Genomic DNA, 922,746 nt, shown 5'->3' on the forward strand with positions numbered 1-922,746 from the left:
GGATGTCGTCATAGTGCGGGCGAGTGGGGGCTGGTCGCGCAGTTCCCCGCGCCCCTGACGGGGCGCTGCCGAACCCTGCGGCTTCAAGGCCGCCCTTGCCTTTGCCGCGCCCGCCGCCGCGTCCCCGGGAGGGCCCGACGGCTCAGGCGCCGCCGCCCTCGCCGCCCTCGCGTCCAGTTCCGCCGTCGACGCCGAGGGAGACCACTGTTCTCCCCGCCGCCCCGCGTCCATCGCCTCGTTGGCCAGGCGGTCCGCGTGTTTGTTCTGCTCGCGGGGGATCCACTCGTAGGTGACCTGGGTGGGCGGGAGGATGCGGGACGCCTCCGCGGCCAGGGGCTTCATGTCCGGGTGCTTGATCTTCCAGCGGCCGGACATCTGCTCGACGACGAGCTTGGAGTCCATGCGGACCCTGACGCGTGCGGTCGGGTCGAGGTCACGGGCCGCCGTCAGGCCCGCGACCAGCCCCCGGTACTCCGCGACGTTGTTGGTGGCGATGCCGATGTACTCGGCGCGCTCCACCAGCGTCTCCCCCGTGGTCGCGTCGATGACCACGGAGCCGTAGCCCGCGGGTCCCGGGTTGCCCCGGGAACCGCCGTCGGCCTCGACGATGAACTCCCGCACGCGCCGAGCCCCTTACAGACCGGACTCGGAGGTGCGCACCAGGATGCGGCGGCAGTTCTCGCAGCGCAGCACGGTGTCGGGGGAGGCCTTCTTCACGTCGTTGACCTCGGTGATGTTGAGCTCCAGGCGGCAGCCCTCGCAGCGGCGCTGGTAGAGCCGGGCCGCGCCGACGCCGCCCTGCTGCTCGCGCAGCTTGTCGTAGAGCTTCAGCAGGTCGGCGGGGATGACGCCCGCGATGACCGCACGCTCCTTGGTCACGGTGGCGGCCTCGTCGTCGAGCCGCTCGAAGGCGGTGTCGCGGCGCGCGGTCGCGTCGTCGATCTTCGACTGGACGGAGGAGACGCGCTCGGTGTACTCGGCGACCCGCTCCTGGGCGGACTCGCGGCGCTCCATGACCTCGAGGACGACGTCCTCCAGGTCGCCCTGGCGCTTGGCGAGGGAGGTGATCTCGCGCTGGAGGTTCTCCAGGTCCTTGGGGGACGACACGGCACCCGAGTCGAGGCGCTTCTGGTCGCGGGCGGCGCGCTGGCGCACCTGGTCCACGTCCTGCTCCGCCTTGGTCTGCTCGCGGGCGCAGTCGCTCTCCTCGGTCGTCGCGGCGACGAGCAGGTCGCGCAGCTGCGTGAGGTCCTTGTTCAGCGACTCGATCTCGGCGTGCTCGGGCAGCGACCTCCGCTTGTGCGCCACCTGCTGGAGGCGTACATCGAGGGCCTGGACGTCGAGGAGTCGGATCTGGTCGGCGGGCGCGGCGTTCAGTTGGGGGCTCCTGATGTGTCAGTGGTCGAGGCCGCGTGGGCGGTCCAGGGGTCGGTGACCGTCTTGGAGACGTGGACCCTGAGGTCCCATCCCTTCCGGTCGGAGATCTCGTCGAGCTGGGCGGCGGCCAGCTCGCACCAGGGCCACTCGGTGGCCCAGTGCGCCGCGTCGAGCAGTGCGAGAGGACTGTGGGCGCGGGCCTCCGACGCCGGGTGGTGGCGCAGGTCCGCGGTGAGGAAGGCGTCCACGCCGGCGGCGCGTACGTCGTCGAAGAGGCTGTCGCCGGAGCCGCCGCTGACCGCGACGGTCCGCACGACCGCCTCGGGGTCGCCCGCGACGCGGATGCCCTGCGCGGTGGCGGGCAGCCGCTCGGCGGCGCGGGCGGCGAGTTCGCGGACGGTCAGCGGGTGGTCCAGCTCACAGACGCGGCCCTGGCCCCGGCGGCCTTCGGGGTCGGTGGTGTCCGGCACGAGCGGCCGTACGACGCGCAGGTCGAGCGCCCCGGCGAGGGCGTCGCTGACCCCCGGGTCGGCGCGGTCGGCGTTGGTGTGGGCGACGTGCAGCGCGATGTCGTTCTTGATGAGGGTGTGCACGACCCGGCCCTTGAAGGTGTCGGCCGCGACGGTCGTCGTCCCGCGCAGATAGAGCGGATGGTGGGTGACCAGCAGGTTCGCACCCAGCTTCACCGCCTCGTCGACGATGTCCCGGACCGGGTCGACGGCGAACAGGACGCGCGTGACCTCCTGGTCGGGGTCACCGCAGACGGTGCCGACCGCATCCCATCCCTCGGCCCTCTCGGGGGGCCAGAGGGCGTCGAGCGCGGCGATGACTTCAGACAGACGGGGCACGGGGAAAGGCTACCTGGCTTACGTCCGTGCCCGACCGGTCGCGGGCCACTGGACCAGGGCCACAGCTCCGCTGCCCCGCGCCCCGGGCGACGTACGGCTGACGTCCCGAGCGCCGGACGGCTCGCGCCCCGGGCGATGGACGGCTTGCGCCCCGGCGACGGACGGCCCGCGGCCCTCCCCCCCCACCCGTGCTCCCCACCCCTGCCTCCCCACCACTGTTCAGCACATCCGCCCCCGTTTCCACAGGCGAATCCCGACATGGCCATCCTTATGTGTGAAGCGGCAGCCCGTCGGTCCCCCGTCTGTGCGTGCGAAAACTAGCTTCGTCGCCGGAGGTGACCGAACGATGACGGCCTGTGCGACGGAGCCCGCAGTGGAGGACGAGAACGAGAACGAGTGGACCGCCGGCCCCGCCTGCGTGATCACCGCTGACGGCACGTACGCGGCACGCCTCGCCCTCGACGGCGAGTGCTGGTTCCCGGAGCGCTGGACGCTGGACGGCCCCGAGCCCTACGCCGTACCGCTGCCCGCCCATCAGCCGGAGGAACCCGGCACGGAGGTTCTGCCGCTGACCGACGGAAGGGTGCTGATCCACCGCGTGGCGGACGGACGGCACGTCTTCTCCCTGCTGTACCCGACCGGGCCCGGCACCGGCGAGCTGCCGCTCGGCGCGGTGGAGTGCCCCGACGAGGGCACCCGGCTGCGACTGCTGCCGCCCTCGCCGGACGGGGAGCGTGCGTACGCCATCGCCGTGGGCCGTGGCTCCACGGCGGTGTGGCGGGTGGCGGGCGGCGCGTTCGGTCCCGAACACCTGGCCGAGGTGCCGGGCCACTGCTCGGGCGGGGTGTGGCTGGACGGCACGGGCCGGCTGCTGGCCCTGGACCGCGCCCAGGGCGGCCGCACGAAGTCCGTGGTGGTGGACCTGGAGCGCGGCGGCGAGATGTCACCGCTCCTCCAGATCGCCGAGCACAGCAACGACCGCCTGCTCCTCGCGGACGCCGACAGCGGACTCCTCCTCATCCGCTCCGACGCCCCGTCGCCCGGCCACGACCGCCTCGGCTGGGGCGTCATCGGCTCCACCTTGCCGATCCGCTTCCCGGAGTGCCTGCACGCGACGGACTGTGCGGTGACCCCGTTCGCGATCCAGCCGGGCCAGGTCCTCACGCCCGAGAGCTGCGCGGTCGCCCTGCGCATCGACGGCCCGGCGGGCACCTGGCTGGGCCTCTGGCGCCCCGCCGAACGCCAGGTGCACCATCTCCCGGCCCCCGAGGGCTGGCTGGCGGGCACCGGCCTGTGGACCAGAGAGGGGGTGCTCCAACTGCCGTACGCGACGGGGGCGGTGCCGTGCGGGGTGGCACGGGTGGGAGCACCGAGGAGGACGCGGGAGCCGGACCGCACCACAGATCCGGCTCCCCCGGAGCGCCCACCGGCACGACCGGTACCCCTCCAACAGGCCCCGCTCCAGGGACGGGTGATCCAGACCCCGGGTCCGCACCACTCAGCCCGTCCGGCGCTTGAGGACGAGGCCGTTCAGGCCGACAGCGGGGGCGAAACACATAACGGCTCCGCCACGGACCCGTCACCCACCGACACCCCCGCCATGACCGCCGGTTAGAATCCCCCGGCTGTAAGAAGGATCTTGCATACGGGGTGAACACGTCACATGAGCGACATCAGCACAATGGAAGCGCCGGGAACCGACACCTACCGGGTTCAGGCCGAAGGCCACGGCAGACACCGCGGCCAGGTCTCCGGCCGGGAGGTCTCCGGACCTGACGCCGAGGCGGCGCCCCACGGCCGCCACCGCAAGCCGTCCGACCAGGACATGTCGGCCTGACGGCACGCAGAACCGATACGGCCCCGCTCGCGCCATGGCGAGCGGGGCCGTTCTGTCAGGGTGCTCAGCGGGGAGAGTCAGCCTGGTCCCGCTTGAGCCCGAGCACCTCCACCGCCGCGAACGTCTCCCCCTTCGGCCGGTCCGCGTAGTGCGGGGTGAGCAGTGCGTCCAGTTCGTCGTACGTGAAGACGTCCTGCTTGGTGTCGAACTTCGCCTGGACTCGGGGGCGTTCGACGATCGCGACCATGCCGCCGTGCACGACGAGGAGCTGCCCGTTGACGTGCGCGGCGGCGGGCGAGGCCAAGTAGCCGACGAGTGGGGCGACATGCTCGGGCGCGAGCGGGTCGAGGCCTTCCTCCGGCTGCCCGAAGCCGGCGAAGACGTCCTCGGTCATACGGGTCCGGGCGCGCGGGCAGATGACGTTCGCCGTCACGCCGTACTTCGCGAGGGCCAGCGCGGTCGAGGTCGTCAGCCCAACGATTCCGCCTTTGGCCGCCGCGTAGTTGGGCTGGCCGGCCGATCCCGCGAGGAACGCCTCCGACGAGGTGTTCACGATCCGCCCGTACACGGGCCCGTCGACCGCCTTGGAGCGGGCCCGCCAGTGCACGGACGCGAAGTGGGTCGTGTTGAAGTGGCCTTTCAGATGCACCCGGACGACCGAGTCCCACTCGTCCTCGGACATCGAGAAGACCATCCGGTCACGCAGGATGCCCGCGTTGTTGACCAGGATGTCGAGCTTCCCGAACTCGGCGACCGCCAACTCGACCAGTGCGCGGGCTTGTTCGTGGTCGGCGACGTCCCCGGTGTGGGCGACGGCCCGGCCGCCCGCCGCGCGGATCTCGGCGGCGACCTCCTCGGCGGGCGTGGCCGACGCCGCGCCGGAACCGTCCCGCCCGGGCTGCCCGAAGTCATTGACGACGACGGCCGCGCCCAGCCGGCCGAGTTCCAGCGCCTCGGCCCGTCCGAGCCCGCGCCCCGCGCCGGTGACGATCGCGGTCAGCCCTTCAAGTGGCAGTGACATCAAGGTCCTTAGCGGTTGTGAGGCGGTGGGGGTGGGGGGTGATGGGGGCGGCGGGGGGTCAGATCTCGATGCAGGTTCGCAGGGCGGTGCCCGTACGCATCTGGTCGAGGGCCTCGTTGATCTCGGCGAGCGGCACCCGGTGGGTGATCAGGCCCTCCAGGTCGATGCGGCCCGCGCGCCACAGGGCAACGGTCCGCTCGTACGACCGCAGGACGTCTCCGCCGCCGTACATCGAGGGCAGGATCCGCTTCTCGTCGAAGAACAGCTCGAACATGTTGAGCTGGAGGAAGTCGTCCATGGCGCCCGCGCCGACGACGACGAGCGTGCCGCCGCGCCGGGTGTTGTCGTACGCCGTCCGGGCGGTGGCGGACTTGCCGACGACCTCGAAGACGTAGTCGAAGCCCTCGCCGCCGGTCACCGACTGCTTGGTGTCGGCGAGTTGGTCCGGTGAGACCGCCTTCGTGGCGCCGAACCTGAGCGCGGCCTCGCGGCGTGAGGCGACCGGGTCGACGGCGACGATCTCGGCGGCGCCCTTGAGCCGGGCGCCCTGGATCGCGGAGATGCCGACGCCTCCGCAGCCGATGACGGCGACCGACGAACCGGCTTCCACGTCGGCGGTGTTGAGGGCGGCGCCCAGTCCGGTCGTCACCCCGCAGCCGATGAGGGCCGCGATGTCGAAGGGCACATCGTCGGGGATGGGGACCGCGCAGCCGGCGTCGACCACGACTTCCTCGGCGAAGGTGCCGGTGCCCGCGAAGCCGAAGACGTCTCCGCCGGGGCGCTTGAAGTTGGGTGTGCCCGCGTTCATGAAGCCGGCCAGGCACAGTTCGGTCTGGCCGCGCTTGCAGGCGGGACAGATACCGCAGGCCGGCAGCCAGCAGACGACGACCCGGTCGCCGGGCTTCAAGTGGCTGATTCCGTCGCCGACTTCGAGGATCTCGCCGGCGCCCTCGTGGCCGGGCACGAACGGCGCGGGCTGCGGCAGTACGCCGCTCATCGCGGACAGGTCCGAGTGGCACAGCCCGGTGGCCCGCACCCGGACCCGCACCCTGCCGGGCCCGAAGCCCACCGCCTCGACGTCGTCGTGGACTTCGAGCTTGTCCTGGCCTATCTCGTGCTGTACGGCTGCGCGCATGGTGCGGCTCCCCTCAGAAGGTGCGTACGAACGTCAGGCGTGCTCAACGATGGTGTCGGCGAGGACCGGCGCGTCGTCCCGTTCGACCGCGCTCACCGCCACCTGGACCCGGCCGTCCCGCCGCCACATCCGGATGCGCAGGGTCTCGCCGGGGAAGACGACACCGGCGAAGCGCGTGGTGTAGGAGCGGACGCGGGTCACATCGCCGCCGAGCACCGTGTCGACGACGGCCTTGAGCGTCATGCCGTAGGTGCACAGCCCGTGCAGGATCGGCCGGTCGAACCCGGCGAGCTTGGCGAACTCGGGGTCGGCGTGCAGCGGGTTCCAGTCGCCGGAGAGCCGGTAGAGCAGGGCCTGGTCCTCGCGGATCGGGCGTTCAACGGTCCTGTCCGGCAGGCCTGTTGGTGCTTCGAGGCGGGTGGAGGGGCCCCGGTCGCCACCCCAGCCGCCTTCTCCCCGTACGAAGATCTGGGCGTCGTTCGTCCACAACGGGCCGTCGGCGTCGGCGACTTCGGTGCGCATCACGAGGATCGCGGCCTTGCCCTTGTCGTACACGGCGGCGATGCGTCCGGTGGCGGTCGCCTTGCCCTCGACGGGGATCGGGCGGTGCAGCTCGATGGTCTGGCCGCCGTGCAGGACGTGCGCGAGGTCGACGTCGACGCCGGGCATGGACAGGCCGCTGATCACGCCCGGTGAACCCGCGCCCGCGACGGTGGCGAAGCTCGGCAGGACGTGCAGCCTGGATTCGAGGGTGTAGCGCAGCTCGTCGGGGTCGGTCGCGGGGCTCTGCTTGTCGGGATTCGCACCCGCGCCGAGGCCCAGGTGGTAGAGCTGGACGTCCTTGTGACTCCAGGCGATCTCCCCGGTCCGGGGCTCGGCGGCGACGGCCTTGGCGGCGTCAATGGGCATGGGGCTCCTGAGTGCTAGGGCCTGAGACCTCGGTGCGGCCGTCCGCACCGTCGGTCGCACCGAGGTCGACACTGGGCCGGGGAACCCGCCCGTTCTAGAACGCGTTCCAGTCCGGCGAACCCTTGTATAGCCCAGCGCTCAGCACTTGTGAAGACTACTGACGCCATGTCAGATCCGAACCCCCGACGCCCAGCGGATCCGCCCCGATCCGCGCCCAGCGTCGGCAGGCCGTGACATTTGTCCCGCCCGACTCCGTACAAGTGCGTCTGCCGGACACCCACCCCCGCTTCGTAGCGTCGTACCCATGACGAAGACGACTGGGACACCGCCCGCCGTGTCCTTCACGGGGGCGGTCAAGACCTTCGGCGCGGTGCGCGCCGTGGACGGCATCGGCCTGGAGGTGGCGGCCGGCGAGACGGTGGCGCTGCTCGGCCGCAACGGAGCGGGCAAGTCGACGGCGATCTCCCTCCTCCTCGGCCTGAACGAGCCCGACGAGGGCTCGGTCGCGCTCTTCGGCGGACCTCCGGAGGAGTCGGTGCGCGCCGGGCGGGTCGGCGCGATGCTCCAGGAGACGCGGCCGGTGCCCCGCGTCACCGTGCGGGAACTGGTCTCCTTCGTGGCCGGGCGCTACCCCGCGCCGCTGCCGGTGGCCGACGCCCTGGAGCGCGCGGGCATCACGGAGCTGGCGGGGCGGCGCGTCGACCGGCTCTCCGGCGGGCAGGCGCAGCGGGTGCGGTTCGCCCTCGCGCTGGCCGGGAACCCCGCGCTGATCGTGCTCGACGAGCCGACCGCATCGCTGGACGTGGAGGCGCGGCACTCCTTCTGGAAGTCGATGCGGGCATACGCGCGCCGCGGCCACACCGTGCTCTTCTCCACGCACTACCTGGAGGAGGCCGACGCGCACGCCGACCGGATCGTCGTCATCGACCGCGGCCGGATCGTCGCCGACGGCACCGGCGAGCATCTCAAGCGGTCGGTGGGCGGCAACCTGGTCTCCTTCGACCTGGCGGGCCGTGGCACGGAGGGCCTCGCGCTGCTGCCCGGCGTGGTGTCGGTGGAGGTGCGCGGGGAGCGGGCCCAGCTGCGTACGGACGACTCGGACGCGACGGTGATCGCGCTGGCCGAGCGGGGAGCGATACGCGGCCTGGAGGTCGTACCCGCCTCCCTGGACGACGCGTTCATGGCGCTGACCTCGTCTGTTCTGGAGGCGGTGTGATGCTGGACTATCTACGGCTCGAAGTACGCCGGACGCTGCGGGACACCGGCTTTGTGATCGGCGGCATCGCGATGCCGGTGATGATGTACCTCCTGTTCACCAACCTCGGTGGCGGCGACGACGGCGACTGGAGGACCGCCTCGATGGTCGGGATGGCGGCGTACGGAGCGGTCGGCTCGGCGCTCAACACCGGGGGCGGGGTCGCCGAGGACAAGGGGATCGGCTGGCTGCGGCAGCTGCGGGTGACGCCGATGACGCCGCGCGAGGTGGTGCTGGGGCGGGCGCTGACCGGCTCGGTGACCGTGCTGCCTGCGATCGTCGCGGTGCTGGCGGCGGGCGGTCTGGTCAACGGCGTACGCCTGGACGTCTGGCAGTGGGCGGCGATCGCGGTGCTGCTGTGGCTCGGCTCCCTCCCCTTCACGCTGCTGGGCCTCGGCAACGGCTACCGGCTGACCCCACAGACGACAGGGGTCGCGAACATGGTGTGCAACCTGGGGCTCTCGGTGGTCGGCGGCCTGTGGTTCCCGCTCGCCCTGTTCCCCGGCTGGCTGCGCTCCCTGTCGGCGTACACGCCCACGAACCGCTTCGCGCAGCTGGGTGTGTCGGTCGCGGACGGCCACGCTCCGGCGCTCGGCGCGGTGGTGGTGCTGACGGCCTGGCTGCTGGCGTTCGGTTTCTACGCCGTGGTCTCGTACCGTCGGTCCGCACGGACCGTCTGAAGGGGGAGCCGGGACATGTCCTGGATACGAGAGGTCACCTGCCAGGTACGGCAGTGGCAGACGGCGCGGGCCCGCTGGAGGGCCGACATGGAGCGCTTCAAGGCCGAGCAGCGGGCCGCCCGTGAAAGCGGCGGGAAGATGCCCGAGAATCCGGGCCCTCCGCCCACCGGCTTCGCGCTGCTGCCGTGGCTGCTGATGGGGATGGGCGCCTTCTCCAACCTCCTCCAGGGCGAGACCCCGAACCCCTGGATCGGCGGCCTGGGTCTGCTCACCTTCAACTCCCTCTACATCTATGTGACGTTCCGGGCCTTCGTGAAGGTGACGCGCGAGGCCCGCTCCACGCGGGTGGCGCTCGTCCTGATGGGCCTGGTCACCTGCGGGCTGGCCGTCGGGTACGGCGGCAGCTGGCTGTACTTCTTCCCGCTGCTCGGGCTGGCCACCGGGGCCGTCCTGCGGGGCCCGCGGCTCGGTCAGATCGGCCTCGGCGTGACCGCGCTCGCGGCGGTGGTCTCCTTCTACCGGGCGGGCTGGGACGCGGTGAACGTCGCCTACGGCACCTTCCTGTCGACGATGGTGACGGCCGCGATCCTCTCCCTCTCCGAGGCCGTACGCGAACTGCGCGCCGCCCGCGAGGAGTTGGCGCGCCGCGCCGTAGAGAAGGAACGGCTGCGCTTCTCCCGCGATCTGCACGACCTGCTGGGCCACACGCTCTCCGTCATCGTGGTGAAGTCGGAGGCGGCCCGCCGACTGGCCCACCGCGACCTGGACGCGGCCCTCGTCCAGGTCACGGACATCGAGTCGGTCGGCCGCCAGGCCCTGACGGAGATCCGCGAGGCGGTCACCGGCTACCGTGAGGGCAGCCTCGCCACGGAACTGGACGGCGCCCGCTCGGCGTTGTCGGCGGTGGGCGTCGAGCCGGTCGTACGGCAGTCGGGGCCGCCCCTCGTCCCGCAGACCGAGGCGCTGCTGGGCTGGGTGGTCCGCGAGGCGGTCACCAATGTCGTACGGCACAGTGGCGCGACCCGCTGCGAGATCACGCTGGACGGCACCCCTGACCGCGTCCGCCTGACGATCGCGGACGACGGAGCGGGGAACGGAGACGGAGACAGGGACGGGAACGGGGGCGGGGACGGCGCACCCTCCGCGTCGTTCGCGTCGTCCGCGCTGGGCATCGGCGGGACGGGTCTGAAGGGCCTGACCGAACGCCTCACGGCGGCGGGCGGGTCCCTGCGGGCCGGCCCGTCGCCGCGCGGCGGCTTCACGGTCACCGCCGAACTCCCGGTGGAGGGTCAACTCCCCACGGAACCGGCGGAATTGTCGGTCTCCTAAGGCGCCCAGGGCGCGCTGACCACCCAGCTCACGTCGTCCGTCCACGAGGTGGCGCTGTCCCAGGTGTTCGAACCGCCGTTGCTCGCTATGTAGACGTTGTAGTTGTAGTGGCGGATGAACCTCGTCGGATAGTTGTACGACGCGAACGAGTAGCCTGTGCCGCTCTGGCCCGTCTGTGGACAGAAGGTGGCGTCGGATCTGAACTGCGCCGTGCCGACCATGGGTTGTCGGTAGAGCTGGTAGTTGTAGTGCCGCAGGAAGTCGCCCGGGTAGTTCCGCGACTCGAAGGAGACGCAGGAGCTGCCGGCCCCGGCGGCGAGGCCCCGGCGCACGATCCAGGTGGCGTCGCTCTTGTCGAGCGTCGAGCTGCTGGACGTGATCGCCGAGACGACCGCCGCGTTGTTCTGGTGGCGGATGTAGTCGGTCGTGCAGCACGAGGTCGTCGCGCGCAGCGAGATCTCCGAACCGGGCGTCAGCGAGCCGGTGCTGCCGGTGGAACCGCCGTAGCCGACGGAGACGATGTTGGCCTGCACTGAGTTGTCGGCGGCGTCCGTCGGGATGCCCGAGGTCATGACGCCCTCGAAAAAGGAGCCGATGGAGCCGTTGCTGTTGTCGCCGCCGGTGCCCAGGACGATCGCGCCCTCCTGGTGCATGGGCGAGTAACCACTGGTGGTGGGTTCACCCCCGGAATAGGTGGTCGTCAGACTGCCCGATTGGGCATTGCCGTATTTCAGCGCGAAATGGTCCTGGCCGTTGTTCTTCAGCAGCGCGGTCACGAACGGCATCGCACCGGTGCCGGTGTTCGACGAGTTCTTGCTGTAACCGGAGTCCGACTGGAACAGCCCGTTCTCCAGGTCGGCCTGCACCCAGGGGCCCCCGCCGTAGCAGGGCGAGAACCAGCACTCGGTACCGAAGTTGATCGCGTCCATGTGGCCGTTGCCGGTGTCCTGGTTGTTGGTCTCGGCGTTGCCGTAGTCGAAGCAGCAGCTGCCGTTCACATGGGTGCCGGAGGTCACCATGTACATCCCCTCGGCCTGCCCGTTGACCGCGACGCCCGATGTCGAGTTGTCCCGGTAGCCCATGCCGGCCGAGATCTCCAGCCCGTAGACCTGGTGCCCGCCGGCCGTGACCGGCAGGGCGTCCGCGGGCGCGCCGACATCGGCGGCACCGGCGCCGCCGGCGCCCTCGACGGTGAGGTCGTTGTGGCGCGACGACTGGTCGTAGATCTTGGTGATGATGCAGGTGGTACCGGTACAGAAGGAGTCCTGCGCCGCGGCGTTCGCGTAACCTCCGGCGGCCAGGAGACCTATGTTGAGGGTGGCGCTGTCGGAGGCGCGCTGCACTTGGTACAGCGAGCCGTTGTACGACGAGTAGAGCGCCCTGACGAGGCTGTGCGCGGCGACACAGGGCGTGCCCGCGGTGGCGTAGAGGTCGCAGGGGAGCGAGCCGGCGGCCGCGGCCTGGGGCGCGCCGAGGCCGATCGAGAGGCCGACGGCGAGCACGAGGGTCGCGAACCCCGACAGCACGGACAGGGCAGTTCTTCTGAGGCGTTGTGATCGCGAGCGCCATAACTTCAAGAACACGGTGCACCTCTTCCGTTCCTGGTAGGCAGTGCGGGTAGACAGTGCGAGCGGGCGGTGCGGGTACGCAGTGCGGGTAGACAGTGCGAGCAGGCGGTGCGGGTACGCGGTGCAGGTAGGCGGTGCGGGCGCTTTGCCGAAATACCGAACGCCGTTCGGTCGAAATGCCGAACCAAATCTCGGTCGAAATGTCGAACATTTACGGAACTTGGGCCGGCACAGGAATGGCAAAGGTGTCCGCTGAATGCCGACCCGATTGTTTTCCGGGAGTCAGAGGCCGTCAAGACTCGCGGAGCCGAATAATGACGACTCTTTAATTGCCCGCCACAGCAAGCACTCCAAGCGGTCGCGGCTGCCCCCGCGCCTTACGCTTGGCCCGTGAACGAGATGCCCCGGGATCACCGGCCCGCCAAGTCCATTCGTGTCCTGCTCGCCGAGGACCAGGGCATGATGCGGGGCGCGCTCGCTCTGCTGCTCGGGATGGAGGCGGACATCGAGGTGGTCGCGCAGGTGTCCGCGGGGGACGCGATCGTGGACGCGGCGCTGACGCATCGGCCCGATGTGGCCCTCCTGGACATCGAGTTGCCCGGTATGAGCGGGCTGGACGCGGCGGCCGAACTGCGGAACGAGGCGCCCGACTGCCGGGTGCTGATCCTCACCACGTTCGGGCGGCCCGGGTATCTGCGGCGGGCCATGGAGGCGGGCGCCGCGGGGTTCCTGGTCAAGGACGGGCCCGTGGAGGAGCTGGCCGAGGCGATCCGGCGGGTGCTGACCGGGGAGACGGTCATCGATCCGGCGCTCGCCGCGGCTGCGCTGAGCGCTGGGCCCAATCCGCTCACTGCTCGCGAGTGCGATGTGCTCAAGGCTTCCGTGGACGGTGCCACCGTCGCCGACATCGCGACGAAGCTTCATCTCTCCGAGTCGACTGTGCGCAACTACCTCTCTTCGGCGATCGGCAAGACGGGGACCCGCAACCGTATGGAGGCGATGCGGGAGGCACGTCAGCAGGGGTGGTTGTAGCTGCCGGGGCTCGGGCCTGGTTTTTTCCCCCGCCGCCCCTACCCGTCCCATCCCGTTCCTGGGGCTCCGCCCCAGACCCCGTGGGTTGTGTTTTGGCTGCGGGTGGGTGGGGGTTGCTCGCGCAGTTCCCCGCGCCCCTTAAGGGGCGCGGGGAACTGCGCAATCTTTTCAACCCCCGTCACCCCGAAGCCGCCGCCGACTTGAACACCTTGCCCTCCGGGGCGAGGCACACGAACCAGTTGGTCGGGGAGCCCTTGGCCTGGCGGATCATGGGCTTGAAGTCCCAGCTGAAGCCGGCGCCCTTGGGGGCCATGGGGACGATGGTCGTCGAGCCGTCGTTCCAGGTGCAGGTGACCTGTCGGGTGGTCGGGGAGGCATCGCCGATCACGAGCCGGTTGCGTGAGCCGCCCGTGCCCTGCTTGCCCGTGTGCAGCGGCATCGCGCCGGAGACGAGGTACTCGCCCGGGTTGGCATCGCTCCGGTCGAACTGGCCCTCCATCACCGCCGTCGTCTCGACATCGCCCACGATCAGGTGCACGAAGTACCGGTCGATGCCGATCAGGTCCTTGGCCTTGGTCACTCCCACCGGATGCACCCGGTACTCATCCATCGCGGCGTGCTGGCGCTCCGCCTCCGCCTCGTTCTTCGGCGCCCCCCACACATCGAGGGTGACGCTCCAGTCCTTGCCGTTCTCCCGTGCGCTCGCCAGCGTGGTCCGCTGCGGCGCGTACACATGCCGCTGCTCGGCCGTCGGCGGGCGGGTGGCGGCCGGGGCGACCTGCTTGCCGTCGCCTCCCGAAACTCCCGCCAGCGCCAGCGTTCCCGTCGAGCCGGCGATCACCAGGGCCGCGGCGGCCGCGACCGCCCAGCGGCGGGCCTTGCGGCGCCGGCCGCCGCGGACCACCGCCTGGTAGGGGGCTATGCCGATCTCGACCTCGTCCGCGGCCTCGGCCAGCAGGAGGGCGATGTCCCTGTGTGTCGCCATGTCGTGGTTCGTCTCCCGGTCCGCGCTCATCACTTCCGCCCTCCGTGCGTCACCATCTCGGCCAGGCCAGGTATGGCGCGGAGCTTCGCGATTCCCTTGGCCGCGTTGCTCTTCACCGCGCCCACCGAGCAGCCCATCGCCTCCGCCACCTGGCTCTCGCTCAGGTCCTCCCAGTAGCGAAGGACCACCGCTTCGCGCTGCCGCGCGGGCAGTTGGGCGAGCGCCTTCAGCAGCGCGCTGCGGTCGTCGGCCTGGGCGATCCGGTCACCGGTGTCGGGCAGCTCGTGGCTGAGGCCCGAGTCGTCCTTCGGTGCGAGGAACTCCTTGAGTTTTCTGCGGTGCTTGCGGGCATGCCCGTTGATCATCACCCGCCGTACATACGCCTCCGGGTCGTCGGCGGCACCGACCCTGCGCCAGGCCACGTACACCTGCTCCAGCGTCGACTGGACCAGGTCCTCCGCGGCGTGCTGCTCCCCCGCGAGGAGAAATGCCGTACGCATCAACCGCGGCCAGCGGCCGATGACAAAGCTCTGGAACTCCTCGTCCCGAGCCTGCTTCCGATCCCCCATGGGCACCTCCTAGATGTCTAAAGGAGTCCGCGAGGGTCTGATTTCGTTGCCTCAGCCGCGGGAAATCCCAGAAATCTTTCGCGGCAGCCACACCAGCATCAACACCGTCCCGCCGAGCAGGACGAAGCCTCCCGTGCGGAAGGCCAGCGCGTACCCCGCGGTCAGCGCCTCCGCCGACGAGCTGCCCGCCGTACGGGCCGCCGCGATCGTGGACATGATGGCGAGCCCGAGCGAACCGCCCATCACCCGCGAGGTGTTGACCAGGCCCGACACCAGCCCGGCGTCCTCCGGAGTCGCGCCCGAGGTGGCGAGCGCGGCCAGCGTTGTCGCGGACAGGCCCGCGCCCGCCATCATCAGGATCCCCGGGAGCATGATCGCGGTGACGTACGAGCCGTCCGCGGTCATCGTGGACTGCCAGCCGAAGCCGACCGCGGCCACCAGCGTGCCGAGCACCGCCACGTTACGTACCCCGATCACCGGCATGAAGCGGGGCGCCGCCTTCGAGCCGAGGACCACCGCCAGCGAACTCGGCACCACGGCGAGCCCGGCTTCCAACGGCGAGTAGCCGAGCACGTTCTGCGCGTACAGCGACATGAAGAGCCACATGCAGAACATCGCGGAGCCGCACACGAAATTGGCCGCGTTCGCCGACGACACCGACCGCAGCCGCAGCAGCTTCAAGGGCATCAGGGGGGCCTTCGTCCGCGACTCGACGACGAGGAACAAGGCGATGAGCGCGAGCCCGGCACACAGCGGCACCAGCGTCTCCGCCGCCGCCCACCCCTCGGCCTCCGTCTGCACGATCCCGTACGCCAGTGTCGCGAGCCCCGCCGTCACCAGCAGCGCGCCCGGCAGGTCGAGCCGGCGCCCGTCCCCGGCCCTGCTCTCCACGAGCCACAGCGCGGCACCCGTCAGCACCACCGCGCCGACCGGCACGTTGATGAGCAGCACCCACCGCCACGACAGGCCGTCGACCAGCAGCCCGCCGACCAGTCCGCCCGCCGCGCCGCCCCCGGCGCCGACGGCGGTCCACGTCGCGATGGCCCGCGCGCGTGCGGCGCCCTCCGGGACTGCCGAGGTGAGGATCGTCAGCGTCGAGGGCGCGAGCACGGCGGCCCCCAGCCCCTGCACGGCCCGCGCGACCAGCAGCTGCCAGCCCTCCTGGGCGATCCCGCCGCCGAGCGAGGCCAGCGTGAACAGCGCGAGCCCCACCAGGAACATCCGCTTGCGCCCGTACAGGTCACCGGCCCGCCCGCCGAGCAGCATGAACCCGGCGAAGGCGATCGAGTACGCGTTCACCACCCATTGCAGCCCCGCCGCGCTCAGCCCCAGGTCGGTCCGCATGGACGGCAGCGCCACATTGACGACGGACACGTCCAGCACGACGAGGAACTGTCCGGCGCACGCGAGCGCGACCACCGCCCAGAGGGGCGGAGCGTTACGTCCGGATATGGATCTTCGGGTGTCTTCAGCGGCTCGGAGCATGCGTGTCATGCTCTCAACCGCCTTACGCCCCTTGCATCGGGATTTCGCCGCACGCGCCCGTAGGACAGGAGACCTAGGCCCCGAGAGTCACGGACAGCGGCGGCGTCGCCGTCAGGTCCCCGCCCGGGCCAGCAGCGTCACCACCGCCGCCCCGCCCAGCCCGATGTTGTGCGCGAGCCCGACCCGCGCGTCCGCCACCTGACGCGACCCCGCCTCTCCCCTCAACTGCCACACCAGCTCGGCCACTTGGGCGATGCCGGTCGCCCCGAGCGGATGCCCCTTGGAGATCAGCCCGCCCGACGGGTTCACCACCCACCGTCCGCCGTACGTCGTGGCGCCCGACTCGACGAGCTTGCCGGACTCCCCCTCCCCGCACATGCCGAGCGCCTCGTACGTCAGCAGCTCGTTGACGGAGAAGCAGTCGTGCAGTTCTACGACGTCCACGTCCTCGATGCCGAGTCCGGACCGCTCGTACACCTGGCGCGCGGCCTCCCGCGACATCGGCTGTCCGACGACGTCGATGCACGAGCCGGACGCGAAGGACTCCTCGGTGTCGGTGGTCATCGCCTGCGCGACGATCTCGACCGCCCGCTCCCCCAACTCATGCCGCTCCACGAACCGTTCGGACACCACGACAGCGGCCGCCGCCCCGTCCGAGGTCGGCGAGCACTGGAGCTTGGTCAGCGGCCGGTGGACCGTCCGGGCGGCGAGGATCTCGTCGACGGAGTACACGTCCTGGAACTGGGCGTACGGGTTGTTCGCCGAGTGCCGGTGGTTCTTGGCACCGACGGCGGCCAGCTGGGCCTCCGTGGTCCCGTACTTCTCCATGTGCTCACGCGCCGCGTCACCGAAGATCTGCGCGGTGGGCGGGGACATCTCGAAGCCGTGCCGGGCGGCCATGATCCCGTAGTGCCTGGCGACGGGTGAGGTCGCGAAGTCTCCCCCGTCGGCGCCTCCCCCGAGCGCGCCCCGCTTCATCTTCTCGAACCCCAGCGCCAGTACGCAGTCCGAGATCCCGCCCTCGACGAACTGCCGGGCCAGCATCAACGCGCTCGCCCCGGTCGCGCAGTTGTTGTTGACGTTGTAGACGGGCACGCCGGTCAGGCCCAGTTCGTAGGCGGCGCGCTGGCCCGCGGTGGAGGCCTGGAAGCAGTAGCCGACGGGGACCTGCTCGACGAGGTCGTACGAAATCCCGCTGTCGGCAAGGGCGTTGGTCCCCGCTTCCTTCACCATGTCCCAGTACTGCCACTCCCGGGTCTCGGGCTTCTCGAACCTGGTCATCCCGACCCCGACGACGTACGCCTTCATGGCACTCACTCCTAGTCTCGCGGCAGGCCGAGGATGCGCTCGGCGACGACATTGAGCTGGACCTGGGTGGTGCCGCCCGCGATGGTCAGGCAGCGGGAGAGCAGGAAGCCATGCACGGCACGCTCGCCCGCGCCCTCCCTCAACGCGCCTGCGGGGCCCAGCAGTTCGAGGCCGAGCTCGGCGACCTTCTGCTGGTGCGCGGTCTGCACCAGCTTCCGCACGGAGGCGCCCGCGCCCGGTTCGGCGCCGGACACCTGCCGCAGGGTCGTGCGCAGCCCGATGCAGGCCAGCGCGTGCGCCTCGGCGAGGAGCGCCCCCAGACGCGCTCCCTCGATCTCGTCGGCCCGCGCGATCAGCGCCTCCAGACCGGTGTCGAAGGTCAACTGGTCGGCCATGTGCACGCGTTCGTTGCCGAGCGTGTTGCGGGCGACGCGCCAGCCGTCGTCGATCTCGCCGACGACCGCGTCGGCGGGCAGCAGCACGTCGTCGAAGTAGACCTCGTTGAAGAGGGAGTCGCCGGTGATCTCCTTCAGGGGACGGATGTCGATGCCGTCCGTGTTCTTCATGTCGACGACGAAATAGGTGAGCCCCTTGTGCTTGGGCGCCGCCGGATTCGTGCGCGCGAGGAGGATCCCGTAGTCGGCCCACTGTGCCGCGCTCGTCCACACCTTCTGCCCGTTGACCCGCCAGCGCCCGTCGTCGGTCCGCTCGGCCCGGGTGCGCAGGGAGGCGAGGTCGGACCCGGCGCCCGGCTCCGAGAAGAGCTGGCACCACAGGAGGTCCCCGCGCAGGGTGGGCAGCAGATGGCGCTCCCGCTGCCGGTCGGTGCCGTAGGCGACGAGGGACGGGACGACCCAGGTGGCGATCCCCAGCTCGCTGATCCGTACGTCCGCCGCCGCCAACTCCTGCTGTACGGCGAGCTGTTGGACGGGCCCGGCGCCGAGTCCGTAGGGCGGGGGCAGATGCGGGGCGGCGTACCCCGTGGGCGCCAGCAGCCGCCGTGCGGCCGCCGGATCGAGCCCGCGCGCGCCCTCGATGACCTCGCGGGCCTCCGCCCGGTACGCGGACGCCTCCTCCGGCAGCTCCAGGCGCAGCTCCCGCCGTACGCCGCCCTGCGCGAGCCGGGCGGCCCGCCGCAGGTGCGTGTCCCCCGCCCCGAACAGCTGCCGTGCCACGACCGCCCGGCGCAGATACAGATGGGCGTCGTGCTCCCAGGTGAACCCGATGCCGCCGAGGATCTGGACGCAGTCCTTGGCGCAGGAGTACGCGGCGTCGAGAGCGGTACCGGCGGCGAGGGACGCCACCAACTCACGTACGGCCTCCAACTCCTTTGCACCGGAGGCGCCGGAAGCCTCTTGAGCCGCCCGCGCCGCGTCCCACGTCAGCGCCCGCGCCTGTTCGAGCCGTACGAGCATGTCGGCGCACAGGTGCTTCACGCCCTGGAAGTGGCCGATGGGCCGGCCGAACTGTTCGCGGACCTTGGCGTATTCGGCGGCGGTGTGCAGCGCCCACGCGGCGGTGCCGCAGGCGTCCGCGGCGAGGAGGACGGCGGCGAGGTCGCGGACCAGGGCCGGGTCGACGGCGAGGACGCGGTCGGCGGGGACCCGCACGCCTTCCGCCCGGACCTCGGCGGTCGCCCGCGTCGGATCGGCGCTCTCGTGGGGGCGTACGACGAGATCGGCGGCGTCGACGGCCAGCCATACGGTGTCGCCGCCGGACGAGGCGGCGAGCACGAGCACGTCCGCGTCGGCGCCCGACAGCACGGGCGGCGCCGTCCCGTCGAGCACGTATCCGCCGTCCGTCGCGACGGCGGCCAGGGAGCCCGGACCGAACGCCACGGCACCGATGCGCTCCCCGCACCCCAGGGCCCGTACGAGATCGTCCGCCCCGGCCAGGACCACCGACGCCAGCACGCTCGCCAGATACGGCCCCGGCAGCGCGGCCCGCGCGGCCTCCTCCACGACGACGGTGAGGTCGACGAGGTCGCCGCCGCCACCGCCGTACGCCTCCGGAAGGTGCACGGCGAGCAGGCCCTGCGCGGCAAGTGCGTCCCAGTGGGCGGGTCTGCCGCCGCCCGGTGCGTCGAGCAGTTTGCGGACCTCCTCGGGTGGCACGGCGCGGGTGGTCCAGCCGCGTACGGCCTCGGCCAGTTCCCGCTGCTCCGGTGTGGTCCCGATGCCCATGCGCGCCTCCCCAAGGCCCAAGGTGCGCGTCAGACTAGAACACGTTTCATTCTGACGGTAGGTCAGATACCCATCAGAGGGTCAAGAATTCGTTAGTACGCCGAAGCATCGGAATAGTTGCCCGGGCACACCTGGTTCAGCTTGCACGTATCCCGCACGGATCACCCGACCGACCGTCCCCGCATCCGCACGGATCACCCACCACTCACACCCTGAGTGCTTATCCTCTTCCGGCCTGGAGGCCACACGTAATGACGCACACGACGACCGACCAGCCCGCCCGGAGGCAGAGCGGCGCGATCGTGCCGGTGCTCGCCTTCGCGGGCATCGTTGTCGCGGTGATGCAGACCCTGCTCGTCCCGGTCATCAAGGACCTGCCGACGCTGCTGAGCACCGCTCCCAGCAACGCCACCTGGGTATTGACCTCGACTCTGCTCTCGGGCGCCGTGGCCACGCCGATCATGGGGCGCCTCGGCGACCTCTTCGGCAAGCGGCGCATGCTGCTCACCAGCCTGGCCGTGATGGTCGTCGGCGCGCTGATCAGCGCGTTGACCAGCACCCTGATGCCGATGATCGTGGGCCGCACGCTCCAGGGCTTCGCCATGGGCGCCATCCCGCTCGGCATCGGCCTGATGCGCGACATGCTGCCCCGCGAGAAGCTCGGCTCGGCGATGGCCCTGATGAGCTCCTCGATCGGCGTCGGCGGCGGACTCGCGCTGCCCGCCGCGGCCCTGGTCGCACAGCACGCGAACTGGCACGCCCTCTTCTACGGCGCCGCCGGCCTCGGCGTCCTCTCGATCGCCCTCACCCTCCTCTTCGTGCCGGAGTCCCCGATGCGCGCCGAGGGCACCTTCGACGTGCTGGGCGCGATAGGTCTCGCCGTAGGCCTCGTCCTCTTCCTGCTGCCGATCACCAAGGGCAGCGACTGGGGCTGGACCTCGGGCACCACGCTCGGCCTGTTCGCCGCGTCGGTCGTCGTACTCGTCCTGTGGGGCGTTATGGAGCTGCGTGTGAAGGCTCCGCTGGTGGACCTGCGCACCACGGCCCGTCCCGCGGTGCTGTTCACCAACCTCGCCTCGATCATGGTCGGCGTCTCCTTCTACGTCGTCTCCCTCGTCCTGCCGCAGCTGCTCCAGTTGCCGAAGGCCACCGGGTACGGCCTCGGCCAGTCGATGGTCACCGCGGGCCTGCTCGTGGCTCCGCTCGGCCTGACGATGATGTTCACGGCGCCCGTCTACGCCAAGCTGTCCGCGAAGTACGGCCCCAAGGTCACCCTGATCCTCGGCATGCTGATCATCGCGATCGGCTACGGCGCCGGACTCGGCCTGATGAGCGCCGCCTGGCAGAGCCTCGTCATCGCGGTGGTCCTGGGCGCCGGCATCGGCCTCGCGTACTCCTCGCTGCCCGCGCTGATCATCGGCGCGGTCCCGGCGTCGGAGACGGGTGCGGCGAACGGCCTCAACACCCTGATGCGCTCCATCGGTACGTCCGTGTCGAGCGCCGTCATCGGCATGGTCCTCGCCAACACGGCGAACCACGTGGGCGGCGTCGCGATCCCGACCATGCACGGCTTCCGCGTCTCGTTCCTGATCGCGACCGGCGCGGTGGCGGTCGGCCTGCTGATGGCCCTCTTCCTGCCCCGCAACCGCCCGGCGACCAAGCCCCAGCTGCGCGCCAGCAGCGAGGAGGAGGCCGCCCTGGAGCGGGCGGCCGAGGTGCTCGGCGGTTTCCGCGGCATGGTCCTGAACGCCGACGGCGACCCCGTCGCCCGCGCCAAGGTCACCCTGATCGACCACCGCGGCCGCCAGGCCGGCGCCACGCTCTCCGCCGAGGACGGCAGCTACGCGCTCGCCGTGCCCACCGAGGGTGCGTACGTCCTGGCCGCCAAGGCCGCCGGTCACGGCCCGCTGGCCTCGTCGGCGACGCACTCCGGCGACGACCGTCCGGTCGAGGTGCACCTGGCGCTGCCGGGCGAGACCGTTCCGGCGTAACCGGCTGGCCGGTCGCTCCTTCTTGAACGCCCCCCTTGAACACCCCCGTCGCTCATGCGGCGGGGGTGTTCGCGTCTCCGTCTCACGGCAGGAAGCGGGCCGAAGTGACCTCCCGCACATGGAGGATCGCGTCGAACCACTCTCCGAGCGATCCACCGGCCATGAAGTTGTCGGCGCTGGTCTCGGCATGGAAGTGCGGTCCGATCAGCCGCGTCCTCGCCGGCGCGCCCAGCCAGTTCCGCACCCCCTCCGGGGCGTCGCCGCGCAGGTCCAGGAGGTACGCGGGCAGCCCGACGTCACCCAGGACCGTTTCGGCGAACTCCGGCGGCGGGGCCGGGACCGGGTACGGGACCCTGCCGTACTGGAACATCAGCCCGATGGACACGAACCCCGCTCCGAAGCGCTCGCGCAGATGGCCGCCCGCGTTCCGGTGAGCCGTCGGCGTGGCCGAGGGGGAGATGGTCCGCGGGTCGCCCTTGGCGGTGTGCACCATGCCACCCCAGTAGACGATCTTGTCCCCGGTCCGTTCGTGCCACTCGATCAGGTCCTCGGCCATGCTCAGCTCGATGCCGGCGAGCGCGTCGAGCCCGGAGGGCTTCCGCAGCGGCCGCGGGGCGGTACCCGCGAAGCGGACCTGGTCGTCCGGATGGCTGCGGTTGAACTCGCGCATCCACCGCACGGTGTCGAGGATCTCCTCGGTCCGCAGGAACGGCCGCGCCTTGGACAGCAGGGCGCGCGGGTCACCCGCTCCGGTGCGGAGGTACTCGTCGAGTCCGAGGCCCGACGTGTCGGCCGCCTCCAGCACGACGGAGCGGAAGCCCAGCTCCTCGACGAGCTGCCGGATGACACCGGACGCGGCCGTGGCCAGCTCGTGGGCCTGGCGGCTCGACGCGCCGAGAGCCACGATCCGGGCGTCTCCGACGAGGTCGGCCAACGGGAGGAGGTCGCCGTACGGCGTTTCGGGGTCCAGTACGGCGAGGGGGTGGGCGCGGTCGCTGATCCACTGAACCGTCTCGACATGAGCTGCGGCGTCGCGAACCGTGTCCTCGCGAACCGTGTCGTCATGAACCGTCTCGGCATGAACTGTGTCATCGGCCATGGACAGAAGCCTCGGACATCAACCTTGGTTGAGGTCAAGCCGCCAGGACAGGCGGATGTAGCGCCGTGCCACCATGTGTCCTGCAGGCCCGCACGAAGACCCGAACACCGAAGACCCGCGCGAAAACCCGTACACGCACAAAGACCCGTACACGCAGGAGGAACCCCATGCCCGCGGCACCCAAGCCCGACATCCTCGCCGCCTTCGAGGCCGCGAAGGGGTTCATGCCGCTCCAAGAGGGGCTCGCGCTGTACGAGGCGGCCGTCGAGGCCGGGCGGCTCGGGCTGCCGCTTCTGGAGGTCGGCACGTACTGCGGGCGCTCCACGATCCTGCTCGCGGACGCGGCACGCGAGGCGGGCGTGACCGCGATCACGGTCGACCACCACCGGGGCAGCGAGGAGCAGCAGCCGGGGTGGGAGTACCACGACCCGGAGACGGTCGACCCCGAGATCGGCCGGATGGACACGCTCCCCACCTTCCGCCGCACCCTCCACAAGGCGGGCCTGGAGGACCACGTGGTCGCCGTGGTCGGCCGCTCCCCGCAGATCGCCGCCTTCTGGCAGACACCCCTCGGCTTCGTCTTCATCGACGGCGGCCACACGGACGAGCACGCGAACGGCGACTACGAGGGCTGGGCGCCGCACGTCGCCGAGGGCGGCCTCCTCGTGATCCACGACGTGTTCCCGGACCCCGCCGACGAGTTCACCGGCCAGGCCCCGTACCGCGTCTACCTCAGGGCCCTGGAGTCCGGCGCGTTCACCGAGGTCTCGGTGGCCGACTCATTGCGCGTCCTGCGGCGAACGGGAGCAGGGATCTGAGGGCGCGGTTAGAGTCGCTGACGTGTCGTACGTAGGCCCTGACTTCGATCCGCCCCAGCCGCGCCGCTCCCGGCGCGGGCCGCTCACCGTCGCGGTCGCCGCCCTCGTACCAGGGGCGCTGGCCGGGTGGCTGGTGTGGCAGGCGGTGGGCAACGACTCGGGCGACGGGGGCGGGTCCGGCAAGGCGGGTCCGCAGTCGTCGTCCTCCGCGCCCGTCTCACCGTCCGCGTCCGCCTCGGACAACAGCAAGCCGCGTACGTCGGCCACTCCGAGCCCGACGCCCTCCACCTCACGTCCCGCCGCCTCCGGCCCCCTCAAGGGCAAGGTCGTCGTCATCGACCCCGGGCACAACCCCGGCAACTTCCAGCACACGTCCGAGATCAGCCGCCAGGTCGACATCGGCACGAACCGGAAGGAGTGCGACACCACAGGCACCTCGACCAACGCGGGTTACACGGAAGCCCAGTTCACGCTCGACGTCGCACACCGGCTGCGGACGATCCTCGAACAGCAGGGCGCCACAGTGAAGTTCACCCAGGACGGCGACCGCGCGTGGGGCCCGTGCGTCGACGAGCGTGCGCGGATCGGCAACGAGGCGCACGCCGACGCCGTCGTCTCCATCCACGCGGACGGCTCGGCGGCCGGCAACCGCGGATTCCATGTGATCCTGCCGGGGTCGGTGCACGAAGGCGCCGCGGACACCCGGCCGATCGTCACCTCCTCCCGCGATCTGGGCGAGCGCATCGCGGGCCTGTTCGTCCGCGAGACGGGCAGCGCGCCCTCCAACTACGTCGGTGACGGCACCGGACTCGTGGTCCGAAAGGATCTCGGCGGTCTCAATCTGTCAACGGTTCCGAAGGTGTTCATCGAGTGCGGCAACATGCGCGATAGCAAGGACGCGGCGCTGCTGACCAGCGGCGCGTGGCGGCAGAAGGCGGCGCGTGGGATCTCTGAGGGAATCGTGAGTTTCCTGCGCGGGTAGCGATCAGCGGATCGAACCGGGCGGACACCCTGATCGAACGGGCGATAGTGTCATGCCTACGATGAGGGGCCACCCCCGCGCTTCACACCGCGTCCTGACGACGACACCATGACGGCGAGACGACGGTGACACGGTGACAGCGACGCCTCCACCGATGACGAGACGACTGACGAAGGACCTGAAGTGAATATCCGCTCCCTCACTCGAGGCGACGGCGTGGTGATCGGAGCAGCGGTGTTGCTGTTCATCGCGTCGTTCCTCGACACGTTCGACAGCTCCGGCAGCGGCACCCTTAACGCCTGGGACAGCCTGGGCCTCGTAATGAGCATGTACATCGGTGGCATCGCCGGTGCGGCTCTGATCGTGGTCGCCCGCTCGCTCCCGCAGCCGCGCAAGGTCATCGGACTCGACCTCGGTCAGCTCGGCGTGGCCCTGACCCTCTTCGCGGCGTGGACCTCGTTCTGGACGATCCTCGATCCGCTGGGCGCGTTCAGCGACGCCTACGACAGCGCGAACGTGGGCGCGGGCTCGGGGCTGATCCTCGGCCTGATCGCCGCCCTGCTGCTGGCCGGCGCCGCGATCGCCACCCCGCTCGTCCCGGCGCTGAGCGCCGCCCTCGTCGGCGCCCCCAAGCCCGTCGCCCCGCAGCCGCCCTACGGCGGTCAGCCGCAGGGTGGTTACGGCTACCCGGGTGCTCCGCAGCAGGGTCAGCCCTACGGCGCGCCGCAGCCTCCGCAGCAGGGCCAGCCGTTCGGCGGGCAGCCGAGTCAGCCGCAGGCGCCGCAGCCCGCCTCGGACTTCTCGCCGTTCTGGTTCGCCGTGCCGGTGGCGCGTCCGCTGTTCGCGGAGGACGGTTCGCCGACGCCGATCGCCGAACTGGCGCCGGGCACCTGGTACCTGGCCGTCGAGCAGCGCGGTGCCACCCTGGTGGCGCAGACGCAGGACGGCCGTCGTGGTGTGCTGCAGGACATGTCGGGGATCCAGCGCGGCTAGACGCCGCCCGCTGCACCCGCGGCCCCTCGCCCTTCCGGGCGGGGGGCCGTTGTCGTACAGTCGCACCCCGTTCCCGTTGGCACGTTGACGCGCCAGCTGGCTGATGGCCCGTCAGGCGACTGGCTCTGGAGGCGACATGCGGCTCGGTCTCGCACTCGGCTACTGGGGCCGCGGCCCCTCGGCGGACCATGTGCCGCTCGCCCTGGAGGCGGAGCGGCTCGGTTACCACTCCGTGTGGACGGCCGAGTCCTGGGGCTCCGACGCCTTCACCCCGCTCACCTGGATCGCCGCGCAGACGTCCCGCATCCAACTCGGCACGGCCGTCGCGCAGATGGCCGCCCGCTCCCCCACCACCACCGCGATGCACGCGCTCACGCTCGACCACCTCTCCGGTGGGCGCATGATGCTCGGGCTCGGACTGTCGGGGCCGCAGGTCGTCGAGGGCTGGTACGGGCGCCCGTTCCCGAAGTCGCCGCTGACCGCGACACGGGAGTACGTCGATGTCGTACGCCAAGTCCTCAGGCGTGAGGCCCCCGTTGAACTGGACGGGCGTTTCCACTCCCATCCCTACCGGGGCGCCGACGGCACAGGCCTCGGCAAGGCGCTGAAGCCGATCACCCACCCCCTGCGCGCCGAACTGCCCGTCCTGCTGGGCGCCGAGGGTCCGAAGAACATCGCGCAGACCACCCGGATCGCGGACGGCTGGCTGCCGCTGTACTGGTCGCCGACGCGCCCCCAGGCGTACGAGGCGTCGCTGAAGGACGTCCCCCAGGGCTTCCTCGTGGCCCCCATGGCCCGCGCCCACGTCTGCGACGACGTCGCCGAAGGGCTGCTGCCCGTCAAGGCGATGCTCGGCTTCTACATCGGCGGGATGGGGCACGCCGCGCGCAACTTCCACGCCGATCTGATGGCGCGCATGGGCTTCGAGGAGGAGGCGCGCAGGATTCAGCGGCTGTTCATGGAGGGGCGCCGCGAGGAGGCCGTCCTCGCCGTCCCGGACGCCTTCGCGGACGAGATCTCGCTCGTCGGCCCGCGCGAACGCATCGCCGAGCGGCTGGAGTTGTGGCGCAAGGGTCCGGTGACCGACCTGCTGGTCCTGTCACCGGACCCGCACACGCTACGGGTGCTGGCGGACCTCAACGCATAGCTGAGGCTGGCTCAGCCGCCCGAGAGCTGGGAGGTCGACGGCACCTGGTCCTTGACCTCGGCGCCCGCGCTCTTCCCGGCTTCCTTCACCTGGTTGATGATGTCCTCGAAGGAACCGGCGGCCGAGCCGTCACCCTTGCGCAGCTTGGACGGCAGGTCCTTGAGGGCGTCGATGCCCGCCGTGAGCGGGGCGATGGCCTTGGAGAGCAGGGGGTCGCCCTGGGCGTTCTTCACGGCCGCCTTGAGCCGGTTGTACGCGAAGGCGCCCGCGAGCCCCGCCTTGATCAATGCGAAGGTACGGCCCTTGGCGCCCTTCTTGAACTTGCCGGCCTTCCAGGGCTTCACGATCCACTGGTAGGTGGCGCCGGCCGCGAGCCCCGCGTTCGCCACGAAGCGGGTCTTGGCGAACTTCTGTTTCTCCGCGGAAGTGGTCGGGGTCGGGGTCTGGCTCGCGGCCGCCGGCGCCACGGCCACGGTGTCCTGGGAGGTGCCGCCACCGCCGCATGCGGTGGCGGCGGCGAGCAGGGCGCAGCTGAGGGTGAGCGCCACGATCAGGCGCCGTATCGGTACGGGCACGGGGTCCTCCGGAAAGGGAACGGTTCTCCCGGCAGCCTCACCCGGCCCCCGCGCCTGCGCCACCTGAGCGAACCCGTTCGGGTTCCGGCGAGGTTTTCGCCCCCGCCGCCCCTACCCGTCCCATCCGCTCCTGGGGGCTGCGCCCCCAGACCCCCTAAAAGATTGCGCAGTTCCCCGCGCCCCTTTTAGGGGCGCGGGGAACTGCGCAATCTTTTAGACCAGCCCCCACCCGCCCGCAGCGAACGAACCGCATATCCAGCGGAGCTACCCGCAGCAGTCCGGGTCCAAGCCCCGCGGCAACCGCTCGCCCCCGAACACCGCACAGGTGGCCTCGTCGCCACCCAGCGCGGCCACCGCCAGGAGGAGGGACCCCGCGGTCCAGGTGGTGAGTTCCTCGGGCCAGATCGCCCGGTCCTCGAAGACGAAACCCGTCCAGTACAGGCCGGTCTCCGGGTCGCGCAGATGCTGGATGGACTGGAGGATCTCCAGGGCGCGGTCGGACTCGCCCACCGCCCAGAGGGCGAGGGCCAGTTCGGCCGATTCGCCGCCGGTCACCCACGGGTTGGGGACCACGCAGCGGACGCCGACCCCGGGAACCACGAAACGGTCCCAGCCCTCCTCGATACGGAACTTGGCCTCGGCGCTCGTCAACGCGCCGCCGAGCACCGGGTAGTACCAGTCCATCGAGTAGCGGTCCTTGTCGAGGAACCGCTCGGGGTGCCTGCGGATCGCGTGCCGCAGCGCGCCCACCGCCAACTCCCAGTCGGGCTGCGCCTCTTCCCGCTGCTCGGCGATGGCCAGCGCACAGCGCAGCGCGTGATGGATCGACGAACTCCCGGTCAGCAGCGCGTCGTTGACCGCCGTGCCGTCGTCCTCGCGCTTCCAGCCGATCTGCCCACCCGGCTGCTGGAGCCGCAGCACGAACTCCACGGCCGCGTAGACGGCCGGCCACATCCGGTCCAGGAACGTGTCGTCGCCCGTGGCCAGGTAGTGGTGCCAGACGCCCACCGCCAGGTACGCGCAGAAGTTGGTCTCTCGGCCGCGGTCGGTGACGTCGTCGTGGGCCCCGTCCTGGTACGCCGCGTACCAGGAACCGTCCTCGTTCTGGTGCCGCGCGAGCCACTCGTACGCCCGCTCGGCGGCCTCGTGCTCCCCGGCCGCGTCCAGCGCCATGGCCGCCTCGGTGTGGTCCCACGGGTCGAGGTGGTGACCCCGGAACCACGGTATGGCGCCGTCCGGCCGCTGCACCCCGAGGAGTCCGCGCACCGTGGTGGCAGCCTCCTCGGCGGTGAGGACCCCGGGCAGGACGAGGTGTTCTGTCCGGGGCGTAGTCACGAAGCGTCCACCGCGGCGGTGTCGAGGGGCAGGTGCGGCTTGGTCGCGTACGCCACGAAGCTCTTGCCCATCAGCGGGTTCAGCGCCTGCTCGGCGACCCGTGTGGCCAGCGGTTTCTTCATGATGTCCCAGACCAGGAGCTTGTGGTACGCCCGCACGGGCAGCGCCTTGTCGTTGTCGACGCCGAACGCGCACTTCAGCCACCAGTACGGGGAGTGGAGGGCGTGCGCGTGGTGGGTGCCGTACGGCTTGAGCCCGGCTTCCCTGATCTTGCCCAGCAGTTCGTCCGCCTTGTAGATGCGGATGTGGCCGCCCTCGACCTCGTGGTACGCGTCGGACAGCGTCCAGCAGACCTTCTCCGGGCCGTAGCGCGGGACGGTGATCGCGATGCGCCCGCCCGGCTTCAGCACGCGGACCATCTCCGCGAGGACACCCTTGTCGTCCGGGATGTGCTCCATAACCTCGGAGATGATCACGACGTCGAAGGACTCGTCGGGGAAGGGCAGCGCGAGGGCGTCGCCCTCCATGGCCGTCGCCGTGGCCCCGGCGGGTGCCTCGCCCGCCTCCTTCATCGCCGCGAACCACTTGGCGACCTCGCGGATCTCCTCGGCGTTCTGGTCAAGGGCGACGACCTGCGCTCCCCGCCGATAGCACTCGAACGCGTGCCTGCCGGCACCGCAGCCGAGGTCCAGGACGCGGTCGCCCGGGGCGAGCGGGAACCGGGAGAAGTCGACGGTCAGCACGTGGCCCTGCTTTCGCGGTTGGCTACAACTACTTCTTCAGCAACGTCTTTGAGGGGTTCACCGGGGGCGACATCGCTGTGGGCGGCCGCGGAGCGGTCGGGAGTCGGGGGCGCGGAGCGGCTGGGGCCCGGCGCGGAGCGGTGGGGTGGCTTGCGCTCGGAGAGGGCCATCGCCTCGCGGTAGTGGGCCACCGTGCCCTGGGCGGCTCGGGCCCAGGTGAAGCGGTCCAGTACGCGGGCGCGGCCGGCGACGCCGAGTCGGGCCGTCAGCTGCGGGTCGCCCAGGAGTCGGCTCAGGGCGGCGGCCAGGGCGCCGGAGTCTCCGGGGGGTACCGCGAGGCAGGTCTCGCCGTCGGGTCCGGCGACCTCCGGGATCGCTCCGCCGGTGGTGGCCACCAGGGGCGTACCGGTGGCCATGGCCTCGGCTGCGGGGAGGGAGAACCCCTCGTACAGGGAGGGCACGCAGGCGACTTCGGCGGAGCGGACGAGGTCGACGAGTTCGGCGTCGGAGATGCCCTTGACGAACTCGACGGCGCCTTCGAGGCCGTACCGCTCGATGGCCTGCGCGACGGGCCCGTCCTCGGCGCGCTTGCCGACGACGACGAGGTGGGCGCCGGGGTGCTCGGTGCGCACCTTCGCGAGTGCCTCGACGAGGAAGACGAGCCCCTTGAGCGGGACGTCCGCGCTGGATGTCGTCACGATGCGGCCCGGCACCTGACGTACCGCCGGATCCGGCGAGAAAAGGTCGGTGTCCGCGCCGATGTGGACGACGTGGATACGGTTTTGGGCCACGCCCAGGTGGTCGACGATCTCCTGGCGTGAGGTGCCGGAGACGGTGAGCACGGACGGCAGGCGGCGCGCGACGCGCTTCTGCATGCGGGTGAAGGCGTACCAGCGGCGTACGGACGCGCGGCGCTTCCAGCCCTCGGCGGCGTCCAGCTCCAGCTGCCGGTCGACGGTGATGGGGTGGTGGATGGTGGTGACGAGCGGCGCGCCCACGTCGCCCAGCAGGCCGTAGCCGAGGGTCTGGTTGTCGTGGACGACGTCGAAGTCGCCGCGCCGGGCGCGCAGATGGCGGCGGGCGCGCAGCGAGAAGGTCAGCGGCTCGGGGAAGCCGCCGGTCCACATCGTGCCGACCTCCAGGGCGTCGATCCAGTCGCGGTACTCGTCCCTGTGAGGGGTGCGAAAAGGATCGGGCTGGCGGTACAGGTCGAGGCTGGGCAGTTCGGTGAGGGAGAGACCTTCGAGGTCCTCGCCCTCGTCGAGCACGGGGTAGGGCTGGGAGCCGATGACCTCGACACCGTGGCCGAGGCGGGCGAGCTCGCGCGAGAGGTGCCGTACGTACACGCCCTGACCGCCGCAGAACGGGTTTCCCTTGTACGTCAGGAGCGCGATGCGCAGGGGCCGGTCGCCGTCGGCGGCCACACCCTTCCCGGGGCCCGCCTCCATGGCCTCAGCGGTCACTTACGGCCCCCTTCTCCCTGCACTTTCCCGCGAGATTACGCCGGGACGCTAATCTAGAACAAGTTTCAGACTTGATCGTTCAAGGAGCACTGAATCTACCGGCAGGTAGCGCTGCTGTGAGCGGTGGATCAGGTGATTCACGCCACGACGGAATGCCAACCGGAGTGACTGGGTCCGATGATTCGCGCGACGGCGCGAAGCCCTGCCATGCTGACTCCTCGCTCCCTCTGCTGATGTCACGGAACGGACCCATGCCTGCGGAAGCCAAGGCGGACTCGAAGAACGCGCGACCGGCGTCGCAACCGACCCCGCGACCGGCGTCGCACACCCCCGCGCCCTCCCCCACGCACCCCGCCCCTCACCCCGCCTCTCCCCCGCTCACCGAGCGGCAGGAAGCGCGCCGCCGCCGGATCCTGCACGCGAGCGCGCAGCTGGCCAGCCGGGGCGGCTTCGACGCGGTGCAGATGCGCGAGGTCGCGGAGTCCTCGCAGGTCGCCCTGGGCACGCTCTACCGCTACTTCCCCTCGAAGGTCCATCTGCTGGTCGCCACGATGCAGGACCAGTTGGAGCACATGCACGGAACCCTGCGCAAGAAGCCGCCGGCCGGGGACACGGCCGCCGAGCGGGTGGCGGAGACCCTGATGCGGGCGTTCCGCGCCCTCCAGCGCGAGCCGCACCTCGCCGACGCCATGGTCCGCGCGCTCACCTTCGCGGACCGCAGCGTCAGCCCCGAGGTCGACCAGGTCTCCCGGCAGACCACGGTGATCATCCTGGACGCGATGGGTCTCGACGACCCCACCCCCGCCCAGCTCTCGGCCGTCCGCGTCATCGAGCACACCTGGCACTCGGCCCTGATCACCTGGCTCTCCGGCCGCGCCTCCATCGCCCAGGTCAAGATCGACATCGAGACGGTCTGCCGTCTGATCGATCTGACGACCCCGGACGACCAGCACTGAGCACGAGAAGGCAGGGCCTGGGCACGGGAAGGCAGGGCCTGGGCACGCGAAAACCTACGAGACGGGTTCCCTTCGCCGGCATTGTCCGGATCAGGTGCTGGGGGTCGCCTTCCGGCCCTGCTACAGCCTTCCAGCCTCTCAGCTCGACCGTCGACGTCGGCCCCAGCGGATGCTGATACTGCTGGTACTGCTGCGTCTCGCCAAAGTCGGCTACTCCGGTCGAACTCCCTCACTCGCCCCGTAGGCCTTACCAGAATAGAACGCCCAGAGCAATATGAACCCCCCAAAGGGGGATTTTTTTGAAATCGCCCGGCCTCAGCCCTCCGGCGGGAACACCGGCTCCCCGCTCCCCAGCAGCGTGATCATGATGGCCTCCACCGGGCACCCCTCCGCCGCCCCCAGGATCTTCTCGTTGGCGTCGGTCTCCGGGTCGACCGGATGGGACTGCATGCCGGGGTCGAGGCGGAAGGCGTCGGGCGCCTGGTGGACGCACTGGGCGGAGCCGATGCAGACGGAGCGGTCGACCTCGACCTGCCAGCGGTCACCCATCCTCACGCCTCCCAGCCGGCCGGCAGATGGATCATCTTGTGCTCCAGGAACTCGCCGTAGCCCTCGGGGCCGAACTCCCGCCCCAGGCCCGAGTTCTTGTAGCCGCCGAAGGGGCCGAGCATGTCGAGGCTGAAGGTGTTGACGGAGTAGGTGCCGGTACGGACCTGGCGGGCGATGTCGATGCCATGGGCGACGTCCGCCGTCCAGACGCTGCCGCTCAGCCCGTAGTCCGAGTCGTTCGCGATCTTCACGGCCTCGCTCTCGTCGCCGTACGGGAGCAGACAGATCACCGGGCCGAAGATCTCCTCGCGCGCGATCCGCATGGAGTTGTCGACGTCCCCGAATAGGGTCGGCTCGACGTACCAGCCGCGGTCGAACCCGTGCGGACGGCCGCCGCCGGTGAGGATCTTGGCGCCTTCCTCCTGGCCGATGCGGATGTAGTCGAGGTTGCGCTGCTGCTGGCGCTTCGCGACCAGCGGGCCCACCTGGGTCGCCGGGTCGAGCGGGTCGCCGACCACCAGCGCGCTCGCCGCCGCGGCGAAGGCGTCCGCGAACTCGTCGTAGCGCGAGCGCGGCAGCAGGATGCGGGTCTGCGCGACACACGCCTGGCCGTTGTTCATCCAGGCCGCCGAGACGATCCCCGGGACGGACGTGGCGATGTCCGCGTCCGGCAGGACGACCGCCGCCGACTTGCCGCCCAGCTCCAGCGTCACCCGGGTGAGGTTGCGGGAGGCGACCTCCATCACGCGCCTGCCCGCCGCGACCGACCCGGTGAAGGAGACCTTGTCGATGTCCGGGTGTCCGACCAGGTACTCGCTGACCTCGCGGTCCGCCGGGAGGATCGACAGCACACCTTCGGGAAGCCCGGCCTCCTTCGCGATCTCCCCGAGCAGATACGCGTCCAGGGGCGACTCGGGCGACGGCTTCAGTACGGCCGTGCAGCCGGTCAGCAGCGCGGGCGCGAGCTTGGCCGCCGCCACGAACTGCGGAACGTTCCACGGCACCACGGCCGCCACCACACCCACCGGCTCGCGGCGGACGAGGATCCTGCCGAGGACTCCGTCGCGTGTCTCCTCGTACGTGTAGCCGCGGGCGACCGTGATCGCCGCGTCCCACACCATCATCGCGCCGAGGGCCTGTGCGAGGACGCTCCAGGAGTACGGGGAGCCGTTCTCGGAGGAGATGACGCGGGCGATCTCCTCATGCCGGACGGCGATCCCGTCCTTGATCCTGGTGACGACCTCGATCCGCTCGTCGAGGCTCATGCGCGGCCAGGGACCCTCGTCGAACGCCTTGCGCGCGGCGGCGACCGCCCGGTCGACGTCCGCCGTGGAGGCGTGCGGCACCCGCCCGATGACCTCTTCCGTGTGCGGCGAGACCACCTCTATGACGTCCTTGCCCAGGGGGTCCGTCAACTCCCCGCCTATGAACAGCTGTCCGTGTTCCACGAGCTCGGTCATGGCCGACTGCCTCCCGGGGACGCTCCGCGCCGCGATCTCTGACGCTTCTGACTCTTCTGACGCTTCATCAGATACGAGAACTGATACCAGTTCTAGTCAGCGGAGTCCACGGGTCGAACCTCCCCACCAAACAGTCGACTTGGGCACCCATTGGAATCTGTTCTAGTTATAGTGGCTGGACATTGCCCGGACAGTGCCCGGACAGTGACCGGAACACGGCGATTGGTGGGAGCCCATGACGCAGGTGACCGATCACGGCGGGGGCGTACGGTCGATCAGGGTCCCCATCCCGGACAACCCCCTCGGCAACACGCTGGTGTACGTCGTCGACACCGACCGCGGCCCCGTACTGATCGACACGGGCTGGGACGACCCCACCTCCTGGGACACCCTCGTCGAGGGCCTCACCGACTGCGGCACCTCCGTCGCGGAGATCCACGGCGTGGTCATCACCCACCACCACCCCGACCACCACGGCCTGTCGGGCCAGGTCCGCGACGCGTCCGGGGCCTGGATCGCGATGCACGCGGCGGACACCGCGATCGTCCGGCGGACGCGCGAGAACCGCCCCGAGCGCTGGTTCGCCTACATGGCGGCCAAACTGGCGGCCTCGGGCGCACCCGAGGAACACGTGGCCCCGCTGCGCGAGGCCCGCACATCCGTACGCCGCCCCAGCACCCTCCCCGGCTTCTCCCCCGCGCTCCCCGACCGCGAGATCGTCCCCGGCGAACTCCTCGCCCTGCCCGGCCGCCGCCTGCGCGCGATCTGGACCCCCGGCCACACACCCGGCCATGTCTGCCTCCACCTGGAGGAGGACCATCCCGCCCAACTCCCGGGCCACGGCCGCCTGTTCTCCGGCGACCACCTCCTGCCGAGGATCACCCCGCACATCGGCCTGTACGAGGATCCGGACGACGCCACCATCGCCGATCCCCTCGGCGACTACCTCGACTCCCTGGAGCGCGTCGGCCGCCTCGACCCCGCCGAGGTACTGCCGGCCCACCAGCACGCGTTCGCCGACGCCCCGTCCCGCGTACGGGAGTTGCTCGCCCACCACGAGGAACGCCTCACCGGCCTCCTCGCCCTCATCTCCACCCCGCTCACCCCCTGGCAACTCGCCGAGCGCATGGAGTGGAACCGCCCCTGGGACCAAATCCCGTACGGCTCAAGGAACATCGCGGTCTCGGAGGCGGAGGCCCATGTGCGCCGGCTGGTGAAGCTGGGGCGGGCGGAGGCGGTGACGGGGAGCGATCCGGTGACGTACGTGGCGGTGTAGTGCGTGGCGGTGTGGGGCGTGACTGCGTCATGCGTGGCTGTGTAAACCGTTGGCCTCGCCGGGTGCGCGGCTGATAGCAACAACGTCATGGATGACCTCGAACAGCTCCTCGCCGAGCGCGCCTGTGAACGGCTCGTCCTCGACTTCGTCCGCCGGCTCGACCTCGGTGAACCCGGCACGGTCGCCGAGCTGTTCGCCGAGGACGGCACCTGGGAGTGGCCGGAGGGCGAGCGGGTCGTGAAGGGGCGCGAGGCACTGCGGGACTACTTCGACGGGCGCCCCGCGGACCGGCTCTCGCGCCGCGTGATGACCAACATCCTCGTCACCGTGGACTCCCCGACGACGGCCACCGCCACCTCGTACTTCACGACCTACCGCGTCGACGGTCACACCGGCGGCATGGTCCCGGCCGGGCCTCCAGTCCAGGTCGGGCACTACGAGGACACCTTCCGCAAGACCGGCGACCGCTGGCTGCTCGCCTCCCGGACACTGTTCCTGCCGTTCGGCGGGCCGACGCCCCGCCAGTGACCACCCGGGAGCTTGTTTCGCCCCCGAATGGTCACCCCCGACCGACACTTTGAGCCGCTTCTCACCGTCAGTCGGTGCCGGCCGTGACCGGCTCCCAGCGGGCGTACTCGTCCATCAGCTCGGCGAAGCGGCCCCGCACCATCTCCAGGCCGGCGGTGGCCACCGCGAGGTGAAGCGGGGGCTCGTCGATGCCCGTGATGTCGGCGACGGCCGCCATGGACTTGACGAGGTCGCCCCGAACCGCCTCCTTGTCGAATTCGACCATGGCGGCGTAGGAGGGCGCGTAGGCGGGGATGGACGTGGCGGGGAGCTTCGCACTGGTCCCGAAGCTGGTGTTGTAGCCCGCGGGCTCGACCAGGGTGACGTGGATGCCCAGCGGGCCGACCTCCTTGGCCAGCCCCTCGGTCAAGTTCTGTACGGCGCTCTTCGAGGCGCAGTACACGGCCATCGTGGGCAGGCTGACGTGGCCACCCATGGAGCCGATGTTGATGATGTGGCCGGAGCCACGTTCCCGCATGTGCGGGAGCACGGCCTGGATCACCTGGACGAGGCCCACCACGTTGGTCTCGAACTGGTCGCGCAGCTGGCCGGGGCTGATTTCCTCGACCGCGCCGAGCTGTCCGTAGCCGGCGGCGTTGACGAGGGCGTCGATGGCGCCGAAGCGGTCGATCGCCTCCTTGACGGCCTGCTCGATGCCGGCGACGTCGGTGACGTCGAGGCGTGTGACCAGGACGTCGGCGAGGTCGGCGAAGGCCGGGTTGGCCTTGGCCGTGTCACGCATGGTGGCCACGACGTTCCAGCCGCGCCGGGCGTACTCGAAGGTGATCGCCTCGCCCATGCCGGTCGAGGCGCCTGTGATCAGAACGGTCTTGCGCATGATGCCCTCTCTCGTGGCGTGGTTCTTCACCCAGCCACTAAACAGAATCTACAAAACATGTATAGCACGCTCACTCGGTATGGTGTGTATATGGCAGCGACCCGTGGGGACACCCAACGCCGTGAGCAGGTACTTGCGGCGGCACTGACCGTTTTCGCTACGTTCGGTTACCGCAAGACGTCGATGGACGCGGTGGCTCAGGCGGCGGACATCTCCCGTCCCGGCCTGTACTTCCTCTTCTCCGGCAAGGCGGAGCTGTTCCGCGAGACCATGCGGCAGGCGTTGGACGAGGCCCTGGGCGACGTCCGCACGGCGCTGGCCGCGCCCGATGCGGACCTGGGCGCGCGTCTGGTGGCCGCGCTCGACGCCAATCTGGGCCGGTACGTGGGCACGCACATCAACGAAGGTGTCGACGACCTGCTGGAGCACGGCACAGCACAGCTCCAGAGCATGTACGACGACTACCGGGCCGCCTTCCTCAGCGCGCTCACGGAGGCCGTCGCCACCTCCGGCCGGCCCACCGGAAGCGTCACACCACGGCAGATCGCCGAGGTCCTGAACGCCGCCGCCGAGGGTTGGAAGCACCGCGTCGCCGACCGTCCGGCATTCGTCGACAGGCTCACCATGGCCGTCGACGTCGCACTGCGCCCCTAGGTTCTGTCGTCAAGCGTCACGCCCCGTGGCCTCGGACGGCAGACGGGCTGGAGATGGCCGGTCAACGGCCGTGGGCCGCGTAGTCCAGCCCCTCCCCGTACGGCATGGTGCGACCCTCCCCGTACGCCTTCTCGTACGCCGCGTCACCGATCTCCTCGCGGACGCGGACTTCGTGGTGGCGGCGCGCGGCAATGAGGTCGGGTGAGTCCATCTGGGCGCGTCCGGTGAGTGCCCAGACGCTCTCGCCGATGCCGAGGAGACGGGCCGCGCGGTGGCCGTCCCCGGCCGCGACGACCCCGGCGGCGAGGATGTCGAGGGCCATGGCCGCGCCGACGGTGTTGTGCAGCAGGCCGTGCCCGGCCAGGGCGGTACGGGCGTTGCCGACCGCCGCGCCGATGTCGCCACGGGCCAGGTCCGCCTGGGCCACGATCCCGTCGGCGAAGGCGCCCGCCCACGACTCGCCGCACGCCACACTAGCCTCGCGCACCTCCTCGGCCACGACACGCGCCCGCTCGTGGTCGCCCCGCAGCATGTGGGTGAAGGCGAGCGCCACGCGGACCTGGAGCTGGGCGGCCCCGAGCCCGTCCGGCCGGATGGGCAGCCGGGGGGTGGCGGACAGCACGTCGATCGCCTCGGACAGCTTGCCGCTCAGGGCCAGTTGACCGCCGGTGACGTACACGGCGGCCACCACCGCCACCGGATCGCCCTGCTCCCGCGCCGCGTCGGCGCAGCGCACCGCCCAGTCCGCGGCGACCTCCAGATCGCCCTGGAGCAGTGCCACCGCGCCGCGCGTCCACAATGCGCGGGTGCGGTCGGGGCCCGGCACCGGATCGGTGGCGAGCGCCTGGTCGAGGCAGTGCTGGGCGTCGCGCAGATAGCCGCAGTGCCGCCAGAGGAAGCCGACGTCGGCCGCCATTTCCAGGGCGACGCGTCCGTCGGGTTCGGTGAGCGCGCAGTCCATGGCGGCGCGGAGGTTGGCGTGTTCGGTGAGGGTGCGCTCGCACCACGCGACCTGCCGTCCGGTGTTCCACTCGGCGCAGCCCTCGCGGGCCAGCCGCCGGTAGTGGTCGCGGTGGCGCAGCCGTACGGCGTGTTCCTCGCCGAGTGCACGCAGCCAGTCGGCGCCGAACTCCCGTACGGTGTCGAGGAGTCGGTAGCGCACCGGATCGCTTCGGTGGCGCCGCACGATCGACTGCTCGACAAGCCGGGCGAGCAGTCCGGCGATCCGCCCGGCGGGCAGCGGGCCACCCGCGCAGACCTCCTCGGCCGCGCTCACACAGAAGCCGCCCGCGAACACCGAGAGGCGGGCCCACAGCAGCCGTTCCAGCGGTGCGCACAGTTCGTGGCTCCAGCCGATGGCCGTGCGCAGTGTCTGGTGGCGCGGCGGTCCTTCGCCTTCGCGCGCGGCGAGCAGGTCGAGCCGGGACGGCAGGCGTTCGCCGAGGCGGCCGTGCAGCTGGGCCAGCGAGAGCTCGGCGAGCCGGACGGCGGCGAGTTCGATGGCGAGCGGGATGCCGTCGAGGCGGCGGCACACGGCTTCCACCGTGCCGCGGTTGGTGTCGTCGAGCGTGAATCCGGTGTCGGCGGCCCGGTCGGCGAACAGGGCCACCGCGTCGTCGGCGACCGGCAGCGGGTCCAGGCACAGCACGCGCTCGCCCGGCAGGCCGAGCTGCTCCCGGCTGGTGACGAGGATGCGCAGCCCCGGCAGGACCGGCAGCAGCGCCTCGGCCAAGGCCACACAGTCCGCGAGGACGTGCTCGCAGGAGTCGAGGACCAGCAACAGCCGCTTGCCCTTGGCCCATTCGGCGACCACCTCGGTGACCGGACCCGTCGACTGGTCCGCGAGCCGCAGCGCCTCGACGACGGCCAGGCCGACCAGGCCGGCGGTGTGCAGCGGGGAGAGCTCCACCAGCCACACGCCATCGGGGTACGCGTCCCGGACCCGGCCCGCGGCCCGCAGGGCGAGCCGGGTCTTGCCGACCCCACCGACCCCGACGAGACTCACCAGCCGGTCGATCCCGACCCCGGGATCCAACTCCTCGTCCAACCAGCCGAGTTCATTCCGCCGCCCGACGAAACTTCGTGTCTCCGGGGGCAGATTGCCGGGCCGTCCAGCGGTCGTCTTGTCGGACACACCGACCAGTCTGACCGGATCACGCTTCCGCGTTGCCCGCTCCGGCAACTCGGACAGAAAGGCCGCAGCACCCCGTCACTTCCGGGCACCTTTCGACGAGATGCGATCAACTCCCTGTTGGTGACGGTGGGGAGGGCGAAATTCGGAGATTGTCGGGTGATGGGCGAGAGGGAGCAGGGGGAACGGATGGCCGCCAGGGGCGGAGGCGGTGACGGTGGGAGCGACCCGACGGCGGGCAGCCGTGGGAATGACCTGATCGCGAGCAGCCGCGGGGACGATCCGACCGCGAGCAGCCGCGAGGGCGACCTGACCGCGAGCAGCCGCGGAGACAACCTGACCGCGGGTGCCGGGAGGCAGGTGCGGTGGCCGGTGCCGGCGCTGCCTGTGCTGGTGCTGGTGCCGCTGGTGGCCTGTCTGGCGATCGCTGTGCCGGATCTGCTCTTCGACCGGGTGCCGCCGCTCATCATGCTGCTGCTCATCGGCCCGCTGCTGGCCTGCGTCAGGCTGGGCGTCCGGCACACCGTCCTGGTCTGCTGCTGGTCCGCGGTACTGGGCCTCGCGATGGGGCTCGGTGACGGCACCGTGCGGACCTTCGCGTTCGGCGTCCACTGGAGCGGGCTACTGCTGGGCTGCGCGCTCACCGTGTACGCGGCCCGGCAGCGCGAGCGGCTCGTCGCGGCACTCGCCCAGGCCCGCGAGGTCGCCCGGATCACCCAGGAGGCGATCCTGCGGCCCATCTCCCGCACCCTGGGCGGCACTCAGGTGTCCACCCGCTACCACTGCGCCGCCCGCGAGTCGACGGTCGGCGGCGACCTGTACGACGTGGCGGTGACACCGTACGGGCTGCGCGTGCTCGTCGGCGACGTACGCGGTCACGGCCTCGACGCCCTCCGGCTGACCGCCGACACCATCGCCGGCTTCCGCGAACTCGCCTACACGGCACCCGACTTGACGACCCTCGTCGGCAGTCTCGACGCTCGCCTCACCCCGGAGCTGGGCCCCGAGGACTTCGTCACCGCCGTGCTCGCCGAGTTCGCGCCCGGCGAGGTCCGGCTGGTCAACTGCGGCCACCCGGCACCACTGCGCTCCGGCCACCGCATCGAACTCCTCGAACCCCTGGTTCCCACGCCCCCGTTGGGACTGCGCCCCGTCCCGCGCCAGTACCGCGTACGACTCCAGCCCGGCGACCGGCTCCTCCTCTACACCGACGGCCTGACCGAGGCCCGCGACCCGGAGGGCGCCCCCTTCCCCCTCCTCGGCGAGGCCGCGCTCGCCCTGCGCGAACCCCTCCCCGACGAGGCCCTGCACGCCCTGTACACCCGCCTGATCAACCACACCGGCACAGCACTCGCCGACGACCTCGCCCTGGTCCTGTGCCAGCCGGTGGAGACGACCGTGCCGGTACGCGTGCCGTGAAGCACAGCTCTGCTCTGCTCTGCTCTGATCTGCTCTGCTCCTGCTCCTGCTCCTGCTCCTGCTCCTGCTCCTGCTCCGTGAAGCCGAAGCAGCCTAGGAGTGCAGCAGCGTACGGATCAGTTCCTCGGCGTCGCCCAGGAGTTGGACCTCGCGCACGCTCATGGTCGGATTGACGGCGCGCCGGGCCCTCGCCTCCGCCAGCCCGTCCTCCGTCATGTACGCCGCGTTGCCGTCGAGCATCGCGGCGAGCGTCTCGTGCGCCACCTCCGCGTGTGGCTCGTCCCCGACGGCCACCTGGGCGAGGATCACGGCGGACGTACCCCAGTCCAGGCCGGGCGGGCCCTCCTCGGCGTTGGCCCAGTCGATGACCTTCGGGCCGTCCGGGGTGAGCATCACGTTGTCGGGGTGCAGGTCCAGGTGCAGGACGCGGACGGCGGGGTCGGCGGAGACCCGGGCGGGCACGGCGTGCAGGGTGCGCAGCAGCCGGGCGAGGGTGAGGCCGGCCTCCTCGGCGGAGAACAGTCCCGCGCCGAACGCCTCCAGCATGGTCGGCCCGGACAGCCGCTCCATCACCAGGTCGGTCCGGGTCGCCGCCCGCACGCCCGGCACCGGATAGCCGTGCCCTCGTACGTGTTCCATGACCGCGGCCTCGGCGGTGGCGTCGCCCCATCCTTCGCGGTCCCGGCGCAGGACCCACGCCTCGTCGATCTCGTAGACGTCCGCGGAACGCCCCGAGCCGAGCAGTTTCCCCATACGTCCCGCTCCCCGCCCTGTTCCCCGCCCTGTTCGCATGCGCCGAACCTAGCCGTACGCACACCCGGCCTCACAGGCGGCTCTCAGGGGCTTCCCTACGGGCCGGTAGAGTGAGCGCGTCGTCATCACACCCGTACGGGGGGAAGCCGGTGCAAATCCGGCGCTGACCCGCAACCGTGAATCACCTGCCAGGTGGTGAGCCGGATCGCCTCGCCCGGGACGTGACCGGCTCGTGCCGTCGGCAGCCCGCCGACGGCCGGCACCGTCGAGGTATACGGAGCCGGAGCCGCTCGGGCCAAGTCTGCGCCCGGTGCTGCCCGGCTCCCCAGGGGAGAGTCATGATTGTTCGCCGCAGCGCCGCGGTACTGGCCGCCACCGCCGTGATCGGCACGGCCTTCGCACCGGCCGCCCTCGCGGCGGACTCGTCCCCGTCCCCCTCCGCGTCCCAGGCGATCCCGTCGGGCCTGTACGGCTCCACCGACCCCACCTACGACGGTGTCTGGCGGCAGTCACTCGCGCTGCTCGCCCAGGACACCGTGGGCGTCAAGCCCGCGGCGAAGGCCGTCGACTGGCTGACCGGGCAGCAGTGTGCGAGCGGGGCGTTCGCGCCGTACCGCGCCGACGCGACCGCGAAGTGCGACGCCAAGACGATGGTCGACACGAACAACACGGCCGCCGCCGTGCAGGCCCTGGCCGCACTCGGCGGGCACGACACCGAGACGGGCAAGGCCGTGGCATGGCTGAAGTCCGTGCAGAACAAGGACGGCGGCTGGGGGTACGTCGCGGGCGGGGCCAGCGACGCCAACTCGACGTCCGTGGTGATCGGCGCGCTCGCGGCGGCCGGGGAGAAGCCCGCGAACGTCTCCCAGGGCGGCAAGTCGCCGTACGACGCACTCGTGACGCTGTCCATCGCGTGCGAGGGCGAGGGCAGCGGCGGCGGGTTCGCGTTCCAGCCCGACAAGAAGGGCAAGCTGGCGGCGAACGCGGACGCCACGGCGGCCGCGGTCCTCGGCTCCCTCGGCAAGGGGTTCGTGACGACGCACGGGAAGACCTCGACGTCCGGTTATGTGTGCGGCGCCACGGAGAAGCTCACGCCGGCGGAGGCTGCCCGCAACGGCGCCTCCTACCTCTCCAACGCCCTCAACGGCACCCCGTACCTGAAGTCGGCGATGCCCGGCGCCAAGGACCAGCCCGACTACGGAAACACCGCCGACGCGGTCGTCGCGCTCGCCTCCGACGGCTGGACCGAGGACACCCAGAAGCCCCTCGCCTGGCTGGAGAAGAACTACGGCGCCTGGGCGGCGAAGGCCGGACCGGCCGCGTACGCCCAGCTGATCTTCGCCGCCCACGCCACCGGCACCGACCCGCGCGACTTCGGCGGCGCGGACCTCGTCAAGCAGCTCGGCGCGACCGGTCCGGCGACGGACGCGTCCGACCACTCGGCCGCCGCGAGCGACGAGAAGAAGGACGAGAAGAAGAAGGACGACGACAAGGGACTCGGCGTCTGGTGGATCGTCGGCGTCGGTCTCGTCGCGGGCATCGGCATCGGCTTCCTGATCAGCGGCCGCAACAAGAAGCAGCAGCTGTGATACGCCGCCGTCGGACGCCCGCGCCGGCCCTGGCTCCGAGTCGTGCCGTGACCCTGAGTCTTGCCTTGGCCCTGCTGCTCCTCGTACTCGGCGGGGCGGGGCAGGCCCAGGCGGTCGGCTACCGCTACTGGTCCTTCTGGGACCTGACCGGCGGGAAGTGGACGTACGCCACCCAGGGCCCGTCCACCGCGCGGCCGTCCGACGGCGACGTCGAGGGCTTCCGCTTCGCGATCAGCGAGGACTCCCAGCACGCCGTACAGCCGCGCGGAAACCGGGACTTCGCCTCGATCTGCGCCAAGACGCCCGCCCAGCAGGGCAAGAAGCGCGTGGCCCTGGTCATCGACTTCGGTACGCCCACGGACGCACCGTCCGGCGAAACCCCGCCCACCCCGCGCACGGCCTGCGCGAGCGTCCCCTCGGACGCCCGCGCACGGCCTGCGCGAGCGTCCCCTCGGACGCGACCACGGCCGAAGCCCTGGCCTCGGTCGCGAAGCCCCTCCGCTACGACACCAACGCCCTCCTGTGCGCCATTGCCGGCTACCCCCAGACAGGCTGCGGCGACCAGGTGACCAAGCCGACGAATGCCACCGCCCACCCCCACCAGACCAAGCCGGCCCACCACGGCCCATCAGTAGGCCTGCTGGCAGGTGCGGCGGCGGTAGCCCTCCTGGGCGCCGCAGCAATCTGGCAGGCCCGCCGCAACCGGCGCTGAGGCAGGGGTGACCCCAATGACACCGGCCGACCCCGACCGCCCAGCCTTGACGCCGACGCCGACGCCGCCTCCCGCTGCTGCTGTGGGCAATCGTCCCGCAGGGCGGGACGGGTGGGCACAGCCACCAACGCCGGGTGCCGTCCCAGCCCAACGCCCACCGCACCGCCGCACCCGCACCCGCACCCGCACCCGCACGCCGGAGGCAACCCGCACCAACTCCCTCCACCCCGGCGCCTGGTGGATCTGGGCCCTGGGCCTGGGAACAGCCGCCTCCCGCACCACGAACCCCCTCCTCCTAGCCCTCCTCATCGGCGTAGCCGGCTACGTGGTGGCCGCCCGCCGGACCACCGCCCCCTGGGCCCACTCCTACACCGCCTTCGTGAAACTCGGCGTCACCGTCCTGGCCATCCGCCTGGCCTTCGCCGTCTTCCTCGGCTCCCCAATCCCCGGCACCCACGTCATCGTCACGCTCCCGGAAGCCCCTCTCCCCCACTGGGCCCAAGGCATCCGCATCGGCAGCCGCGTCACCGCCGAAGGCCTCGTCTTCGCTCTGTACGACGGCCTGAAACTGGCCACGCTCCTGATCTGCGTAGGCGCGGCGAACGCCCTCGCCAACCCGGCCCGTCTGCTGAAGTCACTCCCCGGCGCGCTGTACGAGGCAGGCGTGGCGGTGGTCGTCGCGCTGACCTTCGCCCCGAACCTGATCGCGGACGTCCAGCGCCTGCGTGCCGCACGGCGCCTGCGCGGCCGCCCGGACAAGGGCCTGCGCGGCCTGCTGCACGTCGGACTCCCGGTCCTGGAGGGCGCGTTGGAGCGCTCGGTCGCCCTCGCGGCGGCGATGGACGCGCGCGGCTACGGCCGCACGGCCGAGGTCCTGCCCACCGTCCGCCGCACCACCGCCGTACTGACGCTGGGCGGCCTGCTCGGCGTCTGCGCGGGCACGTACGGACTGCTGACCGAGGAGGGCGGCAGCTACGGCCTGCCCGTGCTGCTGGCCGGGCTGGCCGCGGCGCTCGGCGGCCTGTGGCTCGGCGGCCGGCGCTCACTGCGGACGCGGTACCGCCCGGACGCGTGGGGCGCACGGGCCTGGCTGGTGGCGGGCTCGGGCGTGGCCGTGGCGTCGCTGATGGTGGCCGCCGCCTCGTACGACCCCGTCGCGCTGCGCCCCGGCGTCGTCCCGCTCGTGGCCCCCACCCTCCCGCTCTGGCCCGCGGCGGCGATCCTCCTCGGCCTCCTCCCCGCCTTCGTAGCCCCGGCGCCGCAGCGACCCCGGACCCCCGCGCACCCCTCACCCCTTAAGGAGCCCTCATGATCCGCTTCGAGGATGTCTCCGTGACGTACGACGGAGCGGCCGAACCCACCGTCCAGGGCGTGGACTTCGAGGTCCCGGAGGGTGAACTGGTCCTCCTGGTCGGCCCGTCGGGCGTCGGCAAGTCGACCGTCCTCGGCGCGGTGAGCGGACTCGTCCCGCACTTCACCGGCGGCACACTCCGCGGCCGGGTCACGGTCGCCGGACGCGACACCCGCACCCACAAGCCGCGCGAACTCGCCGACGTGGTGGGCACGGTGGGCCAGGACCCGCTGTCCCACTTCGTGACGGACACGGTGGAGGACGAACTCGCGTACGGCATGGAGTCGTTGGGCCTCGCGCCGGACGTGATGCGCCGCCGTGTGGAGGAAACCCTGGACCTGCTGGGCCTGGCGGATCTCCGCGACCGCCCGATCGCGACCCTGTCCGGCGGCCAGCAGCAGCGCGTGGCCATCGGCTCGGTCCTGACCCCGCACCCCAAGGTCCTGGTCCTCGACGAGCCCACGTCGGCCCTGGACCCGGCCGCCGCGGAGGAGGTCCTCGCCATCCTCCAACGCCTCGTCCACGACCTCGGCACCACCGTCCTCATGGCCGAGCACCGCCTGGAACGCGTCATCCAGTACGCCGACCAGGTCGCCCTCCTGCCTTCCCCGGGAGCCGCGCCGACCCTCGGCACCCCGTCCGAGATCATGTCCGTCTCCCCGGTGTACCCCCCGGTGGTCGGCCTGGGCCGCCTGGCCGGCTGGTCCCCACTCCCGCTCACGGTGCGCGACGCACGGCGAAGGGCGGGCACGCTGCGGGACCGTTTGGCCGAGGCAGCACGGGAAGCCCCCGCCTCTCCGACCCCTCCTTCTCTCCCCGAACCCCCGTCACCCCCAGTACCCCCCTCACCCCCCGTACTCTCACGCCCCGCCTCCCCCCTCGCCCGCCTCCTCCGCAAGCGCACCCCCGACACCACCTCCCAGGCACCCGCACCTCACACGGCCGAGGTCACCTCCCTCGCCGTGCGGCGCGGCCCGGTCGAGGCGCTCCGCCGGATCGACCTCACCGTCGCCCCCGGCGAGACGATCGCGCTGATGGGCCGGAACGGAGCCGGAAAATCCACCCTGCTCGGCGCCCTGGTCGGGCTGGTCGAGCCCGCCGCCGGATCGGTACGGGTCGGCGGCGCCGTACCGCACCGGACGGCGCCCCCGGAACTCGTACGACGCGTGGGCCTCGTACCGCAGGAACCACGGGATCTGCTGTACGCGGACACGGTGGCCGCCGAGTGCGCGGCGGCCGACCGGGATGCCGGGGCGGCGGCCGGGACCTGCCGGGAGCTGGTGTCCGAGCTGCTGCCCGGGATCGGTGACGGGACACACCCCCGGGACCTGTCGGAGGGGCAGCGGCTGGCGCTCGCGCTGGCCGTCGTCCTGACGGCCCGCCCCCCGCTGCTGCTCCTCGACGAACCGACCCGCGGCCTCGACTACGCGGCGAAGGCCCGGCTGGTCACGGTCCTGCGCGACCTGGCCGCCGGGGGTCACGCCATCGTCCTGGCCACCCACGACGTGGAACTCGCCGCCGAGCTCGCCCACCGTGTCGTGATCCTCGCGGACGGTGAAGTCGTCGCCGACGGCCCGACCGCCGAGGTGGTCGTCGCGTCCCCGTCCTTCGCCCCGCAGGTCACGAAGGTGCTGGCCCCGCAGCCATGGCTGACCGTCACGCAGGTCGGGGAGGCGCTCTCATGAGGCCCCCCGAAGTCCCCACCCGCACAGAAGCCCCCGTAGAAGACCCCACCCGTATATACGCCCAGCCCCAGGCGCGAGCCATCCGGGCCATCCGCCTCGGCCCCCGCTCCATCGCCGCCCTCGTCCTCGTCAGCGCCACCGGTGTCGCCGGGTTCGCCTGGCCGCTCATCGCGGGACCGGGCTCCCAGGTCAGCGCCCACGCACAGGACGCCCCCTGGCTCTTCGCGGGGCTCCTGGTCCTGCTGGTCGGGGTCGTCGCCGCGACGATCTCCGAGTCGGGGCTCGGGCCGAAGGCGGTCGCCATGCTGGGCGTACTGGCCGCGACCGGGGCGGCCCTCCGCCCGATCGGGGCCGGGACCGCGGGCATCGAGCCGATGTTCTTCCTGATGGTGCTGAGCGGGCGGGTGCTGGGGCCGGGGTTCGGGTTCGTGCTCGGCTCGATCACCATGTTCGCGTCGGCGCTGCTCACGGGCGGGGTCGGGCCGTGGCTGCCGTTCCAGATGCTGTCGATGGGCTGGTTCACGATGGGCGCCGGGCTGCTGCCGGGCCCGGACCGGCTGCGGGGGCGCGCGGAGCTGGCGATGCTCGCGGCGTACGGCTTTCTCGCCGCCTTCGCCTACGGCACCGTCATGAACCTGGCCGGCTGGCCCTTCATGGACGCGCTGGCCTCGAACATCGCCTTCGACCCGCATGCCGCCCTCCCCGCCAACCTGGCCCGTTTCCTCGCGTACTGCCTGGCCACCTCGCTCGGCTGGGACCTGGGCCGGGCGGTCGTGACCGTCGTCCTGACCCTCACGCTCGGCGGAACCCTCCTCAAAGCACTGCGCCGGGCCACGCGCCGGGCGGCTTTCGAGGCCCCGGTCACCTTCGACCCCAGGTGATGTGCGGCCCGGGTCACACTCCTCGGTGACGCCGTGTGGGACGGTCGCGCACCGTGCGTCAGTCGCGGGGTGAAGCACCCCACAGGACCTAGGTCACATACGAGGCGGGCTAGTAGGACATAACGGACGCCATGTACGCATCAATCGGGGCCCTGACCTGCGGTTTGAGAGCCAGATCACACACGGGACTTTCTTCACGGATGCGACCACCACTAGTAAAAGGGGTGATTGCGGACAGACCCCCAGCGGTGTTTCTCTGGAGCAGTCGCCAGGCGCCACGAGCCCACCCGGGCCGCGGCGCCAACGTATGCCCCACACAAGCACCACGTGGATCCGGCACACATACGACTCCTTGTCCCCGAAGAAACAGGTTCTCCGTGTCCGTCTCTTTCATCAGCCGCGCCATCGCCTCCCCGAAGAAGGCCCTCGCTACCGCCGCCGTGGCCGCCGCCACCACCGGCATGGTGCTGACCGCGGCCCCCGCCCAGGCCGCCACCACCAGCACGGCCTCCTCCGCCCAGTCGATCGCGCACCAGATGATCCCGGACGCCGCGCAGTACAACGCCTTCAGCAACATCGTCGAGCACGAGAGCGGCTGGAACATCAGCGCCACCAACGCCTCCTCCGGCGCCTACGGCCTGGTCCAGGCCCTGCCCGGCTCGAAGATGGCCTCCGCCGGCGCCGACTGGAAGACCAACCCCAAGACCCAGATCAAGTGGGGCCTGGACTACATGAACTCCCGCTACGGCAGCCCGACCGGCGCCTGGAACTTCTGGCAGGCCAACGGCTGGTACTGACCGGCCCACAGCACGCACGAACGCGTGCTCCACAGCTTCCGCGAAGGCGGCGGCCCCTGATCCCCGGGGCCGCCGCCTTCGCCGTGCCCGCCGCCCCTATCGGCTGACGGCGTCGAACCACCGCACCACCTGCGGCGCCGACACCTGGAACGACCCAAAGTGGTCCACGTCCCCCTGATTGACCACGGTCACCGGCGCCCCCTCCCCATCCAGCTGCCGCGCACAGCTGCGCGCGTTCCCGATCGGTACGTCGGTGTCGGCGGCCCCCGCGTACAGCCGCACCGGCGCATCGGGCTTCCAGTCGCAGGTGTGATCGGCCGCACGCATGGCGTCCAGCAGACCGCCGCCGGGATGGCGCAGCCGCTCGTAGAAGGAGGGGGTGAGCAGCTCCTTCAGGGTCGACGGCAGCGCCGCGAGGATGTCCTCCTCTACGTGCGTCCCGTCGTACAGCCCCTCGACCCGGCTCGCGTACGGGGCACGGAAGGCCTCGGCCGGATCCTTATAGATGGGGTGCAGCCTGCTCTGCGCGACCAGCCAGTAAGAGATGTAGAGGACACCGCTCGCGTCGTTGACGCGGCCGTCGAAGAGCGCCGGGACCTCCTGACGCTCCAGGTCGTACGGCCCACTGACCGGCGCCACCGCCTTCAGCCGGAAGTGCCGGTCCGCCCCGCCTTCCAGCGCCCGCCCGAGCGCCATCGCGACCTGCCCGCCCTGCGAGAACCCGGTCGCGTACACATCACCGGTGAGCGGCCTGCCCAACCGCCCGGCGGCCGTCCGCGCCGCGCGCAGCATGTCGACCGAGGCGGTCACGGAGGAGTGGGTGTCCATGTACGGGTGGGTGCCGGGGCCCTTGCCGAGGCCCAGGTAGTCGGGCGCGGCCACGGCACGACCGGCGGAGGCGTTCATGTACGACGGAATCCGACCGAAGTCTTCCTCGGCCGAGGGCGCGTAATCGCGGTTGACCATGGTGCCGTGCGTGTCGGAGACGAGGTCGAGCCGGTGCTTGCCCCCGGTGGGGAGGGTGAGCAGACCACTGGCGGTGGTCGGCTTCCCGTACGGGTCGACGGTCCGGTAGGTCAGCCGGTACGACCGCACGCCGTACCGTACGACGTCCGTGGCCATGTCCCGCTCAGCGAGGAACGCCTTGACCTGCCCGGCGTCGTGGTCGGCCACGGGGGTGACGGAGACCAGCTCACCACGGAGGGTCTGTGTCCGCGCCCGCTCCCCGGCGGAGGCGACCGGCGCCACCGCGAGTCCCGCCAGTCCGGCGAGCAGCAGCGCCGCCGCTCCGGCGAGTCCCCGCCGCGCACGCCAACTGGTCCGTGTTTCATGTGCTTTGCGCGTCTCATCTCTCATGTCTGCGACGCTACGGATGCCCACCTCACCCGGACATCCGAGAGTCCCCCGGGCCCATGGTGGACTTGGGTCCACCCCGCCCATCCCGCTGACCGGAGGCCCCATGACCACCGAGACGGAGAAGCCGCCGTACGACCCCGAAGCGCGCGGACTGCGCCTGGTGGCCGTGCTGTTGGGGCTGACCGTGGTCAGCGGCCTGATCGACGCGGTGAGTTATCTGGGCCTCGGCCATGTCTTCACCGCGAACATGACCGGCAACGTGGTCGTCCTGGGCTTCGCCGCCGCCGGCGCACCAGGCTTCTCGGTCCCCCACACCCTGACCTCCCTGTGCTGCTTCCTGCTGGGCGCGGTGGCCGGGGGCCGCGTGGCGCTGCACCTGGGCGCCGGCTCCCGCCGGACCTGGGCACGCGTCACCCTCGCGACGGAGGCGCTCCTCGTGGGCATCTCGGCGGCCGTCGCCTTCACGGCGCCGGGCGCCACCGCAACGACGTACACACTCATCGCGTTGACGGCCTTCGCGATGGGCCTCCGCAACGCCACCGTCCGCAAGCTCGGCGTCACCGACCTGACGACCACGGTCCTGACGATGACCTTGACCGGCCTCGCCGCCGACTCACGCCTCGCTGGCAGCGGCTCCCACCCCCGTTCTCCCCGCCGCACGGCCTCCGTGTTCGCGATGCTCGCGGGCGCCCTGCTCGGGGCGTGGCTGGTGATCCACCATGGGCTGGGCATTCCGCTGCTGATCGCGGCGGTGATGGCGGGGGTGCTGGCGGTGGTGACGTCGGGGCGGGAGTGACCAAGAGACCGGACGACAACTACTCAGCGCACGCCGTGAGCGATGGGCGTCACACACCCCGATAGCTCCGCGTGGACGGTCGCGCACCGTGCGTCAGTCGCGGGGTGAAGCACCCCACAGGACCTAGGTCACATACGAGGCAGGCTAGTAGGACATAACGGACGCCATGTACGCATCAATCGGGCCCCTGACCTGCGGTTTGAGAGCCAGATCACACACGGGACTTTCTTCACGGATGCGACCACCACTAGTAAAAGGGGTGATTGCGGACAGACCCCCAGCGGTGTTTCTCTGGAGCAGTCGCCAGGCGCCACGAGCCCACCCGGGCCGCGGCGCCAACGTATGCCCCACCCAAGCACCACGTGGATCCGGCTTACCGCGACCGCCTTGTCCCCGAAGAAAAAGGTTCTCCGTGTCCGTCTCTTTCATCCGCCGCGCCGTCGCCTCCCCGAAGAAGGCCCTCGCTACCGCCGCCGTGGCCGCTGCCGCCACCGGCATGGTGCTGACCGCGGCTCCCGCCCAGGCCGCCACCACCAGCACGGCCTCCTCCGCCCAGTCGATCGCGCACCAGATGATCCCGGACGCCGCGCAGTTCAACGCCTTCAGCAACATCGTCGAGCACGAGAGCGGCTGGAACATCAGCGCCACCAACGCCTCCTCCGGCGCCTACGGCCTGGTCCAGGCCCTGCCCGGCTCGAAGATGGCCTCCGCCGGCGCCGACTGGAAGACCAACCCCAAGACCCAGATCAAGTGGGGCCTGGACTACATGAACTCCCGCTACGGCAGCCCGACCGGCGCCTGGAACTTCTGGCAGGCCAACGGCTGGTACTGACCAGCCTGAGCACCACCCCGCTCACCGAGCACCACCCCGCTCACGCCAAGGCGGCGGCCCCCCAACCCCGGGGCCGCCGCCTTCGCCGTGCCCGGCACCCGTGTCCCCACAGGTGCGCTTTCGTTCTTAGGGATGCACTTCTTAGATGCACGCCACTAAAAACGAGGTCGCCCCATGGCGCGACCGTCCCACCGCCACATCCCCAAGCCACCCCAGATCTTCGACCGGGACTGGGAGTGGAACGAGCTGACCGCCTTCGTCTCCGACGAGGAGCCAGGTCCACGCCTCGGAGTCGTGTCCGGACGCCGCCGCCGAGGGAAGAGCTTCCTGCTCGAAGCGCTGACCAAGGCGACAGGCGGCTTCTACTTCACTGCCGTCGAGGCAACCGCCGCCGAGTCCCTGAGGCTGATCGGCGAGGCGATCGGACGCTTCACCGACGCGCCCGTGCCGCCGCGCCCCCGGGACTGGAGTGAAGCCATGGAGCTCCTCTTCGACCTGGCCGCGCAGCGCCCCGTCACGATCGTCATCGACGAGTTTCCGTATCTGGTCCGGGGCGACGCATCGCTTCCCTCCCGGCTCCAGGCCACCTTGGGCGTCCGCGGCGGCCGTCATCTGCGTCGCCATCCGCGCCTTCTGCTGTGCGGCAGCGCGATGTCGTTCATGGGGGGACTGCTGTCCGGTACCTCGCCGCTGTACGGCCGCGCCGGACTCGACCTCGTCGTTCACTCCCTGGGATACCGGGAGGCGGCCTCGTTCTGGAACATCGACGACCCACGGCTCGCCGTCCTCACGCACGCCGTGGTCGGCGGCACCCCGGCCTACCGGCGGGAGTTCGTGGGCGACGACGTACCGGCGGGACTCGACGACTTCGACGACTGGGTGTGCCGCACGGTCCTCAATCCCGCCCGCCCTCTACAAGGCGAGGCCGAGTTCCTCCTCGCCGCCGAACCAGACGTACGCGACCGCGCGCTCTACCACTCCCTCCTGGCGGCAGTCGCAGCCGGCAACCACACCAGCGGCGGCATCGCAAGCGCCGTCGGCCGCAAGGCCACCGACACCTCCCAGCCACTGACCGTGCTCAAGCGGTGCGGTCTGCTGACCGTGGAGCCGGACGCCTTCCGCGGCAACCGCAGCGCGTACCGCATCGCCGAACCCCTGATCACGTTCCACCACGCGGTCGTACGCCCGAACCAGTCCCTGCTGACACAGCGGCGCAACCCGGCGGCAGCCTGGGCCACATCCCGGGACACGTTCCTCAGCAAAGTGGTCGGCCCCCACTTCGAGCACCTGTGCCGCGAGTGGGTCTCCCGGCATGCGGAACCCGACACCTTCGGCGGCCTGCCCATCGAGGTCGCCTCGGGAGCCGTCGTCGATACCGCCGCGCGCACCTCCCATGAAGTCGAAGTCGTCGTGCGCGGAGCGGTCGGCCAGGACCACGGCATCCTGCTGTCGATCGGCGAAGCCAAGTGGAACAAGATCATGGACGTACGCCACCTCGACCGCCTCCGCCACATCCTGGGGCTCCTCGCCGCCCGAGGCATCGACACAAGCCATGCCCGCCCCGCCTGCTACAGCGGCGTCGGCTTCAGCCCGGAACTGCACGCGGCCGCCGAGCGCGGTGAGGTGGTTCTCGTCGATCTGCGACGCCTGTACGGCGGGGGGTGAACTTCCGCCCCCCCGCCCGCCCGGTTCCCACGGTCCACAGCCCCAGTGGCGCTCAGCGACAACGGTCTGTCGCTCCGAGAGAACGACTCGACCGCGGCACGAGTGCGAGTGTTCCCCCACGTCCCCGCCGAGGGCTTGTCACCCCAGGTCAGGCCATGATCAACAGGCCGGGACGGCATACTCGCACGTCCAAGGGAGCAATCATGGGTTCACGTATGAAGCAGGTCAGGCTCGGCGCCTGCACCGTCGGCGCACTGGCCGTGGCCACCCTGGTGCTGAGCACCACGCCGGCCGCCGCGAGCGGCACCTACAGCGGTCGGGCCTACGTCTACGGCGCGTCGACCTACACCGACGACTGGAACGACGAGGGCATCGTGTCGACCGGCTCGAACACGACGTCCAACGCCACCTGCCTGTGGCAGAAGATCCTCTGGGCCGACGGCAAGCTCGCCTCATCCGGCATCGATGGCATCTTCGGTTCGGGCACTGCTGCCGCGACCAAGAATTGGCAGTCCGACTGGGGCCTGACGGCGGACGGTTCGGCCGGCCAGAACACCTGGACGGAAGCCGGCAACTGGCTGGACGACCTCGACAGCGACGGTGTGGTCGACTCGTACGTCGGCACAAGCCACGTCATCTCCGTGTCGCGCGACAGCGACGGCCGCTACGCCTTCTACGACGCCGGTGGCAGCAAGCGCCTCGCCGGCTACGACTACGAGACCTGCACCAGCTGACCGCTTGACGTCCGATCCACCACCGGCGCCCGTCCGGTAAGCCGGACGGGCCTCATGGTGTCTGCGGCGGTCACGTCGCGGGCGGTTCTGAGAAGACCATGAGATCCCTTGTGCTGCTCTACGCCACGGAGCAAAATCGGGCTCCGCGACGGCCGGAACAGGCCGGTCTCATGGGGGACTTGGGGCGTCCGCGCGATCGTTGGAGAAGTCACGGCGCCCACACGGGGGGCAGCCTTGATCACGGTGTACGACAGCACGGACATACCGACGGCCGCGCGGGTCGATGCGTGGAGCGACGTCATGAACCTCTCACTGGTGACCACGAGATTCGACCTACCGGATGCACCGTTCGGCGCCCGGCTGCGCACACTCCCGCTGGGCGCCGCGCAGTTGTCCGAGGTCTCGTACACAACCCTGCGAGGCCGGCGGACGCCGCGGCTGATACGGCAGTCCGACCCTGAGATGTACCAGCTGATCCTGGTACGCGGCGGACGCCAAAGGCTCGACCAGGCGAGGAACGAAGCATCGATCACCCCGGGCGACCTGGTGCTGTACGACAGCTCCCGCCCCTCCGACGCCACGGCGGCCGGACACCCCGGCAGGTCACGCTCTGTGATCCTGCGGTTCCCCAGGACGCTGCTCCCCCAGCCCGTCGACCGGGTCGCCTCGGTCCTGGCCACGCCGATCTCCGGCCGGAGCGGGGTAGGCCGACTGGTCGCCGTCCTCATGACGGAACTGGCGAAGAATCACCACGACTGCACGGCACAGGACCTGGCCCGGCTGGGCACCACCGCCCTCGACATCGTGACCACCCTGGTCGGACAGTGCCTCGGCCGGGAGACGGAGGCACCCGCGGAGGCCCGCGAAACCACGATGTTCCTGCGCGTCGTGTCCTTCATCCACACCCACCTCCCGTCACCGGAACTGAGCCCGGGTCTCATAGCCGCCGCCCACCAGCTCTCCCCGCGCTCCCTGCAACGGCTCTTCCAGCAGCAGGGGACCACAGTGACCGCCTTCATCCGGGAACAGCGCCTGGACCGCTGCCGCCGCGACCTCGCCGACCCCACACTCGGCGCTCTGGCCATCCACCGGATCGGCGCCCGCTGGGGCTATCCCCGCGCCGCCGACTTCACCCGCGCGTTCCGTGGCGCGACCGGGATGACACCGAGCGAGTACCGCGCCGCCGCACGCCTTCACGCCGTCCCGCACTCGAACCACACCACCTTGCCACTCCTGCCCCTGGACTCCACTCCCCATTTGTCAGCCATCGCCTCCAGCAGGACGAGCCCCCGGCCGTTCTCGGCGTCTTCCGTCAACCCACCTCGCACGAACGGCTGTTGAGCACATCCGTCAGACACCTCCACCCGCACCCCCGCCTCCAGCCGCAGCACCAGCAACTCACAACGCCGGTCCGGCACATGCCGTACGACATTGGCGACCAGCTCGGTGACGCCGAGCTCCACGGCGTCGGTCAGCGGCGCCAACTCCCACTCGTCCAGCAGCGACCGGACGATACGGCGAATGTGCCGCGCCGAGTGCTCACCGACGGTGAGGCGCATGGCGTACTGGGCGAGGCGGGGGCCCAGGAGGGTGGGGGGAAAGTATTCGTTCACGGTACGAGGCTGACCTCGCGCGACTACTCTGGGCTACGGTTCAGATACAACAGGTCCCGCAGTGGGCCGAGTTGCGCGAGAAGGGGCCGTACGTGACCCACATCAACGTCCTCGACCCGGGAGCCTCACCGCTCGACTACTACGGGTTCGAACTGCGCCGGTACCGGGAAGCCGCCGGGCTGACGCAGAAACAGCTCGGCGACATCGTCAACTACACGGGTTCGCTGGTCGGGCAGATCGAGACGGCCAGGAAGCTGCCTACGCCGGAGTTCAGCGAGCGGGTGGATGTCGCGCTGGGGACCGGTGGGTTGTTGTCGCGACTCGTCGACCTGGTGATGCGTAGTCAACTTCCGGCCTGGTTCCAACAGGTCGCGGAGTTGGAGGCGCGGGCCACCGAGATCTGCACCTTCCAGCTGCACATGGTCCACGGTCTCCTCCAGACCGAGGCGTATGTGCGTGCCGTGCTCGGCGCGCTGGACCAGACGAACCTCGACGACCGCACCGCCGTGCGGCTGGCCCGTCAGCGCATCTTCGAGAAGGAGGTGCCGCCGGTCCTGTGGGCGGTCATCAGCGAGGCCGCCCTGTACCAGGAGATCGGCGGCCCGGAGACCATGCGGGGGCAACTGGCCCACCTGTTGTCGTTCGAGAGCAATCCCCGGATCAACATCCAGGTGCTGCCGTTCTCGGCCGGAGCTCACGCGGGGCTCCAAGGCTCATTCAACCTCTATCGCTTCGCGAGCGACCCGGACATCGTCTACACCGAGGGCTACGGCAGCGGGCATCCGACCGCCAACCCGGACACCGTCAAGGACTGTTCGCTCCGTTACGATCATCTTCAGGCCGCCGCGCTCTCCCTCAAGGACTCGGCGGAGCTGATCCGGCGCGTAATGGAGGAACGCTATGGCGAACACCGCGATTCCGACGGGGATCCAGTGGCGTAAGTCCAGCTACAGCGGCGACCAGGGCGGCGACTGCGTCGAGTGCGCACCGCTCGGCACCGACCTGGCCTGGCGCAAGTCGACGTACAGCAGCGACCAGGGCGGCGAATGCGTCGAGATCGCCGAAGCCCCCTGCACCACCACCATCGCCATCCGAGACTCCAAAAACCCGGCGGGGCCCACCCTCACCCTGGACCCCGCCGCGTTCACCACCTTCGTCAACTGGACGACTACAGGCGACTACAACCGCTGAATGATCGTGCCGGTGGCCAACCCGCCCCCCGCACACATCGTGATCAGCGCGAACTCCTTGTCCCGGCGCTCCAGTTCATGCAGGGCGGTCGTGATCAGCCGCGCCCCCGTCGCCCCCACCGGGTGCCCGAGCGCGATCGCACCGCCATTCACGTTCACCTTCTCCAGGTCCTGCTCGAAGACCTGCGCCCAGCTCAACACCACTGAAGCGAACGCCTCGTTGATCTCCACGAGGTCGATGTCCTTCAGGGACATCCCGGCCTTGCCCAGAACAGCCCGCGTCGCGTCGATCGGCCCGTCCAGGTGGAAGTGCGGGTCGGCGCCGACCAGTGCCTGGGCGACGATCCGGGCGCGCGGCCGGAGCTTCAGGGCGCGTGCCATCCGCTTGGACGCCCACAGGATGGCCGACGCACCGTCAGAGATCTGTGACGAGTTGCCCGCTGTGTGGATGGCGGTCGGCATCACCGGCTTCAGCCTCGCCAGACCCTCCATGGTCGTGTCGCGGAGCCCCTCATCGCGGTCGACGAGCCGCCACATGCCCTGCCCCGCCCGTTGCTCGTCCTCCGTCGTGGGCACCTGGACGGCGAAGGTCTCCCTCTTGAACCGCTCCTCGGACCAGGCGATGGCGGCGCGCTCCTGCGAGATGAGCCCCAGCGAGTCGACGTTCTCGCGCGTCAGGCCGCGGTGGCGGGCGATCCGCTCCGCCGCCTCGAACTGATTCGGCAGGTCAACGTTCCACTCATCCGGGAACGGCTTCCCGGGCCCGTGCTTGGACCCCGAGCCCAGCGGCACCCGGGACATCGCCTCGATGCCGCAGCTGATGCCGACGTCGATGACGCCCGCCGCGACCATGTTGGCGACCATGTGTGAGGCCTGCTGCGAGGAGCCGCACTGGCAGTCGACGGTCGTGGCCGCGGTCTCGTAGGGCAGGCCCATCGTCAGCCAGGCCGTGCGCGCGGGGTTCATGGACTGTTCGCCGGCGTGGGTCACCGTGCCGCCGACGATCTGCTCGACGCAGTCGGCGTGGATGCCGGTGCGGCCGAGGAGTTCACGGTAGGTCTCGCCCAGGAGGTAGGCGGGGTGGAGGTTGGCGAGCGCGCCGCCGCGCTTGCCGATGGGGGTGCGTACGGCTTCGACGATCACGGGTTCCGCGGCCATGGGGGCTAGTCCTCTCCTCAGGCCTGTCCTGCGGCCAGGCCCTGCTGACCCGCGCAGCGCGGGGCGTCCCGGCCCACCCACCGCGCAGAACTAGTACGCGTTCTAGTTCTCAGTGCAGTCTGCTGACAGCGTGTCCACAACCGCAAGGGTCTTGCAGGCTCCGAAGTTGCGATCTGCACGAATCCCGCACGCAATTCGAGACGCCGCGCCCCTTGCTACTTGTAGAACCCGTTACTACCTTCACGACACAAATTCCTGATGGACCGTCAGACGGCGGGAGTTGCCGATGCCCTGTCCAGCGCTGCCCGACGGGTTCGATTTCACCGACCCCGATGTGCTGCACCACCGCGTGCCCCTCCCGGAGTTCGCCGAGCTGCGCCGGGTCGAACCCGTCCACTGGATCCCGCAGCAGCCCGGCATCGCCGGCTTCGAGGACGACGGCTACTGGGCCGTCACCCGGCACGCGGACGTCAAGTACGTCTCCACGCACCCCGAACTCTTCTCCTCGTTCCTCAACACCGCCGTCATCCGCTTCAACGAGCACATCCAGCGCGAACAGATAGAAGTGCAGCGGCTGATCATGCTCAACATGGACCCGCCCGAGCACACCCGGGTCCGCCAGATCGTGCAGCGCGGCTTCACCCCGCGCGCGATCCGTTCCCTGGAGGCCGCCCTGCGCGCCCGCGCCGGTTCGATCGTCGAGAGCGCGCTCGCGGGCGCGGGCCCGGACGGCGGCTTCGACTTCGTCACCCAGGTCGCCTGCGAACTGCCCCTCCAGGCCATCGCCGAGCTCATCGGCGTCCCGCAGGACGACCGCGCCAAGATCTTCGACTGGTCCAACAAGATGGTGGCGTACGACGATCCGGAGTACGCGATCACCGAGGAGATCGGCGCCGAGTCGGCCACCGAGCTCATCTCGTACGCGATGAACATGGCCGCGGACCGCAAGCAGTGCCCCGCCAAGGACATCGTCAGCACGCTGGTGGCGGCCGAGGACGAAGGGAACCTGGCCTCCGACGAGTTCGGCTTCTTCGTGCTGCTGCTGGCCGTCGCGGGCAACGAGACGACCCGCAACGCCATCACGCACGGCATGCACGCCTTCCTCACCCACCCCGAGGCGTGGGACCTCTACAAGAGGGAGCGCCCGAAGACCACCGCCGAGGAGATCGTCCGCTGGGCGACCCCCGTCGTCTCCTTCCAGCGCACCGCGACCCAGGACACCGAACTGGGCGGGCAGCAGATCAAGAAGGGCGACCGCGTCGGCATCTTCTACTCCTCCGCCAACAACGACCCCGAGGTGTTCGAGCGCCCCGAGGTCTTCGACATCACCCGCGACCCCAACCCGCACCTCGGCTTCGGCGGCGGAGGCCCGCACTTCTGCCTCGGCAAGTCCCTGGCCACCCTGGAGATCGACCTCATCTTCAACGCGATAGCCGACGCGATGCCGAACCTCCGCCTCGCCGGCGACCCGCGCCGCCTGCGCTCCGCCTGGCTGAACGGCGTCAAGGAGCTTCAGGTCAACGCCGGTTGAGCTGCCAGCCAGTTGAGGTACTCGGGCCGACGGCCTCCCGGTATCCGTCGGCCCGTCTCGCGGGAGGCAGGGGCATCCCCCCTACGCCCTGCTCCTGCCTCCCCCGTGACGAACCTCCTCACCGCCGATGAACGTTTCCAGTCCGTTTCCCGTCTTCACTCGTGGCACAGCAAACCCACACCTTCGAAGACTTCGAACGGAAACGCGCGCCGTGGTCCACGCCGAACTGGCCGATCTGCACCCCGTCCGGCAGGACCCCGCGGCCGAACCCCGGAACGGCCGCTTCCGCCGCTTCCGCCGTCTCCACCCCGTCCGCACGTTCTGGCACCGCCACCGCCTCCCGCTGCTCGCCACCCTGCCCACGCTTCCGCTGTACGCAGTGTGGTGGGCGTACCTCGCCACCGGCGGCGGCGATCTCGCGGCCCAGGAGGCCTGGGCCGGGTTCGCTTCGCGGAACGGCGGATCGGCGTACAACCTGTTCTGGTACGGCGGGATGCACACCGCCAACTACAGCCTGATCTCGCCGTATCTGATGGCCGCGCTCGGGGTGCGCGCGGTAACGGTGGTCTCCGGGCTCGCCGCCACCTGGCTGGCCGCCGTGCTGATCGGGCGCACGGGCATACGACGGCCGGTGAGCCCGGCACTGCTCGCCGCGCTCGCGCTGTGGTGCGACGTCGCGTCGGGGCGGACGACCTTCGCGCTCGGCGTCGCCCTGGGACTCGCCGCCTGTGTACCGCTGGTGCGCGAGCGGCGCGTGCTGCTGGCGGTGGCGTACGCGACGCTCGCCACGATGGCGAGCCCGGTGGCCGGCCTGTTCCTGGCGGTGGTGGGCGCCGCGTATCTCGCCGTACGGGACCGGGTGCGGGCCTGCGCCCTGATGGTGCCGCCGGGTGTCGTGGTCGGGGCGACGACGCTGCTGTTCCCGTTCAACGGTGAACAGTTGATGCCGTGCGCCCGGATCTGGCCGCCCGTGCTGCTCGGGCTGACCGTGGCCGTGCTGGCCCCGCGGGGCTGGCGGGTGGCCCGGTGGAGCGGTGCCGTCTACGCGGCCGGGACCGTCCTGACGTATCTGATCCCCTCGCCGGTCGGCACGAACGTCGAGCGGTTCGCGGAGCTGTTCGCGCCGGCCGTGTTGCTCGCGGTGCTGCTGGGCGCGCCCCGGCTCCGGAGGGTGCGGCGCAGCGCGCTGATCGTGGCGCTGGTGTTCTCGCTCGCCTGGGTCGGCAACAAGACCGTCGACGACCTTGAGGTATCGACGGTCGTACCGGCCTGGGCCGCCGACACACACGGAGTGGTCGGAGCCCTTGAGGCGCTCCACGCCGACCGCGGCCGGGTCGAGGTGGTCCCGGCCCGCAACCACCGCGAGGCCACCCTGCTCGCCCCGCATGTGAACCTGGCGCGAGGCTGGAACCGCCAGATGGACATGGAGCGCGGCCGGATCTTCTACGACGGCACCTTCTCGGAGGCGGCCTACCGGGCCTGGCTGGACCGCTGGGCGGTCGGCTATGTCGTCCTGCCGTCGGGCAGGCCGGACGGCTACGCGGAGGCCGAGGCGCGTCTGGTGAGGACCCGGCCTGCGTGGCTGGAGCCGGTGTGGAACGACGCGCACTGGCGGGTGTTCCGGGTGCACGCGGCGGTGCCGCTGGTGTCGGCGCCCGCCTCCGTCGTGCGGACCACGAGCGCCGAGATCGATGTGCGGATGCCGAGGCCCGGCTCGGTGACCGTGCGGGTCGCGTACTCGCCGTGGCTGCGCGCCGAGGGCGGCTGCCTGGAGAAGGCCGGTGAGTTCACGCGACTGACGGTGGCCGAGCCGGGGGCGTACCGGATCAGCTCGGAGTACGACCCGCCGCCGGGACGGGCTCTTTCGTGCTGACCGCGCCGTCCTGCACGGGTTTCGCCGACGTCCGGGGCCGGGGGCCCTGGAGCAGATGGGTCAGGCCGAAGCCCGCGCTCACGACCACGGCGCCGCCCACCGCGTCCAGCACCCAGTGGTTGCCGGTGGCCACGATCGCGGAGACCGTGAAGAGCGGGTGCAGCAGGCCGAGTGCCTTCATCCACCACTTGGGCGCCAGGATCGCGATGACGAGCCCGCACCACAGGGACCAGCCGAAGTGCAGCGAGGGCATCGCCGCGTACTGGTTCGTCAGCGCGGTCAGCGTGCCGTAGTCCGGCTTGGAGAAGTCCTGCACGCCGTGCACGGTGTCGATGACGCCGAGGCCCGGCAGCAGCCGCGGCGGGGCGAGCGGGAAGAGCCAGAAGCCGACGAGCGCGAACAGGGTGGCGAAGCCGAGCGCCGAGCGCGCCCAGCGGTAGTCGCCGGGGCGGCGGACGTACAGCACAGCGAGGACGGTGAGCGGGACGACGAAGTGGAACGACTCGTAGTAGAAGTCGAAGAAGTCCCGCAGGAAGCCGACCTTCACCACCGCGTGGTTGGCCCAGTGCTCGATGTCGATGTGCAGGAACCGCTCGATGGCGAGTATCTGCTCGCCGTGGTGCTCGGCGGTGGCCCGGCCGCCCGCGTTGGTGCCGCCCGTCGCCGCGAGCCTGACCTGCTGGTAGGCGGAGTAGCCGACGCGGATCAGGAGCAGTTCGAGCAGCAGGTTCGGGCGGCTGAGGACACGGCCGAGGAACGGGAGCAGCGGCACCCGCTTGAAGCGGGTCGGCACCGGCTTGGCGAAGTCGGTGGGGATGGGCGTCTGGTAGTACTCGGAGGTGCGGGACAGGAACGGCACGATCGTGGCGGCGGCGAGCGCGGCCAGCAGCACCACGTTGTCGCGCAGCGGATAGAGCGACGCCATGTTCGGCAGCATCATCTTCGCGGGCAGCGTCATGACGAGGATGACGGCGACGGGCCACATGGAGCGGTCAGAGGTCTTCTTGCCGACCCGGCCGACCATCGCGAGCAGCACCCACAGCAGTTGGTGCTGCCAGGTCGTGGGCGAGACGGCGACGGCGACACAGCCGGTGACCGCCACGGCGAGCAGCAGCTGCCCGTCCCGCGCGTAGCGCACGGCGCGGCGCAGGCCGACGTACGCGACGGCCGCGCCGAGGGCCAGGAACAGGCCGATCTCCAGCGGGCCGGTGAGGCCGAACCGCAGCAGCGCGCCGTGCAGGGACTGGTTGGCGAGGTCGTCGGCGTCCTTGCCGAGGCCGACGCCCGCCAGGTGGTGCACCCAGTAGGTGCTGGAGTCGTGCGGCATCGCGGCCCAGGCGAGCGCGGTGAGGGCGGCGAAGCTGACCCCGGTGGACTCGGCCGCGCGGCGCCGCCCGGTGAACCAGAGCAGCGGTGCGAAGAGCAGCACGGTCGGCTGCAGCGCCGCCGCGAGGCCGATCAGGGCACCGCTGGCGCGCTCCCCGCGCACGGCGAAGCAGCCGAGCAGGACGAGCAGCACGGGGATGATGCTGGTCTGGCCGAGGTACAGGGCGTTGCGCACCGGCAGCGACAGCATCAGCAGGCTTATGGCGACCGGTGCCGCGAGCAGCGACGTACGCCGGCTCACGGGCTGCGGCAGGGCGCGCGCGGCGACCATGCCGAGCGCGACGACCAGCAGCAGCGTGCCGAAGGTCCAGCCCCAGCCGAGGACCTGTTCGGCCGCCCGGGTGAGCGGCTTGAGGACGAGTCCGCCGAAGGGAGTACCGGTGAACTGCGTCGAGTCGTACAGCGAGCCCTTCACATGCAGGACGCCGTCCGTTCCGACCCAGGTCTCCAGGTCCGTCAGCCGATCCCCCTCGGGGGTGCTGAGGACGACGGCGACCTGCCGCACCGCCAGGATGGCGGCGATCACCCACAGCCCGATACGGACGGCTCGCAGCCGTTCTCTCGCCGTGTCGACAGCCCCCGCCCCGAAAGGATTTCCCGTTCGTCCGCCGTGCTCCACATTCGCCACGCCCCGTCGGCCTCCCGCCGCGTTCGTCCCGAAGTTCCCGTACGTTTCCCGTGCGCCCGATCGCTGTCCCGACCCTATGAGGCTCGCACTGCCCCCGGAGACAGACGCAGGCAACCCCCTCTTTACCTCACGTCCTCCCACCTTTTGTCCGGATGACGATAGTGCGCGAACGGTTCGGTTCCCCCCTTACTTCGCACCACAGGCCTCAGATGGATCACCGACAGACCCGCGAAAGCGGACTCCCGGGCCGGGAACCGTAGCCTCCGCCGTGCCGTCTGAGACCCTGTCCGACGGCACGGCGGAAGGCTGCGAGGAATGGTGCGGGGGATGGTTCGGGGGATGTCCGGCAGGATGCGGACGGGCTGGTCACACGCGGTACGAGGGCGGCTGCTGGTCGTCGTACTGGCGCTGCTGGGGCTCCAGTTGGGCTCCCTGGTGGCACCGGCCTACGCCTGCGGGTGCGGCGCGATGGTGCCGGACGGCAATCGGCATGTCACGGTGAGCCGCGAGATGTCCGCCGTCCGCTGGGACGGCCGCCAGGAGCAGATCGTGATGAGCCTGACGGTCTCCGGGGACGCCCACAAGGCGGCGTGGATCATGCCGGTCCCGCACCGGGCGACGGTGAAGCTGGGCGACAGCGCGCTCTTCGAGCAGCTCGGCGAGGCGACCGCGCCCGAGTACCGCACCCGCCACTACTTCTGGCCGGACAATGGCGACTGGCCCTTCGCCGACGACGACACGAGCGGGGACGCCGCCCCACGGGCCGCCGGGACGGCACCCTCCGTGGGCGTCGTCGGCCGCGAGCGCCTCGGCCCCTTCGACGTCGCCCGCCTCACCGCCACCGACTCCGACGCCCTCGGCAAGTGGCTCGCCGACAACGGATTCACCCTCCCCGACCGCCTGAACGAGGCCCTGCGCCCGTACGTCGACGACGGCTGGGAGTACGTGGCGGTCCGGCTGGCCCCGGAAGACACGGACACCCCGCTCGGCGGCACCCTCGACCCGCTCCACCTCACCTTCGCCAGCGACAAGCTGGTCTATCCGATGCGGCTCTCGCGCCTGGCGAGCACCCCGCAGTCCCTCGGCCTGTACATCCTCGCCGCGCACCGCATGGAGCCGGCGTCGGCGATCGGCGGGAACAGCCCGGTGGTCTCGTACGCGGGCCGCGTCACCACGGCCTCGGGCCCGCTGTCCGAGCTCGCGGCCGGTGGCACGGGCTTCCTCACCGCCCTCGACCAGGAGTTCCCGCAGCCGTCGACCATCTCGGGCGACCACGTACTGCGGCGCACGGCGACGGACACGACGTACCGTCAAGTCATCTACGAGGACCAGCTGCTGAAGGTCGGCGGGATCCCGGCGTGGCTGCTGACGGTGACCGCCGTGGTGCTGGCGGCGGCCGTGACCCTGACGATGGGCGTACGGGCCCGCAGGCGCCGCCCGGTGCTGCCGCCCCCGCCGGTGCAGGCGCCGCCGCCGATCGGCTGACGCCGAGGGTGAACACCCGGAAACCCGCTGACAATCACCAGCGCCCGGGACTAGATTCACGGGGGACTAGTTAGCGCATCTAACTAGGCATACGAAAGGCATGGTGCATGAGCGAGTCGCAGCTGTGGAACGACGTCGACGACTACTTCACCTCCCTCCTCGCCCCCGCCGACGACACCCTGGCCGCCGCGCTGCGCGACAGCGACGCGGCCGGGCTGCCGCACATCAACGTCGCCCCGAACCAGGGCAAGCTGCTCCAGCTCCTCGCCGAGATCCAGGGCGCCCGCCGCATCCTGGAGATCGGCACGCTCGGCGGCTACAGCACGATCTGGCTGGGCCGCGCCCTCCCGGCCGACGGCCGCCTGATCACCTTCGAGTACGACCCCGCACACGCCGAGGTCGCCCGCGGCAACCTCGCCCGGGCCGGCCTCGACAAGATCGCCGAGGTGCGGGTGGGCCCCGCACTGGAGTCGCTGCCGAAGCTGGCCGAGGAGAACCCGGAACCGTTCGACTTCGTCTTCATCGACGCGGACAAGGTGAACAACCCGCACTACATCGAGTGGGCCCTCAAGCTCACCCGGCCCGGCAGCCTGATCGTCCTCGACAACGTCGCACGGGAAGGCCGGGTCACCGACGCGGACAGCACCGCCGGGGACGTCCAGGGCACCCGGGCCGCGCTCGAACTGATCGCCGCCCACCCGAAGTTGAGCGGTACGGCGATCCAGACGGTGGGCAGCAAGGGCTACGACGGCTTCGCGCTGGCACGCGTGCTGGCATAACACGTCGGGGCCAGGGGCTGGGGCTTAGGGGCTTAGGGGGCTTCGTGATAGAAGCCCACGTTGACGGTGCGCGGGCCGGTGCGGTCCTGTATGACGAGTTCTCCGGAACTGCCCGCGGGAAGCTTGGCCGTCCCGCCGTACGGAAAGGTCTGGGGCGGCTGGCCGGCCAGCGTCAGCCGCACCTCGGCGGAGGGCTCGGGATGCGAGCCGCGCAGCCACGTGACCTGCCAGGAGCCGTCCGGGCCGCACAGGAACTCCAGGTGCACCCGGGACACGAACAGCCAGTCGTCGGGGGTCGCGAGACGGCACACGGCCCGGTCCCGGCCCACCCGGAGCATGGCACCGGGGTCGCTCGGCGCGTCGGCCATCAGCATCCCGGCCGTCGCACCCGCGTCCGCCCCGGACACCGAGGCCATGGTGAGTTCGAGCACGCGTGCTCCTTCTAGGTCGTCCTGGTCCAATTGTCCTTGAGCGGGGCGTGGTTGGCGCACCGCCGCCGCATGATAATTCGACCGATAGCTCCTCCGTGCGACCTCCGGCACAATGGACTCATGACCGAGCGAAAGCCACCCGGTGTCAGCTTCGAGTCCTGGATCGACCGACAGATCCGCGAGGCGCAGGCGCGCGGCGAGTTCGCGGAACTCCCCGGCGCGGGCAAGCCGCTGCCGCACATCACCGACACGTCGTACGACGAACTGTGGTGGATCAAGCAGAAGATGGCCCGCGAGGGCCTGTCCGTCCTGCCGCCCACCCTCGCCCTGCGCAAGGAAGCGGAGGACGCCCTCGCGGCGGCCGCCACGGCCCCCTCGGAGCCGGCCGTGCGCCGCATCGTCGAGGACATCAACGCCAAGATCCGCGAAATGATGTTCAAGCCCCCGCCCGGGCCTCCGCTGGGCCTCAAGCCCTACGACGTGGAGAAGATCGTGCGGGAGTGGCGGGAGCGGCGGGAGGGGTAAGCACCCCCCAGGGCCACTGGAGGGCCCTAATTCGCTTGCGGGGCGGATACGACACCTCCCGACAATGACCGTCATGACCCGCACCCCCACGACGGCTTCCTGGACCGTCGCCCCCGAACCCTTCGACTCCCCCGTGGCCGCCGCGCTGTGGCGGGCGTACTACACGGAGGTCAGCGACCGCTGGTATCTGCTGCACGAGGGGCGCAGGACGGACCCCGACGAGCTGGAGCGCGAGGTCGCCGCGCAGACGGGGGCCGACTTCACGGCGCCCGCCGGGGTGCTGCTGGTCGCGCGGTACGACGGCGAGCCCGGGGGCACGGCGGGCGTGCGGATGCTGGACGCCACGACGGGCGAGCTGTGCCGTGTCTTCGTCCGCGAGGAGCTGCGCGGCAAGGGCGGCGGCCCCGTGCTGCTCGCGGCGGCCGAGGAGGCGGCGCGCGGCATGGGCGCGGAGCGACTGATCCTGGACACCCGCAGCGACCTCGTGGAGGCCCGCGCGCTGTACGCCCGGCACGGGTACGCCGAGACCGAGGCGCACAACGACGGCATGTACGCCGAGCACTGGTTCAGGAAAGCCCTGACCGGCTGATCCTCACACCTGACACCTCACGCGGGATTCGTCTGCGGCCGGGGCACCGTCCCGTCGTGCGGGCGTTCCGCGTCGGAGCCGCACATCTCGTTGTTCAGCTCCTCGACCAGCTGGGTCAGGTCGGTCGGGCGGTCCGGACCCCACCAGTCGCCGAGCAGCTCGGCCAGGGACTCCTCACGGGCCATGGCGAGTCTGCCGGCGGCCTCGCGGCCCTCGTCGGTCAGGACCAGGTCGAGTCCCTCGCGGAGGGCGAGCCGGCGCTCCTCGAGCTGCCGGGCGGCGGCGAGGATGACGTGCAGCGGTACGGCACTGCGCTCGGCGAGCTCCGCGGGCTCGGCCCACCCGTACTTCTTGATCCGCAGCAGCAGCCAGCTCGCGGCGGGCAGCAGGTCGTAGCCGGCCCGCGCGGTGATCGTCTCGTAGATCTCGCGCTTCCCCTCCCGGGTGCCGAGCAGGGACAGTGCCCGGCACACCTCGTCGTACGACGACCGCTCCACGGGATTGCTGGCGAGCGTCTCCGTGACGTCCGGCGCCGTGACCGACCCGCGCAGCTTGTCCTCGCGCAGGAACCACGCCAGGACGAAACCGACGACGGCGACCGGGGCGGCGTACAGGAACACATCCGTGATGGCCGACGCGTACGCGTGCAGGACGGGCTCCCGCAGCGAGGACGGCAGCTCGGCGATGCCCTTCGGATCGGCCTTCAAGCTGTCCGGGCTGATGCCCGCGGGAAGCTGCTGCCCGCTGAGCGCGACCGTCAGCTTGTCGCCGAGGCGGCTCGCGAAGACCGTGCCGAAGATGGCGACGCCGAACGAGGCGCCGATGGAGCGGAAGAAGGTCGCACCCGAGGTGGCGACGCCCAGATCCTCGTACGACACCGCGTTCTGCACGATCAGGACCAGCACCTGCATGACCAGGCCGAGGCCCAGACCGAAGACGAAGAAGTACGAGCTCATCTCGCCGGTACTGCTGTTCTCGTCGAGCTGGTGGAGCAGCAGCAGTCCGATGGCCGTGACCGCCGTGCCCGCGATGGGGAAAACCTTCCAGCGGCCGGTTCGGCTGACGATCTGTCCGGAGACCGTGGAGGAGATCAGCAGACCGAACACCATCGGCAGCATGTGCACGCCGGACATGGTGGGCGACACACCCTGGACGACCTGGAGGAAGGTCGGCAGATACGTCATCGCGCCGAACATCGCGAAGCCGACGATGAAGCTGATGACGGCGGAGAGCGTGAAGGTGCGGATGCGGAAAAGTTTGAGCGGGAGGACGGGTTCGGCGGCCCGCTGCTCCACGGCGACGAACGCCACGGCCAGTACCACGCCGAGGACCGCGAGCCCGATGATCTGGGCCGATCCCCAGTCCCAGGTGGTGCCGCCGAGCGAGGCGACCAGGACCAGGCAGGTCGCGACGGCGGCGATGAGGAAGGTGCCGAGGTAGTCGATGACGTGGTGGGCCGACTTCTTGGGGATGTGCAGGACCGCCGCGATCACGACGAGCGCGACCACGCCGACGGGCAGGTTGATGTAGAACACCCAGCGCCAGCTCAGATGCTCGGTGAAGAGCCCGCCGAGCAACGGCCCGAGCACGCTGGTCGCCCCGAACACGGCGCCGAACAGCCCTTGGTACTTCCCGCGCTCTCTCGGCGGAACGATGTCACCGACGATCGCCATCGACAGCACCATGAGCCCGCCGCCGCCGAGCCCTTGCAGCGCCCGGAAGCCGATCAGCTCGCCCATGTTCTGCGACATGCCGCACAGCGCGGACCCGATCAGGAAGATCACGATGGCGGTCTGGAACAGCTTCTTCCGGCCGTACTGGTCGCCGAGTTTGCCCCACAGCGGGGTCGCCGCGGTCGACGCGAGCAGATACGCGGTGACCACCCAGGACAGGTGCTCCAGCCCGCCGAGGTCGCTGACGATGGTCGGCAGCGCGGTCGACACGATCGTCTGGTCTAGGGCGGCGAGCAGCATGCCGAGCAGCAGTGCGCCGATCGAGACGAAGACGCTGCCGTGCGTGGTGTCCCGGGCGTCGACGGCGGCCGCGGCGCGACGCCGCTCGGCCGACTTGTTCACCCCGGCCGGCCCGTCCGCGCGGTCCGCGTCCAGGCCGTGCGCGTCCCCGGTCATACGGCCTCCTTGAGCCCCCGAGGTCTCGGTCACCCTCCATCCTGGCGGCTGTGGCCGGTTATGGCCTGTTGAGCCGTACGGAGCCCTCCGAAGCCCTGCGGAGGGCGATATTCCGGGACTCCGGGGAGATTGCGTGAGGGACTTGCGGATAACCTCGGGAGTTCTCCAGGGGGGAGGGACCCACGCGTGACTGAACCGAACGGGCATGTCTGCCCCGAGTGCGCGGCACCTCGCGCACCGGACGGCACCCCGTCCTGCGCCTGCACACAACGGGCGTCCGACGCCTTGCGCGACGCCCGCACGGCGGAGGCCGCCGCGGCGGAGGACTTCGACCCACTGCGGATCCGGCCTTACGTGGAGCTGGGGGCGGAGGTGCCCACGGCGCCGGAGGGGGCGAGACCCGCCGACGACGCGTCCGCGGCCACCATGCGCCTGACCGCGCTGCCGTCAGCACTGCCGTCCGCGCCACAGGCCGCCGACGTACACCTGTTCCCTGAACAGCCCCCAGAGCCCCGCTCGACGGCCCTCCCGGCCGAACGGCCTCGGCGCCGGGGGCGCACCGCCGTCCTGGCCGTCGCCGGAGCCGTCGTGACCGTCGTGGCCGCGGCGGGCCTCGCGAGCGGGCTGTTCTCGTACGACACGCCGGCACGCGACGGTGCACTGCCGGAGGACGTACGGGCAAGCGTGCCGGACGCGTCGTCCAAGGCACCCTCGGTGTCGCCGACGTCGCCCAGCACGAAGACCACGGCACCGGTGCCGGTGGCCCCGGCCCCCTCGCACAGCGCGAGCGCATCGCCGTCGGCATCCGAGTCGAGCACGTCCGCGTCACCGTCCCGGTCGGCCACCCCGACGCCTACGACGACAAGCGCGAGCCCGACCAGCTCCGCGACAGCCACCCGCGACGGTTCCGACGAACGCCGCGTACAGACCCTGCGACGCGGCGACAAGGGCCCCGAGGTCACCGAACTCCAGCAGCGCCTGACCCAGTTGGCGCTCTACACCGGCGACGACAACGGCAGGTTCGACAACCAGGTCGAGGACGCCGTCAGCCGCTACCAGTGGGCGCGGGGCATCACGGGCGACGAGCAGGGGGTGTACGGCACGGCTACGCGCGCGAGCCTGGAGGCGGAGACGACGGAGCCGTGACTGGTGGGGTGCGGTTCGGTTCGGCGGCGTTGTGGGTCGGGGCCGCGCCGGTACGTCCAGCCCGTCGCCGGTGGGCATTACTGCTTGCTGCCACAGCATGAACTTGCCCATAACCACGTATGCGACGGGCTTTGGACGTACCGGCACGGCCCCTTCCGTACGCTGCCGGGTGCGGGTCCGTGGGGCCCAAAAAGATTGCGCAGTTCCCCGCGCCCCTGAAGAGAGTTCGGCTGCGGGCCGGTGGGGGCTGGTCGCGCAGTTCCCCGCGCCCCTAAAGAGCGGGGCTTCGCCCCGCTATCCCCCTCCCGCCCCGGGGGCGATGGGGCGCAGCCCCGAGCCGTCAGGGGCGCGGGGAACTGCGCGCCCAGCCCCCACCCACCCGCACCCGACACACAACCGAACGGGGTCGAAGGGGCAGAGCCCCTGGAGGATGGGACGGGTAGGGGCGGCGGGGGCGAAAACCGCACTCAGCCGTCGATGCGCAGCCGAATCGTGCCGTCCCCGCCGAACTCGACCCGCACCTGCGTAAGGTCCCGCACAAGAACATCCGGCCGATGGAACCCCGCCCGAGGCCCAACCCCGACAACCTTCATCCCCGCAGCCTTCCCCGCCGCGATCCCCGCCCCGGAGTCCTCGAAGACCACACACTCCTCAGGCGCAACACCCAACTCGGCGGCCCCCTTGAGAAACCCCTCAGGATCCGGCTTGCTCGCACCCACGGACTCAGCGGTCACCCGCACGTCAGGCAGCTCAAGCCCGGCGGCAGCCATCCGCGCACTGGACAGAGCCACATCCGCCGAGGTCACCAACGCGTGCGGCACCCCGACGAGGGACGCCAGAAACTCCGAGGCACCCGGAATCGCGACCACGCCATCCATGTCGGCGGTCTCCTCGGCAAGCATCCGCGCATTGTCCGCGTGGTTCTGCTCCATGGGCCGGTGCGGCAGCAGCACCGCCATCGAGGCGTATCCCTGCCTGCCGTGCACGACCTTCATGACCTCGCCCCCGTCCAGCCCGTTCCGGTCGGCCCAGCGCCGCCAGCAGCGCTCGACGACGGCGTCCGAGTTGACGAGGGTGCCGTCCATGTCGAGCAGGAGGGCGCGGGCGGTCAGAACGGTGGTGGCCGTCATCGGCATGCTCCAAGACGCGGGAAAGGGGGCCAAGGCGTGGCCCCCGGGACAAGGCGGCCCCGCCCGCCGGTCAGGGAGTGCGGGCGGGAGCCACTTTGTTCCCCCACGATACAAAACGAACCCCCCACAGCGCCACCACGTCTGACCTGGCCTTCAACGACCCCGACCACACAGAGCCACCGCCACAACACCCCAGGTCCACCACCCCGACACCACACGGACACCAAAACGAACTCACAGCCGGCAACACACGGGGGCCCCACCCACCCCCAGCCGGCACGGCGACGCACCCGCACCCGGCCCCGACCCCCAACGGACGAACCGCCCGCCCAGCCAGGGACCGCACCACCCAACCTCAGCCCGCCACAGCCTCGTACAGACTCCAAACCCCCAGCCCCAGCATCAGCACCGCCGCCACCTTCGTGATCAACTCCAACGGCACCCTCTTCATCAGAGCCCGACCCCCCACAATGCCCAGCCCAGCCACCGCCCAGAGCGCAAGCACCGCCCCGAGGCCGACGGAGAGCGGATCGTCGTAGCGCGCCGCGAGGTTGGCCGTCATGATCTGGGTGAGGTCGCCGAACTCGGCGACCAGGATGAGCATGAAGCCCGCCCCCGAGACCTTCCAGAAGCTCTGGTTCTGGGGCTTGCGGATCTCCTCCTCGTCCTCCCCCTTCTTCATCAGCAGCACCGCGGCGCCACCGAGGAACAGGACACCGGTCAGCGCATGCACGATCTGCTGCGGCAGCAGGGTCAGGACACTGCCCGCCGCGACGGCGAGCGCGACATGGAGGGCGAAGGCGGCGGCGACACCGGCGAAGACGTACGAGGCGCGGTAGCGCGTGCCGAGGACGAGGCCGGCGAGCGCGGTCTTGTCCGGCAGCTCGGCAAGGAAGACGACGCCGAAGACGAGCGCCATCACGCTGAAGCTGATCAAAATTCCTCAATCGGTCGGGCTGCCCCACCGAGAGTGCGGTAACTGCGCTGCGACACCTCGGCACGGCAGCGCACAGCGGCGCCCGTACCTGGAGGTACGGGCAGGAGCACCCACGCCGAATGACGGCACGGGCGGTGCACTGCTTGCCGAAGGTCTCGCTGGCCGGCCCCTCGAACGAGGCTTGCCTCCGGGCGCCGGCTCAGACGAGCTGAGCAGTATGTCGACGGTCCGGCGAAGAGCTACTCCCCTTCTGCGCCGTCCATACTACGTGACCGCTCAACCAACCCCACAGGGCCGAAAGTCCCGTCATCAACCTTGTCATGTCATGAACGCGTCACTAACTTCTTACCGAACGCACACCTTCCGGCAACACGACGCCGCAAGCATTCCCTCGCTCGCACTCCAACGCCCCCACACCCCAAGGGAGTTCGCATGCCAAAGGTCTACGCGCGTCGACGGCTGAGCATACTCGCCGCCTTCACGGGCCTGATAGCCATGGCCGGAGTTTTCAACGGCCCGACCGCCTCCGCCGCACTGCCCACCCCGGTCAGCGCCGCCACCGCCCGCACCTACCTCGCGTCCCTCGACGTCGCGACGGAGAGCCGCACCGGCTACGACCGCGATCTCTTCCCGACCTGGATCACCATCAGCGGCACCTGCAACACCCGCGAGTACGTCCTCAAGCGCGACGGTACGAACGTCGTCACCAACTCCGCCTGCACGGCCACCAGCGGCAGCTGGTACTCGGTCTACGACGGCGCCACCTGGACCGCCGCGTCCGACCTGGACATCGACCACCTCGTGCCGCTGGCCGAGGCCTGGGACTCCGGCGCGAGCGCCTGGACCACCGCCCAGCGCCAGGCGTTCGCCAACGACGTGACCCGCCCGCAGCTCATCGCCGTCACGGACAACGTGAACCAGTCCAAGAGCGACCAGGACCCGGCCGAGTGGATGCCCCCGCTCACCTCGTACGCCTGCACGTACGTCCGCGCCTGGGTCCAGGTGAAGTACTACTACGACCTCTCGGTCGACTCCGCGGAGAAGAGCAAGCTGAGCTCGGTCCTCAGCGGCTGCTGACCCGCAGGTCACTGCCCCGCGGCTGTCACCGACCGGCGGCAGCCCATCCGCTCCGGTCCCCACCCCCCACAGAAACCGGCGCAGTTCCCGGAACCTCCCCGCTCATCTCCGTCGTTCCGTACCGTACGGGGCGACGGAGGAGGGTGATCACATGGCGGAGCTGCGCCTGGGACCGCTGCTGAGGTACGTCGACGGCTCGTCCGCGACCTTCTGGGTCGAGGCGAGCCGTCCGTGCGTCGTCGAGGTGCGGTGCGCCGACGGGGCCCGCGGCGAGATGCGCACCTTCCAAATCGCGGGCCACCACTACGCGTTGGTGCCGGTGAGCGGACTGACGCCGGGCACGGCGTCCTCGTACGAGATCCTGCTGGACGGCGCCACCGTCTGGCCGCTGCCCGACTCCCCCTTCCCGCCCTCGGTCGTCCACACCCCCGACGGGGACGCCGCCGTCCGCGTCACCTTCGGCTCCTGCCGCTGGGCCGCGCCTCCGGCGGACGAGAAGGATCCGGTGGGGCCCGACGCCCTGGACACCCTCGCGGCGCGCATCGCCACGGCGCCCGACGGTGAACGCCCGGACGTACTGCTGCTGTTGGGCGACCAGGTGTACGCGGACGAGGTGTCGAACGCGACCCGTGCGTGGATCGCCGCGCGCCGGGGGCTGGCGGACCCCCCGGGCAACCAGGTGGCGGACTACGAGGAGTACACCCGCCTCTACTACGAATCCTGGCTCGACCCCGAGATCCGCTGGCTCCTGTCCACCGTGCCCAGTTGCATGATCTTCGACGACCACGACGTCATCGACGACTGGAACACCAGCGCCTCCTGGCTCGCCGACATCCGCGCCACCCCGTGGTGGCGTGAGCGGGTGCTGAGCGGCCTGATGTCGTACTGGGTCCATCAGCACCTCGGCAACCTCTCCCCGCGCGAGCTGTCCGAGGATCTGCTGTACGCGGCGGTGCGCGAGACGCGTGACGGCACGGACGTCCTGCGCGCCTTCGCCGCCCACGCCGACACCGACCCCTCCTCCGTCCGCTGGAGCTACCGCCGCGACTTCGGCCGCACCCGCGTCCTCATGGTCGACACCCGCGCCGCCCGCGTCCTGGAGGAGCACCGCCGCGCGATGCTCGACCCGGGGGAGGCGCGGTGGCTCCGGGAGCAGGCGCTGGACGCGCCCGGTTCGTACGACCATCTCCTCATAGGCACCTCCCTGCCCTGGCTGCTGCCCCCGCTCGTGCACGACGCCGAGGCGTGGAACGCGGCGCTGTGCCGGGGGGAGCGGGGTGCGCGGTGGGCGCGGTTCGGGGAGGATCTGCGGCGGCGGGCCGATCTGGAGCACTGGGCGGCGTTTCCGGAGTCGTTCGAGGCGTTGACGGAGTTGATAGCGGAGGCGGGGTCGGGGGCCGAGGCGCCGGCGACGGTGTGTGTGCTGTCGGGGGACGTCCACCACGCGTACATCGCCGAGCCGTCCTGGCCCGATCCCGGCCGACGGCCCGACGCCCGGGTCGTCCAGCTGACCTGCTCCCCCGTCCACAACTCCATCCCGCTCTCCATACGCCTCGGTTTCCGCTTCGGCTGGAGCGCGCTGGGGCGGGCGATAGGCCACCGGTTCGCCCGGCACGGCCGCTGCGCGCACCCGGCCGTCGACTGGCGCAAGACCGGCGGGCCCTGGTTCGGCAACCAGTTGATGACGCTGACCCTGCGCGGGCGTTCCGCGTCGCTGCGGCTCGAACAGGCGCGGATCGTGCGCGGCGGAGGGGGAGGCGGGGGAGGCAAGAGTGCCCGCAGCGCGCGGCTGGAGACCGTGGAAGAGTCCGAACTCACCCCGCAATAGGCCGATTCTGTACGGTTGTTGCGTGCGTTGCCCACGTTGCCCCTGATGCTCGTGACGCATCCCACACCCGGCGCCGATCATCCGCTCCGGGGCTCGGCTCCCGCACCGTACGACGGCATGATGATGCGGACCGTCCGCTTCCAGTGGGCGGTTTGCTGCCATGCGCCCCACACGCCCGGGAGTCATACCTTTGTCCGCAGCGCCTTCCCCCTCGCCCGGGACCACCCACGTCTCCGTCGCCCTCGTCGGCGCGGGCCCGCGCGGCACCAGCGTGCTGGAACGCCTCTGCGCGTCCGCACCGGAGCTTCTCGCGCCGGGCGCACGGCTGACGGTGCACGTCGTCGATCCGGCGCCGCCCGGGCCCGGCCGCGTCTGGCGCACCGCACAGTCCCCGCATCTGCTGATGAACACCGTGGCCTCACAGGTGACCCTCTTCACCGACGAGAGCGTGGACTGCTCGGGGCCGATATGCCCGGGGCCGAGCCTGCACGCCTGGGCGGACGGCGAGTTGGGCCCCGACGACTATCCGACCCGGGCCCAGTACGGCCGCTATCTGGAGTGGGTCTTCCGCGAGGCGGTGCGCGCGGCGCCGGACGCGGTGCGGGTCGAGGTGCACACCGCCCGTGCGATACGGCTCGACGACGCGTCCGACGGCCACCAGACCCTCACCCTCTCCACCGGCCGCACCCTGTCGGGGCTCGCCGCCGTGGTCCTCGCGCAGGGCCATCTGCCGGTGCTCGCGGACCCCGCGGAACAGCGCCTGGCCGCGTACGCCGAGCGGCACGGCCTGCGTCACATCCCGCCCGCCAACCCGGCCGACGTCGATCTCTCCCCGCTCGCCCCCGGCGAACCGGTGCTGCTGCGCGGTCTGGGCCTCAACTTCTTCGACCACATGGCCCTGCTGACCACGGGCCGCGGCGGCTGTTTCGTCCGGTCCGACGAGGGCCTGCGCTATCTGCCCTCGGGCGAGGAGCCCCGGCTGTACGCCGGTTCGCGCCGCGGCATCCCGTACCAGGCGCGCGGCGACAACGCGAAGGGCCCGTACGGCCGTCATACCCCGCTCGTCCTCACCGACGACGCGATCTCCGGCTTCCGCAAGCGCGCGGACTCCGGTGACGCGCCCGACTTCCTGCGCGAGATATGGCCGTTGGTCGCCAAGGAGGTGGAAACGGTCTACTACGAGGGGCTGTTGAGGCGTTCCGCGCGGCGATCCCAGCAGCCGGAACTCCCGGACCTCTCGAACCACCCGGACCTCCCGGACCTCCCTGAAGTCCCGGACTCCCCGGATCTCAGGGATTTCAGGGACCGCTTCCTCGCCGTCCCCCACCACGACCCCCAAGAGGCCGCCCTCCTCGACGAGTTCGGCATCGCGCCCGCCGACCGCTGGTCCTGGGACCGCTTGTCACGCCCGTACGCCGGACACTCCTTCTCCGGCCCCGGCGCCTGGCGGACGTGGCTGCTCGGCCGGCTGCGCGAGGACGCCGGGCAGGCCGCGCTCGGAAATGTCGAGGGACCGCTGAAGGCCGCCCTCGACGTGCTGCGCGATCTGCGCAACGAGCTGCGGAAGATCGTGGACCACGGCGGACTGTCGGGCGATTCGCGCCGGGCCCACCTGGACCGTTGGTATACGCCGCTGAACGCCTTCCTCTCCATCGGCCCGCCCCGGCGGCGCGTCGAGGAGATGGCCGCGCTGATCGAGGCGGGCGTCCTGGACGTCCTCGGTCCACGTCTTGAGGTGCGGGCGGAGGACGGGGCCTGGGTCGCGCACTCCCCCGACGTGCCGGGTTCGGTCGTACGAACGACGACGCTCGTGGAAGCGCGGCTACCGGAACCGGATGTGCGAAGGTCCGCCGACGAACTCCTCGGCCGGCTGCTGAAGACGGGCCAGTGCCGCCCGCACACCGTCGACGGTTACGAAACCGGAGGACTGGACGTAACACCGCGCCCTTACCGTCTGATCGACCGTCAAGGCCGTTCGCACACACGGCGGTTCGCGTTCGGGGTGCCCACGGAGGGCGTGCACTGGGTGACCGCCGCCGGGGCCAGACCAGGAGTGGATTCGGTCACGCTTTCGGACGCCGACGCGGTGGCGCGGGCCGCGCTACGTGCGGCGATGGCGCAAACGGAACCGCAAGCGGAATCAGACCCCTGGCCGAATGTTGAACTTGCAAGTATTGATTAGGTTCGCCTAACGTTGACGACTCACTCGGTTCCGTCCCCACGATCCGGTCCCCCACGGACCGGACCCGACCGAAGGAGTCACCCCCCATGACCGGACGCCTCAACAGCGCCCAGCCCTACGCCATCGGCCTGTTCCGCATCGTCGTCGGCCTGCTCTTCGCCGTGCACGGCGCCGCTTCCCTCTTCGGCGTGCTCGGCGGCGCCGCGGGCACCAACGGCGGCACCATCGCCGCCGGCACCTGGCCCGGCTGGTACGCGGCCGTGATCCAGCTCGTCGCCGGCACCCTCGTGCTGCTCGGCCTCGGCACCCGCGCCGCGGCGTTCATCGCGTCGGGCTCGATGGCGTACGCCTACTTCGACGTGCACCAGTCGATGGCCCTGTGGCCGATCCAGAACGGCGGCGAGCTCTCCGTGCTGTTCTGCTGGACCATGCTCCTGCTCGTCTTCACCGGCTCCGGCGCGCTCGGCCTCGACCAGCTGTTCGCCGGCCGCACGGCCCCGGCCACCGAGGACAAGCGGGCCTCCGAGCCCGTCGCGGCCTGATCCACTCGCCCCGACAGCGCCCCGCCTCCTCGCGCAGGAGGCGGGGCGCTGTCGTGCTGCCACACACGGTGCCGTGCCCAAGCGGGGCTGAATGAACGTGATGTGAAAGACACATGAGCCCCCCGTGGATCTCCTGTCACACCCGCCGCGTACGCTGTATGGCTGTTACAGGCCGTCCCTGCCGCTCCCCGCGACATCGCGGCGTGGTCGTGCCTACGGGGGATTTCAGGGGAGTGTTTCGGTGCTGGAGAGTGTGGGGTCGCTGACGGGCAGCCCATGGATCTACGCGGCGGTGGCCGTGTCCGTTCTTCTTGATGTGTTCCTGCCGGTCCTGCCGAGCGGCGTCCTGGTCATCACGGCGGCCACGGCCGCGGCCGGCTCCGCCACCGGCGCCGTCGAGCACGCCGTGCCCGACATCCTGATGCTCACCCTCTGCGCCGCCACCGCCTCCGTCCTCGGCGACCTGGTGGCGTACCGCCTGGCCTGGCGCGGCGGCGAGCGTCTGGACCGCGCCATCGCCCGCTCCCGCCGCCTGACCAGCGCGCAGGAACGTCTCGGCGTGGCCCTCTCGCGCGGCGGCGGCGCCCTGGTCGTCCTCGCCCGCTTCGCCCCGGCCGGCCGCTCGGTCGTCTCGCTCGGCGCCGGCGCGGCCCACCGCCGCGTCCGCGAGTTCCTGCCCTGGTCCATCCTCGCGGGCCTGGTCTGGGCCGTGTACAGCGTCGCCCTCGGCTACTTCGGCGGCCAGTGGCTGGGCGCGACCTGGCTGGCCACGGGGGTGTCGTTCGGCGCACTGCTGGCGGCGGGCACGGGAGCGGCGTTCCTGATGCGCCGACCGGCGGTCCAGGAGTCGGCCAACCAGGCCTAGGCCCGCTGCGCCGCCCCGCGTACCTCCAGGCCGCCCAGCAGTTCGGCCGTGGCCGCCGCGATCGCCTCCACCGCCTGGTCGAAGACCTCACGGTTGTGGGCGGCAGGGGCCCGGAAGCCGGACACCTTGCGGACGTACTGGAGAGCGGCGGCGCGGATCTCCTCCTCGGTGGCCTCTTCGGGGAGCACGGGCGGTCGGAGCGTCTTGATACTGCGGCACATACGTCCAGTCTCGCGCGTCCGCCCCCGTCCTGGCCCGGGAATCGGACCGGGAATCAGTCCGGGAATTGGACCGACTCCCGGACCGGAATCGGACCGGGAATAGGGCCGCGCACCTGCCGATTGTGCAGAGCATGACCACTGTGAAGATCACTTACGTCGGCGGCCCGACGGCCGTCATCGAGCTCGGCGGGGTACGCCTGCTCACCGACCCGACCTTCGACGCTCCCGGCGACTACCCCATAGGCGCCCGCAAGCTGGTGAAGACGGCCGGACCCGCGCTCCCGGCCGCGGAGATCGGCGTGGTCGACGCCGTCCTGCTTTCGCACGACCAGCACCCGGACAACCTCGACACCTCGGGGCGTACGTATCTCGCGGGCGCCCCCGTGACCCTGTCGACGGCATCGGCGTACGACCGTATCGGCGCGCCGGTGCGGGCCCTGCCCTCCTGGGAGCACGTCGAGCTGCCGCGCCCCGACGGCGGCGTGCTGCGGGTGACCGCCGTGCCCGCGCAGCACGGCCCCGACGGCTCGGAGCCGATCGTGGGTGAGGTGACCGGCTTCGTGCTGTCCGGGGACGGGCTGCCCAAGGTGTACGTGAGCGGCGACAACGCCTCCCTGGAGGTCGTACGTGATATCGCCGGCCGGGAGGGTCCGTTCGACGTGGCTGTGCTGTTCGCGGGCGCTGCCCGCACGCCGCTGGTGCCGGACGCCCCGCTGACCCTGACGAGCGAGGACGCAGCGCGCGCGGCCGGGATTCTCGGCGCCGGCCATGTCGTGCCGCTGCACTTCGAGCACTGGGGCCACTTCACCCAGGACGGCTCCACGCTGACGAAGGCCTTCGCGGAGGCCGGGCTCACGGACCGGCTGCACCTGCTGGAGCCGGGGGCTTCCGTACAGCTGCCGTAACTCCCTCTCATCGCCTCAACTCCGTCATCACCCTCATCGCCCCAGTATTTCCTTGGGGTTGGGCAAGCTCTTCCGAGGATTGACTCGGATGTCCGCCCCTTGTGATCATCGCCGGGGCCCTCGTTCGGGGGCTCCGGCGGCGAGAAGCGAGGAATCATGGCGAATGACCGGCTCACGGTGGCGGTACTGGGCCCGGGCGGTGTCGGCGGTCTGCTCGCCGCGCTCATGGCGCGCGCCGGACACCGGGTGATCTGCCTGGCCGGGGACGAGACAGCGCGGGCGCTGGCCGCGGACGGCATCCGGGTGCGCAGCGAGCACTTCGGCGATTTCACGGCCCGGGTGGAGGCGGACACCGAGCTGCGCGAACCCGTCGACGCGTGCCTGATCGCGGTCAAGGCGACGGTCCTCGACGCGGCCCTGGACCGCGTCCCCGCGAAGGCGCTGGGCGACGGCGGCCTGGTCGTACCGTTCCTGAACGGCGTCGAACACCCGGCCGTCCTCCGCGAGCGCTACCGCCCCGAGCAGGTGGCCCCCGCGGTGATCCGGGTCGAGTCGGCTCGCGTGGCGCCGGGGCTGATCGAGCACGGCAGCCCGTTCGCGGAGGTCGACCTGACCGGCGACACCGTGCCCCGTGAACGGCTCGACGCGCTCGCCGGAGCCCTGGAGTGGGCCGGTGTACGCGTCCAGGTCAAGGACGACGAGGCGGCGACGCTGTGGGCGAAGATGTCCTTCCTCGCGCCGCTCGCCCTGCTGACGACGCGGTACGGGGTGCCGCTGGGCGACGTACGCACGCTGCACCGCGAGGAGTTGGTGGCGCTGGTCGAGGAAACGGCGGCCGTCAGCCGTGCGAGCGGAGCCCCCGTCGACCCGGCGGCCGCCCTCGCCCGCTACGACGCCTTCCCGCCCGGCACCAAGTCCTCCATGCAGCGCGACGCGGAGACGGGCCGCACGCTCGAACTGGACGCGATCGGCGGGGCGTTGCTCCGCGCGGCCGAACGGTTCGGGGTGCCGGTGCCGGTCGCGAGCGGGCTGGTACGGGAGTTGGCGGGGACCGCCGACAACTGACCTGCGCCTTCAGTCTCGTACTCGTACGAACTCGGCGTCGGCGTCGGCGTGCGTGCCGGTGCCGGACTGCGTACGGCAGTGGTGGGTGACCGTGTCGGCGAAGGCGCGGGCCGGGGGCGACAGGGCGTCCCACTGGCGTACCGCCCAGCCGACGGTGAGGGGTGGCAGGGCGGGGATCGGGAGGAAGCGGAGGCCGGGGTGGCCGGGGCCGCGCAGGGTCGGCAGCGCGGGGACGACGGCGTGGCCGAGGCCGAGTTCGGCGAGCAGGATCGCGGTGTCCCAGTCGGCGACGCTGGTGTCGGAGGCGGCGGCAGGGACGCCCAACTCCCGGTAGGCGGTGTCGAGATGGGCCCGCGAGGTGGAGTTCTCGGGCAGCCCGATGAGCCGCAGCCCGGCCAGCTCCTCCCCCTCGACGCGCTCGCGGGCCGCGAGTTCGTCGTCGGCGCGCACGGCGAGCACCCAGGGCAGTTCGACGGCGGCCCGCTGCTCGATACCGCGTACGGGCGGCCCGAAGGTGACCCACGCGAGATCGAGCCCGTGGTCGCCGAGCGCGTCGAAACAGCTCCGGCTGGAGCTCTCGGTCTGGAACTCCAGGGTCACCTGCGGATACCGCCGCCGGAAGTCGACCACCGCGTCGGCCATGAAGTGCCGCACGGTGGCACCACCGGTGGCGACGCGCACGACGCCACCGCCCCCGCGCACCATCTCGTCGAGCCGCCGCAGCGCGAGGTCGAGCCCGGATATGCCCTCGGCGGCGGCCCGCTCCAGCACCCGCCCGGCCCGCGTCGGCACGACGCCCCGCGCCTGCCGCTCGACGAGTCCGACCCCGACCTCCCGCTCCAGCCGCCGTACGTGCTGGCTCACCGCCGACTGGGTGCAGCCCAGCTCCCGGGCCACGGCACTGAGGCTCCCGGCCCGGCAGACGGCGACGAAGACACGCAGATCATCAAGGGTCACGGGGCCCAAAGTTACTGGGACCGGGGTGGGGGCTCAGCCGTGGGTCTTGGCCAGCAGCTCGACGATCTCCGCGGTCGTGCCGGTCTCGCCGAGGCGGGGGAAGATCCGCTCGACGCTGTTGCGGTGGGTCTCGATGTCGATGTCGGACATGGCGTCGGTGGCCAGGGTGACGTGGTAGCCGTGTTCGTGGGCGGCACGGGCGCTGGACTCCACGCCGATGCTGGTGGCGATGCCGGCGAGCACGATCTGGGTGATCCCGCGGCGGCGCAGGTGCAGGTCGAGGTCGGTGCCGTGGAAAGCGCCCCAGTTCCGCTTGGTCACGGTGATGTCCTCGGGGTGCCCGGCCAGTTCGTCGACGAGGACGTCCCAGCCCTCCGGCCAGGTGCGGGAGCGGCTGCCGCCGTCGATGCGGCCGGCCGTGGCGTCCGCGCCGTCGGCGGCGGCGGTGACCCGGACGAGGACCACGGGGAGGCCCTGGCCGCGGAAGGCGTCGGCGAGCAGGCTCGCCCGCGTGACGACCTCGGCGGCGGGGTACGGGGCGAGGCCCGGGTTCCCGACGATGCCGTTCTGCAGGTCGATGAGGACGAGGGCGGTACGGGGGTCGAGCGTGGTGACAGCCATGGGCAGGCCTTTCCGGAGGTGCGGGGGGCGTGGGGGGGGTGGGGGCGTGGGTCAGATGACGCGGTGCGCTGCTGGAGCCGGCCGGCCTCGGAAGGCGGCGGATGTCACGGCCTGGTGAGCCGTTCCAGTACGGCCATCGCCTCGATGACGGTCTGCCGTTCGGCTTCGGTGCACTGGTCCTGGAAGGCCCGGGCCAGCCACTCCTCACGGGCCTGCCGCGTGCCCTCGACGCGCTCGCGCCCGGCGTCGGTCAGGGTGATCAGCTGGCGCCGGCCGTCGCGGGGATCCGGGTTGCGCTCGATCAGCCCGTGCTGGTCGAGCGCGGCAAGGACGGCGGCCATCGACTGCGGGCGGACCCCCTCGGTGGCGGCGAGCCCGCTGGCCGTGGCGGCCCCGCTCTTGCTGACCAGCGTCAGCGCGGACAGCTGGGACGGCGTGAGTTCCTCCGTCTCGGAGACCTCCCGGATCCGCCGGTGCAGCAGGCTGAACGCGACCCGCAGATCACGCGCGGCACGACCGGCCGACTCGGAGACACCCTCGGTCCTCTGATCCATACCTCCACGCTAAAACCTTCAGCCCAGACTGTCCAGTCCAGACTGAACAGTTTGACCTGCACAGTTTGAACTGCGTGGCTGCCCGGCGCGCCGGGCAGGCAGGGCAGGACCGGGGCGGTGTGCGGGGTTACCGTCGGCGGCATGGACGGTGATCGCCGAGGGTGGCGCCAGTGTTTGCTCGGCGGGGCGGTGTTCGCCGTGTGCATGGCCGGCACCACGCTGCCGACCCCGCTCTACGGCCTCTACCAGGAGAAGTTCGGGTTCTCCGAGCAGACGGTCACCGTCGTGTACGCCGTGTACGCCTTCGGGGTCATCGGCGTGCTGCTGCTCGCGGGCAACGCCTCGGACTCCGTGGGCCGGCGTCCGGTGCTGCTGTGGGGCCTGGGATGCGCGGCGGCGAGCGCCGTCTGCTTCCTGTGCGCCACCGGGCTGGGCTGGCTGTACGCGGGGCGGCTGCTGTCGGGACTGTCCGCCGGCCTGTTCACCGGGGCCGCCACGGCGTACGTGATGGAGCTGGCCCCGTCCGGCGGCGCCTCCCGGGCCACGTTCGTGGCGACGGCCGCCAACATGGGCGGGCTGGGCTGCGGTCCGCTGCTCGCCGGAGTGCTCGCGCAGTACGCTCCCTGGCCGCTGTACCTGCCGTTCGTCGTGCACCTCGCCCTGGTGGCCTGCTCGGCGGCCGTCCTGCTGCGGCTTCCGGAGACCGTACGGGAGCGGCGGCCGCTGAGCACCGTACGGCCGCAACGGCCCGGCCTGCCCCCGCAGGTGCGGACGGTGTTCGGGCCGGCGGCGATCGCCTCGTTCGTGGGGTTCGCGTTGTTCGGGGTGTTCACCTCGGTCAGCCCGGCGTTCCTCGCCGAGTCCCTGAACGTGCACAACCACGCCGTGAGCGGGCTGGTCGTCGCACTGGCCTTCTTCGCCTCGACCGCCGGGCAACTGGCCGTCGGCCGGGTCGGGGTGGGGCGATCGCTGCCACTGGGCTGCGCCGGACTCCTCGCCGGGCTGGCGCTGCTCGCGGGCGCGCTGCGGTGGGATCTGTTCCTGCTGGTGGTGCTGAGCGCGATCGTCGGCGGGGGCGGGCAGGGGCTGGCGTTTCGCGGGGCGCTGTCCGCAGTGGCGGCGGCGTCTCCCGCGGACCGGCGCGCGGCGGTGATCTCGACGCTGTTCGTGGTGGCTTACGCGGGCATCTCGGTGCCGGTGATCGGCGTAGGGGTACTGGCGGTTCATATCGGTCTGGAGGATGCCGGGCTGGTGTTCATCGCGTGCATGGCCGTCCTGGTCTCGACCGCGGGCATCTACCTGCTCCGGCGGCCGGTACCGGCGAGGACGTGAGCGCGCGGGGACGGCCCGGATCGACGCGGCCGGATCGGCCGCATCGCCGTCGAGCTGCGGAGGGACGGGCGGACGGGTGGGACGGAGGGCATCCGCCCCACCCGTTGCGGCTTACTTCGACGTGATGAAGTCCAGGGCAAGGCCGGAGGCCGTCGTCCAGTAGGTGACGAGTTGACCGTCGTCCGCGTACACCGTGTCGACGGGCATGGGGACGTCGATCGGGTTGCCCGCCTTGCTGCCGAGCCGGCTGCTGTGGAGGGTGAGGGTGATGCTGTTCGCCTCGTACTCGTCCATGCCGCCGCCGGCGACGAGCAGAGCGGCGTGCGCCTCGTCACCGGGAGCGAGGGTCACGGGCTTCCCCGGGTCCGGGTCGCTGTCCTTGATCACGGGGGTTGTGCCCTTGGCGTCGCCGATCTTCACGTAGGGATAGTGGTAGACGTTGCACGTCTTGTCGCCGGCGTTCTGGACGGTGAGGAGGAGGTGCCTGGCTTCCTTGTCGTCCGCGGGCTCCGTCGTGGAGGAGACCGCGAGGTCATCTCCGGTGCAGGCGGCGATGGTGTCACTGTCGCCGCCGCTTCCGCCGGTGTCGCCCGAAGCCGTCTCACCCGGCGTCACCGAAGCCGCCTCACTCGGCGCCGCCGAACTCGTCGCGCTCGGCTGGTCCGAGGGCTTGGCGTCATCCGAGCCCGTGATCGAGCCCGGCTCGCACGCCGTGGTCGCGAGCAGCGCGGCGACCGTCGCGGCCCCGAGGGCGTAGGACTTCCAGCTCATGGGTCTCTTGCGGGCAGCAGCATTCATGGTGTTCCCCCGTTGTCGGCCGTACGCGGCCACTGATGGCTCTCGATAGCAAGCGCAGTCTGCAACATGACTCGCCCTCACCTCGCCTGCCTCGTACGCCTGTTACCGATCAATTACAGGGAAGCCACGCTTCCGCCGGAAGGCCACGACCTGCCGCCCAAGGGATCACCAGGGTTGCCCTGTGCCGTCGGCTGTTGAGCGCTTGCCATCGAGGCTTGAGTGACATGGATCACTAAGGATCTACGTGCCGCACGCAACTGCGACCCCTGCCATCACTGTCTGACAAGGAGGCGGGCCCGTCAGGGGCGGGGAGCGAGAGAGCGGGGCAGGTCGTGGGACGGCGCAAGGGCGGCATAGGGGTCACACTCGTCACGGTCGCGATGCTGGTGGGCACGAGTGCCTGCGGCGGGAACGGCAGTGCCAAGGCCAGCGGGGACGACGCGAAGGCATCAGGCAAGGCGAGCGCGAGCGCCTCGCCGTCACCGACGAAGCCCGCGGGCCCGCCAATGCTCCTGGACACGATCACCCCGCAGACGGGAACCACGGTAGGCGTGGCCATGCCGGTCTCGGTGATCTTCACGAACCCGGTGGCGGCGAAGGCGCGGGCCACGGTCGAGAAGCACATGAAGGTGAGCGCCTCGCAGCCGGTGGCCGGCGCCTGGCACTGGATGGGTGACAAGCGCGCCGACTGGCGGCCGAAGGCGTACTGGCCCTCCAACACGACGGTGAAGATCGACGCCGACCTGACGGGCGTCAGCAACGGCAACGGACGCTACGGCGTGCACGCGTACACGCACACCTTCAAGATCGGCGACGACGTGCGCGCGGATGTCTCGGTGACCGGCCACACCATGAAGGTGACCCGGAACGGCGAGGCGGTACGCACCCTGTCGATCAACGCGGGCAGCGCCGAGTATCCGACGTGGAACGGCACGATGGCCGTCATCGACAAGCAGGAGAAGGTCCACATGACCTCCTGCAGCGTCGGCATCAGCTGCGACAAGGGCAGCGCCAACTACTACGACCTGACGCTGCCTTGGGACGTCCACCTGACCCAGTCCGGCACGTACGTGCACTATTCGACCGGCGACCCCACGCCGGGCAGCGGCAGCGCCCGCGGTTCGCACGGCTGCGTCCATCTGTCACTGTCGGACGCCAAGTGGTTCTACGACCAGGTCAAGCAGGGCGACCCGGTCACCATCACCGGCTCCTCCCGCGCCAAGGCCCCGGCCGACAACGGCTACGCCGACTTCAACCTGGGATGGGACCAGTGGCTCGCGGGCAGCGCGTCCGGGGAGCAGACGACCGCGACACTGTGACGCGCCGCGGCGCCCACACCGGTCTGGGGCACCGGCTCGAAACGGGCACCCCAACAGGCCTCCAGAGATCGCCGAACCTGTACGCCATCCTCTAAAAACCCCAGGTCAAACACCCCGAGCCCCGATGGCACCGGACAGGGGTCCCACTCGTTCGCGTGAAGTCCCGGAAGGAACTCGCATCCCAAAATCGAACAGGCGTAGCATTGCCGCGTGGCTGCGACCTATGACTTTCCGAGTGACCTCCTGGCTGGTCAGGAGGAGCTGCATCAGGTCCGGGCCGAGCTGCTGGCCCTGCTGAAACGACTCCCCTGGTCAGTGGAGCCGCTCGACGGATTCAGTGACGCGGGCGGCTGGCGCAAGGTGGAGCGCCCCGCCTCCCCCGGCTGGACCGCCGACGAACAGGCCGAGGTGGAGAAGCTCCGCCAGCGGGAGCGCGAGCTCGCCGTGTTCGTGACCTGCCATCGCTTCTGGTCGGAGGTCATGCCCCCGGAGCAGGTCGACGCCCGTATGAAGCTGAAGCACGCGCACGAGGACCCGTCATGACGGTCCGACGTCGGTGGACGGAGCTCCCGGCTCCGGACTGAGGCAAGTCCGCGAAGGCGCGCGGTGCGGCGCACTGGATGCCGCTGTAAAACCCGTCGCCCGCCCCGGTGCTGAGCCGGGGCGGGCGACGGGTTTCCGGATGTCAGAGCGACGTCATGACGTGCTTGATCCGGGTGTAGTCCTCGAAGCCGTACGCGGAGAGGTCCTTGCCGTAGCCGGACTTCTTGAACCCGCCGTGCGGCATCTCGGCGACGAGTGCCATGTGGGTGTTGATCCACACACAGCCGAAGTCGAGGTTCTTCGACATCCGCATCGCGCGCGCGTGGTCCTTGGTCCACACCGAGGAGGCCAGCGCGTACTCGACACCGTTGGCGTACCGCACGGCCTGGGCCTCGTCCGTGAACGACTGGACGGTCATGACCGGGCCGAAGACCTCGTTCTGGATGATCTCGTCGTCCTGCCGGAGGCCGGAGACCACGGTCGGGGCGTAGAAGTAGCCCTTGTCGCCGACCCGGTGGCCGCCCGCCTCGATCGTGGCGTGCTCGGGGAGGCGCTCGATGAAGCCGCTGACCTGGGCGAGCTGGTTGGCGTTGTTGAGCGGGCCGTACAGCACGTCCTCGTCGTCCGGCTGCCCGGTCTTCGTCTCCGCCGCCGCCTTCGCCAGCGCCGCCACGAACTCGTCGTGGACCGACTCGTGGACCAGCACGCGGGTCGCGGCCGTGCAGTCCTGACCGGCGTTGAAGAAGCCGCCGACCACCAGGTCCTCGACCGCCTTCGCCAGGTCGGCGTCCTCGAAGATCACCGCCGGGGCCTTGCCGCCCAGCTCCAGGTGGACCCGCTTGACGTCCTTGGCCGCGCTCTGCGCGACCTGGATGCCGGCGCGTACCGAACCGGTGATGGAGGCCATCGCCGGGGTCGGGTGCTCCACCATCAGGCGGCCGGTCTCACGGTCGCCGCAGACCACGTTGAAGATGCCCTGGGGCAGGCCCAGCTCCTCCAGGACGCCGCCGATGATCTCGGCGATCAGCACGGTGGACGCCGGGGTGGTGTCCGAGGGCTTGAGGACCACCGCGTTGCCCGCCGCGAGGGCCGGGGCGAACTTCCACACGGCCATCAGCAGGGGGTAGTTCCAGGGCGCGACCTGTGCGCACACACCGACCGGCTCGCGGCGGATGATGGAGGTCATCCCCTCCATGTACTCGCCGGCCGAGCGGCCCTCCAGCATGCGCGCCGCGCCCGCGAAGAAGCGGACCTGGTCGATGGCGGGGGCGAGTTCCTCGCTGCGGGTGAGGTGGAGCGGCTTGCCGGTGTCCCGGCTCTCCGTGGCGACCAGTTCGTCGGCCCGTGCCTCCATCGCGTCGGCGATCTTCAGCAGCGCACGCTGCCGCACGGACGGTGTGGTGTCGCGCCAGACGGGGAACGCCGCGGCAGCGGCCGCCATCGCCGCGTCGACGTCCGCCGCCGCCGAGAGCGGGGAGGTGGCGTAGACGTCACCGGTGGTGGGGTCCACCACATCGAGCGTGCGGCCGTCCGAGGCGTCCGCGAACGCACCGTCGATGTAGTTGCGGAAGGTGGTGCTCATGGAACGTCTCTCCTGGTCAGGCGGCGGTGCGGGCGGACAGGTGCTCGTGGACGGCCGTCCAGCCGCCGTCGGTCCGGGCGAAGACGATGGTCTCCCGCTCGTGGACCGTCTCCTCGCCGGCGTTGGTGGCGACCCGGGTCTCCACATCGTGGCTGAAGACGGCCGTGTCGCCAAAGGGCTGGATCAGCTGTGCGGACGAGGTGCAGCCGAGGATCCGGAAGCCGTCCTGCTCCACCCACTGCTGCCACAGCGCGCGGTACTCGGCCGTCGAGCCGAGCCGCTGCGGGGTGCTGTGGAAGATGAAGGTCGCGTCCGGGGCGAAGGCGCCGAAGTAGTCGTCGAGGCGGCCCTCGGCGAAGGCGGCGACGAGTGCGTCCGCGGCGGCCCGGACTTCCTGGACGGTCGTGTTGCTCATGCTCAGCTCCTGGTCACGGATGTCCGGCGGGCGGGGGCCGGAGTGCCTGGTGTTCGGTTACGGGGATGACGGCGAGGCTGCCTCAGCGGGCCATGGCGGGCTCGGTGACGGTCTCCTCGGTGCCGCCGGTGATCGGCGGCACGGGGGCGTCCGAGGCCCGGACGAAACGGGGTCCGGCCGGTCCGTACACAGCGCGCGGCTCGGGGAACAGAGTGAGCAGGGCGAGGTAGAGCACGACCGCGAGGCCGAGGCCGACCGGCAGCGAGATGTCCGTACCGCCCGCGAGGTTGCCGAGCGGGCCGACGAACTGGCCGGGCAGGTTGGTGAAGAGGAGCGCCACGACGGCGGAGACGAGCCAGGTGGACATGCCGCGCCAGTTCCAGCCGTGGGTGAACCAGTAGCGGCCGCCGCGCTGGCGGCGGTTGAAGACCTGCAGCGCGTCCGCGTCGTACCAGCCGCGCCGGGTGACATAGCCCAGCGTCATGACGATCATCCACGGTGCGGTGCAGGTGATGATCAGCGTGGCGAAGGTGGAGATGGACTGCGCGAGGTTGAGCGCGAAGCGGCCGACGAAGATGAAGGCGATGGACAGGGCGCCGATGAAGAAGGTGGCCTGGACGCGGTTGAAGCGCGGGAAGACGCTGGAGAAGTCGAGCCCCGTGCCGTACAGGGACGTCGTGCCGGTGGAGAGGCCGCCGATCAGGGCGATCAGGCAGAGCGGCAGGAAGTACCAGCCGGGCGAGATCGCGAGCAGTCCGCCGACGTAGTTGGGGGCGGCCGGGTCGACGTACTTCGAGGCCTTCGACGCGATGATCGACGCGGTGGTCAGGCCGAAGAGGAACGGCAGCAGGGTGGCGATCTGGGCGAAGAACGCGGCCCCCATCACCCGGCGGCGCGAGCTCCCGGCCGGGATGTAGCGGGACCAGTCGCCGAGGAACGCGCCGAAGGAGACCGGGTTGGAGAGCACGATCAGTGCGGCGCCGATGAACGACGGCCAGAACAGCGGGTCGGCGGTGGAGGCGAAGGATCCCGCGTAACCGGGGTCGAAGTCACCCGCGAAGGCGAAGGCGCCGAGCACGAAGAGGGCCGACGCCGCCAGTACCGCGATCTTGTTGACCAGCAGCATGAACTTGAAACCGTAGATGCAGACGACCAGCACGAGCCCGGCGAAGATCGCGTACGCGATGCCGTAGCTGACGTCCGACTCGGGGACGTGGACGAGCCGGTGCGCGCCGCCGACGAGCGCGTCTCCCGAGGACCACACCGAGATCGAGAAGAACGCGACGGCGGTGAGCAGGGAGAGGAACGAGCCGACGACCCGGCCGTGCACACCCAGGTGCGCGGAGGACGAGACGGCGTTGTTCGTGCCGTTGGCGGGGCCGAACAGTGCCATCGGGGCCAGCAGCAGCGCACCCGCGACGAGGCCGAGGACGGTTGCCGCGACACCCTGCCAGAAGGAGAGGCCGAAGAGGATCGGGAAGGCGCCCAGCACACAGGTCGCGAAGGTGTTGGCGCCGCCGAAAGCGAGCCGGAACAGATCGATCGGGCGGGCTGTGCGGTCCTCGTCCGGGATCCGCTCGACACCATAGGTCTCGATTTCGGTGATCGAGGTTGTCACGGGCGCTCCACCTTCCGTTCATGCGTAGGGACGCGTTCTCGACAGTGTGTGCCCACTGCACGAATATCGACAATTGTGTCCGTCACAGAGCCGTACACTTTCTTTTGTGGCCAGCGACAAACTCACCGTCAAGGATCTGCTCTCCTTCCCGGCACTCCAGCTCTCCGTGAAGGCCGGCCGTGGCGGTCTGGACCGGTCCGTGTCCTGGGCGCACGCCAGCGAGCTCGACGATCCGACGCCCTGGCTTCTGGGCGCCGAGGTGATCATGACGACGGGTCTGGCGGTCCCGCGTGACGCGGCCGGGCAGGTCGCCTATCTGGAGCGGCTGGACGACGCCGGGGTGTCGGCTCTCGCGCTCTCCGCGCAGTTGCACATGCCCCCGCTGCACGACGAGTTCTTCCGGGCGGCGGAGGAGCGGGGTTTCCCGGTCCTCGAGGTGCCGCTCGCCGTCCCGTTCATCGCTGTCGCCCAGGAGGTCGCGGCCTCGGTCCAGGAGGACGCCCGGCACCGGCTGGGCGCGCAGCTCCAGGTCTTCGGCGCCCTGCGCTGGCTGGTCGCCGAGAACCTCGACACACCGGCGCTGCTGCGCCGCCTCGAAGGCCTGTCGGGTTACGACGTCTACCTCTGCACGCCCCAGGGCCGCCCGCTGCTGCCCGGCGTTCCCGCGCCGGATCCGGGTGTCCTGCCCGCCTCCGTCGACGCTCCGCCGACGATCCCCGGCGGATTCGTCCTCCCGGTGCCCGCGCCCGGCGGACCGGCGGGCTTTCTCGTCGCGTACGAGCGTCAGGGCGCCCAGCCCGCGGGACTCGCCGTCGCCCAGCACATCGCCACCGTGGCGGCGCTGCGGCTGGCGATGGTGCGCAACGAGCGCGAGACGCTGCGCCGCGAGGGCGCGGAGACGCTGGCCGAGCTGCTGCAAGAGGTGCTCGACCCGGAGGTGGCGCGCCGCCGGCTCGCCCGGCACGCGATCGAGGGCGACACCGTGCTCCTCGTGGTGCGCCACACCACCGACGAGGCACTGCTGTGCTGCCTGGAGGACCGTCCCCATCTGCTGCTCACCCGAGGCGAGGACCGCTACGTCCTGGGGGCGCCGGAGCTGGCGGCGGCCGTCGGTGAGCTGCCGGACGTGGCAGCCGGGATGAGCCGCCCCTTCCTTCCTGGCGCCGCACTGAAGGTCGCCCAGCGCGAGGCGCTCTGGGCAGTCTCCAAGGCCGTGGAGTCGGGCCGCCCCGTCGTCCGGTACGGCGACGACTCGACGGGCCGGTGGCTGCCCGACGACCCCGCCGTCCTGACCGCACTGGTCGAGCACGTGCTAGGCGAGGTCCTGCGCTACGACGAGGCCCACGACTCGCAGCTGCTGGTCTCCGCCCGCACCTGGATGGAGCGCGACCGCCGCACCGAGACGGCCGCGGCGGCGCTCCACATCCACCCGAACACCCTCGCCTACCGGCTGCGCCGCTTCAGTGCTCTCACCGACCGTGACCTGACGTCGACGGGGGCCCTGGCCGAGGTCTGGCTGGCGATCCAGGCAGCGGGGGCACTGGGCCTCACCGGCTGAGCGGCTCGTGGCAGGCAAGTGCCACGGCAACCCCGAGCCGCAGAAAAAGATCAAGGCCCAGGCCCCCGGATTCCTACCGGTCGACCTGGGCCTCAGTCATGCCCTGGAGCTGGTGGGCGCGGACGGTTTCGAACCGCCGACATCCGCCTTGTAAGGGCGGCGCTCTACCGCTGAGCTACGCGCCCAGGACGAGTCGACAGCCTACATTGCCGGAGGGGATGCCCTGCAAACCCGTATCCGGTGAGTGGGACGGGCCCGGGCGGGGCGGGGGTTTTCCCCACCTCCAATTCGGGAGCCCTCCGGATGCCCCTGCGCGCCGCGTGTTCATACGGTCGAAGGGCATGGGCAGCCAGCCTCAGGGGGAGATCATCATGGCCCGTACCGTTCCCGTCCGCGCGGCCTCCGTCGTCGGGGTGGTCGGCGTCGTCGTCGCCCTCGTCGCGGGCGCCACCGCCTGTGGCGCGTCCGCCGGGGACGACAAGGAGCCCGAGCAGCGGTCCTTCGCCCTGCACGGGCGGGCGCTCACCGTCGACTCGGACGACTCGGCGATCGATCTTGTCGTCGCGGATTCCGACTCGGTCCACACCGTCCAGGTCACCCGGTGGTTCGAAGGGCATGTCGTCGTCGGTGGGGACCCCAAGGTCACCTGGGCCATGGAGGACGGTGACCGGCTGGTGCTGCGGATGAAGTGCTCGGGTGTCGTCGCCGACTGCTCGGCCCGGCACCGGATCGTGGTGCCGCGCGGTGTCGCCGTCAGCGTGGCGGACGGGGACGGGCGCGTGACGGCGCGTGGCTTCGAGGAGGCGCTCAGCGTGCGTACGGCGGACGGTTCCGTCCGTGTGACGGACTCCTCGGGGCCGCTGGACCTGCGCAGCGCCGACGGGTCGATCAGCGCGCTCGGGGTGGACTCGCGGCGTGTGCGGGCCCGTACCCAGGACGGTTCCGTACGGCTCGAACTCGGCGTCGTGCCCGACCTGGTGGAGTCCCGCAGCCAGGACGGCTCCGTCACCATCGCGCTGCCCCACGACATCTATCGGGTGACGGCCGACAGCGGCGACGGGTCCGTGGATGTGTCCGTGCCCCGTGACCCGGCCAGTTCCCATGTGGTGTCCGCCCACACGAACGACGGGAAGATCACGGTACGAACCGCGAACTAACAGGCCCGTGTGTTCGTCCTTAACCGGTGGGAGAATGACAGCCGGGCAAGGCGGATGACAGCACGGGAGAGGGATGTGACGGCGACACCTTCGCAGCCGTATTCGCCGTTTGTGCCATGTGCACAGCCAGCGCGACCAGCGCAACCAGTGCGAGCAGCACAGCCGACGCGGCCGGCGCGGCCGGCACCGGGTGTCTCGCGTGCCGCCCGTGACGTACTGACCCTCCTGGCCCTGCCCCTGCTCGCCGCCCTCGCGCTGCCCGCCGCCTTCGCCGGTGGCGGTACCCGGCGGTGGTTCGGCGGGCGCTCCGAGAGTCAGCGGGCCGAGGCGCAGGCGGCGAAGGACGCCGCCGCGGCCGCCTTCTACGAACTCGACACCGCGCAGCGCGATCTGCGGATCTCGATCGAGACCATCACGGCCGTCGACGACTCCCCCGCCGCCCGTCGCGTCGTCTCCGACTTCGAGGCGCTGGGGCGGCGCATCGACGAGGCCAGCCAGAAGTACATCACCGCCGTCGACGCCCACGATCTCGACCGGGTCGAGCTGGAGGCGTCGGTCGCCGCGCGGGCCCGCACCGAGCTGACCGCCGCCAAGGACGAGCTGGGGCGGGTCAAGCAGGACCTGGACCGGTTCGAGCGCGGGCTCGCGCCGCTGCTCGGCAAGGCCGAGACGCAGCTGGCCCGGCTCGCCCCGGCCGTCGAGCGCGCCCGCCAGGCCCTGCTCGCCGCCTCGAACGCGCTGGATGCCGTACGGCAGTCGGGGCTCAAGGCCGACGATCTCGCCGCCCGGCTCGCCGCCCTCGGGCCCGAGCTGACCAGGCTGAACCAGGGGGCCGGGCAGCACGGCGTACCGGAGACCCTGGAGCGCGCCGAGCGGGTCTCGCGGGAGGCCGGGGCGGTGCGCGCGGAGGCGGAGCGGCTGCCCGAGCGGGCCGCCGAGACCGACCACCGGCTGGTCTCGCTGCGTACCCGCGCGCAGGCGCTGACCACCCGGTCCGGGCAGGTGGAGCCGGTGCTGAGCGAGCTGCGGCGGCGGTTCTCGGCCGCGTGCTGGCAGGACCTTCAGCAGGTACCGGAGCAGACCGCGGAGAACGTACGGCAGGCCGAGCTGAAGCTGAAGGAGGCGCAGGCCGCGCGCGACGCGCAGCGCTGGCCGGACGCGACCTCGCTGCTGTCGACGGTGCGGGCGCTGCTGAACCACACGGACGAGGCCGTTTCGGCCGCCGGGGACCGGCTGCGGCGGCTGAACGCCGTGCAGAAGGACCCGCAGCAGGAGATCGACCGCACCCGTTTCGCCATCCGTGACGCCCAGCGCCTCGCGATGTCGGGCCGCAACACGCCTGACCCGCGGCACGCCCGCCCGCTCGACGACTCCGTCGGCCGTCTCGACCGTGCCATTGCCACGCTGGAGGGGCGCCACCCCGACTACTGGCACTTCCTGACGGAGACCGAGGCCGTACGGCAGACGGTCGCCCGGGTGGTCTCCCAGATCCGCGAGGAGCGCGGCGGCCCGGCCTGAACCCGCCCGCACCCCTGCCCCTTGCCCCTTACCCCTGCGGCTCTGGTGTTGGCGGTCCGGGTGGCCCGGGCGGATCCTGAAAGTACGTGCGTACGGCCTCCCTGGCCGTACGCGGGCCTCCGCCGGCTGTGTGAGGAGGCGGACATGGCCGCACACGCGCTGCGCCAGCGGTCCGGGCCGGATTCCGGGCGCGGTTCCAAACGGCGCATCTTCTTCGACGAGCATCTGCCCGTCGATCATCGTCTGAGCATCTTCTACCGGATCGGCGCGGGCCTCATGGGCCTGGTGCTGCTCGCCTTCGGCATCCTGGGCCTCATCGACAGGGTCGGCTTCTTCGAGACCGGCGGGGACACGGTCGCGGGGCTGAACACCAACGGCTCGCTCAGTGTGCTGTCGATCTGCGTCGGGTTGCTGCTGTTCACGGGGATGGTGATCGGCGGGAACTTCGCCTCCACGCTCAACATGGTTCTCGGCGTCGCGTTCATCCTGAGCGGCTTCGTGAACCTGGCGCTGCTCGACACCGGCTTCAACTTCCTCGCCTTCCACATCCAGAACGTGCTGTTCAGCTTTGTCGTGGGCGTGATGCTGATGTTCTTCGGCATGTACGGGAGGGTCGGCTCGGCCCTGCCCCACGACAACCCGTACTGGAAGGCCCGCCATCCCGAGCAGCTGGAGCGCGAGCGGCGGCTGAGCGCCTCGGCAACGGCCCTGCACCGTGCGCGCAGGGCCGTGCCGAAGGGGTGAGTCAGGTGCCGGTCAGTAGCTGATCAGGTGCGGTACGCGTAGTACGCCGAGGTCGGGTACGACGCGAGGATGCTCGACACCGACCTGCGGTAGGTGTCGGTGTCGTGGTACGTCAGATACGGAACGCCGCTCGGACTCCGGTACGACGTGATCATGGAGTGGTCCTTGGACCCGTCCTTGTCGAAGTCCATCTGCATCACGTCACCGACGTCCATCTGGTAGACGTTCGCCAGGGCCGTGGTCCGCTTGGCCGTCTGGGTGAACCACGACCACTCGTTCACGCCGACCCAGGTGTCGGTCTGGGTCCAGGTGCCGTAGGACCAGGTGCCGTACTCCTCCGACGAGCTGGTGACCTGCTTCCAGCCGCCCGCGTTCAAGGACTGGCTCAGGTAGTTGGTGCAGTCGCCGCCGACCGAATTGAACTTCCGGTAGGCGGTGTTGTAGTTCTTCCAGTACTTCTCGGCGTACGTCGCCATCGCCGCGTAGTCGTACGTGGAGCCGGTGAGCGTCTTGGGGTTGGCGGGCGCGGGATACGTGGTCGCTGCCCGGGGGGCGTCGACAGCGGCCATCGTGGTCTTGCGCGGCGTCGTGCCGGTGACGGGCTCGTTGACCTGCCGGGGGCCCTTGTCCGTCGAGCGCTCGCCCGACAGCTTCCAGGTGCCGTCCGGCTGGGCGGTGAAGGTCAGTACGTGGTGTGCGCGGAAGCCCGTCGTGTCGGGCTCGTCACCGCGGATCTTCTTGTACGTGAGGGTGGTGGTCTCGGTGACCCAGGCGGTGGCCCGCTTTCCCTTCACCCGGGTCCTGTTCACGGCGACCTGGGTGTCGGCGGCGGTGTAGGCCTCGCCCAGCGTCGCGAGGCGGGAGCGGGTGCCGCGCAGCGAGGAGACCGCGGTGTTCTCCGTACGGGTCAGCGCGGCGGACAGCGGTATGCCTCCCGTCGACTTCAGCGCCGTACGGGGCGCCTGGCTCCCGTCCAGGAGGGCGGCCGTGCGATCGGTGAACACGGCGTCCGCCGCGCGGCCGAAGGCGTCGGTCGTCGCCCGGTTCACCGTGGTGGGGGAGGTGTCCGCGGCGTGGGCGGCGGACAGGGGCAGCAGGACGGCGGAGAGGGCGACCGCCGTCACGGTCGAGCATCTGCGGCTCAACTTCTTTGATCTCACTGATGATTCTCCTTGATCCCCGGCCGGACGCCGGGGAGGGAATCTTTACATGTCCCACTCAAGTGTGGTGAGTCTGGGTGGATCCAGGGCGACCACGGCCAACTCCCCTGCCCGGAAGATAAGTTGTCCGCGCCCGACAGCTGGATCTACTTCTGTATCTACTTCACCACCGTCGACCAGTCCGGCGACTGCGCGGGGTCCAGGCTCCGCAGCCGTTCCAGGACTTCCGGCTTCTGCACGTCGAGCCAGTCGGCCAGCTCACGGAAGGACACACAGCGAACGCCCTTCTTGGTGCACACGTTCTTGACGACCTGGTCGATGGCCTTCATATAGATGCCGCCGTTCCAGTCCTCGAAGTGGTTACCGATGAAGAGCGGTGCCCGGCTGCCGTAGTACACCCGGTCGAAGCCGTTCATGTAGGACTTGACCGTCTCCTGTTCCCACTCGGGGTACTTGGCCGGGTCTCCCTCGGTCTCGCCGTCCGACTGGTTGTAGAGGAAGTTGAAGTCCATGGAGAGGCCTTGGTACTTGCCGCTCTCGTAGGGGAGCAACTGGAGCGGGAAGTCCCAGACACCCTCCTTCTTGGTGGGCCATATCTGGAAGTCGCCCGTGGAGCTGGCGTCGTAGCGCCAGTTGTACTCCTTGGCGGTCTCCTTCATGGCCTTGAGCAGGTTCTTCTGACCCTCCAGGCAGGGGGCGCGCCCGCCGGTGATCTCTTTGGTGGCGTCGAAGGGCAGGGCCGGCAGGTCGGTGTAGCCGGTGTTGGTCTTCCACTTCTCGACGAACGAGAAGAACTGCTCGATCTCGCTCTTCCACTGCGCCACGCTCCAGTCCTCGCCGCCCTTGTCACCGCAGAAGTGGCCGTTGAAGTGGGTGCCGATCTCGTTGCCCTCCTTCCACGCCTCGCCGAGCTCCTCCAGTGTGGTGCGGATGTGCTCGTCGGTGGGATAGCTGATCGCGGCGGAGCCCACCGGGTGCAGCGGCGGTTCGTAGAGCGTCTTCTTGGCCTTGGGCAGCAGATAGATGCCGGTCAGGAAGAACGTCATATGGGCGTTGTATTCCTTGGCCAGCTCCCGGTAGTGCGAGAAGAGCTTGTCGTCTCCCTGAAGGGCGCCGTCCCAGGAGAAGACGACGAACTGGGGCGGCTTCTCACCGGCCTTGAGCGGTACGGCCTTCAACTCGCCCTTCTGCGGCCCCGTGTAGGACGTGGAGCCGTCGCCGAGCACCTTGGTCTTGCCGTCCCAGGCGGGCTCCTTCGTCGCCTTGGCGCCGTCGGAGCTGTGCGTGCTGGCGGACGCGGCCGGTGCGGTGTCCGAGCGGTTCAGGGCCAGATAGGTGGCGGCCGTGGACGTGACGACGAGGAAGGCCGCCATGGCCGCGAAGCCCTGGCGGGCGGAGACGGAGGCAGAACCGGGAGCGGGGTCACGGCGTCGGCGCCGGCTGTGCTTCGAGTTCATACGGGGCACATTCTGCGAGGGGGGTGGAAGTGTGAGGAGCGTGGCGGGGCGGGCGCTCGGCCGCCGGGCTCAGCGCAGCGGACTCATCGCGCCCGACCAGATGCCGTACGGGACGTCGGCACCGGATACGGCGTCGATGCCGTTGAGCGGCAGTGGTTCGAGGCTCTTGGTCAGGTCGATGCGGTAGAGGACGACCGAGGTCGTCACGGAACGGTTCGTGCCCACGTACCAGGCGGCCATGTCGTCCGACGTGGTGCCGGCCTTCCCGGCCACCTGTGCCGATGCGGGCGCCGCACCGGCGTGGCCGGCGGTGAAGGAGTCCGTGAGCGCTTCGGTGACCTCGCCGGCCACTTCGGCGCTGACCGCGCGATGGGGACCGGGCGTGTCCAGGTCGACCCGGGAGCCGTTGCGGGTGATGCGCCGCACGGAGTAGGGCTCGATGTGCGTCCCGCCCGCGGCGAAGGTGGCGTAGGAGCTCGACATCCGGATCGCGCTGGGCGTGGAGCTGCCCAGGGACAGCGCGGGCACCTGCGGTCCCAGGCTGGAGGAGAGCATGCCTGCCGCCTCGGCGGTCTTGCGCACCTGGGCCAGGCCGGTGTCCATGCCGAGCTGCATGAACGGCACGTTCACAGACGCGGCGAGCGCCTTGCGCAGGGTGATCTGCCCGTACGACTTCTTCCCGTCGTTGTGCGCGGCGACCTTCTTGCCGCTGCGGTCCCAGTAGGGGCCCTCGGGCGTGGTGACCGGGACGCCGTCGTCGCCGTTGTAGACGGAGTCGGGCGTGACCGGTGTGGCCGTGCTGCCACGCGTCTTGTGGACGCCGTGTTCCAGGCCGGCGGCGTAGACGAACGGCAGGAACGCCGAACCGGCCGGGACGGTGGTGGCGTTGGACTCGTTGTAGCCCTGCTTACGGTGGTCGGGGCCGCCGTAGACGGCGAGGATCCTGCCGTCGGCGGCCACCGAGGCGGCCCCGTAGTGCGCGGTCTTCGCCGTCTTGGGGTCGTCCTTCAGCGCCTTCTTGCGGGCCTTGGTCACGGCGTCGGTGAGTGCCGTCTCCCGCTTCCGGTCGAAGGTCGTGTAGATCTGGTAGCCGCCCAGGTCGAACTGCTTGTCCGAGATGTTCCCGGCCTTCTTGGCGTACTGGGTCGCCAGCTCCACCAGGTAGTCGCTCTGCTTGCCGGTGTCGAACGTCTGGGACTGCTTGAGCGGCGCGGGGAACTTCTTGTAGGTGGCCCGCTCGGCCGGCGACAGCTTGCCGATCTTGACCATGCGGTCGAGGATCCAGGACCACCGCTCCACGGCCCGCGCGTGGTTCGCCTTGCTCAGGGTGGGGTCGTACAGGCCCGCGCCCTTGAGCAGGGAGGCGAGGAAGGCGCCTTCGCTGGCGTTGAGCTGGCTGACGTCCTTGCCGTAGTAGGCCTGGGAGGCACGCTGGAGGCCGTAGGTGCCGCGGCCGAACCAGCTGGTGTTGAGGTAGCCCTCCAGGATCTTGTCCTTGCTCATCTTGTTGTCGAGCTTGAGGGCGATCATCGCCTCGGTGAACTTGCGGCTCACCGTCTGGTTCTGGGTCAGGTAGACGTTCTTGACGTACTGCTGGGTGATGGTGGAGCCGCCCTGGGTGTCACCCTCGCCGACCGTGCGCACCAGAGCACGGCCGATGCCTTTGAGGGAGATGCCCGGGTCGGAGTAGAAGCTCTCGTTCTCCGCCGCGAGGACCGCCCAGCGCACGTCCTGGGGGATGTCCTTCAGCGGCATGGCCTGGCGCCGCACCCAGCCGGTACGGGCCATGGGTGTCCCGTCCGACCAGAAGTAGACGTTGTCCTGCTGGGTGGCGTAGGTGTTCAGGTTGTCGGGTATGTCGGTGGCGGCGTAGGCGATGGCCAGCAGCGAGCCGGTCAGCCCGATGGCCAGGCCCCAGGCTCCCAGCCACTGCCGCCAGGAGGGTATCCAGCGCCGCAAGCCGGAGCGGCCGGGGCGCGGGTACTGCGGTTTGAGACGGCGGGCGAGGGGTGCGAACCGCGCGGCGAGGCCGGACGGCGGTGCGGGTTTACGGCGGCTGCCGCGATGGCCTGAACTCGCCCCCCGGTCAACTCGTTGCGCGGATTCCTCCGCCTCCTGGTGCGCCTCAGCGGAGACGTTCCTGCGAGACGGGATGCGAAGCTGGGTGGTCCTCTCGGCGGGAGTCTCGGCACTGGGCGGGATACGGAGCTGGGTGGTTTCCTCAGCGGGAACCTCGTTCTCCGTACGACGGCGCGCGGGCTGGTGCGGTTCGGCGCGCTTCGGGCGGTCGTCGCCCTCCTGCGGTCTAGCCACGGCAGGCTCCGGCGCATGGACGGCCCAGGGGATGCGGGACACCCGTTCGATGCCATGCCTCGGTCACGACTGCGTCTCCCTCCGCACTTCGGAATTGCGCGCGCGGGTAGATGCAGCGGCCGCACATGCGGCTGCAGGCCCCCCTCCCCGACCTTGCGGCTCGTCGCGGCCCTCCTAAATTATCAGCGTCCAATACGATCGCTTCGGTCAGTGATCAGACAAAAAAGCTCAGAGGTCAACTCAACCCACCAGCACACCCGGACCGTCCGCCCTCGGCCCCCCGGTTTCGGGTCCCGTCCCCCGGACACCGGCACCGCTCGCGGCGGCCGCACCGGTGGAAGGCCGCGGAGCCCTACGGCCGCCGGCCGGCTCCGGCTAACCTGTGAGCATGCCTCGCTACGAGTACCGCTGCCGGACCTGCGGCGACACCTTCGAACTGAGCCGCCCGATGGCGGAGTCCGCCGCCCCCGCGGCCTGCCCCGCCGGGCACGACGACACGGTGAAGCTCCTGTCGACGGTCTCCGTCGCCACGGGCGGCTCGGCGTCCGCCCCGGCCCCGGCGCCGCGCTCCGGCGGGGGCGGAGGCGGCTGCTGCGGCGGGGGCTGTTGCGGCTGATCCCTGGAGATTTCTCAGGAACTCTTCAGTCTTTTTCCCGGACCCCTCGGAGGCCGGTCCCGGGCGCCGACTTCTCAGGCTTGAGCGGCCGGTCCCGGGCGCTCAGGCTTGAGCAGGCCGGTCCCGGGCCGCCACTCCTCGCGCTCAGGCAGCCGCTCCCGGGCGGCCGGCATGCAGGAACTCCCGCAGGATCCGCTCCCCCGCCGTGACCCCCCGCTCCGGAAGCGCGGTGATCGCGGGCGCCGTCCAGTCGGACTCCGCGAGTTCACCGTGGCCCGGGCGCCAGCCCCGGTCGGCCGCCAGCAGCAGGTCGGCGTCGAGGAGGGAGTCGCCGGCCGCGAGGGTCAGCGGCGCGCCGGTACGGCGGGCGACCTCGCGCACGGCCGCGCTCTTGGTGAGCGGCTTCGGCACGGCGTAGATCTTGCGGCCCTGCAACGACACCGTCCAGCCGCGGCTCTCCGCCCACACCGCCAGTTCCTTCACCCACTCCTCGGGCAGCAGCTCACGCTCCACCACCAGATACGCGAACAGGTCCTCGGCGACCCGGTGCTTGCGGACCCAGGCCGGGTCGGCGGTGGCCTCCAGGTACTCCCGCACCTCGGCCAGCGGCGCGCACTCCGTGGCGAGCCGCGCCGTCACGCTCGCGTGCCAGTCGGGGTCGGACACCCCGTCGACGAGCAGGTGCCCGCCATTGGCGCAGATCGCGTACGTCGGGGCGGGGCCCGGCAGGTTGATGCGCTGGTACTGCTTGCGGGTACGGGTCGTGGTGGGGACGAAGACCGCCAGGTCGCCGAGTTCGGTGAGGAGGGCGGCGGCCGTCTCCGTCATGAACGACAGCGGCTTGCTCTCGTGCACCTCGACACAGAGCAGCCGGGGCGCGCGGGCGTCCGGCATGGTCAGCGCGAGGGCGGCCGAGGAGTAGATCAGCGTACGGTCGAGGTCGCTGGCGACGAGCACCTTGGGCGCGGACATCAGACCGTCACCGCCTTGCCGTCGGCGCCGGTCGCGCCGCGCGTGTACTTCGGGTGGATCAACCCCACGCAGGTGTACGGGAGTTCGGCGACCTCCTCGACGGGCACCCCGCGCTGCTCGGCGAGCAGGCGTACATGGTCGAGGTCGGCGCCCGCTCCGGCGCGCGCGAGGATCTTCCAGGGGACGCGGCGCAGCAGCACCCGGGTGGTCTCACCGACGCCCGGCTTGACGAGGTTCACGTCGTGGATCTCGTACTCCTCGCTGATCCGCTCGACGGCCGCCCAGCCCTCCCAGGTGGGGGTGCGGTCGGCGGCGAGGAGCTCCTTGGCCTGCGCGCAGGCCGCGTCGGCGACGTCGGTGAAGTGGGCGGCGACGGCGTCCAGGAAGTCGACGGAGACATCGGAGCCGGCGAGTTCGCGGTAGAACTTCGCGCCGTGGAAGTCGTGTTCACCGACCAGGTCGGAGCGCAGCACCGTACGTGAAATCAGCCCGGAGACCGTCGAGTTGAGGCAGGCGGAGGGGATGAGGAAGTCCTCGCGGGTGCCGTACGTCTTCACGCACGAGCCCGGGTCGGCGAGCACCGCGATCTCCGGGTCGAAGCCGGTGATGCCGTCGGAGTCCTCGAACTCCTTGATGGCGTCGGCGAGTTCGCGGGTGATGGCGCCCTTGCCGGTCCAGCCGTCGACGAAGACGACGTCGGCCGGGTCGTGGTGGGCGGCCAGCCAGCGCAGCGCGTTGGCGTCGATGCCCCGGCCGCGGACGATGGAGACGGCGTAGTGCGGCAGGTCGAGGCCGTGGCGGTGCGCCGCCCAGCGGCGCATCAGGACGCCGACGGGCGTGCCCGCGCGGGCCAGGGACACCAGCACGGGGCGCGGCGACCGCTCGGCGAGCACCAGCTCGGTGACGGCGCCGACGGCCTGGGCGATCCGGGCGGCCGAGGTGCCCAGCGCCGTGTGGAACAGCTCCTGGTACTGCGGGCTCGGCTGGTATTCGACCGGCAGCGACTCCGCGTAGTGGGCGCCGCCGCTCTGGATGGCCTCCTCCCGCTCCTCGGTCGGCGCCTCCAGGCCCACGTCCGAGAGGTCCTGGAGCAGCCAGCCGACCTCTTCGGGCGCGTACGAGGAGAAGGCGGGGCCGCGGAGGGGCTCAGGCAGCATGGAGGGCCTTTCGGTGGACGGCCGTGCGGGGACGTAACTGGGGACGACGGCGAGCAGCACGCTCGGGGTGTGCGCGGCGAGCTGCGCCAACAGGCCGTCGGGGGCACGCAGTTCGGGGGTGTCGGCCACGGAGTCGACGACGGCGACCACGGCGTCGAAGCCGGCGCCGGCGACGTTGTAGGCGTAGCGCTCGCCGGGGCCGTCGTCGGGGTTGTCGTGGGCCGGGAAAACGATTCGGCTGCGGATCGCGTAACCGGGGTCGTCGAGGGCGAGGACGGGCGAGCGGGTGGTCGTGGAGAACCGCACGTCGGCGGCCACCACCTGCTCCAGCTCCCGCGCCAGCCGCAGCGGCGCGTACATCAGCTCCTCGAAGCCGAGCACGAGCACCCGTCGGGCGCCGTCGGGCAGCGCGTCGGCGATCCGGGCGGCCATGGCGGGCAGCGCCCCGTCCAGCCGTATTCGATGCCCGGGCGTGAACCCGTGCCGCCCGCCGTCGGGGACGCCTCGGGGCCAGCCCAGCTCCACGCGAGTGGCCTTGTCGGCGCGCCCCTGAGCGGGGGCTTCGGGCTCCGCCGTCTCGTGCGCGGCGACCAGGGCCTGCCCCTTCTCCAGGACGCCCTCCGGGAACTTCACCGTGCCCGAGGCCGCGGACACCAGGTCCACCCGGGCGCCGATCTCGGCGGCGAAGTCCTCCAGGCGCCCCAGGTCCGCGGGCGAGCGCATGTCGACCAGGGCCACGACCACGTACCGCTCCCGCGGATACCGCTCGTGCAGGGCGCGGATCGTGTTGAGGACCGTGTTGCCGGTGGAGAACTCGTCGTCCACGAGGACCAGCGGGCCGGAGCCCGCCAGCAGACCGGCGTCCTCGGGGAGCAGCAGATGCGAGGTGGCGTGCGAGTGGGACTCCTCGAAGCCGCCCGCCCGGGCGACGCCCTCGACCGGGCGGCGGGTGGAGTGCAGGTAGGGCGCGAGGCCCACGCCGTCCGCGACCGAGTGGCCGAGCCCGGTGGCCGTCTCCGCGTACCCGAGGACCACGGCCGCGCGGGCGTCCTCGGTGCCCAGCAGGTCGCGCACCCGCCGGCCGAGCGCGAACCCGTACCCGTAGACCACGGACGGCGACTGCGGTACGTGCTTGCCCAGGACGTTGGACACGAGCAGATGCGCACGCTTGGGGTTGCGGCGCAGCGCGAGTCCCAGCAGGTCGCTCAGCTTCTCGTCGCCGACGAGTTCGACGCCGAGCCGCTCGGCGACCCAAGTCCCGGTCCACACCACGTCGTTCACGTCGACCGGGCCGTGCGCGTCGTGCGCGCCGTCCGCGTTGTTCGTGTCGTTTGTTGCGCTGTTCATCAATTCCTTGCTGATCGGGTTCCGCGTCGCTCGGTCCGGCCGGCTCACTCCGGGAGTCCGGCGGCGAGCAGGTCCACGAAGCCGATGTCCTCGTGCGCCACGCCGAAGACCTCGGCGCGCAGGAGGGTGCGCTCGGCCCAGGCGCGATGCGGCTTCACCTCGTTCATCTTGTTCGTGTACGCCGACCGCAGCACACCCCCGCCGCCGCGCTCGGGCCTCAGGATGTCCTGCGCGTCGCTGAACTCCTCGTGGCTGACGACGGACAGCGCGTGCACGGGCAGCACGTGCGAGGGGTGGATGCAGGTCTTGCCCATCAGACCGTTGGCCTGGTCGAGAGTGATCTCGCGCAGCAGCCCGTCCATGGCGTGCTCGATCAGCGCCTCGCGCAGCTCCTCCGCCTGCCCCTCCAGGAAGGGGCTGCGGCGCAGCTGCGGTTTGAACATGCGTTCCTGTACTCGAAAGTACTCCCACACCGGTCCGGTCACCGTGAAGCCGGTGCCGTCGGCCCGCCCCAGCATGTTCACCACGTCGGCGATCACGGAGGCGACGACCTGGACGTCGTACGCCGTCATGTCGGGGGCCCTGCGCAGCGCGTACGAGGAACAGAAGTCCGTCACCCCGAGGCGCAGTGCGAGCACCCGGTCGCGGTACTTGTCGACGGCGCGGGAGATGCCCTCCAGGGTCTCCACGCGCGACTCCCGGTACAGCAGCTCGGGCGATTCGAGGACCGGCATGGCGAACAGGCGCCGCCCGCTCGCCGTCTCGGCGGAGGCGAGGGCCTCCAGGAAGGGCATGCCGCGTTCCTCGGTGAACTTCGGCATCACGAATCCGGACAGCAGCCGCACGGCGGGACCGAGGCGCTGGACGAGGTCGGGGATCTGCCCGGGGAAGCGGACCCGGATGAACAGCAGCGGAAGCTCGCCCACGTTCTCGCGTCCCGCGAGGTCGGTGAACTGCGTGACCAGGTTCTCCTCGGCGCCCTCGACCTCGTCGTCGTGGATCGAGTCCTCCAGGCACAGCACCATGGACACCACACCACGCCCGGCCTGCTTGACGATGTCGTCGGCCAGCTGCGGCCGGTTCGCCGGGCTGTACAGCGTCGCCCCGAGGGCCGCCGAGAGCACCCGGGCCGGCGAGTCGGCGGTGAAGACGCCCGGCTCCCGGAAGAACAGACGCTGCCGCTCTTCAGGGGCAATGTGACCGAAATGACGCATGAAACTCCCCCGTGGCGGCTAGGCGGCCCGATGTGATGTGGCCGGTGACGCGGCCCTACGTGATGTGGCCGGTAATAGTACGTATAGATCCATGTCAGGGGTTCCCACCGGGCATGAAGTTCAGGTAACTCGGCCATGTCGAACACCCACCGGTTCTGGGGAGACCCCACGTTGTCGTGACCAGGACCGAGAGGGCAGGATGACCGCATGACGCACGCGATGCTGAAGGGGTCGAACGTCCCGCTGGACGCCACAGCGGTGCGCGCGATGCTGCGCTGGACACCCGGGCAGGGTGTCCCTGATGTCGATGCCTCGGCGCTGCTCCTCGGCCCCGACGGTCGTGTGCGATCCGACGAGGACTTCGTCTTCTACAACCAGCCCCGCCATCCCTCCGGCAAGGTCTGGCGGCTCGGCAAGAAACGCGTCACCGAGGGCCTCACCGACACGATCCAGACGGATCTGGCGGGTGTCGAGACCGGTGTCGGACAGATTCTTCTGGTCGCATCGGCGGACGACGTCACCTTCGACCACGTACGGGATCTGCGCATCCTGCTGTACGACGCCGCCGTCACGGACGGCGAACCGCTGGCGTACTTCGACATCAAGCCGGAGACCGGCGCCGAGACCGCGCTGATCTGCGGCGAGCTGTACCGGCGCGGCGGGGGCTGGAAGTTCCGGGCGCTGGGCGAGGGCTACTCGAACGGTCTGGAGGGGCTTGCCTCCGACTTCGGGATCACGGTCGACGAGACGGAGGCCGCCTCGGCCGCCGCCGCGCCCGTGACCGGATCCGTACCCGACGCCGCAGCCTGGTCCGCCCCCGCAGCCGTCCCCGAGACCTCGATGCCACTTCCCCCCGAGCAGCCCGCCCCAGTGCCCCAGCAGCCCGCGTACGGCTATCCCCAGCCCGTCGGCCAGCCCTCCTACGGCTACCCCCAGCCCCAGACCGCCCCGGCCGCACAGCCGGCCTACGGCTTCCCCCAGCCGGTGGGCACAGCCCCGGACCCGGACTTCAAACTGCCGCCACAGGGCCCACAGTTCATCGGACGCTAGAGGGCACTCTTTCAGCGGGCGCCCCGTAAACAGGCGCCCCGTAAGGGGCGCGGGGAACTGCGCGACCAGCCACACACAGCCCGCAGCCGCGACCGTACCCTCACAACCCGAGCTCTTGGGCGAACCGAAGCGAAGCGAACGGTCAGTCAACGCCCAACCTTCGACTTGTACCCCCGCCCCCACTGCAACCCCCACCCGTACAACCGGTCGAGCTCCGCCTGGAACCCGTACACGAACTTCACTTCCCGCCGCACAGTCACCTCCCCCTTGTTGCTCTCGATCATCACCACCGCACAGGACCGCGCCTGCGGATGCCGTTCATCGAGCCCGATCTCGATGCGCGGCCCATTGCTCGGGTAGAGCGTGATGATCGCGTGCGTACGGTCGAAGGCCGGGGTCTGGTCGTAGATGTAGACGAAGACCAGCAGCCGTTTGATGTCGTCACGGTGGTCGAGGTTGACGAACGCCGTCTCGCCGGACCCCGAGCCGAAGCGGTCGTCGCCGCTGAGCTTCACATACGGCGCGGCGTTGAGCTCACCGAAGAAGCTGCCGAGTGGCTGGACGACGCCCTTGGTGCCGTCCGTCAGCTCGTACATGACGCCCAGGTCGAGGTCCACGTTGACCATGCTCTGGGTGTGCGCCTGGACCACTTCCGGTTTAAAGGTGCGGAAGGGATGGCGCAGCAGGCTGCCGCGCTGCGGCCCGCCTATGTCGGAGGTGCGCATCCGCCAGGACAGGTTGATGCGCAGATTTCCGGTGGCCGCGCCCTGCTTGGTGAGCGAGACCGTGTGGTTCCGCTTGGTCAGCTCGATGGAGTTGGTGGACGCGCTGCCGGAGTCGAAGTCCGCCGAGCGTCCGCGCCACAGGTCCTGCCAGATGCCCATTCCGCCCCCCACGTTCCTCGATATACGGCGGGGCGGCCGTGAGGACTCGTCCTCGACGGCCGCCCCGCTCAGAGCGTTCCTCAACCGGAGGGGTGTCACACCCCGGAAGCCGGTGGGGTGTCACACGCCGGACACCGTGGGCTGTTACACCCCGGACGAGACCTCGGCCTTCTCGTCCGAGGACTCACCTTTTCCCTCTGCCGCCGCGAGCGCCTTGTTGCGGCGCACGGACGACCAGAAGGACCAGGCGATGAGGACGACGCCGACGAGACCGGTGATGACCTCGTGGATCTCGTACTGGATGGTGACCATGAGGATCACGGCCAGCGCGCCGATCGCGTAGTGCGCGCCGTGCTCCAGGTAGACGTAGTCGTCGAGGGTGCCCTGGCGGACCAGGTAGACCGTGAGCGACCGGACGTACATGGCGCCGATGCCGAGGCCGAGCGCCATGAGAACGATGTCGTTGGTGATGGCGAAGGCGCCGATGACGCCGTCGAAGGAGAAGGACGCGTCCAGTACTTCCAGGTAGAGGAACATGAAGAACGCGGCCTGGCCGGCGAGGACGATGGCCGGCTTCTTCTTGCCGGACCGCTCGGCCTCCTCCTCTTCCTCGTGTTCGCGCTCTTCCTCTTCTTCGAGCTTGTCCTCGAAGTAGCCGGAGAGTCCGCCGACGACCATGTACGTGATCAGGCCCGCGATGCCGGAGATCAGCACCGTCTGGGCCTTGTCGACGTGCCCGCCGCCGTGCTGGTGGGCGTGGACCGCGAAGGTGAACGAGGTGATCAGCAGGACGACCAGGGCGATGCAGACCGACAGCATGTCGACCTTGCCGAGCTTGGCCAGCGGCCGCTCGATCCAGCGCAGCCACTGGATGTCCCGCTCCTCGAAGATGAAGTCGAGGAAGATCATCAGCAGGAACATGCCACCGAAGGCGGCGATCGACGGGTGGGCGTCGGTCACCAGTTCCTGGTAACGGTCCTTGTTGTTCAGCGCGAGGTCGACGGCCTCGATGGGGCCCATCTTGGCGCTGATGGCGACGATCACGACGGGGAACACCAGTCGCATACCGAAGACGGCGATCAGCACACCGACCGTGAGGAAGATCTTCTGCCAGAAGGCATTCATCTTCTTCAGGATTCCGGCGTTGACCACCGCGTTGTCGAAGGACAGCGAGATCTCCAGGACGGCCAGGATCGCCACGATACCGAAGGCGGTCCACCCCCCGTAGAACGCCGCTGCGACCAGACCGAGCGCGGTAATCGCGAACGACCAGCCGAAGGTTTTCAGAAGCACTGGCTACCCAATCGTGTATGTACGGGTCTCCCCCGCGCCGTACTCGGCTTTACTCACTGTTGACCACGAAGTCTAGAGGGCTGCCCCTTCGGCTGACCTAGGCGGGCTAGGAAACGTTGACCCCGAAGTCGAGGGCGATGCCCCGCAGGCCCGACGCGTACCCCTGGCCGACCGCCCGGAACTTCCACTCCTGGTTGTAGCGGTAGACCTCGCCGAAGATCATCGCTGTCTCCGTGGAGGCGTCCTCGGAGAGGTCGTAGCGGGCGAGCTCCTGGCCGTCGGCCTGGTTGACGACGCGGATGAAGGCGTTGCTGACCTGGCCGAACGTCTGGCCGCGGTTGTCGGCGTCATGGATGGAGACCGGGAAGACGATCTTGTCCACGTTGGCCGGCACCTTGGAGAGGTGGATCAGGATCGACTCGTCGTCGCCCTCGCCCTCACCCGTGAGGTTGTCACCGGTGTGCTCCACCGAGCCGTCCGGGCTCTTGAGCTGGTTGTAGAAGATGAACCACTCGTCCCCGAGCACCCGGCCGCCGTTGCACAGCAGGGCGCTGGCGTCGAGGTCGAAGTCGGCTCCGGTGGTGGAGCGCGCGTCCCAGCCGAGCCCGATCATCACCTGCGTGAGGTTCGGTGCGGCCTTCGAGAGGGAGACATTGCCTCCCTTGGCGAGCGTGACGCCCATGATGCTGGTCCTCCCCGAGGTCAATCCTTCAGTTGTGTTGCGGGCCCGGCACCGCACGTGAGGTGCGGTGCCGGGCCTGAGAGCCGAAGGCCGTCCGACTCAAGCGTTCCCGCCCGGGCCCAGATCGACTCGGACGTTCACGCCGAAGCCCAGTACGACTCAGACGTTCACGCCAAGGCCCAGAACGACTCAGACGTTCACGCCGAAGTCCTGCGCGATGCCGCGCAGGCCCGAGGCGTAGCCCTGGCCGATGGCGCGGAACTTCCACTCCGCGCCGTTGCGGTAGAGCTCGCCGAAGACCATCGCGGTCTCCGTCGAGGCGTCCTCGGAGAGGTCGTAGCGCGCGATCTCCGCCTCGCCCGCCTGGTTCACCACGCGGATGAAGGCGTTGCGGACCTGGCCGAACGACTGCTGGCGGTTCTCGGCGTCGTAGATCGAGACCGGGAACACGATCTTCTGGACGTCGGCCGGGACGCCGGCGAGGTTGACCTTGATCTGCTCGTCGTCGCCCTCACCCTCACCGGTGATGTTGTCGCCGGTGTGTTCGACCGAGCCGTCCGGGCTCTTGAGGTTGTTGAAGAACACGAAGTTGGCGTCACTGCTGACCTTGCCGTCCGCGTTCGTGAGGATGGCGCTGGCGTCGAGGTCGAAGTCGACGCCTGTCGTCGTACGGGCGTCCCATCCCAGACCGACGATGACCGCGGTCAGTCCCGGGGCCTCCTTGGTCAGCGATACGTTGCCGCCCTTGCTGAGGCTGACTCCCACGAGTCCTCCCAATGGTGTCCGGGGGCGGGAAGCCCCGTAGTGCGTTGGTATCGGATCAACGTGTCGATCCTAGTGACGGGTTCCCGGACCCCGCAGGGCTTGGAACCGAAGAATCACAGGGTGTCGAGCGCCTTGACGTACTCGTTCAGGTCACGCGCGTCCGGCAGACCGTTGACGATGGTCCAGCGGACCACGCCCTCCTTGTCGATGATGAACGTGCCGCGCACCGCGCAGCCCTTGTCCTCATCGAAGACGCCGTACGCGCGCGAAGTGTTGCCATGCGGCCAGAAGTCGGAGAGCAGCGGGTACTCCAGGCCCTCCTGCTCGGCGAAGACGCGCAGGGTGTGGATGGAGTCGTTGGACACGGCCAGCAGCTGGGTGTCGCGGTCGGTGAACTGCGGCAGGTTGTCGCGCAGGGAGCACAGCTCACCCGTGCACACGCCGGTGAAGGCGAAGGGGTAGAAGAGCAGCACCACGTTCTTCTCACCGCGGAAGTCGGACAGCTTCACGGTGGCGCCGTGGTTGTCCTTGAGCTCGAAGTCCGGGGCCTTGGTGCCGACCTCGATCGCCATAGTCACACGCTTCCCTTCCAAGGGTCTGTTCGGGTGACGACCAGCGTACGCAGTGATCGGCGCACGCCCCCGGCGCGACCCCCGCGAACGGGATCCGGGCATGCGTGAGACCCCCGCCGACGGTGGTGTCGGCGGGGGTCTCACGATGCTCTGCGGCAGACGGAGCGGCAGCTCAGCGCTTGGGCGAGGCCATGCGTGTGCCCGACCACTCCTTGGCCACGGAGATGCTCTTCGTCTGGGAGAGGCCGGCGGTCTGTGCGGCATCGCTGATGTCGCTGGGCTCGACGTAGCCGTCCCGGCCGGTCTTCGGGGTCAGCAGCCAGATCATGCCGCCGTCCTCAAGGAGACCGATGGCGTCCACCAGAGCGTCCGTGAGGTCGCCGTCCTCGTCGCGGAACCACAGAAGCACGACGTCAGCGACGTCGTCGTAGTCCTCATCGACCAATTCCTGGCCGATCAACGATTCGATGCTTTCACGGAGCTCGTGGTCAACGTCGTCGTCGAAGCCGATCTCCTGGACCACCTGTCCGGGCTCGAACCCCAGCCTGGCGGCCGGGTTGGTCCGCTCCTCCGCGTGGTCCGCGGTCGCGCTCACGGCTTGCCTCCTGATTGTGTTTCGGTAGATGAACAGCAGCGCGCGTGCGCGCAGCGTTGGCCGTAGTCCACACGGGCGGGACGGATCGCGCAAGTACCCGGCCGTCGAGACCGCCGAAACGGTGACGTTCCCGGCGGTGTCGCCGCAACTCCAGGTAGCGAATCGCGGTGACGGGTGACGCACACCACACCTTTCTGCCCGGTTTGTGGATTTAGGAACCCCTGAAGCGTACGAGGCCCGAACGGCTTTGCGGAACGCGTCACGTACTGAGCGTATCGTTGCGTTTTGGTCGGGCCCGTCCGAACGGTCTGCACGAACGTCTCGGTTACCCCCTAGTAGAGATGACGTTTGCGTTCCCGAGGTACACGATGGGGAACGGTGCAGACAGACAGAAAAAGCACCGTAGACAGCCCTCTGACAGCGAAGGAACAGCGTGGCTTCCGGATCCGATCGCAACCCGATCATCATTGGCGGCCTTCCCAGCCAGGTCCCGGACTTCGACCCTGAGGAGACTCAGGAGTGGCTCGACTCCCTCGACGCCGCCGTCGATCAGCGTGGCCGTGAGCGGGCCCGCTATCTGATGCTGCGACTGATCGAGAGGGCCCGCGAAAAGCGCGTGGCCGTGCCCGAGATGCGCAGCACGGACTACGTCAACACGATCGCCACCAAGGACGAGCCGTTCTTCCCGGGCAACGAGGAGATCGAGCGCAAGGTCCTCAACGCGACCCGCTGGAACGCGGCCGTGATGGTGTCCAGGGCCCAGCGCCCCGGCATCGGCGTCGGCGGCCACATCGCGACCTTCGCCTCCTCCGCCTCGCTGTACGACGTGGGCTTCAACCACTTCTTCCGCGGCAAGGACGAGGGCGACGGCGGCGACCAGATCTTCTTCCAGGGGCACGCGTCCCCCGGTATCTACGCCCGCGCGTTCCTTCTCGACCGGCTCTCCGAGCAGCAGCTCGACGCGTTCCGCCAGGAGAAGTCGAAGGCGCCGTACGGACTGTCCTCGTACCCGCACCCGCGGCTGATGCCGGACTTCTGGGAGTTCCCGACCGTCTCGATGGGTCTCGGCCCGCTCGGCGCGATCTTCCAGGCGCGGATGAACCGCTACATGGAGGCGCGCGGCATCGCGGACACCTCCAAGTCCCACGTATGGGCGTTCCTCGGCGACGGCGAGATGGACGAGCCGGAGTCGCTCGGCCAGCTGTCGATCGCGGCGCGCGAGGGCCTGGACAACCTGACCTTCGTCGTCAACTGCAACCTCCAGCGCCTCGACGGCCCGGTGCGCGGCAACGGCAAGATCATCCAGGAGCTGGAGTCGCAGTTCCGCGGCGCCGGATGGAACGTCATCAAGCTGGTGTGGGACCGCACTTGGGACCCGCTGCTCGCCCAGGACCGCGACGGCGTGCTCGTCAACAAGCTCAACACGACGCCCGACGGACAGTTCCAGACGTACGCCACCGAGACCGGCTCGTACATCCGCGACCACTTCTTCGGCGGCGACCACCGGCTGCGCGCGATGGTCGAGAACATGACCGACGACCAGATCCTGCACCTGGGCCGCGGCGGTCACGACCACCGGAAGGTCTACGCGGCCTTCGCGGCGGCCAAGGAGCACAAGGGCCAGCCGACCGTGGTCCTCGCCCAGACCGTGAAGGGCTGGACGCTCGGCCCCAACTTCGAGGGCCGCAACGCCACGCACCAGATGAAGAAGCTGACGGTCGCCGACCTCAAGGGTTTCCGCGACCGGCTGCACATCCCGATCACGGACCAGCAGCTGGAGAACGGCGCGCCGCCGTACTACCACCCGGGCCGGAACTCGGAAGAGATCCAGTACATGCACGACCGCCGCAAGGGGCTCGGCGGGTACGTCCCGACGCGCGTCGTCCGGTCGAAGCCGCTGGCCCTGCCGGACGAGAAGACGTACGCGGGTGTGAAGAAGGGTTCGGGTCAGCAGTCGATCGCCACGACGATGGCGTTCGTACGTCTGCTGAAGGACCTCATGCGGGACAAGGAGATCGGCAAGCGGTTCGTACTGATCGCGCCCGACGAGTACCGCACCTTCGGCATGGACTCGTTCTTCCCGAGCGCGAAGATCTACAACCCGCTCGGTCAGCAGTACGAGGCCGTGGACCGCGATCTGCTCCTCGCGTACAAGGAGTCGCCGACCGGCCAGATGCTGCACGACGGCATCTCGGAGGCGGGCTGCACGGCCTCGCTGATCGCCGCGGGTTCGGCGTACGCGACCCATGGCGAGCCGCTCATCCCGGTGTACGTCTTCTACTCGATGTTCGGTTTCCAGCGCACCGGCGACCAGTTCTGGCAGATGGCCGACCAGTTGGCGCGCGGTTTTGTGCTCGGTGCGACCGCCGGCCGTACGACGCTGACCGGTGAGGGTCTCCAGCACGCGGACGGCCACTCGCAGCTGCTCGCCTCGACGAACCCGGGCTGTGTCGCGTACGACCCGGCGTTCGGCTTCGAGATCGCGCACATCGTGCAGGACGGTCTGCGCCGGATGTACGGCCCGGACTCGGAAGACGTCTTCTACTACCTCACCGTCTACAACGAGCCGCTCCAGCACCCGGCCGAGCCGGAGAACGTGGACGCCGAGGGCATTCTGAAGGGCCTCTACCGCTTCAGCGAGGGCACTTCGGGCGCCGTTCCGGCACAGATCCTCGCGTCCGGTGTCGCCGTGCCGTGGGCGGTCGAGGCACAGCGGATCCTCGCCGAGGAGTGGAACGTCAAGGCGGACGTCTGGTCGGCGACCTCCTGGAACGAGCTGCGCCGCGAGGCCGTCGAGGTGGAGCGGCACAATCTGCTGCACCCCGAGGAGGAGCAGCGCGTCCCGTATGTGACGCAGAAACTGTCGGCCGTCCAGGGTCCGTACGTGGCCGTCTCCGACTGGATGCGATCGGTTCCGGACCAGATCTCGCGGTGGGTGCCGGGTACGTACCAGTCCCTCGGCGCGGACGGCTTCGGCTTCGCGGACACACGCGGCGCGGCCCGGCGCTTCTTCCACATCGACGCGCAGTCGATCGTGGTCGCGGTGCTGACCGAACTGGCCCGCGAGGGCAAGGTCGACCGGTCGGTGCTGAAGCAGGCGATCGACCGCTATCAGCTGCTCGACGTGACGGCGGCCGACCCGGGCGCCGCCGGAGGCGACGCGTAAAGCACGGGTACGTCCATCGAGGGGCGGCGGGGCCATCGGCTCCGCCGCCCCTTCGTCGCTCCTACGATGCGGGCATGAAGCAACAATCGGCACAGGCCCGTTGGGAGCTGCACACCCAGCGGCCCCTGCTCGCGCTCGCGGTGGCCTTCGCCCTCGCGTACGCCGTGCCGATCGTGGACAGCGACGCCGGCCGTCCGCTGACACTCACGTGCACGGTGGTGGAGTGGGTGGTGTGGGGGTCGTTCGCCGCCGACTATCTCGTACGGCTCGTACTGGCCCGGCAGCGGCGGGACTTCGTACGCACCCACTGGCTGGACCTGTGCGCGGTGATCCTGCCGATCCTTCAACCGCTGCGGCTGCTGCGGCTCGTGGCCACGCTGACGCTGGTGGGGCGGCGGGCGCGGATGGCCTCGCAGATCCAGCTGACGACGTACGTCGGGGGCGCGGTGATCGGGCTGCTGATGTTCGGCTCGCTCGCGGTGCTGTCCGTCGAGCGGGATTCGCCGAACGGGAACATCAAGACGCTGGGCGACGCGGTGTGGTGGTCGTTCACGACGATGACGACGGTGGGGTACGGGGATCATGCCCCGACCACCGGCATGGGCCGGATGCTCGCGGTGGGGTTGATGCTGTCGGGCATCGCGCTGCTCGGTGTCGTGACCGCCAATATCGCCGCGTGGTTCATTTCGCGGTTCGAGAAGGATGACGTGGAGGAGCGGCGGCAGACGGCGGCGATTGAGGCTTTGACGGAGGAGGTGCGGGCGTTGCGGGCCGAGGTGGCTGCGCTGGGGGGTGGGGTTCGGCACCCGGTGCCGGAGGGTGCCGAAGAGCATTCGCGCTGACGCGCGGGGGTGCGATTTCGGCTGCCGGCCGGTGGGGGCCGTTCGCGCAGTTCCCCGCGCCCCTAAAGGGCGCGGTACTCGCCCCCCAGTCACAGCGGACCCTTGCCCGGGGCTGCTGCGCGCTGCCCCCCTCCGGCAGCGCGCCGCAGCTCCGCCTCGTCCTCCCGGTCGTGCGGAGGACTTGACCCACTGTGACGTGCGGCGCGTGCCGGGTGGGAGGGGTCTTTAGCTCAGTCACCCTGATAGGCGAAAACTGGACGAGAACGGCCCGTCAGATGTGGCCGGCTCCCGCGCCCGCGGCCTCCGCGTTGTCGCCCCGCTTGGTGAGCAGCGCGACGAAGACCGCCACGACGGCGACCCCGGCGGCGACCAGGCAGGCCAGGCTCATGCCGGAGATGAAGGTGTCGTGGGCGACGTCGGTGATCTGCGCGGCGATCGCGGCCGGGGTGTCCTTGGTGACCGGCGCGGCACCGACCTGGACCGCCTCGGAGGCCTGGTCGAGCTGGGCCGGAGTGAGCGGCGGGAGCTTGGCGTCGGCCCAGTTGCCCGCGAGGTCGCCGTCGACCTTGGAGGCCATCACGGCGCCGAGGACGGCCGTACCGAGGCTGCCGCCGATCTGCATGGCGGCCTGCTGGAGGCCGCCGGCGACGCCGGAGAGCTCCATCGGCGCGTTGCCCACGATGACCTCGGTGGCGCCGACCATGACGGGGGCGAGACCGAGGCCGAGGCCGGCGAACCAGATCGACATGACGGCGCCGCTGGTGCCCGTGTCCAGCGTGGACATGCCGTACATGGAGATCGCGGTGAGCGCCATGCCTCCCGCCAGCGGGATGCGCGGGCCCGTCTTGGTGATCAGGGCGCCGGCCAGCGGTGAGCCCACGATCATCATTCCGGTGAGCGGCAGCAGGTGCAGGCCGGCGTCGACCGGGCTCATGCCGTGCACGTTCTGCAGATAAAAGGTGACGAAGAACAGGCCGCCCAGGAAGGCGATGGCCATCAGCACCATGAGAACGACGCCCGCCGACAGCGGCACCGAGCGGAACAGCGCCAGCGGGATCAGCGGCTCCTTCACCCTCTTCTCCCAGAGGGCGAAGAGCGCGAAACCGAGCACCGAGGCACCCAGGAAGGCCCACGTCAGGCCGTCGCCCCAGCCCCAGGCCGGGGCCTTGATGAGCGCCCAGACCAGGCAGAACATGGCGCCGGAGAGCAGCGCGATGCCGAGGAGGTCGAAGGAGCGCGGGGCGTTCTCCGCGCGGTGGTCGAGCAGGATCAGCAGGCCGAGGACGAGCGCGATGGCGCCGACCGGCACATTGATGAAGAACACCGACTGCCAGCTGACGTGCTGGACCAGCAGGCCGCCGAGGATCGGGCCGCCCGCGGTGGACGCGCCGATGACCATGCCCCAGATGCCGATCGCCATGTTCAGCTTCTCGGCCGGGAAGGTGGCCCGCAGCAGGCCGAGCGCGGCCGGCATCAGCAGCGCGCCGAACAGTCCCTGGAAGACGCGGAAGGTGACGACGAGGGCGATGCTGTCGGACAGACCGATGGCCCCCGAGGCGGCGCCGAAGCCGACCACGCCGATGAGGAAGGTCTGCCGGTGCCCGAACCGGTCGCCGAGCTTGCCCGCGGTGATCAGTGTGACCGCGAGGGCGAGGAAGTAGCCGTTGGTGATCCACTGGACGTCGGCGAAGCTCGCGTCGAGGTCCTTCTGGATGGCCGGGTTGGCGATGGCCACGATGGTGCCGTCCAGGGCCACCATCATGACCCCGACGGCAACGGTGATGAGGGTGAACCACGGATGGCCGCGCAGCCCCTTGGCGGGGGCCCGATCAGACAGGGCGACCGGTGTCTTGTCCCCCGAGCCCGTCGTGTCGATGGTGGTCTGACTAGTCATGCTTCGAGGCTAGTGACAGTCACTGACAGTTGACAATCCAATTCACATGTCGGTAACTGTCACGTCACTCACGCATAGGCTGAACTGGGCGGACAGTTCGGAGGAGAGGTCCCATGGACATCGCGGACACTGCGGTGACGGCGGAGACGGCGCCACTCCCGGGGCTGCGCGAGCGCAAGAAGCAGCGCACCCGGGACGCGCTGCTGCGGGCCGCCCTCGAACTGTTCACCACCAAGGGATACGAACAGACGACCGTCGACGAGATCGCCGAGGCCGTCGACGTCTCCCAGCGCACCTTCTTCCGCTACTTCGCCGGCAAGGAGGACGTCGCCCTCTTCAGCCAGCGGATCGCGGAGTCGCACTTCCTCGCCGTCGTGCGTGAACGCCCGTCGCACGAAGCCCCGTTGGAGGCGCTGCGCCGGGCCGTCCTGGAGGGCTGGGACACCATCGGCGAGGCCATCGAGGCCGTCGTGCCGATCGAACTGCACATGCGCACCTTCCAGTTGATCGAATCGACCCCCTCGCTGGTCGCGGTCCATCTGCGCCGCTCCGCCGAGCTGGAGGAGGAGATCGCCCGGGTGATCGCCGAACGCGAGGGCCTCGACGTGGACGCGGATCCACGACCGCGCGTCGCGGTCGCCGTGTTCGGCGGGGTGATGCGCGTCACGGGACGGCTGTGGGGCGCGGGTGAGGACACCAGCGTCGAGGCGATCCGGGAACTGACCGCCACTTATCTCGACCATGTGGGGCCCGCGTTGGCGGAGAAGTGGCGTACCGAGTGATCACTGACGCGCACAGAGCGTCACTATTTATCTCAAACTGAACCCGCTTTGCCCCAATTACCCCACCAGAAACGTGATCCCGATCACTCGTTTAACGGGAGGCACCTCACTTCTCCTAGTGTGTCCTCTCAGTGACTTCCTTCGATACCTCCCCCCAACTCAGCGTTTGGCGCGCACTGCTCGCGCTGGCCGTGGTGTTCGTGATGCTGGCCACCGGTGGCTGGACCGCGCTCAACAGCCACCGGACAGCGACGCCGCTCCAAGCGTCGCTCTCCGCGTGGGAGCACGGCCGCATCGCCGGTCACAAGCTCCCGGACCCCGACTCCGCGCCGAGCCGCCTGGCCCACTTCTTCGCCACGCTCGACGCCCAGCAGCGCGCGGGGCTCGCCCACCGCTATCCGCTCGCGGTCGGCAACATGAACGGGGCGCCCGCCACCCTGCGCTACCAGGCGAACCGCATCGCCCTGAAACAGCAGCGCAAGGTCGAGCTCAAGCGCATGCACGACGACCGGCTCTCAGAGATCGGCCAGCACGACGCGGGCCGCCGTATGCACCGCTACGAGGCGCTGCTGCACAAGGGCCGCAAGATCCTCGCCTTCGACCCCCAGGGCTCGGGCCGCGTCGCCGAGGTCTACGGCAACCTCGACAAGGCCGACCGGATCTCGGTCGTGGTGCCCGGCGTCGACACCGACCTGCTCACCTTCCAGCGCACCTTCAAGAAGTACTCGGCGCCGGTCGGCATGGCGCGTTCCCTGTACGCGGCGGAGCGCGCGGCGGATCCGGGCACGCGTACGGCCGTGATCGCGTGGGCCGACTACACGGCGCCCAGCGGCCTCGGCATGGACGCGGCCACCGCGATGCGCGCCGAGGAGGGCGCGATCCGGCTGAACGCGCTGGTGCGGGGGCTCCCGGGAAGCTCACCGGTGGCGCTGTACTGCCACAGCTACGGCTCCGTACTGTGCGGGGTCGCCGCCCATGAGCTGCCCTCCCGGGTCTCCGACATAGCCGTCGCGGGCAGCCCCGGCATGCGGGCCGAGAAGGCGGCGAACCTGCACACCACGGCCCAGGTCTGGTCGATGCGGGACGCCGACGACTGGATCCAGAACGTGCCGTACCTGGAGGTCGGAAGCCTCGGGCACGGCGCCGACCCGGTGTCGAAGGGGTTCGGGGCGCGAGTCCTGTCCGCCGAGGACGCGAAGGGTCACACCGGCTATTTCGAGCCGGGCACGGACAGTCTCCGCAACTTCGCGGAGATCGGCGTTGGTGCGTACCGCGCTGTGAGCTGCGCGCGCGACGATGACGCGTGCCGGACGGGTTTGTCCGGCGGCGTGTCGGCCTGACGCGCGTAGAGAGCGAAAAACTGCGGTCCGCACGAAGAGGCGACGGAGGCTTGCGTGCCGCATACGATGGCCCGCATGGGTGACGTACTGGCCGGATTTCATGCCGCCTGGGAGTTCGAGTCCGACTCCGTGCTCATCCGCTTCGAACGGGGGATCCGTTCGCCGAAGCTGTTCCAGGCGCTCGGCGAACGCCGCATCCCTCTGGAGGCGATCGCGGCGGTGACGCTGACGCCCGGGAAGCGTGGCACGGTCGTCCTGCGTGCCGTGCCGAGGCCCGGCGCCGATCCGCTGGTCGAGGCGGCCGCGGGACAGCTCAAGGAGGGGTGCGACCCCTATCGCCTGGTGCTGCCCGCCGAGCGCGAGACCCTCGCCGAGTACTACGCGGACGAGCTGCGCGGGCAGCTCACCGTGGACGACGAACCCGCCGAGCGCTATCTGGTGAGCCCTCCCGAGGGGCCGCTGCAGTTCAAGGCGTACGACGGGAAGGCGTCCTTCGACGGCAAGTCGGTGTCCTTCCGGTGGTTCTGGACGGGCGCTTCCTCCGCCAAGTGGAAGGCCGGCGACCAGAGTTTCCCGGTCGCCGACCTGAGCGGGGTCGAGTGGCGCTCCCCCGAGGTGTTCGAGGGCCATCTGCGGCTGCTGCGCCGTGCGTCCGCGCCCGCGCAGCCTGCCCAGGCCGACCAGGATCCGGCGGCGGTCGTCTTTGGGCTCGGGTATGGGCCGGTGCATGAGTCGCTGCCGTTCGCTGCGGCTGTGCTGGCGGCGGTGCGCTCCGCGGGGTCTGCGGTGCCTGCTGTGTCCGCCGGGGGTCGGCGGGACCCGGCGGATATTGCTGAGCGGATTCGGCATCTGGGGGAGTTGCACAAGGCCGGGCTTGTCACGGACGAGGAGTTCTCTGTGAAGAAGGCCGAGTTGTTGGCGGAGTTGTGAGTCGTTTTTTGGCTGCGGGTGAGTGGGGGCTGGTCGCGCAGTTCCCCGCGCCCCTGAAGGGGCGCCTCCTGTTGCGGCAAGGCTCCTGGTCCCGCCGACCCAGCCAAGCCCCTCTTACTCCCTGCCTGCCGACGCGAACTTCATGTCCGGGTAGCGGTCGCCTGCGACCTTTGCTGCGATCGGCTCCAGTTGAGCCAGCTCGTCCTCTGTAAGGACGATCCTCGTGGCCGCGGTGTTCTCCTCGACTCGGCTGCGCTTTGTCGTGCCGGGGATCGGGACGACCGTGAAGCCGTGGACGGTGGCCTGTTGTTGGACCCAGGCCAGGGCGATCTGGGCGGGTGTGGCGTCGTGGGACTTGGCCACGGTGCGGATCGGGTCCAGGAGGGTCGCGTTCGCGGCCGCGTTGTCGCCCGTGAAGCGGGGGTGGGCGCGGCGGGCGTCGTCCTGTGTGAGGTCCTTTTCGGCGTTGGCGAAGGAGCCGGTGAGGAAGCCTCGGCCGAGCGGCGCGTAGGGGACCAGGGTCACGCCGAGTTCGCGGGCCGCGGGGACCACGTTCGTCTCGATGTCGCGGCTGAACAGGGACCACTCCGACTGCACGGCCGCGATGGGGTGTACGGCCTGGGCGGCGCGCAGCTCCCCGGCGGTGACCTCGCTGAGCCCCAGGTGTTTGACCTTGCCCTCGCGCACCAGCTCGGCCATGGCGCCGACGCTCTCCTCGACCGGCACGTTCACATCGCGCCGGTGCATGTAGTAGAGGTCGATCACGTCGACGCCGAGGCGCCTGAGGCTGCCCTCGACGGCCTGGCGGATGTACGGCGGGTCGTTGCGGATGATCCGCTTGCTCCGGTCGTCCGGCGAGAAGGTGAGGCCGTACTTGGTCGCGATCACGACCTCGTCGCGGTGCGCGGTGAAGAACGGCGACAGGAACTTCTCGTTCTCGCCGTCGCCGTAACCCTCCGCCGTGTCGAAGAGCGTGACGCCGAGTTCCAGTGCCCGTTCCAGGGTCGCCCGGGCCTCGTCCGCGTCCGCGGGGCCGTACGCCCAGCTCATGCCCATGCAGCCGAGGCCCTGTACGCCGACCTCCGGGCCCCCGGTACCGAGCTGTGCCTTCGCGATCCTGCCGTCCGTCATCGGGACCTCTCCGACGCCAGGGCCCGCCCGGCGTCCGCGTAGAAAGTGATCTTGTGGTCGAGGACCGCGAGCGTGTCCTGGAGCTCCGCGATCCGGGCCTTGACGTCCCGGCGGGTCGCCTCCAGGAGCTCGTAGCGCTCGATGTACGTGTGGTCGCCCTCGCGCACCATTTCCGCGTACCGCACCATGTCGGCGACCGGCATTCCGGTGAGCCGGAGCTTGCCGACCAGGCTCAGCCAGTCCAGGTCGCGGTTGCAGTAGCGGCGCTGGCCGGTGTGCGAGCGGTCGATGTGCGGCATCAGCCCGATCCGCTCGTACCAGCGCAGGGTGTGCGCGGTGAGGCCGGTGAAGGCGACGACCTCGCTGATCGTGTAGTTGTCCTGCCCGTCGGGACGCCGGTGCCGGTCGGGCGGCGCCGCGCAGATGTCGGTCCTGCTGCCGGCGCCGGTCTCGGCGGGCTCGGCCGTGGTCTCCATCACCGTCATGAACCCCACGCTAAAACCTTGGAGTGCACTCCAAGCAAGCGGAATCCGACGAAATTCCGAGGACCTGGCGAGGCCCCGGTGGCTACGGTGCGGCTCATGAGTCTCGTACGCCGTGCCCTGCCCGAGGACGCCGAGGAAGTGCTGCGCCTGCGTCAGGTGATGATCGACGCGGTCTTCGCCACGGACGGCTCCGCAAGTTCCAGCGAGTGGCACGCGGAGTCACTGCCGACCATACGCGGCAAGCTCGCCGATCCCGACGGAGACTTCGTGGCCTTCGTCGTCGACCACCCCGGCCGGCCGGACGCGCTCGGGGCGCTCGTCGTCGGAACGATCGAGTACCGGATCGGGCGCGCGGGCAATCCGCACGGCGCGGTGGGTCATGTCTTCAGCGTCGCCACCGACCCGGACGCGCGGCGCCGCGGTTATGCCCGCGCGTGCATGGAGACGCTCCTGGAGTGGTTCCGCGAGCGAGGCGTGGCGCAGGTCGACCTCAACGCGTCCACCGACGCAGAGCCGCTGTACGCCTCCCTCGGGTTCGTCCGCAAGCGGGACCCCTCGATGCGGCTCGACCTCTGAGCCGCTTAGGCTCGTCACCATGTCCTTGCAGAGCCTGGCGTTGATCGAGAACTGGCCCGTTCCCACGGCCGCGGCGGCCGTCGTCCGCGCGGACGGCACGGTGCTCGGGGCCCATGGGCCGGTGGCGCACCGCTTCCCGCTCGCCTCCGTCACCAAGCCGCTCGCCGCGTACGCCGCGCTCGTCGCGTACGAGGAGGGGGCGATCGAGCTCGACGAGCCGGCGGGTCCGGCCGGTTCGACGGTCCGTCATCTCCTCGCGCACACCTCCGGGCTCGCCTTCGACGAGCACCGGGTGACGTCGGCGCCCGGGGAGCGGCGGCTGTACTCGAACGCCGGGTTCGAGGTGCTCGGGGACCACATCGCCAAGGCGACGGACATTCCCTTCCCGGAGTATCTGCGGCAGGCGGTGCTGGAGCCGCTGGGCATGACGTCGACCACGCTGGACGGGTCGCCCGCCAAGGACGGCGTCTCGACGGTGGACGACCTGGTGCGGTTCGCCGCCGAGGTGCAGGCACCGCGGCTCCTCGACCCGCGTACGGTCGCGGAGGCGATGACCGTCCAGTACCGCGGCACGAAGGGTGTGCTGCCGGGGTACGGGCACCAGAACCCCAACGACTGGGGGCTCGGCTTCGAGATCCGCGACTCCAAGTCGCCGCACTGGACGGGGAGTTCGTCCTCGCCGCGGACCTTCGGGCACTTCGGGCAGTCCGGTACGTTCCTGTGGATCGACCCGGTCGCGGGCGCCGCCTGCGTCGCGCTGACCGACCGCGCCTTCGGGCCGTGGGCCGTCGAGGCCTGGTCGCCGTTCACCGACGCGGTGCTGGCGGAGCTCGCCGCCGCCTGACGCGGCCCGCCCCGGACTCACCCGCCGCGAAGGCCGTTCCGGTCCGCCCAGGCCGACAGCGCCGAGGCGATCAGTGCCGGCTGGTCCTCCGGTGTGTGGTGCCCGGCGATCGCCTCGGAGTGTTCGACCTCCAGGGCGGCGATGTTCTCGGCGCACCACGCGACGATGCCCTCGTGCATCATCACCCCCGGCCCGGGCGCGAACGTGAGCAGGAGCTTGGGCACGTCCGAACTCGCCTTCAGCCACCGGCCGTACGCCTCGGCCCTGGCCACGACGTCGGCGGGTTCGCCGCCCAGCGGCATCGAGCGCGCCCACCTCAGGAGTGGCCGCCTGCTCTCCGGGGTGGGGTAGGGCTTGCGGTAGACGTCGAGGTCGCCCTGCGCGAGCGGTGTGGCGGAGGCGGCAGGCAGGGCCTGCTCGATGAAGGCGTTCTCGTCGAGGATCATGGCCTCGCCGATGCCGTCCGTCTTGATCGCCCGGAACAGCTCTCGGCCCCCTTCGGGGAACTCCTCCCAGGTCATCGGCTTGACGATGGTCTCGGTGAACGCGATGCCGCGCACCCGGTCCTGGTGACGCGCGGCCCAGTCGAAGGCCAGGGCGCCGCCCCAGTCGTGCCCGACGAGGATCACGTCCTGGAGGTCGAGCGCGTCGAACCAGGCGTCCAGGTAGCCGGCATGGTCGGCGAAGGTGTAGTCGATGGCGGGCTTGCCCGACTCGCCCATGCCGATGAGGTCGGGGGCCAGCAGCCGTCCGGCCCCCACGGCCGGCATGACGTGCCGCCACAGGTACGACGAGGTCGGGTTGCCGTGCAGGAAGACGATCGGCGTCCCGGTGCCGGACTCCCGGTGGTGCATGGTCGAGCCGAGGATGTGCTGAACGGGCATGGTCGGTCTCCTGGCGGAGGTTGAGGTGGGTGGGTGAGTGAGTGATCAGGGCGGCTCTCGCACGGTCACCGGAACGCCGTGGCGTTGCGTTCGGCCCAGGCCGCGAAGCTGCCCGGGGCGCGGCCCAGGACGCGTTCGACATCGGGGCTGACCTGCTGCTCGTCCTCGGTCGGTGTGCCCAGGATGGCCAGGGTGCCTTCGACCACGGGCGGCGGCATGAACCGCGACATCAGTTCCCGGGCCTCCGCGCGGGTCTGTTCGGTGAAGCGCACCGGTTCGCCCAGCGCGGTCGCGATCGCGGCAGCCCGCTCGCGCGGGGTGGTCGCGGCGGGGCCGGTCAGGGTGTAGGTGGCCCCGAGGTGAGCGCCGGGCCGCAGGGCGGCGGCGGCGACCGCGGCCACGTCGGCGGGGTCGACGAAGGGCAGCCCGACATCACCGAACGGCGCCGCGGCCTCCCGCCCGGCGCGGATCGACTCGGCCCACGCGAAGGCGTTGGTGGCCATCCCGCCCGACCTCAGGACCGTCCAGTCGAGCCCTGACTGCTGTACGGCCGCCTCGAACTGGGCGGGGTGCCGGTATGCCTCCGGGCGGGTCCCCACGCCCTGGGTGGACAGCAGCACCACCTTGCGGATCCCGGCGGTCTTCGCCGCGTCCAGAATGCCGTGCGGGTCCTCGCCGGCCACGAGCAGGAACAGTGCCTTGCCGCCCTCGAACGCGGTCCCGAGGCCGGCCGGTTCGGCCAGGTCGGCGGCCACCGCGCGGACCTCCGGCGGCACATCGGCCTGGGTGATGTGCCGGGCCACCGCCGTCACCGGCAGCCGGGCCTCGGCGAGCATCCGTACCAGCGCCTGCCCGACGTTTCCGGTCGCACCTGTCACTACGAACATGTCGATCTCCCCGGTCGCGAAATTGAGTTAGTTAGTTGACTGACTGACTCGATGGACAGGACGCTAGCACAGGCCGACCCTCGGCTGTCTATAGTTAGTCGGGTGACTGACTCAATGGATTCCCAGCGCCCTCCCGAAAAGGCGAAGGCGAAGGCCAGGGCGGCCGGCAAGCGCCAGCAGCTGACGGCGGCCGCGGCCCGGGTCCTGCACGAGCAGGGCGTGGAGCGCACGACCATCGCCGACATCGCCCGCGCCGCCGAAGTCCCGGCGGGCAACGTGTACTACTACTTCAAGACCAAGGACGAGCTGGTCGAGGCAGCCCTCTCCGAGCACGTCACCCACCTGGAGACCCTCACCGGCCGGCTGGACCAGCTCCCCGACCCGCGCGAACGCCTCAAGGGGCTCATCGACGCATGGGTCGAGCAGCGCGACACCGCGGCGCGCTACGGCTGCCCCACGGGCACCCTCGCCGCGGAGCTCGACAAGCGGAGCGAGGGCGGCCTCGACCTCTCGGCGGGCCGCGTCATCCGGCGGCTGCTGGACTGGGTGGAACAGCAGTACCGCCACATCGGGGTGGCCGACCCCGAGGGTCACGCGCTGGCGCTCGTCGGCGCCTACCAGGGCATGTCCCTGCTCTCCAACGCCCTGCGCGACCCGGAGATCATGGCCCGCGAGGGCGCCCGGCTCACCCGCGGGATCGACGCCCTGGGGTGACGCCCAGGCGTCAGCCCGCCGCCATCTCCCACAGCAGCAGCTCCGCCGGAGAACCCGCCAGCACTTCCCAGTCCTTGGCGTCCGTGATGCGGGCCGCGTCGCCCGGTCCCAACTCCTCGCCGTCCAGCTTGATCTCACCGCGGACGACATGGACGTACACGAAGGGCGCGTCGGGAAGTGCCGTCCGCTCCCCCGCCGTCAGGCGGCGTACGTGGAGCATGGCGCCCGCCTCGGGGACGGCGTACGGCGTGGAGTCCGCGATGCCGTGGACGATCTCGTAGGACGGGTCGCCGCCCGGCGTGAGCGGGGCCAGCCACATCTGGACGAAGGTGAGCGGCTCCGGGCCGTCGTTGCGTTCCACGTGGCGGACGCCGCCCGCCGAGCTGAGGCGCTGGACGTCGCCGGGGCGGACCACCGACTCGTGCCCGGCCGAGTCCCGGTGGGTGAGCTCGCCCTCGACCACCCACGTGATGATCTCGGTGTGGCTGTGCGGGTGCTCGTCGAAGCCGGCGCCGGGGGCGAGCCACTCTTCGTTGCAGGCGATCACCGCGCCGAAGCGGAGGTTGTCCGGGTCGTAGTGCGGGCCGAAGGAAAAGGCGTGCAGCGAGGAGATCCCGGCCGCCGGGTCCCCTCCGCGGTAGCGCTCTTCGGCGCGGCGGACGTCCATCACATCCACCACCGTAGCCCCGGCCCGGCGCCGTACCCCGCGCTTACTTGCGACCCGCCGCCGCACACCTCCGTCCTGATAAGGCAGTCTTGTCCCGTGCCCGAACCCGAATCCAGCAACACCGAGCGCCGAGTGCGCGACATCCACGCGCACACCGCGACCCTCAAGCGGCTGGAGAAGTCGTCCGGCAGTCTCGCCGCCCAGGCGATCGCGCGGATGGACGAGACGCTGCCGTGGTACCGGGCCATGCCCCCGGAGAACCGCTCCTGGATCGGTCTCGTCGCCCAGGCCGGTATCGCGGCCTTCACCGAGTGGTTCCGGCATCCCGACGCCCCCCAGGCCATCTCCACCGATGTGTTCGGGACCGCGCCACGCGAGCTGACCAGGGCGATCACCCTGCGCCAGACCGTCGAGATGGTGCGCACCACCATCGAGGTCATGGAGAGCGCCATCGACGAGGTGGCCGCCCCCGGTGACGAGAACGTGCTGCGCGAGGCCTTGCTCGTGTACGCCCGTGAGATCGCCTTCGCCACCGCCCAGGTGTACGCGCAGGCGGCGGAGGCACGGGGTGCCTGGGACGCCCGGCTGGAATCCCTCGTCGTGAACGCGGTGCTCTCCGGCGAGGCCGACGAGGGCGCCGTCTCCCGCGCCGCCGCCCTCGGCTGGAACTCTCCCGAACATGTCTGCGTGGTGCTGGGTACGGCGCCCGACGGTGACAGCGAGCTGACCGTCGAGGCCATCCGGCGGGCCGCCCGGCACGCCAAGCTGCAAGTACTGACCGGTGTGCTCGGGGACCGGCTCGTCGTCATCGCCGGCGGCAGCGACAACCCGATCGCCGTCGCCAAGTCGCTGATCGGGCCGTACGCGGCGGGACCCGTCGTCGCCGGGCCGATCGTGCCCGATCTGCTCGCCGCGACCCGCTCCGCGCAGGCCGCCGCCGCCGGGCTCAAGGCGTGTTTCGCCTGGCAGGACGCCCCGCGGCCGGTTCTCGCGGACGATCTGCTGCCGGAGCGCGCGATCGCCGGAGACCCGTCCGCCCGCGAGCAGCTGGTGGAGGAGATCTACAGACCGCTGGAGGAGGCCGGCTCCGCGCTCCTGGAGACGCTCGCCGTCTATCTGGAACAGGCGAGCAGCCTCGAAGGCGCCGCCCGGATGCTCTTCGTTCACCCCAACACCGTGCGCTACCGGCTCCGACGTGTGACTGACGTCACCGGATGGTCGCCTTCGGATGTACGCTCCGCCTTCACACTGCGAATCGCGCTGATCCTGGGGCGTCTGGCCGATGGAGATCCCCAGACCTAGGCTTTTGTCGGGGACCTACAATTCCCCTTCGTGTTCTTCGTCCCTGTCCCCACGGGCGGTCGTGGCCGTCCACAAGAGAGAGTGTGAGAGTGCTCGTACTCGTCGCTCCCGGCCAGGGCGCTCAGACGCCCGGCTTCCTGACTCCTTGGCTCGACCTCCCCGGCGCCGCCGACCGCCTCGCCGCGTGGTCGGACGCCATCGGGCTCGACCTTGCCCACTACGGCACGCAGGCCGACGCGGACCAGATCCGGGACACGGCTGTCGCGCAGCCGCTCCTCGTCGCCGCCGGACTCCTGTCGGCCGCGGCACTCGGTGACATTGCTCCCGGTGCCGTCGCGGGCCACAGCGTCGGCGAGATCACCGCCGCCGCCTTCGCGGGAGTGCTCGACGACACCGCCGCCCTGCGGCTCGTCCGCAAGCGGGGCCTGGCGATGGCCGAGGCCGCCGCGATCACGCAGACCGGTATGTCGGCGCTGCTCGGCGGAGACCCGGAGACGACGGTTCCGCACCTGGAGAAGCTGGGCCTGACCCCGGCGAACGTGAACGGCGCGGGCCAGATCGTGGCCGCCGGCACGATGGAGCAGCTGGCCGCCCTGGAGGCCGACAAGCCCGAGGGCGTACGCCGGGTCGTGGCCCTGAAGGTCGCCGGCGCGTTCCACACGCACCACATGACCCCGGCGGTCGACGTGCTGGCCGAGGCCGCCGCGGAGCTGTCGCCCGGCGACCCGAAGATCACGTACGTCTCGAACAAGGACGGCCGGACGGTCGACACCGGTTCCGAGGTCCTCGCGCGCCTGGTCGGCCAGGTCGCCAACCCGGTCCGCTGGGACCTGTGCATGGAGACCTTCAAGGAGCTCGGCGTGACCGCGCTGGTCGAGGTGTGCCCCGGCGGCACCCTCACCGGTCTCGCCAAGCGCGCCCTGCCCGGTGTCAAGACGCTGGCGCTGAAGACCCCCGACGACCTCGACGCGGCTCGCGAGCTCATCGCCGAGCACAGCGCGGCGTAAGGAGCCCCGGAGAATGTCGAAGATCAAGGCACCCAAGGGCGCTCCTTTCGCACGCATCCTCGGCGTCGGCGGTTACCGCCCCGTCCGGGTCGTGCCCAACGAGGTGATCCTGGAGACGATCGACTCGTCCGACGAGTGGATCCGTTCGCGCTCGGGCATCGAGACCCGGCACTGGGCGAACGACGAGGAGACCGTCGCCGCGATGTCGATCGAGGCGTCCGGCAAGGCCATCGCCGACGCCGGGATCAACGCCGACCAGATCGGCGCCGTGGTCGTCTCCACCGTGTCGCACTTCAGCCAGACCCCGGCCGTCGCCACCGAGATCGCCGACAAGCTCGGCACCAACAAGGCCGCCGCCTTCGACATCTCGGCCGGCTGCGCGGGCTTCGGCTACGGCTTGACGCTCGCCAAGGGCATGGTCGTCGAGGGTTCGGCGGAATACGTCCTCGTCATCGGCGTGGAGCGGCTGTCCGACCTCACCGACCTGGAGGACCGTGCGACGGCCTTCCTGTTCGGCGACGGCGCGGGCGCGGTCGTCGTGGGCCCCTCGGACGAGCCGCACATCGGCCCGACCGTGTGGGGCAGCGAGGGCGACAAGGCCGGCACGATCAAGCAGACCGTCCCCTGGGACCAGTTCCGGAACGGTGACATCTCCGCCCTTCCGCTCGACTCCAAGGGCGAGATCAAGTTCCCTGCGATCACGCAGGAGGGCCAGGCGGTGTTCCGCTGGGCCGTGTTCGAGATGGCGAAGGTCGCCCAGCAGGCGCTGGACGCGGCCGGAATCACCTCGGACGACCTGGATGTCTTCATTCCCCACCAGGCCAACGAGCGGATCATCGACTCGATGGTGAAGACACTGAAACTGCCGGCGCATGTCACGGTCGCCCGCGACGTACGCACCACCGGCAACACGTCGGCCGCCTCGATCCCGCTCGCGATGGAGCGGCTCCTGGCTACCGGCGAGGCGAAGAGCGGCGACACCGCGCTCGTCATCGGCTTCGGGGCGGGTCTCGTGTACGCCGCCACGGTCGTTACCCTCCCCTAGGCACACCGTCCGGATCTTTCCGGCCGGAGTACCGCCACACCCTCTGGATACATACCGAAGGAGCGCCTGACATGGCCGCCACGCAGGAAGAGATCGTCGAAGGTCTCGCCGACATCGTCAACGAGATCGCCGGCATCCCGGTCGAGGACGTCCAGCTGGACAAGTCCTTCACCGACGACCTGGACGTCGACTCGCTGTCCATGGTCGAGGTCGTCGTCGCCGCCGAAGAGCGCTTCGACGTCAAGATCCCGGACGACGACGTCAAGAACCTCAAGACGGTCGGCGACGCGACCTCCTACATCCTCAAGCACCAGGCCTGATCTTCCGATCACCTGGGCTGAGCGCCCTGGTTCGCCTGGGCCGTGTGCCCCGGTTCACCTGGGCTGATGCCCCGCCACCCGGCGGTGGCGCCGCTGAATCCTCGTATCCGTTGGAGAAAGAATTCCCGTGAGCCCGACCAATCGCACCGTGGTCGTCACCGGTATCGGCGCAACCACACCGCTGGGTGGCGATGCAGCCTCTACCTGGGAGGGCCTGGTCGCCGGCAAGTCCGGTGTCCGTCCTCTCGAGCAGGAGTGGGCCGCCGACCAGGCGGTCCGTATCGCGGCCCAGATCGCCGTGGAGCCGGGCGAGGTCATTCCCCGCCCGCAGGCCCGCCGCCTCGACCGCTCGGCGCAGTTCGCGCTGATCGCGGCCAAGGAGGCCTGGGCGGACGCCGGTTTCACCGACAAGGCGGGCGAGGACGCGAGCGTCGACCCCGACCGGCTCGGTACGGTCATCGCCTCCGGCATCGGCGGCGTGACGACCCTGCTCGACCAGTACGACGTGCTGAAGGAGAAGGGCGTACGCCGCGTCTCCCCGCACACCGTGCCGATGCTGATGCCCAACGGCCCGTCCGCCAACGTGGGTCTGCTCGTCGGCGCCCGCGCCGGTGTGCACACGCCGGTCTCCGCCTGTGCCTCGGGCGCCGAGGCCATCGGCTACGCCATCGAGATGATCCGCACCGGCCGTGCCGACGTCGTCGTCGCCGGTGGCACCGAGGCGGCCATCCACCCGCTGCCCATCGCCGCGTTCGGCAACATGATGGCGATGTCCAAGAACAACGACGACCCGCAGGGTGCCTCGCGCCCCTACGACGTCGCCCGCGACGGCTTCGTCCTCGGTGAGGGCGCCGGCGTCCTCGTCCTGGAGTCGGCCGAGCACGCCGCGGCGCGCGGTGCCCGGGTGTACGTGGAAGCAGTCGGCCAGGGCATCTCCTCCGACGGCCACGACATCGTGCAGCCGGAGCCCGAGGGACGTGGCATCGCGCAGGCGTTGCAGAACCTGCTCGACAGCACCGACCTGGACCCGGCCGAGATCATGCACGTCAACGCGCACGCGACCTCGACGCCGGCCGGTGATGTCGCCGAGCTGAAGGCGCTGCGCAAGGTCTTCGGTGACGACACCGACCACTTCGCGGTCTCCGGTACCAAGTCGATGACCGGTCACCTTCTCGGTGGTGCGGGCGGCATCGAGTCCGTCGCGTCCGTCCTCGCGCTGTACAACCGGATCGCGCCGCCGACCATCAACGTCGACAACCTCGACCCTGAGGCCGAGGCCAACGCCGACATCGTGCGTGGTGAGGCGCGCAAGTTGCCGGTTGAGGGCCGCATTGCTGCCCTGAACGATTCGTTTGGGTTCGGTGGGCACAACGTGGTGCTTGCGTTCCGGACGGTCTGATTTTGGCTTGGCTGTACTGAACGGTTGTGGCCCGGACTCCTTGGTGGAGTTCGGGCCACTTCTGTTTGTGGGTTGGGTGCGGGTGCGTGGGGGCTGGGCGCGCAGTTCCCCGCGCCCCTAAAAAGGGGCGCTCCTGCGCAGGGCGGTTTAAAGGACCCGTCCGAACGACCGCCCGAAAGACCCTCCGACAAGCCGTCAAACCACCTGGTGGAGCCAGCGGACCGGGGCGCCCTCTCCCGCGTAGCGGAAAGGCTCCAACTCGTCGTCCCACGGCTTGCCCAGGAGTTTGGCGAGGTCGGCTTCCAGGTCTGTTTCGCCTCGTTGGGAGCGGAGGAGGGCGGCTCGGAGGCGGTCTTCGGGGATGAGGATGTCGCCGTGGATGCCGGTGACCGCGTGGAAGATGCCCAGTTCGGGGGTGCAGCTGTAGCGCTCGCCCTCGGCGGTGGGGCACGGTTCGGCGGTGACCTCGAAGCGCATCAGGTGCCAGCCGCGCAGCGCGGAGGCGAGCTTGGAGGCGGTGCCGACCTCGCCCTTCCAGGAGAACTCGGATCTCCAGGTGCCCGGCGCGGCGGGCTGCCGGATCCAGTCGAGGTTCACGCGCGTGCCGAGCACCCCCGCGACCGCCCACTCGACGTGCGGGCACAGCGCACGGGGCGCGGAGTGCACGTAGAGAACTCCACGTGTCGTCACTGGGGCCTCCGGACAGAGCGAGACATCTTGTAACTTAGCGGAACGGCAGTGGCAGGGCGGCCACGGGGCGAGGCTACCGTGCGGCGGCGCAAGGAGTGTGACGTACCGTCGGTCCCAGCGCCCAGAAACACTGAGGTTTCACCCATGGGGACGCGGTGCTGACCGACCGTGTCCGACGCGATGCCGACCAGTCGTGTCCAACGGGTGCTGATCAACCCTGCACAACGAACGAGGGGACCAGGGGATGCGGAACCGCAGTCACCGTTCACGGGCCGTCCTCGCCATCGCGGTGGCGGCTCTTCTGGGTGTCGCCGGGTGCGACGCCACCGGTGGCAACTCCCCCGCGCCAAGAGGCACCACCGCGAAGGGGCTGCCCTCCCCCAAACCCACGCCCACCTGGGACCGGAGCCCGGAATCCGTCGCCGCGGTCGGTGACTCCGTCACCCGCGGCTTCGACGCGTGCACCGTGCTGTCCGACTGCCCCGAGGTGTCCTGGGCGACCGGCAGCGACGCGCAGGTCAACAGTCTCGCCGTCCGGCTGCTCGGGAAGGCCGGGGCCGCCACGCACAGTTGGAACTACGCGGTGACCGGCGCGCGGATGGCGGACCTGCCCGGGCAGATGGCGCAGGCGGCGACGAGGAAGCCGGAGCTGGTCACGGTGATGGCGGGCGCCAACGACGCCTGCCGCTCGTCCGCGTCGGCGATGACCTCCGTGGCGGACTTCCGCGCCGAGTTCGAGGACGCGATGGACACACTGCGCAGTGCCCTGCCCAAGACCCAGGTGTACGTGTCGAGCGTGCCGGACCTGAAGCGGCTGTGGTCCCAGGGCCGCACCAACCCGCTCGGCAAGCAGGTCTGGAAGCTGGGCATCTGCCCCTCGATGCTGGGCGACCCGGACGCCCTCGACACGGCGGCGACGCTGCGGCGCGGCAAGGTGCAGACCCGGGTGGAGGCGTACAACAAGGTCCTTGAGGACGTGTGCGACCAGGACCGGCGCTGCCGCTTCGACGGGGGCGCGGTCTTCGACTTCCGCTTCGGTACGGATCAGTTGAGCCACTGGGACTGGTTCCACCCGAGCAAGGACGGACAGGCGCGGCTCGCCGAGATCGCCTACCGCACCGTCACCGCACGCAGGCCCGTGACCTAGGGTTTCCCTCATGAGCGAACTTTTCGGCACACTTTCCGACGGCACCCCCGTCCACCGCTGGACGCTGGAGCGGGCCGGGGTCCGGGTGCGTGTGCTCACGTACGGCGGGATCGTGCAGTCGGTGGAGGTCCCGGACCGGGACGGGCGGGCCTTGGACGTGGTGCTGGGGTTCCCGGACCTGGCGGGTTACGTCGCCCATCCGGAGCCGTATTTCGGGGCGCTGGTCGGCCGGTACGCGAACCGGATCGGGGGCGCCCGCTTCCCGCTCGACGGGGTGACGTATCACCTGGAGCCGAACAACGGGCCGAACTCCCTGCACGGCGGCAGCGGCGGCTTCGACAAGCGTGTGTGGGACGCGGAGCCGGTCGAACACGGGGTGCGGCTCACCCGGGTCAGTCCGCACGGCGAGGAGGGCTTCCCGGGCCACCTGGAGGTCTCCGCGACGTACACGCTCGACGAGAGCGGCGCGCTGCGGATCGCGTACGAGGCGGTCACCGACGCGCCGACCGTGGTGAACCTGACGCACCACACGTACTGGAACCTGAGCGGCTCGGGTAGCGCGGGCGGGCATGAACTGCGCCTCGACGCTTCCCGGTTGACGCCGGTGGACGCGGATCTGATCCCGACCGGGGAGTTCGCCTCCGTCGAGGGCACCCGGTTCGACTTCCGACAGGCGCGGAAGGTCGGCGCCGGGTACGACAACAACTTCGTGCTCGACAAGGGGATCGGCGAAACCCCCCTGGAGATCGCCGAGTTGTACGACCCCGCCTCCGGGCGCGTGCTCACCGTGGCGACCACCGAACCCGGGATCCAGCTCTACACCGCCGACCACCTCGACGACTCACTGCCGTACGCGCCCGGCGACGGCATCGCCCTGGAGACCCAGCACTTCCCCGACTCCCCGAACCGGCCGGAGTTCCCGAGTACGGAACTGCGGCCGGGCGGGGTGTACAGGTCGGCGTCCGTGTTCGGATTTGCCGTGCGTGACTAGGGGGCTTCTGGAAGCTACGCGGTTTCGCCGCGCATCCGCTTGGTCGCCTTGCCGAGAATCGACATGGCGCCCAGGCAGATCGCGGTGACGGTGCCGCCGATGGCGATGGGGAGCGGGTCGAAGCCCTTGATCCCGTTGAAGAGGATCAGCGCCCCCAGCCCCATGATGACCGAGTACAGGCTCTGGCCGACCCTGGCACCGGCCGGGACGACCTGGAGCAGCTGGGGGATGGTCGTCGCGGCGGCGATCCCCATGCCGAGCGGGATGAACGCGGCGAGCATCAGGCCGCCGAAGCCGAGCGAGTTCCCGTACGCGCCCCAGTCGGCGCCCTTGACGAGCAGATAGCCGACGGCGCCTAGGGACAGCAGGACGAGGACGCCATTGACGTACGCGGCCTGCGTGGCCGCCTTGCGGGCGCTGGGCAGATGCGCGGCCGGGGAGCGCCAGGCGTCCGGGGTGAGCCGGCGCAGCTGCTCCTTGAGGCCCCGCGCCTTCAGCAGCGAGAGGACGCCGACGACCAGGCCGACAAGGCCGAGCGCGGTGCCCGCGAAGCCGATCGGCTTCTCGGTGATGCCGTAGTGGGCGCCGCCGAAGGTCAGCGGGATGCCCAGGACGAAGCCGTACGCGTACACCTTGGTGGTCTTCTGGATCTGCACCACCAGCTCGCGCTGGCCCGCGCTCAGATTCGGGTCCAGCCTCATCTGGCCCTCGCCCAGGTTCTGTTGGGGGGCCATCGGCTGCTGGGGGTACCCCTGCTGCTGCGGCGGGTAGGGCTGGTACGGCTGTTGCGGCTGTTGAGGCGGGTACGGCTGCTGGGGGTAGCCCTGCTGGGGCGGGTACGGAGCCTGCTGCTGGGGCGGGTAGTAGGGCTGCTGGCCCTGAGGCGGGCCCTGCTGGCCCTGATACGGGCCCTGCTGGCCGCCGTACGGACCCGGCTGCTGCGGCGGGTAGGGACCTTGTTGCTGGCCTGGATACATGCGCTTCTCCCCCGAACAGGCGTGTGTCGGCCCGCGAGTCTGCCACACCTGGCTGAAACAGCGAGCCCCGGTCCGGAGGTCAGGTTCCGGACCGGGGCTGGTCTTGAGGGCGTTGTGCGCCGTTACGCCTCGATGATCGTGCTCAGTCGGCGGTCGATAAGGGAACGACCTACCTGAACCTCGTACGAACCCTTCACATATGCCCACGAGCGGGCGTTCTCATCCCAGATCTCGAAGGCGCGGCGCGGAAGCTCCACGACGGCCTCGACGCTGTCGCCCGGTCCGGCCTCCACACCCGCGAAGCCCGCGAGCCGGCGGGCGGGCCGCTCGGCGTCGGCTTCCACCGGGGCCAGGTAGACCTGGACGACCTCGCGCCCGGCGCGCTCGCCGGAGTTGCGGAGGCGGATCGTGGCGGTCGTCCCGTCGACCTCGATCGACTCGTACGTCCAGTCGGTGTAGCCGAGGCCGTGCCCGAAGGCGTACGAGGGGGTCTTGCCCGCCTGCTCCCAGGCGCTGTAGCCGATGAACACGCCCTCGCTGTACGGGAGTTCGCCGTCGGCCGGGATCACCTGGGTGACCGGGGCGTCCGCGAAGGAGCCCCAGGTGCTGGGCAGCCGGCCGCCCGGCTCGTGGGCGCCGGTGAGGACGTCGGCGAGCGCCGCGCCGCCCTCCTGGCCGGGGAACCAGCTGAGCAGTACAGCGGCGACCTCGTCGCGCCACGGGAGTTCCACCGGGGAGCCGGAGTTGACGACCACGACGGTGTTCGGGTTGGCGGCGGCGACCGCGTGGACCAACTCGTCCTGGCGGCCGGGGAGTCGGAGGTCCTTGCGGTCGAAGCCCTCGGACTCGACGCGGTCGGTGGTGGCGACCACGACGACGGCGGTGTCGGCGGCGCGGGCGGCCTCGACGGCCTCGGCGATCAGTTCGTCCGCGTCGCGCTGCGGCTCCTGGTGGGCCAGCGAGAAGCCGACGACCTTCATCGGGATGCCCTCGGGGAGCGTGACCACATGGGTGAGGGAGACCTCGACCGGCTCGCCCGCGGTCAGTTCGGCCTGGGCGCGGGGCACGGGGGCGCCGAAGAACGCCTCGAAGGGGTCGTCCTTGTCGGTGCGCTGGGCGTCGTCGAAGTACGTCGTGCCGTCGACGGTGAGGGTGAACGCGCCGAGGCCCTTGATGCCGAAGGTGTGCGGGCCGGAGTCGCGCGGGGTGAAGGTGCCGGTCAGCTCGACGGTGTGGAGGGTGTCGTGGGTGACTCCCTCGGGCAGGTCGTCGCCCATCCACTGGATCTGGCCGTTGGGCGCGGAGCCGCTGCCGATGATCTCGCCGTTCGCGTCACGGCAGACCGCGCGGAGCTCGAACCCCTTGTCGGCGACGGCGAGTTCCTCGGTCGGGTCGGCGCCGACGCTGTACGTCAGGCTGCCCTCGGGGAGGGCGGCGGTGAGGCCGTCGAGGGGCGAGACGATCCGGGAGGGGAAGACGGTCGCGGAGCCGCCGCCGAGGACGCGGGCGTCACGGGCGGCGGCGCCGCTCAGCGCCACCGTGCCCGGCTTCAGAGGCAGCGCCTTGTTCCCGTCGCGCGCCTCGTTCCGTACGAGGACGAAGGAGCGGCGGGCGATCTCGCGGGCCAGCGCCTCGCCGTCGACGGGAGCGGGCAGTTCGGTGACGACCGGCTCGGCACCCTCCAGGATGCCGACGCGGGCGGCGAGGCGCAGGACATTGCGGACGGCCTCGTCGACCGTGGCCTCCTCGACCTCGCCGGCGCGCACGGCGGCGGCGAGCGGTGCGCCGTACACGGTCTGCGGGCCGGGCATGGCGACGTCGAGGCCGCCCTCGATCGCGCCCTTGGTGGAGCGGGCGGCCATCCAGTCGGAGACGTTGAAGCCGTCGAAGCCCCATTCGCCGCGCAGGATCTCGTTCACGAGGTAGCGGTGCTCGGACATCGTGGTGCCGTTGACCGAGTTGTAGGCGGTCATGATGCCCCAGGGGTGGGCGTTCTCGACGATGGTCTCGAAGGGGGCCAGGTACAGCTCGCGCAGGGCGCGTTCGGAGACGACGTTGTTCACCGTGAAGCGGTCGGTCTCGGCGTCGTTGGCGACGAAGTGCTTGACGGTGGTGCCGACGCCGCCGGACTGCACGCCCTGGACGTATCCGCTGCCGATCGCGCCGGTGAGGTACGGGTCCTCGCTGTACGCCTCGAAGTGGCGGCCGCCGAGCGGGGAGCGGTGCAGGTTGACGGTGGGCGCGAGGAGGACGTGGACCTTCTTGCGGCGGGCTTCCTGGGCGAGGAGGGTGCCGGCGCGGCGGGCGAGGTCCGGGTCCCAGGTGGCGGCGAGCGCGGTGGGGGACGGGAGCGCGATGGACGGGTCGTCGGCGGTCCAGCGGACACCGCGGACGCCGATCGGGCCGTCGGACATGACCAGGGACTTCAGCCCGATCTCGGGGAGCGCGGGCAGCGACCACATGTCCTGGCCGGACAGCAGCCGGGCCTTCGCGTCCAGGTCGAGCCTGCCGAGGGCCGCCTCTACGGCCGCCTCGCGCGCCTCGTCGGCCGGGGTGGGCCGGGTTCCCGGGGTTCCCGCCATCGGGGTGCCTCCTCGTTGAGTCCGTTCGGTGGCTCCATCCTGCACCCGTTACCTGTAGAGCGGTAGGTTTCGTTACTTTGCCGTTATATTGAGGGTGATCGGATGCCGTACGGTGACGCCATGAACGCGAGGACCAGGAGTGAGGAGCGCCGCGCGGAGATCGTGCGGGCGGCCCTTGAGGTGATCGCCGAGCGCGGCTACCGGGGCGCGAGCCTCGCCTCGGTCGCCGAGCGCGTGGGCCTCACCCAGCAGGGGCTGCTGCACTACTTCCCGACGAAGGACGCGCTGCTCGTCGCCGTGCTCCAGGAGCGGGACCAGTGGGACGCGGTGCCGGACACCCAGTGGCGGGTCGATCTGCTCGCCTCGCTCGTCGAGTACAACGCCATGCGGCCCGGGATCATCCAGACCTTCTCGGCACTCCTCGGCGAGAGCGTCACCGAGGGGCATCCGGCGCGCGGCTACTTCACCGAGCGGTACGCGCGGGTGCGCGCGAGCATGGCGGCGGTCCTGCGCACGGAGTACGGCGACCGCCTGCCGAACGGCCTCACCCCGGAGCGCACCGCCCCGCTCCTCGTCGCGGTCATGGACGGCCTGCAGTACCAGTGGCTCCTGGACCCGGAGTCGGTCGACATGCCGGGCGCGTTCCGGGACTTCCTGACCCTGCTGGGCGAGAGCTGAACCCGCCCGCTACTGACCCCAGTTACTGACCCCAGCTGACAGCCAGCGTCTTGCTGACCACGCAGACGGCGGCGAAGGCGATCGCCCAGCCGTAGGCCCCGGCCAGGACCAGGGCGGCCACCCCGGCCCCGAACCAGAGCAGCTCGAAGCCGACGCGAACCGCCCCGCGCGTCTTGTACGTCGCCTTCTGTGAGCCGAACAGCGCCCACAGCGCGATCAGTACGGCCGGCGCGCCGAGCCCGAGGAGCCAGGCGAGCGGCATGGCCACATCGCGGGTGAAGCCCCAGTACCCGGCGGCCGCGAGGGCGCCGAGTTCGATGAGGAAGAGGACGCCCAGGTTCGCTGCCTTCATGCGCGGCAGTATCACCCGGAAGGGATCACTCCGACCCCGGAAGGGATCACTCAGGCCTTGGAAGGGATCACTCCCCCGCGGCGGCCACCGCGGCCACGACCTCGACCTCGATCAGGGCGTCCGGCTTGAAGAGGCGCGCGGCCTCGAAGGTCATGCTGGTGGGGGCGGTGCCGGTGAGGAACTCCCGGCGTACGGCGCCGTATTCGTGGAGCTTGTCGATGTCGGTCAGATACGTACGGATGTTGATGATGTCGGCAAGCGTCGCACCGTGGGCCCCCAGTAGGGCGTCGATGGCCTCGAAGACGCCACGGCTCTGCGCGGCGAGGTCCGCACCGTCGGCGACCTGGCCGGAGAGGTACAACAGGGCGCCGCCGCCTGGGAGTTCGACGCGGGCGACCTGGGAGTAGTAGGCGTTGGCGGGCTGCGGTGCGGAGGCCGGGTTGTCCAGCGTGATCTGCATGGCGTTCCCTCAGTGGGCTCAGTGCGAGTGTCAGTGGGCTCAGTGGGAGTGACGGATGTGGGCGACGGCCTTCGCGATGTCGGCGTGGGTGACGTCCGGGTCCGCGGCGGCGCGCCTGAAGTGCTCCAACACCGCCTCCATGAGCGGGAGTCGGGCCGCCTTGGTCGCCAGGTCGGCGTCCTTCACCGCGAGCGAGGTGTCGAAGTGCACGTCTTCGGCGAAGGCGCGGCCGACGACACCGCCGAGCGGGCCGTTCGCGAGGGTGGTGCGCGCGGTGTCCTCGTCGATGCCGAGCGCGTCCGCGAGGACCATGGCCTCCGCGACGAGGGCGACTCCGCCGATGACGGCGGTGTTGACGACCAGCTTGAGCGCGGCGCCGGAACCGAGCGGCCCGGTGCGGGTGACGGTGCCGAAGTGCGCGAGCACCCGCTCGACACCGGCCACGTCACCGCCCGCGAGGATGCCGAGCCGGCCCTCGGCGGCCTTGTCGGTACTGCCCATGACGGGCGCGTCGACGAGCGTCACGCCCTCCCCCAGCCGGGCGGCCAGCTCCTTGACCACGTCCGGGCCGACCGTCGACATCTCCACCCAGTACGCGCCCGGCCGCAGCTCCGGCACGACGGCGTCCGCCACCGCGTCGAGCGCGGCCGGGTCGGCGAGCATCGTGATCACCACGTCCGCGTCCCGCACCGCCTCGGCCGGGGAGGCGGCGAGGGTCGCGCCCTCGGCGACGAACGGCTCCGCCTTCGCGGGAGTCCGGTTCCAGACCGTCAACGGGTGCCCCGTACCGAGGAGTTGGCGGGCCATGCCCGCACCCATGTGACCGAGTCCGAGAAATGCGATCTTTTCCATGTACGGGACGCTAGGCGCGCAGCCGCGATGCGACAAGCGAATGTCTAGCATGAGTGCCATGCAGAACCCGCATGCCGTAACGCCGTACGTCGCTCCCGTCACCGCTCCGGACGCCGCTCATGACACCCCCGACCTCTCCACCACCTGGCTGCGGGTCTTCCTCGACGTCGCCCGGCTCGGTTCGTTCACCGTGGCCGCGCGGACGCTCGGGTGGACGCAGTCCGCGGTGTCGCGGCAGATCTCCTCGCTGGAGGCGGCGCTCGGCGGGGCGCCGCTCTTCGACCGGCTGCCCCGGGGCGTACGGCTGACGGAGGCCGGGCGGGTCCTCGTGCCGCACGCCGAGTCGGTGATCGAGCGGCTGCACGGCGCCGGGCGGGAGCTGGCCGCGCTGCGGGAGGCGGCGGGCGGGCGGCTGCGGGTCGGTGCCTTCGCCACGGCGGACGCGGCCCTCGTACCGCGGGCCATCGCGGCGTTCCGCGCCCGCCATCCCGGGGTCCGGCTCACCCGCGAGGAGGGCTTCACCCCCGCACTCCTGGACCGGCTGACCGCCGACCACCTCGACCTGGCGGTCGTCTCGACGACGGGCCGCGCCCCGCTGGACGCCTACACCCTGCACCACCTCCTCGACGAGTCCCTGTACGTCGCCGTCCCCGCCGGTCATCCGCTGGCCGCCGAGCCCTCCGTACGCCTTCCCCAACTCGCCGACGCCGACTGGATCTCCGGCGGCTCCCGCCCCGAGGGCACTCTCCTCGACGCGGCCCTGCGGCACGGGTTCCGGCCGCGCGTCGCGCATGTCGTGGCGGAGTGGACCGCCAAGCAGGGGTATGTCGCCGCCGGGCTCGGCGTGACCCTGATCCCGGCGCTCGCCGCGGAGTCCGTACGGCCGGACATCGCGCTGCTCCCCGTACTCGACGAGGACGCGCCGGCCCGGGCGGTGTACGCGGCGACGGTACGCGGGCGGTCCCTGGCACCGGCGGCGGAGGCGTTCCTGGCGGCGCTGCGGGAGTCGGCGGCGAGGATCCCCGCCTGATCCTCAGGATCACGTGGCCCCCGGGGTCACGTGACCCCCAGCGGCACATGACCCTCAGAGGCACATGATCCCCAGGGGTCACACGCCATGGCGCACGCCCCTTCCGTCACGGGATACTGCGGCCGTCCGACAGCTCCCCACGGCGACGGAAGGCTTGAACTCCCTTGACTCACATACGTGCACGGATCGGCGTCCTCGGACTGGCCCTGGTGGCGGGGCTCGCGACAGCACCCGACGCGTCGGCCGCCGTCTCCTCCCCCACGGTCGAGGAACAGCGGCTCGACAAGGCCGCGCCCCAAGAGATCCTGCGCCGCTCCGGATTCGACACCGTGACACCGGAGTTCGCGCGGGCGCTGGGCCAAGCCGACTCGTACGCGCAGGCCCGGCACGTCGTCGTACAGCAGGGCGCGCGGCTGTGGCGGCGGGCCGTCGACCGGGCGCAGGGGCGGGGTCCGGCGGGCGGGGATCTCAGCCGGGACGACGACCGGCCGCTGTACTGGGCGCGGCTCGGCATGACACGTGAAGTACGCGCGTGGGAGCCGGAGTTCGGCCTCACGGACACCCAGCGCGCCCAGCTCCTCGACGCCCTGGAGCAGAACTCGCGCGGCCAGAACGCCATCCGCTACCCGCACACCAAGGGCGTCAAGCGGATCCTGGTCACCGGCTTCGACCCGTTCACGCTGGACCGCGACATCCGGATCTCCAATCCGTCCGGGGCCACCGCGCTCGCCCTCGACGGTACGACGATCCAGACCGCGGACGGTCCGGCGCGCGTCGAGACCGCCGTGTTCCCCGTCCGCTGGCAGGACTTCACCGACGGCATGGTGGAGCGGACGCTGCGGTCGTATCTGCCGCACGTGGACCTGTTCACGACGGTCAGCCAGGGCCGCGTCGGCCGCTTCGACGTGGAGCGGACCAACGGGGCCTGGCGGGGCGGCTACCCGGACAACCTGAACCTTCCGGTGACCGAGACCGTCCCGGTCACCGACCCGGCCTCGCAGCCCCAGTGGACGTCAACGACCCTCCCGTACAAGGAGATTGTCGCCGCGAACACCGGCCGCTTCCCCGTGTACGACAACACGTCGGTGACCGAGATCCCGGCGGGCGCAACCGATCCGGTCGTACGGCCCGACGGCCCGACCGAGGGCTCCACGGCCCGTGCCGGGGGCGGCGGCAACTACCTCTCCAACGAGATCGCCTACCGAGCGACGCTGCTCCGCGACCGGCTCGGGCTGCACGACAGCCTGCCGGGCGGGCATGTCCACACGCCTGTGCTGCAGTTCGGCACGGGAAACACGGACCCGGCGACGGGGACGGTCACCGACGCCGAGTTCGTCCAGAACAGGCTCGACATCATCGCGCAGGTGCGGGCGATCCTGACGGTGGCCGTGGACGCGAGCGCGAACGCCGTCAGTGGGACGGCGCAAACGCGAGGCTGATGCCGAGGCCGGCCAGGACGGATCCGATGACCTTGTTCAGGACCTTCTGGCCGCGCAGCATCAGCGTGCGCATCCGGTCGTGCGAGAAGAACACGGCGACGACGCCGAACCACAGCAGGTGGGCGAAGGACATGAACAGCCCGTAGCCCACCTGCTGGTAGACCGGGGTGCCGGGGCTGACGACCTGGGCGAACGTCGACACGACGAACAGGGTCGTCTTGGGGTTGAGGACGTTGGTGAGGAAACCCGTCCGCAGGGCGGCGAGCGGCGTCAGGGCCGTCTTGTTCTCCAGGTCGACCTCGACCTCGCCGCGCGTACGGAAGGTGCGTACGCCGATGAAGACGAGGTACGCCGCGCCGATCAGCTTGATCACGGTGAACAGGGCGGTCGAGGAGGCGATCAGGAGCCCCACGCCGAGCATCGTGTACGTCACGTGCACGAGGACGCCGGCCGCGACGCCCGTGGCGGCGAACAGTCCTGTCCGGCGGCCGTAGAGATAGCTGTTGCGGACGACCATGGCGAAGTCGGCGCCGGGGGCGATGACGGCCAGGACGGTGATGACGGCGACGGCGAGTATCTCGGTCACGGGGTGGCGCCTTCCTGCGTGGAAGCGTCTGCTGCGGCCTCATCTTCGGAGTCGTCCTCGCCGGTTTCCTCGCCGAGGAGGTCGCGGGCCATGAGGGTGGCTCCCGCCACGGCGCCCGGCATCAGGAACACTGCGACGAACGGGACCAGGAAGGCCAGGCCCAGAGGGGTGCCGAAGCCCCACACCAGCATCTTGCGGGAGCGCAGCAGGGTGAGGCGTTCGCGGAGGTCGACGCGGCGGCGTTGCAGGGCCACGGCGGTGAGTTCCTCGGTGAGGAAGAAGCCGGTGACGAAGAAGCCGATCACCGGGACGACGGTCTGGCCGATGAACGGGACGAAGCCGAGGGCGAAGAGGAGTGTGGCCCAGAGGACGGCGCGTACGACGATACGGAGGCTGTCCCGTGCCGAGATCCACAGTTCGCGCCAGAGGGGGAGGCCTGACTCGGGTGCGGTGCCGTCCGGGGAGACGTCGCGGTCCACCTTCTCGGAGAGGTTCTCGTAGAACGGCTGGCCTATGAGGAGGGTGATCGCGGTGAAGGTGAGGACGGCGAGGAGGAGGGCGAGGGCGAACAGTACGGCGGTGAGGAAGCCGCGGAACAGTCCTGCCCAGGGGCTGGACCAATCATCGGCGAACGGGGTGGCCCAGGTGACGAAGTCCTCGCCGTACAGGGCGAGCCCCACCAGTGCCCCCGCATACAACACCAGCGTAATAAGCCCCGGCACCAGCCCGAACCCATACTGCTTCCCGTGCCGGGCCACCCACCGCTGCCCCTGCACCAGGTAGCTGAACCCCACCCCAAGATCGCGCATGGGGGAACTGTAGCTTTCTCGCCCCCGCCGCCCCTACCCGTCCCATCCCTGGGGGCTGCGCCCCCAGACCCCCAAAAGATTGCGCAGTTCCCCGCGCCCCTTTTAGGGGCGCGGGGAACTGCGCAATCTTTTGGACCAGCCCCCACCCACCCGCAGCCGACGAACTATCCCGGGGTGACGGCGACCACCACGCCCCGCTCAGCCGCAGGCGACACCGCCGCAGAGACACGCACCGCCGCGGCGCGGGCCACCCGGCCCGCTCGATACGCCGCGGCCAGCATCAGGGGCTGGAGTTGTTCGAGGGTGGAGACGAGGAGCTCCTCACCGGCGATGAGGAGGGGCCGGGCCGTCTTGATGGCGGTGGCGGCTGCTTCCGTGAGGTCGGCGAGGGGAGGAAGGCCCGCGCGGATGACACCGGCACCGGCGGCGGACGCGCGCTCCGCCAGGGCCACCTGGAGCGGGAGAAGCGGCGCCAGGGCCGATGTCAGCGCGTCGGCGATGCGGCGGAGTTCGGGTGACGAGTCGCGCAGGACGTCCGCCGCGGCCCGTACCACCGGGGTCAGCGCGAGGAGCGTCCCCGCCGCGACCCCCGCCGCCGCGGGCAACAACGGCGACGACGCCTCCACCAGCTCCCCCAACGCGTCGGCCGCCTCCTCCACCGCGGGCGCCACCGCGTCGAGGATCGGCAGCAGACTGTCCCCCATCGCGGCGAGCAAGGCCTGAGCCGGTTCGCTCACGGGGTGCACCGCGAGCGGCGCCCCGCTGGTGCCCAGCCGGGTGAGCGTGTCGACGATCCGGTAGAAGGCTTCCTGCGCCTGCGGCGACGCGCTCGCCTCGGCCAGCTCGGCCGTCGTCTCGCGCAGGACGCGCAGCGCCTCCGCCCCGGAGCCGTCCCGGGGATCGAACGTGTTGATGGCGATTCTGGTGATGTTCCCCGCCGTGTCGAGGAGTTGGCCGGTGATGTCGGTCGTGCTGCGCGCCATCCGCACCACGTCCTCCCTGCTGGGGAGCGACGGGATCGAAAGGATCGACGGAATCGGGGACATGGGCCGGGCCCTCCTCGCCACGCCGGGTCTCGCCCTCAGCATGCCCGCTCCCGGCCCCACGTGATGCGCCATCCGGGGCATCCATGACAACAGCCGTGACGGGAACGCCCTCTTGTTGCGGAAGAGTCGAACAGGTACACCTCGCCGTACCGATCTCAGGAAACTCTCAGGACCACCGACCCCAGGGAATTCCCTCAGGAGGTACGACGCGTGCGCTTACCACCCGTCCTGATCGCCGCCGTCCTCGCGGCCACCACCGGCTCGCTCCTGCTCGCCCCCAGCAGCGCCACCGCCGACCGCAAGCCGCCCGTCCGTGAGGGCTCCGCCCCGGCCGACGGTGCCGCCAGGGCCCCGGCGAGCGCGGCCCGGAACGCCCTCGCCGCTCCCGTCACCGACCTCTCCGCCGGCACCGGCGGCTACCCCCGCGAACAGGTCCTCGCCCCGGACCCGGAGAACCCCGCCGACAAGTCCATCAAGCTCGGCCTCACCCCGTACCACGCCATCGCCCCCAAGCTGAACGAACTGCAGGGCCTCGGCGACCGGGTGAGCGTCGAGGTCGCGGGCCGCTCGGCCGGCGGGCACCGGCTCTTCCTCGTCACCGTCACCGCCCCGGAGACCGCCCGTCAGACCCGCGCCCAGGAGCGTATGCGCGAGCTCATCGAGAACGCGCCCCAGGCGGCGGCCAAGGACACGGCGATCAAGGCCTCGTACAAGACGCCCGTCTTCTTCAACAACAACATCCACGGCAACGAGTGGGAGGGCACGGACGCCGCCCTCAAGCTGATCCAGCAGCTCGCGACCGCGCACGACGCGAAGACCGCCGGCCTCCTCGCCCACAACCGGCTCTACTTCAACATCACCGCGAACCCCGACGGCCGTATCGCCGGCACCCGCACCAACGCCAACGGCTTCGATCTGAACCGTGACTTCATCACCGCCTCGCAGCCCGAGGTGCGCGCGATGCGGCAGATCGCGATCGACAAGCAGCCGGCCGTAATGCTCGATCTGCACGGCTATGTCAACGGCACCCTCATCGAGCCGACGACCCCGCCGCACGGCGAGAACTACGAGTACGACCTCTTCCTCAAGAACACGTACGCCAACGCCCTCGGCATGGAGGCCGCCGTCAACGGCCTCGGCTACACGCCCGCGAAGGACGGTGTCGAGCCCGTCCAGATCCCGTTCCGCGACCAGCAGGAGGGCTGGGACGACTGGCCGCCGATCTTCACGCCCCAGTACGCGGCGTTCCACGGCACGGTCGCCGCGCACACCGTCGAGATCCCGATGACGGTGAACAACTCGGCGTACGACACGCTGCCGGTGGCCGAGCTGCGGCGCCGCTCGGCCATCAACGTCGATGTCGCGGGCGCCGCCATGCGCGCGACCCTCGACTTCGCCCAGTCCCACCGGACTTCGCTCATCGCCGACCAGATCGAGGTCTTCCGGCGCGGTGCGACGGGCGCCGCCCAGGTGCCGGTCTCCGCCGAGACGGTCCCCGGCGTCCCGGGCATCGGCCCCGAGGACGTCTACACGACCGACTTCCCGCGCGCGTACGTGATTCCGGCGGGTGCCGGGCAGCGCTCGGCGACCGCCGCCGGCCGGCTCGTGGACCATCTCCTCGCCAATGACGTACGCGTCACCCGCGCGACCGGCGGCTTCCGGCTCGCGGGACGGTCGTACGCGAAGGGTTCGTACGTCGTCGATCTGCGTCAGCCCAAACGCGGGCTGGCCAATGTCATGTTGGCGGACGGGCGGGACATCAGCGGCAAGGTGTCGACGATGTACGACATCTCGGGCTGGAGTCTGGGGCGCCTGTGGGGCGCGACGGTCGAGCGGGTGGAGAGCGGGAGTCTTTCCGCCGTTCCGCTGCGCGCGGTCGACGCCGCCGCCCACGTCGGATACGTCGCCCCGCGCGGCGACCTCCGCCTCCAGCTCGACACTCCGCAGGAGATCGCGGCACTGAACTCCCTTCTCCAGCAAGGAGTTTCCGTACGTCAGGACAGCGACGGCAGCGCGCTCGTGCCGTCCTCGGCCCGTGCGAAGGCGGTCGCGCTCGCCCGTGCGTACGACGTCGCCTTCGACGCGACGAAGGCCTCGCAGGGGACCGCCCTGCATCGCGTGCGCGTCGCCGCCGCCGTCACCGCCGGTGAGCTCTTCGCTCTGCGCGAGATGAACTTCGACGTGGTTCCGGTGTCGACGGCGATCCTCGACGCGGGCTTCGACTGGTCCACGGTGGATGTGCTGTTCGTGTCGTCGGGGCTGGACCACTCGGCCCTCACCCCGGCCGCGCGGACAGCCCTCGACGCCTTCCTGGCAACCCACGGTCTGGTCGGGCGAGGAGCCACGGGCGCCGCGCTGGGCGTCGCCGCCGGGCTGCTCGCGGTGAAGCCGGTGGAGGGCAACGGGGACGCCAACGGCGTGGTGCGGGTGGTGAATTCGGGGACTGTCACCGTTGGCGCCCCGGACCACAGCTTCGTGTACGCGCCGGTCTGGTTCACCGATCTCGGCCCCGGGGTCCGCGTCGAGCAGTCGTACGCGACCGGGAATCCGCTCGTCTCCGGGCACTGGCGGCCGCTGGACGACGGCACGGGAGGCCCCACGGCGGCAGCCGGTCAGGCGGCGGTCGTCAGCGGCCCGCACGCGGTGCTGTTCGGCACGGAACCGCTCTTCCGTGACCATCCAAAGGGGGAGTTCCCGCAGGTGGGGCGGGCCTTGCTGACGGTGTCCCGATCCTGATCAAGGCTCCGTACGCGGAACTCCGTACGACGGAGGCCGCACCCCACGTCCTAGGGTGCGGCCTCTGTCGTATGCAACGAATGCGGTCAGGCAAGCGTCACGGTGATGTTGCCGCGGGTCGCCTTCGAGTACGGGCACACCTGGTGGGCCTTCTCGACGAGCGCGCGGGCGGTGGCGGCGTCGACGTTCGGGATGTCGGCGGTGATCTCGACGATGATCCCGAAGCCGTCGTCGTTCTTGCCTATGCCGACCTTCGCGGTGACGGTCGAACCGGAGATGTCGGCGTTCTCCTGGCGGGCCACGACGCCGAGGGCACCCTGGAAGCAGGCGCTGTACCCGGCGGCGAACAGCTGCTCCGGGTTGGTGCCGGCGCCGCTGCCGCCCATCTCCTTCGGCGGGTTGACGACGACGTCGAGCTTGCCGTCGTCGGTGGCGACCCGGCCGTCGCGACCGTTCTCGGCGGTGGCGACGGCGGTGTACAGGACGTCGGTCTGCTGGATGGACATACGGTGCGTTCCTCCTTGGTCCGCCGCGACTCGCGCCCACGATCGCGACGACTTTGGAAAGAAGTTACCGTATGCCGGAAGTCCAGCGACAGGCCCCGCCCGGAGATCACCCGGGATCGCCTGGAGATCGCCTGGAGATCGCCTGGAGATCGCCTGGAGATCGCCTGGAGATCGTCGGGGGCTCAGAGCTTGACGATCATCTTTCCGACGTTGTCGCCGCGCAGGACGCCGAAGAACGCCTCCAGGTTGTTCTCGATGCCCTCGACGACCGTCTCGGCGTACTTGAGCTCGCCGGAGCGGACCCAGCCGCCGACCTCCTGGACGAACTGCTGCTGCATGTCGTAGTGGTCGCCGACGAGGAAGCCCTGGATGCGGCCGCGGGTCTGGATGAGGCGCGCGAGGTTCTTCGGGCCGGGGACGGGCTCGGTGCTGTTGTAGACGGAGATCATGCCGCAGACGGCGATGCGGCCGTCCCGGTTGAGCTGGCCGATGGCGGCCTCCAGGTGGTCGCCGCCGACGTTGTCGAAGTAGACGTCGACGCCGTCGGGGGCGGCCTCGCGCAGCTGCTGGCTCACCGGGCCGCTCTTGTAGTTGAAGGCGGCGTCGAAGCCGTACTCCTCGACGAGCAGCTTGACCTTCTCATCGGAGCCCGCCGAGCCGATGACGCGCGAGGCGCCCTTGAGCTTGGCGATCTGCCCGACCTGGCTGCCCACGGCACCGGCGGCACCGGACACGAAGACGGAGTCGCCCTCCTTGAAGGAGGCGGTGCGCAGGAGCCCGGCGTAGGCGGTGAGACCGGTCATGCCGAGGACACCGAGGTACGTCGACAGCGGCGCGGCCTCCGGGTCCACCTTGACGGCCTGCTTGGCGTCCACGACGGCGTACTCGCGCCAGCCGAAGAAGTGCAGGATGTGGTCGCCGGCCTCGATGCCCTCGGCGTTCGAGGCGATGACCTCGCCGACCGCGCCGCCCTGCATGACCTTGTCGAGCTCGAAGGGCGCGACGTACGACTTGGCGGCGCTCATCCGGCCGCGCATGTACGGGTCGACCGACACGTACTTGTTCCGTACGAGCACCTCACCCTCGCCCGGCTGCCGGACCTCGGCCTCGACCAGGGCGAAGTCCTCCGCCTTGGGCCAGCCGACCGGGCGGCTGACGATGTGCCATTCGCGGCTGACGGCGGGGAGCTGGGGGGTCTCGCTCATGAGGGTGCGCCTTTCCTGCGTGCATGCACGCTGCGTGCGTACTACGGCTCTAACTGCTTCGGCTCTAATGCTTCGGCCCTAATACTTCAGTACCTGAAACAACCATGCGCCTGAATATTTCATGATGTCAAGTAAGGCGGTACGCTGGAGTCCATGGCCACGCAAAAGACACCCCGAATCGACCCTCTGACCATGGAGGTCGTCGAACTGATCGGCACGGTCGTGGCCCGCTACCACGAGGAGTACGAGGACGCTGCCGCCGAGCACGCGCTGACCGGTGCGCAGGCGCGGCTGCTGAGCCTGCTGTCGCTGGAGCCGCTGCCCATGCGGCGGCTCGCGCAGAAGCTGAAGTGCGAGCCGTCGAACGTCACCGGGATCGTAGACCGGCTGGAGGCCCGGGGCCTGGTGGAGCGCCGCCCCGACCCGGCCGACCGCCGCGTGAAGCTGGCCGCCGCGACCCCCGAGGGCCGACAGGTGGCCCGGGGGCTGCGCGACTCCCTGAACTTCGCCCGGGAGCCGCTCGCGGGCCTGTCGGAGGAGGAACGGCTCATACTGCGGGATCTGCTGCGGCGGATGCTGGGGGCGGACGTGTACACCGGCTGAGCCGGGGGCTCTACAGCGCCAAAGGGGTGGCGGGCGGCTGGTCCGGCCACGTGAACGCGTACGCCGGGTCCTCTCCCCTGCTCACCCGGACGAAGCGGAGCAGCTCGCGCGCGATGCCCGCGTTGCCCATCGCCCAGCCGGTGAGGGGTTCGAGCGCGCTCGGGTTGGCCCGGTGCTCGATGTTCGACCAGCGCGCGCCGTCGGCGTCGGCCGTCGCCCGGGCCGCGAGGTCGGCGACGAGGACATGGGCGAAGCCCTCGTCCTGGGCGGGCAGCTCGACCAGCCGGTCGCAGGCCAGCGCCAGCACGCCCGCCGTCCCGCAGCAGCGGCCGTTGTTGTCCCAGAAGCCCGGCCGCAGACGCCTCGGCAGGCCCGAGTGCGTCACGGTGTGCCAGCACCGGTCGGCGAGGGCCGCCCACTCGGGGCCGCCGAGGGAGTCCCGGAGCAGGCGGAACACCTGGGCGTCGCCCGCCGGGCCGTGGCACCAGCCGTAGCTGTACCGCTCGATGAGCTCGGGCCGGTCCTGCGGGTCGGAGTGCGGGACCAGGAAGCCCTCGGGACCGGCTTCGTCGCGGGCCACCACGTCCGCCGCGCCGGCCCGCGCCAGTTCGACCAGGTCCGCGCGGCCGGTCGCCCGGCCGACGGCGGTCAGGGCGTAGACGATGCCCAGGGTGCCGTGGGAGATGTGGTGGAGCCGCGTTTCCCTTCCGTTGCGTATTTCCCAGTGCACACCGGCGCGGGTCTCTTCGGCCGTACGCAGGTAGGGGGCCGCCGCGAGAAGGGCCAGTTCGGTGTCGCCCGCGGCCAGCGCGCCGAGGGCGATGCCGGCGTTGCCGCCCATCAGCTCGAACAGATCGCTCCAGCGTGTGCCGTCGAACCGGGAGCGTACGACGTCCAGGGCACGGTCCGCGGCGGCACCGGCGGCCGGGTCGCCCAGGGTGTCGTCGACGGCCCGGAGCGCGACCGCCATTCCGGTCAGGCCGAAGTGGAGGGAGCTGTTGTCCCAGTGCGGTACGGCCGCGGCGAGGCTTCGGGCGGCGCGCAGGGCGGCGTCGCCGTACCGGTCGTCGTGGAAGTGCCGCCGCGCTTCGAGGAGTAGCGGAATGACGCCGGCCGTACCGCTGTAGAGCGTGGGGTTGTGCTCGTCGTCGGACGGCCTGGTGGTCCAGGCGAGGCCGCCGTCCTCGGCGTCCCGCGCGACCCCGAGGAGCCAGCGCAGGGCGTCGGCCGCCAGCGCCTCCACCTGGTCCGGATCAACTGCATCCGGTCCCACGGCTTCCCGTCCCGCCTCGTCCGGTGCCGCCCCGCCCGTGCCCGTACCCGTGCCCGCCACTGTCACGGCGCCAAGCCTGGCATGCGGCACCGTCGGCCCGCGAGGGTCTCGGGGCCTACGGTGCGGCCCGTGCGCAGCAGCAAATCGGGCGTTGCCCGCGAGGGCCTACGTGCACCACCACAGGAACCGGTTGCACGTATCCGACGGCGAGGGGTCCGGGGTCGGGGCCGAGGTGGTCGGAGACGTGGTGGCGGGTGCCGAGGTCTCGGGGGCCGAGGTCGACGCGGGGGCCGAGGTGGAGGTGCCCGGGGCCGTGCCCGCGGTGGACGACTGCTCGTCCTTGGTCTTCTTCTTGTCCTTGGCCGAGGCGGACGCGGACGGCGACCCGGAGTCGGACGCCGACGCGGAGGCGTCGGGCGATTCGCCGGCCGAGCTGCCGTCGGAGCCCGCCGTGTCGCTGAGCGGCTGCGCCGTCTCACCCTTGTCCGAGGACGTCGAACCGTCGGCCGACTTGGCGCCGGCCTCCGCGGCCGGCGTCGGGAGCAGCCCGGGTCCGTCGATGCCGAGCTCGGCGAGGCTCAGTCCGCCCGCCGCCAGGACGAAGCCCGCGACGATGAGCAGTGTCCGGCGCCGTCGGCGGCGGTGTGCCGCGGCCTTGCGGTCGCGTCGGCTCGCGCCACCCGGAGCGTCCGGGTTCTCCGGGCCGGCCAGGTCCTCGGCGCCCCTTCCGCGGGGCCGGCCCCGGCCCTGGCTCCGCCGCCGGGCGGCCCGCCCGGGACGGTCCTCCCCGTCGTCGTCCTCGTCGTACAAGGCGTCGGCCGCGTCCGTTTCGGAGCGTGCGTCGGTGTCCTCCGCATGCGTGCGGAGCTCTTCGGCTGGTGCGCCGCACCCCGGGCAGGCAAGGGCGCCATTGAGGTGCCGTCGGCACGGGTCGCAGTAGTCCATGACGCGGGAAGACTAAGTTCCTCACAGGTAACGTTCATAGGCACAGCTGTGAATGTTGTGTAGTGAACTGGCCGTTCCGGCGTGCCGAGTTGAGACACCCCCGAACATTCCCCGCCATCCTGCGCCCATCGCGTCGAAACCGTTATGTGTTCGACCCATTGACACTCCAGGGGCCACGTCCTTACTGTCACGCCAGCATTTCGAACGTGTGACGAAATTTCGAACAGAGCCGAAGAGCACAGGGGGCAACTGCCGTGCGCATCACGGGAATCAGCACACACGTGGTCGGGACGCCTTGGCGGAACCTGACGTACGTCCAGGTGCACACCGACGAGGGCATCACCGGAGTCGGCGAGACCCGCATGCTGGGCCACACCGACGCACTGATCGGCTATCTGCGGGAGGCGGAGGCCAATCACATTCTCGGGTCCGACCCATTCGCTGTCGAGGACCTCTTCCGACGGATGAAGTACGGCGACTACGGGCGCGCCGGTGAGATCGTGATGTCCGGCATCGCGGTCATCGAGATGGCCTGCTGGGACATCAAGGGCAAGGCCCTCGGAGTGCCGGTGTGGCAGCTGCTCGGCGGCAAGGTCACCGACAAGGTCAAGGCCTACGCCAACGGGTGGTACACCACCGAGCGGACCCCGGAGGCCTATCACAAGGCCGCCCAGGAGGTCGTCGCCCGCGGCTACAAGGCCCTCAAGATCGACCCCTTCGGGACCGGGCACTTCGAGCTCGACCACGAGGCGACCCTCTACTCCGTCTCGCTCATCGAGGCCGTGCGCGACGCGATCGGTCCCGAGGCCGAGCTGATGCTGGAGATGCACGGCCGCTTCTCCCCCTCCACCGCCGTCCGGCTCGCCCGCGAGCTGGCGCCCTTCAAGCCCGCCTGGCTGGAGGAGCCGGTGCCGCCGGAGAACCTGAAGGCGCTGGAGAAGGTCGCCGCCAAGGTCGACATCCCGGTCGCCACCGGTGAGCGCATCCACGACCGCGTCGAGTTCCGCGAGCTCTTCGAGAGCCAGGCGGTCGACATCATCCAGCCCGACGTCGGTCACATCGGCGGCATCTGGGAGACCAGGAAGCTGGCCGCCACCGCCGAGGCGCACTACGTGCTCGTCGCCCCGCACAACGTGGGCGGGCCGGTCCTCACCGCGGCCTCCCTCCAGGTCGGCTTCAGCTCGCCGAACTTCAAGATCCTGGAGCACTTCAACGACTTCGCGGACGCGGACATCAAGAAGGTCGTGAAGGGCGCGCCGCAGGTCGTCGACGGCTACTTCCAGCTGTCCCACGAGCCCGGGCTCGGCGTGGAGCTGGACGTCGACGCGGCGGCCGAGTTCCCGCAGCAGCAGGCCCGCTTCGACCTGTGGGCGGACGGCTGGGAGCAGCGCAAGCCGAAGGGGTCGCAGTGAGCACCGCGGTCGTCATCGAGGCGCCGGGCGAGCACCGGCTGACCCCGCACGAGCCCCGGCGGCCGGAGGCGGGCGAGGCGCTCGTACGCGTCCACGCCGTCGGTATCTGCGGCAGCGACCGCGAGGTGTACCAAGGCAACCGGCCGGACGGGTACGTCCGTTACCCGCTCACCCCCGGGCACGAGTGGTCCGGGACGGTCGAGGAGGTGGGCGCCGGGGTCCCGTCGACCCTGGTCGGCCGCAAGGTCGTCGGCGAGGGCTTCCGCAACTGCCAGGTCTGCGACCGCTGCCACGCGGGCGAGACAACGTTGTGCACGGCGGGGTACGAGGAGACCGGGTTCACCCAGCCGGGTGCGATGGCGACCACGCTGACGCTGCCGGCCCGGCTGCTCCATGTCCTGCCGGACGACGCCGATCTGACGGCCGCCGCCCTGCTGGAGCCGGCCGCCTGCATCGCGGCCGCCGCGCTCAAGGCGAACGCCCGGCCGGGCGAGCGGGTGGCGGTGGTCGGTACCGGCACGCTCGGGATGTTCGCCGTGCAGTTCCTGAAGGCGGGCTCCCCGGCCGAGCTGCTCGTGGTGGGCACCCGGCCGGACCGCGAGAAGCTCTCCAGGGACTTCGGCGCCACCGACTTCCGTACGCGCGACCAGGAGCTCCCCGACGACTTCGACGTCGTCATCGAGACCGCCGGGTCCGCGTCCGCCGCGCGCACCTCCGCCTCCCTGCTCCGGCGCGGCGGACGCCTCGTCCTGACGGGGATCCCGGCGGCGGGTGCCGAGGGGCTCGACCCCACCGATCTCGTCGTACGGCAGCTGGAGGTGCACACCGTGTTCGGGGCGCCGCCGGAGGCCTGGGCGCACACGGTGCGGGTGTTCGGCGCGGGGTTGCTGAACCCGTTGCCGCTGGTCACGCACGAGCTGCCGCTCGCCGGGTTCCCCGAGGCCATCGAGCTGGTGGGGTCCGGCGATCCCAAGGTCGGAAAGGTCCTTCTGCGCCCATGAGCCGGGTACGTCCGCGCCCCTGAGCCGTACGCCGGTACGGAAGTCCTGACACTCCGTACCGGCGTACACCCACCGATACGAACCATGTCCGAAATATCGAACGCGAAGGACCAGCTAGTGACCGACGCCTCCCCTACGGCAGCCCGTCGACCCGGTGAGCAGGCGCTCGCCGCGCTCGGCCTGGGCGCGCCCGACCTCTCCCCCGCCGACGCCTCGCCGCACACCTTCCCGGGAGGCGGCCGCTGGCGCATCGAGGTTCCCTCCGTCGAGGGGCCCGAGGCGCTGGGCGTGGTCCTCAAGGAGTCCTCGCGGCTCGATGTGCCGATCCACCGGATAAGCCAGGGCAGCGGCGTCTGGATGCTGACCGACGCCGAGATCACCGAGATGGTCGAGGCCACCGGTGAACGCGACATCGAACTCTGCCTGTTCACCGGGCCGCGCGGCACCTGGGACATCGGCGCCTCCGTGCGCACCGACTCGCGCGGCGCCGGACTGCGCGCCCGCGGGCACGACGCGGTCGCCGGGTGCGTCGAAGACGCCGTCCGCGCGACGGAGCTGGGCGTCAAGTGCCTGCTCGTCGCCGACGAGGGCGTGCTGTGGACGCTGCACCGGGCCCGTGTCGCCGGGATCATCCCGGCCGACACGACCCTCAAGGTCTCGGCGCTGATCGGCCCGGTCAACCCGGCCGCCTACGCCGTGTACGAGAACCTCGGCGCCGACTCGGTCAACGTACCGAGTGATCTGACGCTCGATCACCTCACCGAGATCCGGCGGGTTTCCGCCGCCCCCATGGACATGTACATCGAGGCCCCCGACGACCTCGGCGGGTACGTGCGGATGTACGAGGTCGCCGAGCTGATCCGGCGCGGCGCACCGCTCTATCTGAAGTTCGGCCTGTCCAAGGCCCCTGGGATCTACCCGTACGGCCACCACATGCGGGACCTGACCCTCAACACGGCCCGGGAGAGGGTGCGGCGCGGCCGGCTCGCCCTGGACCTGCTGGCGCGGCACGGAGCGGACGGCGACATGGCGCCGCTCGGCACCCGGCTGCCCGGCGATCTCAAGCGATTCGACACTCCCTCATAACGTTCGAACAAACCCCCTTCACACAAGACCGCACAGCCGCGCACAATCCCACACACCTCTTGTCGGTCTCTCCCTCGTACCGCTCCCGGAGCATCCCGTATCGCGAGACCGAACCGGTCCAAGACATCAAGGATGATGATCATGCGTAACCGCAGAGCCGCCCTCGCCGCCATAGCCGGTGCAGCCTCCCTCGCCCTCACCCTGTCCGCCTGCGGCCAGAGCAGCGACGGCGGCAGCAAGGACACCAGCAAGGACACCAAGGGCGCCACGATCGGCATCTCGATGCCGACCAAGTCCTCCGAGCGCTGGATCGGCGACGGCAACAACGTGGTCAAGAACCTTGAGGCGAAGGGCTACAAGACCAAGCTGGCCTTCGGCGAGGACGACCCGGACCAGCAGGTCTCGCAGATCGAGAACATGATCACCCAGGGTGTGAAGGCCCTGATCATCGCGGCCATCGACAACAAGTCGATGAACAACGTGCTCCAGCAGGCCGCCGACGCCAACATCCCGGTGATCTCCTACGACCGCCTGATCCTCGGCAGCAAGAACGTCGACTACTACGCGTCGTTCGACAACTCGAAGGTCGGCGAGCTCCAGGGCAACTACATCCTGCAGAAGCTCGGTCTCGCGGACGGCTCCAAGAAGGGCCCGTTCAACATCGAGCTCTTCGCCGGCTCGAACGATGACAACAACACGAAGTACTTCTTCGGCGGCGCGATGAAGGTCCTCCAGCCGTACATCGACAAGAAGCAGCTCGTCGTCAAGTCCGGCCAGACCGCGCTGAACCAGGTCACCACCCTGCGCTGGGACGGCGGCACCGCCCAGAAGCGCATGGACGACATCCTGACCTCGGCGTACAAGAGCGCCCGGGTCGACGCGGTGCTCTCGCCCTACGACGGCATCTCCATCGGCATCCTCTCCTCGCTGAAGTCGGACGACTACGGCTCCTCCAGCAAGCCGCTGCCCATCGTCACCGGTCAGGACGCCGAGCTCGCCTCGGTGAAGTCGATCATCGCCGACGAGCAGACGATGACCGTCTACAAGGACACCCGCCAGCTGGCGAAGGTGGCCTCGAACATGGTCGACGCGGCCCTCAAGGGCAAGAAGCCCGAGATCAACGACGACAAGACGTACGACAACGGCACCAAGGTCGTCCCCGCCTACCTGCTGCAGCCGGTGAGCGTCGACAAGACGAACTACGAGAAGGAGCTCGTCGCCACGGGCTACTACAAGGACAGCGACCTCAAGTAACCGCCGCCCCCTACTGATTGGAAGGCACGACCATGGCGGGACCCGTCCTGGAAATGCGCTCGATCGTCAAGACCTTTCCCGGCGTCAAGGCGCTGTCGGACGTCACTCTGACCGTCCAACAGGGCGAGGTCCACGCCATCTGCGGTGAGAACGGCGCCGGTAAGTCGACCCTCATGAAGGTCCTCTCCGGCGTCCACCCGCACGGAAGTTACGAAGGAGACATCCTCTTCGAGTCGGAGGTCTGCTCGTTCAAGGACATCAGGGCCAGTGAGCACCACGGCATCGTGATCATCCACCAGGAGCTGGCCCTGGTGCCCTACCTCTCCATCGCGGAGAACATCTTCCTCGGCAACGAGCACGCCACGCGCGGGCTCATCAGCTGGACCGACACGCTGCGGCACGCCTCCGAGCTGCTGCGGCGGGTCGGGCTCGACGAGAACCCGAACACCCGGGTCGCCGACATCGGCGTGGGCAAGCAGCAGCTCGTCGAGATCGCCAAGGCGCTGTCGAAGAAGGTGAAGCTGCTCATCCTGGATGAGCCGACGGCCGCCCTGAACGACGAGGACAGCGGCAAACTCCTCGATCTCATCCTGGAGTTGAAGACCCAGGGCATCACCTCGATCATCATCTCGCACAAGCTGAACGAGATCGAGCGGGTCGCGGACTCGGTGACCATCCTGCGCGACGGGCGGACCATCGAGACGCTCGACGTGAAGGCCCCGGAGACCACCGAGGACCGGATCATCAGCGGCATGGTCGGCCGCGACCTGGAACACCGCTTCCCGGACCGGACACCGCACGAGCCGGAGGCGGGCTCCGCGCCCGCCCTGGAGATCCGCGACTGGACCGTGTTCCACCCGATCGACCAGCAGCGCAAGGTCGTTGACGATGTGTCAATTTCCGTGCGGCGCGGGGAGATCGTCGGGATCGCGGGACTCATGGGCGCCGGCCGCACCGAACTGGCGATGAGCGTCTTCGGGCGCACCTACGGCCGGTACGCGGGCGGCACGGTGCTCAGGGACGGCAAGGAGATCCGTACGAAGTCCGTGCCCGAGGCGGTCGGACACGGGATCGCGTACGTCACCGAGGACCGCAAGCACTACGGCCTCAACCTCATCGACACCATCAACCGCAACATCTCGCTCAGTGCCCTGGGCAAGGTCGCCAGGCGCGGGGTCGTCGACGAGCACGAGGAGCGGAAGGTCTCCGAGGGCTTCCGCAAGTCCATGAACATCAAGGCGCCGACCGTCTTCGAGCCGGTGGGCAAGCTGTCGGGCGGCAACCAGCAGAAGGTCGTCCTCAGCAAGTGGATCTTCGCGGGCCCCGAGGTGCTGATCCTCGACGAGCCGACCCGCGGGATCGACGTGGGCGCCAAGTTCGAGATCTACACGGTCATCGACAAGCTGGCGGCCGAGGGCAAGGCGGTCGTCTTCATCTCCTCCGAGCTGCCGGAGCTGCTCGGTATGTGCGACCGCATCTACACGATGGCCGCGGGACGGCTGACGGGTGAGTTCTCGCGGGCGGAGGCCTCGCAGGAAACGCTGATGCGTCAGATGACGAAGGACAAAGAGGTAACGCGATGAGCACGGATGTGACCGCCAAGACGCCGGCCCCGGCACCGCCCGGCAAGAGCGGAACGGCCTCGGGCGAGGGCCTGCTCCAGCTGATGCTGGACGGCATGCGCCGCAACATGCGGCAGTACGGCATGCTGTTCGCCCTCGGCCTGATCGTGGTGCTGTTCGCCGTGTGGACCAACGGCGACCTGCTGCTGCCGCGCAACGTCTCCAACCTGGTGCTGCAGAACAGCTACATCCTGATCCTCGCGATCGGCATGATGCTCGTCATCATCGCGGGCCACATCGACCTGTCGGTCGGCTCGCTGACGGCGTTCGTGGGCGCGATGGGCGCCGTACTGATGGTCAACCACGACATCTCCTGGCCGATCGCGCTGGTGATGTGTCTGGCCATCGGCGGGGCCGCGGGCGCCGCGCAGGGCTTCCTCATCGCGTATCTCGGCATACCGTCGTTCATCGTGACCCTGGCGGGCATGCTGACCTTCCGCGGTCTGACCGAGATCTTCCTCAAGGGCCAGACGATCGGCCCGTTCCCGGACGGTCTGCAGAAGGTCGCCAACGGCTTCCTGCCCGAGGTCGGTCCGAACACGAACTACCACAACCTCACACTGCTGCTCGGCATCGGTCTGATCGCGTTCGTGGTGTTCCAGGAGGTCCGCGACCGCAAGCGGCAGCAGGAGTTCTCGCTCGACATCCTGCCCAGGAACCTCTTCCTCCTGAAGCTCGTCGCGCTGATCGCCGCCGTGCTCACCGTCACCATGCTGCTCGCCAGCTACAAGGGTGCTCCGGTGGTCCTGCTGATCCTTGGCGTCCTGGTCGCCGGCTTCGGCTATCTGATGCGCAACGCGGTCATCGGACGGCACATCTACGCGATCGGTGGCAACCTCCCGGCGGCCAAGCTGTCGGGTGTGAAGGACAAGAAGGTCACCTTCCTGGTCTTCCTGAACATGGGCATGCTCGCGGCCCTGGCGGGTCTGGTCTTCGCCGCCCGCTTCAACGCGGCCTCGCCCAAGGCCGGTCTGAACTTCGAACTGGAAGCGATCGCGGCCTCGTTCATCGGCGGCGCGTCGATGAGCGGCGGCGTGGGCACGGTCCTCGGCGCGATCATCGGTGGTCTCGTCCTGGGCGTGCTGAACAACGGCATGAACCTCGTCGGCATCGGCACCGACTGGCAGCAGGTCATCAAGGGCCTGGTGCTCCTGGCGGCGGTCGGCTTCGACGTGTGGAACAAGCGCAAGGTCGGTTCGTAAGTCAGCTCGGGCCCCGCCGGCAAGCCGGCGGGGCCCATCCTTTATGGGAGCCGCTAGATGGAACTGAACAGACGCACGGTCATCGCAGGCGCCGCGGCGGCAGGGATAGCCGCCACCACGCTCGGCGGTACGGCACACGCCTCGGGAGGCAGGAAGCCGGTGAAGGAGCTCTTCGGGAAGCTCGCGGACGGCACGAAGATCTACCGCTGGTCGCTGGAGAACGGCGGCACGAAGCTCAAGGTCCTGTCCTACGGCGGCATCGTCCAGTCCCTGGAGATCCCCGACCGGCACGGCAAGTACAAGAACGTCTCCCTGGGCTTCGACAACATCGAGGACTACGTCGCCAAGACCCCGTACTTCGGCGCACTGATCGGCCGGTACGGAAACCGCATCGGCAAGGGCCAGTTCACCCTCGACGGCACGAGCTACCAGCTCTCCGTCAACGACGGTGTGAACAGCCTGCACGGCGGGGTCAAGGGCTTCGACAAGCACGTGTGGGACATCGAGGGCTTCACCAAGGGCTCCGACGTGGGCCTGTACCTGTACTACACGAGCATCGACGGCGAGATGGGCTACCCCGGAACGCTCAAGGTGAAGGTCACCTACACCCTCACCAAGCACGGCGACTGGCGCCTCGACTACGAGGCCACCACCGACAAGGCCACCGTCGTCAACCTCACCAGCCACGTCTACTGGAACCTGGCGGGCGAGGGCAGCGGCTCGATCTACGACCACGAGCTGAAGATCGCCGCGGCCCGCTACACCCCCGTCGACTCCGGCCTGATCCCCACCGGTGAGCTGGCCAAGGTCGCGGGCACCCCCTTCGACTTCCGCCACACCAAGACGGTCGGTGAGGACATCCGGATCGCCAACCAGCAGCTGCTGTACGGCAAGGGCATCGACCACAACTGGGTCCTCGACAAGGGCATCACGGGCAAGCCCGAGCACGTCGCGACCCTCCGGGACCCCCGCTCCGGCCGCACCCTGAAGATCGCGACGACCGAGCCGGGCCTGCAGTTCTACTCGGGCAACTTCCTGGACGGCACGCTCGTCGGAACCGGCGGTCACATCTACCGCCAGGGCGACGCGCTGTGCCTGGAGACCCAGCACTTCCCGGACTCGCCGAACAAGCCGTCGTTCCCGTCGACCGTGCTCCGGCCGGGGCAGACGTACCGGACGACGACGGTGCACTCGTTCGGCGCGTGAACCGGCGTACGTGAACCGGCGTGCGTGAACGAGCCGTGAACCCGGGCTCGCGTGAACCGACTTCACAGCGGGTTCACAATTTCCGCACGAATTCACAGGCGTTGAACAGCGCCACCTCCGTATCCGTATAGAAGGGCGGCCCGTGCTCCCCCGCACGGGCCACCCAAAGACGGAGGGCCCGTCCTCCCCAGCGGGCCCGCCCTATACGGAGGTTCCATGGCCGGCAATGTCACCTCGCTCTTTCGCGGCACTGCGGCGCACAGCCCCTCGATGGCCGCGCTGACGCGGGAGGGTGACGGGGCCGGTCCCGTGGACTTCTGCATCCCCTGCAATCCGTACTTCCCCACGCCCGCGATGTTCGACGAACTGGCGGGCCGGCTGCGCGAGATCATCACGTACTACCCGAGCAGCGCCGACACCATCACGGCCGAGCTGTGCTCGCTGCTCCAACTCCCGCCGCAGTGCGTCGCGATGGGCAACGGTTCCACCGAACTCATCACCTGGATCGACCACTTGCTGGTCCGGGAGTCCCTCGCGATACCCGTCCCCACGTTCGGCCGCTGGACCGACCAGCCGCTGGAGACCGGCAAGCGGGTCGACATGTTCCCGCTCCAGGAGTCCACCGGCTTCGCCCTCGACCTCGCCCAGTACGCCCAGTTCATCCGCTCCCGCGGCACCCGTGTCGCCGTCATCTGCAACCCGAACAACCCCGACGGCGGCTTCATCCCGCGCCAGTCGCTCATCCAGTTCATGGACGCGATGGCGGACCTGGACCTGATCGTCATCGACGAGTCGTTCCTGGAGTTCGCCGACGCGGAGAGCGAACCGAGTGTCGTCGAGGACGCCGTGATGCGGCCCAACGTCATCGTGCTGCGCAGCCTCGGCAAGAACTTCGGACTGCACGGCATCCGCTTCGGCTATCTCGTCGCCAACCCGGCCCTGGCCGGCAAGGTCCGCTCGATGCTGCCCAAGTGGAACCTCAACTCCTTTGCGGAGACCGTGGTGTTCATGCTCAAGGAGCACGGCGCCGAGTACATGGAGAGCCTGCACATGGTCCGCCGCGACCGGCTCGACATGGCCCGCCAGCTCTCCGCGCTGCCCGGCCTGACGGTCTACCCGTCCCAGGGCAACTTCCTCTTCGTGCGCCTCCCCGTGGGCGCCGAAGGCACCGTGGTCCGGGACCGACTGCTCACCGAGCACCGGATCCTGGTCCGCGAGTGCGGCAACAAGATCGGTTCGTCCAGCCGCTTCCTGAGACTCGTGGTGCGCCCCCAGGTGGATGTGCGTCGCCTGGTGTCCGGCCTGGAACAGGTGCTCTACGGGACCAGGAGGGGAGCCGCCGTACCCGAGCTGGGCACAGGGACCAGCTACAGCTCGGGTACGGCGGCGGTGGACCGCCTGGTCAGTGCCACGAACGGAGCGGGCATGCAGGGGCTCGCCGCGCAGGCGGCCGCGTGGCCGGGCCCGGCCGCGGTACAGCCCGCGCAGATGCCCGCACAGATGCCCTCGCAGTTGCCCTCACAGATGCCCTCACAGATGCCGAGCCTGCCGGCCCCGCAGCCGGCGGCGGTGTCGAACTTCCCCACGCCCCAGCCCGCGGCGATGTCGAACTTCCCGCTCGCGCAGCCCGCGGGGGTGTCGAACTTCCCCACCCCGCAGCCCACCGCCTGGCCTGCCGCGGCACAGGCACCCGGAGCCATGCCCGCACCGGCACCGACACAGGCACGGCCACCGGCACAGGCACCGCCCGGGGCCATGCCCGGTATGGCGCAGGCGCCTGCCGCCGGGCTGGGCGCCGCCGGAGGCCTGACGGCGGCCCAGGTCCGAGGCCGTACCCAGCCGGAACCGCAGCCGCAGCCCCAGCAGCCGACCGGCTGGCCGGCCGTGGGCGCCATGCTGTACGGCCAGGCGGGCTAGGCAGGCTCGGTACGCTCGGCAATCTCAATAGGCAACGGGCCACCCACTGCTCCAGTTCAGCAGGTTGATCCCGAGCTTGGGTGTCCCGCTGTCGTTGCCGTCGTAGTAGTGATAGACGATCAGGTCCCCGTCCGAATCGGCCATGATGGACTGCCCGCCGGGCCCGATGACGCTGCCGTGCGACTCCAGCACGGCCGTGCCGCCATTGCTCATCATGGCGACGCCGCTCTGGTCGTAGTACGGCCCGGTGACACTCGTGGCCCGCCCCACCTTGACCTTGTACGTCGAACTGGTCCCCTGACAGCAGACGTCGTACGAGGCGAACAGGTAGTAGTAGCCGTTCCGTTTGACGATGTACGGCGCCTCGACGGCCTTGGTCCCGGTGGGCCGCGAGGCGAGGGAGTACCGCGTCGTGTTGCTGGAGAGCTGCTTCCCTGTCGACGGGTCGATCTGGATCATCTTGATGCCGGTCCACCAACTGCCGAAGGACAGCCACCACTTGCCGTCGTCGTCCACGAAGAGGTTCGGGTCGATGGCGTTGTAGTCGCTGGAGCTGGTGGACGTGTAGACGATCCCGTAGTCGCTCCAGGAGCCGGGCAGCCCGGTCGTCGAACCGGCCAGGCCGATGGCCGACGTGTTCGACCCGAAGGTCGAAACGGCGTAGTACATCAGGTACTTGCCGCCGTGGTACGAGATGTCGGGCGCCCAGGCCTCGGTCGCGTACGTCGACCACCAGCTCGGCTTGGTGGTGAACGCGTCGCTGCCCGCGGTGAACGCGGTCCGGTCCGTGGAGGTCTTGTAGCTCAGGCCGCCACCGGTGGCGTACAGCAGATACCGCCCGGACGAGGTGCGGATCATCGTCGGGTCGTGCACGACGACGGAACCGGTGACGGTGCCGGGGTTGGGGTAGGCGCTCGCGGTGCCCGGGATCAGGGCGAGCAGGATCGCCGCGGGGACGGCGAGGAGAGCGGTTCTGCGGGAGGTGCGGCTCACGCGGACTTCCTCCTGAGTCTGGTCGAGGTTTGTTCGAGATTCTGAATGCTGGTCATGACTTCGAACGGGACCGTAGAATCGAAGCGCTTCCGCGTCAACGCTTCTGACACACCCAACTCCCGTCACGCGCCCGCAATTTCGGGCCAATCGCGTCACATCACCGGAACCAAAACGCAACCGCCACGGCCCTGTGCGCCGTCTCCCGCCCGGCCTACGATCGACGCGCTTCGTCTACGCGCGTCATGGGTGGCTGAAACAGAGGTGATGGCCGTGCCCCGCAGAGCCCGGATCATGGTGACGATGGCGGCCGCGCTGGGCCTCACGGTGGGCGTGAGCGGCTGCGGCGCGGACACGGCGGCGGACGCGGGGAGCATCACGCTGACCGTCGTCGCGACGAACTACGGCGACAGCGTCCACAAGAACTCGCTGGGCTACTGGGACCGGGTCGGACTCGCCTTCCAGTCCACCCACCCGGGCATTCGCGTGGTGACGAAGGTCTACCCCGCCGACACCGTCGACGCGAAGGTCGCCGAGCTGGTGAAGCGGGGCAAGGCGCCCGACATCGTGCAGACCGGCAGCTACGCCGAGTACGCGTCCAAGGGCCTGCTCTACTCGGCGGACGAACTGCTCTCCATTCCCGTCCAGGCCGGTTTCGTGCCGAGCCTCGCCCAGGCCGGGGAGGCGCAGAACGCCCAGTACGGGCTGCCGTTCACCGCGAGCACCCGGCTGCTCTACTACAACAAGGACCTGTTCCAGCAGGCAGGCCTCAAGCCGCCCACCACCTGGCAGGAACTCCTCGTCGCCGCACGGGTGTTGAAGGCGCAGGGCGTGAAGTACCCGATCGCCGTACCCCTCGGGCCCGAGGAGGCGGAGGCCGAGACGCTGATGTGGCTGCTGGCCGGGGAGGGCGGCTACACCGACGACGCCGGCAGCTACGACTTCACCGCCGACGCCAATGTGTCGACCCTGAACTGGCTGAAGTCGAACCTCGTCGCGGAAGGGCTCACGGGCCCGGTCGCACCGGGCAAGCTGAACGGCAGCCAGGCGCTGAAGGCCTTCGTCGACGGCGACGCGGCGATGGTGAACGCCCCGCTCTCCCTGATGCGGCAGATCGAGGACTCGACGCTGAACGTGCCCTACGGCACCGTCCCGCTGCCGAGCCGCACCGGCAAGACCGTACCGACCATGGGCACCGCCGACTGGACCATCGCCTTCAAGCAGCGCGGGCATCGCGAACAGATCGGCCAGTTCCTCGACTTCCTGTACGGCGACAAGTACGTCACCGAACAGGCCGCCGAGTACCAGCTGCTGCCCGTCACCGTGACGGCCAGCAACGCCATGCGCGCCGACAAGCGCTACCGCAGCCTCTGGAACGGCCTGGACACGCTGACGAACATGGACCTCTACCCGCTCTCCGACACCAACTGGGCGCGAGTGGCGACGGCGATCAGATCGAAGATCGGCGCGTCCGTGAAACCGGGCGGCGACCCCGAGGCCGTACTGGCGTCGATCGCGAAGGCGGCGCGCTGAGCAGCGCTGAGCAACATCGGTGCTCGTGTCAGTGGTCGTTCTCCAGATGCAGCTTGAGGAGATCGATGCCGTAGTCACCGCCGTTGGGCGTGCGGATGATGGTGTGGATGTGCTCCTGGGACGGCGTTCCGCCACCCATGCCCATGCCGCCGCCCGGGCCTCCGGCGTTGGAGCTCGCGCTCGCGCTGGCGCTCGGGCTCGCGGAGGAGTCACCCTTGTAGAAGAGCGGGGCCTGCGCGTCGTACTCGATGAGCACGACCGGACTGTGGATCCGGTAGTAGAAGGCGGAGTCGTCCTCCGTCTCGCCCATCCAGAAGAAGTACGTGTCGTCGAGGTGCTTCTCCACCTCGGTCATCTTGACATCGGCGTGGCCCTCGTTCATGTAGCCGATGTATACCCGGGCCAGGTTGAGCAACTTCTCCTGCTGCGCGGAGGTGAGTTCGGAGCCCTTCAGACCCTCGTAGGCGAGCTTGAGGTTGTCCTGGCCCGCACCGGCCTTCATGTCCTCGTTGCCGTTCGACTGCGAGGAGACCGCCTTCTTGAGCTGCGCCGCGGTGAGGGAGCGGATCATGGTCAGACCGACCGTGGTCTCCGGCTTGAAGAGGGTGATCTTCTCGCCCTTGTACGTGCCCGTCGTGGGCTCCGAGCCCATGAAGGTCGGCGTCATCACGACCTGGTCGCCCAGGACGAAGTAGTTGATGGCGACGTGGTGACCCTCGTACTGGAAGCCCCACGGCTTCGTGGTCGACGGGGTGCCCATGAAGGTGAAGAAGTAGTGGCCCTCGGTCAGGGTCTTCTGGTTGCCGCCGTTGGAGTCGCCCAGGAACGCGTTGAGCTTCATGATGCCGCGGGTCTGGGTGAGACCGTCGGCAGACAGTGCCTCGCCGAGCAGCGCGTAGCCGAGGTTGCGCTGCTTCTCCGTCAGGTCGCCCATGCGGACGCCCTTGCGGTCGTAGCCGTCGACGTTGCTCCACGCCGTCCACTCGTCGGCGTCGATGTCGAAGGTGCAGGACTTGCGCTCCTTCGTGGAGAGCCCGTCCAGGAACGTCTGCGCCGCCTTGACCAGCGCGTCCGTGGAGACGTCCGTGGAGTGGATCGTGTACAGGTCGTCGACGACGGTGCCGTCGGCGGTGACGCCCTTGACGTCCGCGTACTTGATCTGCGAGGCCCCGGGGCCCATGCCGCCCCCTCCACCGCCGCCGGGTCCGCCGGAGGGCATGCCGCCGGGTCCGCCAGAGGGCATGCCGCTGGGGGCGCCGGAGGACGAGGCGGAGCTCGCCGTGTCGGAGGCGTCCGAGGAGCAGCCGGTCATGGTCGCCACGGCGGCCACGCCACCGGCGAGCAGCGCCTTGTTCATGAACCAGCGGCGGCTGCGCTCGGCTTCGGGGGTTCGGGGTCGGTGTCCGTGCATACCTGCCAACGTCCCGCACCAACCTGAAGCGAACCTGAAGTGATCCCCGGCCGCCTGACCAGGGACAGCCACCCCGGCAGATCGATCTCGGCCCGCACGGTCTTGCCCGGTGGCTCCCGGTCCAGCACCTCCCACCGATCGGCGAGCGCCTCGACAAGCACAAGCCCGCGCCCGGCCTCGGCGAGAGCTTCCGGCTGCCGTACGTCACCGGGCCCCGGCGGCCGGCACCCACTGCGCGTGTCACTGACCTCGACACGGAGGCTGCCGGTGACCAGAGAGAGCCGTAACTCAAAATCCCGGCCAGGCACGCGCCCATGCGTCACGGCATTGGCGGCCAGCTCGGCGACGATCACGGCGGCGGTGTCGGAGGCGTCGGAGCCGTGCGGGATGCCCCAGGCGTGCAGCTGGTTCAGGGCGAGGTGCCGGGCGAGGCGGGCGCCGCGTGGGGTGGCACTGAGACGCTGACTGAACATACGTACGGTAACCGGGTGTTGGGGGGTGGGCGGTGCGGTCATGCCCCCAATGTGACGGCGAGCAAGGGCACTTCACCAGGTCGGCGCCGCGTACGCTGCGGCAGCGTACGCGGTCACGGGCTGGACAGTACTCGTCACTAGCCGTAACCATGTGCGCGGGAGGTGACCGCCGTGGTCGATGGCTTGGTGGGGACGGGTGGGGAGCCGGAGTCGTCCGACAGCTTGCGGACGTTCGGCGCGGTGGTCCAGGCGCTGCGGGAGCACGCGGTGCTGAGCCGGGAGGAGTTCGGGGCGCTGGTCCGGTTCTCGAAGCACACGGTGGCTTCGGTGGAGCAGGGGCGGAGGATGCCGGATCCGGAGTTTGTGGAGCGGGCGGAGGAGGTGTTGGGGAACACCGGGGCCCTACGGAAGGCGGCGCGGCATCTGGGGCGGCAGCCGGGGCTGGCGGCGTGGTTCAGGCGGTGGGCGGCGATGGAGGCGCTGGCGATCACGCTGTACACGTATGAGTGCCGGTTGATTCCGGGGTTGTTGCAGACGGAGGCGTATGCGCGACAGTTGTTCATCGACGAGTTGCCGCCGCTGAGCGACGAGCAGATCGAGGCCCAGTGGACTGCACGGGCTGCGCGGCAGCGTTTGTTGCGGGAACGCCCGAACACCGCGTTCGGCTTCATCCTGGAGGAGCACTTGTTCCTTCGGCGCACGGGCGGGGTACAGGTCACGCGGGAACTCATCGACCACGTTCTGGAAATCGCACAGTTGCGGAACGTCGAGATCCAAGTCATGCCGCTGGTGCGCAGCTCGCACGCCGGGCTGCACGGCTCCATGCAGCTGCTGGAAACTCCCGAGAACAAGTGGTTCGCCTACACCGAGGCCCCGGAGAGCGGCCAGCTCATCTCCGACCCCAAGGTGATCAGTGTGCTCCAGAGGCGATATGCCAGGATGCGTGCGCAGGCTCTTACTCTCGATGACTCCGTGAGCCTGTTAGAGCGGATGCGAGGAGCGCTATGAGCACGTCCGAACTGGCCTGGTTCAAAAGCAGCTACAGCAGCAGCGGTTCCGGCGACTGCGTCGAAGTCGCCCTCTCCTGGCGCAAGTCCAGCTACAGCAGTAGCGGCGACGGTGACTGCGTCGAAATAGCTACCACCCCCTCCACCATCCACATCCGCGACTCCAAGAACACCCAGGGCCCCCAGCTCGCCCTCTCCCCCACCGCCTGGGGCGACTTCCTCACGTACGCCACCAAGTGACCGTAGGGGCCACTCGCTTCTTTGGCAGTGTCGTGCTTCCACGGCCCGCATCAAGGGCGCTTCGCGTCGCCTTCGGCGATGGCCCTGCGGGCCACCCTTGACCCGGGCCGCTCCAGCACGGGTTAGAAGCGAGCGAGCGGCCCGAAAGAGCGGGGGTCCCGGCGGGGTTCGCGGTGGGGGTCGGCTACGTCCGCGACCGGGGTTGGCGGGCGCGGCCGCGCCTCGGGGGCACGCCGGGTCGGCTCAGCGGCTGACCGCAGCAGGCACGATTGGCAGATCTGTTCCACTCCCAGGCATGACAGTCGAGGCAGGGCAGGGTGATGGCTGCCCGGGACTGGCACTGATAGACCAATCACCGCCCAAGCCGCCCGAATTGCCCAAGCTGACCGAGCTGACCGAGATACCGCCCCCGCCTGCCCACGGTTGCTGAACCCGCCCACCCACTCACCGCAAGCCGCTAAGCCCACCCGGCGTGCCCCCGAGGCGCGGTGGCGCCCGCCACCCCCGGTTGAGGACGTAGCCGACCCCGATCGCAAACGTGCCCTGGCCACCCGTTCTTCCGGGCCGCTCGCTCGCTTCTCCCCCGTGCTGGAGTGAGCCGAGTCAAGGGTGGCCCGAAGGGTCATCGCCGAAGGCGACGCGTAGCGCAGCGGAGCGCCCTTTACTCGGCTCGCGGAAGCACGACACTGCCAAAGAAGCGAGTGGCCCAACGGTTACTACGCAACCCAGGTCAGACCCGACCGGTGTCGCGCCGTGCGCTACGGCTGCACCTTGTTCCACAGCTCGGCGACCGCCCGTGCCACCGTCCGGCCCTGGGCGAAACCGGCGTGGCCCGCAGGCGTCCTGCTGGCGGGGGACAGCGGGTCGGTGCCGAAGGCGGCGAGGGTGGTCTCGTCGGGGGTGATGACCTCGATGAGGCCGCCGCGCTCGGCGATCGAGGCCGCGTCGGCTTCGAGCACCGGGTCGGGCATCGGGGCGATGACGAGGGTGCGGGTGCGGCCTGCCGCGAGATCGAGGTTGGTGAAGGAACGGATGCCGCCGTCGATGTAGCGGGCGTCGCCGATCGTCACGGCGAGCCAGACACCGGGGATGGCGCAACTCGCGGTCACGGCGTCCACCAGGCCGACGCCGGAGGTGCGGTCGAAGAGCCGGGTCTCACCGGTGGCGGCGTTCACGGCGACCACGGACAGATCGCGCTCCGGCCAACTGTGGGACGGCAGCCGGGCCTCGATGACGGCCCGCCGCTCGGCCTCGGTCACGGTCTCGGCGGCCAGGGCCATCGTGCCCATCCGAAGCCGGCGTTCCACCGGGTCGGTGACCTCGGCGTCGACCTTCTCGGCGAACTCGAAGACCTCGGCGAGCGCGCCTTCGCGTGCCTTCAGTTCCTCCCTCTGGAGCGCGGGGTCCACCTGGGCCCGGAACAGCGCCGACAGCTCTACGCCGCTGGTGATCTGGGCGGACACCGCCGACCCCGCCGAGGTGCCGAGCAGGAAGTCCGCGTCGGTGACATCGACTCCGGCGTCGGCGAGACCGGCCAGCACGCCCGTCGCCCAGGCGATACCGGCCACTCCGCCACCGCCGATGACCAGCGCGCGTTCGTCCCTCATCCCTGCCCCCACAACTGGAATCCGGTGCGACGTCAGATCAGACCAGGCCCATGAGGGTGGTGTACGCCGACTCGGCCTGGCGTCCGGGCGCTGCCTCCGTTGCCGCGTGGGTGAGGAAGCCGGCCGTCGGACCGTCGTAGGTGACGCGCCCGGCGAGCAGGCAGGTGACCGTGTCGGCCTCCTCGGCCAGATCGGCCACGTCATGGGTGGACATCAACACCGGGGTCTCGGCCGCCACCTCACGTACCAGGGCACGGAACACCGAGCGCTGATGGGGATCAAGGCCGGCGGTCGGCTCGTCGAGCAGGATCAGCTTGGCGTTGTGGGCCAGGGCGCAGGCGATGCCGACCCGGCGCAGCTGCCCCCCGGAGAGGTGCGCGGTCCGCTTCCCGGCTTCCGCCGCCAGGTTCACCCGCCCCAGCACGCGGGCGGCGTTCTCCCATGCGGTGGACCGGTCCACACCCTTGAGCCACGCGATGTAGGCGACGTACTCGCGGGCGGTGAGCGTCTTGCTGGCCGGCACATGCTGCGGCAGCCAGGCGACCTCGCTGCGGTAGGCGCGCACTGTCGACTCCACGCCGCCCAGGGCGATCCGACCGGAGTTCGGGCGGCTGATCCCGGCGAGGAGCGAGAGCAGGGTGGACTTCCCGGCGCCGTTGGGGCCCAGCAGGATCGTCAGTCCGTCGGTGGTGCGGTGGGTGAAGCGGTCCAGCACGGGCGGCCTGCGCCGCCGGTAGCGGAAGGTCACGTCGTCGATGAGCAGGCTCAAGGCCGGATCCTTGTCATGAGTCGGGGCAGGAGGGCGAGAGCGAGGAGGCCTGTCAGGAAGGCAAGTCCGGCACCCAGCGCGGCGTAGGACACGTAGGGTCCCTCGGCGACGATCACCCAGGGGTAGGGGTCGTTGGAGGAACGATGGCCGTTCAGGAGGGACACCAGCATCCAGACCACCGGGAGGAGACTGGCCCGGGCGCCCAGGAGTGGCCAGGCGGCCAGCGCGATCCCGCAGAAGAACAGGACGTTGCGGGCCGCGGTGAGAGCGGTCGCGCTGTCGAACCCGCGCAGGAACAGCAGAGCGCCGGCACTCGCGGCCAGGCTCAGCCCGGCCGCGAGGACGACGTCCATCCGCTCGACCCGGCGCAGGGCCGCGGCCTCCGCCGCCACCAGCCTCCGCTCCAGTACGGCGACGACCGCCGTACTGACCGCGAGACAGGCGAAGTCGCTCAGCCGCGTGGTCACCAGGTCGGCCAACAGGCTGGGCATGGCGACCGTTTTGCCGGAAGTGACCGCGAGTACCACCCAGAAGCCCACCAGGACTCCGGGGACGAGTGAGAAGACGCCGCGTTGGCGCATCCACCAGCGCATCTCAACCAGCCGCCGTCGGCCGGAACTTCATGGTCGATCCCGCACAGGCCTGCATGATCTTGTCCTGGTACCAGGACTTCTGCTGAGCGGCGGGCAGTTTCAGGACCCGCCCGACCTCCGCGGTGAGCTGGGGCTCCTGGGCGGTCTTGAACTCGGGCTCCGACCGCAGCCACTTCAGGTAGCGGTCATCCACGCCGCTCTTCTTCATCGCCCAGTAGGTGGAGTAGTGCATGGTCTCCCAACTGGGATTGGCGCAGAACCAGTTCACGGACTGCATGGTGAGCGCGAATGCGAGGTCCTTCTCGTTCCCGTTGGCCGCACCGATCAGGTTGACGCGCCAGACGGCCGCGGAGGACGAGCGTTCACCCTTTGCCGCACCCTTGATCTCGAAGACGGACGTGGGTACTTGGGGTATCGCCCCCGCGTTGGCCAGTGTGGTCAGGACCCCGCTCACCCGGGTCTGCAGGGCGGCCGCGTCGACCCCCGCCACCGTTGGCAGACACACCTTGGGAGCCGTTCCCGCGCAGGTGGTATCGGCCAGCCCGGCCACGGTCGGCGCACTGAAACTCCAGTTGGCCGTGATCCGGTAGGGGACCAGGAAGCCGACGGCCGCGATCGACAGGGCCGCGGCCACTGCGACTGTGCGACGGGCAGTGGGCAGGCAGATCAGGGCAACGGCCAGGCCCACGGCTACCGTCGCCGCGGTTGTGGTGAGGAACACGACTGGTTCGAAGGTCTCCCCGAACCCCACCGGTTCCACAATGCCCGAGATGTGCCGCGGCCAGTACGGGAGGTACGACACGGACGTGCCCACCAGGAGCTGGACGGACACGGCGAGCGCCGGGGCGGCGTAGAGCGCGTTGATCCGACGACCCACGCTGTACCCGAGCAGCGCATAGCCGGCGATGTTGACCAGGGGGAGGGCGAGCGCGGCGAGGGCGTACCCGTCGATCCCGCTGCCGGTGGTGATGAGGGTGACGACCGGAACAGCGCTGACGGCGACGGCGAACACGCCGAGGATCGCGAGCAGACTCCGGGCAGCGATGGCCGGTTCCGACCGTGCGGGACCGATGCCCCAGGTCCTCAGCTTCCGCAGCCGGTGTCCTTCAAAGCAGGCGACGGCCGCGGTGAGCGCATAGACCGGCGGCAGTGTGCTGCTCAGGGCGAAGGTTACTGCGCGGGTCGGCCAGTCAAGTCCCAGGAACTTCAGCGAGGGTTGGATGCCGACGAAGAAGAAGTACGCGCACCCTGCGGCCAGGAACGGGGCCGTTCTGACCGCGGCAGAGGTGCGGAGGAGAGTCGTGGTTCTCAAGCGGATGTCCGAATCAAAGGGGGCCGATGCCCCCGGTGGACCGCACCGGAGGCAACGGCGAGCGGTCGTCTGTCAGTCGGCCTGCGTGGTGTCGACGCCGACCCAGTCAGCGAACAGCAGGCAGCAGGACCCGCCCTGAGCAACCTTGTCGGCTTCGAAGTAGTAGGAAGCCGAGTCCAGACCGGTCTGTGTGTCCGTGCTGTAATAGCCGCTGCCGTTGAAGCAGTTGGAGAACGTGAAGGTATCCACGGTGACGTCCGAGGCCAAGGAGACGTCTATCCTCCGCTTGACGACCGTCTGCTGTGTTGTGCCGTACTGGGCGTAGCAGCCCTCCCAGCTGATCTCGTTGTAGGCCTCGTCATCCCAACGGTGCGAGGTGTCCCCGTCCGTCCAGGAACTGATGTAGCTGGTCCACGTCCAGTCCGCGAAGGCGGAGGGGGTGAGGACGAGGAGCAGTGCGCTGACCGCGCCGACGATCACACCAGTGCGCTGAAGTCTCAGATTACGAGCAGACATGGCTCTCTCTCCTTCTCCCGCACGAGAACGCCACGTCGGCATAGGAAGATCGCGCAAGATTCGCGCGAACGTAGCATGAACAGCCGGGAGTTGACGGGTATTGATCACACCCCGATTCCTGTGTGCGGGGGCAAACCGCTCGCGAGATTCTGAATCGGTCAGGCAGCCCTCGCCGTGACCGCGGATCTGGCAGGCCACGACCCTGGAGACGCACCCCGGTGCGAGGTGCCGCGGTGCCTGGTCTGGTTGGGGGGTGGCGCGCCGCGTCGGAGTCGCTTCCCGGTGGAGCCGGTCCATGCAGCGGGATGGGAGGAATCCTCCGTCCCACCATCCGGACGCCCCCTTGATCCGTACCCCACCCCGTAACTTCGACGCCCTCGCGTTGCGCCTGATCGAAGCGGGCGGCCAAAGTGGCGGCCGTGGTCACGGCCGGGACCGGCGCGGGCAGCAGTCCCTCGCCGACCACGTCCGCCCGCAGCCGGTCGAAACCGACCAGATGGTCCTCCCCGACCAGCTGCACGACCGCGGTGGCCAGCGCGAACTCACCGCCCGAAAGGCCCCGGTCACGTTCCTTGACCGGGCCGATCCCCGCGTCCAACGCGGCAGTGACGCCAAGGACCCGGTCCAACTCGGCCACCAGCACCAGCCCGCCGTTCTCGGTCAGCGACCCGTCCGGGACCCCTGTCCGGGCATTCAGCCGGGTCCAGCGCTTGCCAGGCAGCGGGAGGCGGTACGACGACGCGATATCTTCTTCACCAGACAGGTGTACTTTCACGTTCGAGACGATTAGGTGTAGGAACCTCGATCTTCTCAAACCGGAAGCGCACCTGTCGCCGCATCAGCTACCGATCACCGCCGCTACCTGCGGATTCGGGTCAGAGCTCGACAGCACAGCTCGACGTCACGCTTCAACATCACTGCCAAGCCCGGGTGGGCAGAGGATATTCCCCCTCACTCCGACGGCACCCGCCCCACGGACGCCCCAACAAGCTGTCTTACATGCAACTTGACGTTCCGTCACTTTGCCGAACTGACAGCTGACCGACAGCACCCGCTTTTACGGTGCCGTGTTCATGACAGAGACCTCAGAAGCTCCGATCGGGCGCCGCACCGTTCTGATCGCCACGGGCGCCACGGCAGCAGCACTGGCCGTGGGCGCCGCAGCGCCTGAAGCCCCCACAACCGACACGGCGGACGCGACCCCCGTCGCCGCGGCGGCTGTCTGCACCCTCACCAAGGAGATGACCGAAGGCCCCTACTACCTCGACGGACAGCTCGTCCGCGCCGACATCACCGAAAGCAAGGCGGGCGTCCCCCTCAAGCTCACGCTCACCGTCGTGGACGACGACACCTGCGTCCCGCTCAGCAACGCCCTCGTCGAGATCTGGCACTGCGACGCGCTCGGCGAGTACTCCGGGTTCGTCGGCGGCAACGGCCACTCGGAGCCGGACGACGGAACGTTCCTGCGCGGCGGCGTACTGACGAACTCCAGCGGCGTCGCCGCGATCACGACGATCTACCCCGGCTGGTACCGGGGCCGCTGCATCCACATCCACCTCAAGGTGCACACCGGAGTCACCCTCACCTCGGACGGCTCCTTCACCGGCGGCAAGGAACTCCACACCGGCCAGCTCTTCTTCAACGAGACGATCACCACGGCCGTCGCGAAGGTCTCCCCGTACTCCACCAACACGGTCACCCGCACCACCCTCGCCCAGGACTCCATCTACGACGACGGAGGCGCCGCCTCCGGCCTCCTCACCCTCACGGCCCTGGGCAGCTCGGCCTCATCCGGCTACGCCGGCACCCTGACGGTCGGCGTCGAAACAAGCTGACCGGTACACCTTCCCCCCACGGAACCGGGGCGGCCCGCACCGAAGCGGGCCGCCCCTCTGCCGTGCCCGATGAACAAAAGACCAAGTGAAGACACCCGCTGGCTAATGTCCCGCCCGTCGGTACGACGTGATCAACGGGCGAGGAGAGATATCCGATGGTGAATGTCTGGCGTTTCGGGGGCGCGCTCGTCGCGGCCGGTCTGTCGGTCGTCGGGGTGGCCACCAGTGCGCAGGCGTACTCCGGGTTCACAGCCGAGAAGTACCAGCAGATCCAGTTCGGCATGACGAAGGCCCAGGTCTGGGAGTTGGGCGGAGGCGCGCAGGCGTGTGAGACCGGCGGGCTCGTCGGCGACGGGATCCTGTGTTTCACCGAGTCGAGCGACTACGCGCCGTACGGCGGCTTCAGCTTCACCGCGGACGGAAAGCTGAAAAGCAAGCGGCACGAGTTCCTGTTCAAGGCGAGGACCCCGTCCGTCAATCTCACCCAGTACAACAAGACGCAGCTGGGCATGAGCGAGGCGCAGGTCTGGTCGATCGTGTCGAAGGACTCGTGCGTCGTGCAGCAGGAGGCCTACCCCAACTGGCCGGCCACGAACAGCCACACGCTGGAGTACTACTGCGCCTCCGCGACCGGCCTTTTCCCGCCGAACGCGAGGTTCGTCTTCACCGACGGCACGCTGACCGAGCGATACCAGCGCGCCCTCACCTGACCGTGGACTGTGCCCCAACTCCCGTGGAAACACGGCCAGTTGTCGCTTAGATCCCCAGTGCATTCACAGCCGCACATTAAGGAGTTCCTCAGGTACGCCCCTACGTTCCATGCCCATGACTGAGAACCCAGCTCAACACGAGCAAGACGAGCAGAACGACAACGCGTCGCGGCCCGGGGCTCACCGCCGGGACAAGGGTGTCCAGCGGCGGCGTGTCCTCATCGGTGGCGGCAGCGTCGCCGTGGTCGGCGGGCTTGCCGCGGCCGGGCTCGCCTCCGCCGACCCGGTGTCGGGGAAGGCGCACAAAACGAAGGCGTCCAGGTCGACCACCGTGTCGACGTCGGCCTCCGCCTCCAGCAGCGTCTGCACTCTGAACGCCGAGGTCACCGAGGGTCCGTACTCCCTGGACGGGGCCCTCGTACGGGAGGACATCCGCGAGGACAAGGAGGGGGTGGAGGTTCAGTACACCTTCACCGTCGTCGACTCCGCCAACGACTGTGCTCCCCTCGCCGACGCCCTCGTCGAGATCTGGCACTGCGACTCGCTCGGCGAGTACTCCGGGTTCGTGGGCGGCAACGGCCACACGGAGGACGACAACGGCACGTTCCTGCGCGGCGGTCAGCTGACCGACTCCGACGGCCAGGTCAGCCTCGTCTCGATCTGGCCCGGGCACTACGTCTCCCGTGCCGTTCACGTCCATATGCGAGTGCACACGGACGTGACGCTCACCGACACGTCGTACACCGGCGGCGAGGTCATCCACACCGGTCAGCTGTTCTTCGACGAGGACATCAATGCCGAGGTCCAGGCCCTGGACCCGTACTCGGACAACACCACCGCCGAGACCCAGCTCTCCGACGACAGCATCTACGACGACGGCGGCGCCTCCTCCGGCCTGCTGACCCTCACGGCACTGGGGTCCAGCGTGTCCGACGGATACACCGCCACCCTCACCGTCGGCGTCGACAGCTCCAGCTGATTCCCTAGCTGATTCCCTACGCCGCCACGGGCTGCCGTTCCTCGACCGTCTCCTCCGCCGCCTTTTCCTGACGGTAGGCGCGGATCGAGTAGGTCAGGGCGGCAGCCCACAGCGCGTACAGCAGGACGTATACCGGGGTGCTGAGCGCGGTGGTCGCGCCGACCCAGTCGCTGTTCAGCAGGGTGCGGGCGTTGAGTACGACGATGAGGCCACCGACCACGGAGCCGAGGATGCGCGGCGCCACGAAGCGCACCAGCCAGGCGGCGACCGGGGCGATGATCATGCCGCCGACGAGGAAGGCGAGCACCCAGGACCAGTTCACGCCGTCGGAGCCGAGCGCGAGGAGGAAACCCACGCTCGCGGACACGGCGACCAGGAACTTGCTGGTGTCGACGGAACCGACCACTTTGCGCGGCTCCATCCGGCCGCTGGCCAGCAGCGCGGGGGTGCCGATCAGGCCCCAGCCACCCCCGCCCGTCGCTCCCAGAAACCCTGCGACCAGGCCCAGCGGCACGAGGAACCGCTTGCGCAGCGGCTTGCCCAGGTTGTCCCGGGGTACGCCGCGCAGCGTGAAGCGGTAGCTGACGTAGAGGCCCAGCGCGAGCAGGATCACCGCCATCACCGGCTCGGCGACGGCGGTCGACATCCGGGACAGCACGGTCGCGCCGAGGAACGAGCCCACAGCGCCCGGTATGCCGATCCGGGCGACCACCTTCCAGTCGACGTTGCCGAAGCGCGCGTGCGAGGCGCCCGACACCAGCCCCGTGCCGATCTGGGCGAAGTGGACGATGGCCGAGGCGGCGGCGGGGCTCGTGCCCAGGGCCAGCAGCAGCACGGTCGAGATCACCCCGTGGGCCATGCCCAGACTGCCGTCCACGAGCTGGGCGCCCAGGCCCGCCAGCGCCAGCAGTACCAGCGTGCGCATTGCGTCCGTCCCGTCTTTCCTAGCTTTCCTACCGGTTGGGTAGGGATGAACGGGACGCGACGCTAAGGGCTCAAACTGAGGACAGCCTGAGGACGCCATGAGGATGATTCACAGGAATCCTCAGGGGTTCAGGGGTTCAGGGGTTCTCCCAGGCCGCCGGCTCCGCGGCCAGCTCCCGCACCGGCCCGGGCAGCGTGCCCTCCGCGATGTCGGCGAGCGTGACGCCTTCGAGGATCTTCCGTACGTTGGCCCGCACCGCGACCCACAGCGGCAGCAGCGGTTCGGCGGGCCCGGTGTAGGCCAGCTGGGTGGGCCGTTCGCCGCGTACGGAGACGATCGGGCCGTCGACCGTTCGGATGACGTCCGCGACGGTAATCGTGTCGGCGGCGCGCGCGAGCGTGTAGCCGCCGTTGCCGCCGCGTCGGCTGGTGACGAGGCCGCCACGCCGGAGATCACCCAGGATCCCCTCAAGGAACTTGTGCGGAATGTCCTGCGCGATGGCGATGACCTCGGCCTTGACCGGGCCGCCGTCCTGCCGTACGACGAGCTCCAGTGCCGCCCGTACCGCGTAATCCGCCCGCGCCGAGATCCTCATATGACCATTAAAAGGCCTGGTGCTGTGGACAATGACCGAACCCGCGCCGCTGTCTCTGGGGAGGCTCCCGCATGGTCCTGAGCAGACGTACGTTCAGCGCATTCGCCGGCACCGCCGCTCTCGGCCTCTCGCTGAGTGGCTGCGGCGGCTGTGGCGCGTACGCCGCCATCAAGGCGTCCACGGTTCCCACCGGGCCCGCGCCCGGTCCGCCCGCCGCCGACCGCATCGCGCACTCCGTCGGCTTCGACCGCTACTCGATGCTGATCGACGGCAAGCGTCTCGTGCTCTGGTCCGGCGAGGTCCACCCCTTCCGGCTGCCGAGCCCGTCCCTGTGGCGGGACGTCCTGCAGAAGCTGCGCGCCCACGGCTACAACGCGATCAGCATCTACGTCTCGTGGAACTACCACTCGCCCGCACCCGGGAAGTACGACTTCACCGGGGTCCGCGACCTCGACCTGTTCCTGAGCACGGCCGCCGAGACCGGCCTGTACGTCATCCTGCGCCCGGGCCCGTACATCAACGCCGAGGTCGACGCCGGCGGCTTCCCCGGCTGGCTGACCGCCACCAAGGGCACCGCCCGGACTTCCGACCCGACCTACCTGAAGTACGTCGACGAGTGGCTGACCGCCGTCGACCGGATCGCCGCCCAGCACCTCTACACCAAGGGCGGCGGCACGATCGTCCTCTACCAGCTGGAGAACGAGTACGCGAACAACGTCACCAGCTCCCTCGGCCGCGACTACATGGCCCACCTCTACGCCAAGGTGCGAGCCGACGGCATCGACGTGCCGCTGTTCCACAACGACAAGGGCAGGAACGGCTATTGGATCCCCGGGACCTTCGACACGGATGGTGAGAAGGGCCGTTACCTGTACGCCTTCGACGGCTACCCGTCGCCCGTCGGGCAGCCGCCGGACTGGGGCTACTTCGGCATCGGCGGTACGACGGGCGGCTCGACCGCGAGTCCCGACACCCCGGGGTTCATCGCCGAGTTCGGGGGCGGCTGGTTCGATCCATGGGGCGGGGTGGAGTTCGGCGGCAAGGGGTACGCGGAGTCGCGCCGGACCCGGGACGCGGCGTACGAGCGGCGCTTCTACCTCACCAACCTCGCCAACGGCATCAAGATCCACAACGTCTACATGACCTTCGGCGGCACGTCCTGGGGCTGGCTGCCCGCGCCGATCGTCTACACGTCGTACGACTACGGTGCCGCCCTCGACGAGGCCAGGCAGCCCACCTCGAAGCTGATCCCGATGCACCAGATCGGGCAGCTCCTGCACTCCGTGCCCGACCTGGCCAAGCTGGACCGCGGCAACGATGTCACGGTCGGCGCGGCCGGCTCGGGGATCAAGGCGTACCACCTCGTCAACCCGGACACGAAGGCGCACTTCTACGTGCTGCGCAATGACACCTCCACCGAGGTCGACGCCTCCGTCCCGCTCGCCGGGACGACCGTCCCCGTGCCGGTCCCGGGTCTCGACGCCCGGCTGCTCGCCACCGGAATCGCCCTCGGGCGGCGGAAGTTGAGCTACTCCACCGCCCAGCCCATGCTGTGGCTGACCGCCGGGCGCCAGGACATCGCCGTGTTCACGGGCCGCTCGGGCGAGGTGACGCGGACCGGGCTGGAGTGCGCGAGCGCACCCACGGTCACCGTGCTGGAAGGGAGCGCCGGGCACTCGTACGCGAACGGCGTCCTACGGATCGACGCCCAACTGGCCGGGCTGACACGGGTTCTGGTGGAGGGCGGCGGCATCTCGGCGCCCCTTCTGCTGCTGCTCGCCGATGACGAGACCTCCGGACGGCTGTGGCGCTACGACACCCCGTCGGGCCCGGTGCTGGTGCACGGCCCCGCGCTGCTGCGCACCGCCGCGGTGAGCGGCGCGACCGTCCAGCTCACCGGGGACACAGTCAAGGCCGCGAATCTGGAGGTCTGGGGGCCGCGCGGGATCACGGAAGTCGTCTGGAACAAGGGCATGTTGAAGACGTTCGCCACCACGTCCGGGAGCCTGCGGGCCGAGCAGCAGCTGCCCGGCGTGGCCGGTGTCCCGCTGCCCGCGCTGACCAACTGGCGCCGGTACGCGGAGAACCCGGAGTCCGCCCCCGACTACGGCGACTCCGGCTGGAAGGTCGCGAACAAGACGTCCACGAACAGCATCACGCCCGTACCCGCGGGGCAGCCCGTCCTGTTCGCCGACGACTACGGCTACCACTACGGCGATGTCTGGTACCGGGGGCACTTCACGGACACCGACGGCGCGGAATCCGTGTCCCTGACCTACCTCTCGGGCGCGCAGGGGCTGCTGATGGCGTGGCTGGACGGAAAGGCGCTGGGCACGCACCGGATGCCGGTGCCGGACAAGAAGACCATCAGACAAGGGAGTTGGGCCGCCACGGCGACCTTCGCCGTCGCCGACGAAACGGGGCCGCGGGTGCTGTCCGTGCTGGTGCGCCGTATGCAGCACGACGAGGACGGGGCGGCGAAGGACACGCACAAGGTGGCCCGCGGGCTGGCGGCCGTGACCTTCGACGGCGCTTCTCCGGCGGTCACTTGGCGGATCCGTGGCGAGGTGGCCGCCGACCCGGTGCGCGGGCCGGTCAACAACGGGGGTCTGTACGGGGAGCGGCACGGCTGGCATCTGCCGGGGTTCGCGGACAGCGGCTGGAAGGTCGTCGACTTCCCGCGCGCCGAGCGGCGGCAGGGCGTCGTCTGGTACCGCACCGACTTCCGGCTCGCCGTCGACACCGCCGTGGACGCCTCGATCGGGCTCACCCTCACCGACGAACCGGCCCGCGCCTACCGCGTCCAGATCTTCCTGAACGGCTGGAACATGGGCCAGTACATCAACGATGTGGGCCCCCAGCACACCTTCGTCCTGCCGAACGGGCTGCTGCGCACACGGGGGCTCAACACACTGGCCCTCGCGGTGCTGTCCGACGGGAACACCCCCGCAGGCCCGGGAGAGGTGAAGCTGACGCTGCTGGGCAGCGCGGCCGGAGGAGTACCCGTGACCACGGTGGACTCCCCCGGTCCGACGACCGCCTAGGCCGGGGCCGGCCCCTATAAGCCGACCCCTACAGGCCGCCCCTATGGGTCGTTGCCTTCAGCGGAGCCTGATCACATTCCACGACAGCGGCTCCAGGACGGCGTTCAGCGTGCCGTCCTGGAGGACGGTCCCCTCGACGGGGTGCGGAGTGACCCGCTCCGGGTTGTCGAGGGTGTTGCGGGCGTCCGGGTCGGCGTCGGCGAGCGCGCTGTGCTCGACGACCTCCGTCAGCCCCAGCCGGTTCAGGCCGACTTCGAGCGGCAGCGACTCGGTCTGGCTCCGGTTGACGGCGAAGACGGTGACCGAGCCGTCCTCGGCGCGCACGGCGGTGGCGTGCAGCAGGTCCGCCTCGCCGTACTTCTTCGTCTCGTACGTCGGCGAGTCGACCCGTACGTCGAGGACCTCCCCGCGCCCGTACCGCGACGCCTGCGCGAACGGGAAGAACGTCGTCTGCCGCCAGGCCGGGCCGCCCGGCTCCGTCATGATCGGCGCGATGACGTTGACGAGCTGGGCGAGGCAGGCGACGGTGACCCGGTCCGCGTGCCGCAGCAGGGCGATCAGGAGCGAGCCGAAGACCACCCCGTCGGTGACGTTGTAGTTGTCCTCCAGCAGGCGCGGGGCCTCCGGCCAGTCGGACGCCGGGTCGGTGTTCCTCGCGTGCTCCTCCCACTTCGACAGGTACCAGACGTTCCACTCGTCGAAGGAGAGGTTGATCTTCTTCTTCGACTTGAGCCTGGCGCCCACGTGGTCGCAGGTCGCGACCACGTTCTCGATGAAGGACTCCATGTCGACGGCGGAGGCGAGGAAGGAGTCGACGTCGCCGTCGTGGGGCTCGTAGTAGGCGTGAAGGGAGATGTAGTCGACCAGGTCGTACGTCTCCTGGAGGACCGTCGACTCCCATTCGGCGAAGGTCGGCATGGACTGTCCGGAGGAGCCGCAGGCGACCAGTTCGACGCCGGGGTCGATCTGGCGCATGGCGCGGGCCGTCTCGGCGGCGATCCTGCCGTACTCCTCGGCGGTCTTGTGGCCGGTCTGCCAGGGGCCGTCCATCTCGTTGCCGAGGCACCAGAGGTTGATGCCGAAGGGGTCCTTGTCTCCGTGCGCGATGCGCTGCTCGGAGAGTGCGGTGCCGGAGGGGTGGTTGGCGTATTCCTGGAGTTCGAGGGCCTCGGCCACTCCTCGTGTGCCGAGGTTGACCGCCATCATGGGCTCCGCCTGGGGGCCGACCTTCTTGAGGAAGGCGATGTACTCGGAGAGGCCGAAGCGGTTGGTCTCTGTGGAGCGCCAGGCCAGGTCGAGGCGGCGGGGGCGGTCCTCGGCGGGGCCTACCGAGTCCTCCCACTTGTAGCCGGAGACGAAATTGCCCCCGGGGTAACGGATGGCGGTGACGCCGAGTTCGCGGACCAGGTCCAGGACGTCCGTGCGGAGGCCTTCGGCGTCGGCTGTGGGGTGGTCGGGTTCGAAGATGCCTGTGTAGACGCAGCGGCCGAGGTGTTCTACGAAGGAGCCGAAGAGACGGGGGTTGACCTCGCCGACCTTGAAGGCGGGGTCGAGGGTGAAGCGGGCGGTGTGCATGTGCGCCTTCCGAGGAGGGGGTTGTTGTTTCGTTGGCGGCTGCGGGTTCGTTGTGGCTGGTCGCGCCCACGCGGCGGAGCCGCAAATAGGTACATCCCCGCGCCCCTAACGCACGCTGGGCCAGCCGTCTCTGTTCCAGCTCAGGGGGTTGAGCCCCAGCTTGGGCGTTCCCGCGTCCTCTGCGTCGTAGTAGTGGTACGCCAGGACATCTCGGCCCTTGTCCTTGAAGACGGACTCGCCTCCTGTGCCGATGAAGCGGCCGTGGCCCGCCAGCAGCAGGTCGCCGCCTCCCTCAAGGAGGGGCTTGCCCGTGCTGTCGACGTACGGGCCCGTCACGCTCGTCGACCTGCCGACCCGGATCTTGTAGGTGGAGTTCACGCCCGCGCAGCACGCGTCGTAGGAGGCGAAGAGGTAGTAGTAGTGGCCGTGTTTGACGATGTACGGGCCCTCTACCGCGTACGGGGCGTCCGGGCGGGTCGCCAGGTGGTGGACGGTGGTGCCCTCGATGGCCTTGCCGGTCTTCGGGTCGAGTTCGACCATGCGGATGCCGGTCCAGTACGAGCCGAACGTCATCCACAGCTTGCCGTCGGCTTTGATCACGGCCGGGTCGATGGCGTTCCAGGTGTCGGTCGTCTCGGAGGTGAAGGCCTTGCCGTGGTCGGTCCAGGTGCCGGGGAGGCCGGTCGGGGAGGTGGCGACGCCGATCGCGGAGTGGTTGGTGCCCCAGGAGGAGACGGCGTAGTAGAGCCAGTACTGGCCGTGCCGGTAGGAGATGTCGGGGGCCCAGGGGTCGCCGGTGGAGTTGTACTCGTACCACCAACTCGGGGGCGCGGCGAAGGCGTTGCCCGAGTCGTCCCACTGGACGCGGTCCTTGGAGAGGCGGGCGCCGATGATGCCGCCGGTGGAGTAGGCCACGTATCCGCCGGACTTGAGGTGGATGACCGTGGGGTCGTGGATGATCTGCTGGCCGGTGATCGGCTGTGGGTCGGGGTAACTCTCCGCCGCCTGGGCCGTGTTGGGCAGCAGGGCCAGAACGGTCGCCACAGCCGCCGCGGCAAGGCTTCTTCGTATGGTCACTGTCCCGCCAATCCCGTGTGGGCGACGCCCGCCACGATCTGCCGCTGGAAGAAGACGAACACGATGATCAGCGGCAGGCCCGCCATGAGGCCGCCGGCCATGAGCTGGGCCCACTGGATGCCGTAGGAGTTCATGACGGTCGCGATGCCGTTCGGCATGGTCATCAGGTCGGGGTTGTTGGTCACCATGTACGGCCACAGGAAGTTGTTCCAGGAAGCGATGAAGGTGAAGATGCCTACCGCTGCGAGGGAGGGGCGGGAGAGCGGGACGACGATGGTGAAGAAGATCCGCCAGCGGCCCGCGCCGTCGATGAAGGCGGCCTCCTCCAGTTCGCGGGGGATGCCCTGGAAGAACTTGTAGAGGATGTAGACCATCGCGGCGGGCGCGCACTGCGGCAGGATCATGCCCCAGTAGGTGTCGACCATCCCCATCTGCTGGACGGTGGTGAAGAGGGGGACGCCGAGGACCGCCGGGGAGATCATCAGGCCCGCCATCACCACGCCCATCAGGACGGTCTTGCCCTTGAACTCGGTTCGGGCGAAGCCGTATCCGGCGAGTGCGGCGACGGTGACCACGATGGCCGTCACCAGGACCGACACCACGAGGGAGTTGACGAACCAGTTCGAGATGTTGCCGGTCTCCCAGAGGGACTTCCAGGCCTGGAGCGTCCAGACCTTCGGCAGCCAGTGCGGCGGGATCTCGGCCGCCTCGGCCTCGGACTTGAGCGAGGTGAACAGGGCGGCGGCGATCGGCGCCATGAAGACGGCGGAGACGCCGACGCCGATCAGCGTGAGGACGATCTGGCTGGGTGTCCAGGGCTTGCGGGACTTGGCCCGTATCTGGGTGGCGCTCATCGGCCGCCCTCCTCACGGTTGCGCAGCAGCGCCATCCGCGCGAGGGCGACGGCCGCGATGATCACGAAGAAGATGATGGACATCGCGGAGGCGTAGCCCACGCGGTAGCTGGTGAAGCCCTGTTCGAGGGTGTACTGGACGAAGGAGCGGGTGCTGAGCTCGGGGCCCGGCCCGAAGTCCATCATCACCACGGCCTGGTCGAAGAGCTGGAGCGAGGCGAGGACCTGGAGCGCGATCACCAGGCCGGTGATGTGGCGCAGCATCGGCAGGGTGATGTGGACCATCCGGTGCCAGGCGTTCGCGCCGTCCAGTTTGGCGGCCTCGTAGAGGTGGTCGGGGATGCCCTGGAGCGCGGCGAGGTAGAGCAGGAAGCTGAAGCCGACCGTCCACCACAGGGTGGTGATGACGATGGCGAGCATCGCGTACGACTTGTCGGTCAGCCAGGGTGTGGTGAGCCCGAAGGTCTCGTTGAACAGGCCGATGCCCTGGGTGAACAGCCACTGCCACATGTTGGCGGCGACCGTCGACGGCAGCAGGAACGGCGCGAAGAAGCACAGCCGCCACAGCCACTTGCCGCGCTCGATGTGGTGCGCGAGCATCGCGAGCAGGAAGGCGAGGAGTGTGATGCACGGTACGACGAGCAGGGTGAAGTACGCGCTGTGGCCGAGCGCGTCCCACATCGCCTGGTCGTTCAGGGCCTCGCGGTAGTTGTCGAGGCCGACGAAGCTCGCGCTGTCGCCGGAGATGTTGGCGTCCGTGAAGCTGAGGTACACGCCGCGCAGCAGCGGCCAGATCACGAAGAGCGCGAAGAGCGCCAGGAACGGGGCGACGAACCAACCCCCGTGCTGGAAGCCCTGCTTGCGGCGGACGGTCGCGGTGGCGGCGGCGGTGCTCGCCCGCGCCGGTGCGATGACTGTCTCAGCACTGGTCGTCATGCGACCGCACCTCCCTGCGCGGCGGTTTTGCCGTCCATCGGGTTCTTCGAGGCGAGAAGCTTGGTGAGATGGGACTTCATCGTCTGCGCGACCGCGGCCGGCTTGGCCGAGCCCATGGTCGAGGAGACGACCACGGGGCCGAGATCCTGGGCGAGGACGCCGGTGGAGCCCGCGAACCACACCTTCGGCTCGGTGGCCTGGTGGTCCATGGCGCTGACGTACTCGTTCTGCGGCGTGAGCTTCTTGTACGCGGCCGTGGACAGCGTCGGCGTGTACGCGGGGATGTGGCCGCCGGCCGCCCACTGCTGGGCGTGCGTGGCGACGTACGCGGCCAGCTCGTGCGCGGCCTCGTTGGTGGCGCCGCCGCGGCCGGACTGGTGCGGCAGGACGAACGCGTGCGATTCGGCGTGGGTTGCCTGCTTGCCGAAGACGGGCGGCAGCGGGGTGGCGCCGTAGTCCAGCTTCGCGCCGGAGAAGACCGGCACCGACCAGTTGCCCTCCCAGGTGAAGGGGGCGCCGTTGATGAACTGTTCGCCGGTCGGCGCGCCCGGGATGACGTACCCGTCGGTGACGTGCTTGCGGAAGAACTCCAGGACCTGCGTGGCCTTGTCGACGTCGAAGAGGACCTCGGTGTTGTCGTCGTTGAACCACTGGCCGCCGAGCTGGGTGTAGAAGGCGACGAAGAACCACCACTGGAAGTTCTGGTCGTTGGTCCACAGGCCGATGGTCTGCAGGCCCTTCTTCTGGACCTGCTTGGCCTTCTTCAGGACGTCGAACCACTCGTCGGTGGAGGTGACCGGGATCATCCGGCCGTCGTCGCCGAGCAGGTCCGCCTTCTTCAGCACGTCCTTGCGGTAGAAGCAGAGCTGTACGTGGATGTCGAGCGGCAGGGCGTAGAGCTTGCCGTCGATGACACCGCGGTTCCACAGCGCCGGGTTGTAATCCGCCTTGCGCACCCCGTACTTGGCGAGGAGGCTCTCGTCCCACGGATCCAGGAGCCGCCCCGGCGAGAAGCCCGCGACCCGGCCCATGTGCATGACGCCGAGCTCGGGTGCGCGGTTGCCCGCGGCGGCCATCGCGAGCTTGGTGTAGAAGGGGTTGCCCCACTGGAGGGTGGAGTCCTTCACGTCGATGCCGGGGTGTTCCTTGCGGAAGGCGTCCAGCATCGCGATCATGTTGGCGCCGTCGCCGCCGCTGAAGAGGTTCCAGTAGCGCACCCGGGTGTCCGCGCCGGAGGCGAGCGCGTCGGCGCCCGTCCCCAGGGTTGCGAAGCCCAGGCTTCCTGCGACTGTCAACCCACCCAGTCCGGCCAGGATTTGCCTTCGGTTCAGGCCAGGTTGTCCCACGCCCGCCCCCTACTGTTCGAGATTTCGATAGATGATCGCAACTTCGAACGGGACCGTAGATAGGAAGCGCTTACTCGTCAATGGTTTGCGCAAAACTTTCGAACGGCTTACGGGATACCGAACATTGGTGGGCGAGATATACAGACCGGAGGCTCCCGTCGATGGAGCCTCCGTTCCGGACTCACAGGCTGTGGGGTCAGACCGGGATGCCCGGCCCTCGCCCGCGCAACTCCTCGATCTTCGGGCCGTACTCGTCCACCGCGTAGCCCACCTGGTGGTTCTCCGGGCAGCACTTCTTCCCGAGTGCGATGCCCTCCGCGATCCGGTCCAGCACCTCCACGTACTCCTGCGGTGTCAGCGTCCCGCCGCACTTCTCCAGCCACCGGCTGCCCTCGCGGGCGAGCACCACGAAGGCGTGCGGGGCCTTGCCCCGGTACTTGGTGGCGACTTTGAACAGATCATGCACGGCGGGGACCGCGGCCCGGACCAGTTGCGGGTTGGCCGGGTCCTGCATCGAATAGCCGAGCCGGACCTTGGCCTCGGCCGTCACGACGAGCCGGTCCTCGGAGCCGTCGGGGCAGCCCTTCGCGGCAGCAAGGTGATTGGTGGCGAGATCGAGCCTGCCCTGCTCGGCCTCGTACTCGGCACGCTGGAGCCAGTAGTGGTGGTCGTCCTGGAGGAACTGGTGCGCGGCGTCGTAGATCCGCCGTACCGCGTCGGCGTCCAGGTTCAGGGAGCGCATGGTCTCGTGGTTGAGGAGTTTGATCATGGCGCTGCGGTCACGGTGCTGGTTGTCCGTGATGTGCCAGGCCTGTCCCGCGTAGAACAGCAGCAGTTTGGCGATGACCCACTCAAGGTCTTCCTTGCGGTGTCGCAGCACGTTCCGGACAACGGTGTCGGCGATGGTCCGCTGCCGGCAGCGCAGCCGGCCGTCGCCGGTGCGGACCAGCAGGTTCATCCCCACGAGCGCGTTCACCGCGATCCGATGGCTGTGGTCCGGGGCGCTCGGGTGGGACACGATCTCCAGCAGGTCGGCCACGTCGATACCACGCTGCTGGAAGACCAGCGAGCTTGCCGATGAGCGCGTTCAGGAGCGGGGCCGCGCGCCGCGTGAACATGTCGACGTCGTCCACGAAGATCGCGTCGAAATGCTGCTGGCGCGACTGCCCCTCGATGTCCCGGGGCGGCCGGGACGCCCCGCGGTCCACCCAGCCGGCGTTCATGCCCTTCTTGTGGAGCCGGTAGGCGACCTGCATCAGAGCGGTCGTCTTGCCGGAACCGGCGGTGCCCTTCACCAGGACGATCGGCTGCCGTTCCCCTTCGGCGGGCCGGGCCCGTTCCTCGATGGCGTCGACCAGGGAGAGCTGCGGCGCGATCTTCCTGTCCTTGATGTCGCCCCAGGTCGGGTCCCGCCCGATGAGGAACTCGCGGGTGCCGGTGGGGGTGTCCTCCACCAGTCCGGCCACCCGGACGGTCCCCACGCCGTCCCGGGTTCCCTCGTACTCCTCGGTGAGCACCCGCCGCCCGTCTACGAGCGCCTGGATTCCGGCGCCGAGGCGGCTTCGTACGAAGTCGGCGGGCGTCGCGCGGATGGTGCCGCAGGCCCGCCTCGTGCAGCCGGGCCCGGTCGGCGGCCGTGCCTTCGGGGGTGATGAGGAAACCGGGGAACTCGTGCTCGCCGGAGGCCCGGCCGGCGATCCGCAGGGTCTCCCACAGGGCGGAGCTGCTAGGGGACAGGGACAGGAAGACCACGGGCCGGGTCAGCAGCTCCGCCCGGAACCGCCGGAACCACAGGCTGCGCGCGTCGTTCCCGGGCACCGACCACGCGTCGCCGAAGTTCTGCGGGACCCCGCCGTCGTGCGGCCAGCCGTGCATGGTGACGACCTCGAGAGCGCCGCGCTTGCCGGTCGGGAAGTCCTCGCACGCGTCGACGAGGGAAACGGTGTCCGCCGCCCGCGCGTTGCGGATGAGGGGCAGCACGTCGCTGCCGGTGAAGTCGTAGACGCGCGACCACGGGGCACGCAGCAGTGCGTACGCCGTGTGCCCGTCGTGTCCCTCCGGGACGGACAGGGCTTTGAGGTGCTGGTCCATCTGCTGCGGCGAGAGCTGCCGGCGGGCGGCGGCCCAGGTCTCGTGCAGGGCGGGCACGGGCTGCGGCACGGCGCCGAACACGGCCTCGGCGAGCCGGTGGCCCAGCTCGTCGGTGTCGATGGCGCCACCCCCGTCCGGTCCCGAGACGAGGGCCAGCACCATCTGGCCGGTCGACATGTGCTGGCCAGAGCGCGACGGACGCGATGCCCATCCACCGGGTGGCGGCGGGGCGGTCGGCGAGGGCCGTGACGCTCAGGGCCGCCATCAGTCCGCCGGCGAACAGGGTGACCGTGGACTGGGCGGCCTGCGCACGGCCCCGGGCGACGCTGACGGCCTGGACGAGCTGGGAGTAGTAGGTCCGACACCGAGGTGACCACGGAGTCCAGTACCTGTTCGTACTCCTTGCGGTCCTGTGCCGCGTCCGGACCACCGGCTGCTTCCTGTGCCGAATCCCCGGCCGCCCCCTGGTTCGGGGGACCGGCCACCCCCTGGTCCACCGCCACCGAGTTCCTCCACCACTCAACAGACCGCGAAAGTGCAGATTTCACAGCCTGTCACCGAAGGATCATCAGATCGCGAAGGCCGCCTGCGGCACCCCTTTCCCCGCGCCGGGCACGACGAGCACCGAGCCGGACATCGGGTGCGGTGCGGCAAGGCCCGTACGGGCCGTGGTGATGTACAGGTCGGTCAGGTCGGCGCCGCCGAACGCGCATGCGGTGGGGCGGCGTACGGGGAGTTCGATGACGCGGTCGAGGTCGCCGTCCGGGGTGTAGCGGCGGACCGCTCCGCCGTCCCAGAGGGCCACCCACACGCAGCCGTCGGCGTCGACGGTGAGGCCGTCGGGGAAGCCTTCACCGTCCGGGATGACCGCCAACTGCCGCCGATTGAGCGGAAGTTGGTCCTCGCCGACGTCGAATACGTCGATCCGGCGGGTGGGCGAGTCGATGTAGTACATCAGCCGGCCGTCGGGGCTCCAGCCCGTGCCGTTGCTGACGGCCACGTCGTCGAGGATCGTGCGGACCGTGCCGTCGGGGGTGATCCGGGACAGTGTGCCGCCGCGCGGCGCCTCGTCGTAGCGCATGGTGCCGCACCACAGCGAGCCGTCGGGGGCGACCGCCGCATCGTTCGCCCGGCGGCCCGGGACGGGCTCCCGGTGCAGCCAGCGGAAGGCCTCGCCCGATCCCGGCGGCCCGTAGAGCCCGACGCCGTCACGGAGGTTGACGACCAGGCCGCCGCCCGCGCGGGGCTTGGCGGCGCCGACGTGCTGTTCGGTGACCATGACCGTGCGGTGCCCGGTGCCGGGGTCGTACGTATGGACCCGGGAGCCGAGGATGTCGACCCAGATGAGCCGCTGTTCGCGCGGGTCCCAGGTGGGGCCCTCGCCCAGGGCGGCGTACTCCCGTACCGCGACCTCGACGGCCGTCATCCGACGCTCCGGTGACCGAGCCGCTCGGACAGCTCGGCGGCGCCCTTCGCGGCGAGCTGCTCCAGTTCGGCGCGGCGCTCGTCGCTCCAGCGGATCATCGGTACGGAGATGGAGAGCGCGGCGACGACCTGTCCCGTACGGTCGCGCACCGGGGCGGCGACACAGCTGACGTCCGGGTTGGACTCGCGGCTCTCCACAGCGATGCCGCGGCGGCGGATCTCGGCGAGGGCCTCGCGCAGGGCGGCCGGTTCGGTGATGCTGTTCGGGGTCATCGCGACCAGGTCCGCGTCTTCGGGGATGCGGGAGGTCAGCTCGACGTCGGGGAGCGAGGCGAGCAGCATCTTGCCGACGGAGGTGCAGTGGGCGGGGAGCCTGCGGCCCGCCGCCGACACCATGCGCACGGCGTGCGTGGAGTCGACCTTCGCGATGTAGATGACGTCGGTGCCTTCGAGGATGGCCACGTGCACTGTCTCGTCGCAGGTCTCGGCGACGGAGCGGGCGACCTGCTGGCCCTCGGCGGCGAGGTCCAGCTGCTCGGCGTACCGGCTGCCGAGCTGGTACGGGCGTACGCCGAGCCGGTAGCGTCCCGGCTGACCGGGCACCTGGACGATGTACGACCGGGCGGCGAGCGTGGTGACCAGCTCGTGCACCGTGGTGCGGGGCAGCTGTAGCTTGCGCACGATGTCGGGGGCGGAGAGAGTCCCGTCCCCGTCGAGGAAGAGCTCCAGTATGTCCAGAGCTCGGGTCACGGCAGGTACGAGGCGTCCCACAACCGGCCCCCTCCCTATGTTCGAAATTTCAACAGCCGATCGGCATGACGAACACAGGCTAGTCATATGGGCTTGGGCGGGCAATGGGTGAGGCGGGGGTGGCTGGGTGGGGGGCTTTGGACGGAGCCCGCCTTTCGAGGGAATCCGGCTGGCCGACCGAGCCGACCGAGTCGGGTGGGTAGGTGGGAAAAAGGGGGTCAGCGGGGGCGGGGGGCTCCCAGTTGCCCCCGGAGGCGTTGTGCCCGTAGCACCAGTTCCAGTTCGAAGCGGCGGTCGGGGTCGTCTATCTCGTCGCCCCACAGTTCGCGGATCTGGCGGAGGCGGTAACGGACCGTCTGGGGGTGGACACCGAGCCGTGCCGCTACCTCGGGGGCGCCACCGCGTGTTTCCAGCCAGGCCAGCAGCGTCTCGGCAAGGCGCCGCCCATGCGTGGGCCCGCAGTGCGCCAACGGCGCCAGACAGCGGAGTGCCAGGTCGTCTATGAGCTCCTCGGGCTGGAGCAGCACCAGGGCCTCGGTGTGCTCCGTGCAGTGCAGCACCTCCCCGCCCGGCAGCAGCCCCCGCTCCATGAGCCGCACCGCCGCCTCGGCCCAGCGCAGCGACTTCGCCGCGTCGGCCAGCGCCACCGGCGGCCCGATCGCACCGGACCACCCGGTCAGCGCCCGGTACAGCAGCTCGGGGCGGCCCGCGGCGTCCGGCTCGGGCACGACCATGCGGGGCTGCTCGTACTCCATGTCGAGCAGCACGCTCTGCCCGACGGCGGGCGCGACGGCCTCCCGGGCCGGGCGCAGCAGCACTCCGACGGCGATCCTGTCGGGCAGCGGCCAGCCGATCCGGGCGGCGCGTTCGACGAGCGCCTCGGCGGTGTCGCCCCGGTGCTGGTGCTCGGAGAGCAGTAACTCCATCAGGCGTCGCTGGAGGCGCAGCCGCTCCCCCGCCTGCCGGGCCGCGGCTTCCGCGTAACCCCGTACGGACTGATCCACCAGACCGTCCAGATACTCGTATCCGGCGTCGACAAGCTCGTACATCGCCGGTGGCGGGATATCGACGCGCTGCCCGATCTCGGCGAACCGGCGCCAGGCGAGTCTGACCCCCAGCCGGTAGATCGCCTGGAGCGAGTCGAGGCTGCGGCCGTGCAGCCCCTCGCCCCGGCCGAACTCCTGAAAGACCTCGGGGTGGACTCGCGGGCGCCCCTCCGCCGTCTCCAGGTGCTGCACGAAGACCTCGATGGCGCGGCGGATGCCGACCAGGGCCATCGGCTCGCCGGAGTCGTCGAGGACGAGGGGCAGATGCGGGTACTCGCGGCGGATCTCGCGCAGGATCTCCTCGGCGAGGGCGGGCGCCTCGGCCATGGCGATCGCCGCGAACTGCCGCACCTGGAGACGGGGAACGTCATGCCAGGCCGAGCGCACGGTGACGGTTCCCGGTCGGGCGCTCACGGTCAGCGCTCCTGGTCGGCATTCTCGTAGGTGATCAGTGGTGTGTTCGGCTGGTCGGGGGTCGCGTCGAGCAGCGCGACGATGCCGAGCGCGGCACCCACGGCAAGCACGGTGGCGGCCGCGACGGTCACTGCGGCGGCGAGCAGTCTGGACATCGCAGGGTCAGCCTCTCTGTCGGAGGTCGTCCCCACCCCGGGCCACTCCGCCCGCCTCCGGTCACCCATGGTCGTGGGTCACTCGTGGTCGTGCGGTGTGCGGCCCCTGCCCTTACCCCGTCACCGGTCCCGCCCGGTGGCGTCCACCGGTCCCGTCCGGCAAGTCCACAGTCTCGACAATGCATTGACACCCCGTCAAGGGTGCGCCTACGGTTCCCCGCCCATACCGCACGTGCACTTTCCCTCCTGGTGTCGACGCACCCGTATCACCTCGTATCGCTGGATAACACCCGTGCGTCGAGCCTCCTCACGCCCCTGGAGTGCCCGGATGCGCCGGAAAGCCACACCCCTCTCACTGATCCTTCTAGGCCTCGGCACCTTCCTGCTCGTGCTGGCCCCGATGCTCGCCTGGTACGTGGAACCACGTGCCGCCGTGAACCCGATCGACATCGACACGACCGCCGTCTACACCGGCACGGGCAGCGTCTTCGACGTCAGCCAGGTCGAGACCGTGCCCGGTCAGAAGATCACCGTCACCCAGCAGGTGCGCGGCGATGTCGCCGACAGCGAGCGCAGTGGAAACGCCGTCTGGGACGTGACGACCACGGTCGACACGGACCAGTCGCTGCCGGCCGCCGACCCGCACGACGCCCTGGAGTTCATGCCGGGCCGCTGGGTGACCGACCGGAAGACCAACACACCGGTGCACTGCTGCCAGGAGAAGCCCTACTTCCAGGGCGAGGCCTACCTCAAGTTCCCCTTCGACGTGCAGAAACGCGCGTACCGCTGGTGGGACAACTCCCTGGGCGCGACGGTCACTTTGCACTACAAGGGCACCAAGAAGATCCGCGGGTACGAGGGTTACCGGTTCACCGGAACCGTCCCCGCGACCAGGACCGGGACCCGGCTGGTGCCGGGCGCGATCGTCGGGGAGCCGCAGCGCAGCCAGGTGCTCGCCGAGGAGTGGTACGCCAACCACCTGATCGAGCTCGTCGTCGACCAGCGCACCGGCCGGGTGATCTACGCGCAGGTGGGCCCGCGCAAGACGCTGCGCGCCCCGGGCGGCAAGACGGACGCGGCGGTGCTCCTGGACAGCCAGAAGCTGGCCTTCACCGCCGCGACCCAGCAGGACCAGGTGGACCAGGCGAAGACCGAGAGCGGCCAACTGCGCATGGTGGGGCTGACGTTGCCGATTGATGCCGGTGTGCTCGGTTTCGTACTGGCCGCACTGGGGGCCGTTTTGGTGGTACGCGGGCGACAGGATCCGGATACGTCCGAGTCGTCCCAGCTTCCGCTCACGATGTGATGTGGCGTCAGCTCCACAAAGGCCGGAAATTGTCATCTCGGTGAGTAGCCGCATCGAACCGCCGGGCGAAAACTGTCCAACCCCACCCGAGCACAGCCCGCCCACATTCCCGCTACAGCCAACGCCCAAATCCCCCACAGTGGGCAGATTCTCGGCCCTACCCCGACGAAAGACCAGAGCGACCAGAGCATCGCCGCCCGGCGGCAGCTTCAGAGATCCGCACACCGAGAGTTTCAGAGATCCGCACCTCGCCCTACCCCCCACGCTGAGTTCCGCACCCTGAGACGAGTTGGAGCACCCATGCCCCAGCACGTGCCTTCCCCGCTGCGCGCCGCGTTCCCCCGCCCCGCGCAGTACGTCCCGGCGCTTCCCCCACAGCCGCGCCGTATCGTTTTTCTCGCTCGCCGTGATCTTGGCAATCCCGCGGCGGGCGGCTCCGAACTCCTGGTCGACCGCCTGGCCGAAGGGCTCACCGAGCTCGGCCACCAGGTGACCCTGCTGTGCGGCGGCCCCGCGGCCTACCGCGACTACCGGGTCGTCTCGGCGGGCGGCGACCTGGGGCACTATCTGCGCGCCCGCCCCGCCTTCCACCGTCAGGTCGGCGACTGCGACCTCCTGGTCGAGGTGTGCAACGGGATGCCGTATCTGGCACCCCTGTGGCACCACGGCCCCACCCTCTGCCTCGTCAACCATGTCCATACGGACCTGTGGAAGATGCGGTTCGGCGGACCGCTGGCGCCCGCCGCCCGGCTCGGCCGAAGACTCGAACACTGGGCGCTGGCCGGCGCGCAGCGCCACAATCTGCTGGTCGCCGTCTCTCCGTCGACGGCACACGCCCTGCGCGCGATCGGGGTCGAGCGGGACCGCATCCGGGTCGTGCACAACGGGGTGGAGGAGCCGGGGCCGCGGGCCGAGCGCTCGCCGGAGCCGTTGTTCGTGGCGATGGGACGGCTCGTCGAGTACAAGCGGATCGATCTGCTGCTGCGGCTGTGGGAACGGGTCCGCCCGGTCACCGGCGGCCGGCTCGTGATCGTGGGCGACGGCCCCGAGCGGAGCCGTCTGGAGCAACTCGCGGGCCCCGGAGTGGAGTTCACCGGCCATGTCTCCGAAGCCGAGAAGCACCGGCTGCTCTGTGCCGCCTGGCTGCTGCTGCACCCCTCCGCCGTCGAGGGCTGGGGCCTGGTCGTCACCGAGGCGGCCGCACGCGAGACCCCGGCCATCGCCTTCGACGTGCCCGGGCTGCGTGATTCCGTGGTGGACGGCGAGACGGGTCTGCTGGCCCGCGGCGAGTCCTCGTTCGCGGCGGCCTGGTGCACCCTCGCCCTGTCCACCCACCGCCGCACCCACATGGGCAAGGCCGCCCGCGACCGCGCGGCCCGGTACCGCTGGAACCACACGGTCCGCCAGTTCGGAGCGGTGGCCGCGGAGGCGGTGAGGGGCTGGGCCCCATGAAGGACCCCTCGATACGCAGATCCCTCGCCCTCTTCCGTGCCTTCCTGCACGAGCAGGACGACCCCGGGTCCTGCTACGCGCTGCTCGCCCGGGACGCCGCCGACCAGGTCGAGGCGTACGGCGCCGTCGAGGGCCGTACCGTCGTGGACGTCGGCGGCGGCAGCGGCTACTTCACCGAGGAGTTCCGGCGGCGCGGGGCGAATGCCTATCTCTTCGAGCCGGACGTCAGGGAGTTGGGGCCGAAGCCGCCCGACTCGGCGGTCGTCGCGGACGGATATCTGCTGCCGCTCGCGGACGGCGTCGCCGACGTCTGCTTCTCCTCCAACGTCCTGGAGCACGTGGCCGATCCGCAGACGTTCCTGAGTGAAATGGTGCGCGTGACCCGCCCGGACGGGCTGATCTACGTGTCGTTCACCAACTGGCTGTCCCCGTGGGGCGGTCACGAGTGGGCGCCCTGGCACTACTTCGGCGCCGAGCGGGCGCGGGCCCGCTACCGCCGCCGTACCGGCAAGGCCGCCAAGCACACCCTCGGCGAGAACCTCTTCGCCGTGCACATCGGCACCACCCTGCGGCAGGTGCGCGCCCGTGACGACGTCACGGTCGTCTCGGCGCGCTCCCGCTACTGGCCGTTCCTCGCGGGCGCCGTCGCGAAGGCGCCGGGGCTGCGCGAGTTCGCCACTTGGAACCTCCTCCTCATCCTCCGGCGGTGTCCACCATGACGAGCACGGTCCAGGCTCCTCCCCCAGCAGCCGTCCGCCCCACCGCAACCGCTTCCGGCCCCCCGGAGGGGCCGCGCTCGCGGCGGTGGCTGCTGGGGTTCTGGGCCGTGGTGTTCGTGCTGTTCCTGGCCGTGCACCCCGGGCGGATGACCTTCGACACCAAGCTCGGTGTCGCGCTCGACCCCTGGCAGTTCCTCTCCGATCTGGGCCAGTTGTGGCACGACCGGGGCGGCTTCGGCGGCATCCAGGACCAGTACGTCGGTTACGTCTGGCCGATGCTGCCGTTCTACGGCCTGTGCAAGCTGATCCATCTTCCGGTGTGGCTGGCGGAGCGGCTGTGGCTGTCGCTTGTCGTGTCCGTCGCCTTCTGGGGTGCGCTGCGGCTGGCCGAGCGGCTGCGGATCGGGAGCGGAGCGAGCCGGCTGCTCGCCGCCGTCGCGTACGCGCTGTGGCCGGTGTTCACGATCGTCGTCGGCTCGACCTCCGCGGCCGCGCTGCCCGGCGCGTTCCTGCCCTGGGTGCTGCTGCCGCTCACCAACGAGCGCTACAGCGCCCGTATCGCGGCCCTGCGCTCGGCGCTGATCGTCCCCTTCATGGGCGGTGTGAACGCGGCCGCAACCCTGGCGTCGCTGCTCCCGGTCGGGCTGTATCTGCTCTCCCGCCCGCGCGGGCCCCGGCAGCGCAAGCTGATCGCCTGGTGGGTGCCGGGCGTGATCCTGGCGACGGCCTGGTGGTGGATCGCGCTGCTGCTGCTCGGCGTCTACGGCGAGAACTTCCTTCCCTACGTGGAGACTTCGGGCACCACGACGGCCACCATGTCGGCCACGGAGGGTCTGCGCGGCGCCGGCAACTGGGTGGGGTATCTGCACTTCGGTGAGGCCTGGCTGCCGGCCGGCTGGACCGTCGCGTCCTCGGTGATCGTGATCGTCTGCTCGACGCTCGCGGCGGGACTGGGCCTGGCCGGGCTCGCGAGACGTGATCTGCCCGAGCGCCGCTGGCTGGTGCTGACCGTGCTGTCGGTCGCGCTCATCACCCTTGCCGGGTACGGGGGTTCGTTCGGCGCGCCCTTCCACGGCACTGTCCAGGACTGGCTGAACGGCTGGCTCGTCCCCTTCCGCAACATCTACAAGTTCCAGACGGGACTGGCGCTCGCCCTCGTCCTCGGCGTAGCGCATCTGGTCGGTGTCGCTTCGCAGACGCGTGGCGCCCGCCCCGTGCGCGGCCGCCGCTTCGCCCCGCTCGTCGCGGCCGTGCTGATCCTGCCGGGACTCGCCTGGCCGTATCTCAACGGGTCGATCCTGCAACCGGGTTCGTTCCAGCAGCTCCCCAAGTACTGGCAGACCACGGCCGACTGGCTGAAGACGTACTCGCCCGACTCCCGCGCCCTCGTCGTGCCCGCCACCGCGCACGGCATCTACACCTGGGGCTCCCCCATCGACCAGCCCCTCGACGTGCTCGCCGACTCCCGCTGGGCCCAACGTGATTACGTCCCGTTCGGCACCGCGGGCAACCGGCGCGCCATGGACGCGGTCGAGCAGGCACTGATGACGGGCGGCCAAGTCCCGGGCCTGGCCGACTACTTGAGCCGTGCCGGCCTCTACTACGTCGTCGTACGCAATGACCTGGACCCCGATCAGATCGGCTATGTCCCGACCACGACCGTGAAGCGGACCCTGGAACAGTCCGGCTACCAGCGCGTGACCGGATTCGGGCCGGTCATGACCGGTGGGCGGATCGCGAACGACACCCCGTTGCAGGTCGAGGGCCTGTATCCGCGCCAGCGCGCCGTCGAGATCTACGAGCCTGCCGACAAGGCCGTGCCGAGGCCCGGACAGGCCGCGCTGAAGGCGATCGCGGACACCGCCGTCGTGTCGGGCGGCCCCGAGGCACTCCTCCCGCTGGCCGCCGACCCGTCGATGCGGGGCCGCGCCACCGTGCTGACCGGCGACAACCATCCCGGCCTCGGCACCCCGGACGTGCAGGTGGTGGGCGACGGGCTGCGGCGCGCCGACACCCGCTTCGGCCTGGTCGACGCCAACACCTCGTACACGTACACCCGCGACCAGCGCAATGACAGCGACAGCGTGCAGGACGCGGGCAAGAAGCCGCACCAGATCCTGCCGACGAAGGGCATCCAGCACCAGACGGTGGCGCAGCTGCGCGGCGCCCGCTCGGTGACGGCCTCGTCGACCGGCAACTGGCTGTTCTATCTGCCGCAGTACGACCCCGTGAACGCCTTCGACGGCAACCCCGACACGGCGTGGGCCGAGGGCGCGGCGGGCTCCGCGAACGGGCAGTGGCTGCGGATCCGCTTCGAGGGGTCCGTGGACGTGCCGTCGTCGTTCAAGGTGACTCCGCTGCCGCAGGACGGGGTGCGATCGGCCGCGACCAAGGTCCGGGTGGAGACGGAGAAGGGCTCCGCCACCAGCTACCTCCAGCCCAACGGCATGGCCCAGTCGATCAAGGCCCGCCCCGGCTCGACCAGTTGGATGAAGATCACCATCGTCGGCTCCACGAAGCAGCACGCCGGTCTCACCGGTGCGGGCTTCTCCGAGATCGACCTGCCGGACGTCCAGGTGACGCGCCTGCTGAAGCTCCCCACGGACGCCGCCGGCTCCGACGCCTCCTCCGAGATCGTCTCCCTGCACCGCACCACCGACCCCACCGGGCTCTCCCCGACCGGCACCGAGGCGGGCCTGCACCGCAGCTTCTCGACGTCGACGGCGGGGACGTACGAGATGAAGGCGAGCGCGGTCCCGGTCGCGGGCGAGGAGCTGGAGAAGCTGCTGTACGAGGTCGCGCCCGAGCAGCAGAGCCAGATCACGGCGACGGCTGACTCGACGGCGAAGCTCGGCGCCGGGCTGTCGGCGCGCAACCTCACGGACGGCGACCTGACCACGGCGTGGATCGCGGGCGACAACCCGACGATCCATCTGAGCTGGCCGGACAAGCAGCCGATCTCGTCGATCGTGCTCGCACCCGCGGGCGGCCTGTCGACCCGCCCGACGAAGGTGAACATCAGCTCCCCGGACGGCGCGGCGATCGTCGGCGTCGACGAGAACGGCTGGGCCCGCTTCGACCCCATCACCACCGACCACCTCGACATCACCGTCACCGAGACCGCACCGCTGACCGTCCACAACCCGGTCGCCGACGCCGACCTCCAGCTCCCGGTCGGACTCACGGAGGCCTACATCCCGGGACTCGACCAGTACCGCACCCCGCAGCCGTCCGGCACCCGGAAGTTCTCGCTCGCCTGCGGGAAGGGGCCGGTCGTCGCGGTCGACGGCAAGCTGTACGAGACGAGCGTGCAGGGGACGGTGGACGATCTGGTCGAGCGCCGCCGCCTCGATGTGACACCTTGCCAGGAAGGGCGTACAGACGCCGCCTTGGAGCTCTCCGACGGTTCGCACACCGTCGAGGCGGGCGACGCCGGACCGCTGGCCCTCACCGACGTGACACTGACGAGCGGCACGGTCGCCGAGGCGGCCACCGCCGGGCGCGAGCTGAAGATACGTGACTGGCTGGGCGACCGCCGCGAGGTGACGGTCGGCTCGGGCGCTGCCTCGTACCTGACGACGTACGAGAACTACAACGACGGCTGGAAGGCCACGCTGAACGGCAAGGAACTCACGCCGGTACGGCTCGACGGCTGGCAGCAGGGCTGGCAGATCCCGTCCGGCGCGGGCGGCACCGTCAAGCTGTCGTACGAGCCCTCGACGACGTACGAGGCCGGGCTGATCGGCGGCGGAGTCGCCGTGGCGGGCCTCGCGGGCCTCGTCCTGTGGCGCCGCCGCTCGCCCAACCCCGACGCACCGCAGCCGGTGCCGCCGCTGCCAGGACTGTGGCCGGGCCTGGTCGCGCTGACCCTGGTCGGGATCGTCATCGCGGGCTTCTTCGCCCTGCTGGTCCCGGCGCTGGCCCTGCTCGCCCGGAGGCGGCACGCACTGCTCGTACCGATCGCGTTCCTCGCGCTCGCGGGGGCGGGGATCGCTGCCGCGACGGGGGCGGGGTCGCCGATGTCGGCGGACGAGGGGGCGTTCGGTCCCGCAGCCCAACTGCTGGCGCTGATCGGGCTGTTCGCGGCCCTGGTGAGCGTACGGGAGCCGGGCCCGGCCGGGACCGCCGCCTCGCGGTGGGAGGTGCCACCGGGTACGTCGGAGGCGCCGACCGCACCGCTGCCGCAACGGGTGCGGGGCGAGAGCGGGGGGCCGGGGGCCTTGCCCGCGGGGTTCGAGGAGAAGTCCGGGGCTGGGGGCACGGCGGCCGGGGAGAAGCCGGGGGCGGAGTCACTCGCGTCGGGATCCGAGCCTGGGGCATCGGCACCGGTGGCTGGCGTGTCGGCTTCGGCTCCCGAGCCCGGCGTATCGCAACCCGGGGCAAGCGCGTCGGAACACGTGGCCGTGGCGTCGGAACCCGTGACCGGGGCGTCGGAACCCGTGACCGGGGTCGCCTCCGGCCCGACCCTCTCCGCGCGCGGCCCGGGGTCGGCGCAGCCCGAGCCCGAGCCTCCGACCGCCCGCGTCGCGTTCCGCAAGCCGAGGTTCAGGACGACACCGCCCGAGGACGACACGGGGAGGGGCGAGGCCATATGACAGCGGTGGAGCACCCGGCACGGGACGGCACCGACGGTCCGGTCCGGCCCCCCGTACGCGTCCCGTTCCCGGTGGTGGACGAGGTCGCCCGGCACTGCCTCCAGGAGGAGGAACCGGAGACCGTCCACATCGAGGTCCATCTGCCAGGCAGCCTCGACCCGGACCGGCTGAAGAGGGCGTTCACGGAGGCGCTCCGCCGCCACCCCCGCATCCTGATGCGCGAGGCGCGGGGGCCCTGGTACCGCCGCCGCTACGAGTGGGAACTGACACCGGGGCCGGACGTGGAGGTCGTCTCCTTCCCACCCCCGAGCCGTGACGCCCTCAGGGACGCGAGGACACGGGCACTCCTGACAGCCCCACCGCTGTCGGCGTCCCCACCGATACGCCTGGAGGTGGTGGCCGGCGCGGGCCCGGCGGTGGGCAGCGAGGCGACGGACGCGGTGGGCGAACCCGCCCCCACTACGGGCCATCGTGCCGCCGGCCCCACGTCCGGGCACCCGGCCCCCAAAGGCACAGTCCTCTTCCTCACCATCAACCACACCGCCCTGGACGGACCGGCCTGCCTCCGCATCCTGGCCACCGCGGCGGAGCTGTACGGAGGCAAGGACGACACCCCGGCCGCACCCCCCGTACGCCCCCCGGACGCGACGGGACCGGCCGACGTGGACACCCCCTCCACCTGGACCCCACCCGCCAGAGTCGCCCACGGCACCCCCGAACCCTCCCCCGGCAACGGCCTCCTCGTCACCGAGCTCAGCGTCCCGCGCCGCCCCAAGGGCTCCCCCTACACCGTGAACGACCAGCTCATGGCCGCCACGGCCCTGATGATCGCCCACTGGAACAGGGAACACGGCGCGCGCCCCCGCCCCCTGCGCATCACGATGCCGGTCGACGACCGTCCCCGGGGTGCGGACATGCCGATCGGCAACGGGACACGGCTCGTCGAAGTCACCTTCGCGCCCCAGGAGTTGGACGCGGACCGGATGGGCGAGCTGCTGCGCCGTACGGCGAACCGCACCCGCGCGCTGAAGTCTGTGGACCGCCCCCAACTCGGCCATGGAGCCGCCCTGTTGACGGCCCCCGTCGTCCCGGTCGCCTGGCGTGCCGCAGTCACCCGGGGCCTGCGCAGAGCGGCCGGCCCCTGGACGTCGACCACACTGCTCAGCAACATCGGCCGCATCCCGTACGCCCTGGACTTCGGCCAAACAGCCGGCCGCGCGCACGCGGTGTGGTTCTCCGCCCCCGCCCGCATGCCCCGCGGCCTGACCGTCACCACCGCGTCCAGCGCGGGCCGCCTGCACCTCGCTCTGCGCTGGTCGCGCACCCTGCTCAGCCATGGCGACGGCGCCCACCTCCGCGACCTCTTCGAGCACTATCTGCACGCGACGGAGGTGGACGACGTATGACTCCCACGACCACAACATCCCCTGTCCGCAGAGGGCTTCGCGACTTCTACGAGGACCCCACCGTCCCCGTCGCCTCCGGCACCCCGCGCAGTCTGCGCCAGGCCCGCATGCTGGCCGCCGCGCTCGGACCGGCCACGGCGGGCGCGAAGACCGTGCTGGACATCGGCTGCGGCGACGGCACCGCGGCCGCGACCGCCGCGCCCCTTCTCGCCGGACACCGTCTGGTCGGCGTCGACTGGTCGCAGGACGCCCTCAGACGCGCCCACGCCCACATGCCGTACGCCATCCGCGGTGAACTCACGGACGGCGGGCTGCCGTTCGCGACCTCGTCGGCCGACGCGGTGCTCTTCAGCGAGGTCGTGGAACACCTGGTCGACCCGGACGACGCACTGGACGAGATCCGCCGAATCCTGCGCCCCGGCGGCCACTTGATGCTCTCCACCCCGAACCTCGCCGCCTGGTACAACCGCGCCCTGCTGCTCGCCGGCGTCCAGCCCGTCTTCTCGGAGGTGAGCCTGCGCGCGATCCACGGCCGGCCGGGCAAGGAGGTCGTGGGTCATCTGCGGCTCTACACCGCCCGTGCGCTACGGGAGTTCGTCACCGCGTCCGGCTTCGAGGTCGTACGTCTGGCGGGCGCGCCCTTCCACGGCGTACCGCGTCCACTGCGCCCCCTGGACCGGCTGGCCTGCGCGGTTCCATCGGCCGCCTCCATCCTGCTCCTGCACGCGCGAAGGACGTAGCCCATGTGGTGGGGAGTGGCCGCGGCCCTGCTGGCGAACGTCCTGTACAGCACCGGATTCGTCCTGGAGAAACGCGCGCTCGCCGCTCTGCCCGAGGTGGACATCCACCGCCCCGCGCGGCTGCTGCGCCTGGTCCTCGGCAGCCCCCTGTGGATCGGCGGCTCGCTGGCCCTCGCGGCGGGCTTCGGCGCCCAGCTCGCCGTCTACCGCACCCTGCCGATCGCCGCGGCCCAGGGCATCTTCGTCTCCGGCCTGGTCCTTCTTGTGCTGCTCTCCTCCCGGCTGCTCGGCGAGGAGACGACGGGCCGCGAACGGTACGCGCTCGGCGCGATCCTCGTCGCCCTGCTGATGGTCGTACTGTCCCTGCGCGAGGGCACGGACACGGTGAGCCGCAGCGCACCGGCGCCGCTCGTCCTCACGGTCTGTCTGCCGTCGCTGTCGCTGGGCGTGTGGCTGTACGGGGCTGCCGAGCGCCGTTCCAGGCACCGGCACCGTAAGTCGACCACGGGCGTCGAATACGGCGTGGCGGTGGGCCTGTTGTACGGCGTGAGCTCGCTCGCCATCAAGGGCGTGTCGAGCTACCTGACGACAAGTGACCTGGGTGGAGCGGTCGTTGGCCTGCTCCGCTCCCCGTACCCCTATCTCCTTCTCTTCACAGGCGCGTTCGGCCTGGTCATGTCGCAGGCGGCGCTGCAACGCTGCCGGGCCTCGCTGATCGTGCCGGTCTGCACGACGGTGACCTGTCTGTTCACCGCGGTGCTCGGCACACTCGCGTTCGGCGAGGCGCTGCCGCACGAACCGGTGCGGCTCGCACTGCGCCTGGCGGGCACCGTCCTCGCGGTGTCGGTCCTGCTCGCCATGCCCAAGCACGACGACGCCGCACCTCAACCCCCCATCGGTGCCAAGGAGCTGACGCCCCCATGAACCCCGACGACCCGCTGCTGAAGATCCTGGCCTGCCCGCTCGACAAGGGCCCCCTGCATCTGCTCGTCCCGGACGAGGCCCTGACGTCCGAGGACCTGACCTCCGAGGAGGCCCTCTACAACCCGCGCCTGCATCGCCGTTACCCGATCGTCGACGGCATCCCGCAGCTGCTGCCGTCCTCGGGGGAGCAAGTCACGGAGGACGAACACGAGGAGCTCCTCAAACGGATGGCTCCGTGACGGTGGCGGAGTGACTGGGACTGGTGCCGTGCCGAAGGGACCGGGAGGGACCGGAATCGGTGCCGAGTCGCAAGCGCCGGGATGGGTGCCGTGCCGAGGGCGCCTGATGCGCGACCATGGATCCCATGCCGGCCAAACGCCCCGCCACCACCCCCACCCCCTTCACCGCTCTTCACTTCCAGCTGGTCCTGCTGCGCCGCATGGCCGACCACAACCCCGACCTCGTCGAGGATGCCCGACACGAGCTGGGCGTCTCCATCGCCGACATGCGCGAGGCCAACCGCCGCTGGCAGGCCATGCTGCACGCCCCGCGCTCCCGCGCCGCGGCCTCCCGCTACCGCTCGATCCTGGGCACCCCGGAGTCCGTGGCGGAACGCCAGATCGGCGACCTCACCTGCGAGGCCCTGCTCTGGCCCGTCCCCCTCTGGCCCGACCTCCGCTTCGAGGTCCTCGTCGCCCCGAACGGCGTCGCCTGGAACGAGTGGCTGGTACGAGCCCCCGGCGCCCCCGGCCCGGTCCTCAAGACCCTCGACGACCTGACCCCCTGGTCCTGCACGGTCGACGAGGCCGCCCGCGCCTTCGCCCCCGCCCGCCCCCTGGAGGGCACGGCCCCGACGCGCTGGGGTCTGGCTTTCACGGCCCCGGACGCGTCGGGCGTACGACAGGAGTGCGCGGCGGAGTTCACGTGGGGGCTGCTGCAACGGGTCGGCGTCAAAGGGCAGCGGCCTTGACGATCGCCTCCACGACGACGGGCAGCGAGTCCGGGTGCAGCCAGAGGAAAAGATTCGGCTCGACCAGCTCCAGCTCCATCACCCGGGGCTCACCGTCGTCGCCGTCCACTAGGTCGACACGGGCATAGAGCACGGCGTCGGCGCCCCCGGGCACGGCGGCCAACGCACGCTCGGCGACGGCCAGTTCGGCGGCCGTCGGCTCCCAGACCTCCAGCCGGGGATGCGGAACCTTGTCCCCGTCGTACGGCGTCCCCGGCTCCAGCACGGCACCCTTCCGGCTGGCGTGCAGCAGCCGCCCGCCGAAGAACTGCAGCGCCCGCTCACCAGCGGCGTCGATGTTCTTCACATACGGCTGCACCATCGCGGTCAGCCCCTCCGCGTGCATCGCCGCGAGCTGCCGTACGGCCGTCTCCCGCTCCTCGGGCGTATACCGGGCGGCATACCGCGCGCCCGCCCCGGCGGTGGGCTTCACCACGAACTCTTGGTCGTCGGGCAGCTCGGCCGGATCCCCCGGCGCGAGATACCGGGTCGGCACGACCGGCACCCCTGCCGCCGCCAGATCACCGATGTACCGCTTGTCTGTGTTCCACCGCACGACCCCCGCCGGATTCGCGAGCCGCGTGAGCCCCCCGCACCGCTCGGCCCACGCCACGAACTCCACGACCCGCCAGCTGTAGTCCCAGGTCGACCGGATCAGGGCGAGGTCGAAGCCGGCCCAGTCCACCTCCGCATCGTCCCAGCACACGACGACCACCTCGGCCCCGACGCCCTCCAAGGCCGCCGCCAGCACCGGCAGATCCCGGTCCGCGCTGGGCTCCTCGCCCGGGTCGTAGGTGACGAGCGCGATACGTGTGCGGGCGGCGGTGCGGGCCACGGCGGACTCCATCCTCGTACAGCTTCGGCGTACGGCTCCTCGTACGACATCTCGAGGCGATCCCGACGCAGGCTAACAACCACATACGCAACCGGAGCAAGCCATTTCCAGGGCAGCGCGGTTCTGATCGCATCAATCGAACCCCCCATTGCCGCTTGAGCACCGAGCGTATTTCTACTCCAGCAGCTTTCACCCGGTGCACTAGCTTGCCAACGCCGCCTGGAATCACCAGCTGCCGCGCAGCAGAACGACCGGAGGGTCACTCATGCCCCGAGAGGCGCCGTACCTTGCAGTGGCCGACGCGTTGCGCGCGCGGATTCTCGCGGGAGAGTGGGAGATCGGGGGGCGCCTGCCGTCCCGGGCGCAGCTCGCCGAGGAGTACGGGGTCGGGCGAAACGTCACGCAGAGGGCCGTGGACCGCCTGATCGTCAAGGGCCTCCTCGAAGGACGCGCGGGCTCGGGCACCTACGTCCGTACGCCGCGTGAGCGTCTGCGGATGGTTCGCTCGCGGCATCGCGAACGTCGAGGAGGCTCCCCTTCCATCGCCGGCATGAAGGAGAGGGGAAGGGCCGGCGCCTGGGATTCACACAGCCAGGCGCGCGTCCCCGCTCCTGAGGCAATCGCCGAGCGGCTCGACATCAGCCCCGGAGACCTCTGCGTCAACACGCGCTACGAGTTCCTTGCCGACGGGCAACCCGTCCAGCTCTCCGATTCCTGGGAGCCGATGGCTATCACGGACGGAACGCCGATCGTGCTGCCCGAGATGGGCCCCCTCGCGGGAAAGGGGGTGGTCGAGCGCATGCGCTCCATCGGCGTGGTCGTCGAGACCGTGGTCGAGCTGCCGCGCCCGGCTCGTGCCACCCAGACGCAGGCGAATCTACTGGGAATCAGCGTCGGGGATCTGGTGCTCCAGATCGAGCGGACGATCTACGACACCGACAGACGTCCGGTGGAAACCGCCGACATCGTCATTCCGGACGTACGCAGGGAAGTGGCCTACGAGTTCGTGGTCGACCAGCCGTAGCCCGTCTAAGCCAGTTGAAGCTAACTGAAGCCAGTTGAGCGACATTTCAAAGCCGACAGTAGGTAATTCGAATGTCAACACCCTCCCGGCTCGGACTCCTACGCGATCCGGACTTCGGGCGCCTGTTCGCCGCCACCGCGCTCGGCCAGCTGGGCGATCGCATCATCTTTCTGGCGTTGCCGCTGGTTGCCATCATGGCGTTGAATGCTGACGAGCTGCAGGTGGGATTACTGACCGCGATGACCACGGCAGGCTCACTCCTGGTCGGACTACCGGCTGGCGCGTGGGTGGACCGCATGCGGAAGCGATCAGTGATGGTCAGCACCGATCTCGCGAGGGCGGCCGTCCTCTTGACCATACCGGTGGCGTGGTGGTCGGACCTTCTGACCATCGGGTGGCTCTACGGGGTCGCGTTGGCTCATGGAGTCCTGACCGTCTTCTTCGACGTCGCGTACGTCAGCTATCTGCCGCATCTGGTAGGACGCGGCAATCTCGTTGAAGGAAACGCAAAGCTCTCGGCGATACGCTCGGTGACCAGTATCAGTGGACCAGGGCTGGCAGGGCCGCTGGTCGGCTGGCTCGGAGCCCCCGCAACACTTTTGGTGAGTTCGGCCGGGATGGCGATGTCAGGGCTGCTAGCGACCCGTATCCGTAAACGCGAGCACAAGCGGGAGCCGAGTGAGCACCCTCAGCTGCTTCGAGATATCAAAGAGGGGTTGAAGTTTGTTCTCAAGTATCCCGTCCTGCGTGCCATCATCCTGGGGGATGCGATATTCAACCTCTTCCTGGTCATGTATCAAACCATGCTGCTGGTCTTCTTGGAACGGGAGATAAAACTCGATTCCTTCGGTATCGGCCTCATTCTGTCGGGAATGGGCTGTGGCGCCCTGCTGGGAGCGCTGTCGGCAACCAAGGTCTCGCGGCGGGTGGGGCAGGGTGCGGTCATCTGGCTGGCACCACTTGCCACCTGTCCGCTGACCGTCCTGATGCCGTTGGCACATCCGGGTTGGAGCATGTACGGGGCCGCGCTCGGACTCGCGTCCCTTTCCCTGGGCGGCGTCATCCGCTTTGTGGCTCAGTCAAGCGTCCAGCAGACGCTCACACCAGATCGGCTCCTGGGCCGGATGAGCGCGACCGCCCGGTTCGTTTCCTGGGGCGGCATTCCGCTCGGCGGGCTTTTGGGGGGAGTCTCGGGCTCCGCGTTCGGAGCGAAGGCCACCTTGTGGATCGGTGCCGCCGGTATGACGTCGAGCGTCCTCCCGTACTTCCTGTCACCGCTTCGAAGCATGCGTGAATTGCGCGAATTACCCGAATTGCCCTTGGAAGAAGATCCCGAACTCGTGCGCTGAGGCTTACAACGGCCGGCGCTTACAACGGCCGGCGCGCGGACTGCAACTGGTTCAGTTCCTCGCCGATCGCCTCCCGCAGCACATCGTGCCGCGGACCGAGCGCGAACCGCTCGTCGCTCCACTTCTCGCGCGGATACAGCCACACCGGCCTGCCCACGAGTTCCGCCGGCTCCCACTCGAACCGCGGCCACACGTGTGCGTGCAGAAATCCATCGGTATTTCCGAGAATCTCCAGGTTCACCCGACGGAAGGCCGGATCCAGCCTCCTGCACGCGCGCTCGACCGCTTCCCCCAGCTGATCCATGTCGGACAAGAAGGCCAACCGCCTCGCCCTCGGCAGGTCCGACAGCCGCTGCACCGTCACGTCATCCGCCAAGAGCACTGAATAGCCGGGCAGGAACTGGACGTCCCCGATCACCGCGAAACCCGCTTCGAGGCGCCTGAGCACGGCGGGATTCTCCCCTTTCAGCGCGCTTCCGATCCGGTCCGTCCGCCAGCCATCGCTCATACCGGGGACCCTACCCACCCGTGATCAGGCCCCGCCGCCAGGAAAGTGCGTTGCGGGCAGCGCCCCCTCCCCCAGACAGTGGACCCATGACATCGCCCGCCACCGCCCCGCCGCCCGGCCTCACCGTCCGTCCGGCCACGCTCGACGACGCGGCGGCGATATGCGCGCTGCTCAACGAGGTCGATCTGCTGGAGATCGGTCGTGCCGACACCGAACTCGCCGAGGTCCAAGCGGATTTGAAGCATCCCGAGGTGGAGCTGGAGCGGGACTCCTGGCTTCTCTTCGACGGTGACCGGCTCATCGGATACGGCTTGGCGTGGGACGACTCCGGCGGTGAGCGGATCGACATCGACCACTACACGCTGCCCGACCAACAGCAGGGCGCCCTCTACGTGTTCGGCCTGATGGAGGCCCGGGCCGCGGAGCGGGCGGCGGCCAACGGGGCGGCGCGGGCGGTGGTGCACCTGCACCTCAACATCGCCCCCACCATCGATCTGGACGCACTGCGCGAACGCGGCTGGCGCGCGGTCCGCCGCTACAACGTGATGGCCCGTCCTCTGGACGGCACCACCGACCGGTTGCCGACGCCACCGCCCGGTGTGACGCTGCGCCCCTGCCTGGACGAGCCGGACCGCCGGCGCGCCCACGCACTGCTCCAGGAATGCTTCACCGAGCACTTCGACTTCCAGCCGCGTACGTACGAACAGTGGCTGGACGACATCGACGCCGAGCGCGTCGACTGGTCACTGATCTGGGTCGCGCACGTCGACGGTCTGGGCGACGCGGCCGTAGTGCGCAGCCACAACGACCGCGCCTCGATGGCCTGGATCGGCAACCTCGGCGTTCTGCGCCAGGCTCGCGGCAAGGGCCTCGGCAGCCACCTGCTGCGCCACGCCTTCGGCCACTACGCGGCGCTCGGCCGCGACCGGATCGGCCTCGGCGTCGACACCGACAACAGCAGCGGCGCGCTCGCCCTGTACGAACGGCACGGCATGAGCCTCGACTACGGGGTGGACACCTGGGAGCTGATCCGGCCCGTGGGATGACCTGACCACCGGCTGCCGGCAACGATCGTTCTTGAAGTGGGAACGATCGTTCGGAAAAGCGTGACGCGCGCCGACTCGGCCACGTAGTGTCGGCCAACGTGACAATTTGACGAGTCAACTGCCGGGAGCCCCTTGGTGAATGAGTCCCCGCCGCCTCTTCCCGAGACCCTCGCACGCCTCGACGCGCAGATCGCCGAGAAGAGCCTGGACCGGGGCGAGGTCCTCGACACGCGTGCCCTGTCCGGCCGTACGGCGCTGCCCGAGGGGGACGTCCGGGCCCTGCTCGACGGCGAGGCTCCGCGCGACGACAAGGTGGACGACCGGATCCGGGGGCGCGTGCGCGCGCTGTACGAGGCGTATCTCGCGGAGAGCGGGCGCAGGCCCGCCGATGTGTGCCGGGAGGTCGCCGCCCGTCTCGGGATCAGCGACAAGTGGGCCCGTTCCCTGCTCAACGGCGACAAGATGCCGAACGTGCCCGACCTCACCCGGCTCGCGGAGTTCTTCCACATCGACCAGGGCACGAAGTTCTTCACCGATCCGGCCGCCGTCGCCCTGAACGGGGCGCTTCAGCGCACTCTTCGGGACCTCGAAGGCACCGCGGAGGACGGCCCGCTGCTCAAGTTCACGACCAGGCACGGAGTCATCACGCTCGCCCTGCGCGGCAGGCGGCTGACGCCCCGCAAGCAGGAGGCGCTGGCGCTCATGCTCGAATCCCTGCTGAGCGGCGAGGAGGCGGAGCGATGAGGTTCGCCGGCCGGGTACGGGCCCTCGCGGCGGCGCTGCGTCCGCACAGAGCCGACTCCGAGATGCGCGCCCTCGCGGTGGAACTCAGCCGCGTGCTGCGGAAGAGGATCGACACCCCGGTCGACGTACGGGAGTTGGCGGGCGCCCTGTGCGAGGAGATGAGCAGGCGCCGTGACGGCCGTCCCGTTCAGCTCCGCTTCGAGCGCTTCCCCGACGAGATCGAGGTCACCGGCCTGTGGATGGAGTTCCACGACTTCGACCTCGTCATCATCGAGGAGCGCGCGGAGACGGTGCAGCAACTCGTCATCCTCGGCCATGAGTTGTGGCACATGCGGGAAGGGCACCGCGACCATCACGTCGACGGTGCGGCGGCCGCCGCGCGGGCCCTCTCGGACAACCCCGAGTGGCGCACTCCCGGCTGGCGCAGTCCCGGCGGGCGCAGTCCCGACTGGCAGGAGATCGCCCTCACCGTCGCCGCCCGCAACGGCTCCCACGAGGCCGACGAGGCCGAGGCCGAGGACTTCGGCCTGCACCTGGCGAGCGTCTTCCGCTCATGGGTGACCGGGCCGCGTACGCGAGGGCCCGTCGACCCGGTGGGCCGGGCCATCCAGGCGTCCCTGGGCTATCGCGGACCCGAGGACTGACCGGCGATGAATCCTTCCCGCTTCTTCGACGGTCTGTACATCTCCTTCTGGATACCGGCGGCGGTCCTGACGGCCGCCCTGGCGATCAAAGTGCCCAGCATCATCAAGCTCTGGAAGGACCCGCTGCTCAGAGCGGTCGGCGGCCTGCTCGTCCTCGCCTGCGGCGTCTTCGTCTTCGCGGCGCCGGCGACCATCGCCTGGACGAACCGCGTCACCGGCGTACCGAACTTCTCGGCACCCCTGGTCTACAGCCTGATCACCGCGTTCTGCGGTTCCTGTCTGCTGCTGATCACCGCCTGGCGCAACGGCATCTCCGACCGCTCGGACACGACGCGCCGCGCCACGCGGTGGGTGGTGAGCGTCTACTCGGGCGTGATCGTCGCGCTGTGGGTGCTGTTCGCGCTCGCCGACGCCCCCGTCGAACGGGTGCATGACCTCGACACGTACTACGCCACCACCGCCTTCATGCGCGAGGAGATCCTGCTCTACCTGCTCGCGCACACGGTGGCCTGCCTCATCACCTACCGGCTGATCTGGAACTGGATCCGCACTGACGGACTCGACGTATGGCTGCGCAGCGGCCTGAAGTGCCTGGGCATCGGCTACGCGATGAACCTGATCTACGACGGCTCGAAGCTCACGGCCGTCGTCGCCCGGTGGACCGGCCACGACCTGGACTGGCTGAGCACCGCCCTGTCGCCGCCCGTCGCCGCCGTCTCCGCCATCCTGATCGCGGTCGGGTTCATCCTTCCGCACGCCGGCCAGTACCTGCACCGCCGTGCGCACACACGGCTCAGCCACTGGCGGCTGCGGCCCCTGTACCTGCTGACCCGCACCGTCACCGGCGGCCGCGTGCCCTTCAAGCTCCGGGCCACCCCCGAACTGCGCCTGACGCGCCGCGAGACGTTCATCCGGGACGCGCTGCTCCACCTCTCCCGGTACATCGACGAGGACCTGGACCAACGGGCGTACGACGCCGCGGTGGGCCTCGGTCGCGAGGCGGGCCGGGCGCGCCCGCTCGCCCATGCCGTGACGATCCAGGAGGCCATCGACACCAAACGACGAACCCGGGAGGACGACGCCACCGCCCCCTTGCGCAGCCCGGACATCGAAGACCTGCTGGAGGGGATCGAGGCCGTGTCCCGTGCCCTCCGCCACACCGACGACATCAGGGCGGTACGCGAGCGCGCGGCCGCCGCAGCAGAGAGCGTGCCCGCCCCATGACTGCCAGCCCCCACAGCGATCACCCCACCGCTGATCGCCCTTCCGGCGCCCGGCCCCTGAGATCCGCCGTCGTCCTCGGCGGCAGCCTCGCCGGCCTGCTCGCGGCCCGCGCCCTGGTCGAGTTCGCGGACGTCGTCACCGTCGTCGAGCGCGATGTCCTGCCCGACGGGCCGGAGCGGCGCAAGAACCTGCCCCAGGCCCAGCACGTCCATACGCTGTGGTCGGGTGGTGCGAAGGCGATGGAGGAACTCGTCCCGGGTGTCACCGGGCTGCTGGCGGAAGCCGGGGCGCACCGGGTGCCGTTGACGAAGGACATGGTCGCGCTGTCGTCCCAGGGCTGGTTCCGCCGCTGGGACGAGTCCCACCACATGATCCTGTGCAGCCGTGACCTCCTCGACGCGACGGTCCGCGCGCAGATCCTCGGCGACGACCGGATCAAGCTCGTCGAGCGGGCCGAGGCGCTCGGCCTCGAAGGCACCGCCGACGCCGTCACAGGGGTCCGCGTCCGCGGCCACGCCGACACCGACGCCGACGCCGACACCGACACCGACACCGAGTACACGCTTCCCGCCGATCTGGTCGTCGACGCCACCGGACGTGCCTCCCGCGCATCGGAGTGGCTCACCGCCCTCGGCCTGCCCGAACCGGAGGTCCGGCACGTCAACTCCGGCCTCGCGTACGCCAGTCGGGTCTTCCGCGCCCCCGAGAACGCGCGGCACGGCTTCCCCATCCTCAACGTGCAGGCGGCCCCGCGCGACGGCCGCCCCGGCCGGTCGGGCGTCATGGTGCCCATCGAGGACGGCCGCTGGATGGTCACCCTGTCGGGCACCCGGGGCGGTGAACCCACCTCCGACGAGGACGACTTCGAGCGGTTCGCCACCGAGGGGCTGCGCCACCCCGTCATCGGCGAGTTCATCGCGGGCGCCGAGCCGCTGACCGGCGTGGCGTTCACCCGTACCACCGCGAACCGCCGCTACTACTACGAACGTTCACGTCAGTGGCCCGACGGTTTCCTCGTCATCGGCGACGCGCTGGCCGCGTACAACCCGATCTACGGTCACGGCATGTCGGTCGCGGCCCAGAGCGCCGTCGCCCTGCGCGACGTGATCCGCCGCCAGGGCTGGGGCACTCCCCGGCTGGCCCGTGCCCTCCAGAAGGCGGTGGCCCGGCCGGTCAACGCGGCCTGGGACCTCGCCACGGGCCAGGACGTCTTCTTCCCGGGCGCGACCGAGACCGGCCCCACGCTCCGGGACCGGATCCTGGCCGCGTACGTCGACCGGCTCCTGTACACCGCCACCGGCAACGGCCGTATCGCGCGCCGCTTCACCGACGTGTCCTCTCTGGAGCGCGGCGCGCACGTACTCCTCGCCCCCAGCGTCCTCCTCGCCGCCGTGATCGGCCCACTCAAGCCCCAGCTCACCGGGCCGCCGCTCACGGACGACGAGTGGAAGGCGGCGGGCGACCGCTCCAGCTGAACCGTCAGCCGGTGGCGGCGTCGGTCTCCACGACGTCCGCCACCACACAACTCACGTTGTCCGGACCGCCGGAGTCGTTCGCCGCGCCGACCAGAGCCCGAACTGCCTCGTCGGGCACGGGAGTCGACCCGAGTATCCGTGCGATCTCCTCGTCCGGTACGACGATGGGGAGACCGTCCGAGCAGAGCAGATAACGGTCGCCGGGCCGGACGTCGTGCAACCGCATGTCGGGCACGTCGGCGGCTGCGTCACGCGCCCCCAACGCCTTGAGAAGCAGGGAGCGTTGGGGATGCGTGGTGGCCTCCTCCGGCGTGAGCCGGCCCTCGTCGATCATCGACTGGACGACGGTGTGGTCGTGCGTGATCCGGAACAGCTCCCCGTCGCGGAGCAGATACGCGCGCGAGTCCCCGATGTGGACGAGCGCGAGCTGGGAGCCGGTCCACACCATCGCGGTGAGGGTGGTGCCGGCCTCGGACGGGACGCCCTGGACGGCCTGAACGGCCCGGGTGGCGCCCTGGATGGCGTCCTCCAGCACATTGAGCACACTCCCGCCGGGCAGCGGCTCGTCGTCCAGGAACTTGAGGGCCTCGACCGCCGCCGTGCTGGCGGGCGCCCCGCCCGGCCCGAAGCCGTCGGCCACGGCGAGGACGCGGGTGCCCGCGTAGGCCGTGTCCTGATTGGCGCCGCGGACCAGACCGGTGTCGGAGAGAGCGGAGTAACGGAGCTCCAGCATGCTGGTGTCCTTCCCTTGGGACGGTGAGAGATGGTCCACGAGGAACGCCGCCAGATCCCGGCGCGCGGCCGTCTCGGCCTCGACCTGGGCCCAGTACGCACGGATCTCCCGCGCGGCCGCCCGCGGCTCCATGGCGCACACCCGCCGAATACGGGCGAGCGGCATCCCGAGCCGCCGCAGCCACGCCACCAGCCGCGCCCGCTCCAACTGCCCGACGGCGTAGTACCGGTACCCGGTCTCCGGGTCGACCCGGGCAGGCCGCAGCAACTCCAGCTCGTCGTACAGCCGCAGCGCCTTCGGCGACAGCCGACACGCCTTCGCGAAGGCCCCGATCGTCAGCATGTCCATGCGCCCACCCCGTGGTCCGTGTCTCTTGGTCCGGTCGTTCCTCGTTCCGCCACCGATGCTGGGGCTTGCCCAATGGTGAAGGTCAAGGCGATGGTTCACCCGGAAGGCGAACCCTCCAGGAACCCCTACTGGAATCCCTCCATAACCGCGCACAGAGCGTCCACGGCCGCCGGGTAAGCCCGTTCCGAAGAAGCCGCGAACCCGATCAGCAGGCCCTCGGGTCGGTCGGCGGGATCGTGGTGGAGTTCGCTGAGCCCGCGCAGCACCAGCCCCCGGTCGGCGCAGGCGGTCAGCAGGCCGGCCTCGGTGGGCCCGTTCGGCGGCAGGGTGACCAGGGTGTGCAGGCCCGCCGGGACGCCGTGGGCCGTGAGGGCGGGGAAGGCGGACAGCCGGGAGATCAGGAGCTCACGGCGTCTGCGGTAGCGCAGGCGGGCGGCGCGGATGTGGCGGTCGTAGGCGTGCGTGGCGATGAAGTCGGCCAGGACCAGCTGGCCCAGCGTCTCGGTGTACAGGTCGTCCTCCTCCTTGGCCCGGACGACCGGGGCCACCAGGTCCGGCGGCAGCACGGTCCAGGCCAGCCGGAGGGCCGGGCCGAGCGTCTTGGACGCCGTACCGCAGTAGGCGACGTGGTCGGGGGCCAGGCTCTGGAGCGCGCCGACCGGGCGGCGGTCGTAGCGGAACTCGCCGTCGTAGTCGTCCTCGACGATCAGCCCGCCGGTGGCACGCGCCCAGGCGCAGACGGCCCGGCGGCGGGCGGGATGCAGCGGCACGCCGGTCGGGTAGTGGTGCGAGGGGGTGAGGAAGACCGCGTCGGTGCGTGCGGCGAGGGCGCCGGTGTCCGCGCCGTGCGCGTCGACGGGCAGCGCGTACGGGGTGAGGCCCGCGCGGCGCACGGTACCCCGGTAGAAGTCGTGGCCGGGGTCCTCTACGGCGGCGGCCGCGCGGCCCTCGGCCGTCAGGACCCGGCAGAGCAGCTGGACCGTCTGGTAGTAGCCGGAGGTGATCACGATCCGGTCGGGGGTGGTGCGGACACCGCGGGTGCGGCCCAGGTATTCGGCGAGCGCGGTGCGCAGTTCGATACGGCCCTGGGGGTCGCCGGGGCCGTACACCTCGGGTCGCGCCCGGTCCAGGACGCGGCGAGTGGCGGCGAGCCAGCCGCGGGCGGGGAACGCGCTGCCGTCGGGGCGGCCGGGGCGCAGGTCGTGGAGCGGGGGTGGCGGTGCGGAAGCGGCCGCCGGCGGGATTGAGGGCCGTGGCCCGTTCTCGATGTCGGCGACCCTGGTCGCGGCCCCGGGCCGGGTGGTCACGTATCCCTGCTCGGCGAGCTGGTCATAGGCGGCGCTGACGGTTCCGCGCGACAGACCCAGTTCCTGCGCGAGCCCCCGCGTCGAGGGCAACGGCGTTCCCGCCTTGAGCCGTCCGACGCGGATCGCCTCGCGCAGCGCCGCCTCCAAGCGGGCACGGCGACCGCCCTCCGCCGCGAGGTCGAGGTGCAGGTCGAGCCGCGAACTGGACCAGTTTTCGGGCATGGAACTGGATCTTAATCGTGGTCCGGAAGGCCTCTACGGTCGGTCGTGACAGAGCAGCGAACAGCTGACAGCCGACAACTGACAACCGCCAACCAGATCCTGAAAGGACCCCACCGTGATCGTCATCGCCCACGTCAGCGACCTCCACATCGACAACAGCCCCCGCAGCATCGACCGCACCCGCGCCGTCATGGCGTACCTGGAAGACCTCCCCTACGACCTGGACGCGCTCCTGGTCACGGGGGACATCGCCGACCACGGTCTGCCGTCCGAGTACGCGGAGACGCGCGCCCTCCTCGCCTCCCGGCACCCGGTGGTGGTCTGCCCCGGCAACCACGACGAACGCGCCGCGTTTCGCGAGCACTTGCTCGGCGACGCGGCCGCCACCCCGGGGCCGGTCAACCAGGTCCATCACGCCCCCGGCTTCACCCTCGCCGTGTGCGACTCGTCGGTGCCGGGGAAGGATCACGGGCACCTGGACGACGAGACGCTGACCTGGCTGGAGGGCGTCCTGGCGGAGGCCACGAACCCGGTCCTGGTCGCCTTCCACCATCCGCCCGCCACCCTCAACACCCCCTACGTGGACGGCATCCGGCTGTTCGACGAGCAGCCCCTCGCCGCTCTGGCCGCCCGCCACCCCCACCTCACTGCCTTCCTCACCGGGCACGCCCACACCCCGGCGGCCACCACCTTCGCCGGCCGTCCTCTCCTCGTGGCCCCCGGTGTCGTCTCCACCCTCCGCCTCCCGTGGGAGCGGCGCGCCCACCCGGACGACCACGTCCACCTGGACCTGCCGCCGGCGCTGGCGTTCCACGTCCTGGACGCGGAAGGGCGGCTGACCACCCACTTCAGGAGCGTCATCGTGTAGGAACGGTTCTGGCTGTCACACGCAGAACGTCCCTACTGGCAAGGAGTACACGTGCCCTCCCTCTTTCCGGCCCTGGTGGGCGGCTCGGTCGCCGAGCGGTCCGCGCTGTGCTTCGGTGATCGGTCCCTGACGTACGCGGAGCTCGCCGCCTCGGCGGGTGAACTGGCCGGACGGCTCGGCGGTGCCGGGAGGGTCGCCGTGTGGGCGACGCCGACCCTGGAGACGGCCGTCGGTGTCGTGGCCGCGCTGCTCGCCGGAGTGCCGGCCGTGCCGCTCAACCCGAAGTCGGGGGAGAGCGAGCTGGGGCACATCCTCGGCGACAGTGCGCCGTCGGTGGTGCTCGCCGGTCCGGGAGACCAACTGCCGGACGCCGTACGGGAGCTGGAGCGGATCGATGTCCAGGTGTACGGCACCGGAGCGGCGGCGGCCGTACCGCTCGCGGAGGCGGAACCCGCCGCCCCCGCCCTCATCGTCTACACCTCCGGCACCACCGGCCCGCCCAAGGGCGCCGTCATCCCGCGCCGTTCGATCGCCTCGACCCTGGACGCGCTGGCGGACGCCTGGCAGTGGACGGGTGACGACGTGCTCGTGCACGGGCTGCCGCTGTTCCATGTGCACGGGCTGATCCTGGGCATTCTGGGGCCGCTGCGGCGCGGCGGGTCCGTACGGCATCTGGGGCGGTTCAGCGCGGAGGGCGTGGCGCGGGAGCTGAACGCCGGTGCGACGATGCTGTTCGGGGTGCCGACGATGTACCACCGGCTCGCGGAGGCGCTCGCCGAGGACGGGGAGCTGGCCAAGGCGCTGGGCCGGGCGCGGCTCCTCGTGTCGGGTTCGGCCGCGCTGCCCGTGCACGACCACGAGCGGATCACGGCCGCCACCGGGCGCAGGGTCGTCGAGCGGTACGGCATGACCGAGACGCTGATGAACACCAGTGTCCGCGCGGACGGCGAGCCGCGCCCCGGCACCGTCGGCGTCCCGCTGCCCGGCGTGGACCTGCGGCTCGTCGAGGAGGACGGGACGACGATCGCCGCGTACGACACGGATGGCGTCCCCACCGGTGCGTACGACGGGGAGAGTGTCGGCGAGATCCAGGTCCGGGGGCCGAATCTCTTCACCGAGTATCTGAACCGGCCGGACGCCACCGCCGCCGCGTTCACCGAGGACGGCTGGTTCCGCACCGGCGACATGGCGGTCCTCGACCCCGACGGCTCGGTACGTATTGTCGGCCGCAAAGCCACCGACCTGATCAAGAGCGGCGGCTACAAGATCGGCGCCGGGGAGATCGAGAACGCCCTCCTCGAATACCCGGGGGTGCGCGAGGCCGCCGTCACCGGGGAGCCCGACGACGATCTGGGCGAGTGCGTCGTCGCCTGGATCGTGCCCACCGATCCTCAATCGCCGCCCTCCCCAGACGAGTTGGCCGACCATGTGGCCCGCCGCCTGGCCCCGCACAAACGGCCGCGCACCGTGCGCTTCCTGGAGTCCCTGCCCCGCAACGACATGGGCAAGATCCTGAAGCGGGCGCTGAAGAATGACTGACCGGCTTTCGGCCCGCGACGTCATCGCGCTCGTCTCGGCCGAGTTCACCGAGATCGCCTACCCACGCTCGGAGTTCAAGCCCGACGGGCCGCTCTCCTGGCAGGGTTACGACGAATCCCGTGTCCGCGCCGCCGCCCGCACCGGCGAGGAGGAGTCCGTCGTCTGCGGCACCGCGGCCATCGGTGACACCTCCGCCGTACTGATCGCCTTCGAGTTCGGCTTCCTCGGCGGTTCGCTCGGCGAGCGCACCGGCGACCGTCTGGAGGCGGCGTACACGCACGCCCGCGAACACCGTCTTCCGGTCGTCTCGCTCGTCGCGACGGGCGGCAGTCGCATGCAGGAGGGCATGCTCGCGCTCACCCAACTCCAGCGTGTGGCCCGGCAGTCGGCGCTCACGCGCGAGGCGGGGCTGGCGCAGATCGCCGTGCTGCGGGATCCGACGACGGGCGGCGGCTGGGCCACGCTGGGCGCGGGCGCCGACGTGACCCTGGCGCTGCCCGGCGCCCAGGTGGGCTTCGCGGGCTCCCGGGTCCGCCCGCCCGACGCGGATCCGGCCGCGTACACGGCCGAGGCCCAGCTGGCGGCGGGGGCGGTCGACGCCGTCGTACGGCCGGAGGAGCTGCGGGAGGCGCTCGCGCTGTGGCTGGGCCTGCTCACCCGGCCCTCGGCCGAGGCCGCGCCTCCGCCGCCCGCCCTGGGGACGCTCGACCTCCCCACCACGGGCTGGGACGCCGTCCAGCGCGCCCGTTCCGCTCAACGGCCCCATGCCGCCGCCTATTTGGACGCGTACTTCACCCGGCGCGTCACGATCAGCGGCGACCGCTGCGGGGGCACCGACGACGGCATGCTGTGCGGTTTCGGCCTCGCGGAGGACGGGCGGCCCCTCGCGTACGCCGCTCAGTGCGGGACCGCGACCCGTCCCGCGGGATACCGCACCGCCGCCCGGCTGATCCGCCTCGCGGGCCGGCTCGGCATCCCCGTACTGACGTTGGTGGACACGCCGGGCGCCGCGAACGACGCGGACGCGGAGCGGCAGGGTGCGGGTGCGGCGATCGCGGATCTTTTCGGCGCGGTGGCCACCGCCCGCACGCCGGTCACCACCCTGGTGATCGGCGAGGGCGGTTCGGGAGGCGCGCTCGCGCTGGCCGCGCCCGGCAACACCTGGGCCGCGCCGGACAGTTACTTCTCCGTCATCGCGCCGGAGCTCGCGGCCGCGATCCTCAAGCGGCCGGCGGACCAGGTGCGCCCCACCGCCGATCAACTCCACGTCCGTCCACAGGACTTGCTGGGGCTGGGGCTGATCCGGGGCATCACGGAGGACCCCAAGGGATGAGCCGGTCGGGCGGCGCCGTCTCCCCCCTCCCAAGGGGAGACGGCGCCGCCTGCACAGAGGGGCCGGTTACTTCACACCCACCGCCCGGATGATCTCCTGGCTCACGGAACCGCCTCGGTCGTCCGTCGCGGACGCCCGCAGCGAGATGACCTCCGCGCCGCGCGGCACGCTCAGCGTTCCCTTCCAGGACGCCTTGGCGCCCGAGAGCGGGACCGCCTTCCAGGACTTCCCGTCGTCGTACGACACCTCCAGCTTGCCGCCGCCGATGGTCCCGGTGTCCGGCGCGCCCTTCACGTACTCGGCGTAGACGCCGACCGGGATGCGGCTGCCGCCGCGCACATCGCCCGCGAGGTCGGTGTCGATGTCGTAGCCGAGGTTGAGGAGCGGCAGGAAGGTGAAGTGGTCCTCGGGGGTGGCCGCCGACTTGAAGGTCCACTCGGAGTGGCCCTTCGTGGACAGTTTCCAGCTCTCGGGGTCGAGCGTGGTGTCCGTGACGACCTTGTAGGTGTGCTCGTCGGCGGGCGCGGCCCAGACGTACGCGCCGGAGCTCATCCGCCGGTCGACCAGGGAGCCGTCCTGGTAGACCTCGGTGAACTGGGTCATCCCGTTCTCCTCGCTCCACACGTCACCGAAGCCGGTGTGGTCGGGTCCGGAGTCGCCCCAGCCGGGGGTGTTGAACTGCATCTGGTTGCCCGCGCGTTGCTGCCCCCAGCCCAGTCCGGTGCCGAGCCAGGGATGCCAGACCGGCTTGAACCAGTTGCGTGTGGTGTGCCTGCCGCCCTGGTAGGTGATCAGTCCGCTGCGCTCCTCCAGCGCGCTCGCCCCCAGGTCCACGGACTCGTGCCACAACTGCCCGGCACTCGTGGAGACATGGTCGGTCCGCTCGGCCGGGTAGTCGATCCGCTCCTTGAAGCCGATGCCGATGGGGAAGGCGTCGGTGATCGAGTACCGGAACTCGCCGCCCGAAGCGGGCTTCACCGCGTGGAACTTCGTGTCCACCACGGCGAGTTCACGGCCGCTGGGCTCGTAGGTGAGACTCCCCGTCGGGATGGCGCCCTGGTGGCCCTCCGAAAGGTCGTACACGTACGGCGTGTTGCGCGTCCCGGTCATGTCGACGGAGTGAGCCGCCCGCAGCCGTGCCGCGTCCGCCGCGTTGAGCGTGGCGACCTGGAGCGGCCGGTCCTCGTACGCGTCGGTGCCGAACCAGGCGTTGAGCCGCCCGGCCGTGTCGTCGGTGACGAACAGGGCCTTGGCGCCCGCGTCCTGGGCGGCCTGGGCGAGGGCGGTGGGCTCGACGCCGTCGGTGAGGCGCGCGAGGACCGCCTTGCCCTTGACCCCGGTCATGGCACCGCCGGTGAAGGTTCCGGCATCGACCAGCGGCAGCTTGCTGTGCCCCTCGGTCAGTGTGCTGCCGGGCTGCACGACGGCCTCGCCGACGCCCTTGACCTCCAGCAGCGGTTTGCCGAGCCGCCACACGGTCCGGTACTCGAAGCTGCCCTTCGTGACCTTCGCCGTCGGTGCGGCGAAGACGCTGTCGTACTTGATGGGTACCTGCACGGCGCCGAACTGGTCCGAGCCGCCCCCGTTCCGGTCGAACTCCATGAGCAGCTGCCGGGTCTCGGTGCGCCGGTCGACCTTCGCCTTGATCTCCCTCAACTTGCTGCCGTCCAGGGTGACTTCCTGGTCGTGGTCGAGGGTGATCTCGGGGGCCGCGAGGAAGCCGAGGCCGAGCGAGTCCGCGCCGTGGCTGCCGTGCACGTCGAGGAAGGACGTCAGGCTGTACGTTCCCGGCTTCAGCCGGAGCTTCAGGGTGCCGGAGTCGTCGACGTAGGCCGAGGCCGGGTCGGTGTCAGCCACGAGCTGCTGCACCGCGAGGTAGGCCGCGGTCGGATCGCCCGCACGGTCCTTGACGTGGACGGTGAGCGTGTACCGCTCCTCCTCCTTGACCAGCCCGAACACGGTGTGCGCGACGGGCGTGCCGTCCACGGAGGCGACGATCTGGCCGGAGGTGTCGCCCACGGGTGCCTTGGAGCCGTCGCCCGTCACCGTGGTGGACGCCGTCCCGTGCGCGGGCACGGTGAGCGTGGAGTCGGCGAGGGTGGCGACACCGTCGGCGGCGCCTTGCACGGCGAGGCTCAACTCGACGTCGGAGTCGGATGAGTTGGTGTAGGTCAGCGTCTTCGTGACGGGCTTGTTGTCCTCGTACGGCCAGCCGTAGAAGCCGAGGTCGGCGCTGCCGGTGGCGGTGACCGGCGTACCGATGGCGTCCGGGACGCTCACGCGGCCCGAGCCCAGCACGTAGGCGGAGGCGTCGAGTTGCTTCGACGTCGACATCAGCGCGTCCTTGAGCTGGGCGCCGGTCCAGTCGGGGTGCTTCTCCGCGAGCAGCGCGGCCACGCCCGCGACGTGCGGTGTCGCCATCGACGTACCGCTCATGGAGGTGTAGTAGCCGCTGCCGTCCACGAGTTGGGAGCGGGCGGCGAGGATGTCGACGCCGGGGGCGGAGACGTCGGGCTTGAGGGCGTTGTCGCCGTAGCGCGGTCCGGCGCTGGTGAAGTAGGCGGCCTCGTCGGCGGAGTCCACCGCGCCGACGGTCAGCGCGGAGTCGGCGGCGCCGGGCGAGCCGATGGAGGAGGGGGCGCCGGTGTTCCCGGCGGCGATGACGAAGAGGGCGCCGGTCTCCTTGGAGAGGGCATTGACCGCCTCGGCCATCGGGTCGGTGCCGTCGCTGGGCTCGGTCGAGCCGAGGCTCATGGAGATCACCTTGGCGTGCACATCGCGCGCGGCCCACTCCATACCGGCGATGATCTGCGAGTCGCTGCCCGAGCCCTGGTCGCTGAGCACCTTGCCGACGGCGAGGGTGGCGCCGGGCGCGACCCCCTTCTCCGTACCGTCGGAGGCGGCACCGCTCCCGCCGACCGTCGAAGTGACGTGCGTGCCATGGCCGTTGCGGTCGGCGACCTCCTGCCCGTCGATGAAGCTCTTGGTGACCGAGACCCGGTCGGCCAGGTCGGGGTGGCTGGTGTCGACGCCCGTGTCGAGGACGGCGACGGTCACGCCCTTGCCGGTGAGCCCGGCCTCCCAGGCCTTCGGCGTGCCGATCTGCGCGTTGCTCTCGGCCATGTCGGCCTTGACGCGCCCGTCGAGCCAGACCTTGCCGATGCCCTCCTGGCGAGTCATGGACCGCCAGAACGTCCGCCCCTTGTCCGCGTCGACGGCGGCGCCCCGGATACTCGGCAGCGCGCGCGTCTTCTCGGCACCGCGCGGAGTGGCCGTGCCCGCCTTCTTCTCGTACGTCACGATCAGCGGCAGCTCATCCGTCTTCTGGTCGGTGAGCCCCTGCCGTATCAGCTCGCTCACGTCGAACAACCGCCGGTCGAGGGTGCCCGCCCGCAGATATGGCAGCGCCTCGTCCGGTACGACGGTGACGGTGCCGTCGGTCACCTGCGTGCGCACCGCGCCGGTGGCTCCCTTCGGGCGCTCGACGGTGACCGTCTTCTTGCCGCCTCCCAGGTCTGTGACGGTCACCTTGTCGCCGGTGACGAGGGTGACGGTGCGGGCGGCGGAGGCGGCTCGCGTCGGCGCCGGGGTCGATGTACTGGTCTGCGCCGCGTGCGCCTGCCCCGTCGGCAGCACGGCGAGCACGAGTCCGGCCGACAACAGCGCCGCTCCGCGTCTCGCTGGTCCTCTGGTCATTCGTGCCCTCTCTTGGTCGGCGGTGCGCCGGGCGGGGGTGGTGCCCGGGTGCTGCGACGAGTGTCAGGGGGCTTGTGTTGCACGGGTGTTGACGGGACCTGGCGGGAAGGCGCCCTGGCGGCTTCCCGCCAGGACAGGCGGGTACGAGCCGCAGAAACCGGGACAGTCCCAAGCACCGTCCGTAACAATGAGGTTGGCCCAGGGCCACGGACGACGGGGGATGCGCGAGCCATGGATGGACTGCTGGAGTTCAAGACCGACGACGGGGCGGTGGTCGTCGTCGAGGCCGCCGAGGACGAGGGCGGCCCCGGCTCCCGACTGGTCGCCCGGCACGACGGCACGGTCGAGGCGACCCGTACCTTCGAGGGCTCTCTGGAGGGCGTACGGGCCGCCGCGGAGTCCGCGCTCAGGGTGTTCCGCGACGGAAGCCTGCGTCCCGACTCCGTGGAGATCGAGTTCGGGGTCAAACTCACCGCGGAGGCGGGCGCGTTGATCGCCAAGAGCTCGGTCGAGGGCCATCTGGTGGTCAAGCTCTCCTGGTCGCCCGAACGGTCATGACCAGCGCCTCGTGGCACGCCAGGATCAGCTGCGGACGGGAGACCGGCGCGGGGTTCCTCGTCACCGAGCGGCATGTGCTGACCTGCGCGCATGTGGTCGCCCGCAGCGGCATGGACGAGGTGGGCGTCTCCTTCGCGCAGGAGCGCGGGGCGATTCCCGCGAAGGTCGTCGCGCACGGCGGCTGGGACGGGCACGACACCGACCCCGGCGACGTCGCCGTACTCGAACTCGACCGTTCCGTGCCGTCCATCAAGCCCGCGTCGTTCGCGGCACCCTCGGACGCGTACGGGGACCCGCCGCGCAGGCTTCTGGCGTACGGGTTCCCCAAGCGGTTCGAGGAGGGAACCCTCGCCGAATACCGTGCCACCGCCGACCAGTTGATCGCGGACGAGTGGGTCCAGCTGGAGGCGTGGGCGGCGCACGGGCAGCCGCTGGTGCCCGGCTTCAGCGGCGCCGCCGTGACCCTCGCGGACACCGGCCGGGTGGTGGGCATGGTCTCGGCCGCCGCCCGGGACCCCGGGATCCGCAACGGCCGGATGCTGCCCGCGCACGTCATGGCCCGCTACTGGCCACGCCTCGGCGAGCTGATACCGACACCGGAGTACGGGCGCACGGACAAGGAACGGTTGCGGGAGCTGGTGGAGGGGCGCGGCCCGGAGTTCGCGGACCGCCCGGAGTGCAGCCCCGAGCGGCTCTACCGCGATGCCGTGGGCCCGTTCGGGCCGCCGCTGCCTTCGCGGCGGTTCGGGTCGCTGTGGGACGCGGCCTGGTATCTGCTCTCCGAGGTGCCGGACACGGGCGCGGTCGCCCGGTTCGCCGCGCGGCTCGCCGACTTCACCGAGGACGCGCCGACCCGGGGCGCACTGCGGGCCTGGCCGCCCCGGCCGCACGACCGCCGCCCCCAGGAGCCGGTGCACCGGCCCGCGACAGGGGCAAGGACAGGAACGGGGACGGGCATTGGCGCGGGGACGGGGCAGTCCTGGTCGCCGATCCTCGTCGAGATCGCGCCCAGTGGGTCGGGCGACCACCAGTTCCTCGTGGAGGTGTCCGCGTACAACGGCCGGCACCGCCGGGTGGTCGGCTCGCGCGCCCTGCCCGCCGACCGCGTCCGCGGTTACGCCCTGGAGCGCATCGACGAGGCGTACCACGAACTGGAGCCGGGAGCCCGGGAGTTGATCGCCTTCGTACTGCCGCGCCGCTGGCTCAACACCGACGTCGCGCACTGGCAGCGCAGCGCCGACGACCAGAGCCCGCTCGGCTCCTTCGCACCGCTCGTCGTGATGGACCTGGAGCGGCGGCGCAGCGGCGGCCTTCAGCACAAGCTGCTGCAGAAGTGGCAGCGCCTCGACGCGCAGCCCACGGCGCGTCTGCACCGCATCGGCTGCGGGGCCGTCGGACAGGACCCGGTGCGGCTGACCATCGGGCTGCGGCGCGGCGCCGACATGGTGGGCTTCGCCTCCCCGCCGCGCGCGGCCGGCACCCGGCGGCTGTTCCAGGCGAGCCTGAACGCCGCGATGCCGGTGATGCTCTGGCCGCGCACCGGCTGCCGTGGCGACCATCACGACGGCGCGCACGGGGACTGCGCGGGTGCCGCGTTCCTGGACCACCTGGCCGAACATCTGGCGGGCCTGCCGCCGGGCGAACTCCCGTCCCACATCCATGAGTTGCGCGAGACGGCCTACGCCTCGGAGGCCCCGGAACCGCACTGGGCATACGACCTCGCGCTGCTCTGGGAAGACCCCAGATGTCTGCCCGACCCCGTCGGCTATCTGCACTCGCCGGTCGGCTGAGCACCACCGACCGTCACACGACCGGCGGAAGCCCCTTGGCCTTGGGGGCCGGTCGACCGTCCGGCACGCAACGAGGAGAGACCATGTCCCTGTGGCCCGTCTACACGGGTGGGAGCGAGCCCCACGACGGCATCGCGAAGCTTCCCGCGCCGCCGCCGTGGCGCGACTTCGACGGCGGCCCCGAGCTGGACACTCCCGCCGAGGACGACGACGCCTCGGCCGCGTCCCCGGACCGCAGGCACCGCGCCCGCACTTATCGCGCCACGGACCGCGCGGTCCAACTCGTCAACGCGGCCCTGTACTTGCGCCGCCCGCTCCTGGTGACAGGCCCTCCTGGCAGCGGCAAGTCCTCGCTCGCGTACGCGGTGGCAAGGGAGTTGAAGCTCGGCCCGGTCCTGCGCTGGAACATCACCAGCCGCACCACGCTCCACGACGGCCTCTACCAGTACGACCCGCTGTCCCGTCTGTACGACGCCGGTCGCGCCGCCGCGCGTGAACTCCCCGCGGACAGCGAGCTCCAGGACCATCTGCGTCTCGGCCCGCTGGGCACCTCCCTCCTCCCCTACCGCCGCCCCCGCGCCCTCCTCATCGACGAGATCGACAAAGGTGACCTCGACCTGCCGAACGATCTGCTGAACATCCTGGAGGAGGGCGAGTACGAGATCCCCGAGCTGGTCCGCGCCGCCCGGCACACACCCGGCGCCGAGGTGATGATCGCCGGCACGGACGACCGCGTGACCGTCTCCCGGGGCCGGGTCCGCTGCCGCGCCTTCCCCTTCGTCGTCCTCACCAGCAACGGCGAGCGCGAGTTCCCGCCCGCCTTCCTGCGCCGCTGCGTCCGCCTCGAACTCCATCAGCCGCGCGACGCCCACCTCGAAAGCATCGTCCGCGCCCACCTGGGCGAGCCCGACGCCTACGCCCGCGACCTCATCACCCGCTTCCTCTCCCGCGGCACCGGCGGCGAACTCGCCACGGACCAGCTCCTCAACGCCATCTACCTGACGGGGGTGGCGGGCATCGACACGGCGTCGCGGGACGACCTGGCGGAGCAGCTGATGCCGTATCTGAGCCGGACCCAGGACGACGATGAGTTCTGAGGGGGAGGGCGGCTCGCACCATGGCCGGGGCGGGGGTGGTGGTGCGCTTCCGCCCTGGGCGCCCGTGGCCGGCGGGCCCGCCGCGCTCGCCGAGCTGCTGGGGCAGGTGACCGGCGGAGAGGCACCGACCTCCGTCGAGCTGGCGGAGTTGTTGTGGCTCGCGGGACACATCGCGGCGCCGCGGGAGGAGACCGGCGCGGACCCCCGGGCCGGCGAGAACGCCGCCTCGGCCCGGCGGCCACCGGCAGAGGCATCCCCGCAGCCGGACACACCGGCTCAGGCGCCGCAGGACGGACCCGCCGAGGCCCCGCACCGCCCCGACGAGCGCGTGCCCCTGCGGCTGCCCGACTCCGGCACCGGCACCGGCGATGAGGATGGAAATGGGCATGGGGATAGGGATGGGGATGACACTTCCGGCGATCGGAGGAGTGGCCACTACACGACCCTCCTCGCGCCCGCTCCCCCGATGCTGCCCCACCCCCTCGCGCTCCAGCGCACCCTGCGTCCCCTCAAGCGGCGGGTGCCCGCGCCCGTCGGGCAGGAGCTCGACGAGGAGGCGACCGCGCACCGGATCGCGCGGCTGGGCGCGGCACCGCGCTGGTGGGTGCCCGTGCTGCGCCCCGCCACCGAACGCTGGCTGACCCTGCACCTGGTGTACGACGCCGGGCCGACCATGCCCGTCTGGCGCCCGCTCGTCCGTGAACTGCACACCGCGCTCGCCCAGTCGGGCGTCTTCCGCACGGTGGAGCTGCACCGGCTGACCGTCGACGGGACGGTACGGCGCCCCGGCTCGCAGGAGTCGTACGCGGACGGCCGTACGGTCACCCTCCTGGTCAGCGACTGCATGGGCCCGCAGTGGCGGAGCGGCCCGGCGGGCACCCGCTGGTACCGCACGCTGCGGCGCTGGGCGGCCCGGATGCCGGTGGCCGTGCTCCAGCCGCTGCCCGAGCGGCTGTGGCGCACCACGGCCCTGCCGGCGACGACCGCGCGGATCGCCGCGCCGTGGCCCGCGGCGCCCAACTCCACGTACACCGTGGACTCCTACGCCACCGATGCCCTTCCGACCCCGGGCAGGCTCCCGCTGCCCGTCCTGGAACCGTCCGCGCCCTGGCTGGCGAACTGGTCGTCCCTGGTCGCGGGGTCCTCCCCGCTCCCCGGCTCGGTCGCCCTGCTGGACTTCGCCCCGGCACCCGCCCCGGTGGACGACCTGGGCCGCGGCGACGTCGAGCAGCTCTCCCCCGAGGAGCTCGTCCTCCGCTTCCGCTCCCTCGCCTCCCCGGAGGCCTTTCTCCTCGCCGGTCATCTCGCCGTAGGGCGCCCGGAGTTGCCGGTGATGCGACTGGTCCAGGCCGCCATCGAGAGGAACCCGCAGCCCCAGCATCTCGCGGAGGTGATCCTCAGCGGAGTGCTCAGCAGCACCCCGGGCGCCCCCGGCTCGTACGCCTTCCGCCCCGGCGTACGCGAACTCCTCCTGCACACACTGCCGCGCACCGCCCACAGCCGTACGGCCGAACTCCTCGGCAGGGTGGGCGCGTTGATCGACGCGCGGGCGGGGGTGGCGGCCGGGGAGTTCGCGGTGCTGGCGCCGGGGGGCGCGGATGCCACGGCCGGGGGCGAGCCGTTCGCGGCGGTGCGGGAGGAGAGTGTGCGGCGGCTGGGCGGGGGGTCGTCGCCGAAGCATGCCGGGCTCGTACTCGGCAGGTACCGACTCGTACAGCGGCTGGGCCGGAGCAGGCAGGTGACGCGGGCGGAGGACACGCGGAGCGATCGGACCGTGGCGGTGCACGCGTACGCCTCGGTCGGTCCGGAGCATCATCAGGCGTTCCTGGACGACGCCCGGGCGCTTGCCGCCGTCGAGCACCCGAACGTTCTCACCGTGCACGACTTCGGCATCGACGGGGGCGTCCCGTATCTCGTCACGGAGTTCGTGGACGGGTTCACCGTGCGGGAACTCACGGCCGAGGGCGGCTTCCGGATGCCTTTCCCCCTGCTCGCCCCCCTGGCGCAACAGGTTGCGGGGGGCCTCAAGGCCGTACACGAGCGCGGCATCGCACACGGCCGGCTCACGCCCGGCAGCTGGTTGATAGCCGGTCCGGACGCCACCGTGAAGGTCGCCGGCTTCGCGCTGGGGACGGAGCGTGATCGCGGCGAGTCGAAGGATCTCCGCGACTTCGGGTACCTGCTGAGGGAGCTGTCCGGGGAACGGAGACCGGTTCTCAGCGAGGTTCCCAGCGCGTTCCGGAGCCTGTTCGACGACGCCATCACCCCCCTCACCTCATCGGACCCGGCGGCCCAGCGCCGCGGCAGGGACCTCTTCCTGACTCCCTCCTTCGACCAGGTCCTGGACTCCATCACGGCGGACCGGTACCTCTACCGCCTGCTCGGCCCGGTGCAGATCCGCGCAGGTGACCGCGCGCTGCCCGCCGGCTCCCCCGAGGAACAGGCCCTGCTCTGCATGCTGCTCCTGCGGCCGGGCAGGACGGTGACGTACGACGAACTGGCCCAGGGGATATGGGGACAGCACCCTCCGGAGCGCACCGAGCAGCTCCTGTCGTCGTACGCCTCCGGCCTGCGCAAGACCCTGGGTCCCGGAGTCCTGGCCACCATCGCGGACGGCTACGCCCTGCACGCCGCCCAGGCCGACGTCGACCTGTATCACCACACAGAGCGTGTCGAGAGGTCACAGTCCCTCCGGGACGCGGGGGACCCCGTGGCAGCCCGCGACGCCATCCAGGACGCCCTCAATCTCTGGCGCGGTGAACCCCTCGCGGGCGTCCCCGGCCCCTCCGCCCGCGGAACCCGCGCCCGTCTGCTCCCCCTCCACCAGAAGGTCCGCGCCCTGCGCGCCGAACTCGACCTGGGGCTGGGCGACTTCAACCGGGCCGCCACCACCCTCGACGACCTGCTCCAGGAGGCTCCCGAGCGGGAGGAGTTCCGTCGCCTCCACGCGCTCGCGCTCCAGGGGCGGCAACCCGACCGCCCCACCATTGTCGTCGAGTACGCCGAACCCGACGTGGACCCCCACACCCACAACGTCGTCGGCCGCACCCTGTCCTGGCTGCTCGCCCTGAGCGACATGGCCCCCAGCGAGTACGAGCTGCTCTCGCGCGACAACGGCTACCTCGTGATCACCGAACCCGATACCTCCGTACTGACCACGCTGAACGCGGTGCTGCGCGAACTCCCGGGCGCGCTCCTCGAATTGGAGGACCCGCCGAGGCTCCAGGTGACGTTCTGGCACACCCCTCAATTCCCCGGCGCGGACCGCACGACCACCCCACGCGACCTGCTGCCCGCGTTCGTCGGCTCCGACGCGGACATCGTGGTGCTCCTCTCCCCGGAACTGCTCATGGAATGGACGCGCGCCAAAGGGGTCGAGCGGGACCGCTTCCTGCCCCTTCACGTCGGAAGCCAGGGCCAGACCTTCGCCTGGTACTGCACTCTGGACCTCCCGGAACGCACCCCCGAGCCCGAGCCGGTCCAACATGACCTGGTGCGCGGCCCGTTCACGATCCGCGACACCTCCCGGATCATCCGTATCCCCGAGCAGGGCCGCACCGCCGTCGTACACACGGAGCCCGACAACTCGCTGGCCCTCCTCAACCCCAACCGTCCCCTCGCCAAACGCCCTCCCCGCTCCCTCATCACGTACTACGAGGTCGACCTCACCACACATCAGGCCAGTCACGTGCTGCTCCTGCCCAGCTCCGGCCGCAACGCCTTCGCCGCATCGGCCGAACTGTCCTGGCACGTCGACGACGCCGTGGCCTTCGTCCGCAGCGAAACCCACGACGTGTCCGGGCAGCTCTTCCACCACCTCGTCAGGGAGGCCGGCCGCATCACCCGCCGCTACCCGCCGGGCCGCGGCGGCGCCGCCCAGCGCGCGGTGCACGAGGGGCTGCGCAGATGGCCCGTGCCGGGGCTGTCCGTGGCGTGCGCGGTACGGCTGCGCGCTGGCTCCCCTGCGCCCCAGGCTCCGCCCCCGGACCCGGCCAGGAACCCGGTCAAGCGCAGGGCAGAGGCGAGGCAGAGCTCCCTGGCCGCCGTCCTCGGCGGCGCCGAGTGTGTGCTGCTCGGCTTCGACGGCACGGTGGGCCACCTGTGGTCCGGGCAGGCTCAGCACAGGGTCACCCGCGAGCTCACCGCGCTCTTCGGGGAACTGAGCGGAACGCCACTGCTGCCCGCGGACGCCTCCGGATCGCCCCTGGAGGGGTACTCCGACCCGCTGGACCTGTTGCGCGCCCTCGCGCACCACCCGCTCGGAAGCGAGCTACGCCGGGGACTCGATCGCTTCGAGGCAAGTGCCGTCCCTTCAGCCTGGCCTGTCCCTCACGCGGACGCCCTGATCCACGTGCTCGCAGCCACCGGCCGGGGGCCCTCCGTCGTCACGGACGCCTCGCCACGCGTGGTGACGTCCTATCTGGAGGCCCGTGGGCTGACGAACGCGGTGACCGGCGGAGTCCACGCACGTACCGACGACCTCACCCTGCTGATGCCGAACCCGGACTGCCTCCACCGCGCCCTGGACGAACTCGGCGTCTCCCCCTCGGAGGCCGTACTCATCGGCTCCTCGACCGCCGAGCTGCTCGCCGCCGACTCCATCGGCCTCCCCTTCATCGGCCACGCGGGCAACGAGCAGACCGAGCAACGCCTGACCCGAGCCGGTTGCGAACACACCGTCAGCTCCCTGGAACCGGTGCTCGAAGCAATCCGCACCGCCTAGGAGCGCCCCAAGTCCACCCATCCAGCCGCACCCCACCCGGCCCCCCACAAAAGGCGCCCCCGCACAGCCGACCGCACGATGCGAGAGAGGACCGCCGCCCGGCGGAGCCCCACGGTCTGCGCTCTCGGGAGGAACTGCCATGTCCGCCAGTCTGGAGCAGCTGCGCCGCTGTCATTTCGCCGTCGATCTGGGCGCGGCGAGGACCCGTGTGTATGTGAAGGGCGCGGGCCTGGTCGTCGATCAGCCGAGCGTCGCCGCGATCAACACGAAGACGGGCGCGCTGATCGCGGTCGGCGAGTTCGCGGAGAAGATGACGGGCCGTACGCCCGACTACATCCGTGTCATGCGGCCGGTGACCGGCGGCTCGGTCGTCGACATCGAGATGGCCCAGCGGATGCTGCGCCAGCTGCTGGGCGACAAGGTCCGCCGCACCCTGCGCCGCAAGCCGCGGCTGCGGGCGGCCGCCTGCACCCCGCACGACGCCGACCCGCTGGCGCAGCGCGCCGCGATCGAGACGCTCGTCGGGCTCGGCGCACGGCGGGTCGAACTCGTCGACACGCTCATCGCCGCCGCGGTCGGCTGCGGTCTGCCCGTCGAGCGGCCCGAAGCCACCATGATCATGGTGTGCGGGGCCGCCGCGACCCAGCTCGCCGTGCTGTCGCTGGGCTCGATCGTCACCGCCGAGCGCATCCCGGTGGGCGGCGAGGCCGTCGACCACGCGATCGTGCAGCACCTGCGCCACCAGCACGAACTGATGCTGCCGAGTCAGGCCGTACGCCCCCTGCAGCTCGCCCTCTCCGGGAACGGGCTCACCCCGCACGGCCCGGCGTCGACGGAGATCCACGGGCGGGACGTGGCGACCGGCCTCGCCCGTTCGGTGCAGGTCGACACCGCCGCCGTACGCGATGCCATCCAGACCCCGCTGACCGCCGTACTGGACGGCATCGGCAAGGTGCTGCGCTCCTGCCCGCCCGACCTGGTGGCCGACCTCGCGGACCGCGGGATCATGATGGTCGGCGGGAGCGCGCTGCTCCCGGGGCTCGACCAGATGCTGCGGCAGGCGACGGGGATGCCGGTGCACATCGCCGAGCGGCCCGACGTGTGTGCCGTGCAGGGCCTCGGCTACATGCTGGAGGGCAAGATCGAGCCGCTGGCCCTGGACCCGCTGGCGGACTGAACCGCGCTCGCACCCCAGGGCCGACTTCAAGGGGCCTCGTATGACCGACCCCGTGCCCCGTCTCCCGACGCTTCTGGAAGCCGTCCTCAGTGTCGGTACCGACCTCGAACTGCGGGCCACGCTCCAGCACATCGTGGACGGCGCCGCCGAGCTGACGGAGGCCCGGTACGCGGCGCTGGGCGTGGTCGATCCGGGGCACGACGGGCTGGTGGAGATCCGTACGGTGGGCCGGCCCGAGACCGAGGCGGGCACCGAGGTCGACGCCGGCGCCGGCAGCAGCCGGGGCGTGGTCGGGCGGTCGGACGAATTCGTCGGCGTCCCGGTCCGCGTCAACGACGAGATGTTCGGGACCCTGTATGTCGCCGACAAGCGCGGCGGCGCGTTCACCGACGAGGACGAGCAGCTGCTGCGCGTACTGGCCACCCAGGCCGGCATCGCGATCGGCAACGCCCGGCTGTACGAGACCGCCCGGCAGCGCGAGCGCTGGATCGAGGGTGCTGCCGCCGTCACCACCGCGCTGCTGACCGGCGAGAGCGCCGCCGACGCGCTGATGACCGTCGCCGAACGGGCCCGGATCCTCGCCGGCGCCTCGGCGGGCGTCATCCTCCAGCCCACGGCGGAGGGCGGCATGGAGATCGTGACCGCGTCCACGCTCGACGACCCCGGGGACATCGTGGGCACCACCATCGCGCCCGGCAGTCCCGTCCTCGAACAACTCCTGGGCGGTGAACCGGTGTTCGTGGAGGACTCCGCGACCGACCCTCGGATGACGACCCACGTGCGCACGCGCTTCGGGCCGAGCATGATGCTTCCGCTCCAGGCGGACGGCCGCCTCATCGGCACGCTCGCCCTGCCCCGTCGGCGCGGCGACCGGCCGTACACCTCCGTGGAACGGCTGCTGGCCACGCAGTTCGCCTCGCAGGCCGCGCTGGCTCTGGTCCTCGCCGACGCCCAGCACGGCCGCGAGCGCCTCGCGGTCTACGAGGACCGCGACCGCATCGCCCGTGACCTGCACGACCTGGTCGTCCAACGGCTTTTCGCCACCGGCATGATGCTCGAATCCACGCAGCGCAGAAGCATGGGCGACGGGGCGGCCCAGGATGTGCACGCCGTCCTCGGCCGGGCCGTGGACGAGTTGCAGTCCACCATCCAGGAAGTCCGCACGGCCATCTTCGCGTTGCAGCAGCCGCCCGCGGACGCCCCCACCAGCTTCCGTGGCAAGGTGCTGCGCGAGACGGCGGGCGCGGCGGCGGTCCTCGGCTTCCAGCCGTCCACTCGGTTCACCGGCGCTGTGGAGAGCCGCATCTCGGAGCCCGTGGCCGGTCAGCTGCTGGCGAGCCTGCGCCGTGCGCTGGCCGCCGCGTCGCGCCGCGCCGGGGTGTCCGTCATCGAGGTCACGGTCGACTCGACGGCGTCCCTGCCCGACGGCCGCGCCGGCGTCCGCCTGACGGTCTACGACGACGGCGGCAGGGACAACGGCGGCACGGGCACGACGGTCGCCTGGGCGTCACCGCTGTGAGGCGCGAGCACCCGCCGAACTGACGTCCCGGATTCACCCGGACAGCGTAACGACCCACGTTCCGTCGTCTCCCGCATTGCTGTCAACCAAACCTCACAGCATTCAGGTGGAATCGGCCGATCCCGCAGGCCATTGCTGTTGATCTCATGTAGGGTCCGCCTAAGACGAAGAGATATCCCCAACCAGACTCGAAAGTCCTCACATGAACCTTTCGGTGACGCCGACGACGCACCACCCAGCCGCCCTCCGGCCCGTGCGCAAGCCGCACACGCCCCTGTCGGCCATCGCCCCGTCTGCCGGACGAGCGGCGGACATCCCCGGAAGGCGTCCAGTCAAGCCGATCACCTTCGACTCGGCGCTCTAGACGACACACTTCACCTTGGGCACACCGGCGGTAGCACGACTGCCGGTGTGCCCAAGGTTGTGCGCCGGAGCCCCCCAACTGCCGTGAGTGATCAAGAAGTTCGTGCTACACACCCCCTCCGGTGCCACTAGCCTTCGGCGGGTGAAACTGCAGCAGCTCGTCCTGAAGCTCCACAGCCGGTGCGACCTCGCCTGTGATCACTGTTACGTGTACGAGCATGCCGACCAGAGCTGGAAAGGGCGCCCGACCGTAATTTCCGAAGAAACGCTCGGAATGGTCGCCCGCAGATTCGCGGCATATGCGGAAGCGCATGAACTGCCGTCCGTTTCCGTGATCCTTCACGGTGGTGAACCCCTCCTCGTAGGGCCCACCCGGATGAGAAACATTTGCGCGGAACTCACTCGCACCATCACTCCGGTCACCACACTCGATCTCCGTATTCATACCAATGGCGTCCAGCTGAACTCCAGGCACCTGAATGTTTTCAAGGAATTCGGCGTCAAAGTCAGCATCTCGCTCGACGGCGACCGTGTGGCCAACGACCGTCACCGGCTCGATCGCAGACGGCGCAGCAGCTACGACCGGGTGCTGCGCGCGATCAGCCTGCTGCGTTCTCCCGAGTACCGGCACCTGTACAGCGGCCTGCTGTGCACCGTGGACATCGCCAACGACCCCCTCGCGGTGCACGACGCCCTCGTATCGCTTAAACCACCTAAAATCGACTATCTGCTTCCGCACTCGACCTGGGACAGCCCACCGCACAGACCGGCGGCCTCACCGACCGCGTACGCCGACTGGCTCCTCAGGATCTTCGACCACTGGGACCGGCAGGGGCGCACGGTGTCGGTGCGGACCTTCGACTCGGTCCTCAGCACCCTGCGGGGCGGTCCGAGCCTGACGGAGGCCATGGGGCTCGCTCCCAGCGATCTGGCCGTGGTGGAGACCGACGGCAGCTTCGAGCAGGCGGACTCGCTGAAGACCGCCTACGACGGCGCCGCCGCGACCGGCTACGACGTCTTCCGGCACACCTTCGAGGAGCTCGCACGGCACCCCGGCGTACGCGCCCGCCAGCTGGGCCTGGAGGGTGTCAGCGAAACCTGCCGCCGCTGCCCAGTGGTGGAGTCGTGCGGCGGAGGGCTCTACGCGCACCGGTACAGCAGTGAGCGGGCCTTCGACAATCCGTCCGTCTTCTGTGCCGACCTGAGCGTCTTCGTCGAGGGTGTCGCCGAGCGGATCACCAAGCGCGCGCCCTCCTCTGCCGTGCACAGTCAGGCCGAACTCTGGTGGGCCCAGGGCGAGTTGAACCGGCAGCTGCTCGCTGACGGCGCGGCCCGGCACACCGCGGAGCCGGACTGGGACAACCTGTGGCGGGCCTTCCTGGACCTGGACGGCACCGCGGACGTCATCCCCCATGTCGACGACGTCCTCGCTCACCCTTATGTGCACACGGCGCTGAGACACTCCCTCCATCACCCGGCCACCGTCGCACCGCTCGCCGCGGCGGCCGTCGCGGTCGCCGTGCGCGCCCGCGCCGACCTCAAGCTCACCTGGGACCAGGACGCTCCCGAGCTGCACCTTCCCACGCTGGGGACCCTCACTCTCCCCGAGCCCGGCCGGATCGAGGTCGCGGTGACCGCGGGCCGACTCCGGGTGCGTACCGCCACCGGCGACGAGTGCTCCCCCGAGGGCAACCCCACCGCATGGCACCCCCTGCGCACCGTCGGCCTCCCGGACGACACCCGCTTAGTCCTCGATGACGCCGACCCCCTCCGCGACTGCTACCCCGCGCCTGTCGCCCCTTCCCTCGCCCCCGGCGACCTCACCTCGTTCAGCGAACGACTGTGTACGGCCTATGAGTTGATGGACGAGCGAACGCCCGGCTGGCGTGACGGCGTCAACTCGCCGCTCGTCACCACGGTCACCCCGCTCGTGGCGGGCTCGGGAGTGCGGCTCGGTGCGCACGGGCTCGGCGCGCTAGGTGTGGCCGTCGACTTCGCACCGGAGGAGCTCGTACGGGAACTGCCGCGCACCGGACGGCTGGCACGGCTGACCGCGCTGCGGGCGACGGCGGATCTGAACGTGCCGGGCAGCGGGGCCGGGCGGCTGCTGGACGAGGCGAGCCGGGAGCTCGGCAACGCCACGTACTTCGCCGACGGCACCGGCGAACGCGCCGCCGCGCTGGAGCGGGCGGGCCACGCCCTGGAGCGGCTGGCCGCCCGCCCCGAGCGTGAACTCACCGAGACCGGTGTGGTGTTGGCCGAGGAGCTGCGAGCCGAGTGGGCGATCCACTGTGGCTGATGACCGCACCCAACTGGCGGACTTGTTCGACCGCGCCCGGCTGGCCGACTTCTTCCGGCGCGCCCAGCCCGCCAACCCGTTCCGACGGACCCCGCCCGCCAACCCCTTCCGCCGCACGCCGCCGGCCGACCCTTTCGACCCCACCCGGCCGGCCAGACCTTTCGGCCACACCCAGCAGGCCGGCTCCTTCGACCGCGCTCCCTTGGCCAGCCCTGCCAATCGCCGCCAACTCGCCCGCCTGTTCCGCAAGTTGGGAGTCGTGCGTGGCGGCATCCTGATGGTGCACGCCTCCCTCGGCGGGGCGGGGCTGCGCGACACCGACGTGCGGGACACGCTGCTCGATGTGCTCGGCCCCGACGGCACGCTCGTCGTGCCCACCTTCACGCCCGAGAACTCGTTCACCTCGCGGGCGTACAAGGCGCTCACCGACGGGATGTCCGAGGAGCAGGAGAAGGAGTTCCGGGCGTCGGTGCCTCCGTTCGATCCCGGGATGACCGCCTGCCCGACGATGGGCGTGCTCGCCGAGTGCGTCTGGACCACGCGGGGCGCCGTGCGCAGCGGGCATCCGCACACCTCGCTGGCCGGGCTCGGCCCCCGGGCCGAGGAGCTGCTGGCCGAGCACGATCCGCGCTGCCATCTCGGCGAGCGCTCCCCGCTGGCCAAGCTGTACGAGGCGGGCGCCCAGGTCCTGCTGTTCCGTGTGGGGTTCGAGGCGTGCAGCGCGTTCCATCTCGCCGAGTACCGGATGCAGCCCACGCCCCCGCAACGGGCGTACCACTGCGTGGTGGACGAGAAGGGCAACTGGACCTCGTACCAGGACATCGAGCTGTACGACGGGGACTTCGAGGCGATCGGGGCCCTGCTGCCGCGTGATCTCGTGACGGAACGGGAAATGGCGGGGAAAGCGGTGCTGCTCTTCGGGATGCGGGAAGCGGTCGACCGGGCGGGAGTCCAGATGTCTGGATATCGCCATGGATTGACGTGAAAGAGGCGACCCGTGCGGGCGCCCGGTGGGGAAGATTGTGGGTTCCGGCCAGGTGAACATCCCGTAAGGGCACATCCACAGGCAGGGGGGCACGTGGACATACCTGAACGGGCATCGGACAACCGGCCGTACTTCTTCCTGAGCTACGCCCACACGCCGGCCTGGGGGCCCGGCAACGGCGATCCGGATCACTGGGTGCACGTCCTCTTCACGGATCTGTGCGACCACATCATGGCGCTCACGGATCTCCCTGCGGGCGCGCCCGCCGGTTTCATGGACCGGGAGATGCGCTCGGGTGACGGATGGCCGGAAAAGCTCAGTGAGAATCTCGCTTCATGCCGGGTGTTCGTGCCGCTGTTCTCGCCGCGATACTTCACCAGTGAGAGTTGCGGCCGGGAATGGTTCGCGTTCAACGAACGTATTCTGCGCGCCCGGGCCACCGGTTCCGGTGCCGTGCCCGCCATCGTCCCCGCGCTGTGGACGCATATCGACTACGCCCAACTCCCGGACTCCGTAAGGCATATCCATGTGGATCACGCGCCGTTCGGCGACCGGTACGCGGCCAACGGGATCTACGGTCTGATCAAGCTCAACCGGCTGCACGACGAGTACGAGGAGACCGTCCTCGGGCTCGCCCAGCGGATCGTGCGGGTCGCCCAGGAGTCGCCGCTGCCGTCCAGCAGGCCCCGCCCGTACGAGAGCACGCCGAGCGCGTTCAAGCCGCGGGGCGAGGGTCCCCGGCGTATCCATCTGACCGTCGCGGCGCCCACCCGGCACAGCATTCCCGAGCACCGTGACACCCGCCCCTACGGTGAGGACGCCCAGGACTGGAATCCGTACCACTCGGAGTCGACGCGGCCGTTGCCCTCGCTCGCCGAGGAGCTGATCCGGTCCCTCGACTACCGGATCACGGTGTCGTCGTTCGACGACGAGGACACCGGCGAGACCCTGGTGGCGGACGACTCCGACAAGGCGGCGCCGAGCCACCCCGGGATTCTGCTCATCGACCGGTGGGCGCTGACCGACGAGGAACGGCAGCGCAGACTCAGGGCGTTCGACGCGAACGCCCGCCCCTGGGTCAGTGCGATCGTCCCCTGGAACCGGGCCGACATCCAGTGCCACGGCGAGGAGGGCCGCAAGCTGGCGGCCGACCTGGAGCGGACACTGCCGTCGATCCTGGACCGGGGCCGGCGTACCGACTGCCGGGTCGCCGTCAACGGCGTCCCCACTCTGAAGGCCTTCACCGACGTCCTTCCGGCCGTCGTCGCGCACGCGACCCGGCAGTACCTCAAGCACGCCGAGGCGCATCCGCCCGTGGGCCCGCCGATCCGCCGGCCCCGTCTGATGGGCCCCACCCACCCGCCGCTCCCCGAAGGCGGATCCGACCACGGAGGAGAAGAAGCATGACGGCCGTGCAGGACGGACGGATCATCACCTTCTACTCGTACAAAGGGGGCACAGGGCGCACCATGGCCCTGGCCAACACAGCGTGGATCCTCGCCGCCAACGGCAAGCGGGTCCTGGCCGTCGACTGGGACCTGGAGGCTCCGGGGCTCTTCCGTTTCTTCCACCCCTTCCTCGATCCGAACGCGCTGGCCGCCACCACCGGTGTCATCGACATCATCAACGAGTACGCCTGGGCCGCGACCACCGGAACCCAGCGCTCCGGCGCCTGGCATCTGGACTTCGCGCGCGTCGAGCGGCATGCCATCTCCCTGACGCCGGAGCGGCTCGGGCTGCGTTTCCTGGACGGCGGTTCGCTCGACTTCCTCTCCGCCGGACGCCAGGACCGCTCGTACTCCGCGACCGTGTCGTCCTTCGAGTGGGACAACTTCTACGAGCGGCTCGGCGGCGGACTGTTCCTCGACGCGCTGCGCGACGACATGAAGGCGTCGTACGACTATGTGCTGATCGACAGCCGGACCGGGCTGTCCGACAACGCCGACATCTGCACCATGCAGATGCCCGACGTGCTCGTGGACTGCTTCACGCTCAGCGACCAGTCCCTCGACGGCGCGGCGGCAGTGGCCCGCAGCGTCGAGGACGGCTACCGCAAGCGCAAGATCCGGGTGCTGCCCGTGCCGATGCGGATCGACGAGGGCGAGAAGGAGAAGGTCGACGCGGGACGGGCGCTGGCCCGGCTGAAGTTCGACGGGCTGCCCAAGGGGCTCGGGGGCGAGGAGCTCGGCGGCGAGGAGCTGACCACGTACTGGGGCGCCGTCGAGATCCCGTACCGCCCGTACTACGCGTACGAGGAGACGCTCGCCACCGTCGGCGACGAGAGCGGCATCGCCAACTCGCTGCTGTCCGCCTTCGAGCGGCTCACCGCGGTCATCTCGGACGGCGAGGTCACCACGCTGCCGCCGGTGCCGGAGCCGGTGCGGCTGCGCTGCCGCGACGCGTTCCTGCGGCGGCGGCCGATGACGACGGCCGCCGACGTCGTCATCGTGTACGCGGCGGAGAACCGGATGTGGGCCGACTGGGCCGAGGCGCTGCTCAAGCGGGTCGGCTGCAACGTCGTCCCGCACGACATCTCCACCGGACCCGTCGAGCACCAGGATCCGGCGACGCGCACCCTCGTGCTGCTGTCGAACGCCTTCCGCAAGTCCCGGTACGCCGACGCCGTGTGGCGTGCCCTCATCGAATCCGACATGGACGCGATGGGAGCCGCCGGCGGCACGCTGGTCCCGCTGCGGGTCGACGAGGTCCGGCTGCCCGAGTCGTATCTCGACCACAACCCGGTCGTGCTGCACCGGCTCGACGAGTCCCAGTGCATCACCGCGCTGCTCGACGTCCTGGAGCTGCCGGGCCGGCCCGTCGACGGCGGCCCCTCGGGTCCCCGCTTCCCCGGCAGCACCCCGGGCATCTGGAACGCACCTCAGCGCAACAACACCTTCACCGGCCGCAACGTCATCCTGGACCGGGTCCGCGACCAGCTCGGCGGCGGCATGTCCGTCGTACTGCCTCAGCCGCAGGCGCTGTTCGGGCTCGGCGGCGTCGGCAAGACGCAGGTGGCGCTGGAGTACGTGCACCGGTTCATGGCGGACTACGACCTCGTGTGGTGGATCTCCGCCGAGGACCCCGGCAACGTCGTCTCCTCGCTCGCCGAACTCGCCGCCCGCATCGGGGCGCCCGGCGGCGAGGACATCAACGTGGCCAGCCAGGAAGCCGTGCAGATGCTGGGCCGCGGGGCGCCGACCAAGCGCTGGATCCTGGTCTTCGACAATGCCGACGACCCCAGCCGGCTCACCCGCTACTTCCCGACCGGAGGCGGCGGGCACATCCTCGTCACCTCACGCAACCAGGCCTGGGCGCAGCAGGGCGCCTCCCTGCCCATCGACGTGTTCCTGCGCGAGGAGAGCGTCGAGCACCTCACCCGGCGCGCCTCGGGACTCACCGCCGAGGAGGCCGACCAGGTGGCGACCGCGGTGGGCGATCTGCCGCTGGCCGTCGAACAGGCGGCTGCCTGGCTCGCCGAGACGGCCACCCCCATCGAGGAGTATCTGCGGCAGCTGGCCGAACAGACCACCGAAGTGCTGGACCTCAACCAGCCCCCCGACTACCCCAAGACGGTGGCCGCGACCTGGAACATCTCCATAGCGCGGCTCAAGGAACGCTCCCCCGCCTCGGTACGTCTGCTGCAACTGTGCGCGTTCCTGGCCGCCGAACCGATCTCCTCGCATCTGCTCTACAGCAAGGAGATGATCGACGCCCTCAAGCCGTACGACCCCGCCCTCCAGGAGAGTCTGCTGCTCGGCCGGGTCATCCGCGAGATCGGCCGGTTCGCGCTCGCCAAGGTCGACCAGGTCAGCAACAGCATCCAGGTGCACCGGCTGGTGCAGGCGGTGATCCGCTCGCAGCTGACCGAGGAGGAGCAGCGGCACGCCCGGCATGTCGTGCACACCGTGCTCGCGGGCTGCCGGCCCGACGGTGACGAACCGATCGACGACCCCGAGACCTGGCCGCGGTTCGCGGTCATCTGGCCGCACCTGAGCGCCTCCGACGCCCGCAACTGCACCGAGGCGGACACCCGTCGGCTGCTCATCGACCGCGTCCGCTATCTGTGGAAGCGCGGTGAGTTCGCCGGCGCCCAGGCGCTCGCGGAGGATCTCCTCAACCACTGGAAGCCGATCCTCGGTGAGGACGACGTCCAGTACCTCTACCTGCGCTGCCAGCTAGGCAACATCTTGCGTTCCCAGGGGCGTTACGTGGAAGCCCGGGAGATCAACACCGAACTCCTCGAACGCCAGCGCCGGGTGCTCGGCCCCTCGCATCCGCACACCTACGTCACCATGTCCGGCCTCGCCAGCGACCTCGCGGCGCTGGGCGTGTACGGGTCGGCGGTGGATCTCGCGAAGGAGGCGCACGAAGGGTTCAGCCAGATCTTCCACGAGTCGCACCGACGCACCCTCAGCGCGGCCAACAACCGCGCGCTCGCCCTGCGCATGGTCGGCCGCTACGGCGAGGCACGCGTTCTCGACCAGGACACCTACGACCGGCGCATCGAGGTCCTGGGCCCGGACCACCCGTACACCCTCGCCTCGGCGGCCCGCGTGGGCCGTGACCTGCGGGAGGTAGGCCGCTACGCGGAGTCGGTGACCGTGCTCTCCCGCGCGTACGACGCGCACAAACGCATCCTCGGCAAGGAGTTCCCCGGCACCCTGAGCTGCGCCAAGTCGCTCGCCGTGTCGCTGCGCAGGGCGGGCCAGCTCGAGGACGCCCGCCGGCTGACGACGGCGACGCGCGCCCAGTACCGGGCCCAGTACGCGAAATCGACCCCCGACTCGCTCGCCTGCGATCTGAACATGGCCGCCGACCTGTTCGCCGCCGACGAGCGGGAGGCCGCGCGCGAGGTCGCCAAGGAGGCGCTCGCCGAGTACATGAAGGTCCCGGGCGAGGCCCACCCCTACACCCAGGCCGCGCTCAACAACCTCGGGATCTTCCACTGGGGCTGCGGCGACGCCGAGGAGGCGGAGAGGGTGTTCCGCCAAGTCCTGCGCCGCATGGGCGAGGTACTCGGCGAACAGCACCCGCACACCCTCTTCACCGGCATCAACTACGCCAACGTCCTCGCCGATCAGGGCCGCCTCACCGAGGCCCGGCAACTGGAGGAGAACGCCGTGGTCACCCTCCGAACGGTCCTGGGAGCGCACCATCCCGAGACGCTGGCCATCGTCATCAACTCGGCGTTGACGCTGGCCGCGTTGGGGCGCAAGGACGAGGCTCGGCGTCTTCGTGACGAGGCGCTGTCCGAGTTGCGGGCGCTGCTGGGGGACGACAACGGGATGACGCGGGTGGCGGCGGACGAACGGCGCATCTACCGCGACCTGGAGCCGCTGGCAGTGTGAGGGGGGTTCAAAAGATTGCGCAGTTCCCCGCGCCCCTTAAGGGGCGCGGGGAACTGCGCAATCTTTTAGGGGCGCGGGGCTGTGTCGATATGCGGCTCCGCCGCGTGGGCGCGACCAGCCCCCACCGGCCCGCAGCCGACGTTTAAGCGGGGGTCTGGGGGCGCAGCCCCCAGGTGCGGATGGGACGGGTAGGGGCGGCGGGGGCGAGACTCTCGGTGGTGGGGTCGGCGAGGAGCCAGGTCAGGACCTTCGGGAGGGCCCGTAGCGCGGCGAAGTGGGCGGCGGTGGGTTCGAGGACCGCCGTCGCCCGGGGGATACGCGCCGCGAGCCAGGACGAGTGGGAGGCGGGGGAGAACACGTCCTTCACCCCGTGCCACAGCAACACCGGCACCTGAATCTCCGCCGGCTCGAACCCCCAGCACCCGGTCAACGCCAGCGCGTCGTCCACCCACCCGTACGGCGAAGTCCGCAACGCCTCCCGGTAGTTGCGCAACAGCATCGACCGGATCGTGTTGTCCGACACGATCTGCCGGTCGTCATCGGTGAGTTCGTGCCGCAGCTCCTCCAGCAACCGCACAGGATCCCGCCGAATCGCGGCGGACCGCGGAATCAGCCGAGCGACAAACCGCTCGGGATCGGTGAACGCGGTCCGGAACTCATTGACGTTCGACGGCGCCATCCCCGCGAACCAGTCCAGCCCCTCGGCATTGCGCGGCGCCAGCCCGACCAGCGCCGCCGCCCGAGTCACCCGCTCCGGCATCAACGCGGCACACGCCAGCGCGTGCGGAGCGCCTCCGGACCGCCCGGCCACCGCGAACCGCTCGATGCCCAGGGCGTCGGCGACCTCCGCCACGTCCTGCACCACGTCGACGACCCGGCGTCCCTGCATACGGTCGGAACCCCCGTACCCCGGACGGTCGTAGCTGATGAGCCGGGTGCCGCGCTGGTACAGGAACATGGACCGCGGCCGGGGTCCGACCCGGCTGCCGGGCATCCCGTGCAGCAGGAACACCGGGCGACCGCGCGGATCCCCCGAGACCTCGACGCGCAGCAGCCGCCCGTCCCTCGTCCGCACATGGTCACGCACAGCGCTCCCCCTCCCCCGGTTTCCCCCGGCCCGGTGGACCGGGACAAACGCTGCACGATCCCTGCCCACCAGCCCGTACGGCGAAACGAATTCGCAGGTCAACCAGGCTTCATATCAAGCCACTTGACGCCGTACCGCAGCCTCCGTAGCGTCGCATCCCGTACGTAGATGTGATCGGCATTCACATCCGGGGACGATGATGAAGACGGGCGGGGTGGGCATGAGCGGGCGGCGTGTGGTGGTGTCCGGCGGCGGAACCGGAATCGGCCTGGCGACGGCGGAGGCGTTCGCGGCGGACGGCGACCGGGTGGTGCTCCTGGGCCGTCGCGAGGACGTCCTGCGCAAGGCGGCCGAGGGGCTGGACGAGCGCCACGGGGACGGGACCGCGTCCTGGTACGCGGCGGACCTGGCCGACCCCGAACAGGTCGGTGCCGCAAGGGAGTTCATCACCGCGGACGACACCCCCGTCGACGTACTGGTCGCCAACGCGGGCGGAAACGTGGCTCCTTCGCACGACGGCTCGCTCGCCTCCGTCGCCGACAGCTACCGCAGCAACTTCGACGCCAACGTCCTGACCGCGGTCCTGCTCACCGAGGCTCTGCTTCCGCACCTCCGGCGCCCCGGCGGCCGTATCGTGCAGCTCTCCTCGATCGCCTCGCTGCGCGGCCCCGGCTCGTACGGCGGCTCCAAGGGCTGGATCAACACGTACACGTACGACCTCGCCCAGCGCCTCGGCTCCGAGGGCATCACCGTGAACGCGGTCGCCCCCGGCTTCGTCGGCGACACGGAGTTCTTCGGCGACCGCGCGACCCCCGAGTTCGTCGCGTCCCGGGTGGCCCAGTCCCTCACGGGGCAGCCGGGCCATCCGTCGGAGATCGCCGCCGCCATCCGGTACGTGGCCTCACCCGAGGCGGCGTACCTGACGGGCCAGCTCCTCCACATCAACGGCGGTGCCGCACTGGGGCGTTAGGCGCCCTGTGCCCTCCATCCTCCCCGAGGTCGCTTAGCCTGTCGCGCATGAACGCACCGGGGGACACGGTCGACGACGGCCGCTTCGAACTGATCGAGCGGCTCGGCAGCGGGGGGATGGGCACGGTGTGGCGGGCCCGCGACACCGTGCTGCACCGGGAGGTCGCCCTCAAGGCCGTACGCCCGGACGCGGCGGCCTCCGACGCGATACGGGAGCGGGTGCTGCGCGAGGCACGGGCGCTCGCCCGGCTCAGCCATCCCCATGTGGTGACCGTCCATCACATCGTGGACGCCGATCCCCACCCCTGGATCGTGATGGAGCTGGTGCCCGGCAGCTCGCTCCAGGAACGCCTCGCCGACGGCCCGCTGCCCCCGACGGAGGCGGCGCGGCTCGGCCGGCAGATCCTCTCCGCCCTCCGGGCCGCGCACGCCGCCGGCATCCAGCACCGCGACGTCAAACCCGCCAACGTCCTCCTCCGCCCCGACGGAACCGCCGTCCTCACCGACTTCGGCATCGCGGCCCTGGAGGGGTCGACCTCGCTGACGGTCACCGGTGAACTCGTCGGCTCGCCCGAGTACATGGCCCCCGAGCGCATCCGCGGCCACGGCGACGACCCGGCGTCCGACCTCTGGTCCCTGGGCCTCGTCCTCTACGTCTGTGTGGAGGGCGTCAACCCGTTGCGCCGCGCGACGACCCTCGCCACCCTGGCCGCCGTCCTCGACGACCCGCTGCCCCCGCCGGTGCGCTCCGGTCCCCTCGCACCCGTACTCCAGGCCCTGCTCGTACGGGACCCCGCCGCCCGCCCCGACGCGGAGCGGCTGGACGCGATGCTGGCGCGCGTGGAATCGGAGACGACACCGGACTGGGAGCGGCCGACGAGAACCGCGGCGGTGCCGCCACCCACCGCCCCTGTGCCACCGCCCGCACCCACCCGGCGCCGGCCGGCGCCCCCGGTCCCCTCCTCGCCGTACGCCCCGGACCGGCCCCGGCCCCGTCGCCGTACGACGATCGCCGTCGCCGTCGCCGTGTCCGCGGTGCTCGCGATCGCCGCGGCGACCACGCTGTTCCTCACCCTGCGCGATCCGGGAGACAAGAAGGCGGGCGGCGGCAGCCCGGGCTCATCGGCGCATACGACGGCGCCCTCGCAGCCCCGGACGACCACACCCCCGAGCCCCACACCCAGCCCCACGCCGTCCGCGACGGATTCCTCCCTCGCGACCGGGACGACCCCGCCCGCGTCGACCGGCCGCTGGATCGCCCAGCTCTACTCCGAGCCCGTCGGCACGGGCACCGCGGCGCGGGACCTCAGGCTCGCGAAGATCCGGAGGTCCGTCCCCGAGGCGAAGATCCTGCGCAGCGACAAGTACGCCTCCCTGCGCCCCGGTTACTGGGTGGTCTACGCGCCCGGCCCCTTCGCCGACGGTCAGGCCGCACTCGCCTTCTGCGCGGAGCGCGGCAGGACCACGGCGAACACGTGCCTCGGCCGCTATCTGAGCGAGAGCGCGGCGGACTCGGTCCTGCAGTGCCACCCACCGGCGACGCAACCGACCGGCCGCTGCACGCGCCCGTAGGCCGCGGAGGAGACCCTCAGGCGACAGGCGGTCGAGGCATCACGGTCACCTCGGGGATGGTGCCGCCGCAGCGCAGCACGGTGTCGAAGACGCGGAGGAACTCCTCCAACTCCAGCAGGGCGCCGTTGAGATAGCCGCGCTGCCTCCAGACCGGCATGACCTGGGCCGCGTACGCCATGTCCCAGCCCGTGTTGAACTCGGTCCGGGCATCCCCCTCTCCCCCACCGCAGTCGCTGACGACGAACCGGGTGAACCCCACGGCCGGGTGCTCGACCCGGAACGCCTCGACGAGCTTCTCCAGGGCCGCCTTGCTCACGTGATAGCCGGCGAATCCCGGCCAGGCGGGCGTGAGCGTGGCGCCGAGTGTGGACAGGTAGGCGGCGACACCGCGCGAGGCCGAGAGATACGGAAGCGCGGCGTTGGTGACGACTGCCGCACCGATCACGTTGGTCTCCAGGACCCGGCGCCAGGTGGCGGAGTCGTGCTTCTCGATCGGGGCGAGGGGCCCGATCCCGGTCGCGTAGACGAGCGCGTCGATGCCGCCCAGCCCGGCGGCGGCCTCCTCGATCGCCGCCTGGCACGACGGTTCGTCGGTCACGTCGCAGGCGATGGCGAGCGTGCCCGGACTCGCCTCCTTCGCCGCGTCGACCAGCCGGTCGTACCGGCGTGCCAGCAGGGCGACTTGGTCCCCGCGACGCCCGAGATCGACCCCGATGCACCGGCCCAGCCCACTCGACGCCCCGACCACCACAGCCCTCATGGAAGAACCCCATTCTCGTGAACCGGCAATCCCCTTCCGCCGCTTCTATCACGAGTCCGGCCCGAAAGGCAGACCTCCGGCGCCCTGGTCCGGCGAACACCGCGGTACAACCCTTCGGCGGCGAGAGCAGTCAGATGCCCGAGGACCGGCGGTTTCCCCGTCGTTCCCCCATCCATCTCCGAGGCTTAACCCGGCCAACGCAGAGGGACCTTGATGCGCCGCACCGCTTCCGACCGTCACATGCTCCGCAAGACCGCCGGCGCGATCGGCGCCGTCGCTCTCGTCGCACTGGGCAGCGCGCCCGCGGCCGCCGCGGACGACCCGCAGCCCGGTCTTGCCCTGAGCCCGGTCTCCGTCACCGACGGCATAAAGCCGGGCAGCAGCTTCGACGTTCCGGTCACCTTCACCAACAAGGGCTCCGCGGCGCTCGACAAGGTCTGGCTCTCGTACAACGTCACCCGCGGCCTCGCCCACACGGAGCTGCCCTCCAACTGCCTCCGCTACGAGATCCATTCCTACGACGAGGCCCCGAGCTACTCCGACGCGGTCTGCGAGTTCGACCAGACGGTCGAGCCCGGCGTCGTCTACGCACCCGAGAAGACGCTGACCCTGAAGGCCCAGGACTGGGTGCTGTACGACAAGCTCCGGATCGCGGTCACCAGCTACAACTCCGGGGGCGACGACGGCGCCGAAGAGCCCGTACGCGGCACCGGCCCCGCGGTGAAGCTGGTCGAGCAGCCCGGCGCCACGCCCGGCGCCGGCGACGCGGACCACCCCGAATGGGACGCGGCCAATGTGGAGATCACCGCGGACAACACGGCCGACTTCCAGGTGACCGGAGGAAAGCTGACGGGCCGCGTCGGCGACACGGTCAGCCTGAACGCGAAGTTCACCAACGCCGGGCCTGGCTGGGTCCTGAAGCCCCTCGGCCACTCGGTGTCGAAGGTTCTGATCGACATGCCCGCCGGTACGACGGTCACCAAGACATCCCCCCACTGCACGAAGGTCGGCTCCGGAAGCTACGAGTGCGGCACCAGCCAGTCGTGGCTCAACGAGGGCGAGGTCACGGCCTACGACTTCACGCTGAAGATCAACAAGGTGGTGTCGGGGGCCAAGGGCTCGGTGATGCTCGACACGGAGTCCCGCCCGTTCGACGAGAACAAGGCGAACGACACGGCCGACATCACCCTCGACGTCACCGGTGACGGCTCGACCGGCGGTACCGGTTCGACGGGCGGTGGCGGCTCGACCTCGTCCACCGGAGGCTCCGGCACCTCGTCCACCGGCGGTTCCGGCTCCACGGGCGCCTCCACCACGGGCGGTTCCTCGACGACCGGCACCTCGGGCACCTCGGGCAGCTCCACCTCTTCCACCGGCGGCGGCGACCTGGCCAGCACCGGCTCCGGTTCGACCCTGCCCCTCGCGGGCGCGGCAGCCGCGGCCCTCGTCGCCGGCACGGGCGCGGTCGTGCTGGTACGCCGCCGCGCGGCGCGTCGGTAACGACTGAGCCGCCGTACAGAGCGGCGCGGCACGTCGAGCTGAAACGCTGAAACCCCGGCGTTCAGACTCGGCGTGCCGCGCCGCTCCCGGTCGGCAGGTCGTATGGCAGCAGGCCAGTACGACAGCGGGTCAGTACGGCAGCAACTCAGTACGACAGCAGGTCAGTACGGCAGCAGTCGTCCCGAGGGCGTCCGCCGGTCGATCGTCAGATCGCGGGGAGCTGCGGGCCGACGGCTGGTACGGATGCGGATCTGACGGTTCATGACGCCCTCCTCATGCCTGATGAGCCCAGCGTCCTCGCCGACGCGCCCAGACACATCGTGCCCACGGAGGCGTCCCTCCTACCCCCGGAGCAGGATCCGACCGGGACACATGTACTCCCCCGGCAGGACACCGGCTCCCGCACCGGCCCGCGAACGGCATGGGTCCGGTTGCGAATGCGGTGAATCCCTGCCGAACATGCCTGATCCGGCGCCATCTTCGTACCCTGATTGGCCGTCACCTCGGCCCCAACGTCCAGGTGGCGCACGCCCGTTGGGACGAGCACCGCCGGCGGTTCATCGCCGCGGCTACCCGGCCCACACGGCTCGGCCTGGAAAATCTGCCCGGCATTGGACCAGTACACCCCCGCGGTTCTGCACATCGCGGCACACAGTGCGTTCGGCGGCGTCCACCTCACCCAGGAAGGCAGCGATCTGTCCATCGCGTACAGAGACCTGTGCAGACAGATCGCCCGCGTTCGCTCCCCACCCCGCCTCGCCATCCTGAACGTCTGCGACTCGGTCGCACTCGCCGATCAGATGGCCCGGACGATCGCGGCAGCGATCAGTTGGCCCTACGCGATCAGCGACGACCAGGCGCAGATCTTCACACGGCAGCTCTACTGCTCCCTGACCACACGCTCTGCGAGAAGGGCGGCCTGGATTCTGTCAGCTGCCGAAGGGCGAAGCCTGCTGGACTGTGAGGTCGTCGCGCAAGCACAGGAAGCGGACGGGGTGACGGTACTGGCCCTGGACGACCGCTCGTCGGCAGGGAACTCCGCAACCAGGTCGGGCCGTACGGGGCGCCAGGTCTCCCGCCTGGAACAGGCGAACACCGAGCTGTTGGCGCGGCTGGAGAGAGGGACGCGGTGCTGGAGGTTGCCCGGGCGGCCAACCGCGAGTCAACCCGGGCCCGAACCAGAAGGAAGCCGCGCACCGCTAGGGTCCGGCCGGCCCGGTCGTCCAGCTTCCAGTCGAGGTAGCCCTTGACCACGGAAGGCGCGCTCCTGCGGGGCGCCTCCCGCTTCGACCGCCACCCCGAGGAGACCGACGCGACCGCGACCGATCTCGCGCAGCCAGAGCCACAGCAAATACTTGGCTAGCCACATGTTTGCTGTTACGTTGATTATGTGTCCAGCCACCTAAATGGGTGGTGACACGAGAGGAGTCGTCATGAAAGCCATCCTGTTCGACCGTTTCGGAGGCACGGAAGTGCTGCACGAGGCGGACATCGAGGTCCCGCAGCCCGGCCCCGGGCAGATCCGCGTCCGCGTCAAGGCGGCCGGGCTGAACGCGTTGGACGGCAAGATCCGCTCCGGGGCGCTGGAGGCCGTCCGCCCGACGACCTTCCCCGCCGTCCCCGGTGGCGAGCTCGCCGGCGTGGTGGACGCCCTGGGTGAGGGCGTGCAGGACGTGAAGGTGGGCGATGAGGTGCTGGGCTGGTCGGACACCGGCTCGTACGCCCAGTACGCGCTGGCCACCACCGTGGCCCCCAAGCCCGCCGGCCTCGACTGGCAGCACGCGGTCGCGCTGCCAGTGGCCAGTGAGACGGCCGAGCGGGTCCTGAACCTGCTGGGGGTCGCCGCCGGGGAGACCGTACTGATGCACGGCGCGTCCGGAGCGGTCGGCACCCTGGCGGTCCAGCTCGCCACGGCCCGCGGAGCGCGTGTCATCGGCACCGCCGGCCCCGCCAATCAGGACTACCTCACCTCGCTCGGCGCCACCGCGACCCTCTACGGCGAGGGCCTGGTCGAGCGGGTCCGGGCACTCGCCCCCGACGGCGTGGACGCGGTGTTCGACCTGGCCGGAAAGGGCGCCCTGGAGGACTCCATCACCCTGCGCGGCGGCACCGAGCGCATCGTCACCATCGCCGACCTCAGCGCGTACCAGCTCGGCATCACCTTCTCCAGCGGTGGCCAGGAACGCTCGGCCGCCCGCCTGGCCGCCCTGGCCCAGGACGCCGCGACCGGCAAGGTCGTCACCACCGTCACCACCTACCCGCTCGCCGAGGCCGCCACGGCCCAGCAGGTCAGCGACGCCGGGCATGTCCGGGGCAAGCTCGTCCTCACCCTCGACTGATCACGCTCGCCACTCCTTCCGCCACGCCCCCGCTTTCCCGATCACCACTCGTTCATCACCGCACCGAAGGACCATTCATGCTGAACTCCCTGTGGACACCGACCACCGTCGGTGGCATCTCCCTCCCGCACCGCCTGGTCATGGCCCCCATGACCCGTGACCGCTCCACACCTGAAGGCGTACCGACCGAACTGAACGCCGAGTACTACGCCCAGCGGGCCTCGCACGCGCTCATCATCACCGAGGGAACCCAGCCCTCCACCGACGGCCAGGGCTACCTCCTCACCCCCGGCATCCACAATGACGAGCAGATCGCCGGGTGGCGCAAGGTCACCGACGCCGTGCACGCGGCCGACGGCCGGATCGTCATCCAGCTGATGCACACCGGACGCATCTCCCACCCCGACAACACCCCCCACGGACGCCGACCGATCGCCCCTTCGGAGATCCGGCCGCAGGGCGTGATGTTCACGGCGTCCGGGCCCCAGGAGATGCCGACCCCCCGTGCGCTGTCGACGCAGGAGGTCGCGGCGACCGTCGACGACTTCCGCCGCGCCGCAGCGGCTGCCGTCGCGGCAGGCGCCGACGGCGTGGAGATCCACGGCGCCAACGGCTACCTGGTGCACCAGTTCCTGTCCGACAACACCAACCAGCGCACCGACCGCTACGGCGGTTCCCTCGACAACCGCATCCGCTTCGCCGTCGAGGTGGCCGCTGCCGTGGCCGACGAGATCGGCGCCGACCGCACCGGCCTGCGCATCTCCCCCGGCAACCCCTACAACGACATCGCCGAGTCCGACACCGCCGAGCTGTATCCGGCGCTCCTGCGCGCCCTCAGCCCGCTCGGCCTCGCCTACCTCCACGTGATGCACGCGGGCGACGAGGAGCTGCTGGGCACCCTGCGCTCGCTGTGGCCGACCACGCTGATCCTCAACCGGGCCGGTACCGACCTGCCCACCCGCGCCAAGGACGTCGACAACGGCACGGCCGACCTCGTCTCCGTCGGGGCCCTCGCGCTCGCCAACCCGGACCTGGTCGAGCGGCTACGCTCTGACGCGCCGCTGAACACCCCCGATCCGGCGACCTTCTACGGCGGCGGAGTGGCCGGCTACACCGACTACCCCACCCACACCGTCTGAGGAACCGCATCATGCCCGCCCCCACACCCCGCATCCCCACGACGGCCAGCGAGGGGCCGATGAGCTACGCGATCTTCCAGCTCGCCCGCGCTCACCGCGCCCGCGCCACCGCCATGCTCCGCGAGATGGACCTGCATCCCGGACAGGAACTGCTGCTGATGCACCTCCTTGACCGGGACGGCCAGACCCAGTCCGAGCTGCTCGAAAGCGTCGGCCTGGACCATTCCACCGTCTCCAAGTCCCTACGCCGCATGCAGGACGCCGGCCTGCTCATCCGCGAGCCGGCCGAACACGACCGGCGCGTCATGGTCGTCCACCTCACCGACAAGGGCCGTGCCATGCGCGAGCCTCTGGCGGCCATGTGGCGGGCCCTGGAGGAGACCTCCGCGCTGAACCTGTCGGCGCAGCAGGCAGAGTCCTTCGTCCGTATCGCCTACGCCATCGCCGACGCGATCAACAGCCGTGCCGTTGCAGGGGAAGAGTCCGAGTAACTCCCCTCGGCTTGCACCCCAGTTCCGGCCTGGAGTGCGGATCGTTTCCGGCGTTCCTGCGAAGCGGACAGTGCTGCAGCTCACGAAGGCCCGTGCTGAACGGAGCCAGGCGCCCCGACTGCCGGAAGAAGCCCGGTGAGCCGAGCCGGCGGATGTGGCGGAACCCGCCCGCTCACCCCCCGTACGTCAGGGAGAACGGGGTGAGCGGGGCCCCAGCGTCCGGGGCAAGCGCGAGCTGTCCCGGTGCAAGCAGGACGGAACTCATTCGGGGGCAGGGCAACACCCCGCGGGGCCGGCGAGCCCTTCCCCGTCGCCGACCGGCCGGCCGCACATCGAGGACGGACGCACCACCCGCGTCCAGGTCACCTTCGACCTCCGCAAACTCCTGCAGGCCGACGGTGACCCGCGCCGCGGATCCGCCCACCACAGGCCAGCCCCCTGAGCGACCCGGGCCGACGGCGCCCGCCTCCCGCGACCACCACTGCCCCGCCCACCCAATTCCCCCCACCACCACTGACCTGATGGAAAGTGAGACTTCCATGACCACCACCCTCCCCGTCCTCGTCGTCGGCGCGACCGGCTCCCTCGGCGGCAAGGTCGTCGACGAACTGCTCAAGCGCGGTAAGAACGTCCGCGCCCTGGTCCGGCCGACCACCGACGCGAGCAGGCTCGAAAGCCGGGGTGTCGAGATCGCCCGCGGCGACATGCTCGACCTCGACTCGCTCGTCGCCGCCATGAACGGCGCCGATGCCGTGATCACCACCGCTGCCGGCTACACCCGCGGCGGCAAGAACGCGCACGACATCGACACCGTCGGCAACGCCAACCTCGCCGAGGCCGCCCACCGCGCCGGCATCCGGCGGTTCGTCCTGACCAGCATCCTCACCAGCGACCAGACGCCCCATGTCCCGCACTTCTGGCACAAGAAGGTCGCCGAGGACAAGCTCGAACAGCTCGGCGTCCCGTTCGTCGCACTGCGCCCGGGGGCGTTCCTCGACCAGATCGCGACCATGGCGGGCGACCCGATCGACAAGGGCCGCCTGATGTGGATCGGCAAGACCACCGTCCCGCTGACCTTCGTCCACGCCTCCGATCTCGCGGCGTACCTGGCGGCCGCCGTCGACGCCGAGGCCGACAACGGTGAGCGCATCGACATCGGCTGGGACCGTCCGGTCAGCATGCGCGAGATGGCCGACCTGATGGGCAACCGGGCCGGAAAGAAGATCAAGGTACGGGCCGTCCCCTCCGTCGTAGCCCGCGCCGCAGGAACCGTCGCCGGACGCTTCATGCCCCTGGTCAAGGACATGGCCGCGATGTTCGGCTGGTTCGACAGCGGCCGCTACGTCGCCGACCCCCGCCGCCAGGAGCAGCTGTTCGGCCCCGCCCCCACGGCCGAGGACGCCCTCGCCCGGTACCCCGACGAGCTGGGCACGGCGCACCACCGGTGACGGGCCCGCATCCCGGTCCCACCGCCCGCGGGGGCCAACCGATGAGTGGAGGAACCGCTGTGACAGATCGCCACACGTTCCTACCGCACCAGGAATGGGACCTGCCCGGGCCGGCTGCAGCCGGGCTTCACCTGAACTGGCGAGACCACGACACCTGTTGCACCTGTTAGCGGCAACGGAACCGGCGCTGAGCTGCATGAAACCCCCTCGGCTAGCCTCGCGCCACAGTCGCTCCCCTAGAGAACTCCTGGCCGTCAGGAACCGCTACCACCGCAGCAGGTCCATCCCGTACGACCGGATCATCAGCGCGGGCTGCGCCTGCGCCTGAGCGGCCCGCAAAGCAGCCGCTGCCCGGCTTGCCCCGGTCACCGCGGGGGTCCATACGAGAGAGGGTCGAGTAACCCATCGGGGCCGTTTCCTCTTCGGGCCGTTTCCTTGGCCCTCGGCCATCGCCGGGACACTTCCTCAGCAGCGACAGGCTCTCCACAGCACAGACGGCAGCCGACGTCGCCCTACCCGCGTCCGCGCACCCGTCCTCCGTTATGTCGGAGGCGTAACACCGCACGCGCTCCGGCCCGTCCGCCGCGTTGCCGAACCTGTGCGCGAGCCAGTCACACGACAGGGACGGCGAGTTGAACTCCACGCATGCGAGCGCGAAAGACTGCGGCAACAGGTCTCCTGGTGATCGGTTTGGTTCGCACCCCCGAACTACCAAGAGGCCCTAATCCCTTGTTAAGGACGTTCCGAAGGAGCAGTAGTTCCTGGGTGCGTTCGAGCGCCGGGTACGCGACACCTCGTGGCTGCCGGGTGGGCAACACCTCGCTTTAGACAGCGTGCGTGGTCCTGGTGCTCATGGTGGTGGCGGTCTCGTGAACGCTGCACGGATGCCCTAAGAGGCCCGGGCGTGTGATGCCTCAAGGCAGAGCGGCAACGTGCGGTGCAGCGGGGCAGCCACCACCGTCGACGGGTGTTGGTGCTCGTCGGCCTGCGCCTCGATGCCTTGCGACGTTCAGGGCTGTCGAGCGTCAACACTCGCCGCTTGATCACTCGTTGGTGTTGGTGGTGCGAGCCGGCCGCACGGTGACCTCTTGATACGCCCGAGCCGTTTGAGCTCCTGCGCAGACCGAGGCCCGTGGGGTGCGCTGGTGCCACGAACGGCTAGTGAGGTGGAGGCACGTCCGCAGAACGGTTGATGCCTGGGATTAGGTCGCTCGCGTGGCCCGCATGCGCTCGTGACCAGCACAAACATCGGCATGTCGGGAGGGAACTACCTTGATCTACTGTGGAATCGACTGGGCGGAACGCACCCACGACGTCGCCCTGGTGGACGACACGGGCGCGCTGGTGGCCAAGCGGCACATCCCCGACGACACGGCCGGCTACAAGATCCTGCTGGAGCTGCTCGCCGAGTACGGCGACACCGAGGAGACCCCGATCCCGGTGGCGATCGAGACCTCCCGTGGCCTGCTGGTTGCCGTGCTGCGGACCGGGAAGCGGAACGTGTTCGCGATCAACCCGATGGCGGCCGCCCGCTACCGCGACCGCCACTCGGTCTCTCGCAAGAAGTCCGACCCAGGCGACGCCCTGGTCCTGGCGAACATCCTGCGCACCGACATGCACGCCCACCGGCCGCTGCCCCAGGACAGCGAACTCGGACGCGCGATCGGCGTCCTCGCCCGCGCCCAGCAGGACGCCCTTTGGAACCGGCAGCAGATCGCCAACCAGCTCCGCTCCCTGCTACGCGAGTACTACCCCGCCGCCCTCGACGCCTTCGCCACCTGGACCAACGGCCTGTGCCGCCCGGAGGCCCGCGAACTCCTCAAGGCTGCACCGACCCCTTCTCGGGCCGCGCGGCTGACCCGCACCCAGCTCCAGGCCGCGCTCAAACGAGCCGGCCGCAAGCGTGGCATCGAGGCGGAGGCCGACCGGCTCCGTGAGGTCTTCCGCGCCGAGTGGGCCCACCAGCCGCCGCTGGTCGAGGACGCGCTTGGCAAGCAGATGCTCGCCCTCCTCATCCAGCTGGAAGCCGCCTGCACCGCCGCCGACCAGCTCGCCGAGGCGGTGGAAGAGGCATTCCCCCAGCACCCGGACGCCGAGATCCTGCTGAGCTTCCCGGGGCTCGGCATCCAGCTCGCCGCCCGGATCCTGGCTGAGATCGGGGACGACCACACCCGCTTCGCCGACGCCCGCGGACTGAAGGCATACGCCGGCTCCTCGCCCATCACCAGGGCCTCCGGCAAGAAGTCATCCATCACCCGGCGGTGGGTGAAGAATGACCGGCTCAATCATGCGGGCTACCTCTGGGCCTTCGCCTCACTCCGAGGGTCCGTCGGAGCCAACGCCCACTACCGGCGACGACGCGAGCACGGCGACTGGCACGCAGCCGCCCAGCGCAACCTCTTCAACCGCATGATCGGCCAGCTCTACCACTGCCTGCAGCGCACCGCGAGCCGTTCGACGAGGACACCGCGTTCCCCACCGAACTCGCCGCCGCAGCTTGACTCGTTGGCATCGTGAGGTGTCTGCTGTCATGCGCCGGCTCTCGCGCGATCACCCGATCAGGAACCCTGTTCGATCAGACCAGCCCCGTGATCGATACGCAGATGGCGTCTCAGTTGTGCTGCTCGGCATCCAGCAGTGCGAGGGCGTTGCGGATGCCCTGTTCGAGGAGTTCGTCGGCGAGCTGCCGGTCGGTCAGGGCACGGGAGAGCTGCAGCGTCCCGGCCAACATGCCGAGGAGGCTGAGTGACTTCAGACGCGCCGACGGCGGATCGTGGGGTGCCAGGCGGGCGGCGAAGCCGTCGATGAGGACCAGCGCGCCGTCGGTGTACGCCTGCCTGGTGGGATCCGTGGAGCGTCCGATCTCGTCGAGCAGGGCGGCGTTGGGGCAGCCGTCCTCAATGCTGTCGCGCTGCCCGGTGGAGAAGTACCAGCGCACGATCTGCTCGAGTCCGGCACGGCCGGGCGCCGCCTGCGCGACGATGTTCGCGTGCTGTGCGCGCATCTGGTCGGCGACCGCAGTGGCGACGAGTTCGTCCTTGGACGCGAAGTAGGCGTAGAAGGTGCCGTTGGTCAGCCCCGCGTCCTTCATGAGCGTGGAAATCCCCGAGCCGTCGATGCCGTCGCGCTTGAACCGACGGCCGGCCGTCTCGACGATCCGCTGCCTCGTCTCCTGCTTGTGCTCTTTCGCGTACCGCGCCATGCGTTCCTCCATCGTAGCCGGGGCTTGCGCCCCGGCTACCGCCCTGGTCAAGTCAGTGTGCCGCGTTGGCAAGGAGAGCAGCGAAGTTGATCCTCCCGGTCTGCAGTTTCGCGTCGTGGGGCTCGGAGACCCCGCCGTCGGTGATGTACAACCGGTTGCCGCGAACCGCGGTCGCGGAGGGCGAGGCGAGACCGTCCGCGCTGGTCAGAACGGCCTTGTAGGTGCCGTCCGGGTAGATCGCCACGATCCTGTCCGGACCGTTCTGCGAGGAGGAGCCGTTCTGCGCCGCGAACACCACATCGGACCAGGGGGTCAGGAAACTGAGATCGTCGATGTTGGGCAGGCCGCCCGCGACAAGGCGGATGGGACCGGCCGCGCCCGTGCCGGTGACCGGTACCCGCAGCAGTGTTCCCTTGTTGAAGTTGCTGACCCACAGAGCGCCGTTGTGGAACCTGAGCCCGTTGGCACCGATCGGCAGGGCTTCGGTCGGCACCGGCGCGAGAGCGGCATCGGTCAGCCACGGGGTCACCGATCCGCCCGAGACCGGAACGGACCAGATGACGCCCTTCAGGCTGTCCGCGATGTAGAGGGTGCGTCCGGCCGAGTCGATGGCCAGCCCGTTGGGGCCCGCGTCGGCGGGCAGAGCGGCGATGCGCTGAGGGGTACCGTCCGGACGCAGCGCGTACACGCCGTTCCTGGCCGCGTTGCCCGGGGCCCACACGCTGTAGTAGACGGTGCCGTCATCGCCACGGGTGTTGCCGCTGATCGCCTCACCCACCTGCCCGGTGACGAGCACCGTGCGGCGTCCAGACGCGGAGATTCGCATCAGCTCCGGCCCATGGGTGCGCTGGCACACCGCGCAGCTGCCGAGCATGGACACGGTCACTGAGCCGTCGGGGTTGACGGTGATGTTCTCGGGGATCTCGCCGGCGGCGTAGTCGAACGTCGCCGCGGTCCGTACGTCGGTGACAACGGATCCGCTATACGACTGTCCCGTCCCTGCGGACGCGGACGGCGCCGACACCAGGACGGCCGCCGTCGCGGTGACCGCCAGCACGATTCCGACGTTCTTCTTCAGAAAACGCCTTGCGCTCGATGCACTGCGCCGGGCCGTTTGCTGGCGTTGCTGCTGCATGACTCTCCTCGGCAAATCAACGAGTGACTGATCAATGGACTTTCGGAGACACCAGAGATATCGGGCACAGCGGAGACATTCGGGCGAAGTCGGCGCCCTTGAAGCCGGACCGGGATGTCAGGTGGGCATGCGGTTGTTCTTGCGGATCTGCTTGTCGAACGCTCCGGCGGGGACGAGGCGGCGCGCGGTGGTGACGCGTGAGGCCAGCGGGCCGGCGGTGTAGCGCAGCTTCGGCTTCCTGTCGGTGGCCGCAGTGACAATCACTTTGGCGACGACGGCGGGGTCGTCACCGTCCTTCATCGCATCCGCAATCACCTCGTCGAAGACGCGCCGTCTCTCCGCGTACAGAGACAGCGGGGTGTCGGGCTGCGCGGCGTTGGTGTCGAAGCTGGTCTTGGTATAGGCGGGCTGGACGAGGAGGACCCGGACGCCGTGCTCGCGGACCTCGTGGTCCAGCGACTCGGAGTAGCCCTCGATGGCGTGCTTCGACGCGACGTAGAGGGCCATGAAGGGCTGGGGGGCGACCCCGAGGACGGACGAGATGTTGATGACGCGTCCGCCACCCTGGGCGCGCATGTGCGGCAGGACGGCCTTCGTCATACGGACGACACCGAGGACGTTGATGTTCAGGACGCTCTGGGCCTGGGTGACGGAGTTCTCCTCGACGGCGCCCGCCGAACCGATGCCTGCGTTGTTGACCAGGACGTCGATGCGTCCGAACCGGTCGATCACCTCTCCGACCGCGGCGGTGGCCGAGTCGTCACTGGCCACGTCGAGATCGAGGTACGTCACACCGGCGGGCGGGGTGAGTCCGGAGGTCTTGCGGCCGGTTCCGATCACCTCGAAACCCGCCGCGACGAAGGCGCGGGCCGTCTCCTTGCCGATCCCCGATGAGGCACCTGTCACGAGCGCCACGGGCCGAGTTGTCGTCATCACGGACTCCCTTGATTTTACATTACGTTCGTATGCCTTACGTTCGTACGACCATACGGTGGTCGTCGGTCGATGGCAAGTGGTCACGTCGGGCGATCCGAGAAGGATCCGGGAACATGGGGTGCGGTACGGGAAAGACCACGAGCGGACGACGAGCAGGTGACCGAGACCGCCGGGCCTCGCATCACCCGAGACGGCAAGCGAACGGTTCGGGATCACAACGGGTGGCGCAGGGGGCGCCACCGGGTACGGCTGGTGGCGCAGCTCCCGGCTGTCGCTATGGACGACGGATCGGTGGTTTGAGGCGCTGCCGCTGCGTGGGCGCCTTCCCCCGTTCGACCCCTCCCGTCCCGTCTCTCCCGGCACGCATCGCCAAATCCCCTGGCGCTCAGCGCGAAGGGCAATCGGCTTCCCCGCCGCCAGGGGGGTTGTCCCAAGTCCCGAGCGGTAGGCCCTGACCCTCTTCTCCCGGACTTTCAGCAGACCGAGCACCGACGGCGCGAGCCACCTCCACGAGCCAGACGACCGGACGAACCACGCCCACCTCTCCCGCCGCCGACCGGAGTTCATGCCCACCCACCCGAACTAAACGCTCACGTTCGGAAATCGGAAAGCGGATGGCGTCTCAGCTGAGCCCCGCCCACCTGACCTGGATCGACCTCGCCCCCCTCGCGATCATCGAGCGAGGAGTAGGCCCGTTGGCGCCCAGACCAGCCTGTCCAACCCCAGGCAGCACACGAGAGGTCGAGTGCCCCTCACAGGGGCCGTTTTGTGTTGGGGCCGTTTCCATGGCTCCCAGGAGCCTCGCCAGACGTACCACCCGCAGGCCACAGCCCACGGCCGCCACACGAATCGCCCTGAGCCACACGCAGACGACTCGTCGGACAACGCCTCCGGCGCACTCCCCCGGTACCTCCGGCCTCAGGACGGCCTCAATACATGCCCGTGTCACAGCAGGACCGAGTCGAACACGTCTCACTGGCTGCACGTCCGAACGCGTCCATACAGGCCAGAAGGGCATCAGCCGACGCAGACCAACACGGCACCAAACTCACGAGCAGCGGATTCAGTCCGTTCAGGCAGAGTTGACGCTCCGACACCCAAAAAAGAACGTTTCCGCAGGTCACAGCCCTGCACAGGTGGGGCGGGTGGGACTCGAACCCACGGCCGACGGATTATGAGTCCTTTGAGGATCTTGCCGATCGTTGCCGATTGACGCCGTTCTTGCAGGTCAGACGTGTCGATCCGTGTCAGCCCTGTGCAGTGCTTGTCGGTCTGTTCCTGTCCTTGTGGCCCCTCAATGGCCCCTGGGAGTCGATGAGTTGGACGCTTACCACAGCAGCAGCCGCGTCCGCCCAGTTCAGCCGAGGGGGTAGAACCCTCGCACAGCGGATTCCCCTTCCATCGCACAGCAGCTCCCACCCAACCTCGGGACGGACCTCCAGCGGCCGTGGCTGCAGGTGGCCCTGCCGTACGCAGGGGCCCAAACCTTGCGATGCGGGGAGCAGGGCCGAGGTGCTCCCACATTGCGTCCGCGTGGCCGTCAAGGCCGAGCAGTGCCACCAGGCATGAGTGGCGCTGACATGTTTGGCGACGGCAGCCGATCGGTGGCTCCGGCGCCTGCCGAGCAGTTGCGGCTCAGCCGCGTGGTCCTGCGCCGTGCAGGAGGGTGTCGATGACGAGCGTGGCCAGTGCGTCCGGGTCCTGCGCGGCAGGGTCCTGCTCCACGCCGGGCCTGTTGATGGCTTCGCTGAGGAGGGCGTAGTACACCTGCCGCGTCCACTCCAGGTCTGCGTCCGGGGCGAGTAGCCCCTCGCGCTGCGCCCGGTTCATGAGATCGACGGTGTGGGTGTTGATCTCGCCCCAGAGGGCGGCTGCGGCGGGTGTGTGAGCGGTGGCGTGACTGAGGGTGAAGCGCCAGGTGTTCTTGACCCGTAGGACGTTCGCCGTCACTCGGTGCAGCGCCACGAGTGCGGGAGCGGCGCCCGGCCGGGCTTCCTCAATGGCGTCGATGAGCTGCTGCTTGGCGGAGACGGCGAGCGCCTCCAGGAGGGCCTGCCGGTTCGCGAAGCGGCGGTGAACGGTGATCCTGGTCAGTCCCGCCGCCTCGGCGACCTGTTCCATGGAGGCGCCGGCGTCCTGGGCGAAGACCTGCTCGGCCGCCTCCAGAATCGCGCGCACACTGCGCTCGGCATCTGCCCGCAGTGCTCGGCCCATGTCTGTCTCCTGTCTGGTTCGCTACCCGGTCCCCTGTAGAGGATACGGGAACGCTACGGGTATCTCATTAATTGATTCTCTGATGTTGCAACTCTGGCGATAGGTGATACCTTAGTGACACCGTTAAGGGATCGCGCCGCACCGACGGAGCGGGCATCTGCACGACCGTCGCTCACGACCGGTATCCCGTCTCCCCTGCCGGAGGAGACATCCGAGCCCGACTCAAGGAATTGGCATGCCCACAACGAAGCTACGCACCCGTGTCTCCCGACGCACCGCAGTGGCGCTGGCCACCATGTCGGTCGTCGCCGCCGTCGCCGGCGCCGCGCCGAGTGTGGCGAGCGCAGTGAGCGACAGCTCCAGCGTCACCCGTCACGCGGTCGTACAGACGCAGAGCCCCCAGAGCGCCGCCACCGCCCCCAACCTGCGCGTCAAGGCCGCCAACGGCGTCACCTACCAGTATCGGCGCTTCGGCAACCCCAGCGCCGGCAGCGTGCCCCTGATCTTCCTCCAGCACTACCGCGGCACCCTCGACAACTGGGACCCCAAGCTCATCGACACCATCGCCGCCAAGCGCGAGGTCATCCTCGTGGACAACGTCGGCGTCGGCGGCTCAACCGGCACCACACCCAGCACCATCCAGCAGATGAGCCTGGACGCCATCGACTTCATCGACGCCCTCAAGCTGCCCCGCTACGACGTGTTCGGCTTCTCCCTCGGCGGCCAGGTGGCTCAGGAGGTCGCCCTGCGGCGCCCCTGGCAGGTCCGTCGCGTCGTCCTGGCCGGCACCGGCCCGCAGGGCGGGGTCGACCAGAGGGCGTCCGACCCCAAGGTGCTGGGGAGCGTGTTGGCGGACAACCCCGGCCCTGCCGACTTCCTCTTCCTGTTCTTCAAGAACACCGCATCCAGCCAGGCCGCCGGAACTGAGTTCCTGCAGCGCCTCGGCCAGCGCACCACTGACCACGACGCGCCCGCGAGCCTCCAGACCCGCGACGCGCAGCTCACCGCGATGTCGGAGTGGGGCATCCCGGACAAGTCCAAGCTGGTGCGGCTCAACGCCCTCTTCCAGCCCACGCTGGTCGCAGACGGGGACAGCGACATCCTGATGCCCCCCAAGAACTCCCACCTGTTGGCCAAGTACCTCCCCAACGCCCAGCTCAGCATCTACCCGAACGCCGGCCACGGGTTCCTCTTCCAGTACGCCGCCAAGTTCGGCGCCGAGGTGAACACCTTCCTCGACCACTGACAATCCATCACCGCGAGACGGTCACCGACACCGCACACGGTGACGGCCGATCAACACACCTGCCCCGCCGGAGCCCCGTCCGGCGGGGCAGAGCCACGCAGAGAGTCCCCCCGGCGCCCTCGCAGCCCTCCGCGTCACGACTGCGCACCCCAGACCATTCGCTCACATCTGCGCCACCATCGAAGCCATGGGCCCAATGGGCGACTGAGGCGCCCCCGCGGCCGGCGGCGCGCTGGCCGCGAAAGGGTCGGTGCGTCGTCCCGGCCGTCACGGCGACGGCCTGCGTGTCCGCCCGGCCCAACACGTCGTTGCAGCTCAGCCCGCCGTCCGCGGGTCTGCTTCATGGAGCCGGCGGCACCTTGGAACGACCCCTGCCCGGCAGCGTCAGCCCATCCGTTGACCCTCCGTAGGGGATACGTTGACGCTACGGTAACCGATTAATTGATGCTCTGCTGTTGCTGCTACAGACAAACCTGATACATTGGTGAAACCGATTGGGGGGACGCCGGAAGCGATCCCCCACACGGCAAGACACACGCGATCCCCTGAGTCAGGAGTCCGAAATGGCAACGACGACACGACCGGTAGCCCTCATCACGGGTGCGTCCTCCGGCATCGGAAAGGCAGCCGCGCTCGCGCTGGCCGCGGCGGGCTACGACGTGGTCGGCACCAGCCGCAACACCGTGCACGTCACCCCTGTGAAGGGCGTGACCTTCCTCGACCTGGACGTGACCAGCGACGATTCGGTGACCGCTGCGGTCGGCGAGGTGATCGACCGGTTCGGGCGGATCGACGTCCTGGTCAACAACGCGGGTATCGGCTCGGCGGGCGCCGCCGAGGAAAGCTCCGCCGCGCAGGCGCAGGGCCTCTTCGACATCAACGTCTTCGGCGTCATCCGCATGACCAACGCCGTCCTGCCGCACATGCGCGCCCAGCGCAGCGGACGGATCATCAACATCTCGTCCATCGTCGGGTTCATCCCGCAGCCCTACATGGCGGTCTACGCCGCCTCCAAGCACGCCGTCGAGGGCTACTCGGAGTCCGTCGACCACGAGGTACGCGAGTACGGCGTACGGTCCTTGCTCGTCGAACCCGCCTGGACGAACACCGCGATCGAGGCGGCCACCGTGCGGCCCGACCAGCCCCTGGACGTCTACGCCAAGCGGCGGCTCGCCTTCGAGGAGTACATGGCCGGTGCGGTCAAGGGCGGCGACGACCCCGCCGTCGTCGCCAAGGAGATCGTCGCGGCGGCCACCGACGCCAAGCCCAAGCTGCGCTACACCGCCGGCGCCATGACCGGACGCGTCCGCACCATGCGCCGCATGGTCCCCTCCCGCATCTTCGACCAGCAGCTGCGCAAGCTCAACCACCTGCCCGCCTGACGACTCCCAGAAGACCTCCACGACACATCGACAGGAAAGCGAACCCCGCCATGAGCACATACATTGCAGACGCGGCCGAGGACCTCACCGTGGAAGGACCCTCCGCGACGTTCACCTACCGGCGCATCGGCCCGCGGGGCGGTGTCCCGCTGGTCCTGCTGAACCGGGTCCGCGGGACCCTCGACTGGTGGGACCCCGAGTTCCTGGACCACCTCGCCGCCAGCCATGACGTGATCGTGTTCGACAACGTCGGCACCGGCTACACCACCGGCACCCCGCGCGACTCGGTCGAGGGGATGACCGACGGCACCATCGAGTTCATCGAGGCTCTCCGTCTGCCCCAGGTGGACCTGCTCGGCTGGACTCTGGGCGGCACCGTCGCCCAGCACATCGCCCGCACCCGGCCCGACCTGGTGCGCAAGCTGGTCGTGGCGGCCGCCAACCCGGGCGGGCAGGTGCCCGGCGCTCCCGACCCGGACCCGAAGGTCGGGGCCACCATGACCAAACCCGAGACCACCGGGGACGACCTGGTGTTCCTGTTCTTCCCCGAGACGGACACCGGCCGCGCCGCCGGGTACGAACACCTCGCCAGGGTGGCCACACGGCTGGCCACCGGACGCCCCGACGTGTCCGAGGCGGCGGCCATGGGCCAGATCGCCGCGATCCAGAAGGACGCGTCGATCCCCTTCGAGCAGGTGCGCGCGGACCTGGCAACCATCCGGCAGCCCGTTCTGTACGCCACCGGCATCAAGGACGCGATGATCCCCGCCCTGGCGTCCTACACCGCTGTCCAGTACGTCCCCGACGCCACCCTCGTCGCCTACAGCGACGCCGGGCACGCCTTCCTCTTCCAACACGCCGAGGACTTCGCCGGCCAGGTGAGCGCCTTCCTCGCCGACTGACCGTTCACACGGACACCGGCCCCCCAGGAGGCACGACAAAGTCGGGACGCCTCCCGCACCGAGGAGAGTCATCGTGCAAGTGACCAGCGACCCGGCGCGCCGGGAGGTCACGCCGCTGGAGTTGTTCTTCGACCTGGTAGGTCAACCAGGAGCACTTCATCCGCGTCCTGGTCTGGTTCACGGCGGCCGCGACCGCGTGGTGTCGTCATCCGTGCGTGGGTGGAGCAGAAGCTGAGGAAAGGGAACTGCGCATCAGTCAGAACACCGTGAAGTCCCACATGACCGACATCCTCGACAAGCTGAGTGTCGGCGCACTCGGAGAGGCAGCCGACCTTGCCCACGCGTGAGGCGTCGACGCCGACTGAGGTTCGGCGCAGAGCGCCCGCGTGGTGCGCGGCTTCTCCGGAGAGAAGGCGTCGGAGGCCACCTGGCCGGCATCACCCCCGTCGGCGCCAGAGCACTTGCCTCCCGCGTCAGCGCCGCGCGCATCGGCTTCGGCGCACCCCTGAACACCCTCACCGGGCCAGTTAGCGGTGGATGGCTCTCGACCGCCCCTCCCACGAAGAGGCGCCGAGCCTGGCACCTGCGATCACGATGGACCTCAGGATCCGTCCGGCGAATCCACCTTCCGACCGTGCAGACCCCCGGTCCGTCAGCGGGGAGATCGAACAGGCCTTGAGGCCTGAAACCCGTGTCCGGCGTACCAACCGGACCGTTTTCTGTTCGGGCCGTTACGCGGCCGGGCCGACGCACCCCAGGACCGGTCGGCCATGACGGGATCCAACTCGCAGACACAGCCGACCAGGTACCGCCGGCTTCGATCCGGGCAGACCTGCAGCCGTCGTAACAAACGGCTCGACACCAAGACCTTCGGAGCACCCGTGAAGGGATCAATTCGGACCTGGGCAGGCCTAGAAATAAATCGATAGGTACCGGACATTTGCTGGCGCCCGGCTTGGCCCCTGGCTTGGCCCCTCGGATGTCACAGCGGCCCAGGATTGGCTACGCGACCACCGATCTCCAGTACGGAATGCCGCAAAACCGCAGGTCAGAAGGCTTCTCCCCGTGTAGCGCGGAGTGGGGCGGGTGGGACTCGAACCCACGGCCGACGGATTATGAGTCCGCTGCTCTAACCGGCTGAGCTACCGCCCCTTACGGCGCGTCGCGCACAAATGTGCGCGCCGTCTGCCGCAGCATAGCCGCTCATACGATCTCCTGCTTCGGATGGTCGGCATCGCGTGACCATGAAGACTTTGGCGCGCCCCGCGCGGTTCCCGCGGACATGAAAAAGGACCCCAGAGGGGTCCTCTTCCGTTGCTCTCCCGACTGGACTCGAACCAGTAACCTGCCGGTTAACAGCCGGCTGCTCTGCCAATTGAGCTACAGGAGACCGAGCTCCCCCGACTGGACTCGAACCAGTAACCTGCCGGTTAACAGCCGGCTGCTCTGCCAATTGAGCTACGGAGGATTGATCTCGTTGCATCGAACGTACCTACCTGGGTATTCGCCAGGGGGCGTGCGCTCGCTGCGACACATACATTAGCGCAAGCAGGGGGGTGCTCCGCCAATCGGTTCCCTCCGCACCGATGCCGACGCAAGGGAAGGGTGGCCGTCATGCGCTACCGGCTCACATTCGTCGCCGGACTGGCCCTGGGGTACGTGCTCGGCACGCGCGCCGGGCGCGAGCGCTACGAGCAGCTGAAGAAGTCCGCGCGGCAGGTCGCGCAGAACCCCGCGGTGCGCAACACCGCGGAGAGCGCGGCCCAGCAGAGCCGCGAGTTCGCGGGCAAGGCGTACCACGCGGTGAGCGAGAAGGTGGGCGACCACGTCCCCGACTCGGTGGCCGACCGGGTGCGGTCGCTGCGCGAGCGGAACACCAACGGCAGCGGCGGGGACGACTGGGGCACCAGCAACACCTAGCCACCCAGCCGGCTCACCGGCCGCACCGGGCGAATATCCATCGGCTATCCATCGGCGCCACCGGGCTGGCACCGGGGCCGCGTCCTGCCGTCTGCGGCCGCCCGGCGCGGTCATGCCCCGGCGTACGGCAGAATTTCCGCCATGGGGATAGTCGCCGGGTTGGACAGTTCGCCCGATTTCACTCGTATCGTCGTCTGTGACTCGGACACGGGTGCCGTGCTGAGGCAGGGGTATGCCCCGCATCCGGTGGAGGGTGCCGAAGGCGGCGGGCGTCCTTCCGACGTGGATCCGCAGGCCTGGCTGCTGTCCCTGGGCGAAGCGGCCGGCGGCGGGCTGCTCGAAGGTGTGCAGGCCATCGGCGTCTCCGCGCAGCAGAACGGGCTGGTCCCGCTGGATGTGCAGGGCAACACGGTGCGCCCTGCGCTCGTCGGCGGGGACAAGCGGGCGCAGGTCGCCGCAGCCGATCTCGTGGACGCGCTCGGCGGCCGCGAGGCATGGGCGCAGGCCGTGGGCTGTGTGCCGCAGGCCGCGCAGCCGGTGACCAAGCTGCGCTGGCTGAACAAGACCGAACCCGAGGCCGCGCTGCGCACCACCATGCTGATGCAGGCGCACGACTGGCTGGTGTGGCAGCTGCTCGGGCGGCCCGTGAGACGCACCACCGACCGGGGCGGCGCCTCCGGGACCGGGTACTGGTCGGCTGCCACCGGCGCCTACCGCCAGGATCTCGTCGAGCTGGCGCTCGGGCACCAGGCCGCGCTGCCGGACGTGCTCGGCCCGTCCGAGGCGGCGGGGACCACTCCCGAGGGGCTGCTGATCTCCGCCGGGACCGGCGAGACCATGGCCGCGGCCTTCGGGCTCGGGATCGGGCTCGGCGACGCGGTGGTGTCGCTGGGGGCCTCCGGGTCCGTGATGGCCGTACACCCCGAGGCGCTGGTGGACTCCTCCGGGATGATCACCTCCCTCGCGGACGCGACCGGGATGCATCTGCCGGTCGTCACCACGCTCAATGCCGTACGGGCCCTGCGCGGCGCCGCCGAGCTGCTGGGAGTGCCGGACCTGGAGGGCCTGTCCGACCTGGCGATGAAGTCGACGCCGGGCGCCCACGGGCTCGTAATGCTGCCGTATCTGGAGGGCGAGCGGACCCCGAATCTGCCGCACACGGCGGGGACGCTGGCGGGGCTGCGGCGGGAGTCGATGCGGCCCGAGCATCTGGCGCGGGCCGCCTTCGAGGGCATGCTGTGCGGGCTCGCGGACGCGCTGGACGTGCTGCGCGGGCGGGGTGTCGACGTACGGCGGATCTTCCTGCTGGGACCGACCGCCGAGCTGCCCGCCGTGCAGGCCGTGGCGCCCGCGCTGTTCGGCGCGCAGGTCGTCGTACCGCAGCCCGCGGACTACGCGGCGCTCGGCGCGGCCCGGCAGGCGGCCTGGGCCCTCGGGGCCTCGCAGGGCACGCTCGACCCGCGGCTGCCTCCCGTCTGGCAGGGTGCGGTCGCGCAGGTGCTGGAGCCCGGTGAGGAACTCGCCGTGGGGCAGGCCGTACGACAGCAGTACGTGTCCGTACGGGAACAGGCGCATCCGGGGGCGTTTCGGGCGTGACGCTCCCCCACCGGCGTACGCCTCCGGTCTGAGGCCGGGTCCACCTTTGGCCCGCACTTGGGTTAATCAGTTGAGGTAACACGGGTGGAGTGTTCGACGATAGGGGGTGGTGCACCACCGACCACCCACCGACCGCCCGCCGATCATCGATTGATCACCGCCTGATCACCGATCGATCGGCGATTGATCGCCCTGACGTCGACGATTCCGAGAGACCCCGCGTGCTCATACGACTGCTTCGGACCTACCTCAGTCCGTACAAGAAGCCCATCGCCCTGCTGGTGCTGCTGCAGTTCCTGCAGACCTGCGCCACGCTCTACCTGCCCACACTCAACGCGCACATCATCGACAACGGTGTCGTGAAGGGGGACACGGGATACATCCTGAGCTTCGGCGCCGTGATGATCGGCATCTCGATGGCGCAGGTCGTCTGCAACATCGGGGCCGTGTACTTCGGCGCCCGTACGGCGGCGGCCGTCGGCCGGGACATCCGGGCCGCCGTCTTCGACCGCGTCCAGTCCTTCTCGGCGCGCGAGGTCGGCCAGTTCGGGGCGCCCTCGCTGATCACCCGCACCACCAATGACGTCCAGCAGGTGCAGATGCTCGCCCTGATGACGTTCACGCTGCTGGTGTCGGCGCCGATCATGTGCGTGGGCGGCATCATCCTGGCCCTCGGCCTGGATGTGCCGCTGTCCGCGGTGCTGATCGCCGTGGTGCCGGTCCTCGGTATCGGCGTGACCCTCATCGTGCGCAGGCTGCGCCCGCTCTTCCGGACCATGCAGGTCCGTCTGGACACCGTGAACCGGGTGCTGCGCGAGCAGATCACCGGCAACCGTGTGATCCGTGCCTTCGTGCGCGACGGCTACGAGAAGGAGCGCTTCCGGGGCGCGAACACCGAGCTGACCGAGGTGTCGCTGGGCACCGGGCGGATGCTGGCGCTGATGTTCCCGATGGTCATGACGGTGGTGAACCTGTCGTCCATCGCGGTCGTCTGGTTCGGCGCCCACCGCATCGACAGCGGCGGCATGCAGATCGGCGACCTGACCGCGTTCCTCGCCTACCTCATGCAGATCGTGATGTCCGTGATGATGGCCACCTTCATGTTCATGATGGTGCCGCGCGCGGAGGTCTGTGCCGAGCGCATCGAGGAGGTTCTCGGCACGAGCAGCAGCGTGGTCCCGCCGACCGCGCCCGTCGTCGAGCTGCGCCGCCACGGCCACCTGGAGATCCGCGAGGCCGGGTTCCGCTACCCGGGCGCCGAGGAGCCGGTCCTGAGGACCATCGACCTGGTGGCCCTGCCCGGTGAGGTGACCGCCGTGATCGGTTCCACCGGCAGCGGCAAGTCCACCCTGCTCGGCCTGGTCCCCCGCCTCTTCGACGCCACCGACGGCGAGGTCCTCGTCGACGGCGTGGACGTCGCGACCATCGAGCCGAAGCTGCTGGCCAGGACGGTCGGCCTGGTCCCGCAGAAGCCGTACCTGTTCGCGGGCACCGTGGCCACGAACCTCCGGTACGGCAATCCGGACGCGACCGACGAGGAGCTGTGGCACGCGCTGGAGGTGGCGCAGGCCAAGGGCTTCGTGGAGCAGCTGGAGAACGGCCTGGACTCCCCGATCGCGCAGGGCGGCACGAATGTGTCGGGAGGGCAGCGGCAGCGGCTCGCGATCGCGCGGACGCTGGTGCAGCGGCCCGAGATCTATCTCTTCGACGACTCCTTCTCGGCGCTCGACTATGCGACCGACGCGGCACTGCGGGCGGCGCTCGCCGAGGAGACCGCCGAGGCGACCGTCGTGATCGTCGCCCAGCGGGTGTCGACCATCCGGGACGCCGACCGGATCGTGGTCCTCGACGAGGGACGGGTCGTCGGCGCCGGGCGGCACCACGAACTGATGGCGGACAACGAGACCTACCGGGAGATCGTGCTCTCCCAGCTGACGGAAGCGGAGGCCGCCTGATGGCCGGGCCCATGGGACGCATGATGGCCGGGGGCGGCCCCGATCAGCACTCGATGGATTTCAAGGGGTCCGGCAAACGGCTCCTCTCCCAGTTCAAGCCCGAGCGCCTCACCATGTACGGCATGCTGTGCGCCGTCGTCCTGAGCGTGGCGCTCTCGGTGATCGGGCCGAAGATCCTCGGCAAGGCCACCGACCTGGTCTTCTCCGGAATCATCGGGCGGCAGATGCCGTCCGGCAGCACCAAGGCCGAGGTCCTCGCGTCCATGCGCGAGCGCGGCGAGGGCGGCATGGCCGACATGCTCTCGGGGACGGACTTCACCCCGGGCCAGGGCATCGACTTCGCCGCCGTCGGGAACGTACTGCTGCTCGCGCTCTGTACGTTCCTGCTGGCCGGCCTGCTGATGGCGGTGGCGACGCGGCTGGTGAACCGGGCCGTCAACAAGACCGTGTACCGCATGCGCGAGGACCTCCAGGCGAAGCTGTCGCGCCTTCCGCTGTCGTACTTCGACAAGCGGCAGCGCGGTGAGGTGCTCAGCCGCGCGACGAACGACATCGACAACATCCAGCAGACGCTGCAGCAGTCGATGGGCCAGCTGGTCAACTCGCTGCTCACCATCGTGGGTGTGCTGGTGATGATGTTCTGGGTCTCGCCGCTGCTCGCCCTGGTCGCGCTGGTCACGGTCCCGCTCTCCTTCTTCGTCGCCACGCGCGTCGGCAAGCGCTCGCAGCCGCACTTCGTGCAGCAGTGGCGCACCACCGGCAAGCTCAACGCGCACATCGAGGAGATGTACACCGGGCACACCCTGGTGAAGGTGTTCGGGCGCCAGGACGAGTCGGCGGCGCAGTTCGCCGAGCAGAACGAGAAGTTGTACGAGGCCGGGTTCAAGGCACAGTTCAACAGCGGGGTCATGCAGCCGCTGATGATGTTCGTGTCGAACCTGAACTATGTGCTGGTGGCGGTGGTCGGCGGACTGCGCGTCGCGTCCGGCTCGCTGTCCATCGGTGACGTCCAGGCCTTCATCCAGTACTCCCGGCAGTTCTCGATGCCGCTGACGCAGGTGGCGTCGATGGCGAATCTGGTGCAGTCGGGTGTCGCGTCGGCGGAGCGGATCTTCGAGCTCCTCGACGCGGAGGAGCAGGAGGCCGACCCGATGCCGGCGGCCCGTCCCGACGAGCTGCGCGGGCGGGTGGCCCTGCAGAACGTGTCGTTCCGGTACGACCCCGAGAAGCCGCTGATCGAGGATCTGTCGCTGAAGGTGGAGCCCGGGCACACGGTGGCGATCGTCGGCCCGACAGGTGCCGGCAAGACAACACTGGTGAACCTGCTGATGCGGTTCTACGAAGTCACCGGGGGGCGCATCACCCTCGACGGTGTCGACATCGCGTCCATGTCCCGGGACGAACTCCGGGCCGGTATCGGCATGGTGCTCCAGGACACCTGGCTGTTCGGGGGCACTATCGCCGAGAACATCGCATACGGCGCCTCGCGGGACGTCACGCGGGGGGAGATCGAGGAGGCGGCGCGGGCCGCGCACGCGGATCGGTTCATCCGGACGCTGCCGGAGGGCTACGACACCGTGATCGACGACGAGGGGTCGGGGGTCAGTGCGGGTGAGAAGCAGCTGATCACGATTGCCCGGGCGTTCCTGTCCGATCCGGTGATTCTGGTGCTGGACGAGGCGACGAGTTCCGTGGACACCCGTACGGAGGTGCTGATCCAGAAGGCGATGGCGAAGCTCGCGCATGGGCGGACCTCGTTCGTGATCGCGCATCGGCTGTCGACGATTCGGGATGCCGACACGATTCTGGTGATGGAGAACGGGTCGATCGTGGAGCAGGGCGCACACACGGAACTGCTGGCCGCGGGCGGGGCGTACGCGCGCCTGTACCAGGCCCAGTTCGCCCAGGCGGTGGCTGAGGTGGACTAGGGTTTCGCCCCCGCCGCCCCCCCGTCCCATCCCTGGGGGCTGCGCCCCCAGACCCCTAAAAGATTGCGCAGTTCCCCGCGCCCCTAAAAGGGGCGCGGGGAACTGCGCAATCTTTTAGGCCAGCCCCCACCCACCCGCACCCGACGAACCGGCCCACGGGGTCTGGGGCGGAGCCCCAGAAGGATGGGACGGGTAGGGGCGGCGGGGGCGAGGAAAGGCCGGCTCAGTCCAGGTAGCCGCGGAGTTGGTCGGCGAAGGCGTGGTCCCTGAGTTTGTTCAGGGTTTTGGACTCGATCTGGCGGATGCGTTCGCGGGTGACGCCGAAGATGCGGCCTATCTCCTCCAGGGTGCGGGGGCGCCCGTCCGCAAGCCCGTAGCGGAGCTGGACGACCTTCCGCTCGCGCTCACCGAGCGTGGAGAGGACCGCCTCCAGGTGTTCACGCAGCAACAGGAACGCCGCGGATTCGACGGGCGACGTCGCATCGCCGTCCTCGATCAGATCGCCCAGCGCCACGTCGTCCTCCTCGCCCACCGGGGCATGAAGGGACACCGGCTCCTGAGCCAGCCGCAGGACCTCGCTGACGCGCTCACTGGGGAGGTCGAGCTGCGCGGCAACCTCCTCCGGCGTCGGCTCGTAGCCACGCTCCTGAAGCATCCGCCGCTGCACCCGCACCACCCGGTTGATCAACTCGACGACGTGGACGGGGACTCGGATGGTCCGGGCCTGGTCGGCGAGGGCGCGGGACATGGCCTGGCGGATCCACCAGGTGGCGTACGTCGAGAACTTGTAGCCGCGGGCGTAGTCGAACTTCTCCACGGCCCTGATCAGGCCGAGGTTTCCCTCCTGGACCAGGTCGAGCATGGTCAGGCCGCGGCCCACATAGCGCTTCGCGACGGAGACGACGAGCCGCAGGTTCGCCTCTATGAGCCGGCGCTTGGCCATGCGGCCCATGACGACCAGCTTGTCCAGGTCGAGGGCGAGCTGGCTGTCCAGGTCGGTGGCGAGGCGGAGCTTCTCCTCGGCGAAGAGACCGGCCTCGACACGGCGGGCGAGCTCGACCTCCTCGGCCGCGGTGAGCAGGGGGATGCGGCCGATCTCCCGCAGGTACTGGCGGAACAGGTCCGAGGAGGGGCCACCGGTGTCGTTGGTGCGACCTCGGGGCAGTTCGACGGGCTCGGGGGCCTCGTCCTCGGTTTCCACTTCGACTTCGGCAGCTTCGGCAACTTCGGCCTCGGCGGCCTCGACGGCGCCGGTGGACGGTTCACCCAGCTCGGGCGAGCCCTCCGGCTCCGTCTCGGGGTGGTGCGCGGCACGGCTCTGCGGGGGTACCGCCGTGACGACGTCGGTATCCGCGTCCGTATCCGTGGTGTTGTCGGTCTGGGCGAGGGTCTGGGTCTGCACGGGGGCGACCTCCAGGAATGTCGCTGCTGAGGCGTGCGGCAGCGGTACGTCGGGGATGGGGTCGACGGCCTCGCCGCTGTCCATCCCGTAGTCGTTTAGCGGAACCGCGGGGATCGGGAACCCGTCGCGTGCGGGTCGGCCGCGCTCCGAGGACTCAGGCACCGGAACCCAGTGTGGAGTACGACACATCGCCGCCACGAGGGGCGTGCGGTGACTTTTTGCGTCCGGTCCGTGACCGCGCGGTTACCGTGCCGTACGAGTGCCCAGCTCACACGGCGCAAAACAGGTTGAAGGGCGTACGGGATTGGCATGTGCGCCTGGGGCACTACCGCCGGTTCGCTCCCTCAGAGCGCTTCCGCGCCCCGCTCCCGCAGCGCCTGCTCGTACTGCTGGAGCACCCACAGCTCGTTCTGCACGGCTGCCAGCTGTGCCGCGTCGCCATGGGCGCTCTGCCGGGCGAGGGAGCCCTGGACGTCCCGGATACGGCGGTCGACGGCGCGGCGGCGGACCATGACGAGCTGGTCGCCCGCGTAGTTCTCGTCGACGGTCTTGCGCAGGATCGCCTCGACGGCCAGCTCCGTGACCATCGCGCGGACCACGTCGTCGGGGGCGGCCTCACGGACCCGCACCAGATACTCCTGGGGGTCCTGGACGCCGTACTCTGCGCCGCCCGCGTCCATGATCGCCTGGCGTACGGCGGTGTACGGCGGGGCGGTGAACTCGTCCATCCCGTACGCGTCGAACGCCGGGGAGACCAATTCCGGCCGCTGGAGGGCGAGTTTGAGGAGCTCGCGCTCGGTGGCGAACACGGGGTTGCGCAGGGTGAGCGCCGGGCCGCCGGTGGGTGCCTGGACGGCGGAGTACGTCTGCTGGGGGCGCTGCCCGGCCGGTGCCGGGCCCTTGCCGCCGCGGTCGCGGGCCCAACGGGCCAGCTGGGCCACCCGCTTGACCACGAACTGGGTGTCGAGGATGCCGAGCATGCCCGCGAGCTGCACGGCGACCTCGTGCTGCGCGCCGCTGTTCTTGATGCGGGCCACGATGGGCGCGGACTCGTCGAGCGCGGCGGCGCGCCCGGCCGGGGTCTCCAGGTCGTAGCGCAGCACGATCTGGCGCAGCGCGAACTCGAAGAGCGGGGTGCGGGGTTCGACCAGGTCGGCGACCGCCTCGTCGCCCTTGGCGAGGCGCAGCTCGCAGGGGTCCATGCCGTCGGGGGCGATGGCGATGTACGTCTCGGCGGCGAACTTCTGGTCGTCCTCGAAGGCGCGCAGGGCGGCCTTCTGGCCGGCCGCGTCGCCGTCGAAGGTGAAGATCACGCGGGCCGAGCCGTTGTCCATCAGCAGCCGGCGGAGGATCTTGATGTGGTCGCCGCCGAACGCCGTACCGCAGGTCGCGATCGCGGTGGTGATTCCGGCGAGGTGGCAGGCCATGACGTCGGTGTAGCCCTCGACCACGACCGCGCGGCTGGCCTTGGCGATGTCCTTCTTGGCGAGGTCGATGCCGTACAGGACCTGGGACTTCTTGTAGATCGCCGTGTCGGGCGTGTTCAGGTACTTGGGCCCGTTGTCCGACTCGTACAGCTTTCTCGCGCCGAAGCCGACGACCTCGCCGCCGATGTCGCGGATCGGCCACATCAGGCGGCCGCGGAAGCGGTCGATGGGGCCGCGGCGGCCCTCCTGGGAGAGGCCGGAGAGGACCAGCTCCTTGTCGGTGAAGCCCTTGCCGCGCAGATAGCGGGTGAGGTGGTCCCAGCCCTGGGGGCTGTAGCCGACGCCGAAGTGGGCGGCGGCCGACTGGTCGAAGCCGCGCTCCGCCAGGAACTTACGGCCCGTGTCGGCCTCGGGGCTGGTGTCGAGCTGCTCGGTGTAGAACTGCGCGGCCGCCTTGTGCGCCTCGACCAGGCGGATGCGCTCGCCTCGCTGGTGGGACGGGTTGTACCCGCCCTCCTCGTAGCGCAGCGTGATGCCTGCCTGGGCGGCGAGGCGCTCGACCGACTCGGAGAAGGTGAGGTGGTCGACCTTCATCACGAACGTGATGGTGTCGCCGCCCTCCTGGCAGCCGAAGCAGTGGAAGAGTCCCTTGCTCGGGCTGACCTGGAAGGACGGTGACTTCTCGTCGTGGAACGGGCAGAGGCCCTTGAGGTTGCCGCCGCCCGCGTTGCGCAGCTGGAGGTACTCGGACACCACGGCGTCGATCGGGACCGCGTCCCGAACCGCCTTCACGTCCTCGTCGTTGATCCTTCCAGCCACGCGTGAATTCTACGGGGACGGTGTGACAGTCGAGCGCCGCCGTCCGTCACGGGATCAGGCTGTCCAGCGGGACATGCGGGTCGGCGAGCGCCTCGGTGTCCACCTGGGCCCGGGATCGGATCAGCTGCTGGATCGGCTCCGTGACGTCCCACACATTCACGTTCATCCCGGCCAGCACCCTCCCCTCCTTGAGCCAGAAGGCGATGAACTCCCGCTTGCCGACGTCTCCACGGGCCACCACCTGGTCGTACGTCCCCGCGGGCGCCCAGCCCGAGTACTCCAGCCCGATGTCGTACTGGTCGGAGAAGAAATAGGGCACGCGGTCGTACGTCAGCTCGCGGCCCAGCATCGAGCGGGCGGCCGCCGGTCCGCCGTTGAGCGCGTTGGCCCAGTGCTCCACGCGCAGCCGGGTGCCGAAGAGCGTGTGGTGGAAGGCGGCGACGTCCCCGGCCGCGTAGATGTCGGGGTCGGAGGTGCGCAGCCGTTCGTCGACCGCGATGCCGCCGCCGTGCGCGCGCTCGGCGAGGGTGAGGCCCGCGGCCTCGGCGAGCCCGGTGCGCGGGGCGGCGCCGATGGCCGCGAGGACGTCGTGGGCGGGGTGCTCCTCGCCGTCGTCCGTACGTGCGGCGAGGACCATGCCGTCCTGGCCGACGATCTCGGTGAGCCGGCGGCCGAAGTGGAAGCGGACGCCGTGCTCGCGGTGCAGCTCGGCGAAGAGCTGGCCGAGCTCCGGGCCGAGGACCGCGTGCAGCGGGGTCGGCCCGTGCTCGATGACGGTGACCTCGGCGCCGTACTCACGTGCGGCGGCCGCGACCTCCAGGCCGATCCAGCCCGCGCCCGCGATCACGATGTGTCCGTTGTCACGGCCGAGGGCGGCGAGGACGCCCTTGAGCCGCTCGGCGTGGGCGAGGCGGCGCAGGTGGTGGACGCCCGCGAGATCCGTACCCGGGATGTCCAGGCGGCGCGGCTCCGCACCCGTCGCGATCAGCAGCTTGTCGTAGTGGACGAGGGTGCCGTCGTCGCCGAAGCGGACGGTCTTCGCGGTGCGGTCGATGGCGTCGACGGTCTGGCCGAGGTGGAGCTCGACGTCGTTGCGCGCATACCACGCGGGTTCGTGGACGAAGACGCTGTCGCGCTCCTCCTTGCCGAGGAGATAGCCCTTGGACAGGGGCGGGCGTTCGTACGGGTGGTCGCGTTCGTCGCAGATCAGTATCACGCGGCCGGTGAAGCCCTCCGCTCGGAGTGTCTCGGCCGCCTTCGCGCCGGCCAGACCTCCTCCGACGATGACGAATGTCTGATCCGCGTCGACCACTTGATGCCTCCTCGTAAGGATGTCGCCACATGCGAGCGTCCCGCACGGAGCGTGATGCGGGAAGAGGGTGTGGCCCGATCAGGCCACGCAGGGTCACACTCTTCCGCCCCCATGGGAACGCGTGGTGAGCCTGAGGTGCAGGGAACGCGCCGAGGCATCGGTGAGCGAAGCGATCTGGTCGACGATCACGCGCTTGCGGGCCCGGTCGTCGATCGCGGCGTCGAACAGCGCCCGGAACTGCGGATCCAGTCCGTCGGGCGCGCGGACCGTGAGCGCCTCGGCCAGCTCGGCGACGACGATCCGCTGGTCGGCGCGGAGCCGCTCCTGCTCGGCGCGCTGCATGACATAGCGGTCGGCGACGGCCTTGAGAACGGCGCACTCATGGCGCGCGCTTTTCGATACGACGAGTTCGGCGTTGTACCGCGTGAGCCGCCCGCTGCCGTACGTCGCGCGCGTGGCACCCTCCGCGGCCAGGCAGAAGCGGCCGATGAGCTGGCTGGTGGCGTCCTTCAACCGGGCCTGCGCGACGGCCGATCCGTCGTACCCGTGCGGCCACCACTCCTGGTCCAGGAGCCGGTCCAGGGCCTCGGACAGCTCGGCGGGGTCGGTGTCCGCGGGCACGTACCGCCCGATGGCCACCGCGAAGATCTCCTGCCGCTCGGGTTCCGCGTGCAGGCAGTTGGGGTCGATGTGGCCCGCGTGCAGGCCGTCCTCGACGTCGTGCACCGAGTACGCCACGTCGTCCGACCAGTCCATGACCTGGGCCTCGAAGCAGGTGCGGGTGCCCGGGGCGCCCTTGCGGACCCAGTCGAAGACCGGCCGGTCGTCTTCGTAGACCCCGAATTTCGGCGACTTCGGGTCGGTGGGATGGGCGCCTCTCGGCCAGGGGTACTTGGTCGCGGCGTCGAGTGCGGCGCGGGTGAGGTTGAGGCCGACGCTGACGAGGTCGCCGCCCGCCGTGGCAGCGTCAGCGGTCATGGTCTCGGAGCGGACGAAGCGCTTGGGCTCGATCCTGGTGAGCAGCCGCAGCGACTGGGCGTTGCCCTCGAAACCCCCGCAGTCCTCCGCGAACTCGTTCAGCGCCTGCTCGCCGTTGTGCCCGAAGGGCGGATGTCCCAGGTCGTGCGAGAGGCAGGCCGCCTCGACCAGGTCGGGGTCGCAGCCGAGGGCGGCGCCGAGTTCGCGGCCTACCTGGGCGCACTCCAGGGAGTGGGTCAGTCGCGTACGGGGGCTGGCGTCCCAGACCTGGCTCCTGGTGCCGGGGGTGACGACCTGGGTCTTGCCCGCGAGGCGGCGCAGGGCGGAGGAGTGCAGGATGCGGGCGCGGTCGCGTTGGAAGGCGGTGCGGCCTGGGCGTTTGTCGGGCTCTGCGGCCCAGCGGTCGACTGACGTCGGGTCGTACTCGTCGGAGGGGGGTGCGGTGCCGTCCATGCTTCGACAGTAAGCGGCGCCAGTGACAATCGGGGGTTGCGGGGCGCCTGTGCGGCCGCCGGGTTCTGTTCGCCCGCTTGGGGCGCTCCCGTTGCCGGGTGGTTCAGACCGAGGCCAGCTCCGGTTCTGTGGTGGCCGGAGTCGCGAGCGCCTGGTCGTAGCGGTGCAGGACCAGGCGGGCCATCGCCGGGTGATCGCCGAGCGGATCGGCGGCGATCCACGGGGCGGCCTCGGCGCACTCGGTGGCGAAGCGGCCGGGGGCGGTGAAGTACGAGGCGACGGCGATGCGGTGACGGCCTCGGGCGGCGAGGGCGCGCAGGGCGGCGGGTACGGTGGGCGCGGCGGCGGAGGCGTACGCCGGGACGACGGGGACGCCGAGGCGTTCGGCGAGCAGCTGGGCGGTGCGGCGGGTGTCGACGGCCGCGTCGGGGTCGCGGGAACCGGCGGCGGCGAGCACGACTCCGCTCGCGCGGCGGGCGGAGTCGCTCATACGGGTCCGCCATCCGGCCTCGACGAGCCGCGCGTACAGCGTCTCCACGAGCAGCGGGTGCGGGCCGAGCGGGGCGGCGACGCGGGTGCGTACACGGGGTGCGGCGGCCGCCATCTCGGGGATGTCGCACTTGACGTGGTAGCCGCGGCTGAGCAGCAGCGGTACGAGAACGGCGTCCGCCTTGCCGTCGAGGGAGGCGAGCGTGTCGGGCAGCAGCGGTTCGTTCAGCTCGATGTGGCCCAGGTGCACGGACAGGTGGGGGCGCAGCTCGCGGACCCGCTCGATCAGGGTGCGTACGGTGCTCAGCGTGCGCGGGTCGCGGCTGCCGTGCGCCACGAGGACGAGCGCGGGCGGCTCGGGGCGGCGCGTGCCGTTGAGCGAGACGAGGCTGAGCTGGCTGCCGAGCTGGCTGGTGATCCGGTTCATGAGTTGCGCCGTACTGTCGAGGTGACCGTCTGGATGGGCGCCACGGAGCGGCTGGCCGCCGGGGCGGGGCTGGGACTCGTCGGGGGGAGGATTCGACGCCGTCATGGACCGATCCTGGCGGCAGCAGGTTGCCGGGCCGTTGCGCGGGCATGACGGGTGTTTTCCAGGGGTTCACGATGGGATGCACGGGCTGTGTGAGCCTTCGTGACCTGCGATGACAGTTTGATGAGTGAAGCTGGTCACTCCATGGGGGCGAACCGGATCACCGTTCGAAGCGTCCTCCTTGGTCGAGGCCACCTGGGGAGGGGACCGTCCGATGCGCCATCTCGTTGAGCCGCCCAAGCCGCGCAGACCACGCCTGCCACGACTGCCACGCACCCGTACCGGGCAGCGGCGGGCCGTGCAGGCGTTCATGCTGCTGTGCGTGCTGGCGCTGCTTCCGGCGACCTGGATGTACGTGGTGACGGGCGACCGGCTGCGGACCACCGCGGACGCGCCGCGCACCGAGGTAGCGGTGGTCTTCGGGGCCGGGCTGTGGGACGGCGAGCCCTCCCCGTATCTCGCACACCGCCTCGACGCGGCCGCCAAGCTGTACCGGGCCGGACGGATCGAGGTCGTCCTGGTCACCGGCGACAACAGCCGCAAGGACTACGACGAACCGGACGCGATGCGCGCGTATCTGACGAAGCGTGGGGTGCCGGACGAGCGGATCGTCAGCGACTACGCCGGGTTCGACACCTGGGACTCCTGCGTGCGCGCGAAGAAGATCTTCGGCGTCGACCGGGCCGTGCTGATCAGCCAGGGCTTCCACATCCGCCGCGCGGTCGCCCTGTGCGAGGCGGCGGGCGTCGACTCGTACGGCATCGCAGTCGACGCGAAGCACGACGCCACCTGGTACTACGGCGGCACCCGGGAGGTCTTCGCCGCCGGAAAGGCCGCCCTGGACGCGCTGTTCAAGCCGGATCCGCATTTCCTGGGGCCGAAGGAACCGGGGGTCGCCCGGGCCCTGGCGTCGGCGGCCGGAAGGTGACGGCACCCGCCGATCTGACCCCCGCGGAACGCCGCGTCTGGCAGGCCTTCCCGCGCGGTGAGGGAGTCGACTTCCGCGAGAGCCCCGACGAGGACCCCGCGGCCGGCACGGCCTGGGGTCCGGAGCGGACCGTACGCGCCGAGGTGCTGCGGGCGCTGCTGGTCGGCGGGCCGACCAGCGAGGGTGACATCGCGGGACTGAAGCTGACGGGCGCGCGCATCAGCGGGCAGCTCAACCTCATGTACGGGACGGTCGACCACCCGGTGCGGATGCGGTCCTGCCATTTCGAGCAGGCCCCGAATCTGTACGGGGCGCGACTGCCCGCCCTGGTACTGAGCGACTCGGTGCTGCCCGGGATCAGCGCGGGAAACCTGCGCGTCGACGGGGTGCTGCGGCTCAGCTGCTGCCGCGTCACCGGCCCGCTGCGGCTCCAGGGGGCGAAGACCTCCGGCGCCGTGTTCCTCAACGGGGCGCGGCTCGGCCCCCCGGACGCGCCGGGCACTCCGGACACGCCGGGCGGCCCGAATCCCGAAGCGTCCGAGGAACCGGTTCTCCAGCTCAACCACGCGGAGATCGGCACCGATGTGTGGGCCGTCGGCCTCGTCGCCCACGGCCAGGTCCGGCTGAACGGGGCCACGGTCGGCGGGCAGGTGAACCTCAACGACGCCGAGCTGCATGCCACCCTGCCCGGCGACACCGCCCTGCACGCCGAGACCCTCTCGGTCGGCACCGACCTGCACGGCATGCGGCTGCGCGCCCACGGCCGGGTCAACCTGAGCGGGGCCAGGATTCCCCGCCAGCTCAATCTCGCCTACGCCGTGCTGTCCAACCCCGCGGGGCAGGCCCTGCGCGCCAGCAGCTGTGTCATCGGCGAACTGTGGCTGCGCGATGCCGCCCCGATCAAGGGCGCGGTGAATCTGCGCCGCTCCCAGCTGGACCTCCTGCACATCCCTCCGGAGGTGTGGCCCGAGCGCGTCCGGATCGACGGCCTCAGCTACCGCACCCTCGCCCCGCATCTGCCGGCCGAGCGGCGGCTGCCGCTGCTGGAGCGCGAGGAGGACGGCTATCTTCCGTACGCCTACGAGCAGTTGACCGCCGCGTACCGCACCGCGGGCGACGAGTCCGCCGCGCGCACCGTCCAGCTGGCCAAGGTCCGCCGGCACCGCCGTACGCTGCCGTGGTACGCCCGGTTCTGGGGCCTGCTCCAGGACGCGACCGTCGGCTACGGCTTCCGCCCGATGCGCGCCGCCGGCTGGCTGCTGTTACTGCTGTGCACCGGCGCCGTCGCCTTCGCGCTGCACCATCCGCACGCCCTGAAGCCCGCCGAGGCGCCCGACTTCAACCCCGTCGTCTACACCCTCGATCTGCTGCTGCCCATCATCGACTTCGGGCAGGAGGGGGCGTTCGCTCCGCGCGGCGGGTACCAGTGGCTCTCCTATCTGCTGATCGTCACCGGGTGGATCCTCGCGACGACGATCGCGGCGGGCGCGAGCCGCTCGCTGAGCCGCCAGTAACGGGCAGCCGGGGACGGGGGCCGCCCCCATCCCCGGCCACCGGATCTCAGCGTCCCTTGAAGACGGGCGTCCGCTTCTCCAGGAACGCGCTCATCCCCTCCTTCTGGTCCTCCGTCGCGAACAGCCCGTGGAACACCCGGCGTTCGAAGAGAACGCCGTCGCCAAGCCCCGTCTCCAGGGCTCGGTCCACGCACTCACGGGCGGCGGTGACCGCCGGACGGCCGTACGAGGCGATGACCGTGGCCGCCTCCAGCGCCTCGGGGAGGACACGGCCGTCGGGGACCACGCGGGACACCAGGCCCGCGCGTTCCGCCTCCTGCGCGTCCATCGTGCGGCCCGTGAGGATCAGGTCCATCGCCTTGGCCCGGCCCACCAGTCGCGTCAGCCGCTGGGTGCCGCCGATGCCGGGGATCACGCCGAGCCTGATCTCCGGCTGGCCGAAGGCGGCCGACTCGCCCGCGATGATCAGGTCGCACATCATCGCCAGCTCGCAACCGCCGCCCAGCGCGAGGCCGTTGACGGCAGCGATCTTCGGGGTGCGGAAAGCGGCGAACTCCTCCCACCCGGAGAAGTAGTCCTCCGCCGCCATCTCGGACGCCGTCCTCCCCGCCATCTCCTTGATGTCGGCGCCCGCCGCGAAGGCCCGCTCGGATCCCGTGATCACGAAGCAGCCGACCTGGGGGTCCTCGTCCAACGGGCGCAGGATGTCCAGGAGTTCAGTGAGCAACTCCGCGCTCAGTGCGTTGAGGACGTGCGGGCGGTGCAGGCGTACGGTCACCACCCCGCCGTCCTGTTCGATCTTGAGGTTGTTCATCAACTCTCCTTTCCCATAGGCGGGTTACGAGTCCCAGATCGCGCCGTATGCCGGAATCCCGCGCCGTTCCAGGCCCTGCACCACCTGCCAGGTGAGTTTCTTGTTGGAGATGCAGATGACGGCCTCGGCGTCGAAGTCGCGGTACGCGGCGTACGCGAGGCGCACCATGTCGGGCTTGCCGTGCCGGGAGGTGTCCCAGACGAGGGCGTGCGGCTGGACGGCGAGGATCTCGTCGACGAGGGCGTCGCCGTATGTCGTACGGGGGTCGCGGGTCGCCCAGACCAGGCGTGCGGGGACCTCGGCGGCCAGCAGGTGCGGCAGGCAGGGGCCGATGCCGCTACCGGTGGCGACGTAGACCACTCTCTTGAACAGGGTCTCGATGTTCGCGACCCCGGCCGTCGTGATGCCCTTCACCCATACCCGCGACGGCATGTCGTCGATGAACGAACCCGTCCAGTCCCCCGCACGGGAGATGGTGAGCCGGAAGCCGGGGCGGCCGGGCGCCGGTACGTTCGCGAAGGAGTGCCACTCCTTGAGCGGGCTGCGGCTGATCGCCGTCGACGAGCCCGCGAACGGGGTCACCCCGTGATCGAAGCGGGCCAGCACCACATGCGGGGAGGGGCGTTCGATCCGTACGTCCACCTTGCGCAGCCGCAGCCACGGCCGCGCCACGCTGAAGGTGACGACGGCCAGGACCGAGAAGGACACCGGGTCCGGGGCGGACAGCACGGCATGGGCCCAGAACAGGGCCAGCGCCGTCCAGCCGCCGAACCGGTGGATCTTCTCGAAGTGGTCGTGGAAGCGGGAGCGGAAGGGTGGCAGCGCGGTGGCGATGATCACGGCAAGCAGGGCCAGGAGGGCCCAACTGGTCGCCAGGGGTGCGGTGTTGTCCGTGCGGTTCATCGTCGCCAGCACCGTCCCGGCCACGAACCACGCCGAACCCGCCAGCGCGCCCCCGACGTGCAGACCGCCGAAGTGGTACACCTTCCCCAGTGTCCAGCGCACCTTCAGCGGCCACGATGTCGGCGCCCAAGTGGCCAGCTGGAAAGCCAGGTTGATGACGTACTGCTGGCGGACGACCACGGCGAGCGCGAGGTTCGCGAGGGCAGCGTGGCCGATGGTCCGGGGCGAGTGGGGCCAACTCGCGTACAGGTAGGCGAGGTTCGCCGCGACGACCAGTGCGGCCAGGCGGTTGTAGTGCATCAGGCGGGGGTGTTTGAGGAGGCGGCGCGGGGCGGACGTCAGCGGGGGCAGTGCGGCGGTCTCGTCGCCGCCCGGGAGCCGGACATCCGCGGAAGGCTGTGTCCTCGGCGGGGACGACGTCATCGCGCGACCACCTCGAACCGCTCCTCCGCCAGCCGCAGCAGCGCCGACTTGTCGATCTTGCCGCGGTCGGTCTCGGGGAGCGTGGCAAGGGGCAGGACGTCGGAGGGGACGCAGTAGTACGGGAGGGCGTTCGCCACCGCGCGGCGGGCGGTTTCCGGGTCGACGTCCGCCGGGCAGACGAACGAGACGAGCGTGCGGGCGTCGCGTTTCAGGGTCACCGCGCGGGCGCAGCCCGCCACCGATTCCAGCACCGAGGAGACGGCGTCGAGTTCGACGCGGAAGCCGCGGACCTTGACCTGATCGTCGGTGCGGCCGAGGTGTTCGAGTTCGCCGTCGAGGGTCCAGCGGCCGAGGTCGCGGGTGCGGAACATCCGCCGGCCCCCGCCGAGGAAGGGGTCCGGCGCGTACCGCTCGGCGGTCAGGTCCGGGTTGCCCAGATAGCCCGCCGAGACGCAGTCGCCGCCCGCCCACATCTCGCCCACCTCGCCGATGGGCACCGGCCGGCGGCGCCCGTCGAGGACGTACACCGTGTTGTTGGGGGTGGGGCGGCCGATGGTGAGCAGCGGATCCGCCGGGTCGTGGCGGCGCATCGTGTTCACGATCGTCGTCTCGGTCGGGCCGCAGGAGTTGTGGAAGGCGGTGCGCCGCGCCCACAGGTCGGCGAGCGGGCGCGGGCAGGGCTCTCCCGCGACGGCGACGGCCCGTACGTGCGGGCAGTGCGCCGGGTCGATGCCGGACAGGACGGTCGGCGTGGCGATGAGGACGTCCGCCGTGCGGGCCGTCGCCGCGATGTCCTTGTCGCGGATGACCAGCGTGCCGCCGTGCGTGAGGCAGCCGAGGATCTCCCAGGCCGCCATGTCGAAGGCGATGTTGAGGAGTTGGGCCACGCGTTCGCCGGGGCGGACGCCGAGCGCGCCCGGCTCGGTGAGCAGGATGTTCGCGACGTTTCGGTGGGTGACCTTGACGCCGTTGGGCCGGCCGGTGGTGCCGGAGGTGAACAGGACGTAGCAGCCGTCGTCCGGGCGGACGGCCGCCACGGAGAACGGGCGGCCCGGCTCCGGCTCGTACGGCGTCGGCTCGTCGAGCGCGATCAGCAGGCCGCCCGGCGGTAAGGGAACGCGGTGCGCGTGCTCCGCCAGGGTGAGCACGACGCGCGTCGCCGCGCCGCGCACGACATGTCTCAGCTGGGCCGCCGGGGTCAGCCCGATGTCCTGCGGGACGTAGGCGGCGCCCGCCTTCAGTGTGCCGAGGAGTCCGACGAGCATCGGGATCGAACGGCGTACGAAGAGGCCGACGTGGTCGCCGGGGCGTACGCCCTCACGGACGAGGCGGGCGGCAAGCGCGTCCGCGTAGCGGTTCAGCTCGCCGTACGTGATCGTGGCGCCCCGGTGTTCGGCGGCGACGGCGTGGGGGGTGGCCGCGGCCTGTCGTTCGACGGCGCGGTGGATGAGCGGGTCCGGGACGGCGACGGCGGGTCCTCGGCCGAATCGCCAGAAAAGGGCCTGGTCGTGGGGGGTGAGATGGCGCAGAGGCATGGTTCGGGAGACCTCCTGGCTGTTTCGAATGACGGATGCCTACTCCGGGGTCAGCGGCGGCACGCCCGGTATGTCGAACGCCGTGCGGGGTCTTGCGGGGCCCGACTGTAGTCCCGGAGCTCAAACTCTCAACAAGGCGTAGTCGGCCAACTACGGTACGGAACAAGCCACACGAGGCGTCTTCTGTAACACGGGCAACTTCCGTATCGGTCGGCGGCGACTGTAGGTGGGGGTCTGTGCGCCGACGAGCGGGCGTCACCACAGGCATCACCGTGTGCCTCACCGCGGGCCGGGCCCGGCCGGGAGGTCCCCGTCCCGGCCGCGTAACGCTCCCTGTTCCGGCGCGTAACACGCCCGACGCACGCTGAACGGTATGGACACCTCCGCGACGCCCACCCACTGCCCGTACTGCGCCTTGCAGTGCGGGATGAATCTGACGCCCGCGGCCGACGGTGGCGTCGAGGTGACCGAGCGCGCCGACTTCCCGGTCAACCGGGGCGCGCTGTGCGGCAAGGGGCGTACGGCGCCCGCGGTGCTGTCGTCCCGGGTGCGGCTGACCTCGCCGCTGATCCGCAAGGATGGCGTCCTGGAGCCCGCCGGCTGGGACGAGGCGCTCGACCGGATCACCGAAGGGCTGTCCCGCACGCGCACGGAGCATGGTCCGGACGCGTGCGGGGTGTTCGGCGGGGGCGGACTGACGAACGAGAAGGCGTACGCCCTCGGGAAGTTCGCCCGCGTCGTCCTCCGCACCTCGCAGATCGACTACAACGGCCGCTTCTGTATGTCGTCCGCGGCGGCCGCCGGCATCAAGGCATTCGGCCTGGACCGGGGGCTGCCCTTCCCCCTGGAGGACATCCCGAGGACCGGCTGCGTGATCCTCGTCGGCTCCAACCTCGCCGAGACGATGCCGCCCGCGCTGCGCTATCTCACCGAGCTGAAGGAGAACGGCGGCACGCTGATCGTCATCGACCCGCGCCGCACCCGCACGGCCGAGCAGGCGGACCTGCATCTCGCGCCCCGCCCCGGCACGGACCTGGCACTCGCCCTCGGCCTGCTCCATCTCATCGTCTCCGAGGGCCGTACGGACGAGGAGTACATCCAGTCCCGTACGAGCGGCTGGGAGGAGACACGGGCGGCGGCCATGGCGCACTGGCCGGAGTACGTGGAGCGGATCACGGGGGTATCCGTTCCCCAACTCCGCGAGGCCGTACGGCTGTTCTGCGAGCCGGAAGCCGCGATGGTGCTCACCGCGCGCGGGCCCGAGCAGCAGTCCAAGGGCACGGACACGGTGGGCGCGTGGATCAACCTGTGCCTGGCGACAGGCCGTTCGGGACGCCCGCTGTCCGGGTACGGCTGCCTCACAGGGCAGGGCAACGGGCAGGGCGGGCGCGAACACGGCCAGAAGGCCGACCAGTTGCCCGGCTACCGCAAACTGACGGACCCGGCGGCGCGGCGCCATGTGGCCGAGGTGTGGGGCGTGGACCCCGACTCGCTGCCGGGGCCGGGCCGCAGCGCGTACGAACTCCTCGACGCGATGGGTACGGACATCCACTCCCTGCTGCTGATGGGCTCGAACCCGGTGGTGTCCGCACCCCGCGCCGCGCACATCGAGGAGCGGCTGAAGTCCCTGGACTTCCTGGCGGTCGCGGACGTCGTCCTCTCCGAGACGGCCGCCCTCGCGGACGTCGTCCTGCCGGTGACGCAATGGGCCGAGGAGACGGGCACGACGACGAACCTGGAGGGCCGTGTGCTGCTGCGCCGCCGGGCGATCACCCCTCCCGAGGGCATACGCAGCGACCTCGACGTCCTCCATGAACTGGCCGCCCGCCTCGGCGTGGAGAAGGGCTTCCCGACGGACCCGGAGGAGGTCTTCGACGAGCTGCGCCGGGCGAGCGCGGGCGGGCCTGCGGACTACTCGGGGATCACCTATCGGCGGCTGGCGGAGGAGAACGGGGTGTTCTGGCCGTGCCCGGCGCCGGACAGCACGGACGGCACGGACGACACGGGCAGTACTGAAAGCATCGGCGACTGCGAGGACGCCTCGCTGGACGTGTTCCCGGACGACCCGGCCGAGGACGGCGCCCCGGACGACCTCCCTGGCGACAGGCTGGACGGCGGCGTCCACCCGGGCACTCCCCGCCTCTTCCTCGACCGTTTCGCCACCGAGGACGGCCGCGCGCGGTTCGTCCCTGTGTCGCACCGGGCCGCCGCCGAGGAACCGGACGACGAGTACCCGGTGCTGCTGACCACCGGGCGCGTCGTCGCGCAGTACCAGTCGGGCGCCCAGACACGGCGCGTCGACGAGCTGAACGCCGCGGCGCCCGGGCCGTTCGTGGAGATGCATCCGCGGCTGGCCGAGCGGCTCGGGGCGGCGGACGGCGACGCGGTGGCAGTGGTGTCACGGCGCGGGCGGGCCGTCGCGCCGGCCCGGATCACGACCACCATCCGCCCCGACACCGTGTTCATGCCCTTCCACTGGCCGGGCGAGGGCCGGGCCAACACCCTGACCAACCCGGCCCTCGACCCCACCTCGCGGATGCCCGAGTTCAAGACGTGCGCGGTGCGGGTGGAGACGGCGAAGTAGGGGTATCGGCCGGGGTGTTGGCATCCCCGCCGCAGGGGGCCTGAGGGGCTGAGGGCTACGAGGTCGCGGACGCGCTCGCGGCGTCGGGCGGCATCGTCGCGCCCGGGGTGCCACTGGGCATCCCGCTGGGCATCCCGCTCGGCGGCGGTCCGCTGGGCGACTGGCTGCCCCCGCCGCCCGTGCCCGCCCCGGAGTTCTCCCTGTCCGGGTCGATCCCCACGGTCAGCGTGCCGGTGAAGCCGGAATCCACGGACCCGGTGAGGGTCATGAGCCCGTCCTTGGCGCCGCCCCCGGCGTAGACCATGTCGTCGTCGAGCCGGGTCCAGCTCCCGGTGTGCCGGCTGTACGGGGACTTCTTGTAGACCTCTTCCCCGTACCTGTCGTCGAAGAAGAGCTGCCCCGTCCAGTTGACCTTGCCGCCCTCATAGGTGTTGTCGGCCTTCCTGCCGCCGGTGTGCACCTTGACGTGGATGTGCGTGGCGCGCGGTGTGTACCAGCCGGGGTAGATCGTCGTGAACTCCACCACCCCGTCGTCGCCGGTCGTCTGGAAGCCGCGCAGATACGTCTTGTCGTCGGCACCGCTGGTGTCCTCGCTCTCGGCGGGCGCGGAGCCGCCGGGGTTGGCGGTGGTGTAGCCGGAGTAGTAGCCCCAGGCGTCGCAGTGCCAGATCTCGACGGCCGCGCCGGACACCGGGGCGCAGGACCCGGTCTGGTCCCGCACGGTCAGCCGCACCGTCAGCGGGACGCCCTGCTTGCCGTCGGTGATGTCCTTCCGGAACAGCGCGCCGTCCAGGTAGTACGGCCCTTGCGTGACCGTGGGGTTGAGCACGCAGGTGTCGGAGGCGGCCTGGGCGGTGGCTCCGGCGGAACCCGACGCGCCCGCGGACGCACCCGAGGACGTCTTCGAGTCGGAGTCCGAGGAGCACGAGGAGGTGAGCCCGATGCCCAGGGCGGCGCCGGTGGCCGCGCCGCCCAGCGCGAGGGCACGGCGCCGGGTGATGTCGCTGTCGGTCATGGCCGGACCCTAGGGGCGGAACCGTACGGGGTGGCGGGGGCGCACGGGGTGGCCACTCGCACGAGTGCACTTCGGCCAGGGTCAGCCGCCGTGCCAGTCCCCGCTCTCGACGAGCTTGCCGCGGGCCCGCAGCCAGGCGGCGACGGTGGGGGCGGCTACGTACACCCAGGCCCGTACGACCGTCGTCCCGTCCGCGCTCGTGACCTCGCGCACGACCCGCTCGTACAGGTTGCGCGGATCGCCCGGCGCGTACTCCTCCAACTCGTCGAGCGCCGCCAGGAGTTCCTCGTACGCCTCGGGCAGCGCGGTCACGAGTTCGCCGCTCACCACTCCCCCGGGTTCCTCGACGGCGTACGGATAGCCGGGCCCGTCGTACAGGACGATCCCGCGCATGCGTCCCGGCTCCTCGGACTCCGTACGGCCGCGCAGGAAGAGGTCGTGGTTGTGCTCGCCGGGGCGCAGGGTGCCGTAGACGAAGAAGGGCAGTCGCACGTGCGGCGGCCGTCCGACCGTGGCCATGATCGTGTCCCTTCGACGCTGCACGGAAGCCGTCGCTCCGGCCTTTGCAGAAACGATTCTCACCCCTCACACACCCTCACACACCCACACACATCCGCCAGCACGCGCTCTGGACATGGCATGTCATGGACCTTTAAATCTGAGTCAACTCCAGCGCCACCACCCCCACGCGCCCTCCCCACGGCGCCTTCCCTAGGAGACCGATGAGTCGGATACGGCACATCCGAGGTTCCCGTTTCGTCACCGCCGGCATAGCCGCGACCACCGCCACATTGCTGGCGGCCGCGCTCTCCCCCACCGCGGACGCGGCCGCCCGGCCGAGCCGGACCACCGCGATCAAGAACGCGACGTCGGCGCTGCTGGACCAGGCCGCGAGCCTGGGTCTGACCTCCACCCAGGGCACCAAGGTTCGTGACGTCGTCGTCGACGCGGACGGCAGCCAGCATGTGCGCTACGACCGTACGTACCGTGAACTCCCGGTCCTGGGCGGCGACTTCGTCGTCCACCTGGCTCCGAACGGCAGCTACCGCAGCGCGAACCGCGCGACGAAGCGCGCCATCTCCCTGACGAGCGTGACCCCCGAGCTGTCGGCCCCGAAGGCCGCCGACCTCGCGGTCAACGCGCTGCGCGCCGCCAACCTGGGTGAGGCCCTGAAGAAGGTGACGGCCAAGCCGCAGCTGGTCGTCGACGCCCTGCACGGCACTCCGAAGCTCGCCTGGCGCACCAACGCGGTGGCCCAGGACTCGCTGGGCAACCCGGTCGCCCGCACCGTCCTCACCGACGCCCGCACGGGCGCGCAGATCGACGCCTGGGACACCATCGAGACGGCGGCCGGCGACGGCCAGTCGCTCTACAGCGGCACGGTCCCGCTGGAGACCACGCTGTCGGGATCGACGTACCAGCTGAAGGACCCGACGCGCGGCAACACATACACGGGCGACGCGGCGAACAAGACAGACCTCTGCATCCTCGGGATCTGCATCAGCCGCGCCCCCTCGACGGTGTTCACGGACACGGACAACCACTGGGGAACGGGCGCGGCTTCGGACCGCTCGTCCGCCGCGGTGGACGCGCAGTACGGCACGAACGAGACCTGGGACTACTACAAGAACGTCCATGGCCGCAGCGGTATCGCGGGCGACGGCAAGGGCTCGTACAACCGCGTGCACTACGGCAGCAGCTACAACAACGCCTTCTGGGACGACACTTGTTTCTGCATGACGTACGGCGACGGTGACGGGACGACGTTCGGCCCGCTGGTCGCCCTGGACGTGGCGGGCCACGAGATGTCCCACGGCGTCACCTCGAAGACGGCGGCGCTGACGTACTCGGGCGAGTCCGGCGGCCTCAACGAGGCGACGTCCGACATATTCGGCACCCTCGTGGAGTGGTACGCCAACAACTCGTCCGACGTGGGCGACTACTTGATCGGCGAGAAGATCGTCCGCTCCGGCTTCGGCAAGGCGGCACTCAGGTTCATGGACAAGCCGTCGAAGGACGGCAACTCGGCGGACTGCTGGAGCAGTTCGGTGGGGAACCTGGACGTGCACTATTCGTCGGGCGTCGCGAACCACTTCGCGTACTTGCTGGCGGAGGGCAGCGGCGCGAAGACGATCAATGGGGTCAGCTACAACTCCCCTACGTGTAACGGCTCGACGGTGACGGGCATCGGCCGGGACAAGCTCGGCAAGATCTGGTACCGGGCGCTGACGGTCTACATGACGTCCTCCACGAACTACGCGGCCGCCCGTACGGCCACGCTGAACGCGGCGAAGGATCTGTACGGCGCGGGGAGTACGGAGTACAACGCGGTGGCGGCGGCTTGGTCGGCGGTGTCGGTGAGCTGATCCGCCGGCCGGCCTGACGGTGTGCGTCGGCCCATGGGCGGGTGGGTGCGGATAAGATCGCCTGCCCATGGGCTCGAACGATGGAAACGCCGGAGCCGCTGGGGACGCCGGATTCGCTGGGAACGCTGGGGACGAGACGACCGCGATCCCCTCGGGGCGGCCGGCAATGGTCGCCGTCCCGCCGGGGCAGGTGACGCTGTCAGACCGTCGTACTCAACGGAGTTGGGCGGTCGAGGTCGCGCCCTACGAGCTGGCGGCGTTCCCGGTCACGCAGGCGCTGTACGCGCAGGTCACGGGCCGGCGGCCGAGCGTCGCCCACGGGGACCGGCTGCCCGTGGAGAGCGTGTCGTGGTGGGACGCGGTCCGGTTCTGCAACGCCCTCTCCGAGCGGGAAGGATTCACGCCCGCGTACCGCCTCCACGTCGAGGGCGGTGACGAAGGCGCCGAGCGGGTTGAGTCGGTCGAGGCGGCCGAGGCGATCGAGTGGGACGCGTCCGCCGACGGATACCGGCTGCCGACCGAGGCCGAGTGGGAGCACGCCTGCCGCGCCGGCACCGCCGGACCGCACTACGGACCCCTCGACGAGATCGCCTGGTTCCGCGGCAACTCCGACGAACGGATCCACGACGTGGGCGGCAAGCGGCCCAACCCGTGGGGCCTTTACGACATGCTCGGCAACGTCTGGGACTGGTGCTGGGACGTCTACGACCCCGAGGTCTACGGCAGCTACCGGGTACTGCGCGGCGGCGGCTGGTTCGACGAACACTGGAGCTGCCGGGCGTCCGCGCGGCGCCGCAGCCACCCGACGTTCCGGGTGGACGACGTGGGGTTCCGGGTCGCTCGGTCGCTCACGGTCGTGGGTGACGTACGGCCGTAGGCGATTCACGTCCCGAGCCGTTCAAAGGGACGGGCGACGGGATGAGCCTGACGACCGTCACGGTCAGCACTGAGCCCGAGACACAAGAGAGCACGATGGCGCCGAGAGCCGTCCCTCACACCGGTCTCGTTCACCCCGTACGGCCGTCGACCGATGCCCGTACGGAGCGGTTCGGGTATGCGAATCACTGGGTGGGGCGCGCATCCTGAGCCTTCTCCAGGAGTTCCGCGAAGGGCATCTGTGCCACTGAGCCACGCACCTCTGCGAGACCGTACCGTTCAATAGTATCTTCCCTCGCAGCGAGACTATTGATGTCAAAGGCTTTCCTTTCACCCGGCGGCGCCACATCTACATAGATGTATGGCTTGCCAGGATGATTCACCCACCACAGTGTTACACGTTGCCGACCTCGAGTCACATTGAGAATCTCACTACTGTTCGAGATCTCAGATTGATATCTGAAGTAAGGGTCGGAGGGACCCGGAGGATCTTGATCTTTGCCTTTCGCCCTGAGGGTCCCGACATTCTTCCCGGAACGCCCATAATCAGCAGTCATTGTCATTCTGTCTTTCCTGACCACGTACACCTCGGCCTGGGCGCTGACCGATTCATAGTCGAACTTGCCAGGCTTCTCGATCTTGACGACCACATCTTGCGCAAATTCTTCTCCCGGATTCAACACTCGCCCCGACGGCGTGATGAACTCACGAGAGTCGATCAACTTGTATTTCAAAGTGCTCGCGGACCTGGCACGGATCCAGTAGATGCTGCCGAGAAGGTAGACCGGAACCTGGCCAGAGTTCCTTACGTACAGATGAACCGGCAGGTACATCTTCGTCCCTTCCCCGTTCAAACTTGGTCCCCTGAATTCAGCCGCACTCTCCACCAGCGGAGACCTCACATAGGGAACATAGACCTGCGAATATGCCAAGTTGGTGAGTCCGAGGAGGACGGAGACAATCGCCCCGATCGCGATTCGCCTAGGATGGAGAAGACCCTTGTACGCCCGGTCGCGGACGAGTATCCACAGAGCCCATGAAGACCAGAGCACGAGAGCTATCCAAAGCAGCAACCAAGGACTGTAAACCCGGCCGCTGATCTGCAGCATAAGTAGCAACAAGCTGACGCCAAGGGCGGCCGAGACTCCGAACAGAATTACCGCCCCGGAGTAATTTATTCGCCGCTTGCGCCAATAGTCGAGGGTGGCTGTTGCGGCAATCACTTCCACCAGAGCCAAGAGAAGGAAAGTAGCTCCTTCGATTCGTCCGGCGTAGGTAAGGGCATCAAGAGTGTCCGCTTTGCCGATCTTGATGAGCACGCTTGCAGTCGCGAGGAGGCCGACTGCCATCAGGGTGCCAATTGTTCGTCGCCGCCACGGGCGATCGGGCCAGACAGTGCAGTCTCCGCCGAGCCAATGGATGTCGTGGCCGAACGCCACACCGGCACGACGCAGGAGTCTTTGCAGTTCCCCGGGGGACCGCACCTTGCCTACAGCATTTCCGTTGATCACGACTTTCCGCAAGCCGAGGTCATCTGGTGCCCCTACGGATACCGCGGGCGTGTTCTCCATGACACCAGCCTGCTGCTTGCACCTGGGTGAACGCACCTGGAGCGCACACCCCGGGAGCGCCTCCCGTACAACGGCACGGGGCACACACGTCACCCGTTTGGAGTAACAGGGTGCACGCCTTGACGCGGTGCGGGGTGAGGCTGGTCATGACGTATCGCTCGCCCCTACAGGAGCTCCTCATGCGTACACGACTTCTCGGATTCACCGCCGCTGTGATACTGACCGCTCTTGGCGCCATGGGTTCTGTTGCACAGGCTGCCGTACCCAGTGTCGACGGGAAAACGTGCATGGCCGGTGGCGGGACTGTGGAGTATGACCCTGGCGCCGGCTTGTGGCTCTGCAATGGCGGCGATCACAACAATGAGCCCATCGAATGACACGGTTGGCCCTGCGAACGCCTCGAACGTGCGGCGCAGCGCCCCGCATTGGGCTGACATGATCTTGGTGCGGCTGGTGCGATAACGGCTTCGGAGCCCTCCTGGACAGCCCCGTTCACCGGGCTGAGCCCACGGCAGTGGGGCATGTACACACCCTCCAGCGTCTGCATCGCGCTGGACGTGCACCCGCCGTTCGTCCGGCTGCGCCAAGGGCGCGGGGAACTGCGCAATCTTTTAGCGGGGGCCTGGGGGCGCAGCCCCCAGGGATGGGACGGGTAGGGGTGGCGGGGGCGAGGAAACCCACCCTCTAACCGGCGTACGGCCACCTCCCCTTCGCCTCGCTCAACGCCCGTGCCCACCACCCAAGTTGATCCAGCATCGCCTTCGCCGCCACCCCCGGCCCGGCGGGGTCGCGAGGCTCCCCCTCCTCGTCGAACGCGGCACCGACCCCGTGAAAGGACACCGCGTCCCGCACGGTCACGGCGTGCAGCTCCGCGAAGACCTGGCGAAGGTGTTCGACGGCGCGGAGGCCTCCGGAGAGGCCGCCGTAGGAGACGAGGGCGACGGGTTTGGCGCGCCACTCGGCGTAGTGCCAGTCGATGAGGTTCTTCAGGCCGGCGGGGTAGGAGTGGTTGTACTCGGGGGTGAGGACGACGAAAGCGTCGGCGGCGGCGAGGGCGGGCGAGACCCTCGCCAGCTCGGCCGCCACCTCGGGGGACGGCGACGGCGAGAGGGCCGTGGGGAGCTGGACGGCGGCGACGTCGACCACCTCGGCGGTGAAGTCGTCGCGTTCGCGGATCCTGGCCAGCAGCCAGTCGGCGACGACGGGCCCGAAGCGGCCCTCGCGGTTGCTGCCGATGACGACGGCGACCCGAACGGGGGTGTCGGACGCCTCGGCGGGAGCGGGGGCAGGGACGGGGACGGTGGAATCAGCTGTGGCTGTCTTCATGACGCACAGCCTCATACCTCAACCTTTGTCGAGGTCAAGCCACACACGCGCCACCGCCAACGCAGGGCCCGACCACCCCCTTCACGCCGCCCACCCCCGGCCACCAGTCACCCGTTCACACCCCCGCCCCGCCCCCTTCGCATCCTTTTCCGCAGCGCCCCACCCACACCCCGATGACCTGCCGAAATGCCCCCGCGCCACCCCTCTCCACCACCCCACCTGACACCCATTCACATCATTTCTGACGGTTCCTCAGGAAGCGGCCGCGCCCATGTGCCACTTACCTCAGTAGGGCAGGGGCACGACCGACGCAGCGGCACTTGGGGGTGTCGCGGGCCGCGCCCTCTCGGAGGAGCAAGCACGATGCGACGTACCGCCCGTCTGATGACCGGTACCGCGCTCGCCGTCGCCGCCGCGGGCCTCGCCACCGCGCCCGCGTACGGCGGGGCCGCGGGGAGCCTGGAGGTGTTGCCCTCCACCGTCGTCCCGGGCTCCGAAGTCACCGTCAACACGGCGGCGTGCGGTAACGAGACGGCGATGGGCGACGCCAGTGCGGTGGGTGCGGGCATCTTCACCCTCGCCCCCAGCGCGCACAAGCACGACTCGATCGGACAGTTCCGGGTGCCGCCGAGCGCGCAGCCGGGGACGTACGAGATCGTCGCGACGTGTTCCGGGGGCAAGCACGTCACCGGCGACCTGATGGTCACCCTGACGTCCATGCGCGCGCAGATCCAGCAGCCGCGCGGACATGTGAATACGGGGGTCGGCGGCGCACTGGGCTCCGATCCCACACAGACCGCGGCGGGAGTGGCGGCCCTGGCCGTCGCCGCCGCGGGCGGTACCTGGCTCCTGCATCGCCGGGCGAGAGGCGACGGGATCTGACGGACACCCTCCGCTGTCCGTCCACCGGTACCGCCGTCCCCTCCCCCTCCGTGGCCCGACGCCCCTCGCGGCCCGGAGGGGGAACGGGACCCAGAGAGGAGTAGAGGAGCAGCAGAAAGAAGGCTCACGTGCGCCGTTTCAACAAGGCCGGCGGTTCCGGCCGTGTCGGCAACATCGCCATAGCATCCGTCACCGCCGTCGCGCTCTGCACCGGTGCCTGGCTGCTGTGCAGTGGCGCCGAGACCCACGCGCCGCCCCAGCCGTCCGCCGCCCAGGCGGCCTTCCCCGACACCGGTGACCAGGGGCCGGCAGCGCCCGCGCTGCGCCACTCCCCGCCCGAGCGCATCCGCATCCCCTCGATCCGCGTGAACGCCCCGCTGATGGGCCTCGGCCTCACCCCACAGGGCAGCCTGGACGTGCCGCCGCCCGCGCAGAAGAACCTCGCCGGCTGGTACGAGGCCGGCACCACCCCCGGCGAGACAGGCACCGCCATCGTCGCCGGACATGTCGACAACGCCGACGGCCCCGCCGTCTTCTACGACCTCGGCGCCGTCAAGAAGGGCGGCACCATCGAGGTGGACCGGCGCGACGGCAGCACCGCCGTCTTCGCCGTCGACGCCGTCGAGGTGTACGAGGCCCGCGACTTCCCCGACGAGAAGGTGTACGGCGCCGCGCACCGCCCCGAGCTGCGCGTGATCACCTGCGGCGGCGGCTACTCGAAGACGACGGGGTACCAGGGCAACGTGGTCGTCTTCGCCCATCTGACAGGGAGCCGCACGGGATGACCGACGGACCGACGGACCGGCCGACCAGTGGTGCTTGCTCGCCGCGACAGGCGTTTGCGGGAGCATTAACCTGAAAAGGGCAGCTCTTTCAGGTCGACCTTTCAGATCGACCTCCCGATCGACCTTTCAGATCTTTTCCCCGGCTTGTGTGTTGGGGCCTCCGGCCGGGAGCTAGGAGGCCCATATGCGGCCGACAGCGAGAATGGTCGTCACCGCCGCGTCAGCCATCGCTCTGGCCGGCGGCGTCACGACGACTCCGGCGAGTGCCGACGACTCGCCGGACAAGATCTTCGAAAAGGTGGCGCCCGCGACCGTACAAGTGCTGGCCGCCAATCAGGCCGACGGTACGGGAATCATCTTCGACGCCGACCAAGGCCTCATCCTCACCAACGACCATGTGGTCGCCGGTCAGACCTCTCTCCAGGTCCGTATCGAGGACCGTACGCCCGTTCCTGTCCGCGTGATGGCCAGTGACCCTTGCGAGGATCTGGCGGTGGTGAAACTCGCGACGCCGCAGAAGGACCTGGAACAGGTGAAGTTCGGCGACAGCGGTGACCTCAAACAGGGCGACCAGGTGACGGCCATCGGCTACCCGGTGGCGGCCGGCGACACCAGCAATGAGAAGGCCGTCCTCACCACCGGCGTGGTCCAGTCGCCCGACGTAGGGCTGACGGACCAGGTCAGTTCGCCCGACCTGCCGTCCGCGGTGCAGCATTCGGCGACGCTCAACCCGGGTAATTCCGGAGGCCCCCTGCTCAACAGCAAGGCGGAGCTCGTCGGAATCAACACCTACAGCCTCTCCAGCACCGAGGGCCAGTACTACTCCATCAGCAGCGACCACGCCGAACCCCTTGTCCAGGGGCTCGCCGACGGAAAGAGCAGGAACAATCCCGGATGGCAGAGCCTGCTCGCGCTCAGCGACCCCAATTTCCCGTACTACTTCGCCGACAGCGACCAAGCCGACATGGAAAAGCTTCAGAAGCGCCTCTCCGCCAACAACATCGACGGTCTCTACGTGTCGAGCGTGGACAGCAACTCTCCGGCCAGTGAGGGAAATCTGGAGGCCGGCGACGTCATCACCGATATCAAGAACACGCCGGTCGGCACCGTCCCGCAGATGTGCGACATCCTTCAGTCGTCCACACCGGGTGAGAAGCTCAGCATCGACGGCGCGTACACGTACAGCGGGACGGGCTCCGACGGGACGCCCTTCTCGTTCGGCGACCCGTGGAACACCGACGTCACGCTGAAGCAGTAAGTACTACGCCACCCACTGCTGATACGCCATGTTCGCCACCAGCGCGAACACCACCGTCAGCAGCACGACCCGTACGAACCCGCTGCCCTTCTTGAGCGCGGTGCGCGCCCCGATCATCCCGCCGGCGAGGTTGAAGACGGCCATCAGCGCGGCCAACTGCCAGTGCACCGTGCCCTTCCAGGCGAAGGTCGCGAGGGCGCCCGCGTTGGTGCAGCAGTTGACGATCTTGGCGGTGGCGGAGGCGGTCACCAGGTCGAAGTGCAGGAGCGCGGTGAGGGCGAGCACCAGGAACGTACCCGTGCCGGGGCCGATCAGCCCGTCGTAGAAGCCGATGCCGAGGCCCGCGAGCCCGATCGCGGCGAGGACGCGGCGTGGCGAGACCGGGGCGGTCGAAGGCGCCGTACCGAAGGCGGGCCGCAGGATCACGAAGGTTCCGACGCCGAGCAGGACGACCATGACGACCGGCTTCAGCACCTCGGTGCTCATCCCGGCCGCGACGAAGGCCCCCGCCGTCGAACCGGCGAGCGCCGCGAGCCCGATCCGTACGGCCAGCCGCACATCGACGGGCGCCTTGCGCGCGTACGTCACCGCCGCGCCCGCCGTCCCGACGATCGCCACCGCCTTGTTCGTGCCGAGCGCGTACGCCGCCGGGGTCCCGCTCGGCAGCCCGAGCAGCAGCGCGGGAAGCAGGAGCAGTCCACCGCCTCCGACGACCGCGTCGATCCAGCCGGCCACCAGGGAGGCGAGGCAGAGCGCAGCAGTGACGGTCAGCGATATGTCGGGCATGATCGCGACCCTATGGACGGGGTAGATGTGTTGTCCATCAACCTCGTGAGGCTTGAGGGACATCTGAGGTTCGGCCGCCCAGCAGTTCAGCCCAGGGGTTCAACTCACCGCGTCCAAGTAGCGCAGGACCGCCAGCACCCGCCGATGCCCCGTCTCCGACGGCGGCAGGTCGAGTTTGCTGAAGATGTTCGCGATGTGCTTCTCGACGGCCCGTTCGGAGACGGTGAAGGCGGTGGCGATGGCGTGGTTCGTGCGGCCCTCGGCCATCAGCGCGAGGACCTCGCGCTCGCGGGGCGTGAGCCGGTCGAGGGCAGTGGCGCGGCGACTCGCGCCGAAGAGCTGGGCGACGACCTCGGGGTCGAGGGCCGTACCGCCCCCGGCGACCCGTTCCATGGCGTCCACGAACTCGCCGATGTCGACGACGCGTTCCTTGAGGAGATAGCCGAACCCGGCGGGCTGGCCCAGCAGTTGGGTCGCGTATGTCGTCTCCACGTACTGCGAGAAGATCAGCACCCCGGTGCCGGGGTGCTCCTTCCGCAGTCGTACGGCCGCCCGGATCCCCTCGTCGGTCTGGGTCGGCGGCAGCCGGATGTCGACGACGGCGACGTCCGGGCGGTGCTCGGCCACGGCGGCCAGCAGCACGTCCGCGTCACCCACGGCGGCCGCGACCTCGATACCCCGCAGTTGGAGCAGCTGGGCCAGCCCGTCACGCAGCAGGGCGGAGTCCTCGGCGATGACGACGCGCATGTGATCCCCGTGATCAGTAGGGAAGTTCGACCGTGACCACCGTAGGCCCTCCCGGCGGACTGTCGCAGGTGAGCGTGCCGTCGACGGTCCGTGCCCGGGTGCGGAGTCCGGTCAGGCCCGAGCCTGCGCCGATCACCGCTCCCCCGCGTCCGTCGTCGCGGACGCTCAGCCGCAGCAGCCCGTCCCGGGCGGTCACCGTCACCGTGGCGGCAGTCGCCGCACTGTGCTTGGTCGCGTTGGCGAGGAGTTCGGCGGCACAGAAGTACGCGATCGACTCGACCGCCGGGCTGGGGCGGGCGGTGATGCCGGTGGTGACCTCGACGGGCAGGGCGCTGTCGGCGGCCAGCGTGGCCAGGGCGGTGTCCAGGCCCTGGTCCAGTACGGGCGGATGGATGCCCTTGACGAGGTGACGCAGGTCGGCGATGGCCTGCGTGGCGTTGCCCCGCGCGGTGTCGACGACGGCGAGCAGTTGATCCGGGGAGGCCCCCGTGCCGATCAGCTCCCTGATCATCGTGAGGTGCATCGCGAGGCCGACGAGCCGGGCCTGGGTGCCGTCGTGCAGATCGCGTTCGATCCGGCGCAGGGTCGCCGCCGCGTCGTCCACGGCCTGGGCGCGGGTCTCCTCCAGAGTGCGGATGCGGCGGTCGGAGGCGTCCGGGCCGAGCAGGGCGGTGAGCAGGCCCCGGTGCGGGGTGAGTGCCTGCCGCAGCAGCCAGGACGCGGTGGCGAGGAGCAGCAGTCCGACGGCCACGGGGATCAGCCAGCGCGGCCAGGAGTCGACCTGGAACCCGAAGAACTCCAGCGACACCCGGTGCTCCGTGCCGTCGCTCGCGCGTTCCGTGGTGTAGTTCCACCGCGCGAGGAGCGGGTGCAGGGTGAGCAGGACGCCGTACGCGTATCCGATGACGACGGCGACGAGCCCGAAGAGGGCGGTGTACGGCGTCACCAGCGCGCAGGCGACGGCGCGCCAGCCGCTCCGGTCGCTCAGCAGGGCCCGCCGCCAGCCGAGTATCCCGTCGCCCGCGCGGCGCGCCGGCTCCTCTATCTCCAGCCCCAACAGATGGCGTGTCAGGCCGCGTTGGAGTCTGCCGAGCATGAGCGCCCCCCGTACGGTGACGGCGATCAGCCACAGCCCCAGCGTGGTCACGGACAGCGCGCCGCCGATCAGTAGCCCCACGAGGGTGAGGACGAACCCGACCAGGGCGAGCGGGAAGGCGATCACTCCGTAGAGGACCGCCGCGAGGGCCTTGCGCCCGAAGGGGAAGGCCACGAGTGCGCGGAGGCGGTGCATGGCATCAACCTAGGAGAGGAGCGCCGCGGCGAGGCGGAGTTGGACGTCGGCCATGGCCCGGCCGAGCCATGGCATGAGCAGCAGGAAACCGATCCCGCCGACGATCGCGTGGAAGGCCCACGCCCCGGCGAAGGTGGGTCCGCCCCAGGAGTCCGCGTAGTCGGATCCGGAGACCCGCAGGGGCCAGCCCAGGTTCATCGGCACCACGGACCAGCCGTACGCGGTGACGGCCAGCACCAGAAGATTGACGGGCGTCGCGAGCACGGCGTGGGCCAGCCCCCGGGCGGACCCGGGCAGCTCCGCACCCAGGAAGCGGCGAACGAGCGCGCGCTGCCACCGCCCGGCGGTGCCGCCTGGGCCCAGCAGGGCGAGGGGAACGCAGAGCAGCCCGAGGGGCAGGGCCAGCAGCGCGTAGGCGACCCGGCGCCAGGTGTCCGCCGTGAACGGCTCACGGACGAGGCGCCAGGCCCGTACGGCCGTGTCGTCCCGGAGGCCGGGAGACGGCGGTTTCCGAAGCTCGGGAGTCGGCGGTTTCCGGAGCCCGGGAGTCGGTGGTTTCCGGACGGTGCTCATGATCTGTCCCCCTGTGCGTGAGCTGGTGTGACCCGACAGCTCCAGACTTCCGCCCCGGGGCGCCGCGATCGATCGTGCCTGCACGGATTCCAGGGGTCGTGCCTGCACGGACTCCAGGAGTCGTGCCTGCACGGATGCCGGGGTTCGGGTAGCCCCACCTCACAGCCCGCTCCGGCGCAGCTGCCCGAACCCTCACATCCGGACCGCGCCTCCGCTGAGGGCAGCGTTCCCCCCGGGAAACAGATGTGATGCGGCCGGGTAACACCGGCACCGCACGGTGTGGTCATGACCTCGAATACGCGTGTGGTGGTGATCGGCGCCGGGCTCGCGGGCGCACGGCTCGCCCGGCGGCTCGAAGAGCTCGGTGCGGCCGGCGGCACGTCCGGTGCGCCCGCCGTGTCCGTTGAGCTCGTCGGCGAGGAGGAGCACCGCCCCTACAACCGCGTCCTGCTCGCCGAGGTCCTGGCCGGCCGGTACGCCCCCGAGGTGATCGCCCTCCCGGCGCCGAGCCGGCTGACCCGCGCCCGGGTCACCGGCATCGACCGCGCCACCCGCACCGTGCACCGCGCGGACGGTTCGGTGATCGCATACGACACGCTGGTCCTCGCGACGGGCTCGAACCCCGTACTCCCGCCCCTGCGTGGCCTGTTCGGCCAGGGTGGGCATGAACTTCCCGAAGGCGTCCACGCGTTCCGCACCATGGACGACTGCCTGGGCCTGTCGAAGGCCGTACGGCCCGGCGCCCGTGCCGTCGTCATCGGCGGCGGTCTCCTTGGCGTCTCGGCCGCCCGCGCGCTCGCCGTGCGCGGCGCCCAGGTGGTGCTGGCCCAGCAGTCCGAGCGGCTCATGGAGCGCCAGCTCGACCCGTCCGCCTCCCGTCTGGTCCACCGGCACCTCACGGACCTGGGCGTCGAGGTGCACACCGAGTGCCGGGTGCGCGACGTGCGCTGCGTCGGCGGCGCGGTGCGCTCGGTCGAGATGTCCGACGGGTACGCCCTCGACGCCGACCTCGTCGTCCTCGCCTGCGGCGTCCACCCCCGTGTGGGCCTCGCGCAGGACGCGGGGCTCGCCGTCCACAAGGGCATCCTCGTCGACGACGAACTGCGTACGTCGGACCCACACATCCGGGCGATCGGCGACTGCGCCCAGCACGAGGGCACGATCTACGGCCTGGCCACACCGGCGCTCGAACAGGCCGATGTCCTCGCCGAGTTGCTCGCCAGTGAGGCGGGCGCCGCCGGGAACGCCAACTCCCGTTACACCGGCACCCGTTCGCTCACCCGGCTGACCCTCACCGGGCAGTCCCACTCGCCCTTCGATCTGGCCGCCTTCGGCGAGACCGAACCCCGCCCCGGCGACGACGTCATCCAGCTCGCCGACGCCACCCGCGGCACCTACCGCAAGGTCGTCGTCCGCGACGACCGGCTGGTCGGTGGCGTGCTCGTCGGCGAACTCGGCACCGTCGGTGCCCTCGCCCGCGCCTGGGAGGGAGCGGAGCCGCTCCCCGCGGACGGCGCACCGCTGCTCCACCTGCTCACCAACGACGGAGGCTCCTAAATGTCCACGGACACGACGAAGGCGGCGAACGCCGCCGACGGCACCGCGCACACGATCGTGCTCGTCGGCCATGGCATGGTCGGCCAGCGCTTCCTCGAAGCGCTCGCCGAGCGCGGCCTGACCGCGACACACCGCGTGGTCGTGCTGTGCGAGGAGCCCCGTCCGGCGTACGACCGGGTCCAGCTCACCTCGTACTTCTCGGGCAAGACGCCCGAGGACCTTTCGATGACCGACATGGCGTTCATCGAGGAGCACGGCATCGAGCTGTACGTCGGAGACCCGGCCGAGACGGTCGACCGCGAGGCGAAGCAGGTCACGGCCAGGTCCGGCCAGGTCTTCGAGTACGACACCCTCGTCCTCGCCACCGGCTCCTATCCCTTCGTCCCGCCGGTCCCCAACAAGGACGCCGAGGGCTGCTTCGTCTATCGCACGATCGAGGACCTCCTCGCCATCGAGGAGTACGCGAAGACCCGCACGACCGGTGCCGTGGTCGGCGGCGGCCTGCTCGGCCTGGAGGCCGCGGGCGCGCTGAAGGGCCTCGGACTCACCAGCCACATCGTCGAGTTCGCGCCGCGCCTGATGCCGGTGCAGGTCGACGAGGGCGGCGGCGCCGCGCTGCTGCGCACCATCGAGGACATGGGCCTGTCCGTCCACACGGGTGTGGGCACGCAGGAGATCGTGGTCGACGAGTCCGGCGCCGTCACCGGTATGAAGCTGTCCGACGGCTCCGAACTCGCCACCGACCTGGTGGTGTTCAGCGCCGGCGTCCGCCCCCGCGACCAGCTGGCCCGCGACTGCGGCCTGACCGTCGGCGAGCGCGGCGGCATCACCGTCGACGAGCAGTGCCGTACGGTCGCCGACCCGCACGTCTTCGCGATCGGCGAGTGCGCGCTGGCCGCCGACGGCCGGGTGTACGGCCTGGTGGCCCCCGGTTACGAGCAGGCCGCGACCGTGGCCGCCACGATCGCCGCGGACGAGGCGTCCTTCACCGGCGCCGACCTGTCCACCAAGCTGAAGCTGCTCGGCGTGGACGTGGCCTCCTTCGGCGACGCGCACGGCGCCACCGCGGACTGCCTCGACGTCGTCTACTCCGACTCCCGCTCGGGCACGTACAAGAAGCTGGTCATCGGCCGCGACGGCCAGCTGCTCGGCGGCATCCTGGTCGGCGACGCGGACGCGTACGGCACGCTGCGCGCCCTCACCGGCTCGGTCCCGCCGATCTCGCCCGAGCAGCTGGTGCTGCCGGCCGGTTCCGGGGGCGGCGCCCAGCTCGGCCCCTCCGCGCTGCCGGACGAGGCGGTCATCTGCTCCTGCCACAACGTCACCAAGGGCACGATCCGCGGCGCGGTCACCGAGCACTCCTGCACGACGGTGCCGGAAGTCAAGAAGTGCACCAAGGCCGGTACGGGCTGCGGGAGTTGCGTCAAGGTACTCGGTCAGCTGGTCACCGCCGAGCTGGAGGCGAGCGGCGTCGAGGTCGACAAGGGCCTGTGCGGCTGCTTCTCGCAGACCCGCGAGGAGCTGTACGAGATCGTCCTGGCGCTGCGGATCACCTCGTTCCAGGCGCTGCTGGACCGCTACGGCCGCGAGGGCGCCCGGGGTGGCGACGGCTGCGAGACGTGCAAGCCCGCCGTCGGCTCGATCATCGCCTCGCTCGCCCCGACCATCGGTACCAGCGGCTATGTCCTGGACGGCGAGCAGGCCACGCTCCAGGACACCAACGACCACTTGCTCGCCAACCTCCAGAAGAACGGCTCCTATTCGATCGTGCCGCGCATCCCCGGCGGCGAGATCACTCCCGAGAAGCTGATCGTGATCGGCGAGGTGGCCAGGGACTTCGGCCTCTACACGAAGATCACGGGCGGCCAGCGCATCGACCTGTTCGGCGCGCGGGTCGAGCAACTCCCGCTGATCTGGGCCAGGTTGGTGGACGCGGGCTTCGAGTCCGGGCACGCGTACGGAAAGGCGCTGCGCACGGTCAAGTCCTGTGTGGGCCAGACCTGGTGCCGCTACGGCGTCCAGGACTCGGTCCGCATGGCGATCGACCTGGAGCTGCGCTACCGGGGACTGCGCTCCCCGCACAAGCTCAAGTCGGCGGTCTCCGGGTGTGCCCGCGAATGCGCCGAGGCCCAGTCCAAGGACTTCGGCGTGATCGCCACCGCCAACGGCTGGAACCTGTACGTCGGCGGCAACGGCGGCGCGACCCCGCGCCACGCGGACTTGCTGGCCCAGGACCTGAGCGACGCCGAACTCATCCGCCTGATCGACCGGTTCCTGATGTTCTACATCCGCACGGCGGACCGTCTGGAGCGCACGTCGACCTGGCTGGAGCGGATTCCCGGCGGCCTCGACCACATCCGCGACGTGGTCGTGGAGGACTCGCTCGGCATCTGCGAGGAGCTGGAGTCGCTGATGACCGCGCATGTCGCCGCCTACCGCGACGAGTGGGCCGAGACCATCAACGACCCCGAGAAGCTGGCCCGGTTCGTGTCCTTCGTGAACGCCCCGGACACCCCCGACCCGGTGGTCGGCTTCGTCCCCGAGCGGGACCAGATCAAGCCCGATCTTCCGCTGCTGAGCATCGGCATGCGCCCCATGGAAGCCCTGGAAGGAAGTGCCCAGCGATGACCCTGGCACCCGAGACGACGGCCCTGAAGCTCCAACTCCTCCTGGAAGAGGGCTGGTTCACGGTCTGCGACCTGTCTCTTCTGACTCCGGGCCGCGGAGTCGCCGCGCTCCTGCCCGACGGCCGCCAGGTCGCGCTGTTCGCCGACCGCGCCGGGCGGACGTACGCCATCGACAACCGCGACCCGTTCAGCGGCGCGGCGGTCCTCTCCCGCGGGCTGACCGGCACCCATCAGGGCCGCCCGTTCGTCGCCTCCCCGCTCCTCAAGCAGCGCTTCGACCTGGAGTCGGGCCGGTGTCTGGACGACGAGACGGTGAGCGTGGCGGTGTACGAGGTGCGGACCTCCTGACGGCCGGGGTGACCGGGACCTCCTCGCGCCCGCCGGTCACCCCGCGCTTACTTGACCGATCGTTCTCCTTGGATCTACGGTCATGTTCGTGGCCAGGACCAAGGAGTTCGATCCGGACGCCGCGCTGCAGTCAGCCCTGGAGCTGTTCTGGCGGCGCGGCTACGAGGCGACGTCCATGGCGGACCTCGTCGAGCACCTGGGTGTCGGGCGCGCCAGTATCTACGCGACGTTCGGCAACAAGCACGAGCTGTACCTGAAGGCGCTGGACCGCTACCGCGAGACCCGCGACCCGCAGCTGCTGCGCGAACTGTCCCAGCCGGGTCCCGCACTGCCCGCCGTACGCACGGTGGTACGCCGCTTCGCGACCGAGGCCGCCACCGAAGAACGCCGTCTGACCGGCTGTTTCGTCACCAACACGGCCGCCGAGCTGGCACCGCACGACACGGCCGCCGCCCGCCGGGTCGAGCACAGCTGGGACCACATCGAAACCCTGCTGCACTCGGCGCTCGTCCGCGCACAGGCGCAAGGCGAGCTCCCCGAGGACCGCGACCCGCGGACACTGGCCCGGATGCTGCTGGTTCTGATGCAGGGGCTACGGGTCGTGGGCAAGGCCTCGACGGATCCGTCCCGCGTCCGGGACGCGGCGGAGCAGGCGCTGACGCTGCTCGACTGAGCCACGCGCGTCGAACCACACACACCTCTGAGGGGCGCTCTGCGCATCCTCATTCTGAACCGATCGGTCAACAAAGGGGAGCCATGACCACGCGCACCACGACCTCCGGCCCAACCCGCTTCTCCGGCCGGACCGCCCTCGTGACCGGCGCCGGCTCCGGCATAGGCCGCGCCACCGCGCTCGCGCTCGCCGCCGAGGGCGCGCACGTCGTCGTCGCCGGGCGCACCGCGGCCCCGCTCGACGAGACGGTCGCGCTGATCGAGGAGCGGGGCGGCAAGGCCCTGTCCGTGACGGCCGATGTGTCGCGCGCCGCCGACTGGCAGGCCCTGGTCGCGGTGGCCGTGGACCGCTTCGGCTCCCTCGACGTGGCGGTCAACAACGCGGGAGTGTTCCGCGGCGGGAAGCCCCTGGCCGACCTCCCGGAAACGGACTGGCACACGCAGCTCGACACCAACCTGACCGGCGTCTTCCTCGCCCTCCAGGCGGAGATCCGGCAGATGCGCACCCAGCCCACCGGCGGCGCGATCGTGAACATCGCCTCCACCATCGGCCTGCACACCCGCCGCCCGGGCATCGCCGCCTACGCCGCCTCCAAGGCCGCCGTCACCGCGCTGACCCGCGCCGCCGCCCTGGACCACATCGCCGACGGCGTCCGCATCAACGTCGTCAGCCCCGGCGCCTCCGCCACCCCGATGTCGCTGCGCCCGGGCGAGACGGAGGCCGAGCGAGTGGAACGGGTGAGGCACGAGCTGCCGCTCGGCCGGATCTCGGCCACCGGGGAGATCGCCGCGGCCGTCCTCTACCTGGCGTCCGACGACGCGGCGTCGGTCGTCGGCACGGACCTGGTGGTCGACAGCGGCGGATCGCTCTGAGGGGCCGGCCGGAGAACTACTGACGGCTCAGCGGAGTCGTCAAGGTTTGAACGCGTCGTAAGTGACCCCGGTCAACTGCTCCGAGGCCGCCCAGAGCCGCTCCCCCGCCGTGTCGTCGAGGGTCCACCGGGCCCGCCAGGACTTCGCGGGCGCGCCGCGCCACATCGCGAACGACGGCCCGGTGAAGGAGTCGGGCCGCACCCCGGGCGCGGTGGCGGCGTACAGCGTGGGCAGCGCCCCGGCCTCGGCGCTCTGCCCGAAGATCCGGTTGCCGATCTCCATGAACCGCTCGGCACTCTTCCGCCCCTCCAGCCTGGGCCCGGCGGCCTGAAGGTTGGTGGAGGCGTACCCGGGATGAGCGGCGGCCACGACGACATCGGACCCGACGGCGTCCAGCCGCCGCGCCAGCTCATGGGTGAAGAGCAGATTGGCGGTCTTGGACCGCGCATAGGCGATCCACTTCCGGTACGGCCGGTGCTCACTGTTGAGGTCGTCGATGTCGATGTTCGACAGCGCGTGGACCATGCTCGCCACGTTCACGACGCGCGCGCCGGGAGTGGCGAGCAGCGCGGGCATCAACAGCCCGGTGAGCGCGAAGTGCCCCAGATGATTGACCCCGAACTGCGTCTCGAACCCGTCGGCGGTCCGGCCGAGCGGCAGCGCCATCACCCCGGCGTTGTTGACGAGCAGATCGAGCCGCCCGTACGCATACCGGTCCGCGAACTCAAGCACGGATCCGAGCTCCCCGAGATCGAGCCTCACGAACTCGACATCCGCCCCCGGCACTTCGGTGGCGATCCGATCCCCGGCCTCGACACCCCGCACTTCACTCCGACAGGCGAGCACGACCCGGGCCCCCTTACGGGCGAGCTCACGCGCGGTCACGTATCCGATCCCGCTGTTGGCCCCGGTGACGACGGCGGTACGACCACTCTGGTCAGGGATGTCACCCGCGCTCCAACCAGCCATGACCGACCTTCCTGTGCGAACGGATGGGACATCAGCGTACGAGCGGTGGACCATGCAGAGAGGAGCGGCACCCCCGCACAGGATGCCGCTCCTCTTGGTGCACCGGAACCGTTGCCATGTCGGTGAGGGTCAGGATGACCGGCAACCGTCCCGGGGGTCATGCGGGCCCGAAGGGCCTTGCGAGTCCCTGGCGAGGGCCCCGCAAGGGCCCCGCAAGGGCCCAGCGAGGGCCCAGCGAGGGCCTAGCGGTGGTCGCTGCCCTTCGCCGTGGAAGCCGCGCGTCCCGCCTCCAGGCGGGCCACCGGGATCCGGAAGGGGGAGCAGGAGACGTAGTCGAGACCCACCTCGTGGAAGAAGTGGACCGACTCGGGGTCGCCGCCGTGCTCGCCACAGACGCCGAGCTTCAGGTCGGGGCGTGTCGCGCGGCCCGCCTTCACCGCGGACTTCACGAGGGAGCCGACGCCGTCCTTGTCGATGGTCTCGAAGGGGGAGACGCCGAAGATGCCCTTCTCCAGGTATGCCGTGAAGAAGGAGGCCTCCACGTCGTCCCGGCTGAAGCCCCACACCGTCTGCGTGAGGTCGTTCGTGCCGAAGGAGAAGAACTCCGCCGCCTCGGCGATCTGACCGGCCGTGAGGGCCGCTCGCGGGAGTTCGATCATCGTGCCGATCGCCAGCTTCAGCTCCGTACCGGTCGCCGCCTGTACCTCGGCGATGACCTGGTCGGCCTCCTCGCGGACGATCTCCAGCTCCTGGACCGTGCCGACGAGGGGGATCATGATCTCCGCTCGCGGGTCGCCCTTCGCGTTCTTGCGTTCGGCGGCGGCTTCCGCGATCGCCCGCACCTGCATGGTGAACAGGCCGGGGATGACCAGGCCGAGGCGTACGCCGCGCAGGCCCAGCATCGGGTTCTGCTCGTGCAGGCGGTGCACCGCCTGGAGCAGGCGCAGGTCGTTCTCGTTGGCGTCGCCGCGCGACTCCGCCAGCGCCACCCGCACCGACAGCTCGGTCACGTCCGGCAGGAACTCGTGCAGCGGCGGGTCCAGGAGACGGACCGTCACCGGGAGGCCGTCCATCGCCTCGAAGAGCTCGATGAAGTCCCGCTTCTGGAGCGGGAGGAGCTCCTTGAGGGAGTCCTCGCGCTCCGCCTCCGTGTCGGCCAGGATCAGGCGCTCGACCAGCTCGCGCCGGTCACCGAGGAACATGTGCTCGGTACGGCACAGGCCAATGCCCTGCGCACCGAAGCGGCGGGCGCGGAGCGCGTCCTCGGCGTTGTCGGCGTTGGCACGCACCCGCAGCCGGCGGACCCGGTCCGCGTACGCCATGATCCGGTGCACGGCCGCGACCAGCTCGTCCGCGTCGTCGGCACCCGCGTGCATCCGGCCCTCGAAGTACTCGACGACCGGGGACGGCACGACCGGGACCTCGCCCAGGTAGACCTTGCCCGTCGAACCGTCGATCGAGACGACGTCGCCCTCCTCGATCACCACACCGCCCGGGGCCGTCATCCGGCGCCGCTTGGTGTCGACCTCGAGCTCCTCGGCGCCGCACACACACGTCTTGCCCATGCCGCGCGCCACGACGGCGGCGTGGGAGGTCTTGCCGCCGCGCGAGGTCAGGATGCCCTCGGCCGCGATCATGCCGTCCAGGTCGTCGGGGTTCGTCTCGCGGCGGATCAGGATGACCTTCTCGCCCGAACGCGACCACTTGATGGCGGTGTACGAGTCGAAGACCGCCTTGCCGACCGCCGCACCCGGCGACGCCGCGATGCCCCGGCCGATCTGCTCGACCTTCGCCTGGTCGTCGAAGCGCGGGAACATCAGCTGCGCGAGCTGGGCGCCCGTCACGCGCTGCAGCGCCTCGGCCTCGTCGATCAGGCCCTGGTCCACCAGCTGCGTGGCGATGCGGAAGGCCGCGCCCGCCGTGCGCTTGCCGACGCGGGTCTGGAGCATCCACAGCTGGCCGCGCTCGATGGTGAACTCGATGTCGCAGAGATCCTTGTAGTGGGTCTCCAGGGTCTCCATGATCTGCATCAGCTGGTCGTACGACTTCTTGTCGATCGACTCCAGCTCGGCGAGCGGGACCGTGTTGCGGATACCCGCGACGACGTCCTCGCCCTGGGCGTTCTGGAGGTAGTCGCCGTACACGCCCTGGTGGCCGGAGGCCGGGTCGCGGGTGAAGGCGACGCCCGTGCCGGAGTCCGGGCCCAGGTTGCCGAAGACCATCGAACAGATGTTGACCGCCGTGCCGAGGTCGTGCGGGATGCGCTCCTGGCGGCGGTACAGCTTCGCGCGGTCGGTGTTCCAGGAGTCGAAGACCGCCTTGATGGCGAGGTCCATCTGCTCGCGCGGGTCCTGCGGGAAGTCGCGGCCGGCCTCGGTCTTGACGATCTTCTTGAACTTGGTGACGAGCTTCTTCAGGTCGGCCGCTTCGAGGTCCGTGTCGACGGTGACCTTCTTGGCCTCCTTCGCCGCCTCCAGCGCCTCCTCGAAGAGCTCGCCGTCCACGCCGAGGACCGTCTTGCCGAACATCTGGATGAGACGGCGGTACGAGTCCCACGCGAAGCGGTCGTCGCCGGACTGCTTGGAGAGGCCCAGCACCGACTTGTCGGAGAGGCCGATGTTCAGAACGGTGTCCATCATGCCGGGCATGGAGAACTTCGCCCCGGAACGGACGGATACGAGCAGAGGGTTATCGGCCTGGCCGAGCTTCTTGCCCATCTTCGCTTCGAGAGCTTCGAGGTGCGCACTCACCTCGTCACGCAGTGCCGCCGGCTCGTCGCCACTGTCGAGGTAGGTCTTGCACGCCTCGGTGGTGATGGTGAAGCCGGGAGGGACGGGAAGGCCCAGGTTGGTCATCTCGGCGAGGTTCGCGCCCTTGCCGCCGAGGAGGTCCTTGAGGTCCCTGTTGCCCTCGGTGAAGTCATAAACGAACTTCACTCCCTCAACGTCGCTGTCGCTGTTCTCAGCTACGAGGGGATCTTTGTTTTCCGACACGAGTCTCGACTCCTCGACGTCGCGGTGGCTGCCCTGACGACGGGGAACATACCCAGATCGAAGGCGTCTGGGTACGTCCACTTGCGCGTCATGCGCCTGTAACCACTCGTCCGCCACCAGATCGAAAGTCAAAGCTTGGCAAGTCATCGGGGGCTGATGTTTTCACTTCTTGAACGCATCAACGCCCGTAGACCGTCATACGCGCTCTGATGAGCGGGCTTCGGCACGCCTGAGTTCGATCGATGAACGATCAAGGGGTGGCACTGAGTGCCACCCCTTAGGGAAGTGCAGCCGCCCAAGATCCGCTCATCTGAGCGATGCCCCTATCAGGCGTGGCGCGAATCACGTCGCCAGGGCGGCCAAATTTCACCATGCGGACCACCATCTGGATGGTTCACACGCATGTCACACACGCGTGCGGTCACGGGTGCGGTGACGGGTCCGGTCAGACGCCGAGCGCGGCCAGCCGCTCCTCGGCCCGCTCCGGCGCGTACAGGTATTCCACGACCAGAGCCCCGGCCCCCACCAGCCCCGCCCGCTCCCCCAGCCGCGAGGTCACCACGTCCAGATGAGCGGTGGAGCGGGGCAGCGCCCGCTGGTACAGCAGCTCACGCACGCCCGTGAGGAAGGGAGTTCCGGCCAAATCTCCGGCGATCATCAGTACGCCGGGGTTGAGCAGCGTCACCACGGTCGCCAGTACGTCCCCGACCTGCCGCCCCGCCTCCCGCGCCAGCGCCATCGCCTCCGGGTGCCCGGACGTCAGCAGGTCGCGCACATCTGAGCCGGAGGCGGCCGGGACCCCGGCCTCGGAGAGCCGGCGCGCCACCGCGCCACCACTGGCGACGGCGGCCAGACAGCCGTACGAGCCGCACCGGCACAGCGCCTCGGCGCCCACCCTGATGTGCCCGATGTCGCCCGCGCCGCCGTCGACGCCCCGGTAGATGCTGCCGCCGACGACCATGCCCGCACCGATACCGGTGGAGACCTTGACCAGCGCGAACGCCGAGCAGTCCGGATATCCGGTGCGCTGCTCGCCGTACGCCATGAGGTTGGCGTCGTTGTCGACGAGTACGGGTACGGCCGCCCTGGCACCCCCGGCCTGTGCCGCGCCGCCCCCGCCCGCACCCGGCGCCGTACGCAGCCCCGTGTGTTCGGCGAAGGCGCGGCCCAGGCGGCCCCTTATGTCGTAGCCGTCCCAGCCCGGCATGATCGGTGGCTGCACGACGCGGCCGGTGTCGGTGTCGACGGGGCCCGGCACAGCGAGCCCTATCCCGCAGACCTCCTCCGCCCGGTGCCCGGCCTTCTCCAGCAGTTCGGCGAACCAGCGGCCGAGTTCACCGAGAACCGTCTCCGGGCCCTCGTCGATCACCAGGACGCCCGTGTGTTCGGCCAGGATCTCGCCGGTCAGGGTGAGGACGGCGGCCCGGCCGTGCCGGGTGTCGAGGTCGGCGGCGAGGACGACCGCGTGGGCGTCGTCGAATTCGAGGGTGATGGACGGGCGTCCGCCGAGCGGGGAGTCGACGGGGCCGCCCGCGCCCTCGCGCAACCATCCCGCGCGGAAGAGCCGGTCGAGCCGCTGGCCGACCGTGGCCCGCGACAGACCGGTGGCCTGCTGCAGCGCGCCGCGTGTCGTGGCCCGGCCGCTGCGCACCAGTTCGAGCAGATCTCCGGCGCTTGCCTGATTCCCGGCCTTCACGGTCCTCCCTGCCCTTCCCGTCATGCGCACCCCCTTGCGTTCCTCAACTCTGCATTACATATTGAGTTTTGCGTGTTAAATAGACGTAACCCTACGGTAGCTAGTGCCGAACTGGTCGGCCGGACGTCTTCGGGGAGACCTGAGTGGACAGCACAACCCAACTCACCGCCTTGCGCACGGGTATCACCACCCCCGTGCGCACCTCCGGCACTCCTGTGCACGCCTCCGGCCCGCCCTCTTCGCCCGCTCCGGGTGAGATCACCCGTTCCGGATCACTTGTATACGATCCCGCCGCGTCGACGGGGTCACTGCATGTCGGGGCCGCCCAGGTGCTGAACGGCAACTGGACGGGAACGTCCACCGTGCCCTCGCGCGGTCTGTATCCGCACCAGTGGTCGTGGGACTCCGCGTTCATCGCGATAGGGCTACGCCATCTGTCCCCCTTGAGGGCGCAGACCGAGCTGGAGACCCTGCTCGGTGCGCAGTGGGCAGACGGGCGGATCCCGCACATCGTGTTCAACCCCTCCGTGCCGCTGGACGCGTACTTCCCGAGCCCCGACTTCTGGCGCTCCTCGACCGCGGGACGCGCCGCGGGCGCCCCGCGCACCGTACAGACGTCGGGCATCGTGCAGCCACCGGTGCACGCGCTCGCCGCATGGCTGGTGCACCAGGCCGACCCGGGGCTGTCCCGGGCCCGCTCCTTCCTCCCCCGGATGTACCCCCGCCTGGCGGCCTGGCACCGCTATCTCCTGCACCGCCGAGACCTGGGCGGCGGCGGTCTCGCCTCCGTGGTCCACCCCTGGGAACAGGGCATGGACAACAGCCCCTGCTGGGACGCCCCGCTGAGCCGCGTCACCCCGGCACCGGCCCGCTCCTTCCGCCGCGCCGACCTCGACCACGGGGCCCCCGAGGACCGCCCGACGGATCTCGACTACGGGCGGTACGTGCGGCTCGCCACGGACTACCGGGACGGGGAGTACGCGGACGGTGTCGGCGAGTTCGCGGTCGAGGACCCGGCGTTCAACGCGCTGCTGATCGCCTCCGAACACGCGCTGGCCCGTATCGCACAGGAACTGGGCGCGGCGGGGACGGCCCGGCACGCCCGCGCCGAGCGTCTGACGGCGGCGCTGGTGGAGCGGCTGTGGGATCCGGCGGAGGGGATGTTCTTCTGCCGGGATGTGTATGGCGAGAGCGAAAGCGCGGGCGAGACCAAGGGCCAGGGTGGAGGCAGGGTCGAGAGCGGAGGCCGGGGCGAGAGCAGTGCTCTCGGGTCGGAGCAGCGCTCTCGGAGCAGTGCTCACACTCCGGAGCAGCGCTCCCAGAGCAGTGCTCTCGCAATGGAGCGGCGCTCTCCCCGCGGAGCCCTGATCCCCGAGCGCAGTGTCGCCGGTCTGCTCCCCCTCATCCTCCCCGCGCTGCCGCGCGACATCGCCGCCACCCTCGTGGGTACCGCGAGCGGCCCGCACTTCGGACTCGGCGGGGCCACGCGCCTCGTACCGAGCTACGACCTCACCGGCGACGCCTTCGATCCGCACCGGTACTGGCGGGGGCCGGCCTGGTTCAACACCAACTGGCTGCTGGAGCGCGGGCTGCGGCTGCACGGCGAGCACGCGCGCGCGGACGGGCTGCGGGCGGCGCTGCTGGACACGGCCGGGGAGTCCGGGTTCGCGGAGTACGTGGACCCGTACACCGGCGAGGCCTGCGGAGCGCTCGGCTTCAGCTGGACCGCGGCACTGACGCTGGATCTGCTGCACGAGCCTTCCGGGGCGGACCAGACAGACCAAGTCGTGTCCCACCCGGGGCGCTACGCGTTCGACAGGACACACAGCACAACCAGCGGTACGGCAGGGCACAGCACAACAGGACTCAGCGCATTCGATACGGGCGCCAAGGGAGGGAACCGGGGATGACGGACCGGCATCATCTGCTCGTGCACGGTGGGACGTTCGCCGCCGTGGGCGACGGCGGGGACATCAGCGGCGTGCGGGGCGGCAGTTCCCCGGACGGGTTATTCGTACGGGACGCCCGGCACCTCAGCCGCTGGCAGCTGACCGTCGACGGCGCGGTGCCCGAGGCGCTCACGCCGGTCGCGGACGGCGACACGGCACGTTGTGTGCTGGTGCCGCGCGGCGGCCGCACCGAGCCGCCCGCGTACACGCTCTTCCGTGAACAGGCCGTCGCCGACAGCGCGTTCGTGGAGGCGCTGCGCGTCACCAGCAACCGTCCGACGCCCACCACGGTCCGGATCGCGGTCACCGCGGACGCCGACTTCACCGACCAGTTCGAGCTGCGTTCCGACTACCGTACGTACGCCAAGACGGGCGTCGTCCGCCAACGCCAAGTCCTGGACGACGGCGTGGAGTTCAGCTACCGGCGCGGCGAGTGGCGGTCCTGTACGACGGTCACCTCCGAGCCCGCCCCGGACGGCGTCGAGGAGACGGGCACGGGCGCGCGTCGTCTCGTATGGACCCTGGATCTCGAACCGCACGGCTCGGCCGAGCTGTCGCTGCGGGTCGCGGCACGTCCGCACGGCGCCACGCGGGAGCCCCGCGTCCCGCTCTCCCCCGCCGCCGCCAATGAGCGACTCCTGGAGCTGGAGGACGAGTTCGCGGAAGGCGTGCCCTTCCCGACCGGCTGGCCCGAGCTGGCCGCGGCCTGCGCGCGGGGCCTGTCCGACCTGGCGGTGCTCCAGGTACCGGCGACGGGCCCGGACGGCGAGGAACTGCGCGTCCCGGCGGCCGGAGTCCCCTGGTTCCTCACCCTCCTGGGCCGCGACGCGCTGCTGACCTCGCTCTTCGCGCTCCCCTACCGCCCGCAGCTCGCCGCCGCCACACTGCCCGCGCTCGCCGCGACCCAGGCGACGGAGACGGGGGCCGAGGCGGTGTCCCAGCCCGGCAAGATCGTGCACGAGGTGCGGCACGGCGAGCTGGCGCACTTCGGGCAGGTACCGTACGGGCGCTACTACGGTTCGGTGGACGCGACGCCTCTGTTCCTGGTGCTGCTCGGCGCGTACACGGAGCAGACCGGTGATGTCACGCTGGCCCGGCGTCTGGAGGCCAACGCCCGCGCGGCGATCGGCTGGATGCTGGACCACGGCGGTCTGACCTCGCGGGGCTATCTCGTGTACCGCGCGGACGGCGGCGGCCTCGCCAACCAGAACTGGAAGGATTCCCCCGGCGCCATCTGCTCGGCCGACGGCAGCCGCCCCACCGGCCCGGTGATGGCGGCGGGCGCGCAGGGATACGCGTACGACGCGCTGCGCCGCACCGCGCACCTGGCCCGCACGGTCTGGGGCGACGAGGTCTACGCGGCTCTCCTCGAACAGGCCGCCGGCGATCTCCGCGACCGTTTCCAGCGGGACTTCTGGATGCCTGAACACGCCTTCCCCGCGCTGGCGTTGGACGGTGACGGCCGCCATGTCGACGCCCTCGCGTCGGATGCGGGCCATCTGCTCTGGTCGGGGCTGCTCGACAAGGAGTACGGCGAGCTGGTCGGCCGCCGTCTGCTGGAGCCGGACTTCTTCTCCGGCTGGGGCGTCCGCACGCTCGCCTCCGGCCAGCCGGCGTACCACCCGCTGTCGTACCACCGCGGCTCGGTCTGGCCGCACGACAACGCGCTGATCACGCTGGGGTTGGCCCGGTACGGCCTGCACGACGAGGCTCGTACGGTGGCCCATGCGCTGGTCGACGCGGCCACCGCGGCGGGGCACCGGCTGCCGGAGGTCCTTGCGGGGTACGGGCGTGACAGTCATGGGGAGCCTGTGCCGTATCCGCATGCGTGTGTGCGGGAGTCTCGTTCGGCTGCGGCTCCGTTGGCGTTGCTTACGGCGGTGGGGGGTGCCTGAGGTTCGGTGAGCGATGTGCGGGTTCGGTGGGGGCTGGTCGCGCCCACGCGGCGGAGCCGCACAGTGTCACAGCCCCGCGCCCCTTACGGGGCGCTGGTCACGGCAGTCGGAGGTTGCCTTAGGAAGCCCCCGAAAAAGAAGGATCAGCCGCCCGACGTGTCCAGCTCCGCGTCCTCGCTGATCCCCGCGCAGTCGTACGGGTCCTTCAGCCAACCCTCCGGCAGGACAACCCTGTTGTTGCCGGAGGTGCGGCCGCGGGGCCCGTCCGCGCCGGTCGGCCACGGCTGGTCGAGGTCCAACTCGGCCAGTCCCTCGGAGAGTTCCGCGAGTGACGAGGTGATCGCGAGGCGCTTGCGCATTTCGGAGCCGACCGCGAAGCCCTTGAGGTACCAGGCCACGTGCTTGCGGAAGTCGATGACGCCGCGCGCCTCGTCGCCGATCCACTCGCCGAGGAGGGTGGCGTGGCGGACCATGATCGCGGCGACCTCGCGGAGGGTCGGGCGCATGATGTCCTGCGGACGCCCCTCGAAGGCCGCGACCAGGTCCGCGAAAAGCCACGGCCGGCCCAGGCAGCCGCGGCCGACCACGACGCCGTCGCAGCCGGTCTCGCGCACCATCCGCAGCGCGTCCTCCGCCGACCAGATGTCGCCGTTGCCGAGGACGGGGATCTCCGGCACATGCTCCTTGAGGCGCGCGATGGCGTCCCAGTCCGCCGTGCCGCCGTAGTGCTGCGCGGCGGTGCGGCCGTGCAGCGCGATCGCCGTGACGCCCTCGTCGACCGCGATCCGTCCGGCGTCGAGGAACGTGATGTGGTCGTCGTCGATACCCTTGCGCATCTTCATAGTGACGGGCAGGTCCCCGGCGCCGCTGACGGCCTCGCGGAGGATCGCGCGCAGCAGGTTGCGCTTGTAGGGGAGGGCGGAGCCGCCGCCCTTGCGCGTCACCTTCGGGACCGGGCAGCCGAAGTTCAGGTCGATGTGGTCGGCCAGGCCCTCTTCCGCGATCATGCGGACGGCCTTGCCGACGGTCGCCGGGTCCACGCCGTACAGCTGGATCGAGCGCGGCTTCTCGGTCGCGTCGAAGTGGATCAGCTGCATGGTCTTCTCGTTGCGCTCGACCAGCGCCCGAGTGGTGATCATCTCGCTGACGAACAGGCCCTTGCCGCCGCTGAACTCACGGCACAGCGTGCGGAACGGCGCGTTCGTGATCCCGGCCATGGGGGCCAGGACGACGGGCGGCTGCACGGTGTGCGGGCCGATTCGCAGCGGGGACGCGGGAGCGAGGACGGTCGTGGACATTCCCCCATTGTCGCGTACGGCGACGAGTGCTCGTACGAGAGATCATGTAGCGGTCATTAGTTAGACACACTATTGAAGTCGGCGTACGCTGGCGGGATGCCGGAACTCAGCCACCGCCACCGCATGCTGGTGCTCGCGATCTGCTGCCTGAGCCTGCTGATCGTGAGCCTCGACGTCACTGTTCTGAACGTCGCCCTGCCCTCGATGCAGCAGGAACTGCACGCGAGCGTCGCGGGCATGCAGTGGACGATCGACGCGTACACACTGGTCCTCGCCTCGCTGCTGATGCTCGCGGGCTCGACCGCCGACCGCATCGGCCGCCGCAAGGTCTTCATGGCGGGCCTGGTCGTCTTCACGATCGGCTCGGTGCTGTGCTCCCTCGCCCCGAACCTCGACTTGCTCATCGTCTTCCGCATGGTGCAGGCGGTCGGCGGTTCGATGCTGAACCCGGTGGCGATGTCGATCATCACCAACACCTTCACCGACCCCCGCGAGCGCGCCCGTGCGATCGGGGTCTGGGGCGGTGTGGTCGGCATATCCATGGCCGCCGGACCCCTGGTCGGCGGCCTGCTCGTGGACTCGGTCGGCTGGCGCTCGATCTTCTGGCTCAACCTCCCGGTGGGCCTCGCCGCACTCCTGCTGACCTGGCACTATGTCCCCGAGTCCCGCGCCCCCAAGGCCCGCCGCCCCGACCCGGTCGGCCAGCTCCTGGTCATCGCGCTGCTCGGCTCACTGACGTACGCAATCATCGAGGCGCCCAGCTCCAGCGCCCTCAAGACCCTCACCTTCGGCGCGATCGCCGTCGCCGCGCTGCTCGGTCTGCTGCGGTACGAGCCCCGGCGCGCCGAACCCCTCATCGACCTGCGTTTCTTCCGCTCGGCGCCGTTCAGCGGAGCCACGGTCATCGCCGTCAGCGCGTTCGCCGCGCTCAGCGGCTTCCTCTTCCTCTCGACGCTCTATCTGCAGAACGTACGCGGCCTGAACGCACTGCACGCGGGCCTGTGGATGCTGCCGATGGCAGCCATGTGCTTCGTGTGCGCGCCGGTGTCGGGACGGCTGGTCGGCAGCCGGGGGCCGCGTGTGCCGTTGCTGGTCGCCGGGGTCGCGATGACCGCGAGCGGGGTGCTGTTCGCCGCGTTCGAGGGCGAGACGTCGGACGTCACGCTCGTCATCGGCTACGTCCTCTTCGGCCTCGGCTTCGGCTTCGTGAACGCCCCCATCACCAATACCGCCGTCTCCGGGATGCCTCGCTCCCAGGCGGGCGTCGCCGCCGCGGTCGCCTCGACCAGCCGGCAGATCGGCGGCACGTTGGGCGTTGCCGTGATCGGGGCGGCGCTGGCGTCCGGCATTCAGGCGTCGGCGTACGAGGACACGTTCGTGTCGGCCGCCCGGCCCGGGTGGTGGATCATCGCGGGGTGCGGGCTTGCGGTGCTTGTGCTGGGGGCGCTGACCAGTGGGCGCTGGGCGCGTGGCACGGCTGAGCGGACTGCTCGGCAGCTTGAGCCCTCCGGGGAACGGGATGTTGTGGGCGTACGGCCAGAGGCGGGGGCCGGGGCCGGGGCGACGTAGAGCTCGGCGAGGAAGGCAGGTTGTCGGCTGCCTGCCGTACGTGGCTGAGCGCGCAGTTCCCCGCGCCCCTTACGGGGCTTCTGCCGCCAGGGCGATCTCGTGCAGCTTCTCCAACCGTTCGCGGCTCTCCTCGTCCGTGGGGGCGTACGTCACCATGCGGGCGCCCATGTCGGGGGCGAGCCACAGGTCGGTGTGGTCGACGGTGATGAGGCCCACGTAGGGGTTCACGAACTGCTTGGTCTTGCTGCGGGCGCCGACCACCTCGTACCGGTCCCAGATCTCGCGGAATTCCGCCGACTCCGTCTTCAGCCGCTTGACCAGCATCTTCCAGGCGGGCTCACCGAGGTGACCGGCCATCGCGGCGCGCAGTCTGGCGGCCATGAGACGCATGGTCTCGTCGAGGAACACGATCGACTTGCGCCACTCCGCGTTGGTGTAGGCGAGGATCAAGAGGTTGCGGTCCTCGGGCGGTACGGAGTTGAGGTCGCTCATCATCAGCCGGGCGTACGTGCGGTTGTACGCCAGGATGTCGTAGCGGCTGTTCTGGATGCAGGCCGGGACCGGCTCCAGCTGGGTCAGCATCTGGCGCAGGGCCGGGGTGAGGGTCGGGCACTTCGCGGCGGGTGTGGGGTCGACGGCGCCGGCCAGCCGGAAGAGATGGTCGCGCTCACTGGAGTCGAGCAGCAGGGTGCGGGCCAGGGCGTCGAGGACCTGTTCGGAGACCTGGATGTCGCGGGCCTGTTCGAGCCAGGTGTACCAGGTGACGCCGACGGCGGAGAGCTGCGCGACCTCCTCGCGGCGCAGGCCCGGGGTGCGCCGGCGGCGGCCGCGGGGCAGTCCGACCTGCTCGGGCGGGATGCGCTCGCGCCGGTTGCGCAGGAAGGCGGCGAGCTCGTGACGCCGGATCTCGCTGCCGCGCGGGGCGGCGGTGCCGTGCGGTTGCGGCTCCACCAGCTGAGGAAGGGTGGTCTCCTGCGCCATCGTCGTCATGCCTCCAGCCTGCCGTTCGCCGGAACCTGTTTCCAGGTACTGCTTCTACCAGGATAAGGAGACTCTGGTACCAGTCTGAGGGCCGGAGAATCCTGGTGGTCGTGACCGAAACCGGAACCCTCACAACCTCAGTCCGCTCCCCCGTCGCACCACCCTCGCTCGGCGGCCTCGGGCTCTTCACCGTGCTGCTCGGTGCGGCACTGCCCCTCATCGACTTCTTCATCGTCAACGTAGCCCTGCCGACCATCGGCCGTGACCTGAACGCGAGCGAGGCCGTCCTCGAACTCGTCGTCGCCGGCTACGGAGTCGCGTACGCCGTCCTGCTCGTCCTGGGCGGACGCCTCGGCGACCTCTTCGGCCGGCGCCAGTTCTTCCTCGGCGGCATGGCGGCCTTCGGCCTCACCTCGCTGGCGTGCGGGCTCGCGCCCACCGCATGGACGCTGGTGGCGGCGCGCGTCGCGCAGGGCGCGGCGTCCGCGGCGATGCTGCCGCAGGTCCTCGCCACCATCCAGTCGGCGACCTCGGGCCCGCGCCGCGCGAAGGCCATGGGCCTGTACGGGGCCACGGCCGGCCTGTCCATGGTGGCCGGGCAGATCCTCGGCGGCGTCCTGGTCGCCGCCGACATCGCGGGCACCGGCTGGCGCTCGGTGTTCCTTGTGAACGTGCCCGTCGTGATCCTCGGCCTGATCCTCGCCGCACGCGCCGTCCCCGAGACGCGCTCGCAGCACCCCGAGCCGATCGACGCCCCCGGCACGGTACTGCTCGCCGTAACCCTGCTGGCACTCCTGGTCCCGCTCACGGAGGGCAGGGCGGCGGGCTGGCCGCTGTGGACCTGGCTGTCGCTCGCCGTGTTCCCCCTCGCGGCGGCGGCGTTCTACTTCGTCGAGCGCCGGGAGGACCGCCGCGGCCGTACGCCCCTGGTCCCGCCGAGCCTGTTCGCGCTCACGTCCCTGCGCCGGGGACTGGTGATGATCGTGCCGTTCTCGATCGGCTTCAGCGGGTTCATGTTCGTGATCGCGGTGGCGTTGCAGCGCGGTGCGGGCCTCGGCCCAGTAGCCGCGGGCCTGGCCCTGGCCCCCATGGCGGTCGTGTTCTTCGTCGTCTCCCTCTGCGGCCCCCGGCTGGTCGCCCGCTACGGCACCCGTGTCGTCACCGTGGGAGGCCTGATCCAGGCGGTCGGCGTGGCCCTCCTGGTGCTGGCGGCCTTGCGCTCCTGGCCGGACCTGGGTGTGTGGGAGCTGCTGCCCGGCGCGGCGGTCGCGGGCGCCGGTCAGGCCCTCCAGCTCCCCGTCATCTTCCGGATCATCCTCTCCGAGATCCCGCCCGCCCGGGCCGGCGTCGGCGGCGGCGTGATGGTCACCACCCAGCAGTCGGCCCTCGCCCTCGGCGTAGCCACCCTGGGCTCCCTCTTCCTCGCCCTCGTCCCGGGCCACGGCATGCAGGACGCCCTCGTGACCACGCTGTTGGTGCAGCTGGCGGGCGTGGCGCTGACCACGGCGCTGAGCTTGCGGCTGCCTCGGACGATCAGCTGACGGTCAGTTGACGATCGTTTGAGGCGAACTCGGCCGCCATGCCCCCTCGTAGGACCGGCCCGTCACGCGAGTGGGGCGAGCGGGGCGGCCAGCGTCTCCGACTGGCCCGCGCGCCGGAGGGCGTCCGTGACGAAGCCGTTCGCCTTCAACTCCTCGACGAGGTCCCGGAGGAAGCGGACGGTCTCGGGACGGCGGGTGGTGGTCGTGCCGACCGCCTGGCGGATCTGCATGAACCGGTCCTCGATCAGCCGGAGTTCGGGGTGGAGCGCGACGAACTCGGTCATCGGCTGCCTGATGCCGGCCCCGGCCTCCAGGCCCTCCGCTCGGAACACGTCGACCCCTTCGCCGCCACGTACGACGCTCGCGTGCCGCAGCGTGCGGGACAGGAAGAGGTCGTAGGCGGACCCGTGCTTCACACCGATCCGTACGCCGGGGCGGTCCACGTCCGCGACGGTGATGAGGTCCGAGTCGCGGGGGACGGCGTACACGCCCTCGATCACGACGTACGGCGCCGTGAAGGCGACCTCGGCCTCGCGGGCGGGCTCGACGGCCAGGAAGCAGATGTCGGCCCGGCCCTCCGCCATCGCCTCGTACGACTTGCGCGCGGCGTCGAAGCAGACGAGTTCGACCGGCAGCTCCAGCCGCGCACCGATCTCGCGTGCGAGGTCGACGGTGATGCCGGCCGGGGCCGCCGGAGTGCCCTGCGCGAGCACCGGATTGCCCAGGTTGATCGAGGCCCGCAGGGTGCCGTGCGGTGCGAGGTCCTTGGCCGTGGCGGCGGTTCCGGTTGTCATGGGGCGGAGTTTAGGCACACCTTGCCCCCTCATGACCGCGACCGGGCCCACACCTAACTCATCGCCGAAGAGCCCCCGTTGATCTTCGCCATGCTGCACACTCCTTGCTGCGCAAGCGAAGCGGTAACACCTGGAGGTGTCATGCTGCAGATCAACACGAGCAAGGTAAGCCGCTGGGACCAGCACGGCCGCGAGCACGTCGTGCATGTACAACGAGCGGGCGTCCAGCGCACGATCAGATGCGACACCTGCGGCTGGCGCAAGGGCGCGCAGTTCCTGCCGTGGCTGAAGGCGGAGGAACACCTGGCGGAGGTGCATCAGGCGACGGTGGATCCGACGGAGGCCTAGAGGGGCGGGTCTGGAGGGACCTACGGGGTGTTGTGGACCGGCGGGCGGGTCCCGCGCGTCAGGCCCGCAGGCCGCGCACCAGCAGGTCCACGACCGCGTCGAACTCCGCCTCGATGCCCGGCTGTTCCCACTCCCGGGCGTAGCACGGGTCGTGGAAGCGGCCAGTGGCGTCGAAGAGTGCGCGGGCCGTGACGGCGGGGGCCGCCGAGGCGAACACCCCGCGCTCGACGCCGTTCTCGATGATCGTGGTGAGCTGGCCGGTCAGGTCGGTGATGTGCCGGTCCACGACCGCGCTGATCTCACCGATCAGCACCATGTACGTGGCGAAGAGCTGCGGATCTTCGCCCGCCTTGTGCCGCTTGGCCGCGAACAGCGCCGCGCACCACGCGCGCAGCCGGGACTCGGGGTCCCGCTCCTCGTCGGCGACGATGCCGGACAAGGCCTCGGACGTGCGGTCCAGCCACCGCTCGGTGACCGCCTCCCGCAGCGCCGCCTTCGTACGGAAGTGGCGGTAGACGCTGCCGTGGCTGACGCCGAGCGCGCGGGCCACGTCCACCACGGTGGCCTTGGCGGGGCCGTGGCGGCGCAGCACGTCCTCGGTGGCGGCGAGGATGCGCTCGGCGGTCAGTGCTTCGGTGGTCTGTGCCATGCCAAAGACCGTACCTTCCGGTACCGTCAGCGCTCGCTGTCGAGGTGTGCCATCTGGGCCGTCGGGTAACGGTCGCCCGCGGCGGCGTCCGCCGGCACCGCCGCCTCGATGGCGGCCAGGTCGCCGAGGTCCAGCGTCACGTCCAGCGCCCCCAGCGCCTCCGTCAGCCGGACGCGGCTGCGCGCACCGACGAGCGGCACGATGTCCTCGCCCCGTGACAGCACCCAGGCGATCGCGATCTGGGCGACGCTGACGCCCTTCTGCTCGGCGATCTTCCGCAGCGCCTCGACGAGCGTGAGGTTGTGCTGGAGGTTCTCGCCCTGGAAGCGGGGGCTCATGGCCCGGAAGTCGTTCGCGGCGAGCTGCCGGTCGGCCGTGAAGTGGCCCGAGATCAGCCCGCGGGACAGCACGCCGTACGCCGTGATGCCGATGCCCAGCTCCCGCGTCGCCGGCAGGATCGCCTCCTCGATGCCGCGCGAGATGAGCGAGTACTCGATCTGGAGGTCCGCGATGGGCGCGGTCGCGGCGGCCCGGCGGATCGTGTCCGCACCGACCTCGCTCAGGCCGATGTGCCGTACGTGCCCGGCCTCCACCAGCTCGGCGATCGCACCGACCGTCTCCTCGATCGGTACGCCGGGGTCGACCCGCGCGATCCGGTACACGTCGATGTGGTCCACGCCGAGCCGCTGGAGCGAGTACGCGGCGAAGTTCTTCACCGCGGCCGGGCGGCCGTCGTACCCCGACCAGCCCCCGTCCGGGTCGCGCAGTGCACCGAACTTGACGCTGGTCAGCGCCTGCTCGCGACGCGCCGCCGGGGCCGCCCGCAGGGCCTCGCCGATCAGCATCTCGTTGTGACCCATGGCGTAGAAGTCGCCGGTGTCGAGGAGCGTGACGCCCGCTTCCAGGGCAGCGTGGATGGTGGCAATGGACTCGGCGCGGTCGGCGTCGCCGTACAGCGCGGACATGCCCATACAGCCGAGGCCGAGGGCGGAGACCTGGGGGCCGGTGGTTCCGAGGGTTCGCGTGTGTGTCGTCATGCGACCACTATGACATGACAGATGACAGATTTCAATATCTGTCATCTGTCATGTGTCATTTGTCAGCCGCCGCCCGCCGTCTCACCCTGCGGGGCCTTTTGGTCCAGACCTATTGACGAAAGGTCTGGACCGCGAGCACTGTCATGCCTACGACACCTACGACACCTCACCGCACCCCCACCGGGAGGCCTCGCATGATCCGTCGCAACCTGCGCCTGCTCGCCCTCGCGCTGACGGCAACCGTCCTCGCCCCACTGTCGATCGCCACCGCCTCCACCGCGTCCGCGGCAGACACCTGCGCGGTGAAGTCCCGCCCGTCGGGCAAGGTGCTCCAGGGCTACTGGGAGAACTGGGACGGCTCGTCCAACGGCGTTCACCCGCCCTTCGGGTGGACCCCGATCACCGACTCGCGTATCGCCGCGCACGGCTACAACGTGGTCAACGCGGCGTTCCCGGTCATCCGCTCCGACGGCACCGCGCTGTGGGAGGACGGGATGGACACGGGCGTGAAGGTCGCGACGCCGGCGGAGATGTGCGCGGCCAAGGCGTCGGGGCAGACGATCCTGTTGTCCATCGGCGGGGCGGCGGCCGGGATCGATCTCAGCTCGTCCACGGTCGCCGACCGTTTCGTCGCGACGATCGTGCCCATCCTGAAGAAGTACAACTTCGACGGGATCGACATCGACATCGAGACGGGCCTCGTCGGCAGCGGCAGCATCGGCCAGCTCTCCACCTCGCAGGCCAACTTGGTCCGCATCATCGATGGCGTGCTGTCCCAGATGCCGTCGAACTTCGGGCTGACCATGGCGCCGGAGACCGCGTACGTCACGGGCGGCAGCGTCGCGTACGGCTCGATCTGGGGCGCGTATCTGCCGATCGTCAAGAAGTACGCGGACAACGGGCGCCTGTGGTGGCTGAACATGCAGTACTACAACGGCAGCATGTACGGCTGCTCCGGCGACTCGTACTCCGCGGGCACCGTCCAGGGCTTCACCGCGCAGACCGACTGCCTGAACAAGGGGCTGGTCGTCCAGGGCACCACCATCAAGGTGCCGTACGACAAGCAGGTCCCCGGCCTCCCCGCCCAGTCGGGCGCCGGCGGCGGCTATATGTCACCGAGCCTCGTCTCCCAGGCGTGGAAGCACTACGGCACCAGCCTCAAGGGCCTGATGACCTGGTCGATCAACTGGGACGGCTCGAAGAGCTGGACGTTCGGCGACAACGTCAAGGCGCTTCAGGGGCGTTGAGCGGTACCAGCACCGGCGGAACACCGGAACACCGCGCCACCGGAACACCTGAACACCTGAACGCGGGAAGCCCCCGGCACCCAAGAGAGGATGCCGGGGGCTTCCCGAAAAGCCTGACGAGCGAGGTGCGAGGTCAGCAGCCGATCAGACGCGAGGCGAGGTAGCCCTCGATCTGGTCGAGCGAGACGCGCTCCTGCTTCATCGTGTCGCGCTCGCGCACGGTGACCGCGTTGTCGTCGAGCGTGTCGAAGTCGACGGTGACGCAGAACGGGGTGCCGATCTCGTCCTGGCGACGGTAGCGGCGGCCGATGGCGCCGGCGTCGTCGAACTCGATGTTCCAGTGCTGGCGGAGCGCCGTGGCGAGGCCCTTGGCCTTCGGGGAGAGCTCGGGGTTCCTCGACAGGGGAAGAACGGCGACCTTGACCGGCGCCAGGCGCGGGTCGAGGCGCAGCACCGTGCGCTTCTCCATCTTGCCCTTGGCGTTCGGGGCCTCGTCCTCGACGTAGGCGTCCAGCAGGAACGCCAGCATCGCGCGGCCGACACCGGCGGCGGGCTCGATGACGTACGGAGTCCAGCGCTCGCCGGCCTCCTGGTCGAAGTAGGAGAGGTCCTGGCCGGAGGCCTTGGAGTGCGCGCCGAGGTCGTAGTCCGTGCGGTTGGCGACGCCCTCCAGCTCACCCCACTCGTTGCCGCCGAACTGGAAGCGGTACTCGATGTCGGCGGTGCGCTTGGAGTAGTGGGAGAGCTTCTCCTGCGGGTGCTCGAACCAGCGCATGTTCTCTTCGCGCAGACCGAGGCCGGTGTACCAGTTCCAGCGCTCCTGCATCCAGTACTCCTGCCACTTCTCGTCCTCGCCCGGCTTGACGAAGAACTCCATCTCCATCTGCTCGAACTCGCGGGTGCGGAAGATGAAGTTGCCGGGCGTGATCTCGTTGCGGAAGGACTTGCCCATCTGGGCGATACCGAACGGCGGCTTGCGGCGCGAAGTGGTCTGCACCTGGGCGAAGTTGGTGAAGATGCCCTGCGCGGTCTCGGGGCGCAGGTAGGCGACGGAGCCGCTGTCCTGCGTGGGGCCGAGGTGGGTGGAGAGCAGGCCCGAGAACTGCTTGGGCTCGGTGAAGGTGCCCTTGTTGCCACAGTTGGGGCAGTTGAGGTCCGTGAGGCCGGTCTCCGGGGGGCGGCCGTGCTTGGCCTCGTACGCCTCCTCCAGGTGGTCGGCGCGGTAGCGCTTGTGACAGGAGGTGCACTCGGTGAGCGGGTCGGTGAAGGTCGCGACGTGGCCGGAGGCGACCCAGACCTCGGTGGCCAGGATCACGGAGGAGTCGATACCGACGACGTCCTCACGGGAGGTGACCATGTAGCGCCACCACTGGCGCTTGAGGTTCTCCTTGAGCTCGACGCCGAGCGGCCCGTAGTCCCAGGCGGCGCGCTGTCCGCCGTAGATCTCACTACAGGGGAAAACGAAGCCACGGCGCTTGCTCAGGTTGACGATGGTGTCGATCTTGTCGGCGGCCACGATGCTCTCTTCAGTACGAACGGACGGCGCGAATGCTTCAGGTTACCGGCGCCGCCCACCCCTGTATCAAATCGGTTCACTGAGCGGGCCCGGACCGGGTCGCTTGCTCCCGCTTGCTGCCGCTTACCGAGGCCTTACCCAAGGGCTTGTTGACAATCGTTTCCAGATTTGTTGAAAATGACTGTCATGAACGTACAGCGACGCCTCATATCCGCGACCGCCGTGGCCGCAGCCACCCTGCTCGGTCTCGGCACCCTTTCCGCCTGCTCGGGCTCCGCCGCGGCCGACGGCAAGAGCAGCGGGAAGCTCGACGTGGTGGCGTCGTTCTACCCCATGGAGTACCTCGCCGAGCAGATCGGCGGGACGCATGTGAGCGTCACGAACCTGACCCAGCCCGGTCAGGAGCCGCACGACCTGGAGATCAGCGCCAAGCAGACCGCGCAGCTCCAGGAGGCGGACGCCGTTCTCTACCTCAAGAACCTCCAGCCGGCCGTCGACGACGCCGTGGCGCAGTCCGAGGTCAAGGAAAAGATCGACGCCGCGTCGCTGACCACACTGGAGAAGCACGGCAACGAGGTCGGCGGGCACGCCGCCGAGCACGACGACACCGCGGGCGAGGAGACCGGCGCCACCGACCCGCACATCTGGCTCGACCCGGTGAAGTACGCCGAGGTCGCCAAGGGCGTCGGTGCCGCCTTCGAGAAGGCCGACCCGGACAACGCGGCCACGTACAAGAAGAACACCGAAGCGCTGGTCAAGAAGCTGGACGCGCTCAACACCCAGTACAAGGACGGGCTGGCGGACACCAAGACCAAGGTCTTCATCACCACCCACGCCGCCTTCGGCTACCTGGCCGAGCGCTACGGCCTGACCGAGGAGGCCATCAACGGCCTGGACCCGGAGTCGGAGCCCAGCGCGAACCGCGTCCAGGCGCTTGAGAAGATGGCCAAGGCCGACGGCGTCACGACGGTGTTCTACGAGACGCTCGTGAGCGACAAGACGGCCAAGACCATCGCCGGTGACGCGAACCTGAAGACGGACGTCCTCGACCCGATCGAGGGCATCACCGAGAAGTCCAAGGGCAACGACTACCTGCAGGTCATGGAGTCGAACCTGAAGGCGCTGCAGACGGCTCTCGGCGCCAAGTGAGCCAAGTGAGCCAAGTGATCAGCTGGTCAGCATGGAGGACCTCGTGAGCGAGCCCGTGATATCCCTGCGCGGCGTGACCGCCGAGCTGGGCTCGCGCCCGGTCCTGCGCGGCATCGACCTCACCGTGCACCGCGGTGAGGTCGTCGCGCTGCTCGGCGCCAACGGCTCCGGCAAGTCGACGGCCATTCGCAGCGTCATCGGCCAAGTCCCGGTCAGCGGCGGCGAGATCGAGATCTTCGGCACCCCGCGCCGCCGTTTCCGGGACTGGAAGCGTGTGGGGTACGTCCCGCAGCGCACCACCGCCGCGGGCGGCGTGCCCGCGACGGTGACCGAGATCGTGGCCTCCGGCCGGCTCTCCCGCGCCCGCTTCGGCGTGCTGCGCAAGGCCGACCACGAGGCGGTCAGGAAGGCCCTCGAACTCGTCGGCATGGCGGACCGCGCGAAGGACTCCGTCAACGCCCTCTCCGGCGGCCAGCACCAGCGCGTCCTCATCGCCCGCGCCCTCGCCTCCGAACCCGAGCTGCTGATCATGGACGAGCCGATGGCCGGCGTCGACCTGGCCAGCCAGGAAGTCCTGGCGGCGACGCTGCGCGAGCAGGTCGCCCAGGGCACCTCCGTCCTCCTCGTCCTGCACGAGCTGGGCCCCCTGGAGCCGCTGATCGACCGCGCGGTCGTCCTGCGCGACGGCTGCGTCCTGCACGACGGCCCGCCCCCGCGGGCGGTCGGCCAGCACGCGCTGCCCGGCCACGACCACGTACACCCGCACGCGGCTCACGACGCCGAACCGATCCGGACGGGACTGCTGAGCTGATGGGACCGCAGAGCTGATGGACTTCCTCGACTACGCCTTCATGCAGCGGGCCCTGCTCGCCGCCGTCCTGGTGGGCATCACCGCGCCCGCCGTCGGCATCTATCTCGTCCAGCGCCGCCAGGCCCTGATGGGCGACGGCATCGGCCACGTGGCGATGACCGGCGTCGGCCTCGGCTTCCTGCTGTCCACCAACCCCGTGTGGATGGCGACGGCCGTCTCCGTCCTCGGCGCCGTGATCATGGAGCTGATCCGCTGGTACGGCAAGACGCGCGGCGACATCGCCCTCGCCATGCTCTTCTACGGCGGTATGGCGGGCGGCGTGATGTTCATCAACCTCGCGCCGACAGGCTCGAACGCCAACCTGACCTCGTACCTCTTCGGCTCGCTGTCCACGGTCTCCGAGTCCGACGTGACGGCGATCTGCGTGCTCGCGGCCTTCGTGGTCCTGGTCACCATGGGGCTGCGCCGCCAGCTGTTCGCGGTCAGCCAGGACGAGGAGTTCGCGCGGGTGACGGGCCTGCCGGTGCGCGCCCTGAACCTGCTCACGGCGGTCACGGCGGCGGTCACGGTGACGGTGGCGATGCGGGTCGTGGGTCTGCTTCTGGTCAGCGCGCTGATGGTGGTCCCCGTGGCCGCGGCGCAGCAGCTCAGCCGAAGCTTCGCGGCGACCTTCGCGATCGCGGTGGCCATCGGCGTGAGCGTGACGATCGGCGGCACCGTGACGTCGTACTACCAGGACGTGCCGCCCGGCGCGACGATCGTGCTGCTGACCATCGGCGCGTTCATCGCCCTGACGGTGCTGGCGACGCCGCTGGCCCGCCGCCGGGCCCGGGCGCTGGCCGCCGCGCAGGCCGCCGGGGACCCGGCAGAGTGCGCGATTCCGGCCAGCCGGGGCCAGGAGAGGAAAGTCGGCGTCTGACCACCCACAGCCCGGGCTGGCACAATGGCCGGGCAAGGGCAGACGCACGCGAGGAGGCAACGGTGACAACCGCTGGATCGCCCGTTCGGGGCCGTTCCACCCGGCAGCGCACCGCCGTGGCGGCGGCGCTCGACGAGGTCGACGAGTTCCGCAGTGCGCAGGAGCTCCACGACATGCTCAAGCACAAGGGCGACTCCGTCGGGCTCACCACGGTGTACCGCACGCTGCAGTCCCTCGCCGACGCCGGCGAGGTCGACGTGCTGCGCACCTCCGACGGCGAGTCCGTCTACCGCCGCTGCTCCACCGGCGAGCACCACCACCACCTCGTCTGCCGCGTCTGCGGCAAGGCCGTCGAGGTCGAGGGCCCGGCCGTCGAGAAGTGGGCGGAGGCCATCGCCTCCGAGCACGGCTATGTGAACGTGGCACACACGGTGGAGATCTTCGGCACGTGCGCGGAGTGCGCGGCGGCGAAGGGCTGACGGATCACACGCGGGTCAGGTTGCGGTCCAGGAGCGTCCGCAACCGATCCACGTCCGCGGGGGCGGCCAGGGCACGCTTGGGCAGCATGGTGAAGGCGACGGCGTTCTTGTCGGGGCTGAGCATGACGAAGACGTCCGCCGTCTCCCGGTAGCGGGGCTGCGCGGACCAGTTGACCGACGCCGTGGTGTTGTCGCTGATCACCGTCACCCCGGTGTCCGTCACGGTCACGCGGAAGGTGCCCAGGCGCTCCGCGAAGCGGTGGAACTGGCGTGCCTGGAGCCACGGCGTGAGCAGGATCAGGATGCCGTAGACGAATATCCCGATGTACAGCGGGAACGGCGCCGCCTTACCTCCGGACATCTGGACCGCGATCTGCAGGGCGAGCAGGACGGCGAAGCAGCCAAGAATCCAGAACTGCCTTCGGCTCGCCCGGCTGACGCCTCGGCGCGCTCGCAGCGCCGACGCGAAGTCCCCGACGGTCGGCCGGTACTCCAGCCCGACCGCGTCCGCCCCCCGCAACTCCTGCTGCCCCGCACCCTGGTCCTCGACCACGGCCCCTCCCCAGTTCTGTGGTGATGAGCCGTGATCGTAGCGGCAGGGTCCGACAGCGCCGCTCGGGGCTCGGGACTACGAACCGTCGCCCTGCATGGCCCGCTCCATCGCGAGCAGTTGCTCGTTGGGGACGGCACCGCCGAAGCGCCGGTCGCGCTGCGCGTACTCGACGCAGGCGCGCCACAGGTCGCGGCGGTCGAAGTCCGGCCACAGCACGTTCTGGAAGACCATCTCGGCGTACGCGCTCTGCCAGAGCAGGTAGTTGGAGGTGCGCTGCTCACCGCTCGGCCGCAGGAACAGGTCCACGTCCGGCATGTCCGGGTAGTAGAGGTACTTCGCGAAGGTCTTCTCGTTGACCTTCGACGGGGCGAGCCGACCCGCCTTCACGTCCTCCGCCAGGGCCAGCGCCGCGTCGGCGATCTCGGCGCGGCCGCCGTAGTTCATGCAGAAGTACAGCGTGAGCCGGTCGTTGCCCTTGGTCTGTTCCTGGGCGATCTGGAGTTCCTTGGCCACCGACTTCCACAGCTTGGGCATCCGGCCCACCCAGCGGACCCGGATGCCGAGTTCGTCAAGTTGGTCGCGGGTCTTGCGGATGAAGTCGCGGTTGAAGTTCATCAGGAAGCGCACCTCGTCGGGCGAGCGCTTCCAGTTCTCGGTGGAGAAGGCGTACAGCGAGATGGCGCCGACCCCCATCTCGATCGCGCCCTGCAGCACGTCGAGGACGCGCTCGGCACCGACTTTGTGTCCCTCGGTGCGCGGCAGCCCGCGGTCCTTGGCCCAGCGCCCGTTCCCGTCCATGACGATCGCCACGTGGTTCGGGATCAGCTCGCCGGGGAGCTTCGGCGCGCGGGCACCGGACGGGTGCGGTTCCGGCGTCTTGTACTCGCGGCGCTGGCGTCCCAGGATCCCGCGTACGACCATGTGCTTCTCGTCTCCTCGGTTCTCTTACGTCTCGGTTCTCTGACGTCTCGGTTCTCTGACGTCTATTTCTCTACGTACCGCTATTTCTCTACGTACCGCAGGGAGCGCAGCCCGCGCTCCAGATGCCAGTGCAGGTAGGCCGACACCAGCCCGCTGCCCTCCCTGACGTGCCGCGGCTCGCACGCGTCCGCGGTCTCCCAGTCTCCCGTCAGCAGCGCGCCGAGCAGTTCGAGGGCCTGCGCCGAGGGTACGACGCTGCCGGGCACCCGGCAGTCGACGCAGACGGAACCTCCCGCCGCGACCGAGAAGAACCGATTCGGTCCGGGCATCCCGCACTTCGCGCAGGCGCTGAAACTGGGTGCGTAGCCGTTCACGGCGAGGGAGCGCAGCAGGAAGGCGTCGAGGATGAGATGCGGCTCGTGCTCACCCTGGGCGAGGGTGCGGAGCCCGCCGACCAGCAGCAGATACTGCTGCACGGCGGGCTCCCCCTCGTGATCGGTGAACCGCTCGGCGGTCTCCAGCATGGCGGTACCGGCCGTGTACTTGGCGTAATCGGTCACGATCCCGCCACCGTACGGAGCGATCGTCTCGCTCTGCGTGCACAGCGGCAGCCCGCGCCCGATCAGCTCACTCCCCCGCGCGAAGAACTGCACGTCCACGTGCGAGAAGGGCTCCAGCCGCGCCCCGAACTTGGACTTGGTCCGCCGGACACCGCGGGCTACGGCCCGTACGCGTCCGTGACCGCGCGTGAGCAGCGTGATGATCCGGTCCGCCTCACCCAGCTTCTGGGTGCGCAGCACGATGCCGTCGTCGCGGAACAGACTCATGCCGTCCATTCTCGCCTACGGCGGTGGCGCCCCGGCCCGGATGGGCGGCTTTGGGCCGGGCCCCCTTCAAGGCACCTCGCCACGACTGCGTGCGTTGGCGTACGCGGTCGCCGCGCTGAGCCGTTCCGCCGCCGTGGCCCGCCGGACGGCGCCCGGCTCGCAGTCCCACTCCTTGCCACCGCCGAGCGGTCTCAGCTGTACGTACGGTCCCTCGTGTCCCATGACCATGCCCACCTTCCCTGTACGAGTGTCGACGGCGTACGAGCCGATCGGCAGCTTCACCGCAGGACCGCCACGAGCCGGGCGGCGACCTCGACGGAACAGCCGCCCAATTCGACGAGCGGACAGGGGGCCTCGCGCGCCAAACTCGCCGGGTCGATCCGCAGTGACGGCAACGTAATTCCGGCGTGGGCGAGCGCCGCCCGCAATTCCTTCACGATTTCCTCCGCCTCCTCGACGCAGTGCGCCGAGTGTCGTCCCCCGAGTGGTACCTGTACTTCCTTCACCGTGCTCCCCTTTCCCTTTGGGTTTCACGCTTTGCATCTCCAGCGTGACGCTCTGCACCTACACTCGGCAGGAGTCTGTCCTCTACAAGTGCGGCGCAGCGTAAGGGGGTTGGCCTGTGGCCAACGGTTCGCGGCAGGCGGCATGGGAGTTCTTCGGCACCGAGCTGAAACGGAGACGGGAGGACGCCGGTTTCACTCAGGTCGAGTTAGGGGCGCGGGTTTTCGTCTCCGGGGGCTACATCGGACAGTTCGAACAGGCCATTCGGAAACCCCAGTTGGATGTGGCACAACGGATCGATCAGCTCCTACAAAGCGGAGGCTTTTTCGAGCGGATGTGGCGCAAGCTGATCGATGACAAGCGGTACGCGGATTATTTCGCGGAGGTGGTGGAGCTTGAGCGGCTCGCCACGCAGATCTGCGAGTTCGCGCCCACGCTGGTACCGGGCCTGTTGCAGACAGCCCCCTACGCACGTGCGGTGACGCTCGCGGCCAACCCGTTCGTCACGGACGAGTACGTGGAGGAAAAGGTGACCGCCCGACTGGAGCGGGCCCGCATCCTCGGCGACGCTACAAGGCCCGTGTATTGGGTGGTGCTGCACGAGAACGCGCTGCGGATTCCGGTGGGCGGGGCGGCGGCAATGGCTGAGCAGTTGGACCACATCGCGGGGTTGGTGCGGAAGCGCGTGGCGGTGGTGCAGGTGGTTCCGTATGCGGCGGGGGCTCACGCTTCCATGGGCGGGATGCTCACGCTTATGGAGTTCGACGACGCGCCGCCAACTGCCTATACAGAGACGTCGTTTTCGGGAACCCTCGTCGACGACCCGGCAGTGGTGAAGCGTGCACAGCACGCATACGATCTGCTCAGGGCCGCCGCACTGTCGCCGGAGGCGTCCCTGGCCCTGATCGAATCGGCGGCTGAGGACTTCAGACGATGCGTGAGTACGACCTGAGCAACGCCCACTGGCGCAAGAGCAGTTACAGCAACGGCGAGGGCGGCAGCTGCGTCGAGGTCGCGTACGACTTCGTGGGCGCCGCCCGCTGGCGCAAGAGCAGTTACAGCAACCAAGAGGGCGGCGACTGCGTCGAAGTAGCCGACGGAGTCCCCGGCATCGTCCCTGTCCGTGACAGCAAGGTCCAGGCCGGCCCCGTACTCCTAATCAGCCCTGCCGCCTGGGCGGAGTTCATCGGCGCCGTAGGGGAGTAACCCCTCCCCCTGTTCTCAAGTGACCGTCGGGACCGCCCGCTTCTTGGCCCGAGCACCCCGCCTGTACGTCGCGCGGATCAGGACTCTGACCAGCACCGCGAGGTCGGCGGCACCGGCGGGGTCGTCCGCGTAGCGCGTGGTCTGCAAGGGGCCGACCTGGTCCAGCCGTACTCCCTCCAGGTCGAGGACGTACGCGAGGGTCAGCAGCGCCAGGCGGGCGTTGCCGTCGGGGAACGGGTGGAAGAAGGCGACGTCGAGGTAGGCCCTGGCCGCGCGGGCGGCGACGGGGACCTCGGGGTCGGCGCTCTGGCGCAGGCAGGCGGCGAAGTCCTGCCGGGTGTGCGGGGTGAGCGCATAGCGTTCGCGGCCGCCTTTGGCGAAGGCGTCGCCCTGGCGGAACCGCACATCGGGCACGCCCAGGGCCAGCCGCTGCCAGCTCGCCATCAGGTCGATGGTGAGAGGTCGCTTCCGGGCGGCATCGGCACGGGACCGTGCCACCGCCGCGAGAAGCCTGTCGGCGCGAGCGGCGTCCCGGGCGCGCACCGTCTCGTCGAACCAGGTGGCGAGCCCGTCCACCGTCGCCCGTACAGGGGACGGAGTCTCCCCCCGCACGGCAAACGAAGCAGCCCAGTCGACCTGCTCCCTGACCTCGCACCAGACGGCCAGCGAGTCGACAGCCTCAGCAGTCCCAGCAGCCTCAGTGATCACGGTACGGCCGCCGTCCCGTCAATCCCACCGCGAGATCCTCGCCCACCGTATCGACCAGGACCAGGGACGGTTTCGTCCAGCTCTTGAACCGGCCGCCGATCGCGGCGTCGACCGCGCGTTCCGCGTCCTCCGGCTCCATGCCCGTGGAAGCGAGGAACCACTTCAGCACCGTACGACAGAGCCCGTACCAGCCGCATTCGGCGCCCGTGCGGTCCACGACGAGGGTCACCAGGCGGGTCGCCGCGCGTTCCAGGTGCCAGCTGCGGTCCTCGGGGTCCGCGTCGGCGGGCGGTGCCAGGAGCGCGAACTTCTCGGCCAACTCCTCCAGCCAGTCGCGCCATTCGAGCAGCGAGGCGACGACCTTGGAGGCCGTCGCCTCCGGTTCGCCCACCGAGTGGGACACACAGCACCAGCTGGCGACGACCCCGCCGCCACCGCCCTCGCCGATCGCCCAGCGCCACCCGAAGACCCACCGGCCATAGCGGTCCATCAGGAGCCGGGTCGCGGCATCGGTGAAGCGATACCCCGCCTCCCATCCGACCTCGGAACGGGGACCCGGCACCATCGCGGCGATCAGCGCGACGAGCTCCGCTTCCTCCTCCCCGTCGTCGTTCCACACGAAGGGATTCCGTACGGGGTCCATCTCGGACCAGGGCGACTGCCGGGCCCTGCCTATCTCTTCATCGATGGCCGTGGTGTTCCTCCAGAACCGGTCGCTGCGGGACAACTGGCCGATCGTGCCGCACGGGTGAGGCGTTGTCATGCGAAATACCGTGCCGCTCCCGGACCTTGACACGGCATCAGACCAGAGTTCTAAAGTACTAGGTAACTAGATATATGGAGGAACTGGTGATCGAGTTTCACCTGGAGGACCGGTCGGGGGTGTCGCCGTACATGCAGCTGGTTCGCCAGGTGCGGCAGGCGTTGCGGCTGGGGCTGATGCGGGAGGGGGATCAGTTGCCGACGGTCAAGGAAGTGGTGGCACGGCTGGCGATCAACCCGAACACCGTGCTGAAGGCGTACCGGGAGCTGGAGCACGAAGGGCTGGTGGCGGCGCGGCCGGGGGTGGGGACCTTCGTGACGGCGACGCTCGCCGACAGCTCGCTCGCCGCGCACGGGCCGCTGCGTCAGGACCTGCGGCGCTGGCTGGCCAAGGCCCGCAGGGCCGGTCTCGACGACGAGAGCATCGAGGCGCTGTTCATGACCACCTTTCGGACCGCCGCTCAGGAGGACATAGCGTGACGACCATCCTGAAGGCCCAGGGACTGGGCAAGAGGTACGGGCGGCGGTGGGCACTCACGGACTGCACGCTCGACATACCGGCCGGGCACGTCGTCGGGCTGGTCGGCCCCAACGGGGCGGGAAAGACAACGCTGTTGAAGCTGGCCTGTGGTCAGCTCGCACCGACGGCGGGCAGCATCGAGGTGCTCGGCGGTGTTCCCGGGTCCAGCACGGCGCAGCTCGCCAGGGTCGGGTTCGTCGCCCAGAACACCCCCACCTACGCCGGGCTGACCATCGCCGACCATCTGAAACTGGGCGCCAAGCTGAACCCCGGGTGGGACGACACCCTGGCGCGGGAGCGGATCGCCCGGCTGCGCCTCGATCCCGCTCAGCGGGCGGGCAAGCTCTCGGGCGGTCAGCGCGCCCAGCTCGCCCTCACTCTCGGCGTCGCCAAGCGGCCCGAGCTGCTGATCCTCGACGAGCCGGTCGCCGCGCTCGACCCGCTCGCCCGGCGTGAGTTCCTGCAAGGGCTGATGGAGGCCGCCGCCGAGCAGGAACTGAGCGTGGTGCTCTCCTCCCATCTGGTCTCCGACCTGGAACGGGCCTGCGACTACCTGATCGTGCTCGTCGACTCACGGGTCCGGGTGGCCGGAGAGGTCGACGAGCTGCTGGCCACCCACCACCGGCTCACCGGCCCGCGCCGCGACCCCGCCCGGCTCCCCGCCGACCAGCAGGTCATCACCGCCAGCCACACCGACCGGCAGACCACCCTTCTCGTCCGCACCGATGCCCCGATCCACGACCCGTCCTGGACGGTCAGCAAGATCGGCCTCGAAGACCTCGTCCTGGCCTATATGCACGAGCCCGCCGACACCGGCCACCGCCCCGTACTGGAGGTCCAGCGATGACCTGGCTGACCTGGCGTCAGTTCCGTGCCGCCGCCGCGATGATGGGCGCCGCGCTCGTCGTGCTCGCCGCCGCCCTGGCCGTCACCGGCCCGGGTGTCGCCGACGACTACTCGACCGGGATCGCCGCCTGCACCGCCCAGACCGGCGGCTGCGCAACCTTCCTCGACCGGTTCTTCCAGCAGCATCAGACCGGCTTCCTCGCGGTCACCGCCGTCACACTGCTTCTGCCCGCCGTCATCGGGCTCTTCTGGGGCGCGCCGCTGATCACCCGCGAACTGGAGTCCGACACCCACCAGTTGGTGTGGAACCAGAGCATCACCCGCACCCGCTGGCTGACCGCGAAGCTCACCCTCACCGGCCTGGCCGCCATGATCGCCGCCGGGCTGGGCACTCTGGCGGTGACCTGGTGGTCCGGCCCCATCGACAAGGCCGCCACGGTCGGCGACTTCCCGCGGCTGGGGCCGGTGGTGTTCGACGCCCGCGGCATCGTCCCCATCGGATACGCGGCCTTCGCCTTCACCCTCGGCGTGGTCGTCGGCATGCTCGTCCGCCGCACCCTGCCCGCCATGGCCATCACCCTGGCCGTCTTCCTCGCCCTCCAGATCGCGATGCCGCTGCTGGTCCGGCCGCACCTGTTCACCCCCAGCCATGCGACCGTCAAGATCAGTTCCGCGAACGTGGACGGCCTGTCGATCCGTCGTAAGGGCGGGCCGATCACGCTGACCATGTTGTCGAAGGCGCCCGACAAGGGTGCCTGGGTCCTGTCCAGCCGGCTCATCGACGCGAAGGGCCGCACGGTGCACGGCAGCCTCCCCCTGTCCTCGGCCAGCGGCCCGTGCGCACCGAGCGGGTCCCCCACCGACGGGGCCAAGGCGTGCTTCGCCGAGATCAACCGCCTCGGCTACCGGCAAGAGGTGACCTACCACTCCTCCAAGCGCTTCTGGGACTTCCAGTGGGCCGAGACCGGCATCTACCTCGGACTGACGGCGGGCCTGGCCGGGGGCTGCTTCTGGTGGATCCGCCGCCGCCAGATCTGACCGTCACCCATTCCTGGGGGCGCTCCCGGGGGCACGCCCGGTGGCACTCCTGGGGGCACGGTGGGGGGACACCAGCCCCGCCTCGTACGCGATGATCACCAGCTGCACCCGGTCCCGCGCGTCCAGCTTCGACAGCAGCCGGGTGAGATACGTCTTCGCCGTGGCCACACTGATGAAGAGCTCTTCGGCTATCTCGGTGTTGGACAGCCCCGTGCCGACGAGCGTCAGCACCTCGCGTTCGCGGTCCGTGATCGCGGTCAACTCCCGTCTGCCACACGGCTTTTCGAGGCGGGCAGCGGTGAAGTCCTGGATCAGGCGGCGGGTGACGCCGGGGGCGATCAGCGCGTCGCCCGCCGCCACGACGCGTATCGCCCCCAGAATGTCGTCCAGCGCCATGTCCTTGACCAGGAAACCGGACGCGCCCGCGCGCAGCGCCCCGTACACGTAATCGTCGTCGTCGAAGGTGGTGAGGACGACGATCCTCGTGTCGCCGCCGCTCTCGGTGATCCGGCGGGTCGCCTCGATGCCGTCCATGCCCGGCATGCGGATGTCCATCACCACCACATCGGGGGCGAGTTGCCCGGCGAGGGCCACGGCCTCCTCGCCGTTCGCGGCCTCGCCGACCACCTCCACGTCCTCGATGTCGGCGATGACCATCCGCAGGGCCGTACGGATGAGCTGCTGGTCGTCGGCCAGGACCACGCGGATCGTCATCACGCGGCCGCCGCGGCCGTCGCCGGGACGGGGAGGCGGGCCGTCACCCGGAAGCCGCCCTCGGGGCGCGGCCCGGCCGTGAACTCGCCGTGCAGCAAGGTCACTCGCTCGCGCATGCCGATGAGGCCGAAGCCGGTGTCCGTGGACGTTCCCCGGCCGCGGCCGGAGTCGGTGATGTCGACGGCGATGTCCTCGTCCCCGTAATCGACGGTCACCCGGCAGGTGGCGGTGCCCGCGTGCCGTACGACGTTGGTGATCGACTCCTGGACGATGCGGAACGCGGACAGGTCGATGTCCGACGGGAGTTGGCGCCGCTCGCCCCGCCAGCGGACGTCCACGCGCACCCCCGCGGCGGTCGTCGCGGCGGCCAGCCGGTCGAGGTCGGCGAGCCCCTCGGCGGGACGCAACTGGGCGGCCTCCGGGACATGGGCCGCCCGGCCCTGGTCCGCCTGCCGCAGCGCCACCAGCATGCGCCGCAGCCCCGCGAGGGTCTCCCGGCCCGCCGTCTCCACCGCCGTCATCGCCTCGCGCGCGGCGTCCGGCTGGGTGTGCACGACGCGGGCCGCCGCGCCCGCCTGGAGGGCGATGATGCCGATGCTGTGGGCGACCATGTCGTGCATCTCCCGGGCGATACGCAGGCGTTCGTCGATGACGGCCTGACCGGCGGCCTGGACGCGCAGCTTCTCGGCGTACGCGCGGGTACGGTGGGAGGCGTCGCCCAGCAGCCAGGCGACGACGGCCGTCAGCGCGACGGCGAGCTCGTCCGACACGCCTATGCCCCAGCCTCGCAGCAGCCGTACGGTCAGCCAGGCCGCCAGGACGCCGAGCGCCATGGAGAGCGCGGTGACGCCCGTACGGCGCGAGTGGGTGGCGGCGATGAAATACAGGGCGACGTCGACCGCGAGGAACTGCGGCAGCTGGATCGCCCCCACCGCCAGGTTCGTGGTCGCGAATCCGGCGGCCGTGAGCAGCAGGGCGAGGGCGGTCAGCGGCCGGCGCGAGAGCAGCCGGCTGCCCGCCAGCGCCAGCGCGGTGGCCAGCGCGAGGATCACGAGGCCGTCCCACCGGTAGAACTGGACGGCGACCTGATACTGGGCCGCCTCCTCGCCGGGCAGCCTGATGCGCGCGAGGAACGTGAACACGGCGGTCGCACACCAGGTCAGGGCCACCCAGGCACCGGGCGGCACGCGCTTGAGCAGGGGAATCGGCGGCGTGACATGCATGCGCCGATCGTAGGCTCGCGCCCCTGGCACGGCATCGGCCCGCGGATGTACACCCCGGGTCGACACCCGCTCCCGGGGATTGTCCGCGCCGGGCCGATGTCCCGGGCCGGGCGTCGGCGAGACGGTGTTGGGCGTGATCGAAGTCAACGAACTCACCAAGCGCTATGGACCCACCACGGCGGTCCGGAACCTCTCCTTCGACGTGCGCCCGGGGCATGTCACCGGGTTCCTCGGCCCGAACGGCGCGGGCAAGACAACGACCCTGCGCATACTCCTCGGCCTGATCGCCCCAACCTCCGGGACCGCCACCATCGACGGCCGCCCCTTCCGGGACCTGCCGCGCGGGCTGCGCCATGTCGGCGCGCTGCTCGACGCCGGTGATGTGCACGGCGGCCGCAGCGCGCGAGCCCATCTGTCGGCCCTCGCCCGCAGCAACCGGATCCCGTACGGCCGGGTGGAGGAGGTGCTGGAGGAGGTGGGGCTGTCCGGCCCGGCGGCCCGGCGTCGTGTCGACGGCTTCTCCCTCGGTATGAAGCAACGCCTCGGGATCGCGACGGCGTTGCTCGGCGATCCACCGGTGCTGATGTTCGACGAACCGCTCAACGGCCTGGACCCGGAAGGCGTGTTGTGGGTACGCGGCCTGTTCCGGCGACTGGCCGCCGAGGGCCGTACGGTCTTCGTCTCCAGCCACCTGATGTCCGAAATGGAGAACACCGCAGACCAGTTGATCGTCATCGGACGGGGTGAGCTGATCGCCGCGGAGAGCGTGGCGGAGTTCGCGGCGCGCGGCACGAAGCTCACCGTGACCGTACGCACGCCGGACTCCGACCGGCTCACGGCCGTGCTGTCCGCCGAGGGCGCCGCCGTGGCGCCGTACGACGACCGCACCCTGAAGGTGACGGCGCTGAGCGCGGCGCGCATCGGCGAACTCGCCTTCCAGCACCGCATCCTGCTCGAAGAACTGACCCCGCAGGCGGCCTCGCTGGAGGCGGCCTTCATGGAACTGACCGCCGACAGCGCCGAATTCCTCGCCGGAGACGCCCGATGACGACCAGCACTCTTCCCGTCCCCCGCTTCACCGACCTCCTGGCCGCCGAGTGGATCAAGTTGCGATCCCTGCGCTCGACGTACTGGGCGCTCGGCGCCGGCGCGCTGGCGGTCATCGCGTTCAACGCGAACGCGGCACGCGTGGACGCGGCCGACTTCTCGCGCTTCAACGGCCAAATGCGCAACCAGACGGTCAAGTTCGCCCTGCGCGACGCCTTCACCGACGGTTCGGCGATGATCCTGATCCTCGCGGTCGCGAGCATCGGCGCGATCACGATCGTCGGCGAGTACGCGACGGGCCTGGTCCGCACGACGTTCGCGGCGGTTCCGGACCGCCGCGCCCTGATGGCGGCGAAGGTGACCCTGGTGACCGCGGTCATGACGGTCTACGGCGCCCTCGTCGCGGGCGCCTCCTTCGCCGCAACCCAGGCCATCCTCGACACCCGGGACGCCGGCGTCTCCCTCTCCCACCCCGGCGCCCTCCGCGTCGTCGCGGCCTCCGCGCTCCTCGCCCCGGTCTGCGCCCTCGCGGGCATGGCCCTGGGCGCCGTGATCCGCCACAGCGCCACGACGATGGTCGCCGCCACCGCCGTGCTCCTCCTGATCCCCAGCTTCATCACCGACCGCTACCGGTGGACGGCCGCGGTGAGGCACGCCCAGCCCGTCAACGCCTGGAACCGACTGGCCGACATCGCCTACGGCAAGGACCCCTTCACCCTGATACCGCGCCACCAGGCCACAGTCACCGGCGCCTGGCTCACCTTCGCCGCGTGGGCGGCGGTCGCGGCGGTCGTCGCCGTCGTGACGGTGGACCGCCGGGACGTCTGACCCGTACCCCGTGCGCCGTCAACAGCTTGTGGACGCAGGTGCGTTGTGCCAGCGTGCTGCCGCATGAGCGATGTTCAGGACCGGGATACGGCACTGGCCCGGGCGGTCGGCCTACGCGAGCACGACGCGGCAGCCGAGGCCCGTCCACTGTTGCTGGCCCTGGCCGACCGGCACCCGGCGGACGCCGAGATCGCGTACCAGACGGCCTGGGTCCACGACGTCCTCGGCCTGGAGGCGGAGGCGGTCCCGTTCTACGAACGAGCCCTGGCCGTCGAGGGATTGACGTCCGAGGACCGCCACGGCGCGTTCCTGGGCCTGGGCAGCACTTACCGCGTCCTGGGCCGCTACGAGGAGGCGGTGACGTGTCTGCGCCGGGGGCTGGAGGAGTTCCCCGGGGACCCTGCCCTGCGCGCCTTCCTGGCTATGGCTCTGTACAACGTCGGCGAGGCCCGGGAGGCCGTACGGACCCTGCTGGAGGTCGTGGCAGCCACCAGCGCCGACAGCCGCGTACAGGGGTATCGGCGGGCGATCGAGCATTATGCGGGGGATCTGGACGCGGTGGAGGGTGGCTAGGCGGCTTCGCGTCCACCACCGTCAGGCCGGCCGATGCTGAGTCAGCATTTCGCTGTACGCGGCCATGAGGTTGGGGCCGATCTGTTGAATTGCCGCTGAGCGGAGCGCCTCGTTCGCGAAAACGAACGTTGGGGTCGACGCCTCATCCCGGTGCACGGCGAAGAGACGTCCGAGACTGCCGCTGAACAAGGTCTCCAGCTGATATGGCGCCTGATCCGTCAGCAGAGCAAGATCGGACAAGGTAAGCCGCTTTCTGCTGGCCGCGACGAGGCCGATCACGTCCCGGTTCTCGGCGGCCCCTTCCAGGACGGCGCGCAGCTCGTAGAGAGCGGCCTGAGAGGTGTCCCGGAAGGCTGAGGATGGGGCGAGCGTCCGCACCCGGCAGCTGCGCAGCGGATGGCCGTGGGGCACGTCGGCGGGCAGAAGCATGGGACGACTGGTGACGAGGACCCGCAGACTCTCGTCCGGATTCCGCGGCAGCAGTGAGGCGATGCTGGGCAGGCCCGTCTGCGGCCCACGGTCCTCATCGAGCCCATCCACCATGAGGAGAAGCCGCCTGCCCTCACTCCGTGCCCGCTGGGCGGCGTCGGCCAGCAGGCGACGGCGCAGCAGGTCCCGCGCACCGGACGCCAGCGTGCGGGTCGAGGAAGACGGTTCATCGAGCAGCAGGGCCAGTTGCTCGATGAGTGCGTCGGTGAAGGCCATGCTGTCGGACTGGCCGGCGAGGCGGCCGGTGATGAAGAACGACAAGACGTCGACCTCGGGAGGAGGTCGCAGCGCAAACGACGACAGCAATGCGGTCTTGCCTGCCCACGGGCCGCCCTGCCACAGAACATAGGGCTCAACCCCGTGGCAGAACGCCGCCAGCTCCGCCAGCTCCGGCTGCCGGTCTTGCAGGGTTACGGGGGCCAGGTCGCGGATCTCGGCGAAGTAGGGCGACTGCCGCTCTGGTTCCGGGCGGGGGATCTCCGCCAGCTTGCCCGATTGCCCGAGGTTCAGCAGGGTGGCCAGGCTTTCCCGGTCCTCGGAGGACCCGGCCAGGGCGCGCTCGATCCGGACGGCTGTCAGGCTGCCCAGGCCCTCTAGAGAGTTGTGTTGGGTGACGATGCCGACGATGCAGCCTTCGGCCCACACCGGCGCACCCGAGAACCCTGCCCATGGGGACGAGTGGTCGGGGGAGTCTGCGGGTGCATCCACGTGAATCTCCAATGTGCCGCTGCGCAGGTTGGCCAGGCTGGAGGCGGTGCCGAAGAGGTGAGCCACGTCGTTGATGGGGGCGTCGTCGAACCCATAGTTCCGCTTGTAGGAGGGATAACCTGCCGTTTCCACGGCCACTACGGCCGGCCGGGTCGTCATGCGGCCGTAGCGGACCGGGGCGACCACGGTGGCGTGGCTGGGCGGTTCGAAACGCAGGATGGCAACGTCAGCGGATTCGTCGACCCATGCGACCGTTGCCGGGCCGATCCATTCCTCGTCACTGAAATAGAGCTGCACTGCGAGCGCGGTGCTGCCGCGCGCCACATGGGCGGCGGTCAGCACACAGTCGTTCGTCACCCGGTAACCCGAACCGCCAAAGAGGAGGGTGCCATTCGGGTATCGCACCCCAACCTGCGCGATCCGCTCTCCGTCCAGATGCTGCGAGTACTCGACACGGGCCTCCGTCCGAGGCGGCGGGACATCATCTCGGTTGTCCTCCGTCATCGGGAAGATGGTGACCGTGATCAGGCCTTGCCGGATGACGACCACAGGCTCCGGCGAGCCCACGGCCCGGCAGTCCGCGACGGACCGCGGAAGCCCGGCCCCCACGGATTCGACCAGTTTCACCCAGGTGAGCAGTCGGGCTAGGCGGAAGTTGCGGGGCTGGGACTGGCCTTCCAGGGTGCCGAGCCGCAGCTGTCCGTCGGGCACCGCCGACGCGCCTCCCCAGGTGCCGGGGCTGATCACCTCGATCCGGTCGTCGAAGACATGGATCTGCACGCAGGCGGCCTGTTCGCCGTAGTCGCGGTGGACGACAGCGTTCGCGATGATCTCTCGTACGGCGATCATCGGGTAGCGGTAAGTGGTCTCGCTGTACGCACTCGCAGCGGTGGGCGCCTCTCCGAGCTGGGACGACCTCGCCACGAAATCCCGTGCCTGGACGATGAGTTCGGGAACCGTACCGTGCAGGTCGACGCTCTCCACCGGATCGGTCTTACGGGTGCCGCGGAATCGGACGCAGCGCACCATCGCCGCGGGGATAAGCGTGGTGGGGTTCTGTCCGAACAGCAGCACACCGGCGCGGGTGGGGTGGCCGTCCTTGAGAAGTCCCGCACGCTGGAGGAATTCGTTGGACGTCAGTTGCTGGGGCAGATCGGCCGCCATGTCGTCGCGCAGGTCCTGGCGGAATGCCTCGATGTGCTTCTCGCTGAGCGCCTCGCCCCTGGCGATGTCGTCGAGGGAAGCGGAATGAGGTCTGGGCCGGGCGTCGTTGTCCGTATGCTCCGGCCGACCGCGAGGCGGGGGCACGGGGACCGGCAAGGAGTCGGCAGGCTCCGCGACCGGCGGCGTCGGGCGGCGGGCGATGGGGACGGCTCCCGCACCGTCGAACTTGCGGTGCGGTTCATGGCCGTCGAACTTGACCTGCTTGAGATACGCGAAGAGGTCGTCGAGGTCCACTACTTGGTCGCTGTCCCGGTCGCCGGCGTCCGCGAGCAACCCGTCGGTCAACGCCTTGGTGAAGGGGCTCGGTTCACCACGTACCTCGGCGTCGGCCGCCCGGTCCGTCGCCGAGGTGGCCGCGATGACGAAGCGTCCGTGGCCAGACAGCTTTTCGACGATCTCATCATCGCCCTTGAACACCCCGCTGTGGCAGCAGTCGAGAATCACGATCTTCACCTGGGCGAAGCTGGCGCCGATCATTTCCGACAACACCGATCCGATGAAGGAGGTCGAACGCAACCTGTCGACTTTGGTATTGCTCGCGCACAGAAACAACTGCCGGTTAAGACTGCGGCCATGCCCGCTGTAGTAGAACAACAGCGTGTCGTCCGGCTCCGCGCCACTGAAGAAATCTTCGGCCACGGTGACGATCTCGGACGCATCCTCCTCAGAGAGAAGACGCACCTCGGTGCGTTGGAACAGTCCTGCCGACGGGTCTGTGAGCGCGTCGCGCAGGAGCATTCCATCCATCTTCGGGCCCTGCAGTTCGCGCAGTACGCCCGGGTCTGCCGGAAACCGTGAGTTGCACACGATCAGGGCCCGGTACATGCAATCCTTCGAGAAGCGACTACGTACACGACTATGTACATGACTACGTACATGCTGACTTGTAGCCAGCTTAGGCGGGGGAAAGCCAATCGTGGTGCAGATGGCGGGAATCAGCGTCGAAGGCCGTTTGACCGGAGTCGCCATTGATCATCCGGCGGCACTCGACGCTCACGACGAGCTCGTCGAAGACATCAAGTCGGTACCGGGGCTCACGGCCACCGAGCGCGACGCCGCGGGGGACGGCGGCGGCAAGGGCGCACTCACCGAGCTGGTCGTGGGCTTCAGCAGCGCCGGATCCCTCGCCGCGTTCGTCCGGCTCGCACAGCTCTGGCTGGGTCGGGACCGGCGCCGCTCACTGACCGTTTCCATCACGGATTCCGTCACGGAGAACGGCACCGCCAAGGTGATCCGGATCGAGGGCGAGCACATCTCGACCGAATCGCTGACCGAGGCGCTGCGCGCGGCGAGCGGCAACTCCGACGAAGGGCCCGCGGAAGCCACCGGAGAGAACGCCTAGGGGCGTGCCGCGAACGCGTCCATCAGCGTGTCGATTCTGAGGCGCAGGTCCGCGGAAGTGGCGCCGGTGAGGGCGACGGAGATCTCGTTGCCGCCGGGCGAGTTGGCGAGGCGGACGTTCAGGGAGTGCAGGGAGCTGTCCAAGGGGTAGCTGTACCAGGCGTCCGGGGTCTCGTCGTCGGTCGTTTCGAGGCCGAGAGAGACGGTCTCCCAGTCCGTTTCGTCGAACCACATGCTGTTGTAGCGGGCGAGGAGTTCGAGGAAGGAGCGGAGGTGAGGGCGCCAGATCCAGCCCCTCATCTCGTCCGACTCGGTTTCCGGGTCGGACACTTCGGCCTCCGGGCCGTCCTCGGCCGCCGGGGCGGTCATGCGCAGGCCGGCGCTCACCGCGTGACGGTCCCTGATGGTGGTCCTCAAATGCGCCCAGAGGTCGAGCCGGCGGCAGGCGGTGTCGGGATCGTAGGCGGCCGTCGGCAGTTGCGGGATGCGTTTGCGGCCGGTTTCGTCGAGGCGGTAGGGAACCTCGAACGCCCCTGTCCAGCGGGCGAGTTCGGGGCCGAAGCGTTCCTCGGCCTCGCCCGCGCCGACTCCGAGATACCCGGCGATCTCCTCCCAGGAACTGCCGCGCTCCCGCTCGTAGACGACGGCACGCACCAGTGTCCACTCGGCGGACGCGACGAGCTCTGCCGCCTCGCTGACTCGGCCGCCCGGACCGCAGAACCCGTCGTGTCGCGTGATGACCAGTTCACCGGCGGATCCGGCGAGGCCGTACGCGGCCTGGCTGAGCACGAGGCGGGCCAGTGCCTCTCGGGAGTAGGCGCGGCGGTCGTCGTCGTACGGAGTCGTCTCGGGGTGGGGCATGCAGCTCAGGGTTCCACGCGTCCGCGCACACGGCGTACCGAGTTTTCGGCGGTGGGGTTCCCGGGGTGGGCCTGAACGTGGGCCGGAAAGTGCTGCCGGGGTGTCAGCCCCGCGATGCGGTGGAAGGCGGCGACGAAGAGGCGGGCCAACGTGCGGGCGCTCGCGCCGACTTCGGCTCCCCAGGCGGGCCAGACGCAGCCTGCCGGTCGGCGTCAGTGGGGCTGGGCTCACTCGTCGACGGTGAAGCGGCGGACGTATCTCCGCTGCCACGGCGTCTCCACCGCGTGCCGGTCGTAGTGGCGGCGTACGAAGGCCACCGCCTCCCCCGGCGGTACTCCGTCGAGGACGGCGAGGCAGGCCAGGGCTGTGCCGGTGCGTCCCCGGCCGCCGCCGCAGGCGATCTCGACGCGATCGGCTTGCGCCCGCTTCCATGCCTCGGCGAGGACCCCGCGGGCCTCGGCCCGGTCGGCGGGCAGCCTGAAGTCCGGCCAGCGCAGCCAGTGGGCTTCCCAGGGGACTTCCGGTGGCTGCTTGCCGAGCAGGTACACGGCGTACGTCGGTGGCGGGCCGTCTTGCGGGAGCGGCCTTCGCAGGGCGCGGCCCCGCACCAGCCGCCCAGAGGGCAGACACAGCACGCCGACACCGTTCGGATCCCAGCTCTCGATCATGGGTTTCGCCCCCTCCGCCCCTACCCGTCCCATCCCTGGGGGCTGCGCCCCCAGACCCCCAAAAGATTGCGCAGTTCCCCGCGCCCCTTAAGGGGCGCGGGGAACTGCGCAATCTTTTGGACCAGCCCCCCCTACCCGCAGCCAAAGAACCGAACCCCCCGCTCAGCTCACCCCGCGGGACTCCTGCGCCGCCCTCGCCTCGATCCCCCGGAAGTGGTCCGCCATCGCCCGCTGTGCGCCCTCGACATCGCGGGCGCGCAGCGCCGTGACGATGTCGCGGTGGCGGCGGACGGTCACCTCGGGTGCCGGGTCGTCGGTCCAGCCGCGTACGCCGGCGACGCGGCTGAAGACGGTCCAGAAGGCGCCGAGGAGCTGCGGGACGAGGGCGTTGCCGAGGGACGCGTACAGCAGCTCGTGGAATTCGCGGTCGAGTTCGGGGAAGGGGCGGCCTTCGCGGCCGGCCGTCTCCATCCGCTCCACGACGGATTCGAGGCCGTCGAGTTCCGCCTCGGAGAGCGTCGCGGCGACCCGGCGGATCAGGCCCTCCTCCAGGACCTCGCGGACCTGCAGTATCTCCGCCAGCGCACCCGTCTCGTCGTCCGGTTGGGCGAGCGTGCGGAAGGTGAGACCGTCGACGAGCGGGGTCAGGGAGGCCTGGCCGACATAGGTGCCGTAGCCGTGTCTGATCTCCACTATGTCGAGTGCTTGAAGGGCCTTGAGGGCCTCGCGGACGGAGTTGCGGCTCACGCCGAGGTCGGTCATCAGCTCGGTCTCGGTGGGCAGCGGCGCACCGGCCTGGAGCTTGCGGTCGAAGATCAGCTGCATGACCTCGCGCTGGATCTGGCCGCCCACCCGGCGCTCGGGCCGACGCCGGTTCCCGGTCTCCTCAGACATGCGCCGCATCGTACGCTCGCTGGACATCCGACGTCCCACCTCCGGACTGATTAAACGTCAGGCGATTAAATCGCCGGGTGATTACCGGGCGATTAGATGCCCGGTGATTAAACGCCAACTGGCGTCAACTACCCCTATTCACACCGTCATTGGTCGCACCTCTGGAAGATACGCCATTCGTGTGCGATCCCTTGACCGCCCTCACAGCCCCTCTTATGGTCACGCTGCCCCCTATGACGTAGGACGTCGTATCTCCCCACACCACTCCTTGCTGGAGGAACCGTGCGCGACGTGACCGACACTCCGGCGCTGCACCGCCGGTCGTTCCTGAAGTACACCGGCGCCCTCGGTGCGGCCGCCGCCCTCTCCTCGTCGCTGGCCGCCTGCTCGTCGGGGCCGGAGTCCACGAACGACACCGGCGGCTCGGGCGGCGGCAAGAACGCCACGCTGACGGCCGTCATCGGCTACGGAAACGACGGCAGCTGGGATCCGACACAGACCGCGTCCGCCTTCTCCATGGCCGCCAACAACCACATCTACGAAGGTCTGCTCGACACGGACCCGATCTCCCGCGAGCCGTACGCAGCGCTGGCCACCGCCGTGCCGGCCGATCTCAGCGGCACGTCGTGGAAGTTCACCCTGCGGGCGGGCGCCACGTTCCACGACGGCAAGCCCGTCACCGCCGACGACGTGGTGTTCGTCTACGAGCGGATCCTCGACCCGAAGACGCAGACCCTCGCCAAGGGCTTCTTCGCCAGCTGGCTGAAGAAGGTCAGGAAGATCGACGCGCAGAACGTCGAGCTGGTCCTCAAGTTCCCCTTCCCCGAGGGGATTTCGCGGCTCACCCTGGCGAAGATCATGCCGAAGCACGTCTTCTCCCAGCCGGGCGCCTGGGACGACGCGATCAAGGGCAAGGCGGTCGGCTCGGGGCCGTACCGGCAGACCGCGCACCACCCGAAGTCGAACACGACCTTCGAGGCGTTCGCCGCGTACAACGGCCCGCGCAAGGCGGCCTTCAAGAAGATGAACTGGCTGACCATAGTGGATGCCGCGCCCCGCGTCGCGAAGATCTCCGGTGCCAGCGCCGGCGCGCAGATCGCCGACAACATCCCGTACGCCAATATTCAGCAGCTCAGGAAGGGCGGCATGTCCGTCCAGGGCGGCGCGGGCATGAACAACCTCTTCCTGATGTTCAACACCCAGCACAAGCCGTTCGACGACGTACGGGTGCGGCAGGCGCTGCACTACGCCATCGACACCGGCAAGATGGTCGAGGTCGCCCTCAAGGGGCACGGGAAGCCGTCGTCGTCGTTCCTCAACGAGGGCAACCCGAGCTACCGGCCCGCGAAGACCGTCTACACGTACGACCCCGAGAAGGCGAAGAAGCTCCTGAAGGAGGCCGGGGTCAAGGGGCTGAAGGTCGAGATCCTGTCGGTCAACGTCAGCTGGATCGTGGACTGTCTGCCGACCATCAAGGCGTCCTGGGACGCGATCGGCGTGGAGACCACGCTCTCCCCGCAGGAGACCACAGCCGTCTTCACCAAGATGGACCAGAAGCAGGACTACCAGGTCGTCGCGGCCGCCTCGAATCCCAATCAGTTCGGGCTGGATGCCGACCTGATCATGCACTACAACTACGGGCCCCAGAACCTGTGGATGGGTTACGCCCGCTGGGCCGGCAACTCCGTGGCGAAGAAGCTCTTCAAGGACATGGACCTGGCGACGCAGGAGCCGGACGCCGACAAGAAGAAGACGATGATCCAGGACTACATCGACGTCGTCGCCGAACAGGCCGTGCTCTACCCGGTCGTGCACAACGAGCTGATGACGGCGTGGGACCCGACGAGGCTCACGGGGATAAGGGCACAGCCGTACCCCGGCATCAATCTGCTGCAAGCCAAGTGGGTCTAGGCCCGGGCGACAGGGAGTTCGTACGTGGTCGCCATCGCCAGGATCCTGCTGCGCCGCGTCGCGCTGCTCGTGCCGCTGATGCTCGGGATCGTCCTGTTCGTGTTCCTCGTGATGCGGTTCTCCGACGTCGACCCGGCGTCGGCGTTCTTCCAGGGCGCCAATCCGACCCCGGGGCAACTGCACGACTTCCGGGAACGGAACGGGCTGCTCGACCCGCTGCCGGTGCGCTACTTCCACTTCGTGGGGGATCTGCTCCACGGTGACATGGGCACCAGCGCGCTCACCCGGGGTTCGGTCCTCGACCAGGTCACCACCGCGCTGCCGCTCACGCTCCAGCTCACCTTCCTGGGGCTCGGCATCGCGGTGGTGCTGTCGCTGCTCGGCGGGGTCACCGCGGCGATCTACCGCGACCGGCTGCCCGACCAGATCATCCGCGTCGTCTCGCTCACGGGGGTGGCGGCGCCCGGTTTCTGGCTGGCGCTGCTGATGATCCAGTATCTGGCCGTCGACCAGGGCTGGTTCCCGACCGGCGGCTACATCAACCCGGCCGACTCGCTGAGCGGCTGGCTGAAGACGATGGCCCTGCCCGCGCTCGCCCTCTCCCTGCCGGTCGCCGCGCAGCTCACCCGGATCGTGCGGACCTCCGTGGTGGAGGAGCTGGACAAGGACTATGTGCGGACGGCGATCGGGAGCGGGCTGCCGCCCCGCGTGGTCGTCGGCCGCAACGTCCTGCGCAACGCCCTGATGAACCCGCTCACCGTGCTGGGGCTGCGCGTCGGGTATCTGCTCGGCGGGGCGGTCGTCATCGAGACGATCTTCTCGCTCCCCGGGATGGGGAAGCTGATGATCGACGCCGTGAAGAACGGCGACCCGGCGGTCGTGCAGGGCGTCGTGCTGACCACGGCCACCGGATTCGTGGTCGTGAACCTCGTCATCGACATCCTGTATCTGCTGGTCAACCCGCGACTGAGGGATGCGACCTGATGTTCACGCGCAAAAGTCTCGCGGACACCCTCTCCCGGCCCGGTGTCCGGCTGCGCGGCTGGCGGCGGCTGCCCCCGCTGTCGAAGATCGCGGTCTGCTTCCTCGCCGTGGTGCTGCTGGTCGCCCTCCTCGCACCGCTGCTGGCCCCGCACGACCCGCTCGACCAGCAGACGCCGGTGGACGGCACCGGGCACCCGTCCGCCGGTCACTGGATGGGGCAGGACAGCCTCGGCCGGGACATCCTCAGCCGACTGATGTACGGCGCCCGCTGGTCCCTCGCCATCGGACTGGGCGCCACCGCGCTCGCCCTCGTCGTGGGTGCGCTTCTCGGCGCGGTCGCGGCGACCTCCCGCAAGGCGGTCGACGAGACGCTGATGCGCTGCCTGGACGTGGTGATGGCGTTCCCCGGCATCGCGCTCGCCGCGGTCCTGGTGGCCGTCTTCGGCGGCGGCATCACGGTGCTGATCTGCGCGATCGCGTTCCTGTTCACCCCGCCGGTCGCCAGGGTCGTACGGGCGAACGTCCTCGACCAGTACGGCGAGGACTATGTGACCGCCGAGCACGTCATCGGCGCCCGCACCCCGCACATCGTCATCAGGCACGTGGCCGTCAACTGCGCCGCGCCCGTCCTGGTGTTCTGCACCGTGCAGGTCGCGGAGGCCATCGTCTTCGAGGCGTCGCTGTCCTTCATCGGCGCGGGCGTACGGCCCCCTGACCCGTCCTGGGGCAGCGTCATCGCGGACGGCAAGAACATGGTGCTGACGGGCGGCTGGTGGGCGACCGTCTTCCCGGGCCTGCTGATGCTGATCACCGTGCTGTCGCTGAACATCCTCTCCGAGGGCGTCTCGGACGCGTGGGCGGCGCCGGCGGCCAGGGACGTGTCCGCGCCCGCGGCGGAGGACCGGCTGGAGGCCCCCGAGCCCGGCAGCGGCAAGGTCCTTGAACTACCGGGCCTCACGGAGGCGGCGGCGCGCCTGCGCGCACGGGCCAGGCCACTCCCCTCAGGCCAGCAGCCCGTCCTCGCCGTCGAGAACCTGGCCATCGGCTTCGACGCCCGCCACGCCGGGGTGGACATCGTCGACGGCATCAGCTTCGAGGTGCAGCCGGGTGAGGTCCTCGGCCTGGTCGGCGAGTCCGGCTGCGGCAAGTCGCTGACGGCGCTGGCGGTGATGGGCCTGGAGCCGAAAGGGGCTCGGGTCCGCGGCCATGTCCGGTTCAACCAGCGGCAGTTGGTCGGCGAGCCGATGCGCGTACGACGCCGGCTGCTGGGCCATGAGATGGCGATGATCTACCAGGACGCGCTGTCCTCCCTGAACCCGGCGATGACCATCAGGGCCCAGCTCAACCAGGTGATACGGCGAGGCGGCAGGCGGACAGCCACCGAACTGCTGGACATGGTCGGCCTGGACCCCGAACGCACTCTGCGCAGCTACCCGCACGAGCTCTCCGGCGGCCAGCGCCAGCGCGTCCTGATCGCGATGGCCCTGTCCCGCAGCCCCAAGCTGATCATCGCCGACGAACCGACGACCGCCCTCGACGTGACGGTCCAGGCGCAGGTCATAGAGCTGCTGCTGCGGCTGCGCGAGGAGCTGGACTTCGCGCTGATCCTCGTCTCGCACGACCTGGCACTGGTCTCGGCCGTCACCGACCGGGTGGTCGTCATGTACGGCGGCCAGATCGTCGAGACGGGCGTGACGGCGGATCTGGTGGAGGCGCCGGCCCACCACTACACGCGCGGGCTGCTGGGCAGCGTCCTCTCCCTGGAGTCGGCGGCCGAGCGCATGACCCAGATCAAGGGGGTCGTACCCTCCCCGGCCGACTTCCCGGCGGGCTGCCGCTTCGCCGACCGCTGCCCACTGGCGAGCGAGGTGTGCCGTACGACGCGGCCGGACCTGGTGGGGACACCTACGCACACGGCGGCCTGCCACCACCCGGCGACCGGCCTGGCGACGGCCGGGGAGAGCGGAGGCGCGGTCGCGCCGGCCGATCCGAACGGAAGCGAAGAAGGGGCCGTCACATGAACGCGCTGGTGCGGCTGTCCGACACACACGTCGTCCACAAGGCCCGCAGCGGTGGCGTGTTCACCCGGGACAAGGTGTACGCCCTCACCGGCGCCGACCTCGCCATCGCGCCCGGCGAGACGGTCGGCGTCGTCGGCGAGTCCGGATGCGGCAAGTCGACGCTCGCGAAGGTGCTGGTGGGGGTGCAGCGACCGACGTCCGGCACGGTCACCTTCGGCGGCCGCGACCTGTGGTCCCTGAAACCCGCCGAGCGGCGCACGGCCGTCGGCGGCAGCACGGGCATGATCTTCCAGGACCCGTCGACGGCCCTGAACCGCCGCCTGCCCGTACGCCAGATCCTGCGCGATCCGCTGGATGTGCACCGGCGCGGCACTCCAGCCGAACGCGCCGACCGCGTACGGGAGTTGATGTCGCTGGTCGGTCTCCCCCGCGCCCTCGCGGACGCCCTGCCCGGCCAGCTCTCCGGCGGCCAGCGCCAACGCGTCGCCATCGCACGCGCGTTGGCCCTGGAACCGGACCTGGTCGTGGCCGACGAACCGACGAGCGCGCTGGACGTGTCGGTGCGCGCCCAGATCCTGAACCTGCTCCTCGACCTGAAGGAACGCCTGGGCCTGGCCCTGGTCTTCGTGTCTCACGACATCCAGACGGTACGGCGGATGAGCGACCGAGTGATCACGATGTACCTCGGCCGGATCGTCGAGGAGTCACCGGCCGACGAGGTCACGGACGGCTCCCGGCACCCGTACACACGGGCGCTTTTCTCGGCGACGCCGGGCCTGCTGGACCCCATCGACCCGATTCCACTGGTGGGCCCGGTCCCGTCGGCGACTCGCCCGCCCTCCGGCTGCCCGTTCCGTACGCGGTGCTGGAAGGCGGACGAGGCGTGCGCCGACGCCATGCCGGAGTTCGCGGGCGCGTCGACCGCCGGACACCGCTACCGGTGCCACCATCCTGTGGAGGAGGGCCAGTCGACGCGCGCGCTGGTCGCGCAGGCCGTGTCCGCCACCGCCCCGGCCACCGCCATGGCCGACGTCCCGTTACAGCCGAACATCAGGGAGCCTTCATGACCATCCCCGCCCCGTTGACCGGTGTCGTACCCCCCGTCTGCACCCCCCTGACACCGGACCGCGAGGTGGACGTCCCGTCACTCATCAGGCTGGTCGACCACCTGGTGAACGGCGGGGTGCACGGCTTGTTCGTCCTCGGCTCGACCTCTGAGGTGGCGTATCTGACGGACGCGCAGCGCCGACTGGTGGTGGAGACGGTGACCGCGCATGTCGCCGGCCAACTCCCCGTCCTCGCGGGCGCGATCGACATGACGACGCCGCGTGTCCTGTCCCACGCCGCGGCCGTCACGGCGGCGGGCGCCGACGCGATCGTGGCGACGGCGCCGTTCTACATTCGCACCCACCCGGCGGAGATCGCCCGCCACTTCCGCCTGATCGCCGCACGCTCGTCGGTGCCGGTCTTCGCGTACGACATCCCTGTCTCCGTCCACACCAAGCTGAGCGCGGAGCTGGTCCTGGAGCTGGCAGCTGACGGCGCACTGGTGGGCCTCAAGGACTCCAGCGGCGACCTGGGTGCCTTCCGCTCCGTCGTCACCGGCGCCCGCGCCCACCCCGACATCACCGGTTTCACCCTCCTCACCGGATCCGAGACCGTCATGGACTCCGCGCTGGCGCTGGGGGCGGACGGGGCGGTGCCCGGGCTGGGGAACGTGGACCCTGACGGGTATGCACGGCTGTTCCGGCTGTGCCGGGAGGGCGACTGGTCGCGGGCGCGGGCCGAACAGGAGCGGCTGTGCGCCCTGTTCGGGATGGTGGGCGTGGGTGATCCCGCGCGGATGGGCGGCAGTTCGTCGGCGCTCGGCGCCTTCAAGGCGGCGCTGTACTTGCGGGGGATCATCGACTGCCCCGCAACGGCGGAGCCGCAGGTTCCGTTGTCGGAGGGGGAGGTCGAGCGGGTGGGGAAGTATCTGGCGGGGGCGGGGTTGCTGTAGGGGGCTGCCGTAAGGGGTTTAAGGGGTTTCCATCCCTCAGCGGACAGGCTGTGGAGCAGGCCAGAGGCTGCCGGTCAGGCGCTGCCGGTTCGCATCGCGGTGACCGCCACCGTCGCGTACCGCATCGTGAAGCTGCCGCCCACGGCATCGATGGCGGCCCCGACGCCCTCCAGCACCTCCGCCAGCCGGTCCGCCGGGAGCTGGGTGAGGATGCCGTGGGTGGGCATCTGGTCCAGCCAGGCGTCCCGGGTGTAGGACCACTCCCAGTCGAATCGCCACTGCTCCGGTTCGCTGAATCCGTCCACCTCGCGGATCCCGTCGGCGGCCTTGGTGAACAGCTCCTGGTACACGTCCATGGCCGCTCGCTCCGCCATCGCCCGGAGGTTGAACGGCGAGTCGGGCATCACCCGTCGGCAGACCGTGACGAGGGCTTCCGTGATCTCGGGCGGCAGGTCGAACACATGCCAGAACGCCGCCAGTCGGCCGCCGGGCCGCAGCACCTGTGCGGCCTTGGCGGCTCCAGCGACCGGGTCGATCCAGTGCCAGGCCTGACCGGCGACGACCGCGTCGAACGTCCGGCCGGCCGGATCCCAGGCCTCGAACGCAGCCACGTCAACCTCGACCCCGGCCCCGAGCCGCCGTGCCGTGTCGGCCATCCGCGCGTCCGGATCGACCCCCAGCACCTGGCAGCCGGCCGCCTGGAACTGCCGGGCGGCGATACCGGTGCCACAGCCGACATCGAGGACGTCGGGCCCGGGGGCGGTGGCGACGATCCGGTCCACCAGGGCGTCGGGATAGCGGGGCCGGGCCCGGTCGTAGCGTTCGGCGTCCACGCCGAAGGACTCCGCCACCTGTCGGGCGCGATGAGACTCGCCGACTCGATGAGACCCGTTTCCGGAAGGACGACGTGCCGGCTCCGGCCGTATAGTGGGCATGCGCCCACTATGAATGGGCAAGCGCCCACTCGTCAACGGGCGGGTCGGTACAGCGAAAGAAAGAGGTACGCACGGTGCCGACAGGGGTAGCCATCCGCGACGCGCGCGAGCAGCTGTTCGACGCCGCCGAGCGCGTCCTGCTCCGGGACGGGCCGAGCGCCCTGACCAGCCGGGCGGTCACCACGGAGGCGGGCTGCGCCAAAGGCGTCCTGCACCGGCACTTCGCCGACTTCGACGCCTTCCTCGCCGAGCTCGTCCTGGACCGTGTCCGCCAGATCGACCACCAGGCCGCCGCCCTGCGCGACTCCGCCGGAACAGGCACCGTCGCCGACAACCTCACCGGCGCGCTGACGAACCTGTTCGGTTCGGTCGCCGTGGCGATCGTCGGCCTTGTCACGTCCCGCGACGACCTGCGCGCGCGGCTCCGCCGAACCACGCCGACCGGCATCCCCCTCCTCACGGAAGCCGCCGTCATGATCGCCTCCTACCTCACCGCGGAGCGCGACCTGGGCCGCATCTCGCCGGACGCCGACATCGACGCCCTCGCCCCCACCCTGATCGGCACCGCCCACCTGCTCTACGCCGACCGCAAAGGCACCCCGCCACATCCCGAAGCCGTCCACAGGGCCGTGGCGTCGGTCATCGCCGGGGTCGCGCGATAGCCGCTTTCTTCGCCCCCGCCGCCCCTACCCGTCCCATCCCTGGGGGCTGCGCCCCCAGACCCCCAAAAGACTGCGCAGTTCCCCGCGCCCCTGAATGCGGCTGCGGGTGAGTGGGGGTTGCTCGCGCAGTTCCCCGCGCCCCTAAAGAACCCGGGGCGGGCGGGGGATCGCGGGGCGAAGCCCCGCGCTGTTAGGGGCGCGGGGAACTGCGCGCCCAGCCCCCACCCACCCGCACCCAACACACAACCAAACGGGGTCGAAGGGGCGGAGCCCCTGGGGATGGGACGGGTAGGGGCGGCGGGGGCGAAACCCGCCTACCCCAGCACGTCGCTCACGGGCACCCGCCGAAACTCGATCGTGTCGTACGCCCCCTTCACCCCGGTCTCATACAGCACCCCAACCCGCCCCGCACCAAGCTGCACAAGGTCCGAGTACGCCGCCCGCAACGAAGACAGCGTCATCACCTTCGCGAAGCTCGCACCCCCGTCCACGCTCCGCCAGATGGCCATCGACTGACGGACGGTGGGAACGGAGGGCCCCGAGAAGAGGAGAGGCGCACCGGCCCCACTCAGTTGCAGCACACTCGCCTGAACCACGGGCACATCGTTCAGCGTGGGCTGGATCCTGTAGGGGCGGTCCAGGCTCTCCGCCCCGTCACTGGAGTAGGCGTCGAGCCGGTTGCCGGCACTCGTGCCGTTCTGGTCCCGGGCGGTGAAGTACACCCGCCCATCGGGAAGTTCGGCGGCACCACTCTCGTTCGCGTTGGCGACCCCGTCGTACGAGGCGTCCACGAACCCCAGCCTCCACGTAAGCCCGCCGTCGTCACTGTAGATGGCGTGCGCGCCGCAGTACTTGGACTCCTGCCCGCTGTCGGCGGAGCCCACGGGCGGCGCCGCGGAGTGGTTCGCGGGCACCACAAGGCGCCCGGCGTGCGGACCGTGAGCGAGGACGATCGCGTGGCCCGGCCCCGTGGCGTACCACCGCCACCCCCGCGGCTTCACCTGCGCCGTGATGTCCCGCGGAGCCGAGAAGTGCTGCCCGTCGTCGCTGCTCGTCTGGACGAAGACGCGACGGCTCTGCCCCGCGGTGACCTCGCCCCGCATGATCTGCGCCTCGGTCACCGCACCGCTGTTGTAGGAGGTGAGGAGGACGATCCGGCCGGTGCGGGGGTCAACGACCGGCGCCGGGTTGCCCCGGGTGTTCCCGCCCCCGGACGCGACCACCCGCAGCGGACCCCACGAACAGCCGCCGTCCAGGGAACGTCTGAGGACGACATCGATGCGCCCGGTGTCGCCGGCGCCGTCGTGTCTCCCCTCCGCGAAGGCGAGCAACGTACCGGCGCGCGTCGTGACCGCGGCGGGGATGCGGTACGTGTCGTAGCCGTCCTGGCCCGCGGTGTACGGCACGGACGAGGTACAGACCCGGGTGGCGGGCGGCGCGCCCGACGCGGTGCCGGTCCCCGCGAGGGCCGCAAGACCGGCGAGGAATCCGACGACTGCCGTCGGCGCGACCATACGGCTCGTGATGCTCATGGCACTCCCTGGACCTCAGAGGACATAGGACGTGGGATGTCCAGGAGGAGCTATTGCCCAAAAAGGGCACAGCGACACACATGCCACTACAGCGTGCTGACGTGACGTCAGTTCAGCGGGCGCTTCACCATGCGCCCGGAGTGACGAGCCCCGACTCGTACGCCACGATCACCAGCTGGGCCCGGTCCCGCGCGCCCAGCTTGCCCATGATGCGGCTGACATGGGTCTTCGCGGTCAGCGGGCTCAGGCCCAACGCCCCCGCTATCTCGGTGTTGTTGAGGCCGCGCGCGACCAGCGCCAGCACCTCGCGCTCCCGCTCGGAGAGGCCGTCGGGGCCACCCGCCACGGGCACGGGAGCCGCCGGGCTGCGCAGGAAGCGGGCGATCAGGCGGGCGGTCGGGCCCGGTGACAGCAGGGCGTCCCCGGCGGCCACCGTGCGGATGGCGTCGAGGAGTTCGGCGGGCCTCGTGTCCTTCACCAGGAAGCCGGAGGCGCCCGCGCGCAGGGCCTCCGCGATGTACTCGTCGGTGTCGTACGTGGTGAGGACCAGGACCCTGACCCCGGCCAGGTTCTCGTCGGCCGCGATGAGCCGGGTCGCCTCGATGCCGTCCAGGTCGGGCATGCGGATGTCCATGACGACCAGATCGGCCCGCGCGCTGCGCGCCAGCTCCACCGCCTCCCGCCCGGTGGCCGCCTGTCCCACGACCTCCATGTCCCGCGCCGACTCGACGAGCATGGCGAACGCGGCCCGCACGAGCGTCTGATCGTCGGCGAGAAGTACGCGAATGGTCATCGGGGCTCGCCTCGTTCGAGTTCGGGTGCGCGTACGGCTTCGTCATCACGTACGGCTTCGTCATCACGTACGGCTTCGAGATCCCGTACATCCGTCTGCGCGGGAACCACGCCCGCGCCCGCACCCACCAGTGGCAGCACCGCCGACACCCCGAACCCACCACCCTCCCGCACCCCGGCCTCCAGCGTCCCGCCCACACTACGAGCCCGCTCCCGCATCCCCACGAGTCCGAACCCGGGTGTGCCGCCCGCGTCGCCGACGCCGTCGTCCGTGACCGTCACCCGCAGCGCCCAGTCGTCCGCCCGCAGGGCCACGCGTACCGGCACCTCGGGGCCCGCGTGCCGTACCGCATTGGTGAGCGCCTCCTGGACGATCCGGTAGGCAGCGGCGCCCACGGCGGAGGGGACTCCGGCCGTCGGTACCGCGATCTCCGTCTCCACCTTCGCGCCCGCGGTGCGCGCCGCGGTCACCAGGTCGGACAGTCCGTCGAGGCCGGGCAGCGGGCCGCGCCCGTCGCCGCCGCACTCCGGCGCGCGCAGCACCTCCAGCGTGCTGCGCACTTCGCCGCGCGCGGTGCGGCAGGTCTCGGAGATGTCGTCGAGGGCCCGGGCGACCGCCTCGCGGTCCAGGCGCTCGGGGTCGGCGGCCAGGACGTGTGCGGCGACGGATGTCTGGACGCCGATGAGCGTGATGGTGTGGGCGAGCAGATCGTGCAGGTCGCGGGCGATGCGCAGGCGTTCCTCGGCGACCCGGCGGCGCGCCTCCTCCTCGCGGGTGCGTTCGGCGCGTTCGGCGCGTTCGACGACCGAGGCGACGTACTGCCCGTGCACGCGTACGTACACGCCGAGGAAGATGAACGCGACGATCCAGCCGGCCGCGCGCAGCGCCTGGGCCCCCTCGGCGACGCCCTGCCCGAACTTGACCGAGAGCATCAGGCCGATGACGCCGCTGCCGACCAGGAGGGTGCGCAGCGGGCGTCCCGTGACGGCCACGGTGAACAGGGCGAGCATCGAGACGGTCAGCGGCGCCGAGTGGTTGAAGTCGAGTGCGTGGTAAGGGGCGACGCAGGCGACGTGCGCGAGGAACGCCGCGAGCGGGGCGCGGCGGCGCCACACCACCGGAATGTGTGCGGCGATCAGCAGGGTCCAGCCGAGGGCGTCCGGACGGCGGCCGTCAGCGCCGACCGTGAGCGCCACGGTCACGTCGACGACCAGCAGCGCGGCGGCGAGCAGCGCGTCCTGGCGCAGCGCCCGTGCGGGGTCGACGGTCCCCCGGTGTCCGAAGCCGGTGAGGTGCAGCATGCGTGTGGCGTCCACCGCTTCATCCTCCGTGAGAGGGCGCCCCTCCGGGAGGGAGGGGCGCCCGATGTGGTTCAGATGTGGTTCATATATCGGTTCACATGTGTGCAGATGTGGCTCAGCCGACGGCGACAGGGGTCCGCCGCTCGGACTCCCGCTCCGGCTCGCGCGACAGTCGGCCCGGCCACCACACCCTCCGTCCCAGCGCCACACTCGCGCTGGTCACCAGATACGTCCGGACGAGGAAGGTGTCGAGCAGCACCCCGACCGCGATCACGAACCCGAGCTCGACGAGCGGCACGAGCCCCATGTTCGTCAGCACCGCGAAGGTCGCCGCGAGGACCAGCCCGGCCGAGGCGATCACACCGCCCGTCGTGCGCAGCGCGGTCAGCGCGGCGGCGGCCGGTTCGGCGCCCGACAGCGACTCCTCCCGCATGCGGTGCATCAGGAAGATCCCGTAGTCGACGCCCAACGCCACCAGGAAGACGAAGGACAGCAGGCCGAGCCCCGGATCGGTCCCCTCGAAGCCGAGGAGCGGCCCGAAGACCAGCCCGCCGATGCCGAGTGCCGCGCCCCACACCGCGATCACGGCGGCGACCAGCAGCAGCGGGGCGACCAGGCTGCGCAGCAGCACGATCAGGATCAGCAGCACGGAGACGAGCACGATGGGTACGACGACGAGCCGGTCGCGGGCGTTGGTGTCCTGGAGGTCGATCTGCTGGGCGCTGGCGCCTCCGACGTACGCGCCCGAGCCCTTGAGATCCGCCCGGAGCGACTTGATCGTGGCGGTCTCGGCCGCCGACTGGGGTGCGCCCCGCGCGATGACGGAGATCTCCGTCCAGCCCTGTCCGCTGCGGCCCCGCTCGGCGCTCGCGACGCCCTGGTGGTCCCGCACAGTGGCCAGCGCGGTGTCCGCCCGTCCGGTGGGGGTGATCACGGTGAGCGGCTGGGTGCCCTGCCCCGGGTAGGCCTTGGCGAGGGTCTCGATCGCGGCGACCGAGTCCGGCTTGTGGGCGAAGGAGTCCTGCTGTTTGAGCCCGCCGGGCAGATTCAGCGTGCCGAGGGCGAGCGCCCCGAGCAGTACGGCCCCGCCCGCGAGGACGGCGTACGGCCGCCGCCCGGCCGAACTCCCCATGGCGGAGAAGAGGTTGCGCCGCTGCTTGGGCCGGCTGCCGAAGGCGGGGACGAGCGGCCAGAACACCCGCCGCCCGAGCAGGACGAGGAGGGCGGGCAGCAGCGTCAGCATGGCGACGAGCGCGCACAGCACACCCACCATGCCCGTCGGGCCCATGCCCCGGCTGCTGTTGAGATCGGCGGCGAGCAGGCACAGCAGTCCGGCGGCGACGGTGCCGGAGGAGGCGAGCACGGCGGGCCCGCAGCCGCGCAGGGCCTGCCGCATCGCGTCGTACGGCCGCTCCACGCGTCGCAGTTCCTCCCGGTAGCGGGAGATCAGCAGCAGCGCGTAGTCGGTTCCGGCGCCGAACACGAGGATCGTCATCACGCCCGAGCTCTGGCCGGAGACGCTGGTGCCGAACGCCTCGTGGAGCCCGTAGGCGACGCCCATCGACAGATAGTCGGCGACGCCCGCGACGGCGAGCGGCACGAGCCACAGCAGCGGGCTGCGGTAGATGAGGATCAGCAGGACGGCGACCACGGCGACGGTGGTGTAGAGCAGCGGCCCGCCGAGGGAGTTGTAGACCTCGGCGGCGTCGGTGGCGAGCGCGCCCTGCCCGCCGACGTCGACGCTCAGCCCGTCCGCTCCCCGCGCGACATCGCGTACGTCGTTGACGAACGCGTCCCGCTTCTTCTCGTCGGTGCCGGGTGCGGAGCTGGCGACCGGGTACATCAGGGTGGTCCCGTCCCGGGACGGCACGCCCTTCGGGGTTCCGGTGAGCGGGTTCTCCTTGGTGATCTCGGCGATCTGGCGCGCGGCCGTCGCGCGGTCGGCGGCGCTCAGCCCGCCGTCGCGGTGGTAGACGAGGACCAGCTCGGTGGTCTCGCCACCGGGCAACTGGTCCTCGATCTTCGCCACTTGGGTGGAGTCCGCGCTCGCCGGGAGATAGTCCACGGCGCGGTCGTGCTGCACGTCCGCGAGCTTCGCCGCGAACGGCCCGACGAAGGCCAGCACGGCCACCCAGAGCCCGAGCAGCACCCAGGGCACGGCCCTTCGTCGCGTACGCGTGGTTGTCTTTCCGGGCCCCATGGCGGGGTCCTCCCCTCCTGGCCGGGTGTCTGGACAGTCACCAGACTCCCGGCGCACGACGCCTGATTCGTCGCGCCGGAGGGCGAGTTCGGGGGTACTCCGAGGGGTGGCGGAACGGCGGGATTACTCCCTGGGGAGTATTACGAGGGTGTACGCGCCGCCACCAGCAACCGCGTCACGTCGTCCGAGCAGATCGTCAGTGCCGCGCCCACGGTGGCCAGGACATCCCGCTCGGCGGGTGTGTACGGCCCGTCGGCCAGCGCGATCCGCGCGCCCTGGAGGAGGATCGCCTCCCGGCCGGTGGGGGCGAGGTGCGGGGCCAGCGGATCCAGGGCCTCGTGGAGCTCTATGGCCAGACTCGCCCCGCACGGCTCCCCGAAGACCCGCCCCGTGTCCGAGGCGAGTGCCTCGACGAGCGCGCTGAGCTGGTCCTCCGTGCAGTCGTCGAAGCCGGCCGAGCGGACCGCACCGGCGGCGGTCTCCAGGGACGTACGGGCGCAGGTGCCGCCCGCGGCGAGGACGGCGAGGGCGACGGTGTGGACGGCGTCGCGGAGCATCGCGGAGAAGCGGGTGGTGGTGGGGTGGTCGAGGACGTCGGCGCCGTAGTGGTGGCCGCAGGCGGCGCATTCGACGACGGGCCCGGTCTCGCCGCGCGGGAGAACGGGAACGCCGAGGAGGGTGAAGCGGCGGCGGCCGGTGAGCCGCTGGTAGTTGCGGTCGCCTCCGCAGCCGGGGCAGAAGAACTCGCCGTCGCCCACCGTCGTCCACGCGGTACGGGTGCCCAGGATGCGGGGAACCTCAACTGCACGACCGTTTCGTCCCCATCCTGGCAGCACGCTCGCACACCTCCGTAACGCCGCGGCAACATCGCCGCGCTGGCGTGATGTTAGCCACATTGTTGATGCGGAGTCAGTACCCCGGACGAGACCTGCTCGTGACCTCCACGTGGAATGGCTGGTATACGACGGGGCCCCGCCCGCCGGTAAAGGCGGACGAGGCCCCGAAAAGCGCCGGTCAGGGTCGTCAGCGAGCCGCGCGGTTGACGGCGGAGACGACGGCCTTCAGCGAAGCACGTGTCGTATTCGCGTCGATGCCGATTCCCCACAGAACCTTGTCGCCGATCGCGCATTCGATGTACGAGGCGGCCTGCGCGGAGGCACCCTCGCTCATCGTGTGCTCCTGGTAGTCCAGCAGGCGTACGTCGATGCCGATGGACTCCAGGGCGTCGAAGAACGCGGAGATCGGACCGTTGCCGGTACCGGTCAGGACGGTGTCCGTGCCGTCGACCGAGGCCTCGACCGTGAGCGTGTCCACGCCGTCCTTGTCCGTGGTGGACTGGCCGGTCTTGACCTGGATACGACCCCACGGGTTCTCGGGGTTCGGCAGGTACTCGTCCTGGAAGGTCGCCCAGATGTCCTTCGGCGTGACCTCGCCGCCCTCGGCGTCCGTCTTGGTCTGGATGATCTTCGAGAACTCGATCTGCATCCGGCGCGGCAGGTCCAGCTTGTGGTCGTTCTTCAGGACGTACGCGATACCGCCCTTGCCGGACTGCGAGTTGACGCGGATGACGGCCTCGTACGAGCGGCCGACGTCCTTCGGGTCGATCGGCAGGTACGGGACGGCCCACTCGATGTCGTCGACCGTGACGCCCTTGGCGGCCGCGTCGGCCTCCATCGCGTCGAAGCCCTTCTTGATGGCGTCCTGGTGGGAGCCGGAGAAGGACGTGTAGACCAGATCGCCCACGTACGGGTGGCGCGGGTGGATCTCCATCTGGTTGCAGTACTCCCACGTACGACGGATCTCGTCGATGTCGGAGAAGTCGATCTGCGGGTCGACGCCCTGCGAGAACAGGTTCATGCCCAGGGTGACCAGGTCGACGTTGCCGGTGCGCTCGCCCTGGCCGAACAGACAGCCCTCGACGCGGTCGGCGCCGGCCATCAGCGCCAGCTCGGCGGCGGCGACGGCCGTACCGCGGTCGTTGTGCGGGTGGATCGACAGGACGACGTACTCGCGGCGGGTCAGGTTGCGGCCCATCCACTCGAAGCGGTCCGCGTGCGTGGACGGGGTCGAACGCTCCACGGTGGCGGGCAGGTTGAGGATGATCTCGCGGCCCGGGCCGGGCTGCCAGACGTCCATGACGGCCTCGCAGACCTCCAGGGCGAAGTCCAGCTCGGTGTCGGTGAAGATCTCGGGGCTGTACTGGTAGCCGAACTCGGTCTCGGGGCCCAGCAGCTTCTCGGCGTACTCCATGACCAGGCGCGTGCCGTCGACGGCGATCTGCTTGATCTGGTCCTTGGAGCCGCGGAAGACTACCCGGCGGAAGACCGGGGCGGTGGCGTTGTACAGGTGCACGGTGGCGCGCTTGGCGCCCTTCAGCGACTCGACGGTCCGCTCGATCAGGTCCTCGCGGGCCTGGGTCAGTACGGAGATCGTCACGTCGTCCGGGATCGCGCCCTCTTCCTCGATGATCGAGCGCACGAAGTCGAAGTCCGTCTGTCCCGACGCGGGGAAGCCGACCTCGATCTCCTTGTAGCCCATCTTGACCAGCAGGTCGAACATCTCACGCTTGCGCGCGGGCGACATCGGGTCGATCAGGGCCTGGTTGCCGTCACGCAGGTCGGTGGAGAGCCAGCGGGGGGCGGTGGTGATCCGCTGCTCCGGCCAGCTGCGGTCGGCGATGTCGACCTGGTCGTACTGGCCGTACTTGTGCACCGGCATGGAGGTGGGCTGCTGACGATTGCGGCGGGTCTGGCTGTTCGCCATGATGCGTGGGCTCCTCGGTGGGTGTCCTAAAGGACGGCCGACGGCGCAACGCCAGACTCCGCGGGGAGGGGGTCGGCCTCGACTACAGGCCCTCGCCGCGGCAGCTAAGGAGAAGCAGCCCGAAACGCATGATGCTCGGCAGCCTAGCCGAGCCGCGCTCCGTACGGGGGGCTGTATCAGTATGCGGGACCGCAAGCCCAAAAGGAACTAAACGGACAAAAAGTGCTCCATACCACTTTCACCCGGCCCCCGAGGCTCCTTATTGCCCCATTTCACCAATCATGGTTGCGGGTAGTGACAGCGGCATAACTCAGTGCAAGGGTGCCGGGCATGACGACCCACGGGGGCTTCGAGCCCGTCTTCTGCACCATCGTCCCGCCCCACGTCCTCGACAAGCTCGCCCAGCACGAGGACCCCGCACTCTCCGGGCCCGCACGCCAGACCCTGGAGCGCGACGCCTACGAGCGCACCCACCGCCGGCTGACCACCGTCCTCGGCGCCCCGGCCGTCGCCCCGCCCAAGGAAGCGGAGGAGGCGAAGCCGCACCGCACGATCTACGACGCCCGCCACCACCAGGACCTGCCCGGCAAGAAGATCCGCGGCGAGGGCGACAAGCCGGGCAAGGACGCCACCGTCAACCGCGCGTACGCCGGTCTCGGCGCGACCTTCGAGCTGTACCTGAAGGCGTACCAGCGCAACTCGATCAACGGCGAGGGCCTGCCGCTCAACGCCACCGTGCACTTCGACGTGAACTACAACAACGCCTTCTGGAACGGCGAGCAGATGGTGTTCGGCGACGGTGACGGCGAGATCTTCCTCGACTTCACCATCCCGGTCGACGTCATCGGCCACGAGCTGACCCACGGCGTCACCCAGTACACGGCGAACCTCACCTACTTCGGCCAGCCGGGCGCCCTGAACGAGTCCATGTCGGACGTCTTCGGCTCACTGATCAAGCAGTACACGCTCGGCCAGACCGCCACCGAGGCCGACTGGCTGATCGGCGCGGGCCTGCTCGCCCCGCGCGTCACCGGCACCGCCCTGCGCTCCATGAAGGAACCGGGCAGCGCGTACGACGACGACGTGCTCGGCAAGGACCCGCAGCCCGCGACGATGGACCACTACGTCCGCACCGGCCGCGACAACGGCGGCGTCCACATCAACTCCGGCATCCCCAACCACGCCTTCTACCTCGCCGCCGAGGCGCTCGGCGGCCACGCCTGGGAACGGGCGGGCCAGATCTGGTACGACGTCCTCACCGGCGGCGAGCTGCCCCAGCAGGCCCTGTTCTCCGACTTCGCACGACTCACGCTCGCCGCGGCGCGCTCCCGGTACAACGAGGGCGAGGAACTCCAGGCCGTGACGAAGGCCTGGGAACAGGTCGGCGTACCGACCTCGTAGCCCTTCGGGGCTCCACGTACTAGACAGGACCCATGCGTATTCAGGTGAGGCGTACGGGCGGTTTCGCGGGCATCGAACGCCATGCGGAGGTCGACACCACGGGCCGCCCAGACGCCCACGAGTGGCACGCCCTGGCCGAACAGGCAATGGCCTCCGGCCGGGGCGCACCCTCGATCGGCGTCCCGGACGGCTTCAGCTACGAGATCACGGTGGACGGGAAGACGGTGTACGCGGCGGATCCGAGACTGACGGAGGAGCAGCGAAGCCTGATTTCGAGGGTCCTGAAGGAGGGCGCCTAGAAAGCGGCCTTGAGGGAGGCGCCCCTTTAGGGGCGCGGGGAACTGCGCGACCAGCCACAGACTGCCCGCAGTCGCGCAATCACAGCACCACCCCACCCCCAAGGCGCCCCTCAAAAAAGCCGTAACCCCTAGTTCACGCCACACCGTTGACTTCCATTACCGCCGGTAAGGATGATCGCGCGCATGGCGACGAACCCCCTACCGCAGTTCCCGCCCGGCTTCCTCTGGGGCGTATCCACCTCGGCCCACCAGATCGAGGGAGCCGCAGACGAACGCGCCCCCTCGGTATGGGACGCCTTCACAGCCGACCCCGGCCACATCAAGGACGCCTCCACGGCCGCGGTGGCCTGCGACCACTACCACCGCTACGAAGAGGACGTCGCCCTCATAGCGGGCCTCGGAGTGGACGCGTACCGCTTCTCCATCTCCTGGCCCCGCGTGAACTCCCCCGGCGGCCTCGACTTCTACGACCGCCTGGTGGACGAACTGTCCGCGGCCGGCATCCGCCCCGTACCGACCCTCTTCCACTGGGACCTCCCGCTGGACCTGGAAGAGAGCGGCGGCTGGCTGAACCGGGACACCGCCGAACGCTTCGCCGAGTACACCGCCGTCGTCGCCGCCCGCCTCGGCGACCGCGTGAAGAAGTGGATCACCCTCAACGAGCCCGCCGAACACACCCTGTTGGGCTACGCGCTCGGCGCACACGCCCCTGGCAAGCAGCTCCTGTTCGACGCGCTGCCGGTGGCCCACCACCAGCTCCTCGCCCACGGCCTCGCCGTACGGGCCCTGCGCGCGGCCGGAGCCACCGACATCGGCATCGCCAACTCGCACGGCCCGACCTGGGCGGCATCCCGCCGCACCGAGGACGTGGAGGCCGCCGACTTCTACGACATCCTCCTGAACCGCCTGTTCGCGGACCCGCTGCTGCTGGGCCAATACCCGGAGGGCATCGGCGAGTTGATGCCGGGCGATGTCGAGGCGGACCTGAAGATCATCGCCGAGCCGATCGACTGGTACGGGATCAACTACTACCAGCCGACCAAGGTGGGCGCCCCCGAGGGCGAGGAGATCGAGTTCAGCGGACTGACCCTGCCCGCCGAACTCCCCTTCTCCGTCCGCGAACTGGAGGGCTACCCGGTCACCGACTTCGGCTGGCCGGTCGTCCCGGAGGCGCTCACGGAGCTGCTGGTCGGCTTCCACGAGCGGTACGGCGACCGGCTCCCGCCCGTGGTCATCACCGAGAACGGCTGCTCGTACGACGGCATCGACGACCAGGAGCGGATCACGTTCCTGGACGGTCATGTCCGGGCGCTGCACCGGGCGTTGGAGCAGGGCGTCGACGTACGCGGCTACTTCGTGTGGTCGCTGATGGACAACTTCGAGTGGGCGGAGGGCTACGCGCGCCGCTTCGGCCTCGTCCACGTCGACTACGAGACGCTGGAGCGCACCCCCAAGGCGTCGTACACCTGGCTGCGGGACGCCCTGCGGGCGCAGCCGCGGGCGCGGGAACAGAGATGACGGCGGCCGACCCGGTCATATCCGTCGGGGCGCTGGCCGAGCCCGTGGAGCGGGTCGGCCGGGGCTGGACCACGGCGCTCTCGCTCGCCAACGGGGCGATCTGGGTGGGCTGGTACGGCCCCCTCCAGATCCTCCTCGCCTCCCAGGCGGAGGACTTCGCGCCCGGCACCGGCATGTCGAAGGAGACGATGCTGGCGTGGGTCACAGGCGCCGGCGCGGTCGTCTCGCTGGTCGCCAACCCGCTGTTCGGCGCCCTGTCCGACCGCACGACCGCGCGCTGGGGCCGCCGTACGCCGTGGATCGTGGCGGGTGCGGCGGGCGGCGCGCTGTCGCTACTGCTCCTGGCGGGCGCGGGCGGCGTAGGGATGATGGCGCTCGGCTGGTGTCTGGTCCAGCTCACCCTGAACGCCGCCTTCGCCGCGGTCACGGCGGCCGTCCCCGACCGGGTGCCACGGCTCCAACGGGGTTCCGTGGGCGGCTGGCTGGGCGCGGCGCAGATCCTGGGTGTGGTCGGCGGCACGGGTCTGGCGACGGTGGCGGGAGGCACGGGCGGCGGGTACGCGGCGTGCGCGGTGTTCACGCTGGTGGGCGTCCTGCCGTACGTACTCCGCTACCAGGACCTGCGCCTTCCCGAGTCGGCCCGCCCGGCGTGGTCCTGGCGCACCTTCCTGACCTCGTTCTGGCTGAGCCCGCGCCGCCACCCCGACCTCGGCTGGGCCTGGCTGACCCGCTTCCTGATCAACCTGAGCAACGCCCTCGTACTCCTCTACCTGCTCTACTACTTGAGAGACCGCCTGCACTACGACGACCCGGAACAGGGCGTGCTGATCCTCACGGCGGTGAACGGTGTCACGCTGCTCGCCACCGTCGTGGTGGGCGGGGTGTGGTCGGACCGGCTCGGCCGCCGCAAACCGTTCGTGATCTGGTCCGGCGTCCTGATGGCGGTGGCCACGGCGGCGCTGGCCGGCTGGCAGACCTGGCCCGGCGCGATCGTCGCGGCGGCGGTCCTGGGCATCGGCTTCGGCGTCTTCACCTCCGTCGACTTCGCCCTGATGACCGACGTCCTGCCCAAGGCCCTGGACCGCGGCAAGGACCTCGGCGTCATCAACATCGCCAACGCCCTCCCCCAGGTCGCCGCGCCCGCCCTGGCCGCCCCGATCGTGACGTACCTCGGCGGCTACCGGGTGCTGTACCTGGTGGCGGCGGTGATCGGCCTCGCGGGGGCGGTGCTGGTGGGCCGGATCAAGGGCGTGGACTGAGCGGGCCGAACGGACTGAACGGGCTGAACGGACTCTGAGCGGACTCAGCGGTCACAGGGCGCCGGCGTCCTGGGCGGTCCACACCGACGGATACAGCGGGCGGAAGCCCAGGTCGCGGCGGATGCGGGCCGTGGAGACGATGCCGAGCCAGGGGTCGGGGTCCGTGCGCTCGTACAGGGCGGGCGGGATCTCGGCGCCGTTGAGCTGGTGGAGGTCGACGGCGGTGACGGGCGCGTCGTCGGCGATGTTGTAGATCCCGCCGCCCCCGCCCGGGGCGTACAGGAGGCGGCGGAGGCCCTGGGCGACATCCGCGTGGTGGACCAGCTGGAGGCGCTGGGTGGCGGCCCAGTGCGCGGCCCACCGCATCGATGCGGCCAGATGCGGGTCGCCCTCGCCATAGACGAAGGAGAGCCGCCCGATCCGTACGTCCATACCGCCCTCCAGGGCGAGGAGACCTCGCTCCGCCTCCGCCTTCGACTCCGGGTACGCCCCCCACATCAGGCCGCCGGGCACGGTCGGGTCCTCCTCGGTGTGCGGACGCCCGCGGCCGGTCCCGTACACAAGGTTCGTGCTGACCTGCACGAACCGCCGCACGCCCGAGGTGACGGAGGCCCGCCCCAGCTCCAGCGCGGCGTCGCGGTTGACCGCCCGGGCCTCCTCGTCCGGTACGCCACGGAAGGCGGCCGCGATGTTCACCACCGCGTCGACGCCCGCGAGTGCCTTGCCGAGCGCCTCGGAGTCCCGCAGGTCACCGACCGCGACCTGGGCGCCGAGGTCGGCGAGGGCAGCCGCCTTCGACTCGTCGCGGACCAGGACCCGTACGTGATCACCCTGGGGCGCCTGGCTGAGCAGTCGGGGGACGAAGCGGCGCCCGACCTCACCGGTGGTTCCCGTCACGAGAGTCAGCATGATGATGCACTCCTGTCAGCAGATGGTTGGTCGATGCCTCGATGGCTCGTTCCTGGGGGTGCCTCGGGGCCTCGGTATCGAGCTTCGGCCCGGGCCGGGCGCGGCGGGAGAGACCTCCTTATCCGGGGACTGGCAGTGCCTGGATAAGACGGGCGGCTTCGGCCAGGCTGGAGAGGTGAACCGAGCCGAACTCGCCGACTTCCTGCGCCGCAGCCGCGCCCGACTGGAGCCCTCCGACGTGGGCCTCGCGGCCGGTGCCCGACGCCGTACGCCGGGTCTGCGACGCGAGGAGGTGGCGGCGCTCGCGGGCATGTCCGTCGACTACTACACGCGGCTCGAACAGGCCCGTGGCCCTCGCCCCTCCCGCCAGATGCTCGGCGCGCTGGCGCGGGCGCTCCGCCTCACCGGCGACGAACGGGACCACCTGTTCCACCTGGCGGGCGAGGAACCCCCGCGCGCCGAGAGCGCCTCGGCGCACATCCGCCCCGGTCTGCTGCTGATCCTGGACCGGCTGCACGACGCGCCCGCGCAGGTCATGACCGACTACGGCGACGTGCTCGCCCAGAACGCGATGGCGGCGGCGCTCGTCGGCGAGGCGGGTACCGGACGCAATGTCGTACGCCGCTTCTTCACCGACCCTCGTGCCCGCGCCCTCTTTCCGCCCGAGGATCACGCCGGGCACGCCCGCTCCCACGTCGCCAATCTGCGCGCGGTCACGGCGGCTCGCCCGAACGACCCGGCGCCGGCGGCCCTGGTGGCCGAACTCCGCGCCGCGAGCGAGGAGTTCGCAGCTCTCTGGGACTCACACGAGGTAGCGGTACGCCGGGCCTCCACAAAGCGTTTCCAGCACCCCACCGTCGGCCTGCTCGACCTGGACTGCGAAATCCTCCTCTCTTCCGGCGACAACCAACTCCTGATAGTCCACACAGCCCGCCCCGGCACCGCCGCCCACGAACGCCTCGAACTCCTCCGCGTACTGGGCCTCCAAACCATGACCCCGGCCCACCCGTGACCGCGGGGGTTTCCTCGCCCCCGCCGCCCCTACCCGTCCCATCCCGCTCCTGGGGCTCCGCCCCAGACCCCGTGGGTTGTTCGTCGGCTGCGGGCCGGTGGGAGCTGGTCGCGCAGTTCCCCGCGCCCCTGACGGCTCGGGGCTGCGCCCCATCGCCCCCGGCCCGCCCCAGGTGCTTTTGTCTTTAAGGGGCGCGGGGAACTGCGCGACCAGCCCCCACCGCCCCGCAGACGACTTTCAGGGGCGCGGGGAACGGCGCAATCTTTGAGGGGGGTCTGGGGGCGCAGCCCCCAGGAACGGGATGGGACGGGTAGGGGCGGCGGGGGCGAGGAAACCGGCCCATGGCTCAACTTCGGCCAGTTTTGATGAGCGTTGAAGGAATCCGTCGGGCATCCCTTGCAACCCCAAGCCACCCGCGCATCAATGGAACCGCACATTCCGACGGACCGTCAGATACACGCGGACGGCTCCGCCCGACCATCCCCACATGGCAATTCCCGCACAAGGGAAGGGAACCCAATGAGAGGCAAGCGACTCGGAATCACCGCGGCGTTAGCCGCCGGCACCCTCGCCGCGACCGGCCTGGCCTTCGCCCCCACCGCCGCGGCCGTCACCCCCCAGACAGCCACCATCAACGCAACCTGCAGCATCGGCGGCAGCGGCGAAGCCACCCTCACCGCCACCCAGAACGGCACGGCCGCCACCATCACCCTCAGCTCCACCGAGATCACGGCCCCGATCAGCATCGCCCAGGACTCGATCACCTCCACCCTCACCATGGTGAACGCGAGCGGCGGCACCACCGCCTTCACCGGCACGAAGAACCCCGCCATCGCAGCGGGCGGCGGAGTCTCGGTGGGCCCCCTGGACGGCACCGTCGCCTCCGGCGACAGCCTGGAGGCATACGGCGGCTCCCTGCAGATGGTGGTCTTCGGCATCACCATCACGTGCACGGCGGACGCGGCACAGTCCCCGAGCCCGTTCGTGTTCGAGTAAACCCCGCAGGTGCGAAGACCGGTGCCGCCCGCGCGCAGCGGCACCGGTTCCCCACCTTCAACCACCGTGCGGTCAACCGGAGTTGATGACCTACCCCAGTGACCATGACAGAACCTGATGGGTCATCAGTTATGGTACCGACCCTCCATTGACTTCTCACACAACCCGCACATCAATGGCCCCCGTCGGCGCAGAAGAGCCGCTGCGCCCGCAACCCTCAGGAGGGGGCAACAACCATGTCAACCACGGGTTCGACAACCCGAAGACGCCGCTGGGCGGCGCTGCTCGGGGTGACCGCTCTCGCGGTCGCCGCGGGGGGCGCGCTGGCCGCCCCGGCGGGGGCCGCCACCAACGTGGACTTCGCCACGCACTGCATCCCGCCGGCGGTCGCGGGGATCCCGCCGATCGACGGCACCACCACCGCGATCGTCACGGTGGACAACGCCACCCCCAAGGTCGGTGACACCGTCAAGGTGACCTACGAGGTGGTGACGCCCGCCGCGAGCAACCCGACGTCCATCAGCCTGCCGGCCGACATCATGACGCCGAGCGGCAAGGTCGCCCTGGGCGGCGCCCAGACCGGGGACGTCACGGTCGTCGGAGAGAAGAAGAACGATCCGGTGGCGGGCAACGCGCCCTTCCCCGGGTTCAAGATGTACGGCACCTTCACGGTCACCGCGCCCGGTGCCATCACCCTCTCGCCCGGCGACTACAACATCCACACCAGCTACGTCCTGGAGCTGGACACGCCCTGCACGGTCACCAACCCGCCCGCGCCCGTCTCCGAGACGATCACCGCGGCGGACGCACCCCAGCCCAACACCCGTGCCATCCAGCTGGGTTCGGCCTCCGGGAACCCCGGTGACAGCGTGACCGTCACCGGCAGCAACTTCACGCCGGGCGCGACCGTCACGCTCGCCGGACGGTCGGGTGCCAGTCAGACCGCGGACACCGCGACGGTGACCGCGAACGCTTCGGGTGCCATCAGCGGTCCCCTGGTCGTCAACGACAAGACGACGACAGGCGTCGTGGCGTACGAAGGAGCCGCGTGGAGCAGTGACCTGGGCGCGGGGCCTGCCGCGTACACCGTCATCGACAACACGCCCATCCCCGACAACGCCCAGAAGCTCACCACCACGGTGAACCCGGGCAAGCTGTCGATGTCCCAGGCCGGGGACTCCGTCACGCTGAAGGCGGTCGACTTCGGCAAGGGCGGGCCCTCGACCGGCGATCTGCAGACGGTGACCGTCCAGGACTTCCGCGGCGGACCCGCGGGCTGGTCCCTGACCGGCAAGGTCACCGATTTCACCGCTCCCGGCGCCAAGATCGATGCCGGGCAGCTCAGTTGGACCCCGGCGTGTGTCACCAAGGCCGGGAGCCCGAGCACCTGCCAGGCCGGTTCGCCCGGCACCGTGGGGAGTTCGGGAGCGACGCTGGCGTCCGCCCCGGCAGCCACGCTCACCGGTGGTGAGTTCACTGTCAACGCCCAACTGTCACTGAACGTACCGCAGTTCACGGCGCCGGGGTCGTACTCCGGAGTGCTCACGCTGACGCTCAGCTGATCCGTCCGTCCGCACCTTCCGTGGCCGGGCGCGCACCCGCCCGTCCACCTCGTCCGTGGGGGTCCGCACCCATGCGCAAGATGTACGTCCTCCTCCTGACCGCACTCCTGACCGCGCTGCTGGGCTGCTTCGCGGCGCCGTCGTACGCCGCCGACAACGGCAGCTGGTCCGTCTATCCCCTCGCCTCACGCGTCGCCGCGCGGCCCTACTTCTATCTCTCCGCCGACCCCGGACAGACCATCAAGGACAAGGTCGTCGTCGCCAACAAGACGGGCAAGCCGCTGAGTTTCCGGCTGTACGCGGCCGACGCCTACAACACCGCGCGCGACGGCGGGTTCGCCGTGCGCACCGTGAAGGAGAAGCAGCGAGGTGTCGGCGCGTGGGCGCGGCCCGCGCGCTCCCGGGTGACGGTTCCCGCGCACGGCACGGTCACCGTGCCGTTCACGCTCAAGGTGCCCGAGAAGGCCGAACCCGGCGACCACCCGGGCGCACTGGTCGCCCTCGACGAACGCGTCGACACGGGCGACGGGACCTTCCAGGTCGGAGTGCAGCGGGCGGTCGGCGCCCGGATCTACCTCCGCGTCGGCGGCCCGACGGTCCCCGCCATCGCCGTCGAGAAGGTCCACATCGCCCACCACCAGCCCCTGGTCCCCGGTATCGGCGACAGCACGGCCACCATCTCGTACACCCTCCACAACACGGGCAACGTGACCCTGAATCCGAAGGTGCGGCTCAGGGCCCAGGGCCTGTTCGGCCGCACGCTGCTGTCGCGGGGGCTGACCAGAATCCCGTCGGAGCTGCTGCCCGGGCAGCGGGTCCGGCTGACCGAGCCGTGGTACGGGGCCCCTCAACTCGAATGGGGCGACGTGAAGTTGACCGCCAGTGCCCCGGGCACCCGCGAGTCGGCGAGCGCGTCGTTCTTCGCGCTGCCCTGGCTGGTCGCGGTGGTCGTGGGGGTGGGGATCGCGGCCGCGGTGGTGGTGATCAGAGTGCGTCGGGGCCGCGCTCGCCCGTCCGTACCCGTACGACGGTCTCCACCGGCACCGCCCACACCTTCCCGTCCCCGATCTTCCCGGTCTGCGCCGCCTTCACGATCGCGTCGATGACGGCCTCCGAGTCGGCGTCCTCGACGACGACCTCGATACGGGCCTTGGGGACGAGGTCCACCTGGTACTCGGCGCCGCGGTACACCTCGGTGTGCCCGCGCTGACGCCCGTATCCGCTGGCCTCGGTCACGGTCAGCCCGTGCACGCCGATTTCCTGGAGGGCGGTCTTGACCTCGTCGAGGCGGTACGGCTTGACGATCGCGGTGATGAGCTTCATGCCTGGGTCTTGACCTTCTGCGCGGTGGAGACGGATGACGAGACCGGGGCGCCATGGCCCAGGACCCCGTGATCGTAGGCGCTCTCGGCGTGCACCGTAAGGTCCAGGCCGGTGTACTCCTCGTCCTCGCTCGCACGGAAGCCCATGACCTTGTCGAGCAGCTTGCCGATCCCGTACGTGACGGCGAAGGCGTACGCCCCGACGGCCACGACCGCGACCAGCTGCTTGCCGAGCTGGCCGAGCCCGCCGCCGTAGAGGAGACCCTCGGCGCCACCCGTCATCGTCTCCGTCGCGAAGACCCCGATGAGCAGCGTGCCGATGATCCCGCCGACCAGGTGCACGCCGACGACGTCCAGCGAGTCGTCGTAGTTCAGCTTGAACTTCCAGCTCACGGCGTACGAGCAGACGACACCGGCGGCGAGTCCGACGACCAGCGCGCCCACCAACGACACGGACCCGCAGGACGGGGTGATGGCGACCAGGCCCGCGACCGCGCCGGACGCGGCGCCGAGCGTGGTGGGGTGGCCGTCGCGCTTCTGCTCCACGAAGAGCCAGCCGAGCAGGCCGGTGCAGCCGGCGGCGAGGGTGTTGAGGAAGGCGGCGGCGGCCAGACCGTTGGCGCCCAGCGCGGATCCCGCGTTGAAGCCGAACCAGCCGAACCACAGCAGACCGGCGCCCAGCATCACCATCGGCAGGTTGTGCGGCCGCATCGCGTCCTTCTTGAAACCGAGGCGCGGGCCGAGGACCAGGCAGAGGGCGAGTCCGGAGGCGCCCGAGGTGATTTCGACCGGAAGACCGCCCGCGAAGTCCAGTGCGCCCAGCTTGTCCAGGATCCAGCCGCCGGGGCCCCACACCCAGTGGGTGACGGGAACGTATACGAGCAGCGCCCAGACCGGCACGAAGACCAGCCACGCGCCGAACTTCGCGCGGTCCGCGATCGCACCGCTGATCAGCGCGGCGGTGATGATCGCGAAGGTCAGCTGGAAGGTGGCGAAGAGGAGGGTGGGGACGGTTCCCTGGACGCTGTCCGGCCCGAGACCGGCCATTCCGGCGTGATCCAGCCCCCCGATGAGCCCGCCGAAGGCGTCGTCACCGAACGCGAGCGAGTATCCGGCGGCCAGCCACACCACCGTGACCAGGGCGATCGACACGAAGCTCATCATCAGCATGTTGAGGACGCTCTTCGTGCGGACCATGCCGCCGTAGAACAGGGCGAGGCCCGGCGTCATCAGGAGGACGAGCGCGGTGGCGGCGAGCAGCCAGGCGGTGTCGCCGGTGTCGATCTGGGCGGCGGCCAGGGTCACGGTCTCTCCAACGGGGTGGGGGCGTCGTCAGAGCGTCACGGGCTCGCGTTTCCTGTTGTGCACATACGCGTTTCCGGCATGTTTCGTGTTGCGCGGGGGTTTCCGGAAGCTCACCGGACCCCACGGGAGCATTCAAGGGCACGCTGCGTGCGGCAGGGGCTTGTGGATCAGGGACAATGGGCGCCATGAGCGTTCGTACCCCGTCATCCGAGCCGTCCGAGGCCCCCCACCGCGCCGGCTTCGCCTGCTTCGTGGGCCGCCCCAACGCGGGCAAGTCCACCCTTACGAATGCTCTGGTCGGCCAGAAGGTGGCGATCACCGCGGACCAGCCGCAGACGACGCGGCACACGGTACGCGGCATCGTGCACCGGCCCGACGCCCAGCTGATCCTGGTGGACACCCCCGGCCTGCACAAGCCGCGCACGCTGCTCGGCCAGCGCCTGAACGACGTGGTCCGCACGACATGGGCCGAGGTCGACGTCATCGGCTTCTGCCTGCCCGCGAACGAGAAGCTCGGCCCCGGCGACCGGTTCATCGCGAAGGAACTGGCGTCCATCAAGAAGACGCCGAAGGTCGCGATCGTCACCAAGACCGACCTCGTCGACAGCAAGACGCTCGCCGAGCAGCTCATCGCGATCGACCAGCTCGGCAAAGAGCTGGGCTTCGAGTGGGCCGAGATCGTCCCCGTCTCGGCGGTCGGCGACAAGCAGGTGGACCTGCTGGCCGACCTGCTCGTCCCCCTCCTCCCGGAGGGCCCGGCCCTCTACCCCGAGGGCGACCTCACGGACGAGCCCGAGCAGATCATGATCGCGGAGCTGATCCGCGAGGCGGCCCTGGAGGGCGTACGGGACGAGCTCCCGCACTCCATCGCCGTCGTCGTCGAGGAAATGCTGCCCCGCGAGGACCGCCCCGCCGACAAGCCCCTCCTCGACATCCACGCCTTCGTCTACATCGAGCGCCCCAGCCAGAAGGGCATCATCATCGGCCCCAAAGGCAAGCGCCTGAAGGACGTCGGCATCAAGTCCCGCAAGCAGATCGAGGCGCTGCTGGGCACGCCGGTCTTCCTCGACCTGCACGTGAAGGTCGCCAAGGACTGGCAGCGGGACCCCCGACAGCTGCGCAAGCTGGGCTTCTAGGCCGTAGCTGTCTCCGTCTCCTCCGCGTTGTCAGTGGGCCCGCCTACACTCCCGCCCCATGACCTACGCGGACGTGGACGAGCACGTGCATCCGGAGCCCCCCATCGCGGGTGATGAGACGGCGACCCTGCTGGGCTCCCTGGAACGGCAGCGCGCGACCCTCGCCTGGAAGTGCGGGGGTCTGGACGCGGCCGGCCTGAGCGCGACGGTGGGCGTCTCCTCGATCACCCTGGGCGGACTGCTCAAGCACCTGGCCCATGTCGAGGACGACTACTTCTCCGGCCGCCTCTTCGGACACCGGCCCAGTCCCCCCTTCGACACGGCGGACTGGGACACCGACCCCGACTGGACCTGGCACTCGGCCGCCGAGGACACCCCCGACCAGCTCTACACCCTGTGGCAGAACACGGTGGCCCGCTCCCGCACCCTGGTCGCCCAGGCCCTGTCCGACGGCGGCCTCGACCGCCTGGCCGACCGCCAGTGGCCCGACGGCCGCGCCCCCAGCCTCCGCCGCATCCTCATCGACCTCATCGAGGAGTACGCGCGACACGTGGGCCACGCGGACCTCATCAGAGAGTCGGTGGACGGCCTCGTGGGCGAGGACCCACCCCGCTGACCGCTCCGCGGGTGGGTGGGTGGGTGGGGGTGCGTGGGGTTTGTTCTTTGACTGCGGGCCGGTGGGGGCTGGCCGCGCAGTTCCCCGCGCCCCTAAAAGATTGCGCAGTTCCCCGCCGCCCCTTAGGTGCGGGTGGGGTGCGGTTGTTCGTTTGGCTGCGGGTCGGGGGGCGATGGGGCGCAGCCCCGAGCCTTCAGGGGCGCGGGGAACTGCGCGACAAGCCCCCACCGGCCCGCAGCCGACGAACAAGCCACGGGGTCGAAGGGGCGGAGCCCCTGAGGGATGGGACGGGTAGGGGCGGCGGGGGCGGAAACCCACTCAGCCCGCGGTGACGACGACCCGTACGGCCCCGTCAGGCCCAGCCACCAGCACCGGCGTCCCGGCCCCGCCAAGGTCCCGCACAGCCGCCCGATCCTCCTCCGACGCCCCCTCCGCCTCGGACACAACAGCCGCCGCCTCCAACGACTTCGCCCCGGACGCCACCGCCATAGCCACCGCAGTCTGCAGCGCACTCAACCGCAGCGAAGGCAAAGCCACGGTGCCGGCGACATACGTACGTCCCGTCTCGTCCCGCACGGCCGCCCCCTCGGGCACACCATTACGGGCCCGCACGGAACGGGCCAAAGTCACGATCTTGCGGTCCTCGGGGTCAAGCGCGCTGCTGTCGGTCATGCCCTGAGCATACGAAGTATCGACGCACACCCCCGCCGAAGGGGGCCTTGCCGAAGAGCGGTCACCCGGCGACGGGATACATCGACCCCCGCCGCCCCTCGGGCGAAGCCAGCCACTCCAGCTTCGCCGCCGTGTTCGCCTCCGGCAGCGGCGTATGCAACACGATGGTGAGATCGGGCCGCGCCGGCACCTTCATGGCAGTGGACTCGACGGAGAGCAGCCCGACCAGCGGATGGTCGAGCTCCTTGCGGATCTGGCCCGCGTCCTGGATGTCCCGCCGCTCCCACAGTTCGGTGAACTCCTCGCTGACCTCCCGGAGTTGGGCCAGCACCTCCTGGTACCCCTCGTCGTCGGGCGCGGCGGCGCAGGACGCACGGAACTGGGCGACGACCGTGTGCGCGTTCACCTCCCAGGTCCGGGAACGGCCCCGGTAGAGCGGGTCGGTGAAGAAGTCGATGATGCAGTTCTGCGTGTTGCCGGGCCGCATGCCGAGAACCATCCCGGCCGCGTCGTTGTACATCACGCAGTTGTAGTACGGGTCCATGATGTGCGCCGGATACGGCATCCAGGTGTCGATCAGCCGCCGCAGCCCGTCGCACATGTCCCGGACCTCGGGCGCGACCTCCGGCGCGGGCGGGTTCAGCCCGGCGAGCAGATACAGATGGCGTCGCTCGGCGTTGCTGAGCCGCAGCACCCGGGCGACCGCGTCGAGCACCTGCGGCGAGACGGAGATGTCCCGCCCCTGCTCCAGCCACTGGTACCAGGAGGCGCCGACACCCGCGAGCACCGCAACCTCCTCGCGGCGCAGACCGGGGGTACGGCGGCGGGCCCCACCGTCGGGCAGCCCGGCCTCCGTCGGTGACACCCTGGCCCGGCGGCTCATCAGGAAGTCCCGCAGCTCCCGCCGCCGGCTGGTCCTGAGCGCGTCCTCCGTCACGTGCGAATCCCCCTGTTGGTGACTGGTGGTGCGACCACCAGCATAAGTTCCCGCTCCCCACGGATATTCCGATCGCAGGAAGCTCTTGCCCATGGCGATCGAGACGACCGAAACCCCCACCGGAACCACCGCCGAAGCCCCCACCGGAACCACCACCGCTTCCGCGCACACACCCCCCGTACAGAACTCCCCGAACCCCCAACCCCCGCTCGGCACCCGGCTGTCGAACCGCGACAAGCTCGTCCTCTTCGTCCTCTGCGCGGCACAGTTCATGGTCGCGCTCGACTTCTCCGTCCTGAACGTGGCGCTGCCCGTACTCGGCAAGGACCTGGGCATGAGCCCGTCCGCGCTCCAGTGGGCGGTCACGGCCTTCGCACTGCCGTCCGGCGGCTTCCTGCTGCTCTTCGGCCGCATCGGCGACCTGTACGGCCGCCGCAAGCTGTTCCTGGCGGGCCTCGCCCTCTTCGGTACGGCCTCGCTGCTGGCGACCTTCGCCTGGGACCCGGCGTCGTTCCTGGCCGGGCGGGCGTTGCAGGGCCTGGCCGCAGCGACGATCGTGCCGACGGCCATGTCGCTGCTCACGACGACCTTCCCGGAGGGCCCTGCGCGCGACCGCGCCCTGGGCATCGCCGGCACGCTGCTGTCGCTCGGCTTCACGATCGGCATGGTCGCGGGCGGTGTCCTCACCGACGTACTGGGCTGGCGCTCGACGATGGGCCTGCTGACGGTCTTCGCGCTGATCGTGCTGCCGCTGGCGCCGGGCCTGCTTCCCGAGTCCCGCACCCCGGAGCGCCCCCGCCTGGACATCCCCGGCGCGGTCACCGTCACCGGCGGTCTGCTCGCCCTGATCTACGCCCTGTCGACGGCGGCGGACCGCGGCTTCGGCGGCGCCGACGTCATCGCGACCCTCGTCACGGGCGTGCTCCTGCTGGCCGCGTTCGGGTACGTCGAGTCCCGCGCCCACTCCCCGCTCGTCAGCCTCCCCATGCTGCGCCGCCGCACGGTGGCGTGGGGCAACCTGGGCGGTCTGGTCACCTTCTCGATGATGTCGACGGTGGTCTTCGTCATGACCCTGTACCTCCAGGAGACGCTCGGCCTCTCCGCCTTCGAGACGGGCCTGATCTTCGGCTTCCAGGGTGCCCTGTCGGCGCTCGCCGGGATGTACGCCCCGAAGGTCATCGGCCGCTTCGGTGCCCGCCGTACGCTGGTCGGCTCGCTGGCCGGTCAGGGCCTGTTCGTGGCGACGCTGGTGCTGCTGAACACGCACACCTGGTCCGTCTGGCTCGCCACCGCCGCGGTCGGCCTGGCCAGCATGTGCCACCTCGGCGCGATCATCTCGTACGGCCTGACCGTCACCTCGGGCGTGCCGAACGAGGAACAGGGCCTGGCCACCGGCCTGGTGACCTCCACCCAGCAGATCGGCCTCACGATCGGCATCCCGCTGCTCGGTGTCCTCGCGACGACGTCGGACGACCTGATGACCGGTGTCCGCACAGTTCTCGCCCTGGACGCGGCGATCGTCCTGGCGGCGGCGGTGCTGATCGCGGTCGGACTCGGCCGCCGCCGCTCGGGAACGGTCGAGGCCTGAGGCCTCAGGGGCGGTCGAGGCGGAGGCGCTCGGCCTTCGGCAGACCGGCGACGACGAGATCGTACGAATCCTCGATGAGCTCCCGGACCATACGGTCCGGGAGTTCGCCGTCGACGGTCACCGTGTTCCAGTGCCGCTTGTTCATGTGATAGCCGGGGATGATCAGCCCCGGGTGCTCGCCGCGCAGCCGGACCGCGTCCTCCGGGTCGCACTTCAGATTGACCGTGAGCGGGCGCGCGCCCAGATTGCTCAGCGCGAAGAGCTTGCCCAGCACCTTGAAGACCGAGGTCTCCGGGTTGAAGGGGAAGTCCTCGACGGTCGCGTTGAAGGACAGACAGAACGCGCGCAGCTGCTGCGGGGTCACTCCGGGGTCTCCTCCTCGGAAGGGTTCACGGGTTCACTCCGGTTCTTCGTCCTCAGACGTCACTCCGGTTCTGCGTCCTCAGAAGGTCACTCCGGTTTTTCGTCCTCCGACGGCTCCGGATCCACCGGGCCGACCGGCTCGACGAGCACCGTGACAATCTTGTTCCGCCGCCCCGCCGCGGACTCCGCGGTCAGCCGCAGCTCGCGCCCGTCGGGCAGTTCGACCCCCGACGAGGCCCCGGCGATCGGAACCCTGCCGAGTGCCTTGGCGAGCAGCCCGCCGACGGTCTCCACGTCCTCGTCGTCGTACGCCTCGAAGCCGTACAGCTCGCCGAGGTCGCCGATGTCGAGGCGGGCGGTCACCCGGTAGCGGTCGTCGCCCAGATCCTGGACGGGCGGCAGCTCGCGGTCGTACTCGTCGGTGATCTCGCCGACGATCTCTTCCAGGATGTCCTCGATGGTGACGATGCCGGCCGTGCCGCCGTACTCATCGATGACGACGGCGACGTGGTTGCGCTCCTGCTGCATCTCGCGCAGCAGATCGCCCGCGTTCTTGGTGTCGGGCACGAAGGTGGCGGGCCGCATGGCCGTCGACACCAGCTCGGACTCGGCATCGCGGCTGATGTGCGTCTTGCGGGCCAGGTCCTTCAGGTACACGATCCCGACGATGTCGTCCTCGTTCTCCCCGGTGACGGGGATGCGCGAGAAGCCGGAGCGCAGGGCGAGGGTGAGGGCCTGGCGGATGGTCTTGTACCGCTCGATGACGACGAGGTCGGTCCTCGGCACCATCACTTCCCGTACGAGGGTGTCGCCCAGCTCGAAGACCGAGTGCACCATGCGGCGCTCCTCGTCCTCGATGAGGGACTCCTTCTCGGCGAGGTCGACCAGCGCGCGCAGCTCGGCCTCGGAGGCGAAGGGGCCGCGCCGGAAGCCCTTGCCGGGCGTGAGCGCGTTGCCGATGAGGATGAGGAGGGGCGGGATCGGCCCCATCACCCGCGCCAGTGGCAGCAGGACGTACGCGGCCGCCGTCGCCGTGTTCAGCGGGTGCTGGCGGCCGATGGTGCGCGGGGAGACGCCGACCGCGACGTACGAGACGAGGACCATGACCGCGATCGCGACGGCCAGCGCCTGCCAGGTCTGGTCGAACTCCTTCAAGCAGGCGTACGTGACGAGCGCGGCGGCGGCCATCTCGCAGGCCACCCGCACGAGCAGCGCCACGTTCAGATAGCGGGTCGGGTCGGCGGCGACCTGGGCGAGCTTGGCGCTGCCGCGCCGGCCGCTGCGTACGGCTTCCTCGGCGCGGAAGCTGGAGACGCGCGCGATGCCCGCCTCCGCGCAGGCGGCGAGCCAGGCGACGACGACCAGCAGGACGGCGCCGAGGACGAGTTGCGGACTCATGAAACGGTCGGGGCCGGCGAGGGGCCCGTCATACCCTTCTCCGCGCGCCAGCCGTCCACGATGGCGGCCTGCAGACCGAACATCTCGGCCTTCTCGTCCGCTTCCTCATGGTCGTAGCCGAGCAGGTGCAGCACTCCATGGACGGTGAGGAGCTGGAGCTCCTCGTCCATGGAGTGCTGCGTCGCAGCTTCCTTGCCCTGCCGCTCGGCGACCTCCGGGCAGAGCACGATGTCACCGAGCAGCCCCTGCGGCGGCTCGTCGTCGTCCTTGGACGGCGGGCGCAGCTCGTCCATCGGGAAGGACATGACATCCGTCGGGCCGGGCAGGTCCATCCACTGGATGTGCAGCTGCTCCATGGCGTCGGCGTCCACGACGATCACCGAGAGCTCGGAGAGCGGGTGGATGCGCATCCGCGCGAGCGCGTAGCGGGCGATGTCGAGGATCGCCTGCTCGTCGACCTCGGTTCCGGACTCGTTGTTGACGTCGATCGACATGGGCGTGCTGTTCTACTTCCCCTTGTGGCCGGCTCTGCCGCGGCCCTTGTGGGAGCCGTTCTCGGTGCCGTTCTCGCTGTCGTACTTCTCGTACGCGTCGACGATACGGCCGACCAGCTTGTGCCGTACGACATCGTGGGACGTGAGCCGCGAGAAGTGGACGTCGTCGACGCCCTCCAGGATGTCCTGGACCTGGCGCAGACCCGACTTCGTGCCGGTCGGCAGGTCGACCTGTGTCACGTCACCCGTGACCACGATCTTCGAGTCGAAGCCGAGGCGGGTGAGGAACATCTTCATCTGCTCGGCGCTGGTGTTCTGCGCCTCGTCCAGGATGATGAAGGCGTCGTTCAGCGTGCGGCCGCGCATGTAGGCGAGCGGCGCGACCTCGATGGTCCCCGCCGCCATCAGCCGCGGGATCGAGTCCGGGTCGAGCATGTCGTGCAGCGCGTCGTAGAGCGGGCGCAGGTAGGGGTCGATCTTCTCGTACAGCGTGCCCGGCAGGAATCCGAGCCGCTCGCCGGCCTCGACCGCGGGGCGGGTGAGGATGATCCGGTTGACCTGCTTGGACTGGAGCGCCTGCACGGCCTTCGCCATGGCGAGATACGTCTTGCCCGTACCGGCGGGGCCGATGCCGAAGACGATGGTGTGCTTGTCGATGGCGTCGACGTACCGCTTCTGGTTGAGCGTCTTGGGGCGGATGGTGCGGCCTCGCGAGGACAGGATGTTCTGCGTGAGCACCTCGGCCGGAGTCTCCTGGCCGTCGCCCTCCCCGTTCCCGCTCGCCCTGAGCATGGCGATCGAGCGTTCCACTGCGTCCTCCGTCATCGGCTGGCCCGTGCGGAGCACCAGCATCATCTCGTCGAACAGGCGCTGGATGAGGGCGACTTCACCGGCATCGCCGACCGCGCTGATCTCATTGCCCCGGACGTGTATGTCGGCCGCCGGGAAGGCCTTCTCGATCACGCGCAGGAGGGAGTCGCCGGACCCCAGCACGGTCACCATGGGGTGCTGGGCAGGGACTGTGAAGTGCGCTCGCGCCTGCCCCTGCGCGGGGGTGTGAGCTGTGGGTGTCTGAGTCATGGGCCGGCTCTGTAGGCCTGCGTATCCTCCTCGGTCGGCACGCTTGCCACATGGGCAGCCTTGCGGTTCCCAGCGTACGTCGCCGCACTGACAGAGCCGTAGGGCTTTTCCTCAGCTCACGCCGAGCGTCCGAACCCGATCGTCGGTACCGCCCGCCGCAGTGGCCACGGGCGGGTCACCTCCGGCAGCAGGCCCTCCAGGAAGGCGTACCGGCTCAGGGCCGTCGGGTCCTGGGCGTCGACCGACTGGACGCGGCGCCACCACGCGGCGATCTCGGACCAGCCGGGCGCCGACAGCGACCCCCCGAACTCCTGGACGGAGAGGGCGGCGGTGAGGCCGGCGAAGGCGAGGCGGTCGGCGAGGGGCCAGTCGGCGAGGGTGCCCATGACGAAGCCGGCGACGAACACGTCACCGGCGCCGGTCGGGTCCATGGCCTCGACCGCGATGGCCGGGACCTCGGCGGTCTCGCCGGTACGGCCGTCCACGGCGTACGCGCCCTCCGAACCGAGGGTGACGACCGCCAGCGGTACGTACGCGGTGAGCGCGTGTGCCGCCGCGCGCGGGCAGTCGGCGCGGGTGTACCGCATCGCCTCCTCCGCGTTCGGCAGGAACGCCTCGCAGTGTTCGAGATCGGCCAGGCCCGCCAGGTCCCAGCGGCCGGTGTCGTCCCAGCCGACGTCGGCGAAGAGCCGGGTGCCCCCGCGGGCGGCCTCGGCGATCCAGGGCGCGCGCGTGCCCGGGGTCAGCGAGGCCACGGCGGCACGCGCGCGTGGGGCATGTTCCGGTGCGGGTTCCTCCGGGGGTGGCTCGTGGCCGTGGCTGACCATCGTGCGTTCGCCCTCGTACGCCATGGACACGGTGACCGGGGAGTGCCAGCCGGGTACGGTGCGCGACGGGGAGAGGTCGATGCCCTCGCCCTGCTCCAGGGCGTCCCAGCAGTACTCCCCGTAGTGGTCGTCCCCGAAGGCCGCGGCGAGGGAGGTCTTCAGCCCGAGCCGGGCCAGGGCGGTCGCCATGTTGGCGACTCCGCCGGGGCTGGAACCCATCCCCCGCGCCCAGGACTCCGTCCCCCGCACGGGGGCGGAATCGAGCCCGGTGAAGATGATGTCCAAGAAGACCGTGCCCGTGAGATAGACGTCCCAGGGCGGGTCCTGGGGAGTGCGCAGCCCGGCGAGCGGGTCGACATGGGCCTGGCTGAACGGTCGCTCTCCGTTGGACGCGATCACGATGCGCTCCCTGACATGGTGCGGACCTGGCCAGTGTGCACCACCCCACCCACAAGACACCGCCGCCTGCGCCCCGGCAGCCCCTTCTTTCGCCCCCGCCGCCCCTACCCGTCCCATCCCTTCTGGGGCTCCGCCCCAGACCCCGTGGGTGGTTCTTTGGCTGCGCGTGAGTGGGGGTTGCTCGCGCAGTTCCCCGCGCCCCTGAAGGCGCGGGGCTTCGCCCCGCGATCCCCCCGGCCCGCCCCGGGTGCTTTTGTCTTTTAGGGGCGCGGGGAACTGCGCAATCTTTTAGCCCAGCCCCCACCCACCCGCACCCAACACACAACCCAACGGGGTCTGGGGCGGAGCCCCAGAAGGATGGGACGGGTAGGGGCGGCGGGGGCGAAAGAAAGCCCACCTACCCGTGCGCCCCCGCTCCAAACGCAACGTGCCGCACATCACGCCACCCCACCTTCTTCGCACCCCCACCCCCTTGATACAAATTGCCCGCGCGTTCCTGTCCATCGACAGCCGCCCACCCCCCTCATTGAGCCGCTCCTTTCGCATGCCCTGGGAACGCCCGTGTCCGCCCGCACCACCACCCCCTGGCCCCTCGTCGCCCTTTTCACGGCCGGGTACCTGTCCGCGTACCTGCTGCCGACCACAGTCGGCAGACTGGACGCAGGCCTCCCGCTCACGGCCACCCAGGCCGGCGCCATCGGCAGCGCACTGCTGCTGAGTTCGGCGACAGCCGGATTCCTGCTCGCCTCCCGCGTCGACCGCTTCGGCCCCCGCACCCTGGCCCGCACGGGCCTGCTCCTCGCGGCCGTCGGCTACGGCACCGCCGCGCTCACCACGACCGTCCCCCTGGTCATCGCCGGCGCCCTCGCCGGAGGCTTCGGCTCGGGTACGGCCACCACGGTCGCCGCGACCGGCGTGGCCGCCCAGCGCGACCCCCACCGCACCACCACCCTGGGCCTGCTCGGTGTCTCCGGCCTCGCGGGCGCGCTGTACCTGACGATCCCCCACCTGGGCCCGGCCCACGGCCTCCCGCTCGCCGCGGTCGCCTGCACGGCGCTGCTGGTGCTGCCCGTGACCCGGCGCCTCCCCACCCGTACTCCCGCACCCGCGTCCCAGGCGCTCCGCGCCACCGACCCCCTCCCTCACTTCCGTTCGGGTCTGGTCCTCGCCGCCGCCCTGTTCTTCTGGTCCCTCGCGCAGAACTCCCTCTGGGGCGTGAGCGGCCGCATCGGTCTGACGCAGGCGGGGCTCAGCGAAGTGACGGTCGGCGCGGTGTTCGCGGTGGCGCTCGGCGCGGGGCTGCTGGGTGTGATCGGTGCGGGCGCGCTGGGCCCGCGGCTCGGCAGCGCGTTGCCCATCGGCGCCGGTACGGCCCTGATCGCCGGCTGTATCGCGCTCAGTGCGGCGGCCGGTGACCTGACGTCCTTCGCGACGGGCGAGATCGCCTGGAACACGCTGTACCCGGTCGTGCTCTCGTATGTGATCGGCCTCGCGGCCTCACTGGATCCGCGCGGGCGGTGGGCGGTCCTGGTCGGCTCGGCCTCCTCGCTCGGCACGGCGTGCGGCCCGCTCACCGGCAGTCTGCTCTCCGCGCGGGCGGGTTACCCGGGGATGGGCGTGATCCTGGCGCTCGGCCTGCTCCTCGTCACCGTCCCCCTGACGGCCGTGGCGCTCCGTCCGAGGCGCGGCACCCCGCAGGAACACCCGGTCGTCGAGATCCCGTTGGAGTCCGTGCCCGCCCGGCGGACGGCGTACGACATGGCGGGACCCCGGCAGGCGGCAGCCGCACCGGGGCCCGGAACCACGTACAAGCAGGCCGTCTAGTCGCGCAGGTCGAACTCGTACGCGTCGACCTCGGCGATGTACCGGGCCCGCCGCGCCTCGTCGTGCTCCAGGAAGGACGCCTCGAACGAGTTGCGTGCCAGCTCCCGCTGCCGCTCCTGGTCCAGGCCCAGTGCTTCGTGCACGGCGTGGAAGGTGTCGCCGACGTAGCCGCCGAAGTACGCGGGGTCGTCGGAGTTGACCGTGCACAGCAGCCCGGCGTCCATCATGGCGGGCAGCGGGTGGTCCTCCAGGACGTCCACCGCGCGCAGCCGTACGTTCGACAGCGGGCAGAGCGTGAGCGGGATCCGGTCCCGTACGAGCCGCTCGACGAGCTCGGGGTCCTCCATGCAGCGCAGCCCGTGGTCGATGCGCTCGACGCCGAGGATGTCGAGGGCCTCGGTGATGTACGCGGGCGGGCCCTCCTCGCCGGCGTGCGCGACGCGTCGCAGACCGAGCGCGGCGGCGGCCTCGTACACCTCGCGGAACTTGACCGGCGGGTGTCCGACCTCGGCGGAGTCGAGGCCGATGCCGACGATCCGGTCGAGGTAGGGCTTCGCGGCCTCCAGCGTCTCCAGGGCCGACTCGGCGGACTCGTCCCGCAGGAAGCACATGATCAGCTGCGTGGAGATGCCGTGCGTCTCCTCGCTGCGGGCGAGCGCGCGGTGCAGGCCCTCGACGACCGTCCCCATCGCCACCCCGCGGGCGATGTGCGCCTGCGGGTCGAAGAAGATCTCCGCGTGCCGCACACCCTGCGCCGCGGCCCGCGCCAGGTAGGCGTCGGCCAGGTCGGCGAAGTCCTGTTCCGTCCGCAGTACGGCCATGAGCTCGTAGTACAGGTTCAGGAACGACTGGAGATCGTCGAAGAGATACGCCTTGCGCAGCTCCTCGGTGTCCGCGTACGGCAGGGTGACGCCGTTGCGCGCGGCGAGCGCGAAGGCCAGCTCGGGTTCGAGGGTGCCTTCGATGTGGAGGTGCAGTTCTGCTTTGGGGAGGGACATCAAAGCATCGTAAAGGCGATTCACCGGCGCTTCGGAACCGGCACTCTCAGCAGATCGTGTGCCACCGTCAGCTCCCCCTCGAACCCGGCGGCGCGCGCCTGCCGCTCGAACTCGTCGGGGTCGGAGTAGCGCTGGCTGAAGTGGGTGAGCACGAGATGCCGTACGCCGACGTCCTTGGCCACCCGCCCCGCCTGACCGGCAGTCAAGTGGCCGTGGTCGGTGGCGAGTTGCTCGTCCTCGTCGAGGAAGGTCGACTCGATGACGAGCAGGTCGCATCCCTCGGCCAGCGCGTACACGCCGTCGCACAGCCGGGTGTCCATGACGAACGCGAACCGCTGGCCGCGCCGCACCTCGCTGACGTCCTCGAGCGAGACGTCGCCCAGCGCGCCCTCCCGCTGGATCCGCCCGACGTCCGGCCCCTTGATCCCGTGCTCCGCGAGCCGGTCCGGCAGTATCCGCCGCCCGTCCGCCTCGACCAGCCGGTATCCGAAGGACTCGACGGGGTGGGAGAGCTTCCGAGCCTCCAGGGTGTACGAGGGCGTGGTCGCGAGCACTCCGTCCGCCGCGACCGGCGCCTGTGTCAGGGCGACGGTCTCGCGGTAGGCGGTGGCGTAGCGCAGCCGGTCGAAGAACCGCTGGCCGGAGTGCGGATAGTGCGCGGTCACCTCGTGCGGTACGCGGTCGAGGTTGATGCGCTGGATCACGCCGGCGAGCCCGAGCGAGTGGTCCCCGTGGAAGTGGGTGACGCAGATCCGGTGCAGGTCGTGCGCGGCGACCCCGGCACGCAGCATCTGGCGCTGCGTGCCCTCGCCGGGATCGAAGAGCAGTCCCTCGCCGTCCCAGCGCAGCAGATAGCCGTTGTGGTTGCGGTGCCGGGTCGGGACCTGGCTGGCGGTGCCGAGGACCACCAATTCACGTACGGACAAGGTCGGTTACCCCGGCGGCCACTGCATGCCGCGGCCGCCCAGGACGTGCGCGTGCGTGTGGAAGACGGTCTGCCCTGCGCCGCTGCCGGTGTTGAACACGACGCGGTAGCTCTCCAGCTTGTCGTCGGAGGCGACCTCGGCGGCCTCACGCAGTATGTCCGCGACGATGGTGGGCTCGGCGGCGGCCAGCGACGCCGCGTCCCGGTAGTGCACCTTGGGGATCACCAGGACGTGGGTGGGCGCCTGGGGGTTGATGTCCCGGAACGCCACGGTCGTGTCGGTCTCCCGGACCACGGTCGCCGGAATGTGCCCCGCGACGATCTTGCAGAACAGGCAGTCGTCCTGCGGCTCTCCCGCCATGCGTGTGCCTCCTCACGCCAGTCGATCATTACGCCCGCATGCTATCGGCCGGGGTCACAGCGGCGGCAAGGCGGGCGCGGCCTTCGCCGGGTTCTCCGTCAGTGCCGCCAGGGCCATCCGGATCGCCTCGTCGAGCTGGGCGTCACGCCCGGCGGCGTGGTCCTGCGGGGTCTGGACGACCTCGACGTCGGGGTCGACACCGTGGTTCTCCACGCGCCACTCGTAACCCTCCATCCAGAAGGCGTACTTGGGCTGGGTGACGAGCGTGCCGTCGACGAGCCGGTAGCGGCTGTCGATGCCGATCACGCCGCCCCAGGTGCGGGTGCCGACGACGGGCCCGATGCCCAGCGCCTTGATCGCCGCGTTGACGATGTCGCCGTCCGAGCCGGAGAACTCGTTGGCGACGGCGACGACCGGACCCCGGGGCGCGTCTTCCGGGTAGCTGTACGGCCGCAGTCCGCGCGGCACGTCCCAGCCCACGATCCGCCGCGCGAGCTTCTCGACGATGAGCTGGGAGGTGTGGCCGCCGCGGTTCTCGCGGACGTCCACGACGAGCCCCTCGCGGGCCACCTCGACGCGCAGGTCGCGGTGGAGCTGGGCCCATCCGGAGCCGACCATGTCCGGCACGTGCAGGTATCCGAGGCGACCCCCGGACCGCTCATGGACGTACGCCCGCCGGTCCGCCACCCACGCGTGGTACCGCAGCGGTTCCTCGTCCGCGAGCGGGACCACGACCGCGTGGCGTGGATCGCCGCCGCCGGACGGCGAGATGGTCAGCTCCACCGGCTTGCCCGCCGTGCCGACGAGCAGCGGACCGGGCCCGGCCACCGGGTCCACCGGCAGCCCCGCGACCGCGACGATCGCGTCACCGGCGCGCACCGCGACCCCGGGCGCGGCGAGCGGCGCCCGTGCGTCCGGGTCGGAGGTCTCGGACGGGAGGATCCGGTCGATGCGCCAACTGCCGTCCTCGTGACGGGAGATGTCGGCGCCGAGCAGCCCCTGCGCACGGTCGCCGCGACCCCATCCGCCGCGCGGAGTGACGTACGCGTGCGAGGTGCCGAGCTCGCCCTGCACCTCCCACAACAGGTCCACCAGGTCGTCGTGCGTGGCGACCCGCTCCAGGACCGGCCGGTAGCGGTCGAGTACGCCGTCCCAGTCGACCCCGCCCAGGTCGGGCCGCCAGAAGTTGTCCCGCATGAGGCGGCCGGTCTCGTCGTACATCTGCCGCCACTCGGCGGCCGGGTCGACGCTCTGGCGTACCCGCGAGAGGTCGACGGTGATGTTCGAGTCGCTCTCGTCGTCGTTCGAGGCGCGTCGGTCGCTGGGTACGACCTTGAGCTTGCCGTCGGTCCACAGCAGGACCCGCTTGCCGTCGCCGCTGACGGCGAAGTGCTCGGCGTCGGCGGCGAGATGCTCGATGCGCTGCTGGGCGAGGTCGTACCGCTCCAGCTCGGTCTTCGGGTCCGGGTCGTCCGGGGTGGCCCGGGAGGCGCCGAGCACACCGCGGACCGGATGCCGCAGCCACAACACCCCGTCCTTTGCGGCCCGCAGCGTCGAGTAGCGGGCGGCCTCCACGGGGAACGGCACGATCCGGTCGGCGAGTCCGTCGAGGTCGATCCGGGTGGCGGGCGCGCCCTCGCTGTCGGGCGTCTCGTCCTTGTCGGGCGCCTCGAAGGGGCGGCCGTGCCGCTGCGGCCCGAAGGGGGACGGCGTGGTCGCGGCCAGCGTGATCAGGTACGGCCGTGAGCCGCCGACGAACGCCAGGTCGAAGACGTGCTCGTCGTAGACCGGGTCGAAGGAGCGCGTCGAGAGGAAGGCGAGGTGCTTGCCGTCGAGCGTGAACGCCGGTGCGTAGTCCCTGAATCGCAGCGGGGTCGCCTCGGTCACCGACAGATCGGTGGTGTTGGCGAGCTTGAGCTGACGCAGCGGGCGCGGCCCGGGGTGGGACCAGGCGAGCCATGCCGAGTCGGGCGAGAAGACCAGCCCGCTCGCCTCCCCGTCCTCGCCGCGGTCGACCTCGCGCACCTCGCCGCTCTCTCGCTCGACGAGCAGCACCCGTCCGTCGTGCGAGGCGACGGCGGCGCGGCTGCCGTCGGGCGCCATCGCGAGCCCGAGGACCCGCCCGAGCTGCCCGGCGGCGAGCCGCCGCGGGGTCGCTCCGGGCGCGACACCGGTCGCCGGGGCGAACTCCAGGGCGTCGTCGCCCTCCGCGTCCGTCACCCACACCACGTGCTCCTCGCCTTCGGCGCGGAAGGCACGGGGCAGCCGGGCGCGTACGCCCTGCTCGGCGGCGAGGGCGCGGGCCGGGCCCGAGCGATGGGTGACCCAGTGGACGGCACCGCGCACGGACACCGCGCTGCCCCGTCCGGTGTGGTCGGGCGCGGCGGCGGAGAACCAGCGCGACGCGCTCACCGGGTGCGGCTGCTGGTCGACGCGCTGACCGCCGAGCCGAATAACGAGCCGGCGCGGCTCGGCGCCCTCCAGGTCGTCGAGGAGCCACAGTTCACCGGCGGACGCGTACACGACGCGGCTGCCGTCGGTCGCCGCGTGCCGGGCGTAGAACCCGTCGAGGGGAGTGTGCCGCCGCAGGTCGGACGCGTCGGCGAGGGAGGAGTAGAGCGCCCCGACACCCTCGTGGTCGGACAGGAAGGCGATGCGGTCCCCCACCCAGCAGGGGTACTCGATGTTCCCGTCCAACTCCTCATGCAGCCGTACGAATTCACTCTCCCCCTCTCCCTCCCCCTCCCGGTCGATCCACAGCTTGCCCGCCGTACCGCCGCGGTACCGCTTCCACCAGGCGGCCTCGCGCCCCATGGGAGCGGACAGCAGCACGACACCAGGGCCGCCGTGGGCGACGTCGCCGACAGGACCGTACGGCAGGGTCGTCGCGGGACCGCCGTCGAGCGGGACGGCCCTGGCCCAGCTGCGCCGCAGGCTGGCCTGGCCCTGGGTGCTGAGGGCGAGCACCTGCCCGTCGGGGGTCCAGCCGCGCACCTGGGTCTTCGAACTCCCCCAGTACGTCAGCCGTTTGGACGGTCCGCCCTCCAGAGAGGCGGCGTGCACCTCGGGCGCCCCGTCGCGCGTCGACGTCCACGCGACGGTCGAGCCGTCCGGGGAAATACGCGGATGGTTCACCGGAACGTTGTCGGCGCTGACCCGCCAGGCCCGGCCGCCGTCGAGCGGGGCGGCCCAGACGTCGTCCTCGGCCGTGAAGACGACCAACTCGCCGTGCAGATGCGGAAACCGGAGATACGCGGGGGGTGCGGACGCGGAGGGTGCGGTCTCTGTCACCCGATCACCCTATGCAGCGAAAGCGTCCATGGGCAGGGGTTTCGATCGACTTGATCCGCATCCGGCGGGCACGTCACTTGCCCTGGGAGGGCCAGCACGTGGGGTCTCCCTTGCACCACATGGTCTTCGTCACGGTGACGGTGACGGTGGGGTTGGGCTGTCCGTACGAGGGGTGGTACGAGATGGGCGGGTTGGGGGTGTTGGTGGCATTGCAGTTGCCCAGCCCCTTCACATGGAACCACTCCTTGCCGCCGACCTTCGCGACGAGGTCCCCGCGCACGCACGCGCCGTCGACGGCCCGGGTGACCTTGCCCTTGACCGTGATCTCCCGTCCGTCGTCCGTCTGCCCCCGGCAGTCGACGGTGGCGACGGTGTTCTCGGTCGGCGAGGGCGTCTTCCCCGGCGTGTAGGCCTTGTTGCCGCCGCCGTACGAGGCCGTGCAGCTGAGCCAGCGCACGTTCACATGCTGCCGTTCGAGTTCCTTGGTCGCGGTCTTGTCGGTCGTGTACGCGACCGCGGCGGAACTCAGCCCGTCTCCCGGCTCGCACGCGGCCACCCCGAACACACCGACCGCTCCCAGCCCGGCGGCCACCCACATCTGCCTGCGCCCCATCCGACGCCTAATACGCCTCAAAGCCCCCATGCACGGCAGCGTGCCACTCTCCCGCCGACCGCGGTAGACCGCATGCGGCCACGATCCCCGGGACCACCCGAACGAGGGTCTCTTCGCCCCAGACCCCCAAAAGATTGTGCAGTTCCCCGCGCCCCTTTTAGGGGCGCGGGGAACTGCGCAATCTTTCAGACCAGCCCCCACCCACCCGCAGCCAAAGAACCGGCCCACGGGGTCTGGGGCGGAGCCCCAGAAGGATGGGACGGGTAGGGGCGGCGGGGGCGAGGAGAGTCCGGCGGTCAGCCGTGGAGCAGCAGCCACTGCTGGAGTTCCACGAGGTTGCCCTCGGGGTCCTTGAGGTGGGCGACGCGCAGGCGATCGGTCATGGGTGCCGGACCGTTCAGGAGGACGGCGCCACGCGAGGTGATCTGCTCGCAGTAGGCGTCGAGGTCGTCGACCCGCAGAACGACCAGCGAGCGATGCCCGTTCACAGGATCGCCCAGCTCACCCAGAATGCCGGCCATCATCGCGCGATCCTGCAGAGCAATCCCCGCCGAGCCGACGGAAGGACTGAACTTCTCGTACGGCCCCTCGACCGCCCCCGACTGGGGCTTGAGACCGAGGACATCGGCGTAGAAGTGGTAGCAGGCAGCGAAGTCCGAGACGAGCAGCCGTACTTGGGCGAGTTCCAAGGCGTCCCCAGTGGATGCGCGGTGGCCAGGTCAGGTCAGGTGAGGTCAGGTCAGGACCAGCGACCCGTGCGGGCCAGCAGCAGCGCCGTGCCCACGGTCCCGGCGGTCGACGTACGCAGCACGGTACGCCCCAAGTGGAACGTCCTCGCCCCCGCCGCGGTGAAGACCTCGACCTCCTCGGGAGAAATCCCGCCCTCGGGCCCGACCACCAGCACGATCTCCCCGGAGGAGGGAAGTTCCGCCGTCGCGAACGGCTCGGTCCCGAGCTCCGTGTCCTCGTGCAGCACCGCCGCGAGATCGGCTTTGGCGAGAAGTGCGGCAACCTGCTTGGTCGTCATCGCGTCCGCGATCTCGGGGAAGCGGACGCGGCGCGACTGCTTGCCGGCTTCCCGGGCCGTCGCCCGCCACTTGGCGAGCGCCTTCAGACCCCGCTCGCCCTTCCACTGCGTGATGCAACGGGAGGCCGCCCAGGGGACGATCGCGTCCACGCCGGTCTCGGTCATGGTCTCGACGGCGAGCTCGCCCCGGTCGCCTTTGGGGAGGGCCTGGACGACGGTGATACGAGGGGACTCCGGAGGTTCCTCGGAGAAGGAGTCCATGTGGACGATCAGCCGGTCCTTGCCCTCGGTGTCGACGACGACGCACTCCGCCCACCGCCCGGCCCCGTCGGTGAGGATGACGTCCTCGCCGGCCCGCAGCCGCTTCACGGAGACGGCGTGCCGCCCCTCGGGTCCGTCGAGGACATAGCGTCCGCCGCCGCCCGCGTTGAAGTGCTCGACCACGAACACCGGTGCCGTCATCGGTCCGCACCGCCTTCCGAGGACTCCGGGAACTCCGGGAGCTCCGGGAACTCCTCCGGAGCCGACAACGCTGTCTTCGCGGCGGCGAGTTCGGCGCTCAGCACCTCCACGAGCTGTCCCGCGGGCAGTTCGCGCGCCATACGGTGGCCCTGCCCGGCCCACAGCGCCATGCCCTGCGCGTCGCCCGCCTTGGCGGCCGCCTTGCGCAGCGGGGAGGTGAGGTGGTGGATCTCGGGGTACGCGGCGGGCGCGTACGGGCCGTGCTCCCGCAGGAAGCGGTTGACCAGTCCGCGCGCCGGGCGGCCGGAGAACGCGCGCGTCAACTCCGTCCGTACGAAGAGGGGGTTGGTCAGCGCCTGCTTGTGCACGGCGTTCGCGCCGGACTCGGGGGTGGCGAGGAACGCGGTGCCGAGCTGGGCCGCGCTCGCGCCCGCGGCGAGGACGGCGGCGATCTGGCTGCCGCGCATGATGCCGCCGGCGGCGACGATCGGGATCTGTACGGTCTCGCGCACCTGCGCGATCAGCGACAACAGTCCGATCCCCGTGCCGTCCGTCTCCGGGTTGTCGCGGTGGGTGCCCTGGTGGCCACCGGCCTCCACGCCCTGCACGAGCACCGCGGCGGCACCCGCCCGCTGCACGGCCAGCGCCTCCTCGGCGGTGGTCGCGGTGACCATCGTCAGTGTGCCGGCGCGGGCGAGGGAGTCCAGGACGTCACGGCTCGGGACGCCGAAGTGGAAGGAGACCACCGGCACCGGGTTGTCGAGGAGAACGGCGAGCTTGGCGTCGTAGCCGTCGTCACGGCCGCTGTCGGGGTCGCCGAGTTCGGTCTCGTACCAGGCGGCCTCACCGGCGAGCTGGTTGGCGTACACCTCGACGGCGGCCGCGTCCGCGTACTCGGGCTGCGGCATGAACAGATTGACTCCGAACGGGCGCCCCGTGAGCCCGCGCAGCTGCTTGATCTCCTGGTACATGCCGTCGGCGGTCTTGTACCCGGCGGCGAGAAAACCCAGCCCGCCGGCCTCGGACACGGCAGCCGCGAGCTGTGGCACGGAGACGCCGCCCGCCATGGGGGCCTGCACGATCGGGTGAGGGAAGAGATCGGTCAGTGCGGTGGACATGACGGCATGTTGTCACGTCCCCCGAACAAGTCCGAATCCGGCCGCCCACCTGGCATAGGCCACCGGGATGAGCACCCGCGAGGGGCTGGATTGCGCAGTTCCCCGCGCCCCTTTCAGGGGCGCGGGGAACTGCGCAATCCGTTGGACCAGCCCCCCACCCACCCGCAGCCAACACACAACCGAACCGGGTCAGCGACCGTTGAACGCATCCTTCAGACGCGAGAACAACCCCTGCTGCCCGGGCTGGAACTGCCCGGTGGGCCGCTCCTCCCCCCGCAGCTTCGCCAGCTCCCGCAGCAACCGCTCCTGCTCAGGATCCATCTTCGTCGGCGTCATCACCTCGACGTGGACGATGAGGTCACCGCGCCCACCGCCCCGCAGATGCGTGACACCCCGCCCGTGCAACGGAATCGACTGCCCGGACTGCGTGCCCGGACGGATGTCGACCTCCTCCAGCCCGTCGAGCGTCTCCAGCGGCACCTTCGTACCGAGCGACGCCGCGGTCATCGGAATGGTGACCGTGCAGTGCAGATCGTCACCGCGCCGTTGGAAGGTCGAGTGCGGGAGTTCGTGGATCTCGACATAGAGGTCACCGGCAGGCCCGCCACCGGGCCCGACCTCGCCCTCGCCCGCGAGCTGGATCCGCGTGCCGTTGTCGACACCGGCGGGGATCTTGACGGTCAGCGTCCGACGGGACCGCACCCGCCCGTCCCCCGCACACTCGGGACACGGCGTCGGAACCACGGTCCCGAAGCCCTGGCACTGCGGACACGGCCGGGACGTCATGACCTGGCCCAGGAACGACCGCGTGACCTGGGACACCTCACCCCGCCCGCGACACATGTCACAGGTCTGGGCCGAGGTACCCGGCGCCGCGCCCTCACCGTTACAGGTGGCGCAGACGACGGCCGTGTCGACCTGGATGTCCTTCGTCGTGCCGAAGGCAGCCTCGTCCAGCTCGATCTCGAGCCGGATCATGGCGTCCTGGCCACGCCGCGTACGCGACCGGGGGCCGCGCTGCGACGCCGTACCGAAGAAGGCGTCCATGATGTCCGAGAAGTTCCCGAAGCCGCCCGCGCCGAAGCCGCCCGCGCCACCGCCGCCGGAGGCGGACAGCGGGTCGCCGCCGAGGTCGTAGACCTGCTTCTTCTGCGGGTCCGACAACACCTCGTACGCGGCGTTGATCTCCTTGAACCGCTCCTGCGTCTTCGGATCGGGATTGACGTCCGGGTGCAGCTCGCGTGCGAGCCTCCGGAACGCCTTCTTGATCTGGTCCTGGGACGCGTCGCGGCTCACGCCGAGTACGGCGTAGTAGTCCGTGGCCACTTACGACTCCGCCAGGATCTGTCCGACGTACCGTGCCACCGCTCGTACCGCTCCCATCGTTCCCGGGTAATCCATGCGGGTCGGTCCGACCACGCCAAGTTTCGCTACTGCCTCGTCGCCCGAACCGTAGCCGACCGAGACCACGGACGTGGAGTTGAGTCCCTCATACGCGTTCTCATGCCCGATTCGCACGGTCATGCTCGAATCCCCGGCCTCACCAAGCAACTTGAGGAGCACGACCTGCTCCTCCAGTGCTTCGAGCACCGGCCGGATAGTGAGAGGGAAGTCATGTCCGAAGCGGGTCAGATTGGCGGTGCCGCCGATCATCAGCCGCTCCTCGGTCTCTTCGACCAGCGTCTCCAGGAGGGTGGAGAGCACCGTCGCGACCGTACCCCGGTCCTCCGCCTCGAACGCGTCCGGGAGGTCCTGCACGAGCTGCGGGACGTCCGCGAAACGGCGGCCCGCGACCCGGCTGTTGAGCCGCGCGCGCAGATCCGCCAGCGAGGTCTCACCGAACGGCGCCGGACAGTCGATCATGCGCTGCTCGACCCGGCCGGTGTCCGTGATCAGCACCAGCATCACGCGCGCGGGGGCGAGGGACAGCAGCTCCACGTGCCGCACCGTCGAGCGCGTCAGCGAGGGGTACTGCACAACGGCGACCTGCCGCGTGAGCTGCGCGAGCAGCCGTACGGTCCGCCCCACGACGTCGTCGAGGTCGACAGCCCCGTCAAGGAAATTCTGAATGGCCCGCCGCTCGGGCGCGGTCATCGGCTTGACGCCTGCGAGCTTGTCGACGAAGAGCCGGTACCCCTTGTCGGTGGGGATGCGTCCGGCACTGGTGTGCGGCTGGGCGATGTAGCCCTCGTCCTCCAGCGCGGCCATGTCATTGCGCACGGTCGCCGGCGAGACACCGAGGCGGTGCCGCTCAGTGAGCGCCTTGGAACCGACCGGCTCCTCGGTGCCCACGTAGTCCTGGACGATGGCGCGCAGCACTTCGAGCCTGCGTTCACTGAGCATCGCGCACACCTCCAGAGTCAGCGTCGTGGTCTTCATGACCTTCATGGGCCTACATGACCTTCATGGCCTTCGTCCTGGCACTCATCGCACGCGAGTGCCAGCGTTCCCCGGCCCAGTGTACGGCGGTGAGGTACGGCCCCGGCAAGGGCGGGCCTGCGATGTCGTGTGCTGCACGCTCTCACGGCTAGCGTCTCCTTATGAGCGTGACTTGGGAAGAGTTGGGGTGGGAAAGGGTGGCGCCCCGGGTGGGACGGCGGCGGCTGCCGGTCTGGGACTGCACGGTCGGGCTCGTGGTGGGCGAGGGCGCGGCGCTGATGATCGACGCGGGGTCGAGCCTCGGGGAGGGGGCACGGCTGCGCACGGAGGCACAGCGGCTCCTCGGCCCGGACCGCCGAGTGACGCACCTCGCACTCACCCACCCCCACTTCGACCATGTCTTCGGCGCGGCGGCGTTCGCGGGCGTGGAGGTGTTCGGGCCGGTCGGCCTCGACTCGGTCTTCGCCCACGACCGCGAGGAGCTGCGCACGGACGCCGTACGCAACGGCCTCGACCCGCGCGAGGCGGCCGAGGCCGCGGACCTCCTGGTCCACCCCCGCCACTCGGTGTCCGGCGAGTGGACCCTCGACCTGGGCGGCGGCGTACAGGTCCTGCTGGCGAACGTGGGCCCCGGCCACACGGGCCACGACTTGGCGGTACTGATCCAAGGCACACCAGGCACACTTAGTTCATCACCGGAGATCGTCTTCTGCGGCGATCTGGTGGAGGAGTCGGGCGAACCCCAGGCGGGCCCGGACGCCGTCCCCTCCCACTGGCCGGCGGCCCTGGACCGGCTGCTCGACCTGGGCGGGGAGGACGCGGTGTACGTACCGGGACACGGGGCGGCGGTGAATGCGGCGTTTGTCCGGGCCCAGCGGAACGCGCTGGCGGCCCGCTTCGGCGTGTCGTAGGAGCCCGTACGACACGACGGCGGGGCTTCTCCTATCGTCATCCGAATGCGCCAGTACTCTCCGGACCTGACCCCGCCGTGGAAGAAGCCCAAGCCCGTGCCCGAGGTCCCCGCGGACCCCGGTCTGGTGGTCGAGGAGCCCGGCACCGGCTTCTGCGGCGCGGTGATCCGCTGCGAGGCGGGCACGGTGACCCTGGAGGACCGCTTCGGCAAGCACCGCGTGTTCCCGCTGGAGCCGAGGGGCTTCCTCCTGGAGGGCAGGGTGGTGACGCTGGTCCGCCCGTCGGCCGCGCCCGCGTCGCGTCCCGCCCGCACGGCCTCGGGTTCGGTGGCGGTACCGGGCGCGCGTGCCAGGGTGGCCCGCGCGGGCCGCATCTACGTCGAGGGCCGCCACGACGCCGAACTGGTCGAGAAGGTCTGGGGCGACGACCTCCGCATCGAGGGCGTCGTCGTCGAGTACCTGGAGGGCATCGACGACCTCCCCTCGATCGTCGCGGACTTCGACCCCGGCCCGGACGCCCGCCTCGGCATCCTGGTCGACCACCTAGTCCCCGGCACCAAGGAGTCCCGCATCGCCGACTCGGTCACCAGCGACCACGCCCTGGTCCTCGGCCACCCCTACATCGACATCTGGGAGGCCGTGAAACCGTCCTCCGTAGGCATCCCCTCCTGGCCCCGCATCCCCCACGGCCAGGACTGGAAAACAGGCATCTGCCGATCCCTGGGCTGGCCGGAAAACACCGGCGCGGCCTGGCAGCACATCCTGTCCCACGTCCGCTCCTACAAGGACCTGGAGCCGGAACTCCTGGGCCGAGTGGAGGAGTTGATCGACTTCGTCACGGCCCCGGAGTAGAGGACCACACGACGGTTTTCCGCCCCCGCCGCCCCTACCCGTCCCATCCCTGGGGGCTGCGCCCCCAGACCCCCCTAAAAGATTGCGCAGTTCCCCGCGCCCCTTGAAGACGGGGTGGTTCGTCGTCTGCGGGCCGGTGGGGGCTGGTCGCGCAGTTCCCCGCGCCCCTAAAGGACATAAGACAACAGCACCCGGGGCGGGCCTGGGGCGAAGGGGCGCAGCCCCGAGCCGTCAGGGGCGCGGGGAACTGCGCGACCAGCCCCCACCCACCCGCACCCGAAACACAACCGAACGGGGTCGAAGGGGCAGAGCCCCTGGGGATGGGACGGGTAGGGGCGGCGGGGGCGAAAAAGGGCCCTCAGTCCACCAGGTCCCGGACGACCGCGTCCGCGAGCAACCGCCCGCGCAGCGTCAGAACGGCACGACCTTCGTCGTACGGCCCGGCTTCGAGCAACCCCTCACCCAGCGCACGCGCCGCCGCCGCAAGCCCATCCACCCGAAGCAAAGACAGCGGACACCCCTCACGAAGCCGCAGCTCCAGCAGGACGCGCTCAACCCGGCGATCCTCCTCGGAGAGAAGCTCACGCCCGGCCCCCGGCGACCGCCCGGAGGCCAGCGCCGAGGCATACGCCCCAGGATGCTTCACATTCCACCACCGCACCCCACCGACGTGACTGTGCGCCCCGGGCCCGGCCCCCCACCAGTCGGCCCCCCGCCAGTACAGCTCGTTGTGAAGGCAACGCCCACCTTCGGAAGCGGCCCAGTTCGACACCTCGTACCACTCGAAGCCCGCCCCCGACATCACCTCGTCCGCGATGAGATACCGGTCCGCGTGCACGTCGTCGTCCGTCATCGGAACCTCGCCACGGCGGATACGACGGGCGAGCTGGGTACCCTCCTCCACGATCAGCGCATACGCGGAGATGTGGTCGGGCCCGGCACCGAGCGCCGCGTCGAGCGAGGCACGCCAGTCGTCGTCGGACTCCCCGGGCGTGCCGTAGATCAGGTCCAGGTTCACATGCTCGAAGCCCGCCGCACGGGCCTCGGCGACACAGGCCTCGGGACGGCCGGGCGTGTGCGTGCGGTCGAGCACCTTCAGTACGTGCTGCTTGGCGCTCTGCATCCCGAAGGAGATCCGGTTGAAGCCACCGGCGCGCAAGGTCGCGAGGTATGCCGGATCGACCGACTCGGGGTTCGCCTCCGTAGTGATCTCCGCGTCGTCCGCGAGCCCGAATTCGTCACGGATCGCCCCCAGCATCCGTACGAGATCGTCGGCGGCCAGCAGGGTCGGCGTACCGCCGCCGACGAAGACCGTGCGGACGGGGCGCGGGTCGTCGCCGAGGACCTTGCGGGCGAGCCGGACCTCGTCGGTCAGCGTGTCCGCGTAGTTGTCCCGGGAGGCGAGCACGCCACCGGTGCCCCGCAGCTCGGTCGCCGTGTAGGTGTTGAAGTCGCAGTAGCCGCAGCGGGTCGCGCAGTACGGCACGTGGAGATAGAACCCGAGGGGACGCTCGGCCGCCCCGGCCAGGGCGTGCGCGGGCAGCGCCCCGTCGTCGGGGACGGGCTCACCGTCGGGGAGTGCGGAAGGCATACGTTCCATTGTCCCGTACGCGCGCCGATACTCCGTACGCCCTGCTCTTCGGCCCCTGTCGGTCGTCGGTCCCCCTAGGCCAATAGGCGTCGGCCCCTATTCGGCCTGCAGCACCAGCAAGGCCATGTCGTCCTCCGGAGGCCGCGTACCGAACTCGTGCACCAGCCGGCGGATCCGCTCCGCGACCAGCTCGGCGCTCAGCCCCGCGCAGCCCTCCAGGGCCTTCGCGAGGCCGTCGTCGTCGTCGAACTGGCGAGGCCCGCAGCGCCGCTCCGTCACACCGTCCGTGACGCACAGCACAGTGTCGCCGGGGTGCAGCTCGAAGGTCTCGGAGGTGTAGCAGGCGTCCTCGAAGACGCCGAGGAGGGTCTGCGGCCGGGCCACTTCCCGTACGTCGCCGTCGGGGCCGAGGAGCAGCGGCAGCGGATGCCCGGCGGAGGCCAGGGTGCAGCGCACACCGCCGTCGAAGGGGACCAGCTCGCCGTACAGCATGGACAGGAAGCGCGTCTGCGGGCCCGGGTCGGCGCCGAGGCCCGGCCCGCCCGCCGCCACGAGCGCACGGGCCGCCGCGTCCGCCGCCTCGGTCGCGTCGTCGAGCAGGAGCTGGTTGAGGCGGTCCAGGACGTCGGCGACCTGGTAGCCCTCGCGGGCCAGCAGCCGCAGCCAGGGCCGGGCCAGGCCGATCACGACGGCGGCCTCGGGTCCCTTGCCCTGGACGTCGCCCACCGCGAAGCACCAGCGCCCGTCGCCCGCCGGGAACAGGTCGTAGAAGTCGCCGCTGGGCCCGCCCTTGTCGAGCGGCTCGTACACGAGGGCGCTGCGCACCCCGGGGATCTCGGCGACCGCGCCGGGCAGCAGACCGCGCTGGAGGACCCGGCTGATGGTGGCCTGGCGCGCGTACTGGCGGGCCGCGCCGATGGCGAGGGCGATACGGCGGCTGAGGTCCTCGACGAGCCCGGTGATCTCGTCGGGGAAGTCGATCAGCCCGGCCCGACCGATGACGAGCGTGCCCAGCGGCCGCCCGCCAGCGATCAGCCGGTACGCGAGCGCGGCCCCGCTCACCCCGCGCGCGCCCAGCGCCTCGCCGGGCCAGGGCACGGGGACGGCCCGGGAGCGCACCGCGTCGGGCAGCCGCGGCGGGTCCTTCTCCAGGGCGCGGCGCAGTTCCTCGATGCGGTTCTCGCTGCCGTGCCAGACGCGGGCGAGGCGGGGTCCCAGGGCGAGGCCGAGACCGCCGGCCCGGTCGGTGGCCTCGTCCTCCAGCCACACCGCGCACCAGTCGGCGAGCCGTGGCACGAGCAGCTGCCCGGCGAGCGCGGCCACGAGGTCCTCGTCGAGCTGCCCGGCGAGCAGGTCGGATGCCTCGGCGAGGAAGGAGAGGGCGCCGCGGTTGAGCCAGTCCTGGTCCTGGTGGGCGTTGCGCTTCGGTTCGGGCGGGAGTATCTCGGGGTCGAGCGGCTCGCCGACCCGCAGCCCACGCTCCAGGGCCTGGCCAGTGGCGTACGCCGCTATCTGCTCCTTCTTCGCCATGTGCTCCGCGGTGTCCGCGAACCCGCCGGCTTCCAACACGCTGCCCGTGCCCGCTTCCGCCATGCCGTCGGCGCCCGCGCGCCCGTCGACCGGCAGCCGCGCCCAGACCGTCTTGATGCCTGGCCGGTAAGTGATCCCCCATGCTTCGGAGAGCGAGGCGACGAGCCGCAGCCCGCGCCCGTACTCCGGGGTGCCGTACGGCCGTTCGACGGCGTCGTCGCGTAACGCGCGCGAGGGGTGGTGGTCGGAGATTTCGACGACCAGTGGGCCCGGCGCTTCGTCACTCACGCCTTCGAGGCGGCACAGCAGGTCGACGTCGGTGCCCGCATGCACGACGGCGTTGGTGACGAGTTCGCTGACCACCACGACGGCGTCGTCGATGAGCCGGTCGTCGATGATCTCGGCGCCCGGCAGGGCCAGTTCGGCCCAGTCGGCGAGCGCGCCGCGTACGAACCGGCGGGCGGCTCCGGGCGCGAGCGGAGTGCCCGGCAGCGAGGTGCGAGCGATGGCTTCCTGGCCGGCGCGGTGGTGCGCAGGCGCATCAGGGGCACGCGCCATGGACTCCCGTTGCGTCGGAATGGCCCCCACTGTGCAGCTCCCTGAGCAGATCGGACGAATACGCCTCAGGCGATGCGGACAGAGTGACAGACTGGCCATGCCCATAAGCGCCGAGTTACCGAAGTGGGCCGCCATGAGTGAGAACAGTGGTATGCATGTGCTCGAAGACGGACAGATTCGGGCATCGGATCTGCGTCCGCTGCTCGCGGCGATGGCCGCCGCACGCGACGGTGACTTCACCAAGGTGCCGGAGACCGGGCACGGCCTGGTGGCCGAGCTGAGCATGACGTTCAACCAGATCATCGACCGCAACGCCCATTTCAACACGGAAGTGCAGCGGGTTCGGCGGGAATTGGTACGACACGGGCGGCTCGACGAGCGTCTTTCGGCCAGCCCGGGCCAGGGCAACTGGACTTCGCGCGTCAACGACGTGAACCAGCTGCTCGACGCCCTGGTGGCCCCGGCGGCGAACGCGACACGTGTCCTCGACGCGGTGGCCGGCGGCGATCTGACCCAGCGGGTCGATCTGCACGACGGTAACCGGCAACTGCGGGGCGACTTACGCAGACTGGGCCGTGCGGTCAACAAGATGGTGGACCAGCTCTCCCTCTTCACCGGCGAGGTCACACGTGTCGCCCGCGAGGTCGGCACGGAGGGGCGGCTCGGCGGCCGGGCCAAGGTGACCGGTCTGTCCGGGAGCTGGCGGGATGTGACCGAGGCGGTCAACACGATGGCGTCCCGGCTGACGGCCCAGGTGCGGGACATCGCCCTGGTGACCACGGCGGTGGCGCGCGGCGACCTGACGCGGACGGTGACGGTCGAGGCGACCGGCGAGCTGCTCGAACTGAAGCTCACCGTGAACACGATGGTCGACCAGCTCTCCGCCTTCGCGGACGAGGTGACCAGGGTGGCCCGCGAGGTCGGCACCGAGGGCCAGCTGGGCGGCCGGGCCCAGGTGCGCGGTGTGTCGGGGGTCTGGAAGGACCTCACCGACAACGTCAACTTCATGGCCTCGAACCTGACCTCCCAGGTCCGCAATATCGCCCAGGTGACCACGGCCGTCGCCAACGGCGACCTGAGTCAGAAGATCACGGTCGACGCGCAGGGCGAGATCCTCGAACTCAAGTCGACCATCAACACCATGGTCGACCAGCTCTCCGCGTTCGCCGACGAGGTGACGAGGGTGGCCCGCGAAGTCGGCACCGAGGGAAACCTCGGCGGCCGGGCACAGGTACGCGGTGTGAGTGGCGTCTGGAAGGACCTCACCGACAACGTCAACTTCATGGCGGACAACCTGACTTCGCAGGTCCGCAATATCGCCCTCGTCTCCACGGCGGTGGCCCAGGGCGACCTCGGCAAGAAGATCACCGTCGAGGCGAAGGGCGAGATCCTCGAACTGAAGTCGACCATCAACACCATGGTCGACCAGCTCTCCGCCTTCGCCGACGAGGTCACCCGCGTGGCCCGCGAGGTGGGTACGGAAGGAAACCTGGGCGGGCAGGCCCAGGTCCGCGGCGTGTCCGGCGTCTGGAAAGACCTCACCGACAACGTCAACTTCATGGCCCTGAACCTGACTTCACAGGTCCGGAACATCGCCCAGGTGACGACCGCCGTCGCCAACGGCGACCTGTCGAAGAAGATCACCGTCGACGCCCGCGGCGAGATCCTCGAACTGAAGGACACCGTCAACACGATGGTGGAACAGCTGCGCGCCTTCGCCGACGAGGTCACCCGCGTGGCCCGCGAGGTCGGCACCGACGGCCGGCTCGGCGGCCGGGCCCAGGTGCTCGGCGTCTCCGGTGTCTGGGCCGACCTGACCGACAACGTCAACTACATGGCGGACAACCTGACTTCGCAGGTCAGGAACATCGCCCAGGTCGCCACCGCCGTGGCCCAGGGCGACCTGTCCAAGAAGATCGACGTGGACGCACGCGGCGAGATCCTGGAGCTGAAGACCACCATCAACACGATGGTCGACACGCTCTCCTCCTTCTCCTCCGAGGTCACCCGCGTGGCCCGCGAGGTCGGCTCCGAGGGCCAACTCGGCGGCCAGGCAAGGGTGGAGGGCGTCTACGGGACCTGGAAGCGCCTGACGACGAACGTGAACGAACTCGCGCTCAACCTGACCACCCAGGTCCGCGCGATCGCCGAGGTGGCGTCCGCGGTGGCCCAGGGCGACATGTCCCGCTCCATCACGGTGGAGACCCAGGGCGAGGTCACCGAGCTCAAGGACAACATCAACCTGATGGTGGCCAACCTCCGCGAGACCACCCGCGCGAAGGACTGGCTGGAGTCGAACCTGGCCCGCCTCGCCGCGCTGATGCAGGGCCACCGCGACCTGATGGAGGTCGCCGACCTGATCCTGCGCGAGCTGACCCCGCTGGTGAACGCGCAGTACGGCGCCTTCTTCCTGGCCGACCCGGAGGAAGACACCCTGCGGACCGCCATCCCCGCCAAGGGACTCGCCTTCATCGCCGGGTACGGCTCGGCGCAGGGCGCGACGGTCGACACGGGCGGCATGCCGGTCCACGGACTGGTCCGGCAGGCGGCCCGCGAGAAGAAGCGGATCCTCGTCGATGAGGCCCCGCCGGACTACATCAAGATCAACAGCGGTCTGGGCGAGGCGGCCCCGGCGAGCGTCGTGATCATCCCGATCCTCTTCGAGGACAAGCTGCTGGGCGTGATCGAACTCGCTTCCTTCTCGCGCTTCTCCGACGTCCACCTGGCGTTCTTCGACCAGTTCGTGAACACCATCGGCGTCGCCATCAACACGATCATCGCCAACTCCCGTACGGAGTCCCTGCTCGGCGAGTCCCAGCGCCTGGCCATCCAGCTCCAGGACCGCTCGGACGAACTCCAGTCACAGCAGGCAGAATTGCAGCGTTCGAACGCCGAACTGGAAGAAAAAGCAGCCTTGTTGGCGACCAGCTCCCAGTACAAGTCGGAGTTCCTGGCGAACATGTCGCACGAGCTGCGCACGCCGCTGAACTCGCTGCTGATCCTGGCCCGGCTGCTGTCGGACAACCCGGACGGCCATCTCTCCGACCAGGAAGTGCAGTTCGCGACGACGATCCACCGCTCGGGCTCGGACCTCCTCCAGCTGATCAACGACATCCTCGACCTGTCGAAGATCGAGGCCGGCCGGATGGACGTACGCCCGAAGAGGCTGCCGCTGATCAAGCTGCTCGACTACGTCCACGCCACCTTCCGCCCGCTCACCCTGGACCGGGGGCTCGCCTTCGAGGTGGCCGTCGGCGAGGACGTACCGCGGGAGATGTACTCCGACGAGCAGCGGCTCCAGCAGATCCTGCGCAACCTGCTCTCCAACGCGATCAAGTTCACCGCGACCGGCCGGGTCGAGCTGCGCGTCAACCGCCTCAAGGACCCGGAGCACCTCTTCACCCGCGAGAACAGCGACGACGTGATCGCCTTCGCGGTCTCCGACACCGGCATCGGGATCGCCGCGGAGAAACTCCCGGTGATCTTCGAGGCGTTCCAGCAGGCCGACGGCACCACGAACCGCAAGTACGGCGGCACCGGCCTCGGCCTGTCCATCAGCCGGGAGATCTCCGGACTGCTCGGCGGCCGGATCATCGCGGAGAGCAAGCCCGGCAAGGGCTCCACCTTCACGCTGTACGTCCCTGTCGTGAGCCCCGGGCACTCGGCGACCGGACCAGCCTCCGAGGACCGCCAGGCGCCCGTGCCCGTGCAGCTGTCCAGCGAGCCGTACACCGCCCACGACACCGACGACGCCTGGCCGACACCCACCAAGCTGGAGGCGTGGAAGTCCGGCCGGGCGGGCCAGGTCCTGCCCGGGCGCCGGGTACTGATCGTCGACGACGACATCCGCAACGTCTTCGCGCTCACCCATGTCCTGGGCCGCGTCGGCATGCCCGTCCTGTACGCGGAGAACGGCCGCGAGGGCATCGAGACCCTGGAGCGCAATCCCGATGTCGAGCTCGTCCTGATGGACATCATGATGCCGGAGATGGACGGCTATGAGACGATCTCCGCCATCCGCCGCACCCCCCGCTGGACGGGTCTGCCCATCGTCGCGCTGACCGCGAAGGCGATGCCCGGCGACCGCGAGAAGTCCATCGCACGGGGTGCCAACGACTACGTACCGAAGCCCGTGGACGTCGACCAGCTCCTCACCGTCGTCTGCGCCCTCCTCGATCCGGAGAGCGGAGACGACATGGAGCAGGACGCCGCCGACGGTGCGGTTGTACCGGGACCGAGCACATCAGGGGAGCCCGCAATCCCGCCGACGGCTGAGTGAGGCACAGTCACCATGAGCGCTGAGGCAACGACCGACGAGCGCGCGAGCATCCTCCTTGTCGATGACATGGAGGACAACCTGATCGCACTGGAGGCCGTCCTGGGGTCCCTCAACGAACCGCTGGTGCGCGCGCGTTCGGGCGAGGAGGCGATGAAGGCCCTGCTCCGGCAGCGGTTCGCCGTCGTCCTGCTCGACATCCGGATGCCGGGCATGGACGGCTTCGAGACCGCCGCGAACATCAAACGGCTCGACCAGACGAAGGACGTCCCCATCATCTTCCTGACCGGCACGGACGCCGACGCGGGCTACGCCTTCCGCGGCTACGCGACCGGCGCCGCCGACTACTTGACCAAGCCCTTCGACCCATGGGTGCTACGGGCGAAGGTCACGGTCTTCCTGGACCTGCACCGCAAGAACCAGCAACTGGAGCGGCTGCTCGCGCGCGAACAGGAGCACTTCGACGAGCTCGCCAACCGCCTGAAGAAGATCGAGGTACACATGGCGGCCAGCAGCCTTCAGGACGTCTTCGAACTGCGCCATCAGGTACGGCAGATGGAGGAGCTGCTCAGAGATATGCGTCGGGGGCGGGGCATTTGACGCCCCGCCCCCAGGTGCGGCTTGAGGTCACGCCTCGCGCGAACCCGCGTACATCTCGTCGATCAGGTGCTTGTACTCCCGCTCGACAACCGGCCGCTTCAGCTTCAGACTCGGCGTGATCTCCCCGTGCTCGACATCGAGGTCCCGCGGCAGCAGACGGAACTTCTTGATGGTCTGCCAGCGCTGGAGACCCTCGTTGAGTTCCTTGACGTAGCCCTCGATAAGGGCGACGGTGGCCGGCGCCGCGACGACGTCGGCGTACGACTTGCCCTCCAGCCCGTTGTCCTTGGCCCAGTCGAGGATGGACGGCTCGTCGAGGGCGATGAGCGCGGTGCAGAAGTTCCGGTCGGCGCCGTGCACGAGGATGTTGGAGACGTACGGGCAGACGGCCTTGAACTGGCCCTCGACCTCGGCGGGCGCGATGTACTTGCCGCCGGACGTCTTGATGAGGTCCTTCTTGCGGTCGGTGATGCGCAGGTAGCCGTCGGGCGACAGCTCGCCGATGTCGCCGGTGTGGAACCAGCCGTCCGACTCCAGGACCTCGGCGGTCTTCTCGGGCAGCCCGTGGTAGCCCTCCATGATGCCGGGGCCGCGCAGCAGGATCTCGCCGTCGTCCGCGATACGCACCTCGGTGCCGGGCAGCGGCTTGCCGACCGTGCCGGTGCGGTACGCCTCGCCGGGGTTCACGAAGGAGGCGGCGGAGGACTCCGTGAGGCCGTACCCCTCCAGGATGTGGATGCCGGCGCCGGCGAAGAAGTAGCCGATCTCGGGTGCGAGCGCCGCACTGCCCGAGACGCAGGCGCGCAGGTTGCCGCCGAAGGCCTCGCGGATCTTGGCGAAGACGAGCGCGTCGGCGACCTTGTGCTTGGCGCCGAGCGCGAAGGGCACGGAGGCGGTGCCGGTGCGGCGGAAGTTGTCCTGGCTGGCCTTCGCGTACTCGCGGGAGACCTCGGCGGCCCACTGGAAGATCTTGTACTTGGCGCCGCCGCCGGCCCGCGCCTTGGCCGCGACCCCGTTGTAGACCTTCTCGAAGATGCGCGGGACGGCCGCCATGTACGTCGGCTGCACGACCGGCAGATTCTCGATGATCTTGTCCACCCGGCCGTCGACGGCGGTGACGTGCCCGACCTCGATCTGGCCGGAGGTGAGCACCTTGCCGAAGACGTGCGCGAGCGGCAGCCACAGGTACTGCACGTCGTCGGGGCCGAGCAGTCCGGTCGAGGCGATGGCCTTGGCCATGTACGACCAGTTGTCGTGCGGGAGACGGACGCCCTTGGGGCGGCCCGTGGTGCCCGAGGTATAGATCAGGGTCGCGAGCTGATCGGCGGTGATCGCGCCGACCTTCTCCTTGATCAGGTCGGCGTTCTTCTCCAGGTAGGCGGCACCGCGGGCCTCCAGCTCGGCGAGCGTGAGGACCGAGTCACCGGTCTCGACGCCGGCCGGGTCGATGACCACGACGTGCGTGAGCTCGGAAAGCTCGCCGCGCTTCTCCTGGGCCTTGGCGAGCTGGGCCGCGTCCTCCGCGATGAGGACCTTGCTCTCGGAGTCGGAGAGGATGAACGCCGACTCCTCGGCGTTGGTCTGCGGATACACGGTCGTGGTGGCCGCGCCCGCGCACAGGATGCCGAGGTCGGCCAGGATCCACTCGACCCGCGTGGAGGAGGCGAGCGCGACGCGCTGCTCCGGCTGCACGCCCAGTTCGATCAGTCCGGCCGCGATGGCGAAGACCCGCTCGGCGGCCTGCGCCCAGCTCAGCGACTTCCACTCGTCCGGCCCGTCGCCCGACGCGGCTGGCACCGGGTAGCGGTAGGCCTCGCCGTCCGGCGTGGCCGCCACGCGCTCCAAGAAGAGGCCCGCCACGGACGGCGGGCGGTTCTCGATCAGGGTCTGTGTGTCGCTCACGACATCCTCCGGGGCCCGCGACAGTGCGTGCGTCTGGCTCGACCGACTGCTGTGCGGCTGGCTGGTTGCGGCTGTTGTTTAACTCGCGAGTAACTATCGAGCAGGGATCAGAGTAAAGCGCGACCGCCCAGCGCGTAAGGGGCGGCGGCCTGTCGCTTCCTACAGAGAGCGAACCTACGCACGCGTACGGGCTCGCCGCGCCGAAGCGCGACGAGCCCGCATTGTGCCCGAGTTTCCGGGGGTAACAGCGACTTGCCCGGTGGCTACTTCTTGCCCTTGGCCGCGCCACCGCTGTCGTCGCTGGACAGCACGGCGATGAAGGCCTCTTGCGGAACCTCCACAGAGCCCACCATCTTCATCCGCTTCTTGCCTTCCTTCTGCTTCTCCAGCAGCTTCCGCTTACGGGAAATGTCACCGCCGTAACACTTGGCGAGGACGTCCTTGCGGATGGCGCGGATGGTCTCGCGGGCGATGACCCGGGAGCCGATGGCCGCCTGGATCGGCACCTCGAAGGCCTGCCGCGGGATGAGCTCGCGCAGCTTGGCGACGAGCCGCACACCGTACGCGTACGCGGCGTCCTTGTGCGTGATCGCCGAGAAGGCGTCGACCTTGTCGCCGTGCAGCAGGATGTCGACCTTGACCAGGCTGGAGGCCACCTCGCCGGTGGGCTCGTAGTCGAGCGAGGCGTAGCCGCGGGTCTTGGACTTCAGCTGGTCGAAGAAGTCGAAGACGATCTCGGCGAGCGGCAGCGTGTAGCGGATCTCGACCCGGTCCTCGGAGAGGTAGTCCATGCCGAGCAGGGTGCCGCGCCGGGTCTGACACAGCTCCATGATCGAGCCGATGAACTCGGAGGGCGCGAGGATCGTCGCCCGGACGACCGGCTCGTAGACCTTGTCGATCTTCCCCTCGGGGAACTCGCTCGGGTTGGTGACGACGTGCTCGCTGCCGTCCTCCATCTCGACGCGGTACACGACGTTCGGCGCGGTGGCGATGAGGTCGAGCCCGAACTCGCGCTCCAGCCGCTCCCGGATGACGTCGAGGTGCAACAGCCCGAGGAAACCGACGCGGAAGCCGAACCCGAGCGCGGCGGACGTCTCCGGCTCGTAGACGAGCGCGGCGTCGTTGAGCTGGAGTTTGTCGAGCGCGTCGCGCAGCTCGGGGTAGTCGGACCCGTCCAGCGGATAGAGCCCGGAGAAGACCATGGGCCTGGGGTCCTTGTACCCGCCGAGCGCCTCGGTCGCCCCCTTGTGCAGGGTGGTGATGGTGTCACCGACCTTGGACTGCCGGACGTCCTTCACCCCGGTGATGAGATAACCGACCTCGCCGACACCGAGCCCGTCGGCCGCCTTCATCTCGGGGGCCGAGACACCGATCTCCAGCAGCTCGTGGGTCGCGCCGGTGGACATCATCCGGATGCGCTCACGCTTGTTGAGCTGGCCGTCGATGACACGTACGTACGTCACGACACCGCGGTACGAGTCGTAGACCGAGTCGAAGATCATCGCGCGGGCGGGGGCGTCCTGGACGCCGACCGGGGCGGGAATCTCGGCGACGACCTTGTCGAGCAGGGCCTCGACGCCCAGACCCGTCTTGGCGGAGACCTTGAGAACGTCCTCGGGGTCGCAGCCGATGAGGTTGGCCAGCTCCTCGGAGAACTTCTCCGGCTGGGCGGCCGGCAGGTCGATCTTGTTCAGTACGGGGATGATCTTGAGGTCGTTCTCCATCGCCAGGTAGAGGTTGGCGAGAGTCTGCGCCTCGATGCCCTGCGCCGCGTCGACGAGCAGGACCGTGCCTTCACAGGCCGCGAGGGACCGGGACACCTCGTACGTGAAGTCGACGTGCCCGGGGGTGTCGATCATGTTGAGGATGTGGGTGGTGCCCGGGTCCTCGGTCGGGGCCCAGGGCAGCCGGACCGCCTGGGACTTGATCGTGATGCCGCGCTCGCGCTCGATGTCCATGCGGTCGAGGTACTGAGCGCGCATCTGCCGCTGATCAACCACCCCGGTCAGCTGGAGCATGCGGTCGGCGAGCGTGGACTTGCCGTGGTCGATGTGCGCGATGATGCAGAAATTGCGAATCAGAGCCGGGGCGGTACGGCTCGGCTCGGGCACATTGTTAGGGGTCGCGGGCACGCAGGGTCCTGTCTCTTGAGGCGCCTGTCGCCTCGGGTCGGATCGATACGTAGGCTCCATGGTCCCACGGGCGGGGACCTGCGACCGGTTTGGGCCGGTCGTGCGGCTACTGGTAGCCTGAGTGGCTGTGTCTCATGCCCTCTCTGCAGGAGGCACACCCCAAGGAAATCAAACGGCGAGTGAGACGTGCTGTCTCGCGCGCCTGAACCTGTAAAGGCTCATTCGTGGCGAACATCAAGTCCCAGATCAAGCGGATCAAGACCAACGAGAAGGCCCGGCTGCGCAACAAGGCCGTCAAGTCTTCCCTGAAGACCGCGATCCGCAAGGCCCGCGAGGCCGCTGCCGCGGGTGACGCCGAGAAGGCCACCGAGTACACGCGCGCCGCGTCGCGCGCTCTCGACAAGGCTGTCTCGAAGGGCGTCATCCACAAGAACCAGGCCGCCAACAAGAAGTCGGCGCTTGCTTCGAAGGTCGCTTCCCTCCAGGGCTGAGTCGGCTGAGCCCTCCGGGGCTCAACCCCTGACTTGACCGCCGGAAAGGACCCAGCGGGCCCTCTCTTCCGCTCCTGCCCGGCACCCCCGGATCCGTGCGCGGCCTGCGTTCGCCACGCGGGCACGGCTCCAAGATCTCGAACCGAGACCCCGTTCCCCTCCTTCCCCAGGAGGACGAGCGGGGTCTTCGGCGTGAAGCGCCCCTTCAGGGGCGCGGGGAACGGCGCGAGCAACCTCCACCGGCCGGCAGCCGAACTCTCTTAAGGGGCGCGGGGAACTGCGCAATCTTTTAGCGGGGGTCTGGGGGCGCAGCCCCCAGGTACGGATGGGACGGGTAGGGGCGGCGGGGGCGAAGAAACCCAGCTCAGCCCACCCCGGAGCCGCTAGCCCCGGCGCGACCGCGCAGCCCGGGCAATCGCAACGACCGCCTTCTCCAGGGCGTACTCAGGATCATCCCCCCCACCCTTGACCCCGGCATCGGCTTCGGCAACCGCCCGCAGAGCAACAGCGACCCCATCCGGCGTCCACCCCCGCATCTGCTGCCGCACCCGATCAATCTTCCACGGCGGCATCCCCAGCTCCCGCGCAAGATCAGCCGGCCGCCCCCCACGCGCGGAGGACAGCTTCCCAATCGCCCGCACCCCCTGAGCCAACGCACTGGTGATCAGGACCGGCGCGACCCCAGTCGACAGAGACCACCGCAACGCCTCCAACGCCTCCGCCGCCCGCCCCTCCACGGCCCGGTCGGCCACGGTAAAACTCGACGCCTCGGCCCGCCCCGTGTAGTACCGCCCGACCACCGCCTCGTCGATCGTCCCCTCGACATCCGCGGTCAGCTGAGACACCGCGGACGCCAGCTCCCGCAGATCACTCCCGATCGAGTCGACAAGCGCCTGGCAGGCCTCCGGCGTGGCCGACCTCCCCAGCGCCCGGAACTCACTCCGCACGAACGCCAGCCGATCCGCGGGCTTGGTCATCTTGGGGCACGCCACCTCCCGCGCCCCCACCTTGCGCGCGGCATCGAGCAGCCCCTTGCCCTTGGCCGCACCCGCGTGCAGCAGCACGAGGGTGATCTCCTCGGCCGGCGCCTCCAGGTACGCCTTCACGTCCTTGATGGTGTCGGCCGAAAGATCCTGCGCATTGCGTACGACCACGACCTTGCGCTCGGAGAAGAGCGACGGACTCGTCAGCTCGGCAAGCGTGCCGGGCTGCAACTGGTCCGGGGTGAGGTCCCGTACATCCGTGTCGGCGTCGGCGGCCCTGGCGGCGGCCACCACCTCCTGAACGGCACGGTCGAGCAGGAGGTCCTCCTGGCCCACGGCAAGCGTGACGGGGGCGAGAGGGTCGTCATTAGCAGTCTTCCTGGCCATCACCGAAAGCATCCCACGCGCCACTGACAACGCGATCCCACCCCGCAAGAAGCGCGGGGTCGTGGCATATGCGGCTCAGCCGCGTGGGCGCGACCAGCGCAGCCGACCCGCAGTCGCCCCCTCGCCCCCCGCATCTCCGGGCTCGACTCCTCCCAGCGGAGCCCTACGGCTCTTCCCGCCAGCCGTCCCACTCCCCCGCGAACTCGTCCAGTTCCTTCGGGTCCAGCCGCTCCGCGGGGTCCGTCAGAACCACCAGCCACTGCGCGTCCTCGGCATCGTCCTCACCGGCCAGCGCGTCCCGTACGAGCTGCGGCTCCTCATCGAGTCCGAACCGGTCACCGACCGCCTCCGCCGCCTCTTCCGCAGCATCGCGGTCGGGCAGCACCAGCACATGTCTCACATCGCTCACATGGACATTTTCCGATACGCCCGGTGGGCCCGACGACGGGGTCGGCCATCACGGCGACCGAGGACCGAACGCTGGGCCGGCCCTGGAGCACGATCCCCACATTCCAGGTCGGTCCCACCCGTGTGCCGCCACTACACACGCTCCCCCTCCCCCCTCCCCCTGCCTCACTCCCGCGCCTTCCTCACCTCCGGCACCTGGTCCAGCTCGATCCCGAAGCGCTCCCGATACGTGGCCAGCACCTCCTCGTCCGTGACCAGTGCCGACACTGTCTTCGTCCGCTCAGGAGTCGTCACCGTGAAGTTCCGGCCGCTGAGCGTGATCCTCCCTCCGTCCTCCGTGACCCGCGAACAGACCAGCGACCGCGCGAAATGCGACTCCGGCGAGGTGCTGTGCCACCAGGCCCCGGTGACAAAGTCCCCGAGCACCCGCGGCCGTACCTCCAAGCGGTACTGCGCCTTACCGTCCCGGACGACGTCGAGATCCATGCTCTCCCGCGAACCGCCGGCACCCCGTACCCCCGCCGAGTCCGGCCCCGACTCGACGACCTGGAACGTGCCGCCGGGATCCTCCTGCTCCCCCCGCTCCCCGAAGGCCAGCGGATAGAGGCTGTGCGCCCCGAACCCGACGTCGGTCAGCCAGTCGCCCCCGTCCACCGTCCGCACCCGCAGCGCGAGATGGTCGTACGGAATCCCGAGCCGCCCCTCTTCGCCGTACACCCGCGCCGCGAGCAGCGTCACGTCGAAGCCCAGCGCCCCCAGCAACGCTCCGAACGCCCCGTTCAGTTCGTAGCAGAAGCCACCCCTGCGAGCGCCCACCACCTTGTCCAGCAGCCTCTTCTCCTCCAGCACGATCTCCTCACCGAGGTGAATCGACAGGTTCTCGAAGGGCACCGTCTTCAGATGGCGCAGCTGAAGCTCGCGGAGCACATCGGACGTGGGCCATGCGGGGTACTGGGTCCCGATCCTGCGGAGGTAGGCGTCGGCCTGTGCGGAATTCATGGGTTCAGTCTCTCGCCACGCTCAGTCCTCCGCCCACACCGACGACGGCCAGCGCCCCGTCGTGGTCCGTACGCAGCACCACCGCACCTGCGGCCCGCAACGCCGCGACCGTACTCGGCGCGGGATGCCCGTACGGGTTGTCCTTGCCACACGAGATCAAGGCGAGCCGCGGGGCCACCCTGCGTATGAGGTCCGGGTCCTGGTAGGCCGAGCCATGATGGGCGACCTTGAGAACGTCCACGGCTCCCAGCTCCTCCGCCGCCGGCGATCTCAACAGGGCCCGCTGGGCCGGTGGTTCGAGATCCCCGAGCAACAGCAGCCGCAGCCCCGCCGACCGTACGAGCAGGGCGACACTGGCGTCGTTCGGGCCGTCCGGCGTGGGGGCCGGACTCGGTGGCGGCCACAGCACCCGCCAGTCGAGGCTTCCCGTGCGCCGCCGCTCCCCCGCCACGGCCCGGGTCACGGGGATGTGCCGTGCGGCCGCCTCCCTTCGTACGAACTCGGCCTGGTCCGGCGGCTCTTCGAAGCCGGTCGTCTCGATCGCGCCCACCGAACGCCCGCTCAGCACGCCCGGCAGCCCCGCCACATGGTCGGCGTGGAAGTGCGTCAGTACGACGAGCAGAATCCTGGTGACGCCGAGCGCGCTCAGGCAGCGGTCGACCAACACCGGGTCGGGCCCGGCGTCCACCACCACCGCGGTGCCGTCGCCCGCCGCGAGCACCGTCGCATCCCCCTGCCCCACGTCGCACATCGCGAACCGCCAGCCGGGCGGCGGCCACCCCGTGATCACCCTGGTGAGAGGCGGCGGCTGCACCACGACCAACAGGAACAGCAGCACGCAGGCGCCACTCAGCCACGGGTGTCCCAGCAGCCGTCGGCCGACGAGCACGACCACCGCCGTGACCAGAGCGAGCAGCAGCGCCCCCGTCCAAGTGCCCGGCCAGTCCACTCCCCCGCCGGGCAGAGCCGCGCCGGTACGCGCGATGTCGGCGATCCATCGGGCGGGCCAACTCGCGCACCACGCCAGGGCCTTGGCGACGGGAAGCGCCACGGAGGCCGTCGCCAGTGTCGCGAAACCCAGCAACGTGGCCGGCGCGACCGCGAACTCCGCGAGCAGATTGCACGGCACCGCCACCAGGCTCACCCGAGCCGACAGGACGGCGACAACCGGTGCGCACAGGGCCTGTGCCGCAGCGGCCGCTGCGAGCGCCTCGGCCAGACGCGGCGGCACTCGGCGCCTCTGGAGCGCCGCACTCCACCGCGGGGCGAGCGTGAGCAGGGCGCCGGTCGCCAGGACGGAGAGCAGGAAGCCGTAGCTGCGGGCCAGCCACGGGTCGTACAGCACCAGCAGCAGGACGGCCGTGGCCAGCGCGGGGATCAGCGATCTGCGGCGTCCGGTCGCGATGGCGAGCAGTGCGATCGATCCGCAGGCCGCGGCCCGCAGCACGCTCGGGTCCGGTCGGCAGACGATCACGAACGCGAGCGTGAGCCCTCCGCCGAGCAGTGCGGTCGCCCGCAGCGGAACACCGAGCCGCGGTGCGAGACCGCGCCGCTCGGCGCGCTGGGCGAGGCCCGGCGGCCCGATGAACAGGGCGAGCAAGATCGTGAAGTTGCCCCCACTGACAGCCAGAAGGTGAGTGAGGTCGGTCGCCTTGAACGTGTCGTCCAACTCCGGTGTGACGCGTGAGGTGTCCCCCACGACCAGCCCCGGCAGCAGCGCCCGCGCGTCGGCCTCCAGCCCGTCGGTCGCCTCCCGCAGGCCCTCACGCAGCCGGCCGGCGAACCGCTGCGGCCCGGATGGCTCTCCCACCACCTCGGGCGGCGCGCCGCCCCGCACGCGTAGGACAGCCGCGATGTCGTCCCCGCCCGACAGGGCTGGCACCAGCCGCGCCGACACTCGCAACCTCGTGGACGGCAGCAGCGACAGCCAGGGCGAACCCTCGCCGGCAAGCCCAGGCGACCCCCTTGGCGAGCGCGCGTCGACAATCACCAGCACCGGTGCACGCGTCGCGACGACCGTCCCGTCCGCCCGCGTCACCCGCCGGACCTCCGCGTCCATCAGCACGGCCGTCGGAGCCATGTGATCCCCCTTGATCCGGGGCCTGGTGAGCCGTGGATCGGAGGTGATCTCCACCTCTGCGGTCACGTTGGCGAACTGCCGCGCCAGGGTGGGCACAGGCCCACGTCGCAGATCCGCCCCGTGCAAGCCCGCGGAGGCCGCAGCCGCGGCGACACAGAGCAGGACGGCGGCAACGGAGACCCTCGGCCACGAAAGCGACCGCCCTCCCCCGCGTCCCTCCGCGCCACGCGCCCCTCTCCGCCCCGCCAGCAACAGCGCACCACCCGCGACGAGGGATACCAGCACCGCACCCATGACCCACCCCGGCGGGGCGTCCACCGTCAGAGCCGCCGTCACCCAGGCCGCCAGAGCGGGCGGCACGAGCCGGAGATCCGCCGGTCCTTCCTCCTGTGGATGCGAGGCCCCCAGCCGCTTGCCCGAAGCGGCATGCACGGTCCGTCGGCTCGCGGCACCCGAGACACGCGCACGATCCGGCGCGGCAGCCCCCGGCCGCTCCGGCACCCCCGACGCGCCCGGCTGCTCCGGTACCTCCGACGCGCCCGGCTGCTCCGGTACCTCCGACACCTCGGGCCGCTCCGGCTCATCCATCCGCTCGGGCCGACCCAGCCGCTCCAGCCGCTCCGACCCACTCATGGCCGCACCAGATTCCGCAGATCGGCGAACCGGCGATCCCCGATTCCGTTCACCTCGCGGAGCTCGTCGACCGAGCGGAAGCCGCCGTGTTGGGTGCGGTAGTCGATGATGTGCTGGGCCAGGACGGGGCCGACGCCTGGGAGGCCGTCGAGCTGGTCCACGGTGGCCGTGTTGAGGGCGACCGGAGCCGAGGGTGCCGCACCGGCGGTGGATCCACCGGCGCCGACTGGGCCCGCACCGCCCGCGCCTGGTCCCACGGCGGACGCGGGAGCGCCGACGACGATCTGTTCGCCGTCCACGAGGAGCCGCGCGCGGTTGAGACCCTCGGTGTTCGTGCCGGGGCGCACCCCGCCCGCCGCGCGCAGCGCGTCCTCGACACGGGAACCGGTCGGCAATCGCTGGAGCCCGGGGCTGCGCACCTTGCCACTGACGTCCACGACCATCGCTGTTCCGGCGGGACTCGGCGCTCCGGCCGAGGCATCCGGTCCCGCGTCCGACTGCTCCCCCTGTCCGGTCTTCGCCCCGTACGGAGCCGCCGCCCGCACCACCTCGGGGGCTCGGACCGACTGAGTCCTGCCGGCCCAGAAGTGCTGCGTGGCGAAGACCGCGGCGACGACAAGCAGTACGGTCAGCGCGGCCACGTTCTTGCGCTCAAGACCGCACCTCGACTGCAGCCACAACGGCATCCGCTCCCGCACTGCGAGCCCGGCCCGGTCCCGCCACGCCCCCGACTCCGCCGTACTCGAAGCGACGTCGACGTGCACTGCGTGAGTTTCGTCGTGCGCGCCGACACGCACTCCACCGCGCGATCCAGCGTCAGCAGCAGCACCCGCATTCGGCGCACCAGAACCCGCACCCGCACCCGTGCTCGGCGCACCACGGTCCACAGTCCCGCTTGCCCAGGAGTCATCAGAGCTCAGCGACCCGAGCGCCTGGGCCCCTTCGAGGTCCAACGTCCCGCGTACCCGGGAACCGCCACGGCCCAAGGCCTCGCGAACACGGTTGTCCAGTCCCCGCACATCGGCAACACCCGACCCCACCGCGGTGGTCGCCTTGGGACCGTCCCCCACATCCCGATCCGACCCCGGCGGCCCGTTCCCCAACTCCCGCCGCTCTCCGGCCCTTTCGGCGAAGAGCGCCTCCGCGCGCATTCGAAGGGCCTCGGCCGATGCCTCACGGCGTCGGGTCCGGCTCCGCGGGTGGTGGTGACGGCGATGACGGCTGCGGCCGTCGGAGACAGGGCCACGACCCGGGCCGCTGGTCGGTGTGGCGGTGCGTGAGCGTGATCGAAGTGCCATGCGCCGAGGGTCCGACACCCCGGCGCTTTCGCGATGATCTTGCTCAATTCCGGTGGATTACTGCCCAGTTGTGGATAACTCTCTCACCCACACGTGTGGTGCGCGCTCTCACCGAGGTGAGACAACCGCCCCCAGCAGCCCAGGCCCCGTGTGCGCTCCGATCACCGCTCCGACCTCACTGACATGCAGATCGGCCAGCCCGGGCACCCGCGCCCGCAACCGGTCCGCGAGTGCCGCGGCCCGCTCGGGGGCGGCCAGATGATGGACGGCGATGTCGACCTGGGTGTCGCCCGCGCGCACGGCAACGATCTCCTCCAGCCGGGCGATCGCCTTGGACGCCGTCCGCACCTTCTCCAGGAGTTCGATGCGGCCGTCGTCCAGCTGCAGGAGTGGCTTCACCGCGAGCGCGGAGCCCAGCAGAGCCTGCGCGGCCCCGATCCGGCCGCCCCGGCGGAGATAGTCGAGGGTGTCGACGTAGAAGTACGCGAAGGTGCCCGCGGCCCGCTTCTCCGCGGCTGTGACCGCGTCGTCGATCGTGCCCCCCGCCTCCGCGGACTCGGCCGCGGCCAGCGCGCAGAACCCGAGGGCCATCGCGACCATCCCGGTGTCCACCACCCGCACCGGCACCGGAGCGTCCCGCGCCGCGAGCACCGCGGCGTCGTACGTGCCTGAGAACTCGGACGACAGGTGGAGGGAGACAATGCCGGTGGCGCCGGACTCGGCGACCTTGCGGTAGGTCGCGGCGAAGAGCTCGGGGCTGGGCCGGGACGTCGTGACGGGGCGCCGCTTCTGCAGCGCCTGGGCCAGGGAGCGGGCCGAGATCTCGGTGCCCTCTTCGAGTGCCTGGTCACCGAGGACCACGGTCAGGGGCACCGCTGTGATGCCGTGGCGCTCCATCGTCAGCGGCGGCAGGTAGGCCGTTGAATCGGTGACGATAGCGACATGGCGGGACATGAGCTGGAGATTACCTGTCGGGGCGGGTGAGCGGCAGCCCGGCCCCTCCCACCTGCGGCTGGAGCGGCTGGGGCGGCCGGATCAAGTCGTGCTCTCGGGGCGGGGCTTCTTCTGCCAGGGGTAGGCGGGGCGTCGGCCGGGCGGGGTGATGGCGGAGCGCGTCGGCTCCTCGGCCGTACGGGACTGCGGGGTCTCCGGCCAGGTCTGTCCGCCGGAGGTGGTCGCATCCGGTGCGGGTGCCTCGGGCCAAGGAGCTGTGGGCGAAGCGGGCTTCGGCTCCGTCGTCCAGTGCCGCAGCGCGCCGGCCTCCACGTCTATCTGGGCGCTCAGCGAGTCCAGGTCGTCGTCCGCGAAGCGGCGGGCCCGGTCGCGCGCGGCCCAGCGCAGCGAGTCCGCCGACTGCGTGATCCGCTCGGTGCGCTCGCGCAGTCCGGGCAGCCGCGAGGCGAGCGTGCCGCGGTCGGGCTCGGTCTCCAGGCGCTTGAGCTCGCCGTCCAGTTCGTGCCCGTGCGCGCTGAGCCGCTCGAAGAGGCTCAGGGACTCCTTCAGCGACTCGTCCTCCGCCACGCCCGCGTGCAGCGCGTCCTGCGTGGCCCGCATCGACGTGCGCAGCTTGAGCCGGAGCTGGGCCAGCTCGCCCATCGGGCCCGGCTGGGCGAACGTCTTGGCACGCAGTGTCGTGTCCTCGACCGTGCGGCGCGCCTGCGAGATCGTGCGGTCCACGCCTCGCTTGGCGGCGCCGACCACCTTCACCGTGGCGTACGCGCCCAGCACCACGAACAGCAGAAAGAGCAGGGCGATCACTGTGATCACGGTTCCCACCACGCTCCTCCTCAGACCTGTCGCGACGGCTGCCGTCGCGCTCTTCAACGGTAAACGCTACGGGCAGGTTCGGAGTTCCAGAAGAACCCCGAACCTGCCCGTAGGGGACTACCCCGAGTCACTCGAACCCACCGGCTCCGACTCGGCGGAGACCGCTACGCCGTAACGATGTTCACCAGCTTCGGCGCCCGCACGATCACCTTGCGGATCCCCGCGCCGCCCAGCGCCGCGACGACCTTCTCGTCGGCCAGCGCGACCTTCTCCAGCTCCTCGTCGGAGATCGACGGGGAGACCTCCAGGCGCGCCTTGACCTTGCCCTTGATCTGCACGACGCAGGTCACGGCCTCGTCCACGACGTACGCCGGGTCGGCGACCGGGAAGTCCTGGTGGACGACCGAGTCGGTGTGGCCCAGCTTGCGCCACAGCTCCTCGGCGATGTGCGGGGCCAGCGGCGCCACCAGCAGCACCAGGGCCTCGGCGACGCTTCGCGACACCGGGCCGCCCACCTTGGTCAGGTGGTTGTTCAGCTCGGTGACCTTGGCAATGGCGGTGTTGAACCGCATGCCCTCCAGGTCCTGACGTACGCCGTCGATGGCCTTGTGCAGGGCACGCAGGGTGTCCTCGTCCGGCTCGGTGTCGACGACGGTGGCCTCACCGGTCGCCTCGTCGACGACGTTGCGCCACAGCCGCTGCAGCAGCCGGAACTGGCCCACCACCGCGCGCGTGTCCCACGGCCGGGACACGTCCAGGGGACCCATCGCCATCTCGTACAGGCGCAGCGTGTCCGCCCCGTACTCGGCGCAGATCTCGTCCGGAGTGACGGCGTTCTTCAGGGACTTGCCCATCTTGCCCAGCAGCCGGGAGACCTTCTCGCCCTGGTAGTAGTACGCGCCGTCGCGCTCCTCCACCTCGGCGGCGGGCACCGCGATGCCACGGCTGTCGCGGTACACGAAGGCCTGGATCATGCCCTGGTTGAACAGCTTGTGGAACGGCTCGACCGAGGAGACATGCCCCAGGTCGAACAGCACCTTGGACCAGAAGCGCGCGTACAGCAGGTGCAGCACGGCGTGCTCGGCGCCGCCGACGTACAGGTCGACGCCGCCGTGCGGCTGGCCCTCGCGCGGGCCCATCCAGTACTGCTCGATGGCCGGGTCGACCAGCTTCTGGTCGTTGTGCGGGTCCAGGTAGCGCAGCTCGTACCAGCAGGAACCGGCCCAGTTGGGCATGGTGTTGGTCTCGCGGCGGTACTTCTGCGGGCCGCGGCCGTCGCCCAGGTCCAGGGTGACGTTGACCCAGTCCTCGTTGCGGGACAGCGGGGTCTCCGGGGACGTGTTCGCGTCGTCCGGGTCGAAGGTGCGCGGCGAGTAGTCCTCGACCTCCGGCAGCTCCAGGGGCAGCATCGACTCGGGCAGCGAGTGGGCGACGCCGTCCTCGTCGTAGACGATCGGGAAGGGCTCGCCCCAGTAGCGCTGGCGGCTGAACAGCCAGTCACGCAGCCGGAAGTTGACGGTGCCCTCGCCGATGCCCTTGCGCGCCAGCCACTCGGTGATGCGGGCCTTGGCGTCGGCGACGCCCAGGCCGTCCAGCGAGATGTCGTCGTTGGCGGAGTTGATGATCTTCGCGTCGTACGACCCGAAGGCGTTCTCCCACGTCGACGTGTCGGTGCCGCGGCCGTCGGTCGGCTCGACGATGCAGTGGATCGGCAGCTCGAAGGCGCGCGCGAACTCGAAGTCGCGCTGGTCGCCCGCCGGGACGGCCATGATCGCGCCGGTGCCGTAGCCCATCAGTACGTAGTCGGCGATGAAGACCGGGACCTGCTCGCCGTTGACCGGGTTGGTCGCGTACGCGCCGGTGAAGACGCCGGTCTTGTCCTTGGCCTCGGCCTGCCGCTCGACATCGGACTTCGAGGCGGCCTGCGCACGGTAGGCGGCGACGGCCTCGGCCGGGGTCGCGTTTCCGCCCGTCCACACCTCGTGGGTGTCCTGGGGCCAGGCGGCCGGGGTGAACTTCTCGACCAGCGGGTGCTCGGGCGCCAGCACCATGTAGGTGGCGCCGAACAGGGTGTCCGGGCGGGTGGTGAAGACCGTGATCGCTTCGCCGTCGATCGGGAAGTCGACGCGGGCGCCCTCGGAGCGGCCGATCCAGTTGCGCTGCTGCAGCTTGATGGCCTCGGGCCAGTCCAGCGCGTCCAGGTCGTTCAGCAGCCGGTCGGCGTAGGCGGTGATGCGCATGTTCCACTGGCGCAGCTTGGCCTTGAAGACGGGGAAGTTGCCGCGCTCGGAACGGCCGTCGGCGGTGACCTCCTCATTGGCCAGTACGGTGCCCAGTCCGGGACACCAGTTGACGGGCGCGTCGGAGGCGTACGCCAGGCGGTACCCGCTCAGGACGTCGGCGCGCTCGGCGGCGCTCAGCTCGTTCCACGCGCGCGTGGTGCCGCCGACGGCCGGAACGGCACGCTCACCGCTCTCGAACTGGGCGACCAGCTCGGTGATCGGGCGGGCCTTGTCGGCCTCGTCGTCGTACCAGGAGTTGAAGATCTGCAGGAAGATCCACTGGGTCCACTTGTAGTACTCCGGGTCGATCGTGGCGAACGACCGGCGCTTGTCGTGGCCCAGGCCCAGCGCGCGCAGCTGGGACTTCATGTTGTTGATGGCCGCCTCGGTGGTGATCCGAGGGTGCTCGCCCGTCGACACGGCGTGCTGCTCGGCGGGCAGGCCGAAGGCGTCGAAGCCCAGGGTGTGCAGGACGTTGTGGCCCGTCATGCGCTGATACCGGGCGGATACATCGGTGGCGATGTAGCCCAGGGGGTGGCCGACGTGCAGGCCCGCACCGGAGGGGTACGGGAACATGTCCATGATGAACTTCTTGGGCTTGGCGACCAGCTCGGGGTCTCCGGCCAGGTCGCCGCTCGGGTTCGGCGCCTCGTACGTGCCTTCGGCGTCCCAGAAGTCCTGCCAGCGTGCCTCGATCTCAGCGGCCAGGACGGCCGTGTAGCGGTGCGGCGCGGCCACCTCGGAGGTGGCAGCGGTAGTCGTCTCGCTCATGATCCTCAAAGCTCCATCGATCGTCTCTGCCAGCGGCTTGGAAATGAAAAATCCCCTCGCACAGGAGGGGACGCCGCGCCGATTCCGACCACGAATCGTCAGTGGTCGGGACTGATCAGCGCGGCTCACTAAGCAGAAGGCGTACGGCACGCATGGCGTCAGGGTACCGCAGCCCCCGCGCGCGTCGCGACGAGCTTCCGGGACCGCTCGGCACCCCGTGCCATCCCGCACGATCACCGCAAAACACTGAACAATATTCAAATATTACTTCGCGTAACGGACTCTAAGGGACAACACAAAGACCTCATTGCCCTTTGATAACAACGCAATAACTCAAACGTCGTACCCATCGGTATGGCTCGACTTAGAGTGCGGCTTCGGGACCGCTTCCCCGAACCGTTGGGAGTAACCCCCCATGAACCCTCGTCGCAACAACAGCTCGATACCCCGACCGGGCCGCTCGGCCTACGGGGCGCTGACGGCTGCCGCCTTGTTGCTCATACCCATGGTCGTGCTGGTCGGAGGCGACGGCCTGCGCGACTTCCTCAACTTCGGCGCCGGCGTGTTGTCGCTGGTCGCTCTCACCTGCTCCGTGGTGTGGGGCCTCGTCGCCACCGACCGGCTGTTCCTCGACACGCGTCAGCGACTGGTCGCCCAGGCCGTGCACAGGACGACCGCGATCTCCTCGGTCGCCTTCCTCCTGCTGCACATCACGGTCAAGCTGGCCCTCGACCACACCACGCTGGTCGCCGCGCTGATCCCCTTCGGGCTCGGCATCACGGGCACCAACGGACTCATCGGCTTCGGCTCCCTGGCCGGCCTTCTGATGATCTTCACGGCCATCACCGGCGCGCTGCGCAGCGCCTTCGCGTCCCCCGCGCCGGTCGCGGCGCGCTGGCGGGCCGTGCACATGCTGGCGTATCCGGCCTGGTGCTCGGCCCTGGTGCACGGCCTGTACGCGGGGCGCCCCGCGAAGACATACGTCACCGTGCTCTACAGCCTGTGCCTGGTCGCCGTGATGGCCGCCCTGGCACTGCGCTCGGCCTCCGGCCCCTTCAAGCGCAAGGTCGCCGACCGGATCCTGGCGATCATCGGGGACAACAACAGCCCCGGCGCCCGCGCAGCCCGCGAGGACCTGGAGGCATCCCGTGCCGCCGCCGCGGAATCCCCGCTGCCGGGCTTCACCGCGCGCTCCGCGCAGCCCCAGTCCCGGGGGGACTCGTTCGTGCCCCCGCAGCGCGCGGGGGGTTCCGCTTCGCCGCTGTACGAGACCGCGTCCGACCCCGCCTCCACGGGCAGCATGCCCGGCTTCGCGGCCGCCTACCGGGCCACCTCGGGCGGGGCGCCCGGCGGGGGCAGCTTCGGGGCCACCCCGACCGAGCGCTTCCAGATGCCGATGGACATGCAGCCCACGGAGTCTTTCCAGCGCGTCGACGGCAGCAGCCCCTCGGGCAGTTGGCCCATCCCCTCCCCGCCCCCCGTCGGCGAGGCGCCCCAATCGGCGTACGACCCCCTCAACGACACGGGATTCAACATCCCTGTCTATGACAATTCGGCCGCCAACGCCTACGGCACGAGTGACGTGTACGACACCGGTGAGACGAACCCCGCCTACGGCACGTACAACACGAACGACACGTACGACAGCGGTCCCACGACTGACGTACTGCCGGGCGCCTTCGACGCTCCTGGCTCCGGTGAACCATGGAACGCCCCTTCCGGAGGCTTTTAAGTGAACGAGGCCCTGCCCGACGTCCCGGAGGTCCGCGTCGTCGGACTTCCGCAGCTCACGTCGGGTTTCGACCTGGTTGAACGACTGGATCTCCCCATGCACCTCAAGGTGCACGGGCCGCTCGAACCGATGGGCGGCGAGCAGCTGGCAGGCCTCGCCGAGGCGATCTCCCTGAAGGGCCGCGGCGGCGCGGGCTTCCCGTTCGCCAAGAAGCTGCGTTCGGTCGCGGAGTCGGCCATCAAGAAGGGCATCCGCCCCGTGGTGGTCGTCAACGGAAGTGAGGACGAACCTGCCTGCCGCAAGGACACGGTCCTCATCAACCGTGCCCCGCACCTCATCCTGGACGGCGCCCTGCTGGCCGCGGAGGCCATGGGCGCGCGCACCCTTGTGATCGGTGTGACCCGCGAGTCCACCCAGCGGTCCATGGAAGCCGCGCTGGCAGAACGCGGACTGAGCAACCGGCGCGGATCGGCCCTCCGCGCGCGCGTGCAGCGCAACCCGGTGCGCATGGTGACCGGAGCGGCGGCTTCGCTGATCCGCTCCATCGACGGCGGCCCGGCGATCCCGCCCGGCCGCAAGATCAGCGCGTCACAGACCGGCGTCGGCGGCGCGCCCACCCTGCTGTCCAACGCCGAGACGTTCGCCCAGCTGGCCATCGCAGCGCGCATCGGGCCCGACCGCTATCGCAACACCGGCCTGTACGACGAGCCGGGCACCGTCATGCTCACCGTCTCCGGCGCGGTCGCCCGCCCCATGGTGATCGAGGTCCCGACCGGTGTGCCGCTGCGGTACGTGCTCCAGCTGGCCGGCGCTCCGCCCATGCCGCAGGGTGTGCTGACCGGCGGCTACCACGGCAAGTGGCTGGACGCGGCGACGGTCAACGAGGCGATCGTCTCGCGCAACTCCCTGGACGCGGTGGGCGGCGCGCTCGGCGCGGGCGCGATCCTCCCGATCACCCAGCAGACGTGCCCGCTGGGTGAATCACTGCGGGTGGCGCAATGGCTGGCCGAGGAGAGCGCGGGACAGTGCGGTCCCTGCTATCTGGGTCTGCCCGCCGCGGCGCGCGGCCTGGAGGACATCCTCAACGGCGGCGGCCCGGCCGCCCTGGAGGCCGTGAAGCAGGTCGCCAAGGCCGTGAAGCGGCGCGGCGCCTGCTCGCACCCGGACGGCTCGGCGATGTTCATCGAGTCGACCCTCAAGGCGTTCACGGACGACCTGGCCGCGCATGTCCTCGGCAACGGCTGTGGAAGGCCCGTGGAAGGCGTTCTGCCGCTCTTCGAGGGCGGCCAGGCCCCGACGGGCATCCCGGGCGGCCAGGGGCAGGAGGAGGCCGGTCCCAGCCGTCAGAAGATCTACGTCGACTGGACGCTGTGCCGTGGCCATGGACTGTGCGCGGACATCCTCCCGGAGGTCTTCGAACTGGGCGCCGACGGCTTCCCGACCGTCGCGCAGGCGCAGGTGCCCCGGTACGCGGAGGCGAAGGCCCTGCGCGCCGTGCGCCGCTGCCCGGCGCTCGCACTGCGCATCGAGGAGGACACCCGGTCCTCCGCGCCGGCGCGCAACAACCTGCCGGTCCTGTCCCAGGGGCGCGGCCGCCGCGCGCTCGGCAGCGGCCGCTGAACACGAAGAAGCGGGCCACCCTGATCGGGTGGCCCGCTTTCAACGTCTGTGGAGCTAAGGAGAATTGAACTCCTGACCTCCTGCATGCCATGCAGGCGCTCTACCAACTGAGCTATAGCCCCTTGTGGCCATGCGGCGAAGCCGCATATGGACCGTGTCGCCCGGTTTCCCCGGCGGCGACGCCAACATTACACGGTCCCCCGGGTGCACCACCAAATCGTTTCCCTTCTGTACGGATTCGGGGGCTAGTGTCGGCCTTCGTGACCGTGATCGCGCTCCCCCGTGTCCGCCGTGCGCCCGTCGCCCTGGGGGTGTGCCTGCTGTCGTTCGCGGCCTTCTGGTGCGCGCAGCGGGCCGCACACGTGTCGATGATCGACCTGATGGTGTACCGCGCGGAGGGTGAGACGGTCCGGGCGGGCGGTGACCTCTACGCGCTGCGCACGACCGGGGCCCATCTGCCCACCACGTACCCGCCGTTCGCGGCGCTGCTGTTCACACCGCTGACGCTGCTGGACACGGCGGGCATGCGCACACTGGCGACGGCCGGAAACCTGGCCCTTCTTGTGGTGTTCGTGGCCCTCTCGCTGCGACTCGTGGGCCACGCGCGCGTGGAGTGCGTCTGGTGGATCGCGGCGGCCGCCGTGTGGTGCGAACCGGTCTGGACGACACTGCGGTACGGCCAGGTCAATCTGCTGCTGGCCGTCCTGGTGCTGTGGGACCTGTCACGGCGGCCCGGACATCGGTGCGCCGGTGTGGGCATCGGGATCGCGGCGGCGATCAAGCTGACGCCCGCGCTCTTCGCGGTGTTCCTCCTGGTCGCCGGTGTCGTGGAGCACACAAGGCGGGGCTCCGGAGGGCGGTGGCTGCGGCACGCGCGCGGGGCCGCCGTCGCGTTCGCCGGGGCGACGCTGCTGGCGGCCGCCGTCCTGCCGCACGACTCCTGGCGCTTCTGGACCCGCATGGTCTTCGAGGCGGGCCGGGTCGGGCTCGTCGAGGACACCGCGAACCAGTCGCTGCGCGGCGTCCTGGCCCGGCTGTTGCACACCACGGAGCCCGGCACCCGGTGGATCGCGGCGGCGGCCCTTGCGGGCGCCGCGGGCCTGGCGGTCGCCGTGGCCGCCGAGCTGCGCGGGCGGCGGGACTGGGCGACGGTCGCCTGCGCGGTGACAGCGCTGCTGGTGAGTCCCGTGTCGTGGTCGCACCACTGGGTGTGGTGCGTGCCCATGGTCCTGGTCCTCGCGGCGACGAACCGGACGGCCGCCTTCTGCACCGCCCTGGCCTTCTGCACGTACGCGATGTGGTGGGTGCCACATGGGCCGGGCAGGCTCGAACTGCACCAGACGGGCGGCGAGTTGACGTTGTCGGCCCTCTACGTGGCAGCCGGTTTGGCGTTCCTGACCCTGATCGGGGTCAGGCTGTGGCGAACGAGTAGAACCGTTTGAGCGTGCAGTGCTCGTCGAGGAGCCGCCCGTAGATCGGCTCGCCCTCCAGCTCGCGGTACGTCTCGATGGGGTCGCCTTTTATGATCAGCGCCCGCGCGCACTCCTCGCACCAGTACTGGTAGTCGTGGTTGACCGGTTCCATGTCGCGGACGATTGGCGTACCACTGCCGCACCAATCGCACTTCCGCCTGTGTGCACCCATCGATCAGCTCCAGCTGTGGCCGCAGGCCGTGCACACGTAGGAGATCCCACCGTTGTCACCGAGGACCTGGGCGACGTGGACCGATCCGCAGGAAGGGCAGTTGAGAAGAGTGGCTTTCTTCCGTTTCGGTGCCACTTCGAGGCGATCATGGACCTCCTCGAGGATGCTCGCAGGCATCGCTTCTCCCTCCCGTCGGGCCGCGCCCCCTTCCGGCCGTTTGATTCTGCCACGGCCGGAGCAATACGGTCAGCGACGCCTTCGTACCAGTCCGGACACGGCACCCAGCGTGGCCGTCGCGGCCAGCGCATACGTGCACGCGAGGAGCGCGTCCGCAGAGGTATACGCCCCGGGGGCCCCAAGTGACTCAAGCCGGTTCAAGAAGAGTGTGCCGAAGGCCGCGACACCGATCAGCTGACCGAGCTGGGTGACCGTGACGAGCAGCCCACTGGCATCCGCCGCGTCCTCGGGCCGCACCGTGGCCAGGGCCTTGGCGAGCGTGGGACTGAAACCGAGCGCGAGGCCCGCGCCGACACCCGCGAACGCGACGTAGAGCCACAGGCCGCCGTCCCCTCCGTCCTTCAGTACGCGTCCGACGCCGGCCACCGAGACGGCGGCGATCATGAACCCGGCCGGGATCAAGGCCCGTTGCCAGGCGGCGGGCCAGTTGCGCCAGGTCAGACCGACCAGGCCGAAGACCACCGCGGTCGGCGCGAAGGTGAGTCCCGCGCGCAGGGCGCTGTAGCCGAGGCCGCCTTGGACATGCAGAGTGAGCGCGAACAGGAATCCCGCGTTGACCGCCATCACGGCCAGCAGCCGGAAGACCGCGAGGCCGACGCCGGGGTGGCACAGCACCCTCGGCGCGATCAGCGGCGCCCCGCCCCGCCGGGCCAGCCGGGACTCGTACAGACAGAACGCGATGAAGAACACCGCGGCCGCACCCAGCGACAGCCAGGACCACAGCGGCCAGTCCTCCTCCTGCCCGAGCACGAGCGGCACGGTGAAGAGGGAGACGGCGGCGGCGAGCAGAACGAGCCCGGGCAGGTCGAGACCGCGCGAGCGCTCAAGGGCGTGTACGTCGTCCCGCGGCAGTACGCGGCTGCCGACGGCCAGGAGTACGAGGCCCACCGGCACGTTCACCAGGAACACCGGCCGCCAGCCGGTGCCGAACAGGTCGGCGCTGACCAGGACGCCGCCCAGCACCTGTCCGGCCGCGGCGCCGGTGGCGAGGACGGCCGAGTAGGCGCCGAGGGCGCGGGCCCGTGCCTCGCCGGTGAAGTTGCGCTGGATCAGGCTGAGCACCTGCGGGATCATCACGGCCGATCCGGCGCCCTGGACCAGCCGGAAGGCGATCAACTCCCCTGTTCCCCGGGCGAGTCCACAGGCCAGCGAGGCCGCGGTGAACAGCGCGAGGCCGGCCAGATAGACCCGCCGGTGGCCGAGCCGGTCACCCAGCCGCGCTCCGGTGATCAGCAGCACGGCGTACGAGATGGAGTATCCGGCGACCACCAGCTGCAGTCCGGCGCCGGACGCGTGGAGTTCGGAACCGATCGTGGGCACCGCGACGTTCACGATGAAGACGTCGAGCAATGCCATGAACTGGCCCGCGAGCACGACCGCGAGCAGCCGTCCGGGCCGATTGTCAGTGCCGGGGTCTTTACTGGTCTCAGGACTTGGACCGCGTGCGGGACCTGTTCCCGCGGGGGTTGTCGTCGTCATGCGATCGAGCGTGATGCCGGCCGGATACGGGTGACGAGAGCCCGCCGATGCTGGTACTGACAGCACCTGGCAGCGGACGGGTTCGGCACGCACGATGAGTGACGGGGGATGTGAAGCCGATGAACACGAAGCCGGTGAACAGGACGCAGCGCCGCCGGCCGGAGCTGACCGCTTTCCTGCGCAGCAGGCGGGCGCGGGTGACACCCGCCGACGTGGGGATGCCACCGGGCTTACGACGCCGCACGCCGGGACTGCGCCGCGAGGAGGTCGCACAGCTCTCCGGCGTAGGCGTCACCTGGTACACCTGGCTCGAGCAGGGGCGCCCGATCAACGCCTCGCCTCAGGTCCTTGACGCGGTGGCGCGCACGCTGCGGCTCGACCAGACCGAGCGCGAGCACCTGTACCACCTGGCCGAGGTGCCCTACGAGCCCGATTCCCAGCTCCCCGCGCAGACGGTGGACGAGGAGATCCAGGGCATCATCGACACCCTCGACCCGCGTCCGGCCGCGGTCTACAACTCGCGGTACGACATCCTTGCCACCAACCCCCCTTTCCGCGACCTGTTCTTCGTGCCGCAGACCCTCGACATCGGCATTCCCAACGTGCTGTGGACGCTGTTCACCGTGCCCGAGCCCAGCTGCCCCGTGGTGTTCCGGGACTCCGAACTGCCCTTGATGGTGGCGACGCTGCGGTCCTCGTACGGCAGACATGTCGGCGAGCCGGCCTGGGAGGAGTTCATACGCAGGCTGTCGGCCGCCAGCCCGCACTTCGCCGAGCTGTGGGCGGGCGGGAACGTCCTGCCGCCGGGACCGCGTGTGAAGACGTTCCGGCACGAGGCGGCCGGCGAGATGCGGATGACCTCGGTGTCGCTGTCCGTCGACGGGATGGCGGAGTGCCGGATCGTGGTGTACACACCGGCCGATGAGGAGGCGGGACGGGCGCTGGCTCTTCTTCGGGACCGGCGGGAGCGGTTGTGGCCACCGACACATGCTCAGGCAGTCGCAGGGACACGAAAAATCCCGCTCCCCTGAGGGGAACGGGATCTTCACCACTGATCTTTGACAACTCAAGAGAGTCGATCTGTGGAGCTAAGGAGAATTGAACTCCTGACCTCCTGCATGCCATGCAGGCGCTCTACCAACTGAGCTATAGCCCCTTGCGTTCTTCCCGCCCTGCGGGGCGAACAAGAAGAACTTTAGCCTGCGACCAGCCGGAAAGTGAAATCCGGTCCTGACGGGCCCGCGGGACCGGACAGGGGGCCGACCGGCGCCGCTCGGCACCGGCTCGGCACCGCTCAGTCGTCGTCGCCGAGCACCGGCTCCGGCAGAGTGCCGGCGTTGTGCTCCAGGAGTCGCCAGCCTCGGGCGCCCTCTCCGAGGACGGACCAGCAGCAGTTGGAGAGGCCGCCGAGGCTCTCCCAGTGCTGGGACTCCAGGCCGAGGAGACGGCCGATGGTGGTGCGGATCGTGCCGCCGTGGCTGACGACCACGAGGGTGCCGTCCTCGGGGAGCTTGTCCGCGTGCCGCAGCACCACGGGGGCGGCGCGGTCGGCGACCTCGGTCTCCAGTTCGCCCCCGCCTCGGCGCACCGGCTCGCCGCGCTTCCAGGCGGAGTACTCGTCGCCGTGCCGGGCGATGATCTCCTCGTGCGTCAGCCCCTGCCAGACGCCCGCGTAGGTCTCGCGCAGGCCCTCGTCGTGGGTGACGTCGAGGTCGGTGAGGGCAGACAGCTCGGCGGCCGTGTTGGCGGCCCGCTTGAGGTCCGAGGCGACGATCGCGTTGGGCTTCAGCGAGGCGAGCAGCCGGGCGGCGCGGCGGGCCTGGCCCACGCCCGTCTCGGTGAGCTTGACGTCCGTGGAGCCCTGGAAGCGGCGCTCCACGTTCCAGGAGGTCTGGCCGTGCCGCCAGAGGATGACGCGGCGGCCCCGGCCCGGCTTCTTCCCGGCCTCGGCGGTCACCGCAGCTCCCCCAGTTCGGCGGAGTCCTCCTCGGCCTGGAGCTTGGCGTGCTCGGCGGCCTTGCCGCGGGTCGCCTTGGCGTCGGCGGGCAGCTCCAGCTCCGGGCAGTCCTTCCAGAGCCGCTCCAGGGCGTAGAAGACACGCTCCTCGCTGTGCTGCACGTGCACCACGATGTCGACGTAGTCGAGCAGCACCCAGCGGGCCTCGCGGTCGCCCTCGCGGCGCACCGGCTTGACGCCGAGCTCCTTGTTCAGCCGCTCCTCGATCTCGTCGACGATCGACTTGACCTGGCGGTCGTTGGGCGCGGACGCCAGCAGGAAGGCGTCTGTGATGGAGAGCACGTCGCTGACGTCGTAGGCGATGATGTCGTGCGCGAGCTTGTCGGCGGCCGCCTGTGCGGCGGCGGTGATGAGCTCGATGGAGCGGTCCGTGGCGGTCACTACGCGGCTTTCCGTCGGCGGTCAGTAATGACTCAAGGGTCTCACGGACCGCCGACGACACCCCACGCGTTTCCTCGGCCCCGTCCCGGGCGCCCCCAGGACGGGTCGCCGATCACCGCGGCGGGCCGCCAGTCACCCGGGGCGAGCCGTCGATCCGCCCCGGGACGTGGCGTCCGTCACCCTGTCGAGCCGCTGGTCACCTTGTAGTCCTGACCGAGGACCACGGACACGTCCGCGTTCGAGGTGAGCTTGCCCTTCTTCACCGAGCTGGTGGGCAGGCCCAGGGTCTTGGCGGCCTCGACGGCGTCGCTCTTCTTGGCGGCGTCGGCGTAGGTGATCTGGGACACGCTCTGGGCGGTGCCGGCCGTACCGGAGTCGAGGAAGGTGTAGCCGCCGTTGACCAGGACGACGCGGGCCTGCTCGGTGGCGGCCTTGTTACCGGTGGCGTTCTTGATCCCGACGCGGACGGCAGCGCCGGCGTCGGGGCTCTTCGCAGTACCGCCGAGCACGTCCTTGATCACGCTGTTGCTGGCGCTCTCGCTCAGGGTGCCGTCCTGCTGCACGGGCAGCAGCGCGGTCTTGTAGTCGCCGCCCTTGGCGAGGTCGGCGAGCTTGGCGAGGAAGGCGCCGAGGTCCTGGTCGGTCAGCGACGGGTCGAGGATCTGCGCCAGGGTCTGCACGGTGGTGGTCGCGGCCTGCTTGTCGGAGGACAGCTTGCGCAGCACGCCCTGCATGACCTGACCGAACCGCTCCAGCTGCGCGTTCTGGGCCTCGCCGGAGGCCCGGTAGGTGGCGTAGGCGACGGCCATCTTGCCGCTGAGGGTCTGGTCCTCGCCCTTCTTCACGAGGGGCGAATCGCCCTTCTTCTTGGAATCGGGGTCCGGCACATTGGCGTTGGTGGTGACGTCGATGTTGCCGACGAGTTCGACGAGGTTGTTCAGGTAGGGGGTGTCGAGGCGCCAGGTGCCCTGGATGTTGGTCCCGAGCACCGTGTCGATCGAGTCCTGGGTCCCGGAGGAGCCGTCGTCGTCGACGGACTTGGCGAGCGTGGTCGTCGAGCCGCTGTCGTCCGCCAGGGCAAGGGAGTTGGGCAGCAGCACGGTGGTGCCCTGCTTGGTGGTGGTGTTGTCGACGAGCAGCGCCGTGGAGGTGCCGCCCCCCTTTGTGTTGTGCAGGTGGACGACGATCACGTCGCGGTTCTGGGCGCCCACGGCGGTCTTCGTACCGGACTTGCTCGCCGAGGACGTGCCGGGCAGCCTGCCCGCGTACCAGAGGTAGCCGACGCCGCCGACCGCGACCAGAGCGAGCACCACGACCAGGGCGACGATCCGGCTGCGGGCACGGCGCCTGGCCTCCTCGCGGCGCTCGGTGCGGTTCTCGGTGAACTTCAGCCAGTCGATGACGTCTTCGGAGTCCGCCTCCTGCTCCTCGACGAAGGCGAACTGCTCAGTGCGGTAGTCCCGGTCGGCCCGGGGCTGACCGGAGCGGGGTTCACCGTCCTCGGCGGGCCCGGCCTGCTGCGGGATGTAGGCGGTCTGCTCGGCGACCCGGGGCTGCTGACCGGTACTCGCGGCACCGGCCGTGCCCGCGGTCTGCCCGTAGGGGTCGTACCCGGTCGAGGTGGTCCCGGCGGCTCCGGGCGCGCCCGCGCCGTACGGGTCGTAGGAGTCGTAGGAGGGGACCGGGGGCTGCTGACCGGTGTCATAGGGCGACACGGTTCGCTGCTGACCGGTGTCATACGGCGACACAGGAGGCTGCTGGCCCGTGTCGTACGGCTGGACGGGCTGCTGCTGACCGGTGGCGTACGGGTCGTAGCCGTAGCCCTGCTGCTGGCCGCCGTAGGGGTCGTACCCCTGGGCAGGCTGCTGCGGCACCTGTCGGTACACAGGCTGCCCGAACTCGTCGTAGCCGACGAGCTCGTACTGGTCGCCGCCCGCGTATCCGTCGTATCGGTCGTTCACCGGTGCCCCTCTCGGCTCACTCGCCGCGGTACAGCTCGCGCTTATCGATGTAGCGCACCACACCGTCCGGCACCAGATACCAGACGGGATCGCCCTTGGCGACTCTCGCACGGCAGTCTGTGGACGAGATGGCGAGCGCGGGGACCTCGACGAGCGAGACACCGCCCTCGGGAAGCCCCGGGTCGGTCAGTGTGTGGCCGGGCCGGGTGACCCCGATGAAGTGCGCGAGGGAGAACAGTTCTTCCGTGTACCGCCAGGTGAGGATCTGGCCGAGCGCGTCGGCGCCCGTGATGAAGAAGAGGTCGGCGTCGGGGTTGAGCGCCTTCAGGTCGCGCAGGGTGTCCGTGGTGTAGGTCGGGCCGCCGCGGTCGATGTCGATGCGGCTCACCGAGAACTGGGGGTTCTCGGCGGTCGCGATGACCGTCATCAGATAGCGGTCCTCGGCCGGGGTGACCTTGCGGTCGGTCTTCTGCCACGGCTGCCCGGTCGGCACGAACACCACCTCGTCGAGGTGGAACTGCGCGGCGACCTCGCTGGCCGCCACGAGGTGCCCGTGGTGGATCGGGTCGAACGTTCCGCCCATGACACCGAGGCGGCGCTTGCCCGGATTCGAGGGGCCGTTGCCGGGGCCTGTCGTCAGCCGCCGCACCGCGCCACCGTCGGCCGCGCCACTCGCACCAGCGTTGGCCACGCCGCTCGCGACACCCGTGGCGGCGCCGGCGGCGCCGCTCTCCGTGTCACTCGCCGGACCGGTAGGCATGTCGTGCTCTCCCATGCGTGCAGACCCTACCGGCCCGGTCTACGGGCTCTGGCCGACAGGGGCCCTGAGCGGGCCCGGTGGGGCTCAGCGGTCGCGGTTGAAGCGCGTGGTGATCCACAGCAGCAGAAGCAGGATGAAGAGGGCGCCGCCGCCGGTCAGGAACGGGCTGAGGCTCTCGTGGTTGCCACCGTTCTCGCCCTCGGCGGCGACGGTGACCAACTGTGCAGCGGTGCTGTGGAAGCTCATCTCGGCAGGACCTATCCGGTGTGGGCGGGATAAAGACGTCGGCCCATCGTATGCGGGTGCCTCGGCCGCGATCACGCCGACTCCGCCGTTGGGGACGCCGGTTGCCGTGCCCCCCTTCGCCGGCGGACGCTCAGTCGTCGTCGCGCTTGTACCCACGCAGCAGGAACCAGGCGGTCAGGACCACCCCGACGAACATCACGATCAGCACGACGCGGAGCAGATTGCCCGGGCCCTGCTTGTCTGCCGCGCTCGCGGCCTCGGTGAGCCAGGCGGCTGCGGGGATGTGCTCCATGGCGGACGACTCCTTCTCTGTACTGCCCGTCCACGGTATCTCCGCCTAGGCTGGGCTCTGCCTTGGGGGCACATAAGGCACTCAGACGCACATGGGGGACCACATGTCCGACGACGGCCACGACCAGAACGGCCACGAGAACGTGCCGAGCAGGCAGCGCAGGCGCTTCGAGGGGATCTCCTCACGGGCGTACGAGCACCCGGCGGACCGCTCGGCCCTGGTGGCCCTGCGCAAGCTCAGCGGCTTCGACACGGTCTTCAAGGCGCTCAGCGCCCTGCTGCCCGAACGCAGCCTGCGGCTGCTGTTCCTGTCCGATTCGGTACGCGTCTCGGACGCCCAGTTCACGCACCTGAACGACATGCTGCGGGATGCGTGTTACATCCTGGACCTGGAGAAGGTCCCGCCGATGTACGTCACCCAGGACCCGCAGCCGAACGCGATGTGCATCGGCCTGGACGAGCCGATCATCGTCGTGACGACGGGGCTCGTCGAGCTGCTGGACGAGGAGGAGATGCGGGCGGTCGTCGGGCACGAGGTCGGCCACGCGCTGTCCGGCCACGCGGTCTACCGCACGATACTGCTGTTCCTCACCAACCTCGCGCTCCGGGTCGCCTGGATCCCGCTGGGCAACATCGCGATCATGGCGATCGTGACGGCGCTGCGCGAGTGGTTCCGCAAGTCGGAGCTGTCGGCCGACCGGGCGGGGCTCCTTGTCGGGCAGGATCTGAGGGCTTCGATGCGCGGCCTGATGAAGCTCGCGGGAGGCAATCACCTGCACGAGATGAACGTGGACGCGTTCCTCGCGCAGGCCGAGGAGTACGAGGCCGGGGGCGACCTGCGGGACTCCGTGCTCAAGATCCTCAACACCCTCCCCCGCACACACCCCTTCACCACCGTTCGCGCGGGCGAGCTGAAGAAGTGGGCCGAGTCCCGCGACTACCAGCGGCTCATGGACGGCCACTACCCGCGCCGCAGCGAGGACAAGGACACCTCGGTCTCGGACTCCTTCCGGCAGTCGGCGGCCAGCTACGCCAGCGACGTGAAGAACTCCAAGGACCCGCTGATGAAGCTGGTCAGCGACATCGCCGGCGGTGCGGGAGACCTCGGCGGCCGGGTACGACGCGGTTTCGGCGGCTTCGCGACCGGCGGCTCGCCGAAGGACACGCCGCCGCAGGGCACCACCGGGACCGACACGGCCACCGAAACCGACGCCACCGACGCTCCCGACGACGAGAGCCCCAACGGCAACGGCTGACCGGGGGCACGCCAACGGGGGCACGCCGCCCCGAGCGCGACGGCCTGCTGACGTCAGAGCTTCGGCTGCGCGCTCGTCGCCAGCGATCCGCACAGTGCCGTCGCACTCCCGGTGGCGTACGGGTCGGTGCCGGCCGGGCCGCCCGCCTTCGCCGTCTGTCCCGCGAGCAGCGGGCGCAGCCGGCTCACCGAGTCGTCGGAGCAGGTGAGCGGCCCGGCCTGGACGTAGGAGACGAGCAGCTCGGCCTGGTGCATGCGCAGGTCGTCGCGGTCGAAGCGGAAGTGCAGCTCGCGCCGGACGGTGAACAGCGAGACCTTGGCCTTCGCGTCCGAGGCCGTCGGCTTCAGCGCGTACACGAAGGTGTGGTCGGCGATGACCTCAAGGGTGTTCGAGTCGAACTCGGCGGCCTGGAGGGAGCCCTGCACGCGGATCTTGCTGTCGGCGAGCTGGGTGCGGCTCGCGTCGAAGCGGACCAGCCAGCCGGTGGGCGCGTGCCGCCCGTCGGCGGTCGGCCGGTCGAAGCTCTGGTCGAACTGGTCGAGCTGCTGCGGGTCGAGCAATATCCGTACGGGCCGGGTGGTGCCGCCGGTGAGCACGTCCGGGTCGAGAGAGGACTCGACGAGGTAGTCCTTCGCCGTGGTCAGGGCTGTGACGACCTGGCTGTCGGAGAAGTGCGCGGTGCGCCGGGAGGCGGGCAGCGTGATGCCCTCGGCGCCGATGCGGAACTGGGCGGCCGGGCTGTGCGCGTACAGCTCGTCGGCACTCGTGGAGCCGGGCACGGCGGTCTGCGGGGCCAGCGGTATGACCGTCATGCGCAGCGGCTCGGGGGGCTGGGCGGTGGGGGTCTGGTACGGGTGGCGTACGCCCATGTAGATCGCGGTGCCGAAGGCTATGGCGATCAGCAGGACGAGGATCAGCGCCTGCCGGGACAGTCCGCGCTGGAGAGCGGGGCGGCGGCGCACTGCCGGGGCGTGGTCGGCCATGCGCTCCTGGGCGGAGAACTCCTGGAGGCGGGCAGCGCGGACGAACGACTCGTCGAAGACGACGGATCGGTACTCGTCCTCTCCACCAGCGGGAGCGCCCTCGGGTGTCCCCTCAGGTGGGTCTCCAGGCCCGCCCATACATTCAGAGTAGGTCTCCGGGAGCCCAGGTAAACGCGGTGGTACACGACAAGTTCTGACAGGTTCTCACCAGGGTCGTCACACCGTTCGACGGACCGTCGTTCCGCCGTTCGAGGGACTGCTGTTCACTCGTTCGAGGGATCGTCGTCAGGGCGTTCGAGGGACCGCCGACACCGCCGGCTGGGAGTAGTCGGCCGAAGCGGAGGGGCCGGTGCTGGCGGTGACCTTGCCCTGGCCCTGCTCCAGGCCCGTGGAGGCCGGGAGCGGAACCTGGTCCTGGCGGCCCGAGGACGCCCCCCGGTACACCGCGGTGAAGGCCAGGGCGACCATGCCGACGCCCATCACGAGAGCGAGGATCCAGGCGACGGGGCGGCGCCAGCGGGTCTGCTTCCCATAGACCCTGCCGTACGTACCCGGCACGCCATAGCGGCCACCCAGGACCTCGGTGTCGTCCAGATCGTCCAGATCGGGATCGTGGCCGAAATCGCCATGGTCATCGGGCCCGAAGCCGTCCTCGTAGCGCTCGTCGTCGCCGCGTGCGCCCCGGGCGTGCGCCCGGCGTGCTTCGGCCTCGGAGGCCTCCGCGCGGGCCTGGGCGGCTGCCAGGAGTCTCTCCACGGCGGTCGGCTCGTGAATCACCGCCGCCCGTACGAAGTCCTCGTCGAAGACCACGGAGGCGAACTCTTCGTCCGCACCCCCGCGGTCGCGGTCGTCGTCGGGCTCCCAGCCGTCAGGGAACGGCGTGCCCCCCACGTCCTCCGGCACGGATCCAGAGTAGACCTGGGGGGTCAATTTGGGCAGACGGTATGGAAATTCATCCGCCTGACGAGACGCGCCTCACGCGGGCCGCGCGCCGCGCAGGACCGGCCCCGCGCCACGGGGCGCACGCCGCTGACCACGCTCCACGCCCCTGCGCCGGACTCGCTCCACGCCTCGGCGCCGGCCCCTTCCTGCCCCGGCGCCGCACGCTTCCCGCGTCAGCGCCGGATGTGCCCGTCCCCCGTGACGATGTACTTGGTGCTCGTGAGCTCCGGCAGCCCCATCGGCCCCCGCGCGTGCAGCTTCTGCGTGGAGATGCCGATCTCGGCGCCGAAGCCGAACTCGCCGCCGTCGGTGAAGCGCGTCGAGGCGTTCACGGCGACCGTCGTGGAATCGACCAGCTGGGTGAAGCGGCGGGCCGCCTGCTGCGAGGTGGTGACGATGGCCTCGGTGTGGCCGGAGGTCCACAGCCGGATGTGATCGACGGCCTTGTCGAGCGAGTCGACGACGGCGGCGGCGATGTCGTACGAGAGGTACTCGGTCTCCCAGTCCTCCAGGGTCGCCTCGACGACGGTGGCCTTGGAGTCCTTGGCGTAGGCCAGGACGCGCTCGTCGGCGTGCACGGTGACCCCGGCGTCCGCGAGGGCGTCCAGGGCGCGCGGCAGGAACTCCGGGGCGATGTCCTGGTGCACCAGGAGCGTCTCGGCGGAGTTGCAGACGCTGGGCCGCTGGGCCTTGGAGTTGATCAGGATGTCGATCGCCATGTCGAGGTCGGCGTTCGCGTCGACGTACACATGGCAGTTTCCGGTGCCGGTCTCGATGACCGGGACGGTGGACTCCTGGACGACCGTGCGGATCAGCGAGGCGCCGCCGCGCGGGATGAGGACGTCGACGAGGCCGCGGGCGCGCATCAGCTCGCGCACGGACTCGCGGCTCTCGCCGGGCACGAGCTGAACGGCGTCGGCGGGCAGCCCGGCGCCGCCCACGGCATCGCGCAGGACCCGTACGAGGGCCGTGTTCGACTCGTACGCCGACGACGAGCCGCGCAGCAGGACCGCGTTCCCGGACTTCAGGCACAGGGCGGCGGCGTCGACCGTCACGTTCGGGCGGGCCTCGTAGATGATGCCGACGACGCCGAGCGGGACGCGGACCTGGCGCAGGTCGATGCCGTTGGGGAGGGTCGAGCCGCGGACGACCTCGCCGACCGGGTCGGGCAGCGCCACGACATCGCGCACGTCGGAGGCGATGGCGCGCACGCGCTCGGGCGTGAGCGTGAGCCGGTCGATGACGGTCTCGCTGGTGCCGGCCTCGCGGGCGCGCTCGATGTCCTTGGCGTTGGCGGCGACGATCTCGCTCGTACGGACCTCCAGCGCGTCCGCGATGGCGAGCAGCGCGTCGTCCTTCTCGGCCCGCGGGAGGGGCGCCAGGTCGGCGGCGGCGGCCTTCGCGCGGTAGGCGGCCTGGGTGACCGGAGACATCGAGTCGTACGGCGAGAGCGTGGTCATGAGGGAAGGGTAGTGCTCCGAACGGGTCCGTTCAGCCGCTGTCCCACACCCCGAGACACCATCAAAAGGGGTGAACTCCGACGGGGGTGGCCGGAAGTGGCCCATACCCCTCCGCGATCCGCTGGTGGTAGGTCTCGCGGTCGATGACCTCCAGGCCGACGATCTCCCAGGGCGGGAGCTTGGCGGTCTGGCGGTGCTCGCCCCACAGCCGCAGCGCGACGGCGGCCGCGTCGTGCAGGTCGCGGGCCTCTTCCCAGTAGCGGATCTCCGCGTGGTCGTTGGCGTACCGGCTGGTCAGCAGAAAGGGGTGGTCGTGGGCCAGCTGTTCGAGACCGCGCCTGACCTCCTTCAGCGGAGCCTCACCGCCCGAGACACTCAGCGTGACGTGCCACAGTCGGGGCTGGTCCGCCGGCTCCTCGCCCTCGTACCTGTCACCGGCCGCGACGCTCGTCAGGGCCCGCTCCTCACCCGCCGCCCGGGAGGCGACACCACCCGTACGGGAGGCGGCACCACCGCGGGACGCCGCCGCCCCAGGGCGCACTCGTCTCACGACGGCCTCCTTTACGCAATGGTCGTAATGGTCGTACCGAATACCGGGGTCTCCCTGCCACAAAGTTGAGCAGGTGGGGAGCCGTCGCGTGGCGGTTTTACGGAACGTCCCCCAGCGGAGGCGGGGGAATCGGCCGTTTACGGGTGTAGTGGACAGCTGTTTTACGGATGGCGCCGGGTACCGCAGAACGGTTGTCTGACGGATGAGGGACCGGACGTCCTACGGCCGCGGCAGCATGCGCTACGGCTCTCTACGGCTCCAGGAGCACAAGGTCGTCCCTGTGCACGACCTCACGCTCGTACGCGGGGCCCAGCTCACGTGCCAGTTCCCTGGTCGAACGGCCGATGAGCTGCGGAATCTCCTTGGCGTCGAAGTTCACCAGCCCGCGTGCCACCGCCCGGCCCGTGCTGTCGCGCAGCTCGACGGGGTCGCCCGCGGTGAAGTCGCCCTCGACGGCCGCGATGCCAGCCGGCAGCAGTGAGGTGCGCCGTTCGACGACCGCGCGCACGGCCCCGTCGTCCAGGGTGAGCGCGCCCTGCGGGGTGGAGGCGTGCTGAAGCCACAGCAGCCGGTCGGCGGACCGCTTGCCCGTGGGGTGGAAGTACGTGCCGGTGTCCCCGCCCGCGAAGGCGTCGGCGGCGTGGATCGCGCTGGTCAGCACCACCGGGATACCCGCGGCCGCGGCGATCCGGGCCGCCTCGACCTTGGTGGCCATGCCGCCGGTGCCGACGCCCGCCTTGCCGGCGCTGCCGATCTCGACGTGCGCGAGGTCCTCGGGGCCGCGTACTTCCGCTATCCGCGACGTACCGGGCTTGCTGGGGTCGCCGTCGTACACGCCGTCCACGTCGGAGAGCAGGACGAGCAGATCGGCCCGTACGAGATGGGCGACGAGCGCGGCGAGGCGGTCGTTGTCGCCGAAGCGGATCTCGTCCGTGGCGACGGTGTCGTTCTCGTTGACGACGGGCAGGGCGCCCATCGCGAGGAGCTTGTCGAGGGTGCGGGAGGCGTTGCGGTGGTGGGCGCGGCGGCTGGTGTCGTCGGAGGTGAGGAGCACCTGTCCGACGCGGATGCCGTAGCGGGCGCAGGAGGCGGTGTAGCGGGCGACCAGGAGGCCCTGACCGACGCTGGCGGCGGCCTGCTGCCGGGCGAGGTCCTTGGGGCGGCGGCGCAGTCCCAGCGGTGCGAGGCCGGCGGCGATGGCGCCGGACGAGACGAGGACGATCTCCCTCTCGCCGCCGCTGCGGGCCTTGGCGAGGACGTCAACCAGGGCGTCGACCCGGTCCGCGTCGAGGCCGCCGGACGCGGTGGTCAGCGAGGAGGAGCCGACCTTGACCACGATCCTGCGGGCCTCGCCCACGCCCTCTCGCACCGCCTGCCTTGCCGCTGACACGCAATTCCCCAATGTTTCGACCAGCCCGGTGTGTGCAATCTACGCGAGCGCGGGCACCGGACGCCTTCGCGTTTCGAGGAACGGACGGCCGCGGTTCCCGTGAGGGGACGATGTGGGACCCCTCACGGGGGCCTCGGCCTTCCTTTTGCGGCGCCCCTTCGCGGGCGCGCCCAGGGGCGGGCCGCACCTCCCACGCTCCCCATCCGCCGCATGCCTTCGCAGAAGCCCAGCCCGTGCCTTCCGTAGGCCTCGCCCCCGCCCCATCGTTCAGCTCACCGCGCTGCTCGTGATGTTCGCGCTCTTCACGGCCCAGATCGTCTCCGCGCTGCTGCCGACCGTTCCGGTGTTCGTCGCCGCCAGTGCGGCCAGCCTCACCCTGGACGTGTATCTGCAGTACCGGGGTCCCGGTCTGCAGTGCCTGCTCGCGCCTCTCGGCAAGGTCCGCTTCGACGCCATCGTGCGGCAGCTGCTGCGCGACATGCTGATCCTGCTGGGACTGCGGCGGATCGACGGCATCGACCCGCTGCACGAGCGGGCGCCGCTGCTGGTCGCGCTCTGCCTCTCCTACACAGCGCACTTCGCCTTGAACCGTTCCGGGTTGGCCGGAGACTCTAGATCTTGTTTGTGACCTGGGGTTTTGTTGCTGTCAGGTAGTAGGTGGCTTCGCATTCGGCTGGCGGGACGTGGCCTATCTCACCGTGCAGGCGGCGGAAGTTGTACCAGTCCACCCACTCGGCGGTCGCCAACTCGACCTGGGCCAGAGTCTTCCAGGGCCGTTGCGGCTTGATCAGCTCGGTCTTGTAGAGGCCGATCGTGGACTCCATCAGTGCATTGTCATACGCGTCGCCGACCGATCCGATGGATGCCGCGATGCCGTCCCGGTCCAGGTGTTCGGCGAGCGTGAACGATGTGTATTGCGAACCCGCATCCGAGTGATGGACCAGTTCCCCGCGCCGCGGCGGAGTGCCCGTCCGGTCGCGCTGCCACAGCGCCATCTCCAGGGCGGCCAGGACGAGTTCGGTGTGCTTGGTGGTTGCCGCGGACCAGCCGACGATGCGGCGGGAGAAGGTGTCCACGACGAAGGCGACGTAGACGGTGCCGGCCCACGCCGCGACGTGGGTGAAGTCCGCGACCCAGGTGCGGTTGGGTGCGTCGGCGACGAAGTCGCGGTCGAGGAGGTCCGGGGCCCGTGTCGCGGCCGGATCGGCCAGCGTGGTGATGACCTTCTTGCCACGGACCGCGCCGGTGATGCCGAGCTCGCGCATGAGGCGTTCGACGGTGCAGCGGGCCACCGCATGGCCCTGCCGGTTCAGGTGCCGCCAGATCTTCCTGGCTCCGTATACGCGGTAGTTGGTGTCGAAGATCTCCGTGATCAGGACCTTCAGTTCCCCGTCCCGCACGCTGCGGGCGGAGGGGAATTCCTGGCGTTGTTTGTGGGCGTAGTAGGTGGAGGGGGCGATGCTGCAGTCGTGCTCTGTGAGTGTTCTGCAGATCGGCTCGACACCGCCGAAGCGGGCCCGGTGCTCGTCGATGAACGCTACGAGCGCAGATGTGGCCGGCCGAGCTCGGCCGCGAAGAAACTCGCCGCGGCCTTGAGGATCTCGTTCGCCCGCTTCAGTTCGGCGTTCTCCTTCTTCAACGCCTTGACCTGCGCGGACTCCTCCGTGGTCGTCCCGGGCCGACTCCCGCTGTCGACCTGGTCCTGGCGGACCCACGTGCGCAGCGTCTCGGTCGCGCCGATGCCGAGCTTGGACGCGACGGCCTTCATCGCGGCCCACTCGGTGTCGTAGTCGGGCCGCACCTCGGCGACCATGCGGACGCACGCTTGCGCAGCTCAGCGGGGTAAGGGGAGGGACGTGCCATGACTCAGTCCTCTCAGAGAATCGAGCCTCCATTCGACCCGGAACGGTTCACCTGCCGCCAGACTGACTTCTCCGGTCTCCATGTTGAGTGCGACGAAATCCGCCTCGTCCCGCTTGCACTCCTTCACGTGGACCCGCACGCGGGGCGCCTGGTCGTCGTTGACCTCCATGACCAACGTGGACACGTTCGCGAGCTCGATCCAGCTCTCACCGTTGATCCAACGGCCGCCCTGTGGACTCCACTTGGGCTCCTGGAGGTCGGACAGCCGCAGATGCATCGACAGCATGTCGTCCCTTTCCGTTGTCGTGTGGCGGGGCGGGGCCCGCAAACGACCCTGCTCAGCTGATGTCCCATCTCAGCGATCACGAGCTACGAAAATCTTGGGAGAACCAAATCTAGGACAGTCCCCCCGGTGGGGCCTGAATGCCTGAAGCTCGGAAATCTTAGGCGTGCCAAAGGAATTCTGACCGCCAATATTCACCGTGACAGGTTAGTGGCGGCGCGCAGCTGATGCCGGACGCCTATTACCAGGAACCGGACGGGGTCGGCTGAGCGTGCGCCTCGTTCGCGCGCGCCATGAAGTGAAGCGGCTCGCCAAGGAAGAACCTTGGCGAGCCGCTTCGGCCGCACCGTTATGTCACTTGCCGCTCGTGGTGGCCGACTGCAGCACCGTGCAGTCGGAGTTCCACGACGGCAGCTCATGCCGAACCTGATCGAGATCGCGCCCCGGGTAGCTCGGTGGCGCTTCAGGGATCCCGTGGACTTCCAACAGGTAGAAGTCCGCACGATCTCCACTGACAGAATGATCGCCGTCAGGGAAGAATTCCAGCTCCAGTCGCAATCCGCCATCGGCGACCCCAGAAGGCCGACTGGACATCACCGAGAACGCCATCAGTTTCTGCTGCTGCGGCGCTCCGCTCCAGTGAAACGATTGTAGTCCACGGACCACAAGGAGGGCGGAATTTCCCGTTGGATAATGCGACGCAGTGCGCATGTCGAAGAGCAGCGCCGCACGATTCGCGGTCGGACACACTCTGCAATCCAGGAGTTGCGCGTCATGCAGGGCGTCTTGTTCCTTCAGCGGGTCCCAGTCGATTGGCTCCGGAGCCTGACGGTAATCCTGGGACGTGAAGACGTTTTCCACGAGGGTCATTGGATCGGAATGTGCCAGTAGGGGTCGGACTTGGGCACGGGCTTACCGGTCATCGGATTGATGATCTGGCCTCCATCATTGAAATAGCTTATATAGCCGTTGGGGTATGGATGCGGCCCGCTGGTCACTGGATCCATGACGCGCACGTATCTGACGCTCTTGTGGAACCCGTTAGCCGCAGCTTCGGATGCCTTGATGTCAAAGAACCACCCCTTCCCGTTATTGGCCGTCGCAACGGCCTTGCGGCCCGTGGGAAGCCAGAGCTTTTCGCCCTGGGGCCCGACGACGTTGCCGATCAGACACCGGCTGTTGTGGACCAGCACCGGGGTTCTACCCGCCAGCACATAGTACGTGTGCAGTCCCTCGACGGTGAGGTTGTAAGTGCGCGCCCGCATGGTGAATGACCGGTTGCCGGCGACGATGACCGAGTCGCCCTTGTCCGTACGCAGGGTCATGCCCGGCTTGAGGTTGCCGGCCTGCACCCAGTCGTGCTGCGACGGTGACCAGAAGGGGTGTTCGTGTGTCGCGGTGAGCTTCTCGATGCCGTTCTCGGTGGCGATGGAAAGCTCGTTGAAGTGCTTGTCGTCGTCGGTGACGATGAGGCGGGTCACCTGCCGGGAGGACGTCTTACCGGTTTCCGGGTCGGTGGCGAGGACCTTGTCTCCGACCTTGACGTCTTCGATGTCCTTGGTCTTGCCGTCGGCCATCAGGACGTCGGTGCCGGCGAGGAAGCACTTACATCCCTTGGTTAGCTTTGAGACCCATTCCTCAACGGCTTTAGCCCCCTTTTTGAGAAGTGAGTCGGGAACCAACTTGAAGACCTTGCCCAGGGGAAGGTCCGTTCCAGCGATGAGGCAGCTCGATACTCCTGAGCCGGACAGGCAGTCCTTCCAGGACGTGGGGTCGGGCAGGAAGGTCGAGGCAAGGGTCTTGAAGACCGCTTTCTGAACCGTGAGGTCGTAGGGCTTGTACACGATCTTCTTGCCGAGCGCCGGCAGGTCGCTACCCGTCTTTACAACGCTGTGGAGACTCCCATCCCCGCTATAGACATAGTGGGAGTTCTCGTAGTGGTAGCCCCAGGTGCCGTCAGCGTTCGGGGACATCCAGTCCCGATAGCTGTCGCCGCCGCTGCCGCAGCCGTACTCGCAGGCAGTGACAGGCCTGAGCCCGTCGGGGTCGCTGTAGGCGATGGGGTTGTTGACGGAATACGAGTAGGCGTTGAGGTTCTGCGGGTCATACGGCGTGAGCAGCGGATCCGGGCTGAGGAATCGGCCCAGTTTGGCGTCGTACATGCGGGCGCCCAGGATCGACAGGCCTGTCGCATCGTCCTCGGTCTTGCCCAGGAAGCCTCGGTCCGTGCCGGCGGGCAGGGAGGTCGTGCCGTTCTGTGCTCCGAAGGGCAGGTAGTGACGGCGCTGTGCGGTGCCCGTGGCGGCGTCGATGGTCACCTGGGTCGACGCCTGGTCGTCGGACATGATCCAGCTCAGCTTGCTGCTGGTTGCGGTGACCGCAGTGCGCATGGCCACGGTCGAGGTGCCGTCGCTGTAGTAGCGGGTGGCCTTCGGGTTGGCGCCGGGGGCCTTGTGGACCTCCTGGCCCGAGAGGTACAGGACGGTCTCGTCCGTGGACTTCCGCTCCAGGAGGTCGCCGGAGGCGTCGTAGACGTAGCCGGTGGTGGCGGCGCCGCTGGTGGCGGTCACCTGGTGCAGTTCGTTCCAGACGAAGTCGGTCTTGGCACCGCTGACGGTGCGGCTCTTCATCTGGCCGTCGTCGTCGTCGTATTCGTAGCTGTCGGTGCCTGTGGGGGTCTTCACCGTGGTGACGCCGTGCGGGTGAGCGGCGCCTGCGGTGTAGATCTGCTGGTCGGCGGAGTAGCCGGGGTAGACGTAGTCGTTGACCTGAGCGCCGCCGGCGGTGGTGTTGGTGACCTTCTGGAGGTTGCCGATGCCGTCGTAGGTGTAGTCGAGCTGGTAGGCATCCTGGCCGGTGGCGAGGTCGGGTGCGAAGGGACCGGAGCAGCCAGTGGTGGCCGCCGTGGTCCAGGCGCGGGAGATGCGGACGAGCTCGTCATAGGTGTAGCACTGGTGCTGTCCGGTGACGCGGTCTGTCAGGTCGGTGGTCTGACCGGCGTTGTCGCGGAGGTAGTCGTCGTTCTGGACGGGGCCCTTCGTGCTGGTGGTGGCGGTGATGTTCTTCAGCCAGCCGGTGCCGTTGGTGTCGTCGTAGGTGTACGTGCGGCTGGCTGTGGTGCCGGTCGTGGCCGTGGTGCCGTAGGTGCGGTCGGTCAGCCGGCCGAGGCTGTCGAATCCGGTGGAGTCGACGTAGACCGTGTTGTTGAGGCTGCTGGTGAGCTTTTCCGGGTTGCCGACATCGTCGTACTGCGCGGTGACGGTCTCTTCAGGCAGGTCCCCGACGGCGGGGTAGGTGATGCTGGTCGGCTGGCCGGAGGCGTTGTAGGTGGTCTTCGTCTTGTAGGTGCCCTCGAAGCCCGTGCCGTCTGCCGGGACAGTCGTCTGCGCCTCCGTGACGTTACCGTCGGCGTCGTAGGAATTGACCTTGTCGGTGTAGGCGTAGCTGCCCACGTACGAGGTTGAGGTGGCCAGCTGGCCGATGCCGCCCGGGGCCGTGTCGTAGGTGTTGCGGGTCAACACCTTCGAGCCGTTCTGCACTGTCAGCGGCCGGTCGAGGTTGTCGTAGGTGTACGTCAGGACGGTGCCGTTGGCGTCCTTGGTGGACTGGATGTTGCCGTTGGCGTCGTAGGCGGTGAGGCCAGTGCCTGTCGGGTCGGCGTCGGGGTCCTTGCCGCTGATGCGCTCGCCGAGCCAGTTGTAGCTGGAGGTGGTGACGTTCCCCTTCGAGTCGGTGATCTGCTTGAGCCGACCGCTGCCGTCGTAGTCGTAGGAGGTCGTGTATGTCGACGGTCCGAACTCGACGACCTTGGTGACCTGTCCGAAGACGTCGGTGTAGGTGTTGGTGCGCTCACCGACCGCGGGGATGGTGGTGGTGTAGTCGCCGTGGTAGTTGGCGATCGTCTGGCCCTGGGCCTGCGGCTTGCCCGTCGCCATGATCCGGGACTCGGTGGTACGGCCGGCGAAGTCGATGACCAGGTCGGTGTACGAGGGCAGGCTGTCCACGGTGGGCAGCACCATGCCGCCGGTGCTGGGGTCCCCGGAGTTGTAGAACGCGGAGCTGCTGCCGGTGACGTTGCCCGAGGTGTCGTATCGCGTCGAGACGACGGTCCGTCCGGTGCCGGTCGGCGCCTCCGTCTGTGTCTCGCGGGTGCGGCCGAGACCGTCGACGTAGGTGTAACTGGTGAGGAGCTTGCCGCTGGTCTGCAGTGTCGTTGCGGTGGTCTTCGGCGGTGTGGTGGTGACCAGGTTGGGGACGCCGTCGCTGTTGGTGGGCTCCGTGATGATCTCGTACTTGTATTCGATCGAGGGAACGCCGGCGGGGTAGGCGCCGATCTGCGAGGGCTTGAACACCTTCCAGATGCGACCCACGGCGTCCAGGACGATGCGGGTCGTCTGACCGTTGATGTCCTGGCTCCGGTACGGGGTTCCCCACAGACGGGAGTACCAGGTGGTGGTGGACTGCGGCGTGGCCGGGCCGTTGCCGGCCAGCCCGTTGTCGTCCGGGTCGGGTGTGGTGACCGTGACGCCGTCGACGGGCCAGGAGGTGGCCGGCTGGTACGTCGTCGTCGCGGTGTTGTGCTTGCCGTCGGTCACCTGGATCTGCCGGCCGGCCTGGTCGAACTTGGCGGTCGTCTCGCGGGAGTGGCTGACGTCCGCGTCCGTGTAGGCGCGGACCGTGGTGGGGTGGCCGTCGGTGGGCTTGTTGGTGTCGACCGAGGTGGCGTCGTCGTACAGGGTGACCGAGTACGAGTCCTGGTTGTCGGCGGTTCGGGCCGCGCAGTCGGCGGCGTAGTGCTTGGTTTCGTCGGGCAGCACCATCCAGCGCTGGACCTGCGAGTCGGGGAAGTAGTCCGTGGTGTTGTAGGCGCGACCGTAGGTGGTGCAGCGGTTGTCGTCGGTGGCGGACAGGCCCCAGTCGTTGGTGCGCATCGGCAGGCCGTACTTGGTGCTGGCCGGCTCGGCCTCGTCGTACTCGTCCTTGACGGTGTGCTCGCGCCAGCTGCCGCCGGAGACCAGCTCCTGCGTGGTGGTCTTGGAGTCGCGCACGAAGCGGGCATCGGGCAGGCCGTCGTAGTGGGCGGTGTCGTGGACCCAGTACTCGTGCCAGGTCCGCTTGTGGGACTGGCCGGTGCCGTCGCGGTCGCTGCTCTCCAGGATCTTGCCGTTGAGCCAGGCGGAGTCGGTCTTGGCCGCGCTGCCGCTGTCACCGTCGTCGACCGTAACGCTGCGGGTCTTCGACGGGTCGTTCTTGTCGGTGCGGTCGCCGTCCATGCCGCGGTACAGCCAGTAGTACGTGGAGGCCGCGTTCGACTTGGTGCCGGTGTGGACCTCGACCTGCTGGTAGCCGCGCCACTCGGTCCAGGACTCGTCCTCGTCCTTGGTCAGCGGGTCGTTGGGGTACGCCCAGGCCGGCTTGCCGACGTAGTCGTACGTCGTCGTCATGACCGGGTCGCCGTCGTTGCCCGTGCCCGCTCCGGGGCCGGGGTCGACGCTGACCTTGGAGACGACGTACTTCTTGAACCAGCCCGTCTTCGACTCCGTCGAACCCTCGGGCAGCCACTTCTGCTTGAAGCAGGCCTGGGTGTTGTTGGACTCGGTGGGCGGGTTGTTGATGTCGCAGGTGTCCTGGTCGTCGTAGTTGCGGTAGGTGACGTTGACGAACGAGCCGAGGTCGCCGTGGATCTGGGTGACCCGGCGGAAGTTGAGGGTGCCGCCGCCGAGCTGGTTGTCCCGCCACTCACCGTTGATATTGATGGTCGGCAGGGTGATGTCGTTGCCGTCGCCGTAGCCCCGGCGCTGGACGTAGTCCAGCCAGAGGGTGTTGTCGATCGTGCCTGCGGGGTTGGGCAGCCCGTACTTCATCTGGTACTGCATCGCCGGGTCCCACGCCGAGGCGTCGTTGTCCCGCACGAACGTCTTGACGTCCCACAGCATCTGCGTGGCGAAGAACGTCGGCGAGTACGTCTCACCCGTGATCGACTTGCAGCCGTCATCGGCGGCCGTGCCGTCACACATCAAATCTATGGGCACATCCGGATACGAGTCCGGGTAGTCCGAGATCGACGGGCAGGGACGGGGCTCCGTGGCCAGTGGGTCCGTCTCCGCCATCCGCTCCACACAGCGGCCGACGTAGCGCAGGTCGACCTTGGCCGGCAGCTGCGCGCCGGGAATCTGCGAGGCCCAGCCGTATTCGATGCGCACCGGGTAGGCGGCCGAGTCGTACACACGCGCCTGGTCGCCGAGGAGCACCGAGCGGTAGTGGTTCTGCTCCTTCTCGTAGAAGTACGCGGTCTCCACCTCGTTGGCGTCCACAACACGGTCCAGGCCCCAGCGGTAGGCCTGCGTGCTGACGCCGACGCCGTTGTCGTAGCCGGGCTCACCCGGGTTGTTGCCGAACACCGGAACGGTCAGCACCGAGTGCGTGTACTTGTCCCAGTTCGCATCCGGGTCCGTGCGCTCCGAGCGGCCCCAGCCGAAGTAGTAGCGGTTGCCGTCCTGGGTGGAGATCACCCAGTACTCGTCGTCCGCGCCGTGACCGCCCGTCAGGTGCTGTACCCGCCAGCCCGGGTCGTCCTGCACGTGGTACGACCCGGTGCCGTTGCCGTCCTGGACCAGGGTGGAGCTGACGCCGTTGAAGTTGATGACATAGACGGCGCCGTCGTGTTCGTTGTCGTAGTTGGGCGAGTCCCAGCACAGGTCACCGACCCAGCCCGTGCCCGATCCGTCGTCCTGACAGCCCCGGTAGCGGCGCTCGATGAAGCCGATACCGCCCAGGTCCCAGCCGAGACCGGCCCAGTTGGCCTGGGTGTTCTGGGCGGAGGTGAGGGCGTCGACGGACTGCGAGTTGTACGACAGCGACAGGGATGGAGCGCTGCCCGCCGGAGGCTTGGGCGCCTGAAGAGGCAGGTTGTAGTTGAAGGCACCCGAGCCCGCGGAGACGTTCCACGATCCGGACGGCTTCAGCGACGAGGCCCGGAAGTCACCCGCATCGGAGGAAGAGCCGGACGCCACTGCGTACACGGTCGCGGAACTCGCGGCGGCCATGGTGGTGGCGGACTGGAAGGTGGACTGCCCCGATTGGTTGGGCTGGATGACCGAGATCTTGGCCTTGGGGTCGCCGTCCGCCTGCACGGTCGCCGTGATGGTGCTCTTGGCGACGTTGTTGGTGACCGGGATGGAGCGGGGGTTGGCCGTCGAGCAGCCCTTCGCCTTCGGTGTGGTCAGCGCGCAGGCGGGCAGGGCGACCAGGCGCAGGCGGGAGGCGAAGTTGCCGCCATAGGCCTGCTTGAAACCGGAGTAGTCGAAGGTGACCTTCACCGGGCCGGGGGTGCCGCGGCCGTCGTGCCGGGTGACCTGCACGCCCACCCCGGTGCCGCCCGCCCCCTTCAACTGCGTGTGGTCCAGGACCTTGACGTCGACATCGGTGGGAGCCGAGGCCACGATGGCGGACCGCTGCTTGGCCAGGGCCGTGACGGGAGCCGGCCCCACGTGAACGGCAGCCGCGCCCGTCCCGCCGGACGGCGTCACCGGCAGCGACTTGCCCGGCTTCAGACCGGACAGCGCAAGCCGTGCGTGGGCCGCCTTCGGCCACACCGGACGCACAGGCTTGGTCTGCGTCGGCTCCGCACCGTCACGCGGCACGCCCCCCGCCGCCTGCACCGGCACGTTCACCGGCTGCTTGCGCCCCGCCGACGCGACCGAAGCTTTGCCCGCGGCCTCGGCCGCGGGCGCTGCCAGCAGTGACGCCGCCAGCGCCAAGGCCAACGCCCACGAAGCGTTCTTCCCATGTCTGCGCGCGAGTCGCAAGGACCATCCCCACCCAAAGCAGGCCGGGACCCGGTCCCAGCGCATGTGCAAAGCAAACAGACCGTGTCCTCGAGCTATTGGCACAGTGATAGCTGCGTAAAGACAGGCCGAAAGTGCACGTTAAGCGAGCTGCTTCAGCGGCGGACAGCCCCCACATTTCGGACTGATCCACAAGAACCGTTCCTTCACAGCCTCTTTACAGGTGTGACGTGCATCACGTTTGCAGGATGTTCATGTATACGGCCGTGAGCTGGGGAAACTACGCTGGCGCAACGGTCGTTGAGGTGATTCAATCCTGCGTCGCACACGTGCTGTACACATCAACGCCCACGGTCGGCCGATGAAAGGTCCTGTGAAGAGACATGAAGCGTGAGACGCCTGGCCACCTGAGCCGACGACAGGTTCTGCGGCGCGCCGGCGGGCTGACAGCGGCAGCCCTCGTGGGCTCCGTGGCCCTCACCCAGGCCGGCACCGCATCCGCGGCTGTGGCGTCGTCCAAGCGTTTCGACCTCACCGACGGTTCCGACGAGTGGTTCCGCGAGATCCTGCTCAACGAGGCGACCATCCTGCAGTCGTTCGCCTTCGACAACACCAACAAGCACCTCTACACGGCGCAGTTGGTGCAGGCCGGGCGTGTCCTGCCCGGTGAGACGCGGGCCTACACCGGCACCGAGCGCTCCACGAACGGCGACCTGTGCATCACCCGCCTGGACTGGCAGGGCTACATCATCGGCCGGATGTACCTCAGGGGCTTCGGACACGGCGTGTCCATCGGCGTCGAACCCTCGGGCAACAGTGCCTACCTGTGGACCGAGACCAACGCACTTGCCGACAGCAACAACGACGGCTACGGAACGAAGATCGCCCGCTTCAAGTTCGCCAACGGAACCGTCGTACAGCCCGACTCGCAACAGGTCACCCGGTTCGACCCCGTGCCCGGCTCGGACCACAACACCGTCGCCATCGACCCCGTCAACAACCGCATCGCGCACCGCCACCGCATCAACGGCACCACCTGGAAGTACAGCCTGTACGACCTGGCCACCTTCAAGGCCGGCACCTTCACCCCGCTGGCCACCATCACCCAGCCGTCCGTGCTCACCGGCCCCACCTTCCAGGGCTACACCACCATGGGCCAGTACCTCTACACCCTCGACGGCACCGCCTACACCTACACCTACGACAGCGCCGGCAACGTGACCGGCACCAGCGCCAGCAACACCAACGTCACGTCGATCGACTGGAACACCGGCATCGTCAACGAACGCCGTCCGAGCAACGCCGGCCAGAGCCTCTTCTACCGCGAACCCGAAGGCATGGCCATCCAGATCCCCGACATGGCCAACCCCGCGGCCGCCCGCCTCTTCCTCGGCTTCGGCTCCGAGGAATCCCGCACCCAGACCGACAAGAAGGCCAGCTTCTACTACAAGGACCTCCTCGTCTGACGAAGAAGGGCACAGCTCCACGTCCCAAAGGGGCGCAGAGTCGTATCCATATGCGGGTCCGCCGCCTTCAACTCTTCAGCTCCGGAGGCGAAATCTCCGACTTGGCGATCGCCGAACCCGTCGTCCCCCACTTCTTCAGGATCGGCTCGTACGTCCCGTCGGCGGTGAAGGTGCCGAGGTGGATGGGTTGGAGTTCGCGGCGAATGCCCGGCCAAGTGCCGCCGGTGGTGGTCTCGGCGATGCGGTCAGCAGGAGGGCGAGCCAGCAGAGGACGACGTGGGCGCGGATGCGTTCTTCGAGCCGGTGGTAGACCGGCCGCAGGTCGATGATCTGCTTGAGCAGGGTGGCGACCTCGTCGAAGACCTGCTTGTCCAGGTCGCCGGCCGCGCTCAGGCAGCCATTCGGGGTCGGCCAGCGCCCGGTCGAACACCGCCTCGCCGAGCCTGGATGCGCAAGCGCCTTACCACTGGTGTAGCGCCGCAGCCGACTGCGTAGCCCCTCTCCCCTGCGTTCACCTGCCCTGCCGACATAGATGTGGGCCGGCTGGGGCCCCGCCTGGCGAGGCAGACGCCCGGCATCCCGCGGCACCTCCGCTTTAGCTAGAGCCACCCATTGCGACGACGGAGCCAGGGCCAGGACTTCCCGATCGAGCCCGTCGGAGTCATCGCAGAGGTCGAAGATTTCAGGCTCGCGCTCTGAAGATCACCAACAGCATCAATTTCGATTGTTCGATTGCCAGAGCCATCTTGCGCTGTCCGCGCTCAATCGGCACGTGGGGACAGCGCGTACTCGTCTGGGGCGGTCTGCGACCATGGAGCCCATGCGAAAAGACGGTGCGATACGGGCGACTGCAGTGGTGGCCTGCGGTGCGTTGGCGATGTCCCTGGCGGCGTGCGGCAGTTCGGACCACAGGCCTGCCGCCGCGACCAGCGACCAGGCGGACCACGCGCAGCCACGGAATACGGCCCTGAAGCGCATACCCGGCGTCAGCGACCGGCTGTGGCGACGCGTACCGGCCGATTCCCGCCAGGTGGTCACCGTCTACGGCGCGGGCAAGAACTCCCCCAACTCGACCGTCGTGCTCTTCAGCAAGCACGGCTCCACCTGGAAGCGGACACGTTCCTGGGCGGCGCACAACGGGAGGAAGGGGTGGACGACAGACCATCGCGAGGGCGACCGGCGCAGCCCGGTGGGAGTGTTCACGCTGAGCGACGCGGGCGGCGTGCTCGACGCCCCGGCAGCCAAGCTGCCGTACACCAAGTCCGCATTGTTCCAGGCCCCCCACTACTGGAAGAAGGCGTACTGGCACGACTTCGACTACGTCATCGCCATCGACTACAACCGGGTCAAGGGCACTCCGCCCAATGACCCGACCCGGCCACAGGGACAGTCGAAGGGCGGCAGTATCTGGCTGCACATGGACCACGGCAGCGGCACGTCGGCGTGCGTGAGCCTGTCCAAGTCGGCGATGCAGTACCTGCTGCGCACCCTCGACCCCAAGCAAAACCCGGTCGTGGTGATGGGAGACAAAGCGGAGTTGAAGGCCTGACAGCAGGACCGACAGCGCATCCGACCATGAGAAGGCGGGCACCGGCCGCGTTTCGAGGGGCGGACGACCACGGTTCCCGTGAGGGGACGACGTCGGTTTCCGGGCTGCGGACGGCCTTGGTTCTGGGACAGGCGCCCCCGCTGTCAGGGCTCACTCACAGAGTTCCGAGCAATATGTTCGTTATCCAGTGATTGTCCCCACGAAAGATTGCTAGCCGGGGCCAGAAGTCATACGGTCGGTGGTCGGCCTTCTTCTTTCGGCGCCCCTTCGCGGGCGTGCCCAGGGGCGGGCCGCACCTCCCATGCCTCCCCCATCCGCCGTATCCCTTCGCAGGAGCCCAGCCCGTGCCTTCCGCAGGCCTCTCCCTCCGCCGCATCGTGCAGCTCTCCGCACTGCTCGCGATGTTCGCGCTCTTCACGGCCCAGATCGTCTCCGCGCTGCTGCCGAACGTCCCGGTGTTCATCGCCGCGAGCGCGGCGGGTCTGGCTCTGGACGTGTATCTGCAGTACCGCGACCCCGGCCTGCTCGCGCCTCTCGGCAAGGTCCGCTTCGACGTCACCGTCCGCCAGCTGCTGCGCGACATGCTGATCCTGGTAGGACTGCTGCGGATCGACGGCATCGACCCGACGCGCGAGCAGGCGCCGCTACTGATCGGGCTGTGCGTCTTCTACGCGCTGCACTTCGCCTGCCAGGCCGTCTCGGTCCTGGTGCGCCGCACCCGCACGCTCCCGATCGTCACCCGGAACATCGACGCGACCGCGCTGCGTCTGACCACCGCGCCGCCGCGCATCCTGGCCCGCCGCCAGGGCAACCGGCTGCTGACGTTCTCCCTGCCGACGACGGCCGGCCTGCTGGTCACCGCAGCCACCACGAACGCATACTGGGGCGGCATAGGCGTCGGCATCGCGCTCGCGCTGATCATCGGCGGCATCGCGTACCTCGGCACCTGGCTGCTCCCCAAGAAGCGCGCCAAGAGCGAGCAGACGGTCATGGAATGGCTGGATCAGTGGCTGGCGGACTACCAGCCGACGGTCGCCATGTACTTCTCGGGCGGCACGACGTCCGCTTACCAGGCGAACATGTGGCTCTCGACGCTCTCACAGATCGACGCCAAGCCGCTGATCGTGCTGCGTGAGCGTTTCATGGTGCAGAAGATCGACGCGACCGACGTACCGATCATCTGCTTCCCGAAGGTCGCGACGATGTTCTCGCTGGAGAACTCGACGCTGAAGCTGATGCTGCACCCGGCCAACGCCGCGAAAACCTCACAGGTACTGCGCATCCCCACGATCAAGCACGCCTTCACCAACCACGGCGAGAGCGACAAGCTGTCCTCCTGCAACCCGTACGCCAAGGCGTACGACGAGGTGTGGGTGGCCGGTCCCGCGGCCCGCGAGCGGTACCTGATGGCCGAGGTCGGCGTCGAGGACAAGGACATCGTGGAGGTCGGTCGCCCGCAGCTGACGCCGATCCGCCCCTACTCGGGCCAGCCGACAGGCACGTACACGAACGTCCTGTACGCCCCCACCTGGGAGGGCTGGGACGGCAACCCCGGCAACACCTCGGTGGTCCTGGCCGGCGAGAACATCGTGCGCCAGCTTCTCGCCGACGACGGCGTGCGCCTGCTCTACAAGCCGCACCCGATGACCGGCTCCGTCGACCCGCGCGCGGGCGCCGCGAACGAGCGGATCAAGACGATGATCCGCGAAGCCAACACCAATCGGTCCGGTGCCCGCCCCGGCCCGGAGGCGGCGGCCGAGCTGGCCCGCCGTACGGTCGAGCTGGACACACTGACCTCGACCGCCTTCCGGACGAGCGCGGACGAGATGGAGCGGATGCTGCTCCAGGGTGCGCCGCGCGGCGACCGCGAGGCGGAGATCACCCGGGCGACGACGGCCTGGGAGTCCGCCTACTGGGCGTCATTCCCGGAGTGGGAGCACCAGATCATCACGGACGCGCGTCCGGCGATCTTCACCTGCTTCAACCAGGCCGACCTGTTGATCAGTGACGTCTCGTCGGTCGTCTCCGACTGGCTCTCCAGCGAGAAGCCGTACGCCGTCGCCAACACCTCGGGCATGACCGAGGCGGCCTTCCGCACCGGCTTCCCCACGGTCTCCGCGGGCGCCATCCTCACCCCCGCCGCCGACGGCGTCCCGGCCCTCCTGGACGCGGTCCGCCACCCGGAGCGCGACGAGTTCACCGCAGCCCGCGCCGAACTGAAGGAACACCTCCTGGGCCCCTCGGACCCACCCTCACTGACCCGCTTCAACGCCGCGATCGACGCCCTGCGCACCAAGGCCGACGAACGGCGCGTGCGCATGGAGTCCCGCCTGGCGGCGGAGATCCCGGGGCCGCGCGAGTCCGCCGAGGAACTGGAGTCGGAGGGGGAGCCGAGCGGGGCGGAGGACTCGGTCAACGCGTAGCGCGTCGACCAGGGCGGCACGCAGCGCCATCGATGACGAGAGCCGGGCCCTGGGCCCGGCTCTCGTCATCGGGGACGGCTCACACGGACAGCGCTTCAGTACGAGTCGTCGGCTTTCTCCCGGAAGTCCTTCAGGGACATGCTCTTCCCGTCGGCCCAGACATCTCCCGGAGCGGGCTTCTCGATGTCCGAGGTGCGGAAGTCGCCGATTCCGTGGCACTTGACGATGTCGTCGTGTCCCGAAGTGAAGCTGAACGAGTAGAGGGTTCCGGCGGTCAGCCCTTCGGTTCCCCGCCGGGTTGCCCGCCAGTCCGTGGGAAGGGACGTCAGGCTGATGTCTTTCTCTCCCTTCAACGGCTCCGGGGGCGCCCCCGCCCACATCTCCAACCCTCGCGTCGCCGCACTGCCGGACTCCTTCCCGTCCACGCGCCGGAGCTTCACCCCGGCGATGGCAGAGTCCGGGCACGCCCGCAGCCGCGCACGGAGACGCCACCCCGGAGTCCGTGACCGCCACCCAGCGGTTCGACCTCACCGCCCCCTCCACCATGCTGCTGCGCGAAGTCTGGCTGTCCGGAACACGCGTCCTGCAGTCCTTCGCGTTCGACAACACCCGCGGACACATCTTCGCGGTGCAACTGGTCGACGGCAGCCTCCAACTACCCGGCGAAACCCAGACATACTCCGGCAACGACCGCACCGCCAATGAAGACCTCTGCCTGATCCGCCTGGACACCTCGGGGCGAATTCTCGGCACCATGTATCTCCGCGGATTCGGACACGGCGTACAGATCAGCGTCGAATCCACCAATTCCGGCAGTTAACTGTGGACCGAGACACATTCCGTCCGCACAGTACTGACCGCAGACTCCCCGGCCCTCACCCAGTACACCCTCGAAAGCGGAGTCGACCGCACCACCACCGCCATCGACCCAGTGGGCTTCGCCCCGCTGATCGGCTACACCACGACAAGGGACACGACCGGTCGCGCCGGCAGCCTGCAGCTGCCCGGGCAGTCGCAGACGTACGCCAGCGCCGAACATGAGGCCAACGGGGATCTGTGCCTGATGCGCCTCGACACATCCGGGCGAATTCTGGGCGGGTTCGCGGTCTTCGGTAGCTACTGGCCATGCCGTCCGGCTCCCGATAGGCGAGGGAGCAGGCGGCCTTGGTCAGCTGCTGGTCGCCCACGCTCCCGCTGTTCCAGTCGACGCATCCAGGTCCCCGATCCGAGTAACCCGACCGCCGTGCGCCTGTGCAGCGGCTTCGCCTCCACCACCTCCGGCACGACTCACGGAGGAAGGCCGGCATCTCCTGCAGGAGCGTCCTGATCTGACACAAGAAGGCCCAGGCCAAGGACAAGAACGTCCCGGTCCGAAGCCGGACCAGGACGTTCTCGACGAGCGCAGCCTAGAACGGCTCGAAGTCGTCGAACTCCTGCTCCGCCTCGTCCCGCTCGGCCTGCTTGTCGCGGCGGCGCTGCGTAGCAGGCCGCGGCGCGTCGAAGCGGTGGTCCTCGCCGCGCCGGCCGAGCATCTCCGCACCGGCCATGGCGGTCGGCTCCCAGTCGAAGACGACCGCGTTCTCCTCGGGGCCGATGGCGACGCCGTCGCCCGAGCGGGCGCCCGCCTTCATCAGCTGCGCCTCGACGCCGAGGCGGTTGAGGCGGTCGGCGAGATAGCCGACGGCCTCGTCGTTGTTGAAGTCGGTCTGGCGGACCCAGCGCTCGGGCTTCTCGCCGCGCACGCGGAAGAGGCCGTCCTCCTCCTGGACCACGGTGAAGCCGGCGTCGTCGACCGCCTTCGGGCGGATGACGATGCGCGTCGCCTCCTCCTTGGGCTTGGCGGCGCGCGCCTGCCCGACCATCTCGGCGAGCGCGAAGGACAGCTCCTTGAGGCCCATGTGCGCGACCGCGGACACCTCGAAGACGCGGTAGCCACGCGCCTCCAGGTCCGGGCGGACCATCTCGGCCAGGTCCTTGCCGTCCGGCACGTCGATCTTGTTGAGGACGACGAGGCGCGGGCGGTTGCCGAGGCCGCCGTACTGCTTCAGCTCTTCCTCGATGATGTCGAGGTCGGTGACCGGGTCGCGCTCGGACTCCAGAGTCGCCGTGTCCAGGACATGCACGAGCACGCTGCACCGCTCGACGTGACGGAGGAATTCAAGGCCGAGGCCCTTGCCCTGGCTCGCGCCGGGGATCAGACCGGGCACGTCCGCGATCGTGTAGACCGTCTCACCGGCGGTCACCACACCCAGGTTCGGCACCAGCGTCGTGAACGGATAGTCCGCGATCTTCGGCCTGGCGGCCGACAGGACGGAGATGAGCGACGACTTGCCGGCGCTCGGGTAGCCCACCAGGGCGATGTCCGCGACCGTCTTCAGTTCCAGGACGATGTCCTGGAAGTCGCCTGGGACACCGAGCAGCGCGAAACCGGGGGCCTTGCGGCGGGCCGAGGCCAGCGCCGCGTTGCCGAGGCCGCCGCGGCCGCCCTGCGCGGCGACGTAGGACGTGCCGTGCCCGACGAGGTCCGCGAGCACGTTGCCGGCCTTGTCGAGCACGACCGTGCCGTCCGGGACCGGCAGGATCAGGTCCTGGCCGTCCTTGCCGGAGCGGTTGCCGCCCTCGCCGGGCTTGCCGTTGGTGGCGCTGCGGTGCGGCTTGTGGTGGTAGTCGAGCAGCGTGGTGATGGACTGGTCGACGACCAGCATCACGTCACCGCCACGGCCGCCGTTGCCGCCGTCCGGGCCGCCGAGCGGCTTGAACTTCTCCCGGTGTACGGAGGCACAGCCGTGGCCTCCGCTACCCGCGGCGACATGCAGCTCGACGCGGTCCACGAAGGTGGTCATTGGATGTGCCTCCAGTTACTTACGGAATGTCTTTTGCGCGCTGTGTCTATTAACAACACGCGAAAGGCGGACCCGCCTTCCCTGTCGGGAAGTGAGGTCCGCCTCGCGAAGAACTCTGTTCTACGGAGCCTGAGCCCTAAAGGGACTGGATCAGGCGACCGGAACGATGTTCACGACCTTGCGGCCACGGTGGGTACCGAACTCCACCGCACCGGCATCAAGGGCGAACAGCGTGTCGTCCTTGCCACGGCCGACGCCGTTGCCCGGGTGGAAGTGGGTGCCGCGCTGGCGGACCAGGATCTCACCGGCGTTGACGACCTGACCGCCGAAGCGCTTCACGCCGAGCCGCTGAGCATTGGAGTCGCGACCGTTCCGAGTGGACGATGCGCCCTTCTTGTGTGCCATCTCTCCTCAGTCCCTTACTTCGCAGCCGCGGGGATCTCAGTGACCTTGATCGCCGTGTACTGCTGGCGGTGGCCCTGACGACGGCGGTAGCCGGTCTTGTTCTTGTAGCGAAGGATGTCGATCTTGACGCCCTTGTGGTGGTCCACGACCTCGGCCTGGACCTTGATGCCGGCAAGGACCCACGGGTCGCTGGTCACGGCGTCGCCGTCGACAACGAGCAGGGTCGAGAGCTCGACCGTGTCGCCAACCTTGGCAGTGGAAATCTTGTCAACCTCAACGATGTCGCCGACAGCAACCTTGTGCTGGCGACCACCGCTGCGCACGATGGCGTACACGCGGATCTCTCTCTCGCTCGGAACGGAACCCCGCAGTCCAGCCGCCGACGCGCGAGCGGCCTCTACCGGAGCGCACGACGCGTGAAACGCGCCTGTTTCCGGGAGGAAGAGGTTTACGGGGATGCGGCGCATCAGTGGACACGCCGACGGCCAAGGTTACGAGACCCTCCCCACCGGGGTCAAACCGGGCCACCGTCTCACCGGGCGACCGCCGCGACGTAGTCGGCGTACGCCTCCTTGATCCGGGTCGGTGACAGGTCCAGGTGTTCCAGGACCGTGAAGCGGCCGGGCCGGGTTTCCGGGGCAAACTCCACGGCCCGGACGAACTCGTCGTCGCTGAACCCGATCTCCTCCGCCAGCACCGGCAGCCCGTGCCGATGGAGTGCGTCGGCCATCAGCCTGGACCCGTCATGATCGCCCCGCAGGTGCATGGCGAAGGCTGCGCCGAGCCCCACCTGCTCGCCGTGGCTCGCCGTGCGCTTGGGATACAGCAGATCGAGCGCGTGGCTGATCTCGTGGCAGGCCCCGGACGAAGGCCGGGTGTGCCCAGCGATCGACATGGCGATACCGGACAGCACCAGCCCCTCCGACAGCACGGTCAGGAACCCGTCGTCGCCACAGCCACCCGGGTGCCGCAGCACGGCCTCGCCCGCCTGCCGTGACATCGCAGCGGCGAGACCGTCGACCTTCTCACCGTTGACACGGTTGGCCAGCTCCCAGTCCGCGACCGCGGAGATGTTGGACACCACGTCGCCGATGCCGGAACGCACGAAGCGGACCGGGGCCTCGCGTATCACCGTGAGGTCGATGAGGAGCGCGATGGGTGTCGGCACGCCGTAAGAGCCACGGCCCGCGTCGTTGTCCAGGATGGACACGGGCGAGCAGATGCCGTCGTGAGAGAGGTTGGTGGCGACGGCGACCATAGGCAGGCCGATACGCGCCGCGGAATACTTCGCGCAGTCGATGACTTTGCCGCCGCCGAGCCCGACGACCGCGTCGTAACGGCCTGACTTCATCTCGTCGGCCAGCCGCACGGCGTCGTCTATGGTGCCGCCGCCGACCTCGTACCAGGTGGCGCCCGGCAGGGCCGGGGCAAGGCGCTCGCGCAGCTTGGCGCCGGAACCGGCGCTCACCGCGATGGCGATCTTCCCGGAGTGCGAGATCCGCTCGTCGAAGAGCACGGCCGCCAGGTCGTCCAGGGCACCCGGACGGATGTCGACGACGACCGGCGAGGGGATGAGCCTCGTCAGTACTGGCACGCGATCTCCCGTCCCTTGGCGAGGTCGTCGTGGTTGTCGATCTCGACCCACTTGACGTCACCGATCGGCGCTACGTCGATCTTGAAGCCGCGGTTGACCAGCTCCTGGTAGCCGTGCTCGTAGAACTGCTGCGGGTCGGCCTCCCACACCGTCTTCAGAGCGTCGGCCAGCTCCGCGGCGGCGTCGCCCTCGATGAGCGTGACACCGATGTACTCACCGGTGGCCTCGGACGGCTCCATCAGCTTGGTGATCTTCTGGACGCCCTTGTCGGGGTCCACGACGACCTTCATCTCCTCGTCGGCGAGCTTCTTCACCGTGTCGAGGGCGAGGATGATCTTCTTGCCGTCGCCGCGGGCGGCGAGCAGCGTGTGCTCGACGGAGACCGGGTGCACGGTGTCGCCGTTGGCGAGGATCACGCCGTCCTTGAGGGCGTCACGGCCGCACCACAGGGAGTAGGCGTTGTTCCACTCCTCGGCCTTGTCGTTGTCGATGAGGGTGATCTTGAGGCCGTACTTCTCCTCAAGGGCCGCCTTGCGGTCGTACACGGCTTCCTTGCGGTAGCCGACGATGATGCCGACCTCGGTCAGACCGATCTCCGCGAAGTTCCCCAGAGTCAGGTCGAGCACGGTCAGGCTGTCCGATCCGTCCTCCGTTCCCACGGGCACCAGCGCCTTGGGCAGGGTATCGGTGTAGGGGCGCAGACGCCGCCCGGCGCCGGCTGCCAACACGAGGCCTATCATCGCGATTCTCTCCTTGCTTCCGGACATTCCACCGAGGCTGCGCGGTGTCGTGCGCCCAACCTCACAGCTGTCCAAACGTGTCTGAACGAGCGCGGTCCATCGCACAGTGGCTCGGTCCCGCGGGAAACAGTGTGGTCCTGCCCGGAGGGGCAGGACCACCACCGCGTCAGCGACTGCTCCAGCCCTCGTCGGTCGAAGCCGTCACGGAGGAGAGCGTCTGCTCCGCCGCCGCGGTCTTCTTCGCCGTCGTCTTGGCGGCCGTCTTCTTCGCGGTCGCCTTCTTGGCCGTGGTCTTCTTGGCGACCGTCTTCTTGGCCGTGGCCGCGGTCTTCTTGGTGGCGGCCTTCTTCGCCGTCGCCTTCTTGGCCGTCTTGCGAGCGGCCGTCTTCTTGGCCGCGGCCGGAGCCTCGGTACCGGCCTCGGCCGCCACCTCGGTCTCCTCGGTCACCTCGGACGTCACAGCCGCCTCGGCGACCGGCTCCGCCGAGACCGACGGGACGACCACGACGGCCGCCTCCTCGGACGCGGTGGGCGCGGTGGCCTTGCGGACGGCGCGGCGACGCGGACGGGCCGGTGCGGCGCTCTCGGCGGGCGCCTCGACGACCTGCTCGGCAGCGGGCTCAGCCACAGGCTCGGGCGTCGGCTCGACGACCACGGGCGCCGCGACCGGCTCGGTGACCGTCACCACGGCCTCTTCCGCCGCCTTCGGGGAACCGGCCGGCGCCGACACCTTCCGGGTCGCACGACGGCGCGTACGGCCCTTGGGAGCGGCCTCGTCCTCCTGTACGGGGGCCGGGGCGGCCTCGGGCGCCTCGACGACCGGCGCCTCGGCCACCGGGGCCTCGGTCACCGGCGTCTCGACGACCGGGTCCGCGACCGCGACCGGCTCGGACTCGACGGCCTCGCCGGACGTGAGAGCCCGCTCGGTCCGCTCGGCCCGCTCCTCGCGGCGGCCCCGGGGAGCCCGCTCCTCGGCCTTCGGCGCACCCGCCGGAGCCGACGCACGCCGGGTCGCCCGGCGCCGCGAACGACCACGGGTGGCCGCGGCCTCCGCCTCGGCGGCGCTGCTGTAAAACTCCTCGTCCGGCTGGAACTCGGCCTCGACGAGCGCGACCGGCGCGGCGACCTCGGCGGCCACCTCGGCCTCGGTCTCGACCGTCTCCGGCTCCTCCGCGACCTCGTGCGTGAGCTCGTGCTCGTGCTCGTGGACCTGCTCGGCACCGCCACGGCCGCGCTTCTTGCGCTTGCCGCCGCCACCGACGGAGGTCGGCTGCTCCATGTGCACGATCACGCCACGGCCGTTGCAGTGGACGCAGGTCTCGGAGAAGGACTCCAGGAGGCCCTGTCCGACACGCTTGCGGGTCATCTGCACGAGGCCCAGCGAGGTCACCTCGGCCACCTGGTGCTTCGTACGGTCGCGTCCCAGGCACTCCAGGAGGCGCCGCAGCACCAGGTCCCGGTTGGACTCCAGGACCATGTCGATGAAGTCGATGACGACGATGCCGCCCAGGTCGCGCAGCCGCAGCTGGCGCACGATCTCCTCGGCCGCCTCCAGGTTGTTCCTGGTCACGGTCTCTTCGAGGTTGCCGCCCTGCCCGGTGAACTTGCCGGTGTTGACGTCGACCACGATCATGGCCTCGGTCTTGTCGATCACCAGCGAACCGCCGCTGGGCAGCCAGACCTTGCGGTCCAGCGCCTTCATCAGCTGCTCGTCGATCCGGTACGTCGCGAAGACGTCGACCTCGGAGGTCCACTTCGACAGGCGGTCGGTCAGGTCGGGCGCGACGTGGGCCACGTACCCGTGGATGGTCTCCCACGCCTCGTCGCCGCTGACGATGACCTTGGAGAAGTCCTCGTTGAAGATGTCGCGGACGACACGGACGGTCATGTCCGGCTCGCCGTAGAGCAGCGACGGCGCGTTCGAGCTGCCGCCGCTCTTCGCCTTCTTCTGGATGTCCTCCCACTGCGCCTGGAGTCGCTCGACGTCACGGCTCAGCTCGTCCTCGCTCGCACCCTCGGCGGCGGTGCGCACGATGACGCCCGCGTCCTCGGGGACGATCTTCTTGAGGATGGTCTTCAGACGCGCGCGCTCGGTGTCGGGCAGCTTGCGGCTGATGCCGGTCATCGAGCCCTCGGGCACGTAGACCAGGTAGCGGCCGGGGAGGGAGACCTGGCTGGTGAGGCGGGCGCCCTTGTGGCCGATCGGGTCCTTGGTGACCTGCACCAGGACCGACTGGCCGGACTTGAGGGCACTCTCGATGCGGCGCGGGCCGTTGGCCATGCCCAGCGCCTCGAAGTTGACCTCACCGGCGTAGAGCACCGCGTTGCGGCCCTTGCCGATGTCGATGAAGGCGGCCTCCATCGACGGCAGCACGTTCTGGACCTTGCCCAGGTAGACGTTGCCGACGTACGAGGTCGACTGCTCCTTGTTGACGTAGTGCTCGACGAGCACGTTGTCCTCAAGGACGCCGATCTGGGTGCGCTCGCCGCTCTGGCGGACGACCATCACCCGCTCGACGGCCTCACGGCGGGCCAGGAACTCGGCCTCGGTGATGATCGGAACGCGACGGCGGCCCTGCTCGCGCCCTTCACGGCGGCGCTGCTTCTTGGCCTCCAGGCGGGTCGAGCCCTTGATGGACTGCACCTCGTCGGACGGGTGCTCGTCCTTCTTGCCGCGGGGCTCGCGGACCTTGACGACCGTGCGCTCGGGGTCGTTCTCGCCGGGCTCGGTGTCGGTGCCGGTGTCACCGGCGCGACGGCGACGGCGACGGCGGCGACGGCTGCTGCTGGAGCCGCCCGACTCCTCGCGCTCGTCCTCCTCGGCGTCTTCCTCGGCCTGCTCGGCGGTGTCCTCGGCGTCCTGCGCGGCCTGCTCGGCGGCGTACTCGTCCTCGCCCGCCTCGCTGTCCGACTCGGCGGACTCACCACGGCGACGGCGACGGCCACCGCGACGGCGGCGACGACGGGAGCCCGCGGACTCCTCCTCCTCGTCACCCTCGGCGGCTTCGTCGGCGGCCTCGTCGGCCTCCTCCACCTCGTCGGTGGTCTCGGCGACGGTCACGGCCGCGGGCTCCTCCTCGACGGCCCGGCGACGACGGCGACGGCGTCCGCCCGTCTCCTCCTCGACGGCCACGGGAGCCGCGGGGGCCTCGACGACCTCCTCGGCCTCAGGAGCCTCGGCGGCTTCCTCGGCGGCCTCGGCGGCAGCCGCGGCGGCGGCCCGCTCGGGCGTCTGGAACATCGGCTCGGTGAACACGGGCGCCTGGAACACGGCGACGGCCGGGCGTGCGGGCCGCCGGGCGGACTCGGCTTCCTTCGGCGCGGGCGCGGAGAAGCCGACGGCGGCCTTGCGGGTGGCGCGACGACGGGTGGTACGGCGAGGAGCGGCGTCCTCGGCCGGCTCCTCGATCTCGGCGGCCTTGCTCTCGCTGGTCACGGGCGCCTCCACACGCTCGTCGACGGTGTCGCCCTCGGGCGCACCGGCGGGTGCGGAGACGCGCCGGGTGGCGCGACGACGGGTGGTACGGCGGGGAGTGGCGTCCTCGGATTCGGCGACGGCCGGCTCCGCCTCGGCGGGGGCGGTCACCTGCTTCTCGACGACCTCAGCGACCTCAGCGGTCTCGGCAGCCTCGGCCGTCTTGGGCGCACCGGTGGGCGCGGAGGCGCGCCGGGTCGCGCGACGGCGCGTACGGCCGGCGGGCGCGGCTTCCTCGGTGGCGGCAGCGGGGGTCACCTCGACCTCGGCCGCAACAGCGGGCACCACGGTCTCGGCAGCCTCGGCAGCCTCGGCCGCCTCGACGGTCTCCGGCGCACCGGCGGGCGCGGACACCCGACGCGTGGCACGACGGCGCGTACGACGCGGAGCGGCATCCTCGGGTTCGGCGGCGGGTGCCTCGGCGACGGCGGCCTCGGCCACCGCCTCTTCGGTCTCAGCGGCCTCTTCGGATTCGGTCTCGACGACCTCTTCCGCCGGTTCCTCCGGGAGGTCGGCGGACGCCACGGCCGGTATGGCCGGCGCGGTGGTCTCGGCCGCGGCTTCGGCCGCGCCTGTGGGCGGGCCGGCGGGTCGCGACGCCGCACGGCGGCGGCGCCGCGGCGGCAGGGTGTCGCTCGGGGTGTTGTTGGTTTCGGAACCCTCAGTGGGTTCGGTCGGCTCGAGCATGCGGGTGGATCTCCCGTCAGGCTCCCGGGCGCCGCGCCTGGTCCGGCAGTGCCGGTGACGTCCGCGGCTCGCGCGATGCGCGGTGCCGCCGTCCGGGGCGCGGGCGCCGCACGGGAGCTCTCTGTGTCCTGTCTCGCCGGTTCCGTACGCCATGTGTGCGTACGGCCTGGCGAAAGTCTTCTGGTCGGTGCGCTGCCCGACCCAGGTGGCTCCCGGATACGAGGGCGGCGCTACGACATCTGTCCTTACGCGGAACCTTCCGGCACCGGCGCCTTCGCGGCGGCAGATGCGGCGACCGCCTCTTCGTGAGAGGGCGGGACGGCCGTGACTGCCTCGCGGTCGGGCGCGAGCGGGTCGGTCACCGTGCCGGTCTCTTCATCGAACAGCCCCTGCGCCAGCCTGGTCACCGCTGCGGCGACCGGCGGCGCCAGGTCGGCCACGGCGCGAAGACCGGACAGGACGTCGTCGGGTCGTACGGCAGGCGTCACGTGCCGAACAACCAGCCGCAGTATCGCACAGGGCTGGTCGGTCGGCCTATCAGCCTGTGGACTGTCTGTCTCAAGGACTGTCCCCAGGACTGTCTCAAGGCTTACTACGGCGCTGCGGGCGTCGAACGTCCGCATGCCGTTCTTTGTCCTGCGCTGCACCTCGACGGTGTCGGCCGCCTTGAAGGCCTCGACCGCACGCTCCGCCTCCGCCGGGTCCACGCCGTCGAGGCGCAGCTCCCACACGGAAGCGGTGAGCCGGTCGGCGAGCCCGGAGGTCCGGGCCTCGACCGCCTCGATGATGTCGAGCCCGACAGGCATCGACTCGTCGAGGAGCTCACGCAGTTTGTCCGGGTCACGCGTCTCGGTGAGCGCGATCTCCAGGTATTCCGCCTCACTGCCCGTGCCGGTGGGTGCGGCATTGGCGTACGACACCTTCGGATGCGGCGTGAACCCCGCCGAGTACGCCATCGGCACCTCGGCACGGCGCAGCGCACGCTCGAAGGCGCGCTGGAAGTCACGGTGGCTGGTGAACCGGAGGCGGCCGCGCTTGGTGTAGCGCAGTCGGATGCGCTGCACCGCGGGTGCGGGCGGCGGGCCTTCGGGCTGTCGCTTGCCCAGTGTCGTTCAGTCCTTCGTGAGAGCGGTCGTACTGCTACCTAGAGTACGTGTCTCACCGGCTCCTGGTTCCCGCCGGGCCTTGCCCAAGGAGACCGGATCGGGCTCGCGCGGGGCGCCGAAGAGCATCCGCCGGAAGTCGGCGCGGGCCTGCCGGGCGGACTCGCGGGCGGCGGCCAGGGCCTGTCGTGTCGCCCGTCCCACGCTGCGCGCGGCCTGGGCGGCGGGCCGCAGGATCGTGTCGCGGACGAGGTGGCCGACGGGCGTCAGCACGGTCCGGTACACCCAGCGCACCGGCTCCACGAAGATCCACCGGAAGAGTCGCCCGAGGAACCGCCCGACGGCGAGCGAAATGTGTCCGGCGACCCGCCAGGCATGCCGCAGGGCCTCGCCGATCTCCCTGCCGATGACGGCGAGCACCCGTCCGACCGGTACGAGCACCCATCGCCACACGGCGAGCGCGGGCAGCACCAGCAGGACGCGCGCCGTCCAGTAGAGCGCGGCACCGATCCCGGTGAAGATCATCCGTATGAGCCACCCGACACCCCGCGCCAGCCAGGCGATGCCCCTGCCGACGGGCGCGAGGATCCACTCGTACAACCACAGGGCGGGGACGACGAGGAGGTACCGCACCAGCCAGGCAGCGGCGGTGTACATCCCGATCCCGACGGCCGCGAGCACCAGCCCGATCCCCTTGAACAGCCAGGCGATCGCATGCCCGACGGGCGTGAGCAGCCGCGCGTACACCCAGGCGAGCCCGGCCGCGATACCGCCGAACACCCAGGAGAGTCCGGCCCCGATCCCGCGCGCCACCCAGGTAAGGCCGGTCCAGATCCCGCGCGCCACCCAGGTGAGGCCCGTCCAGATCCCCTGGGCGACCCACGCGATGGCGTGACCGAGGGGGGTCAGGAACGTGTAGTACAGCCACACCGCGGGGATGACGAGCAGTACGTTCCCGAGCCACGCCAGCGCCCTGCCGACCGGCACGACGACGTACCGCCACAAGGCCACCCACGGCCAGACGAACACGGCCCACGCCACCCACGCGAGCGCCCGCCCCAGCGGCCGCAGCAGGGTGTCCCTCAGGAACCGTCCGCCGACGACCAGCGCGTCCCACACCATCCGCACCGGCACGACCAGCACGAGCACCACGATCCGCACGGGGATGCGGATCGCGACGGCCAGGCACCCCTCGGCCTGCGCCACGGGCCGCTCAGCAGGCGCCTTTTCCAGATCCATACCTACGTAGACGCGTCAGCCGCCGCCATGGATGCGGCCGGTGGGCACCCAGTACCGCAACTTCCCGCCCCGCTCGTCCTCGAACTCCCCACCGGCCGCCTCGATCACCTTGCGGGAGCCGATGTTGGTGGTGTCGCAGGTGACGAGCGCACGGCCAAGCCCAAGGGCACGGGCGTACGGCAGCACGTCCCGGAGCATCGCCGTGGCGTACCCCTTCCGCCGGGCGCTCGGCCGTACCCCGTATCCGATGTGCCCGCCGAGTTCGAGCAGCGAGGGCGTCAGCCGGTGCCGGATCTGGATGCGGCCCAGGTACGCGTCCCCGTCGACGTACCAGTACCAGGTGGCGGGCACGAAGCCCTCCGGGCGGCGCCCTTCCTCCAGCTCCTCCTCACGGACGGCGGCGACATACCGCGCGAAGCCCTCCGGCTCGTGCCAGGTGTCCCCGTACACGTCCAGTTCCCTTTCGAGGGCATCGCCGACGAACACACCCTCGGCGACGCTCTCCCGCACGGCGTCCAAAAAGGAGGCGCGGTGGCGGACATGAGGTGGCGTCAGCTGTGGCATCGGTCCAGTGTGCCGGGGCGCGAGAAGCCCCGGCCACGGAATTCCGCCGCGCCGCCCCCGGCCTACTTCTTGGCCGCCTTGGCCGCCCTGGCCGCCTTCGCGACAGGGGAGATCTTGGCGGCTTTGCCTGCCCGGGACGCCTTCGGTCTGCGCTGCCCGGTGGACGGCGAGGGGACGGTGGCGACTCGCTGGACCGAGAACCCACGGTTGATCTCGGTCTGGGCGCGGATGGGTTCGGGCAGGTCGGGCATGGCCAGCAGCCGGTCGCAGGACCGGATCGAGGAGGCGTAGTCGCCCACCCAGTACGCGGTGATCGAGAACTCGAAGAGCAGCCCCCAGCGGTACACCCAGCCCTTGGTGAAGAGCAGGTCCTCCGGCTCGGGCCTGTCCACGGCGGCGCCGAGAATCGCGTGGGCGGTGTGATAGCGGCCCTGGAGGCGCAGCCGTGAGGCCAGTTCGTAGCTGGCTTCGAGCCGCTGCGGACGGGACTCCCAGGCGCGGGAGAAGGCGTCCATCGCCCCGGGCCAGTCGCCGGTCCGCTCGGCCTTGAGGAGACCGGCCTCCAGCAGCGAGCAGTAGACCTCCTCGACCCAACCGCCCATCTCGGCACGGCGCTCGTACAGGGCGATGGCCTCTTCCGCGTGCCCGAGGTCGCGTTCGGTGTTGGCCAGATAGAAGACCGTGCGCGTGTTGGCGGGGTCGCGGGCGAGCTCGCCCCGCAGCAGGCGCGCGTCGCGCTCGAACTTGTCGCTGCGGCAGCCGCCGTCGGCGTGGTCCTCGATGACCAGCGCGTCCAGGTTCTCCTGGACGTCGGGCTCGTCGGTGCACGGGTACTCGTGGGTGACGCCTTCGTAGCGCCAGGCCCAGTCGCCCCGCATCAGGTGCTTGAAACGGTGCTGGGTGCCCGGGGTGTCGTAGCGGATCATGTACGACGTCGCCGTCAGCGGTGGCAACGGCGTGTCCTGGCGCATCACATGGTCGGCGTCGATGGTGAGCAGGAAGTCGGCCTTGCCGCGGGCGTGCCGGATGTTCTGGGTCCGGTTGTGCCCGAAGTCGACCCAGGGTTCCTCGTGGAGTTCGCCCGGGATGCCGTCGAGCGTCTTGCGGATCAGATCCTGTGTGCCGTCCGTCGAGCCGGTGTCGGAGATGACCCAGGTGTCGATCAGATGGCGAACGGAGCCGAGGCACCGTTCGATCACACGCGACTCGTTCTTGACGATCATGCAGAGGCAGATGGTCTGCTGCTTCACGGCCTCACCGGTTCCGGGGTGGTGGCTGCCTGTGGAGGGGTTGCCGCCAACGTGACATAAGCCGGATTCGGGGATTTTCGTCCACGCGGGGGGCGGGCCGTAAAAGCGCCCAATTAGCCGCACTCAAGTTCAAGAGTGAACCAAAGGACCGGAATACCACCATATGGAGATCTTTGTTGTACCGATTTGATGATATGCATGCACGTTCCGCCCGGGTATGCCGGTTGGTCCGGTGCACTCGGGTCAAGCTCGCGATCGGCTTCGGGGACCTCCCCCAACCCGTTCGAAGCAAGGAGCAGGTACATGAGTCCTGAGTACAGGACAGCCTCGCGGCTGGGGCCGCTGGCGCGAGAGAGATTCAAGAAGGCGGGCATGTTCGCCTCGATGACGCTGATCCTGGCGACCGGCGTGGTCAGCCCCGCCGCGGCGGCAGCGCGGAGCGTGACCGACCACGAGACGCTGACGATCGCCGCCGGCGGCGACAAGTGCAAGGAGCCCCACCACAAGCGCGAGCTGAGCGGACCCGCCGGCGGCCCCGACAAGAGCGACTGCAAGCGGGGTCCGACAGGCCCGACGGGCCCTCGGGGCCACAAGGGCGCGACGGGAGCCACTGGTCACAAGGGCGCGACGGGAGCCACCGGAGCCACGGGCCACAAGGGCGCGACGGGAGCCACAGGGGCCACCGGTCACACGGGCGCAACGGGAGCCACCGGGGCGACAGGGGCCACGGGCACCGGGGCCACCGGCGCGACAGGAGCCACGGGAGCCACCGGTCACACGGGCGCAACGGGAGCCACCGGAGCGACAGGGGCCACGGGCACCGGGGCCACCGGCGCGACAGGAGCCACGGGAGCCACCGGTCACACGGGCGCAACGGGAGCCACCGGCGCAACCGGGGCCACCGGCGCGACAGGAGCCACGGGCGCGACCGGAGCCACCGGTCCGTGCGCCGACATCGACGCCCAGCAGGACTCGAACAACTTCGAACTGCGGGTCGCGCTGACCGGCGGAAAGACCTACGCGGGCATCCGTGACCTCACGGGCAGCAATCCCCACCCCTTCCTGTGGACCGACCTCAGCACCCACCCCAGTTACCCGGCGGACAACGTCGTTGGTTTCGTCTGTGGAACTTCCATCAACGGACACAGCTCCAACAACGGGGAGCCCATCAAGTTCGACGTCATGACCACCACGGGCCAGGTCTGGGAGACCACCTGCGTAGCGCTCAACAACACCCAACCCGACGCCACCCTGAACTGCAACGACTCGATGGGCAATCCCAACCCCTGGCGCAAGGTGACTCTGCAACCATCCCCGGGCGTCATCAACGGCGGCACGTGACGGACACACCGCATCCGGCTCTCACCGCGCATGACAGCCGACTGCGGTAACACGCACTAAGGGGTGTCCGAGGGTTGGCGAAGACCCCCGGACACCCCTTGCGGCTCAACTCGGAGCGCGGCAGCGGACATGAGGTGGCGTCAGCCGTGGCATCACATCACTGTGCGACCGCCTCCGAATACGTAGAACTCGTGATATTCCGTACATACTTTCTATAGGCAGGGTTCAACCCTTCTGGCATATTTGAGGCTTCGACGTGACATGACCCGGGGGGAGGCATGTTGCCCACGTGGACACGGAACGGTTGATCGGCGCGGACGCCCGATGGCTCATAGACGGGGACGAGCAGGACCTCGCGAGGATCACCTCGCTGGCGACGCTGCCGGCCACGGAACGGAACGCGCTGCTCGCGGAGTTCGCGGCGGCGGCGGAGAGCGGCGGTACACGGGAAGCGCACCTCTTGGCTCTGGCCCTCGGGGCGCTGGGCCACCACGAGTCGGCCATCTCCCTCCTCCGCACCCTGCTGGACGAACATCCGGAAGTCTTGTCGGCCCGGCTCAACCTGGCGGTGCTGTTCCAGCGGATCGATCTGCCCGCGGTGGCTCTGGAGGAGCTGGAACGGGCCGCGGCGGATGCGGAGGGCAGTCCCCTGAAGACGCTCGTCGGCGACCGGCTCAGGCACCTCCGGGACTGGCAGGACGCCGAGTCGGCGCGGCTCAGGTTCCAGCACGTACGTCTGGCCGCGCTCCGCGAGAGGGATGAGTACGAGGAGAGCAGTGCGGCGGATCTCCATGAACTGGGCAGCCTGCTCCTGACCCTGGCCGGAGAACAGTCGAGCCCGGTCAGCCTGCCCGAGGCGGTCACCGTGCTGGAGCGGGCCCACGCGGCGGCCCCCGAGAACCCCCAGGTGCTCGAAAGGCTGACGGTCGCCTACACGCTCGCGGGCCGCAACGACGAGGCATCCGCCCTCCTGCGCACCCTGGAGGAGATCGCCCCCCACTCGCCGGAACTGGACCGGGCGCGACTGAGCGGGCGGTCCGCCGCGGGCGGGCGGGCGCTTTCACTCCGCAAGCTTCTGCTGCTCGACGAGGTGGCGCGCAGCGGGGGCCCGTCTCCGGCAACCGTCGAGGCGATCCGGGAACTCGTCACGAGGCTGCCCGACAGCCCTGACTACAAAGCCATGTTGATGTTCTCGGTCTGGGTGTCGGGAGATCTGGAAGAGGCACTTCGCCTCGCCGACGAACTGTCGCGCATCGAAGACATCCCCCACAACATCCACTTCAACGTGGCACAGGTGTACTGGGCCGCCGACCGACGCGAAGAGGCGGAACGGCATCTGTCGGCGGCCGAGGAAACGGCCCTGGACGACTCGGACCGGGCCGATGTCACCGCTCTTCGCGAACTCCTGGAGGGGGGCGACCGTGCTGGATGACGTGGAACGACGCCTGTTCGTGAGGGCGCTGTCCGTCACCCCCGAGACGTTCGGCGAGTCCACGGAGCACGATCCGGAAGAGCTGTTCCGCATGTTCCTGGCCACAGGAGAGCGTCTCTTCGAGATGCAGTCGGGTCTGACTTCGGAGGAACTGATCGACAGAGTCCTCTCGGCAGAGTCACCGTCACAGGTGATGACAGTGATCGAGAGCGCCGGCCTTCCCTACGTCGCCTGGCTGCTCCACCGATTGCACCGGCGCTCCCTGGAACTGGAGAGTCAAGGCCGCCCGGCACAGGCCGAACTGGCAAGGCTGACGCTGGAGACGGCATGGAGCGCGCAGGGTACGGCGGAAGATCGGTCCATTCCGGAAAGGACGCTCCCTCCGGACGGTGAGCGATCCACGGTGAACTTTCCGGATCTGCTGTCGGCGCTGGACGAGTTGTCGGGCGTGCTGGCCAAATACCGTTACCTGCGTTCGGTGACAGCGCCCGGCGACCGGTCCCTCCTCGCGAACACGGCGGAGTTCTTCGAGATCACGAGAAGGCACTCCGGGATGTTCGAACGCGAAAAAGTCGCAAGTTATGTCGCGTTGGGATTCGCGAGCGGCGATCCGATGAGCCGTGTCTTCGCCCGTCTGGAGTGGATGGCCTACTGGAACACACAGGGCAAGCACGCATGGGTGGAACGCCACTTGAAGCGCCTTCAGGTGGATATCGAGAACGCCGCTGGGACGCGCCCGACGCACGAGCTCATGGAAATGATCGGGCAGCGCTCTCTTGAGGTCGACTTATTGCCCCTCGCCGTTTCCGCGTTCCGGACGGCCAGCGAAGTGGCCGGACCACCCGAACCGACCGCCGACAGCGTGATCTGGCACGCCCGAACCCGGTTCAAGAGGGCAAAAGGTCTCCGTCGGCTCTCCCAGTCCGCGGCGGCTTTGAGCGTTCTGCAGACAGCTCTCGAGTACCCGTGGCACGAGACGCTGGCCCCTGAGCGCGTAGTCGAGGCTCGCGCGCTCAAGGCCGAAATCTTGACGCTGCTCGGCCTGCTCCACGAGGACTTGGGTCACTACACGGAAGGCAGGGAGTGCTACCTGGCGGCGGCCTCGGAAGGGAGGGCCGCCGGGAAAACGCAAGAGGTCTTCACGGCGTACACCTATGCCATGGCCTCGCTGGCCAAGGCGGGGCTTCATCGAAGCGCCGCCCAGGAGGGCTACCGCCTTCTGGACTGGACCCGGACCGCACTCCTGCCGGGCTTCCTGCCCGCGGCACTCAACAATGTGGGCCACATCCTCAGTTCCGCCGGTCGTGACGACGAGGCGGTGGCCCTGTACCGCGAAGCACTCGCGCTGCAACAACAGTTGGGAACCCGCAGCCCTCAGGAGATGCACGGCCTTTTCGCTCTCGGCGACGACGCACGGCGCCGCGGTGAAGTCGCCGAGGCCAGTGATCTCTATGCCAGTGCGTTCGAGGCGGGCAACAGAGTGGGAGTCTCCTACCAGGCAACCACGATTTTCTATCGCAAGATGGCCGGCATTCCCCAGAGGATCACCATCTCGCTACTGGCAGCCGCCTTCAGAGACGCACAACAAGCCGAGGTCACGGGCGAGCTCGGTCTGCTGGAGGCCGCGCTCGGCGTCCTGCTGGCGAATGCCATCGAGGAAGATGACCACGCTGTCGCGATGGACATCACACGCTTCTTCCACGAGGCCGCCACCAGGGCGGAGTCGGAGAACGAAACGGCACTGAGAGCGACACTCCAGTACGCCGAGACACTCTGCGCCCATGGCGGCGACCAGGAAAAGGTCACGGCCTTCGAGCTGCTCTGGACGACACGCACCCGCGTCGTGGACGAGATCCGCCGTGCGGGAAGGACATCGAGCACGGTCGACACCGAATACCTCAGGATTCTGTGCGAGCAGCTCATCACTCTGCTCTTCGACCACGGCGACCTCGTTCCCCTCCCGGACACGCGCGACGCGACGGAGCTCGCGTTCGATCTCCACGAGGAAGCCAAGTCGCTGTACATCCTGGCCAGATACGCCCGCGCCAAGCTGACCGTGCCGGCCGGCATCCCCCCGGAGCTCGCCGATCGCGAAGAGTTGCTGCTGGGCGAGATACGTGACCTCCTGGACACACCGGATGACGTCTTGGTGCGGGTGACGAACCGGGCCGACCGGGTGCGGAACATCCAGGATGAGCTGACCGCACTGCATGAGCGCATGCGTACCGTGGCACCGGCCTATGTCCGGCTCAGGGAATCCACACCGGCGACTCTGGCGGAAACCAGGGCGATGCTCGCGCGGCGCGGCGACGGCGCGTCACTGGTGTCCTACCTCTGCGGCACGACGACGACCTGGATCTTCGAGGTCGCCCCTGACGGCACCCTCACCTCGGCACAGACCCCCGTCACGCGAGAAGAAATCTCCGACTGCGCGGCACGACTCCAGCGCACCTTCGACGGTGACGAGAGCGTCTTCCCGGAAATCCCGCCGCTCAACAGGAATCGGCCGTGGCGTCGCGATCTGTCCTTCCTCGACGCGCTCTCCCCGCTGGTCGGCTTCTCCCGACGAGCCACCGGAAATGACGGCCTGGTCTGCGTCGCACCCGACGGCCCACTGCACGGAATTCCCCTGCACGCGCTGAAGTGTCCGAAAGACCAGAGGTACATCGTCGAACACACGGCAGTGAGCTACATCCCGAACATCAGCTCCCTGCTCTACATCGCCGCCCGCGCGTCCGAGGCGCGGAGTGACGGAGACCAGGGCGCCTTCGTGGCCTCCGTTCCCACCCACGCCAAAAATGGCAACGGCGATCACCCGGCCGAACTCGATGACACGCGCCTGCTCGCGGACGCCGGGTGGCAGGTGCACACCGTCCCCGCCATCGAACTCACGCCGTCGGAAGTCCTGAGCAGGCTCGGACATGAGCGCGTGATGCACCTGACGTGCCACGGCTATTTCGACCCCTCGAATCCACTCGACTCAGGGCTGATTCTTTCCGACGGGCAGGATCTCCCGCCCGCGGATTTCCGGCGCCAGTCCCTGCGCAAGAGGCTCGATCACCTCCTCTCCGTCCGGCAGATCCTGGCCAACTCCGCCAGGCTGGACCTCCTGACCCTCCGGGCGTGTTCCACGGCCAGGGTCACGGAAAGCGCGGACAAGGACGAGCGCGACGGATTTGCCGGGGCACTGATGATCTCCGGAGCCAACGCGGTGGTCGCCACCCTGTGGAACGTGGACAGAACGAGCAGCCGGGCGTTGCTGGCCGAGTTCTACCGACGCCTTGCCCAAGATCCGTCCGTACCGACCTGGAGAGCGTTCCGGGACGCTCAACGCCGGCTGATGCGACATCCCGAACAGGCGCCCTGGAGCCATCCCTACCACTGGGCCGGGCTGACGTTGTCCGGCGACTGGAGATGACATGCGAAGCACACCGGAAGGCCTCAGCGAACAGAGCCTCGTGCGAAGTCTCCAGGAATTCACCGAAGATCAGGGAGACGTCGGGGCGGCGGGAATCGACGAGCGGGAGCTCGCCGTGGCAGCCATCGACGCGGTCCTGTCGCATGCCACGGCCCTCGGCATCGACTCGTTGCTGGCGTCCGAGGAACAAGCGATCACCGTGGGACGGAACCTTCTCGACGGTCTGGCCTCGGATCCCGACACAGCCGACACCGTGGGGTCCATCCTGGACGACCCGCCCGTCGACAACCGCATGGTGACGGACTCCCTGATCGTCTCCGCCGCCGTGCTGGCCGCGATCGTCGCCTGGCTGCAGACGAAGATCGACCTCAAGGTGCATCGCAAGAACGGCAAGACCGAAGTGAGCCTGGAGATAGAGAAGAAGCCCGCGAGCGACAGCCTGATCAAGCAACTCGCCCACACTCTGTGGTCCATGCTGAACGGCGGTGGAGGCCCCGGCGGTGGAGGCCCGGATCAGCCCTAGTGCCCATCAGGCGCAGGGTGACGTTGTCAGCCGGTCAGCCGGTCAGCCGGTCAGGTCGGTCACCAAGCCGCGGATGCGCCGCTCGATCTCGTCCCGGATCGGCCGGACCGCGTCGACGCCCTGCCCGGCGGGGTCGTCGAGCTGCCAGTCGAGGTATCGCTTGCCGGGGAAGACCGGGCAGCTGTCCCCGCACCCCATGGTGATCACCACGTCGGACGCCCGCACCGCTTCGACGGTCAGCACCTTCGGGGTCTCGGCGGAGATGTCGACGCCGGCTTCCCTCATCGCCTCGACCACCGCCGGGTTGACCGTGTCGGCGGGTGCGGAGCCCGCCGAGCGGACATCGATCCTGTCGCCGGCGAGGTGGGTGAGGAACGCGGCGGCCATCTGCGACCGCCCGGCGTTGTGGACGCAGACGAACAGCACGGACGGACGTGGGGTGGCAGTGCTCATGGCGGGTGTCTTTCAGGGGAGTTGGACTCAGGGGTGTTGGGCTCAGGGGGTGGAAGGGGCGAGTTCGGTCTCACCGTGAGGAACGACGGCCTCCCCTTCAACGGGTGCCCGTCGGCCGAACACCGCCGCCAGCAGACCCAGGCCGACAGCGGCACCGGCCAGTTGGGCGGCGATGAAGGGGGTGACGGAGGCCGGGGCGATCCCCGCGAAGGTGTCGGTGAAGGCCCGGCCGATGGTGACCGCCGGGTTCGCGAACGACGTCGAGGACGTGAACCAGTACGCGGCTCCGATGTAGGACGCGACCGCGGCCGGTGCGAGATGGGCGCGATCGGTCCGGGTCAGGCCGAAGACCAGCAGGATCAGCCCGGCGGTCGCCACGATCTCACCCAGCCACAGGTGGCCGGCGGAACGGTCGTGCGTGGACCACTTCACCAACGGTTCGGCGAACATCGCGTCGGCCGGCACGGCGCCGCCGATCGCGCCCGCGATCTGGGCAGGGACGTACACGGCTACGACCCGTGCGGTCATCCCGTCGCCGCTCCCCCGCCCCGTGAACCAGGCGGCCAGAGTGACCACCGGGTTGAAGTGGGCCCCGGAGACCGGCCCGAGCAGCGTGATCAGCACGGCCAGGCCGAAGACGGTGGCGAGCGAGTTCGCGAGCAACTGCACGCCGATGTCCCGGGACAGCTCGGTCGCCTGGATGCCCGAGCCGACCACCACCGCGACCAGCGCGGCCGTCCCCACCGCCTCGGCGACGGCACGCCGCCCCAGCGAGGCGCTCACGCGGTCACCGCGGCGGTCCGGGCGGTGGTCAAGAACGCGCCCAGCCGGTCCAGGACGCCGGGCAGCACCCAGTAGTAGACCCAGGTCCCACGACGCTCACAGTCGATGAGTCCGGCCTGCCGCAGCAACTTGAGGTGGTGGGAGATCGTCGGCTGGGACAACTCGAAGGCGGGGGTCAGCTCGCACACGCACACCTCGCCGCCGTCCCGCGAGGCGATCATCGAGAGCAACCGCAGCCGTACGGGGTCGCCCAGGGCCTTGAACACCTTCGCCAGCCCGGCGGCCCGGTCCTCCTCCAGGGGAGCGGAGGCCAGCCCCGTACAACACGTGTCGTCCGTGTCCTGGCCGAGCACCACGAGCTCTTGTTTAGACATGCCTCTATATTGACGCCTTTCAATTCAGGGCGCAAGCTTGCATCAACGAACTTCAATACAAGGAAGTGGAGTCAGTCATGAGCGAACAGCTCACCGACCTGCGCGAGACCGTCCGCGAGCACTACGCGGCCGCGGCCCTGAAGGTCACCGAAGGCGGCACCGCCTGTTGCGGGCCACAGCCGGTCGAGACCGACGAGAACTTCGGCTCGGCCCTGTACGCCGCCGACGAGCGCGACGCCCTGCCCGTCGAGGCCGTCGCCGCCTCACTGGGCTGCGGGAACCCCACCGCGGTGGCAGACCTCCACGAAGGCGAACGCGTCCTCGACCTCGGCTCCGGCGGCGGCATCGACGTACTGCTCTCCGCCCGTCGCGTCGGCCCCACCGGCAAGGCGTACGGCCTGGACATGACGGAGGAGATGCTGGCCCTCGCCCTCACGAACGCGCGGAAGGCGGGCGCGACGAACGTGGAGTTCCTCAAGGGCACGATCGAAGAGATCCCGCTGCCCGCGAACACCCTCGACGTGGTGATCTCCAACTGCGTCATCAACCTGTCGACCGACAAGCCGTCAGTGTTCGCCGAGATCTTCCGCGTTCTGAGGCCCGGCGGCCGGGTCGGCGTCTCGGACGTGGTCGCCGACGACAGCCTCACCCCCCAACAGCGGGCCGAGCGCGGCGACTACGTCGGCTGCGTCGCAGGCGCCCTCTCCTTCACGGAGTACCGCGAAGGCCTGGAGGCGGCAGGGTTCGCCGACATCGAGGTCACCCCCACCCACCCGGTCGCCGACGGGATGCACTCCGCCGTCGTCCGCGCCACCAAGCCCTGAACCCAAGGGACTCGACGAGCATGACATAGCCGGACATGGGTGGATGGTTTCGAAGGTTTATGCCAGGCCGACGCTTCGATTCCCAGAACTTCCAGGCACACTTTGCGTGTTGTATTCCGGCCACCAAGAGGATGACCCACGCATGATTACGCTCTCCAAGGAAGACGGCCCGGCAGATCTGGACGGAGTCACGCATCTGTCCATCGGGGTGTCCTGGGACCCGACCGCCGGCAGCAGTGGCGGAGTGGTAGGCATGCTCCGCCGCAAGACCGGCACCGATCTCGACCTGATCGCCATCGCCATGCAGGGCGCGGACCCGGTGCGTCTGGCGGGCCTCGACTCCCTCGACCCCATGGGCAATGGCTCCTTGGTTCACAGCGGCGACAACCAGACCGGGCGCGGTGAGGGTGACGACGAGACGGTGACGGTCGAGTTCTCGCGGCTGCCGCCCAACGTCACGTCGATAGTGTTCATCGCCGCCGCGTACAAGAAGGGCGCTTCCTTCCAGAAGGCGCGCAACATCAGCTTCAAGGTGTACGACGCGAGCGGGGGCAGCACTCAGCAGGTCGCCGACATCTGGCCGAGCCTGCTCACCCATGACAACGGCTGCGCCGTGGCCAAGGCCGTGCGCGACGGCGGCAGTTGGAAGCTTGAGGTGATCAATGTGACGGGGAAGATCAAGCAGGGTGACGAGCACGCCCTGATGCGCTTCGCCATCAGCAAGTAGTTCGCCATCACCAAGTACCGCGGCCCGGCAGCCGAGTGACGCCGGGTCGCGGGCCGCGGGACACGGCCAGAACGACGGACTGCCCTACAGCCGACGCAGGTTCCGGTCGAGGACGCCCCGCACCCGGTCCACGTCGGCGGGGTCCTGGGCTCCGCGCTTGGGCAGGACGAAGAAGATCCGGGTCCGCCGGGTCGTGAGGACGAAGAGCTCGCCGGTCTCGACGTACCAGGGGAACGCCTGCCAGTCGATGGTGCTGGTCTGGGACCCGCCCGTGGTCGTCATCCCCTCGTCACCGACCACCGTCCGGCAGGTCCCGTAGTCCTCCATGTCCGCGTGTTGCTCCCGCGCGACGCGAGCCAGGGTCTTATGGGTGGTCACGACTCCTGCGACCACTCCGGCGACGACCACGACGGCCGTCATCGCGGGTGTGAAACCCCTGAGCTCGCAGAAGAAGAACACCAGCACCAGGATCAGGGCCGGCCAGACGATCAGGCCCCCTCGCCCGGGCCAGGTCCCATACGTGTAACGGCGCATCGCGGCCTCGTAGTCGGCCGGTGTCGGCTCGTAGACGAACGCGATGTCCGCGTCCGCCGAGTCCCGCCCGGTCGACTGTATGTGATCCCCACCACTCTGCATGGCAGCAGATCCTAGCCCCCACAGATCACACACAGCCGGTCCGGGGGTACCCATGCGCCGAGGCCCCCGCCGATGGGCAGGGGCCTCGGGAAATCACCAGGTCAGTGGCTGTGTCCGCTGGTCACCGGCTTGTTCACCGTCAGCGGCAGCAGCTTCTTGCCCGTCGGGCCGATCTGGATGTGGGTGTCCATCTGCGGGCAGACACCGCAGTCGAAGCACGGAGTCCAGCGGCAGTCCTCGACCTCGGTCTCGTCGAGGGCGTCCTGCCAGTCCTCCCAGAGCCAGTCCTTGTCCAGCCCCGAATCCAGGTGGTCCCAGGGCAGGACCTCCTCGTACGTCTTCTCACGCGTCGTGTACCAGTCGACGTCCACGCCGAACGCGGGGAGCGTCTTGTCCGCGCACCGCATCCAGCGCTCGTACGAGAAGTGCTCGCGCCAGCCGTCGAAGCGGCCGCCGTCCTCGTAGACGGCGCGGATGACGGAGCCGATACGGCGGTCACCGCGGGAGAGCAGGCCCTCGACGATGCCCGGCTTGCCGTCGTGGTAGCGGAAGCCGATCGAGCGGCCGTACTTCTTGTCACCGCGGATCTTGTCGCGGAGCTTCTCCAGGCGGGCGTCCGTCTCCTCGGCGGAGAGCTGCGGCGCCCACTGGAAGGGGGTGTGGGGCTTGGGGACGAAGCCGCCGATCGAGACCGTGCAGCGGATGTCGTTCTGGCCGGAGACCTTGCGGCCCTCGGCGATCACGTTCATCGCCATGTCGGCGATCTGCAGGACGTCGTCGTCCGTCTCCGTGGGAAGGCCGCACATGAAGTACAGCTTCACCTGGCGCCAGCCGTTGCCGTACGCGGTCGAGACGGTCCGGATGAGGTCCTCTTCCGAGACCATCTTGTTGATGACCTTGCGCATGCGCTCGCTGCCGCCCTCGGGGGCGAAGGTCAGGCCCGAGCGGCGGCCGTTGCGCGTCAGCTCGTTCGCCAGGTCGACGTTGAAGGCGTCCACGCGGGTGGAGGGCAGGGAGAGGCCGATCTTGTCTTCCTCGTACCGGTCTGCCAGGCCCTTGGCGATCTCGCCGATCTCCGAGTGGTCCGCGGAGGACAGGGACAGCAGGCCGACCTCCTCGAAGCCGGTCGCCTTCAAGCCCTTCTCGACCATGTCGCCGATGCCGGTGATCGAGCGCTCACGCACCGGGCGGGTGATCATGCCCGCCTGGCAGAAGCGGCAGCCGCGGGTGCAGCCGCGGAAGATCTCGACCGACATGCGCTCGTGGACCGTCTCGGCGAGCGGGACCAGGGGCTGCTTCGGGTACGGCCACTCGTCGAGGTCCATGACCGTGTGCTTGGACACACGCCACGGAACGCCCGACTTGTTGGGCACGACGCGGGCGATACGGCCGTCGGGGAGGTACTCGACGTCGTAGAACGCCGGGATGTAGACGTTGCCCGTCTTCGCCAGCCGGAAGAGGACCTCTTCGCGGCCTCCCGGCCGGCCCTCCGCCTTCCAGGCGCGGATGATCTCGGTCATGTCGAGGACGGCCTGCTCGCCGTCGCCGATGATCGCCGCGTCGATGAAGTCGGCGATCGGCTCCGGGTTGAAGGCCGCGTGGCCGCCGGCCAGGACGATCGGGTCGTCGAGCGTGCGGTCCTTGGACTCCAGCGGGATCCCGGCCAGGTCCAGGGCGGTCAGCATGTTCGTGTAGCCCAGCTCCGTGGAGAAGGACAGGCCGAACACGTCGAAGGCCTTCACCGGGCGGTGGCTGTCCACCGTGAACTGGGGGACCTGGTGCTCGCGCATCAGCGCCTCCAGGTCCGGCCAGACGCTGTACGTGCGCTCGGCGAGGACGCCCTCGCGCTCGTTCAGTACCTCGTAGAGGATCATGACGCCCTGGTTGGGCAGCCCGACCTCGTACGCGTCGGGGTACATCAGCGCCCAGCGGACGTCACAGGCGTCCCAGGGCTTGACCGTGGAGTTGAGCTCTCCGCCGACGTACTGGATCGGCTTCTGCACATGCGGGAGCAGAGCTTCGAGCTGCGGGAAGACCGATACAGCGGATTCGGCAGGCATCTCGCGAACCTTCGTGAGCTGACAGGGGTGACCATCTAGCCTAACGCGGCCGGAGGGACACCCCGCACCGTCAGACCGCCCCCTGCCCCTCGATCGCCTCCCAGGCCCCCGGCAGCGCCGCCTCGGCCGCCGCCGCCCGCTGCTCCTCGCGCCCGTACAGCACCCCGTACGTGAACGCGCTCTCCCCCGCCGCATGCGCCTGACCTGCGAGGTCGCGCAGGGCCTCGCGGGTCATCACGCTGTCCTGGTGGTCGCCGAGCAGGGTCTGCAGGGACTTCATCGACTTGACCAGATCGGCGGCGGGTCTGCCGAGGGCAGGGGTGGCCGTCTCGGCCGAGTACCGGGTGCGCTTGGCCTTCTTGCGGGCCTCGTGCATCGCCAGGTCGCGGTCCGCGCCCGGCGGCCGGTCGAGAGCCTCGCCGACCAGGTCGGAGACCTTCTTGAAGTCCTTGCGGACCGCCTTCGCGATCACCTTCGCCGGGTCCCCGGAGGCCGCCTTGAGCAGCGGCGGGTCGGAGACGGTCGCGTCGAGCGCGGTCAGCAGGGCGAGGTACCGCTTCCCGTCCAGTACGGCGATCAGATGGCGTCGCGATCCGGAGCCGCGGGCGTGGGACCAGGTGCGCAGCCGGGTGCGGACGGGGCCGGAGAGCAGCGTGCGCGGCAGGTTGTCGAGCGCCGCCGTCAGCCGTTCGGTGAGCACTTCCTGGTCGCGGTCGAGGCCGAGCTCGCCGGCCAGCCACTTCAGCTCGTCGCCGATCGGGTCGGTGACGGTGCGGTCCAGGACGCGCCCGTACGAGCGGAAGGCGCTGCGCATGCGGCGGGTGGCGACGCGCATGCTGTGCACGGAGTCGTAGACGTCGCGGCGGACGGCGGGGTCCAGCTCGACGATCGCGTCGCGCTGGGCGCGGAGGTAGGCGAGGACGTGGTCGCCCGCGGTGACCGGGGCGTGCGCGGCGGGGGCCGTGGTGGGTGCGGCGTCTGCGGCGGCGGCTGCGGACTTCTTATGCTTCCCCGGCTCCCCCGTCTGACCCTTCTGAGCCTTCTGATCCGTCTCCCCCAGCGCCCTCGCCAGCTTGGAGGGCGAGGAGGAGCGGCTCAGGCCCGCCTTGCGGAGCTTCTTCTCCACCTTGTCGAGGAAGGCGGGGTCGCCGTCGTCCGCGAGCTCGACCTCGATCTCGGTCCACTCCGCGGTGCCTTCGCCGCCGCTGAGCCGTTCGGCGCGGACGCGGTCGAGGCTGACCTCGGCGAGGAGGGCGCCGGAGGCGTCGACGAGGTGGCGGATGTCCCGGGCCGACAGGAGGCGTACGACGGGGACGAGTTCGGCGTCGCGTACGCGGGAGCGGACGAGGCCGGTCAGGGAGCGGGGCACGGTGTCGGAGAGCGGGGCGCGGATCTCGTCGCGGACGCCCTCGGAGACGGGGAGTTTGAGGTGCCAGCCCGCGTCCGCGCCTCCGGTACGGCGACGGAGGGTGAGCGAGGCGGCGGCGAGCCGCTGGTCGGGCGTGTCGTAGTAGGTGGCGTCCAGCTCGGCCACGCCCTTGTCGAGGACGCCCGAGACTCCGGAAACGCCGCTCAGGTCCGGCAGTCTCACGTCTTCGCCGGCCGGGGGACCCTCGTACTTCCGCTCGATTTCGCGCTTGGTGTCCGCCATGACATGAATCTAGTGGCACCAGCGCTCAGATGGCAGTGCCCAACCCCCACGGACCTCCCACAACGCCCGGTTTCCGCCCCCGCCGCCCCTACCCGTCCCATCCGTTCCTGGGGGCTCCGCCCCCAGACCCCCTGGGTTGTTTGTCGGGTGCAGGACGGTGGGGGTTGCTCGCGCAGTTCCCCGCACCCCTAAAAGGGGCGCGGGGAACTGCGCAATCTTTAAGAGGCACCCCACCCACCCGCAGCTGAAGCACAACCGAACGGGGTCGAAGGGGCGCAGCCCCGAGCCTTCAGGGGCGCGGGGAACTGCGCGACCAGCCCCCACCGGGCCCGCACCCGACAAACAACCCCCCACCCCAACCGCCGGAGGCCTACGCCGACATGGGCCGCTGTACCCGAATCGACTGCAACAACCCCACCGCCACCCACACCGCGAACATCGACGAGCCGCCGTACGAGACAAACGGCAGGGGAAGGCCCGCGACCGGCATGATGCCCAGGGTCATGCCGATGTTCTCGAAGGCCTGGAAGGCGAACCAGGCGATGATGCCGGCGGCGACGATCGTGCCGTAGAGCTCGGTCGTCTCGCGGGCGATGCGGCAGGCTCGCCAGAGGACCACGCCGAGCAGGACCAGGATCAGGCCCGCGCCCACGAAGCCCAGCTCCTCGCCCGCGACCGTGAAGACGAAGTCCGTTTGCTGTTCGGGGACGAACTGGCCCGTGGTCTGCGAGCCGTGGCCCAGGCCCGTGCCGAAGAGGCCGCCGGAGCCGATGGCGATGCGGGCCTGGTTGGTGTTGTAGCCGACGCCCGCCGGGTCGAGATCGGGGTTGGCGAAGGCCGCGAAGCGGTTGATCTGGTACTCGTCGAGGATCTTGAGCTGCCAGATCGCGATCGCGCCCAGCGCGCCCGCGCCGAGCAGGCCGAACACCCAGCGGTTGGAGGCCCCGGAGGCGAGCAGCACGCCGAGGATGATGATCACCATGACCATGACCGAGCCGAGGTCGGGCATCAGCATGACGATCATGATCGGGACGGCGGCGAGGCCGAGGGCCTGCAGCACCGTGCGGTGGTCGGGGTAGGCCTTGTCGCCCGCGTCGACCCGGGCCGCCAGCAGCATCGCCATGCCCAGGATGATCGTGATCTTCACGAACTCGGAGGGCTGGAGAGAGAAGCCGCCGCCGATCACGATCCAGGCGTGTGCGCCGTTGACCGTCGCGCCGAGCGGGGTCAGCACCGCGAGGATCAGGAAGACCGAGAGGCCGTACAGGATCGGCACGACCGTGCGCAGGATGCGGTGGCCGAGCCAGATCGTGCCGATCATCAGGCCGATGCCGATGCCGGTGTTCATGAGGTGGCGGATGAGGAAGTAGTACTGGTCGCCCTGGTTGATCTCGGTGCGGTTGCGGGTCGCCGAGTAGACGAGCGCCGAACCGATCAGTGAGAGCGTGATGGCCGACAGCAGTATCGGCCAGTCGAGGCGGCGGGCCAGCGAGTCGCGGGCGAACAGGCGTGTCCAGCCCGCGCGCTCGGGCCCGTACCCGGAGACGGAGAAGTTGTTCGCTCCTGTCATGTCAGGATCCTCGTCCCCCGCCGTTTCCTCGGGCGGGCCGTACGCCTACGGGTATTGCGGTTGCTCTCGGTCGGCGACGCCGTCGTGCCGGCGGGCAGCTGCTGGTCGGTGGCCCCGGGCGAGGGGGACTCGCTGGCCTGCACGTCCTTGGCCGGGTCCTTGGAGATCTCCGGGGCGTCGATCGAACCGTCGCTCTGGATCTTCGGCAGGCCCTTCTCCGGGGTGGGCAGCAGCGCCTTCGACTTGTCGATCGTGCCGTCCGCAGAGACGCCGTACATCGCGCTGTAGATGTTGCGCACGGCCTCACCGGAGGCTCCGGAACCCGTACCGGCCTGCGCGATCGTCATGATGATCGTGTAGTCCTTGGTGTACGTGGCCAGCCACGAGGTGGTCTGCTTGCCGTAGACCTCGGCGGTACCGGTCTTGGCGTGCAGCGCGATCTCGTCCTGCGGCCAGCCGCCGAACTTCCAGGCGGCGGTACCGCGGGTGACGACGCCCGCGAAGGCCTCGTCCATGCCCTTGAGCGTGGACTTGCCGACCGGCAGCTTGCCGTTGGCCTGGGGCTTGATCTCCTTGACGGTCTTGCCGTCGGCGCTGACGATCGCCTTGCCGATGGTCGGCGCGTGCAGGGTGCCGCCGTTGGCGATCGCCCCGTAGATCATGGCCTCCTGGACCGGGGTGACGAGGGTGTCGCCCTGGCCGATGGAGTAGTTGATCTCGTCGCCCTCGCGCATCTTGTTGCCCTCGAGGCAGTTCTCGTACGCGATCTTCTCGACGTAAGTGCCGTTCTTCTTACCGGTCTTGCACCAGGTGTCCTTGTTGGCCTTCCAGTAGCTCTGCTTCCACTGGCGGTCCGGGACACGGCCGGTGACCTCGTTGGGCAGGTCGACGCCGGTCTCCTTGCCGAGGCCGAACTGGTGGGCGGTCTTGAAGAAGTAGTCCTTCGACTCCCCCTTCTTGGGGTTGATGCCGCCGTCCTTCTTCCACTCGTTGTCGGCAAGGCCGTAGAAGACGGTGTCGCAGGAGACTTCCAGGGCGCGGCCGAGCGAGATGGGGCCGAAGCTCTCCCCCTCGAAGTTCTTGAAGACCTGGCCGCCGACGGAGTAGGAGCTGGTGCAGGGGTAGCCGCCGTCCCACTCGTAGCCGGCCTGGACGGCGGCGGCCGTGGAGACCACCTTGAAGGTCGAACCGGGCGCGGACTGACCCTGTATGGCCCTGTTGAGGAGCGGGTAGTCGGAGTTCTTCCCGGTGAGGGCCTTGTAGTCCTTGGCGGAGATGCCGCCGACCCAGACGTTCGGGTCGTACGTCGGCGCGGACGCCATGGCGACGATCCGGCCGGTCTTGGCCTCCATCACGACGACGGCGCCCGAGTCGGCCTTGTAGTTCTCTCCGGTGATCTTGTCGTACTGCTCGCGTGCCTTCTTCATCGCCTGGTTCAGCTCGTACTCGGCGACGCGCTGCACCCGGGAGTCGATGCTGGTGACGAGGTTGGCGCCGGGCTCGGCCGCGTCGCTCTTGGCCTTGCCGATGACACGGCCGAGATTGTCGACCTCGTAGCGGGTGACACCCGCCTTGCCGCGCAGTTCCTTGTCGTACTCGCGCTCAAGACCGTTGCGGCCGACCTGGTCGGAGCGCAGGTAGGGCGAGTCGGAGTCCTTGGCCTGGGTGATCTCGTCGTCGGTGACGGGCGAGAGGTAGCCGAGGACCTGCGCGGTGTTGGACTTGCCGGGGGCGGCGTAGCGGCGCACGGCCTCGGGCTCGGCGGTGATGCCGGGGAAATCCTCGGAGCGCTCGCGGATCTGCAGGGCCTGCTTGGCGGTGGCCTCGTCGGTGATCGGGATCGGCTGGTACGGCGAGCCGTTCCAGCAGGGCTGCGGCGTCTCGGAGTCGCAGAGCCGGACCTTCTGGATGACCTCCTCGGGCTTCATGCCCAGCACCCCGGCCAGCTTGGTCAGGACCGCCTTGCCGTCGTCCTTCATCTTCAGCAGGTCGGTGCGCGAGGCGGACACCACGAGCCGGGTCTCGTTGTCGGCGAGCGGCACACCGCGCGCGTCGAGGATCGAGCCGCGTACGGCGGGCTGCACGACCTGCTGGACGTGGTTGCCGGAGGCTTCCTTGGCGTACTCGTCGCCGTTGCGGATCTGGAGGTACCAGAGACGTCCGCCAAGGGTGCCGAGGAGGGAGAGTACGAGAATCTGGATGACGACGAGTCGGATCTGGACCCGTGGGGTCCGACCGGTCTCGGGGATGTTGGTCACTGCTGCTGCCTCCCCCTCTCAGTGTGTGTACGAGACATACGAGTACACGGTGAACCTGTGCGCGGCGACGCCGCTGTCGGCCAACTTCCGTGACACGAGCGACGCTTGAGGTGCTCTCACCCCGATGCTCCCCAGGGCCCTCACAGTCGCTTGACCCCCTTGATGCGTCCCGCCCGGGCGACCCGCGCCTTGGCGGCCTTCACCCTGAGCCCGCCGCGCTGGCTGCCGATGCGCAGCCCGGTGCCGGACGACAGCCAGCCCGAGGAGACGTCCGCCGTCTTGGCGGACGGACTGGTCTCGCCGAGAGGGTTGTTCTCGGAACGCCGGGCCAGGGCCATCAGCCCCGGGACCACGAAGGGCGCGAGCAGCAGGTCGTACAGGGCGGCCGTGAACAGCAGGCTGCCGAGGCCGACATGGCGGGCGGCGGTGTCGCCGACGAGGGCGCCGACACCGGCGTACAGCAGGGTGGAGCCGACCGCGGCGGCGACGACCACGGCCATCGGGCCGGTCGCCGACTTGAGCTGGCCGTTCTCCGGCTTCGCCAGGCCCGCGAGGTAGCCGATGACGCACAGCACGAGGGCGTAGCGCCCGGCGGCGTGGTCGGCGGGCGGGGCAAGGTCGGCGAGCAGGCCCGCGCCGAAGCCGATGAAGGCGCCGCTGACATGGCCGTAGACCATGGCGAGGGCGAGCACGGTCAGGAGCACCAGGTCCGGGACGGCGCCCGGGAGGTGGAGCCGGGCGAGGACGCTCACCTGGAGCACCAGGGCGACGACCACGAGGGTGGCGGAGAGCAGCATCCGGTTGAAACGCATGGGATTCGGCTCCTCCTACTGCTGCTGGTCGTCGATGGGCGCGGACTCCGAGGGGGTGACCGTGACGGTCACCGTCGGTGTGGGAGTCGGCTTGGGTTTCGGTGGCAGCACGGTGTCGCGCGGGTCGCTGCTGGGGGCCTCGACGACGACGCCGACGATGTCGAGTCTGGTGAACGAGACGAACGGCTTGACGTAGATCGTGCGGGTCAGGCCGCCGCCGGACGGGTCGACACGGGAAACGACACCGACGGGGACGCCGGGCACGAACGGCTTGTCGGCCTGCGAGCCGAAGGTGACCAGACGGTCACCCTTCTTGATCTTCGCCTTGCCGTTGAGCAGCTCCACCCGCAGCGGGCGGTCGCCCTGCCCGGAGGCGAAGCCGAGTTCGTCGGACGACTCCATCCGCGTGCCGACGGTGAAGTCCGGGTCGTTGGCGAGCAGTACGGTCGCGGTGTTCGGTCCGACGGTGGTGACCCGCCCGACCAGCCCGTCCCCGTTCAGCACCGTCATGTCGCGCTTGACGCCGTCGTTGGCGCCGACGTCGAGGGTGACGGTCCAGGAGAAGCCCTGGGCCGCTCCTATCGCGATGACCTCGGCACCCTTGATGCCGTACTGGCCCTCGCCCGCCACCTTGATCATCTTGTCGAGCTGCTTGAGACGGCTGCGGTTGCGGTCGTCGCTGCCGAGCTTCGCCTTCAACGCGACGTTGTCGTGCTCGAGTTGGGCGATGCGGTCGTGCCGATCGCCCGAGTCACGGACCGCCGCGACCGCGTTGCCGACGGGGTCGACCGCGGACGACACCCCGTTCTCGATCGGGCCGAAGACCGTCGCGGCGGCCTGACGGGCACCGTCGACCGGTGAGTCCTGCCCACCGCGGATGTCCACCGTGATCAGTGCGAACGCGATGGCGATCAGCAGCACCAGGAGCAGCCGGCTCTCTCGTGTGTCCCTCACGTGCGGCGGCCGTGCCTTCCTTATCGGAATTCATGTATGGCTCACCCAGGTACGCCCCGGAGTGCGCGAAAACCCACGGGTGTTATGGGGGAGCTTATGCCTCGATATCAACGATCCGCCGCACGAGAAGGGATCATCTCGTACGGCGGAATCGAAGTGTTACGTCATCTGCGCGGCTGGGCGTCCAGAACCTGCTGGAGCGCCTCGAACTCCTCGACGCACTTGCCGGAGCCGAGCGCCACGCTGTCCAGCGGGTCCTCGGCGATGTGGATCGGCATTCCGGTCTCGCGGCGCAGCCGCTCGTCGAGACCGCGCAGCAGGGCTCCGCCGCCGGTCAGAACGATTCCGCGGTCCATCACGTCACCGGAGAGCTCCGGCGGACACTTGTCGAGGGTCGTCTTCACGGCGTCGATGATCGCGTTGACCGGCTCTTCGATGGCCTTGCGTACTTCGGCCGCGGAGATGACGACGGTCTTGGGCAGACCGGAGACCAGGTCCCGGCCGCGGATTTCGGTGTGTTCGTCATTGTCGAGGTCGTACGCCGAACCGATCGTGATCTTGATCTGTTCGGCCGTCCGCTCACCGAGAAGAAGGCTGTACTCCTTCTTGATGTGCTGGATGATCGCGTTGTCCAGCTCGTCGCCCGCGACGCGGATGGACTGGGCGGTGACGATGCCGCCGAGCGAGATGACCGCGACCTCCGTGGTGCCGCCGCCGATGTCCACCACCATGTTGCCCGTGGCCTCGTGGACCGGCAGGCCCGATCCGATGGCCGCGGCCATGGGCTCCTCGATGATGTGCACCTGGCGGGCGCCGGCCTGGGACGACGCCTCGATGACGGCACGGCGCTCGACACCCGTGATGCCCGAGGGCACACAGACGACGACACGGGGACGGGCGAGGTAGCGCCGCTTGTGGATCTTCAGAATGAAGTAGCGGAGCATACGCTCGGTGATCTCGAAGTCGGCGATCACACCGTCCCGCAGCGGACGCACGGCAACGATGTTGCCGGGCGTGCGCCCGATCATCTTCTTCGCTTCCGCGCCGACCGCGAGGATCCCACCGGTGTTGGTGTTGATCGCGACGACGGACGGCTCGTTGAGTACGATCCCGCGACCCCTGACGTACACCAGCGTGTTGGCGGTCCCGAGGTCGACAGCCATGTCACGGCCGATGAACGACATTGAGTTCCCCATCAGGATTCGTCTGGCCTTCCCAAGTGGAGCTTTGACGGCTTTTTAGGACGGCGAGGTGGGTGCAGTGACGTGAAGGCTTCCATCGTAGACGCGCCTGCACGAACACTGCGCGAGGGTCTTCGCCATTGTCAGCAGATGATGAGCCGCCCCGCTTCTGGAGACGGTCCATCAGGGGCACGCGTTCCCCCGATCGGCACGCATATGCCACGGGACGGCCGAAAACTTACGGCCGTCCCAGGTCAGGCATCCGAGTGACGTGACGGTCCCTCAGAAAATTCTTGGAAAATTGATCTCCGGAGCTCAGCCGCGACCGGGGAAGAAGATCTTCACCTCACGCTCGGCGGACTCCTCGGAGTCCGAGGCGTGGATCAGGTTCTCGCGGACGATCACACCGAAGTCACCGCGGATCGAGCCGGGAGCGGCGGCGATCGGGTCGGTGGGCCCGGCCAGCGCCCGTACGCCCTCGATGACGCGCTCGCCCTCGACGATGAGCGCCACGACCGGGCCGGAGGCCATGAACTGGACCAGCGGCTCGTAGAACGGCTTGCCCTTGTGCTCGCCGTAGTGCTGCTCCAGCGTGTCCTGGTCCAGCGTCCGCAGCTCCAGCGCGGTGATCTGCCAACCGGCCTTGCGCTCGATACGGCTGATGATCTCGCCGGTCAGGCCGCGACGGACGGCGTCGGGCTTGAGAAGGACGAGGGTGCGCTGGCTCACGGGGTGGCTCCTTCAGGTCACAAGTGTGCGGATCACCGAGGCTACAGGGCGTGTCTGGGTGGTTGTTACACAGAGTCAGGTGGTACGGGCTCGGGCCCATGGGGCCTAGGTGGGGTTGCCGCCCGTTTCGGCCGGCGCCTGCGCCTGCGCGGCGAATCTCGCCTTCGCCTCGTCGATCTTCCGCCCGTAGTGGACCGACGCCCACCACAGGGCGGCGAAGATCGCGCCCAGGAAGAACATCGACGGTACGACGAAGCCGCTGGCGATCAGCGCGATCTGCAGCGCCCAGCCGAGCTGGACACCGCCGGGCCGGGTGATCATGCCGCAGAGCAGGACGCTCACGGCCATGAAGATCCCGCAGACGGTCCACACCGTGGACGTCGAGAGATCGGGTTCCTTCATGGCGACGAGCCCGGCGAAGCCGATGACGAAGAACTCGCCGATCAGAGTAGAAGCACAGAGCGTACGCACAGCAGTCAGCCCCTCCCCAGCAGCAGTCGGGCCTCGCCGACGGTGATGACAGAACCGGTGACGAGGACGCCACCGCCCGCGTACTCGCCCTCTTCCTCGGCGAGGGTGATCGCCGCCTCCAGCGCGTCGTCGAGCCGCGGCTCGACCTGCACCCGGTCCTCGCCGAAGATCTCGACGGCGATCCCGGCCAGCTCGTCCGTGTCCATCGCGCGATGACTGGAGTTCTGCGTGACGACGACCTCGGCGAAGATCGGCTCGAAGGCTTCGAGCAGCCCCCGTACGTTTTTGTCGCCGCTCGCGCCGACGACCCCGATCAGCCGGCTGAAGTCGAAGACCTCGCTCACGGCCTCGGCGGTGGCGCGGGCGCCCGCCGGGTTGTGCGCGGCGTCCAGGACGACGGTCGGCGAGCGGCGCACGACCTCCAGGCGGCCAGGCGTGGTGACGGAGGCGAAAGCCTTGCGCACGTTGTCGATGTCGAGGCCCTCGGTGTGCGCGGAGCCGACGCCGAAGAACGCCTCGACCGCGGCCAGCGCCACGGCGGCGTTGTGCGCCTGGTAGGCGCCGTGCAGCGGCAGGAAGACTTCCTCGTACTCACCGCCGAGCCCGCGCAGGGTGAGCAACTGCCCGCCGACGGCGACCTGCCGGGCGACGACGCCGAACTCCAGGCCCTCCCGGGCCACGGTCGCGTCCACCTCGACGGCCTTCTTCAGCAGCACCTGGGCCGCGTCGACCGGCTGCTGCGCCAGGATGACGGTGGCGTCCTGCTTGACGATGCCGGCCTTCTCCTGCGCGATCTCGCCCGGGGTCTCGCCGAGCCGGTCGGTGTGGTCGAGATCGATGGGCGTGACGACGGCGACGTCCGCGTCGATGACGTTGGTGGCGTCCCAGCTGCCGCCCATGCCGACCTCGACGACGGCGACGTCGACGGGCGCGTCGGCGAAGGCGGCGTACGCCATGCCCGTGAGCACCTCGAAGAAGGACAGCCGGTACTCCTGCTGGCCGTCGACCATCTCCACGTACGGCTTGATGTCGTTGTACGTCTCGATGAACCGCTCGGCGGAGATCGGCGCCCCGTCGAGGCTGATCCGCTCGGTGATCGACTGCACGTGGGGGCTGGTGTACCGGCCCGTGCGCAGGTCGAAGGCGCCGAGCAGGGCCTCGATCATGCGGGCGGTGGAGGTCTTGCCGTTCGTGCCCGTGATGTGGATCGAGGGGTACGCGCGCTGCGGCTCCCCGAGGACGTCCACCAGCGCGGCGATCCGGCTGACGGACGGCTCCAGCTTGGTCTCGCCCCAGCGGCTCGCGAGCTCCGCCTCGACCTCGCGCAGTGCCTTGTCGACCTCGGGGTCGGTGGGGCGGGCGGGGACGTCGGCCTGCTGCGGGCCCTGGTCTCCCTGGGTGCGCAGGGTGCGGCTGCCGGCTGCGATCACCGCGAGGTCGGGGTCGCGGTCGGTCTCTTCCGCGACGATCTCGTCGAAGAGACCGAGCGGGTCGCTGGGGGCCGGCTCGTCTGACTCACTGCCGTGGTTCGAGGGGAGGTCGCTCACTCCCCCAGTCTACGGAGGGGTTTCGCCCCCGCCGCCCCTACCCGTCCCATCCCTGGGGGCTGCGCCCCCAGACCCCCGCTAAAAGATTGCGCAGTTCCCCGCGCCCCTTTTAGGGGCGCGGGGAACTGCGCAATCTTTTGCACCAGCCCCCACCCACCCGCACCCGACACACAACCGAACGGGGTCGAAGGGGCAGAGCCCCTGGGGATGGGACGGGTAGGGGCGGCGGGGGCGAAGAAAGGCCCCCGGAACCACCGATGGCGGCTACGCCTCCGGCAGGCGCTTCAGCTGTTCCTGGATGCGGGCGATGTCCTCGTCCGCCTTGGCGAGCCGCGTGCGGATCTTCTCCACGACCTGGTCCGGGGCCTTGGCGAGGAACGCCTCGTTGCCGAGCTTGGCGTTCGCCTGGGCCTTCTCCTTCTCGGCGGCGGCGAGATCCTTGGCGAGGCGCTTGCGCTCCGCGGCGACGTCGATCGTGCCGGAGAGGTCGAGCGCCACCGTGGCACCCCCGACCGGCAGGGTCGCCGTGGCCGAAAAGCTGTCGCCCTCCGGCTGGAGGCGCAGCAGCTGACGGATGGCCGCCTCGTGCGGGGCCAGCGCGGTCCCGTCGAGGGTCAGCCGGGCCGGGACGCGCTGGCCGGGCTGGAGGCCCTGGTCGGCACGGAAGCGGCGGACCTCCGTGATGACCTGCTGGAGCGTCTCGATCTCACGCTCGGCGGCGTCGTCGCGGTAACCACTGTCCTTCGGCCAGTCCGCGACGACGACCGACTCGCCACCGGTGAGGGTGGTCCAGAGGGTCTCCGTGACGAACGGGACGATCGGGTGGAGGAGACGGAGGGTGACGTCGAGGACCTCGCCCAGGACCCGGCCGGAGACCTTCGCGGGCTCGCCGCCGGCCATGAACGTCGTCTTGGACAGCTCCAGATACCAGTCGAAGACCTCGTCCCACGCGAAGTGGTAGAGCGCGTCGGAGAGCTTCGCGAACTGGAAGTCCTCGTAGAACGCGTCGACTTCGGCGATGGTCTTGTTGAGCCGGGAGAGGATCCAGCGGTCGGTCGCCGACAGCTTCTCCGGCTCGGGCAGCGGACCCTCGACCGTCGCGTCGCTCATCAGGGCGAAGCGGGTGGCGTTCCAGATCTTGTTGGCGAAGTTCCGGGACGCCTGGACCCAGTCCTCGCCGATCGGCACATCGGTGCCGGGGTTGGCGCCGCGGGCGAGGGTGAAGCGGACGGCGTCGGAGCCGTACTTGTCCATCCAGTCGAGCGGGTCGACGACGTTGCCGAAGGACTTCGACATCTTCTTGCCGCGCTCGTCGCGGACCAGGCCGGTGAGGGCGATGGTCTTGAAGGGGACCTCGCCGTCCATCGCGTACAGGCCGAACATCATCATCCGGGCGACCCAGAAGAAGATGATGTCGTGGCCGGTGAGCAGGACGTCGGTCGAATAGAACTTCTGCAGGTCGGGGGTGTTCTCCGGCCAGCCCAGCGTGGAGAACGGCCACAGGCCCGAGGAGAACCAGGTGTCGAGGACGTCGGTGTCCTGCGTCCAGCCCTCACCGCTCGGCGGCTGCTCGTCGGGGCCGACGCACACGATCTGCCCCTCCGGCCCGTACCAGACCGGGATGCGGTGGCCCCACCACAGCTGGCGCGAGATACACCAGTCGTGCATGTTGTCGACCCAGTCGAAGTAGCGCTTCGACATGTCGGCGGGGTGGATGGCGACCCGGCCGTCGCGGACCGCGTCACCGGCGGCCTGTGCCAGCGGGGCGACCTTGACCCACCACTGCATCGACAGGCGCGGCTCGACGGTCGTCTTGCAGCGCGAGCAGTGGCCCACGGAGTGGACGTACGGGCGCTTCTCGGCGACGATCCGGCCCTGCGAGCGCAGTGCGCCGACGATGGCGGAACGGGCCTCGAAGCGGTCGAGTCCCTGGAAGGGGCCGTGCACCGTGATGACGGCACGCTCGTCCATGACCGTGATCGACTCCAGGCCGTGGCGCTGGCCGATCGCGAAGTCGTTCGGGTCGTGGGCGGGGGTGACCTTGACGGCACCGGTGCCGAACTCGGGGTCGACGTGGGTGTCGGCGACGACGGGGATGGAGCGGTCGGTCAGCGGCAGCTTGATCCGCTTGCCGATGAGGTGCTTGTAGCGCTCGTCGTCCGGGTGAACGGCGACGGCGGTGTCACCGAGCATGGTCTCGGCACGGGTGGTGGCCACGACGAGGGTCTCGTCGCCCTCCCCGTACTTGATGGAGACGAGCTCGCCGTCGTCCTCCTGGTACTCGACCTCGATGTCCGAGATGGCGGTGAGGCATCGCGGACACCAGTTGATGATCCGCTCGGCGCGGTAGATCAGCTCGTCGTCGTACAGCTTCTTGAAGATGGTCTGGACGGCCTTGGACAGCCCCTCGTCCATGGTGAACCGCTCACGGTCCCAGTCCACACCGTCCCCGAGCCGGCGCATCTGCCCGAGGATCTTCCCGCCGTACTCCTCCTTCCACTGCCACACCCGCTCGACGAACTCCTCGCGCCCGAGGTCGTGCCGCGACTTGCCCTCCTCGGCAAGCTGCTGCTCGACCTTGTTCTGCGTGGCGATACCGGCGTGGTCCATGCCGGGGAGCCAGAGCGCCTCGTACCCCTGCATGCGCTTACGGCGCGTCAGCGCGTCCATCAGCGTGTGCTGGAAGGCGTGCCCGAGGTGCAGGCTTCCGGTGACGTTCGGCGGCGGAATGACAATGGTGTACGGCGGCTTCTCGCTCTTCGCGTCGGCGGCGAAGTACCCCTTGTCCACCCAGCGCTCGTACAGCTTCCCCTCTACCTCGGCCGGCGCGTACTGGGTCGGCAGTTCGGGAGTGGATGCTGGCGGCTGCTGCTGAGCGTTGTCGGTCACGGGGTCAGTTTAGGGGCGTCACACGCGTGTCCCGAAACGCGATTAATTCGTAACGGTGCGGCCCCCGGGGGCTTGGCCGCGTGACCTGTGCGCCAGGATGTCAGGAACACATAAGTTTCTGGAGGGGAACCCAGTAATGAGCTACAACCAGCCGGGCCCGTACGGCGGGCAGCCCCAGCAGCCCGGACCGTACGGTCAGCCGGGCCCGTACGGCCAGCAGCCGCCGCAGGCCCCCCAGCCCGGCTACGGCTACCCGCAGCAGGCTCCCCCCGCGCAGCCCGGCTACGGCTACCCCCAGCAGGCTCCCCAGGGCGTCCCGCCCCAGACCCCCCCGTACGGCCAGCCCCCCTACGGCCAGCAGCCGCCGTACGGCCAGCAGCCCTACGGCGTCCCGCAGCCGCCGGCTCCGGGCGGCGGCAAGAAGAAGACGGGGCTGATCATCGGCGCGGTGGCGGTCGTCGCCGCGATCGCCGTCGGGGCGTACTTCGTGCTCGGTACGGGCAGCGGTTCGGACGTCGCCGACGACGGTCCGCACAAGCTGACGACGCCGGCGACGGTGCTCACCGACTACAAGAAGTCCAGCGACGCCGACAGCGGCGGCTTCGACGAGAGCGACGTCAAGGACGCCGAGAAGCACGGCGTGAAGAACGCCAAGGACGTGCACGCCGGCTACCAGTCCGGGGACGAGCAAACCAATCCGCTGACCGTGAAGGCGATCAACTTCATGGGCGTGTACGGCGAGATCGCCGATCCCGAGGCGGTCGTCGACGGCATGTTCGCCGACATGAAGAAGGACACCAAGAGCGACGAGGGTGAAGTCGTCGGCAGCCCCAAGGCGTTCACCCCCGCCGGCCTGGACGGCGCGGTCATGAAGTGCCAGGAGGTCAAGTACAAGGGCGGCGACTCGTCCTCCTCCAGCACCTCGTCCGGGCCCAAGGAAATCAGCATGCCGGTGTGCATCTGGGGTGACCACAGCACCCTGGGCGTCATCATCCAGGCCGATGTGGCCAACGCCATGACGGGCAAGAGCGCCGACCTGAGTGCCGGGGCCGAGCTCACGGCCAAGTTCCGCAAGCAGGTCCGCGTCAAGATCTGACGCAGAGATGCACCAACGGGGCGCCCAGCGGTTTCCGTGGGCGCCCCGTCCCGTTTTAGCGACTCAACTCAGGCAAGTCTGCAAGCGTGTAGTGCCGTGGTGCTGTCCACTCCGATGATGGCCAACCCGTTCAGACACAGAGGGTTAGCCCCGACCGGGAGATGCTCGTGACCGCAGGCCACCTTCACCTTCGGGCCGGCAAAGTATCCATGGCTGGCCACGTAGTTGCTGCAGGCGCTCTGCGTGGCGCTCGCCGGTGAGGCCAGGAGGATCGGCAGGGCCCCTGCCGCCACCGCCACACCGGCCGCAGCCGCCATGCGCTTCGCCCTCTGGAAAGTCATTCGGAGTCCTCCCGTTTTTGCACAGCCAGACGTTCGAATGCACGTCCGACTCGGTCGGGACGATCTGATCATAGAGACAGGGTGGACTCCAGTTCCCGCCGGAAGGATGGCTCGATCCAATCGTCCCTGGTCTGACACGCCGACGGGCAGGCACCCAACGCAAGGTGCCTGCCCGTCGGCGCTGAGATGCTCAGGCCGTCTTCTGCTCGCCCGGACCGCGGCCGTTGCGCGCATCCCGCGGAATCAGCGTCGGGTTCACGTTCGAGTGGACCACGTCCGCCGTGATGACGACGCGGGCGACGTCCTTGCGGGACGGGACCTCGTACATCACGGACATGAGGACTTCCTCCATGATGGCGCGCAGGCCTCGCGCTCCGGTCTGGCGGAGGATGGCCTGGTCGGCGATGGCCTCCAGCGCTTCGCGCTCGAAGTCGAGTTCCACGCCGTCGAGTTCGAAGAGGCGCTGGTACTGCTTCACCAGGGCGTTGCGCGGCTCGATCAGGATCTGGAGCAGGGCCTCGCGGTCCAGGTTGTGGACCGACGTGATGACCGGGAGACGGCCGATGAACTCGGGGATCATGCCGAACTTGACCAGGTCCTCGGGCATGACGTCCTCGAACTGGTCCTTGGACTGCAGCTCCCGCTTCGAGCGGATCGTCGCACCGAAGCCGATGCCCTTCGCGCCGGCGCGGGACTCGATGAGCTTCTCCAGGCCCGAGAAGGCGCCGCCCACGATGAACAGGACGTTCGTCGTGTCGATCTGGATGAACTCCTGGTGCGGGTGCTTGCGGCCGCCCTGGGGCGGGACCGAGGCCGTCGTGCCTTCCAGGATCTTCAGCAGGGCCTGCTGGACGCCCTCGCCGGACACATCGCGCGTGATCGACGGGTTCTCGCTCTTGCGGGCGACCTTGTCGATCTCGTCGATGTAGATGATCCCGGTCTCGGCCTTCTTGACGTCGTAGTCCGCCGCCTGGATGAGCTTGAGCAGGATGTTCTCGACGTCCTCGCCGACATAGCCCGCCTCCGTCAGCGCCGTCGCGTCGGCGATGGCGAACGGGACGTTGAGCATGCGGGCCAGCGTCTGGGCCAGGAGCGTCTTGCCCGAGCCCGTGGGGCCGAGCAGCAGAATGTTGGACTTCGCCAACTCGATGGCGTCGTCGCGGTTTTGACCCGTGCTGTTCTCACCGGCCTGGACCCGCTTGTAGTGGTTGTACACCGCGACCGAGAGCGCCTTCTTGGCCGGCTCCTGGCCGACCACGTACCCCTCGAGGAACTCGTAGATCTCGCGGGGCTTGGGAAGTTCCTCCCAGCGCACCTCGCTCGTCTCCGCGAGTTCTTCCTCGATGATCTCGTTGCAGAGATCGATGCACTCGTCGCAGATGTACACACCGGGGCCTGCGATGAGCTTCTTGACCTGCTTCTGGCTCTTGCCACAGAACGAGCACTTGAGCAGATCGCCGCCGTCACCGATGCGTGCCACGGTGTGCTTCCCCTTCGCCTGGGAGACGCCTAGGTCCAGCGACTCCTGGTGCTGCCTTATGTCCGACGGTACCTTGCCGAGCCCCCCGTTCGGGCCCCCCTTGGCGCGGTTCACTTTGTCGTGAACCACGCCAAGGAGCGGCAGATGCTACAGCGGTACGTCAGACGACGGACGAGTTGTTCATCTTGCGGGTAGAGATGATCTGGTCGATCAGGCCGTACGCCAGCGCGTCCTCAGCCGTGAGGATCTTGTCGCGCTCGATGTCCTCGCGGATCTTCTCGATCGGCGTGGTCGAGTGCTTGGCCAGCATGTCTTCCAGCTGCGCACGCATCCGGAGGATCTCGTTCGCGGCGATTTCGAGGTCCGAGACCTGGCCGCGGCCGGTCTCGCTGTAGGGCTGGTGGATCAGCACGCGGGCGTTCGGAAGCGCCATGCGCTTGCCCGGCGTACCGGCGGCCAGCAGGATCGCGGCGGCCGAGGCGGCCTGGCCCATGCAGACCGTCTGAATGTCCGGCTTCACGAACTGCATCGTGTCGTAAATCGCAGTGAGTGCCGTGAAGGAGCCACCGGGGCTGTTGATGTAGACCGAGATGTCACGGTCGGGGTCCATCGACTCCAGGCACAGCAGCTGCGCCATGACGTCGTTGGCGGAAGCGTCGTCGATCTGCACGCCGAGGAAGATCACGCGCTCCTCGAAGAGCTTCGCGTACGGGTCGTACTCACGCACGCCCTGCGAGGTGCGCTCGACGAAGCGCGGGATGACGTAGCGGGACTCCGCGCGAGGACCGGTGTACTCGGCCTGCGTGCGGGCGTAGAGGCCGCTGCCGGGGAAGTCGTTCACTGTGTCTCCTGAAGAGCCTGAAAAAGGGCTGAGCGGTCGGCTGGGGGCGCTGGAGGGACCCGGTGGCCCGGAGGGGCCCGGCGCCGCCCTGGGGGCGCTGAGGGGCTTACGCCGCCCCGGTGCCGCCGCCGCCCGGCATACCGGCAGCGGTGGGCATGATGTCGTCGATGAGGCCGTACTCCTTGGCCTCGATCGGGTCGAACCAGCGGTCGCGGTCGGAGTCCTTGGTGATCTGCTCCACGGTCTGGCCCGTGTGGAAGGAGGTCAGCTCCGCCATGCGCTTCTTGGTGTGCAGCAGCCGCTCGGCGTGGATCTTGATGTCCGACGCGGAGCCCGCGAGGCCGGCGGAGGGCTGGTGGATCAGGATCTCGGCGTTCGGCAGCGCGAAGCGCTTGCCGGGGGTGCCGGCGCTGAGCAGGAACTGGCCCATCGAGGCCGCCATGCCCATGGCGATGGTCACCACGTCGTTCTTGATGTACTGCATGGTGTCGTAGATCGCCATGCCGGCCGTGATCGAGCCGCCGGGGCTGTTGATGTAGAGGTAGATGTCCTTGTCCGGGTCGGAGGCAAGGAGCAGCAGCTGCGCGGTGATCTTGTTGGCGATGTCGTCGTCGACCGCCTGGCCGAGGAAGATGATTCGCTCGCCGAGCAGCCGGTTGTAGACCTGGTCACCGAGACCACCACCGATAGGCTCGCCGGCAGCTGTGGGCATCAGATTCGTCACGTATCCACCTGCTCGTCTTACGACGGCGCCGGGCCGTCTCACGTCTTCTGCAGGGGCCTGGGACCCCGGGTTCCGTGCCGCCTCCCGGCGGCGTTCGGGGACTCCCCTGCCCTCGTATTCATGGACCCTAACGCGCGGGCCCCTCCGGGGAATCCCGGAGAAGGAACTGTTCGCTGTGAGCGCATGCGCTCCGCTGGGCTGTGCAGGGGGTTTGGCGGCGCCCCGCGCCGTTGGGGGCGCGGGGAACTGCGCGAGCAACCCACTACAAGCCGCACCCGCCGACGCACCGGGCGTGGCAGACGCGTGTGCGGCATGTGGGGGGCTGAGCGCGCAGTTCCCCGCGCCCCTAACGACGCGACGGGCCCCCGGGACACATGTCCCGGGGGCCCGTCGTACAGCTGCTGAAGCGCCGCAGGCTTACGCCTCAGTGGACTCCTCGTCGGAGACCTCGGCGGCCTCACCGTCGGTGACGTCGGCGGCGACCTCGGTGGCGGCCTCCGTCTCGTCCTCGTCGTCCAGGTCGACGATCTCGCCGTTGGTGTCCTTGACCGTGGCGGCCTCGACGACGACCGCGAGGGCCTTGCCGCGGGCGACCTCGCCGACGAGCATCGGGACCTGGCCGCCCTCGACGACGGCCTGGGCGAACTGGTCGGGGGACATGCCGGAGGAGGCCGCGCGCCGCATGAGGTGCTCGGTGAGCTCCTCCTGGTTGACGTTCAGCTTCTCCTTGTTGACGAGCTCGTCCAGGACGAACTGCGTCTTGATGCCCTTGACCGCGGCTTCCTTGGTCTCGGCGTCGAACTCTTCCTCGGTCTTGCCCTGGATCTCCAGGTACTTCGCGAGGTCGAGGCCCATCTGGCCGAGCTGGTGGTGCTCAAGGTTGTGCTTGCGGGTGTTGATCTCGTCCTCGAGCAGCTTCTCGGGGACGGGCACCTCGACGAGCTCCAGCAGCTTCTCCAGGACGCGCTCCTGAGCCTGCGTGGCCTGGTCGTACTGCTTCATGTTCTCGAGGCGCTTGCGGCTGTCCGCCTTGAGCTCGTCGAGGGTGTCGAACTCGGAGGCGAGCTGCGCGAAGTCGTCGTCCAGCTCGGGGAGTTCGCGCGCGGCGACCTGGGTGACCTTGACGGCGACCTCGGCCTCCTTGCCGGCCGCGGAGCCGCCCTTGAGCTCGGAGGCGAAGGTGGCCTCGCCACCGGCCTCCAGGCCCTTGACGGCCTCGTCGATGCCGTCGAGCAGCTCGCCGGAGCCGATGGTGTAGGAGACGCCGGACGCGATGCCGTCCTCCAGCACCTCGCCGTCGACCTTGGCCTCCAGGTCGAGGGTGACGACGTCGCCGTCCTGGGCGGCGCGCTCGACCGGGGAGGTCGAAGCGAAGCGCTCGCGCAGCTCGGTGACGGCCTTCTCGACGTCCTCTTCGCTGACCTCGATGGCGTCGACCTCGACCTCGATGCCGGAGTAGTCCGGGATCTCGATGGTCGGGCGGACGTCGACCTCAGCGGTGAAGTTCAGCGTCTCGCCGTCCTTCAGTTCGGTGATGTCGACCTCGGGCTGGCCGAGGACGTTCAGCTCGGCCTCGTTGACCGCTTCGGTGTAGAACTTCGGGAGCGCGTCGTTGACGGCCTCTTCGAGCACGGCACCGCGACCGAACCGCTGGTCGATGACGCGCGCCGGGATCTTGCCCTTCCGGAAGCCCTTCACCGTGACCTGCTGGTTGATCTTCTTGTACGCCGCGTCGAGGCTGTCCTTGAGCTCCTCGAAGGGCACCTCAATGCTGAGCCGAACCCGGGTCGGGTTCAGGGTCTCCACGGCGCTCTTCACGGTTCGGTCTCCTTGGGGGCTGACTTCTTGGGGTTCTGCCAAGGTGCTCTGTCCGGTCGGACAGTCCTTCGGCAAGATTCGCGGCCCTTGAGAGACGTCGTAACAGTGCAGACACACGGGCGCGCAGCTTGCATAGTAACCGCAGCCGGTACGCGCCCCAAAAGGCGATCTTCACTGATGGTCGGACTGATGGTCGGGGTGGCGGGATTTGAACCCACGGCCTTCCGCTCCCAAAGCGGACGCGCTACCAAGCTGCGCCACACCCCGTCGGTGCGACACGTAGGGTACATGCCCGCAGGCAGTGCGACTGCCGCATTTCCCGAGCGTCCGTGCGGCGGGGAAACGGGGTGTGCGATGAGGGGGCACAACCCGCTACGATGCCTTCTGTGCCGCGGTCACTGACCTGCGGCGCGACCTGTTGCGGGCGTAGCTCAATGGTAGAGCCCTAGTCTTCCAAACTAGCTACGCGGGTTCGATTCCCGTCGCCCGCTCTGTAAGGCCGAGGGCCGGGCCGGAGGATGTTTCCTTCGCCTGGCCCTCCGTCATGTCCGGCCGTAATGTCCGAGCCCGTGACCACGCCGGTGTGTCCCCACGCGGGACCTCAGTGCTGAACCGCGACCTTGAGGACCACGATGATCAGCCCGAGGAGAAGGTTGATCACAGCGGCGAGCAGCATCAGGCCGCGGGAGGCGCCGGCGCGGCTGGCGGCCAGGGTCCCCCAGCCGACCTGTCCGACCAGAGCGACCACGAGTGCCAGCCATGCCGTCCCTTGAGCGTCCAGTCCGAAGAGTGGGCTGATGGCCACGGCACAGGCCGGTGGGACGGCCGCCCCGACGATCGGGCGCTCCTCCGCGCACGCGCGGCCGATCTCGCTCCAGCTCAGGTGGTGCACCATTCGGGCCCCGAAAAGGCGGGAGAAGACGTGCGCGGCCCAGAACACCACAGCTGTGCACAGCAGCAGCAGAATGAGTTCCAGCTTCGGAAACGAGCCGAGCGTTCCGGCGCCGACCACCACGGAGGCGGCAAGCAGCGACCCGTAGACAGCGCCGGTGTAATCGACACGGGCCGTCGGGGTCTCCGAGGCAGGCTCGGCGCTTGCGCTGTTCATGCCTCCAGGGTCGCCGAGCGGACCACGCTCCGCACGGGCGGCAGGCCTCGGGTCGTGCACCGGCTGTCCGAGGTGTACCTACGCCGACAGGCGCTGACGGACATCGACAGCCTTTACAGGTGGCGTACGTCCACGGTGTAGACGGAGCGGATTCCGTACGGGACGTACAGGGCGTCGCCGGTCAGGAGCAGGGGGGCGCCGGAGTCCGCCATGTTGGTGGGGCCGGCGTCGTTGCGGCCGGGGCGGGTGGCGTCGACTGTGCCCGTGCGGACGTCCAGGGCGGCGAGGCGGCCGCTGGGGGACGCGATGTAGACGTGGGTGGCGGAGGCGAGGGGCGGGCCCGGGAACTCCACCGTCGAGTTGCTCTCCCAGGACTGGTGGCCGGTGCGGGGCGAGACGGCGCGGACGCTGCCGTTGCCGAGGGTGAAGTAGAGGGTGCCGTGTGCGAGGTGGACGTCCGCGTCGGCAGGCTGGGTGCGCGCGAGCGGTACGCGCAGAAGCCGGTGGGTGGTGGTGTCCACGGTTGTGATCGCGCGGTAGGACGTCTCGGGGGTCGGCTCGGCGAGGATCAGACGGCCGTGGTCCTGGCCCAGGAGGTCGAGCGCGCCCTGGGCGGTGGCGGTCCAGCGGGGCTTTCCGGTGGCCGGGTCGAGGGCGGACACGCTGGTGGTGTTCATCTCGTCGGGCTGGCAGACGAGGTAGGCGCGGTGCGCGGCGGACCCCACGGCGCAGGTCTGCCCCTTGGGCATCGGCCGCTTCCAGCGGACCTTGCCGTCGTCCGCGTCCAGCAGGGCGTACGACAGCGCGTCGTCGCCCACACGGGCGACGACCCCCTCGGGGATGGCCCGGGCTCCGCCGTCCTCCAGGTCGGGGGCGAGGGCGTTCTCGCCGTCGGCGACGCGGGTCTTCCAGATCACCTGCCCGGTGGTGGCGTTCACCGACTGGACCGAGTAGTGGGCCACGGTCGTGAAGGTGTTGTCGCTGGTCTTCTCCGTCTCGTCGTTGGCGTAGACGAACACGCGGCCGGCTCGGGCGCCGAGGACCGAGCCCTCGTCGCTGCCGCTGTCGTCCGGCGTGGAGTCGACGGGCCGGGACCAGGCGTGCTTGCCGGTGGCGAGGGAGAAGCGGGCCGCCTTGACGTCGTCCCCGGCGCACACCAGTGACGTACCGGTGGCGCCGCAGCTGGTGAAGGCTCCGCCTGCGCCGTCGGACGCCTTCGCCGCCGCGTGCCACTCGCGCCAGCCCGGCGGCAGGTCGCTGCGGACCGAGCCGCCGCCTGTCATCCGTACGACCGCGGCCGAGGCGGTGACGGCGAGCAGCAGGGCTCCCACGGAGGAGGCGATGACGAGCCGGCGGCGGCGCTTGAAGCGGGGACGGTAGAGCCTGGTCGGCGGGCCCGGGGTGTCGTCCGGGGCGGGGCGCGGGCCAGGGCGGGTGCCGTCGCGCAGGAGGGTGAGGAGTTCGTCCGGGGTGGGGCGGGACTTGGGGTGCTTCTCCAGGCAGAGTTCGGCGAAGGGGAGCAACTCGCTGGGTATGCCGTCGAGTTCGGGGGTTCCCTCGACGACGCGGGTGGCCGTCTCCCAGGGGCTGGGGCTGTCGAAGGGGCCGCGTCCGGTGGCGGCGTACGCGACGACCGCGCCGAGGGAGAAGATGTCGGCGGCCGGGCCCACCTCGTGCGGGGAGGAGAACTGCTCGGGGGACATGAAGGGCGGGGTGCCCATCACGCGCCCGGTCTGGGTGAGCGCGTCGGCGACGCCGAACTCGGCGGCGCGTGAGATGCCGAAGTCGATGACGCGGGGGCCGTCGTCGGCGAGCATCACGTTGGCCGGTTTCAGATCCCGGTGGACCACTCCGGCACGGTGGATGTCACGGAGGGCCTCCGCGAGGCCCGCGGCGAGCTCGCGCAGCCGGTCGGGGGGCAGCGGGCCGTGGTCGCGTACGTGCGTGCCGAGGTTCTTGCCCGGTATGTAGAGCGTGGCCATCCAGGGGCGCGGCGCGTCGGCGTCCGCGTCCACGACGGGGGCGGTGAAGGCGCCGCTCACCTGCCGGGCGGCGGCCACCTCACGGCTGAAGCGGGTACGGAACTCGTCGTCGTCGGCGTACTGCCCGTGCACGACCTTGATCGCGAGGCGGCGTCCGGAGGCGGAGCGGGCGAGATAGACGACGCCCATGCCGCCGGAGCCGAGGCGGTCCTCGATGCGGTAACCGCCCACCTCCGACGGGTCCGATTCGCGCAGCGCCATCCCCGTACGCTCCCCCGTTTCCGAATCCCCCGACGCCCGTCGAAGTGACGCCCGTCAAAGTACCGGGGACGGGCGCGTCCTCCCCCGACCCCTACCCCGGCCCCGAGTTCTCGACTTCGTCCGAGCAGGGCCCCCTCGCTCAGAAGCTGATCGAGTTGATCGTCTCCGCTATCGAGTCGAGGAACCGTTGGATGGACGGAGCCATGCCTGTCGACGCGAGGAAGAAACCGAAGAGCACCGCGACAACGGCGGGCCCCGCCTTGATCGATCCCCCTCGGATCAACACCACAAGGATGATCGCCAACAGCAGCACCACTGACAGCGAAATGGCCACAACTGATCACACCCTACGGTCGGTCCGCTCTCCCGGCCCGGAGGTGCAGCCCCTCACACCCCCGCCAGAACCATCGTGCCACCAACCAGGCTTTCGTATGCGGCGGGTGACGCATCGTCGGCCACGGACACGCCCCACCGACCCACCCGCACCCCCTCGGGGCGGGCCAACCACGGGGCTCCGCACGGCAATTCGAGAGTGCACCCGCACGAGCCCCGCAACGGAAATTCAGAGGGACCGTTGCCATGTCCACACATCCTGTTCGTAGGCAATTCGAATTGTTGCCACAGGCACATCGCAGACTCCGCAAACGGGTAACTAAAGGCCAATGAACCGGACATATCGCCAGAGTCGCCCGCGAGCCTTATGCACCATTTAGTCAGGATGAATGGGTACAGAACAGCCCCATGCGGTAAGCAAATCGGTATGCGGAACCACTTGCGAACCGGCGCGCAGACATCTCCAAATCCTGGGTAGTCGCAGGCGATAAGCAGAAATGGCATCGAGGGTTTTACGAAGATGCACAGACAACGCTAGGGTGCCTCAGATGTTCCACGCCGCCACGTCCCCCGCATGCGCAGCGAGGTCCTGGATCGTCTCCCCGAGTTCTTGGCGGGAGGGCCTGTGACGAACTCGCTACAACCGCACGGCCACCACAGAGCGCCGCTCCCCCCGGTACAGCAGCCGGCGGCGGGAGTGCCGAGTCCGCGCTCGCCCCAATCCCCCAGAGCGGCCACCCCTGCCGCCGCGCCGGGCGCCAAGCCCGCCGCCAAGCAACGCGACGCCTTCTTCGACAACGCCAAGTACCTGGCGATCGTGCTCGTGGCCATGGGGCACGCGTGGACGCTACTGAAGGGCGAAAGCCGCCTCCTCGAAGCGGTGTACACCGTCGTGTACACCTTCCACATGCCGGCCTTCATCATCATCTCCGGCTACTTCTCGCGCAGTTTCGACATGCACCCCGACCGGCTGAAGCGGCTGGTGACGGGCGTGGTCGTGCCGTACGTCCTCTTCGAGACGGCGTACTCCCTGTTCAAGCGGTGGGCCGCCCCCGACCCCACCCACCCGATCAGCCTGCTCGACCCCTGGTACCTCACCTGGTTCCTGGTCGCGCTCTTCATCTGGCGGCTGACCACCCCGCTGTGGAAACTGGTCCGCCATCCGCTCCCGCTCGCGCTCACCATCGCCGTGCTCGCCTCCGTCTCGCCCGACATCGGCGCCGAACTGGACCTGCAGCGCGTCCTGCAGTTCCTGCCGTTCTTCGTCCTGGGCCTGGTCATGAAGCCCGAGCACTTCCAGCTGGTGCGCCGCCGCGAGGTGCGGATCCTGTCGGTTCCGGTCTTCGCCGTCGCGCTCGTCGTGGGCTACTGGGCGGTGCCCCGGATGAACACGACGTGGTTCTACCACCGCGAGGCCGCGCAGAGCCTCGGCGCTCCGTGGTGGGCCGGTGTCGTGATGACGCTCGCACTCCTCGGCTGCTCGCTGCTGCTCACGGCGTGCTTCTTCGCCTGGGTGCCGCGGCGCACGTTCTGGTTCACGAAGCTCGGCGCGGGCACGCTCTACGGCTATCTGCTGCACGGCTTCGTGGTCAAGGCCTCCGAGTTCGGGGGCTGGTTCGACCACGGGTGGCTGCACAAGCCGCTCGGCGTGGTCTTCGTGACGCTCGTCGCGGCCGCCCTCGTCACCGTGCTGTGCACCCGGCCCGTCCAGCGGATCTTCCGTTTCGCGATGGAGCCCAAGATGGAGTGGGCCTTCAAGCGGGACGCGACGGAGCTGGCCCGGGAACGGGAGAGGGAACGGGAGAGGGTCAGGGCGTAACCACCTGATTCCACGCCGAAGTGCGGGTCCGGGAGATTCCGGGCCCGCACTTCGCTGCTCAGGCAGTACACGCAGTACAGGCAGCACAGGCAGTACAGGAAGAGTTACCGCTGAGGCGGCTCAGTAGGGCGGCAGATCCAGCAGCGCGCGCATCGTCGCGTACTTCTTCGTCAGCCGCGCCCGCGTGTGCTCGTCAAGAACGGCCAGCCGGGCCGGATCGCCGTTGTGCGCCAGGTCGGACACCTTCACCAGGAGGGCGCCCGAGGTCGTACGGATACGTCGCGCGTACGACTCCGCAGGCTCCCCCTCCCGCTTGGTGAGCGCCAGCACGATCTCCTTCGTACGCGGGGTCAGCGCGGCCTCGCGCAGCCAGTCCTCGGAGAGCGCGTCGTCCTCGACCGCGTCGTGCAGCCAGGCGGCCGCTATCTGTTCGTCGTCACCCCCGCGCTCGCGGACGCCCTCCGCCACGGCCTGAAGGTGTTCGGCGTACGGCCGCCCCGCCTTGTCGGTCTGGGCGGCGTGCGCCTTGCGGGCGAGGGCTTCGACTTCGGCCAGGGTCAGAAGAGTCTGCGTCACTCCGACAGTGTCTCCCCGCGCAGCGCCGCGCGGGCCGGGACCGTCGCAGCCGTCATACCGAGCACGACGATCGCCCCGGCGAACGAGCCGTACAACAGCGGCGGTATGTACGGCCCCTGCCCGGTCAGCCCCTTCATCATCGGCACGAGCGTGGCGAGCGCGATGGCCGTGCCGATCGCGATGCCGGCGAGGACGACCAGCAGGGCCTCCCAGCGGATCATGCGCAGCACCTGGCGGCGGGTGGAGCCGATCAGCCGGAGCGTGCCGAGTTCCTGGCGGCGGTCGAGGACCGTCATCACCAGGGTGTTGACGGCGGCCACGGCCGCGAATCCGCCGAGCACCGCCGCCATCACGGTGTTCGCCCAGGCGTTGAGCTTCCGGTCGAGGGACTGGGCGGTGGTGTAGTCGCCGCGGTCCAGGACCGTGCCCAGTGTTCCGAGTGCGTGCGCCGTGCCGCCCTTCGTCCAGATCTCCGTGTCGAAGGAGTCGGTGACGTGGGCCGCCAGGTCGGCAAGGTTCAGCGTGACTTGGGACAGGCCCAGACCGCGGCCGTACGTCGCCACCACCGTCGGGGACACCTTGGTGCCGTCGGGCAGCCTCAGCTCGACGCGGTCGCCGACCTCGGCGTGGGCGCTGTCGGCGAGGAAGGTGTCGATCGCCACTTCGCCGGGCTTCAGCGTCAGGGTGCCGTGCCGGACGTCCAGGTCCTGGACGCGTGCCAGGTCCTTCGGCGTTCCCGTCACGCCCTGCGCGGAAGCCGACTCCAGCGAGCCGCCCACCGGGACGAGTACGGCCGTCCTCAACAGGCCGACGGCGGAGGTGACTCCGGGCGTGCGGGCGGCCCGGCTCACCGAGTCCGGGGCGAGACCGGCGTCCGAGGTGACGATGTGGTCGGCCACGATGCCGTCCCGCTGCTGCTCCCGCGTGACCCGCTCCTCGCTGGTGTGCATGAAGACGAGTACGGACGAGAAGGCCATGGCGAGCACGATCGGGGTGATCGCGGAGGCCAGACGGCGGGCGTTCGTACGGGAGTTGGCGGCCGCCAGCGCGGCGGAGGCACTGGCCCCGCGCAACGGCAGCCCGAACAGGGCGGCGCAGGCGCGCGCGACCAGCGGGCCCAGCAGAGCCACCGCGAGCATGAAGAGCGTGACCACGCCGAGCGCGGCGTTCGCCGCGTCCTCGCCGGTCAGCGAGGCGGAGAGGCCCGCGCAGACGAAGCCGCCGGCCGCCGCCGCGACACCCAGCGGCGTACGGACCCAGCCGGGCCGCAGCCGCTCCACCGAGGCCTCGCCGATCGCCAGGCCCGGCTTGATGCGTGAGGTGCGGTGGGCCGCCATGTAACCGGCGAACAGCGCGGTGAGCAGGACGGTGCCGACGGCGGAGAGCAGGGGGATGTACGAGACGGACAGGTTCACCGCCCGTGGGACGGCGCCCTTGTCCTGGAGCTGCCCGAACCACCAGCGGGCCAGGGCGATTCCGGGCAGACAGCCGACGAGTCCCGCGAGCGGGGCGACGAGCAGGCCCTCGGTGGCAATCGTGCGGCGGATCTGCCGCGGGGTCGTCCCGATGGCCCGCAGCAGCGCGAACTCACGCGACCGCTGGCCCACCGAGAGCGCGACGGTGCCGGCCGCGGTGAAGACGGCCACCATGGTGGCCACACCCCCGAAGGAGCCGCCGAGCCCGGTGAGCAGGTCCTTGGCCTCGGCGAGCGAGGCGTCCTCGACGGCGCCCCGGTCGTCGCCGGTGTGCACCTCGGCGCGCTCTCCCAGGGCGTGCGCGACCTGGGACTTGAGCGTCTCGGGGCGTACGCCGTCCGCGGGGAGTACGGCGATGGCGTCGATCCGGCCGGGGTGCGGGGACAGACGTACGGCATCGGAGTCGGCGAACCAGACGGTGGGGGTGGACTGTCGCTCCGTGCGGCCGGAGACGACGAAGGCGCGGGGACCGTCTGCGGTGGTGAGAGTGAGGTGCTCGCCGACGGACGCGCCCTGGGAGACGACGACTTCACCGGCGCCAGGGGCGCGCCCGGCGGTGAGCTTTTCGCCGGTGAAGACCGTGGAGCCCCATCCGTGCGCGGTGAGGGCGCCGTGCGCGCCGGTGCGCACCGGGAAGGTCACATCGGCGACCGCGGTACGCGCGCCGGGCACCGAAGCGGCCTTCGCCACCAGGGAGTTGTCGAGGCGGGCCCGGTCCGGGACCTGCACGGCCTCGTCCTCGCGGTCCTCGCCGTGGCCGCTGACGAGATGGGCACGCTGGTCGGCGGCGGCCACCACGGGCGCGTGGGTGTACCGCTGGGGCGGCACGGAGGCCCGTACGCCCGTCTCCAGGAGGATGGCGCAGGCCGACACGATCAGCGCGGCCATCGCGAGCGCGACGAACGTGCCGACGAAACCGGCGGGCTTGAACCGGACGGCGGCGCGGGCGAGACCGTTGGGCATCAGCATCAGGCTGCCGCTCCGGCGTACGAGGGTGTCGTGAGGGAGGTCATACGGGCCGCGATCTGCTGGGCCGAGGCCCGCTCCAGGCGGTCGGCGATCGAGCCGTCGGCGAGGAACAGGACGCGGTCGGCCCAGGCGGCCGCCGCCGGGTCGTGGGTGACCATGACGACGGTGGAGCCGAGGCCGTCGACGGCCTGGCGGAGCAGGCCGAGGATCTCGGCGGCGGTGGTCGTGTCCAGGGCGCCGGTCGGCTCGTCCGCGAACACGACGTCCGGGCGGGTGACCAGCGCGCGGGCGATCGCGACGCGCTGCTGCTGGCCGCCGGAGAGCTGGCCCGGGCGGCGGCGGGCCTTGTCGGCGAGGCCGACCTGGGTGAGGACCTCGGTGGCGCGGCGGCGGTCGGGGCGGTGGCCTGCCAGCCGCATCGGGAGGACGACGTTCTGCTCGACCGTCAGGGACGGGAGCAGGTTGAACGCCTGGAAGACGAAGCCGAGGCGGGTGCGGCGCAGGGCGGTCAGCTTGTTCTCGCTCATGCCGGTGATCTCTGTGCCGCCGAGGCGTACGGTGCCGGCGGTCGGGCGGTCGAGTCCTGCCGCGCACTGCAGGAACGTGGACTTCCCGGAGCCCGAGGGGCCCATGATCGCGGTGAAGCTGGCGCGGGCGAGAGCGAGGTCTATGCCGCGCAGGGCGTGCACGGCTGATCCGCGGCGGCCGTACTGCCGTCGTACGCCGTGCAGTTCGACCGCCCAGTCCCCGCCCTGGCCCGCGGGCGCGTCCTCGTGGCGCTTCTTTCGCAGGCCCATGGTGGGTGCGTCCTTCCGTCCGTGACGTCCGATTTCGGTGATGTCTCGAACGTACGGATACGGAGGGGCTCCGAACCATGAGGGCTACCGGCGACTTGGGGGTGGGGAGAACCCCAGGTTTTCGCCCCCGCCGCCCCTACCCGTCCCATCCTTCTGGGGCTCCGCCCCAGACCCCGTTCGGTTGTGTGTCGGGTGCGGGTGGGTGGGGGCTGGTGCAAAAGATTGCGCAGTTCCCCGCGCCCCTTTTAGGGGCGCGGGGAACTGCGCAATCTTTTAGCGGGGGTCTGGGGGCGCAGCCCCCAGGGATGGGACGGGTAGGGGCGGCGGGGGCGAAGGACGTCGGGTTCGTCAGCGGGTGGGGGTGGGGCTTTCGCGGCAGATGAGGAGGAGGGCTCGGTCGTCGTTGACGTCCTTGGCCACGGCCTCGATGAGGTGCCAGGCCGCACCGTGGAAGCCGCCGGCCACATAGCGGTCGGCCTCGCCGGTGAGGCGGTCGATGCCCTCGACGATGTCGCGGTCGGAGGTCTCCACCAGACCGTCTGTGAACAGCATCAACACGTCTCCGGGACGGAGCGAGCCCTTCACGGAGTCGAACTGGGCACCGTCGTACACACCGAGCAACGGGCCTTCCGCAACCTTCTCCTCCCAGCGGCCGCTGCCCGCGCTGAGCTGCAACCCCGGAGGATGACCGGCCGAGAAGAGCTCGTAATCGCCCGAGTCCAGGTCCAGGACCAGGTGGATCGAGGTCGCGAAGCCCTCGTCCCAGTCCTGGCGGAGGAGGTACCCGTTCGCGGCGGGGAGGAAGGCGTGCGGCGCGAGGGAGCCGAGGAGACCTCCGAAGGCTCCGGACAGCAGCAGCGCACGCGACCCCGCGTCCATGCCCTTGCCGGAGACATCCGTGAGGACGACTTCGAGAGTTCGGCCGCCGTTCGTCCGGGCGGCCACGACAAAGTCCCCCGAGAACGACTGGCCACCCGCCGGCCGCAGCGCCATCTCCCGGTGCCAGCCCAGCGGCAGCTTCGGCAGCTTGCTCTGCACCCGGATCCGTTCGCGCAGGTCGAAGAGCATGGTGCCGCCGCGCCGCCAGGGCACACCCACCCGGCTGCGGAACTGCGCGATGAGGAGTCCGAAGAAGCCGCAGGCCGCGACTACGAGGACCACGCCCGGCGTCACCCGGGACGGACCCTCCGTGTACGGGCCCAGCTTCACGGACTCCACTATCAGCGCGGTGGCGGCGGCCGCGTACAGACCGAGCAGGCTGGCGGGGCGGAGCAGCAGCCCGCCGGCCACGATCGGGAGGACCAGGGCGGCCGGTGAGCACCACACCGAGTTCACCAGCGTCGTGGACGCGATCAGCGGAATCGTCAGCAGCAGACCGGCCAGCGCGATCCAGTCCGAACCGTCCCCGCGGAAGTAGTCGACGGCGGATCTGCGCAGCCCTGTGCGGGCCCGGTGCCACTGCTTCTTACACCGGGCCGTGAACGTATCGGCTTCCGCGCGCCGCTCTCGTCCTGCTGCCATTAGTTCGGGACCCTATCCATCGGACCAGGTGCTTGGCACGGGAGGTCCCACTTGTCCCCCGTCCGAGCGCTCAACTTCACAGAGAACTTCACAGTCTGCGGCCTCGACGGCGGGGGAAATTCCCTCGCTCGTACCGCATTGCCCTGGTAGGCATGGGCTATGACGACTGACGTGCGGGTACTGCAGCAGATCGACTGGGATGTCTGGTACGACAATCTGGTGCGCGCGTTCGGCGGGGTACCGGAGTCGTCCGAGGAGCGCGGGCTGTACAACGCGCTCACAGAGTACGACCGTTCGCTGGGCGTGTGGGACGACGAGCAGATCGTGGGTACGGCGAGCGCGTTCTCCTTCCGTGTCACCGTGCCCGGCGGCGCCTCCGTACCGGCCGCGGGCATCACCATGGTGAGCGTCGCGGCCACGCACCGGCGGCGCGGGGTGCTGACCTCGATGATGCGGCGGCAGCTGGACGACATCCGCGCCGGGGGCGAGTCGCTGGCCGTCCTGACCGCGTCGGAACCGGCGATCTACGGCCGGTTCGGCTACGGCATCGGGACGCAGCAGGTCAACGCGGAGATCGACACCAGCCGCGTACGACTGTCCGTACCGCCCGGCACGGACGACGTACGACTGCGGTACGCCGTGCCGCGCGATGTGCTCGACGCGTGCGAGGCGGTGTACGCGCGGCTCCTTGCGGGCCGGCCGGGGATGCTGGCACGGCTGCCCGGCTGGGAGCGGCTGGGGCTGCTCGATCCGGAGAGCGACCGGGACGGCGCCTCGCCGTTGCAGTGCGTGGTCGCGGAGCGGGACGGCGAGGTCGTCGGCTATACCCGGTTCCGGGTCAAGCCGGAGTGGGGCCCGGCCGGCCACAACGGCGTGGTGATCCTGAACGACCTGGAGGGGCTCGACCCGGCGGCGCGGGCCGCGCTGTGGCGGTTCCTCTTCGGCCTCGACCTGACATCCACCATCCGCACCCGTGCCCGGCCCGTCGATGAGGACGTGCTGCATCTGGTGTCCGACATCCGGCGCTGCAATCTGCGGTTGAAGGACTCGCTGCACGTACGGCTCGTCGACGTCGGTGCCGCGCTGGAGGCGCGGACGTATCAGGCGCCGGTGGACGTGGTGTTCGAGGTCGAGGACGCGTTCTGCCCCTGGAACGAGGGGCGTTGGCGGCTCACCGGGGACGCGAAGGGCGCGTCGTGCGTGCGTACCGAGGACGCTGCCGATCTCGCGCTGTCCGTACGGGAGTTGGGAGCGGCGTATCTCAGTGGGGTGTCCCTGGCCTCGCTGGCGACGGCGGGGCGGGTGCGGGAGCTGCGGCAGGGCGCGCTGGCGGAGGCGTCCGTGGCCTTCTCGTCAGCGATCGCACCCTGGCTGCCGCACGGGTTCTAGCGGGTTCCAGCGGGTTCCAGTTCCAGCGGGTTCCAGGGCGGGCTGTTCGTCTGTTCAGGCCTGCTGGCAGACCGGGCACCAGAACAGATTGCGGGCGGCGAGATCGGCGGTGCGGATCTCGCCGCCACAGATGTGGCAGGGCAGGTTGGCCCTGCGGTACACGTAGACCTCGCCGCCGTGGTCGTCGACGCGCGGCGGGCGGCCCATCGCCTCGGGGGTGTGTTCCGGGCGGACCGTGTCGATGCGGTTGTTGCGGACGCCCTCGCGCATCAGGTCCACGAGGTCGGTCCAGAGCGCGTCCCATTGCCTGGGAGTGAGGTCCCTGCCCGTGCGGTACGGGTCGATGCCGTGCCGGAAGAGGACCTCCGCGCGGTAGACGTTGCCGACGCCCGCGATGATCTTCTGGTCCATGAGGAGGGCGGCGATCGTCGTACGGCTGCGGGAAACGCGGCGGTATGCCGCTGAGGGGTCCGCGTCGGGGCGGAGGGGGTCCGGGCCGAGGCGGTCGTGTATCGCCTGCTTCTCGGTGTCCGTGATCAGGGCGCAGGTGGTGGGGCCGCGGAGGTCGACGTACGTCGTCTCGTTCGCGAGGCGCAGGCGGACGGTGTCCGTGGGGGGCGGGGCGGGGGCGTCGCCGAAGTTGACCTTGCCGAAGAGGCCCAGGTGGATGTGGATCCACTCCGCTGCGCGGAAGCCGAGGAAGAGGTGTTTGCCGTGGGCTTCGGCGGTGGTGAGTTCCGAGCCGTCGAGGAGGGCGGCGGCGTCGGTGAACTTGCCCTGGGGGCTTGTCACGCGTGCGGCGCGACCGCCGAACGCAGCGCCGTAGTCCTGAGCCAGCCGATGAATCGTGTGCCCTTCGGGCACGGGGTCCTCCCCTCCGTTCCTGGGGGCTGCGCCCCCAGGCCCCCCTAAAAGATTGCGCCGTTCCCCGCGCCCCTAAAAACCCGGGGCGGGCGGGGGATCGCGGGGCGAAGCCCCGCGCCTTTAGGGGCGCGGGGAACTGCGCGACCAGCCCCCACCGGCCCGCGGTCAAGGAACAAGCGAACGGGGGTCTGGGGCGGAGCCCCAGAGCGTTACGGCTGCTGCGGGTGGTGGGCCGGGATCGGCGGCAGGTCGCCCGTTGTCTCGTAGGCCGACAGCATGTCGATGCGGCGGATGTGGCGCTCGTCGCCGGAGAAGGGGGTCGACAGGAAGACCTCGACGAACTTGGTCGCCTCTTCCTCGGAGTGCATGCGGGCGCCGACGGCGACGACGTTGGCGTTGTTGTGCTGGCGGCCCAGCGACGCCGTCTCCTCGCTCCAGGCGAGCGCGGCACGAACCCCGGCCACCTTGTTCGCGGCGATCTGCTCACCGTTGCCCGACCCGCCGATCACGATGCCGAGGGCCTCAGGATCGGCCGCCGTACGCTCCGCGGCGCGGAGGCAGAACGGCGGATAGTCGTCCTGGGCGTCGTAGATGAGGGGCCCACAGTCGACGGGCTCGTGGCCGGCGGCCTTGAGCCACTCGACGAGGTGGTTCTTGAGTTCGAGACCGGCATGATCGGAGCCGAGATACACGCGCATGGTCCGAGTGTGACACGGCTGTTTCGGATCGGCCTCGCCGGGTGCCATCAGCGAAAACTGTGAGCAACACTATAGAACCTCAAGGAAACCTCAAGTAACGATCTGGAATCAGAGGTTCACGAATCACTTTGCCTCCGATTCACTGGACCGGCCCGTACACCGCTCGTACGGAACGCACAGGAATCTGCTCACCCGGCGCAAAGGAATTCCCCTCAATGACCTCGCAGCCGAACCCCACAAAGGCCGCAAGCGGCCCCGGAGGCCCCGGAGAACCCGGTGGCGGCCTCCAGGCCGGACTCAAGAACCGTCATCTGTCCATGATCGCCATCGGTGGCGTCATCGGAGCCGGGCTGTTCGTCGGCTCCAGCTCCGGTATCGCCACCGCCGGACCGGGCATCCTCCTCTCGTACGCCCTCGTCGGCACGCTCGTGGTGCTGGTGATGCGGATGCTCGGTGAGATGTCCGCCGCCAACCCCACCTCGGGCTCCTTCTCCGCGCACGCCGACCGCGCGCTCGGCCGCTGGGCCGGGTTCTCCATCGGCTGGCTGTACTGGTTCTTCTGGGTCGTGGTGCTGGCCGTGGAGGCCACCGCCGGCGCCAAGATCCTCGAAGGGTGGATCCCGGCCGTGCCCCAGTGGGGCTGGGCGCTCATCGTGATGGTCGTCCTCACCGCCACGAACCTGGTGTCCGTGGGGTCGTACGGCGAGTTCGAGTTCTGGTTCGCCGGGATCAAGGTCGTGGCGATCGGCGCGTTCATCGTCGTCGGCGCGCTGGCCATCCTCGGTGTACTGCCGGGCGTCGACGCCGAGAAGGCGGGCATCGGGAATCTGACCGACCACGGCGGCTTCCTGCCGAACGGCCCCGGCGCCATCCTCACCGGCGTACTGCTGGTCGTCTTCTCCTTCATGGGCAGCGAGATCGCCACGCTGGCCGCCGGCGAGTCCGAGGACCCGCAGCGCGCGGTCACCAAGTCGACCAACAGCATCATCTGGCGCATCGGCGTCTTCTACCTGGGCTCGATCCTCGTGGTCGTCTGCCTGCTGCCGTGGAACGACCCGTCGATCAAGGAGCAGGGCTCGTACGTCGCCGCCCTCGACTCCCTCGGCATCGCGCACGCCGGCCAGATCATGAACTTCATCGTGCTCACGTCGGTGCTGTCCTGCCTCAACTCCGGCCTCTACACGGCCTCCCGGATGGCCTTCTCGCTCGGCCAGCGCAAGGACGCGCCGAAGGTGTTCGCGAAGACCACCTCGCGCGGTGTACCGATGGCCGCGATCCTGGCGTCGGTCGTCTTCGGCTTCGTGGCCGTCTTCTTCAACTACGCGTACCCGAAGACGATCTTCCTCTTCCTCGTCAACTCCTCCGGTGCGGTCGCCCTGTTCGTCTGGCTGGCCATCTGTTTCTCGCAGCTGCGCCTGCGGAAGATCATCCAGCGTGAGGCACCGGAGAAGCTCGTCGTGAAGATGTGGCTGTACCCGTATCTGACCTGGGCGACTATCGCACTGATCGTGTTCGTGCTCGGCTACATGCTCACCGATACCGAGGGCGAGAGCAGCGGCCGTACGACCGTGCTGCTGTCGCTGATGGTCGCGGCGGTGGTCCTGGCCATCGCCGTCATCCGGCAGAAGTTCGGGGCGGGCGCGTCCTCCGTGAAGTACGCCGTGGCCGACGAGCCTCGGGACGAGGATCCGGTGAAGGTCGGCTGAGCCGATGGTGACGTCGGGTCCGATGTCGTGATGTGACGTGACGCGACCTGACGTGCATGTGCGGGAGGGGCTCGTCGGCGATTGACTTCGCCGACGAGCCCCTCCTTCCGTTCAGAGCACGGTGAAGCTCTTCTTGACCTGCTGGTAGACCTTGAGAGCCTCGCTCTCGATGTCCGGCTGGTACCAGGTGTTGATCTGGTACGACTTGCCGTCGGCGTCGAAACCGAGCAGCAGGGCGTGCCAGTGCACGCCCTTGAGCGTGAACGTGTACTCCCACACGACCGCGGGCCGGCCCTTGAACGTCGCGTTGTCCAGGCGGATCTTCTGGTAGTCCTGCCCCCGGCGGGCGTCCTTTTCCGAGGTCTGCCAGGTCTGCATCAAGTCCCCCTTGGCGAGGGAGGACTTGGCCACGAGCTCCTGCCTGCCGTCGGGCGAGGTGTAGTGCACCTCGGAGCCGGTCTTCAGGTCGCGGCGCCAGCCCTTGGGCGTCACCCACGCGTACCCGCCGGCCTCCCGGCGCGCTCCCGGGGGCAGGCTGGGCGGGCGCGAGGTGCCCTCGACGGTGGGCGAGGGGGAAGCGGAGGACGAGGAGCCACCGGTGGTGCCGGACGTGCTGCCGGACGTGGTGCCGGACGAGGAGGAGGAAGCCCCGTTCTTGTCGTCGGGGGATCCGCCCGTCGCCGCGAGGATGAGCCCGACGACCGCTCCCGCGACGACCACACCTCCGGCGGCGGCCAGCCCCATACGGCGCCGGCCCTGTCGCGGGCCGGACGGCACGGCGGGCCCGGGGAATTCACCTCGGGGCATGACGACGGGGCCGGGCACGGTCGGCCGCTGTGCCGCTGCCGCCGTTTCCGTCGCCGGCCGGGCGGGCGTCTGTGTAGACGCCTGGGCCTGCGGAAACGCCTCGGGGGCGTCGCCCAGAACAGCGCCGACAGCGCCGTATCCGGGGCCTGTTGTGCGGGGCGAGCCGGCGGAGGGGATCTGCGAGCCGACCTCCGCGCGCAGTTCGGAGGGGTTTTCCGTGGAGGCGTTGGGTGCGGTGAGGGGGCGCCGCTCCGGTGAGTGCTTCTCGAAGTCGGGCGGGCCTTTGCGTGTCCGGGTGGGCGGTCGCACGGGGATGGCGTCGTGTACGGGCTCGGGCTCCCGGCCGGGCTGAGGTTCCGGCTCCGCTTCGGGCACGGGCCTGGGCTGCGGCCGCCGGAGATCGCTTGTGCGGGTGCGCTGTTCGTCCGGGAACGGCGGTGGAGTGGCCTCGGGAAGATCCGACGGGGGCTGTCGTACCGCGCGTATCAGCTCGGCGTCGAGGAGTGCGGGCGTGGGCGACTCCTTGTGAGCCTCGTGAGCCTTATGGATCTCACGGGCCTCACGGGCCTCACGGGCCTGGTGAGGCGGCTCGGGCGGCGGTACGGGTCCCCCCACGTCCGGACCCGCCCCCGGTTCCGGCCCGAACTCGAACTCGGGCTCGGGATCAGGTGCTCCCTCTGCTTCTGGCTCGGGCTCGGGCTCGGACTCCGGTCCCAAGTCCGGCAGTTGAGCCGCCCTCGCCCCCGGAAACGCGATCTCCCCCAGCTCCGCCTCCAGTTCCTCCAGGCCGGGCCGAGTGGACGGCTCCTTCTCCAGGAGGGCGGCGAGGATGTCACGCAACTCCCCTGCCCCAGCGGGAAGATCGGGCTCCTCGTACAGGACCGCGTGCAGGGTCGCCAGGGTGGTGGAGCGGGAGAACGGGGAGCGGCCGCCGAGGGCCGCGCAGAGGGTCGCACCCAGGGACCAGACGTCGGAGGGCGGGCCCTGCGGGCGGCCGGAGATGCGCTCGGGCGCCATGTAGTCGGGGGAGCCGACCAGCATCCCGACCATGGTGAGCGCCTCCGCGTCCTGCAACGCGGCGATGCCGAAGTCGGTGAGGACGACGCGGCGGCCGCGCCGCTCGACCAGGACGTTGCCCGGCTTGATGTCGCGGTGCAGCACTCCCCCGGCGTGCACCTGGCGCAGCGCCGCGACCAGTTCGAGCCCGATCCGGGCAGCCTCACGCGGGCCGAGGGGTCCGTCCTCCACCACGATCTGTTCGAGGGAACGCCCGGCGACGAGTTCCATGACGATCCACAGCCGCTCGCCCTCGTCCACGACGTCATAGATGCGTACGACGTTGGGGTGGTCGATCCGGGCCGTGGCCCTGGCTTCGCGCAGCGTGCGTTCGCGGCGTGTTCGCGTGTCTTCGGGGTCGAGTCCGTCGATGCGCATTTCCTTGACCGCGACCTGCCGGTCGAGCATTTCGTCGGCGGCTCGCCACACCCGCCCCATTCCCCCCTGCCCAATGCTCTCGACCAGCCGATAACGCCCTGTCACCAATAATCCCGGAACACCGCCCTGTACATTCCCCGACAATCCCTGCACCCCCTCAACACCCGCCACAATCGCCCGTCACAACAGAAACACAATGGTCACACTTCAGGCCGTACCAGCATAGTGCGGAGAAATCTTGTGGTACCTCTTCAAGTACTGCGAATTCAGGCGCAGCCAAGGGGGACGAACATGAGTTCTCGTCACACGACGACCATCGCGGGATCGCTGCTCACGGCATCTTTCTCGGCCGTGATGATCCTTTCTTTCACCGCCGTCGCGGACGACCAGGGACCGGGGAGCAGCAAGGGGGGAAAGGTAATTGACGAGGCACCGGCGGGTGTAAAGCTGACCACGCTGCTGCCCGAGAAGATCTCCGTGGACAACAGTTCGCAGAAGACGGCGATTACCGCCACGGTGAAGAACGAAGGAACCAAGGACAGCGGCGACATCAGGCTTTTGGTGGTCGGTTTCGACGGCCTGACGGTCAAGGGCGTCAAGGGCTGCTCCGCCATGGCCGACAAGGATCTGCCCAAGGGTTCGAACAGCGGTTTCGTTTGTTCCGTCGGCAATCTCGCGGCCGGCAAGTCGAAGTCGTACGCCGTCGACGCGACGTTCGATCTGAGCAAGACCGGCAACATCTGCCTGCCGGTGCAGACGAGCGACGGCAAGAAGACGTACTGGCAGCAGGGCCCGGTGCCGTTCGGTACGACGAACCCGTCGCCGAACGCCCCGGCCACCCCGCTGCTGCTCGGCACCGACAACAAGCCGGTGGCACCCGGCGGCGACCAGCTGCCCAAGACCGGCGTGGGAAGCGACGTCCTGCCGCTCGGCGCGGCGGGCGCGGCGCTGATCTCCGCGGGAGCGGCGGGCCTGTGGTGGGTCCACCGGCGCCCGCGGCGGTCGGAACAGCACTGAGGAACTGAGACAGGAACAGCACGGAGGCAGGAGGGAGCGGGCCGGGGTGCCGAGCGCGGCGCCCCGGCCCGCTCCGTTCAGAAAACTTGACGGTGCCTGTCAGGTAATGCGGCGACCATGAGCCGTATGGACCCTATGAACACCGTCGACAACACCGCGGACGAGACCACGGGCAAGACCAGGGACAAGACCACGGACGAAGCCACGGACGAGACCACCGACCGACTCGTCCTCCGCCCCGGCGACCCCGGGTACGACGAGGAACTCGCCGGATTCCAGACCGGTTTCACGCAGCGGCCCGCCGTGGTCTTCGCCGCGTCCTCGGCCGACGACGTGGCCGCCGCCGTGCGGTACGCGGCCTCCGCGGGCCTGCCGGTGGGCGTGCAGGCCACCGGGCACGGGCTGCCGGGCGCGGCGGAGGGTGGCGTCCTGATCGCGACGCGGCGCATGGACGGGGTGAGCGTCGATGCGGGGGCCCGCACCGTCCGCGTCCAGGCGGGCGTCCGCTGGGGTCAGGTCGTCGCGGCGGCCGTGCCGTACGGGCTGGCCCCGTTGAACGGATCGGCGCCGGGGGTGGGCGCCGTGTCCTACACCCTGAGCGGCGGACTTGGCATCCTGGCAAGGGAGTTCGGATACGCGGCCGACCATGTACGCACGCTCGACGTGGTCACCGCGGACGGGCGGCAACGCCAGGTGACGCGGGAGTCGGACCCCGACCTGTACTGGGCGCTCCTCGGCGGCGGCCACAACTTCGGCGTCGTCACCGAGCTGGAGATCGACCTCGTACCGGTCGCGCGGCTGTACGGCGGCTCCCTCGCCTTCGACGGGCGCGAGGTCGATCCGGCGGCGGCGCTGCGGGCCTACGAGCGCTGGACGCGGACCGTGCCGGACGGGCTGACCTCGTCGTTCGCGGCGGTGCCGTACCCGGACGTGCCGGGGATGCCGCCGCACCTGCGCGGGCGGTATGTGATCTCCGTACGCGTGGCGTATACGGGTACGGCCGCCGAGGGTGAGCAACTCGTCGCCCCGCTGCGGGAGATCGGGCCGGTCCTCGCCGACTCGCTGCGCGAGATGCCGTACGCCGAGAGCCACAGCATCCACAGTGACCCGGACTTCCCGCACACGTACTACGGCGACAGCGCGGTGCTGAGTGAGCTGGACGTGGCCGCCGCGGCTGGGCTCCTCGCCCGCACCGGCCCGGACGCGCCGGCGATGTGCGTCGTGCAGATCAACCATCTCGGCGGGGCACTGGCGCAGGACGCACCGAACTCCGTACCGCATCGCGAAGGGCGTTTCCTCGTACGGCTGTTGGCGATGGCGGACCGGGAGACGGCGCGGGAGTTGTTGGATCCGGCGTTCGAGAGGCTCGCGCCTTGGACGATCGGGCGGGCGCTCAACTTCGCGTTCGGGGCGGGTGATCGTACGGAGGGGCTGTACGACGCCGGAACGCGGAAGAGGCTCGCCGGGCTGAAGTCGGAGTACGACCCGGCGAACCTCTTCCGCAGGAACTACAACATCACCGGCTGAGGCTGGCTTGGACCAACGGTGAGTCAGCGCTTGATGAGCTTCCAGGCGGTGGGCAGGGCGCCCATCGCCAGGGCCGCCTTGAGGGCGTCACCGAACAGGAACGGGGTGAGGCCCGCCGCGATGGCCGCGCTCGCCGACATGCCGGTGGCCAGGGCCAGGTACGGGACGCCGATCGCGTAGATGATCGCCTCACCGAGCAGCATCGTGCCCGCCATGCGCAGCACGGAGCGGTCGGCGCCGCGGCGGGCGAGGGCGCCCACGACGGTGGAGGCCAGCAGCATGCCGAGGATGTAGCCGAAGGACGGGGCGGCGGTGCCGGAGCCGCCGCCGGCGAACCACGGGACGCCGGCCATGCCGACGAGCGCGTACACCGCGAGCGACAGGAAGCCGCGGCCCGCGCCGAGGGCCGTGCCGACGAGGAGTGCCGCGAAGGTCTGGCCGGTCACCGGGACCGGGGAGCCCGGTACCGGCAGCGAGATCTGGGCGGCGAGGCCGGTGAGTGCGGCGCCGCCGAGCACCAGGGCCGCGTCCCTGACTCGGGAGGCGGGGAGGAGGTCGGCGAGGACCTCGCCGGGGCGGGTGGGGGTGGCGGCTGCGGTGCTCATGGGGACTCCGGCGGGTGGGTCTGGGCAGGTTGGGACACGGTGACGCTATCCCAGGGGTACACGGCCGATCACCGTCTGCCATCGACAAAGCGGGGATCATGGGCTTGGTGGGCTCTCTACAAACGATGCCGTGTACACGTGTGGCGGGGTGACCCTGGTCACTGAGGTGAGCCAGTTTGCCGTACGAATCCGGCTCGGACGCCGACTGTAGGGTCCCGCCAAAGGTTCTCGCCCCCGCCGCCCCTACCCGTCCCATCCCCAGGGGCTCCGCCCCTTCGACCCCGGGATGGGTTGTGGGTCGGGTGCGGGTGGGTGGGGGCTGGTCCAAAAGATTGCGCAGTTCCCCGCGCCCCTAAAAGACAAAAGCACCCGGGGCGGGCGGGGGAATCGTGGGGCGAAGCCCCGCGCCTTTGCTTTTAGGGGCGCGGGGAACTGCGCGAGCAACCCCCACCCACCCGCAGGCGACGAACTACCTAGGGGGGTCTGGGGGCGGAGCCCCCAGGAACGGGATGGGACGGGTAGGGGCGGCGGGGGCGAAAAAACCCGGGGTGGCCGGATCCGGGTGGTGAGGCCTACTCTTCGGGGCATGGTTGCTCAGGCCAGGGACTTCGCGTCGCGTCGATATGTCGACCTGCGGCGCCAGGGGACGGCCACCTGTCGCCGTAGGTGAGGCGAGCGGAGTGGATCCGGCTCGCCGAGATGTGACGGCGCACTGTCGGACCAGTCCCGAGGAAGTTCCCCATGTCCCGTTCCGTGGCACCCTTTCCGCAAGCTCCACCCTCTCCACCCACGGCAACCCTCCGTCGCCGAACCAGCACCACCGCCAGCGCCATCCTCCGCTCCGTACTGGACCACGGCCCGGTCGCCCGCAGCACCATCGCCCGGCTGACCGGACTCTCCCCGGCGTCGGTGACCGACTACTGCGCCCGGTTCGCCGAACTCGGCCTGATCCGGGAAGCCCCCGCACCCCGGCAGTCGAACGGGGTCGGACGCCCGCACGTACCGCTCGACCTCGACGGCTCCCGTTTCGTGGTCGGCGGGGTACACATCGCCGTGCCGTACACGACCGTCGCCCTGCTCGACCTGCGTGGCCGAGTCGTGGCGGAGACCCGCCTCAAGCACCTGAACCATGAAGACACCGAGCCCGGCCGCGTGCTGGCCAACGCCGCCGACGAGCTCGGCGCACTGCTGGCCGGCGCCCCGGGCCGTACGCCCCTGGGCGTGGGTGTCGCCACCGGCGGCTGGGTGGACCGCGACTCCGGCACGATCGTGGAGCACGCGCTGCTGGGCTGGCGTGACGTGGCCGTACGGGAGGCGATCGGCGCCCGCACCGGACTGCCGGTTCATGTGGACGGGCACGCGCGGGCGTTGGTGAACGGCGAGCGGCTGTTCGGGCGGGCGCGGGGCAGCCTCAGCGTGCTGCACCTCTTCGTCGGCAATGTGGTGGACGCCGCCTTCGCCACCCACGACGAGGTGCACCACGGTCCCCGCTCGCAGGCCGGCGCGATCGCCCATCTGCCGCTGGCCGGCGGCACGGAGCGGTGCGACTGCGGCCGGACCGGGTGCCTCCAGGCCGAGCTGAGCGAGCGGACGCTGTGCCGCCGGGCGCGGGAGGCGGGTGTCATCCGCGGCGTGAACCCGATGCATGTGCTCGCCGCCGCGGCCGACGGCGACCCCGTGGCCGTACGACTGCTGGTGGAGCGGGCCCGGATGACCGGACGGGCGGCAAGGCTGCTGCTCGACGTGCTCAATCCGGACACCGTCGTCGTCACCGAGCTCGGTGCCGTGTACCGGGAGGACTGCCTCGCCGCGCTGCGCGAGGAGGTGGGGCCCGAGCGGGCGGCGGCGGTCGTGCCGACCAGTTTTCCGGATTCCGTGCTGGCCGTGGCGGGCGGATCGGTGGCTCTCGACGTGCTGTACCGGGATCCGCTGGGCGCCCGACCGGGGCCGAATTAATTCAGAAACTCCGAATGTTGACAGGGGTTGTACGAGGCCAGGAGCATCGTCCTATGAGCAGCTCGCGGGTGCAGGTTCCGCTCACCAAGTGCCGTGTCGTCGACCTTATGCGGGTCGCGCGCACGCTGTGTTGCTGACGCCGGTCATCGCCGCGTCGACCCTCCCTTGCTGACGATCGCTCGGCCGTCGACGCACTGACGATCACCCGGATTTCTTCGCCACGCCTCAGGCGTGTGCCTTCCCCTGCGCGCCCTTTCCTTCCTGGCTCCGCCCTGCCCGGAATTCCGCGCGTATTCCCGCCACTTGGAACCCCCGGAGTTTTCCCATGCCACCACTGTCCCCCTCCGCGTCCCGCGTCGACCGGCGGCTGTTCCTGTCCTCCCTGCTCGGTGCCGCCGCCGCTGCGGGGCTGAGCGGCTGCGCCGGTGCCAGCAGCGCCGCCGACACCCAGTCCAAGGGAGCCGCGTCCGCCCCGCTGTCCGCCAAGGTCCCGTCGGGCACCAAGCTCAAGATCGCCTCGTACCTGGGCCAGCAGCAGCTCCAGCTCAAACTGGCGGGTCTGAGCGAGCTGCCGTTCACGGTCTCCAGCTGGGTGAACATCGGCGCCGGTCCCGATGTCATCAACGCCTTCCGCGCCAAGTCCCTGGACGTCGCCAACAACGCGGGCATCCCGCCGATCCAGGCGCACTATCAGGGGTTCGACGCGAAGATCGTCGCGATCAACATCACCCGCAAGCCCAACTACCTCTTCGCCACCAAGCCCGGCAGCGACATCCAGGACATCCAGGGCTTCAAGGGCAAGAAACTGGCCTTCTCGCAGGGGCAGGCGCAGGGGGTCGTACTGCTGCGTGCCCTGAAGAAGGCCGGGATCAAGTACGACGACGTCGACCTGGTGCCGCTGACCAGCAACCAGTTCCTCACCGCGCTCCAGGCCGGGCAGGTGGACATCGCCCCGCTCGCCAACAACCAGTCGCCGGCCTACCTCAAGCAGTACGGGTCCAAGGGCGCCCACACCATCACCACCGACGTCGTGGACCTCCTCAACCTGCTGTGGGCGCCCACCTCCGTGCTAGCCGACTCCGCGAAGGCGGCGGCCGTCGCCGCGTACATCCCGCGCTGGGCGAAGGGCCAGGTGTGGGCGTACGAGCACCCCGACGCCTGGAACGAGGAGTTCTACGTCAAGACGCAGAACCTCACCCTCGCGCAGGCCCAGTCGATCACCGAGCTCGCCAACAAGCCTCTGTTCCCGCCGAGTTGGGCGGAGGCCGTGAAGTGGGAGCAGGAGACCGCCGACCTGCTCGCGGAGGGCGGCTTCGTGAAGGAGTTCAAGGTCGACTCGCTCTTCGACCGGCGCTTCGAGGGCATCGCGGCCAAGGCCGTGCCGGCGGAGTACCGGAGGTGACCGCCGTGAGCACGACCGCTGCCGTCGCTTCCGTCGCCGCTCCGGAGGAGCTCCCCCAGGTCCGCAGGCGCCGCCGGCTCTCCCCCGGCAAACGGCTGCCCGCCTCCCGGCTCGTCGGCCCGGTCCTCTTCCTCGCCCTGTGGGCCGCCGCCTCCGCCGCCGGACAGCTCGACCCGGCGGCGATCCCGGCGCCCTGGACGGTGGTGAAGACCGCCGGTCACCTGTGGACCGACGGGACGCTGCCGACCGATGTCCTGACCTCGCTCCAGCGGGCCGCAACCGGGTTCGCGATCGGGCTGACCGCGGGAGTCGTCCTCGCGCTCGCCTCCGGGCTCAGCCGGGTCGGCGAGGCGCTGATCGACGGGACGGTGCAGCTCAACCGGTCCATCCCGCCGCTCGGTCTGATCCCGCTGTTCATCCTCTGGCTGGGCATCGGCGAGACCTTCAAGATCGCGATCATCGCCATCGTCGTCTACATCCCGATCTACCTCAACACACACGCCGCGCTGTCCGGCATCGACCACCGCTACGTCGAACTCGCCGAGGTCCAGGGCCTGTCGAGGTTCGCCTTCGTCCGGCAGATCGTCATCCCCGGCGCACTGCCCGGCTTCTTCGTCGGCCTGCGCCTCGGGGTGACCGGCTCCTGGCTGGGCCTGATCGTCCTGGAGCAGATCAACGCCACCAGCGGACTCGGCTACATGATGTTCCAGGCCCAGAACTACGGCCAGAGCGACGTCATCCTCGTCGGCCTGGTCGTCTACGGCATCTTCGGTCTGACCTCCGACAGCGCGGTCCGTCTCATCGAACGGAGGGTGCTGTCGTGGCGACGCACACTGAGCAACTGACCCCCCTGCGCACAGAGCCCACCGTCCAACTCCGGGGCCTGACCCGCTCGTTCGACGGCCGTACGGTCCTCGACGGCATCGACCTCGACCTCCCCGCAGGCCAGTTCACGGCCCTGCTCGGGCACAGCGGCTCCGGCAAGAGCACCCTGCTGCGCGCCATCGCCGGACTCGATCACAGCGTCACCGGAAGCGGACAGCTCTCCGCGCCGGAACGGGTGTCCGTGGTCTTCCAGGACTCCCGGCTGCTGCCCTGGCGACGCGTCCTCGACAACGTCCTGCTCGGCACGGACGGCAAGGAAGCGGAACGCAAGGGCCGCTCCGCCCTCGCCGAGGTGGGTCTCGCCGGCCGCGAACGGGCCTGGCCGAACGAACTGTCCGGCGGCGAGGCCCAGCGTGCCGCGCTGGCCCGTTCGCTCGTACGGGAGCCCGAACTGCTCCTCGCCGACGAGCCGTTCGGCGCGCTGGACGCGCTCACCCGGATCCGGATGCATGTCCTGCTGCGCGAGCTGTGGGAGCGGCACCGGCCCTCCGTCCTGCTCGTCACGCACGACGTGGACGAGGCGATCGTGCTGGCCGACCGGGTGCTCGTGCTCGACCAGGGGCGTATCGGCCTCGACCTGACCATCGAACCCCCGCATCCGCGCTCGTATCGCGACCCCCTGCTCGGCGAGTACCGCGAACGGCTGCTCGCCGCCCTGGGCGTCACGGAGGACCACAAGTGACCACTGCACGCCAACTCCACCTCAACGCCTTCCTGATGAACACCGGGCACCACGAGGCCTCCTGGCGCCTGCCCGAGAGCGACCCGCACGCGCATGTCGAGCTGGCGCACTACGTCCACCTCGCCCGTATCGCCGAACGCGGCACCTTCGACTCGCTCTTCCTCGCCGACGGCCCGCAGCTGTGGGGCAACCTCGCCCAGCGCCCCGCCGGCGCCCTGGAACCGCTCACCCTGCTCACTGCCCTGGCGACGGCCACCGAGCACATCGGCCTGATCGCCACGGCCTCCACCTCCTACAACTCCCCCTACAACCTGGCCCGCAAGTTCGCCTCGCTCGACATCATCAGCGGCGGCCGGGCGGGCTGGAACATCGTCACCACCGCGGGAGCCGAGGCCGCGCGCAACTTCGGCCTCGCCGAAGAACCCGCGCACGCCGACCGCTACGCCCGCGCCGCCGAGTTCCTGGACGTCTCGCTCAAGCTCTGGGACAGCTGGGAGGACGACGCGATCGTCGCCGACAAGGCGGCCGGCGTGTGGGGCGACGACACCAAGATCCACCCACCGCGACACCAGGGGACGTACTTCAGTGTCGAGGGAGCGCTCAACGTGCCGCGCTCGCCCCAGGGTTACCCGCTGCTCGTGCAGGCGGGGTCGAGCGAGGACGGCAAGGCGTTCGCGGCCCGGTACGCGGAGGCGGTGTTCACCGCGCAGCAGACCCTCGCAGACGCGCAGGCCTTCTACACGGACCTCAAGTCCCGTACAGCGGCGGCCGGTCGGGACCCCGAGCACATCAAGGTGCTGCCCGGCATCGTCCCGGTGATCGGCTCGACGGAGGCCGAGGCGCGGGCGAACGAGCAGGTGCTGGAGGACCACATCGTCCACGAGCACGGACTCGCGAATCTCCAACGCCTGCTGCAACTTGAGCCCGGGACCCTGGAGTTGGACGCCCAGCTCCCCGCCGACCTGCCGCCCGAGGACGCCATCGAGGGCGCCAAGAGCCGCTACACGCTCATCGTCGCACTCGCCCGGCGCGAGCGGCTCACCGCAAGACAGCTGATCGGCCGCCTCGGCGGCGGACGCGGCCACCTGACGTTCGCCGGCACACCCGAGCAGGTCGCCGACGCGATCGAGGAGTGGTTCCGGCTAGGTGCCGCCGACGGCTTCAACATCATGCCCGCCGTACTGCCCTCCGGCCTCGATCTCTTCGTCGACCACGTCGTGCCGATCCTGCGCGCCCGCGGCCTGCTGCGTCAGGAGTACGGGCCCCGGCAGACCCTGCGGGAGCGGTACGGCCTCCCGCGCCCCGCCAACCAGCACGCGTCCGCCCTCGTCTGATTCTCCGCCCCGAAAGGACCCGTCCCACATGGCTGACATCGAGATCCACAAGGTCACCGGCACCATCGGCGCCCGGATATCCGGGGTCGACATCGCCAAGCCCCTCGACGACGACACCGTCGCCGCCCTGCGCGCCGCCCTCAACGAGCACAAGGCCCTGGTCTTCGACGACGTCGACCTGGACGACGAGGGCCAGCAGGCCTTCGCCCGCCACTTCGGCGACCTCACCACCGCCCATCCCACCGTGCCCGCCGTGGCCGACGCCCCGAACGTGCTGCCCGTCGACAGCGAGCGCGGCCGCGCCAACCACTGGCACACCGACGTCACCTTCGTCCTCAATCCGCCGCAGGCCAGCACCCTGCGCAGCATCACCGTCCCGCCGTACGGCGGCGAGACCCTGATCGCCAACTCGGCGGCCGCCTACCGCGACCTGCCCGAACCCCTCCGGGCGCTCGCCGACACCCTGTGGGCCGAGCACACCAACGACTACGACTACGCCGTGCCGGACGAGGAGGTCGACGAGGAACAGGCAGCGCAGCGCGCCCAGTTCACCTCCATCAAGTACCGCACCGCCCACCCGGTCGTCCGGGTCCACCCGCTGACCGGTGAGCGCGGGCTGTTCATCGGCGGGTTCGCGCAGCGGATCGTCGGCCTGTCGGTCGGCGAGTCCCGCAAGATCCTCGACCTGCTCCAGGCGTACGTCACCCGGCCGGAGAACATCCTGCGCTGGCGCTGGTCCCCCAACCAGCTGGTGCTGTTCGACAACCGGATCACCCAGCACTACGCCATCGACAACTACGACGGTCTGCCGCGCCGCCTGCACCGTGTGACCGTCGCCGGTGACGTGCCGGTCGGGGTCGAGGGCAAGGAGAGCCACTCGATCGCGGGAGACGCCTCGCACTACACGTCGGTCGCGTAGCACCCGCGCCCGCCTTCCGGTAAACGGCCCCTTACGTTCCGTAGGAAACATGTCCGCATACTGGGCAGCCTCTCCCTCTCAGCGGACAGGCTGCCCAGACTGTGGGCGTTTTTGCCCGCTCGCACGTAAGGGACCCACCCGCTCTCATGTCCCGCACCACCCTCGACGCCCCGCCCGGTACCCCCGACGCGGACGCCTCCCTCTCCCCCGGCCTGAAGCACGGCCTGAAGCAGCGCCACCTCTCGATGATCGCCCTCGGTGGCGTGATCGGCGCGGGCCTGTTCGTCGGATCCGGGGCCGGTATCGCCGCCGCCGGGCCCTCCATCGTCATCGCGTACGCCGTCTCCGGTCTGCTCGTCATGCTGGTGATGCGGATGCTCGGCGAGATGTCGGCCGCGTATCCGTCGTCCGGTTCCTTCTCCGCACACGCGGAGCGGGCGATCGGACCCTGGGCCGGCTTCACCTCGGGCTGGTCCTTCTGGGTGCTGCTGTGCACGGCCGTCGGGCTCGAGGGCATCGGCGCCGCGAAGATCGTCACCGGCTGGCTGCCGGGCACGCCCGAGTGGGCGTGGGTGGCGCTGTTCATGGTCGTCTTCTGCGTCGCCAATCTGGCCGCCGTGAAGAACTTCGGCGAGTTCGAGTTCTGGTTCGCGGCCCTGAAGGTCGGCGCGATCAGTCTGTTCCTGGTGCTGGGCGTACTGGCCGTCGCGGGCGTGCTGCCGGGCACGGACTCCCCCGGCGCCGCCAACCTCACCGGCGAGGGAGGTTTCCTGCCGAACGGCAGCGAGGGCCTCGTCATCGGCCTGCTCGCGTCGGTGTTCGCGTACGGCGGTCTGGAGACGGTGACGATCGCGGCGGCCGAGTCGGAGAACCCGGTCAAGGGCGTCGCGAGCGCCGTACGCACCGCGATGTGGCGTATCGCGCTCTTCTACATCGGCTCCATGACGGTGATCGTCACCCTGGTCCCGTGGGACTCCAAGGCGGTCGTCGAGAAGGGCCCGTACGTCGCCGCCCTCGACCAGCTGGGCATCCCGGGCGCCGGCCAGCTGATGAACGTGGTCGTCCTGGTCGCGCTGCTGTCGGCGATGAACGCCAACATCTACGGCTCCTCGCGCATCGCGTACTCCCTCGTCGAGCGCGGCCAGGGTCCGAAGGCCCTCGGCAGGGTCACGTCCGGCGTCCCCCGCGTCGCTGTTCTGGCCTCCTGCGTCTTCGGCTTCGTGTGCGTCGTGCTCAGCTACTGGCGTCCCGACGACGTCTTCCCCTGGCTGCTCAACATGATCGGCGCGGTGATCCTGGTCGTCTGGATGTTCATCGCGGTCTCGCAGCTGCGGATGCGCCGCTGGGTGGAGCGGGAGGCGCCGGAGAAGCTGGTCGTACGGATGTGGCTGTTCCCGGTGCTGACGTGGGTCGCCCTCGCGGCCATGGTGGCGATCTTCGTCCTGATGGCCCGGGAGCCGGACACCCGGGTGCAGCTGTACTCGACGGGCGGCATGACGCTGTTCCTGGCCGCGGTCGGCTACACCTGGCAGAAGGCGCGCGCCCGCGCCTGACCCGCATCGCTGAAGGGCCCTCGCGCGGAGGACGGTTTCGTGCGAGGGCCCTTTCGCGTGCCCAAGCACGCACCCTCATCCTCTTGCTGCTAGCGTGCACTTGCAAGCCTTTTGCAATAAGAGGTCGGAGGGGACCTGACATGGCCGTCTACACACTTCCTGAACTGCCGTACGACTACTCCGCGCTCGCGCCCGTGATCAGCCCCGAGATCATCGAGCTGCACCACGACAAGCACCACGCCGCCTATGTGAAGGGCGCCAACGACACGTTGGAACAGCTCGCGGAGGCGCGGGACAAAGAGTCGTGGGGCGCGGTCAACGGCCTGGAGAAGAACCTGGCCTTCCACCTTTCGGGCCACATCCTGCACTCCATCTACTGGCACAACATGACCGGTGAGGGCGGCGGCGAGCCGCTGGCCGCGGACGGCGTGGGCGACCTCGCGGACGCCATCACCGAGTCCTTCGGCTCCTTCGCCGGATTCAAGGCCCAGCTGACCAAGGCCTCCGCGACCACGCAGGGTTCCGGGTGGGGCGTCCTGGCGTACGAGCCGCTGAGCGGCCGCCTCATCGTCGAGCAGATCTACGACCACCAGGGCAACGTCGGCCAGGGCTCGGTCCCGATCCTCGTCTTCGACGCCTGGGAACACGCCTTCTACCTCCAGTACAGGAACCAGAAGGTCGACTTCATCGACGCGATGTGGCAGGTCGTCAACTGGCAGGACGTCGCCCGGCGTTACGAAGCGGCCAAGTCCCGCGCGGACGTGTTGCTGCCGGCCCCCTGAGGCATGTATGAAACGTCCTGCTCGTGATCGTCTTCTCACCCTTCACGTGGCAGGCGGATGAGAGGAAGGCCTCTGCGAGGATGTGACTCGTGGGGGCCTTCCTTGTGGAGACCTGCTACCTCACCAGCCTTGCGAGGAGTGTGGTGAGGTCGGCCACGAACTGGAGCCAGGGGCGGGCCCGCTCGGCCCGCCGTCCGATCCTGCGTGCCAGCCCGGCCCGCCTGTTCTCCCGCTGCCGGAGCACTTTGTCCCGCACCCGCTGTAAGGCCTTGATCCGCCTTGGTCCCGTACGCCTACGTCGCCTCATGGCGAGACGCTAGCCGGGTGGGGCGCGGGGTCGCAGGCACCGGGATCGACAAAGCGGTACGGCGGTTATTGGGGGTAACACTGAACTCCTCACCCGGAGTTGTCGTCCACCGATCGGTGGACGGCAAGTTCAACCGAGTACCCGTGTCCCTCAACTTCCCTGCTCAGCCAGGCTTTTGGGCATGAACTCATTCACTGTGCGTGCGGCGCGCTGGAGCGCTCGGCACCCTTGGCGGGCCATCCTCGGCTGGCTGGTGTTCGTGGTGCTGTGCCTGGGAATCGGCAGCGTCGTCGGCGTCAACAGCGCCAAGACGGCGGACTACCGGGTCGGCGAGGCCGGCCGAGCGGAGGCCATGGCCGCCGAGGGGCATCTGGAGCGCCTGTCCACCGAGCAGGTGCTGATCTCCGCCCGGTCCGGCACCCTCGACCGGCCTGCCGCCGAGGCCGCCGCGAAGGATCTCACCGCCCGGATGAGGCGGTTGCCGGACGTCGCGGGCGTCGCCGAACCACTGCTGTCCGAGAACCACGACATCCTCATGGTCGAGGTGTCCATCAAGGGCGAGGAGCGGGATGCCGATGCCAAGGTCGACGCGCTCGTCGCGCAGACCAGGGCTGTCCAGAAGGCCCACCCGCGGCTGCTGCTCCAGGAGACCGGAAGTCCCTCCACCAGCAAGGGAGTCGACGATCAGCGCGACAGCGATCTCGCGCTCTCCGAGAAGATCACCCTGCCGGTCACGCTGTTGACCCTGCTGCTCGTCTTCGGCTCGCTCACCATGGCCGCCGTGCCGCTGCTGCTCGCGCTGTCGTCGATCGCGGCGGCGGTCGGGCTGTCGATGGTGACCTCGCACCTCTCCCCCGACACCGGGGTCGGCACGAACGTCATCCTGATGATCGGCCTCGCGGTCGGCGTCGACTACACGCTCTTCTACCTCAAGCGGGAGCGCGAGGAGCGGGCCCGCTCCGGCGGCCGGCTCGGCTCCGAGGCGCTGGTGGAGCTGGCCGCGGCGACCTCGGGCCGCGCGGTCGTGGTGTCCGGGCTCGCGGTCGTGGCCTCCACGGCGACGCTGTATCTGGCCTCGGACGTCATCTTCTCCTCGCTCGCCACCGGCACCATCGTGGTCGTCCTGGTCGCCGTGGCCAGTTCGCTGACCGCGCTGCCCGCGCTGCTCGTCCTCCTCGGGAAGCGCGCCGAACGCAGGGCCGCGCGCCGGGCCGAACGTGGAAAGCCCGTACGTCGCCGGGACGGTGACGGCGGCGGCCGAATATGGGGCGCGCTACTGCGACCCGCGAGCCGCCATCCCCTCGCCACCCTCTGCGTCTCGGTCCTCGCGCTGCTCGCCCTCGTCACCCCGCTGGCCGGGCTGAAGATCACGGAGATGAGCCGGGACACGCACTCCCGAGAGATCCCCGCCATGCGGGTGTACGACCGGCTCAACGAGGCATTCCCCGAGCAGCGGGTGACGCACCAGGTCGTCGTCCGCGCGGATGCCGCACGCTCCGGAGAAGTCACCGCGGCGCTGCGCAAACTGACCGAACTCACCGACGCCGACCAGCTGTTCGCCGGAGCGTCGCGCATCCGGACCTCCGCCGACCACCGCACCAGCACACTGGAGCTCAAGGTCCCCCATCTCGGCAACTCGGACGAGGCGTACGACTCCCTCGACCACCTCCGCGACGACTACCTGCCCGCCACGCTCGGCCGGATCGACGGCGCAGAGTACGGCGTCAGCGGTGACGTCGCCCGGTACACCGACTATCCCGCCCACCAGAACAGCAAACTCCCGCTGGTTCTCGGAGCGTTGCTCCTGGTGACGTTCGCGATGACCGTGTACGCGTTCCGCTCGGTGGTGCTCGGTCTGATCGGTGTCGTACTGAACCTGTTGTCCGCCGCGGCGGCGCTCGGGCTGCTCGTCCTTGTCTTCCAGGGGACCTGGGCCGAGGGGCTGTTGGACTTCCACTCCACCGGGTCGATCGGCTCGCGCGTTCCGCTCTTCCTCTTCGTCATCCTCTTCGGGCTGTCGATGGACTACCAGGTGTTCGTGGTGAGCCGCATCAGGGAAGCCGTGCTCGCGGGCGTACCGACACGGCAGGCGGTACTCGACGGGATCCGCAGGTCGGCGAGTGTGGTGACCAGCGCGGCCGTAGTGATGACGACGGTCTTCACGAGCTTCGTCTTCCTCCACATCATCGAGATGAAGCAGATCGGTTTCGTGCTCGCGGCGGCCGTACTGCTCGACGCCTTCGTCGTCCGGATCATGATCCTGCCGTCGGCGATGCTGCTGCTCGGCGAGGCGAGCTGGTGGCCCTCGCTCGGAGTACGGCGGGCGGCACGGACTCCGGATCACGCAGCCCCCAAGTTGCCGGTGGTCGACGTACGTTGATCGGTATGACTGCTCTTGCCGGGCCGATGGCCGACGCCTTCTGGGCCACGTCGCTGCGACGCTGGAACACGGTGTGCTGGGTGCTGTTCGCCGCCATGGCGGTCGGGCTGGTCGCGATCGACCGGCCCGGCGGGAGCAAGTACGCGGCGCTCGCCCTGCTCGGCAGCGTGGTGCTCTGCTACGCGGCCCTGGACCGCTTCCCCGACAACCCCGTCGTACGGCCACACGTCTACCTCTCGGTGCTGGTCCTCGCGCTCGGTGGACTCGCCTATCTGCGCGGCAACTACGCGGCCCTGTTCATGGTGACGCTGCCGCACTACTGGATGTTCGGGCGGACCCCGCGTGTCTCCATGGGGTTCCTGGGGCTCGCCACCGCTGGGACACTGACCGGGAGCGTGCTGCGCCAGGGCAGCTGGACGGTGCAGTTCTTCAGCGAGACTCTCGTCTCCACAGTGATCGTCGTCGCCGTGGGCGTGCTGATCGGCCTGTGGGCGCACTCGGTCGTCGCGCAGAGCACCGAACGGGCCGAACTGATCGTCGAGTTGGAGCGGACGCAGGCCGAGCTGTCCGAGGCGCACCAGCGGCAGGGTGCGGCGGACGAGCGGGAGCGGATGGCGCGGGAGATCCACGACACGCTCGCCCAGGGCTTCGCCTCGATCATCGTGCTCGCGGAGGCGGCCCGCGCCGGCATCGAGGGCGACCCGGCGCGCAGTGCCCAGCAGCTGCGGTCGATCGAGTCCACCGCACGCGAAAACCTTGCGGAGGCACGGGAGTTGGTCGGCTCAGGCGCCCAAGGAGGCCAGGCAGCGGCCGGTTCGGTGGCCGGGACGCTGCGCCGTACGCTCGACCGCTTCGCGGAGGACACCGGGCTCGCCGTCGACGCCGACCTCGCGGACCTCGACTGCGACCAGCAGAGCAGGATCGCCCTGCTGCGCTGCACCCAGGAGTCCCTGGCCAACGTACGCAAGCACGCCCGCGCCTCGACGGTCGGCGTGGTGCTGGCCCGGCAGCAGTACGGCGTGGAGCTGGAGATCACCGACGACGGGACCGGATTCGTGGTGGATGAGTCGACGGGCTTCGGGCTCGACGGGATGCGCAAACGGCTGGCGGAGCTGGGCGGGAGGCTCACAGTGACGAGTTCGGTGGGCGACGGGACACGCGTCCTCGCGGTGATCCCCGTCGCGGACACGGAAGGCACGGAGAGCACCGAGGGCACGGAGGCCGCGGAGAGCGCCGCGGGCACGGAGAGCGGGGCGACGGCATGAGCGGCACGGCACTGCGCATCGTCGTCGTGGACGACCACACCGTGATGCGGGCCGGGGTCGTCGCCCTGCTCGCCGCCGAGGACAGCATCGAGATCGTCGGCGAGGCGGGCGACGGACGCGCCGCGCTCGAACTCGTCGAGCGGTACGACCCCGATCTCGCGCTCGTGGATCTGCGGATGCCCGTGCTCGACGGGGTCGCGACGACCGCCGAGATCGTCGCCCGGTATCCGCGCACCCGGGTGCTGATCCTGACCACGTACGACACCGACGCGGAGATCGAGCACGGGGTGGAGGCCGGCGCCATCGGTTATCTCCTCAAGGACACCACCCGCGAACAGCTGGTCGACGCCATCCACGCGGCGGCGCGCGGCGAGACGGTGCTGGCGCCCCGGGTCGCCGCGAAGCTGGTCGCCCGGATGCGGCAGCCCGCCCCGGTGCCGCTCACCGCCCGCGAGGTGGACGTCCTGAACGCCGTCGCCGACGGTCTGACGAACGCCGAGATCGGGCGCCGCCTGGTCATCGCGGAGGCCACGGTGAAGACACATCTGCTGCGCCTGTTCGCCAAGCTCGATGTGAACGACCGGACGCGGGCGGTGGTGGTCGCGATGGAGCAGGGGCTGTTGCGAAGGCCCTGAACTCCCCTACTCGCACGGCACGTTCAGCGACAGCAGAGCGACCTCCCGGTCCATGACGCGTAGTTCGCTGACCGCCGCGTTGCGCAGTCGTGGGAAGACACGGCGGTACTCGCCGAGCGGGATGGAGAGGAAGGAGCACAGCACCAGGCGGAGGAGGGTGTTGTGGGCGACGACCAGGACGCGTTCGCCGGGGTGGGCGGCGGCGATGCGGTGCAGGGCGTGCGCGCCGCGGGCGGCGGCGGTGCGGGGGTCCTCCGCCTCTGGGAAGGGGTACGACACCGGGTCGGCCCGGAACGCCTTCGCGCGCTCCGGGTTCTCCGCCTCGAACTCGGCGAGGGTACGGCCCTCGACGACCCCGAAGTCGCATTCGCGCAGGGCCGGTTCGCGGTGCGGGGTGAGACCGAGGGCGCGGCAGGCGGGGTCGGCGGTGGCGATGGCGCGGGAGACGGTCGACGTCCAGATCGCGTCCACCGGGTGCGCGGCGGCCCAGCGGCCGAGGGCCTCCGCCTGGGCGCGGCCCTCGTCGGTGAGCGGGACGTCACTGATGCCGGCGTAGCGGTTCTCGGCGTGCCAGACGGTCTGCCCGTGCCGGGCCAGGAGCAGGGTCGCACTGCGGCTCGTAGTACTCATGAGCCCGCAGTATCCAGGTCCAGTCGGGCCCGCGCGTGCCCCGCAACGGAAGCCGGCAGCCAGCCGCGCGCCTCCAGCTCGTCGAGCAGCCGGGCGTACGGGTCGGCGAAGGCCGCCGTGCGGGCGGGGCGCGGTTCGAGGACCGTACGGACGTGGACCATGCGGTCGGCGGCGTCCGCGAGGGTGGCGGCGGCCCCCATGCCGTACGCCGTCAACGCGGCCATGCCCAGGGCGGGTTCGGTCTGTTCGGGGACGCGGGCGGGGCGGGCGAGGATGTCGGCGCGGAGCTGGTTCCAGTACGGGCTGCGGGCGGCGCCGCCGGTGAAGGTGAGCGGGCCGTCGAGGGGGGCGCCGAGATGGTGCAGGTAGTCGAGGCAGAGGCGTTCGGTGAGGGCGACGCCCTGGAGGAGCGCGGCCCACAGGTCGGCGTCGGAGGCGGGCTCGCCGAGGACGAAGGCGGTGGCGTCCGGGGCGAGGAAGGGAAAGCGTTCGCCGGGTGAGGTGAGGGGGTAGGCGAGGACGGACGCGGGCTCGAAGGCCTGGGCGGCCTGGTCCATCGCGGCGGGCGAGGCGTCCGGGAAGTACGCCGCCAGCGCGCCCGCGCCGACGCTCGACGCACCGCCCGGCAGCCAACTCCCGTCAGGTGCCCTGTGGTTGTAGACCACGCCGGACGGGTCCCGCACCGGCTGCGACGCGGCGCCCTTGAGGACGAGCGTCGTCCCCAGCACCGAGTTCCAGGAGCCCTCGCGCAGGGCGCCCGAGGCGATCTGGGCCGCGCAGCCGTCCGTCATTCCGGCGACGACCGGGGTGCCGACGGGGACGTCCACCACGACGAGGTGGACGAGCTGCTCGCCGCAGCCCCGCCCGGCGCGAACGGCGTCCGCGTGCTCCCCTACTTCGCCCCCTCCGGCGAACGCGCCCCCTTCGTCGAGCCCCGCCTGCGCTCCGAACTCACCGGCGTCTCCCTGGAGTCCACCCGCGGCGACCTGATCCGCGCCACCTGCGAGGGCATCGGCTACGCCGCCCGCCACTGCCTGGAGGCCGCGGGCCTGACGGGGTCCCTGGCCGTCTGCGGCGGCGGCACGCGCAGCCCCGCGTGGATGCGACTCCTCGCCGACGTGCTCGGGCGGCCGTTACGGGTCGTGGAGGGCGCGGGGGGCGGTGCTCGCGGCGGCGGCGCGGTACGGGGTCGCGCTGGACACGTCGGCCTGGACGGAGCCGACGGGGGTCGTCGAGCCGGACGCGGGGCGGGCCGGGTACTACGCGAAGGGGTACGAGGAACATCTGGCGCGGTTGACGGAGGCACGGGGCAGGACGCGACAGTGATTCTTTCGCCCCCGCCGCCCCTTTTAGGGGCGCGGGGAACTGCGCAATCTTTTAGACCAGCCCCCACCCACCCGCAGGCGACAAACGGGGGCGGGCGGGGGATCGCGGGGCGAAGCCCCGCGCCTTCAGGGGCGCGGGGAACTGCGCGAACGGCCCCCACCGTCCCGCAGCCGACACACAACCGAACGGGGTCGAAGGGGCGGAGCCCCAGAGACGACAGGAGGTACTGATGCGGACGCGCAGTCTGGACTGCCCGACCTGCGGCACCATGCAGGATTTCCGGCTTCTCACCGACAAGGAGAAGGCGGCGATCCGTTCGAAGAAGGGGGACCGCCATCAGGTGGACAACCTCTGGCGCTGCACCGCCAAGGGCTGCCTCTCGTACTACCGCCACCTCAACAAGGGCGACCGCGGCGTCCTCCCCGAGGAATTCCGCGAGGAGAAGGCCGCCGAGGAGTGAGACCTACAGGTTGCTGAAGTCCGGCCCCGCCGTGCGCGTGCGCTTGATCTCGTAGAAGCCCGGTACGGAGGCGACGAGCAGGGTGCCGTCCCAGAGCTTGGCGGCGTCCTCGCCCTTGGGGGCGGGGGTGACGACCGGGCCGAAGAAGGCGATCTGCTCGCCGTCGGCGCCGGGGACGGCTATGACGGGGGTGCCGACGTCCTGGCCGACCTTCTCGATGCCCTCCTTGTGGGAGGCGCGCAGCTCGGCGTCGAACTCGAAGTCCTCCTGGTCGGCGTAGTCGAGCAGGGAGGCGGGGAGACCGACCTCGTCGAGCGCGGCGGCTATCGCTTCCTTGGTCGGGCCCTCGCCCCCGTTGTGGAAGCGGGTGCCGAGCGCGGTGTAGAGGGGTCCGAGGACGTCGTCGCCGTGCTTCTGCCAGGCGGCGGTGACCACGCGTATCGGCTGCCACGCCGTGGTGGCCAGCATCTCGCGGTACTGCTCGGGCAGCTCGTCCAGCTTGGGCTCGTTCAGCACGGCGAGGCTCATGATGTGCCAGCGGACCTCTATGTCCCGGAGCTTCTCCACTTCCAGGACCCAGCGCGAGGTCATCCAGGCCCAGGGGCACAGCGGGTCGAACCAGAAATCGACAGGGGTCTTGCCTGAACCGGTCTGACTGATCTGCGCGGTCTGAGCGGTCTGCTCGGGCATGGCTCTCCTCGGAAAGTGGTCTTTCCCGAGCCAACACCGACGCTCGCCCGCACCATTCCCGTACGCCCGCCGGCAATCTCACGTGCCCGGCGGCAAACCGTCGGCAATCTCACGCGCCCGTCGCCATTCCCGGTGCCCGCTGTCAGGGGCGCATGGCAGGATCGGTCCTGTTCACACGCATGTGTTCATGCCTGTCCACGACGCCACGAGGGAGTGCAGCCCGTGCCCGGTGAGAATCTGTCCCGCGACGAAGCCCAGGAGCGGGCGGCGCTGCTGTCCGTCGACAGTTACGAGGTCTCCCTCGACCTGCGCTCGGCCGTCGGGGACACGGATCCCGATGCGGCCGCCGCCGCGCCGCGCACGTTCCGCTCGGTCACCACCCTCCGCTTCCGCTGTGCCGAGCCCGGCGCCGCGAGCTTCGCCGATCTGATCGCGCCGAGTGTGACCTCCGTCTCACTCAACGGCAAGGACCTCGACCCCAGCGAGGTCTTCGACGGCTCCCGGATCCGGCTGGAGGACCTCGCCGCCGACAACGAACTCGTGGTCGACGCCCAGTGCGCCTACTCCCGCACCGGCGAGGGCATGCACCGCTTCGTCGACCCGGAGGACGGCGAGGTGTATCTGTACACGCAGTACGAGCCCGCCGACTCGCGCCGCGTCTTCACCAACTTCGAGCAGCCGGACCTCAAGGCCCCCTTCCGCTTCGAGGTACGGGCCCCGGAGGGCTGGACGGCCTGGAGCAACGGCGTCGGTGAACTCACGGACGGCGTCTGGCAGTTCGCCGAGACCAAGCCGATCTCGACGTACATCACGGCGGTCGCGGCGGGCCCGTACCACTACGTGACCGACTCCTACTCCCGCACCTTCGACGACGGTACGACGCTGGAGATCCCCCTCGGCGCGATGTGCCGCAAGGGCCTGGCACCCCACTTCGACTCCGACGACGTGTTCCTGGTGACCAAGCAGGGGCTGGACTTCTTCCACGACCACTTCGACTACCCGTACCCGTTCGGGAAGTACGACCAGGCGTTCGTCCCCGAGTACAACCTCGGCGCGATGGAGAACCCGGGTCTCGTCACGTTCCGCGAGGAGTTCATCTTCCGCGGCAAGGTGACGCAGGCGTCGTACGAGAGCCGGGCGAACGTCATCCTGCACGAGATGGCGCACATGTGGTTCGGCGACCTCGTCACCATGGAGTGGTGGGACGACCTGTGGCTCAAGGAGTCCTTCGCCGACTTCATGGGCGCGTTCTCGCTGGTCGGCGCGACCCGCTTCAAGGACGGCTGGATCACCTTCGCCAACCGCCGTAAGGCGTGGGCGTACCGCGCGGACCAGCTGCCGTCCACCCACCCGGTCACGGCCGACATCCGCGACCTCCAGGACGCCAAGCTCAACTTCGACGGCATCACGTACGCCAAGGGCGCTTCGGTACTGAAGCAGCTGGTGGCGTACGTCGGCCAGGACGCGTTCCTGGAAGGCGCCCGCCGCTACTTCAAGCGCAACGCGTACGGCAACACGCGCCTCGGCGACCTGCTGTCGGTGCTGGAGGAGACGAGCGGGCGGGACATGGCCGCCTGGTCGAGGTCCTGGCTGCAGACGGCCGGCGTCAACTCCCTTACCCCGCAGGTGATTCTGAGCGCGGAAGCCCGGATCACGGAGCTGGCCGTGTTGCAGGAGGCCGCCGAGTCGCACCCCGAACTGCGCCCGCACCGCGTGGCGGTGGGCCTGTACCGGCGTACGCCGGACGGTGCCCTTGAGCGGTACGCGCGCGCCGAGGTGGACGTGCACGGCCCGCGCACGGTCGTCGGGGAACTGATCGGCGCCGAGGCCCCGGACCTCGTCCTGGTCAATGACGACGACCTGACGTACTGCAAGATCCGTTTCGACGAGAACTCGCTGGCCACGCTGCGGGAGCGACTCGGCGAGATCACCGACCCGCTCGCCCGCGCCCTGTGCTGGTCGGCGCTGTGGAACCTCACCCGCGACGCGCTCATGCCCGCCCGCGACTTCATCGACCTGGTGCTGCGATTCGCGGGACGCGAGTCCGACATCGGTGTGCTCCAGATGCTGCACGCCTGGGCGAACTCGGCGCTCACGCACTACGTGGCCCCCGACTGGCGCACGGAGGGCGGACGCCTGCTCGCCGAGGGCGCGTTGAAGGAACTGCGGCTCGCCGAGCCGGGCAGCCAGCACCAGCTCACCTGGGCCCGCTTCTTCGCCGCGGTGGCCTCCGGCGAGGCCGATCTCCAGCTGCTCCAGGGCCTGTTGGAGGGCACCGCGAAGATCGACGGACTTGAGGTCGACCAGGAGCTGCGCTGGGCGTTCCAGGAACCGCTGGCGGCACACGGCGTGGCCGACGAGCAGGCCCTGGCCGCCGAACTGGCCCGCGACGACACGGCATCCGGCAAGCGCCACCAGGTCCGCTGCCTCGCCGCCCGCCCCTCGGCCGCCGTCAAGGCCCAGGCCTGGGCCGCCGTGGTCGAGTCCGACTCCCTCTCCAACGCCCTCGTCGAGGCGACCATCGCCGGCTTCACGCAGCCGTCCCAGCGGGAGCTGACGGCGCCGTACACCGCGAAGTACTTCGCCGCGATCGAGCGCATCTGGGCCGACCGCTCCATCCAGATCGGCATGGACGTGGTGAAGGGGCTGTTCCCGTCCCTCCAGGACTCCCAGGAGACCCTGGACGCGGCGGACACCTGGCTGACCGCCCACGAGAACGCGGCCCCGGCACTGCGGAGGCTGGTGCTGGAGGCGCGGGACGATCTGGCTCGGGCGCTGCGGGGGCAGGCGTGTGACGGGGTGGCTGCGGCCGGCTAACACGTGCCTGTGGGGGGCGCCGGTTCCGCCGGCGCCCCCACGCGTATCCGCCGGCGCCCCACGGGTCCGATGATCCCCTCGCGGATCCGATGATCCCCTCAGGATCCGGCGGTTACGAAATACAGGTATTCAGAGCCGTAACCCCTATTACGCCCCATCCGGACCAGCGCCTTTCGGCAGTCGAACGCCCGTACTTTAGTGCTGGCTTGTCCGGATTTGTCGACGGGCGTGTAACAGTGGTTAGAGGGCGGACCGGGCGCGGAAAACCCCCGGTCATGAACCACAACACCCCGCTCTCCCACACCCCCCGCACCCTCCGCCACCTGTCCGACGTACAGCGCCGGGTCCTGACCACCGCCCAGCTGCGCGCCCACGGCGTGACCACCGCCGACACCAACGAGCAGTGCCGGCCGGGCGGTCCCTGGCAGCAGCTGCTCCCCGGCGTCTTCCTCCTCCACCCCGGCCCGCCCACCTCCGAGGAGCGCCTGCACGCGGTCCTGCTGTACGCCGCCCGCTCCCCCGTTCCCGTCCCGGCGGCGGCCATCCCCGCCCAGCCGGGCGCCGAGGAGCCGCACGCACCACAGCCGTACGCGGACGCCCTGATCACCGGCCTCGCGGCCCTCACCCTGCACGGCTTCTCCTCGGCCCCGCCTCTCCTCTCCCTCGACAAGATCGACGTCCTGGTCCCCCGCCTGCGCCGCCTCCGCTCACACGGCTGCGCCCGCATCGTCCGTACGCCCTCCCTCCCCGCCCCCGCGTTCGTGACCGGCGTCCCGGTCGCCCCCGTCCCCCGCGCCCTCGCCGACGCCGTCGCGGAACTGGCCGACGCGGGCGCCGTACGCCGACTGCTGACCGAGGCGGTACGTAACGGCCACTGCGAACCGGCCGCGGTCGTACGGGAATTGACGGCGGCCCGGCTGCTCAGCCGCACCCACGTGGTGGACGCGGTCGACTCACTGCTGGCGGAGGGCAGGGCGATCGCGGAGGACCGCCTGCACCGGATGGTCCGCGAGTACGGCCTCCCGGACCCGGTGTGGAATGTCGATCTGAGGTTGCCGGGCGGCCCCCACCTGGGCGGCCTGGACGCCTACTGGCCGGAACAGGCGGTCGCGGTCGAGCTCGACACCCGCGTCCCCCGCCAGGACGAGGACGCGCTCTGGTCGGAGTACGCCCGCAAGCGCGAGGTCCTGGAGCGCCTCGGCATCACGGTCGTCTACATCACCCCCAAGAAGCTCCGCGACACGATGGAACAGCAGGCCACGGTCGTACGCACCGCCCTGATGGCGTCGAACGACCGCGATCCGGCGGCGTACGTGGTGGTGCTGCCCCGGTAGTGACGGACCGGGTCGGTATCAGGAGGGGAGGGAAGGGGCTCGCGGGTGATCTCGCGGGCCCTTCTCACATGTCGCACGTCGGCGGCGTTGTCAGTGGCCCGCTCTACTGTGGGCGGAACAGGAGCCACGACGATCAACCCGACGAGCCACCGACGAGCAAGACGTGAGACAGGAGAGCCCCATGACGACTCTGCCCAACCGGCCGAACACCGCGCTGCTCGTGGTCGACGTACAGAAGGGCGCGGTGGACGGCTCCCACAACCGCGACAGCATGATCGCGAACATCAACACCCTGGTCGACAAGGCCCGCGCGGAGGATGTGCCGGTGATCTGGGTCCAGCACTCCGACGATCATCTGAAGCGGGACAGCGAGGCCTGGCAGTACGTCCCGGAGCTGACCCGCCACGACACGGAACCCCTCGTCCACAAGCAGTACGGCGACTCGTTCGAGGCTACGGAGCTGGAGGAACTGCTCTCCGAGCGCGGCGTAGGACGACTCGTCGTCACCGGCGCCCAGACCGACGCCTGCATCCGCGACACCCTCCACGGCGCCTTCGTCCGCGGCTACGACGTCACCCTGGTCGGCGACGCCCACACCACGGAGGACCTCACCGAGTACGGCGCCCCGACCCCGGAGCTGGTGGTCGCCCACACCAACCTGTACTGGGACTGGCAGAGCGCGCCCGGGCGGCGTGGGGAGACGGTCGACACGGCGAAGGTAACGTTCACGGCGGACGTCGCCAGCTAACAGCCTGTACGTGGTGGCGGGGGTGCGGCGAGCCGGGCCCGTACGGTCTTGCCGACGTCGGCGCGATGGAACCAGCCGAGCTCCCGGGTGAGCTGACGCACGACGAGAAGCCCCCGTCCGCTCTCGCCTTCGGGTTCGGGTTCGGCGGTGATCTCGGGAAACGCCCGCACGGGGTCCGAGACCTCGACGACCAGCCCTCGGTCCTCCAACTCGGCCAGCCGAAGCCATAGTTCATGCCCGACGACCCTGCCGTGCCGTACGGCGTTGGCGACCAGCTCGGAGACGACGAGCACGGCGTCGTCGATGTCTCCGGCCCACTGCCACATGGTCAGCCGACGGCGGGCTTGGAGCCGGGCGAGGCGGACGCTTCGGAGAGTCATGGGGTAGCCCATGGACCAGTCGTGGGTGAGGAGGGTGGGGGGTTGAGGGTTGGGCATGGGGGTCCCTTTCGCTCCGAGGTCTCCCAACCACCGTGACGGCAGCACGCGTTCTACTTCAATCGAAACTCGCCTGATTAATCAGGCGAGAGGTAATTGGACTATGCCCAGTTCTGCACAACCGGCCGCACGCAGCGCACACGAGATGTAACACTCTGCTCACGACGCGAAGGGACACGCACTACCGCACAAGGACGGTGCACATGGCGGCCAAACGTGGGCGGACCGCTCAGCGACTGGAACTCGGACTTCAACTCCGCCAGTTGAGAGAGAGCTGCGGACTCGGCGACCGAGGCGGAGGCTTCACACGCAAGCAAGCGGTGGTTGGGCTACGGATCTCCGAGGCCTCGTTGCAGCGGATCGAGTCCGGGAACCTCAACTTCCGCAACGTCGGCGATCTGCGGAAGCTGCTGGAAAAGTACGCGGTCACCGACGGGGAGGTCGTCGAGTCGCTGATCAACCTCAACCGGGAGTCCAACTACCAGGACTGGCTTACGCAGTACCGGGGGCTCATGCCTGCGGGGATGCCGGGCTTCGTCGGACTTGAGCCGGAGGCACGCGGCATGAAGGCGTATCACCCCACGGTGGTGTACGGCCTGTTGCAGACCGAGGGGTACGCGCTGGCGACACATGAGGCGCACAAGCCGATCGAGGAGTACACGACGGCGTTCATCCGCAGTAGCGTCGAGCTGCGAATGAAGCGCCAAGAGGTACTCACCCGGGAGAACCCCGTCAAGCTGCACGTCATCCTCGGCGAAGCCGCACTGCGATACCCGGTGGGCGGCGCGGACGTGATGCGCGGACAGTACGCGAGGATCGATGAGTTGTCGGGTTGGGACCACATCACCATCCAGGTCCTGCCCTTCCGCCGGAGCTATCGCTCGACCAACGACTTCGCGATCCTCGACTTCGGCAACGCACTGCCGCCGCGCGTACAGACCGACAGCGCCTGGGGCTCCGTATCCACCTCGGACAAGCCTCGTGAAGTCGACCGGTTCCACCGCCGGTTCGACGCCATGGCAGCATCAGCACTGCCGCCCGAGGACACCCCCGAGTTCCTGCACCGACTAGAACGAGAGCTGTAGGCCGATGCCCACTCACCCCTCCGCCCTTGAACTCGCCCCCGAGCAGGCCTGGTTCAAGTCATCCTTCAGCGACCCGGGCCAGAACTGCCTCGAAGTCGCCGACCTGCCCCTCAAGGGGATAGGTGTACGCGACTCCAAGAACCCGTCGGGCCCGGCCCTCCTCGTGCCCCCCACCGCCTGGACGACCTTCGTCACCCACATCCGAGATCAGATGTGAGCCCACACCTGACGGACGGGGTGGCCCAGGGCGCCGGCCAGGGCGCCGGCCAGGGCAGCCAACTCCTCGTCGGCAAACCGCCCGCGCCCGGGATTCCAAATGGCGATCTCGAAGCGGGCGAACCCGCAGGGCCAGTCGTAGTCCAGCGCGTCCAGTGAGGTCCCCGCACCACAACACGGGACGTCCACCACAAGGGTCGCGAAGCCGTCGTCGTGGGCCTCGACAAGATCCCGCCACCACTCGGTGTCAAGCGATGGGCCGCACTCCGGGCACCCGATCCTTTCGAGGTTCTGCCCGCAGTCGACGACGGCGACCCGCTCATGCCAGGTGACTTCGAGATCGTCCTCAATCCCGTTGAGGGTCTCGGTCACGAGGCCCTCAACGACTGCGACGGCACGCTCGGCCGCAGCCTGGTCGGGCTGCCAGCGCGGGTCGGTGGGAATGACGGAGAGGATGTCATCACTCACGGTTTCACAACTGCCATCCAGTCTCGGGAAACTGCTCAAACAACGAGGTCAGGGACGACGCCTGATGAACGGCGGAGGACCAGTCCTCGGCACCGACGTCAAGCAGAACCAGCGAGGGTGGGTCCTGACGGAAGTCGTAAGTGAGGAACTCGCGGCTTCCGTCCCCGCCGATGACGACAGCACCGGGGAAGCGCGTCTGGAAGTAGCCCGCGTCATTGATGTCGATGACTTCGTCGATGGAATCAATCACCAGGTAATCGCCCACAGGCTCGACGAACCGGCTCATGCTCCCCTCCGTGCTCATGAAGCGCCTGTAGTCCAGGGGGAACTGCACTCCGAAGTGACGCTCGGCGTGGGCGAGTTGATCGTCATTCGCGTTCTCAGCCGGAACTACCACGTCATAGTCCACGGGAATGCAGGTTTCATGGTCCCTCGATGCTGGAGATCTGCTGTTGGGTCATCTCTCAACTCGCGGTCACCTTCCAGGGTTTCGTCAAAGTGCAGCCTCGGTCGGCTTGTCCGGTTCTATGGTGACGCTGCAGATGCTGCCCTGGATCGAGAACGCCGTGCGACGCCACCACGTCCTGTGCACTCGGCTCAGACGTGCTGCATCCAGATATTGGGCTCCGTATAAGTGCCCTGGTCAGCGGACTGGTCGACCCGTAGCAGGCTCAGCCCTCCCGGGATGACGTAGTCACCCGTCTCTGGGAACACCATGCCGGTCCACTGCTCCCACTCGGCGATCGTGCCGGTCATGGTCTGCGACTGGGGAGCCGCCGCGAGAATTCGGGCGCCCAGACGCTGGTGGGTGCGGATCCATGGATCGAGGGCCATGCCGTCCTCGCGGGTCCACCCCATGAACGCCTCGACCGACGCCAGCGGGTAGCGCGCCTTCAACGTCGGGCGCACCGGCGCGATAACCCGTGGCCATCCGGCGCCCTCGGCGAGCCGACGCAGTGCGTTGAGCATCTCCCCGGCCAGGCCGCGCCCCTTGAGTGACGGCGTAACGATCGCCCCACAGATCACCAGAGTGTCGGGTTCGACGCCCTGCTCTCGGCCCTCGACGGCACGGATGATGGCCTGGGTGTAGCCGGTGGGGAGCGTTTCGGTCCGCCCGTCCCACCGGATCGGTATACCCCAGCCGGATGCGACCGGCAGGCCGCGCTCATCCACCAGCGTGAGATCGAGGTCGGCGAACCACTCCCTGATCCTGCCGATGTACTGCTTAGCCAGCTGATCGGCGGTGATGAACTCCGGGAAACCCTCACTGAAGAGCTCGCGCAACTGCTCATCAGGCCACGTACGTACATCTGTTCGCTCAACAATCAATGTCACGGGCCCGTTTATAGCGCACCCTCCACAGGCCGAGCGAGGAAGTTCAGCCCCCATGGCTTCGGCAGAGTCGCCTGACGATTCGTGATCATGCGAGTCCGAGGAGCGCGAGGGGACGGCGAGGTTGCGCCAGGTCGCCATCGCACGGGGTGCGTTGCCTGTTCGCAGCTGGGAGGCGTCCTCGGCAAGGGTGGTGTACCGGATGTGGTGCAGGGCTTCCACCTGCCAGTGGTTACGCACGAGTGAGGCCAGTTGCGCGGGGTGGCCTGCTCGATGGTGAGGCTGGTGACGGCGTAGATGGTCTTCACGGCACGTGACCTCGTTCGTCTTCTCGTGCACGTCCAGCTGGGCCAGGACCAGGCCCGTTGTGTGGTCCAGGGCGGCGAGCAGGTGGATCTTACGGCCTTTGGCCCTGGCCGCCCCTCGCAGGATCTTGCCGTCGACCGCGAGGGCGCGCAAACGGCCTGCGGTGCCGGAGCGGTGGTCTGCGAGCCAGCGGCCCACGGCCTGGTCCAGGACATCGCCGTCGATCCGGGCCAGCAGGCGGCGGGCCTGTTATCGAACCAGTGTTCCGGACTGTACGTACCTCAGCCCTGTACGCCGACGGAGCCAAAGCCCTCGGCAGTGGGGCCGAGGCCATCAGCTCCGCCAGCGGATGGAAGGCCAAACTCGCCTTCGGGTAACTCGCGTACCCCGCTACTCCCCTACTTGCCGCAGAACTCCCCCTCAATCACCGCATCACTGTCCCCCGACCAGTCCCCGTTGAAGTTGAAGGAGAGCGAGTGGCGGCCGTCCGCGGTCGTCACCGACGACGACGTCGAGCCGTGGATGCCACCGTCATGGCCCCAGACGTGGACCCCGCAGCTCAGCTCGCGGTCGATGAGGCCCAGGCCGTAGCCGGCGTTCGGGATCTCGTCGACCTTGACCGTGGTCTTCATCTCCTTGAGCTGCTCGGGCGGGAGGAGCTTGCCCCGGAGCAGGGCCGCGTAGAAGCGGTTCAGGTCGGAGGAGTTGGAGATCATCTCTCCGGCCGAGGACGCCAGGGACGGGTTCAGTTCCGTGGCGTCGTACGTCGGGCCCGTTGTCGACTCGGCGAGCTTCGAGTACGCGCGGCTGCTGGGGTGCGGGACCGTCACCCTCGTGCCGGGGACCGATGTCGCGTGCAGGTTCAGGGGGTCGATGATGCGGTGGCGGATCTCCGAGGCGTACGAGTGGCCCGTGACCTTCTTGATCACCATGCCGGCCAGGACGTAGTTCGTGTTCGAGTAGCTCCACGACGTGCCCGGCGCGAAGACCGGCTTGTGGGTCATGGCGATCGCGACCAGTTGCTCCGGGGTCTTCGTGTCGAAGCGGTGCTTGAAGAAGCCGTCCTTCAAGAAGTATGTGCGGCCGAAGTCCTCGTCGGCCGTGTAGTTGAAGATTCCGCTGGTGTGGTTGAGGAGCTGGCGGATGGTGATCTCGCTGCCGTCGTGGCCATGGCCCCGCACCACGCCCGGAAGCCACTTGTCCACCGTGTCGTCCAGCGACAGGCGTCCCTCCGCCTCCAGTTGGAGCAGCACCGTGGAGACGAAGGTCTTGGTGATGCTGCCGACGCGGTAGCGGTCCGCCGTGGAGCGCGGGGCACCCGTCGACAGGTTGCCGACGCCCGTCGTCGCGGACCACTTGCCGTGCGTGTCCTTGGCCGTTGCCGTCACGCCCGGCACGCCGTCCTGCACGGCCGCCTCCATGGCCGTGCGGGTGGCGGTGTGGTCCGCTCGGGCGGGCGCCGCCATCGCCGGTCCCGCCAGCGTCGCCGCCACCACGACCGCGGTCGCGCCCACCAGCCCCGCACGCCCCGTACGCCCCGCCGTTCCCGTACGCCCGGCCCATCCCGTACGTACCCTCATGTCTTCCCCCTTCTCACCGTTCTCGCCGTTGAGCTTGGTCACGGGGAGGGACCTGAGAGACGTACGCGAAGGTTGCCTGACCTTGTGCCGGTTGAGTGGTTTTCAGCCCTTCTTCAACACCAGCTCCGTGTTGCGGTCCCGCGACGACCCCGACAGGTCCGTACGGGCGCCCGGCGCGTTGAAGGACAGTTCGCGGTAGAGCGCCGCCAGGCCCGTCTGGGTCAGGTCGGTGAAGTCCGTGGCGTGCGGGGCGGCGGACTCGATGAGGGTGGTGAAGAGGGAGAGGGTGCCGTCCTTGTTGTCCACCAGCTCGATGACGCGGGCGAGTTGGGGGAAGTCGACGTGGGAGGCGGTGCAGATCTCCCAGAAGGAGCGGTTGCCGGGGGCGGCGTGCGGGATGATCTCGTTCTTGTGGGTGTGGCCGTTCACCCAGGCCAGGACGTTGCTGAAGCTGGCGAGGAGGGCGATGACGTCGTCGCCGCCGTGGCGCTTCTCGGCGGGGTGGGCGGGGTCGGCGTGGCCGTTGTCCATCGTCTTGCTGGTGTGGTGGCTGAAGACGATGACGTACGAGTCCTTGTTCTCGCGCAGCGTCTTCTCCAGCCAGCGCAGCTGGGCGGTGCCGATGGAGCCCGTGTAGTGGCCGCCAGGGTCGGTGGTGTCGAGGCTGACACCGATGACGTCCTCGGCGATGCGGAACGTGTAGTACTGGGTGCCCGCGGCGAGGTTCGCGGAGGAGTAGCCGTGGCCGAGGGGGCCCGGGCCCGTGTTGGCCGGGTCGAGGTGGGCCTTCAGGTACTCGGCGGGGGTGAACGGAGCGCGGTTCTCGTCCGGCGTGACCGAGCGCATGTCCCGGGCGTGGGCCTTGAGCAGGTCCCGGAACTCCTTGCCCTTGGGGCTGGTGCCGTTCTTGATGGACTTCTGGAGGGCGGTGCACTCCGAGGCGGGCAGCGACATCAGCTTCTTGCCGCCGACGGCGAAGTCGGTGAGGTACGAGTCGCCGCGTGAGCCGTAGCAGCCGAGCGGGAGCGCGTCGTGGTTGCCGACGGTGGAGTACCAGGGCAGCTTGAGGCCGGGGCTTCGCAGCTCGCGGATCGCGGCCTCCAGGAAGCCCTCGATGCGCGGGAAGCCGAGCTGCTTGTCGGCGTCGCGCAGGGCCGCGTCGGGCTGCCAGTACGTCTTGAGGCCGCTGGCCTGGACGCCCTCGTAGTGGCGCGGGTCGCCGCTGTTGGGGGTGATCCGGCCGCCGCTCATCACCTTCAGGAACCACTCCAGTTCTGTTTTGGAGTTGTTGTCCGTGTTGTCCCCGGTCGTCATGACGAAGTGCAGGGGGGAGCCGGTGACGGGGGCTCCGCGCAGCGAGTTGACCCGCTCGATGAGGGAGACGGCGCCCGCGACGGTCAGCGTCTCCTGCGGACGCCAGGCGCTCTTGTTCTGGGAGCGCAGGTACTCCAGACGCAGCGGGTGCTGGGCGTCCACCAGGTGCAGGTCGGTGAGCTGCACGAACGCGGCGAGCGTGGTGCGGCGGTCGGCCCGGCCCGACTTGGCGGAGGCCAGCTCGTCGCGTACCAGCCGCTTCCAGCCGGGGCCGTCGCCCAGCCGCCGGTAGCCGGAGGAGCCGGAGCGCGGGGCGGCGACGCCGCGCAGGGTGGTGCCGCGGGTGTAGGGGGCCAGCTCGGCGGGGGCCAGTGGGCTCACCCCGCTCGCCCCGGCGCCGTTGTGCGCGAGGGAGTCGGCGACGGGTGCCTGGCCCGGCGTGGCGGCATGCGCGGCGGAGTCCGGGCGCAGGGCGAGACCGATCCCTGCGGAGAGGGACACCGCTCCGGTGGCGGCGAGCAGGGTGCGGCGGTTGAGGGCGGGTACGGCGGCGACAGAGCGTATGCGCGACATGGCGCGGTCTCCCCGAGTGCTAACGCGTCGGCAGTGGTCGCGGGGCGCTCGGCTGGCGAACTTCCCGCTCATACTGGATCGTTGGCACCGGGGATGACCTGCACGTTAACTCGGCCGCAACGGCCAACGCCGATCACCGTACGTGGATCTTGGACCACCCTGCGCGTCCACGGACACCTCTCCGAACGGCCGGGAGGCGGTCACTCCTTGTTCACTTTTCGGGGTACTGAACCTGAATCCGGCCCGCCGTGGCGCTCACGTCACGGGTTGGCGGGCGAGTACTCGGGCGCCGACCAGCGCAGGGGGCTGGCCGTCGGCGACTCGATGACTTCCGTGAGCGTGAAGCGGACGGTTCGCTCACCGTCCGGCGCGTACTCCGTGCGGGCCTCGCCCGTCAGCTGGAGCGTCGTCCCCGTCCGCCAGTCCAGGAACAGCAGCCCGGCCCGCGGGTCCGCCACCAGGTTGCCGAGGGTCAGGAACATCGAGTTCCCGGGGTAGTCGCGCCACCACAGCTCGTACGGTGATGCGACGTGGACGAAGCCGGGGTTGCCGCCCCGGTGACTCGCCTCGGCCCCGTGCGCGTGCACCGTGGCGAGGAAGAAGGTGTCGGCGGTCTCGATGAACTCCCGCTGGGAGGGGGAGAGTTCGGTGTCGCGCCGGGGTGCGTCCGGCGTGCGCTCGGCGACCGTCTCGTAACTCTCCCTCTTCTGGAGGTACTTCGGGCAGTTGGCGAAGACCTGGTCGGCCTCGACCGCGAAGCCGCGGGGTGTCGGGCGGACCCGGCCGTTGAGGCGCATACGGCGCCGGGTGCGCGGGTCGAGCGCGAGGGTGCCGACGGGGGTGCCGGGCACGGAGAGCGCGGGGGCGAGGGGGTCGGCCGGCGGGAGTCCGCTCGTGACCGAGATCTGGCGGGGGCCGGTGGCCCGTACGAAGCCGGGTGCGCCGGTGAGCAGCGAGGCCCAGACCGCGCCACCGCCCGGGGCGCCGACGCCATCAGGGACGTCGACACGGCCCGATTCCGCGCCGCCGACGATCAGCATCGGCTGGAGTTCGAGGAAGGCGGCCGCCACCGGCCGGATGCCCTGCCCGATGGCCTGCCCTACGTGATCGGCGAGGTCGCGCACGCCGACCCGGTCCTGCACGGCGCGCGAGCCGGAGTGATACGTCACGACGCCATCTCCTCTCTATCTCTCGAAGAAACCGCAGGTCGGCATCTCTAGAAGAAACCGCAGGTCGGCGCAGCTGCCGACGGTGCCGGCGCCTCCTCCACGCCGCTCGGCGTGTAGATCTCCAGCCGCGTGCCGTCGGGGTCGTGGAAGAAGATCCCGCCCGACGCCGAGCCCTCGCGGTGGGCGACCACTCCCTCGTACGCGAATTCGACGCCGTAGGCACGCAGGGCCGTCTCGTACTCCCTGACCTGCTCGACGGAGTCGACTTCGAGGGCGAGGTGGTGCAGGCCGGCGCGGGCGTTGTCGTACGAGCCCTGCGCCTGCTGCCAGAGCGTGAGCACCGGGCGGCCGTCTCCGGCGAGGGAGCCGAGGAACGCGTACCGCCGCTCCTCCTCCTCCTTGCCCTCGCCGATCACCCCGAAGCCCAGGACATCGCGGTAGAAGCCGAGCGAGCGGTCGAGGTCGGTGACGTTCAGGCCGATGTGGCCGGTGCGCGGAGTCATGACAGTCCCCTTTGTCGATCCTGTCGATATCTGTCCATGGCTGCCCCCAGTCGAGGGCTAACCTCTGTAATCGACATTAGAGGTTAGAATCGTGAAGCGCAACCGGTCACATACCCTTGAGCGGTTAGCAGCGAAGGGAGCTCCGCCATGTCCACCACCCCCGACCCGCGTCCGCTCACCGGGGAGCCGGTCGCGCTCGACCTGCTCAACACCCGCTGGATGCATGAAGGGGCCGTGCGGGATCTCCTGACGGACACCGAGGGGCTCGCGGTGTGGCTGGCGGCGAACGGGCTCGATTTCCCGGCCGACGACACCGTTCTGCGGCACGTACTCCAGGCCCGGGACGCCCTGCGCGCCGCCGTCGACGGACCACAGGAAGAACCGGAAGAGTCGGAAGAGCCGGAAGAAAGCGAACCCCTGGCCGACACGGCCGCCGCCCGCGTCGACGCCGTCCTCGCCCACGGCCGCGTCCGTCTCACGCTGACCGCCCGCGGCCCGGGCGAGAGCCCCGAGTTCAGCGACCCGTCCTGGGGCCCGGCGTGGCTCGCGGCCCGCAACTATCTGGAGCTGCTGGACACCGCCCCGGACCGCATCCGCCGCTGCGCCCACGACGCGTGCATCCTGCACTTCTTCGACACCTCGCGGAACGGCACCCGCCGCTGGTGCTCGATGGCGGCCTGCGGTAACCGCGCGAAGGCGTCCCGCCACTACGCGCGCACGAAAGAGAGTTAAGTCGACACATAGGGTTATCCCTACCGACTGATATCTCCCGCCATAGCCCGCTATCACCGGCGTGACGCATGGCGGAAGTACGCCATGACTTCATCCCGCCTCGGTCAACTCTCCCCAAACAACTGCCCCTTAGGTAAAGCTGAGCGGTCATCCGGGTCCACATACCGGACTGACGCGATCGGGTCCCGAAATGACCGTCGGGGGCCGGTCGCTCCTCGCTCGTTCCTTTACCTACAAGGGATGCAGATGATCTCCGACCCTCAGCGCACTCCGATATCGGGCGCGAGACGCGTGGCCCGGATAGCCGTGGCCGCGGGCCTGGTGGCCGCGCTCTCCGCGGCCGGGCCGATACCCATGGCCTTCTCCGCGGACTCCGGCACTCCGGCGGCCGACCCGGGCACCAAGTCCGCGGCCGCCAAGCTCGGTTCGTCCGACGCCGACCTTCTCGCCGAGGCCAAGGCCAACGGCGACAAGAACGTCACGATGATGATCGCCACCGCTCCCGGCCAGACCGAGCAGGTCGCCAAGGAGCTGGACGCGGTCAAGGGCGGCTCCGTGGGCCGTACTTACGACAAGCTCGGTTACGTCAGGGCGACCGTCCCCACCGGCAGGGCCGACTCGGCCATCGCCGCCGCCGCGAAGCTGTCCTCGGTGCACGGGATCGACCTGCGCCAGGAGATCGCGCTGGACGACCCGACGCCGAGCGCCGACACGGCGAAGAGTGCCAGCAACGCCTCTACGGCCGCCGCCACTTACTCGGGCCCGTCCAAGAGCACGCCCGCCGAGAACCCGTACAACCCGTCCTTCGAGACGGGCGCCGTCGACTTCGTGAAGGACCACCCGAAGGCGGACGGCCGGGGCATCACCATCGGCATCCTCGACTCCGGTGTCGACCTGGGCCACCCCGCGCTCCAGAAGACCACCACCGGCGAGCGCAAGATCGTCGACTGGGTCACCTCGACCGACCCGATCCTGGACAGCGACGCGACCTGGCGCCCGATGGTCACCGCGGTGTCCGGGCCCACCTTCACGTACAGCGGCAAGACGTGGACGGCGCCCGCGGGCTCGTACGAGATCAGCACTTTCCGGGAGTCCGCGACGACGGGCGGCGACGCCAAGGGTGACGCGAACCGCGACGGTGACACCACCGACGCGTGGGGCGTGCTCTACGACGCGACGGCCGGCACGGTCACCGTCGACCTGAACAACAACAACGACTTCACCGACGACACGCCGATGAAGCCGTACAAGGACGGCTACCAGATCGGCTACTTCGGTACCGACGACCCGACGACCGACGTCGTCGAGCGCCAGCCGTTCGTCGTGGAGATCCGCAAGGACGTGCCGATGGACCCGTACGGCGGGTCCTGGGTCGGCAAGAAGGCCGACTTCGTCAACATCGGCGTCATCGAGTCCGAGCACGGCACGCACGTCGCGGGCATCACCTCCGCGAACGGCCTGTTCGGCGGCAAGATGAACGGCGCGGCTCCGGGCGCGAAGATCGTCTCGTCCCGCGCCTGCACCTGGACCGGCGGCTGCACCAACGTCGCGCTCACCGAGGGCATGATCGACCTCGTCGCCAACCGTGGCGTCGACATCGTCAACATGTCCATCGGCGGTCTGCCCGCTCTGAACGACGGCAACAACGCGCGCGCCGAGCTCTACACGCGTCTCATCGACACCTACGGTGTCCAGCTGGTGATCTCCGCGGGCAACTCCGGCCCCGGCGCCAACACCATCGGCGACCCCGGCCTGGCCGACAAGGTCATCTCGGTCGGCGCGGCCATCTCCAAGCAGACCTGGGCGTCCAACTACGGCTCGCAGGTGGAGAAGAAGTACGCGCTGCTGCCCTTCTCCTCGCGCGGCCCGCGTGAGGACGGCGGCTTCACGCCGACGCTGACCGCGCCCGGCGCCTCCATCAACTCCACCCAGACCTGGCTGCCGGGCTCCCCGGTCGCCGAGGCGGGCTACTCGCTGCCGGCCGGCTACTCGATGCTCCAGGGTACGTCGATGGCGTCGCCGCAGGCCGCGGGCGCGTCCGCGCTACTGCTGAGCGCCGCCAAGCAGAAGGGCATCGCCCTCACCCCGGCGACCCTGCGCACGGCCCTCACCTCGACCGCCGACCACATCAAGGGTGTGCAGGCGTACGAGGAGGGTGCGGGCCTCATCAACATCGTGGACGCCTGGGACTCCATCAAGGACGGCGCCACCGCTCACGACTACACCGTGAAGGCGCCGGTCGACACCGCGATCGACTACGCCCTGAAGACGCCGGGCTTCGGCACGGGCCTGTACGACCGCGAGGGCGGGCTCAAGGCCGGTGACAAGAAGACGTACGACATCACCATCACGCGTACGTCCGGCGCCGACAAGGCGATCCGCCACGAGCTGTACTTCGAGAACAACGCCGCCGGCACCTTCAGGATCGTCGGCTCGGACGAGGTCAAGCTCCCGCTGAACCAGCCGGTGACGGTCAAGGTCCAGGCCGCCCCGAAGTCGGCCGGTCTCAAGAGCGCGATCCTTGAGGTCGACGACCCGAAGACCGAGGGCGTCGACAAGCAGATCCTGTCGACGGTCGTGGTCTCGGCTCCGGTCAAGTACACGTACTCCGCGTCGAGTTCGGTGCAGCGCAACAGCAGCCAGTCGTACTTCGTGACCGTCCCCGAGGGCGCCAAGTCCCTTGAGGTCGCGATCGGCGGGCTGGCGGACAAGAGCCAGACCCGGTTCATCGCGATCCACCCGTACGGCGTTCCGGTCGACAACACCGGCACCCCGTACTGCTACCCCAACTACCTCGACGGCAACGGCTGCAAGCCCGACGTGCGTTCGTACGCGGACCCGCAGGCCGGCGTCTGGGAGATCGAGGTCGAGTCGCGCCGTACGTCGCCGCTGCTCGACAACCCGTACAAGCTGGACGTCTCCGTGCTCGGCGCGGCCTTCGACCCGGCCGTCGTGACCGTCCCCGAGGCCAAGGTCGGCACCCCGGCCACCGCCTCCTGGAAGGTGACGAACAACTACGCGGCGATCGACGGCACCCTGAAGGGCGGCCCGCTCGGTTCCTCGCTGACCGCGCGTCCGACCATCGCGGACGGCGCCACGCAGACGACCACGGTCGAGGTGCCCGCGGGCGCCACGTCCCTGAACGTCGCCATCGGCAATGTCTCCGACACGGCCGCCGACCTCGACCTGACGGTGAAGAACGCCGCCGGGACCGTGGTCGGGACGTCCGCGGACGGTGACTCCGAGGAGGCCGTGACCATCGCGTCGCCGGCCGCCGGGACGTACACCATCGAGGTCGCGGGCTACTCGGTCCCGTCGGGCTCGACCGCGTACGACTACCAGGACGTGTTCTTCTCGTCCGCGCTCGGCACGGTCACGGTCGACGAGTCCTCGCCGGTCAAGCTCGGCACGGGCGACTCGGCGACGGTCTCCGGCTCGGTCACCGCGCTGGCCGCGGCCCCCGAGGGACGCGAGTTCTTCGGCCAGGTCCAGCTGGTGAACGCGCGCGGCACGGTCGCGGGCCTCGGCAGCGTGAAGATCGAGAAGGTCACGCCGTAACCTCGTGACCTGTACGGCAGTGGGGCGGGCGTCCGGACACCGGGCGCCCGCCCTTTCGCCTGTCCGGTCTCACTCCTCACAGTCCAGAGCACGGGACTGGGGCAGCGCGTCGACGATCCACCGCCGCTCGGCGGCGATGTCCTTCTTCCCCGTCACCCACTTGTCGGGGACGACCGCGTCGTGCCGGATGGCGACGAGCACCTGCTGTCCCTTGTGCGGGCGCGGGCCGACAGCCTCGTCGAACAGGAAGGTGACCTGGGCCTTCCCCTTGGCCGGCTTGTAGGAGCGGGTCACGTCGAGGGTGATCCGGTCCTGATCGGCGCCGGGGAGCGGCTCGATCTCGGCGACCGTGCCCTCGACGACGAGCCGGGAGCAGGCGAGGTAGCCCGGGGCGCTGAGGGAGGCCCCCGCGCCGTCCTTCGCGTCCGCACCGGACGACTTGGCGGAGTCGTTCGCCCCGCCGGCCCCGCCCTGCACGATGAGCCAGCCCATGCCGACCACCATCAGGGCGACGACGGCCGTGACGAGCGTCCCGAGGGTGACCGCGAGGGCTCCGGGGTGCCGGGAGCGCTGCTTGGGGGCGGCTGCCGGGCGCCGGTTCCTGGGCTGCCTGGTCCCCCTGGACTTCCTCGTCCTCCTGCCCTTGCGGGACGGAGCCGCCTCGGTCGTCTCCGCACCGTCCGCCAACGTGTCCCCGATGAGGGCCAGTTGTTCGCGCAGCAGGGCGAGGTCCGCCGCCGCCGACCGGTGCTCGGCCATGAACTCGGCGTCTTCGTGGGCCCCTTCGGGCAGTGGTTCGTCCGTGATCGCGGCCAGCAGCGCGTCCACACCTTCGTACTCGGCCACGTCACACCACCTCGTCCTCGTGCAGGCGGGCGCGCAGGGCGCGGACCGCCGTGTGCAGCCTGCTCTTGACCGTGCCCTCCGGAATGCCGAGCTCCTCGGAGATCCCGCGCACGGAAAGATCGGCGTAGAAACGCAGGACGAGGACCTGGCGCTGGGTGTCGGGCAGTTCGTCCAGGCCCTGGGCGACGGCCAGCGAGAGCACACTGGAGTCCTCGTCGGAGGGGTGCTCCAACTGCCTTAGCGAGGCCAGGCGTTCGCCGAGCCGCTCCTGGCGGCGCTTGGCCCGGTGCCAGTCCATCGCCAGGTTCGAGGCGACGACCGCCGCCCACGCGGACACGTCGCGCGGCGCCTCGTCCCCCTTGGCCGTGCGTTCCAGCAACCGCAGGCGGACCTGCTGCACCCCGTCCGGCAGGTCCGCCTGCGGTACGCCGCCGAGCGCGAGCACCGCCCGCACCCGGCGTTCCTGAGCCGCGTCCAGGGGGTCGTCCACCCCCTGTGCGCGGCGGCCTGTTCTGCGCAGCACAAGCCACCCCTCCCCTCCCGCGTTTCCTCTACGACGCGGCGGCGCGCCAAAACGTTCGGCCCGGTTCAAGGGACTTTTCAGGGACTTTTCGCGGACCCTCGGCCTCCGCTTTCAACTCATCTTCCCTCCCCCTCTCATCCCCCTCTGCTCTCATCTCCCTCTCATCGACTTCACATCATCTTCACTGCCACCATGTGTCCCATGACGATCATCACGAAGGGAGCCAACACCCCTGTCCCCGCAGGGCTGTTGCGTGTCGCTGTCTGCCGACGGAACGTTCCGGGCACTCCGGCCGTGGACGCCTCGGCGCTGCTGCTCGACGCGGCCGGCAAGGTACGCGGCGATGCCGACCTCGTCTTCTACAACCAGCCGGCGCACCCCTCGGGCGCCGTACGGCACATCGGGACCGCCGAGGGCGACGGGCAGCTCGCCGAGTGGCTGGAGCTGGACCTGCCCCGGGTCGAGCCCGACGTGCAGCGGGTGGTGATAGCGGGGTCCTGCGACGGCGGGACCTTCGGCGCCGTACCCGGGCTCGCCGCGCAGGCGCTCAACGGCGACGGGGCGGTGGTGGCGCACTACGAGGTGACCGACGCATCGAGCGAGACCGCCTTCGTGCTGGGTGAGTTCTACCGGCGCAACGGGGAGTGGAAGTTCCGGGCGGTGGGGCAGGGGTACGCGTCCGGCCTCGCGGGGCTGGCGACGGACTTCGGGATCGCGGTGGAGGAACCCGCGGAGCCCGCGCCACTGAACGCCGTGCCCGCGACGACGGCGGGACCGGTACCGCTGGACGCCGTGCCCTCGAAGACGGCTGAACCGTTGCGGACGGGACCAGTGCCGGCGGGACCGGTTCCGGTGGACTCCGTGCGCCCGGTGCCGCAGGACGCCGCCCCGTTCCCGTTCGGGCCCGGGTTCGAGCCCGTCGTGCAGCGCGGCCGTGGTCAGGGCGTCATCACCGTCGGCAGGTCCGTCCCTCCCGGCCCCGTGATCGTCGAGGCCTGGCACGAGGGCGAGGGCTACTTCTACGCGTACACGCTCACCAAGCGCAACAAGGACGACAAGCTCGTCTTCAACAACACCATGACCGACTTCCGCGGCCGCGCGCTCGTCTTCCAGGACGACGACCGGCGGCTCCGGCTGCGGGTCACCGGCGACAACGACTGGACGGTGTCCGTCCAGCCCCTGTCGGTGGTACGCCACCTCACCGGCACCGTGCAGGGCCTCGGCCCCGAAGTCCTCGCGTACACAGGTACGGAGGCCGACGTCGACGCGGAGTTCTCCGGCGGCGACGACGGGGACAGCTCGTTCGTGGTCTGGAGCGCGGACGCGCACAACCTCCGGGGTTCACATGACCTGGTCTTCAACGACGTCGGACGGCTGCGGCAGACCGCGCCGCTCCCCGGGGGCCCGCTCCTGCTGCTCGTCGAGGCCGACGGCCCCTGGCAGCTCACCGCCCGCCCCCTGCCCGCCCTCGATCCCGGCCCGGCCCATGCGTCCGAGCCGCCCGCCGTCGTCGTACCCGAGACACGGCCCGTCCAGCCGTACGCGGGTGGCAGCGACGGCGTGAGCAAGGACGAGCGCCCGGCGAAGGGCCTCCTCGGCCGCCTGGGCCGTACCAAGGACCAGGCCGAGCACTCGGGCCGCGGCGAGAAGACGGTCACGCTGGCCAACCCGGAGCCGGGGCGGCCCGCGCTCCTCGAGTACTCGATCAAGGACGACGACGGGTACAGCAGCTACCGGATCGAGCTGCTGGACGAGTACGACGACACCGAGAAGTTCATGGAGTCGTCCACGCACGGAACGCACGGCCGCGTCCTCCTGTTCGGCAAGGGCGAGAGCGAGGTCCGGCTGCGGCTGGAGCGGGTGGGCTCGTGGAGCCTGCGTCTGCTGCCCGTCGAGGAGACGACACCGCTGACCGGGAAGGCGGAGGGCAAGGGCAGCACGGTGTTCCGCTACACCGGTCCGCCCGCGGTGCATTCCCTGCGCCGTCTCACCCGGGACGACGACTGGCTGGACACCTGGACCGTCCAGGCCGACGGCAAGAAGTCGATCAGCGCGAGCACCGCGGGGCGGCGCCGGCCCGTCGTCGGTCCCCTGCGGGTGTCGGCGGACGGATACTGCTACCTCGTGGTCACCGCCCGCCACTCGACCGGCTGGCAGATCGAGCCGGCCGCCCTCGACACCGTGCCTGCGTTCGACGGCAAGGTGTCGGGACAGGGCTATGCGGTCGTACGTCACACCGGCCCGGCGGCCGAGATGATGGTCCGGTACGAAGCGCGCGGCATGATCGACCTCATCGCGCTCTGGGAACTCGACGACCGCCTCGAACCGATACGGCGGATCAGCATGGCCGTCGGTCTCCAGCCCATACCGCAGGGACTCGTCCAGGTCAGATGCGGCGGCGGCAAGTGGAGCATCGAGGCGCGCGGCTGATTCCGCCGCGGCCACCCCCTCCCTCGGCCCGGAGTCGTACGTCACACCGCTCCGGGCCGCGGGACGGCACCCGCCGTACGGCTTGCGGTCCGGGGCGGGCGGCGGGCGGGTTTCTTCGGACCGGCGGGAGTCGTCGCCGGACGATCGGAACGGGACCGGCCTCCCCCCGCGTCCCACTCCTCGGGCCGCGCCGCGAAAGAATTGGACACGCGGGCCGGGGTCGGACGCATCATGGAAACGCTGGACCACGTAAAACGCACGCAAAGGGAGTCGCCGTGAAGGTCGGAATCGTCGGAGCCACCGGTCAGGTCGGGACAGTCATGCGCAGGATCCTGGTCGAGCGGAGCTTCCCGGTCGACGAGCTGCGTCTCTTCGCCTCGGCCCGCTCGGCCGGGACGGTGCTCGACGGCGTGACGGTGGAGGACGCGGCGACGGCCGACTACTCCGGCCTGGACATCGTCCTCTTCTCGGCGGGCGGCGCGACCTCGAAGGCACTGGCCGAAAAGGTCGCCTCGCAGGGCGCCGTCGTGATCGACAACTCGTCGGCCTGGCGCAAGGACCCCGAGGTCCCCCTCGTCGTCTCCGAGGTGAACCCGCACGCGATCGCCGACCGGCCCAAGGGCATCATCGCGAACCCGAACTGCACCACGATGGCCGCGATGCCGGTCCTCAAGCCGCTGCACGCGGAGGCGGGACTGGAGGCGCTGGTCGTCGCCACCTACCAGGCAGTCTCCGGCTCCGGTGTCGCCGGCGTGGCCGAGCTGCACGGTCAGGCGCTGAAGGTCGTCGCCGACGCCGACAAGCTGACCCACGACGGTGCGGCGGTCGACTTCCCCGAGCCGCAGGTCTACAAGCGCCCGATCGCCTTCAACGTGATCCCGCTCGCCGGTTCCATCGTCGACGACGGTCTGAACGAGACGGACGAGGAGCAGAAGCTCCGCAACGAGTCCCGCAAGATCCTGGAGATCCCCGGTCTGAAGGTCTCCGGCACCTGCGTCCGCGTGCCGGTCTTCTCCGGCCACTCCCTCCAGGTGAACGCCCGCTTCGCCCGTCCGCTCTCGGCCGAGCGTGCCACGGAGCTTCTCGCCGGCGCCCCCGGTGTGATCCTCTCCGACATCCCGACGCCGCTCCAGGCCGCCGGCAAGGACGCCTCGTACGTCGGCCGCATCCGCACCGACGAGACCGCCGAGCACGGCCTCGCCCTCTTCATCTCCAACGACAACCTCCGCAAGGGCGCTGCGCTGAACGCCGTCCAGATCGCGGAACTGGTCGCAGCCGAGCTCAAGGGCTGACACCACCGGGGGCTGGGGCGGGCCGATTTCGCCCCCGCCGCCCCTACCCGTCCCATCCCGTACCTGGGGGCTGCGCCCCCAGACCCCCCTAAAAGACTGCGCAGTTCCCCGCGCCCCTGAAAAGACTGGGGTTGTTCGTCGTCTGCGGGCCGGTGGGGGCCGTTCGCGCAGTTCCCCGCGCCCCTTTTAGGGGCGCGGGGAACTGCGCAATCTTTTAGGCGCGCCCCCACCCACCCGCACCCGACACACAACCCCCGGGGTCGAAGGGGCGGAGCCCCTGGGGATGGGACGGGTAGGGGCGGCGGGGGCGAGAAACCGGGTAGCGTCACGGCGTCCCCGAGTGACGTAAATCCCGGAGGGTCCCCGTGGTCGTGGATGTCGCGTGCCGGAGTTGTGGGAAGCCGCTGCCCGGCCGGGAGGGCCGGAAGGGCCGGAGCTCGGTGTACTGCTCCGCCGCCTGCCGGCAGAAGGCGTACCGGGAGCGGCAGACGGCCCCCGCGGACACCGTGCAGGGCCTCATCGACGACGTCGGCCGCCAGGTCGAGGCACTGGTGCCGCAACCACCGTCCGTCTTCTACTCCGGAGTGAACGAGCTGGCCTCCTCCGTCGGACGCCTGCGCCGCATCGCCCGCGTAGCCCGCGACACCGCGAACGAAGACCGGGAGGGACGGGAAGGCCGGCAGACTTCCGTCACGAAAGCCCCCGTTACGAAAGCGCTCGTTACGGACGCGCCCCATACGAAAGCTCCCGTTACGGAAGTCGCCCTCGGCGAAAGCGACTTCGCCGCGCTCGTCGAGTCGTACCGGAGCGAGCTGCGCGTCCACTGCTACCGCATGTCCGGCTCGTACGACGACGCCGAGGACCTCGTACAGGAGACGTTCCTGCGGGCCTGGCGGGCACGGGACGGCTTCGCCGGGCGGGCGAGTCTGCGGACGTGGCTGTACCGCATCGCCACCAACACCTGCCTGGACTTCCAGCGCCGCACCGCACGCCGCCCCCAGCGCTACGAGCCGCTGCCCGGCATGAACCACGGCAGCGGCGCCGAACCCCCGGCCCGCATCACGTGGCTCCAGCCGTACCCCGACGAGGACCTGCCCTCCGCGGACGACCAGCCGGACGCCCGCGCCGTCTCGCGGGAGACCCTGGAGCTCGTCTTCCTCGCCGCCATCCAGCATCTGCCGCCCCGCCAGCGCGCCGTCCTGGTCCTGCGCGACGTCCTCGGGCTCCCGGCCACGGAGACCGCCGAGGCGCTGGAGATGACGGTGGCCTCGGTCAACAGCGCGTTGCAGCGGGCCCGGCCCACCCTGCGCGACCATCTGCCCCACCGCCGCGCCGACTGGACGGCCGAGGCGGACGCCCGCGAACGCGAGATCCTGCGGCGCTACATGGCCGCCGCGGAACGCCTCGACCTCACCGAGGTCACCACCCTGCTCAGCGAGGACATCAAGCTCACGATGCCGCCGAACCCGTTCTGGTTCGTGGGCCGTGAGGCGCTCGTCGAGTTCCTGTCCGTCAGCCTCGACCCCGCGTCCCCGATGTTCCTCGGCCACTGGCGCCACCTGCCCGCACGCGCCAACGGGCAGCTCGCGGCGGGAGGTTACGTGCGGCGCCCGGGTACGACCGTCTATCGCGCCCAGGTCCTCGACGTACTCCGCATCGAGGGCGACCGCATCGTGGAGATCACCTCTTTCGAACCGCACCTCTTCCCGGCGTTCGGCCTGCCACTCCGGCTCCCTGCCGACCGATGAGTGAGGGAGGGCTCGTACGTCTTCATGAGTGACACGTACGACCTACCGAACTTTTCACGGAGAGAAGGAGAGATCGTCATGATGCTCACCGACAAGACCGCGGTCATCTACGGCGCCGGCGGATCCATCGGCGGCGCCGTCGCCCGTACCTTCGCCCGCGAGGGCGCCCGCGTGCACCTCGTGGGGCGTACGGCGGAGACGCTCGACGTGGTGGCCAAGGACATCGCGGCGGCGGGCGGGCACGCCGAGACCGCGGTGCTCGACGCCCTGGACGAGACGGCGGTGGAGGCGCACATCGCGTCGCTGGACGCCGTCGACGTCTCGTTCAACCTCGTCACGCGCGGCGACGTACAGGGCATGCCGCTGCTCGACATGCCCGTGGACGACTTCGTACGGCCCGTCGTGACCGCCGTCCACGCCCAGTTCATCACCGCCCGCGCCGCCGCCCGCCGCATGGCCGAGCGCGGCTCCGGCGTGATCCTCACCCTCAACAGCGGCTCGGCGCACGGCAGTCCGATGATGGGCGGTACGGGGCCCGCGGACGCGGCGATGGACACGCTGGTGCGGAACCTGGCGATGGAGCTGGGCCCGCGCGGGGTCCGGGCCGTGGGCCTGTGGGCGGCCGGGGTGCCCGAGACGCTGACCCGGGAGAAGCTCGCCGCGGTCGACAGCGCCATGGTCCTCGATGACGCGGCCCTGCAAGGCCTGCTCGCCAACCTGGCGGGCATGCGCATGACCCGTCGCAATCCCACCCTCGCCGAGGTCGCCGCCACCGCCGCCTTCCTCGCCTCCGACCACGCCGGCGGAATCACCGGCACGTTCGTCAACGTCACGGGCGGGATGGTCCCCCACTGACCCTCCGCTCACGCCGGCCGCGCCACCATGTGCGGGCCCAGAGCACATGCACTCCGCCGAGCGCGACGACGACGGCCGTCGCGTCCAGGCGCTGCGCGGTCGAGTGGCCGGGGCCCAGGCGGGTCACCGCGCGCGCGAAGAGCGTGATGTCCGCGGGCAGGGTGACGGTGGCGAGGAACGCGAGACACAGCGCGGTGCCCACGACGAGCACCACGCTGTACGCGCGCACGGCCCGCCGCTCGTGGGCGGGCAGCTCGCGGCTGGGGTCCACGGCAGTTGTACGTCGGAACACGCGCCGGGCCGCGTACTTCGTGTACGCCACCCCGTCCCCGTACAGATCGCGGCAGCCCGTCACGTCCTGGAGCACGAAGTACAGGTCCGTGCGCATGAAGACCATGAGCTGGAAGGGGAGGGGGAGCAGAGCGAGGAGGGTGACGGCGGCGAGGATCCGCCGGGCCGTGCCGTCCGTGGCACCCGCGGTCAGGGCGGCCACGGACGCGACCGTCAGGTTGGTGGCGATCCCGGCGAGGTAGGCGGTCAACCGGTGGCGGCGCGGGGCGAGTTCGATGCCGCTGATGTCCGTCTGCATGACCAGGAACTGCAGCCGGGTGCCGAGGCGCATCCGGCCGGCCACCCCCGTCGCGCGGGCGGCCACCAGATGCGCGCACTCGTGGAGCAGCAGCAGCGTCCAGCCCACGCCCGCGCCGAGCGCGATCACCGCGCTGCCGTGCGGGCTCCAGAGGAGGGTGCGGTAGCCGAGCGGTACGGGCGGGCGGGTGAGGAGGGCCGCCGTGATCAGCAGGCCGATGAGGACCGGGACGACGGGGCTCAGTACCCAGCGCACATGCCGGGGCCGTATCCGGGCGAACGTCGGTTTCGGCGGGGCGGGTTGCGGGACCTCCCGGCCGTCCACCTCCGCGACGAACCCGAGCCCGAGCAGTGCCTCCACGAAGTCCGGTACGTCGATGTCGTCGCCGGTGGCCTCCCGCAGCCGCTCCCCGACCTCGGCGGCGCTCAGCCCCTGCCCGAGCAGGTCCAACGCCTGCTTGCCGATCTCGGGCAGGGCGACGAACTGGCCGGTCGCCATCCGTCCGACGATCCATTCGTCGCCGTCGGGGCGGGAGTCGAGCGCGTGGAGGCGTACGCGGTTCACTCGCGCGCTCCGTCCGCTGCCTGTTCATCCTGTGCAGCCTGTGCGCCCTGTGCGCCTTGTTCCGCCTGTGCACCCCGTTCAGCCTGTTCACCGCACGCCGGGCAGTCCAGGTGCCGTGGGGTGCGCTGATGCACCGGATCGCCCGGCAGCATCAGGTTCACTCCGAAGCGGAAGCCGGGGTCGAGGGCCGGGACGCCGGTCAGCAGGGCGAGGGCCGCGTGCGCGAGGAGGCCGCCGGAGAGCCCGGCGGTGACCGCGGTCGCCGGGTTCCACGGCATGCGCGGGGAGGCGACCTCCGGGTCCTGGCCGGGCGCGAGGCGCAGATCGCGGCGGGCGGCCTCCCCGGCCCGCAGACACTCCCAGCAGGCGCCCCGGCCGGGCACGTACACGCCCGCGGTCACCAGGGGGCCGCGGTAACCGGCGTCCGCCCAGGGGAGGTTCGCGGCCAGGCAGACCCGGTTCGCCCAGCGGCGGATGGCGTCGGGACGGTCGGCGGCGAGGACAAGGAGGTCGTAGGCGGCGGCCCCGCCCCTGTCGTCCCGCCTTGTGCCCACCAGCCCCGCCAAGTCCCCTCCCCTGCCCTCGACTTCGCTCCCCGCACCCACCAGCTCCGCCAAGTCCCCCGGCCCTCGTACCTCCCGCCGCTCCCCCGTGACCGTCACGTCCGAGTTCAGCGCCCGTAGCGTGGCCACCGCCGCCTCCACCTTCGGGCGGCCGATGTCGGACTCACGGAACAGGGGCTGGCGGTTGAGGTTCGAGAGCTCCACGACGTCGGGGTCCACGCAGTGCAGATGGCCGACGCCGGAGGCGACCAGGCTCTGCGCGGCGTAGCCTCCCGTGCCGCCGACGCCGATCAGCAGCACGCGGGCCCGGCGCAGCCGGAGTTGGGCGTCCCAGGGGCTGGTGCGGGGGCCGAGGTCCATCCAGCGCAGCAGCGGCACCCCGCGGCTGTAGCGGACCCGCTCCCGCTCGGGCACCGGCACGGTCGCCCCCGCGTCGTCCACGAACCCGGCGGCGAGCAGGTCCGCCATCGCCTGGCGGGCGTCGTCGCCGGGGAGTCCGGGGTGGGCCCGGAGCACCTCGTCGACCACCCCGGAGGGTCCGCGGGTGCCGTCCATCGCCTCGACCAGCGTCCAGACCCAGCCCTCGGGGTCCGCGATCTCGGCGCCGATGCCGTGGATGACGCTGCCGATGCGGACGTTGCCGTCGACCGTGCGGTAGGCGCGGTGCTCGGGCTTGATCCGGGGCCTGCCGAGCGCTTCGACCGTCACCGTCTCCGCCTCCGTCACCAGGGCCCCTCCCTATTACAGGAACATGCCTTGACACTCTGGTCCCACAAGTCGAGCCTTGACAAGACGCGGTCGGCGATCGCGTCCTGACGCTCAACACCCTTACGTGAGAAAGGAGTTGGCGTGCCTACCAAGATCGTGATCCGTCCGTTGGACAAGAAGGAGACCACGGGCGACAGCAGCGGCGGCAACGGCGGCTGACCGAGAGGAGCCCAGCCATGGCCACCAAGATTGTGATCCGCCCGTTGGACAAGAAAGAGACCACCGGCGACAGCAGCGGCCCCAACGGCGGCTGACCGAGAGGAGTCCGCATGCCCACCAAGATCGTGATTCGCCCGCTGGACAAGAAAGAGACCACTGGGGACAGTAATTCCTCGGGTGCCTGAGTAACGTCTGAGCGGAGGACCAGCGTGCGGACACCGCTCCATCCGGTCCTGCCGACCGTCGACGAACTGGAGCGGCGGGCCCGCGCGCTGGTCACCGCGGCACCCGGGGTGCTGCGACTGCGCTCCGTCGGCGAGAGCCGGGCCGGGCGTCCGCTGTGGCTGCTGTCCGCCGGGCGAGGGGACCGGCAGATCCTCACCGTCGCCGGCGCGCACGCCAACGAGCCCGTGGGCGGGGCCTCCGCACTCCGCCTCGCCAGGCTGTTCGCGCACCGGCCGGAGGCGCTCGAACGGCTCGGCTGCACCTGGCACTTCCTGCTCTGCCTCGACCCGGACGGCGCCCGCCTCGCGCACGGCTGGACGCCGGAGGAGCCGAAACCGTCCCTTGAGGAGTGTCACCGGCACTTCTACCGGCCCGCGTTCGCCCGTCAGCCGGAGTCGCTGCCCGCGCCGGGCGAGGAACGGGAGCCGCTCCCCGAGTCGGCAACGCTCGTGCGGCTGCTCGACGAACTGCGGCCGGTGGCGCAGTTCACCCTGCACGGGATCGAGGTCGGCGGCGCCTTCGTGATGCTGACGAGGAAGGTGCCCGGCGTCGCCCGCGCCTTCCGGGAGACGGCGGCGCGGCTGCACATCCCCCTCGACCGCCACCCCTCCGACGGCCCCGACTGGCACCTCGACCCGCCCGGTGTCCTGGTGCTCCCCGGTGACCACGGCTCGGGTGAACGCGACCCGAGCGGCTTCGTCGCCGAGAGCACCTGGCTGTACCCCCGCCGGTACGGCACCCTGACCGCCCTGGTCGAGACGCCCGCCTGGTGCGCGCCCGCGGTGAGCGACGCGCGGCCCGCCGCCGCCCCGGAACGGGAGATCGCGCGGGTGGGCGAGGTGCTGCTGGGGCAGACCCGGGAGCTCATGGCCGTGCTCGACGGGTGCGAGGGTGCGGTCGCCGCCGTGCCCGAGGAGCTGGCGCCCCTGCGCGACGCCGCGCGCGAACTCATCGACGTGGCACCGTCGATCGTCGACAGCTGGGCCTCTGAGGAACAGAGCGCGTACCGGGGCCACTTCGCGACCCTCGGCATCTCCGCGCGCCGTATCCCGCTGCGCGCGGCGGCCATGCTGCGCCGGGCCCTCGCCCGCACCGACCCCGAGGCCGCCGGCACCCTCGCGAACCTGGTGCGCGAGTGGTGCCGGGAGCTGACGAAGGCGTACGACCTTCGGTGGGTGCCCGTCTCCGCGCAGACCGGGCTGCACGTACGGACGATGATCGACACCGCCCGCCTGGTGTGCGCGACGGGCGGGTGACCGATCCGGTCACCCGCCCGCCACAGCCACTGCTCAGGCGTTCGCCGCCCGCGCGTCGGCCGCCTGCGCCTTCAGGGCCCGCTCGACGCCCGAGCGGGACTCCGAGATCAGGCGCCGCAGAGCCGCGTTGGGCTCGGCGGAGGCCAGCCACGCGTCCGTCTTGGCGAGGGTCTCCTCGGAGACCTGGATCGACGGGTAGAGGCCGACGGCGATCTGCTGGGCGATCTCGTGCGAACGGGAGTCCCAGAGTTCCTTGACCACGGCGAAGAACTTGTCCGTGTACGGGGCGAGCAGCTCGCGCTGGCCGGTCTGCACGAAGCCGCCGATCACCGCTTCCTGCACGGCGTTCGGGAGCTTGTCGGACTCCACGACCGAGGCCCAGGCCTCCGCCTTCGCCTCCTTGGTGGGTCGGGCCGCACGGGCCGTGGCGGCGTGCCGCTCACCCGCCGCCGTCTTGTCACGCTCGTACTCGGCGGCGATCTCCGCGTCGTCGAAGCGTCCGACCGCCGCGAGCCGCTCCACGAACGCCCAGCGCAGCTCGGTGTCGACGGCCAGGCCCTCGATGGTCTCGCGGCCCTCCAGCAGCGCCTCCAGGAGGTCCAGCTGCTCCGGCGTACGGGCGGTCGCCGCGAAGGCGCGCGCCCAGGCCAGCTGGTGGTCGCCGGCGGGCGTGGCCGTGCGCAGGTGCGCGAGCGTCGCGTCCGTCCAGCGGGTCAGCAGGGCCTCGCGGGCGGCCGGGTCGGCGTACAGCTCGATCGCCAGCTTGACCTGGCGCTGGAGCGACTGCACGACACCGATGTCCGACTCCTTGCCGATGCCGGACAGCACGAGGGACAGGTAGTCGCGGGTGGCCAGTTCGGCGTCGCGGGTCATGTCCCAGGCGGAGGCCCAGCACAGGGCGCGCGGGAGGGAGGACTGGAAGTCGCCGAGGTGCTCCGTCACGAAGGCCAGCGAGGCCTCGTCCAGGCGGACCTTGGCGTACGACAGGTCGTCGTCGTTGAGCAGGATCACGTTCGGGCGGCGCTTGCCGACCAGCTGCGGTACGGCGGTCAGCTCGCCGTCCACGTCCAGCTCCAGGCGCTCGTCGCGGACCAGCTTGCCGCTGTCCTCGTCGAGGTCGTACATGCCGACCGCGATGCGGTGCGGGCGGAGCGTGGGCTCGCCCTTGGCGCCGGTGGGCAGGGCCGGGGCCTCCTGGCGGATCGCGAAGGCCGTGATCACGCCGTTGGCGTCCGTCTCGATCTCCGGGCGCAGGATGTTGATGCCGGCGGTCTGCAGCCACTTCTGGGACCAGGTGCCGAGGTCACGGCCCGAGGTCTCCTCCAGGGCGCCCAGCAGGTCGGACAGGCGCGTGTTGCCGTACGCGTGCGCCTTGAAGTACGCCTGCACGCCCTTGAAGAACTCGTCCATGCCGACGTACGCGACGAGCTGCTTGAGGACCGAGGCCCCCTTCGCGTACGTGATGCCGTCGAAGTTGACGAGCACGTCGTCCAGGTCGCGGATCTCGGCCATGATCGGGTGCGTCGACGGGAGCTGGTCCTGCCGGTACGCCCAGGTCTTCATGGAGTTGGCGAACGTGGTCCAGGAGTGCGGCCAGCGCGAGTCCGGGGCGTACGCCTGACAGGCGATGGACGTGTAGGTGGCGAACGACTCGTTCAGCCACAGGTCGTTCCACCACTCCATGGTCACGAGGTCGCCGAACCACATGTGGGCGAGCTCGTGCAGGATCGTCTCGGCACGCACCTCGTACGCGGCGTCGGTCACCTTGGACCGGAACACGTACTGGTCCCGGATCGTCACCGCGCCCGCGTTCTCCATCGCGCCCGCGTTGAACTCCGGCACGAAGAGCTGGTCGTACTTCTTGAACGGGTACGCGTAGTCGAACTTCTCCTGGAACCAGTCGAAGCCCTGCCGGGTGACCTCGAAGATCGCGTCCGAGTCCAGGAACTCGGCGAGCGAGGGACGGCAGTAGATGCCGAGCGGGACGGACTGCCCGTCCTTCTCGTACACGCTGTGCACGGAGTGGTACGGGCCGACGATCAGCGCGGTGATGTACGTCGAGATCCGCGGCGTCGGCTCGAAGGCCCAGACGTCGTCCTTGGGCTCCGGCGTCGGCGAGTTGGAGATCACGGTCCAGCCGCTCGGCGCCTTCACGGTGAACTGGAAGGTGGCCTTCAGGTCGGGCTGCTCGAAGGACGCGAAGACGCGACGGGCGTCCGGGACCTCGAACTGGGTGTACAGGTAGGCCTGCTCGTCGACCGGGTCGACGAACCGGTGCAGACCCTCACCGGTGTTGGTGTACGCGCAGTCCGCGACCACGCGGAGCACATTGCGCCCCGCCAGCAGACCCGGGAGCGCGATCCGCGAGTCCTTGAAGACCTCGGCGGGGTCGAGCGCGTCACCGTTCAGGGTGACCTCGTGGACGGTCGGGGCCACCAGGTCGATGAAGGACTCCGCGCCGCTGTTCTCGACATCGAAGCGCACCGTGGTCACGGACCTGTAGGTGCCGCCCTCCTGCGCGCCGGAGAGGTCGAGATCGATCTCGTACGAGTCAACGGTGAGCAGCGATGCCCGCTGCTGCGCCTCTTCGCGGGTCAGGTTTGTGCCAGGCACGCGGTCATCTCCTCGTTATGTGTGGGTTGCGCCATCCTTCCACGGGACCTGCACGGAACGCGATGTCCGTTTTCCGCCGGTGGACGGGCGGGGCGGGCGCGAGTCTGGACGTATGACGACGTACACGGCACGCCCCATCGGGCCGACGGCCCTGAAGGAACTCCGCGACACCGACGACGCGGGCCGCCCGGCGGCCCCCTTCACCGACGACGAGGGCGGCGCCCCGCTCCGCTGCTGTCTGCGCCGCAGCGAGCCCGGGGAGCGGATCGCCCTGGTCTCGTACGCCCCGCTGCGCCGCTGGGCGGGCGAGACGGGCGCCGAGCCGGGCGCGTACGACGAGCAGGGGCCGGTCTTCGTCCACGCGGACGACTGCGCGGGCCCGGCCACGGGCGCGTACCCGTTCACGGGGGCCCACCGCACGGTCCGGCGCTACTCGGCCGAGGGGCGCATCCTGGGCGGACGTCTGGTGGAGGCCGAGGACGCCTTCGAGGCCGCGTTCGCCGATGCCTTCGCCGACCCGGCGGTGGCGTTGGTCCACGTCAGGGCGGTGGAGTACGGGTGCTTCCTGTACGAGGTGCGCAGGCCCTGAGCTCAGCGGCCGAGCCCGGCCGCCGCCTCCCGGAGCGCCCCCAGGACGCATCCCACGGCGGCCCCTTCCTCCGCTCCCCTGCGCACCGCCGCGACCACGTGCCGGTGCGGCCGCTCGCCCGCCAGTTCCCGCATCACCACGCCCTCCCGGCGTACGGCGGCCATCCGCGGCACCAGCGCGACGCCCATCCCCGCCTCGACCATCGCGAGGATCGCGGTCCATCCGGCCGCGGAGTGCCCCTGATGCGGGCTGAACCCGGCCGCCTCGCACGCCCCCCGCGTGATGTCCGACCAGGGCCCGCTCCCCCCGAAGATCCACGACTCGGCGGCGAAGTCGGCCAGCCGTACGACCGGGGCGGCGGCGAGCGCGTGCCCGTACGGGAGGGCGAGGTCGAGCGGGTCGGCGAGCAGCGGGACCCGGGTGAAGCGGGGGTCGGCGGCGGACGGGGCCTGCGCGGCCAGCGACAGGGCGAGGTCCACCGCTCCGGCGCCGAGCAGCTCGTACGCCTCAGCCGCCTCGGCCTCCCGGACCTGTACGAAGATCCCGGGCCGTGTCGCGCGCAGCGCCCGCACGGCCGGTACGACGAGCGCGGGCACGGCGGTGGAGAAGGCGCCGACCCGCACCTCCCCGGCCTCCCCGTGCGTGTACGCGGCCAACTCGGCGTCGGCCCGCTCCAGTTGCTCGAACACGGCGGCGGCGTGCCGCAGTACGAGCTCCGCCGCGTCGGTGAGCCGTACGCGCCGCCCCTGTGCCTCCAGCAGGGTCACCCCGAGCTGTTTGGCGAGGTTCGTCAGCTGCTGCGACACGGCCGAGGGGGTCATCAGCAGCGCCTGGGCGGTGGCGGTGACGGTTCCGCGCTCGCGCAGCGTCCGCAGGATCTCCAGCTTCCTGATGTCCCACTTGTCGTACTCGGCCATGGCGGCAACCTATCCCGCCGGCTCGTGGGCGCCGTCCGGCGGTTCAGCGGGTCCTGGGGGCGGCGCCCAGGACGACTCCGCCCAGGATCAGGGCCATGCAGAGGAGTTGCGGCCAGGTCGTCCGCTCGCCGAGGAGGGCGTAGGACAGGGCGGCCACGAAGACCGGCTGGAGGTAGTAGACCGTTCCGGCGCGGGCCGCGCCGATGAGGGAGATGGCCTTGTTCCAGGCGAAGTAGGCGACCGCGGAGGAGGCGACCCCGACGTAGAGGAGGGGGCCGACGGTGGCGGGGGTGGGGGCGAAGGTCCCCTGGGCCGTCACGCTCAGCGCGTACGCCGGGAGCAGCATCGCCGTGCCCAGGGCGAAGGTGGTGAACAGGAAGGCGAGGCCGGTGAGTTCGGCGGGCCGCCTGCGCAGGAGCGCGCTGTACGACGCGAAGCAGGTCGCCGCCGCGATCATCCAGAGGTCGCCCGCGCTGAAGTCCCCCGACGCCACCGACCCCTTGCCCACCAGGAGCACGACTCCCACGCAGGCGATCAGCATCCCGGCGGTACGGCGCGCTCCGAGGCGTACGCCGCCGACCCGTTCGTACACCGCCATCAGGACCGGCGACGCGGCCATGATCATGCCCATGTTGCCGGCGGAGGTGGAGACGCCCGCCTGGTTGACCAGGGTGTTGTAGACGGTGACGCCGAGGAGGGCGGCGAGGAGGAGATGGCCGAGGCGACGGCGTACGAGCGCCCGCTGCCGCCAGGCCTCGCAGGCCGCGAACGGGGTGACCGCCACCAGCGCGACGACCCAGCGCCAGAACGCCTGCTGGACGGGCGGCACGCTGTCGTGCAGGGCGCGCGCGGCGACGAAGCTGCCGGACCAGACGACCGTGGCGACGGCCGCGAGGGCGATACCGAGACCGGTGGCCCCCTTTCGCGCCGTCGTGCGGGTCACGCTGTGCGTACGCGTCCGGTCCAGGACTGCCACGGATATCCCTTGCCTCTCGGTAGTGGTCGGGGGGAGCTGCCCGACTACCGTCGCAAGGCGGGAACTGTCACGTCCATCGAATCTTTTCGACCATTCCTTTCAGCAGAACTGAACGATTCGGTCTCGGCGGCGGTGGCGGTGGCGGTGGCGGTGGCGGTGGCGACAGTCACGGTCGTACGCGGCTTGAGCCGCCCCACGTTCCCCATCTGCCCGAAGACCGTCGCCCCGAACGCCAGCGCCATGCCCGCCACCTGCACCGTCGTCAGCGTCTGCCCCAGCGCCGCCCAGCCGATGACGGCCGCGGTCAGCGGCGAGAGCGGGCCGAGGAAGGTGACCTGCGTGGCGGTCAGGCGGCCGATGCCGCGGAACCAGAGCCAGTACGCGACCGCCGTGTTCGCCAGCGCGAGGTAGAGGTAGCCGCCGACCGCGCGGCCGTCCAGCGCGGGCGGCGCACCCTCGACGAGGAGGGCGACCGGCGCGATCAGCAGTCCGCCGGCCGTCAGCTGCCAGGCGGTGAGCGCCAGCGGGCCGACCCCGTCCGGCCGCCCCCACCGCTTGGTGAGCACGGTGCCGGTGGACATCGACGCGGTCGAGGCGAGCGCCGCGAGGACACCCACGAGGTCGAGCGCGCCGGCCGCCTTCAGTACGACGAGGCTGACCCCGAGGGCCGCGGCGACACCCGTGAGGATCGTGCGGAGGGTCGGCCGGTCACCGAGCAGCAGCACCGAGAGGCCCGCCACGAACAGCGGCCCGATCGAGCCGACCACCGCCGCCATACCGCCGGGCAGCCGGTACGCGGAGAGGAACAGCAGCGGGAAGAAGGCACCGATGTTCAGCGCACCCAGCACCACCGCCTTGCCCCACCAGACGCCACGCGGCAGCACCCGGGCCAGCGCGAGGAGCAGCAGCCCCGCGGGCAGGGCACGCATCACCGCCGTGAACAGGGGGCGGTCGGGCGGCAGGAACTCGGTGGTGACGGCGTAGGTGCTGCCCCAGGAGATGGGGGCGAGCGCGGTGAGGGCTATGAGGGCGGGGCGGGTGGAGCGCGTGGAGCGGGCGGGACGGTTCGCGGCCATGAGGGCACCCGATTCGAAGTGGGCCTGCGGAAGCGGGACGGCAAGAAGTAGGTCAGCAGGAAGTAGCTTACTCCTAAGCTACTTTTCGTCAAGCTACTTTCTTGCGGCCGACCGACCCGCGGCGGATACTCGCCCCATGAGCACTCCCAAAGACCCCGTCGACGCGATCATCGGGCAGTGGGCCACGGTCCGGCCGGACCTCGACACCGCCGCGATGGAGGTCTTCGGCCGGATCTTCCGGCTGGCGCGCGCGATGGGCGACCGGATGGAGAAGGCGTACGCGCGCTACGGCATCTCGCGCGGGGAGTTCGATGTGCTGGCGACGCTGCGCCGCTCGGACGCCCCGTACGCGCTCTCGCCCCGGCAGCTCTCGGCGACGCTCATGCTCACCACCGGCGGGATGACCGGGCGCCTGGACAAGCTGGAGCGGGCCGGACTGCTCCGCCGCTCACCCGATCCGCACGACCGGCGCGGGCTCCAGGTCACGCTCACCGACGAGGGTCTGCGGCTGATCGACGAGGCCGTCGGAGCGGGGCTCGCCGTCCAGACGGAGGCCCTCTCAGCCCTCGACGAGGACCAGGCCGGCCAACTCGCCGGTCTCCTGCGCCAGTTGCTGGCCGGCGCCACCGACTAGTCTGCCCGCGCCCGACTCGCCCACCGCGGCGGCCAGCGCCGCCTCGACCGCCGCCGCGTCCGGGGTCTCCGCGGCCCAGGCCACATATCCGTCGGGCCGCACGAGCACGGTCGTACGCCGGTCGCTCGCCCAGCGCTCGACGGCGAGGCGGTCGGCGCGGTCCCCGGCGTCGTACGGCCGAGGGGCGATCAGTACGAACCTGCCGCCGCGCAGGGCCTCGTAGAGGCGGCCGCTCTTCAGGGCGACGTCCGGGACGCGCGTGCCGACCAGGCGGTGCGCGCCGCGCGGCGCCCCGTACGCGTAACCGATGCCCGTGATCTGGCCCGCGGCCTTGCGACGGGCGGGGCCGACGCGGTTGAGGAACGCGGTGATCCCGGCGCGCAGCGCCAGCGTCCAGGGGTACTTGGCCATCGCGAGCCGTACGATGCCGCCGCTGCTGCGCAGCACGGACTTGCCGACGGGGTGGCGCTCGGCCTGGTAGGTGTCCAACAGGGCGGTGTCCGCGTGCCCGTTGAGGACGGCCGCCAGCTTCCAGCCGAGGTTCGCCGCGTCCTGGAGACCGGTGTTCATGCCCTGGCCGCCGGCCGGGGTGTGGACGTGGGCGGCGTCCCCGGCGAGGAAGACGCGGCCCACGCGGTAGGCGGGCGCCTGGCGCTCGTCGCTGTGGAAGCGGGACATCCAGCGGGCGTCGCGCATGCCGTAGTCGTGGCCGAGGGCGAGCCGGGCGATCTCCTTGACCTCGTCGAGTTCGAGCGGCTCACTGTCGGGGACGTCGCGGCCGCGGTGCCAGCCGATCACCCGGTAGTAGCCGTCGCCGAAGGGCGCGATGAAGGCGAAGGCGTCGCCGACGGCGTTGGCGGTGAGCACCGACTCGGGCTCCTCGTCGAGCCGGACGTCCGCGAGGACGACGGACCGGATGACCGACTTGCCGGGGAACGGCAGCCCGACCGCCGCGCGCACCGCGCTGCGCATCCCGTCCGTCCCGACGGCATACGCGGCCGCCAGCGTCTCCGACTCGCCGTCCGGGCGCCGGACTTCGAGCGTCACCCCGTCCGCGTCCTGGCTCAGCCCGGTGACCTCGCTCTCGTACCGGAACCGCACTCCGGCCTCTTCCGCCCGCCGCAGCAGCGCCTTCTCCACCTCGTACTGCGGGATGACGAGGAGGTGGTTGAAGCGGGAGGGGAGGGTGTCGAGCGCGATGGTGAGTCCGCCGAAGAGACGGATGCGGTCGAGGGGCCGGCCGCTGAGCTCCAGGCCGTCGGCGAGGCCGCGGGCGTCGAGCTGCTCCAGGGTGCGGGCGTGCAGGACGAAGGCGCGGGAGAGGTTGCTGATCTTGTGCGGGCGCTTCTCGACGAGGGTGACGGGGACGCCGGCGGTGGCAAGGTCGCCGGCCAGCAGCAGCCCGGTGGGGCCGGAGCCGACGACGATGACGTCGCGGGGAGCGGTGGGGCCCGTGTTGCGCACGGTGCTGGTGGTGTCCGTGTCGCGCACGGTGCGGGTGGTGTGCGTGTTGCTCGTGTTGCCGTTCATGGCGGCCTCCTGATGCCAACGTCTGCTGGTCAACGCTCGCTTGCCAACACTTGTTGGCCAACGTCTGTTTGCCAACATACGGTGACCCCATTGGACTGTCAACACGTGTTGGCCTACGCTTGTTGGCATGGCAGTCAAGGAACACCAGCCCTCCGCCTCCGCCGCCGCGCCCCGCCGCTCCGACGCGACCCGCACCGCGATCCTCGCCGCGGCCCGCGAGCGCTTCGCGGCCGACGGCTACGAGCGGGCCACCATCCGCGCCATCGCCAAGGACGCACGGATCGATCCGTCGATGGTCATGCGCTATTACGGCTCGAAGGAGGGGTTGTTCGCCGCCGTGCTCGACGTCGATCTGCGGATGCCCGATCCGGCGGGCCTCGACCGGCACGACATGGGCCGCGTCCTGGTGAGCCACTTCCTCGACCTCTGGGAGGAGAACGAGGCGCTCACCGCGATACTCCGGGTCGGCGTCACCAATCAGGCCGGCGCCGAGCGCATGCAGGCCATCTTCCGCGACCAGCTGGCGCCGTTCGCCGTGCGCGCCTGCCCCGACCCCGAGCAGGCTCCCGCACGGGCCGCGCTGTGCTCCTCACAGCTGCTCGGGCTGGCGCTCGCCCGCTACATCCTGCGGTTCGGGCCGGCCGTCGCGCTGAGCCGCGGGGAGATCGTGGCGTGGCTGGGCCCGACGGTGCAGCGGTATCTGACGGCGCCGAACCCGTAGAACGCGGGCACCCGCGCATTCACGGCGCGTTCACGTACCCGCGGAAACAGGTCGAGGGAGCCGGCGCACCCAGCGGGTGCACCGACTCCCTCGACCGAAAGAGTGAGTGAGAGCGGAGCGGGATCAGCTCTGCTTCTGCCGATCACGGGACTTGTCCAGGCCCATCACGAGGCCCGCGATGATCAGGAACAGCACGATCGGCGTCACGACGTAGAGACCCAGCGTGTTGATCACGCTGAGGCCCTGGCCGGGGTCGTCACCGTCGTCGCGGGTCAGCGCGAGCGCGGGGGACGACATGAGCAGCATCATCAGCGTCGTACCGGCGGCCAAAGCGCCGGCGCGCAGGGCGTTCTTCTTGTCCACGGTGCAAACGTAGCGAACACCTGAATGAGTCGCGCGCCCGGGGTGCCGTACGGAGGTACTACGGAGGTACTCAGCGCTCCGCGCGACCACCCCCGCGGTCCCCGCCGCCGCGGTCCCCACCGCCCCCACCGCCCCCGGAACGCGCCCGCACCACCTCGATCAGCGCGTGCAGCCTGGGCGACGCGGCCAGTTCCTCCAGCGTCACCGGGCGGCCCTCGGCGTCCGCCACAGGCAGGCGCCAGTTGGGGTACTGGTCCCAGGTGCCGGGCAGATTCTGCGGGCGGCGGTCGCCGATCGCGTCCGGCAGCCAGACGCCGATCATGCGGGCCGGGGTGCGCAGCAGGAACCGGTGCACGGCCTGGATCTCGGCCTCCTCCGACACCGCGGGGCAGCCGCCGCTCGCGCAGTGCAGCAGCCCGAGCCGGGTGAGCAGCGTCAGCCACTCCCCCGTGTCCGCGGCGGCCGCGGCCCGTTCCTCCTCCAGGGATCCGGTCAACAGGCCGAGCCGGTCGCGGAGTTCGACGTGGTCGCCGGTGAGCCGGGCCGCGGTGGGCGGCAGATCGTGGGTGGTGGCGGTGGCCAGGCAGTCGGCGCGCCAGCGCTCGGGGGGAAGGGGCTGTCCGTCGCCGTCCCAGTCGCGTTCGAACCACAGCACCGAGGTGCCGAGCACCCCGCGCGCCTGGAGCGTCTCGCGCACGCCCGGCTCCACCGTGCCGAGGTCCTCGCCGATCACCAGCGCCCCGGCCCGGGAGGCCTCCAGCGCCAGGATCGCGAGCATCGCCTCGGCGTCGTAACGGACGTATGCGCCCTCCGTGGGCGGCCGGCCCTGCGGGATCCACCAGAGCCGGAACAGGCCCATGACGTGGTCGATGCGCAGGGCGCCCGCGTGCCGGAAGAGGGCGCGCAGGAGACGGCGGTACGGGGCGTAGCCGGACGCGGCGAGCCGGTCCGGGCGCCAGGGCGGCAGGCCCCAGTCCTGGCCGCGCGCGTTGAAGGCGTCCGGGGGTGCGCCGACCGACATGCCCGCCGCGAAGTACTCCTGCTGCGCCCAGGCGTCGGCACCGTCCGGATGCACCCCGACGGCGAGATCGTGTACGAGGCCCACGGCCATGCCCGCGTCGCGCGCGGAGCGCTGGGCGGTGGCGAGCTGGGCGTCCGTGAGCCAGGCGAGCCGGGTGTGGAAGTCGACGCGGTCCATCAACTCGCCGCGGGCCCGGGCGGTTTCGGACGAGCGGGGGTCGCGCAGGCCCTGGGGCCAGGTGTGCCAGTCGGAGCCGTACACCTCGGCGAGCGCGCACCAGGTGGCGTGGTCCTCCAGGGCCTCGCCCTCCTCGGCGAGGAAGTCGGCGTACGCGGCTCGCCTGCCGGGCCCGAGGGGCACCGCGCGCACCAGTTCCAGCGCCTCGCGCTTGAACTCCCAGACGGCGTCGCGGTCGATCAACGCGCCTTTGTGCAGCACGGATTCACGCAGCCGCTCGGCGCGCTCCAGCAGCGTACGCAGCCGGTCGGGCTCGTCGGCGTACGCGAACTCGGGGATGTCCTCGACCCGCAGATGCACCGGGTCGGCGAAGCGGCGGGAGGAGGGCCGGTACGGGGAGGGGTCGGTGGGGGCGCCGGGTACGGCCGCGTGCAACGGGTTGACCTGCACGAAGCCGGCGCCGAGCGCCCGGCCCGCCCAGGCGGTCAGCTCACTGAGGTCGCCCAGGTCGCCCATGCCCCAGGAGCGGCGGGAGAGGAGGGAGTAGAGCTGGACGAGGAGGCCGTACGTGCGTCCGGGCGGCGTGGGCAGCCGGGCGGGGGCCACGACGAGGTGGGTGTCGGCGGTGCGGCCGTCGGGCGCGGTGGCGTGCAACGCGTGGACGCCGGGCGGGAGTTGTTCGGCCGAGGCGCGCGTCTCGCCCTGTTCGGTGGCGATACGGAGGCGGGTGCCGTCCGGCAGTCCGGCCAGCTCGGCGGGGACCTGGCCGCCCCAGCACACCACGGTCGGCGGCAGCAGCCGCTCCCGCGTCCCGGCCTCCCGTGCGGCGAGGGCGGCGCTCACGGCGTCCGGGGAGCTCGCGTCGACGCCGAGCGCGGCCAGGGTCGCGACGAGCGCGGTGTCGTCGGCCGCGACCGTACGGTCCGGGGAGGGGCTGTAGGAGCTGGCGACGCCGTGCAGTTCGGCGAGCCGGGACAAGGGGGTCTGTGGCACCTGGGGCGCCGTCTGCGGTGGGTCGGCGGACCGACGAGGTGCCATCTAGACCCCCGGAGCGACGCCGGTGGAGGTGGGCTCGCTCGTCAGGTGCGCGGCCTCGGCCAGCGGCGGCTCGCTGGTCAGGGGTCCGGCGTCGGGCAACGGAGGCTCACTGGTCAGCGGCGCCTCCGCACAGGCGCCCTCCGCGCTGAGCAGACACAGATGGGCGCCCTCGGGCTCGACCGGCGACTCCGCCTCGCGTTTGGAGCGGGCCGAGAGAAGAAGGTGTCCCGATGCGGCCACGGGGGCCTCCTTGTCGAGTGCGTCGTGTGTCGAATGCGTCGTGTGTCGAATGCGGGTTACCGCAGCCCTACCCAGCGGGCGCGACGGCAGACGTCCCCTGACGAACAACGTGCTCCCGGTCACATTCTGTTCCCCTTCGACAACCCCAGGCTGGGGCAGACAAGACACTTCGGCCACCCTTGCCGACACCGGCCGTCGCGTTCGGCCGCGGAGTGAACCGATCGGCCCGAGGGGGTCGATAGACGGGGTGTGAGACTGTTCCGCCCCATGGGGGGCCACCGGGAGGACGACACGGACGCGGCGCTGCTGCGGGCCGTGGCGGACGGCGACTCGGCGGCGATGGCCGCACTGTACGACCGGCACGCCGGCTGGCTGCACCTGCGGCTGACCCGGCGGTGCGCCGATCCCGAAGTGGTGCGCGAGGTGTTGCAGGACACCTTCGTGACCGTCTGGCGGTCGGCCGGCGCGCACCGGGGCGCGGAGGCCGGCGGCTGGCTGTGGACGATCGCGGCGCGGCGTCTGGTGGACGCGCGGCGGGTGCAGGAGCGGGCGGCGCGCGTGGAGTACGCGGCGCCGGCGCCCGAGCCCTCCGCGGAGGAGAGCGTGCTGACCGGGCTCGAGTACGGAGACGTGGGTTCGGCCCTGGACCGTATCTCTCCCGAACTGCGCGAGGTGCTGCGGGCCACGGTCGTCGACGGCCTGACCACGCGCGAGACCGCCCGTCTCCTCGGCATCCCGGAGGGCACGGTCAAGACCCGCGCCATGCGCGCCCGCGCCGAACTCCGCGCGGCCCTCGCCCATCTGAACCCATCCGTGAACCCATCCATGAACCCGTCCCTGAGCGCACCCCTGAATTCAGCGCTCGGCACCTACCTGAATCCGTCCTTGGCACCGACCCCGCTGGGAGGTCCGGCATGACCGGCTGGCACGCCCCCGACGACCTCGTCACCCGCTATGCGGACGGCTCCCTCCCGGAGACGGACGCCTGGTCACTGGAGAAGCACCTGGAGAGCTGCGGGCCGTGCGCCGCACGGGTCTCGCACGCGGCCCGCGCCGGGGCGGCCGGGGTGGTGCTCGCGCAGGTGCGGGACGCGGTCCTGCACGCGGTACGCGAACCGGCACCGACCACCGCACGGGCCTCGGCTCCCGCCCCCACCCGGCTTCCCGCTCCCACGCGAGCCGCCGGGGGACGGCTCACACGGATCGTCTGGGCCGCCGGGCCCGCCCTGCGCGGGGCCTGGGCCGGGGCCGTGGTGCTGGTGGCCGTGGGGGCGGCCGCGCTCGCGTACGGGGGCGGGGCGGCCGGCGCGCGGCCACTGCTGCTGGCTGTCGCGCCGGTCGTACCCGTGACAGGCGTCGCCCTCTCGTACGGACGGCACGCCGATCCACTCCACGAGATCGTCGCGACCTCCCCGTCCGGCGGACTGCGCCTTCTGCTGATGCGAACGGCCGCCGTGCTGGCGGTGAGCCTGCCGTTGCTGACGGTGGCGGGGCTGCTGCTCCCGCCCTCCGGCCCGCACCTGCCCGCGGCCCCGGCGGCGGCCACCTGGCTGCTGCCCGGCCTTGCCCTGACGCTGGCCTCGCTCGTGCTGTCCGGGTACGTGGGCTGCCGTACCGCGACGGCGGTGGTCGGCGGCGGCTGGCTGCTCGCGCTCGCGGCCCCCGTCCTCACGGCCACCGGCACCGGTCTGACGGCCCGTCTCGTACAGCAGCTCTCCCTCTACTTCACCGGCGCCTCACCCCAGGCGGGCTGGGCGGCGGCTGCCGCACTCTGCGCCCTCCTCCTCGCCGCGCGCCGTTCCGCGTACGACCGTCTGGAGACGATGTGAACATCGCTGGTACGACCGGCATGCCGGCCACGCACGGCGAAGACGGCCTCCGGACCGCCGCCATACGGATCTCCGGGCTGACCGTCCGGCACCGCAGGACCACCGCACTGGACGCCGTCGACCTGGACTTCGGCCCCGGCGTCCACGGTCTGCTCGGCCCCAACGGCGCCGGCAAGACCTCGCTCATCCGCGTCCTCGCGACGGTCGCGGAGCCCACCGCGGGCCGGGTGGAGATGCTCGGCAGCGACCTCCGCGGCCACCGGGAGCGCGGCGCGGTCCGCCGGGAACTCGGCTATCTGCCACAGGACTTCGGGTATTACCCGGGTTTCACGGTGCGGGAGTTCGTCGCCTACGTGGCGTGGCTGAAGGAACTGCCGGCCGTGGCCGCCTCCGCCGCGGTCGAACGGGCCGTGGCCCGGGTCGGCCTCGCCGACCGTATCGACGCGAAGGTCAAGACCCTGTCCGGCGGCATGATCCGCCGTGTCGGCATCGCCCAGGCCATCGTGAACGACCCCCGCCTCCTGCTCCTCGACGAACCCACCGCGGGCCTCGACCCGGAACAGCGCGTCGAGTTCCGCGCGTTGCTGCGGGAGCTGGGCGAGAGCGCCACCGTGATCGTCTCCACCCACCTGGTGGAGGACGTGGCCGCGGCCTGCACGGACGTGACCCTGATCGAGACCGGCCGGGTCGCCTACCGCGGCACACCCCGCTCGCTCGCCGCCCTCGGCGCGAACGGTCACGAGTCCGACGGCAACGCCATCGAGCGTGGTTACACGGCGGCCCTGCGCGGCCACCGCACGGCGGCGGGGGCCGGCCGATGAACGTACGTGTCCAGCCGAACGGAGACAGCCCGGCCGACGGCCGACCGGCCGGCACCGGGACCCGCCGGCCCGACGACGGCCGTCAGCGGATCCCGCGCCCGCAGGCGCCGTCCGCTCCGAAAGCCCGCCCCCGTTCCGCTCCCCACCCCTTCCGCGTCGAGTCCCTGCGCGGCTTCGCCCCCTGGGCAGGCGGCGGACTGATCCTCGCTCTCGGGTGGACTCTCGCCGCCACATCGGTCCAGTGGCAGGGCAGTTGGGGCGAGATGACCGAAGAGCTCAACACCGCGGCTGGCGTGATCGGCGTCCCGTTTGCGATCGCCTCGGGTGCCTGGCAGGGCGGCCGGGAGCGCAGACGGCGGACGACGGAGCTGTTCGCGTCGACCGCTCGTACGCCGCTCGCCCAGTTCCTGACGGCCGCCCTGCCCCTCGCCTGCTGGCTGGCCGGGGCGTACCTGGTAGTGACCGCCGGGGCGGTCCTCGCCTGCGCGCCGTACGCGTCGGCGGGCGACCCGATGCCGCTCGTCCACGCCGCCACCGCCCTCTCTCTCGCCGCCTGCACGGTCCTCGGCCACACGGCCGGGCGGGTGGCGCCCTTCCGGCTGACCGCTCCCGTGCTCGCCATCTGCGGATACGTCGCCGCCGGCACCCTCGGCAAACAGCCGTCCAACCTCCGTTACCTCGGACTCGCCCTGCTCCACGTCTTCGGTGACGACGTCCTCCCCGTCTGGTGGTATCCGCTCCTGTCGGCCCTGTGGGCGGCCGGGCTGGCCACCGCCGCGGTCCTGGCCCATGCCGCGTACCGCAGGGCCACCGCGCTGCTGCCGCTCGCGGCCGCGCTCGGCGCCGCCGTCCTCCTGGTGCAGACGGGAGACGGCCTGCTGCGCGACAACCCGCTCGCCCGGCAGCAGGTGTGCGACGAGTCGACCACCCCGAACATCTGCGTCAACGCCACCTATCCGGGCATGCTGCCGGAGGTGACGCACGCGCTGTCCGGTCTCACCGGCCGGCTGAAGGGCGTGGAGAACCTGCCGGTCCGCTACGAGGACCTCTGGCGCGACCCGCACAAGGACGAGGCACAGCTGCCGAACCTCACCCCGTTCGGCTGGAGCGTCGTCCGCGGCAAGGTGACCGACCCGGAGCAGTATGCGTGGGAGGCCGCCGGGGCGCTGGTCCGCATCGACTGTGAGGATCTGCCGCCCCAGCGGATCCAGGTGACCGACGACGCCGTACTGCGCTGGCTGGCCCCTGATTCCTTGTCCAAGGAGATACGCGAGCAATCCGTGGCGCAGGCCCGGCAGCAAGGTGAGACGAAGGAACTCGCGAGGTTCCGCGCGGAGGACAAGGCATACGCACACCTCACCGCGATGACCGACGACGAACGCCGCTCCTGGCTCAGCCGCTACTTCGCGACGGCCCAGAAGTGCGACCCGAAGGCGAGCGAGGTCCCGTCCCTGTGAATGCCGCACGGAGACTCAAGGTGAACGCCGTATCCGGCCCCGGGCCGGGCCCCCTCGTCCTCTATGCCCGCTCGCGCGCCGTCCCGGCGACTGTGGCAACCCTGCTCTGCGCCGCGCTCATCACCCTGTGGGTGGCGAGCCGCCCGGCCACGTACCTCGACCCGTACAGCAGGGTGCCGTTGCTCTCGCTCGCCCCGCTGCTGGCCTCGACGGCGATCGGCGTGAGCCTCCACACGTACACACACGACCTGGACGACACCGCCGTACGCCCCTGGTGGCCGCGGCGCCTGGCCCACCTGCTGGTGCTGACCGCGCTCTCGGCGGTGCTGCTGGCCCTCGCCGTACCCGGGCACGCCCAGGAGTTCGGCGCGGCGGCGATGGTCCGCAACACGTTGGGGGCCATCGGCATCACGGCGGCCTCGGCGGTGCTGCTCGGCGCCCGGCTGAGCTGGATGCCGACGACGCTGTACTTCAGCGCCGTGTTCCTCTCGGCCGCCTCGCCCCGTGTGAGCAAGGCAACCGTCCTGGGCTGGTTCATGCAGCCGGGCCCACAGCGCGGCGCCTGGGCCGTGGGCCTCGCACTCTTCGTGCTGGGCACGGCACTCTACGCAGCGCGCGGCCCCCGACCCGAAGGACCCCGCGCCTGACGCGGGGTCGTACGGGTCCAGGCTGCAGCCAGGTACACAAAGGCCCGGATCGTCAGGCGGAGATGCCGTCGATCCGGGCCATCGCGTCGTCCGCGCCGTACGGCTGCAGGTAGGGCAGCCAGCGCGGGTCCCTATGCCCTGTTCCGATGATGCGCCATGCGAGCCCCGTCGGCGGGGCGGGTTTATGGCGCAGGCGCCAGCCGATCTCGACCAGGTGACGGTCGGCCTTGGTGTGGTTGCAGCGGCGGCATGACGCCACCACGTTTTCCCAGGCGTGCTGACCTCCGCGGGAGCGCGGGATGACGTGGTCGACGCTGGTTGCGACGCCACCGCAGTACATGCACCGGCCGCCGTCGCGAGCGAACAGAGCTCGCCTGGTCAGCGGAACGGGCCCCCGGTAAGGGACCCGCACGAACCTCTTCAGCCGGACCACGCTGGGTGCGGGGACAGTAACGGTTGCGCTGTGCATAAAGGCGCCGGATTCCTCGAGGCAGATGGCCTTGTTCTCGAGGACGAGGACGAGCGCGCGGCGGAGCGGTACGACGCCGAGCGGCTCGTACGACGCGTTGAGGACCAGGACATGCGGCACGGATGCCTCCTTGGGCGTCGGCGGCGCGTGGCTCGCGCCGGGACGATCTGTGGCCAGTGTCCCCGAATGCCTGGTGGAAGCGCCACCATGTCCCGGTAACGGGCTGGGAGTGTTTTCGACCACACCTTCTTCGTCCCCTTCTTCATCCCCAGGTGAGCACTGTCTCTCCCTCGAACATGGCGACGAGCCTCCCGCGTTGCCCCGTTAGTGTGGTGGGTCTGCCCGACCGGTGCCCCTCAATGTCCCCTGCCGCGGGCGGACCGCTACGCCTGGAGGTACCTGCCGTGTCCCTGCCCGTCCTATTGGCCGTCGGTTCGACCCCGTCGCCGTCACCCTCGACGTCGACGGACCCGACGGTCGCCACGCTTCAGGACGCCCAGGAAAGTGCGACCAACGCCGCCGGCTGGATCGAGCAGAACTGGTCCACCTGGCTCAGCATCGGCCTGCGGGTCCTGCTGATCCTGGTGATCGCGGGTGTGCTGAGAGTGGTGGTGCGGCGGGCGATCACCAAGCTCATAGAACACATGAACCACACCGCGCAGGCCGTCGACGGCACCGCGCTCGGCGGTCTGCTGGTCAACGTCGAACGCCGCCGCCAGCGCTCCCAGGCCATCGGCTCGGTGCTGCGCTCGGTCGCGTCCTTCCTGATCATGGGCACCGCCGCGCTGATGATCCTCGGCACGTTCGAGATCAATCTGGCCCCGCTGCTCGCCTCCGCGGGTGTGGCCGGTGTCGCGATCGGTTTCGGCGCGCGCAACCTGGTCACCGACTTCCTCTCCGGCGTCTTCATGATCCTGGAGGACCAGTACGGCGTCGGCGACATGATCGACGCGGGCGTCGCCTCCGGCGAGGTCATCGAGGTCGGCCTGCGCGTCACGAAGCTGCGCGGCGACAACGGCGAGATCTGGTACGTCCGCAACGGCGAGGTCAAGCGCATCGGCAACCTCTCCCAGGGCTGGGCCACGGCCGGCGTCGACGTCACCGTCCGCGCCTCGGAGGACCTGGACCGCGTCCAGTCCGTCCTGAACCAGGTCGCCGAGACCATGAGCAAGGAAGAGCCCTGGAACGAGCGCCTCTGGGGCCCGATCGAGGTCCTCGGCCTCGACAGCGTCCTCCTCGACTCCATGGTCGTCCGCGTCTCGGCCAAGACGATGCCCGGCAAGGCCCTCTCCGTCGAGCGCGAGCTCCGCTGGCGCATCAAGCGCGCCTTCGACGCCGCGGACATCCGCATCGTCGGCGGCCCCGCCCCGGCGGAGGAGGAGGACCCGGCCCCGGACCCCACGGAGTCCGTCGCGGCCCCGTCGGCCCACGCGAACCTGGCATCACCGCAGGTCGCGGCCACCGCACCGATCCCCGCGCCGAGCGCTCCGGCGAGCACGCCGAAGTAGCACGGTGTACGACGGAGGCGGCGCCCGGAGTGTCCGGGGCGCCGCCTCTTTCATATGCGCGCCCCGGAGATGGCCGCCGTAACGGTTCAGCACGCTCGTTCGAGTGAACGCGTGCGGAATTCCCAGGTCGTAGGGCGTGCGCGTGGCCCATCGTTCTGCCGGGGCACCCGGCACGGGCGTAGCCTGGCATCAGCGTACGAGGGAGAAGCATCGATGAGCGCCGAACCCATCATGGAGCCGGTCATGACGCAGCAGGACCCCATCGATCTGCTGATCGCGATCGAGAAGGCGTCAACGACGCCTATTCGACCCGAGTACGTCGAGGGGATGGCCATCGTGCCACCGGCACCGAACGACAACCACAACGACGGCGCAGGCGAGCTGTTCTTCCAGTTCCGCGTCGCAGGACACCGCCTGGTGGGCATGGGCAACGGCTACCGAGCCGCCCACAAGGACGGCACCACGATGGCCCTGCTCATCCCGGACTTCTACGTCCGTCGTCGTAAGCCGAGCGAGCTCGACGAGTCGTACCTCAAGGCCCACAGGGGCTGGTACCCCATCGACATGATCGCCCTGGTCGGCGAGGTCACCTCCACCAACCACGAGACGGACACCGGCCCGAAGCTGCGCGCCTACGCCGCCGCGGGCGTCCCCGTCTACGTCCTGATCGACCGCAACACGAAGACGGCCCACTGCTACACCGACCCGGTCCTGTCCGGCGAGGACCCCACGAAGGCGTACTACGACTCCGAGGTCAGGACCGCCCTGGGCGGACAGCTTCGCCTTCCGGACCCGTACCCGACCCTCGACACGGCCGCCTTCCTGGAGACAGCGGAGTAAGCCCGACGCTCAACCGGTCCGCTCGTCCCCCGTGGCGAAGAACTTCCCCACATAGGCGTCCGCGGGAAGGTCGCTCTCCCGCATGAGGGAGAAGACCTCGGCCCCCTCACCCGGCCCGCCGTCCATCCGGTACGTCTCGGCGAAGCCCGTGTACTCGGTGTCGTCCAGCGCCTCGCCGTACTCGCGCGCCTCGGCCTCCGCGCGGGCGATGGCCTCGTCCGGCGAAGCGGCCGTCCACAGCGTCAACCGCTCCTCGAAGACGCCCAGGTCACGATGGCGGAACACGCATCGGACGCCGTACCAGGACAGTTCAGCCACGGGACGCCCCCGAGGACTCCAGTCCCACGGTCCGGGCTATCTGGCAGATCGCGGCGAAGGAAGCCCCCTTGCCCAGCCCGGCGACTCCCAGGGCGCCTTCCCCGTCGTGGACGTCGAGGAGGACGTCACCCGCCGTCGCGTCGAAGGCCATCGACCCCCAGACGGACCGGTCCCCGCGCCCGGGGCGCCACCGGAAGTGGATCTCCTCGTGGCCTCGCTCGGCGACGAGGAACACCCGCTCCGACGCCTTCAGTTCGTCGCGCACCCGCTCCTGCCAGCCGTCCGAGACGGGCACCGCGCGCAGCACATGCGTCTGCCGCTCATCCAGGGCCCCGGCGGACAGCTCCACGCCGGCCGCACGGGCTCGCTTCCTCAGCACCAGAACCCCGAGGGCCGCCCCCGCGAGGCTCACGACCGTCCACGCGAGCAGGGCGCCGGCCGCCTCCTCGCCGGCGGCTCCCCAGGTGAACTCCTCGTCCAGGAGGGCGATGAGCACCTGGGTCACCGCCAACGGGACACACCCGACAGCAGCCGTGCGCCAGCACGCCATCAACAGCCTCATGAGCGAGTCCCCGCACAGACCATGTCGTAGGCCTCTCTGAACCAACGTTTCTTCGCGGGCTTGCGGCCACACGCCATCGAGGCCTCATCACTCCCGTACCAGGCCGTGACGTTGCCGTAGAGCGGCACGGCCGACGCGCCCGGTCCCGTCTCACAGTCGAGGGCGAAACTCGCCTCCACGACGTGCACACCGTGGGCTTCCAGGAACTGCCGGGGCTTCCCCTCCAGGTCGAAGAAGGTGGCCTCTTGCTTCCCCTGAACGGGCGCGGCCTTCCCGTTGCGCCACAGGAGCCGCCCGTCCAGGTCCAGGCGCTTTTCGAGTGCCCTGTAGACCGTCTTGTCGGACACCGCTCCACTCGCCTCGACATGTGCCACGACACTGCGCACCCGAGCGAACCGGAAGGTGACCTTGGCGGAGTCCTTGCCGGCCTTCACCCGGACGAGTTGCGACACCGCGATCGTCTTCGGGCTGTCCGACACCTTTCCCCAATGGAACGTGCCCTTCGCGCACGAGGACGACGCCGAGGACGAGGGCGACGCGGCGGAGGACGGTGTCCCAGAGGGAGCCGACGAGGCACCGGACCGCGTGTCGCAGGACACGGCGGCAGCCGTCAGCAGACACAGCAGTCCCGCCCACGCCATGCGGTTCGCCTTCATGCAGTCACTTCCGGAGGGTTCGGCCCAGGTTGGGGATGCCCGGGCTGAAGCCCTGGCCGCCCGGCACCGTACGTCATCAAAAAACGGGTACCTGTGAGCGTGCACAGGAGGGACGGCCCACCGTCATCACATGGTGACCTCGAACCGCTCCAACACCCTTGACGCGCACGGACACAGGAGACTCAAACGGTTCACGCCTGTGCCGGGACTGTGTGGACACGGCCGAAGCATTCCTGCCACATCGGACAGATGATCCCCAATGCCCGCCACACGGCCCCGACCTGCGCTTATAGAGGATCGTGACGAAGTCGTAATGCGCATGATCCCGCCACTGGACCCCCACTTCCGCACGCCCGGAATTAATCGTCTTCACAGGCTGCCCGCATTACGCCCACATCCGGCCACGCCATATCGTCACCCTCAACAGCGGGCCCTTGTTCTGGAGCTCAATGCCCGGGGGCCCGCTTCGAATGTGGGGAATCCATGCGCAAGTTCGCCATAGGCGCCGCCGTTTCCGGTGCCCTGGCTCTGTCCGCCCTGGCTGTGCCGACCGCGTCGGCCGCCACGCCGGACCTGACCTTCTCCGGCGTGGTGGTCAACGGCGGGAAGGCGATCGTCGTCGGCACCACCAGCACGGTGAAGATTCCGGTCACGTACACGCTGACCCGCCCCGCCGACCTCGTCATCGACTACAAGACGACCGCCGCGGGCATCTCGCTCTACCGGGGCTCACTCGCGGAGCCCGACAACGAGATCGGGAACGACGACGCTCCCACCTGCACCACCACCGCCACGACCGACACCACGGTGACCGAGTCGTGCACCGAGACGATCGCCCTCGACCCGTACGACTACCTGTACGAGGCCGCGGACGCCACCACCTGGAAGGTCGCCGGCTACTACGGGCACATCGACCAGGACGACGACGACTCCGACGGCCACGTCAGCCTCGACTACGGCTACGACATGTGGGGCAGCCTCGGCTCCGCCCAGATCAAGCGCGCGGCCAAGCTCACCGCCAACGCCACCCCGGAGCCGGCGGTCGCGGGCAAGACGATCACCGTCAAGGGCACCCTGACCCGCGCCAACTGGGAGACCAGCAAGTACTCGGGCTACAAGGGCCAGTCGGTGCTCCTGCAGTTCCGCGCCCGCAACAGTGACACCTACACGACCGTGAAGACGGTGACGTCCGGCACCTCCGGCGCCCTGTCGACCACCGTGAAGGCCTCGAAGAGCGGCTACTACCGCTTCAAGTTCGCGGGCACCTCCACCACCGGCGCCAAGACCGGCGCCGGTGACTACGTCGAGGTGGACCCGGCGCCCACCCAGGTGTAGTCCCGGCCGCAGGGCATCCGCGAGCCGCACACCGCAGCCGCAAGGCGCCCACAGGCCCCGCACCACCCACGCACCGCCCCCGCAGGTAACGAGTCTGTTGCCGCGGGGGCGGTTTCTCTTGACGCCCCCGCGACCTCCGGCCTACTTTCCTTCCATCGAACAGGAAACTTTCCTAACAGTGATCTTGCGGCACGCCTCACGGACCCGCATGGACTTCCCTACCCGATCACTGGGAAGCTGGGCAGCTGAGAAAGGTCAGGTGTCGACACATGGCAGGATCCGCCGGTACGCCGGGCACTCCGCGCGTCCTGCGCGCCATGAACGACCGCGCCGCCCTCGACCTGCTTCTCGCGCACGGACCGCTCACCCGGACCCGGATCGGGAAGCTCACCGGGCTGTCCAAGCCCACCGCATCGCAGCTCCTCGCCCGTCTGGAGGCGGCCGGCCTCGTGCTCGCCACCGGCACCAGCGAGGGCCGCCCGGGCCCCAACGCCCAGCTGTACGTGGTCAATCCGGGCGCCGCCTACGCGGCAGGGCTGGACGTCACCCCCGAGCGCATCCTCGCCGCCGTCGCCGACGTCACCGGCCGCACGGTCGGCGAGTACGAGCTGGCCACGCCCGGCCGCCGCCCCGCCCAGCCCGTCGTACGCCAGGTCACCGACGCCCTCGACGGCGCCGTGAAGGCGGCCGGGCTCGCCCGCGACGACGTCCGCCGCCTCGTCATCGGCACCCCCGGCGCCTTCGACCCGAACACCGGACGGCTGCGCTACGCCTCGCACCTGCCCGGCTGGCACTCCCCCACCCTCCTCGACGAGCTCGCGGCCGCACTGCCGATGCCCGTCGAGTACGAGAACGACGTCAACCTCGTCGCCATAGCCGAGCAGCGCCTCGGTGCCGCCCAGGGGCACGAGGACTTCGTGCTGCTGTGGAACGAGGGCGGTCTCGGCGCCGCGCTCGTCCTCGGCGGACGGCTGCACCGCGGCTGGACCGGCGGCGCGGGCGAGGTCGGCTTCCTGCCGGTGCCGGGCGCGCCCCTGGTGCGCCAGGTGACCAAGGCCAACAGCGGTGGCTACCAGGAGCTGGCCGGTTCGCAGGCCATTCCCAAGCTGGCGCGCGAGCTCGGCATCAAGGACGTACCCACAGGTCCGTACGCCGAGGTCGCCGCCGCCCTCGTCGGGCAGGCCGCCGCCATCGACGAGGGGCCGCACCGGCGGCTCCTGGAGACGTACGCGACCGGGCTCGCCACCGGTCTCGCCTCACTGGTCTCCGTGCTCGACCCCGAGCTGGTCGTGCTCAGCGGAGCCTCGCTCACCGCGGGCGGCGAACCGCTGCGCGCCCTGGTCCAGGACGAGTTGGAGGAGCTGGCCGCGTCCCGGCCGCGCCTCGTCGTCGGCGACGTACACGAACACCCCGTGCTGCGCGGCGCGTTGGAGAGCGCCCTGGCAGCCACCCGCGACGAGGTCTTCGACACCTCCCGCTAGCCCCTTCCCCGCTTCCCCGCACGCTCACCACCTTCCTTCACCGCCCCCGCCCCGCCCTGCGCTGCCCTAGGGAGACCCCGTCATGCCCGGAATGCCCCGGAAAGCGGTCGTCGCGCTCGCCGCTTCCGCCTCGATAGCCCTCCTCGCCACCGCCTGTACCGGCCAGTCCTCCTCGGGCGCGAACGACGACGCCTCCAAGGACCAGACGATCAACTTCTGGCACGCCTGGAGCGCTCCCGGCGAGGTCAAGGCCGTGAAGTCGCTGGTCGCGGGGTTCGAGAAGACGCACCCCAACATCCACGTCAACATCGTCGCCAATATGACCGACGACAAGATCAACCAGGCGTTGCGCTCCGGCGGCGACAAGGCCCCCGATGTGATCTCCTCGTTCACCACCAACAATGTGGGCAAGTTCTGCTCCTCCGGCGCCCTCGTCGACCTCAACCCCTTCTTCAAGAAGGCGAAAATCGACCCGGAGACGACCTTCCCGAAGGCGATGAACGAGTACACCCAGTTCGACGGCAACCGCTGTTCGGTTCCGCTGCTCGGTGACGCGTACGGGCTCTACTACAACAAGACCGCGTTCAAGAAGGCCGGGATCACCAGCCCCCCGAAGACCTGGTCCGAATTCGAGGCCGACGCCAAGAAGTTGACCATCACGAAGGGCGACTCCTACTCGCAGCTCGGCTTCATGCCGGACTACCACGGCTGGGAGTCCACGACCGAGCACTACTTCGGTCAGTTCTCGCCGACGTACTTCGACAGCAGCGGCAAGTCGAACATCGCCAAGGACCCCGCTTTCACCGCCGGTTTCACCCTCCAGAAGAAGCTCGTCGACGAACTCGGCGGCTTCAAGAAGCTGGAGACCTACCGCTCCAAGCTCGGTGACGAATGGGGCGCCAAGCACCCCTTCCACACCGGTCAGGTCGCCATGCAGCTGGACGGCGAGTGGCGGCTCGGCATGGCCGAGGAGGCCAAGCCGGACTTCGAGATCGGTGTCGCCCCGCTGCCCGTGCCCGACGACCAGGCCGACCAGTACGGCAAGGGCTACATCACCGGCACCATCGCCGGCATCGCGGCCACCAGCAAGAAGCAGAACGCGGCCTGGGAACTGGTCAAATACATGACCACGAACACGGACGCGGTGGTCGGATTCGCCAATGCCATCCACAATGTCCCCTCCACGCTCGCGGCGCTCAAGTCGCCGAAGCTGAAGTACGACCCGCGCTTCAAGACGTTCCTGGACATCGCGTCGAACCCGAACTCGACGACGACTCCGGCCTCCATCAACGGCGGCACCTACCTCGTGACGATCCAGCAGTTCGGATACGACTACGAGAGCGGCAAGACCAAGGATCTGAAGGCGGGTCTGGAAAGCGCCGCCAAGCAGATCGACACGGACATCGCGCAGGCGAAGTAGTACGAGGATGAGCACAGTAACCCTCGCTTCGAAGCGCCGTCGTTCCGCGCTGCGAACGCTCGCCTTCATGTCGCCCTGGCTGATCGGTTTCGGGGTCTTCTTCGCCTACCCGCTGCTCTCGACCGTCTATTTCTCCTTCATGCACTACGACGGCTTCAAACCGCCGACGTGGAGCGGGACGAAGAACTGGACGTACGTCTTCGAGAACTACCCGCTGTTCTGGCCCGCGTTGAGAAACACGCTCTGGCTGGTCGTCGTCATGGTCAGCCTCAGGGTCGTCTTCGGGCTCGGCGTGGGACTGCTGATCACGAAGATCAAGACGGGTACGGGCGTCTTCCGCACCCTCTTCTATCTCCCCTACCTCGCCCCGCCGGTCGCGGCCACGATGGCCTTCGCCTTCCTCCTCAACCCCGGTACAGGACCGGTCAATTCGATCCTGGAGAAGGTCGGCATCCCGGCCCCCGGCTGGTTCAACGACCCCGCCTGGTCGAAGCCGGCCCTGACCCTGCTGGCCCTGTGGGGCATCGGCGACCTGATGGTCATCTTCATGGCCGCGCTGCTCGACGTACCGAAGGAGCAGTACGAGGCGGCCGAGCTGGACGGCGCCTCGGCGTGGCAACGGTTCCGGTTCGTGACGCTGCCGAACATCTCGCCGATCGTGATGTTCGCGGTGGTCACGGGCGTGATCGCGGCCATGCAGAGCTACACACAGCCGCTGATCGCCGGAAAGGTCGCCTCGGGTGTCATCCAGGGTGCCGGTACGCAGTTCGAGCCCGGCTACCCGGACAAGTCCACCCTGACCCTCCCCCAGCTCGTCTACAACCTGGGCTTCCAGCGCTTCGACTACGGCTCGGCCTGCGTGGTGGCACTCGTCCTCTTCGTCCTGTCCATGGTGTTCACCGCGTTCCTGATGCGGCGCCGGGGCGGCCTCATCCAGGCAGGTGACTGACGTATGACTCAAGTACTGGACAAGCCCGCGGAGTTGGCGGTCACCGCCTCGCCCGCCGAGCGCACCGCCCGCCGCAAGGCCCTCCTGGAGTGGGTCGCGGTCCACGCGCTGGGCGTGGCGGCCGCCCTCTTCTTCGTCCTCCCCTTCGTGTTCGTGTTCCTGACCTCGCTGATGAGCGACAGCCAGGCACTCAGCCGCGATCTGATCCCGCACACCTGGGAGTGGGGCAACTACAAGAAGGTCTTCGACACCCCCGGCTTTCTGACCTGGTGGAAGAACACCCTGCTGTACGCCGGCGCCGGCACCGTCCTGTCGGTCGTGTCGTCGATCCCGGTCGCCTACGCGCTCGCCAAGTTCCGCTTCCGGGGCCGGAATCTGTCGCTGATGCTGGTCATCTCGATGATGATGCTGCCGCCCCAGGTCGTGGTCATCCCGATGTACCTGTTCTGGGCGAAGCAGCTGGACCTGTCCGGCACGCTGTGGCCGCTGATCATCCCGATGGCGTTCGGCGACGCGTTCACCATCTTCCTGCTCCGCCAGTTCCTGATGACCATCCCGAACGAGTACCTCGACGCGGCGAAGGTCGACGGCTGCGGGGACCTGAAGACGCTGCTGAAGGTCGTCCTGCCGATGGCCAGGCCCGGTATCGCCGCCGTCGCGCTCTTCCAGTTCTTCTACGCCTGGAACGACTACTTCGGCCCGCAGATCTACGCCTCCGAGAACCCCGGCGCCTGGACCCTCTCCTACGGCCTGGAGTCGTTCAAGGGCGCGCACCACACCGACTGGAATCTCACCATGGCCGCGACCGTGCTGGTCATGGCCCCCGTGATCCTCGTGTTCTTCTTCGCGCAGAAGGCGTTCGTCGAGGGTGTCACGCTCACTGGAGTGAAGGGTTGACGTCCATGAAACTCACCGTGGTCGGCGGAGGGTCGACCTACACCCCCGAACTCATCGACGGCTTCGCCCGGTTGAGGGACACCCTGCCGATCGAGGAGCTGGTCCTCGTCGACCCGGCCGCCGAACGCCTGGAGCTGGTCGGCGGCCTGGCCCGGCGCATCTTCGCCAAGCAGGGCCACCCGGGCCGGATCGTCACGACCTCCGACCTGGACGCGGGTGTGGAGGGCGCCGACGCCGTGCTGCTCCAGCTCCGCGTCGGCGGCCAGGCCGCCCGGCAACAGGACGAGACCTGGCCGCTGGAGTGCGGCTGCGTCGGACAGGAGACGACGGGCGCGGGCGGCCTGGCGAAGGCGCTGCGTACGGTGCCGGTGGTGCTGGACATCGCCGAGCGCGTCCGCCGCACCAATCCGAACGCCTGGATCATCGACTTCACCAACCCGGTCGGCATCGTGACGCGCGCCCTGCTCCAGGCGGGCCACAAGACGGTCGGCCTGTGCAACGTGGCGATCGGCTTCCAGCGGAAGTTCGCCGGACTGCTGGGTGTCTCACCCGCGGATGTTCACCTGGACCATGTGGGCCTCAACCACCTCACCTGGGAAACCGGTGTGCGCCTGGGCGGTCCCGAGGGCGAGAACGTCCTCCCCAAACTGCTCGCCGAGCACGGCGAAGCCGTCGCCGACGACCTCCGCCTGCCCCGCACGATCGTCGACCGCCTAGGCGTGGTCCCGTCCTACTACCTGCGCTACTACTACGCCCACGACGAGGTCGTACGAGAGCTGCGTACGAAGCCGTCGAGGGCCGCCGAAGTCGCGGAGATGGAACGCCGGTTGCTGACGATGTACAGCGACCCGGCGCTCGACGAGAAGCCGGAGCTGCTCGCCCAGCGCGGCGGCGCGTACTACTCGGAAGCCGCGGTGGACCTCGCGGCGTCGCTGCTGGGCGGAGGAGGAAGCCCCTACCAGGTGGTCAACACCTACAACAAGGGCACGCTGCCCTTCCTCCCGGACGACGCCGTGATCGAGGTGCAGGCGGCGATCGGCTCCAACGGGCCCAGCCCGCTGCCCGTCCCCGCCGTGGACCCGCTGTACGCGGGCCTGATGGCGAACGTGACGGCGTACGAGGACCTCGCCCTGGAGGCCGCCCTGCGCGGCGGCCGTGACCGGGTCTTCCGCGCCCTCCTCTCCCACCCCTTGGTCGGCCAGTACGAGTACGCCGACGCCCTCACCGACCAGCTGATCGCGCACAACCGGGAGCACCTCGCGTGGGCATGACGTCATCGGGATCCGGCGCCGGGACGGCCGCCGGGTCCGCCCCCGCGGGTTCGGCACTGCTGCTGGCCATCGACGCGGGGAACAGCAAGACCGACGTCGCGGTGGTCGCGGCCGACGGCGCGATCGTGGGTACGGCGCGCGGGGGCGGGTTCCGGCCCCCGGCGGTCGGGGTGGAGACGGCGGTGGACGCGGTCGCGGACGCCGTACGGCGGGCGTTCGCCGAGGCGGGCGTCACGTCCGTCGCCCATGTCTCGGCGTGCCTCGCCAACGCCGATCTCCCGGTGGAGGAGGAGCAGTTGGCGGCGGCGCTGCACGCGCGCGCGTGGGGGGCGAGTGTGGAGGTGCGCAACGACACCTTCGCGATTCTGCGGGCCGGTGTCGCCGAGCCCCGCGGAGTGGCCGTCGTCTGCGGCGCCGGCATCAACTGCGTCGGCATGCGCCCCGACGGCCGCACCGCCCGCTTCCCGGCGATCGGACGTATCTCCGGGGACTGGGGCGGTGGTTGGGGCCTGGCGGAGGAGGCCCTGTGGCACGCGGCGCGCGCGGAGGACGGGCGGGGCGGTCCCACGGCGCTGGCTCGCACCCTGCCCGCACACTTCGGACTGTCCTCCATGTACTCCCTCATCGAGGCGTTGCACCTGGAGCACATCGGGAACGCCCGCCGTCATGAGCTGACGCCGGTCCTGTTCTCGACGGCGGTGGACGGTGACCCGGTGGCCCGCTCCCTGGTCGACCGTCTCGCGGACGAGGTGGTCGCCATGGCCACGGTGGCTCTGACCCGCCTCGACCTCCTCACCGACGAGACCCCGGTCCTCCTCGGCGGCAGCATCCTCGCCGCCCGCCACCCCCAACTCGACACCCGCATCCACGAACTCCTCGCCGCCCGCGCCCCCAAGGCGGTCCCCCAGGTCGTCACGGCCAGCCCGGTACTCGGCGCCGTCCTTCTGGGCCTCGACCACGTCGGCGCCCCCGCGAAGGCCCACACCCACGCAAGAACGTTCTACGAATCCCCCTGACCCACCCAGCGTTTCCTCGCCCCCGCCGCCCCTACCCGTCCCATCCCCAGGGGCTCCGCCCCTTCGACCCCGGGGGGGGTGGGTTCTTTGGCTGCGGGTGGGTGGGGGTTGCTCGCGCAGTTCCCCGCGCCCCTTAAGGGGCGCGGGGAACTGCGCAATCTTTTAGGGGCGCGGGGAACTGCGCGACAAGCCCCCACCCACCCGCACCCGACACACAACCAAACGGGGTCGAAGGGGCGGAGCCCCTGGGGATGGGACGGGTAGGGGCGGCGGGGGCGAGAAACGCTGGACGGTGCGCAGGTCGGGAGGGAACCGAACAGATCTGGAACGCGTGTTCATGGGAAGGGGGGTGGTGCGCGGAGCTTCGTGCTGCGCTGCGATCCGAACAAGATCCAGTCAAGGCCTGTGCGGATGTCAGTCCCGGCGGCGATACTTGCCGCCGTGCACCCTTGTCCGCGCTCCCCGCGCACGAGGCAGAGGTGACCGAACGGATGACCATGGGGGAGGTCAAGTGACACACCCGCCGAAGGGCAGCGCGGCGCCACCGGGGCAGGCCACGCCCACAATGCCGGCCGTACCACCACAGTCGGGCCCGGCCGCCGCACCGCAGGGCGGCGCCACACCGGCCCCCGACACCACGCCCGAACGCCGCACGGCATGGGCGGAGGGCGTCGACCGCCTGCGCACCGCGGCGACTACGGAACCGGGCCGGCTGCGCATCATCGGCGCCGTCCTCGCCCTCCTGGTCGTCGCCTTCGGCACGGTCACCGCCTGGCAGATGACGGAGCGTTCGACCGCCGCGGACGACGTGCTGCACAGCAGCCAGCCGCTGAGCGCGAGCGCGGCGGACATATACCGCTCCCTCGCGGACGCGAACACCGCGGCGTCCAGCGGCTTCCTCGCGGGCGGCCAGGAGACGAAGGCCTCCCGCGACCGGTACGAGCTGGACATCAGGACGGCGGCCGCGAAGCTGATCACCGCCGCCAACAGCTCGGACCCGGGCTCCCCCTCGGCGAAGACCATCACCGAGCTGAACAAGCTGCTGCCCGAGTACAAGGGCCTGATCGAGCGGGCCCGCGCCAACAACCGGCAGGGCTTCCCGCTGGGCGGCGCGTATCTGCGGTACGCGAACGAGAAGATGCAGCAGGAGATGCTCCCGAAGGCCCAGGATCTCTACCAGCGGGAGAACCAGCGGCTGAACGCCGACTACGCCGACGCGAAGCCCTACCCGTGGGCCGCCATCGGCCTCGGCGTGCTCACGATCGGCGGCCTCGTCTGGGCCCAGCGGCGCAACTACCGGCGTACGAACCGGGTGTTGAACCAGGGCATGCTGGCCGCCTCCGCCGCCTCCGCCGTCGTCCTGCTGTGGCTCGTCGTCGGGCACAGTGTCGCGCGGGCCGGGCTCAACGAGTCGTACGACCACGGCGTCCGCTCGCTGAACGTGCTGCACGACGCCCAGATCGCCTCGCTCAAGGCGCGGGGCAACGAGAACCTGACGCTGGTCAGCCGCGGCGCCGAGACCAAGACGCTGGACGACGGCGTGACGACCCTTGACCTGTACGACTACGAGTTCGGTGAGGACATGAAGAGCCTCACCAAGGGCCTGGCCCTGGCGGCGGACCTCTCCAACGACGACGCTGGCGCGAAGCCGGTCAAGGCCGCGACCGCCAACATGAAGGAATGGAAGGTGCGGCACAAGGCCGCCAGCCAGGCCAACGAGGACGGCGCGTACCAGGACGCGCTGGACCTCGTGATCGGCGGCAACCCCAAGAACCCGCCGACCGCCGACTGCTTCGACGGCGTCGACAAGAACCTGGCGATCGCGCTGACGCACGAGCAGAACGAGTTCCAGCAGGCGGCGGGCGACGGCCTGGACGCGATGACCGGCCTCCCGGTGGGCGCCGCGATCCTCGCGGTGCTCGCGGCGGCGGGCGCGCTGCTCGGCATCGGGCGCAGGCTTTCGGAGTACCGGTGAGAGGGGGAGCGGCAATGACGGCACGACGCCTGAGGGCGAGCCTGAAGGGCTGGGGAGGCGTGGGCGCGATGGCCGTCGCCTGCGCCCTCGCCGTGGTCTTCGCGCTGCTGCTGCCGCTGAGCAGCGCGCACGGGGACGGCAGCACGGGCATCGGCGGGCAGGGCGTGGCCCGGGGCACCCAGGCGAAGGCCGCCGAATGCACCGACCCACAGGACCAGAGCCTGTCCCCCTCCAGTGACGAGAGCGGCGACACGATCACGGCCATCAAGAAGCGCGGCTATCTGTCGGTGGGCGTCGACCAGAACAGCTACCGCTGGGGCTATCGCAACCCGAACCCGAAGGACCCCAAGAAGGGCAGCGATCTGGAGGGCTTCGACATCGATCTCGTGCACGAGATCGCGAACCAGATCCTCGGCGATCCGGACCGCGTCCGGTTCCACGCCATCCCCACCAACCAGCGCATCCCGGCGATCCAGAGCGGCCAGGTCGACATGGTGGTCCGCACCATGACGATCACCTGCGAACGTCTGGACCTGGTCGCGTTCTCCGCCCCCTACTTCGTGACCGGCCAGCAGGTCCTCGCCCCGACGACGTCCGGCATCACGGGGTACAACAAGTCGCTGGCGAAGAAGAAGATCTGCTCGGCGGCGGGCTCCACCGCGCACGACAAGCTGGACGCCGACCAGAAGGCGGGCGAGCTCGTCTCCTCCGCCGACATCTCCACCACGGTGCCCAACCAGCTCGACTGCCTGGTGCGGCTCCAGCTCGGCGAGGTCGACGCGGTGGTGACCGACGGCGCGCTCGCCGCGAGCCAGGCCGCGCAGGACCCCACGGTCGCGCTCAAGGGCCATACCTTCACCACCGAGTACTACGGCGTGGCGATGAAACGGGGCTCCAACGATCTGGTACGCCGGGTCAACCAGGTCCTCGCGGACTACCTCAAGAGCGGCTGGCGAACGTCGTACGACAAGTGGCTCGCCCCGACTCTCGGGGCGGACTCCCCGTCGAAGAACCCGCCCGCCGCCCAGTACAAGTAACCGACCTGATACCACTGGAGAGTTGCCCGGGCGCACACAGAACGCGCACAGGGAACGAACGAGAACGAGAGGTGATCGATGGGCGTCACGGGACCCCCCGGGCCGGTGATGGACCGGGACGAGGTGGACCGTGCGCTGGCGCGGCTCGGCGCGGAGCACGAGGCCATCGAGACCTCGCTCCTCGCCCTGCAGGACCACGCGGGCCGCAGACTCCTGGAAGGCGCCGAGCTCACCGGCACCACCAAGGAGCGCTGGACGGCCGCGGAGGCGTCGATCACCTTGCTGTGGGCGTACTTCGACGCGTACACGGACGCGCTGCACTCCGCGCGTGAGACCCGTTCCCGCAGACGCTGGTCGAGCCGCGAGGACCTGGTCGACCTGACCGAGCTGCTGCGCGGCGAGAGCGTCACGGTCGCGGGCAGTGCCACGGCCACGGCGAACGCGCCGACACTCGCCGGCAGCAGCAAGCTCAGCGAGCGGTTCTCGCTGGCCGCGCTGGTGGAACGGATGAACGCGCTGTACGCGTCGTCGCTCGACATGGTCGTCGCCTCCGACGCCGTGTGGTCCGCGCTGCCCGCCAGGATCGATTTACTGGCCGCGGAGCTCCAGCGCACCCGCCAGCTCGCGCACTCCGTGGGCGTGCGCCCCGGCGAGCACCCCTCGGGCGACGACCTGGAGCGGATCACCCGGACGCTGACCACGCTGCGTGAGCGTGTCGTCTCCGATCCGCTGGCCTTCTGGGTGTCCGCGCAAGGGAGTTCGGCCCCTGGCGGCGGACGCCCGGACACGACGACGTACGACCGCGAGGCGCGCGCCCTGGAGGAGGTGCGCCGGGAGATCGACGCGGTGCTCACCGTCCGGCAGGACGCGGAGGCACGGCTCGTGAAGCTGCGGGACACCCTCAGCCGCGCGGACCGCACACTCGCCGAGGCGCGCAGCGCCCGCGGTGAGGTGCTCGCGAAGATCGCCGCGTCGGAGGTGCCGGCCGTGAGCGGTCCGCCGACCGCGCTTCAGGAGCAGCTGGCGACGGCCGCCGAGTACCGCAGACACGCCCAGTGGCACCGCCTCTCGCCGCTCCTTGAGTCGCTGGAGGAGAAAGCGGAGGACGAACTCCTGCGGGCCCGCGAGTCGTTGACGGCGGTCACCGCACCGCTGGCGGTCCGTGCGGAGCTGCGCGGCCGTCTCGACGCGTACAAGGCGAAGGTCGCCCGGCACGGCTTCGCCGAGGACCCGTTCCTTGTCGAGCGCTACGACGCGGCGCGCCGCATGCTGTGGAGCGCGCCCTGCGATCTGCGTGTCGCGGAGGAGGCGGTGCTGCGCTACCAGCGGGCGGCCGCCGATGCGTTGAGCCCGCGGGTGCCCGAGCAGGGCAGCGGGCCCAGTGACCGGATCGACGGGATCGACCGGATGGACCGGAGGGGGCCCAGCGCGTGAGCGTTAGAGGGGATGCAGCGTGAGTCAGCAGGGGCAGAAGTGTCAGCGGCCCGGTTGCTCGGGGTCGTACGAGGACGTGGGCGGCGGCGAGCTGTACTGCGACACGTGCGGTCTGGCCCCCGTCGTCTCGGCGAACGGGGCGGTGGGCTCGCCCTCGACCGGGATCACCGGCGGCGGCAGGAGCTCGCGCGGTTCCAACAGCAGTAGTGCGCGGAGCAGTTCGCGCGCCAGCTCGCGTGCCTCGTCGCGGTCCTCGCAGTCGCGGCGCTCGGTCTCCGGGCGTCTGTCGCGCTCGCTGTCGCTGTCGGGGAAGACGACGGGCCGCTCGGTGTCCGTCCGCAGCTCCGGTTCGACGGCCGGATCCTCCAGCCGGGGCCGGCTAGGCGTCGGTCTCGTCGAGGTCCCGGACGTGCCGCGGCCCGACCCGCGCGCGATGGTCCTGGAGAACCCGGAGGTGCCCGAGCGCAAGCGGTTCTGCTCGCGCTCCGACTGCGGGGCGCCGGTGGGGCGTTCGCGCGGCGAGAAGGGCGGGCGCACCGAGGGGTTCTGCACCAAGTGCGGCCACCCGTACTCGTTCGTGCCGAAGCTGCACGCGGCCGACATCGTGCACGGCCAGTACGAGGTCGTGGGCTGTCTCGCGCACGGCGGGCTCGGCTGGGTCTATCTCGCCGTCGACCGCGCGGTCTCCGACCGCTGGGTGGTCCTCAAGGGCCTTCTCGACACGGGTGACCAGGACGCGATGGCGGCGGCGATCTCCGAGCGGCGCTTCCTCGCGGAGATCGAGCACGCGAACATCGTGCGGATCTACAACTTCGTCGAGCACCTCGACCAGCGGACGGGATCGCTGGACGGGTACATCGTCATGGAGTACGTCGGCGGCAAGTCGCTGAAGGAGATCGCCAACGGCCGCCGCACGGTGGACGGGAAGCGCGATCCGCTGCCGGTGGAGCAGGCCTGCGCGTACGGCATCGAGGCCCTGGAGGCTCTCGGGCATCTGCACAGCCGCAACCTCCTGTACTGCGACTTCAAGGTCGACAACGCGATCCAGACCGAGGACCAGCTCAAGCTGATCGACATGGGCGCGGTGCGCAGGATGGACGACGACGAGTCGGCCATCTACGGCACGGTGGGCTACCAGGCGCCCGAGGTGGCCGAGGTCGGCCCCTCCGTCGCCTCCGACCTCTACACGGTCGCCCGCACCCTCGCCGTGCTGACCTTCGACTTCCAGGGCTACACGAACGTCTTCGTGGACTCCCTGCCCGACCCGGACAACATCGAGGTCTTCCGGACGTACGAGTCCTTCTACCGGCTCCTCGTCCGCGCCACCGACCCGGACCCGGCCCGCCGGTTCGCCTCCGCGCAGGAGATGGCGGAGCAGCTGACCGGCGTCCTGCGCGAGGTCGTCTCGCTGCAGACCGGGCGGGCGCGCCCGGCCCTGTCGACCCTGTTCGGGCCCGAACTCAAGGTCACGGACACGGAGTTGTTCGGCAAGGCGGCCGGGGACGTGTCGCGGCTGGGGGCGCGGGTGGTGCCCGTACGGGGGAAGAAGGGTGCGCCCCGGCTGACGGCCGGGACGAACGGGACGCCCGCTCTCCCCCCGGCGACCGCTCCGGCCTCTGCGGCCACTCTGGCCACTCTGGTCAAGCCCGTTCAGGCCGCCGCCACGGCGCTCGCGCTGCCCATCCCCCGGGTGGACCCGGGCGACCCCAACGCCGGCTTCCTCGCGGGGCTCATGGCCTCCGCGCCCGGGGAGCTGATCACGGCGCTGCACGCGGCGCCCACCGGCTCGCTGGAGCTGCGGCTGCGCGAGCTGCGGGCCCGGCTGGAGATGGGTGAACTGAACAGCGCGGCCCGGTCCGTCGAGGCGCTGGAGGGCGATCACCCGGACGACTGGCGGGTGGTCTGGTACCGGGGTGTCGTGGCCCTCGGCACCGGGGAGCACGAGATCGCGGCGCTGTCCTTCGACGCGATCTACGACGCGTTCCCCGGCGAGCCCTCGCCCAAGCTGGCCCTCGGCCTGTGCGCGGAGGTGCTCGGGCAGCTGGACAACGCCGCCGAGTACTACCGCCTGGTGTGGACGACCGACCCCAGCTATGTGAGTTCGGCGTTCGGCCTGGCCCGCGTGCAGCTCGCGGCGGGCGACCGCCGTGGCGCCGTACGCACCCTGGAATCCGTACCGGAAGCCTCGATCCACTACACGGCGGCGCGGGTCGCGGCCGTGCGGGCGCGGCTGCGTCAGCGGATGGCCGAGGAGGCGGCGGCCGCCGCGTTCCTGGACGACCTGACCGCGGCGGCGGGCCAGGTCGAGGCGCTGGACGGGTACGGTCTCGACGCGGTCCGGCGTGAGCAGTTGTCGACGGAAGTCCTTGGCTGCGCGCTGGACTGGGTACTCTCCGGTAGCCAGGGTTCCGCTCCGGCTTCCGGAGGCGGACATGTGCTGCTCGGCAGCAAGCTGGACGAGCGCGGCCTCCGCTTCGGACTGGAGCGTTCGTACCGGACGCTGGCCCGGCTCGCGCAGGGCGGCGAGGAGAGGATCGACCTGGTGGAACGTGCCAATCGTTACCGCCCCCGGACGTGGGTGTGATTGATGTCCCAGATGCCCCAGCCGACGGCCCTTTCACGGTGCCCCAGTTGCGAAGAGCCACTGGAGGCGGGTGACCGTTTCTGCGGTGCGTGCGGCTACGACCTGTCGGCGGTGCCCGCACCGCCGGTGGACAACCCCACGATCACCATGAACGGCAGCTCACCGCGGCCCCCTTCGGCCGTCGCGTCCGTCGACTGGCCGCTCGCGCCGGAGGTGGACAGCTCCGACACGCCCGCGCCCCTGCACCGCGCCATGGACATCCGGGGCACCGATTCGGGCGGTTCCGAACTCCCGCACCCGCACCCCGAGTCGGAGCACCCGCACAGGGAACCCGCGGGCGTACGGTTCGACCGGCCCGCGCAGCCCGACGAGTACCCGCTGGCGCCCCCGGCCGCCGAGCCGGCCGCCGAGCCCGCCGTCGGTCCCACAGCCAGGCCCGCGGCCGGGCCGGCGGCCGAGGCCCCCGCCGAGACCCCCGCCGATCCGCGCACCGCCGATCTCGGCACGCCCCCCGCGGGCACCAAGCTGTGCGTCGCCTGCCGTTCGGGCCAGGTCGACAGCGACGGCTACTGCGAGAACTGCGGGCACGCACAGCCGCGCGAACGGGACCACATGGAGCAGGAGTTGGGTGCGGTCGCCGCGGTCAGCGACCGGGGGCTGCGGCACCACCGCAACGAGGACGCGTTCGCGATCTCCTCGACCGCGCTGCCCGACGGCTCGCCCGCGGTCGTCGCGATCGTCTGCGACGGAGTCTCCTCGGCGACCCGCCCGGACGAGGCCTCGCTCGCCGCGTCCCGCGCGGCAGGCGAGGCGCTGCTGGAGGCGCTGCCGCTGGGCACGCATCCGCAGCAGGCCATGCACGACGCGATCGTCGCCGCCGCGGAGGCCGTCAACGCGCTGGCCGACGCGTCCACCGCACAGGGCGAGCACGCGCCGCATGTGAACGCGCCCGCCTGCACCATCGTCGGCGCCGTCGTCACCCCCACCCTGCTGATCGTCGGCTGGGTCGGCGACAGCCGCGCCTACTGGGTTCCCGTCGACCGGAGTTCGCTGCCGGCCCGGCTCACCGAGGACGACTCGTGGGCCGCGCAGATGGTCGCCGCGGGCCTGATGAACGAGGCGGAGGCGTACGCCGACGAGCGCGCCCACGCCATCACGGGCTGGCTCGGCGCGGACGCTTACGAACTGGAGCCGCACACCGCTTCCTTCAAGCCGGACCGGCCGGGTGTAGTGGTGGTGTGCACCGACGGGCTGTGGAACTACGCGGAGGCGGCCGAGGATATGGCCGAGGTCGTGCCCCTCGACGCCGCCGAGCGGCCGCTGCACAGCGCCCAGGTCCTGGTCGGTCACGCCCTGGACGGCGGGGGCCACGACAACGTAACAGTGGCCGTCGTGCCGTTCCCCGCCCCGCCTCAGGGGGCAGGATCGGCCTGAGGCCGCGAAAACCGCAAGAGCGGCGAAAGAGGCGTCGGCCTCGGACCGGAGGGGACCGGTCCGCATACAGTCATCACCTCCGCCAGTACCGGAGGCCTTGAGGGGGACAAAGAAGGCATGGCCAATTTCTCGAAGTCGAACGTGCCGCAGTTCTCGGTCGACGTGTACCAGAACGAGTACCTGCACGAGGGCGGCCGCGAGGTCAACGCGATCATCACGGTGAGCGCGACCGGCGGCGGCACCGTCGGAAGCGCGGTCGGAGCGCCGCATCTGTACACGGCGGGCCAGGGCCCCGACGCGGCCGTGGCGATCATGGTCGACTGCTCGGGTTCGATGGACTACCCGCCGACCAAGATGCGGGGCGCGCGTGACGCGACGGCCGCCGCGATCGACGCCCTGCGCGACGGTGTGCACTTCGCGGTCATCGGCGGCACGCACATCGCCAAGGAGGTCTACCCGGGCAACGGCCGGCTCGCGGTCGCCGACGCGGCCACCCGCGACCAGGCCAAGCAGGCGCTGCGCAAGCTGAGCGCGGGCGGCGGTACGGCGATCGGCACCTGGTTGCGCCTCGCCGACCGGCTGCTGTCCTCGGCGGACGTATCGATCCGGCACGGCATCCTGCTCACCGACGGCCGCAACGAACACGAGTCGCCGGAGGACCTGAAGGCGGCGCTCGACTCCTGCGCCGGACGGTTCACCTGTGACGCGCGTGGAGTGGGCACCGACTGGGAGGTCAAGGAGGTCACCGGGATCGCCTCGGCGCTGCTCGGCACCGCCGACATCGTCGCCGACCCGGCCGCCCTGTCCGCCGACTTCACGCAGATGATGGAGACGGCCATGGGCAAGGAGGTCGCGGACGTCTCCCTCCGGCTGTGGACGCCCGTCGGCACGGCGATCAAGTTCGTCAAGCAAGTGGCCCCCACGGTCGAGGAGTTGACCGACCGTCGCACCGAGGCGGGCCCGCGCGCCGGCGACTACCCCACCGGTTCCTGGGGCGACGAGTCCCGTGACTACCACGTGTGCGTCGAGGTCCCCTCGGCCGAGGTCGGCCGCGAGATGCTGGCCGCCCGGGTCTCGCTGGTGATCCCGCAGGGGGACGGGAGCGTGCAGAACCTCGGCGCGCAGGGTCTCGTACGGGCGGTGTGGACCGATGACATGGCGGCCTCGACCTCGATCAACCCGCAGGTCGCGCACTACACGGGTCAGGCGGAACTGGCACAAGTCATCCAACAGGGGCTGGATCTCCGCAAATCGGGAGATGTCGATGGAGCAACGGCCAAGCTGGGACGCGCCGTTCAGCTCGCCAGCGCCTCCGGCAACGCCGATACTGCGAAACTGCTTGCGAAGGTGGTGGACGTGGTCGACGCCGCGGCAGGTACTGTCAGATTGAAGGCAAGGGTCGCAGAGGCTGACGAGATGACCCTCGAAACACGGTCCACAAAGACTGTTCGTGTAAAGAAGTAGCGAGCCCGGTTCCCGCGGGGAGCCGGAGAAACCCGGTCATAACGGCCGGAAAAGGAGAGGGGGAAGCGCCGACATGCCGACCTGCCCGAACGGACACCAGTCGGGTTCCGACGACTGGTGCGAGGTCTGCGGTCACCGCATGGCCGGTGCCGTGCCCCCGCCACCTCCCCCGCCGCCGCCCGCCGGTTACGGCTATCCGGCGCCCGGCTCGCCCCCGCCGCCGCCCGGCCCCGGTGGGCGCCCGCACCTGTCCGCCGTGCCGGACTTCGACCCGGAGCTCTGCCCGCAGTGCCGTACGCCCCGTGAGGGCGCCGCGCCGTTCTGCGAGGAGTGCCGGTGGAACTTCCTGACCAACACGGCGACCTCGTACACCCCGGCCGCGCCGCGTCCGCAGTCGCCCGCACCCGGGATTCCCGGCGGCCCCGGCGGTCCCGGTGGCCCGAATCCGGCACTGCGGTTCCAGCAGCAGGGGCCGGGGCAGCCCACCGGTCCCGGAGCGGGTCCCGGTCATGACCCGTTCGAGTACCAGAGCTCGCGGCCCTCGCAGATGAACCGGCCCGCCGAACCGATCCCGCAGGGTCCGCCCGCCCCGCCGTTCGGCGCCGGCGGCCCCTCGGGCTACGGCGGCGATCCGTCGGGCTACGGCGGCGATCCGTCGGGCTACGGCGGTGACCCTTCCGGCTACGGCGGTGACCCCTCCGGCTACGGCGGCGATCCGTCGCGTCCGGTTCCGCCCCCGCCCGGGCCGACGCCCGGTGCCCCCGGCGCCCAGCAGGCCTTCACCCAGCAGCCGGCCTCGCCGGTGTTCCCGCCGCAGTCCCCCGCGCCCGGCGGCCCGGCCTTCGGCGGCGGTGACGACGACTGGGTGATCTCCCCGCCGTCGGCCGGTCAGCCCGGCGGCGGCCCCGGTGGTCCGGGCGGCCCCGGCGGCCCGAACGGTCCCGGTGCGGCCCAGGGCGGTGGCTACGGCTACCCGCAGCCCGGCCCGACCCAGGCCCCGCCCGGCCCCGGTCCCGCCTACCAGCAGCAGCGGCAGCTGGCCTGGTCCGCGACGATCGGTCCCGACCGTGAGTACTTCATGGCGATGATGCAGCGCTCGGGCCCCGAGGCCGCGGGCCTGAACCTGCCCGCGTACTCGCCGGAGCAGCAGCGCCAGCTCACCGGCAACCAGATCACGATCGGCCGCCGCCGGCACTCCACCGGCGAATCCCCGGACATCGATCTGGCGGTGCCCCCGGAGGACCCGGGCGTCTCGCACCAGCACGCGGTCCTGGTCCAGCAGCCGGACGGCAGCTGGGCGGTCGTCGACCAGAACTCCACGAACGGAACCACGGTCAACGGCGGCGAGGAGCCCATCCAGCCCTTCGTACCGGTCCCGCTCCAGGACGGCGACCGGGTGCACGTGGGCGCCTGGACGACGATCACCATCCGACGCGGCTGAGCGGCGGCCTTCGAAGACAGCCGGAAGACAGCCGTAGGGAGTTCACGGCAGCGGCCAGGCGTACGGCCCTTCGGGGTCGTCCAGCCACGCCCAGGCGCCCTCGTCGCTGACCGTGATCCCGTACCGCTCGCGCACCGGCTTGTTCTCGCGCTCCCACAGCGTGTACGCCTCGTACGGATCGAGGCTGCCCGCCGTCAGGTTCAGCAGGAACCGGAACAACTCGTGACTCCTGGCCCAGCGCGGCAGTCCGCCCAGGTGCTGTGGCTCCGGCTCCTGGTGCCGGGTCTCGCCGCGCAGGGGCACGAAATAGGCGGGCGTGTGCAGGAAGCGCCCCTCCGCGTGCCCGGCGTCCCGGACGTGCAGCACGATCAGGCCGGTGGCCATCGGCGCGAGGATGCGGGCGCCCGGGGTGCACTGGGGCAGCCAGGGGGACGGGATCGAGGTCAGTGTGCAGGTGGCGATGATCCGGTCGAAGGGGGCGCGCTCGGGGACTCCGCGGGCGCCGTCACCCGTGACGACGGTCGGGTGGTACCCGGCGGTGGCCAGATGCCGCCGCGCGGATTCGGTGATCTCCGGGTCGAGGTCGATGGTGGTGACCAGGTCGTCGCCGAGGCGGTGGGCGAGCAGCGCCGCGTTGAAGCCGGTGCCGGCGCCGATCTCCAGAACGGCGTCCCCGTCCCGTACCTCCAGTTCGGTGAGCATCTTCGCCATCAGTGACGGCTGGCTGCTGGAGGACACCAGCTCCGCGTCCCGCACCCGGGTGGCCAGCGGGGCGTCCGCGTACGCGCCGCGCACCCAGCGCTCCCGGCTGCCCGGGTCGGGGTCCTCGCACCACACACGCTCGAAGCCGCCCAGGACGCCGACGTAGTAGTACGGCACGAAGAGGTGGCGCGGGACCGCCTCGAACGCCTCCCGCCAGACCGGGTCGGCGGCCCAGGCGCCGCTTCTGTCGATCTCGCGCACGAGGGCCGCCCGCGCCAGGGTGGCGAGGTCGTCGAGGCCGGGGTCGAGAGCATGGGCGCTCATACCTCCACTGTGCTGCCCGACGGGCCGCGAGGCGAGCGCCGACTCGGCCGATCGCCACCGCGCCCGCGCGAGCCGCCGCGCCTGCCGGAGCGGCCCCAAGTCAGTGGTCCCAAGTCAGTGGTCCTAAGCCTTGAGTCCTCCGTCACCCCGTCTGAGACCATGGACGGGTGAATGAGATCCGGCGCGGCACGCTTCAGGAGAAGACCTTCTATGAGCTGGTCGGCGGCGAGGAGACCTTCCGCCGTCTGGTGCACCGTTTCTACGAGGGTGTGGCCGGGGACCCGGAGCTGCGGGCCATGTATCCCGAGGAGGACCTGGGCCCGGCCGAGGAGCGCTTCACGCTGTTCCTGATCCAGTACTGGGGCGGCCCCACGACGTACAGCGACAACCGCGGCCACCCCCGGCTGCGGATGCGCCACGCCCCGTTCGCCGTCGACCGGGCCGCGCACGACGCCTGGCTGCGGCACATGCGCGTCGCCGTCGAGGAGCTCGGCCTCTCCGAGGAGCACGAGCACACGCTGTGGAACTACCTGACGTACGCGGCGGCTTCGATGGTGAACACGGAGGGCTGAGCACCGCTGTGGCCGGACGGGGCCACTGAGGCGCGCATTCCGGTCGCGGGACGCCGGATTCCGGTCACAATCCGGTCAAGTCCGTGCCTCAAGCGCTTACCCGCGGCCCGTCTCCTCTGCCAGCATCGCCCGGAGATCCCGTGGCGCGTCGGCCCGGGACGACGGCGGGGGGCCGGGTGACGGGGTTCGTCTTACTGCGTGCGCGGGCACACCGCCTGCTGCTGGCCGCCGCGCTGCTCACCGTCCTGCTGACGACGGCGGTCCTCGCGACCCTCACGGCGTACTCGGGCGCGATCGGTGACGCCTCCCTGCGGCACGCGCTCCAGGACCCCCGCAACGCCGTCGACACCGCGCTGATCGTCCGGGCCGACGTCTCCGCGGAGCAGCGCGAGGCCGCCGACAGCGCCGTACGCAAGGGAGCCCGGCAGACCTTCGGCGGGTTTCCGGTCACCCTGCGCACCCTGGTCCGCTCGGGCCCGTACGCGCTGCCCCGCACCCTCCAGGCGCCCGCCGACCGGGCCGGCGACCCGGACCTCACCCACTTCGCCGCCCTCGACCACACGCAGGTACGGGTCACCGCCGGACGGCTGCCACACAGGTCCGGCGCCGCTGTCATCGAGGTCGCGCTGCCCGAGAACGCCGCCGGCCGGCTCGGTCTGAAACCCGGCGCGCGCCTCACCCTCGTCGACCGGCTCGGCGGCCCAAAGGTGCGCGTCCGGATCACCGGTCTGTACCGGCCCGCCCGGCCCACCGCGCCCTACTGGCAGTTGGACGAGCTGGGTGGCCGCGGGATCAACAAGGTCGACTTCACGACGTACGGACCGCTGCTCGCCGATCCCGCCGTCCTGACCGGTGGCCGGGTGAGCGCCGGGGAGTCCGCGTGGCTGGCGTCCGCCGACTTCTCGACGCTGACGCCCGGCCGGATCGGCGCCCTGCGGGACGCGGCCCGCGCGGGGCCGCGGACGCTGCGGAAGGCCGCCGCGCTGAGCGGGACGACGGGCGTGGCGACCTCGCTGCCCGACGTGCTGGACCGTGTCGAGCGTTCGCTGCTCGTGTCGCGTTCGACGCTGCTGATCGTCGCGTTGCAGCTCGCGCTGCTCGCCGGGTACGCGCTGCTCCTCGTCGCCCGGCTGCTGAGTGCCGAACGGACGGGCGAGACAAGGGTGCTGAGGGCGCGCGGAGCCTCGCGCGGCCGGGTCGCGGGGCTCGCCGCGCTGGAGGCGCTGCTGCTCGCCGTGCCCGCGGCCCTGTGCGCGCCGCTTCTCGCCGGGCCGTTGACCCGGCTGCTCGCCGGACAGGGCGCGCTGGCGAGGATCGGGCTGCGCCTGGACACCTCGGCCGGGCGCGGCGGGGTGTGGCTGGTCGCGGCCGCCGTGGCGCTGGGCTGCGCGCTGGCGGTGACGGTTCCGGCGCTCACGTCCGGCGACACGGCGGAGGGCCGGGCGCGCTCGCTGCCCGCTCCGGTGCGCGCGGGCGCGGACGTCGGCCTGCTGGTGATCGCGGGCGTCGCGTACTGGCAGCTGGACCGGCAGACCTCCGGCGCCGTCACCGACGACCGGTCCGGCACCCTCGGCATCGATCCGCTCCTGGTCTCGGCGCCCGCGCTGGCCCTGCTCGCCGGGACCGTGCTCACCCTGCGGCTGCTGCCGCCGGTGGCCCGGCTCGCCGAACGCCGTGCCGCGAGCGGCCGGGGGCTGCCCGCCGCCCTCGCGGGCTGGCAGCTCAGCCGCCGCCCGATGCGCGGCGCCGGTCCGGTCCTGCTCCTCGTCCTCGCCGTCGCGATGGGCATGCTCGCGATCGGCCAGGGCGCCTCCTGGGACCGCTCGCAGGACGACCAGGCCGACTTCCAGGCCGGTGCGTCCGTACGCGTACTGGCGGGCGACGACGGCGAGTTGGGCCAGGCCGGGTTCTACGCGGCGCTCCCGCACGTCCGCGCGGCCGCACCCGCCGTCCGTACGTCCCTGCCACTGTCCGGCAACCGCACGGCGACGGTGCTCGCGCTCGACACCGCGCACGCGGCGGACGAAGTCCTGCTGCGCGACGACCTGGCCGGCCGGCCGGTGCGGCCGCTGCTGGCCGGGCTCGGACCGAAGGGGGCGACCGCGGGCACGGCGCTCCCGGAGGGCGCCACGCGGCTCGGTATGACGGCGCGGATCCACGGCGGCGGGGACGGCACGACCGCGGACGTGACGGTGACGCTGGAGGACCGCTACGGGACGCCGTACGCGATCCGGCTCGGCCAGCTCCCCGCCGACGGACGGGCGCACCCGCTCGCGCTGGACCTGGCGCCGGCCACCGGCGCCTTGACGCTCACCGGACTAGAGCTGGACATGACCCAGCCCATCGACCGCGCGCAGCACCACCTGTTCTCCGTCGAGGAGTTGACCGCGGCCGGCGCCGACGGCACGGTACAGCGGCTGCCGCTGCCCACCGCCTGGGAGGCGGCGTCGCAGACCAACAGCACCTCGGCGTCGCCCGACGCCTCCACCCGGCCGACACCCCCACAGGTGGAGAAGGCCACGGACAAGACCCTCGCCGTCCGCTACGGCACCGGCTACGTCCCGCACGATTTCGCCTGGCAGATCACGTCGTTGGCGGTCCGCCTGCAAGTCGTCCAGCCGGTGGCGGAGGCCACCGCGATCGCGACCGACCGCTTCCTGACGTCGGCGGGCGCCCGGATCGGGCAGCGGATGGACGTGCCGCTCGGGGGCGAGACTGTGCCGGTGCGGATCGTCGCGAGCGTACGGGCGCTGCCCACGACCGGGAGCGGGCCGGGCACGGGTGGCGCGTCGGCGAAGACCGGCGCCGCGGCGGCGGCCGACGGTGGTGCGCTGCTGGTCGATCTCCGCTCCGTGAACCGGGTGCTGGAGTCGCGCTACGGGCAGAGCGTCGCGCCCACCGAGTGGTGGCTGCGGACCGCGCCGGGCGACGCGGCGCGGGTCGCGGCGGCCGTGCGGGAGCGGCCCGACATCGAGCCGTCACAGGTCGTCGTGCGCGACGAGATCGCGGACGGGCTGCGCGACGACCCGTTCGGGGCGGGCCCCGAGGCCGCGTTCGCCGCGGCGGCCGTGGTCGCGGCGGCGCTGGCGGCGGTCGGTTTCGCGGTGAGCACGGCCGGGTCGCTGCGGGAGCGGGGCGCCGAGTTCGCGGTACTGCGGGCGCTGGGTGCGCCGCGCCGCCAGCTGGCCCGGCTGATCGCCGCCGAGCAGAGTGTCCTCGTGACCCTGGCGCTGGTGGTGGGGGTCGCCCTGGGCGCGGTGCTGACCCGGGCGGTCGTCCCGCTGATCGTCCTGACCTCCGACGCCACCCGGCCCGTCCCGCGGGTCCTGGTCCAGCTCCCGCTGCCGCACGTTGCGGTGCTGCTGGCCGCCGTGGCCGTGACCCCGCTGGCCATCACGGCGTTCCTGGCGCTGCACCGCCCGGACCCGGCGAGTTCGCTGCGACGACAGGGCGGTGAGTGACATGGCCGGTACGGCTCCGGTGGCTCCATGGGTCCGCACACGGCTGCGCGCCGCGCCCGGAGCGGCGCTCGCCCTGGCCCTGCTCGTCGCACTGACCGCCGCGCTGGCCGCCGCCTTCCCACGAGCCGTCGACCGGTACGAGGACGCCGGGCTGCGCAGGCTCCTCGACGACGCCTCGGCCCAGAAGACCACCGTGCAGGTGTACGCCCCGCAGCCAGGCGTCGAACTCCCGCAGGAGCAGCGGGAGAAGGCCTTGCGCGGGGGTGCGCTGAGCACGGCGTACGCGAAGGTGCTGGCCGCGGTCGAACGGCCTCTGGTCGCCGACCGTACGCAGTCCTCGTACGGCGTCCGCACCGCCAACCCCACGGATGCGCTGGACCGTTGGCTGCCCATGCCGACCGGGCTGCCCGCCCGTATGTCGCTCATCGCGCAGAACGGCCTCGCCGGCCACGCCCGGCTCGCCTCGGGGCGTCTGCCGCGCGTGACGGGCACGGTGACCGCGGCGACGGCCGAGGTGGAGGCCGCCGTCACCGCCGAGACCGCCAAGACCCTGCGGATCAAGGTGGGTTCGGTGATCCACCTGCCCGGCATCGAGCGCGCCCCCTTGTCCGTACGGGTCACCGGCATCGTCGTCCCGCGCACGCCCGGGGGCGCGTACTGGACGGCGATGCCCGTGCTGCGCAAGCCCTCCCTGATGGTGCTGCCCACGAATGGCGGCCCGCCGGAAAAGTACTGGCTGGGCGCGCTGCTGCTGCCGCCGGACGCGGCCCCCGCCATGCTCGGCACGCCCGGAAAGCCGGAACGCTACTGGCAGCTGGCGCCCGACACCTCCGTCCTGGCCGCGCACGACGTGTCCCGCCTGGCCTCCGCGATCGCCGCGCTGGAGGCGGGCCCCGGCCTCGGCCGGGTACGGGAGCGCGTCGACCCGCTCGCCGACGCGACCACGGACCTGGACGACGTACTGAAGTCGTTCACCCAACTGCGCTCCGGCATCGGCCCGTTGGTGGCCGTGGCCGCCTCCGGCACCGGCACGGTCGCCGCCGTCGTCCTGCTGATGGCGGGCGGCCTCGCCGTCGACCGCCGCCGCGCCGAACTGGCCCTGCTGCGCGCCCGCGGCGGTTCCCTGCGGGGCGTCTCGGGGCGTCTGCTCGCCGAGACGGCGGTGGTCGCGCTGCCCGCGGGCGCGCTGGGCCTCGGCGGCGCCCTGCTCGCGGTCCCGGAGGGCCGCCGCTCGTACGCGGTCGCGGCCGCCGCCGCAGTGACGGTCCTGGCCTGCGCCACCCTGCCGGTGCGCGCGGTGCTCGCCCACCGCGCCGTACGCATCCACGGGGCCCGCGAGGACCTGACGTCCGTACGCCCGTCACGGCGCCGTACAGTCGCGGAACTCACGCTGCTGGCACTGGCGTCGGCGGCGGTCGTGGCGCTGCGGCGCCGAGGGGCGTCCGATGCGTCGGGCTCCGCCTCCGGTGACCAACTGGTCGCGCTGGCACCGGTGTTGGTGGGTGTCATCGCGGCCCTGGTGCTGGTCCGGCTCTACCCGCTGCCGCTGCGCGGGCTGTCCCGGACTGCCGGGCGGCTGCGCGGCGCGGTCACCCCTCTCTCGCTGGCCCGCGCCGGCCGCACCTCCACCTCCACGGTCCTGCCCCTCCTGGCCCTCCTCACCGCCCTCACCACCGCCGCCTTCGGCGGTTCGGTCCTCGCGGGCGTCCACGACGCCCGCGACCGCGCGGCCCTCCTGACCACCGGCGCGGACGCCCGCGTCGAGGCGACCCACGCCCTGCCCTCCACCCTGGCCGACCGGCTCCACCGGACTCCGGGTGCCCGCGCGGTCACGCCGGTGAGCATCGCCTACCAGGCACGGCTGGGCGAGGGCTCGGGCACGGAGGAGGAGACGGTCCCGGTGGCGGGCGTGGATCCGGACGCGTACGCGCGGCTGGCCCGGGGAGTGGGGCTCGGGGGATTCCCGGCGGGGGCGCTGAAGTCACGGGGGTCGGGGCAGGCTTCCGGGGCCACGCCCCTCCCCGCCCTCGCCTCCCCCGCCGTCGCCGACCGCTACGGCACGCGGCCGTTCGCCGTGCGGATGGAGGACGGCAGCCGGGTCACCGTGCAGATCGCTCTCGTACGGGAGTTGACCCCGGCCGTCTCCGACATGGACTTCCTGGTCGTGGACCGGGCCGGACTCGGGACCCGCGCCGCGCGTCCGACCGCGCTGTTCGTGACCGGCGACCACCTCGACGGGGCCGCCCTGCGCAAGGCGTCCGGTGCGGGCGTGACCGTACGGCTGCGGGCGGAGGAGCGGGCGCGGTACGTCGACTCGCCCTTGCAGTCCGGCGCCGAGCGGATCTACACGGCGGCGGTCGCGGCGGGCGCCGGGTACGCCGTACTCGCCCTGCTGCTCTCCCTCATACGCGCCGCCCCCGAGCGCGCCGCGCTCCTCGCCCGCCTCCGCACCATGGGTCTCACCCGCGCCCAGGGCCGCCGCCTCCTCGTCCTGGAGGCCCTGCCCCAGGCCCTGCTCGCGGCGGCGGGCGGCGCGCTCACGGGCTGGGCGGCCATCCGTCTGCTCTCCCCCGGCATCGACCTGACGGCCATCGCCCTCGCCACCCACGACTCCACGCCGGGAAGCGCCCGGCTCCGCACGGACACCCTCTCCTTGCTCCTCCCGTCCCTGACCGTCCTCGCCCTCGCGACGGGCATCGCGGCGGCACAGGCGTGGTGGACGGGGAGAAGGGGGTCGGTACGGGAACTGCGGGCGGGGGACGCGCGATGAGCGGCGCCCTCGCAGCCGAGCCCGGCCCATCGCCACGCACCCCTTCGACGAGCGCCCCTTCGACGAGCGCCACGAGCGCCACCAGGAGTCGCCCATGACCACCACCGACCCCACCTTCGCCGACCTCGCACACCGCGCCGCCGCCCGCCGGGACCGCCCCGCCTACGGCCACGACGCCCTGATCACCTGTGACCGTCTGGTGCGGATCTTCTCCACGGACGGTGTGGAGGTCCAGGCTCTCCAGGGTCTCGATCTGCTGGTCCGCGAGGGCGAGTTGATGGCGCTGGTGGGTGCCTCGGGCAGCGGCAAGTCGACGCTGATGAACATCCTGGCCGGGTTGGACACCCCCACCGCGGGCGCGGCGAAGGTGGCCGGCCGCGACCTGCTCACGATGGGCGCGAAGGACCGGCTGAGCTACCGCCGCGAGGTCGTCGGCTTCGTCTGGCAGCAGACGTCCCGCAACCTCCTCCCCTACCTGACAGCGGCCCAGAACGTCGCTCTCCCGATGCAGCTGTCCGGCACCGCCCGCAAGGGCCGCCGTTCCCATCGCGCCCAGGCCGAACGCGCCCTGGAGCTCCTGGAGTTGCTGGACATCGCCGACTGCCGGGGCCGCCGCCCGCACCAGATGTCCGGCGGCCAGCAACAACGCGTCGCCATCGCGGTGGCCCTGGCCAACGCCCCCGCCGTCCTGCTCGCCGACGAACCCACCGGCGAACTCGACTCCCACACCGCCGAGCAGATCTTCGCCGCCTTCCGCACCGCGAACGAACACCTCGGCACCACCATCGTGATCGTCACCCACGACCAGGCGGTCGCCGGCGAGGTCCGCCGCACGGTCGCCATCCGCGACGGCCGCACCTCCACGGAGGTCCTGCGCCGCACCGAGGTCGACGCGGCCACCGGCCAGGAGGCGGTGGTGGCCCGCGAGTACGCGATGCTCGACCGCGCGGGCCGCCTCCAGCTCCCCGCCGAGTACACCGAGGCCCTGGGCATGCGGGACCGCGTGGCACTGGAACTGGAGTCGGACCACATCGGCGTATGGCCGGACGACAGCGGTCACAGTTGATCGTGAAAGCAGCCGGCGGAAACGCGATCAGCGCACGCTGACGTCCAGCGCCCCAAGTCCGGCCCGGCGCAAGGCGATCGACCCGTACGGCGTACGCAGCCGGAGCCACGCCCCCGAGGAGTACAGCCCCAACGGGCTCTCGCCGGGAGCGTCCTGGCGTACGGCCTCGCTCGCGGTGTCGCTCACGGTGCGCAGGAATCCCAGCGACTGTGCCGCGTGCGCGGCCCGCACCGGAAGCCCGGTGTCGCCGATCGGCCGGGACCAGATCTCGCGCCCGATCCGGTCGAGTTCGGCACGGGTACGGGCCTCGGGCGCCAACTCCTGCGTACGGGACCGGAATTCGGCGACCGCGGCGGCGACCATCGCGCGTACCGCGTCCGGCGCGGGCAGCCCCGGCTCCGGCTGCCAGCCCCCGCGCGGCGGCAGCACTCCGGCCCACGGCGGCCCGGTGACGGCGGCCGGGACGGCGGCGGTGGCCGCCGACTCGTCGACGGACTCCAGGAGTTCACCGGCGGAGACGGTCACGTCGAGACTGACGTCGAGCCCGTTCTCGTACGGCTTGGCGAGGCGCGCCGTACGGATGGCGAGCACCTCGAAGGACGGCGGGCGCCCGAAGACCGCGAGCGCCTTGCCGTGCGCCTGGAGGCGCACGGCGGCCGCGCGGTCGTAGTGGATCAGCCGGGAGAGGAAGGCGGCGAGATCTGCCGCCTCCCCTCCGTCGGCGAGGTGCAGAACGGTCATGCCGCGACGGCCTCGTCGGCCTTGTCGTCCCGGTACTCCTCCAGGAACTCCCGTTCCTCGGAGGTGATACGGCGCGGGCGCTGGGTCTCGAAGTCGAACGGCACTATCACCGTCGAGGCCCGGACGTAGACCACTTCCTTGGCGTCAGGCGCGGCCGGGTCCTTGACCTCGTACGTGATCGTGAACGCAGCCGCCCTGATCTCCGTGATCCACAGCTCGATGTCCACCGGCGCGTGCCGGTGGACCAGTTGCCTCTTGTAGTCGATCTCGTGGCGCGCCACCACAGACCCCTGCTTGAAGTCCTTCTCCGGGCGGAACAGGAAATCGATGCGCGCCTCCTCCAGATAGCGGAGGAACACCACGTTGTTGATGTGGCCGTACGCGTCCATGTCCGCCCAGCGCAGCGGGCAGCGGTAGATGTGCCGCAAGGTCGATCAGCCCCGGGTCAGCTTCTTGTAGGTGGCACGGTGCGGGCGAGCCGCGTCCGGGCCGAGCCGCTCGACCTTGTTCTTCTCGTACGACTCGAAGTTGCCCTCGAACCAGAACCACTTGGAGTCGCCCTCGTACGCGAGGATGTGCGTGGCGACTCGGTCCAGGAACCAGCGGTCGTGGGAGACGACCACGGCCGCACCGGGGAACTCGAGCAGCGCGTTTTCGAGCGATCCCAGGGTCTCGACGTCGAGGTCGTTGGTCGGCTCGTCGAGGAGCAGCAGGTTGCCGCCCTGCTTGAGGGTCAGCGCCAGGTTGAGGCGGTTGCGCTCACCACCGGAGAGGACACCGGCCGGCTTCTGCTGGTCCGGGCCCTTGAAGCCGAAGGCGGAGACATACGCACGCGACGGCATCTCGACCTGGCCCACATTGATGTAGTCCAGCTCATCGCTGACGACGGCCCACAGGGACTTCTTCGGGTCGATGTTCTCGCGGCTCTGGTCGACGTACGAGATCTTGACGGTCTCGCCGACCTTGATCGAGCCGGAGTCCGGGATCTCCAGACCCTGGATCATCTTGAAGAGCGTGGTCTTGCCGGCGCCGTTGGGCCCGATGACCCCGACGATGCCGTTGCGCGGCAGCGTGAAGGAGAGATCGTCGATGAGGACCTTCTCACCGAAGGCCTTGGAGAGGTTGTTGACCTCGACGACGATGGAGCCCAGGCGCGGGCCCGGCGGGATCTGGATCTCCTCGAAGTCCAGCTTCCGCATCTTGTCCGCCTCGGCGGCCATCTCCTCGTAGCGCGACAGACGCGCCTTGGACTTGGCCTGACGCCCCTTGGCGTTGGAGCGGACCCACTCAAGCTCTTCCTTGAGCCTCTTCGCCCGCTTGGCGTCCTTCTGCCCCTCGACCTTGAGGCGGGAGGCCTTCTTCTCGAGGTACGTGGAGTAGTTGCCCTCGTAGGGGTGCGCGCGGCCGCGGTCGAGCTCGAGGATCCACTCGGCGACGTTGTCGAGGAAGTACCGGTCGTGGGTGACGGCGACGACAGTGCCGGGGTACTTCGCGAGGTGCTGCTCCAGCCACTGGACCGACTCGGCGTCCAGGTGGTTGGTGGGCTCGTCGAGAAGCAGCAGGTCAGGAGCCTCAAGCAGGAGCTTGCACAGCGCGACGCGGCGACGCTCACCACCGGAGAGGTTGGTGACGGGCCAGTCGCCGGGCGGGCAGCCCAGGGCGTCCATGGCCTGCTCCAGCTGGGTGTCCAGGTCCCACGCGTTGGCGTGGTCCAGGTCCTCCTGGAGCTTGCCCATCTCGTCCATGAGCGCGTCCGAGTAGTCGGTCGCCATCAGCTCGGCGACCTCGTTGAACCGGTGCAGCTTGCCCATGATCTCGGCGGCGCCGTCCTGGACGTTCTGCAGAACGGTCTTGGACTCGTCGAGCGGCGGCTCCTGGAGCAGCATGCCGACGCTGTAGCCGGGCGACAGGAAGGCATCGCCGTTGGAGGGCTGCTCAAGGCCCGCCATGATCTTCAGAACGGTGGACTTACCGGCACCGTTCGGGCCGACCACACCGATCTTCGCTCCGGGCAGGAAGCTCAGGGTGACGTCGTCGAGGATCACCTTGTCGCCGTGCGCCTTGCGCGTCTTGCGCATGGTGTAAATGAACTCAGCCAAGAGAAACCGTCCGGACGCTTGAAATCGGGAGTGGGCAGATACACCCCATCTTGCCTGACGGCTAGCCCTGGGGGGAAACCCGTTCGGACGAGCCCCCTGCGACCTGCCCGTTCACGGGCGGCCCACGCCCTGTGCGTCCTCAGGCCCCCCAGAACCTCTCCGGAACAGATACACGCCGATGATCTTCCCCTTGACCGCCACCCGCTGCCCCGACGTGAGCCACTTGTCCCGGGACTCCTCGCCGAGCTGGACGTAGAAGTACTGAGCAGTGCGCAGGGCCCAGCCCTTGTCCTCGATCCGCGACAGCAGGTCGTAGCCGTCCCGTCACTCCTTGTCGGCGTCGGCCGCCACCTCTGCCGCGAGCTCGGCGCCACCTCGTGCGCGGGCGGCCGAGGGAGGACACTCGTACTAGGGGCCGGGGCTCCGGAGGTGATCACGATGACGCAGACACAGGCACGGACCACGGTCGGATGGCACGTGGAGATGGAATTCGAGGAGGACGACCACCGCACCCGCGCCGCCGCCCTCCTACGACTCCCCGACGGGAGCGAACAACGCGCCCACGGGTACGCCAGCCGCCACCCCTCCGACTCGAACCAGCCAAGAGTCGGCGAGGAGGTCGCGGGCGCGAGGGCGCTGAACGAGTTGGCGATGCAGTTGCTGACCAAGGCGCACGACGAGATCGACGAGGCGTCGGGCCGGACGTCGCGCCCACTGACCTGACTCGACGGGACATGGCTCGACGGAACATGGGCTGAGAACACGGATTAGGAACACGGGCCGGCCCGCGGCGTCGGCCACCGTTGGGGCACTGTCCCAGGGGTGGCCGGTGCCGTCCCGGCACATGACAGACCGGAGAACGAGCGGCACGACACGCCGGGGAACCAACAAAAAGCCCTCCCATAGGGAGGGTGGGGAATTGCGCCCCCGGCAGGACTCGAACCTGCGGCCAAGCGCTTAGAAGGCGCCTGCTCTATCCACTGAGCTACGGGGGCCGGGTGTGGTGGCCTGTGTCCTGGTGCCCGGGTGTGGGCTGATCCGTGACCTTGCCGGGGACAAGGATAGGGCTCCCGCGTCCCTGTCCCCCGTGCTTCGCCTCCGTGGCTCGATGTGGAGGTTCGGTGAAGCGGTCCTGATAATCGCAGGCGGGTACGAATCGTGCACCGCTTTTGGCGTCTCACGCATCGGGTGTTGTGCACTCGTTATGCCTGCGCCCCAGTCATCCCTTCCGCCCCGTGTGTCCTGTCGGCGCGCAGGCATAGCCATATGCTTCAGAAAGCCACCAAAATTGGGCATTCTTCGCATGTGGTGACCTTGGACGTACGGCCTCAGCTGCTCGACGCACTCTCCGCCCTGCGCGACCGTGTCGCCGCCGCACGCTTCCCGCTGCCCCTGGCGGGGGCCCCACGCGCGCGTGCCAACCGCGACGAACTGCTCGCACAACTCGACGACTATTTGGTGCCCCGGTTGAGGGAACCCGAAGCACCGCTCCTCGCCGTCATCGGTGGGTCCACCGGCGCCGGCAAGTCGACCCTCGTCAACTCCCTTGTGGGACGCCGGGTCAGCGAGGCGGGCGTGCTGCGGCCGACGACCCGTACGCCGGTGCTGGTGTGCCATCCGGAGGACCATCACTGGTTCAGCGGGATGCGGGTGCTGCCCGACCTCACGCGCGTGTGGGTGCCCCATCAGGAGCCCGGCGACGACCTGTCCGCCCTCGCCGAACGCGGGGAGCGGGTACTGCGCATCGAGACCGCCGACACACTCCCCCGCGGCCTCGCCCTCCTCGACGCGCCCGACATCGACTCCCTTGTCGCAGACAACCGCGTACTCGCCGCCGAGTTGATCTGCGCCGCCGACATCTGGGTGATGGTGACCACGGCAGCCCGATACGCCGACGCCGTGCCGTGGCATCTGCTGCGTACGGCCAAGGAGCACAGGGCGACCCTGGTCACCGTCCTGGACCGGGTGCCGCACCAGGTGGTGTCCGAGGTCTCGCGGCAGTACGGCGCCCTGCTCGCCAAGGCCGGCCTCGGCGAGGTGCCCCGCTTCACCGTGCCCGAGCTGCCCGAGTCCGCGTGGGGCGGCGGCCTGCTGCCCGCCACCGCCGTCGCGCCGCTGCGTACATGGCTCACGCACCAGGCGCAGGACCCGGGCGCCCGGCACCAGGCGCTGGCCCGCACGGCCTACGGAGTCCTCGACTCGCTGAAGGCGCGGATGCCCGAACTGGCCAGCGCCGCCGCCGCGCAGTACGCCGCCGCGCTGCGGCTCACCGCGGCCGTCGAAGGGGCGTACGACAGCGAGCACGCGCGCGTGAAGGGGCGTCTCCAGGCCGGGGCCGTGCTCTCGGGGGACGCGCTCAAGCGGTGGCGCGCCTATCCCCTCGACTGCGGCGCCGACGAACTGCTCGACGCACTCGTCGAGAGCCTGAGTGCCCTGCTCCTGTGCGCCGTCACGGCGGCCGACGAGCGCGTGGACGAGGCATGGCGACGCGAACCGGCCGCGGGCGCCGCGGCACTGACGGACCGTGATCCGACGCTGGAGAGCGCCGAGCACCGGATCGGGATGGCCGTACGACGCTGGCGGCGCGTCCTGGAGGAACACGCCGAGGAAGAGGTGCGCGCCCTCGACAAGAGCGTCGCGCCGGACCCCGAAGTGGTCGCCGCGCTGGTCGCCTCCGCGCTCCTGGGCGGCCGCCGGGCGCGGACGGCGGGCGAGGGGCTCGCCGAGCGGATCGGGGCGCACGGGGCGCTGCGGCTGCGCGACCGGGGCGGGCGGCTGCTCACGGACTTCCTCGACAAGGCCCTGAACACGGAGCGCGAACGCCGTCTCGCGCCCCTCGACGCGCTCGACGTCCATCCAGAACCCCAGGCCGAACTCATCGCCGCGCTGTCCGTACTGCAGAAGGAGAGGTGACCGCGGTGACTGCCGTCACTGACCACACGGATCACGCCGACCGTCCCGAAGACGACCACCCCGAAGACGACTCGTCCGACGACGCCTGCTCCGAAGAGGGCACCTCCGAAGAGGACACCTTCGAAAAGAGCACGCCCGAAGAGGACACTCTCGAAACCCGCCTCCCCGGAGAGGGCGCCTTCGAAAACGGCCTCCCCGAAGAGGCGGCTCCCGAGGACCGGACCCCGGAGAGCGCCGGGGACAGTGAGCCCTCCGAAAAGGGGCTCCCCGAGAACGCCCGCTCCGGCGACGGGCACGCGCGCGTGAAGCACGGCGACGACACGGCCGCGGGTACGGACGGCGGACCCGTCTGGGACGACGGGCTCATCGCGCGGCGCGTCTCCGAGACGGCCACCGGGCACGAGGCGCCGGTGGTGGAGACCAGGACCGCCGTCCAGGAACCGCCGGCCCCTCTCGCGTACGACGGACCGCTGCGCTCACGCCTGGACGCGCTCCGCGAGCTGGTGGGCCTCTCCCGCACCCGGCTCGACAGCGGGACGCTCGCCGAGGCGGGCCGGGTCCTCGACGAGGCGGCGGCGCGCCGCAAGCACTCCGGGCAGCACACCGTCGTCGCCATCGCCGGGGCCACGGGAAGCGGCAAGTCGCAGCTCTTCAACGCGCTCGCCGGCGTGGCCATTTCGGAGACCGGTGTCCGCAGGCCGACCACCGCGGCGCCCATCGCATGCAGTTGGAGCGACGGCGCGGCGACGCTCATCGACCGGCTCGGCATCCCCGGGCGGCTGCGCAGACGCCCTCTGCAGAGCGCGGAGGCGGAGGCGCAGCTGCGCGGCCTCGTCCTGATCGACCTGCCCGACCACGACTCCGCGGCCGTCCAGCACCGCGAACAGGTGGACCGCATCCTGGCCCTCGTCGACGCGGTCATCTGGGTCGTGGATCCGGAGAAGTACGCCGACGCCGTGCTCCATGAGCGCTATCTGCGGCCCATGGCCGGGCACGCGGAGGTCACCTTCGTGGTCCTCAATCAGGTGGACCGGCTGCCCGGGGAGGCCGCCGACCAGGTCCTCGACGATCTGCGGCGGCTGCTCGACGAGGACGGGATCGCGCTCGGCGAGTACGGCGAACCGGGCGCGACCGTGCTCGCGCTGTCCGCGCTCACCGGGGACGGCGTCGGCGAACTGCGAGAGTCGCTCGGCCAGTTCGTGGCCGAGCGCGGTGCCGCGGCGCGCCGGATCTCCGCCGACGTGGACGCGGCGGCCGCACGGCTGCGGCCCGTCTACGCGACCGGGCGGCGCGTCGGACTCAGCGAGGAGGCGCGCGACGAGTTCGCGGCCCGGCTCGCGGACGCGGTGGGTGCGGTCGCGGCCGGCGAGGCGTCCGAGCGCGCATGGCGCCGCAATGCCAACCGCGCGTGCGGGACGCCCTGGCTGCGGCTGTGGCGCTGGTACCAGGACCGCCGCGAACCCCCGACCGGACGCCTGCCCGTCCGTGCCCCCGCGGACGAGGAGGCCACGGCACGCCAGCGCGTCGAGCAGGCCGTACGGCTGGTCGTGAACCGGGCGGTGTACGGGCTCCCCGCGCCCTGGGCGCAGGCGGTGCGCGAGGCGGCCGTACGCGGGGCGCAGGGGCTGCCCGAGGCGCTGGACGAGATGGCGGCCCGCGCCGTGACCCCGGTGGGGCGTCCGCCGCGGCCCGGCTGGTGGCCGGTCGCCGTGCTGGCGCAGGCCTTGATGACGATCGTCCAAGTCATCGGCGGGCTCTGGCTGCTGGGGCAAATCATCGGGGTCACGGCGCCGAATCTCGGGGTGCCGGTACTGCTGATGGTCGCGGGCATCATCGGCGGTCCGGCCGTCGAGTGGAGCAGCAGGATGGCGGCGCGCGGGCCCGCCCGGCGCTACGGCCTCGAAGCGGAACGACGGCTGCGCGAGGCCGCCGCCGGGTGCGGGAGGGCACGCGTGCTGGATCCCGTGGCCGCGGAACTGCTGCGGTACCGGGAGGTGCGGGAGCAGTACGGGAAGGTTACGGGGGCGGCGTCGGCACCTGTGGGTTAACCCCGGCGAAGCTGTGCGGCCTCACCCCGTCGGGTGACAGGGTTTTCCACAACCGGCCGGTGGTCCACAGCGCTCAGCGGGCTCGGCCCGACGGAGGCAGTCTGATCTCGCGGCGATCGCAGCGCACGACACAGCGCACGCGGTCGCCGCGACAGACGCATTCGTACGGGAGAGGGGTTCGGGATGAACGAGACGATGGTGTGCGTGGTGGGGAACGTCGCGACGCAGCCGGTGTACCGGGAGCTGTCGACTGGAGCGTCGACGAGGTTTCGGCTGGCCGTGACATCGCGCTACTGGGATCGCGAGAAGAACGAGTGGACCGACGGACACACCAACTTCTTCACGGTGTGGGCCAGGAAGGCGCTCGCGACGAACGCGGGGGCGTCCCTGTCGGTGGGCGATCCGGTGGTCGTGCAGGGGCGGCTGAAGGTACGCACGGAGACGCGCGACGGCCAGAGCTGGACCTCGGCGGACGTCGACGCGGCGGCGATCGGACACGATCTCTCGCGCGGCACCTCCGCCTTCCGTCGAGCCGCCAAGGGGGACACGGCTCCGGCTCCGGCACCGCAGCCGGAGCCCAGTTGGGAGACGGAACCAGGGGCTCACAGCAAGGCGGCGGTCCAACAGCAGGCCGAGCCGGTGGGAGTGACGTGATGTCAGGGACACGTACGACCTGACCGAACTGCGGCTTATCGATGAATGCGTTGCGAACGGTCCCTGTGTGTTTGTCGATAAGCCCAGCTCACAGCTGTGTGAGCGATAACGATTCCGAGTCGGATCGGTTATCCGATGGAATGACCGGGGAACCTGGTGCGCCGCTTCCTTAGGATGCCGGGCATAGCTCACGTGGCTTCTGATTCTGCTGGCGGGACCGTCCCCCCATGTCAACGGGTCCTGCGCGAAGGGGAATTCTGTGTTTTCTGCGTTCTCTGCGGTGTCCGCGCGCAGCCGAGGGGCCGCCCGCCTCGCCGCCGCGACGTTGGTGTCGGGACTCGTCGCTGCGGTGGCGATCGCCACCGCCGGTACGGCCGTCGCCGACGAGACCCCGCAGAGCCTGGGCGGTGCGACCGCCACCATAGGTGACCTCAAGACATACGGGTCCGCGGTCATCCACGAGAACGGCGAGGACAGCTGGGTGTCCGCGGGGCTGTTCGAGATGTCCGTCGACAACGGCGGCATGTTGCAGACCTACTGCATCGACATCCACAACCCGACACAGCGGGACGCCAAGTACCAGGAGACCCCCTGGAGCGGTACGTCGCTGAACGGCAACAAGAACGCGGGCAGGATCCGCTGGATCCTGCAGAACTCCTACCCGCAGGTGAACGACCTCGCGGCGCTCGCCAAGAAGGCCGGCGTCGGCAGCCTCACCGAGAAGGACGCGGCGGCCGGCACTCAGGTGGCCATCTGGCGGTACTCGGACGGCGCCGACGTGGACGCGGTGGACCCGCAGGCGGAGAAGCTCGCGGACTATCTGCAGAAGAACGCGCGGAATCTGGCGGAGCCCCAGGCCTCGCTGACCCTCGACCCGGCCGCGGTCTCCGGTCACGCCGGCGAGCGGCTCGGCCCCGTCACGGTGCACACCAACGCGGGCAGTGTGACGGTGACGCCGCCCGCGGACTCCGCCGCCAGTGGGGTGAAGATCGTCGACAAGAACGGCAAGGCGATCACCTCCGCCACCGACGGCAGCCGGCTCTACTTCGACGTGCCGAAGGACAGCGCGGACGGTTCGGCCGCGCTGACCGTACAGGCGTCCACGACCGTGCCGGTCGGCCGCGCCTTCACCTCGGAGACCCACAGCCAGACACAGATCCTCGCGGGCTCCAGCGAGTCGACGGTCTCCGCCGCGGCGACCGCCAACTGGGCGGAGAAGGGCGCGATACCGGCCCTGTCCGCCGAGAAGAACTGCACCAAGGGCGGCGTCGACATCACGGCGGCCAACGAGGGCGACGAGGCGTTCACCTTCGAGCTGATGGACGTCGAGCACACCATCGCTGCGGGCAAGTCCCAGACGGTGACCATTCCGCTGCAGGAGGACCAGGCGTACGACTTCACGATCGACGGTCCGAACGGCTTCACCGAGCGGTTCAAGGGCGTCCTCGACTGCAAGACCCAGGGCGGCGCGAACGACATCTCGACCCAGACGGTCAGTGAGCCGAGCCCGGCGACGGTGGGCGGCACCTCCGGCGGGGGCACCGACCTCGCCGAGACCGGCGGCTCCAGCGCGACCCCGGTCATCGCGGGCGTGGCCATCGCCCTGGTCGTGATCGGCGGCGCGGCGGTGTTCTTCGTCCGCAGGAAGAACGCGCCGACGCAGGACTGAGCAACACGGCACCTTGGCAACTCAACAGTGAGTGACCGCACCACGGTGACTCCGTGAGCCCGCGGCCCCGGCCCGCCTCCCAGGCGTTCGGGGCCGCACCCTTGTCCGGATGGCCCTGTCCGGATGCCTTGTCCAGATCCCCTTTTCGATCCCGGTGCGCCCGGGAGCGGCTCAGCCGGCGCCGGACGCGCAGTGTTCGAGCAGTTCGGCGGTCGGACCGTCGGTCACCCGATAGCGCACGACCCGCCCGTCCTTGTCGCCCTCGACCACCCCCGCGGTGCGGAGCAGACGCAGGGCCTGGGACACGGCGGCGTCGTTCATGCCGGTCGCGATTGCGAGGTCGGAGACGGCGAGAGGGCCCGCCCGGTGGAGGGCCAGGAGCAGGGCGAGGCGACGCGGGTCGGCGAGGAGGGAGAAGCGGTCGGCCCAGGTGCGTACGTGCCCGGGCTCACCGATGGCGGCGACGGCGTCGCAGACCCGGTGGCCGTCGATGGTCCGGCGGTCGGCCCGCTCGGCGGGGACGAGATGCATGGGGCCATCTTCGCAGGCGACCCCGGGACGCACGCCGCCGTCTCCCCGCCCGTCTCCGATTCCCATTTTGTCTCCGTCTCCGTCTCCGTCTCCGTGTTCGCCTCGGTCTCCGTCTCGGTCTCCGGAACGGCCAGCGCGAGCAGCCGTATGTGATCTTCAATACCTGCGTAGCTGTGCAGCTTTGCAGGAGACCCCGGCCACGCCTACGGTTGGCGGGCCGTGGTGTTCGGGAAGACCGGTGACGGCCCCTCAGGGGCCCAGACCGGAGCGGCCCTCGCCACTGTGATCGGGGAGTTCCCGTCCCGTGCCGCCTTCGGGTGGCGCCACTGGCCGCGAGGCCGGGAAGGCAGGGCCGGGCGCGTGCACCCGTCAGCCAGGAGACCGGCCGCGGCATCTCACGAAGTGATCCACGAGGTGCTGGAGCGTGACCGCATGACCCTGCCCACGCAGTCGTCCCCATCCGCAGCCGGCTTCCGCTGGCGGCGCGAGGACACCGTGCGGACCGGTGTACTCCTGGCCGTGATCGCGGCGCTGCACGTCGTCGCGTTCGGCATCCTGTTCCTACTCGTGGTGCCGGAGCACTACGAGGTCGGCTCCAAGGCGTTCGGCATCGGCCTGGGCGTCACCGCCTACACCCTGGGCATGCGGCACGCCTTCGACGCGGACCACATCGCCGCGATCGACAACACCACGCGCAAACTGATGGCCGACGGCAAGCGGCCGGTGTCGGTGGGCTTCTGGTTCGCGCTCGGGCACTCCAGTGTGGTGGTCATCCTCGCCGCGCTCATCGCCGGAGGCACCCAGCTGGCCGGGCGGATCATGAACGAGGGGTCCAGTACGCACCAGGTGCTCGGTGTCATGGGTACGACGATCTCCGGGTCGTTCCTCTACCTCATCGCCGCGCTCAACCTCGTCGCGCTCATCGGGATCCTGCGGGTCTTCCGGGCGATGCGGGCCGGTACGTACGACGAGGCCGAGCTCGAACAGCACCTGGATTCCCGGGGGTTCATGAACCGGATCCTCGGCCGCTTCACGAAGTCCATCACGCGGCCCGGGCAGATGTTCCCGCTGGGCTTCCTCTTCGGCCTCGGCTTCGACACCGCCACCGAGGTCACGCTGATGGTGATGGCGGGCAGCGGTGCGGCGGCCGGGCTGCCCTGGTACGCGATCCTCTGCCTGCCGCTGCTGTTCGCGGCGGGGATGAGCCTGTTCGACACGCTGGACGGCACGTTCATGAACTTCGCCTACCAGTGGGCCTTCTCCAACCCGGTACGCAAGGTCTTCTACAACCTCACCATCACTGGCCTGTCCATCGCGGTGGCCTTCTTCATCGGCACGATCGAGCTGGTGGGCGTGCTGCACGACAAGCTCGACCTGCGCGACGCGGTGACCGGCTGGATCGCGGGGCTCGACATGGACAACGTCGGCTACATCATCGTCGGCCTGTTCGTGGTCGTCTGGGCCGCGGCCGTGGCGTACTGGCGGCTGGCCAAGGTCGAGCAGCGGTGGGCAGTCCGCCCCGCCGGCGGGAGTTGAGACCGGCGGGGCGGCAGCCGCGTATCGGCTAGGAGCGGGCGCTACGGCCGCGAGCGAGGGCGAATCCGGCCGCGGCCAGACCGAGGACGCCGACGATCAGTCCGGCGATGCCCAGACCCCGGGCCGTCGAGTCGCTGCTCGACGCCGAGCTCTTGGCCGCGGCAGCCGGAGACGAGCCCGAACGGGACGCCGTACCCGAGCCCGACGACGAGTCCGAGGTGGAAGCCTCGTCGGAACCGTCCTCCCCCGCATCCTTGGCGGTAAGCGTGAGCACCGGCGCCGGGTTCTCCGGCTCCTCGCCGCCCTTCGGCGTCTCCTCGATCCAGCGGGCGACATTGCCGTCCGAGTAGGTCTGCAGCGTCTTGAAGCTCAACTCGTCGGTGTTGTCCGGGAGCTGACCGAAGGCGACGTCGAAGTCCTGGTACTCGCCGTGGCGGATCCTGCCGCCGGTCCAGGTGATCTCGGAGACGGCGTCGGTGATGGTGCCGTCGTCCGTCTTGATGGGCGTCTTGAGCTTGGTGGTCGTCACCTTCGCGGTCCAGCCCGCCTGGGGCGTGACCAGGACGCCCAGGACCGGATGGTCGGTGGGCAGGAAGACCTGCACCTTGGTGGTGCTGGCGGTGTCCTCCTCGTTGGGGACGCGGAAGGTCAGGACTCCGTCCGTGGCGCCCTTGGCGTAGCTCTCGGGGTGGACCGTCACATGCGCGAAGGCCGCGCCCGCGGCGGTCAGGACTCCGACCGTGGTGAGGGCGGCGACAAGGCCGGCTCGGCGCAGGGTGGTGCGGATCGGGGACATCAGGGGAACTCCGTACGAGTGTGGATGCGGTCAGGGCATGGAGGCGAGCCCTGCCGGCGGTCCCCGACGGGAGACGGCGTGCCGCAGCAACAGCTGCCGAAGTGGCCGCGGCGCCACGTGATTCCGGGATACGACGTCCCGGCGGGCCCGTGTGTGAGACGGTCCCGTCCGTACCCGCCACCACGCCGCGAGCCCCGGTACGAGTGCCACGGCCCGCCGCAGCAGGGACCACAGCGCGGCTTCGCCGCGCCGCAGCCACCAGGTCGCGAGCAGGGCGGCGGCCACATGCGCGGCCGTGGCGTGGGGCGTCAGGGCGTGGGTGTGCGCGCCGGTCATGTGCGCCCCGTGCATGTTCATCGCCATGCGCGGCCGAGCGGCCTCGAACCCGAGGTGGAGTCCGGCCTGTGCGGCCAGCATTCCGCCGCCGATCCCGAGCAGCGACCGCTCCCGGCCGCCCAGCAGACAGCCGGCCGCGAAGACGGCGAGCAATCCAGCGCCGTCCGCCCAGAGCGGCGGTGCCTCCCCCGTCGCCAGCCCGTGCCCCCCGCCGGCCAGCAGCACGCACAGCACGGCGAACACCGCCGCGCGCAAGCTCCGTACTGCCAGGGACGCACTCATGGAGCCCAGATACTGCCACGGCGAGCGAGCGGGCGTCGCGGCTTCCGGAGCAGCCGCCTCCTCCCGGGTGGCGCGGGCGGCCCAGGGGGCGTTGCCGTCGCTCGGGTAAGGTCCGGTTGCCCCTGGGGGACCTGACATGCGACTTCGCTGTGCCGTGCTGAACGACTTTCAGGGCGTCGCGACCGAGATCGCAGACTGGTCGCCGGTCGCGGGCGAGGGGGAGGTCATCAGCTTCACCGAGCGCTTCCCCGGCGAGGACACGCTGGCCGCCGCCCTCGCGGACTTCGACATCGTCGTCACCTTGCGCGAGCGGGTGCCCTTCCCGGCGTCGCTGCTGGCCCGGCTGCCACGCCTGAAGCTGCTGATCGCCTCCGGGATGCGCAACACGATGATCGACTACGCGGCCGCCGAGGCACACGGCGTGACCGTGTGCGGCACTCCGAGTACCTCGACTCCGCCGGTCGAGCTGACGTGGGCGCTGCTGCTCAGCCTCGCGCGGGGCATCGTCACGGAGCACAACGCACTGCGATCGGGCGGCCCCTGGCAGAGCACCGTCGGCGCCGATCTGCACGGCCGCCGGCTCGGTCTGCTCGGACTCGGGAAGATCGGCGGCCGGGTGGCCCAGGTGGGCCTCGCCGTTCTACCCACAGGTTTAACCAGATCTGCCCACAGGCGGCTCTACGCGTATCGGTAAATCCTGCTGTGATCCTCCAGCTCGTCCGGTGTCACGCCCCACGGAGGCATCCCCTCGTGTCGTGCGACGACCCGCCCGTGCTGCCGGTTGACCGGACCCGGCGGCCGCGCGGGCAGATAACGGGCACCCCGGTGCCGCTGCCGCCAGCGCGACCACTGGAAGTCCACGAAGGCGTGGTGCAGCCAGAAGACGGGGTCGTTGACCGAGGCGCCCCCGAGCATGGCGCCGCCGACCCAGCGGTGGACCCGGTTGTGATTGCGCCAGGCGGCACTGCCGGATCCGCGCCCCCACCCTTCGAGCTTGTTGCGGAAGCCTTCGGTGGACGTGGAGTTCCAGGGGTCCTTGTCATAGACGGGGTCCGCCAGCGCCGAGTCCAGCTCACGCTTCGTGGGCAGCTCGATCGGGTTGTCGCGGCGGCCGAGGTCACGGGTGAGGAACTCACCGTCGGTCACCCCCTCCTTGACGGTCCACTTCCCGTGCGCGTAGGCGAAGGGCCCTGTCATGACCTGGCGGTCAAAGCGCCGCCCGTTGCCCCCGAGCAGGTCCTCGGTCCAGGGCGCGGAGGACAGTGTCCGATCCCGCGTCCAGTCCCAGTACGGCACGCTCACCCCGGAGTCCACCCGGCGCAGCGCCCGCTCCAGCTCCAGCAGGAACTGCCGGTGCCAGGGCAGGAAGGAGGGCGCCATGTGGGCCGTACGCAGCCCGCCGTCGCCGTCCGAGACGTAGTACGCGATGTGCGTACGGACGAATTCGTCGTACTCGCCCCTGCGTTTGACCTCCAGCATCGCGGCGACGAAGCGCCGCCGCTCCGTGCGCGTCAGCGTGCTGACGTCCTTACGCGTGTACGCCATGGTGATGGCTCCCCTCCCCGTGCCTGCCGCGCAGTTGCTCCGAGGGGCCCAGTTCGTCGACGGCCGCGCGTGCGGCGGCGAGCGCGGTCGGATACGACTGGTAGTGGTCGACCATGCTCATGTAGGTGCCGTCCGCACGGCGCATCAGAGTCAGCGGCCGCCCGTCCACGGTGACCCGCCACTCACCGCCATCGGACGGGGCGCCGCCCGCACCCGTCTTCGCACCGAGGATGCGACGGCCGCGGTACACCTCGTCGAACGAGAAGTCCCCGGGCCGCGGCGCCCGGGAGGCCGTGAGGACCGGTGCCAGTGCCACGGCGACGGCCGACGCGAGGAGACCGCGCGTCATCTCCCGCCGGGTTCCACGCACGGGGGCCACGACATGCGCCGGCTCCACCGGCTTCGGCGGACGCGCCAAAGCCCCGCTCGACGTCCCGCCCGCTCCCTGGCTCGACACTCTGCTGACGAACAATGCTCTCTCCTCGGCGGATTCGGTCGGGATCAGTAGTCGGGTTCAGCGGTCGCGCTCTTTGGCCGGGTTCGGTGGGCGCGTCCGCAACGCACGACGTCCGACCTCCGACGTACGCCTGCGGTTGCGGCTACTTCCCCGGCCCCATGGCCACGTTCGCCCCGGGCGCCATCTGCAGCAGCGGCGTGAGTACGGCGGCCTCGGGGGACTCGAGGACTCCGAATCCGTAGCGCGTAACGATCCTGAGAACACCTTCAGTTCAAGATCTCCCAGACGGGCCCCATGGTCAGCCGGTCCAGAAATCCCACCATCGAGTCAGGATCAACATGCCGATAATGCCGATGTGCAACAGCGGCAGGACCCAGGTGAATTCCCCGAGAAACCTCTTCAACCAGCCGGGTGCGGGCAGAATTTCATTTCGTACGTTGAACGATGTCACGTACCAGAACATGAGGATCGTGGCGACCCACGCCAGACAGCACCACAGGCACAGTGAATTGATGCGATACAGCGACTCGAACTGCAGCCACGTGCAGAATCCGACACCGAAAAGCGTGCCCGCGTCGAAGGTCAGCCAGTACCAGTGCGGAAAGGCCGCACCGGCCAGCAGGCTCACGCCGACGCAGATGACGATGCCGTACGCCACCAGGCCCAGCATCGGATTGGGGAACCCGAAGGCCGAGGCCTGGTCGCTCTTCATGATGTTGCCGCAGGAGACGACCGGGTTCAGGCTGCACCCCGGCACGAAGCCCGGGTCCTCCAGCAGCTTGAACTTGTCGATGGTGATGACCCACGAGGCGAGCAGCCCGGCCGCCCCCGTGATCACCAGCAACAGGGCGAACGCGCGGCTGCCGCCCACGGCCCGCACGGCCGCACCGCCGCCGTCCGCCACCCCTACCGCGGCGGACGACATCAGCTGCACAGACTGCGCGCGGGCAACAGCACGTGCGCCGCGCTGAGCAGGACCTCCTCGTCGCCCGCGAAGGCGGCCAGGCTCTCCGGCGCGACGGGCTTGCCGGGCTCGGCCTCCGGCCAGGGGCGGGTGGCGAACAGGAAGTAGGCGTAACCGCGTTCACCGACCGCGGCGAGCCACTCCGGCGGTACGACGCACTGGGCGTTGAGGTACGGCATGGTGACGACGGCCTGCCCCGCCTCGACGAGGAGGGTGAGCGGCAGGTTCGGCTGCCGGGAACCGTCGAGGAGTGTGTCACCGACGGGCAGACCGTTGCTCCGCAGCAGTTGCTCGATGGCGACCGTGGAGGCCTCCGGGCCGCCTTCGCCGTCGCCCAGGGAGTAGGCGAGGAGATAGGGCATGTCGCCCTCGGGGGCTTCACCGCTGAAGGCCATAACGGCCAGCGTGCCGAGATCGGCGGCCCTGAAAGGGCGCGTGGCGCTTGAAGTTGAGTTCACCGCGGAACCTTATCGACGCACCCGAACGGATTTCGCCGCTTCCTCACTCGGTCGGGCGACAACCGGGCGGGCGACCACACGAACGAGGGATGCGCCTCGAACAACACGAAGGGCCGACTCCGCCGGGTGCGGAATCGGCCCATTCGGTCTCTGCACGACTTCGGTCTTAGCGCGACCTCAGTCTTCGTACGAACTCAGTCTTCGTACGACGTCACTTATTGGCACACTTGTTGCCGAACGCGGGGTTCAGCGCGCCGATGATGTTGACCGTGCTGCCGCACAGGTCCACCGGAATGTTCACGGGGACGTGAATGACATGGCGGAGGAACACCAGACCCCGCCCGCCGGCTGGAGACGTTCGAGGGCCTGATGGGCCGGATCGCGGGCCGTTTCACGCGGGCCGAACCCCGATGCCGGGCACGGTTGCTTGTGGTGGGACTGCTGGTCCGGCCGGCCGCGCAAGGCCTGCTGGACCATCGCCGCGCATGCGGGGCACGCCACCCCGGACGGCCTGCGCGAATACGTCGTGCAGCACCTCGGCCACACCGACGCCGTCCAGGTCATCGACGAGACCGGCGATCGGCACCCGCACGGTGGGCGTGCAGCGTCAGTGCACCGGCACGGCGGACAGGATCGACAACTCCCAGGTCGCCGTCCACCTCGTCTACGCCACCGCCACCGGGCAGCCGGGACACCACCAACTGCTGGTCCATACGAAGTTGGCCGGGACCCGATATCGGGTCCCGGCCAACTTCGGTTGTACGGCTTGGCTTACGCGACGGGTGCCGACGTGGACAACGGCGCCCCGGCTGCCTCGGTCGGACGTCAGGACTTCTTGCCGGGGACGACGACACTGCTGGTGCAGGTGACCTGGCTGTGCGCAGTCGGACAGGTCTGCGTTGACTTGTTGACGAGGTAGACGTTTCCGCCCTTGTCGGTGGTGAGCTTGTACTCGCTCACCTGCACGCAGCGAATGTGGCCCTTGCCATCGTCTACGCACTTGCCGGGACCATCAGCACCGAAGGCCTGGACGGCACCGACACCGATCAGAGCGAAGCTCCCCAGGACTCCCGCTACCGCTGTGATCTTCTTCGAATTGAACATCTGTCATTTCCTTTACGGTCGACCCGCCGTGACTGGACGGCGGAGTCGTTCCGGACGCTTGGACCGGCAAGAAGCCAGGTGGCAGGCATTGGGGCTCGAACCGGGTGTCCGAGCCCCAATGCCTGCCTAGATCACCTGATCAGCGATCAGCGATCACTTGCCGAGGGCGAAGTTCTGAGTACAGGTCACAGACTCGCGCTCGCTGTTGTCCTGCTGGGAGAAGCCGAGGAGACCAACCGAAACGTTGATGTCATCGATGTTGATGAGCCCAGTGGTCGAGTCGTTCTGCGCGCACGACTGCGTCTGGTCGTTGTCGAGCTTGAACTTGTCGTCCCCGCCCGTGGCGTGGCCGACGCCGGCGCCCAGGAAGCTGACACTGCCGAGCATGGCCGCAACGACTACGGCCTTCTGGTACTTGCGCATTACCGCTCCGTTCTCAAGTTGACACAGTCCGTGATGGGCTGGTCACTGATCGTGACTTACTGTAGGTGACGTTTGCGTCGTTTGCCAGGCGAAACGCCCAATTGAGCATTTTTCTTGGAAAAGGAACGTCGTGACACTGCTGGACACACATCGGGCGGCCGCGCGCGCCTACGAGCCGACCGGACCCGCGCCGACCGTCGCAGGCGTCAGGACTTCTCGTCGGGGACGACGACGCTGCTGGTGCAGGTGACCTGGCTCTGCGAAGTCGGACAGGCCTGCGTTGACTTGTTGACGACGTAGACGTTTCCGCCCTTGTCGGTGGTGAGCTTGTACTCGCTCACCTGCACGCAGCGAATGTGGCCCTTGCCATCGTCTACGCACTTGCCGGGACCATCAGCACCGAAGGCCTGGACGGCACCGACACCGATCAGAGCGAAGCTCCCCAGGACTCCCGCTACCGCTGTGATCTTCTTCGAATTGAACATCTGTCATTTCCTTTACGGTCGACCCCCCGTGACTGGACGGCGGAGTCGCCCCGGACGCTTGGACCGGCAAGAAGCCAGGCGGCAGGCCTCGGGGCTCGGACACATGGTTCGAGCCCCGAGGCCTGCCTAGATCACCTGATCAGCGATCAGCGATCACTTGCCGAGGGCGAAGTTCTGAGTGCAGGCCAGAGACTCGCGCTCGCTGTTGTCCTGCTGGGAGAAGCCGAGAAGGGCACCGACCGAGACGTTGACGTCGTCGATGTTGACGAGCCCGGTAACCGAGTCGTTCTGCGCGCACGACTGCGTCTGGTCGTTGTCGAGCTTGAACTTTCCGTCCCCGTCCGCCGCGTGGCCGACGCCGGCACCCAGGAAGCTGATGCTGCTGCCGAGCATGGCCACGACGACTGCGGCCTTCTGGTACTTGCGCATTACCTCTCCGTTCTCAAGTTGACACAGTCCGTGATGGACTGATCACTGACAGTTGCTAAGGTAGCGGCGTTTTCAGCTTTTGCCAGGCGAAACGCCTAGTCGCATATGTTTCTTGTAAAAAGGAACGTCGTGGCGCTGCCCTGCAACATCCGGTGGCAGAACCCGGGTCGAGGCGTGGCCAAGCTCATCGCCGGGCCCTGTACGAACTGGTCCAGTCCGACCGGCTCTTTCGCATGGCGTGACTGCACCTGGCCGAGACCCGAGCCACCGCGGGCGGCCGCGCGTCTACGAGCTGACCGGACCTGTGCCGGCCGACGGACGGGGACCGCCTTCGCCGCGACAGGCGACTCGGGGCGGCCCGCCTATACGAGTCCCAACAGCGCCTGGCCCGGGGGTGCGCAGCCCTGCCTTGCGGCTGCGGTGGACGGAGGAGAAGTCCGCCGACACCTACCTGGGCCGGACCGCGTCCCGGTAGCCGTGAGCGGCCATGAGCGGAAACCACCATCCGTACGGCGAAAGCCCTGTTCAAAAGGGTGATTCGGAGGTGATCGTCGTGACCGGTCCGAGGCCGCCGCGTTGAACGGGCAGTGCGGTCGCGCGTTCCGCTGCCGCACTTACCGAATCAGTAAGGAGAACGTGATGTCTCGCATCGCGAAGGTTGGCGCTGTCGCTCTCGGCACGGGGGCCGTGGTGCTCAGCGGGGCTGGTCTCGCCGCGGCGGCCGTCGGCGCCGAGGGTGCGGCGGTCGGCTCGCCCGGCCTCGCCTCCGGCAATGTGATCCAGGTCCCGATCCACGTGCCGATCAACTTGTGCGGAAACACCGTGAGCGTGATCGGCGCTTTCAACCCGGCCGCAGACAACCCCTGCGAGAACGGCGACGAGAAGAAGGACGAGAAGAAGAGCGCCAAGAAGGCCCTCCGCCACGGCCGCTGACGTCTGCCGTCCTGACCCGAGAGCCCCGGCACCCTCAAGCGCCGGGGCTTTCCCCATGAACCCGGGTCACCTCACGCGTACCGGTAGATCCGGCCGATGTCCTCCAGCTCGTCCGGGGTCACGTCCCACGGCGGCAGCTTCTGGTGCCGTGCCACGATCCGGCCGTGTTGTTCATCGCCGGGGCCCGGCGATGTCGCGGGGAGGTAGCGGGCCCGGCGGTGTCGGCGCTGCCAGCGATACCGCTGCAGGTCGATGAAGGCGTGGTGCAGCCAGAAGACAGGGTCGTTGACGGCGGCGCCGAGCATGGCCCCGCCGACCCAACGGTGCACCCGGTTGTGGTTGCGCCAGGAGATGCCGCCCCGGCCGGTACCCCAGCCCTCCAGCTTGTTGCGGAACTTGGTGGTCCAAGTGACGCCCGTTGCCGCCGAGGAGGTCGGCCGTCCAGGGTGCGGAGGTGGTCGTGCGGTCGCGCGTCCAGTCCCAGCACGGCACGGTCACCGACGAGTCCACCCTGCGTAGCGTGCGCTCCAGATCGAGCAGGAACCGGCGGCGCCACGGCAGGAAGGAGGGCGCCATGTGCGCGACGCGCAGTCCGTGCTCGCCGTCGGAGGAGAAGTGCTCGATGTGCATCCGCACGAACTCGTCGTACTCGCCGCGCCGTTTGACCTCCAGCAGCGTCTGGACGAACCGGCGCTTCTCGGCCCCCGTGAGCGTTCCGGCGTTCTTACGCACGTACGCCATCCGGGTCCCCCCTGTGCAGGTGTCCCCCGCCCACCGGTCCCGGAGACAGGTCGCGCAGCCGCTGACCAGGGCCGAGTTCGTCGACTGCGGCGCGGGCGGCCTCGAGCGGTGTCCGGTACGAGCAGCAATGGTCGACCATGCTCAGCCAGGTGCCGTCGGCGCGGCGCATCAGATGCAGAGGGCGGCCGTCCACGGTGACGTGCCACCGGCCGTCCTACGCTGCGCCGAACGCTGGGGTCCACACACCGCGGATGCGACGGCCGCGGTAGGCCTGATCGAGGGCGGTGTCGCCCTCAGCCTTCCCGAGTCCGGGGTGCTGCGGCCGAAAGTCGGCGACCACCGGAGCCAGGGCGGCGGCGAGCGCGCAGGCGCTCAGACCGCGCGCAATATCCCGCCGCGCTCTGCCCGCCTGTCCGGGGCGCGCCGGGCCCGGTGCTCCGTCCTCGGCACCCACCGGTACTCCGCCGATGCTGACGACCATGGTTCGCTCCTCGTCCGGTTCGGTTGTCGTAGCCGTAACCGCCGAACGTCCCGCGCGGTAACCGTCGCGCGGCCAGGCAAGTGATCACCCATGGTCGTCCCGGTGATCACCGGTGTGCATTTTCCGGTTGCAGACCGGGACGCGAGACCGGGTTGGCCCTGCGCACGGTCCGCAGCGTGGGGGCGAGGATCCCCATCCTCGGGCAGCTTGGGCTCCGGCAGACCGGATCGGGCCGGCGCCACTGGCCGTACATACGGAGAGACGGCCCTCGAACTGCACCGAGGACCGACTCCGTACGGCGTGGTCTAAGCCCTACAGCCACAGATTGCCGTGCACCGGCTTGGCGTCGTTCACCACGGTGGCCGCCTCCTTCGCCGTGTGGATCAGCGACTCCTTGCCGAGCATGGCCGCCGGCGTCACGCCGAGGGGGACCCTGGTGTTCACGCCGCCGCTGAGGCCGGTGGACGCCAGGTCGGGGGCGCTCTGACCGGTGGACGCCAGGTCGGGGGCGCTCGCGGCGAACGCAGGCGTGGCGGCAGTGGCGGCGATCAAGGACCCGGCAAGGACGACGGCAGCCTTCAGGGACTTCATCGTGTTCCTTTCTTCGGCAACGCAGGTCGCCGGAGGGGGGATTCTGTCGCCCTGCCTAACGAGCTGTGGTCTGGGCGGAAACTGGAGGCGCCGAAGATCGCGAGTCCTCATATGAGATCTCTGAATGATCGGGCCCAGGGACACGACAAGACCGGAAGAAAGTCGGGTAAAGGAAGGGAACAACAACAGTCGTGGCGCTGCTCCCGGACGCCGGCACCACGACTGGACGGGCGAGAGCCGTACCGCACGACGCTCACGAGGTCGGCAGCAGCACCGTCGTCCTCAACGTAGTCGCAGGGAGCGTGACGGCCGACACCGGAGACACCGACGTCGATGTCGACGTGCTGGGCAGCGTCGCCGGATCGGACCGGGTCGGCTCTGGCAGGTCGCTGTCGAGCAGCTCGGTGATGAGGTCATCCACCTCGGTCAGCCCGTCGTCGACCAACGAAAGCACCTCGCTGTCGTCACCGGAGGTGATCGCCTCCAGGAGGCTGTCAACGGCCTCCTCCACGGCGGCCAGCGCGTCCTCCAGGGCGTCCAGCGCGTCGCTCGTGGGGTCGGCGGCGCGCCGGGCGGGAGCCGGCCGCAGCACGCCCGTCGCCGGAGCCTTGGTGGCCGCCTTGGCCAGGGCGCCCTTCGCGGCGTCGCCCAGTTTCCTGGCCTCGGCGGCGGGCAGTTGGCCGTTGTCCGCCTTGAGCACGGCGTTCAGCAGGTCGGTGACCGGAGTGAGCTCGCCCCCGAGGATGTTGAGTTTCCTGACCTGCGCGAGAAGCGCGTCCGCGCCCGGGAGCCGCGCATCGGGCGACGCCGTATGGCTACGCTCGCGGGCCGAGTCGGCCGCCACGGCGGCAGTGCCGGTGATCCCGACCAGGAGGGCGGCGCACAGTGCGCTGGACGCGATGCGACCTGCGGGCAGAACAGGCATGGAGGTTCCTTTCGCGCGTCGGATCTTGAGGCCACCGTGAACCCGCCCATGGCTTCCTGCAACTGATCACGCGCTGTTCGTGATCCCGCGTTTCCCCCTGGCTCTGCGTCTTGCCTGATGAGGCGGCACGTCAGAGCGACTGCACCCCGGCACCGTTCGGGGAACGGCACCGGCCGCCGTCCGCGATGGAACTCCAGGGAGGGCGGCCTGCCGAAGGACTGGGTGCGGACGTCAGTCGTTGCCGCAGGTGTTGCCGAACGTCGGGTTCAGCAGACCGCGCCGCTCAGGGTGTTGCCGCAGACGTTGATCGGAATGTGGATCGAGACCCGGATGGCGTTGCCCGACAGAAGCCCGGCCAGTGTGCGGCGACGCCACTCGCGTCGCCGGCGGCGGAGGTAAGGACCACGCTCGTGACGATACGTAAAACTCTGCCGGCTATATGGCCAATTGGGTGATTTGAGAAGGAGCTGGCTTCACACCTCCGACACACTTGCCCGATTTCATCAAATTTCGCCGAATTATTCCTGTTGATGGCTAGAGTCGCTTACCTCCCGACGCACTCGTGCCGCTGCCTACCATCCCCCGTTCCGAAAGGGCAACGACGGTCATGCGCCATTCCCAGGGTCCGCCGCTTCGCCGTGCGACGGTGGCCGTCCTCACTCTTGCCGCCATGTGGACACCCGGCAGCTCCCCGGCCGCCGCACCGGCCGCCGCACCCCCACCGGAGGCGGAAAGACTCGCGTTCTCCCAGCGGTACAGCGCACACCAACACGGAGGCATCGTGCGCGCGGCCAACACCTCCATCAGCTGCACGCAGAGCGCGGCACCTTCGTGCCCGGACGTGCGGGCAGGCGGGGCCGGGGTGAACGGCGATTTCGACATGCTCTACGTCGATGTCGACCGCGACCCGAACACCTACAACTCCTCCCGCGCCGAGGTCCGTCTGCCCGCCGGCTCCCGGGTGTCGTACGCGCGCCTGTACTGGGGCGGCAACCTGCGCGTGGGCGAACAGAAGCCGCCGGAGGACAACGGGCGGGTGCTGATCGCCGAACCCGGCGGGGAGTACAAGAGTCTCGACGCGGACACGGTCGTCGGACACCGCGTGGCAGACGGCGCGGACGCCTTCCAGGCGTCGGCGGACGTCACGCAGCTGGTCCGGGAGGGCGGGCCGGGCCTGTACACCGTGGCGCAGGTCAACGTGGCCATGGGCAGATCGCCGGCCGGGGCATGGGGCGGCTGGACGCTGGTGGTGGTGTACGAGAACCCCACGGAGCCGCTGCGGCACCTCTCGCTCTGGGACGGCTTCACATCGCTGAAGTCCGGCTCGGTACAAGAGATCCGGCCGCAGGACCTGGGCTTCCCCGCGGGCGCGGGGGGCCGGGTGGGCCTGGTGGCGTACAACGGCGACCGCGGCACCACTGGCGACTCGCTCACTCTGGCGACCGGGTCCGCCTCCATCGCCCTCAGCAACTCCGCCAACCCCCAGGACGACGTCCTGAACTCCACCATCAGTGAGCCCGGAGAGGCTGGGGCGCGTGTGCCTGCGTACGCCAACACCCTCGGCTACGACTCCGACGTGTTCGATCTCGGAAGTGGCCTGCAGAACGCCGGTGACCAGTTGACTCTCCGGCTCCATTCCCAGCAGGACGCGGCGTGGGCCGGTGTGCTCTTCGTCTCCGTCGATGCCCAGCGGTGAACCCGCTGCCACGCGCCCAGAGCGCCTTCGTGAGCGAGGAAACCGCGCATATGCACCTGTCACCCACCGGTCCTCGGCCACGGGTCCTGCACCTCACTCAACCGGTGGACGGCGGGGTCGCGCGCGTCGTGACGGACCTGGTCCGGGCACAGCTGGCGTCCGGCCTGGATGTCACCGTGGCCTGCCCCGACAGCGCGCTCACCGCGGAACTGCGGGCGCTCGGTGCGAAGGCACGGCACTGGCCCGCGACGCGGTCGCCGGGTCCTTCGCTCGTGCGGGAAGTACGGCACCTGGCACGGGTGATCGACGAGGTACGCCCCGATCTGGTGCACGCGCACAGCGCGAAGGCCGGGCTCGCCGGGCGGCTCGCGGTACGCGGGCGGATTCCTACGGTCTTCCAGCCTCACGCCTGGTCGTTCGAGGCGGTCGGCGGGGGCACCGCCGCCCTGGCGCTCAAGTGGGAGCGCTGGGGGGCACGTTGGGCCGCGCGGGTGGTGTGTGTGAGCGAGGCGGAGCGCGCGACCGGCGTGCGCGCCAGGATCACCGGCCGATGGACCGTCGTCCCCAACGGCATTGATCCCGAGCGCTTCCACCCTGCCGCCGCCGACACCGTCCGGGCCGGGCTCGCACAGCTCGCCGACATCCACCCGGCAGCGCCGCTCGCGGTCTGCGTGGGGCGGCTGTGCCGGCAGAAGGGGCAGGACGTCCTGCTGCGGGCGTGGGAAGCCGTCGTGCGCAGGGTGCCCGACGCCCGCCTCGTCCTGGTCGGCGACGGGCCGGACCGCGACCGCCTTCGCGAAGACGCCCCAAAGTCCGTGCTGTTCGCGGGAGCCGTCACCGACGCCTCCCCCTGGTACCAGGCCGCCGATCTCGTCGTCCTGCCGTCCCGCTGGGAGGGCATGGCGCTGGCCCCGCTGGAGGCGATGGCCAGCGGGCGGGCCGTAGTGGTCACGGACGTCGACGGCGCCCGCGAGAGCCTGCCACCCTCCTTCGCCGCCCGTTGCCTGGTCCCGCCGGAGAAACCGGCGGTGCTGGCCGAGGCGGTCACCGAGCTGCTGCTCGACCCGCCGCTGCGCGAGTCGCTCGGCAACCGTGGCCGCCAACACGTGCTGACCACTCACGATGTGCGGCATACCGCTGAGGCGGTCGCAGACATCTACCGCGACCTGCTCGACACATCGCCCGCCACCAAAAGGGCGCGCCCGTCCCGAACGGGCGTGGGGGTCCCCCCGCTCGAGCGAAGCCGGGAGTGGGGGAGCGCCAAGGCCCGCAGCGCTGAGCACGGTCAGCCGCTCGACGCAGGCTGTGGCGCCGAGGCGAACCAGACAACACAGCGCATCGAGGCCACAGAGCACAGGGAGTCGATCCACTCGTGACCGCCGAACATACCGTCCCCTCCCCCGGCGTACAGCCACGGGACCACGGATTCTCAGCAGTCTCGGTCATGCCGCCGCGCGGCACCGCCGCCGGTTTCCGGTTCCCCGCCCCGCGGCGCCCGGACCGGTCGGCTTCACCGGTCCCGCTGCTCGTCGCGGACGGCATGGCCGCCCTGTTGGGCACGCTCGCACTCACCGAGGCCCAGCGCCAGCCGCCGCTCGTCACCCTGCTGATCATCGCATCGCTGCTGCCGCGCCCCCGCGACGGCCGGCCGGCGGTGCCGGGGCTGCTGGAGGAACTGCCCGCCGTGTGCGGCCGCATCACCGTGGCCTGGTTGGCGCTCGCGGCACTCTTGGCGGCGTACCGGCCTGAGCACGCATTGTCCGTCGGCACGGTGCTGACGGGCCTCGCCCTGCAGGGGGCGGCGGGCTGTGTGCTGCGCGGAGCCGTGCACGGGCGGCGGCGCGCCGCACTGCTCCGCCACCCGCACACCGCGCTCGTTGTCGGCCCGGTGGCGACCGCGCAGCGCGTGGCCACCGCCGTGCTGCGCCACCCGCGGTGCGGCGTGCGGCCGGTGGGGATCGTCGCCGAGCAGCCGGACGGCACCAAGGGCCTGCCGGTGCTGACGAGCGGCAAGGACGTCGAGCGTGCGGTCATCCAGAACGGGGTGCGGGCGGTGCTGGCCGTTCACCCCTCCGTACGCGCCGAACAGGGACCGCTGCTGCGGACGCTGGCCGAATCGGGTTGCGTGCTCTGGGAGGTCGACGCCGACTCCCCGTCGTACATGACGAAGGAGCGGCTGGCCGGGTTCTCCTGCCGGCGTCTGGACATGTCCCCGGCGCTCCGCGGCAGCGCGAGCAAGCGGACGCTCGACATTCTGGTGTCGGGGACGCTGTTGCTGCTGGTCAGCCCTCTGCTCCTGGCATGCGCGGGGGCGCTGCGGATCAGCGACGGGCCGGGCGTGGTGTTCCGGCAGGAGCGCATCGGCAAGAACGGAAAGCCGTTCACGCTGCTGAAGTTCCGTACGCACCGCCCGGTCGACGAGCACGAGTCGGCGACCCGGTGGAGCGTGGCGAACGAGAACGAGATGCGCTGGTTCTGCCGTATGTTGCGGCGCACCTCGCTAGACGAGTTGCTCCAGCTGTGGAACGTGCTCCGGGGCGACATGAGCCTGATCGGGCCGCGGCCCGAACGCCCTTACTTCGTCGGGCAGTTCAGCCAGACCTACCCCGGTTACGCGGCCCGCCACCGCATGCGGACCGGCATCACCGGCCTCGCCCAGATCCACGGGCTGCGCGGCGACACCTCGATCGAGGACCGCTGCCGGTTCGACAACGCCTACATCGACGACTGGTCGCTGTGGCAGGACATCTGCATCCTGCTGCGCACCGCGGGCAGCCTGGTGCGTCCGACGGGGAGCTGAGAGACGTGAGCCACGCCCTGCCATCGCTCCCGCGCCGGGCCGCCGCGCTGACGCCGGTCCTGCCCGTGGTGGCCGTGCCCGCCCTGCTGGCCCTGCCGCTGACGCCGGACGGCGCGGGGCCCGCCGACGTGATCTCAGGGCTGGCGGTGGTGTACTGCGTGATCCGTCAGCTGCGCGAACGACGGCGCCCGCTGTCGCTCGCCGCGGCCGTCGTGCTGGCCCTGCCGGTCGTGGGGCTCGCGCTCGCCGCCGTGGGAGCGTCCTCGCCGGAGGCCGGGCTCACCGGCCTGGGCCGCTATCTGCAGATCTTCGTGCTCGTCCCGGCGGCTGTGCTGCTGTTGATCCGCGACCGGGCCGACTTTCGGCTGCTGGCCTGGTCGTTCGTAGGGCTCGCTCTGTGCCAGGGGGCCGTCGGCGTTCACCAGTACGTCACCCGGACCGGCGCCACCTACCAGGGCGAGGACATCCGGGCGGTCGGCACCTTCGGGCCGCATGACGTGATGGGCATGGCGACGGTGGTCTCTCTCGGCCTGGTGTGCGCGGTCGGGATGGCGCTGGGCCCGTCGTCCGTACGGCAGCGGGCAACCGCCGCCGGATGCGCTCTGGCACTGCTGGCGCCGCTCGCGCTCTCCTTCAGCCGGGGCGCCTGGATCGCGACGGCCCTGACGTGCGCCGTGCAGCTGGTGCTGTCCGGACTGCGGCGCGCGCTCAAGGTGGCCGCGGCCGCGGCCGCCGCGGGCGTGATCCTGGTAGGCGGGTTCGGCGTCGGCACGGCGCTGCTGCAGCAGCGGATCGACAGCATCGCGCAGGTCACCGACGCCCCCGACCATTCCGTCGTCGACCGGTACACCCTGTGGGCGTCCGCCACCGACATGTGGCGCCAACGTCCGCTGACCGGCGTCGGGTTGAAGGGCTTTCCCGAGTACCGGGACGGACACGCCACCCTGGCGCTGTCGTCGGCCAGCGACATCGACGGCGCGGGAGTGGCGTACGACAGGCAGCCACTGCTGTCGCCGCACAACATGTACCTGCTGGTGCTGAGCGAGCAGGGCCTGATCGGGCTGCTCGCGCTCGCCGGGAGTTGGCTGGCGCTGCTGGTGTGCGGGCTGCGGGGGCTGCTACGCGTCCGCGACGGGGGACCGGGACTCGACTGCGCGCTCGTCGCCTGCGGGCTGCTGGTCTGGCTGCTGACCGACTTCGTGTACGGAGACATCGGCGGCCCCTCGACCGTGCTGACCGCTGTGGGCCTGGGGCTCGTGGCGTGGTGGGCACTGGCTGGTGACAAGCGGGTGGACGTGCCGCGGCGTGGGGTACGGGAGCGCGTCGAGGAGGCCCTGGCGCGATGACGGTGGTGCCTTCGCAACCCCCCGGAACCGAAACAGACGGCGCGGTGACCGTACCTGCGGCGCGTCCCGCCACCCTGGCCGGGGACAGCGCCGACCCGACCTCGGCATCCGGGAAGTTCCTCGCCAGGGCCGCGCTCGTCACGGCGTCGCTGTCCATCGCCGGCTCACTGCTCGGCCTGGTGCGCGATCAGGCGCTGGCGCGGCTGTTCGGTGCCGGGAGCGACACGGACGCCTTCCTGGTCGCGTGGACCGTGCCGGAGTTGGCCTCCACGCTGCTCATCGAGGACGGGCTGGCGATCGCGCTGATCCCGGCGTTCAGCATGGCGCTGGCCCGCCGCGCCCGGGGCGCCCCGGGCGACCCGGTCCGCGCCCTGGTCGTCGCCACCCTGCCCCGCCTGTGCCTCGCCTTCGCCGCGGTGGCCGCGCTGGTCGCCGGCACGGCTCCCTACCTGGTCCAGGCTCTCGCGCCCGGCCTGCCCGACCCCCGCCTCGCCACCGACTGCACCCGGCTCACGGCGATCTGCCTGCTGACCTTCGGGCTGGCCGGGTACTGCAGTGCCGTCCTGCGGGCACACCGCCGCTTCCTCGCGCCCGCGGCGATCTACGTCGCCTACAACACCGGCATCATCGCGGCGATGTTCCTGCTCGGCGAAGGCTGGGGCGTGCGCTCCGCCGCGGTCGGGGTCGCGGCGGGTGGCTGCCTGATGGTGGTGGTGCAACTGCCGTCGCTGTGGCGGCAACTGGCGTCGCGTGCGCCGACCCTCGGCGGTCCCGGGCCCGGGACCGGCGTCGAGGAGCGGCCGATGCAACTCGCCATGGTCGCCTCCGTACTCCTCTTCGCCCTGTGCCGCCAGTCGCAGGTCCTCGTCGAACGCTTCCTCGCCTCCACCCTGCCCGCCGGAGCCATCTCGCACTTGAACTACGCGCAGAAGGTCGCCCAGATCCCGATGACGTTGTCGCTGATGGTGTGCACCGTCACCTTCCCGGTGGTGGCGCGGGCGCTCGCGGACGGCGACACCGAACGGGCGCGCAGCCGCGTGGAGCGGGATCTGGCGCTGGCCTCCTGTCTGCTGCTGCTGGGTATGTGCGCGGTGATCGCCTGCGCCCCGCAGATGATCGAACTGCTCTTCCAGCGGGGCGCGTTCACTGCGAGCGACACCGCGGCGACGGCGGACGTCATGCGCGTGTACGCCCTCGGGCTGCTGGGCCAGACTCTGGTGGGCACCCTGGTCCGCTCGTACTTCTCGGCGGGTCGGCCCCGCTGGTATCCCGTGTGTGTGATGGCCGCGGGCATCGTTGTGACGTCCGCGATCGGCGCCGCGACCGTGCGCGCCTGGGGCGTGGCGGGGATCGCCGCCGCCAACGCCCTCGGCATCACCGTCACGGCCGCGCTGCTGCTCGCCGGCCTGCGAACGACGCGCCACAGCAGCCCCTACGGCGTCTCGATCCGCCTCCGGCAGGTACTGGCCGAGCTGAGCAGGCTTGTGCGTGCTGCGGTCGTCGCCATCGTCGCCGGGGTGTTCGTCGCCGGCCGGCCGGAGTCCCCGATGGCGGGTCTCGCGGCCGGCTGCCTGACCGTGACCGCCGTCTTCGTCCCGCTCACCTGGGCCCTGGGCGCCCAGGGCTCCGCATCCGCACTGCGCTCCGTACGCACCGTCACACGAAGGCTTCAACATGGTCGCTTCCGTTGATTCTGTCGACACCGGGAAACTCCCCGCCCCCCGCCCGGCCCCGTGGGTGGCGATGTACCACTCGGTGGGTGACTGCTCGGACGACCCGTACCGCATCACAGTCACGCCCGAGCGGCTCGACCAGCAGCTGGCCTGGCTGCGTCGGCGCGGTTTGCGGGGCGTGTCCGTGGCCGAACTGCTCGCCGCCCGCGCCCGGGGCGAGGGGCGGCGCCTGGTCGGGCTCACCTTCGACGACGGGTACGCCGATTTCGTCACCGACGCCCTGCCACTGCTGCACCGTTGGGACTGCGGCGCCACCCTCTTCGTGCTGCCCGGACGACTCGGCGGCGACAACACCTGGGACCCGCTCGGCCCGCGCAAGCCGCTGCTGACCGCCGACGGCATCCGGCACGCGGCCGCCGAGGGCGTGGAGATCGGCTCGCACGGGCTGACGCACGTCGACCTCACCCGGGCGGACGACCTCACCCTCAAGGCCGAGGTCGCCGAAAGCCGCTCGCTGCTCACGGAGTTGACCGGCACCCGGGTCGACGGCTTCTGCTACCCGTACGGCACGGTCGACGTCCGCGCCGTCGACGCGGTACGGGAAGCGGGATACACCTACGCCTGCGCCATCGACCCCGGCCCGCTGACCGGTCCGCACGCCCTGCCGCGCGTGCACGTCGGCCAGAACGACACGGCCTGGCGCCTGCACCTCAAGCACCGTCTGCACCGGCTGCGCCGGCGCCCGGTGGAGGGCCTGTGAGATGAAGGCTCTGCACATCATCACCGGCCTCGGCGTCGGCGGGGCCGAGCAGCAACTGCGCCTGCTGCTGCGCCACCTGCCCGTCGACTGCGACGTCGTGACGCTCACCAACCCCGGTGCGGTCGCCGAGGGGCTTACCGCCGACGGCGTCCGCGTCATGCATCTCGGCATGGGCGGCAACCGCGACCTGGCCGCGCTCCCCCGCCTGGTCCGGGTGATCCGCGCCGGTGGCTACGACCTGGTGCACACGCACTTGTACCGAGCCTGCGTCTACGGCCGGCTCGCCGCACGCATCGCCGGGGTCCGCGCGGTCGTCGCCACCGAACACTCCCTGGGCGACTCGCAGATGGAGGGCCGGGGGCTGACGGCAGGGGTGCGCGCTCTGTACCTCGCCAGCGAACGGATCGGCTCGACGACGGTCGCCGTCTCCCCGACGGTGGCCGACCGTCTGAAGCGCTGGGGCGTGCCCGCACCCCGCATCCAGGTCGTCCCGAACGGCATCGACCTGGACCGCTTCCGCTTCGACCAGGAGCGGCGCGAGCGCACCCGTCGGCGCCTCGGCCTGCCGGAGGGCGCGTACGTCATCGGGGGCGTCGGCCGACTCACCCCGGGCAAGCGGTTCGATGTCCTCGTCCACGCGCTCACCCGGCTCCCGGACGACCACTGGCTGCTGCTGGTGGGCGGCGGCCCCGAGGAGCACATCCTGCGCAGCACGGCCCGCGAGGCCGGCGTGGCCGACCGCGTCCTGTTCACCGGCGAACGTCCCTGCATCCCCGACGGCTCCCCCGGCCCTGACCTGCCCTCGCTCACTTCCGCGATGGACCTGCTCGCGTCCCCGTCCACGGAGGAGGCCTTCGGCCTGGCGGCCGTGGAGGCGCTGGCGTCCGGCCTGCCCGTGCTCTACGCCTCCTGCCCGGCGATCGAGGACCTGCCGCCGTCGGCCGCCGCCCGCGCCCGGCGTGTGCGCGGCGGCCCCGAGGCGTACGCCCGCGCGATCGCCGAGGTCCGCGCGGCGGGCCCCCGGCCGCGCACTGCACCGGAGGTCGCGCACCCCTACAGCATCACCCGCAGCGCAGCCCGCCTCATGGACGTGTATGCGGCAGCGGTCTCCAGTTCGTCCTCGTCCCTCTCACCTCTGGGAGCCAGCCCGTCATGACCGACACTCCGACCCGTCAGCGCAGCCTGCCTCTGGCCCGTTTCAGGAGGCTGCCGTCCTGGTCCATGCTCGCGGCCGGCACCTTCCTCGGGGGCCTGCTCGGCGGCGCGTACGGCATGCTCACACCCCCGACGTACACGGCCACCAGCTACGTCGTCGCCGTACCGACCGCGAAGTCCAGCCCGGACTCCGCCCTCGGTTTCGCGCAGGCATACGGCCGAGTCGCCACGCAGCTCGCGGTGCTCGGGGACGCGCAGGTGTGGGCGGGCGTGCCGGTGCGGACACTGCAGCACAGTGTGCGCACGGCGACCTCGCCGGACGCGCCGATGGTCGCCGTCTCGGCCACCTCCTCGCGCCCCGACCTCGCCGTCGACATGGCCAACGCGGTCTCCCGCGCGCTGACCCGGCACGCGGACGACACGAGCGGCAGCACCCAGGTCCGACTCGTGCAGTTCTCGCGGGCGGTGAAGCCGACCGAGCCGACGTCCGCGTCGCGGGCGGTGACCGCTCTGGTGGGCGCGAGCGCGGGCGGGCTGCTGGGCGGCCTGGCCCTGCTGACGCGGCCGAGGAAGACCGGTCAGGACGACGACCCCCTTCCCGGCGCCTCGGTGCCCGGCCCAGCCGCCGCCACCGATATGCGCGGACAGCGGTGACGTCGGTGGACCCGACCGAACTCGTCGCCGGCAAACGCACCTTCGCCGAGCCGGCCCGGGACAGGGAACGGCTGTACGGGCAGTGCCCGACGGTGGCGGCGGATCCTGAGGCGGGTCGGCCGCCACCGGCCGAGTCGGCTGGTGCGCCGGCGGGTGGGCTACCACCAGTCGAATCGGAGGCAGAGCTTCCCGCCGAGCCAGTACTCCACCCAGCTGCCCAAGTCCATCGGCGTGCACTGCGCCGGGGGCGGCGGCGTGGTGGGCGTGGGTGCGGTCGGCGTGGGTGTGGTCGGCGTGGGTGTGGGGGTCGGGGTCGCCTCGTCGACGCGGCCGAAGAGGACGGACCGGTAGAGGTCGGACGACCTCGGGTTGGCCCCGCACTGCCACACACCGTGCGGGCAGTAGTCGGTCAGCGTGTTGTAGAGCGGCCTTTGTTCGTCGAACCACTCGAGCATGCGCCCCACGTACTCGGCATTGTCGCCGTTGCGGAAGAGTCCCCATTCGGGATACGAGATGGGTTTGCCGTGGGCCTTCGCGAAATCCACATGGTCTTGAAGTCCGTAGGGCTCTGTCACCTGCTCGTCGAACGACATCCCGGTCGGCTGGTCGTAGGAATCCATGCCGATGATGTCGACCGTGTCGTCCCCCGGATAGCACTTCGTCCAGGGAACGGCGTCCAGGCCGCGCGCCGGCGTGAAATCGAACCGGAACTTCTGGCCCGGCACCGAACGCATGGTGGTGACGATCCTGTTCCAGTACTTCTTCCAGGCCTCCGGGTCCGGCCCGCAGCGATGGGTGTACGTGGTGCCGTTCATCTCCCAGCCGAGCACGATGACCGTGTCCGGCACCTCCAGCTCGACCAGCCGCTCGGCGAGGTCGCGGAAGTGGTGATCGAACTCCCCGGCCACGCCCTGCCGCAACAGTTGCCGGACTTCGGGGTCGGAGACACCCTCCTCGTTGCGCTCCTGCATGGGGACGTTGAGGACGAGCGTCCGGTCGGCCTCCTGGTTGCGCCAGTGCGCCCACGCGCCGAGGAAGCCGGGGGCACCCTCGATGTCTCGCCAGCGGTTGCCGGGCAGATAGGTGTGGCCGACGCGGAGCTCGGTACCACCCAGCCAATGGCTGAGCAGCGACATGCGGGCCACGCCGCGGGCGTCGGAGCCGAGAAAGGCACCGAAGGCCGGGACATCCTTGCCCCGTACCAGGGTGGTCGGCGCCGGAGGGCGAGGATCGTCGGCTCCCAGCACCCCCACCTGCGCCGGGTGACCGGACGCCAGGGCGATCGCCGCGGCGACCACCGCCGCGCCCGCAGCCAGCCAGCGAACCCGGATCCGCTTGCGCTGTGGGGCCATTCCTGCTCCTCATTTCGCTCTCGTCCAGCCTTCTGCCTCAGTTCACCTTATTGACGAGCAGTCATATGTAGTCAGGCATAGGGAAGCCAAGGACGCCATTTCCATTGCAACTTTCGAGTGCTGTGCTCGCCCGTATGGGGGAGCCGATCCGAAAGAAAGAGAGAGTTCGTGTCGATTTTCGACACCCGCATCCCCGCCGTACTGCTGCGGATCGACCAGAATCCCTTTCACCACGGAACGCTGGGGGCCGTGCGTTCGCTCGGCAGGGCGGGAGTGGAGGTGCATGTCGTCGCCGATTCAGCGAAAAGTCCCCTCCACACGTCGCGTTACGTACGTCAAATGCATCTCCCGCCGCTCCCGGGAGCATCCCCCAACGACATCCTCGTCGTGCTGCGCCGCGTGGCCGATCTGATCGCGCGTCCTGCCGTCCTGGTCCCGATGGACGATGCGAGCGCGATCGCCGTGGGACGGATGCGGGACGAACTCGCACCCTCCTACCTGCTGCCGACGATGCCGTACACGCTGCCCGAACGCGTCGCCGACAAGGCGGAACTGGCCGCCCTGTGCGCGTCCGCGGGCATCCCGCACCCGGTGACGCTGGTCCCGGACAGTCCGGCGCGGGCCGCCGACGACGCGCGGCAGCTCGGGCTGCCGCTGGTGGCGAAGTGGAGCCGGCCCTGGCTGCTGCCCGCCGGCAGCGGGCTGCGCAGCACGGTGCTGGTCCGCTCCGTGCAGCAGGCCCGGGAGCTGTACCTGCGCACCGAGGAGGCAGGCAGCCGGCTGCTGCTGCAGGCGTACCTGCCGCCGGGACCGGACCGGGACTGGTTCTTCCATGGCTACGCCGACCACTCGGGCGCCGTGCGCGCGGGCGGGCCGGGCCGCAAGCAGCTCGCCTGGCCGCGTGGAGCGGGGCTGACCGCGGTGGGCTGCTGGACGCCCAACCCGCAGGTGCAGGCGCTGGCCGAGCGACTCACCGGCGAGCTGGGCTACCGCGGCATCTTCGACCTCGACTTCCGCCGTTGCGGCGCGACGGGCCGCTATCACCTGCTCGACTTCAACCCGCGCCCCGGCGCCCAGTTCCGGCTCTTCGCGGACAGCGCGGGGCTGGACGTCGTACGGGCCTTGCACCTGGACCTGACGGGCCGTCCGCTGCCGGACGGAGCCCCGCTGGCCGGGCGGACGTTCGTGGTGGAGAACTACGCGCCGCTCGCCGCGCTGCGTGCGGCGCCGGGCGGGCGCGAACTGGCCTGGTACGCCCGGGACGACCGCGCTCCCGGACGAACGATGTGGGCCCTGTGGGGCCGTCATGTGTCCCGCCGGCTGCGTGAGCGGCTGGGCGCGACGGCGGCAGCACCAGCGCCACGGCTGATCCCCCGGGCGGCCTCGCCCTCCCTTACCGACAACGAGAAAGCGAGCAGTTGATGATGTACGACCTTCTGGTGGTGGGCGCAGGCCCGTACGGCCTGTCGATCGCGTCCCACGCCGCGGCCGCCGGGCTGAACCTGCGCGTGTTCGGCCGACCCATGGCGTCCTGGCGGGACAACATGCCTCGCGGCATGTTCCTGAAGTCGGAGCCGTGGGCGTCCAACCTCTCTGATCCGGCGGGCCGTTGGCAGTTGGACGCATACTGCGCGGAGCAGGGACTGACGGCACGTCACGCGGAGCCGATCCCGGTCGAGGCGTTCGCGGCGTACGGCCTGTGGTTCGCGCGCCATGCCGTGCCGGCGGTGGACGAGCGCACGGTGACCCGGGTGGCGTCCCGCACCGGCGGCTTCAGTGCCGTCACCGAGGACGGGGAGATGCTGCACGCGCGTGCGGTGGCGCTGGCAGTCGGTGTGATGCCGTTCGTCGAGGTACCGCCGGCACTGCGCGATCTGCACCCCGCGCTGGTGACGCACAGCAGCCACCACAGCGACCTCGACCGCTTCCGCGGCAAGGACGTCACGGTGATCGGCGGCGGCCAGGCGGCCCTGGAGACCGCGGCGCTGCTCGCCGAGCAGGGCACGCGCGTACGTGTGCTGGCGCGGGCGGAGCGGCTGCAGTGGAACGATGTGCCGCCGCCGTGGGAGCGCCCCTGGTGGCAGTCGGTTCGCTCCCCGCACAGCGGCCTCGGCCCCGGCTGGCGGAACTGGTTCTACTCCGAGCGCCCCGGCCTCTTCCGGCATCTGTCGGAGCCGACCCGGGCACGCATCGCGGCCACGGCGCTGGGGCCGGCGGGCGCGTGGTGGGTGCGGGACCGGGTGGAGGGCGCGGTGGAGCTACTGCCGGGACACAAGGTGACCGCTGCCCGTGCGATGCCGGGCGGTGTACGGCTGGACACGATGAGCCGCGAGGGCGCCCTGCGTACTCTGGAGACCGAACACGTCATCGCCGCCACGGGGTTCCGGCCGCGCTGCGACCGGCTCGGACTGCTCTCCACCGAACTGCGGGGGGCGCTGACGGCCCTGCCCGACGGCTCCCCGGCGGTCGGGCGTGACTTCGAGTCCTCCCACCCCGGCCTGTTCCTCGCGGGCCTGGTGACCGCCTCCGGCTTCGGTCCGGCCATGCGCTTCGTCCACGGCGCGACGTTCACGGCGTCGACACTCGTCCGAGGGGTACGCCGCCGACTCAGGACGACGCCGATGGGCGGGACGGTCCCCGTACCGGGGGGCAGCAGCCGAAGTGAGTCGCCGTCGCCGGTACGCCGCTGACGGAGAACCATGCAGGGCCGCCTCGGGCCGCTGACGCAGAGAGTCGTCAGCGGCCCGTCCATGTGCCGCTGACCCGGGGGGCGGGCGTCGGCGACGGGTCGACCCGGGCCTGGCGGGCGGTGATGGCGACGAGGCTCGCTGCCGATCCGGCCCATTCGGCGGTTCGTCCCCGGACCGGCTCGGGCTGCCTCGTGTGGTGGCTCGCGTCGGTCCGGGTGGTGCGTGCTCGGCCGGAGGGGGTGCGGGTGCCGGGCGGGTTGCGTCCGGCACCCAGGAACACCTACCGGTGGGAGGTGAAGCGGCGGCGGCTGTACAGCATCACCCCGCCCGCGATCAGTGCGGCACCGGCGGTCGAGGCCGCCGCCAGCGCCCCACTGCCGGTCTCGGCCAGCGTGGGCGGCTTGCCGGGCTGCTCGACGGCCGGAGGCGGCGTCTCACTCGCGCGCGTGGGAGGCGGGGTGGGAGTGGGAGTGCGGGTGGGCGGAGGCGTCTGACTCGCGCTGGGCGGCGGAGGCGTTTCCTCCTCAGTGCCGTAGCCGTCATCGCCGTACGAGCCGTTGTCGCAGGAGTTGCCGAGCGCATAGTTGAACGCCGCGCCCGCATCGACGCTGTTGCCGCACGCGTTCAGCGACACCTCGATCGGCACCTGCACGCTGTTCCCGGACAGCAGACCGGGAGAATCCTCGGCGACTCCTGCCGCATGCGTGTCGGCAGTGCGGTCGCCGGAGACACTGGAGGCGTCGGACGAGGGCTCGAGCGACCCCTCCTCCGTCTTGTCCGAGGTGTTGTCGCAGGAGTTGCCGAAGGTGTGGTTGAGCGCCGCGACTGCGTCGACGGTGTTACCGCACAGGTTCACCGGCACCTCGACCGGCACCTGCACGCTGGTCCCGGACAGCACACCGGGTGAATCTTCGGCGGTTCCTGCCGCGTGCGTGTCAGCGAAGGCGGCGCTGCCGTACAGGGACAGAATGCCCGTGGCGGCTGCCGCCGCCGCGAACACTCCCCTGCTCAGGGTCTGTCGCAATGTCGTGTCTTCCTGCTTGAAGAATTGGGAAAGCCGACCTTGGAACGGAGATCGGTGTCCAAGGCCGGCCATGACACAGCCGGGAGGCTGGTGCGTTGGGCGGTCAGTCGTTCTTGCACTTGCTGCCGATCGCCGGGTTCAGCGCGATGATGAAGTTGACCGAGTTGCCGCTGACTCGCCCGTCTGCCTTGCGCCACCATGTGTCTGGCCCTCAGCTCACGAGCGAGATCGCCTGCGCCGAAAAATCCGTGTGACCGCGGACGGCCCAGGCTGAGGAGTCGGCTCAGCGTTCCTCGCCGTTGCTGTTCGCAACGGTCGGTCCCTTGTCGCCGACGAGGGCAAGCGCCGTGGGAGCGGTTGCCGTCGGCATGCCGACGGCAAAAGCGCCGACCGCTGCGGCAACCATTGCTTTCTTGAGCACTGCGCGTTCCCTTCTCGTGGCGTCGCAAGCCCTACTGCTTCATCTGCTTCATCAACCCGACGCATGAGAATTGGTTTCGCAGGTTCACCCGGTTGGACCGCGCCTCATTCGGAAACGACGAACTATTTCGATGACCCCGATGGCGCGGAGCGGGTCGCCGCCTGACCGGCTGCGAACACCACGTCCTTGGGGGCGAAACCCCGGAAGGCCAAGGCGAACAGCACGAGTGCGTATGTCAGGGAAATTCGCGGTGCCCTGGATCATGCCCGACCACTCGGGGCGGGACTGGACGGCGTCCGCCCCAAGCGGGCGGCTGCGCAGCCGGTCCTCCGAAACGGCGGGCGAGACGTTCTTGTCGCCGGAGGTGGTCGTTCCAGTAGGCGGCGAAGACAACACTGCCCTTGGCGGCCTCGGCGTGCAGGTTGGCGTGGGTGAGGACGCGGCCCTTCGGCCTGCCGGTGGTTCCCGAGGTGGAGCAGACCGTCGCGACCGTGTCGGGTGTGAGGGCGGCGCGCGGGGGGTTCGGCGCAGGACCACCGCGTCGAGGGTCTCGGCCGCGTGGGTGAAGGGCAGGTCGTCGACGCTGCCGTCGGTGGGGGCGGGCACCAGCGGGGCGGCACGTGCCCCGCGTACCGTGCCGGTCCCGTCCCCTGATCAGCTCGACCCGGCCGCGGGCCGCCAGGTCGGTGCGCCGCTCGGCCCGTTTCAGACCCTTGCGTACGCCCCTGACGACTCCCGGTCGCAGGCCCCGTCGTCAACCGGCGAGTTCGCTCGCCTGCTCGATCGCGTTCGCGAGGTCTCGTACCTGTGTGTCCTCCGTGGTGGTGGCCACCCGGTGGGCGCGGTCGGCGAGTTCGTGCAGCGGGAGGGCGCCCGGCAGGGGGTTCCAGCGGTTGTCGCCCGTGCGCAGGGCGTCGGCGAAGTACGCGGCCACGGCGTCGACCTGGAAACGGGTGGGCGCGCTCCAGAGGCCGTCGTCGAGGGAGCCGGTCTCCAGCTGGCCGGACTCCTCGTGCGGGGTGCGGCTATCGGGGTCGAGCCAGCGGACGCTCGCGGTGGCGAGGTGACCGGAGGCGCCGGGCCTGGTGCGGACGGCATACAGCGCAGTGACCGTGTGGCCGGGGCCGACCTCGCCGCCGTCGACACGGTCGTCGCGGAAGTCCTCGTCGGCCACCTGGCGGTCGTCGTAGCCGATGAGCCGGAACTGTTGCACCGTCGCCGGGTCGAAGGCGACCTGGGCCTTGGCGTCGCGGGCCGTGAGGTCGACGTTCTGCGGGAGCTGCTCGCTGAAGACCTTGCGGGCGTCGCCCTCGTTCGAGACGTACGTGGTGTGGCCGTCGCCCTTGTCGGCGAGGCGTTCCATGAGGTCGTCGCCGTACTCGCTGCCCACTCCGACACCGAAGAGGGTGATGCCGTGCTCGCGGCGGGCGTCGGAAATGCGCTCCAGGATCGAGTCCGCGTCGGTGTCGCCCGTGTTGGCCAGCGCGTCGGAGATCAGGACGACGCGGTTGGTGGCGCCCTTGCGCAGGCCTTCGACGGCCGTCTCGTACCCGGTGTCCACGCCCGCGCCGAGGTTGGTCGACTCCGTCGGCTCCAGCCCGTCGATGGCATCGTGGACGCGGCCGCGGTGGTCGCCGAGTCGGGTCATCGGCAGCACGGTCTCGGCCTCGTCGCTGAAGGTGACCAGCGCGACCGAGTCGTCGTCGCGCAGCCGGTCCGTCATCACGCCGAGGGAGTCCTTGGCAAGGTCGAGGCGGCCGGGTTCGGCCATGGAGCCGGAGATGTCGATGACGAAGGTGAGGGCGGCGGGCGGGCGTTCGCCCTGCTGTTCGGCGGTGCGGGTGGCGAGGCCGACGCGGACGAGCGACCAGTCCTCCTCGTCGGTGCGGGCGCCGTCGACGGTGACCGAGAAGCCGTTGCCGTCGGGGCGTTCGTAGTCCTGACGGAAGCTGTTGACGAACTCCTCGGGGCGCACGGTCGCCGGGTCGGGCAGCCGGCCGTCGGCGAGGGTGCGGCGGGCGTAGCCGTACGAGGCGGTGTCGACGTCGAGGGCGAAGGTGGAGAGGTAGTCGGGGGACGGCGCGATCTCGCGGTTCGCGTCACCCGTCTGCTCGCCCTGGGACGTGTCCGAGGACTGGTCGGGGGCCGGGACGGGCCACTGGCCCGTCCCGCCGCCGGATCCGTACGAACCACGCGACTTGTTCGAACCGTCGATGGAATGACCGTCGTCGCTCGCGGCACAACCGGTGAGCAGCAGGCCGCCCGCGAGCGTCAGGGCGAGCAACGCGCCGCACGGTCGCCGCAGTTGCCCGGGCCGCCGCTGTCGCCGTATATGACCGTCGTTCCCCATCCGTGCCCCCTCGATGAGTCACCCGTCCGCCCACTTCTGTGGGCCGATGTCTGTGACTGTGACGTCCGAGGGAGCCGGGATGTGCGCTACGGAGCGTTGCGGATGGATCTCGAAGCGGCCACGGCGGACGCCCGTCGAGACCGGTAGGTGATCCTCCGGAGACCTAGGACACGATGTCCTTGTGCCGGAAACCCCGGAAGGCCAGGGCGAACAGCACGAGCGCGTACGTTACCGAAATCGCCGTGCCCTGGATCATGCCGGACCACTCCGGGGTCGGCTGGATGGCGTCGGCCCAGGCGAACTGCCAGTGCGCGGGCAGGAAGTCGCGCCAGTCTCCCAGCGCGGTGACCGCGTCCAGCACATTGCCCACGATCGTCAGGCCGACCGCGCCGCCGACCGCGCCCAGCGGCGCGTCCGTCTTGGTCGACAGCCAGAACGCGAGCCCCGCGGTGACCAGTTGGGACACGAAGATGTACGCGATCACCACGAGGAGGCGCTGGGCCGCCGTGCCCGCGGCGAGCTCGCCGCCGGTGGGGATCTCCAGCGGACCCCAGCCGTAGGCCGCCGTGCCCACCGCCAGCGCGACGATCGGCAGCAGCACCATCGCGGCGAGGCTGAGGCCCAGCGCGACGGTGAGTTTGGACCACAGCAGCCGCGACCTCGGCACGGGGGCCGCGAGCAGATAGCGCAGCGACGACCAGCTCGCCTCGGAGGCGATCGTGTCCCCGCAGAACAGCGCGACGGGGATCACCAGCAGGAATCCCGCGGACACGAACAGGTTCACCGCGGCGAAGTTCGCGCCCGATGCCGTCGCCGTGTCCATCAGCGTGACCTGGCCGCTGCGCGAGCCCGGTTCGCCGCCGATCGCGAAGGCGACGACGAGCACGAAGGGCAGCACCGCGAGGATCGCCCCCATGACGAGGGTGCGGCGCCGCTTCAACTGCCGGAGCAGCTCTACGCGCAGCGGCAACGTCCGCCGCGCCCGGTACCCGTCCGCCGTCTCGGCCCGCTCGACGAGCGCACTCATGCGGCACCTCCGATCAGGGTGAGGAACGCGTCTTCCAGGCGGCGGTGGGGACCCACCGACTCCACGGGCACTTCGAGCCGTACCAGCTCCACGACCAGGCGCTGGGCGCTGCCGCCCTCGTCGAGGCGGATCAGGAGCCCGCCGTCGGCGGCGACGGCCGAGGCCACGCCCGACAGCGCGCCGATCTTCTCGACGACCGGCTCGTCCACCGGCGAACCGGTGCCGACCAGGAGCGTGTCGCCCGAGCCCACGATCTCGGACACCGGGCCCGCCTGGATCAGCCGGCCGCGGTCCATGACCACCAGGTGGGTGCAGGACTGCTCGACCTCGGCCAGCAGGTGGCTGGAGACGATGACGGTGCGGCCGGCCGCGGTGTAGCGGATCATGACCTCGCGCATCTCGCGGATCTGGGGCGGGTCGAGGCCGTTGGTCGGTTCGTCGAGGATGAGGAGGTCCGGGAGGCCGAGCATCGCCTGGGCGATGGCCAAGCGCTGGCGCATGCCCTGGGAGTACGTGCGCACGGCGCGGGCCAGCGCGTCGCCCAGGCCCGCGATCTCCAACGCCTCCTCCATGTGCGCGTCCTCGGGCGGGCGTCCGGTGGCCTGCCAGTACAGCTCCAGGTTCTCGCGGCCCGAGAGGTGTGGCAGGAAGCCCGCGCCCTCGACGAAGGCCCCGACCCGGGAGAGCACCGGCGCGCCCGGCCGGATCTCGTGTCCGAAGACGCGGATCTCGCCGACGTCGGGCGTGATCAGGCCCATGAGCATGCGCAGGGTGGTCGTCTTGCCCGCGCCGTTCGGCCCCAGCAGGCCGAGGACCTGGCCCTTCTCGACGCGGAACGACAGGTCCCGCACCGCGTACCGGTCCGCCGACTTCGCGTAGCGCTTGCTCAGGTCCGTGATCTGGAGCGGGACGTCGGCGAGCTCGGGATCAGGCGCTCCCGCAGTGGTGCGGCGGCGGCCGGTCAGCAGGAGTGCCAGGGCGGCCAGCGCCGCGACCGGCGGCAGCCACCACACCCACGCGGGCAGCGACGCCGCGGCGGTCTTCACCGCGGGGGCGGTCGGTACCTCCAGGCCGCCCTTCAGGGACACCGTGTACGTCGCCGGTGCCGCCGGGGACGCGTAGCCGAGGTCCGTCGAGGAGAGGACCAGGCGCAGCCGGTGGCCCTTCTGGACGTCATAGTCGATGGCGGGCAGCGTGAGGGTGACGTCCTTGCCCGCCTTCGCGCCCTCCACCCGCACCGGTGTCACCAGCTGGGACGGCAGCACCTGCTGGGTGCCGCCGGGGCCGACGTCGTACACCTTCCCGAAGAGGACCGCGTCCTCGGCGCTCGACTCGACGTGGACCGTGACCGTGGGCGACCCGGTGATCCGCAGGTCGCTGCCGAAGGCCGCGGACTCGAACCCCGCGAACTGGCCCGGGAAGTCGAGCGAGACTCCCACACCGAGCGAGGAGAGCTGCGACAGGCCGCCGGTGCCGCCGATTCCGGGGAGGGCGGAGATCGCGGGCGGACTGGCGCCCGCGGGGTTGTCGAAGGTCTGCTCGCGGCCGCTCAGCGCGACCGTGCGCTGCCCGTTCTCCAGGCCGGGGTAGGTGTCCGCGCTCGCGCCCCGCAACTGTGCGGCGCCGTCGGTGGAGTCGATGCCTCCGGTGCGGGTGACGCGGAAGGCGGGGCCCGTGTCGGCGCCCTTGTCGTCCTTCAGATACCGGTCGAACCAGGAGCCGACGCGGGACTGGACACGGTCCGTCTCCATGTCGCCGCCGTCATGCCCGCCGGAGATCCAGTCGACATCCACGGGCGCGCCATTGGCCCGGATCGCCTTGGCCATCGCGTCGGCCTGACCGAGCGGGAAGATGGAGTCGGACTGGCCCTGCACGATGAGCGTGGGCACCTTGATGCGGTCGGCGACGGCGGAGGGGCTGCGCTCCTCCAGGATGCGACGGGCCGCCGCGTCCGGTGTGCCGGACTCCGCGACCCGGTTGTACATGGCGCACAGCCGCGCCTCGAAGTTGTCGCAGCCGCCGCCGGAGTTGATGAAGATGCCGGCCCAGAGCTTCTTGAAGACGCCGTTCGGGAACAGCGAGTCCGCGAGGTTCCAGTACGTGATCTCCGGGGCGATGGCGTCCACCCGGTCGTCGTACCCGGCGGTCAGCAGGGAGATCGCGCCGCCGTACGAGCCGCCCGCCATGCCTACGCGCGGGTCACCGGTCTTGTCGAGCTGGACCTGAGGCTGCTGGGCGAGCCAGTCGATCAGCTTCGACACGTCGGCGACCTCGGCGTCCGGGTCGTTCAGTCCAATCTTGCCCGTCGACTTGCCGAAGCCGCGGGCCGACCAGGTCAGCACCGCGTACCCGTCGCGGGCCAGGTCCTCCGCCTGTTGCCGTACGTCGTCCTTGCTGCCGCCGAAGCCGTGCGCCAGCAGGACGGCCGGGCGGCGTCCGCCGGAGCCGGAGGTGAAGTACGAGGTGTCGATGCGTACCCCGTCGCCCACGGCCATGACCCGGTCGGCGCGGTGCACCGCGGGCGCGTCGTCGGAAGCAACGGCCGTCCACGTACCGGCACCGGCGAGCACCACCACGGCGGCCGCGGCGGCCAGCAGCCGCCGCGGCTTTCGTAGCCCTCGCAGGCGCTGCCTCATTCGCCTCCGGGGTGTTCCAGCCGGTGGCAGTCGAAGATCCATGCGTCAACGGTACGGGCGGCCACTGACATCCGAAGCAGCCGGTGGGCTGAACCCCTGGCCCTCCCAAAGAAGTACGGCCCGCGGCCGCATACCGCGGCCGTGGTACGACCTCGCATGACGGCCCGGAGGGTGAGCACTGTTATTCGAGGCGCCACTCGTTCCATTGAAAGATCGAGGAAACGGCACGTGTCCGCCGCAGACGCGGCAGATCCTTGAAGGTCTGCCCCCTCTGCGAACGGAGACGCCCTGTGCGCATCACTGACATCCAGCGCTGCGAGGTCCGGCCCGGACGGCTCGTCGAATGGACGCTCAGTCCGGCGACCGTCGAGACGGCGGCGGGCCTGCCGGACGACTCCCGGCCGCCGGCGTACATCCAGGAGTCGCACATCAGGACGGCTCGATCCGTGCGTGAGGACGGCCTGTTCGTGCCGACCTGGCTCGGTACCGCGTTCGACATCCCGGGCAGGGTCGACCTCGACGCGCTGCAGGACGCGCTGCGGAGCTGGACGCTCCGGCACGAGACGCTGCGCAGCGGCTTCCGCCTGGCCGGCGACGAAATGCGCCGCTTCACGCTCGACACCGGGGCCGTGTCACTGCATCGCGAGGTCGTCGGCGACTTCCCCGACACGGCGGACCTGGTCCAACACCTCCAGGACCGCTTCGACATCGCGGCGGACGCACTCGGCTGGCCGAACCTCATCTACGCGGCGGTCGTCCGGGACGACTCCACCAGTGTGTACATGGCCTTCGACCACAGCAACGTCGACGCCTACTCCATCCATCGCATCCCCGCCGAGGTCCATGAGCTGTACGCGGCGGGCGTCGAGGGCCGCGCCGTGGAGCAGGCACCGGCCAGCAGTTATGTCGACTTCTGCGAGATCGAACGGGCGGACGCGGACGGGATCGACGAGACGCACGCGACCGTCGCCCGCTGGCGGGAGTTCATCCACCGGTGCGACGGCAGGCTGCCGAGCTTCCCCGTCGATCTCGGCCTGGACCCCGGCGGCCCGCTGCCCGCCCAGGCGCTCATGCGCGAGATGCTCGTGGACGCGGACGACGCCGCCGCCTTCGAGTCGTATTGCCGGCCCTACGGCGGAAGCCTGGTCGGCATCCTGGCCGCCACGAGCCTCATCGTCCGTGAGATCGGCGGGCAGTCCGTCTACCGCACGGTCGTGCCGTTCCACACCAGGGTGAAGTCCCAGTGGTCGGACTCCGTGGGCTGGTACGTCGGCGGCGCGCCGATCGAGGTTCCCCTGGTGCCTGCACCTGATTTCCCGACCGCCCTGGAGTCCGTGCGCACCCAGCTGCGGGCCAACAGGTCACTGTCCCGAATGCCTCTCGCCCGGGTGCTCCGCCTGCTCGGCTCCGACTTCCGCCCGACGTCGCCCGACCTCTACTCGATCGTCTCGTTCCTCGATGCCCGGAGCCTCCCCGGATCCGGGCGCTGGTCCGAGCTGACGGCGTACGGACTGCTCAGGGTGTCGTACGGCGACCAGGCGTGCGTGTGGATCAACAGGATCCACGAAGGCCTGTGGTTCGCGAGCCGCTACCCGGACACCGACATCGCGTACAAGAACATGCGGCTGTACGCCGAGCGCCTGCGGGACGTCATCACCTCGGTGGCCCGCGGCTGAGCGCCACCGACCTGCTGCCCAGTGCCGCGGCCGTGGCACGAAGGCCCATGGGCATCCATGCGATTCGCCGCGCTACCACCGTCGCCGAAGTGGCCGCCGCCGAGCACCTCTTCGACCATCCCGTCCGCACCGAGTGGGCCGAGCGGTTCCTGACCGCCGGCGGGCACCATCTCTTCCTCGCCTACGCGGACGGCGAGCCGGCGCCCGACGGTTTCGTCAGCGGTGTGGAGACCGTCCACCCCGACAAGGGCACCGAGATGTTCCGCACCGGCCCGCGAGCTCGGCTGCTACGGCATGTGGGTGCTGATCGACACCGGAACGACGTCGCCCTCGCCACCTGTCGCAGCGTGGGTGGCAAGGATGACGGGACGTGCTCGGTGATGACGTGGGGCTTCACGGAGTGAAGTCGTCTACGCCTGCGCGTCCTCCGGGATCGACACCAGCCAGCGGGTCTCGCGGCGCGGCCGCAGGTAGAAGGCCCAGTACAGGGTGGCGACGGCGGTGATGCCGCCGGTCCACAGCAGGTAGGTGGTGTCCTGCTGGCTCAGGATGTAGGCGAGGACCGCGATCAGGAGGACCGGCATCGCGGGCCACAGCGGCATGCGCCAGGCGGGCGTGTGGGCGTGCTTGCCGCGGCGGGAGAGCAGCGCGGCGACCGCGACGAGCAGGTACATGCCCGTCACCGACACGCCGGTCACGCCGTACAGGGTGTCCAGGTTGACGAAGCAGAGCAGCGCGCCGGGAACGCCCACGAGGAGCGTGGCGACCCAGGGGGAGCCGAAGCGGCCGAGCCGCGAGAGGCCCTTGTTGACCGGCTCGGGCCACGCCTTGTCGCGGGCCGAGGCGAACAGCACCCGGGAGTTCTGGATGACCATGACGATGCCCGCGTTGATGATCGCGAGGGCGACGCAGAGGCTGACGAAGGTGCCGACGGCCGAGTTGGACCAGGCGGTGACCATGGAGCTGATGTCGCCGCCGGTCAGGGTCGACAGGTCGGAGGCGCCCATGGTGATGGCGACGACCGGGACCAGGATGATGACCGTGGAGATGGCGAGGGTGGCCAGGACCGTACGGGCGACGTTGCGGCGCGGGTTCTCCAGTTCCTCGGAGAGGTAGACCGCGGTCGAGAAGCCCTGGGTGACGAAGAGGGCGATCGCGAGCCCTGAGACGACCAGCATGGCCGTCACGGTGTCCGTGTGGCCCCCGGAGCCCGCGACCTGCATCGAGACCAGGCTGCCGGCGCCGCGCTGGCTGTGCGTGAAGCCCAGGACGGCCACGACGCCCGCCGCGATGACTTCGAGGACCAGGAAGATGCCGGTGATCCAGGCGTTGGCCCGCAGGTCGAGCAGACCGGCGAGGGTGGCGAGCAGCATGACCCCGGCGCCCGCGTAGGACGGGTTGAGGTGCACGATCGGCGCCAGGTAGTCCGCCGTGCCCATCGCGATCACCGGCGGCACGATCATGACCACCAGCAGGGAGAGCACGAAGACCAGCCAGCCCGCGAGCCGTCCGGCCAGCGTCGACACCATGGCGTACTCGCCGCCCGCGCTGGGGATGAGGGTGCCCAGCTCCGAGTAGCAGAACGCCACGGCGATACAGAGCAGCGAGCCGATCGCGATGGTGAGCGCGGTCGCCGTGCCGAGCGACGAGAACAGGTCGGGCACGACCACGAACAGCGTCGAGGCCGGAGTCACGCACGAGAGCGTCAGCAGGGTGCCGCCGACGATGCCGATGGAGCGCTTGAGCTTTTGGGGGCTGCCGGACGCCGTGGGGGCGGCGTCCAGGACGGCGGTCTCGACAGGGCGGAGCGTGTCGGTCATGAAGCGGTTCCGATCGACTCGTGCGTCAGGTGATTCGGGGGGAGCGTTATCGCCTCCGGCGGCTCGCGTCGTATGTCTCTTCGATCGCTCCCGGCGTTGATGGAACCTTGACGGAAACCGTTGCGTCAATGGCCGTTTACCTACGGAATCCGCAATAGCGGAGCGACGCAGGTCACATCACTTTCGCAGGTCCATACGCCCCTATGTGGCAATCATCAAGACCTAGCAGAGTATGACCTTGGTTTTGAAGGTCACCTCAGCAAACTGCCTGCGCTACCCGTTTCATCACCCAATGACGAGAACAGCAGTCGAGGCGTCAAAATTCGCCGAGATTGGTCCGCACTCCGGACGCCTACCGAACAGTAGAGTCCTGCCTCACAGACGACGCACAACTAGGGGTGGGGCACATGAAGCACATACGTATCGCGGTCTGGGCGGGGGTGGCCGCGGCGGCGCTGGCCGGGACGACCGCGTGCAGCGCCGAGACCACGAAGAAGACGGCCGAGGCGGTCAGCCACGCCGACACGATCATGGCGGCGCTCACGCGGGCGACGGACCGGACCGAGCAGCTCGGCTCGGCCGAGGTCAAGATGACCACCGAGCTGAACGGCGGCGCCCCCATCGCCATGGAGGGCACCTACTCCTGGGGCGACGGCTTCGCGTACGACGTCGAGATGGACACCAAGGCCGCGAAGATGCAGACGCTGACGACCGACCCGTCGATCCGCATGCTGCTCGTGGACGGCGCCTACTACTACGACACCGACCCCCAGCCCTCCGGCCCGCTCAAGGGCAAGGAGTGGATGAAGGTCGACGCGTCGGCCATGTTCGGCGAAAAGGGCGCCCAGGCGCTCAGCGGGAACTCCGGCGCCGGCAGCCCGGCGGCCACCATGAAGGGCCTCAAGTACGCGAACGACGTCGAGGACCTCGGCAAGGAGACCGTCGACGGGAAGAGCACGACCCACTACCGGGCCGTGATCGACAAGGACCACATGGGCAAGTTCAAGGACGCCTACGGGTCCGGGAACCAGGGCACCGTCTTCAACTCGGTGACCGGCGGCTCCGACTCGATCACCATGGACGTCTGGGTCGGCGCCAAGGACCTGCCGGTCCGCCTGAAGGAGGTGTTCGGCACCATGACGGTCACCATGGACTTCAAGAAGTTCGGCGCCACGGCCGACGTGAAGGCTCCGCCGGCGTCGCAGACCGGTGACGTGACCGAGCTGATGAAGAAGGCCGCCGAGCAGCAGGGCTGAAGCAGCGGCAGGGCTGAACACGGCGGTGCCCCGCTCCTCGTGCGAGGGGCGGGGCACCGGTGGTCGTATGGCCAGAGCGGCCGTACGGCCTCAGTGGTTGCGCGGGAAGCCCAGGTCGACGCCGGTCGGCGCCTCGGACGGGTCCGGCCAGCGGGTGGTGACGACCTTGCCGCGGGTGTAGAAGTGCGTGCCGTCGTTGCCGTAGATGTGGTGGTCCCCGAAGAGGGAGTCCTTCCAGCCACCGAAGGAGTGGTAGCCGACGGGCACCGGGATCGGCACGTTCACGCCGACCATGCCCGCCTCGATCTCCAGCTGGAAGCGGCGGGCGGCGCCGCCGTCCCGGGTGAAGATCGCGGTGCCGTTGCCGAACGGCGAGTTGTTGATGAGGGCGACACCCTCCTCGTACGTGTCGACGCGCAGCACGCACAGCACCGGGCCGAAGATCTCATCCTTGTACGCGTCCGCCGTCACCGGAACGCGGTCGAGGAGCGAGAGACCGATCCAGTGGCCGTCCTCGAAGCCCTCGACCGTGTAGCCGGTGCCGTCCAGGACGACCTCGGAGCCCTGCGCCGCCGCACCGTGCACGTACGACGCGACCTTGTCGCGGTGGACGGCCGTGATGAGCGGGCCCATCTCGGAGGTCGGGTCGTTGCCGGGGCCGATCTTGATCTTCTCGGCGCGCTCGCGGATCTTCTCGACCAGCTCGTCGCCGATGGAACCGACGGCCACGACGGCGGAGATCGCCATGCAGCGCTCGCCCGCCGAGCCGTATGCGGCCGAGACGGCGGCGTCGGCGGCCGCGTCCAGGTCGGCGTCCGGGAGGACCAGCATGTGGTTCTTGGCGCCGCCGAGCGCCTGGACGCGCTTGTGGTTCGCGGCGGCGGTGGTGTGGATGTAGCGGGCGATCGGCGTGGAGCCGACGAAGGACACCGCCTTGACGTCCGGGTGCTCCAGGAGACGGTCGACGGCCACCTTGTCACCGTGGACGACGTTGAAGACGCCGTCGGGCAGACCGGCCTCGGCGAGCAGCTCGGCGATCTTCATGGCGGCCGACGGGTCCTTCTCGGACGGCTTCAGCACGAAGGTGTTGCCGCACGCGATGGCGATCGGGAACATCCACATCGGCACCATGGCCGGGAAGTTGAACGGCGTGATGCCGGCGACGACACCCAGCGGCTGGCGGATGGACGAGACGTCGACCCGGCTCGCCACCTCGGTCGACAGCTCACCCTTCAGCTGCACGGTGATCCCGCACGCCAGGTCGACGATCTCCAGGCCGCGCGCGACCTCGCCGAGCGCGTCCGAGTGGACCTTGCCGTGCTCGGCGGTGATCAGCTCGGCGATCGCGTCACGGTTCGCGTCGAGCAGCGCGCGGAACTTGAAGAGGATCGTGGTCCGCCTGGCCAGCGAGGACTGGCCCCAGGTCGCGTAGGCGTCCTTCGCGGCGGCGACCGCCGCGTCCACCTCGTCGACGGTCGCGAAGGCGACCTGCGTGGTCACGGCGCCGGTCGCCGGGTCGGTGACCGGCCCGTACGTACCCGACGCACCCTCGACAGTCTTGCCACCGATCCAGTGGTTGACGGTCTTCGTCATGGCCAAAAACTCCTTCACAGATGGCGGCGTCGGGCAGCGACGTGCCGGTCGTACTCCTCGCGCGCCTTGACCGCCGACGATCGGGTCGCGGTCTCGGCCACAGGTACATCCCACCAGGCTTGAGCCGGAGGCGCGCCCGACACTGTGTCTGCCGTTTCGGTCTCCACGTAGACACATGTGGGAGTGTCCGCGGCCCGCGCCTCGGCGAGGGCCGCCCGCAGGTCACGTACGGTCTTCGCGCGTAGGACCCGCATGCCCAGGCTGGCGGCGTTGGCGGCGAGGTCGACGGGCAGCGGCGCCCCCGTGTACGTACGGTCCTCGGAGCGGTAGCGGTACGCCGTGCCGTACCGCTCGCCGCCCACGGACTCGGAGAGGCCGCCGATGGAGGCGTACCCGTGGTTCTGCAGGATGAGGACCTTGATCGCGACGCCCTCCTGCACGGCGGTGACGATCTCCGTCGGCATCATCAGATATGTGCCGTCGCCGACCAGCGCCCAGACGGGACGGTCGGGGGCGGCCATCCGTACGCCGATCGCGGCCGGGATCTCGTAGCCCATGCACGAGTAGCCGTACTCGACGTGGTACTGGTCGCGCGAGCGCGCCCGCCACAGTTTGTGCAGGTCGCCGGGGAGCGAGCCGGCCGCGTTGATCAGGATGTCGTCCTCGTCGACCAGCTCGTCGAGTATGCCGAGGACCTGCGGCTGGGTGGGCCGGATGTCCGGGTCCTCGGCCTCGTACGCGGCGTCGACGCGGTACTCCCAGCGCTCCTTGTCGTCGGTGTACTCGGTGACGTACGCGGGCTCGGCGCGGTGCTTGTGCAGCAGCAGCGCCTCGGTGAGCTCTTCGAGTCCCACGCGCGCGTCCGCGATCAGCGTCTGCCCGGAGAGCTTGTGGCCGTCGTAGGGCGCGATGTTGAGGTTCAGGAAGCGGACGTTCGAGGCGGTGAAGAGGGTGCCGGAGGCGGTGGTGAAGTCGGTGTAGCGGGTGCCGACGCCGATCACCAGGTCGGCGGTGCGGGCGAGTTCGTCGGCGGTCGCCGTGCCGGTGTGGCCGATGCCGCCGACGTCCTGGGGGTGGTCCCAGCGCAGGGACCCCTTGCCCGCCTGGGTGGAGGCGACGGGGATGCGGGTGGTGGCGGCGAGTTCGGCGAGCGCCTCCTCGGCGCGGCTGTGGTGGACACCGCCGCCCGCGACGATCAGGGGGCGGCGGGCCTCGCGGATCGTCGTGACGGCGGCGGCCAGTTCGGACGCGTCGGGCGCCGGACGGCGTACGGTCCAGGTCCGCTCGGCGAAGAACTCCTGCGGCCAGTCGTACGCCTCCGCCTGCACGTCCTGCGGCAGCGCGAGCGTGACCGCGCCGGTCTCGACGGGGTCGGTGAGCACGCGCATCGCCTGAAGGGCGGCCGGGATCAGGGCCTCGGGGCGGGTGATCCGGTCGAAGTACTTCGACACCGGGCGCAGACAGTCGTTGACCGACACATCGCCCGCGTACGGGACTTCGAGCTGCTGGAGCACCGGATCTGCGGGGCGGGTCGCGAAGACGTCGCCGGGCAGGAGCAGCACCGGGAGGTGGTTGATGGTCGCGAGGGCGGCGCCGGTGACGAGGTTCGTGGCGCCGGGGCCGATGGAGGTAGTCACGGCGTGCGCCGACAGCCGGTTGCTCTGCCGTGCGTAGCCGACCGCCGCGTGCACCATGGACTGCTCGTTACGGCCCTGGTGGTACGGCATGTCATCGGCGTACTCGATGAGCGCCTGGCCGAGCCCGGCGACATTGCCGTGGCCGAAGATGCCCCAGGTGGCGCCGATCAGCCGCTGCCGGTTCTCGCCGTCCCGTTCCGTGTACTGGACGGCCAGGAACCGCACCAGCGCCTGTGCGACCGTCAGCCTCGTCGTTGAGGTCATCGGTATCCCTTTGTGCTCGCTGTGTCGTCTGTGCTGTTTACGTGGTCCGGGTGGAAGCAGATCCGCCACTCCCTGTCCTTGCCCGGTCCGGCCATCACATTCAGGTAGTACATCGTGTGGCCGGGCTGGGCGATGGACGGGCCGTGCCATCCGTCAGGTACCAGGACGGCATCGCCGGTGCGGACCTCGGCGAGGACGTCGGATCCGCCCTCGCGCGAAGGGAATACGCGCTGATAGCCGAATCCGTTCGGACCGTCGATCTCGAAGTAGTAGATCTCTTCCAGTTCGCTCTCCTCGCCCGGCCGGTGCTCGTCGTGCTTGTGCGGCGGGTACGAGGACCAGTTGCCGCCGGGGGTGACGACCTCGACGGCGATGAGCCTGTCGCAGTCGAAGGCGTCGGCGGAGGCGAAATTGCGCACCTGGCGGGCGCAGTTGCCGCTGCCGCGGTCTTCGACGGGAACCTCCGGCGCGGGGCCGTAGCGGGCGGGGAGTCGGCGCTCGCACTTCGCTCCTGCCAGGGCGAAGCGGCCTCCCACGCCGGAGGCGATCTGGACCCGGGCGTCACGGGGCATGTACGCGAAGTCGGAGACTCCGGCGAACACGCTCTCCCTGCCCAGGAGGGTGAACTCTTCTTCCTCCATGCCGTCTTTTATGCGCACCGTGCAGCCGCCGCTGAGCGGGAGCACGATCCACTCGCTGTCCCCGGTGGTGAACATGTGCGTACCGCCGGGCCCCAGCTCCACGATCCGCAGGCTGCTGTGGGTCCAGCCGGCGCGCTCGGGGTCGATGTCGAGCACGTAGTACGCGTCGGCGGTGGTACCCCTGGGGACGTACAGCTCCTTGGTCATGCGGCCCTCACAGCAGTCCTACGGCGGTGTCCACGGCCCCGGCCACATCGCCGTCCGCCGGGTACAGCAGCGAACGGCCGACCACCAGCCCCTGCACGGTGGGGAGTTGGAGCGCGCCCCGCCACTTCTCGTACGCACCCTCCTGGTCCTCGCCGACCTCGCCGCCGAGGAGGACGGCGGGCAGCGTGGAGGTCTCCATGACACGGGCCATGTCGTCGGGGTTCTCGGTGACGGGCACCTTCAGCCAGGTGTACGCCGAACTGCCGCCCAGGCCGCTGGCGATGGCGATCGACTTGGTGACGGCCTCCGCGCTCAGGTCGTTGCGCAGGGTGCCGTCGTCGCGGCGGCGGCACAGGAACGGCTCGACGAAGACCGGGAGCCGGCGCTCCGCCATCTCGTCGATGACCCGGGCGGTGGACTCCAGGGTGCGCAGCGAGCCCGGGTCGTCGTAGTCGATGCGCAGCAGCAGCTTGCCCGCGTCGAAGCCGAGCCGCTCGATGTCGCGCGGGCGGTGCCCGGTGAACCGGTCGTCCAACTCGAAGGCGGCGCCCGCGAGTCCGCCCCGGTTCATGGAGCCGATGACCACCTTGCCGTCGAGCGCGCCGAGCAGCAGCAGGTCGTCGAGGATGTCGGCGGTGGCGAGCACGCCGTCGACGCCGGGACGGGACAGGGCCAGGCAGAGCCGCTCCAGGAGGTCGGCGCGGCCCGCCATGGCGAACGTACGGTCGCCGACGGCCAGCGCGCCCCGGGCCGGGTGGTCCGCGGCGACGATCATCAGCCGGCCCGAGTCGTTGACGAGGGGGCGACGGGGACGGCGGGCGGCGGCCTCGGCGATCGCCTCGGGGTGGTGGGTGCGGGTGCGGACGAGGTCGGCGATGTCCACCCTCGGATGCGGGGAGCGGAGTTTCTCGTACGTGGTCGGGGTGCCCTTCTCGGTGGAGGCGTCGCCCCCTTCGTGGCGCGCGCCCCCGACGTGGCCCGCCCTCACCGCACCGCTCCCGCCATGAGCGCGCTCTCGACCTCTTCGGGTGTCGGCATCGCGGAGGAGCACTCCAGGCGGGACGCGACGATGGCACCGGCGGCGTTCGCGTGCCGCATGATCCGCTCCAGGTCCCAGCCCGCGAGCAGGCCGTGGCACAGGGAGCCGCCGAACGCGTCACCGGCGCCGAGACCGTTGAGGACGGTCACCGGGAGGGGCGGGACCTCGGCCGTCGTGCCGTCGCGGTGCACGGCGAGGACACCCTTGGGGCCCTGCTTCACGACGGCGAGTTCGACACCGGCGTCGAGGAGGGCGCGGGCGGCGGCGTGCGGTTCGCGCTCACCGGTGGCGATCTCGACCTCGTCGACGTTGCCCACGGCGACGGTGGTGTGGCGCAGGGCCTCGGCGTAGAAGGCGCGGGCGGAGGCGGCCGGGTCCTGCCAAGCTGTGTCTTTCCAAAACATGGGCCGCCAGTCGAGGTCGAAGACCGTCGTACCGGACTTGGCGCGGTGGGCCAGTGCCGCGAGGGTGGCCGTGCGGCTGGGCTCCTCGCTCAGGCCCGTGCCCGTCATCCAGAAGACGCGGGCCTCGCGGATGGCGTCCAGGTCGAGGTCGTGCGCGTCGATCTCCAGGTCGGGGGCCTTGGGCTGCCGGTAGAAGTAGAGCGGGAAGTCGTCCGGCGGGAAGACCTCGCAGAACGTGACCGGGGTCGGCAGACCGGGGACCGGGGTGACCCAGCGGTCGTCGACGCCGAAGTCGCGCAGCGCCTCGTGGAGGTAGGTGCCGAAGGGGTCCGCACCCGTTCGGGTGATCACCGCCGTACGACGGCCGAGCCGGGCGGCGGCCACCGCGACATTGGTCGCCGAGCCACCGAGGAACTTCCCGAAGGACGTCACCTGCGCCAGCGGGACCCCCGTCTGCAACGGGTACAGATCCACACCGATCCGCCCCATGGTGATCAGGTCGTACGCCATCGACTTCCCTTCGCTACGGCTGTCCCCAGGTGTAGTCCCGCGCGGGGAGCCCTGTCAACGTTTTGTCCAGACATTCGGACGAGGCCTTGACACCTCTCCGGGGGTCGCCGGAAGCTGACGCCCATGACGTCGTTGTCACCACAGTCATCGCCGCAGTCGTCGCCTCCGTCCTCACTGTCCCGCATCCGGATCGGTTCGGCTCCCGACTCCTGGGGCGTCTGGTTCCCCGACGACCCCCAGCAGGTTCCCTGGCAGCGCTTCCTCGACGAGGTCTCCGCGTCGGGGTACGAGTGGATCGAGCTGGGCCCGTACGGCTATCTGCCCACCGATCCGGCCGTCCTCAGGGAGGAGACCGCGCGGCGCGGGCTCACCGTCTCGGCCGGCACGGTATTCACCGGGCTGCACCGGGGCCCGGACGTGTGGGAGTCCACCTGGGCGCATGTCTCGGACATCGCGGCGCTCACCCAGGCGATGGGCGCCGAGCACCTCGTCGTCATCCCGGCCTTCTGGCGGGACGACAAGACGGGCGAGGTGCTGGAGGACAGCACGCTGACGCCGGCGCAGTGGCGCCATCTGACCGCCCAGACCGAGCGGCTCGCCCATGAGGTGCGCGAGCGCTACGGACTGCGGATCGTCGTCCACCCGCACGCCGACACGCACATCGACAGCGAGGAGAACGTCACGCGTTTCCTCGACGCGACGGACTCCTCGCTCGTGTCGCTGTGCCTGGACACGGGCCACTACGCGTACTGCGGCGGCGACAACGTCAAGCTCATCGAGACCTATGGCGAGCGCATCGGCTATCTCCACCTCAAGCAGGTGGACCCGCTGATCCTGGCCGAGGTGCGGGCGAACGAGGTGCCGTTCGGGCCCGCCGTGGCCCGTGGCGTGATGTGCGAACCGCCGTCCGGGGTACCGGCCCTTGAGCCCGTCCTCGCCGCCGCTCAGCGGCTCGACGTCGACCTGTTCGCGATCGTGGAGCAGGACATGTACCCCTGCCCGCCGGACAAGCCGCTGCCGATCGCCCAGCGGACCCGGGCGTTCCTGAGGTCCTGCGGGGCCTGACCGCCGTGGCCGTGGAGGCCCGTCGGGAGCCCGGGGCTCGGCGGACCTTCCGGCTCTCCGGCTCTCCGGCTTTGAGGCCTTCCTGCCTGCCTTCCGGCCTTCCGGCCTCCCCCTGCCGCGTTGCACCATGGGGCTTCCCAGTGCGGACGGCGCGGGGCGGGAGGGCGGATGGCGACGGGAATCGTCTCGCGTGCGGGATACGGGCCGGGCGGCGCCTGGGAGACCGTGGTCGCGCTGCCCCATCCGCGGCTGCGGCCCGGGGTGATCAGCTACCGCGGGATCCGGCTCGCCCTCGACGGGCCGCGGCGCAGGCTGGAGGCGCCGATCGGCGCGGCGACACTGCTGCTGGGCTTCGGCCAGCCGCTGCGCATCTCGCGCGCGGGCCGGCCGCCCGCCACCCTGGTGTCGGTGTTCTCCGGACCGACCACCACCGCGGCCGTCGGCGAGCACGACGGACGGCTCGCGGGCATCGAGGTGCTGCTCGCGCCATGGGCGGCGTTCACGCTCTTCGGCACTCCGCAGTACGAACTCGCCGACCGGCCGGTCGATCCCGACGAGCTGCCGCATCTGCTGGGCGCCCGTTCCGGCCGTGACCGCTGGAGCAGCATCGGCGAACTCTCCGCCTCGCTGGCCGCGTTGCCCGGCTGGGCGGAGCGGTTCGAGCTGCTCGACGACGTGTTCGCGCGCTGGGCGGGGGCGGGGACGCCCAGTTCGGCGCGGGTGGTGCGGGCCTGGGGGCACCTCCAGCGGACCTGGGGCGCGATACCGGTGCCCCGGCTCGCCGACGAGGTCGGCTGGAGCGTACGGCAGTTGGAGAACCGCTTCCGGGAGCAGATCGGGCTCGGGCCGAAGGCGGCCGCCCGGGTGCTGCGGTTGCAGCGGGCGCGGCGGCTGCTCGCGGCGGGGCGGTCGCAGGCCGAGACGGCGGCGGCCTGCGGGTACTACGACCAGGCGCACCTCAGCGGGGAGTTCCGGGCGATGACCGGGTGCACTCCGCGCGAGTTCACGGCGGCGCGGGGGACCCCGTCGGTACCGCCGCCCGGCCCTCCGGGCCCCGACCGTATGGCGGGCGAGGCGACCAGCCTGGTGCTCTCCCCTGACCGGAATGCGATCGCCTCCGACCGGAGCGCGATCGACCGGAGTGCGATTTTTTCCAAGACCGGAAAGCGACGCTGAGGGCACGCTGTGTCTTCCGGCCACGAACCCGAGGGAATGCGGGGCACGGGGGATACGGGGAGCCGGTGGGCCGGGCCCGGCGCAGCGGGTCCGGCCCACCTCAGGCTGCCCACGCTCCCCGCCTACGCTCTCTGCCCACGCGACGCGCGGCCAGGGCGGTGCCACATGCCCGCCAATGCGTCACTCGTGTCACAAAAACCACCTTCCTGTCACACATGTCGCGTGTACGCGGGTCTTCGGTCACACCAGGTCAACAGGGGCTGCCCTGCGGTCACGCTATGTCGTTCACGGGGCACAGGGTTTGTGATCGCCAGCGCAGCGCTCGGCTCCCCCGACGGCCGCCCCCGGCCGCCGCCGCGGTGCGCGCAGGGAGGTGCCACTCATGACCGACCATCGGCTTTGGTCGTACAAGGAGATCGCGGCGCACATCAAGGTGCAGCCGGACACCGTGCGGTCGTACCGCAAGCACGGACTGCTCCCCCCGCCCGACCATGTGGAGCGCGGAAAGCCCTACTGGTACGCGGAGACCGTCCGGGCCTGGGTCGCCTCCCGCCCGGGAAACCGCGGCCGCAGATACGACTGACCCGCACCCCTCCCCGCCGGCCCGCCCCGCTGTGCCCCGCCGCCCGATGCGAGCGGGGCACAGTCTTTGTTCGTCTGCCCCCTTTATTCGTTTGCCCCCGGCCCGGACGCCTGCCGAAGATCCAGGGATGAGCTTCTCCGTGAAACCCGTCCTCACCGGCGACAGGACCGTGCTGCGGCCGTTCACCGAGGACGATGTCCCCGTGATGGCCGAGATCCTGGACGACCCCGAGGTCATCCGGCTCACCGGCAGCCCCACCGAGGCATTCGGCCTGGACCGGCTGCGCTCCTGGTACGGCACGCGCAATGACCAGGACGACCGGCTCGACCTGGGGGTGGTGGACCGGGCCACCGGTGAACTCGTCGGCGAGGTCGTCCTGAACGAGTGGGACCGGCACAACCACAACTGCTCGTTCCGCGTTCTGATCGGCCCCCGCGGCCGGGACCGCGGGCTCGGTACCGAGGCGACCCGGCTGATCGTCGGGCACGCCTTCGAGCAACTGGGCCTGCATCGCGTCTCGTTGTACGTCTTCGCCTTCAACCCCCGGGCCCGCCGCGCCTACGAGAAGGCCGGTTTCGTGGCCGAGGGCGTCGAGCGGCAGACCCTGTTGCACGAGGGCGAGTGGATCGACGCCGTACGGATGTCGGTCCTCGCCCATGAGTGGGCCGCCCACCGCGGGCACCCCGAGGCCGTCAGCTCCACGGCTCGATGACCGTCACCCCCGACCCCGGTGCCGTCCCCATCGCCGCCAGCGCGGACGGCACCGCGTCCAGCGCGATCGTGGACGTGACCAGGAGGTCGGGCCGCAGTGCGCCCGCGCGGACCAGTTCCAGCATTCCCGGGTAGGCGTGCGCCGCCATTCCGTGGCTGCCGATCAGTTCGAGTTCGAGGCCGATCACACGGGGCATCGGGACCGGGGTGGAACCCGTCGGCGAGGGCCCAGGCCGACCTGGACATGGCGGCCCCGGCGGCGCAGGCCGTTCACCGAGGCCGCGCAGGTGACGGGGGAACCGAGGGCGTCCAGCGACAAGTGCGCCCCTCCGCCCGTCAGTTCGCGTACCGCCTCCCCGGTGTCCTCGGTCCGGGACGCGTCCACGCACTCCGCCGCCCCGAACTTCCGTGCCAGCTCCAGCGCCTGCGGCGATACGTCGACCGCCACGACTCTCGCCCCCGACGCGGCCGCGATCATCACCGCCGACAGGCCCACGCCTCCGCAGCCGTGCACCGCGACCCACTCCCCCGCGGCCACCCGCCCCTGCGCGACCACCGCGCGGAACGCCGTGGCGAAGCGGCAGCCCAGCGAGGCCGCCGTCGCGAAGGACAGCTCGTCCGGCACCGCGATCAGGTTCACATCGGCGTGGTCGAGTGCCACGTACTGCGCGAAGGATCCCCAGTGGGTGAACCCCGGCTGGGTCTGCCGTTCGCACACCTGCTGATCGCCGGCCGCGCACGAGGGACAGCTTCCGCAGGCGCAGACGAACGGGACGGTGACCCGGTCGCCGGGGCGCCATCCGGTCACCCGGGCGCCCACCGCCTCGACGATCCCGGCGAGTTCGTGTCCGGGTACGTGCGGCAGCGTGATGTCCGGGTCGTGCCCCATCCAGCCGTGCCAGTCGCTCCGGCACAGCCCGGTGGCCTCGACCCGCACCACGACTCCGTGCTCCGCGGGCGTCGGGTCCGCCACCTCACGTACCTCGGCCGGCTCCTCGTACCGCTCGAACACCACTGCCCGCATCCGTCTCGCCCTCCACCCGGAGATCAGCTTCCGATTGAATCCTCTCCTCCCTGAAGGGAGGGGATTCCTGGCTCAGGCTGCCATCCGGGGCGGCGCCCCAGGTGGTCTTATGCCCTCAGCACCAGCCGGGTTGAGACCAGCCCGGACGAGCATTACGCGTGCGGAGTTCTTGTCGCGTGGGCTCACCGTTCCGCATGCGGTGCAGGTGTGGGTGCGCTCTCCCAGCGGCTGGGGGTCCCCCCACGCCCTTAAGGCAGTGGGGGAGCGTGCTTGGCTCTCGCTCCGCAGTGCGCGCAGTCCATCGTGGTGTGCGCGGGATGTACCAGGTGCACGCGGCGTGCGTGCTTGCGGCCCATCTCGATCAGGGCCTGTTTGGTGGCGCCGATGGCGGCGTCGGCGGCCTTCTTGGCCATGGTGGTCTTGGCAAGGAACTTCGGTTTGAAGTCCTCGACGGCCAGGGCATCGTGGTCGCGGACGACGGACTTGGCCCACTTGCGGGCCGTGTCCTGGCGCTGCAGAGCGACCTTCTGGTGCGCCTTGGCCCGAAGTTTCTTCGCTGTGCGGTAGCCCTTCGACCCGGCCTTCCCCTTCTTCGGTTTGCGGCGGGCCATCATCCGGTCGTACCGGGTCAGCTTCTCTTTGGCCTTCTGCCCGTGCCGGGCGTGTGCGAGGTCATGGGCGTCGCTGGTGGTGGTCGCGGTCTCCTTCACACCCCAGTCGATGCCGATCACGCGGCCGGTCTCGGGGAGCGGCTCCACCTCGGCGGGGACGACGAAGCTGGCGTACCAGTGCCCAAGGCTGTCCTGGTATACGCGCACCGATGACGGGTCGGCCGGAAGGTCTCGCGACCACACCACCGTCAAGGCGATGCCGCCCGCCAGGTGCAGCTTGCCGTCCTTGAGACGGAAGCCACGCCGGGTGTAGTTCAGCGTTGGCAACGTCTCGCGCTTCTTCTTCCACTGCGGCATCCCCGCCCGGCGGTGCTGCGGAACCCGGTCACAGATGTCCTTCTGCGCCTTCGCCTTCGACTTGCCGAAATCCCGGATGAGCTGCTGCTGCGGAACACTGGAGCCCTCACGCACCCACGGCGTGCGCGCACGGGCGTCGGTCAGCATCTTGTCGAGCTGCGCCGGGCCGCAGGTGCGCTTGTCGGTGCCCTCGGGACGGTTCTTGTTCCAGGCATGCACCTGCTTCGACTTGGCCACGCACTCGTTCCACACCCAGCGGCACCGGTCCCACTCCGCCGCCAGCAGCCTGTGGGCGGTGGACGGCACACGAAGCCGGAAGGTGTACCGGGCGTGCCCCGCTCCGTCGGCCCCTGCTACTTCCGCCACACCCTCACCCCCCGTCCAAGTTCCGGCCGCCCAAGCCCTGCCGGACGACCATACGTGCGAGATCCGTACATCCGCGCCCCACTCCCGCCGCGATCACCCCCACCGGTGAACACAGGCACACGCGTTCGCCTACACCCGGCTCCGCCGGGCAAGCCGCAGCGGCGCTCCGCGCCCGGGAAGCAGGATGCGGCGACGCTCCGCGTCGCTGTCACTGGATGCGATTCCTCCCCGGCGTGAACCGGGGCCTCCTCGCAAGGGACCAGGTGAACGCTAGCCGCGCGCCTCTACCTTGTCCCGGTCCCGATCGCCCTTCTCCTTGCCCCGAGCGCCTTCCTCCTTGCCCCGAGAGCCCCGCTCACCTTCTTCTTCCGATCCTTCATCCAAGTCTCCTTCCGATCCTTCTTCCGAGTCCGAGGCGGCAGCCGCCGGCCCCTCCCCCTCGCTGAGCCCGAACCGGTCGTGGAATCGGCGCAGCGGGCCCGGTGCCCACCAGGTGGCGCGGCCCGTGAGGCGCATGACCGCCGGGACCAGCAGGCTGCGGACGACCATCGCGTCCATCAGCACGGCGAGCGCGATGCCCAGGCCGAGCATCTTGGTGTTGGTCACGCGCGAGGTGCCGATCGCGACCATGACCACCGCGAGGATGACCGCGGCCGCGGTGATCAGCCCCCCGGTGCGCTGGAGGCCGAAGCGGACCGCCTCCCGGTGGTCCCCGGTGTGGTCGTACTCCTCCTTGATCCGGGAGAGGAGGAAGACGCCGTAGTCCATGGAGAGGCCGAACGCGACGCAGAACATCAGGACCGGGAGGGTCGTCTCGATCGAGCCCGGGCTGGTGAAGCTGAGCAGGCCGGAGAGATGGCCGTCCTGGAAGACCCAGACCACTGCGCCGAACATCGCCGTCAGACTGAGCGCGTTGAGCAGGACCGCCTGGATCGGGATCAGCACACTGCCGGTCAGCAGGAACACCAGGAGCAGAGTGACGACCGCGATGAAGGCCGCCGCCCAGGGGAGCCGGTCGGCTATCGCGTGCTTGGAGTCGACCAGGACGGCTGCCGTGCCGGTCACCGATGTGTCGAACGGGGCGTCCGTCGCGCGGAGTTCGCCCACCAGGTGCTGGGCCCGTTCGTCGACGGCCTCGCCCTTCGGCAGGACCGTGAAGTACGCCGAGTCGCCCTTCACCAGCGGCCCGTCCACCCGCAGCACCTCGGGCAGCGTGGCGATCCGGTCCTTGTACCGCGCGTACTGGGTCGCGGTCGCCCGCCCCTCGGCGAGCACCTCCAGGCCGCCGCCGGGGCTGCCCGGGAAGCCGTCCCGTATGTGCTGCTGCACCACATGGGACTCGGCGCCGGAGGGCAGCTGACGGTCGTCCGCGGTGCCGAACTTGACGCCGAGGAAGGGCAGTCCGAGGACGATCAGGCCGACCGTGGTGGCCACCGCGAAGAGCGGTGCCCTGCGCATGACGAGGTCGGCCATGCGTCCCCAGAGGCCCCCTTCGCCGGCCGCCCCCGCCTCGCCGTCACCGGTCGTGCGCGGCTTGCCGCGCCTGAACAGGCGCCGCAGATCGAGGGAGTTCACCCGGTTCCCGAGCAGCACCAGTGCTGCCGGGAGCAGGATCAGGGCGGCGGCCGCGGCCAGCAGCACCACGGCGATGCCCGCGTACGCGAAGGAGCGCAGGAAGTACTGCGGGAAGAGCAGCATCGCGGCCAGTGACACGGCGACCGTGAGGGAGGAGAAGAGGACCGTGCGCCCGGCGGTGCGCAGGGTGGTTCCGACGGCGGTCAACGGCTCGGCGCCCGTGGCGAGTTCCTCGCGGAATCTGCGGACGATGAACAGGGCGTAGTCGATGGCGAGGCCGAGCCCCAGGGCCGTGGTGAGGTTCATCGCGAAGACCGAGACGTCGGTGAACTCGGTGAGGCCGCGCAGCACCGCGTTCGTGCCCAGGATCGCGATGATGCCCACCCCGAGCGGCAGCAGGGCCGCGACCGCGCTGCCGAAGACCATCACCAGCAGGACGAGGGTCACCGGCAGGGCGATCATCTCGGCCCTGGTCAGGTCCTCGCGGATGGTGTTCTGCATCTCGTGCCGCACGGCGACGGGGCCGCCGACCTTGACCTGGACCGATCCGTGCGTGCCCCGGTAGGAGGGCGCGAGGCGGTCCAGGGTGTCACTGGCGGTCTTCTCGTCGCCCGTGATCCGCGCGGCGATCAGCGCCTCGTGCCCGTCCTTCGCCTTCAGTGCCGGTGAGCCGGACTGCCAGTACGAACCGACGCCGGTGACGCCCCGCTCGGTGGCGAGCCGCGCCGTGAGCCGGTTCGCCTCGGCGGCGACCGACGGATCGTCGACCGAGGCGCTCCCGGAGTCGAGGAGGAGCAGCAGATTGGGCTGTGAGGCGGGGAACTCCCGCTCCAGGGCCTTGGTCGCGTACGTGGACTCGGCGTCCGGGGCCTCCCAGCCGCCGCTGCCCAGCCGGTCGGCGACCCCGCTGCCGGCGACCACGGCGAGCGCGGTGAGCAGCAGCGCGACGAGCAGGGAAAGCCGTGGCCTCGCGGTGACGAAACGGGTCCAGCCGCCCACACGCGGGCCGCTCACCGACGGTTCATCCACCTGCGGCCCGGCGCCCGAACCGCTCGCGCGACCCTCGCCCCCACCCCGGCCAGGGCTGTCGCCTGCGCTGCTGTCTTCGGTCATCGTGCGGTGTCCCCTTCACCGTGACCCTGCGTCCCGTCCGTCCGTTCAGGCAGCATGGGTCGACTATTGCCATAGAATTGGCAAACACGAGAGATCGCTCGCGTTTCACCAGAATGCGAGCGAGCACTCGCGTTTGTCAATCTCGTTCGGAAAGCTGGGGACAACTCGTGCCGGAGACGCCCGAGAAGCAGCAGACCGCCGACGAACGGCCCGTCCGCCGGCAGGCCCGCGGCGAGCGCCGTATCGCCCAACTGCTGGAGGCCGCCGCCTCCGTCTTCTGCGCGACCGGCTACACCTCCGCGAGCACCAACGCCATCGCCCGCGAGGCAGGCGTCTCGCCGGGCACGCTGTACCAGTTCTTCCCGAACAAGGAGGCCATCGCGATCGAGCTGGGCGACCGGCTCATGCACGAGATGCGCGCGACGTACGGCGAGGCACTCGCGCCGGTCGACCCCGCGACCCCGCTGGAGGAGGCCGTCGGCGCCGCAGTCGACCGCTTCGTCGCCTTCAACTGCGACCACCCCGTTTTCTTCGCGCTGATGCACGGTCCGGACATCCCGGGCCGGATCACCGAGGAACACGACGCCCTGCACGCGACCCTGATCGCCCGGATCGAGGTGCTGCTCTCCTCCTTCCTGCCCGACGCGCCGGCCGCCGACATCACCCGCACCTCGCATGTCTGTCTGGGCGTGTACAAGGCGGGCCTGGAGCTGGTCCTCGCCCATGAAGGAGCCGAGCGCGAGGCGTACGTCCGGGAGCTGAAGAACGTGCTGTTCCGCTACCTGGAGCCGCTGGTCAACGGCCGGTCGGTCACCCCTGCGGACGTCACCGCGCCTCCGGCCCCCACGGACGTCACCAGGACTCCGAGCTCCTGACCGACATGATCAGAATGGGTGCCCTGGACTGCGACATAGGGGGTATCCCCCATAAGGTGCGGACATATTGACCTGTCCGAGCCCGAGGGATGAGCCGTGACCCAGAATCAGCCGCCCGGTGCACCCCGGGCCCGCATTCCCGGACCCCAGCAGCCCCCGCACTCGTACCCCCAGATCCGAGCCGGACTGTGGAAGCGCTGCCTGGGCATCGGGCTCGCGCTCTGGGCGCTGACCGCGCTCGTCACGTACGCGACGAAGAACACCACGCTGCTGCCGACCCTGATCCTGCTCGGCAGCTTCCTGGTCCCGGTCGTCTTCGTGCTCTGGGCGTACGAGCGGCACGGCCGCGATCTGGGAGTGAACCTGATCCTCGGCTGCTTCCTGACCGGCGGCACGCTCGGTGTGCTCGGCGCGTCGGTGATGGAGGACTACCTGCTCCACCCGTCGCTGGGGATGTACGTCGGCGTCGGGCTGATCGAGGAGGCGGTGAAGCTCGCCGCGCTGATGTTCGTGCTGCGCCGGCAGCCCCGTATCCGCGGACTGCGGGCCGGTCTTGTGCTCGGCGCGACCGTCGGGTTCGGCTTCGCGGCCCTGGAGAGCGCGGGGTACGCGTTCAACGCCGCCGTGTCGCTCAAGGGGGTCGACCTGCGCGCGCTCCTGGAGACCGAGATCCTGCGCGGGGTGCTCGCCCCCTTCGGGCACGGCCTGTGGACCGCGATCGCGGGTGCGGTGCTGCTGGCGTACCGCCGCCCGAACGGGCGCTTCGAGTTCCCCTCCCCGGTGCTCGGCACCTGCCTCGGCGTCTCCCTGCTGCACGCCTTCTGGGACTCGACGCACGGCATCGCGCTCTGGCTGGTGGCGCGGCTGACCAGTACGGGGCTCGACAGGACGCTCTTCGGGCAGGGCTATATGCCGCGACCCACCGACGAGCAGGAACATCTCTTCACGCTGTTCTCGGTCGGCGGCCTGGTCCTCGTCTCGCTCGCCGGGATCGCCTGGGTGCGCTCGCTGGCGCGCCGTGACCCTACTTGGAGAAATACCCCCTAGGGGTATAGTCTGGGTCTCCCAAGCCCCACACGCCTCGATGAGGAGTACGCCATGAGCGCGCAGACCGACACCCCGGGTTCCGTCACGACCGTCTACCAGGTCAGCGGGATGAGCTGCGGGCACTGTGAAGGCTCCGTCTCCGGCGAGATCTCCGGCATCGCCGGCGTCACCTCGGTGAAGGCCGTGGCCTCCACCGGCGAGGTCACCGTCGTCTCCGCCGCACCGCTCGACGAGGACGCCGTGCGCGCCGCGGTCGACGAGGCGGGCTTCGAACTCGTCGACCAGGCCTGAGCAGTCAGCTCCTCAGCAGCATCTCCTCCGCACCGGGCCGTGCCGACCAGCTGATACTGGCTCCGCACGGCCCGGTCCTCTCCCTGGAGTACGGACGTGACCAGCACACTCGCTGACACACCCATAGGCACGACCTCGGAAGTCGAACTCACGATCGGCGGAATGACCTGCGCCTCCTGCGCGGCCCGCGTCGAGAAGAAGCTCAACCGCATGGACGGCGTCACCGCCACGGTCAACTACGCGACGGAGAAGGCGAAGGTCTCCTACCCCGTGGGGGTACAGGTCGCCGATCTGATCGCCACCGTGGTGAAGACGGGATACACGGCCGAGGAGCCCCCGCCGCCCGAGCCGGTCGTGGACGCGGCCGAGGACGTGGCCGAGGAGCGCGACCCGGAACTCGTCTCCCTGCGCGAACGCCTCACCGTCTCCGCCCTCCTCGCCCTCCCCGTCGTCCTGCTGTCGATGGTCCCGGCCCTCCAGTTCGACAACTGGCAGTGGCTCTCGCTGACGCTCGCCGCGCCCGTCGTCGTCTGGGGCGGACTGCCCTTCCACCGGGCGGCGTTCACCAACGCGCGGCACGGCGCGGCCACCATGGACACGCTGGTCTCGGTCGGCACGCTCGCCGCGTTCGGCTGGTCCCTGTGGGCGCTGTTCTTCGGGGACGCCGGGATGCCGGGCATGCGGCACGGCTTCGACCTCACCGTCTCGCGCACGGACGGGGCGTCGACGATCTATCTCGAAGTCGCCGCCGGTGTCGTCGCGTTCATCCTGCTCGGCCGCTATCTGGAGGCCCGCTCCAAGCGGCGCGCGGGGGCGGCGCTGCGGGCGCTGATGGAGCTGGGCGCGAAAGACGTGGCCGTGCTGCGCGACGGCCGTGAGGTCCGTGTCCCCGTTGCGCAGCTCGCGGTCGGCGACCGTTTCGTCGTACGTCCCGGCGAGAAGATCGCCACCGACGGGACGGTGGTGGAGGGGTACTCCGCCGTCGACGCCTCCATGCTGACGGGCGAGTCGGTGCCGGTGGACGTGACCGTCGGCGACGCGGTGACCGGCGCGACCGTGAACGCCGGGGGCCGGCTCGTCGTCGAGGCCGGCCGGGTCGGCGCCGACACCCAGCTCGCGCGGATGGCGCGGCTCGTCGAGGACGCGCAGAACGGCAAGGCGGAGGTGCAGCGGCTCGCCGACCGGATCTCCGGAATCTTCGTGCCGGTGGTGCTGCTGATCGCGCTCGGCACGTTCGGGGTCTGGCTCGCGGTCACGGGCGACACGGTCGCCGCCTTCACCGCGGCCGTCGCGGTACTGATCATCGCCTGCCCGTGCGCGCTGGGCCTGGCCACACCGACCGCCCTGATGGTCGGCACGGGACGCGGCGCCCAGCTCGGCATCCTCATCAAGGGGCCCGAGGTCCTGGAGTCCACGCGCCGCGTCGACACCGTCGTCCTGGACAAGACCGGGACGGTGACGACGGGACAAATGAAACTTCAAGAGGTGTACGTCGTCGACGGCGCCGCCGAGAAGGACGTCCTGCGGCTCGCCGGCGCCCTGGAACACGCCTCCGAGCATCCCATTGCCCAGGCCGTCGCGGCGGGCGCTCAGGAGCGCGCTGGGGCGTTTCCGGTGGTCGAGGACTTCGCGAACGTGCCGGGGCGTGGAGTGCGCGGGCGCGTGGACGGTCATGACGTCACGGTGGGCCGGTTCCTGGAGGTGCTCCCGGAGGAGCTGGCCCGCGCCAAGGCCGCGGCCGAGGCGGAGGGACGTACGGCCGTCGTGGTCGCCCGGGACGGCGTGGCACTCGGTGTCCTGACCGTCGCCGACGCGATCAAGGAGACCAGCGCGGAGGCCGTGCGCGCGCTGCGGGCTCTGGGGCTCACGCCGGTTCTGCTCACCGGCGACAACCGGGCGGTCGCGCAGGCAGTGGCGCGTGCCGTCGGCATCGACGCCGGGGAGGTGATCGCGGAGGTGCTGCCCGAGGACAAGGTCGACGTGATCAAGCGGCTGCGGGGCGAGGGGCGCACCGTCGCCATGGTCGGCGACGGGGTCAACGACGCGGCGGCGCTGGCCACCGCCGACCTGGGCCTGGCGATGGGTACGGGCACGGACGCGGCGATCGAGGCGAGCGATCTGACGCTGGTGCGCGGGGATCTGCGGGTGGCGGCGGACGCGATCCGGCTGTCGCGGCGAACCCTCTCCACGATCAAGGGAAACCTGGTCTGGGCCTTCGGCTACAACGTGGCGGCGCTGCCGCTGGCCGCGGCCGGCCTGCTGAACCCGATGATCGCGGGGGCCGCGATGGCCTTCTCGTCGGTGTTCGTGGTGACGAACAGCCTTCGGCTCAGGACATTCTCATGACGCCGGGGTAAGAGTCCCCCTAGAGTCCAACGACAGCCTCACATAAGCTCTTCACAAGGCTCGCGCATCTTCCTTACGCTTGGGCCCCGATTGTCGTATCGGGGCTCTTGCGTATCTTCAGGACATTTGCAAGAGACGCAGATCACAGTGATGTGAACGTAACCACCGAAGGGGTTCGTGAGTCTAAGTTGGCGGTGTCAGAAGCGTCTTGGGGGGCGTGACTGACATCTGGGGATGTCTTGGGGGACGTTCCCGGAAATTGCGTTGCCGGGGCACGTACACCGGGGAGCTTTGAGCGGCCCTCCCGTCGTGCGCGTCCCGGCAGACCGCACCGCAGGACAGCGAGTTTTGCTCGTTTAGCTCGCAGCATGTCGCAGCGATTCAGGCGCTGCTCACCGACGCCCGGCCGGATCCCGTGGGGGGAATCCGCACCGGGACAAGGAAAGCGCCCTGACTGCCAGCCCGTGGGGGGACTGGTAGCAGGGCGCTTTCCGTTTTTCTGCTTCTGTGCGGGGCTCAGCGAGCCCCTCGTACGAGGCTCAGCGACCCTCGACCGGGACGAAGTCGCGCTCGACGTAGCCCGTGTAGATCTGGCGCGGGCGGCCGATGCGGGAGCCGGGCTCCTTGATCATCTCGTGCCACTGGGCGATCCAGCCCGGGAGGCGGCCGAGGGCGAAGAGGACCGTGAACATCTCGGTCGGGAAGCCCATGGCGCGGTAGATCAGGCCCGTGTAGAAGTCCACGTTCGGGTAGAGGTTGCGCGAGACGAAGTAGTCGTCGGAGAGCGCGTGCTCCTCCAGCTTGAGCGCGATGTCCAGCAGCTCGTCGGACTTGCCGAGGGCCGAGAGGACGTCGTGCGCGGCGGCCTTGATGATCTTGGCGCGCGGGTCGAAGGACTTGTACACCCGGTGGCCGAAGCCCATCAGGCGGACGCCGTCCTCCTTGTTCTTCACCTTGCGGATGAAGGAGTCGACGTCGCCGCCGTTGGCCTGGATGCCTTCCAGCATCTCCAGGACGGACTGGTTGGCGCCACCGTGCAGCGGGCCCCACAGGGCGGAGATGCCGGCGGAGATCGAGGCGAACATGTTCGCCTGCGACGAGCCCACCAGACGCACGGTGGAGGTCGAACAGTTCTGCTCGTGGTCCGCGTGCAGAATCAGCAGCTTCTCGAGCGCGGCGACGACGACCGGGTCGAGGTCGTACTCCTGAGCGGGGACCGAGAAGGTCATGCGCAGGAAGTTCTCGACGTACCCGAGGTCGTTGCGCGGGTAGACGAAGGGGTGACCGATCGACTTCTTGTAGGCGTACGCCGCGATCGTCGGAAGCTTGGCGAGAAGGCGGATCGTCGAAAGGTGACGCTGCTTCTCGTCGAACGGGTTGTGGCTGTCCTGGTAGAACGTCGACAGGGCACTGACCACCGACGACAGCATCGCCATCGGGTGGGCGTCGCGCGGGAAGCCCTGGAAGAAGCGCTTGACGTCCTCGTGCAGCAGGGTGTGCTGCGTGATCTCGTTCCTGAAGGTGGAGAGCTCGTCCACGTTCGGCAGCTCGCCGTTGATCAGCAGAGAGGCCACCTCAAGGAAGGTGGAGCGCTCGGCCAGCTGCTCGATCGGGTAGCCGCGGTAGCGGAGGATGCCCTGCTCACCGTCGAGATAGGTGATCGCGGATTTATACGCGGCGGTGTTGCCGTACCCGCTGTCCAGAGTCACCAGCCCGGTCTGGGCGCGGAGCTTCCCGATGTCGAAGCCCTTGTCGCCGACGGTGCTGTCGATCACCGGGTAGGTGTACTCGCCGTCGCCGAACCGCAGTACTACAGAGTTGTCGCTCACGTCATCCCTCACCGACGTTGTGCCTCTTCTTCGAGGTGCCCTGACTGTCTCTACCATCCCCCATTTGGCCCTGGAGAGTGCACTCGGGGTCGACCATTGGGCCTATTGGCGGCACTCAGTGCCGCCAACCTGCTCATCCTGCCCCGTTCGTGGCGCATCTGGAAGTGCTCTGTGACCTTCGTGACTCATTTGATCGATCATTTTTTGTGATGCATCGCCGATGCGTCAGGTCATGAGCCCGAGAGGCGGAAGTCGAGTGCCGTGCAGCGCCGTCCGGCGGACACCGTGCGCACCGCCTGGCCTATCGCCTTGCGTGAACCCACGAGCACGACCAGCTTCTTGGCGCGGGTCACCGCCGTGTACAGCAGGTTCCGCTGAAGCATCATCCACGCTCCGGTGGTGACCGGGATCACCACGGCCGGGTACTCGCTGCCCTGGGAGCGGTGGATGGTCACGGCGTACGCGTGGGCCAGTTCGTCCAGTTCGTCGAATTCGTACGGAACCTCCTCGTCCTCGTCCGTCAGCACCGTCAAGCGCTGTTCGACCGGATCGAGCGAGGTGACAACGCCCACGGTGCCGTTGAAGACACCGTTCTTGCCCTTCTCGTAATTGTTGCGAATCTGGGTGACCTTGTCGCCGACACGGAAGACGCGGCCGCCGAATCGCTTCTCGGCGAGGTCCGGGCGGCCGGGCGTGATCGCCTGCTGGAGCAGGCCGTTGAGGTTGCCCGCGCCGGCGGGGCCCCGGTGCATCGGCGCGAGCACCTGTACGTCCCGGCGCGGGTCGAGCCCGAACTTGGCCGGAATCCGCCGGGCCGCCACATCCACCGTGAGCCGTCCCGCCTCCTCGGTGTCGTCCTCGACGAAAAGGAAGAAGTCCTTCATGCCGTCGGTGACGGGGTGCTGCCCGGAGTTGATCCGGTGCGCGTTCGTCACCACCCCGGACTGCTGGGCCTGGCGGAAGACCTGGGTCAGTCGGACGGAGGGGATGGGGCTGCCGTCCGCGAGCAGGTCCCGGAGCACCTCGCCGGCGCCCACGCTGGGGAGTTGGTCGACGTCTCCCACGAACAGCAGATGGGCGCCCGGAGCGACCGCCTTGACCAGCTTGTTGGCGAGCAGGAGGTCGAGCATGGAGGCCTCGTCCACGACCACCAGGTCGGCGTCCAGCGGCCGGTCCTTGTCGTACGCCGCGTCGCCGCCCGGCCTGAGCTCCAGGAGCCGGTGCACGGTGGAGGCCTCGGCGCCGGTCAGCTCGGCGAGGCGCTTGGCGGCGCGGCCCGTGGGGGCGGCCAGGACGACCTTGGCCCGCTTCGCGCGCGCCAGCTCCACGATCGAACGGACCGTGAACGACTTGCCGCAGCCGGGGCCTCCGGTCAGGACGGCGACCTTCTTGGTGAGCGCGAGCCGGACGGCTTCCTCCTGCCCGGGCGCCAACTCCGCGCCCGTACGCCCCTTCAGCCAGGTCAGTGCCTTGTCCCAGGCCACGTCGTGGAAGCCGGACATCCGGTCCTGGTCGGTGCGCAGGAGGCGCAGGAGCTGGGCGGAGAGGGAGAGTTCGGCGCGGTGGAAGGGGACCAGGTAGACGGCGGTCACCGGGTCGCCGCCGTCGGCGCTCGGCACCTTCTCGCGGACGACACCGGGTTCCTCGCCGTCCTCCCCCGGCGCCGCCAGCTCGGCCAGGCACTCGATGACCAGGCCGGTATCCACCTGGAGCAGCTTCACGGCGTCCGCGATCAGCCGCTCCTCGGGGAGGTAGCAGTGACCCTGGTCGGTGGACTGCGAAAGGGCGTACTGAAGGCCTGCCTTCACGCGCTCCGGGCTGTCGTGCGGGATGCCGACGGACTGGGCGATCTTGTCCGCGGTGAGGAAGCCGATGCCCCAGACGTCGGCCGCGAGGCGGTAGGGCTGGTTCTTGACGACGGAGATCGACGCGTCGCCGTACTTCTTGTAGATGCGGACCGCGATGGAGGTGGACACCTCGACGGTCTGGAGGAAGAGCATGACCTCCTTGATCGCCTTCTGCTCCTCCCAGGCGTCGGCGATCTTCTTGGTGCGCTTGGGGCCGAGGCCCGGCACCTCGATGAGCCGCTTCGGCTCCTCCTCGATGATCTGGAGGGTGTCGATGCCGAAGTGCTGGGTGATGCGGTCGGCGAAGACCGGGCCGATGCCCTTGACCAGGCCGGAGCCGAGATAGCGGCGGATGCCCTGGACGGTGGCGGGGAGCACCGTCGTGTAGTTCTCCACCGTGAACTGCTTGCCGTACTGCGGGTGGGAGCCCCAGCGGCCCTCCATGCGGAGCGACTCGCCGACCTGGGCGCCGAGGAGTGAGCCCACGACCGTGAGCAGGTCGGCGGCGCCTCTGCCGGTGTCTACCCGGGCGACCGTGTACCCGTTCTCCTCGTTGGCGTACGTGATGCGCTCCAGTACGCCCTCGACCACCGCCAGCTGTACCGGTCGGCTCCCCGCCTGATTGGACATGATCCGACGCTACCGCCCGCCTCCGACAGCGCGCGGACGCTGTGGACAACTTCATCACGATCCGGTGTCGAGGGCTTGTTAACAGCCGTGTAATCGATTCCAATCCTCCATGTAATCGATTCCACGAGGAGGTGGAGCGGCGATGGCGAGCATCAAGGACGTTGCCGCGGAGGCCGGCGTATCCGTCGCCACGGTCTCGCGCGTCCTGAACGATCATCCGTCGGTCAGCGAAGACGCACGCACCCGCGTGCTGGCCGCCGTACAGACCCTGGGCTACCGCCCGAACGCCGTCGCCCGCTCCCTGCGCACCGACCAGACCCGCACCCTCGGCCTGGTCATCAGCGACGTACTCAACCCGTACTTCACCGAGCTGGCCCGCTCCGTCGAGGAGGAGGCCCGCGCCCTCGGCTACAGCGTCATCATCGGCAACGCCGACGAGCGGCCCGACCTTCAGGACCACCACGTACGGACCCTGTTGGACCGGCGCATCGACGGCCTCCTCGTCTCCCCCACCGACGGCGGCTCCCCCGGGATGCTGGATGCCGCGCGCGAGGGGACGCCGATGGTCTTCGTGGACCGCTGGATCCCGGGCGTGGATGTGCCCGTCGTGCGGGCGGACGGGCGCGCGGCCGTCCGGGATCTCGTCGCCCATCTGCACGGTCTGGGGCATCGCAAGCTCGCGATCATCGCGGGCCCGGCGGCGACCACCACCGGCAGCGAGCGCGTCGAGGCCTTCCGGGAAGCCCTGGCCGAGTACGGGATTCCCCTCCCGGACGTCTACATAGGGCAGGGCGACTTCCAGGCCGAGAGCGGACGGCGGGTCACCGAGGGCTTCCTCGACCTGCCCGAGCCGCCCGAGGTCGTCTTCGCCGCCGACAACCTGATGGCGCTCGGCGCGCTGGACGCCATCCGCGCGCGCGGGCTGCGGGTCCCCGAGGACATCGCGCTCGCCGCCTTCGACGACATCCCGTGGTTCGTGCACACCGATCCGCCGATCACGGCGATCGCCCAGCCGACGGGCGAGCTGGGCAGGGCCGCCGTACGCGCCCTGATCGACCGCATCGAGGGGCGTCCCCCGCGGTCCGTCACCCTCCCCGCCCATCTCGTCGTACGCCGCTCGTGCGGCGAGCCGGCCCCCCTCCCGCACTCCCCCGTAACGAACAGGAGCAAGTCGTGAGCAACCAGGACGAGTTGCTGCGCATCGAAGGCATACGCAAGGCCTTCCCCGGCGTGGTCGCGCTCGACGGCGTCGACTTCGGTCTGCGCCGGGGCGAGGTGCATGTGCTGCTCGGTGAGAACGGCGCGGGCAAGAGCACCCTCATCAAGACGCTCTCCGGCGCCTACCGCCCCGACGCGGGGCGGATCCTGGTCGGCGGCGAGGAGGTGCGCATCCATGGCGCACAGGACTCCGAGCGCCTCGGGATCGCGACCATCTACCAGGAGTTCAATCTCGTCCCCGATCTGACGGTCGCCGAGAACATCTTCCTGGGCCGGCAGCCGCGCCGCTTCGGGATGATCGACCGCAAGACGATGGAGGCCGAGGCCGCCGAACTGCTCGAACGCGTCGGGGTGAACGTGTCCCCACGCGCGCGGGTGCGTGAACTCGGCATCGCACGCCTCCAGATGGTCGAGATCGCGAAGGCGCTGAGCCTGAACGCACGCGTCCTGATCATGGACGAGCCGACCGCGGTGCTCACCTCCGAAGAGGTCGAAAAACTCTTCACCATCGTGCGCCGGCTGCGCGAGGACGGTGTCGGCATCGTCTTCATCACGCACCACCTGGAGGAGATCGCCGCCCTGGGGGACCGCGTCACGGTCATCCGCGACGGCAAGAGCGTCGGGCAGGTCCCGGCCTCCACCTCCGAGGACGAACTCGTACGCCTCATGGTGGGCCGGTCCATCGAGCAGCAGTATCCGCGCGAGCGTGCCCACGGTGACGACGGCTCCGGGTCCGCGCTGCTGACCGTCGAGGGGCTGACCCGTGACGGGGTCTTCCACGACGTCAGCTTCGAGGTGCGGGCCGGTGAGGTCGTCGGCATCGCCGGGCTCGTGGGGGCCGGACGTACGGAGGTGGTCCGGGCCGTCTTCGGCGCCGACCCGTACGACAAGGGCGCCGTGAAGGTGGCCGGTGCCGAGCTGCGCCGCCATGACGTGAACGCCGCGATGGAGGCCGGCATCGGGCTCGTCCCCGAGGACCGCAAGGGCCAGGGGCTCGTGCTCGACGCGTCCGTCGAGGAGAACCTCGGCCTGGTCACCCTGCGGGCGGCGACCCGTGGCGGGCTCGTCGACCTCAAGGGCCAGCGGGAGTCCGCCGCGCGGATCGCCGAGCAGCTCGGCGTCCGGATGGCGGGCCTCGGCCAGCACGTCCGCACCCTGTCCGGCGGCAACCAGCAGAAGGTCGTCATCGGCAAGTGGCTGCTCGCCGACACCAAGGTGCTGATCCTCGACGAGCCGACCCGGGGCATCGACGTCGGCGCCAAGGTCGAGATCTACCAGCTCGTCAATGAACTGACGGCCGCCGGTGCCGCCGTCCTGATGATCTCCAGCGATCTGCCCGAGGTCCTCGGCATGAGCGACCGGGTGCTGGTGATGGCGCAGGGCCGGATCGCGGGCGAACTGTCCGCGGCCGAGGCCACCCAGGACTCCGTGATGGCACTCGCCGTCAGCACACCAACCCATGCAACTACCGCTGTGGAGGGCTCCCGTGGCCACTGACACGCTCACGAGAACGACGGGCGCGAGTGGCGCCTCGGCGGTCCGCCGCCTCCTGCTCGACAACGGGGCGCTCACCGCGCTCATCGCCCTCGTCATCGCGATGTCGGCACTGTCCGGCGACTTCCTGACGACGGACAACCTGCTCAACATCGGCGTCCAGGCGGCCGTCACCGCCATCCTCGCCTTCGGCGTCACCTTCGTGATCGTCTCGGCGGGCATCGACCTGTCGGTCGGCTCGGTCGCCGCGCTGTCGGCCACCGTCCTCGCCTGGATGGCGACTTCGGAGGGCGTCCCGGTCTGGATCGCGGTGATCCTCGCGGTCGCCACCGGCATAGCGTGCGGCCTGGTCAACGGTGTGCTGATCTCGTACGGGAAGCTGCCGCCGTTCATCGCGACCCTCGCCATGCTCTCGGTGGGCCGCGGTCTCTCCCTGGTCATCTCGCAGGGCAGCCCGATCGCCTTCCCCAGCTCGGTCTCGCACCTGGGTGACACGCTGGGCGGCTGGCTTCCGGTGCCGGTCCTCGTGATGGTCGTCATGGGCCTGATCACCGCCGTGATCCTGGGCCGTACGTACATCGGCCGCTCCATGTACGCGATCGGCGGCAACGAGGAGGCCGCGCGCCTCTCCGGCCTGCGGGTGAAGAAGCAGAAGCTCGCGATCTACGCCCTCTCCGGTCTCTTCGCGGCCGCCGCGGGCATCGTCCTCGCCTCCCGGCTCTCCTCCGCGCAGCCGCAGGCCGCGCAGGGCTACGAGCTCGACGCGATCGCCGCGGTCGTCATCGGCGGCGCCTCGCTGGCGGGCGGCACGGGCAAGGCGTCGGGGACGCTGATCGGCGCGCTGATCCTGGCGGTGCTGCGCAACGGGCTGAACCTCCTGTCCGTGTCGGCGTTCTGGCAGCAGGTCGTCATCGGTGTCGTGATCGCGCTGGCGGTGCTGCTCGACACGGTGCGGCGCAAGGCCGGGGCGGCTCCGGTGGCTGTCGGCACCTCAGGCGGCGGCAAGGGCAGGCAGGCGGCCACGTACGTGATCGCCGCCGTGGTCGCGACCGCGCTCGTGGGCGCGATGTCCTTCCTGCACACCGGCTCGTCCGCGGCGGCGACGCGGAAGCTGGGCCTGTCCCTCTCCACCCTGAACAACCCCTTCTTCGTACAGATCAAGGCGGGTGCGCAGGAGGAGGCGAAGAAGCTCGGTGCGGACCTGACCGTCACGGATGCGCAGAACGACGCCTCGCAGCAGGCCAACCAGCTCCAGAACTTCACCAGTTCGGGCGTCGACTCGATCATCGTCAACCCGGTGGACTCGGACGCGGCGGGCCCGTCGGTGCGCTCCGCGAACAAGGCCGACATCCCCGTCGTCGGCGTCGACCGGGGCGTGAACAAGGCGGACACGGCCGCGCTCGTCGCCTCCGACAACATCGCGGGCGGCAAGCTGGGCGCCAAGGCGATGGCCGAGAAGCTGGGCGGCAAGGGCAAGATCGTGATCCTCCAGGGTCTGGCCGGTACGTCCGCGAGCCGTGAGCGCGGCGCGGGCTTCGCCGAGGGGCTGAAGGCCTACCCCGGTATCGAGGTCGTCGCCCAACAGCCGGCCGACTTCGACCGCACCAAGGGCCTCGACGTCATGACGAACCTGCTCCAGGCCCACCCCGACATCCAGGGCGTCTTCGCCGAGAACGACGAGATGGCGCTCGGCGCGATCAAGGCGCTCGGCTCCAAGGCCGGCACGTCGGTCTCCGTCATCGGCTTCGACGGCACCCCCGACGGTCTGAAGGCGGTCAAGACGGGCACGCTGTACGCGTCCGTCGCCCAGCAGCCCAAGGAGCTCGGCCGGATCGCGGTGGAGAACGCGCTGAAGGCCGCCGAGGGCAAGACAGTCGAGAAGACGGTGATGGTGCCGGTGAAGGTGGTCACCAAGGAGAACGTGGCCGGGTTCGGCGGCTGACCCGGCCGACGGCCGGACACACACGCGGGCGGCCGGGCGGCCGGGCGGTCACACCGACCGCCCGGCCGCCTCGACCCACGTACGGGCCGCCTCAACTCACCTATACAGGGAGACAGTTCATGTACGACTACGACCTTCTGGTCGTGGGATCGGCCAACGCCGACCTGGTGATCGGGGTCGAGCGCAGGCCCGCGGCCGGCGAGACGGTGCTCGGCTCCGACCTCGCTGTCCACCCCGGCGGCAAGGGCGCCAACCAGGCGGTCGCCGCCGCCCGCCTCGGGGCCCGTACGGCCCTGCTGGCCCGGGTCGGCGACGACGCGCACGGCCGGCTGCTGCTCGACTCGCAGCGGGCGGCCGGCGTCGACACCGTGGGCGTGCTCGTCGGCGGGGCGCCCACCGGGGTCGCGCTGATCACGGTGGACCCGTCCGGGGACAACAGCATCGTGGTCTCGCCGGGGGCGAACGGCCGGCTCACGCCCGAGGACGTGCGGGCCGCCGGAAGCCTCTTCCAGGCCTCCCGGCTGGTCTCGGCACAGCTGGAGATCCCGCTGGAGACGGTCGTGGAGACCGTACGGAACCTCGCCGCCGACGGCCGCTTCGTACTGAACCCCTCGCCGCCGCGCCCGCTGCCGCGTGAGGTGCTCGCCGCCTGCGATCCGCTGATCGTCAACGAGCACGAGGCGCGAGTGATCGTCGGTACGGCTCTCGGGGACTCCCCCGAGGACTGGGCGACCGCCCTGCTGGCCCTCGGTCCGCGTTCGGTGGTCATCACGCTGGGCGCGGGCGGCGCGCTGGTGGCCGAGCGGGCGGGCGCGCGGGTCCGGGTGCCGTCGGTGCAGGTCGAGGCCGTGGACACAACGGGCGCGGGCGACGCCTTCACCGCCGCGCTGGCCTGGCGGCTGGGGCTCGGGGAGCCGCTCGCCGAGGCCGCCGGGTACGCGGCCCGGGTCGGCGCCGCCGCCGTGACGCGCCCCGGTGCGCAGGAGTCCTTCCCCACGGCCGAAGAGGTGGCCTCCCTGTGAGGAAGTCCGGAATCCTGAACCGTCATCTCGCGGGCGCGCTCGCCGAGCTGGGCCATGGGCACGAGGTCCTGGTGTGCGACGCGGGGATGCCGATACCGGTGGGCCCACGGGTGGTGGACCTGGCGTTCCGGGCCGGGGTGCCGTCGTTCGCGGAGGTGCTGGACGGGCTGCTGGACGAGCTGGTCATCGAGGGCGCCACCGCCGCGCACGAGGTCCGCGCGGCGAACCCGGCGGCGACGGCGCTGCTGGAGGCCCACTTCCCCGCGCTCGAACTGGTCCCGCACGAGAAGCTGAAGTCCCTGTCGGCGGGCGCCCGGCTCGTCGTACGCACCGGTGAGGCACAGCCGTACGCGAATGTGCTGCTGCGCTGCGGGGTGTTCTTCTAGCGCCCGGAGGCCGCCGGCCACCCCGCCAAAAAAACTTCGAGGGGCCCGATCCGTCGACCGGGCCCCTCGGCTTTCCCCTCCGTATCAGAACCCCCGCGATCCCCCCAGATCCCCCTCCAGAAGTCCTGATGCCAAGTACGACCCGCGAGGTACGGGAAGGGTTGCACGGTCTCTTCAAGTTTTTTTCGGCGTGCCGACGAACCGGGGCAGACGTAGCGTTTCAGTCATGAGCGAAGGCAACGGCGAAGGCAGCGGCGAAGATTCCGGTACGTCCCTTGAGGCCGACGTCCTCCAGGAACTCGGCGACGACAAGGTCGAGGAGATCGCGACGCTGCTGGGCACGGACAGCGGCGCCGCCCGGGAGATGGTCGGCACGACGGTGTCGACGCTGTCCGGCGAGGCCGAGAACGCCCCGCCCGCTCAGGAGGAGGCCCCGCTCCAGGGCGTGGCCACCCTGGGCGGCCTGGCGGGCGGCGGCCTGATGGCCGGGGTGCTCGCCAAGGCCGCGGGACCGGTCGCGAAAGCCGTCGCCAAGAAGACGGGACTGCCGCCCGCGACCGTCTCCCGGGTCGTCGAGATGCTGATTCCGGTACTGCTGACGGTCCTGACGAAGCGGGCGGCACGCGGCACCCGGAAGTGAGCGGCATCGGAAGTAAGCGGCGCCGCTCGCGACGTGCTCGTGCCACCCCCGGACCTACTGGATCACGTGTTCCACGAACCGTGCCGCCGTCTCCGCCAGCACCTCGCGCCCGTCCCGCGCCCACAGCCCGTCGTTGAACAGCTCGACCTCGATGGGACCGGTGTAGCCGGCCGCCTCGACGTACGCCTTCCACTCGCGCATGTCGATCGAGCCGTCGCCGATCTGGCCGCGGCCGTTGAGGACGCCCTCGGGCAACGGGGTGGTCCAGTCGGCGAGTTGGAAGGTGTGGATCCGGCCGGCGGCGCCCGCGCGGGCGATCTGGGCGGGGGCCGTGTCGTCCCACCAGATGTGGTACGTGTCCACCGTGACGCCGACCTGGTGCGCGGGGAAGCGTTCCGCGAGGTCGAGGGCCTGGGCGAGGGTCGACACCACGCAGCGGTCGGCGGCGTACATGGGGTGGAGCGGTTCGATGGCCAGCTTGACCCCCCGCTCCTCCGCGTACGGGCCGAGCTCCCCCAACGCGTCGGCGATCCGCTCCCGGGCGCCGTGCAGGTCCTTCGAACCGGTGGGCAGACCGCCGGAGACCAGGACCAGCGTGTCCGTGCCGAGCGTGGCCGCCTCGTCGATCGCCAGGCGGTTGTCGGCGAGGGCCGCCGCCCGCTCGGCCGGGTCGATGGCCGTGAGGAAGCCGCCCCGGCACAACGTTGTCACCGTCAGACCCGCGTCGCGGACCAGCTTGGCCGTCGCCTCGACGCCGTACGACTGGACGGGCTCACGCCAGAGGCCCACGCCGGGGACGCCCAACTCCAGGCAGTTGTCGACCAGTTCGGGCATCGACAGCTGCTTCACCGTCATCTGGTTGATGCTGAAACGCGCGAGAGACGTCACCGGTTCACTCCGTACTGGTCCACTCCGTACAGCGACAGCAGGTTCTTCATACGGGACTCCGCGAGCTCCGGTTTCGGGAACAGGCCCAGGGTGTCGGCCAGTTCGTAGGCGCGCGCGAAGTGCGGGAGCGAGCGCGCCGACTGGAGGCCGCCGACCATGGTGAAGTGCTCCTGGTGGCCGGCCAGCCAGGCCAGGAAGACCACGCCCGTCTTGTAGAAGCGGGTGGGCGGCTGGAAGAGGTGGCGGGACAACTCGACCGTGGGGTCGAGGAGTTCGCGGAAGCCCTTCACATCGCCGGTGTCCAGGACGCGCACCGCCTGCGCCGCCAGCGGACCCAGCGGGTCGAAGATGCCGAGCAGCGCGTGGCTGAAGCCCTGCTCGTCGCCCGCGATCAGCTCGGGGTAGTTGAAGTCGTCGCCCGTGTAGCAGCGAACGCCTACGGGAAGGCGGCGGCGGAGGTCGACCTCCCGCTGGGCGTCCAGCAGCGAGACCTTGATGCCGTCGACCTTGTCGGGGTGCGCGGCGATGACCTCCAGGAACACCTCGGTCGCCGCGTCCAGGTCGGACGAGCCCCAGTAGCCCTCAAGGGCCGGGTCGAACATCGGGCCCAGCCAGTGCAGGATCACGGGGTCGGACGACTGGCGGAGGAGGTGGCCGTAGACGTCGAGGTAGTCCTCGGGGCCGGACGCGGCCGCCGTCAGCGCGCGCGAGGCCATCAGGATCGCCTGGGCGCCCGACTCCTCGACGAGGGCGAGCTGCTCCTCGTACGCGGCCCGGACCTCGGCCAGGGACGCCGGGCCGGTGAGCTGGTCCGTGCCGACGCCGCACGCGATGCGGCCGCCGACCGCCTTGGCCTCGGCGGCCGAGCGTCGGATCAGCTCCGCCGCGCCCGCCCAGTCCAGGCCCATCCCGCGCTGTGCGGTGTCCATCGCCTCGGCGACGCCGAGCCCGTGGGACCACAGATGGCGGCGGAAGGCGAGGGTCGCGTCCCAGTCGACGGCGGCGGGCGAGTCCGGCGAGACGTCCGCGTACGGGTCGGCGACGACATGCGCGGCCGAGAAGACCGTACGGGAGGTGAAGGGGGCTCCGGTGGCGAGGGCGAGGGGGGTGGCGCGTGGCTCGTACGCCCTCAACCGGCCGTCTTCTGCTGGCAGTTGGATGGTCACAGGGAGATCTCCGGTACGTCGAGACGGCGGCCCTCCGCCGAGGACTTCAGGCCCAGTTCGGCGAGCTGGACGCCGCGGGCGCCGGCCAGGAGGTCCCAGTGGTAGGGCGCGTCGGCGTAGACGTGCCGCAGGAACAGCTCCCACTGGGCCTTGAAGCCGTTGTCGAACTCGGCGTTGTCGGGGATCTCCTGCCACTGGTCACGGAAGGAGTAGGTGGCCGGGATGTCGGGGTTCCAGACCGGCTTGGGGGTCGAACTACGGTGCTGGACACGGCAGTTGCGCAGCCCGGCCACCGCCGAGCCCTCCGTGCCGTCCACCTGGAACTCGACCAGCTCGTCGCGGTTGACGCGCACCGCCCAGGAGGAGTTGATCTGGGCGATGGCGCCGCCCTCCAGCTCGAAGACGCCGTACGCGGCGTCGTCGGCCGTGGCGTCGTAGGGCTTGTCCTGCTCGTCCCAGCGCTGCGGGATGTGGGTGGCGGTGAGCGCCTGGACGGTGGTGACCCGGCCGAACAGCTCGTGCAGGACGTACTCCCAGTGCGGGAACATGTCGACGACGATGCCGCCGCCGTCCTCGGCGCGGTAGTTCCAGGAGGGGCGCTGGGCCTGCTGCCAGTCGCCCTCGAAGACCCAGTAGCCGAACTCCCCGCGGATGGAGAGGATCCGCCCGAAGAAGCCGCCGTCGATGAGCCGCTTGAGCTTCAGCAGCCCCGGCAGGAAGAGCTTGTCCTGGACGACGCCGTGCTTGATCCCGGCGGCGTGCGCGAGGCGGGCCAGCTCCAGGGCGCCGTCGAGGCCGGTCGCGGTCGGCTTCTCGGTGTAGATGTGCTTGCCCGCGGCGATGGCCTTCTTGAGCGCCTCCTCGCGGGCGGAAGTCACCTGCGCGTCGAAGTAGATGTCGACGCTCGGGTCGGCGAGGACCTCGTCCACGTCCGTGGACCAGTGCTCCAGGCCGTGCTGCTCGGCGAGCGCCTTCAGGGCGTGCTCACGGCGGCCGACGAGCACGGGTTCGGGCCACAGCACGGTGCCGTCGCCCAGGTCGAGGCCGCCCTGCTCACGCAGGGCGAGGATCGAGCGGACGAGGTGCTGGCGGTAGCCCATGCGCCCCGTCACGCCGTTCATGGCGATACGCACCGTCTTGCGTGTCACGTCATTCCCTTCGTACACGGGTTCCGCGCCGCGTACGCCCCACTGACGAACTGGTGAGCGTGACAGCAAGCGCTTTCTATCCAGAGAGAAGCTAGCCTCTCTGCAGCGGTCTGGACAAGACCGTGACGAGGTCGAGTTGTTCGAGGGGGCGAACAACGGGGGGTGCTGGCCTTAAGGTCTGCACAGGCCACGGACAGGGAAGCGGTATGCACGACTTACACCCCCGTGTTCGACGAGGCACGACTCGGCTCGACGACGTACGAAGAGGTACGACGAAATGCGCGACCGGAGGACTACGAGATGACGGTGACCCTGGCGGACGTGGCGGCCCGCGCCCAGGTCTCCCCCGCGACGGTGTCGCGCGTGCTGAACGGGAACTATCCCGTGGCCACTTCCACCCGTGAGCGGGTCCTGCGCGCGGTGGACGAGCTGGACTACGTACTGAACGGACCGGCGAGTTCGCTCGCCGCGGCCACCTCCGACCTCGTCGGGATCCTCGTCAACGACATCGCCGACCCCTTCTTCGGGATCATGGCGGCCGCGATCCAGTCGGAGATCGGCGGCCCCGGGGGGCGCGCGGGCGGCGAACGGCTCGGGGTCGTGTGCAACACCGGCGGCTCCCCGGAGCGCGAACTCACCTACCTCACGCTCCTTCAGCGCCAACGCGCCGCCGCGGTCGTCCTCACCGGCGGCGCCGTCGAGGACACCGCGCACGCCACCGCCGTCTCCGCGAAGCTGCGCAAGCTGGCCGAGGCCGGGACCAAGGTCGTCCTGTGCGGCCGGCCGCCCGCGCCCGAGGCCGCCGAGGCGATCGCGCTCACCTTCGACAACCGCGGGGGCGGCCAGCAGCTCACCGAGCATCTGATCGGGCTCGGACACCGGCGGCTCGGCTACATCGCGGGCCCGCAGGAGCGCACGACGACGCGGCACCGTCTCGAAGGCCACCGGGACGCGCTGGCCGCGCACGGCATCGAGGACGATCCGCGATGGACGGTGTACGGCCGCTACGACCGCCGGTCCGGGTACGAGGCGACCCTCGAACTCCTGCGCCGTGACCCGTCGTTGACGGCTGTCGTCGCGGCGAACGACACGGTGGCGCTCGGGGCGTGTGCCGCGCTGCGGGACTCCGGGCTGCGTATCCCGGACGACGTGTCCGTCGCGGGGTTCGACGATCTGCCGTTCAGCATCGATGCGGTGCCCGCGCTGACCACCGTGCGGTTGCCGCTGTCCGAGGCGGGGGCCCGGGCCGGGCGGATCGCCATGGGGCGGGAGGAGCCGCCGCCTGGGGGGATCGCTACGGTGCGGGGGGAGTTGATGGTGCGGGGGTCCTCCGGGGGGCCGCGGTTGTAGGTGGACCGGTGGTTGATCGGGCACCCGGCGTCGATGCGGGGCCCGCTGGGGGCTGCGCCCCCAGACCCCCCCCGGGTTGTGTGTCGTCTGCGGGCCGGTGGGGGCTGGTCGCGCAGTTCCCCGCGCCCCTGAACAACCGCCGGCCCGCCCCAGGTGCTTTTAAGGGGCGCGGGGAACTGCGCGAGCAACCCCCACCGTGCCGCAGCCGACAAACAACCTCACCCCCACCCACCCAAGGGGCGCGGGGAACTGCGCGACAAGCCCCCACTCACCCGCAGCCGACGCACGACCGAACGGGGTCTGGGGCGGAGCCCCAGAAGGATGGGACGGGTAGGGGCGGCGGGGGCGACTCTCGCGGTGCGTGACGAGGGCTAGGCGGTGCGTGGGTGTCCGCTCTATCCTCGGAGCATCGGTATCTCTGACTGAGTCAGCCATAAATCCGAGAACTCCGAGAATCCGGGAATCCGGGGGCGATCATGACGGTCCAGGACATCCGCTCCTTCAACCGCTTCTACACGAATGTCATCGGCGCGCTCGACTACGGCCGTCACCTCTACGCGCCGTACACCCTCACCGAGTCACGCGTCCTGTACGAGCTCGCACACTCCCCGCGCACCGATGCGGTGGACCTGCGCACCGAACTCTCCCTGGACTCCGGGTACTTGAGCCGGATCCTGAACAAGTTCGAGCAGGACGGGCTGGTCGAGCGGGCCCCGTCCGAGCAGGACCCGCGCCGCCGGCGGATCACGCTCACCGCGCGGGGCCGGGACGCCGCCGACCTGCTCGACGAGCGGGCCCGGGAAACCGTCCGGGCGCTGCTCGCCTCCGTGGCCCCGGACGACCGGCAGCGGCTCGCGGAGGCGATGCGCACGGTGCGGACGATCCTGGGCGACGACCGGGTCCCCCGCCGCGAGGACGTCGTGCTGCGCGAGCCGGGGCCCGGTGACCTCGGCTGGATCGTGCAGCGCAACGCCGCGCGGTACGCGGCCGAGTTCGGGTGGAACACCGACTACGAGGGCCTGGTGGCGAGGATCGTCGCCGACTTCGCCGAGGATCACGATCCGCACCTGGAGCGGGTGTGGATCGCCGAGCTCGACGGGCGGCCGGTGGGCTGCGTGATGTGCGTACGGGACGACGCGCCCGGTACCGCCCGGCTCCGGCTTCTCCTCGTCGAGCCGGACGCGCGCGGGCTGCGGATCGGGGACCGGCTCGTCGAGGCCGTCATCGGCTTCGCGCGCGGCGTCGGCTATCGCGAACTGGTCCTGTGGACCAACGACGTCCTCGCCGCCGCCCGCCGCATCTACCAGCGCCACGGCTTCGTCCTCGTCTCCGAGAAACCGCACCGCTCCTTCGGCGTGGACCTCCTCGGCCAGGACTGGCGGCTGGACCTGCACGGCGCCTCCGACTGACCGGAGGCCCAAGGGGGCCAAGGGGGCTGCACAAAAGGCTGGAGACCCCGGCCCACTACACCTCGTGGAGCAGCCAGAGCGACAGCGTCAGTACCGTTCCTAAAGACTGAGCGGGAGTGAGTCCTGTTGCCAGGACCCATGCTCAGTCGAACGCCCCGAACGGTGTTGGGTGTTCTGGTTGCCCGCGTTCGCTCCGCGTCCGGCGTGCACGGATCGTGTCCGTGGTCCGGGGATGCGGGGGCGGGTTCCCTCACGCCCGGGGATGCCCGGTCGGGCCTGGACGGTCCGATGCCCCTGCTCATCGCTCCGGTGAGCAGGGGGCGGTGCCGTCCGTCGCCGGATCGGGTGTCCCTGGGCGCGCCTTCCGATCGCCACGGCGGCTGCGTCGTGGCGGGTGGTCCTGCGGGTGATGCTGGTGAGGGGTTTCTGCCAGTGCTGGGCGCCCCAGCGACTGGTGTAGGCCGGGTCCACGGCGATGACCGTGATACCGGTCTGGTCGGCCATCGAGGTGAGACGGGCGCGGAGCTTGCCCGTGGGCATGCCGGAGATCAGCTGCCGGAACCGCTTCCGACGGCCGTGTTTCTCGCGGGTCTTGTCCGCGCCGAAGTCCAGGTCCTCGACGGCGATGGCTCCCACGCCACAGGTCTTCGCCCAGTGCAGGAGGCGGGTGAGGGCGTGGCGGATCTGTGCGTCGCGGTGATCGCGGGTTCCGGACAGGTCGTAGAAGAAGCGGCGCGGGCTGCCGGTCGGGTTGCCGTGGACATCCAGACGCCAGGCGGCAAGGTGATCGGCGTTCATGTCGACGCCGATCACGCCTCGGGCGAGCGCGGCCTCGAGCGGGATGGTGGGGGTGGGCGGGATCTGCCAGGAGGCGGTCACATACCAGCGGTTGCGGTCCGCATCCAGGTGGATGCGGTAGGCGACGGCCCGGTCGGCCGCGACGCGGTCAGCCCACTCGGTGCCCCGGTGCGCGAACGTGACCCGGCAGGCCAGGACGTATCGTCCGCGCGGGGCGTTGGCCAGCTGCGTGAGGGGTGCGGGGAGTTTGACGCTGACCTCGCCGTCGGGGCTGATGCGGATCGTCTCGTTGCCGTAGCGTTTGCCGGACTCTCCGTCCGCCTGGCAGAACCAGCGCTCGGCCTCCCAGTGCCCGCGCCATGCGGACTCGGTGAGCCCGGCGGATTCCAGGTGGTGGCGGGCACGGGCCAGCCGCTTGCCGCCACGCACGACGTGCACGAGCCCCGCCTCGTGGTCGGCCCGCGCGGCGGCCAGCCGGTCCTCAAGCACCCGCAGCCGCCGCGACTTCGCATGCCACTCCCGCCGCGACCGGTAACCGCCCGGAGCCTGCTTGGTTCCCTTCTGCCCGATCGGCAGGGACAGCCGGTGCGTGAGGGTGCGGACGCCCGCTTCCAGGGACTGGATGTGCGTCAACTGGCTACGCCGGGCCAGTGCCCACTGATCGTGCGACGCCTTCGTGATCGCCCCGGCCCACCGCGACGACGACAGCGGCGTCAGCTCCCGCTTGCGCACCGCCCACGCGCCACTGGAGTGCTCCAGACCTTCCCGGCACCGCGCCTTGAGATCCTTCGAAGCCAGCGCCCCCAGATGCGCGCCCACCAGCCGCAGCACCTTCTCATCCACGGGCGTCAGATGCTTGAGACGGGTACGGATGGCCGCACCACCCGAACGGGACACGACGAACGACTCCGCCACAACCCTCAGCCCACCCACCCCGTCACCCCCGCCCCGACGCCACCCGAAGATCCCGTCACCGCATCCAACGAGCACCACCCGAGAAGGTCACGCATTCGACACACGAACGTCAGTTCCCCAGAAAAAGACGCCACGGCCACACCACGCAAGACGCAACACGACAGAGACCACCGGCACTCACTCCTGCTCACCAGACCACTCTTGAACACACTCCAGTGGCAGCAGCTCCAACCCCCACACCGCGTACGGCGATCAACGCCAGGTTCAGCCGCCGCAGCCGCCCGCCCTCGCCGCCGCCCAGATACAGGGTCCAGCTCACCGCCAGCGACACGGCCACCGTGACGATCAGGGCGGTCGCGGGCGCCAGCATGGACAGATCGTTGCGCCCCCGCCACAGCAGACGGCACCACCACACCACGGACACGGCGCTGACCAGCGACTCGGCCACGGCGACGATCCACCATTCACGCGAACCGAGACCCCATCCCCGTTCCTGGTCCCGGTCCCGCTCCCACACCCGTTTCCGGGCTCCCCCAGGACATCTGCCATGCCGCGGAAGATAATGGCCACAAGCATCCGTCCACGAGCCGAACACAGCGTTTCTCAGGCAATCTTCACCCCGTAAGGTCCGCCCCATGAAGTTCGCCTTCTCCACGCTCGGTGTACCCGGACTCCCGATCCCCGACGTCGTACGCCTCGCCGCCGCGCACGGTTACCACGGCGTCGAACTGCGCGCCCACCCCGAGGAACCGGTGCACCCGGGCCTCGGTCCGGCCGAACGGGCCGACGTGGTGGCGGAGTTCAAGGCGGGCGGCATCGAGGTCCTGGGACTGGCCGGGTACGCGCGCGTCGCGGCGCCGGGCGACGACACACCCGTACTGGACGAGATCCGCGAGCTCCTCGGCCTGGCCCGGGATCTGGGCGCCCCCTTCATCCGCGTCTTCCCGGGCGCCGACCCCGGCCAGGAGTCCGGCGAGGCCGACGCGACGGCGGCCCGCCGACTCGGCACGGCGGCGGAGTACGCCGCCGACCTGGGCGTACGGATCCTGCTGGAGACCCACGACTCACACCGCACCGGCGCCGACGCGATCCGCGTCCTGGGCGCGGTCGGCCACCGCCAGGTGGGCTCACTGTGGGACGTGATGCACACCTGGCTGGGCGGCGAGCAGCCGGCGGAGACGTATGCGGCGCTGTCCCCGTTCCTCGGATACGTCCAGGTCAAGGACATTGCCTCCGCCGAGGACACCACCCCGCTCCCGCTCGGCGCCGGGGTCCTCCCCCTCGCCGAGTGCGTCGAGCTCCTCTCCCGCCGAGGCTGGGACGGCTGGCTGTGCTGGGAGTACGAGAAGCGGTGGTACGAGGCGGCGGCACCGCTGGCCGGGCTGCTGGGCCCAGGTCGCGAGCACCTCTCCCGCCTCCTGAACGACGCCGCCTGACTCCCCTCTCCCCTCTCTCGCTGAATTTCATCGACTCTCGCCGGATTTCACCGTCTGGATTTCACCGTCTGGATTTCACCGGATTTCCCCCACCTGTGCCCGAAATCCTGCCACCGTCATCACAGAGTTAACTCGGACACCGCCCGTAAAGGCTTGCTTACGCAACCTTGACACGAGACCTTTCTCCCTCAAGTAGCCATGACTCGGGGGGAGTTGGCATATGCAGGGCACAGTGGACGGATTCAGATACGGGGCCGTCACACCGGTGGCGGCCTACCTCATCGCCTGTCTGGGAAGCGCTCTGGGGCTGCGCTGCGTCGTCCGGTCCATGCGCAACGAGCTGTCGTGGAAGCCTGGCTGGCTGGCGCTGGGGGCGGCGTCGATCGGATGCGGGATCTGGACGATGCACTTCATCGCCATGGTCGGTTTCCGCGTCGAGGAGACCCGTATCCGCTACGACGTCGGCCTGACGGTGCTGAGCCTCGCCGTCGCGATCGCCGTGGTCGGCGTCGGCGTCTTCGCCGTGGGATACCGGGGTGCCACCGGCGCCACACTGCTCACCGCGGGCACTGTCACCGGTCTCGGCGTCGCCGCCATGCACTACATGGGCATGTCGGCGCTCACGCTGAACGGTTCCATCCGGTACGACCCGGTCACCGTCGCGCTCTCCGTGGTGATCGCGGTCGTCGCCGCGACCGCCGCGCTGTGGGCGGCCGTCTCGATCCGGGGCTTCCTGCCGGCCCTGGGAGCCAGTCTGATCATGGGCGTCGCCGTGACCGGCATGCACTACACCGGCATGGCCGCCGTCGACGTGCACCTCCACGGCAGGCCCGACGGGTCGTTCACCGGCGACTCGCCCACCTCGCTGCTGCTCCCCATGCTCATCGGCCCGTTCATTTTCCTGGTCCTGGCCGGAGTGGTGGTGATGTTCGACCCCCTCCTGGTCCTGGGCGACGGGGACTGGAGCGGCCGGCCCACCCCGCGACAGCGCGCCACCGCCGACCGGGCCGAGCGCCCCGGACCGCACCCCACCGCGCAGTGGGCGGCGCACTCCGACTCGTTCTTCGACCCTTCCGCCAACCGTGTCCGGCACCCCCGCGACCGGCGCGAGGCCGAAGCGCACATCGAGGAATGGTGAGCCTCAGGCCGCCGGCCGAGCCGTGAGCTTCGCCGTCCCGTCCAGGCACCACTCCAGTACGGCGGGCCAGGATCCGTACCCCGCGTCCAGGTCGAGGTGAGCGGCCCCGGGGATGATCTCGGTCGGTACGCCCAGGGGGTCGCCGTAGACGGCGAGGGCACCCTCGGGGCAGTACGGGTCGTCGTCGCCCGCGACCAGGAGGGTGGGGCCGGGCAGCGTGAAGTCCAGTGGGGGCGGGGCGAACGCGGCGATCTCCGGGAGTCGTACGAGTACGGAGGCGGACGGCGGCGCCACGAGCAGCACCCGGTCGACGTCGAGTCCCGGCACGCCCCGCGCGACGGCGTGCAGCCACAGCACGGCGGACGCGCTGTGGGCGAGCACCACGCGCTCCGAGCCGGCGCCCCGCAGCCCGTCGAGGTGCCGGACCAGCTCCGTCAGCCACACCTCCAGGTCCGGGTCGTCCGGGTCCGGCAGCTGCGGATACGTGACGTGATGCCCCAGCTCCGTCAGCCGGTCGGCGAGCCAGTGCTGCCAGTGGGCATCCGGGCGACGGTTCTGCCAGCCGTGGAGGATCAGAAAGTTCTTGGTCGCGTTGGTCATCTCGGTCGTCTCGGTCGTCTCGGTCGTCTTGCTCATGGGGCGATGGTTTCCGATCACCGGGATTCCGGTCCAGTTAATCTTTCCGGGTGGAACCGATAAGCGAGACCTTCACTGTCGATCTGCGTCGCCTGACCGTCCTGCGCGAACTCCAGCGCCGGGGCACTCTGGCGAGGACGGCGGAGGCCCTGCACCTGACCCCGTCGGCGGTCTCCCAGCAGATCGCGGCCCTCGCCCGCGAGGTGGGCGCGCCGCTCACGGAGCGGGACGGCAGGGGCGTACGGCTGACCGGACAGGCACGGGTCCTGCTGGCGCACGCCGATCTGATCGCGGCCCAACTGGAGCGGGCGCGCGCCGACTTGGCGGCGTACGGGGCGGGCGGGCGCGGTTCGGTCACCATCGGCTGCTTCTCCAGCGGGATCCTGGGGCTGCTCCCGGGCGCGATGCGCGCGCTGTCCGCCCGGCTCCCCCACGTGCGCGTGGACGTCGTCGAGGCCGAGCCGCCGGACCTGTTCACCGCGCTCGACGCGGGGCAGGTCGATGTCGCCGTGGCCGTCGACTTCGCCGCCGCGCCGCCGCACACCGACCGGCGCTACACCCGTACCGACCTGTTCACCGATGTCCTGGACCTCGCCGTCCCGGCCGGCCACCGCCTCGCGGGCCGCGAACGGGTCGCCCTGCGGGACCTCGCCACCGACCCCTGGATCGTCGGCGACGCCCGCAGCTGCTGCGGTGCGGTCGCCCGTTCCGTGTGCGCGGCGGCCGGTTTCACACCGGACATCCGGCACGCCGTCAACGACTGGGGAGCACTGGCCGCACTCGTCGAGGCGGGCCAGGGAGTGGCCCTGATCCCACGGCTGGTGCGGCCGTTGTACGCCCACCGCCGCGTGACCCTGCTGACCACGGAGGGGACGCCGCCGTCGCGGAACGTGTTCGTGGCCGTACGGGCGGGGTCCGAGGGGGATCCGGTACTGACCGCCGTACGGGACCAACTGCGCTCCACGGCCGCCGGCTTGATCAGCTGAGAACCGTCGGGTCCGCCCGCACCCCCACGCGCCTCGCCACCCGCTCCTCCAGCTTCTTCCGCTGTTCCGGCCACTCCCCCGCCGTAATCGAATAGATCGCGGAGTCACGGAGGCGGCCGTCCTCGCCCGGTGCCCAGGAGCGGGACCAGTTGCGCAGGACGCCCTCGAAACGCGCGCCCACACTCGCGATCGCCGCACGCGAACGGGCGTTGCGGGCATCGGTCTTCAGGTCCACCCGGGCGACACCCCACTCCTCGAAGGCATGGCGGAAGAGCAGGAGTTTGGCCTCGGCGTTGATGCCCGTGCCCTGGGCGGAGGACGCGAGCCAGGTGAAGCCGACCTCGATGGCGTCGAGTTGATCGTCCGTCCGCCAGAAGCGCGGCTCCCAGAAGGACGTGGCGCCGATCGCTCGTCCCGAGGCGACGGACACCTGGGCGTACGGTGCGAGTTTGCCGGTCGCGGCGCGGGCGAGCTGTGCGTCGACGTACTGCCCGACCTCGTCCGCCCGGGGCACCCAGGTGAACGCGTACGAGCCCCGGTCTTCCTCCGCCGCGGCGGCCAGGTCTTCGGTGTGGCATGGGTCCAGCGGCTCAAGTCGTACGAGCGCGCCTTCCAGGACCGGTCCCTCCAGCTTGAAAGTCACGGCCCGAAGTGTTCCCTACGCGCCCGGAGCCGTCGAACGAAATTCCTGGCAGCGGGCGCGGACGGGCAGCGGCGGTCGTCCGTCGGGCTCACGGCTCCTTCGACTCCGACTCCAACTCAAGCTCGGTGAGGACGAGTTCGGCGACGCGAGAGGGCGGGATGGTGGTGGTGTCGATGGTGGTCGCCTCCCGGCGGAGCCAAGGCAGGGCGCGGTCGTAGTCGGCGAGGTGGTCGAGGCGCCACTGCCGGGCGCCGGCGTTCTCGGGATCGGTGTCGGTCTCGATGCGGTGGACGAGGGTGTCGTGGTCGGTGTGGAGGAGGTAGTGGCGTATGGGGATGCCCGCCTCCGTCAGACCCGTACGGATCTCGCGCCAGTACTCCTCGTTGAGGACGGTCTGTGTGACGACCAGCGTGCCGCCCACGTAGTCCAGTACCTGACGCGCGGTCTCCACCACCAGCCCGCGCCACGGCGGGAAGTCCTGGAAGTCCCGCGGCTTCCCCAGGACGTGCCAGAGCATGTACCCCACCTGCTCGGTGTCGAAGAGCCTGGACTCCGGTAGGCGGGCGGTGAGTTCCTTCGCGGTGGTGGTCTTGCCCGCGCCGAAGGTGCCGTTCAGCCAGAGGATCATGGCGCGCGACCCTACCCGGGCCCCGGCGTGCCCGCGAGGGGTCTCCTCACCTCCCCCTGACCGTCAGCCAGAACGCGCCGGCGAGCGAGACCGATCTCGGCGGCCGACATACTGGGGACGGTGCGGGGCACGGAGAACGGGTCGACCAGCCGGTGCCGCCCGTCGGCGATCTTGGGGATCTCGACCAGGTAACTGGCCATCGCCGCCGTACCCGTACCGACGACGACGCCCACCCTGCGGGCCGCCCACTCGGCGGGTAGCAGACCCGCCGCGGCGACCGCCTCCCGTGCCGCGAGCACCGCCAGGGCGGTGAACCGGTCGAGGCGGGCCGCCCGTCGGCGGCCGAGCAGGACCCCGGCGTCGAAACCGGGGATCCGGCAGCTGAAGTCGGTGGGCAGTCCGGCGAGTTCCGGATCGGTGGCCGCGGTGGGCGTGCCCGCGAGCAGACCGTCCCAGGTGGCGGCCGTCCCGATCCCCGCGGGAGTGATCAGTCCGAGTCCGGTGACCACGACGTCGTTCATGGGGCGAGAGCGTAGGTGGGAACGGGCCCGGCCGAATCGAGCCCGCATTCGACTCACTCACCCGAATTCGGTGTCCCGCAACGAAAAGGGGCGCCAAGCCCTCACACGTTCGAGAAACTCGCGTACATCCGCGATCACTGATACGAGTGAAACTCCGCGAACTTCTCGTGGAATTCCGGAAACGTCTTGCGTACGCACCCGGGGTCGTCGAACGAGATCCCCGGCACCCTCAGTCCGGTCACCGCGAAGGACATGACGACGCGGTGGTCGCCGTACGTCTTGATCTCCGCGCCCACGGGAGCCGCGCCCGGGTGGATCTCGATCCAGTCGGGGCCGGTCTCCACTCGGACACCGAGCCGCCGGAGGTTCTCCGCGCAGGCGTCGAGGCGGTCGCACTCCTTCACCCGCGTGTTGGCGACGTCCTCGATGCGGACGGGGCCGGAGGCGAAGGGCGCGATGGCGGCGAGCGTGGGCATGGTGTCGGAGATGTCCCGCATGTTGACCGTGAGGCCGCGCAGTTCGCCGGTGCCCGTGACCGTCGTACGGTCGCTGCCCACGTCGACGCGCGCGCCCATCCGCCGCAGCACGTCCACGAAGCCCAAGTCCCCTTGCAGGGCGCCCGATCCGAGCCCCGGGACCGTCACCTCGCCGCCCGTCAGGGCCGCCGCGGCGAAGAAGTAGCTGGCGGTGGAGGCGTCGGGCTCGACGGCGTACGTGGTGGCGCGGTAACCGCCGGGCGGGACCACGAACGCGTCCCCCTCGCGCCGCACCTCCGCCCCGAACGCCCGCATCATCGCCATCGTGATCTCGACGTACGGCACGGACACCAGGTCCGTCACCGTGATCCGCAAGCCCTTGCGGGTCAGCGGGCCCAGGAGGAGCAGGGCCGTCAGGTACTGGGACGACTGGCCGGCGTCCAGCACCACCTCCCCGCCGTCGACGCCCGCCGCCGCGATCGTCAGCGGGTGGTGGCCCTCCGGCCCCTCGTGCCGCACGTCCACGCCCAGGTCACGCAGCGCCCGGGTGAGCGGGAGCAGCGGGCGGCGGCGCATCTGCGCGGAGGCGTCGAAGCGGTAGGTGCCGTGTCCGGCGGCGGCCAGGGTGGGGAGGAAGCGGGCCGTGGTCGCGCCGTCGCGGCAGTACACGTCGGCCTCCCGGGCGGCGGGGCCCTGCGGACGGCCGTCGACGTGCCAGGCGTCCGGGGTCCGTCCGACCCGGTAGCCGAGCCGGGTCAGGCCCTCCGCGAAGCCGTCGGTGTCGTCCGAGCGGAGCGGGCGTACGAGGGTGGTGACCCCGTCGGCCGCCGCCGCCAGGAAGAGGGCGCGGGCGGTGATGGACTTGGAACCTGGGATGTCGACTGCGGCCATGCCCTCATGCTGGCTCGCCGACCTGCTCCCTTGCTGGAGCGTCCGCCACGTGGACCTTCCTCGATCCCGAACCCGAACCCGATCCCGAACCCGGCACCAGGGACGTCAGCGCCACCCCTCCCACCAGCAGCGCCGTGGCCGCCCACCGCAGCGGGCTCACCGACTCGCCCAGGAACAGCGCCGCGGACGACATGCCGAACACCGGGACCAGGAGGGAGAAGGGGGCCACCGTGGATGCGGGGTGCCGGTGCAGCAGCCAGCCCCACGCCCCGAAGCCGAAGACCGTGGTGATCCAGGCGACGTAGACCACGACGCCCGCGCCCTGCCAGTCCAGGGCGCGCAGGGCCGCCAGATCCCGCGACGGGCCCTCCGTCAGGAGCGACAGGCCGAGGAGCGGGAGTACGGGGACGGTGCTGACCCACACCATGAAGTTCAGCGAGTCCGGCGGAGACGCCTTGCGGGTGAGGACGTTGGACAGACCCCAGCAGGCCGCGGCGGCGATCACCAGGGCGAAGGCGCCGAGCGGACCGGCCGCGCCCTCGTCGACGGCGGCCAGGCCCACCCCGCACAGGGCCACACCCATGCCCGACAGCCGTACGCGGGTGGGGCGTTCACCGAGGACCACGAACGCGATCAGGGCCGTGAAGACCGCCTGGATCTGGAGGACGAGGGAGGACAGCCCGGCCGGCATGCCCGCGTCCATGCCGATGAACAGCAGGCCGAACTTGGCGACCCCGAGCACCAGCCCCACCGCCACGATCCACTTCCACGCGACCTTCGGGCGGCCCACGAAGAAGACCGCGGGCAGGGCGGCGACGAGGAAGCGCAGGGCCGAGAAGAGGAGGGGCGGGAAGTGGCCGAGGCCGACCTCGATGACGGTGAAGTTCACGCCCCAGACGGCGGCGACGAGGACGGCGAGGCAGATGTGGGCGGGTCGCATGGGTCGAGGATCACTCCCCGGACCGTGAAGCACCAGCGATGATTACTGCAAGGATGGATGAAGCATCACTAATGAAAGCCAGTGTGCCGACCAGCCACTGAGCCGGCCGACTCACTGGCCAACTGACTGGTGAGCCAATGAATGGGGTGGGCCATGCTCGATCTGCAACGTCTGCGCGCCCTGCACGCCGTCTCCGTGCACGGCACGGTCGGCGCCGCCGCGGCCGCGCTCGGGTACACGCCGTCGGCCGTTTCCCAGCAGATCGCGAAGCTGGAGCGGGAGACCAGGACCGTACTCCTCGAACGGCAGGGACGCGGTGTGCGGCTCACCGAGCAGGCCGAGCAACTCGCCGCCACCGCACAGGAGTTGCTGGCCATCGTGGAGCGCGCCGAGACCGAGCTGGAGGAGCGGCGCGGGCTGCCCGCCGGGCGGCTGACGGTGGCCGCGTTCGCCTCGGCGGCGCGGGGGCTGCTGCCCGGGGTGCTCGCGGATCTCGCGCGGCGGCATCCGGGGCTGGACACCCGCCTCACGGAGGTCGATCCGCACCTCTCCGTCGACCTGGTCGCCAAGGGGGCGGTGGACGTGGCCGTCGCGCACGACTGGGACATCGCGCCGCTGCCGGCCCCTCCGGGGGTGGAGCAGGCGGTGATCGGGGACGACCTGTGCGATCTGCTGGTCCCCGCGGGGCATCCCTTCACCGGGCGGGAGTCCGTGCGGCGGGAGGATCTGGGGGGTGAGCGGTGGATCTGTCAGCCGCCGGGGCGGGTGTGCCACGACTGGCTCGTCCGGACGCTGCGGGCCGCCGGGTGCGAGCCGGACATCGTGCACCAGGCGGACGAGAACCCGACCCTGGTCGCGCTCGTCGCGGCCGGGCTGGGGGTCGCGCTGATCCCTCGCCTCGGCCGCGGGCCCCTTCCCGACGGTGTGGTGGAGGTGCCGCTCGACCCGATGCCCGTACGACGGCTGTACGCGCTGTGGCGCACGGGGGCGGCTCGGCGGCCGGCCATCGCCGAGACGGTCCGCACGCTCCAGTCCCACTGGCCGTCGGTGTCGGCCCACCACACCGCCCACCACACCGCCTGACGCCCCGTCGGCAAGCCTCAACGCCCCCGCCCGACACCTTCGTCCCAACTTCCGTAGTTCCCCGGAATCCCGGGAACCCGGACCCCTTCCGCTTCGTCCAATCCGCATGCTGTCGGAGAGTCTCCGCAGTGCGGTGTCGGCCTCGCTGCTGGCTGCGAACGCTGACCACCCTCTCCGCCGCCTGCGGCCGGCAGCACGCCGTCACCGGCGCGCCCCCCTCCAACTGCGCCGGTGGCGGCCCCCTCTCGGTTACTGTGCACACCCTTGACTGGAAGAAACTTCCCGGATATTCGTGGCTCCTCGGAAGTTTCCTTCATGAGGGAAGGAGCGCACGTGCGCGACTCCAGCACGGGAAGCACCGCATCACCCGCCGAACCCCACAGACCGTCACAACCCTCCCGGCGTACGGTTCTCGCCGCCACCGCCGGCGTCACCGCCGCTCTCGCCACCCGCACCAGTGCGTACGCCGCCGATCAGGGGTCACGCGACCGGGAACTCCGCGCCCTCATCTCCGGTATGACGCTGGAGGAGAAGGTCGGCCAGCTCTTCGTGATGCGGGTGTACGGCCATTCGGCGACCGCGCCCGACCAGGCCGACATCGACGCCAACCTCAAGGAGATCGGCGTCAGGACCGCCGCCGAGCTGATCGCCAAGTACCGGGTCGGCGGGATCATCTACTTCGCCTGGGCGCACAACACCCGGAATCCGCATCAGATCGCCGATCTGTCGAACGGGATCCAGACCGCCTCCCTCGCCCAGCCCCGCGGGCTGCCCGTCCTCGTCTCCACCGACCAGGAGCACGGGATAGTGGCACGCGTGGGCAAGCCCGCGACGCTGTTCCCGGGCGCGATGGCGCTGGGTGCGGGCGGGTCGCGGGACGACGCCCGCACGGTGGGCCGGATCGCCGGCGCCGAGCTGCACGCGATCGGCATCCGGCAGGACTACTCCCCGGTCGCCGACGTGAACGTCAATCCGGCCAACCCGGTCATCGGCGTACGTTCCTTCGGCGCCGACCCGGACGCGGTGGCCGGCCTGGTGGCGGCCGAGGTGAAGGGCTATCAGCGCTCGGGCGTCGCGGCCACGGCCAAGCACTTCCCCGGCCACGGCGACACGGCCGTCGACAGCCACTTCGGCTTCCCGGTCATCACGCACACCCGTGAGGTGTGGTCGGCCCTCGACGCCGTGCCGTTCCGGGCGGCGATCCGCGCCGGCATCGACTCGATCATGACCGCGCACATCATGGTCCCGGCGCTCGACCCGTCCGGCGACCCGGCCACGCTCTCGCACCCGATCCTCACCGGCATCCTGCGTGAGGAACTCGGCTACGACGGGGTCGTGGTGACGGACTCCCTGATGATGGAGGGCGTACGGACGAAGTACGGCGACGACCGCGTCCCCGTCCTCGCGCTGAAGGCCGGTGTCGACCAGCTGCTCAACCCGCCCTCCCTGGACGTCGCGTGGAACGCGGTCCTGAACGCCGTACGCGGCGGTGAGCTGACCGAGGCCCGGCTCGACAAGTCGATCCTGCGCGTCCTGCGCCTCAAGTCGAAGCTGGGTCTGCTCGACGATCCCTTCGTCACCGGCTCCGGCGTCGACCGCACGGTCGGAACTCCGGCGCATCTCAGGACCGCCGACCAGATCGCGGACCGCACCACCACCCTGCTGGTCAACAAGGAGGGCCTGCTGCCGCTGTCCCGGCGGCGCACCCCGAAGGTGCTGGTCGTGGGCGCCGACCCGGCCTCGCCCTCCCTCTCCGACGGACCGCCCACCACCGTCCTCGCCGGCGCTCTCACCGAGCTCGGCTTCACGGCCACGGCCCTGTCCACCGGCGCCGCACCCTCGACGGCGACGATCGCCAAGGCGGTAGCGGCGGCGCGGGACGCCAACGCCGTGGTCGTCGGGACGTACAACGTGACGGCGACCGGTTCCCAGAAGACCCTCGTCGACCAGCTCGTCGCCACCGGCGTCCCGGTGATCGCGGTCGCCATCCGCAACCCGTACGACGTGGCCCAGCTCCCGGGCGTGGGCGCCTGCCTGGCCGCGTACTCCTGGACGGACGTCGAACTGCGCGCGGCCGCCCGGGTGATCGCGGGCCGCAGGCACCCGCGGGGCACCCTGCCGGTGCCGGTACAGCGGGCGGACGACCCGGCGCAGGTGCTGTATCCGATCGGGTACGGCTTGACGTACTAGCCGTACGCCGCAGACCCGGCGCACCACCCCCAAGTGGCCCAAAGGACCCCGCACGTCTGGCGTGTGCCCGCTGTCGCGGGTCACGCTGGGCGGGGGTATCGGGGGGAAGCCATGCGAGCAGGCGCGTTGGGCCGGCGTTCCGTTGGAGCGGTGTGCGCGCTTCTGCTCGCCGTGGTGGTGCTCGCCGGGTGCCAGCGCTGGTCCGGCTCCGACTCCGATTCCGGGAACGGTGAGCCGAGCGCGAGCGCGACATCGACGCGGCCCTCCGGCTACGGGGTGGAGTTCCTCGCCGTCGACGAGTGCAGCTCCTTCGGGACGACCAGCTTCACGGAGGTTCCCTGCACCAGTGAACGGGCGGCCGCCCGGGTGACCGCCCGCTACGACGGCAACGTGGCCGACGGCCCGTCCTGCCCCGCGACCACGGACTTCGTCCTGCACATCAGCGAGACACGGCCCGCCTCCGACGAGGACGGCGACGGCGCGGTCCCGCAGGGCTACGCCTGCATGCGCAAGCTCGAACCCCCGCACCCCGGCGACCCGGGCGGCGGCGGGGGCCCCCGCACCATCGTGGGCGACTGCGTCTACGGCTCGGGCGGAGGCCAGGTCCGCGAGACGGCGTGCGACGGCAAGGGCAAGAAGCCCCCGGAGTACAAGGTGACCTCCGCGGTCACCGCCCGCTCCAAGTGCCCGGCCTCCACAGCCCTGTACGTCCAGCTGGGCGGCACAAAACCGGTGGGCTGCGCCCGGCCCGTGTGACGCGGATGGCCCACCTCTGGGTGCGGCATATGCCAGGGGCGCGGATTCTGACGGAGATCCCCTGAGATCGAACGGCGGAGATCCCCTGGGCGCGAACGCGAACGCGGATGTGGGCGTGAGCGTCGTGAGCGCGAGAGAGAGACGGAGGAGGCGTTGTGGCACCTCTGACTCGGATTCCGCTGGACGGTGGGGGCTCCGTACTGGTCGAGGCACCCGCTGGGCTCGAAGGGCCGGTGAAGGCCGGCCGCATCAGCGATGCCGTTCACGAACTGCCGGAGACTCTGCAAGCTGCCCTGGAGCCGATCACGGAAACGGCCCGCGCCACGCTCGACCAGCTGCGCAAGGCTCGCCCCGACGAGATCGTGATCGAGTTCGGTGTCGACCTCGCGGTCGAGGCCGGGGCCGTGATCACCAAGAGCACGGCCACGGGCCATCTGCGGGTGACGGTGTCGTGGAAGAAGGACGGCTCCGGTCACCCGGCTCGGTCGGCCGAGGGTTCGGGCTGATCCCGTGGACAACGTGCACAGCGTGGACAGCGCAGAGACGGAACTGCCCCCTGCGGTGGCCCAACTCCTCGGACCGGACGGGAGAGTGGCCGGCGCCGGCTTCCTGGTGGCCGAGGACGTCCTGGTCACCTGTGCGCACGTCGTCCGGGCGGCGGGGGGCGGGCCCGGTGAGCGAGTAGGGCTGGCCTTCCCCCATGCGGACCGTGCGGACCGTGCGGACGGGGTGGAAGGAGTGGAAGGGCAGGTCCTGGGCGGCGATCTGTGGCGGGCCCCCGAGGACGAGGACGTGGCCTTCATCCGGCTGAGCGGTACGCCGGCGGGCATGAGGGTGCTGCCACTGGGTTCCGCGGAGGGCTGCCGGGGCCATCAGGTGCGGTCGTTCGGGTTCCCCGCGCAGGCTCCGCCGGACGGCCACTTCGGCTTCGGGGTGACCGGGGATCTACTGCCGGGCTCACAGAGCAGGGGCGCGCATCTGCAACTGACCGCCGCGAACGACCTCACCACCGGGTTCAGCGGCGGGCCTGTCCTCGATGAGGTGACCGGCCTGGTCATCGGGATGCTGACCGAGATCACCGCTCCTGACGAGTACCAGCGGGGGCACGGCATCGCGTACGTCACTCCGACGCAGGTCCTGCGGCAGATCATGCCGGAGCTGGCCGAGCGGGAGGTGTGCCCCTATCGGGGGCTGGAGCCGTTCACGGCTGAGCACGCCCAGTGGTTCGAAGGGCGGCAGGACGCGGTACGGCAGGTCATGGCGAACCTGGCCCAGCAGCGGCAGCTGACGGTGCTGCTCGGGCCGTCCGGGTCGGGGAAGTCGTCCCTGATCCAGGCGGGTGTGCTGTGCGCGCTGGCGGCGGGAGAACTGCCGGGCAGTGACCGGTGGCTGCCCGTGGTGGCCCGGCCGAGGCAGGATCTGCTGGCCGAGATCGAGCGTGCCGGTCTGCCCGGGGCGACGAGTGACGGGATCACGACAGCGGTCAACCGCAGACTGGGCGGAGAGGGCGACTATCAGCGCGTCCTGCTGGTCATCGACCAGTTCGAAGAGCTCCTGGTGCAGGGCACCAACGGCCGGCTGCGGGACCTCCTGGCCGTCATCGACGAGATCACCACGGTCACCGACGTCTACACCAAGCTCAGCGTGATCATGGTCATGCGCGACGACTTCTATCCCCAACTGGCCGCCCTGGCACCCAGGTTGCTGGAAGCCGCGATGCCGGGACTCCTCAACGTACCGGGCACCCTGAGCCAGCAGGACCTGCACGACATCATCACCCTGCCCGCCCAGGACGTGGGCCTCCGCTTCCAGCCCGGGCTGCCCGAGCAGATCATCAACGACGTCCTGGCCATCACCCCCGAAGCGGCCCTCACCGGCCAGGCGCCCGTCACCGTGCTGCCCCTGCTGGAGATGACGCTCAGCCAGCTGTGGCTCCGGCGGAAGGACGGGTACCTCACGCATGAGGCGTACCGGCGCATCGGAGCGGTCAGCGGAAGCGTGACCACGTGGTGCGACAGCGCCCTCGCCGAGCTGTCCGAGGAGCAACGGCTCATCGCCCGGCGGACGCTGACCTCCCTGGTGCACCCCGCCGACCCCAGCCACCACATCACCGCCGTCCGGGCACAGGTTCCCCTGGACGAACTGCGCGACCTGGCGGGCAGTCCGGTCGGCCCTGGCGGCCCCAGCAGCCCCAGCAGCCCCGGCGGTGAGAAGACGGCCGTCGACGACGTCATCGCCGCTCTCGCGCGCTATCGCATCATCACCACCCAGACGGTTGGCATGCCCCAGAACCCCGACGCCCCTCCCGGGGAACCGGTGGCCGAGCTAATTCATGAGGCACTCATCCGTGACTGGGGCGCACTGCGCAAGTGGGTCGACCAGGACCACCGTTTCCAGGAGTGGCTCAACCACACCCACGAACGTCGTGCACGCTGGGCCGAGGAAAAGCACCCGGGTGATCTGCTCGGCGGATCGGCACTCGCGGAGGGCATCGAGTGGTCACGGAAACGGCGGCTGCCGGGCGACATCGCGGCGTTTCTCGCTGCCAGCAAGGAGCGCCAGCAGGCTGCCGCTCGGCGCAGCAGGCGCGTGATCGCGGTTCTCGCTTCCCTGTTGGTTCTCGCGCTCCTCGCCGGAGTGGGTGCCGTCTGGCAGTGGCGGACGGCTCGCGGGGAGCGGGAGGCGGCGTTGTCGCGGCAGCTGGCCTCCGAGTCCAACGCGCTCTTCCAGACGAGTCCTGACCTCTCCGCGCTCCTGGCCGTCCAGTCCTACCGCACCGATCACACCCCCGAGTCCACCGCGATGCTGCGCACCGTCGCGTCCCTCCCGGCAAATCGGCGGTTGCTCGCCGCCGACACGGTGAACGCGGTGGCCTACAGCCCCGACGGCCGCACCGTGGCCGCCGCGAGTGCGGGTGACGACCATTCCGTACGGTTGTGGGATGCGGCGACCGGCAGGCCGATCAGGTTTCTGTCCGGGCACGGCGGCCCGGTGAATACGGTGGCTTTCAGCCCTGACGGCCGCACCATCGCCACAGGCAGTTGGGACCACACCGCACGGCTGTGGGATGCGCACACCGGCGAGGTCCGCAAAATCCTGAGAGGGCACGACAACCAGGTGAACTCGGTGGCCTTCAGCCCCGACAGCAAGACCCTCGCCACCGGCAGTTGGGACAAGACCACACGATTGTGGGATGTCACCAGCGGCAAGTGGGTGGCCACCTTGAAAAAGCACAGCGACCAGGTGAAGTCGGTCGCGTTCAGCCCCGATGGCAAGACCCTCGCGACCGGCAGCGCCGACAGCACCGTACTGCTGTGGGACCTCGCCACTCGCCGGCCCCGCCCGCCCCTGGAAGGACACACCAGTTGGGTGAATTCGGTGGCCTTCAGCCCCGACGGCAAAACCCTCGCATCCACCAGCTCCGACGGCACCGCACAACTGTGGGATGCGACCAGCGGTGAAAATCGCGCCACGCTGATCGGGCAGAGCGGCTGGGTGACCGCGGCGGCATTCAGCCCCGACAGCCGCACCGTGGTCACTACCAGCTCCAACCACACTGTCTGGTTGTGGGATTCGGCCACAGGCGTAGCGCTCGACACCTTGCCCGGGCACACCGGCGCGGTACTTTCGGTGGCGTTCAGCCCCGACGGCAGAACCCTCGCCACCGCCAGCGGCGACCACACGACACGCCTGTGGGACGTCGCCACCGACAAGCACAGCACGACCCTGGCCGAACACACCGACTGGGTGTATTCCGTGGCGTTCAGCCCCGACGGCAAGATCCTCGCCACCGCCAGCGGCGATCACAGGGTGCAACTTTGGGAAGTCGGCACCGGAAGACGTCTCGCGACGCTGCGTCACGACGACGAGGTGTATGCGGTGGCGTTCAGCCAGGACGGCCACACCATCGCCACCGCCGGCGCCGACCATAAGGCGCGCCTGTGGGACTACGCCGGTAAGCGCCTCGCAGAGTTGAAGCACAGCGACCAGGTGCAGTCGGTCGCGTTCAGCCCCAACGGCAAGACCCTCGCCACCGGCAGCAATGACGGCTCGGTGGAACTGTGGGACGTCGGAGCCCGCACGGCCCGTGCCTCCCTGCTCGGACACAAGGGCCCCGTGTATTCCGTGGCGTTCAGCCCCGACGGCAAGACCCTGGCCACCGGGGGCGCCGATGCCGTCGTACGGCTGTGGGATGTCGGCACCAGCTCTGCCGAAAAGCTGTGGGGGCACACGGACGAGGTGCACTCGGTCGCGTTCAGCCGCGACGGCCGCACCCTCGCCACCGGCAGTTGGGACCACACCGCACGTCTGTGGGACGTGGCCACCCGCAAGCTCAGCAGAAGCCTGACCGGGCAGACGGACACGGTCGACTCGGTGGCCCTCAGCCCCGACGGCAAAACCCTCGCCGCCGCATCGGGCGTCACCGTGGGGCTGTGGGACGTGTCCACTGGTGAACCACGGAAGTACGTGAGCGGAACCTTCGGCTGGGTGAACGCGGTGGCGTTCAGCCCCAACGGCAAAATCCTCGCGACCGCAAGCACCGACATGACCGCCCACCTGTGGACCGCCGCCCTCCTCGACCCCGCCGAAGCGATCCAGAAGGTATGCCGTACCGTCCAGCGCGACCTCACGTCGCAGGAACGGACGGCATACCTACCTGGTCATGCGGTGGGCCACGTGTGCCCGTCACGCTGATGTCCGGCGCTACGGACGCAACCCGGACTCCCGCTCCACGTCCCGCACATCCAGCTTGGCGTCGAACTTCGCCAACGGCTTCGCCGCAGCCGGATCGGCCTGGACCGCAGCGGAAGCAACCCCCGCCCACTCCAGAATCCGCGCCGTAGCCAGCGCCTTCTCGTCGGCGACGAGCCCCGCGACATTGGCGCCGTGGTTCAGACCCGGCGCCGTGAAGACGTACGAGTCACGCGCCCCCGCGCCGAGGCGGAAGCGCTCCGCGCCCCACGGGTCGTTCTGGCCGTAGACGTACAGCATGTGGTGGGCGTGGTGGCGGACCCAGGAGTCCACGTCACGCATCACACCCAGCTGCCACCGCGTCGGAATCGAGCTCGGCACGAAGTTCCGCGGCGGCTGGTAGCCGTAGCGGACGTACTGCTTCTCGATGTACGGGAAGTGGATCGTCGGCGCGCCCAGCTGGGTGGCCGCCTGGTAGTAGTACGGCGTGTACGGCTCCAGGCCCTGGTCGGTGTAGGCCGAGAAACCGGAAATGGTGTCGATGGAGTCCCAGATGTCCTGGTCGCTCGCGGTCGCCGCGTCCGCCGGGATCGCGGCACAGTCCGAGAGCAGGCTGTACTGCCAGAAGCCCCACACGTAGTCGAGCACGACCGCCTCGTACGCCTTGTCGAGGCTGCCGACCGTGGTGAACGTGAAGCCGTTGTCGGCCGCGTACGCCTCGTACTTCTTCTCCAGCGGTTCGCGGCGCACCAGCGCCTCGCGCTGCACGGCGTTCAGCTTGTCGCGGCACTCCTTGGTGCCGACGGTCGTGAAGAAGCGGTCGTACGCCGAGTCCTCGTCGTTCACCACGTCGTTGGGGGCGACGTACGCGACGACGCCGTCCATGTCACGCGGGTAGAAGCGCTCGTAGTACGTGGCGGTCATGCCGCCCTTCGAGCCGCCCGTGGAGAGCCAGTTCTTGGTGTAGATCGGCCTGAGGGCCTCGAAGATACGGTGCTGGTCGCTCGCCGCCTGCCAGATGTCGAGCTTGGACCAGTCGGCCGGGTCGGGCCGGGACGGAGTGAAGAAGCGGTACTCCATCGCGACCTGGTTGCCGTCCACGATCTGGGTCGGCTCGCGGCGGCCGGGGTTCGTGGAGACGTTGTAGCCGCTGGTGTAGAAGACCGTCGGGCGCGAGGTGTCCTTGTGCAGCACCGTGATCCGCTGCTGGAACGTGCCCTTGGACGGGTGCCGGTGGTCGATCGGCTGGGTGTAGTTGAGGACGAAGAACCGGTAGCCGGTGTACGGCTTCTCCTGGACCAGGCTCATGCCCGGTATCGCGAGGAGCCGGTCCTTGATGTCGACGTCGGTGGAAGCCGTGGTACCCGTGGCCTCCGGCTGGGCGGCGGTGGCCACCCCGGCCGTGGTCAGTGTGCCTATGAGCACCGTGAGCGCCAGCAGCCATCTGAGCGCCTTGCGCATGCACCCTCCCCTGGGATTACGCAGATGTCCGCCGGAACCTAGCGGAGCAACTCCCGTGACACCAGGGGTGTTTGAGCAAACCTGTGGGTTTGCGGTGATGTGCCTGAGGAACCGGCCGGGCGACGACGCCGGGCGGCGAATCGGTCCCGTCGGCTCAGTCTCGGTCCCGCCGGCTCAGCAGAGGATCCAGCCCGAGTCCACCGAACCCGAGCCGACCGAGCCCTTGATCCGGACGCAACGGTGGCCCACGTGCACGGTCACCGGGCCCGCGTGGTGTGCGAACTGCCCCCTGTCGACCACCGGCCGGCCGCCGCGCGCCTGCACGCTGACGGACATCGACTTACGCGACCCCTGCGTCTTGGGGAAGGTCACGGCACATACGTAACCGGTGCGCTTGAAGACCTGCACGGATCCGGTCGAGAAGGGCAGCGTACGGACCTTGCGGCCCGAGCAGTACGAGGTGGCCGCCTGGGCGCTGCCGGGGCTCGCGAGCGCGAGCAGCCCGGAGGCGGTCAGCACGGTCACGCCGAGCGCCAACCATCGGCGTATCGCACCACTGTCCACTGTCGTCCCTCCCGCAGCAATCAGCGTACTGGTGTACGGACGCACGACGTACGTCGGATGGTTGCGCTCCCCCGGGACTCACCCGGGACTCACCCCAGGACTCACCCAGAAGAGGTTTTTCCCGGCTTTGGGGCAACCGCACCCGTTTATCCGGTGTCCAACTGGTCAGAAAGCGAAAGGCGGTAGTCCATGTCACGCATGATTCCTTCACGTACGACCGGTCGTGCCCTCGTCGCCGCGGCGCTCCTGCTGACCGCGGGCGCCTCCGTACCGGCCGTCGCCAGCTCCACCACCCCGCCACCCGCCCGCAGCGGAAGCAACGGTCCCGTCTACGACCGGGTGGCCGACTTCTACGGCGCCTACATCGACGCGGTGACCGACTCGGGATCCGGCCACCTCGACACCCAGCTGCGCGCGTTCTACCTGACCTCGGGTCTTCGCTCGCGCCTGGCCACCTGGGAGAACCGCGAGCACGCGGACGGCGTCCTGCGCGCCCAGGACGTGCCGCGCGCCTGGAAGGTGACGGCCGGCGACAGCGGCATGGGCCACACCTGGTCGACGGTCCGCCTGACCTGGGGCTCCGCGAAGCATCCGACGTACACCTATCTGACGGTGCAGTCGGATCTCGCGACGAAGAAGATCTCCGACATCAAGCAGAAGAGCTGACCTGGCGGAAAATCACGCCGAAGAGCCGATCAGGCAGCGGAGCTGACCGGCTCCCCGACGAACGTGCGCCACAACTCTGCGTACATTCCCCCGAGTCGAAGCAGCTCGTCGTGCGTGCCGTCCTCCGCCACCCGGCCGTGGTCCATGACCACGACCCGGTCCGCGCGGGCGGCCGTCGTCAGGCGGTGGGCGACCACCAGGGTCGTACGGCGGCCGGCCAGGCGGTCGGTGGCCCTGTTGACCAGGGCCTCCGTGGCCAGGTCCAGCGCCGCCGTCGCCTCGTCGAGGAGCAGCACGTCCGGGTCGACGAGTTCGGCGCGGGCCAGGGCGATCAGCTGGCGCTGGCCCGCGGAGAGGTTGCGGCCGCGTTCGGCGACCTCGTGGAGGTAGCCGCCGTCGAGCGTGGCGATCATGTCGTGCGCGCCGACCGCGCGGGCCGCGGCCTCCACCTCGGCGTCGGTGGCGTCGGGGCGGCCGTAGGCGACGGCGTCGCGGACCGTGCCCTGGAAGAGGTACGCCTCCTGGGGGACGACGCCGAGCCGGTGGCGGTAGGAGGTGATGTCGAGGTCGCGCAGGTCCATGCCGTCGACCGTGACCTGCCCGCCCGTCGGGTCGTAGAACCGGGCGACCAGTTTCACCAGTGTCGACTTGCCCGCGCCGGTCTCGCCGACGAAGGCGACGGTCTGCCCGGCGGGGATGCTCAGCGAGACCCCGCTCAACGCCTCCTCGTCGTCCCCGTACGCGAAGTCGACGTCCTCGAAGGCGATGTCGCCCCGCAGGGAGAGGACTTCCAGAGGCTCGTCGGCGGCCTTCGTCGAGGTCGGCTCCTGGAGCAGTTCCTGGATGCGGCCGAGCGAGACCGTCGCCTGCTGGTAGCCGTCGAAGACCTGCGAGAGCTGCTGCACAGGTGCGAAGAACAGGTCGATGTAGAGGAGGTAGGCGACCAGCGCGCCGGTCGTCAGGGTGCCCGCGTCCACCCGGTGCGCGCCGACGACCAGGACGGCCGCCGCGGCCACCGACGACAGCAGCTGCACGAACGGGAAGTAGATGGATATCAGCCACTGCCCGCGGATCCGCGCCTGACGGTAGCTGTCGCTGCCCTCCGCGAACCGCCGCACGCCCGAGCGCTCGCGCCGGAACGCCTGGAGGATCAGCAGCCCGGACACCGACTCCTGGAGGTCGGCGTTGACCACCGACACCCGCTCGCGGGCGAGTTCGTACGCCTTCACGCTCGCCCGGCGGAAGAAGAACGTGCCGATGATCAGCGGCGGCAGCGTCACGAAGACGACCAGCGCCAGCTGTACGTCGATCACCAGCAGGGCGACCATGATGCCGAAGAAGGTGACGACGGAGACGAAGGCCGTGACCAGACCGGTCTGGAGGAACGTGGACAGGGCGTCCACGTCGGTCGTCATCCGGGTCATGATCCGACCCGTCAACTCCCGCTCGTAGTAGTCGAGTCCGAGGCGCTGGAGCTGGGCGAAGATCTTCAGGCGGAGCGAGTAGAGGACCCGCTCGCCGGTCCGGCCCGTCATCCGCGTCTCGCCGATCTGCGCCACCCACTGGACGAGCACGGTGACCAGCGCGAGCCCGGCCGCGGCCCACACCGCGCCGAGCGCCATGCGGGAGACGCCCTGGTCGATGCCGTGCCGGATCAGCACGGGCAGCAACAGGCTCATGCCCGCGTCGACGGCGACGAGCCCGAGGCTGATGAGCAGCACGGCCCCGAAGCCGCGCAGCAGCCGCCGCAGTCCGTACGACTCCTCGGGCGTGACCGCGCGTGCCTCGTCGATGCCCGGAGTGTCGGTCGCCGGGGGCAACGCCTCGACCTGGGCTAGGAGTTCGGGGGTGGCGGGCATCCCGGCGAGCGCGTTGTCCTTGGGCTCGCGGTCGCCGGTCCACAGGTGGGGTGTCACACCGCGCTCGGCGTCGAACTCGGCATCCAGCTCGTCCCGTACGGAGGTGTCCTCCTGGGGTGCCGTGGGCGGGGCGTGTCCCGGGGAGACCCCGCCCAGCTCGTCGGGGTCGGTGAGCAGCCGCCGGTACAGGGCGGAGCGCTCCTGGAGCTCCTCGTGCGTACCGATGTCGGCGAGCCGGCCGCCGTCGAGCACGGCGATACGGTCGGCGAGGTTGAGCGTGGAGCGCCGGTGGGCGATCAGCAGGGTGGTCCGGCCCTCCATGACCTGCCCCAGCGCCTCATGGATCTCGTGCTCGACGCGGGCGTCCACGGCGGAGGTGGCGTCGTCGAGGACGAGCAGGCGCGGATCGGTGAGGATGGCGCGGGCGAGCGCGACGCGCTGCCGCTGGCCGCCGGAGAGGGTGAGGCCGTGCTCGCCGACCTTGGTGTCGTACCCCTTCGGCAGCTCGGCGATGAAACGGTCCGCCTGGGCGGCGCGGGCCGCGGTCTCGATCTCCTCCTGGGTGGCGTCCGGACGGCCGTACGCGATGTTGGAGCGCACGGTGTCGGAGAAGAGGAAGGAGTCCTCGGGGACGAGCCCGATCGCGGCGCGCAGCGACTCCTGCGTCAGCTCGCGGACGTCGTGGCCGCCGATGAGGACGGCGCCGTGCGTGACGTCGTAGAAGCGGGGCAGCAGGAGCGAGACGGTCGACTTGCCGGAGCCGGAGGAGCCGACGACGGCGAGGGTCTCGCCGGGCCGGATCTCGAACGACAGCCCGTCCAGGACCGGCCGCCCCTCCTCGTATCCGAACGACACGTCGTCGAACTCGACGGTCGCGGGCGCGTCGGCGGGCAGGGTCTTCGTCCCGTCCTTGATCGACGGCTCGGTGTCGATCAGCTCCAGCACCCGCTCGGCACCGGCGCGGGCCTGCTGCCCGACGGTGAGGACGACGGCCAGCATGCGTACGGGCCCGACGAGCTGGGAGAGATACGTGGAGAACGCCACGAACGTACCGAGCGTGACCTGCCCGCGCACGGCGAGCCAGCCGCCCAGCGCGAGCATCGCGACCTGGCCGAGGGCGGGGACGGCCTGGAGGGCCGGGGTGTACTTGGCGTTGAGGCGGATCGTCCGCAGCCGTCCGGCGAAGAGCCTGCGCCCGACCTCCCGGAGCTTCCCGGTCTCCTGATCCTCCTGCCCGAAGCCCTTCACCACGCGTACGCCGCTGACGGCGCCGTCGACGACTCCGGCGACCGCGGCGGCCTGGGCCTGCGCGTACCAGGTGGCGGGGTGCAGCTTGGAGCGGCTGCGCTTGGCGACGAACCAGAGGGCGGGGGCGACGGCGAGCGCGACCAGGGTGAGCGGCAGGGACAGCCAGGCCATGATCCCGAGGGAGATCAGGAAGAGAAGGACGTTCCCGATGGTCATCGGGAGCATGAAGAGCAGGCCCTGGATCAGCTGGAGGTCGCTGGTGGCGCGGCCGACGACCTGGCCGGTGGACAGCTCGTCCTGGCGGCGGCCGTCGAGGCGGGTGATCGTCTCGTACATCTCGGTACGGAGATCGTGCTGGACGTCGAGGGCGAGCCGGCCGCCGTAGTAGCGGCGGATGTAGGTGAGGCCGTAGACGAGGACGGCGGCGCCTATCAGGGCGCCCGCCCAGGGGGCCATGCCCCTGGTGTGGTCCCCCACGACGTCGTCGATGATCACCTTGGTGATCAGCGGGACCAGCGCCATGACGGCCATACCGGCCAGCGAGGAGCCGAGCGCGAGGACGACGTCCTTCGGGTACCGCCACGCGTACCCGGCCAGGCGCCGCGCCCAGCCGGCACCTTCGTCCCGCCCGGCCAGGCCCCGCTTTTCCCCCTGTTGCGCTGCCACGCCGGTCCTCCCGTAGATCCTTGTCCGCCGGAAGACACCAACGCCGAGGGAAGCGGATTTCATCCCTCCGCAACAAAGAGGGGGAAGTGCGGGGGACCTACGGGAGGGGGTGGGGGGTGTCAGGTACGCAGCGCCTGCCAGGTCCGGGGGTCGACGACTCCGGTTTCGGGCAGGTGGGCCTGCCGCTGGAAGCTCTGGATCGCGTGCCGGGTGTGGTTGCCGTAGGCCCCGTCGACGTCTCCGGTGTCGATCCCGTGATGCTTGACCAGGCACTGCGCCTCGACCACCGGCCAGCCGCCCGCGCCCTTGGCCAGCCGTTCGGTGCGGGTGGTGCTGTAGCCCGCGCCGTTCCGTCCCGCCGCGTCCCGCTCCACCGTGCAGGCGTAGGTGCGGCCCGCGACGAAGGTGTAGGTGCCGGGGCCGGACGGTGCCCGGTCGGCCGACGTGGCGGTCCCCTGCGCCCCGCCGCTTCCGGGTGTGCCGCTCAGGGCCAGGTAGTGCTGCCCGCCCAGCAGGACCGCGGCGGTGAGCAGGCTCGACAGCACGCCGGAGACGAGGGCGGTGCGCCAGCGGGCGGGTTCGGTGGCGGGAGCGGGCGCGAGGAGGACGTCACCGACCTCGGTGACCGGGCCGGTGGGACGTGCTGCCGGGCGCTCGTCCACGGCGACCGACCGCTCCTGTAGCGCCGCCGCGCGCATCGCGACCAGCCGTTCCGGGGCGATGCCGCAGAGGCGGGCGAAGGCCTGGAGCGCGGGCTCCGGCGGCAGGGACCGGCCGTTCAGATAGCGGTCCCAGGAGGATTTGCTGTACCCGGTCCTGGCGGCCAGCACGGCGAGGCTCAGCCGGTGGCTGTCCTTGTGTTCGCGCAGTACGGCGACGAGTTCCCTGCCCCTCGGCGCGAGCGTGCCGGGCGGTTCCTTCCACCGGGTCACTGTTCCCTCCAGCTTCCTGTGAGGGGGCAGGATGCCAGAACTCCCTGTGCTCATCGCCGCACTCCCCGTACCGGCCGTCCCGCCCGTCCCATGACCACCTCACACCGCAGGGCCGCGCCGCTGGTCAGCGGTGGTGCGGAAAGTGGGACGGATCAACTGCCGTGACGCCGTGGACGGGACACCGCGGGATGGAAGAGGGTCGGACCGGCAACCTCACGCGTGCAAGCTGCCGGGTCCGCGCTTCCACGGGGGAAGGGCGGGCCCGGCGCCGTTCTCAGGTCACGGCAGGCGCGCGGTGAGGCGGTAGAACCGGGTCGTCTGTACGGCGTTCTGGTTGTCGTCGCTGACCAGAAGCAGGCTCAGGCGGCCGTGCGCGTGGCCCGTGACCGCGAGCCCCTCGATGTTGTCGAGGAGCGGATTGGGCTGGGGCTGCTTGGCGGTGGCTCCGAGGGACGGGCAGTCGGCGATGTCGGCGAGGAGGGTCTTGCGGGCGAGCCGTACACCGTCCTGGCCGGTCAGGTTGTCGATGCCGCTCGTGTCGGTGGCGTGGCGGAGGTCGGCCACGTACAGCCGGACCGTGTTGCCGACGCCGGAGGTGAAGCCGCGCTCCAGGACGAGGAGGCGGCCGTCGGGGGTCGCGGCGACCTCGGGGACACCGAGCCCGGCGTCGGTGCGGTAGGCGTACTGGGCGGCGAGTTCGAAGTGCGTGCCCTTCCGCTCCCAGGTCTGGAGGCGGACGATGCCGGTGCTGTCACCGGAGATCGCGTACTCCATCGAGGCGAGCAGGGTGTGCCCGCCGGGCAGCAGGGTCAGGCCCTCGAAGGTCTGGTTCGAGGTGGCGCGGCCCGCCGGGGCGACCTTGAGCGCGTCCGGCACGGGGAGGCGGTCGAGGATGCGGCCGTCGCGGGAGTAGCGGCGTATGGACGGCTCGGTCTCGGAGGTGACCAGACGGGTGCCGTCTCGGTCGACGACCAGCCCCTCGGAGTCGAGGGCGGCGCCGTTCTCGTCGGCGAGCGGGACGACGCTCGTGGGCTGAAGCGTGGTGCGGTCCAGGGTGAAGAGCGAGGACCGGTCGGAGAGCGCGGCCAGCTGCCCGTCGCGGTCCACGGCGAGCGCGGAGAGGTTGCCGACGAACGTGCCCTCGTACGTCGTCTTGTCGAGCGTGTCGGAGAAGCTCTGGAGGGAGACGGCGGGCGAACAGGCGTTGCTGCTCAGGGCGTTGGCGGGCCCGGCGGCGGTCAGGGTGGTGGCCGCCGCCAGGCCGGCGGTGACGGTGGCGAGTACGGTTCTCAGGCGCATGCGGTCACGCTAGGACGCGTCGATGACCCGGGGGCGGACTCGCCGTGAATCACAGGGAGTTCAGCGCTGAGCGGTCCCGGTTCAGTCGGTCGGCACGGCCGGGAACGCCTCGCGCGGGGTGCTCGTCGGCGTGTACCGCTGGACGCTCGTGGTCACCGGCACGAGGTCCTTGTGGATGGCCTTGGCCACGCCCTGGATGGTGGCGACGCCGTAGTCCATGGTGCTGTTCCCGTGGGTGAGCACGGAGATCATGTAGTCGTGGCCGCCGCCGTTGAAGGTGCCGAGGCTGTGCACCCGCCAGCCGTGCGTGGACCGCGACAGCCAGCCGTTCTTGACGTGCACGGCCACGGAGGAGGGCGCCCCCGCCGGCGTACCCCAGCGCTGCGAGGAGATGACCTTGCCCATCAGCTTCAGGATGTACGCGCGGGAGTTGTCGCTCAGCACGGAGTTCTTGGCGGTGACGAGGGCGAGCAGCTTCTGCTCGTCGCGGACGGTGATCTGGGTCAGGCCCCAGTAGCCGCCCGTGCCCGGCACGGTCTGGGTCATCCCGGCCGCGGTCAGGAAGCCCTTGATCTTGGTCATGCCGAGCTGCTTCCACAGGGTGGTGGTCGCGCTGTTGTCGGACTTGGTGATCATGGCGGTGGCGAGGGTGGTCTCGCGGTCCGTGAGATACCGGTTGTGCTTCTTGGCGTCCCACAGCAGCGTGGCGAGAACGGTCACCTTGACGACACTCGCCGAGTCGAAGGCGGTGCTGCTCCGCAGGGTGCACTTGGTGTTGGTGCTGCGGTCGTAGAGGCCGACCGCGATCGTGCCGGTGCGGTTCGCGAGCGCCGCGGTGATGTCCTTCTGCAGCTTGGCGGCCAGCCCCGCCTTGTCCGACGTACAGCTGACCTGCGGTGCCGTCGCCGCGGCAGCGGGCGCCGCGGCCACCGCGAACGGCACGATCACGCCGGCACCGAGGCTCGCTGCGAGCACACGGGTACCCCGGGATATCCGGTGAGTCATGGAGGCTTCCCATCCCCTTGAACCGATACGAACGCGCCACGGGCGCGCTCGCCACAGTTGACTCACAGGGGTGGCCGAAAGTTGTACGTGTGTTCCCAGGAGGGGAGTTCCGCCCGCGGTGCGGCGCACCGGGCCGGCGTTCTCTTACCCGTATCTCATCCATCCACAGCCTGCGCCCAGGCAGGGCACAGCCCGTGCCCATCGGCCGTCTGCATGGTGCACTGGTGACATCTGCCACCGACCCACTGTCCCCGGCCCCCGTTCCCACCGAGGCCCCCGGCGCACCGGCCGCCGAGCCGCCCGAGGGGCCGTCCCCCACACCCGCCGCACCGCGCTGGTCGCTCCCCGCGCTGATCGCGATTCTGGTGCTGGCCGCGGCGCTGTACTCCTGGAACCTCTCCTCGTCCAGCCTGAACAGCTTCTACAGCTCGGCCGTGTTCAGCGGTACGCAGAGCTGGAAGGCCTGGTTCTTCGGCTCGCTCGACGCGGGCAACTTCATCACGGTCGACAAGCCGCCGTTCGCGCTCATGATCATGGGTCTGTCCTGCCGGGTCTTCGGTTTCGGCACCTGGCAGATGATGGCGCCGATGATCGCGGCCGCGCTCGGCACGATCTGGATCCTGCACTCCTCGGTGAAGCGGGTCTTCGGCCACGCGGCGGCGACCGTGGCCGCGCTCGTCCTCGCGCTGACCCCGATCACCGTCGCCATCAACCGTGACAACAACCCGGACACCCTGCTCGTCCTGCTGATGGTCGCGGGCGCCGCCCTGGGCCTGCGGGCCACCCGCGACGGCAAGTTGCTGCCGCTGCTCGGCTCGGCGGTGTGCTTCGGGCTCGCCTTCAACACCAAGATGCTCCAGGGCTACATCGCGCTGCCCGCCGTCTTCGCCGTCTACCTGCTGGCGTCCAAGCTGGGCTGGGCGAAGAAGGCCCGCAACCTGCTGCTCGCGGCCGTCGCCCTGGCGGTCTCCAGCTTCTGGTGGGCCGCGGCCGTCTCGCTGGTGCCCGCCGACGACCGCCCGTACATCGGCGGTTCGACGGACGGCTCCGCCTGGGACCTGATCATGGGCTACAACGGCCTGGGCCGGGTCCTCGGCGGCGAGGGCAACGGCGGAGGCGGCGGGGGTGGCGGAGGCGGCACCTTCGCCGGTACCGCGGGCCTCGGCCGGATGTTCAATGACATCCTCGGCGGCCAGATCTCCTGGCTGCTCCCCTTCGCGGGCATCGCCCTCGTCGGCGGCCTGGTGCTGTGCGGCCGCGCCCCGCGCACCGACCTCACGCGCGCGTCCCTGGTGCTGTGGGGCGGCTGGACCGTGTTGCACTTCCTGACGTTCAGCATGGCCGAAGGCACCATGCACCCGTACTACACGACCGCGCTCGCCCCCGGCATCGCGGTCCTCACCGGCGCGGGTGGCGTGATGCTCCTTCGCGCCTTCCGCGGCGGTGACGTGCGCTGGTCCTGGGTGCTGCCCGCCGGGCTCGCGGTCACCGGCGCCTGGGCGGTCGTGCTGCTGCGCCGGGCCTCCGGCTGGAACACCTGGCTGTGGCCGGCCATCGCGGTGGTCATGGTGCTGGCGGTCGTGGGCCTGTTCGTCTTCCGCTCCGGCAACCGGGGCCGGCTGCTCACCGCGTCCATCGCGGCAGCGGTCGTGGCCGCGCTCGCCGGCCCGACGGCGTACGCCGTGACACCGGCCGCGTCCAGCGGCTCGGGCGGCGGCATGGGCGGCACCAACCCGACGGCGGGCCCGTCCACCGGCGGCGGCATGGGCGGCGGCCCCGGCGGCAACCGGGGCGGCTTCGGCGGCGGCAACAACGGCGGTCCCGGCGGCACCCAGCAGGGCGGCGGCCAGGCGAGCGGCGAGATGCCCGGCGGCGGCGAGGCCCCCGGCGGGATGACGCCCGGTGGCGGCGGCACCGGTGAGCTGCCGCAGGGCGGGGCACCGAGCGGCGCGCCCAGCGGCCAGCAGGGCGGCACCAACGGAGAGTTCCCCAGCGGCGGCACGGCTCCCGGCGGCGAGAACGGTACGGCCCCGGGCGGTACCGGCGGCACGGGCGGTCCCGGCGGAGGCGGTGGCGGCATGGGCGGCGGCGGTGGCATGGGCGGCACCACCAGCGCCGCGCTGGTCTCGTACCTGGAGAAGCACCAGGACGGCGCCACCTGGCTGCTCGCGGTGTCCAACTCGCAGAGCGCGGGCCAGCTGATCCTCAGCACCCACAAGCCCGTCATCTCCATGTGGGGCTTCACCGGCTCCGACAAGGCGATGACGCTCGCCAAGCTCAAGGAGCTGGTGAAGAAGGGCGAGTTGCACTACATCCAGCTCGGCGGCGGAGGCATGGGCGGCAACAGCACCCTCAACTCGCAGATCACCGCCTGGGTGGAGAAGAACGCCACGGCGGTGAAGGCGAGCGCGTACGACAAGTCCGCTTCCTCGTCGACCGGTTCGAGCTCCGGCGCCAGCTCCAGCTCCAGCTCCAGCTCCAGCTCCAGCTCGACGCTCTACCGGCTGGACCCGTCGGACGTCAGCTGACGCGGGCGCAGGTAAACGGCCAACGACCCCCGACCACCCGGTCGGGGGTCGTTTTGGTATATCAACTCGCGTAGACACGGGGCGATTTGCCGGTTCAGGACATCTGATGGACACGTTCAATTTATTTACAGGTACACATGTCCATGTCACGCTCCCGGTTATCCGCTTCATTCAACCCGCGTAGAACGGACACCCCCGATGCCCGCCACGCACATACGCCGCTGGAAAACGCTGGCGCTGACCACCTCCGCGGTGCTCGTCGGCCTCACCATGCCGGCGGTGACCGCGACCCCCGCGAGTGCCACGACCACCGCGTACGACTCGACGTATTACGCGAACGCGGTCGGCAAGACCGGGACGAGCCTGAAGTCCTCGCTGCACACCATCATCAGCAGCCAGACCAAGATCTCGTACTCGGCGGTCTGGAACGCGCTGAAGGTCACCGACCAGGACCCGAACAACAGCAGCAACGTCATCCTGCTGTACAGCGGTGTCTCGCGTGCCAAGACCCTCAACGGCGGCGACGTGGGCGACTGGAACCGTGAGCATGTGTGGGCGAAGTCCCACGGCGACTTCGGCGAGGTGACCGGTCCCGGCACGGACCTGCACCACCTGCGCCCCGCGGACGTGCAGGTCAACAGCACCCGCGGCAACCTGGACTTCGACAACGGCGGCAGCACGGTCACCAACGGCGGCGGCAGCCTCGTCGACTCCGACTCCTTCGAGCCGCGCGACGCGGACAAGGGCGACGTGGCCCGCATGATCCTCTACATGGCCGTGCGCTACGAGGGTGACGACGGCTTCGCCGACCTTGAGCCCAACGAGAAGGTCGGCAACGGAAGCAACCCGTACATCGGCAAGCTCTCCGTGCTCAAGGAGTGGAACGAGGAGGACCCGCCGAGCGCGTTCGAGGAGAACCGCAACCAGGTCATCTACAACACCTACCAGCACAACCGCAACCCGTTCATCGACCACCCGGAATGGGTCGAAGCGATCTGGTAGGCCTGCCCGACGGGCGGTGAACTCCCTCTGGATCGGGGGGAGTTCACCGTCGCCTTCGGTGGTCAGCCCAGGTGTGTCGGCGCGAACATGCGCAGCACGGCCGGGAGTACGACGACCGAGGGGCCGGGGGCGGACAGGGCCTTGGCCAGGTCCTCCTCCAGGGTCTCGGGGGTCGTACGGACTCCCGGCACCCCGAAGGACTCCGCCAGGGCGACGTAGTCGGGGCGGGAGAGTTCGGTCGCCGTCGCCTGCCCGAAGGCGTCCTCCATGTACTCACGGAGGATTCCGTAGCCGCCGTCGTCGACGATCAGCCAGGTGACGTTCAGGTCGTACTGCCGGGCCGTCGCCAGCTCCGCGATTGAATACAACGCGCCGCCGTCACCGGAGACCGCCAGAACCGGGCGGGAGGGGTCGGCGGCCGCCGCGCCCAGCGCCGCCGGGAAGCCGTAGCCGAGGCCGCCCGCGCCCTGGGCGGAGTGCATGGTGTTCGTCCCGCGCGGGTCGAAGGCCGACCACGCCCAGTACGCCAGGATCGTCATGTCCCAGAAGGACGGCGAGTCGGACGGCAGGGCCCGGCGGACGGACGCCAGCACGTCCTGTTCCAGGGTGAGTTCCTGGGAAGCGATGCGCTCGCCGACCTTCGTCAGGACGGTGCGCACGCGGTCCTCGGCCGTCGGGTCCGGGCGCTCCTCGACCGTCTCCAGGAGCGCCTGGAGGGCGAGTCGGGCGTCCGCGTGGATGCCCAGCGCCGGGTGGTTCGACTCCAGCTTTCCGAGGTCGGCCTCGATCTGGACGACCCGGCCGCGGGGCTTGAACGTGTGGTAGTTCGAGGAGAGTTCACCGAGGCCCGAGCCGACGACCAGGAGTACGTCGGCGTCCTCCAGGAAGTCCGTGATGTGGCGGTCCTCCAGCCAGGACTGGAGGGACAGCGGGTGCTCCCAGGGGAAGGCACCCTTGCCACCGAAGGTGGTGACGACGGGGGCGTTCAGCTTCTCGGCGAGCCGGCGCAGCTTTCCGGAGGCGTCCGCTCGTACGACACCGCCGCCGGCGATGATCGCGGGGCGGGCCGCGGACGACAGCAAGTGGGCGGCCACGGCGGTCAGTTCAGGGCGCGGGACGACGTCCTCGGGGGTCGCGTCCATCGCCGTCACCATCGGCAGGTGGGTCTCGGCGAGGAGGACGTCCTGGGGGATCTCCACCCACACCGGGCCGTGCGGGGCCGTCAGCGCCGACTCCCAGGCCGCCGCGATCGCCGACGGGATCTGCGACTGCGTACGGACCGTGTGAACCGACTTCACCACGCCCCTGAACGAGGCTGCCTGGTCGGGGAGTTCGTGCAGATAGCCGTGCCTGCCGCCGCCCAGTCCCGCCGTGGGGATCTGGCTGCTGATCGCGAGGACGGGGGCGGAGGCCGCCGCCGCCTCCTGGAGCGCGGCGAGCGAGGTCAGCGCGCCCGGGCCCGTCGACAGCAGCAGCGGGGCCGCCTCACCGGTGATCCGGCCGTACGCGTCCGCCGCGAACCCGGCGTTGTTCTCGACGCGCAGGCCGACGTACTGGAGCGAGGACCGGCGCAGGGCGTCGAACATGCCCAGCGCGTGCTGGCCGGGCAGGCCGAAGACGGTTGTCGCGCCGAGACCGGAGAGGGTCTCCACGACCAGGTCTCCGCCGTTGCGGCCGGGGGGCGGGTTGAGCGCGGCCTCCGTCTGTGCTGCCGACGGGCGGAGAACCAGGTCGTGGTCGTGAGTCACTTCGCGCGAGCCTCTGCAATCTGGCGGGACATGATCGTGGTCAGTTCGTACGCCGTGTGGGACGCGGCGACGGCGGTGATCTCGGCGTGGTCGTACGCGGGGGCGACCTCGACGACGTCCGCGGAGACCAGGTTGCAGGATGACAGGCCCCGCAGGATCTCCAGGAGTTCGCGCGAGGTCATGCCGCCCGCCTCCGGCGTACCCGTGCCGGGGGCGTGCGCCGGGTCCAGGCAGTCGATGTCGATGGAGATGTAGAGCGGACGATTGCCGATGCGCTGGCGCAGCTGGTCGGCGACCTCGTCGGCGCCGCGGCGGTAGATGTCCGCCGAGGTGACGATGCCGAAGCCCATCTTCTCGTCGTCGGTGAGGTCCTGCTTGCCGTACAGCGGGCCGCGGGTGCCGACGTGAGAGAGCGCGGAGGTGTCGAGGATGCCCTCCTCGACCGCGCGGCGGAAGGGGGTGCCGTGCGTGTACTCGGCGCCGAAGTACGTGTCCCAGGTGTCGAGGTGCGCGTCGAAGTGGAGCAGCGCGACCGGGCCGTGCTTCTTGGCGACGGAGCGCAGGAGCGGGAGCGCGATGGTGTGGTCGCCGCCCAGCGTCATCAGGCGGGCGCCGGTGCCGAGCAGCTCGTCGGCCGCCGCCTCCACCGTCTCCACGGCCTCGTTGATGTTGAACGGGTTCGCCGCGATGTCACCGGCGTCCGCGACCTGCGCGAGGGCGAAGGGTGAGGCGTCCTGCGCCGGGTTGTAGGGCCGCAGCAGCCGGGACGCCTCGCGGATCGCGTTGCCGCCGAAGCGGGCGCCCGGCCGGTACGAGACGCCGGAGTCGAACGGCACACCGACCACGGCGACGTCGGCGGTGCCGACCTCGTCGAGGCGCGGCAGCCGGGCGAAGGTCGCGGGACCCGCGTACCGCGGGATGCGGGACGAGTCGACAGGGCCGCGGGGCGTCTCGTTGCTGCTCATGGAATAGCCTTCTTTCTTACGCTTCGTCGCGTATGTACATCTGATACGACTCTACTGGTGCACCGGGGTCGGCTCGGACAGGGGTTCGGCGGCGGTCCGGCCCGCGAGCCGCTCCCGCCAGGCGGCCAGCACGGCCGCGTCGGTCGCGGGCGTGGCCAGCGAGACGACGACGTACGCGGCCAGCGAGGACAGCAGGCCGTAGTAGACGGGCTCGTTCGCGAGGATGCCCTGCGTGGCCATGAGGCCGATGACCGCGAGGCCGCCGACGACGACGGAGGCGAGCGCGCCCTGCGCGGTGCCGCGCTTCCACAGCAGTCCGCCGAGGATCGGCACGAGCAGTCCGCCGACGAGCAGGTTGTACGCGACGGTCAGGGCCTCGACGACGTTGTTGAGCGCGACCGCCGTACAGATCACCGCGACACCCATGATCAGGATGAAGACACGGTTGCCCTTGACCTCGTCGTGCTCCTCACCGTCGCGCTTCATCGCCCCGCGCAGCTTCGACCAGATGTCGTTGTTGGCGACGGTGGCGCAGGCGATGAGGGCACCGGAGGAGGTGGACATCACGGCGGCGAGGGCGGCGGCGAGCACCAGTCCCCGTACGCCGACCGGGAGTTGGTCCTTGACGATGGTCGCGAAGGCGGTGTCGGTGCTGGGCAGCTTCGGGTAGAGGACCTTGGCCGCCGTCCCGATGACGGCGCCGGCGAGGGCGTACACCAGGCAGTAGGTACCCGCGACGGTGCCGCCCCACTTGGCGGTCTTGTCGCTGCGCGCGGTGAACACGCGCTGCCAGATGTCCTGCCCGATGAGCATGCCGAACGTATAGATCAGCACGTAGGTGAAGATCGTCTCGCCGCCGATGCCCAGCGGGTCGAAGTACTCGGTGGGCAGCTTGGCCTTCATCTCGCTGAACCCGCCGGCCTTGATGACGGCTATGGGGAGCAGGAGCAGCAGCACACCGACGGTCTTGACGACGAACTGCACCATGTCGGTGAGGGTGATCGACCACATGCCGCCGAGCGTCGAGTACGCGACGACGATCGAGCCGCCGAGGACGATCGCGAGCGTCCGGTTCATGTCGAAGAGGACGTCGAAGATCGTGGCGTACGCGATGGTCGAGGTGACCGCGAGCATCAGGGTGTACGCCCACATGACGACGCCGGAGATGACACCGGCCCGGCCGCCGTAGCGGAGGTCGAGCATCTCGGAGACGGTGTAGACCTTCAGGCGGGCGATGCGGGCGGAGAAGAAGACGGAGAGGGCGAGGAGCCCGAGGCCGATGGTGAACACCATCCAGGCGCCGGAGAGCCCGTACTGGTAGCCGAGCCCGACGCCGCCGATGGTGGACGCGCCGCCGAGGACGATGGCGGCCATGGTGCCGGAGTACATCACGGGCCCGAGGCGCCGCCCCGCGACGAGGAACTCGCTCTTGGACTTGGCGCGGCGCATGCCCCACCAGCCCATGGCCAGCATGCCGGCCAGATAGACGACGATCACTGTGTAGTCGACGGCCATGTGGGGCCCTCCTTCGCGCACTCTCGGTGGCGTGTCGTGCAGATGGATCGGGGGACGCGGCCGGGAGCGGTGACTGGCCCGGCCGGGAGACCGGCAGCGGATCGCGGGGACATACGCCCGTACCCGCGGCTGCCGACGGCACTGACATTAGGTGGCCGGAAGACGACTCTGAAGTGTACGTTTCATCCACTGTCGCCGAACCGGATGGAGGAAATGCCCACCATGCCGGACGCATCCACCCCACCAGTCCCGCCTGTCCCACCTGTACCGCCCACCCCGCCGGTCCCGCTCTCGGCGCTGCTGGCCCGGGAGGACCTGGGCCTGCGCCAGATCGCGGGCCCGTCCGCCCCGGACACGGTGATCCACTGGGCGCACACGTCGGAGATGGCGGACCCGTACCCGTATCTGCTGGGCGGCGAGCTGCTGCTGACCGCCGGGGTCCACGTCCCCGAGGCGGCGGGCTCGGGCACGTACTTCGACGACTACGTCTCCCGGATCGTGGCGGCGGGCGGCGCGGCCCTCGGCTTCGGCCTGGCCCCGGTCCACGACACGGTTCCGCGCGCGCTGGTCGCGGCCTGCGACACGTACGGGCTCCCGCTCCTGGAGGTCCCGCCCCAGACGACGTTCTCGGGCGTGGCCCGGGCGGTCTGGCAGCTGATGGCCCAGGCCCGCCTGGCGGAGCTGCGCCGCGTGACGGAGGCCCAGCAGAGCCTGGCGGCGGCCGCGGCTCGCCCGGATCCGGTACCGGCGGTGCTGCGGCAGCTGGCCCAGCGGGTGGCGGGCTGGGCGGTGCTGTACGGGCCGGACGGGGTGGAGCTGGCGGGGGCGGGGAGGGTAGCGGACGCGTCCACCGTGGAGGCACTCGCCGAGCTGGCCGCTGTCGTGCGGCCCCGGGAGGGGAAGGGAGCCGGTCCCTCGTCGGCCACGGACACCGTCGGCGGCGTCCACCTCGCCGCCTACGCGCTCGGCGCCGGGCAGGGCTTCGTGCTCGGGGTCGGGGCGCCACGCCGTGACCCGGGTGACCACACCATCGCCTCCGTCGCCGCCGTACTCCTGTCCCTCCTCACCGGGGAACACCAGAGCGGCAGCGGGGCGGCACGGTCGGCGGCGCTGGTGCGGCTGCTGCTCGGGGCCGCGCCGGAGGATGTGGCGCCCCTCCTCGGCGGGGAGCGATGGGTCGTCGTCCACGCCCGCCCCGCCGGGGACGGCCCCGCGCCGGACGCCGTCACCGCGTCCGCGCTGGGGGCGGCGCTGGGCTCCGCGCTGGTCGACGCGGGCGGCGACGTCGTACGCGTCCTCGTCCCCGGCGACCGCGAGCCCACCGCACAGGCGGGCTGGACCTGCGGAGTCAGCGCGCCCGTCGCCCCGCACGAGTGGGCGGCCGCCGACACCCAGGCGGCCCGCGCCCTGGCCCGCGCCCGCGCGACCCGGGCACCCCTGGTCCGCCACGGCGAACGCCCCGCCCTCGCGGACCTCGTCCCCCCGGCCGACGCCGAGGCCCACGCCCGCACCCTCCTCGCCCCGATCTCCACGACCCCGGCCCTCACCGAGACCCTCCGCACCTGGCTCTCCCTGCACGGCAGTTGGGACCGCACGGCGGTGGCACTGTCGGTCCACCGCAATACGGTGCGGCAACGGATCGCGCGGTGCGGGGTGTTGCTGGGGGCGGACCTCGACGATCCGGATGTGCGGATGGAGTTGTGGTTCGCGTTGCGGGAGGGGTGAGGGGCGCGCGGTCCGGCTCCGTCGGCCCGGTCCGCATCTTCCGTTTGCTCCGCGTGGTCTGCGTCGGCTGCACGGCGGAGCCGTCCGCGGCGACACCGGCCCTCCGCAGCAGGGTCAGTACGGACAACACGGCGTCGGCTGTCACCACTTGGCGCAGGCCGAGCAAGCGCGGTCACCACTCCCGGGCGGCGATCAGCTCCTCCACATCGGCGTCCACGAACCCGTACGCCGAGGCCACGAACCAGAAGGCCTCCGCTATCTCCTCGCGCGCGACGGTCTCGATCTCGCTGTCCGCCGCCTCGAACTCGGCCTCCAGGGCGTTGAATTCCTCCGTCGCCGCCTCCGTGAGCACGTACAGCGCGGCCAAGTCCTTCGGCTGCTCCGTCTCGATCCGTTCGCAGAGGCCCAGCAGGATGGCCTTGCCCTTGTCGAGGACGTGGTCCGGGTAGTAGTCGTCGCCGTACAGGGCTCGCAAAAACGCGTGCTCCCGCACCTGCTGGTTCGTGATCGGCATGGTGATCCCCCGTCTCCTTCGAAGACCTCGCGAAGGACTTGCGATGAGCTGACGTGCCGATCCTGCACCACGGCACTGACAACGCGATGGCGAGTGACCCACATCCCAGCGCTCGGGACACCGGTCCCCCGAGCGGAGCGCACCGGCACAATGGGAGGCATGCCGATACCCGGGACTCCCAGCCGCGCCGAGCTTGTCGACCACCTCGTACAGACGCGTATCGCGGGCGATGTCGCCACGCCCCGCGAGAACAACCTCTCCCACTACCGCAAGCTCGCGAACGGCGACCGCAACTACTGGCTCGGCCTGGAGCTCGGTGACCGTTGGACGGACGAGCAGGATGTGCTCGCGGTGATGGCGGAGCGGTGCGGGGTGAGCGACGACCCGGAGTACCGGTACGGGCAGGACTCCATCGACCCGGAGCTGACGGTGGACGCGCTGGAGCGGGCGGCGGGGCGGCTGCGCAAGGCCGCCGACGGGGAGCAGCGGGTGCTGTTCGCCACCGGGCACCCCGGTGGGCTGCTTGATGTGCACCGGGCCACCGCCGCGGCTCTGCGTGCCGCCGGCTGCGAGATCGTCGTCATCCCGGACGGGCTGCAGACGGACGAGGGGTACGTTTTCCAGTTCGCCGATGTCGCGGTGCTTGAGCATGGTGCGACGCTGTGGCACACCCACTCGGGCGAGCCGATGCGCGCGATCCTCACCGGGCTTGAGCGCGAGGGGCGTCCGTTGCCCGACCTCGTCGTCGCCGACCACGGCTGGGCCGGCTTCGCCGGCCAACTCGGCCTCGATTCCATCGGCTACGCCGACTGCAACGACCCCGCCCTGTTCCTCGCGGAGGCCGAGGGCACGCTCCAGGTGACGATTCCTCTGGACGACCACGTGAAGAGTCCGCGGTTCTATGACCCGATGACGGCTTATCTGCTGTCCGCAGCGGGGCTGGCGTAGCCGGTTCTCGCCCCCGCCGCCCCTACCCGTCCCATCCCCCAGGGGCTCCGCCCCTTCGACCCCCTAGGTGGTTCGTTTGGCTGCGGGTGGGTGGGGGCTGGGCGCGCAGTTCCCCGCGCCCCTTCTGGGGGGCTGCACCCCCCAGACCCCCGCATCCGGCCTGAACGGCCTCGGCCTCGAACGCCGGACGGGCTAAAGATTGCGGCCTAGATCCCCGCGATCGACGCGGGGGCTCGTTCGGTGCGGGCCAGGCCCCGGATCACGGCCACCGGTCCGTGCCGGCGGACCGCCAGGCGGGACAGGAGCTCGATCACCGGGGCGGTCACGTGCTCGGGGAAGGCCGGGGTCGGCAGGGCGACGCTGTGTGCCAAGTCGTCGGCGTGGACGACGAGTTCGAGGAGGCGGGTGAGCAGGAAGTCGTCGAGGTCGAGGGACCAGTCGCCCCAGGACGTCATCCGGATCGGCCGGCCGGCGGACTCGGTGTGCAGCTCCGCCCGCAGCCGTCCGACGACGTCCCGCACGCGCGCGAGGAGCGCCTCGTGCCCATCGACGGCCGTGGCCTCGCCCCCCTTCCGGATCCGCACGTTGACCGCGCCGTCGACTCCCGCGTCCAGCCAGGTAACCCGCTCCAGGTAGTACTCCCGCAGGGACACCACCGGCTCCGTCGGCACCGGCTCCGCCAGCAGCTCCGGCAGGGCGAGCTCCTGCCAGGCGACATGCCCCGCCAGTCCCCCGACGCTGAAGTCCCGCAGCGCGCTGGGCTTCTCCCAGGCGGCGGCGACAGCGGGCTCCGCCAGCAGTGCGGCTACCGTCTCGGCGGCCTCCAGAAAGGCCTCCCGGATCCGCCCGCCACGCCAGTTCCATGTACCGCCGTCCAGGTCCACACCCACGCCCACGTCAGTCATGCCGCCCCCTCGCCCCGGTTCCGTACACGTCCGTACCTGTCCGTCATCCTGCCGCCCGCCAGGCCCTGTTCACAGATCCAGTCCCCCACAACTGGACCACTCACGACCCTCACGACCCTCACGGCCAGGGATTGAGCCCCTCCTCCCGGCGCTGGGAGTAACCCGGCGTCGGATCCAGGTACACCCGGCTCACCCCGGGGAACACCTCCCGCAGGCGCTGCTCGGCCTGTTCGCAGGCCCACTCGATCTGCGCGGCGGTCGATACGTCACGGAAGTCGACCTTGGCCGCGACCAGGGCCTCGCGCGGCCCCTGGACCAGGGTCGTCAGCTCCAGTACGGCCTCCACGTGCTCCACGGCCAGCAGTTCCTCCCGGATCCGCGCCCGCATCGGCTGGGGCAGCGGCCGCCCGATCAGCAGTTCCGCGTTGGAGCGGCCCAGCACCCAGGCGACGTACAGCAGGAGTGCGCCGATGCAGAGCGACGCGATGCCGTCCCAGACACCGGAGCCGGTGAGCTGGCCGCCCAGCAGGCCGCCCGCGGCGAACAGCAGGCCGACCAGCGCGGCCGAGTCCTCCATGACGACGGCCTTCACGGCGGTGTCCGGCGTATGGCGGAGGTAGCGCTTGAAGGGTGCCCCGAGGCGCGCCGCCTCGCCGCGTGCCTGGCGGACGCCGGTCCGCAGGGAGTAGCCCTCCAGGAGGAAGGCGACCGCAAGCACGATGTAGGAGATCAGCGGGTCGCCCAGTTCCTCGCCCGCGACGAGGGTGTGGATGCCGTCGTAGATCGAGAACACCGCGCCGCCGACGAAGGTCGCCACCGCCGCGAGCAGCGCCCAGATGTAGCGCTCCGGGCCGTAGCCCAGCGGATGGTCCTCGTCCGCCGGTTTCTCGCTGCGCTTCAGCGCGGTGAGCAGCAGGACTTCGGTGACCGTGTCGGCCACCGAGTGCGCGGCCTCGGAGAGCATCGCGCTCGATCCGCTGATGACGCCCGCGACCGCCTTCGCCACCGCGATCCCCAGATTGGCGAAGGCGGCGACGATCACCGTGAAGGTGCTCTCGCCGCCGCCGGATTCCCGCGCTGCTTCAGCCATGCCTCAGTTTTACCGAGGAACGCGGACCACGCCCTGCCGGGTCCTATCGAGGAACGCGGACCACGCCTTCCTGGATGACCGAGATGGCCAGCCGGCCGTCCTGCGTGTAGATGCGGGCCTGGCCGAGGCCCCGGCCGCCCGAGGCCGAGGGCGACTCCTGGTCGTACAGCAGCCATTCGTCGGCGCGGAACGGGCGGTGGAACCACATCGCGTGGTCGAGGGAGGCCCCGACGACGTCGCCGGTCACCCAGCCGCCGCGTCCGTGCGCGAGCAGGATGGAGTCGAGGAGCGTCATGTCGGAGACGTAGGTCGCGAGGACGACATGGAGAAGAGGGTCGTCGGCCAGTTTGCCGTTGGTGCGGAACCACACCTGGGAGCGCGGCTCGCGGACCTCGCCGACCGTGCCGTACGGCGGCGCGTCGACGTAGCGCAGGTCGACGGACTCGCGGGCCTCCAGGAGGCGCTCCACGACGACCGGGTCGGAGATGACGTCGGCGTACAGCGGCAGCAGTTCGGCGGCCGTGGGCAGCGTCTCCGGGTCGGGCGCGGGCGGCATCTCGGCCTGGTGCTCCATGCCCTCCTCGTACACCTGGAAGGACGCGGAGAGGTGGAAGATCGGCTGGCCGTGCTGGACCGCGACCACCCGGCGCGTGGTGAAGGAGCGGCCGTCGCGGATGCGGTCCACGGAGTACACGATGGGCGCGCCCGGGTCCCCCGCACGCAGGAAGTACGCGTGCAGGGAGTGGGCGAGACGGTCCTCGGGGACCGTGCGCCCCGCGGCGACCAGTGCCTGCGCCGCCACCTGTCCGCCGAAGACTCGGGGGACGACGGCGGAGCGGGACTGGCCGCGGAAGATGTCCTGCTCGATCCGCTCGAGGTCGAGCAGATCGAGCAGTGACTGAAGTGCCTGACTCATACCGTCAGTTGTATCGTGAACTTTTTTCGCGGACCTTACAGGCCCATGTCCTTGGCGATGATCGACTTCATGATCTCGCTGGTGCCGCCGTAGATGCGGTTGACGCGGTTGTCCGCGTACAGGCGGGCGATCGGGTACTCGTTCATGAAGCCGTAGCCGCCGTGCAGCTGGAGGCAGCGGTCGATGACGCGGTGCGCGACCTCGGTGCAGAACAGCTTGGCGCTGGCGGCCTCGGCGGGGGTCAGCTCGCCCGCGTCGAGGGCTTCCAGGGCGCGGTCGACGACGGCCTCGGCCGCGTCCACCTCGGCCTGGCAGGCGGCCAGCTCGAACTTGGTGTTCTGGAAGGAGGCGACGGCCTTGCCGAAGACGGTGCGCTCCTGGACGTACTCCTTGGCGAACCGCACCGCGGCCTTGGCCTGGGCGTAGGCGCCGAAGGCTATGCCCCAGCGCTCGGAGGCGAGGTTGTGGCCGAGGTAGTAGAAGCCCTTGTTCTCCTCGCCGAGGAGGTCCTCGACGGGCACCTTGACGTCGACGAACGCGAGCTCGGCGGTGTCGGAGGTCTTCAGGCCGAGCTTGTCCAGCTTGCGGCCGATGGAGTAGCCCTCGGACTTGGTGTCCACGGCGAAGAGGGAGATGCCGAAGCGGCGGTCCTCGGCCGTCGGGGCGGAGGTGCGGGCGCAGACGATGACCTTGTCGGCGTGCACACCGCCCGTGATGAAGGTCTTGGAGCCGTTGAGGACGTAGTGCGTGCCGTCCTCGGAGAGCTTCGCGGTGGTCTTCATGCCCGCGAGGTCGGAGCCGGTGCCCGGCTCGGTCATCGCGAGGGCCCACATCTCCTCGCCGGAGACGAACTTCGGCAGGAAGCGCTTCTTCTGCTCGTCGGTGGCGAGCATCTTGATGTACGGCAGGCCGAGCAGCACGTGCACACCGGAGCCGCCGAACTGGACACCCGCGCGCGCGGTCTCCTCGTACATCACGGCTTCGAACTTGTACGAGTCGATGCCGGCGCCGCCGAACTCCTCGTCGACACGGATGCCGAAGATGCCGAGCTCGGCGAGCTTGTAGTAGAAGTCGCGCGGCGCCTGGCCCGCGGCGAACCACTCGTCGTAGACGGGAACGACCTCGGCCTCGATGAAGGCCCGGAGGGTCTCCCGGAACGCCTCGTGGTCCTCGTTGAACACAGTACGGCGCACCGCCGCCACCTCCACCTGGGATTTCTGTCTAAGCGCTTGCTCAGATAGCAGGTTACCGGGCAGTCACGACGGTAGTCCAGAGCAACCACCCCGAGACGCTCGTCACGCCCGCGCGGCCTCGAAGGCCCCACGAGCCATCCGGTGCAGCAGCGCGGCGGTGCCCGCCCGGCCCGGCAGCGCGCCGGGGCGGCCCAGGTGCGGCGTGGAGTTCAGCAGACCGAAGACGGAGTGCACGGCGGAGCGTGCGGTGGGCTCCGTCAGCCCCGGGTAGACCTCGCGTACGACCTCCACCCACAGCTCGACGTACTGCCGCTGGAGCTGCCGTACGAGCTTGCGGTCGCTGTCCCGGAGGCGGTCCAGCTCGCGGTCGTGCAGGGTGATCAGGGGGCGGTCGTCGAGCGCGAAGTCGATGTGGCCCTCGATGAGCGAGTCGAGGAGCGCCTCGGGGTTCCCGTCGGTCTCCGCCACACGGCGCTTGCCCCCCGTGAGCAGCTGCCCGCTGATCCCCACCAGCAGCTCCGCGAGCATCGCGTCCTTGCCGGCGAAGTGCCGGTAGAGGCCGGGACCGCTGATGCCGACGGCCGCTCCTATCTCATCCACGCCGACGCCATGGAAGCCGCGCTCGGCGAAGAGCCGCGCGGCCTCCTTGAGGATCTGCTCGCGGCGGGTGGGGGCGTCGGTTCTCGTGGCCATGGAAGCAATTCTAGACAGGGAGGTTAGCGGTCGTTAACCTGAAGGAAACGCGTTAACGCTCATTAACAAGATGAGGGGACCGCAGGATGCACGAGGCACCGGAGCTGACGAGCGCGGCAGACCCCGCGTCGGAGGCCTGGCGGGCCAACGAGGCGGCACATCGCGCGCTGGGCGAGGAGCTGCGCCAGAAGCTGGCGGCGGCCCGGCTCGGCGGCGGTGAGAAGGCCCGCGCCCGGCACACCGCGCGCGGGAAGCTGCTGCCCCGCGACCGCGTGGACACCCTCCTCGACCCCGGCTCGCCCTTCCTGGAGCTGGCTCCCCTCGCCGCCGACGGGATGTACGAAGGGCAGGCCCCGGCGGCGGGTGTCATCGCCGGAATCGGCAGGGTCAGCGGGCGCGAGTGCGTGATCGTCGCCAATGACGCCACCGTCAAGGGCGGCACGTACTACCCGATGACGGTGAAGAAGCATCTGCGGGCACAAGAGGTGGCGCTCGAGAACCGCCTCCCCTGTGTCTATCTCGTCGACTCCGGAGGCGCCTTCCTGCCCATGCAGGACGAGGTCTTCCCCGACCGCGAGCACTTCGGGCGGATCTTCTACAACCAGGCACGGATGTCGGGGGCCGGGATCCCCCAGATCGCCGCCGTCCTCGGGTCCTGCACGGCCGGCGGCGCGTACGTCCCGGCGATGAGCGACGAAGCCGTGATCGTGCGCAATCAGGGCACGATCTTCCTCGGCGGCCCTCCCCTGGTGAAGGCCGCCACCGGCGAGGTCGTCACGGCGGAGGAGCTGGGCGGAGGCGAGGTCCACGCGCGCGTGTCGGGCGTCACCGACCACCTGGCGGAGGACGACGCGCACGCGCTGCGGATCGTCCGGAACATCGCCGCCACGCTCCCCGCGCGCGGACCGCTGCCCTGGACCGTGGAGCCTTCCGTCGAGCCCAAGGTGGACCCGTACGGGCTGTACGGGGCGGTGCCGGTCGACTCCCGCACCCCCTATGACGTACGCGAGGTCATCGCGCGCGTGGCCGACGGTTCGCGTTTCGCCGAGTTCAAGTCGGAGTTCGGGCAGACCCTGGTCACCGGGTTCGCCCGGATCCATGGGCACCCGGTCGGGATCGTCGCCAACAACGGCATCCTGTTCTCCGAGTCCGCCCAGAAGGGCGCCCACTTCATCGAGCTGTGCGACCAGCGCGGCATCCCCTTGGTGTTCCTGCAGAACATCTCCGGGTTCATGGTGGGCAGGCAGTACGAGGCCGGGGGCATCGCCAAGCACGGCGCCAAGATGGTCACGGCCGTCGCCTGCACGCGCGTGCCCAAGCTGACGGTGGTGATCGGCGGCTCGTACGGCGCGGGCAACTACTCGATGTGCGGCCGGGCGTACTCGCCGCGCTTCCTGTGGATGTGGCCCAACGCCAAGATCTCCGTAATGGGCGGCGAGCAGGCCGCGTCGGTCCTCGCGACCGTCAAGCGCGACCAGCTGGAGGGACGCGGCGAGTCCTGGCCGGCCGAGGCGGAAGAGGACTTCAAGGCCCCGATCCGCCAGCAGTACGAGCGCCAGGGGAACGCCTACTACGCGACGGCCCGGCTCTGGGACGACGGTGTGATCGACCCGATGGAGACCCGGCAGGTCCTGGGCCTCGCCTTGACCGCCTGCGCCAACGCGCCCCTGGGTGACCCCCAGTTCGGCGTCTTCCGGATGTGAGGGACCTCTGACCATGTTCGACACCGTTCTTGTGGCCAACCGGGGCGAGATCGCGGTCCGGGTCATCCGTACGCTGCGGACCCTCGGCGTGCGCTCCGTGGCCGTCTTCTCCGACGCCGACGCCGACGCCCGGCATGTGCGCGAGGCGGACACGGCGGTACGGATCGGTCCGGCACCGGCGGCCGAGAGCTATCTGTCGGTGGAGCGGCTCCTGGAGGCGGCGGCGCGGACGGGCGCGCAGGCCGTGCACCCGGGCTACGGCTTCCTCGCGGAGAACGCCGCGTTCGCGCGCGCGTGTGCCGAGGCCGGGCTCGTCTTCATCGGTCCGCCCGCCTCCGCCATCGACCTCATGGGCGACAAGATCCGCGCCAAGGAGACCGTGGAGGCGGCCGGGGTCCCGGTCGTGCCCGGCTCGTCCGGCAGCGGGCTCACGGACACCCAACTGGCCGACGCCGCCCGGGAGATCGGCATGCCAGTGCTGCTGAAGCCCAGTGCGGGCGGCGGCGGCAAGGGCATGCGTCTGGTGCGGGACACGGAGAAGCTGGCCGAGGAGATCGCCGCCGCCCGCCGCGAGGCCCGCGCCTCCTTCGGCGACGACACCCTCCTCGTGGAGCGCTGGGTCGACCGCCCCCGGCACATCGAGATCCAGGTCCTGGCGGACGGCCACGGCAATGTCGTGCACCTCGGCGAGCGCGAGTGCTCCCTCCAGCGCCGCCACCAGAAGATCATCGAGGAGGCGCCGAGCGTGCTCCTGGACGCCGGGACGCGCGCCGCGATGGGCGAGGCGGCGGTCCAGGCGGCCCGCTCCTGCGGCTACGCGGGCGCGGGCACGGTGGAGTTCATCGTGCCGGGCGGCGACCCGTCGTCGTACTACTTCATGGAGATGAACACCCGCCTCCAGGTGGAGCACCCGGTCACCGAGCTGATCACGGGACTGGACCTGGTGGAGTGGCAGCTCCGGGTCGCGGCGGGCGAGCGACTGCCGTACGAGCAGAAGGACATCACGCTCACGGGACACGCGGTGGAGGCGCGCATCTGCGCCGAGGACCCCGCGCGCGGGTTCCTCCCGTCCGGCGGCACGGTGCTGGCACTGCACGAGCCCGACGGCCCCGGCGTGCGCACCGACTCCGGGCTGAGCGAGGGCACGGAGGTCGGTTCGCTCTACGACCCGATGCTGTCCAAGGTCATCGCGTACGGCCCCGACCGCGCGACCGCGCTGCGCAAGCTGCGGGCGGCGCTCGCGGAGACGGTCACGCTGGGGGTGCAGACGAACGCGGGGTTCCTGCGGCGGCTGCTGGCCCATCCGGCGGTGGTGGCGGGCGAGTTGGACACGGGACTGGTGGAGCGGGAGGCCGAGGGGCTGGTCTCGGGTGAGGTGCCCGAGGAGGTGTACGCGGCGGCGGCGCTGCTGCGGCACGAGGCTCTCTCCCCCGACACGCCCCAGGGGCTTCGCCCCGGGACCCCCGAGTGGGTGGACCCCTTCTCCGTGCCCAGCGGATGGCGCCTGGGCGGCACGCCTGCCTGGACGGCGCACCACCTTCAGGTGCCGGGCCACGACCCCGTGACCGTGCGCGTGCGCGGCACGGCGGACGGCGGCGTCGAGCTGCTGCTCGACGACGAGAAGCCGCCCCTCCGGGGGGCCGTGCCCCTCACGCCGCTCCGGGGAGGGGCGACCGCATCACGGTTCACCTTCCGGCTCGACGGCGTCACCCACACCTTCGCCGCCCTGCCGTCAGGCACCTGGCTGGGCCGCGACGGCGACGCCTGGCATGTGCGCGACCACGACCCCGTGGCCGCCTCCCTCACCGGCGCCGCCCATTCCGGCGCCGACTCGCTCACCGCCCCCATGCCCGGCACGGTGACCGTCGTGAAGGTCGCCGTGGGTGACGAAGTGACCGCCGGTCAGAGCCTGTTGGTCGTCGAGGCGATGAAGATGGAGCACGTCATCTCCGCGCCGCACGCCGGGACCGTCAGCGAGCTGGACGTCACCCCGGGCACGACGGTCGCCATGGACCAGGTGCTGGCCGTCATCGCACCGCACGAGGAGGCGGAATGACCGTTCAAGGGCTGCCCATGGTCGTACCGGCCCAGGATCTCCCCGCGCGGGTGCGGATCTACGAGGTCGGCGCGCGCGACGGTTTGCAGAACGAGAAGGCGACCGTACCGACCGAGGTCAAGGCGGAGTTCATCCGGCGCCTCGCCGACGCGGGCCTGACCACCATCGAGGCCACCAGCTTCGTCCACCCGAAGTGGGTGCCCCAACTCGCGGACGCCGAGCAGCTGTTCCCGCTCGTGAGCGACCTGCCGGGCATCCATCTCCCGGTCCTCGTGCCGAACGAACGCGGGCTGGACCGGGCCCTCACGCTCGGCGCGCGGCACATCGCCGTCTTCGCCAGCGCCACCGAGTCCTTCGCGAAGGCCAACCTGAACAGGACGGTCGACGAGTCGCTCGCCATGTTCGAGCCGGTGGTCGAGAAGGCGCGCGCGGACAGGCTCCACGTGCGCGCGTACATCTCCATGTGCTTCGGCGACCCGTGGGAGGGCGCGGTCCCCATCCACCAGGTCGTCCGCGTCGGCAAGTCCCTGATGGACATGGGCTGCGACGAGCTGAGCCTCGGCGACACGATCGGCGTCGCGACGCCCGGCCACGTCCAGAGCCTGCTCGCCGAGCTCAATGAGGAGGGCGTGCCGACCAGCGCGCTCGGCGTGCACTTCCACGACACGTACGGCCAGGCGCTCGCCAACACCCTGGCCGCGCTCCAGCACGGCGTGACCACCGTCGACGCCTCGGCGGGCGGCCTCGGCGGCTGCCCGTACGCGAAGTCCGCGACCGGCAATCTCGCCACCGAAGACCTCGTATGGATGCTCCAGGGCCTCGGTATCGACACCGGGGTAGACCTCGGCCGCCTCACCGCCACCAGCGTGTGGATGGCCGGACAACTGGGCCGACCCAGCCCGTCCCGCACCGTCAAAGCGCTCGGTAAACCAACACAGCCCCACCAGGAGTGATCCGCATGTCCCTGGACCACCGCCTCTCCCCCGAACTCGAAGAACTCCGCCGTACGGTCGAGGAGTTCGCGCACGACGTCGTGGCGCCGAAGATCGGTGACTTCTACGAGCGGCACGAGTTCCCGTACGAGATCGTGCGGGAGATGGGCCGCATGGGCCTGTTCGGGCTGCCGTTCCCGGAGGAGTACGGCGGCATGGGCGGCGACTATCTCGCCCTCGGCATCGCCCTGGAGGAGCTGGCCCGGGTCGACTCGTCGGTCGCCATCACCCTGGAGGCCGGGGTCTCGCTCGGCGCCATGCCGATCCACCTCTTCGGCACCGACGCCCAGAAGGCCGAGTGGCTCCCCCGGCTCTGCTCCGGTGAGATCCTCGGCGCGTTCGGGCTGACCGAGCCGGACGGCGGCTCGGACGCGGGCGCGACGCGTACGACGGCGCGGCTCGACCCCGAGACGAACGAGTGGGTGATCAACGGCAGCAAGTGCTTCATCACCAACTCCGGTACGGACATCACCGGGTTGGTGACGGTCACCGCGGTCACGGGCCGCAAGCCCGACGGCAAGCCGCTGATCTCCGCCATCATCGTGCCGTCCGGAACGCCCGGCTTCACGGTCGCCGCCCCCTATTCGAAGGTCGGCTGGAACGCCTCGGACACCCGTGAGCTGTCCTTCTCCGACGTACGCGTACCGGCCGCGAACCTGCTCGGCGAGGAGGGCCGCGGATACGCGCAGTTCCTGCGGATCCTGGACGAGGGCCGGATCGCCATCTCCGCCCTCGCCACCGGGCTCGCCCAGGGCTGCGTCGACGAGTCGGTGAAGTACGCCAAGGAGCGGCACGCGTTCGGGCGGAACATCGGCGCGTACCAGGCCATCCAGTTCAAGATCGCCGACATGGAGATGAAGGCGCACATGGCCCGCGTCGGCTGGCGTGACGCCGCGTCCCGGCTGGTCGCCGGAGAGCCCTTCAAGAAGGAGGCGGCGATCGCGAAGCTCTACTCCTCCACCATCGCCGTCGACAACGCCCGCGACGCCACGCAGATCCACGGCGGCTACGGCTTCATGAACGAGTACCCGGTGGCCCGTATGTGGCGCGACTCCAAGATCCTGGAGATCGGCGAGGGTACGAGCGAGGTGCAGCGGATGCTGATCGCGCGGGAGCTGGGGCTTACTGGCTGAGCGATCGGAAGGGGCGCGGGGGGGTAGTGCGTCGGCTGCGGGCCGGCGGGGGCGCGTGGGGGTAGTGCGTCGGCCGCGGGCCGGTGGGGGCTTGTCGCGCAGTTCCCCGCGCCCCTAAAGGCGCGGGGCTGCGCCCCGCGATCCCCCGGGCTCGCTTGACAGCTGGGCGGCGGCTGCTGCTTTTAGGGGCGCGGGGAACTGCGCGAGCAACCCCCACCGGCCCGCGGCCGACGCACTACCCCCACCAGCCCCCACTCACCCGCAGCCAACACGCAACCCCCTCCGCTCACCCCTCCACCTGGCTGAAAATCCCCGACAACATCGTCAACAATCTCGTTGACAGGTCTTGTGCACGGGTAAAACGGCGGGTTACGTTCCTCGCCGTACCGCCACTGCAGAGCCGGAGTCGCGGAAGGAGGCCGAACCCCCTGAGCCGCAGTCGCGCACAGGCCCCTGCACGGGTGCCGGTGCGAGGACGGGGTCCGCACAGCGGCCCCCTCTGCCCGGATCTCCGGCATCTCACCCCCTCCCCCAAGTCACCCGCCTGACCGCTGTCGCGACCCGATCCGCGCGGCCCCACCGTGGCATCGCCCCTGGCCTGCCGACGGTCACGTCCGCGTGCTCACCGGCATACCCGCACACCGGCGAACGCGTTCGCCCGGTTGCGCCCCGCGCACAGCACTCCGCACGACAGGTCGGGCCTGACCGGCCCACGAGGGCACCTGTGCTGGCCCGTACCCCCGAGCCGATGATCGAATGGAGACCGAGCATGCCCAAGCTGTTCAGATGGTGTCGCTGGCAATCAGCCACCTTCATGGCCACTCTCGCCGCCGCCCTCGCGGTGGTGACCGGCGCGAGCGTGGCCCTTGCCAACGCCACGACCGGCAGCGCGGCGGCCTCCACCTCGGCATCGGTCAACGCCACCACGGCCAGCACCACGACCTCCGGCATCGCCCCGGCCATCTCCTGCGCCGACATCGCGTCCAAGGACCTGGCCGCCGCCGTCCCCGGGGTGCCCTTCGAGATCAGCTCCGCCACCGAGCTGGCCGCGAGCGCCAACACGCTCGGCAACTGGGCCGCCTGTGACGTGAAGGGCGTGATCGCGCCGCAGATCCACTTCGAGATCAAGCTGCCCCAGAGCGGCTGGCAGGCCAACTACCTCCAGGTCGGCTGCGGCGGTCTCTGCGGCAACACGAACGTGACCAGCGCCCCGGCCTCCGCCGGTTGTGTCCCGCTGACCAGCGGCGCCTTCGCGGTCGCCTCCAGCGACGAGGGCCACTACCAGGGCGGCGCTCTGTTCTCCACCGACCCGACGCTGCGCGCCGACTTCGGCTACAAGTCCGACCACCTGCTCGTCCAGGCGGCCAAGGCGATCATCAAGACGTACTACGGGCAGGCCCCGGACCACTCGTACTTCGACGGCTGCTCGCAGGGCGGCCACCAGGCCCTGACCGAGGCCCAGCGCTACCCGACCGACTTCGACGGCATCATCGCCGGCGCCCCGGCCAACAACTTCACCGCGCTGAACACCTTCTCGCACGCCTGGACCGCCCAGTCCGTCTACCTCAACGGCGGCCCGGCCACCATCACCAACGCCGACCTCGCGGACCTCCACAAGGCCGTGCTCAAGGGCTGTGACGCACCCGCGGACGGCATCATCGCCGACCCGCTGGCCTGTGACTGGGACCCGGCCACCATCGAGTGCAAGGCCGGACAGACCTCGACGTCCGACGCCTACTGCCTGACGGCCGACCAGGTCACCACCCTGCAGCGGATCTACGCCGGCCCGACCGACGAGAACGGCAAGCTGCTGTACCCGGGTTACCAGCTGCGCGGATCCGAGCTGAACTGGGCCGGGATCATCACGCCCGCCACGGCCACCTCCAACTCCGGTGACATCAGCTTCGTCCGCGAGACCCTGCGCTACCAGATCTTCGACAGCCCGCAGCCGGCCCTGACGTACAAGGACGTCAAGTTCACCGCGGCCTACTACAAGAAGGTCATGCAGCTGGGCGAGGGCATGTACGACGCCACGGACCCCGACCTGTCGGCGTTCAAGAAGGCCGGCGGCAAGCTGATCCTCTGGCACGGCCTGGGTGACCAGCACATCCCGGCGGTCGGCACCATGGCGTACTACAAGGCCGTCGAGAAGGTCATGGGCGGCGAGACGGCGACCAAGAGCTTCGCGCGGCTGTTCCTGCTCCCGGGTGTCGCGCACTGCGGCGGCGGCCAGGGCCCGAACACCTTCGACGCGCTGACCGCGATGACCGACTGGGTCACCAAGGGCGAGGCCCCGAGCAGCCTGACGACCACCTCGGTCGACAGCTCCGGCAAGGTCACCTCCACCCGCCCGGTCTACCCGTTCCCCTACTACGCCAAGAACACCACGGGCGGTTCGGCGGACGACGCGAGCAGCTACACCGCCGTCAAGTCCACCGCCGAGGCGAACCTGAAGCTGGACTGGCTGGGTTCCTTCCGCTCGGGCTACGAGACGGTCGGCAACTGGGTCAAGGGCCAGTGGGTGGTCTCCAAGGGCAAGGTCTGACCTTCCGGTCCGGCCTCCCATGTGGCCATGTGACCAGACAGGGCACATGAGTTGATACGACGATGCGGTCCCCGGTGAGCACCGGGGACCGCATCGTCGTATCGGGCGGTCTCAGGCTGCGCACAGGTTCAAGTGGAGGCGCCCCACCCCCTGGACAAGCGGTGAGGTTAGGCTAACCTACCTTCGAACTTGTCCGGCGGGCGCAGCGCCCCGTGCCGAAAGCAGCCATACACATGTCCAACGCCCGTGCCACCCACCTCACCCGTCGCGGCATCCTCGCCGCGGGCGGCGCCCTCGGCCTCGGTGCCGTCCTCGCCGCCTGTGGCGACGACGACGGCACGAAAAGCGGTGGTTCGGACTCGACGAAGGCCGCCGACGCCAAGTCCGGTCCCTGGACGTTCAAGGACGACCGCGGCACCACGGTGAAGCTGGACAAGATCCCGGCCGACATCGTCGCGTTCACCGGTGTCGCCGCCGCGCTCTTCGACTACGGCATCGAGGTCAAGGGCGTCTTCGGCCCGACCAAGACCAAGGACGGCAAGGCCGATGTCCAGGCCGGCGACATGGACATCAGCAAGCTGACGATCCTCGGCAACGAGTGGGGCCAGTTCAACATCGAGAAGTACGCGGCCCTCGCGCCCGACGTGCTGATCTCCACGATGTTCGACTCCGCGGGCACCCTCTGGTACGTCCCCGAGGAGTCCAAGGCCAAGATCGTCAAGCTCGCCCCGACCGTCGGCATCTCCGTCTACGACCGCCAGATGCCCCAGTCGCTGGAGCGCATGTACGCGCTCGCCGAGTCGCTGGGCGCCGACGTGAAGTCCGCCAAGATCGTCGAGGCGAAGAAGAAGTTCGAGACGGCCGCCGAGCGGCTGCGCAAGGCCGCCAAGGCCCGCCCGGAGATCAAGGTGCTCGCCGGTTCCGCGAGCCAGGACATCTTCTACGTCTCCGGCTCCAACCTCTCCATCGACCTGGAGTACTTCAAGGCGCTCGGCGTGAACATCATCGAGCCCTCCGCCAAGGCCCTGAAGGCCAGCGGTGGTTGGTTCGAGAACCTGAGCTGGGAGAACGTCGACAAGTACCCGGCCGACATCATCATCATGGACGACCGCAGCGCGACCATCCAGCCGGCCGACATCACCGAGGCCACCTGGAAGAAGCTGCCCGCCGTCAAGGCCGGCCAGGTCATCGCCCGCTCCCCCGAGCCGATCGTGTCGTACGACAAGTGCACCCCGCTCCTCGACAACCTCGCCGAGGCGATCGAGAACGCCAAGAAGGTCGCCTGACATCCCCCTGCCGTGAATCCCTGACGACAACTCAGGAGCACTCATGACGACGGCCGTAGCCGCCCCGTTCCGTTTCTTCTCCCTCCAGGTCGTACGGACGAGGCGGCTCGGCCCGTCTCTGGTCCGGGTGACCTTCGCGGGCTCCGATCTCCAGGCGTTCCACTCGAACGGCCGCGACCAGAGCCTCTCCCTCTTCCTGCCGCACCCCGGCCAGACCGAGCCGGCCATCCCCTACGAGCTGGGCGACGGCTGGTGGCAGGGCTGGCGTGAACTCCCCGACGACGTAAGGGCGGTGATGCGCTCGTACACCCTGCGCGCGCTGCGCCGCGACCCCGACGAGATCGACATCGACTTCGCGCTGCACGGCGTGGAGCCGGGGGCGGCGACGCCCGCAGGGCCCGCGTCCGTGTGGGCGTCCCGGGCTGCCGCGGGCGACCGTGTCGTACTGCTGGGCCCGGCGATCGAGGACAACCGGGCGATCCGCTTCCGCCCGCCCGAGGACACCGACCTGATCGTCATCTGGGGCGACGAGACAGCCGTCCCCGCCGCCTCGGCCATCCTCGAATCCCTGCCGGCGAGCGCCCGCGTCCGCGCCTGGCTGGAGGTCCATCACGCCGGTGACATCCAGGACTTGGCGACCGAGGCCGACGCCGAGATCACGTGGCTCGTACGGGACGAGGGGTCCCCCATGGCCCTCGAAGCCGTGCGGGCCGCCCACCTTCCGCCCACCGAAGCGCCGTACGCCTGGATCGCGGGCGAGTCCGGCCAGGTGAAGGAGTTGCGCCGCCATCTCGTGCGCGAGCGCGGTATCGACCGCCGGAGGGTCACCTTCGTGGGCTACTGGCGGCGCGGACTGAGCGAGGAGCAACTGCGGGAGCGGGGCGAGTAGTTCGAAGGTCTGCGGCGCGCTTCTCGGTAGTTCAAACAGAGGCGTACGTCACTGAAGACACAGGTGGGGCGGGGTCGCACGCGCGAGTTAGGTTAGGCTAACCTAAGTTGAACGTCGCGACCCCGCCCCTCTCCTGTCCCGCTCGGACTCTCCCCGCACGGAGGACCCCCACATGCGCTCGCACCTGCTCAATGACACCACCGCGGACCGGTACCGCCGTTCCGTGACGGAAGGAGTCGAGCGGGTGGCGGCCAAACTCGCCACCACCGACCGTCCGTTCACCGGCGTCACGGTCGACGCCCTCGCTCCCCGCATCGAGCGGATCGACCTGGACCAGCCGCTGCACGACACCACGGCGGTCCTCGACGAGCTGGAAGAGGTCTACCTCCGGGACGCGATCTACTTCCACCACCCGCGCTACCTCGCCCACCTCAACTGCCCGGTCGTCATCCCGGCCGTGCTCGGCGAGGCCGTCCTCTCCGCCGTCAACTCCTCGCTGGACACCTGGGACCAGTCGGCCGGCGGCACGCTCATCGAGCGCAAGCTCATCGACTGGACCAACGAGCGCATCGGCCTCGGCCCGGCCGCCGACGGCGTGTTCACCTCCGGCGGCTCGCAGTCCAACCTCCAGGCACTGCTGCTGGCCCGCGAGGAGGCCAAGTCCAACGACCTCGCCAAACTGCGTATCTTCGCCTCCGAGGTCAGCCACTTCAGCGTCAAGAAGTCGGCCAAACTCCTCGGCCTGAGCGCGGACTCCGTCGTCTCGATCCCCGTCGACCACGACAAGCGCATGCAGACGGTCGCCCTCGCCCATGAGCTGGACCGCTGCAAGCGCGACGGCCTCGTCCCCATGGCCGTCGTCGCGACCGCCGGCACCACCGACTTCGGCTCCATCGACCCGCTGCCCGAAATCGCCGAGCTGTGCGCCCAGTTCGGCGCCTGGATGCACGTGGACGCGGCCTACGGCTGCGGACTGCTCACCTCGCTGAAGAACCGGGACCGCATCGACGGTATCGAGCGCGCCGACTCCGTCACCGTCGACTACCACAAGTCCTTCTTCCAGCCGGTGAGTTCGTCCGCCGTGCTGGTCCGGGACGCCTCGACCCTGCGCCACGCGACCTATCACGCGGAGTACCTGAACCCCCGCCGTATGGTCCAGGAGCGCATCCCCAACCAGGTCGACAAGTCCCTGCAGACCACCCGCCGCTTCGACGCGCTCAAGCTGTGGATGACGCTGCGCGTGATGGGCGCCGACGGCATCGGCGAACTCTTCGACGAGGTCTGCGACCTGGCGGAGGAGGGCTGGAAGGTCCTCGCGGCCGACCCCCGCTACGACGTCGTCGTGCAGCCGTCCCTGTCCACCCTCGTCTTCCGCTACATCCCGGCGGCCGTCACCGACCCGTCCGAGATCGACCGCGCCAACCTGTACGCCCGCAAGGCCGTCTTCGCCTCCGGCGACGCGGTCGTCGCGGGCACCAAGGTCGGCGGTCGCCACTACCTGAAGTTCACGTTGCTCAACCCCGAGACCACGGTGGACGACATCACCGCCGTACTCGATCTGATCGCCGGCCACGCCGAGCAGTACCTGGGAGAATCCCTTGACCGCGCTTCCTGAATCCAGCAGCCACGTCCACGACTTCGTGGGGATCGGCCTCGGCCCGTTCAACCTGGGCCTCGCCTGCCTCACCGAGCCGATCGCCGAACTGGACGGTGTCTTCCTGGAGTCCAAGCCGGACTTCGAGTGGCACTCCGGGATGTTCCTGGAGGGCGCCCACCTCCAGACCCCGTTCATGTCGGACCTGGTCACGCTCGCCGACCCGACGTCCCCGTACTCCTTCCTCAACTACCTGAAGGAATCGGGCCGTCTGTACTCGTTCTACATCCGCGAGAACTTCTACCCGCTGCGGGTCGAGTACGACGACTACTGCCGCTGGGCCGCGTCGAAACTCAGCAGCGTCCGGTTCAGCACGACGGTCGCGGAAGTGACGTACGAGGACGAGGTGTACGTCGTACGGACGGAAGCCGGTGACGTGTACCGCGCCCGGCACCTGGTCCTCGGCACCGGCACCCCGCCGTACATCCCGGAGGCCTGCGCGGAGCTCGGCGGCGACTTCATCCACAACTCCCGCTATGTGAAGCACAAACAGGAGTTGCAGGGCAAGGAGTCGATCACCCTGGTCGGCAGCGGGCAGTCCGCCGCCGAGATCTACTACGACCTGCTCAGCGAGATCGACGTCCACGGCTACCGGCTGAACTGGGTCACCCGCTCCCCGCGCTTCTTCCCGCTGGAGTACACCAAACTCACGCTGGAGATGACCTCCCCGGAGTACATCGACTACTTCCACGCGCTGCCCGAGCCGACCCGCTACCGCCTCCAGACGGAGCAGAAGGGCCTGTTCAAGGGCATCGACGGCGAGCTGATCGACGCGATCTTCGACCTGCTCTACCAGAAGAACCTCGGCGGCCCGGTCCCCACCCGGCTGCTCACCAACTCCTCGCTGAACAGCGCGCGTCACGAGAACGGCACGTACACCCTCGGCCTGCGCCAGGAGGAGCAGGGCAAGGACTACGAGCTGCGCTCCGAGGGGCTGATCCTCGCCACCGGCTACAAGTACGCCGAGCCCGCGTTCCTGGCGCCCGTCCGCGACCGGCTGCGCTACGACACGCACGACAACTTCGACGTGGCCCGCAACTACGCCATCGACACGACGGGGCGCGGGGTCTTCCTGCAGAACGCGGGCGTCCACACCCACTCGATCACCTCGCCGGACCTCGGCATGGGCGCGTACCGCAACGCGTCCATCATCCGTGAGCTGCTCGGCACCGAGTACTACCCCGTCGAGAAGTCGATCGCGTTCCAGGAGTTCGCCATATGAGCACGACCACCGACCTGGGCACCTTCACCGTCCGCCCGCTCGACCCGACCGAGGACGCCGAGCTGCTGCACGGCTGGGTGACGCACCCCAAGGCCGCCTTCTGGATGATGCAGGAGGCGAAACTGCACGACGTGGAGCGCGAGTACATGGCCATCGCGGCCAGCGAGTACCACGACGCGTTCCTCGGGCTGCGCGACGGCGAACCCGCGTTCCTGATGGAGCGCTACGACCCGGCGCACGTCGAGCTCGCCGGCCTGTACGAGCCGGAGCCCGGCGACGTCGGCATGCACTTCCTGGTCGCGCCGAGCGACACACCCGTGCACGGCTTCACCCGGGCCGTGATCACCGCCGTGATGGAGCACCTGTTCGCCGACCCGGCGACCGCGCGGGTCGTCGTCGAACCCGACGTCCGCAACACGGCGGTGCACGCCCTCAACGAGGCCGTCGGCTTCGTTCCCGAGCGTGAGATCCAGAAGCCGGAGAAGCAGGCGCTGCTGAGCTTCTGCACCCGCGAGCAGTTCCGGAAGGCGGTGGCCGCATGAGCCTCTCCGACACCGTGGCTCACCTCTCCCCCGAGCGCTGGGCCCGCGCCAACCGCCTCCTCGTCCGCAAGGCGCTCGCCGAGTTCGCGCACGAGCGGCTGATCACGCCGGCGAGTCTCCCGGACGGCCGGTACGAGGTCCGCGGCGACGACGGTCTGACCCGCTACCGCTTTACCGCCGTGGTGCGCTCCCTCGACCACTGGGAGGTCGACGCCGAGTCGATCACCCGGCACCGCGACGGCGCCGAACTCCCGCTCGCCGCCCTGGACTTCTTCATCGAGCTGAAGAAGTCACTCGGACTGAGCGACGAGGTCCTGCCGGTCTACCTGGAGGAGATCTCCTCCACCCTCTCCGGCACCTGCTTCAAGCTCACCAAGCCGCAGATCCCGGTCGCCGAACTCGTCACCAGCGGCTTCCAGGCCATCGAGACCGGGATGACCGAGGGCCACCCCTGCTTCGTCGCCAACAACGGGCGGCTCGGCTTCGGAGTGCACGAGTACCTCTCGTACGCCCCCGAGACCGCGAGCCCGATCCGCCTGGTCTGGCTGGCCGCGCACCGCTCGCGGGCCGCCTTCACGGCGGGCGTGGGCATCGAGTACGAGTCGTTCGTGCACGAGGAGCTGGGCCAGGAGACGGTCGAGCGGTTCGCGGCGACGCTGAAGGACCAGGGCCTGGACCCCGAGGAGTACCTCCTCATCCCCGTCCACCCCTGGCAGTGGTGGAACAAGCTCTCCGTGACCTTCGCGGCCGAGGTCGCCCAGCGCCACCTCGTCTGCCTCGGCGAGGGCGACGACGAGTACCTGGCCCAGCAGTCGATCCGGACGTTCTTCAACAAGAGCGCGCCCGAGAAGCACTACGTGAAGACCGCCCTGTCGGTCCTCAACATGGGCTTCATGCGCGGCCTTTCCGCCGCCTACATGGAGGCGACCCCCGCGATCAACGACTGGCTGGCCCAACTCGTCGAGAACGACCCGGTGCTGAAGTCCACCGGCCTGTCGGTCATCCGCGAGCGCGCCGCCGTCGGCTACCGCCACCTGGAGTACGAGGCGGCCACGGACCGCTACTCGCCGTACCGGAAAATGCTCGCCGCCCTGTGGCGCGAGAGCCCGGTGTCCTCGCTCCAGGAGGGCGAGACCCTGGCCACCATGGCGTCGCTCGTGCACGTCGACCACGAGGGCGCGTCGTTCGCGGGGGCGCTGATCGAGCAGTCGGGGCTGACCCCGGTGGAGTGGCTGCGCGGCTACCTTCGCGCCTACTTCACCCCGCTGCTGCACAGCTTCTACGCGTACGACCTCGTCTACATGCCGCACGGCGAGAACGTCATCCTGGTCCTCAAAGACGGCGCCGTACAGCGCGCGATCTACAAGGACATCGCCGAGGAGATCGCGGTCATGGACCCGCAGGCGGTGCTGCCGCCCACGGTCGAGCGGATCAGGGTCGAAGTCCCCGAGGACAAGAAACTGCTGTCCATCTTCACGGACGTCTTCGACTGCTTCTTCCGCTTCCTGGCCGCCAATCTGGCGGGCGAGGGCATCCTCGACGAGGACGACTTCTGGCGGACGGTCGCCGAGTCGGTGCGCGCGTACCAGGACGCGACGCCCGAACTCGCCGACAAATTCCGGCAGTACGACATGTTCGCGCCGGAGTTCGCGCTGTCCTGCCTCAACCGCCTCCAGCTGCGCAACAACAAGCAGATGGTGGACCTCGCCGACCCGTCGGGAGCCCTCCAGCTCGTGGGCACGCTGAAGAACCCGATCGCGGTCTGACCCGGACAGACTGTCCGGGCCCGGGGGACGGTCCCCCCGGGCCCGGACCATGTGCCGGACCGTTCGCCGAGCACCCCAACCACCCAGTCTCCGCACGTCACTTGGCGCCCACAGGCACCTCACAGGTAACCCCACTACCGTCCACCCCTGCTGTGCACGCCATTGGGGGGACACCATGTCCGAGCACATGACGAAGCCGCATTTACCGCCGCGCACATCGCCAGGCGCACCGCCCCGCACATCGCCACACAGGTCGTCGCACCTGGCCCCGCACGAGGCCGCCGTGCGCGCCTACGCGGAAGCGTTCTGCGCCAGTCCGCGCGATGCCGCCGAGCTGGCCGGCGAGGCGCTGGACCGGGCGGCCGGGTGGGAGGGGCCGGCACTGCGCCCCGCACTGCTGGCCGAGGTGCGGCGCGCCGCCTACGGCCGGCTGCGCACCGGGTGGGCCGGGCGGCTGAGCCCCGGCTTCCTCCAGTGGTCGCGGCGCGCCGCCGTCGCGTTCGGGGAGACGGGCACCCTGGGCAAGGTGGAGCAGTCCTCCCTGCTGCTGCGCGCCTTCGAGGAGCTGCCGGACTCGGCACGGACGGCCCTGTGGCACGTCCTGGCGGAGGAGAGGTCGACGGATCTCGCGGCAGCGCTGCTGGGCACCACTGAGGACTTCGCGGTCGCGTCGGCGCACGCCGCCCGCGACCGGCTGATCGAGACCTACCGGCGGCTGCGCGCCGAACGCACGGCGGAGGCCGCGTGCGTCCACTACGGCGGGATGATCAGCGCGGTCTCGCGCGGCACGCACGCCAACGCACCCGCGGACCTCGAACAGCACATGTCCGGCTGCCGCTTCTGCGCCCACGACTACACGGTGCTGCACACGCTCGCCGCGGGCGAGGAGAGCGACGTACGGACGCTGCTGGTGGCCCAGGTGCTGCTGTGGGGCGGCACCGCCTACCAGGACGCGTTACGGCGCCAGTACGCCGTCCCCGGGCCGGAGGAGCCCCCGGCGCCGCGCGAGCCGGTCCGGCGGCGCGGGACCCTGCTGTACGCCGTGGTCGCGACGGTCGTGGTGACCGCCGCGGCCACCACGGCCGTCCTGAAGCTGGGCTCCGGGTCCGAGGCCGTGGCCTCCGACCGCCCCTCCGCCGTCGCCCCGTCGGCCCCCTCCGCGAGCCCGTCCCCCTCGCCCACCGCCTCCGCCGCCACGGCGACCATCACGCTGCGGAGCCGGGCGACCGGCCGCTGTCTCGCCGTCCCCGGCGGTTCCGCCTCCTGGGACGTGGATCCCTCGCAGGCGGTCTGCGACGGCAGCGCCTCGCAGCGGTGGCGCGTCGTGGCCACCAAGGGGAAGTCGGTGGCCCTGCAGAACCTGGCCACGAAGCTCTGCCTGGACATCGCGGGCGACCGCAGGGCGGGCGACGGGATGCAGCAGCGCCCGTGCGCCTACAGCCAGGGCGCGAACGCCCCCTACCCCGAGGACCAGGCCTTCCTCCTGAAGGCGGCCGCCTCGGGCGACTACGTCACTCTCCTGTGCCAGGACAACCCGAGGATCGCCCTCGGTGCGCGCCCTGGCGGCATCGGCATGCTGACCGCCGCAGGAGCGGGCAGCGCCGTACGTTTCGTACGGGCCGACGCGTCCACCACATGAGCGCGGGCGCCCGGGAGTTGGGGATTCCGGGCGCCCGCTTCCTGCATGCCTACGCGGCGGGCCAGGGCACCTGGGGCGACTTGTAGTAGCCGATCCCCAGCGCGTCCCAGCGCGGCCCCTGTGCCGCGAGCCGCACCTTGTACGTGTCCCAGTCGTGCGTCGACGCGGGCGACCAGCCGAGCTCGGCCACGCCGGGCAGCCGCGGGAAGGCCATGTAGTCGATGTCCGCGCCGGTGACGATGGTCTCCGTCCACAGCGGCGCCTCGACCCCGCGGATCGCCGAACTCGGGGCGCCGGGAAGGTAGGTGCCCGGGTCCCAGTCGTACGCCCGCTTCACCTCGACCAGACCCGCCCAGTCCTGCCCGAGCGGAGTGTCCGCGGTGTACTTCATGTCCAGGTAGACCCGGTCGGCGGGCGACAGCACGATCCCCGTCCCGTTCCGCGCGGCCTTCGCGACCTGCGCCTTCTCCTCGGCACTGGTGTCGTCTAGCCCCCAGTACTGCGCGATCGCGCCCTTCGCCGGAGTGGCCCCGGTCAGCTGGTGCCAGCCGACGACGGTCTTCCCGTACTTGGCGACGATCGGCTGCACCTTGTCCATGAAGGTCACGTAGTCGGCGTGGCTGGTGGAGTGGGCCTCGTCCCCGCCGATGTGGAGATACCTGCCCGGTGTGATCGCGGCGAGCTCCCGGATCACGTCGTCCACAAAGTCGTACGTCACCGGCTTCGCCACGCACAGCGAGCTGAAGCCGACGTCCGTGCCGGTGTAGAGCGGCGGCGCGACCCCGTCGCAGTTCAGCTGCGCGTAGGAGGCGAGGGCGGCGTTGGTGTGCCCGGGCATGTCGATCTCCGGGACGACCTCCAGATAGCGCGAGGCGGCATACCGGACGATCTCCTGGTAGTCCGCCTTGGTGTAGGAGCCGCCGGTGCCGCCGCCCACCTGCGTCGAGCCGCCGTACGCGGCCAGCCTCGGCCAGGAGTCGATCGCGATACGCCAGCCCTGGTCGTCGCTCAGGTGCAGATGCAGCTTGTTGACCTTGTAGAGGGCCAACTCGTCGATGTAGCGCTTGACTTGGCCGACGCTGAAGAAGTGCCGGGAGACGTCGAGCATCGCGCCGCGGTAGCCGTAGCGGGGGCTGTCCTCGATGGTGCCGCCCGCGACGAGCCAGGGTCCTGGCTGTACGGAGTTCTTCTCGACGGCGGCGGGCAGCAGCTGGCGCAGGGTCTGGACGCCGTGGAAGAGCCCGGCGGGCTTGGCGGCACTGATGGTGACACCGCCCCGGCCGCTGTCCAGGCGGTAGGCCTCGCCGCCCAGTCCCTTCGCGCCGAGCCGGAGTTGGATACCGCCCCCGCCGTGCGAGGTGACCGGCAGCCGGTAGCCGGTGGAGGGCCGCAGAATGTCCGCGAGGTACGCGCCGACACGGCGGGCGCCCGGCGAGTCGTCGACACGGATGCGGGTGTCGCCGGTGATGCGGTACGCGGAGCCGCCGGGATGGACAGAGGCGGGGGCCGGGACGACCTGCCCCAGCGGGGCAGCGGTCTTCGCGGCGGCGGTGGGAGCCGCGCCGACGACGGAGATACCGGCAGCCGCCACAAGCAGCAGCGTACCGAGAAGGCGGGGCGTTCTGTGCTGTCTCACATGCGCTCCCTTCGAGGGCCCTGCACCTGGGGGGTGGACCCAAATTGGTAAAGACCACTCTCCCGCAGAGCCGGTGAAACAATCCCCCTCATGGCGGAAATCATCCAGAGAGACGGCACGTGGGCCTTCGACGGCGACGCCCTGCGGATGACCCCTGGCCGGAACAAGAACGTCAGCCCGCTCCGCACGATGCTGGGTGAACTGACCGTCCCGCTCGGCGCGTTGGCGGGCGTCTCCTTCGAACAGGGAAGGAAGACCGGGCGCCTCAGGCTCCGGCTGCGCGACGGCGCCGACCCGCTGCTCCAGGCGACCGCCGGCAAGCTCGCGGAGCCGAACGACCCGTACCAGCTCACCGTCGAGTCCGACCGCTACGGCGTCGCCGAGTACCTGGTGGACGAGATCCGCAACGCGCTGCTCCTCGACCAGGTGCCCTCCGGGCCGGTCGACGGCTACCTGCTCCCCGGCCCCTCCGTACCGCTGTCCGCCTCCGCCGGGGACGGCACGGCGAGCTTCGACGGCGAACACGTACGCCTGGAATGGAACTGGAAGACAGAGGACGCCAAGTCCGCCGCGGGCGCCCGCACCCTGGCCCTCACCGACATCACCGCCGTCGAGTGGCACCCCGCGATCGGCCTGGAGAACGGCTCCCTGCGCTTCACGGTACGCGGCGCGGAAACCAAGGCCCCACCGAAGTACGACCCCAACTCCGTCGAACTGTGGGGCTTCAAGAAGGACCCCCTGATGGCCCTCGTCGCGGCGGCCGTACAGGCACGACTCCCCCACCCCACGGCATCCCCGCCAGAACTGCCGCCGAAGAAGCAGCCCGCCGCCATCCCCCCGGAGGCCGACCACGACGCCCTCCTGCGCCGCCTCCGCGAGTTGGGCGACCTGCACAAGGAGGGCGTCTTGACGGCCGAGGAGTTCACCTTGGCCAAGCAGGCGGTCCTCAAACGCTTGTAAGGACCGCCTTCAGATCACCGTGCCCCGCCTTCTAGACACGCGATCAGCCAAACCCCGGTTGTTCAGGGGCGCGGGGAACTGCGCGACAAGCCCCCACCGGCCGGCAGCTAACGAACCCGCCGAGCCACGGTAAACCGGTCAACCTCGGCCCCGGTCTCAGCAATCCCCCGCACAGTCAACGTAGCCATCCGCCCCTTCACCGCAGGCGCAACGTCCACCCGCAAGAACGAGTAGTTGAGATACCGCACCCGAGACCACGTCACCGTCTCGCTCTGCTTCCCGTCCTTCTGGTTGATGAAGGAGGCCACGGACTCGACCTCGTTCTCGTTCCCCTCGTACGACTGCGGCGCGGTGAACGCGTACAGACTGCGCCCGGCGGCCCCCGCCGTCACGTACACAACGCCCTCGGTCTCCGGGTACGCCGTACCCCCGATCGGCAGCTTCTTCACGACCGCGTCGCCCTTGATGACGTCGGTCCGCTCGTACTGGTGGTTGTGACCGTTGATGACCAGGTCCACCGTGTACTTCTCGAACAGCGGCACCCACTCCTGTCGCACGCCCCCCTCCGAGGCGTGCGCCGTGGAGGTGCAGTACGCGCAGTGGTGGAAGAAGATCACGATGAAGTCGACGTCCTTGGACGCCCGGAACTTCTTGAGCTGCCCCTCCAGCCAGGTGGTCTGCGTGCCGCCGGAGATGCCCAGGTTCGCCGGGATCTCGAAGGAGATGTCGTTGGCGTCCAGCGAGATGACCGCCGTGTTGCCGTAGACGAAGGAGTACACGCCGGGCAGGTTCGCCTTGTCGGGCCCGTTGTCCGGCAGCGTCCAGCGGGCTTCCTCGCCGCCGTAGCCGTTGGGCGAGTACCAGGCCTCCATGTCGTGGTTGCCGTACGCCGGCATCCACGGGACGGACTTGGCGACCGTCTCGGTCTGGGCGAGGAACTGGTCCCAGATGCGCGAGTCGAAGCCGGTGTCCTCCTTCTTGCCCGCGCCGGACGGGTCCGCGTACGCGATGTCACCGGCGTGCAGGTGGAAGGCCGGGTTCTGGCCGAGCAGCAGGGCGTCGTTGGCGAGGCCGTGGTAGCCGACGCCCTCGTCGCCGAAGGCCGTGAAGGTGAACGGCTCGGCGTGCGCGGGCGCGGTGGTGAAGGTGCCCAGCGTGCCGAGGAGGTGGGGCGCGGCCGGGTCGAAGCCCGCGTGGCCGACGCCGTAGTAGTACGTCTTGCCGGGGCGCAGGTGGGTGAGCTTGGCGTGCAGGTAGTACTGCGTGTGGTCGGCGCTGACGCCGACACCGGCCGGGGTGTACAGCGCCCGGACCTCGGCCTCGATCTTGCGGGAGAGGTCCCAGGGGTGGGCGCCGATGCGTATGTAAGGCTTCTTCACGGCGGTCGGGACCTGCCAGGAGACCGTGACCTCGGTGCGCGGGTCGTTGCCGAAGGCCAGGTGGCGGCCGAAGGGGGCGACGAGCGCGCCGTCGACCGTCTCGGTCGAGGAGGCGGTGGCCTGCGTCGGGACCGCGGCCTGTGCGACGGCGCCCGGCACGAAGGTGCCGCCCGCGACGGCGCCGAGGGTCACGGCCCCGCCTCTGATCATGTTGCGCCGGGAGAACTTGGCGCGGAGGTACTCGTGCTGCTCAGCCATGCTCATGCGCTCGGCGAGCTTGTCCGGTACGCCCATGCGTGGAGTGTCCATGGCCACAGAAGTTGCTCCCGGCAATCGACGCGGCACAAGACACAGGATGGACAGCTTGCAAACAGCCCCCCATAAGAGGTTCAACAGCCACTTGCCCGATATCGGGCAGGATTCTTGCGAATCACTCGCCCGTACCCCAGGATCAACGGGTGCACGACGAACTTGTTGATCATCTGACGCGGTCCACGCCCCTGAACCGGGGCGAGGCACTGCGGGTGATCCAGGACGTGCTCGCCTACTTCGACGAGACGACCGAGGAGTACGTCCGTCGCCGCCATCGCGAGCTCCAGGCCCAGGGCATGGTGAACGCGACGATCTTCGATCGGATCGAGGCGGACCTGAAATACCGCGCGGTCGCGCCGCCGGAGCTCACGCTCAGGCAGCTGCGTCGCATCGTTTACGGCTGAGGGACTGGGACTTTACCTATATGTGCGGAATCGTCGGATACATCGGCAAGCGTGATGTGGCTCCCCTGCTGCTCGAAGGCCTCCAGCGCCTGGAGTACCGCGGCTACGACTCGGCGGGCATCGTCGTCACGACCCCCAAGTCGGCCGGCCTGAAGATGGTCAAGGCCAAGGGCCGGGTCCGCGACCTGGAGGCCAAGGTCCCCGCACGCTTCAAGGGCACCACCGGTATCGCCCACACCCGCTGGGCCACCCACGGCGCCCCCTCCGACGTGAACGCCCACCCGCACATGTCGGCCGACAACAAGGTCGCGATCGTCCACAACGGGATCATCGACAACGCCTCCGACCTGCGCAAGAAGCTTGAGGCCGACGGCGTCGAGTTCCTCTCCGAGACCGACACCGAGGTCCTCACCCACCTCATCGCCCGCTCCCAGGCCGAGACCCTGGAGGAGAAGGTCCGCCAGGCGCTGCGCGTGATCGAGGGCACCTACGGCATCGCCGTGATGCACGCCGACTTCCCCGACCGCATCGTGGTGGCCCGAAACGGCTCCCCGGTCGTCCTCGGCATCGGCGAGAAGGAGATGTTCGTCGCCTCGGACATCGCCGCCCTGGTCACCCACACCCGCCAGATAGTGACCCTGGACGACGGCGAGATGGCCACTCTCAAGGCCGACGACTTCCGCACGTACACCACCGAGGGCACCCGCACGACGGCCGAGCCGACCACCGTGGAGTGGGAGGCGGCGTCGTACGACATGGGCGGCCACGACACGTACATGCACAAGGAGATCCACGAGCAGGCCGACGCCGTGGACCGCGTGCTGCGCGGCCGCATCGACGACCGGTTCTCGACGGTCCACCTCGGCGGCCTGAACCTGGACGCCCGCGAGGCGCGCCAGATCCGCCGCGTGAAGATCCTCGGCTGCGGCACCTCGTACCACGCGGGCATGATCGGCGCCCAGATGATCGAGGAGCTCGCCCGCATCCCCGCGGACGCCGAGCCGGCCTCCGAGTTCCGCTACCGCAACGCGGTCGTCGACCCCGACACCCTGTACGTGGCCGTGTCCCAGTCCGGTGAGACGTACGACGTACTGGCCGCCGTCCAGGAGCTGAAGCGCAAGGGCGCGCGGGTGCTGGGCGTGGTCAATGTCGTCGGCTCGGCGATCGCCCGCGAGGCGGACGGCGGCATGTACGTCCACGCGGGCCCCGAGGTCTGCGTCGTCTCGACGAAGTGCTTCACCAACACCACCGTCGCCTTCGCGCTGCTCGCGCTGCACCTCGGCCGTACCCGTGACCTGTCGGTCCGCGACGGCAAGCGGATCATCGAGGGCCTGCGCAAGCTGCCCGCGCAGATCTCCGAGATCCTGGAGCAGGAGGACGAGATCAAGAAGCTGGCCGCGGAGTACGCCGAGGCCCGCTCGATGCTCTTCATCGGCCGCGTACGGGGCTACCCGGTGGCCCGTGAGGCCTCCCTGAAGCTCAAGGAGGTCTCGTACATCCACGCCGAGGCCTACCCCGCCTCCGAGCTCAAGCACGGCCCGCTGGCCCTCATCGAGCCCGCCCTCCCCACGGTCGCGATCGTCCCCGACGACGACCTCCTGGAGAAGAACCGCGCCGCCCTGGAGGAGATCAAGGCCCGCAGCGGCAAGATCCTCGCGGTCGCCCACCAGCACCAGGAGAAGGCCGACCAGACGATCGTCGTCCCGAAGAACGAGGACGAACTGGACCCCATCCTCATGGGCATCCCCCTCCAACTCCTCGCCTACCACACGGCGTTGGCCCTGGGCCGCGACATCGACAAGCCGCGCAACCTCGCGAAGTCGGTAACGGTGGAGTAGAACTCCCCTGATGAGGCGCCCCCTTAGGGGCGCGGGGAACTGCGCGAGCAACCCCCACCGGCCCGGCACAGGCCGGACAACGGGACGGACCCCCACGTGTTGCCACCAAACACGGGGGGTCCGTTCTCATCGCCGGGGGCCGCCCAAACCCCCAGCCGGCGCCGCTAACCGGTGGCCGTCACCCCCCGGCCGGCGGCACGCCCGGGAAGCGTGGTGGGCCAGTGAGCCATGGCCGCAGTAGCCCCGTACCAAGCGAGCAGACCGCCCACCGCCGCAAGCCAGCCCGCGACCTTCGCCAGCCCGCTGGAGTCACCGAACTGCCCGATGGCGAGCAGCAGCAGCGACACGAAGAGCAGCCCGTACGTGCCCCGTACGAACAGGGAACCGCCGGCGGACCCCGCCGCCAGGCTCAGCGCGACCAGCGCGAACAGGAGCAGGAAGAGACCGGCCGCGTTGGCGGAGGCCTGCGCGTCGGACGTGACGCCCCAGGTGAACCAGAGCGCGCCGAGTGCGGTGAAGGCCGTACCGCTGAAGGCGTCACGGTCACGGAAGGCGAACAGACCGGCGACGAAGAGCGCGATGCCACCGACATAGGTGGCGAGGGAGACGGAGTCGGCTGCCGTGACGCCGTCGATCACTTGGGTGTGACCGAGGCCGAAGGCCAGCAGGGTGAGTCCGAGCGCGAGTTGGCCGAGGGTCGATGTGGTGCTTCCCGCAGAGACGTCGTTGTCCACGGCGGGCTCCCTTCATGCATGTGCAGTTGTGCTGCGTGGTACCGGCCGTGCGGTTGGTCCGGCGAGCGGTATGTACCCTTCACAAGGGCACAAACCACCTCTACGCGCCAGTAGATTTAGGCCGCATCACGCCCCGCGTCAGGGGGAGTTGACGACCCGCCAGGAATCTCGTCCGGCTCATCTCACCTGGGACAACGGCGAGTTACGGAATGACAACGACGGGGCGCTTCGCGCGCTTGGCGAGTCTTCCGGCCACCGAGCCGAAGATGCGCCCGACGATGCCGTGCGTGGAGCCGACGACGATCGCGTCCGCCTCGTACTCCCGCCCCACCTCTTCGAGTTCATGGCAGATGTCACCGCCGCGCTCGACGAGGATCCAGGGCACCTCGGCCAGATATTCGGCGCAGGCGAGTTCGAGTCCGAGCACCTCGGTGCGGTGGTCCGGCACGTCGACGAAGACCGGTGGCTCGCAGCCCGCCCACACCGTGGTGGGCAGCCGGTTGGCGACATGCACGATGATCAGGCCCGAGCCGGAGCGATGGGCCATGCCGATCGCGTAGGCGAGGGCGCGCTCGCTGGACGTCGAGCCGTCGAAGCCGACGACGACGCCGTGCTTGAAGGCGGGATCGCAGGACTGACGGGGTTCTTCCGCCGCCAGGGGCTCGGCCGCCGTGGGATCGGCGAGCGGGCGCTTGCGGTCCGCGGGATCGAAGAATTCGTGACCGGCCATGGGTGTCTCGGCGTTTGGATCCTCGTGGTGGGGACGACAACGATCGGCAGAGCTGTGTCTGGGAAACATCTTCCCAACCCCATACCCCCAAGGGTACGGCGGCACGCCTCCTCTGCCCAGATCCCGCGCGCACTGTGCGGCGTTCCCCGGAGCATGCATGAGAGGCGCCCGTAACGCAATGGTTGCTGCCCCGTACAGGCGGTTTGCACAGGGTTCACCTAGGGAGGGGCCCTTTCATCGTCGCACGACCGTCGGCCGACAGTGACCGGCCGGTCGAACACGCGTTGAACCGGTAAGCCACCGCCATGGGGAGCCCGCACGTACTCGCTCGCCATGGGGAGCACTGGAGTACTAGGGAGCAGACCGTGCCCGGACCCGAGACCGCGTCCCACACCTCCCCCGCGGCACACTCCGCGTCGCCGCCCGTCCCGGACACCGCGAGCGATGTGGTGCGCTGGGCGGCCTTCAGCTGTGTCCTGGTCCCGGTGGTCCTCGTCTGGTACGGCACCTCGCTGGCCGGCGCGGCCGGTACGGCCCTGGGTCTGGCGGCGGTGACCGGGGCCTGCCGGGTGCTGCTGAGGCAGTCGGAACGCGGCGCGGCGCGACTGCGCGCCGCGGAGCGGGCCCCGCACCGCGGCCGGCACGGCAGGAGCGGCCCGCACGGCGTGGCCGGAGCGGGCGGGCCCCGCGGTGTGGCCGGACTGGGCGGTCCGCCCGGCCCTCGTGATGGGTCCGGAGTGGGCGGTGCGCGCGGTGTGGTCGCCGCACACGGAAGAAATGGTGCGGGGGCGCACGGAGGTGGTCGGCACGGCGCGGGAAACAAGCCGGTCGACTGACCGGTTTCCGCGCACGCGCCCGCTACTTTTCAGCCAACTTCTGCGCACCGCGCATCCCTTGGTCGAACGACCCCCCAACCCCCGTTCGACCTGCACTGAAAGGGCCACAGGGGGCTCGCGCACCCTACGTGGATTGGCCACTGCCACGAGGCGCACTTCCCTGCACGGCCCACGAGTGCAACGCTTCGTGATCGAATGCTTCACGCCAAGTTGCCATGTCGACATTCTGCGGAGTAGCGAACTGGTCACCTTGGCGCCCAGGGACACAGTAGATTCGATCTTGTCTTACGGCGGGGGACTCGTGCAGGACCGAGGGGAAACGTGCAGGAGCGACACAACCGAGGAGCCGCGACCACCGAGGGGGGCTTAGCAGTATGAGCCACGACTCCACTGCCGCGCCGGAAGCCGCGGCCCGGAAACTTTCCGGGCGACGCCGCAAGGAGATCGTCGCGGTGCTGCTGTTCAGCGGCGGCCCCATCTTCGAGAGTTCCATACCGCTGTCGGTGTTCGGGATTGACCGCCAGGACGCCGGCGTGCCGCGCTACCGCCTACTGGTGTGCGCCGGCGAGGAAGGCCCACTGCGGACCACAGGGGGCCTGGAACTCACCGCGCCACATGGCCTGGAAGCGATCTCGCGGGCAGGCACGGTGGTCGTGCCCGCCTGGCGGTCGATCACCTCGCCACCACCGGAGGACGCGCTCGACGCACTGCGCCGCGCGCACGAGGAGGGTGCCCGCATAGTCGGGCTGTGCACCGGCGCCTTCGTCCTCGCGGCGGCGGGTTTACTGGACGGCCGTCCGGCGACGACCCACTGGATGTACGCACCGACGCTGGCCAAGCGCTATCCGTCGGTGCATGTGGACCCACGAGAACTCTTCGTGGACGACGGAGACGTCCTGACATCGGCGGGTACGGCGGCCGGAATCGACCTCTGCCTGCACATCGTGCGGACGGACCACGGCAACGAAGCGGCCGGGGCCCTGGCCCGCCGTCTGGTGGTCCCCCCGCGCCGCAGCGGCGGCCAGGAGCGCTACCTCGACCGGTCCCTGCCGGAGGAGATCGGCGCCGACCCCCTCGCGGAGGTCGTCGCCTGGGCGCTGGAGCACCTCCACGAGCAGTTCGACGTCGAGACGCTGGCGGCACGCGCGTACATGAGCCGCCGCACCTTCGACCGCCGGTTCCGCTCGCTCACGGGGAGCGCTCCCCTGCAGTGGCTGATCACTCAGCGCGTACTGCAGGCACAGCGTCTCCTGGAGACCTCCGACTACTCGGTCGACGAGGTCGCGGGCCGCTGCGGCTTCCGCTCGCCGGTCGCGCTGCGGGGTCACTTCCGGCGCCAGCTGGGATCGTCCCCGGCCGCGTACCGGGCGGCGTACCGCGCCCGCAGGCCGCAGTCCGACCGCTCGTCGGACACGGACAGCTCGGCGGCTCCGGCCGGACCGCCACCGTCCGTGCACCAGGAGAGCCCGGTCCCGATGCAGACCCGCCGCACAGCGGCGGCGAGCGCCCTGGGCCCGGCTGCGTCCCTGTCCACGGACTCGGGCAAGCCCGAGCTGTACGCGGCGGGCCGCCCGAGCCTGCCGGGGCAGCGGAGTGCGCCGTAGCAGTACCTGCCGGAAGGGGGCCCGCGCCTTGGGGTGCGGGCCCCCTTCCCGTGCGCCCGCGCGCACGGGCGGGTCCAGTCGGCCGGAGCGGGCCGTAGGGTGAGACACATGAACGATCGCATGGTGTGGATCGACTGCGAGATGACCGGGCTCTCGCTGTCGGATGACGCGCTCATCGAGGTGGCCGCACTGGTCACCGACTCGGAGCTGAACGTGCTCGGCGAAGGCGTGGACATCGTGATCCGCCCGCCGGACGCGGCGCTGGAGACGATGCCGGACGTGGTGCGCCAGATGCACACGGCCTCCGGCCTCCTCGACGAGCTGGCCGCGGGCACGACCCTCGCGGACGCCGAGGAGCAGGTCCTCTCCTATGTACGTGAGCACGTCAAGGAGCCGGGCAAGGCCCCGCTGTGCGGGAACTCCGTGGGCACGGACCGCGGCTTCCTCCTCCGCGACATGCCGACCCTTGAGGACTACCTCCACTACCGCATCGTGGACGTCTCCTCCGTCAAGGAGCTGGCCCGCCGCTGGTACCCCCGGGCGTACTTCAACAGCCCGGACAAGAACGGCAACCACCGCGCCCTCGCCGACATCCGCGATTCCATCGTCGAGCTCCGCTACTACCGCGAGGCGATCTTCGTCCCCCAGCCCGGCCCCGACTCGGAGACCGCCCGCACCATCGCGGCGAAGCACGTCCTGCCCGCCGAGTAGGCCTTTGACGGGGCCCTCCTGGGGCCCCCGAAAAAGCCGTGCGCGAGCACCCCTTCGGACCCTGTACACTTTTTCTCGGCCGGTCAGGGAAACCAAGACCGGACATGGTGGGTGTAGCTCAGCTGGTAGAGCACCTGGTTGTGGTCCAGGATGCCGCGGGTTCAAGTCCCGTCACTCACCCTGATCAGTCAGCCGGTGACCTGTTCGAACAGGTCACCGGCTGACTGCGTTCCCGCACGTTCCACACACCACCGAAGCCCGTACCCTTCCCGCGTGCGCCATCTCGCAGAACCTTTCGCCCTCGGAGCCCTGCGCCGGGGCCGCCCGATCGAACAGTTCCTCGGTCCGGCCGGTTCGCCCGAGCGGCCCGGTGTCCGGTATGTGGAGATCAGTCCGGTGAAGACGGGGTACGAGATCCACCTCCACTCCGTAGAGGACATCGGGGACGAGTCGTTCTGCGACCTCGGCGAGTTCCCGCCCCTCGATCCCGACGACGAACGCGCCGAGTTCGGTCTCCTGATCACCACGGCCGACGACCCGCTGACCGCCCTGAACGCCGCCGAGCGTCACACGGGAGCGGTACGGGGACGGTGGGTCAACGCGGCCATGTCGGGGGACGAATACAGGGACTTCGTCCTGGCGGGCCGTCCGGCGACGGCGTCGCCCGACGGGCACCCCTGGCCCGCACCCACGCCCCGCGTGTCCGCCGACACCATCCGCACCACCCACCTCGACCTCCTCCCCCTCCGCATCGAGCACGCCGAGGAGATGGCCGAGGTGTTGTCCGACCCGGCGCTGCACACCTTCATCGGGGGCACCCCTGACGGTCCCGAGGCGCTGCGCGCGCGGTACGAGCGGCTCGTCGTGGGTTCCCCCGACCCCGCTGTCTCCTGGTGCAACTGGGTGCTCGGACTGCGTGAGGAGGGGTGCCTGGTGGGGACGGTGCAGGCGACTGTGGTCGGGCAGCGGGCGGAGATCGCCTGGGTGTTGGGCGCGCGGTGGCAGGGGCGGGGGCTGGCCAAGGAGGCCGCCCGGGGCTTGGTGGAGTGGCTGGCGGCGCGGTCCGTGCGTACCGTCCTCGCCCACATCCACCCCGGCCACCACGCCTCCGCGGCCGTCGCCGAGGCGGCGGGACTGTCCCCGACCGGCACCGTCCATGGCGGCGAGGCCCGCTGGGAACTGACCGTACGGCCGTCGCCTCACGTTTCCTGAGGCTCGCCCGCCGCGCGCCACGCCGCCGCGAAACGGTGGACGTCGGCGAAGCGGTCGTCCGGGTCGGGGAACGTGGCGCGTTCGACGACCGCCAGCTGTTGCGGTGTGCCGCGCCAGGCGCGCTCCTCGTCACCCGCGTCCAGGAGCAGCCGGGCGGTGCGGCCGAGGGTGAAGACGGTCGTACGGGTGTCGATGACCGCCCCGCGCACGAACTCCTCGGGGGCCATGAACCGCCGGGAGCCCGGCAGCCGTTCGTCCTCCACCTCGAAGGGACCCGGCCGGTACTCGTCGAGGTCGATGAGATGGGCCGCGTCGGCGGCGAAGTCGTAGAGCAGCGCGCCGTCGTAGAAGTCGACGGCGACATGGCCGGCGGCCTCCACCGCGAGGTGTGCGTCCAGGACCCGGTCGAAGGCGCGCAGTACGCGGGCGGTGGGCAGGGCGCGGAAGCGGGCCATCGGGCTGCCCGGGCTAGTACGGTCGCGGGGACCGCCCACGGTGGCGTGGTACAGCACCTCGCCCTCCCGCCAGGGCATCACGACCGCCCAGCCGCCACCTCCGCGCACGGCGATCCGGTGGACCTGGGGGACGATCGCCGAGTGCCGTACGGCCCGGTGAAATGCCCATCCTCGATCGAGTGAGCGCCGTGCGCTGTCGTTGACCGACTCCTTGACGAACCACCGCGCACCGTCGAGCAGCCGCACCCCGTACGACACACACCCCGAGTCCTGCTCCCTGAACACCTTGAACACCTCGCCCACGCGGCCCAAGTACGGTTCCACGGCGGGCACTTCATCAACTCCGAGCAAGGGATGCAGGACCATGCTCGCCACCATGCCGTAATACCCCGCCCCCATGTGGAGAGAAGCCGCAGGTCAGGCATCGCGCTGCGGCAACGGCGGAGCAATGACGGCGGTGATCGGTTCGCCGCCCGGGACCTGCGGGACCACCTCGGGCGGGCACGCGGGGACAGTGGGGGCGGCGAGGGCGACTGGTACCGGTAGCCGCGCACGAGACGTCGTACCACCGGCGCGTACGACGGCGTACCACCGGCGCGCGTATGGCGTCATACGACCGGCGCGTACGACGTCGTACGACCGGATACCGCACGCCGTACGACCAGACACCGCACGCCCTACGACGACTCCCGCACCACCAGCTCCGCCGGCAGCACCAGCTGTCGCTTCTCCAGCCCGCGCGACACCGCCGGCCGGCGGTCCGCGATCTCGCCGAGGAGGAGGTCGATCATCGCGCGGCCCATTTCCTCGATCGGCTGGCGGACGCTGGTCAGGGGCGGGTCCATGTGGCGGGCGATGGCGGAGTCGTCGTAGCCGATCAGCGCCACGTCGTCGGGTATGCGGCGGCCCTCCTCGCGCAGGACCTGGCGGGCGCCGGCCGCCATGACGTCGGAGCCGGCGAAGACCGCGTCGAGGTCGGGGCAGTGCTCCAGGAGCAGGGTCATCGCACGGCGGCCGCCCTCCTCCGTGAAGTCGCCGGGGACGATCAGCCGCTCGTCCACCTCGCGGCCCGCGTCGAGCAGCGCCTCGCGGTAGCCGTCGACGCGGCGCTGGGCACCGTAGACGTCGAGACGCCCCGCGATGTGGGCGATCGTGCGGCGCCCCCGGGCCATCAGGTGCTCGATCGCCGCGCGGCCCCCGCCGTAGTTGTCGGAGTCCACGGACGGCAGCGTCTCGTCGGCCGAGCGGCGACCGCTGATGACGGCCGGGATCTCCAGCTGGGCGAGCAGGTCGGGGAGGGGGTCGTTCGCGTGGACCGAGACCAGGAGGACGCCGTCCACCCGGTGGGCCGCCAGATACTGGGCCAGCCGCTGCCGCTCCCGGTCGCTGCCCGCGAAGATCAGCAGGAGCTGCATCTCGGTCTCGGAGAGTTCGGACCCCACGCCCTTGAGCATGTCGGAGAAGTACGGCTCCGCGAAGAAGCGGGTCTCCGGCTCGGGGACGACGAGGGCGATGGCGTCCGTGCGGTTGGCGGCGAGGGCACGGGCCGCCGTGTTGGGGACGTAGCCGAGTTCCGCGACCGCCGCCTCGACGGCGGCGCGGGTCGCGTCGCTGACCCGTGGGGAGCCGTTGATCACCCGGGAGACCGTGCCGCGGCCCACTCCGGCGCGTGCCGCGACCTCTTCCAAGGTCGGCCGGCCGCCGCCCCGGCCCCGCGCTCCGTGGCTTGCCATGGTCCGCCTCCCGTCGACACCGCGCGCTGCGCGACTGGCCTGGAATCTAACAGTCCCGTTCATGTACAGAAGCCCGGCGATCGCGCCGACCTCGCCCTGCCACCGCCCTGCCACCGTCTGGCCACCATCCGAACCACCACCCGGCAACCGCCCGAACCATGGCCTGGCCACCACTCGGCAACCGCTCGAACCACCGCCAGGCCACGCCCCAGGCAACCGCCCAGGCCACTACCCGACCCCGCCCGAGCCACCACCCGGCAACCGCCCGAGCCACCCCCCGAAACCACCACCCGGAGCCGGCAAGTCACACTGACACGAGCCACTCCCCCCGCCCCGAAGCCCCCCTCCGACCCGTCCCCCGCGGTTAGTTAACGGGCCGATAACTGAACGCATCTCTCCGCGCTCCCACCCTTGACACCCCCGCCCGGACCGACGACTCTTCAACACATCACCTGTGGGAGCGCTCCCACAGTACCTGACACATACACATCCCGCACGTTCCCCGCCCGAGCCGCAGCGAGAACCAACGGGCCCAACAGAGCAGTTGGCCGGGGGGTCGGCACGTCAGGCAACAGGAGGACGCAATGCGCACGAGTACCCGTCGGTCCCGCAGGCTGGGGGCCCTCGCGGCCGTCGCCGCGCTGACCACAGGGCTGCTGGCCGGCTGCGCCAGCGACTCGAAAGACAAGGGGTCGTCGGACGGCGGCGGAGGCGGCGGCAAGGGCACGACCACGCTGACCATCGGTACTTTCGGCGTCTTCGGCTACAAGCAGGCCGGCCTCTACGACGAGTACATGAAGCTGCACCCGAACATCTCCATCAAGGAGAACGTCACCACCAAGACCGACGTGTACTGGCCCAAGACCCTCACACGTCTGCAGGCCGGTTCCGGTACCGACGACATCCAGGCGATCGAGGTCGGCAACGTCACCGAGGCCGTCCAGACGCAGGCCGACAAGTTCGTCGACCTGGGCAAGGAGGTCGACAAGTCCCAGTGGCTGGACTGGAAGCTGGCGCAGGCCACCACCAAGGACGGCAAGACGATCGCGCTCGGCACCGACATCGGCCCGATGGCGATCTGCTACCGCAAGGACCTCTTCGAGAAGGCCGGTCTGGAGACGGACCGCACCAAGCTCGCCGCGCAGTGGAAGGGCGACTGGTCCAAGTACGTTGCGCTCGGCAAGGAGTACATGAAGAAGGCGCCCAGCGGCACCAAGTTCGTGGACTCCGCCTCCTCGGTCTACAACGCCGCGCTCGGTGGCGAGAGCGAGCGGTACTACGACAAGGACGGCAACGTCATCTGGGACAAGTCCACGGGCGTGAAGTCGGCCTGGAACAACGCGATGACGGTCGCGACCAGCAATATGTCGGCGAAGCTGAAGCAGTTCGAGGACCCGTGGAACAAGGCCTTCTCCAACGCCACCTTCGCGACGGTGGCCTGCCCCGCGTGGATGATCGGCTACATCGAGGAAAAGTCGGGTGACTCCGGCAAGGGCAAGTGGGACGTGGCGGCGGCGCCGACCGCGGCCAACTGGGGCGGCTCGTTCATCGGTGTGCCGACGGCGGGCAAGCACCAGAAGGAGGCCATCGCGCTGGCGAAGTGGCTGACCGCGCCCGAGCAGCAGGCGAAGGTCTTCGCCAAGCAGGCGAGCTTCCCGTCGACCCCGTCGGCGTACGCGAGCCTGAAGCCGCTGGCGGACACCACGGCGTACTTCTCGAACGCGCCGATCGCACAGATCTTCTCCGACTCGGCGAAGACCATCCCGACGCAGTACTTCGGCACGAAGGACCAGCCGATCGGTACCGCGATCACCGACGTGGGCATCCTCCAGGTCGAGCAGAAGGGCAAGACCCCTGCTCAGGGGTGGTCGGCGGCCACCAACGAAATCAAGGACGTGCTCGGCCAGTGACCAGCTCCAAGCAGGCTCTCGCGCAACCCGCGCCGAGTGCTGACGCCGCGCCCGGCTCCAAGCCGGGCGCGGCGGGGGGCGCTCACGGTCGCGGTACGCCGCCCCCGGGCTCGAGTTCGTGGCGCAGCCGGCTGTACCGCTGGGACATGAAGGCGTCGCCGTACGCGTTCATCGCCCCCTTCTTCATCATCTTCGGGGCCTTCGGGCTCATCCCGCTGCTGTACACGGCCTGGTACTCGCTGCACGACGTGCAGCTGGCCTCGCTGGACCACCAGACCTGGGCGGGCCTGGACAACTACAAGAACCTGTGGTCCTCGGACTTCTTCTGGAACGCCCTGAAGAACACCTTCACCATCGGTCTGATCTCCACGGTGCCGCAGCTGCTGATGGCGATCGCGATCGCGCATCTGCTCAACTACCGGCTGCGCGGCTCGACCGTGTGGCGGGTCGTGATGCTCACCCCGTACGCCACCTCGGTGGCGGCGGCGACGCTCGTCTTCACGCTGCTGTACTCGTGGGACGGCGGCATGATCAACTGGCTGCTGCACTTCGTCGGGGTCGACCCGGTCAACTGGCGTGAGTCCGACTGGGGTTCGCAGTTCGCGGTCTCCTCGATCGTGATCTGGCGGTGGACCGGCTACAACGCGCTGATCTACCTCGCCGCGATGCAGGCGATCCCGACCGACCTGTACGAGTCGGCGGCGCTGGACGGCGCCAACCGCTGGCAGCAGTTCCGGCACGTCACCATCCCGATGCTGCGGCCGACGATCCTGTTCACGGTGGTCGTCTCCACCATCGGCGCGACCCAGCTCTTCGGCGAGCCGCTGCTGTTCGGCGGGCTCAGCGGTTCGAAGGGCGGCTCCGACCACCAGTTCCAGACGCTCGGCCTGTACATGTACGACCAGGGCTGGATCATCGGCAACCTCGGCAAGGCGTCCGCGATCGCCTGGTCGATGTTCCTGATCCTGCTGATCGTCGCCGTGATCAATCTGCTGTTCACCCGACGCCTGAGGAAGTCCCAATGACCACAAGTGATCTGACGTTGCCTCAGGCAAAGGAGAAGGTGAAGGGCGACGGCGGCGGCGCGGGCACGGACGGCCGGGGCTCCCGGCGCCGGGTGCTCGGCGCGGGCAAGCAGCTGCACGCGGGCCCGGTCACCTACGTCGTCCTGGTCGTCTTCGCGCTGGTCTCGCTGGCGCCACTGGTGTGGACGGCCATCGCGGCCTCGCGCAACGACCAGCGCCTGGCGCAGACGCCGCCGCCGCTGTGGTTCGGCGGCAACCTGTTCAAGAACATGCAGGCCGCCTGGGACCAGGCCGGGCTCGGCACCGCGATGTTCAACAGCACGATCGTGGCGGGCACCATCACCATCGGTACGGTGGTCTTCTCCACGCTCGCCGGATTCGCCTTCGCCAAGCTGCGCTTCAGGTTCTCCAGCACCCTGCTGCTGCTGACCATCGGCACGATGATGATCCCGCCGCAGCTGGCCGTCGTACCGCTGTACCTGTGGATGAGCGACCTGCACTGGGCCAACCATCTGCCGACGGTCATCCTGCCCACCCTGGTCACCGCGTTCGGCACGTTCTTCATGCGGCAGTACCTGGTGCAGGCGCTGCCCACCGAGCTGATCGAGGCGGCGCGCGTCGACGGCGCGAACAGCCTGCGCGTGGTGTGGCACGTGGTCTTCCCGGCGGCGCGCCCCGCGATGGCGGTGCTCGGACTGCTGACCTTCGTGATGGCCTGGAACGACTTCCTGTGGCCGATCATCGCGCTCAACCAGCAGAACCCGACCGTGCAGGTCGCCCTCAACTCGCTGGGCACCGGCTACGTACCCGACCAGGCCGTGATCATGGCGGGCGCGCTGCTCGGCACGCTGCCGCTGCTCATCGCCTTCCTGCTGTTCGGCAAGCAGATCGTCGGCGGCATCATGAACGGCGCGATCAAGGGCTGACCCGCCGCGCCGCCGGCCGCGCAGCCGCCGACGGGGCCGGGTCACCGCCGCCCCGGCCCCACGCACCTCCCCCCACTTCCCCCCTCCTCCTGACCGTCGGTCTCCACGACCCCTTATGGGAGCGCTTCCATGCCTGAGCCCGTTACCCCTGTGACCTTTCCTCCCGCCTTCCTCTGGGGCGCGGCCACCTCCGCGTACCAGATCGAGGGGGCGGTGCGGGAGGACGGCCGCACCCCCTCGATCTGGGACACCTTCAGCCATACGCCCGGCAAGACGGCCGGTGGTGAGACCGGTGACATCGCTGTCGAGCACTACCACCGCTACCGCGACGACGTGGCCCTGATGGCGGAGCTGGGCCTGACGGCGTACCGCTTCTCGATCTCCTGGTCGCGCGTGCAGCCGACCGGCCGCGGCCCCGCCGTACAGCGCGGTCTGGACTTCTACCGCAACCTGGTCGACGAGCTGCTCGCCCACGGCATCAAGCCGGCGGTCACCCTCTACCACTGGGACCTTCCGCAGGAGCTGGAGGACGCGGGCGGCTGGCCCGAGCGCGACACCGCGCTGCGGTTCGCCGAGTACGCGCAGATCGTCGGCGACGCGCTGGGCGACCGCGTCGAGCAGTGGATCACCCTCAACGAGCCCTGGTGCAGCGCCTTTCTGGGGTACGGCTCCGGGGTGCACGCTCCGGGCCGTACGGACCCGGCGGCGTCCCTGCGCGCGGCCCACCACCTGAACCTGGCCCACGGGCTGGGCACTTCGGCACTCCGCGCCACGATGCCCGCCCGCAACTCGGTCGCGGTGAGCCTCAACTCCTCGGTGGTCAGGCCGCTTTCCCAGGACCCGGCCGACCTGGCGGCCGCCCGGCGCATCGACGACCTCGCCAACGGCGTCTTCCACGGCCCGATGCTGCACGGCGCGTACCCGGAGACCCTGCTGACGGCGACGTCGTCGGTCACGGACTGGTCGTACGTCCTGGACGGCGACCTGGCGGCGATCAACCAGCCGCTCGACGCGCTCGGCCTCAACTACTACACCCCGACGCTGGTGTCGGCCGCGGCGGCATCGGCCGACGGCCCGCGCGCGGACGGCCACGGCGCGAGTTCCTTCTCCCCCTGGCCGGGCGCGGACGACGTCGCCTTCCATCAAACCCCGGGCGAGCGTACGGAGATGGGCTGGACGATCGACCCGACGGGCCTGCACGACCTGATCATGCGCTACAGCGGGGAGGCGCCGGGCCTGCCGCTGTATGTGACGGAGAACGGCGCGGCGTACGACGACAAGCCGGACCCGGACGGCCGCGTCCACGACCCGGAGCGGATCGCCTATCTGCACGGCCACCTGTCGGCCGTACGGCAGGCGATCGCCGACGGCGCGGACGTCCGCGGCTACTACCTCTGGTCCCTGATGGACAACTTCGAGTGGGCGTACGGCTACGGCAAGCGCTTCGGCGCGGTGTACGTGGACTACGCGACGCAGGCCCGTACGCCGAAGTCGAGCGCCCTCTGGTACCGGCAGGCGGCCCGGACGGGGACGCTGCCGCCGGTGACGGCCGTCGAATAGAAGCCGAATAGACGCCGAATAGACCAGGTGACCGGGGGGCGCGGGGGATGGCGGGGGACGGGGCGCGGCACCTGAGGGGGGTGCCGCGCCCCGGCGATCCACGGCTGTTTACGAGGAGTAGACCTCGGTCATCGCGGTGATCTTGTTGTCGGCGCCGACGGCGACGTCGTAGAAGTTCATCCCCCAGCAGTCACTGGTGTCCGCCGAGGCCTGACCGCCGTCGTACGAGGTCCCGTTCGGGTCCGCGCACGTCTTGACGTGGGCGATGCCGCCGTCCTGGGCGGTGAGGGCCTTCTGCTTCATGTCGTTCTTGCTGATGACGGTCACCTTGGTGTCGCCCGAGGCCATGGAGTACGTCTTCACCTCACCGACCGGCTCGTAGGCGGCACCGGCGTCCGACTTCGGGTCGCAGTGCATCTTGGCGTCCTTGGCGATGACGTTGTTCATGGCGCCTTCGACGTTGTTGACCCAGATGACCTTGTGGCCCTTGGCGATGGTCGGGCAGGAGCCGTTGTCCGCGCTCGCGGAGGCGGCAGGACTGGCGGTGGCTGTAGCGCCCGCGGAGGCGGTGGCGCTCGGACTGGCACTGCTTCCGGCGGCACCGGTGTCGTCGGTCTCGCCGGGCTGACAGGCGGTGAGGGTCAGCGCCACGGAAACGAGCATGGCGGTGCCAAGAGCATGACGGATGGAAAGCACGACTCCCCCGAGTGGTGATACGGGCCGAGGCCCGGGTGGTGAAAACGGCCGAAGCCGATGTGTGAAAACGGCCGAAGATCGACCCGGCCGCACACTATATAGGTATGGGCATGCCGAGTTGATGTTGCTTTTGCTTCAGGTCGCGATGCCCTTCGGCGCCCTAACCGTGATCATCATGGCGGCGATGAGGCCCGCGAGCAGCATGCCGCCGGCCGCCCACCAGAGGGTGTCGGCGTAGCCGCTCAGCAGCACTTCGGGGATCTGCTGGGAAGTCGACCGGCCCGACGCGAGCGCGGAGTTCAGACGGGCGGTGACAACGCTGCTGATCAGGGCCACGCCGATCGCCACACCCACCTCGTGGGCCGTGACGATGCCGGCCGAGGCCCCGCCGGGCTGTGGCGAGGCGGCGTCGCCGGTCGCGATGGCGAAGACCGGCGTGAAGGCCAGGCCGATACCGAAGCCGGTGAGAAGCAGGCTGGGCAGCACCTGAGTCGTGTACCCACTGTCGATCGTCAGGCTGGTCAGGATCAGCAGCCCGAGCGCCGCGGTCACCAGGCCCGCCACGATCAGGACGCGGGGCGCGGCACGGTGCAGCAGACGGGCGGAGACCTGGGTGGAGCCGATGACGAGCGCGACGACCATGGGCAGGAAGGCCACGCCGGTCCGCGCCGGGGTATATCCGAGGATGTTCCCCTGGAAATAGGCCAGGGCCGGGAACAGGGCGAAGAAGCCGGCGCCGGCCAGGACCATGGCGAGCAGGCAGCCGACGCGGTTGCGGTCCTTGAGGAGGGACGCCGGGAGAATCGGGCTGGACGCCTTGGTCTGCCACCACACGAACGCGATGAGCAGGAGGACGCCGGCCCCGAGCAGGGCCACGGTCACGGGGTCGGTCCAGCCGAGCGGCTCGGCCTTGTTGAAGCCGTAGACGAGGGCGCCGAACCCCACGGAGCTGAGCAGCACGCCGAGCACGTCGAAGCGGGCGCCGGTGCGGCCCTGGAGGTCGTGCGGCAGGGTGGCCACGCCGATGAAGGCGACCACGGCGAGGGGGATGTTGGCGTACAGGGCCACGCGCCAGCTCAGGCCCTCGACGAGCAGCCCGCCCGTGAGCAGCCCGAGCGCCGTACCGCCGCCGGCGACCGCGGCGTAGACCCCGAAGGCCCTGCCGCGTTCCTTCGGGTCGGTGAAGCCGGTGGCCACCAGGGACAGCGCGGACGACGACAGCAGCGCGGCGGCGACGCCTTGCAGCGCGCGGGCAAAGATCAGCGTGCCGGCAACAGAGGCCGAACCGCCCATCCCGGCGGCCACCGCGAAGCAGACCAGGCCGACGATCAACACCCCTTTGCGGCCAACGAGATCCGCGAGGTGCCCGCCGAGCGGCAGCAGTCCGGTGAAGGCCACCGCATAGGCGAGGGACAGCAGAGCCAAGTTGCTGGAGCTGATGTGCAGGTCGGCTTGGAGGGACGGCATCGCCATGTTGAGGGCCGGCACTTCGATCAGCACCATCAGCTGCACCAGGACGGCCACCACCAGGGCCCACCAGCGCCTGGGGTGCGGGGGCGCCACATCCTGGAGGTGGGCCGAGACCGGGGCCGGGAGTGCGGCGGGCCAGGCGCCGGGTGATGTGACCGGCGGTGGCCCGAATGCCTGCGCGGGGCCGAAGTGCGCCAGGGCGGTCGGGGCGTACGCGGGTGGCGGAGGTGGCGGCTGCGAGGCGGGGTGAGACGCGGACTGGGGCTGGGGCTGCGGAGGCGAGATGCGGGGGTCTGGGGTCGTGACGGGGGTTGCCGGATCAGGGGTCGCGGGGGTTGCGGGGGCGGGGATTGCGGGGGCGTAGTCCAGCAACTTGGCTGCGTGGCGGCCGAGTTGCGCCAGTACCGCGCCCGGCAGCCATTCCTCGGCCCGGTCCGTCGTCGTGCGTATGGCCACCTGCTGCGGGGTGGGCCGCCTGGCCGGGTCCTTGTGCAGACATTCTCGTACGAGATCGGCAAGCGTCGCCGGTACGCCGGTGAGGTCCGCCTCCTCCTCGGCGACGCGGAAGAGGTGGGCGTTCAGGCCGGTGTCCGTGGCGCCGAAGAGAAGGCGCCCGGTGGTGGCGTAGACGAGGACGGCACCCAGGCAGAAGACGTCGCTGGCGGGGGTGAGTTCAAGGCCGCGGACCTGCTCCGGCGACATGAAGCCGGGGGAACCGATCAGCATGCCGGTACGGGTGTGCAGGCTGTCTCCGGCCAGGCTGTCCATCGCCCGCGCGATACCGAAGTCGATGACGCGCGGGCCGTCGACGGTGACGAGGACATTGGACGGCTTGAGGTCACGGTGGATCAGGCCCGCCTCGTGCACGGCCTGCAACGCGAGGGCGAGCCGGTTGGCGAGGGTATGCGCCGAGTGCTCGGGCAACGGCCCGAAGTCCTTGGCGACCACGCTGTGCAGATCGGGCCCCGGGATGTACTGCGTCGCCACCCAGGGCACGTCGGCCTCGGTGTCGGCGTCGAGGACGGCCGCCGTCCAGCTGCCGCCCACCCGCCGGGCGGCGGCGACTTCACGGGCGAAGCGCTTACGGAACTCCGGGTTCCCGGCGTACTCGGCCTGCACGACCTTCACGGCCACGGTGCGTCCGACCTCGGAACGGCCCAGATAGACCAGGCCCATGCCGCCCGCGCCGAGCCGGGCGATCAGGCGGTACGGGCCTATGCGGGTCGGGTCTTCGGCGATCAACTGGTCCACGGGAGGAAGGTAGTCCAACTATCCAATGGTGGTGGGTGCATTGCGCGAACCATCACGCCCCAGCTCGAACCAGGTCGCCTTGCCCCGGCCGGGCCCATGCGTGCACACGCCCCAGGCGTCGGCGCCGTACGAGATGAGCTGTATGCCGCGGCCGTCCTCGTCGTCGGGTCTGGCGGTACGGCAGTTGGGGAAACCGGGGGCTTCGTCGTGCACGAGGACGCGGAGGCGGTGCGGGTCGGTCCAGCCGGCGTGGAGGGTGACGGGGGTTGTGCAGCCCTTGCTCACACAGGCGTTGATGGCGTTGGTGACCGCTTCTGATGTCAACAGAACTGCGGTGTCGGTTAGTTCGGGGCGGTGTGAGGCGGCGAGGAGGGTGCGGATGGTTTCACGGGCGGCGCGGACCCAGACGGGGTGGGGCGGGAAGACGAGGGAGACGTCGGTGGGGGGTGGGGGGTCCTCCACGGTGGGGTTCTCCTTGGGGTTCGGGGCGCGTACGCGGTGACCAGGTCCTGGCCTCAACTGGGTTGAGGGTGGGGGTACTTCCTCGTGGGGCGCGGGGTGGGTGATGTGCTTCGACGGTACGGTCAGTTGTGAGCCGGGTTCAATCGTGAACGCGATTTACGACCCGTGTGGGTGACCTCGCAAGCAACGGGTCGACGCCGCGGTCGCGATCACGGCACACTGCGCACGGCCACAGGGAGGGACCATGCCACCACGGAGCAGCCCCAGCGAACGTCAGCGACGTCTGGGCGTCGAGCTGCGCAAACTCCGGCTGCGCGCACGGATGTCGAGCGACGCCGCCGCCGCGCTGCTGGAGGGCGAGCGCTCACGGGTCAGCCACATCGAGGCCGGACGGCTCAACGTCTCGCACAACCGGCTCTACAAGTTGCTCCGCGAGTTCGGCTGCCCGCCGGGACCGTACTTCGACGAGCTGATGAGCATGGCCCAGGCGAGCGGGAAGGGCTGGTGGGACGCGTTCAGCGACACGATTGGCCCGGCGGCTCGGGACCTTGCCGAACTCGAATCCCGATCCACGGCGCTCCGGACACACGGACCACTGGTCATCCCCGGCATGCTGCAGACCGAGGACTACGCCCGCGCGGTACTCGCCGCCACGGAGGCAGACCCACAACGCGCAGACCGCTATGCCGAGTTCCGCCTGGCCCGCCAGCGCGTACTGACCGGCGAATCACCAGTCACGTACCGTGCCGTCATCCATGAGTCCGCGCTCCATACCCAAGTGGGAGGCCCGGCGGTCATGCGTAGGCAACTGCTGCGGCTGATGGAGGTCTCCCGGCTACCCAACGTGACCGTTCAGGTCTACCCCTTCGAAGCCGGTGTCTACTCCGCACATACCCGCTCCTTCGTCCTCTTCGGCGGAGGAGCACCCGAACTCGACACGGTCTACTTGGAGCACCCGACGAACTCACTCTTCCTCGGGGATGGAGAGCAACTCGACGAGTACGCGAAAATGTTCGAGCGGCTCTCGGAGCTGGCACTGGCACCGGTCGACCCGGAATCGGCGCCGGAGTCACACGAGTCACGCGACTCGCTAAGCCTCATCCAGCACGTCATGTACGCCCTGTGAAAGGACCCGCCATGCCCCACCTCGTCTGGCAGAAGTCGTCGTTCAGCACGGGCGGCGAAGGCGAGTGCGTAGAGCTGGCGGCATCCACGACCGGCCACATCCACATCCACCTCCGCGAAAGCGACGAACCGCACGCCATCGCCACCACCACACCCCACACCCTGGCGGGACTGCTCGGCGCCCTCAAAGCCGGTCGGATCGCCCGGCCCTGACGCGACGACGCGCCACCGGAGCGATCACGGCGACGCAGACGAGCCAGACGACGACGAAGACCACAACCTCAACAACCGACGGCAGTTCATGCTGAGTGACGAGCGAGGTCACGGTCATCCCCACCGCGGCCATGCCGAAGGAAATCGCCGCGCGCTGGGCGAAGGGCCGGGTGCGGGCCATCAGACGTACCGCCGTCCTGGAAAGAACACGAACCTGTCTCAGATGTGATCGTCCCGCAGAGTACTGCCCTCCCCCGAGAGGAACCACGATGCCGGGAACCTCACGCGCTGCCCCGGCCGCCGGGACGGAGAACGGGGCGCGGACCCCGTGAGGGATTCCGCGCCCCGCTATCGCCGAGAAACGCTCAACACTCCATGTACCAGTCCGCCGAGTACGGCTGGAGCAGGAGGAACACGAACGCCGCCAGGAGGAGCCGGACGGCGATCAGCAGCCAGGTGACGGGACGGGCGCCCCGGCTGCTGCGGCCCGCGAGGAACCAGGTCAGCGGCAGGGACAGCAGTACCCCGCCGGCCATCCAGACCCGGCTGTCCTGGGTCGCCTGATCACAGTAGACGTGCCCGCTGAGCGCGTAGAGACCGTACGCGGTGGCAGCGGCGAGAACGGCTTCGATTCCGAGCGGTACCGACCACCGCGGCGGCAGGCGAAGCAACCCGACCTCTTTCATGCGATGCCCTCCATCACTCGTACCAGGGGAACACGGACACGATCCAGACATCCATGTTCTTGTAGCTTCCTGTGCGCTGCTTGGACAGCCGGTAGTTCTTGCGGTTCGTGCTGTGCTGCGTGATGTAGATGTTCCCCTGGGAGTCGATCTTCGTCACGACGGAGGCGTGGCTGATCCCCTTGAATCCGTTGGGGTGGTCGTCGCCCTTCAGGTTCCAGTTGTAGTAGATGATGTCGCCGACGTTGACCTGGCTCTTCTTCGTGTGCCAGGCGTAAGTGGCCTGTCGGCTCATGAAGTTGGCCGAGTGGTAGGCGTTGGCCCAGGAGTACGAACGCTTGGGCCAGCTGTTGCTGTCGTCGCGCCACCAGTAGTCGTCATCGTCGTAGGTCCAGCGGGTCCCGCCGGACTTCATCTTCATTCCGCCGCCGCGGTTCAGCGACTTGGAGACGAAGTTCGTGCAGTCGTTGTCGTAGTCGTGCTTGGAGTTCCAGTGGTCGCGGGCCCAAGCAGCCGTACCGCCCCAGGAGATGTCGGCGGCGTAGGTGGCGTCTGCGGACACGGTCGTGGCCGTGGTGGAGGTGCTGTCGGTGCCGCTGACGAGGTTGCCGTCGGCGTCCGTCTCCATCGCGTCGGGCACGGTGGAGTCGTCCGTGGTCGAGGTGTCGGCCACCGCCAGCGCGTCCGCGGACTCGCTGACCGTGATCTCGGCCGCGGCCGCGTCCTGGTAGCCGGTCAGCACCGGGGTGCTCGCGGTCGTGAGCGTATAGAGCCGGGTGCTCTCCTCGGCCTCGTCCGTGGAGTCCGGGTCATCCGTGTCCTCACCGGCGACGACGGTGTCGGTGAGGGTGGACGTGGCGCGCAAGGTGACGGTGCCGGTGGTGCCGGACGGCATGGCGAGCACGTTGCTGAGGGTCACTGCCGGCTCGTAGGTGTCGGAGTCCTCGTCGCCGAGGACGGCCCGGTCACCGAGTGGGTCGGACTGCTCGGCGTCGAGGACGTCCGCGAAGCCCGTGCCCTGGTCACTGTCGGACGCGGCGGAGTCGGCGGACGCGTAGTCACCGGCGAGCAGGCCGAGTTGGGCTTCCAGGTAGGCCTGCACCACGTCCTCGTAGACGGCGGCGCCGCCCGTGACGGCGACGGGGGTCACGGCGCCGGAGGTGGCGGCCGCGCCGGTGCCGACGCTGTTGGTCGCGGTCACCTTGAAGGTGTAGGCGGTGCCGTTGGTCAGCCCCTTGATGACCGCGGACGTGCCGTCCGTGGTCGTCGTCGACACCGTGGCGCCGCTCTTGAGGGCGGTGACCGTGTAGCTCAGGTCCTCATCCGTGACACCCCAGTTCTCGGGCGCCTCCCAGGTCACGAGAGCGCCCGTCTCACCGGCCGTGGTGGCGAGGTGCTGGACCGCTGTGGGGACGGTGTCCGCCGTGTCGCCCTCGTCCGCCGCGGCCACATCGACGGTGAACGTGCTCTTCGCCGTGTACGAGGAGCAGGTGTCCCCCACGCACGCGCGCATCTTCCAGCTGTACGTACTGCCGTCGGTGAGGGTCTCCGGCACCACCAGGGCGGCGCGCTCGCCGTTCCCGACGGTGGCCGTCCCCAGGGGCGAGTCGCCCACGACGGCGCCCGTGCTGTCGTAGAGGACGTACTCGGCGGTCACGGCCTCCTGCCCGACCGCACCGACCAGACCGGTCAGCAGCGGTGTGGTGGTCTCGGTCGCCCCGGTCTGCAAGTCGCTCGGGACGTCGGGGATGTCCAGGGCGCCGGTGTCGACGGTGAACGTCTGCCATGACGTCCAGGCCGTCGAGTAGTCGGTGCCGTCGTAGGCGCGGGCCCGGACACGCAGGTGGGTGCCGTCGGTCAGGGACGACGACGAGGGCACAGCCAGGGCGGCCGCCTTGCCGGAGCTGACGTACGCGGTGGACTTGGTCAGCGTGTACGTGGTGTCGGCGTAGTCGGGGTCCGGCTCGATGGCGTACTGGACCCGCGCCTTGGCCCCGGAGTCCGCGTCGGACACCTTGGCGGAGAACACCGGATTGACCGAGGTGACGATCTTCTCGCTGCCGCTCGTCGTGCTCGGCGAGAGGGTCAGCGAACTCGGCGTCTTGGGATACGAGTTGTACGTCACGGTCAGGTGCGGCTCGGTCGCGGCGTCGCTTCCCGAGACGTAGTTCGCCGAACGCCAGCGACGCCAGGTCAGGCTGTCGGTCTCGCTGGTGCCCTTCATCTTGAGACCGTAGTTGGCCGAGCCGTCCGCCCAGGCCTGGACGATGTCGTCGATGTCGAAGTTGACCGTGCCGGCCGGGCAGTCGTCGGAATAGCCCTTGGCGGCCGTGCTGGTGACCGCGCCGGTGCTGGTGGAGGACGGTTCGCTGCCCCAGGTGATCGTGGAGGAGGACCAGGACGAGGTGATCCGGCGGACCTGGGTGCCCGAACCCGAGGTGGAGCAGGACGAGGACCAGTACGAGTACAGGGCCAGGTTGGTGTCGAGGATGTCGGTGCCCGCGAAGTCCGAGACATCGAACTTCAGATAGGAGCGGGCGATCGTGTCACCGCCGTTGTACGTGCCCGACTTCAGCTCCGCCGAGGAGATCTGCGAGTCGGTGTAGTTGGTGGCGACCCAGGTGTCGGTGGTGACGGCGAGCGTCGAGGTGGGGTCGACGGTGACCGGGTAGGTCAGGTCCTGGTCGAAGTAGGACGCGTCCGGGGTGAGGACGAGGGTCTGCCGGCCGTCGCCCGCCGTCTCGATGTCTGTGTCCACGGAGGCGATGTGCTGCGACTCGCCGGAGGCCGGGTCCTTGGACGAGTCCCACATCATCGGCGCCGGGGCCTCGGCCACCAGATCGCCGTCGGCGTTCTTCAGCAGCAGGTGCCCCGAGTCGGCCTGGGAGAGGGTGAGCCCGTCCAGGGTGATGGGGATGCGGTAGGAGAGCGTGCCGTCGGGCGCCGAGTCCAGGACGACGTTCTGGGAGATGCCCTGTTTAAGGGCGGTGACCGTCAGCGTCTGGTCGTCGCCGAGGTCGTACGAGGCGGTGTCGCCGTCCACCGTCGGGGTGGGCAGGGTCGTCTCCCACCCCATGGTCAGGGAAACATCACCGTCGGAGACGGAGGCCAGGGTCTTGTCCCCGCCGTCCGAGACCGCGATGTCGGCGGCTGCCGCCTCCGGCTCCAGCGCGGGGCCCGCGTCGGACAGGTCCGTGTCGATGGCCTGCCACGTCCCGCCGTCGTCCTTGACCCTGATGGGACCGGCGTAGCTCTCGGCCGTCAGCGTGCCGTCCGGGTTCGCGTACACGGTGGAGGTCTCGGTGCGCTGCGAGGTCAGCTCGACCCGCTCGCCGCTCAACTTCGCCTTGCGCCGCGCCAGTTCGTCCTCGGACAGGAACGACAGCGCCTTCGCCGCGCCCTCGCTGCCGCTGTCCTCGAGAGTGGTGGCGGTGATGCTGTTTCCGGGAGCCGTGGATGAGGCTCCTGTGGCCTGCGTCAGAACTGCCGTGCCCCCGAACGGGTCGGTGGCCGCGACCAGCCCCGTGAGCAGCAGCGCCATCCCCGCGGCCTGCGCTCTCCGTCTGTACCGGGATGTCCGCCCTGCGGGCGTCCCCCCAATGTCTCTGTTCACATGCCCCTCACTCAAGTCCCTTACGGCGACCGGAAATCGACTACCGCTGGCCGGAAGGTAGCGGCACCTCTTGTGGGGTCGGCCGATCGCACAACGGGCCCTGGAGCGACGGCTGTTCGTCCGCTGTGGATCTACAGAGTGCTGTCGGTGGGGCAGTTGGGAGCGCCCTGTACGCGTATCGGGAAATCTCCTTCATTCCCTCCCCTCACACATACATCTGCACCCCTTTCGTGAAGGGATCCGCTCCTTAAAGATCTTGACGAACCTGTGACCCTCGCCGGCATCTTGACGCATCCTTGTCAGCCCGATCACGGTCGGAGGCGCGACCGTCGGCGCAGAATGGGCCGGTGATGCCCGTACAGGACGAGGACCCGTCGCCCCGGAGAACCGACACGCAACCGCCTCGGAAATCCGATGCTCCACCGCCCCGGAAAACCGATACTCCACCCCCTCGCAGAAACCGCCCGTCGGTCTGGGGGCCCGCGACCATCGGCTGCGTCCTCCTGTTGTGCGCGGCGTGGCTGCTGCTGGTGTCCACGCGCGGCGCGCTGCACGAGGAGCGGGACTTCAGGGCAGCCCTCGCCTGCACTACGACGCAGTCCGACTCCGACTTCGGCTCCGACTCCGCCTCCGCCTCCGACTCCGACGACTGCCTGCGCACCGTGACGGCACGCATAGACCGCGCCGAGCGGGATACGAAGCACAAGGGGGCGTCGTACTGGCTGTACGTCACTGAGCCTGGCGGCAAGAAGGACAGCGCTTGGATCAGCGGTCACATCCCTGACTCCCCGACCGCCTGGTCCGGAACCCACGTCAAGGTCACCCTCTGGCGGGGCGAGATCCGGTACGTCGACTTCCCGGCCGGACGCCTGTCCACGCACGCCGACCCGCGCGGCAGCTACCGGCCCCGCCTGGCCGCGAGTCTCGGCATCGGTTTCTTCGGCCTGGCTCCGCTCTGGGCCGGGTACTGGTGGGCCCGGCGCTCCATGGTGTCTCCCCTGCGCGCCCCCTGGCAGCTCGGCCTCCCCATGACGGGCGCACTGACGCTCGCCGCGACCAGTGCCGTCGTGGCCCTCGTGACCCACGGGATCTGGACCGCGCTGGAGTACGTCGCGGTCGCCGCGGGTGTGGTCCTGCTGGGCTGCACCGTGGCCGCGCTCGTGCTCCGGCGGCGCCAGAAAGCCGACGACACCATCGAGGTGACGCCGTCCGTCCCAACGTCTGAGCAGTGCTTCCCGGGCTCCGTCTTCGGCGAGGGCCGCTACAGCGCCGGAGGCGGCGGCTACCTGATAGCAGCTCCCGGCCTCCTCCTGACCACCCCCGACCCGACCGGCGCCTTCGCCCGCCGCCCGATCCCCTCCACCCTCATCCCCATACGCGTCCGCCCGCCCTACTGGACGGACCCCCACGGTGGCGACTACGCCGCCGAGAGCGTGGTGATCGAGTGCCGTGACGGCGACACCCCGGTCGTCATCGTGACGAAGAAGGAAAACGTGCCGTGGGTCCTGGGGGTCCTGCAGTCGGTCACGACTGCGCCCTAGGCGGTGAGGCGCTCGAAAACCAGTGGAGCAGCGCCGCTGTGCGCCATTACCGTGCTGCCGAACCAAGTCGTCTAGGCAAGGACGTCTCGTTGTACACCGTGTGAGACCTCCCAAGCGATGAATCGTCGCGCGACGCGCATGTGCGCCGCGCTCCTTTTTGCTGCGGTCTTCTCACTGAAACCGGTGTACTTCTGTGCTCAATAACTGGGTGGTCGCGCCCACCTGCCTGCCGCTCGTTCTCCGCCGTTGCCACGCGTGCGCGTCCGAGCGCTTCCGGACGAGCGGTAAATTTCGCGTCAACGCCAACCACAAGCTCATCGACGCCTGGCTCCTCGCGCTCTGCACTGGTTGCGGGGAAACTACAAAGCTCACGGTCCTGGAGCGGATGCATGTGCGCTCCGTACGACCTGAGCTGCTCGACCGGATGCATGACAACGACCCTGACCTGGCAGCTGAGTTGCTCCAGGATCCCGTCGTGCGGCGCCGTAATCGCATCGCCCTCGACTGGGACAACGCCTGGCGCCTCGACACCGGCGGATCAGATCACCTGGACCGCGAGGTGATCGACGTCTCGGTCCGCTTTGCGGCGCGGATCCCTGTCCGGCCGGTGCGACTGATCGCTGAAGGTTGCGGTCTTTCACGGGCCGAGGTCGAGAGACTGATCACGGACGGGAAACTCGTTTCGGCAGTCCGGCTGAGCGGCAAGCTCTCCGGCGACTTCACCTTCATGCTCAAGCGCTGAGCCCTCCTCGGGACCAGGGGCCTGTCCGGCAAGACCCGCCGGACAGGCCCTAGCCCTGCGGGGACGCGGGACGGATGGTGCCGTCCTTCGGCCCCTCCGTCGGCCCCTCCTTCGGCCGCGATGCGTAAGCCACCAGGAACAGGGACAGTCCGCAGATGGCGACCAGGATCCAGCCCGGACGGGACGCGTGGGCGAGCCCCGTCGGGGTGGTACCCGCGACCAGGCCGCCGGCGATGGCGATGCCGAGGGCGGAGCCGAACTGGCGTGCGGTGGACGTGATCGCTCCGGCCACGCCGGCTCGGGCGGGAGGCAGTCCGCTCACCGCGGTGTTGGTGATCGGGGCGTTGGCGAAGCCGAACCCGATGCCGATGAGCAAGTAGGCGAGCAGGAGCAGGAGCACGCTCGTGTGCTGGTCGAGTGCGACCAGGCAGAGTCCGCCCACTGTGATGAAGCCGCCGGCCAGGAGGAGCGGCAGCCGCGGTCCGGTACGGCCGACCAGACGGCCGGACAAGGGTGCGCAGACGGTCGCTCCGAGCGCCATGGGCAAGGTCGCCACCCCGGCGGCCAGCGGCGTCCATCCCCGAGTGTGTTGCAGATAGAGGGTGTTGAGCAGCAGGGTCACGTTCAGGGCGACGAAGACCGCCACCGCGCCGAGGACCGCGCCGCTGAAGACCGGACGCCGGAAGAGCCGAGGATCCATCAACGGCTCACTCCGACGGATCTCGACCCACACGAATCCGACCGCCGTCGCGACAACGACGACGTACGCACTCAGTGCCAGAAGCGACGCCCAGCCGATGCGCGGCCCCTCGATGAGGACGCCGACCGAGACTCCGATGACCACGGTCAGCAGCGCCTGGCCCGGGAGGTCGAGCCGCCGCGCCCGCTGTGCCCGGGACTCCGGCACGAACACGGCGCTGAGTACGAGGGCGGCCACGATGACCGGCAGGTTGATCCAGAACACCGACCGCCAGCCGAAGCCGGCGAGGAGGGCGCCGCCCGTGACAGGGCCGGCGGCCATGCTGAGCCCGAAGACCGACGCCCAGACACCGATCGCCTGCGCCCGCTCCCTCGGGTCGGGCATCGCGTTCACCACGATCGCCAGCGCCACGGGACTGAGCATCGAGGCACCGATCCCCTGAACGGCACGGGCCGCGATGAGCACGCCCACCGAAGGGGCCACCGCGCAGACCAGCGAGGCCGCACCGAACACGGCCAACCCTGACTGGAACACCCGACGACGCCCGAACCGGTCCGCCAGCGCACCCGAGGAGATCAGAAGACTCGCCAGTACGAGGGTGTAGGCGTCCACGGTCCATTCGAGACCCCGGGTCCCGACCCCCAGACCGCGCCCGATGGCCGGCAGGCCCACGTTGACGATGGTGGTGTCCAGGCCCACCAGGAACATGCTCAGACAGCAGACGGCCAGCACGGTCCAGCGCCTGCGCGCGCTCAGAAGGGGCTCAATCGGTTGAGCCGGTTGGATCGGATGGGTGGGCTGATGGGGCTGAGTCGTCGCGGTCACGGTCTACCTCTCACGTCCGGAAGCGCCTGAGCGCCTGCCCCGCCAGGCTCGGCCCGGACGACGACCGCCGCCCACCAAATTTGCGAAGGCTGCAAACTGGACCCTGTGGACTCTGTGAACGCAGAACTGGAACAGATCATCGACGCCATCGGCCCCCGGCTGCGCACACTGCGCCGAGACCGTGGGCTCACCCTGGAGGCCCTCGCGGCGACGACCGGGCTGTCGGTGAGCACCCTGTCGCGCCTTGAGTCGGGCAAGCGGCGCCCGACCCTGGACCTGCTCATCCCCCTCGCACGCGAGCACCACATCGCACTCGACCAATTGGTCGCCGCCCCTGCCAGCGGTGACCCCCGGGTACACCTCAAGCCCCTGCGCAAAAGCCACGGCAGCGTCCTCGTGCCCCTGACCCAGTACCCGGGCCGCGTGCAGGTCTTCAAGCAGGTGCTGGCTCCCCGCGAGCCAAAACTCGTGACCCACGACGGCTACGAGTGGCTCTACGTCCTCGCCGGCGAACTACGCCTCATCCTCGGCGAACGCGACTGCACACTCCACCCCGGCGAAGTGGCCGAGTTCGACACGAGGGAACCGCACTGGTTCGGTCCGGCGAACACCAGCGCCGTAGAGATCCTGCACCTCTTCGGGCCGCGAGGCGACCAGGCCGTCGTCCGGGCGAGTCCGGCTCATGACCCGCGACACCCGGGCTGAACGCGGCGGCGCGGTCCAGTAATTCGGCGTGATCGGCACCCATCGCCGGGCGGTAGAGAGTGGGTACGCGGGGGCACACGGCAGAGGGCCCGTGCGGTCCAGAACGCGGTCCGAGTGCGCCATCAAGCGCTGTCGGGCGACAACGGTTTGGGTGATTCTCCTACGAGATTCCGTCCAGACGGAACGGTGGCGGGAATGAATTCCACCGGCCTGTTCCTGTTGAAACACAAACCTGTGTGGACGCGGCGACACCGCGCCGGTAGAACAACGTTGCCGTACGGAAAATGGCGCGCGAAAACCCGTGGACGACCGAGTGACATGACACGGATGAAGTGACGTGACACTGACGAAGGGAGAACCCATGAGGGTCTACGAGGCGATCGTCAAGGGACTGGAAGGCATTGGAGTGCAGGCCGCTTTCGGCGGTGCCGGAGAGAACGCGGCCGGGCTGATGCTGGCGCTGAAGAATTCGGAACAGATCCGGCCGGTTATCGCGCGCCATGAGCAGGGCGCGTCCTTCATGGCGTGCGGCTATGCCATGTACACGAATCAGCTGGGTTTCTGTTTCGCGACGGCGGGACCCGGCGCGTTCAACCTGTTCTCCGGGCTGGCCGTGGCGATGTCCGACTCCTATCCGGTCCTCGCCGTCACGGGATACTCGAGGATGAAATGGGAGGGATACGGCTCCCTCAACGAGACCTCGGGCGTGAACGGCACCCCCGACTCCCGGAAGATGTTCGCGGCCACGACCAAGAAGTCCATCCGGCTCACCGACATCGCCGACACCTGCGATGTCTTGGAGGACGCGGTCAACACCGCCTTCAGCGGACGGCCCGGGCCGGTGCACATCCACGTACCCGAGGACCTGACCGAGCGCGGCGTCAAGGTCGAGAACTTCCGGCCCATCCGGCTCGATGTGGCACCGGTCCTGCCCGATCCGGCACGGGTGGAGGAGATCGCGTCGGTACTGGCGGATGCGCTCGCGCGGCGGAAGCGGATCGTGGCGCTCGTCGGCTTCGGGGCCGTCCGCAGCGGAGCTGGGCCGGAGATCAAGCACCTGATCGAGCGGTTCCAGATCCCGCTGCTCACCACGCTGGACGGCAAGGGCATCGTGTCCGAGGGACACCCGCTCGCGGTGGGCGTCTTCGCGGACAGCGGTCACTCCAGCGCGTGGAAGGCCTTCCGCGAGGCCGACGTCGTGCTGTGTATCGGGAACGCCCTCAACCAGCACGCCACGTTCAACTACCGCGAAGACCTCTTCGACAACAAGCTGCTCATCCATGTGAACATCTCCGAGACGGAGTTCCACAAGGCCTACCGGCCCGACCACGCCCTGCTGTCCGACGCGCGCCGGGGCGTGAAGGCCCTCACCGACGCGCTGGAGAAGAAGGTCGGCTCCGTGCCCGCGGTCAAGGTGCACGGCCAGGACTACGAGGCCCGGCACATCGTCCACCTGCCGGGGAAGATCCACCCCGGGGAACTCGCGCAGGCGATCGGCCGGATGCTGCCGCCCAAGGGTGTTCTGCTCGCCGACGCGGGCGCCCACCTGGCCTGGCTCGGGTACTACGTGGAACTCGAAGAGGGGCAGAACTTCCGCAAGGCCGGTTCCTTCGGACCGATGGCCGGTCACGTCAACGGAGCCATCGGCCTCAAGGCCGCGCACCCGGACCGGACCGTCGTCGTCGGCTGCGGCGACGGCTGCTACTCGCTGTCCGGCTTCGAGTTGATGACCGCCGTCGAGCACGAGATCCCTGTCATCTGGGTCATCTTCAACGACGGGGAATTCAAACTGATCAAGCTCTTCCAGATCGTCACGTACGGCGAATCCGGCCTCGTCGAGTTCAAGAACCCGGACTTCGCGTCCTACGCGCGCGCATGCGGCGCGGACGGCTACCGGGTGGAAACACTCGACGAATTCGAGGACGCGTTCCGCGCGGCGCTGGAATCCGGCCGGCCCACGATCATCGACGCCAGGATCACACGCTGGGCCGTACCGCACTACAGCCCCTCGCCCGACGGTCTGATCGACGCTCTGGTCGAGACCGTCGAAGAACGCTTCCAGGACGAGAACTGAGAACGAATGAATTCCAAGGAAATCAGCAATCGCAAATGGGCGATTCGGCAATCGTAAATCGGCGCCCCGGCCGGGTGGGGGGATTTCCGGCCGGGGCGCCTTCCCCCGTGGTGGGACCGCCTGCGCGTAGGAGCCGACTGGCAAGGTCCTACGCGTAGGCGCTGGCTGACAAAGTCCTGCAAGTCCTACTTGTAGGCGCCGAAGGCCTTCGAGAAGGCGGAGTCGTCCTGGACGATCGAGCTGCACGTCGCGTCGGCGTAGTTCTTCGCGCCGCCCGAGCACTGCTTGTCGCGGGTCGCGGACCACATGGAGAGCCAGCCGAGGCCCTTCGACTGGGCGAAGGTGACGAGCTGCGAGGCGTCGTCGACCTTGAAGATCTCGGACGAGACGTCGTTGACGCCGATCATCGGAGTGATGGCGACGGCCTTCCACGCAGCACTGTCCGACAGCCCGAGCACGCTCTTGACCTGCGCCTGCGTGGCCGTGGCGGCCTGCTCGGCGTAGGTACCCATGTCACCGCTGTACGAGGCGCCGTAGTCCATCGCCATGATGTTGACCGTGGAGATGTTCACGCCGTTCGACTTGGCGTTGGACAGCAGGTTCACGCCGTCCTGGGTCAGGCCCTCCGGCATGACCGGGAGGGTGAAGGACACGTCCAGGCTCGGGTGCTGCTGCTGGAGCTTGGCGATGGCCTTCGCGCGGTTCGTGTTCGCGGTGGTGTTCGGCAGCGCGCCGCCCTCCACGTCGAAGTCGACCTTCGTGAGGTTGTACGCGTCCACGACCTTGCCGTACGCCGTCGCCAGCGCGTCCGCCGAGGAGCAGGTCGTCGCCAGCTCCGAACCGGAGGCCCCGCCGAACGAGACCCGGACATCGCCACCCTTGGCGCGCAGCGCACCGATCTGCGACGCCACCCCGTCACTGGCGAGGTCGGTCACACCGCCCCACTTGGGCGTGCAGCTGCCGCCGTCCGTGATGAAGGCCAGGTTGTAGTCCTTCACGCCGGTGGCGGTGGCGCTGGCGACCAGATCGAAGGCCGGGTAGAGGGAGGTGTCGACGTAGGGCGCGAAACCGGCGGTCGTCGTGCTGCCGCTGCCGGAGCTCTGGGAGGGGGAGGCGGTCGCGGTCGCGGTCGCGGTGGCCGTGGCGGTCGCGGTCGGGGTCGCGCTCTGCGACGCGGTGGCGGTCGCGGTGGGCGTGGCCGTCGGGGTCGCGGACTCCGTGGGGCGGCCGCTCGGCTCGGGCGTCGCGCCGTCGTCCACCGAGCACTTGACGCTGTCGATGAGACAGCCCGTCGGGTCCGCGGTGCCGTTCACGACGAACCCGACGGTGACGGACTCGCCGGCCGTCAGACCGTCCTTGTCCCAGGACGGCGGCTTCACGGTGACGTGCTGCCCGCTGACCGTGGACTCGCCGTTCCAGAGGGAGCTGAGCTTGCTGCCCGTCGGCAGGTCGAACTCCAGCGTCCAGTCCGCCTTCACCTGGCCGCTGTCGTTCGTGATGACGTACTGCGCGGTGTAACCCGTCGACCAGTCACTGGTCTTGGTGTACGCCGCGCCGACGCCGGCCGCGTGCGCGATGCCGGTGAACAGGAAGGCGCCACCGCCGACCACGGCCGCGGCGACGATGCCGCCTATCGCCTTGTTCCTGCCACTGACCTTGCTGCGCCGGTGCGTGCTGCTCATCGCGTGCCTGCCTTCGCGGATTCACGGGGGATCACATGAGATTCCACAGGGGATTCCCAGGGGTGGGTGCGGCAGCACGCTAGCGATCCGGAATCGGGCAAACCGCTTCATCCGGACGGGGGTTGAGGATCTTAGGGTGCGCTTAAGGAAGGCATCGGGGTTGGTTAAAGGTAGAGACCAATTCGGCCGCTTGAAGACGCCGCGCAGCGGACAACCGGGCCTCAGCCCACACCCGCCCCGCGCCGGCGCCCCCGTACCGTCCTCCCCCGGTGCCCCCGTCGAAGAGGCTCGCGCCCGTCCAACTGGATCCAGATACGGACCTCCGTGCCGCCCAGCACGGACGAACCGATCCGCACATCCCCACCCGTCGACTCCGCGAGCCGCCGCACGATGTCCAGCCCGAGCCCCGTGGACCCGTCGCTGCCGGAACCCCGCCCGCGCGCCATCGCCGCTTCCGGGTCCGCGATCCCCCGCCCCGCGTCCGACACCAGCACGATCACCGCGTCCTCACCGTTGTGCACATCGACCGCGAAGGCCGTGCCCTCGGGCGTATGGCGGAACACATTGCCGAGCAGCGCGTCGAGCGCGGCCACCAGGTCGGCGCGGGCGACGGGTATGCGTACCGGACCGTCGACGCCGGCCACCCGCACCTTGCGGCCCTCGTCCTCCGCGAGCGCCGACCAGAAGTCCATCCGCTCGCGCACGACTTCGGACGCGTCGCACCCGGCACCGACACCTATCGCCGCGGTCTGCGGCTTGGCCTCGCGGGCCGTCCGGATGATCGTGTCGACCTCGCGCTCCAGCTGCGCGACGGCGGCCCGGGTCTGCTCGGCGGCCGGTCCGTCGCCGAGCGAGGCCGTGTTGAGGCGCAGGACGGTCAGGGGCGTACGGAGACGATGGGACAGGTCCGCGGCCAGCTCACGCTCGTTCGCGAGGAGTTGTACGACCTGGTCGGCCATGGAGTTGAACGCGACCGCCGCCAGGCGCAGTTCGGTCGGCCCCTCCTCGGGCACCCGGGCCCCCAGCTTCCCCTCCCCCAGCTCGTGCGCGCCCTCGACCAGGCGCTGCGCGGGCTGCACCATCCGTACGCCGAGCCGGTCGGCGACCGCGACCGAGCCGATGATGAGCGCGACGCCGACCGCGGCGAGTACCGCCCAGGCCGTGCCGACGCCGTTGCTGACCTCGGACTCGGGGACGTACACCTCGACGACCGCGATGCCGGAGCTCAGCGCGACGGGCTGGAGCAGGGCGGAGCCGCCGGGGACCTCGGCGGTAGAGGCCCGGCCCAGTTTCCGGGTGGTCGCGATGTCGTTGCCTGCGGCGCGCTGCCGCCCGATGTCGACCGCCTTGGCGCCGTCACTCGCCGGTATGTGCACGGCCATGCCCTCGTCCGAGCCGGCGGAGGCGACGACCCGCTCCAGCTGGTCCCGGTCGGTGGTGATGGAGAGCGCGGGCGCGACGGCGGCGGCCTCCCGCTCGGCGTTCGAGAACGCCCGGTCCCTGGCCATCTCCTTGATGACGAGCCCGAGCGGGACCGCGAAGGCGACCACGACCATGGTCGTCACCGCCACGCACACCTTGACCAGCGCCCACCTCACGACGCCCCCCTCATGACGCCCGCCCCTCGACCGCTGCCCACCTCATAGCGGCGGCTCCACTCTTGGCGGCTCCAGCTTCACGCCGACGCCCCGCAGGGTGTGCAGATAGCGCGGCCTGGCGGCCGTTTCCCCCAACTTCCGCCGCAGCCACGACAGATGGACGTCAATGGTCTGATCGTCCCCGTATGCCTGCTGCCACACCTCGGCGAGCAGCTCCTTGCGCGCCACGACGACACCGGGCCGCCCGGCCAGGAAGGCGAGCAGGTCGAACTCACGCCGCGTGAGATCCAGTCGTACGCCGTCCAGCTCGGCCTGGCGCCGCAGCGGGTCGATGGCGAGCCCGCCGACCCGGATCACCGTCGACGGGGGCGCCTCGCCCGCGGTCGCCCGGGAGCGACGCAGCACGGCCGCCATCCGCGCCGACAGGTGCTCGACCGAGAACGGCTTGGTCAAGTAGTCGTCCGCACCGTCGTTCAACAGGCGCACGATCTCCGTCTCGTCGTCCCGCGCGGTGGCGATGATCACCGGGACGTCGGTGATTCCGCGCAGCATCTTCAGCGCCTCGGACCCGTCCAGATCGGGCAGACCGAGGTCCAGGATGACGACGTCGAAGGAGAAATGGGCGACCTCGCGCAGCGCCTCAAGGGCTGTGCCGACACTGCGCACGGTGTGCGCGGCATCGGTCAGATGCCGGATGAGGGCTGAGCGTACGAACTGGTCGTCCTCGACCACGAGCACACTTGCCATGGGCGGCACCGTACGCCATCCGGGCGATGCCGTCCGATGCCTGTGGACAACCTGGTTCCGGCACCTGTGGACAACTCCGACTGTGACGCAGCAGTGCGACACCCGTGGGGCTGGTGGTGCAGTATGGCCCGCGATGCGCAGAGGACTCGTACACGTACTGGCTTGGTCGCTCGCCACGGGCGCGGCGGTCACGCTGTCGTGGTGGGGTGTCCACACGGTGATGGCCGGAACGGCGTACGACCCGCCGCGGGCCCTGCCCATCACGGCGGGCGACGCGACGACGCAGGAGTCGAAGCCGCTCGCCTCCTCGACGCAGCGGGCCGAGCCGTCCAAGAGCGCGTCGAAACCGCCCGCGACGACCAGCAAGCCGACCTCCACTCCCTCGAAGTCGGCGCCCCAGAGCGCCTCCCCCTCGCCCACCTCGTCCGGCCAGATCAAGAGTTACGACACCGACGGCGGCCGGGCGGTCTTCGATCTCGGCAAGACGTCCGCGACGCTGGTGTCCGCGACGCCGGGCTCGGGCTGGTCGATGCAGGTGTGGAAGACGGAGACGTGGATCCGTGTGGAGTTCTCCTCCGGCGCGGACCGGGTGTCGGTGTTCTGCACCTGGCACGACGGCCCGCCGCACGTGGAAATCGGCACCTACTGATGACTACTGGCGACTACTGACGACAACTGCCGGTCTACGGGAACGGCAGGCAACCTGGCAGACATGCAGGCAGGACCTAGCGGAACACCGACGGCGGCGGTGCCGGTGACGCCACCGCCGCCGCATCCGTGACCGGTGTCGCGCCTCCGGTGAAGTCGGTGAGTTCCTTGCCGTGTTCGACGCGTCCGGGGTGCGGGTCGGAGGCCGCGCGGCGGGTCAGTTCGGTGATCGGCAGCGGGTGGCCGGAGGCCACGAGGACCGCGTTCCCGAAGCGTTTGCCGCGCAGCACCGTCGGGTCGGCGACCAGGGCGAGTTCGGGGAAGGAGGTCGCCACGGTGGCGATCTGGCCGCGGAGATGGGCGAGCGGGGGCCCGTCGGCGAGGTTCGCGGCGTAGACGCCCGAGGCCTTCACCACCCTGCGTACGTCCGTGACGAACTCGACGGACGTCAGATGCGCCGGCGTCCGCGCACCGCTGAACACATCCGCGATCACCAGGTCCGCCCAGCCGTCGGGCACCTTGGCGAGACCTTCGCGGGCGTCCATGGAGCGCACCCTGATGCGTGCGTTCGGGTCCAAGGGCAGCTCGCGGCGGACCAGTTGGACGAGCGCCGCGTCACGTTCGACGACCTGCTGCGTGGAGCGGGGGCGGGTAGCGGCGGTGTAGCGGGCGAGGGTGAGGGCGCCGCCACCGAGGTGCACGGCGTGCACGGGTTTGCCGGGCGGGGCGACGAGGTCGATGACATGGCCGAGGCGGCGCTGGTACTCGAAGCTCAGGTACGCGGGGTCGTCGAGGTCGACGTGCGACTGCGGGGCGCCGTCGATCAGCAGGGTCCAGGCGCGCGCCCGGTCCCGGTCGGGCAGCAGCTGGGCGAGCCCGCCGTCGACCGGCTCGACGACGGCCTCGGCGGACGCCTGCCCGCGCCGGGCGCCCCGCCCCGCCGCACGCCCGTCGTCCGACCGCTTGTCGTCCGACCGTTTGTTCCTCGCCCTTGCCATCCCGCCATTATCGGGGCGTAGAGGCAGGTCGGCTCAGCGGCGGTCCGCCGACTTCACTGGCAGTTGTCGGCGGCCTCGATCAGCCGGGCCGCCTCGCCCAGCGCGGCCCGCAGCACGGTCGGGTCGGTGGCGAGGTCCGCCTCGCCGGGCGGCAGCAGCCAGTCCGAGCCCTCGACCGGGGGTTCCGGGGCCAGGCTGAGGCCGCGGCCGTTGGTCTGTGTGCAGATGCTGCCGGGCACGTCCCAGGCGTCGGCGGTGCCGGGCGGCACCAGGAAGCCGAGGGTGTCGCAGCCGTCGTCATGCAGTACGGGTCCGACGGCGTCGCAGGAGCCACGGCGCAGGATGTCGACCGCCTCCAGCCCCTGCCGTGCGGGAACGGTCACCAGGTCGCACTCGGCGACCGGCTGTGGTGGAGCGCTGCACTCCGGGGACGGCCGGTGCTGCGCGGTCGACAGCGAAGTACGGAACTCGGTGCTCTGCCTGGTCTCCATCCCGGCCTCCAACGGAACCCCTCCTCATGACGAGTGGGTCGGGAGTTCGGGCGGCTCCCGGTCCGCAGGGTTCAACGCGCCAAGACGTCAACGGCTACGGCGGAACACCGCCGCAAAGGATGGCAGTTCATGGCAGATCGTGGATGAGATATCCGGTTTGTAGCCAAACCCAGCGTGGCGGCGCTGTGACAGCAGGTACGTTCTTGCCGCGCCGGAAGCAAGGCACCTACTGGGCACAACCCGGTCAACTCGCCTTGAGTCCGGCATGGTTCGACGGTTCGCAAGAGAGGGCCCGGCCATGACGTCGTCATCGGTGACCTCGTCCCACTCCCCCCGGCCACCGCGGCCGAACCTCGCCTTCCGGCGGCTGCGCGCACAGCGCTCGCCCGGCGAGTTCGCCGCGGCGGTGCGGCGGGCCGCGCGCGAGATCGGCGAGCGGGTCAGCTGCGACGCGCGCTACATCGGGCGCGTCGAGGCGGGCGAGATCCGCTGTCCCAACTACGCGTACGAGCGGGTGTTCCTGCACATGTTCCCCGGCCGCACGCTCACCGACCTGGGCTTCGCGCCCCGCTCATCGGTACGCGGGCGCGGGGCGCGTGACACGGACGAGGCGCCCCCTGTGCACTCCACGAGCCTTTCGCACGCCTCGCATGAGATGGAGGGGGCGTACGAGACGTATGAAACGCCGGATCCGCACCACCCGCAGATCCCGCACGACCCGCACCACATCCAGATCCCGTACGACCCGCACGGCACGCATGACACGTACGACCCGTACGAGGACCACGATCAGAACCACGAGGAGAGCGACGTGCAACGTCGCGCATTCATGACTGGAGGCACCGCCACCGTGGCGGCGGCCTCACTGGGCCCCTTCGCGGTCGCCTTCGGCGGCCGTTCCGCGGCCGCGGAACGGCGCGTCCACCGGGCGGGTACGTCCGAGGCGGGCGCCCTCGAAGAGGCCGTACGCAATATCCGGCTGCTCGACGACCGGCACGGGGCCGACGGCCTCTACCGGCGCGCGGCGGCCCCGCTGCGCACGGCGTACGCGCTGCTCGACGCGGGCACCACCCGGCAGTCGACCACCGACCGGCTGTACTCGGGCGCGGGCGAACTGGCCATCTCCGTGGGCTGGCTGGCACACGACTCCGGGCGCTTCGACGACGCGCGTTCGCACTACGCGGAGGCGCTCGCCACCGCCCGGATGTCGGGCGACCCGGGCCTGGAGGCGCACGCCTTCTGCAACACCGCGTTTCTCGCGCGCGACGCGGGGCGCCCGCGCGAGGCCGTGCGCGCGGCGCAGGCGGCGCAGCGCGCCGCGCGCCCCCTCGGCTCCCCGCGCCTGCTGTCCCTGCTCGCGCTGCGCGAGGCGGGCGGCTGGGCGGGGCTCGCCGACCGCGCGGGGTGCGAACAGGCACTGGCTCGCGCGCAGGCGCTCTACGAAAGGGGTCCTTCGGAGACGGATCCCGAGTGGATGACCTTCTACGGAGAGGCCGAACTGGAGGGTCTGGAGGCGCAGTGCTGGTCGACGCTCGGCGACTGGCCCCGCGCGGCCCGCCACGCGCGCCGCGCCGCCGAGCTCCAGGACCCGCACTTCACCCGCAACATCGCCCTCTACATGGCCGAACTCGCCGACGACCTCGCGCGCGGCGGCCGCCCCGACGAGGCCGCCCTCGCCGGTCTGCGCGTCCTGGACCTGCTGGGCGAGGTCCAGTCGTCCCGCATCCAGACCATGCTGGCGGGAACGGCCCGTGTGCTGCTCCCGCACCGCAGGGCCTCGGGTGTGTCGACGTTCCTGGAACGCCACGCGAGCCTGCCGCGCATGGCGTGAGCGCGGCCGTCGGCCTGGGTTTACGCGGTCAGGTGTCCGCAGTCGTTCCACGTCTCGATCGCGGGCTCCCCGTAGGCCCACCCGAGCACCGACAGCGAGGTCGGGTTGAGCCGGATGCGGGCCGCGAAGTCGAGGGGGAGGCCGAGCCAGCGGGCGCCTATGGAGCGCAGGATGTGGCCGTGGGCGAATACGAGGACATCGCGGTCCTCGGCGCGGGCCCAGGCGACGACCTCGTCCGCGCGCGCGGAGACCTCCTCCAGGGTCTCGCCCTCGGGGACGCCGTCGCGCCAGATGAACCAGCCCGGGCGGATCCCCTGGATCTCGGCCGGGGTCATGCCCTCGTACGCGCCGTAGTCCCACTCCATGAGCGTGTCCCAGGTGGTGGCGCGCTCGCCGAAACCGGCGAGTTCGCACGTCTCACGCGCGCGTGCCAGCGGACTGGTACGCACCTCTAGCCCGGAGAGGCCGTCGAAGGGTGCCCGGTGCAGCCGCTCCCCCAGCAGCTTGGCGCCGCGCCGGCCCTCCTCCAGGAGCGGGACGTCGGTCCTGCCGGTGTGCTTGCCGGACAGCGACCATTCCGTCTGTCCGTGCCGGGCCAGCAGGATGCGCGGTGCCATGAAGAGGAGCCTTTCCGGGACGAGTGATACGAGTGAGGGGTGAATCACCCAACGAGGAGTGAGGGGTGGGTCACTCCATCATCGCTCACCGGCGCGACGGGCAACCCGCCGGGCGATCTCCGCGTCTTTGAGGACCGGGGGCGCCTCTTTAGGGCGTTCACATACACCGTAAAATCGGATGTGGCCACAGATCGTCGTCAGCAGACTGTGAAGACTGGCGGGGCGGACAGGCGGGTCACCGCAAGCAGATGGGGGAGGGCGATCGGATGCCGCAGACCGATGCACTGCGTACCGAGGCGGCACCACGCGCCCGGTTTCGCCGGTGGACCGACCTGCGCAACGCCGGGGCACCGCACGCCCGGCTCCGCTGGTGGACCGAACTGCCGCTGATCGTGATGGTGTACGCGTCGTACTCGGCGGGCCGGTTGCTCGCCCGGGGCGACACGTCGAGCGCCGTCCACCACGGCCTGGAGATCCTGCGTATCGAGAAGGCCCTCCACCTCAACGCCGAACACCCGCTGAACCGGCTGTTCACCCGTGAGGCCTGGCTGGGTGTGCCCGCCGACTTCTGGTACGCGTCGCTGCACTACCTGGTGACGCCCGCGATCCTGATCTGGCTCTTCCGCTCCCGGACCGTGCGCTACCGCGCGGCCCGCACCTGGCTGATGACCTCCACGTTCATCGGCCTGATCGGCTTCACCCTGCTGCCGACCTGCCCGCCCCGGCTGCTCTCCGCCGGCCACGGCTTCGTCGACACGATGGCCCAGTACAGCTCCTACGGCTGGTGGGGCGGCGAGGCGAGCGCGCCGCGGGGCATGGGCGGAATGACCAACCAGTACGCGGCGATGCCGAGCCTGCACGTGGGCTGGGCGCTGTGGTGCGGAGTGATGCTGTGGCGGTACGGCCGCACGCCTGCCGCCAAGGTCGCGGGTGTCGCGTATCCGCTGCTCACCACCATCGTCGTGATGGGCACGGCGAACCACTACTTCCTCGACGCCGTCGCGGGTGCGTCGGTGATGGGGATCGGGCTGCTGCTGACGCCGTTGGTGATGCGGCTGGCGGACCGGCTGAAGACACGGCTGGGCGCCCGTTTCCCGCGGGTCGTGGGTGCCTCGGGGGGCGCAGGTTCCTCAATTGTCAGTGGGGGGTGCCAGACTTCCACGGGTGAGCGAATTCCCCGACAGCGCGAGTCCCGAACCGAACCGGGAGCCGAGCCGGGTGCCTCTCCCTCGGACGCGGGGGACGGCGCTCCGGCAGCGGCTCGCTGACCTGCGCGGTCCGGCTGTACCGCCCAAGGCCCTCGACGCGCGCGCCCTCGCGGCGCTCGCCGCCAACCCCGGCTGTGACCGCCGCGCCCTCCTCGACGGCGCGGGGGTCGACAAGGCGAAGCTGGCCGGTGCGCTCGGTTCGCCGTCCGGCTTCGGTATGTCGCAGTTCGCCTTCATGCGGGGCAACGCGTTCGAGGCGCGGGTCAAGGCGGACGGCGGCGCGGAGCTGCTGCGGCTCGTGCACGAAAAGCTGGACCCCGGCGCCGAGCCGCCCGCCGCGGGTGTCGTCCCCGACCTGAGCGCCGCCGGCCCCGAGGGACGCGCGGCGCGTACGGCGCTCGCCCTGCGCGAGGCCACCGCGGCCGCCACCTGGACCCTGCTCGACCACCCGATGCTCGCCCTCGACGTCGCGGGTTCCCCCGCCTTCCTGGAGCCGGACGCCGTGGTCGTGCACCCCGACGGCGGCTGGACGGTCGTCGAGATCAAGTCCTTCCCGATGCTCGACGGTTCGGCGGACCCGGCGAAGGTGGGCGCGGCCGCGCGCCAGTCCGCGGTGTACGTCCTGGCGCTGGAGCAGGTCGCCGCCCATCTGGACCCCGTCCCCGAGGTCCGCCACCGGGTCCTCCTGGTCTGCCCCAAGGACTTCTCCAACCTTCCGACCGCGTCCGCCGTCGACGTCCGCAAGCAGCGCGCGGTCACCCGCCGCCAGCTCGCCCGCCTCACCCGCGTCGAGGACATCGCTGCCACCCTCCCCGAGGGCACCTGCTTCTCCCCCGACCTTCCGGCCGCCGATCTGACCACGGCCGTCGAATCCGTCCCCGCGACCTACGCCCCCGAGTGCCTGTCCGCCTGCGAACTGGCCTTCCACTGCCGCGACCACTCGCGCGCGGAGGGCGCGGTGACATCCCTGGGCCGCTCACTGCGCGCGGAACTGGGCGGGCTGACGACGGTGGGAGACGTCCTGGCGGCGGCCCACGGTGAGACGGGAGATCCGGACGACCCGGCGGTCGCGGCGCTGCGGAGAGCGGCGCGGCTGCGGGCCGAGGCGTTGGGAGCCCAGGCCGCGAGGGCCGAGGCGTTGGCGCTCCCCCTCGACCGGGAGGGGGCCGCCGTATGTCGCTGATCGCCACCCTCGCCCGTCTGGAAGCCGTCGAGCGCGGGCGGGCTCAGGCCGCCGCCACCGTGCGGCACCGGCATCTCGCCGAGCGGCCACTGGTGTTCGTGCCGCTGATCACCGCCGGTGAGGCGGGAGCCCCCCTCGGGGCACTCGTCGGCACGGACCGGGACGCGCCCCGGCTGCTCGTCGTGCCGCAGCCCCGGGATCGGGATCTGCGGTTCGCGTTCCTCGCCGAGCTGGCGGATGTCGTCCTGCCGTACATCGACTCGTTCGCGGTCGCGGTCGAGGCGGCCGAGCGCAACGAGACCGATCCGGAGACCGGCAAGCGGGTCAAGGTCGAGGTCGAACTGTGCGCGGACGCGCCCCAGTTGATCGTGCCGAGCCGGTCGGGCATCGAGTTCGTACGGCTGCTCGGGCGCTCCATGCGTTTCAGGCGCACCGCCGAGCAGGATCCCGAGGCGCCCCATCCGGCGCCGCCCCGCGTCCCGCTGCTCGGGCGCTGGCTGACGCACTACGGAGAGCGGGCCCGGGTACCCGGCTCCGCCCTCCTCCTCACCCTCACCGACGTACTGTCCCGGCACTGGGCCACCGGACAGAGCAGCCTGGAGGACCAGCACCTCGGCGCGCTGCTCGCCTGGATCGACCCACCGGACGGCGAGTCGGGTGCGGCGGCCGCGCTCCACGCCGAGCTGCGCCGGGACTCCCGCGGCCAGCTCGTCTGCCCGCCGGCCGGACCCGCCACCGACCCCGCCTTCGACAACACGCTGCTGGCCCCCGCCATCGAGCGCTACGACCGCGCGCGTACGGCGCTCGCCGCCGCCGAGGACGGCATCGAGGCGGACGACCGGCTCGGCGCGCTCACCGCCGCCGAGCGGGAGATCCACGCCCTCGTCGCGAGCGTCACCCGGCCCACCTGGGACGCGGTGTGGCGCGGACTCGACCTGCTGCGCACGCTCCCCGAGGGTGCGCACGCCACCGACCGCTGGACCCGCGACCGCTGGTCGTTCACCGGCCACCGCGACCGGATCACCGCGGGCGAACCCCCGCAGCCGCGCCGCGACGACGCGGTCACCGCGGCCAACAAGCTCGCCACGCGCGAGCGCGAACAGGCCCGCCTGGAAGCCCAGGAGGCCCTCGACGACCCGCTCGTCATGGCCGGGCGACGGCTCACCGGGGAGGCGTTCGCGGGCGAGGTCACGGATGTCGTGATGGCGTACAGCGAAGGCAAGCGCCCCAGCCCGCGCCCCCTGGTGACCGTCCGCACGGAGGACCGCCCGCATCTGGGGGAACGGGCCAAGGTGTACCGGTCGTTGGGAGGAAAGCCGCAGGCCGCGGAGTTCGTGGGGTACGAGGGGGCCTACGAGGACGGGGGCGGGGGCGCCGCTGACGGGAGCGCCGCTGTCGTGCTGCGGATCGTCGACAAGATGGGGCGCGGCAAGGAGCCCGAGACCGGTTCCGTGCCGGAGAAGGGCGACCTCGTCTGCTTCACGCTCTTCGAGCACGAGCAGCGGGGCGGGGCGAAACTGCCCGACCCGGAGGAGACACCGTGGACGCACGGAGGGCCGCCGGGCGAGACGGCCACCGTGCCCGAAATCGCCGACCCCGTGACGGAAGAGGACGTCCTTTGAACCCTCCCCCTCGCGAACGAGAGGGATTCCTGGCTCACACCGCTCGACCGCTCAGCAAGCGACCGAGTCTTCCGCGATCAACACCAGCCGGGTTGGAACCAGCCCGGTTTTCCCAGAGATTGGAGGCTACTGTGCTGGCTTGGTTCTCACTCAGCACGTCGCGATACTACCATCTGTCATGCAGATGGCACTCCCAGTGACGAGTCGCATCCAGGAGACCGCTGCCGACCCCGGCACGGCCGCCGCCCTGGCCACCGACGCGATCCTGCACGACACACTCCACGGCACGCATCGCGGAGTCGTCGTCGACTCCCCGCCCGGTGCCGGGAAGTCGACCCTGGTCGTACGCGCGGCCCTCGAACTGGCCGCCGCCGGGCGCCCGTTGATGGTCATCGCGCAGACCAACGCCCAGGTCGACGACCTGGTGGTGCGGCTCGCCGAAAAGGACCCCGAGCTGCCCGTCGGACGGCTGCACAGCAGCGACACCGACCCCTACGACAAGACGCTGGACGGCCTTCCGAACGTCCGCAAGTCGACGAAGGCGGCCGACCTGGCAGGCCTGGACGTCGTCATCTCGACCGCCGCCAAGTGGGCTCACGTCAAGGGCGTCGAGCCGTGGCGGCACGCGATCGTCGACGAGGCGTACCAGATGCGGTCGGACGCGCTGCTCGCCGTGGCCGGGCTCTTCGAGCGCGCGCTGTTCGTGGGCGACCCGGGGCAGTTGGACCCCTTCTCGACCGTGGGATCCGAGCAGTGGGCGGGGCTGTCGTACGACCCTTCGGCGTCCGCGGTGACGACACTGCTCGCCCACAATCCGGAACTGCCGCAGCACCGCCTTCCGGTGTCCTGGCGGCTGCCCGCGTCGGCGGCACCACTGGTCTCGGACGCGTTCTACCCGTATACGCCGTTCCGCAGCGGCACGGCGCACGGTGACCGGCGCCTCAACTTCGCGGTCGTCTCGGACGGTTCGGGTCCCGACCGGGTCATCGACGAGGCGGCGGAGGCGGGTTGGGGGCTGCTGGAGCTGCCGGCCCGGCACACGCCTCGTACGGATCCCGAGGCGGTACGGGCCGTGGCGCAGGTCGTACGCCGGCTGCTGGACCGGGGTGGCGCAGCCACGTCGGAGCGGGCGGACGATCCGGTGCCGCTGACGGCCGACCGGATCGCCGTCGGCACGGCGCACCGGGACCAGGCCGCCGCCGTACGGGCCGCGCTGGCGGAACTCGGCGTTCTGGACGTCACCGTCGACACGGCGAACCGGCTTCAGGGGCGGGAGTTCGATGTGACGGTGGTGCTGCATCCGCTGTCGGGGCGGCCCGACGCGACGGCGTTCCACTTGGAGACGGGCCGCTTGTGCGTGCTCGCGTCCCGGCATCGGCACGCATGCATCGTGGTGTGCCGGGCGGGGGTGACGGAGCTGCTGGACGACCACCCGTCGACGGAGCCGGTGCAGCTGGGGGTCACCGTGAAGTTCCCCGACGGTTGGGAGGCCAATCACGCGGTGTTGTCGCATCTGGGGGAGCATCGGGTGGCTTGGCGGCCGTAGATCGTGGGGAGCGGTCTTTAGAGGGGCCCTGCGGATCTGCGCGCAGCTCTGCGGTTCTCCGTGGATCCCTGCTGTGCCTGCCCTGGCCTGGGGTCTCTGGCCCACTTGCGTGGGCGGGGGACAATAGACGGTGGCCCCCTTACGAGGCGGGCCCCTGAACCGTACGAGGAGGAGAAGACATGGCGGAGCCCACGCCGCGTCGGAACGAACCGCGGCGACGCCCCGCGCCCCTGCTCTTCGAGCCCGCGGAGGCCGCCGGGGATCCGGAGCATTTCTTCGATCTGGAGTCGATCGATGATCCGCGTGCGTTGCTGGACCGGGCGACGGAGCTGACGCTTGCGTTTCGGGCCGCGGCGGATCGGGCTGTGGAGTTTCAGGCGATCGCTGCGGCGCAGCTGGCTGATCCTCGGCGGTTTGACCGGCTCACTGCGGCTGTCATCGCCGAGCGGGCCGAGTGGACCGAGGATTACGCGAAGAAGATGGTCGAGTTCGGGCGGGATCTGCTTCGGGGGGTGGAGGGGAACGGGCACGGACATGGGCATGGGGTGAGCGACCACGCCTGAGCCACGGGGGTGACCACAGGGGTTTTTCGCCCCCGCCGCCCCTACCCGTCCCATCCCGTTCCTGGGGGCTGCGCCCCCAGACCCCCCTAAAAGATTGCGCAGTTCCCCGCGCCCCTTTTAGGGGCGCGGGGAACTGCGCAATCTTTTGGACCAGCCCCCACCCACCCGCTCAATCCGTCGCCGCGTCGATCACCTCGTCCAACACCTCCCGCGACCGCACCAGATCCGCGATCGTGCGGTCAATACGGTCACGTTCGGCGGTGAGGTCGGCGACCAGCCGAGGCGTGGCGATCGCGGAGGGGCGGCCGTCGGTGTCGCGCATGCAGGGGAGGAGTTGGGCGATCTTCTTGCTGGAGAGGCCGGCGGCATAGAGCGCCTGGATGCGGATGACGCGGTCCACCGCCCAGTCGCCGTAGTCGCGATGACCACCCGGCGTGCGTTCGGCCCGCAACAGCCCCTGCGTCTCGTAGTAGCGCAACGACCGCTCGCTCACTGCAGTGCGCCGGGCCAGTTCACCGATCCGCATTCCCCACCCCCGTGAGACTTGAATCTGACACGGATGTCAACTTCTACCGTACTGGCATGCCGAGGACATCGGCCCAGCGCCAGGATGCCCCCACACCCCCACGACTCCTTGGCATATGCCAGCCGGGCAAGATACTCCACCCCACCCCGCCCTGTCCCGATTTCCGGCAACCCTCCGAGACGGAATGGTCACCGCCGGTAGATATATCGGCATGAGCAGCACACGGAACCCGGCACGCACCATCCCCCACGGCCCCGGCGCACCGTTTCCCGACCGGTCCGACAACGCGGGAGTCACCTCCGAGGGCGCCACCTGGCTCGCCTCGGCCGGAACCTATCCGCGCAGCACGCTCGCCCTCTGGGAAGAGCGGCCGCACGCTCCGGTCGTACTGCCCTGCGGCAGCACCTTCGACGTCGTCAACGCTCCGGCGATCTTCGGGCGGCGGATGCTCGACCGGCTGCGGGACGAGGGGCCGGGCTCGGGCCCGGTGGCGACCTACCGCGGGCGGATGCTGCTGTTCGCCGCGCCCGGTACGGCTCAGCGGCTGCCGTCGCTCCTGGAGTGGGAGGAATGGGGCTCCCGGGGCGCCGGGGACCAGGAGGCCGCCGGGCACGTGGGGCGGTGCGAGGCGGTTCCGCCGCTGCTCTGCCACGGTACGGGCGACGCGGTCACCGTCCCCGCGCCGATCTCCGACGGCACCGGGCCCAGCACCGCCGCCCGTCTGGAATCCCGCTGGCTCGTCGCCCCCGACACCCGGCACCCCTGGCTTCCCGGGCCCGAGATCCTGCTCTGGGCGGCGGTCCGGGCGGCCCGCGCGGCCGCCTCCGCGGCGGTGCGGATATCGATTTTTCCTCCCGCCGATCAGGATGCTAAGGTCTACGACGTCAGCAGGCGCCGCTAGCTCAGTTGGTTAGAGCAGCTGACTCTTAATCAGCGGGTCCGGGGTTCGAGTCCCTGGCGGCGCACGCTAGCGATGGCGAGGCAAGTTCGCGGAAACGCGAACCGGCCTCGCCATCGTCATTTCCGCGCGGCATCGCTACTTCCATACGCCATCGTCATTTCCGCGCGGCATCGCCGCGTGACCGCAGTCGCCAGAAGGCCCCCTGCGCTCAGCCTGTCGTGATCTGCACCGTCCACGCCCCGGAAGCCGTGCGGTCCTCCACCTCGATCCGGACCTGCTCGCCCGGCACCGTGTAGCTCTCCCCGAGTGCCACGGGCGCGTCCGCGAGGGCCGGGTAGACCGAGTCCTCCCAGCAGGACTCGGAGTGGGGGTGCGCGTCGAGGACCTCGATCGGGCCGCCGCCCGACTCGGCCTCACTGCGGACGCGGTAGACGAGGATGCCCTGTGTGCACGTCGAGTCGTCGTTGCCCGCCGGGCCGCGCGCCTCGAAGGCGAGCACGCTGTCGGGACCGGTACGGACCACCGCCAGCTTGGTACCCCGCCCGGAACCGAACGCCTGCGCACTCGACTCGTACGACGGCGCACCACCCGCCACATCCGACACGCCCGAGTCGTATGACCGAACACCCGTGCCACCCGACACGCCCGAGCCGCCCGACACGCCCGAGCCGGACGAACCGGAGGCACCCGCGCCGGAGGCACCCGTCCCGGAACCGGAACCGCCCTCCCCCGCCCCCAGCGGCTCAAGCGTCAACCTCGTGGTGCCGACGCCCCGTACGCACGCCACCTGGCGCGGTTCCAGCCAGCCGAGCTTCCACTTGTGCCAGCCGAACAGGTCGGGGGCCAGCCCGAACTGGCTGCCCATGAGGTCCCAGTCACCGACGTAGGTGTCCCAGTCGCCCTTGCCGTCGGAGGGGCGGTGGTAGAGGTCGGGCAGGTCGAAGACGTGGCCGGTCTCGTGGGCGAGGACGAGGCGGTCCGGCGGGTGCTTCTCGAAGACCGTGACCACGCGGCGGATGTCCTTGCCGTCGGCGCGCAGGGGCGTGTCGAGGTTGACCACCTTCGTGGCATCCGAGTCGACGCCCGGGGCATCCGGATCGGCCACGAAGTAGACGATGTCGTAGCGCGAGAAGTCGACCCGCTTGTCGGCGGCGGTGAGCGCGTCGCGCAGATAGGCGCCGCGGTGTTCGGCGTTCCAGTCACGCTGTATGGCGTACGACGTGGAGGTGTGCGGCATCCGGATCCAGCCGCGCTGGGCATGCGGGCGCACCGTGAACTTGCCGTACGAGGCACGCGCGAAGAACTGGCTGGTGGCCGGGAAGTAGTCGGAGGTCAGTTCCGCCGGGGTGGTCCGCGGCGCGGAGTCCGGGAAGGACAGGAAGACCAGCACCGCGTCGAGGGGGTGATTGGGGCGCACATAGGCGGAGTTCCAGGTGTCGACGCCCTCCGAGTGGTGTGCGTCGGTCCGTGTGAGGGCACATGAGGCCAAGCGGGGTTCGGCGAGTGCGGGGCCCGGCATCAGGCAGGTCGCGGCGAGCGCGGTCACCGAGGTGAACACCGCCGCGGTGCGGCGGCGACGTGGCGCCCCGTCACGCGCCAGACCCCGAAAGGCCTCACGCACCACACCCCACAAAGCCTCACGCGCCACGCCCCACAAAGCCTCACCCGTGCAACCCCGCAGGGCCTCACGGGCGAGACCTCTCAGGGGCAGCGGACGCGGCACGTCGACCTCCGGATGCGGTTTTCAGGTCACCGCACTCAGCCTGTGTGAGTTCGTCATGCTTCGCCCTGTTTGTCTGCACCAGAAGAGTGAGGGGCCACGCGAGGCCGACACCCCGAACACTCACGGAACGTCACAGCCGATCGGCGGGGGAAGGAACCCGCCCAGATGCAGGCAGAAACGATCTGTCAGAAGAGGCCGTTGTTCCGGGACACTGGACAGTGGCTGCAACTCCCCGAGGCCACCCTCTATGATCGGCACACTTTCCTGCACGGACACGGCTTGTGCGGCCGTCCATCACCGGCCGACCACCCCGAGAGACCCATACGAAGAACGAGTGCACTGCGGGAGCGAGCGGTGAGCGGAACGTCCGAAGGGCCGGCACCCACGGCAGATCTCGTCCGGTCGGCCGTCACAGAGCGTCACATCGGTACATCTCCTCGTATGTACGCCGGGGCGCCTCCCGGTGTGTCGATCGCCACCGGGTCATCTCCAGACCCGTACGCCTCTGCCGAGACGCCTCCAGACCCGTACGCCGCAACCGATGTCCCGGCCGGGACGCCCCCCGACACGCCCGCATCCGACGGAGCGTCACCCCGTACCTTCCAGGCGGCCTTCGCCACCGCGCCGCTCGCCATGGCCGTCGTCGACCGCGAGGGACTCGTCGTCACCGCCAACGAGTCGCTGGGCGCGCTGCTCGGTCCCGGCGCGGACGCGCTGGCCGGGCGGATCGCCGCCGATCTGGTGGACCTGGCCTCCGACGCCCGCACCTGGCACTCGTACCGCGAGGTACTGCGCGGCCGGCAGGCCCGGCTGCGCTGCACCCGCCGCCTCAAGCATCCCGACGGCCACTCGCTCTGGGTCCAGATCACCGTGGCGCCGCTGCCCCCGCAGGAGCAGGCGGTCCTGCTGTCCGTCGCCGACATCAGCGCCCGCCGTGAACTCCAGGCGCGGCTGCGCCACTTGCAGATGCACGACCCGGTGACCCGGTTGCCCAACCGCACCCTGTTCTTCGAGCGCCTCTCGGCCGCCTTGGAGGCGGAGGCGTACGAGGAGGGCGGCACCGGCCGGATCGGGCTCTGCTATCTGGACCTGGACGGCTTCAAGGCGGTCAACGACACGCTCGGCCACCGCGTCGGGGACCGGCTGCTCTCGGCCGTCGCCGAACGCCTGACGCGCTGCGCCGACGAGGCGGGTTACGCGAGAGCCGCCACTCCCCTGGTGGCGAGACTCGGCGGCGACGAGTTCGCGCTTCTCGTCGAGGACTCCACGGGGACGGACCAGTTGGCGGACCTCGCCGACTCCGTCCTGAAGGCCCTCCAGGCCCCCTTCGACCTCTCCGGTCAGCGGCTGTCCCTCTCCGCGTCCATCGGGGTCGTCGAGCGGCGCGCCGCCGGAACCAGCGCGACCGGTCTGATGCAGGCCGCGGACACGACGCTGTACTGGGCGAAGGCCGACGGCAAGGGCCGCTGGACCCTCTTCGACCCGGAGCGCAACGCCCACCGCATGACCCGCCAGGCCCTCTCCTCCACCCTCCGCGCGGCCGTCGAGCGGGGCGAGTTCGCGCTGGAGTACCAGCCGTTGGTGGGCATGGAGGACGGCGGCGTGCGCGGGGTCGAAGCCCTCGTCCGCTGGAATCATCCGCAGTTCGGAACGCTGACGCCGAATCGGTTCATCGGATTGGCCGAGGAGGACGGTTCGATCGTGCAGCTCGGCCGCTGGGTGCTGGCCACCGCCTGCCGGCAGGCCCGCAGCTGGCAGCTGGACCACCCGGACGCACCGCCGATCTTCGTCAGTGTGAACGTGGCGGTGCGCCAGGTCTGGGACTCCGACCTGGTGGCCGACGTAGCGGAGATCCTCGCGGAGACCGGCCTCGACCCGCACCTCCTCCAGCTGGAGCTGACGGAGTCGGCGGTGATGGGCTCGGCCGGCCGGCCTCTGCAAGCCCTGCAGGCGCTCAGCGACATGGGCGTACGCATCGCGATCGACGACTTCGGCACCGGTTACTCGAACCTGGCCTACCTCAGCCGTCTCCCGGTCTCCGTCCTGAAGCTGGACGGCTCCTTCGTACGGGGCTTCCAGTACGAGAACGCCGACGGCACGTCCGCCCACCCCAACCCCGCCGACGAGGTCATCGTCGAGGCCCTCATCCAACTCGCCCACCGGCTGGGCCTGACGGTCACCGCCGAGTGTGTGGAGACCGCCTCCCAGGCCTCCCGGCTGCGCGGCATCGGCTGCGACACCGGGCAGGGCTGGCTGTACTCGCGACCGGTGGCGCCGGATCGTATCTCCGCACTATTGACGGCGCCCGACTGCCGTCAGACCTGAGGCTCCCGGGGCTACCGGGCCTCGGTCGCCGGGGCCTTCGGCAACCCGTAGGCGTCCGCGATGAGTTCGTAGGAACGCAGGCGTACGTCGCCGCTGTGGGCGTTGCCCGTGATCATCAACTCGTCGGCGCCGGTGCGCTTCTGCAGGTCGTCGAGGCCGGAGCGGACCTCGTCCGCCGTGCCATGGATGACGTTGGAGTTCCAGCTGTTGATGAACTCCCGCTCCATGGGACTGAATTCGTACGCCTCCGCCTCCTCGGGCGTCGGGACGAGACCCGGGCGGCCGGTGCGCAGGCGGACCATGTTCAGGGCGGCGGCCAGGACCTGGCGGCGGGCCTCCTTCTCGTCGTCGGTGGCGAGGGCGGAGACGCCGATGAGGGCGTACGGGGCGGCCAGCACGGCGCTCGGCCGGAAGGACTCGCGGTAGAGGTCCAGCGCCGGGACCGTGTTCTGGGCCGAGAAGTGGTGGGCGAAGGCGAAGGGGAGGCCCAGGACTCCGGCGAGGCGGGCACTGAAACCGGAGGAGCCGAGCAGCCAGACCGGGGGCCGGTGCGGGGACTGTACGCCGCCGGGGGAGGTCGACTGGACGGGGCCGGGGACCGCGTGGATGCGGGCGTAGGGGTGGCCGTCGGGGAAGTCGTCGTCCAGGAAGCGGGTGAGCTCCGCGAGCTGCTCGGGGAAGTCGTCGGCGCCTTCGCCCAGCCTGTCGGTGCGGCGCAGGGCGGCGGCGGTCGCACCGTCCGTGCCCGGGGCTCGGCCCAGGCCCAGGTCGATGCGGCCCGGGGCCATCGCCTCCAGGGTGCCGAACTGCTCCGCGATGACCAGGGGGGCGTGGTTGGGGAGCATGACTCCGCCCGAGCCCAGGCGGATGCGGGTGGTGTGGGCGGCGAGGTGGGCGAGGATCACGGCGGGCGAGGACGAGGCCACGCCCGGCATCGAGTGGTGCTCGGCCACCCAGTAGCGGTGGAAGCCGCGGGACTCTGCGAGGCGGGAGAGTTTGACGCTGGTGTGCAGGGCGTCGGTGGCCGTGCGGCCTGCGCCGACCGTGACCAGGTCCAGTACCGAGAGGGGCACCGGGGCGGTGCCCTCCGTCTTGCCTCGGATCTCGTCCGTTTCGGTCACCAGTGCCTCCTGCGGTCTGTACGTGGCGCGTCCGCGGGGAGAACAGGAGGCAGTCCCCGCTTATTCCCGGTTCCTCGCCCCCGCCGCCCCTACCCGTCCCATCCGTACCTGGGGGCTGCGCCCCCAGACCCCCTGGGTTGTATGTCGTCTGCGGGACGGTGGGGGCTGGTCGCGCAGTTCCCCGCGCCCCTGAAAGCGGGGCTGCGCCCCGCAATCCCCCGCCCGCCCCGGGGTCTTTTAGGGGCGCGGGGAACTGCGCAATCTCTTAGCCCAGCCCCCACCCGCCCGCAGCCGACACACGACCCCAGCCCACCCCCACCGGCTACACCTGGACCAGGGGTTCCTTGGTGAAGAGGGTGCCGAGGCGGGGAGCGTTGACGCGGCGGGCCGAGAGGCGGAGGGCCTCCCAGACGGTTACCTGGTTGGCGGTGAGGACTGGTTTGGAGAGGGCCTTCTCCAGGGCGGGGATGTGGGAGACCGTGTGGAGGGCGGTGTCGGGGAGGAGAAGCGCCGCCGCATCCGGATGGTCGGCCGCCCGGGCCAGGGCGAGGATCTGGTCGTAGCCCCAGGACGCGACCTCCGCCGCCACGCTCCCGCTGCCGCCGGCACCCCGCACCGACACCACCTCCACCCCCGCATCCCCCAGAAACGCCGCGAAGAGCCCAGCCACCTCATCCGCATACGTCGCCGCGACCGCGACCCGCCGCACCCCGATCTCCCGCACCGCGTGCGCGAAGCCGAACGACGTGGAGGAGGCAGGCAGCCCCGCGGCCCGGGCAAGGCCGCGGACCTGCTCATGGGCGCCCTGCCAGCCGTACACGAAGCTGCCGCTGGTACAGGCCCACACCACCGCTTCGGCACCCGAAAGGCGCAGCTCCTCGACGCCCGCGGTGAGCCGGTCCGCCGAGCCCATCTCGCGGAGCGCGTCCACGCGACGGGCGGCCTTCCCGGTGTCCCCGGCCGCCTCCCCGGCCTCCCCAGCCTCCGTGATCTCCGTGATCTCCGTGTGGACGAGGGTCATGCGGATGTCGCTGCCGAGCAGCTGCTCCATGCGCGGGTAGTCGTCCTCGGCCGCGTGACCGGGGTAGAGGAATCCGAGTGCGGTCATGCCCCACCTTCCTGATCTTCCGACAGTACGGGGCCCCGACGAGCCGATTCGTCCAAGAGTGCCGGCGGCGCCGCGTCGGCCGGGTACGTCACCTGGTTGGCCGAGACGGAAAAGGGTGGCAACGGACCGTACGCGGGCCCGTGTTGACGAAGGTAGGTTCGGGTGCGAGCGTGGTCAATCCGCGCATCTCAGACGGCTGGAACTCCCCCGGCAGAGCGGACCCGCATGGCGAAACGGCTGCCCCCGATGACCACGCTCCTCGTTCTGGACGCCGAGCCTCTCCCCCGCCTCGGCAGCCTCACCGGCCGGGTGCGGATCGAGCACGCCGACGAGTCCACGCTGGCCGCGCGGCTGCCGAACGCGGACGTACTGCTCGTCTGGGACTTCACCTCGGGCGCCGTACGCCGTGCCTGGCCCGGCGAGGGTCCGCGGCCGCGCTGGGTGCACACGGCGAGCGCGGGGGTGGACCATCTGATGTGTCCCGAGCTCGCCGCGTCCGACACGGTGGTGACCAACGCGCGTGGCGTCTTCGACCAGCCGATCGCGGAGTACGTCGCCGCGCTGGTGCTGTCCATGGCGAAGGATCTGCCGCGGAGCTGGGATCTCCAGCGCCGCCGGGAGTGGCGGCATCGCGACGCGCAGCGCGTGGCGGGGACCCGGGCGTGCGTGGTCGGTTCCGGGCCGGTCGGGCGGGCGATCGTCAGGACGCTCAAGGCGCTCGACGTCACGACGGCCCTGGTGGGGCGCACTGCGCGGACCGGTATCCACGGACCCGAGGAGCTGGGCCGGCTGATGGCGCGCGCCGACTGGGTGGTGTCCGCGGCGCCGCTCACCGAGACCACGCGCGGCATGTTCGACGCGCGGCACTTCGGGATGATGCAGCCGTCGGCGCGCTTCATCAACGTCGGGCGCGGGCAGCTCGTCGTCGAGGACGCGCTCGCCGAGGCGCTGTCGAAGCGGTGGATCGCGGGCGCGGCCCTCGATGTCTTCCAGCATGAACCGCTCGGCCCCGACAGCCCGTTGTGGGATGTCCCGGGGCTGATCGTGTCGCCGCACATGAGCGGGGACACGGTCGGCTGGCGGGACGAACTGGGTAAGCAGTTCGTGGAGTTGTACGAGCGCTGGGCGGCGGGGAAGCAGCTCCTGAACGTCGTCGACAAGAGGCGTGGGTACGTGCCGGGACACTGAACTCCCTTTGGAGGGGCCGATGTCGGAACTCACCGAGCTGACCGCCGGACGACTCGTCGATGGTTATCGCAAGGGCGAGTTCAGCCCCGTGGAGGCGACCCGCGCGGCCCTGGAGCGGGCCGACGCCGTCCAGCCCGCCGTGAACGCGTTCGTACGGCTGGACGCGGAGGAAGCGCTCGCCCAGGCCCAGGAGTCGGCGGAGCGGTGGCGGCGGGGCGAGCCCGCGGGCCTCCTGGACGGCGTCCCGGTCACCGTCAAGGACGTCCTCCTGCTGCGCGGCCGCCCGACGCTGCGCGGCTCCAGGACCGTTGATCCGCAGGGCCGTTGGGACGAGGACGCGCCGTCCGTGGCCCGGCTGCGGGAGCACGGTGCCGTCTTCCTCGGCAAGACGACGACGCCCCAGTTCGGCTGGAAGGGCGTCACGGACTCGGCCCTGACGGGGGTGACCCGCAATCCGTACGACGTCTCGCGCACGTCGGGCGGCTCCAGCGGTGGCAGCGCGGCGGCCGTGGCGCTCGGCGCGGGCCCGCTGTCCCTCGGCACGGACGGCGGCGGGAGTGTCCGCATCCCGGCCGCCTTCTGCGGGATATTCGGGCTGAAGCCGACGTACGGGAGAGTGCCGCTGTATCCCGCGAGCGCGTTCGGGACGCTCTCGCATGTGGGCCCGATGACGCGGGACGCCGCCGACGCCGCGCTGTTGATGGACGTGATCAGCGGCCCCGACGCGCGGGACTGGTCGGCGCTCGGGCCGGTCGGCGGCTCCTTCGTGGACGCGCTGGAGGGCGGGGTGCGGGGCCTGCGGGTCGCGTACTCGCCCTCTCTGGGCGGGCAGGTCGCGGTCCGCCCCGCCGTCGCGGCGGCCGTACGGCGTGCGGTGGAGCGGCTCGCGGGGCTCGGCGCGTACGTCACCGAGGCCGACCCCGACCTGACCGACCCGTTGGACGCCTTCCACACGCTCTGGTTCGGCGCGGCGGCCCGTCTGACCCAACCCTTCGGGCCCCACCAGCGGGAGTTGCTCGACCCGGGCCTGCGCGAGATATCCGGCCTCGGCGCGCGCATCAGCGCGCTGGACTATCTCGCCGCGGTGGACGTCCGGATGGGGCTCGGACGGCGGATGGGCCGCTTCCACGAGTCGTACGACGTCCTGGTCACCCCGACCCTTCCGTTGACGGCCTTCGAGGCGGGCGCCGAGGTCCCGGCCGGCTCCAGTCACCGTCGCTGGACGGGCTGGACCCCGTTCACGTACCCCTTCAACATGACGCAGCAGCCCGCGGCGACCGTTCCCGTCGGCCTCGCCCCTGACGGCCTCCCGGTCGGCCTCCAGATCGTGGCCGCCCGCCACCGCGACGACCTCGTCCTGCGGACGGCGCACGCGCTGTACGAGGCGGGGGTCGCTGGAATCGATGCTCCCACCAGGGTCTAGGCCCTGCGTTCCAAGGTCCCACGGGGGTCGATGTGGCCTCGGTGACGGACGGGGCTCAAAATCGATCCGCATAGATCACATGGCCCCGGGTAGTCGCGCGGCCATGGTTCCACCACTTGGGAATGGCACAGAGAAACGAGGGCCCAGCCGGCGGTCGCTGCTCGCGGGTGCCTCCGTGTTCGGCACCGTCGGGGCGCTGGGCGCCGCCGGCTGCAGTCGTGTCGCCACGGCGGCCGGCACGGACGGCGGTGATCTCCTCGACCGGCTGAAGGCGCAGGGTGTCGTACGGCTGGGTATCGCGGGTGAGGTCCCCTTCGGGTACATCGACAGGAACGGCGAGCTGACGGGCGAGGCGCCGGAACTCGCGAAGGCCGTCTTCAAACGGCTGGGAGTCGATCGCGTCCAGCCGGTGCCGACCGAGTTCGGCTCGCTCATACCCGGGCTCAACTCGCAGCAGTTCGATGTCGTGTCCGCCGGGATGTACATCAACCCCGAGCGCTGCGCGCAGGTCATCTTCGCGGATCCGGACTACCAGATGCTCGACGCGTTCATCGTGCGCAAGGGCAACCCGAAGGGGCTGCACGACTACAAGGATGTCGTCGCGAAGAAGGCCAAGTTCGCGACGGGGACCGGGTACGCCGAGATTCAGTACGCGGTCGAGGCCGGGTACAAGGAGAGCGACATCCTGATCGTGCCGGATCAGGTGGCCGGGCTGAACGCCGTCGAGGCGGGACGTGTCGACGCCTTCGCGGGGACGGCGCTGACCACCCGTGAGGTGGTCAAGAAGTCCGGCAGGGCCGAGAGTACGAAGCCCTTCGCGCCGCTGGTGAAGGGCAAGCCGCATGTCGACGGCGGCGGCTTCGCGTTCCGGTCGCCGGAGACGAAGCTGCGGGACGCCTTCAACGTGGAGCTCAGGAAGCTGAAGGACAGCGGCGAGCTGTTCCGCATCCTCCAGCCGTTCGGCTTCACCAAGGCCGAGATGACCGACATGACCGCGAAGGAGCTGTGCCGCGGATGACCTCGGGACTCTGGGAACTCGTACTCAAAGGGATCTGGATCACCATCCAACTGCTGTTCTTCAGCGCCCTGTTGGCCGGTGCGCTCTCCTTCGCCGTCGGGATCGCGCGCACCTCGCGGTGGTGGATCGTCCGCTTCCTCGCGGGCTTCTACACCGAGGTGTTCCGTGGCACCTCCGCGCTGATCATGATCTTCTGGGTGTACTTCGTGCTGCCGCTCGCCTTCGGCTGGCAGCTCGTCCCGATGTGGGCGGGCACGCTGGCGCTGGGACTGACGTACGGGGCGTACGGCTCCGAGATCGTGCGCGGCGCCCTGAACGCGGTCGACCCGGCGCAGCGTGAGGGCGGGATCGCGCTCGGCTTCACGCCCTGGCAGCGGATGCGGCTGGTCCTGCTGCCGCAGGCGGTGCCCGAGATGATCCCCTCCTTCTGCAACCTGCTGGTCGAGCTGCTCAAGGGCACGGCCCTGGTCTCCGTCATGGGCATGGGCGATCTGTCGTTCAGCGCCAACCTGGTGCGGCTCGCGTTGCAGCAGAGCGCGGAGGTCTACACGTACGTCCTGCTGATCTACTTCGTGATCGCCTTCCTGCTCACGCGGCTGATGCGCGGTCTGGAGAAGCGGCTGAAGGCCGAGGCCGGCAAGGACCCCGGGACGGAGACGGCGGCGCGTGAGCTCAAGCGCGCGCAGACGACCGGCGTGGGAGCCGCGAGCGGAGGTGCCTCATGAAGTGGGACTGGAGCGCGGTCGGTGATTTCATGCCGCACTTCTGGGACGGGCTGCTGGTCACCCTGCAGGCACTGGCCCTCGGCTCGGTGATCTCCTTCGCCCTCGGTCTGGTGTGGGCGCTGCTGATGCGGACGCCGACGCGCTGGGTGCGCTGGCCGGTCGGGGTGGTCACGGAGTTCATCCGCAACACCCCGCTGCTGGTGCAGCTGTTCTTCCTCTTCTATGTGCTGCCCGAGTGGGACATCACGTTCTCCGCGCTGACCACCGGTGTCGTCGCGATCGGGCTGCACTACTCGACGTACACGATGCAGGTCTACCGGGCCGGTATCGAGGCGGTGCCCGCCGGCCAGTGGGAAGCGGCCACGGCGCTCAGCCTGCCCGTGCGGCGCACCTGGACCGCGGTGATCCTGCCGCAGGCGATCCGCCGGGTGGTGCCTCCGCTCGGCAACTACGTCATCTCGATGCTCAAGGACACCCCGATCCTGATGGTGATCACCGTGATGGAGATGCTCGGCGAGGCGCGGCTGTACTCGCAGCAGCACTTCCAGTTCACCGAGCCGCTCACGGTCATCGGCGTGGCCTTCATCCTCATTTCCTATCCGGCTTCCCTGCTTCTGCGAGCCCTGGAGCGACGTCTTGTCCGCTGATACGAAGACCGAAGAGCTGATCCGCTTCGACAAGGTCACCAAGCGCTTCGGGGACAACACCGTCCTCGACGGCCTCGACTTCCGCGTCGACCCCGGAAAGCACGTCACGCTGATCGGCCCGTCCGGCTCCGGCAAGACGACGATCCTGCGGCTGCTGATGACGCTGGCCGAGCCGGACGAGGGCACGATCACGGTCGCCGGGGAGCAGCTCTTCCCGGCGGGCGAGAAGCAGATCCGCGAGGTCCGCAAGAAGATCGGGATGGTCTTCCAGCAGTTCAACCTGTTCCCGAACATGTCGGTGCTCAGGAACCTCACCGAGGCGCCGGTCACCGTCCTCGGCCTGTCCAGGGACGAGGCCGAGGCGCGGGCCCGCGAGCTGCTCGACCTGGTCGGTCTCGCGGACAAGTGCGACGAGCGTCCCAGCCGGCTGTCCGGCGGCCAGCAGCAGCGCGTCGCGATCGCCCGCGCGCTGGCGATGCGGCCTCAGGTGCTGCTCCTGGACGAGGTGACGTCCGCGCTCGACCCCGAGCTGGTCGCGGGCGTCCTCGACCTTCTCCGTGACATCGCCCGCACCACGGACATCACGATGCTCTGCGTGACCCACGAGATGAATTTCGCCCGGGACATCTCGGACCAGGTGCTGATGTTCGATTCCGGCCGCGTCATCGAGTCCGGTCCGCCGGAGAAGATCTTCAGCGATCCGGAGCACGACCGGACCCGGGAATTTCTCGGTGCGGTGCTGTGACGACGGGGAGTGAATGACGGCGGACACGGCAAGGTGCGAGGTCCGGCACATGGGGCATGCCCCATGTGCCATGACTTTGGCATATGCCAGGGTGGTGCGTTCCTGCTGAGAGGGTTGGAACGCGCCATCAATCTCGTCAACAGACGCTCACAGCAGGCCCTTTGGTGGGTATCGTGGAGGGAGCCCGGCTGTCCGGGCTGTGTCTTGTTTTGAGCCGGGCCCATGAAGCGCAGGGGGAATCCGTGGCGCTGAAGCACGAGCCGACCGCGCCGTACCACTCGGCCCAGGACGCCCTCCGCGTCCTGGAGACAGTGTCACGGCACTCCACCGGTGTCACCGACACCGAACTCGCCCGCCAGACCCGCCTCGACGCCGAGCGCCTGACCGCACTGCTGCGGATGCTGCGCCGGGAGGGGTACGTCGAGCAGATCGCCGACGGCGCGTACGTGACCGGTGCCGCCCTCAGCAGGCTCGGCTCAGCGCACGGCCGCGACCAGGCGCTGCGCGAAAAACTCCAGCAGACCATCGACCGGCTGCGCGACTCGGTCGGCGCCGCGATCTACATCAGCCGGTACGTCGACGGTGAGATCCACGTCACCCAGTGCGCCACCGGCCCGGCGACCCCGGCGGTCAACGAGTGGGTCGACTTCCGCTCGTCCGCCCACGCCAGCGCGATCGGCAAGAGCCTTCTCGGCCAGCTCGACCACAACGGCCGCCGCGACCACCTCTCCCGCCACAAGATGGCCCGCCTCACCTCGCGCACCATCACCAACGAGCGGCTCCTCCTGTCCCGCCTCGACGCCCACCCGGCCACCGTGCCCGTGCTGGATCTCCAGGAGTACGCGATCGGCACGGTCTGCGCGGCCGTCCCCATCACGGCGGGCTCCTCCGTCGGCTGCCTGGCCCTCTCCCTCCCGGTCGAGCACGCCCACCGGCTCCGCCAGGCGGCGGACTCGCTGAACCGGGGAGCCGCCCCGGTCCTGCTCTCCCTGGCGATCTAGGGCCGGCCTTTCGGGCCTCTCCCCAGCGCCCCGGGCGGTCACCGGGGCGCCACCGCCGGGTGGTCAGAAGCACCCCTGCGGACCAGGTAGTATTTCTTTTGTCGCCGACCGCGAGAGCGGGAGGCGGGAGTCATGCGCCGCTAGCTCAGTTGGTTAGAGCAGCTGACTCTTAATCAGCGGGTCCGGGGTTCGAGTCCCTGGCGGCGCACAGAAGAGGGCCCTCCACTGAAGTGGGGGGCCTTCACGCATGTCCGGACGGGCACTCCCTAGCCCCGCAGATAGGCCAGCACGGCCAGCACCCGCCGATGCGTGTCCTGCGCCGGAGGCAGCTCCAGCTTCCCCAGGATGTTCCCGATGTGCTTGCCGACGGCCGCCTCCGTCACGACCAGCTCGCGTGCGATCGCCCCGTTGGACTTCCCCTCGGCCACCAGACCGAGGACCTCGCGCTCGCGGGGCGTCAGCGCCTCCAGCGGATCGCGGCGGCGGCGCAGCAGCTGCCGTACGACCTCGGGGTCGACGACCGTCCCGCCCGCGGCCACCCGCTCCACCGCCTCGGCGAACTGTTCGACCTGTCCGACGCGGTCCTTGAGGAGGTAGCCGACGCCGGTGCCGTCCCCGGTGTCGAGGAGCTCGGCGGCGTACGCCCGCTGGACGTACTGGCTGAGGACGAGCACCGGCAGACGCGGGTCCGCCGCTCGCAGGGCGAGGGCCGCGCGGAGCCCCTCGTCCTGGAAGCCGGGCGGCATGCGTACGTCGGTGACGACGAGGTCGGGGGCGTACTCCGGGACGGCTTCGGTGAGCGCCCGCGCGTCGCCGACCGCCGCGACGACCTCGTGTCCGAAGCGGGCCAGCAGTCCCACCAGGCCTTCCCGCAGCAGCACACTGTCCTCGGCGAGCACGACTCTCAGCAAGGGATCTCCATACACAGCACGGTGGGACCGCCGGGCGGACTGTCGACGGTCAGTGTTCCATCGAGGACGGCCAGCCGGTCGGCGAGACCGGTGAGTCCGGAGCCGGCGAGCGGATCGGCACCTCCGCGGCCGTCGTCCCGTACCTCGATCCGCAGCAGCCCCTCCCCGCCACGGCCTTCCCCGTACCGCCCGCTGATCCACGCCCGGCCCGCCCCGCTGTGCCGGCCCACGTTCGCGAGCGCCTCGCGCACCGCGAAGTACGCCGCGGCCTCCACGGATTCGGCGAACCGCGGCAGCCGCACGTCCACCTCCACGGGTACGGCGGACCGGTCTGCGGCGTCGGCGATGGCGTCCCCGAGCCCGTAGTCCGCGAGCACCTGCGGATGGATGCCGTGGATCAACTCCCGCAGTTCACCGAGGACTTGGTCGGCTTCCTCATGGGCGGCCGTGAGCCGCTCCGCCAGCTCGGGCGGGGCGTCGAGCCGTGCGAGGCCCAGTTTCATGCTGAGCGCCACCAGCCGTTGCTGCGCCCCGTCGTGCAGATCCCGCTCGATCCGCCGCCGCTCGGCCTCGAAGGCGGCCACCAGCCGCGCCCGGGACTTCGTCACCTCGGCGAGCCGCTGTTCGGGCTCGCGCGCGGCGAGGAACAGCCGGGCGAGGGCGGCGCGGGCACGGGCGTACAGCGCGAGCGGCCACAGGAGTACGAGGAGCAGGACGAGCCCGCCCGCCGCGCACAGGAACGCCTGCCCGTACGAGTCGATCAGCCACAGCTTGGCGATGCGGGTGTCACCGCCGGAGACGGCCAGTTGCACCGGCGCCCCCAGCATGGCGCCCGGCACTCCCAGCGCCCCCGCCAGCACCAGCAGGTCCAGCGGCCACAGCACGCAGGCGAGCAGCACGGCGTACGCCAGTTCCCGCCAGGTCACCGGCTCGCCGAACCGGAGCCTGGCCCAGGCGGTGAGGCCCGGCTCGTCCGGGGTGCGGTGGGGGTCGGGCACCCGCGCCGGGTCCATGAGCCGCAGCCGCCACCGCTCCACCGCCCCCATGGGTACGCCGGTCAGCGCGAGCAGCGCCAGCAGCGGCAGCCCGACGAGCACGGGGGTGAGGGCCGCGCCCACGACGCCGAGCACCAGCAGCCCGACGAGCAGCGGAACGCCTACCAGTACGCCGGTGACGAGATACCCGGCCGCACGCCACGGCCCGACTCTGCTGATCATGCGGCCACGTTAGGCGGCGCCCGGCACGCCGGACCATACGAGCAGGGGGTGTGGTCGAGGTAGGGCCGGCCCTACCTCGCGAGCAGTTCCTCCCGCCCCCGTGCCCGGTACTCGGCCACCAGGCCCTCGACGTCCGTCGCCTCCAGCCTCCGGTACGCGCACTGCCCCGCCGGGCGCCACCACACCGGATCCGGGCACCGGAAACCCTCTCGCCGCAGCCCCACCCGGTGGATCTTGTTGGTGGCGGTGACGGGCATCCGCTCCACGACCCGTACGAAGCGGGGCGCCATCTTGGTGCCCAAGTCGGGCTGGGAGAGCAGGAATTCGCCGAAGGAGAGTGGATCGAAGGAGAGCCCCGGCCGCAGCGCCACCGCCGCCATCACCTGGTCCCCGGCGACGGGATCCGGCACCGCGTACACCGCCACGGCGGCGGCGTCCCCGTACCGGGCGAGGATGTTCTCGATCATCGCGGCGGCGAGGTTCTCGCTGTCGACGCGCAGCCGGTCGTCGGTGCGGCCCGCGAAGTAGAGGAATCCGTCGCCGTCGCGGTAGAAGAGGTCTCCCGTCCAGTACCAGCCGTCGCGTCGCCGGGCGGCGTCCGCGTCCGGGTTGCGCCAGTAGCCCTCGAAGGGGTTGGCGCCGCGGTTCACCAACTCCCCTATCGCGTCGGCTCCGTTGAGGAGACGTCCGTCGGCGGAGAACACGGCCGGCGGGCATTCGGCGCGGGTCTGCGGGTCGACCACCGCGAGGTCGTCGCCGGGTGCCGCCCGTCCGATCGCCCCGGCCGGGGTGCCGGGCGCCCGCTGGATGGCCGCGCCGCCCTCCGAGGAGCCGTACCCCTCCACCAGGCGCACTCCGAAGCGTTCCTCGAAGGCGGCCGCGTCGACCGCGCCGGCCTCCGTGCCGAAGCCCATCCGCAGCGGGTTGTCGCGGTCGCCGGGGCGGACGGGCGTGGCCAGCAGGTACTGCACGGCACGGCCGACATAGGTGAAGTACGTTGCCCCGCAGACCCGTACGTCGGCGAGGAACCCCGACGCGGAGAACCGCCGACGCAGCGCGACCGCCGCGCCCGCCGCCAGCGCGGGCGCCCAGTCGGCGATCACCGCGTTGCCGTGGAACATCGGCATGCAGATGTAGTGCGTGTCGTCCGGGAGCACCCCGAAGTGGTCGACTAGCGACCGCCCGGCGGCGGCGAGCCTGCCCTGGGTGCAGATCGCGGCCTTGGGGGCGCCGGTCGAGCCTGAGGTGAAGTAGAGGAGGAGGCGGGCGTCGGGGGTCGCCTTGGAGGCGTCCGGCTTCGCGCCCTCGTACGCCCTCACGAGGTCGGCGTACGCGTCCGTGTCGGTCACCAGGACGCGTACGCCCGGGAGTTCGAGACCGTCGAGCAGCGGCAGATGAGCCTGCTCGGTGATCAGGACGCGGCACTCGGTGTGCAGGATGTCGCGGGCCAGTTCGGGGCCGCGCCGGGTCGGATTGATGCCGGCGACGGCCGCACCCGCGAGGGCGGCCGCGCCCAACCACATCGGATATTCAGGGGTGTTGTCGAGCAGCAGCCCGATGTGCGGTGCGGCGCCGGGCGGCAGCAGGTCGGCGAGCAGCGCCGCCCGTGCCGCCGCGCCCGCCGCCACCCGGTGGTGGCTGAGCACCCGGCCCTCGAACCACAGCCCCGGCCGGTGGTCGTCCCACCGTTCCTGGACGAGTTCCGCGACGGTACGCCTCATGGACCCCATGGAGGCGCACCATAATTGACGTACCGTCAGATGAGGAGGGGCGCGGCACCGGCCGTACGGCCCAAGTGGCCCCCGAGGCCGCTCAGAAGCCGCTCAGAAGCCGTCGGGGAACGCGTCGTTCGCCTGGAAGACCTCGTGGAACGTGATCATGAAGCCGACGCAGAAGGCGATGATCACGCCGAAGAACACCAGGAAGCCGATGGTGCCCGCGGCGGCCTTGACCGGGCTCGGCGCGTGCGCGGTGGCCTTCTCGGGGTGCTGGGCCGTGTAGTGCACGGTGACGATGTCGCCCTCGACGATCGTCGAGGGACCGTTCTCCTCCTCGAAGCGGACACTGCGGCCCTCGCGCGTCGCGAACTCGTAGACGTGGTGCAGTGTCGTGCTGACCGAGGTGTCGCCACCGCCGCCGCTGGTCGTCGTGTACGACCGCAGACAGCGCGCCTCGGCGGTCAGCCCGCTGTTCCAGTTGCTCCTGAGCTCCAGCGAGCGGCGGACCACCTTGGCGGCCATCAGAATCGTCACGGCCATGATCAGGCCCGGCACGGCATAGAAGATGAAATCCATCGTGATCCCCCGAGGTTCGTACGACTCCCCTTGCGCCGTCATGGTCATGTCGACGTGCGGGGAACATACCCCCACCTGCCGTGCGGGCGCCTCAAGGGATGCTCAGAACATTCGGACGCGGGGCCGGAGTCCTCAGCCGTACTGGACGATCACCTTGATGAGGATGATGACGCCCGCCCCGAGGAAGACGAGACCGAACGCCGCTCCCGCCATGTCCTTGCCCGGCCGGGGCTCGGACGCGGTGGCCTTCTCGGGCCGGTCCTGGGTGTAGTACACGAGCGTCTGGTCGCCCACGCCCCGGCCCGCCGGGCCGCCCGCCTCCTCGAAGCGGATCGCGCGCCCGTCGGCCGCCGTGAAGTCGTACTCGTGGTATTGGATCCGTCGGGCCACGTTGTTGACCATCTGGGTCCTGGCCCAGGCGCGCGTCACGCGCGCTTCGGCGGTGAGCCCGCTCTCCCAGGCGGCCCGCCGCTCCTGGGTCCTGCGCACGATCGCGTAGCCGGCCCAGATGATCCCGACGATCATCAGCGGGAAGAGTATGTGGAAGACGAAGTCCATGAAGCGCACCCCCGTGCTCTCGGAAGACGGAACCCGCGTGCGCCGCGACCGGAATCGGTCACGACGCACGCGGACCCTACCCGAGCGGGTGTGGGGCCCTGCGCCGGGCGGGGCTCAGAACGTGACGTCCGCGCACGAATAGAACGCGTTCGCCGTGTCGTTGATCGTCCACACGCCGAGGATGATGTGGTGCCCGCTCTTGCCGGTCGGCAGTGTGCCGGTGTGCGAGAACGTGGACGGGGGGCGCGCTCCGTTGTAGGGGACCGTCAGGAACGGGGTGGTCTCCAGGTCCGCGCGGGTCAGCGCGTGGTTCTGGTTCCAGCCGGTCTTGGTGATGAAGTACTTGAAGTCGGTCGTGGCGTGCACGGCGGTGAACTGCCAGCGGAAGCTGTAGCTCTGACCGGCCGTCACCTTGGTCGTCGGCCAGGCCGTGCCCGCGGGGGTCTTGGGCTGGTCGAGCTGGCTGAAGTTGGTGTGGTTCGCGGAACAGATCTGGCCGTCCGCCGGTCCGGCCGCCGGGAAGCCCTTGGGACCCTCGACGCTCTGGGGCTCCCACTGGATGTCACCGCAGTTGGCGACGGTACCGCCGCTGGCGGCGCACATCTTCTGCCGGCTGAGGGGCTGGTCGGTGTAGCCGTGAGCGCTGGCGCCGCCGGTCGAGAGCACGAAGGTGCCCACGGTGGCGAGGCCGAGCGCGGCCGCGTAGAACTTGGCTTTGCGCATCCTGCCGCTCCTGGAGGACGTGGGGGAGGTTCTCGTGAGCTGTGCGCGCGGTGTTCAGGTCTAGACCAAGTCCCAGATTATTGCTGACCCTTGAACATGTCCATACCAATCACGGTGAGCTTTCCCTGCGGCCCGTGTAGAACGCCACCGTCAAGTCCTTCACCAGCGCCTTGCGTTCGTAGTCGTCCAGCTCGACCAGCCCCCGCATGGTCAGCCGCGTCACGGTGTCCTCGACCGAGTCGACGACCGAGGTGAGCACGGAGTCGCGGTGCTGGGCGTCGAGCGCCGCGATCCGGCGGCGCTGCATCACGGCGGCGATCTCGGGCGCGTACTCGATCCGGGTCGGCTGCGCCGAGAACACCTCCAGGCCGACCGGTGCGGTGTCCGCGGCCACCAGGCGGGTCAGCGCCTCGCCGACCGCGTCCGTGTTGCGCAGGGTCACGTCCTTGACGACGGCGGGCGGCACCTCCGCCGGGAGCTGCGAGAGCACCCGCGAGAGCGCCGCCTCCACACACTCGCGCAGATACGCCTCGTGGTCCTCGACCCCGAGCGTGGCACGCGCGGTGTCCTTGACGCGCCAGACGACGAGCACGACCACCCGCAGCGCGACGCCGTTCGCGTCGACCACGGACATCGGCTCGCCGCGCCAGTGCCGCAGCCGTACGTCGACCTGGCGGCGCAGCGCCAGCGGGTTGACCCACATCAGCCCGGTGCGCCGGACCGTGCCACGGTAGCGCCCGAAGAGGCCGAGCACCCAGGCCCGTCCGGTCCGGCCGCGGGCGAGACCGCCGAAGCCGAACAGCCCGAGCGCGCCCGCCCCGGCATACGCGGCCCACTGCGCGGGCCCGAGCCCGGCGCCTGCGTGCCCCGGAAGCTCCAACGCCTCCCTCACGGGAGGCGGTAGCGCGCCCGCCCACCAGGTGGTGAGCACACATCCGGCCACGCCACAGGCCCCGGCCAGCACACCCGCCACTCCGGGCAGCACCCGTGCGGGGTGCTCCACCAGTTCGGGGTCGACCTCCGGTACCGGGCGCGGGGCCCGGCCGGGTGCGGGCCGCCGGATCCGCGGCTGCTCGCCGGTGCCGCGCCGCCGGCCCACGACGGCGGGCGCGAGCGGGACGGCGACCGGCTCGGGGTCGTCGCGGAAGAGCAGGTGGACGGGGATCTCGGTGGTCGCCTCGTTGTGGATGAGCCGTGCGGACCGCGGACCGCCGCCGCCCTCCGGGGCCCCCTCGGACTCCGGGGTGTGTGAAGTCGTCGTACTCATACGTGCCTCCATGCCTCCGCGCGTGGAAGTGTGCTGACCGGCTGGTTCAGGAGCTGACCGGCTGGTTCAGGAGAAGAGCCGCCGCCAGGTCTCGGGCCCCGGGAAACCGTCCGCCGCGCCGCCGCGCCAGCCCTGGGACCGCTGGAACGCCTCGACGTTGCGCCGGTCCGCCTCGCCCCAGAGCGGGCCGGGCCCCGCTGTGTAGTACTTGCCGAACCCCTTCTTGACCAGCTGCTTTCCGAGCCGGGTGACATAGGGGTTGTGCGCGCCCGGCCGGAACATCGCGCGCCCCGGATAGCCGGGCACCCCGTGCGAGGAGGGTTGCGAGGAGGGAGCGGACGGCTGCGGCCCGGGGTATCCGGCCTCGTACGGCACTGGGATGTCCTTTCCCTTGTTTCCCACCAGGTACGACCACGTCTCGGGCCCCGGCAGTCCGTCCGCGTCCGCCCCGGTCCAGCCCTGCGCCCGCTGGAACGCCTGGGTGGCCCGCTGGTCCGCGTCCGACCAGCGCGGCCCCAGGCCCGAGGTGTAGAAGCGGCCCCCTCCCCGCTGCACGAGCAGACTGCCCAGCTGGGTGACGTATGCGTTGTTGGCGCCGTAGCCGAAGTACGCGTACCCCGGGTAGCGGGTGACCTTGGTGTCCGGCGAGGACGCGGCCGCGCCGCTCGCGCCGTCGTCCAGCCCCTTGTAGCGGTACGGCAGATAGCGGTCCGAGTTGCTCCGGTATCCGTATGGGGTGGCCTGTTTCCGGGTGTGCGGGCGGGTCTGCTCGTACGCGAGGTAATAGGTGTGCGTGTAGTCCGTCCAGCCGCCGAAAATGACGACGTGCGAGCCTTTCTCCGGGTCCGCCGGATTGTGGAAGAGAAGAATGTCGCCGGGCTGGAGCTGATCGCGGGAAATCCGCACGCCGTAGGCGCCGAGACTGCCCGTCCATTCGTTTCCCGGCAGGCTCCAGGCCATCGAGACGAAGCCCGAGCAGTCCTGCCGGTAGCCGTCCGACCAGTAGGCGTCCATGCTGTACGGCACCTGCGCGGCGACCCACTCCTTGGCCCGGTTGATGATCTCGGCCCGGGTGGTGGCGGGCGTCCTGGTGACGGTCGACGGTTTCCCGGGTTTCGCCGGCGGCCTGCCCTCGGGGCCGTGCAGCGGGGCCTTGCTGCCTTGCGGGGTGTCGGGCTCGTCACCTGCGGGGATGCCCGGCCGGTCGGGTCCGTGCGCGGCCGCGACCGCCGGCGTCGGCTGGCCGATTCCGAGGACGGTGCCCGCCGCCGCAGCGAGGACGAGGGCCTTGCAGGCGGCCGGATGGCTCACCAGCCCGGTATTCGGGGAATGGGGCATGACACGGCGCCAGTGAACACATCCGGGGCAGTCGCAGTCGCTCGCGGGATCGAATTCCTCGAATACCGGAGTCTCCATGCGATTCCCCTCACACTCCAGGGCAAAATCTCCGCGGTTCCGCACAGTCGTCAGTTTCTCAACTGTCGTCCGGTGTCGCATGTTGACGGTCCGAATGATGTACGGGGCCCCTCCGACCTGGCCCGGAACCCCTCCCCGTGGTCCGGAGCACCCCTCCCGGTCGGGTAGAGTTCTCGGGTCAGCAGGCGCCGCTAGCTCAGTTGGTTAGAGCAGCTGACTCTTAATCAGCGGGTCCGGGGTTCGAGTCCCTGGCGGCGCACCGACCGAAGGGCCTCTCGCAGCAGCGAGGGGCCCTTCGTCATGGGGGCGCGCCGGCCCGCTCCCCCCGCCCGGGCGTCGACCCCACGCTCGTACACGCGTCCCAATTAGCGCGTATGACCGGTTAACACCGCGTTTCGCATCTTGCGATCATGATGAACGGCGTAGAACCCTGGGCTTCAAGGGACTGTCGATACCTGACAGTTGGGGGCATGGCCGGTTGTGATCATGGGGGGTTGGGGGCCCCGATCATGAATCGATGCCGAGGGGGGCATCATGCAACCGGAAGGTCGTCGTTCCATGTCTATACGGTGTGGAAGATGTGGTGACGCTGGCCTGCCAGTGATGCGTCCGGGACGGTCGAGGGGGACCCGAGCGGGCGACAAGGACCGACGAACACGCGCCTGACGGTGCGTGCGGGGGGATGACTCATGACGTCGACGCCGACGGGCGCCCGGCAGAACTTCGACCCGTCCGAGACGACCCAGCTCCGTGTGCCATCGCACCGGACCGGCGGATTCCGCAGGATCAAGAAGAGCCTGCCGAAATACGACTACGAGCACTACAGCCGGCTCGCGGGGCCCCTCACGCAGCCCGACCCGAACAAGCCGTACCGGGTGCAGTACCGCTCACTGCTGTCGCAGGAGCCGCACCGCATAAGGGCCGCGCTCATGCTGGGCGCCGCGCCACTGCTCTCACTGATCCTGCTCGGCTGGCTGCTCCAGCCGGAGCACTGGACCGAACGCGACTATCCCGCCTACGACTTCCTGCCGGCACTCGACATCGTGATGCTGGTGTCGATCGGTCTGATCGAGTTCTTCCGCTGCATGAACGTGCTGTCGAACGCGCACGCCACCCTGGTCGCCCGCGACCCGGTCCCGGTGGTGCCCGAAACCGGCACCAGAGTCGCCTTCCTCACCTCTTTCGTGCCCGGCAAGGAACCCCTCGCCATGGTGACGAAGACCCTGGAGGCGGCCGTCAAGCTGCGCCACCGGGGCCTTCTGCATGTCTGGCTCCTCGACGAGGGCGACGACCCGGAGGTGAAGGAGGTCTGCGCGCGCCTGGGCGTGCACCACTTCTCCCGCAAGGGCGTCGCGAAGTGGAACCAGGCCAAGGGCCCGCACCGCGCGAAGACCAAGCACGGCAACTACAACGCCTGGCTGGAAGCGCACGGCGACGACTACGACTACTTCGCCTCGGTCGACACCGACCACGTACCGCTGCCCAACTACCTGGAGCGGATGCTCGGCTTCTTCCGCGACCCGAACGTCGGCTTCGTCATCGGCCCCCAGGTGTACGGCAATTACGACTCGTTCATCACCAAGGCCGCCGAATCGCAGCAGTTCCTCTTCCACGCCCTGATCCAGCGGGCCGGCAACTTCTACGGCTCCCCGATGTTCGTGGGCACCTCCAACGCCGTACGCATCAAGGCGCTGAAGCAGATCGGCGGTCTGTACGACTCGATCACCGAGGACATGGCGACCGGCTTCGAGATCCACCGCGCGAAGAATCCGGCGACGGGCAAGAAGTGGAGGTCCGTCTACACGCCGGACGTCCTCGCGGTCGGTGAGGGGCCGAACGCCTGGACGGACTTCTTCACGCAGCAGCTGCGCTGGTCCAGAGGTACGTACGAGACGATCCTCAAGCAGTACTGGAAGGGCTTCTTCTCGATGCCTCCGGGCAAGCTCTTCAACTACACGATGATGATCATCTTCTACCCGATGTCGGCCCTCAACTGGATCCTCGCGGCGCTGAGTTGCGCGCTGTTCCTTGGCCTCGGCGCATCGGGCGTGAACATCGACCCGACGGTCTGGCTGATGCTCTACGGCAACGCCTCCGCGCTGCAGATCGGCCTGTACATCTGGAACCGCCGGCACAACGTCTCGCCGCACGAGCCGGAGGGTTCGGGCGGTGTGGCCGGCATGGTGATGTCGGCGCTGTCCGCGCCCATCTACGCCCGGTCCCTGATGGACGCCGTGCTGCGCCGCAAGAGCAAGTTCGTGGTGACCCCCAAGGGCGATTCGGCAAGCCCCGACACACTGTTCGGAACCTTCCGGATCCACCTCTTCTTCATCCTGGTCTTCGCCGGCTCGATCGCGGCCGGCGTCCTCCTCGGGCACTCCCACCCCGCGATGCTCACCTGGGCCTCCTTCGCCCTGCTGATCACCGCGTCGCCGATCTTCGCCTGGCGCTGGACCATGCGCCAGGAACGGAAGAAGCCGCCGGTGCCACCCGAGGAGCCGGTGCACCTGCCCGCACAGTCCTCTGTGCCGCAGCAGGAGCAGCACGCCCCGCATGCCCCGCAGCACAAGCCCAGTTGGGCCGCGGCGCAGGGCGGCGGCGGCAACGACCAGACCATGCAGATTTCCCTTGGGGGACATAACAAATGAAAGACGGTGCCCGTCGCCGCCGTGCCCGCCGCCTCGGGATAACCGGGGTGGTGGTGCTCGCTCTGGCCGGGATGAACGGGCCGTGGCTGTATCGCTTCGGAACGGACAAATACCACCAGTACACGATCAACAAGCCGGAGTACAAAGCCGATAACGGCCACTGGGACATCGTCCAGTTCCCCAAGGAATACCGCCTGAACACCATTCACGCGGCGCTGCTGCACACCGGCAAGATCCTGCTGATCGCGGGCTCGGGCAACAACCAGGACAACTTCGACGCGAAGAAGTTCGACACGCGGATCTGGGACCCGGTCAAGGGCACCATCAAGAAGATCCCGACCCCGGCCGACCTGTTCTGCACGGGCCACACGCAGCTCGCCAACGGCAATCTGCTGATCGCCGGCGGCACCAAGCGGTACGAGACGCTGAAGGGTGACGTCACCAAGGCCGGCGGCCTGATGGTCGTCCACAACGAGAACCCCGACAAGCCGATCACGCTGCCCGCCGGCACCAAGTTCACCGGCAAGAAGAACGGCAAGACGTTCGTCTCCAAGGACCCGGTGCTCGTCCCGCGCGCCAAGAAGGTCTTCGACAAGGCGACCGGCAAGTTCCTGCGCAACGACCCGGGCCTCGGCCGTATCTATGTCGAGGCGCAGAAGAGCGGCCAGAAGCACGAGACGGGCACCCAGGACAACTACCGGGTCCAGGGCCTGACCGGCGCCGACGCCCGCAACACGTACGGCATCGCGCAGAAGCTCGCCCTGGACAAGAAGGACTTCCAGGGGATCCGGGACGCCTACGAGTTCGATCCGGTCGCCGAGAAGTACATCAAGGTCGACCCGATGAACGAGGCCCGCTGGTACCCGACGCTCACCACCCTGTCGGACGGCAAGGTCCTCAGCCTCTCCGGCCTGGACGAGATCGGCCAGCTGGTCCCGGGCAAGAACGAGGTCTTCGACCCGAAGACCAAGAAGTGGACGTACACCAAGGGCATCCGGCAGTTCCCGACCTACCCGGCGATCAGCCTGATGCAGAACGGCGAGATGTTCTACTCGGGTTCGAACGCGGGCTACGGACCGGACGACGTCGGCCGTGACCCCGGCATCTGGGACGTGGCGACCAACAAGTTCACCAAGCTCAAGGGCCTGAGCGACCCGAACATGATGGAGACGTCCGGCACGGTGCTGCTGCCGCCCGCGCAGGACGAGAAGTACATGGTGATCGGCGGTGGCGGGGTCGGCGAGTCCGCGCTGTCCAGCAAGAAGACCCGGCTCATCGACCTCAAGGACAAGAACCCGAAGTTCGTGGACGGGCCCGAACTGGACAAGGGCACCCGCTATCCGCAGTCCTCGATCCTGCCCGACGACAGCGTCCTGGTGTCCGGCGGCTCCGAGGACTACCGCGGGCGCGGCGACTCCAACATCCTCCAGGCGCGGATCTACAACCCCACGTCGAACACCTTCGACCGGGTCGCGGACCCGCTGGTCGGCCGCAACTACCACTCGGGCTCGATCCTGCTGCCCGACGGCCGCGTGATGTTCTTCGGCTCCAACTCGCTCTACGCGGACAAGGCCAACACCAAGCCCGCGACGTTCGAGCAGCGCATCGAGATCTATACGCCGCCGTATCTGTACCGGGATTCGCGGCCGTCGCTTTCGGGCGGGCCGAAGACGGTCGCCCGCGGCGGCTCGGCGACGTTCACCTCTCAGCACGCGTCGTCCATCAAGACGGCTCGGCTTATTCGGCCTAGCGCGTCGACGCATGTCACTGATGTGGATCAGCGGTCTATCGCGCTGGACTTCAAGAAGACGAAGGACGGGATCACGGTGACTGTGCCGAAGAACCGGAATCTCGTGGAGTCCGGTTGGTACATGTTGTTCGTGACTGATGACCAAGGGACGCCTAGTAAGGCGCAGTGGGTCAAGGTGCCGTAGCGCTTCCGCGGGTTCGGTTTTTGGCTGCGGGTTCGTCGTGGCTGGTCGCGCAGTTCCCCGCGCCCCTAAAGAAAGGGGCGCGGGGGTTGCTGCTTGCTATTTGGAAGCCTTGGCGAGCTTCAGCGCATAATCCGCCCACCACTGGCCCGCCTTGGGGCCGCCCTTGCACGTGCCGTCCGACTCTCCTGGGCGCTTGACCCAGAGGTAGGCGTCCACGAGGGGGTCGGCGGTCTTGGTCGTGGGGGACTCGCCCAGGGATCGGCCGGGCGGGTTGCACCAGTTCTCGTCGGCCTTGCCGGCCGTGTAGGGGCCGTTGCCGTTGCGGCTGGTGTCGATGACGAAGTGTTTGTTGCCCACCTTGGCGGACAGCTGCTTGCCGTACGCGATGGAGTCCTGGGTCGAGTAGAAGTTGGAGACGTTGACGGCGAAGCCGTCGGCCTGGTCGATGCCCGCCAGCTGGAGCGGCTGGAAGATCTGGTCGGGATGGCCCCAGCCCGCGTTGCCGGCGTCCAGGTAGACCTTTGTGTTCTTCAGGGACTTGAGCTTGGTGATGGCGCTCTTGAGGAGGAAGTAGCGCTCCTCCTGGTACTCGGCCGGAGTGCACTGGTTGACCAGGTGCAGGATCGCGTCCGGTTCGAGGATCACCGTGGCGGGGCGGTCCTCGATGCCCCGGGCGACCCCGTCGATCCAGGCCCGGTAGGCGTTGCCGTCGGCGGCGCCTCCTTGCGAGAACTGGCCGCAGTCGCGGTGCGGAATGTTGTAGAGGACCAGGATCGCGGCGCGGTCGGCCTTCTCGGCGGCCTCGGTGAAGCCGCGCGCCTCCTGTTCCGGGTTCTCCGGGCCGATCCACTCGCCGGTCGGCTGCTCGGCTATCTTGCGGATCTGCTCGGCGTCGTCGGTCTTGCCCGCCTTCACATAGGTGGCGACCTGCTCGGCCGCGTTCCCGTCCGGGTTGACCCAGAACGGGTCCGAGTTCTTGGGCTGTTGTGTGACCTTGGAACCGGTTCCGTCGCCCTTGTCGCTGTCGCCCCCGGAGGAGAAACACCCCGCGAGCAGCAGTGCCGCCCCCGCCACCGCTACGGACGCCCGTGCCCCGGCCCTCGTGCTGCCGTACATCCAACTCCCCCTTGGGTGCACCGTCCTAAGTCTCAATCCTGACATACGTGTCGCCTCGCCCACGAGATCGCCCGACGCTTGTCGGAGAGCTGTTACAGCCCTGGCCCTCCGGGTAGGCGCGGCTGAACGAGGGGAGGACGGGGGACAACGGAATCGGGGTACGGGACATGCACCACGGCAGCCGGGAAATGCTGCTGGCGTCGGCCCTGCTGGAGGCCTCGGACACGCTGTCCGACGGGTTCGACACCGCGCAGTATCTGCAGCGCCTGTCCGACCACTGCGTGGAGCTCCTGGGCGCGCGGGCCGCCGGGATCATGCTGATCGACGGCGGCGAGGCGGTGTCGCTCGCGGTGAGCAGCCGCCAACAGGACGTCGCCCTCGACCTGTTGGCCGTCCAGCACCGCCACGGTCCCTGCCGCGACAGTTACGGCACGGGGCGGCCCGTGCCACCCGTCTCGATCAGCGTCGCCCATGCCGCGTCCCGCTGGCCCGACTTCACGGAGCGGGCGCTGCGCCACGACATCGCCGCGACCTTCGCGGTCCCGCTGCGCCGCCGCGAGACCCTGCTCGGGGCGCTCAACGTCTTCGTGCCCGCCGTCCCCGAGCACGGCGCACCGCCCGAGGAGGACGGCGGCGTGCTGCTGGCCCAGGTCCTCGCCGACGCGGCGGCCGTCGGCCTGCAGAACCACCGGGTGTACGCGCAATACCGCACCCTGGCTGGCCAGTTGCAGGGCGTCCTCTCCAGCCGCGTACGCATCGAACAGGCGAAGGGCATGCTCGCCGAGCGCTGGGACACGGGGGTCGACCAGGCGTTCCTGGCGCTGCGCCAGTACGCCCGCCGGCACCGGCTGCCGCTGGACGAGGTGGCGACGGCGGTGATCGACGGCTCGGTGGACCCGGACGATCTGAGCGACGGGCCGCCGCGACCCTGGTGAAGACCCCCACCACCTGTGTGGATGACACAGAGCCACCGGCTGTCGACTTGGCGTCAAACAACCCCTAGGCCAAAACGCTCATCCGTTCTACAGTTGCCTCAAATGGCCCCAACCCCCGGCCAGTTGCGCCGTCCGCCCACCCCTCGCGGACGGCTCCCACCTACCTCCCGTGCCGGTCGCCGGGTTACTCCCGCAGCCCGTGCGCGCGCGGTCGAGGACCAGCCCGGTCGGCGGTTTCGGGGGAGCGGGCCGTCGACCGGGCCAGGTACGGATCAGCTCGCTCTCCGCCGACGGATCGTCATCCGCTTGCCGGTACGGCTCACAGTCCGCTTCCCGTGAGGTACGCCGACACGATCACGTTCGCCGTGTAGCTGCGGCTGGCCCGGTCGAACGTGCCGCCGCAGGTGATGAGCCGCAGCTCGGCCCGCCCCGACTGCCTTACGCCGTAGGCCTGTTGGGCGTCGAAGTGGTCGCGTGGGAGTACCTGGACGTCGTCCACGGTGAACTCGGCGACCGTCCCGTCGTCGCGGATCACCCGGACCGTCTCGCCGGGCCGTACCGCGCTGAGCTTGTAGAAGACCGCGGGCCGGGTCTCGGTGTCGACGTGCCCCACGAACAGCGCGGTCCCGGCCGCCCCCGGTTTCGCCCCGCTCGCGTACCAGCCGACGACTCCCGGCTGGTCGAACGGCGGCGGATCGATCGCCCCCTGCGCGTCGAGCCCGCGGGCCACGACGGGCGCCTGCACCCCCATCGACGGGATGTCGATGCGCTGCGGGCGCGCGTTCCCGAGCGGTTTCAGCGCGGGCGGCAGCCGGACCTCCGGCGGCCGTCCGACGGCCGCGATGTCCCCTGTCGTCGGCGCCGATATCCCTTGCCGTACGTCCGTCAGCTCGCGGCCCCACAGCCACAGCCCGAGCAGCAGCACCGCCCAGGCGACACCTGTGAGCAGCCGCCCGGTGCCGGAGGAACGCTCCCGTTCTTCCCGTTCAGACATGGCGGACTCGTCAGTCCCGGCTGTCGCGGCCCCGGCGCGCACTGCGCACCGCCACGGCGACGGCGGCGACGCTCGCGAGGACGAGGCCGATCACCGCCTGCCTGGTGCCGGGCCCGGTCGCCCGGGCGTCGACGGAGGCGAGGTGCGCGGTGCCGCCGCCGCCCGCGTGCACGGGCGCGACCGGCGACGCGGGCACGGAGGCACCCGGACCGCCCTGCTGCCCGACGGTGACCGTGCCCGTGACCCTGGCGTCGCCGCCGTCGCAGCTGACCTTGATGTCGTACGTGCCGGGCGTGAGCGAGGTGGGCACCCGCGTATCGCCGACGAGCGCATCACCGCCCTGGCCCGTGAGCTGCGCGTCCGCGACGAACGCGGCCGACGACGCGGTGCCCGTCCGGCCCGTGCAGCCCGTCGCGCGTACTTGGATGTCGCCGCCGGGGTCGGGGGACGCGGGCGTCACGGAGACGCCGCCCGCCGGGTCGCCCGTGAGTTCGGCCGCGTACGCGACGGGCGTGAACGCGGCCGCGACCACCGCCCCGGCACAGAGAGTGAGTCGCATTGAGCGCATCGTGAACCTCCAGATACCTGGAGACTCCTCCTCGGGGCGGCGGACCGCATCTTCAGAGGGGCGCGACTGCTCCGTACGGGTTCTGAATGGTTTGGACCAGATGCGGTCGCCGTGCTGGACTAAATGCGCTCGACCAGGTCCGCGATCGAGTCCACGATCTTCGACGGCCGGTACGGGTACTGCTCGATCTCGGCGGGCGTGGTCAGGCCGGTGAGCACCAGGAACGTCGTCATCCCGGCCTCCAGGCCGGCCAGCACGTCGGTGTCCATGCGGTCGCCGATCATCGCGCTGGTCTCGGAGTGCGCCCCGATGGCGTTCAGACCGGTCCGCATCATCAGCGGGTTCGGCTTGCCCGCGAAGTACGGCTGCTTGCCGGTCGCCTTGGTGATCAGCGCGGCCACCGCGCCCGTGGCGGGCAGCGGGCCCTCCGTGGACGGGCCGGTCTCGTCGGGGTTGGTGGCGATGAAACGGGCGCCGCCCTTGATCAGCCGGACCGCCTTGGTCATGGCCTCGAAGGAGTACGTGCGGGTCTCGCCGAGGACGACGTAGTCGGGGTCGTGGTCGGTGAGGACGTACCCGATGTCGTGCAGCGCCGTCGTCAGACCCGCCTCGCCGATGACGTACGCCGTTCCGCCCGGGCGCTGGTCCTCCAGGAACTTGGCGGTGGCCAGGGCGGAGGTCCAGATGTTCTCGACCGGCACGTCCAGACCCATGCGCTGGAGCCTGGCGTGCAGGTCGCGGGCGGTGTAGATCGAGTTGTTGGTGAGCACCAGGAACGGCTTCCCGGACTCCCGCAGCTTCTTGATGAAGGCATCGGCGCCGGGGATCGGCACACCCTCGTGGATGAGCACACCGTCCATGTCGGTGAGCCACGATTCGATGGGCTTGCGCTCTGACATGTGCCGGTCTCCTGACGTACGCCGTGCTGTGTGACTCACGCTGGGCTGGGTGACTCACGCCGGGCTGCGGAATCCCAGCCTAGCGATCGTTCTCAGTCAGCTGCCGGTCGCGGTTTTCCAGTCTTCGACGTCACTCTGCAGGTTCTTGTCGATCTCGGTCCAGTCCGGTGCGAAGATCTCCACGCCGTCCATCAGCTTGGTGAGGGCGATGGCGTTCGCGTCGGTGGCCTCGACGTCCTTGCGCGCCATGACCTCGCCCGGCTCGACGGTGAGGTCGAGCGAGTCGAGGACGGTGGTCCCGCCGTACGCGACGGACACCCGGTCGAAGCGAATACCGCCGTCCATCACTCAACTCCCTTGAGGAGAGCGGGCAGTTCGGCGACGGACCTGAGTACGCACATGGCCCCCGCCGCACGCAACGCCGCGTCTCCGTGCGCCCCGGTGAGCACCCCGGCCACCACACCCGCTCCGGCGCGTACGCCGCTGAGCATGTCGTACGAGGTGTCCCCCACGACGGCGACCTGTCGCACACCCTCCGCGGCCCGGGTCCGCAGGAACGCCTCCAGCACCATGTCGGGGTTCGGCCGCCCCCGGCCCCCCGCGTCGGCCGGGCACAGCGTGAGCGGCACCAGCTCCCGCCAGCCCAGGGCATCGAGGATGGCGTCCTGGGTGACCCGGGCGAACCCGGTGGTGAGCACGACCGTCCGCCCGGCCTCCGTGAGCTCCTCGATCGCCTCGCGCGCCCCGGCGATCGGCGCGATCCGCCCTCCGTCGACGAGTTCCCCGTACGCCCTCTCGAAGGCGGAGTTGGCCCGCCGGGCGAGGTCCTCCGCCCCGAACAGCTCCCGGAAGACGGAGATCTTGGACTCGCCCATGGTGGCCCGGACGTACGCCAGCTTCTCGGCGTGATCGGCGGACCCGGGCTCGACGCCCAGCTCCCCGGCGGCCGCGGCGAACGCCTGCTCGACGAGCCCGCCGTCGGCGACGGTGGTGCCGGCCATGTCGAGCACCACGAGTCGTATGTCGTCAGCGACCGATTCCCGTATGCCGTTCGGGGCCGGTTCTCGCGTTTCGTCCGCGGTCGAATCCCGTATGTCGTTCGAGGTCAATTCGGTCACCATCCCAGCTCGTCGGCGGTCGTCTCGGCGAGGGCGGGCGAGCAGGTCATCCCGCGCCCGCCGGGGCCGGTGACCAGCCACACCCCGTCGCGCACCCGCTGCCGGTGCACGACCCGGCTCGGGTCCGTGCACTGCGCGTACACCCCGGCCCAGCGGCGCCGGATCTTCGGCAGCGGCCGCCCGAGGAAGGACTCGACGACCTCGGCGAGGTGGTCGTAGGGGTCTTCGAGGGTGTCGAAGGCGAAGGGGTGCTCGTACTCGTGGGTGTCGCCGATGGTCAGCCCGCCGTCCGCACGCTGCACCATGAGCAGCTGCATCCGGTGCGCGGCGGCGGTCGCGGACTGCGGTCGGCGCGCGTCGAGTTCGTCGAGGGCGGGGCTTCGGTACGCGGGGTAGTAGCGGAAGCTGTCCGCGTCGGCGACGGACGTCGTGAGCGGCTCGCCCAGCGGATCGGTCTGCATCATCTGCAGCCGTACGCGCCGCACGGGCAGCCCGGGCCCCGCCAGCTCCCGTACCAGACCGCCGAGCCAGGCCCCCGTGCACAGCACGACCGCGTCCCCGCCGTGCACCTCCCCGTGATCGTCGCGAACCGCTCGCTCACCGACGACATCACGGACCTCGCGCCCCGGCAGAAAGGTGTAGTTCGGCGACCTCAACAGATGTTCCCGCAGGGCGAGTTGGGCGGTGCGCGGCTCGACGGCCGCGTCGCGCTCGCAGTACAGGGCGGCGTCGAACGCTCCCCGCAGTGCCGGGTTCACCGCACGCGCTTCGTCGGCCGTGAGCAGCTTGTAGCCACGGGCCGCGGCGTCCGGACGGGCCAAGGCGGCCTCGGCGACGGCGAGTTCGAGGTCATTGCGCACGGGTGTCAGCGACCCGTTGGCCCGGAACCCGAGCCCGGGCACGCGCGCCCCGATCGCTTCCCACAACTCCCGTGCCCGCAGGGCGGTTTCGAGCTCCTCTCCTCCGGCGCGACCACTCACCCAGATCTGTCCGAAGTTGCGCAGCGAGGCCCCGCGGGCCTCCGCCTCACGCTCGATCTGTACGACCTCATGGCCGCGCTCCACCGCATGCCAGGCATGCAGGGTGCCCACCACACCTGCTCCGACGACTATCACTCTCACGACGGCAACGCTCCTCGGGACGGGGGAATCGAAAGGGTCCGGCCAGCAACCAGATGGTGAACCGCTCATCACGTTTGGGCTAGACCCGTTACCTGTTGGTTATAAAAGAGGGGCGAGCCGAAGCCCGCCCGCCGTCAACCACTGTCAGCCTTGAACCCGCTGTCAGCCTTGGACTTGAACCCGCTGTCAACCTTGAAGGTGAGCGGTGAACGAGAAGCGATCCCCCCGGTACAGCGTCCGCACCCGCTCCAGCGGCAGCCCTTCCGTGTCCCGCGAGACCCGGTGGATCAGCAGCATCGGCAACGCGGGCGGCGTACCGATGAGCAACGCCTCGCGCGGGGTGGCCAGCACGGTCTCGATCCGCTCGTCCGCGTCGCCGAACACGATGCCGAGCCGGTCGTGGAGGTAGGCGTAGAAGGAGGAGTCGGGGTCGAAGTCGCGGTCGAGGCCGGGCACGCGGGCCACGGCGACATAGGTGCTCTCCAGTCCGACCCGCTCGTCGTCCGCGAGCAGGACACGCTCCATGTGCCAGACGGGTTCGCCGCGCGTGAGCCCGGCCTCGGCGGCGAGGGCCTCGGGGCAGGGGAAGCGGTCGAGCGAGATGAGCGTACGACCGGGGGTGCGCCCCTGCCGCCGTACGCCCTCGGTGTAGCTGGCGAGGGAGAGCGGCTGCTCCAGCTTCGGCCCGGCGACGACCGTCCCGCGCCCCTGCCGCCGCAGCTTCCCCTCCAGCAGCAGCTCCCGCAACGCCTGCCGCACGGTCTCGCGGGCGACTTCGCACTTCTCGGCGAGATCACGCTCGGTGGGCAGGAGCCCCCCTTCGCCCAACTCCTCGATCAGCAGGGCGATGTGCGCCTTGACCGCGTAGTACTTCGGGATACGGCCGTGCTCCGGGATGCCGGAGCGGACGGGGGCGCCGGGGGCCTGGTCGTTCGGGTAGTCCGGGTAGTTCACGGTGGGATCGTCGCAGATGGGATTGTCTCCGCGAGTTCCAGGTGCCGGGGTGCCGGGGTGCCGGGGTCAGCGGCGACGAAGGCGTGCCCGGCGGGTTACGGCGAGCAGGGTGGTTCCCAGGACGAACAGCACGAGGCCGGCCGCCACGCCGAGCTCGTGCGGTGCGCCCGGTCCGGTCTGGGCGAGCTCGTCGGCGGACGGTGCCGCCCCGTCGCGTACGCCGCTGTCGTCACCGCCACTGGCATCGCCATCGCCATCGCCACCGGTGCCGTCAAGACCCTCGCCGCCACCGTCGCTGTTCTCGGAGTTCCCGTCGCTCCCGTCGCCCTCGTCGCCCTCGTCCTCGCCCTCCTCCTCTCCTTCGATACGGAACCGGTAGTCGTTCGACTCCCCCACCCAGTCGCCGTCGTCGTTGTGGCGCTGCACGACCGCCGCGTTGGCGACGACGTCGTTCGGTGCGGTCGCGTCGGAGGTCACGGAGAGGCGCACCTTCACGGTGAGCGTCCGCCCGGGTCCCACGGTGAACCCCGGGAACCCGTCGTCGAACGCCCCCACGTTCTCGGCCTCGTCACTCGTCTCGAACTTCACCGGATGCGACCGCTCCCCCTCATAGAACTCCAGCCGCGCCTGCCCCGGCCGCAGCGCCCGCTTCCCGTCCACGAGCACGACGATCGGGTGAATGCCGCCGCAGGTGTGCGCCGTGGTGTTGCTGAGGTCGATGTACCAGGTCTGGTAGTCACCACCGACGTCATAGGTGGCCGGCCCCCCGTGGATCCGGGTCTTGATGGGGAAGTCCCGGGTGTCGGGGGCGGCGCAGGTGGGGCGGGGGGTCGCGGGGACGAGCGGGTGAGCGTGGGTGGGGGCGGCGACGGTCAGGAGGAGGGGAAGGGTGAGCGGGAGGAGGAGGGGGAGGCGGAAGCGGAGGGACTTGCGCAGTCGCATGGGAGGCCTTCGGCCGATCGAGAGCGGCAGGAATCGGGATCGGAAACATCAGGCAGAAACAGCGGGCGGAAACAGCAGGGAATCAGCAGGGGAATCAGCAGACGGAAACATCACTCGCTACCGGGCAACGGCCCCCGTGACCCTGCCACGCCCCCACACCCCGCCCCGTCCGCCACGCCCGGCACCGGCCCCGTTCCCCTCCGAAAGTCCCCCACCTGGCGGCCCGGCACGGCGGTGGCTGGGGGTGGGGTTTTCGCCCCCGCCGCCCCTACCCGCCCCATCCCGTTCCTGGGGGCTGCGCCCCCAGACCCCCTGGGTTGTTAGTCGGCTGCGGGCCGGTGGGGGCTGGTCGCGCAGTTCCCCGCGCCCCTAACGGCTCGGGGCTGCGCCCCGTCGCCCCCGGCCCGCCCCCGGTCTTTTGTCTTTTAGGGGCGCGGGGAACTGCGCGAGCAACCCCCACCGTCCGGCAGACGACACACAACCCAGGGGGTCTGGGGGCGCAGCCTCCAGGAACGGGATGGGACGGGTAGGGGCGGCGGGGGCGAAAGAACCCCCTTACCCCTCCCCCCGCCCAAACACCGGCGCCAACAACAACTGAGCCGCCCCCTCCGCAACCCCCCGCGCCCCACCGGAGGCAACCCGCACCGGAACCCCCGCCCCGACCCCCTCCCGCCGAGCCCGCTCCCCCAACACCGCCCGCACACCCCCCACAAACGCCTCCGGATGACCCGCAACCGTCCGCCCACCCAGCAACACAAGATCAATGTCCAACAGCCCCACCAGATTCGCCGCACCAACCCCCATCACCCGCGCGGCCTCATCCACATCCCCCCGCCCCACCGCCTCCAGACACAACACCTCGATGCACCCCCGGTCCCCACACCCACACACCGGCCCCCCCAACTGAATGACCTGATGCCCGAACTCCCCCGCCCCCGTACGGGCCCCCCGATGCACACCCCCACCAATCACGAGCCCAGCCCCCAGCCCCGTACCCAAATGCAGATAGGCGAAGGACCCGGCGGCCTCGGCACCACTCCCGCCCCCCAAGGCAATCCCCAACGCCGCCGCATTGGTGTCCTTGTCCACCACCACCGGCACCCCCAACCGCCCCACCAGCACATCCCGCAACGGAAACCCGTCCCACTCCGGAAACCCGGTGACCCGGTGCAAAACCCCCCGCGCATGATCGAGAGGCCCGGGCAGCGCCACCCCCACCCCCAACACGGACACCCCCGCGATCAGGGCCTCCACCTCCCCGGCCGCCCCCTCGACCACCGCATCGGCCCCGGCCCCCAGCCCCAACGAAGCCCGCCGCTCAGCCACCACGGCCCCCGTGAGATCGCAGAGCACCACCGTCAGCTCGTCCCGGTCGAGATGCAGCCCCACCGCATGACCGGCCTCGGGCACCAGCCGCAGCACCGTACGAGGCTTGCCACCGGTGGACGCCCGGCGTCCCGCCTCCACGGCCAGCCCCTCCGCCCGCAGCCGCGCGGTGATCTTGCTGACGGCCTGCGGGGTCAGCCCGGTCCGCTCGGCGAGTTCGAGCCGGCTGATCCCGGCCGGCCCGGCCGTGCGCAGCAGATCGAGCACGAGCGCGGCGTTGTGACTCCGCAGATTCAGCAGATTCACCCCCGCCTCCCCGCCCCGGCCGCCACGCACCCCCGGTACATCCGCCACTCCAGGCGCATCCGCTACCCCAGACATGTCCACCACCCCAGGCACGTCCGCCAACCCAGGCACCTCCGGCCCCCGCACCGCTCCCGGCACCCCCACGCCCGACTCCCCATCACTCCTGTTCACGCCACCATTGTCCCCCGCGCTTGCACTTTGGCAACAGCGTTGCGAAAGTAGAGACCATGACAGGCATGACTGGTACTCCCCTCCGTGTGGGCCTCGTCGGCTACGGCCTCGCGGGCTCCGTCTTCCACGCCCCGCTGATCGCCGCGACCGAGGGGCTGACCCTCGACACGGTCGTCACGTCCAACCCGGAGCGGCAGGAGCAGGCGCGCGCCGAGTTCGGCGCCGGCCTCCGGTTCGCCGCCACGCCCGACGAGCTGTGGGCGCGCGCCGACGAGCTGGACCTGATCGTCATCGCGTCCCCGAACAAGACCCACGTCCCGATCGCCACGGCCGCACTCAAGGCGGGCCTCCCGGTCGTCGTCGACAAGCCCCTCGCCGGTACGGCGGCGGAGGCCCGCGAGCTGGCCGCCCTGGCCGACGAACGCGGCCTCCTGCTCTCCGTCTTCCAGAACCGCCGCTGGGACAACGACTTCCTGACCGTCCGCAAGCTGCTCGCCGAGGGCGAGTTGGGCGACGTCCAGCGCTTCGACTCCCGCTTCGAGCGCTGGCGCCCGCAGCCCAAGGGCGGCTGGCGCGAGTCCGGCGACCCGGCAGAGATCGGAGGTCTCCTCTACGACCTCGGCAGCCATGTCGTAGACCAGGCCCTCGTCCTCTTCGGCCCCGCGACCTCGGTGTACGCCGAGTCGGACATCCGCCGCCCGGGCGCGCAGACCGACGACGACACGTTCATCGCGATCACACACGCGAACGGGGTGCGCTCCCACCTCTACGTCTCCGCGACGACCGCCCAACTCGGCCCGCGCTTCCGCGTCCTGGGCTCGCAGGCCGGTTATGTGAAGTACGGCCTCGACCCGCAGGAGGCGGACCTCCGCGAGGGCAAGCGGCCCGGCACGGACGCCGGCTCGGACGCCGAGTGGGGTGTCGAGCCCGAGTCCCTGTGGGGCCGCGTCGGCTCCGGAGAGTCCCCGCTGACCGGCGGCGGCCGACCCGAACCCACGCTCCCCGGCGCGTACCCCGCGTACTACGCGGCCGTCGCCGCCGCCCTCCGCGACGGAGCCCCCAACCCGGTCACCGCGCACGAGGCCGCGGCCGCCCTCGACGTCCTGGAGGCGGCCCGCCGCTCCGCCCGCGAGGGAGTGGTGGTGTCCCTGTGAACGCACCGGAGATCCCCGAACTCGAGGAGCAGGAGCGTCGCTTGACGCTCCCCCACTTCACGTACGACGACGCCTGGACCCTCGGCACACGCCTCGTCGAGATGGCCAGGGACCGTCACGCCCCCGTCGCCATCGACATCCGCCGCGGCGGCCAGCAGCTCTTCCACGCGGCGCTGCCCGGCTCGACCCCGGACAACGACGCCTGGATCGACCGCAAGCGCCGCGTCGTCGAGCGCTACGGCTGCTCGTCACTCCTGGCCGGCTCCCGCTTCCGCGCCAAGGGCACGACGTTCGAGGAGTCCTCGCGTCTCGACCCCGACGTGTACGCGGCACACGGCGGCTCGTTCCCGATCAACGTCGAGGACGTCGGCGTGATCGGCACGGTCACGGTCTCCGGCCTGCCTCAGCTCCAGGACCACCGCCTCGTGGTGGAGGCGCTGGAGCAGTTCCTGGCCGAACAGCACCGGCGGGATTAACTCGAGGAACCCTCCGGTTGGGACCGTCGTACGAGACAGCGATCATGGAACGACACCCACCCGGAGGGAACGGAACGATGACAACCGCCCTGAAGGAAACAGCCGGCCGCTACGGCATCTGGAGCGTCGGACTCCGCTCGGAGGACCCCGCCAAGCGCGCCGAAATCGCCGAGGCCGCCGCCGAGCTGGAGCAGCTCGGCTACGGCGCCGTCTGGCTGGGCGGCAGCAGCGCCGCCCACCACGCCGTACCCCTACTGGAAGCCACCTCGCGCCTCACGGTCGGCACCAGCATCCAGAGCATCTGGCAGTACGGCGCCGAGGCGAGCGCGGCGGGCTTCGCCGAGGTGGATGCGGCCCACCCCGGCCGCTTCGTGCTCGGCCTCGGGGTGAGCCACGCCAAGCTCGCGGACCAGTACCGCCGCCCGTACTCGGCCCTGGTTGCCTACCTCGACGCGCTGGACGCGGCCGGGGTCCCCGCGGAGCGCCGGGTCCTGGCGGCCCTCGGTCCGAAGACGCTGCAACTCTCCGCCGACCGGGCGGCGGGCGCGATCCCCTACCTGGTCACGCCCGAGCACACCGCCCAGGCCCGCGCGATCCTGGGCGAGGCCCCGCTGCTGGCCCCCGAGTTCAAGGTCGTCCCGGAGACCGACCCGACCCGTGCCCGCGCCCTGGCCCGCGAGGCCCTCGCCATGTACCTCTCCCTCCCCAACTACACGAACAGCTTCCTGCGCCTCGGCTTCACCGAGGACGACCTGGCCGACGGCGGCAGCGACCGCCTGATCGACGCGCTGTACGCATGGGGCGACGAGGACCGGATCCGCGACCGCATCAACGCCTTCCACGAGGCGGGTGCGGACCATGTGGCGATCCAGGTGGTGGACGGCGGCCCCAGGGACGGATTGCAGCGGGAGGCATGGCGCAGGCTGGCCGACCTCCTGATCTGAAGTCGGGGGGCTCAGGCGTCCTTGAACTGCTGGCGCTGACGCCCGAGCCCCTCAATCTCCAGCTCCACCACGTCACCCGCCCGAAGGAACGGCTTCGGCTCAGGCTGCCCCAGAGCAACCCCCGCCGGCGTACCCGTGTTGATGACATCGCCCGGGTACAAGGTCATGAACTGGCTGACGTAGCGCACCACTTCCGCCACCGGAAAGATCTGCTCGGCCGTCGTCCCGTCCTGCTTCAGCTCACCGTTCACCCAGAGCTTCAGCGCGAGATTCTGCGGGTCCGCCACCTCGTCCGCGGTCACCAGCCACGGCCCCAGCGGATTGAACGTCTCGCAGTTCTTCCCCTTGTCCCACGTCCCCCCGCGCTCGATCTGGAACTCGCGCTCGGAGACGTCGTGCGCCACCGCGTACCCGGCGACATGCGCGAGCGCCTCCTCGTGGGACTCCAGATAGCGGGCCGTACGGCCGATGACGACCGCCAGCTCCACCTCCCAGTCGGTCTTCACCGAGCCGCGCGGCACGAGCACGGTGTCGTTCGGGCCGATCACCGTGTCCGCGGCCTTGAAGAAGATCACCGGCTCGGCGGGCGGCTCGGCGCCGGTCTCGCGGGCGTGGTCGTGGTAGTTCAGCCCGATGCACACGACCTTGCCGATGCGCGCGAGCGGCGGCCCGACGCGCAGCCCGGTCGCGTCCAGCGCGGGCAGCTCACCGGCCTCGGCGGCGGAACGGATCCGGCCGAGCGCCGCGTCGTCGGCGAGCAGCGCCCCGTCGATGTCCGGGACGATGCCCGAAAGATCCCGGAGGGTCCCCTCGGCGTCGAGCAGCGCGGGCCGCTCCGACCCAGCCGTACCGACTCGCAGCAGCTTCATGATCACAATCTCCCTCGATCGCGGGCGGTCGACCGATGGGTGCAGCCATCGGAGGACTGGTCGATCCTCCAATTTCGGCGTCCAGTCCGCAATACCCCGTTCACGGACTGGACCGTAACCAACGGCCGGGGTCAGGCGCCGAGGTCAGACGAGGGCCGCCGTCGCGGGCCCCGCGCCGGGCATGTCCCGGTACAGCACCGCCCGCTCCACCGCACTCCATGTCGTACTCGTCACCACGTACAGCGCGGCTGCCAGCGGCACCACCGCCACGGTGAAAAGCGTGAAGAAGGACATGAACGGCATGAGCTTGTTGACCGAGGCGAGCCCGGGCACCTGCTCACCGTCAGCCACGGCCACCGGAGCGCTCGTCGCCATCATCCGCTTCGTACGCCGGTAGTTGAAGGCAGCGACGGCCGCGACGACCGCGAAGAGGGCGAGGTAGACGAGGCCCTGCGCCCCGAAGACCCCGCCGTCGCCGAGCGCGTCCGCCCACCGGCCGCCGAGCGGTGCGGCGAACAGCTTGTGCCCGAGCAGGGCGTTGGCCTCGCCGCCGATCGTCGAGCTGGAGAACAGGTGGTAGAGGAGAAAGAAGGCCGGCATCTGGAACAGGCTGGGCAGACATCCGGACAGCGGCGACACCTTCTCCTCCGCGTGCAGCTCCATCAGCGCCTTCTGGAACTTCTCACGGTCCTTGCCGTGCTTCTTGCGCAGCTCCGCGATCTGCGGCTGGAGCGCCGCCCGGGCACGCTGTCCGCGCGCCGAGGCCCGCGACAGAGGATGCACGAGCAGCCGTACGAGCGCGGTGAACAGGACGATCGCGGCAGCCGCCGCCGAGGTGTGGAACAAGGGCTGTAGCAGATCGGCGAGCTGCTCGACCAGGCTCGCGAAAGCGGACATGAACGTGGACATGGGTGAGCCCTCCGGGGGTCTCGTCGTGCCGGGTTACGGAATGCGGCATGACGGCCCCACGCGGGGTCCAGCTACGAACTTACGGAGATCCGGAGATGCGGAGATCCTGAGATCCGGAGAGTCCCTACGCGGCGGCCGTCGGGAGGGCACGCCCGGGGGCTCGGGGGCGCGTACGCCCCGATGCGTCGGGATCGCGTTGGGGCAGGAACGCCGTACGGTGCTCACGGTCGCGGAGGGCCGTCCGTACCCGCGTACGGGGGACGGTGGGCGCGCAGCGCGAGCCGATGAGGGCGCAGACGGCGAGCGCGGAACCGGCCGCGGCGGTCGCGGTGAACGCCACGGCGACGGCGCCGGAGACGCTGCCGGTGTCGAGCAGGGCGACCTCAAGGAGCAGAAGCAGCAGCACGGCGGCGGGACGCATGTTCGCCCAGCTACGGATCATCGCTGCTCCTCTCGCCTCTCGTGTGCCGCACGTGCATTCGTCTCCGCACGTCCTGCCGTTATACAGGATCCGCCGCGACCAGCTTCGCCGAATCCGTCTCGATCGGTTCGAGCAACCGCTTCGGCTTGAGCAGTGCCCGGCTGATCGGATCCGCCGGGTCCGGATCGAGCCCGGGGCCCGGCACCATTTCGACGTCCGGAACGGGTACGACGGTTCCGCAGACGGAGCATTCGCCGTACGGGCCGAGCTCCGTGCCGCAGGTCACGTGGCGGAAGACGCGCAGCTGGGTCTCGCTGAAGTGCTCGCGGCCCCACAGGCCGAGCGAGCGCAGGGTGGGCCAGAGCGCGATGCCCCGGTCGGTGATGACGTACTCGTCGCGCGGCGGCGACTCCTGGTAGCGGCGCTTTTCGAGGATGCCCTCGGCGGTGAGCGTCTGGAGACGGGCCGCGAGGACGGCGCGCGGGATGCCGAGGTGGCCGAGGAAGTCGTTGTAGCGCCGTACGCCGTAGAGCGCGTCGCGGACGACGAGGAGCGTCCAGCGCTCGCCGACGACCTCGAGCGCGCGGGCGATCGAGCACTCCTGCGTCGCGTAGTCCTTGCCCAGAGCCATGCCCCCCACTGTAGCCACTTTTCGACTTCTTGGTTCAGTGAACGAACCTAGGGTGTTACCGTCGAGCCAGTGAGTGGGTTCAATGACCGAACCTACCCGCGCGCCCATCCCCCACTCCACCCGTTCCGAAGGGGCAGGCCATGACCGGGCTCGACCGGACCGCCACCACCACGCACCCGACTTCCTCCGACGCGCCCTCCGCCGCCGCACCCCCGGCCGCGGACACCCCGCACGCGGCCCCCACCCTCGCCCTGACCAGCGCCGCCACCGCCGTGGCCCTCATGACCTACACGGCGCCGATGGTCACGCTCCCCGACACCGTCGCCACCCTGCACACCTCGGTCTCCGCCCAGGCCTGGCTGCTCAACGGCACCCCGCTGGGCCTGGCCGCGCTGCTCCTGGTCGCCGGCAGCCTCGCGGACGACTACGGCCGCCGCCGGATCTTCCTGGCCGGCACGGTCGCGCTCGGCATCACCACGGCACTGGGTGCGCTCGCGAACTCGACCCTCCTGTTCACCCTCACCCGTATCGCCCAGGGCGCGGCCGGCGCGGCGATCCTCGCCAGCAGCCTGGGGCTGATCGTGCACGCCTTCCCGACTCCCCGCGGACGCCTGCACGCGACCGGCGTCTGGGGCGCCTTCGTCAGCGGCGGCATCGCGGTGGGCCCGTTGCTCGCGGGCGCGATAGCGGGGTGGGACTGGCGGGCGGCGTACGCGGTGCTGGGTGCCGCCGCGCTGGTCGTCGCTCTGTTCAGCGCCCGGACACTCACCGAGTCCCGCGCGCCACGGGGCGGCCGTCCCGACCTGGCGGGGGCGCTGACGTTCGGCCTCGCGCTGGTGTCCCTGGTCGCGGCCCTGACGCTGGGCCGCGACGGCTGGCTGCGCACACCGGTGGGCCTCCTGATGCTGGCGTTCCTCGTGCTGACGTCCGTGTTCGTCGTCGTCGAGGCCCGCAGTCGTACGCCCATGATCGACCTCGGCCTGCTCCGGCACCGCCGCTTCCTCGCCTCGTCCGCGGGCGGACTCTTCACGGGCCTCGCGGTGATCGGCCTGTTCAGCTTCCTGCCGGCACTGCTCCAGCGGACGCTCGGGATGTCCGCGATGGACACGGCGTGGCTGTTCCTGCTCTGGTCAGGCCTCTCCTTCGCGGTCGCCCTCCAGGCACGGCGCCTCGCGGGCCGGGTCTCACCGCGCCACCAGCTCGCCCTCGGCTTCGCGCTGCACGCGGCCGGGGTCCTCGCGATGCTGGGTGCCGTGGACGCGGGCTCCTGGCCCCGGCTGCTCCCCGGCCTGGTCGTCGCGGGCGTGGGCAGCGGCCTCCTGAACGCCGCGCTGCCGCTGCTCGCGGTCGAGTCCGTGCCGATACAGCGGGCCGCGATGGGATCAGGGGCTCAGCAGACGTTCCGCTACATCGGTTCCTGCGCGGGCGTCGCCCTCACGATCGCGCTGGTGACCTCCACGGGTGGGCTCGCACATGGCGCGGACATCGCGATCGGTGTCTCCGCCGGGCTCGCGATGCTGGCGGCGGTGAGTGTGCTGGTGCTTCGGGAGCGGGCGTGACTGGGCAATTGGCCTGACGGGGCGATGGGCCTGACGGGCCGACGGGCCTGACCGGCCTGACCGGCCTGACCGGCCTGACGGGCCTGACGGGGGCGGCCGTAACGAGGGCCGCAACGGGGGCGTCACCCCGAGGGGCATCACCCGGGGGCGTCACGGCGGGGGGATCACCGGGGGCATCGCGGAGGGGCGCCCCCTCAGCCATAGGGTGCTGCCAATGGCGACATCGGCAGCGGACGGCGACGCCTCCGCCCAATTCCAGCTCGGCAGCGACCTGTTGCGGCAAGGGCGCCGCGAGGAAGCGAAGCTCCGGCTCGTGCCGCTGGCCGAGGCCGGTCATCTGGACGCGGTGCGCGAGCTGGCCTGGAGCGCCAGCAGGCTCGCGCACACGGACGCCCGCTACGAGACGGAGGCCGAACACTGGCTCCGCCGCGAGGCGCAGGTCAGGCAGGACCCCGACTGGCTGGTCATCATGGCCCAGGAAATGCGCTGCTGGGCATCGGGACGAGTGACCGAGGCCGAGGACCTGGTGGCCGGCATGGCGCGGGCGGGCAGCGCACGGGCCGCCAGTCAACTGGGCTTCTGGAAGCGGCGGGACGGCGACCTGGTGACCGCCGTGGAGTGGTACCGCCTCGCCGTCGAGCTGGAACATCGCTTCGCCTGGCGGGACCTGGGAGCGTGCCTGGCGAGACTGGGCCGCTTCGCCGAGGCGGAGGCGCTGTACCGCCCGCGCGCCGAGGCGGGCGACGTCGTGGCGCAGTACGAACTCGCGGGACTGCTGCACGTACAGGGAAAGGGACCGGCGCCGACGCCGCGCAGGCCCCGCCTCTAGCCGTTCGGGGCGCTTACCGCTTCTGGCGAGGTTGCTCCAGCGAGATCGCTCCCAACGAGATCCCTCCTAGCGAAGCCGCATGGACCGCAGCTTCCCCCACACCGCGAGCCGGTACTTCGAGGTGTACTCGGGGGTGCAGGTGGTGAGGGTGATGTAGTACCCGGGCGCGCTGTACCCGTACGACGGCCGGACCGTACTCCGGGGCACGCTGCGGATGACCCCGCTGTCCCGCGCCGAGGTCTGCGGAAGGGTCTTGTCGACGACGTACGTGTACACGGCGGCCTTGGTCTCGACCTCGACCGTGTCCCCGCGCTTCAGCCTGTTGATGTACCGGAACGGCTCGCCGTGCGTGTTCCGATGCCCCGCGAGCGCGAAGTTCCCTGCCTGGCCCGGCTGTTGGGTGCCCTTGTAATGGCCGACGTACCCCTTGTTGAGGACGTTCTGCTTGCTGACGCCCTCGGCGACGGGGACGCGGAGGGAGAGGCGGGGGATGGTGAGGATGGCGTAGGCCTGGGACCAACGGGGTCGCGACTGCGCGCTGTTGACGGTGCCCTGCCGCCGCGCGGGCGAGGAGGAATTCTTCGTGGCGCCGGTACCGCTACCGGTACCCGTGTCGTCGCCGCCGCTGCCGCTGTCGCCCGTCTCCGGGTCGGGAACGGCACCCGCCGTGGGGTCGGCCGCCCCCGGCGTCCCCCACTCCCTCTCCAGCGCCTGCACCTTGCGCTGGGCGTTGTGCCGGGCCTCTCGGTTGGTCCACCACAGCTGGTGGACGACAAGCAGCATGAGGACGACCCCGACGGTGACGAGGAGTTCACCCCCGGTCCACAGGGCGCGCCGCCGCCGGGCCCGCCACCGCCGGGTGCTGTGCTGCACGACGGGAACCCGCATCCGTACGCCTCCTTCGCCGGGCCCGCACGATAAGGGCTGCCTCTTCAACTCACCAGCCCCGAAGCCCCCCTGCCACGGCCACGGACCAGCGAACCTTCGGAGATCCTCCGGATATCACCATCGGAGATCCTGCGGGGAACCCTCGGGGAGGCTTCATACACTGGTTTTAGAAAGGGCTGTCATAACCCTCGACAACCTCACACGTCACACCCGATGCTTCCTGATGGCATCAGCGGGACAGGCCACCGCCGGCGGGACGCCCGGCGTTGAGTTGACGACCCATCTCCGGTGGGACGACCGGAAGTTGGGCGGGACGGAGAAGCCATGATCCGACGCAGATCACTGCTGGCGGCCGCGGGCGGTACGCTCCTCGGCAGCGCCCTGGCGACGGGCACCGCACGTGCGGACGCGACCATCGCCGTCAACCCGGCCACGACGTACGGGAAATGGGAGGGCTGGGGCACCTCGCTGGCATGGTGGGCCAACGTGTTCGGCGCCCGGGACGACTTCGCCGACCTCTTCTTCACCACCAAGTCGACGACGCACAACGGCACTTCGCTCCCCGGCCTGGGCCTGAACATCGCCCGCTACAACCTCGGCGCGTGCAGCTCGAACTCCGTGAGCGGCGAATCGATGGTCGCCTCCGCCAACATCCCCTCCTTCAAGCAGATCGAGGGCTACTGGCAGGACTGGAACAACGAGGACCCGACCTCCTCGGCCTGGAAGTGGACGGCGGACGCCCCCCAGCGGGCCGCCCTCACCAAGGCGACGGCACGGGGCGCGACGAGCGAGCTGTTCGCCAACTCCCCGATGTGGTGGATGTGCCTGAACCACAACCCGTCGGGCGCGTCCGGCGGCGGCAACAACCTCCAGTCCTGGAACTACCGCCAGCACGCCTCGCACCTGGCCGCGGTGGCGCTGTACGCGAAGAACAACTGGGGCGTGAGCTTCTCCACGGTGGAGGCCTTCAACGAGCCGAGCTCCAGCTGGTGGACGGCGACGGGCACCCAGGAGGGCTGCCACATGGACGCCTCGGTGCAGTCGGCGGTCCTCCCATACCTGCGCAGCGAGCTGGACAAGCGCGGCCTGACGGCGACGAAGATCTCGGCGTCGGACGAGACGAGCTACGACCTGGCCCGTACGACGTGGAGTTCCTTCAGCTCGACGACGAAGGGCTACGTGAACCGCGTCAACGTACACGGCTACCAGGGTTCGGGCGGCCGCCGCGACCTCCTCTACACGGACGCCGTGACCACGTCCGGCAAGAGCCTGTGGAACTCCGAGTACGGCGACGGCGACGGCACCGGCCTCACCATGGCGAGCAACCTCCTCCTCGACTTCCGCTGGCTGCACCCGACCGCCTGGGTCTACTGGCAGGTGATGGACCCGACCGCGGGCTGGGGAGTGATCAAGTACGACGCGAGCACCCTGACGGCCGGGGCGGTCGAGACGAAGCTCTACGTACTGGCCCAGTTCAGCCGCCACATCCGCCCCGGCATGACGATCGTCGACACGGGCGTCGACTACGCGGCGGCGGCGTACGACGCGACGGCGAAACGCCTGGTCATAGTGGCAGCCAACAAGTCCACCTCCTCCCAGACCCTGACCTTCGACCTCTCCCGCTTCACCACGGTGGCCGGCGGCACGAGCGGCCTGGTCCCCCGCTGGAACACGGTCACCGCAGGCACGGGCGACCTGTACGCGGCGCACTCGGACACGTATCTGAGCGGGAAGTCGGTCGCCGTGCCGTTCGCGGCGGGGGCGGTGCAGACGCTGCAGATCGACGGCGTGGTGGTCTGAGGGGGATGTGAGCGGGGGCGTGAGCGAGGGCGCGCACGGAGAGCACGAGCGAGGGCGCGCGTGGAGAGCACAAGCGGAAGCACGCGCGGAGAGCACGAGCGGAGGCGTGTGCGGAGAGCACGAGCGGGGGGCGTGAGGGAGTGCGAGCGGGGCGGGACAACCGAGCGGAATATGCCCCTGGGGACTCCCGCCCCCTGTGGCCTGCGCATCTCTCTTCTTTGACGGTCAACGGCAGTACGGTGTCACCCATGCGCCCCGACACGTCTGCCGAGCACGTCGACCACAACGCCGAAGCAGCACGCCTGGAGCGGACTGCCGGCCTCTACCCCGAGGACGCCGAACACCTGCTCCTGCAGGCCGCGGCCCACCTCGAACTGGCCGGAGACCGCCCAGGCGCGACCGCGCTCTACGACCGTCTGCTGTCGTCCTCGGCTCCCCTGGACCACCCCCACCTGGTACGAGCCCTGAAGGCGTCGAACCTCTGGGAGTACGGCCACGAGGCGGAGGCGAGGGCGATCATCGAGGGAGTCCGCACCTCCGCTCCCCGCGACCCGGCCCCCTGGGTGATCGTGGCGGAGGCGCTGGAATCCCACGACGAGCTGGAAGCGGCGCAGGACACCTTCACGAAGGCGGCGACGCTCCTCCTCGCAGACGTCTCGGAACCCCCCTACTCCACCCACCCCCTCCTCTTCGGCCGCCACCGCGTCCGCCGCATGCTGGGCGTCCCCCACGACGACTGGGACACCCTGGCCGACACCCTCCACTCGTCCCCCATCTCCCTGGACGAACTCCACGACCCGAAGCGCGTCTGGTCCCTGGGCTCGGACAACCCGGCAGAACTCCAGGCCGAGATCACCCGCCTGCGCGCGGAGCTGGGCACGTTCCGGGAGGCGCTGTCCCGCCCGTTCCCGGTGGCGGTCCTCCACTGGCCGACGGGCGAACTTGCAGAACTGACCGCGGCGTACCCCTCGCTGGCCTCCGAGTACCCGTCCCACGAGGAGCACCTCGCGACCATAGAGGCCTCACTGAGGGAGCTGGCGACCTCCGGCACGCCGAATCTGGGGATCGTGACGGGGACCGTGCCGTCGTACGAGGCCTTCGCGGCCTCGGAGGCGTCGTCACCTGCCGACCCGACGCTGCTGCCGCAGTACGCGACGACGCTGGCGGCGCGGGGGCGGGCTGTGGCTTGGCCGCCGCAGCGGGGGGTGGCTTGTTGGTGTGGGTCCGAGGCGCCCTACGGCGAGTGTCACGGGATCCCGGAGGCTTGAGACCGGCGGCGTCACGCCCCTCAGGGTTCGCCCCTGGAGCGCATCCAGGAACATCGAGCGCATTTGTTCCGGGCCCGTTGCTTCTTCACAACTCACTCACGCTAACGTCACGTGTAACCAGCTGAACTGGCATGCCCGCACACGTCCCGGGCATGTCCCGGCCCGCGAGGAACACGTATGCCGCCCTACCAGCCGTCTTCGGACTGGCAGTTCGACGTACCCACCAGCGGAAGCAAGCGGCTCCCCCCGGCAGCCAGGTCGTTCGAATCGCTCGCGCACCAGGGCTACGGCTTCGAGGCGGCCATCGCCGACCTGATCGACAACTCGATCGATGCGGGAGCCCACAACGTCGTCGTGAGCTTCCTGCGAGACACGGGCGAGCGCGGCGGACGAGACCGCCTCGTCGGCCTGCTCGTCATCGACGACGGCCATGGCATGGACGAGGCGAGCCTGGACACGGCGATGACCGTCGGCGGGCGCGAGAAGTACGCGGCAGGCGCCCTCGGGCACTTCGGTGCCGGACTGAAGGCCGCCTCCCTCTCGCATGCCGATGCGCTCACCGTGATCAGCCGGACCAAGCGCAGCCCGTCGGCCGGCCGCCGCTGGCTCACCGCCCGCGCGCAGGCCGACTTCACCTGCGACATAGTCGATGCGGCGTACTGCCAGAACCTGGTCGACCGCTACGACGGGATCATCGGCTGGCACGGCACGATCGTGCGCTGGGACCAGGTCCGCGCGTTCGAGACCATCACTGCCGGTCAGACCGACCGCTACCTCAATGACGCGATCGAACGGCTCGAGACCCACCTCGGTCTCCACCTCCACCGCTTCCTCGCCCGCGACGGCTTCGACGTGGACATCGTCGTCGAGGACGTCCACACCCGGGAGGAACTGGACCACCGGGGCGTGGAGCACATCGACCCGTTCGGCTACCGTGTCCCGGGCCGCCCGGGCTATCCCCGTACGTACGTCGCGCCTGTCGAGGGCGTCGGCGACGTCGCGCTCACCGCGCACATATGGCCGCCCAAGTCTCCGCTGGTCGCCTACCGAGGCATCGGACCGCTCGCCGAGCGCCAGGGCTTCTACCTCTACCGCAACGACCGGCTGGTCCAGGCCGGCGGTTGGAACGACACCCGCAGCCCGGAGGGCCACCTCGCCCTCGCCAGGATCGCCGTGGATCTGCCGCCCGAGCCCAACGACGTGTTCGCCCTGACCGTCAAGAAGGACGGCGTCCAGGTCACCCCGGCGTTCGCCCGAGGGCTGGAGAAGGCAGCAGTCCCCACCACGGGCCACCCCTTCACCGAATACCTCCGAGAGGCCGAGGCGGCCTACCGCGAAGCCGCCAAGCGGCGTACCGAGGTCAAGCGCATGGCCGTCATCCCGCCTGGCAAGGGCATCGACCCCAAGCTGAAGCGGACGCTGCGGGACGAACTGCCGCAGCTGGAGGGCGACGACCCCATAGCCTTCACCTGGGCCAGGCTCGACGTGCCGCCCGGCGTCGACTCCGCCGAACTGCTCTTCACGATCGACCACAAGGAGCGCCTGGTCGTCCTCAACAAGGACTACCGGCATGCCTTCAACGGCGACCGGCGCGGGGGCTCCAACGACGCCCCGGTCCTCAAGAGCCTTCTCTATCTGATGCTCAACGAGATCTTCCAGAAAGAGCGGGTCTGGGCCAATCAGACCGACAAGGTCGCCCTGTGGAACAGCGTGCTCGTCACCGCGGTACGGGCCGAACTCGCCCGCGCCGAGGGTTAGTCCACCCCTCTCCCCCGCATCTTCCCGTACACCAGAGAGGCCACACAGCCGCCGTGACCGCAGAGAACACGCCCGCTGCCGACCACCTCATCGATCTCCACGGCGAGGTCCTTGACGCGATGAGCCGACGTGGCCCCAAGCACTTCGCCAAGCTGGCCTTCGTGCTCGCCGACACCGATGAACCGGCCGACACGGACATGTCCCACTTCCGCGATCGCATCCTGACCGCGGGCCCCGGCGACGAGCTGCTCGCTCTCTGGCGCCGCAAACTCACCGCATGGGACTTCGAACAGTCCCCCGCGTGGTCGGCCACCGCGCCTCGCACCCCGGAGCGCCGCGCCGAGGTCTACGACAAGTTCGTGTTCGACGCGGATCTACGCAAAGCGCTCGACGTAGTCGTCCCGGTCCACATAGAACCGGGTCCTGTCACCATCAGCCGCGAGTTCCAGCCTTGGTACACCCGGGAGCAGGCGGCGAACCGCTCCTTCTACTGGGCTTCGTACGAGCGGCTGCTGCGCCGCAAGAAGTGGAGCGACGCGGCGGTCTCCAGTCTGGACGAGGCCGCCCATGCGGTCGTGGAGCGGCTTGCCGACCCCACCCGTGACGACCCCTATGGCGCGCGCGGACTCGTCGTCGGCTACGTACAGTCCGGCAAGACCGCCAACTTCACCGGCGTCACCGCCAAAGCCATCGACGCGGGCTACCGCCTGGTCATCGTTCTGGGCGGCACCCTGAACCTACTGCGCGGCCAGACCCAGCGCCGTCTCGACATGGAACTGATCGGCCAGGAGAACATCCTGGGCGCCGCCGACCCGAACGACCCCGACGCCCTGGTCGGCATCGACTACCAGGACGACGAGGACTGGCCCGCGAAGTTCGTCTCGTTCGGTGCCCGCCCCTCCATGCTCGGCGCCTTCGACATCGAGCGTCTGACCTCTCGCGACCGTGACTACATGGCACTGGAACGCGGCATCAGCGCCCTGGAGTTCGAGAAGCCGGACCGCACCCGTCCCCTGCACGACCCGGGGAACCTGCATGCGGCCCGCGCACGCGTCATGGTCGTGAAGAAGAACAAGTCGGTCCTGGAGAAGCTGGTCAAGGACCTCAAGAAGATGGGCCCGATCCTCGGCGAGATACCGGCCCTGATCATCGACGACGAGTCGGACCAGGCTTCGGTGAACACGACGGACCCGAAGAAGTGGGAGGACGGCAAGGTCACCCGCACGGCGATCAACGGCCAGATCAGCAAGCTCCTCAAGCTCCTGCCGCGCGCCCAGTACGTCGGCTACACCGCGACTCCCTTCGCCAACGTGTTCATCGACCCGGGCGACGAGGAGGACCTCTTCCCGCGCGACTTCCTGATCTCCCTTCCCCGCCCCACCGGTTACATGGGCGTACAGGACTTCCATGACCTGGACACGGTCGACGAAGGCGAAGGCGAGGCCGAGAAGAACCACGTTCGAGGCATCTACGACTCCACGGGCGATCGCCTCCAGGAAGCCCTCGACGCCTTCGTCCTCACGGGCGCTCTGAAGCTCTACCGCGCCGACCACGGCGTCGCCTCCGACCCCTTCCGTCACCACACGATGCTGGTGCACGAATCGGTCCGCATGGCCGAACACGCCGCACTCGCCCTGCGCATCAGCAGCATGTGGCACAACGCCGCGTACACGGGCCCGGAGGGTCACACACGCCTGGCGTCCCTCTTCGAGAAGGACTTCCACGCTTACGCGGACGGCTCCCTGCCCACTCCCACGACGTACGCGGACCTCAAGCCGTACGTTTCTCAGGCCCGCCGTCTCATCAACCAGGGCGGCAGCCCCGTCATGGTCATCAACGGCGAGAGCGAGCGCGACTACGCCCAGCCCGACCTGGACTTCGACCGCACCCCGAACGTCTGGAAGATTCTTGTCGGCGGCACCAAACTGTCCCGTGGCTTCACGGTCGAGGGCCTGACGATCACTTACTACCGCCGCACGACGCAGCAGGCCGACACCCTGATGCAGATGGGCCGCTGGTTCGGCTTCCGGCCCGGGTACCGGGACCTTGTGCGGCTGTACATCGGCCGCGAGGAGTCCCTCGGCCGCAGCCTCAACGCCAAGACCGTCGACCTGTACGAGGCCTTCGAGGCGATCTGCCGCGACGAGGAACTCTTCCGCGCCGAACTGGCCCGCTACGCCTCCTTGGTGGACGGCCGCCCCCAGGTCACCCCCGCCCAGATCCCGCCGCTGGTGGCCCAGCACCTGCCGTGGGTGAAGCCGTCGGCCCGGAACAAGATGTTCAATGCGGAGTTGGTGGAGGTGCGGTCGCCGGGTACTCCGATCGAACCGGCGGCGTACCCGCAGGACGCCAAGATGACGGCGCGGAACACCGAACGCTGGAAGCCCGTCCTCGCGGCAGTCAGTGGCACTCCAACAACATGCCTTCTGCTGCCGGATGACACTTCACCATTGTCCCGTAGCTTCCAGGCAGCCACCACGGTGATCTCGCACGCCCAGCTCCTTTCCATCCTCAGCTCGCTGGAGTGGGAGGACGGCAACGTGCTCGCCCCGCACCTGACCTACCTGTCCCAGCTCGACGGACGCCTGGCCAAGGTCGACGACTGGCTGGTCATCGCTCCGCAACGCACACAGCGCAACCGGATCGAAGCCGCCGTGCTGGGCCAGGGCCCCTTCTCTCTGTTCCGCCGAAGCCGCCAGTCCGGAAAGCTGTCCTTCGGCCGCATCTCGGGCCTGGAACATCGTTTGTACGCACAGCAGTTGATCGACCGGCCAGACTCAGCTTCCGCCGGCGACAGCTCCCCCGTACTCGGAGCGACTCAAGGCGTAGTCCTCCTGTATCCCGTCGTAGAAGCCGCCCACGACGATGAGGTGAAGGCCGTTGCCGCGACGGGCACTGCGGCAACGGACCGGGTCATCATGGCGTTCACCGTGATTCCGCCGAAGGCCGCCATCGACACGAAGCAGCAGCTCGTGCGCTTCCGAACAAGGGACTCCACTCGTCCGGATGCGGTTATTGTCAACACCCTCTGAGGCGCCATGGCTCTACACGTAACGAATGACTCACCGACGGGGAGAGCATGCTTCCTTTCGAAGAGGCCGACATCAAGGCCGCTACCTCGGTCGCCCTATGGCATGCGGCGGCCGGGGTGGACCCTGAACTCGACAAGGTCTACGAGTACATCAAGGCGCTCGACCCTACGGGCCGACGGTTTGCCAGGGTCCTTCGTGACACCATCGACCAGCTGCTCAACGGCGAGGTAACCGGACGCTACGACTGGAAGTCGCTCTTCAAGACCGAGAAGACTCACGCGGGAACTCTGGTAGAGATCAATTTGCAGCGTGAGTTCAGATTCGCGGACGGCGACGCTATGGACTACCAGATCGCCGGCGTCGACGTGGACTGCAAGTACTCCCAGCTGTTCGGCGGCTGGATGATTCCGCCGGAGGCGGTGGGTCACCTCTGCCTGCTGGCTTGGGCCGACGACTACAAGTCTCTCTGGAGTATCGGCCTCGTCCGGATACGCAATGAGTGGCTGAACACCGGAAACAACCGTGATCTCAAGCTCACGATCAAGGCGGACCACCGGGACAAGATCAAGTGGATGTGGCGCGACGAGGACCTCCCCGAGAACGTGCTCCTCCACATGGATGCCGAGGACCGTGACGCCGTGTTCACAGCGAGCTCGGGGCAGCGCCGCTTGAACGAACTCTTCCGGCGCGTCCAGAAGCGACGTATCGGCCGTAACGTCGTGCGCACGGTGGCCCAGCAGAAGGACTACATGAAGCGGGTCCGCGGCAACGGCGGCAGCCGGTCGGCGCTGAGGGCGGAGGGCATCCTCATCATGGGGGACTACGCCAGCCATCGCGAGATCGCCGGCCAGCTCGGTCTCCCGCTCCCGGACGAAGGCGAATTCGTCAGCGCCCGGGTGGTCCGCTCAAGACCGCATCACGAGGATGTCCCACGAGTCTCGCTAGACGGGAAACAATGGGTCCTCGCCCAGCCAGATGACCCCGTTGAGCCCGCCCCGGCCCTGCCTTCACACACCAGACAGGACTGACGATGAACGCGCCGTTCGCAACTGGCCTCCTCGGGTGGAAAAGGCTGGAGAAGACCGGGAATCTCGTCCCAAACAACGCGGACTCCGACAGCAATACGTCCAAACTGCTCGCTAGGCATGTTCTCGAGGCGCTGGGGGTGGAATCCGATGTCGTACTTCCCGACACCCCTGACAACCTTGGCCCCGCACTGGAACACGCGGTCTGCGATCACCTGAGAACCGCGCTGCCTCACCTGTCTCCGGAACGTACGTGGCACGTTGACCACAAGAAGACCGTGGCCGACTTCGCACAGTATGAGCACTTGGACAGAGTGGCCGAAGCGGTACGCAAAAACGCCACCCTCCGTGTTGATCTGGGCCGCGATTACCTCATCAAGCCCGATGTCACTGTAGGCGTCACGCGTCCCGCAGCAGAGGCCGCGAGGCGTCCGTACCTGCATGCCGCGGTATCCTGCAAGTGGACAATCAGGTCAGATCGCGTACAAAATGTGCGCCACGAGTTCCTCCAGATGATCAGGCACCGACGCGGTCGGCTCCCCCATCTGGTGGTGGTGACCGCGGAGCCCATGCCCAGCCGGATCGCCTCAATCGCGCGGGGGACGGGAGAAGCGGATGCCATCTACCACATCGCCTTCGATGCCCTGAAGACCGCGGTAGCCGCCGTTGGCAGCCGCCAGCAAAACGACTATCTCAGCGAGATCATCGAACAGGGCCGTCTCCTCCCTTATGGGACACTGCCGCCAACACTGTCCGGCTGGTAACTCACCACAGATGACTACTCCCACCCCAGAACCAGATCCGTCACAGGCAGGCTGGGTGCCGCCCGAGGGCTCTTGGGCGTCGTCCGCCGCGCGCCGCCGCAACATGCAGGCAATCCGAAGCCGGGACACCACTCCGGAGCGCCTTGTCCGCCGGCTGGTACACGCTCAGGGACTGCGGTACCGAGTGGCAACTCGCCCGCTCTCAGACCTTCGCCGCACCGCCGACATGGTCTTCCGGCCGGCGAAAGTAGCCGTCTTCATCGATGGTTGCTATTGGCACGGCTGCCCCGAGCATTACGTTCCTCCGAAGACCAACCCCGGCTACTGGTCCGACAAAGTGGCCAGGAACATGACCCGCGACCGCGATACGGATGAGCGCCTACGGGCAGCTGGCTGGCTCGTCTTGCGCTTCTGGGAGCACGAGTCAGCGGAAGAATGCAGCGAGGCGATCTGTCACGCGGTGACATCCAGACGCCAGGCCTCGCCCGGCAGCACGCCGGACACCCCTACTGAGCAAGGGACATCTTGAGTACTCGCCGGGCCATGGTGTTGTCCTCGATCCTCATAAACTCATAGGCGATCTCAGCTAGTTGACGCACATCGCGCCCGGCCTGCGCATAGCGGAGGATCACGTCCGCCTCGGAACGCAGCCCGCGCGCCCTGCACGCGGCCACCGCGTGAGCCACCTCTGCCGGGCCACCCGCCATGCCGACGTGCCGCAGGATGCCGGCAACATCCTCGGCCTTTCTGGTCTGCTTCATGTCCAACAGGACCAGCGCCGTGGGCCATTGTCCTTGCCCGTGTTGCCGGTCCCCCTGCGCCGGGGGGACCGGCAACGCGGGCGCCTGGCAGCTCGCGCACAGAGGCGCCGGCGGTTCACATGCCTTCACCCGGAGGCCCTCAAGTTCCTCCCAGGTGACCGGCATGGAGGCGTCGTTCGTTCGCGCGGCGGCCTCCGCCAGGTCGTAGAGCGCGCGGATCACCTCCCGCTTGGGCCTGCGTATGCGTGCGTTGAGAAGATCGGAGAGTGCGCTCGCTGAAGCGTCGCAGCCACGATTGCGCCTCTCCAGCGCCTCATGCGTCTGCCTCAGCGACAGTCCGACCACCGCCATCAGACCGCGCAAGGCCCTGACGAGGGCCTTTCTCTCATCCGGAATTTCGGCATCCAGTTCTCTGAAGTGACCCGGTCGCGGCACGCCAGCTCCTTCTGTCCTCACCGCATGGAAAAACAACGGCATTTGACAACAGTGTGCCGCCGCCCATCCTTAACTGGCACCTCAGCCATGTCCGGATAATCATCTGGACACTCAATCACTTCCGTTCCAGCCGGACTTGCAGTTCCGTTGTGTCCAACGGGCCACAGTCAGGCATCAACCGTCCTGGCATGCAGTCGAGCTGGCCCACTCAGGCTCCGCGAGGTGGCAGATGAGCACGGCCTTGCCTTCATGGCAGGACAGCAAGCTGGGCACGATGAAGCGCGCCGCACTCTGGCTTGTCCAGGTAGTTGGCGAAGGGAACGTCTTCACCAAGGCGGAGCTCCGTGAGGCCTTTCCGGATGTGGCACAGATCGACCGCCGCATGCGGGATCTCCGCGATTTCGGGTGGAAGATCGACACCAAGCGCGAGGACCTCGACCTCGACTCCAACGAACAGCGCTATGTACAGCGAGGCGAGCCCGTCTGGGAGCCGGGCCGCGGCACTCGGCCCAGGAGCGCGATCACGGTGAACCAGCGGCGGGAGCTGCTGGCCACCTACAACAACAAGTGCAGTTCGTGCGGTGCCACCCCGGGAGACACGTATGCCGACTCGGAGGTCACAGCTCAGCTCGACGTGGCCACCCGTGAAGTCCTGCTGCCGAACGGTACGAAGGCGCTCCAGTACGTCGTCGAGTGCAACCGCTGCCGTGTCGGCGGCATCGGTTCCACGTACGACGTACCGGCGCTGCTCTCCGAAGCCACGTCACTGCCTTCGTTTGAACTCGACATCCTGAAGACCTGGATCAAACAGGACGCCCGGATGTTCAGCGCCGTCGAAGACGTCTGGGCGAAGTACCGCGCCCTGCCGGCTGAGGCACGTGAAGCCTTCCGTGACGGTCTGAACTGAACCCCCGCGGGGGCGGGCCAACTGCCGGCGCGCCCCCATCAGTCCCAACAGCTCACTCCAGCTACGAGAGGTACCTATGCCGACGGACTTTGGCGTCCCGCCGACTGCGGAAGAGAACCGCGCCCAGGTCGAGCAGCGGCTCCAGGACGCACGCACAGGCGGCGCGGTGCCTGAGACGCTCCGCGTGGAGTTCCGGGGCCGCCCGATCCACGTCGAAGTCATCGACATGCCCGTGGACCAGCTCTACTACAACCCCGCAACGCACAGAGTCAGTGCGCAGCGCGCCCACGACCCCTTGCGGGAACAGGAACTGGCGAAAGACAAGTGGTCCGACGCCGGCCAGAGCTACCTGCACCATCTACTGATGGCCAAGCCGTCTGACCCGCACGTGCGTGACCCGGAATTCGACAAGCTGATGCAGAGCCTTCAAGAATTCAAACAGAACGAACCAGGGCTCATTTCCCGTGAAGGTGTAATCGTCAACGGAAACACCCGTCGGGCCGCGCTCAAAGAGCTGGGCGTCCAAACCATCCGTGTCGGCGTGTTGCCCGCCAGCTGCACCTGGGCCGATATTCGCTCAGTCGAACTCTCTTTGCAGCTCAGGCCTGACCGCCGGCGCGAGTACTCCTACATTAACCGCCTGATGGCCATTGAGGAGCAGGTGAAGCCAGGCCTCCCCCTCGCCGCCATCGCCAAGCTGTTTCACACCACGACACCGGCACTGGAACGGGATACCTGGGTTCTCGGACAGCTGCACGACCTGGTGAAGCGCAGCGAGCACGGCCAGATCAAACTGCGCCTAATGGACTTCGAGGATGCCCAAGAGAGCTTCGCCGAGCTTTACCGGACTTACGTCAAAGAGAAGGCCAAGAACAAGCAGAAAGCCGTCACTCTTCTCGAGTACCGACTGGCAGCCATTGTCCTTGATTTCGCCAAAACCGACATTCGTGCCATCCGCACTGACTTCCTGGAGAAGTACCTGGAGCATCGCTTGCCTGAGGGGCCTTGGGCCATAACGCCCGAGCCGGCGAAGGCGGTTCCCATCCCGGGCCTCAACCGTTCTGTGCCGGCGCCAAGTTCCGAAACAGCCATGGCGCGCACCCTCACCGACTCGCTCCTCAGGGCCAAGGCCACGCAGAAGTCCGGGTCTGCCGCGACTCCCTCGGAGATGGCTGAGGCCAACAGCTCCGTAACCCTGATGAAGCACGCGTTCGATGAATCGATCGAGGCCGCTCAGGACGCGATTCGCAAGCAGAAGAAGCGGCTCGCCGCTCCCGACCGCGTCATCGCCGCAGTCGACGATCTTCAGCAATGCGTCACAGACCTGGTGCTGGCCCGAGGCAACAACAGCCTGGACGAAGGCGCCTTCGATGACACGCTGATCGCACTCAGGCAAGCACTGGCCAAGGTGTCAGTTGAGGCCTCTAAAAGCATTCAGCTCCCGGGTGAGGGTCTGTCATGGCTGCGTGAGGCCGTGGCAGGGCAGCGATGATGCACTCTGCCCTCCCGTCCCTCCGGATCACCTTCGACGTCACGAGGACGCGGGCGGTGCTCCGTGCCCGGCCAGGCCTGGAAGGAGACTTCGGAATGCTGGCCACGCGGGTGACTCCGGGTGGCCAGCGGGGCCCACTGACGTCGGATGCTGATCTGGACAGTTTCCTGTCCTCCATTGGCGAGCTGGCGGACTGGCCTCACGCGGATGTCGACTGGGAGCCTGAGCTGGCCAACCTGGTCAGCGGTGTTCTTGACGACTCCGAGACCGTACAAGGCCGGCTCGGCTCACCGCCTTCCGACGCCCGGCAGGCGCCGCTCGCGCCAGAGGACGTCCACGCGCTGCTAGGCGCGGGCTGGCAGGCAGACCTCACTTCATTCCAGCTCCGGGATATCGGGGAGCTGTTGTCCCTGGGCCACGGTGCGAACTTCAGCGTTCCAGGAGCCGGCAAGACCCGCACGGCACTGGCAGTGTTCAGCGCCCTCCGTGAGCAAGGCGAAGTCCGGCGTCTTCTCGTCGTCTGTCCCAAATCAGCATACGAAGCCTGGCAATTCGAGGGGGACGCCTGCTTCAAGGAACCCCTGCTGACTTCCGTAATGGACAACGGATCCCTCGACCCCGAAGCTGATGTCGTCCTGGTCAACTACGAGCGGCTGTCCGGCTCCGTCAGCCGTCTTGCAGAGTGGCTGCGCACGGCACCGGCGATGTTTGTGCTCGACGAAGCGCACCGTATGAAACTCGGAGCCCGCGGCGCCTACGGCTCTGCCTGCCTATCGCTTGGACCGCTAGCCCGACGGCGCCTCATTCTCACCGGGACGCCAGCCCCCAACGGTGCCCGGGACCTGGAAAGCCTGCTCTCGTTCGTCTGGCCAGGACGCGGCAAGCAGCTCGTCGTCGAAGCTGTCAGCGGTGGCGATCTCGCTTACGCGAGCCAGGCTCTGCGTCCGCTGTTCACTCGGACAACGAAGAAGGAACTGGGTCTTCCTCCATTTGAACCCCAAGTCCGCTACGTCGAACTTCCCCCACTGCACCGCGAGTTGTACAACGCGCTCAAGGGGGACCCGTCCTCCCGCCGGGGAGACCTGGCTTCTCTCGGCAAGGCAGCGATGCGCGTGCTGATGGCTGCGATCAGCCCGGCTCTGCTGGCCCCCAGCGACAGCCCCTACGACCCGCTCGCCTTTCAGCTGCCGGCGCTTGACGTCCCCGACGGCGATTCGCTGCACGCTCTGCTCCAGCGGCTTCCTCAGCATGAGCTCTCACCCAAGTACGCGGAAACCGTTCGAATCGTCGCACGGAACGCGCGGGCCGGTCGCAAGACACTGGTCTGGACTGGGTTCATCCGAAGCCAGAAAACCCTGGAGGAGCTACTGGCACCGCATGCCCCGGCTTCCGTTTACGGCGCCACCCCGACCCAGGACCGGGAGGCTGAGCTCAGCCGTTTCCGTGAGGACCCGTCGTGCATGGTCCTGATCTCCAATCCCGCGACCCTTGGTGAAGGAATTAGCCTTCACCAGGTCTGTCACGACGCCGTGTACGTGGATCGCGACTTCATGGCTGGCCGCTTCCTCCAGAGCCTTGACCGCATTCACCGGCTGGGGCTGCCTCCGGACATTGAGACACGGGTGACGGTCCTAGCCGCCCGGGGCACGATCGACGAAATCGTCGCCATGCGTCTCGAAAAGAAGCTGCACTTCCTGGGTAGCGTGCTCGACGACCCTGCGGTGCGACAACTCGGCGATCTCCAAGAGGAGGAGATCACGGGGCTGGGCATGGACGCCGATGACATCCATGCCCTCCTCGCACACTTGGACAGTCAGCTCCCATGACGGGCGGCTGACATGCCGGACCGCTCCAGTGCGCTCCCGCTCCTCAGGCGCCCTCAGTCACCAGCCGCCACCACGCTTGCGGTCGGCCTTGAGTACCTCGATGATCGATTCGCCGATGGCCTGCGCGACGGGCGGCGGAAACGCATTCCCGACCTGCCGATACTGGGCCGTCTTGCCTCCCGTGAAGTCCCACTCCGTCGGAAACCCCTGAATGATCGCGGCCTGTCGAACCGTGAGCATTGGGCCTCCGGCACGGAACAGATCCCGGTCCTCAGTGCCGGTCGGCTCACCGTTCACTGGAGCGTTGGCCACGCCCATGCCCGAGACCCCTAGCGCTCGCCATGCCTTCTTAGCCCGGCTAGGGCCGAGGTCGGCGCCTCCGTGTTTCTTGGAGCCGCCGACAAGCGTGGGAGCCACGTCCTTACCAGCGTCCTTCTTCCAGTCGTCGAACACCTGCTGCGCCTGGGCGGCCCGAGGTCCGCCCTCAAACGGCTTGATGCGCTCCTCCATCGTCTTCTTAAGCGCATCGAAGACGGTGACCCTCTTGGCACTGGGCGCCGGAGCTTCGTACTTCAGATCCTTGAGGACGTCCTTGCGGAAGGCGACGAGGATGGAGCGGGGCCTCAGCTGCGGAACGCCGAACTGCTCCGCCTCGTAAACCTTCCACCCCACAACCTCATAGCCAGGCAGTCCGTCATCGTCAGGCTCCATCTCCTCAAGGCTGGCCTGGATTCGTGACCTGTAGTCGTCGAACTTGGCGTCCATGAGGCCACGGACGTTCTCAATCATCACGGCCCGGGGGCGGATGAGTTCGGCCAGCTCCAGGATGCGCGGGAAGAGATCACGCTCATCGTCCTCACCGAGCTGCTTGCCAGCGTGGGAGAAAGGCGGGCACGGGACCCCGCCGGCGAGCAGGTCAACCTCACCCCGCCGATACAGACCAGCACTCTTCTCCAGGTCACGCTCGGGATCAAACTCAAGCACGTCCTTGCAGAGAACATCGCAGTTGTCGCGCTCCCAGTCCCACTTCGGGTGCACCTCGATGTTTTCACGCAGGGTCGCCGCCGCGTACTTGTCGATCTCGACGAGGGCAAGGTGTCTGAAACCGGCCAAGTGCAGTCCGATCGCCTGTCCGCCAGCGCCGGCACAGATCTCGATCGACGTGTAGCCCCGGTCAGTCCCGGTCATGGCCCCTCCTCTTGCACGAATTCCAGTGACGCCTCATACGGCAGCCATCACAGAGGGTGACATGACCCACTGACATTGCGACTCGACACGGCGGCACACACCAGTGTGCGGCATCCTCTGCCCCACCTTGGTCACCAACAGCATGGCGATTTCGAATGCTCGTACGATATCGCTGTGGCGAAAATCAACTGGCCGCGTGACGAGCTGTTGCTGGCCTGCGCGCTCGTTGTCGAAAACGGCTGGCGTGAGCTGCGGCCAGCCGACAGGCGGGTGCAGAACCTGCCCAAGACCCTCAGGAAGCTTCCGTTGCACGATGGCGCGGCGGCAGACCCGAAGTTCCGCTCTCCTGGCAGCGTCAGCCGCAAGACGGGCGACATCGTGACAGTCCGCGCCGGGTATCACGGGGTCGCTACGAAGGGTGGCCAGCTGACCCGCGAGGTGGTGGCCGACTTCACAGAGCGCACCGACGAGATGCTCTCCGCCGCCCAGGCTCTGTACGCGGGCGTGGCATCCACCGAAATCGTCCGCATACCCGCCCAGGAAGGCGGGACGGCCTTGGCACGCGAGGGGCAGCTCCTCAGACGCTGGGCCCTCTACCGTGAGCGGAACAAGCCCCTGCGCGACCGGAAGATCCAGGCGGTCCTGGAAGAGAGCATCCCTCTGCGGTGCGAGGTGTGCTCGTTCAACTTCACCGCCGCCTACAGCGAACTGGGAGACGGCTACATCGAGGTCCACCACAGCCTGCCTCTCCACATATCGGGGGTGACAGAGACCCGGATCGCGGATCTCGCCCTCCTGTGCGCGAACTGCCACCGCATGTGCCACAGGAGTTCCGCGGAGAATCCTGGCGCACCCCGGCCGCCCTCCGGAGGCAGATACGGAAGTCCGTTTAAACCCTGCCCCACTAGGCCGCGTCCGCTTCGGCTTCGGCTTCGTAATGCATCTGAGCACGGTCGAGGACGTCGTCTGGGTCGAGTCCGCGAGCGGCCGTCCAGTGGAGAAGATCCGCGATCAGCTCGACCGCTGACTCCTCAAGACCAAGGTCTCGCCCGCTCCGCCGAAGCGGAGCACCACGGCCGGGCCCCTGATAGCCCTCAAGCACCTCGCAGACACGCGCGATACGTCGGCACGCCTGGCCTGAGCTGATCGAGATCTCACACCAGACCGCCTTACCCACCGCAGTCAGCACCGCACCCCAGTCCACTGCCAGCGCCGCGAGCAGGTGCAGGCCACGACCGCACTCCGCGTCACAGTCCGCCGTGTTCGGTGACGGCATCGCCCGGCTCTTGTCGTGCACTTCGAGACGCAGCCGCTCCCCGCGCCACTCAAGGATCAGAGTCGCTGATGCGCCTTCGCCGACGTGCTTGACGACGTTCGTTGCCAGCTCGGTAACAAGCAGTTCTGCTTCGTCAGCCGCCGCGGGCATGCCCCACCGGCTCAGCTGCGTTACCGCGGCTCTCCGCAGCAGGCGTACTTCTGCTGGCGCCGCCTCAAAGGGCAGGACACAACGGAGTCGGGGTTCGGTGACTTCGTAGCCAGACATGTGGCCACTCCTCCCTCCCATGCCACGCACGTGCTGCGCCTGCCGTATCCATACGACTGCACTGCGTAGCGATCTCGGAACGAGCATGGCACGGAGAAGTCTCGCTACGTAACTTCTCACGAGAATCCATCGAGTGAATCTGATGGTGGGGCCGCCTCCCGGCTGCCTAGCCTGTTGAGGATCTCCGGGCCGGCCGCCCGGCCCATGGCGAAGGAGCCACATGTCCGAACGGACCACAACCCGCCGCCGCCAACTAGGCGTGATGATGCGCAAGTTGCGTGCCCGCAAGGGGCTAACTCTTGAGGAGGCCGGGCGGCTCGTCGGCGTCTCCAAGGCAACTGTCAGCCGGTACGAGACCCAGGCCGGACCGGTCAAGTGGCTCGTCATCGATGCCTTGTGCCGCGAGTACGAGGCAACTGATGCCGAGCGCAGAGCCGTTGTCGGGATCGCCAAGGACGCCAAGCAGCAAGGCTGGTGGAACTCATTCGCCGACTCCATCCCGGAGAGCATGAACCTGATGCTCACACTCGAAGATGAGGCTGTCGGCGAGAATCACTTCTCTTGCGTCTATGTTCCCGGGCTGCTGCAGACAAGGAGTTACACGACTGCCTTGCAACAGGCCAATGAGATGCGGCGCTCGCCAGAGGAGATCGAGCGGCTAGTCGACATCCGCATGAAGCGGCAGGAGATCTTGACCCGGCCCAACGCGCCTCACTTGTGGGCCATCCTCGACGAGTCGGTGATCCGCCGGATCGTTGGATCACACGAGATCATGCGGGAGCAGCTGGGCCAGCTCCTGAGCAGCAGCGAGGCCTCTAATGTCACTCTTCAGATCCTGCCGTTCTCCCGGGGAGCGCACGCGGCTGCGCTGGGCAGCTTCGTGATCCTGGGCGGAGCCGAACCCTCCCTCGACGTCGTGTACGTCGACCTCCATGTCGGGTCGCTCTTCATGGAAAAGCAGGAGGAACTTGACCGCTATCGCCTTGCGTTCGAATACCTGCGCGCACAAGCCTTGGACATCGATGCATCGTCATCGATGATCAAGCGTGCGCGTGAGGAGTTGTAGATGATCACTGGTGTTAATGCTGTGCCGGACGCCGCATGGTTCAAGTCCTCGTACAGCGGCGGGAACGAAACCGAGTGCGTGGAGACCGCGATACTGCCCGGCCGAGCCGCCATTCGGGACAGCAAGCATCCAGACGGGCCACGGCTCGCCTTCAGTTCAGCGGCCTGGGCCGACTTCATAACCTCCCTTCCGATTCGCTCCGCTTCCGCCTCGCGTACGTGACACGAGCAAGAACTCATAGGTAGCGACAGGCAGTCACCCCACCTCCGACAGCAGGTCCCCCGCGAGTGGGCAGTCGATCGTCCTGGCCGCTGCGATGACTGACTCGGCGGGGGCCGAGGGGTTGAGGGCGGCGGTGTGCGGTCGGTCGAGCGGGCGCAGATCGTAGATGTGGCGTACGGCCTCGATGTTCACGGACGTCTCGTAGTAGTCCTCGGCGAACGTCCGGAATGCCCCGGGGGTCGGGGCGAGAACTAGGTGGAAGAGCCAGTCCGAGCCGTCGGGGTCTGGATGTTCTTCGGGGAAGGTGATCCGGTCTCCCGCCCAGAACCGGGCGTCCTCTTCGCGCCACGGACACACAGTCACCACGCGGGGGTGAGGGATTCTCCGCGTTGCCGGGTGGCGGAAGTGGCGGGGCTCGTGGGCCGCGTCGACGGCTGGTCTGCGGTAGGGATGGGGCCAATCTGGTGGGCGTTCGCGGGCACAGTTCTATATTGGCGTGGGGCAACATCCGTGCGGTGCGGGGGGATTGAGCACTCTTGCGATCACTTAGAGCGCGTGGAGCGGCCGTAACCGCTCTGCTCTGCGCAGTCGCCATGCTGTTTCTCGCCGGGTGCGGGACCCAGGTGGCCGGTCAAGCAGGAGAGTCGTCAGCGTCGCAGGCGGCGACCGGGGCGCTCCCGTGGGGCACGGTGGAGCCCTCCATGGTCACCGGAGCCCGGCTCGCCGACGACCATCGCACGCTGATGCTCGACGCACAGGTGCCCAGTGGCGAACACCCGTGTGTGCGGGACCTCAAGGCGGTGCTCACCGACCCCGTGTCGGACGTCGTGCGGGTTCAGATCACCTTCTCCTCGCCGTCGTCGGACAGGCGCTCCGGGTGCACCGAGGAGAGCACGGCCACGGCGCGGGTCAAGCTGCCCCAGCCGTTGGGCAAGCGGGAAGTGGTCGTCGACAATTACACGCAGTTCACCGCCGACGGCGCGAAGCTCCCCGCGTTGCGGCTGTGCGGGCAGCTGGGCTGTCGGCCGCCGGCCACCGGCTGCACCACCGCCTCCTACGAGCAGGCGTTGATCGCGGTCGATGCGCCCAACCACACATACCGGGACTCGGAGCACTGCGACGGGAAGTGGCTGGTGCTGGACTTCTCGTGGCGCACGGGACCGGCCTGCGACGACCCGGCAGAACCCGGCTGCTCATCCCGGCTGGGTGACCGCTGGTTCTTCCGGGCGGAGAAGTCCGGCTGGGTACCGATCGCCGAAGGCGCGGCCGGAGGCTGCCAGGCCGTGCAGCGCGAAGAGCCCGCTTTCCCCACCTCGATGTGTGCCTCGCTGGCTCCGCTCTCCGCCTCGCTGCACCCGAGTTACCCTCCGGCGTCCGCCTCTCCGACCGCCGGTGCGGGTTCCACCGCGACGGCTCCACAGCCCTAGGTCTGCTGTCCGGGCATGCCGAACGGATATGGGTGCAGCTCTCCTGCAGGGACGTGTTGAGCTGGGAGGACGCTCGTTGGGGGTGTGGGCAGGGTAGTTGTCCTTCTGCTGTGGCGGGTGGAGTAGGGGGCGTGGATGGTGTCGTTGATCGAGGAGTTGGAGGCGCGGGAGGCGGTGGCTCGTGCCCGGGTGGAGGAGCTCGAAGCGGAGATCGCGGAGTTGACCGCGGCTGGAGGGTGAGCGGGAGGCCGGGTCGAGGCTGCGGTTGACGCGGGAAGCGGTGGCCGAGGCGCTCGCCGAGTTGTCCGGGCAGGACGTGGTCGGGACCGCGACGCCGCAGGTGCGGGCCATGCCCTCTGCACGCCCGCCGGCTGACCCCTCACAAGATCGCCAACGGAGTCACGGCATTGCGCTGAGGCACCTTGTGTCCAACGTAGTCACAGCGGGGATGGGTAGTGGTGGGTTCCGAGTGGGTGGGAAACGCACCGGCGATGGGGGAACCGGGTGATGTCGCCCCTGTGTCCGCGAGCCTGGCGGCCAGGACCGTTGCCCGCGCGGCCTCGAGCGGTAGCGTGCCGGTGGGCGCTGGACTTCCAGGGGCTGAGGCGTTTGCGTTGCTTGCGGAGCGCGGTCGGGAAGAGTAAGCGGGGAGTCGGGTGTACCCGTCTTTCTGGCAGCACATCGTCATCCTCGGTGAGGGACATGATCGTATCGGTGGTGTCGATGCCGGAGGGCGTCGTCGCTCGCACAGCGTTGTCCCAGGCCCGGGAGCATCTCGCAGCCCCCGGTTTCGTGATCGTGGACATCGACCAGGGCGAAGAGCCCCCACCCGACGAGCAGCCGCTCTCCCGTCGACTCGGGCTGGATGACAAGACCTGGGAGTGGCTCGGCAGACAACATGAACCTGTACGGGCCGAGTACCACGAGGGCGCTGTCGGATGCGTCGTGCCGGTGATCGACGGTAACCACATCATCCATGTCCACGTTCTCGCCAGCGAGTGCCACCTCGTCACGGTCCACCACGGACCCGTCGGACTGATCGACACCTTCATCGAGCGGTTGCCACAGGAAATGCCAGCCGGCGCGGCGACCACGGTGTTCCTGTTTCTGCAGGGTGTGCTGGAGGCATTTCGCCTGGCCACCGCCCAAGCACTCCTGGCGGTGGAGGACATCGAGGAGGCGATGTTCGAGCGACGGGAGCCGCAGCAAGTCCATCGTCTCGCCCATCTGCGACGGCGCGCAGCCCAGCTGCACCGTGCGTTCCTTCCCTACGCCGCGGTCGCACAGGAGTTCCTCATGCGTCGCAGGATGGCGAATCGCGACCTCTCGGAGGAGCGGCGAGCGCTGAACCGCATGCACGAGCGCGCCGTGCAGCTGGTGATGCTGGACATCGAGTCTCTGCAGAACGAAACCCGGCGGGCCGCCGACACCTACGCCTCTCTCGTCGCTGACGAGCAGAACCTCGTGATCAACAAACTCGCCATCGCCTCGGTGATCTTCTTGCCGCTGACGTTCCTGACTGGCTTCTTCGGCATGAACTTCGGCTACCTGAGCAACCTCTTGTCGGGCGAGCGATCCTTCTTGACGCTTGGCGTCGGCATGCAGGTGTGCGCCCTGGCCGTTTCCGTCTACTTCGTGCTGTACCGCACGCACTGGCGCCAGCTCCGGGCAGCCGATCCCGCGATGCCTCCGATGGCGAGCCCTGACGAGCAGCCTGCCGACAGGTCAACCAGCTGACCGCTGGGGCATGAGCACCCCGCGCCGTCTCGGCCAGCCAACCCCGCTCCATCAGCCCTTCGCCTTGGACCGCACCGTTCCTAGAGACTGAGCGGGAGTGAGTCCTGTTGCCAGAGCTCATGCTCAGCCGAACGCCCCGAGCGGTGTTGGGCGTTCTGGTTGCCCGCGTTCGCTCCGCGTCCGGCGCGCACGGATCGTGTCCGTGGTCCGGGGATACGGGGGCGGGTTCCCTCACGCCCAAGGACGCCCGGTCGGGCCTGGACGGTCCGATGCCCCGCACGATCACTCCGGTCGTGTGGGGGCGGTGCCGTCCGTCGCCGGATCGGGTGTCCCTGGGCGCGCCTTCCGATCGCCACGGCGGCAGCGTCGTGGCGAGTGGTCTTCCTGGTGTTGCTGGTGAGGGGTTTCTGCCAGTGCTGGGCGCCCCATCGGGAGGTGTAGGCCGGATCCACCGCGATGATCGCGATGCCGGTCTGGTCGGCCATCGAGGTCAGCCGGGCGCGGAGCCTGCCGGTGGGCATGCCGGAGATCAACTGCCTGAACCGCTTCCTCCGGCCGTGCTTCTCGCGGGTCTTCTCCGCGCCGAAGTCCAGGTCCTCCACCGCGATGGCCCTCACCCCGCAGGATCTGGCCCAGTGCAGCAGCCGGGTCAGGGCGTGGCGGACCTGGGCGTCACGGTGGGGCGCGGTGCCCGTGAGGTCGTAGAAGAACCGGTGCGGGTGGCCGGTCGGGTTGCCGTGGACGTCGAGGCGCCAGGCGGCGAGGTGGTCGGCGTTCATGTCGACGCCGATCACACCGTGCGCGAGGGCGGCGGCCATCGGGATGGTCTTCGCAACCGGGATCTGCCAGGAGGCGGTCAGGTACCAGCGGTCGCGGCCGGTGTCGTAGTGGATGCGGTAGGCGACCGCCCGGTTCGCCGCCACCCGGTCCGCCCACTCCTGCCCGCGGTGCGGGAAGCGCACCTGCGTGGCGAGGACGTACCGGCCGTGCGGGGCGTTGGCCAGATCGGCGAGAGGGGCCGGGAGCTTGATGCTGACCTCGCCGTCCGGGCTGATGCGGATGGTCTCGTTGCCGTACCGCTTGCCGGACTCGCCGTCGGCCTGCAGGAACCAGCGCTCGGCTTCCCACCGTCGGCGCCACCCGTCCTCGGTGAGCCCGGCGGCGGAAAGGTGGTGGCGGGTGCGGGCCAGCCGTTTCCCGCCCCGTACGACGTGCACGGTCCCGGCCTCCCGGTCGGCCCGCGCCCGCTCCAGCCGGTCTTCGAGGACGTGCAGGCGGCGGGTCTTGGCGTGCCACTCCCGCTTGCTGCGGTAGCCGCCGGGCGCCTGCTTCGAGCCCTTCCGGCCGACCGGCAGCGACAGCCGGTGCACGATCGCACGGATCCCCGCCTCAAGAGACCGGATGTGGGCGAGCTGGCCACGCCTGGCGAGAGCCCACTGCTCGTGCGTGGCCTTGGTGAGCGAACCGGCCCACCGGGACGACGACGCAGGCGTCAAACCCCGCTTACGGGCCGCCCACGTCTCCGCGGAATGCCCCAGCCCATCCGCGCACCGCACCTTCAGATCCCGCGAGGCGAGCGACCCGAGGTGCCCGCCGACCAGCGCGAGAACCTTCTCATCGGCGGACGTGAGCTGCTTGAGACGGGTCCGGACCGCCACCCCCGAGGGACCGGGCACGACAAACGACCCCGCAAGCTCCCGCAACCCACCCACCCCACACCCCCATACAGCCCGTCGAAAACCCGCTCATCACACCCAACGAGCCCCACCCGGAAAGGTCACACATTCGGCAAGCGAACTCCGATTCCCCTCCCGGGACGACGGCACCCAGTCACCGGCCGGGAACCCCAGCGCTCACTCACACACGCCAAAACGCACTCGTACTCAGTCAACCCCCAGCAATTCCCAACCCCCTCGACCTTCGCCGCCGTCAGTTCCAGCCCCAGCCAGGCGCTCGGGGTAGGCGAGGGTGTCGGCGCTGCCTATGGCGAAGGTGCCGCCTTACAGGCGGACGGCCGGTGCGGAGAAGCCCGCGGCGACCGCGGGTGCGGGTGGGACCCGGCGAAGGCGGCGACGTACGCCACGGTCAGCGATAGAGGTCAGCCCGCTCGCGCCGTGAGGACGGGCTGGAAGAAGCCGGTGTTCTCAGGGGGCATCCATCGCGGGTCGATGAATCCCGACTCGGCGGCGAAGCTGGTCAACTGCCGCTGGGTGAGGGCCCAGTAGGTGGTTCGGCGCACACGAACCTGCCAGCCCTCTCCGGGCTCCGCATCCTCTGCGCCCTCTGCGACCTCTCCGTCGGGGACGAGCTGGAAGTGTTCCAGGTCGTAGTGCTCGCCGTCCTCGTGCCAGTCCCAGAGTTGGAGGGTGATGGTCCTGCCCTGGGGCGACGATGCGACCTGCGGCGGGGTCGAGGTGGGCCTGGTCCGCAGGATCTCGTCGTACGGGCGGATGCTGAGCACCAGCAGCCCCCCGGCGCGCAGCACGCGTCGCATCTCCGTCAGGGCCGTGCGTACGTCCTCCGCGGTGAGCAGGTGGGGAAGGGCGTTGTCCGCGCTCACGACGACATCGAACTGGCCGTCCCGGAAGGGAAGACAGCGCATGTCCGCCACTGCGGCCGGCAGGTGTACGCCCCGCAGAGCCGCTTCACCGACCGCACGGCGGACCGCCGACGCGCTGATGTCCGTACCGGTGACCCGGTGGCCCTGTAGGCCGAGCCCGATGGCCTGCGTACCGATGCCGCAGGAACAGTCCAGGACCGAGGCGCCGGCCGAGGAGCCTCCGATGCCGAGCTCAGTCTGGATCAGCGCGTCCAGGGCTCTCCCCTGTCGGGAGATGCCCGCGTCCCAATCGGCGTAGATGAGGTGGTAGTCGGGCGCGAGCTGGTCGTAGAAGCGTGCCACCGAAGGGAGTTCGGGCTCGGACTCAGGCATGACGTCAGGCTAGGGGTCGGTCCTGCGGGCGGCCCCCTCCCCGCGGCAAAGATCTCAGGCCGACGCAGCCGACGACATCAGCTCCTCCAGAGTGTTGAGACTCTGAGTCCAACCCTCCTCGTGGAGAGCTTGGCGCCTCTCCGTGGCGAAGTCGCCCTGGCTGACGACCAACTCGGCCCGTGTACCGCCGATATCGCGAAGCGACAGCGTCACCACCGTCTCCCGATCCTCGGGATCGGGATCCTCCCACCGGAAGGTGTAGGACAGGCGTTCCGGAGGGTCGACCTCAACGAATTCCCCCACCAGGTAGAAGAGATCACCTTCCGGAGGTTGCATCGCGATCCGATAGCTACCGCCTGGCCGAAGGTCGCTTTCCACACTCGGAATGGCGAACCCGTCAGGGCCCCACCACTTGGCCAGTGCCTGCGGTTCGGTCAACGCTCGGAAGACGACCGAGCGCGGTGCGCGGAGGACGCGCTGCAGATGCAGCCTCAGCCCGCCATCGTGCGTCATCACGAACCTCCTCCAACCGAAGGCTCCGAGTTTGACCACCACGCTTGTCCTAAGTATCCCAGCTGTCCTAAGTATCCCAGCCGCAGACCGCGATGTCGCTGGCCAGGGGCGATGCGAGGACAGGTGCGGCCGCCGGTGATCATCGCGTGCTGTGTGGACAAACGAAGATCAATTTGGCAGGCCTCGGCTCAAGTCCGCGCGCACCAGAGGTGGCCGTCCGCCGGTGATCGCGGGCGCGTTAGCCTCGGTGTATTCGACTGACGCGCAGCAGCGGGAGGCAGTAATGGCGAAGGTACCGGCCGCGGCGGTGGCCGCGAGTGGGCTCATCGGTGGGTACGGCGTGGCCCGCTGGACCAAGAAGCGGCAGCTGGGCGGGGTCGTGCTCGCCGCCGCCGGGGCCACGGCCGCGCAGCAGTGGCGGCAGCAGGCTGGCGGGAAGGCCGCCGGGGCGCTGACCGTCGCGTACGTCGCCGCCTTCGCCGGGTCCCACCCGCTCGCCAAGAAGGTGGGCGCCTGGCCCGCCGTCTTCGGTGTCGCCGGAGCCGTCGCCCTCGCCTCGTGGGCCGTGGCCGACCGCCGGGCCTGAGCGGCCACCCGGCCCGCCCGACCAGGCTGGCCCGCCCGACCAGGCTGGCCCGACTGGCCCGACTCGCCCTCCCGGCGTCACACCACTTCCCCGCCGACCCCCGACCGCCCCGCCGGCACCCCCACGATCAGCACGGTCACATCCCCCCGTACGGCCTCACCGAAGACCGTGACCACCGCGTCCGTGAGCGAGCCGATCAGCCGCGCGGGCGCGTCGGGGATCCGGGGGTGTGTCAGTCCGCCCTCACGCATGTTCAGCGTGACGACCGGTGCGGGCGCCCTGCCTGGTATGCCGCCAGTGCCCCAGCGGTGCTCCGGGACGCCGAAGAGTTCCACCACGGCGACCGGGCGCGCCCACTCCCCGACCACGGCGGCCACCGCTTCGGTCAGCGCCCGGATGAGCTTCGGCTCGACCGATCCGTCGAGCGCCTCTTCGCGGATCTGCACAGTGAGGTGCGGCATGACCGTTCTCCGTTCCCGCGTATCGCTTCACGCGCATCGCTTCACGCGCATCGCTAACATGACGACAGGTTCCCTTTGAAGGCAAAGCATCTTTGACTTCAAAGCTAATTCCAGGGATGAACGATGTCAACGAGCGTCGACGACGCCGTCAGAGCGCTGCTCCTCCTCATGCCCCGCATGGTCGGCCGGGCCAAGCGCATCCCCGTACCCGAGGAGCTCCAGTCGCTCGCACTGGCCCCCCGGCACCTCTCCCTGCTGTCGTACCTGCTCTTCGACGGACCCCTGACCGTCAACGACCTGGCCGCCCGCCTGGAAGTCGCGCCGACGACCGTCAGCCTCATGGTCGGCGAGCTGAGCGGGAAGGGGATCCTGGAGCGGCGGGAGGACCCGGCCGACCGGCGGCGGCGCATCGTCAGCATCACCGATGCCCAACGGCCGTCCATCTCCGCGTGGTTGTCGCGCGGTGCCACCGCCTGGCGCCGCGCGCTGGAACCGCTGACGCCCGATCAGCGGCAGCTGGTCATCGACACCTTGCGCGCCTACGAGGCCGCGGCGGCCGACCCCGAGGCGCCCACCCCCTGAAACGCCCTGCGATACGCGTACGGACTCGTCCCCACCACCCGCTTGAACCGCTCCCGGAACGCCGTCGGCGACCCGAACCCCGCCTGGGCCGCAATGCGTTCGACCGGGTACGTGGTCGTCTCCAGGAGGTACTGCGCGCGCCGCACCCGCGCCCGGTGCAGCCACTGGAGGGGCGTCGTGCCGGTCTGTTCGCGGAACCGGCGGTTGAGCGTACGGGTACTCATGCCGGCGTGGGCGGCGATGTCCTCCAGGGTCAGGTCGTCGCCGGCGTTCTCCTCCAGCCAGGCAAGGAGGGGCTCCATGGTGGTGCCGGCCGGTACCGGCGGCTGGTCGTGGACGATGAACTGGGCCTGGCCTCCCTCCCGTTCGAGCGGCATGACGGACATCCTGGCGGCATGCGCGGCGACGGCGGAGCCGTGGTCCTTGCGGATCATGTGCAGGCACATGTCGAGGGCCGCGGCGGCGCCCGCCGAGGTGAGGAACTGGCCGTTGTCGACGTACAGCACATTCGGGTCGACGGTCACCTGCGGGTACCTGGCCGCCAGGTCCTGGGCCGCGACCCAGTGGGTGGTCGCGCGCAGCCCGTCCAGCAGGCCGGTGGCCGCGAAGACGAAGGCACCGACGCAGATCGACGCGATCCGCGTGCCGTTCGCGGCCGCCGCGCGCACCGCCTCCGCCACGCCCGGCGGGAGCGGGGCGGTCGGGTCGGCGACGCCGGGCAGGATGATCGTGTCCGCTTCGGCCAGCGCCTCCAGGCCGTACGGGGCGCGAAGCGCGAACGGGCCCGCGCTCACCTCCTCGCCCGCCGAAGCCGAACAGACCCGGACCCGGTACGCCGCCCGGCCGTCCGGCAGCCGGGCCCAGCCGAAGGTGTCGATCGGGGCGGAGAGGTCGAACGGGATGACCTGGTCGAGCGCCAGTACGGCCACGGTGTGCATGGCTAGAGGGTAGGTGTACGACGGGTTCCAGTCAGCACTGCCGGAACTGCTGGAGGTGCTAAAAGGCCACTCCATTGCTGTGGCCATGGCTGTTGCCGCTGCTGTTGGCATTACTAGTGGCTTGGCGAGAATCCGTTGAGTACTGGCAAAACCGCCACTTCTCCAAGATCCGCCCCGCCCCTTACCGTCACCCCGTGACCAAGTTCCTCCTCGCCGTCCACGTCCTCGCCGCGATCGTCGCCATCGGGCCCGTCGCGGTCGCCGCGAGCATGTTCCCGCCCGCCGCGCGCAAGGCTCTCGCCGCACCGGACGACGCGGACGCCCTCGCGACCACCCGGCTGCTGTACCGCATCTGCCAGGTGTACGCCGCTGTCGGCGTCGTCGTCCCCGTCTTCGGGTTCGCCACGGCGAGCAACATGGGTGTGCTCGGCGACACCTGGCTGATCGTCTCGATCGCGCTGACCGCGCTCGCGGCCGTCGTCCTCGCCGCGCTGGTGCTGCCCCGGCAGAGCGCGATCCTGGAGGGGGCCGGGGACCGCGCGGCGACCGTTCAGCTGGCGATGTTCACCGGGATTTTCAACCTGCTCTGGGCCGCCGTCACGGTCCTGATGATCGTGCGCCCGGGGTCCACGACGGGGGCCTAGAAGGCTTGCGCACGCGGGATCTGGAGATGGCCAGCGGGGGCTTAGTATCCCGCTCATGTACGGACAGCAAGGACAGCAAGAGCAAGCGGCACCGCGGGCCTACCTCGCCTCGGTGGAGGGTCGGCTGACGGCCGACGGATGTGCCACGCGGTGGGAGGACTGGGCCGGGGTGCCCGTGCTCATCGGGCGGCGGGGCGACTTCCGGATGCGCTGGATGGCCACGAAGCTGCACCTGTTCACGGTGGCCGCGGCCGTCCCGGAGATAACCGTCCCCGCCATCTCCGACTTCACCGACCAGGTGATGAAGTACGCCAAGGACACCAAGGGCGGCCTTCCCGTCGGCATGCAGAACGGGGTCGGCGCCTTCCCCCTGCTGGTCAGCGACCGGGTCGATCCGGCCGCCGTACGGTGGGCGGAGGAGCAGCAGCGCATCAAGTTCGCCTGTATGACCCGGCCCGTCGTCGTCGACAGCGCGCGCCAGTACGTGGGCATGTACCGCGGCAAGCCGGCCCTCGGCCGCGTCTACGCCAACTACTTCATCGAGAAGGGCACGCGGTACTTCTACGGCGGGCAGTGACCGGCCTTCTCCGCCGGGCAGCGGCTCACCCCCGGTGCCCCAGCACATTCACCACGCGCCCATTCGGATCCCGTACGAAGAAGCGCCGTACGCCCCACTCCTCGTCCCGCAGCTCCCGTACGATCTCCGCGCCCGACGCGACCACCTCCGCGTACACCGCGTCGACGTCCTCGACCTCCACGCTCAGGTCGGGGACGACGGGGGCGGTGCGCTCCTCGGTGAGGAAGCTGATCTGGGCCGTGGGGTTGGCGGGGGACGCGAGGGTCATGACCCAGCCCTGGTGCATGACTTCCTCGAAGCCGAGCAGGCCGTAGAAGTCCCGGCTGGTCGTCATGGCCTGCTCGGACTCGACCTGGATGTCCGGGACGATCCTGCGAACGGTCATCGTCGATGTCTCCTCGCGCGTCGGAAACGGTGGGCCGGAGTGAGGTCCTCGCGCATCACAGACGATCACAGACGGTGGGCAAGAATGAGGTCCTCGTCCGCCAAGTGTGGCCTGAACTGCCGTGCCACCACGGCCGCGACGAACACTTCGGCCGCGATCAGCTGTGTGAAGAACGCCCACGACAGCAGCCACGCGTTCGCGAACCCGTCCGGCGGCCCGGGGTGCGTGCGCAGCGACACATACAGCAGCGTCGCCGGTGGCACCGCCACCAGCAGCAACGGCCAGGCCAGCGCGTCCCGGTGGCCGAAGTAGGCGGCCAGGAGCAGCAGGGCCAGGGCGAGGAACACGACGCCCAGGCCGGTCACCGGGGTCGTCTCCAGGGTCGAGTTCTCCGTCTCGGGGCGGTTGCTCAGGTCCCACGGGAGGCAGAGGAAGTACGCCGCGCAGGAGAGGGCGGCGCCGAGCACGCGCGTCAGCCAGCGTTCCGGCCAGGGGCGCGTTCGCAGAGGGCGGAGCAGCTTCTCGGTCATGCGTACGAGGGTTGCCGCCCTGGCGGCGGGGCGACAGAGTACGCGTACTCAGTACCCGGTACTCAGACCCGCGCCGCGCCGGATGACAAGCCGCGCCGGAAGGCCGCCACCGTGTCGCCGGCGGTTACGCCCCCACCGCTCTCGACACCACGTAGATCAGCAGGCCCACCAGCGAACCCACCACCGTGCCGTTGATCCGGATGAACTGGAGGTCGCGGCCGATGTGGGCCTCGATCTTCTTGGTGGTGTGCTCGGCGTCCCAGCCCGCCACCGTGTCCGTGATGAGCGAGGTGATCTCCTTGCGGTACGTCGTCACCACGTACACCGCCGCGCCCTCCACCCAGCTGTCGACCTTGGCCTGGAGCTTGGGCTCGGTGGCCATGCGGGCGCCCAGCGACAGCAGGGAGGCGCGCACCCTCAGCCGCAGCTCGCTGCGCTCGTCCTCGGCGGCGGACACGATCATGGACCGTACGGCCGTCCAGGCGGAGGCGATCAGGTCCTGGACCTCGCCGCGGCCGAGCACCTCGCCCTTCAGCCGCTCCACGCGCGCGCGGGTGTCGGTGTCGGACTGGAGGTCGGCGGCGAAGTCGGTGAGGAAGCGGTCGAGGGCGCCGCGGGCCGGGTGGGAGGGGGCGTCACGCATCTCGGTGACGAAGCGGAGCAGCTCCTTGTAGACACGCTCGCCGACCTTCTTGTCGACGAAGCGGGGGGACCAGCCGGGCGCGCCGCCCTGGATCGCGTCCATGACCTGCTCGTCGTGGAACACCAGCCAGTCGTGGGCGCGGACGCAGATCAGGTCGACGACCCGCTTGTGGCCGCCGTCCCCGACGATCTTCTCCAGCATCTTCCCTATGCCGGGTGCGATCTCCTGGGCATCGGCGCGGCGGGTGATGGCCTCGCCGACGATCGCCTGCACGTCGGAGTCCCGCAGGACGGTCAGCGCTCCCCTGAGCGCGGTCGCCAGCTCCGCCGTGACCCGGTCGGCGTGGTCCGGTTCGGCGAGCCAGGCGCCCAGTCGGCTGCCGATGCCGACGGCGCGCAGCCGCTGTCGTACGACTTCCTCGGAGAGGAAGTTCTCGCCGACGAACTCACCCAGCGACACACCCAGCTGGTCCTTCTTGGTGGGGATGATCGCGGTGTGCGGGATGGGAATGCCGAGTGGGTGACGGAAGAGGGCCGTGACCGCGAACCAGTCGGCCATCGCACCGACCATGCCCGCCTCGGCCGCCGCGGCGACATATCCGGCCCAGGCACCCGCGCCCTCGTTCGACGCCCACTTGGCGAGGACGTACACCAGTGCGACGAAGAGCAGCAGTCCGGTCGCCGTCGCCTTCATACGGCGGACACCGCGGCGTTTCTCCTCGTCGGCGGGGCTGAAGGACGTCATGGCCCGGCCCGGCGGCCCGGGGGCGGTCGTCGCCGGGTTCACGGCGGCGCCGGGACGGGCATGCTGTCCTTCGGCGCCCACTTCTTCCGGTTTCGTGCGTTCCATCCGCTCCACCCGTTCGGTGACCTCATGCACATTGTCCCTACCTGACCGACTCCTGGAACGGATCAGGAGTTCCCGGCGTCTGTTCGGACGGGGAGGACGGGGGATCGACCAGGGGTACACCAACGGGATCCCCAGCGGGTCCCAGGGGAATCTCAGGGGTCCCTTAAGGGGTGCCGTCCGTGCTCTTCCACCCCATGACGCATCATGGGGTGATCACATCGGAGCCTCGGGCTCCCATCGCCCGAGGAGAATCGCACCGCATGACCAAGCGTCATGGTTATGCCCTGCTCGCCGCGATCATCGCCGTGGTCGTGGCCCTTTCCGCCGCCATATATGCCGGTGTCGCGGCCGACGACGGCAGCGGCGGCACCCAGAACCACGTCGCCCGCGACCGCACCCCGGGCAACTCGGCCGCCCCCGCCTCCACCGGCACCTGGGTCGGCGCCTGGTCCGCCTCCCCCGTCGGAGCCGAGCCCGGCACCGAGACGACCGGCATGGCGGGCCACTCCGTACGCAACGTCGTGCACGCGAGCGCCGGCGGTACGAGTGCCCGCGTCACACTGTCCAACCTCTACGGACAGCAGCCGCTGACCATCACGCACGCCACCATCGCCGTCGCCGCGACCGTGAACACCGCCGCCGCCACGACCGACACCATGCGCCGCCTCACCTTCGGCGGCAGCACCTCGGTCGTCGTCCCGGCCGGAGCGCAGGTGATGAGCGACGCCGTCCGAGTGCGGATCCCGTACGGCTCGGACGTCCTCGTGACGACGTACTCCCCCACCGAATCCGGCCCGGTCACCTACCACCCGCACGCGCGCCAGGTGTCGTACGTCGCCGAGGGCGATCTCACGGAGGACGTGAGCGGCACCGCGTACACCGAACAGACCGTGTACTGGCGCTACTTGACCGCCCTCGACGTACTGAGCGACGACTCCGCGGGCACCGTCGTCGTACTGGGCGACTCGCTCACCGACGGCGTCACCTCCACCGTCGGGGCCAACCACCGTTGGACCGACGTCCTTTCGGAGCGACTGCGCGCTGCGGCGGGCTCCGGCTCCGCGCCGCGGTACAGCGTCGTCAACCAAGGGATCAGCGGGAATCAGGTACTGGCTGCGGGACTTGGCCGTCCGGCCGACAATCCCAGTGGTCTGTCGCGGTTCGGGCGGGACGTTCTCGACCGTACGAACGTCAAGGCCGTCGTCATCGACCTCGGGATCAACGACATTCTGCGGAACCCGAGTCACGTCGATCCGACGACGGTCACGGATGGGCTGCGCAAGCTCGTGCGGGAGGCGCATGCGCGGGGGTTGCGGGTGGTCGGGGCGACGCTGATGCCGTTTCAGGGGCATCGCGGGTACACCAGTGGGCGGGAGGCCGTACGGCAGGCCGTCAACGCGGAGATTCGGGGCGGGAAGGTGTACGACGCGGTCGTCGACTTTGACCAGGCCTTGCGGGATCCGTACAACCCTCGGCGGTTGCGGGCCGACTATGACTCCGGGGATCACTTGCACCCCAGTGACAAGGGGTACAAGCGGATGGCGGAAGTCTTTGACCTGGGCGACTTGAAGGGCTCTGTGTCGGCCGAACTGTAACTGCCGGTCGTTCGTCGGGTGCGGGTGCGTCTCGGCTGGTCGCGCCCACGCGGCGGAGCCGCACAATGTCACAGCCCCGCGCCCCTAAAGGGGCGCCCCCAGCTGGCCGGAGAACAGTAGTCGCCGGAGTTCTAGTAGCCGCCGTTCCTCCGGCGATGGCGCTCCTCCCTGCGCTCCCTGTGTCGCTCCCGGCGCTCCTCGTGGCGCTCCCTGCGGTCCTCGTGGCGCTCCCGGATCAGGTCGCGGGCCTCGTCCAGCGCGTCGAACATCTCGCCCAGGCCGTTGCCGTCCGAGCCCGAGCCCGAGCCCTGCAACTCCTTGCGGGCCGCCTTGCGTTCGAGTTTGTCCTGGCGGCGCTCCTCCTTGATGCGGAGGCGTTCGGCGCGGGTCAGTTTGCGTTCGACGCCGACGCCGCCCCAGAAGGCGAAGCCGGTGACGATGACGCGCGGGGCGCCGGGCTCGCCGGGCTGCCCCTCCTCGCGGTGGTCGAATCCGCCCATGATGCCGATGCCGCGGACGACGACCTCGACGCCGGGCGGTACGACGACGTTCACGCCGCCCATGATGGCGACGCAGTTGATCACGACCTCGCGGTCCGCGAAGTTCGCCTCGCGCAGGTCGATCTCACCGCCGCCCCAGAAGGCGAAGGAGTTGAAACGCCGGGGTACGGTCCAGCGGCCCTTGCGCTCGAAGCCCGACATGATCGCGACGGCCCATGCCGACGAGCCCTCGCCTCCGACGATCCGGCCCGCCCAACTCCCGGTCTCCGCAGGCTGCTTGACCATGGAGACGGGTGCTGCGGCGGCCGAGCCCGGCAGATCGCGGGTGATCGGCGCCAGCTCTCCGTACGTGCGTGCCTTGTACGTCGCCTCCAGTCGCTCCTCGAACTCCTCCATGTCGAGGCGGCCCTCGGCGAGGGCGTCCCTCAGCTGTTCGGAGACTCGTTCACGATCGGCGTCGGAGGCTCGCAGCTCCGGGAGTTCGTCGTCGGTCATGTGCAGCAGCCTACGAGTTCCCCGCCGCACGGGCTATGCGGCCCGCGATTCCGTGCGGGCCGGATGCGGGGCCGGTGCGGGGACGAATGCAAGGCCCGCTACGACACCGCCTTCTCCGCCGTCTCCGCGCCGTCCTGCGCGTACATCTTCGCGATGACGGCCTCGATGTCGGGCTCGCGCACGGAGAGGTCGACGAGTGGATACTCCGCCGCGATCCGCGCCACCAGCGGAGCCGCCGACTGGGCCGCCGGGAAGGCGAGCCACTGCCGCGGTCCCTCCACCCTCACCACCCGCGCCGCCTCCACCTCGATCGGCGGAAGCTCCCGTTCCAGGTCCACCACCAGCGTCCGCTCGCTCTCCCCCACCTCGTGCAGCCCGGTCAGCGGACCGTCGTACATCAGCCGCCCGTGGTCGATGACCATCACCCGCCGGCACAGCTGCTCGATGTCGGTGAGGTCGTGCGTGGTGAGCAGGACGGTCGTGCCTCGCTCGGCGTTCAGGTCCCGCAGGAACTCCCGGACCCGCGCCTTGCTGATCACGTCGAGCCCGATCGTCGGCTCGTCGAGGTAGAGCACCTCCGGGTCGTGCAGCAGCGCGGCCGCGATGTCGCCGCGCATCCGCTGCCCCAGAGAGAGCTGGCGGACGGGCACGTCCAACAGGTCGCCGAGTTCGAGGAGTTCGACGCAGCGGTCGAGGTTGTCGCGGTAACGCCCGTCCGGGATGCGGTACATGCGGTGCATCAGCCGGTACGAGTCGATCAGCGGGAGGTCCCACCACAGGGTCGTACGCTGCCCGAACACGACCCCGATGCGCCGCGCGAGACGGGTGCGCTCGCGCGACGGGTCGATGCCCGCGACCCGCAGCCGGCCGCCGCTCGGCGTGAGGATGCCGGTCAGCATCTTGATGGTGGTCGACTTGCCCGCGCCGTTCGGACCGATGTAGCCGACCATCTCGCCGCGCGGCACGGTGAAGGAGAGGGAGTCCACCGCCCGCACCTGCCGCCGTTCACTGCGCAGGAAGCCGGTCTTCTTGCGTACGTCGAAGACCTTCTCGACGCCGTCGAGCTCGATGAAGGCGTCCACCGGGTCCTTGGCCAACAGATCTGTTTCCACGCCGAGTTCAGCTCCCCGTACTGCGATACGAACGAAGTCCCGCACGCCAGGCGATCCCCGCCAGCGCACAGCAGCCCGCCGCCACCAGCGGCGGTGCGAAGGCGACCCACGTCGGCAGGTCGAGCGGATAGGGCCGCCCCAGCACATACAGCGCGGGCAGCCAGTTGACGAAGGCGAGCGGGAGGACGTACGTCACCCCGCGCACCAGGTCCTTGGCGAAGACGGTCGGCGGGTACTGAAGGAGCGTGGTGCCGCCGTACGTGAAGGAGTTCTGCACCTCGGAGGCGTCCTGCGCGACGAACTGGAAGGCCGCGCCCGCCACGAACACCGCCGAGAAGATCACACCACCGCTGAGCAGCATCAGCGGGAGCATCAGCATCTTGAGCGGCGTCCAGGAGATGTCGAGGGCGGCGGTCGCGTACCCGAGGATCAGCAGCCCCTGCGTGATCCGGCCGAGGCGGCGCAGCGCGAAGCGGTCCGCGGCGACCTGCGCGAGCACGGGCACCGGACGCACGAGGAGCGTGTCGAGCGTGCCGTCGCGCACCCGGCTCCCCAGCCGGTCCAGCGATCCGAACGCCAGCTGCGCGAGCCCGAAGGCGGCGGCCGAGGAGCCGTACAGGAAGGCGACCTCGGGCAGGCTGTAGCCGCCGAGCCGGTCGACCTGCGAGAACATCAGCAGGATCGCGACGAAGTCCAGGCCGCTCACCACCAGGTTGCCCGTGACGGCCAGCGCGAAAGAGGCGCGGTAGGCCATCGTGGAGCGGATCCACATGGCGGCGATCATGCGGTACGCGCGCAGACCGTCACGTACGCGGGCGTACGCCCCCTGCCGCTCGGGCGGCCAGGAGGCCACCACTGGCTGCTTCTCCTTCACCGGGCTAGCCACCCTGCACGACCACCCTCCGCGTCGCCGCCGACTGCAACAGCCGCCCGAGCGCGAGCAGCCCGAGCGCCCAGGCCGCCTGGAAGGCGTACGTGGGCAGGGGATCCGCCGTGCCGAGCAGGACGTCCACCGGCGCCTGGACCAGGGACGACCAGGGCAGCGCGCGGACGACCTCGCCCAGCGCGCCCGGGAACACGTTCAGCGGCAGCATCATCCCCGAGCAGAAGATCCCGGCGATCAGGGCCAGTTGCGTCATGCCCGCCCCGTCCAGAAGCCAGAACGCCGACAGCGCCACCAGATAGCGGATCGAGAAGCTGACGAGTACCCCGAGAACGACCGCGACGATGAACGCGATCCAGGTCAGCGGGTCGGCGGGCAGCGCCAGGTCGAAGAAGACCGCGCCGAACGCCAGCGGAACCACCCCTCGCCCCAGCAGATGGAACAGCGCCCGTCCCGCGTCCTGGGCCAGCGACCACAGTTGCAGATCGGCGGGCCGGTACAGGTCGATCGCGATGTCACCCGTACGGATTCTCTCGATCAGCTCCTCCTCGAAGCCGCCGCCCATCACCGCCATCACCGCCAGCAGCGCCTGCCCGAGCCACACATAGGTGAGCGCCTGCGCCTGGTCGTAGCCGCCGAGGTGCGGCTTGGCGTCCCACAGTGCGATGAAGGTGTACGCCAGGATCAGCCCGAAGACGGTGTTGGTGAACACCCCCGCCGCCGTCGCCGACCGATAGGTGGCGTACCGCCGGAACCCGCGTCTCGCGACGGCCGCGTACAACCGTCCTGCACCCACAACACCGTCCCCCTCCGCCGCGTTGAGCCAAAGCGCAGGAGCCTAGTCCGCCGACGCCATCGCCTGCCAGGCATTTTCCGGGCGCGACGCGTGCCGGGCTCAGGGAACGGAACGCTTGGTGCGACAGTCTTCAAGAGGGGGCGCACAAGGCGTACGAGGGCGTACGGGAACGTATGCATGCGAAACAGGAGTCCGGCGACACATGAGCGACGAGCCGCAGCCGCAGCAGAACAGCCAGGGCTGGGCACCGAGGAACCCGGAACCGGGATCAGGAACGGGACCGCAAGGAGCATCGGGCGAGCCCGGCGCACCCGGCAAGAAGCAGAAGCGCAAGCGCACCGGCTGGCGTCGGCTCATCCCGACCTGGCGGATCGTGCTCGGCACGTTCCTCGTCGTGATACTGCTCCTGATCGGCCTCTTCGCGCTCGGCTACTACCTGGTCAAGATCCCGCCGGCGAACGCCGCGGCGACCAAGCAGAGCAACGTCTATCTGTACGCCGACGGCAGCCAGCTCGCCCGCGACGGCGAGGTCAACCGCGAGAACGTGACGCTCGCGCAGATCTCCAAGGCCGCCCAGCACGCGACGCTCGCCGCCGAGGACCGGGACTTCTACTCCGAGTCGGCGATCGACCCGAAGGCGATGCTCCGCGCCGGCTGGAACACGGCCACCGGCAAGGGCAAGCAGTCCGGTTCGACGATCACCCAGCAGTACGTGAAGAACTACTACCTGGGCCAGGAGCAGACCGCCACGCGGAAGATCAAGGAGTTCTTCATCTCCATCAAGCTCGACCGGGAGAAGAGCAAGGACGACATCCTTGAGGGCTACCTCAACACCAGCTACTACGGCCGCAACGCGTACGGCATCCAGGCCGCCGCCCAGGCCTACTATGGCGTCGACGCCAGCGACCTGACGGTCGGTCAGGGCGCCTACCTCGCGGCACTCCTCAACGCGCCCAGCGAGTTCGACGTGATCGCGCACCCCGAGAACAAGTCCGCGGCCGTCGCCCGCTGGAACTACGTACTCGACGGCATGGTCAAGAAGAAGTGGCTGAGCCAGTCGGACCGCGACAACGTCACGTTCCCCATGCCGAAGCAGGCCAAGGGCTCCGCGGGCATGTCCGGCCAGCGCGGCTACCTGGTGCAGGCCGTCAAGGACTATCTGACGTCGAACAAGATCATCGACGAGGACACCCTGGCGACCGGCGGCTACCGCATCACCACCACGCTGGAGAAGCCCAAGCAGGACGCCTTCGTGAAGGCCGTCAACGACCAGGTGATGGACAAGCTCGACAAGAAGAACCGCAAGGTCGACAACTACGTCCGCGCGGGCGGCGTCGCCATCGACCCGTCCAACGGCAAGGTCGTCGCGATGTACGGCGGCATCGACTACACCAAGCAGTACGTCAACAACGCGACCCGCCGCGACTACCAAGTCGGCTCTACCTTCAAGCCGTTCGTCTTCACCTCGGCCGCGCAGAACTTCTCGCAGACCCAGGACGGCCGGATGATCACCCCGAACACCATCTACGACGGCACCAACAAGCGCCCCGTACAAGGCTGGAACGGCGGCTACTACGCGCCCGAGAACGAGGACGGCGTCTCGTACGGCGACATCACCGTGCGCACCGCGACCGACAAGTCCGTCAACTCGGTGTACGCGCAGATGGCCGTCGACGTCGGCCCCGACAAGGTCAAGCAGACGGCCGTGGACCTCGGCATCCCGTCCAGCACCCCCGACCTGACCGCCACCCCGTCCATCGCGCTCGGCCCGGCCACCGCCAGCGTCCTCGACATGGCGCAGGCGTACGCCACACTCGCCAACCATGGTGAGCGCGGCACCTACACCCTCGTCGAGAAGATCACCAACGAGGGCGCGGCGGATGTGCAACTGCCCGACAAGAACACCAAGAAGGCGGTGAGCCGCGAGGCCGCCGACACGACCACGTCCATGCTCCAGAGCGTCGTCGAGGGCGGCACCGGCACCGCCGCGCTGGCCGCCGACCGCCCCGCCGCGGGCAAGACCGGCACCGCCGAGGAGGACCAGGCCGCCTGGTTCGCGGGCTACACCCCCGACCTCGCCACCGTCGTCTCCGTCATGGGCCAGGACCCCGAGACGGGCGCCCACAAGTCCCTGTACGGCGCCCTCGGCCAGCCCCGTATCAACGGCGGCGGCTACCCGGCGCAGATCTGGGCCCAGTTCACCAAGGCCGCCCTCAAGGGCACCACCGCGACGGAGTTCGACCTCCAGCTCCAGCCGGGCGCCGAGGAGACGACACCTCCCCCGGTCGAACCGCCCACCACCCCGACCACCGGTGGCGCCACGACGCCCGGCCAGGACATCCAGGGCCAGGACCAGGGGCAGACACAGGGCCAGGACCAAGGCCAGACCCAGGGGCAGAACCAAGGCCAGACGCAGGGCCAGAACCAAGGTCAGAACCAGGGCCAGAACCAAGGTCAGAACCAAGGCCAGGCAACCGGCGGCACGACCACGGGCGGCACCACCACGGACGGCGGCACCACGGACGGCACCACGGACGGCACCACGACAGACGGTGGCACCGACACGGGCGGCACGACGGACGGCACCACCAGCGACGGAACGACGACGGGGACGACCGCGGGTCCGCTGAGCGGGTTCACCTCACGAAAACACTGAGATCAACTGAGGCCAGTGGCATCGCTGAGAAAGGGACCGCGGTCAGTGGCCGGAGGTGACCTTCAGCCCCACCACGGCCACCAGCAGCAGACACACGAAGAAGATCCGGGCGGCGGTCGCAGGCTCACCGAGGACGACCATGCCGAGGACCGCCGCACCGGCCGCGCCGATCCCGACCCACACGCCGTAGGCGGTGCCGATGGGCAGCGACTTGGCGGCGTACGACAGCAGGACCATGCTCGCGACGATGCCCGCGCCCGTGAGAACGCTGGGGACCAGTCGCGTGAAGCCGTCCGTGTACTTCATCCCGATCGACCAGCCGACTTCGAGCAGACCGGCGACGAGCAGCAGAACCCAGGCCATGAGAGGCACCTCCGAGAGACGGGCTTGACGGTGGTGCGTCGTCTTTGCGTACGTCCCGGTACGGCGCGTCTCGTCGGGGTCCTTCCAAGGTAGCAAAGAATGGCAAAAGGGGCTGGTGACCATGGTCACCAGCCCCTTCGACGGCGATACGCCCCACAAACACAAGGCGCCCTACGGCGGCGTGGCGTCCTACAAGTACAGGCCCGTCGAGTCCTCGGACCCCTCGAACCGGTCCGCGGCCACGGCGTGCAGATCCCGCTCGCGCATCAGCACATACGCGATCCCGCGCACCTCGACCTCGGCACGGTCCTCCGGGTCGTACAGGACACGGTCGCCCGGCTCCACCGTCCGGACGTTCTGCCCCACCGCGACGACATCGGCCCAGGCGAGACGCCGGCCGACGGCCGCCGTCGCCGGGATCAGGATGCCGCCGCCGGAACGCCGCTCGCCCTCGGCGGCGTCCTGCCGCACCAGCACACGGTCGTGCAGCATGCGGATGGGCAACTTGTCGTGCTGGGTGCTGTGCTTATCGCGATTGGCGCTCACGCCCCGAACCTACCTGCCCCGGTCGCTTTCGTACGCCTACGGGTCAGCCCTTGCGTCGCCGCGAGCCCACGACGAACAGGCCGACGATCCCCACCACGGCCAACGCCACCGGCACGATGCGTTCGAGCCGCGGCGCGCCCTCCTCGGTGACGAACTGGCCCTTCACATCGCCGACCACCCGGTTGACGCCGACGTAGGCGCGGCCGAGCGTGTGGTCGATGTTCGAGGCGACCCTGGCCTTGGCGTCGCCGACGATCGTCTTCGGGTGCACCCGCACGCCGATCTCGTCGAGCGTCTCGGCGAGGGTTTCGCGGCGGCGCTTGATCTCCGCCTCGATCTGCGCCGGAGTCCTGGTATCCGGCGTGCTCGACGTATCCGACACCGCGCTGCCTCCGTGGTCGTGTGCTGACTCTGTGCCCTCGACAGTCTGTCAGCTCGGACCGCGCCGCACCCCCCGGCACCCCCCATTACGCTCGTTCCGTATCCATCCCATCCCCCGGCCACGTGAGGTACCGATGAGCGAGCGACTCCAGCCCGGCGACACCGCCCCCGCCTTCACCCTGCCCGACGCCGACGGCAACGAGGTCTCCCTCGCCGACCACAAGGGCCGCAAGGTCATCATCTACTTCTACCCGGCCGCCCTGACCCCCGGCTGCACGAAGCAGGCCTGCGACTTCACCGACAACCTCGACGTCCTCGCGACCGCCGGCTACGACGTCATCGGCGTCTCCCCCGACAAGCCCGAGAAGCTCGCCAAGTTCCGCGAGAAGGAGAACCTGAAGGTCACGCTCGTCGGCGACCCCGACAAGACGGTCCTCCAGGCGTACGGCGCCTTCGGCGAGAAGATGAACTACGGCAAGACGTACGTCGGCGTCATCCGCTCCACGGTGATCGTGGACGAGGAGGGCAAGGTCGAGCGGGCGCTGTACAACGTGAAGGCGACGGGGCACGTGGCGAAGATCATCAAGGATCTGGGGATCTGAGACCGGTCCGCGGGCCCGGGAGGCCTGACTGCTGATCAGCGGAAGGCCAACTCCCGGGCCCTGCCCCGCAGAAGGAAACCCCCGCTCACCGGCATCCTCGTGACCGGTACGATGGCAGGCGGCTGGCGGCGGTGGCGCAACGGCTGACGCAGCAGACTTAGGATCTGTGGCCCGTGAAACGGCTTGAGGGTTCGAATCCCTTCCGCCGCACAGTAAACGGCCTGCGAATCGAAGGATCCGCAGGCCGTTCCCGTATCTGGCCTCAGCCCAACAACTCCCGCACCACCGGCACCAGCGCCCTGAACGCCTTCCCCCGGTGGCTGATCGCGTTCTTCTCCTCGGCGGACATCTCCGCGCAGGTCCGCGACTCCCCCTCCGGCTGAAGGATCGGGTCGTACCCGAACCCGTTCGTGCCGACGGGAGTGTGGCGCAGTACGCCCCTCAGCTGGCCCTCCACCACCCGCTCCGTGCCGTCCGGCAGGGCGAGGGCCGCCGCGCAGGCGAAGTGGGCGCCCCGGTGGGACTCGTCGATGTCGGAGAGCTGGGCGAGGAGGAGGTTCAGGTTGGCGCGGTCGTCTCCGTGCTGTCCTGCCCAGCGGGCGGAGAAGATGCCGGGGGCGCCGCCCAGGACGTCGACGCAGAGGCCGGAGTCGTCGGCGACGGCCGGGAGGCCCGTGGCCTGGGCCAGGGCGTGGGCCTTCAGCAAGGCGTTCTCGGCGAAGGTGACGCCGGTTTCCTTGACGTCGGGGATGTCGGGGTAGGCGTCCGCGCCGACGAGGTCGTGGGTGAGACCTGCGTCGGCGAGGATCGCCTTCAGCTCGGTGATCTTTCCGGCGTTGCGGGTGGCGAGGATCAGGCGGGTCATGGCCCTCAGTATCCCCAAGCCGGTATCCCAAGCCCCAAGCCGGTATCCCCGAGCCCCCGGCGGCTCTTAAGGCGTGCAGACCTTCGTCAGCTCTCCCGCCGCGTCCGTCACCGGGCTGACGTCGGGGGTGCTGTCGCCGTTCTTGACGGCCGTACGGACGTTTCCGACGGCCTTGCTGAGGTCGTCGACCGCCGCGTTGACATCGGCGTTGTCGGTCTTGTCGCCGATCTTGTCGAGGTTCTTCTCTATCGCGTTGAGGGACTCGTCGGTCTGCGTCGGGTCGTTCGCCGCGTTCTCGACGGCCTGCTGGAGGTCGGTGACGCTGTCGGCGATCGAGTCGGCGGTCTGGACGCAGTCCAGGGCCTTGTTGACCGCGTCGCAGCCGACGGCCGCCGGCAGGGCGACGAGTGCGGTGACGACGGCGATTGCGGCGGTACGGCGACGATGGCGGTGGCGCGCGGCCATGGAACGGTCCCTCCCCGTGGACATGATGTGGCCGACCCGTGGCACGGGCGGCTCGACCCGTGGTGCGGTCGGCTCGGCCCGTGACGTGGTCGGCGGGCGCACGGCTGGACCGTACGCCCGTACCCCTATAGAACGCGAAGGGTTAACCGGCGGTTGCCTCAAGGGCCGCGCGCTGGATGGCCGCGAGTTCGTCGCAGCCGGTGACGGCGAGGTCGAGGAGCGCGTTGAGCTCCTTGCGGTCGAAGGGTTCGGCCTCCGCGGTGCCCTGGACCTCGACGAAGCGGCCGTCGCCGGTGCAGACGACGTTCATGTCGGTGTCGGCCTTCACGTCCTCCTCGTAGCAGAGGTCGAGGAGCGGGACTCCGCCGACGATTCCTACGGAGACGGCGCTCACCGTGCCGGTCAGCGGCTGGCGGCCGGCCTTCACGAGCTTCTTGCCCTGGGCCCAGGTGACGGCGTCGGCGAGCGCGACGTAGGCGCCGGTGATCGCGGCCGTACGCGTACCGCCGTCGGCCTGGAGGACGTCGCAGTCGAGGACGATGGTGTTCTCGCCGAGCGCCTTGTAGTCGATGACGGCGCGCAGCGAGCGGCCGATGAGGCGGCTGATCTCGTGCGTGCGGCCGCCGATCTTGCCGCGGACCGACTCGCGGTCGCCGCGGGTGTTGGTGGCGCGGGGAAGCATGGAGTACTCGGCGGTGACCCAGCCCTCGCCGCTGCCCTTGCGCCAGCGCGGGACGCCTTCGGTGACGGAGGCGGTGCAGAAGACCTTGGTGTCGCCGAAGGAGACGAGGACGGAGCCCTCGGCGTGCTTGCTCCAGCCACGCTGGATGGTGATGGGGCGCAGCTGTTCGGGGGTGCGGCCGTCGATTCGAGACATGGCGATGAGCCTAGCCGTATACGGGTGGGGGGCTGCCGCCGGTGACGGAAGCAGCCCCTCAGGGGTGAGCGCGGGCTCGGCGGAGCCCCGGCGCTCACATCATGTCTTCGATCTCCCCGGCGATCGGGTCCGCGTCGGTGCCGATGACGACCTGGATCGCGGTGCCCATCTTGACGACGCCGTGGGCGCCGGCGGCCTTCAGGGCGGCTTCGTCGACCTTGCTGGCGTCGTGGACCTCGGTGCGGAGGCGGGTGATGCAGCCCTCGACCTCTTCGATGTTGTCGATGCCGCCGAGCCCGGCGACGATCTTCTCAGCCTTGGTGGCCATGTCCTACTCCCTGATCCGAACCGCTTTGTCGCAGTAACCCACAGTTGGCCCATCTTTGCGAGCGGTCATGTCGTACGTGCCGAATGATGGCGATCACGACAGGACGACCGGTCGTCAACTGGTCTACACCAGTGGGCGGGCCGTCGCCAAACCGGCCCGCCCGAAGGACGCCCATGAGTGCCGACAGCGCCGCCGCGCCCGCGAGGGTCCGCTGGAACAGTCTGTTCCAGGGCCTGCAGAAGATGGGGCGCAGCCTTCAGCTCCCCATCGCGGTGCTGCCGGCGGCGGGCATCCTCAACCGGCTCGGCCAGCCGGATGTGTTCGGGCCGGACGGGCTCGGCTGGGACAGCGTCTCCAAGGTGATGAAGGGGGCCGGCGGCGCGCTGCTGGACGGCGAGCTCGGGCTGCCGCTGCTGTTCTGCGTGGGCGTGTCCATCGGCATGGCGAAGAAGGCGGACGGGTCGACGGCGCTCGCGGCGGTCGCGGGGTTCCTCGTCTACCTCGGCGTGCTGCACCAGTTCCCGGAGAAGTGCGCGCAGCAGGCGAAGGTCATCCAGAACATCGGCTGCCAGGCGCCCGACCAGTCCGTGGTGGGGTTCACGTACCAGAACCCGGGGGTCTTCGGCGGCATCATCATGGGGCTGCTGACCGCGTACTTCTGGCAGCGCTTCCACCGTACGAAGCTGGTGGACTGGCTCGGCTTCTTCAATGGGCGCCGGCTGGTGCCGATCATCATGTCGTTCGTGGCGATCGTGTTCGCCGTGCTGTGTCTGTGGGTCTGGCCGCCGATCGGTGACGGTCTGGAGACCTTCAGCGACTGGCTGGTGAGTCTGGGCTCGTGGGGTGCGGGTGTCTTCGGGGTGGCCAACCGGGCGTTGCTGGTGATCGGCCTGCACCAGTTCCTGAACGTGCCCATCTGGTTCCAGTTCGGCAGCTTCACCAAGCCGGACGGTCAGGTCGTGCACGGTGACATCAACATGTTCCTGGCGGGTGACCCGAACGCGGGGCAGTTCACCTCCGGGTTCTTCCCCATCATGATGTTCGCGCTGCCGGCCGCCGCGCTGGCGATCGCGCACTGTGCGAAGCCCCATCGCCGCAAGGAGGTGGGCGGCATGATGCTCTCCGTCGCGCTGACCTCGTTCGTCACGGGCATCACCGAACCGATCGAGTACTCCTTCCTGTTCGTCGCGCCGGTGCTGTATGTGATCCACGCGGTCCTCACGGGCGTTTCCATGGCGGTGACTTGGGGGCTCGGCGTGCATGACGGCTTCAGTTTCTCGGCGGGTCTGATCGACTACGTCATCAACTGGAACCTGGCGACCAAGCCCTGGGCGATCATCCCGATCGGGTTGTGCTTCGCGGTCGTGTACTACGTGATCTTCCGCTTCGCGATCACCAAGTTCGACCTCACGACTCCGGGGCGGGAGCCGGAGGACGAGGTGGAGGACATCACCAAGGCGTAAGCCCCGCGGCTCCCGTCCTCACGAAGGGCCCTCGGACCATCCGGTCCGGGGGCCCTTCGTCACGACTGCAACCACTTCCGTCCTCTTCTTCCGGCTATGGCCGAGCCCACAGAATTCGCGGGTTCCTTATCCCGCCTTCACCGTGCTACAACAGGTCTACACCACTGAGTGGTGTAGACCACGCCGTCCCCAAACCCCCTGTCCCCGGGGCGGCGCCTTGCCCTCCCCCAGCCTCCGGCCGGGGAGACCCCTGGAGGAAGTTGTGTCCACGGCCAGCGCCGCTCCCGCGGCCGACAACAAGAAGAAGGGCGCTGGCGCGATGGCTGTTCTGCAGCGCATCGGCCGCAGCCTGATGCTGCCGGTCGCCGTGCTGCCCGCCGCCGCGCTCCTGGTGCGCCTCGGCAACACCGACATGCTCGGTCGCCCGTCCTTCCCCACGTTCCTGACCAAGATCGCCGGCTTCATGGCCGCCGGCGGCAACGCGATCCTCGACAACATGGCGCTGCTGTTCGCCGTGGGCATCGCGATCGGCTTCGCGAAGAAGTCGGACGGCTCGACCGCCCTCGCGGCCGTGGTCGGCTACCTGGTCTTCAAGAACGTGCTCGCCACCTTCACCGACAAGAACCTGCCGAAGGTGGCCACGGCCGTCGACGGCAAGGTCGTCATGGTGGACGCGCCGGTGGACGCCAAGGTCCTGGGCGGCGTGGTGATGGGCATCGTGGTCGCGCTGCTCTACCAGCGCTTCTACCGCACCAAGCTGCCCGACTGGGCGGGCTTCTTCGGCGGCCGCCGGCTCGTCCCGATCCTCTCCGCCTTCGCGGGCCTGCTGATCGGCATCGTCTTCGGCTACATCTGGCCGGTGCTCGGTACGGGTCTGCACAACTTCGGTGAGTGGCTGGTCGGTTCGGGCGCCGTCGGCGCGGGCATCTTCGGTGTCGCCAACCGTGCGCTGATCCCGATCGGCATGCACCACCTGCTGAACTCCTTCCCCTGGCTCCAGGCGGGCGAGTACCACGGCAAGAGCGGCGACATCTCCCGCTTCCTGGCCGGCGACCCGACGGCCGGACAGTTCATGACCGGCTTCTTCCCGATCATGATGTTCGCGCTCCCGGCCGCCTGCCTCGCGATCGTGCACTGCGCCCGCCCCGAGCGCCGCAAGGTCGTCGGCGGCATGATGTTCTCGCTCGCGCTGACCTCGTTCGTCACGGGCGTCACCGAGCCGATCGAGTTCACCTTCATGTTCATCGCGCCGGTGCTGTACGCGATCCACGCGGTGCTCACCGGCGTCTCCATGGCGCTGACCTGGGCGCTCGGCATGAAGGACGGCTTCGGCTTCTCGGCCGGCGCGGTCGACTTCGGCCTGAACTTCGGCATCGCGACCAACCCGTTGGGCCTGATCCTGGTGGGCCTGTGCTTCGCGGCGGTCTACTACGTCGTCTTCCGCTTCGCGATCACCAAGTGGAACCTGCCGACGCCGGGCCGCGAGTCCGACGAGGAACTGGCGGAGCTACTGAAGGCCGAGGCGAAGTAGGCCGCAGGGAAAGGCACTTCACCACTCGACTCACCGCTCGACTCACCACTCGACGCGACGAGACATTCCCCGGGCCGTACGACGGTCCGGGGAATTCGGCGTACCTGAAACGAAGGAACTCGCGTCGCCCGAAGCGCAGTCCAAAACTTCTCCCGGGGTTCCAGAATTTTCGATGTCTTGACGGTGAGGATGATCACCCACCGGTTGACCTTGATCACTCCTCTTCCCACCTCATACGGTCTAGACCACAGCCGGAAACGGCCACGACCAACACAGTGGGGAAATTCGATGAGCCTTCAGACTCTTCGTGACATGCAGTTCACCGCTCTCACCGACGAGGAGGCGGCCGCCGCCTCCGGTGAGGGCAAGCCGAGCCGCGCGCAGTGCGAGTGGATTTTCGCCCAGATCGGCAATCCGCTTTCCTGCAGCTACGGGGACTACTACAAGCTCTGGAAGTCGCTGGGCTGCGACAAGCTGTAGTAGGTATCGGCGCCCGCCCCTCCCGGGGCGGGCGCCTTCTTTCGCTCGGTCGGGGGAGACCTTCGTTGAAGTGGCAGCGATTCCACACCCATCAGTCGGGGGACACCGACTGCGGTCCCGCATCCGTCCGCACGGTGCTGCTGCGGCACGGGGCGCGGGTCGACGCGGCGATCCTGCGCGAGTCCGTCGGGCTGGGCGAACGCGGCTCGAACCTCCTGAGGCTCCGCGACGTCCTGGCCGGCTACGGCGTCGACAGCGAGCTTCTGCGGCTGGACGCCGACCAGTTGGGGCAGGCCCTGCGCGTGGCGGGGCCGACGATCGTCCTGCTGGACGAAGACGGAGGCTACCGGCATTTCGTCGTCGTGCACGAGGTCACCGAAGGCGGTGACTTCGTCGTCAGCGACCCCCTGCTGCACCGTCCGGTGCGTATCGCCGCCGAGACGCTGGCCGCGGTGTTCCACGGCGAGGCCCTGGTCACCGACCGGCCGGCCGCGCGACGGACGCCGGCGGCACGCATCCGTCGGCCGCGTGAGCAGCAGTTCCTCCGGCAGGCGGTGCGTGAGCACTGGGGGCGGCTGGCCCTGATCCTGACGACGACCGCGATCGTCGCCGGGGTGGCCCTGTTGAACAGCCTGTTCGTGCAGATGGCGGTGGACCGCGTCATGCGGGACGGCTCCGGACGCGAACTCGCTCTCATGTCCGGCGAGTTCATCGCCGTGGCGCTGTCGGCCGCAGCGGTCCAGTATCTGCGGGGCCGCGCCGTCGTCGCGCTGAGCCAGTCGCTGCAACGACGACTGTCGGAAAGCTATCTGCGCAAACTCCTCCGGCTTCCCGCCCCGTACTTCAAGAGCCGACGGGCCGGCGATCTGGTGAGCCGGCTCGACGATGTGCAGGAAATCCAGGGACTGGTCACCGCGGCCGCGGTACGAGCGGCCATCGACATCGGTGTCGTCCTGTCCATCGGAATCTATCTTCTCGCGGCGAGCCCGATTCTTTTCCTGGTCCTCCTGCCTCCCGCCGCGATCAATCTGCTCAGCTCGTTCCTCCTTTATCCGCACATCCGGAATGCCGCGGAGGAAGCACTTCAGCGCGACGCCACGCTGAAGTCGGAAACCCTCACCATTCTGCAGGGGCACAGCGAACTGATCGGTTACGGAAAACGTGAATTCGCCTTCGACCGGATGGCGCGGGCACTGCGGCGGAGGGTCGCGTCGGAGACACGGCTGGGGCGCCTGGAGAATCTCAACTCCGTTGTCAAGGCGGGCAACCAGGGCGTTTTCACGATCG

General features: G+C 70.1%; 773 protein-coding genes, 14 tRNA genes, 23 pseudogenes and 4 riboswitches (2 of these 814 only partly in view). Of the genes and pseudogenes, 402 read left to right on the plus strand and 408 right to left on the minus strand.

Annotated features, from left to right (window positions below):
* The 3 genes in view from OG975_RS14290 to OG975_RS14300 are tightly spaced (at most 12 nt apart) and all read right to left on the minus strand, a layout consistent with a single transcriptional unit that may run on beyond the window.
* Positions 1-621, minus strand: the 5' portion of a protein-coding gene (locus tag OG975_RS14290; protein ID WP_406329500.1) for a bifunctional RNase H/acid phosphatase. Its footprint begins 720 nt before the window's first position; the window shows 621 of its 1,341 coding nt (coding positions 1-621); the start codon lies at positions 619-621; the stop codon falls past the left edge of the window.
* 12 nt (positions 622-633) lie between these two features.
* The gene (locus tag OG975_RS14295) at positions 634-1,377 is read right to left on the minus strand and encodes a zinc ribbon domain-containing protein (RefSeq protein WP_406336267.1); all 744 of its coding nucleotides are present in this window, start codon (positions 1,375-1,377) and stop codon (positions 634-636) included.
* The gene (locus OG975_RS14300; RefSeq protein ID WP_406329502.1) at positions 1,374-2,225 is read right to left on the minus strand and encodes a Nif3-like dinuclear metal center hexameric protein; all 852 of its coding nucleotides are present in this window, start codon (positions 2,223-2,225) and stop codon (positions 1,374-1,376) included. Before OG975_RS14300 ends, OG975_RS14295 begins: the two co-directional genes overlap by 4 nt.
* A gap of 346 nt (positions 2,226-2,571) precedes the next feature.
* Between OG975_RS14300 and OG975_RS14305 the strand changes: the two genes are divergently transcribed.
* Positions 2,572-3,840, plus strand: coding sequence for a hypothetical protein (locus OG975_RS14305; RefSeq protein ID WP_406329504.1), 1,269 nt, complete (start codon positions 2,572-2,574; stop codon positions 3,838-3,840).
* A gap of 48 nt (positions 3,841-3,888) precedes the next feature.
* Positions 3,889-4,062 carry a hypothetical protein gene (locus tag OG975_RS14310; RefSeq protein ID WP_406329505.1) on the plus strand — a complete coding sequence of 58 codons (174 nt, stop codon included), beginning with the start codon at positions 3,889-3,891 and terminating at the stop codon, positions 4,060-4,062.
* 64 nt (positions 4,063-4,126) lie between these two features.
* Here OG975_RS14310 and OG975_RS14315 read toward each other — a convergent pair whose 3' ends face one another.
* Genes OG975_RS14315 through OG975_RS14325 form a run of 3 tightly spaced genes read right to left on the minus strand, consistent with a single transcriptional unit; the run spans position 4,127 to position 7,127 of the window.
* A complete protein-coding gene (locus tag OG975_RS14315; protein ID WP_406329506.1) occupies positions 4,127-5,083 on the minus strand; it encodes a 3-oxoacyl-ACP reductase in 957 nt (318 codons plus the stop codon).
* A gap of 58 nt (positions 5,084-5,141) precedes the next feature.
* A complete protein-coding gene (locus OG975_RS14320; protein ID WP_406329507.1) occupies positions 5,142-6,218 on the minus strand; it encodes a Zn-dependent alcohol dehydrogenase in 1,077 nt (358 codons plus the stop codon).
* Positions 6,219-6,251: 33 nt separating this feature from the next.
* A complete protein-coding gene (locus OG975_RS14325) occupies positions 6,252-7,127 on the minus strand; it encodes a MaoC/PaaZ C-terminal domain-containing protein (RefSeq protein ID WP_406329508.1) in 876 nt (291 codons plus the stop codon).
* 304 nt (positions 7,128-7,431) lie between these two features.
* Here OG975_RS14325 and OG975_RS14330 point away from each other — a divergent pair, with 304 nt between their 5' ends.
* From OG975_RS14330 to OG975_RS14340, 3 genes are read left to right on the plus strand one after another with little or no spacing between them, the layout of a single operon-like run.
* Positions 7,432-8,343: an ATP-binding cassette domain-containing protein gene (locus tag OG975_RS14330; protein ID WP_406329509.1), complete on the plus strand. Its 912-nt coding sequence runs from the start codon at positions 7,432-7,434 to the stop codon at positions 8,341-8,343.
* Entirely contained in the window at positions 8,343-9,062 is a 720-nt protein-coding gene (locus tag OG975_RS14335) for an ABC transporter permease (RefSeq protein WP_406329510.1), read from the plus strand. Before OG975_RS14330 ends, OG975_RS14335 begins: the two co-directional genes overlap by 1 nt.
* 15 nt (positions 9,063-9,077) lie before the next feature.
* Positions 9,078-10,391 carry a sensor histidine kinase gene (locus tag OG975_RS14340; protein ID WP_406329512.1) on the plus strand — a complete coding sequence of 438 codons (1,314 nt, stop codon included), beginning with the start codon at positions 9,078-9,080 and terminating at the stop codon, positions 10,389-10,391.
* On the opposite strand, the gene OG975_RS14345 is transcribed toward OG975_RS14340, so the two are convergent.
* On the minus strand, positions 10,388-11,974 hold the full coding sequence (locus tag OG975_RS14345) for an alpha-L-arabinofuranosidase B (protein ID WP_406329514.1): 1,587 nt from the start codon (positions 11,972-11,974) through the stop codon (positions 10,388-10,390). The two genes, OG975_RS14340 and OG975_RS14345, sit on opposite strands and share 4 nt — an antisense overlap.
* Positions 11,975-12,358: 384 nt before the next feature.
* On the opposite strand from OG975_RS14345, the gene OG975_RS14350 reads away from it, so the two are divergent.
* Complete coding sequence (locus OG975_RS14350; protein WP_369265403.1) at positions 12,359-12,991, plus strand: response regulator; 633 nt, start codon at positions 12,359-12,361, stop codon at positions 12,989-12,991.
* A gap of 178 nt (positions 12,992-13,169) precedes the next feature.
* Here OG975_RS14350 and OG975_RS14355 read toward each other — a convergent pair whose 3' ends face one another.
* The 5 genes from OG975_RS14355 to OG975_RS14375 all read right to left on the minus strand — a co-directional run bounded on the left by OG975_RS14355 (position 13,170) and on the right by OG975_RS14375 (position 19,521).
* Positions 13,170-14,006, minus strand: coding sequence for a hypothetical protein (locus OG975_RS14355; RefSeq protein WP_406329515.1), 837 nt, complete (start codon positions 14,004-14,006; stop codon positions 13,170-13,172).
* Positions 14,006-14,545 carry a SigE family RNA polymerase sigma factor gene (locus OG975_RS14360; RefSeq protein ID WP_406329517.1) on the minus strand — a complete coding sequence of 180 codons (540 nt, stop codon included), beginning with the start codon at positions 14,543-14,545 and terminating at the stop codon, positions 14,006-14,008. The genes OG975_RS14355 and OG975_RS14360 overlap by 1 nt, the downstream gene beginning before the upstream one ends.
* Positions 14,546-14,596: 51 nt before the next feature.
* Positions 14,597-16,039 carry a DHA2 family efflux MFS transporter permease subunit gene (locus tag OG975_RS14365; RefSeq protein WP_406329518.1) on the minus strand — a complete coding sequence of 481 codons (1,443 nt, stop codon included), beginning with the start codon at positions 16,037-16,039 and terminating at the stop codon, positions 14,597-14,599.
* 102 nt (positions 16,040-16,141) lie between these two features.
* Complete coding sequence (locus tag OG975_RS14370; protein WP_406329519.1) at positions 16,142-17,338, minus strand: lipid-transfer protein; 1,197 nt, start codon at positions 17,336-17,338, stop codon at positions 16,142-16,144.
* An 11-nt stretch (positions 17,339-17,349) separates the two neighbouring features.
* Complete coding sequence (locus tag OG975_RS14375; protein WP_406329521.1) at positions 17,350-19,521, minus strand: acyl-CoA dehydrogenase; 2,172 nt, start codon at positions 19,519-19,521, stop codon at positions 17,350-17,352.
* Between the two features lie 251 nt (positions 19,522-19,772).
* Between OG975_RS14375 and OG975_RS14380 the strand changes: the two genes are divergently transcribed.
* Positions 19,773-21,512 (plus strand): MFS transporter, encoded by a 1,740-nt coding sequence (locus OG975_RS14380; RefSeq protein WP_406329522.1) that lies wholly within the window; start codon positions 19,773-19,775, stop codon positions 21,510-21,512.
* Between the two features lie 82 nt (positions 21,513-21,594).
* Here OG975_RS14380 and OG975_RS14385 read toward each other — a convergent pair whose 3' ends face one another.
* A complete protein-coding gene (locus tag OG975_RS14385) occupies positions 21,595-22,611 on the minus strand; it encodes an erythromycin esterase family protein (RefSeq protein ID WP_406329523.1) in 1,017 nt (338 codons plus the stop codon).
* 167 nt (positions 22,612-22,778) lie between these two features.
* Here OG975_RS14385 and OG975_RS14390 point away from each other — a divergent pair, with 167 nt between their 5' ends.
* The 4 genes from OG975_RS14390 to OG975_RS14405 all read left to right on the plus strand — a co-directional run bounded on the left by OG975_RS14390 (position 22,779) and on the right by OG975_RS14405 (position 26,551).
* Positions 22,779-23,429 (plus strand): class I SAM-dependent methyltransferase, encoded by a 651-nt coding sequence (locus OG975_RS14390; protein ID WP_406329524.1) that lies wholly within the window; start codon positions 22,779-22,781, stop codon positions 23,427-23,429.
* A 22-nt stretch (positions 23,430-23,451) separates the two neighbouring features.
* A complete protein-coding gene (locus tag OG975_RS14395) occupies positions 23,452-24,411 on the plus strand; it encodes an N-acetylmuramoyl-L-alanine amidase (RefSeq protein ID WP_406329525.1) in 960 nt (319 codons plus the stop codon).
* A 183-nt stretch (positions 24,412-24,594) separates the two neighbouring features.
* Positions 24,595-25,404, plus strand: coding sequence for a hypothetical protein (locus OG975_RS14400; protein WP_406329526.1), 810 nt, complete (start codon positions 24,595-24,597; stop codon positions 25,402-25,404).
* 136 nt (positions 25,405-25,540) lie between these two features.
* Positions 25,541-26,551, plus strand: coding sequence for an LLM class F420-dependent oxidoreductase (locus OG975_RS14405; RefSeq protein ID WP_406329527.1), 1,011 nt, complete (start codon positions 25,541-25,543; stop codon positions 26,549-26,551).
* An 11-nt stretch (positions 26,552-26,562) separates the two neighbouring features.
* On the opposite strand, the gene OG975_RS14410 is transcribed toward OG975_RS14405, so the two are convergent.
* The 4 genes from OG975_RS14410 to OG975_RS14425 form a co-directional block, all read right to left on the minus strand.
* Positions 26,563-27,126 carry a hypothetical protein gene (locus OG975_RS14410; protein ID WP_406329529.1) on the minus strand — a complete coding sequence of 188 codons (564 nt, stop codon included), beginning with the start codon at positions 27,124-27,126 and terminating at the stop codon, positions 26,563-26,565.
* Positions 27,127-27,390: 264 nt separating this feature from the next.
* The gene (locus OG975_RS14415) at positions 27,391-28,461 is read right to left on the minus strand and encodes a prenyltransferase/squalene oxidase repeat-containing protein (protein ID WP_406329530.1); all 1,071 of its coding nucleotides are present in this window, start codon (positions 28,459-28,461) and stop codon (positions 27,391-27,393) included.
* On the minus strand, positions 28,458-29,204 hold the full coding sequence (locus OG975_RS14420) for a class I SAM-dependent methyltransferase (RefSeq protein ID WP_406329532.1): 747 nt from the start codon (positions 29,202-29,204) through the stop codon (positions 28,458-28,460). The genes OG975_RS14415 and OG975_RS14420 overlap by 4 nt, the downstream gene beginning before the upstream one ends.
* A complete protein-coding gene (locus OG975_RS14425) occupies positions 29,198-30,667 on the minus strand; it encodes a glycosyltransferase family 4 protein (protein ID WP_406329534.1) in 1,470 nt (489 codons plus the stop codon). The genes OG975_RS14420 and OG975_RS14425 overlap by 7 nt, the downstream gene beginning before the upstream one ends.
* Positions 30,668-30,918: 251 nt before the next feature.
* Here OG975_RS14425 and OG975_RS14430 point away from each other — a divergent pair, with 251 nt between their 5' ends.
* Positions 30,919-31,623: a TetR family transcriptional regulator gene (locus tag OG975_RS14430; protein WP_406329535.1), complete on the plus strand. Its 705-nt coding sequence runs from the start codon at positions 30,919-30,921 to the stop codon at positions 31,621-31,623.
* 50 nt (positions 31,624-31,673) lie between these two features.
* Positions 31,674-31,864, minus strand: a riboswitch (TPP riboswitch).
* A gap of 74 nt (positions 31,865-31,938) precedes the next feature.
* Here OG975_RS14430 and OG975_RS14435 read toward each other — a convergent pair.
* Positions 31,939-32,172: a ferredoxin gene (locus tag OG975_RS14435; protein ID WP_406329537.1), complete on the minus strand. Its 234-nt coding sequence runs from the start codon at positions 32,170-32,172 to the stop codon at positions 31,939-31,941.
* Between the two features lie 2 nt (positions 32,173-32,174).
* Positions 32,175-33,632, minus strand: a complete 1,458-nt coding sequence (locus OG975_RS14440; RefSeq protein ID WP_406329538.1) for an aldehyde dehydrogenase — start codon at positions 33,630-33,632, stop codon at positions 32,175-32,177.
* 235 nt (positions 33,633-33,867) lie between these two features.
* Between OG975_RS14440 and OG975_RS14445 the strand changes: the two genes are divergently transcribed.
* Both OG975_RS14445 and OG975_RS14450 read left to right on the plus strand, forming a co-directional pair.
* Positions 33,868-34,908: an MBL fold metallo-hydrolase gene (locus OG975_RS14445; protein WP_406329539.1), complete on the plus strand. Its 1,041-nt coding sequence runs from the start codon at positions 33,868-33,870 to the stop codon at positions 34,906-34,908.
* 87 nt (positions 34,909-34,995) lie between these two features.
* Positions 34,996-35,436 (plus strand): nuclear transport factor 2 family protein, encoded by a 441-nt coding sequence (locus tag OG975_RS14450; RefSeq protein WP_406329540.1) that lies wholly within the window; start codon positions 34,996-34,998, stop codon positions 35,434-35,436.
* Between the two features lie 67 nt (positions 35,437-35,503).
* Here OG975_RS14450 and OG975_RS14455 read toward each other — a convergent pair whose 3' ends face one another.
* Positions 35,504-36,313 carry an SDR family NAD(P)-dependent oxidoreductase gene (locus tag OG975_RS14455; RefSeq protein WP_406329541.1) on the minus strand — a complete coding sequence of 270 codons (810 nt, stop codon included), beginning with the start codon at positions 36,311-36,313 and terminating at the stop codon, positions 35,504-35,506.
* A gap of 90 nt (positions 36,314-36,403) precedes the next feature.
* Here OG975_RS14455 and OG975_RS14460 point away from each other — a divergent pair, with 90 nt between their 5' ends.
* Complete coding sequence (locus OG975_RS14460; protein ID WP_406329543.1) at positions 36,404-36,967, plus strand: TetR/AcrR family transcriptional regulator; 564 nt, start codon at positions 36,404-36,406, stop codon at positions 36,965-36,967.
* Positions 36,968-37,028: 61 nt separating this feature from the next.
* Here OG975_RS14460 and OG975_RS14465 read toward each other — a convergent pair whose 3' ends face one another.
* Positions 37,029-39,101, minus strand: coding sequence for an ATP-binding protein (locus OG975_RS14465; protein ID WP_406329544.1), 2,073 nt, complete (start codon positions 39,099-39,101; stop codon positions 37,029-37,031).
* 186 nt (positions 39,102-39,287) lie between these two features.
* Here OG975_RS14465 and OG975_RS14470 point away from each other — a divergent pair, with 186 nt between their 5' ends.
* The gene (locus OG975_RS14470) at positions 39,288-40,517 is read left to right on the plus strand and encodes a PP2C family protein-serine/threonine phosphatase (protein WP_406329545.1); all 1,230 of its coding nucleotides are present in this window, start codon (positions 39,288-39,290) and stop codon (positions 40,515-40,517) included.
* 93 nt (positions 40,518-40,610) lie between these two features.
* On the opposite strand, the gene OG975_RS14475 is transcribed toward OG975_RS14470, so the two are convergent.
* A complete protein-coding gene (locus OG975_RS14475) occupies positions 40,611-41,270 on the minus strand; it encodes a phosphotransferase family protein (protein WP_406329546.1) in 660 nt (219 codons plus the stop codon).
* Between the two features lie 82 nt (positions 41,271-41,352).
* A riboswitch (cobalamin riboswitch) is annotated at positions 41,353-41,503 on the plus strand.
* A gap of 105 nt (positions 41,504-41,608) precedes the next feature.
* On the opposite strand from OG975_RS14475, the gene OG975_RS14480 reads away from it, so the two are divergent.
* From OG975_RS14480 to OG975_RS14505, 6 genes and pseudogenes are all read left to right on the plus strand, one after another.
* Positions 41,609-42,859 (plus strand): prenyltransferase/squalene oxidase repeat-containing protein, encoded by a 1,251-nt coding sequence (locus OG975_RS14480; protein WP_406329547.1) that lies wholly within the window; start codon positions 41,609-41,611, stop codon positions 42,857-42,859.
* Between the two features lie 29 nt (positions 42,860-42,888).
* A pseudogene (locus OG975_RS14485) lies at positions 42,889-43,571 on the plus strand (SCO2322 family protein).
* Positions 43,572-43,587: 16 nt separating this feature from the next.
* Entirely contained in the window at positions 43,588-44,883 is a 1,296-nt protein-coding gene (locus tag OG975_RS14490; RefSeq protein WP_406329549.1) for an energy-coupling factor transporter transmembrane component T, read from the plus strand.
* Positions 44,880-46,607, plus strand: coding sequence for an ABC transporter ATP-binding protein (locus OG975_RS14495; RefSeq protein WP_406329550.1), 1,728 nt, complete (start codon positions 44,880-44,882; stop codon positions 46,605-46,607). Before OG975_RS14490 ends, OG975_RS14495 begins: the two co-directional genes overlap by 4 nt.
* The gene (locus OG975_RS14500) at positions 46,604-47,488 is read left to right on the plus strand and encodes an ECF transporter S component (protein WP_406329551.1); all 885 of its coding nucleotides are present in this window, start codon (positions 46,604-46,606) and stop codon (positions 47,486-47,488) included. Before OG975_RS14495 ends, OG975_RS14500 begins: the two co-directional genes overlap by 4 nt.
* A gap of 377 nt (positions 47,489-47,865) precedes the next feature.
* Positions 47,866-48,285 (plus strand): transglycosylase SLT domain-containing protein, encoded by a 420-nt coding sequence (locus tag OG975_RS14505; RefSeq protein WP_406329552.1) that lies wholly within the window; start codon positions 47,866-47,868, stop codon positions 48,283-48,285.
* Between the two features lie 96 nt (positions 48,286-48,381).
* On the opposite strand, the gene OG975_RS14510 is transcribed toward OG975_RS14505, so the two are convergent.
* The gene (locus OG975_RS14510) at positions 48,382-49,641 is read right to left on the minus strand and encodes an alpha/beta hydrolase family protein (RefSeq protein WP_406329553.1); all 1,260 of its coding nucleotides are present in this window, start codon (positions 49,639-49,641) and stop codon (positions 48,382-48,384) included.
* A 103-nt stretch (positions 49,642-49,744) separates the two neighbouring features.
* Between OG975_RS14510 and OG975_RS14515 the strand changes: the two genes are divergently transcribed.
* From OG975_RS14515 to OG975_RS14535, 5 genes and pseudogenes are all read left to right on the plus strand, one after another.
* Complete coding sequence (locus OG975_RS14515) at positions 49,745-50,437, plus strand: YoaK family protein (protein WP_406329554.1); 693 nt, start codon at positions 49,745-49,747, stop codon at positions 50,435-50,437.
* A gap of 412 nt (positions 50,438-50,849) precedes the next feature.
* Positions 50,850-51,269 carry a transglycosylase SLT domain-containing protein gene (locus OG975_RS14520; RefSeq protein ID WP_406329555.1) on the plus strand — a complete coding sequence of 140 codons (420 nt, stop codon included), beginning with the start codon at positions 50,850-50,852 and terminating at the stop codon, positions 51,267-51,269.
* 174 nt (positions 51,270-51,443) lie between these two features.
* The gene (locus tag OG975_RS14525; RefSeq protein ID WP_406329556.1) at positions 51,444-52,934 is read left to right on the plus strand and encodes an ATP-binding protein; all 1,491 of its coding nucleotides are present in this window, start codon (positions 51,444-51,446) and stop codon (positions 52,932-52,934) included.
* Positions 52,935-53,137: 203 nt separating this feature from the next.
* Positions 53,138-53,668 (plus strand): peptidoglycan-binding protein, encoded by a 531-nt coding sequence (locus OG975_RS14530; protein ID WP_406329558.1) that lies wholly within the window; start codon positions 53,138-53,140, stop codon positions 53,666-53,668.
* A 300-nt stretch (positions 53,669-53,968) separates the two neighbouring features.
* A pseudogene (locus OG975_RS14535) lies at positions 53,969-54,838 on the plus strand (helix-turn-helix domain-containing protein); the annotation flags it as partial.
* Positions 54,839-54,861: 23 nt separating this feature from the next.
* On the opposite strand, the gene OG975_RS14540 reads toward OG975_RS14535, so the two are convergent.
* Positions 54,862-55,281, minus strand: coding sequence for an ATP-binding protein (locus tag OG975_RS14540; protein ID WP_406329559.1), 420 nt, complete (start codon positions 55,279-55,281; stop codon positions 54,862-54,864).
* A 92-nt stretch (positions 55,282-55,373) separates the two neighbouring features.
* Here OG975_RS14540 and OG975_RS14545 point away from each other — a divergent pair, with 92 nt between their 5' ends.
* Both OG975_RS14545 and OG975_RS14550 read left to right on the plus strand, forming a co-directional pair.
* Positions 55,374-56,222 carry a helix-turn-helix domain-containing protein gene (locus OG975_RS14545; protein ID WP_406329560.1) on the plus strand — a complete coding sequence of 283 codons (849 nt, stop codon included), beginning with the start codon at positions 55,374-55,376 and terminating at the stop codon, positions 56,220-56,222.
* Complete coding sequence (locus OG975_RS14550; RefSeq protein WP_406329561.1) at positions 56,182-56,472, plus strand: DUF397 domain-containing protein; 291 nt, start codon at positions 56,182-56,184, stop codon at positions 56,470-56,472. The genes OG975_RS14545 and OG975_RS14550 overlap by 41 nt, the downstream gene beginning before the upstream one ends.
* Here OG975_RS14550 and OG975_RS14555 read toward each other — a convergent pair.
* Positions 56,460-57,629 carry a steroid 3-ketoacyl-CoA thiolase gene (locus OG975_RS14555; RefSeq protein WP_406329562.1) on the minus strand — a complete coding sequence of 390 codons (1,170 nt, stop codon included), beginning with the start codon at positions 57,627-57,629 and terminating at the stop codon, positions 56,460-56,462. The genes OG975_RS14550 and OG975_RS14555 overlap by 13 nt on opposite strands.
* Positions 57,630-57,915: 286 nt before the next feature.
* Between OG975_RS14555 and OG975_RS14560 the strand changes: the two genes are divergently transcribed.
* Positions 57,916-59,160 (plus strand): cytochrome P450, encoded by a 1,245-nt coding sequence (locus OG975_RS14560; protein ID WP_406329563.1) that lies wholly within the window; start codon positions 57,916-57,918, stop codon positions 59,158-59,160.
* Positions 59,161-59,371: 211 nt separating this feature from the next.
* Entirely contained in the window at positions 59,372-61,033 is a 1,662-nt protein-coding gene (locus OG975_RS14565; RefSeq protein WP_406329564.1) for a hypothetical protein, read from the plus strand.
* Here OG975_RS14565 and OG975_RS14570 read toward each other — a convergent pair.
* Entirely contained in the window at positions 60,987-63,047 is a 2,061-nt protein-coding gene (locus OG975_RS14570) for a bifunctional glycosyltransferase 87/phosphatase PAP2 family protein (RefSeq protein WP_406329565.1), read from the minus strand. The two genes, OG975_RS14565 and OG975_RS14570, sit on opposite strands and share 47 nt — an antisense overlap.
* A 339-nt stretch (positions 63,048-63,386) precedes the next feature.
* On the opposite strand from OG975_RS14570, the gene OG975_RS14575 reads away from it, so the two are divergent.
* Positions 63,387-64,532: a DUF2330 domain-containing protein gene (locus tag OG975_RS14575; protein ID WP_406329566.1), complete on the plus strand. Its 1,146-nt coding sequence runs from the start codon at positions 63,387-63,389 to the stop codon at positions 64,530-64,532.
* 107 nt (positions 64,533-64,639) lie between these two features.
* On the plus strand, positions 64,640-65,311 hold the full coding sequence (locus OG975_RS14580; RefSeq protein WP_406329567.1) for an O-methyltransferase: 672 nt from the start codon (positions 64,640-64,642) through the stop codon (positions 65,309-65,311).
* Positions 65,312-65,343: 32 nt separating this feature from the next.
* Here OG975_RS14580 and OG975_RS14585 read toward each other — a convergent pair whose 3' ends face one another.
* On the minus strand, positions 65,344-65,742 hold the full coding sequence (locus OG975_RS14585; protein WP_369258497.1) for a hypothetical protein: 399 nt from the start codon (positions 65,740-65,742) through the stop codon (positions 65,344-65,346).
* Between the two features lie 120 nt (positions 65,743-65,862).
* On the opposite strand from OG975_RS14585, the gene OG975_RS14590 reads away from it, so the two are divergent.
* Both OG975_RS14590 and OG975_RS14595 read left to right on the plus strand, forming a co-directional pair.
* The gene (locus OG975_RS14590) at positions 65,863-66,267 is read left to right on the plus strand and encodes a DUF1992 domain-containing protein (protein WP_406329568.1); all 405 of its coding nucleotides are present in this window, start codon (positions 65,863-65,865) and stop codon (positions 66,265-66,267) included.
* Positions 66,268-66,340: 73 nt separating this feature from the next.
* Entirely contained in the window at positions 66,341-66,856 is a 516-nt protein-coding gene (locus OG975_RS14595; RefSeq protein ID WP_406329569.1) for a GNAT family N-acetyltransferase, read from the plus strand.
* A gap of 17 nt (positions 66,857-66,873) precedes the next feature.
* Here OG975_RS14595 and OG975_RS14600 read toward each other — a convergent pair whose 3' ends face one another.
* Entirely contained in the window at positions 66,874-68,985 is a 2,112-nt protein-coding gene (locus OG975_RS14600) for a DHA2 family efflux MFS transporter permease subunit (protein ID WP_406329570.1), read from the minus strand.
* Between the two features lie 186 nt (positions 68,986-69,171).
* Here OG975_RS14600 and OG975_RS14605 point away from each other — a divergent pair, with 186 nt between their 5' ends.
* The gene (locus OG975_RS14605) at positions 69,172-70,131 is read left to right on the plus strand and encodes a peptidoglycan-binding protein (protein ID WP_406329571.1); all 960 of its coding nucleotides are present in this window, start codon (positions 69,172-69,174) and stop codon (positions 70,129-70,131) included.
* A gap of 467 nt (positions 70,132-70,598) precedes the next feature.
* On the opposite strand, the gene OG975_RS14610 is transcribed toward OG975_RS14605, so the two are convergent.
* Positions 70,599-71,267, minus strand: a complete 669-nt coding sequence (locus OG975_RS14610; protein ID WP_406329573.1) for an HAD-IA family hydrolase — start codon at positions 71,265-71,267, stop codon at positions 70,599-70,601.
* Positions 71,268-71,616: 349 nt separating this feature from the next.
* The gene (locus tag OG975_RS14615) at positions 71,617-72,198 is read right to left on the minus strand and encodes a TMEM165/GDT1 family protein (protein WP_406329574.1); all 582 of its coding nucleotides are present in this window, start codon (positions 72,196-72,198) and stop codon (positions 71,617-71,619) included.
* 432 nt (positions 72,199-72,630) lie between these two features.
* Between OG975_RS14615 and OG975_RS14620 the strand changes: the two genes are divergently transcribed.
* The 5 genes from OG975_RS14620 to OG975_RS14640 all read left to right on the plus strand — a co-directional run bounded on the left by OG975_RS14620 (position 72,631) and on the right by OG975_RS14640 (position 78,692).
* Complete coding sequence (locus tag OG975_RS14620; RefSeq protein ID WP_406329576.1) at positions 72,631-73,275, plus strand: HNH endonuclease family protein; 645 nt, start codon at positions 72,631-72,633, stop codon at positions 73,273-73,275.
* 151 nt (positions 73,276-73,426) lie between these two features.
* On the plus strand, positions 73,427-75,103 hold the full coding sequence (locus tag OG975_RS14625) for an alkaline phosphatase D family protein (RefSeq protein ID WP_406329577.1): 1,677 nt from the start codon (positions 73,427-73,429) through the stop codon (positions 75,101-75,103).
* Between the two features lie 160 nt (positions 75,104-75,263).
* The gene (locus OG975_RS14630; RefSeq protein ID WP_406329578.1) at positions 75,264-77,285 is read left to right on the plus strand and encodes an FAD/NAD(P)-binding protein; all 2,022 of its coding nucleotides are present in this window, start codon (positions 75,264-75,266) and stop codon (positions 77,283-77,285) included.
* An 86-nt stretch (positions 77,286-77,371) separates the two neighbouring features.
* The gene (locus tag OG975_RS14635; protein WP_406329579.1) at positions 77,372-77,827 is read left to right on the plus strand and encodes a DoxX family protein; all 456 of its coding nucleotides are present in this window, start codon (positions 77,372-77,374) and stop codon (positions 77,825-77,827) included.
* A 241-nt stretch (positions 77,828-78,068) separates the two neighbouring features.
* Positions 78,069-78,692 (plus strand): DedA family protein, encoded by a 624-nt coding sequence (locus OG975_RS14640; protein ID WP_406329580.1) that lies wholly within the window; start codon positions 78,069-78,071, stop codon positions 78,690-78,692.
* On the opposite strand, the gene OG975_RS14645 is transcribed toward OG975_RS14640, so the two are convergent.
* On the minus strand, positions 78,689-78,913 hold the full coding sequence (locus OG975_RS14645) for a DUF2277 domain-containing protein (RefSeq protein WP_406329581.1): 225 nt from the start codon (positions 78,911-78,913) through the stop codon (positions 78,689-78,691). The two genes, OG975_RS14640 and OG975_RS14645, sit on opposite strands and share 4 nt — an antisense overlap.
* A gap of 131 nt (positions 78,914-79,044) precedes the next feature.
* Between OG975_RS14645 and OG975_RS14650 the strand changes: the two genes are divergently transcribed.
* Both OG975_RS14650 and OG975_RS14655 read left to right on the plus strand, forming a co-directional pair.
* Entirely contained in the window at positions 79,045-79,818 is a 774-nt protein-coding gene (locus OG975_RS14650) for an MBL fold metallo-hydrolase (protein ID WP_406329582.1), read from the plus strand.
* A 156-nt stretch (positions 79,819-79,974) separates the two neighbouring features.
* Positions 79,975-80,883, plus strand: a complete 909-nt coding sequence (locus OG975_RS14655) for a ketopantoate reductase family protein (RefSeq protein WP_406329583.1) — start codon at positions 79,975-79,977, stop codon at positions 80,881-80,883.
* Positions 80,884-80,892: 9 nt separating this feature from the next.
* On the opposite strand, the gene OG975_RS14660 is transcribed toward OG975_RS14655, so the two are convergent.
* The 3 genes from OG975_RS14660 to OG975_RS14670 all read right to left on the minus strand — a co-directional run bounded on the left by OG975_RS14660 (position 80,893) and on the right by OG975_RS14670 (position 83,015).
* Complete coding sequence (locus OG975_RS14660) at positions 80,893-81,840, minus strand: LysR family transcriptional regulator (protein WP_406329584.1); 948 nt, start codon at positions 81,838-81,840, stop codon at positions 80,893-80,895.
* Between the two features lie 33 nt (positions 81,841-81,873).
* Positions 81,874-82,461, minus strand: a complete 588-nt coding sequence (locus tag OG975_RS14665) for a hydrolase (protein WP_406329585.1) — start codon at positions 82,459-82,461, stop codon at positions 81,874-81,876.
* Positions 82,462-82,565: 104 nt separating this feature from the next.
* Complete coding sequence (locus tag OG975_RS14670) at positions 82,566-83,015, minus strand: MarR family winged helix-turn-helix transcriptional regulator (RefSeq protein ID WP_406329587.1); 450 nt, start codon at positions 83,013-83,015, stop codon at positions 82,566-82,568.
* A 141-nt stretch (positions 83,016-83,156) separates the two neighbouring features.
* Between OG975_RS14670 and OG975_RS14675 the strand changes: the two genes are divergently transcribed.
* On the plus strand, positions 83,157-84,347 hold the full coding sequence (locus OG975_RS14675; RefSeq protein ID WP_406329589.1) for an MFS transporter: 1,191 nt from the start codon (positions 83,157-83,159) through the stop codon (positions 84,345-84,347).
* A 111-nt stretch (positions 84,348-84,458) separates the two neighbouring features.
* Here the strand turns inward: OG975_RS14675 and OG975_RS14680 are convergent, their stop codons facing one another.
* Positions 84,459-85,118, minus strand: a complete 660-nt coding sequence (locus OG975_RS14680; protein WP_406329590.1) for a DUF4232 domain-containing protein — start codon at positions 85,116-85,118, stop codon at positions 84,459-84,461.
* A gap of 407 nt (positions 85,119-85,525) precedes the next feature.
* On the opposite strand from OG975_RS14680, the gene OG975_RS14685 reads away from it, so the two are divergent.
* Both OG975_RS14685 and OG975_RS14690 read left to right on the plus strand, forming a co-directional pair.
* Positions 85,526-86,464 carry an Ig-like domain-containing protein gene (locus OG975_RS14685; protein ID WP_406336269.1) on the plus strand — a complete coding sequence of 313 codons (939 nt, stop codon included), beginning with the start codon at positions 85,526-85,528 and terminating at the stop codon, positions 86,462-86,464.
* Positions 86,465-86,674: 210 nt separating this feature from the next.
* Positions 86,675-87,007: a hypothetical protein gene (locus OG975_RS14690; protein WP_406329591.1), complete on the plus strand. Its 333-nt coding sequence runs from the start codon at positions 86,675-86,677 to the stop codon at positions 87,005-87,007.
* A 142-nt stretch (positions 87,008-87,149) separates the two neighbouring features.
* Here OG975_RS14690 and OG975_RS14695 read toward each other — a convergent pair whose 3' ends face one another.
* The 3 genes from OG975_RS14695 to OG975_RS14705 form a co-directional block, all read right to left on the minus strand.
* The gene (locus OG975_RS14695; RefSeq protein ID WP_406329592.1) at positions 87,150-88,589 is read right to left on the minus strand and encodes a gamma-aminobutyraldehyde dehydrogenase; all 1,440 of its coding nucleotides are present in this window, start codon (positions 88,587-88,589) and stop codon (positions 87,150-87,152) included.
* Positions 88,590-88,605: 16 nt separating this feature from the next.
* Positions 88,606-89,004 carry a nuclear transport factor 2 family protein gene (locus OG975_RS14700; protein ID WP_406329593.1) on the minus strand — a complete coding sequence of 133 codons (399 nt, stop codon included), beginning with the start codon at positions 89,002-89,004 and terminating at the stop codon, positions 88,606-88,608.
* Positions 89,005-89,086: 82 nt separating this feature from the next.
* Positions 89,087-90,622, minus strand: a complete 1,536-nt coding sequence (locus tag OG975_RS14705; protein ID WP_406329594.1) for a purine-cytosine permease family protein — start codon at positions 90,620-90,622, stop codon at positions 89,087-89,089.
* A 106-nt stretch (positions 90,623-90,728) separates the two neighbouring features.
* Between OG975_RS14705 and OG975_RS14710 the strand changes: the two genes are divergently transcribed.
* The gene (locus OG975_RS14710; protein ID WP_406329595.1) at positions 90,729-92,180 is read left to right on the plus strand and encodes a PucR family transcriptional regulator; all 1,452 of its coding nucleotides are present in this window, start codon (positions 90,729-90,731) and stop codon (positions 92,178-92,180) included.
* Between the two features lie 110 nt (positions 92,181-92,290).
* On the opposite strand, the gene OG975_RS14715 is transcribed toward OG975_RS14710, so the two are convergent.
* Positions 92,291-92,365 (minus strand) — tRNA-Val (locus tag OG975_RS14715).
* A 156-nt stretch (positions 92,366-92,521) separates the two neighbouring features.
* On the opposite strand from OG975_RS14715, the gene OG975_RS14720 reads away from it, so the two are divergent.
* From OG975_RS14720 to OG975_RS14730, 3 genes are all read left to right on the plus strand, one after another.
* Positions 92,522-93,337 (plus strand): DUF4097 family beta strand repeat-containing protein, encoded by an 816-nt coding sequence (locus tag OG975_RS14720; protein WP_406329596.1) that lies wholly within the window; start codon positions 92,522-92,524, stop codon positions 93,335-93,337.
* A gap of 75 nt (positions 93,338-93,412) precedes the next feature.
* Positions 93,413-94,855, plus strand: a complete 1,443-nt coding sequence (locus tag OG975_RS14725; protein ID WP_406329597.1) for a hypothetical protein — start codon at positions 93,413-93,415, stop codon at positions 94,853-94,855.
* Between the two features lie 144 nt (positions 94,856-94,999).
* Positions 95,000-95,599 carry a DUF4383 domain-containing protein gene (locus tag OG975_RS14730; RefSeq protein ID WP_406329598.1) on the plus strand — a complete coding sequence of 200 codons (600 nt, stop codon included), beginning with the start codon at positions 95,000-95,002 and terminating at the stop codon, positions 95,597-95,599.
* A 23-nt stretch (positions 95,600-95,622) separates the two neighbouring features.
* Here OG975_RS14730 and OG975_RS14735 read toward each other — a convergent pair whose 3' ends face one another.
* From OG975_RS14735 to OG975_RS14745, 3 genes are all read right to left on the minus strand, one after another.
* Positions 95,623-96,759 (minus strand): amidase domain-containing protein, encoded by a 1,137-nt coding sequence (locus OG975_RS14735; RefSeq protein ID WP_406329599.1) that lies wholly within the window; start codon positions 96,757-96,759, stop codon positions 95,623-95,625.
* A gap of 158 nt (positions 96,760-96,917) precedes the next feature.
* A complete protein-coding gene (locus OG975_RS14740) occupies positions 96,918-98,216 on the minus strand; it encodes a hypothetical protein (protein ID WP_406329600.1) in 1,299 nt (432 codons plus the stop codon).
* A 69-nt stretch (positions 98,217-98,285) separates the two neighbouring features.
* Positions 98,286-100,418, minus strand: coding sequence for a transglycosylase domain-containing protein (locus OG975_RS14745; RefSeq protein ID WP_406336270.1), 2,133 nt, complete (start codon positions 100,416-100,418; stop codon positions 98,286-98,288).
* A gap of 499 nt (positions 100,419-100,917) precedes the next feature.
* Between OG975_RS14745 and OG975_RS14750 the strand changes: the two genes are divergently transcribed.
* A complete protein-coding gene (locus OG975_RS14750; protein WP_327428380.1) occupies positions 100,918-101,145 on the plus strand; it encodes a zinc ribbon domain-containing protein in 228 nt (75 codons plus the stop codon).
* Positions 101,146-101,289: 144 nt separating this feature from the next.
* Here the strand turns inward: OG975_RS14750 and OG975_RS14755 are convergent, their stop codons facing one another.
* The 3 genes from OG975_RS14755 to OG975_RS14765 are packed head-to-tail and all read right to left on the minus strand — an operon-like array spanning position 101,290 to position 105,835.
* On the minus strand, positions 101,290-102,117 hold the full coding sequence (locus OG975_RS14755; protein ID WP_327428381.1) for an HAD family hydrolase: 828 nt from the start codon (positions 102,115-102,117) through the stop codon (positions 101,290-101,292).
* Positions 102,117-104,621, minus strand: coding sequence for a phosphoribosyltransferase (locus OG975_RS14760; protein ID WP_406329601.1), 2,505 nt, complete (start codon positions 104,619-104,621; stop codon positions 102,117-102,119). Before OG975_RS14760 ends, OG975_RS14755 begins: the two co-directional genes overlap by 1 nt.
* Positions 104,622-104,665: 44 nt before the next feature.
* Positions 104,666-105,835, minus strand: a complete 1,170-nt coding sequence (locus OG975_RS14765; RefSeq protein WP_406329602.1) for an HpcH/HpaI aldolase/citrate lyase family protein — start codon at positions 105,833-105,835, stop codon at positions 104,666-104,668.
* Positions 105,836-106,042: 207 nt separating this feature from the next.
* On the opposite strand from OG975_RS14765, the gene OG975_RS14770 reads away from it, so the two are divergent.
* Entirely contained in the window at positions 106,043-106,885 is an 843-nt protein-coding gene (locus OG975_RS14770; RefSeq protein ID WP_406329604.1) for a TerD family protein, read from the plus strand.
* A 146-nt stretch (positions 106,886-107,031) separates the two neighbouring features.
* Here the strand turns inward: OG975_RS14770 and OG975_RS14775 are convergent, their stop codons facing one another.
* The 6 genes from OG975_RS14775 to OG975_RS14800 form a co-directional block, all read right to left on the minus strand.
* On the minus strand, positions 107,032-107,769 hold the full coding sequence (locus OG975_RS14775; protein WP_406329605.1) for a Tellurium resistance: 738 nt from the start codon (positions 107,767-107,769) through the stop codon (positions 107,032-107,034).
* 144 nt (positions 107,770-107,913) lie between these two features.
* Positions 107,914-109,062: a DUF475 domain-containing protein gene (locus OG975_RS14780; protein WP_406329606.1), complete on the minus strand. Its 1,149-nt coding sequence runs from the start codon at positions 109,060-109,062 to the stop codon at positions 107,914-107,916.
* 106 nt (positions 109,063-109,168) lie between these two features.
* Positions 109,169-109,744 carry a TerD family protein gene (locus OG975_RS14785; protein WP_406329607.1) on the minus strand — a complete coding sequence of 192 codons (576 nt, stop codon included), beginning with the start codon at positions 109,742-109,744 and terminating at the stop codon, positions 109,169-109,171.
* Between the two features lie 189 nt (positions 109,745-109,933).
* Positions 109,934-110,509 carry a TerD family protein gene (locus OG975_RS14790; protein ID WP_327428388.1) on the minus strand — a complete coding sequence of 192 codons (576 nt, stop codon included), beginning with the start codon at positions 110,507-110,509 and terminating at the stop codon, positions 109,934-109,936.
* Positions 110,510-110,622: 113 nt separating this feature from the next.
* Positions 110,623-111,081 carry a peroxiredoxin gene (locus OG975_RS14795; protein WP_406329609.1) on the minus strand — a complete coding sequence of 153 codons (459 nt, stop codon included), beginning with the start codon at positions 111,079-111,081 and terminating at the stop codon, positions 110,623-110,625.
* 172 nt (positions 111,082-111,253) lie between these two features.
* Positions 111,254-111,676, minus strand: a complete 423-nt coding sequence (locus tag OG975_RS14800) for a DUF3052 domain-containing protein (protein ID WP_406329610.1) — start codon at positions 111,674-111,676, stop codon at positions 111,254-111,256.
* Between the two features lie 433 nt (positions 111,677-112,109).
* Here OG975_RS14800 and aceE point away from each other — a divergent pair, with 433 nt between their 5' ends.
* Together aceE and OG975_RS14810 are read left to right on the plus strand one after the other, a co-directional pair.
* Positions 112,110-114,842 (plus strand): pyruvate dehydrogenase (acetyl-transferring), homodimeric type, encoded by a 2,733-nt coding sequence (gene aceE / locus OG975_RS14805; protein ID WP_406329611.1) that lies wholly within the window; start codon positions 112,110-112,112, stop codon positions 114,840-114,842.
* A 74-nt stretch (positions 114,843-114,916) separates the two neighbouring features.
* Entirely contained in the window at positions 114,917-115,684 is a 768-nt protein-coding gene (locus OG975_RS14810; protein WP_406329612.1) for a potassium channel family protein, read from the plus strand.
* A gap of 271 nt (positions 115,685-115,955) precedes the next feature.
* On the opposite strand, the gene OG975_RS14815 is transcribed toward OG975_RS14810, so the two are convergent.
* Positions 115,956-117,446 (minus strand): MFS transporter, encoded by a 1,491-nt coding sequence (locus tag OG975_RS14815; RefSeq protein WP_406336271.1) that lies wholly within the window; start codon positions 117,444-117,446, stop codon positions 115,956-115,958.
* Between the two features lie 245 nt (positions 117,447-117,691).
* Here OG975_RS14815 and OG975_RS14820 point away from each other — a divergent pair, with 245 nt between their 5' ends.
* From OG975_RS14820 to OG975_RS14830, 3 genes are all read left to right on the plus strand, one after another.
* The gene (locus OG975_RS14820) at positions 117,692-118,360 is read left to right on the plus strand and encodes a TetR family transcriptional regulator (protein WP_406329613.1); all 669 of its coding nucleotides are present in this window, start codon (positions 117,692-117,694) and stop codon (positions 118,358-118,360) included.
* 131 nt (positions 118,361-118,491) lie between these two features.
* A complete protein-coding gene (locus OG975_RS14825) occupies positions 118,492-119,700 on the plus strand; it encodes an alpha/beta hydrolase (protein WP_406329614.1) in 1,209 nt (402 codons plus the stop codon).
* Positions 119,701-119,766: 66 nt separating this feature from the next.
* A complete protein-coding gene (locus OG975_RS14830) occupies positions 119,767-120,630 on the plus strand; it encodes a DUF4429 domain-containing protein (RefSeq protein WP_406336272.1) in 864 nt (287 codons plus the stop codon).
* Between the two features lie 114 nt (positions 120,631-120,744).
* Here OG975_RS14830 and OG975_RS14835 read toward each other — a convergent pair whose 3' ends face one another.
* Positions 120,745-121,761: an aldo/keto reductase gene (locus tag OG975_RS14835; protein WP_406329615.1), complete on the minus strand. Its 1,017-nt coding sequence runs from the start codon at positions 121,759-121,761 to the stop codon at positions 120,745-120,747.
* The gene (locus OG975_RS14840; protein WP_406329616.1) at positions 121,758-122,246 is read right to left on the minus strand and encodes a MerR family transcriptional regulator; all 489 of its coding nucleotides are present in this window, start codon (positions 122,244-122,246) and stop codon (positions 121,758-121,760) included. The genes OG975_RS14835 and OG975_RS14840 overlap by 4 nt, the downstream gene beginning before the upstream one ends.
* Before the next feature lie 96 nt (positions 122,247-122,342).
* Between OG975_RS14840 and OG975_RS14845 the strand changes: the two genes are divergently transcribed.
* Together OG975_RS14845 and OG975_RS14850 are read left to right on the plus strand one after the other, a co-directional pair.
* On the plus strand, positions 122,343-122,822 hold the full coding sequence (locus OG975_RS14845) for a GNAT family N-acetyltransferase (RefSeq protein WP_327428398.1): 480 nt from the start codon (positions 122,343-122,345) through the stop codon (positions 122,820-122,822).
* A 19-nt stretch (positions 122,823-122,841) separates the two neighbouring features.
* A complete protein-coding gene (locus tag OG975_RS14850) occupies positions 122,842-123,666 on the plus strand; it encodes a serine hydrolase domain-containing protein (RefSeq protein ID WP_406329617.1) in 825 nt (274 codons plus the stop codon).
* A gap of 17 nt (positions 123,667-123,683) precedes the next feature.
* On the opposite strand, the gene OG975_RS14855 is transcribed toward OG975_RS14850, so the two are convergent.
* Complete coding sequence (locus OG975_RS14855; RefSeq protein WP_406329618.1) at positions 123,684-124,550, minus strand: haloalkane dehalogenase; 867 nt, start codon at positions 124,548-124,550, stop codon at positions 123,684-123,686.
* A gap of 65 nt (positions 124,551-124,615) precedes the next feature.
* Positions 124,616-125,437 carry an NAD(P)H-binding protein gene (locus OG975_RS14860; protein WP_406329619.1) on the minus strand — a complete coding sequence of 274 codons (822 nt, stop codon included), beginning with the start codon at positions 125,435-125,437 and terminating at the stop codon, positions 124,616-124,618.
* Positions 125,438-125,539: 102 nt separating this feature from the next.
* Between OG975_RS14860 and OG975_RS14865 the strand changes: the two genes are divergently transcribed.
* Positions 125,540-126,151 carry a TetR/AcrR family transcriptional regulator gene (locus tag OG975_RS14865; protein WP_406329621.1) on the plus strand — a complete coding sequence of 204 codons (612 nt, stop codon included), beginning with the start codon at positions 125,540-125,542 and terminating at the stop codon, positions 126,149-126,151.
* A gap of 10 nt (positions 126,152-126,161) precedes the next feature.
* Here the strand turns inward: OG975_RS14865 and OG975_RS14870 are convergent, their stop codons facing one another.
* Complete coding sequence (locus OG975_RS14870; RefSeq protein ID WP_330310078.1) at positions 126,162-126,818, minus strand: pirin family protein; 657 nt, start codon at positions 126,816-126,818, stop codon at positions 126,162-126,164.
* A gap of 96 nt (positions 126,819-126,914) precedes the next feature.
* Between OG975_RS14870 and OG975_RS14875 the strand changes: the two genes are divergently transcribed.
* The 5 genes from OG975_RS14875 to OG975_RS14895 all read left to right on the plus strand — a co-directional run bounded on the left by OG975_RS14875 (position 126,915) and on the right by OG975_RS14895 (position 131,891).
* Entirely contained in the window at positions 126,915-128,120 is a 1,206-nt protein-coding gene (locus OG975_RS14875) for a helix-turn-helix domain-containing protein (protein WP_327428403.1), read from the plus strand.
* A gap of 89 nt (positions 128,121-128,209) precedes the next feature.
* Positions 128,210-129,127 (plus strand): ACP S-malonyltransferase, encoded by a 918-nt coding sequence (locus tag OG975_RS14880; protein ID WP_330304305.1) that lies wholly within the window; start codon positions 128,210-128,212, stop codon positions 129,125-129,127.
* A 13-nt stretch (positions 129,128-129,140) separates the two neighbouring features.
* Positions 129,141-130,172, plus strand: a complete 1,032-nt coding sequence (locus tag OG975_RS14885; protein ID WP_330304306.1) for a ketoacyl-ACP synthase III — start codon at positions 129,141-129,143, stop codon at positions 130,170-130,172.
* A gap of 71 nt (positions 130,173-130,243) precedes the next feature.
* Complete coding sequence (locus OG975_RS14890; RefSeq protein WP_327428406.1) at positions 130,244-130,492, plus strand: acyl carrier protein; 249 nt, start codon at positions 130,244-130,246, stop codon at positions 130,490-130,492.
* A 127-nt stretch (positions 130,493-130,619) separates the two neighbouring features.
* The gene (locus OG975_RS14895; RefSeq protein ID WP_406329622.1) at positions 130,620-131,891 is read left to right on the plus strand and encodes a beta-ketoacyl-[acyl-carrier-protein] synthase family protein; all 1,272 of its coding nucleotides are present in this window, start codon (positions 130,620-130,622) and stop codon (positions 131,889-131,891) included.
* A 195-nt stretch (positions 131,892-132,086) separates the two neighbouring features.
* Here the strand turns inward: OG975_RS14895 and OG975_RS14900 are convergent, their stop codons facing one another.
* Positions 132,087-132,581 (minus strand): DUF3145 domain-containing protein, encoded by a 495-nt coding sequence (locus OG975_RS14900; RefSeq protein WP_381261061.1) that lies wholly within the window; start codon positions 132,579-132,581, stop codon positions 132,087-132,089.
* A 244-nt stretch (positions 132,582-132,825) separates the two neighbouring features.
* Between OG975_RS14900 and OG975_RS14905 the strand changes: the two genes are divergently transcribed.
* Positions 132,826-133,728: an SGNH/GDSL hydrolase family protein gene (locus OG975_RS14905; protein ID WP_406329623.1), complete on the plus strand. Its 903-nt coding sequence runs from the start codon at positions 132,826-132,828 to the stop codon at positions 133,726-133,728.
* Positions 133,729-133,738: 10 nt separating this feature from the next.
* Positions 133,739-134,719: an aldose epimerase family protein gene (locus OG975_RS14910; protein WP_406329624.1), complete on the plus strand. Its 981-nt coding sequence runs from the start codon at positions 133,739-133,741 to the stop codon at positions 134,717-134,719.
* A 14-nt stretch (positions 134,720-134,733) separates the two neighbouring features.
* Here OG975_RS14910 and OG975_RS14915 read toward each other — a convergent pair whose 3' ends face one another.
* Together OG975_RS14915 and OG975_RS14920 are read right to left on the minus strand one after the other, a co-directional pair.
* The gene (locus tag OG975_RS14915) at positions 134,734-135,696 is read right to left on the minus strand and encodes a hypothetical protein (protein ID WP_406329625.1); all 963 of its coding nucleotides are present in this window, start codon (positions 135,694-135,696) and stop codon (positions 134,734-134,736) included.
* Between the two features lie 122 nt (positions 135,697-135,818).
* Positions 135,819-138,278, minus strand: a complete 2,460-nt coding sequence (locus tag OG975_RS14920) for a beta-glucosidase (RefSeq protein ID WP_406329626.1) — start codon at positions 138,276-138,278, stop codon at positions 135,819-135,821.
* Positions 138,279-138,380: 102 nt separating this feature from the next.
* Between OG975_RS14920 and OG975_RS14925 the strand changes: the two genes are divergently transcribed.
* Entirely contained in the window at positions 138,381-138,956 is a 576-nt protein-coding gene (locus OG975_RS14925; protein WP_327428413.1) for a TetR/AcrR family transcriptional regulator, read from the plus strand.
* Between the two features lie 22 nt (positions 138,957-138,978).
* Here OG975_RS14925 and OG975_RS14930 read toward each other — a convergent pair whose 3' ends face one another.
* The 3 genes from OG975_RS14930 to OG975_RS14940 form a co-directional block, all read right to left on the minus strand.
* Positions 138,979-139,308 carry a YrdB family protein gene (locus OG975_RS14930; protein ID WP_406329627.1) on the minus strand — a complete coding sequence of 110 codons (330 nt, stop codon included), beginning with the start codon at positions 139,306-139,308 and terminating at the stop codon, positions 138,979-138,981.
* 67 nt (positions 139,309-139,375) lie between these two features.
* Entirely contained in the window at positions 139,376-139,768 is a 393-nt protein-coding gene (locus OG975_RS14935) for a RidA family protein (RefSeq protein ID WP_330304315.1), read from the minus strand.
* Between the two features lie 39 nt (positions 139,769-139,807).
* Positions 139,808-140,620 (minus strand): NAD(P)-dependent oxidoreductase, encoded by an 813-nt coding sequence (locus tag OG975_RS14940; RefSeq protein ID WP_406329628.1) that lies wholly within the window; start codon positions 140,618-140,620, stop codon positions 139,808-139,810.
* A gap of 58 nt (positions 140,621-140,678) precedes the next feature.
* On the opposite strand from OG975_RS14940, the gene OG975_RS14945 reads away from it, so the two are divergent.
* Both OG975_RS14945 and OG975_RS14950 read left to right on the plus strand, forming a co-directional pair.
* Entirely contained in the window at positions 140,679-141,650 is a 972-nt protein-coding gene (locus tag OG975_RS14945; protein WP_406329629.1) for a LysR family transcriptional regulator, read from the plus strand.
* Between the two features lie 164 nt (positions 141,651-141,814).
* On the plus strand, positions 141,815-143,089 hold the full coding sequence (locus OG975_RS14950) for a pyroglutamyl peptidase (RefSeq protein WP_406329631.1): 1,275 nt from the start codon (positions 141,815-141,817) through the stop codon (positions 143,087-143,089).
* Here OG975_RS14950 and OG975_RS14955 read toward each other — a convergent pair.
* The 3 genes from OG975_RS14955 to OG975_RS14965 form a co-directional block, all read right to left on the minus strand.
* Positions 143,061-143,675: a LysE family translocator gene (locus OG975_RS14955; RefSeq protein ID WP_406329633.1), complete on the minus strand. Its 615-nt coding sequence runs from the start codon at positions 143,673-143,675 to the stop codon at positions 143,061-143,063. The genes OG975_RS14950 and OG975_RS14955 overlap by 29 nt on opposite strands.
* On the minus strand, positions 143,672-144,484 hold the full coding sequence (locus OG975_RS14960; protein WP_406329634.1) for an EI24 domain-containing protein: 813 nt from the start codon (positions 144,482-144,484) through the stop codon (positions 143,672-143,674). Before OG975_RS14960 ends, OG975_RS14955 begins: the two co-directional genes overlap by 4 nt.
* Before the next feature lie 164 nt (positions 144,485-144,648).
* The gene (locus OG975_RS14965) at positions 144,649-145,467 is read right to left on the minus strand and encodes a hypothetical protein (RefSeq protein WP_406329635.1); all 819 of its coding nucleotides are present in this window, start codon (positions 145,465-145,467) and stop codon (positions 144,649-144,651) included.
* Between OG975_RS14965 and OG975_RS14970 the strand changes: the two genes are divergently transcribed.
* Positions 145,445-145,594: a hypothetical protein gene (locus tag OG975_RS14970; RefSeq protein ID WP_406329636.1), complete on the plus strand. Its 150-nt coding sequence runs from the start codon at positions 145,445-145,447 to the stop codon at positions 145,592-145,594. The two genes, OG975_RS14965 and OG975_RS14970, sit on opposite strands and share 23 nt — an antisense overlap.
* A 146-nt stretch (positions 145,595-145,740) precedes the next feature.
* Positions 145,741-148,266, plus strand: a complete 2,526-nt coding sequence (locus OG975_RS14975; RefSeq protein WP_406329638.1) for a M14 family zinc carboxypeptidase — start codon at positions 145,741-145,743, stop codon at positions 148,264-148,266.
* 86 nt (positions 148,267-148,352) lie between these two features.
* On the opposite strand, the gene OG975_RS14980 is transcribed toward OG975_RS14975, so the two are convergent.
* Complete coding sequence (locus tag OG975_RS14980) at positions 148,353-148,772, minus strand: organic hydroperoxide resistance protein (RefSeq protein WP_327428424.1); 420 nt, start codon at positions 148,770-148,772, stop codon at positions 148,353-148,355.
* 182 nt (positions 148,773-148,954) lie between these two features.
* Positions 148,955-149,977, minus strand: a complete 1,023-nt coding sequence (locus OG975_RS14985) for an NADP-dependent oxidoreductase (protein WP_406329639.1) — start codon at positions 149,975-149,977, stop codon at positions 148,955-148,957.
* Between the two features lie 153 nt (positions 149,978-150,130).
* Here OG975_RS14985 and OG975_RS14990 point away from each other — a divergent pair, with 153 nt between their 5' ends.
* Positions 150,131-150,580 (plus strand): MarR family winged helix-turn-helix transcriptional regulator, encoded by a 450-nt coding sequence (locus tag OG975_RS14990; RefSeq protein ID WP_406329640.1) that lies wholly within the window; start codon positions 150,131-150,133, stop codon positions 150,578-150,580.
* Positions 150,581-150,590: 10 nt separating this feature from the next.
* On the opposite strand, the gene OG975_RS14995 is transcribed toward OG975_RS14990, so the two are convergent.
* Both OG975_RS14995 and OG975_RS15000 read right to left on the minus strand, forming a co-directional pair.
* On the minus strand, positions 150,591-151,814 hold the full coding sequence (locus OG975_RS14995; RefSeq protein WP_406336273.1) for a lanthionine synthetase LanC family protein: 1,224 nt from the start codon (positions 151,812-151,814) through the stop codon (positions 150,591-150,593).
* Positions 151,815-152,018: 204 nt separating this feature from the next.
* Positions 152,019-152,798 carry a hypothetical protein gene (locus tag OG975_RS15000; RefSeq protein WP_406329641.1) on the minus strand — a complete coding sequence of 260 codons (780 nt, stop codon included), beginning with the start codon at positions 152,796-152,798 and terminating at the stop codon, positions 152,019-152,021.
* A gap of 254 nt (positions 152,799-153,052) precedes the next feature.
* Between OG975_RS15000 and OG975_RS15005 the strand changes: the two genes are divergently transcribed.
* From OG975_RS15005 to OG975_RS15040, 8 genes are all read left to right on the plus strand, one after another.
* Positions 153,053-154,210 carry a mandelate racemase/muconate lactonizing enzyme family protein gene (locus OG975_RS15005; RefSeq protein WP_406329642.1) on the plus strand — a complete coding sequence of 386 codons (1,158 nt, stop codon included), beginning with the start codon at positions 153,053-153,055 and terminating at the stop codon, positions 154,208-154,210.
* Complete coding sequence (locus tag OG975_RS15010) at positions 154,207-155,211, plus strand: zinc-binding dehydrogenase (protein WP_406329643.1); 1,005 nt, start codon at positions 154,207-154,209, stop codon at positions 155,209-155,211. Before OG975_RS15005 ends, OG975_RS15010 begins: the two co-directional genes overlap by 4 nt.
* Positions 155,212-155,295: 84 nt before the next feature.
* Complete coding sequence (locus tag OG975_RS15015; protein ID WP_406329644.1) at positions 155,296-156,297, plus strand: hypothetical protein; 1,002 nt, start codon at positions 155,296-155,298, stop codon at positions 156,295-156,297.
* 135 nt (positions 156,298-156,432) lie between these two features.
* Positions 156,433-157,551 (plus strand): multiple monosaccharide ABC transporter substrate-binding protein, encoded by a 1,119-nt coding sequence (gene chvE, locus OG975_RS15020; RefSeq protein ID WP_406336274.1) that lies wholly within the window; start codon positions 156,433-156,435, stop codon positions 157,549-157,551.
* Between the two features lie 32 nt (positions 157,552-157,583).
* Positions 157,584-159,134, plus strand: a complete 1,551-nt coding sequence (gene mmsA, locus OG975_RS15025; protein WP_406329645.1) for a multiple monosaccharide ABC transporter ATP-binding protein — start codon at positions 157,584-157,586, stop codon at positions 159,132-159,134.
* Positions 159,131-160,375: a multiple monosaccharide ABC transporter permease gene (gene mmsB, locus OG975_RS15030; RefSeq protein ID WP_406329646.1), complete on the plus strand. Its 1,245-nt coding sequence runs from the start codon at positions 159,131-159,133 to the stop codon at positions 160,373-160,375. Before mmsA (OG975_RS15025) ends, mmsB begins: the two co-directional genes overlap by 4 nt.
* Positions 160,376-160,432: 57 nt before the next feature.
* Positions 160,433-161,581, plus strand: a complete 1,149-nt coding sequence (locus OG975_RS15035; RefSeq protein ID WP_406329647.1) for an aldose epimerase family protein — start codon at positions 160,433-160,435, stop codon at positions 161,579-161,581.
* A 216-nt stretch (positions 161,582-161,797) separates the two neighbouring features.
* Entirely contained in the window at positions 161,798-163,498 is a 1,701-nt protein-coding gene (locus OG975_RS15040; RefSeq protein WP_406329648.1) for an aminotransferase class I/II-fold pyridoxal phosphate-dependent enzyme, read from the plus strand.
* A gap of 24 nt (positions 163,499-163,522) precedes the next feature.
* Here the strand turns inward: OG975_RS15040 and OG975_RS15045 are convergent, their stop codons facing one another.
* Positions 163,523-164,491 (minus strand): arabinan endo-1,5-alpha-L-arabinosidase, encoded by a 969-nt coding sequence (locus tag OG975_RS15045; RefSeq protein WP_406329649.1) that lies wholly within the window; start codon positions 164,489-164,491, stop codon positions 163,523-163,525.
* Between the two features lie 264 nt (positions 164,492-164,755).
* Between OG975_RS15045 and OG975_RS15050 the strand changes: the two genes are divergently transcribed.
* Positions 164,756-166,021, plus strand: coding sequence for an ABC transporter substrate-binding protein (locus OG975_RS15050; RefSeq protein ID WP_406336275.1), 1,266 nt, complete (start codon positions 164,756-164,758; stop codon positions 166,019-166,021).
* Positions 166,022-166,049: 28 nt separating this feature from the next.
* Here the strand turns inward: OG975_RS15050 and OG975_RS15055 are convergent, their stop codons facing one another.
* Positions 166,050-167,432: a DUF3500 domain-containing protein gene (locus OG975_RS15055; RefSeq protein ID WP_406329650.1), complete on the minus strand. Its 1,383-nt coding sequence runs from the start codon at positions 167,430-167,432 to the stop codon at positions 166,050-166,052.
* A 53-nt stretch (positions 167,433-167,485) separates the two neighbouring features.
* A pseudogene (locus OG975_RS15060) lies at positions 167,486-167,947 on the minus strand (ATP-binding protein); the annotation flags it as partial.
* A 129-nt stretch (positions 167,948-168,076) separates the two neighbouring features.
* On the opposite strand from OG975_RS15060, the gene OG975_RS15065 reads away from it, so the two are divergent.
* Both OG975_RS15065 and OG975_RS15070 read left to right on the plus strand, forming a co-directional pair.
* On the plus strand, positions 168,077-168,913 hold the full coding sequence (locus tag OG975_RS15065) for a Scr1 family TA system antitoxin-like transcriptional regulator (protein ID WP_406336276.1): 837 nt from the start codon (positions 168,077-168,079) through the stop codon (positions 168,911-168,913).
* Complete coding sequence (locus tag OG975_RS15070; RefSeq protein WP_406329651.1) at positions 168,910-169,152, plus strand: DUF397 domain-containing protein; 243 nt, start codon at positions 168,910-168,912, stop codon at positions 169,150-169,152. The genes OG975_RS15065 and OG975_RS15070 overlap by 4 nt, the downstream gene beginning before the upstream one ends.
* Positions 169,153-169,910: 758 nt before the next feature.
* Here the strand turns inward: OG975_RS15070 and OG975_RS15075 are convergent.
* From OG975_RS15075 to OG975_RS15095, 5 genes are all read right to left on the minus strand, one after another.
* Positions 169,911-170,759, minus strand: coding sequence for a patatin-like phospholipase family protein (locus tag OG975_RS15075; RefSeq protein WP_406329652.1), 849 nt, complete (start codon positions 170,757-170,759; stop codon positions 169,911-169,913).
* Between the two features lie 37 nt (positions 170,760-170,796).
* Positions 170,797-171,528, minus strand: a complete 732-nt coding sequence (locus tag OG975_RS15080) for an ATP-binding cassette domain-containing protein (RefSeq protein ID WP_329511332.1) — start codon at positions 171,526-171,528, stop codon at positions 170,797-170,799.
* On the minus strand, positions 171,525-172,109 hold the full coding sequence (locus OG975_RS15085; protein ID WP_329511333.1) for a hypothetical protein: 585 nt from the start codon (positions 172,107-172,109) through the stop codon (positions 171,525-171,527). The genes OG975_RS15080 and OG975_RS15085 overlap by 4 nt, the downstream gene beginning before the upstream one ends.
* Before the next feature lie 13 nt (positions 172,110-172,122).
* Positions 172,123-173,433, minus strand: coding sequence for a hypothetical protein (locus tag OG975_RS15090; protein ID WP_406329653.1), 1,311 nt, complete (start codon positions 173,431-173,433; stop codon positions 172,123-172,125).
* Between the two features lie 72 nt (positions 173,434-173,505).
* Positions 173,506-173,949, minus strand: a complete 444-nt coding sequence (locus OG975_RS15095) for a hypothetical protein (protein WP_406329655.1) — start codon at positions 173,947-173,949, stop codon at positions 173,506-173,508.
* 343 nt (positions 173,950-174,292) lie between these two features.
* Between OG975_RS15095 and OG975_RS15100 the strand changes: the two genes are divergently transcribed.
* The 4 genes from OG975_RS15100 (at position 174,293) to OG975_RS15115 (ending at position 177,473) form a co-directional block, all read left to right on the plus strand.
* On the plus strand, positions 174,293-174,739 hold the full coding sequence (locus OG975_RS15100; RefSeq protein ID WP_406329656.1) for a hypothetical protein: 447 nt from the start codon (positions 174,293-174,295) through the stop codon (positions 174,737-174,739).
* Positions 174,740-175,022: 283 nt separating this feature from the next.
* Positions 175,023-175,784 carry an intradiol ring-cleavage dioxygenase gene (locus tag OG975_RS15105; RefSeq protein ID WP_406329657.1) on the plus strand — a complete coding sequence of 254 codons (762 nt, stop codon included), beginning with the start codon at positions 175,023-175,025 and terminating at the stop codon, positions 175,782-175,784.
* Positions 175,785-175,939: 155 nt separating this feature from the next.
* Positions 175,940-176,494 carry a BLIP family protein gene (locus OG975_RS15110; protein WP_406329658.1) on the plus strand — a complete coding sequence of 185 codons (555 nt, stop codon included), beginning with the start codon at positions 175,940-175,942 and terminating at the stop codon, positions 176,492-176,494.
* A 109-nt stretch (positions 176,495-176,603) separates the two neighbouring features.
* Entirely contained in the window at positions 176,604-177,473 is an 870-nt protein-coding gene (locus OG975_RS15115) for an intradiol ring-cleavage dioxygenase (RefSeq protein ID WP_406329660.1), read from the plus strand.
* 16 nt (positions 177,474-177,489) lie between these two features.
* On the opposite strand, the gene OG975_RS15120 is transcribed toward OG975_RS15115, so the two are convergent.
* Together OG975_RS15120 and OG975_RS15125 are read right to left on the minus strand one after the other, a co-directional pair.
* Entirely contained in the window at positions 177,490-178,398 is a 909-nt protein-coding gene (locus OG975_RS15120) for a sulfite exporter TauE/SafE family protein (protein ID WP_406329662.1), read from the minus strand.
* 136 nt (positions 178,399-178,534) lie between these two features.
* Complete coding sequence (locus tag OG975_RS15125; RefSeq protein ID WP_406329663.1) at positions 178,535-178,993, minus strand: RrF2 family transcriptional regulator; 459 nt, start codon at positions 178,991-178,993, stop codon at positions 178,535-178,537.
* A 71-nt stretch (positions 178,994-179,064) separates the two neighbouring features.
* On the opposite strand from OG975_RS15125, the gene OG975_RS15130 reads away from it, so the two are divergent.
* Positions 179,065-182,037, plus strand: a complete 2,973-nt coding sequence (locus OG975_RS15130) for a beta-galactosidase (protein ID WP_406329664.1) — start codon at positions 179,065-179,067, stop codon at positions 182,035-182,037.
* 57 nt (positions 182,038-182,094) lie between these two features.
* Here the strand turns inward: OG975_RS15130 and OG975_RS15135 are convergent, their stop codons facing one another.
* The 10 genes from OG975_RS15135 to OG975_RS15180 all read right to left on the minus strand — a co-directional run bounded on the left by OG975_RS15135 (position 182,095) and on the right by OG975_RS15180 (position 193,705).
* Positions 182,095-183,612: an alpha-N-arabinofuranosidase gene (locus OG975_RS15135; RefSeq protein ID WP_406329665.1), complete on the minus strand. Its 1,518-nt coding sequence runs from the start codon at positions 183,610-183,612 to the stop codon at positions 182,095-182,097.
* Positions 183,613-183,717: 105 nt separating this feature from the next.
* Positions 183,718-184,689 (minus strand): arabinan endo-1,5-alpha-L-arabinosidase, encoded by a 972-nt coding sequence (locus OG975_RS15140; protein ID WP_406329666.1) that lies wholly within the window; start codon positions 184,687-184,689, stop codon positions 183,718-183,720.
* Positions 184,686-185,543: a carbohydrate ABC transporter permease gene (locus OG975_RS15145; RefSeq protein ID WP_406329667.1), complete on the minus strand. Its 858-nt coding sequence runs from the start codon at positions 185,541-185,543 to the stop codon at positions 184,686-184,688. The genes OG975_RS15140 and OG975_RS15145 overlap by 4 nt, the downstream gene beginning before the upstream one ends.
* Positions 185,540-186,478, minus strand: a complete 939-nt coding sequence (locus OG975_RS15150; RefSeq protein ID WP_406329668.1) for a carbohydrate ABC transporter permease — start codon at positions 186,476-186,478, stop codon at positions 185,540-185,542. The genes OG975_RS15145 and OG975_RS15150 overlap by 4 nt, the downstream gene beginning before the upstream one ends.
* On the minus strand, positions 186,475-187,824 hold the full coding sequence (locus tag OG975_RS15155) for an extracellular solute-binding protein (protein WP_406329670.1): 1,350 nt from the start codon (positions 187,822-187,824) through the stop codon (positions 186,475-186,477). Before OG975_RS15155 ends, OG975_RS15150 begins: the two co-directional genes overlap by 4 nt.
* Positions 187,825-188,020: 196 nt before the next feature.
* Positions 188,021-188,863, minus strand: coding sequence for a hypothetical protein (locus OG975_RS15160; protein ID WP_406329672.1), 843 nt, complete (start codon positions 188,861-188,863; stop codon positions 188,021-188,023).
* 1,620 nt (positions 188,864-190,483) lie between these two features.
* Positions 190,484-191,341 carry an SMP-30/gluconolactonase/LRE family protein gene (locus tag OG975_RS15165; RefSeq protein WP_406329673.1) on the minus strand — a complete coding sequence of 286 codons (858 nt, stop codon included), beginning with the start codon at positions 191,339-191,341 and terminating at the stop codon, positions 190,484-190,486.
* Complete coding sequence (locus OG975_RS15170; protein WP_406329674.1) at positions 191,338-192,111, minus strand: IclR family transcriptional regulator; 774 nt, start codon at positions 192,109-192,111, stop codon at positions 191,338-191,340. Before OG975_RS15170 ends, OG975_RS15165 begins: the two co-directional genes overlap by 4 nt.
* Before the next feature lie 197 nt (positions 192,112-192,308).
* Positions 192,309-193,550 (minus strand): helix-turn-helix domain-containing protein, encoded by a 1,242-nt coding sequence (locus tag OG975_RS15175; RefSeq protein ID WP_406329675.1) that lies wholly within the window; start codon positions 193,548-193,550, stop codon positions 192,309-192,311.
* Positions 193,551-193,552: 2 nt separating this feature from the next.
* Complete coding sequence (locus tag OG975_RS15180) at positions 193,553-193,705, minus strand: hypothetical protein (protein WP_327428456.1); 153 nt, start codon at positions 193,703-193,705, stop codon at positions 193,553-193,555.
* Between the two features lie 328 nt (positions 193,706-194,033).
* Between OG975_RS15180 and OG975_RS15185 the strand changes: the two genes are divergently transcribed.
* From OG975_RS15185 to OG975_RS15225, 9 genes are all read left to right on the plus strand, one after another.
* Positions 194,034-195,011, plus strand: a complete 978-nt coding sequence (locus OG975_RS15185) for a DUF3068 domain-containing protein (RefSeq protein ID WP_406329677.1) — start codon at positions 194,034-194,036, stop codon at positions 195,009-195,011.
* A 300-nt stretch (positions 195,012-195,311) separates the two neighbouring features.
* A complete protein-coding gene (locus OG975_RS15190) occupies positions 195,312-196,463 on the plus strand; it encodes a glycosyltransferase family 4 protein (RefSeq protein WP_406329678.1) in 1,152 nt (383 codons plus the stop codon).
* Entirely contained in the window at positions 196,460-197,182 is a 723-nt protein-coding gene (locus tag OG975_RS15195; protein ID WP_406329679.1) for a class I SAM-dependent methyltransferase, read from the plus strand. The genes OG975_RS15190 and OG975_RS15195 overlap by 4 nt, the downstream gene beginning before the upstream one ends.
* Entirely contained in the window at positions 197,179-201,777 is a 4,599-nt protein-coding gene (locus OG975_RS15200; protein ID WP_406336277.1) for an alpha-(1->3)-arabinofuranosyltransferase family protein, read from the plus strand. The genes OG975_RS15195 and OG975_RS15200 overlap by 4 nt, the downstream gene beginning before the upstream one ends.
* Positions 201,774-203,183: a condensation protein gene (locus tag OG975_RS15205; RefSeq protein ID WP_406329680.1), complete on the plus strand. Its 1,410-nt coding sequence runs from the start codon at positions 201,774-201,776 to the stop codon at positions 203,181-203,183. Before OG975_RS15200 ends, OG975_RS15205 begins: the two co-directional genes overlap by 4 nt.
* The gene (locus tag OG975_RS15210; protein ID WP_406329681.1) at positions 203,180-203,923 is read left to right on the plus strand and encodes a class I SAM-dependent methyltransferase; all 744 of its coding nucleotides are present in this window, start codon (positions 203,180-203,182) and stop codon (positions 203,921-203,923) included. The genes OG975_RS15205 and OG975_RS15210 overlap by 4 nt, the downstream gene beginning before the upstream one ends.
* Positions 203,924-203,938: 15 nt before the next feature.
* Entirely contained in the window at positions 203,939-204,847 is a 909-nt protein-coding gene (locus tag OG975_RS15215; protein WP_406336278.1) for a hypothetical protein, read from the plus strand.
* On the plus strand, positions 204,844-205,086 hold the full coding sequence (locus OG975_RS15220) for a Trm112 family protein (protein WP_406329682.1): 243 nt from the start codon (positions 204,844-204,846) through the stop codon (positions 205,084-205,086). Before OG975_RS15215 ends, OG975_RS15220 begins: the two co-directional genes overlap by 4 nt.
* 116 nt (positions 205,087-205,202) lie before the next feature.
* The gene (locus tag OG975_RS15225) at positions 205,203-205,817 is read left to right on the plus strand and encodes a hypothetical protein (RefSeq protein ID WP_406329683.1); all 615 of its coding nucleotides are present in this window, start codon (positions 205,203-205,205) and stop codon (positions 205,815-205,817) included.
* Here the strand turns inward: OG975_RS15225 and OG975_RS15230 are convergent.
* A complete protein-coding gene (locus OG975_RS15230; protein ID WP_406329684.1) occupies positions 205,798-206,703 on the minus strand; it encodes a RimK family alpha-L-glutamate ligase in 906 nt (301 codons plus the stop codon). The two genes, OG975_RS15225 and OG975_RS15230, sit on opposite strands and share 20 nt — an antisense overlap.
* Before the next feature lie 253 nt (positions 206,704-206,956).
* On the opposite strand from OG975_RS15230, the gene OG975_RS15235 reads away from it, so the two are divergent.
* Both OG975_RS15235 and OG975_RS15240 read left to right on the plus strand, forming a co-directional pair.
* Positions 206,957-207,715, plus strand: a complete 759-nt coding sequence (locus OG975_RS15235; RefSeq protein ID WP_406329686.1) for a GntR family transcriptional regulator — start codon at positions 206,957-206,959, stop codon at positions 207,713-207,715.
* 71 nt (positions 207,716-207,786) lie between these two features.
* A complete protein-coding gene (locus OG975_RS15240) occupies positions 207,787-209,064 on the plus strand; it encodes an MFS transporter (protein WP_406329687.1) in 1,278 nt (425 codons plus the stop codon).
* A 19-nt stretch (positions 209,065-209,083) separates the two neighbouring features.
* Here the strand turns inward: OG975_RS15240 and OG975_RS15245 are convergent, their stop codons facing one another.
* Positions 209,084-209,572: an HIT family protein gene (locus tag OG975_RS15245; RefSeq protein WP_406329689.1), complete on the minus strand. Its 489-nt coding sequence runs from the start codon at positions 209,570-209,572 to the stop codon at positions 209,084-209,086.
* 86 nt (positions 209,573-209,658) lie between these two features.
* On the opposite strand from OG975_RS15245, the gene OG975_RS15250 reads away from it, so the two are divergent.
* The 5 genes from OG975_RS15250 to OG975_RS15270 all read left to right on the plus strand — a co-directional run bounded on the left by OG975_RS15250 (position 209,659) and on the right by OG975_RS15270 (position 214,705).
* Positions 209,659-210,618, plus strand: a complete 960-nt coding sequence (locus OG975_RS15250; RefSeq protein WP_406329690.1) for a GNAT family N-acetyltransferase — start codon at positions 209,659-209,661, stop codon at positions 210,616-210,618.
* A 135-nt stretch (positions 210,619-210,753) separates the two neighbouring features.
* Positions 210,754-211,362, plus strand: a complete 609-nt coding sequence (locus OG975_RS15255) for a transcriptional regulator (RefSeq protein ID WP_406329691.1) — start codon at positions 210,754-210,756, stop codon at positions 211,360-211,362.
* Positions 211,359-212,006: a toxin-antitoxin system, toxin component gene (locus OG975_RS15260; protein WP_406329692.1), complete on the plus strand. Its 648-nt coding sequence runs from the start codon at positions 211,359-211,361 to the stop codon at positions 212,004-212,006. The genes OG975_RS15255 and OG975_RS15260 overlap by 4 nt, the downstream gene beginning before the upstream one ends.
* A gap of 6 nt (positions 212,007-212,012) precedes the next feature.
* Positions 212,013-213,230 (plus strand): MAB_1171c family putative transporter, encoded by a 1,218-nt coding sequence (locus OG975_RS15265; protein ID WP_406329693.1) that lies wholly within the window; start codon positions 212,013-212,015, stop codon positions 213,228-213,230.
* Positions 213,227-214,705, plus strand: coding sequence for an NAD(P)/FAD-dependent oxidoreductase (locus OG975_RS15270; RefSeq protein ID WP_406329695.1), 1,479 nt, complete (start codon positions 213,227-213,229; stop codon positions 214,703-214,705). Before OG975_RS15265 ends, OG975_RS15270 begins: the two co-directional genes overlap by 4 nt.
* A 4-nt stretch (positions 214,706-214,709) precedes the next feature.
* Here OG975_RS15270 and OG975_RS15275 read toward each other — a convergent pair whose 3' ends face one another.
* Entirely contained in the window at positions 214,710-215,786 is a 1,077-nt protein-coding gene (locus OG975_RS15275) for a MerR family transcriptional regulator (protein ID WP_406329696.1), read from the minus strand.
* A 125-nt stretch (positions 215,787-215,911) separates the two neighbouring features.
* Positions 215,912-217,315, minus strand: a complete 1,404-nt coding sequence (locus OG975_RS15280) for a PLP-dependent aminotransferase family protein (RefSeq protein WP_406329698.1) — start codon at positions 217,313-217,315, stop codon at positions 215,912-215,914.
* A 115-nt stretch (positions 217,316-217,430) separates the two neighbouring features.
* On the opposite strand from OG975_RS15280, the gene OG975_RS15285 reads away from it, so the two are divergent.
* The 3 genes from OG975_RS15285 to OG975_RS15295 are packed head-to-tail and all read left to right on the plus strand — an operon-like array spanning position 217,431 to position 221,055.
* Positions 217,431-218,183: a metallophosphoesterase gene (locus OG975_RS15285; protein ID WP_406329699.1), complete on the plus strand. Its 753-nt coding sequence runs from the start codon at positions 217,431-217,433 to the stop codon at positions 218,181-218,183.
* Between the two features lie 51 nt (positions 218,184-218,234).
* Entirely contained in the window at positions 218,235-219,722 is a 1,488-nt protein-coding gene (locus tag OG975_RS15290) for an acyl-CoA synthetase (protein WP_406329701.1), read from the plus strand.
* A complete protein-coding gene (locus tag OG975_RS15295; protein WP_406329702.1) occupies positions 219,715-221,055 on the plus strand; it encodes a carboxyl transferase domain-containing protein in 1,341 nt (446 codons plus the stop codon). The genes OG975_RS15290 and OG975_RS15295 overlap by 8 nt, the downstream gene beginning before the upstream one ends.
* Positions 221,056-221,121: 66 nt before the next feature.
* On the opposite strand, the gene OG975_RS15300 is transcribed toward OG975_RS15295, so the two are convergent.
* Positions 221,122-224,751: a S8 family serine peptidase gene (locus OG975_RS15300; RefSeq protein ID WP_406329703.1), complete on the minus strand. Its 3,630-nt coding sequence runs from the start codon at positions 224,749-224,751 to the stop codon at positions 221,122-221,124.
* A 231-nt stretch (positions 224,752-224,982) separates the two neighbouring features.
* Between OG975_RS15300 and OG975_RS15305 the strand changes: the two genes are divergently transcribed.
* The 10 genes from OG975_RS15305 (at position 224,983) to fxsT (ending at position 244,610) form a co-directional block, all read left to right on the plus strand.
* A complete protein-coding gene (locus OG975_RS15305) occupies positions 224,983-225,309 on the plus strand; it encodes a CU044_2847 family protein (protein ID WP_327428479.1) in 327 nt (108 codons plus the stop codon).
* The gene (locus OG975_RS15310; protein WP_406329704.1) at positions 225,306-227,099 is read left to right on the plus strand and encodes a trypsin-like peptidase domain-containing protein; all 1,794 of its coding nucleotides are present in this window, start codon (positions 225,306-225,308) and stop codon (positions 227,097-227,099) included. The genes OG975_RS15305 and OG975_RS15310 overlap by 4 nt, the downstream gene beginning before the upstream one ends.
* 83 nt (positions 227,100-227,182) lie before the next feature.
* The gene (locus OG975_RS15315; protein WP_406329705.1) at positions 227,183-228,196 is read left to right on the plus strand and encodes an AAA family ATPase; all 1,014 of its coding nucleotides are present in this window, start codon (positions 227,183-227,185) and stop codon (positions 228,194-228,196) included.
* Positions 228,186-232,919: an SAV_2336 N-terminal domain-related protein gene (locus OG975_RS15320; protein ID WP_406329706.1), complete on the plus strand. Its 4,734-nt coding sequence runs from the start codon at positions 228,186-228,188 to the stop codon at positions 232,917-232,919. The genes OG975_RS15315 and OG975_RS15320 overlap by 11 nt, the downstream gene beginning before the upstream one ends.
* 139 nt (positions 232,920-233,058) lie before the next feature.
* On the plus strand, positions 233,059-234,096 hold the full coding sequence (locus OG975_RS15325) for a rod shape-determining protein (protein WP_406329708.1): 1,038 nt from the start codon (positions 233,059-233,061) through the stop codon (positions 234,094-234,096).
* Between the two features lie 40 nt (positions 234,097-234,136).
* A complete protein-coding gene (locus OG975_RS15330; RefSeq protein WP_406329710.1) occupies positions 234,137-235,615 on the plus strand; it encodes a GAF domain-containing protein in 1,479 nt (492 codons plus the stop codon).
* Between the two features lie 466 nt (positions 235,616-236,081).
* Positions 236,082-238,277 (plus strand): radical SAM/SPASM protein FxsBH, inactivated beta-hydroxylase extension form, encoded by a 2,196-nt coding sequence (gene fxsBH, locus OG975_RS15335; RefSeq protein ID WP_406336279.1) that lies wholly within the window; start codon positions 236,082-236,084, stop codon positions 238,275-238,277.
* Positions 238,270-239,262, plus strand: coding sequence for an AAC(3) family N-acetyltransferase (locus OG975_RS15340; protein WP_406329712.1), 993 nt, complete (start codon positions 238,270-238,272; stop codon positions 239,260-239,262). The genes fxsBH and OG975_RS15340 overlap by 8 nt, the downstream gene beginning before the upstream one ends.
* Positions 239,263-239,355: 93 nt before the next feature.
* A complete protein-coding gene (locus OG975_RS15345) occupies positions 239,356-240,669 on the plus strand; it encodes a TIR-like protein FxsC (protein WP_406329713.1) in 1,314 nt (437 codons plus the stop codon).
* Positions 240,666-244,610, plus strand: coding sequence for an FxSxx-COOH system tetratricopeptide repeat protein (gene fxsT / locus OG975_RS15350; protein ID WP_406329715.1), 3,945 nt, complete (start codon positions 240,666-240,668; stop codon positions 244,608-244,610). Before OG975_RS15345 ends, fxsT begins: the two co-directional genes overlap by 4 nt.
* Positions 244,611-244,752: 142 nt before the next feature.
* Here the strand turns inward: fxsT and OG975_RS15355 are convergent, their stop codons facing one another.
* Complete coding sequence (locus tag OG975_RS15355; protein ID WP_406329717.1) at positions 244,753-245,697, minus strand: alpha/beta fold hydrolase; 945 nt, start codon at positions 245,695-245,697, stop codon at positions 244,753-244,755.
* 220 nt (positions 245,698-245,917) lie between these two features.
* Between OG975_RS15355 and OG975_RS15360 the strand changes: the two genes are divergently transcribed.
* Positions 245,918-246,667, plus strand: coding sequence for an SDR family NAD(P)-dependent oxidoreductase (locus OG975_RS15360; RefSeq protein ID WP_406329718.1), 750 nt, complete (start codon positions 245,918-245,920; stop codon positions 246,665-246,667).
* 47 nt (positions 246,668-246,714) lie between these two features.
* Positions 246,715-248,238: a serine/threonine-protein kinase gene (locus OG975_RS15365; RefSeq protein ID WP_406329719.1), complete on the plus strand. Its 1,524-nt coding sequence runs from the start codon at positions 246,715-246,717 to the stop codon at positions 248,236-248,238.
* Positions 248,239-248,254: 16 nt separating this feature from the next.
* Here the strand turns inward: OG975_RS15365 and OG975_RS15370 are convergent, their stop codons facing one another.
* Positions 248,255-248,998 (minus strand): SDR family oxidoreductase, encoded by a 744-nt coding sequence (locus OG975_RS15370; RefSeq protein ID WP_406329720.1) that lies wholly within the window; start codon positions 248,996-248,998, stop codon positions 248,255-248,257.
* Positions 248,999-249,211: 213 nt separating this feature from the next.
* Here OG975_RS15370 and OG975_RS15375 point away from each other — a divergent pair, with 213 nt between their 5' ends.
* The 6 genes and pseudogenes from OG975_RS15375 (at position 249,212) to OG975_RS15400 (ending at position 258,416) form a co-directional block, all read left to right on the plus strand.
* A complete protein-coding gene (locus tag OG975_RS15375) occupies positions 249,212-250,498 on the plus strand; it encodes a hypothetical protein (protein ID WP_406329722.1) in 1,287 nt (428 codons plus the stop codon).
* 1,433 nt (positions 250,499-251,931) lie between these two features.
* Positions 251,932-252,837, plus strand: a complete 906-nt coding sequence (locus tag OG975_RS15380; protein ID WP_406329723.1) for an NADP-dependent oxidoreductase — start codon at positions 251,932-251,934, stop codon at positions 252,835-252,837.
* 77 nt (positions 252,838-252,914) lie between these two features.
* Entirely contained in the window at positions 252,915-253,976 is a 1,062-nt protein-coding gene (locus OG975_RS15385) for an alkene reductase (protein ID WP_406329725.1), read from the plus strand.
* An 11-nt stretch (positions 253,977-253,987) separates the two neighbouring features.
* On the plus strand, positions 253,988-254,467 hold the full coding sequence (locus tag OG975_RS15390) for a MarR family winged helix-turn-helix transcriptional regulator (protein WP_406329727.1): 480 nt from the start codon (positions 253,988-253,990) through the stop codon (positions 254,465-254,467).
* 539 nt (positions 254,468-255,006) lie between these two features.
* On the plus strand, positions 255,007-255,915 hold the full coding sequence (locus tag OG975_RS15395; protein ID WP_406329729.1) for an SDR family oxidoreductase: 909 nt from the start codon (positions 255,007-255,009) through the stop codon (positions 255,913-255,915).
* A 1,272-nt stretch (positions 255,916-257,187) separates the two neighbouring features.
* Positions 257,188-258,416 (plus strand): annotated as a pseudogene (locus OG975_RS15400) (IS110 family transposase).
* Between the two features lie 110 nt (positions 258,417-258,526).
* On the opposite strand, the gene OG975_RS15405 reads toward OG975_RS15400, so the two are convergent.
* The 4 genes from OG975_RS15405 to OG975_RS15420 all read right to left on the minus strand — a co-directional run bounded on the left by OG975_RS15405 (position 258,527) and on the right by OG975_RS15420 (position 263,402).
* Entirely contained in the window at positions 258,527-259,117 is a 591-nt protein-coding gene (locus tag OG975_RS15405; protein ID WP_406329731.1) for a TetR/AcrR family transcriptional regulator, read from the minus strand.
* A gap of 52 nt (positions 259,118-259,169) precedes the next feature.
* A complete protein-coding gene (locus OG975_RS15410) occupies positions 259,170-260,252 on the minus strand; it encodes an SMP-30/gluconolactonase/LRE family protein (RefSeq protein ID WP_406329733.1) in 1,083 nt (360 codons plus the stop codon).
* A gap of 117 nt (positions 260,253-260,369) precedes the next feature.
* On the minus strand, positions 260,370-261,185 hold the full coding sequence (locus tag OG975_RS15415; RefSeq protein ID WP_406329734.1) for an oxidoreductase: 816 nt from the start codon (positions 261,183-261,185) through the stop codon (positions 260,370-260,372).
* A gap of 1,638 nt (positions 261,186-262,823) precedes the next feature.
* Positions 262,824-263,402: a TetR/AcrR family transcriptional regulator gene (locus OG975_RS15420; protein WP_406329735.1), complete on the minus strand. Its 579-nt coding sequence runs from the start codon at positions 263,400-263,402 to the stop codon at positions 262,824-262,826.
* Positions 263,403-263,637: 235 nt separating this feature from the next.
* Here OG975_RS15420 and OG975_RS15425 point away from each other — a divergent pair, with 235 nt between their 5' ends.
* The 4 genes from OG975_RS15425 to OG975_RS15440 all read left to right on the plus strand — a co-directional run bounded on the left by OG975_RS15425 (position 263,638) and on the right by OG975_RS15440 (position 267,279).
* The gene (locus OG975_RS15425; RefSeq protein WP_406329737.1) at positions 263,638-264,648 is read left to right on the plus strand and encodes an alpha/beta fold hydrolase; all 1,011 of its coding nucleotides are present in this window, start codon (positions 263,638-263,640) and stop codon (positions 264,646-264,648) included.
* Between the two features lie 563 nt (positions 264,649-265,211).
* Positions 265,212-266,030, plus strand: a complete 819-nt coding sequence (locus tag OG975_RS15430; RefSeq protein ID WP_406329738.1) for an oxidoreductase — start codon at positions 265,212-265,214, stop codon at positions 266,028-266,030.
* Positions 266,031-266,080: 50 nt separating this feature from the next.
* A complete protein-coding gene (locus tag OG975_RS15435) occupies positions 266,081-266,932 on the plus strand; it encodes an alpha/beta fold hydrolase (protein WP_406329739.1) in 852 nt (283 codons plus the stop codon).
* 215 nt (positions 266,933-267,147) lie between these two features.
* Positions 267,148-267,279 (plus strand): LuxR C-terminal-related transcriptional regulator, encoded by a 132-nt coding sequence (locus tag OG975_RS15440; RefSeq protein WP_406329740.1) that lies wholly within the window; start codon positions 267,148-267,150, stop codon positions 267,277-267,279.
* Positions 267,280-268,010: 731 nt separating this feature from the next.
* On the opposite strand, the gene OG975_RS15445 is transcribed toward OG975_RS15440, so the two are convergent.
* The 3 genes from OG975_RS15445 to OG975_RS15455 form a co-directional block, all read right to left on the minus strand.
* A tRNA-Ile gene (locus tag OG975_RS15445) sits at positions 268,011-268,084 on the minus strand.
* Between the two features lie 165 nt (positions 268,085-268,249).
* Positions 268,250-268,322, minus strand: a tRNA-Asn gene (locus tag OG975_RS15450).
* Positions 268,323-268,327: 5 nt separating this feature from the next.
* Positions 268,328-268,400 (minus strand) — tRNA-Asn (locus OG975_RS15455).
* Between the two features lie 146 nt (positions 268,401-268,546).
* On the opposite strand from OG975_RS15455, the gene OG975_RS15460 reads away from it, so the two are divergent.
* From OG975_RS15460 to OG975_RS15475, 4 genes are all read left to right on the plus strand, one after another.
* Positions 268,547-268,852 carry a YtxH domain-containing protein gene (locus tag OG975_RS15460; RefSeq protein ID WP_406329741.1) on the plus strand — a complete coding sequence of 102 codons (306 nt, stop codon included), beginning with the start codon at positions 268,547-268,549 and terminating at the stop codon, positions 268,850-268,852.
* A 141-nt stretch (positions 268,853-268,993) separates the two neighbouring features.
* On the plus strand, positions 268,994-270,448 hold the full coding sequence (locus tag OG975_RS15465) for an FGGY family carbohydrate kinase (protein ID WP_406329742.1): 1,455 nt from the start codon (positions 268,994-268,996) through the stop codon (positions 270,446-270,448).
* A gap of 221 nt (positions 270,449-270,669) precedes the next feature.
* A complete protein-coding gene (locus OG975_RS15470) occupies positions 270,670-272,403 on the plus strand; it encodes an ABC transporter ATP-binding protein (RefSeq protein ID WP_406329743.1) in 1,734 nt (577 codons plus the stop codon).
* A complete protein-coding gene (locus tag OG975_RS15475; RefSeq protein WP_406329744.1) occupies positions 272,403-274,331 on the plus strand; it encodes an ABC transporter ATP-binding protein in 1,929 nt (642 codons plus the stop codon). The genes OG975_RS15470 and OG975_RS15475 overlap by 1 nt, the downstream gene beginning before the upstream one ends.
* 223 nt (positions 274,332-274,554) lie before the next feature.
* On the opposite strand, the gene OG975_RS15480 is transcribed toward OG975_RS15475, so the two are convergent.
* The 5 genes from OG975_RS15480 to OG975_RS15500 form a co-directional block, all read right to left on the minus strand.
* Complete coding sequence (locus OG975_RS15480; RefSeq protein ID WP_406329745.1) at positions 274,555-275,895, minus strand: RNA polymerase sigma factor; 1,341 nt, start codon at positions 275,893-275,895, stop codon at positions 274,555-274,557.
* 182 nt (positions 275,896-276,077) lie between these two features.
* Positions 276,078-277,979 (minus strand): DNA primase, encoded by a 1,902-nt coding sequence (gene dnaG / locus OG975_RS15485; protein WP_406329746.1) that lies wholly within the window; start codon positions 277,977-277,979, stop codon positions 276,078-276,080.
* A gap of 46 nt (positions 277,980-278,025) precedes the next feature.
* Positions 278,026-279,291: an NAD(P)/FAD-dependent oxidoreductase gene (locus OG975_RS15490; RefSeq protein ID WP_406329748.1), complete on the minus strand. Its 1,266-nt coding sequence runs from the start codon at positions 279,289-279,291 to the stop codon at positions 278,026-278,028.
* Positions 279,292-279,384: 93 nt separating this feature from the next.
* Positions 279,385-280,722, minus strand: coding sequence for a deoxyguanosinetriphosphate triphosphohydrolase (locus tag OG975_RS15495; protein WP_406329749.1), 1,338 nt, complete (start codon positions 280,720-280,722; stop codon positions 279,385-279,387).
* Between the two features lie 103 nt (positions 280,723-280,825).
* Positions 280,826-281,743, minus strand: a complete 918-nt coding sequence (locus OG975_RS15500; protein WP_406329750.1) for a sirohydrochlorin chelatase — start codon at positions 281,741-281,743, stop codon at positions 280,826-280,828.
* 211 nt (positions 281,744-281,954) lie between these two features.
* Between OG975_RS15500 and OG975_RS15505 the strand changes: the two genes are divergently transcribed.
* Together OG975_RS15505 and OG975_RS15510 are read left to right on the plus strand one after the other, a co-directional pair.
* Entirely contained in the window at positions 281,955-282,668 is a 714-nt protein-coding gene (locus tag OG975_RS15505; RefSeq protein ID WP_406329751.1) for a vancomycin high temperature exclusion protein, read from the plus strand.
* The gene (locus OG975_RS15510; protein WP_406329752.1) at positions 282,665-284,182 is read left to right on the plus strand and encodes a membrane-associated oxidoreductase; all 1,518 of its coding nucleotides are present in this window, start codon (positions 282,665-282,667) and stop codon (positions 284,180-284,182) included. Before OG975_RS15505 ends, OG975_RS15510 begins: the two co-directional genes overlap by 4 nt.
* Positions 284,183-284,228: 46 nt before the next feature.
* Here OG975_RS15510 and OG975_RS15515 read toward each other — a convergent pair whose 3' ends face one another.
* The 3 genes from OG975_RS15515 to OG975_RS15525 are packed head-to-tail and all read right to left on the minus strand — an operon-like array spanning position 284,229 to position 287,857.
* Positions 284,229-284,996: an enoyl-CoA hydratase-related protein gene (locus tag OG975_RS15515; RefSeq protein WP_406329753.1), complete on the minus strand. Its 768-nt coding sequence runs from the start codon at positions 284,994-284,996 to the stop codon at positions 284,229-284,231.
* 24 nt (positions 284,997-285,020) lie between these two features.
* Positions 285,021-286,322 carry a hypothetical protein gene (locus OG975_RS15520; RefSeq protein WP_406329754.1) on the minus strand — a complete coding sequence of 434 codons (1,302 nt, stop codon included), beginning with the start codon at positions 286,320-286,322 and terminating at the stop codon, positions 285,021-285,023.
* A complete protein-coding gene (locus tag OG975_RS15525) occupies positions 286,319-287,857 on the minus strand; it encodes an amino acid adenylation domain-containing protein (protein ID WP_406329755.1) in 1,539 nt (512 codons plus the stop codon). Before OG975_RS15525 ends, OG975_RS15520 begins: the two co-directional genes overlap by 4 nt.
* Before the next feature lie 373 nt (positions 287,858-288,230).
* On the opposite strand from OG975_RS15525, the gene OG975_RS15530 reads away from it, so the two are divergent.
* Positions 288,231-290,441: a molybdopterin oxidoreductase family protein gene (locus OG975_RS15530; RefSeq protein ID WP_406329756.1), complete on the plus strand. Its 2,211-nt coding sequence runs from the start codon at positions 288,231-288,233 to the stop codon at positions 290,439-290,441.
* A 55-nt stretch (positions 290,442-290,496) separates the two neighbouring features.
* Here the strand turns inward: OG975_RS15530 and OG975_RS15535 are convergent, their stop codons facing one another.
* Together OG975_RS15535 and OG975_RS15540 are read right to left on the minus strand one after the other, a co-directional pair.
* Positions 290,497-291,456 (minus strand): intradiol ring-cleavage dioxygenase, encoded by a 960-nt coding sequence (locus OG975_RS15535; RefSeq protein ID WP_406329757.1) that lies wholly within the window; start codon positions 291,454-291,456, stop codon positions 290,497-290,499.
* An 81-nt stretch (positions 291,457-291,537) separates the two neighbouring features.
* Positions 291,538-291,975, minus strand: coding sequence for a gamma-glutamylcyclotransferase family protein (locus OG975_RS15540; protein ID WP_406329758.1), 438 nt, complete (start codon positions 291,973-291,975; stop codon positions 291,538-291,540).
* 203 nt (positions 291,976-292,178) lie between these two features.
* On the opposite strand from OG975_RS15540, the gene OG975_RS15545 reads away from it, so the two are divergent.
* Both OG975_RS15545 and OG975_RS15550 read left to right on the plus strand, forming a co-directional pair.
* Positions 292,179-293,822 carry a M4 family metallopeptidase gene (locus tag OG975_RS15545; protein WP_406329759.1) on the plus strand — a complete coding sequence of 548 codons (1,644 nt, stop codon included), beginning with the start codon at positions 292,179-292,181 and terminating at the stop codon, positions 293,820-293,822.
* 166 nt (positions 293,823-293,988) lie between these two features.
* Positions 293,989-294,699 carry a formylglycine-generating enzyme family protein gene (locus OG975_RS15550; RefSeq protein ID WP_406329760.1) on the plus strand — a complete coding sequence of 237 codons (711 nt, stop codon included), beginning with the start codon at positions 293,989-293,991 and terminating at the stop codon, positions 294,697-294,699.
* Here the strand turns inward: OG975_RS15550 and OG975_RS15555 are convergent.
* From OG975_RS15555 to OG975_RS15565, 3 genes and pseudogenes are all read right to left on the minus strand, one after another.
* Positions 294,671-294,867 (minus strand): annotated as a pseudogene (locus OG975_RS15555) (hypothetical protein); the annotation flags it as partial. The gene OG975_RS15550 and the pseudogene OG975_RS15555 overlap by 29 nt on opposite strands.
* 16 nt (positions 294,868-294,883) lie before the next feature.
* Positions 294,884-296,047 (minus strand): hypothetical protein, encoded by a 1,164-nt coding sequence (locus OG975_RS15560; protein WP_406329761.1) that lies wholly within the window; start codon positions 296,045-296,047, stop codon positions 294,884-294,886.
* A gap of 906 nt (positions 296,048-296,953) precedes the next feature.
* Complete coding sequence (locus tag OG975_RS15565) at positions 296,954-297,595, minus strand: NADPH-dependent FMN reductase (RefSeq protein WP_406329762.1); 642 nt, start codon at positions 297,593-297,595, stop codon at positions 296,954-296,956.
* 363 nt (positions 297,596-297,958) lie between these two features.
* On the opposite strand from OG975_RS15565, the gene OG975_RS15570 reads away from it, so the two are divergent.
* The 3 genes from OG975_RS15570 to OG975_RS15580 all read left to right on the plus strand — a co-directional run bounded on the left by OG975_RS15570 (position 297,959) and on the right by OG975_RS15580 (position 300,520).
* On the plus strand, positions 297,959-298,477 hold the full coding sequence (locus OG975_RS15570; RefSeq protein ID WP_406329763.1) for a hypothetical protein: 519 nt from the start codon (positions 297,959-297,961) through the stop codon (positions 298,475-298,477).
* Positions 298,478-298,605: 128 nt separating this feature from the next.
* Positions 298,606-299,262 (plus strand): class F sortase, encoded by a 657-nt coding sequence (locus OG975_RS15575; RefSeq protein WP_406329765.1) that lies wholly within the window; start codon positions 298,606-298,608, stop codon positions 299,260-299,262.
* 184 nt (positions 299,263-299,446) lie between these two features.
* Complete coding sequence (locus tag OG975_RS15580; RefSeq protein ID WP_406329767.1) at positions 299,447-300,520, plus strand: S1C family serine protease; 1,074 nt, start codon at positions 299,447-299,449, stop codon at positions 300,518-300,520.
* Positions 300,521-300,523: 3 nt separating this feature from the next.
* On the opposite strand, the gene OG975_RS15585 is transcribed toward OG975_RS15580, so the two are convergent.
* From OG975_RS15585 to OG975_RS15600, 4 genes are all read right to left on the minus strand, one after another.
* On the minus strand, positions 300,524-301,306 hold the full coding sequence (locus OG975_RS15585) for a sulfite exporter TauE/SafE family protein (RefSeq protein ID WP_406329768.1): 783 nt from the start codon (positions 301,304-301,306) through the stop codon (positions 300,524-300,526).
* A gap of 99 nt (positions 301,307-301,405) precedes the next feature.
* Positions 301,406-302,053, minus strand: a complete 648-nt coding sequence (locus OG975_RS15590) for a response regulator transcription factor (protein ID WP_406329769.1) — start codon at positions 302,051-302,053, stop codon at positions 301,406-301,408.
* A 13-nt stretch (positions 302,054-302,066) separates the two neighbouring features.
* Positions 302,067-303,344, minus strand: coding sequence for a sensor histidine kinase (locus OG975_RS15595; RefSeq protein WP_406329770.1), 1,278 nt, complete (start codon positions 303,342-303,344; stop codon positions 302,067-302,069).
* Positions 303,345-303,353: 9 nt separating this feature from the next.
* Positions 303,354-303,917 carry a hypothetical protein gene (locus OG975_RS15600; RefSeq protein ID WP_406329771.1) on the minus strand — a complete coding sequence of 188 codons (564 nt, stop codon included), beginning with the start codon at positions 303,915-303,917 and terminating at the stop codon, positions 303,354-303,356.
* Positions 303,918-304,202: 285 nt separating this feature from the next.
* Here OG975_RS15600 and OG975_RS15605 point away from each other — a divergent pair, with 285 nt between their 5' ends.
* The 5 genes from OG975_RS15605 (at position 304,203) to OG975_RS15625 (ending at position 309,994) form a co-directional block, all read left to right on the plus strand.
* Positions 304,203-305,474, plus strand: coding sequence for an NAD(P)/FAD-dependent oxidoreductase (locus tag OG975_RS15605; protein WP_406329772.1), 1,272 nt, complete (start codon positions 304,203-304,205; stop codon positions 305,472-305,474).
* Positions 305,475-308,102 carry a nitrite reductase large subunit NirB gene (gene nirB, locus OG975_RS15610; protein WP_406329773.1) on the plus strand — a complete coding sequence of 876 codons (2,628 nt, stop codon included), beginning with the start codon at positions 305,475-305,477 and terminating at the stop codon, positions 308,100-308,102.
* Positions 308,099-308,449 (plus strand): nitrite reductase small subunit NirD, encoded by a 351-nt coding sequence (nirD, locus tag OG975_RS15615; protein ID WP_406329774.1) that lies wholly within the window; start codon positions 308,099-308,101, stop codon positions 308,447-308,449. Before nirB ends, nirD begins: the two co-directional genes overlap by 4 nt.
* Before the next feature lie 88 nt (positions 308,450-308,537).
* Entirely contained in the window at positions 308,538-309,122 is a 585-nt protein-coding gene (locus tag OG975_RS15620) for a TetR/AcrR family transcriptional regulator (RefSeq protein ID WP_330304431.1), read from the plus strand.
* 83 nt (positions 309,123-309,205) lie between these two features.
* Positions 309,206-309,994 carry an SDR family NAD(P)-dependent oxidoreductase gene (locus tag OG975_RS15625; protein WP_406329775.1) on the plus strand — a complete coding sequence of 263 codons (789 nt, stop codon included), beginning with the start codon at positions 309,206-309,208 and terminating at the stop codon, positions 309,992-309,994.
* Between the two features lie 39 nt (positions 309,995-310,033).
* Here OG975_RS15625 and OG975_RS15630 read toward each other — a convergent pair whose 3' ends face one another.
* The 3 genes from OG975_RS15630 to OG975_RS15640 all read right to left on the minus strand — a co-directional run bounded on the left by OG975_RS15630 (position 310,034) and on the right by OG975_RS15640 (position 315,676).
* On the minus strand, positions 310,034-310,963 hold the full coding sequence (locus tag OG975_RS15630) for an oxidoreductase (RefSeq protein ID WP_406329776.1): 930 nt from the start codon (positions 310,961-310,963) through the stop codon (positions 310,034-310,036).
* Between the two features lie 242 nt (positions 310,964-311,205).
* Complete coding sequence (gene ppdK / locus OG975_RS15635) at positions 311,206-313,956, minus strand: pyruvate, phosphate dikinase (RefSeq protein WP_406329778.1); 2,751 nt, start codon at positions 313,954-313,956, stop codon at positions 311,206-311,208.
* Positions 313,957-314,401: 445 nt separating this feature from the next.
* Complete coding sequence (locus OG975_RS15640) at positions 314,402-315,676, minus strand: ROK family protein (protein ID WP_406329779.1); 1,275 nt, start codon at positions 315,674-315,676, stop codon at positions 314,402-314,404.
* A 233-nt stretch (positions 315,677-315,909) separates the two neighbouring features.
* On the opposite strand from OG975_RS15640, the gene OG975_RS15645 reads away from it, so the two are divergent.
* Together OG975_RS15645 and OG975_RS15650 are read left to right on the plus strand one after the other, a co-directional pair.
* Entirely contained in the window at positions 315,910-317,562 is a 1,653-nt protein-coding gene (locus OG975_RS15645) for an MGH1-like glycoside hydrolase domain-containing protein (RefSeq protein WP_406336280.1), read from the plus strand.
* Positions 317,559-319,496, plus strand: coding sequence for a glycogen debranching N-terminal domain-containing protein (locus OG975_RS15650; protein ID WP_330304436.1), 1,938 nt, complete (start codon positions 317,559-317,561; stop codon positions 319,494-319,496). Before OG975_RS15645 ends, OG975_RS15650 begins: the two co-directional genes overlap by 4 nt.
* A 143-nt stretch (positions 319,497-319,639) precedes the next feature.
* Here OG975_RS15650 and dusB read toward each other — a convergent pair whose 3' ends face one another.
* Positions 319,640-320,794, minus strand: coding sequence for a tRNA dihydrouridine synthase DusB (dusB, locus tag OG975_RS15655; protein WP_327428559.1), 1,155 nt, complete (start codon positions 320,792-320,794; stop codon positions 319,640-319,642).
* A 96-nt stretch (positions 320,795-320,890) separates the two neighbouring features.
* On the opposite strand from dusB, the gene OG975_RS15660 reads away from it, so the two are divergent.
* Positions 320,891-322,363 (plus strand): MFS transporter, encoded by a 1,473-nt coding sequence (locus OG975_RS15660; protein ID WP_406329780.1) that lies wholly within the window; start codon positions 320,891-320,893, stop codon positions 322,361-322,363.
* A 69-nt stretch (positions 322,364-322,432) separates the two neighbouring features.
* Here the strand turns inward: OG975_RS15660 and OG975_RS15665 are convergent, their stop codons facing one another.
* A complete protein-coding gene (locus OG975_RS15665) occupies positions 322,433-323,353 on the minus strand; it encodes a helix-turn-helix transcriptional regulator (protein ID WP_406329781.1) in 921 nt (306 codons plus the stop codon).
* A gap of 101 nt (positions 323,354-323,454) precedes the next feature.
* Between OG975_RS15665 and OG975_RS15670 the strand changes: the two genes are divergently transcribed.
* The gene (locus OG975_RS15670; protein ID WP_406329782.1) at positions 323,455-324,885 is read left to right on the plus strand and encodes an MFS transporter; all 1,431 of its coding nucleotides are present in this window, start codon (positions 323,455-323,457) and stop codon (positions 324,883-324,885) included.
* A gap of 62 nt (positions 324,886-324,947) precedes the next feature.
* On the opposite strand, the gene OG975_RS15675 is transcribed toward OG975_RS15670, so the two are convergent.
* Positions 324,948-325,679 carry a transporter substrate-binding domain-containing protein gene (locus tag OG975_RS15675; RefSeq protein ID WP_406329783.1) on the minus strand — a complete coding sequence of 244 codons (732 nt, stop codon included), beginning with the start codon at positions 325,677-325,679 and terminating at the stop codon, positions 324,948-324,950.
* A gap of 141 nt (positions 325,680-325,820) precedes the next feature.
* Here OG975_RS15675 and OG975_RS15680 point away from each other — a divergent pair, with 141 nt between their 5' ends.
* Positions 325,821-326,027: a hypothetical protein gene (locus OG975_RS15680; RefSeq protein ID WP_406329784.1), complete on the plus strand. Its 207-nt coding sequence runs from the start codon at positions 325,821-325,823 to the stop codon at positions 326,025-326,027.
* 58 nt (positions 326,028-326,085) lie between these two features.
* Here the strand turns inward: OG975_RS15680 and OG975_RS15685 are convergent, their stop codons facing one another.
* Entirely contained in the window at positions 326,086-326,676 is a 591-nt protein-coding gene (locus OG975_RS15685; RefSeq protein ID WP_406329785.1) for a TetR family transcriptional regulator, read from the minus strand.
* Between the two features lie 26 nt (positions 326,677-326,702).
* Positions 326,703-327,713, minus strand: a complete 1,011-nt coding sequence (locus tag OG975_RS15690) for an aldo/keto reductase (RefSeq protein ID WP_406329786.1) — start codon at positions 327,711-327,713, stop codon at positions 326,703-326,705.
* A gap of 194 nt (positions 327,714-327,907) precedes the next feature.
* Between OG975_RS15690 and OG975_RS15695 the strand changes: the two genes are divergently transcribed.
* Positions 327,908-328,960, plus strand: coding sequence for a chitinase (locus tag OG975_RS15695; protein WP_406329787.1), 1,053 nt, complete (start codon positions 327,908-327,910; stop codon positions 328,958-328,960).
* Between the two features lie 133 nt (positions 328,961-329,093).
* Here the strand turns inward: OG975_RS15695 and OG975_RS15700 are convergent, their stop codons facing one another.
* Positions 329,094-330,476: a glycine--tRNA ligase gene (locus OG975_RS15700; RefSeq protein WP_330304446.1), complete on the minus strand. Its 1,383-nt coding sequence runs from the start codon at positions 330,474-330,476 to the stop codon at positions 329,094-329,096.
* 186 nt (positions 330,477-330,662) lie between these two features.
* Here OG975_RS15700 and OG975_RS15705 point away from each other — a divergent pair, with 186 nt between their 5' ends.
* From OG975_RS15705 to OG975_RS15720, 4 genes are all read left to right on the plus strand, one after another.
* Positions 330,663-331,625 carry a metal ABC transporter solute-binding protein, Zn/Mn family gene (locus OG975_RS15705; protein ID WP_406329788.1) on the plus strand — a complete coding sequence of 321 codons (963 nt, stop codon included), beginning with the start codon at positions 330,663-330,665 and terminating at the stop codon, positions 331,623-331,625.
* 31 nt (positions 331,626-331,656) lie between these two features.
* Positions 331,657-332,436 carry a metal ABC transporter ATP-binding protein gene (locus tag OG975_RS15710; RefSeq protein ID WP_406329789.1) on the plus strand — a complete coding sequence of 260 codons (780 nt, stop codon included), beginning with the start codon at positions 331,657-331,659 and terminating at the stop codon, positions 332,434-332,436.
* Between the two features lie 16 nt (positions 332,437-332,452).
* Positions 332,453-333,355 carry a metal ABC transporter permease gene (locus OG975_RS15715; RefSeq protein WP_406329790.1) on the plus strand — a complete coding sequence of 301 codons (903 nt, stop codon included), beginning with the start codon at positions 332,453-332,455 and terminating at the stop codon, positions 333,353-333,355.
* Between the two features lie 62 nt (positions 333,356-333,417).
* On the plus strand, positions 333,418-333,834 hold the full coding sequence (locus OG975_RS15720) for a transcriptional repressor (RefSeq protein ID WP_330304450.1): 417 nt from the start codon (positions 333,418-333,420) through the stop codon (positions 333,832-333,834).
* A gap of 4 nt (positions 333,835-333,838) precedes the next feature.
* Here the strand turns inward: OG975_RS15720 and OG975_RS15725 are convergent, their stop codons facing one another.
* The 5 genes from OG975_RS15725 to OG975_RS15745 all read right to left on the minus strand — a co-directional run bounded on the left by OG975_RS15725 (position 333,839) and on the right by OG975_RS15745 (position 336,641).
* Positions 333,839-334,387, minus strand: coding sequence for a YcxB family protein (locus OG975_RS15725; RefSeq protein ID WP_406329791.1), 549 nt, complete (start codon positions 334,385-334,387; stop codon positions 333,839-333,841).
* Positions 334,388-334,462: 75 nt separating this feature from the next.
* Entirely contained in the window at positions 334,463-335,308 is an 846-nt protein-coding gene (locus OG975_RS15730; RefSeq protein WP_406329792.1) for an isoprenyl transferase, read from the minus strand.
* 80 nt (positions 335,309-335,388) lie between these two features.
* Entirely contained in the window at positions 335,389-336,135 is a 747-nt protein-coding gene (recO, locus tag OG975_RS15735) for a DNA repair protein RecO (protein WP_327428575.1), read from the minus strand.
* A gap of 66 nt (positions 336,136-336,201) precedes the next feature.
* Positions 336,202-336,417 (minus strand): hypothetical protein, encoded by a 216-nt coding sequence (locus OG975_RS15740; protein WP_381260784.1) that lies wholly within the window; start codon positions 336,415-336,417, stop codon positions 336,202-336,204.
* Positions 336,414-336,641, minus strand: coding sequence for a hypothetical protein (locus OG975_RS15745; protein WP_406329794.1), 228 nt, complete (start codon positions 336,639-336,641; stop codon positions 336,414-336,416). Before OG975_RS15745 ends, OG975_RS15740 begins: the two co-directional genes overlap by 4 nt.
* A gap of 116 nt (positions 336,642-336,757) precedes the next feature.
* Here OG975_RS15745 and OG975_RS15750 point away from each other — a divergent pair, with 116 nt between their 5' ends.
* Positions 336,758-337,591 carry a helix-turn-helix domain-containing protein gene (locus tag OG975_RS15750; protein ID WP_406329795.1) on the plus strand — a complete coding sequence of 278 codons (834 nt, stop codon included), beginning with the start codon at positions 336,758-336,760 and terminating at the stop codon, positions 337,589-337,591.
* Complete coding sequence (locus tag OG975_RS15755; protein ID WP_406329796.1) at positions 337,573-337,845, plus strand: DUF397 domain-containing protein; 273 nt, start codon at positions 337,573-337,575, stop codon at positions 337,843-337,845. The genes OG975_RS15750 and OG975_RS15755 overlap by 19 nt, the downstream gene beginning before the upstream one ends.
* 15 nt (positions 337,846-337,860) lie before the next feature.
* Here OG975_RS15755 and OG975_RS15760 read toward each other — a convergent pair whose 3' ends face one another.
* Together OG975_RS15760 and OG975_RS15765 are read right to left on the minus strand one after the other, a co-directional pair.
* Positions 337,861-338,553, minus strand: a complete 693-nt coding sequence (locus tag OG975_RS15760) for a Fic family protein (protein WP_406329798.1) — start codon at positions 338,551-338,553, stop codon at positions 337,861-337,863.
* Positions 338,543-339,316, minus strand: a complete 774-nt coding sequence (locus tag OG975_RS15765) for a hypothetical protein (protein WP_406329800.1) — start codon at positions 339,314-339,316, stop codon at positions 338,543-338,545. The genes OG975_RS15760 and OG975_RS15765 overlap by 11 nt, the downstream gene beginning before the upstream one ends.
* Positions 339,317-339,390: 74 nt before the next feature.
* On the opposite strand from OG975_RS15765, the gene OG975_RS15770 reads away from it, so the two are divergent.
* The 3 genes from OG975_RS15770 to OG975_RS15780 are packed head-to-tail and all read left to right on the plus strand — an operon-like array spanning position 339,391 to position 341,719.
* Positions 339,391-339,795, plus strand: a complete 405-nt coding sequence (locus OG975_RS15770; protein ID WP_406329801.1) for a GntR family transcriptional regulator — start codon at positions 339,391-339,393, stop codon at positions 339,793-339,795.
* Positions 339,792-340,682: an ABC transporter ATP-binding protein gene (locus tag OG975_RS15775; RefSeq protein ID WP_406329803.1), complete on the plus strand. Its 891-nt coding sequence runs from the start codon at positions 339,792-339,794 to the stop codon at positions 340,680-340,682. The genes OG975_RS15770 and OG975_RS15775 overlap by 4 nt, the downstream gene beginning before the upstream one ends.
* Positions 340,679-341,719, plus strand: a complete 1,041-nt coding sequence (locus tag OG975_RS15780; protein ID WP_406329805.1) for an ABC transporter permease subunit — start codon at positions 340,679-340,681, stop codon at positions 341,717-341,719. Before OG975_RS15775 ends, OG975_RS15780 begins: the two co-directional genes overlap by 4 nt.
* Before the next feature lie 3 nt (positions 341,720-341,722).
* Here OG975_RS15780 and OG975_RS15785 read toward each other — a convergent pair whose 3' ends face one another.
* Together OG975_RS15785 and OG975_RS15790 are read right to left on the minus strand one after the other, a co-directional pair.
* Positions 341,723-342,433 (minus strand): response regulator, encoded by a 711-nt coding sequence (locus OG975_RS15785; protein ID WP_406329807.1) that lies wholly within the window; start codon positions 342,431-342,433, stop codon positions 341,723-341,725.
* On the minus strand, positions 342,433-343,656 hold the full coding sequence (locus tag OG975_RS15790) for a sensor histidine kinase (protein ID WP_406329808.1): 1,224 nt from the start codon (positions 343,654-343,656) through the stop codon (positions 342,433-342,435). The genes OG975_RS15785 and OG975_RS15790 overlap by 1 nt, the downstream gene beginning before the upstream one ends.
* Positions 343,657-343,789: 133 nt before the next feature.
* Between OG975_RS15790 and OG975_RS15795 the strand changes: the two genes are divergently transcribed.
* The 3 genes from OG975_RS15795 (at position 343,790) to OG975_RS15805 (ending at position 346,104) form a co-directional block, all read left to right on the plus strand.
* Positions 343,790-344,704, plus strand: a complete 915-nt coding sequence (locus OG975_RS15795) for an ABC transporter ATP-binding protein (RefSeq protein WP_406329809.1) — start codon at positions 343,790-343,792, stop codon at positions 344,702-344,704.
* Positions 344,701-345,531 (plus strand): ABC transporter permease, encoded by an 831-nt coding sequence (locus tag OG975_RS15800; protein WP_406329810.1) that lies wholly within the window; start codon positions 344,701-344,703, stop codon positions 345,529-345,531. The genes OG975_RS15795 and OG975_RS15800 overlap by 4 nt, the downstream gene beginning before the upstream one ends.
* A 63-nt stretch (positions 345,532-345,594) precedes the next feature.
* Positions 345,595-346,104, plus strand: coding sequence for a tetratricopeptide repeat protein (locus OG975_RS15805; protein ID WP_406329811.1), 510 nt, complete (start codon positions 345,595-345,597; stop codon positions 346,102-346,104).
* A 21-nt stretch (positions 346,105-346,125) separates the two neighbouring features.
* Here OG975_RS15805 and OG975_RS15810 read toward each other — a convergent pair whose 3' ends face one another.
* Positions 346,126-349,350 (minus strand): caspase, EACC1-associated type, encoded by a 3,225-nt coding sequence (locus OG975_RS15810; protein WP_406329812.1) that lies wholly within the window; start codon positions 349,348-349,350, stop codon positions 346,126-346,128.
* A 100-nt stretch (positions 349,351-349,450) separates the two neighbouring features.
* Between OG975_RS15810 and OG975_RS15815 the strand changes: the two genes are divergently transcribed.
* Positions 349,451-349,867 (plus strand): hypothetical protein, encoded by a 417-nt coding sequence (locus OG975_RS15815; RefSeq protein ID WP_406329813.1) that lies wholly within the window; start codon positions 349,451-349,453, stop codon positions 349,865-349,867.
* Here OG975_RS15815 and OG975_RS15820 read toward each other — a convergent pair.
* The 3 genes from OG975_RS15820 to OG975_RS15830 all read right to left on the minus strand — a co-directional run bounded on the left by OG975_RS15820 (position 349,864) and on the right by OG975_RS15830 (position 352,298).
* Positions 349,864-350,727 carry a hypothetical protein gene (locus OG975_RS15820; protein ID WP_406329814.1) on the minus strand — a complete coding sequence of 288 codons (864 nt, stop codon included), beginning with the start codon at positions 350,725-350,727 and terminating at the stop codon, positions 349,864-349,866. The genes OG975_RS15815 and OG975_RS15820 overlap by 4 nt on opposite strands.
* Before the next feature lie 227 nt (positions 350,728-350,954).
* Positions 350,955-351,395 (minus strand): protein-tyrosine phosphatase family protein, encoded by a 441-nt coding sequence (locus tag OG975_RS15825; RefSeq protein WP_406329815.1) that lies wholly within the window; start codon positions 351,393-351,395, stop codon positions 350,955-350,957.
* Positions 351,396-351,557: 162 nt separating this feature from the next.
* Positions 351,558-352,298 carry a FadR/GntR family transcriptional regulator gene (locus tag OG975_RS15830; protein WP_406336281.1) on the minus strand — a complete coding sequence of 247 codons (741 nt, stop codon included), beginning with the start codon at positions 352,296-352,298 and terminating at the stop codon, positions 351,558-351,560.
* 273 nt (positions 352,299-352,571) lie between these two features.
* Between OG975_RS15830 and OG975_RS15835 the strand changes: the two genes are divergently transcribed.
* Genes OG975_RS15835 through OG975_RS15855 form a run of 5 tightly spaced genes read left to right on the plus strand, consistent with a single transcriptional unit; the run spans position 352,572 to position 359,204 of the window.
* Positions 352,572-354,200 (plus strand): ABC transporter substrate-binding protein, encoded by a 1,629-nt coding sequence (locus OG975_RS15835; RefSeq protein WP_406329816.1) that lies wholly within the window; start codon positions 352,572-352,574, stop codon positions 354,198-354,200.
* 24 nt (positions 354,201-354,224) lie between these two features.
* The gene (locus OG975_RS15840) at positions 354,225-355,184 is read left to right on the plus strand and encodes an ABC transporter permease (protein WP_406329817.1); all 960 of its coding nucleotides are present in this window, start codon (positions 354,225-354,227) and stop codon (positions 355,182-355,184) included.
* On the plus strand, positions 355,184-357,205 hold the full coding sequence (locus OG975_RS15845) for a dipeptide/oligopeptide/nickel ABC transporter permease/ATP-binding protein (protein ID WP_406329818.1): 2,022 nt from the start codon (positions 355,184-355,186) through the stop codon (positions 357,203-357,205). The genes OG975_RS15840 and OG975_RS15845 overlap by 1 nt, the downstream gene beginning before the upstream one ends.
* Positions 357,202-358,272, plus strand: a complete 1,071-nt coding sequence (locus OG975_RS15850) for an oligopeptide/dipeptide ABC transporter ATP-binding protein (RefSeq protein WP_406329819.1) — start codon at positions 357,202-357,204, stop codon at positions 358,270-358,272. The genes OG975_RS15845 and OG975_RS15850 overlap by 4 nt, the downstream gene beginning before the upstream one ends.
* Entirely contained in the window at positions 358,269-359,204 is a 936-nt protein-coding gene (locus OG975_RS15855; protein WP_406329820.1) for a dihydrodipicolinate synthase family protein, read from the plus strand. Before OG975_RS15850 ends, OG975_RS15855 begins: the two co-directional genes overlap by 4 nt.
* 74 nt (positions 359,205-359,278) lie before the next feature.
* On the opposite strand, the gene OG975_RS15860 is transcribed toward OG975_RS15855, so the two are convergent.
* A complete protein-coding gene (locus OG975_RS15860; RefSeq protein WP_406329821.1) occupies positions 359,279-360,139 on the minus strand; it encodes a class I SAM-dependent methyltransferase in 861 nt (286 codons plus the stop codon).
* A 74-nt stretch (positions 360,140-360,213) separates the two neighbouring features.
* On the opposite strand from OG975_RS15860, the gene OG975_RS15865 reads away from it, so the two are divergent.
* Positions 360,214-360,801: a TetR/AcrR family transcriptional regulator gene (locus tag OG975_RS15865; protein WP_406329822.1), complete on the plus strand. Its 588-nt coding sequence runs from the start codon at positions 360,214-360,216 to the stop codon at positions 360,799-360,801.
* 314 nt (positions 360,802-361,115) lie between these two features.
* On the opposite strand, the gene OG975_RS15870 is transcribed toward OG975_RS15865, so the two are convergent.
* From OG975_RS15870 to leuA, 6 genes are all read right to left on the minus strand, one after another.
* A complete protein-coding gene (locus OG975_RS15870; RefSeq protein WP_406329824.1) occupies positions 361,116-362,333 on the minus strand; it encodes an exo-alpha-sialidase in 1,218 nt (405 codons plus the stop codon).
* Positions 362,334-362,457: 124 nt separating this feature from the next.
* On the minus strand, positions 362,458-363,126 hold the full coding sequence (locus tag OG975_RS15875; protein ID WP_406329825.1) for a response regulator: 669 nt from the start codon (positions 363,124-363,126) through the stop codon (positions 362,458-362,460).
* On the minus strand, positions 363,123-364,427 hold the full coding sequence (locus OG975_RS15880; RefSeq protein WP_406336282.1) for a sensor histidine kinase: 1,305 nt from the start codon (positions 364,425-364,427) through the stop codon (positions 363,123-363,125). The genes OG975_RS15875 and OG975_RS15880 overlap by 4 nt, the downstream gene beginning before the upstream one ends.
* A 115-nt stretch (positions 364,428-364,542) precedes the next feature.
* On the minus strand, positions 364,543-366,627 hold the full coding sequence (locus OG975_RS15885; protein ID WP_406329827.1) for an MMPL family transporter: 2,085 nt from the start codon (positions 366,625-366,627) through the stop codon (positions 364,543-364,545).
* A 140-nt stretch (positions 366,628-366,767) separates the two neighbouring features.
* Positions 366,768-367,463 carry a TerB family tellurite resistance protein gene (locus tag OG975_RS15890; RefSeq protein ID WP_406329828.1) on the minus strand — a complete coding sequence of 232 codons (696 nt, stop codon included), beginning with the start codon at positions 367,461-367,463 and terminating at the stop codon, positions 366,768-366,770.
* A gap of 187 nt (positions 367,464-367,650) precedes the next feature.
* Positions 367,651-369,390: a 2-isopropylmalate synthase gene (gene leuA / locus OG975_RS15895; RefSeq protein ID WP_406329829.1), complete on the minus strand. Its 1,740-nt coding sequence runs from the start codon at positions 369,388-369,390 to the stop codon at positions 367,651-367,653.
* Between the two features lie 330 nt (positions 369,391-369,720).
* On the opposite strand from leuA, the gene OG975_RS15900 reads away from it, so the two are divergent.
* From OG975_RS15900 to OG975_RS15915, 4 genes are all read left to right on the plus strand, one after another.
* The gene (locus tag OG975_RS15900) at positions 369,721-370,791 is read left to right on the plus strand and encodes a M4 family metallopeptidase (protein WP_406329830.1); all 1,071 of its coding nucleotides are present in this window, start codon (positions 369,721-369,723) and stop codon (positions 370,789-370,791) included.
* 32 nt (positions 370,792-370,823) lie between these two features.
* A complete protein-coding gene (locus OG975_RS15905) occupies positions 370,824-371,090 on the plus strand; it encodes a protealysin inhibitor emfourin (RefSeq protein WP_327428610.1) in 267 nt (88 codons plus the stop codon).
* 171 nt (positions 371,091-371,261) lie between these two features.
* A complete protein-coding gene (locus OG975_RS15910) occupies positions 371,262-372,608 on the plus strand; it encodes a GH1 family beta-glucosidase (protein ID WP_406329832.1) in 1,347 nt (448 codons plus the stop codon).
* Complete coding sequence (locus OG975_RS15915; protein ID WP_406329834.1) at positions 372,605-373,867, plus strand: MFS transporter; 1,263 nt, start codon at positions 372,605-372,607, stop codon at positions 373,865-373,867. The genes OG975_RS15910 and OG975_RS15915 overlap by 4 nt, the downstream gene beginning before the upstream one ends.
* 51 nt (positions 373,868-373,918) lie before the next feature.
* Here OG975_RS15915 and OG975_RS15920 read toward each other — a convergent pair whose 3' ends face one another.
* Positions 373,919-374,776: an NAD-dependent epimerase/dehydratase family protein gene (locus tag OG975_RS15920; RefSeq protein ID WP_406329835.1), complete on the minus strand. Its 858-nt coding sequence runs from the start codon at positions 374,774-374,776 to the stop codon at positions 373,919-373,921.
* 175 nt (positions 374,777-374,951) lie between these two features.
* Between OG975_RS15920 and OG975_RS15925 the strand changes: the two genes are divergently transcribed.
* The 4 genes and pseudogenes from OG975_RS15925 to OG975_RS15940 form a co-directional block, all read left to right on the plus strand.
* On the plus strand, positions 374,952-375,788 hold the full coding sequence (locus tag OG975_RS15925; RefSeq protein WP_406329837.1) for a helix-turn-helix transcriptional regulator: 837 nt from the start codon (positions 374,952-374,954) through the stop codon (positions 375,786-375,788).
* Between the two features lie 519 nt (positions 375,789-376,307).
* Positions 376,308-376,784 (plus strand): hypothetical protein, encoded by a 477-nt coding sequence (locus OG975_RS15930; RefSeq protein WP_327428615.1) that lies wholly within the window; start codon positions 376,308-376,310, stop codon positions 376,782-376,784.
* A 236-nt stretch (positions 376,785-377,020) separates the two neighbouring features.
* Entirely contained in the window at positions 377,021-378,346 is a 1,326-nt protein-coding gene (locus OG975_RS15935; RefSeq protein ID WP_406329838.1) for a beta-xylosidase, read from the plus strand.
* A 71-nt stretch (positions 378,347-378,417) separates the two neighbouring features.
* Positions 378,418-379,434, plus strand: a pseudogene (locus OG975_RS15940) (WxL protein peptidoglycan domain-containing protein); the annotation flags it as partial.
* Here OG975_RS15940 and OG975_RS15945 read toward each other — a convergent pair.
* Both OG975_RS15945 and OG975_RS15950 read right to left on the minus strand, forming a co-directional pair.
* Entirely contained in the window at positions 379,331-379,669 is a 339-nt protein-coding gene (locus OG975_RS15945; protein ID WP_381264943.1) for a P-II family nitrogen regulator, read from the minus strand. The pseudogene OG975_RS15940 and the gene OG975_RS15945 overlap by 104 nt on opposite strands.
* On the minus strand, positions 379,666-380,973 hold the full coding sequence (locus OG975_RS15950) for an ammonium transporter (RefSeq protein ID WP_406329839.1): 1,308 nt from the start codon (positions 380,971-380,973) through the stop codon (positions 379,666-379,668). Before OG975_RS15950 ends, OG975_RS15945 begins: the two co-directional genes overlap by 4 nt.
* A gap of 176 nt (positions 380,974-381,149) precedes the next feature.
* Between OG975_RS15950 and era the strand changes: the two genes are divergently transcribed.
* Together era and OG975_RS15960 are read left to right on the plus strand one after the other, a co-directional pair.
* Positions 381,150-382,109 carry a GTPase Era gene (era, locus tag OG975_RS15955; protein ID WP_406329840.1) on the plus strand — a complete coding sequence of 320 codons (960 nt, stop codon included), beginning with the start codon at positions 381,150-381,152 and terminating at the stop codon, positions 382,107-382,109.
* Positions 382,110-382,167: 58 nt separating this feature from the next.
* A complete protein-coding gene (locus OG975_RS15960) occupies positions 382,168-382,725 on the plus strand; it encodes a DinB family protein (protein ID WP_406329841.1) in 558 nt (185 codons plus the stop codon).
* 318 nt (positions 382,726-383,043) lie between these two features.
* Here OG975_RS15960 and OG975_RS15965 read toward each other — a convergent pair whose 3' ends face one another.
* Both OG975_RS15965 and OG975_RS15970 read right to left on the minus strand, forming a co-directional pair.
* On the minus strand, positions 383,044-383,397 hold the full coding sequence (locus tag OG975_RS15965; protein ID WP_327428620.1) for a cytidine deaminase: 354 nt from the start codon (positions 383,395-383,397) through the stop codon (positions 383,044-383,046).
* Between the two features lie 61 nt (positions 383,398-383,458).
* Positions 383,459-384,280: a helix-turn-helix transcriptional regulator gene (locus OG975_RS15970; protein ID WP_406336284.1), complete on the minus strand. Its 822-nt coding sequence runs from the start codon at positions 384,278-384,280 to the stop codon at positions 383,459-383,461.
* A gap of 145 nt (positions 384,281-384,425) precedes the next feature.
* On the opposite strand from OG975_RS15970, the gene OG975_RS15975 reads away from it, so the two are divergent.
* Entirely contained in the window at positions 384,426-385,922 is a 1,497-nt protein-coding gene (locus OG975_RS15975; RefSeq protein ID WP_406329842.1) for an MFS transporter, read from the plus strand.
* Positions 385,923-385,926: 4 nt separating this feature from the next.
* Here OG975_RS15975 and OG975_RS15980 read toward each other — a convergent pair whose 3' ends face one another.
* The 5 genes from OG975_RS15980 to OG975_RS16000 form a co-directional block, all read right to left on the minus strand.
* Positions 385,927-386,286, minus strand: coding sequence for an MmcQ/YjbR family DNA-binding protein (locus OG975_RS15980; protein ID WP_327428623.1), 360 nt, complete (start codon positions 386,284-386,286; stop codon positions 385,927-385,929).
* 86 nt (positions 386,287-386,372) lie between these two features.
* Positions 386,373-387,683: a hemolysin family protein gene (locus tag OG975_RS15985; protein WP_406329843.1), complete on the minus strand. Its 1,311-nt coding sequence runs from the start codon at positions 387,681-387,683 to the stop codon at positions 386,373-386,375.
* The gene (ybeY, locus tag OG975_RS15990; RefSeq protein ID WP_189185145.1) at positions 387,680-388,177 is read right to left on the minus strand and encodes an rRNA maturation RNase YbeY; all 498 of its coding nucleotides are present in this window, start codon (positions 388,175-388,177) and stop codon (positions 387,680-387,682) included. Before ybeY ends, OG975_RS15985 begins: the two co-directional genes overlap by 4 nt.
* Positions 388,178-388,189: 12 nt before the next feature.
* Positions 388,190-389,257 carry a PhoH family protein gene (locus tag OG975_RS15995; RefSeq protein ID WP_406329844.1) on the minus strand — a complete coding sequence of 356 codons (1,068 nt, stop codon included), beginning with the start codon at positions 389,255-389,257 and terminating at the stop codon, positions 388,190-388,192.
* A gap of 116 nt (positions 389,258-389,373) precedes the next feature.
* Positions 389,374-390,483, minus strand: coding sequence for a carbohydrate kinase family protein (locus tag OG975_RS16000; RefSeq protein ID WP_406329845.1), 1,110 nt, complete (start codon positions 390,481-390,483; stop codon positions 389,374-389,376).
* Between the two features lie 561 nt (positions 390,484-391,044).
* Between OG975_RS16000 and OG975_RS16005 the strand changes: the two genes are divergently transcribed.
* Positions 391,045-392,307 (plus strand): MFS transporter, encoded by a 1,263-nt coding sequence (locus tag OG975_RS16005; RefSeq protein WP_406329846.1) that lies wholly within the window; start codon positions 391,045-391,047, stop codon positions 392,305-392,307.
* Here the strand turns inward: OG975_RS16005 and OG975_RS16010 are convergent.
* The 10 genes from OG975_RS16010 to hrcA all read right to left on the minus strand — a co-directional run bounded on the left by OG975_RS16010 (position 392,304) and on the right by hrcA (position 403,445).
* Entirely contained in the window at positions 392,304-393,305 is a 1,002-nt protein-coding gene (locus tag OG975_RS16010; protein WP_406329847.1) for an adenosine deaminase, read from the minus strand. The genes OG975_RS16005 and OG975_RS16010 overlap by 4 nt on opposite strands.
* Positions 393,306-393,325: 20 nt before the next feature.
* Positions 393,326-394,231 (minus strand): ribonuclease Z, encoded by a 906-nt coding sequence (locus OG975_RS16015; protein WP_406329849.1) that lies wholly within the window; start codon positions 394,229-394,231, stop codon positions 393,326-393,328.
* Positions 394,232-394,237: 6 nt separating this feature from the next.
* Entirely contained in the window at positions 394,238-394,591 is a 354-nt protein-coding gene (locus OG975_RS16020) for a histidine triad nucleotide-binding protein (protein ID WP_406329850.1), read from the minus strand.
* A gap of 54 nt (positions 394,592-394,645) precedes the next feature.
* Positions 394,646-397,882, minus strand: a complete 3,237-nt coding sequence (locus OG975_RS16025) for a S41 family peptidase (RefSeq protein ID WP_406329851.1) — start codon at positions 397,880-397,882, stop codon at positions 394,646-394,648.
* 73 nt (positions 397,883-397,955) lie between these two features.
* A complete protein-coding gene (locus tag OG975_RS16030; protein WP_406329852.1) occupies positions 397,956-398,495 on the minus strand; it encodes a hypothetical protein in 540 nt (179 codons plus the stop codon).
* Between the two features lie 296 nt (positions 398,496-398,791).
* Positions 398,792-399,184 (minus strand): VOC family protein, encoded by a 393-nt coding sequence (locus tag OG975_RS16035; RefSeq protein ID WP_406329853.1) that lies wholly within the window; start codon positions 399,182-399,184, stop codon positions 398,792-398,794.
* Between the two features lie 50 nt (positions 399,185-399,234).
* Complete coding sequence (locus tag OG975_RS16040; RefSeq protein ID WP_406329854.1) at positions 399,235-399,984, minus strand: 16S rRNA (uracil(1498)-N(3))-methyltransferase; 750 nt, start codon at positions 399,982-399,984, stop codon at positions 399,235-399,237.
* Positions 399,981-401,102, minus strand: coding sequence for a nitronate monooxygenase (locus OG975_RS16045; RefSeq protein WP_406329855.1), 1,122 nt, complete (start codon positions 401,100-401,102; stop codon positions 399,981-399,983). Before OG975_RS16045 ends, OG975_RS16040 begins: the two co-directional genes overlap by 4 nt.
* Before the next feature lie 189 nt (positions 401,103-401,291).
* On the minus strand, positions 401,292-402,428 hold the full coding sequence (dnaJ, locus tag OG975_RS16050) for a molecular chaperone DnaJ (protein ID WP_406329856.1): 1,137 nt from the start codon (positions 402,426-402,428) through the stop codon (positions 401,292-401,294).
* Entirely contained in the window at positions 402,429-403,445 is a 1,017-nt protein-coding gene (gene hrcA, locus OG975_RS16055) for a heat-inducible transcriptional repressor HrcA (RefSeq protein WP_327428638.1), read from the minus strand.
* Positions 403,446-403,642: 197 nt separating this feature from the next.
* Between hrcA and OG975_RS16060 the strand changes: the two genes are divergently transcribed.
* Together OG975_RS16060 and OG975_RS16065 are read left to right on the plus strand one after the other, a co-directional pair.
* Positions 403,643-404,392, plus strand: coding sequence for an MBL fold metallo-hydrolase (locus OG975_RS16060; RefSeq protein WP_406329857.1), 750 nt, complete (start codon positions 403,643-403,645; stop codon positions 404,390-404,392).
* Between the two features lie 45 nt (positions 404,393-404,437).
* Positions 404,438-405,244, plus strand: coding sequence for a DUF3097 domain-containing protein (locus OG975_RS16065; RefSeq protein ID WP_406329858.1), 807 nt, complete (start codon positions 404,438-404,440; stop codon positions 405,242-405,244).
* A gap of 358 nt (positions 405,245-405,602) precedes the next feature.
* Here OG975_RS16065 and hemW read toward each other — a convergent pair whose 3' ends face one another.
* Together hemW and OG975_RS16075 are read right to left on the minus strand one after the other, a co-directional pair.
* The gene (gene hemW, locus OG975_RS16070; protein WP_406329859.1) at positions 405,603-406,835 is read right to left on the minus strand and encodes a radical SAM family heme chaperone HemW; all 1,233 of its coding nucleotides are present in this window, start codon (positions 406,833-406,835) and stop codon (positions 405,603-405,605) included.
* 96 nt (positions 406,836-406,931) lie between these two features.
* Positions 406,932-408,923, minus strand: coding sequence for a SpoIIE family protein phosphatase (locus OG975_RS16075; RefSeq protein ID WP_406329860.1), 1,992 nt, complete (start codon positions 408,921-408,923; stop codon positions 406,932-406,934).
* Between the two features lie 133 nt (positions 408,924-409,056).
* Between OG975_RS16075 and OG975_RS16080 the strand changes: the two genes are divergently transcribed.
* Positions 409,057-413,202 (plus strand): HAMP domain-containing protein, encoded by a 4,146-nt coding sequence (locus OG975_RS16080; protein ID WP_406329861.1) that lies wholly within the window; start codon positions 409,057-409,059, stop codon positions 413,200-413,202.
* A 12-nt stretch (positions 413,203-413,214) separates the two neighbouring features.
* Positions 413,215-413,799 carry a two-component system response regulator gene (locus OG975_RS16085; RefSeq protein WP_406329863.1) on the plus strand — a complete coding sequence of 195 codons (585 nt, stop codon included), beginning with the start codon at positions 413,215-413,217 and terminating at the stop codon, positions 413,797-413,799.
* A 27-nt stretch (positions 413,800-413,826) separates the two neighbouring features.
* Here OG975_RS16085 and OG975_RS16090 read toward each other — a convergent pair whose 3' ends face one another.
* Together OG975_RS16090 and lepA are read right to left on the minus strand one after the other, a co-directional pair.
* On the minus strand, positions 413,827-415,701 hold the full coding sequence (locus OG975_RS16090) for an AMP-dependent synthetase/ligase (protein WP_406329864.1): 1,875 nt from the start codon (positions 415,699-415,701) through the stop codon (positions 413,827-413,829).
* Positions 415,702-415,964: 263 nt separating this feature from the next.
* Complete coding sequence (lepA, locus tag OG975_RS16095; protein WP_406329865.1) at positions 415,965-417,833, minus strand: translation elongation factor 4; 1,869 nt, start codon at positions 417,831-417,833, stop codon at positions 415,965-415,967.
* A 224-nt stretch (positions 417,834-418,057) separates the two neighbouring features.
* Here lepA and rpsT point away from each other — a divergent pair, with 224 nt between their 5' ends.
* Positions 418,058-418,324 (plus strand): 30S ribosomal protein S20, encoded by a 267-nt coding sequence (rpsT, locus tag OG975_RS16100; RefSeq protein WP_406329867.1) that lies wholly within the window; start codon positions 418,058-418,060, stop codon positions 418,322-418,324.
* A 383-nt stretch (positions 418,325-418,707) separates the two neighbouring features.
* Here rpsT and holA read toward each other — a convergent pair whose 3' ends face one another.
* The 8 genes from holA to leuS form a co-directional block, all read right to left on the minus strand.
* A complete protein-coding gene (gene holA, locus OG975_RS16105) occupies positions 418,708-419,694 on the minus strand; it encodes a DNA polymerase III subunit delta (protein WP_406329868.1) in 987 nt (328 codons plus the stop codon).
* 163 nt (positions 419,695-419,857) lie between these two features.
* Positions 419,858-420,103 carry a hypothetical protein gene (locus OG975_RS16110; protein ID WP_406329869.1) on the minus strand — a complete coding sequence of 82 codons (246 nt, stop codon included), beginning with the start codon at positions 420,101-420,103 and terminating at the stop codon, positions 419,858-419,860.
* A 164-nt stretch (positions 420,104-420,267) separates the two neighbouring features.
* Positions 420,268-421,101, minus strand: coding sequence for an arylamine N-acetyltransferase (locus OG975_RS16115; RefSeq protein WP_406329870.1), 834 nt, complete (start codon positions 421,099-421,101; stop codon positions 420,268-420,270).
* Between the two features lie 4 nt (positions 421,102-421,105).
* Positions 421,106-423,613, minus strand: coding sequence for a ComEC/Rec2 family competence protein (locus OG975_RS16120; protein WP_406336285.1), 2,508 nt, complete (start codon positions 423,611-423,613; stop codon positions 421,106-421,108).
* 197 nt (positions 423,614-423,810) lie between these two features.
* Positions 423,811-424,734 (minus strand): helix-hairpin-helix domain-containing protein, encoded by a 924-nt coding sequence (locus OG975_RS16125; protein ID WP_406336286.1) that lies wholly within the window; start codon positions 424,732-424,734, stop codon positions 423,811-423,813.
* A gap of 486 nt (positions 424,735-425,220) precedes the next feature.
* A complete protein-coding gene (locus tag OG975_RS16130) occupies positions 425,221-426,066 on the minus strand; it encodes a DegV family protein (protein WP_406329871.1) in 846 nt (281 codons plus the stop codon).
* 81 nt (positions 426,067-426,147) lie between these two features.
* Positions 426,148-426,879, minus strand: a complete 732-nt coding sequence (locus OG975_RS16135) for a hypothetical protein (protein WP_406336288.1) — start codon at positions 426,877-426,879, stop codon at positions 426,148-426,150.
* Between the two features lie 164 nt (positions 426,880-427,043).
* The gene (gene leuS / locus OG975_RS16140; RefSeq protein ID WP_406329872.1) at positions 427,044-429,932 is read right to left on the minus strand and encodes a leucine--tRNA ligase; all 2,889 of its coding nucleotides are present in this window, start codon (positions 429,930-429,932) and stop codon (positions 427,044-427,046) included.
* Positions 429,933-430,347: 415 nt separating this feature from the next.
* Between leuS and OG975_RS16145 the strand changes: the two genes are divergently transcribed.
* Together OG975_RS16145 and OG975_RS16150 are read left to right on the plus strand one after the other, a co-directional pair.
* Complete coding sequence (locus tag OG975_RS16145) at positions 430,348-431,664, plus strand: cytochrome b/b6 domain-containing protein (protein WP_406329873.1); 1,317 nt, start codon at positions 430,348-430,350, stop codon at positions 431,662-431,664.
* Complete coding sequence (locus OG975_RS16150) at positions 431,665-433,284, plus strand: NADH-ubiquinone oxidoreductase-F iron-sulfur binding region domain-containing protein (protein ID WP_406329874.1); 1,620 nt, start codon at positions 431,665-431,667, stop codon at positions 433,282-433,284.
* Positions 433,285-433,333: 49 nt separating this feature from the next.
* Here OG975_RS16150 and OG975_RS16155 read toward each other — a convergent pair.
* Positions 433,334-433,406 (minus strand) — tRNA-Ala (locus tag OG975_RS16155).
* Between the two features lie 138 nt (positions 433,407-433,544).
* On the opposite strand from OG975_RS16155, the gene OG975_RS16160 reads away from it, so the two are divergent.
* Positions 433,545-434,726, plus strand: a complete 1,182-nt coding sequence (locus OG975_RS16160; protein ID WP_406329875.1) for a glycosyltransferase 87 family protein — start codon at positions 433,545-433,547, stop codon at positions 434,724-434,726.
* Here OG975_RS16160 and OG975_RS16165 read toward each other — a convergent pair.
* Together OG975_RS16165 and OG975_RS16170 are read right to left on the minus strand one after the other, a co-directional pair.
* Positions 434,695-434,928: a hypothetical protein gene (locus OG975_RS16165; RefSeq protein WP_010986886.1), complete on the minus strand. Its 234-nt coding sequence runs from the start codon at positions 434,926-434,928 to the stop codon at positions 434,695-434,697. The two genes, OG975_RS16160 and OG975_RS16165, sit on opposite strands and share 32 nt — an antisense overlap.
* A gap of 246 nt (positions 434,929-435,174) precedes the next feature.
* On the minus strand, positions 435,175-436,644 hold the full coding sequence (locus tag OG975_RS16170; protein ID WP_406329876.1) for an MFS transporter: 1,470 nt from the start codon (positions 436,642-436,644) through the stop codon (positions 435,175-435,177).
* A 119-nt stretch (positions 436,645-436,763) separates the two neighbouring features.
* On the opposite strand from OG975_RS16170, the gene OG975_RS16175 reads away from it, so the two are divergent.
* Positions 436,764-437,675, plus strand: a complete 912-nt coding sequence (locus tag OG975_RS16175) for a helix-turn-helix transcriptional regulator (protein WP_406329877.1) — start codon at positions 436,764-436,766, stop codon at positions 437,673-437,675.
* 52 nt (positions 437,676-437,727) lie between these two features.
* On the opposite strand, the gene OG975_RS16180 is transcribed toward OG975_RS16175, so the two are convergent.
* The 7 genes from OG975_RS16180 to OG975_RS16210 form a co-directional block, all read right to left on the minus strand.
* Positions 437,728-437,800: transfer RNA gene (locus tag OG975_RS16180), tRNA-Ala, on the minus strand.
* Between the two features lie 138 nt (positions 437,801-437,938).
* A complete protein-coding gene (locus tag OG975_RS16185; protein WP_406329879.1) occupies positions 437,939-438,601 on the minus strand; it encodes a histidine phosphatase family protein in 663 nt (220 codons plus the stop codon).
* On the minus strand, positions 438,598-439,041 hold the full coding sequence (gene rsfS / locus OG975_RS16190; protein ID WP_327428659.1) for a ribosome silencing factor: 444 nt from the start codon (positions 439,039-439,041) through the stop codon (positions 438,598-438,600). Before rsfS ends, OG975_RS16185 begins: the two co-directional genes overlap by 4 nt.
* Positions 439,042-439,217: 176 nt before the next feature.
* Complete coding sequence (locus tag OG975_RS16195; protein ID WP_406329880.1) at positions 439,218-441,002, minus strand: LCP family protein; 1,785 nt, start codon at positions 441,000-441,002, stop codon at positions 439,218-439,220.
* Between the two features lie 16 nt (positions 441,003-441,018).
* Positions 441,019-441,585, minus strand: coding sequence for a nicotinate-nucleotide adenylyltransferase (nadD, locus tag OG975_RS16200; RefSeq protein ID WP_381261652.1), 567 nt, complete (start codon positions 441,583-441,585; stop codon positions 441,019-441,021).
* Between the two features lie 261 nt (positions 441,586-441,846).
* Positions 441,847-442,008 carry a hypothetical protein gene (locus OG975_RS16205; protein WP_327428662.1) on the minus strand — a complete coding sequence of 54 codons (162 nt, stop codon included), beginning with the start codon at positions 442,006-442,008 and terminating at the stop codon, positions 441,847-441,849.
* 130 nt (positions 442,009-442,138) lie between these two features.
* Positions 442,139-442,300, minus strand: a complete 162-nt coding sequence (locus tag OG975_RS16210) for a hypothetical protein (protein ID WP_406329881.1) — start codon at positions 442,298-442,300, stop codon at positions 442,139-442,141.
* 103 nt (positions 442,301-442,403) lie between these two features.
* Here OG975_RS16210 and OG975_RS16215 point away from each other — a divergent pair, with 103 nt between their 5' ends.
* Entirely contained in the window at positions 442,404-443,555 is a 1,152-nt protein-coding gene (locus OG975_RS16215; RefSeq protein WP_406329882.1) for a M48 family metallopeptidase, read from the plus strand.
* Between the two features lie 53 nt (positions 443,556-443,608).
* Here OG975_RS16215 and OG975_RS16220 read toward each other — a convergent pair whose 3' ends face one another.
* The 5 genes from OG975_RS16220 to proB all read right to left on the minus strand — a co-directional run bounded on the left by OG975_RS16220 (position 443,609) and on the right by proB (position 448,847).
* Positions 443,609-444,676 carry a hypothetical protein gene (locus tag OG975_RS16220; protein ID WP_406329883.1) on the minus strand — a complete coding sequence of 356 codons (1,068 nt, stop codon included), beginning with the start codon at positions 444,674-444,676 and terminating at the stop codon, positions 443,609-443,611.
* 147 nt (positions 444,677-444,823) lie between these two features.
* Positions 444,824-445,468, minus strand: a complete 645-nt coding sequence (locus OG975_RS16225; RefSeq protein ID WP_406329884.1) for a hypothetical protein — start codon at positions 445,466-445,468, stop codon at positions 444,824-444,826.
* 185 nt (positions 445,469-445,653) lie between these two features.
* The gene (locus tag OG975_RS16230; RefSeq protein ID WP_406329885.1) at positions 445,654-446,940 is read right to left on the minus strand and encodes a glutamate-5-semialdehyde dehydrogenase; all 1,287 of its coding nucleotides are present in this window, start codon (positions 446,938-446,940) and stop codon (positions 445,654-445,656) included.
* A 61-nt stretch (positions 446,941-447,001) separates the two neighbouring features.
* Positions 447,002-447,481 carry a hypothetical protein gene (locus OG975_RS16235; protein ID WP_327435018.1) on the minus strand — a complete coding sequence of 160 codons (480 nt, stop codon included), beginning with the start codon at positions 447,479-447,481 and terminating at the stop codon, positions 447,002-447,004.
* Positions 447,482-447,740: 259 nt separating this feature from the next.
* On the minus strand, positions 447,741-448,847 hold the full coding sequence (gene proB / locus OG975_RS16240; RefSeq protein WP_406336290.1) for a glutamate 5-kinase: 1,107 nt from the start codon (positions 448,845-448,847) through the stop codon (positions 447,741-447,743).
* Between the two features lie 266 nt (positions 448,848-449,113).
* Here proB and OG975_RS16245 point away from each other — a divergent pair.
* Positions 449,114-449,460, plus strand: a pseudogene (locus tag OG975_RS16245) (hypothetical protein); the annotation flags it as partial.
* A gap of 31 nt (positions 449,461-449,491) precedes the next feature.
* Here the strand turns inward: OG975_RS16245 and OG975_RS16250 are convergent.
* The 4 genes and pseudogenes from OG975_RS16250 to OG975_RS16265 form a co-directional block, all read right to left on the minus strand.
* Positions 449,492-450,743, minus strand: a pseudogene (locus OG975_RS16250) (IS3 family transposase).
* Positions 450,715-451,029, minus strand: coding sequence for a hypothetical protein (locus OG975_RS16255; RefSeq protein ID WP_406329886.1), 315 nt, complete (start codon positions 451,027-451,029; stop codon positions 450,715-450,717). Before OG975_RS16255 ends, OG975_RS16250 begins: the two are co-directional and overlap by 29 nt.
* 351 nt (positions 451,030-451,380) lie before the next feature.
* A complete protein-coding gene (locus OG975_RS16260) occupies positions 451,381-451,896 on the minus strand; it encodes a hypothetical protein (RefSeq protein ID WP_406329887.1) in 516 nt (171 codons plus the stop codon).
* On the minus strand, positions 451,893-458,792 hold the full coding sequence (locus OG975_RS16265) for a polymorphic toxin-type HINT domain-containing protein (RefSeq protein WP_406329888.1): 6,900 nt from the start codon (positions 458,790-458,792) through the stop codon (positions 451,893-451,895). The genes OG975_RS16260 and OG975_RS16265 overlap by 4 nt, the downstream gene beginning before the upstream one ends.
* Before the next feature lie 404 nt (positions 458,793-459,196).
* Between OG975_RS16265 and OG975_RS16270 the strand changes: the two genes are divergently transcribed.
* Positions 459,197-460,279, plus strand: coding sequence for a Tat pathway signal sequence domain protein (locus tag OG975_RS16270; RefSeq protein ID WP_406329889.1), 1,083 nt, complete (start codon positions 459,197-459,199; stop codon positions 460,277-460,279).
* Between the two features lie 135 nt (positions 460,280-460,414).
* Here the strand turns inward: OG975_RS16270 and OG975_RS16275 are convergent, their stop codons facing one another.
* Positions 460,415-460,867 (minus strand): hypothetical protein, encoded by a 453-nt coding sequence (locus OG975_RS16275; protein WP_406336785.1) that lies wholly within the window; start codon positions 460,865-460,867, stop codon positions 460,415-460,417.
* A 232-nt stretch (positions 460,868-461,099) separates the two neighbouring features.
* Between OG975_RS16275 and OG975_RS16280 the strand changes: the two genes are divergently transcribed.
* The gene (locus OG975_RS16280) at positions 461,100-461,828 is read left to right on the plus strand and encodes a L,D-transpeptidase family protein (protein WP_406329890.1); all 729 of its coding nucleotides are present in this window, start codon (positions 461,100-461,102) and stop codon (positions 461,826-461,828) included.
* A 344-nt stretch (positions 461,829-462,172) separates the two neighbouring features.
* On the plus strand, positions 462,173-464,251 hold the full coding sequence (locus OG975_RS16285; protein WP_406329891.1) for a hypothetical protein: 2,079 nt from the start codon (positions 462,173-462,175) through the stop codon (positions 464,249-464,251).
* Positions 464,252-464,346: 95 nt separating this feature from the next.
* On the opposite strand, the gene OG975_RS16290 is transcribed toward OG975_RS16285, so the two are convergent.
* Complete coding sequence (locus OG975_RS16290; protein WP_406329892.1) at positions 464,347-464,676, minus strand: hypothetical protein; 330 nt, start codon at positions 464,674-464,676, stop codon at positions 464,347-464,349.
* A 77-nt stretch (positions 464,677-464,753) separates the two neighbouring features.
* Between OG975_RS16290 and OG975_RS16295 the strand changes: the two genes are divergently transcribed.
* Positions 464,754-465,071: a hypothetical protein gene (locus tag OG975_RS16295; protein ID WP_406329893.1), complete on the plus strand. Its 318-nt coding sequence runs from the start codon at positions 464,754-464,756 to the stop codon at positions 465,069-465,071.
* Between the two features lie 586 nt (positions 465,072-465,657).
* On the opposite strand, the gene obgE is transcribed toward OG975_RS16295, so the two are convergent.
* The 10 genes from obgE to OG975_RS16345 form a co-directional block, all read right to left on the minus strand.
* Positions 465,658-467,094, minus strand: a complete 1,437-nt coding sequence (gene obgE / locus OG975_RS16300; protein ID WP_406329894.1) for a GTPase ObgE — start codon at positions 467,092-467,094, stop codon at positions 465,658-465,660.
* Positions 467,095-467,244: 150 nt separating this feature from the next.
* A complete protein-coding gene (rpmA, locus tag OG975_RS16305) occupies positions 467,245-467,499 on the minus strand; it encodes a 50S ribosomal protein L27 (protein ID WP_028802588.1) in 255 nt (84 codons plus the stop codon).
* A gap of 14 nt (positions 467,500-467,513) precedes the next feature.
* Positions 467,514-467,834 carry a 50S ribosomal protein L21 gene (rplU, locus tag OG975_RS16310; RefSeq protein ID WP_007381993.1) on the minus strand — a complete coding sequence of 107 codons (321 nt, stop codon included), beginning with the start codon at positions 467,832-467,834 and terminating at the stop codon, positions 467,514-467,516.
* Between the two features lie 197 nt (positions 467,835-468,031).
* Entirely contained in the window at positions 468,032-469,093 is a 1,062-nt protein-coding gene (locus OG975_RS16315) for an iron-containing alcohol dehydrogenase family protein (protein ID WP_406329895.1), read from the minus strand.
* Positions 469,081-469,833: a sugar phosphate nucleotidyltransferase gene (locus OG975_RS16320; RefSeq protein WP_406329896.1), complete on the minus strand. Its 753-nt coding sequence runs from the start codon at positions 469,831-469,833 to the stop codon at positions 469,081-469,083. Before OG975_RS16320 ends, OG975_RS16315 begins: the two co-directional genes overlap by 13 nt.
* A 166-nt stretch (positions 469,834-469,999) precedes the next feature.
* Positions 470,000-473,995: an Rne/Rng family ribonuclease gene (locus tag OG975_RS16325; RefSeq protein ID WP_406329897.1), complete on the minus strand. Its 3,996-nt coding sequence runs from the start codon at positions 473,993-473,995 to the stop codon at positions 470,000-470,002.
* 245 nt (positions 473,996-474,240) lie between these two features.
* A complete protein-coding gene (locus OG975_RS16330) occupies positions 474,241-475,059 on the minus strand; it encodes a TIGR03936 family radical SAM-associated protein (protein ID WP_406329898.1) in 819 nt (272 codons plus the stop codon).
* A gap of 48 nt (positions 475,060-475,107) precedes the next feature.
* Positions 475,108-476,337, minus strand: a complete 1,230-nt coding sequence (locus tag OG975_RS16335; protein WP_406329899.1) for a hypothetical protein — start codon at positions 476,335-476,337, stop codon at positions 475,108-475,110.
* Between the two features lie 15 nt (positions 476,338-476,352).
* The gene (locus tag OG975_RS16340) at positions 476,353-476,901 is read right to left on the minus strand and encodes a GNAT family N-acetyltransferase (RefSeq protein ID WP_406329900.1); all 549 of its coding nucleotides are present in this window, start codon (positions 476,899-476,901) and stop codon (positions 476,353-476,355) included.
* 62 nt (positions 476,902-476,963) lie between these two features.
* The gene (locus tag OG975_RS16345; protein ID WP_406329901.1) at positions 476,964-478,151 is read right to left on the minus strand and encodes a glycosyltransferase; all 1,188 of its coding nucleotides are present in this window, start codon (positions 478,149-478,151) and stop codon (positions 476,964-476,966) included.
* Positions 478,152-478,454: 303 nt separating this feature from the next.
* Here OG975_RS16345 and OG975_RS16350 point away from each other — a divergent pair, with 303 nt between their 5' ends.
* From OG975_RS16350 to OG975_RS16365, 4 genes are all read left to right on the plus strand, one after another.
* A complete protein-coding gene (locus OG975_RS16350) occupies positions 478,455-479,492 on the plus strand; it encodes a hypothetical protein (RefSeq protein ID WP_406329902.1) in 1,038 nt (345 codons plus the stop codon).
* Positions 479,493-479,781: 289 nt separating this feature from the next.
* Positions 479,782-480,924 (plus strand): tetratricopeptide repeat protein, encoded by a 1,143-nt coding sequence (locus tag OG975_RS16355; protein ID WP_406329903.1) that lies wholly within the window; start codon positions 479,782-479,784, stop codon positions 480,922-480,924.
* On the plus strand, positions 480,914-484,342 hold the full coding sequence (locus OG975_RS16360; protein ID WP_406329904.1) for a CHAT domain-containing protein: 3,429 nt from the start codon (positions 480,914-480,916) through the stop codon (positions 484,340-484,342). Before OG975_RS16355 ends, OG975_RS16360 begins: the two co-directional genes overlap by 11 nt.
* A 1-nt stretch (position 484,343) precedes the next feature.
* Positions 484,344-484,865: a hypothetical protein gene (locus OG975_RS16365; protein WP_406329905.1), complete on the plus strand. Its 522-nt coding sequence runs from the start codon at positions 484,344-484,346 to the stop codon at positions 484,863-484,865.
* Between the two features lie 42 nt (positions 484,866-484,907).
* Here OG975_RS16365 and OG975_RS16370 read toward each other — a convergent pair whose 3' ends face one another.
* From OG975_RS16370 to OG975_RS16380, 3 genes are read right to left on the minus strand one after another with little or no spacing between them, the layout of a single operon-like run.
* Positions 484,908-485,318 (minus strand): arsenate reductase ArsC, encoded by a 411-nt coding sequence (locus OG975_RS16370; protein WP_406329906.1) that lies wholly within the window; start codon positions 485,316-485,318, stop codon positions 484,908-484,910.
* A 42-nt stretch (positions 485,319-485,360) separates the two neighbouring features.
* The gene (locus tag OG975_RS16375) at positions 485,361-486,101 is read right to left on the minus strand and encodes an aquaporin (protein ID WP_406329907.1); all 741 of its coding nucleotides are present in this window, start codon (positions 486,099-486,101) and stop codon (positions 485,361-485,363) included.
* Entirely contained in the window at positions 486,098-486,475 is a 378-nt protein-coding gene (locus OG975_RS16380) for an ArsR/SmtB family transcription factor (protein WP_406329908.1), read from the minus strand. The genes OG975_RS16375 and OG975_RS16380 overlap by 4 nt, the downstream gene beginning before the upstream one ends.
* Positions 486,476-486,552: 77 nt before the next feature.
* Between OG975_RS16380 and arsM the strand changes: the two genes are divergently transcribed.
* Together arsM and OG975_RS16390 are read left to right on the plus strand one after the other, a co-directional pair.
* On the plus strand, positions 486,553-487,299 hold the full coding sequence (gene arsM, locus OG975_RS16385) for an arsenite methyltransferase (protein WP_406329910.1): 747 nt from the start codon (positions 486,553-486,555) through the stop codon (positions 487,297-487,299).
* 142 nt (positions 487,300-487,441) lie between these two features.
* The gene (locus OG975_RS16390) at positions 487,442-488,026 is read left to right on the plus strand and encodes a TerD family protein (protein ID WP_406329912.1); all 585 of its coding nucleotides are present in this window, start codon (positions 487,442-487,444) and stop codon (positions 488,024-488,026) included.
* A gap of 84 nt (positions 488,027-488,110) precedes the next feature.
* On the opposite strand, the gene OG975_RS16395 is transcribed toward OG975_RS16390, so the two are convergent.
* The 12 genes from OG975_RS16395 to OG975_RS16450 all read right to left on the minus strand — a co-directional run bounded on the left by OG975_RS16395 (position 488,111) and on the right by OG975_RS16450 (position 504,784).
* Positions 488,111-488,662 carry a YcxB family protein gene (locus OG975_RS16395; protein WP_406329914.1) on the minus strand — a complete coding sequence of 184 codons (552 nt, stop codon included), beginning with the start codon at positions 488,660-488,662 and terminating at the stop codon, positions 488,111-488,113.
* Positions 488,663-488,763: 101 nt separating this feature from the next.
* Positions 488,764-490,722: a TIGR03960 family B12-binding radical SAM protein gene (locus OG975_RS16400; RefSeq protein ID WP_327428689.1), complete on the minus strand. Its 1,959-nt coding sequence runs from the start codon at positions 490,720-490,722 to the stop codon at positions 488,764-488,766.
* A 70-nt stretch (positions 490,723-490,792) separates the two neighbouring features.
* Entirely contained in the window at positions 490,793-492,373 is a 1,581-nt protein-coding gene (locus OG975_RS16405; protein ID WP_406329916.1) for a CHAD domain-containing protein, read from the minus strand.
* Between the two features lie 370 nt (positions 492,374-492,743).
* Complete coding sequence (rodA, locus tag OG975_RS16410) at positions 492,744-493,943, minus strand: rod shape-determining protein RodA (protein ID WP_406329918.1); 1,200 nt, start codon at positions 493,941-493,943, stop codon at positions 492,744-492,746.
* Entirely contained in the window at positions 493,940-496,201 is a 2,262-nt protein-coding gene (mrdA, locus tag OG975_RS16415; protein ID WP_406329920.1) for a penicillin-binding protein 2, read from the minus strand. Before mrdA ends, rodA begins: the two co-directional genes overlap by 4 nt.
* Positions 496,202-496,341: 140 nt before the next feature.
* Positions 496,342-497,013: a rod shape-determining protein MreD gene (mreD, locus tag OG975_RS16420; RefSeq protein WP_406329921.1), complete on the minus strand. Its 672-nt coding sequence runs from the start codon at positions 497,011-497,013 to the stop codon at positions 496,342-496,344.
* A 15-nt stretch (positions 497,014-497,028) separates the two neighbouring features.
* A complete protein-coding gene (gene mreC, locus OG975_RS16425; protein ID WP_406329923.1) occupies positions 497,029-497,967 on the minus strand; it encodes a rod shape-determining protein MreC in 939 nt (312 codons plus the stop codon).
* Positions 497,968-498,131: 164 nt separating this feature from the next.
* Positions 498,132-499,151, minus strand: a complete 1,020-nt coding sequence (locus OG975_RS16430; RefSeq protein WP_327428695.1) for a rod shape-determining protein — start codon at positions 499,149-499,151, stop codon at positions 498,132-498,134.
* Between the two features lie 312 nt (positions 499,152-499,463).
* On the minus strand, positions 499,464-499,877 hold the full coding sequence (gene ndk / locus OG975_RS16435) for a nucleoside-diphosphate kinase (protein ID WP_164369334.1): 414 nt from the start codon (positions 499,875-499,877) through the stop codon (positions 499,464-499,466).
* A gap of 105 nt (positions 499,878-499,982) precedes the next feature.
* On the minus strand, positions 499,983-500,348 hold the full coding sequence (locus OG975_RS16440; protein WP_406329925.1) for a DUF4233 domain-containing protein: 366 nt from the start codon (positions 500,346-500,348) through the stop codon (positions 499,983-499,985).
* Positions 500,349-500,353: 5 nt separating this feature from the next.
* The gene (folC, locus tag OG975_RS16445) at positions 500,354-501,895 is read right to left on the minus strand and encodes a bifunctional tetrahydrofolate synthase/dihydrofolate synthase (RefSeq protein WP_406329927.1); all 1,542 of its coding nucleotides are present in this window, start codon (positions 501,893-501,895) and stop codon (positions 500,354-500,356) included.
* 264 nt (positions 501,896-502,159) lie between these two features.
* Complete coding sequence (locus tag OG975_RS16450; RefSeq protein ID WP_406329929.1) at positions 502,160-504,784, minus strand: valine--tRNA ligase; 2,625 nt, start codon at positions 504,782-504,784, stop codon at positions 502,160-502,162.
* A 136-nt stretch (positions 504,785-504,920) separates the two neighbouring features.
* Here OG975_RS16450 and OG975_RS16455 point away from each other — a divergent pair, with 136 nt between their 5' ends.
* Entirely contained in the window at positions 504,921-505,880 is a 960-nt protein-coding gene (locus tag OG975_RS16455; RefSeq protein ID WP_406329931.1) for a hypothetical protein, read from the plus strand.
* A 531-nt stretch (positions 505,881-506,411) separates the two neighbouring features.
* Here the strand turns inward: OG975_RS16455 and clpX are convergent.
* The 5 genes from clpX to OG975_RS16480 form a co-directional block, all read right to left on the minus strand.
* On the minus strand, positions 506,412-507,701 hold the full coding sequence (clpX, locus tag OG975_RS16460; RefSeq protein ID WP_406329932.1) for an ATP-dependent Clp protease ATP-binding subunit ClpX: 1,290 nt from the start codon (positions 507,699-507,701) through the stop codon (positions 506,412-506,414).
* A gap of 160 nt (positions 507,702-507,861) precedes the next feature.
* Positions 507,862-508,542 (minus strand): ATP-dependent Clp protease proteolytic subunit, encoded by a 681-nt coding sequence (locus tag OG975_RS16465; protein WP_330304563.1) that lies wholly within the window; start codon positions 508,540-508,542, stop codon positions 507,862-507,864.
* Positions 508,543-508,648: 106 nt separating this feature from the next.
* Positions 508,649-509,254 (minus strand): ATP-dependent Clp protease proteolytic subunit, encoded by a 606-nt coding sequence (locus tag OG975_RS16470; protein ID WP_327435020.1) that lies wholly within the window; start codon positions 509,252-509,254, stop codon positions 508,649-508,651.
* A 429-nt stretch (positions 509,255-509,683) separates the two neighbouring features.
* The gene (tig, locus tag OG975_RS16475) at positions 509,684-511,084 is read right to left on the minus strand and encodes a trigger factor (RefSeq protein ID WP_406329933.1); all 1,401 of its coding nucleotides are present in this window, start codon (positions 511,082-511,084) and stop codon (positions 509,684-509,686) included.
* A gap of 190 nt (positions 511,085-511,274) precedes the next feature.
* Positions 511,275-511,351: transfer RNA gene (locus OG975_RS16480), tRNA-Pro, on the minus strand.
* Positions 511,352-511,504: 153 nt separating this feature from the next.
* On the opposite strand from OG975_RS16480, the gene OG975_RS16485 reads away from it, so the two are divergent.
* Positions 511,505-511,575: transfer RNA gene (locus OG975_RS16485), tRNA-Gly, on the plus strand.
* A 110-nt stretch (positions 511,576-511,685) separates the two neighbouring features.
* Here OG975_RS16485 and OG975_RS16490 read toward each other — a convergent pair.
* From OG975_RS16490 to OG975_RS16500, 3 genes are all read right to left on the minus strand, one after another.
* Positions 511,686-512,192 (minus strand): hypothetical protein, encoded by a 507-nt coding sequence (locus OG975_RS16490; protein ID WP_406329935.1) that lies wholly within the window; start codon positions 512,190-512,192, stop codon positions 511,686-511,688.
* A gap of 113 nt (positions 512,193-512,305) precedes the next feature.
* On the minus strand, positions 512,306-514,435 hold the full coding sequence (locus tag OG975_RS16495; RefSeq protein ID WP_406329937.1) for a protein kinase domain-containing protein: 2,130 nt from the start codon (positions 514,433-514,435) through the stop codon (positions 512,306-512,308).
* 139 nt (positions 514,436-514,574) lie between these two features.
* A complete protein-coding gene (locus OG975_RS16500; protein ID WP_327428706.1) occupies positions 514,575-514,769 on the minus strand; it encodes a hypothetical protein in 195 nt (64 codons plus the stop codon).
* Positions 514,770-515,393: 624 nt separating this feature from the next.
* Between OG975_RS16500 and OG975_RS16505 the strand changes: the two genes are divergently transcribed.
* A complete protein-coding gene (locus OG975_RS16505; protein ID WP_406329939.1) occupies positions 515,394-516,587 on the plus strand; it encodes an acyltransferase family protein in 1,194 nt (397 codons plus the stop codon).
* A 120-nt stretch (positions 516,588-516,707) separates the two neighbouring features.
* Here the strand turns inward: OG975_RS16505 and OG975_RS16510 are convergent, their stop codons facing one another.
* The 4 genes from OG975_RS16510 to OG975_RS16525 form a co-directional block, all read right to left on the minus strand.
* On the minus strand, positions 516,708-517,163 hold the full coding sequence (locus OG975_RS16510) for an HD domain-containing protein (protein WP_406329941.1): 456 nt from the start codon (positions 517,161-517,163) through the stop codon (positions 516,708-516,710).
* The gene (locus tag OG975_RS16515; RefSeq protein WP_406329943.1) at positions 517,160-519,607 is read right to left on the minus strand and encodes an ABC transporter permease; all 2,448 of its coding nucleotides are present in this window, start codon (positions 519,605-519,607) and stop codon (positions 517,160-517,162) included. The genes OG975_RS16510 and OG975_RS16515 overlap by 4 nt, the downstream gene beginning before the upstream one ends.
* A complete protein-coding gene (locus tag OG975_RS16520; RefSeq protein ID WP_406329945.1) occupies positions 519,607-520,404 on the minus strand; it encodes an ABC transporter ATP-binding protein in 798 nt (265 codons plus the stop codon). The genes OG975_RS16515 and OG975_RS16520 overlap by 1 nt, the downstream gene beginning before the upstream one ends.
* 348 nt (positions 520,405-520,752) lie before the next feature.
* Complete coding sequence (locus OG975_RS16525) at positions 520,753-521,925, minus strand: PP2C family protein-serine/threonine phosphatase (protein ID WP_406329947.1); 1,173 nt, start codon at positions 521,923-521,925, stop codon at positions 520,753-520,755.
* Between the two features lie 159 nt (positions 521,926-522,084).
* Here OG975_RS16525 and OG975_RS16530 point away from each other — a divergent pair, with 159 nt between their 5' ends.
* Positions 522,085-523,314, plus strand: coding sequence for a GNAT family N-acetyltransferase (locus OG975_RS16530; protein WP_406329949.1), 1,230 nt, complete (start codon positions 522,085-522,087; stop codon positions 523,312-523,314).
* A gap of 54 nt (positions 523,315-523,368) precedes the next feature.
* Here OG975_RS16530 and OG975_RS16535 read toward each other — a convergent pair whose 3' ends face one another.
* Complete coding sequence (locus OG975_RS16535; RefSeq protein ID WP_406329951.1) at positions 523,369-524,178, minus strand: Fpg/Nei family DNA glycosylase; 810 nt, start codon at positions 524,176-524,178, stop codon at positions 523,369-523,371.
* Between the two features lie 209 nt (positions 524,179-524,387).
* On the minus strand, positions 524,388-524,876 hold the full coding sequence (locus OG975_RS16540) for a ribose-5-phosphate isomerase (RefSeq protein ID WP_406329953.1): 489 nt from the start codon (positions 524,874-524,876) through the stop codon (positions 524,388-524,390).
* A 215-nt stretch (positions 524,877-525,091) separates the two neighbouring features.
* Between OG975_RS16540 and OG975_RS16545 the strand changes: the two genes are divergently transcribed.
* The gene (locus OG975_RS16545) at positions 525,092-526,582 is read left to right on the plus strand and encodes an amino acid permease (protein WP_406329955.1); all 1,491 of its coding nucleotides are present in this window, start codon (positions 525,092-525,094) and stop codon (positions 526,580-526,582) included.
* 111 nt (positions 526,583-526,693) lie between these two features.
* On the opposite strand, the gene OG975_RS16550 is transcribed toward OG975_RS16545, so the two are convergent.
* A complete protein-coding gene (locus OG975_RS16550; RefSeq protein ID WP_406336291.1) occupies positions 526,694-528,883 on the minus strand; it encodes a protein kinase domain-containing protein in 2,190 nt (729 codons plus the stop codon).
* A 231-nt stretch (positions 528,884-529,114) separates the two neighbouring features.
* Between OG975_RS16550 and OG975_RS16555 the strand changes: the two genes are divergently transcribed.
* Positions 529,115-529,840 carry an LPXTG cell wall anchor domain-containing protein gene (locus OG975_RS16555; protein ID WP_406329957.1) on the plus strand — a complete coding sequence of 242 codons (726 nt, stop codon included), beginning with the start codon at positions 529,115-529,117 and terminating at the stop codon, positions 529,838-529,840.
* Between the two features lie 126 nt (positions 529,841-529,966).
* Positions 529,967-531,367 carry an FAD-binding oxidoreductase gene (locus tag OG975_RS16560; RefSeq protein ID WP_406329959.1) on the plus strand — a complete coding sequence of 467 codons (1,401 nt, stop codon included), beginning with the start codon at positions 529,967-529,969 and terminating at the stop codon, positions 531,365-531,367.
* Between the two features lie 23 nt (positions 531,368-531,390).
* On the opposite strand, the gene OG975_RS16565 is transcribed toward OG975_RS16560, so the two are convergent.
* Positions 531,391-531,972, minus strand: coding sequence for a biotin transporter BioY (locus OG975_RS16565; RefSeq protein WP_406329961.1), 582 nt, complete (start codon positions 531,970-531,972; stop codon positions 531,391-531,393).
* A gap of 741 nt (positions 531,973-532,713) precedes the next feature.
* Between OG975_RS16565 and OG975_RS16570 the strand changes: the two genes are divergently transcribed.
* The 8 genes from OG975_RS16570 to OG975_RS16605 all read left to right on the plus strand — a co-directional run bounded on the left by OG975_RS16570 (position 532,714) and on the right by OG975_RS16605 (position 541,485).
* Complete coding sequence (locus OG975_RS16570; protein WP_406329963.1) at positions 532,714-533,928, plus strand: ROK family protein; 1,215 nt, start codon at positions 532,714-532,716, stop codon at positions 533,926-533,928.
* A 325-nt stretch (positions 533,929-534,253) separates the two neighbouring features.
* Positions 534,254-535,330 (plus strand): ABC transporter substrate-binding protein, encoded by a 1,077-nt coding sequence (locus tag OG975_RS16575; RefSeq protein WP_406329965.1) that lies wholly within the window; start codon positions 534,254-534,256, stop codon positions 535,328-535,330.
* Positions 535,327-536,175, plus strand: coding sequence for an ABC transporter permease (locus tag OG975_RS16580; protein ID WP_406329967.1), 849 nt, complete (start codon positions 535,327-535,329; stop codon positions 536,173-536,175). Before OG975_RS16575 ends, OG975_RS16580 begins: the two co-directional genes overlap by 4 nt.
* Positions 536,151-536,897: an ABC transporter ATP-binding protein gene (locus tag OG975_RS16585; protein ID WP_406329969.1), complete on the plus strand. Its 747-nt coding sequence runs from the start codon at positions 536,151-536,153 to the stop codon at positions 536,895-536,897. Before OG975_RS16580 ends, OG975_RS16585 begins: the two co-directional genes overlap by 25 nt.
* A complete protein-coding gene (locus OG975_RS16590; RefSeq protein WP_406329971.1) occupies positions 536,894-538,231 on the plus strand; it encodes an LLM class flavin-dependent oxidoreductase in 1,338 nt (445 codons plus the stop codon). Before OG975_RS16585 ends, OG975_RS16590 begins: the two co-directional genes overlap by 4 nt.
* Positions 538,232-538,259: 28 nt before the next feature.
* Positions 538,260-539,150: a TauD/TfdA dioxygenase family protein gene (locus OG975_RS16595; RefSeq protein ID WP_406329973.1), complete on the plus strand. Its 891-nt coding sequence runs from the start codon at positions 538,260-538,262 to the stop codon at positions 539,148-539,150.
* Between the two features lie 146 nt (positions 539,151-539,296).
* Positions 539,297-540,703 (plus strand): amino acid permease, encoded by a 1,407-nt coding sequence (locus OG975_RS16600; protein WP_406329975.1) that lies wholly within the window; start codon positions 539,297-539,299, stop codon positions 540,701-540,703.
* A 140-nt stretch (positions 540,704-540,843) separates the two neighbouring features.
* Complete coding sequence (locus OG975_RS16605) at positions 540,844-541,485, plus strand: superoxide dismutase (protein WP_406329977.1); 642 nt, start codon at positions 540,844-540,846, stop codon at positions 541,483-541,485.
* Positions 541,486-541,600: 115 nt separating this feature from the next.
* Here OG975_RS16605 and OG975_RS16610 read toward each other — a convergent pair whose 3' ends face one another.
* A complete protein-coding gene (locus tag OG975_RS16610; RefSeq protein WP_327428725.1) occupies positions 541,601-541,792 on the minus strand; it encodes a hypothetical protein in 192 nt (63 codons plus the stop codon).
* Positions 541,793-541,973: 181 nt separating this feature from the next.
* On the opposite strand from OG975_RS16610, the gene OG975_RS16615 reads away from it, so the two are divergent.
* Genes OG975_RS16615 through OG975_RS16625 form a run of 3 tightly spaced genes read left to right on the plus strand, consistent with a single transcriptional unit; the run spans position 541,974 to position 546,072 of the window.
* Positions 541,974-544,172, plus strand: coding sequence for an MMPL family transporter (locus OG975_RS16615; RefSeq protein WP_406329979.1), 2,199 nt, complete (start codon positions 541,974-541,976; stop codon positions 544,170-544,172).
* A gap of 5 nt (positions 544,173-544,177) precedes the next feature.
* Positions 544,178-545,437, plus strand: a complete 1,260-nt coding sequence (locus OG975_RS16620) for a sensor histidine kinase (RefSeq protein WP_406329981.1) — start codon at positions 544,178-544,180, stop codon at positions 545,435-545,437.
* The gene (locus OG975_RS16625) at positions 545,434-546,072 is read left to right on the plus strand and encodes a response regulator (protein WP_406329983.1); all 639 of its coding nucleotides are present in this window, start codon (positions 545,434-545,436) and stop codon (positions 546,070-546,072) included. The genes OG975_RS16620 and OG975_RS16625 overlap by 4 nt, the downstream gene beginning before the upstream one ends.
* Positions 546,073-546,078: 6 nt before the next feature.
* Here the strand turns inward: OG975_RS16625 and OG975_RS16630 are convergent, their stop codons facing one another.
* Together OG975_RS16630 and OG975_RS16635 are read right to left on the minus strand one after the other, a co-directional pair.
* Positions 546,079-546,702, minus strand: a complete 624-nt coding sequence (locus OG975_RS16630; protein ID WP_406329985.1) for a histidine phosphatase family protein — start codon at positions 546,700-546,702, stop codon at positions 546,079-546,081.
* Positions 546,699-547,583: pseudogene (locus OG975_RS16635) on the minus strand (FGGY-family carbohydrate kinase); the annotation flags it as partial. The pseudogene OG975_RS16635 and the gene OG975_RS16630, both read right to left, overlap by 4 nt.
* Between OG975_RS16635 and OG975_RS16640 the strand changes: the two are divergent.
* Both OG975_RS16640 and OG975_RS16645 read left to right on the plus strand, forming a co-directional pair.
* Positions 547,524-548,028: pseudogene (locus tag OG975_RS16640) on the plus strand (FGGY-family carbohydrate kinase); the annotation flags it as partial. The pseudogenes OG975_RS16635 and OG975_RS16640 overlap by 60 nt on opposite strands.
* Before the next feature lie 229 nt (positions 548,029-548,257).
* Entirely contained in the window at positions 548,258-548,488 is a 231-nt protein-coding gene (locus tag OG975_RS16645) for a hypothetical protein (RefSeq protein WP_406329987.1), read from the plus strand.
* 3 nt (positions 548,489-548,491) lie between these two features.
* Here the strand turns inward: OG975_RS16645 and OG975_RS16650 are convergent, their stop codons facing one another.
* Positions 548,492-549,178: a DsbA family protein gene (locus OG975_RS16650; RefSeq protein ID WP_406329989.1), complete on the minus strand. Its 687-nt coding sequence runs from the start codon at positions 549,176-549,178 to the stop codon at positions 548,492-548,494.
* A 222-nt stretch (positions 549,179-549,400) separates the two neighbouring features.
* Between OG975_RS16650 and pepN (OG975_RS16655) the strand changes: the two genes are divergently transcribed.
* From pepN (OG975_RS16655) to OG975_RS16665, 3 genes are all read left to right on the plus strand, one after another.
* Positions 549,401-551,995: an aminopeptidase N gene (gene pepN, locus OG975_RS16655; protein WP_406329991.1), complete on the plus strand. Its 2,595-nt coding sequence runs from the start codon at positions 549,401-549,403 to the stop codon at positions 551,993-551,995.
* 275 nt (positions 551,996-552,270) lie between these two features.
* Complete coding sequence (locus tag OG975_RS16660) at positions 552,271-553,329, plus strand: hypothetical protein (RefSeq protein WP_406329993.1); 1,059 nt, start codon at positions 552,271-552,273, stop codon at positions 553,327-553,329.
* A 181-nt stretch (positions 553,330-553,510) separates the two neighbouring features.
* Positions 553,511-554,077, plus strand: a complete 567-nt coding sequence (locus tag OG975_RS16665) for an isochorismatase family protein (protein WP_406329995.1) — start codon at positions 553,511-553,513, stop codon at positions 554,075-554,077.
* Here the strand turns inward: OG975_RS16665 and OG975_RS16670 are convergent.
* Complete coding sequence (locus OG975_RS16670; RefSeq protein WP_406329997.1) at positions 554,074-554,514, minus strand: ATP-binding protein; 441 nt, start codon at positions 554,512-554,514, stop codon at positions 554,074-554,076. The genes OG975_RS16665 and OG975_RS16670 overlap by 4 nt on opposite strands.
* A 203-nt stretch (positions 554,515-554,717) precedes the next feature.
* Here OG975_RS16670 and OG975_RS16675 point away from each other — a divergent pair, with 203 nt between their 5' ends.
* On the plus strand, positions 554,718-555,599 hold the full coding sequence (locus OG975_RS16675; RefSeq protein WP_406329999.1) for a helix-turn-helix domain-containing protein: 882 nt from the start codon (positions 554,718-554,720) through the stop codon (positions 555,597-555,599).
* A gap of 4 nt (positions 555,600-555,603) precedes the next feature.
* Positions 555,604-555,816 (plus strand): DUF397 domain-containing protein, encoded by a 213-nt coding sequence (locus OG975_RS16680; RefSeq protein ID WP_406330001.1) that lies wholly within the window; start codon positions 555,604-555,606, stop codon positions 555,814-555,816.
* Here OG975_RS16680 and OG975_RS16685 read toward each other — a convergent pair.
* The 7 genes from OG975_RS16685 to OG975_RS16715 form a co-directional block, all read right to left on the minus strand.
* Positions 555,807-556,283: a hypothetical protein gene (locus OG975_RS16685; protein WP_406330003.1), complete on the minus strand. Its 477-nt coding sequence runs from the start codon at positions 556,281-556,283 to the stop codon at positions 555,807-555,809. The two genes, OG975_RS16680 and OG975_RS16685, sit on opposite strands and share 10 nt — an antisense overlap.
* 4 nt (positions 556,284-556,287) lie before the next feature.
* Positions 556,288-556,692 carry an SMI1/KNR4 family protein gene (locus tag OG975_RS16690; protein ID WP_406330005.1) on the minus strand — a complete coding sequence of 135 codons (405 nt, stop codon included), beginning with the start codon at positions 556,690-556,692 and terminating at the stop codon, positions 556,288-556,290.
* 188 nt (positions 556,693-556,880) lie between these two features.
* Complete coding sequence (locus tag OG975_RS16695) at positions 556,881-558,119, minus strand: hypothetical protein (protein ID WP_406336787.1); 1,239 nt, start codon at positions 558,117-558,119, stop codon at positions 556,881-556,883.
* Between the two features lie 200 nt (positions 558,120-558,319).
* Positions 558,320-559,435 (minus strand): serine hydrolase domain-containing protein, encoded by a 1,116-nt coding sequence (locus tag OG975_RS16700; RefSeq protein WP_406336292.1) that lies wholly within the window; start codon positions 559,433-559,435, stop codon positions 558,320-558,322.
* 168 nt (positions 559,436-559,603) lie between these two features.
* Positions 559,604-561,388 carry a TIGR03767 family metallophosphoesterase gene (locus tag OG975_RS16705; protein WP_406330007.1) on the minus strand — a complete coding sequence of 595 codons (1,785 nt, stop codon included), beginning with the start codon at positions 561,386-561,388 and terminating at the stop codon, positions 559,604-559,606.
* A gap of 260 nt (positions 561,389-561,648) precedes the next feature.
* The gene (locus OG975_RS16710; RefSeq protein WP_406330009.1) at positions 561,649-562,557 is read right to left on the minus strand and encodes a pyridoxamine 5'-phosphate oxidase family protein; all 909 of its coding nucleotides are present in this window, start codon (positions 562,555-562,557) and stop codon (positions 561,649-561,651) included.
* Positions 562,558-562,604: 47 nt separating this feature from the next.
* Entirely contained in the window at positions 562,605-563,060 is a 456-nt protein-coding gene (locus OG975_RS16715; RefSeq protein WP_406330011.1) for a VOC family protein, read from the minus strand.
* Positions 563,061-563,207: 147 nt separating this feature from the next.
* On the opposite strand from OG975_RS16715, the gene OG975_RS16720 reads away from it, so the two are divergent.
* Both OG975_RS16720 and OG975_RS16725 read left to right on the plus strand, forming a co-directional pair.
* Positions 563,208-563,792 (plus strand): CGNR zinc finger domain-containing protein, encoded by a 585-nt coding sequence (locus OG975_RS16720; protein ID WP_406330013.1) that lies wholly within the window; start codon positions 563,208-563,210, stop codon positions 563,790-563,792.
* A 246-nt stretch (positions 563,793-564,038) separates the two neighbouring features.
* Positions 564,039-567,350 carry a S8 family serine peptidase gene (locus OG975_RS16725; protein WP_406330015.1) on the plus strand — a complete coding sequence of 1,104 codons (3,312 nt, stop codon included), beginning with the start codon at positions 564,039-564,041 and terminating at the stop codon, positions 567,348-567,350.
* 69 nt (positions 567,351-567,419) lie between these two features.
* Here the strand turns inward: OG975_RS16725 and OG975_RS16730 are convergent, their stop codons facing one another.
* Positions 567,420-568,196 (minus strand): hypothetical protein, encoded by a 777-nt coding sequence (locus tag OG975_RS16730; RefSeq protein WP_406330016.1) that lies wholly within the window; start codon positions 568,194-568,196, stop codon positions 567,420-567,422.
* 1 nt (position 568,197) lies between these two features.
* The gene (locus OG975_RS16735; RefSeq protein WP_330304606.1) at positions 568,198-568,719 is read right to left on the minus strand and encodes a sigma-70 family RNA polymerase sigma factor; all 522 of its coding nucleotides are present in this window, start codon (positions 568,717-568,719) and stop codon (positions 568,198-568,200) included.
* 201 nt (positions 568,720-568,920) lie between these two features.
* Between OG975_RS16735 and OG975_RS16740 the strand changes: the two genes are divergently transcribed.
* The 4 genes from OG975_RS16740 (at position 568,921) to OG975_RS16755 (ending at position 575,044) form a co-directional block, all read left to right on the plus strand.
* A complete protein-coding gene (locus OG975_RS16740; protein ID WP_406330019.1) occupies positions 568,921-571,149 on the plus strand; it encodes a TerD family protein in 2,229 nt (742 codons plus the stop codon).
* A 275-nt stretch (positions 571,150-571,424) separates the two neighbouring features.
* Positions 571,425-572,441, plus strand: a complete 1,017-nt coding sequence (locus tag OG975_RS16745) for an aspartate-semialdehyde dehydrogenase (RefSeq protein ID WP_406330021.1) — start codon at positions 571,425-571,427, stop codon at positions 572,439-572,441.
* Positions 572,442-572,806: 365 nt separating this feature from the next.
* Positions 572,807-574,189 carry a sigma-70 family RNA polymerase sigma factor gene (locus tag OG975_RS16750; protein WP_406330023.1) on the plus strand — a complete coding sequence of 461 codons (1,383 nt, stop codon included), beginning with the start codon at positions 572,807-572,809 and terminating at the stop codon, positions 574,187-574,189.
* 78 nt (positions 574,190-574,267) lie between these two features.
* The gene (locus tag OG975_RS16755; RefSeq protein WP_406330025.1) at positions 574,268-575,044 is read left to right on the plus strand and encodes an SDR family NAD(P)-dependent oxidoreductase; all 777 of its coding nucleotides are present in this window, start codon (positions 574,268-574,270) and stop codon (positions 575,042-575,044) included.
* Here OG975_RS16755 and OG975_RS16760 read toward each other — a convergent pair.
* Together OG975_RS16760 and OG975_RS16765 are read right to left on the minus strand one after the other, a co-directional pair.
* A complete protein-coding gene (locus OG975_RS16760) occupies positions 575,019-576,197 on the minus strand; it encodes a hypothetical protein (protein ID WP_406330027.1) in 1,179 nt (392 codons plus the stop codon). The two genes, OG975_RS16755 and OG975_RS16760, sit on opposite strands and share 26 nt — an antisense overlap.
* A complete protein-coding gene (locus tag OG975_RS16765) occupies positions 576,194-577,486 on the minus strand; it encodes a HesA/MoeB/ThiF family protein (protein ID WP_406330028.1) in 1,293 nt (430 codons plus the stop codon). The genes OG975_RS16760 and OG975_RS16765 overlap by 4 nt, the downstream gene beginning before the upstream one ends.
* 410 nt (positions 577,487-577,896) lie before the next feature.
* Here OG975_RS16765 and OG975_RS16770 point away from each other — a divergent pair, with 410 nt between their 5' ends.
* Entirely contained in the window at positions 577,897-579,168 is a 1,272-nt protein-coding gene (locus tag OG975_RS16770; RefSeq protein ID WP_406330030.1) for a M14 family zinc carboxypeptidase, read from the plus strand.
* A gap of 33 nt (positions 579,169-579,201) precedes the next feature.
* On the opposite strand, the gene pepN (OG975_RS16775) is transcribed toward OG975_RS16770, so the two are convergent.
* Positions 579,202-581,781: an aminopeptidase N gene (pepN, locus tag OG975_RS16775; RefSeq protein WP_406330032.1), complete on the minus strand. Its 2,580-nt coding sequence runs from the start codon at positions 581,779-581,781 to the stop codon at positions 579,202-579,204.
* A 112-nt stretch (positions 581,782-581,893) separates the two neighbouring features.
* Here pepN (OG975_RS16775) and OG975_RS16780 point away from each other — a divergent pair, with 112 nt between their 5' ends.
* Positions 581,894-582,370, plus strand: a complete 477-nt coding sequence (locus OG975_RS16780) for a DUF1203 domain-containing protein (protein ID WP_406330034.1) — start codon at positions 581,894-581,896, stop codon at positions 582,368-582,370.
* Between the two features lie 2 nt (positions 582,371-582,372).
* Here the strand turns inward: OG975_RS16780 and OG975_RS16785 are convergent, their stop codons facing one another.
* From OG975_RS16785 to OG975_RS16795, 3 genes are read right to left on the minus strand one after another with little or no spacing between them, the layout of a single operon-like run.
* Positions 582,373-583,287, minus strand: a complete 915-nt coding sequence (locus OG975_RS16785) for a LysR family transcriptional regulator (protein WP_406330036.1) — start codon at positions 583,285-583,287, stop codon at positions 582,373-582,375.
* 43 nt (positions 583,288-583,330) lie between these two features.
* Positions 583,331-584,254 (minus strand): DMT family transporter, encoded by a 924-nt coding sequence (locus OG975_RS16790; protein WP_406336293.1) that lies wholly within the window; start codon positions 584,252-584,254, stop codon positions 583,331-583,333.
* Positions 584,255-584,307: 53 nt separating this feature from the next.
* On the minus strand, positions 584,308-585,339 hold the full coding sequence (locus OG975_RS16795) for an EamA family transporter (RefSeq protein WP_406330038.1): 1,032 nt from the start codon (positions 585,337-585,339) through the stop codon (positions 584,308-584,310).
* Between the two features lie 136 nt (positions 585,340-585,475).
* On the opposite strand from OG975_RS16795, the gene OG975_RS16800 reads away from it, so the two are divergent.
* The gene (locus tag OG975_RS16800; protein ID WP_406330040.1) at positions 585,476-585,973 is read left to right on the plus strand and encodes a MarR family winged helix-turn-helix transcriptional regulator; all 498 of its coding nucleotides are present in this window, start codon (positions 585,476-585,478) and stop codon (positions 585,971-585,973) included.
* Here OG975_RS16800 and OG975_RS16805 read toward each other — a convergent pair.
* A complete protein-coding gene (locus OG975_RS16805) occupies positions 585,899-587,503 on the minus strand; it encodes an FAD-dependent monooxygenase (RefSeq protein ID WP_406330042.1) in 1,605 nt (534 codons plus the stop codon). The two genes, OG975_RS16800 and OG975_RS16805, sit on opposite strands and share 75 nt — an antisense overlap.
* Positions 587,504-587,630: 127 nt before the next feature.
* On the opposite strand from OG975_RS16805, the gene OG975_RS16810 reads away from it, so the two are divergent.
* Positions 587,631-588,224: a TetR family transcriptional regulator gene (locus OG975_RS16810; protein ID WP_406330044.1), complete on the plus strand. Its 594-nt coding sequence runs from the start codon at positions 587,631-587,633 to the stop codon at positions 588,222-588,224.
* A 123-nt stretch (positions 588,225-588,347) separates the two neighbouring features.
* Here the strand turns inward: OG975_RS16810 and OG975_RS16815 are convergent, their stop codons facing one another.
* The 3 genes from OG975_RS16815 to OG975_RS16825 form a co-directional block, all read right to left on the minus strand.
* Positions 588,348-588,587, minus strand: a complete 240-nt coding sequence (locus OG975_RS16815; protein WP_406330046.1) for a hypothetical protein — start codon at positions 588,585-588,587, stop codon at positions 588,348-588,350.
* A 70-nt stretch (positions 588,588-588,657) separates the two neighbouring features.
* The gene (malQ, locus tag OG975_RS16820) at positions 588,658-590,823 is read right to left on the minus strand and encodes a 4-alpha-glucanotransferase (protein WP_406330048.1); all 2,166 of its coding nucleotides are present in this window, start codon (positions 590,821-590,823) and stop codon (positions 588,658-588,660) included.
* A complete protein-coding gene (locus OG975_RS16825) occupies positions 590,824-591,063 on the minus strand; it encodes a hypothetical protein (RefSeq protein ID WP_406330050.1) in 240 nt (79 codons plus the stop codon).
* 267 nt (positions 591,064-591,330) lie between these two features.
* Between OG975_RS16825 and OG975_RS16830 the strand changes: the two genes are divergently transcribed.
* Genes OG975_RS16830 through OG975_RS16850 form a run of 5 tightly spaced genes read left to right on the plus strand, consistent with a single transcriptional unit; the run spans position 591,331 to position 595,817 of the window.
* Positions 591,331-591,981 (plus strand): RNA polymerase sigma factor, encoded by a 651-nt coding sequence (locus tag OG975_RS16830; protein ID WP_406330052.1) that lies wholly within the window; start codon positions 591,331-591,333, stop codon positions 591,979-591,981.
* Positions 591,978-592,892: a zf-HC2 domain-containing protein gene (locus tag OG975_RS16835; RefSeq protein WP_406330054.1), complete on the plus strand. Its 915-nt coding sequence runs from the start codon at positions 591,978-591,980 to the stop codon at positions 592,890-592,892. The genes OG975_RS16830 and OG975_RS16835 overlap by 4 nt, the downstream gene beginning before the upstream one ends.
* A gap of 20 nt (positions 592,893-592,912) precedes the next feature.
* A complete protein-coding gene (locus OG975_RS16840) occupies positions 592,913-593,713 on the plus strand; it encodes an ABC transporter ATP-binding protein (RefSeq protein WP_406336294.1) in 801 nt (266 codons plus the stop codon).
* Entirely contained in the window at positions 593,710-595,170 is a 1,461-nt protein-coding gene (locus OG975_RS16845; RefSeq protein WP_406330055.1) for a hypothetical protein, read from the plus strand. The genes OG975_RS16840 and OG975_RS16845 overlap by 4 nt, the downstream gene beginning before the upstream one ends.
* A 20-nt stretch (positions 595,171-595,190) precedes the next feature.
* Positions 595,191-595,817 carry a hypothetical protein gene (locus OG975_RS16850; RefSeq protein WP_406330057.1) on the plus strand — a complete coding sequence of 209 codons (627 nt, stop codon included), beginning with the start codon at positions 595,191-595,193 and terminating at the stop codon, positions 595,815-595,817.
* A gap of 52 nt (positions 595,818-595,869) precedes the next feature.
* On the opposite strand, the gene OG975_RS16855 is transcribed toward OG975_RS16850, so the two are convergent.
* Positions 595,870-596,406 carry an HNH endonuclease gene (locus OG975_RS16855; protein WP_327428786.1) on the minus strand — a complete coding sequence of 179 codons (537 nt, stop codon included), beginning with the start codon at positions 596,404-596,406 and terminating at the stop codon, positions 595,870-595,872.
* 239 nt (positions 596,407-596,645) lie between these two features.
* Between OG975_RS16855 and OG975_RS16860 the strand changes: the two genes are divergently transcribed.
* A complete protein-coding gene (locus tag OG975_RS16860) occupies positions 596,646-597,794 on the plus strand; it encodes a mechanosensitive ion channel family protein (protein ID WP_406330059.1) in 1,149 nt (382 codons plus the stop codon).
* A 213-nt stretch (positions 597,795-598,007) separates the two neighbouring features.
* Positions 598,008-598,634, plus strand: coding sequence for a Uma2 family endonuclease (locus OG975_RS16865; protein WP_406330061.1), 627 nt, complete (start codon positions 598,008-598,010; stop codon positions 598,632-598,634).
* A gap of 9 nt (positions 598,635-598,643) precedes the next feature.
* Here OG975_RS16865 and OG975_RS16870 read toward each other — a convergent pair whose 3' ends face one another.
* The 3 genes from OG975_RS16870 to OG975_RS16880 are packed head-to-tail and all read right to left on the minus strand — an operon-like array spanning position 598,644 to position 599,993.
* Entirely contained in the window at positions 598,644-598,952 is a 309-nt protein-coding gene (locus OG975_RS16870) for a hypothetical protein (RefSeq protein WP_406330063.1), read from the minus strand.
* Positions 598,945-599,463: a hypothetical protein gene (locus tag OG975_RS16875; RefSeq protein ID WP_406330065.1), complete on the minus strand. Its 519-nt coding sequence runs from the start codon at positions 599,461-599,463 to the stop codon at positions 598,945-598,947. Before OG975_RS16875 ends, OG975_RS16870 begins: the two co-directional genes overlap by 8 nt.
* A gap of 47 nt (positions 599,464-599,510) precedes the next feature.
* Complete coding sequence (locus OG975_RS16880) at positions 599,511-599,993, minus strand: hypothetical protein (protein WP_406330067.1); 483 nt, start codon at positions 599,991-599,993, stop codon at positions 599,511-599,513.
* A gap of 16 nt (positions 599,994-600,009) precedes the next feature.
* Between OG975_RS16880 and OG975_RS16885 the strand changes: the two genes are divergently transcribed.
* The 15 genes from OG975_RS16885 (at position 600,010) to OG975_RS16955 (ending at position 619,908) form a co-directional block, all read left to right on the plus strand.
* The gene (locus OG975_RS16885; RefSeq protein WP_406330069.1) at positions 600,010-600,267 is read left to right on the plus strand and encodes a hypothetical protein; all 258 of its coding nucleotides are present in this window, start codon (positions 600,010-600,012) and stop codon (positions 600,265-600,267) included.
* A gap of 386 nt (positions 600,268-600,653) precedes the next feature.
* Positions 600,654-601,505: a hypothetical protein gene (locus OG975_RS16890; RefSeq protein WP_406330071.1), complete on the plus strand. Its 852-nt coding sequence runs from the start codon at positions 600,654-600,656 to the stop codon at positions 601,503-601,505.
* Between the two features lie 269 nt (positions 601,506-601,774).
* Positions 601,775-602,986, plus strand: a complete 1,212-nt coding sequence (locus OG975_RS16895) for an ROK family protein (RefSeq protein WP_406330073.1) — start codon at positions 601,775-601,777, stop codon at positions 602,984-602,986.
* A gap of 82 nt (positions 602,987-603,068) precedes the next feature.
* The gene (locus tag OG975_RS16900) at positions 603,069-604,406 is read left to right on the plus strand and encodes an ABC transporter substrate-binding protein (RefSeq protein WP_406330075.1); all 1,338 of its coding nucleotides are present in this window, start codon (positions 603,069-603,071) and stop codon (positions 604,404-604,406) included.
* A 7-nt stretch (positions 604,407-604,413) separates the two neighbouring features.
* Positions 604,414-605,355, plus strand: a complete 942-nt coding sequence (locus tag OG975_RS16905) for a carbohydrate ABC transporter permease (RefSeq protein ID WP_406330077.1) — start codon at positions 604,414-604,416, stop codon at positions 605,353-605,355.
* A gap of 3 nt (positions 605,356-605,358) precedes the next feature.
* Complete coding sequence (locus OG975_RS16910; protein WP_406330079.1) at positions 605,359-606,252, plus strand: carbohydrate ABC transporter permease; 894 nt, start codon at positions 605,359-605,361, stop codon at positions 606,250-606,252.
* A gap of 5 nt (positions 606,253-606,257) precedes the next feature.
* Positions 606,258-607,523: a 6-phospho-beta-glucosidase gene (locus OG975_RS16915; RefSeq protein WP_406330081.1), complete on the plus strand. Its 1,266-nt coding sequence runs from the start codon at positions 606,258-606,260 to the stop codon at positions 607,521-607,523.
* Entirely contained in the window at positions 607,520-608,539 is a 1,020-nt protein-coding gene (locus OG975_RS16920) for an N-acetylglucosamine kinase (protein WP_406330083.1), read from the plus strand. The genes OG975_RS16915 and OG975_RS16920 overlap by 4 nt, the downstream gene beginning before the upstream one ends.
* 511 nt (positions 608,540-609,050) lie before the next feature.
* On the plus strand, positions 609,051-610,514 hold the full coding sequence (locus OG975_RS16925; protein WP_406330084.1) for a hypothetical protein: 1,464 nt from the start codon (positions 609,051-609,053) through the stop codon (positions 610,512-610,514).
* Between the two features lie 14 nt (positions 610,515-610,528).
* Positions 610,529-611,551: a glutamate ABC transporter substrate-binding protein gene (locus OG975_RS16930; protein WP_406330086.1), complete on the plus strand. Its 1,023-nt coding sequence runs from the start codon at positions 610,529-610,531 to the stop codon at positions 611,549-611,551.
* A gap of 78 nt (positions 611,552-611,629) precedes the next feature.
* Entirely contained in the window at positions 611,630-612,985 is a 1,356-nt protein-coding gene (locus OG975_RS16935) for a hypothetical protein (RefSeq protein ID WP_406330088.1), read from the plus strand.
* Between the two features lie 19 nt (positions 612,986-613,004).
* Positions 613,005-615,569 (plus strand): tetratricopeptide repeat protein, encoded by a 2,565-nt coding sequence (locus OG975_RS16940; protein ID WP_406330089.1) that lies wholly within the window; start codon positions 613,005-613,007, stop codon positions 615,567-615,569.
* Positions 615,570-617,003 (plus strand): PP2C family serine/threonine-protein phosphatase, encoded by a 1,434-nt coding sequence (locus tag OG975_RS16945; protein WP_406330090.1) that lies wholly within the window; start codon positions 615,570-615,572, stop codon positions 617,001-617,003.
* A 117-nt stretch (positions 617,004-617,120) separates the two neighbouring features.
* Positions 617,121-618,467, plus strand: coding sequence for a vWA domain-containing protein (locus OG975_RS16950; protein WP_406330091.1), 1,347 nt, complete (start codon positions 617,121-617,123; stop codon positions 618,465-618,467).
* Between the two features lie 73 nt (positions 618,468-618,540).
* Entirely contained in the window at positions 618,541-619,908 is a 1,368-nt protein-coding gene (locus OG975_RS16955; RefSeq protein WP_406330092.1) for an FHA domain-containing protein, read from the plus strand.
* A 42-nt stretch (positions 619,909-619,950) separates the two neighbouring features.
* On the opposite strand, the gene OG975_RS16960 is transcribed toward OG975_RS16955, so the two are convergent.
* Positions 619,951-620,934 (minus strand): methyltransferase domain-containing protein, encoded by a 984-nt coding sequence (locus OG975_RS16960; RefSeq protein WP_406330094.1) that lies wholly within the window; start codon positions 620,932-620,934, stop codon positions 619,951-619,953.
* 167 nt (positions 620,935-621,101) lie between these two features.
* Between OG975_RS16960 and OG975_RS16965 the strand changes: the two genes are divergently transcribed.
* From OG975_RS16965 to OG975_RS16980, 4 genes are all read left to right on the plus strand, one after another.
* Positions 621,102-621,506: a globin gene (locus OG975_RS16965; protein WP_406330096.1), complete on the plus strand. Its 405-nt coding sequence runs from the start codon at positions 621,102-621,104 to the stop codon at positions 621,504-621,506.
* 140 nt (positions 621,507-621,646) lie between these two features.
* Complete coding sequence (locus OG975_RS16970; RefSeq protein ID WP_406330097.1) at positions 621,647-624,967, plus strand: FtsX-like permease family protein; 3,321 nt, start codon at positions 621,647-621,649, stop codon at positions 624,965-624,967.
* Position 624,968: 1 nt separating this feature from the next.
* Positions 624,969-627,737 (plus strand): FtsX-like permease family protein, encoded by a 2,769-nt coding sequence (locus OG975_RS16975; protein WP_406336296.1) that lies wholly within the window; start codon positions 624,969-624,971, stop codon positions 627,735-627,737.
* A gap of 94 nt (positions 627,738-627,831) precedes the next feature.
* Positions 627,832-628,803 (plus strand): ABC transporter ATP-binding protein, encoded by a 972-nt coding sequence (locus OG975_RS16980; protein WP_406330098.1) that lies wholly within the window; start codon positions 627,832-627,834, stop codon positions 628,801-628,803.
* 27 nt (positions 628,804-628,830) lie between these two features.
* Here OG975_RS16980 and OG975_RS16985 read toward each other — a convergent pair whose 3' ends face one another.
* The 3 genes from OG975_RS16985 to ettA are packed head-to-tail and all read right to left on the minus strand — an operon-like array spanning position 628,831 to position 631,643.
* Positions 628,831-629,544: a hypothetical protein gene (locus OG975_RS16985; RefSeq protein WP_406330099.1), complete on the minus strand. Its 714-nt coding sequence runs from the start codon at positions 629,542-629,544 to the stop codon at positions 628,831-628,833.
* On the minus strand, positions 629,541-629,972 hold the full coding sequence (locus OG975_RS16990) for an acyl-CoA thioesterase (protein ID WP_406330100.1): 432 nt from the start codon (positions 629,970-629,972) through the stop codon (positions 629,541-629,543). The genes OG975_RS16985 and OG975_RS16990 overlap by 4 nt, the downstream gene beginning before the upstream one ends.
* A 6-nt stretch (positions 629,973-629,978) precedes the next feature.
* On the minus strand, positions 629,979-631,643 hold the full coding sequence (gene ettA / locus OG975_RS16995; RefSeq protein WP_406330101.1) for an energy-dependent translational throttle protein EttA: 1,665 nt from the start codon (positions 631,641-631,643) through the stop codon (positions 629,979-629,981).
* Positions 631,644-632,081: 438 nt separating this feature from the next.
* Between ettA and OG975_RS17000 the strand changes: the two genes are divergently transcribed.
* The gene (locus OG975_RS17000; protein ID WP_406330102.1) at positions 632,082-632,366 is read left to right on the plus strand and encodes a DUF1876 domain-containing protein; all 285 of its coding nucleotides are present in this window, start codon (positions 632,082-632,084) and stop codon (positions 632,364-632,366) included.
* Between the two features lie 199 nt (positions 632,367-632,565).
* Here OG975_RS17000 and OG975_RS17005 read toward each other — a convergent pair.
* Positions 632,566-632,638, minus strand: a tRNA-Arg gene (locus tag OG975_RS17005).
* A 310-nt stretch (positions 632,639-632,948) separates the two neighbouring features.
* On the opposite strand from OG975_RS17005, the gene OG975_RS17010 reads away from it, so the two are divergent.
* From OG975_RS17010 to OG975_RS17025, 4 genes are all read left to right on the plus strand, one after another.
* On the plus strand, positions 632,949-634,556 hold the full coding sequence (locus OG975_RS17010; protein ID WP_406330103.1) for a dynamin family protein: 1,608 nt from the start codon (positions 632,949-632,951) through the stop codon (positions 634,554-634,556).
* A gap of 302 nt (positions 634,557-634,858) precedes the next feature.
* Positions 634,859-636,604, plus strand: coding sequence for a GTPase (locus OG975_RS17015; RefSeq protein ID WP_406336298.1), 1,746 nt, complete (start codon positions 634,859-634,861; stop codon positions 636,602-636,604).
* A 183-nt stretch (positions 636,605-636,787) separates the two neighbouring features.
* Positions 636,788-637,258 carry a single-stranded DNA-binding protein gene (locus OG975_RS17020; RefSeq protein WP_406330104.1) on the plus strand — a complete coding sequence of 157 codons (471 nt, stop codon included), beginning with the start codon at positions 636,788-636,790 and terminating at the stop codon, positions 637,256-637,258.
* 280 nt (positions 637,259-637,538) lie between these two features.
* Positions 637,539-638,927 (plus strand): Cys-Gln thioester bond-forming surface protein, encoded by a 1,389-nt coding sequence (locus tag OG975_RS17025; protein ID WP_406330106.1) that lies wholly within the window; start codon positions 637,539-637,541, stop codon positions 638,925-638,927.
* 171 nt (positions 638,928-639,098) lie between these two features.
* Here the strand turns inward: OG975_RS17025 and OG975_RS17030 are convergent, their stop codons facing one another.
* Entirely contained in the window at positions 639,099-639,458 is a 360-nt protein-coding gene (locus OG975_RS17030) for a winged helix-turn-helix domain-containing protein (RefSeq protein ID WP_406330107.1), read from the minus strand.
* Here OG975_RS17030 and OG975_RS17035 point away from each other — a divergent pair.
* Together OG975_RS17035 and OG975_RS17040 are read left to right on the plus strand one after the other, a co-directional pair.
* Positions 639,453-639,611 (plus strand): hypothetical protein, encoded by a 159-nt coding sequence (locus tag OG975_RS17035; RefSeq protein WP_406330108.1) that lies wholly within the window; start codon positions 639,453-639,455, stop codon positions 639,609-639,611. The genes OG975_RS17030 and OG975_RS17035 overlap by 6 nt on opposite strands.
* A 24-nt stretch (positions 639,612-639,635) precedes the next feature.
* Positions 639,636-639,863: riboswitch (cobalamin riboswitch) on the plus strand.
* A 27-nt stretch (positions 639,864-639,890) separates the two neighbouring features.
* Positions 639,891-640,994: a HoxN/HupN/NixA family nickel/cobalt transporter gene (locus OG975_RS17040; RefSeq protein ID WP_406330110.1), complete on the plus strand. Its 1,104-nt coding sequence runs from the start codon at positions 639,891-639,893 to the stop codon at positions 640,992-640,994.
* A gap of 28 nt (positions 640,995-641,022) precedes the next feature.
* On the opposite strand, the gene OG975_RS17045 is transcribed toward OG975_RS17040, so the two are convergent.
* Positions 641,023-641,790 carry a YcnI family protein gene (locus OG975_RS17045; protein WP_406330111.1) on the minus strand — a complete coding sequence of 256 codons (768 nt, stop codon included), beginning with the start codon at positions 641,788-641,790 and terminating at the stop codon, positions 641,023-641,025.
* A gap of 30 nt (positions 641,791-641,820) precedes the next feature.
* Positions 641,821-642,408, minus strand: coding sequence for a hypothetical protein (locus tag OG975_RS17050; RefSeq protein ID WP_406330112.1), 588 nt, complete (start codon positions 642,406-642,408; stop codon positions 641,821-641,823).
* A 136-nt stretch (positions 642,409-642,544) separates the two neighbouring features.
* On the opposite strand from OG975_RS17050, the pseudogene OG975_RS17055 reads away from it, so the two are divergent.
* Positions 642,545-643,045, plus strand: a pseudogene (locus OG975_RS17055) (NAD(P)-dependent oxidoreductase); the annotation flags it as partial.
* Between the two features lie 41 nt (positions 643,046-643,086).
* Here OG975_RS17055 and OG975_RS17060 read toward each other — a convergent pair.
* The 5 genes and pseudogenes from OG975_RS17060 to OG975_RS17080 all read right to left on the minus strand — a co-directional run.
* Complete coding sequence (locus tag OG975_RS17060; RefSeq protein ID WP_406330113.1) at positions 643,087-643,953, minus strand: tyrosinase family protein; 867 nt, start codon at positions 643,951-643,953, stop codon at positions 643,087-643,089.
* Positions 643,937-644,302 carry a tyrosinase family oxidase copper chaperone gene (locus OG975_RS17065; RefSeq protein ID WP_406330114.1) on the minus strand — a complete coding sequence of 122 codons (366 nt, stop codon included), beginning with the start codon at positions 644,300-644,302 and terminating at the stop codon, positions 643,937-643,939. Before OG975_RS17065 ends, OG975_RS17060 begins: the two co-directional genes overlap by 17 nt.
* Positions 644,303-644,708: 406 nt before the next feature.
* Entirely contained in the window at positions 644,709-645,335 is a 627-nt protein-coding gene (locus OG975_RS17070) for a vitamin K epoxide reductase family protein (RefSeq protein ID WP_406330116.1), read from the minus strand.
* The gene (locus OG975_RS17075) at positions 645,335-645,832 is read right to left on the minus strand and encodes a DUF5949 family protein (protein ID WP_406330117.1); all 498 of its coding nucleotides are present in this window, start codon (positions 645,830-645,832) and stop codon (positions 645,335-645,337) included. Before OG975_RS17075 ends, OG975_RS17070 begins: the two co-directional genes overlap by 1 nt.
* A gap of 211 nt (positions 645,833-646,043) precedes the next feature.
* Positions 646,044-646,142 (minus strand): annotated as a pseudogene (locus OG975_RS17080) (chaplin); the annotation flags it as partial.
* Between the two features lie 59 nt (positions 646,143-646,201).
* On the opposite strand from OG975_RS17080, the pseudogene OG975_RS17085 reads away from it, so the two are divergent.
* A pseudogene (locus tag OG975_RS17085) lies at positions 646,202-646,527 on the plus strand (IS701 family transposase); the annotation flags it as partial.
* A 130-nt stretch (positions 646,528-646,657) separates the two neighbouring features.
* Here the strand turns inward: OG975_RS17085 and OG975_RS17090 are convergent.
* The 4 genes from OG975_RS17090 to OG975_RS17105 form a co-directional block, all read right to left on the minus strand.
* Positions 646,658-646,936 carry a hypothetical protein gene (locus OG975_RS17090; RefSeq protein ID WP_406330118.1) on the minus strand — a complete coding sequence of 93 codons (279 nt, stop codon included), beginning with the start codon at positions 646,934-646,936 and terminating at the stop codon, positions 646,658-646,660.
* 153 nt (positions 646,937-647,089) lie between these two features.
* The gene (locus OG975_RS17095; protein ID WP_406330119.1) at positions 647,090-647,359 is read right to left on the minus strand and encodes a hypothetical protein; all 270 of its coding nucleotides are present in this window, start codon (positions 647,357-647,359) and stop codon (positions 647,090-647,092) included.
* 206 nt (positions 647,360-647,565) lie between these two features.
* Positions 647,566-647,844, minus strand: a complete 279-nt coding sequence (locus OG975_RS17100) for a hypothetical protein (protein ID WP_406330120.1) — start codon at positions 647,842-647,844, stop codon at positions 647,566-647,568.
* A 153-nt stretch (positions 647,845-647,997) separates the two neighbouring features.
* The gene (locus OG975_RS17105; protein ID WP_406330121.1) at positions 647,998-648,273 is read right to left on the minus strand and encodes a hypothetical protein; all 276 of its coding nucleotides are present in this window, start codon (positions 648,271-648,273) and stop codon (positions 647,998-648,000) included.
* Between the two features lie 639 nt (positions 648,274-648,912).
* Here OG975_RS17105 and OG975_RS17110 point away from each other — a divergent pair.
* Positions 648,913-649,206, plus strand: coding sequence for a chaplin (locus tag OG975_RS17110; RefSeq protein ID WP_406330122.1), 294 nt, complete (start codon positions 648,913-648,915; stop codon positions 649,204-649,206).
* A gap of 71 nt (positions 649,207-649,277) precedes the next feature.
* On the opposite strand, the pseudogene OG975_RS17115 reads toward OG975_RS17110, so the two are convergent.
* The 5 genes and pseudogenes from OG975_RS17115 to OG975_RS17135 form a co-directional block, all read right to left on the minus strand.
* Positions 649,278-649,947: pseudogene (locus tag OG975_RS17115) on the minus strand (tyrosinase family protein).
* Positions 649,931-650,428, minus strand: a pseudogene (locus OG975_RS17120) (tyrosinase family oxidase copper chaperone). Before OG975_RS17120 ends, OG975_RS17115 begins: the two co-directional pseudogenes overlap by 17 nt.
* Before the next feature lie 312 nt (positions 650,429-650,740).
* Positions 650,741-651,019: a hypothetical protein gene (locus tag OG975_RS17125; RefSeq protein ID WP_406330123.1), complete on the minus strand. Its 279-nt coding sequence runs from the start codon at positions 651,017-651,019 to the stop codon at positions 650,741-650,743.
* A gap of 253 nt (positions 651,020-651,272) precedes the next feature.
* A complete protein-coding gene (locus OG975_RS17130) occupies positions 651,273-651,944 on the minus strand; it encodes a hypothetical protein (protein ID WP_406330125.1) in 672 nt (223 codons plus the stop codon).
* A 266-nt stretch (positions 651,945-652,210) separates the two neighbouring features.
* Positions 652,211-652,303: a chaplin family protein gene (locus OG975_RS17135; RefSeq protein WP_406336300.1), complete on the minus strand. Its 93-nt coding sequence runs from the start codon at positions 652,301-652,303 to the stop codon at positions 652,211-652,213.
* A 248-nt stretch (positions 652,304-652,551) separates the two neighbouring features.
* Between OG975_RS17135 and OG975_RS17140 the strand changes: the two genes are divergently transcribed.
* The 8 genes from OG975_RS17140 to OG975_RS17175 are packed head-to-tail and all read left to right on the plus strand — an operon-like array spanning position 652,552 to position 662,028.
* On the plus strand, positions 652,552-653,640 hold the full coding sequence (locus OG975_RS17140) for a DUF3344 domain-containing protein (RefSeq protein ID WP_406330127.1): 1,089 nt from the start codon (positions 652,552-652,554) through the stop codon (positions 653,638-653,640).
* 50 nt (positions 653,641-653,690) lie between these two features.
* Positions 653,691-655,016: a glycosyltransferase gene (locus OG975_RS17145; RefSeq protein WP_406336302.1), complete on the plus strand. Its 1,326-nt coding sequence runs from the start codon at positions 653,691-653,693 to the stop codon at positions 655,014-655,016.
* Positions 655,013-656,440: an exopolysaccharide biosynthesis polyprenyl glycosylphosphotransferase gene (locus tag OG975_RS17150; protein ID WP_406330129.1), complete on the plus strand. Its 1,428-nt coding sequence runs from the start codon at positions 655,013-655,015 to the stop codon at positions 656,438-656,440. The genes OG975_RS17145 and OG975_RS17150 overlap by 4 nt, the downstream gene beginning before the upstream one ends.
* Before the next feature lie 5 nt (positions 656,441-656,445).
* Positions 656,446-657,786 (plus strand): O-antigen ligase family protein, encoded by a 1,341-nt coding sequence (locus OG975_RS17155; protein WP_406330130.1) that lies wholly within the window; start codon positions 656,446-656,448, stop codon positions 657,784-657,786.
* Positions 657,783-659,477, plus strand: a complete 1,695-nt coding sequence (gene murJ, locus OG975_RS17160) for a murein biosynthesis integral membrane protein MurJ (RefSeq protein WP_406330131.1) — start codon at positions 657,783-657,785, stop codon at positions 659,475-659,477. The genes OG975_RS17155 and murJ overlap by 4 nt, the downstream gene beginning before the upstream one ends.
* A complete protein-coding gene (locus OG975_RS17165) occupies positions 659,461-660,219 on the plus strand; it encodes a polysaccharide deacetylase family protein (RefSeq protein ID WP_406330132.1) in 759 nt (252 codons plus the stop codon). The genes murJ and OG975_RS17165 overlap by 17 nt, the downstream gene beginning before the upstream one ends.
* Before the next feature lies 1 nt (position 660,220).
* Complete coding sequence (locus OG975_RS17170) at positions 660,221-661,375, plus strand: glycosyltransferase (RefSeq protein ID WP_406330133.1); 1,155 nt, start codon at positions 660,221-660,223, stop codon at positions 661,373-661,375.
* Positions 661,372-662,028 carry a lipopolysaccharide biosynthesis protein gene (locus OG975_RS17175; RefSeq protein WP_406330134.1) on the plus strand — a complete coding sequence of 219 codons (657 nt, stop codon included), beginning with the start codon at positions 661,372-661,374 and terminating at the stop codon, positions 662,026-662,028. The genes OG975_RS17170 and OG975_RS17175 overlap by 4 nt, the downstream gene beginning before the upstream one ends.
* 158 nt (positions 662,029-662,186) lie before the next feature.
* On the opposite strand, the gene OG975_RS17180 is transcribed toward OG975_RS17175, so the two are convergent.
* Entirely contained in the window at positions 662,187-663,380 is a 1,194-nt protein-coding gene (locus tag OG975_RS17180; RefSeq protein WP_406330135.1) for a glycoside hydrolase family 26 protein, read from the minus strand.
* A 168-nt stretch (positions 663,381-663,548) separates the two neighbouring features.
* On the opposite strand from OG975_RS17180, the gene OG975_RS17185 reads away from it, so the two are divergent.
* Positions 663,549-664,802: an ATP-grasp domain-containing protein gene (locus OG975_RS17185; RefSeq protein ID WP_406330136.1), complete on the plus strand. Its 1,254-nt coding sequence runs from the start codon at positions 663,549-663,551 to the stop codon at positions 664,800-664,802.
* 2 nt (positions 664,803-664,804) lie between these two features.
* A complete protein-coding gene (locus OG975_RS17190; RefSeq protein ID WP_406336304.1) occupies positions 664,805-666,070 on the plus strand; it encodes an NAD(P)-binding domain-containing protein in 1,266 nt (421 codons plus the stop codon).
* Positions 666,071-666,350: 280 nt separating this feature from the next.
* Here the strand turns inward: OG975_RS17190 and OG975_RS17195 are convergent, their stop codons facing one another.
* The 7 genes and pseudogenes from OG975_RS17195 to OG975_RS17225 all read right to left on the minus strand — a co-directional run bounded on the left by OG975_RS17195 (position 666,351) and on the right by OG975_RS17225 (position 673,570).
* On the minus strand, positions 666,351-667,094 hold the full coding sequence (locus OG975_RS17195; RefSeq protein ID WP_406330137.1) for a chaplin: 744 nt from the start codon (positions 667,092-667,094) through the stop codon (positions 666,351-666,353).
* 103 nt (positions 667,095-667,197) lie between these two features.
* A pseudogene (locus OG975_RS17200) lies at positions 667,198-667,263 on the minus strand (chaplin); the annotation flags it as partial.
* Between the two features lie 114 nt (positions 667,264-667,377).
* On the minus strand, positions 667,378-667,515 hold the full coding sequence (locus OG975_RS17205) for a hypothetical protein (RefSeq protein ID WP_406330139.1): 138 nt from the start codon (positions 667,513-667,515) through the stop codon (positions 667,378-667,380).
* 403 nt (positions 667,516-667,918) lie between these two features.
* Positions 667,919-668,260 (minus strand): annotated as a pseudogene (locus OG975_RS17210) (AMP-binding protein); the annotation flags it as partial.
* A 9-nt stretch (positions 668,261-668,269) separates the two neighbouring features.
* Positions 668,270-669,865, minus strand: a complete 1,596-nt coding sequence (locus OG975_RS17215) for a von Willebrand factor type A domain-containing protein (protein ID WP_406330140.1) — start codon at positions 669,863-669,865, stop codon at positions 668,270-668,272.
* 163 nt (positions 669,866-670,028) lie between these two features.
* Complete coding sequence (locus tag OG975_RS17220) at positions 670,029-670,892, minus strand: ABC transporter permease (RefSeq protein WP_406330141.1); 864 nt, start codon at positions 670,890-670,892, stop codon at positions 670,029-670,031.
* Entirely contained in the window at positions 670,889-673,570 is a 2,682-nt protein-coding gene (locus tag OG975_RS17225) for an alpha/beta fold hydrolase (protein ID WP_406330142.1), read from the minus strand. Before OG975_RS17225 ends, OG975_RS17220 begins: the two co-directional genes overlap by 4 nt.
* 248 nt (positions 673,571-673,818) lie before the next feature.
* Here OG975_RS17225 and OG975_RS17230 point away from each other — a divergent pair, with 248 nt between their 5' ends.
* Together OG975_RS17230 and OG975_RS17235 are read left to right on the plus strand one after the other, a co-directional pair.
* Positions 673,819-675,204, plus strand: coding sequence for a condensation domain-containing protein (locus tag OG975_RS17230; protein ID WP_406330143.1), 1,386 nt, complete (start codon positions 673,819-673,821; stop codon positions 675,202-675,204).
* A 47-nt stretch (positions 675,205-675,251) separates the two neighbouring features.
* Positions 675,252-675,608, plus strand: a pseudogene (locus OG975_RS17235) (GNAT family N-acetyltransferase).
* Between the two features lie 6 nt (positions 675,609-675,614).
* Here OG975_RS17235 and OG975_RS17240 read toward each other — a convergent pair.
* On the minus strand, positions 675,615-677,024 hold the full coding sequence (locus OG975_RS17240; RefSeq protein ID WP_406330144.1) for an APC family permease: 1,410 nt from the start codon (positions 677,022-677,024) through the stop codon (positions 675,615-675,617).
* Between the two features lie 407 nt (positions 677,025-677,431).
* Here OG975_RS17240 and OG975_RS17245 point away from each other — a divergent pair, with 407 nt between their 5' ends.
* On the plus strand, positions 677,432-678,280 hold the full coding sequence (locus OG975_RS17245) for a hypothetical protein (RefSeq protein ID WP_406330145.1): 849 nt from the start codon (positions 677,432-677,434) through the stop codon (positions 678,278-678,280).
* Positions 678,281-678,370: 90 nt separating this feature from the next.
* On the opposite strand, the gene mmsA (OG975_RS17250) is transcribed toward OG975_RS17245, so the two are convergent.
* Genes mmsA (OG975_RS17250) through iolC form a run of 5 tightly spaced genes read right to left on the minus strand, consistent with a single transcriptional unit; the run spans position 678,371 to position 684,575 of the window.
* Complete coding sequence (gene mmsA, locus OG975_RS17250; RefSeq protein ID WP_406330146.1) at positions 678,371-679,873, minus strand: CoA-acylating methylmalonate-semialdehyde dehydrogenase; 1,503 nt, start codon at positions 679,871-679,873, stop codon at positions 678,371-678,373.
* A 14-nt stretch (positions 679,874-679,887) separates the two neighbouring features.
* Positions 679,888-681,774 (minus strand): 3D-(3,5/4)-trihydroxycyclohexane-1,2-dione acylhydrolase (decyclizing), encoded by a 1,887-nt coding sequence (iolD, locus tag OG975_RS17255; protein WP_406330147.1) that lies wholly within the window; start codon positions 681,772-681,774, stop codon positions 679,888-679,890.
* Positions 681,771-682,622 carry a 5-deoxy-glucuronate isomerase gene (gene iolB / locus OG975_RS17260; RefSeq protein ID WP_406330148.1) on the minus strand — a complete coding sequence of 284 codons (852 nt, stop codon included), beginning with the start codon at positions 682,620-682,622 and terminating at the stop codon, positions 681,771-681,773. The genes iolD and iolB overlap by 4 nt, the downstream gene beginning before the upstream one ends.
* 7 nt (positions 682,623-682,629) lie before the next feature.
* Positions 682,630-683,610 (minus strand): deoxyribose-phosphate aldolase, encoded by a 981-nt coding sequence (locus tag OG975_RS17265; RefSeq protein WP_406330149.1) that lies wholly within the window; start codon positions 683,608-683,610, stop codon positions 682,630-682,632.
* Complete coding sequence (gene iolC / locus OG975_RS17270; protein ID WP_406330150.1) at positions 683,607-684,575, minus strand: 5-dehydro-2-deoxygluconokinase; 969 nt, start codon at positions 684,573-684,575, stop codon at positions 683,607-683,609. Before iolC ends, OG975_RS17265 begins: the two co-directional genes overlap by 4 nt.
* A gap of 123 nt (positions 684,576-684,698) precedes the next feature.
* On the opposite strand from iolC, the gene OG975_RS17275 reads away from it, so the two are divergent.
* The 4 genes from OG975_RS17275 (at position 684,699) to OG975_RS17290 (ending at position 688,111) form a co-directional block, all read left to right on the plus strand.
* A complete protein-coding gene (locus OG975_RS17275) occupies positions 684,699-685,640 on the plus strand; it encodes a sugar phosphate isomerase/epimerase family protein (protein WP_406330151.1) in 942 nt (313 codons plus the stop codon).
* Positions 685,641-685,808: 168 nt separating this feature from the next.
* Positions 685,809-686,816, plus strand: a complete 1,008-nt coding sequence (locus OG975_RS17280; RefSeq protein ID WP_406330153.1) for a helix-turn-helix domain-containing protein — start codon at positions 685,809-685,811, stop codon at positions 686,814-686,816.
* Positions 686,817-687,198: 382 nt separating this feature from the next.
* On the plus strand, positions 687,199-687,399 hold the full coding sequence (locus tag OG975_RS17285) for a MerR family transcriptional regulator (RefSeq protein WP_330304720.1): 201 nt from the start codon (positions 687,199-687,201) through the stop codon (positions 687,397-687,399).
* Between the two features lie 127 nt (positions 687,400-687,526).
* A complete protein-coding gene (locus OG975_RS17290; RefSeq protein WP_406330154.1) occupies positions 687,527-688,111 on the plus strand; it encodes a GNAT family N-acetyltransferase in 585 nt (194 codons plus the stop codon).
* Here OG975_RS17290 and OG975_RS17295 read toward each other — a convergent pair.
* The 3 genes and pseudogenes from OG975_RS17295 to OG975_RS17305 all read right to left on the minus strand — a co-directional run bounded on the left by OG975_RS17295 (position 688,092) and on the right by OG975_RS17305 (position 693,156).
* A pseudogene (locus OG975_RS17295) lies at positions 688,092-689,134 on the minus strand (zinc-dependent alcohol dehydrogenase family protein). The gene OG975_RS17290 and the pseudogene OG975_RS17295 overlap by 20 nt on opposite strands.
* A gap of 72 nt (positions 689,135-689,206) precedes the next feature.
* A pseudogene (locus OG975_RS17300) lies at positions 689,207-690,468 on the minus strand (RNA-guided endonuclease InsQ/TnpB family protein).
* Between the two features lie 270 nt (positions 690,469-690,738).
* Positions 690,739-693,156 (minus strand): MMPL family transporter, encoded by a 2,418-nt coding sequence (locus OG975_RS17305; protein ID WP_406330155.1) that lies wholly within the window; start codon positions 693,154-693,156, stop codon positions 690,739-690,741.
* 167 nt (positions 693,157-693,323) lie between these two features.
* Between OG975_RS17305 and OG975_RS17310 the strand changes: the two genes are divergently transcribed.
* The 4 genes from OG975_RS17310 to OG975_RS17325 all read left to right on the plus strand — a co-directional run bounded on the left by OG975_RS17310 (position 693,324) and on the right by OG975_RS17325 (position 697,715).
* A complete protein-coding gene (locus OG975_RS17310; RefSeq protein ID WP_406330157.1) occupies positions 693,324-694,031 on the plus strand; it encodes a TetR family transcriptional regulator in 708 nt (235 codons plus the stop codon).
* 96 nt (positions 694,032-694,127) lie between these two features.
* Entirely contained in the window at positions 694,128-695,078 is a 951-nt protein-coding gene (locus OG975_RS17315) for a PrsW family intramembrane metalloprotease (RefSeq protein WP_406330158.1), read from the plus strand.
* A 51-nt stretch (positions 695,079-695,129) separates the two neighbouring features.
* Entirely contained in the window at positions 695,130-695,369 is a 240-nt protein-coding gene (locus OG975_RS17320; RefSeq protein WP_406330159.1) for a heavy-metal-associated domain-containing protein, read from the plus strand.
* Positions 695,370-695,465: 96 nt separating this feature from the next.
* A complete protein-coding gene (locus tag OG975_RS17325) occupies positions 695,466-697,715 on the plus strand; it encodes a heavy metal translocating P-type ATPase (RefSeq protein ID WP_406330160.1) in 2,250 nt (749 codons plus the stop codon).
* A gap of 539 nt (positions 697,716-698,254) precedes the next feature.
* On the opposite strand, the gene OG975_RS17330 is transcribed toward OG975_RS17325, so the two are convergent.
* Together OG975_RS17330 and OG975_RS17335 are read right to left on the minus strand one after the other, a co-directional pair.
* A complete protein-coding gene (locus OG975_RS17330; RefSeq protein WP_406330161.1) occupies positions 698,255-699,544 on the minus strand; it encodes a citrate synthase in 1,290 nt (429 codons plus the stop codon).
* A gap of 230 nt (positions 699,545-699,774) precedes the next feature.
* Complete coding sequence (locus tag OG975_RS17335) at positions 699,775-702,021, minus strand: ATP-dependent RecD-like DNA helicase (RefSeq protein WP_406330163.1); 2,247 nt, start codon at positions 702,019-702,021, stop codon at positions 699,775-699,777.
* 142 nt (positions 702,022-702,163) lie between these two features.
* Here OG975_RS17335 and OG975_RS17340 point away from each other — a divergent pair, with 142 nt between their 5' ends.
* The 6 genes from OG975_RS17340 to OG975_RS17365 all read left to right on the plus strand — a co-directional run bounded on the left by OG975_RS17340 (position 702,164) and on the right by OG975_RS17365 (position 708,723).
* Entirely contained in the window at positions 702,164-703,198 is a 1,035-nt protein-coding gene (locus OG975_RS17340; RefSeq protein ID WP_406330164.1) for a LacI family DNA-binding transcriptional regulator, read from the plus strand.
* Positions 703,195-704,736 (plus strand): sugar ABC transporter ATP-binding protein, encoded by a 1,542-nt coding sequence (locus OG975_RS17345; protein ID WP_406330165.1) that lies wholly within the window; start codon positions 703,195-703,197, stop codon positions 704,734-704,736. Before OG975_RS17340 ends, OG975_RS17345 begins: the two co-directional genes overlap by 4 nt.
* Positions 704,726-706,675 (plus strand): substrate-binding domain-containing protein, encoded by a 1,950-nt coding sequence (locus OG975_RS17350; protein ID WP_406330166.1) that lies wholly within the window; start codon positions 704,726-704,728, stop codon positions 706,673-706,675. The genes OG975_RS17345 and OG975_RS17350 overlap by 11 nt, the downstream gene beginning before the upstream one ends.
* A gap of 119 nt (positions 706,676-706,794) precedes the next feature.
* Positions 706,795-707,697 carry a ribokinase gene (locus OG975_RS17355; RefSeq protein WP_406330168.1) on the plus strand — a complete coding sequence of 301 codons (903 nt, stop codon included), beginning with the start codon at positions 706,795-706,797 and terminating at the stop codon, positions 707,695-707,697.
* Positions 707,694-708,083, plus strand: coding sequence for a D-ribose pyranase (rbsD, locus tag OG975_RS17360; RefSeq protein ID WP_406330169.1), 390 nt, complete (start codon positions 707,694-707,696; stop codon positions 708,081-708,083). The genes OG975_RS17355 and rbsD overlap by 4 nt, the downstream gene beginning before the upstream one ends.
* Before the next feature lie 226 nt (positions 708,084-708,309).
* On the plus strand, positions 708,310-708,723 hold the full coding sequence (locus tag OG975_RS17365) for a DUF937 domain-containing protein (RefSeq protein ID WP_406330170.1): 414 nt from the start codon (positions 708,310-708,312) through the stop codon (positions 708,721-708,723).
* Positions 708,724-708,777: 54 nt separating this feature from the next.
* Here the strand turns inward: OG975_RS17365 and OG975_RS17370 are convergent, their stop codons facing one another.
* Genes OG975_RS17370 through OG975_RS17380 form a run of 3 tightly spaced genes read right to left on the minus strand, consistent with a single transcriptional unit; the run spans position 708,778 to position 711,925 of the window.
* Positions 708,778-709,611 carry a sugar phosphate isomerase/epimerase family protein gene (locus tag OG975_RS17370; RefSeq protein ID WP_406330172.1) on the minus strand — a complete coding sequence of 278 codons (834 nt, stop codon included), beginning with the start codon at positions 709,609-709,611 and terminating at the stop codon, positions 708,778-708,780.
* Positions 709,608-710,777, minus strand: a complete 1,170-nt coding sequence (locus tag OG975_RS17375) for a dihydrodipicolinate synthase family protein (RefSeq protein ID WP_406330173.1) — start codon at positions 710,775-710,777, stop codon at positions 709,608-709,610. The genes OG975_RS17370 and OG975_RS17375 overlap by 4 nt, the downstream gene beginning before the upstream one ends.
* Positions 710,774-711,925: a Gfo/Idh/MocA family protein gene (locus OG975_RS17380; RefSeq protein ID WP_406330174.1), complete on the minus strand. Its 1,152-nt coding sequence runs from the start codon at positions 711,923-711,925 to the stop codon at positions 710,774-710,776. Before OG975_RS17380 ends, OG975_RS17375 begins: the two co-directional genes overlap by 4 nt.
* Positions 711,926-712,225: 300 nt before the next feature.
* Here OG975_RS17380 and OG975_RS17385 point away from each other — a divergent pair, with 300 nt between their 5' ends.
* Together OG975_RS17385 and OG975_RS17390 are read left to right on the plus strand one after the other, a co-directional pair.
* Positions 712,226-713,275 (plus strand): LacI family DNA-binding transcriptional regulator, encoded by a 1,050-nt coding sequence (locus OG975_RS17385; RefSeq protein ID WP_406330176.1) that lies wholly within the window; start codon positions 712,226-712,228, stop codon positions 713,273-713,275.
* Positions 713,276-713,751: 476 nt separating this feature from the next.
* Complete coding sequence (locus tag OG975_RS17390) at positions 713,752-714,684, plus strand: GNAT family N-acetyltransferase (RefSeq protein WP_406330177.1); 933 nt, start codon at positions 713,752-713,754, stop codon at positions 714,682-714,684.
* A gap of 99 nt (positions 714,685-714,783) precedes the next feature.
* Here the strand turns inward: OG975_RS17390 and OG975_RS17395 are convergent.
* Together OG975_RS17395 and OG975_RS17400 are read right to left on the minus strand one after the other, a co-directional pair.
* Positions 714,784-716,415, minus strand: a pseudogene (locus OG975_RS17395) (IS200/IS605 family accessory protein TnpB-related protein).
* Positions 716,416-716,584: 169 nt separating this feature from the next.
* Positions 716,585-716,914, minus strand: a complete 330-nt coding sequence (locus tag OG975_RS17400) for a hypothetical protein (RefSeq protein ID WP_406330178.1) — start codon at positions 716,912-716,914, stop codon at positions 716,585-716,587.
* 118 nt (positions 716,915-717,032) lie between these two features.
* Here OG975_RS17400 and OG975_RS17405 point away from each other — a divergent pair, with 118 nt between their 5' ends.
* Complete coding sequence (locus OG975_RS17405) at positions 717,033-717,833, plus strand: sugar phosphate isomerase/epimerase family protein (protein WP_406330179.1); 801 nt, start codon at positions 717,033-717,035, stop codon at positions 717,831-717,833.
* 220 nt (positions 717,834-718,053) lie between these two features.
* The gene (locus OG975_RS17410) at positions 718,054-718,971 is read left to right on the plus strand and encodes an MHYT domain-containing protein (RefSeq protein WP_406330181.1); all 918 of its coding nucleotides are present in this window, start codon (positions 718,054-718,056) and stop codon (positions 718,969-718,971) included.
* Positions 718,972-718,974: 3 nt separating this feature from the next.
* Here the strand turns inward: OG975_RS17410 and OG975_RS17415 are convergent, their stop codons facing one another.
* Positions 718,975-719,607: an alpha/beta hydrolase gene (locus OG975_RS17415; protein ID WP_406330182.1), complete on the minus strand. Its 633-nt coding sequence runs from the start codon at positions 719,605-719,607 to the stop codon at positions 718,975-718,977.
* 50 nt (positions 719,608-719,657) lie between these two features.
* On the opposite strand from OG975_RS17415, the gene OG975_RS17420 reads away from it, so the two are divergent.
* Complete coding sequence (locus tag OG975_RS17420; protein WP_406330184.1) at positions 719,658-720,593, plus strand: LysR family transcriptional regulator; 936 nt, start codon at positions 719,658-719,660, stop codon at positions 720,591-720,593.
* Here OG975_RS17420 and OG975_RS17425 read toward each other — a convergent pair.
* The 5 genes from OG975_RS17425 to OG975_RS17445 form a co-directional block, all read right to left on the minus strand.
* The gene (locus tag OG975_RS17425; RefSeq protein ID WP_406330185.1) at positions 720,586-721,236 is read right to left on the minus strand and encodes a GNAT family N-acetyltransferase; all 651 of its coding nucleotides are present in this window, start codon (positions 721,234-721,236) and stop codon (positions 720,586-720,588) included. The genes OG975_RS17420 and OG975_RS17425 overlap by 8 nt on opposite strands.
* 88 nt (positions 721,237-721,324) lie before the next feature.
* Complete coding sequence (locus OG975_RS17430; RefSeq protein WP_406330186.1) at positions 721,325-721,864, minus strand: AAA family ATPase; 540 nt, start codon at positions 721,862-721,864, stop codon at positions 721,325-721,327.
* Positions 721,865-721,875: 11 nt separating this feature from the next.
* Positions 721,876-722,385, minus strand: coding sequence for a beta-ketoacyl synthase N-terminal-like domain-containing protein (locus tag OG975_RS17435; RefSeq protein WP_406330187.1), 510 nt, complete (start codon positions 722,383-722,385; stop codon positions 721,876-721,878).
* Between the two features lie 134 nt (positions 722,386-722,519).
* Entirely contained in the window at positions 722,520-723,752 is a 1,233-nt protein-coding gene (aroA, locus tag OG975_RS17440) for a 3-phosphoshikimate 1-carboxyvinyltransferase (RefSeq protein WP_406330188.1), read from the minus strand.
* 4 nt (positions 723,753-723,756) lie between these two features.
* The gene (locus OG975_RS17445; RefSeq protein ID WP_406330189.1) at positions 723,757-724,692 is read right to left on the minus strand and encodes an EamA family transporter; all 936 of its coding nucleotides are present in this window, start codon (positions 724,690-724,692) and stop codon (positions 723,757-723,759) included.
* A 153-nt stretch (positions 724,693-724,845) separates the two neighbouring features.
* Between OG975_RS17445 and OG975_RS17450 the strand changes: the two genes are divergently transcribed.
* From OG975_RS17450 to OG975_RS17470, 5 genes are all read left to right on the plus strand, one after another.
* A complete protein-coding gene (locus OG975_RS17450; RefSeq protein WP_406330190.1) occupies positions 724,846-725,775 on the plus strand; it encodes a LysR family transcriptional regulator in 930 nt (309 codons plus the stop codon).
* A 333-nt stretch (positions 725,776-726,108) separates the two neighbouring features.
* Positions 726,109-727,965, plus strand: a complete 1,857-nt coding sequence (locus tag OG975_RS17455; RefSeq protein ID WP_406330191.1) for a glycoside hydrolase family 3 protein — start codon at positions 726,109-726,111, stop codon at positions 727,963-727,965.
* A gap of 111 nt (positions 727,966-728,076) precedes the next feature.
* Entirely contained in the window at positions 728,077-728,721 is a 645-nt protein-coding gene (locus tag OG975_RS17460; protein ID WP_406330192.1) for a hypothetical protein, read from the plus strand.
* Positions 728,722-728,876: 155 nt separating this feature from the next.
* Positions 728,877-729,227 carry a CU044_2847 family protein gene (locus OG975_RS17465; RefSeq protein WP_406330193.1) on the plus strand — a complete coding sequence of 117 codons (351 nt, stop codon included), beginning with the start codon at positions 728,877-728,879 and terminating at the stop codon, positions 729,225-729,227.
* Positions 729,228-729,249: 22 nt separating this feature from the next.
* Positions 729,250-733,416, plus strand: a complete 4,167-nt coding sequence (locus tag OG975_RS17470; RefSeq protein WP_406330194.1) for an eIF2A-related protein — start codon at positions 729,250-729,252, stop codon at positions 733,414-733,416.
* A gap of 9 nt (positions 733,417-733,425) precedes the next feature.
* On the opposite strand, the gene OG975_RS17475 is transcribed toward OG975_RS17470, so the two are convergent.
* Positions 733,426-734,874 (minus strand): aminopeptidase, encoded by a 1,449-nt coding sequence (locus tag OG975_RS17475; protein ID WP_406330195.1) that lies wholly within the window; start codon positions 734,872-734,874, stop codon positions 733,426-733,428.
* 174 nt (positions 734,875-735,048) lie between these two features.
* Positions 735,049-735,438, minus strand: a complete 390-nt coding sequence (locus OG975_RS17480; RefSeq protein ID WP_406330196.1) for a hypothetical protein — start codon at positions 735,436-735,438, stop codon at positions 735,049-735,051.
* A 189-nt stretch (positions 735,439-735,627) separates the two neighbouring features.
* Between OG975_RS17480 and OG975_RS17485 the strand changes: the two genes are divergently transcribed.
* The gene (locus OG975_RS17485; RefSeq protein WP_406330197.1) at positions 735,628-736,104 is read left to right on the plus strand and encodes a hypothetical protein; all 477 of its coding nucleotides are present in this window, start codon (positions 735,628-735,630) and stop codon (positions 736,102-736,104) included.
* Between the two features lie 29 nt (positions 736,105-736,133).
* Here OG975_RS17485 and OG975_RS17490 read toward each other — a convergent pair whose 3' ends face one another.
* From OG975_RS17490 to OG975_RS17505, 4 genes are all read right to left on the minus strand, one after another.
* Positions 736,134-739,877, minus strand: a complete 3,744-nt coding sequence (locus OG975_RS17490; protein ID WP_406330198.1) for an ABC transporter ATP-binding protein — start codon at positions 739,875-739,877, stop codon at positions 736,134-736,136.
* A 119-nt stretch (positions 739,878-739,996) separates the two neighbouring features.
* A complete protein-coding gene (locus OG975_RS17495; protein WP_406330199.1) occupies positions 739,997-740,809 on the minus strand; it encodes a peptidoglycan-binding protein in 813 nt (270 codons plus the stop codon).
* A gap of 279 nt (positions 740,810-741,088) precedes the next feature.
* A complete protein-coding gene (locus OG975_RS17500) occupies positions 741,089-742,108 on the minus strand; it encodes an esterase-like activity of phytase family protein (RefSeq protein WP_406330201.1) in 1,020 nt (339 codons plus the stop codon).
* Positions 742,109-742,189: 81 nt separating this feature from the next.
* Positions 742,190-743,113 (minus strand): serine hydrolase, encoded by a 924-nt coding sequence (locus OG975_RS17505; RefSeq protein WP_406330203.1) that lies wholly within the window; start codon positions 743,111-743,113, stop codon positions 742,190-742,192.
* A 224-nt stretch (positions 743,114-743,337) separates the two neighbouring features.
* Between OG975_RS17505 and OG975_RS17510 the strand changes: the two genes are divergently transcribed.
* Both OG975_RS17510 and OG975_RS17515 read left to right on the plus strand, forming a co-directional pair.
* Positions 743,338-745,641: a glycosyltransferase family 39 protein gene (locus OG975_RS17510; protein ID WP_406330204.1), complete on the plus strand. Its 2,304-nt coding sequence runs from the start codon at positions 743,338-743,340 to the stop codon at positions 745,639-745,641.
* Positions 745,642-745,839: 198 nt separating this feature from the next.
* Positions 745,840-746,643, plus strand: a complete 804-nt coding sequence (locus OG975_RS17515) for an endonuclease I family protein (RefSeq protein WP_406330205.1) — start codon at positions 745,840-745,842, stop codon at positions 746,641-746,643.
* 62 nt (positions 746,644-746,705) lie between these two features.
* Here the strand turns inward: OG975_RS17515 and OG975_RS17520 are convergent, their stop codons facing one another.
* From OG975_RS17520 to OG975_RS17530, 3 genes are read right to left on the minus strand one after another with little or no spacing between them, the layout of a single operon-like run.
* Positions 746,706-748,391, minus strand: a complete 1,686-nt coding sequence (locus tag OG975_RS17520) for a thiamine pyrophosphate-binding protein (RefSeq protein ID WP_406330206.1) — start codon at positions 748,389-748,391, stop codon at positions 746,706-746,708.
* Complete coding sequence (speB, locus tag OG975_RS17525) at positions 748,388-749,356, minus strand: agmatinase (RefSeq protein WP_327428900.1); 969 nt, start codon at positions 749,354-749,356, stop codon at positions 748,388-748,390. Before speB ends, OG975_RS17520 begins: the two co-directional genes overlap by 4 nt.
* A 51-nt stretch (positions 749,357-749,407) precedes the next feature.
* Positions 749,408-750,871, minus strand: coding sequence for a sodium:solute symporter (locus tag OG975_RS17530; RefSeq protein WP_406330207.1), 1,464 nt, complete (start codon positions 750,869-750,871; stop codon positions 749,408-749,410).
* 204 nt (positions 750,872-751,075) lie between these two features.
* Here OG975_RS17530 and OG975_RS17535 point away from each other — a divergent pair, with 204 nt between their 5' ends.
* Positions 751,076-752,596, plus strand: a complete 1,521-nt coding sequence (locus tag OG975_RS17535; protein WP_406330208.1) for a PucR family transcriptional regulator ligand-binding domain-containing protein — start codon at positions 751,076-751,078, stop codon at positions 752,594-752,596.
* A 172-nt stretch (positions 752,597-752,768) separates the two neighbouring features.
* Here OG975_RS17535 and OG975_RS17540 read toward each other — a convergent pair whose 3' ends face one another.
* Positions 752,769-753,110 carry a DUF5713 family protein gene (locus OG975_RS17540; RefSeq protein ID WP_406330209.1) on the minus strand — a complete coding sequence of 114 codons (342 nt, stop codon included), beginning with the start codon at positions 753,108-753,110 and terminating at the stop codon, positions 752,769-752,771.
* Between the two features lie 159 nt (positions 753,111-753,269).
* Between OG975_RS17540 and OG975_RS17545 the strand changes: the two genes are divergently transcribed.
* Complete coding sequence (locus OG975_RS17545; RefSeq protein ID WP_406330211.1) at positions 753,270-754,058, plus strand: phosphatase; 789 nt, start codon at positions 753,270-753,272, stop codon at positions 754,056-754,058.
* 206 nt (positions 754,059-754,264) lie between these two features.
* On the opposite strand, the gene OG975_RS17550 is transcribed toward OG975_RS17545, so the two are convergent.
* The 5 genes from OG975_RS17550 to OG975_RS17570 form a co-directional block, all read right to left on the minus strand.
* Positions 754,265-754,963 (minus strand): maleylpyruvate isomerase N-terminal domain-containing protein, encoded by a 699-nt coding sequence (locus OG975_RS17550; RefSeq protein WP_406330212.1) that lies wholly within the window; start codon positions 754,961-754,963, stop codon positions 754,265-754,267.
* Positions 754,964-755,081: 118 nt separating this feature from the next.
* Positions 755,082-756,053, minus strand: a complete 972-nt coding sequence (locus OG975_RS17555) for a cation diffusion facilitator family transporter (protein WP_406330213.1) — start codon at positions 756,051-756,053, stop codon at positions 755,082-755,084.
* 43 nt (positions 756,054-756,096) lie between these two features.
* On the minus strand, positions 756,097-756,969 hold the full coding sequence (gene tesB, locus OG975_RS17560) for an acyl-CoA thioesterase II (RefSeq protein ID WP_406330214.1): 873 nt from the start codon (positions 756,967-756,969) through the stop codon (positions 756,097-756,099).
* A gap of 35 nt (positions 756,970-757,004) precedes the next feature.
* The gene (locus OG975_RS17565) at positions 757,005-758,162 is read right to left on the minus strand and encodes an acyl-CoA dehydrogenase family protein (protein WP_327428906.1); all 1,158 of its coding nucleotides are present in this window, start codon (positions 758,160-758,162) and stop codon (positions 757,005-757,007) included.
* Positions 758,163-758,264: 102 nt separating this feature from the next.
* Positions 758,265-758,855 carry a TetR/AcrR family transcriptional regulator gene (locus OG975_RS17570; protein WP_327428907.1) on the minus strand — a complete coding sequence of 197 codons (591 nt, stop codon included), beginning with the start codon at positions 758,853-758,855 and terminating at the stop codon, positions 758,265-758,267.
* Between the two features lie 86 nt (positions 758,856-758,941).
* Here OG975_RS17570 and OG975_RS17575 point away from each other — a divergent pair, with 86 nt between their 5' ends.
* From OG975_RS17575 to OG975_RS17630, 12 genes are all read left to right on the plus strand, one after another.
* Positions 758,942-760,558, plus strand: coding sequence for a carboxyl transferase domain-containing protein (locus tag OG975_RS17575; protein ID WP_406330216.1), 1,617 nt, complete (start codon positions 758,942-758,944; stop codon positions 760,556-760,558).
* A gap of 13 nt (positions 760,559-760,571) precedes the next feature.
* Positions 760,572-762,614, plus strand: coding sequence for an acetyl/propionyl/methylcrotonyl-CoA carboxylase subunit alpha (locus tag OG975_RS17580; RefSeq protein ID WP_406330218.1), 2,043 nt, complete (start codon positions 760,572-760,574; stop codon positions 762,612-762,614).
* Positions 762,611-763,567, plus strand: coding sequence for a hydroxymethylglutaryl-CoA lyase (locus OG975_RS17585; RefSeq protein WP_406330220.1), 957 nt, complete (start codon positions 762,611-762,613; stop codon positions 763,565-763,567). The genes OG975_RS17580 and OG975_RS17585 overlap by 4 nt, the downstream gene beginning before the upstream one ends.
* 11 nt (positions 763,568-763,578) lie before the next feature.
* Positions 763,579-764,739, plus strand: coding sequence for an acyl-CoA dehydrogenase family protein (locus OG975_RS17590; protein ID WP_369265441.1), 1,161 nt, complete (start codon positions 763,579-763,581; stop codon positions 764,737-764,739).
* 769 nt (positions 764,740-765,508) lie between these two features.
* Positions 765,509-767,284 carry a tannase/feruloyl esterase family alpha/beta hydrolase gene (locus tag OG975_RS17595; protein ID WP_406330221.1) on the plus strand — a complete coding sequence of 592 codons (1,776 nt, stop codon included), beginning with the start codon at positions 765,509-765,511 and terminating at the stop codon, positions 767,282-767,284.
* A 233-nt stretch (positions 767,285-767,517) separates the two neighbouring features.
* Entirely contained in the window at positions 767,518-768,570 is a 1,053-nt protein-coding gene (locus OG975_RS17600; protein WP_406330222.1) for an ABC transporter substrate-binding protein, read from the plus strand.
* 43 nt (positions 768,571-768,613) lie between these two features.
* Positions 768,614-769,459 (plus strand): siderophore-interacting protein, encoded by an 846-nt coding sequence (locus tag OG975_RS17605; RefSeq protein ID WP_406330223.1) that lies wholly within the window; start codon positions 768,614-768,616, stop codon positions 769,457-769,459.
* Positions 769,460-769,631: 172 nt separating this feature from the next.
* Positions 769,632-771,074, plus strand: coding sequence for a lysine decarboxylase DesA (gene desA / locus OG975_RS17610; RefSeq protein WP_406330224.1), 1,443 nt, complete (start codon positions 769,632-769,634; stop codon positions 771,072-771,074).
* Entirely contained in the window at positions 771,058-772,335 is a 1,278-nt protein-coding gene (locus OG975_RS17615; RefSeq protein ID WP_406330225.1) for a lysine N(6)-hydroxylase/L-ornithine N(5)-oxygenase family protein, read from the plus strand. The genes desA and OG975_RS17615 overlap by 17 nt, the downstream gene beginning before the upstream one ends.
* On the plus strand, positions 772,332-772,877 hold the full coding sequence (locus OG975_RS17620; protein ID WP_330304774.1) for a GNAT family N-acetyltransferase: 546 nt from the start codon (positions 772,332-772,334) through the stop codon (positions 772,875-772,877). The genes OG975_RS17615 and OG975_RS17620 overlap by 4 nt, the downstream gene beginning before the upstream one ends.
* Positions 772,874-774,643 (plus strand): IucA/IucC family protein, encoded by a 1,770-nt coding sequence (locus OG975_RS17625; RefSeq protein WP_406330226.1) that lies wholly within the window; start codon positions 772,874-772,876, stop codon positions 774,641-774,643. The genes OG975_RS17620 and OG975_RS17625 overlap by 4 nt, the downstream gene beginning before the upstream one ends.
* A gap of 283 nt (positions 774,644-774,926) precedes the next feature.
* Complete coding sequence (locus OG975_RS17630) at positions 774,927-776,282, plus strand: RICIN domain-containing protein (RefSeq protein ID WP_406330227.1); 1,356 nt, start codon at positions 774,927-774,929, stop codon at positions 776,280-776,282.
* A 49-nt stretch (positions 776,283-776,331) separates the two neighbouring features.
* On the opposite strand, the gene OG975_RS17635 is transcribed toward OG975_RS17630, so the two are convergent.
* Positions 776,332-777,918, minus strand: a complete 1,587-nt coding sequence (locus OG975_RS17635) for a beta-N-acetylhexosaminidase (RefSeq protein ID WP_406330229.1) — start codon at positions 777,916-777,918, stop codon at positions 776,332-776,334.
* Between the two features lie 90 nt (positions 777,919-778,008).
* On the opposite strand from OG975_RS17635, the gene OG975_RS17640 reads away from it, so the two are divergent.
* Positions 778,009-778,878: a DUF4429 domain-containing protein gene (locus OG975_RS17640; RefSeq protein ID WP_406330230.1), complete on the plus strand. Its 870-nt coding sequence runs from the start codon at positions 778,009-778,011 to the stop codon at positions 778,876-778,878.
* A 107-nt stretch (positions 778,879-778,985) separates the two neighbouring features.
* Here the strand turns inward: OG975_RS17640 and OG975_RS17645 are convergent, their stop codons facing one another.
* On the minus strand, positions 778,986-780,551 hold the full coding sequence (locus tag OG975_RS17645; RefSeq protein WP_406330231.1) for a purple acid phosphatase family protein: 1,566 nt from the start codon (positions 780,549-780,551) through the stop codon (positions 778,986-778,988).
* A gap of 164 nt (positions 780,552-780,715) precedes the next feature.
* Here OG975_RS17645 and OG975_RS17650 point away from each other — a divergent pair, with 164 nt between their 5' ends.
* Positions 780,716-780,973, plus strand: coding sequence for a hypothetical protein (locus OG975_RS17650; protein WP_327428922.1), 258 nt, complete (start codon positions 780,716-780,718; stop codon positions 780,971-780,973).
* A 20-nt stretch (positions 780,974-780,993) separates the two neighbouring features.
* On the plus strand, positions 780,994-782,811 hold the full coding sequence (gene glmS / locus OG975_RS17655; RefSeq protein ID WP_327428923.1) for a glutamine--fructose-6-phosphate transaminase (isomerizing): 1,818 nt from the start codon (positions 780,994-780,996) through the stop codon (positions 782,809-782,811).
* 164 nt (positions 782,812-782,975) lie between these two features.
* Here the strand turns inward: glmS and OG975_RS17660 are convergent, their stop codons facing one another.
* Together OG975_RS17660 and OG975_RS17665 are read right to left on the minus strand one after the other, a co-directional pair.
* On the minus strand, positions 782,976-783,545 hold the full coding sequence (locus tag OG975_RS17660) for a GPR1/FUN34/YaaH family transporter (RefSeq protein ID WP_406330233.1): 570 nt from the start codon (positions 783,543-783,545) through the stop codon (positions 782,976-782,978).
* A 202-nt stretch (positions 783,546-783,747) separates the two neighbouring features.
* Positions 783,748-784,275: a universal stress protein gene (locus OG975_RS17665; RefSeq protein ID WP_406330234.1), complete on the minus strand. Its 528-nt coding sequence runs from the start codon at positions 784,273-784,275 to the stop codon at positions 783,748-783,750.
* A 365-nt stretch (positions 784,276-784,640) separates the two neighbouring features.
* Here OG975_RS17665 and OG975_RS17670 point away from each other — a divergent pair, with 365 nt between their 5' ends.
* From OG975_RS17670 to OG975_RS17690, 5 genes are all read left to right on the plus strand, one after another.
* Positions 784,641-785,111 (plus strand): hypothetical protein, encoded by a 471-nt coding sequence (locus OG975_RS17670; protein ID WP_406330236.1) that lies wholly within the window; start codon positions 784,641-784,643, stop codon positions 785,109-785,111.
* A 374-nt stretch (positions 785,112-785,485) separates the two neighbouring features.
* The gene (locus OG975_RS17675; protein WP_406330237.1) at positions 785,486-786,715 is read left to right on the plus strand and encodes a helix-turn-helix domain-containing protein; all 1,230 of its coding nucleotides are present in this window, start codon (positions 785,486-785,488) and stop codon (positions 786,713-786,715) included.
* 108 nt (positions 786,716-786,823) lie between these two features.
* Entirely contained in the window at positions 786,824-787,426 is a 603-nt protein-coding gene (gene orn / locus OG975_RS17680) for an oligoribonuclease (RefSeq protein ID WP_406330239.1), read from the plus strand.
* 107 nt (positions 787,427-787,533) lie between these two features.
* A tRNA-His gene (locus OG975_RS17685) sits at positions 787,534-787,606 on the plus strand.
* A 426-nt stretch (positions 787,607-788,032) separates the two neighbouring features.
* Positions 788,033-788,638 (plus strand): GNAT family N-acetyltransferase, encoded by a 606-nt coding sequence (locus tag OG975_RS17690; protein WP_406336306.1) that lies wholly within the window; start codon positions 788,033-788,035, stop codon positions 788,636-788,638.
* Here OG975_RS17690 and OG975_RS17695 read toward each other — a convergent pair.
* Positions 788,626-789,459: a serine/threonine protein kinase gene (locus OG975_RS17695; protein WP_406330240.1), complete on the minus strand. Its 834-nt coding sequence runs from the start codon at positions 789,457-789,459 to the stop codon at positions 788,626-788,628. The genes OG975_RS17690 and OG975_RS17695 overlap by 13 nt on opposite strands.
* Positions 789,460-789,770: 311 nt before the next feature.
* Positions 789,771-790,826 carry a LacI family DNA-binding transcriptional regulator gene (locus tag OG975_RS17700; RefSeq protein WP_406330241.1) on the minus strand — a complete coding sequence of 352 codons (1,056 nt, stop codon included), beginning with the start codon at positions 790,824-790,826 and terminating at the stop codon, positions 789,771-789,773.
* 584 nt (positions 790,827-791,410) lie between these two features.
* Here OG975_RS17700 and OG975_RS17705 point away from each other — a divergent pair.
* The 4 genes from OG975_RS17705 to OG975_RS17720 all read left to right on the plus strand — a co-directional run bounded on the left by OG975_RS17705 (position 791,411) and on the right by OG975_RS17720 (position 796,247).
* Positions 791,411-792,736, plus strand: coding sequence for an ABC transporter substrate-binding protein (locus tag OG975_RS17705; protein ID WP_406330242.1), 1,326 nt, complete (start codon positions 791,411-791,413; stop codon positions 792,734-792,736).
* The gene (locus tag OG975_RS17710; RefSeq protein WP_406330243.1) at positions 792,733-793,761 is read left to right on the plus strand and encodes a carbohydrate ABC transporter permease; all 1,029 of its coding nucleotides are present in this window, start codon (positions 792,733-792,735) and stop codon (positions 793,759-793,761) included. The genes OG975_RS17705 and OG975_RS17710 overlap by 4 nt, the downstream gene beginning before the upstream one ends.
* Entirely contained in the window at positions 793,758-794,687 is a 930-nt protein-coding gene (locus OG975_RS17715; protein WP_406330245.1) for a carbohydrate ABC transporter permease, read from the plus strand. The genes OG975_RS17710 and OG975_RS17715 overlap by 4 nt, the downstream gene beginning before the upstream one ends.
* A 129-nt stretch (positions 794,688-794,816) precedes the next feature.
* Positions 794,817-796,247: a GH1 family beta-glucosidase gene (locus OG975_RS17720; protein WP_406330246.1), complete on the plus strand. Its 1,431-nt coding sequence runs from the start codon at positions 794,817-794,819 to the stop codon at positions 796,245-796,247.
* A gap of 108 nt (positions 796,248-796,355) precedes the next feature.
* Here OG975_RS17720 and OG975_RS17725 read toward each other — a convergent pair whose 3' ends face one another.
* The 3 genes from OG975_RS17725 to OG975_RS17735 form a co-directional block, all read right to left on the minus strand.
* A complete protein-coding gene (locus OG975_RS17725) occupies positions 796,356-796,898 on the minus strand; it encodes a hypothetical protein (RefSeq protein WP_406330247.1) in 543 nt (180 codons plus the stop codon).
* A 180-nt stretch (positions 796,899-797,078) separates the two neighbouring features.
* Entirely contained in the window at positions 797,079-799,664 is a 2,586-nt protein-coding gene (locus tag OG975_RS17730) for an MDR family MFS transporter (RefSeq protein ID WP_406330248.1), read from the minus strand.
* A gap of 18 nt (positions 799,665-799,682) precedes the next feature.
* Positions 799,683-800,126 (minus strand): ATP-binding protein, encoded by a 444-nt coding sequence (locus tag OG975_RS17735; protein ID WP_406330249.1) that lies wholly within the window; start codon positions 800,124-800,126, stop codon positions 799,683-799,685.
* Between the two features lie 244 nt (positions 800,127-800,370).
* Between OG975_RS17735 and OG975_RS17740 the strand changes: the two genes are divergently transcribed.
* Together OG975_RS17740 and OG975_RS17745 are read left to right on the plus strand one after the other, a co-directional pair.
* A complete protein-coding gene (locus OG975_RS17740) occupies positions 800,371-801,252 on the plus strand; it encodes a Scr1 family TA system antitoxin-like transcriptional regulator (RefSeq protein WP_406330250.1) in 882 nt (293 codons plus the stop codon).
* A gap of 11 nt (positions 801,253-801,263) precedes the next feature.
* Positions 801,264-801,464 carry a DUF397 domain-containing protein gene (locus tag OG975_RS17745; RefSeq protein WP_406330251.1) on the plus strand — a complete coding sequence of 67 codons (201 nt, stop codon included), beginning with the start codon at positions 801,264-801,266 and terminating at the stop codon, positions 801,462-801,464.
* On the opposite strand, the gene OG975_RS17750 is transcribed toward OG975_RS17745, so the two are convergent.
* The 3 genes from OG975_RS17750 to OG975_RS17760 all read right to left on the minus strand — a co-directional run bounded on the left by OG975_RS17750 (position 801,436) and on the right by OG975_RS17760 (position 805,688).
* Positions 801,436-801,645: a hypothetical protein gene (locus OG975_RS17750; RefSeq protein WP_406330252.1), complete on the minus strand. Its 210-nt coding sequence runs from the start codon at positions 801,643-801,645 to the stop codon at positions 801,436-801,438. The two genes, OG975_RS17745 and OG975_RS17750, sit on opposite strands and share 29 nt — an antisense overlap.
* Positions 801,646-801,829: 184 nt before the next feature.
* Positions 801,830-802,150 carry a hypothetical protein gene (locus OG975_RS17755; protein ID WP_406330254.1) on the minus strand — a complete coding sequence of 107 codons (321 nt, stop codon included), beginning with the start codon at positions 802,148-802,150 and terminating at the stop codon, positions 801,830-801,832.
* A gap of 13 nt (positions 802,151-802,163) precedes the next feature.
* Entirely contained in the window at positions 802,164-805,688 is a 3,525-nt protein-coding gene (locus OG975_RS17760; protein WP_406330255.1) for a DNRLRE domain-containing protein, read from the minus strand.
* Between the two features lie 602 nt (positions 805,689-806,290).
* On the opposite strand from OG975_RS17760, the gene OG975_RS17765 reads away from it, so the two are divergent.
* Both OG975_RS17765 and OG975_RS17770 read left to right on the plus strand, forming a co-directional pair.
* Positions 806,291-807,301 (plus strand): hypothetical protein, encoded by a 1,011-nt coding sequence (locus tag OG975_RS17765; protein ID WP_406330256.1) that lies wholly within the window; start codon positions 806,291-806,293, stop codon positions 807,299-807,301.
* A 193-nt stretch (positions 807,302-807,494) separates the two neighbouring features.
* Positions 807,495-808,043, plus strand: a complete 549-nt coding sequence (locus OG975_RS17770; protein ID WP_406330257.1) for a DUF1062 domain-containing protein — start codon at positions 807,495-807,497, stop codon at positions 808,041-808,043.
* Positions 808,044-808,092: 49 nt separating this feature from the next.
* Here the strand turns inward: OG975_RS17770 and OG975_RS17775 are convergent, their stop codons facing one another.
* Positions 808,093-809,568, minus strand: a complete 1,476-nt coding sequence (locus OG975_RS17775; RefSeq protein ID WP_406330258.1) for an MFS transporter — start codon at positions 809,566-809,568, stop codon at positions 808,093-808,095.
* Positions 809,569-809,673: 105 nt separating this feature from the next.
* Between OG975_RS17775 and OG975_RS17780 the strand changes: the two genes are divergently transcribed.
* A complete protein-coding gene (locus OG975_RS17780; protein ID WP_406330260.1) occupies positions 809,674-810,273 on the plus strand; it encodes a helix-turn-helix domain-containing protein in 600 nt (199 codons plus the stop codon).
* Between the two features lie 361 nt (positions 810,274-810,634).
* Positions 810,635-812,347 carry a thiamine pyrophosphate-binding protein gene (locus OG975_RS17785; protein ID WP_406330261.1) on the plus strand — a complete coding sequence of 571 codons (1,713 nt, stop codon included), beginning with the start codon at positions 810,635-810,637 and terminating at the stop codon, positions 812,345-812,347.
* 185 nt (positions 812,348-812,532) lie between these two features.
* Here the strand turns inward: OG975_RS17785 and OG975_RS17790 are convergent, their stop codons facing one another.
* The 3 genes from OG975_RS17790 to OG975_RS17800 all read right to left on the minus strand — a co-directional run bounded on the left by OG975_RS17790 (position 812,533) and on the right by OG975_RS17800 (position 816,374).
* On the minus strand, positions 812,533-814,029 hold the full coding sequence (locus OG975_RS17790; RefSeq protein ID WP_406330262.1) for a cellulose binding domain-containing protein: 1,497 nt from the start codon (positions 814,027-814,029) through the stop codon (positions 812,533-812,535).
* A gap of 221 nt (positions 814,030-814,250) precedes the next feature.
* A complete protein-coding gene (locus OG975_RS17795) occupies positions 814,251-815,627 on the minus strand; it encodes a sensor histidine kinase (RefSeq protein WP_406330263.1) in 1,377 nt (458 codons plus the stop codon).
* Positions 815,628-815,669: 42 nt separating this feature from the next.
* Positions 815,670-816,374, minus strand: a complete 705-nt coding sequence (locus tag OG975_RS17800) for a response regulator transcription factor (RefSeq protein WP_330304805.1) — start codon at positions 816,372-816,374, stop codon at positions 815,670-815,672.
* A gap of 133 nt (positions 816,375-816,507) precedes the next feature.
* Here OG975_RS17800 and OG975_RS17805 point away from each other — a divergent pair, with 133 nt between their 5' ends.
* Complete coding sequence (locus OG975_RS17805; RefSeq protein WP_406330264.1) at positions 816,508-817,023, plus strand: hypothetical protein; 516 nt, start codon at positions 816,508-816,510, stop codon at positions 817,021-817,023.
* A gap of 76 nt (positions 817,024-817,099) precedes the next feature.
* Here OG975_RS17805 and OG975_RS17810 read toward each other — a convergent pair whose 3' ends face one another.
* Both OG975_RS17810 and OG975_RS17815 read right to left on the minus strand, forming a co-directional pair.
* Positions 817,100-818,020 (minus strand): spermidine synthase, encoded by a 921-nt coding sequence (locus OG975_RS17810; protein ID WP_406330265.1) that lies wholly within the window; start codon positions 818,018-818,020, stop codon positions 817,100-817,102.
* 53 nt (positions 818,021-818,073) lie between these two features.
* Positions 818,074-818,511, minus strand: a complete 438-nt coding sequence (locus OG975_RS17815) for a hypothetical protein (RefSeq protein WP_406330266.1) — start codon at positions 818,509-818,511, stop codon at positions 818,074-818,076.
* A gap of 298 nt (positions 818,512-818,809) precedes the next feature.
* On the opposite strand from OG975_RS17815, the gene OG975_RS17820 reads away from it, so the two are divergent.
* Positions 818,810-820,342 (plus strand): hypothetical protein, encoded by a 1,533-nt coding sequence (locus OG975_RS17820; RefSeq protein WP_406330267.1) that lies wholly within the window; start codon positions 818,810-818,812, stop codon positions 820,340-820,342.
* A gap of 20 nt (positions 820,343-820,362) precedes the next feature.
* Here OG975_RS17820 and OG975_RS17825 read toward each other — a convergent pair whose 3' ends face one another.
* Entirely contained in the window at positions 820,363-820,959 is a 597-nt protein-coding gene (locus tag OG975_RS17825; RefSeq protein WP_330304810.1) for a histidine phosphatase family protein, read from the minus strand.
* Positions 820,960-821,225: 266 nt separating this feature from the next.
* Here OG975_RS17825 and OG975_RS17830 point away from each other — a divergent pair, with 266 nt between their 5' ends.
* The 5 genes from OG975_RS17830 to OG975_RS17850 all read left to right on the plus strand — a co-directional run bounded on the left by OG975_RS17830 (position 821,226) and on the right by OG975_RS17850 (position 827,081).
* Entirely contained in the window at positions 821,226-822,227 is a 1,002-nt protein-coding gene (locus OG975_RS17830; RefSeq protein WP_406330268.1) for a phosphatase PAP2 family protein, read from the plus strand.
* Entirely contained in the window at positions 822,178-823,350 is a 1,173-nt protein-coding gene (locus OG975_RS17835; RefSeq protein ID WP_406330269.1) for a hypothetical protein, read from the plus strand. The genes OG975_RS17830 and OG975_RS17835 overlap by 50 nt, the downstream gene beginning before the upstream one ends.
* On the plus strand, positions 823,341-824,972 hold the full coding sequence (locus tag OG975_RS17840; protein ID WP_406330270.1) for a hypothetical protein: 1,632 nt from the start codon (positions 823,341-823,343) through the stop codon (positions 824,970-824,972). The genes OG975_RS17835 and OG975_RS17840 overlap by 10 nt, the downstream gene beginning before the upstream one ends.
* Before the next feature lie 178 nt (positions 824,973-825,150).
* The gene (locus OG975_RS17845; RefSeq protein WP_406330271.1) at positions 825,151-826,518 is read left to right on the plus strand and encodes an AAA domain-containing protein; all 1,368 of its coding nucleotides are present in this window, start codon (positions 825,151-825,153) and stop codon (positions 826,516-826,518) included.
* A gap of 179 nt (positions 826,519-826,697) precedes the next feature.
* Positions 826,698-827,081 (plus strand): hypothetical protein, encoded by a 384-nt coding sequence (locus OG975_RS17850; protein WP_406330272.1) that lies wholly within the window; start codon positions 826,698-826,700, stop codon positions 827,079-827,081.
* Positions 827,082-827,250: 169 nt separating this feature from the next.
* Here OG975_RS17850 and OG975_RS17855 read toward each other — a convergent pair whose 3' ends face one another.
* The gene (locus tag OG975_RS17855; RefSeq protein WP_381263213.1) at positions 827,251-827,607 is read right to left on the minus strand and encodes a MerR family transcriptional regulator; all 357 of its coding nucleotides are present in this window, start codon (positions 827,605-827,607) and stop codon (positions 827,251-827,253) included.
* A 211-nt stretch (positions 827,608-827,818) separates the two neighbouring features.
* Here OG975_RS17855 and OG975_RS17860 point away from each other — a divergent pair, with 211 nt between their 5' ends.
* Positions 827,819-828,508 carry a bifunctional DNA primase/polymerase gene (locus OG975_RS17860; RefSeq protein WP_406330273.1) on the plus strand — a complete coding sequence of 230 codons (690 nt, stop codon included), beginning with the start codon at positions 827,819-827,821 and terminating at the stop codon, positions 828,506-828,508.
* Positions 828,499-828,572, plus strand: a tRNA-Lys gene (locus OG975_RS17865). Before OG975_RS17860 ends, OG975_RS17865 begins: the two co-directional genes overlap by 10 nt.
* Positions 828,573-828,716: 144 nt before the next feature.
* Here the strand turns inward: OG975_RS17865 and OG975_RS17870 are convergent.
* Positions 828,717-830,231 carry a M6 family metalloprotease domain-containing protein gene (locus tag OG975_RS17870; protein ID WP_406330274.1) on the minus strand — a complete coding sequence of 505 codons (1,515 nt, stop codon included), beginning with the start codon at positions 830,229-830,231 and terminating at the stop codon, positions 828,717-828,719.
* 354 nt (positions 830,232-830,585) lie between these two features.
* Here OG975_RS17870 and OG975_RS17875 point away from each other — a divergent pair, with 354 nt between their 5' ends.
* Positions 830,586-832,556 carry a putative bifunctional diguanylate cyclase/phosphodiesterase gene (locus tag OG975_RS17875; RefSeq protein WP_406330275.1) on the plus strand — a complete coding sequence of 657 codons (1,971 nt, stop codon included), beginning with the start codon at positions 830,586-830,588 and terminating at the stop codon, positions 832,554-832,556.
* 11 nt (positions 832,557-832,567) lie between these two features.
* On the opposite strand, the gene OG975_RS17880 is transcribed toward OG975_RS17875, so the two are convergent.
* The gene (locus OG975_RS17880) at positions 832,568-833,677 is read right to left on the minus strand and encodes an LLM class flavin-dependent oxidoreductase (protein WP_406330276.1); all 1,110 of its coding nucleotides are present in this window, start codon (positions 833,675-833,677) and stop codon (positions 832,568-832,570) included.
* A gap of 322 nt (positions 833,678-833,999) precedes the next feature.
* Positions 834,000-834,785, minus strand: coding sequence for a decarboxylase (locus OG975_RS17885; protein ID WP_406330277.1), 786 nt, complete (start codon positions 834,783-834,785; stop codon positions 834,000-834,002).
* Between the two features lie 246 nt (positions 834,786-835,031).
* On the opposite strand from OG975_RS17885, the gene OG975_RS17890 reads away from it, so the two are divergent.
* The 8 genes from OG975_RS17890 to OG975_RS17925 all read left to right on the plus strand — a co-directional run bounded on the left by OG975_RS17890 (position 835,032) and on the right by OG975_RS17925 (position 841,740).
* Positions 835,032-835,973, plus strand: coding sequence for a D-2-hydroxyacid dehydrogenase (locus tag OG975_RS17890; RefSeq protein ID WP_406330279.1), 942 nt, complete (start codon positions 835,032-835,034; stop codon positions 835,971-835,973).
* Between the two features lie 19 nt (positions 835,974-835,992).
* Positions 835,993-837,396, plus strand: coding sequence for an amidase (locus OG975_RS17895; RefSeq protein WP_406330280.1), 1,404 nt, complete (start codon positions 835,993-835,995; stop codon positions 837,394-837,396).
* 79 nt (positions 837,397-837,475) lie between these two features.
* Positions 837,476-838,414, plus strand: coding sequence for an ectoine/hydroxyectoine ABC transporter substrate-binding protein EhuB (ehuB, locus tag OG975_RS17900; protein ID WP_406330281.1), 939 nt, complete (start codon positions 837,476-837,478; stop codon positions 838,412-838,414).
* Positions 838,411-839,139, plus strand: a complete 729-nt coding sequence (gene ehuC, locus OG975_RS17905; protein ID WP_406330282.1) for an ectoine/hydroxyectoine ABC transporter permease subunit EhuC — start codon at positions 838,411-838,413, stop codon at positions 839,137-839,139. Before ehuB ends, ehuC begins: the two co-directional genes overlap by 4 nt.
* Positions 839,136-839,786, plus strand: a complete 651-nt coding sequence (gene ehuD, locus OG975_RS17910; protein WP_406330283.1) for an ectoine/hydroxyectoine ABC transporter permease subunit EhuD — start codon at positions 839,136-839,138, stop codon at positions 839,784-839,786. Before ehuC ends, ehuD begins: the two co-directional genes overlap by 4 nt.
* Positions 839,776-840,531 (plus strand): ectoine/hydroxyectoine ABC transporter ATP-binding protein EhuA, encoded by a 756-nt coding sequence (ehuA, locus tag OG975_RS17915; RefSeq protein WP_406330284.1) that lies wholly within the window; start codon positions 839,776-839,778, stop codon positions 840,529-840,531. Before ehuD ends, ehuA begins: the two co-directional genes overlap by 11 nt.
* A gap of 242 nt (positions 840,532-840,773) precedes the next feature.
* Positions 840,774-841,532, plus strand: coding sequence for an IclR family transcriptional regulator (locus tag OG975_RS17920; protein ID WP_406330285.1), 759 nt, complete (start codon positions 840,774-840,776; stop codon positions 841,530-841,532).
* A 134-nt stretch (positions 841,533-841,666) separates the two neighbouring features.
* A tRNA-Lys gene (locus OG975_RS17925) sits at positions 841,667-841,740 on the plus strand.
* A gap of 58 nt (positions 841,741-841,798) precedes the next feature.
* Here the strand turns inward: OG975_RS17925 and OG975_RS17930 are convergent.
* The 8 genes from OG975_RS17930 to OG975_RS17965 all read right to left on the minus strand — a co-directional run bounded on the left by OG975_RS17930 (position 841,799) and on the right by OG975_RS17965 (position 849,918).
* Positions 841,799-842,431 carry a response regulator gene (locus tag OG975_RS17930; RefSeq protein ID WP_406336308.1) on the minus strand — a complete coding sequence of 211 codons (633 nt, stop codon included), beginning with the start codon at positions 842,429-842,431 and terminating at the stop codon, positions 841,799-841,801.
* A 5-nt stretch (positions 842,432-842,436) separates the two neighbouring features.
* Entirely contained in the window at positions 842,437-843,660 is a 1,224-nt protein-coding gene (locus tag OG975_RS17935) for a sensor histidine kinase (protein ID WP_406330286.1), read from the minus strand.
* Positions 843,661-843,731: 71 nt separating this feature from the next.
* On the minus strand, positions 843,732-845,390 hold the full coding sequence (locus OG975_RS17940; RefSeq protein WP_406330287.1) for an AMP-binding protein: 1,659 nt from the start codon (positions 845,388-845,390) through the stop codon (positions 843,732-843,734).
* Positions 845,391-845,483: 93 nt separating this feature from the next.
* A complete protein-coding gene (locus tag OG975_RS17945; protein WP_406330288.1) occupies positions 845,484-845,954 on the minus strand; it encodes a DUF3592 domain-containing protein in 471 nt (156 codons plus the stop codon).
* Positions 845,955-846,086: 132 nt separating this feature from the next.
* Positions 846,087-846,512 carry a DUF3592 domain-containing protein gene (locus OG975_RS17950; protein ID WP_406330289.1) on the minus strand — a complete coding sequence of 142 codons (426 nt, stop codon included), beginning with the start codon at positions 846,510-846,512 and terminating at the stop codon, positions 846,087-846,089.
* Positions 846,513-846,626: 114 nt separating this feature from the next.
* Positions 846,627-847,235 (minus strand): lytic polysaccharide monooxygenase, encoded by a 609-nt coding sequence (locus OG975_RS17955; RefSeq protein WP_327428972.1) that lies wholly within the window; start codon positions 847,233-847,235, stop codon positions 846,627-846,629.
* 109 nt (positions 847,236-847,344) lie between these two features.
* Positions 847,345-848,502 (minus strand): SPFH domain-containing protein, encoded by a 1,158-nt coding sequence (locus OG975_RS17960; protein WP_406330290.1) that lies wholly within the window; start codon positions 848,500-848,502, stop codon positions 847,345-847,347.
* Positions 848,503-848,568: 66 nt separating this feature from the next.
* Positions 848,569-849,918, minus strand: a complete 1,350-nt coding sequence (locus tag OG975_RS17965; protein ID WP_406330291.1) for a peptidoglycan-binding protein — start codon at positions 849,916-849,918, stop codon at positions 848,569-848,571.
* Positions 849,919-850,103: 185 nt separating this feature from the next.
* Between OG975_RS17965 and OG975_RS17970 the strand changes: the two genes are divergently transcribed.
* From OG975_RS17970 to OG975_RS17980, 3 genes are all read left to right on the plus strand, one after another.
* A tRNA-Lys gene (locus tag OG975_RS17970) sits at positions 850,104-850,177 on the plus strand.
* Between the two features lie 430 nt (positions 850,178-850,607).
* Positions 850,608-852,566 (plus strand): glycosyltransferase family 2 protein, encoded by a 1,959-nt coding sequence (locus OG975_RS17975; RefSeq protein ID WP_406330292.1) that lies wholly within the window; start codon positions 850,608-850,610, stop codon positions 852,564-852,566.
* Complete coding sequence (locus tag OG975_RS17980; RefSeq protein ID WP_406330293.1) at positions 852,563-854,500, plus strand: galactose oxidase-like domain-containing protein; 1,938 nt, start codon at positions 852,563-852,565, stop codon at positions 854,498-854,500. The genes OG975_RS17975 and OG975_RS17980 overlap by 4 nt, the downstream gene beginning before the upstream one ends.
* Positions 854,501-854,596: 96 nt before the next feature.
* On the opposite strand, the gene OG975_RS17985 is transcribed toward OG975_RS17980, so the two are convergent.
* Positions 854,597-855,616 carry a glycoside hydrolase family 6 protein gene (locus OG975_RS17985; RefSeq protein WP_406330294.1) on the minus strand — a complete coding sequence of 340 codons (1,020 nt, stop codon included), beginning with the start codon at positions 855,614-855,616 and terminating at the stop codon, positions 854,597-854,599.
* Positions 855,617-855,783: 167 nt separating this feature from the next.
* Between OG975_RS17985 and OG975_RS17990 the strand changes: the two genes are divergently transcribed.
* Positions 855,784-856,551, plus strand: a complete 768-nt coding sequence (locus OG975_RS17990) for a GAF and ANTAR domain-containing protein (RefSeq protein ID WP_406330295.1) — start codon at positions 855,784-855,786, stop codon at positions 856,549-856,551.
* 319 nt (positions 856,552-856,870) lie between these two features.
* On the opposite strand, the gene OG975_RS17995 is transcribed toward OG975_RS17990, so the two are convergent.
* From OG975_RS17995 to OG975_RS18035, 9 genes are all read right to left on the minus strand, one after another.
* The gene (locus OG975_RS17995) at positions 856,871-857,545 is read right to left on the minus strand and encodes a class F sortase (RefSeq protein WP_330304838.1); all 675 of its coding nucleotides are present in this window, start codon (positions 857,543-857,545) and stop codon (positions 856,871-856,873) included.
* Between the two features lie 10 nt (positions 857,546-857,555).
* Positions 857,556-858,113, minus strand: coding sequence for a hypothetical protein (locus OG975_RS18000; protein WP_406330297.1), 558 nt, complete (start codon positions 858,111-858,113; stop codon positions 857,556-857,558).
* A gap of 119 nt (positions 858,114-858,232) precedes the next feature.
* Entirely contained in the window at positions 858,233-859,012 is a 780-nt protein-coding gene (locus OG975_RS18005) for an HAD-IIA family hydrolase (protein WP_327428981.1), read from the minus strand.
* Between the two features lie 96 nt (positions 859,013-859,108).
* Positions 859,109-859,357 (minus strand): hypothetical protein, encoded by a 249-nt coding sequence (locus OG975_RS18010; protein ID WP_406336789.1) that lies wholly within the window; start codon positions 859,355-859,357, stop codon positions 859,109-859,111.
* Positions 859,357-860,133, minus strand: a complete 777-nt coding sequence (locus OG975_RS18015) for an HAD family hydrolase (RefSeq protein ID WP_406330299.1) — start codon at positions 860,131-860,133, stop codon at positions 859,357-859,359. Before OG975_RS18015 ends, OG975_RS18010 begins: the two co-directional genes overlap by 1 nt.
* Positions 860,127-861,251, minus strand: coding sequence for a TIGR03364 family FAD-dependent oxidoreductase (locus OG975_RS18020; protein ID WP_406330300.1), 1,125 nt, complete (start codon positions 861,249-861,251; stop codon positions 860,127-860,129). Before OG975_RS18020 ends, OG975_RS18015 begins: the two co-directional genes overlap by 7 nt.
* A gap of 186 nt (positions 861,252-861,437) precedes the next feature.
* Positions 861,438-862,205, minus strand: coding sequence for a GntR family transcriptional regulator (locus OG975_RS18025; RefSeq protein WP_406330301.1), 768 nt, complete (start codon positions 862,203-862,205; stop codon positions 861,438-861,440).
* Between the two features lie 66 nt (positions 862,206-862,271).
* Positions 862,272-863,147: a hypothetical protein gene (locus OG975_RS18030; protein ID WP_406330302.1), complete on the minus strand. Its 876-nt coding sequence runs from the start codon at positions 863,145-863,147 to the stop codon at positions 862,272-862,274.
* Positions 863,148-863,702: 555 nt separating this feature from the next.
* The gene (locus OG975_RS18035) at positions 863,703-864,854 is read right to left on the minus strand and encodes an ROK family protein (RefSeq protein ID WP_406336310.1); all 1,152 of its coding nucleotides are present in this window, start codon (positions 864,852-864,854) and stop codon (positions 863,703-863,705) included.
* Positions 864,855-865,006: 152 nt separating this feature from the next.
* On the opposite strand from OG975_RS18035, the gene OG975_RS18040 reads away from it, so the two are divergent.
* The 3 genes from OG975_RS18040 to OG975_RS18050 all read left to right on the plus strand — a co-directional run bounded on the left by OG975_RS18040 (position 865,007) and on the right by OG975_RS18050 (position 867,524).
* Positions 865,007-866,104, plus strand: a complete 1,098-nt coding sequence (locus OG975_RS18040) for a Gfo/Idh/MocA family oxidoreductase (protein WP_406330303.1) — start codon at positions 865,007-865,009, stop codon at positions 866,102-866,104.
* The gene (locus tag OG975_RS18045; RefSeq protein WP_406330304.1) at positions 866,101-866,580 is read left to right on the plus strand and encodes a heme-degrading domain-containing protein; all 480 of its coding nucleotides are present in this window, start codon (positions 866,101-866,103) and stop codon (positions 866,578-866,580) included. The genes OG975_RS18040 and OG975_RS18045 overlap by 4 nt, the downstream gene beginning before the upstream one ends.
* 77 nt (positions 866,581-866,657) lie before the next feature.
* Entirely contained in the window at positions 866,658-867,524 is an 867-nt protein-coding gene (locus OG975_RS18050; RefSeq protein ID WP_406330305.1) for an LLM class F420-dependent oxidoreductase, read from the plus strand.
* Between the two features lie 11 nt (positions 867,525-867,535).
* On the opposite strand, the gene OG975_RS18055 is transcribed toward OG975_RS18050, so the two are convergent.
* The 4 genes from OG975_RS18055 to OG975_RS18070 form a co-directional block, all read right to left on the minus strand.
* Complete coding sequence (locus tag OG975_RS18055) at positions 867,536-868,393, minus strand: fumarylacetoacetate hydrolase family protein (RefSeq protein WP_406330306.1); 858 nt, start codon at positions 868,391-868,393, stop codon at positions 867,536-867,538.
* A gap of 144 nt (positions 868,394-868,537) precedes the next feature.
* Entirely contained in the window at positions 868,538-869,302 is a 765-nt protein-coding gene (locus OG975_RS18060) for a YidC/Oxa1 family membrane protein insertase (RefSeq protein ID WP_406330307.1), read from the minus strand.
* A 124-nt stretch (positions 869,303-869,426) separates the two neighbouring features.
* Entirely contained in the window at positions 869,427-869,744 is a 318-nt protein-coding gene (locus tag OG975_RS18065) for a DUF6412 domain-containing protein (protein WP_406330308.1), read from the minus strand.
* 58 nt (positions 869,745-869,802) lie between these two features.
* Positions 869,803-870,354: a winged helix-turn-helix transcriptional regulator gene (locus OG975_RS18070; protein ID WP_406330309.1), complete on the minus strand. Its 552-nt coding sequence runs from the start codon at positions 870,352-870,354 to the stop codon at positions 869,803-869,805.
* A gap of 140 nt (positions 870,355-870,494) precedes the next feature.
* Between OG975_RS18070 and OG975_RS18075 the strand changes: the two genes are divergently transcribed.
* A complete protein-coding gene (locus tag OG975_RS18075) occupies positions 870,495-871,913 on the plus strand; it encodes an MFS transporter (protein WP_406330310.1) in 1,419 nt (472 codons plus the stop codon).
* A gap of 214 nt (positions 871,914-872,127) precedes the next feature.
* Positions 872,128-872,742 carry a hypothetical protein gene (locus OG975_RS18080; protein ID WP_406330311.1) on the plus strand — a complete coding sequence of 205 codons (615 nt, stop codon included), beginning with the start codon at positions 872,128-872,130 and terminating at the stop codon, positions 872,740-872,742.
* Between the two features lie 66 nt (positions 872,743-872,808).
* Here OG975_RS18080 and OG975_RS18085 read toward each other — a convergent pair whose 3' ends face one another.
* Positions 872,809-873,630: a class E sortase gene (locus OG975_RS18085; protein WP_406330312.1), complete on the minus strand. Its 822-nt coding sequence runs from the start codon at positions 873,628-873,630 to the stop codon at positions 872,809-872,811.
* 324 nt (positions 873,631-873,954) lie between these two features.
* Between OG975_RS18085 and OG975_RS18090 the strand changes: the two genes are divergently transcribed.
* From OG975_RS18090 to OG975_RS18120, 7 genes are all read left to right on the plus strand, one after another.
* Positions 873,955-875,430, plus strand: coding sequence for a beta-1,6-galactanase (locus tag OG975_RS18090; protein ID WP_406330313.1), 1,476 nt, complete (start codon positions 873,955-873,957; stop codon positions 875,428-875,430).
* 248 nt (positions 875,431-875,678) lie between these two features.
* The gene (locus tag OG975_RS18095) at positions 875,679-876,698 is read left to right on the plus strand and encodes an SEC-C metal-binding domain-containing protein (RefSeq protein ID WP_406330314.1); all 1,020 of its coding nucleotides are present in this window, start codon (positions 875,679-875,681) and stop codon (positions 876,696-876,698) included.
* Positions 876,699-876,875: 177 nt separating this feature from the next.
* Positions 876,876-878,456, plus strand: a complete 1,581-nt coding sequence (locus OG975_RS18100; protein ID WP_406330316.1) for an ATP-binding protein — start codon at positions 876,876-876,878, stop codon at positions 878,454-878,456.
* A gap of 119 nt (positions 878,457-878,575) precedes the next feature.
* Positions 878,576-881,488, plus strand: coding sequence for a Z1 domain-containing protein (locus tag OG975_RS18105; protein ID WP_406336312.1), 2,913 nt, complete (start codon positions 878,576-878,578; stop codon positions 881,486-881,488).
* A 47-nt stretch (positions 881,489-881,535) separates the two neighbouring features.
* Positions 881,536-882,516, plus strand: a complete 981-nt coding sequence (locus OG975_RS18110) for a NaeI family type II restriction endonuclease (protein WP_406330317.1) — start codon at positions 881,536-881,538, stop codon at positions 882,514-882,516.
* Positions 882,517-882,518: 2 nt separating this feature from the next.
* Positions 882,519-883,277, plus strand: coding sequence for an NgoMIV family type II restriction endonuclease (locus OG975_RS18115; RefSeq protein ID WP_406330318.1), 759 nt, complete (start codon positions 882,519-882,521; stop codon positions 883,275-883,277).
* Positions 883,278-883,287: 10 nt separating this feature from the next.
* Complete coding sequence (locus tag OG975_RS18120) at positions 883,288-883,806, plus strand: very short patch repair endonuclease (protein WP_406330319.1); 519 nt, start codon at positions 883,288-883,290, stop codon at positions 883,804-883,806.
* Here OG975_RS18120 and OG975_RS18125 read toward each other — a convergent pair.
* Positions 883,784-884,473 (minus strand): hypothetical protein, encoded by a 690-nt coding sequence (locus OG975_RS18125; protein WP_406330320.1) that lies wholly within the window; start codon positions 884,471-884,473, stop codon positions 883,784-883,786. The two genes, OG975_RS18120 and OG975_RS18125, sit on opposite strands and share 23 nt — an antisense overlap.
* Positions 884,474-884,702: 229 nt before the next feature.
* Here OG975_RS18125 and OG975_RS18130 point away from each other — a divergent pair, with 229 nt between their 5' ends.
* The 3 genes from OG975_RS18130 to OG975_RS18140 all read left to right on the plus strand — a co-directional run bounded on the left by OG975_RS18130 (position 884,703) and on the right by OG975_RS18140 (position 888,698).
* Entirely contained in the window at positions 884,703-885,380 is a 678-nt protein-coding gene (locus OG975_RS18130; protein ID WP_406330321.1) for a hypothetical protein, read from the plus strand.
* Between the two features lie 76 nt (positions 885,381-885,456).
* Positions 885,457-886,872, plus strand: a complete 1,416-nt coding sequence (locus tag OG975_RS18135; RefSeq protein WP_406330323.1) for a ParB N-terminal domain-containing protein — start codon at positions 885,457-885,459, stop codon at positions 886,870-886,872.
* The gene (locus OG975_RS18140) at positions 886,869-888,698 is read left to right on the plus strand and encodes a DEAD/DEAH box helicase (protein WP_406330324.1); all 1,830 of its coding nucleotides are present in this window, start codon (positions 886,869-886,871) and stop codon (positions 888,696-888,698) included. The genes OG975_RS18135 and OG975_RS18140 overlap by 4 nt, the downstream gene beginning before the upstream one ends.
* 57 nt (positions 888,699-888,755) lie before the next feature.
* Here OG975_RS18140 and OG975_RS18145 read toward each other — a convergent pair whose 3' ends face one another.
* Positions 888,756-889,886 (minus strand): DNA cytosine methyltransferase, encoded by a 1,131-nt coding sequence (locus tag OG975_RS18145; protein ID WP_406330325.1) that lies wholly within the window; start codon positions 889,884-889,886, stop codon positions 888,756-888,758.
* A 471-nt stretch (positions 889,887-890,357) separates the two neighbouring features.
* On the opposite strand from OG975_RS18145, the pseudogene OG975_RS18150 reads away from it, so the two are divergent.
* Positions 890,358-890,654 (plus strand): annotated as a pseudogene (locus OG975_RS18150) (HNH endonuclease); the annotation flags it as partial.
* Between the two features lie 136 nt (positions 890,655-890,790).
* Here OG975_RS18150 and OG975_RS18155 read toward each other — a convergent pair.
* Positions 890,791-891,429 (minus strand): ATP-binding protein, encoded by a 639-nt coding sequence (locus tag OG975_RS18155; RefSeq protein ID WP_406330326.1) that lies wholly within the window; start codon positions 891,427-891,429, stop codon positions 890,791-890,793.
* A 220-nt stretch (positions 891,430-891,649) separates the two neighbouring features.
* Here OG975_RS18155 and OG975_RS18160 point away from each other — a divergent pair, with 220 nt between their 5' ends.
* Both OG975_RS18160 and OG975_RS18165 read left to right on the plus strand, forming a co-directional pair.
* Entirely contained in the window at positions 891,650-892,495 is an 846-nt protein-coding gene (locus OG975_RS18160; RefSeq protein ID WP_406330327.1) for a helix-turn-helix domain-containing protein, read from the plus strand.
* The gene (locus tag OG975_RS18165) at positions 892,496-892,717 is read left to right on the plus strand and encodes a DUF397 domain-containing protein (RefSeq protein WP_406330328.1); all 222 of its coding nucleotides are present in this window, start codon (positions 892,496-892,498) and stop codon (positions 892,715-892,717) included.
* A 33-nt stretch (positions 892,718-892,750) separates the two neighbouring features.
* On the opposite strand, the gene OG975_RS18170 is transcribed toward OG975_RS18165, so the two are convergent.
* Positions 892,751-893,080, minus strand: a complete 330-nt coding sequence (locus tag OG975_RS18170) for a hypothetical protein (protein WP_406330329.1) — start codon at positions 893,078-893,080, stop codon at positions 892,751-892,753.
* 230 nt (positions 893,081-893,310) lie between these two features.
* Here OG975_RS18170 and OG975_RS18175 point away from each other — a divergent pair, with 230 nt between their 5' ends.
* Both OG975_RS18175 and OG975_RS18180 read left to right on the plus strand, forming a co-directional pair.
* A complete protein-coding gene (locus OG975_RS18175; RefSeq protein ID WP_406330330.1) occupies positions 893,311-894,144 on the plus strand; it encodes a hypothetical protein in 834 nt (277 codons plus the stop codon).
* A gap of 702 nt (positions 894,145-894,846) precedes the next feature.
* The gene (locus OG975_RS18180; protein WP_406336314.1) at positions 894,847-895,881 is read left to right on the plus strand and encodes a CorA family divalent cation transporter; all 1,035 of its coding nucleotides are present in this window, start codon (positions 894,847-894,849) and stop codon (positions 895,879-895,881) included.
* Between the two features lie 80 nt (positions 895,882-895,961).
* On the opposite strand, the pseudogene OG975_RS18185 reads toward OG975_RS18180, so the two are convergent.
* The 3 genes and pseudogenes from OG975_RS18185 to OG975_RS18195 all read right to left on the minus strand — a co-directional run bounded on the left by OG975_RS18185 (position 895,962) and on the right by OG975_RS18195 (position 899,326).
* Positions 895,962-897,593, minus strand: a pseudogene (locus tag OG975_RS18185) (IS200/IS605 family accessory protein TnpB-related protein).
* 386 nt (positions 897,594-897,979) lie between these two features.
* Entirely contained in the window at positions 897,980-898,813 is an 834-nt protein-coding gene (locus OG975_RS18190) for a class I SAM-dependent methyltransferase (protein ID WP_406330331.1), read from the minus strand.
* Between the two features lie 54 nt (positions 898,814-898,867).
* Positions 898,868-899,326: an SRPBCC domain-containing protein gene (locus tag OG975_RS18195; protein WP_406330332.1), complete on the minus strand. Its 459-nt coding sequence runs from the start codon at positions 899,324-899,326 to the stop codon at positions 898,868-898,870.
* A gap of 283 nt (positions 899,327-899,609) precedes the next feature.
* Here OG975_RS18195 and OG975_RS18200 point away from each other — a divergent pair, with 283 nt between their 5' ends.
* Complete coding sequence (locus OG975_RS18200) at positions 899,610-899,912, plus strand: hypothetical protein (RefSeq protein ID WP_327429019.1); 303 nt, start codon at positions 899,610-899,612, stop codon at positions 899,910-899,912.
* A gap of 77 nt (positions 899,913-899,989) precedes the next feature.
* On the opposite strand, the gene OG975_RS18205 is transcribed toward OG975_RS18200, so the two are convergent.
* Entirely contained in the window at positions 899,990-900,373 is a 384-nt protein-coding gene (locus OG975_RS18205) for a hypothetical protein (protein ID WP_406330334.1), read from the minus strand.
* 123 nt (positions 900,374-900,496) lie between these two features.
* Here OG975_RS18205 and OG975_RS18210 point away from each other — a divergent pair, with 123 nt between their 5' ends.
* The gene (locus tag OG975_RS18210) at positions 900,497-900,955 is read left to right on the plus strand and encodes a MarR family winged helix-turn-helix transcriptional regulator (RefSeq protein ID WP_406330335.1); all 459 of its coding nucleotides are present in this window, start codon (positions 900,497-900,499) and stop codon (positions 900,953-900,955) included.
* Here the strand turns inward: OG975_RS18210 and OG975_RS18215 are convergent.
* On the minus strand, positions 900,913-901,893 hold the full coding sequence (locus tag OG975_RS18215; RefSeq protein ID WP_406330336.1) for a GlxA family transcriptional regulator: 981 nt from the start codon (positions 901,891-901,893) through the stop codon (positions 900,913-900,915). The genes OG975_RS18210 and OG975_RS18215 overlap by 43 nt on opposite strands.
* A gap of 194 nt (positions 901,894-902,087) precedes the next feature.
* Here OG975_RS18215 and OG975_RS18220 point away from each other — a divergent pair, with 194 nt between their 5' ends.
* Positions 902,088-902,537 carry a hypothetical protein gene (locus OG975_RS18220; RefSeq protein ID WP_406330337.1) on the plus strand — a complete coding sequence of 150 codons (450 nt, stop codon included), beginning with the start codon at positions 902,088-902,090 and terminating at the stop codon, positions 902,535-902,537.
* A gap of 55 nt (positions 902,538-902,592) precedes the next feature.
* Positions 902,593-903,114, plus strand: coding sequence for a levansucrase (locus OG975_RS18225; RefSeq protein WP_330304864.1), 522 nt, complete (start codon positions 902,593-902,595; stop codon positions 903,112-903,114).
* A 25-nt stretch (positions 903,115-903,139) separates the two neighbouring features.
* Here the strand turns inward: OG975_RS18225 and OG975_RS18230 are convergent, their stop codons facing one another.
* The 3 genes from OG975_RS18230 to OG975_RS18240 form a co-directional block, all read right to left on the minus strand.
* Positions 903,140-903,499 (minus strand): VOC family protein, encoded by a 360-nt coding sequence (locus OG975_RS18230; protein ID WP_406330338.1) that lies wholly within the window; start codon positions 903,497-903,499, stop codon positions 903,140-903,142.
* A 65-nt stretch (positions 903,500-903,564) separates the two neighbouring features.
* Positions 903,565-904,029 carry a hypothetical protein gene (locus OG975_RS18235; protein ID WP_406330339.1) on the minus strand — a complete coding sequence of 155 codons (465 nt, stop codon included), beginning with the start codon at positions 904,027-904,029 and terminating at the stop codon, positions 903,565-903,567.
* A gap of 124 nt (positions 904,030-904,153) precedes the next feature.
* Positions 904,154-905,521: a DUF445 domain-containing protein gene (locus OG975_RS18240; protein WP_406330340.1), complete on the minus strand. Its 1,368-nt coding sequence runs from the start codon at positions 905,519-905,521 to the stop codon at positions 904,154-904,156.
* Positions 905,522-905,781: 260 nt separating this feature from the next.
* On the opposite strand from OG975_RS18240, the gene OG975_RS18245 reads away from it, so the two are divergent.
* Positions 905,782-907,116 (plus strand): SGNH/GDSL hydrolase family protein, encoded by a 1,335-nt coding sequence (locus OG975_RS18245; RefSeq protein ID WP_406330341.1) that lies wholly within the window; start codon positions 905,782-905,784, stop codon positions 907,114-907,116.
* A 131-nt stretch (positions 907,117-907,247) separates the two neighbouring features.
* Here OG975_RS18245 and OG975_RS18250 read toward each other — a convergent pair whose 3' ends face one another.
* The 4 genes from OG975_RS18250 to OG975_RS18265 form a co-directional block, all read right to left on the minus strand.
* Positions 907,248-908,111 (minus strand): DUF1707 domain-containing protein, encoded by an 864-nt coding sequence (locus tag OG975_RS18250; protein WP_406330342.1) that lies wholly within the window; start codon positions 908,109-908,111, stop codon positions 907,248-907,250.
* Positions 908,112-908,209: 98 nt separating this feature from the next.
* Positions 908,210-909,223, minus strand: coding sequence for an ATP-binding cassette domain-containing protein (locus OG975_RS18255; protein WP_406330343.1), 1,014 nt, complete (start codon positions 909,221-909,223; stop codon positions 908,210-908,212).
* Positions 909,224-909,230: 7 nt separating this feature from the next.
* Positions 909,231-910,079, minus strand: coding sequence for an ABC transporter permease (locus OG975_RS18260; protein ID WP_406336316.1), 849 nt, complete (start codon positions 910,077-910,079; stop codon positions 909,231-909,233).
* Positions 910,080-910,101: 22 nt separating this feature from the next.
* Complete coding sequence (locus tag OG975_RS18265) at positions 910,102-910,902, minus strand: ABC-2 family transporter protein (RefSeq protein ID WP_330304871.1); 801 nt, start codon at positions 910,900-910,902, stop codon at positions 910,102-910,104.
* Positions 910,903-911,104: 202 nt separating this feature from the next.
* On the opposite strand from OG975_RS18265, the gene OG975_RS18270 reads away from it, so the two are divergent.
* On the plus strand, positions 911,105-913,558 hold the full coding sequence (locus tag OG975_RS18270) for a transglycosylase domain-containing protein (protein WP_406330344.1): 2,454 nt from the start codon (positions 911,105-911,107) through the stop codon (positions 913,556-913,558).
* A 42-nt stretch (positions 913,559-913,600) separates the two neighbouring features.
* Here OG975_RS18270 and sugE read toward each other — a convergent pair whose 3' ends face one another.
* From sugE to OG975_RS18285, 3 genes are all read right to left on the minus strand, one after another.
* Entirely contained in the window at positions 913,601-913,921 is a 321-nt protein-coding gene (sugE, locus tag OG975_RS18275) for a quaternary ammonium compound efflux SMR transporter SugE (RefSeq protein ID WP_266828021.1), read from the minus strand.
* Positions 913,922-913,953: 32 nt separating this feature from the next.
* Positions 913,954-914,025, minus strand: a riboswitch (guanidine-III (ykkC-III) riboswitch).
* An 85-nt stretch (positions 914,026-914,110) separates the two neighbouring features.
* The gene (locus OG975_RS18280; protein WP_103554526.1) at positions 914,111-914,413 is read right to left on the minus strand and encodes a co-chaperone GroES; all 303 of its coding nucleotides are present in this window, start codon (positions 914,411-914,413) and stop codon (positions 914,111-914,113) included.
* 97 nt (positions 914,414-914,510) lie between these two features.
* Positions 914,511-914,849: a DUF3618 domain-containing protein gene (locus OG975_RS18285; RefSeq protein ID WP_406330345.1), complete on the minus strand. Its 339-nt coding sequence runs from the start codon at positions 914,847-914,849 to the stop codon at positions 914,511-914,513.
* Positions 914,850-914,982: 133 nt separating this feature from the next.
* Between OG975_RS18285 and bcp the strand changes: the two genes are divergently transcribed.
* Both bcp and OG975_RS18295 read left to right on the plus strand, forming a co-directional pair.
* A complete protein-coding gene (bcp, locus tag OG975_RS18290) occupies positions 914,983-915,450 on the plus strand; it encodes a thioredoxin-dependent thiol peroxidase (protein ID WP_406330346.1) in 468 nt (155 codons plus the stop codon).
* Between the two features lie 125 nt (positions 915,451-915,575).
* Positions 915,576-915,660, plus strand: a tRNA-Leu gene (locus tag OG975_RS18295).
* A gap of 52 nt (positions 915,661-915,712) precedes the next feature.
* Here the strand turns inward: OG975_RS18295 and rdgB are convergent.
* The 4 genes from rdgB to OG975_RS18315 all read right to left on the minus strand — a co-directional run bounded on the left by rdgB (position 915,713) and on the right by OG975_RS18315 (position 917,985).
* A complete protein-coding gene (rdgB, locus tag OG975_RS18300) occupies positions 915,713-916,315 on the minus strand; it encodes an RdgB/HAM1 family non-canonical purine NTP pyrophosphatase (RefSeq protein WP_406330347.1) in 603 nt (200 codons plus the stop codon).
* Between the two features lie 66 nt (positions 916,316-916,381).
* Positions 916,382-916,780, minus strand: coding sequence for a hypothetical protein (locus OG975_RS18305; RefSeq protein ID WP_406336318.1), 399 nt, complete (start codon positions 916,778-916,780; stop codon positions 916,382-916,384).
* Positions 916,781-916,922: 142 nt separating this feature from the next.
* Positions 916,923-917,657, minus strand: a complete 735-nt coding sequence (rph, locus tag OG975_RS18310; RefSeq protein ID WP_330304878.1) for a ribonuclease PH — start codon at positions 917,655-917,657, stop codon at positions 916,923-916,925.
* Positions 917,658-917,751: 94 nt separating this feature from the next.
* Positions 917,752-917,985 (minus strand): PTS glucose/sucrose transporter subunit IIB, encoded by a 234-nt coding sequence (locus tag OG975_RS18315; RefSeq protein WP_327429038.1) that lies wholly within the window; start codon positions 917,983-917,985, stop codon positions 917,752-917,754.
* A gap of 173 nt (positions 917,986-918,158) precedes the next feature.
* Here OG975_RS18315 and OG975_RS18320 point away from each other — a divergent pair, with 173 nt between their 5' ends.
* The 4 genes from OG975_RS18320 to OG975_RS18335 form a co-directional block, all read left to right on the plus strand.
* Complete coding sequence (locus OG975_RS18320) at positions 918,159-919,448, plus strand: PTS transporter subunit EIIC (protein ID WP_406330348.1); 1,290 nt, start codon at positions 918,159-918,161, stop codon at positions 919,446-919,448.
* 262 nt (positions 919,449-919,710) lie between these two features.
* Entirely contained in the window at positions 919,711-920,979 is a 1,269-nt protein-coding gene (locus OG975_RS18325) for a PTS transporter subunit EIIC (RefSeq protein ID WP_406330349.1), read from the plus strand.
* A 288-nt stretch (positions 920,980-921,267) separates the two neighbouring features.
* Complete coding sequence (locus tag OG975_RS18330) at positions 921,268-921,459, plus strand: hypothetical protein (RefSeq protein ID WP_406330350.1); 192 nt, start codon at positions 921,268-921,270, stop codon at positions 921,457-921,459.
* A 65-nt stretch (positions 921,460-921,524) separates the two neighbouring features.
* Positions 921,525-922,746: the 5' portion of a peptidase domain-containing ABC transporter gene (locus OG975_RS18335; protein ID WP_406330351.1), read on the plus strand. Its footprint extends 866 nt past the window's final position; only the first 1,222 of its 2,088 coding nucleotides appear in the window; it begins with the start codon at positions 921,525-921,527; the stop codon falls past the right edge of the window.

Origin of the sequence: Streptomyces sp. NBC_00203 (genome assembly GCF_045206325.1) — a bacterium.
Taxonomy (GTDB): Bacteria; Actinomycetota; Actinomycetes; order Streptomycetales; family Streptomycetaceae; genus Streptomyces; species Streptomyces lutosisoli.

Bases quoted from the DNA above. Each gene is read 5' to 3' on its own strand.
- OG975_RS14305 (WP_406329504.1), top strand. From the start codon at position 2,572: ATGACGGCCTGTGCGACGGAGCCCGCAGTGGAGGACGAGAACGAGAAC.
- OG975_RS14310 (WP_406329505.1), top strand. From the start codon at position 3,889: ATGAGCGACATCAGCACAATGGAAGCGCCGGGAACCGACACCTACCGG.
- OG975_RS14315 (WP_406329506.1), bottom strand. From the start codon at position 5,083: ATGTCACTGCCACTTGAAGGGCTGACCGCGATCGTCACCGGCGCGGGG.
- OG975_RS14320 (WP_406329507.1), bottom strand. From the start codon at position 6,218: ATGCGCGCAGCCGTACAGCACGAGATAGGCCAGGACAAGCTCGAAGTC.
- OG975_RS14325 (WP_406329508.1), bottom strand. From the start codon at position 7,127: ATGCCCATTGACGCCGCCAAGGCCGTCGCCGCCGAGCCCCGGACCGGG.
- OG975_RS14330 (WP_406329509.1), top strand. From the start codon at position 7,432: ATGACGAAGACGACTGGGACACCGCCCGCCGTGTCCTTCACGGGGGCG.
- OG975_RS14335 (WP_406329510.1), top strand. From the start codon at position 8,343: ATGCTGGACTATCTACGGCTCGAAGTACGCCGGACGCTGCGGGACACC.
- OG975_RS14340 (WP_406329512.1), top strand. From the start codon at position 9,078: ATGTCCTGGATACGAGAGGTCACCTGCCAGGTACGGCAGTGGCAGACG.
- OG975_RS14350 (WP_369265403.1), top strand. From the start codon at position 12,359: ATGCCCCGGGATCACCGGCCCGCCAAGTCCATTCGTGTCCTGCTCGCC.
- OG975_RS14355 (WP_406329515.1), bottom strand. From the start codon at position 14,006: ATGAGCGCGGACCGGGAGACGAACCACGACATGGCGACACACAGGGAC.
- OG975_RS14360 (WP_406329517.1), bottom strand. From the start codon at position 14,545: ATGGGGGATCGGAAGCAGGCTCGGGACGAGGAGTTCCAGAGCTTTGTC.
- OG975_RS14365 (WP_406329518.1), bottom strand. From the start codon at position 16,039: ATGACACGCATGCTCCGAGCCGCTGAAGACACCCGAAGATCCATATCC.
- OG975_RS14370 (WP_406329519.1), bottom strand. From the start codon at position 17,338: ATGAAGGCGTACGTCGTCGGGGTCGGGATGACCAGGTTCGAGAAGCCC.
- OG975_RS14375 (WP_406329521.1), bottom strand. From the start codon at position 19,521: ATGGGCATCGGGACCACACCGGAGCAGCGGGAACTGGCCGAGGCCGTA.
- OG975_RS14380 (WP_406329522.1), top strand. From the start codon at position 19,773: ATGACGCACACGACGACCGACCAGCCCGCCCGGAGGCAGAGCGGCGCG.
- OG975_RS14385 (WP_406329523.1), bottom strand. From the start codon at position 22,611: ATGGCCGATGACACAGTTCATGCCGAGACGGTTCATGACGACACGGTT.
- OG975_RS14390 (WP_406329524.1), top strand. From the start codon at position 22,779: ATGCCCGCGGCACCCAAGCCCGACATCCTCGCCGCCTTCGAGGCCGCG.
- OG975_RS14405 (WP_406329527.1), top strand. From the start codon at position 25,541: ATGCGGCTCGGTCTCGCACTCGGCTACTGGGGCCGCGGCCCCTCGGCG.
- OG975_RS14430 (WP_406329535.1), top strand. From the start codon at position 30,919: ATGCCTGCGGAAGCCAAGGCGGACTCGAAGAACGCGCGACCGGCGTCG.
- OG975_RS14435 (WP_406329537.1), bottom strand. From the start codon at position 32,172: ATGGGTGACCGCTGGCAGGTCGAGGTCGACCGCTCCGTCTGCATCGGC.
- OG975_RS14440 (WP_406329538.1), bottom strand. From the start codon at position 33,632: ATGACCGAGCTCGTGGAACACGGACAGCTGTTCATAGGCGGGGAGTTG.
- OG975_RS14445 (WP_406329539.1), top strand. From the start codon at position 33,868: ATGACGCAGGTGACCGATCACGGCGGGGGCGTACGGTCGATCAGGGTC.
- OG975_RS14450 (WP_406329540.1), top strand. From the start codon at position 34,996: ATGGATGACCTCGAACAGCTCCTCGCCGAGCGCGCCTGTGAACGGCTC.
- OG975_RS14455 (WP_406329541.1), bottom strand. From the start codon at position 36,313: ATGCGCAAGACCGTTCTGATCACAGGCGCCTCGACCGGCATGGGCGAG.
- OG975_RS14460 (WP_406329543.1), top strand. From the start codon at position 36,404: ATGGCAGCGACCCGTGGGGACACCCAACGCCGTGAGCAGGTACTTGCG.
- OG975_RS14470 (WP_406329545.1), top strand. From the start codon at position 39,288: ATGGCCGCCAGGGGCGGAGGCGGTGACGGTGGGAGCGACCCGACGGCG.
- OG975_RS14475 (WP_406329546.1), bottom strand. From the start codon at position 41,270: ATGGGGAAACTGCTCGGCTCGGGGCGTTCCGCGGACGTCTACGAGATC.
- OG975_RS14480 (WP_406329547.1), top strand. From the start codon at position 41,609: ATGATTGTTCGCCGCAGCGCCGCGGTACTGGCCGCCACCGCCGTGATC.
- OG975_RS14490 (WP_406329549.1), top strand. From the start codon at position 43,588: ATGACACCGGCCGACCCCGACCGCCCAGCCTTGACGCCGACGCCGACG.
- OG975_RS14495 (WP_406329550.1), top strand. From the start codon at position 44,880: ATGATCCGCTTCGAGGATGTCTCCGTGACGTACGACGGAGCGGCCGAA.
- OG975_RS14500 (WP_406329551.1), top strand. From the start codon at position 46,604: ATGAGGCCCCCCGAAGTCCCCACCCGCACAGAAGCCCCCGTAGAAGAC.
- OG975_RS14510 (WP_406329553.1), bottom strand. From the start codon at position 49,641: ATGAGAGATGAGACGCGCAAAGCACATGAAACACGGACCAGTTGGCGT.
- OG975_RS14515 (WP_406329554.1), top strand. From the start codon at position 49,745: ATGACCACCGAGACGGAGAAGCCGCCGTACGACCCCGAAGCGCGCGGA.
- OG975_RS14525 (WP_406329556.1), top strand. From the start codon at position 51,444: ATGGCGCGACCGTCCCACCGCCACATCCCCAAGCCACCCCAGATCTTC.
- OG975_RS14530 (WP_406329558.1), top strand. From the start codon at position 53,138: ATGGGTTCACGTATGAAGCAGGTCAGGCTCGGCGCCTGCACCGTCGGC.
- OG975_RS14550 (WP_406329561.1), top strand. From the start codon at position 56,182: ATGGCGAACACCGCGATTCCGACGGGGATCCAGTGGCGTAAGTCCAGC.
- OG975_RS14555 (WP_406329562.1), bottom strand. From the start codon at position 57,629: ATGGCCGCGGAACCCGTGATCGTCGAAGCCGTACGCACCCCCATCGGC.
- OG975_RS14560 (WP_406329563.1), top strand. From the start codon at position 57,916: ATGCCCTGTCCAGCGCTGCCCGACGGGTTCGATTTCACCGACCCCGAT.
- OG975_RS14575 (WP_406329566.1), top strand. From the start codon at position 63,387: ATGTCCGGCAGGATGCGGACGGGCTGGTCACACGCGGTACGAGGGCGG.
- OG975_RS14580 (WP_406329567.1), top strand. From the start codon at position 64,640: ATGAGCGAGTCGCAGCTGTGGAACGACGTCGACGACTACTTCACCTCC.
- OG975_RS14590 (WP_406329568.1), top strand. From the start codon at position 65,863: ATGACCGAGCGAAAGCCACCCGGTGTCAGCTTCGAGTCCTGGATCGAC.
- OG975_RS14595 (WP_406329569.1), top strand. From the start codon at position 66,341: ATGACCCGCACCCCCACGACGGCTTCCTGGACCGTCGCCCCCGAACCC.
- OG975_RS14600 (WP_406329570.1), bottom strand. From the start codon at position 68,985: ATGACCGGGGACGCGCACGGCCTGGACGCGGACCGCGCGGACGGGCCG.
- OG975_RS14610 (WP_406329573.1), bottom strand. From the start codon at position 71,267: ATGCCGATGACGGCCACCACCGTTCTGACCGCCCGCGCCCTCCTGCTC.
- OG975_RS14620 (WP_406329576.1), top strand. From the start codon at position 72,631: ATGCCAAAGGTCTACGCGCGTCGACGGCTGAGCATACTCGCCGCCTTC.
- OG975_RS14625 (WP_406329577.1), top strand. From the start codon at position 73,427: ATGGCGGAGCTGCGCCTGGGACCGCTGCTGAGGTACGTCGACGGCTCG.
- OG975_RS14630 (WP_406329578.1), top strand. From the start codon at position 75,264: ATGCGCCCCACACGCCCGGGAGTCATACCTTTGTCCGCAGCGCCTTCC.
- OG975_RS14635 (WP_406329579.1), top strand. From the start codon at position 77,372: ATGACCGGACGCCTCAACAGCGCCCAGCCCTACGCCATCGGCCTGTTC.
- OG975_RS14645 (WP_406329581.1), bottom strand. From the start codon at position 78,913: ATGTGCCGCAGTATCAAGACGCTCCGACCGCCCGTGCTCCCCGAAGAG.
- OG975_RS14650 (WP_406329582.1), top strand. From the start codon at position 79,045: ATGACCACTGTGAAGATCACTTACGTCGGCGGCCCGACGGCCGTCATC.
- OG975_RS14655 (WP_406329583.1), top strand. From the start codon at position 79,975: ATGGCGAATGACCGGCTCACGGTGGCGGTACTGGGCCCGGGCGGTGTC.
- OG975_RS14665 (WP_406329585.1), bottom strand. From the start codon at position 82,461: ATGGCTGTCACCACGCTCGACCCCCGTACCGCCCTCGTCCTCATCGAC.
- OG975_RS14670 (WP_406329587.1), bottom strand. From the start codon at position 83,015: ATGGATCAGAGGACCGAGGGTGTCTCCGAGTCGGCCGGTCGTGCCGCG.
- OG975_RS14675 (WP_406329589.1), top strand. From the start codon at position 83,157: ATGGACGGTGATCGCCGAGGGTGGCGCCAGTGTTTGCTCGGCGGGGCG.
- OG975_RS14680 (WP_406329590.1), bottom strand. From the start codon at position 85,118: ATGAGCTGGAAGTCCTACGCCCTCGGGGCCGCGACGGTCGCCGCGCTG.
- OG975_RS14685 (WP_406336269.1), top strand. From the start codon at position 85,526: ATGCTGGTGGGCACGAGTGCCTGCGGCGGGAACGGCAGTGCCAAGGCC.
- OG975_RS14695 (WP_406329592.1), bottom strand. From the start codon at position 88,589: ATGAGCACCACCTTCCGCAACTACATCGACGGTGCGTTCGCGGACGCC.
- OG975_RS14700 (WP_406329593.1), bottom strand. From the start codon at position 89,004: ATGAGCAACACGACCGTCCAGGAAGTCCGGGCCGCCGCGGACGCACTC.
- OG975_RS14720 (WP_406329596.1), top strand. From the start codon at position 92,522: ATGGGCAGCCAGCCTCAGGGGGAGATCATCATGGCCCGTACCGTTCCC.
- OG975_RS14730 (WP_406329598.1), top strand. From the start codon at position 95,000: ATGGCCGCACACGCGCTGCGCCAGCGGTCCGGGCCGGATTCCGGGCGC.
- OG975_RS14740 (WP_406329600.1), bottom strand. From the start codon at position 98,216: ATGAACTCGAAGCACAGCCGGCGCCGACGCCGTGACCCCGCTCCCGGT.
- OG975_RS14750 (WP_327428380.1), top strand. From the start codon at position 100,918: ATGCCTCGCTACGAGTACCGCTGCCGGACCTGCGGCGACACCTTCGAA.
- OG975_RS14755 (WP_327428381.1), bottom strand. From the start codon at position 102,117: ATGTCCGCGCCCAAGGTGCTCGTCGCCAGCGACCTCGACCGTACGCTG.
- OG975_RS14760 (WP_406329601.1), bottom strand. From the start codon at position 104,621: ATGAACAGCGCAACAAACGACACGAACAACGCGGACGGCGCGCACGAC.
- OG975_RS14765 (WP_406329602.1), bottom strand. From the start codon at position 105,835: ATGCGTCATTTCGGTCACATTGCCCCTGAAGAGCGGCAGCGTCTGTTC.
- OG975_RS14770 (WP_406329604.1), top strand. From the start codon at position 106,043: ATGACGCACGCGATGCTGAAGGGGTCGAACGTCCCGCTGGACGCCACA.
- OG975_RS14775 (WP_406329605.1), bottom strand. From the start codon at position 107,769: ATGGGCATCTGGCAGGACCTGTGGCGCGGACGCTCGGCGGACTTCGAC.
- OG975_RS14785 (WP_406329607.1), bottom strand. From the start codon at position 109,744: ATGGGCGTCACGCTCGCCAAGGGAGGCAATGTCTCCCTCTCGAAGGCC.
- OG975_RS14795 (WP_406329609.1), bottom strand. From the start codon at position 111,081: ATGGCGATCGAGGTCGGCACCAAGGCCCCGGACTTCGAGCTCAAGGAC.
- OG975_RS14810 (WP_406329612.1), top strand. From the start codon at position 114,917: ATGAAGCAACAATCGGCACAGGCCCGTTGGGAGCTGCACACCCAGCGG.
- OG975_RS14815 (WP_406336271.1), bottom strand. From the start codon at position 117,446: ATGATGGTGGCCCTGGACGGCACCATCGTGGCCATCGCCAACCCGGCC.
- OG975_RS14820 (WP_406329613.1), top strand. From the start codon at position 117,692: ATGGACATCGCGGACACTGCGGTGACGGCGGAGACGGCGCCACTCCCG.
- OG975_RS14830 (WP_406336272.1), top strand. From the start codon at position 119,767: ATGGCCCGCATGGGTGACGTACTGGCCGGATTTCATGCCGCCTGGGAG.
- OG975_RS14835 (WP_406329615.1), bottom strand. From the start codon at position 121,761: ATGACGGACGGCAGGATCGCGAAGGCACAGCTCGGTACCGGGGGCCCG.
- OG975_RS14840 (WP_406329616.1), bottom strand. From the start codon at position 122,246: ATGACGGTGATGGAGACCACGGCCGAGCCCGCCGAGACCGGCGCCGGC.
- OG975_RS14845 (WP_327428398.1), top strand. From the start codon at position 122,343: ATGAGTCTCGTACGCCGTGCCCTGCCCGAGGACGCCGAGGAAGTGCTG.
- OG975_RS14850 (WP_406329617.1), top strand. From the start codon at position 122,842: ATGTCCTTGCAGAGCCTGGCGTTGATCGAGAACTGGCCCGTTCCCACG.
- OG975_RS14855 (WP_406329618.1), bottom strand. From the start codon at position 124,550: ATGCCCGTTCAGCACATCCTCGGCTCGACCATGCACCACCGGGAGTCC.
- OG975_RS14860 (WP_406329619.1), bottom strand. From the start codon at position 125,437: ATGTTCGTAGTGACAGGTGCGACCGGAAACGTCGGGCAGGCGCTGGTA.
- OG975_RS14870 (WP_330310078.1), bottom strand. From the start codon at position 126,818: ATGGACGTCCGCCGCGCCGAAGAGCGCTACCGCGGAGGGGACCCGGCG.
- OG975_RS14885 (WP_330304306.1), top strand. From the start codon at position 129,141: ATGTCGAAGATCAAGGCACCCAAGGGCGCTCCTTTCGCACGCATCCTC.
- OG975_RS14890 (WP_327428406.1), top strand. From the start codon at position 130,244: ATGGCCGCCACGCAGGAAGAGATCGTCGAAGGTCTCGCCGACATCGTC.
- OG975_RS14905 (WP_406329623.1), top strand. From the start codon at position 132,826: ATGCGGAACCGCAGTCACCGTTCACGGGCCGTCCTCGCCATCGCGGTG.
- OG975_RS14910 (WP_406329624.1), top strand. From the start codon at position 133,739: ATGAGCGAACTTTTCGGCACACTTTCCGACGGCACCCCCGTCCACCGC.
- OG975_RS14915 (WP_406329625.1), bottom strand. From the start codon at position 135,696: ATGTATCCAGGCCAGCAACAAGGTCCCTACCCGCCGCAGCAGCCGGGT.
- OG975_RS14920 (WP_406329626.1), bottom strand. From the start codon at position 138,278: ATGGCGGGAACCCCGGGAACCCGGCCCACCCCGGCCGACGAGGCGCGC.
- OG975_RS14925 (WP_327428413.1), top strand. From the start codon at position 138,381: ATGCCGTACGGTGACGCCATGAACGCGAGGACCAGGAGTGAGGAGCGC.
- OG975_RS14930 (WP_406329627.1), bottom strand. From the start codon at position 139,308: ATGAAGGCAGCGAACCTGGGCGTCCTCTTCCTCATCGAACTCGGCGCC.
- OG975_RS14935 (WP_330304315.1), bottom strand. From the start codon at position 139,768: ATGCAGATCACGCTGGACAACCCGGCCTCCGCACCGCAGCCCGCCAAC.
- OG975_RS14940 (WP_406329628.1), bottom strand. From the start codon at position 140,620: ATGGAAAAGATCGCATTTCTCGGACTCGGTCACATGGGTGCGGGCATG.
- OG975_RS14945 (WP_406329629.1), top strand. From the start codon at position 140,679: ATGCAGAACCCGCATGCCGTAACGCCGTACGTCGCTCCCGTCACCGCT.
- OG975_RS14960 (WP_406329634.1), bottom strand. From the start codon at position 144,484: ATGCGCGATCTTGGGGTGGGGTTCAGCTACCTGGTGCAGGGGCAGCGG.
- OG975_RS14970 (WP_406329636.1), top strand. From the start codon at position 145,445: ATGTCGGTCGTGCTGCGCGCCATCCGCACCACGTCCTCCCTGCTGGGG.
- OG975_RS14965 (WP_406329635.1), bottom strand. From the start codon at position 145,467: ATGGCGCGCAGCACGACCGACATCACCGGCCAACTCCTCGACACGGCG.
- OG975_RS14980 (WP_327428424.1), bottom strand. From the start codon at position 148,772: ATGTCCATCCAGCAGACCGACGTCCTGTACACCGCCGTCGCCACCGCC.
- OG975_RS14985 (WP_406329639.1), bottom strand. From the start codon at position 149,977: ATGAGCGAGACCCCCCAGCTCCCCGCCGTCAGCCGCGAATGGCACATC.
- OG975_RS14990 (WP_406329640.1), top strand. From the start codon at position 150,131: ATGGCCACGCAAAAGACACCCCGAATCGACCCTCTGACCATGGAGGTC.
- OG975_RS15000 (WP_406329641.1), bottom strand. From the start codon at position 152,798: ATGGACTACTGCGACCCGTGCCGACGGCACCTCAATGGCGCCCTTGCC.
- OG975_RS15015 (WP_406329644.1), top strand. From the start codon at position 155,296: ATGTCCGAAATATCGAACGCGAAGGACCAGCTAGTGACCGACGCCTCC.
- chvE (WP_406336274.1), top strand. From the start codon at position 156,433: ATGATCATGCGTAACCGCAGAGCCGCCCTCGCCGCCATAGCCGGTGCA.
- mmsA (WP_406329645.1), top strand. From the start codon at position 157,584: ATGGCGGGACCCGTCCTGGAAATGCGCTCGATCGTCAAGACCTTTCCC.
- mmsB (WP_406329646.1), top strand. From the start codon at position 159,131: ATGAGCACGGATGTGACCGCCAAGACGCCGGCCCCGGCACCGCCCGGC.
- OG975_RS15035 (WP_406329647.1), top strand. From the start codon at position 160,433: ATGGAACTGAACAGACGCACGGTCATCGCAGGCGCCGCGGCGGCAGGG.
- OG975_RS15040 (WP_406329648.1), top strand. From the start codon at position 161,798: ATGGCCGGCAATGTCACCTCGCTCTTTCGCGGCACTGCGGCGCACAGC.
- OG975_RS15050 (WP_406336275.1), top strand. From the start codon at position 164,756: ATGGCCGTGCCCCGCAGAGCCCGGATCATGGTGACGATGGCGGCCGCG.
- OG975_RS15055 (WP_406329650.1), bottom strand. From the start codon at position 167,432: ATGCACGGACACCGACCCCGAACCCCCGAAGCCGAGCGCAGCCGCCGC.
- OG975_RS15070 (WP_406329651.1), top strand. From the start codon at position 168,910: ATGAGCACGTCCGAACTGGCCTGGTTCAAAAGCAGCTACAGCAGCAGC.
- OG975_RS15075 (WP_406329652.1), bottom strand. From the start codon at position 170,759: ATGAGGGACGAACGCGCGCTGGTCATCGGCGGTGGCGGAGTGGCCGGT.
- OG975_RS15085 (WP_329511333.1), bottom strand. From the start codon at position 172,109: ATGCGCCAACGCGGCGTCTTCTCACTCGTCCCCGGAGTCCTGGTGGGC.
- OG975_RS15095 (WP_406329655.1), bottom strand. From the start codon at position 173,949: ATGTCTGCTCGTAATCTGAGACTTCAGCGCACTGGTGTGATCGTCGGC.
- OG975_RS15105 (WP_406329657.1), top strand. From the start codon at position 175,023: ATGACAGAGACCTCAGAAGCTCCGATCGGGCGCCGCACCGTTCTGATC.
- OG975_RS15110 (WP_406329658.1), top strand. From the start codon at position 175,940: ATGGTGAATGTCTGGCGTTTCGGGGGCGCGCTCGTCGCGGCCGGTCTG.
- OG975_RS15115 (WP_406329660.1), top strand. From the start codon at position 176,604: ATGCCCATGACTGAGAACCCAGCTCAACACGAGCAAGACGAGCAGAAC.
- OG975_RS15120 (WP_406329662.1), bottom strand. From the start codon at position 178,398: ATGCGCACGCTGGTACTGCTGGCGCTGGCGGGCCTGGGCGCCCAGCTC.
- OG975_RS15125 (WP_406329663.1), bottom strand. From the start codon at position 178,993: ATGAGGATCTCGGCGCGGGCGGATTACGCGGTACGGGCGGCACTGGAG.
- OG975_RS15130 (WP_406329664.1), top strand. From the start codon at position 179,065: ATGGTCCTGAGCAGACGTACGTTCAGCGCATTCGCCGGCACCGCCGCT.
- OG975_RS15135 (WP_406329665.1), bottom strand. From the start codon at position 183,612: ATGCACACCGCCCGCTTCACCCTCGACCCCGCCTTCAAGGTCGGCGAG.
- OG975_RS15145 (WP_406329667.1), bottom strand. From the start codon at position 185,543: ATGAGCGCCACCCAGATACGGGCCAAGTCCCGCAAGCCCTGGACACCC.
- OG975_RS15150 (WP_406329668.1), bottom strand. From the start codon at position 186,478: ATGACGACCAGTGCTGAGACAGTCATCGCACCGGCGCGGGCGAGCACC.
- OG975_RS15165 (WP_406329673.1), bottom strand. From the start codon at position 191,341: ATGACGGCCGTCGAGGTCGCGGTACGGGAGTACGCCGCCCTGGGCGAG.
- OG975_RS15180 (WP_327428456.1), bottom strand. From the start codon at position 193,705: ATGTCCAGACTGCTCGCCGCCGCAGTGACCGTCGCGGCCGCCACCGTG.
- OG975_RS15185 (WP_406329677.1), top strand. From the start codon at position 194,034: ATGCGCCGGAAAGCCACACCCCTCTCACTGATCCTTCTAGGCCTCGGC.
- OG975_RS15190 (WP_406329678.1), top strand. From the start codon at position 195,312: ATGCCCCAGCACGTGCCTTCCCCGCTGCGCGCCGCGTTCCCCCGCCCC.
- OG975_RS15195 (WP_406329679.1), top strand. From the start codon at position 196,460: ATGAAGGACCCCTCGATACGCAGATCCCTCGCCCTCTTCCGTGCCTTC.
- OG975_RS15200 (WP_406336277.1), top strand. From the start codon at position 197,179: ATGACGAGCACGGTCCAGGCTCCTCCCCCAGCAGCCGTCCGCCCCACC.
- OG975_RS15205 (WP_406329680.1), top strand. From the start codon at position 201,774: ATGACAGCGGTGGAGCACCCGGCACGGGACGGCACCGACGGTCCGGTC.
- OG975_RS15210 (WP_406329681.1), top strand. From the start codon at position 203,180: ATGACTCCCACGACCACAACATCCCCTGTCCGCAGAGGGCTTCGCGAC.
- OG975_RS15220 (WP_406329682.1), top strand. From the start codon at position 204,844: ATGAACCCCGACGACCCGCTGCTGAAGATCCTGGCCTGCCCGCTCGAC.
- OG975_RS15225 (WP_406329683.1), top strand. From the start codon at position 205,203: ATGGATCCCATGCCGGCCAAACGCCCCGCCACCACCCCCACCCCCTTC.
- OG975_RS15230 (WP_406329684.1), bottom strand. From the start codon at position 206,703: ATGGAGTCCGCCGTGGCCCGCACCGCCGCCCGCACACGTATCGCGCTC.
- OG975_RS15235 (WP_406329686.1), top strand. From the start codon at position 206,957: ATGCCCCGAGAGGCGCCGTACCTTGCAGTGGCCGACGCGTTGCGCGCG.
- OG975_RS15240 (WP_406329687.1), top strand. From the start codon at position 207,787: ATGTCAACACCCTCCCGGCTCGGACTCCTACGCGATCCGGACTTCGGG.
- OG975_RS15245 (WP_406329689.1), bottom strand. From the start codon at position 209,572: ATGAGCGATGGCTGGCGGACGGACCGGATCGGAAGCGCGCTGAAAGGG.
- OG975_RS15250 (WP_406329690.1), top strand. From the start codon at position 209,659: ATGACATCGCCCGCCACCGCCCCGCCGCCCGGCCTCACCGTCCGTCCG.
- OG975_RS15260 (WP_406329692.1), top strand. From the start codon at position 211,359: ATGAGGTTCGCCGGCCGGGTACGGGCCCTCGCGGCGGCGCTGCGTCCG.
- OG975_RS15265 (WP_406329693.1), top strand. From the start codon at position 212,013: ATGAATCCTTCCCGCTTCTTCGACGGTCTGTACATCTCCTTCTGGATA.
- OG975_RS15270 (WP_406329695.1), top strand. From the start codon at position 213,227: ATGACTGCCAGCCCCCACAGCGATCACCCCACCGCTGATCGCCCTTCC.
- OG975_RS15275 (WP_406329696.1), bottom strand. From the start codon at position 215,786: ATGGACATGCTGACGATCGGGGCCTTCGCGAAGGCGTGTCGGCTGTCG.
- OG975_RS15280 (WP_406329698.1), bottom strand. From the start codon at position 217,315: ATGCCCGAAAACTGGTCCAGTTCGCGGCTCGACCTGCACCTCGACCTC.
- OG975_RS15295 (WP_406329702.1), top strand. From the start codon at position 219,715: ATGACTGACCGGCTTTCGGCCCGCGACGTCATCGCGCTCGTCTCGGCC.
- OG975_RS15300 (WP_406329703.1), bottom strand. From the start codon at position 224,751: ATGACCAGAGGACCAGCGAGACGCGGAGCGGCGCTGTTGTCGGCCGGA.
- OG975_RS15305 (WP_327428479.1), top strand. From the start codon at position 224,983: ATGGATGGACTGCTGGAGTTCAAGACCGACGACGGGGCGGTGGTCGTC.
- OG975_RS15310 (WP_406329704.1), top strand. From the start codon at position 225,306: ATGACCAGCGCCTCGTGGCACGCCAGGATCAGCTGCGGACGGGAGACC.
- OG975_RS15315 (WP_406329705.1), top strand. From the start codon at position 227,183: ATGTCCCTGTGGCCCGTCTACACGGGTGGGAGCGAGCCCCACGACGGC.
- OG975_RS15320 (WP_406329706.1), top strand. From the start codon at position 228,186: ATGAGTTCTGAGGGGGAGGGCGGCTCGCACCATGGCCGGGGCGGGGGT.
- OG975_RS15325 (WP_406329708.1), top strand. From the start codon at position 233,059: ATGTCCGCCAGTCTGGAGCAGCTGCGCCGCTGTCATTTCGCCGTCGAT.
- OG975_RS15330 (WP_406329710.1), top strand. From the start codon at position 234,137: ATGACCGACCCCGTGCCCCGTCTCCCGACGCTTCTGGAAGCCGTCCTC.
- fxsT (WP_406329715.1), top strand. From the start codon at position 240,666: ATGACGGCCGTGCAGGACGGACGGATCATCACCTTCTACTCGTACAAA.
- OG975_RS15360 (WP_406329718.1), top strand. From the start codon at position 245,918: ATGAGCGGGCGGCGTGTGGTGGTGTCCGGCGGCGGAACCGGAATCGGC.
- OG975_RS15365 (WP_406329719.1), top strand. From the start codon at position 246,715: ATGAACGCACCGGGGGACACGGTCGACGACGGCCGCTTCGAACTGATC.
- OG975_RS15370 (WP_406329720.1), bottom strand. From the start codon at position 248,998: ATGAGGGCTGTGGTGGTCGGGGCGTCGAGTGGGCTGGGCCGGTGCATC.
- OG975_RS15375 (WP_406329722.1), top strand. From the start codon at position 249,212: ATGCGCCGCACCGCTTCCGACCGTCACATGCTCCGCAAGACCGCCGGC.
- OG975_RS15380 (WP_406329723.1), top strand. From the start codon at position 251,932: ATGAAAGCCATCCTGTTCGACCGTTTCGGAGGCACGGAAGTGCTGCAC.
- OG975_RS15385 (WP_406329725.1), top strand. From the start codon at position 252,915: ATGCTGAACTCCCTGTGGACACCGACCACCGTCGGTGGCATCTCCCTC.
- OG975_RS15390 (WP_406329727.1), top strand. From the start codon at position 253,988: ATGCCCGCCCCCACACCCCGCATCCCCACGACGGCCAGCGAGGGGCCG.
- OG975_RS15395 (WP_406329729.1), top strand. From the start codon at position 255,007: ATGACCACCACCCTCCCCGTCCTCGTCGTCGGCGCGACCGGCTCCCTC.
- OG975_RS15405 (WP_406329731.1), bottom strand. From the start codon at position 259,117: ATGGCGCGGTACGCGAAAGAGCACAAGCAGGAGACGAGGCAGCGGATC.
- OG975_RS15410 (WP_406329733.1), bottom strand. From the start codon at position 260,252: ATGCAGCAGCAACGCCAGCAAACGGCCCGGCGCAGTGCATCGAGCGCA.
- OG975_RS15415 (WP_406329734.1), bottom strand. From the start codon at position 261,185: ATGACGACAACTCGGCCCGTGGCGCTCGTGACAGGTGCCTCATCGGGG.
- OG975_RS15420 (WP_406329735.1), bottom strand. From the start codon at position 263,402: ATGGGCCGAGCACTGCGGGCAGATGCCGAGCGCAGTGTGCGCGCGATT.
- OG975_RS15425 (WP_406329737.1), top strand. From the start codon at position 263,638: ATGCCCACAACGAAGCTACGCACCCGTGTCTCCCGACGCACCGCAGTG.
- OG975_RS15430 (WP_406329738.1), top strand. From the start codon at position 265,212: ATGGCAACGACGACACGACCGGTAGCCCTCATCACGGGTGCGTCCTCC.
- OG975_RS15435 (WP_406329739.1), top strand. From the start codon at position 266,081: ATGAGCACATACATTGCAGACGCGGCCGAGGACCTCACCGTGGAAGGA.
- OG975_RS15460 (WP_406329741.1), top strand. From the start codon at position 268,547: ATGCGCTACCGGCTCACATTCGTCGCCGGACTGGCCCTGGGGTACGTG.
- OG975_RS15465 (WP_406329742.1), top strand. From the start codon at position 268,994: ATGGGGATAGTCGCCGGGTTGGACAGTTCGCCCGATTTCACTCGTATC.
- OG975_RS15475 (WP_406329744.1), top strand. From the start codon at position 272,403: ATGGCCGGGCCCATGGGACGCATGATGGCCGGGGGCGGCCCCGATCAG.
- OG975_RS15495 (WP_406329749.1), bottom strand. From the start codon at position 280,722: ATGGACGGCACCGCACCCCCCTCCGACGAGTACGACCCGACGTCAGTC.
- OG975_RS15500 (WP_406329750.1), bottom strand. From the start codon at position 281,743: ATGACGGCGTCGAATCCTCCCCCCGACGAGTCCCAGCCCCGCCCCGGC.
- OG975_RS15505 (WP_406329751.1), top strand. From the start codon at position 281,955: ATGCGCCATCTCGTTGAGCCGCCCAAGCCGCGCAGACCACGCCTGCCA.
- OG975_RS15515 (WP_406329753.1), bottom strand. From the start codon at position 284,996: ATGAACAACCTCAAGATCGAACAGGACGGCGGGGTGGTGACCGTACGC.
- OG975_RS15520 (WP_406329754.1), bottom strand. From the start codon at position 286,322: ATGACGTCGTCCCCGCCGAGGACACAGCCTTCCGCGGATGTCCGGCTC.
- OG975_RS15525 (WP_406329755.1), bottom strand. From the start codon at position 287,857: ATGCCTCTGCGCCATCTCACCCCCCACGACCAGGCCCTTTTCTGGCGA.
- OG975_RS15530 (WP_406329756.1), top strand. From the start codon at position 288,231: ATGGACACCTCCGCGACGCCCACCCACTGCCCGTACTGCGCCTTGCAG.
- OG975_RS15535 (WP_406329757.1), bottom strand. From the start codon at position 291,456: ATGACCGACAGCGACATCACCCGGCGCCGTGCCCTCGCGCTGGGCGGC.
- OG975_RS15540 (WP_406329758.1), bottom strand. From the start codon at position 291,975: ATGGCCACGGTCGGACGGCCGCCGCACGTGCGACTGCCCTTCTTCGTC.
- OG975_RS15545 (WP_406329759.1), top strand. From the start codon at position 292,179: ATGAGTCGGATACGGCACATCCGAGGTTCCCGTTTCGTCACCGCCGGC.
- OG975_RS15550 (WP_406329760.1), top strand. From the start codon at position 293,989: ATGGTCGCCGTCCCGCCGGGGCAGGTGACGCTGTCAGACCGTCGTACT.
- OG975_RS15560 (WP_406329761.1), bottom strand. From the start codon at position 296,047: ATGGCAGTCGGCCTCCTCGCGACTGCAAGCGTGCTCATCAAGATCGGC.
- OG975_RS15565 (WP_406329762.1), bottom strand. From the start codon at position 297,595: ATGAAGACAGCCACAGCTGATTCCACCGTCCCCGTCCCTGCCCCCGCT.
- OG975_RS15570 (WP_406329763.1), top strand. From the start codon at position 297,959: ATGCGACGTACCGCCCGTCTGATGACCGGTACCGCGCTCGCCGTCGCC.
- OG975_RS15580 (WP_406329767.1), top strand. From the start codon at position 299,447: ATGCGGCCGACAGCGAGAATGGTCGTCACCGCCGCGTCAGCCATCGCT.
- OG975_RS15585 (WP_406329768.1), bottom strand. From the start codon at position 301,306: ATGCCCGACATATCGCTGACCGTCACTGCTGCGCTCTGCCTCGCCTCC.
- OG975_RS15590 (WP_406329769.1), bottom strand. From the start codon at position 302,053: ATGCGCGTCGTCATCGCCGAGGACTCCGCCCTGCTGCGTGACGGGCTG.
- OG975_RS15595 (WP_406329770.1), bottom strand. From the start codon at position 303,344: ATGCACCGCCTCCGCGCACTCGTGGCCTTCCCCTTCGGGCGCAAGGCC.
- OG975_RS15600 (WP_406329771.1), bottom strand. From the start codon at position 303,917: ATGAGCACCGTCCGGAAACCACCGACTCCCGGGCTCCGGAAACCGCCG.
- OG975_RS15605 (WP_406329772.1), top strand. From the start codon at position 304,203: ATGACCTCGAATACGCGTGTGGTGGTGATCGGCGCCGGGCTCGCGGGC.
- nirB (WP_406329773.1), top strand. From the start codon at position 305,475: ATGTCCACGGACACGACGAAGGCGGCGAACGCCGCCGACGGCACCGCG.
- nirD (WP_406329774.1), top strand. From the start codon at position 308,099: ATGACCCTGGCACCCGAGACGACGGCCCTGAAGCTCCAACTCCTCCTG.
- OG975_RS15625 (WP_406329775.1), top strand. From the start codon at position 309,206: ATGACCACGCGCACCACGACCTCCGGCCCAACCCGCTTCTCCGGCCGG.
- OG975_RS15630 (WP_406329776.1), bottom strand. From the start codon at position 310,963: ATGGCTGGTTGGAGCGCGGGTGACATCCCTGACCAGAGTGGTCGTACC.
- OG975_RS15640 (WP_406329779.1), bottom strand. From the start codon at position 315,676: ATGACGGGAAGGGCAGGGAGGACCGTGAAGGCCGGGAATCAGGCAAGC.
- OG975_RS15650 (WP_330304436.1), top strand. From the start codon at position 317,559: ATGACGGACCGGCATCATCTGCTCGTGCACGGTGGGACGTTCGCCGCC.
- dusB (WP_327428559.1), bottom strand. From the start codon at position 320,794: ATGTCCACGACCGTCCTCGCTCCCGCGTCCCCGCTGCGAATCGGCCCG.
- OG975_RS15660 (WP_406329780.1), top strand. From the start codon at position 320,891: ATGCCGGAACTCAGCCACCGCCACCGCATGCTGGTGCTCGCGATCTGC.
- OG975_RS15665 (WP_406329781.1), bottom strand. From the start codon at position 323,353: ATGACGACGATGGCGCAGGAGACCACCCTTCCTCAGCTGGTGGAGCCG.
- OG975_RS15675 (WP_406329783.1), bottom strand. From the start codon at position 325,679: ATGACAACCGGAACCGCCGCCACGGCCAAGGACCTCGCACCGCACGGC.
- OG975_RS15680 (WP_406329784.1), top strand. From the start codon at position 325,821: ATGCTGCAGATCAACACGAGCAAGGTAAGCCGCTGGGACCAGCACGGC.
- OG975_RS15685 (WP_406329785.1), bottom strand. From the start codon at position 326,676: ATGGCACAGACCACCGAAGCACTGACCGCCGAGCGCATCCTCGCCGCC.
- OG975_RS15690 (WP_406329786.1), bottom strand. From the start codon at position 327,713: ATGACGACACACACGCGAACCCTCGGAACCACCGGCCCCCAGGTCTCC.
- OG975_RS15695 (WP_406329787.1), top strand. From the start codon at position 327,908: ATGATCCGTCGCAACCTGCGCCTGCTCGCCCTCGCGCTGACGGCAACC.
- OG975_RS15705 (WP_406329788.1), top strand. From the start codon at position 330,663: ATGAACGTACAGCGACGCCTCATATCCGCGACCGCCGTGGCCGCAGCC.
- OG975_RS15710 (WP_406329789.1), top strand. From the start codon at position 331,657: ATGGAGGACCTCGTGAGCGAGCCCGTGATATCCCTGCGCGGCGTGACC.
- OG975_RS15715 (WP_406329790.1), top strand. From the start codon at position 332,453: ATGGACTTCCTCGACTACGCCTTCATGCAGCGGGCCCTGCTCGCCGCC.
- OG975_RS15730 (WP_406329792.1), bottom strand. From the start codon at position 335,308: ATGGTCGTACGCGGGATCCTGGGACGCCAGCGCCGCGAGTACAAGACG.
- recO (WP_327428575.1), bottom strand. From the start codon at position 336,135: ATGAGTCTGTTCCGCGACGACGGCATCGTGCTGCGCACCCAGAAGCTG.
- OG975_RS15755 (WP_406329796.1), top strand. From the start codon at position 337,573: ATGCGTGAGTACGACCTGAGCAACGCCCACTGGCGCAAGAGCAGTTAC.
- OG975_RS15765 (WP_406329800.1), bottom strand. From the start codon at position 339,316: ATGACAACGCCTCACCCGTGCGGCACGATCGGCCAGTTGTCCCGCAGC.
- OG975_RS15770 (WP_406329801.1), top strand. From the start codon at position 339,391: ATGGAGGAACTGGTGATCGAGTTTCACCTGGAGGACCGGTCGGGGGTG.
- OG975_RS15780 (WP_406329805.1), top strand. From the start codon at position 340,679: ATGACCTGGCTGACCTGGCGTCAGTTCCGTGCCGCCGCCGCGATGATG.
- OG975_RS15785 (WP_406329807.1), bottom strand. From the start codon at position 342,433: ATGACGATCCGCGTGGTCCTGGCCGACGACCAGCAGCTCATCCGTACG.
- OG975_RS15790 (WP_406329808.1), bottom strand. From the start codon at position 343,656: ATGCATGTCACGCCGCCGATTCCCCTGCTCAAGCGCGTGCCGCCCGGT.
- OG975_RS15800 (WP_406329810.1), top strand. From the start codon at position 344,701: ATGACGACCAGCACTCTTCCCGTCCCCCGCTTCACCGACCTCCTGGCC.
- OG975_RS15805 (WP_406329811.1), top strand. From the start codon at position 345,595: ATGAGCGATGTTCAGGACCGGGATACGGCACTGGCCCGGGCGGTCGGC.
- OG975_RS15810 (WP_406329812.1), bottom strand. From the start codon at position 349,350: ATGTACCGGGCCCTGATCGTGTGCAACTCACGGTTTCCGGCAGACCCG.
- OG975_RS15815 (WP_406329813.1), top strand. From the start codon at position 349,451: ATGGCGGGAATCAGCGTCGAAGGCCGTTTGACCGGAGTCGCCATTGAT.
- OG975_RS15820 (WP_406329814.1), bottom strand. From the start codon at position 350,727: ATGCCCCACCCCGAGACGACTCCGTACGACGACGACCGCCGCGCCTAC.
- OG975_RS15825 (WP_406329815.1), bottom strand. From the start codon at position 351,395: ATGATCGAGAGCTGGGATCCGAACGGTGTCGGCGTGCTGTGTCTGCCC.
- OG975_RS15830 (WP_406336281.1), bottom strand. From the start codon at position 352,298: ATGCGGCGCATGTCTGAGGAGACCGGGAACCGGCGTCGGCCCGAGCGC.
- OG975_RS15845 (WP_406329818.1), top strand. From the start codon at position 355,184: ATGTTCACGCGCAAAAGTCTCGCGGACACCCTCTCCCGGCCCGGTGTC.
- OG975_RS15850 (WP_406329819.1), top strand. From the start codon at position 357,202: ATGAACGCGCTGGTGCGGCTGTCCGACACACACGTCGTCCACAAGGCC.
- OG975_RS15855 (WP_406329820.1), top strand. From the start codon at position 358,269: ATGACCATCCCCGCCCCGTTGACCGGTGTCGTACCCCCCGTCTGCACC.
- OG975_RS15860 (WP_406329821.1), bottom strand. From the start codon at position 360,139: ATGCCCACTATACGGCCGGAGCCGGCACGTCGTCCTTCCGGAAACGGG.
- OG975_RS15870 (WP_406329824.1), bottom strand. From the start codon at position 362,333: ATGAGCATCACGAGCCGTATGGTCGCGCCGACGGCAGTCGTCGGATTC.
- OG975_RS15875 (WP_406329825.1), bottom strand. From the start codon at position 363,126: ATGACCATTCGCGTACTTCTCGCCGACGATCAGACGCTCGTGCGGGCC.
- OG975_RS15880 (WP_406336282.1), bottom strand. From the start codon at position 364,427: ATGCTGCACCTCACCGGCTTCGGACACCGGGGGACCGTCGACCCCGCA.
- OG975_RS15885 (WP_406329827.1), bottom strand. From the start codon at position 366,627: ATGGGGCCCGGAAAGACAACCACGCGTACGCGACGAAGGGCCGTGCCC.
- leuA (WP_406329829.1), bottom strand. From the start codon at position 369,390: ATGGCGAACAGCCAGACCCGCCGCAATCGTCAGCAGCCCACCTCCATG.
- OG975_RS15900 (WP_406329830.1), top strand. From the start codon at position 369,721: ATGACGACCCACGGGGGCTTCGAGCCCGTCTTCTGCACCATCGTCCCG.
- OG975_RS15905 (WP_327428610.1), top strand. From the start codon at position 370,824: ATGCGTATTCAGGTGAGGCGTACGGGCGGTTTCGCGGGCATCGAACGC.
- OG975_RS15910 (WP_406329832.1), top strand. From the start codon at position 371,262: ATGATCGCGCGCATGGCGACGAACCCCCTACCGCAGTTCCCGCCCGGC.
- OG975_RS15915 (WP_406329834.1), top strand. From the start codon at position 372,605: ATGACGGCGGCCGACCCGGTCATATCCGTCGGGGCGCTGGCCGAGCCC.
- OG975_RS15920 (WP_406329835.1), bottom strand. From the start codon at position 374,776: ATGCTGACTCTCGTGACGGGAACCACCGGTGAGGTCGGGCGCCGCTTC.
- OG975_RS15930 (WP_327428615.1), top strand. From the start codon at position 376,308: ATGAGAGGCAAGCGACTCGGAATCACCGCGGCGTTAGCCGCCGGCACC.
- OG975_RS15935 (WP_406329838.1), top strand. From the start codon at position 377,021: ATGTCAACCACGGGTTCGACAACCCGAAGACGCCGCTGGGCGGCGCTG.
- OG975_RS15945 (WP_381264943.1), bottom strand. From the start codon at position 379,669: ATGAAGCTCATCACCGCGATCGTCAAGCCGTACCGCCTCGACGAGGTC.
- era (WP_406329840.1), top strand. From the start codon at position 381,150: ATGGGCGCCATGAGCGTTCGTACCCCGTCATCCGAGCCGTCCGAGGCC.
- OG975_RS15960 (WP_406329841.1), top strand. From the start codon at position 382,168: ATGACCTACGCGGACGTGGACGAGCACGTGCATCCGGAGCCCCCCATC.
- OG975_RS15965 (WP_327428620.1), bottom strand. From the start codon at position 383,397: ATGACCGACAGCAGCGCGCTTGACCCCGAGGACCGCAAGATCGTGACT.
- OG975_RS15970 (WP_406336284.1), bottom strand. From the start codon at position 384,280: ATGAGCCGCCGGGCCAGGGTGTCACCGACGGAGGCCGGGCTGCCCGAC.
- OG975_RS15975 (WP_406329842.1), top strand. From the start codon at position 384,426: ATGGCGATCGAGACGACCGAAACCCCCACCGGAACCACCGCCGAAGCC.
- OG975_RS15985 (WP_406329843.1), bottom strand. From the start codon at position 387,683: ATGAGTCCGCAACTCGTCCTCGGCGCCGTCCTGCTGGTCGTCGTCGCC.
- ybeY (WP_189185145.1), bottom strand. From the start codon at position 388,177: ATGTCGATCGACGTCAACAACGAGTCCGGAACCGAGGTCGACGAGCAG.
- OG975_RS15995 (WP_406329844.1), bottom strand. From the start codon at position 389,257: ATGACTCAGACACCCACAGCTCACACCCCCGCGCAGGGGCAGGCGCGA.
- OG975_RS16010 (WP_406329847.1), bottom strand. From the start codon at position 393,305: ATGTCCCTCCCCAAAGCAGAACTGCACCTCCACATCGAAGGCACCCTC.
- OG975_RS16020 (WP_406329850.1), bottom strand. From the start codon at position 394,591: ATGGCGGGAGAGCCGCAGGACGACTGCCTGTTCTGCAAGATCGTCGCG.
- OG975_RS16030 (WP_406329852.1), bottom strand. From the start codon at position 398,495: ATGGGGCGCAGGCAGATGTGGGTGGCCGCCGGGCTGGGAGCGGTCGGT.
- OG975_RS16040 (WP_406329854.1), bottom strand. From the start codon at position 399,984: ATGACGGCACCGGTGTTCGTGGTCGAGCACTTCAACGCGGGCGGCGGC.
- OG975_RS16045 (WP_406329855.1), bottom strand. From the start codon at position 401,102: ATGTCCACCGCACTGACCGATCTCTTCCCTCACCCGATCGTGCAGGCC.
- hrcA (WP_327428638.1), bottom strand. From the start codon at position 403,445: ATGCTCAGTGAACGCAGGCTCGAAGTGCTGCGCGCCATCGTCCAGGAC.
- OG975_RS16060 (WP_406329857.1), top strand. From the start codon at position 403,643: ATGAGCGTGACTTGGGAAGAGTTGGGGTGGGAAAGGGTGGCGCCCCGG.
- OG975_RS16065 (WP_406329858.1), top strand. From the start codon at position 404,438: ATGCGCCAGTACTCTCCGGACCTGACCCCGCCGTGGAAGAAGCCCAAG.
- hemW (WP_406329859.1), bottom strand. From the start codon at position 406,835: ATGCCTTCCGCACTCCCCGACGGTGAGCCCGTCCCCGACGACGGGGCG.
- OG975_RS16075 (WP_406329860.1), bottom strand. From the start codon at position 408,923: ATGGCGCGTGCCCCTGATGCGCCTGCGCACCACCGCGCCGGCCAGGAA.
- OG975_RS16080 (WP_406329861.1), top strand. From the start codon at position 409,057: ATGAGTGAGAACAGTGGTATGCATGTGCTCGAAGACGGACAGATTCGG.
- OG975_RS16085 (WP_406329863.1), top strand. From the start codon at position 413,215: ATGAGCGCTGAGGCAACGACCGACGAGCGCGCGAGCATCCTCCTTGTC.
- holA (WP_406329868.1), bottom strand. From the start codon at position 419,694: ATGGCCAGGAAGACTGCTAATGACGACCCTCTCGCCCCCGTCACGCTT.
- OG975_RS16115 (WP_406329870.1), bottom strand. From the start codon at position 421,101: ATGAATTCCGCACAGGCCGACGCCTACCTCCGCAGGATCGGGACCCAG.
- OG975_RS16130 (WP_406329871.1), bottom strand. From the start codon at position 426,066: ATGTCCCGCCATGTCGCTATCGTCACCGATTCAACGGCCTACCTGCCG.
- leuS (WP_406329872.1), bottom strand. From the start codon at position 429,932: ATGAGCGAGACGACTACCGCTGCCACCTCCGAGGTGGCCGCGCCGCAC.
- OG975_RS16145 (WP_406329873.1), top strand. From the start codon at position 430,348: ATGAACCCTCGTCGCAACAACAGCTCGATACCCCGACCGGGCCGCTCG.
- OG975_RS16165 (WP_010986886.1), bottom strand. From the start codon at position 434,928: ATGGGTGCACACAGGCGGAAGTGCGATTGGTGCGGCAGTGGTACGCCA.
- OG975_RS16170 (WP_406329876.1), bottom strand. From the start codon at position 436,644: ATGACGACGACAACCCCCGCGGGAACAGGTCCCGCACGCGGTCCAAGT.
- OG975_RS16175 (WP_406329877.1), top strand. From the start codon at position 436,764: ATGAACACGAAGCCGGTGAACAGGACGCAGCGCCGCCGGCCGGAGCTG.
- nadD (WP_381261652.1), bottom strand. From the start codon at position 441,585: ATGGGCGGAACGTTCGACCCGATCCACCACGGGCACCTCGTGGCGGCC.
- OG975_RS16205 (WP_327428662.1), bottom strand. From the start codon at position 442,008: ATGAGCTTCCACAGCACCGCTGCACAGTTGGTCACCGTCGCCGCCGAG.
- OG975_RS16210 (WP_406329881.1), bottom strand. From the start codon at position 442,300: ATGGAGCACATCCCCGCAGCCGCCTGGCTCACCGAGGCCGCGAGCGCG.
- OG975_RS16215 (WP_406329882.1), top strand. From the start codon at position 442,404: ATGTCCGACGACGGCCACGACCAGAACGGCCACGAGAACGTGCCGAGC.
- OG975_RS16220 (WP_406329883.1), bottom strand. From the start codon at position 444,676: ATGGGCGGGCCTGGAGACCCACCTGAGGGGACACCCGAGGGCGCTCCC.
- OG975_RS16230 (WP_406329885.1), bottom strand. From the start codon at position 446,940: ATGACCACGCTCTCGCCGTACGACTCGATGTCTCCGGTCACCCAGGCC.
- OG975_RS16255 (WP_406329886.1), bottom strand. From the start codon at position 451,029: ATGCTGTCGATGCATCTGCGGCTGTCCGACCTCCAGGAGCCCAAGTGG.
- OG975_RS16260 (WP_406329887.1), bottom strand. From the start codon at position 451,896: ATGACCCTCGTGGAAAACGTCTTCACGTCCCAGGATTACCGTCAGGCT.
- OG975_RS16270 (WP_406329889.1), top strand. From the start codon at position 459,197: ATGAAGCGTGAGACGCCTGGCCACCTGAGCCGACGACAGGTTCTGCGG.
- OG975_RS16280 (WP_406329890.1), top strand. From the start codon at position 461,100: ATGCGAAAAGACGGTGCGATACGGGCGACTGCAGTGGTGGCCTGCGGT.
- obgE (WP_406329894.1), bottom strand. From the start codon at position 467,094: ATGACCACCTTCGTGGACCGCGTCGAGCTGCATGTCGCCGCGGGTAGC.
- rpmA (WP_028802588.1), bottom strand. From the start codon at position 467,499: ATGGCACACAAGAAGGGCGCATCGTCCACTCGGAACGGTCGCGACTCC.
- OG975_RS16320 (WP_406329896.1), bottom strand. From the start codon at position 469,833: ATGATAGGCCTCGTGTTGGCAGCCGGCGCCGGGCGGCGTCTGCGCCCC.
- OG975_RS16325 (WP_406329897.1), bottom strand. From the start codon at position 473,995: ATGCTCGAGCCGACCGAACCCACTGAGGGTTCCGAAACCAACAACACC.
- OG975_RS16335 (WP_406329899.1), bottom strand. From the start codon at position 476,337: ATGGATCTGGAAAAGGCGCCTGCTGAGCGGCCCGTGGCGCAGGCCGAG.
- OG975_RS16340 (WP_406329900.1), bottom strand. From the start codon at position 476,901: ATGCCACAGCTGACGCCACCTCATGTCCGCCACCGCGCCTCCTTTTTG.
- OG975_RS16350 (WP_406329902.1), top strand. From the start codon at position 478,455: ATGAGTCCTGAGTACAGGACAGCCTCGCGGCTGGGGCCGCTGGCGCGA.
- OG975_RS16365 (WP_406329905.1), top strand. From the start codon at position 484,344: ATGCGAAGCACACCGGAAGGCCTCAGCGAACAGAGCCTCGTGCGAAGT.
- OG975_RS16370 (WP_406329906.1), bottom strand. From the start codon at position 485,318: ATGAGCACTGCCACCCCACGTCCGTCCGTGCTGTTCGTCTGCGTCCAC.
- OG975_RS16380 (WP_406329908.1), bottom strand. From the start codon at position 486,475: ATGTCTAAACAAGAGCTCGTGGTGCTCGGCCAGGACACGGACGACACG.
- arsM (WP_406329910.1), top strand. From the start codon at position 486,553: ATGAGCGAACAGCTCACCGACCTGCGCGAGACCGTCCGCGAGCACTAC.
- OG975_RS16390 (WP_406329912.1), top strand. From the start codon at position 487,442: ATGATTACGCTCTCCAAGGAAGACGGCCCGGCAGATCTGGACGGAGTC.
- OG975_RS16395 (WP_406329914.1), bottom strand. From the start codon at position 488,662: ATGCAGAGTGGTGGGGATCACATACAGTCGACCGGGCGGGACTCGGCG.
- OG975_RS16400 (WP_327428689.1), bottom strand. From the start codon at position 490,722: ATGCCTGCCGAATCCGCTGTATCGGTCTTCCCGCAGCTCGAAGCTCTG.
- OG975_RS16405 (WP_406329916.1), bottom strand. From the start codon at position 492,373: ATGGCGGACACCAAGCGCGAAATCGAGCGGAAGTACGAGGGTCCCCCG.
- rodA (WP_406329918.1), bottom strand. From the start codon at position 493,943: ATGACAGGAGCGAACAACTTCTCCGTCTCCGGGTACGGGCCCGAGCGC.
- mreD (WP_406329921.1), bottom strand. From the start codon at position 497,013: ATGCGTTTCAACCGGATGCTGCTCTCCGCCACCCTCGTGGTCGTCGCC.
- OG975_RS16430 (WP_327428695.1), bottom strand. From the start codon at position 499,151: ATGTCGTTCATCGGCCGTGACATGGCTGTCGACCTCGGGACCGCCAAC.
- OG975_RS16455 (WP_406329931.1), top strand. From the start codon at position 504,921: ATGAGCTACAACCAGCCGGGCCCGTACGGCGGGCAGCCCCAGCAGCCC.
- OG975_RS16470 (WP_327435020.1), bottom strand. From the start codon at position 509,254: ATGCCCACAGCTGCCGGCGAGCCTATCGGTGGTGGTCTCGGTGACCAG.
- OG975_RS16490 (WP_406329935.1), bottom strand. From the start codon at position 512,192: ATGAACAGCGCAAGCGCCGAGCCTGCCTCGGAGACCCCGACGGCCCGT.
- OG975_RS16495 (WP_406329937.1), bottom strand. From the start codon at position 514,435: ATGGCGCTGCGCGAATCGGACCCGTCGGAGGTGGGCGGTTACCGCATC.
- OG975_RS16515 (WP_406329943.1), bottom strand. From the start codon at position 519,607: ATGCTGATGCCCAACGGTCTCGCCCGCGCCGCCGTCCGGTTCAAGCCC.
- OG975_RS16520 (WP_406329945.1), bottom strand. From the start codon at position 520,404: ATGGGCCTGCGAAAGAAGCGCCACGAGGACGCGCCCGCGGGCCAGGGC.
- OG975_RS16525 (WP_406329947.1), bottom strand. From the start codon at position 521,925: ATGGCAGCAGGACGAGAGCGGCGCGCGGAAGCCGATACGTTCACGGCC.
- OG975_RS16530 (WP_406329949.1), top strand. From the start codon at position 522,085: ATGACGACTGACGTGCGGGTACTGCAGCAGATCGACTGGGATGTCTGG.
- OG975_RS16540 (WP_406329953.1), bottom strand. From the start codon at position 524,876: ATGCGCGTGTATCTCGGCTCCGATCATGCCGGTCTCGAACTCAAGAAC.
- OG975_RS16545 (WP_406329955.1), top strand. From the start codon at position 525,092: ATGACCTCGCAGCCGAACCCCACAAAGGCCGCAAGCGGCCCCGGAGGC.
- OG975_RS16550 (WP_406336291.1), bottom strand. From the start codon at position 528,883: ATGGGGCGGGTGTGGCGAGCCGCCGACGAAATGCTCGACCGGCAGGTC.
- OG975_RS16555 (WP_406329957.1), top strand. From the start codon at position 529,115: ATGAGTTCTCGTCACACGACGACCATCGCGGGATCGCTGCTCACGGCA.
- OG975_RS16560 (WP_406329959.1), top strand. From the start codon at position 529,967: ATGGACCCTATGAACACCGTCGACAACACCGCGGACGAGACCACGGGC.
- OG975_RS16565 (WP_406329961.1), bottom strand. From the start codon at position 531,972: ATGAGCACCGCAGCCGCCACCCCCACCCGCCCCGGCGAGGTCCTCGCC.
- OG975_RS16570 (WP_406329963.1), top strand. From the start codon at position 532,714: ATGTCCCGTTCCGTGGCACCCTTTCCGCAAGCTCCACCCTCTCCACCC.
- OG975_RS16575 (WP_406329965.1), top strand. From the start codon at position 534,254: ATGCCACCACTGTCCCCCTCCGCGTCCCGCGTCGACCGGCGGCTGTTC.
- OG975_RS16595 (WP_406329973.1), top strand. From the start codon at position 538,260: ATGGCTGACATCGAGATCCACAAGGTCACCGGCACCATCGGCGCCCGG.
- OG975_RS16600 (WP_406329975.1), top strand. From the start codon at position 539,297: ATGTCCCGCACCACCCTCGACGCCCCGCCCGGTACCCCCGACGCGGAC.
- OG975_RS16605 (WP_406329977.1), top strand. From the start codon at position 540,844: ATGGCCGTCTACACACTTCCTGAACTGCCGTACGACTACTCCGCGCTC.
- OG975_RS16610 (WP_327428725.1), bottom strand. From the start codon at position 541,792: ATGAGGCGACGTAGGCGTACGGGACCAAGGCGGATCAAGGCCTTACAG.
- OG975_RS16615 (WP_406329979.1), top strand. From the start codon at position 541,974: ATGAACTCATTCACTGTGCGTGCGGCGCGCTGGAGCGCTCGGCACCCT.
- OG975_RS16620 (WP_406329981.1), top strand. From the start codon at position 544,178: ATGACTGCTCTTGCCGGGCCGATGGCCGACGCCTTCTGGGCCACGTCG.
- OG975_RS16625 (WP_406329983.1), top strand. From the start codon at position 545,434: ATGAGCGGCACGGCACTGCGCATCGTCGTCGTGGACGACCACACCGTG.
- OG975_RS16630 (WP_406329985.1), bottom strand. From the start codon at position 546,702: ATGAGTACTACGAGCCGCAGTGCGACCCTGCTCCTGGCCCGGCACGGG.
- OG975_RS16645 (WP_406329987.1), top strand. From the start codon at position 548,258: ATGCGGACGCGCAGTCTGGACTGCCCGACCTGCGGCACCATGCAGGAT.
- OG975_RS16650 (WP_406329989.1), bottom strand. From the start codon at position 549,178: ATGCCCGAGCAGACCGCTCAGACCGCGCAGATCAGTCAGACCGGTTCA.
- OG975_RS16660 (WP_406329993.1), top strand. From the start codon at position 552,271: ATGAACCACAACACCCCGCTCTCCCACACCCCCCGCACCCTCCGCCAC.
- OG975_RS16665 (WP_406329995.1), top strand. From the start codon at position 553,511: ATGACGACTCTGCCCAACCGGCCGAACACCGCGCTGCTCGTGGTCGAC.
- OG975_RS16670 (WP_406329997.1), bottom strand. From the start codon at position 554,514: ATGCCCAACCCTCAACCCCCCACCCTCCTCACCCACGACTGGTCCATG.
- OG975_RS16675 (WP_406329999.1), top strand. From the start codon at position 554,718: ATGGCGGCCAAACGTGGGCGGACCGCTCAGCGACTGGAACTCGGACTT.
- OG975_RS16680 (WP_406330001.1), top strand. From the start codon at position 555,604: ATGCCCACTCACCCCTCCGCCCTTGAACTCGCCCCCGAGCAGGCCTGG.
- OG975_RS16705 (WP_406330007.1), bottom strand. From the start codon at position 561,388: ATGTCGCGCATACGCTCTGTCGCCGCCGTACCCGCCCTCAACCGCCGC.
- OG975_RS16715 (WP_406330011.1), bottom strand. From the start codon at position 563,060: ATGACTCCGCGCACCGGCCACATCGGCCTGAACGTCACCGACCTCGAC.
- OG975_RS16720 (WP_406330013.1), top strand. From the start codon at position 563,208: ATGTCCACCACCCCCGACCCGCGTCCGCTCACCGGGGAGCCGGTCGCG.
- OG975_RS16725 (WP_406330015.1), top strand. From the start codon at position 564,039: ATGATCTCCGACCCTCAGCGCACTCCGATATCGGGCGCGAGACGCGTG.
- OG975_RS16740 (WP_406330019.1), top strand. From the start codon at position 568,921: ATGACGATCATCACGAAGGGAGCCAACACCCCTGTCCCCGCAGGGCTG.
- OG975_RS16755 (WP_406330025.1), top strand. From the start codon at position 574,268: ATGATGCTCACCGACAAGACCGCGGTCATCTACGGCGCCGGCGGATCC.
- OG975_RS16780 (WP_406330034.1), top strand. From the start codon at position 581,894: ATGACGACGTACACGGCACGCCCCATCGGGCCGACGGCCCTGAAGGAA.
- OG975_RS16785 (WP_406330036.1), bottom strand. From the start codon at position 583,287: ATGGCCGAGTACGACAAGTGGGACATCAGGAAGCTGGAGATCCTGCGG.
- OG975_RS16795 (WP_406330038.1), bottom strand. From the start codon at position 585,339: ATGGCCGCGAACCGTCCCGCCCGCTCCACGCGCTCCACCCGCCCCGCC.
- OG975_RS16800 (WP_406330040.1), top strand. From the start codon at position 585,476: ATGAGCACTCCCAAAGACCCCGTCGACGCGATCATCGGGCAGTGGGCC.
- OG975_RS16805 (WP_406330042.1), bottom strand. From the start codon at position 587,503: ATGAACGGCAACACGAGCAACACGCACACCACCCGCACCGTGCGCGAC.
- OG975_RS16810 (WP_406330044.1), top strand. From the start codon at position 587,631: ATGGCAGTCAAGGAACACCAGCCCTCCGCCTCCGCCGCCGCGCCCCGC.
- malQ (WP_406330048.1), bottom strand. From the start codon at position 590,823: ATGGCACCTCGTCGGTCCGCCGACCCACCGCAGACGGCGCCCCAGGTG.
- OG975_RS16830 (WP_406330052.1), top strand. From the start codon at position 591,331: ATGGGGGGCCACCGGGAGGACGACACGGACGCGGCGCTGCTGCGGGCC.
- OG975_RS16835 (WP_406330054.1), top strand. From the start codon at position 591,978: ATGACCGGCTGGCACGCCCCCGACGACCTCGTCACCCGCTATGCGGAC.
- OG975_RS16840 (WP_406336294.1), top strand. From the start codon at position 592,913: ATGCCGGCCACGCACGGCGAAGACGGCCTCCGGACCGCCGCCATACGG.
- OG975_RS16845 (WP_406330055.1), top strand. From the start codon at position 593,710: ATGAACGTACGTGTCCAGCCGAACGGAGACAGCCCGGCCGACGGCCGA.
- OG975_RS16860 (WP_406330059.1), top strand. From the start codon at position 596,646: ATGTCCCCTGCCGCGGGCGGACCGCTACGCCTGGAGGTACCTGCCGTG.
- OG975_RS16865 (WP_406330061.1), top strand. From the start codon at position 598,008: ATGAGCGCCGAACCCATCATGGAGCCGGTCATGACGCAGCAGGACCCC.
- OG975_RS16890 (WP_406330071.1), top strand. From the start codon at position 600,654: ATGCGCAAGTTCGCCATAGGCGCCGCCGTTTCCGGTGCCCTGGCTCTG.
- OG975_RS16895 (WP_406330073.1), top strand. From the start codon at position 601,775: ATGGCAGGATCCGCCGGTACGCCGGGCACTCCGCGCGTCCTGCGCGCC.
- OG975_RS16900 (WP_406330075.1), top strand. From the start codon at position 603,069: ATGCCCGGAATGCCCCGGAAAGCGGTCGTCGCGCTCGCCGCTTCCGCC.
- OG975_RS16905 (WP_406330077.1), top strand. From the start codon at position 604,414: ATGAGCACAGTAACCCTCGCTTCGAAGCGCCGTCGTTCCGCGCTGCGA.
- OG975_RS16910 (WP_406330079.1), top strand. From the start codon at position 605,359: ATGACTCAAGTACTGGACAAGCCCGCGGAGTTGGCGGTCACCGCCTCG.
- OG975_RS16915 (WP_406330081.1), top strand. From the start codon at position 606,258: ATGAAACTCACCGTGGTCGGCGGAGGGTCGACCTACACCCCCGAACTC.
- OG975_RS16920 (WP_406330083.1), top strand. From the start codon at position 607,520: ATGACGTCATCGGGATCCGGCGCCGGGACGGCCGCCGGGTCCGCCCCC.
- OG975_RS16930 (WP_406330086.1), top strand. From the start codon at position 610,529: ATGACGGCACGACGCCTGAGGGCGAGCCTGAAGGGCTGGGGAGGCGTG.
- OG975_RS16935 (WP_406330088.1), top strand. From the start codon at position 611,630: ATGGGCGTCACGGGACCCCCCGGGCCGGTGATGGACCGGGACGAGGTG.
- OG975_RS16950 (WP_406330091.1), top strand. From the start codon at position 617,121: ATGGCCAATTTCTCGAAGTCGAACGTGCCGCAGTTCTCGGTCGACGTG.
- OG975_RS16955 (WP_406330092.1), top strand. From the start codon at position 618,541: ATGCCGACCTGCCCGAACGGACACCAGTCGGGTTCCGACGACTGGTGC.
- OG975_RS16960 (WP_406330094.1), bottom strand. From the start codon at position 620,934: ATGAGCGCCCATGCTCTCGACCCCGGCCTCGACGACCTCGCCACCCTG.
- OG975_RS16975 (WP_406336296.1), top strand. From the start codon at position 624,969: ATGGCCGGTACGGCTCCGGTGGCTCCATGGGTCCGCACACGGCTGCGC.
- OG975_RS16980 (WP_406330098.1), top strand. From the start codon at position 627,832: ATGACCACCACCGACCCCACCTTCGCCGACCTCGCACACCGCGCCGCC.
- OG975_RS16985 (WP_406330099.1), bottom strand. From the start codon at position 629,544: ATGACCGTTCTGCACCTCGCCGACGGAGGGGAGGCGGCAGATCTCGCC.
- OG975_RS17000 (WP_406330102.1), top strand. From the start codon at position 632,082: ATGACGCAGACACAGGCACGGACCACGGTCGGATGGCACGTGGAGATG.
- OG975_RS17020 (WP_406330104.1), top strand. From the start codon at position 636,788: ATGAACGAGACGATGGTGTGCGTGGTGGGGAACGTCGCGACGCAGCCG.
- OG975_RS17035 (WP_406330108.1), top strand. From the start codon at position 639,453: ATGCATGGGGCCATCTTCGCAGGCGACCCCGGGACGCACGCCGCCGTC.
- OG975_RS17030 (WP_406330107.1), bottom strand. From the start codon at position 639,458: ATGCATCTCGTCCCCGCCGAGCGGGCCGACCGCCGGACCATCGACGGC.
- OG975_RS17040 (WP_406330110.1), top strand. From the start codon at position 639,891: ATGACCCTGCCCACGCAGTCGTCCCCATCCGCAGCCGGCTTCCGCTGG.
- OG975_RS17045 (WP_406330111.1), bottom strand. From the start codon at position 641,790: ATGTCCCCGATCCGCACCACCCTGCGCCGAGCCGGCCTTGTCGCCGCC.
- OG975_RS17050 (WP_406330112.1), bottom strand. From the start codon at position 642,408: ATGAGTGCGTCCCTGGCAGTACGGAGCTTGCGCGCGGCGGTGTTCGCC.
- OG975_RS17060 (WP_406330113.1), bottom strand. From the start codon at position 643,953: ATGGCGTACACGCGTAAGGACGTCAGCACGCTGACGCGCACGGAGCGG.
- OG975_RS17065 (WP_406330114.1), bottom strand. From the start codon at position 644,302: ATGACGCGCGGTCTCCTCGCGTCGGCCGTCGCCGTGGCACTGGCACCG.
- OG975_RS17070 (WP_406330116.1), bottom strand. From the start codon at position 645,335: ATGTCGTCCGCCGCGGTAGGGGTGGCGGACGGCGGCGGTGCGGCCGTG.
- OG975_RS17090 (WP_406330118.1), bottom strand. From the start codon at position 646,936: ATGTTCAATTCGAAGAAGATCACAGCGGTAGCGGGAGTCCTGGGGAGC.
- OG975_RS17095 (WP_406330119.1), bottom strand. From the start codon at position 647,359: ATGCGCAAGTACCAGAAGGCCGTAGTCGTTGCGGCCATGCTCGGCAGT.
- OG975_RS17100 (WP_406330120.1), bottom strand. From the start codon at position 647,844: ATGTTCAATTCGAAGAAGATCACAGCGGTAGCGGGAGTCCTGGGGAGC.
- OG975_RS17105 (WP_406330121.1), bottom strand. From the start codon at position 648,273: ATGCGCAAGTACCAGAAGGCCGCAGTCGTCGTGGCCATGCTCGGCAGC.
- OG975_RS17110 (WP_406330122.1), top strand. From the start codon at position 648,913: ATGTCTCGCATCGCGAAGGTTGGCGCTGTCGCTCTCGGCACGGGGGCC.
- OG975_RS17125 (WP_406330123.1), bottom strand. From the start codon at position 651,019: ATGAAGTCCCTGAAGGCTGCCGTCGTCCTTGCCGGGTCCTTGATCGCC.
- OG975_RS17130 (WP_406330125.1), bottom strand. From the start codon at position 651,944: ATGCCTGTTCTGCCCGCAGGTCGCATCGCGTCCAGCGCACTGTGCGCC.
- OG975_RS17140 (WP_406330127.1), top strand. From the start codon at position 652,552: ATGCGCCATTCCCAGGGTCCGCCGCTTCGCCGTGCGACGGTGGCCGTC.
- OG975_RS17145 (WP_406336302.1), top strand. From the start codon at position 653,691: ATGCACCTGTCACCCACCGGTCCTCGGCCACGGGTCCTGCACCTCACT.
- murJ (WP_406330131.1), top strand. From the start codon at position 657,783: ATGACGGTGGTGCCTTCGCAACCCCCCGGAACCGAAACAGACGGCGCG.
- OG975_RS17165 (WP_406330132.1), top strand. From the start codon at position 659,461: ATGGTCGCTTCCGTTGATTCTGTCGACACCGGGAAACTCCCCGCCCCC.
- OG975_RS17170 (WP_406330133.1), top strand. From the start codon at position 660,221: ATGAAGGCTCTGCACATCATCACCGGCCTCGGCGTCGGCGGGGCCGAG.
- OG975_RS17175 (WP_406330134.1), top strand. From the start codon at position 661,372: ATGACCGACACTCCGACCCGTCAGCGCAGCCTGCCTCTGGCCCGTTTC.
- OG975_RS17180 (WP_406330135.1), bottom strand. From the start codon at position 663,380: ATGGCCCCACAGCGCAAGCGGATCCGGGTTCGCTGGCTGGCTGCGGGC.
- OG975_RS17190 (WP_406336304.1), top strand. From the start codon at position 664,805: ATGTACGACCTTCTGGTGGTGGGCGCAGGCCCGTACGGCCTGTCGATC.
- OG975_RS17215 (WP_406330140.1), bottom strand. From the start codon at position 669,865: ATGGGGAACGACGGTCATATACGGCGACAGCGGCGGCCCGGGCAACTG.
- OG975_RS17220 (WP_406330141.1), bottom strand. From the start codon at position 670,892: ATGAGTGCGCTCGTCGAGCGGGCCGAGACGGCGGACGGGTACCGGGCG.
- OG975_RS17225 (WP_406330142.1), bottom strand. From the start codon at position 673,570: ATGGATCTTCGACTGCCACCGGCTGGAACACCCCGGAGGCGAATGAGG.
- OG975_RS17240 (WP_406330144.1), bottom strand. From the start codon at position 677,024: ATGACCGACACGCTCCGCCCTGTCGAGACCGCCGTCCTGGACGCCGCC.
- OG975_RS17245 (WP_406330145.1), top strand. From the start codon at position 677,432: ATGAAGCACATACGTATCGCGGTCTGGGCGGGGGTGGCCGCGGCGGCG.
- mmsA (WP_406330146.1), bottom strand. From the start codon at position 679,873: ATGACGAAGACCGTCAACCACTGGATCGGTGGCAAGACTGTCGAGGGT.
- iolD (WP_406330147.1), bottom strand. From the start codon at position 681,774: ATGACCTCAACGACGAGGCTGACGGTCGCACAGGCGCTGGTGCGGTTC.
- iolB (WP_406330148.1), bottom strand. From the start codon at position 682,622: ATGACCAAGGAGCTGTACGTCCCCAGGGGTACCACCGCCGACGCGTAC.
- iolC (WP_406330150.1), bottom strand. From the start codon at position 684,575: ATGGCGTACGACCTGATCACCATGGGGCGGATCGGTGTGGATCTGTAC.
- OG975_RS17275 (WP_406330151.1), top strand. From the start codon at position 684,699: ATGACGTCGTTGTCACCACAGTCATCGCCGCAGTCGTCGCCTCCGTCC.
- OG975_RS17280 (WP_406330153.1), top strand. From the start codon at position 685,809: ATGGCGACGGGAATCGTCTCGCGTGCGGGATACGGGCCGGGCGGCGCC.
- OG975_RS17285 (WP_330304720.1), top strand. From the start codon at position 687,199: ATGACCGACCATCGGCTTTGGTCGTACAAGGAGATCGCGGCGCACATC.
- OG975_RS17290 (WP_406330154.1), top strand. From the start codon at position 687,527: ATGAGCTTCTCCGTGAAACCCGTCCTCACCGGCGACAGGACCGTGCTG.
- OG975_RS17305 (WP_406330155.1), bottom strand. From the start codon at position 693,156: ATGACCGAAGACAGCAGCGCAGGCGACAGCCCTGGCCGGGGTGGGGGC.
- OG975_RS17320 (WP_406330159.1), top strand. From the start codon at position 695,130: ATGAGCGCGCAGACCGACACCCCGGGTTCCGTCACGACCGTCTACCAG.
- OG975_RS17335 (WP_406330163.1), bottom strand. From the start codon at position 702,021: ATGTCCAATCAGGCGGGGAGCCGACCGGTACAGCTGGCGGTGGTCGAG.
- OG975_RS17340 (WP_406330164.1), top strand. From the start codon at position 702,164: ATGGCGAGCATCAAGGACGTTGCCGCGGAGGCCGGCGTATCCGTCGCC.
- OG975_RS17355 (WP_406330168.1), top strand. From the start codon at position 706,795: ATGTACGACTACGACCTTCTGGTCGTGGGATCGGCCAACGCCGACCTG.
- OG975_RS17365 (WP_406330170.1), top strand. From the start codon at position 708,310: ATGAGCGAAGGCAACGGCGAAGGCAGCGGCGAAGATTCCGGTACGTCC.
- OG975_RS17385 (WP_406330176.1), top strand. From the start codon at position 712,226: ATGACGGTGACCCTGGCGGACGTGGCGGCCCGCGCCCAGGTCTCCCCC.
- OG975_RS17390 (WP_406330177.1), top strand. From the start codon at position 713,752: ATGACGGTCCAGGACATCCGCTCCTTCAACCGCTTCTACACGAATGTC.
- OG975_RS17405 (WP_406330179.1), top strand. From the start codon at position 717,033: ATGAAGTTCGCCTTCTCCACGCTCGGTGTACCCGGACTCCCGATCCCC.
- OG975_RS17410 (WP_406330181.1), top strand. From the start codon at position 718,054: ATGCAGGGCACAGTGGACGGATTCAGATACGGGGCCGTCACACCGGTG.
- OG975_RS17415 (WP_406330182.1), bottom strand. From the start codon at position 719,607: ATGAGCAAGACGACCGAGACGACCGAGACGACCGAGATGACCAACGCG.
- OG975_RS17430 (WP_406330186.1), bottom strand. From the start codon at position 721,864: ATGATCCTCTGGCTGAACGGCACCTTCGGCGCGGGCAAGACCACCACC.
- OG975_RS17435 (WP_406330187.1), bottom strand. From the start codon at position 722,385: ATGAACGACGTCGTGGTCACCGGACTCGGACTGATCACTCCCGCGGGG.
- aroA (WP_406330188.1), bottom strand. From the start codon at position 723,752: ATGGCCGCAGTCGACATCCCAGGTTCCAAGTCCATCACCGCCCGCGCC.
- OG975_RS17445 (WP_406330189.1), bottom strand. From the start codon at position 724,692: ATGCGACCCGCCCACATCTGCCTCGCCGTCCTCGTCGCCGCCGTCTGG.
- OG975_RS17450 (WP_406330190.1), top strand. From the start codon at position 724,846: ATGCTCGATCTGCAACGTCTGCGCGCCCTGCACGCCGTCTCCGTGCAC.
- OG975_RS17460 (WP_406330192.1), top strand. From the start codon at position 728,077: ATGCGAGCAGGCGCGTTGGGCCGGCGTTCCGTTGGAGCGGTGTGCGCG.
- OG975_RS17475 (WP_406330195.1), bottom strand. From the start codon at position 734,874: ATGCGCAAGGCGCTCAGATGGCTGCTGGCGCTCACGGTGCTCATAGGC.
- OG975_RS17485 (WP_406330197.1), top strand. From the start codon at position 735,628: ATGTCACGCATGATTCCTTCACGTACGACCGGTCGTGCCCTCGTCGCC.
- OG975_RS17500 (WP_406330201.1), bottom strand. From the start codon at position 742,108: ATGCGCCTGAGAACCGTACTCGCCACCGTCACCGCCGGCCTGGCGGCG.
- OG975_RS17505 (WP_406330203.1), bottom strand. From the start codon at position 743,113: ATGACTCACCGGATATCCCGGGGTACCCGTGTGCTCGCAGCGAGCCTC.
- OG975_RS17515 (WP_406330205.1), top strand. From the start codon at position 745,840: ATGCCCGCCACGCACATACGCCGCTGGAAAACGCTGGCGCTGACCACC.
- speB (WP_327428900.1), bottom strand. From the start codon at position 749,356: ATGAGCAGCAACGAGACGCCCCGCGGCCCTGTCGACTCGTCCCGCATC.
- OG975_RS17530 (WP_406330207.1), bottom strand. From the start codon at position 750,871: ATGGCCGTCGACTACACAGTGATCGTCGTCTATCTGGCCGGCATGCTG.
- OG975_RS17535 (WP_406330208.1), top strand. From the start codon at position 751,076: ATGGAGGAAATGCCCACCATGCCGGACGCATCCACCCCACCAGTCCCG.
- OG975_RS17540 (WP_406330209.1), bottom strand. From the start codon at position 753,110: ATGCCGATCACGAACCAGCAGGTGCGGGAGCACGCGTTTTTGCGAGCC.
- OG975_RS17545 (WP_406330211.1), top strand. From the start codon at position 753,270: ATGCCGATACCCGGGACTCCCAGCCGCGCCGAGCTTGTCGACCACCTC.
- OG975_RS17550 (WP_406330212.1), bottom strand. From the start codon at position 754,963: ATGACTGACGTGGGCGTGGGTGTGGACCTGGACGGCGGTACATGGAAC.
- OG975_RS17555 (WP_406330213.1), bottom strand. From the start codon at position 756,053: ATGGCTGAAGCAGCGCGGGAATCCGGCGGCGGCGAGAGCACCTTCACG.
- tesB (WP_406330214.1), bottom strand. From the start codon at position 756,969: ATGAGTCAGGCACTTCAGTCACTGCTCGATCTGCTCGACCTCGAGCGG.
- OG975_RS17570 (WP_327428907.1), bottom strand. From the start codon at position 758,855: ATGGCCACGAGAACCGACGCCCCCACCCGCCGCGAGCAGATCCTCAAG.
- OG975_RS17575 (WP_406330216.1), top strand. From the start codon at position 758,942: ATGCACGAGGCACCGGAGCTGACGAGCGCGGCAGACCCCGCGTCGGAG.
- OG975_RS17580 (WP_406330218.1), top strand. From the start codon at position 760,572: ATGTTCGACACCGTTCTTGTGGCCAACCGGGGCGAGATCGCGGTCCGG.
- OG975_RS17585 (WP_406330220.1), top strand. From the start codon at position 762,611: ATGACCGTTCAAGGGCTGCCCATGGTCGTACCGGCCCAGGATCTCCCC.
- OG975_RS17595 (WP_406330221.1), top strand. From the start codon at position 765,509: ATGCCCAAGCTGTTCAGATGGTGTCGCTGGCAATCAGCCACCTTCATG.
- OG975_RS17600 (WP_406330222.1), top strand. From the start codon at position 767,518: ATGTCCAACGCCCGTGCCACCCACCTCACCCGTCGCGGCATCCTCGCC.
- OG975_RS17605 (WP_406330223.1), top strand. From the start codon at position 768,614: ATGACGACGGCCGTAGCCGCCCCGTTCCGTTTCTTCTCCCTCCAGGTC.
- desA (WP_406330224.1), top strand. From the start codon at position 769,632: ATGCGCTCGCACCTGCTCAATGACACCACCGCGGACCGGTACCGCCGT.
- OG975_RS17620 (WP_330304774.1), top strand. From the start codon at position 772,332: ATGAGCACGACCACCGACCTGGGCACCTTCACCGTCCGCCCGCTCGAC.
- OG975_RS17625 (WP_406330226.1), top strand. From the start codon at position 772,874: ATGAGCCTCTCCGACACCGTGGCTCACCTCTCCCCCGAGCGCTGGGCC.
- OG975_RS17640 (WP_406330230.1), top strand. From the start codon at position 778,009: ATGGCGGAAATCATCCAGAGAGACGGCACGTGGGCCTTCGACGGCGAC.
- OG975_RS17645 (WP_406330231.1), bottom strand. From the start codon at position 780,551: ATGGGCGTACCGGACAAGCTCGCCGAGCGCATGAGCATGGCTGAGCAG.
- glmS (WP_327428923.1), top strand. From the start codon at position 780,994: ATGTGCGGAATCGTCGGATACATCGGCAAGCGTGATGTGGCTCCCCTG.
- OG975_RS17665 (WP_406330234.1), bottom strand. From the start codon at position 784,275: ATGGCCGGTCACGAATTCTTCGATCCCGCGGACCGCAAGCGCCCGCTC.
- OG975_RS17675 (WP_406330237.1), top strand. From the start codon at position 785,486: ATGAGCCACGACTCCACTGCCGCGCCGGAAGCCGCGGCCCGGAAACTT.
- orn (WP_406330239.1), top strand. From the start codon at position 786,824: ATGAACGATCGCATGGTGTGGATCGACTGCGAGATGACCGGGCTCTCG.
- OG975_RS17690 (WP_406336306.1), top strand. From the start codon at position 788,033: ATGTCGGGGGACGAATACAGGGACTTCGTCCTGGCGGGCCGTCCGGCG.
- OG975_RS17695 (WP_406330240.1), bottom strand. From the start codon at position 789,459: ATGGTCCTGCATCCCTTGCTCGGAGTTGATGAAGTGCCCGCCGTGGAA.
- OG975_RS17700 (WP_406330241.1), bottom strand. From the start codon at position 790,826: ATGGCAAGCCACGGAGCGCGGGGCCGGGGCGGCGGCCGGCCGACCTTG.
- OG975_RS17705 (WP_406330242.1), top strand. From the start codon at position 791,411: ATGCGCACGAGTACCCGTCGGTCCCGCAGGCTGGGGGCCCTCGCGGCC.
- OG975_RS17715 (WP_406330245.1), top strand. From the start codon at position 793,758: ATGACCACAAGTGATCTGACGTTGCCTCAGGCAAAGGAGAAGGTGAAG.
- OG975_RS17720 (WP_406330246.1), top strand. From the start codon at position 794,817: ATGCCTGAGCCCGTTACCCCTGTGACCTTTCCTCCCGCCTTCCTCTGG.
- OG975_RS17740 (WP_406330250.1), top strand. From the start codon at position 800,371: ATGCCACCACGGAGCAGCCCCAGCGAACGTCAGCGACGTCTGGGCGTC.
- OG975_RS17745 (WP_406330251.1), top strand. From the start codon at position 801,264: ATGCCCCACCTCGTCTGGCAGAAGTCGTCGTTCAGCACGGGCGGCGAA.
- OG975_RS17750 (WP_406330252.1), bottom strand. From the start codon at position 801,645: ATGGCCCGCACCCGGCCCTTCGCCCAGCGCGCGGCGATTTCCTTCGGC.
- OG975_RS17755 (WP_406330254.1), bottom strand. From the start codon at position 802,150: ATGAAAGAGGTCGGGTTGCTTCGCCTGCCGCCGCGGTGGTCGGTACCG.
- OG975_RS17760 (WP_406330255.1), bottom strand. From the start codon at position 805,688: ATGGCGCTGCTGCTCACGGGGCTGGTCGCGGCCACCGACCCGTTCGGG.
- OG975_RS17785 (WP_406330261.1), top strand. From the start codon at position 810,635: ATGAGGGTCTACGAGGCGATCGTCAAGGGACTGGAAGGCATTGGAGTG.
- OG975_RS17790 (WP_406330262.1), bottom strand. From the start codon at position 814,029: ATGAGCAGCACGCACCGGCGCAGCAAGGTCAGTGGCAGGAACAAGGCG.
- OG975_RS17800 (WP_330304805.1), bottom strand. From the start codon at position 816,374: ATGGCAAGTGTGCTCGTGGTCGAGGACGACCAGTTCGTACGCTCAGCC.
- OG975_RS17805 (WP_406330264.1), top strand. From the start codon at position 816,508: ATGCGCAGAGGACTCGTACACGTACTGGCTTGGTCGCTCGCCACGGGC.
- OG975_RS17810 (WP_406330265.1), bottom strand. From the start codon at position 818,020: ATGGCAAGGGCGAGGAACAAACGGTCGGACGACAAGCGGTCGGACGAC.
- OG975_RS17815 (WP_406330266.1), bottom strand. From the start codon at position 818,511: ATGGAGACCAGGCAGAGCACCGAGTTCCGTACTTCGCTGTCGACCGCG.
- OG975_RS17820 (WP_406330267.1), top strand. From the start codon at position 818,810: ATGACGTCGTCATCGGTGACCTCGTCCCACTCCCCCCGGCCACCGCGG.
- OG975_RS17825 (WP_330304810.1), bottom strand. From the start codon at position 820,959: ATGGCACCGCGCATCCTGCTGGCCCGGCACGGACAGACGGAATGGTCG.
- OG975_RS17830 (WP_406330268.1), top strand. From the start codon at position 821,226: ATGCCGCAGACCGATGCACTGCGTACCGAGGCGGCACCACGCGCCCGG.
- OG975_RS17840 (WP_406330270.1), top strand. From the start codon at position 823,341: ATGTCGCTGATCGCCACCCTCGCCCGTCTGGAAGCCGTCGAGCGCGGG.
- OG975_RS17845 (WP_406330271.1), top strand. From the start codon at position 825,151: ATGCAGATGGCACTCCCAGTGACGAGTCGCATCCAGGAGACCGCTGCC.
- OG975_RS17850 (WP_406330272.1), top strand. From the start codon at position 826,698: ATGGCGGAGCCCACGCCGCGTCGGAACGAACCGCGGCGACGCCCCGCG.
- OG975_RS17855 (WP_381263213.1), bottom strand. From the start codon at position 827,607: ATGCGGATCGGTGAACTGGCCCGGCGCACTGCAGTGAGCGAGCGGTCG.
- OG975_RS17860 (WP_406330273.1), top strand. From the start codon at position 827,819: ATGAGCAGCACACGGAACCCGGCACGCACCATCCCCCACGGCCCCGGC.
- OG975_RS17885 (WP_406330277.1), bottom strand. From the start codon at position 834,785: ATGACCGCACTCGGATTCCTCTACCCCGGTCACGCGGCCGAGGACGAC.
- OG975_RS17890 (WP_406330279.1), top strand. From the start codon at position 835,032: ATGACCACGCTCCTCGTTCTGGACGCCGAGCCTCTCCCCCGCCTCGGC.
- OG975_RS17895 (WP_406330280.1), top strand. From the start codon at position 835,993: ATGTCGGAACTCACCGAGCTGACCGCCGGACGACTCGTCGATGGTTAT.
- ehuB (WP_406330281.1), top strand. From the start codon at position 837,476: ATGGCCCCGGGTAGTCGCGCGGCCATGGTTCCACCACTTGGGAATGGC.
- ehuC (WP_406330282.1), top strand. From the start codon at position 838,411: ATGACCTCGGGACTCTGGGAACTCGTACTCAAAGGGATCTGGATCACC.
- ehuD (WP_406330283.1), top strand. From the start codon at position 839,136: ATGAAGTGGGACTGGAGCGCGGTCGGTGATTTCATGCCGCACTTCTGG.
- OG975_RS17935 (WP_406330286.1), bottom strand. From the start codon at position 843,660: ATGATCAGCAGAGTCGGGCCGTGGCGTGCGGCCGGGTATCTCGTCACC.
- OG975_RS17940 (WP_406330287.1), bottom strand. From the start codon at position 845,390: ATGGGGTCCATGAGGCGTACCGTCGCGGAACTCGTCCAGGAACGGTGG.
- OG975_RS17945 (WP_406330288.1), bottom strand. From the start codon at position 845,954: ATGGATTTCATCTTCTATGCCGTGCCGGGCCTGATCATGGCCGTGACG.
- OG975_RS17950 (WP_406330289.1), bottom strand. From the start codon at position 846,512: ATGGACTTCGTCTTCCACATACTCTTCCCGCTGATGATCGTCGGGATC.
- OG975_RS17955 (WP_327428972.1), bottom strand. From the start codon at position 847,235: ATGCGCAAAGCCAAGTTCTACGCGGCCGCGCTCGGCCTCGCCACCGTG.
- OG975_RS17960 (WP_406330290.1), bottom strand. From the start codon at position 848,502: ATGAGTACGACGACTTCACACACCCCGGAGTCCGAGGGGGCCCCGGAG.
- OG975_RS17965 (WP_406330291.1), bottom strand. From the start codon at position 849,918: ATGGAGACTCCGGTATTCGAGGAATTCGATCCCGCGAGCGACTGCGAC.
- OG975_RS17975 (WP_406330292.1), top strand. From the start codon at position 850,608: ATGACGTCGACGCCGACGGGCGCCCGGCAGAACTTCGACCCGTCCGAG.
- OG975_RS17980 (WP_406330293.1), top strand. From the start codon at position 852,563: ATGAAAGACGGTGCCCGTCGCCGCCGTGCCCGCCGCCTCGGGATAACC.
- OG975_RS17985 (WP_406330294.1), bottom strand. From the start codon at position 855,616: ATGTACGGCAGCACGAGGGCCGGGGCACGGGCGTCCGTAGCGGTGGCG.
- OG975_RS17990 (WP_406330295.1), top strand. From the start codon at position 855,784: ATGCACCACGGCAGCCGGGAAATGCTGCTGGCGTCGGCCCTGCTGGAG.
- OG975_RS17995 (WP_330304838.1), bottom strand. From the start codon at position 857,545: ATGTCTGAACGGGAAGAACGGGAGCGTTCCTCCGGCACCGGGCGGCTG.
- OG975_RS18000 (WP_406330297.1), bottom strand. From the start codon at position 858,113: ATGCGCTCAATGCGACTCACTCTCTGTGCCGGGGCGGTGGTCGCGGCC.
- OG975_RS18005 (WP_327428981.1), bottom strand. From the start codon at position 859,012: ATGTCAGAGCGCAAGCCCATCGAATCGTGGCTCACCGACATGGACGGT.
- OG975_RS18010 (WP_406336789.1), bottom strand. From the start codon at position 859,357: ATGGACGGCGGTATTCGCTTCGACCGGGTGTCCGTCGCGTACGGCGGG.
- OG975_RS18015 (WP_406330299.1), bottom strand. From the start codon at position 860,133: ATGGTGACCGAATTGACCTCGAACGACATACGGGATTCGACCGCGGAC.
- OG975_RS18030 (WP_406330302.1), bottom strand. From the start codon at position 863,147: ATGCGACTGCGCAAGTCCCTCCGCTTCCGCCTCCCCCTCCTCCTCCCG.
- OG975_RS18035 (WP_406336310.1), bottom strand. From the start codon at position 864,854: ATGTCTGGGGTAGCGGATGCGCCTGGAGTGGCGGATGTACCGGGGGTG.
- OG975_RS18040 (WP_406330303.1), top strand. From the start codon at position 865,007: ATGACAGGCATGACTGGTACTCCCCTCCGTGTGGGCCTCGTCGGCTAC.
- OG975_RS18050 (WP_406330305.1), top strand. From the start codon at position 866,658: ATGACAACCGCCCTGAAGGAAACAGCCGGCCGCTACGGCATCTGGAGC.
- OG975_RS18055 (WP_406330306.1), bottom strand. From the start codon at position 868,393: ATGAAGCTGCTGCGAGTCGGTACGGCTGGGTCGGAGCGGCCCGCGCTG.
- OG975_RS18060 (WP_406330307.1), bottom strand. From the start codon at position 869,302: ATGTCCACGTTCATGTCCGCTTTCGCGAGCCTGGTCGAGCAGCTCGCC.
- OG975_RS18065 (WP_406330308.1), bottom strand. From the start codon at position 869,744: ATGATCCGTAGCTGGGCGAACATGCGTCCCGCCGCCGTGCTGCTGCTT.
- OG975_RS18070 (WP_406330309.1), bottom strand. From the start codon at position 870,354: ATGGCTCTGGGCAAGGACTACGCGACGCAGGAGTGCTCGATCGCCCGC.
- OG975_RS18075 (WP_406330310.1), top strand. From the start codon at position 870,495: ATGACCGGGCTCGACCGGACCGCCACCACCACGCACCCGACTTCCTCC.
- OG975_RS18080 (WP_406330311.1), top strand. From the start codon at position 872,128: ATGGCGACATCGGCAGCGGACGGCGACGCCTCCGCCCAATTCCAGCTC.
- OG975_RS18085 (WP_406330312.1), bottom strand. From the start codon at position 873,630: ATGCGGGTTCCCGTCGTGCAGCACAGCACCCGGCGGTGGCGGGCCCGG.
- OG975_RS18090 (WP_406330313.1), top strand. From the start codon at position 873,955: ATGATCCGACGCAGATCACTGCTGGCGGCCGCGGGCGGTACGCTCCTC.
- OG975_RS18095 (WP_406330314.1), top strand. From the start codon at position 875,679: ATGCGCCCCGACACGTCTGCCGAGCACGTCGACCACAACGCCGAAGCA.
- OG975_RS18100 (WP_406330316.1), top strand. From the start codon at position 876,876: ATGCCGCCCTACCAGCCGTCTTCGGACTGGCAGTTCGACGTACCCACC.
- OG975_RS18105 (WP_406336312.1), top strand. From the start codon at position 878,576: ATGAGCCGACGTGGCCCCAAGCACTTCGCCAAGCTGGCCTTCGTGCTC.
- OG975_RS18110 (WP_406330317.1), top strand. From the start codon at position 881,536: ATGCTTCCTTTCGAAGAGGCCGACATCAAGGCCGCTACCTCGGTCGCC.
- OG975_RS18115 (WP_406330318.1), top strand. From the start codon at position 882,519: ATGAACGCGCCGTTCGCAACTGGCCTCCTCGGGTGGAAAAGGCTGGAG.
- OG975_RS18120 (WP_406330319.1), top strand. From the start codon at position 883,288: ATGACTACTCCCACCCCAGAACCAGATCCGTCACAGGCAGGCTGGGTG.
- OG975_RS18130 (WP_406330321.1), top strand. From the start codon at position 884,703: ATGAGCACGGCCTTGCCTTCATGGCAGGACAGCAAGCTGGGCACGATG.
- OG975_RS18135 (WP_406330323.1), top strand. From the start codon at position 885,457: ATGCCGACGGACTTTGGCGTCCCGCCGACTGCGGAAGAGAACCGCGCC.
- OG975_RS18140 (WP_406330324.1), top strand. From the start codon at position 886,869: ATGATGCACTCTGCCCTCCCGTCCCTCCGGATCACCTTCGACGTCACG.
- OG975_RS18145 (WP_406330325.1), bottom strand. From the start codon at position 889,886: ATGACCGGGACTGACCGGGGCTACACGTCGATCGAGATCTGTGCCGGC.
- OG975_RS18155 (WP_406330326.1), bottom strand. From the start codon at position 891,429: ATGTCTGGCTACGAAGTCACCGAACCCCGACTCCGTTGTGTCCTGCCC.
- OG975_RS18160 (WP_406330327.1), top strand. From the start codon at position 891,650: ATGTCCGAACGGACCACAACCCGCCGCCGCCAACTAGGCGTGATGATG.
- OG975_RS18165 (WP_406330328.1), top strand. From the start codon at position 892,496: ATGATCACTGGTGTTAATGCTGTGCCGGACGCCGCATGGTTCAAGTCC.
- OG975_RS18175 (WP_406330330.1), top strand. From the start codon at position 893,311: ATGCTGTTTCTCGCCGGGTGCGGGACCCAGGTGGCCGGTCAAGCAGGA.
- OG975_RS18180 (WP_406336314.1), top strand. From the start codon at position 894,847: ATGATCGTATCGGTGGTGTCGATGCCGGAGGGCGTCGTCGCTCGCACA.
- OG975_RS18190 (WP_406330331.1), bottom strand. From the start codon at position 898,813: ATGCCTGAGTCCGAGCCCGAACTCCCTTCGGTGGCACGCTTCTACGAC.
- OG975_RS18195 (WP_406330332.1), bottom strand. From the start codon at position 899,326: ATGACGCACGATGGCGGGCTGAGGCTGCATCTGCAGCGCGTCCTCCGC.
- OG975_RS18200 (WP_327429019.1), top strand. From the start codon at position 899,610: ATGGCGAAGGTACCGGCCGCGGCGGTGGCCGCGAGTGGGCTCATCGGT.
- OG975_RS18205 (WP_406330334.1), bottom strand. From the start codon at position 900,373: ATGCCGCACCTCACTGTGCAGATCCGCGAAGAGGCGCTCGACGGATCG.
- OG975_RS18210 (WP_406330335.1), top strand. From the start codon at position 900,497: ATGTCAACGAGCGTCGACGACGCCGTCAGAGCGCTGCTCCTCCTCATG.
- OG975_RS18215 (WP_406330336.1), bottom strand. From the start codon at position 901,893: ATGCACACCGTGGCCGTACTGGCGCTCGACCAGGTCATCCCGTTCGAC.
- OG975_RS18225 (WP_330304864.1), top strand. From the start codon at position 902,593: ATGTACGGACAGCAAGGACAGCAAGAGCAAGCGGCACCGCGGGCCTAC.
- OG975_RS18230 (WP_406330338.1), bottom strand. From the start codon at position 903,499: ATGACCGTTCGCAGGATCGTCCCGGACATCCAGGTCGAGTCCGAGCAG.
- OG975_RS18235 (WP_406330339.1), bottom strand. From the start codon at position 904,029: ATGACCGAGAAGCTGCTCCGCCCTCTGCGAACGCGCCCCTGGCCGGAA.
- OG975_RS18240 (WP_406330340.1), bottom strand. From the start codon at position 905,521: ATGGAACGCACGAAACCGGAAGAAGTGGGCGCCGAAGGACAGCATGCC.
- OG975_RS18245 (WP_406330341.1), top strand. From the start codon at position 905,782: ATGACCAAGCGTCATGGTTATGCCCTGCTCGCCGCGATCATCGCCGTG.
- OG975_RS18250 (WP_406330342.1), bottom strand. From the start codon at position 908,111: ATGACCGACGACGAACTCCCGGAGCTGCGAGCCTCCGACGCCGATCGT.
- OG975_RS18270 (WP_406330344.1), top strand. From the start codon at position 911,105: ATGAGCGACGAGCCGCAGCCGCAGCAGAACAGCCAGGGCTGGGCACCG.
- sugE (WP_266828021.1), bottom strand. From the start codon at position 913,921: ATGGCCTGGGTTCTGCTGCTCGTCGCCGGTCTGCTCGAAGTCGGCTGG.
- OG975_RS18280 (WP_103554526.1), bottom strand. From the start codon at position 914,413: ATGCTGCACGACCGTGTGCTGGTGCGGCAGGACGCCGCCGAGGGCGAG.
- bcp (WP_406330346.1), top strand. From the start codon at position 914,983: ATGAGCGAGCGACTCCAGCCCGGCGACACCGCCCCCGCCTTCACCCTG.
- rdgB (WP_406330347.1), bottom strand. From the start codon at position 916,315: ATGACCCGCCTGATCCTCGCCACCCGCAACGCCGGAAAGATCACCGAG.
- OG975_RS18305 (WP_406336318.1), bottom strand. From the start codon at position 916,780: ATGGCCGCGCGCCACCGCCATCGTCGCCGTACCGCCGCAATCGCCGTC.
- rph (WP_330304878.1), bottom strand. From the start codon at position 917,657: ATGTCTCGAATCGACGGCCGCACCCCCGAACAGCTGCGCCCCATCACC.
- OG975_RS18315 (WP_327429038.1), bottom strand. From the start codon at position 917,985: ATGGCCACCAAGGCTGAGAAGATCGTCGCCGGGCTCGGCGGCATCGAC.
- OG975_RS18320 (WP_406330348.1), top strand. From the start codon at position 918,159: ATGAGTGCCGACAGCGCCGCCGCGCCCGCGAGGGTCCGCTGGAACAGT.
- OG975_RS18330 (WP_406330350.1), top strand. From the start codon at position 921,268: ATGAGCCTTCAGACTCTTCGTGACATGCAGTTCACCGCTCTCACCGAC.